The sequence below is a fragment of the Mucilaginibacter angelicae genome, assembly GCF_042434235.1.
GTDB lineage: Bacteria > Bacteroidota > Bacteroidia > Sphingobacteriales > Sphingobacteriaceae > Mucilaginibacter > Mucilaginibacter angelicae.
Window position 1 is genome coordinate 1 of the sequence record NZ_JBHLTS010000021.1, and the last position, 697,361, is coordinate 697,361.

Here is a 697,361-nt window from a genome sequence, read left to right on the forward strand (position 1 = left end):
AGGCATGATAATAAACAGTTATCCTTTATTGGTCTTTAATATTTGGTTCTTTAGTTTCCTCTTGTGATTTATTCTTTCGGTTGTCGAAACGATTCAACAACAGACCGCCTTCCTTTGTAAAAATACCAAAATCTATCTGATCCGGTATCCAGGTCAAATCATTGTACAACGGCCTTAAGAAATAAAATACACCGACATTATTTTGGCAATAGCGTTCCATAGCCCGGAATAATTTACCCTGGGAAGATAAGCCACGATTTAACTCCCTGAGTTGCGGATAAATATTCTGATCCAACTGACCGTCATTACAGTGTGCTATAAAATGCCCTTTATCATAGCCTTCGAATTCCGGCGTGTCTTTAAACGCCCCTAAAAATTGTTTCAACCTATAGGCATTCCTTTTGGAGATCGCCTGTGCAGAACGCGCGAAAATGAATGCCACTCGCGCAGACCTGCTATAAAAATCAAGGCTCGGATCATCCGTACAATCGAAATAAAGGGTATAGTTGCGATTTACGTTATCATTAAAATGCCGTATATCCGCATTCTCAAATTGCGCTTCGTATTCCTCGGTTAGATAATAGGCAAGTTCCTTCCGCAGATAGATTATAGATGTTTCATAATCTGTTGAAGGGACAGCAGAGAAAATGCGATAATAGTCGGTCATTGCGATCAGGTTTAACCTTCCGAATATAAATATTAAAATATTATTCGGAAAGCCAACCAAGGATAATTTAATTGCCCCTTGTTATTGAAAATACATGAACCCAAACGGTACTTTTTTTGCAAAGCTTTAAACAGGGCCCTTTATTTTATGGAAGACCTGATTTTAAATTATCCTTTTCATGATTTAAAAATCATGAAAAGTAGGGAGAAATATTCTTTCATAGCGTTGATAAGTATAATGCTGTTCGTAGATATTTATTAAAAATAAAAATGCCTTATTTTTACTAAATCATAGCTAAATCATCATAAATTTAAATATGGAATTAATTGGAGCCGGTACCTGTCGAATACAAATTTCCATTACCTGGAAATGCAAGATTATCTGCGATTCAACGGAGGTGATCGAAAACCTGTTTATTGAAGATTTTGTACAGCCAGCAAACGATTTCCTCGGTTTATACCGCCAGCACTTAGTCCGTGCGCCAATTGACCCCGCCCTGTCAAAATTAATTTCCGCAACAGCTTTGTAATTATATCTGATAACTGAATTTATGAGTATTTGGGATTATAGTGCAACACCTTATCACTTCAACTTAGACGCAGCCACACGTTCGGCGTGTCTTTTTTGTGAAATTGAGTTAAAAACGGATTCGCTCTACTTTCCAGATTTTGAAATGAGTAAGGAATTAACCGTCAGCATTTGTCGGCAATGTGGCTGGTGGAATGCAACACTGGAACGTGACGAACGATCTGGTTATCGCATGCGGTATAAAACCGTTAATGTTGCCTACGGGATCCTTAAGAAACTTGATTTGGCGGATGTCAGACATCCGGTACAGGAGATTTCCGATTACCTCACGATTAACTATGCAACGGTCAAAGACGTGCATCCGAAAAAGTTTGAAGATGTAGTTGGCGCCGTTTTCAGGAATTTAGGTTATAATTCCGTTGTTACGAACTATTCAGGCGACAAGGGGATTGACGTCGTGCTTCACGATTCCCAATCCAATTTAATCGGCGTACAGGTAAGGCGCTATAAAAATAAAATCGAAGCAGACCAAATCAGGGAGTTTACAGGAGCTTTGGTGTTGGGCGGTTATACCAAAGGTATCTTCGTAACGACTTCCAATTACCGCTCGGGGGCCGTCGAAACAGCAGCGCTCTCCGGGACTAAAGGCTTTCCGATAGACCTCATGAACTCCGAAAAGTTCTATGATGCGCTGAAGCTATCGCAAAATGAAATTACGCGGAAAATTAGTTGGGAAATGTACCCGACAAGCATATTTTCAAGCCAATATTTACAAAATTACGAGTATTTCGAAGACGAGGACCGCTATGACGATTACGGAGAGGACGACCCGGATTGAAGCTGACTTTCCGGATCAGCTGACCATCGGTGATACCCAGATTTGAGTGTCTGACCGACTGCGATAAGAACCTGTATATATTAAAATAAAATATTATGAACTGTTATTGATCCCAGGCATGTTCCGTCAACGGGATAGTAACAGCATGATTTACGAGCGATGAACGAAAAAAATTCCGGTCAGATGCGCCTGCCCAATATTAACCCTCATGAGGAACTTGAAACCGTCTCACGTTCAAGACTGAATCAGGTATTGCCCGTCTCCAATTTTGAACTGCGTGACGAACTGCAGCGCGATAAAGGCATCGATATCACCGGTGAATTGAAAGCCGGCGGCAGTTATACCAACTATCGCTTTATCGTGCAGCTTAAAGCCAGCGCCGTACTGAAAGCCAATACCGACGGGAGTTATTCTTATGCGCTTGACGTTGCCAATATCAACTATCTGATGAATGCCGGCATGCCGGCATTTTACATGCTCTACCATGCTCAGGAAGACCGCTTTTACTATATCAGCGTGGTCAAAGTCTACGAGGAATTAAAAAAAACGCATATCGGCACCCTGCCTTTTTCTTATACCACCCGGTTTTCGCGGCATTTAGATGAAGCGGCAGCTCAAGGAATCTACAATGAAGTATGGGAGTGGGGCAATTCCTTAAGCAAGTTCAACCAGGCAGCAAACCCGGCGATAGCATCACCTGTTCCGCATCGTGCAGCACTCCCCGAAATCAACGGAACCCTAAGCGATAACGCGCCGCCAACCGGCGGAGCGCTGGAAAGCTATCTGGAACAAATCAGCGATTACGAAGACAGCTGGAGCGCATTTTACCGCCCAGCCGCGTTGATCGGCCGGGAACCGGAAATGCAGGCTTTAGCGGACTTTGCGTATACCCGGCGGGCAGCTGCTGATAGCCTGAAAAACGTCCTTTGGCAAGTTATTTACGGGGACAACGCGGTCGGCAAAACCCGGCTTGCTGTCGAATGGTTGAAAAAACTCAAAACTCAAAACTGGACAACCGGAAAACTGGATGCTTCCTATCAGCAACTGGAACGCCTGCTGACCTATAACCCGGAAAATCCGACCGCCATCGTTTTTGACAACGCAGACCTGATGAGCGACCGTGCCTGGCTGTTGTTGGAAGAAATAGGTCACCAATGGAATGCGTTCAATATCCAAGTCAGGATATTGATGATCTCCCATAGTAACCTCGAACCCCGGCTCGGCTATTATGACCGTTCCCAGAAATTATTGAACAGCAGATACCGGGACGGCATGCCGATACGTCCTATAGAAGCCCCTGCAAATTGCCTGGAGATCATGTCCCAAACAGCGTTGAACCATGGCCAGGCGTTTGATGACAGTCATGCCTCCGGGCTCATGGAACAAACCGGCGGAAGACCGGCATTCCTGAGCCTGGCAGGTATCCATCAATATACCTGGCAAACCGCGTTAGGCAATTATGCAAAAAACCTGCTGAGGAAAGGAGAGATCCTTTTCGGGCCGCAGGGCCTGGACCTCGTTCTGCTCTCCGCGCTTGTCGGCCCCGTCACCGATGATATCCGCCATCAAATCGCCCCTGATACCGGCAATCTTGTGAAGCTGACCGAACTCTTTTCAAAACCGCCGGGCCTGGTCAGCGAATTTATTCCGCGTATTCAGCCCGATCTGCTGGCTAATGAGATCATTTATGAAGGATTTACCGGTTTTTATACCCGGGTGCAGCGTGAGAAGCTGATCGGCAATATTTTTCAGCAGGTTCCCGAAGCATCCCTGACAAGGGTAACCGACCTCTGGCGTGAGAGCTTGAATAACAGCACCTTGTTCGATCTGCCTTTGTCATTGCTGTTGTTCTATGCAGAATCTCCGGGAGAACACACCGCACGCGCAGCGCTTCTGGAGTCCCTTTTCAACCATATTGCCCCGCATTTCCCCCAGGCGACCTTAGAGTCCGGGTTCAACAGCCTGCTTAAAATAAGATCCACTGCATTTGCCAGGGCGTTTTTAAAGGATAACCGGGTGCCCGATAAACAATATAATCAGGTGCTGACCCGGGCGCTTCATGAATCCATGCCCACTTTCGGCTTGGGCAGCTATTTGCTTGAGTACCAGAAATACCTTCCCTGTACCTATGAAAACAAAGCAGTCTGGGGACTGTTGCTCGATTTTGTTATCGGGCTTTATCATATCAGGCCGGATACCATAGCGACGAAAAAAGAGCTTGCGGAAGATATGATCGACAAAACCCCGAAGGAGCTGAACAGGTTCCTGACGGATCATCTGGCGGCTGAAGATCCCTTGGAAAGAGTGTTTTGTATCCTGAAACTTTCCGATTGGGCTAACCGGCTGCGTTTAGAATTCGAGGAGGCACTCGATCGTTCCGGCGAAATCGTTGATCATCTGTTCCGGTTGATGGAAAGCCGGTACATCCCCGATTTTATTTCCGCCTGCTACACGCTGGCAACCATCACCTGGGGCCCGCTCAACCAAGTCAAACCCGAACGCATCGGTCCGGAGGCCTTTGAGCGGGCATTTAAATTTTTGCACGCCTTCGACTATAATTCCCAGGCCTTCTATTCGCTGCTCTGGCTGATCGGTGACTGCACGGCTACTCATTATAAGTTTACCGGCATGTTTAGCTGGTTCAACGGCACGGAGGAAAAGCAAGGCATTATCACCATCGACCTACCGGAACACGTCACCACGCTGCACCAGGAACTGAAAAAAATATTGCAATCGGATTCGATCAGCAAAAAAACCGCTTCGGTGATCGCCTTAAATCTACTGAGGACGGGCTGGTGGGACACATTGCTGGAAGAGCCGTTGACGGATATGCTTTTAGACCCTGGCTTCAAGCGCAACATCAAATACGAAATACTGGTCCGGGTATTTGCCAATGAGCGCGGACATGATTTGACCTTTACGCGAAAACTCCTGGCCCTTACTTTACCCGGCCCCGACCTGCACTATAAATACATTATGCTTGCCGGCATTTATTGTTCAGGCTTATTCGGTAGGATGGAAATAGCTGAAATGAAACTGCCCGCCCATATCGGAAGTGTCGATGTGTTTCGGCTGCGGGACGAAGCAAAGATCAATTTAAACGAAGGCCGCTTAGGGCAGGAGGCGGCACTGCTTCTCCAGTTACTCAAGGATATACATATCGGCATGTCCGGCTTTACCATCCATAAGCTCAAAGCGAAGACTACTGCCGGAGAATGGGCCTATTATTTTATTCTGGTAGAGCCGGAAAGCGAGCTTGCTTTTTTAAAAGCGATCGCTGGTGATGGCTCCATCGATCTCACAGATTTCGGTTACGTCGTTGCGTCCAGTTACGGTGAAAAGCCGACTCAGCTCGTGCGGGACTACCTCAAAGAAAAATATGATTTCGATGTATAGCCAGTCAATGCCAGGCGCTGTCATTCCTTAAACTCAAATGTATTTTGAAGGGGGCGTCCGACAAACCATAACCTATGCCTATTTGATCGCATCCCGTTTAGCGATGAACACCTTTTGTTTTTCCGGATCTCCGGCTATTTCGCAGATTTCGATAGCCATTTCCAGGCAGTCCAGTAAACCCGGATCGTTCGACAAACCCAGCTTTTCGCGTACCTCAACACCTGCCTCCGCTAATTTTACGGCTTCGCCATGTTCACCAAGGCCGGAAAGCGCATAGGCCCCGTTCATCAGGTACGTGGCCTTGAAACCCTCGTTACGGTCCGGGCTTTTTGATTGGCTGTAAAGGTCAAGCCCCATAAAAATCTCTTCCCAGGCTTTGCGAGGCTGATTGTATTTTAAGGACAGCACCGCGTAGTTATTAAATATCATAGCCATCAGGTGGCCGGTTTCTTCGATAGGGGTAGGCCTCAACAGCTCAAGTGCATTATGCGATGATTCGAAAGCCTTTTCAAGCGTACCGCGACGGACATTGATCATGAACAATACATTGTAAAAATTCACTTTGCCTACCAGATCGCCCTCCGCACTTTCCGCTATCGCCTTCGAAACATAATTTTCCCCTTTGTCCAGATCCCCCTGATGGACATAATGCATCCCGATATTATGGAGCACTTTCGGATAAAGATTGGAATCCCCGAAATTAAAAGCCTTGACGGCATCCAGTTCGTCCTCCAGCTCCAAAGCGAGCCCAGTTGCCATATCCGTCAATCCTAAATAACGGTAGGTCAGCAACAAATTATTTTTAAGCAGGAAAAGCGGCTGAAGGATACTTTCGGATTTTTCACCTTTTAAGCGACTGAGGATGTGTCCCGCATAAAAACTGAGCCGGTGACCTTCATTTGAAAAAGTGGCGTTTGCCTTATTGAGCCGATTAATCAGTGGCGTAAATATCCAGCTATAAAGAAAATAATGTGTGTTCTTCATCCGCACGACATCCAAAACAAGCTGATGCGTCCTGATATCGTCCGTTTCCCTGACGAGAAAGCCTTTTTTTGCAAGCGAGCTAACCGCCTCAACGATCTTTGGCCGTTCTTCCGGAACTACGAAAAAGATATCAAGCAACTCCGGCAGCGGCAGACGCCCGGCAGGCAGTACGGAAAGTAAAGTAAGCAAATACCATTCCTGTTCCGTATGATCCGTAAAATCGAAAGCCGCATTGATGAAGTCATACAGCTTTCCGTAAACCGGTCGCCCATTACTGTTATGTTGGATGGCGGTTTGCAGTTGAGGGGCGCCAAGCTGGTCTTTTTTGAAATTATCGATCACCGTCGGGACATCCAGATGGTCGGTCGCATTGATCGTTTTCGCAACCAGTTCAATGATCATTGGATTATAACTCAGTAAATCGAATAGTTCCTTTAACGCGGCCTCTGAAACATCCTTTTTACAGTTGGCGGTAAACAGCGATTTGCAATCCTCATAACTTAAATTCGTTAGCTGCAACTGCGCGTCGATCTCCAGACTTTCTCTTGAAGTAATCAGTATATGCGTATTTTCACGAGATGCCCAGCGATACAACTCAGCCCCCAGGTTTTGCTCGTCATCGCCAATGATGTCATCGATAACGATCAGCAATTTTCCCGGAACAGTAAACAATGCGGACAATATCAATTCATAGATTTTATCCAGGGAATCGTTGGCTTCGAATTCGCAGCGCAGTCCGGTAAGCAGCGCCTGATTGCTCGCGATATCTTTTTTAAAGTTCCGTACGCCGTTAAGCCATAATAAATGATGGTAATCACGGCCTTTGATCTCATAGTACATCTTGGCCAGCGTGCTCTTGCCGCAACCGCCGACAGCCTGGAGGAGGAGAAGCTTGTGCTGGTTCAACAGCCCGTTTATCACATCAAGTTCTTTTTCCCTGCCAAATAGATTGGCCAGCGAAAATCGCCCGATAGCGACGATATTCCGGCTGAATAACTGGTGATTATAGTGGGGATAATATTTGATCCTGATATCAGGGTTTAAAGAAATGTCTTTTTGAAGGTCTTCCCAGGAATAGAAAATAATATCCTTGCCGTGAAACCGGCTGAGCTTGATTGCTTCATCCTGGATCTCCGCGTACTTTTTCGTGTTGGTAGCGAAATAAACCTGCTCCACCGGGTGAGGGAAATCTTTAAGCATCGCGACCGTCTCCTGCAACTCCCGCAGCAGCTCCCTGACAAGCGCATTTTTCGTCCTGCCGATATCTTTCTTTTTTGCCTGGACAGCTACCTGCTGCCGCGCTGAATAAACATCCACTCCATATTGCGCCTGACCCCGTGTACGGTATTCCTCAAAAGAACCGACTGAAAATTTCTTATTAAAAACATCCTTCAAGAATTCCTGAAAATGGTATTCATCAGCAAGCGTCTCATATTGGTAATACATCTTAGTCTGCTCCGGTTCTGCCCAGCTTTGGCCATGGCTTTTCAATCCTGTAAAAATACGCTTAACCCTAATTGTTTTGAAATAATTAATACCCGGATTCCTTGTATCCGCTTCAACCCTGTTTCAGGATCGTTCGGTTATCTTCGTCCAGCTTCAGCGGCAACAGGACACCTGATCTCGCGATGTCCTCGTTATACATAAAATAGGGGTCATTTTTAAACGTATGCAAATGGCCCGCAAGTTCATCCTTGAATGTTTTCCATACCTTTTCACCGGCCGGATCCTCAAAACGCAGGGCATATTTCAGCAGGTTGTAACAGGTCGTGAACTGCCCGGCGGCTATGATCGCCGCCGGCTGAAAACAATCGCGGTGATGTGAATCGTACCATAAAGTAGTTTCCATAGCGGTGGCCAGCGTAGCCACGTGCCTCATACCCGCAGAAGGCTCGATGAATTGTTTAGCCGTGCTTTTTTTTCCGGCCACATTGATCGTTAACTGCCGTTTAGTCCAGGGTTCGCTTTTCAGATCGGTCTCCCTTTGTGTTTCATTTTTTTCACTCAGCAGGTATAACGCATTCTGTAGAACAAACTCCCGCATGAACTTCAGCTTCTGAACTGCACCTTGCTCCTTCAACAAAGGCGTCATCCTGGCCGGGATCATCGAAACCATATCAAACAGACCCGCGTAAGAAAGCCGGCGGATCTTTTTCATGAATACCACCGCTGCAAGCTCCGCTGCAGATTTCCCCCTTGTTACCAGAGCTTCCCAGAGATAGCCGACTCCCAGATTAAAAAAAAAGCGCTTGTGCCGGAAAAACATGGCCTTTTCAGTCGCATGCTTTTTTATCGCTTTAGCTTCCGCTTTTTGAACAGCTTTGTAGATCACGCGTACCGCCGCCAATACAACAAAACATACACCCAATGCCGCCCAGCAAAGCTCGTACAGCGTATCCGTGACGATACCTGCCAAACACAACAGAAAAATTAAAAACACCAATATCAGATATTCCTTTAAAGACCGCCGCCGGAAGAATCCCTGCTTTCCGACCGCCGGGTGATAAAACCCGGTAGTATAATTACTACTTACATCACAGGCGATATACAAGTCGTAACCGAAACCATTTTCCTTTTGCAGTCTTTGTTCCGCCTTCAGAAAAGAATCGATGCCCTGGTTGTCATCGATCCCCCCGTCCATCAGCGAAAAAAGATTACTCCATTCCTGTTTTTCCGTGGCGACGGTTCGCCAGTACCGGTCGTCCATGCTGACCGTATTGGCAAGATCCCCCGAGGTTACCGGTGTATGCGCAAAATCCCTCGGGAAAATGACTGGCTCAAAGCCGACCGGGAAGCAGGAGGAACAGGCCAGAATGTCTCCCAGCTTGATCTGCTGCACTACCTTAAGGTATTCAGCCCCCGCTTTGAACTGTATGAAATTGTTGCCGAACTTTCCCTTGTTCTGAAACCGGAAAAGCATCCCGTTCTTGAACTCCGTCGTATTAAAGCAAACTTCGGGTATCGCCCGTAAAGACTTTTTCCAGAACACTTCGAAAGTTTCCCGCTTAAAAACCCATTCATCATAGACCATTGCAAAGGCATTGATCAGGTTCCTGGATTTGATATGCCGCTGCTTCCAGGCCGCATCATTCGCCAGCATGGCGAATACCCTGTCGATCAGCAGCTCTCCGAAAAGGTATTCCTCCGTCATCTCTCTGAAAAACGTTTTGAAATCCCGGTTACGGCGCTGACCCGCCGTGTAGCCCATCGCCGTTATCGTCCCCCCGGAAGCCGATGAAACAAATCTGACCAGGCTGACCAGGCGCACCTCGTCATACGACAAACGCTCCAGGAAGGAAAGGCAGCCAAGCGCATAAGAAGCCGCACGAAAACCACCACCCGAGAAACTCAGCGCGATGTTCCGGAGTTTTTCGGGTTCAATCCGTGGATAAGTTCTGTCCGGCATATTTTAATATCCCGCAAAAATGGCTCCGATCAAGCTCTTTATAAACAACAACATCAATGGCAGTATATTCATCAGGTATTTCTTTAATCAATTAAATCCTCAAATAACAATTCGTGCAGCGGTTGAACTTCGCATCTTACTCCGTTTTTCTTTTCGACGTAACGTTTGCAAAGCGATAAGATCTTTTCCCGGTCACCGAGCCTAACCCTTTGTTTAGATAGTTCCCAAATCTGGTTGTATACGTTTTTCGCAAACCCGGAAGAAGACAGAAAGATGCCGCCCGATGTACCTTCCAAGAAGTTTACAGCAACGAAATCGGACAGATAACTCATGCCCGGTTTCGTCGTACGCCAATGTTTGATTTCAATAAAAAAGGTATGGTTTTTATCGCCGATCCTGCAATTGACCACCACATCCTTGCCGCCATCCTTAGCCGGGGCCGTCAAGATCACATCAAAGCCAAGTTCCTCTAAAATCTGGGCGATTATTCTTTCCATATCGATCCAATCCAGTCTTTTTAAATTCCGTGCTTCTTTCAGAATCGCATAACAGAGCTTATCAACGCAGGTCCTGATAATGATCGATACCTCTGAATCATCATCGATTTTTAAAAACTCTTTAAAGGCAGTGCTTAATGTTGCCCTCAGACCATCCAACCCAAATCCCGTCGCCGAGCTAACCGAAAAATGATGCTTTATGGCCGTCCGATCTTCAAAACCCGGAGACAATCGCACTTCGTTACCGCCATCAGCCTTTGTGGTAATGAGGATTTTAAGTAAGCCATCATAGTTTTTATGATGGCGTTTAAGTAAGGAAAGCCAGTTAATGCAGCTTTTTTCAGGATCTTGCATTTGGGAATCGATCACGATCAATACGATCTGCGCATTAGACGCCGATAAAATGGACACATATTCTTCATCCGTTGCGTCCCCGCGTAAATCCGCGAATTTGACCGTACCGCCCTCCGAAAATTTAATTTTGTTTGCAATAAACAAGGTTCTTTGAGCATCCGAATTAACCGTTCGAAACAGTAACGACTTAATCAGACTCGTTTTTCCCGCTCCTGTCGCACCAAGCAGGAGCACATCCTGCGACGATGGAATATCGAAAGCGCTTATTTTTCTTACGGAAACACGATCCCCGTTCATGTCAGGGGCATTTTGGAAATCAACAATGCTTCCAAAAAGTTGATCACCCTCGACGTGCGCATTTACTGTAAAAACCGGAGAAATCTTCAGCTTTACCATTAGGCCTCCTTATCTATTGCTTGAGCATAAAAAACAAATTCCCTGCATTTTATTTCGACAGTAACCGCGGACCAGAATCCAGATCGAGCCCGGCGATACCCAGCTTGTCCAACGCTTTTTTCCAGCTGTCCAAAACCTCCTGCAATTCCGGTGGCAGTCCATCCTGGTACCTTTCCGGCAGGATATTGGTCGCCAGCTGTGTGTAGTTGTTAATCAAATTGATTACCGCTTTTTTTTCCAGCTTTCCCCAAGTGCTGCTTTTGACCGCATTAATGGCCGTCAGTGGTGTACTGTTCGCCGGCGGCGGATTCCCCATTGGCGTCGAAGGTACCGCAAGCAGATCCAGATTTAGTTCTTCCGTTGTCGTACCGTTCAGGGAAAACACACAATTACCCGGATACCTATAGGATGCATCTGTAATCATGATATCGACCGGCGACCCGACACTAGAAAAAGTCAGGTCCGCGCCCCAGTCACCGATTACCGGCCTTCGTGCCGAAAACTGCTTGTCCAGTAAAGCACCGGTATTCGCATCAAACAATTCCAGTGTGATACCAGGAACAGCCAGCGGGCTGTTTAAATGATTATACAGATAAATTTTTTTTACAGCCATTTTATTTTTTTTTCCAAGTGGTTGATTTCATGTTTATTTTACCGCTCGATACTTCGAAATCCAGCCGGCTCGTTTCCGGCTGAACAAGCAGGTAAACCCCGACAGCATCCGCCGATAGCGGCTCCGTTATCCTGACCACCGGATTAGTGGCCGTGATCGTTTTCGCATGTCCGTGAAGATCTTTATAGATCACCCGGAGCAGCAACAGACCGGTACCAGCGGGCGCACCAACCCGTATTTCCAGGCCGGTTAACGGCCCTTCCGGTTTTATCAGCGCAGGGAAGCATTTCAGCGCCGCACCCACAGGAACCGATTCTGTGATCACCGCCCGGGCTTCGGCTGTCGTACCAGCTTGCTCATCCAGCGAAAAACTATCGGTATGCAGGCAGGGCAATTTACCCGAAAGGATCAGGTTGCGGATTAAAGTGACCGAATTAACCGCTGCCACCTTCCGCCATATCGGAATCTTGTCGTTTGCAGCTTTATCGGCATCTGCCGCGTCTGAAACGCCTTTGATCACAATGCCCGGCTTCGGCGGATCATTATAATAACAGGCGTGCATCAGCCCGGCAGCCTCCATTTCTGTTCATAGTACTTTTCCATGCAGGGCAAGTAATTGCTTTTTCTTTGCCGGGTCGCTGACCACCAGGCTGCCGGATGCCAGCGGCCCGAAGTGTACAGCCGCCTGATGCCTGGCTACCTGATCCAGCAACCCCGGCAACTCATCCTCATCACCATACTGCTTCTTAATCAATTCAATAACGGCTTCCACACCCGCCAGTGCAGTTTCTTTTAACACATACCGTTCACTGTCTGCGACCGCTTCCGTCTGCCGGATCAGTGTCATGCTGCAAGGATAACCTTCCGGCCTGTACCTGATAACGGATTTTCCGTCATCGTCCACCGCCGCCTTACCCAGGTCGTAGTGAATCACCTGCTGGCTGACGATCACATCCCCCAGATTTACATCATCTGAAAGCGCACCCGCAATACCCGTGACAATTAAATAAGCCGGTTGCCAGTGCATGAAAAAATCGTTGGCAAGTGCTGCCGCATCCATCGGCCCCATTTTCGTTTGCCGGGCTGCCACTACTGTATACTTTTTTTTGTTATGACTTTCGATCGTAGTTTTATACCAGGTCTTTGTGCCGTCGAGATCCACCTCTTCGAAACCCGGGATGAGCTGCCGTATCATGTCGAGTTCCTCACGGAGCGCAGCGATGATCCCAATATCTATAAGGTTGGGCATAATAGTATTATTTAAGGTTTATGTGTTAAAAATAATAAGAAATTTTCAAATGCAGGATCAATTTATCATATATAAGAACTAAAAGTAAAAGGCAATGACAGCACCTTAACCTCTCTTTTCACAGGCGTTTACTGCAACCTCAAATACGACGCCGGGCCAATATGTAACGATTACGATGACAGAGGTTTAGCCGAATTCGCCAACCACTCGATTATCCTCGTTCAAGCAGTGTTATTGAAAAGAGGTCAATGGTTCGCATGTCATGAATGTAAATCGGAGGAATTTAATTCACTTAAATCTACGAAGCGAAATGAAGCTGGAGTTTTGTATTAAATGTCTGCAATTATTTTAATCTTCGAATTTGCGTACCCTTACGTAAATTAATTTGCCGGAGGCAATAATATTCCTAAAGATCACAGGGACAAATCATTAAGCCAACCGTAAAATATTTCTATCATAGAAATACAGAATGTGTAAATTACAGCGATCTTTTTAACCTTAAGATCAGCTAAATCATGTCACAGTATTACGATCCAACAGAGGCCGAAATCGCCACACGTATTGCCAATTTTATCAGTGAGCGTCAGCTTAGTTCCCAATACAGTGTACTCCATGAACCGGATCTATCCGAATTCAATCCACAGATCAAAACGCGGTTTCGCCCGGATTTTGTAATCCTCAAAGGCTCTTACGCTTTTATGATCATAGAAGTAGTCAACACTAAGCGATTCAATTCCAAACAGCCCTATGCAAACATTTCCGAGTATATGGTCTACCTGGAGATGGTTGAAGCAGACTATTTTATCATCACCGATGGCGAATATTTCTATATGCTCACACCTGGGAACCTCGGAGAACGGAAGCCTTTTGCCGAATTATTCCAAGTTTTCGAACAGGAATTGAACATCCAGGATATCCTATCTGCAGGGAAACGAGTATTCGAAACCATCAGAACGATATTTCAACCAATTGATCCATCAGATGAAGAAAAGGTCCTTGACCTGCCCCGGATCAGGGAGGCTCTCCAAAATCGTTTTTCCGAATCACAGATCTCCTATAACCCCGAAGGACGCTTTTTTCATTTCACCGAAGATTCTGAAGGGAAAATCGACGATTTTGAAAATCAATTCTTTCAATACCTGCTCGATCCGGTCGATGAAGATGAAGTTTGCCGCTATACCACATTATCGACGCTTTATTATTCCATATCCGGCAAATCCTACCGGATGGCATCACATCTGGCGATGAATGATCGCGGCGAAGTAGATTATGTGGATAAGCTTATCGACGATACCTATACGACACTCCCCAATTTGTCACTACCTGAAATGCAACAATTGAATAAAAGTTACATTTCATCGCTCACCACGGAAGATCAGCGGGACGACCTGACCATGTACCGGCTATACGGAGAAGAAACCAAAGGTGTCTGTCTTGTATTCAAGATAAAGAAAACGCGGCTGGCCGGTAACCTCATCCTTAGAAAAATCTCCTACGCCCGGAAAGATGGTTATCACCCCGAGCTGGAATTGTTGCGCAGGATCATCTCCAGTTTGAAAAGTATGGGAATCAGGTTTAAGTTCAGAAAACTCGAACTCTGGAAGCATTTTTTCAAAAGTGCGGATTACGCCATTGAAAAAGAAGTACGCCTGTTGTATATCGACGATAATACCTTGCCGTCCAATAAAAAAGGATGGGTGATCGCGCAACCTGATTCTATCCTGAGCAAATTTGTTTTACTGGACCTTCAGGCCGCTGATTTCCCGCTTGAGCTGACCGAAATTATCCTGGCACCGAACTGCCCTGAGCGAACCCTGAATAAGAAACAGTTCGAAGTGCTCTTAGCTGAACAGGGATTTACCGCGAAAGTCAGCATATCAACGATTGAATCATTTAGAAAAGCCTGATCGCTTAGACCAACTACCAGATACCTCAATAATAGCAATACATGGCAAGAACCATCCATGACGACGGAATAGAAAGCAACAGGATATGTTTTCAATGTATCGGTGACGCCTATTTAAAGAACGAAATAAAGAAAACAGGACAGCACCGGAAATGCAACTATTGCGGGATACCCGGCAGGACATACACCTTAATCCAGCTTGCAGACCGTGTTGAAAGTGCGTTTGACATTCATTATGACCAGACCGCGGATTACCCCGATGAATGGCAAAGCCGTATGCTCGCCGATCCGGAATCGGCCTATGAATGGGAACGCGAGGGGGATGATGTTATTACCGCATTAAGAGATGCTGCCAGTATCTCTGAAGAGATCGCAAAAGACGTACATGAGATACTGGAAGGACGTTACAGCAGCCAGGACGCTTATTTTGCGGGCGAAGAAACTATGTTTCAATCCGGCTCCTATTTCCAACGGAAAACAGTCCGCGCCTATGACTGGGACAAAGACTGGCGGGAATTCGAGGAGGCATTAAAAACCAAGGAACGTTACTTCAGCCGGACTGCCGCCAACCTCCTTAACCGGGTGTTTGACGGCGTGGCCGGTATGAAAACCTGGAACAAGAAGCAAATCATTACAGAAGTTGGCCCCGGAACCACCCTCAGCCATTTTTTCCGGGCCAGGGTATTCCAGTCCGAACATGAGCTCTCCGAAGCGCTCAAATACCCTGAATGGCAGATCGGGCCGCCCCCAGCAGCCCGGACAGCAGGAGGCCGGATGAATGCCGCCGGCATCGCCGCATTCTATGGCGCAAACGTACCCGAGTTAGCGATAGCCGAAGTAAGGCCACCCGTCGGCAGTTTCGTAGTCGTGGCCAAGTTTGATCTTTTACGTTCCATCCGGCTGTTAGACCTCACCGCTTTTCAGCATATTAAGGCCGAAGGCAGTGTATTCGACCCCGCTTTTGCGGCCTACTTCGAAAAGCTCGCATTTCTCAGTCAGCTACAGCAACTTATGACCCGTCCGGTGATGCCGAATGACGAAGTACTGGAATACCTCCCCACACAGGCCGTAGCCGATTTCCTATCCGTACACCCCGAATTAAACCTCGATGGGATCATCTATCCGTCTGTACAGAGCAAAGGCACTGATTTTAACTGCGTCCTGTTTCATAAATGCTCCAGGGTGAAACGAATCGATATAAAAGCCGGCACACAGATAAAGGCAACCCTGCGTACCTATGAAGAACACCAATCCTATACCAGCTACGAAGTCACCGAACTGATCCCAGCCGATCAGGAACCGACAGCCGACGAAAAAGAAGCAGCACGGTTCGCAACGATGATCCCTATTATCGATGGGGACAAAAGGACACCCGCCCTGATGATCGACCTCGAGGCCATTCACGTACACGCTGTGCAAAGCGTACAGGTAAATACAACCGCGCACCGGGTTCGCCGGCATCAAAGACCGTTTTTGCATGAAGAAGACCTGTACGATTATTAAAGCCGGCCGGTGTTAGCTACTATAAGCGGCCGGCAAAAGCGTTATGATCTTATTTAAATATAAAATATCGGCAATATCAATCGATTTTATAAACCGTTTCGTTATAATCGATCCGCAAAATTTGATTCATCGTCATCGAATAAATTCTTGTCACTTCCACGTCAAATGGCGTGATAAACACTTCACCCCGGCAATACTGCTCCACCAGCAGGATATTTTCAGCGATAGGTTGCAGATCATCTTCCGGGATCAATTCGATCAGCTTCGGGTGGATCAACTCGATGACCTCTTCAGTCGTTTTGGCTAAATTTATGTTCGTTATCATTTTTTTAATTTAAAATTCCCCAAAGTTACCCATTACTCAACAGGAGTGCTTTACCGGAATGTTAACTTTTGATCATCTCCCGTTTTAAAATAAAGGTAAAATCGTTGAGAAATAATCGCATGTCCACCATTCCCTCAAAATCCGCACCGCCCCAACAGCAAATAGTAGAGGCCCCCGGCATCAACGGGGCCAACCAACCAGTAAAATGCAGCATGCTCGTCAGGAAGCGCCGTCGTCGCCCTGTATATTCCCGAAATCAGGTTTTCCAAATCAGGCACCCCGTAATCCACCACCCGTTCATTCCCGTCAACTGTGATTGCCGGGATAAGTGTTTCAGGTGCTAAAGAAACCGAAGGTGCGGAACCAGAACAATACCTTCGCCACCATTTCGGTAGGAAATAAAGCCCCAGTACCACAAGGTAATACATCAAGATCAAGCTCAGCAATAAGCCAGCAAAAGCGAGCCAGGACATCAGGTTCAACATAACGGGTTATTATTGGTGAATAATTTATACCACAAAACAACTGTCCTAGTTGATACCCGTAAAGTCCCATTTCCAGTGTACCCCCGCTGTACCCTTAGAACCCATCTGATAATCAGTCTTGTTTTTTTATCGCCCCGAAGATTTTTCAGCCCAAAGCGCTTCTAAAGGATTCACTCTCGTACTAAAATACCGCATCGGGTCACGGATCAGTTCCGCCAGCCCTTCCAGCACAAGCGCAGCAATTTCCAGGTCACGCTGGTCAGGTTCATCAGAGTCTCCAGTTGAACGACTTGCGTGATAATTACCAGCCCGGACGGATCACTGTGGAATTCATTGACGAATTTGGCTTTATCCTCCATTTGACCGAAATACGGGTTTCAGACCTGACCGCTGTGGTTGGTGACGACGGAAAGCCGGCAGAGTTCGTCTACAATGGTGAGACCGAAATGAGCACGGAAATAAATACCGCCATCAAATCCTACGATGTTACCGCCGATATAAAATGTAAATCCTTTTATGGCTATTGACAACCTGAATCATTGAGATCGCGAGTATATCTGTTAAATTAAAATAAATCAAAAAAATAAACTTATAGAAATGGCAAAAGTAAAGGCTACAGCAACAGAAGAAGTGTTGCTGGATTCCGGTAATCCTTCGATAAACAGCCCAAGGCTTACCAAGCTTATTATTAAAAACTTCCGGGCTATCGGTAGTAAACCGGTAGCGATAGATCTTAATGATATCGTAGTCCCGGTTGGCGGAAATAACGTTGGTAAAAGCACCATATTAAAAGCTTATGAAATTGCCATGTGCCAGGGCTCGAATAGCGGGATACTCTCCATTGATGATTTTCCACGGGGAGCAGTAAATTTAGATGAGCTGCTTGAAATTGAAATTTAAACTGTCGTATTTGATAACGCGCCCGGGGAAGAATGGATTACGATTACAGATCAGGGTGAAAGATTAGTACGAGAGAAATTTACATGGTCGGAACAAGGAAAGTCTTCTAAAAGGCAAGGTTGGTACTCTAAGAAGAAAAGCTGGAGGGAAAAAGTTCCCTGGGAAGCCCCTAACGTTGCTAATTCAAGGAGGCCCGAACCTCATACGGTAGACGCTTTTGAAGATCCCACAAAACAAGCGGAAGAAATTAAGAAGCTTCTTAAAAAGGTACTTGATGACAAAGTGAAGCAACATACAGGATTTGAGGATCAGGAAAGCGCCTATAATATATTATTAAAGAAAGTTGAAATCCTGCAACAGGCTATAGCTGCTGAAGCGGATAGGGAAATAAAGGAAATCAACCGGGAGTTATCACGAATGATAGGCCAGGTCTTTCCTAATTATAAAGTCGACTTTGATCCTAGAACTGCTGAGGGGATCGATAAGACGATCAGTTTATTTAAAGGCGATGCACAATTATTGATGGGATCCGAAGACGGTTATATGAGCAGCATAGAAAAACAAGGAAGCTGTGCAAGGCGGACATTGCTCTGGTCGGCATTGAAATATATTTCAGAAACGAAATCAAAGAAAAATGATGATGGAACCCCGGTTCGGCCACATTTGTTGTTATTAGACGAACCTGAAATATGTTTGCATCCAAACGCTATCCGGGAGGCCTGCAATGTGCTGTAAATTTACCTAATAATCATTGGCAGGTAATGGTGACTACCCATTCGCCTATTTTTATTGACCTTTCCAAGGATAACACAACCATCGTAAAAGTGGAACGTAAAGCAGATGATTCTATCGTTGGTACGACCGTTTACCGACCCGATCGGTTAAGACTAAGTCCGGATGATAAATTAAACCTCAAATTATTGAACATTTTTGACCCCTATGTCGCGGAGTTTTTCTTCGGAGGTAAAACCGTTATAGTAGAAGGAGATACGGAGTATACTGCTTTCAAGTATATCATACAAAAGAAACCTGAAGCATATAAAGATATCCATATAATAAGAGCAAGAGGTAAAGCTACTATTGTTTCTATGATTAAGGTTTTGAACCAGTTCGGGGCTGATTACGCCATTCTTCATGATGCTGATTCGAAATTGGCAAGCAATGGCAATGCCAATCCGGCCTGGAAGATCAATGAAAATATCCTGAACGAAGTACAATTGAAACCGAAAGGAGTTAAAGTAAGATTACTTTCTTCCATTACCACTTTTGAAACAGCGTATTTTGATGAAGAAGTAAAAGGTGAGAAACCTTATGATGCTTTGCAACAGCTAAGTAAAAACCCGGAATTTTTTAATAGAGTTGAACAATTACTGTTGTGCCTTATTGATCATGCTGTAAGCCCTCCTGAAAAATGTATGGAATGGAAATCTATTGAAGAGCTTGAAGCTGTTTGTACGGGGAGTTAAATAACCGTGATATTAAGGCAGGCGTTACTAACTTTATGAGGTCTCTTTTAATCGTAAGTGGAAGATATGGTATAAGATTTTACAGTCCTTGAAACCACTTCATATCACTAAATGGCACCTCCATTGGGAAAACGGTGCCCCAGCAGGTAAGCCTGGGATTGGAACTGTACATTTGCCCTGAAATCGTCAAGCAGCGTGGCGGTGAGATTGTACTATTGCCGGGAAAGTGGTAGTTTTGCGTCAATTTTTAAGCGGAATGTATTTTTGATCTTTGCGACATGAATACTTTGAGAAAGCATCGGTAGGATATAAGCGGTGCGGCCCGAAGATTCAGCCTGTCGGCCGACGACCGTTTTGAGCTCATTATTGACATAATGCCGATCCGTATGGAAAAATCCCTTTGGCCGAATTACTGATTAAAGGGCATATCGCATGGTGCGGCGAACATCCTTTAGTCAATTTGTGCTGTAAATAATTAAGGACCGAAAGTATCAACCGCGTATTTATTTAAAGCATAAACCGATATTTGTATGCTACGAACAACTTTGTAAGTGGTGGCCGAAAGAAAAGAAAACTCAACCTTTAGCATCAACGAAAAGATCCTGATTGATTGCGATCTGACGTATGCAGTAAACAAGATCGAAGGCCGCTGGAAAATATTGACCACCGATAAGTTAGCAGGAGAAAGACTGAGTTTTAACGAGCTGAAAAGCGAATTGCCCAACATCACCGAGCGTATGCTGACCCTGCAGTTACGCATGCTGGAAAAGGGTTGCCTGGTTAAGCGAACCGTGTATGCAGAAATGCCGCCCCGGGGCGAATATGAACTGACGGCTATGGCACGTGAATTTGTACCGATCTTCAAACAATTCAGCGGATGGGGGAGCGAAACATAGAAACGGCAAAGCAAATGGGGCAGGAAGCGATCGTTAAAGAAGTTGTGATCAATGCTACGCCAGCAAAGGTATGGAAGATGCTGACCGTGCCGGAACTGATGAGTCAATGGATGGGCGAGCCAGAGATGCAATTGTCTGTTATCACAGATTGGCAGTCTGGGGGCTCAGTAGTAATCAGGGGAATCAATCCGCTGCCTTTTGAAAGCACAGGCAAGATCATCGTATTTGAGCCGGAACAACTACTGGGTTATAGCCATCTCAGTTCACTTTCGGGCCTTGCTGACGAAGCGCAAAACTATACTTTACTTTTATTTGAAGTAAAGCCTGTCGGAGAGCAAACGCAACTCTCTTTAACTTTGTCTAATTTTCCGACGGAAATTATTTTTAAGCATTTCGACCTGTATTGGAACGGTACCTTGACTGTACTGAAAAGCTTTGCCGAACAACAGGTTGATAGCATTAGTTAAGCTAACTGCCGGTGAACCGGATTTTGCGGGCATGTTCGGAAACGTGAGCCCTGTTGTCAAAAATGGGCACCCGGTTAAATGGCAGTTCAATACCTGGCGGCACCCTCAAGGCACTTGTCAAACGTCAAGATCGGCTTGCGGAGATATCACTTCATCGCAGCGGCATTTATGAATTTTAAAGAAAATCCGTAATTTAACGGTGCTCAATCCACATCACATGAAAATATACCTGATCTCGCTTTTATTGACTTGCTGCACATATGCAGGTTTCGCACAACAGGAGCTGCGCATCCATCATATTAACGTTAAAAACGGCGATGCCACTTTGATCGGCATCTATGATAACGGTACCCAAAAATATACCCGGACGATGCTGATCGACGGCGGCTCTGCCTCGCCAGGAGAACGCTTGCTGCCATATCTTAAACAAACATTGAACAGCGACCATCCTAAGCTTAATTACGTAGCATTGACGCATTACCATGACGACCACTACACCGGTTTGCTGGCCATCAAAGATGGTGATTTGCAAGCGGATTCGGTTATCGACCAGGGCGGTTATCAAATGAATGACATTTTCCCAAACCAAACGTTACCCGATACGCATGAAGTTAAACCGGGGGCGATGGTTGTCTATACGGGATGGACCTCGGCCCTGACCAAAGCGGTGGCGAATGATTATGTTAGAGGTCATGTGACAGGCTTGTTCCATTATGGCAATACCGCCGAATCGGACCTCGGCCATAAATTGTTGCTTGGAACAATACAGGGCATACCCGTAACTTTGGAATGTGTCGCAGGCTGGGGAAATACGCTTAATGGCTCGGGTATTACGTCAGACCTTTCGCCGACCAGAACCAATGCTAATAATTTTTCGCTGGCGTTCATCTTAAATTATGGACAATTCCGGTACTTTATCGGCGGCGATCTTGGGGGCGACCGCAAATCACCCTATATCGACCAGGAAACACCACTTACGACCTATCTCAATAAGGATTTCCCATCCGCCTGGTCATGGAACCACACCAAACAGGCTGCAGGTCATATCTGTGGCTTTAAAGCGAACCACCACGGCAGCGAGCACAGCAACTCTATCGCTTTTATACAGGGGATGAGCCCGGCTATTACAGTCGTGTCAGCAGGGGAGCAGAAAAGCTGGAAGCTTCCAAGACCTGATTATCTCCAGCACTTTTCGGACGAAACGCCGCTATCGGTCTGGACCACCGTTTCGAACGAGGTTTATAATAAAGGCATTTATGTAACGAACCTTTACGATTTTGAAGGCATTCCTTCAAAGACTACTGCCATGGAAACCTTCGCCAACAAACCTGGCGTCAGTTTCGATTATGGGAATGCAACCACTGAAGCATATTCAAGCTATATGATCAAGATAAAACCCGATGGGATCAATCAAAAAAGCCAGTTCCAGGTATATCGCGTCGATAATTCTGGTTCTTCGACGGTTTTATTGGCTAATTTTCTTTGCCACAGCCTTTAAAACTAAGTACATACATAAACAACTTTATACTATCCAGCAGCCCGATTTCAATGCGTTTCTTTCGGATATGTCCGGCCACGGTGTTCGGATTGTCGCCGTACTCTCGTATCTTAGGTTTTCTAACCACTTTCCGATATGGAAGAAATGTGTACAGACGAATGTCAGTCCGTTTTATCTGTAACTAAGAAATCCCTTTTAAAAGGGATTTCTTAGTTGAATTTTAAATGAAATAACGGTTAACTGGCTCCGTGATTTCTAAATCGTGCATTCAAAGAAATCAAGAATGGGCGCTATCGGGGAACACATGGTCTCTTTTGTTTTTTTGTTGCCCCCCCATAACAGCCCGGTAACATGATTGGTTTTTGTTTGGATGATGGCACTGCCGCTGTCGCCGGACTCGGAGAAATAATCACCGGCTATGTTGTTTTCAATAATGATCTGACGGCTGAGGATGACGCCGCTGGTGTTACTGATGCAATCCACATCGATTGCTGTTACTGTACCTGTGGTGACATCGGTCGTAAGACCGGATTTGGTGACCTCCATGCCGAGTGCGGCATCGGCGGTACCTGCAACATCGGGAAGCCCGTATATTTTGCCGATCGTGGCCGTGCGGCCGTTGGTCGGGGAGGCGATGGCCGCATCGATGCCGTATTTTTTGCCCTGGTAGGTTACATCTCCCAGGTTCCAGGCAACAAGACTTGCGGCGAGATGGGAGAAAAATTCGTAACTGGGCTGACTGACGCCGTCGCCGGCAACGGGGTTCTTACCGCAGATGACGTGCCGGTTACTCAGGATCACGGGCTTCCCGTTCTTGTCCCGGATAGCCAGGCCGAGCGTGCCCTGCCATGAATCAAAATAAAAGAAATCAGGATTGACGCTGACGCCGCCGATCATCGGTTCAAATTCTTTATCGCGGGGATTGCCGATCAGGTTTTCAGGCCTGATATCAGCCAGCGGTTCTCTGAATGCTTCCCTGGGCAGGAATGCCCTGGTTGGTGCGGCGAAATGCCCCTGCCGGATCTCCACAGGTACACCTTCGATGGTTTCGGGAACTTGCCGGGGTGCTGCGGATGGCGCATCCTGGTAAACAATGATCCCGATCTTCTTTTCCTGGCGATTACCGATATAGCCGACACCGATAGCGGTGACATAAGGTAGCCCGAGAATGTGCTCCGAATGTTTCTCTCTGATCCCGCGAGTCTCTGTTAGTGTTTTCATTTGCTGATTGATTGATGTTTAAAGCCGGGGGGCGGTTTGTAAAAAGGTTTATGTTATATCTCCAGGTTAGCTACATAGTTCACGGCGTTGTTGCCTAACTTTTCAATGATCATTTTGCGGACAACGCTGTATATTTGTTCGTTAAGCACAACTTGCTGGGCGCCCTTATACAATTTGATGCTTGTCCTTGCATAATTGAACCAGAGAAATGTTGATTTTACCTCGGTTGCTTTAAAGTGGAATGCGCCCAGACTCATGGCCACATTGCCGTCGCTTTCAAGACAGGTCCCGATCTGGAAATTGCCGTTGACCGCATCATGTGACGAACTGTCCCATATTTTGAACGGTTTGGAATCTGCGCTGGCGTTCTTCAGCGCTTCGAGCATTTTTATCGCGATCAGGATCTCGCTTTGTGTTGCGATGGCGGTCAGGATTTCTATGACCACTTTTTCGACGGTAAAGGAAGATGCCGAGGTTTCATATTCCGTAAACTGGAACGCAGAAATAACCCAGCCGACATTTTCCAATACTTCATGGTATTTGCCATACCACTCCTTGGTTTGTTCTTCACGGTTGAAGGCTTTGTTAGCGGCCAGTTGGGCGAGGAGGGTGGAGTTCAAGGTGTCTTCCTTGTGGGTTATCGTAAGTCCGGCCACAAAACTGGTTAATGAACCCGCATCAACAAAGCCTGCTTCGTTTTCACCGGTTTCGGCGATGGAAGCTGCCCTGGTATCGAGTTCCTGTCCGTCAAATGTTTCGATCTCCAGTGACCGGATATAATCGATTGCTTTTTGCTGTTGCTGGCTGAATGTCTGATCGTTTTTCATGTTTTTTTAATTTAAAAGGTTGATAAAAAGGGATGTTTGAAAGTTTGCCCGGAGGCGGGTCATACGTTTTATGCCTGCCCTGCAGTACAAAGGAAAAGCTTTACAGGATGTGTATATAGCGTACAAATACGCAATGTAATAAATGCGTATTCTTACTTTCAATTTGCCGGATGCTGATAAATACCTGCCTTTTTTCTGCCGGAATGAGCAGGGGGTATTCCCGATGGCATTGGTACTTAAGGCTTGATGAAGGAGGCTTTGGGCGTGTATGAAGGGATTTAAACTGTCAGTGCCGGAAATGTAAAATCCGTGTGACCGCTGATGAAACCTATACCAGATCTGCTTGTGGCAGGGGTGACGATACAGGTGATCATAATCCTGCATTACAGCTGATCGAAACGAAGAAGATGCTGGCAGAGGGGCGGGTGAGGGATGCTTCAGGGCAGGATGATAGCGGGCGGGCCATGTCCTTTTAAATGCGCTTGCAAGTTTGAACTTTTGACAGGAAAAAACACTTTAGTTAGTTAGGAAGTGATCAGGAGTACCTGAATTTATACTAACCTAACAATGTCACTGCCATGTTCCTCAATCGTTTATCACTTTATTAGCCGGGCCTTTTTTTAGAGGGCGCGTTTTTGCGCCGGATCAGCCGCCGGATATTAGCTATGTGCTTGCGCACCAGCAGAAATACCCCGCCGTGAAATCCAAACTCTGCGGAGCCTGAAAGCTTTGGTAAAATCTTTAATTTAAGTCCATTGCCGATACGGCTGCGTATCACCGGCATATACCTGTGCTTATCCCTTATTGAAAGATGGAACCGTTAGCCCTGCTATACCGGATGAGTACCACAGTGATTCCGGAGGGGACGGCAAAAGCGCTCCAGTTTTTTTATGCAGATGGTTGCTGGAACAGCGTGCCCTTTAAACTGGCTGTCGCCCTGAATGCGGGTATCGTTTACGATCGCCGTGGCCGGAAGTCGCCCTGCTTTACCATGCTGGTTGGTATATATTAAACCATGGTTATCACTACCTTTCCAGTCATGGCGCTGATTATCAAGGTGAAGTGCTGGGAAACATCAGGTCGGTTCAACAAAACCTCGGTTTCAGGAAGAGCCATGTCGTGGTGCCCAGCGGTGAACATGATCCAGGTTACGAATACGAAAAAGATGCGTTTGCAGCGGGTGCCTTTCGAATGAAAGTACCACCGGGTGGTTTGCAGAGTCTGTTTGTAAGCCCTTGCAGTGGGCCTTACCACATCGTTTAACAGTATGCAACCTCTCGTAGATTCAAGACGCGCTATAATTTATGACCCTTTGCAGGCATGGTGAATAATTCAATTCACAAGTTTTTTGGCTTGTAGAATGTGGTAATTCACTGTTGAATATCAATTATCTCATTTGCCGAAGCATATAAGGCTGTATTGGTTGAAACTCTTCATTTTTTTGGGTCTCTATATCGTTAACAAAAGTGAATTTCAGGTAATTTTTCTGGTGCATCAGTAGTTTTGATGTAGGTGACAGTCATGGCACAGTTAAAACTGGTTTGATTTCCAGTTACACGGCACTTTCAACAATTTCGGTTAAGATACCTGAACTTGCATCTGCAACGAAGAATCGGTAACGGGCACCAACACTGTCAAAGTCACAACAACTTAAGTTGTAAAAATTAGTTACTTTATACAGCAAGGCCATTGTGCTCCTGCTGTAGATGCCTACGGATGTGCCGTTTGCAACTGCCATCCGGTTAAATGCAGGTGTTGGATCAACTCTGAGTGTCTTACTGCCATCTACCCCTGCCTGGATAGCGTTTACCGTTAAGGAGGTGGCATCAATTAAATTAACGCCATTACTGCATGCTCCGAATAATCGATTTTGAGATATATCCAGATCCCATGTCAGGCCAAAGCTATTAACACCTGTATTATATAGAATTTTACTCGATTTTTGAGCAAGCGTGTTCGCATCTAATTCCCATAACCAAATTGCACCACCGTTGCCCTGGCCGAGTACACAAAGCCTGTTGTTCCCGGCAACCGGGTCAAATGCTACCCCTACACTTGTATTCATTGTCGGACCTGTATAGGTGGCAAGTAAAGCAAGTGTTGTGCCGTCATAGATTTTCAAGCCAGTACCATAACCAAGGCAGGCTATCCGATTGGTATTAGGATCGTAATCCAACGAAAACAAATAGCCGATACCCGTATCTATTGAATTTGTTATTGTTTGTGAATTGATATCAAACACCTTCAGGGTGCCGCCAGCTGATTCACAAACAAAAATCCGATGGCCTGTTAATCGATCAAAAGCCAAGCCATTGGGCCTGCCAAAACCGCTCCAGCTGCGCGTGTCGTAAGATGGCGAATCCCTTACCCTAAATATATTGCCGCCGTTTTGAAATATTGCTGTGCCTACTTTTTGAATATGACTTGACATAAATTACGCTATTGTCGCCGGTATTTTTTGCCATACCGTCGCAGTTTTCTTGATATATAAATTATTTGTGCCCCAAACCTTTTGCCCGATCACAGCGACCGAATACGTAGTATTAAGCTCTGCTGATGTTTTGTCCCCCGTGGTATCGTCAATACCTGCTAAATACTCATCGAGGATTGCTCCGCCTAAAAATGGGCTTCGCTTCCAGGTATTCACACCAATGCAGTCATACCTGTAATTGGAATCATAAGTAAATTGCCCGGGGGTGCCGTTTGCAGTTGCTGAACCTGAAGACCAGTTTGCCGATGTTAAAGCGCCTGCAGGTGGTATTTGATCTATAAGAGCATAATCGGTATGCACGCCATCTGATTGAACAGTAACTATCTTTTCTCCACTGGAGACCGGAGGTATGGTTTGGGGAAAAGTTCCTATAATTTGAAAGGCATCGAGCGCACCGTCATACATCAGTGATATACAGGCGCCTGCTGTTATATCGTTCGCTGCCAGCGCTGTACTGACATTCTTTTTTATGGGTAAAGCCCCTAACGAATTCAGGTTTAATGTGGCGTGCCCGGTATTCGCATTGGTAAAACGGACGTTGAATGTTGATCCTGTAACGTAGTTGCTTATTGCCGGTGCAACTGCGCCCGTGTAGGTATCTGTTCCGCCTGCTACAACATAGTTTTTACTGCCTGACTGATCCAAATACGCCGAGGAAGCCAAACCCGCCGGCGTTGCAAACTTCGTGTCATTGGTACCGGCGTTTAGTTCCTCGGTTGAAGCTTTTACAACACCAGTCGCGGGATCTGTCCACTGCGTGCTAAAATCAGTGCTGCCTGATTTAGATAATACCTGACCATCGGAGCCTCCCGCAGGAATGCCGGGGCCAGCCGGTCCCTGGGGGCCGGGCTGGCCGGCGCCGTTAGCCAACAGTTCGCCGATTTGGTTCTGTAAGTCGTTGTCGACCGCCGATCTTGTTGATGCTTCGTTATCCACATCACTTACAGATGCCTTTTCTGCCAGGACAGTAGATAGTCCCGCAATTTTTTCAACCGGAATAGTATCTTCATCCTTATGCCAGAATGAGTCTATCCAGGACGCAAACTGACCAGCAGTAGGCTTCGCCCCTCTTGTAAAAAACCCTTTTAATGTTAACCTTGATGCCATTATAGCCTGATAATTTAAATGTTAGAATTTAGAATGCCTTCAAGGCAGTCGTTTTGCCGCAATCGGAGGAAGGAATAAAAGCTTTGGCTACCGCCGGATAAAAACTTGTTTTCCCCAGGCATAGAAATAGAATCGGGTTAAAAGCGAAGACATAGTCCCTTTTTCAATCCTCCGGTGGCAAACGTACCGTGTGATTTCGGTGATAAAAAACAATATTTCAAGGTGATTAACAGCGTCATTGGTAATGATTAATATGATGTCAATCATTCAGACTTCCATTCCATAAGAACCAGATGGATTGCAGACTATAAATATCGGCCAGGATATCGCCTGTACTTCATGTAAAAGCGGGTAGTGCGATTAAGGTTAATTTACCTGGATGGTATGCTTATAAAAAAGACTTTTAGGTTTCTACGAAGCAGATCGCTAAGAAATCGCTTACACCGGATCAACGTCAGCGGGGATGTTGCGGTTAATTCAGGGCAGTTTGATTTAAGCATCAGGGCGTTTTGAATGCTTTTGAGCCGGCTGTTAAAGCTTCCGGCCCATGCAGTCAGTTTTGAAATTTTTTTAAGAAAGTCAGGGGTTTTAAGGATAGTTTATATAATTGCGTTCATCAAGGAGAACTGCTATTTATCCAGCAGGTTTTTTGACTTCAGTACCCTCATGATTTCGGTTAGGTCCGCCTCAAGATTGTTCACACGCTTATACATGTCAGTCGGGTGGCGGAACTTGTTATTGATATGCCCCACCGCAAACCAGATCTCAACCACTTCATCAGGATAGATCTCCTGGTTAGGGTACAGGTTACGGTTGTCCAGAGCATCGGATTTCGCGACAATAAAGCCATATTTCTGGATCCTGTTCAGCAGTCTCTTGATCAGTATGCCCCGGTCCCTGGTTACGATGATGTGTACATGATCTTCTACAATATCCTCAAACTTTTCCACAAAGCGCCCTACGACGATCTCTTTGTTTTCGAGCGTTGGGAACATACTGTCGCCGTCTACCTCGAATGCCCGGTGCGTTCCGTTGTTCAGGTAAGGCAAACTGAAAGAAGTCAGCTTTTCCATATACTCCCGGTCGGCGTATCCCTTGGGATAGCCGGCTGAAGCTCTCAGGGGTACGTACAAAATGGTTTCGTTACCGTCGCTGTCCACGCTGATCACCTGGAGCGGGGAAATCGGGGTAGACTTAGCCTGAAGCTGCATGAAGCTTCCCGGGCGCCTGTTTGTACCGGCGGCCGGAACTGTGGCGGTAACCTTTTGCGCTTCATCAGGGGCTGGTACGGTTCCGTCTTTTTCGTCAAGCAGCATCGCTCCGTCACCGGTGATAAGCCATGTTAGACTAATGTCTAAGTATGCCCTGCAGATCTTTTCCAGTATAGCGCTTCCGATGCCGCCATCCCGTTGTTGAGACTTCTTTATATAGCCATTCCCCAATGATAATTGCTTTTCAGCTTTTGATGGAGCAATCTTTTTGTAGGCTAAAAAAATTAAAAGCCTGTCTATGGGGCTATTAGGCATAATTTGATAATATTATTAGACTTTTGTCGAATTTCATTTGCAAATAATAGACAATAGTCTAATATTTGTATGTGCAAAGGAACATTATTATGAGCAAAAATAAAAATATTAAATCCACTTATATCCAGAAAAACGGTACCGGCACGTTCCCGCAGGCAGGTAAAGCGGGAGATACCTGCTGGGGTAAAGGAAGTGTTGCCCCGGGTGTAGAACCTGCGCTGATCATTACACGCCATCAATCTATTTAACATCCTTGAATATGACACTAAAATTAACCATCCGGCAGGCGGAAGCGTTGCACAACCTTTTCCGGGAGATCGTGAACCAGGATCCTGCCCCTGATATTACCGAAAGCCTGGTAAAAGACCTGCTGAAACAGGTCTTCAGAAAACTGGAGGCGAAACTGGCAGCCAGGCTAAAAGGCGATGGCTATAGTATATCGCTGACCGATATGGAGGCCAAAGCGTACTATCTTTATTTTAACCAGCGTTATCTGGGGGAAGGGTGGAGATACGAACAAACATTCATCAATGATCAGCTCCACCTTTTAAATAAACTTTACGCATGAACAACTTGTAATGGACAGGCAGATGCCGGGAGGAGATCCTGTCCAAAAACAGTAGTTACGAAACAGCAAACGCCGGGAGGCTCCTTGCTGAAACTTGCAAACCTTTTTAAAGTTACCTCCCTGCATCAGGATAATACCATATAAAGATCTTGCTGTCACTTTTAACAGGGTCAGCTTTGAATGACAGGGCCGGGCATTATCGCTGATAATTTTGTTTTTACTTTTATTTTATATCTAAACCAACTATGGCACTCGGTAAACAATTGATTTCCAATATACTTTCGGAACCGTTAAAAAAAGAAGGCGTTAAGCATGTAAAAGGCGTTTTTAAAGCCCGCCGTGATCATGATATTGTATGCCGCCTGTATTTTCATTACAAGATCAAAGGCCTGCAATATGAACGTGCGGTTGAAAAACTGAATACTGAATTTTATCTGGGGGAAACAACAATTTCCCAGATCATTATGCAGGAACGCGACGTCCTCGAAAAGCTTAAATCGGAGGAAGCGGACAGCAAATACCTTCAGAAGCTCCTGCCACATTTCAATTGGTCATAAATATTATACCTGGCGGTGTTACACACAGGCTCCCGCTAAATTGAAGATCCCTCCAGACAAGGCAGCAATTGTCGCAGGCTAAAATTCAAATGGAAACAGACATAAATAAGTAAACTGACAACATGGATATACCACACTACCACGAGGCTTTTGAGTTTATAAATTATTCCGTCGTGGAAGCGCTGGGTTTCAAACAGCCCTGCGCCACCTCTTTTTTTGTAGGAATTCCGGAAATATACCGGCTCGGAAATATAAGCATAGCGTTTACCGCCGGTGATGAAGTCACCGTAACCGTAAGCGATGAAGTGAAAAATATTAAACGAACCACCGAACTGGTGGCGCTCTTAAACAACAAAGCCGCTGGGTAAAGCGGCTTTTTCGTTTCAGGACAATTGCATTGATAATACCATTTCCGGACGTTGACCTGTTTGTCCGACCTGCATGGCGGTATCATCGACGAAGCCAAAGCCGAAACGCAGTGCCCTGACCCGGATATCGGTGCGCTTTCTGCGTTTGTTCCTGGCGCGGACCCTGCTCATGGGGTTGAAATACTGCTGGTCGCACCAGCCGTGCAGCGCCTGATTGATTTTGTGTTCAAGATTAAAATAATCAGTTGCGGTAGATCCGCTGTCCTGTCCCGGCCCCGGTGTCGCCATGGCCAGTAATAATTCAAGTATGGCGTCCCCCTGCTGGATGGATTTCTTGTTGTCGGTATAATTAATATCGATCCGTCCAAGCAAAACGCAGGGAAATAGAACCGGGCTCGCATTTTCTTCGCCCCATTCCAGCTGCCCTATATCCATACCGATAAATTGTAAATCCGGGATCGTGGCAAGCCGTTCCTGTACGCTCAAAAATACATTGGCCAAGATGGCATCTGTTTGTGATGTGCTCATTTATTTGTTTTTTTTAATATGTTGTTAGCCAGTAGCCTATAGCGCTGCAAAAAATCCTTTAAACAGTACTTTATCCGCAATACGGGGCTCTTTGTATTCAAAGATGTCTGTTTTACCGGTTTTCTACCAGTCCCATATTCTGATGATTAACGCGCTGTGCATCATCTCCTGAAACGGCATCTATCATCCTGAAAAAAGAGCAGGCAACCGGAATGTCTGGCTGTATGCTATAGTATTTCCAGCAACAGAAAAGGCGTTCTGTGCCGCTCCTGTAAAAAACAAAGCGGCGAATATTTATAACATCCATTAAGCTTCCTGCGCCCGGCGGCGAGCCTGCGTTTTTGCCATTATGCTTAATCAGGCTGCCCGTTGCCAACCCCGGTTTCGGCCGGTCTTATTGGCCCGTTTAATACGCTATACAATAAAGCAGCGGAGCTCTGCTATTCCCCGGCACTTTGATTATGATTATCCCGGAAAATGCAGCTTCCGGGCAACAGCTATACTCATATACTCCCAGGGGGATCTGCGGGAACCAGAGTGGTCTAGTTATTTAACTGATGCCGGACAGGTGGTCCTGCCGGATAATGAAATCTTCTATTTGAAATTACTAAAAATATTAGTAATTGCCTCATTTTGAGCGCGGTGCTTTTCTTGCTGAAATGAAGGAAAAAACAGATGATTAACGCAGCTTTCATCATTGCTGAAAACGCTGTCAATCAACCGGAAACGCGGTTTTTTATCTCCGAAATACCGCCGTACGTTTGTCATGAAGTCGCTTGGAAAGGTGACGGGAAATAAGAAAAATAACAACCTATAGCGACCGCTTGGGAACTCCGAAAAACAGGGAAAAGCACCAGCTGCTTTATCAAAGGGCCGCCCCCGCAGGGCAGGAGATACCTACCGGTCGTAAGTGTACCCGCGCCTTAATAGTCCCCCGATACGGTCAGGGGCGGCGCGGTTAAAAAAAAAGAAAAATGAAGATCTATATAATAAAAATATGCACTATGATAAGTTCTCTGCTGACGAGAATGCTTGTGACTTTTGACTACGAGGACCTGAGAGCCCTGTTTCAAAGCATTGCTCCCTCCTGTAAGTACAGCTTGACAAGACCGCTGTTGCTGGTAAGCCTGACCTTCCCGGGTCTTTCGGGGCTGGCCTCACTCATTCCGGATATCCCGCTGGCGCTCGGTATCCAAACCGCGGCCCTGATCATGATGCTCATGGCCTTCGTGGTGGAACTGCTGAGCGGCATAGCTGCATCCAGAATAAAAAAGCAACGCTTCAGCAGTTTCCGCCTCTCCCGGTTTTCATTCAAGGTTTTTATATACCTGGTGCTTATCGCGATCCCCTACCACTGGTCGCAGAATTATGCGGCCAAAGGGGAGGCGGTCATGGCAGAGTGCTTTGACTGGCTGCAAAACTTCCTGATCATCCACATCGCGCAGGAAAACATGGTTTCCATACTCGAAAACCTGGCGGTAATTGAAGGCAAGGAAAAATCAGCCTGGATCGAATCCATCAAAACTAAAATAACATCATTATGGCGATAAATAAACACACGCTCAGTGAACGCGGATTAAATATGATCAGGTCGTTCGAGGGCCTGAAATTAACCGCGTATCAGGACGAGGCGGGTAAATGGACGATAGGTTACGGGTGCACTTACTATGCCAACGGCAAGGGGATACAGCCGACGGACCGGCTGCCCAACAAGGAATGTGCTGCGGATCTGCTTTCAGCGGTTTTAAAAGACTTCGAACGGACGGTCAACAGGGTGGTAAGCGCACCCGTCAATCAGAACCAGTACGACGCGCTGGTCTGCTTTCATTACAATACAGGCAGCCTGCCTTCAAGTACCCTGCTGAAAAAGCTGAACAAGGGGGATTATACAGCGGCCGCGGCACAGTTCCTGGCCTGGAACAAGGTCACCGATCCCGGAACCGGAAAGAAAAAAGTCAGCGAAGTGCTGGTTAAAAGGCGTGAAAAAGAAATGAAACTGTTTAACACCCCTGTCTGAATATATGAACAATATTTTAAGAGTTATAGGCGGCCTTTTTGCCGGCCTTTTAATAAAACTGACCGGGCTCACAGCGCTCCGGGTACGCCTGCCCGAAGGCATAGCGATCAGTAACCTGCAAATCGATTATTGTATCACCGTGGTGAATAATATCAAAAATGCCCTGAACAGTGATTTAGCAGCAGAACCAGCTTCGCTGCTCGCCGGCCCCGCTGACGAGAGGATGAGGAAGATGATTGAAGAGGCACTACCGGGCATATTATCCGGGCTCACTTTTACGGCCGATAACCAACCCGCCGGTAATCGTGATCTGCTCAGCGGACCACTTGATAAAATAAAATCCGCGGCTGATGCGGATAAGGATCATCTGTACCATACGCTGGCCGCCAGGCTGATGACGGTTGTCAGTGAAGGCCGGGTGAACTGGAGTGAGGCGGTGAGTATAATCGAAATCTATTTTAAGCAAATATTCAATAAACAATAAACCATATAAAATGAAAATCGAAAAGAACCAAGCGTTCATCAGGGCCCTCAGTGATGCCGGGGTCACGCAAGCTTCGCTCGAAGTGCTGTTTGCGACCCACCCGGAACAGGAAAGCGTCTTTATGACCTCAGACGGGCTGGCCTTTTTCTCTGAAAGCTCCGCCGGTAGTCATTCGCAAAAGCTTGCCTGCACGGATGTTATTGAAGTTACCCGCGGAGAGGCACTAAGCGGGGAAGCTTTAAGGAAAGACCTGGCGAACGAAGCTGCAGGCACAACGGAAGACACTTTAGCGAAGGCTTTTGCCACCGCGGACGATGAAAGAACACCATTTCAAAACAGCCTGATAGAAAAGGCAACCCAATCAATTAAAGGAGATAAAAACAAATGATTCCTGCAGTAAATGTACAACTGGCCAAAGGCCAGATAGGCGGCTCTACCGCAACCAATGACAATGTAACAGGCGTTCTGCTTACCGGTTCCGGAACGGGAACACTACCGCTGCTTACCCCGGTTAAGATTGTAAGCTTAGAGGATGCCGAATCCAGGGGCATAACCGAGGACGCCGAACCGGAGGCCTACCAGTTCGTTCGTGAATTCTACAGTATTGACGGTACGCAGGGATGCCCGGTATACCTGATGCTCGCAGCTGCCGCGACAAGCTTAACGACGCTTTGCGATATTACCGTGGCAAACGGTCTGAAAAAGCTGATCGATTTCGGCGGCGGAGACATCCGGGTAGCTGCCGTTGCACGCACCCCGGTTGTTGGTTATACCCCTACAGTATCCAAATTTATCGACAGCGACGTGATCGCTGCTGTTACGAACGCGAAAGCTTTCGCCCAGGCCATGTTTGCTGCACACAAACCGTTACGTATCCTGCTTGCAGCCCGTGTTAACGATGTGACAAGCAGCACGATTGACAATCCAAATGAACTAACTGCCAATAACGTAGGCCTGGTGATCGGCGGAACCGCGGCAAACGGCGTTACGTCTCTCGGCCTCGTTCTTGGCAGAATCGCGGCTACCGCGCCGCATGTCAATATCGGCAGGGTAAAAGACGGGGACCTCCCGGTTAGTAACTATTTCATCGGAACGCAAAGCATATTGCCCGACCTCGATAATCCCGCCCAGGCTTATTTCAGGCAGCTTGACCAGCTGATCGATGCAGGGTACATTACCGTCAAAAAGTATGATCAGAAGGGCGGTTTGTTTATCAGTAACGACCCGATGGCCAGTCCTGAAACAGATGATTACAACAGCCTTGCATTTGGCCGTGTGATCGACAAGGCCGCGATCGTTGCCTACCAAACTTATGTGAATGAGATCAATGATGACATCGATCTTGATGACAACGGCCAGATTGAACCGGTTGTGCTGAAAGCACTCGAGGCTTCTATGGTAAATGCACTTAACCTGAACATGGCTGAGAGCATGAGCGGCGACCCGGTTGTTTATATAGACGACACCCAGCAGATCACGCAAACCTCGACCCTGCAGGTTGAAATAGGCATCCGCCGTAAAGGATACAGCAAATTAATCAATATCAAACTGGGCTTCAATAACCCGCAAAACAACAACTAAAAATGGCAAATTATGTAAACAGTCAGGAACTGGAATGGAAACACGCGGACCTCAGTTTTCTTGGTGTAACCATCCGCGGACTGCGTGGCTTTAAGTACAAAAAATCTACGGAGAGCGAACACCTCTTCGCTGCCGGTGACCAGCCTGTCGGTATCCAGAGCGGCAATAAAAAAATCGAGGGCAGCATCAAGCTATTGAAATCGGAACTGGACCGTCTCAATAAGGCTGCAAGGACCGCGGGCTACGCTGATTTCAGCGAAGTGCCTTACCAGGTGATCACGGCGACCTTCCATTATAAAGAGGCATTTGGCAGGGAGCAACAGACCGACGTCATAAGCGGTATCAAATTCACGGAATGGGAAAAAGGCATGGAACAGGGCGCCAAGTTGATGGAGATCGATTGCCCCTTCATCGCCTTAAGCTTAAAGTCGGTATAAATTTTTTAACAAGTAAAACAAAAAAATCGAATTGTGAAGACAAAAGATATCATGCCCCGTAATGCGGCTAACGTTACACCCGAATTGCTTGCTGCCTGGAAAAAGGATTATCCCGGTGGCGTTTTTGAACTTGTAGTTCATAGCGGCGAATTTGAAACCATTCACAGTGAAGACAGCAAAGCACCCGTCAGGGTGCCTGTTGTCCGCTATAAAGGTTATATGCGCAAGCCGACCAGGGACGAGATGCGCGAACTGACCTCCAAGCAGACGGACCCGGTTACTTACACGGAGATCGTACTGGATACCCTGTGGCTGGGCGGCGACGAGCAGATCAAAACCGAAGATGAGGCTTTTTACAGCGTTATGCCAACCGTTCAGAGCGTACTGGACATCAAGTCATCGGAACTAAAAAAATTATAGAGGCCGCCCGTGGCGATGTTAGTAGCAACTATCTTGGATTCATCGATACCACGATAGCCTACTATACCACCTATGATCCCTCGACATTGTCTGATGAACGTTGGGCGGAAGTATATAAACAAATAGAACAAATACGAAAAGAAGAAGCGAAACAATATGGCTAACATTATCGAATTTACTGTCCAGATACGTGATATGGCTTCCGGCCCGATGCGATCATTGGCCAATAACGCGAACTCGGTATTCAATAACATCAGTTCCAAGATCAGCCGCGTCAGTGCTCAGGTCCGGCGACTGGATTCGCAGATCCAGGGTTTGACCCGGAGCCGTCAAATCTCGATCGATACCAGTGAGATCAGGAAGGCAAGCCGGCAGCTCTCCGCATTGGAAGCCCAGCGTATCAATCTCTCCAAGACCAAAGATAAAGCAGAAGGCGGCAAAGAAGATAAAAAGGAGAACAAGGTAAAGGACTGGCTCGATAAAGGCATGGGTAAGATGTTCGAATTGGGGAAAGACCTCGTTAAAAAGGGAATGTCCAGACAGAGCGAAGGCGACGCTATAGAAATCATGGGTGGTAAAAAAGGTGGTAAGCTAAAGAACGACCTCAATACATTCGCAGATCGCAACGGGATGGGTGATGATGTATTTAAAGACGGCAGGAAGCTGCTGGCTTCCGGAATAGTACCTGAGAATATCGTACCGGGGCTGAAGATGCTCGGCGATGTGGCATTGGGTGATTCTGAGCGAATGAAAGCGCTTACAGATGTGTTCGCCGAAACGGCGAGTACCGGCAAACTGGCTGCCGGCGACCTCCCTAAATTTATCGACGCAGGTTTTAATCCGCTGCTCGAAATGAGCCGGAAAACGGGCCGAACTACCGCTGAACTCAGGGAAGATGTAGATAAAGGCAAGATCAGTTTCCAGGCGCTTGCAGAAACGCTGCAATACGCTACGGGCCCGATGGGGACATTTCATAATGGAATGCAGCGTATGGGAGAAAGCCCGGCAGGTAAAATAGCGGCGCTTCAGGGAACAATTCAGTCCTTGGGTGTTTCCATTGGAATGGCGTTGTTGCCCGCCCTTGGCTTTGTTGCTGACCTGCTCTCCCGCTTTGCCAGCAACAAGCCGCTTATGTACGAGATTGCAGCCGGGATCGGCGCCATGGCCATTGCCTGGGGCCTATATTCTGCCTGGACGCAGCGCGCGGTAATATGGCAGGCCATACTCGACGGATTGATGCTCTGGCCTATTGTGCTCGTGGGAGTACTGGTAGGCGGGCTCGTATGGCTGATCAGCAATCTGGAAGGTGTAGGTAAAACATTTACATCTATCTGGCAGATCATCAAAAGCGGTTTTGGTTTAGCCAAAGTACTTTTTAGAGAATCATTTCAGGAGTGGGTTTACACATTCGATTTTCTCTATCTCAAGGCCAAAAGTATCTTCCAGTATATCGGCCAGTTGATCAGCAACACCGCCAAGGCTATTGACCTGGCTCTAAACAGAGACTTTTCGGGCGCAAAAAGTGCGCTCACTGCTCATATCAGCACAGATGCAGACAAAGAGATCAGTGCGCTGAACAGGAAACGTGCGGCCCAGCTGGCTGAAAACAGCAGGGAGTTTGCCGGACATTTGCAATCTGCAAAGGCCGGCTGGAACGGGATAGGTATTAAATGGAATAAACGTAAAAACGAAAACGGCAGCTCACCGTCGGATAAGTGGATATCCACGGGAGTAACAACGAACGCTGCGTCAGGACCGGCAGGCACTGTTCCTGCAACGGTCGGCGAGACTTCAAAGGGGATCGGCAGCGGCGGGCAACGCAACCAGGTGATCAATATCGCCAAGCTTGGCGTGGATCAGATCAGCCTGCATGCAGCCAGCGTTACGGAAGGTGCCGCGGAGATCCGGGCCATATTCATCGAAATGTTTAACCAGGTAATTAACAGCGGTAATGCCGCAGTAAACCCTAATTAATATTAACAATGATACAATCAGATACCGTTTTTGACATCGCAGCCATTTTCAGGCAGTTGTACGGCTACAAGCCGGCCCAGATCCCCGAGTTGCCGTCTGCAGCGGCAGAGCGCTCCTATAATTTCAGCCCGCGTGCGCCAATGCTGACGAACCCTTATGGTAATTCCTATTACAGCGGCGAAGATACAATCGGGCGCGAGGTGTTCTGCCCGCTGACCATTATGGTCGGCCAGATTGAATATTTTTTCCCTTATACCGTCATCGGCTTTGAACGTGAAAAAATGATCAAGGAAACAGAAATGTCGGAGGCCGGAGGAACGGCCAAGCAGATCATCAGCATGAAGGACTGGAGCATCTCGGTCAAAGGTTTCGTGATCGGATATCAGGAACAATTACCGGGTGACGAGCTGCAGGCGCTCAAGTATGTGTTTCAGAGCAAAGAGGAGGTTCGGTTGAAATCAGCTTATTCAGACCTTTTTCTTTCCGCAGATGACCGCGTGCTGATCTACAAGCTGTCCATTCCTGAAAAACCAAGGGTGATAGGCGTCCGTGACTTCGCAATGGAAATGAAAAGCGACAGCATTTTAAAATTAACGATCGATTCAAATTCAAAGTAATGGCTTTTGTACTGAACAGCATTATCAAAATAGGCAATTACAGCTTTGCCGGTGGCGTCAACGACCTGGTCATCAAAAAGAACATTCATACGATCGTCGACAGCGCAGTTCTCAAAATACCCGGTGCTGTCCGGATCGTCAGGGAGATCCCTGCCATCAGGGACGCACTTGGTTTCGCGGGGCTGGGAGAACCGGGCAGTGCCGCTAACCGTCGGGCTGAAAGCATCGATATAGCTAAACTGTTCAGGGAGGGTGACCCGGTCAGCATCGACCTTGGGTACAACGGCGTGCTGCAGAACGAGTTCCGGGGCTTTGTCAGACGGGTCAATATTACCACGCCGGTCAGCATTGAAATGGAAGGCTATGCATGGCAGCTCCGCAACAGGAACATACTGGCCAGCTGGAAGAAAACCACGCTACGCGAGGTTCTGGGGCAGGTTATAGCAGGGACAGATATCGTTTTAAGCCCGGACATACCGGACATGCCACTGATCAATTACCGGATACCGAACAGGAACGGGCTCCAGGTGCTGGAGTCCCTGAAGGATCAAATGTTCCTGACGGTTTATTTTGATGATAACGTTCTGTATGCCGGCACGGAGGAAACCAGGACAACAGCGGCCGGGGGTATTACCGAAAGCATGACCAACCTGGAACAGGTGACTTATAAGATAGGCTATAATTGTGCCTCGGATCAGCCAGACCTGAAGATCAGATCAGCTAAGGAAACCAAGGTACTGGTCAGAATAAAACAGCATAGCCGGACCGGGGCTGTCACCACTTATGAGGCTGGAGATCCGGGAGGTGCAGTAGAGGAACGCAATATCCCGTTTACCGGCCACCCGGACAGCCTGGCCTCCCTCGCGAAAAACGGACTTAAGCAACTGAAATATGATGGTTATGAAGGTTCGCTTTCGGGCTTGCTCGAACCCTTTTGCAAACCCGGCTGGAAGGCAGTCATTTTTGATGCCCGGTATGACGGTGGCAGGGCTGGTACCTACTTTATAGAGGGTACCGAGGTTGGTTTCGGGGTTAACGGGGGAGAGCGGAAGGTTCAACTAACCTACCGTTTGTCGGAAGGTTCAACTAACACGGAGGTCAAATGAATGAATTAAATAAACTAAGAAGGTCGTTTGTAAAGCTCGCCCATGCAGGCGGCCCGGTGAGCTTTCATGATGCTGTTGTTGTTGCAGTGGATCAGGACGCTTTTACCTGTGACGTACTGCTGGATGAGGCAGAGGTCTACGGCGTGCGGCTGAGAGCGGTGATGAGTGACAGGAAAAGTATTGATGTGTTGCCGGTCGCGGGCTCTCCGGTAGTGATCGGGAAGCTGGCAGATGATGATTATATCGTGATCGCCTGCGATCAGATCGCCATGTACCGGATAACGACCGGCAACACAGTTCTGCGGGTCGACGCTGAAGGTTTACTGGTCAGTAAGGGCGGAGATACCCTGGGGAAGATCCTGAATGACCTGGTCCGCGGCGTATTAAGTATCGCTGCTCCGAAGGACGTGCCCGCTATAACCGAATTGATTGAACGCATAAATGATCTTTTACCATGAGCCTGGATACACAGGGTTTTAAAGCGGACCTGAAAGAGGTCTATACCCGGACCTATGAGGCTTCCGGGGACAGGGATGCGGCGCTGGACGCTTTTATCGATGCTTTCGCAGATAGGCTGGAAGCTTATATCAGGACAGCCGACATCATATACAACAATGGTTTGACAGCCGGGAGCAACCCGGTAACAGGAACTTTTAACGGGCATTTACAATGATTGATTACCTGATGGATGACAATGACGATCTGCTGATCGTAAACGGCGACTTTGTTCGCGGTGAAAGTAACCAGCAGCAGCAGCGGAAGCTGCTGCTGGCTGAAAAGGGAGAATACCGGCAGGCGCCGCTGGCTACGGTCGGTACGTTCCAGTTTTTGAATGATGAAGGAAGCATCGCCGGTGAGGATTTGCTGCGTGAAATTAGACTTCGCTTCAGTCAGGACGGCGTGGCGATCCAGGGCATGGGATTTGAAAACGGTTTTTTAAATATCAGAGGAGACTATGTCAAATAATAAGATAATCAAGGCAGGTCAGGCACTGGCCGATATCGCCACCCAGTACACGGGGACGGCGGAGAACGTATTTGCGCTTGCTGCCCTGAACGGAATTGGGATAACCGATGCGCTGAAGCCGGGGGCAACGATAGATGCGGGTATGGTAAGTGTATTTGAAGTAGCCAGCTACTTCGCGACCTACGGGATCAGTCCCGCTTCGTCGGTCGCTGATGTACAGGTGCTTGCCCCCGGCGGGATAGAGTATTGGATAATTGAATACGATTTTATAGTAAGTTAATATGGCACAAACAATAGATTACTGGAACGGCCAGATCATCAGCAAGGTAAACAGCGATGAAACACTGGCGGCACTGGACCACACCAGCGCGGTGGCTGATTTTAAATTATGGGCTTACATCGTGGCCTTCGTCGCATGGACGGTCGATGTGCTTTTTGATCTGCGCGCTGCCGAGATCAGCGACACGCTGGCCACCAAAAAACCGCATACGCTGAACTGGTACCGGGAACTGGCGCTGCGCTTTCAATATGGGCAGGCGCTCCGGCAGGATACGGATCAGTACCTGAATACCGGCCTGAGCGACACGCAGGTAGCCGCCCAGAAAATTATCAGTCAGGCGGCGGTTACAGAAAATACCGATGGCTCCGTCAGGATGAAAGTAGTGAAACAGGCAGGAGGCGACTACGGGCAGCTTTCCGATGAGGAAAAGCTTGCGTTCAGTGCCTATGTATTCGATACCAAGGATGCCGGCGTGCGTGTTCACGTGGAAAGCCTGCCCCCTGATGATCTTAAACTGGTACTGGATGTTTACTATGATCCGCTGGTACTCGACAGTACAGGAAGCCGCATCGATGGTAACGGGGACACACCGGTGATTGACGCGGTCAACGCCTACCTGAAAAATCTGCGGTTCAACGGAGAATTTGCCAAGACACGGCTGATGGACCAGCTGCAGGCTGTGGAAGGCGTCGAGCTGGTGGGGATCCTGAGCGCACAGTCGCGATATGGTGTCCGCCCTTTTTCTGAGATCCAGGAGCGGCTCATACCGGATGCCGGTTACCTGAGGGTCATCGGGGATGGTTTCACCATAAATTATTACCCATATGCCTGATTATGATAAGCTTTTCAATATCGGCTATGACAGGCTGATCATGGAATCCATACCCGGCTTCAAACGAAAACCGGTGACCTTCGCCTGGTTGCGCGCACTGTGCAGCCCCTTTATACTGCTTTATAACCGGTTACAGGTACGCCGGGCGGCAGATTTATATAACCTCGTGCATGATGGCAGGGTATTCAGTCTCCGGGCTGTGCTCAATGACCGTTTTGATACTGTCGGGCGGCGGATCTCCATCGCTGACGCATTTGCCTTTGACCGGACCTTTATTTTCAGGACTGATGAGAACAAACCTTTGTACACCGGTACAGTAGCGCTTCACAATCCCGGGGATTACGGCGATACAGGCGTTGACTTTATCGTGAACGTACCCTCCTCGGTTCCCCTCAGCGCGCAGGACCTGGTAGAGATGAACGCGCTGGTCAAATACTATAAACTGGCAGGAAAACGATTTTTAATATACAGAACGATATGAACAGATATGATTTTACACAGCCTGGCGGTTTTCCGTTCGACCAGGGTGTTCTTCAATTCATGCAGGATTGCATCAATACCGCGGCTTCGGCTGCAAACCTTTCGGGACCAATGTCGATCTTATCCGGCTGCGTGGTCAGCGGCGGGTCGGTCAGTAACGGCGTAGTGGTCATTAACGGGGAGATCCTGCCTTTTACGGGCGGTGTCACACAGGCCAAGGTTATCATTACGGAAGAAGCCACCGCGCTGGCTTTCGAGGATAATGTCTCCCGGACGGTGAAGTTTGTCCGTACAGCTAAATTCGGCGATAACGGTGTAAGCAGTTATCTATGGTCAGACTTTAAGCGGAACACAGCAGAAGGTGTGCTGGCCCGGCTGGACCGGATCGAAAAACTGACCGCACCTTTTAAGAACGGCGGAGGCGCGTGGTGGTGGACGGGAGGGGTCAGCAATATCCCGGCTGGCTGGCGGGAGGTTCCCGGCTGGCGCGGACGGTTCCCGGTACATTTTAACCCTGACGATCCTGATTTTGCTGAAGGAACGACCGGTGGTGCAAAAGGAGTGACCATGACCAGTGGCAACCTGATCGAACACGACCACGAGCAGTATGTTTCCGTGACAGACACCACCGGTATCCAGGTTGAAGCGAACCATATCGATGGCGGAAGCGGACGGGGATTGTGGGCAAAGCTATTTGGCAGAACGAAAACAACAGGGAGCGGCACTCCTGATCCGATGAATATTTTAAATCCCTATAAAACAGGTTGCTGGATCGAACCTTTGCCAGGGACATTCTAAATTTTGGACATTTAAACTATCATAAAAATGGCATCAAGGCTATCATTAAAATCATTTTTTTCAAGAGGGGCAAAACCCACGGCAGGTCAGTTTGCATCCTGGATTGATTCATTCTGGCATAAGGATGAAGACACCATCCCTGTCGACAAAATAGCCGGACTTTCCTCTGCATTGGCAAGCAAAGCATCTACTAACGATGTAGATAACGAAGCGGCTACCCGTTCTGCTATTGACAATGAATTACAGGGACAGATCGACGAACTTGCAGCAAAAGGGGACGGCATCCCGGCAGGCGGAACGGCCGGCCAGGTACTGGCGAAAGCCGGTACCGCGGAAGGAGAGGTCGCGTGGCGCAGCGTCGAAGACGTCGGCGCTTTAACCGAATACTGGCCGAATATGCCGGTTAACAATATTAAATCAGCCCAGGTCTACGGCTCGGATATTACTGCTGCAAATCACGGGGGCGGGGTTTACTATGAGGGCTACAGCTCGCTGTTCTGTAGCAAGGCCGGAGGCATTTGGAATTTTTTCAACCTTGCCGAAAACAATGTCAACAGTTTTCAGGTCCTCAAACGATTCTACGCTAATGCGCCGCTGATGGCTAACCGGAACACCGGTTTTCTGGTAGAGGTCGGCTTTAACGATTTTAAAGGCGGCGACCTGGTGAAAAGCACCAATAAAGTGCGGGGCACGCTTGGTTCCCTGCTGGCCGGCGCGTTTATGGAAGAAGTGTATCCCGCGAATAATTTAAATGCAGGCTCTAAAACAGGTACCTGGGTAGATGAAAACATGAGCGGAAGGGGGAGTAAGGCTGCTACGCTTAGTTCTTTTACGAACCCTTCCGCTATTTCTTCCAGTGTCAGCGGAAGTTCAATGGTTATCGTACAGCGCTCCAACCGCTACACGATGGTCATCGGGACTTATGGCTGCGCCAATCCCGGGGAACTCGGCGGTTTCACGGTTTCCTACCAGGGTAACGTCATTTATACCTATGATCCGGTCGGTAAAACGAACGGCGTAACCGATAACACCTTTGCCGATAACTCGCTGACACCGCAGGTGGTACTGATCTCGGATTTTTACGTGAATGATGTGGGGGCGCTGGCGATAACGACCACCAGCAACAATAAAACGATCATTGATTATATCGGCTGGCTGGGGCCGGCCAGTATTTATCCGCCCGCATTCATACTGAGCTGCCCCGAAGCTTCGGATGCGCAATATCAGGCAGATCCTGCCAACAGAAGCCGTGCCAATACGGCCGCCATGACGGCTGCGATCAAGGAAACCGTACTGCAGTTTCCAGGCTATCCGGTTACGGTCGTCGATTTCAATGAACTATATGATCCCAATGACCCGGCTGATTCCGATGACGGAATACATCCCAACAGGGGAGGGCATATCAAGGTCTCGGAAAGCATCCTGAAAAAATCGGCGACCGGGCAGATCGGTTATGCGGTTCCCGTGATCCTTAGTGGTGAAAAAGTGGTGTCGGTTACCAACCAGGGGCCTGAAGCCCATTATGATCTCGTGGAGATCATGATATCCAACAGCGCATTAACTTCAGCTGATTTTTCTTCCGGTATTGCCAGCGTACCAGGCAAACCGGGCCAGCAAAGCGCCGACGACCAGTATGTCTATTATTGCGTAGGGATCAACCAGTGGCGAAGAACGGCACAGACGGCCGCTACTGTGCAGGATTATTATCTGGCGACCGGGATCGACGACAGTGCCGGTGCCCGGACATCGAGTCAGCTCAATTCAGCTTATCCTTCCGCTGCGATATTTCAGCATGTGCGCGGCCTTGATTATGTCTATGAAAAAATAGACGCATCGAACTGGATCAAATACCCCATAAGCATCGCCTGATATGAGTCACTTATTAAAAAATGACTCCGCTGTTCTCTTGAGCAGCGGAGCCCCCCTGCACCTCAGAGACAGGATGAACTGGGATGTTGTAACGTTGCCGCTGCCCGGCGGTGTCCAGATATACACCATAGGAATGCTTTTGGACCGGGAAAAGAGGCGTCTTTTTGTCGGGACCTTTCCGACAAATAAAATAATTGTCTATAACGCGGATACGCTGGAGATCGATACGGTCATTGATCTCAATGGCAGGAATTTTACGGATATCAGACTGGACGCGGTCAACAACCGCTACCTGATGTTTTCCACATTCAATGGTTTTTATCCTATCGACCGGGATACGCTGCAAATCGGAGACCTGATGCCGGGCGGCGGCACCCGCTCGTTCGAGCTTGACAGGGACAGGAACCAGGTAATTACAGCTGATCTTACAGGTGCATTGTGCATTCTGGGCCTCCCTGACTTTAATATGAAATACAAATTTTACAGTAGCCTGACATTCGTAGTGCGGATGATAAAAGCGGATCCGGCAAACCCGGAAGAGTTCTACATCATTACGACCACGGGGCCGCTTATGAAGTTGAACGCAGCCACACTGGCGATACGGACCATTCAGCTGCCTTACGGTATTTATGACATTGCTTTCGATCCTTCGCCGGAAACCAACCGGATCTACGCGTCCGGTAACAGCGGAGGGGGACTAAGCGCTTTCGATGCCAATACGTGGGCGCTTTTAAGCGACAATCTGGGGTGGCAGGATACTTTTATCGCTTTTGATAATTCCCCGGACCGGGTACGCTATTTTACAGGCGGCGGATACCTGCCGCAGGCACTTACCAAAATAACAACTTAATATGTTAAAAGAGATTCGAATTAACGGAGCCAGTATCAGGACAGGCTCGTCCAACATCCTGGGGGCGAAGGGCTCAACTTATTATATCGGTAACGTCCCCCCTTTTGACGGTTTATCGGCCCGGTTTACCAGCCCGCGATCGATGTTCAATGATGTGGCGGCTAATGACCGTTTGCTGATGTCTACTTATCCCGATGGCAGGATAGTAATTTTCAACACCAGGTCCGGCGCTTTTTCGGGGGAAATAGCTGTTCCCGGAAACTTTGATATCATCGACATGAAATGGGACGGAATTAATAACGACCGGATTTTGTGTTATTCAAGGGGGGCGAACGGGGTTTACCCGCTGTCTTATCCCGGCCTGGTGTTTGGGGCGCTGATCCCTGTCCCTTCTATAGGATATGGTTATGGCATCGAAGCCGACGCGGTCAGGAACCGCTGGGCACTGATCGACCAGAACAAGAACTTACAGATCATCGATGTGCCGTCGCAGGATGTTGTCAAAGTACTTAACGACAGCGTATGTACAGATATCAGGCTGATCAGACTGGATCCTTTTAACCCTGACAGGCTTTATATACTGAAAAGCAGTACCACACTGGGCATCGTTAACTTGTCTGATTTCACAACCAGCACCATCGAATTGCGTAATTCGGCTATTGATATCGGAAAGAACCCAGATCCGGCCCGGCGTGAGTTATACACTTCCGGAGATGTGCTTACTTTTTACAATGGCGATACTTTGGCATTTATCAGGTCCACCGACCCTCAGGAGATACCTTCCGATTATACGGTTATCTTAAACCCGGATCCACTGTCGGAACGGTACTGGACGGCAGGCGGCTGGCCATTCATGGTCCACAGGTTGATGAGGTTCTGACATTCCGGCAGGATCAACATATAGCGGTTTGCAGATGTTGGCCCTGTGGAAGGCCGGTTCAACCCGCTCTTTGCCCCGGATCTTCTTACCCGCCTTTTAGGAGGGCTTTGAAGCATGCATTCCGCTTCGCCGGAGCTGGTGCCGCAATTGATTTCAATGGAGTTTCATGTTGGTGTGAGTATGCCTGAGCCGCCGCAAAACGGGGACAGGCATGCTCAGCAAAGGGCCGATAGTCCGGAATCCCAGTTTTTGTAAACGTTCCAGGACTTCAGGATCCAGGCGTAAAGCAACAGGTGGTAAACCCGAAATGGTCTCCGCTTCTTTACCGCTTTCTGCGATTGACTGCCCAGGCTGTACCGATTGTATCGGCTATAGTTGCGCGGGCGTCAAAGCCCGCGTTGTGTAATTTCAAAATAATTTCCTTCGGATAATCCCGCTCGCTGCCCCAGAGATGGGCGCAGCTTGAAATATCGAGGATCAGGCCGTCCGGCAGGAGTATAGCGGATGCACCATAGCCCAATCAGCCGTAATAATTTGGCGGCCCTGCCCGGTATATCATCGATCGCGAGGAGTTCCGGTACCGCCGCCCTGGCCATGCCGGCAAAATCGCCCTGCTGTTCAGCGGCCGGGCTGGAGGCGGTAATGATGACCCGGTTTTTGACCTGGGCGGCTATTACAAAAGGCAGCTCCTGCAATTCGCCCCGTCGAAGCAGCAGCCCGTCGGTCGGCAAATGCCGGAACACGATGGTCATATAACGCTTTTTCATGGCTCAGCCTACCTGTCTTTCTTCCCGGATCACGATATTTTCAACCGGTACGAAACGGCCTTCCCGCATGTTTCCCGGATACTTTGAGATAATGCCTGTGTACTTTTCAGGAAGTACTGATTATTATGCCGGGTATTTATACGGGTTTATAATAAATTAAAAACCCGTATAAAAATTATAATAAATTAATTAAAAATATTTTTTCTTTTAGATTTAAAATTTAATTTAATTATCGGGTTGATTAAAAAGAACGGCTCCTGACGCTTGAAAATACCGGTCGTTCTGTCCGCGGTGCCTTGCTGATCTGTCAGGGATTTTTCGGTGAACTTAAAAAAATTAACAAGTGTGTATATAATATTATGAAAAACGCCGTTATGATATCATAAAGTGATTGAATAATAATTACCTTTAACCAAACCTTATTACGAATAACAAACCAATCTACCTGTTACCTATGCCTAATACTACCTGTCTATCCGGACCGGCGTTTTCCCTGAACGGAAATGTCTCGTTCGCTTCCCGTGCGGTCAGTTTCCAGTTGTCTTTCGACAGCGTGGAGGACCAGCAAACTGTAAAAGCTTATGAATGGTACCTGGACGGTAATATCGTCATAGGGGTTGAAGGGCCTGCCCTGGAGGGCAATATCAGCTGCGGCAACCATTCGGTCGGAGCGAGGATCTTGGCACAGGACGGCTGGAGCGGGCTGAAATACCTGGCGTTCAGTACCTGCCAGGCTGTTTCCGCGGTGATCACGGGGCCTGTGAATGTTACGGAAGGCGGCAGTGCGGTTTACCAGGTCATTGCCACACTGGCCGATCATACTACGGAAGACGTGACCGGCGATTATACCTTTTCGAGCACGGACGGGACTTTTGCCGGAGCGGTGTTCACGCCGGGCATCAATGATACAGGCCTGGCCAACAGGCCGGCTACGATCACAGCGACAGGACCTTCCGGAACGCTCAGCAAGCCGATCACGATCCAGGACCCGGCAATTGCGCCCGGTGTGCTGGTTATCGACCTGTTCAATAATACAGGGCTGGATGTGATCGCCCTGATCGATAATGCCGAGGTCCCGGGGAACCATGTGCCTGCTTATACCGGCAGCAATATTATACCTGCTTCTTCTGTGCCCGCGGAAGCGCTGGTGCTTGCCTCCGACCTGATCGGTCAGGATACGCTGAACTGGCGGTTTGAATTCAATTTGGAAAAATTGCTGGCGGAATACCCGGCGAGTACCTCATTCACTCTTTACATCAAAGGCAGGGGAAGCGCCCCACAAACCCTGAATGGTGCGTTCTCGGTTAAAACTGCAGCAGCGGAGATGGTGCTTTCGGGCAGCCCCGGCAGCTACATTCCCGGTGTGAACGGGGGCGGGACGTTTCGCGATATCGTCAATTTCAGCAGTGAACTGGTCGGCGGGGCCAACGGCAGCCACGCAGAAGGGGATCTCACCACGATCATTAAGTTCGTATATGATGTCGCAAGCCGTACTTTATCTTATACCGTCCGCGGGCCCGTGCAGCTGAGTGATTTTGATTATATGTCCGTCCGCTATCACTGGGATACAGGGGCGGGTACCGACCTAGATATCCTGGTAGGCTTCGAGAACAACGGGACTTCGGTGGATGACCATTATGTCGGTTTCGGACAGGACAGCATTACCATACCCGCTAATGCCTCCCCGGAAGGGGAATCTTACCTGTGGTGGGGGCTGGATAACCGGGGCGATTCAGGTTACGAAGCGGCATTGATCGGGATAAAAAAGTTTGTGGCGGATTTCCCTGCGTCCTCCGATGTCGTTGAAGTAGGCATTTATGCCGTCTGGTACGGGCAGCCTGTCACTGGTAATTTTACTGTTCAGCTGAACACCTATAAAGATGGTTCCATGGGACAGTCCGGGACCGATTTTGTCAATACCGGCGGTGAACTGGTATTCTCGGATACTTACTCCGTGACTACCCAGGTACATAATATTGCCCATTCACCCCCAAGTGCTTATAAAGTCGGGGTGCTAAAATATAATAAAACGACACAGACGGCGGTGATCGATATTAACTGATACAATATTTCTTTTATATAGAACAAGACTGACATGGCTGATAATTCCGGTAATTTTATCTCGAAATTTGCTCCCAATTCTTACTTTTTTGTTGATCCAGCTAAAATATCGCAAACCGATACACAGGCATTTGGCCCTGTATTAGGTAATGACGACGCGTTCAGGGTCACCAGCAAGTTCACGCTAAGTGCCGATAGCATGGCGTATGCTATTTGTTCAGGCACACTATTCATTCAACCCAATGATACTGATGACAATAGGATAAATATTATAATCAGACCTTTTAAACAGCCATTTAATGGTCTAAATATTAAGTATTTCGTTTACCGTGGACTTAAAAAAAGCGATTTATTCGCGAATGGAATAGTAATCAACGGATCTGGAGCTGCTTCTGATCTAGTCAAAAAACTAAATGAAAACTTCGTTGATTTTTATATCAATTTGTTCCCGGATGACCCGTTGCCAGATTTTTTGGCAAAATTCATCGGTTATGATCCCGATAATCAGGATACCGCATTGCTGATTGATGATTTTTTCTTTAAACAAGTTGTTATTACTGAAAATAATGGCTCAACCTCAGAAGAAGAATTAACTGCATTTGAATTACCTTTCGTTAATGGAGGTGATTCGTTGGGGAATTTCAGCGTTGGAGAATGCGGAATTGATGTGGCAATTAATTGGGGAGATTACCGGTTACCCCAATCTGAGGCTGGATTCCTTTTTGACTTAACTTATGCGAGGGCTCAGGAAATATTAATAGACCTCTCTTTAGAAACCGATGAACAGGAAAAAAAAGCTATCAAAGAGCAAGTTTTTCAATTTCTGGATGTCGCCGCTTATTTTGGCTTTCACAGCAACGATTCTGGTGCGGTTAAATTGAAAAACGATGATACCGAATTAAAAAAGACAGGTCAGCAAATATACAACGATCTTCTTCAAGGGTTTTTTACTAAAAACAGGTTATACATTTATATACAAAGCGATCGGGTCCGTTCCTATAATTACTATGGTAATTATTTTATTTCGGAAGAAGATAATTTATCCTTAAAAATCGGGACGTCAGAAATTTCACTTACAGCGGTACCTTACGGCACAAACGAATGGCCGCTGTTAATTGATGACAGTGCCCAGAGCCATCCGGATGACCGTAATAAACTTTACTTGCAGTTTTTTACGGATAACAATCCCAATGTGATGCTGTATGGGCAGGTAGCCGTAATCGACAATGCACGAAGCAATAATTTTTGCGGAGCCGGCGATCTCCTTCAGGCGTCTGATGCAGACGGAAACCGGCCGCAGCTGACGAAACCTATAATTATATCTAATCCCGCTGCTGGAGAAAACAATGCCCGCAAGAATATTTGCAGTTTTAATATTCTCATTTACAATGGGGCAACTTATCGTTTTGTTTCTGGACAGGAAGTTGATGATCAGGATGAATCCGTGGACATATTGGAGATCCCGGATTTTTTTGATGACGTATTCGACCTCATTAACGCGACAATACTATTTAAAAGCGAAATAAGCAGTGGCTATTCAATTATTTCGTCGATGCGGCCCAAATTAATTAATCATCTTTTTGACAAAACACAATATGGTATTTCCGCAGTGAAAAATGCGGTGGTCTCTGATTCCCTTGACACTGGATTAGATATACCGGCGACACTGAGCAGGGTTACCTACACAACGGAGGCGATTGACGTATTGAGCACGGCGACTGCTGTCACCAAAGCTTTGACGAATACCACCGTATCCGGAGCATCTTCGAGTCTGGCCGTGACTGATAGCAAGACCTATAACTTACCTGACCCGTTTTTTTATACCATCATACCATTTACCGACGATGGTCAGAACATAAACGGTGTTGTGATAAAATCTAAAGATGATACTTTTCCCAATCGCGTGGTGTTGGGACTTTCCGCCGAAGAGAATGAGGTGCTCAAAAATTTGATCATCACGGGCGTAAAAAATCCCCGATTGTTTTTGATCAATTTGTTTAAAGGCAATAACGATTTGATAGCTCCTGAAAACGTAGCTTATCAGAAATATAAAATCGCGGTTGTGGGCGAAAGTGGGGATGCACTGGAACTCTATTTGCCGGCCGACGACATTTTTATTTACTCACTTGACCGAAACTATCATTTTTCCAAGGCCTACAGTCAATATATGAAGAGTTTGATATACGACGCTGAATATTTTATTGTTAACCCGATTCTATCATGAAAGTCGCCATTTTAAAAACGGACGGAGTACCGGTTTATATTGACTCATTCAGTGAACCGATCATTTATGATGTTGATGGTTTCTTGGTTCGATTTGGCACGAATGAGGGGGAATACCGATATCATCAGCCAAAAGACTTCAGGAAAGAAAACAGGGAACGAGATGGTTTGGAAGGCTATTATCTGGAAAGTAAATTTAAAGATTATCTCAAGTTTGATCTTGTTAAGGTTAGTATTGAGGATATGCTCAACAAGTATAAATATGACTTCTCCAAAACAGAAGCGCATATAGGAGATATCGTCAATACCAGAACCGTGGATTATGGCGCCCCTTATGAGTATTATTATAAGGAAAAGGAATACACCTTTAATTTAACGGCGGTAGCAAATAGTCTGCGTCCGCAAAGCTATAAAAAAGGGGTTTATGAGGATCTTAAAGTGGTGGGACATGAAATCAGCGTACCGCCGGATGCGCCATCAGTGGAAATTGAACATGATTTAAATCATACCCCGCCCGGCTTTTTTTATTGGAAGAACTTTGGAAGTAACGTGAATAACTGGACGATAGGTGATGCAGAAAAACGGGTGTTTAAGAAAATCGCTGTTTTGCTTTCGTTTCGTATAAAGTCTATTATTGATGAGATATTCCCGTTGCTTCTGACGTTTAATGAGATGGCTGTCGTTGATGCTGTAGCGAACGATCCGGAGTATGACCTGAATTCACTTTCTGATTTGGGGAAGGCGGTTTTTCTGCTTAAAAGAGGTTGGGGTTGTTATTATGATCCCAGCAGTTCCTTTGAGCAGCGGCAAAGTTTTGATCCTGTTTTTTCAAATATACCCGTTTATAGCCAATATGTTAATTATTATCAAGGTTTAGTCGGCTTTTATGACGTTTGTTACGCGCTCCAAGATGAATTGAAGGACACTTCGGAAAGTGGGCGTTTAAACTTTATTATCCGTATGCTGTCTTCTGCAAGCATAGCTATTTTCCCTTTTAAAATATTGAAGTACCTGCTGGAAGACATGTGCCAGAATAAGGTGATCAGCGATAGCAATCAGGATTTCATAGTTAGTATTGTCTCGTCGATCAAGCCGGAAGATTATGAACAGTTTCTGGATTTCTTGATTGATGGCGATGGGGTCGTTACACGTTTTGAATGCTTATATATGCTTTTGAGCGATAACATACTCGGGCGAATGTTAGTTCCCGATTGGTTGGTTGAGAATCAAACCTATCGAAAGGTATTTGTTTTTTCTGTTTACGGAATTTGGAAACAGTCAAAATATAATTTTACTTACATTCCACCGGGCGTAACTCCGGTTCTTAACAACCTAAATCCTCAAAGTTACTTTTTTGTTCATCCGGAACAGTTCAACCAAAATAATGTATTGACCTTCGAGAGCAAGTCCAACAGTACAGATTCTGAAAAGGTTTTCAGTGATATCACGTTTACTTCCGTTGTGGAAAACACGCATATCAAAATAACGAAAGTTGAGGAGATTACGCGCTATATTGGCAAGGCGACGTCTATGACATCGGCCGTATATACAACCGAAGACGCAAAACTATTCGGATCATTTCATCTTTATCAAACGATAACCTTTGCTGGGTATCAGGTTAACCTTGAATTTTCGATCCCACAAAAGGCCTCCGTTCCCGCGTTTCTTTTCCATTATGTAGAGGAATATGACAAACTGAGTGATTTTGATGCAAAAATAGCTTTAGGCGTTAATATAGCGGTAGACCTGATGGCTTTTTTCCTGACAGGTGGTCTTGGAGTACTGGAGGACCTGAGCTACCTTCGGTATATTTCCAAGGTAGGCCAGGCCATGGAGGGTTTATTACCGGCTACTGAAGCGGTAGAAGTCTGGCGCGGACTTGAGGCCGGAGGTCAGGTGATAACTTTGTCCGCCAGTACCTTAGTTAATTTCAATCAGTATTTAATAACAGAGGAACATGATCCCCAAAAGAGAACTGCGCTCGAGAAAATGCAGCAGGTGTTTTTAAGTTTGATGATAATTTCGGGAACGGCATCTCATTCCCTGGGAAAAGTGACCGCTGAATACGCAACTGAGGTGTTGGATTTATATCCTTATTTGCCGCCCGGTACAATCAGTGATGATTTAAAAAATTTGCTTTCCAATGTTAAAGGGGATCGTGCTTTGGCGACGGCGGAATTTGGTGCGGAATTAAATCAGCTTGATATGGGCGAAACAAATCACATCATCGGAAAGTATATTCCCATGACTGAAAAAGATCAGTTCGCATTTAAAAACGCTTTCGAAGATTTGAATAACGAGTCTTGGATTAAATTAAATAGAGATGAAGGGATAGCCATCGATTATTGGTTCTCTCTGTACACTAATGGTTTTGATGAAGCAAGCAATCTCGATTTTATAACGAGCACCATCAGGTATGACGCAATTCAACGTTTTTCTGAGTATCCGGCAGTCAAACAGTTTTTGAATACGTTGCCGATAAATTTGAGGATCGAGGTGTTAACGAAGTTTGCAGATGCAAATGCATTTGATAGTATTGCCTTAACTAGGTTAGACAACTTCCCGATGGCGTGTCAATTTCTTAGTGATGCAGCTGCAATTACACGAACAGGTAAAGACGTTTTTACGGTGGACGATATTATCGGAATTCTTAAATCGAATAATTTAAATGATGCTCACGTTGGAACCATTGTTCAACGTAATAAACTAAATATCTGGTTAAACGTTTTTGCTAATTTCAAAAAGATTATCAACGTTGAATATCTGTCTTTAGAACAACTTAGAGAGTTAACGGAAAGTTATGTAGGCACGATATCAGGTCGAAAGCCGCAGGAAGCCTTTAAAGGTTCAAATAGGCTGTTTATTACTATTGGAATCTATCAGGATGATGTGCTTGTTCAGCCAGTTTTTACTGAACGTTTTTTCTCTGGAAATGAGAAGACTCAGATGAAAATAATGAATGCCAGTCCTCAAATAAAAAATGACTTTGTTGAAATCAATTTCTCGAAATACAACGACTTTAGTATAAAGGCCTTTGATCATCTAAATAGAAGCCGAATAGATGATACTGAAACAAAGGCCATATTTCATTTTATTGAAAACCATTACTCTAAAGGCAATCGATTTGTAATTACAATGAATTCAGCGCTCTATACTTGTCCGAGTTGCCAAAGATATTTGCAAGCTTTTGTTAATCAGGCTACTTTAGATGGGAAAATTATTGAGGTTACAGCTGTTTCTCATCCTTTGGCAATAAGTTTTGGGCAAGTCACGAAGCTATTAAAATAAAAAAAATGGAAATAAAATATTTGCAATTACTTGGTAGCAATCCAGTTGTAAAGGCACCGGATTCCGAACACTTTTTCACAAATGAACCTCTTTCGAGCACTGAAATTGCAAGTCTCGAAAATTTATATAATAATGGAAGTTCATTTCCTTCTTCATTGAGAGAATTGCTATCCATAGCAGGTAAAAGCTGTTATGTGCTGGAATATGCTGCCTTTGAATCTCAGGAAGAAATGCAACAGGAATCTCGTAGTTGGTTGATCGATGATGACCGAAATCTGAGTATAACTAGGCCATACTTTGTACTTGATGTGTACAATTACGGAGAAAAATTTCTTTTTGTCTACCTTGATGAAGGGGAGGATCCTATTGTATATCAGGCCTTACTTGATGAAGAGCCATGGATAAATAGTCTTGGATCAAAATTGTCAGAATATGTAGAGTCAAGTGTTAAAATCTTAATGAGCGGTTATAATCCATTTTAAAACGGCTTGGAAATATGCCTATACTAAATTATATAGTATAAAGTATAAAGTTTGGCGACATCAGTGGTGATCAATTATAAAAACTGTTAAAACAAAGTTATGCCGGTAATAACTGATTCTGTTATAAGGAGATATTATCCAAAGTTATCTGAATTGATAACTATTGACGATTTACCTGAATTTTTGTCTTTTGTTGAGGATGGATTAGATGGATTGCTGGACCATATTCACTATAAGAATTTCCAGTTTTCCAGAAGCCCAAGGGGAGATTCCGCTTTTTACAGCCTGGAAATAATTTCCAAAAACATCGGCATTAATTTACCGTTTGGGCTCAGGTTCGTTTTGAATCCTGATGAAGACGGGGACAGTTCAATTTCGGCGTTTCCTGTATCTCTGCAATATAAATGGGAAATACTGGCGTTTTTAAGATCATTTACGTTTCCGGCGTTTGCTTTTACACCTGAGGCCTTTTATGATCTCGGTTTGCAGGTGTTTCGGGTTTCAGAAGATCAGGTGTTATCCCATACTTTGAAATTTTTTCTGGATCCTTCTCTAACCAGTATGGAGAAATTTCAGGAACTGGTTGAGGACATCAATGCGTTATATCCCGATGCGAATTTAACTTTACCCGCTAACCAAGAATCGACTATTTCCTCGGTGATTGCGCTGATTAAACAGAATGTGCACATACCTAAAGGTATTTCGGCATTGATGTTTGTTTTGTATCTCACTGATGGGGACTTAACGAAGACTCGGGAAAAGGTATTGGCTTTTTACGAACTACTTGTTCCTGATGGGATCGAAGATTATGTCAAAAACCTGATCACGCCGCATGTTAAGGCGACGCTGACCTTGTCTGCGGGTATTGAGTTTCCAACCAATGTGCTGCAGCCGGTGACTGCTACGGGGGTACCGATTGCCGGTACGAAATCTTTGTTCCGTTTTGGGGAGGCGACGCTGTATGTAGACAGCGATGCGGGTATTGGTTACAATGCCCTGCTTTCGGGTTCGCTGATCCCGGAATATAACCAGATCGGAAATACGGGACTGATCATCAGCTTTACCAATGCAAAGCTCGACCTGAGCAGGAAAACCAATATACCGGAAGCGGATGCAGCGGGCTACGGCCCGGATTTCGTGGGGCTGTATGTACAGCATGCGGGTGTTATCTTCGGTAAATTCGGAAAAGATGACCCGACGCATCCCAGTGCTGCGATCACGGCGGATAACCTGCTGATCGGTACGGGTGGCGTCAGTGGAACCCTCAAGCTGGTGGATAACGGGCTCTTGCACCGCAAGCTCGGTGATTTTTCGGTGAAGCTGGATGAGTTTGTCATTGTTTTCCGTCAGAATGCAATCACGAACTGTGATATTAAAGGGGAGCTGAGTTTTTCCAAGCTGAAGAATACTGATGGTACCGATGCCGTGATCGGTATCGAGGTGCTGATCAAAGACAACGGGGATTTCTCCCTGACGGCGAAGCCTTCCGGTGATTTTGCTAAGATAAAATGGCCCGATGTATTCGAGCTGCAGGTGCGCACGCTCAAGCTGGGTGATGAGAACGGGTTGTTTTATTTCGAAGTTTCCGGAGTGCTGAGCTTTATCGCGGTCAGTGATGTGCTGGGTGATTTCCTCCCAAAAAATATTGAGATTACGAAATTACGGATCTGGGAGAACGGCCACCTGGAGTTTGTGGGCGGTGCCCTGCCGGTACCGAAATCCTTTACTTTGAAGGTGGGACCGGTGAAACTGGAGGTGGATCACCTGACGATAACGCCTTACCAGCGGACGGACCGCACTTACCTGTGCGTGGGTTTCGACGGCATGCTCAATACAGGCCGTGCGGGCGTCGGCGTCGGGGGCAACGGGATCAAGTATTATTTCTCCGTGGACGATGGCCCTTTTGACCAGTTCTTCAGTATAGACGGCATCATCATCGATATGACTTTACCGGGGAATGTGCCGAAGGATAAGGCGCAGTTCATCCTGCATGGCCTGCTGAACGTCCAGCAGCCGAGCACAAGCGACTCGGTCGCTCATACGCAGTACAGCGGCGCGGTATCCTTCAGTATGCCGCAGCTGCACCTGAACGGCAGCGCGGGGATGCGGCTGGATCCGGATATTCCTTCATTCCTGGTAGATATCGGGCTGGAGTTGCCGGCGCCGATACCGATCTTCGCGGGCCTGGGCATCTATGGTTTCCGCGGCCTGATCGGCCAGCATTATATTCCTTCGAAGAAGGCTGCCGGGCTCGAAGATGATGCGACCTGGTGGGATTATTATAAGGCCCCGGACCCGGTCAGCGGTAAAAAGGGGATACAGATCAATAAGTTCGCGGATACTTCCGGGTTCTCGGTCGGCGCGGGTGCGACGATCGGTACGACCTTCGACGACGGTTTCGTCTTTTCCAGCAAGCTCTTCCTGATGCTGGGGCTGCCGGATGTGTTCCTGCTGCAAGGACAGGCCGGGATCCTCCGCTCACGCCTGGACCTGGACGACGAGAAAGACCCGCCGTTCAGTGCGCTGATCGCTTTCGGGGACCAGTCTTTTATGGCGAACCTTGCGGTGGATTACAGGATCCCGGATGATGGTTTTATTTTCTCGCTGAAAGGGGAGCTGGATATTGCTTTCTTCCTGAATAATGCTTCGGGCTGGTACATCAACTTAGGCAAAGACCAGCCGGACAGTGCGCGGATCCAGGCGAAGATCCTGTCGATCCTCCAGGGTTACGCTTACCTGATGATCTCTTCGCAGGGTATCCGTGCAGGGGCGGGCGCAGCTTTCTCCTTCCGGCTGAATGCGGGGATCGTCAGCGGAGGTGTGGAGGCCCATGTGAACCTGGGCGGCCACCTGAGCTTTAAACCCTTCCAGGTGGGCGGTTCAATCGAAATGGGCGGCTCAGCTTACCTGAAGGTGCTGTTCGTTAAGATCGGGCTGGGGCTCAATGTCGGCCTGGCGGTGGAAGCGCCGAACCCCCTGAACATCGTCGGTTATTTCGAGGTCAGTGTGAAGATCATCTTTAAGCGGATCCGCGTGAGGGTAGAGCTCCGGCTCGGGCCGCACAACAATAATATGGGCCCGCTGCAGGCACCGATCGATATTATCGGGCTGCCTGATGCGGTTACCGGGTACTCGCCGGCCGCAGCCGTGCATATGCTGACGGGTGAGGTATTCCCGGTGAATTATGTACAGGACAGCGGGGGGAATTCCCTGCCTGCCCCGGGAGACACGGCCTGGAAATACAGTTTTGCGGATGACAGCGAAGGGATCAATCCCGTAACTATCCCGTTGGACAGCTATATCGATATTGAATTCCTGAAGCCCGTCAATCCGGGTAATATCATCGGTGGTTATGCGAACCAGCTTCCGGATGGCTATACAGAGCTGCTGCCCCCGCAAAAAGGGGTCAACCCGCAGGTGACACATGTCTTTTCACTGGACAATGTGGAAATATTCGTCTGGAAGGCGTCGCCGGGAGGCGGGCAGTGGCTGCCTTATAATATCTATGAGGCGGTGCCTGCGATCGTTGACGCTTACCAGGATACCGGCGGTGTGGCGCTGCAAAGCCTGAAACCAGGTTACTGGCAGTTTACCGATAAAAATAAGTTCAACAAGATCCGGTTGATGTCTCAGGACATGTTCAGTTACCTCGGTAAGATCGAGAACACCCTGCCGGATATGGACGCGCTTGGCTTCGGGCAAAAGGATCTGTTCTGCTATGAGCATATCATGGAAAGGAACCTGGTCGACTGGACGGGCGCGGAAGAGAACAGCGTGTATCCCGGCGGGATGTCGGTTTTTTATGATAACCTGCGGTTGCTGTTCAGTGGGATCACAGGGGATATCCGGAAGGCTGCGGGACATGCGGCGACCAGTCTCCGTTTGCAGGGGACCGGGGGGAGCCTGCTGATCACGATGCCGGAGAAAGTCGGGGACCTGGACCTCAGTTTCCTGGGTAACGGTCATAACCTGCAGGTCAGTTTCCAGACAACTTTTTATTTTCCTTTTATTTTTAATCATATCAGGGGGATTCCGGTAACCCGGAAAACCCTGAACATAGCTGCAGGTACGACGCCGGTCAGTGTTGCCTACCAGGACGACGACCTGCCGGTAGACCGGGTGCTGATCAGCTTTGACGGCCGTAGCGCATCGGACTATGACGGCGACCTGTCGGTCGGCGGTCATTTCCGCCTGCCGGATGCCTACGGGAATGACTGGCTGAATGCGCAGAACCGGACAGTCGAACTGGAAAGGGCGCTGACGGGTCTTGCGCTGTACAATAAAAGCCTGAATGCAGAAGAGGTCATCGCAGGGGATTCATCCGCGGGCCGTATCGGCCGCTGGCGGCTGGACAGCCCGCTGGATACAGATGGCCTTTATCCGGGCTGGACAACGGGAAGCCCTGACCTGCTTCCGGGCGGCTGGGTGCTGAGCACTGCGAATGATTTGCAGGTGCTGGACCTTTATACCTATACTGCTTCGGACGACGCGGTCGTTATACCGTCCCGGCCGGAGCTGAAAGTGGAGAACGGGAACTTCAGCCTGGAAGCAACGGTACTCTTTGATCCTTTTGTAACCGGGGTTGGAACCCTGTTCAGTAAGATCAGCAATGATGATGACGGGAGCCTCCGCAAGGGTTTCGTGCTGCACCTGAGCCAGCAAAGCCCGGGTGATCCCGCAGCCGTTTACCATGATGAAGCCGCAGTTCCGGAATATAGTATCTGGCTGACCTGTTATAACGGGGCAGCCAACTGGGGGCTGGAGGCGAAGGGTAAGTATACCACGGATTGTGCCGGTGGTACAGTGAGCGCGAGGCAGGCAAAACACCTGGCGGTAACTGTAGACCGCGACGCCGGTCTCATTAGCATTTACCTGGACAGGATGCTCAAAGTACAGCATGCTATCCCCGAAGAACTCGGTGTTTTTGCGCCGCAGAGCCCGGAGACTTTCCTGGACAGTCTGAGCTACCTGACACCGGGGCTGAAAGCCCGGACGGATATCATGCCGCCGGAAGCGCAGTTTATCGAGGAAGTGCAGGTGCTGAGCAATACACTGAACCAGACGGTACAGCCGGTATGGCGGCCCAATTCCCTGTTCGCGGTGAGGGTTTCGACGACCGATACGGTTTCTTATCCGGGCTCGGGCAGCCAGGCGCACCAGTCCGTCCATACTTTCGGGTTCCGGACGGCAGGCCCGCTGGGCCACTTCCAGCAGCATAACCAGGCCTACCGGCAACTGGAGCAGGAAGACCGCTCCGGGGAATTCAAGCTGGCCGGCCTGAAGCCTTATATTGACTATGACCGCTCTTCTCCTGATGCGCTGGGCAGGTACGACCTGAGCAAACCGGTCTTCTGGCAGGCACCCCGCGTACGGCTTTTCTTTACAGAATCTTCGCTTAACGCCATGTTCTCGGCCTGGGATAACTACCTCGGGCTTCCGCCTGTAGGCGCTGCGCTGGAAACCACGCTGATCGATCCCTACCAGAACGTCCTTCAGCAGTCGCTGGCATGGGAGGAAATAGAGACCGAGATCACCTGGGAGAACTACCAGCGGCTGCCGCTCAGCCAGCAACTGGTCTTCCTGTTCAACCAGGCCTCTGCCGGTAATAACTGTAACCATATGGCGGCGCCGCTGTACAAGAAACTGCGCCAGGCCGTATATGTATTCCCAGACCTGGTCCCGGCGAAGTTCTATACGGCGATCTTTACATCGGTGTATACCACGCCGGAAGGAGGAGAGCAGCGTTTCGAGCTGCACCGCTTCAGTTTCCTGACCTCGCGGTTTAAAAACTTCGGCGAGCAGGTGGGGAGCGTGGTTCTGGATGCTTCGGAAACGCCGGCGCGTTATGCCATCAATCCCCTGCAGGTGGCCTTTTCAGCCGCTGCTATTGATCAGCAGCTCAAAACGCTGATCGACAGCAATCCTGACAATGACCCGGCGGCTACGCTTCGCTATGCGGTGCCTTTTGAGCGCATCGTTTACGGGGGACTGGGCCTGAATAACCTGGAACCGGTGGAAAGGATTACGGTGCTTCCCGTGATCAATACGGATCCCGCTCAGCCGGGGAGCAGGCGGATGCTCGGTATCCTGGTTTCCGGGCCGGAGCCGCTGAACGATCCCAAGCTGGACGATGCCGGCCGGACAGGTACGGTGGGGATAGTGCTGACCAAACCGGACCATACCGCTTTGGAGGCGGGCAGCTTCCTGTATTTTCAGTCCAGGGATACGTCGGCGGTGTTTATTACCAATACGGCGATGGATATCCCGGGGGGGAGCGCAGACTTTACGTTTACCGCCAAGGTGTTTAACGGGGAAACCTACGACCTGACGGCGGTGCCGACGGGTGGGATGGACCTTAGCGTTTATTTGAACAGTTAATCAAACAGGTAGATCATTTTAATTAAAAATATCCAGACATGCCGGATACAACTAATAACTATGTTTTTTGTGCTGACTACAGCAGTATGGCGTCCTGCCTTGCGGCGATATACACGGAAAAACAAGCAGGCCTTTATCACGCTGACCAGGTATTGCAGGACCTGCTCTATACGTTTGAGCAGGACCTGCTGAATAAATTATATAAACGGGTGGTGCTGGTGCTGCATACGCTCGAGGGCGGCAGCGAGCCTGCACTGCTGGAGGCTGGGGATTTCGATGACTTTGAGTTCTCGGGCCTGGATTTCCTTACAGGATATCTGGAGCCCGGCAGCGGCTTCAGCTCACAGTTTCAGACCATCCTGAACCTGTTCGATCTTTTCTGCAGCCGTGAAACGGAACTCAGTCAAAGTATGATCGACAGCATAGCGGCCGTATTCGTGCCGGTGCTCGATGCTTTCCTGGTTATCGAGGAATACCTTTCGGCTGCGGGGTTTGATCCCTGCGGGGACCATCCGCCGGCTTATTTCAACAATGCGCCGGAGATCCGCCTGCAGGCCGCGGGGTCGGACGGGAGCAACGGGGTCAGTGAGGGTATCCTTTTGCGCTGGCTGCTAAACGGGGAGCTGGGCGATCATCACCTGCCGCAGGGCGGTTATGCGAACGGGCAGGCCCAACCAGTCGGCTTTAACCGGGCTGACGATTACGTTTATATTTCCCGGACACCATACACGGACCCCCTTGTTTTCCTGCTTGATTTTTCAGCTTACCGCCCGGCGATCAATGCTTCGGCTGCCAAATGGACCTATATCCTGAACCTTAACCGCGACAACCAGGTGTATACGAATACGGTCAGCCTTTATTTTAATGACCGGGCGGCTTACCTGGAGCGGCTTGCGCAGGTCAATCCGGCACAGGACCCGCTGGGCTTTATGAAGGGTTATACCGGGGTACTGGAGATCGTGTTCCGGGAAAAGACCGCGTTCCGCTTCGGCCTTACCGTGGCGAGGAATGACTCAAACCCGGCTACGCTGAAGCTTGCGGCACTGGCCAGGCCTGATGCGGGAGAGACGGAAGAGGTACCCTGCCTCCGGGATGAGCTGGCGCTCAATGCCGCTGAAACAACGCAATATTACAGCAATGAGAATATCCGCCGTGTGAGGATCCTGATGGACGGACACAGTTACCTGCGGTCTTTCAGCTTTGAAACTTATGACGATTTCCTGAAAAGCAGGCCGGATACAGCCTGGACCAATCTGGGGCCCGGCTTCGGGCTTTCGCTGGACGATACGACGGTTTTCCGCAGGTTGGAAGAACCGGGAAGGGTCGATATCGACCAGCGCTGGCCGCAATACCGGGACGGTACCACCCTGCGGGTGGCCAATTACCATGATAAGTGGCTCAGCTCGGCGGCCGCAGAACCATCGGTAAAAGCCGCGGTGACCAATTACCTGTCCCTGAGCCAGACCGGCGCCGATGCCACGCTGAGCGTGAACCTTTCCGGCAGGGAAGATGACCCGGGCACCGCTTTCCGCTATATCGACCTGCTGAACCTCCAGGCCTCAGATTATCATTTTGCCCGGATGTTCGGGCTGGGTCATATTGACACGCCGGCGGGTGCCGCTCCGGATGCCCGTTTCATTTACCGGATGACCTATAGTAACAGGCCTTCGGCATCAGCAGGGGTCCGTACGTTCGTATACCTGGGCATCCCTGTCGGAAAGGCGGACCTCCGGCTGCCGGCGAAGCCTTCAATGCGGCCGCTCAGTTATCGCCTCGCGGATGAAGAGGGAGATGCGGCGGGCCAGTTCGACGCGCAGGGGTATAACCTCAAAAACCGTGTGCGGCTGGTCAATATCGGGCGTACGGCCTTGGAGGCGGAGATCGCGGAGAGCGACTTTTTCAGCGGCGCCGTGACCGGTGCACTGTTCGACCAGGGCCTGCACTGCAGCCCGGTGCTGTTCGGGATCGAGTACCGGGCCGCGGGGCAAAGCGACTATGCACTGCCTTATATCACCGACGACAAAGGAGCGGGAGGACGTATTTATTATGCCTGGAACAGTGCCTATCATGCGGCGCATGGAACGGACCTGCCTGAAACGGTGCTTTTACCTGATAATGACACATCGCTCTTTGTGCACCTGGAAAAGAAACCGGGGGTACATGAGTACGCGATATACGGGGTCGACCTTTTCGCACGGGCCTCTGCGCTGAGTGACAGCGGGTCCACGGATGAAACGGTCTTCCCGCCGGACAACCAGCTTAAACCGCCCTCAGACCTCACTGTGCAATATGTGCAGCGGGAAAATACGCTGATCTTTACATCAGAAAGGGAACAGAACTGGCTGAGCGCGAGGGATGCTGCTTTCCCGGGTATGGATACCTCATTCACCAGGCTGACGTTCAACTGGGTGGATATCACGGATGTCAGCGGCCTGGATGATACCCTGCCGGGCTATCTGGATAGCGTGATCAAAGGCAACCGGGCCGGAGTGTTTTACCGGCCGGGAGGGCCGCTGCAGGTTTCCGGGCTTATACAGGCAGTAACAGAACTCAGCGATACCAGTGTCCGGTTGATCACTACCGGCTATACGTTACTGGGCGGGGCGGTACAGCAGCCGCAGGTCGGGGATACTGACCTGGGCAAATTCGCAGGGAGCCTCTTGCTGGCCGGGGACGGGCAATATACAGTATTGTCGGTCGCCAACCTGCCCGGCGGGCCGGGAGGCTTGTCTGTGCTTGTCATTACGGTAGCGAAAAACAGGATAACGGAGATGGCTGACGAGGACCCGGAAAACCCTGGTTCTACCAGTACGCGTTCCTATTATGTGGCCCCCGCCAGGGGCAGCAGGTTCACGCTCGCGGAAAACCTGGGCGAAGCCGGTAACTGGCAGCCGCTGCAAAAAAGCCTGAAGCTCATTGATCACAGCAGTACGGGAAGCCCGTTCATTGAGACCGTTTATGACGGGGAAGGGAACCCTTCCAAATTCTGGGTCGGCGGGATCCATGCACAGGCAACGGTCAGCGTGGCAAAAGATAACACGGGTAATGTCCTGCCGGGGTACTACCAGGTACTTTGTGTCCCGGGTACAGTGCTGACACCCCACCCGCAGAGCGTGCTGCCTTTTGATCCGGCCGATCCCCTGGCCAATTCACCGGCGTCGCTGCATGAGCCTTACGTCGAATGGTATAATGGCAAGGTATTTCTGGCTTTGCCCGGCGATACCGGGGAACAGAAATCAGTTGATGTCGTGGCGATTAAGAACAGTTCACCCCTGACCCTGTACGCCTATGACCCCGGTTATCTCAGCGGGGACAGACCGATATTGACGCCCGATAACCCGCAAAGGGTCATGACCGTCAACTACCACCCGGGTTACCGCGCCTATTTATTGACAGAACCGGGGCCGGGCGGTTTTAACCGCGACAGCCTGTTACCGGCAGCCGGCGCCAATGATAAAAAATCAATGCTGGCGCTGCAGGCGATCAGGCAGACCGAAGGAAGCCCGGTGTATGTGTCGGCGGTTTCCCTGCCCGCTATTTTGCTGGCGCTGTACATCCAGCAGCCGCTGCCGCCGGAAAGGCCGCAGGCCGCAACGTTGAAGGTGCGTCCCGACGCGACCGGCCGGGCTGCTTTTACTTTTGATCTCCCGGTACCGGCCGGCACCGGGCAGCTGAAGCGGGAGCCTTTTGGCTGGAACTTTTACCGCACGCATAACGAGCTGGTACTGCATAGCCTGTACCTGCCTGCTACGGTGGACGGTATTTTAGCAGACCTCGCCGGTTTCAGGACGGACCCGTTTTTCGCGGACCGCTACCTCGGCCTGCTCGACCTGCAGTTTGATCCGCCCGGCTCCGGGCTTTTTAAGCAGTACCCGGTAACGACCGCTGATGATTCAGAAGCGAGCTACGGTTTCCCGGTACCCGATCTCCCGGAACTGCATAAAGACAGGGAGGGGAATGACCTTCCTGCCGGCTCCGCTGCTCTGATTGCGAACTATGAACAGGCTATCCACACCACCTTGCTGCCCTTAACGGAACAGACGCCGGTGCTGGCTTGTATCAGGACAGGACAACAGACCGATAACAAGCCGCCGGTGATCCGCAACCGCGACGGTGTGCTGCTGGGGCCCGGGGATCCGGACTTTAACCCTTTTCCGATGATCCGGCAATATCCCGGCAGCAGCGCGGGAAGCTATTATGTCCGGTTTACGGATTATACCCTCAGGGGCTCCGCGCGTTTCCTGTATTTCTATGCGGCGGCTGAGGTCACCAACCGGCTGGAGATCGGTCCTTTGGGCGGCTTTACCGGCCCTGTTACAGTGCTGGATACCTTGCCGAGAGAAGCACCGGTCATCCGCTCGTTCTCCACAGGGCTGAACGAAGGAGTAAGTGACAGCCCGGTAGCGGTTACCTTTAAGCTTTCGCCTTTCGCTGCCTACGATACGATCACCGGTGTCCGGGTATTCCGTGCTTCCGACCCGGAGAAAACGGCCCCGCTGGCCGGTATGGATAGTTTTCTTGATGTGCCTTTGGTCAGCGACCCGCTGACCGGGGGACTGACGGCGACGGATGATTTTTCGGAGATGGCAGTGCTGCCGCTCGGGGAGACAGTTTATTACCGCCTGGCCTTTGTCCGGCAGATCAGGAATGAACTGGAGCAGGAGGAGGCAGTGCTGTCACTTGGCTCCGATGTGACAGCTGTTAAGCTGATCGATATGTTCAACCCGGAAGCGCCGGAGTTGAACTATGACCCTGCGACGCATGAGCTGCAATGGCAGCCGACGGCTAACAAAGGGACCTATTTCCTTTACCGGCAAAACAGCAGGGGGAACTGGCAGGTCATCAGCCAGCAGGCCAATCCGGATAACCAGGCGATGTCCTTCCCTGTCACGCTTCCGGGCCCGGATGAAAACGGTAATGTGGTTTACAGCCGGTTTAAGGTCAGGGCACAGAACGCCTCCGGTCTGTTCAGCCTGTCCGATAAAGAATTGACTGTTTGATGCAGCTTCGGGCCGGAAAAGAAATATAAATTAGTAATAACCATAAAACGAAAACGCAATGGCGGTAATAGACGATGCATACATCGACGGGGTGATCAGTTCAGCCGGGCCTTTTAACCCTGCTTTGAATAAGACACAGGGCGTCAGGCTGCGCCAGCTGGTCAAAGATTTACGGGATGGCCTGCAGCAGGAGATCGACGAAAATGCCGGGGCTGAAGGCCCGCAGGGGCCTCCCGGACCACAGGGAGCAACAGGACCTGCCGGCCCGGCCGGGGCAAACGGTGCAGGGGTAATATCAGGCGGTGCGGCCGGCCAGCTCCTGGCAAAGGTTAATGGAACTGATTATAATACACACTGGATCGATGCTCCCGCCTCGGGGGCGACGCCGGGCGGCGGAACCAACCAGGTGCAGTTCAATGTCACCGGGGTGTTTACGGGCTCTTCAAAACTGACTTTTGACGGCTCTGTTTTAAATATCAATAATGCTGCTTTATATGTCGGAGGAGGCGCTTTAGATCCGTCCGCCTTATTTCAGATAGACAGCACTGCAAAAGGGATCTTAATTCCCCGGATGACCCAAGCCCAAAGGCTGGCGATCATATCTCCCGCGATCGGTTTGCAGGTTTACCAGACAGATGCAGGTACTTACGGCGAGGGGCTTTACCAGTATAAGTCAACTGGTTGGGGACCGTCATCCGGAGGTATCGCAGGGGCGACCGGGCAGATCCAGTTTAATAATGCCGGAGGAGCAGGGGCTTCACCTTATCTGACTTTTGACCCATCTGTCAAATTGTTGTCCGTTGGCGGTATTGCTTTTGGTGCCGGCCCCGGGACAGGGATTTCTAATGTAGTTGTGGGCGACGGGTCGACGTTACAGCATAATACAACAGGTACTCAAAACTGTTTATTGGGTACGTATGCAGGGAACGGCAATACTGCGGGTAGTTTCAATTCATTTTTTGGCACAAGTGCAGGTTACAGGAACATATCCGGAAACCTTAACGTGTTTTTTGGCCATGAAGCAGGCACGGGTAATACCGATGGAAATTCAAATGTCTATATAGGCAACAATTCCGGATCCGGTAACAGTCATGGCAGCTATGGCATTTACATTGGTATACAGGCCGGGTACAAAAAGGCCGATAATTCTCTACTGGCGGATCCGTCTTACGGTATTTATTTGGGCTGGCAGTGTACAGGACTGTCAAATAATGAAGTTAATTCGATCGTTATAGGCGCAGTCGCTCAGGGTTTGGGTTCCAATACAACCGTCATCGGCAGTAGCGGGACCACGCTGACCGCATTATACGGCTCTTTGCTGTTGGGTACTACGACCAGCATACCCTGCGCGCAGTTAGTGGTCAATTCTACTGCAAAGGGTGTTTTATTGCCCCGGATGACCACCAGCCAGCGGGATGCAATAGCTTCACCTGTCGCGGGTCTTGAGATCTACAATTCAACAACCAATAAAAAGAATTTTTATAACGGTTCCGCATGGGAACAGGTAACATCAGCTTAACGGGTTGACCAATTAAAGGATGGCCGGTAAAGCCAATTCCTTCACAGGCGCAGGGCACTCAGAGGGAGACAACCAGTAGCATCCACTTGTGCCTGGTAAGTAAGACGCCTGCAAGGACTGAGCCGGAAACTTTCTTTACCATTTTGTGATCATTGGACTGATCATAAGATGGTGATTTTTAACTATAGAATGCAAACTATAAACATGGAGAACAAGACTTTTAATTTTAATATCCCCCTATTGGGTTTGGATGGCGTGCCCTTCGTGAACCCTGATTCCACGCCAACTACGCTGGGGGCCCAGCTGGCTCCTAAAATTGCCAGCGCTACCCAGGGCGATGCGCTGAAATTATTGAACTGGGCTATAACCATCTATAATAATAAGGATCTGACTTTGGATCTGTCAGATGAGCTTACTTTAAAAGATTTTATTAAGAACAGTGATTTGCCTGTAATCGTTAAAGGGCAGTTACTGAAGGTTTTTGATAAGTAAAAGTATGCCTGGCTATCTTCCTAGCTCATACTACAACCTGGGGGCTGATGGTTTACCGGATAACTACCAGGACTGATCCTGCCCTGCGGCCAAAGTCAAAGCCGAAGACTAAAATATTTGATATCTGTACAATTAATAAACCTAAATAAAAACACGATGGCGGTAATAGATGATTCATACATCGATGAGGTGATCATATCGGCAGGGCCTTTTAACCCTGCTTTGAACAAAACACAGGGTGTCAAACTGCGCGCGCTTATCAAAGCGTTGCGTGATGGCCTTTTAGAGGAAATCAACGAGCATGCCGGGACCGAAGGTCCGCAGGGCCCACCCGGACCGAAAGGCGACCCGGGCTCCCAGGGGCCCCCCGGACCCGCCGGTGCTGCAGGAACAACCAAAGTATCCTTTAACTTTTATCAAACCGTAATTTAATGAACGCATCATCCAATCAATTGACTTTTACTACGCTTACTGCTGATTATCCTGCGGTAAGGATCCCGGCCGGCACAGCTGCCAATACGCCTACGCTCATCACCCAGGGGGCCACCAATGCCAGTGTATTGCTTGACCTGCTTTTCCGGAACCTGGATACTGCAAATGCCAGGCTGTTCGATATCTATATCGGCCCGAATACTACTGCGGAGAACAATATCGTGCAGATCAATGTACCGGCCAATTCAGGCAATAACGGCTCGACTTCCCTGTGTTCACTGGCCGCACAGGCACCGGCGATCTTTGATCTTGACCTTGCAGGGAACCGGGTTATTACCCTCGAAAGCGGTGTACAGGTTTATGTGGTCAATAAGGTCGCTTTGACGTCGGATATTTATGTCAGGGCAAAACGCAGGAATTTCTGAGGGGCCGGGATCGGTATACCGGATAATTCGGTAAGGAGAATTAGAGGCACAGCGTGCTTTATGTTTCAACCTAATAAAAAAATGATGCTTTCAGCTGTCAATACCTCACCGGTGCATATCATGTACCTTCGGAAAAAAAATACCTGGTACTCCGTACGGGACGGGAACTGGACGGACCCGAATATCTGGAGCAGTAATGGTAACGGCAGGCGGGGACATAAATACCCCCAGGAGGGGGACAACGTCGTCGTGAGCCATTCGGTACTGATCAACGACAATTTATTTGTGAGTTCCGGGAACGTGATCAACGATCTTACTGTTACCGGTAAACTGAGTTTCAGCAACTCAGGCGCTCCTTCTTTTAACGTAATGGGCAATTTGTATGCGGAAAACGGGACGATCGATCTGACAGGGGGATCCGGACTTCAATTCAACGTATATAGCGCTGTAACCAGGTTCGGTACGCTGCTGCCCGGGACACTGGGCCAGGTCGGCTTTGTGGGAAGCTGTTCCCAATACATCAGTAAGCCGCTTTCCGGCGATTTTTACAGGATCTATATATTTGACCCGAAATATGTGTATGGCAATATACCGGTGACCAAATATGTGATGTACGATCTGGCCGGAGTGGCTGTTGTCGGTTCTTACCAGGTTATTCTCGAACTGGGTAACTATGATGTGGAATTTAACAGTGCCGGCTTTACGTTAACCGGGTACAACCCGCCAGGTGTAATTCCGGCGTTAAGCAGAAAGGGAACCGGAACAACGGTATTTAAAGGGCTTTGCACAGGTTATTCGGGAATGGATCTTGGAAACAACCCGGTAGAGTTCAGGAATGGCCTGAGCGGGGGAGGTACGATCAATGCCGGTCTGGTTAATTTTACGACAAATAATCAATCCATCAGGGGATCGGTAGCGACAACCCCCACTACGCCGGTTTTAATCGGGCTTGGCCTGACTTTGACACTTGAGGGCAGTACCGCAATCCAGGGGGGCATAACCGGTACAGATGCCGCAAGTATATTTTACTGCAGTCCGGGTTCAAACCTGACGCTGGGAGGCGCTGCCTCAGAGCCAATGGTGACGGGCCAATGGAATCTGGCCGGTTTTGTCACTTATTCATTTACGAGCGGCTCTTTTGTCATCAAAAAGCCCAGTTATGATAACTTTAATATTTTCAACAGTAATTGTGCCTATGTGCTGGGAACCGACGTTACCTGTTCGACCTTTTCGTTCTTTCAATCAAGTCTCGACCTGGCGAATTATAACCTGACGGTCAACGGTGCAATGTCTATTCAGGCTGCCCAGCTAAAAAGAACAGGTACCGGGAATACCATTATCAAAGGCTTGTTCAGTTACGGGGGGTATAGCCAGATCGACCTGGGAAGCAGCACGCTTGAACTGCAGGCGGGCCTTCGGACCCTAACGAATTTTGATAATAATAACTGGAAAATGGGAACGTTGCTGATGAGTACGGTGAACCAGACATTCAGTGTAAATAACGCCGGCAATTATCTTAACCTGACCGGGAACATCGAAATAGCACCCGGACTGACGGTGACCAATATTTCCAATATTACCGTTACCGGAAATATTAACGGGCAGAATGCCTCCAGTGTTTTTGACTGCCAGGGCCTGACTACTTATCAGGGTACCCAGGCACCTATGCAGACGGGCATTTTAAGGTGTAATACGGCCAGCAATACCTTCGACTATGCGCTAAAAGGGAACCAGGACGTTACCCCGGGAACCTACCGTAATCTGACACTGAGCGGCAGCGGAATAAAAAAATTGTCAGGTAATGTCAGTGTCATCAATATTTATAAACTCAGCAGCCCGGCTACGCTGGATAATAACGGCTTTACGTTAACTAATCCCTGAACAGTTAACTGATTAAAAACGTATAGCCGGCAAGGGTCAATATGCAGAAAAAGCTGTATGGAAAACGTTGATAAATTTGCATCGCCACACGCTGCGGCCACTAGAGATGCCCGTTATCTTTAGTGGCATGACAAAAGCGGAAAACCTGCTGCTCATCAATTTGCCATAGGACACTGATCAACGGAGGAAGCACTTCCGCATGATCTTTCCATGCAAAAATGAAAATAACAAACGGACGATAGGGGGAAGATGAAATATGGAAGGCTTTGGGCTAAGCAGCAGCCACAACGGAGCCTCTTTACCTTTTTAACTGTTCCTTCAGAAGTTCAAATTTCTCCCTTTCACTCTGCAGCAGCTTTTCATAAAGTGCAATGACCTTTTCAATCGGGTTGAAGTTATTTTGAATGGACTGGTCGTGAAAATTATTGATATTATTGAAGATAGATTCCTCGGTGAAGTGTTTCAGTCCTTCCAAACTGACGCCAAGGGCTTCCGCAATCCGGGCAAGGGCTGCTTCTTCGACATGTTCACTTTGTTCGATTTTAGATACGGCCTGCTGGCTGATACCCAGGCAGTCAGCCAGTGCTTCCTGCTTCATTCCTCTCAGTTCCCGGATACGTGATATTTTTCTCCCGATATGAATCGCATCTTCCATGGATCAAATATAAGAAAAAGACGTTGCAAAAAAATGTTGTGAGGCAGTTGTAAATAACAACCTTTCTGTGGTTCGGTACTTCAACTGCCCGGATTATCTTGCGGCTGTTTAAGCGGGGCAAAAAATGACAGATCAAAAAACGGACACAGCGTCAATAAAAAAACGGGCCAGTAAATTTACTTTTTTTATTGGGATCGATGTATCACGGGACGAGCTGGATTTTACCGTATTAAAAAATAATCAGTTCCTGTCACACCAGGAAACCAGGAATTCACCTGAAGCCATAAATTCGTTTGTGCTTGAACTAAAAAAGCTGTTAGGTTTCAGGATGCCGAAAGCGCTGTTTTGCATGGAAGACACCGGCTATTATTGCAACCACCTGCTTTATGTTCTGGAGCGCAAGAAAGCGGCGGTGTGTCTCGAAAACGCACTGCAGATAAAAAAATCACTTGGAATAACGCGGGGCAAGGATGACAAAATTGACTCTCAGCGGATCGCCATGTATGCCTGGAAAAACCGGGGTGAAATCAGGTTGTGGACACCTAAAAGGCCGGCCGTAATCCTTTTGGGCAGTTTGTTCAGACTTAGGAAGCGCTTACAGGGGGTATCTTTGTCGTTGAAAGTTCCGCTTGCAGAACAGGGTACTTTTGTCAACAGGAAATTGCAGCAGCAGCATGTTTCCATTTGCCGGAGAAGTTTGGAAGCTACCAAAAAAGATATTGAACGTACAGATCAGGCTATTGATAAGCTCATCAGTTCCGATGACAACATTAAGCGCCTGCACGAGCTTATTACCTCCGTACCCTGTATCGGAAATATTACGGCATGCCTGATCATTATTTGTACCAATGAGTTCAGGGATATTGCTGATGCGCGAAAGTTTGCCTGTTACGCGGGCGTGGCGCCGTTTGAGAAGAGTTCCGGAAAATCGGTCAATAAGCGAAGGCATGTGTCATTTATTGCCAATAAGGAAATGAAAGCCCTTTTACACATTTGTGCAATGGGAACGCTTCGGCAGCAGGGGGAAATGAAAGCTTATTATGACAGGAAGCGGCTGGAAGGGAAGCCCGCAATGCTTGTCCTGAATGCGATCAGAAATAAGCTGATCAGCCGGGTTTTTTCTTGTGTAAGGCAAGGGAGAAAATATACTGATGAATATAAAATTCTACCCGGAAGCATGGGGTTCCAGTCAGTCAGGGCTAAGGAGATAACAGTCCCCCGCTAAAAGATAAACAACAGGTTGAACTAGCTAAGCAATATGGTGTCCGGGCTAATAAATCGTTCCAGTCACCTGTTGTTTTACCCATAGCATAAAGAACGGGCAATAGGCGCAAAAATGAGGAAAGGATCTAAACAACAGGTTGAACTAGCTTAGTAATATGGCGTCCGGGCTAATTAATCGTTCCAGTCACCTGTTGTTTTACCTATAGCATAAAGAACGGGCAGTAAGCGCAAAAATGAGGAAAGGATCTAAACAACAGGTTGAACTAGCTGAGCAATATGGCGTCCGGGCTAATAAGTCGTTCCAGTCACCTGTTGTTTTACCTGTAGCATAAAGAACGGGCAGTAAGGGTAAAAAGGAGGAGAAGATCTGAAACAACAGGTTGAGCTAGCTGTCTAATATGGCGTCCGGGCTAATAAGTCGTTCCAGTCACCTGTTGTTTTACCTATAGCATAAAGAACGGGCAGTAAGCGCAAAAATGAGGAGAAGACTAAAACAACAGGTTAAACTAGCTGTCTAATATAGTGTCCGGGCTAATTATTCGTTCCAGTTAACTGTTGTTCTTACCCATAGCATAAAGAACGGGCAATAAGCGCAAAATGAGGAAAGGATCTGAACAACAGGTTGAACTAGCTATCTAATATGGTGTCCGGGCTAATTACTCGTTTCAGTCACCTGTTGTTTTACCTATAGCATAAAGAACGGGAAGTAAGCGCATAAATGAGGGAAGGATCTAAACAACAGGGTGAACTAGCTGAGCAATATGGCGTCCGGGCTAATAAGTCGTTCCAGTCACCTGTTGTTTTTACACACTAAAAAACGGGTATTGAACGTAAAAGCTTTCAACAACGGATGTATTAACATAAACAACAGGATGGACTAAATCATGAATATAGCGTAAAGGCTAATTATTCGTTACAGTCACCTGTTGTTTTTACACGCTAAAAAAAGTATTGAAGGTAAAAGCAGGGAAATGGATATCAACAAAGGATGTATTAAACATAAACGACAGGATGGACTAAATCATGAATATAGCGAACGCCTAATTACTCGTTACAGTCACCTGTTGTTTTTAAACGCCGATGAAAATGTTGTTATGTACCGCCCTATTTAGCTTCCCACAAAATATATTCATTGCTGAGCATCGTCATTTTAAAGCCGGTATAACCCGGAAAACATTTGCGCATAATGGTTGATTTTGGCCCGAGGTAATCGGATGGCAAAATTATATACAGCGGACCGGCGTGACCTTTGTACACATAGTCGTCGTAATCGATAGCTACTTCGGCGCCGATGGTCTCCACCGTAATGGTGCGGTTATGTTCAATCTCCAGGCTCAGGTCGGGGCTGTTGAACACAAAAATGGCGTTGGTATTCTGCCTGTCCAGGTTGCGGATATAGTTTAACGACGGCTGATCAATAAACAACTGTGCGATCCCTGAGTATCCCCTTGCGCTGGTATTTTTATTTTGGAAATAGCCTGGTACAAAATATCTGTAGCTGGAATAGGCTATCACAAAGCATATAAAATAAAACACATACTTATAACCCCGTTGCAATCCGCTTACCAAATAAATAATGCCCGGTGCAGCAATCAACCCGATGAGCCTCAAATGCCTGGCCTCGTACGAGATATAAGCCTGCCTCAAAAAAGATTGCCCGAAAAACAACACTGCCGCAACGTAAAAAACAGTCAGCAGCAATACGTAGTTTTTGTCAGGTACTTTTTTTACAATAAACCTGATCAGCAAAACGCTTAGTATGGCACAAATAAGCACAGTGATAACACCCCAAAAATGGGTGAACATGGGCGTATCATCATGAAACAAGAGGCCGTTTGAAAGGTCGTCAATGGAAAAGGCTGTGAGTATCGGCGAAGCCAGCGGGAAGCCAAACGTTTCCCAGGCCAGCCTGATCCCTGCACCGCCTGATGAAGGGTTACCACCTTTTGAAAGATAAAAATGGAAAATCATGAATAAGGACAGTACAGCCGGGACACCTATCCAGATCCCGTTTTTTATCCAGTTGATGATATCTTTGGAGCCTAATGAAAGCCTGATCCACAAAAAGCAGCAAGCGGCGGCAAACATCCATAAAAATGATGATTTGCAAATGAAGCCGGCTATGCCGGCTATAAAAAGGAATACAACCAGTTTCCAGCTGGTCTTTTCAATCGCCATACAGCCGTATAAAAACCAGCCGGTGTAGCCAAAAAGCAGCAGCTCGCCGCCGTTATAAAATACGTACGGCGTGAAAAACGATTGTTGAATTACGATAAACAGTACGCTTAAAGCCGAGATCATGGGCGTAAATCCGGCTTTTTTAAAGAAGAAATAGAACCCGTAAATTCCTGATAAAGAAAACAGCAGGGTTACGATGGAAGAAGCCTGCCCGGTATTAACGCCGAAAATAAGTTTGAAAACGTAGGGTACCAGGTACTGTCCCGGCGACCACCATGCCAAAAAATCGGGTATATTTTTACTGATATCGGCCTGATCGGGTTTCAGGTTGACATTGAACTTCGAGCCCAGCTCCATCGCGCGCATTACCTGGAAGCCCCTGCTGGGGTCGGGGTAAATAGCTGCCGGGGCCATGATCAGCATGATGCCCATAATTAAAACAATCCCGCTGATAACCAATAAAATGATCTGGTGGGTTTGTAGTTTTTGTTTTTTCAGCATGTTTTATTTTAAGCAGATGATGTATAAGTTTTAACTGATTTCCCGTTCGCGGACCTTTACCGCCGGGTTACCCTGGTAAACGCTGTACGCTTCCATGTTTTTTGTGGCAATGGAACCGCTGGTCAGTACTGCGTGCGATGCCGCTTTTACACCCGGATTTACCATAGCCCCGGCGCAGATCCACACCCCGTCTTCCAAAATTATACCTTTGGTTATCAAATCAAAGGATGTTTTTTTGTAATTGTGGCTGCCGGTTAGCAGCACGGCCCCCTGCGACAGGCATACGTGTGCGCCGATATGGATAAGCACCAGACTATCTATCCATACATTTTCGCCTATCCAGCATTCATCGCCTATGTGCAGGTTCCAGGGGTATTTGATATTTACACAAGGCTTAATAGTTACGTTTTTACCTATCCCGGCACCAAACAGCTTCAGAAAAAACACCTTAAACGCGCTTGATGGTATAATGCCCGTTTTAAAAAATACCGCATTAAAATAGTACCACAAAACACGTTTTAAAACGTTGCCGCCGGGATTATAAGGATGATTGTTATAGGTTGAAAGATCAGTTCTGGACATTGGCGCCGGTGAGCTTATCATTACGTTTAACCCAAATATACAGGCTAAGCGCTATAATGATATAAAGTATAATATTAAAAATGGTATGATGGTCAATGATCCGGCTGGCTTTTTTCGACCAGAAGATGGCCAGCAAAACAAAACGTGCCACGTTTAGAAGTTCAATAACAACGATGCCCGAAAACAGGAAAATAAGTTTTGACCGCAAGGGGGACGGATAGGCCAGCACAAAGGCCGAAAAAAAGCTGATCAATCCCAGACCCAGGCAACTGTATACAAGTGCAAGCGTTCCTTTGCCTGCAACCAGCAATTCGTAATTATTATCGATAGCAGCATAGCCGAGCCACTTCAGGATCATTACACTGCAATCCAGCAAAGCTTGCCTTAATGCGGCTATATAATTCAGATGCTGGGCTAAAAAAGGGCTATAATTCCCCCCGGGATTGGTAATGCCAAAATAGAAACTATTAAAGTAATAGAAGAAGATGAAAAACAGGAAAAAAAATAGGGTAAACCGTACTGGCGAAGTATGGACGGCGGGCGCTTTGGGTTTGTTGTTTTGCATTTTTATCATTTCATCAATTTTTATATCAACAATTAACCTGAACCAAAAGCCCTGTAAAAAATGAAATATGATACCTGTGCGCCCTTCCAGTATCCCCAGCCTGAAAATCATACGGTAGCTGAAATAGAGTATCGGCCGGGTGTAACGGGGGAGTCCGTACCATAGCCGTTTGAGCCATGCGGTACGTTCGTCAGGCGATCCGAAAAGGGAGGGTTTCAGGGTCTGCCTGCGCAAGCGGGACATCCGCTCCACTTCTTCCTGGGCCAGCAGGTCGCTATAGCGGTTATGCTTGGCTATCCAAAAGCTGATATTGTTCTCTTTTAAATTTTCTTCCAGGATATGTTCGTCTTTCCAGATCTGTGTTTTACCTGGCACGATGAACCGGTGGTCCATGTTCTCGTTAAGGTCGGAGTAACCTGATCCGTAGCGGAACATTTTCAGGAGATAGAAGGGGGCATAACCGCCATACCTGATCCAGCGGCCTTTGAAGTAGTTTTTACGGTTAAAATAAATACCATTGACGCCTTTGTATTGCTGTTCATCAAAATTTCGCAGCTTTTCCTTTAGCGCAGCGGTCAGGACCTGGTCGGCATCGAGGCAAATAACCCAGGGGGTTTTGACGTCAAAATTTTTGAGGGCAAAATCCCATTGCCTGGGATGGTTTTCAAAGGGGTGCTGCAGTACTTCTGCTCCGGCATTTTGCGCGATAATGACCGTATCGTCTTCACTGCCTGAATCCAGGACAAAAACCGGTGCGTTAAGCCCGGCCAGGGAATCCAGCAGGCGGGGCAGGTGCAGGGATTCATTGTAGGTCAGTATAATAAATGAATAGGGCGTCTCCAATGTTGTGTAACGATATGACCGTATAAAGCTATGTGTTTTTTATCAAACCCTCGTCTGCGGGGTGGTACGGGATTCCCGGGCTGCATGAATAGCCGCCGCGGGAAATTGGGAGGAGCCGTTATCGTTCTTTTAAGACATGCGTTGCGACCAGGATTTTATGAATAGCCAGCATGGTCATATAACTCCAGAACACCGAGTTGATCAGGAATTCGAAACTGAGGCCTCTCCAAAGGATCTGGAAGAGACCGCTGAATATCAGCGCTGTGCCCAGAATATAGCCACCGAACAATTGTTCTGCCTTTGCTGAGATCAGCTGCGCTACCGCTCCGTAGATAAACATGGAGAGGAAAATGCCCCAGGCCCCGCCGCTGAGGTAAGCGTCAACAATGAAGGCCGGTTTGGCGGACACATTGGATGCCCTGTTGACCACCCCTGCATCATATACACGCTCCATGACAAGGTCTTCGGTTATCGGCTTGGAAGGCCAGCATATGCGGGGAACGAGCACTATAGCAGATTGTTTGACCAGTGAAAGCCCGTAGAAGTCCACATTTTTGGGTGTTGACTGGACGAATTTGATAAACATATCTATTTCGCTTAGCCTGTAGATCAGGAAACCCCAGTTGGAATCGTCCTCTTCCCCGTTCGTACTGTTCAGTGCCGCATCCAAAGCAAGTTGTGTGGCTTCCTCGGTATTGGCGTCGCCGCCCCAGGCGTTCTGCCTGAAAATGCGGTTATAGGTCGGAAGGAACATGAACAAAATCAGCAAAGCGGGGATGAAAATGGCCGCGACCAGCTTTTTGTAGCTTGGATAAAGAAAAATGCCCAGTACCAGTACGCTGATAATGATAGGCTCCTTAAAACCGGATATCAGCGCTTGGTAAAAGTTGAAAAAGTAGAAACAGAGACAGATCAGCGTGTTGCCTGTTTTTTTCAGGGGGATGGCAAAAGCAAGGGCCAGTGTTCCGGCGATGAAGCTCAGGGAGTTCAGCTGATAATAAAACTGGGACAGGCCCGGAACCTTCAGAAATAAAACGGATACAGGAAAGCTGATCACTGCAAAGCCCATCAGCAGGTTGGCCAGCTTTTGTTTTTCGATATAATACGCCGATTTGACGGGGTAATTCATAAAGATCAGGATACCACTTACAAATGCGGCGTGGCTCAGGCAATAATACCGCTGGCACTGCGCGATATATTCCAGTGTGCCCCGGTTGACCAGCACATAATTTTGTCTGACAAAATTCTGGTAGCCCAAAGCGTTCATAAAGTAAAATATGGAGGTACATGCCATGTAACCCGCGAAGATGATATGCACCAGGAAAATGGGGCGCATGAGCTGCTCTGCAACGCTGCGGTCGCCGGGCAGTGGCTTTACCCAGCCGCTTAAGGTTAAAAAAAAGATCAGGAACGAACCTGTCCAGGCGATCATATAGGATAAAGAGGTATCGTTTTTAAACAAAAGCGCCAGCAGCCAGGGCAGGTAGAGCACGATCAGTCTTTCATAGGAAACATTTTTTTGATACATCTATTCAGGTATGGCTAACAGGTTTTCGCTGGCTATCAGGGCCGGATCTCTGATGAGTTCACAGCCTGCCGCATATATTTGGTAGGTCCGGTATCCACAATGATGCAGCATCGCAAGACAATCGGTAATGGACTGCCCGGTTCGGGTCCAGTAGGCCGCGTCGTATTCAAATATGATCCGCGGCCTGTGCCGCATAATGGTATTTTTTAATCCCCGCAGGACATGGTATTCAAATCCCTCTACGTCGACCTTGATCAGGTCAAGCCGTTCCAGGCCGGCAATTTCTGCGACCTGGTCCCCGATCCTGACCGTCAGCTCCTGCTGTGTCTGCCCGGTACCGGTATCGTTTAAGCTAAATGTTCCCTGGTTCCAGTTGTGCTCGTTAATACGGATGCTCCGGGTTTCCTCTTTATCTGATAATGCGATGGGGAAAAGACTGACATTGGTACAATGGTTTAAAGCCAGGTTTTTTTTAAACTTTTCCTGAAGGTAGCCGAGCGGCTCAAATGCATATACCTTTCCGCCGGTCCCGACCCGGTTGGCCATGCGGATACTTTGAATACCGATATTCGCACCGATGTCCAATGCCGTAAAACCGGGTTTAAGGGAAAGGTTGATGAGCGTTCTTATTTCAGTTTCATATACGCCGCTGACCAGTACCATATGTTCGATATAGTTATCTGAAGTGGTATAAACCGCCAGGTCTTCCTGGTTAAGCCAGGTGATGCCATCAATCAGGGCTGTCTGCGTTGCGGCGGAAGTTTTCAGCCAGCGGCTGAGCCTTTCCCGGCCGGGAAGCTGCCAGTTACGTAAAAAGCTTAATTTAATCCGGTCTGTTCTTTTCATCCAGCAGTTGATCTGTAAAGGTTTTGGCCATTATCGAAAAACTCCAGTTTTCGATAAGGGCTTTTGATGCCCGGCCCAGCCCGGCCAGGTGTACTTTGCTCGCCGTCAGCGTTTTTAAGGCCGTTATCAGGTCGTTTATATCTTCGTTTTTAAAACACAGGCCATTCTCAGGCTTCACAAGGTCGGCAGCGCAACCGCATTTGTCAGAAACCAGTACGGCTTTTCCTGCAGCCATGGCTTCGTTAACCGCCAGCCCCCAGGTCTCACCCGGCCCTGCGGATGGCAGGCAGAAGAGGTCGCAGGCCTGGTAGACAGCGGGCATGGCCGACTGGTTTTGGAATTCCAGGAAATGTACGTTTCTTTTTCCGGCGGCACGGGTTTTTAATCTTGTCTCTAAGCCTCCGTTACCGACAAACAGCAGGTGTGCCTCCGGCGTATTCAAAGTTAAAAATGCATCCAATAATAATTGCGGGGATTTTTTTTGCTCAAATTTTCCGGCAAACAGTATCAAAAGCGCGCTCGGCCCGATGCCGAGGTTCCTGCGGATCAGGGCGGCTTTTTCCGTTTGGGGCGCCCCGAACCTTTCATTATCAACTGCGTGCGGGGCGAAACTCAGTTGCTTTTCTTTCAGGCCATACTTTTTAAAATAGGCTTTGTTATTACTGCCGACGCAGAATGCGTGATCAATGTGGCGATAAACCCATTTAAGGAAAATAGTACGCATCAATTGTTTGATGCCTTTTTCCTTATCCAGGAGGGTCGAGTCCCCCCGGAAAAATACCGGGATCCTGTTTTTAAAATGCCGGATCACTTTTAAATGACCGGCATAGGCCCATCCATACACCAGCAGGGCATCTGCAGCATAATTACGGATATCCTGGATGAGTCCCGGGGTAATAATCCCCTTAAAATGGTGTGAGCCCGGGGCAGGAGAGGTGTTCAGTGCCCACTGGTAGGGATAGCCCTCCAGCAGGGGGATATCCCAGCTGACAGCTTTTCCAAAGCCGGGGTCGAACTTTTCCTTCGCTTTTTCGCCCCAGGTATAAAATACTTTTATTTCTAAGCCCTGCTGCTCCTGCAGCAGCTTAAAAACGGGGGCGTAATATTGAATGGGATGGGTCGTTATTATGGCCAGGCGCATAATGGTCAGATTTCTTGGAGTACTTTGTCAAAAAGGCTGCACTGCCGTGCGGTCATCTGTTGTGCAGAATATTTGGCTATCGCCTGCGGCTCATACTGCGGGCTCCGCTTACTGTCATCGCGGAGCCCGCTCAGGAACGCGTCGATTTGCTGCGCCTCTACCGATTCGTAGTCATACACATGCACCGCGCCATATTCCTTTAAAATGCGGATAGCGGAGCTCGCCGGGTTAAAAATACCCAGCAAAGGTTTAGCGGCCAGTGTGTAGGGGAAGATCTTTGAGGCTGTATACCGGGGATCGTCAGAGCCGGCGATAAATAGTGCGTCGGCCCGTTGCAGCGTCGCCAGCGAATGGTAAAAGCCGATCCGGTCAGTCAGTTCGGTCACCTGCTCCGCTATCCCGAATTGGCGGGCGAGCGGCAATATAGATGGCGAGCCCTGGCCTGCCGGCGCATAGCTGGTCCCTATAAAATAGCACCTGAACGGCTTGAGGCGGGGGAGGTTTCCGCTGCCGGCCCCGATGGCCCGGAACAGGGGGGCAATGGCTTTGTGCAGGTCCGCCCCGCCCCGCCCGATATAAACGATATTGGTGCAGGAGGGATCCAGGATGTTGCTGAAACCTGCGTTGTGTGCAGCAGCAATCTGCATATCGGGGTCGAACGCGCCGAATGTTATGGTGGCTGAAGGTACATCCCGGATGGAAGGGTACCGGGCCTTGAGGTCTTCGATATAATTGTCGGACACGCTGATCAGCCCGTCGGCATGCCGGATGGCCGGCCGCTCAAGGTATTTGTTCAGCCGGTAGGAAAACCAGTATTTAGGGGGCCGCTGGTCCCTGGGTTTATCACGATAATACCCGGAATGCCAGGGGTCCTGCATATCCACCACATAAGGGACACCGAACTTTTTTTTCCAGTAAGCGCCGAGGATACATACCGGGAACTGCGTCGTTGAAAAATAGATCAGGTCGTATTTTTTTTTAATTAATAAGCTGTTCACCAGTTGCCTGTAGAACCATAGTGACCGCAGCGCTATGCTCCCGAGGCCGAAGCGGGAGGTGAAGCTTTTGGGGAAGGCTTTAACGGTATGGACCCTGATTTCCGGCGGTACACTTTCCGACAGGAGGGCATCAGTCCCCATATCTGTATAAAGCGGGTCCACGGCGACCACTTCGGCATCCCAGCCGAAGGCCCGGAAATAAGGCAGGCTCATCCTGACACGCTGCATATCGGCTGCATTAACAGGAGGGAAATAGGGCGAAATAATAAGAACATTCCGGTTCACAGTTTAAATGGTTTCGATCAATTTTAAAAAATGCCTGCTTTCTGACTCCCAGTTTAATTCAGTTTGTCCCAGGCGGTAGTTTGATGAACGCGTCCGGTGCAGGAGTTCGGGTGAAATTAAATAAGCATCGATGCAGGCGCGCAGCGAGCCTTCGTCACCGGTACGGTATAATTTACCGCTGTCCGGGTATTGCTGCAAAAAGAGTTTCTGCGCCTGCGTATCGCTGGCGATCATGGCCAGTCCGCACTGGATGTAGGTGAATACCTTGTTGGTAAGGCAAATATCCCGGTTCAGCGGGACGCCTGTTTCTGTCGCCATACCGATGTCGAACTGCGCGGCAAAGCTGAACAGCTTTCCGGCCGGGACCGGGTCATGAAAATATAATTGCCCATCCATGAGGCCAGTCTGACCGGCCAGGGATAACAGGGCTTCTTTGTCCCGGGCTGAGCAGTTGCCCAGCAGGTGCAATTCTACCCTGCCGGGGCTGCCTGCCATTGCTTTAACAATGGTTTCAATTCCTCTTTCGGGGCCGACCGTCTGTGAAAACCAGAAAAGCTTCAGCGGGCCGCCCTGTTCAACATGTTGCCTGATACCGAATGGTGTTTTTGGAAAAACGTTGTTGATCACCAGGGGGGCGAGGTAATTGTAGCGGGCTGCATAGTATTCCGCTATCAGGGGACTCGCAGCCGTGAAATAGCTGGTCCGGGGGAAATACTGTTCTTCAATGTATTTGTTAAGCCGGTACATGGCATCAGTGCCGGACAGGTATTGTCCTGTATGCATGTCCTCTGCGTCGTAGCCTACAGGTACCCCCTGTTTCCGGGCCGCTTTGACCGCTGCGGGCAAGGCACCGAGGTTATGGGCGATATACAGATCTGTTTGGATACTTTTGGCAAGAGACAACGCTTCTGTGTGGGTACGGCTGATCGCATTTTCAGCCGCCCCTTTGTATTTTAAATATTTGAAAAGCAGCAGCGATAATTTTTGCCGCAGCCGGCTCCTGACATAGGCCATTTTCCCCTTCAGCGGATCCCCGCCGCAATAAACATATACACCAGGATATTTTGAGGTGATCTCTTCATCGTATTGCAGGGCCCATGACTGGTAAAAACAGCAGATTACCTTTACGCGGTAACCCTGGCTGATCAGCGTTTCTGCTTCTTTGACCAGGCGCGGGTTGGTTGTCGGCTGCCCGGTGGTGATCAGGGTGATGTTTTTCAATGCCGGTTCGCTGCCTCCAGATAAAGTTGTTCGTATTGACCTGCCAATACCGCAGCGCTGAATTTGTTTTCAGCGACCTCCCTGCAGGAATGCCGGCTAAGCTTTGAAAGCTGCCTGACCGCCGCGGCCATCTCGTATTCTTCCCGGCAAATAAAGCCATTATAGCCGTGGGTGACCACTTCCGGCACCGCCCCCCTGTTAAAGCCGACGACCGGCGTACCACAGGCCAGGGCTTCGGCCATGACGATCCCAAAGGGTTCATCCCAGGTGACGGGCATCAATAAGGCGGCCGAATTGCGCAGCAGCTCGTTTTTTTGTAGGTTATCAACCGGACCGACGTAGCTGATCTGGTCACCATCGATAAAAGGTCTGACCTCTTTTTCGAAGTATTGCTGATGGTGCGGCTCCGCAGGGATATTCCCGGCAATGACGAGCCTTCGCCCTGCAGCCCTGGCCACCCGTATGGCTATCGCCGTCCCTTTTTCCTGCTGGATCCTTCCCAGGAAGGCCAACGGGGCATCGGCGGGCAGGCCGGTATTGAAATGATAGTCGCTGAGGTCCACACCGTTATAAATGGTGGTCACCTTTGCCGACCCTGCAATTTGCCGTGATATATAATCGCTGCAGCCGGTGAAGCGGAGCGTTTCGGGATAAGCGATCTTCATGGCTTTTTTTACCTGGGAAACAGTAGGCGGAAGCTGGTAAGATACGATCTTGGGGATCCTTGCCGGCATTAGCAGGGCAATATTACTCATCCGGCCGAAGGTATGGACGATGTCAAAACCCTGAAAGGCGATCCTGGAGGTCAGGAGATTGATCTTCAGGAAATCCCCGATGCCGTAAACTTCAGATTCCCGGTAGCCGATCAGGCGGCAGCCCGGGTCAGAAGCCCCGCTGGCATAAAGGCTGACATCGTGGCCATTTTTCATCAGCTCCCGGATCAGCATATAAACGATGCGCTCGATGCCGCCATATTGTCTGGGCGGGACCGGGATCAGCGGATTAACGATAAGGGCTATTTTCAATTTGTGTTCTGGTCATCCGGGTCAGCATATCGCGCCCGCGTGTTTGTTAATAAATAATGATAGGTATCCCGGTTGGAATCCAGGTATTTTCTGACAAAGCTCAGCCTGAATATATTCCGGAGCAGCCATTTGCCGGTGGCCAGCCAGTCTGCAGGTGTAAATTGCCGGTATAGTTCCGGTTGTTTGATCAGGAACAGGTTCGCTAAAAAGAAGCTGGCCACCGGACTGGGTTTTTGCCCGCGGTAATAGGCGAGACATTTTTTAAAGGCCTGCTGCCTGTCCCCGGCTGTCATGATAAAACTGGCCAGCAGCAGGAGCTGTGCGGAGGTCCATACCAGTGCGTCCCCCGAGCGGCTCGTATGCCGCGTCCTCGAAAAATTCGCAAGCGCCCTGGCATGAAAATAAATGGGAAAGGCCATCGCGCGTTCCCGCACGCCTTCAATGATACTGAGTTCGCAGCTGTCGGGAATAACACACTTCGCCGCATCTTTTCCGCGCAACAGCATGGCCCCGTTGGAATGGAGCCCGCCCATGGCCTGTTTGATATGCAGCCTGGTGAAGACGAGGTCTTCCGGCTGGTCCGGCCATACTGTGCTGTGGGTATTCTCCCAGCCGTTATTCTCCAGTTCCGTCCAGACATTCATATTGCACCAGGCCATGCTCAGGTGGGGATGCCGGTCCATGAGCCGGACCATCTCCCGCAAAAAATCCGGTTCCCACCAGTTATCGTCTTCCAGGATGCTGATATAGCGTTCCCGGATATTTTGGTAGGCGAGGTTGAAGCTGGCCGTTCCGCCCAGGTTCAGCGGGTGGTCTTTAACGATAAACCGTTCATCATTCAGGGAGCGGACATAATTGCCGGGAAAGTCATCGCCCGGACAATCATTGTGGACTTCGCAGACCCAGTCCTTTAAGCTCTGGGAGAGCAGGCTGTTCACCGCTCTTGGCAATAAATGGTGCCTTTTATAAGTAAAAAGATATACTCTGCAGGTTGCCATGCTTACCGGTTGTTTAAAAAGTTTTTGATCCTCCTGGTCATTTTCCAGCCCAGTAGCCGGGCCATGATTTGCGTATAGCCGCCTGCGGGGAAGGGAAGGGAGGAACCGCCGAGCTGCTTTACCTTTATAACGGCCTGTTCGACGAGTACCGGCTGCCGGGGGTAAAAGCTGTATATAAACCGCTGAAAACAGTCTGCTGCGATTTTTTTCACCTCCGGGCTGCTGCTGAATTCCAGCAGATAGCCGGTACCCAGGTCGATCGAGCGATAAGCCGACTCCGCCGCTGCGGCTGAAGTCGCGGCAGAGAGCGAACCCTGCAGCCCGCTCCGGTAATAAAGCATGGTGCCTCCTGCATATTTAAGTTCCCGCGCCCTGAGCAGTATGCGGATAAAAAACTCAAAATCATTGATCAGTGAAAGCCGCTCGTCCCATAGTCCTGACCGGAGCAGGATATTTCTTGGGATCAGCCACAGCGCACATTGCAGCATCACTTCCTTTTCGGTCATGGATGCCTGCAGCCAGTCGAATGGCCGCATATCCCCGGTCACCAGTGATGGATCAGGCCTGGCCTCATTGACCGCATCATCATAAAACCGGCCCCATGCGGAGTAGGCAATGGCATCCGTTGTGTTCCGCAGCGCCTTTTCCTGGGCTTCCAGGTAGTTTGCGGAAAGGAGATCATCGGCATCCATGAATTTGATCAGGTTTCCCTTTGACAGATGGAAGGCCTCGTTACAGGCCGCACATTGGCCCAGGTTCTCCTGGCGTCGGATAATTATCCTTTCGTCAGCCAGGGAGGACAGCTTTTGCGCAGTATCGTCGGTGGAACCATCATCGATGATGATCAGCTCCCAGTGCTCATACGTTTGGCCGATAACTGAATAGACGGTCTGCAGGATATGTGCACCCGCATTAAAGGCGGGCATGCAGATCGAGATAAGTGGCTTATCCATTGCTGAACTGCCTCCATGCGCTATTGTAATACCCTTTTTTGGATAAATCCACGTAATGGTGTAAAACGCCGCTCCCCGCGGAAACGAGCTGACTGCCGGGGTTAACGATATATTTTTCTGCCGGCAGCACTGCCGCGGTGCTGCCGGCGGTCAGCATCGCCGAAAGCGCCTGCTCCAGGTAATAGGTGCTGCCTTCTTTTTCTTCGAGCACCCTGATCCAGTGCTCCAGTTTTTCCCAATTGATGGAACTGCCCTGCAGGCCGATGGCGCCTACATTCAACAAAGAAGGGATGCGGGCACCGGCCAGTTTTTCCATCAGGATGGTTGAATAACCATAAGATTCTGTACAATCTGTCATATACAAAGGTGCTGAAGGCTCGCGGAGCCAGTTGGTCAGCTCCACAGGATCATCAAAGAACAACATATCGGAATCCAATACCAGTTTCCAGTCCGCTCCCGGCAGGGTATGGATGTCGGTCAGCTTTTTAATATGGGGGTAAACCATACGCTTATGTCTTAAGACCGGGTAATTCGCAGCAGGAAGGAGCAGATCAAGCCGCTGTTCAATATCGGCCTGTAGAAAAATGGCGGCCCCCGGCAGCTGTTTTTCGATCTGCCTGATCATGTGCTCATCGAAGGTGCCGTCGTCGACCAGGATGAACCTGAATTGATCCCCGCTGAAACGGTGCAGTGAGCTGATGCAGAACAAGGTCTGGTACAGATATTTTTTCCCGGTTAAAAAATGGACCGGCAGGCCGGCAGGCCGGGAGATGACCGCCGGAAGGCGGCCCGACGCTTTTTCCATTGACCGCCGGTTGGCCATCATCTGCCCGTAGCTGAGCAGGCCGCCGAAGCGGGCGCGTCTTTTCAGCTCAGACATGGGGTGACGGTACAGGATATCGATGAACTGCTGGATCATATTGCTGTTTTGCCTTTATGGCCCCTGAAGTATTGCTGTGAAAATTTCCTGCCATAATGTATGGCCGGCTGTTCGATCCTCCGGTACATCTGCCGGGCGATGATGCTGACAACCAGGTAGACGGACAGGTCGTAGATCAGGTTCCATACCGGCTGCCGCTTAACCGCCTCACTTTCGGTCAGTCCCAGGACGAATACCCCGATCGGAACATGGATCAGGTACACGGAATAGGAATACAGGCCCAGCGCTGAGCAAATATTCCGGGGAATCTTTATGTAATTGCTGCCCAGCACCAGGCCCGTCGCTGCTATGGTGACGAGCTTGTAATCGTTTTGGTAAACGGAACTGTTAAGCAGGCCGTATAAATTGATCAGCAGCAAAGATGCAAAGCCGAAACCGGAAATCCGGTCTGTGATCCTGAAAAAATAAAAGACGGATAGACCCAGGCCCAATGCCGGCCACTGGTCAAGGAAGAACAGCAGCCCTTCATGCTGGACCGGTAAAAACGCCGCTAATAGAGAGGTCCCTGTAAGGCTATAGATGACCTTATCCTTCCCGGCAAGGAGTGCCAGCGCTACGGTTACGTAGAACAGCAGTTCGCAGGTCAGCGACCAATAGACCCAGTTACTGGTTTCGACAGCGGTCAGCGGTGCCGTAGCCAGCGTCATGTTCGCCAGGATGGCGGCGGCATTCCTTGGCAGGTTATGGACGGCGTTTGCTCCCAGATAAAGTTTTTGAACGCAGGCAGCAAGAAGAACGACAAGGAGGCTGGCCCAATAGGGGGGATAGATCCTGAAAAACCGCCTGCTCAGAAAATCCATGCTGTTTGCTGCCTGGAAGGCAGAAAGCATGATACAGTAACCGCTGATCACAAAAAATACAGGTACGCCCAGCCAGCCGTACTTCACGGTGTTCCGGTACCAGTTGTTCGCCGGTTCGATGGCCTGGTTCAGGTGAAACAGGACAACCATCAATGCAGCGAGGAACCTGAACAGGTCTATAGCATAATTATGTTTCTTCATCAGTTAATAGCGGCCTGGCCTTCGAACAGGCCGCAGGCGGCCTGCCACTTAATATATTGAGCCGGGCTTTTCCACGCACGGCAGCTGAACCAGGACCTGGCCTTTCTGAAAGGCAGGGTCCATTTCGGTATTTTTTTCCAGGGACTGATCTGATGGCTTGCCAGCACCTGAACCCAGGATTTATTGGTATTGTTCAGGAGTTTCGCAACATAGCCCGGCTGCATTCGCGCGGCGGGGATGATATGTTTCAGGCTCAGCGCGGGGTAATAGCCGGTCCGCCAGCCTGATCTTAAGATCTCCAGTACGATATCGTTGTCGCCGCCCGAGGCCAGTGAGCTGCCGCTCCGGTCGGCAATGACCTGTTTAACGCCGCCGGTCTTTTCCAGGTAAGACCGCAGCGCCGTTTTCCGGATCGCCATGCCGGCACCGATAGGGGCCGCGGCGGGGTAAACTTCTTCCCATTTGCTGGTCAGTATTTCGTCACCGGGGTCGCGCAGTGCAAGACTGCCGTAGAATTCTTTCAGCCAGGCAGGGGGCGGCGTTTCGAAAATCGGTACCGATTTACCGCCTGCGGCACCTAAGGTGCTGTCCGCACTGAAAATGACAGCCACGTTGTCAAGATACCCTGGATCCAGCAGGTTGTCGTCATCGACCATGACAACAATCCTTCCTTTGGCCGCTTTGAAGCCGGCCAGGCGGCTGTAGGTAAGCCCTTGTTTTTGTTCCCTGATCACGACCGCCATGCCATGCCATGAAAGATCTATATTTTGCAGCACACCGTTGGTTGAATTGTTGTCAACGATGATCAGTTCCCAGTTGAAACAGGGATAGGTCTGCGCCCGGAGTGCCTGCAGCACCGCATTGATGTTCCCGGCGTCCGGGTTGTAGCTCGGGATAATAACAGAGATCTCGGTCATGTTTCCTTTTGCCATTACCGCAGATCCGTTTCATTTTTCCGGTTGACCTCTTTCCAGCCATTCCGGCTGCCCGGTAATATTAATTTAAGGATACTGAAAATAATTATCTTGAATAATTCTCGAACTGCTTTAGCCATTGTAGTTTTTGGTCCCTGGTTTTATGAAATGGGTTTTGATAAACGACGTCCCCGGTCACCAGCAGGTCAATATCCGTATTGATAAAACATTCCCAGGCTTCGTCAGCGGTGCGGACGATCGGCTGCCCGTTCACGTTGAAGCTGGTGTTGATCAAAACGGGCACGCCGGCTATTTTTTTGAATTCGGTGAGCAGCCTGTGGAATTCAGGATGTTCCGTCCCTGTTACGGTTTGTAGTCTTGCGGAGTAATCGACATGCACCACGCTCGGTATTTTGCAGCGGGGGAAATTTAACCGTTCTCGGAATGAATGATGGTCTTCCGTATTGGTATACCGCAGTTCCTTTTTTAAAAAGGCGGTATACTGCATATAGTCGGAGGGCTGGTCGATGTCGAACCAGTCGCTCACGTCTTCGCTCAGGATTGCCGGGGCAAAAGGCCGGAACGATTCGCGGAACTTGATCTTCAGGTTCATGTCCGATTGTATATCCGGTACCAGAGGGCTGGCCAGGATGGAGCGTGCCCCCAGGGCCCGTGCCCCGAGCTCCATTCCGCCCTGCACCCATCCGATTATTTTTCCTTCTGCAAGCTGCCCCGCCATGAAAGCGGGCAGGTCCTGCTTGGCAACCGGGAGGATATGTCCGGATGCTTCGGGAAAGCTTACTTTGCCCGGTCCGCCACCCAGGTAATAACCTTTGAAATCCGGCTTTTCGTCCCGGAGCGCTTTCGACTGATGAAGGTAAGCCAGCGCGGCACCAAGACCGGAGGCCATATCCCCGCCAACCGGCGAATTATATACTTTTTCGAAAATCTTGCGGTCTCTCAGTTTGCCGGCTGCAACACAGTTCTGTGCGCATCCGCCGCAGAACAGCAGGTTATCGGTATTGAAATTTGATTTTACAAATGAGGCGATCTTTAAAATGAACTCTTCAAAAATGAACTGGAGACTGGCCGCAATATCGGTATGCACGCCGGTGAGGGCATCGCCGGGTTTTCGGCTGTCGATCCCCATCACCTTGCTCACCCACGGCAGCAGTTTATTAAGGCTGTCGGGGTGAAAACCGGACTTTTTTAAGAGCCTGATGGCGCCATACTCATCTTCCCGGAATAATTGCCTGATCCGGGCAACGTAGCGCGGCCTGCCGTAGGGAGCGAGCCCCATTACCTTATATTCAGAACCGTAGGAAGGAAAACCCAGGAAATGCGTGATCAGCGTATACAGCATTCCCAGCCCGTTGGCATAAGAAAGCTCGTGGCTGATCACCGCATTATCCCGGTCTATATAGCCTATGGAAGCATTGGCGAATTCCCCTTTGCCGTCGATGCATAAGAATGCCGCTTCTGTAAAACCACTGGAATAATAAGTGGATATCGCATGGGAGTAATGGTGCCAGGCGTACCTGATTCCCGCCTTCGGAAACTGCCTGGCGATCTCTTTTTCAAAAAAGGAACGCGTCAGCTTGACCGCCGCCTTCGTATTCCCGAGCCCGCGGAACAAGCGGCTGGAAGCCCGGTCAAGATAATTGTTTAAATAGACCTGAAAGGGTTTTTCTGATAAAACGACGATATCAATGTCTTCAGCGTTGATGGCCCCGGCCTGTAAACAGTCCGAAATCGCACGGTGCGGAAATACATGGTCATGTTTGACCCGGGTATATCTTTCTTCCTGGGCGGCAAAGACAATTTTATTGTCAATGATCAGTGCCGCGTTGGAGTCATGCCCCAGCATGCCCCCGATGCCTAATATTTTCAATGTTTTGATAAGAAAAGTTTATACAGGGGAATCCCCTAAAAAAAGATTAAGTGCCTGATCGAATGCTTTAAACCCCGTCTGCGGATCGGATGCATCATGGAAATTGAGATACATCAGCACATATTCCAGCCTGCAAAGAGCGGAGATCCGCTGATAACAGGGCTGATACGTTACCTTTTCGGGGTAGATCTCCATGACCTTTGTACCGGGCCTGCAGAGGTATATATTGCTTAGGCCCGCACCATGCGGCCCGATAATATGGGTTGTGTTCCGGAGCTTGTGAATGGTCTCATCCGGCCCCAGCGCTGAAAAATCGACCTTTTCAATTTCCGGGAAAGCGTTTAAAATTTCGGACTCCCAGCTGATCTCCCTTTTGCCGAGCCCCTTTCTGCTGATTAAGATTACCTTTCGCGGTGAAGTGGCCGGAGGTAAACCGGCGCTGAGGCCAAAAAGTTTGCTCAGGGTGCCGAGGCACCACGCACTGATCTGCTGGTCGGCGATCAGGCGGCTCGTAAAGACTAATTGTTCGCACTCATAGTGGCTGGCGCCGTCCATCCATATGATTTTCGTCGTATCGATGCCCGCTTTCCTCAGCCATTTAAGTTTCCAGTCTGTGGCCGGACCGTTGAACAAAAGATGGTCGGCGCGGCTTAGCATGGTACCGAACAGCCCGGCTTTCGGGATCGATTCAAACAGAAAGTGATAATAACCGGCTTCTGCGCCGATGGTTAAAAAGGAAAAGGAAATGCCCGCAAGTCTTTTCCGTTCCGGCAAATTCAGCGCGCCGACGTAGGCGGAACGGTCGAGCCGCCGGGTCCATTCTTTAGCCGATTCATCTATAAAGCTTCTTTTGTCGATCGCATAGGCCAGGCCCAGTTGCCCTATGATACCTGCGCGCCCCAGGCTGAATATAAACCTGTCCGGTTCTTTAAATAGGCCGCCGCCCAGGTACCTGGGCTTGCCATTGATAAACCTTAACTGAAGTTCGCTGTTCAGCGGATGCGGCGGGGGGACGTAATCAATGACCGCTCCCTGCTCCCTGCATAAGATACCGTTGAGCGTTTCCGGAAGGTCCAGCGGCTGACCGCTTATGCCTGGATACAGCTTTTCAAAAGGTACGACCCGCCAGGGGTTATTGGTAAATGCCCTGACCCACCATTTTTTGATCATTTTAATCATGGTTCCTGCCAATTGTTAATGGCCTTGTTTTTAGGAGGCTCACGGAAGCGGCGATGCTGTCAACAAGCTTTTTCGGCAAAAAGCGGCTGGCACCGTACAATAGTGAAATATTACGCGTTTTCAGTTCCAGGCCATATTTTTTTTTCATGCGGATGAGCTCACCGAGGTATCGGTATGCCCGCATACGGATGAAGGCGTTTTTTACCTTTTCCAGCTCCGTCTCAAAAATAGTCCTGCTGATCAGATGCCGATAGGCTTCCAGGTAGCGTTCCAGGAACCGCAGCCTGCAATGCCAGCATAGTGCCTGGTCCCTGCTTATGCCATGATCGTGGCGTAAAGAATAGGCCATGACTTCTTTAATGACCCTGAAAACTGAGCCGGCCGCGGCCATTCTGATATGAAGATCAGTGTCTTCCCAGCATTTTATCTGTTCATTAAAGCCGCCGGTTTGTAAAAAACTGCTTCTTTTATATACTGTATTAATAACCCCCAGGGGATGGGACATAAAGTAGGCCAGCGGGCCCTCTGCAATTTCGTCCTCGGAATAACGCCATTTAATGATAGCTGCCCTGGAAACAGGATCGATCCAGTCTGCATAACCCAGCACGACGTCAGCCGGGGCCGCGCTTAATTTCTTTTCGGTCATTTCAAGAAAGCCGGCATTAAATTCATCGTCGATATCATGAAAATGAATGTAGTCGCAGGTGGCAGCTTCAGCGAGCCGGTTCCGGGCGTACCCGGGCCCTTTGTTCACTTTGCCTTCGATCACGCGGAAGCCTTTGGCAGACAAGAGCGATACCGTAGCGTCTGTGCTGCCATCATCGTAGAAGATAATTTCGTTAAACGGGACTTTCAGCTGTGCCAGGGTATTGATAAAGTTGTTGATATAGGGTACTGCGTTGTAGCAAGGGACCAGTAACGCATATTTATTCAGGGCCGTCATGGTGCTGGGGGCTCAACTGGTTTTATTATGGAATTTCAGCAGCCTGCGCTGCCGGTAGCTTTCAATTGGCGCCGCTACGATAAAGTGGATGAACAATGCGAACAGGACAGTGACCAGCAGCGCCGTAAATCCCATATCGATCAGTTTCGGGAACTTTTTGGCTGTTACAAATTTGATGACCAGCATCTGGCTGATATAGATTGGGTAGGAGAGGTTGCCCAAAAAGATATCTGCCCGGCTTTTTTTGGTAGCTTCAAAAGCAAAGGGCACCAGTAATATCACGGCAAGGAACAGGACAGCCTGCTTGGTATAACTTTCATCGAAGAACTGGTAATAAAAAAGGATGACAGCGAGAAAGATGATGTACGACACATATTGCAACGGCCGTCCGGCTTTAGCCTTAACGAATTTAACGTACAGGCGGAAGGAAAATATTCCCGCGATAAAAAACATGACCTGAGTGGGGAAAAACATATAGTTCCAGGGGTTTCGGTCGGTATACCGGGAAATCAGCAGGAGCCTTAGTCCGAGACTGGCCAGGAACAGGATGATCAGCAGGTAATATTTTCTTTTATTAAGCCAGGGGGCGATCAGGTAAAAAGCCAGTTCAACGCCGACGGTCCAGGCAATGCTGTTGAAACCAAAGTTGTAAACGGCCGGCCGGGCCTTATTGAAATCGTTCGTAAAATAGAGCCGGCCGTGGCGGTCGATGCCGAGGAGAAAAGTCCAGTCCAGCCCGATAATTAAGAGATTGGCCAGTACCAGGTAAAGATAGCTGGCAAAAGCCGGGCTGCTGTATTTGGTATAAAAATCCAGCGTCCCGGGATATTTGAGATGGTATACGATGATACTCCAGGTAAAGAGCAGCAGCAGCACAAACCAGTATACCGGGTATATTTTCAAGGCCCTGTTGATGTAAAACTGGCCCCTGCCACCCGGATTATCATATTTCTCCGTTAAGACCATGGCCATGTAAAAACCGGATATGATATAGAAACATTGTACCGCCAGGTTGCCTGAGACCGGCGAGTAGCCCATAATGGTGCTGGTATGGCAAAGCACCACGGCGCAGGCCAGTAAAAATCTTATGAATCCCATTTGAGGTCCGGGTTGATTGAGAAAGGGTTCATGTTTTTAATGGTTAACGGCCACCTGTTTCCATTGTGCTGGAATGATCCCTTCCGGGTATTCCTTTTTAATTTTGAAGCCCAGCCAGTATTTCGGGCAGAAAACCTGTTTGTCCTTTTTAGTGTTCAGATACGCTGCCCACCAGGCAAATGAGCTGTTCGAAATGATACAGACGTCAGCGTTCATCAGGATCTGGAAATCGGTCATCATATCTGCGCCCGCGAACAGGGCGCCGGGAATATGTGAAAAGGCCGAACGTGCAAAATCAATATCATCGCTGACAAAAATGACCTTGTACCGTTCCCGACCGCTTACCTGTTCCAGGCTGTCTAAATAGTAGGCGGCAGGCAGCGACAGGTCATTACTGCCCAGGTTTTCGGCCCACCAGTCGTTCAGGCCCAGGTAATCCCCCCGTCTGATATGAACGGCGACCACCCGGTTATTCTGAAAAAGCGAAGCATATTCTGCGCCGAACCGGGCTGCGATGTGTTTTTTTACACGTATGTGCGATGCCAGCCCCGGAATGATATTTTCAAAAAAAAGTTCAGACTGAAAGTACCCGCGGTAGATCTCCCGGTCTTTCAGGGCGCGAAATGACCCCGGCTCGTAATCCCCCACCGGCGTGGATTGCAGGCTTTTGAACAAGCTGCCGCAGCTCAGCTTGAAATAAAGCTTATTAACGTAATTCAGGATCGGATGATAGCCGCCGATATCGAAATAATCCGCAGCAATGAATTTTTCTATATTTTCATTCACAAAATACCGGGTACCCAGCTTAACCGCTAATGCTCTTATAAAAGCATACTGAAATAATTGGTTTCCCAGCCGGCAATCGATCGTTATGCCAACCATTTGATGTTATTTGTTATCAGCAATTGAAAAAAAATGATTCGCCGGTGTCAGTGAAGTTTGAGCCATTGATATAGTTTTACCCGGACGCGGTTGATAAATACGATCCTGTTCCAGTCCGGCACCGGGCCGTGCGCATCAGGGCTGCAAATAAGCTCGTGGTCATGCTGCCATTTCTCCTTCATTTTAGGATCGGAGGTTTTGGCGTCGATATGGATATTGGCTACGGCCAAAGGTTCTTTGATCAGGCTTCTTTTCCGGCCTTTTACCAGACGGAGCCAAAGCTCATAGTCGAGTGAGCAATGCAGTTCCTCCCAGATGGGCTGGTGGATCCGGATGCTCCAGAAGCAGGCAGGCTGGGCGAGCGAGGGCATCCTGATGAAATAGTCTAGAAACGGAAGTACTTTGGCCAGCTTTTTATATTGTTGCACTGCTGTTTCATAATCCAGGACATAGCCATAGACAAAATCTGCGTTGGTCCGTCCAAATCGCCTTATAACCTTCCAAAATGTATTTTTTAAATAATAATCATCACTGTTGATCCAGGCAAGGTAGTGCCCCGATGCCAGGCTGAAGCCCTGATTTATTGCATTGCCCTGGCCGGAGTCCTTTTTACTTTGCCAGTAACTTATCCATGGCGCATATTTTTTGATGATCCCGGCGGAGCCGTCCGTACTGCCGCCATCGATCACGATATATTCCAGGTTGGGATAGTTTTGCAGGATCACTGACCTGATGGTCTGTTCAAGGAACGCAGCCTGGTTGTAGGAAGGCGTCACGATGGTCAGTTTCGGCCAGGCGAGGGCCGGGCTGTACGATGCCGGGCTTACTTCTTCTGTCCATGGCCAGCCGGTTTTAACGCTATCTGCCGCGGGTAATTGCGCCAGTAAGCCCCTTGCCGAACAAGTCGCCGCCGGCAGGGGCCAGGCCACACCTTCTTTTTCAAATGAAGAGCGGTAGGTTTGAAGGGAAGGTAAATTAATTTTCACTTGCTGTGTTCATGTGCTCTGGTTAATTGATGGCCCGCCATAGATATGTTTTTCCCAGGTTGCCGGCTCGTATTTTTCAAATGCATGGCAGCCAAAAGGCAACCTGCCTCCCAGTTTCTTCAGGGAAGCTGAGGGGGATTGCTCAATGGAAAAACGCAGGGCAACGTCATCAGGCGGGAGGCTAAAAAGGGGCCGGAGTAAATTTCCCCAATATTTGAAAAAACCGTCTTCATTATTTGTCCCCCAGGCTATTACCTTTTTTGACAAAGCGCTGAGCAGCCGGTAACAGGTCTTTGTTTTTCTTAAGGAAAGACCGCCGTTGCCGACGTTGCTGACTTTGTAACCGGTCCTTAGTACCCTGTTGACCGCGGCCAGCAATCTGGAGTAGCCCTTTAAGAACTGCATTTCACCCTGATGATTCTCATGGGGCATATGGGGGGCGCCGATAAAATCGTACCCTTTACTGCACCAGTAAGCAAGTTCGTCCCTGAATACATACGCATCCAGTTGGTAGATCAGGATATATTGATAATCAAGAAAGGTTTTGTAAAAACCGGCCGACAGCATCAGCTTATTATAGCCTGCGATGCCCTCAAAATAATGATCTTTGAACCTGACCGCTTTAAAGTGCAGGCCGAACCTGTCGCAGGCCGCCCGGTACTGCGCCATGTTCAATTGAACAGGGGCGACGAATATGATGGGATGACCGCCGAGTATTTCCAAGCAGCGGGTTAAGGATAATAGTTCCTGCGGGGCCGGTTGCTCCTTGTAAACCGGGATCAATACTGCTGCCATATGATGGGTCATTTCTTCAAAAGAATTCTCCGGATGCGTTTTAGTGCTGCCCTGCACCTGTTCAGGAAATATTTCCGGTTTGGGTCTATCAGAATGTTAAACCTTTCGTATTGGTCGGCTTTCCGCCCGATCTCCAGGTGTTCGGGGTGAACAATGGCGTCGATCTCGTATTGCTGCATGGCTGCCTGTGCGGACGAACGGTCAAACGTATGGGTGGCCTGCGGGCCAAAACCAATGTTTGATACCATGTTTCGCCAGGGCGTGATGCAAAGCCCCTGGTTTTTCCAGATCCAATACATCCATTGGTAGTCCCAGGCGTCAAGCCCCTTTGTGATATGTTGAAGGTTGTGTATCCATAATTTGCGTTCACGGGCATGGCTGAAGGTGCTGTTGACCACCGCCTGCCTTGTTGCTTCGTTTTCCGTGGCAAGGTTAAACTGGTAATGCTGCCATGCCCGTTTCCAGGTGGCCCAGCCCCAGGCATGCGGATATTTTGAGAAATAATAAGTGTTGTTGTTCAGCGGGCGGGGCTGATAACTGGTCCCGCAAACCATCATGATCCGGGGATTGTCTTTGTACCTGATCAGCATCGTTTCGCAAAACCGGAAGAAACTCGGGTTCGGTATACAATCGTCCTCAAGGATAATGCCCGTGTCAACCTGTGAAAAGAACCAGGTAATCGCGGTTGCAGGCCCGGCCCCGCAGCCAAGATTTTCTGTTCTGAACAAGGTCCTGATATCGCAATCCCAGTCAATGTCAGCAACTATGCCTTTACATTCCCGGCATAGTCTTTCATCATCGGGATGGTCAGCACGGGGGCCGTCCGCAGCAATGTAAAGATGTTTGGGACGTTGTTTCCGCAGTTCCTGAAATACTTTCCCGGTCGTATCCGGCCGGTTGAAAATAAGAAATAATACAGGTGTATGGAGCATTGCCGGCAGGGCTTTAAATTAAGATCTGAGCATGGATTGTATTTTCAATTTGATATACGCGAAAAGGCAGTATATGCGTCCCTGTAAATTGAGCGGTGAAGCAGTAGACAAAGCCGCCTGCTGTAAATACAACCGGGCACCTATAAAAGAGCGGGTATAAATCCGGCTGCCGAAATACTTCAGCAATAAAGCGCCCCTTTCCCGGTGAAACAAATGGTCTTCCACATGCGAACTCTGGCCGCCTACGAAAAAGTTGGCGATCGTCAGGTCCGCATAAGTAAAAACCGTATTGGCGTAGCACCGGAGGTTATAGTCGAAATCGGCATTGGTTACATAGCGTAAGCTGAAATCCCCGTTTCTTTGGATCACTGTTTTGTTATAGAAAATGGCCTGGTGGCAGATATTCCGGTCGATGAATTTTTCAATTGTATATTCCCCGTCAAACACCACATTATCCAGGTTCCACTTATTCTGGCCCCGCATCAGGACACTGCCGTAAACAATGCCGGCGCCGGTCTCTTTTATTTTAGCGGCAATGGCTGATAACACCTGATCATGGTATAAAGAGTCGTCACTGCCTAAAAAATAAAACCAGTTGCCACTGGCCAGCCTTATTCCCTTGTTCATGGCGTCGTATATCCCGGCGTCCCTTTCTGAAAGATAACGGAAATGAACAAAGGGGTATCCGGCCTCGTATCGTTTAATGATATCGAGTGTGTCGTCTGCAGAAACACCGTCTATCAGGCATACCTCAATAATCGGGTAATCCTGGCTAACGATACTGTCCAGGCATCTTGGCAGCGTTTTGGCCGAATTATAAGTCGGGATGATGATGGAGAATCTGACAGATGCTTCAGCAGTCATTCAGCCTGTGTTTTTTTCTGTGGACGGATAAACGCCTGATCGAACGGATCTGGGGCGGGATTGATTTAAACGGGTAGCCCGTGAGCATGAAAATCTGAAGTTTTTCATCAAATATATTCCAGCGCCTGGTACCCGTAAGCCGGGCAGCAAGCACCTTGATTAAAGACCGGAGCGTTGCAGGGAACCTGTCTTTCGGCGGCAGACCAGGGGCGTCGATAAACCGGGCATATATACGCAATACCTCGTGGGCCCTGATAAAGCCCTCCATCAGCTTCGTATTATAGTCGCAGCGGAGCCGGTCTGCTGCAATGAAGTGTTTGAAAGTCAGTGCCTCCAGGTAATGTAAACGATAACCCATCAGTAAGAAACGCATGCATATTTCTGAATCTTCACCCGAACTGAGGACTTTGCCGTTTCTCCCGGTCAGCATAGATGGAAAGTTTGAAAATGCTTTGTTATACAGGTCTTTACGTATCACCAGGCCGCTTCCCCATAAATGTTTTCTCCAGGATATATCACCCGATTGTTCTGCCTGCCTGCCAACGGCATAATTATTTTTTGATGCTTCAAACCAGTCGGGGAGGGGGATATCTGCTGCGGCCGTACTCTGTCCGCCGACAGCTGCGATGGCCGGATCCCCGGACATCGCTGTGTAAGCTATTTGCAGATAGTCTTCGCTCAGCCAGTTATCGTCATCACAGAAAACGACCAGCCGGAACACGGAAGCCCGGATACCTTTTTCCCGTGCATGGCTAAGTCCCGGTTTTTCTTCGGCCACCACCTGGAAGCTGACGCCCGGGATACCGTACTTTTCCCACTCTGCCTTCGCGGTCTCAGCGGTCTCGTCAGTGGAGGCATTGTCCACTACGATGACCTCCCATGCGGTTCCTGCGCTCAGCTGCTGTCCGGCGAGGTGTTTTAAGGTGGCTGGCAGCCGGCACGCACTGTTGTAGCAGCAAATGATAACAGAAAGCCCGTCCCCGTACATGATCAGCGCTTGATGATGGATTTGAGAAGCAGTTTGAGCGAAGGCAGGAACCTTGGCCGGGTAAGCCGCTGTAAGATGATGCCTTCCAGGTAAACGATCGTCTTTTCAGCCACCTGCAGTTTTTGCAGTTTGTCGTCAAAAAGCTCCGGATGAATGAATACAGGCAGGGCTGCGGATGCTTTAATATTCAGGCGCTGTCCTGATCCTTCCCTGATGTAGAGGAACATATTTTGCTTATACCACCAGTTTACGCTGAGGTTATCCCAGAACCGGTCCCGCAGGATGTCATAGGGCAGAAAGCCATGCGTCCCGAATTTCTTTTGCCAATAGGCAGGCCATTGTTCATTGATATGAAATTGCCCGCCCTGGCCGGGTATGGCCGCCGAAAACAACACGAGGTCGCTATGTCCGCAAAGTATCTCAATGATATTATCGGCAGCTTCTTCCGGCAGATGCTCCGCAACTTCCAGGCATATGGCCAGGTCATAGTTATCCCTGGCAGGCAAAGGAAGGGTCAGGTTATGCTGCAGGAATTCCTCTTCAGTAATACAAAGCATGGATCTGTCCACATGGATGCCGTCAATTCCCCGTATTCGCCCGACTCCCAATTGCTTTGCGACCTTCAGCCAGCTTCCGGTCCCGCACCCGATATCGATCACACTTTCCGGTCGGACCAGATCAAACAGGTATGGCAACACTTCATGGGCCGCATCTGAATTATGAACAGCTTCTGAATGTATATAATTAATTTCCATGGGTATCCGTTTTTATGATATAGGCGATATCTTCGGCTGTTTTGTAGATCCTGCTGGAAGACTTTATGGATGACAGATAATCATGAACGGCCCTGGCGCAGCCATCCCATGCATAATAATCATCGATGATGATCATACCGCCGTAACTTACCATGGGGAATAAAAAAGTTAAGCAGTCCAGCGTTGATTCATACCAGTCGCCGTCCAACCTCAAAACCGCTATCGGTCCGGTTGCCTTATGCAGCGGCAGGGACTGGCTGAACCAGCCTTTTACAATGGTATAATCGGTATGCGTTAAATTCATCACTTTTATGGCCTGGTCCTCAGCGGCGCTGCAGTTGTCAAAATAGGCCGGGGCATCTTTATTTTGCTGCCAGCCGATAGCAGCCATACCGTCAATCTCTTTGGCCTCAGGCAGGCCCTCAAAGCTATCAAAAAGATAATATTTTCTTTTATTTCCCAATAATTCGGCAATCCCAGCGATCATTCCGCCTTTCCATACGCCGCATTCATAGATATCCCCCGTTATGCCGGCCGCTTTCAGCACAAGCTCCAGGTTGGCAATATAAATCGCTTCGGGGACCATGGTGTGCTGCCTGTATTTCAGATATAGTGCTTTCAGCCGGGATCGTTCCGCTGAGCGTTGCCCGTTTTCTCTGAGCAGCCTTAGCCCGAAGTGTTTTAATAGGTTATTGATAACTTTCATAACTAGGGTTATAAAGCAAGGTCAGTTTGTTTCAATAAATTTATCCCAAAACAGCGGATCATACAGCTCCCATGCGTGACAGCCAAACGGAAGTGTCTGATGGTTTATATTAAACAGCTTTTCCGCATTGGATTCCAGGGAAAAACGGGATGCGGTCAGCATGTCGGGGACTTTGAACCATGCGTTCTTCCGGGCGGCATGGTTCCAGAATACATCTTCGTGCAGCTGGTTCTTACCCAGCAGATGAAAGGTGTTATTGTTAAATAACAGGCTGTTTAAAAAAGTAAACAGGGTGCCGAAGCTGCGGTTACGGATAAATCCGTTCAGCAGATAGGCCGGGGACTGGATATAGCTAAACGTATTTAAGATCTGTAAATGGCTTTTTATTTTACGCAGGGACAGGCCCCCGTTGCCTACTCCCATGAAATGGGGCAGCCCGTGTTCGGGTTTATCAGACGAAAACCATGGCGCGCCGATGTAGTCATAGCCGGAATGGCACCATTGCACCAGTTCGTTTTTAAAGACCCACGCGTCCAACTGGTAGATCAGTAAAAAATTAAATGCTTCAAAAGCTTTATAAAACCTTCTGCTGAGCAACAATTTATTATATCCGGCAATGTTTTTAAAATATTTGTCATCGAAGTACACCAGCCTGTATCGGAAACCCGTCAGCAACTTTTGATATGCAGAGATATCGAGTGCCCTGAACGTGAACAGGTAAATGGGATGGTTGCCCAGAATATCAAAAAGCTGCAGCAGGGATGCCTTCTCTTTAGAACTTATTGCCGGTTTGTAAACAGGAACGGCAACGGCTACCAGTTTTTCCCCGGCACCGGTCATCGTTTGAACAGGGATTTTATCAGTAAAAACGGGCCCAGGACGGCACGCCCGATCTTCCAGGTCGTACTTCCGGTATACAGTGCGGCCAAACGGGCCTCTTTATTGTCCGGCGGGATGTCATGCATATAAAAACTGCTGCTGATGGCCGGGAGCGCTGCGTCCGAAGCTAATGCAATGTGGTATAAAGGTGTGAAGGTATCCTCGCTGAGCAGTTTTTCATAAGTGCCGTGGTATTGCCTGATATCAGCCGTTCCCTGTTCCGGGATAATAACAGAAGCGGTGACGTATTTTTGATTGAGGAAACTGACGTTTCCAAAATATTTCAACAGCAGAGCCCTGAATTCATGCCCATACAATTCCTTTACATGGTAGGGGTTCCTGTAGTTTGCCAGATCGGAGTAGTATTTTTTTTCAGGCGATGAAATGATCAGCAGGCCACCCGGTTTCAGTACCCTTCTGCATTCCGTGATCATTTCATCATGCAGGTCATGATGTTCGATGGTCTCAAAACTGGTGATGATGTCTACACAGTGGTCTTCCAGCGGGATGCTGGCGGCAGAGCCCTGCTTGAACAACAGGTTACCTTTCTGATATTTACGCGCCGCGTGCGAAACGGCCAGCTCTGAAACATCGACTCCATAGACCATCTTCGCACCGGCTGATAATAAATGGGTCCCATAGCCCTCACCGCTGGCAATATCAAGTACGGTCTTGTCTTTTACATAACCTGCGGCCAGCGCATACCGGTGCAGGTGTTCTGCCATGATCTGGTCATGCTGCGTGGTATCCAATCTTTCAGGTGTCGATATTAATTCATTCATGGCTGATTTTGTTGACTTTGGACCAGTGCAGTTCCGGGTGGACGACACCAGGGTAAGTGCCCCCGTAATTTCCCCTGGTCAAAAAATTGCTGTCCTGGTCAGTGATGTTGAAATGAGCTGCATCCAGTTCATGGGCAATGACGGTAAAAGGGTTGTAAGACATTAATGCGACGCTGATCAAATGGGGGCCTTCCAGCAGGAAGTTTTCAGGGATCCAAACGGTTGATTTATAAATTCCCTTTTCATAGGCGTTCCGGGAGTTGCTGAGGTCATGGGAGCTCAGGATATGAACTTCTTTGCCGTTAAAAAGATTGAATCCGCATACATAGTTATCCGATTCTTCAAAAACCTCGAAGACGATCTCGACGCCGACCTTGTTGTTTATACTGATATTGAATATATCGTTGTGCTTTTCATCGATGATGCGTACCGCCCTGAGCTTTACCAGGTGGTTGCCCGGGGCAGTATCCCGGTCCCATTTTTTGTAGCCGGCTTTTTGCCCTTCCTGGGACAGATAGGAGTTGATAACGCTGAGGCTTTCTCCTGTCTCCCTGATTTGTCCGTTGTCGAGGTAGATCGCGGCATTACACAAACGTGTGATAGAGTCCATATTGTGACTGACAAAAAGGACGGTCCTGCCTTCCCCCTGGCTGACCTGCCCCATTTTGCCAAGACATTTCCTTTGAAATTCGGCATCGCCGACAGCCAGCACTTCGTCAATAATCAGTATTTCGGATTCGAGGTGAGCCGCGACTGCAAATGCCAGGCGCACGTACATGCCCGACGAATATCTTTTGACAGGGGTGTCGATGTATCGTTCCACACCGGAAAATTCGACTATTTCATCAAATTTTCTCCGGATCTCTGATTTGCGCATACCTAAAATGGCCCCGTTCAGGTAGATATTCTCCTTTCCGCTCAGCTCCGGGTGGAAGCCGGTACCGACCTCGAGCAGGCTCGCGATCCGTCCTTTTACCTTGACCGAGCCCCGGGTTGGCGCCGTTACCCGGCTTAAGATCTTGAGCAGGGTGCTCTTGCCTGCGCCGTTTTTGCCTATTATACCGACGGCGTCGCCCTGTTCAATGTTGAAATTGAGGTCTTTTAAACTCCAGACAATATCGCTTTGCCCTTTTTGGGAACGGATGTTCACCTCACCTATTTTCAGAAACGGATCTTCTTTTCCGCGCAGGCGGGCCCAGTAGCGTTCGAGGTCGCGCGATATCGTCCCGGTCCCGATCTCGCCTAATTGGTACGCCTTTGAAAGGTTTTCCACTTTAATTACAGGAGGCATATTTATACAGTATCAATAAAAGTACGTTCAACACGATTAAAAATTATGATCCCGGCGAACAGGATGAGCATGGTAATCAGCGAGGTGATCACCAGGGCGGTCATGGTAAAGCTGCCCTGACCCAGGAAGCCATACCGGAATGCCTCTATGACCGGCGTCATGGGATTGTATTCAACCAGCCATTGATAATGCGGAAATTTCGATTTGACAACGGACAAAGGGTAAATGACGGTTGTCAGGTACATCATCAGCTGTATTCCGAATGTGATCAGGAAGCTCAGGTCGCGGTATTTAGTAGTGAGCGCGGAGATAATCATGCCCAGGCCCAGGCCGAGTATGCCCATTAAAAATAACAGGAGCGGGAATAATAAAATGCAGGCATTTGGATGGACCTGCGCGCCTTTTATCGCATAGACAGCCATGACCGTCAAAAAAAGCACCATCTGTACACCGAACCTGATCAGGTTAGAGACAACGATACTCAAAGGTACGATCAGTCTTGGGAAGTATACTTTACCGAACAGGCCGGAATTCGCCGTGAATACGGTGGAGGTTTTATTGAGGCAATCGGCAAAGTAATTCCAGGCGGTGATACCGGCAAGGTAGAACAGGGGCTGCGGCAGGCCGTCCGTCGGTATAGCGGCAAGGTTGCCGAAGATAAAGGTGTAAATGATCGTTGTAAACAGTGGCTGGATAAAGAACCAGACGGGGCCAAGGATCGTTTGTTTATAAAAGGATACGAAATCGCGGCGGACCAGCAGCATCAGGAGGTCGCGGTATTGCCAGACCTCCTTTAGTTTGAGGTCCATCAGGCTGCTCTGGTTACTCAGCTCGATGTCCCATTTTTCTTCTGCCTGCATGCTCATTCCGTAAGTAAAGACTGTAATTTCTGCATATAGTTATGTTCATTAAAATGCCGGATGCACTGGGCCTGGAGATACCTGCGTTTATCGGTTGTCAGTGCGTTATCCAGGTTTTCAATAATGGCATTGCGCAATTGCTCCGGATCGTCCGGGTTGATCGCCAATCCCAGCTCCCCGTTCCGGATGGCGTCAACACTTCCGTCTGCATTACCGCAGATCACGGGCAGGCCGCAGGTTAGTGCTTCAATGAACACGATCCCAAAGCCTTCTTTTTTACTTGGTAATACGAACAGGTCGGCGAGTAAAAAGTGGTCGGTTAATTCCCTTTCATCAATAAAGCCCGTCATGATCACCTGATCCCCGATCCCATTTGCAGCGATCAGCTTTTTTATCCTTGCCCCTTCCGCCTTGTCCCACTTACCCGATAAGATATATTTGACAGCAGGATATTTTTCTTTCAGGTGGGTTATCTGCGAGATGACCTGCTCATAACCTTTGTATTGTTCGGTAGATGCCAGGCGGGTCAGGGTAAAAAGGATGGGATGGCTTTGCCGGAGCGCATAGCGGTCGATCAGCGCCTGCGGCTTTTCAAAGATTTCCGGCGGTTTCATAAAAGGGTCAATGGCATTATTGAGTACGTGGCAAAGACCGGGGGGCACGTGATGACGCCTGATCATCTGATCTTTGGTATAGTTACTGACACAAATGATCTTATCGCAGCTTTTTAGCAGGGACCTTTTAAAAAAAGAGAGCGGCCGCCAAACTTCGATACCATGGGCAATGAGCCAGACACTGCATCTCGGATTTATAAACTTAATCAATAAGCCTACGACTGCAAGGTTGATATGACTCAAAACGACCATTTGCGGCTGGAGGGAGCGGCTAACCGCCTTCATTACAAAACGTAGCCGGTTTTTACCAAATCCGCGGAAAGTTTCTTTGGGTATATATTGGTCCATCAGGTCATCCGGTTGATCGTAAGCCGACCAGAACTCAAAAAGCCAATTGTTTTTCAGTGATAGCCGGTGAAGGGCGTGCCCCAGGGTCCGCGTCATCTTTTGGATGCCGCCGGTCGTACTGAACGTTTGTAAAGTGAAGAGAATTAGCTTTTTAGGCATTGTTTTGGACCTGGTATAAGGCGAATGCTTTTGACCAGTGCAGCTTATTGTTATTGAATCGCTGTATCACGTTTTTAGCCGCTTTGCCCTGATATCCGTTTACATCACTTATACGGGTGCTGGCGCTCATCCACTTTTGCAGGGGAAATGTGAATCCCATTTTAGGCCTGTTCCAAATTTCCCGCGGCAAAAGGTTCTCAAAACTGTCAATCAATAGTTTTTTAGGCTGTTCTTTGTTAAAACGGAGATCGGTGGCGATACTTCGGACAGTTTGTGTGAAATCTTCGTCAAGAAATGGAACCCTTACTTCAAGCCCGTGGCTCATGCTCATGACGTCGGTATCCCTGAGCAACTGGTTTTGCATGTAAAAATTGGTTTCAAACCATTCAGCATGTTCATTATCGTAACTGCGCGGGGCTGAGGAAAGCGTCGTCCCGAACAAAATATCATTAATATGACCGACGCTGGTGTCTAGTAAACCGGAAATATCTTTTGATGAAAAAAAACCGCGCAGGGCAAGATAATCGGCAGAGGGGTGATCAATGGCCATAAATGCAACACGCTTATAGTGATCTGGGAGGAAGCGGCCGGCTGCCCTGATTACCCGGGAAGGCAGCCTACGCAAATACCCAAGGTATTGTATGCGGCCGAAGGAAGGGTAGCCGCCAAAAAGTTCATCGGCCCCTACACCGGATAATACCGCTTTCAGACCATCTTCATGGGCATATTTGCTGATGAACCAGCTGTTGGTGCCATCAGTTGTCGGCATGTCCATGGCATCCAGGAGCTGGGGAAGAAAAGCCTCAAAATCAGCTTGCTTTACAAGATGTGGAAAGTTCTCGCCCTTGATTTTGTCATTCACAATGTTCTGATAGCTGCGCTCATCATAACTTTTTTCATCAAAAAATATGGAAATGGTTTTCAGCTGTTCTTTTTTTTGTTCATTGGCCAGCAGCGTAATCAGGCTTGAGTCAATACCCCCGCTTAAAAACACACCAATAGGCGCGTCGGCGACCAGCTGTCTATGCACACTTAAGTTAAGTGCATTCCGGATCAACTGCCTGGCGTCGTGCTGAGCGGCTATTGCATCTGTTGGCCGGTCGATGCTGTAACTATTTAGGGTATAACTGGCATTCCCATGCTGCCAGCATAAAAAATGACCTTTCGGTAAACTAAAAACGCGCTTTAAAGTCGTATAGGGCTCCGGAATGTGACCGAATGCGAGGAACCTTACTTTCCAGTCAGGGTCATTTTCTTTGGCCAGACCGGCCGCTTTAAAAGCCCTTACTTCGGATGAGAAACAAAGCTCGTCGTTGTCCGCTGAATAATATAATGGTTTTATGCCGGCCGTGTCGCGCACCAGGTAGGTCAGTCTTTTGCCGGCATCATACAAGGCAAATGCGAACATCCCCCTGAGTTTGGAAAAGGCTGCGGTGCCCCAGTTTAGGTAAGCCTGCAGGATGACTTCCGTATCTGTTCCTGATTGGAACCGGGCCCCTGTTTTTGCCAGCTCGTTTTTTAACCCGGAATAATTATAGATTTCGCCATTAAAACTGAGCCATGCGCGCTGATCTGCGTCAGCCATGGGCTGGTGCCCATTGCTGGTAAGGTCAATGAGGGATAGCCTCCGGTGTCCAAAAACAAGATTTGCTTTTTCGTCCGAAAATATACCCTCGTCGTCAGGGCCGCCATGCTGGAGCGCCCGGCACATCAATTGTACTTTATCCCGGCTTTCGGCCGGGGACAGCCGGGCTGAAATGATCCCGGCTATGCGACACATACTTTGTTAAATTTCATAGCTTCGCCCCGTAAGTCACAGTTGTTCATTGTAACTTATTATTTATTAGCGGTTTATGTTGAGGTGCATAGACCGTTTCCTGATGGAGTTTCCGGGCGCAAATAATAAAATATTATCTGTTGCCCAAAACATTCCTTTTATTTTAAAACCGCTCGATGAGCGATGCCGTCGCATTGACGATAATCGAATGACCGATGGTTTCCAGCCGTACTATCAGCTGTTTTTGCGACCGGTAAGAAACAATTTCGCCGGTCAGGCCCTTCAGGGCACCAGCCCTTATGATGATCTTTTCGCCGGGTTGCAGCTCCTCCTCCGTTACTTCCAGTTCATATGGGCTGGCCATCAGCAGCTTAAGCTCGTGTATCTGTTTGTCCGGCATCACTGCTGGCTTGCCTGAAAAATAAAGGAAGCGTGAAACTCCTTTGGTCATCAATACTTCGCCGCGTTGCTGCTCGGTTATGTTTACAAACAGGTACGACCTGATTACCGGCTCCTCCACCCATTTTTTGCGGTCGCTCCATTGCTTAAGCTGACGGTGCAGGGGAAGGTAAGCACTAATGCCTTTACCGATCAAAGCTTCGTAAGCCCTTTTTTCAGCGCGCGGATTGGTGTAAACCGGATACCATAAGCTTAATGCCATATTTTAATGTTAGCGTTTATTAAAGAACAGTTTTATTTAAGCCAGCGTTTCCAGTTCCACCATCTTTTCTTTTCATCGTCAATGTAATAGCCCGAGCCCTCATAGCCACTATAATCAGAATAGTAATAATAACGGGAGCCAGTACTTTCACCGGTAAATTTAGTCGTGTAATAACGCGAGTGAAGGAGGTCCTCTTCAAAAGCGTTCAGGACGATGACGGTATTGTCCAGGTGGTATTCATGTGCCAGGCGCTGCGGTACAGTAGCCGCGTAAAACTTCGATTTGCCTGAACGGATGACAAAAACATTAATATCACTTATTCTGATTAGCGGAATCGCGTCCGATACAAGGCCTACCGGCGCTGTATCTATCATGACTATATCGTATTTTAGTTTCAGCTCATCAATCAATACCTTCATTCTGCTGCTGTGCAGCAGTTCGGAAGGGTTGGGGGGAACAGGCCCGGAAACAATAAAGTCGAGGTTAGGCTGGCCGGAATTTAAGATAATATCTGCTATGTCGGCCTGATGTGCGAGATAATTGGTCAGGCCGATGTCGTTGGCTGCATGAAAAGTCTTATGCAGCCTTGACCGTCTCAGATCCGCCCCGATCAGTATAACCTTTTTATCGATGAGGGAAAGGGTGCTGGACAGGTTCACCGCTACAAACGATTTCCCTTCTCCGGCAACCTCGGAGGTAATACAGATCACTTTGTTGGCTTTTTCCGAAGAAAGAAAACTCAGGTTTGTCCGCACGGAACGCACCGACTCGGCAAAAATAGATTTGGGTTTACTGATAGCCAATATTTGTTTGCTGCTTTCATCGATTTCCCCGGGGTATTTCCTGATAACACCCAATATGGGGATCGATGTAACGCTTTCTATGGTCTCCTTATCATAGATGTAAGGATTAATTACCCTGATCAGGATGATCAGGCCGAGACCGGCAGCCAGACCCAGGATTACAGCCGTGCGGCGTATACTGTGCTCATCCGGGGATACCGCATTGAAATGTGGCTGGGCAGGTTCAATAATAGTTGCGCCGGGAAGTATTCCCGCACGGCTGATCTGCGCTTCCAGTTTTTTTTCAGAGAGAAAAGAATAAACCTTATCGTTGATCTCAAAATCCCTTTGCAGGCTGACCATTTCCCGCTGAGCGGCAGGAAGGGCCTCGATGGTCGCATTGATCGCACCGAGCTGATCGTTCAGGTATTGTATATTTTTTTCGATACCGGTACGTATCTGTTTGATGTTATTTAGCGCTGCATTTTTAATTTGGATGATATTCTGATTGACCGTCTGAACAGGGGGCGAATCAGTGTTGTAGGTGGCTAATAAACTGCTCCTTTCGGCAATCAGGTTATCGAGCTTGGAAACGAGGGCGTCCAGCGAAGGCATGGTTGTATTGCCAAGGCTGAAGTTTAGGGTGACATTGTTTTTTTCCTTCGTTATCTCTGTGTTCAGCTGATCAAGGGCTATAAGTTGTATCTTCAACAGGGATTTATTGGATTCAAGTTCAGCGGCCTTTGTTGCTGAGTTTGCAGATACAGAGGCCACATCAAGGATCCGGGACTTTTTCTTGTATTTCTCGATGGAATTTTCAGAACCCTTGACTTCAGACGAAAGATAGTCCAGCTGCCGGTCGATGAAGTCGATCATCTGAGAGGCCGACTGGGCTTTTTGCGCCCTGTCGAACGCAAGGTATTCATTCAGAATGGCGTTCAGGATGTCCGCCGCAAACTGCGGGTTGGAATCCGTTTCCTGAACGGAAATGATATTGGAGTTTTTAGCAGTTTCGCCTGCGTACAGGCCGCCCTGAACTCTTCCAACCAGGTCTTCCGGTATATTGAACTTGAAAAGAAAGATGGTGTTGGACTGGATCTCGCCCGGATATTTTATTCTGAACGTAGTTGCCCCGACGTTCACCGCACCGTCATAACGGCCGGTATTCTGCATGTCCTTACCGTTCAGTTTATAGCTGATCGCAAATGTTTGTCTGTTTATGGGTTTGAAAGTGATCAGGTCATGGTAAAAGTTCAGGCTGTCGAACTTTATAAGCGTGATATCAAGCGGCTTTTGCGGGTAGGATTCGCTGGTGCGTACCCGCCCCGAAATGTAAAAGCTAATGCGGTAGTCGAGGTCCCTGATCGCCGAAAGTATCAGGTTGCGGCTGGTCAGTACCGAGGTGATCGATTGTATTTTTGAAGGACCTCTTTCCGGGGAGGTCATGACCGTAATCAGGTCAGACATCTCCGATTTTTTTTCTTCAATTTTAAGCGTGCCGGAAGTCGCATAGGTTTTAGGGGTATACCAAAGATAGGCATACGAGATAATCCAGGCGATCAGCACTGAGCCTGCTATCCAATACCATCGGCTCAGTAATATTTTGCCGATTTTGAAGTAGTCTATTTCCTGGTTCGGCAGCTTTCTTTGTACTTTTTCTAACTCTTCCATTTATCGATGAGAAAGCGTGAAGATGATCAGGGCAGTAGTAAGCAATAATAGTACCGGTCGTGTTATCACTGACCGGTTTTGGAGTTTATCATTCCGTATTACCCCTTTGCTTTGCGGGATATAGACTGCCTCGCCGCTTGGAATGAAAGCAGGGTGAACGTTGGTGAGGCGGATATCCTTTAAGTTGATCTCCGTCACCTGCGGGCGCTGCTGGTCGCCCCGGATGATCTTTATGTTTACTTCATTTGGCTTATCGGTCAAACCGCCCGCCTCTCCTGTCAATTCAACCAAAGTTGTCCTGTCTTTTGTTAATGTATAATTGTCCATACCCGTTATAGGACCGTCCGGCAGATTTTTACGGTAAAGGCCTTCAGTTTGTTTCGCCGCTGCAGATCTCGCGGGACCGGCAAGCTTTGTGAGGCCGATCGCGGGTATGACCGCTGTTGCGCCATTTTCCACCTGGAATGTCTGTTCCTGATTACTGGTGCCGCTGTCGCCCGCCCCGGCAGACGGAGCCTCATCAGCCATATAGTTGATGCTCTGCAGGTTTCTGCTCTGCGGGACATCCGGTGACTTTATAGGATAATCAACAGCGGCAGTCCGTTTTCCGTTACCGGTACTGTCAGCCGGGGCCGTTCGTTGAAAAGGGTTCTGATCCTGTTTTCCGGAACCCGAAATTGTAAAAAGAGAGATCCCGGTACTCAGGCGGATATTTATGCGCATATTTTGCTGTGAAGTTCGCTCTAATGTTAATTATAAAATAGGTAGCAAATCCAAAATTACATTTTTTGCGGCTATAAAAAAGGTGTTTTTCCCAAAATCAGTGGATTGAAGATTTCGCTCATCACTTAGTTTATCATGCCGGGGATACAACAGGAAAATGCATCAGTCCGGTCATCGCACAATCATATTGGAATCTGGCGCTTATTGTTATTGACGGGGCCCGACGGCCGGCACGACCGAAATCATAAGTAATTTTAAGGCTCCTATCCATATACCGAGTAAGAGCAGGATCATGACTTATATGATGCCATGAATAAAGAGATCGCCGCGGTACCTGGTGAAATTGCCGGTGGGCCTAATGCAGCCGGCTTTTGCTGATCAAGCTGTCTTACCGGCGGTCGCATGGTCCTTTTCGGCGGGCAATGCAGATATAGTTCAGGGTGACTTCTATTGTGAGAACGCAGAAGGGGCAGGGAGGAAGCGGCATAGGCCGGAAATGTGGAAATAATTCCTTTAACAGGGGAAGTATATCCCTGCAGGCAATCTGCTGTTGTAAGCTCAGATTGTTCCGGAAATTCCGCTGCTATAAACTGGAAAACAGTTCTGCCGGTGATTATGAATTAATGGCGAGATTTATTTATAAGTACCGCGCGGGCTGTTTTTGTTTGGAAAAAGTGATGGTGAAAATGCCCCTGGAGATAGGATACGGGTTTCCGTTTTCTTATTGGAACCCATGCCGTACCTGCCGTACATCTTCTATGCCGCCAATACATGTACGAAGCGTATCCGACCTGTTCAGGGCTGTTTATAAATGGCATCTGTGCGTTTAAATTAAAATGCCGGATATTTTTTTATAATTTTACTTCGGAAGTGACAGCCGTTAATGTGCTTTTCTCTTTTTATCCCTATGAATATCAACAAAAAGAAGGCTCTGGTAAAGTTTATGAGAGGCAGGTACCCTTTTATCCTGCTCATTGCTTTGTGCGTTGTTTGTGGCGCGATCCCCGCGATCGGCGGTGAAAAAGATCTTATTCATAGTGTTCCGCTACATATTGCTTTGCTGCTGATAATTCTTTATAATATCCTTTATAGTATTGCGGGACATTACGCAGAGGATGAGCCTGAAACCGGCGGTGTTGATGATAGAAGCCGGCGCGCTTAAAAAAAGGTCTTCCTGTGGTTTACTGATTCCATCATATCAATCAGGGGCTGACATTTCTGAAGCCCGTTAACCTATCCGACGTTAATCGGCCTCAAACGATGATTTTGGTTCAGACATGCGACAGCCTGAAAAAGCAGGGCGCCTGCCGCTGCCAGGCCCTTTGGATTTTGCGGATGATGGCCGAGATCAAAAGGAACCTGCCCCGTGCCCAGATTGCAGCTGACCGCTGCAACGATCCCTTCCTGTCAGAAAAACCAAGCACCCTTTTGCATAAAAAATCAAAACGAAGACAAATAGCAGAATATCTTACTTACCCGGCAAGTCGTGGATCCGGTCATACTGGCTGCACTGGTCAAAGATGCTCAGGTTGCAGCGGCCGTGAAGGGCGTCCTTTTCAACTTCCGGCGCCAGGCCGGTCTGACCGGCGAGATCCGGCACCCTGGGGTAAAGTTCATTTGAACTGGTGTTTGCGGCGATCGGCTCCTGGCGCGGCAGTCATACGTTAAAATAGAGGCTGATCAGGTTATGCTTCCGGTTATCGGCCCTGAGCTTATCAAGCTCGGCGGCGGTCCTTTCATTTCCCCGGCCATAAAACGGAGACTGGCGCCGCTCCTGCCGTCATGGCGGTTCTTCCAGAAGCGCAGGCTCTTTTTAAGGATATCCATATCCCATCAGTAACTAAATAATAACTTTCTGCAGTTTCGACCTGTTTATTGCGGTATTGATTCTTAATATCCGAACGGAACTTTCTTTTGTCAGCAATGTAAGTGAACATACCGGTGAGCCCCTGGCTGAGCAATGCGCCTGCCAGCCCGGAAATGCGCTGGCCGCGATTATTGTACTTTGATCTGCCATTTTTTTCTTTATTTAAAAACACTGAAAATATTAGTGTTTTGTATAGGGATTAATAAATTGGCAAGTGACCAATTAATTAGCTAAGTTTATTCAAGCAAAAAACCAGTGTAACCATGAGATATTTCCTGATCGCAATCATTGCACTGATTAGCTTTTCCGCCTGCAAAAAAGAGCGGGAGGGGAGCCCGGCAGCAACAATACTGGGCAAGTGGTACCTGAAAAAATACCGTACCCGTACATTCAGGAACGATCTCGTGGTCCGGGATACCTCAAGGCTGGATTTCATGGAAAATGATTTCGAGTTGTTTAACGGCGACGGCAGCGGTTATACTTCAAATAATACGCCGGCAGGTGAAACAGCGATCATCGAGTATAATTATACGCTCACGGGCGAACGGCTGATAATCAGCAGGAATACACCTGCCTTTTATGCCGGAACCTATATGGTTTCAGTGCTCACAAGTGACAGCCTGAAGGTCAGCTATGAAAGCAGTACTTTTTTTTCCGGGTACTATTTTAAGGGTCTTGACGAGCTTGTCTTCTCCAGGAAGTAAAAGGTGACCAGGGCGTCCTGTGCAGGGGCCTATAAGATTTGCAAAGGAACAGCGTTTAATTGATAAAAGGAGGGGGTGATGCAATACAACACCATTCCAAAAAGCAATGTGAACGCGATCAGGCGGCTTTTTATTGCCGGATTGAACCCGCACCGGATCTCCCTGGAGACAGGCCTTTGCTATAACACCGTGCGGAGTTACTGCATGGAGTTTCAGCAGATCCGGGAAATGTACCCTGCTAAGCTGAGTGATACGCGGTTCTGCCTGCCCCGGCATATTGACAAAAGGGCTGTTTCGGACCGCCAGCTGGAATTACGTTCGTTGTTACCGGTATTGGTGGCAGCGGACCCGTATAAACGCCTGACGCCGGCAAATTTGTTCCGGCGGTATCAATTACGCTATACCTGCAAGTTTTCGGAAAACCAGTTCAATAAAATTTACAGGCAGTGGGCCGAAGAGAACAAGGTAAATGAGTTTACCAGCAGCAGGGTGAAACGGATTGGACCTGAGGAAATGAAGATTTTGCAGGACTGGCGAAAGTCGGTCAATCACCGGGACTGGCAGCATGCCGTAGTCATACTCAGTTCATACGAAGGTGTATGCCTGCGCGAAGTAGCTAAGAAAGTCGAGCTGCAGTTGGATACGGTGGAGCAGTGGGTAGCGATTTTTAAGTTACAGGAACTGGAGGGGCTGTATCGTAAGCCCTGGACCTTGAACGATGGGAAGAAGGACGAAATCGCGGAAAAGAAACGCCAGCTGAACGCGCTGATCCATCAATCGCCGGCGCTTTACGGTATTGCCAGGACCGCCTGGCGCACGGCTGATCTGGCAGTAGTCTATCGGCAGGTTTATAAGACCGCCATCAGTAGCGCGACAGTCTGGCAGTATTTGAATGATCAGGGTTTCAGGTTCCGCAAGGCACGTGTGGTACTGACCAGCCAGGACCCTGATTTTTGCGTAAAAGTGGAAAAAATACAGGCCGTACTGCGGGACCTTGGACCGAAAGAACGTTTCTTTTCGATCGATGAGCTCGGGCCCTGGGGGATCCGGATGAAGGGGGGCTGGGCTTTTACAGCTCCCGGGGAGCAGAGGAAGATACCAGCGCATCAACGGGCGAAAGCCTACCTGATCTGCACGGCTGCGCTGGAGCTTTCGACCAACCAGGTCACGCATTTTTACTCGCCGCGCAAGGATTCGGATGAAATGATCAGGCTGGTGGATGTGCTGGTGTCGCAATATCAGAACATGGATAAGCTTTACCTGTCCTGGGACGCAGCCCCCTGGCATACTTCGAAAAAGTTAAAGGCCCATTTGAAACAGCTCAACAGCAAAGTTTACGGAAAAAAGCATCCCGGGCCGCTGGTAGAGCTGGCGCCGCTGCCGAGCTGTGCGCAGTTCCTGAACGTGATCGAATCGGTATTCAGCGGTTTGGCCAAAGCCGTATTGCATAACAGTGATTACGCGGATGCTAATGACTGTAAAGCCGCGATCGACTGTTATTTTGAGCGGAGAAACCTGCATTATCTCGAACATCCGAAAAGAGCGGGCAACAAGATATGGGGTGGTGAACTGATTAAACCCATCTTTAGCGCCGGTCAGAATTGCAAGGATCCCCGTTCGCGGTACTCCGCCGTGCATAAATCCAAACCCGGCCGCATAGGCTCCGGCAGGCCCTGACCGAAGGGTATTTCCCGGTCCCTAAAAGTTTCGTACCGATGTCCATTACCCCGGGCTTATCCGGACAGCCTTTCAGCGGGCCGGAAATTGGCGGTTTTTTGAGCAATACCGGCGCTGATTTAATAAACTTTTATCCAGGGCAAAAGCATTTTGCCTGAATAGGAGAAGAAATAATGAAAGCAGGAAACGGAACCTTGCAGTTTCCGGATGGAGGTAAGGATTTTATCATTTTATTTAGACTGATTCCGTTCTAAAAACGGCGCTTTACAGACTGGTCTTGGCCCGGGACTGTATATCTGCGCTGCAATCGTTAAACAGCATGGCGGCGAAATAGGAGTAGAGCGCGAACCCGGAAAAGGCAGTGCGTTTTGGTTTACACTGCCGGTTAAAGGTAGTTAGCATAACGAAATTGCGCGAGTTTCCGGACCATATTGTACTGCCCGGATCTCCATAAGAGGACAACATCCGGGCGACTAATCAGTTTCCAGCGGCAGGCTGAAATAGAAGGTAGAGCCCGCACCCGGTTCGCTTTCCGCCCAGACCTTTCCACCATGACGCTGAATGATTTCGGAGCTTAAATACAGCCCGATGCCAAAGCCGGCAATATGCCGCGTTTGAGCAGCTTCCACCCGGTAATATCTGTCAAATATTTTACCGAGGTCTTCCGGTTTGATCCCCATGCCTTCGTCTTTGACGCTGACAATGACTTGTCCGTCCCTGGTGGTGCAGGTGATTTCCACAGCTGCCGCCATTGGCGAATATTTGATGGCGTTACTGATCAGGTTGGAGATCACTGAGCCGATTTTATCCCGGTCGGCATTTACTTCGATCGGGGGACAGCGTTCAAACCGGATCTGGTTGCTGCCGACAGTCAGGCTGGCTTCATCTATCATATCCGTGATCAGCTCTCCGATATCAAAAGACTGCTTTTCGATATGGATCTTACCTGACTCTAACCTGGAGATGTTCAGGAATCCGTTGATCATGGTGGTCATCCGCTTAACCTGCTGATTGGCTTTTTCCATCGCATTCATCAGAAAACTATCCCCGCTGGCCTTCAGTTTGGTGTTGGTCACCTGGATGATCGCGCTGAGCGAAGTAAGCGGTGTTTTGAGCTCGTGGCTCACCATGCCAATAAAATCACTTTTGCGGGTCTCGTCCAGTTTCTTTTCAGTGATATCACGAGCGATCTTGGAGAGCCCGATGATATTTCCCCGCGAATCTTTGACCGGGGAGATCGTCAGCGATACATCGATCAGGCGGCCATCTCTGGTACGCCTCTTAGTCTCAAAATGCTGTACACGCTGGCCGGCCCTTAAACGCGCCAGGATCTGCGGTTCTTCGTAATGCAGCTCTTCGGGGATGAGCTTATAAATACTTTCGCCGATCATTTCCCCGGCTGTATAGCCGAAAATACGTTCAGCGGCTGCGTTCCAACTGGTGATCACGCTTTCAAATGTTTTACTGATAATGGCGTCATCAGAAGACTGGATGATTGCGGCCAGCTTGGCGCTTTGTTCCTCGGCGGTTTTGATATCGGTGATATCAAGCACGGTCCCGATGAAACGGATCGCCTGCCCCTGGTCGAAGTACACCGTACCCTGGACCTTGATCCAGCGGATTTCCCCGTCACCAAAGCGGACGATACGGAAACTGAGCTCATAATGCCCGCCTGTTTCGGGGTCTATAGCTTTTTGTATCCGCCGCTGCACCCAGTCGTGGTCTTCGGGGTGGATATGCTCGGAAAAAGTGGCAAATGTCGGGTTTTGATCCTCCGGTAAACCATAGACCTCCCGGCATTCCTTCGACCAGTAGAGCGCCCCGCTCCGGGGATCGTAATCCCAGGTGCCCAGGCGTGTGGATTCGATAGCCATGCGTAAACGCGAGGAACTGGCCTCCAGTTCATGGTTCGAGGTTTCCAGGCGCTGCTGCATCGCGGTCAGCTCTTCATTGGTAACGGTCAGTTCCTCGTTAGAGGCAGCCTGTTCTTCATTAACGGCGACCATCTCTTCGTTGATCGCCTGCAACTCTTCCGAAGCCTGCGCCAGTTTTTCTTCCCATAGTTTGCGTTCAGTGATATCCCGGGTAGTACCGGCTACCGCTTCAACCTCTCCTCTCTCATTGAGCACGGGTATTAAGATATAATCATAGATCCGTTTGCCCAAAGTGGCGTGCGGAAAAGCCACTTCACCCCTGACAGGCTTTTTGGTGGCCCTGACCTGGTCGATCTCCCGCTCGTGCATCGCGGCATGCCATTCTTCATAGCCATTTTCCCGCAGACCTTTCCCGACCGCGGTATCCCAGGTTTTTCCCCACATGGCCAGCAACGCGCTGTTCACATAGGTGAAATGGTAATCAAGGTCCCAGACATACATCAGGTCAGGCGTGCCAGAGGTGATCGCTTCATAAACCCGTTTTTGCCGGTCAGCCTGTTCCCTGGCTTCACGCAGGGCATTTTCTATCCGCTTGCGTTCCGTAATGTCGCTGGCCGTGCCGAACCATTCCACAATATCGCCCTGATCGTCCAGAACAGGGACCGCGCGTGAAAATGTCCAGCCCGGGGAACCGTCGGCACGCAGGACCCGGTGCTCCAGTTGAAATATTTGTTTCTTACGGACGGCCTCATCAATCGTGGCGTTGACCATTTCCATATCATCCGGATGAACGTTCCGTGTGCGCCAGCCGGTGATCGGCCCATGGGTATCCTTCAGAAATCCGCGCCCGTCCAGTTCCCGCATTACCTCCCAGTCTGCGCTCAGGCTGTAGATCACATCGGACGAGGCGGTAATCAGGGCCCTGAGACGTTCCTCGCTCGCTATAATAGCCCGGCGCTTCTGAGCCTGCCAGGTGTTTTCGATCGCCCAAACCGCGATCCTGGTAACTTTGCCTGCCGTATTCATTACCGCGGCATAAACGAAAGTCACGAAGATCATCTCCTCGCGGCCGTGGCGGACCAGCATCAGTTCCGCTTCATCGGTGTGAAAAGTTTCGCCGGTTTGGGCGACATTGTTAAGCGCGGCCTCATAAGCTTCCCGCGCTTCGGAGAAAGGATCCCAGTACCATTTGCCGATAATCGCCTCTTGGGGTTTACCTGTGATCTCCATGAATTTGTCATTGAGCAATTCCGCCTTGAAAGTAGCGGCATCGAGTATACAAATGCCGATCGGGGCACTTTGTACCACGCTGTATAACTGCTCATTGTCCTGTAAATGCATAATCCATTCAAAAACCAAAAAATAAATATTTTGTTTGGATCAGGATACGTGCATTTTTTTATAAAAAACGAGTGGGCGTTTTTGTGTGCGTAAAACATAGGGCTAAATACGGAATCCATAACCAAGTAGCCCATAATCCACTTTTATTTTTATTTACCAATGCGTGCTGCAAAGAAAGCTATCCGGGCATATGATTGGACAAGCATGTTAAATAACACCCTGCACCATTGGCAACGATTAAAAAAAGGTCTCAATGCAGGCTGCCCCAATCTGAACCTCTGATAAATGTCTCAGCTGGCAGTGCTTATTTTTGCCTGTAATCCGGTTCCCTAACCTGCCCTGAATGGTTTCAATGGCAATGATGTTTTTATAGGGTGGCTGATATTAAGGCGCTGAAGGTCCAGCTTTTTTAATTTTGCAGTAAACCATTTATCATTTACAGCTTTTCGGTTTCCGGACGATTATGCATGCTTTTTTGATATTGATCAAATGCCCTGCGGGAATTGCATCTTCTTAACTTTGGCCGCCCGTCAGCTGATCATCCCGGAATCTGTAGTCAAACCAAGTTTATTGATCAATTTATGTATAGTTGCAGGACAAAATGAGAGTTGTTGGTCTCAAAGAAATAAGCGCCGGCATGAACTATATAAGCCCCGCTAATCAATTGATCCTTCAGATTATTTTTGATTTTGATCAAAGCCCCTAACTGCAAACCGGTCTAACTTTGACTTCAGAATACCGGTAGCAGCGCGTAAGACAGCACGCGTCTTAAGCCCGGACGTTCAAAAAGGAACCGCGGTGAATACCCGCTAAATGCAGTAACTATGGAATTAAAGGACCTGCAAAACTATCCCTTTGACTGGCTTGATGAGATTATTGAGACCAGCCTGAACCCGGAATGTGCGATGGAAATCCGTGCCAGCCCGGAAAAACTTGCCGGATGGCAGCAGCGGCTTGGCTTAGAGACCAGCAATATCTGGAAGGGCCTCAAATCACAAACATTCCTGCTCCTGAGCCGGAAAAAGATCGAAACCATGCTGATCCAATACCAGGAAAGCCTGGAAGAACTCAAGCGGCAGGCCATGGTCAATATGGCGGCTTACCCCGAAGATGACCCTCTTGGCAATTTCTGCGGGCAGGTATTGTCGGAACTCGAAAAGCTGCAAACACAATTTCTCCGCAGGTATGCCGGTTACCTGAACAGGACAGGAGCAGGTAAAATATCCCGGGCCGGCGCTGAGGCACAGCCCCCGCTCTTCAAAGTAACCTGCCGGCTCAGCGTAGACCAGATCGCCATCATCCTGAAAGCAGCGGACGATACCAGGTTACTGGCAGCGCGTTCCTTCAGCCTCGTATTGCGCAGCATAACGCCTTACCTTTCCACCGAAAGAATGCAGGACTTTTCCTGGAAAAGCGCCAGGAGCAGTACCATGAAAATGGAAGAAAGGGACAAGCAGCTGACCATAGCCGCGCTGGAACAAATGATCAAAAAGATCCGGGACTATTGACGGATGGCCAAAGTTATGCTAAGGCCGTTCCGATATATATATAGAAAATAAGTGTGAATTATTAAAATAAATTATTTACTATCAATGAATTAATAGGATTGTTGATATTTTCTGATATTAAATATATTAATTTAAATAGTTATTTATTAACTTCAGATTATTATCTGTTAATCAAAAGCTAAATCCTGTAATGGAATGCCGGTTTGACCGTAACCAAATCTGCTATGGATAATAACAGCCAACTGACAGAACTGGATATCCTCTTCCAGATCCTGACCATGATCGCGCCCCTTTCCGGCGCCTTGCGTAAACGCTTCGAGGATTTTATCATCAAAAAAGAATACAAAAAGAAACATTTGCTGCTGCGGGAGGGGGAGGTGTCCCGGCGCATCTATTTTATCGCATCAGGTTCAGCCCGGGCTTACCACCTGGATCGTGACGGACGGGAACATACCAGCTGGTTTATGACAAAGTATGATCTCATGATCTCCGTTTACAGCTTTTATACCCAGCAGCCGGCTATGGAATACATCGAGCTGCTCGAAGACACCGTTTTACTGTCCATGACCTGGGATCAGCTCCAGATCATCTATGCGGAATTCCCCGAATACAATTTCCACGGCAGGCTGGTCACTGAAAAATATTATATCATGTCCGAAGAACGCGCCATCCTGCTGCGTAATAAACATCCCGCCGAGCGTTATAAACTGCTCCTGCAGAAACATCCGGATATTACCCAGCGCGCCTCACTGGGCCAGATCGCATCCTTTCTCGGGATAACCCTGGAAACCCTCAGCAGGATCCGGGCCAGGAAAGAAATTTGATTTGGATCAAATAATTCATCCCGGGCACTACCCAATTTTGTATAAAACCACCCGCTATGAAAAGAAAAACCACGTACGCATTCCTCGTATGCATGATGTTTCTCGGTTGCAGGAAAGAACAGCAAAAGACAGTTCCGCAACCCATCCCGGACCTGAAACTGACCCTGGACCAGGTCCGGGCCTATTACAAAAGTGATACAAGTACCAATATTTTCTGGGATAAAGCCACTTATGTCCCTAATGGTAAATCGCCTTACTGGCTCGTCGGGCTCGGGGGCCGCCCGCGCTTTCAAAACCTTGACCTCGGCTACCGGCAACTGGTGTTTTACCTCGACAGCAGCAGGAACATCAAAAGCCGGATCCTGGAAATTATTCCGGATGCAACCTACCTGCAGCGAAGGCGAAGCACATCCGGAACCGGTTTTACCGGGAGGATCTTTATTTACGGTCCGGATTACCACCTGTTATCCGGAAAGATTTATGCCGATGGTAAACCGGTCGGGCAGATCATACCCCGCATGGCAGCCGAAAAGCCGCTGAAAACAGACATGCTCCAGCCCGTTGTTGAATGCGGCTGGTCGGACAGTAATTATGTGGATGGCGACGGAAACGCAGTCATCTATTCGGAACGGCTGTGCGCGACCGGCTTTCTTGACCTCGGCGGAGGGGACGGCAGTTCCGGGGATGCCGCACCTTTCGGCAGTCCGCCGCCGGTTGGCGCCGGCGGATCTGCCCCGGCGGCAGCACCATCCGTATCGAACCTGCCCGGAGAGAGCAAAGACGGCATAAACCCCAAAGATTTTATGAAATGCTTTCAAAACATACCGGACAACGGCGCGACCATGAAAATAACCATATATGTACAGGAACCCTGGCCCGGGACAACCTTTAATGCCGGCCCTAACAGCGTCGGCCATACCGCTATCAGCCTGACCAAAACCAGCGGAAGCACCAGTATTACCCAAACCCTCGGGTTTTACCCGGACGCGACCGGTTTCGACAAAATGCACGCCCCCTCGAAACTCGTTGACAATGGCGGTGACCTTGACTACAGCGTCAGTATTACCTATGACGTCAGTGCTGAGAATTTTAATAAGATCGTCAATTATATCAGTTCGCCACCGCCCACGTATGACATCACCGATTTTAACTGCACCAACTTCGTAAACAGCGCATGCCTTGCAGGCAATATCAACCTGCCTAATCCCATTACCTACTCTGTCCTATACCCGAAAAGCCCCGTCCTTGCCCCCGGGGCACTCGGCGACAGCATCGAGAAACTAAAAGGAAATTCAAACGTAAATACAGCAGGCGGAAATACACCATTCAGTAAAGGCCCTTGTAACTAACAATGTAATACATGAAAAAAGTAATCTTAATAGCATCAGTGATAATAGCATTGAGCAATTTGCCAATTTTTAATTTTTTCCTTCAGGAAGATTTTAGATATCAAAATTTCGATGGATCATTCCTTTATAAAGAAGAACCAGGGAAAGGTAAATCCTTTATTGGCTGCATAAGGTCATATGGACATTTTCTTTGCGAGCATCCCGAAAGAGATAGGGGAGACAACCGCCTTTACCGCACATTCACCATTAAACCCTGGCGGTTCTGGCAATGGTCAGAAATGTTATTCAGCGAAAGGTACCGGCTTCCTTATAAGCAGCCCGGTAATTAGTAAAAAAAAGAGGAGTCAACCAACTCCTCTTTTTTATTGGCAATTATTATCTGTTAACTGCCTTATCCTATAAAGAACTCCGGTTGGTTCTACGGCGGTGTTCAGGCCCGGATAAGCTTGTTCAACTTCTGTGAACCAATTTACTTCGAGCGCGTCCAGCATCCTGTTCAAGTTCAGTAAAGTGTTATTCGTTCCCTTTCGTACATGGGGCGAGGGTAGCCAAATTCATTTGCAAAGCTTTATAGTTCGTATATACTCTTGACAACTGAAAATATTTTAAAGGCTGAGCCATGGTATAAAATATCATATCGCTGCTGCAAAAGCGATTGCCGAACGGGCTGAAAAAGAACGAAGGGCTGCCAAAGAGAATTTGGAAACGGTGAGGTCAGGAAAATGACAGGCTCAGATCGGTTATTAGCCGATGGTTATTTACAATTAGGAGAAAGTGGCCATGTGGCTGCGAAAGTTGGCTGCATTACACCATGGCTTCACCCTGGGTTTCAATACGCCGCCGCACTTGCAGAAATGCATTCGTCCTTCATACACGCTTCCTTTCCCGCCCGAAAATTAACGCAACAGATAGATGAATTTTTCGCTTACGGAAAGCCGTAATTTGAAGTAATGAATCTGAGCGATAATTGTAAAAAAAATAATTATGGAACAAGTTATAGCAATCAAACCAGGGCCAAAGCCAAAGAAAGAAGATGGCTCAGATGATAGAAGACGTCATGTTGATCCTCCTAACGCGCCTAAACACCCAACCCTGCCTCCTCACAATCCGCCAAAACCAAGAGGTAAGTAGGGTTATTAAATCAAGAAGTTCGTCCCTTCGTATATCAAATCATTCACGATTTAACTCGAGTTTGTTTGGGACGGGCTTTCTGATTCTCACCAAGTTAATATAGATGAGTGTGCAATTTTGTAGTGTCTGGTCACCGATCATAACTGATGCCTCTTCCGTAAGAACGTTGGCTATTAAACGATGACCGAGTTGCCAAACTAAGCATAGCTTGCGGTGACGTAGCCTTTGTCAAGAATCGATCATACGTATTCTACCCAGTCTAACCGGAAGTTATAACCCATTCGCTTGATCTTTTGATAAGTGTCATAAAGAATAATCTTGGAAAAGAAAGGTAAAGTGAATTCAGGCCCTTTTTTCAATATTCTAAAAACAATCGTAGTATTAGCTGGGACTACAGCCGCCAAAGGAAACAAGGCTTTGGTGGTAGTGTTCGTAATTTTGCTTCGAAAACCGCTTCGGAAAGTTTTATCAGTTAATAATAATCTTGCAGAAACAGTGCCTTGATTAAACAAGTGACTTAGCTTTGCAGAGCTACCCCCATCCTTTACATGGATTACCTCGGCTTGATCATTTATGATGTCGCCATATTCTAAGGTGTTCTTCACACCATGATTGTTATAAAGTTTTCTATCAAGTAATTCATCTCCAGCGCGTAGCGAATTTTTAAGATATCCTTCTTCTGTTGTCTCATTTGTTTGTTCGCCTGATTTAAATTCATTACTATTACTGAGCTGTATGAAAAATCGAGAAACAGTTTCATAATGATCGGCGTCAAGTTTAAACCAAGTGCCGCTAGTAAGGATATAAACCGCACCTTGATAATCAATTTCTGTTGTCAAACATCTATAAAATGGAAAGCTTTTGAATACCTTACCATGGCCGTCGTGAAGATCAAGACTGATTGCTGTCGGATTGTGGGCGAGTTGTTGGTATCCCGAACTTCGGTATTCAGCAACCCAATCTGATATGGTAATCACGTCGAATTCTTGAGTTGACTCAAAGCCTCCAAATGTTATGTAATCAAGATTTTCCAGTTCGACGATAGATGGATAGGACAATACAAATTCGTGATTCCCATTATGGGCAACCAAATCGCTTAATGCACTTTCAAGTGAGAGATTCAATGCGTCAATAATTAAAGGATCTTTTTCTGGAGCTATAAAATCAATCCACTTAAAATTAGTTTGATAGCTGGTCGCTGCATAACGATGCATTATTTGACTGCTCTTTCGAACAACTGAGGTGCCTTGCATATCTACCGTCATGCTCAAACTGGAGCCTCCCGTTAGAGTTTTTGCAAATGATGCATCAACTGCCTTTCCGGATATCTGGCTAACGAGATCTTGCAAAATATCGACGTCGAACTCGTCGATACCAGCCTGTGTAGCAACCTGTACTCTTTTGTTTTTTGCTTTTTGATTGATGGTATGAGAGTCTAAGCTTTTAATGCCATTTGAATCAATGGAATTAAGTACTACTTTCAACCCAAAATCCCATTCCGTGAAACCGTCGTTGATACTCAAAAAGCCATAGCCGAAAATGTAGATTAAGTACTGATTTCCGACCGGTATAAAAAGTAATGCTGCGGCTCCTTGATTTGTTAAAGCTGGTAAAAGCTCACCGGCCCCTTCTTCGATGAAGCCTTTCCATGGCGGCATACTCTCATATGCTTGCCCATAATAAAGTTCTGCCCCAACAATACTGCCCCAGTTATTTACCGGCCCGGCAAGAGTGTGCCTTTTTTTCAACAATTCTGCAATTGAACGCCCAGGTCTGCCTAATTTTATTGTGAACTTCATAGAATTACTATCTTTCAAATCCACAAAGTGCTCGGCCATCCTTTTCCGCCTCGGATAATTTCATTTTTACGATACGATGCTGGCAATGACTTAAGCCTCGGCAATCAGACCGCAAATGATATTTTTTTCCTTTTGCTCCGCTACAAATGTAAACCGTTGTCGAAGATTTACGCGTTGTATCCAGGGACAAAAGCAGGAATAACAATAGTGTCTTCATATAATTAATTAGGATAAAAGAATCAGATCAAAAATAACCAGTGTGGCATCGTCAATCTTACGGAAAACCGTAATATTGGTCAAATCATTCCCAAGTCCTTGCAAAAGCCGATCAGCTGCTGATTTTTACTAAAATTCATCGCTAGCCTCATCAATTTCAAACGTTTTTCCACACTGCTTAAACCAAAGGGAGGCATCTCGTTCAACTCCAGCCAATCTGCGATTTCCTTTTGCGAATACCCCTCGTTAAGCAGGCGAACGATTGCCTTGTCACGGTCGGTAAAATCATGCTTGTTCTCCTGCGCAGCAAGTGAGCGGTACTCGCGTGGATAATAGCGCCGGTTTTGCGCAAGTTGTTCCAGCGCCTCTTCTAAGTGTTTTGCATCGCCCCGCGATTTACGCACATATCCATCTATCCCCAATTCCTCATACAACCGACGGATCATGACAATTTTACTTTCAGCAGAAAACACTAGCACCTTAAGGTCCGGCTGCAAAATTTTTGCTTTTCGAATTAGTTCCATGCCATCTGGCAGCTGCTTTGCGGTACCTTCATCCTCAAAGTACAGGTCCGTGACCAGCAAGTCGTATGGACGCTGTTCCGAAGCTGCCTTCGTCAATAAAGATATCGCGTGACCGGTATGATAACTGTGTAAAGGACGTGGTAACTGCAGGTGCTCCAGCGTTATTCTGAGCGACAAATTAGCAATGTCCTGATCTTCAACAATAAGAATATTTTCAAACTGCATATTATATTAATGAATAATCGGTAGTTGAATTAAAACCCGGAGCCCCTTCGCCTCCACACCATCAAAACTAATAGTGCCATTCAATGCTTCAATACGGGAAACCGTATTATGCATTCCTTTCCCGGCAGTCTCTTTTCCTGCCAGTCCGACACCATCATCGCGATATTCCAGGCATAATCGCCCGTCTTTAGCGTAAAACCCGACATAAGCTTGCGTTGCTTTACTATGTTTGCTCATATTAACCATCAGTTCCTGCAAAACCAACAACAATTCTTCTTTTACACGCAAACTAACTGCTTGCCACAACTCCCCTTCATTCCCATTCACCGCAAGTCGTAAGGATTGTTTTTTAAAAGCGTACAACATAGTGCTAATCCTTTCCGTAAAATCTGTAACTGATTCCGGCTCATCATGTGCAACGTTTCTGGATACATCATACATGTTTTCCAGTTGATCGAGCAAGATTGTACGATCGATTTCCGGAAGGTGCTCAACTTCGCTCATGATCCGGTAAATACCGTTCGCAACTTTATCATGTACCTTTTGGGACAACCGGAGTTTACTCTCCTGGAGGTTACGATCTGCCTCCTGCTGCATCCGCCGTTTACGCCATTTATACAGCCAAAAGCCAAAGGCAGCGCCAGCCAGCGCTACCAGTGTTACAACAAGCAACTGATACTCACTTTCGGTATTTTTCTTCTGAAGTTGTATATTCTCGGCTTTGGCTTTTTCTACATTGTACCGGATCAGTGCAAATTGATTTTTTGCTACGTTCCGTTTTCTTTGAATACTGTCGTTAAGCCGCTGGTAGCTATGAAAATAAACCCTGGCATGTGACAGGTCAGACAGCGGGATCAAGCGCTGCAAAGCCGATAATTGCTCTTCTCCGCTGCGCAATGTCCCCGACAAGGATAACATTCGTTCTGCATAAAATATAGCCGAGTCCGGCTTTCTGCTCCCGTAAACGTCAGCAAGATGTTCGTAGCTGGACGTTTCGCCCCACCTATCAGTATCACGTATCCTTATATTGAGTGTGTGCTGTAATTCATTCACCGGGTTATAACGGTCATCCTGCATCCATTTGGTAACCGCAATATTCGTCAATATGCGGGCGCGGGTGATACGGTTTTTTCCATAAAGTTTTAACGCTGCGTAATAATTAATAAGGGCCTGAGGAAAATCCTTTTTGTCTTGATAAGCGTTTCCCAGATGATTATAAAAGTAGGATTTGGTTTCAGGATCTTTGACAAAGCGCAATGCTAGCTGATAGTAAGCGATAGCCTGGTTAGGATTTCCGAGATTTGCAAACGTCAAACCCAGTTCATCATAATCGGTAGCAAGATAATCCCGGTCGGCCGGTTTGTTCTCGTCAAGATACTTTAACGACTGGATCAGGCTTTCCTGGGCGCCGAAATTATCCCCTGCATCGGACTGGATAGTAGCCATAAGCCGGTAACACAAGGATACGACCTCCCTATCCGCCGAGTTGGTCGCTCCCTTATTAAAATAAAAGAATGCAGAATCTCTGTTCGAGTTTAAAAATTGATAGCCTTTGCGGTAATCAGTCCACTGATCGGTACGAACGGACGGCTTGTTGTGACAAGCCGTTAAGACAAGTAATAGTAGCCATATATGTGATCGTCTATTCAAGGTTTTAGGTACTAATGTAGCAAAAAAATAAGGCAAGCTCTCACTTGCCTTATTTAAATTAACTGCCTGGTGGCGGTGGTGGTACGTGTCCGTTATCGCCCGGATCGCTTTCAGCATTGATGTTAACAGTAGTGCCACTGTTATTTCGGTTTGTATGTTGCGTAGGATAGGCAAAAGCCAGCCATAACGCCAAAAAGATGTTTAGCATTTTCAAAAAATTTAAAAGGTGAATAAATCCAGCAGGTAGTCCCGGGACTATCCAGGGACATAGCTGCAAACCGCGTAAGAGGCGCCTCTTACTTTTTTTGGGAAGTTTTGGGCATTGATCGCGGAAGCTTTAACCGCTTCCCAAGCCGGATTATCACTCCGCTTTCTTTGCCTGGTAAAAACCATTCGACTCGGTTTCTGAAGCAAATATGGAGTGGCTTAATCGGCTTACAATCAGTTGATTCCAGTATTTACAATATTTCCAGTGTGATTCCGGAAATGCGAATGGAATTCCAAAAAATGTTTTAGATTTATCCTTGAAAAAAATGAAAATGTCTGAGTCTGAGTATAAAGAGTTGGTCCTGGCGGACTATGATAGGCAAATGGCAGAACACTTATTGCCTTCGGAGTTGTTAGTGCCGACACCAGCGAATATCAAGGCCGAGATCGTGAAGATTTGCGAGCAAGGTTCAACATTAAGTGCTGGTGACGAAAAGATATTGCGCTCTTTTGTCGGAGAGAGAGAAAATGCAGCCGCTTATCGTATTGCATTTCAGAATGGGAAAGCCGATCCTTTCAGACAAGTGGTAAAATTATTAGTTGACAGGTCGGTTAATACAAATGTTAAATACGTCAATTTAATGGCTTTGCTCATCGGGTTTCCCGCTCGTCCTTATCATCCCAGTTTGAAGCAGATTGGCCCGCCTATGGCCGGAGTTATGACCGATCAACCTGTTGAAGGCCCAAAAACCTCACAGCCTTTGACGGAAGGCGACGCGCAACCAGGAAAAGGAAACAGCTATAAATTTTTGTGGCTTTTTGCATCGGTCATCATTGTAGGAATGGGCTGGTATCTGATTTCTAAAAAAACAGTAATATACAATAATGGCAAAGAGGACTGTATGATTTGGAGTGATGACCATTATGAACCCATCGAATGCAAGGACCCGTCCACAGCCGCGCCCCATTATCCGATCAAACATGAACTGGTTGATCATTTTAAACGCATCACCAGACCGGATACGCTTACCTATCAATCTGTGCGCAAAGTTTGGTATAGCAATTATAAAGGCAGGATGGAATTTTATACCGACAGCGGCCCCCACCCATTGGACACCAACCTAAGGGTACTACCAATGACGCTCCATATTTTTGAGAAATACGTGCTGCATATTAAAAATTAGCGTTTACGGTTTTCCGTAAAAATCCCCCTGCAACGCGATGTATTTTTGAGACATATTAAAGAATATTATGTCAGTAAAAATCACTTGTATAAAAAAAGATAACGGCAATCATGAAAATCCATATGTTGCTATCAAGAGCATGAATTGGATAAATGAAGCCGATCAAAAAAACGGAACCAGCACCCGCGTTGAAATGCACGATTTTGTAAAAGATGGCGGCGAAGCCTACGTGAAAGATGCCGCCGGCAACAAGGCAAAACTTGTAGCAAAGACAACTGATAAGGGTACAAAGTATGTAAAGACAGTAGCAGATGATGTCAAATCTGATAATCTGCTAAAGCTCAAAGAATGCAGCTAACCGGAACGCTATCCTAAACCTTATTATGCAAATCAATCGTTACAGCACCCCGGGGATCGGGAACCAAAAGCAGGTTGGACGCTACCGGCGTGACGACGAACCGACCGGAGCCGATCCCGGTGCGCCGCCTATTGATCCGCCACCGCACGGCTCTTATGGCAATTTGCTATTAGACCCGCGCTGGAAGGCTAAGCGAAATGAAATCATCAACCGCGATAATGGGTGTTGCTTAATTTGCAAAGGCACAGACGAAATCCAGGTGCATCACCGCCAGTACCAATATATCAAGGAAATGAAAAGATTTAAAGTCCCCTGGGATTATCCCGATTTTCTGATGATCACCTTATGCAAAAGCTGTCACCAACGAGGCCACAGTAAATTCAAAGTACCAGTCCTAATAGTTTGAACTTATGTTTAGTTTTTTTAAACGCGCCGACAATAATGGTGCACAGACTCCGCCCCTCAACGGGCATTATCTGAACCCTGCACCAGCTCTGCCAGAAGTTGAGGAGCGTGTATTTGTTGAAACATCTGCTCCAAAGGAACAGGCTCCGACGCAAACGCAGGTTGATCATCATATTGGTGTGCTGTATTCCTTTATGGATAAAAATCATGAAGTAAAAGGTTATGACGATGCTTTGGTAAACCCTGATGTCAGCAACCTGAACCAAAACCTGGAGGCGCTTAAAAGCGAACTGATCCGGACACTCAATAAAGTAAAAACGTTCTACGAAGATTTTGTCCAGGAAACTGAATTTCACATTACGAGCAGGTCCCGGAGCGGTATGGTAGATATGGTCGAGGAGCTGGAGATGAAAAAAAAGATCGCACAGGGGCATATCGACAAGGTAAAAGCCATCGAGGCTGACACGGCACGCGAGGAAGGGGATTGCAAAGGTATCCTGATCAGCTATACACGGGGTTTCAAAAACGGCCTGGCGGCCATTTCCCACCACCATATTTTATCAAGGAGATTTTAACGATGAAAGACCGTTGGATCAAGTTCGGGTGTTTTCTTACAGGCTATAAATATGAAGTACTGCAAGGCTGCAGTGAAATTGCCCACCGTGCAGTCAAGCGTTACACGGCTGCGCTAATGATCATTTGCATCCTATGGGCATTTATAGGCTATTCCTTTGTTAGCAAATACCTGGCAGCAGAATGGTACTACAGTATTCTTGGAGGGGTTTTATTTGTACTGATCATTTTGCAGGTAGAAAGACAAATTATTCTTTCAGATTCGCAAAGCAAATGGAAATATGGCGTGCGAGCTTTTATCGCTCTGGTAATGGCGGTCATCGGCTCGATTATCATTGACCAAATCATTTTCCGTGAGGATATCAAACACAAAGCATTATTTGAGCTAAATGCGCAGGTTGACTCTTTGTTACCGGCCAAGCAAGCAGAATTAAAGAGACAACTTGCGGAAACGGATTCAACGATAAATAAAAAAGAGATAGATCGTAAAGCTATAGCCGATGACGTCAATAAAAATCCAACGATTAACATTGTCACGAAGCAAACCAACCCTATACTGGTTCCTACTATAAGAGTTGATACCAATAAGACTTCGACAACTCAAAACAGGGTCGTGCAAAGAACGACATCCACAGTTAACTCCATTCAAAATCCAAAGATAGCTATGCTGGCGCCGATGGATCAGCAAATTAAAGATCTCCGATCAATAAAGATCGGACAGGAAAACCGAGTCTTGAAGTTGCGGAGCGAAGTGGAGCAAGAAGCTAAAGCAAACAGCGGGTTTCTTTTTGAACTACAGCTGATGTACCACATCCTGCGGGATTCAGGGCCGGCTTTATTTGTGTGGGCGTTGTGGGCCTTACTTTTGCTAGGTATCGAGATTTTCATCATGGTCAACAAGATGACGCATGGAGAAACAGATTATGATGCGACTATACAGCATCACATGGAATTACAGAAACGCAAATTGAGGCTAATGGCCATGCAAACGCGAGAAGCTTAATAAATTAATATCAAAATATGAATATGGAAGGCGCAATCATCAAAGAACAAGGGGTAACATTTGCTATTGTTATCGTAAAACCACATATCATTAACAATAGTAATGAATGTAGCGAAGCGCGAGCCGCATTTCAGCGGTATTTTCCGGAAATGCCGATTATCCTAATGGCACAAGACCAGAATGGCCGCCCAACTTACCAGGGGCGGAAAGACATTGTTGCTTTTTTGGCAAATGTGCATCCCTCAAGAATCCCCTGGAAACAGTATACTTTTAGCTGATTATTATGTGCTGATCATATCGCAAGTCTTTTGATTCCTGTCCTTTTCTGATCAATTTTTCGAAAAGCGGCATTAGCTGCAATATCAAGAATACAAGAGTCCTTCGGGAGGACAGGGTTCGTCAAATACCATCCCTATTGGGGTTTTAATACCCTCAATAACAGGTGATAAATTATTCATTTTAAATAAATAAAATGGATTCATTTAATAAGAATGATGCCATCTCTCCGTTTTGCAACATTCGCCACTCAAATGATCCCGGCGGCCAGCATCACGGCACCTATAAGTCCTGACTTCATCTCCATCAGGTTGGACTGGCTGTTCCGCCAGCTTTCGCCATTTTTAATAAAGGTGTAGGGTGTCCCGTACATGGTAATTTTGATCTCATTTTCTTTCCGGGAATCAATGACGAAATAATAGCTGCGGTTTTCGAAATGGGCTGCAAGGCGTTCTGACATGGTGCGAAATTACATATTTAGGAGGAGGCTCGCAGCATCCTTTAATAACCTGACATTTTTGAATACTAAAAGCAGGTTTGATTTGTTATGCTAATTACCGGGTGTTCTCAAATAATTAGTTGTTATTTACGATCAAAATGTAGTACGATATTTTATGGTACTACATCTTGATCCTGGTGCTTTTCGTTACATTCGACCTGAGAATATCCGGGATAGTTGTACAATCCCCAGGCAATATCATCACCGAAGCGACCTTCTGCCTGGTAGCCAACTGCATCAAATATACCGGTACGTCCAAATCCGGAATTTTCGATCGGGAGTTTCGAATTTGAAAGTGTCATTATTCAAGTCTATCATACACTTTATTCATAGGTAATCATACATATTTTCATGAACTTACAAATAAGATTTTGCTACTGATTCCGGATACTCTTGACCGGGTTCGTTAGGGCCGCCTTTATGGTCTGGGAAGCCGAAGTTAACATGGCCAGGATGAACATCCCTGCCCCGCTGGCAATAAATACCCACCAGCTGATGGTGGTCCGGTCCGCAAAGCCCTGCATCCATTTGTTCATCGCCAACCATGCCAGCGGTGTAGCGATTACAAAAGCAAGTACAATAAGCATGGTCAATTCAGAGGATAAAAGTACAACCATTTGCGCCACTGACGCGCCCATAACCTTACGGATGCCGATCTCTTTCTTTCGTTGGTTAGCCGTATATATCGTTAAGCCAAGCAGACCCAGGCAACTGATCAATACGGAACAGCAGGTCACCCAGTTCAATAATTTCGAAGTGTTTTGTTCGCCGGTGTAAAGCTGGGCGATGCTCTGATCAAAAAACTGGTAGCTGAAATCCTCTTCCGGGTAAACCGCTTTCCAGGCGGCCTGCATGCTGCCGATAGCAGCTGCCCAATTGCCCGCGGTATTTGATTTTAAAGCGATATGAAACGTACCGTTAAAGTAAAGATTGGTGCTGGTCAGGATTACCAGCGGTATGACCGGTGCGTGTATGGATTCCTGGTGAAAGTCGGCGACGACACCAATAATACGGGTTAGGATTTGACCGTTGAATCCTTGGAGCGATTTTCCAATGGCCTCGTGCGGGTCTTTAAATCCAAGTAAGCGCACCAGGGTTTGGTTGATCAGCACGGTATTAACGGTATCCTGCGGTTGGAGATTTCGGCCGGCAAGCAAATGAATATGGTAAACATCGATGTAATGCCGGTCGCCGAACTTTTCACCGATCTGGTCGAGCTTGACCTCTTTTTTGCCGTCACGATAGACCGCTGAGGCGAAATGCGGGTCATTGGACATAGGTGCGTCCCGTCCGGCGCTGACCCATTCCACCTGCGGAATCGCGTTCAGTTTGTCCATGAACACTTTCACTTTGCCCAGCTGACGGTCCTTCCACGGTGAGTTGATGATCAGGATCGCCTCTTTTTTAAAGCCCAGGTCTTTATGGAGCGCATAATAGATTTGTTTGCTGACCAGGATCGTTGCCATAACGAAAAACTGGGCGATGACGAACTGTGCCACCGTCAGTGATTTTCGCAAAGTGGCGGCGCGTGTCTTGCTGCTTTCATTTTGCACCTGGCCTTTTAATACCAAGACCGGGTTATAGCCTGATAAAATCATAGCAGGGTAAAAACCGGCAGCGAGCGCTACCACAATAGCTAACAGGAGCAGGAATACGGGGATAACCGGCCGGAGGAGCAAACCGGCATTCACGCCGGCCGGGATAAAGCCGGCAAACTCGTGGAGCAGCAAAGGCATCAGGACCGCTGAAAGGCCTACGGCGATCAAGGTGACCATCAGGGTTTCGGTGATGAATTGCGCGATCAGCTGGCCCCGCCGGCTGCCCATGGTCTTACGAATACCGATCTCCCTGGCCCGTTTAACCGAATGCGCGGTGGTCAGGTTGATGAAATTGATACAGCCCAATAGTAACAGGAATACCGCGATCGCTGATAACTCGTAAAGTGTCGTCTTGTTGGCCACCCGGCCATTCCCATAAGTGCCGTAATTGGCGTTGAAATGCAGGTCTGACAACGGTTGCAGATAGAAAGATGATGTGCCGGTCTGCTTTACTGAGGGTGGATAAGTATGCTTGTACAACTGGTTGAATTGCCTGGTCACCCATTCGGCTGAGGAGGATTCAGGCAGCCTGACAAACAGTTGTTGCTCGGGGGTTATGCCCTGGAAACTATTGATCAACACTTGTGTCTTTAAGGCAGGTGTTACCGGTACGGTAGGAAAAGAAATGAAGTCATGGAAGGTCAGGTCTGTATTTTCTGTGATATCTGCGACCACGCCGCTGACCGTCGTTCTGAGAGAATCGTACAGCACCGTTCGCCCGAGCATTTCGCTATAGCTCAGTGTGGGAAAATACTTTTTGGCCTGGCCGGCGGTCAGTACCACATGGTTGGGTTGTGACAGCGCCTGCGCGGCATTGCCTGCAAGCCATTGATAGGAAAACAGCCGGAAATAACCCGCGTCGGCAAGGCTGACATTATCCTGGGCTTTGAAAGCAGTTTGGGACTGGCCCGAGGGGATGGAAACGTTGGGCTGGTACAGGCTGAACAGCCGGGCACTTGCGTCAATACCGGTCAGCTGATCTTTTAATACTTCGATCGCCGCGCCGGATATGCCCGCGTTATAGCTCGTCTGACCGGAACCCGCAGCATTGGTGACCACGCGGTAGATCCGGTCACGGTCTTTGTGGAAGCGGTCGAAACTAAAGTCAAAATGAACCAGTAAATAGATGAACAGGGCGGCGGTGGTACCAACGGACAAACTGATCACATTGATCAGCGTGGAGAGCTTGTTGTTCCAGAAGTTCCGTAAGGTGATCTTTAAATAATTCTTAAACATATAATTGCGGTTTAATGGACCGCCAGCCCATACCGGGATGGCTTTGTGCCGCAATATTATCGCCTCCGGAGCAGAAACGGGTCTCACTTTATAAACTGGGAGTTCTTTCTGTTGTTCGGCCTTGTAATCCGCCGGGCTCCTGCCGGTCAATTGTTTAAAGATCCGGTGAAAAGTGCTTTTCGAATTGAAGCCGGAATCATAGGCAATGCCCATCAGGTTCAGCCGGTCGAACGCGGGCTCCTGCATCTTTCGGATCACTTCCGCCACACGGTATTCATTGACAAAGTCATGGAAGCTTTTTTTCAGACCCTGGTTGATGATCCGGGAAAGTTCATGCGTGGTCAGGCCAAGCGCCCCCGCGAGGGAGCTTAGGGTGAGTTCGGCATCCTGGTAATGCCGGGCGGCTTGCATGGTTTTCTTCAGCCAGGCAGCTTTTCGCTTCAATTCTGCCGGCTTTAAAACGCCTGCCCTTGATGAGGCCACGGTTAACGGGACGGCCGCAGATCTTACCAGGGCTAAAGCCGCCATACGGATCACCAATACGGCCAATAGCAGATAAAAGGGACAATAGGCCCGGAGGGTTAATTGATGGTGGTCATAGATATAGCCCGTGACTGCAAAGAGCAGCCACAATAATCCTAACAAATTCAGACCTGTCAGTGAATTTTGCAGTCCCCTGAAATGACGCCGGTACCGGTCACCTTCGTTAAACTTCAGGTTTTCATAATAGTGAGCTATGGCCCTGTGCGATAAGTATAAATAAACCGTCGCGGAGCAAAACGTCAGCGCCGGAACTGCAAAATTCATATGGAGGGCAAAGATTTGCGTGTACAATTCCAGGCTTAAGGGGATAAAATGGAGCCAGTCCCGGTAACGCATTTTATATGCCGGCCGGGTTGTTTGAAGTACATAGAAGTAAAGCAGCGGCCCGGCAGCCAGTGAAAACCTGAGCGGCAGGCGTTCCCAGCCAGGGAAGTAGCGCGCTAACCTGATATCCCTGCCTAACACCCAGGCCAGCCAGAGGCTCACAACAAATAAAAGCAGGCTCAGCAAACGGTTCGCCGTACGATTCGTATTGCTGACAAAGCCTAATAACAGCACAAAAGCCAGCCCGGTAAAAACCGAGCCCAGCAGCAGGACATCGTAAAGATTAACAGGAAACAGGTATGCTTTCAAATCGATTGATCGGGACAATTTATATTCCAGAATTCTAAACGATTGAAAGGTAACTTATTATACTAAAACTATCGGATAATTCGTGTAACGGAACCGGACACTCAGTGTTCGGTTCCAAATTGGCTGTTAGCATCTTTTTATAATTGCTGATATACAGCAATGAAAGTGTATGATTATTTAGGAATTACGACAGAAAGTTTATCCAAAAAAAAGAATAAAAAAATCTTCCTGTTCAGCTCTGCCTGGCCGTCTTGTATTCAAAACCGGATACACCCGCCAATGGACATGGAAAAGAAAGCGATAAAAGATCTTTTAAATAAATACGCCGAAGGTAAATGCAGCGAAGCGGAAAAGGCGCTTCTGGAATCATGGTACCTCGGATATAACGAAGACCCGGTGAATATTTCCCCCCGGCAATTGCAGGAAGCCGGGGAAAAAATATTCAGGAAACTGCCCGGAGGTTCAAACAACAAAATCAATCGGGGAACGCTCCTGGCGGCAGCTGCAGTCGTTATGCTCGTGATCTCGCTGATCGTGCAGCTTATCTTTCATAAAAATGAGCCAACCGCGGCCCTTAAGCCCCAGGACATTCCCCCGGGTGGCAATAAGGCCATACTGACGCTTGCCGGCGGTAAAAAGATTGACCTTGCCGATGCGGCGACGGGAGGACTCGCGGTTCAACCCGGCATCCGGATCCTGAAAAACGGCTCCGGTCAGGTGGTTTATCAGCCAGTTGATGACCGGAAGGGAGGCGACCAGGCAGGTTACAATACTATTAGTACGCCCGCAGGCGGGATATGGAATATTTGCCTGGAGGACGGAACAAAAGTTTGGCTGAACAATTCTTCCTCCCTTACTTATCCCGCCAGTTTCCGGAACAAACGCGAGCGAAATGTCACCCTCGAAGGGGAGGCCTATTTCGAGGTGGCTAAAGACAAAAAACATCCCTTCACCGTGAAAAGCGGCGGGCAGGAGATAAAGGTACTGGGTACCCATTTCAATGTCCGAGCATATAAAGACGAACAGGTGATCCGCACAACACTCCTCGAAGGCCAGGTGAAGATCAGTACTGCTGACCATAGCAGCAGCAACATATTAATACCCGGAGAACAGGCATTGTTCACCGGTCACACGTTCAGGCTGGCAGATGCGAGCATGGAACAGGTGATGGCCTGGAAAAACGGTTATTTCAGATTTGATAATACTCCTGTCGAACAGGTGATGCGGGAGCTCGCCCGCTGGTACGATATCGAGGTCCGGTATGAAGGCCCGGTCTCTGCAGAAAAGCTAAACGGCAGAATTTCCCGCTCCAAAAATATCAGCAAGGTGCTGACCGCCCTCGAGGCAACCAAAATAGTCCGCTTTAAAGTTGAAGGAAGGAGGGTGACCGTAATGAGATAATATTTCTGTGATAAGAATCAGTTAGTTAAGAAAGCCAGGAAACCGATTCCAGTCGGTAACCTGGCTTTAGCTGGCACCCTTAACAATTTTAAACTATTAACGAACCGCGCTGCCGCCGAACCGTCTCAATTGAACGGCTGCAACGCTCCCAACTCCAACAACGAATGTACAGTTTTTACAAAGAAAAATTGGCAAGGCAGCACCGTCGTGCCTCAACGGTACTGAAAACCTTCCGGCTCGTGGCCCTTTTAATGGCGATCCTCAACATGCAGGCCAGCGCCATGCCAATGACCCAGAAGGTCACTTTAGCAGAGAAGAACAGCACCCTGCTGTCCGTCATGGAAAAGATCAGCAACCAGACCGGCTTCGATTTCATATTGCCGGAAAGGGTCATTCCCTATGCCAGACCGGTGACCATCACGGTACGCCAGGAGGAACTGGCCCCGGTGCTCAAAAAAATATTTGATGAACAACCCCTCGATTATGAACTGCAGGAAAAGATGGTGGTTATCTCCAGGAAAAACCAGGCGCCTGCAGCTCAAAAGCCATTGCCTTCCAAGGCAGCCGTGAACGTAACCGGGGAAGTACGGGATACCTCCGGCAGGCCTTTGAATTCCGCGACGATCCGTATTAAGGGCCGTGACGGTTATTTTTATACCGATGAAGCCGGGAAATTTGCATTTAGCGCTGAAGCGGGCGAGGAGGTTTCGATATCCTTCATCGGTTTTAGACCCTATACCTTTATGGTCAAAGCCGGTATGCCTTACCAGAAAGTCACGCTGTCCCCGGCGACAGCAGCCATTACCGAGGTCAGCGTCGTATCGACAGGCTACCAGAATATCCCCAAAGAACGCGCAACGGGTTCCTTCGCCCAACTGAACAACGAGCTGGTCAACCGCCGTACCGGCACCGATATCGTCAGCCGGCTCGAAGGCCTTGTGCCAGGCTTGCTTTTCAACCGGAATACCAGCGGCTCTTCAAGGGGCAACAGCGATATCAGCATCAGAGGGACGAACACCCTTTTTTCAAACAGCCAGCCCCTGGTCGTACTGGATGGTTTTCCCTTTGACGGCGATATAACCAATATCAATCCGAATGACATCGAAAACATCACCATACTAAAAGATGCTGCGGCCGCAAGCATCTGGGGCGTCAGGTCAGGGAATGGGGTAATCGTACTGACAAGTAAGAAGGGGAAGCGAAACGAAAAACTCGCTGTCGAACTGAACGCCAACGTAAGCGCTTCAGCAAAACCCGACCTGTTTTACAGTCCAGGCTTTTTGAATGCATCAGATTATATCGATATCGAACAGCGGCTCTTTAAGACCGGCTTTTATGACGGGCAGGCCGGCGACCCGCTCCAGGTCATTTCCCCGGTAGTCGATATCCTGACCGCCCAACGGGATGGCAGCCTTTCCACAGCGCAGGCCGATGCGCAGATCAGCGCGCTGCGCAAACAGGATACCAGGGCCCAGCTGGATAAATATTTCTACAGGCGAAGTTTCCTGCAGCAGTACAGCCTGAATTTCCGGGGAGGCAGTGATAAAAGCGATTATTATTTTTCGGCAGGGGAGGATCATAACAGCGCAACACTGGTCGGTAATAACAATAACCGGATCACGCTGAACGCGAACTATAATTTCTACCCCTTAAAAAACCTGCAGCTTTCCGCCGCGGTCAATTATATACAGACGAATGCAGCAGCCAACAGCACGGCCGGGAACATCTCCGCAGGCGGCCGTTACGTCAACTTTAGTTTCCCTTACGAATCTTTCGCCGACGGGAATGGCAACGCATTGCCTATCGTAAAAGGCCTGAACTACGAATTCGCCAAAGACGCGCAGCAACAGGGCTACCTGGACTGGCTTTACCGCCCGCTGGATGAACTCCGGAATGCGGATAATACCAGTTCATCTGTCGAAAACCGGATCAACGCCGGCGCGCAATACCGGATCATCCCGGGCCTGGAAGCCTCGCTGAAATACCAATTTGAAAAACAGGCCAGCAATGCCGGTAATTATTCCAGCCCCGCCACTTTCTATACGCGCAACCTGGTCAACGAATATATGCAGTCAGGCGCGGACGGCAGCTTTACTTATCCTGTTCCCAAGGGGGGAATCCTGCAGCAATCAGACGCGCTGCTCATCTCCCATCATGCCAGGGGACAAATCAGTTTTGACCGGATGATCGCGAAAGGCCACCGGATAAGCGCGATCCTGGGCGCCGAAGTCAGCTCCGCCGTAACGGAAAGCCGCAGCGGGACCGTGTACGGGTATGATAAGGATACGCGGGCAAACTTCGCCCAGGTCGATTACGCGACCTATTTTAACCTAAACCCGGAAGGCGCTACCGCCCAGGTACCGACCAGCCTCGGCTTTGAAAAATTTACCGACAACTATATTTCGTATTTCGGCAATGCTGCCTACACTTACCTCGACCGCTATACTTTTTCCATCAGCGGCAGGATCGACCGCTCCAATTTGTTTGGCGTGGAAACCAATCAGAAATCAGTACCCTTATATTCGACGGGGCTGGCCTGGGACCTCAGCAAAGAACAGTTTTACCGGATCTCCTGGCTGCCGTACCTGAAACTCAGGGCAACGTACGGCTACAATGCCAATGTCAATAAAAGCGCTTCGGCAGTGACGACCCTGCAGCAGCAAAGTAATGCTTACTATTCCGGGGTGCCGTATTTTATCATCAACAGCCCCGGCAACCCGGAACTGCGCTGGGAAAAAGTTCGGATCGCCAACTTCGGGCTGGACTACAGCCTGAAGAATGATGTGCTCTCCGGCAGCTTCGAATATTATACGAAAAGAGGCATTGATCTTTTTGGCAGCTCACCCTTGCCGCCATCGGCGGGCTTTGTTTCCTTTTTTGGAAACACGGCCAGCACATCCGGGCAGGGCTTCGATCTCGTTTTGAATTCGCATAATATCTATAAAAGCGATTTTAAATGGACAAGTAACCTGTTGATCAGCCATGTGATCGACAAAGTAACCGTATACGACAGTCCGGCATCGACCTTAACCTATCTCGCGGCCGGCGACGGTAATGGCGGAAGCATCACGCCCCTTGCAGGGCAGCCCATCTATGGGATCTATAGTTTCAGGTCCGGCCCGCTGAAGCATGATACCGGAGACCCGCAGGGCTTTATTGATGGCAAACTCAGCACGGACTTTAACCAGATCATCTCCGGTACGAAAGTCGGAGACCTCTATTATAATGGCCCCTCAAGGCCGGCCACATTCGGCTCGCTCCGGAATACGTTCAGCTACAAAAACTGGACGCTGTCGGCCAACCTGATCTTCAAGCTTAATTATTATTTCAGGCGGAGTTCGACAGCGTTGTCCTATGACCAGATCGCCTACGGTGGCGTAAACAGGGACTATGCGGACCGCTGGCAAAAACCGGGTGATGAACTAAAAACAAATGTCCCTGCTATCCTTATGCCACCCGCGAACTATGACCGTCAAACTTTTTACCAGTATTCCCAGGCGCTGGTGGATAAGGGCGACCATATCCGGCTCCAGGACATCCGTCTGTCCTATACCTTTAAACCTTTCGGCGGGCAGCGCCCGGTGTTCAAAAGGCTGGAAGTTTTCGGCTACCTGAACAACGTAGGTATCCTGTGGCGCGCCAACAGGGACCATCTTGATCCTGACCTCTATACGGGAGCCTTTCCGCTGCCGCGAACTTTATCCGTAGGCTTTAATTCCAGATTTTAACCATGAGAAATACAATCAACGGCCCGCTATGGTGCATCGTCTGCATCATGGGCCTTCAAATGTACAGCTGCAAAAAGCAGGACGATTTTTTGGATACCAAACCTAACCAGGCCCTGAAAACACCAACCACACTTTCGGACCTGCGCGGATTGCTGCAGAACGAAGATGTTTTCAACAGCCAGCCCGATCCGGGACTGGGCCAGATCGCCTCCGACGATTTTCTCATCCAGGATGAGGTTTTACCCGGTCTTTCATCCGATGAACGGAATACCTACACCTGGGCTAAGGAGATCTTTGACGCCTCGACCATGCAGGCCATCGACTGGAATTTTCCGTACCAGAGTGTTTATTATGCCAATGTTGTGCTCGATGCGCTGCCCGGTATAAAACCGGCTGCCAATGAAAAGGCAGGCTACGAACAGGTCAGGGCGACGGCTCTTTTTTACCGGGCCTGGGCATTCTACGGGCTCCTGCAGACTTTCGCCCTGCCATATGACAAGGATAAGGCCGCCGGGCAGCCAGGCATCCCGCTGCGCCTGACCTCGGACCTTAATGCGCATCCCCGCCGTTCAAGCATCGCCGAGGGTTATGCGCAGGTACTGGCCGATCTGAAATCCGCATTGCCGGCATTGCCGGTTAAGCCTGCTGCTCCGACGGCCCCGTCCCAGCCCGCAGTAAATGCCCTGCTGGCCAGGATCAGCCTCGCTATGGGGGAGTATCCGGCGGCATTGTCTTATGCCAGCGCCTGCATCGCGCAGTTTTCGACATTGACGGACTATAATACGCTGAACAGACCGACAGCCACCACCATCGACATTGGCTATTTATCAGAGGATATTTATCATTCGAACATGACAGGCCATACGGTCTATAATATACGCCGGGACACCTATATCGACCCGGCATTTTACAATAGCTATGATGCCAATGATCTCCGGAAATCCAAGTTTTTCGCCATCCTTGATAAGCTGCCGCAATTCCCGAGGTTCGTGGGGTCCTATGATTTTAAAGGACAAAAATATGACGGCCTCGCGATGGATGAAATATACCTGATCAAAGCAGAATGCCAGGCAAGGGTAGGGGATGTTACAGGGGCGATGACCTCCCTTAATACACTCCTGAAAACAAGATGGAAGACCGGCACATTTGCGCCCTATACGGCCGCAAGCGCGGATGATGCCCTGCTGCTGGTACTGCAGGAACGGAAAAAAGAATTACTGTTCCGCGGCCTGCGCTGGACTGACCTGCGCAGGTTAAACAGGGAGCCCCGGTTTGCCCAAACGCTTCAGCGTACCGTCGGTGGCCTGACCTATACTTTACCGCCGGACGACCCGAGGTATGCGTTCCCTATTCCTGATATTGAAGTTCAACTGGGGGGGCTGACCCAAAACCCAAGATAAACGCCATGGACAAGCAGATGAAAAAAATGACTTTGGTAACACTGACCGGCCTGCTGGTCTTTTCCCGGCTTTTCGCCGGGCAAAAAGCTGCCAGGATCGGCGGCACTGCGGATTTCCTCCGGACGGGGGATTCCGTATTGGTCACCGTCCGCCAATATACCGGGAGACTTGACGAGATCGCCACTACCTATACGGCTTACGCGAGCGGGAACCGCCTGGCGCTTTCCATCCCTGCCCGGGATCAACCTCAATACATCGAGCTGCTGTTCCCCAACAAGGGCAGGACATTTCTCGGCCCGGTCATCCTTTTTCCCGGGGACGATATGGTGATAGAAGTGAAAAGCGGCTCTTTCCTGTTTAAGGGATCTTCTGCTGTGCGGTTTTCCGCGCAGCAGAAGTTAAGGGAGATCTCAATCCGCTTTTCCCAGCAAATGCGCCTGCGTTTTACGCCTGCAACATTGCCGCGCATCTTCGATCATATCGATTCCGGCGCCGCAGCACAGTTAAATTACCTCGAAACGAAAAAAAAGCAATTAGGGTTAAGAGCTTTTCGCTTATTAGCGAATGATGTCAAAGCAGGCGCTACCTGCAGCAAATTAGGGTACCTGAACTACACCTGCATGAACAAGCCGCCGGAGGTACAGGAAACTTTTAAAACCGCATTTGTTCAATATGGTAAACCATTGAACAGCTTTCCTTCTTTTTCGCCCGCCGATTCCTCCGGGAAACCGGCTTCCGGGTGCTCTGCAGAACTGGTCTACCAGCAATATCTCGCAGACTCCTGCGTATTCCAACAAAAAAGATTCAGTATTCACGATTGCTACGCCTATGAATCCGGGCATTTCAAAGGGGAGATCCGGGAACAATTGGTAACCGCCCTTTTTATCACCAAGAGGAGCAGTCCCGGGATCACTGTTGCAGATATCACGCAGGCGCTTGACTATGTAAAAAACCCGGACTTCATCAAAGTCCTGGAAAAGATCCGGGCGACCAATACGACCGGTGCCGCAGCGCCTGATTTTACACTCCCGGACACGGCGAATACGCCGGTTAACCTGAAAGATTACCGGGGTAAATTAATCGTGTTGGATTTCTGGTTCACCGGCTGCGGGGCCTGCAAAGCGATGGCCCCAAGGATGCAGGCCATCGAAAAAAAGTATGCAAACCGCCCGGTTGTTTTTATAACGATCTGTATCGACAAAAAGCGAGCGCAATGGCTGGCTACCCTGAAAACGAACGAATACACCTCACCTTTAAGCCTGAACTTATATACCGATGGTAAGGGCAATGAGCACCGCGTGATCCGGGATTACGATGTGCGGGGTTATCCCACATTTGTCCTGATCGATAAAGATGGTAAGCTGGCCCCGAAACCCGGGCTGGAAGAAGAGGAAATGTCGAAGCTGATCGACAGCTACCTTTGACAGCAAAACTGGCCTGCCGGATTTCCCGGCAGGCCTGTTGCATTACTTGCTTTTGAAAACCTGGTTCGTCGGCGTATGGCCGGTTGGAACTACGTTGTCAGTGGGCGCCACGTTAGTGGAGATCTGGCAGATCTGGTTTGGCTGCGATGAACAGGAAGCAGTAGCCGGGTTGGGAACTGTTTGGGTCCAGTGGAAACCGGTACCGCTGGTCTGCCTTGCATAATAAGTAGTCGCATTGGATTTAGGGCTGAATGCGAATGCGCTGCCTGCACCTGACAGGGCTGCAATGGCCATAAGGCCCATTCTGATCTTTTTCATGGTTTATTTAGTTTAGAAATGAGCACGGGTTTTACCACAGGACCCGCAATAACCTGATTTCGCGCGTGAAATATCTTATGCCTCATAAGGCTTATGTTTAATGGCTAAATGACGCTGTGACCGGTAATGTCTTAACGCGATTGCCGCAAGGCCGGTAAATAATAGATTGAGTAAAAAGTGTTCTCCCCAGCCCAGTGATTTAATCACCCCTCCGCAGGCACAGGGTGATTTGGGAAACATATGCAGCAGTACCGCACCCACATAAAGTGTGAAGCTGATCATGAGCGCCAGGAATGCGTATAATCCGGGTATCCTGCTTTTGCCGGAGATCAGCAGCGCCGCGACGGCCAGTTCTGCCGGGGGAAGGATATAAATGAGCGGATATGTAATCCAATCGGGCAGGTGCTGAAATCTCATAGAGAGTTCAAACGTTTTAAAATCCAGTAGTTTGCTTAACCCGGTGTAGAGAAACAATAATACCAGCAGCGCGGTAATGAAATCGAATATCAAATCTTTTTTCATTGCTTAATGAATCAGGTGAAAAGGGAAATCTATTTTATCAGGTGCGGTGCAGCGAAGCAGGAAATGGATGATGCCGCTGTTGCCTGTCCAAAAATCCGGTATGGGTTGAAGCTGGGTTCCGTCGAGCCAGAAAGCAGTGCCCTCATCGTCACGGTAAGAACTGCGCAGCAGCACCGCGGCTATGGTATCCGCCCGGGTTTTCCATTCGGGGGCCTTAAAGATTTTGAAAGCTTCCAGGTAAATTTCTCCCAAACCGCTGAGCCCGTTACCAAATGAAAAGTAGTTACTGGTGATATCTACCGGATGGTAGCCCAGTACCTCCGACGCGATCTGCCTGTATTCACTGATACCCAGTACCTCGTAGGCTTTGATGAAAGTCAGTGCAATACCGGAAAAGCCATGTTCGAGCCAGGGATCAACAGTAGTATTACCATGGCACACCGGCCAAAACCGTTTTCCGTGTTGCAGTATCCGTTGTCCTTCGAGCCATTCCAGCGCAGCCATAATACACGCGCTTAGGTCCGGCGATTTGAATCGGGAATAATACTCCAAAAGGCAATAGGTGATCCCTGCAACACCATGCATAAATCCGGTAACTTTCAGTGGCTTTCTGTTCGCCGGGTCTGTAGCCGTTAACCATGATCCATCCGGCTGCTGCTTTTCCATTAGCGTTTTAATTATGCCGGCGAGCTGCCGGTTATACAAAACGGTCCCGGTATCATTGGTACAAGCCAATATGGCAAGTCCTGTTCCGGTTAATCCGCCGGTAATACTCAGCGTCTCGTTATGTATTGAACCGGCAACGAAAATCTCATCACCGAATTTCGATACTGATTCTTTTAGTAATGTTCCCTTAAGACGGCGCAGTACGATTGCTAAGCACGGATCATCTGTTTCTTCTGTTCGCTCTTCAGCGTTTGTTCGTCTGCTGAATGGATAATTGTTAAATGGTGTGATCAGCCGGTCCAGGTTTGGTATTGAAAAGCCAAGTGTTTTTGCGCAGGTGAGGATTGTTGTAATAGCTGCCAGATCGTTTGGCAGGGTAGCCGAACCAATCCATTGCGTTATACATCCTGTTTTGCCGGAGTTTATTGTATATCCCCGGGAATTAGCCTTGTCCGGGACCAACTGATCGATCAGCGTATGGCAGGCGCCGCTGATAATTTCATACGACTGCTCATAGGTGAATGGACCATCATGCATATGTTCCGGAGCCTGGGTGCCTGTTAACAAGAGGGCGTCGTAAATGGAAAGGGCACATTCTATGTCATTTATGTCCGGTCTCAATTGCGGATCCGGATGCACGCAGGAGGCGATCATAGTGACCAGGGAACCGGATTCGATGAAATAGCCAAGGGCCTCTGCCAGTATCGTAGTTGAACCAGTATTGAATTTATTCGGCAGGATTCCTGTGAAAAGGTTGATGAGCAAGGCACCCAGTCCATAAATGTCGTCTTTGAAGGATGGTGCATATCCCTGGTACTGTTCCGGGGACAGGTACCCTGGCGTACCCAGAGTGAAAGGAGGGGCGGGTTGACCTGACCGGATATCACAGGACAGTTCAATGTCGATCGCATAAACTTTGTTTTCCCCGTTAACCAGGAAATTCGCCGGCGTTACGTCGCGGTGGACGATGCCGGCTTCGTGGAAAGCGGATAAGGTCCGAACAACCTGCAAGGCATGATCAATGAGTTCCCTTTTCCTGTCGACCGACATGAACCTCCAGATAGTCCCTTCGCTCAGGCAAACAGCTTTTTCACTTAGTGACATAGCTTCTAGATACTCCATTGCCAGGAAACCGTCACCATGAAGCTCAAAATATTCAATTACTTTTGGCAGAACCGATTTTGGTTCCAATAGCCTGTGTACATGCATTTGCCATTTTAAACGGTCCTTCTGGTCCCGCGCGGTATTGTCAAAGCTTTGAGACAGCCTCCCCTGCTTCAGAATGCACCATTGCATGTTGTATACCACGTTTACTTTCAACGCCTTGATGACATTTCCTTTCGGTTCGCTTTTTAAAGGCGTTACAGGAATATATTGCCATTTCAATAAATGCGGTTGTTTTTGGGATTTAATGGGTTTGATACTCCGGAACGGCCAGGCCTTTCCCGCCGAGCTCAGTGTCTGGCGCAGAACGTCTGCATAAAAGCTATCATAAAAAATGGCCTGTTTTTCAGGGAATGCCTGAGGTTCCGGGAATAACGTTCCGTAACTCACAGCAAGGCAGGACGAAAGGGCGTATGCGCAGGGTATCGCCGGCCCGTTAAAATACCTGGTAAGGGTAATTAGCCGTTTAACAATTACCAATGCTTCGTCATCTTTACAAACGCGAAGATTGATTGCCTTGCCGGTAAGGTTAAAGCCCTTCCGCCCATCCAGGATAGCGCTATGATGGTCGGCATCAATAGGAATGGCAAAGCTAATCAAGCCTGATCTTAAATAATCGATTACCGGTTCGATCAGATCCTGAAATTGTTGCCGGACGACGGAAACATGGATGAGCCAGGCAGGATTTTCATCGGGATTGCCGGACCAAATATAAGGCGGCTTGTATGAAAAAGGGATTCCCTGCTGCTCCAGGTAACAGGAATAATTGACTCCTCCATGGGTGCTCCGTTTGTTGGAAGCTGATGGACCTGTATCCGGCAGGTCTGTGCTATCTTTTAAATCAGGCTGTTGCATTTTCGTCGCTTTTACCGGGAATTAACTCCTTGTAAGCAAAGCAACAGCATTTAATGAAGCGGAAACAGTGGGAAAAGGGTGGGAGTTCTTTCTACAAAAAATCTGAAAACGCTGATTTCCGGTACCGGCCAAGGCAGAAGCAGGGCCTTTTGGCGTTTTTTAACCGGTATGTAATTAAAAAAGCATAAGCTTCAAGTACTCCTGGAACTTTATATTGCTGCTGAACAATGTGAAATAACTTCAGGCCCAGGCATCCCTATAAGAGCTTTAAAGCAAGTTTTATCTTACATCCTGGGGCTATTGACTGCTTGATGCCGATTCAGACTGGTCGATACAAATTTGCGAAAAGGAGGGTTTGTACTAAATTCAATGCTGCCGCCTGTTTCAATATTCAGAGGGCAATTTTGAATTTAGCGAATTACGCCTCCCCCCTGCGCGAGACAGGTCTTGCGGCAACGGTAGCCTGACTTTCATTAAAGCAGCATCCCCTGGCCCTAACTAATAATTATGCTGGTAGTTGTATCTCGGGCGGTCTTTTTGGATCAGCCATTTCTCCAATAGCGCAGCCTTTTCCCTCGGCTTGGCGTAGTCGTGATCATATTCATCATAGATCAGACCGTGTCTTTTGTGTTCATTTAAACGTAGTTGGATCCGGTCAGCATAACAGATCCCGTGGTAAACCAGGCGGTTTCTGTGCCACAGCGTGTAATTTACCGTATTATTAGAAGTAGAAATAAGCTTGTTTATAGCATAGAGCCCAACAGCAGCTATGCCTAATTGCAGCAGCGGAATGGTGTTGTTTCGGTTGTTAAGATTAAGATTGTTCATTACCTTAAAGATAGGCTGAATTCAGCAACCGCTCAAATTGCTTCCGGTAGATTTTATAAAATATTTATAAAAAAAATATATTATTCCCACAAGTTGTTTTTCTCGATTTTGCTGCTTATTTTTATGGATATATTTTACTGAATATCAATTAATTAATAATTATTTATTGTGTGCTTTATTTAAAATAAGAGTTAAGAAAAATAATTAATTAAGAAACGATACGCTCAAGTTTAATATTCACCTCTTCCAAACCTTAACCATGAAATTATCAATCGATCAAACCCGGGCGGCTTTCCAGGATCCCCTGGCCTCCTTTGTCAAAAACAGCTGCCTGTTTATTTTACTGACGCTGCTCTCCGGAAACGCATTCGCGCAGCAGGAACTCCAGGTCCACCACATCAATATTGAGAACGGGGACGCGACCATGATCGGTATTTATGATATCCCTTCCCACCGGTATATATCCAAAACACTGATCGATGGCGGTATGTCCAAGCCCGGAGACCTCTTATTGCCCTATCTGCACAAGGTGGCCGGCGCCGACACCAGCGGCACACATTTTAATTATATTATCCTGACCCATTATCATACGGATCATTACAACGGTTTACTGGCAATGAAAACCGGGGAACTTACGGCAGACAGCCTCGTAGATCCGGGAGGTTATGACTTTCAACGCTATTTTCCCAATCAACCAGCCCTGCAGCAATTGACCGCTGCGCACCCCGATGTAATGCTCATCCCGAAAAACTGGACAAACATGCTCAGTGCCGCCATGGCCCTTCAGCCCGCAGCGATCAGGGGACATAGCCAGCTCATGGTTTCCTTTACGAATAATGAGCAGAGCGGGATCGGTCATCAACTGGTATTAGGCAAAATCGGTGACTTACCGGTTACGCTGGAATGCGTGGCGGGCTGGGGAAACACGAGAACAGGCCGGGCGAACGCCATCAACCCGATGCCGGGTGATTCCAGCGAAAATAATTTTACATTGTCCTTCCTGCTTCGCTGCGGTGAATTCCGTTATTTTATCGGCGGAGATCTTGCCGGGGTGACCAACAGCCAATATATTGATCAGGAAGAGCCCTTGTCCGGCTACTTTGCCATTGCGGTACCTCTGGCGCATCCAATCTCCGGACAGGGGAACCTCACCGGGCATATCTGCGGGTTCAAGGCGGATCATCATGGCAGCAAAACCAGCAATGTCGCGACCTTCATGCAGGCAATGACGCCATCGATTGTGGTGACTTCTGCCGGAAATAAAAAAGGCTGGCATCTGCCGAATGAACTTTTCCTGACCAGGCTCGTTGATGTCCACGCCGCTTCCGAAACGACAGGTAATCCCGGCCGTGGGCTCTATTTTACCAATTTGTATGACTGGGGCACTGGCATGAACTCGCTGACGAAAGCAAAGAACCTGTTTGCAGGAAAGCCCGGTATTAGTTTCGATTATGGTAACAATAACGGCCATAAAGCCGGTTATGTCATCCGTGTTAAACCCGGCAATCTCCGGACCGAAAGTGATTTTGAAGTAGACCGGGTAGATATTTCCCAGACGCCGCTGTTCTCTCTACTGGCCAGTTACCGTTGTCATCATCAATAACCAAAATCTTCATCATGAAAAATCTCCTTAAACTGGCTATTGTCTTAATGTTCGCTTTTTCCGCTGTACGCGCGCAGACGGGCAAGCCTGCTGTGCAGGCAAAGCTGGTAGTTGCTGAAAAGAAAACAGTCCCGCCTGTACCCGCTCCGGCCCCTAAACCGGCCGTTGCCTTGCTGATATCGGCGGATACCGTAAAAAAAATGGTTGCCCAGGTGGTCAGTATCAGCACTGACCGGCTTTCAGAAAACCAGGCCAGTGATATCGCGAAGATCAAAAAGGAGATCGGCCTGGATTCTGCAAGAAGGGTCTGCATTGCTTATCCCGGAACAATCCTGCATTTCAGAATTTCCAATCCCATCGCTTTTCTCGCTGACCGGCCAAAAGATCAGGCTAAAGTCGTGATTTTTGTTCATGGGATGGAAATGAAAGGTTTTTTCACCAGCTGGCAATCCGCGTTGACTACGGATATCCTGAAAACCAAACCTGTTAAGCTCGGGGATTTCGGGGATATTTATATCTCCCTGAAAAGAAACGATACGACCCAGGCTGCATGGAACTACCTGTATAACAACAAACAGAGTATCTGGAAAAGCAACGCGGACATCGACGCCTCCATCGGCTGGGAAGGGATGTCTGCCCTGCAAAAAGTGAGCAAAACATCCGCGCCCAATGTAAAGGTAGTTTTTTATCTGCAATGGGTATTGATTCCATGGATCGCCCTGTTTATTGTTATTCTGGCCATATTTTTATATCTGGCGCTTGGCACCAACGTTATGCGTGAAAGCGGGGATGACAGCGCCTTCAGCTTTTCTCTTACCCAGTTGATGTTCTGGACGATCATGGTTATCGGTGGTTTTATCTATATTTTAGTGCTGACGGACCTGCCAACCGGATTTAACCCCTCCGTGCTGCTGATGCTTGGTATCAGCGTCACAACGACAGGGGCGGCCACCTTCATCGATGCCCGATTTAAACAAGCAAATTCAGAGGTCATAAAAAAACCTACCGGAAACTTCCTGAAAGATATCCTGACCTCGGATGGTACCAGCTATAGTGTTCAGCGTGTTCAGGCCTTTGCCTGGAACCTGGTGCTGGGACTTTATTTTATAGGCTTTACCATCTTAAACTTCAGCATGCCGACTTTTTCATCCACCTTGCTGTTCCTTGCGGGCATCACCTCCGCCGCTTATATCACTACAAAGGGACCCGAAAATGATGTCCTGAAAAAACAGCAGACCGGTGAGGGAGAAGAAAGCGCCACGCAGGCAGCTGCAAAACCAAACACTGCTACTACCACTCCTGAACAACCCCTGCCTGCAACACCAACCGCAGTCGGTTAAACAATAAAAGTTATGCAAACCAAAGGAAAATTTGTACTGATGACCTTGCCCGAATTCGAGGGATACCTGCAGGGAATGGATATTTCGACACTGAGAAAGATCACGCACATCCAGACGCATCATACCTGGAGCCCTTCCTACCGTAATTTCAGGAACAGTAATTATTTTGAAAAAATGGAAAGCATGGAAGAAGATCATATCACCCGGGGATTCGGACAGATCGCCCAGCATTATACCACCTTTCCGGACGGTATGATTGTCGTCGGCAGAAGCCTGTCCCTCATCCCGACCTGTATCAAAGGACACAACACCGGTGGCGTGTGTATCGAAAACCTCGGAAACTTCGATAAGAACCAGGATACGATGACCGCGGAGCAAAGCGATACCATTGTTAAAATGAACGCCTTGTTATGCCTGAAATTCGGCCTCGACATTAATACGACCAGCCTGGTGTACCATCATTGGTTCCGGCAAACCGACGGTTTCCGGGATAACGGGGAAAATGATCCGAAATACCTTAACCATAAAACCTGCCCTGGAACCGCTTTTTTTGGCGGTAATACGGTAGACGATGCGACGAAGAATTTTCTGCCGCCTGTGCAGCTGGCCTATGACCAATACAAGCAGAATATGGTGGCCGGGACGCAGCCGTTTAAAAGCGGTACAGTCAACGCTGACCTGCTAAATATAAGAAGCGGTCCCGGCAAGGATTTCCCAGCTGTCGGCCAGCTTAAACGGGAAGCTCAAGTGATCATCTTGGAAACCAATGATGACTGGGACCGGATAGGGGACAACCAATGGGTATTCGCGGATTATATCGCGTTGAACACTTAAGCTGGTTGACAGGATATCTATAGTTGGTATTTGCTCAGCGATCCGCTGAGTCATCAAAATTAGCCAGCGCAGGACAACGCTGTGAAAGAGTTAAGGAACTTAATTTTTCGGCAAGGAAAATTGCCTACTCATAATTAGTATAAAAGATAAGAAAGGCGAATTGTTATAGCCTTGATTTAATTAGATAATCAGCCATCGTTGACAACTGACAGAGAGTAGTCAGTCAAGATAATTGCCGGGGCGTTATTGATTTTTATGTTAATGGGTGAAATTTATGCATGTGAATTGCTTTTAAGATGGCTTAGTTGTGAAAAATTTATTTATGACTTTCATGAGTGGATAACATTTTCAAATATAGTATCTGTGCTGTCAGGAAAGCAAAGCAAATTGCAAAGGTTACGATTTTAGGTCCATCCATTAAAAAATCCTTTCCGAAGGATTCAACTAATTTACTTAAGATGAATGATGAGGTTACACCAGTTAAGGATGAAACGAGGGCTTTTTCTGCGACTTCTGGATTTATACTGTTTAATATTGCTTTAGAGCGTCTTTCCTCATGGTCTTTTAAGCTATCCGTGGTCTCTTCATTTTCTTTTTCGGCTTCCTCAGCTCTTTCAAGATTGAAAAAAATGGACCTTATATAGTCCTTGAATGAAAAAAATATCAAAGCAGGCAACGGCGCAATAAAGAAAAACTCTAAAAAATGGAGCGACTCGAAAAGAAGTTTATTTTGATCTCCTTCGCCTTGGAAATAATGTATCACTGCGAAAAGAATACCAAAAAAACCCACCCCCAATATTGGAATCGCCAGGAGGATCATCAGATAAAGGACAATCGTAAATCCGTTTTTAAAAACTATTTCAAAAAAGTCCTCTATCGCTTCCATAACCATTTTTTATTTGTGTTTTGTCTTGTTTGTTTAAGTTTCTTAGCCAGTTTCTCAAGAATAGAATCATTTGGCATTTTCAGTATCTTTCTGATGTCCTCACATAGCGTTATTGCAGATGTAGCGATGTCGCCTTTCGGGAATTGATAGTATTTAGCCGTACGCGTTCTAATGGGCTGCCTGTTATATTTTGCTCCGGAATACGAGATTACATTAAGCTCTTCGAAACCGGGTTTATCTATGATTATGTCCGAATATACTCTTGAACCCACATTGTTTTCATCGCCAATTTGTTGATCAAGAATGATAAGATCTAATTTATATTCAAGGAGCAACAGACGAACGACATTGCGGTGGGTCGCATTCGGCATATCAGCATATGCCTGAAATTTTTCAAGGTCAGCTGTCCGATTCTCCGGAGTTGGCAATATCGTAATATTTAAATAAGTCTTTAAATTTTGTGAGATTGTCTTGTAATGTTCCTCTTTATCTTCTAAGTAATAAATGTTGTAGTTCTTTTTCATGTATTATAGATCGCGATTGGTATTTTTATTTCGTATTGATATGTAGTTTGGCTGCTTGAATCAGTTTTCCTGTTACAATATTTTTTAGATACTTTTTCGTATTGACCAAATGAGATTTTGTCAATCAGACCCAGCCCATGGACATCTCCTTTGTTAGACCTGTTTAATCGTTTCATTTTCACATCAGGAATTTCCCTTGATTCATTGACTAATGACAACATCAGTAACCCATCTTCCTGACTGAAAATCATAGTCAGATCCCGATTCTCTATACGACAATGTTTTTTTGCATTCACTAATGCTTCAGATATAACTACTGTAAACAATTTAAAGGGTATGATAACGACCTTGTTTTCATCAACCAAAAATGAAGATTCGATCCTAACGGGGTCTTTGATAACAGGCGTACCTTCTATGACATTAACTAAAATCACTTCGTACAAAAATTTGATCTGTTCGAACAGTTTCTCTATAGAAATCTCAATTATACCCAATTCGTCAATTTCAACTGAATATAGGAGCCCAGCGTTAGATCGTTCCCTGCCCCAGCCATTGTACAGATCAATGGACTCATCGATGTCTTCGGCGGATGCTAACAGATTGTGCATTACATCAATAACGATCCTTCTATGGTTTTTGTTACCAGTTTTTTTAGAAAGTGTCACAAGCTCCTGCAGCAAGTGTTTATGTCCATGATGGTGTCGCTCTCTTTCTACTAATTGCTGCCGAACACTAATCAATGAATTTAGGATTGCACTACTGTCGTAATTTTTGTTTATAAACCGTGTAATAAGAGGAAGTAAACAAAAAGAAAGTCTTAGCCGATGTATTTCCTCTGCGTTGTTAGTGCCATTTTCATTTTGATGATCAGTATAAAGACAGATTACCGCCTTTCCATTGCTCTCAAAATTCTCCCGGTTTAAATTGACATCACTTAACCGAATAAAGGTCAAATAATTTGTATCACTTGGAAGATAAATAGCCTCCGTAAATTCATTTGGCAAAAAGCCGTTTCGGTCTATACTCTTTAACAGATCCGACTGGCTCTGAATTTTATCTTCAATGGAGTAGATATTTCCACGGACTGACTTCCAGATTACCTCCTCGTTAACAATCGATCGTTGTAATTCCCAGATGATCCAGGGTTTCTTTTTCCTTGCAGCACGGTTACCGTCGTCATTATAAGTATCATAACTTATGGAAAAGTCCTTGTTACTCACCCCATTGATCATGATATAACTCAGAGAATTTGAATCGATGGTAGAATTGATAATGTGGTTTCTTTGATTAGTCGGTTCGGTAGCCTGAGCAATGAGCATTTTCTTTTCCCTGATAACATCGGCTTCCCGGTCATCATACTTTAAAACCATAAAAGCGCCTGCTTTTTCATTATTTTCTTTAAACTGGAAATAGTTTTCGCCATCAGTCGTGAATTCGGGATCACCTGCAGTCCGAAAAAAGTTATTTAATATATTTTTAGTTTTAACTTCCAGGTTTTCCTCGGTACGCGCGTGCTCCTGTTCATTAAGAAGCAGCGTATATGTATATAAAAACTGAATAAAGTTGATAAAGTCCAGGAAGTTAGACCTTTTCCATTGTTCGAGGCTTTCAACCTTCAAATAGTTTTTCAAATGAATCAAACGGTAATCCTTGAAAGCTGTTTCCAGAACAATTTCTATTTGTGTTCTGAATTCTGAGAATGAATCCTTTGTTTCATCTTCCAGGCGGAACGTATGAAACTTTTTGGTTAGAAAGACGCCGTAAATCAATTCAACTCCTTTTCTCACCACAGAAACATTCTCATATTTCACCAGTCTCAGCAAATACATGAAGTCGCGGGTATTCTCAGTCTTTTTGTAATTGATATTGTACTCAGAAACTGGTTCGTCAGAGAACAATGTATCCATGTTTTTTTCTAACCTTAAAATTTTAGCGTCATTATTTGTAGTTATTTCTTTTACTACAGAGACAAAGAAATAACTAAACTCTCTTACTGTTGCTTCAACATAAAGAATATTTCTTATGGCCTGAGAAACGTATGCTATCCTGCTTTTCGCTTCAGCATCCTTATGTATTGCTGTGCTATTTTTCTTTAAAAAATCGGAATGTATGTAATGCCATGCTTTTCGACGCTTCTCAAACGCTGGTACATTAGGTAAATATTCATCATAAATCCGCTTTATTTTTTTTAGTGTCTTAATATGAATCGGATAATTCGAACCCAATAAAGCAGATCGTTTGATTAAAAATTTAATTTTTCGAAAATCCTTAAAACTGAATGGTTTAGACTCATACTCCGACAAAAGCTGGTCCAGATCGAGATTGATCTTCAGGAAAATCTTTTCCTTGATCTCTTTAATATTATTAAGAGGTGCTTCTGTTAGAATCTTTACAATTAACTCTTCGATAATTTCATCGTAGAGCAACGTAAGATACATATCGAAGGATTTATACCAGTTGTCAAAAGGAGCGCGAATTTTTACTTCATTCAATAATCTGGTAAATAACATATTTATTTCAACAGCAGAACGTGGGCGATCGTACTTTAGTAATTTGCTAAAACCTTTTCTAATATCACCAACATTCGAGAAAATGTAATTTAACTGATGGGTGACCAACAGTCGTAAATACCCTTTTTTGGGGAGTCTTCCCGTCTCAAAATGTCTCCAAAACGTCTTTGTTTCATCCGATGAATCACTGTTCCATGGAAACTTTTTGAATTCACTTACGAGCGGGTTATATCTGTACCAGCTGGAAGTATTTTCTATTTCCGCAGACTGAAATACATCAGCGATATTTATAGCTGTCAGTTTGGCCGCTTTATCCAAAAAGTAATGCTTCACCGAATCAAGAACACAACTTTCAGATAAAGAAATGTTCTTAGTCCTGGTCTTACATTCAGGACATTGGCCACGTGAGACTGTATCAATATTCAAATAGAAAAATGCGCTATATCTGATTTTATTGGGCGTTTCTTTATCCGGCAGTTTAAATACATCTGTTAAATGAGCTGAGATATTATCCCTGGTGTACGAGGGTGTCTTACTGATAATTGTGAAAACCCCGTCGAGCCCACGATTAATCTTTTTCTTTTTGGGATTATTGGCATTACAATAATTAACGAGGTCATTGATCTTTAAAAGCGTTTTACCCCCCTGTAAGATATCGTCGACGTAGAAAATATAAGTGGCCTGCCAGATATGAGGGCTAAAAAACTTCACAAAATTTTCGGTCGATTGCAAGGCAATATCATAATGAATAATAACCCCAGAGTCATCAAATATCTGGCGGTTGATAAAATCTGTGAAATATGTGTTATTCCTATCTCCAGCTGAGATGAGTAATACGCCCGAACTATGAAGCTCGGGACTCATCCTAAGCATTTGTAATCGCAAAGTCGCGGCCCATTGCTCAATTTGGTTGATGTAAGTATGAAAAAAAGCTTCCGGCTTAATAAAATGTGTAAAATGGTTCCCTTTGTAGATAACGTGGCCCTGTATTAATGCTTCTTCATTTAGAAAAATATCATTGTCTACGAGGTCAAGGCTTATTTTGAAACTCTCAGGCAGGTTAAGCAATAGATCCGGGGTTACTGAAGTCTTATCCGTTTCCAACAAAACCTCCTCATGAAGTTCCTGCTGCTTCCTTTCTTCCAGGTCGTTATCAGGAAAACATAATGGGCAGCTTTCAGGCAGATACAGTACGGAAGGGATTGAAATAAGATATTTTTGGATTCTTTCTTCAGAATCTGGTGGATTAGTAGTTACAGTGACGAGTTGTTTTAAGGGACGTATTTTTTTCCACTTTAAGATTTGATAAGGGCTGGTTGATATCAATTTATCACCAGATTGAACGCTTTTTCGGGAAAAAGTCAGGTTGAGTTTTCTGATATAGTTTGGATCATTAAAGTTGCCATGCGTTACTAAAATGGCATTTACAGAAGGATAGAGAGGTTTTATTTCTTTATCATTCCCTATTTTAGCCTTAATCAGATTTTCTATTTTAACAGTTGTAGAAAACGTTGTATTGATCGGAACTATGGCTAAAACCCACTTATTAAATTGAACGTTTCTGATCAGATGAGGGTCCTCCGCATCACTTACCATATCATAATTGATGGTGACGCCGGGATTTTTAATGTGCTTTAATAAAATGCTTGAAACCCTATTGATTAACAATTGCGAATACATCCCGTACCCAATAATTGTCAGAGAGTAAACTGAAGGGTAACGGGCTACAATATACTTTGCAATTAAAAAGGCAAATCGATTAGTGAAAAAGCTGTTTTGGAATATACGTTTTGCGTAGACGAAATCACGGATATGAACTTTTGACCCTAACCGGAAATGACTGTTTTTTATCATGTATCCCGCAAAATCATTTTTCAATTCGTATATATCGGTGTTAAGGATATATTCCATTGAGTGCTCAAACAGCGTTTTATCTGCGGATAAAATGATGACCTCGAAGTTTTGAACTATGCCGGCAGTATTAATGAATAAAGGCGATGCTGACAGATTTTCTATGGTTCCGACAGAAAAGATTTTATTCGGACCAGATGTCTGATAATCTTCAAATGTTAGATGAGTGGATATTAATTTGACCATCAATAGCTTATATTCATTTCTGTTCACTCCGCCGAAAATTTCCGTGTAGTAAATCCTGTTATTCGCTTTATCAGTTTCGTAAGTGTAGAAAAGACAGAATTGCTTTCGCCTCCAAAACATCCTATCCTTATCGCCACGGGGAATTCTACCGATAAGTGTTTTTACAATCGCAGTTGGAACATTAGAAAAAATAATTGAATCGGAGTCCAACAGTAAAATCTGATTACTGAGATATTCAGTTACCTTTTCTTCAGAATACCTTTGATGAACATGATTAAAATCCAGTACCGGGATGAAAACCTCCATTTTAGGATATGCAGAGATTAATCGATTTACTTCGGCATTTATTTTTTTCGTTAAGAATGCAAAATCGTATTCCCCGGTCAATAGCTCATTTACATTCAATGCAAACAGCACATAACGGGAATCCGTATCTAAATCCTCCTCTGTGGTTGCAAAAATGAACCCGAGTAGCTTGTAGTAGTTCTCAGAAGCAAACTGATTATCGAACAGATCAAAATGCAGCATTTAGGTTTAGATAAAAGGGTATTTATAATTAGTTAAATATAATAATTATTTAATATCAATTTAAACATATTCACTTAATTAATAATGGATTAGCGAAAAAAACGACGGATAGGCTTTTTAATAAATCGAGGCATTCTGTTTGAGTAAAACATCCCAAATGTTCCGCAAAGACACAGGTTTCTTTTTAATGGATCAGGACATAATGTCTGACGGGTTATTGCTTTAAGGCCACATCATACCTTCATTATTTATCAGATATAAACTCACCGAATCACTCAGCAGCTAATGGGGCTCAATTAATTGTAACAACTCATAACGAGCAGCTATTAAAAAATAAGGAGAGATCATAAATATAATAACGATTATGATTCTCCTGTCATTGAAATAACCGATGATATTGACGATGAGGCTATACTTGGTAGGAATCGTCGTAGTAATGCAATGTCTCGTAGCAACAGAAGTTAAAAAATGCAATCTGTATAATAATTAATTGATTTTTATTATTAATTTCATTTTCAAATACTTACGAGAATGAACAGTCGGCAATTTGGCTATATTTTATCATCCTGGATTTCACCCAGTGTGCTCGCAGAAGCCATAAGAAAAACAATAGAGCGGCCAGATATAATGAATAGCGTTGTTGACCTTGATATTAATTCACGTTATTTTAATAGTGGACAGTCCGCCAATCTTCCGTTTTTAGTCACGTTATTTTTGGAAGGATTTCACGTACCTATCGAACTATTTAAATTTGTACCGATGTACCTGAAAAACATAGCCGATACGCCTGAAGAGACGGAGATGAAAAACATCCATTTCACAGGTACTATTGATTATCTCGATAATGTTTTAAATATCGACGGTACTTATCATATCATCCGAGTCACTTGCCCGGCCAAGGAAATGCAGCTTATTCGATACCCATTGATTATGCTGATTGACGCAGTGACTAATCTCGCAAAATATTGGAGTAACCTAAAAATCACGCATTCGAAAAATACAGTTCACCATCAGCATCTCAGCGAATGGGCGTTTTTATCTTTTATAGACATTTATGTGGCCAAGGCGTACGGTTTCGACGGAATAGCGGATTTGAGGGTATCTCCTCTCGGCATGGATTACGCTCTGGATGTTCAACAAAGAGAAATTAGCTGTCAAGGCAAGATACCTGTTGAGTCTAATATATTATCTTCTCTTATTTTTAATGCTCAAATTATGATTAATAAAAATCAGTCATAATGGATGGATTTGTAAACCCTGAATTTTCTATAGATAAAGATTGCTCGGTACATAATATAAATCCGCTCGCCAATCTTTTTTCGCCATATTCAACTATAACCGGAATAGAACACCATAAAAGCGAGAATCAGAACTTTTTTGTCGATCAATACTATGGATTAGTTTACGACGATTGGATAAGGCAAGGGGGGGCATTTTATGGGATAACTTCTAAGATGCCTGATTTTACATTAGATGATAAAGCTAACTTAGGATTTCTAAGAATTCCTTTTGTCAAAATTCCAAGGATCTTCGTCAAGAACCGGCAGCAAGTGGATCTGCTTGTTTCTGAATTAAAATCGAAGTACAAAAGTTATCAGTTTTACTACCGGGGACAAACTAAGGAATATTTTCTTAATCGAAGCGAAACAACGCTCCAAAATTTATATGGTGATGGAACGACGTTGGAACCTTCTCTATTGCCAAGCAGTTATAGAGCGAAAATTAATATTAACGATGTTATGCCTGAATGGTGTGGATTACTAAAATTTAGTCTTGACGTCTACGCTGGTAAAGATTCGGGTTTAAGATCCAAATTTTTTCGCTGGATAACCAGCTACGAATTTGTACAGTTTGCCTTTGCAACAGCACAGCACTATGGATTACCCTCCAATGGTCTTGATGTCACAGGTAACTTCGATATCGCAGAGTTTTTTGCGTCGCGTGAATCTCATTGGTTGGATCAAGATCACTTGATGAGTTATAAACTTAAAGGAAACTGGGAGAAACCTTCAGTAATTTATGTCTATGGAGTTAAAAATCAATACGATAAAATCGATTTCCAAAATATTAATTTTGGAGAGCTTTTCAAATCTCGGCCATCGTTCCAAGATGCTTACTTTATGTATAAGGGTTGGGGCATGAATCTAAATGACAATGCCAGAAACATTATTGCTGCAGTTTATTTTGACGAAAATTATATAACCTCAGGCTTGACACCGCAAAGTCTTTTTCCAGATTTCGATACAGATAATTTCGGCAGAATACTTTTTCTTACTCTGAAAGAAAAACAATTTGAGTTTGAGAATTTAATGGAATATTATAAAAATTTTTATTGGGTCGTTTAATTCCATGAGTCTACTCTACATATAAGAAGGTTAACGCTTTGAAATTGGAAAATACCCCGTTATTGTATTAACTTTTAAAAACTTTTAGTATTTCCACTTTGTCTTGTTCGCTTTTTAATAAACGTTCAAGCAAAACTACTTTTTGATCGTACAGTTCAAATATCTTTTTGAGAGAGTTGAATATCAAATCACAATTGTAATTAATTCAAGAGGCATTATCTGTAAAAGTATTTGATATAATTCATTGCTTTTTCCTCTTCGAAATTCTTAATAGCGTCTTCGGTACTTTCAATGCTTGAGCTATTTTTGATAGTAATCGGGTTCTAATACTTCTTTGGATTCCAAAAGCGACACCCTTTTCTGGCTCCAATCGTTCCCCAATTCAAGCGCAAGCGCTTTCTGTTTTAAGCCCAGCATTTCGCGGAAACATTTAACATTACGGTCTTGATGGATATTTTATTTTAGGAGTATCGGTAGCAGTGCTCATGGGGGCGATTTAGAGCTATATTCCCTAATAATATAAAGGCCTAAGTTTTCTAAAGCAATAAAACGCTGTTTAAAATATCCCACCGCTGGTATAGGATAGAAAGCTGAATAATTTAGGATTTACGGGATGGCCAGATTTGTAATGCCGATTAATGCAGGACGGTATTAAACCTGGTATTTTAATGTATTGTGGCATATATGCTTCCTATGTTCATGCCCCTAAATTCATGCGTCAATCGGAGGTTGTCGATCCGCTTGTTGTTGTCAGGCACTTTTTTCGATGCCGACGAAGTGGAAGGCCATTCAGACACACTTAAAGTCAGGTGGCATCATGTTATTATTGAAGGCTTTTATCGCGATGAACGCTTCGGGCCGGGGACATTTGTTCATGATTACGAGTTAACCGTCAGGCTCATTGACTCGTCAGCGCTTTTCTTAACCTCGTATCGATGTTGTCAAGTAACGCATTTCAAATAAATATTGTTCATAACTGCGTGTGAGCCTGGTTAGTTTAGTGACTGAATAAGTCGCCGTTCTAAACGATTTGAATCTTAAAATTGAAAAGGATTTACAATTGATTTATGATGATTTATCAGTTATATTTAGTTGTAAATAACTATAAGTGAAATGATTAGAATTTATCTTGGATTTTTCCTGATTTTCGTCCCTAGCACTTTCTGTTTTGCTCAAATCGATTCCATTTCTTTTAAAACGGAACAAAACGGAACAACAATAACAGTATTTACAAGAAATGCCATCCCGTTGAATGGTTTTAATGAATTAACCCTTGTAACACAAAGCTTTAACTCGATTAATGCGGTTTTCGAAACCGAATCAGGTAAACAGGATCAATCCGAAGTCGTTGAGGTTTCAATATTGAAACCCCTGAAAATTGATTTCAATAAATCGCTGAGAAGTTTTTTGTATTCTTCGGTTTACAAGAAGTTTGATATTGACATTAAATTTAAATATGGTCTTCAGTTGTACGGCCGTTTTAATAATGCTGATTTATCTTTAAGTACATTTAATTCAAATTCTTCCGATGATGGCGTGTTGAAATTAAATACCGTTAACATAAACAATCTAATAATTGGAAACACACAAAACTTTAGGACTATAGAAATAATAAATTCAGTAATAAAAGGCTTTTGGGGGGATGAAGGTATTTTAATTCATAATTTAAAAATAAGAAATTGCAAACTTGATTCGCTCGTGGGGCTATTCAAAACCGAACTGCATTCCGAAATAGATACTATATCATTCATCTCGAACGATAATCTTTCCGAGAAAAATTTAATCGACCTTAATAACGTAAATGTACATTTCTTGAAGCTGTTTGAATCAAATTTGGAGAACCTTAAAATTGATCTGGAAAAAATTGATATAGTTGTCGACTACACAGTCCTATGATTGGAAGGCTAAAACCTACCCGGCAGTAATGCGATTATGTTTAGACGAGGAGCAGAATGGAAAATTCGAAATTTACGATAAGCAATTTAAGGAACTCAAATATCTGCATTCTAATCATATCGTTTTAAATTTCATCGATAAATACTGGTGGGATTACGGATACGATAAGGCGAGAGTTTTTTATATAAGCTTTGTAGCGTTTTTGGTTTTTTTTATAAATAATTTGTTTTTTTACAGGTTTTTAAAACAAGTTTATTGGCCGGTGAAATTTCAGGAATATGATCTATCACTTCCCGCAATTGATGCTAACACAAATATGGTATCTAAGCTCAACTGTTTACTCAAAAAGGCGAGTGCTATGTTTTTATATACAGGTTTTCTTTTTTGGGGGGTTAAACTTGATATGAAAGAAATAACTCTAAAATATAAATTTGTTATAGCCCTTTTAATTTTCGAATACATTTTTGGTTTGGTTTGTTTAGGTTATGTAGCAAACTATGTGATCACTAAGTAGGATTAATTAAGATTTACAAAGTTTTATAAGTAGTGCCTGCGGCAGCGTTCAATATCTTTTGGGCAAGTTCGGTCTTGTTGCCCAGGGTAATCTCTCCATAGGGCTGGCTTCCGGCAGTGAACAGCAGCTACCATGCTGATGGGCGCGGGCAGGATGCCCCAGTAAACCGATCTGCTGTTCTTTGCCATAGTTGATCCGTTTAGTATTTATATTTAAAGCCAAGGGTCAGGGAATGAACATCAGAATATTTCGCGTTCTCGTTGCCGTACTTGTAGGCCAGGCTCAGTGATATTTTGCTGTTGACTGCTTTGTCGACAGAAGCGGCCAGCTGCCCGTAATAGTCTTTGGCATACAGGGCGGGGATCTCGGAAAACAGCCGGTAGCCATCACCGGAAAGCTTGAACGACCAGTCGGTGTAGGGTGCATCCTTGTTGTCGAGCTTATTGAGGCGCAGCGAAAGGGAGGTGTTAAAGCCGCCTGCACTATACGCCTTTTCCATTTTATAGGTTTGGCTGTCATGGGTGCCCAAATTCAATACCGGATCAATGGCGAAAGAGAAAACCTGTTTAGCGAAATATTTAGAGCCTTTACCGGTAAACGTTGAAGTGATCGGGTTAATCGTCAGTTTGAGCTGCACATAATACAGTTTCTCGGCGAAGGTCTTGTCGGCATTATAGGTGGGGCTGATCTCCAGCGAGCTTTTGAATTCGCTCACGCTGGACCCGTCGCGGTGACGCGTACTTTTGAACACCTTGCCAAAAACGATCTGGGTAACGATATTATTATTGGCCGCCGATACAGATTCCCCGATACTGGCATCCACGGTCGGGATGATATAATAATGCGTCGTTGCGGTGTACAGGAAATAAATGCCACCATTATTGTTCTGCACTTCGTTAGTCCGGTTGAGGTTAAAGTCGAAGGACTGGATGAATTTCTTGCCGCTTAAGAACGATACGCCGAGGTCTGTTTTTACGTAGTTCTGGCCATAGCTTACCAAAGTGACCAGCATGATCCCGACCATACTGGTGAGGATCTTTGATATGTTTTTCATCAGGAATGGATAAAGGCTAAGATATCGTTACCGGTTTTCAAAGTAGCAAACAATTGGTTATGGAGCCCGGTGCAGTCGATATCCGTCCAGGTATCGCAGATGCTGTTGGCCAAGTCATCTTTTTCATCAGCCGGGCAATATCGGTCTTTGATAGCTAAGCTAAGGTCGATCTGGTCGAAGCGGAGCGTGCAGAATGATGACAGGATCTTTTGGAGTGTGATTGAATCGTCCATGGTGATAAAGTTTGATTGATGGTTTTTCTTTAAATAGCCGGTAACCGCTTTTTCTGTTTTACCGGCTTTTTTGACAGCTGTTTTCAGTTCATCCGGCGTAACACCGAATTTGCCGGACCAGGCCTGTACTTCGTAATCTTCGTCGATGTTGATCTGTTTACGGGTATTCTTACTGTTGATATCGGATGTCTCGATATGCAGTTCCTTGAAAATCCGGAGCACGGTGTTCAGCGGCAGATTCATGCGTTCAGCGATCTCAGACGGCGTCAGGTTGTTACCTTCGAGGATGGCAGCGGCGATAAAGCTGCCGAGCTGGCTGGTTTTGCTGGATTCTTCGATTACCCTGTTCAGTTTCACCTGTTCTGCGAAACTGCCGTAATATTTGATGGGGTCGTACTCCGGCTGGCTGCCCTGTATACCGGGGCCCGAAGACATGCTGCGTTCGAGGTTTCGCTGCAGCGAACGGTTATTGCGGGGCTGCTGCCCGGTATCGAATAAGAACCTGAGCGCTTCATCGCCGACACCGACGGTGATCTTGTCGCTGTGGTTTTGGATAATGTCCAGCCCCGTACCGGTCTTTACCGGTTTCCTTTTCCCGCTATTCAGTACCTTTTTGACCGGTGAGGCGGCGGTAACGGCTCCCGTCCAGACAAATTCGTACTTCGGCCTGAATGGCCGGAACGTATTATAGGGGGAATCGAATACCTGGTTCTCGGCGATATGGTCATTGATGCTGTCCTCCGGTACGAGCCAGGGGTATTTGAACGCCGCCCGTCGGATGGTGTCAAAGGCGATCCTTAACATTGGCGTGCCTTTAATGCCCGTCTGCTGTTTTTCCGGGAGGGTCTTTTGAAAATGGTCATAACTCAACAGGTTCAGCGCCCAAATGTCAGGCGAACTGCGGCTGTTCTTCAGTATTTCCCTTTGCAGGTTCCGGACGATCGTCCGGAATAGTTCATCATTTTTGGTTTCGGTGCTGGACAAGTAGATGTAGGCTCCCAGCAAACCCAGCATGGGCGACTGGTATTTCTGGTCAGCGATGCTCTTTAAAAGTTCATTATCCAGCGTCAGGTCATTATTCTGTATTTTGCTGAGGCAATAATCGATGTACAGGTTATTGCGGTCGGACGGATCGAACTCCCGTTGCTTTGAAATAAAGATCCGGACCGAGCCAAACAGCGGTTCGGCACCAACGGTCATGAAGAACTGGGTATACCAGCTTTCGTAAACATAGATCGGGATGACCCGCTCATCGGCTCCGCTATAGTTCAGAAAATACAGGCCGGGGTTAAGATAACCGCTCAGGCCGATGTAACCGGAACCTGGCCGGTAATTGAACGGAAAGGTGTTATCATCCCCGATGCAGCCTCCGGGAAAGGACGCAATGACCCGACCACGTTCCGTGGTCAGGCTGAATTTTTCCCAGTAGGCTGTTTTTTTAAAATTGGTCCCGAAGGCTTGCTGATCTGGGAAGCGCAGGAAAATGAAGATTCCCGAATTTTTATGTTTTAAACGAGCATCTTTAAAGGTCTCCAACTTGCTGATTCCGATCGCCGGCTCGGTATAGTATTCGTGCGAAGATTCATAATTCGCGATGCCCTTGATAAGTGCGGCTGAATACAATTTGGGTGGTTGCAATTGTTCCCCGTCCGTAAGGCCTACGCTGTAATTTTTATTGGCATCCAGGGTGATATCGTTGTCCTGGATCTGCCCGTTAATATCGAAACGGATGATATAATCTCCGGCAGGCAGGCGGTAATGCCGGGAGGGCCGGCTTTGCTGGTCCGGTCCGGCGATCATCCGCTTTTTCCGGTTAAATATCCAGATCTTGGTCGCAAAGGCGAAAGTATCGGCCAGCCTGATATGCAGGTCGAACTCGAGGGTTGGTGGATTCTGTGCTTCTTCCATGATCAAAAGGTCATTTGACTGTATCTGGTAGCATTATGGGAGATCTCGGGTATTTGGATATAACCTGCTGCTTCGGCACGGTGCGGCACATAATAGGCCAGGTGGTCACGCAGTTCGTCGGCGGTTACGGGCGTTTGACCGTTCTCGTTGGCCGCTCCGGCCAGTCCCTCCAAAAGCACTTCGGTGAATACCCCCCGGTGTTCCCCGTTCGCCGCCGCTGCGGTCTCGAAGGCCTGGTTCTGAAATTGCGTCGCATAGCCCAGGAAATATTGGGGGTTTTGGTTCGGCCCCATGTTGGGTATGATACCCGGGCCACCCGCCGGGTCAAGATAAACCTTGGTATTCCGGCAACAATCCAGCCAGATCACGACCTCTTTAAACAGGCCTTCGTTCATGAACTTCTGTTTGTATTCCTTAGAGGAAAGCGCTTCTGAGTTCCTGAACAGTTCGTTCCAGCCGGCGGTGCACAGGCCATTGTTTTCCAGGTCACGTTCCACGCCAATCCCATGCCCTGCAAAATAAAAATAAAGGCGGTCCGCACTTGCGCCGTTGACCAGGATATCCTGCATCATTTCGACGATGGCGGCATCCACCTGCTGTTTGAGCGGCGCGAGCGGGTTTAGTACGGAAGTGATCAGGCGCGCCCTTTCCGGAGTTACGCCGCCGTGCGTGATCACCCATTCGTGTACGCTTTCGGCGTCCCGAATGGCGCCCTGCAGAGCTTTCAGCCCCAATCTTTCCGGAGGTATATAATCGTTGATGCCGATGATGATCGCGTAGTTAGCCATGGTTTACTTATTTAAGATAAAGGTCATACTGCGCAGCGTCGCAGCGTCTCCATGAAATTCCCCATGCTTCCGTGCCTGGGTTTCCAGTCCCTGGTCCGTGCCGCCGAAAACAGAGAACGATACCCGGTTCAGAGCGGCCATATACAAATAATCATGTGTGCCTTGCAAGTCTGGTATCGCATAAGGTACCAAGTAGCCGATATGTCTTTCCAGGCCAAGGATATAGGCGTCATAGGAGATACCCTCATCTTCGAGCGCGCCGGAGATCAGGTACAGCAAAGAATGGGTATAAAAAAACGGCACCATAATATCGCGGCATTCATAGTAGTCATTCATCGTAAATATCCTGATATCCCTGTACCGACCCGGAAAGGCCAGCATTTCGGTTTTGAAAAGATCGATGCGGACAGCAGGCGCCATAAAGATCACATGGTTATAAGCGAAAGGCTGAGTGTGTGCCGCCGTATGTTTGAACAGGTTACAGATCGCGATCGAACCGGCGCTGTGCCCGATCAGGTCGACGGTGACCTCCGGATGAGTAGCTTTGTAAGCCGCCAGTTTGTCCAGGAAATACCGGCCGGCGTACTGGTCGGGCCCGCTGCGGTCCGTATTGTCTGTCCACATGCCGTCGGATTTATCCTTCATCATTTTCCAGACCCAGGCGCCGAGTTCGGCAACGTAGAATTCACGCAGGATCTCTTCCACGATCGTCGGGTAAAGGTCATGGTCCCGGTGGTCGAGAAAGCGCGTAATGATCCGGTAGGCCACCTTAACGACATGGCTGATGAAGTTTACAGAACTGATGATGCCGCGCGAACCACCGCCGTCATCGTTTGCCACCGTAAGCCGGGTATCCCGGATCAACGCCTGGAAGTCGGGATCGACCGTGATCGTGCCGGAAAGCTCCGCTGATAATTCTGTCTGCAGCATGAATCTCCGGGCGGCCAAAGCTTCAGTATTAATGGCCGTACGGGAATTTTCAGGGGGCGCGGTCTTTGTATAATCCGCGAACGGGACCGGCTTGGATAATTCCAGATTGATCTGCGCATCGGTCAAGCCCCCCCGGGGCACACCCCGCCCTAAAGGCGTATCATAGCCCAGCTTTTCGGTGACCTTTTTCAGCAGCAGCTTGAGCAGCTTGTTGAACAGCTTAGTTTCAGAGATCTTCGCCAAATTAGTCCCGATCGTTTCTAACAGGCCTGTTTCCCAAACAAAGCAGACCGGATAACAGCCGCCGTTTTCGATGTGTTGCCGGATATCCCTGGCCCCTTTTAACCCGGACGTTTCGCTGACTAGGCCGCCGTGAAAATAAAGCGCGATCTTTTGAATACCCTCCGCTTCGAACTTAGCGAAGATAGCGTCAACGTCCGCCGGGACGGTCTGGTAGTTGCCTGAATTGCGAAAGGTGCCCTGCGGCCCTATATCAATAATAAATTCCTGGTCGGTTAGTATTGGCATAACATTCTTTAATGAGCAGCTGCGAATAATTTATTTAAAACTCCGGCCAAGCGGATCCCACCCATCTTCAGCCGGTTCTCCACGATCCCGGTATGCGAGGTATAATAAGCTTCGTTTACCGTACCGCCGTTCTGTACCTCGGTGTAAAGCTTGCTGCTGGCCTGGTAGCTTTCGTAAAGCCATTGAAGCATACCATCACTTTGCCATTGCCTGATCTGCTGCAGGGTAGCCGTATCGATGTGGGCGGCGAAGCTGACATAATCACTGTTTTTATGTTTAATCAGTACGCCTTCCCACAAGGCATGGAGGTCCGTATGGATGCCCTCAAGAGATAATTTGATATCATTGCCGCCCCGGTCGGAGGCCCGGCTGGTATGCATCGGCTGATGCGCGTCGCTGATAAAATGGCTGATATACTTTAGGTCGTTCGTTTTCTGCAAAGCCGGAGTGGCCGGGTTGACGATGTCTACTTCCAGTTTCCTCAGTTCGCTGTACACACTCGGCGTGGCAAGATTGGTCGCTGCCTGCCAGAATTGCTGGTAGTTCAGTCCAATGCTTAAGTTCAGAAAGTGCCATGGCGCGGTCGTTGTGTTTCGGGTCGCATCCGCCCAGGAACTCACCGAGGCCATGCTTTGTCCGCCTAAGATAGAGGTGACTGCGGTTTTGGCATGCGGGGTTAAATGTTTATCAGCAACGGTGGCCACGATACTGTGACCTTCAGGCCCCCACGAGATGAGACTTAAAGTTAGCACCACTAAGGGAAGAATAAGGATATTCTTCATGTTGTGAAGGTTTAAGGAATGTCTAATACGCTCTGAATGAGCGTGCTGGTGGCTAAGTTAAATATTATTCTAAATATATAATACCGTAAAAACACGTTTTTTCTAAATAAATTCAAACCACACCTGCTCAAACAGCTAAAACGCCAGAACAACTATCAAAAAGCAGGGAAAATGACCAAATAAAAACGAACAACCCGCTGGAGCTTAACGGCTTATTTACAATGGCTTTTAATTTTGTGGGATAATCTTTTCGTACATTCGATTTCAACCATGTAACAATGACGGCAGCGCGGGATATTCAATCTTCCCAATAACGCTGGCAAACTACTACCGGCTTGCAAACAAGCCGTAAAGATGAAATATTACAATGGTATACAGACAAACATATACCCGACAAGAACTTGTAATTATCGATGATGACTAAATTCGGAGTAATTTACCTGAAAATATAAATAAAGTATAATCTCAACTTGACCGGCCCCATCCATTAGGTTACCGATAATTCCGCGATGAAGCTATTCTATTTTACAGAAAAATGTATGTAAGTATCGTTAATAATAAGTTGCTATTATTATTGAAAAAAACCAAGACCCATTTACCGATGAACTTTTGTGTTGAATCGTTATTTTAGGTCGGAATTTAGCAATAACGTAACTTCGGCCAGTGTGATTCTCATAAACAGTAAATGATTAATCAGCGTTAGGTTCAGTAATATATCCTACAATAAACTTATTGATATCTTTCACTGTGTAATCAATAATGGTTTCCATATCGATCACAATGGAGGTTTTGATTAAAGTAATAGCATCCTCATCAGATATTTCGATGCCATCGTTTGTGATCTTCCATTTACGAGGCTCTTTAATCAACCGTTCATTCGCTTGCTGCGTTGTGACGAGTTCAACATTGATGGATAATTCATTTTCAAACCAGTTGTTATTGGTTTTATATTTCATTGAAAAAGCCATGTTAAATTCTGCAACGACAACTTTGTTCTTTAACAACGGACTCATTGAGCTAAATAACGGAATATTATCAAATGTACCCAATACAAAAAATTGGATATCATCAGGGTTTAGTCGTGGATCATAAAATCCGGAATACCGCTCTGATTTTAAAAACTCTTCGTCTTTATACAAATATTGAGCTTCTATCAATATCACGTTTGGGGTCACCTTATTGGATTTGAGCTTCTGAATAGCTTTATCCAGTGTTTCCATGACTGTTGCCCCTGTGGTGGTTCCCGGGACCGATTTTTGAATTACCTCAAAAAACAATTCATCTTCCCATCGTCCTACATTGCCTCCAAATTGTTCAATTCCGTAAATGGGTGAATGATATTCCCCTTCAATGAAGACCATTTTGCCTTTTTCAAGAAATGAATTTTGTCCAACCCGCTTTAATTTTATATCCTGACCGGTAACATTTTCTTTATTATCGAAATGATCAAATACTTTTCGAATCCGGGTTTGCCCTTTCCATGCCTTACCCACCAGTTCTTTAAATTCTTGAATCTTATTATTGCTTAATTCGGAATTTGCTATAACGTGTTCTTTATTACCGATAGTAATTCTTTTAGCTTGGGACACAGACGCAAGAAGGTTCCTTGCTCTTTGATCAAACTCTTCAATACTTTCGGTTTTTAAGATCGATTTCCATTTCTCAAATTCTGGACGAATGGAATTTAAACTTTCTAGTAAAGAATCATAAAGAAAGGGAATATCCTTTAAACTTAGAGGATTGATCTTATCCGTGTTAAAATAAGCGTTATTGTTTCTTATCCTATCCAAGAAAAAGCCTTTTGTCATCCAGCTTCCCGGCATCGGAGGATAATACGTCTCATGTTCTGGACGATCCATATAATCCCAGTTTTCCCAATTCATATAATATTTGAGATCGCCGCTTCTGAAAAATAAGATATCCTTAATCTCGTTTTGGGGTTCATAGGGATAGTTAATGATTTTTGTTAAAATTTTGGTTAAACTGTCTTCTGCAATGATGTTTTGTTCAAATAGCAGGTAACACCAGCATTTAAGGCCTGACAATACCTGCCGCTTATAATTTTCATATTGATAGGCGATCTGTTGTTGTTGATCAAGTTCGGCAATTGCAGCATCATTCTTCCCATCTTTATTCTCCCGGCTTAAGGAAGCAAGCTTTAGTTTATCCTGTATATCAATATCGAAAGCACCTTCTGCTAACTGGTTAAAATCCTTTAATGCCTCGTGAAACATCGGCCAGTCCTGATAGCGCATGGACAAGTAAAACAGGTCGTTAAAACTCTTAAAAGCTTCGTAATAAAACAGATTGATGATCTTTTTCTCTGCAATTGTTTTGGCAGTTTTTCCTTCCAAGCCAATATTAAACCAAATTATTTCTTTCAGATGTAGGGAAAGCTCGAGGGAAAATAAATGTACTAAAGGCAAATAGCTTGTATCTTCTTTAACCCTCGCGTAGACCTGTCTATACACGCGCGATGCAAAGCCGATATATTGCTGAAAATACTTGATCTTCCTGTTGCTCAGACTTGCACGACATATCTTTCTAAAGAAACTCAGCAAGACGCTGATTGAATCTTTGTCATTGCGCTCAATAGCTTTGTTCAATGTACCCCACACATTGGTATCAAGCCCGTCGGTTACATCGAATTCCTTCATGATTGGAATTTCATCTGAAGTTGATAAACCTCAAGGTAAATGTCCAGGATTTGTGCAATATTCTTGTGTTTCCCTTCTACTGAATATTCTTCCATCTTGGTATCAAAATACTGTTGATATTCATTTATGCTTGACATCAATGTGTCAGCGTTTTTTAATTTTAGACATTTTTGTATGTCAACGATGCCCTTATTCCTTGATAGGACATTCGGATAGATAAAATTTGTGTAAGATTTTGTGGCCATATCTAATGAGATTCGCTCTGTATAGTATTTTTGCATAGTTGAGGGATCTTTCTTTAAGTATCTTGTCAATCTTTTTGTATCTAAGTCCACGATTAGTTTTTCCTTCAGTTCCTTTTCGGGAGAGGGGAAATAATGTCGGGCAATAAACAAGTTTCTGACACCCCACTTTATTTGTTTACCAATATTAAGAAGGTAATTCCATAATCTTAATCGACTCTTTTTGCCTGCTCTCTTTTCAAGTTTACTAATTTGCTTTTTATATGATCGCTCAAATTCTACTCCTTGTTTTTCGATTTCAATTATCGTGTTTCCGTGGTTTGTGTTTCTTTTGCTGAATTTGGGAAACAGGTTAGTTATCCACTTGCTCAGTCTTTTGAATGGATCTAACTCATACACCAATGGTTTATCTTCTGAATTGTCTGCACCCATAGTTGTTCCATGCCATTTACTGAAGGATATATCCAGGGAATATTCATCAATTTTGTGATCCTTCATGATCTTTAAAAAGATTTCCCTGCTGTATTCAATGACTAAATTTTTGCCGATGTTGTTTTTTGTTTCCCGGATCAGTTCTGCTTTCAAAATCTTCTGGATGTTGCCTGAATTTGCGAAATTTATGATAGCGCTAAATAAAAACCCAATAAGCAATAAAATGGATAAAGCAAGGTAAGTTCCTGCTAGTACCAGATCCTTAAATCGCTCCGGCGAAAGGGTGTCACGTAAGGTTGATCCTACAATAAGGCAAAAGATCGCGCTAAGTATATAGTAGATAATAAAGTACAAACGGGATTTTAAAAACAATAATTTGTAAGTTTGGGAGTCCTTAATGGCCAGGTTACTTAATAGTAGTCCGATTACCGCCAATGTCATACTAATGATTGTGGCTACATTTGAAGTACGTTGGTCAACGATCGTTTCTGCTGTCTTAGTTGTCAGTTCAATAAAGTCAAGATGTGGTATATGCCCATATACCAGTAACAGAAAAATTACGAGTACATTAAGAAAAACAGCCCACCAGCTTTTTTTATCCGACAAGAAATTCAAATAGCTTTTTAAAAATGATAAACGGCCAGGTTTTAACTCAGGATATTTTTGATAGATCTTAAATTGAGTTTGATGCCGGAGGGAGCGTTTAGGCCTTATAAACATGCTGATGATTGATAGGTTAATATATTATTGAAAAAATGCTATAGCCGGGGGCATTAATTTAGGTCGAGGTTACGTTATTGCTAAATTTCGACTGGTGAAGGTGCTCATACGTTCTTGTTTTAATCGACGGTAAAGATGTAAGTTCCCGAATCAGATGTATCGCCGAGGATATCCCTTGTTATGATTTTCCAGTAGTAAGTATTACCCCTCAGTACACTGACGTTTTCGAGATAATTTGTAGTTATTCCTTTTTTAAAAGCAGGCGGGTTGCTGATACTTCCAAAGTAAACATCATAGTCGCTTATCGTTCCTGCGAGCACAGTACTTCCCTTCCAGCTCAGTTTGACTACCCCGCTGGTTACAGTAATGTGTTGCCCGTAACCTGGTGCACTGATCTCAGCCGGGAAAGGAGCATAGGTAACAGTACCTTTCCCAGCATTATAAAATTTCCAAATCTCACTTTCAGCAGTTACTGCGGAATTTTTTGAACCTGATACGATAAACCAGGAATAAGGTGTATTTCGACGAAGCAGAATTGATAGCTGAGTTTGTGAAGTAGTTTGGACACTATTGATACCATTGAACAGGTTTTTTAGATGCAGCGTATAACTATCAGTGTTCGCTGCGTTATTCCAGGTAAATACCACACTGCTGGTTGTATCAGAAATTATAGTGCCGTTTGTGCAGACCGCACTTTTGTCAGGGAATTTAAGGATTGCCATTGACGGCGGTGGCGCGTTTCCTCCTGGATCAGGTGTGTTCTTTTTCCCTCCACAGGCTGCACAAACTAGCAAAGCCGGAATAATGGTGAACAGCTTTTTCATAGTTTTTGTATTTTAAATAGTTGATCTTCGTTATCAGCGGCAAGTTCAAGCACATATAGGCCGGAACCGAGACTATGCAGGTCAAGCTCCAATACGCCCGCCTGTGTGCCCGTGTATTGTGTAAACACTTGTTTGCCGTCCGGTAAATGACTTATAATAACCCGAATGTTCTTTAAAGGTATTGGTCCCAAGTTGATACGTAGTACGTTTTTAAAGGGATTGGGATATGGTATAACCTTGCTCAAAACAGTAAATTGTTTGTTGATCGTTCCCTGACAGATAATATCCGTATTAACGGAAAGTATATTGACTCCAGGCTGGACAGGTAGACTGATATTGCTTGCAGTGGTATTATAACTTGTGCCATTTAAAACGATATGATATTGTGAGCCGCCATCAAGTAAAAGGTCAACGTAATTCTTTGATTTGTTAAGAGATTGATAGACAGATAGGTCTTGAGGTTCTGTTATTACGACGTTATAGCATTGTTTAAAATCTGATTGCTCACTTGCCGTTATACATAGAGAATAAGTGCCTGCTGCAAGATTGCTGATCATTACTGTGTTTTTGAAAGGATAGGAATTATTTAACCCTTGCCCTGAAAGAGTTGCTGTATAAGTCATTGATTGTACTGCCGAAATGCTGACAGTTCCATTATTACTTCCTTTACAGGTTGCGCTATTGATGGAAAGTTTGAAATTATTGTTGGGCAGTGTAAACTTAAAGTCAACTCCCTTAAGCGTCGCTGTTCCTCCTGGAGTTGTGACGGAAATAGATCCGGATGACCCAGTTCCTACAATTGCATCAATCTCGCTGGGAGAAATTATCTTATACGATTTTGCTGTGGTATTACCAATTTTAACCTCCGTCGCATTATCCAAACCGGTGCCGGTAATAATAATCGTACTACCAGTAATAACAGCGGTCGGTGTAAAGGAAATGATAACTGGTACAGGAATAGCCTTGACGGTTAACTTGCCGGGCACATAAATCATTGTATAGTTTAGAGCTTTAGCACCATTGATGTTAATCGGATAAGTACCAATTGGGGAATTACTCTTAGCTGTTGTGGTTATTATCGGTACTGCAAGCAATTTTGAGGCATCATCGCCATTAACAAAACCGGTATAAGTCACAGTCAATTGTGGATTAGGCTGCCCGGTAATTTTACTTGTATCCTTAGCAGTAATAAATAAAGTTGCTGCAGTCACAGCAATAGTATCTATGACGGTATCAGCGGCAAGGTAACTGGCATTTCCCTTTTGCGTAGCTGCAATTGTCGTTTTTCCAACCCTAAGCGGATGTAGTTTGCCGTTAACGAACTTGATTAAAGTGGTATCTTGGATAAGATAACTTACCGACAGTGCGGAACTGGCCGTTGCGCCTGGGAAAAAGTCAGCGGCGCCATATACCACTGCTTTAGGTAATTTAAACAGGATCACTTGGGGTTGATGATAATGCCTATTGCTTGTTTTGCTGGTTATTCTGTTTCCAGATGCGTCATAACTATAAGACAATGAACTGCTATCCGGATAGGTTGCCGATATTAGCCTGCCGAGTTTATCATAGGAATAGTTTATAGTTTGGGCTGACAGTTCTTTAACCCAACAGCACAATATAATGATTAATATCTTTTTCATGAGAATTTATTCAGCAACGGTTGGATTAACAAAGTCGGCAGCTATGCCCACGTAGGGCCCGAAGAACCGCCCAATTAACGACGACGAAATCACGAACACCCCTTTTTCTATTGCCACTTGGCTTGTTATATCCTTGTTTTTGTAGGATATGTAAAGCTCTATCAACTCTTTGGCAGTTAACACGAAAGGCGCATTCTTCACGATTTTCCCAATGGTTTCCTGTACTTGTTGATTCGACAAAAGTTGATATTTTAAATCTTTGCTGTCATCAAGTGTTTTATCCAATATATCTAAGAGGGTCGAAATGAATTTTTCTATAATCTCACCTTTATTTCCTTCACGGTTGTCATCCTGGTGCTGGTAATTGCCGGTCTGATCAAATCTCAATACCGGGTTATTTGTCGCATACACATACCTATTGAGTGTCTGGGGATTCGACAAAGAGTAAGGATAGGTATCTTTGCTTAAAAACCGACCGTTTGCCGCATCGTAGTATCTGGCGCGTACATAATACAGGGAGGAGTTTTCGCTTTCAACACCTAATTCCCCCATAAAACGGAATGGTTGTTTGGTGTTGCCATGATGGAAGATTATCGTTCCGAATGGATCGTAGGTATAACTATCAATCACTGTACCTTTATCGCATCATGAATGAATGATAAATAAGTTACTTTTGCAGTCAATAAAATAACATATAAGGACTGCTAACGAGCCTCGCCGCGAAATCTGGTAAATTAATCTGCGAGTGTAAGTGTGGCTTCCGTTCCCTATAACAATAGGGCCGGGGCTCGCTTATGTCATGGAGATTACCTTGAAAGAGGTTGGCTTACCAGAGCCTCGCGACATGACAGGTGGGTTCCGGCCCTTTTGATGACCGCCCATTCGTCAGAGGCTACATTTCGGTATGTTAGCTAATGGCCAATTACAAAATCCATAACGATAATCTGTTATTCGAATTGCTTCAAGATTCAGACCATCTCGCCTATAACGAGATTTTCCGCCGTTACTTCCAATTAATCTTTGTTCATGCCTATAAAAAAGTAAGGGATGAACAGCTTGCAAAAGATGTTGTCCAGGAGGTATTTGCTGGTTTGTGGTTTAAAAGGGAATCGATGCAGATTGGTTCTAACCTGGCGGGTTACTTATTTACAGCCGTGAGGAACAGGATTTTTGATCTGTTTGCGCACGAGCGGGTAAAGGGGAAGTATGTGGAGTCGCTGGGGGATTTTATGGATAATTGCCGTGGGGTACCCGCGGATTACCAGGTCCGGGAGCGGGAGATGGCGGCTTATATTGAAAAGCAGGTTGCCGCGCTTCCGCCGAAGATGCGGCGGATATTTGAGCTGAGCCGGAAGGATTTTCTTTCGCACCGGGAGATCGCCGAGGAACTGGGAACCTCGCAGGCGAACGTGTCGAAGCAACTGAGTAACGCGCTGCGGATCCTGCGGGCGAAACTGGGGATGTTTATTTCCTTTTTTTTCATGCTGATGGTTTTTATGGTCATTGTTTTAATGACTACGGGGAGGGGTATGCCCGCTCCCGGCCATATGGCTGTGGTTTTTACTTTTTGCAGGGCATGGGAAGGTTAAGCGCAGGTTCGGGCTCATCCCGGCAGGCTGGGGGGGCGTTTCCCTTTAATTACGGTTCGGCCGCTGTTGAGCTAGCGCTTTTGAAGGTTTATGCAGCGTTGGCCGCGGGGAGCGGTTGCGCTGCAGAAGAGCCGGGTTTGGATCTGGCTGATATCGCCGCTCTTTTTGATGAACTGGTTGTACTGGTGAAAGCAGTCGAGGCGCAGTGTGCGGGCGATGAATGCTGTTGCCGGCTATGCGGCTGCCGCTCAGGTATTGGGCGGTAAGGGAGACGGCAATTAGCTACTGGCCGTTCTGTGAGGCGTTTCGGTGTGCTTTGTTTTGAGAAGAGCTGTTTAAATTGATGATAAATACAGGAAAAACCTTTTGACTGGATGCATATGTTTGACAGGGAGCGGTATGATTTATTAAATAAGGTGTTTGTGCGGGCGCCTTATTACAGTTTCACGGATTATGGTCCGGACAGGCTGGCGGAGGTGCTTGGGGATGATGCCTTTCGCAAGGCGCTTTATCTGGCGAGTCCGCAGTTTTACCGGGCGCTGGAAAAAAAAGGATTCGGCTTTGAGCTGCTGGACGCGAAGGAGCGGTTCAGCCTGCTGAAATATTATAACAGGATGTGTTTCAGGCCCACACCCTTTGGCGCCTTTGCTTCTTTTTCACTGACGGAATGGTCCGATGTACAGGGTCTGCGGTTCAGTACCGATGCCGGTACTGTGCTCCACCTGGCCCCCGCGCTGTGGTGCAGAGAGGGGCAGGGTACTGAAGCACGGGCGGTTAATCCTGTCGTCCAGGTGAACCGGACGCTGTACCGGTTTTCGGCGGAGTTCAGGTATACGGGCTGGCTGGAGCAACCTTCCGGAAAGTATGGCTTTTCGATGAAGGCTATCGCTGCAGAAAGGCTGAACAGCCTGCTGATCAGGGCGGCAGGGGAAGGCATCCGGTACGCGGACCTTGCCGCTTTGCTGGTGGAAAAGAGCGGTTGTACGGCAGCAGAGGCCGCGCAGTACATGGATTTCCTGCTGACGGAACAGGTCCTGCTTGCTGACAGGGGGGCGGGGCTGATCGGCCAGCCGGGAAGGGATCAACTGCCGGCTGGGAGTGAAGGAAATGAAGGCGGTAAAGTACGGCAGGTCGTTTTTCCCGCCGGGTTCGGGATGGATGAAGCGGCTCCGGAAAATAACAGGGGCGAGAGCGGGTTTTATGCCGGGCTGGAGCGTACTGCCGGAAAGGGCGGGGTAGCCCGCCACTACCAGGAGGGCCTTTGGGAGGCTGTGAATTCGCTCCGGAAACTGCTCCGGCCGGTAGGATCACCGGCCCTGAAGCAGTTCATAGCGGATTTCAGTGAACGCTTTGACCGGCAGAAAGTACCCCTGCTGCTGGCGCTGGACCCGGAAGCGGGGATCGCCTATGCGGACCTGGTGCCGGAAAAGGCCGGGCCGCAGTTGTTGGGAGACCTGCCTTTCGGGCACCCTGCGGAAAAGGATGAGCAGCTGGAATGGACACCCGGACACCGCTTGCTTTTCCGCTTGTGGATGCTGGACCGGGAGCGGTCTCCTTTTGACCCTATACAGATCACCGAGCAAGATCTGGCCGGGCTGGAGGAACCCCTGGAGCCCCTGCCGCCTTCCTTCCCGGTGATGTTCCGCTTTGGGGAGGGTAAAATGATTGTGGAGAGTGCGGGGGGCGTGACGGCCGCAGCGATTATCGGCCGTTTTTCGGTGTTCAGTGAAGAGGTGGGTGAACTGTGCCGCGATATCACGGCGGCGGAGGCGCAGGCTAATCCTGATGTGGTCTTCGCCGAGCTTCATCAGCGTTCTCACCGGCATGTGGATAATATTAACCGGCGGGGGCAGGTCTATGGCCGGGTCATATCCTTGAACACCTTCGCGGACGGGGGCCTTGCGGAGATCGCTTTGTCCGATTTGCTGCTTTCTGTACGAGGTGCCGAGCTGGTCCTGGAGTTGGCGCTTACAGGGGAGCGGGTTATTCCGCGCCTGCCAACAGCCTACAATTTCCGGCATAACGAGCTGGCGGTTTTCAGGCTGCTCTGTGACCTGCAGTTCCAGGGCGTACAGGCGAACCTGACGCTGGAGATGCGGAAGCTGTTTCCCGGCCTGCCTTTTTACCCCCGGGTTTGCCTGAATAATACGGTGGTCAGCCCGGCTAAATGGTACCTCTCTGATGCGGAAGTGGCCCGGCTGGCGCAGAAGCCCTTTTCGCTGGGAAGGCTTCATCTTTTTCGTGAAAAGCGTGGCGTCCCGCCCTGGGTGTCCTTCGGTCTGGGCGACCGCCTGCTGGTTTTTGACCTGGCCGATGACCGGCAGGGCCTTTTTTTTCTGGAATGCCTGCAGGGGCAGCGCAATGTGCAGTTACAGGAATACCTTGTGCCGGACCGGTCGCTGCTGGCAGGGAATAAGCCGCTGGCAGGCCAGCTGGTCGCTTTTTTTTCGGGAAAAGACAGGGTTTACCGTTCGACTGGTCCCTCAGGGCTACCGGGCGCAGGCGCGGAACGGCGCTTTATGCCGGGTGGTGAATGGCTGTACCTGAAGATCTACTGCAGCGCGGGTGTCGCGGACCGGTTGCTTTCCGGCCCGGTGAGCGGCGCGCTCAGGAGGTACCGGGCGCGGATCCGCTGTTGGTTCTTTGTCCGTTACCAGGACCCTGCCCCGCACATCAGGTTGCGCATCAGGGCCGCGGAACAGGATACGCCGGTATTATTGGCGACTTTAAAGGGGGCTTTGTCGAAGGGTGGTTATGGTTCACTGGTCAGGGGCTTACAGACGGAAACCTATGAAAGGGAGATCGAGCGCTATGGCGCTGACCTGATCCATCTGACGGAAGATGTTTTTTGGGCGGGCAGTGAATTGTTTTTGGCGATGCCGGATGGAGCAGAGGGGGAATTGTGGCCCTTTAAGGTCGTTCATGAACTCTGCAGGCGGGCTTTGGATACGCCCGGGAAGCTGGCGGCCTTCCTGGGCAATATGACGGAAAAGTTCCTCACTGAGTTCGGCGGGGAAAAGGAGCTGCGGGTGGGTATGGACGGAAGTTATCGTTCGCTCCGTAAAAAGCTGGTCGGCTTGCTGGCCGGAGAGGATTGGGCGACCGGGGCGCTAAAGAAAACGCCGGACATGTTACTCGAAAAGCTGGATTTGCTTTTCCAGGCCGCTAGACCGGAGGCGCGGCGTGCTTCACTGCTGGCGGATGTGGTCCACATGCAGGTAAACCGGATGTATCCCGCCCGGCAGCGTGAATACGAGGCGCTCATTTATTTCTGCCTGTATAAATATGAACATTCCCGGCAGGAGCGGCTGCGCAGGCAGGCGGAAGTGGATGATGTCCCGCGTAACGCGGTTATCAGCCAGGATTAAGGCAATAATACAAGGGTGAAAATGTCATTGCTCATTTGCGCCGAGCTGCGATCTGCGAACCGGCTATGAGCCGTTTATTTTTTGCAGGAAACTTTCCCTGTAATTACGGCCGATCGGCACCGTTTCATTGTTTTCCATATGGATCGCACCGGTATCGATAAATCGGATCTTTTCAATATTGATAATGAAGGCCCGGTGTACCCGCTGGAAAATAGGAGCGGGCAACTTTTCCATGATCGTGCTGATACTATACGGGACGGTGATCTTTTCCCCCGGCAGGGTGATGCGGCAATGATGCTGCTCGCTTTCGATGAGGATGACCTGGGCCGGGCTGATCCGGTGATATTTGCCCCTGGCCTGGCCTTTTACAAAAAACGAATTTGGGCTTATATCCGTGGACGCAGGTGCCGCGGGCAGGTTGTTTTTGATTTTCTGGACACAGCGCAGGAACAGGTCATATCCTACTGGTTTCAGTAGGTAATCGGCAACTCCGGACTGAAATGCTTCAGGGCCATAATTACGGAAAGAAGTACTGAATACCACCGTGGTCAGGCCGTTGAGGAGCTGCGCCATGGTTATGCCCGATATTTCGGGCATATCGATATCAAGGAAGGTGATGTCGGGACGCTGGCGGCTGATTTCATCGAGGGCAAGCAGAGGATCGGTGCTGGATCCTGCGAGGGCGAGTCCCGGCGTTTTTCGGATATGGCTGGCGATGACCTTTATCGCATGCGCCTCATCATCGATGATATAGATGTTTGTTATCATAGGTCAATCGTAAAATGCAGTTCATACGCTGTTTCCGTTTCGGTGACATCGAGCGAATATTTATCGGGGTAGCTGTAATCGAGCCTGGTCCGGGTATTTTTTATTCCTATGCCCTGGTGCCGGTCCTGGTTGGCCCATGGTTTTTTGGCGTTTTTGCTGAAGTACTGGAGCCTGCCGGACGAACTGATCTTAATTTTAAGGGATGCCTGCGCTGTTTTGAGGTCTCCGTGTTTGAAAATGTTCTCCGTGAATGTCAGCAGGATCAGGGGAATGATGCGGTGGCTGCCAAACTCGCCTTCCAGTACAAAATCAAGGAGGGTGCTGTTGCTGAAGCGAAGCCGGTTGATCCGGACCAGGTGGCCTACCTGGGTTATTTCGAGATCAAGCGGGGTCCTGCCCAGTTCGTCTTTTTCTTCAAGACCGTACCGGGCGAGTTCCGACAACAGCATGACGGATTCAGCGGCCCCGGCGGAACAGTCCATGACCTCGCTGTAAATGAAGTTGAGGGTATTGAAAAATAAATGCGGGTTGATCTGTTGCTGCAGATAAGCGTTTCCCGCCCTGGCCAGCTGGGATTCAAGGACTGCCTGGTCAGCGAGATGAGTCAGCTCCCGGATGCGTGTTTCGGCAGCCTGTTTTTGCAGGCCGGAGATAGTGCCGCCCGCCCAGTAAAGGCCCGCGGCGCCTGCGAAATATAAAATACGCTGGAGGTCAAGAATCAGGATCTGCCGGACGGCCAAGGCCTGTGTCCCGGGCGGGCCGGTTAAGGGCAGCGAGGTATACTGATCGAAGGCGAATTTCAGGAAGAGGAAAAACAGGAGCAGGGCCGGCAGCTGTATCAGCCCGGCCAGGTAGGCTGGTCTTTTCGCACTGAAGTTTTGTTTTAAAACATGAACGACAAGGTAAAACAGGCAGATATTGACCGGGTAGTAAAAAAAATACCGCATTGGGGCACCGAAGCTGCCGACGGTATAATGGATATAAAACAGCTCGTAGCCGATGAAAAGGCTCCAGCAACCGGCATGGATAAGTACTTTCCGCGAGGGATTGTTGATCGGCCTAATTGCTGTTGTGGCTTCCATACTTGTAATTTGTGTGCCGGAACCGGTTGTTCGTGCCTGGATTATAAAATAATATCTAATAAGCTTAATATCGTAAAAATAAATAAGTAAAATGAAAAAGTTAAAACTACCACAACAAAAAACGAAGACGCTGTACAATTTCAGGAACGCGGCCCAGGCTTCGAAACTGGAAACGACTACGACCTCCGATCATGGTGATCCGACCACTACCTGTACCACGATCCTGACAACGACTCATTTTGACCGTCATTAACATTGATCATGTTGCAGGCCCGGCCCAAAAATGAACTGGACGGTATGAACAGCCTCCTCGAAGAATTATCTGGTTCTTCCGGGGAGGCTGTCTGCATTTTGCCGGAAGTGGGTATGCTGATCAAAAAGAGGTTTTTAGGAATCGGCCTGCTCGCCCGGGAGTCCTGGGCAGGCGCCGCTTTTACCCTGACGAATGACCTTTGTCTTTCCCGGTATTATTCTTATCACTTCATGGTGATCGCTTCTTGTTCAGACTTGCTTCGGAATTTAATGGACGCTCAGTCTGACCGCATGGGCTGCCCCCAAAGAAATGAGCTTTTTCGGATTTTTGAAGAGGAGCTGTGCCGTTTGGCTGATCATCTTTGCTTCTTTTTTAGAAAACATATTGAACCCAATCAAAAAGCCCCGGTTTGTTGGCAGGAGCATGTTATTTTAAAGATGGCGGCGGAAAATTTCCGGATTGCCGGTTTGATCGCTGCCCGGTTGCCTTCAGCAGGGCTGGCTGATATATTGTGTACATATTTGGGACGGTTCGCAACCGGGGCAAGGACATTTAGTGTGGGCGAACTGTTATATTACGTGGACTTCATCATGGCGCTGTCCGGCATTGTCAGTAACGATGGTATTGATGAACTGGAGTTGGCGGAAAAACTGATTGGAATTAATTTTAATCAACTGGCTTTCTTTGTATACGAAAAGGATAAATTGTCATTATCGGTCCGTCACCTGTCCTCTGCAGGAAAAATCGCTGTTCTGAAGGAACGTGCCGGCTTGCCGCTTGCTATAAGTTCTGCGGCTGATTTGGCGTATGATCGGCGCCTGCCCTCCCTGGAGCAAATGCTCCGGTATTGGATAACTGAGGAGCTGGTTTTGCTGGAAGCGGAAATTACCAGGTCATTACCCATGAATTTAGTTCCGAAGATAAAGCTGAATATCCCGGTAGCCCAGCTGGCCCTGATCATCCGGTTGTTTTACCAGTTGCGCTTTTTCGCCGAAGATAATTTATCCGTGATATTTCAATTTTTTTCGGCAAACTTTGAATCCAAGCGACAGCAGGCCATTTCCCCCAAAAGCTTGTCCAATGAATATTATGATGCCTCACAAATCACCGCGGCCCGGGTGCTCGAGCTGCTTGAAAATATGATCCGTCAGCTTAGAACGACCTACTTCCCGGTAGTGGCTGCAATAGGTATAACATTTCTTTTTCGCTGAGAAAGGCACTGAGTTCTGTAAGCCAGTGGTAGGTAAAGCCTTCCTGCTCCTGTATGGCTGTCAGGCCGGCGGCGGTCATCTCCCCAATCGTCGTAAATCCCATCTTTTTTGATTTTTCCACGAAATTGCTGCTAAACCCCAGGTCGTTTAATGCCGTGTGAAGAATTTGCTCGGTGCTCATCGTTACTGTTTCTATCCGAATTTAAGGTTTTTTTTAAAAATACCTATTATAATGGGTATATTATAATAGGTAATATCCGAACCCGCAATTCGGTTATTTTGCCGTATGTGCGCCCGGAAAACAGGAAATGACGATGATGAAGAACTAAAGGCTTTTTATGAAAAGGTAGGCCGAAGGCTCAAGCATTTCCGGAAACTTAAAAATTTCAGTGACTACGACAAATTTGCCTACGCGCACGATCTCAACCGTTCACAATACGGGGCTTATGAAACCGGAAGGAACCTGAACCTTAAGACACTCCACCTTTTATTGAAATTATTGGAAATAGACGAGACGACTTTTTTTGGAGACGGGTTCAGGGAAACCTGAATCGCGGGCCCGGAAGATAATCAACCCGGAGTTCTTTATAGGATAAGGCAAATAACAGATAATAATTGCCAGGAAAAAGGGGAGTTGGTTGATTCCTCTTTTTTTATTGGTTAAAGAATTTCCACCAATAAAAAAAGAGCGGGACTTTAAAGAAAAAAACTGTCTGGCGCCCAGGACTTAATAATAACAGCCCCCTCCTGGTCAGGGAAATGCCAGGGCTTTGGACTGACTCAGCGTATTGCTCTCATTAGCCCTCAATGATATTAGTATCCTTTCAGCATACTTAAGTTTTTTAGCAGCCGCAGTACGAGCCAGCAGCAGTATTGATTTTGTCTCTCCCAATTATGATACAAAGCCTCCCGAACAGGAGATTTTATTATTTTATGCCTTTTCGCCGTCCTGTGTTTTCCCCGCGCTTATTTTTCTCGTCGCCTCGTTTCTGAAATTTTCTAATCTTAAAAACTTCCTGGTCAGATAATACGAATTCTTTGTATTACGCTCATTTTCAATTGGCTTCAAGAACTGCAAGAAGGATTCAGTTTCATGTTGAAGTTTATGCGCATTGCGCGATCCGCTTGCTTTGTATCAACAAAGGGCAGCAAGTCCGCTATAGACAAATCAAGTTTTAAAATATGAAAAACCTTTTGCAACACATCACATGGCAGCATTACTTTATCACGGTTCTCGTTTTAACCGTTGGTTATTACGCCTGGATCGCGTGGAGATATTATCGTGGGGATATCAACCGCCTCATCGCCAGGTTCAGTCCTCGCCAACAAGGCAACGAAAGCCTGCCGCCTGCGATTCAGCAGCAGGCAGAAGTCCTGATAGACTACCCGGCTGTTTATGATCAGCACCCCGACCTCCCGGCCGGAAGCGGGGAAAACCTCAGCGACCAGGCGGAAGACCTCGCCGAAACCCTCAAAGAAATCATCCGCGACGCAGCCGCCCAACCCTATGCGCCGACGCCGCTCATCAAGCAAATCAAAAAAGTACTCAACGACTTCCCCGACATCTCCGCGACACCCGAACGCGAACAGATCAATGCGTTCATCGTCCGGGAATGCGAAAAAACCGGCACGGCCCTGCTGAGCGAAAGCGAGGTGGATATATGGTGGAGCGCTTAGCCGCCGTGCCCGATCCTCCCGATCCCGTAATCCCGCGGGGACGGTAAAGGGATCCCCTGAAAACCAGGATACCGCTGCCCGGCCCGGTGCCGCAGGGCCATGACCGAAACGGTGGGTACCGGACGCAGCCGATTTTCCGCCCCTCCCGAACAGCTTCGGGAGTGGGTAAGGGAAACCCATGCCCGAAATTTTATAAGCAAACGATAGTGAAATGGAAAAGTGCAAGAGAAAATCGTGGGGCAAAATACTCCCCAAGGCCGCCTTATGCGCGGTATTGATCACCCTGGGTTATGTAAGCAGCCGGGCCCAGGACGGCAACGCCGGCATCCAGGAAGCCAACACCCAGGTCCGCAGTTATTTTGAAAGCGGCACCAACCTGATGTACGGCATCGGGGCCATCGTCGGCCTCATCGGCGCTGTCAAGGTCTACCAGAAATGGAACTCCGGCGACCAGGACACCTCCAAAGTCGCTGCCGCCTGGTTTGGCAGCTGCATCTTCCTTGTCGTGGTGGCCACCATCATCAAATCTTTTTTCGGGATCTGAATAACAGGTGCCCGAGAGGGAAAAAAGATACCCGATGGCCAATCCGCCCGGCTTCCTTTTTCCCCTCACCAGCCACCTTAACCACCCATGCATAAAAAGCTCATGAAAACACAACTCATCAAAAGGCTGCACGACTATCTGCTGGAGCACCATACCGACCTGCTCATCGCGCTGCAGGAAGACCACCGCCTCGACCATTATCTCAATAGCAAGGCCGATTCGGTCGATGACCTGATCCTGCAATTGCAGGATGAACAGCGCCCGCCCTACGTTATCGAAGCGCTTTGCCTCGAAGAACTAACCCGCGACCTGCGGCCCTCGCGCTTCAGCTACCTGCGCGACCTGCTGGAAGAAGAATTCGCAGCCGATTACCGGCGGATGCGCGACAGCAGCATCCTTACTTACGAGATCATCAACCTGATCGGGGCCTGCGAACCCATTTTCGAGGTCTACCACTTCTCCGAGGAAGACGAATACAGCCGCGACCTCCAACACGCGGTCATGGGCATGATCGCCGAATACCTGAACAGATAAGCAATCAACGAAAACAGCGGAACCATGGCTTATAACCCTTTAAAGCAACTGCGAACGAATATCGAGGCGATCAAAATCGCCCTGGCCTATCGGCCCGGCGACCGCCTGAACGAACAGCAGGCCGAAACCCTGCGCGGCTATGCCGGCTTCGGCGGGCTCAAAGCCGTGCTGTATCCCCGTACCGAGATTTCCGGCTGGCGGGAAATGAACGCCTCGCAGAACGACCTGAAGCTTTACCCATCGATGATGGAACTGCACGAAGTGCTGCGAAAGGAACTGGGAGATGGTTATCAGACGGCTATCGATTCCATCCGCGCCAGCGTCGTGACCGCGTTTTATACACCCGCTATCGTCCCGCAGGTATTGTACGGGGTTTTACAGGAAAAGGGCATCCGGCCTACCATGCTCTATGAACCCAGCGCTGGTGCGGGCATATTCATTACCCAAGCCGCCAAAGCTTTCCCCGCTCTTCGGGTCAGCGCCGTGGAAAAAGATCTCCCGACGGGTAAAGTACTGACCGCGCTGTGCAGCACCCTGCCCATGGAGGTGGTCGTACAGATCAAAGGTTTTGAGGAAACACCCGGTGCCGAAGATGGCAAATACGACCTCGTGGCCAACAATATCCCCTTTGGTAATTTCCAGATTTTTGACCCGGCTTACCAGGGAAATAGCCTATCTGCCAAAATTCATACCTATTTCTTTGCCAAGGGGCTGGACAAACTGGCCGAGGGCGGGATCATGGCTTATATCACAACCGATGCCTTTTTGAATTCACCCTCGAACAAAGCAGCGCGGGAACATCTGTTCAGCCGCGCCAATCTGGTCAGCCTGGCCATTATGCCGGATAACCTGATGAAGGAAACCGGCAATACCGAAGCGCCCAGCCATTTGCTGATCGTGCAGAAAGCCGGCGATAAAGCCACACTGAGCAGCGAAGAAAAGCTCCTGCTTGAAACCGAATGGCGGGAGAACAGATTCGGACGGTACACGGTCAACAGCTATATCCGGGAACGGGGGGATAGTATTGTTATGGCTGAAACCATCCGGCCCGGCAAAACGCAATACGGACAGGCCGCCACGGAGTTCTGGCAGAATGGCGATATCGGGGCCATCGCCGGTAAGCTGAAAGCCAATATCACCGCAGGCTTTGACCAATATTTCGATAGGGGGGCTTTTATCAAAGCCAGTAACGGCCTCAGCCAGGTTACGGTGCAAAACACGGACGAGTTACCGCCACTTACTTATAAACCCATGCCCGAAAGCAAGGCTGTGGCCGCCTCTGTGCAACTCGGCCTATTCGATACCCAGACCGCCGAAACCCTCAGCCGCGCGGCCGATTACCTCACGGAAACCGACCAGGCCACCGTGCTGACCGAAACCGCGCGGACGGCCGGCATCATCCGGACACGTGACCATGCCGCGCACGAAAGCATCGTCCTGGTCGCAGCCCGCCTGCGCCAGAACAAGACTTTCGCCTATAAGCTCTATAGCAATGTAAACGAAATTACCTTCCCGCTGGCCTGGCTCAACGCCGGAGCTTTTAGCCGGGAAACCGCCGCGCTCCCGGAAAAGCTCACGAGATACGGCCATGAATTTTTCTTCGAAGGCGACCTGGGTCTGAAAGGATCTTTTAACTTCAGCCAGGAAGAAAAGACCTGGTTCAACGGCTTGCAGCCCCATCACCAGGAAGGAAGCCTCGTGACCGAAGGCCTGAAAACCGGCAGGATCAAAGAACTCGATCCCGCAAGGAACCGCGCCCTCTTCGAACCCCTGCCCGATCAGAAGGACGCTGCTTTCTATCGGGCTTATATCCTGTTACGGGACCGTTATTACGAGCTGTCTGCCAAAGAGGCTGAAGCCCTGCAGCCTTTTCCCCTCATCCGGGAATCGCTGAACCAGGCTTATCATGCTTTTAAACAGCAATACGGTGAGCTAAACCGCCCGGCCAACCGCCGCCTAATCCTGGCCGATGAAAAAGACGGCTTTAAAATGCTGGCTTCCATCGAAACCAGAGAGCAACATATTTTCCGCCCGGCCGATATTCTGGCTGGGCCGGTCTTCCAACGGGCGGAGGTTTTTAAAACGGACGATCCCGTATCCGCGCTGGCCCGTTGCCTGAACGACTACGGGATGGTAGACCTGGGCTTTATCGCCGCCGCGACCGGCCTCAGCGCCGATGAAACGATCATCGGCCTGCACAGCCATATTTTCCTGAACCCCGAAAACCGGGAATGGGAAACCCGCGACGCCTACCTGAGTGGTAATGTCGTGCAAAAGCTGGAGGCAGCGCAGAAAGTGGCGGACGCTGATCCGGCAGATGACGAACTGCAGCGCAGCCTCGATGCGATTCGCAAGGCGCAACCCGAACAGATTCCTTTTGAACTGCTGGATTTCAACCTGGGCGAACGCTGGTTTCCCAATCGTTATTATGAACGCTTTGCCAGCGATTTTTTCGAGCTGCCGGTAACGATCAGTTACCTGGCTTCGAGCGATAATTTTAAAGTATCGGTGAGCGGGAGCAACCTGAAGCTGACCAGGGAGTTCGCTATCCGCCCGAAGGACAGCAGCCGCACGACCTACGGCTATACGCTGCTGGAGCACGCGCTGGAAAATACCACGCCGTATTTCAGCTACGAGGTCAAAATGGGGGACACGACCAAACGCTATCCCGACAACGAGGCGATCCAGCTGGCGCATGAAAAGATCGAGCAGATCCGCAGCGGTTTTACCAACTGGCTGCAGGAACTGCCCGATGAGCAAAAACAGGATATTACCGGGCTCTATAACCGGACGTTCAACTGCTACGTGCTCCGCGAGTTCAACGGGGATCACCTGCGTTTTCCCGGCCTTGATAAAAATGCGCTGGGCATCGGTGACCTCTACAGCTCGCAGAAGAACGCCGCCTGGCGGGTCATCCAGAACCGCGGCGGCCTGATCGACCACGAAGTCGGCCTGGGCAAAACGCTGACCATGATCGTCGCCGGTCATGAAATGAAGCGCCTCGGCATCGTGCAGAAGCCGATGATACTCGCCCTGAAAGCCAATGTCAACCAGATCGCCGATACCTACCGCAAGGCCTATCCCCATGCGCGCATCCTGTTTCCCGGCGAGCATGATTTTACACCGGAAAAGCGCCTGCGCATTTTCCACGAGATCAAAAACAATAACTGGGACTGTATCATCCTGACGCATGACCAGTTCGGCAAAATTCCGCAGTCGCCGGAAATCCAGTCGCAGATTTTTGCCAAAGAACTCGCCGCGGTTACCGAAGACCTGATGATGCTCAAATCGGAGGGGGGAGATATTTCCCGGCGGATGCTCAAAGGGCTGGAGATCCGTAAAAATAACCTGGTGGCGAAGCTAAAGACGCTGGCAGAGGATATCGCCGAGAAGAAGGATACCGGCATCACCTTCCGGGAAATGGGCATCGACCACCTCTTTATCGACGAATCGCATAAATTTAAGAACCTGACGTTCACCACCCGTCATGACCGCGTGGCCGGCCTCGGCAATACTGAAGGCAGCCAGAAAGCGCTCAACATGCTGTTCGCAGTCCGGACGCTCCAGCAGCAGTTCGACCGCGACCTTTGCGTGACATTCCTGAGCGGTACGCCCATCTCCAATAGCCTGACGGAAATGTACCTCATTTTCAAATACCTCCGGCCGAAAGAAATGGAGCGCCAGTATATCGACAATTTCGACGGCTGGGCGGCGGTATTCGCCAGGAAAACCACCGACTTCGAGTTCTCGGTGACCAACCAGATCATCAACAAGGAGCGCTTCCGGCATTTTATCAAGGTGCCCGAGCTGGCGCTTTTCTATAACGAGATCACCGATTACAAGACGGCGGCGCATATCAACCTCGATAAACCCGCGCTGGACGAACAGCTCGTCAATATCACCCCGACACCGGAGCAAAACGATTTTATCACGCGCCTGATGCAGTTCGCCGAAAACGGCGACGCCACCCTGATCGGGCGGGCACCATTGAGCGAGGACGAAGATAAAGGCCGGATGCTGATCGCCACGAATTACGCCAAGAAAATGGCCGCTGATATGCGGCTGATCAATCCGGCATACGGCGACCACCCGGACAACAAGGTGAATACCTGCGCCCGCAAACTGGCCGAGCTGTACCATTCTTCCACGCCGCATAAAGGAACGCAGATCGTTTTCTGCGACATTGGCACGCCGAAAGCCGGTGAATTCAACCTCTATGATGCGCTGAAGGATAAACTGGTGAACGATCTGAATGTAAAGGCGAACGAAATCACGTTCATCCACAGCTGGACCGACAAGCAGAAACCGGAGCTGTTCAAGAAAATGAACCGCGGCGAAATCCGTGTACTGATCGGCAGCACCGAGAAAGCCGGCACCGGCTTGAACGTACAACAACGGGTAATCGCCATGCACCACCTCGATATCCCCTGGAAGCCATCGGAACTGGAACAACGGAACGGCAGAGGGGCGAGGCAGGGCAACCTGTTGGCCAAACAGCACTATGGCAACCAGGTGCTCAATTTTATTTATGCCGTCGAACAATCGCTGGACAATTATAAGTTCAATCTCCTGAAGAACAAGCAGACCTTTATCAGCCAGATGAAAAACTGCGAGCTGAACGTACGCAGTATCGATGAAGGTTCCGTGGACGAAAAGAGCGGCATGAATTTTTCCGAATACATCGCCATCCTGTCCGGCGACATCTCCCTGCTGGAGAAATCCAAGCTGGAGAAAAAAATTGCCGCGCTCGAGAGCCTGAAGACAGCTCATTACCGGGATATTAACCGCTCCCGCTACACGCTGGAAGATAAGCTGAAGGAAAAAGAAAAACTGAGCAAAGAATTGGTAGGGATATCTTCGGATTTAAAGATTTACCAGGCGCAGCTGAAGCTGGATAAAGAGGGCACCAAAGTTAACGCGATCAGCCTGGACAAACTGCAAAGCGCCGATCCCGTGGCCATTGGCAAGTTCCTGGTTTCCAAGTACCGCAACTGGATGCCGGAAAACGGCACTACGGGTAAAGCGAAATTAGGCAGCCTGTACGGTTTCGACCTGATGATCGAACGGCACCTGGGCGCTTTCGATTCGGATAAACCGGCCAACCATTATAATACGCTGTACGCCTGGCGCCCCGAAACCGGGAACAAATACCTGTACAATTCCGGCGCGCCGAACACTGATAACCCGAAAACCGCCGCCCGATACTATCTCCATGCCATCGACCGGGTAGGAGGACAGGCCGAAAAGCTCAGCGGCCAGTTCAAAGAACTCGATCAGCAGATCCCGCAGCTGGAAAACCTGCTCGGCAAGAAATTCGAGCGCGAAGGGGAATTGCAGGGCATGAAAACGGAACTGACCCGCCTGGAGCGGGAGATCGCCGCCAGCATTGCTGCCAAACAGAAATTGCAACAGGGCGGCGCGGATGAAGCAAAAGAGCAGGAACAGCAAAAAGAAGTACAGCCGGAAGCTGTAGTAGTTAAAATGCCTGCCCCGGGGGACAAAACGGATACCCGCCTGACCGTGAACGGCTCGCCTGATTTTTCCCCTCCGCAGCCGGGATTGCATGAGCGGAAGAAAGGATTGCGCCCATGAAAACGCTGCTGATCGAACATATCCGCTGCCCGCTGCACCGCTACACCTTCTCCGTGCGCCAAATACGGGAATGGGTGGAACAGCAATGCGAGGGCCGGGTGCTCAACCTGTTCGCGGGCCGTACGAAACTGGCTGTCGATGAGCTGCGCAACGACCTGGACACCACGATGCCCGCCGATCAGCACCTCGACGCGCTGGCATTCCTGCGCGAGTGGCGCGGCGCAGCGTTCCGCACCATCCTGCTGGATCCGCCTTATGCCTACCGGAAGTCCATGGAACTTTATAGAGGCATCGTGTGCAGCCCTTTCCGGCAACTAAAAGATGCGATTCCGGCCTGCCTCGAACCAGGCGGGATCGTGATCACCTTCGGCTATCACTCCGTGGTCATGGGACGCGCCCGTGGTTTTCAGCTGGAAAAACTGGCCGTCTTCAGCCACGGCGGGGCTATCCATGATACACTCGCTACAGTGGAACGCTACACGCCGCCCGGAATCCCGGCGGTAATGCAAAACCAAACCATCCTTTTTCCCCTCACCGCAAACTACGCTGGTGAAAGGAAAAACTAATGAGAAACCCTACATGATGAAAAACAGCATTTACGAGGTCAATAAAGGCATCAACAAAAGTATCGAGTTCAAAGGTCTGCGCGCGCAATATATCTGGTATTTCGGCGGGCTGATCACCGGGCTGATGATCGTTTTTGCGGCGCTCTACATCTGCGGGGCGGGGACGCTGGTCTGCCTGGCGCTGACCGGTTCGGCTGCGGCTTACGGCAGCATCAGCATCTTCCGCCTGAGCCGGAAATACGGCGAGCACGGCCTGATGAAAGCCGCCGCGGGGAAAAGGGCGCCCAAAATACTGAAATCATACAGCCGCAAAGTATTCCGGCAATTAGCACGATAAGGAGGAGCATGATGAACACTATGAAACAACCCGTCATCCACAGGATCAACGAAACCGGTTATGAAGTGGATATCGGCAAACAGGTACTGCGGCAAACCAACCGCCAGGCCAATGAAATATCTTTTATCCGCGACATGCAGGACCGGGGCACGCATTACCGCTTGATTTATGATACCCTGCTGGATATTGCATCCTTCCGGGAGCCGGACGGCCAGCGTTACCGCCTGGTAGAGGTACCGCAGATGACCGAGTTGCACCCGGAAGGCATGGCCGCCAGGTATGGCGGGACGGCGGAACAACTCAAAGGCAAAAGCGACTTCGAGGTCATCGTCGATCAGCAGGCCCTCGGCCTGCGCCGGAGCGGCGTGCTGCCGCAGATCGATATCGCCGGCGAACCTTTTACCGTGGACCTGCGCCTGCATGAACTGCGCCATGGCCGGGATTTCGCGCCGGTCATCAGCCTCCTCAGTTTCACTATCACCGATGATGGTAACGCTTTCGAGGCCTATTACCAGCCGCTGCTCAAACAAACCGTGGAGATCGATCCCGGCCTGACCGAACTGCCGGACCATATCATCCGCATCCGACTCCCGAATGAACCCGGGCTCGACCCGGTAGGTACGGCCTGGATCTACGGGATGGACGAACGCGAGTTATTGCGCCGGCACCCGATCCAAAAAGATTTAAAAGCGGAGCTCATTCCCCTGGCCGAAACGAACGTTCCCACGCTGATCCGGCAGAACCGGGAAAAGCTGCAGCAGGACCATCAGGAGAATGCCCGGAAGATCCGGCCGCGCCAACGCATGCATTTTTGAGAATTTGCCAGTGAGGGGAAAAAATACCCTCGTTGTTATCCCTCACCGGCCCTTTTTAACCCCAACCATGGAAAAAAGATTAAGCGATATACTACCCATCCTCGGCATCGAGAACGACTGTATCCTGAGCAAGCAGGGCGAGTTCACCGTGGCCTACCGGCTTAGCCTGCCCGAAATTTTTACGCTGTCCGACGATCAGTACGAAAACCTGCACCAGACCTGGATCAAGGCAATCCGCGTATTGCCCAAAAACAGCGTGCTGCACAAGCAGGACTGGTTTATGCGCGATGTGCTGCAACCCGCTGAAACCGCCGAAGGTTTCCTGGAGAAAGCAGCAGCCCGCCATTTTAAGGGGCGGCCGTACCTGCGGCACGACAGCCTGCTGTATCTGACGAAGAAGCCGTCGGGCCGCCCGGTCAGCAGTTCCCTGTTCTCGACGCTTCTCCGTCCGAACCTGTTTCCCAAAGAGTTATTACAGGAGCGGTCGCGCCTCGAATTTCTCGATGCCTGCGCCCGTTTTCAGCGGCTACTAGAAGATACTGGGCTCATCCGTTTAGAAAAATTGAAAGCGGCGGAACTGCAAAGCCAGCCCGGACGATCCGGCCTGATCGAACGGTATTGCTACCTGCCCGAAAATGACCGGCAGAACCTCATGCGCGATATCGCCTTTGAGGATAACATCCGCATCGGCAGCAAGCAGCTGGCCGTTTATACACTGGGCGATGCCGAAGACCTGCCATCGCTCTGTGGCCCGCGGATCACTTATGACCGCTATTCGACTGATCAGACCAGGTTCCCGGTCAGCTTCGCCGCCGGGCTGGGGCTGCTACTGGATTGCAGCCATATTTATAACCAGTATATTTTTATAGGGGATGCGCAGGAAACGCTTCGGCGGCTGGAAAAGAAACGCCTGCGCCTGCAGTCGCTGTCGGTCTATTCGCGGGAGAACGCCATCGCGTTGGAAGCGACTAACGCTTTTCTCAACGAGGCCATCGGCCAGCAGCGCCTGCCGGTTAAAGCACATTTTAACGTGATGGTCTGGGCGGATAAGGGAGATGAGCTGAAAACCCTGGGCAACCAGGTGGTTTCCTCCCTGGCCGTGATGGATGCCAGCGGCAAGGAAGAAACCCGCGGCGCCCCTCAGATCTGGTGGGCGGGGATCCCCGGTAACGCCGGCGATTTCCCGGTCAACGACACTTTCGACACCTTCGCGGAGCAGGCGGCCTGCTTCATCAGCCAGGAAAGCAATTACCACAGCGACCCGCCGGGTCAGGGGATCCGCTTTTGCGACCGGCTCAGCCGCCGCCCGGTATACGTCGACCTTTTCGATGCGCCGCGTGCGGCCGGAATCACCAGCAATATGGGCATGCTGATCTGCGGGAGCAGCGGCGGCGGCAAATCGATGACCAGCAACCACATCCTGCATTCCCTATACGCGATGGGGGCGCATTGCGTAACCGTGGACATCGGCGGCAGCTATAAAAGCCTCTGCGAAATGCTGGGTGGCTATTATTTTACTTATGAAGAAAGCAACCCGATCCGATTCAACCCGTTTTTCCTGTCGCCAGGCGAGACGCTGGATACCGAGAAAAAAGAAAGCCTGAAAGCTCTGCTGGTATCGCTTTGGAAAGGGGAGAACGAAACCTTCAACCGGGCGGAATACGTAGCGCTGTCCAACGCCCTGCAGGGTTACTATGAATATTGGGCAAAAAACGCGCCAGTATTCCCCTGTTTCGATTCCTTCTACGAATATCTTGAACGCGATTACCGGAAACTGCTGGAAAACCACCGGGTAAAGGAAAGGGATTTCGATATGGATAATTTCCTGTACGTATTGCGGCCTTACTATACCGGCGGCGAGTTCGATTACCTGCTCAACGCTAGGGAGAAGCTCGACCTGCTCGGGCAGCGTTTCGTCGTTATCGAGCTGGACCAGATCAAAGACCACCCTATCCTATTTCCCGTAGTGACGCTCGTTATCATGGAGCTTTTTATCTCTAAAATGCGCAGGCTGCCCGGCGTCCGCAAGGTGCTGACCATCGATGAAGCCTGGAAGGCCATTGCTAAAGCCGGCATGGCGGAATTTATCCGCTACGCGTTCAAAACCATTCGCAAGTTCAACGGCGTACCAAGCGTGGTCACCCAGGAGCTGGACGACCTGATCAGCTCGCCCATCATCCGGGAAGCCATCATCAACAACGCCGATATCAAGGTGTTGATGGACATGCGCAAGTTCCAGGGCAAATTCGACAAACTGCAGCAGGCGCTCGGCCTTTCGGATAAAGGCAAAACCATCCTGCTTTCCGTCAACAAGGACGACCGCGAGATCTTTATCGATATCGGCGGGCAGATTATGAAAGTCTACCGCAACGAACTCTGCCCCGAGGAATACTACGCCTATACCACCGAGGGAAAAGAACGGATCAAAGTCCGCGACTACGCCGAACACTATGGCAGCATGGAAAAAGGTATCGCCGCCCTGGTACAGGAACAAACCGCAAAAACCAAAGCCGCATGAAAAGTATAAAAACAGTAACCCCGATCCTGGCTTGGTTTATTTTTTCCCTCACCGGCATCCGGGCAAAAGCCCAGGTACCCGTGGTCAACATTGCCACCGGGCTGATCAAGAAAGTGATCGTCGCCATCGACTTGAACGTACAGCGCCTGCAGAACCAAACCATCGCCCTGCAAAATGCCGAGCAACAGCTGGAAAATTCCCTGCATCTGAACAACCTCAACGGCATATCCGGCTGGCTGGATAAGGAAAAAACGCTGTATGCCGGTTATTACCAGGAACTCAGCAAAGTCAGGCGGCTGATCGCGGATTACGATGCCGTTAAACGCATCATCAGCCGGCAAAGCCAGCTTGTCGGCGAATACCGGCAGGCCAGCGCGCTGTCGCACGGCGACCCGCATTTCAGTCCCGCCGAACTGAAATACATGGACAATATCTACGGCGGCATTTTGCAGGAAAGCCTCCGCAACCTCGACGAACTCCTGACCATCGTCAGCGACCAGGCCACGCAGATGGATGATGCCGAAAGGCTGGAACGGATCGGGCAGGCAGCCAAAGCCATGCAGCTCAACCTCGACCACCTGCGGCAGTTCAACCGGCAGAACGCCGGCCTGAGCCTCCTCCGGGCGAAGGACGCCCGCGACCGGGCATCTGTCAGACAACTCTACGGCATCCATTAAACACGAAACCATGAAAACAAAAATTTTAACCTTCCTGATTTTTTCCCTCATCGGCCTCCTGGCTGACCGGGCATCCGCGCAGTTCCTCGGCGACTTCTTCAGCCAGCAGGCTCAGAAGAAAAAACTGATGACGGAACAGATCGCCGCTTACCAGCTCTACCTGGGCGCGATCAAAACCGGCTACAGCATCGCCGAAAAAGGCTGGACAACAGCCCACGGCCTGAAGAACGGCACTTTCAGGCTGCATTCGGATTATTTCAGTTCCCTGCAGCAGGTCGCCCCGGCGATCAAAAACAACCCGAAAGGCCGCGCCATCGACAGTCTGTACCGGCAAATCTGTTCGCTATTCGCAAACGAGAAACAATGGCAGCAGCAACAAAAGCTGCTGGACGCTACGGAAACCGGGTACCTCGGCAAAGTCGAAAACAGCCTGCTGGCGAAAGCTAAACTGGACCTGGAGGAACTCGCGCAGGTGCTCACGCCCGGCAGGCTCCAGCTAACCGACGCCGAAAGACTCGCCAGGCTGGACAAGCTTTACGAAGCAATGAAGGACAAATATGCCTTTGCCGGTTATTTCACCGCCAAATGCCGGAAGCTGGCCCTGCAACGGCAGAGACCGCAAAAAGACAGGGCGCAAATAAAAAAGCTCTACGGCATACAATAATTATAATCAACAGGTGAAAGGAGATTAGTGAAAGTGATGAAAAAGTTATTAGTAAGCCTGCTGTTTGCAGCAGGACTGGGCGGCATTTGTCCGCAGCGATCCCAGGCGCAGTCCGTCGAAGACTGCATCGAGCAGCTCGTGCTCGATTATGAGAAACTGGCCAGCCTCAAAAACATGCTCGGCCAGATGTATACGGGCTACGAGGTGCTGAGCAAAGGCTATAGTGCCGTAAAAAGCGTGGCCCAGGGCAACTTCAGCCTGCATGAAGCATTTCTCGGCGGGCTTTACCTCGTCAGCCCAACCGTTCGCAAATACCCGCGGATCGCGGATATCATCAGCGACCAGGCCACGCTCGTCAGCGAATATCGGAACGCCTCCGGTACTTTTCAACGAAGCGGACATTTCAGCCCGGATGAACTGGATTATATGCTAAAGGTTTATAACCACCTCGTCAGCAGTAGCCTGCAAAACCTCGACGACCTGGCGATGATCGTCACCGACAGTCAGCTCCGGATGAGTGATGCCGAGCGGCTGACGGCTATCGACCGTATTTACCTTGAAAGCCGCAGCCAGCTCGGTTATTTGCGGCGCTTCAACGGCCAGGCTTCGGCGATGTCCAGGCAAAGGGCTGCAACCGCTGCCGATCAGCAGAGCGTGAAATCTATGTACGGTATCAGGTAATGAGGCAATCATGACACGGGTATTCAATCTTTCCGGCGGGAAAACTTCCGCCTACATGACTATTGCCGAAAAACCGGGGCCGGAAGATATCGTGCTGTTCACGGATACCGGCCGGGAGCATCCGGCGACTTACCGTTTTCTCGACGAGATCGAACGGCACGAAGGTTTTAAAATTCACCGGGTGACCTATACGCACCCGCGCAGCCCCGGCAAAACAGGTTTCGACGCGCTGACCCACTGGAAACACTATTTACCCAACCGGGTGAAACGGATCTGCACGGTGGAATTAAAGATCATGACGGCCCGCCGCTACTTGCGCCCGCTGATCGGGACGCGCTTCGAGCAGTTCATTGGCTTTCGCGCGGACGAGCCGCAGCGGGTGAAGAATTTCAAGGGAACTTACAAACATACCGTCACCCGCTTCCCGCTTTACGAACAGGGCATTACCAAAGCGATGATCAACGCCTATTGGGAAACCAGGCCTTACAACCTGGAGATTCCGCCGATCCTCGGTAACTGCGACCTGTGCTTTTTGAAAGGGAAGAGCAATATCATCAAGATCATGGCGCAATACCCGGAGCTGGCGGAAAAATGGATCGAAGACGAACGCCGGTCGGCTGCCGGCCGGGACAAACCTTCCGGCACTTTCTTTAAGGATACCACTTATGCCGAACTGCTGGAGATCGCCCTGGCACAAAAAACGAACTACAGCCTCGAAGATGCCGAACCGGCTTATTCCTGCGCCTGCACCGCTTAAATCAACCACCATGAAAAAGAAATTCAAATCATTATTTTTCCTTTCAACGGCCCTTTTGCTGTTATGCAACTGGCCCGCAGCTGCCCATACGGAAGGCGTCGCCGACGACCTGCACAGCCTGCAGGGCGTACTCAGCCAGCTTTATGACCAGATGCTGCCCTTGTCCAGCGGCCTGATCGGCGTTTCCCGCGCCATCGGCGGTTTCGCCGCGCTGTGGTTTATTGGCGCACGCGTCTGGAAACACCTGGCAGCGGCGGAGCCTATCGATATCTATCCCTTGTTGCGGCCTTTCGCTATCGGTTTCTGCGTGGCCTTTTTCCCCTTGGTCTTACGCCTGATGAACGGCGTGCTGCAGCCCGTGGTGACCGCGACCGAAGGCATGGTCGCGCGTTCCAACCAGGCCATCGAGCAACTGCTCAGCGATAAGCCGGAAAGCGGGGAGGGGCAGGCATCCGCCAACCCGGATGCCGATCCCGACAAATGGTACCAGTATAGCCACCCGGACGGCAGTAATCAGTCGGCCGGTAACCCCATTTCTGATGCCTTTTCCGGCTGGAACATCAAGAACTGGGCAAGGAAATTCATCTATGAAGTGCTGAACGTGCTTTTTCAGGCCGCGGCGCTCTGCCTCGATACGATCCGGACCTTCAAGCTGATCGTCCTGGCGATCCTCGGGCCGCTGTGTTTCGGCTTGAGCATTTTTGACGGCTTCCAGCATTCGCTCAAGCAGTGGATCGCCCGTTACGTCAATGTGTTCATGTGGCTGCCCGTTGCTAATATTTTTGGGGCGATCATCGCCAAGATCCAGGTGAATATGCTGCTTGCCATGCAGAGCGGCAACCTCGGCGGCAACGAGTTCGGCAATACGAGCACTGTTTATCTGATCTTTCTGCTCATCGGCATCATCGGTTATTTTACCGTGCCCAGCATCGCCAATTATATCATGAACGTCGGCGGGCACGCGCTCTTTGCCAAAACCAGCGGGCTGGCCTCGATGGCGGTATCCTGGTTCAGCGGCTCGGTGATGCAAAGCTTTATCGCCGGTAACCAGTACCGCTCCGTCCAACATAGCCAGCACCAGCAAAAGAACGGCGATACCCATCATTTCAAGGAAAGTAAACTCAGCGGCAACCCGCCTAAAAAACAATGATCATGTTCCCTAAAATCAAAAACCTCGAAACGGCCTTTCAGCATGTGCGCACGTTCTGCATCGTGATCGTGATCGCTGCTTTCGCCACCATCGGCTTTATGCACTGGCAGAACAGGATACTGTCCCTCGTCCTGCAAAAACGTGTCTACATCCTCGCTGGGAACACTGCCTGGGCGGCCACCGCGGCCGAGAAAAGCGTTTACCTGCCTTATGAAGCCAAAGGGCAGGTTCGTGCCTTCCACGACCTGTTTTTCAACCTCGACCCGGACGAAAAGCTGAACCGCCGGAACCTGAGCCGCGCACTGGATCTCGCCGATGAATCGGCCAGAAAAGTGTACGACAGCCTTTCCGTAAGCGGATATTATACCGCCGTTGTGGCCGGCAATATTCACCAGCGGATCCTCATCGACAGCGTGGAGGTCGATACCAGGCAGGAACCTTACCATTTCCGCTGCTTCGCCCGTTTGCAGATCACCCGCGCGACGAGCGAAGTTGTGCAAAACCTCGTTACCGAGGGTGACCTGTATGAAGCCCAGCGCAGCGATAATAACCTCCTGGGCCTGCTCATCCGCCACTGGAATACCACAGAAAACAAAGTTTTAACCGTAAGCAATCATTAAAATTATGGAAACCAATCAAGCCACGCCGCAGCAGCGGCGCAAAAGAAAAATGCTCGTGGTGATGCCCCTGCTCATCCTGCCGTTTACCACGCTGATCTTCTGGACCCTTGGTGGTGGTGCAGCTGAAAGCGCAACCGCCACACAGGCCAAAGGGCTGAGCATGAAACTGCCTGGCGCGATCTTTTCGGATAAAGACCTGGGCGACAAACTGAGTTTTTATGAAAAAGCGCGTGCCGATTCCGAGAAAAAAGAACAGCTGCGCAAAGCCGATCCGTTTTTTAAAAGAGCAGCCGACTCCAACGCAACCCAACCCGGCGTGTTCCCCGGCGGTGTTTTTTCCCCTCAACAGCCTCCTTTCGGTACACCGGACGGACCGGGCGGGAATAACGGCCCGGCGCTGAACGCAGCCCGGATCAGTCAACGGCTGACCCAATTACAGGCGGTATTGAATAAACAACCGGATGTCCCGTTGAACCCGCCGCTCAAACGGGAGGCGTCCGTGTTGCCGGATTCTCTGTTGCACCCGAGGGAGGAGGAAGACCCCGAACTGAAACAAATGAACGGCCTGCTGGAAAAGATCCTCGACATCCAGCATCCCGAACGGGTAAAACAACCGGCAGTTCCCGCTACGGAGAAAACAGCAGTCCGGAAATTCCGGGCAATCCCCGCTGTGATCGAGGGCAATCAAAAGATCGTACAGGGAACGGTCATCTGTATGAAGCTGCTGGATACCGTAACCATCGGCGGGCAGCTGTTTCCAAGGGGACAAAAAATCTATGGCAGCGGCACGCTGGCCAGCCAGCGCTATACGCTGAACGTCAAAAGTATCCATGTGGGAGCTGATTTTTACCCGGTAGACTTGACAGTATTTGATAAAACCGACGGGATGGAAGGGATCAACGTTCCCGAGGCGATTACTAATGAAGCGATCCGTGACGGTACGGTCAGCGGTGTACAGGGCATGGATCTCATGAGTTTCGACCCTTCGGTTGGTGCGCAGCTGACAACGGCAGGCATCAATACTGTCAAAGACGCTTTTGGCAAAAAAGTGAAACGGGTGAAAGGAAAAATCAGGGACGGGCACCTGCTGCTGCTCCGTGATAATAATGAAAATAAAAATGGACACTAATATGGAAATCAGGGAACATAAATGGGTTGATATCGCAGAACGGCTGGAAAATGCGCTGAAGCACAACTTGCCCTGGGTGGCTTTCAACGATACTGCGGAGGGCTTATCTCATGTCAATATGGAGTTTTTCACTTCCGCCAAACACGCCAATGATTTCTGCATAGCGCGCAATTATGCCATTGACCTGGGCGGGGAATCTTTTAATCCAAGCGATTACCGTAACCTGCCTGTGGCCAATCTGCAACAGGTGTTGCGGCAAGATAGTTCCGCTGCCATCTTTAATAAAGACCAGGTGGAAACGCTGCTGCAACTGGCGTCAGTACAGCCGTTAGCTGGTTCCGACCATGTGCGGGCTTCCGAATTAGCCATAAGTGGTTCATTCTTCCCGGTGCAATGGACAAAGATCATCCAGCCGGTCAAAGAAGTCGTGGAATACCAGGTAATTCATCATACGCATCTGGGGCACCACGTTTATGAAATCGGGCATGAGGTCAGCCAGGGGCCTTCATTTGACAACTATGAAAATGCGGCCCGATGGCTGAAGGAGGAACTGAAAGATAAACGCCCGGACAGCAGTATTGACGAACATCTGATCATCGGACGATACCGGGACAAAGCGCTGGAACTAAACGTGGAAGGCAGGCCGGAAAGTTATTGTGGGATCACTTTGGCCCTCACGGCACCCGTTTATGACCCGCTACAAAATCGAAATATTTACGAACTCCAGCAGATGAATACGCTGGGCAATCCGGCGATCATCCGGCATTTCCTGTATGCCCGCGTTGAGGCGGATGGTATACTGAAACTTTATGATGACAGCCTCAAACCAGCCGACCCGGAACAATTGAAGACATCGGCCTATCCCGTGCAATTTACTTATGAACAGTTTAACACCAAAAACGAAAAAGTTATGAAGATCAACGAAGAAAGCTATTCCTATGCGAAAGACATGTTGCTGTACACCGGTTTCGGTGAGGACCTGGCCAAACCATTACGCGACAAGATGGAACAGGGGCTGACCAAATTTACCCTGGAACATAAAAAACAATTCGGGCCGGACACCGTGGAATCGGTGCTGCATTTCGCCAAAGGCACGGAAAAGGACATCATGTTCTTTAATAAATTTGATATGACCCTGAAACAACCGGGCAAAGAAGACCTGAAGCAAACTTATTTTGTGGGCACCAAGCATAATTATACGCTCCAGGAACGCTATAACATGCTGGACGGACGTTACGTTTACCGCGAGCAGCCGCGCCTAGTACCGACGCAGGTTAACGGCGATACCAGGATGCGCCCTAACGGTGAAACTTACCTGGCCTGGCGCGGCGTCAATTTCAAGGAGACGGACAGCTATGGTAACTTCCTCACCAAGTCTATGAACTGGGATCACCAGCGTGAACTCGGCAAATTCGATATCAAGCAAATGGCAGATGATTACGACAGGCGACAGTTCCTGCAACAGCTACAAAAGGGCAACAGCGTAAAAGCGACGGTAACGCAGGACGGTCAACAGGTCGAAGTCCGTGTGGCGGCCAATCCACGCTTAGGTAAGTTGGACTTCTATGATCAAAACGGGCAAAAGCTGGACATCAGGCCAAAAGAACGTGTCGGGCTGGATCAATCACAGAGCGTCGATAAGGCGACAGCCAAAGAGCAGAAACAGGAAAAAAACAAAACCCAAAGCCAGTACAAAAAAACGACTACCAAGCCGAGCAACGCGGTCGCTGCTGAAAAAAGAAAAGGTTTAAAAGTCGCTTAAAGGTCGTCGTATTGGAACCATTCAGGCCGTTATCAGGATTTTTTGAAGCCATCAGGAACGACGGCCGCATCGGTATAAACCATATCGGTTTGTATGCGGTCTTGCTCCAGCTCTGGCAGGAGCAGGATTTTCAAAATCCGGTAGCGGCCTTTAGTCACGAGGTCATGATCGCCGCAAGAATGTCGGCGAGAGCGACCTATTTTAAATGCCTGAATGATCTGAACGACCTGGGTTATATCCGGTACGAACGATCCTATAAGCGAAACGTCAGGAGCAGGGTTTTCCTGCTTTACTGTGATTGATCATAACAAGGCGGAATTCAGGTTTCGCCTTTTTTTATTAATGCAATTTGACCTTAAATGGAAGTGAGATGAAAAGAGAGGAAAGAAAGTTTAAGTTGGCCGCCAATAAAAATGATGAGAATTTTGAGGACATCGAGCGTGAAAAAGAGAAAAAAATGCTAAATTTAATAGTAGAAATTATAGTAAAAGCGACTTTAAGGGAATACTATGAAACGTGCGATCAGATATTTAAGGTTTAGCCAGTTGGGGCAAAGTAACGGTTCTATAGAACGACAGGAATTATATACGGACCAATGGCTGGAATACAATAAGGTATTGCTGGTCGATACTTTTATCGACCGGGGCAAGAGCGCGAAAACCTTCGACCGACCGGACTTTATCAAACTGCAGGAATTTATCAGTAAGCATCATAAACATGTAGATTATCTGCTGGTCGATCAGATGGACCGTTTTAGCCGTGACGCAGGTGAAGCGATGAGCCTGGTTAAACAGCTGCAAAAACGATACAACATTCAGATAGTAAGCGTTACCGAGGGCATCACCTTTGATTATGACACGCCAGGCAGCTTTTTCAGGGCTGGCCTGCAGTTGTTGCTGGCTGAGGAAGATAATATTAACCGCAGCATTAAGATTCGTGGCGGCAACTATACGGCCCGAGCGAAAGAAGGGCGGTACCTAAGTAACCTAGCTCCATTCGGTTATCGGAAAGTGGGAGAGGGAAAGAAGCGCACTTTGGAAGTCGTTGAAGATGACGCCAAAATAATCCGGTATATATTCGATGCCTTTATCCGCAATATTCCCCTTTTCAAAATCAAGGAGCAGGCATTTGCCATGGGTTTTAACCGGAAAGGAAATAATGCTATTGAAAAAGTATTGAAAAACCCGGCTTACGCAGGTATGGTTAGGGCAAAGGCATTCAAGGATCATCCTGGTGGCCTTTTTCCGGCCATTCATGAACCGATTATTGATAAGACAACCTGGCAGTTCATTCAGAATAAGATGAAAGGCAACGACGGTGTAAGAACGGTGATCAATGACGAAATCCCTTTACGTGTGGCCGTAAAATGTCATTGCGGATTACCATTGACCGGTGCAGCTTCTCGTGGCCGTCATAAGAAATACTACTATTACTATAAATGCAAAATCCCCGGCCATAATAACATCAATGCCGTAAAGGCGCACGATCAGTTCCTGCAGATCTGCGATCTCATGAGTTTAAGCAAAAGCCAGGCTAAATTCATAAAGGATAATGCCGAAAAAACCATTCAGCAGGAATTGTCAAAAAATAAAAAGGTGGCGGCCGAAAAAAAATCACAGCTGGATCAGTTACAGGATAAACTGATGGCGGTCGAAGAAAAATGGATAAACGATCAGATCTCAAAGGATACTTACGACCGCTGGACAGGGAATTATAACACCGATATAGTGCAGTTACAAGCTGAGATCGGCAAACTCAATAAAGATCAATCTCCGGCTCTGGCTATTTTAAACAAGCACCTGCACCTGCTTACTGACCTCAGGCATGTGTTTACCCAGGCCGATACAATACAAAAACGGGAATTTATAGCTCAGGGGTTCGATAGCAACTTGTACTACGAAAATGGGGTCTATCGAACCCCTACGATGCTTGAAATATTTTCACATAACCACCTGAAAATGAGGGAGAAAAACTTGTTGATTTTTGAAAAAAAAGGGGATTTTCTTGCGAAAATCCCCGCGGGTGGAGCCGGAGGGATTCGAACCCTCGTCCAAACATGGTATAAGGTAAGCTTTCTACATGCTTAGCTTCTGTTTAATTGTAGGGAAGGGGAAGGTCAGTCGCTTACCTGTACCGTCTTCCTTAGGTGCTTTATCTCGTTCGCTATGCACACCTTAAGCAAACCAGTTCCGTTTTTCGATGCCCCGATTGCCGATTCAACAGAACGGAAAACCGGCGGGACAAAAGCTATGCTAATTCTAAATTAGGCAGCTAAGGCGTAGTTATTTTCGCCATTTGTAAGTTTGAGCGTTCAGATTTAAGCGCTAATTCACCCAACGCGCTGCATGCTTACCTACTTATCTCCATCCTGTCAATTCCGGTCGACCCCATTTTTTTGAGTTCGCAATTGCCGGTGGGCAGTTTGCAGTTAAGGGTACAAATATACGGAAATAGTTTGCAGTTTCAGGGAATAGTTCATGGATTTTAATCATCATTACACTAAAGTTTTACCCGGTAACATACTTTAGCAACGGCAATTTGTTCATCACGTATATCATTAGGTACGATAACGAAAAGCACAAAAACGCAATCAGCGGAATGCTGAAAACAGGATTAAAAATGGTGTAGGTGATACCCCCAAGCTCAAGCAGGTTTAAGATTAAAGCATGGCTAAGGTATAAGCCCAACGTATACTTACCTATATTGCTTATGACGTTATTTACAACCGGGTTTAAATTAATTTTAATAAACCGTGCCATTAAAAATGCGCTTGCCGATAGTATGAGTATAAAAGGGCTAATTGGTTCGTAAAAGAAAGTGCTTAAGTTCCTGGTTTTTAATAGTAAGAAGTACGTGCCCGAGGCTATCAGTAAAGCGCAAAGTATAAACACCAATGCTGCAACTGAAGCCATGTTTTTAAATGTAAAAGGCTTATAGGCGAGGTAATAGCCAAGTACAAGGTACCCAATATAGCCGGTAAAGTTGTGCAGATCGATACCGGGATCAAATACGGTTAAATATGGCCTGCCTAAAATCATGGTTAAAAACCAGATGCCTAAGAAATACAATAGCTCTTTTTCTGTAGCGTTACGTACAAACTTGCTTATTACGGGTATAATCAGGTAAAGGCCTATTAAAAGATATACGTACCATAAATGATAATAACTGCCGGTTTGAAGTTGCTGTAATACAAGTTTTATATTGGGCCATATATTGTCTGATAATTCTAACTCTCCATCGTAAAGCTTATAACCAATGTATATCAAACTCCAAAAAATGAATGGGGGTATGAGCCTGCCAAGCCGCCTTTTTAAAAAATCGCTAAGTTCATACTCCCGTTGTAATAGTAAAGCTCCGGTTATCATAACAAAAACGGGTACACAAAAACGCACCACGGCATTGTAAGCATCGGCAGCAAGCCAATCGTTAATGGATGCATCTTTAACGCGAAATAACAGGGGAGATGCAGTATGCAGCACTACAACAGCAAACATAGCTATCAGCCTTAAATTATTTACCCAGTTAATATTTTGATGTTTGCCAGGGCTAATTGTTTGGCTAAATTTCATTGAATAAACTTAAGATATTTTGTATGCGATTGATTGGTTAGGGCAAAAAACAACAAAACCCGTTTTTGAACCGGGCTTTGTGTTAGATAAAATGGGTAAAATGAACTAATTGCCAACTACTAACTGTTCACTGGTAACTGTCCTGCCCGGATAAACTTTTAATGCTTCATCTAAACAAACCATGGCTTGTTTAAGATCGTCATTGTTTAAAACATAAGCCATGCGTACTTCGTTGACACCTGCACCTGGTGTGCTGTAAAAGCCGGTAGCAGGGGCCATCATCACTGTTTCGTTATTAAGGCTGAAGGTTTCCAGCATCCACTGGCAAAACTTGTCGGCATTGTCAATAGGCAGCTTGGCAACCACGTAAAATGCACCACCCGGATTAGGGCAATAAACGCCATTCATTTTGTTCAATGCATTTACAAGGGTGTTGCGCCTGCTGGTATACTCTTTATTTACGCCTTCAAAGTAGCTGTCGGGGGTATCAACAGCTGCCTCGCCGGCAATTTGTTCAACCATGCCTGCGCTTAAACGGGCCTGGGCAAATTTCAATGCTGCTGTGCGTAATTCCTTGTTTTTAGTGATCATACAACCCAAACGGGCACCGCAGGCGCTGTAACGTTTGCTTACGGTATCCATCACTACTACATTTTCCTCAAGCCCGTCCATATGCATTGGTGATATAAATGAGCGGCCATCATAGCAAAATTCGCGGTATGCCTCGTCCGAAAACAGGTACAGGTCATACTTTAAAACCAATTGCTTCAGCGCTTCCATCTCATCTTTAGAATACAGATAACCGGTAGGGTTATTGGGGTTGCAGATGATGATAGCCTTGGTTTTATCGGTTATCAGCTTTTCAAATTCGCTGATAGGGGGCAGTGCAAAGCCATTATCTATGAACGAAAGGATGGGTTTAACAACAATATCGCTTTGGCTGGTAAAACCATTATAGTTGGCATAAAAAGGCTCTGGAATGATCACTTCATCGCCCGGATCAAGGCAGGCCATTAACGCTATGCTAATAGCTTCCGAACCACCTGTGGTAACTATAATATCTTCTGTGGTAATATTATAATCCAGTTTGTTATAATATTCGGTAAGCTTTTTACGATAACTTAAAGTGCCCTCACTTGGCGTATAGGCCCAAACTTTAAAATCAATATTTTTAATGGCATTCAGCATGCCATCGGGTGTTGCTATATCGGGCTGGCCGATGTTGAGATGATACACCTTTTTCCCATCCTGCTTAACTTTATCAGCAAAAGGTGTTAATTTACGTATCGGTGATGCGGGCATTCGCTGGCCCTTTTCAGATATTTTTGGCATCCTGCAAAATTAGTAAAATGAAAATATAGTTTGTAAAACCTTTGTAAACGAAAAAAGACCCTGTTAGGGGTCTTTAAAATATCATTTCATATCCCCGGTTGATATAGGGGATATATCAAGCATGTATAAATTACTTGCTTGCCGCGGGTTTAGCTACAACTTCACCAACAATGTTCAAATATTTCTCAGGTGTTACTGCGTTTGATTTAACTACAATTGTTTTGTTAAACGGAGCAGCAGCAGCAGCATTGTAAGTGATTTTGATGGTGCCTTTATCACCGCTTTTTACTGGGGTTTTAGTGTAATCGGCAATGGTACAGCCGCAGGTTGGCCTTACTTCTGTTAAAATAAGTGGCTCTTTACCAATATTGGTAAATTCAAACACAGTAGTAACGGGAGTGCCTTGTGGTATTTTACCGAAGTCATGCTTTTCTTCGTTAAATTTAAACTCAGCTTTTCCACTATCTTGTGCCGATGCGGTGAAGGCAAAGCCTAATATTACCGCGCAAATCATTAATATCTTTTTCATACGTTATATTTGATTATTACAAATATAAAAGGTTTAATGTAATTACAAAACTATTACTCAAACTCCGGGTTTTATCTGTTAGTTTGCTTAATACAGAATAGAATTTTATACTTTTACCGTCTAAACAAAATTTTATATGCCTGAAACTACAACACGCGCTACCAGTAAATTTAATACTGCCGAGCTCAGTTTTGATGATTTCAAGAAGATTGTTATTGATGATTACCGCATTGGTTATGAGAGCCGTCAGGCCAGTTTAATAGGTCGCAGGGAAGTACTAACGGGCAAGGCAAAGTTCGGTATTTTTGGCGACGGCAAAGAGGTTGCACAACTGGCAATGGCCAAGGCTTTTCGTGCCGGTGACTGGCGCGCGGGCTACTACCGCGACCAAACTTTTATGTTTGCTACCGGGATGAGCAATATGAAAGAGTTTTTTGCTCAATTATATGCTAACCCCGATATCGAAAAAGACCCTGCCTCAGGCGGCAGGCAAATGAATTGTCATTATGCTACCCGTTTTGTAAATACCGACGGTAGCTGGGTTAACCAGGTCGAAACGATGAACAGCTCGTCGGATATCTCTACAACTGCCGGTCAGATCCCCCGTTTATTAGGTTTAGCCTATGCTTCAAAACTATACCGCCAAAATAAAGAGCTGGATTACCTGAAACAGTTTTCCATTAATGGTAATGAGGTGGCTTTTGGCAGTGTTGGTAATGGTGCTACGTCCGAAGGTTCATTTTTTGAAACTTTCAATGCCGGTGGTGTACTGCAGGTGCCTATGGCCATCTCTATTTGGGATGATGCCTATGCCATTTCGGTGCCGGCAAATCTGCAAACAACTAAAGAAGATATTTCTGAGATACTAAAAGGCTTTCAGCGTGAAAATGGTAGTAACGGTTACGAGATCTTTAAAGTTCGTGGCTGGGACTATATTGCCCTTTGTGAAACCTACGAACGTGCTATTAATATTTGCCGTGAGGAGCATGTACCTGTACTGATCCACGTTACCGAAATGACACAGCCACAGGGGCACTCAACTTCGGGCTCGCACGAACGTTACAAAAGTAAAGATCGGTTGGCCTGGGAGGATGAGCACGATTGTTTGCTTAAAATGCGTGAGTGGATGATCACCTCGGCTATCACTACCGAAATAGAACTGGAAGAGCTTGAAGCCGAAGCAAAAAGATTTGTGCGCGAATGCCAGCGTGAGGCAGCTAATGAGCTGGCCGTTGTTATTAAAGGTGAAATAGAAGAAGCTGCGGGATTGATAAACGCTTTTGCCGAAACAGTGCCGGCGCAAAAGGAAACAATAGCAGCTTTATCAGCCGATTTGCACTCCAGTATAGATGCCGGAAGGCGTGAGATCTTTACAGCTATCCGTAAAGCATTGCGGTTAACAGTTACCGAGAATAATGCCGAACGCAAGGTTTTGTCAGACTGGCTAAAGGCTGAAGGCGTAAAAAATGCCGAACGTTACAATTCAAAGCTTTTTACCGGAACTCCGGAATCACCTCTGTATGTGCCCGTTGTGCCTGCTGTTTATAGTGATGATGCAAAGGTGCTGGACGGAAGGGAGGTATTGAATGCAGCTTTCGATGCCAACTTTGCAAGAGATAAAAGTATTGTTGCCTTTGGCGAAGACCTTGGCGCTATAGGCGATGTTAACCAGGGCTTTGCCGGTTTGCAGGCTAAATATGGCGACATCAGGATCAGCGATACCGGGATCCGCGAAACAAGTATAATAGGACAGGGCATGGGCCTGGCTATGCGCGGTTTAAGACCGATAGCAGAGATCCAGTACCTTGATTACCTGATTTATGCAATAACCATCATAAGCGATGATATTGCCAGCTTAAGTTATCGTACTATGGGCGGGCAAAAAGCTCCGCTAATTATTCGTACCCGTGGTCATAGATTAGAAGGGATCTGGCATTCCGGCTCACCAATGAGTGTTATTTTAGGATCGATGCGTGGTTTCCATATTTGTGTACCCCGTAATATGACCCAGGCTGCAGGCATGTACAATACACTATTAAGGGGCGATGAGCCAGCATTGGTGATTGAGTGCCTGAACGGCTACCGTTTAAAAGAAAAATTGCCGGCCAACGTTGGCGATTTTACTGTGCCGCTTGGTAAAGCCGAAATTTTAAAAGAGGGTAACGATATTACAGTAGTATCGTACGGATCAACACTGAGGATAGTACAGGAAGCTGCAGTTGAGCTTGAAAGCATGGGGATCCATATTGAAGTGATAGATCCTCAAACGCTTTATCCTTTTGATACAGAGAATGTTTGCGGTGTTTCTTTAAAGAAAACCAGCAAGTTGTTAGTTGTTGACGAAGATTTACCAGGTGCCGGGTCTTCCTATATCCTTCAAAAAATACTGGAAGGGCAAAATGGTTATTACTCGCTTGATGCCCAGCCCAAAACACTTACAGCTAAAGAACACAGGCCTCCTTATGGCTCCGACGGCGATTACTTCAGCAAGCCATCTGTTGACGATGTTATCGAAACCGTTTACGCTATGATGAATGAGGCTAACCCTTCAAAATATCCCGCTATTTATTAATTAATTGTAATTATAGGTTGGTGAATTAGTGATTATAAAATCAGTAGTTCACCAACCATTTGTTTAATCTACTATGGACAATACTTTTTTAACCGTCGCCGAAAATATCAAAACCCGCCGTAGCGTAAAACCGGCCATGATGAATGGTCATAAAGCGCCAAACGGACATATTGCAGCGCTATTGGAGCTTGCGGACTGGGCACCTACCCACGGTTTCACCGAACCCTGGCGCTTCATTGTTTATGAAAATCCTGAACAGTTTTGTGCCGAGCATGCGGAGGTTTATAAAAAGAGCGTATCTGCCGAAGATTTTAATGAGGCTACATACAATAACCTGAAAACACTTGGTAACAAAGTTTCGCACGTTATTATTTCTGTAATGCAGCGTGGCGATCTGCCTAAAATACCGCCGTTTGAAGAAGTGGCAGCTGTATCAAGCGCTATTCAGAATATTCTTTTAGGAGCTACAGCCTTAAATATGGCTTCATTCTGGAGTACGGGTGGTGCTATCCTAAAACCAACTTTTAAGGAATTCCTGAATTTAAGGGATGAGGATAATGTGATGGGCGTATTATACCTGGGTTACGCCGATCAGTATCCCGAAGGGAAACGTACTATTCCGCTTGAAGACAAAATTAAATGGGTTAAATAATTTAACCCATAACCTTTCCTTTTTTCGCTCCGTATAACAGTCCAAAATATTGCTTAGTTTTAAACTTATTTTCATTTTAGTAAAGAATACTGTCTTACCGATTTGGATTTTAAGTTTTAAAGTATATTTTTGTGTTGGCTTGTTAACAGCAAGTTAACCTGCTATCCAAACCCTGTTACTACACCCTAATTAATTAAAATTAAATTAAACTCAGGCAAGCGTATGAGGAAACATTTTTTGTGGGTTACTATGTCGATTTTTTTCCTTTCAGCAACAATTTTAAGCTGGAGATCGGATGGTGCAAACAGATCGGTGAGTGCAAAGAAAAAAAATGCAGCGTTTACAACAAAGGAGCTATTTGAGCAATACGTTAATAATTTATATGTAGCAGCCCACCTTGAGGAAGCCGGCTTAGCTTTTAGCGTGTTTGAAAAAGCCGTAACAGGTTATACCAACCTGAAGCTATCGCACCAGGTACCTCAAAACAGCGATGTACTTACAGTGGTTGATTTTACCAAATCGAGCCGCGAAAAACGTATGTGGATCGTTAACCTGTTGAACAGGGAATTGGTACTTAACACCTGGGTTGCTCATGGATCGGGCAGCGGCGAAGAAATGGCAAGTCGCTTTTCAGATGCTAATGACTCGCACCAAAGCAGTGTTGGCTTTTACATAACCGATAAGGTTTATAATGGTAAACACGGTCGCTCACTATATCTTGACGGGATGGACGAAGGCTTTAACGGAAATGCGCGGATGCGCAGCATTGTTGTACATGGCGCTAATTATGTTGGTCCGGCGGCCATCAATGAGCAGGGATATATCGGCAGGAGCTTTGGCTGCCCGGCGGTATCACCCAAAGTGGTTAATAAGGTGATCAATACCATTGCAGGCAAAACCGTTTTCTTTATTAACGGAAACGATGAGTCGTACTATTCAAAATACCTGGATGAAGCAGGGCCGCTTAACTTAATGGCGAGCGCTGATACATCATTCAGTTTTGCAAAGTTTTAAATCCAACCCAACTATAAACCAAATCATGAAGCCCGGCTTACTCAAAAGTTTGCCGGGCTATTTTTTTATTTCGCTAAAAAGTTTTGCAGGTGTGCGTAAAGCACAATATCTAAACCGTAAACATCAGGGCGGTATTGGATAGCGCCGTTTTCATCTGCCCAGCAGGTTACGTAGGTAATGTAAATAGGCGTTTTTTTAGGCAAACCGATATTAGTAGGCTCCGGTTTATTCACTATCATATCATTTGCTATGGTGTCGATATCGGCACCTTCGCCAAATAAATTCTTTGCCAGGCCGAGGGGATCGCCCAGGCGCACGCATCCATGGCTCACCGCTCTCATCGTTTTACGGAATGCCGCTTTATTGGGCGTATCGTGCAGGTAAACGCTGCTGCGGTTTTTGAACAGGAATTTGATCTTACCTAACGAGTTATCTTCGCCGGGGCGCTGTTTAAATTCGTATTCGAGGTTATCAGGGGTTACCTGTGTCCAATCTATCGTTTCCGGATCGGCTATCCTTTTGCCATCTTTAAACACATCGATGTTTTTATTCGCCAGGTAAAAACGGTCGTCTGCAGCTTCAACAATGATTTCTTTGGTAGCGATACTACGCGGAATGTTCCAGACCGGGTTTACTTCAACGCTATGGATCACACTGTTCAATATCGGCGTTTCGCGCGGGAACGGTTTATCTGCCCGGGCGGTATCGTCAAAATGCTCCAATGTGTTTTGATTTTCCATGTTGCGGCCCTGGCCAACGCAAACCTTCATGTTTAATACCGATTTGCCATCCTCCATAACATCAAGCCTGTAATCGGGGATATTAACAATAACGTATTTAGGTTCATAAGGCTTGTTCCTCCAGCGTAAACGCTCAAGACTAACCAGGAAATAACGCTTGCTTTCCTCTTTCGAAAGGCCCTCTATGGTGGCGCTATCTCTATAAGCCTTTTGTAAGGCTAAATATTGCGGGTTTTTTGGCTGAATACTGTCGAGGAACGTTTTAAAATCTGTCCTGTTTAAAGTGGCAAGCATGGTAGTGCTGTCGGGCCGGCGGGTAGCCATAAAATACCGCGAATAGATTTTTTTAGGGTTAATGACCCCATATTGCAATACATTGGAGTATTTTACAAAGGCCCCCGCTGTTAAAATTTCAAGTTTAGCAACAGTTTCGTAGGCTTCATCAATGGTTTTTATTGCCGTTTTATCTTTGAGTTTGGCAACAAGCGCTTTGATCTCTGCCGATGGGTATACGGTTGGGTCAAGGCCATGTTCATTGATCTTGTCAAGATATTCCGGTAAAGCTTCAAGGTCGCCGTTATTTAAGTGGTTTATAACTAAAATTGGCTGGTATTCGTTCTTTTTAAAAAATGATTCGATAACCAGCGGGTTGGCTGTTTTTGATCTGTATTTTGCAAATACTCTTTTAAATACGGGGATGTATTCTTCAGTATCGGCTTTTTTGAAAATCTCATTTTGAGTGACCCTGAACATATCTTCAGCAATCATCTCATGCTTTTTTTTACAGCTTTGAAGCACCAGCGGCAAAACAAAACACGTGGAAAGTATAATCGGGATAAAGTGTTTTTTAAAAGGGATAGGTATCATATACACGAAAGATAGTTAAATATTGCATATGAATAGCAATAGCCATACCATAAAGCCATGTGCTTTTTATTTATTTTTGAACATAGCCATTTTGCACCGTTAACTCCAATTTGTATTTAATTAAAATGAAAAAACGCCTTTTGCTTGCTTTGATAATTGCCATGCCCTATATGGTTTTTGCACAGAGTTTTAAACCCGTAAATAAAGAAGCATCGCCTGAAGTAAATAAATTGCTCGGTTTCCTTTATAGCATAAAAGGCAAACATATTTTGTCGGGCCAGCAAAATTACAACAGCGACCGTGACGTTTTTTCAGACAGTGCTAAGGCAATTACCGGACACTATCCCGCTGTGTGGGGTTCAGATTTCATGCTTTGGGGAGATAAAGACCTGGGGCCAGATCTTGTAAAAGAAGCTGAACAGAAATGGCAGGATGGCTACCTTGTAACACTTATGTGGCACCAGGGCCGACCGTTGGATAACCCGCCGTATGATTGGAAACAAAGCATCCAGGGGAAACTCACCGATGCGCAATGGAAAGAGCTGACAACGCCCAATACCGACCTGAACAAAAAATGGCTGGCCCAGATTGATGTGATTGCCGGTTACCTGAAACAACTTAAGGATGCCCACGTACCTGTTTTGTGGCGCCCTTACCACGAAATGAACGGTGTGTGGTTTTGGTGGGGAAACAAAAAAGGTAATGATGGCATCATCAAGCTTTGGAAAATGATGTACGACCGCTATACCAATTATCACCACTTAAATAATTTGATTTGGGTATGGGGGCCAAACGGTTTGCGCGACCTGCCTTTAGATGAAGCTTATGATTATAAGGACTTTTATCCGGGTGCCGATTATGTAGATATTTTAGGTGCCGATATCTATCACTTTGACTATGAACAACGGGATTATAATGATTTGCTTAAGGTGGCCAATGGCAAGATCATCGCCTTGACAGAAACCGGCGAACTGCCAAAACCCGAAATTCTGGCAGCACAGCCGGAATGGGCCTGGTTTATGGTGTGGACAAGCTGGCTTTGGACTGATAATACGCATGAAAGGGTAAAAACCATATATGGTCTGCCTCAAACCCTTAACCATGATGAAGTAAAAGCCTTGCTAAATAAAAAATAATGACTACTCAAAAATTACCCGAGGTTTGGCTCCGTGGTCCACTAACTGATATGCCCGCCTTGCTTCAGCCAATTGCACATGCGCTTTTACAGGCAAGGGAAGAGCTTAATGAGTTGATGGCCGGTTTTCCTGATGCGTTATTGTGGGAAAAGGTAGCAGGCATGGCATCGCCCGGTTTTCATTTGCAGCACCTAACCGGGGTGCTTAACAGGCTTTTTACTTATGCAAAAGGAGAGGGGCTTAGTGAGGCTCAGCTAAATTATCTTGCAGCCGAAGGTAAACCCGGAGAGCATAAAATTACTGTTGCTGATTTGGTAAACGCATTTAATGCTGAAGTAGATAACGCTATTAATCAACTCAAGGTTACTGATGAAACTACCTTAACCGATTGGAGAGGAGTGGGAAGGGCGCAATTACCATCAACTGTGATCGGTTTATACACCCATTCGGCAGAGCATACGATGCGGCATTTGGGGCAGCTTATTGTTACAGTAAAGGTGCTTAAGCACGGGCAATAGTAGAAATCGCTCTGAAAAGGAGGCACCTGCGGAGCCTTAAGTCTCTGACTTTCATCTACAAACATGGTACTCCTACGGAGTTTCATTGCTACAGCCCCAACTCCGTAGGAGTACCATGTTTATAGCAAAATAAAAACAATATTAAGGCTCCGTAGGCGCCTCCTGATTATTGATTTGCAATAACCGCTGCATCTTTCAAATTTTGTGAATGATGGGTTACTTTGGCATCCGGATGTTTATTTTCGGGGTCATAAAGGAAAGTATCAATCCCTAAATCACTTGCTGCTTTTATTTCCGATTCAGGGTCATCGCCAATAATGAGTACATCTTCGGGCTTGTAATTATATTGCTCCAATATCCCTGCGAAAATATCTTTTTTGGTTAGGGGTGAAAGCTCCGGGTCGACAATATGGATGGCTTCAAAGTCTGCTTCGATATCCAGCATTTTTACCTTGCTCCATTGCAGTTTGGTAAAGCCTGTTGTAACCAGAAATTTGGTGATGTTTGCTTCGCGGATATGCCGGTAGTCGTCGAAAGGCTGCATTGGCAGCTTATACTCAATGTTATTCAGCAGCTCGAGGCCTTTGTTTTTAACGCGCTCGCTAAACTGGTATTTGTCTGCTACCTTTTGATAAGGGATCCGTTTCAGATCCTCCTTTGCACTGTTGATATGATCAATGCCCTCGCCGGCGATATGCTGATCAAGGAAGCTGAAAAGTTCATTGAACAAATGATCGGCAATAGAGCTAACCGGATATATGGTATTATCAAGGTCTAATATGATAGCTTTTTTCATAACAGCAGCTTAAGGTAAAACAGGAACTTGTTTATTGATATGGATCGACCGCTTCATGATGAAATAGCCACAGGCCACAAACAGGCAAACACCACCTAATAACCACCAAAGCATTTCAAAACCACCATAGGCGATGACCTGGCTGCCCAAAAATGGTGCTATGATCTGCGCCCCGGCCCACGACATACTGTATAAAGCGGCATATTCGCCGCGGTTACGGGCATTTGAGCGGCTGATCCAAAAGGTGTTCATAAAGGGCATGCAAAGCATTTCGCCTAAGGTTACCATGCACACAATCAATATGGCTACCGAAGGTACATGCGGCATCAGGTTGAGTAATACAAAACCGCTTCCTGTAACCAAAATGCCGGAAATGATATAAGTTAAAGCATGACGTTTCCCTTCAAGCCAGTTGATCAGGATCATTTCAATTAACACGATAAGTATCCCGTTTAACGCCAGCAGGAAGCCGATAAAGCGCTCATTAAAATGCCACTGTATTTTATAAAATACCGGTTGCATAATAAAGAACTGGAAAAAGCAGGTTGCAAACAATGTAGCCAGTAAAATAAACAGCAGGTAAATACCATCTTTATAAGCTGATGAAACCACCTCGTCAAAACCGGCGACAGCATCTTTGATAGTTTTGGCCACTTTTGAACGCGGCATTAGGGTAAGAAGTAATATGCCTGCCGCAATATTGGTACAGCCATCTACCCAAAAAAGCAAATGATAATTTATTGAGGCCAATAATCCCCCCAAACCACCACCGAAAGCCCAGCCTAAGTTGGTAGCCAGCCGGTTAAGCGAATAGGAGCGCGTTTTGTTTTCTTCGGTACTATAGTGGGCTATAGCTGTTGAGTTTGCAGGCCTGAATGATTCGTTACAGATGCTCAGTACCAGTGTGAAGAGAGCCATGCTGATAAAACTGGTTTGGTAACCCAGTATCAAAAATAGCAATCCACCGGTAAGCAATGCGCCCACCTGCAAATCATAAAAGCCTATTTTATTGATCAGTTTACCGCCAATAAAGCCGCCGGATACTGCGCCTACACCAAAAATAGCCATGATATAGCCCGATTGTTCGATGGTAAAATGCAGCTGCCTGATGGTGTAAATGGTCATGAAAGGCACAACCATGGTACCACTGCGGTTAATAAGCATTACGATGCTCAGGTACCAGCTGTTTTTTGAAAGTCCGCTATAGGCTTGTTTGTATAATTGGATAATTGAAGTAGGCATGAGGATGATGTGCAAATGTGCGGATATGCAAATGTGCAAATTATGAAATCAATACAGATGTGCGAATTAATATAATAATCTGCACATCTGCATATTTGCACATCGTTAAATTAAGCGGGCGTTCCTGTTCCTGAGCCAGTGATCGGCCAGAACCAAGGCTGCCATAGCTTCAACAATAGGTACCGCACGCGGAACCACGCAAGGATCGTGACGACCTTTGCCTGATATTTCAGCAGCGTTACCTTCGCTATCAATGGTAGCCTGGTTTTTCATGATGGTGGCTACCGGTTTAAAGGCTACTTTAAATTCAATTGGCATACCATTACTGATACCGCCCTGGATGCCGCCCGAGAAATTGGTGATGGTTTGTATATCACCCAGGTGCGATTTTACAAAAATGTCGTTATGCTCCGATCCGCGCATTTCGCTGCCGTCAAAGCCCGAGCCAAACTCAAAACCATGAACTGCATTGATGCTTAACATCGCTTTGCCTAAATCGGCATGCAGCTTGTCAAATACCGGTTCGCCAAGGCCAACCGGGCAGTTTTTTACATAACAGCTGATCTTGCCGCCAACTGTATCGCCATCTTTACGTACGCTGTCAATAAATTCGATCATTTCTTCGGCAGTGGCAGGATCGGCACAACGTACAATGTTTTTTTCACGTTCCTCAATAAACTCCATCGGATCATTGATGAATACATTGGGCGCGTTGATCTTGCCTACGCTGCTTACGTGAGCAACAATTTCAATTCCCTGCGTTTTAAGCAATAGTTTGGCTAAAGCACCTGCAGCAACACGGGCAGCGGTTTCGCGGGCTGATGAGCGGCCGCCGCCGCGGTGGTCGCGGATCCCGTATTTGGTTTGGTAAGTATAGTCGGCATGTGAGGGGCGGAAAACATCTACATTATGGCTGTAATCCTTTGAACGCTGATCTTCATTAGGGATCAGCATAGCGATAGGGGTACCTGTAGTTTTATCTTCAAATACGCCCGAAATGATCTTTACCGTATCGCTTTCCTTGCGTTGTGTAGTTATTTTTGATTGACCTGGTTTGCGTTTATCCAGTTCGCCCTGGATATAATCAAGATCAACCTGTAAGCCGGCCGGGCATCCGTCAATAATTACACCAATGGCTTCGCCATGTGATTCGCCAAAAGTAGTTATCCTGAATAATTGCCCGAATGAATTGCCTGCCATAGTTATTTTTAGATATGAGATGTTAGATATGAGATATGAGAGAATCTTATCTGAATATCTTTAATTGATTGTTTTATATTATAAAGAACCGTCATTGCGAGGTACGAAGCAATCGCAAACTATACAGGGCGAACCTGCTAATAGGGGATTGCTTCGTACCTCGCAATGACGTGGTGGGTTATGTTTTTGCTTTAAGCCTTCGGCTTTCAGCTTTAAGCTTCCTCAACTTCAAACCCCTGCTTTTCCAGATCATTCCAGAAAGCGGGATATGATTTATCAACTACCGGGCCGTTTTCAAATTCCATTTGCGGAAGGATGAGGGCCAGCGGTGCAAAGGCCATAGCCATGCGGTGGTCGTGATAAGTGTTGATGAAGATGCTGTCAGGGATAAATTTACCGCTGCAATCAAGCGTGTAAACTTCGTCTTTTTCAATCAGCTTAACGCCCATTTTGCCAAGCTCGGTTTGCAGCGCCAGGATGCGGTCGGTTTCCTTGATCTTTAAAGTTTCCAGGCCAGTAAACGATGCTTCATGATTAAGTGCTGCGCAAACAACAATTACGGTTTGTGCCAGATCAGGACATTCCTTCAAATCAAATTCGCGGCGGGAGATAGGCTTGTTCTCTTTTTTAAGATGAACGCCACCATCCCTGAATTGCGAAGTGATACCAAAGTTAGCCATGATCTCGGTGATCACGCTATCGCCCTGTAAGCTGTACGGCGTAAGACCAGTTAAAAACAACTCGGCCTCATCGGCAAGTGCAGCAATAGCGTACCAGTATGAAGCAGCACTCCAGTCCGGTTCAACGTGTAATGATGTCGTTGTAAACTCCTGGTTTGCAATTGCGATAACATTGCCCTGCCATGTATGCTTGATACCGGCTGTTTCCAGCATGGCCAAAGTCATTTCAACATAAGGGCGTGAAGTTAACTCACCCTCAATATGCAACTCCAGACCTAAAGGTAACCGGGCAGCAATAAGTAACAACGCAGTAATATACTGGCTGCTGATATTGCCTTTGATACTGATTTTGCCGGTTTGCTGCTTAAAGCCTCCTTTTAGTTTGACAGGAGGATAGCCATCATTCTCTTCATAATCAATATTGGCGCCCAGCACCCGTAATGCATCAACCAATATCCCTATTGGCCGTTCCTTCATGCGTTTGCTGCCGGTTAAAATTACTTCGTCATCCTGTATGGCATAATAAGCCGTTAAAAAACGCATGGCCGTACCCGCTGGGCCGATATCGACGATTTGCGGACACTCGGCTGAGGACTCACTGGCAACTGCCAACTGACCGCTGCCAACTGCCGCTCTCAAAATGCCTGCTAATAAAACGGCATCAGCGGCATCAGATACGTTTTCTACCTTTACTTTGCCCTGGCTTAGCGCTTCGATGATGAGGGCACGGTTACACTCACTTTTTGAACCAGTGAGGTTAACCGTACCGTTAATGAGCTTGTTGTTTCTTTTAAGGATGATGTTATGCATCATTAAAAAATTAGGCGTGTGTAAGTTTTTCTGCTGCCTGGCCCTGAGCTGCGTCTGCGTTCATTACTTCTGTTTGCCTGCGGATAGATTCGTTGTGAACCAGCTCAAGCAATTTTTCGGTAAACTCAGCACTTAATTTTAATGCTTTACCATAGGTTGTACGTTTTTGAAGGATTTCATCCCAACGGCCAACTTGCAAAATGGTAATGTTATTATCTTTTTTGTACTGACCTATCTTTTCAGCAATCTGCATACGTTCAGCAATTTTCTGGATCACCAGGTCGTCGATTTTATCGATCTGGTTACGCAGTTCGGTCAGTTTATCGTTTACTTCAGCATTTCTAACTTCCGGTTTGCGTAAAGTTAAGTGGTCAATGATATCGGCAAGGGCAGCAGGGGTAACCTGTTGTTTAGCATCTGTCCAGGCCACGCTCGGATCGATGTGTGATTCGATCATTAAGCCTTGCATATCAAGATCTAACGCTTTTTGTGAAATGTAGCCGATCAGGTCGCGGTTACCGGTGATATGGCTTGGATCATTGATGATAGGCAACTCCGGAGCTAATGTTTTTAAAGCGATAGCAACATCCCACATCGGCTCGTTACGGAAAGCAGATTTTTCGTAAGATGAGAAGCCGCGGTGAATGGCTGCTAATTTAGTGATCCCTGCATTGTTGATACGCTCTAAAGCACCTACCCATAATGAAAGATCAGGATTTACCGGGTTTTTAACCATTACAGGCACATCAACACCTTTCAAAGCGTCGGCAATTTCCTGAACGGTAAAAGGGTTAGCTGTTGAACGTGCACCTACCCAAAGGATATCAACACCTGCTTTTAAAGCTTCTTCAACGTGTTTTGCTGTTGCAACTTCAACAGCGGTAGGCAAGCCGGTTTCTTCTTTGGCGCGTTTTAACCACTCCAAACCAATGCTGCCGATACCTTCAAACTCACCCGGACGGGTACGTGGTTTCCAGATGCCTGCACGCAGCGCTGAAATTTTACCTGTTTGGGCTAATAAATGAGCTGTAGCTACTAATTGTTCTTCGGTTTCAGCGCTGCAAGGACCTGAAATAACCAGGGGTTCCTTACCTGTTTTGATCCAGGTGTTAAGCGGCTGTATGTTTAAATTTAGTTTCATCTTTTTTGTTGTTTGTCCGGTGGTAACCGGGAATGTTAGTTAATAATTTTAATTATGTTAATTTTTTTTGGTTTCTGTTTGATCTGTCGCCTTTAGCTTATGCGTTACGCCTGATGTTGATATACTTGCGGATACTGCGCTCGGCGCGATGAGGTTTGGGCGTAACCGGGTGTTCATCATCATGTCTTTCGTACTCACCAAGGATATTGAAATTATGGGTGTACTTAAGAATCTGCCTTATGGAAGCATCATATTGCTTTTGCTCTTCCCATTCTACATCTACATAAAAATTATACTCGTTGCGTTTACCCAAAATCGGCATCGACTGAATTTTGCTCATATTTATACCTTCTTCGGCAAAAATGTTAAGCACTTTAGCCAATGCACCAACTTTGTTACTCACCTGGAAACATAATGAGGCTTTATTAGCAGGTTTTTTCTCGATATTATCATGGTGCGTAAGAATCAGGAAACGGGTAAAGTTTCTTTTGTTCGATTCAATGCGGCGTTCCAAAACATCCAGGCCATAAAGTTTAGCTGCTAAAGCATTGGCAATAGCTACAGTATCGGTCAGTTGCTCGTCCCTGATGCGTTTGGCACAGGCGGCGGTATCGCTGCTTTCCACAATTTTAAGGTGCGGATATTCGTCGAAAAAATCAACACACTGGCGTAAGGCAATAGGGTGGGAGGTTACATATTTAATGTCCTCGAATTTCACCCCGGGCAAAGCCATCAGGTGCAGCTGGATAGGCAGATAAATTTCACCAACCACCGGGAAGCCATAATCAAGCAGCAAGGTGTAGTTTGGCAGGATGCTGCCGGCAATGCTGTTTTCGATAGCCATTACCACGTAATCGGCCTCACGGTTTTTTAAACTTTCAAATGTTTGTTTAAAAGAGTTGCATTCAATGGTCTCGGTGTTTTCGCCGAAGTATTTCAATGCGGCTTCTTCGTGAAAAGAGGCGCGGATACCCTGAATTGCAACTTTTGGTATTTCTATTTTCATAAACCTGCTTAAAGCAAAAAGTCCCGGCTGATGGGCCGGGACTTTTTAGTTTCTTTATATGTTTGTTTAGTACATATTAGTCCCGGCTCTCACTGTTAAAGTAAAAGTAGTAACCAAAGAAGTATGCACCTGTTAATTTCATTCGTTGTTTTTTATTACGACGTAAATGTACGGTAAAAAAAGAGTTTGTCAATAGAAAATTTTATTTTTTATAAAATAAGTTGGGTCAACCAAATTAAATTTGGATAGATGGCCGTTTTTACCTTCCGCCAAAAGACGCAAACCTTTGTTTCGTAACAATTTTAGGCGTTTTTGGGAATTTTTCGAGCAGTGTCATTCCGTCAAGTAAATTAGCAGGTTGAATAAATTCACCATTCTTAAATATTATTTTAATATTACCTACTGATCCTTTACTGCCAAGAGCATAGGAAATTTCTTTTATATCTGCTTTATCATATACAACAATATGCTCTTCGTCGTATCCATATGAAAATTGGGCTTTTCCCTTTGATATCTGTAAATATTGATGCCTTCCCTTCATAGTTGTTGCAGCAATATAGCCAATTAATATTCCCACTGTTATGACCAGCGTTAAAATTAGGCCCACAGGCATAGATTTTTCTTTTCCAATAGCCGTAAAAAAAAGCGTGCTGAAAAGAAACAACAAGTAAACTGAAACCAATAATCCTATCGCGAATACCTTGACGGAGTTAAACCGGTATATAAAATCGTTAGTTATAAAGTGAGGTTTATTACCAATATTAAAAAAATGTTTTTCAAACAAACTTAAATCGAGCGTTTGATTAAAAAAATCTGCAACTAAATCGCAGGCTTCGTCAATGGTTTTTGCATGATACTCATATAAGTGATTATCCCTATCGAGATAATAAATACAAAACTTGCCATTAAAATAGAGCCCCAGTTTAAGGTAGTTCAGGTCAGCGTCCTGAATAGTAATTGAAGGACCTGTTAACTGGATATCAGTCAACGTTCTTTCAGCATCCCAGGGGAAATCTTTTATAAGCTGAATAGTTTCATCCAAATCACGCGGCTGCTCGTCAGAAAACTCGCCTTTTTCGTAAGTGTTGTGCTGAAGTTTGGATATTAATTGTAGCATGGGTTTAGGCAAGGTTAAAAAAGCCGCCGACAAATATAATATTGTTAGGCGGCAGTTTCGTGCTTTTTATGTGCCTCTTCCATTTCCTTATATTCTCGTTGCAATACGCGTGCGGTTTGCGTGCTGCCATCATGGCTCCATCCCGGCGGATGAATAAAGTAACCAATTTTCGATTTGAAGTCGGGCGCATTTTTTGCATCATGCAGTAAAGCTTTCCATTCATGGAATAAAACATTGACCGGCCCCATATCTTCAGGCTGTTTTGTTAAGCCATATTTAACAGGTTCCGGCAAATCCTCATCACGGAATGTGCCAAACAACCTATCCCAGATAATGAGCATCATGCCCATGTTTTTATCAAGATAAGGAATGTTTGAGGCATGATGTACCCGGTGATGCGCAGGTGTTACAAAGATCCATCCGTACCATTTAGGCAGCGGAATTTTATACTGTGTATGTACCAGGTTACCGTAAAGCTGGGTTATTAAATAAGCATATAAAATATCCAAAGCTGTAAAGCCCATTACGGCCAGTGGCAGGTAAAAGAACACCCTGTAAAGCGGTTCAAAAACTGTAGAGCGGAAACCGGTTGTAAAGTTAAAATGCTCAGACGAGTGGTGGGTAACGTGCATAGCCCAAAACATGCGGCAATAATGCCCTGTATAATGCAGCACCCAGTATAAAAAATCCTGAACTACTACCAATACAAACCAATACCAAAAAATGTTCTGGATTTGAAAGATCCGGTAATGCTGGTAGGTATAATCAAGTATGAAAAATGTAAATACCTTAACACAAAGGTTGATAACAACAGCCAGCGAGGTAAGGTAGATATTGGTTAGCGTATCGCGGGTTTCATAATACTTACGGTCTTCCCAATAGCTCAAGGCCATTTCAACCAGGGTTAAAACAACCAGTAAGCCCATTAATACAAGGGCAGCCTTATTTCGCGGATCTAACTGTTGCAGCATGTTACAGGTTAATGTAATATCTCAAACTTTCACAAAGTTCGTCGGCAGTACACACATTATCAATACTAAACTTACCTATATGTGTTAATAAGGTGCAATTAATTTCATCGCCCACGTTCTTTTTATCCTTTTTCATATTCAGGAACAACTCGTCAAAGCTTTCTTCCTTAATTGTATATTTTGGATAAAGATCGGTCAATACCTTAACAATTTCATGAAGTTCGTCTGAAGACAGTCCTGTTTTTTTATGGGCGAGGTATGATTCACAGATCATGCCGATAGCTACCGCTTCACCATGCGAAAGGCTATCTTTATCATGCAGTAACGAATAAGTTTCAACAGCGTGACCGATAGTATGCCCAAAATTGAGCGCCTTGCGGATTCCTTTCTCGTGCGGATCCTCGATGGTGATTTCATTCTTGATCTCTACCGAACGGTGAACAAGCTCAATAGTTGGATTTTTCAGGTCGCTGTTTTTAAGCTTATTCCAGTAACCGGCATCAACAATCAAACCATGTTTAAGCATCTCGGCCAGGCCTGAAAGGATCTGGCGTGGCGGAAGGCTTTGTAAAAACTCGTGGGCTATAAATACCGCTTTGGGCATAGTGAATGTACCGATGATGTTTTTGATGCCATCTACGTCAATACCTGTTTTGCCACCAACCGATGCATCAACCTGCGAAAGGAGGGTAGTAGGCACCTGTACAAAATCTATCCCTCTTTTATAGGTAGAAGCCGCAAAGCCGCCCATATCTGTAATAACACCGCCACCTAAATTAATCATGAGGCTTTTACGATCGGCGCCAAAATCAATCAGCATTTTCCAAACACCTACACAAAAATCGATGTTTTTGCTTTCCTCGCCCGATGAGATCTCGATCAGGTCGTAATTATTAAAGTCTGTAAGTTTGCTTGTAAGCAAGGGCAGGCAATGTTCGCCTGTATTTTCGTCGGTTAAAATAAAAAACTTTGAGTAGTTACCTTTTTTAATAAAATCAACTAACTCATCAAGACTGTTATCAAAATAAACCGCGTAATTATCGCTTTGAATAGTGTTCATTATTATATTACTATAATTTTATTTCCATCGAACTCAACTGTATCACCTCTTTTTACTTTGAGACGTTTACGGTAATCAACCGAGCCATTGTACTTCACGAGGCCCTCAGTTACAACTATTTGCGCTTCGCCGCCGGTTTGCACTAAGTTCGCAGCTTTGAGTAGCTGGATCATTGGGATAAAATCCCCTTCTAACTTAAATTCGATCATGGGATGGCAAAATTAAACTATTCATGCAATTATGAGTTATCATTTTATAATTTTGCAGATGACCTCTTTTGAAACTAACAATAATCAAGGGCGAAATACGCCCTCGTTTGAAAATACAGAAATAGCTTTTCGCCATTCATCCAACGCAGATCTGAACCGGGCTTACTGGCTGTTCAGGATGATCAATGTTAACTTTTTAGTAAAGATAGGCCCGCCGGTTACCAATTTTGCTATGAAGATCGGTTTACCTATAAAGAGTATCATCAAAGCTACCATATTTAAACATTTTTGCGGCGGCGAAACCATTGCCGAATGTGATAATACCATTAAAAATCTTTACAGCGGTAGGGTAGGCACTATATTGGATTATTCGGTAGAGGGTGAAGAAGAAGAAACTGTATTTGATAATACCCGCGACGAGATCATCTGTACCATTGAGCGTGCCGCCAAAGATAAAGCCATTCCGCTTACCGTATTTAAAGTGACTGGCGTAGGCCGTTTTGGCTTGCTGGAAAAGCTTGACGCCCGCCTTAAATTAAACGATACCGAGGAAGAGGAGTGGAGAAGGGTACAAAACCGTGTGCTGGCCATTTGCGACAAGGCCTATAAAAACAATGTGCCTGTAATGATAGATGCTGAGGAAAGCTGGATCCAGGATACTATTGACCTTTTGGCGCTCACCATGATGACCAGGTTTAATAAGCAAAAGCCTATAGTATATAATACCTACCAGATGTACAGGCATGATAAACTGGCATCGTTATTAAATGACCACACTATTGGCCAAAGCGAAGGGTTTATACTGGGTGCAAAAATTGTACGCGGTGCTTACATGGAAAAAGAGCGTAAGCGCGCTGAAGAAAAAGGATACCCTTCCCCAATTCAGCCCGATAAAAAATCGGCCGACCTTGATTATGATTCGGCGCTTGATTATTGTACAAGTCATATTGAGCAGATAGCTTTTATAGCGGGCACACATAATGAAGAAAGCTGCCGCCTGCTGGCCGAGTTGCTGGATAACAAAAATATTGATCATAAGCACCCTCATGTTTATTTTTCCCAATTACTGGGCATGAGTGATAACCTGAGCTTTAACCTGGCCGATGCTGATTATAATGTAGCTAAATACGTGCCTTACGGGCCGGTTAAGGCTGTGTTGCCATATCTGTTCCGTAGAGCACAGGAAAATACGGCTATAGCCGGGCAAATGAGCCGTGAGCTAAGCTTAATAACGAAAGAAAGAAAGCGCCGAAGCGCTTAACTCATAAAGACCAGAAAAAAGGGAGCATTTATTAAATTAAATGCTCCCTTTTTGCAAATAGCTGTATGGTGTCCGGCGCTGTCATCAAAAAAGTTTGGATGCCCAGTTTTTTAGCAGCCTCCAAATGCTGCGGACTATCATCAATAAATAAAGTCTCCTCGGGCTTTAAATTATTCTCCTTTAACACCTGTTCAAAAATGGCCGGTTCGGGTTTGCGTTTACCGGTAAGGTGCGAATAATATGTTTTTTCGAACAGGTGATCGTTGCCATCAAAACCGAAATCGGTTTTAAGATAATTCATGATATAATCATAATGGATAGCATTGATGTTACTCAGCAAAAAGGTGCGGTATTTATCTTTTAGCTTTAACAGCAATTCATGGTTACCCTCGGCAATACCAACCAAAATACTGTTCCATGCAGCATCGATCTGGTCATCGGTAAGGGAAGGATTGTTTGTTTTTTCCCTTACGTACTCCCTGAAGCGGGCCGCTGTAACCTCGCCGCGGTCAAATTTGTCAAAAATTTCATCCTGGGTTTTGTGTCCGAAAAACGTTTCAGGGTTGCTTATACCTAACTGATTCCATGCTTGTTGTACCCTTGCAAAGCTGAGGCTGAAAATAACGTTACCGTAATCGAAGATGATATTTTTAATATTTTCCATAAAAAGAGTTTGAGATATGGCCGCAAATATGTAAAATTGCACCCGCAAACAAAAACAAAATAACCGCGCCTATAGCTCAGTCGGTTAGAGTAGAAGACTCATAATCTTTTGGTCCCTGGTTCGAGCCCAGGTGGGCGCACTTCTAAAAAAGGCCGTTTCTGCATCAGAAACGGCCTTTTTTTGTCTCTAAACGCGAAATAGGATCCTTCGCCGCACTGTTGCTGTAACACTTTTGTAACAGGATTTACACGTTTTTTTGTTGAATTGCACTCGGGTGTGTTACAACTGTGTTACAGCCCGCGTAGCACAAATTGTAAATCGATGGCTACAATTAGCGCCAAAGTATTCGAACACCATCAGAAAATGGATGGTACGTTTAATGTTAAAATTTGCCTTTATCACAAGGGCCTTCGCAGGTATTTGGACACCTCACATTTTGTGAGTAAAAGGCAGTTGGATGGAAACTTCAATATTAAGGACAGGATACTTAATAGAGCTGTTGAAGATTCCTTAGACAAGTACCGGGAGATGATCAGCTTGTTAGGGAGTAAAATTGATTTTTTTACCTGTGAATCATTATTGGAGTATTTAGATGACACGGAAATCGACTTCATTAAATTCTGCGGCGAACACATCGACCAGCTAAGAAAGGAAAACCGCGGCGGAACTGCTAATACCCACAGAGTAATCCGCAACAGCCTGATCGACTATTTCGGAAGAGAGTCAGTTTCCATTAATGAAATTCATTCCAATATGCTTTATTCTTACGAGCGGTATCTGCGATCTGAAAGAAAAATAACCCGCATTAATCAATTCGGCAAGGAAATAAATACGGTTGAGAACGGTTTGTCCGATAGCGGACTTCACAATCACATGCGCGATTTGCGCACCCTTTTTAATGCAGCCTGCCGTCATTATAACAACGAAGACCTCGGGCTTTATAAGATCAAGCACTATCCTTTTAAGAAATATAAAATAGGTTCTGCCCCTTTGACCAAGAAACGTAACATTACCATCGAACAAGTCAAACTAATAAGAGACAGCCAGGTTCAATCCGGCAGCCGGGCAGAGTTAGCTAAGGATTTATTTATGCTGTCTTTTTATCTATGTGGAATGAATGCCGTCGATTTTTATCATTTGCATGAAAAAGATATTAAACACGACCGGATAGATTATAATCGCGCAAAAACCAAAAGTCGGAGAAAAGACAAAGCATTTATAAGTATAAAACTTATTGATGACGCAAAACCAATTTTGGCTAAGTATATAGGAAAACTACCTGAACGGTACAAAACCTATGATGGTTTAGATACAGCATTAAGTGCAGGAATGCAAAAGCTCCGTGAAATAACTGAGGTAGACGCCATCACCTTTTATTGGGCCAGACACACCTTTGCCAATACAGCGCGAAATGCATGCAGAATGAGTAAGGATGATGTAGCGTTAGCACTTAATCATATAGATGAAGGACATCGTACCACAGATATTTATATTGCTAAAGATTGGAAAATTGTGGATGAGGTTCAGGAGAAGGTAGTTAATATGCTTAAGGAAAAATGCTGAATATAAGTTAACATCTATTGAATCGCAACCCTTATTTAAATTATGTTCGATAATCGAAATTGCACAATAAACTTAACTGATTTATTGTGCAATTTGAATTTATTATAAATGCGAGGATTATTCTGTCATTAGATTTTGTAAAAACAAAGACATCTTCGTAAATTAGTGTTGGATTTAAAAAGGTGGTTCAATCCGAGAAAACACCTTCTTATTTCTGACTTCAATGGTAACCAGTCAATAGCATTACCGACGTTCGTCCGTGTAATGAATTTTTGGTGTCTTTATTGCATTCGACTTAATGCATTTTTGCAACTGCATGTGTCGCATAAATTAAAAATTAATGGCTACCGTTAGTGCCAAAGTATTTGCGCATCACCAAAAATTAGATGGTACATTCAATGTTAAGATTTGTCTTTACCATAAACGTGTCAGAAGGTATATAGATACCGTTCACTATGTATCTAAAAGGCAATTAGATAGGAAATATAAAATCACGGACAAGTTCCTGAATGGTATTATCGAAATTTCCTTGGACAAATACCGAGCAACGATCAGTCAATTGGACTATAAGACCCAGTTCTTTTCGTGCGATGACTTATTAAAGTACTTGGAAGAAAAGGAAATAGACTTTATTAAATTCTGTACAAATCACATTGAGCAACTTAAAAGGGAAAATAGAAAAGGTACAGCAAATACACATAGAACCGTCCGTAACAGTTTGATCGATTTCTTCGGAAGTGATTCAGTTTCAATTAATGAGATAACTTCAAAAACGCTTTTTTCTTATGCACGGTTTTTAAGATCTGAAAGAACCATCCTACGTAAAAACCAATTCGGAAAGGAAGTTAAAACTCAAGAGAAGGGTTTGTCAGAAAGCGGAGTACACAATCATATGCGCGATTTACGTACATTATTTAATGCGGCTTGTACGCATTTCAATAATGAAGATCTTGGATTATACCGGGTCAAGCATTATCCTTTTAAGAGATACAAAATTGGCTCAGCTCCGTTAACTAAGAAACGAAATATTACGATTGAACAGGTTAAGCAGATTAGGGATTGTCGAGTTAAATCCGGCAGTCGCGCTGAATTAGCACGGGACTTATTTATACTCTCTTTTTATCTATGCGGTATGAATGCTGTAGATTTTTATTATTTACGACAAAAAAATATTACTAAACGAGGTCGCATAGAATATAACCGAGCTAAAACACGTACACGGAGAAAAGACGACGCCTTTATCAGCATTAAACTGATTGATGAGGCAAAACCAATTTTAAGAAAGTACATAGGGAGCCTTGCCGAAAGATATAAAAACTACGATGGCCTAGACACAGCATTAAGTGCCGGAATGCAACAATTGCGCAAACTTACAAAAATAGAAGATATCACATTTTACTGGGCCAGACATACTTTTGCAAACACTGCTCGCAACGATTGTCGTATGAGCATGGACGACGTGGCGTTGGCACTCAATCATATTGATGAAGGTCATCGTACTACAGATATTTACATTGCTAGGGATTGGAAGATTGTGGATGAGGTGCAGGAGAAAGTGGTAGAGACACTTGGATAAAGTTTTTGCATGGCTCGCAAGAACTCATTTGTTCGAATCTTCCGTTATTAAATCGATAATAAACCACTTAAGAAAATCCTAAGTGGTTTTTGTTTTATTGAGTTTACTTTGAAATACCATCGAAATAATTTGATCCCACATTAATTACCAACCACAAAAAAGTAGTCTGTCTTCTTTAACAAATCACCACAAGCCGTCCTCTTGGGTCGTCGACAAAATGAGTTTGTAAATATGTTGTACATTAGATGGGAATAAACCTCTCTCTTATCATCATGACCGAAAAAATTCAAAACAGTTTTTACCTACTTAAAGAAGAGGTAAATGTTTTTACTAAGAGCTCACGTAAATACATACCGCAGGTTGTTGACTTGACTCACCTAAAAAAGATATTTAAAGCACGAAAATATAAAGAGCAACCGCTTAAGAATAATCTAAGTCAAAACTACGATGTGAAGCTTTTTTATAAGCGTAACACAACGCCTGTCAAATGGAAAGAATTTATCGCCACGATCGCTAATGCCAGTGCAGACATTCTTAAGCATCAAAACGGACATTCCGAAAGTTATATCTTGCTATTATTCAATAAGACTACTAAACAATATTTTACCTCCACAGGCGGATATGGCCATATTGATGTTCAAGATGTAGCTACTAACGATCTTGGCATTGAGATACTATCACGGATAGTTAAAGCGGAAGACAAGGCCTTACGGTCTATAAAAGAAAGGAGCTTTACAGGCGGTATACAAGGCTCTATCAAGTTTTTTAGAAACGAATATAATTTCTATGATAATGAAAGCTTTGGCACCGTTTACAATGAATTACGTGCCTTACTGGATAAACAAAAGCTGGTAACTCTTTTTGGTTTTTCTATCACTGATCTCAGATCTGATAATCTATGTATCGCGAAAAACTCATTTTCCATCAAGAAATCGGTATCGTTTAAAGAATTATTGCGTATTATCCAATCTTGTGAAAAGATATTAAAAATGTCCCCTGTCGTTGAAATTAACTCCGTAGTGAAGATCGATCGAAAGAACACCTCGCTCGTCAACAGCCTCGATAGTGATTTAGATCAACTGGTGTTTGCCAATTACAAAAAAGTAGCCGAATTTTTCAGCGTAGAAATCAGCCATAAAGAGTTTGAAAAATATTATCAGTCGGAACAGACGAAACTATCGTTCCGGGTATCCCGCAAACTACACGAACAATTTTATGATACCCCCATCCGCGAGATACAAACAATACTTGACGAAATAAGAACAGTCAATTCCAAATTGACAAAAGCCGAATTGGAAATTATCATGGAAACCGGCATCATACGGACTTTCGACGCAGACGGCATTATTTTAACAGAAGATACTATCAGACATCATTATTGTACTGAGATTAAACAGGGGCTGAAAAGTTATTTTCTAATTGAAAAAGATTGGTATGAGATCAGTAAAACCATGATTGACAAAATCAATGTTACTTGTACCAATTTTGTCGTGGAAAAAAAATATATAGGTCCATCCATGCACAAATGGGATACCACTTTTTCCTCGGAAAATGATTTTAATGCGTCATTTATCGGAAAAACAGATTCCTTGGTCTTTGATAAAGTTACGCCATCGAATATTGAGGTTTGTGACATTTTAAGATGGGATAAGAACAATATCTACTTGTATCATGTTAAAAAAGGGTTTAATAATTCGATGCGAGACTTATGCGGCCAAGTCGCTATAGCAGCTAGAAAAGTATTAGAAGATAAAAAGAGCAAATTTGATTTTTTGGGCAGTTTATATGATGCGCTGTATTCTAATAATGGTACTTCCGCTTACATAATCAAGGCGAAAGCTGAGCTGGGGAAAATTACCAGAGCTGATTTTATAAATCTATTTACAGACCGAAAAATCATCTTCGTACTAGCGGTGTTGGATACAGCAGTAACTACAAGGACATTCGAAAAAAACATGGCTGATTTTGACTCAAATATTGCCAAATTTTCTCTTAACGAATTGGTGCAAAAAATGCGTAATCTTGAAGTGCATTTTCAAATTTTACAGCTGACTAGATAGATGTTGACAATATTTGCTTTTCGATCGGCTAAATTATTTTAAAAGTCGAAATCTATCGGTTTCATTTTGCCGGGCTTTTTGATTCTTTGTCGGCTCACATAATACTCTTGCGTGTTATAGTTAACAGAATTAACCGCGTGGACACAGAGCGATTCTATATCGATTGTCAAGGCAGGGTATCTGTCGTCAATTGGTTCGTTATCCTCGATTAATGGAGTTAATGCTTTTTTCCTGCGGGTCAAGAGTTCGGTCACTTGATAATGCAGGTAAGGCCCATCATCGTCATAATTGACATCAGTAGCATTAATCTCAATCGCCTCAGGGAGGACTAATTCGTTAACACGTGCAGCTTTATGAAAAAGGACTATATTAATTTCTTCACCCGCGACTTGGGCAGAAGGATAAATGATACCGTCTAAAATAATACCTGTCTGCGCTCCCAGATAATCTGCTACGGCTTGGGTGGGCAAATAATCGAACAGCTCATCATCTGGCATGACCGGGGCCGTAATCCTTGCCCCAAGTTTGCGTAGGAACTTGGCTTTACCCATTTGATAAGTATAGAGCGGATCAAAAATACTAACATCCATCACGATGTTGCTGAGTGCTCGGAGATCGAGGACCTTTAAATGCCGGTCAATTTTGAATCGCGCAATAGCTACATTGCTGCCTACTGGAGGTCGCACTTCTGCCATGGCGACCTGCGGTTCGGTAGTGCCGTAGAACACGGCTATTCCACGTGCATTCATGCGGCCGCTCATTGCATAAGCAGCCGGCGGTGGTCCAATTTCGAGATCTGGCCTGCAAAGGGCTTCGAGTAATTTTTTCCGAGACTGAAACACTCGCGCACGGTATAGACTGTCAATTTTCTTGCCAGGGCCAATGGTTGCGATGACTGTTCTGCCACGCCAGGTCTGGAATAGATCAATGCCTTTAAATATCGAATCAAGGATGTCGATTGCTTCTGGACTGAAATACCGGGACCGATTTTTCAGGATTTCACCAAAACGACGCCAGATATCCGCCCATTTTTCATCATCAATATCCTTGAGTTCGTATTTAGCCTCATCGTCAAACTCGGATTCTTCCCCCATCGCAGCCTGATCCTGGTCATAATGCCTGGCCTGTAGTCTTTGAATGATATTACCCGCTACTGTCACATCGAAGCTGAGTTCATCGTTCAGTATTTTCTCAAAGGTTTGTCCTTCACGATCCCAGCTATAATCAGATTCTTTATCAACGAATTGCTTGTAATATTGCCAGTCGGTCATTTGATCAGTGGTTCGCTCATAGTGGGCCAGAAATGCGTCATGTACCCGGTCAGTCAATTCTGATAGCGAATAAGTTCTCGTAGTGTTGTTGCAAACGGCGCATTTGCGTCTCTTGCCCCCGCTTAAGATTTCCTGCCGTAGATAGACATCGCCTATACAGTCACAGCATATCCTATCGTCATCATCAAGATTTTTCATGGTATGGTTTACTAACAATTGAAAGCAATATATATATAATATTATTCGGCGAATCCTTATGTTGTTTTTTTTGTATGTTTGAATGTGTACCTCTCCTCATCACGCAATGAATAAACAAATCAATTACTACGACTGGGTTCCTTTTTTTAATGCCATATGTACGGAAATTGACGCCTTACAAGGCTTGGACAACCGGGACGAGCTGCTGTTTGAAAAAGCGGTTCAAACGTTTGAAGCCGGCAATCCGATATTACGGTTTCCTTACATTGATCCATTTTCTTACTTGTATGCTTTAGCGCAGCGGAATACGACCAAACAGTCAGATGTTTATTTTGAACGTGCCAGGCAGGCATTTAACATTGATCTGCCGATACCGACTGACCTGATATTCCCGACACCGCAGCCCAATTCCCTAAGCCTGTTTTATGACCAGGGTAGTTATGTCGATAAAGCCGGTACCGTTGTAGGAAGCGATGCCATATGGAAGCTTTTTAGCGTAATTCGCCGCCAAGAAGAAATTGATGCAACGGTATTCAACAACGTACTTAACCTGAAAAACGTTGCGGTTGTTAAATTGACCCAAGTCATCTTTTTGGTTGATCCGCAGCATTATATTCCTTTGGATACCCGGATGAATTCATTGCCGGTGCCTGACCTGGTTAATCTGAAAGCGACGGTCGCAAAGATCAGCACAGAAGGTGTAAGCGCCTACCGCTCAGCTATCGATTTGCTGCACAAACAGTTTCCCGGCTGCAAAATGTATGAGATCAACCTCTTGAACTGGCTGATCAATACGACCGAAGCAGATAAGCTTGTACTTGAACCTAAGTTCTGTCAGGTCAGCAGTAATGCTGACGGCCAGGAAAGCGATGATTTTTTTACTGATTTCGTGGAAGAGAATGCCGTTTGGACAGGTGGTCCGGCAAGTAAAACGGGACACCGCTCATATCCTTTAGCCGATTTTGACCGTGGAGATATCGTTTTGGTTCGCCGGGGTACGGTTCGTTTAGGAGGAATCGGTGTAGTATTGAATAACAAGTACATTGATGGAGGCTGGCACGAAGACAAGCATATTCAAATTCTTTGGCTTGTCAAACAAGACAGAAACATTAAAGACACCCGTTTGGGTCAATGGGTGGGTTTCGACGAAGCCAGTGAAAAGACTTTGGCTTGTTTCCGCAGCGTCTATCCCGAAACCTTTCAAATCATCGACCTTATCCGCCAAAAACAAGGAAAAATCATGAATCATCGTTTGAACAAGCAAAAAAATATTATATTGACTGGGCCACCAGGGACCGGCAAGACCCGAAAAGCACTCCAGATTGCGCAATGGCTGACCGGCTCCGAAGCAGCTACGGTCGGCTTACTTCAGGCGATTGACGAGCAGTTAATCCCTGATACGGATCCGAATATCGAGCAGATTCCGGAAGTCGAACTGATTCAGTTTCATCCTTCCTATAGCTATGAGGATTTTATCCGCGGAATCGTGACGGTTACGGAAAACGAAAAACTAAGCTACCGGGTGGAGAACCGAGTACTCGCCAAAATGGCCGCCGAAGCTTCCAAACCAGAAAACAGTGACAAAGCCTACATACTGATCATTGATGAGATCAATCGTGCCAATCTTTCCAGTGTACTGGGAGAACTCATTTATGCGCTGGAATACCGGGGCAAAATCGTAGAGACCGTGTATGCTTACAATGGGGATAACGGGCTGATGCTGCCGGAGAATCTCTACATCATTGGCACCATGAACACTGCCGACCGCAGTATCGGGCATATCGATTACGCGATCAGGAGGCGCTTTGCCTTTGTCCCTGTACCACCGGACCCAGCCGCTATCAGTTCTGTTTTTGCCCGGCAGTGGTACAATGATGTTCAATCCATCTTTGATGCCTACACTTCCCAGGAATTTGACCCAGGCGATGTGCGCATTGGTCATAGTTATTTTTTGGGGCACGACCAGGGCATGAAACTACGCTGGCGTTATGAGATCAAACCCATTTTATTGGAATACCTACGTGACGGCATTTTGCTGCCCGCAGCGGAAACTTCGATTAATTCTTTAGATGTTTGATACCACAATCTATACTTCTGAGCACAGTGCGGAACAATTATCGCCTGATGAGCTGCTAATGATAGCACAGCGGACTTTGCCTAAGCTGGTGGAAAAACTTGACTTTCAGCAGAGCGCATTGTGTACCGGATACTTTATCGGTGTAGATCATCTTAGCGCTATTGACCGTCCGATCTTTGTCGGGCCCAAACGGGATGCCACCCGTAAGCTGGATTACATGACCATGCTGCGTACCTGTCTTTTTCATCCGGGTGTACATCCGCACATCGAAGAACTTTTTGATATCCGATTTGAAAAACAGCCGATCCGTATTCGCCAACAGGATGATCTGCTGACCCCCTTGCTGATCGTTCAGTTTTTACGGGCAACCGAACGGGTCGTAAAAAAAGGGCTGCAAAAAGGTTATTATAAAAAAACGGAAAGTATGACTGGTAAAGTAAAGGGCCGTATACTGGTTTCTGAAACCATCCGCCAGCATCATTATCGGAATGATTTCCTGACAACCGAATGCAAATATCAAGAATTTGGGATTGACACACCGCCCAACCGTATCCTGAATAAAACCCTGCGGTTCATTCAGCGGTATGCACAATTAATGTCCGTTAGCGTATTACAGCTCGGCGAAAAACTACGCTTCTTAACACCCGCTTTTAACCGCGTGGGAACTGAAGTAGCGTTTATGGATATTGAGCATTACCGGCCGAATCCATTTTATGCAGAATATACAGAAGCGATTGCTTTGGCACGGCTGTTATTGAAGCGGTTCGGTTACCAGCTTAATGCTGTGCGCTCGGATGATTATACAGATGTTCCGCCATTTTGGATCGATATGTCTAAGCTTTTCGAGCTTTACGTCTTAAGTAAACTTCAAGATAATTTAGGTCCAGGAGAATTGATTTTTCAGGCAGATGGCGAATTTGGCTACCTTGACTTTTTACGCACTAGCCAGGGTGAAGAGATGATTATCGATGCAAAATATAAATATATTTATAATCAGAACGGCTACGATATCGAAGATATCCGTCAACTTAGCGCTTACGCACGAGACCGGGGGTTATTAAACCAATTACGAATACCGGAATCGGAATGGCAAAAAACGGTATTGCCTTGCCTAATCGTTTATCCAAATGCAAAAAAAACACCTTCAGACTTTAGCAGTTTGTATGATCATCCCATTAAACAGTTCGAACGTTTTTTTAGATTGGGGATTGATCTGCCAATGATTGACATCATATAAAACGTAAATACAATATCCGCGTGGAAACAGTACATTGGGAAGAGACATTAGTTCATATTCAAAAGTCTTAGGCTTTTTGGAAGAATATTGTAATTCTATTATTTTTTACCGATTTTAGTCAATAAATTTGCGTATTAGGCTATATATATGACGAAAAACGGAATTAACAGAATTCGGGTTGTGTTAGCGGAAAAGGGCTTGACCAATAAATGGCTTGCGGAGAAAACCAATAAGAATGCGACGACGGTTTCCCGCTGGTGCAATAACGACATGCAACCTTCCTTAGAAACGCTACTTGACGTTGCAAACGTATTGGGTACGGATATAAGGGATCTTTTATGGCCAACAAAACAATGATGGAAAAAGCCCCAAAAGATATATTAAACGCTTTTGACGGAATTTTGGATAATTTGGTCGAAGGTCAGGAATATGACGCTTTGCCACCCAGAGGGCCGGTTGATTTAGCATTTTCCTCGGTTTCCGACGGAGAGCTTAAATCCTTGGATCAGGATATTTACGGACAGGATGAAGAAGAAAACATTGGTTTGCCGATTGCTGATGACCGGATCAAGCTGGTGGAAACCTCTCCAATTAAAGAAGTGCTGCTGCCCACCGAAGATCAACTGGATGGCCTGAACATTATCGGTATCTGCGGATCAAATAGCAGGTTGCTGACAACATCATTTCATATGATCTTGGCGAGATCATCCATCGTTAATTTTAAATACACACGAGGATTCGAGAAGCCCTATTTTTACACTAAGAACCGGGATGCATCCGCATTATTGGTGTTAGATAATAATATATTTAATAGCGCATATACCCTGCATACCTACAATGAACTGATCAATAGAACCGATAGCCCGATTTATGATCATTTAACTAAATGCAAGGGCAGACCGTTCATCTTTAAATATAATTACGAAAAATTTAAAAAGGCGCCTGGATCGCAGTCATTAGGCCTGGCTGTCAAATTTCAGCACTCACTGGAACTGTTATCCATTGAAGATATTGAGATCGATAATGACAGCCCTTTGGTTTGTATCAAAGACGGCGCATTGTTTTCAAACAGCAGCCAACCGATCGATATTCAAAACGGCCTTCAGAAGCTTTTCTCCTGGTCCAATAAAAAAAAGACCTATATCGCTTTGTCTTCAAAGATCGCTGAGTCCAGAGTGCTGATTAACGCGCTTAACAAATTTCCGCATTTGATCGAAGATTATTTCCCTAACCAAAATATTACCGTCGGCATTATCAATTCATTTGGTACCGATTCCCTGCTTTTAAAAAAAATACTTAAGCCTGGATTTCGGACGCCATTAATTGAATACATCGAGATCACCCGGGAGCCGATCATTAAACAGCCGGGCTTAGAAGGTTTAAAACCACTGACCTGTTATTACCATAAACGCACCAAACCCTACAATTTTATCCGGATCGAGATACCTAAATTTATGTGGGATGAAAGCCCCGAACGAATAGAATTTGCAATTTCTGCTGCCATTTGGCAATATGAACTAGGCGGCGATAGACCGCTCGTGATCAAAGCGGCAGGCGAACGCTGTACTTTAGATCACGAACACTGGATCATTGATCAGCAAATGAAAGCGGCATTTGAAAAAAAGAATCTGGGGCTAATCGAATTTTAAACACTTGAATTCATGGAAGAAACTAAAACTATAGATATTAACGTGGAGGTCGCTAAACCCTATCATGACATTAATACGCCTTTTTCTATTGATGAAAACGGCGCTTTAGCGGAATATATCATCAATGATCCGGAAAAAATGCCGCAGATAGCGTTAGGTGCGTCTATTCTAATCAGAGACCGGAAAACCGAAGGCTTATCTTCAAATGATTATAAAGACTTTTGGTATGCGGGGAGGATCATCGGGCTCAAGTCTGTTTCTCCGTTCAACCCTGAACGTACGAGCATGTTATACCAGCAAGACAGCTTAATGGATCCGACGATACCGCTGGATAATATTAACGGCCCTCATACGCACCAGCCCATGGTGATTCAAGTCGCCCTGACCCGCGAACTTTCACAGCGCGATAATCAGCAAGGCGAATTTACGGAGTCCGCTATTCAAAGACCACCTTCAGGTTACAGCAGATTGTTTTTTCCCAAGCTGGAACGGTCGCCCAACGACCCCTCACCAACGCTCAAAGATATTTTAAGGGTTAAAGATCAGGGCCTTAACCTGGGGATGATTGGTTTCGGGAATAAGCCATATGGCTGGAATACTGGTGATTTTATAGAATACATGTGGGATATCGATAAATTAGATAACAAACACATATTTATTGTTGGCGAAAGTGGCTCCGGAAAAACTGTTTTCTTAAAAAACCTCGCTTATGAGATAAGAAAACACGATCCGAAAAATAAAATCATCATGACTGATGTACAAGGTGACATTTCTCAACTGTTATTCTGGGATTTTGTAAACCACATCCCAACCTCTGGTTGGCAACCTTCAATTAGCGAGGATGATTATAAAGCAGCGAAGGGTGTTTTTGGGAAATTTCGTTTGATCGTGCCGTGGACAAAAGATTCTTATGCCGAAACGGAAGTTAATGCCATCGTGGATTTGGCTAGAAAAAGATCGGTTGATGTTCGACGGATCAGCTTACGTTTTCAAGATTTAGATTCGCCGAGAGATGCTGAATATTTGTTTAGAACAAGTTCAGACCAAGCCGTGCTATTAATTGAGGATTTAGCAGAGGGGCTAAAATCAAGCGGTGAACCAGCGTCGTTATCAAGACTTCAAACAGGCATATCAAGGTTGTTAACTAGGAACACTACTCCACAGATAACTATTCCAACAAACGGTGTATCATACTATCGGAGCACATTTGAGGCCGCAAGGAGAGCACTACGCGGACTGGAAGAGTACTTTGATATGGATATTAACGGTTTGCAGGCGGATCAAAACCCACTGGATGATTTCGATTTCGACGGTACAACAATTTTGTATTTGGACCATTTAAATCAAGACGAACGGTTAATGTGGGAAATGCAGTTGGTCAGCTGGCTTTATAGAAAAAAGAAGGCCATGCAAAATACCTATGTTTTTTTCGATGAAGCACATCAAATCATACCCGCCAATAAATCGGGCGGATCAAGTAGCAGTGCCGAAGTATTCGCAAGGTTGAGGTCCAACTTTGAAAGGCTAGCACGTGAAGGCCGTAAGTTCAGGCTGAATTTGGTCTTGAGTACACAAAATCCGCAAGATTTACATCCTATTGTACCTGAGCAATGCCCTACCCGTGTAGTGATGAAGATCAATCCAAAAAATGCGCAGTACGCCTTTCTCGATAAAGAATTAGCCCACGTTGCCAATAGTTTCAGCCAAGGGCAGTTTTGGATACAGAGCCCTTTTAACGGGACGCCTGACTGGGTGAGAGTGCATAGCATAGCGCCACCGGTGCCACATGTTTCTATGGAAGTTTTCAGAGCGGGTGTCACACAAGCCCAAACAACCATTTTATAATGATACTTGAAAGACGAAAAGCGAATACGATACCTACCGCCTGGAGCGCGGGCGATGAAGCTATGCTTTTAACTTTTCTTGAAAATGAATCATTTGATGCTAAATTACTCCAGGAATTATTTCCCAACAGAACCCTGCCCGGCATAAGAAGTAAGGTGCGAAAACTAAGGATTAAACACGATCTGTTCGGTGCCTCTTATCGTGATGAAAAAGAAAAATTCACCTCAAAAATCGCCGATCAGGTCAAACCCAAAATAGTATTTGACGCTTATGCCGGTGCTGGACATCAAACGTTTAAATGGATCGCTAGGGCTGAGACGGTATATGCTTCGGAGCTCATGAAATCAAAACTCAAGCAATTTGAGAAAATGGCCCAGGAACATTTTTTTATCAAGGCTGATACGCAGGATTGTGTTTGGAACCTTTATCAAAAAGATGATAAAAGGATCTTTTTATTTATAGGCGATGCCGTATCTGCTGCCGCCGATTTGAAAGTGAACCGGGTCAATATTGACTTAATAGATTTGGATACCTGCGGGTCAACGCTACCGACCCTACCCACGTTGCTGGTCTTGCTGCGACCGAAACATTTGGTCATTACGCATGGTGAGTTCCATTCTATGCGATTTAAGCGGGAAGATGTTTTAAGACGACTATTTATGCACCGAGATATTGGCTCCAACCCACTGCCCATGGATGTGGATCAGATGAGTTTTGAACTCGACAAAGCTGTAAAAATCGCTGCTTTGAGAGCGCATAATGAAACTTCGGATTCCTTTTGGCTAAATCTGAAAGACGAGACCTGGCTCGGTGGGAGGTTCCACGGTATGCTGCGGCGCTACTACAAAGTATCAAAACCGACAGCAACCGCAGATTGTATTAATGAGCTTTCGAGTTTAATGAGCCGTGAATAGATCAAATATAGAATGGACAGAGGTGACTTGGAATCCGACCACTGGATGCACAAAGATCTCCGCCGGCTGTAAAAACTGTTATGCTGAACGCTGGGCCAATATGCAGTATAAACGCGGTATCATACAATACCGCAATAACTTCGAACTTACTTTGTCACCCAGCCGGTTAACAGATCCGCTTGGTTGGAAAAAACCACAATTGGTTTTCGTTAATTCGATGAGTGATTTGTTTCATGAAAGGGTGCCTGACAGTTATATTTCAGCGGTGTTTAAGATCATGAACCAAGCTACAATACACACATTTCAAGTGCTGACCAAAAGAATCGAGCGTATTAGATTACTAGCAGGCCAATTGAACTGGACTGAGAATATTTGGTTAGGCGTATCAGTAGAAAGCAGTGAATTTATTAATCGGGTCGAGCAGTTAAAGCAAGCACCGGCAAAAACTAAATTCATATCATTCGAACCGCTGATCGCCCCTATAATTTATTCAAACTATGAGGGCATTGATTGGGTGCTTGTGGGCGGTGAATCAGGCGGCAGAGCTAGGAAAGTAGAAAAAGAATGGGTTATAAGCATTCAAAAGAATTGTAAGCAGTATAATGTGCCGTTCTTTTTTAAACAATGGGGAAAACGAGAATTTAATCCTGATATATACGATCCCTCCACACATAAAGATCATCCTTTTTATGCAAAGGGAGGTTGTATGATTGATAACAAAGTTTATAGAGCATATCCAAATCAAAACTAATGGCATTACCAATCGACATTGACGGCCTGATCAACGTCCGGACCGTTGAATCAGTTAGGATCGAGTTTAAAAAAGGCTGGAATCCTTACAGCATTCTAAAATCAGTATGTGCGTTCGCCAATGATATCGACGAATATGGTGGCGGATTTATCGTTATCGGCATTGAAGAAAAAGATGGGAGTCCAATTTTACCACCTACTGGTTTAAGCCAGAATGCAATAGATACGATTCAACGAGAATTCTTCAAACTATGTCAAGATGATCTTAAAGAAAATTTATTTCCTGTAATAGAACCAATCTACTTTCAAGATAAATGGATAGTTGTCATAAGGGTAACTACAGGAGAACAGCGTCCGTATTATGCTGCTGATTCAGCGGGGAGAAATGCCCGAATGAAAATGTTTGTCAGGCACGGCGCGATCACCAAGGAAGCCAACCGCGATCAGGAAATTAGGTTGAGAGAATTAGCTGTTCATAAACATTTCGACGACAGGGTCAATCTGAAAGCATCAATCGGGGACATTGATATCGGATTAATCTTAGCTTATTTGCAGGATATTAATAGCCAATTGTTTACAGAAGCGCACGGCATGAGTTTGGAAGATTTGTGCTTAAAAATGCAAATAATCCGAGGGCCGAAAGAAAATCTAAAGCCTCTTAACGTTGGCTTACTACTATTCAATAAACAGCCTGAAACTTTTTTTGCAGGTTGCGTAACAAATTTGGTCGAATTTGATGACGAAGCTGGAACTCAAATTTCGGAAAAACAGTTTAAAGGACCTATACATATTCAAATTCGAAATATCCTTGAGTATTTAAATACTGCGGTGATCAAACAATATTTAAAAAAGGATGCTTCGAGAGCAGAATCAATTAGATTTTACAATTATCCTTATGCAGCGTTAGAAGAGGCCATCGTAAATGCGCTTTATCATAGAAGTTATGAAAACGAAAATCCGAATGAAATCAGAATATATAAGCAACCAGCTAAGCACCAAACCGGATTTGTCACTAACGATGGCCGCCGAATAGAGATATTAAGTTATCCGGGGCCACTGCCGCCGATAGATGAAAACGCGTTGGCAGCATTAAAAATCACAGCCAGAAATTATCGGAACGTAAAATTGGGCGATTGGCTAAAAAATATCAAGCTTGCCGAAAAATTTGCAACCGGAATACCAACTATTGTAGATGCTTTGTACGATAACGGCTCACCTAGGCCATTACTGTCCACAGATGCAGAAAGGTCGCATTTTTTGGTGGTCTTTCATATTCACCCCGACACACCAGTTGAAAGTAAAAAAGATGTTGCTGAATTCATCCCTATACATTTAACCAATATGCAGCAAAGGCTATTAGAAAAATTAATGGATGAACCCCTGAGTGACGCTGAATTGTTTTCAGCAGTCGATGGGTTAAACAAAGATGACATCGATTATTTATTAGCACAAATTTTGATACGCACCAAATATAAAAGTTCCGAATACATCTACTTTATCACAGAAACCGGCAGGCTTGCTTTGAAAAATTCATTTTAATACATTAAAATGAAAATCTTTAGATCTTAGTAAATTTCAATCGAAATAAATATTTACTTATGAAATTGTTTCTGATTTGCTCTCTAGACTTAGTCGAAGCTTAAGGCTAAAACGGCTCTAATATATCGTTATGACTGAAAATCCAACCGAAGCGGATGCATTAATCTCGGAATATTTCATGAAATATCCGGATAATTTTTATGAACAAATATTGTTGGGACCGATGACAGTAATTTATTCAGCGCGTAAAGAAAGTGGTTATGAGGGTTGGCAAAATTATTCCAATTTATTGATTGATAAGTTCGCGATTCACTCGCTGTCTTTTTTTCATCTTTCGCAGGGTATTGTAGAACGCAAAATGGATGATACGGTGCGGATGGGTAAAGGTTACGATGTGTTTAGCGTCAACGCACTATTTCGGGCGATGATGGAAACCTATATGGCCTTTCATTGGGTGTTTATTGCCCCTAATACTTTAGCGGAAAAAGAATTTCGCTTTTTGCTTTGGAAGCTCGACGGACTTTATGATAAACGTAAGTTCGAACTTAGCGAAGACGTCAAATTAGAGTCAGCAGATGTCCTGGCACATGATTTCTCGGAAACAGTGGATGTCTCCACAAGATTAATACAAAATAGCTTTTGTCAATCTTTACCGCCTGAAGAATTGGCTAAAGTCTTCAATCCGATTAAACATAAAGCAATTTGGCGGTATGAATTACAGGCTGGATCTAAGCTTAGACAGCTTAAAATTACGGAGTTGGTGCAAATGATCACACGAACTGAGGCGTTTTTAAATCTTTACCGATATTCTTCTATGTATACCCATTCCAATTATATTAGCGTGGACAAATTCCGTCAGATGCGTGGAAAGATGGTAAAAGATGAGTATGCGCAACCTTTGCTGCGACAGGCAATCCTTTTGACGTCTCTACTAATCGATGACTTATGCACGGACAACCATAACGCAGCACGCGCTTTTAGCGAACAACCTTTTTTTGTTCAGCGATTTATTATGCAAATGAGCGGTCATATTCGCAAAGTTCCTATTAGACCAGTGCGTTAATTCCCAATAAGATTTATTAAGAACGCTTAAATCTAATAATTTAAGGAGATAATGATATTTATCAAGAGTGAATTAGAACAAATAAAACCCCGATCCCAAACCGAGGATTTGTTCAAGACCGTAAGAGGTGGTACAATCTCTGAGGTCCTGATATTGTAAATCTGCAACTAAATTTGACCTTAAACAGCTTTAGTTCTACCAAACATCAAATAATACACACCCCTAATAACGGTGTATACTATTAGTAGATTTTTTTTGGCACAATTCGACAAGAAAATTTGTTGAATTGAAAAGAGAGTAGAAAAAGTAGTCGAAAAATAGAAGAAATAGAATAATTTAAAGTTTTTGATTATCAGTTAATTATACAATTTAAAAAATGATTTCTGACACAAGGATTTTCAGGCAAACATCAGACATAAATAAGTATTTGTAAATCAATTATTTATGAATAATATCTGCGACTTCCTAATTTTATTTGTCAATCTTTTGTATTTACTCAAAAAGAAATACCGCTATCCAATTTTCAGATAAATAAAATTGAAGCGAGCAAAGGACTGAAAATCCTTGCCTTGTTAGTTATCTGATTTTTTATAATAAAACCTATGTGTCAATTAGTTGTAATTATTATAAAAATTCGTTCCTTTCAACTTCTTATTTTTTCTTCAATTAATTAGATATAAACCCCTGTCGAGTTGATTTATATTTATTGATGAGGATTTTTAGTTATTTGGTAGGATGCTTTTATAGTAAACTCACTACCGCTTCTTGCACCTCGTCCACAATAGTCCAATCTTTATCCAAGTATATATCGACGGTCTTATGATAGTTGTCAACATGGTTTAAGGCCAAAGCTACATCGTCTTTACTCTTTCGGCATTTATTTCTGGCGATATTTCCAAAGCTGTGTCTGGCCCAATAAAAAGTAATTTCTGGTAACTTTTCAATATTGCGTGATATCTCTTTTAATCCCCGGTTAATGGCTCGATCCAGATTTTCACTATTGGTATATCGTTTACTCAATTTACCGATATATTTTTTCAAAATAGGTAATGCTTCGTCAATGATTTTAATACTAATAAAGGCTCTATCTTTTCTTCTGCTTTGTGTTTTTAATCTATTATATTCTACACGACCATCAACAATGTTTTCTGGTTTAAGATGATAAATATCAGCAGCATTCATCCCACACAAGTAAAAGGATAACAAAAACAAATCTCTACCAAGTTCAGATGTGCTATTGGGCTCCACTTTACTTTCGCTTATCAATTTGATTTGTTCTATTTTCAAATTTCTTTTTTTGGTGACAGGCGAGTCAATTATCTTATAGTTATCGAAAGGACAATGGGGTATTTTTATATCTTCTAATTGGGGATTATTAAAATGCTTCATTGCAGCTTTAAATAAGATCCGCAAATCTCTCATGTGATTGTGAATACCTCCATCTTGCATGCCAGCAACTGTCCTAGTAATCAATTTTTCTTTGTTTAGCCTGGTTATAACCCTTTCTTTTCGAAGGTATTTTTCGTACTCCATTAATTTCCGTTCAGTAATTTCCAAAGCAGACACCTTCTCCCTTTCAAAATAATCGATGAGACTAAAAATAACAGTTTTTAATGTTCGTGCTGATCCCTTTCGTCCGTTTTCTAAAAGGTTTTCGATGTATTCTTTACCAAATTTGATGAAATCAACGTCTTGATCAAGATCAATCAAAGCATTTTTTAAATCTTCGACTGTGTAAAAATCTAATGTTGAGCTTAATTGACCTATTGCAGCTCTGTATTTCCGAAGTCTCGGTTCAAAATGTTTATATACCGAAGCATCTGTTATATGTCGGTCTGACGATAGTTGATTACCAGAGAGGAAATAGTAAGTACGAAGAAAAACGCTCCGACCTTTGTGACTTATCCTTATCTTAACATTGTAAGTTCCGTCTTTCTTTTTGTGATTTTTAAGAATTGTGAGTGCGACTGTAGCCATTTTATAATTAGATAAAAAGCCCAAAAGTACTTGTCTAAGCGTTACTTGATAAAGGAATCCGGTATGCAAGTGCAACTATCGGGGAACCCGCATCATTATCTATCAATTCAATTCGAAGAAGAAAATTCTCAAGTGAACATTCAGATTTTGTATAAAGGAGAGTTAGAATGTTACTTTTATGAATTGGCAATGTAGATTGAAATATCATGATGCCTCATTTGATAAGTAAAACACCAAACTGTTTGTTAGTAAAATACAATTTTGTTCGATAGTAAAACACAAGGTTAAAAATGCGTCTAATTTCTACTAAATGAGATAGGCATATATAATGGGTGATAGATTCCTAAGATTTATTAAAGTTATTTGAGTAATCAAGGAAAACTTGACAACTGCAAATTAGAATCTGAACTTAATACGATTATTATATAAATACAGTGTTATATACTTTTCAATTATTCAACAGTTCGGAAAAACGAAACTGTTGGATTTTGCATAGACCAAAAGATCACAACCATCTGTAAATGTGTTACAAATGTGTTACAGCCAATTTTGATTTTCCAGAAATTTTCCCGTAAATTGGCCTCTGTAAATCAGAAACGCAGATTTTCGCCCAATATAAAATTGGTACCCAAAAGACTCATAATCTTTTGGTCCCTGGTTCGAGCCCAGGTGGGCGCACAGAGTACAAAACCCGCTTTTTACATACGTAGAGCGGGTTTTTTCGTCTTACACATGCGGGTTAGGATCACCTGCGGCACCGTGGCTGTTACATATTTGTTACGGGATTTACATAATTTTTTGGTGAACTTGACGCCCCCATGTAACAAATACGTAACGGGATTTGGCGTCATAATTACTGTAAATTATGGCTACGACCGTAAGTGCAAAAATTTATTCGCACCATGAAAAAGCCGACGGTACCTTTAATGTAAAGTACGTCGTGGATATAATTAATCAACCATAATCTCATGCTCGTTGGTTAAGAGGTACAATAAATAAATTGTGCCATTTCAGCAATCGAACCGATTAACGTTTTTGAATGCGGTTCAAGTTTTAATATTTAAAGCTGCGATTCTCCTCAAATCATCTATAAAGTGGTTCGAGAAGCACATATTTAGGTGCTTTGAAAACCAATGATTTACGCATGTTACAAGCCTTGGTGTCAGGTCATGGCTCTGAACTATTCTGACGTTAAATCATCATGTGATGTAGTGATGATGTACCTCAAAAAACTACATCATGTTAAAATACTATCAGTTGATGTACTGATGAAGCAACTGTAGATCAGTGTTTTCTCTTCTTTCTGTATAGGTTTGTGATGTCCGGAAGATGACCTCCCGGCTCGCCAGTTCAAACCTTTTAAACATTGATTTTTATGAAAGAAAAAATTTCTGACGGCCATTCCTATGGCCAAAATCCACCATTGAAATTAAGCGTGTTCTGCACATTATTTGTTGCACTTATGCTTCATGGTGCGCTTGTCCGTGCCCAAAGCGACACACTTGGCGTATTTACAGCCCACCGGGACATCGGCAACCCGAAAAACCCGGGCAATACCCAATATGACAAGGTAACGCATAGCTATATGCTCCGGGGTGGCGGTTATAACATCTGGTTTAACCGCGATGAGTTCCAATACGTGTATAAGACAATCAAAGGAGACTTTACAGCCACCGCGAACTTTACTTTTAAAGGCGACAAAGGCAACGGGCACCGTAAAACGGGCTGGATGCTTAGGGCATCCACGGATGAAAAGTCTATACACCTGAGCGCCGTTACCCATGGCGATGGTTTAACCGTTTTACAATGGAGGTCGAAAACAGGTGCTAATATGCTCGACCCCCAGGAAGAGATCTTTTTTCCCGAAAAAAAGTTTGAGGTAGTGCAGCTGCAGCGTATCGGTAAACGGGTGATTATGAGGGTAGGCCATGTTGGTGAGCCACTTAAAACGGTAGGGTCGCATATCATGCCCAATATGCCCGATGAGGCTTTGATTGGCCTGTTCATTTGTTCGCATGATCCTGAAGTCACCGAGGAGGCAACCGCCTGGGATGTACACCTGGACAATAATGCCGCTAAGCATCAATAAGCCGGATATCCCGGTTTGAAGAAATCAATTATTAACCATTGTCATTTTATTTTATGTATGATAAACTATTTTACTCAGCATGGAGAATGTGTTTTATTTTCCTCGGATTGTTTTTGAGCGCTGCTGTTTTTGCCCAAAGCAAAAGAACTGGCAAAGTGCTCAGCTTTGATGATAAATCGCCGGTCATCGGTGCTTCTGTCGCGATCAAGGGCTCAAGCCTTGGCACGGTAACGGATATTAAGGGCAGTTTTACCCTTACGCTTAAAGCTACCGATGTCCTGGTGGTGTCATATATTGGTTATGATACGCAGGAGTTTACCGTAGGAGAAGCCGCAACTCCTGTGATCAATCTGCACCCGGCATCGCGGTCATTAAATGAAGTTGTGGTTACAGGCTATAGCTCGCAACGGAAAAAGGATATTACCGGCGCAGTTGCGGTAGTTAATGTAACTAACCTGAAGGCCGTGCCCTCGGGTTCAACAGAATCTCTTTTACAGGGGCAGGCATCGGGTGTTACCGTTGTTAGTTCGGGAGCACCGGGCAGTGCCAGCAATATCAAGATCAGGGGTATTACTTCGGTAGGCAGTACAGATCCGTTGGTGATTGTTGACGGCACACCGGGTAGCCTTCATGATCTCAACGTTAATGACATTCAGTCCATACAGGTATTAAAGGATGCCGGCTCGGCAGCAATATACGGTGTGCGCGGGTCAAACGGTGTGGTTATTGTTACCACCAAAAAAGGGAAAGTTGGTACGCCTGTGATTACCTATGATGCTTATTATGGCACCCAGCGCCCCAATTCAAAAGGTTGGAATTTGGCCAACCCTACTGAAACGGCAAATGCCATTTGGCAGGAGTACAAAAATGACGGGCTTGCGCCTGTACATAAGCAATATGGCAGCGGTCCGGAGCCTGTGATACCTGATTATATTACACCAACCGCCGGCAAAAATGGTGATCCGAATACCAATCCCGATACCTATGCCCTGTATTCCAACCAGATTACCAAAGCCAATAAGCAGGGGACGGACTGGTTTCATGAAATATTTAAGCCCGCGCCTATGCAAAGCCATAGCCTGTCGGTAAGTGGCGGTACCGATAAGTCAGCATATTTATTCTCGCTGGGTTATCTTGATCAGCAGGGTACTTTAATTGAAACCATGCTGAAACGTTACTCCCTCCGGGTAAATACCAGCTATAAGGTAAAAGATCATATCCGCCTCGGCGAAAACCTTTACGCGTTTTACAAGCAAAATCCGGGCTATACTAATTTGCCCGGTGTTAACAGTACCAATGCTATCAACGCATCTTACAGGATCCCTAACATCATTCCGGTTTATGATATTATGGGTAATTATGCGGGAGCCGGTTCGCAAAGTTTAGGGAACGCGCCCAATCCGGTGGCCATTCAGCAGCGTACCAGAGATTACAAAAATGACGACTGGCAGATTTCGGGCAATGCCTATGCCGAGGTTGACTTTTTAAAGAAATTTACGGTCCGCAGCAGCTTTGGCGGTACTGTAGATTATTTTTATAACAATGCCTTTGTATTTACGGGCTACGAAAATGCCGAAAACAGCACTAACCCCAATAGCTATATTGAAAACTACGGTTTCAGTACCAGTTGGACATGGACAAATACCCTCAATTACAAAGATACCTTTGGCAAACACAGCATTAATGTGCTCATTGGCTCTGAGGCTATCAAAAATCTGGGCAATGCGGTTGGGGCTTCAAGGGGTAATTATTATTTAACCAATCCTAATAACCTTACGGTCGACCCTAATTTATGGACGCTGAATTTTGGCGAATCGGGTACGCAAACCAATGCGAATATTATCAACCCGGCCGGACAGCAAACGCCGTATCAGCTGGCTTTATATTCTTTATTCGGGCGGTTTGATTATAATTATAATGATAAATACCTGTTAAGCGGAACCCTGCGCCGTGACGGCGCTTCTGTATTTGCGACCAATAACAGGTACGGGGTTTTTCCGTCTGTTACCGGCGGCTGGCGCATCTCCGGCGAACAGTTTATGAAAAAGGTTGACTGGATCAACGACCTGAAAATCCGTGCGGGCTGGGGAAAACTGGGTTCTATCAGCAATATCAACTCTACCAATGCATTTACCTTATACGGGCAGGGCGCTGTACTATCCTATTATGATATTGCAGGGAGCAGCAATCACTCCACCCAGGGGCTTTACATCAGCCAGTTTGGCAATCCCAATACGAGCTGGGAAGAGGATATCATTACCAATATAGGCTTCGACGCGACTATCATTAAAAACAAGGTGGATATGTCTTTCGAGGTTTATAAAAAATCCATCAATGGTTTGTTGTTCCCTGCCGCCTTGCCATCAACGGCAGGAGGGGCGGCAGCACCCTTCATCAATGCCGGGAATATTGAAAATAAAGGGATTGATGCGGCAGTTACCTATCATGGTTCTATCGGCACCGATTTCAAAATGGATATTACAGGCACCTTCACTACTTACGATAATAAAGTGGTTAGCCTGCCAAAAGGAACGGCCTATCTTGACATAGGTTCGGGTGGCAGCTCAACCACCTATTCCAGATTACAGCCGGGCCACCCAGTCGGGGCATTTTTTGGTTACAAGGTTATCGGCATTTTTCAAAATGCCGCCGAGGTTAGTTCGGCTCCTACGCAGGATGCCGCTGCTCCCGGTCGTTTCAGGTACCAGGATGTTAACGGCGATGGTAAGATCGATGCCAGCGACAGGACTTTTTTTGGTAATCCCAACCCTAAGTTTACCAGTGGCCTGAATATCGGCGCATCCTATAAAAACTTCGATTTCCTGCTGTTCCTGTATGCATCTGTAGGTAATGATGTACTGAACATCGTCCGCTCCTCTACCGATTTTCCGCAGCAGTTTGATGTAGCTATCAGTAAAGATGCGGTGTATAACTCCTGGACACCTGACCGGCCCAATGCCAAAGTACCTATGCTTGAACGTTCCTCAAACTTTAGTAACACCACGTTTTCATCTTATTATGACGAAAACGGTTCATACCTGCGGTTTAAAACCATGGTGCTCGGTTATACTATCCCGGCCCTTAAGTTAAAAAGGATAGGGATCGAAAAGCTCAGGTTCTTTATTCAGGGCACTAATTTGTTCACCATAACCAAGTATTCGGGTCTTGATCCCGAACTGCCGGGCAGCAATACATCCAGTACCTTATTCGGCATTGACGGCGGGGCTTATCCGGCAAATCAAAAAACATATACGGCCGGTGTTAATATGTCATTTTAACCGGTGCGATAACAATAAAAAAACAGGATATGAAAACGAGATATAAAATTATTTTACCGTTCTGCTTTATCGGTCTGATCATTATTTATGGTTGTAAAAAAAGTTTCCTGGATAAGCAGCCTCTGGGCTCCCTGAGCTCTGAAAACGTAACCAGTTTAACAGGCGTCCAGGGACTGTTAATCGGCGCTTACTCTGTTCTGGATGGTGAGATTGGCCTTGCAAATTCTACGGGTTTCGCCTATGGCAGCGCCGGCTCAAACTGGGTTTACGGCAGCGTTTGTGCCGATGATTCCTACAAAGGCTCGACGCCTACAGATCAGCCCGACCTGGTTTTACTGCAAACCTGGTCGGTATCATCGGCTAATACCAGCTATGTGCAGCAAAAATGGCAAATGCTTTTTGACGGCATACAACGCAGCAATGAAGTATTGCGGGTTTTGCCCAATGTTAAGGATGTTTCTGATGCTGATGGTAAAGTAATTGCCGGCGAGGCGCGTTTTTTGAGGGCGTTTTACCACTTTGGCGGCAAAATAGTATTCAATAATTTTCCGTATGTGGATGAAAGCATCTCTGTGGCTAACAATAATCTGAATGTGCCCAACGTAGATAAAAGTGGCAAATTCATTGATATATGGCCTAATATTGAAAATGATCTGAAATTTGCCATTGATAATTTGCCCGAAGTGCAGCCGCAGCGGGGAAGGGCCAATAAATCAGCAGCTAAGGCGTTCCTGGCCAAGGTGTATATGTTCGAGCATCGCTATGCCGATGCCAAACCCCTGCTTGATCAGCTTATTAGCAGCGGGCAGACAGCCGGCGGCCAAAAATACGCGCTGGTAAACTTTGAGGATAATTTCAATGCTGCGACCAAAAACAGTGCGGAATCCGTTTTCGCTTACCAGGCCTCGGTTAACGATGGTTCACAGCTAAACGGCAATTATGGCGATGTGTTAAATTTCCCGAACGGACCCGGAGCGCCGGGTGGCTGCTGCGGATTCAATAATCCTTCATTTAACCTCGCCAATGCATTTAAAACGGATGCCAATGGTTTGCCGCTGCTGGATACATGGAATAATGGTGCCGTAGTGAGCGATTCTACCAATTTATATACCGGCAATCTCGACCCCAGGATTGACTGGACTATGGGCAGGCCCGGAGTACCCTATTTTGACTGGGGCCCAGATAGCAAACAGTGGATCCGTGACCCGGCCACAAATGGCGTGTTCAGCCCTAAGAAAAACGTATACGCCCAAAGCCAGGCCGGTACATATTCCTCAACCGAAACAGCTTTTTGGGGCGCTACCAGTATCGATGCCAACAATGTAAATTTTATAAGATTTGCTGACATCATACTATGGGACGCCGAATGTGAGGTGGAAATCGGGAGTCTTAACCAGGCCGAAGTATATGTAAACCAGATCAGGAACCGGGCTGCCGATCCTGCGGGCTGGGTATACGCCAGCGGAACCTATAACGCAGGTAATTCAAAGTATTCTTCGCAAACCAAACCGGCAGATAAGTACAAGGTGTCGGCTTATCCGACAGGCACTTTCGCTACACAAGGTCAGGCCTACGCCCGTAAAGCGGTACAGTTTGAACGCCGCCTTGAGCTGGCAATGGAAGGGCACCGCTTTTTTGATCTGCAGCGCTGGGATAATGGTACCGGAACTATGGCGCAAATTTTAAACGCCTATCAGCAGGTGGAAAAAAACCGGAACTCGTTTTATTATACCAACCCCACAGCGCAATTCCATAAAGGGATCAATGAGTATTTCCCTATACCGCAAAAACAAATTGACGTTGAAAACTCAACCGGGCAAGTTAATCTTAAACAAAACCCTGGTTATAATTAATAGCTTAGTAAGCGATTCAAAACAGGAAGAGGCTGCCTCTTCCTGTTTAATGTAAAACAGCAGCGTGTTAGTAATACCGGCCTATATATTGATTGTCAACGATGAGTTTTTTCAAGGCCGCAGGGTCAATAATACCTTCTTTAGCGTAAACAATTTTGCCGTTTGGTTCTACCAGCATGGTATAGGGCAGGGCTCCCTGCCATTTGGGATCGATAGCCTCAATGAGTTTATATTTATCATCCTTGTTGAATATAAAATTGGTTGCTGAAGCTTGCGATTGCTGAAGGAATTTTAATGCTTTGTTCATTTTCGCCGGGTCATCGGCGCTGATGGTTATCAGCTCAAAATCACGTTTACGGTACATCCTGTTCATGGTGATAAATTCCGGAAACTCGGTAGTACAGGGGCCGCACCAGGTTGCCCATACATTGATAAGCCTTAATTTGTCAGTTTTGTTACTTATCAGCTCTTTAATGCCGGCAACACCAATGGTGTCAATTTTTACGGGTTCTTTAGCCCACTCATCTTTGGCCCGCTGCTGCCAGTTTTCTTTTTCGGCCCATTTGATGGAGCAGCCAAAAACCTTGGTAGTACTAACATCTGGCATTTTATTGTTCAGGAGCTGATTGATGGCATTACGGGTATCCTGGGTATTGGGTGTTTTGGAGGGCTTTTCCACATCATCTATCCTGCCCGAAAAGCAAAGTTTTCGGGCTTTATCGAATATAAATACGTGTGGAGTGGCAATAGGGCCATAGGCTTTGGTAACTGCCTGGGTAGCGCCATCATATAAATAGGGGAAATTATAATGTTTGTCCGCTGCCCGTTTTTTCATCTCGGCAAATGAGTCGCTCATATCGGTGTAGCCGAGTTCATCAAGGCTGATGGCATTGGGATCGTTTGGCATAATAGCTACTACGGCAACGCCTTTAGTACTATAGTCTTTGGTGAGCTGAATGATCCTGTCTTCATAAGCCTGCGCGGTTGGGCAGTGGTTACAAGTGAAAATTATAACCAATACAGACGCATTTTTAAATGAGTTCAGGGTGTAAGCCTTGCCATCGACGCCAGGCAAATTGAAAGCCGGTGCCGCCGCTCCAATAGCCAGCGTCGGATGATCGCCGTCCGGCGATCTGAATGCACTCATAACTGCGCCTACAAGCAGCAAAAACACAACAGAGAGATAGCTTAACTTCATCATAATGATTTATAGTTTAATGAGATAAAAGGTTTCCTGGTAATTAGTTAAGTAAAATTAACATGATACTGCAAATTCCAAATACAGCTATATCCTATTTGTGCAAATGAAGTATAGGTGACGTAGTGAAATGTTGCTTAATGCTAACCAACCGGATCTTTTTTTAACGAAGACATTTCGGAAAAATAGTTGCCAAGGTTTATTTCGGTGGGCACCTGCAGCTTTTTACGCAGCCGGTACCTGCTTATTTCAACTCCCCGTACAGATATGTTCATGAGCTGTGCTATTTCCTTACTGGATAGGTTCATTCTTAAATAGGCGCAAAGCTTAAGCTCATGGGCGCTTAATGCCGGGTGGGCCTCTTTGACAGCCTTTAAGAAATCGCTGTGTGTGTTATCAAAATACTCGGCGAACTGATCCCATTCTTTATCCATTTTACTTTCCTGGTTCAGGATCCTGATCATCTTTTTTAATTCTTCGGATGGCATATCATCACTTGATTTGCGCAGGTGTACCAGCTCTTCCCTTATTTTGCCTAACAATTCGCTTTTTTGCAGCAGGTGCATAGCTACAGATGCCAGCTCGGAGTTTTTACCTAATATTTCTGATTCCAGCTTTTCATTTTTGAGGGCGATGATCTCTTTCTCTGACTTTTCCATTTCAAGCTGGTGCAGGTATTTTAATCGTTTTTGTTCTTCTTCATACTTTTGTTTCTGGCGAACGAATTTTCTTTTAAGCCATTTGTAAAACAAATAATTAAACACAATAAACAATATGCCGTATGTGCCGTAGGCCCAGGTGCTGCGATACCATGGTGGTAATATGATAAATGTGTAGCTTGTAAGCTCTGATTCGTCGCCCAGGTTGCTCCTTGCCTTAATTTGAAAGGTATACGTGCCCTCAGTCAGGTTGGTATAATCCCTTTCCGTTCGTCTTGACCAGGCTGACCATTCATGATCAAAGTTCTTTAATAAACAACTGTATTCAATATTTGATTGTTTTTGGAACGAAGGTGATGAGTACTCAAAATGCAGGGTATTTTGTTTGATGCGTAATTTTTTGACCTGGTTGTTAAAGGTTGTTATGTGATAGCCGCCGTTTAAAACACTGTCAATATCGCCCGATGCCTTTACCTGCCGTAGCAATACCCGCACCTGGCTTTTATTACTCTTGTATTTTTTATAATTTATATGGTAAAACCCCTTTTCGGCGCCCACGAATATGTTCTCGTCGTTTAAAGGATAGATATTCTCAAAGTCGCTCACCAATTTGCCGTTAAGTTCAGGGAAATAGATTAAACGAGGGGTGTGCCCTGAAAAATCAACTACGCCCAGCTTCTTTTCTTCGATAAACCAAATATTGCCACCGGTATCTTCTTTCAGATAACACAATGTTTTATTTTTAAAAATGGGTTCAAAATAGGCCGAGGGGTCAAAGCTGTCAGTGCGGGCGTTGTATTCATAGATACCTTTTTCAGTAGCCACAACCATTCGATTCCTGATATGAAAAAGACGGTTCCTCAGATCGGATGGTAAACCGTTCTTATGGCTGTATAATTTAGTATTAGGTTGGTTGGGCAGGCTAAGATCTATTTTATAGATCCCCTTATAAGTATGCGCCACCCATGCGGTGTGGTTTTGCACGATAACAAAACGGGATGATTCATTGAAATTTATTAACCTGTCCTGTGTAAAAGCATTGTTGTTATACCTGATCAGGTCGAGCCCGTTATAGCCACCCGCAACAATGGTTGATGATGGTAATACCTTATCGTAAGGAGTAAAGTTCCAGTAACCGAAGCGGGTGCTTATGGGATAGGCTTTTTTGTTTTTTATTTGAAAAGCGCCTTCATGATGTGCCAGTAACAAATTGTCGTTCACCTTAAAAAGTCCCCATGCAGATGCCTTAGTTCCGGGAACTGTTTTAAAAGCGCCGTTGATATTACTCAGGTCGGTATTGCCATCGACGGGTAACTGGTATAGCCAGTTTGAGGTGCCTACATATAAGGTATGATCAAACACAATAGAACTGTAACCGGCTCCTTCATTTAATTTTTCGGGATAGATATGTTTGATCGCACTGTTATAAGAATTAAAATCAATTCCGTCATCAAGGCCCATCCACAGGTTACGGTCTTTATCTAAAAACAAACTTAATACTGTGTTATTCTGCAGGCCCTCTTTACGGGTGAAATTTTGAAGTACCCGCCCGTGTTTATCAATAATGTATAAGCCTCCCATATGCGTACCGATGGCGATATGCCCGTCATCTATCATCCTGGCGCACATGATCTGCTGATCAAGGAAAGGGTTGGTATCTTTAAATTTAAAACGACTAACCGTTTCATGCGCTAAAAGAAACAGTCCTTTTTTTAGCGTGGTTATTAAGGTACTGTCTTTGCCTAAATACAGCAGGCCGGTGACGGCCAGGTCCTGCGGCAGCGATTTATTTATAGTCAGCGGTGCCCATTCGCCATTTGAAAATTGAAACAGGCCTCTTTTGGCATCCTGAGCTATGAGCTGGTTATTACAGGCCCCTAAAAACTGCCATTGTGAAACAGGCTGGTAGGCGGTGACCGATTTGCCGTCAAACTGAAAAATATTGTTTTGTGAACGGAAAAACATTTTGTCATCGAAGGATACAATATCCCAGATATCCTTAAATGACGTGATTTTTTCCGGCAGCAGGTCCTTTAATGAAGTAAATGCCAGGTTGCCATCTTTGTCGGGGAGGAAATAGCCCATCTCATTTTGCCCGCCTGCGTAGATCTTCCCATTTTCGCCAAGCGCGATTGACCTGATAATGGTTTTGTTGGGTAAAGGGTTAAGTTTCCAGTAGGTACCGTCAAAACTTAATAAGCCCTCGCTGTTGGCAAAATAAATGATGCCATTTTTATCCTGTACGATCCCCCTGTTTTGTAAGCCGCCATTGTAGTCGCTCCTGTAATAGGAAATAATATTTGGCAGCCCGATCGGGTTCTGGCTGTATGCAAAGCTGAATTTAAGCAGTATAAAAAATAATAACCATTTCTTTTTAAAACAAGTTCCCATTTTTCTCAAATAATGTAAAAAATATGCTTTTAAATAAGGTTTTCCATTTAAACAGCCTTCATGATGTAGTAATGAAGTATGCCAAAATTATACCGCTGCTGACGCAAAAATTAATTTTGACCCATAGTCAAACGGCAAATTAAGCCTGAATAATAATTAAAACAATTGGTTTGCTGGGGCTGATATGCCTTATGCATTTATCGTGGAAGTTAAATAAAGTTTTTAAAACACGAAACAATATACCTAATGAGAAAGGCCAATTCAGGTAAAACTATTAATACAATTTAATTCTGATCATGGGCTCGTATGCATGTTCCGGTAACACGAAATAAGGATGCGGCCTGTTGAACTAAAACTATCTATAATTCAAAAAAATGAAAAAAACGACACTGTTTCTATCTCTTCTATTCTCATTCAAATGTTTTTGCCAACCGTTTGAGCCGGTCAACAAAAATACATCTCCGGAAGCCAGAAAGCTTTTGAGCTATTTATATAGCATTAATGGCAAGTATATTTTATCGGGCGAGCACGGCGGCGGGAACCGTTTTTTAGATAGTGTAAAGTCATTGTCAGGAAAATACCCTGCACTTTGGGGGAGTGATTTTATTTGGTCGGGCCCTGCCGGTGGCGGCCAGCGTGTGGTTGACCAGGCCATCGTGAATTATAAAAAGGGTTATATCATAGCCCTGATGTGGCACCAGGGGCGCCCAATGGATAGCCCACCCTATGGTTTTAAACAAAGTGTTCAGGCAAAAATAACCAATGAAGAATGGACACAGATAACCACACCTAATACCGGGCTGAACAAAAAATGGCTTGCCCAGATTGATACGATCGCTATTTATTTGAAGCAATTGAAGGATGCCCATATCCCCGTATTGTGGAGGCCATATCATGAAATGAACGGCGTTTGGTTTTGGTGGGGGAACAGGCCTGGTAAAAACGGGATAGCGAAACTTTGGAAAATGATGTATGACCGATATGTCAATTATTACCATTTAGATAACCTGATATGGGTTTGGGGAGCTAACGGGCCCAGGGATTTGCCGGAGGACGAAGCATATGCCTATAAAGCATTCTATCCGGGTGCAGCATTTGTCGATATTCTGGGAACAGATATTTATCATGCTGATTACGAACAGAAAGATTACAACGAATTGCTGAAGCTGGCCAGGGGCAAATTAATTACGCTGAGTGAAGTTGGAGAACTGCCAAACGCCAGTGTATTGAAAGCGCAGCCTTTGTGGTCATGGTTTATGGTATGGACCAATTTTATATGGACAAATAATTCAAAATCTGCAGTAAGGGAAATTTACGAACGCCCCGGGACGATCTCATTGGGGGATCCGAATGATATCAAATATTGAGGCCTTGTCATTTTTCGGTTTGTGTCATTGAAGCTTAATGGCGCTTGTTGTTGGCAAAAAACAGGTGATAACGTATTTAATAGCCTGATGATGTAGTAATGAAGTAAGTCTAAATTAAACAGGATGTGTTCCGGAAATTAATTTTGAGCCATTACCAAACGATAAATACAGCCTGAATAGTAAAGCCTAAAAAGTTATTGCAGCGCATACAAACCCAATGCAATTACCGGGGCAGTGAATGAAATTTAAAAACACGAAACAACATACACAATGAGAAAAACCAATTTACGTAAAACTATTACTACAATTTGCCTTTCATTAGCAGGCTTGTGTGCCATGGCCCAACAACAATCCATAGGGATTTTTGAAGGGCAGCTTGATGTGGGTGCCAACACCAAACCAGGCTCTGGCGCTTATCTGCCTGGAAGCCGGCAGTACATTATATCAGGCGCGGGCTATAACATTTGGTTTGATCATGATGAGTTTCATTATGTGTACAAAAAAATAAAAGGTGACTTTATACTATATACCCGGGCCGAATTTGTTGGCTGGAACGGTGTGGAAGAACACCGTAAGGTGGGCTGGATGGTACGCAAATCCTTAGATGGAAATTCGGCCCAGGTAAATGCAGTTGAACACGGTGACGGGCTTACTTCATTGCAGTTCAGGAGAACCGCGGGTGCAACAACGGAGGAGATCAGGTCAAAAATAACCCATGCCAATATTATCCAGCTGGAAAGAAAAGGGAACACTTACACGATGCGTATGGCCAAATACGGCGAGCCTTTTGTTACCGAACAGGTAACGGACCTTGACCTGGGCGAAGAGGTGTATGTGGGGCTTTTTGTGGGATCACACAACCCGGATGTTGCCGAAACCGGCGTTTTCAGGGATGTGAAGATTACGGTGCCTTTTGCAGGCATAGCCGATCAGCGGACGCAAATGACCCTGGGCAGCGACCTTGAGCTGATGGAAGTTGCTACCGGTAACCGCGAAGTTATTTATTCGGTACCTTACTCCATACAAGCACCAAACTGGTTACCCGATAATAAAAGCCTTATTTTTAATGACAGTAAAGGGCTGTTGTATAATTTTGATCTGGCTTCGCGTACCCCGATTTTATTAAACACGGGTGATATTAAAAATAACAATAACGATCATGTGCTATCTTTTGATGGCAAGATGATAGGTTTAAGCAGCAATGTAAAGGAACTGGGCGGTTCAATTGTTTATACCGTTCCGGTTACCGGTGGAACGCCGAAACAAATTACGCCTAAAGGCCCTTCTTATCTGCACGGCTGGTCGCCCGATGGCAAAAGCCTTGTTTTTTGCGGCGAACGGGATGGCGAGTTTGATGTATATAAGGTGCCGGTGAATGGTGGAAAAGAGATCCGCCTTACAACTACCAAAGGCCTTGACGATGGCCCGGAATATACTCCCGACGGCAAGTATATCTATTTTAACTCCGTACGATCTGGCTTAATGCAGATCTGGAGGATGAAACCTGATGGAAGCGAACAGGAGCAGGTAACCACAGATGATTTTAATAACTGGTTTGCCCATATCTCGCCCGATGGCAAATGGATGGTATTCCTTTCATTCCTTAAAGATGAAGTTGAGCCCGGGATCCACCCTCCGTATAAGCATGTTTATATCAGGCTGATGCCGGTTGCAGGCGGTAAACCAAAGGTGCTCGCTTATGTTTATGGCGGGCAGGGTTCTATCAATACTCCTTCATGGTCGCCGGATGGTAAGCATATCGCCTTTATCAGTAATACCATTAAATAAAGATAAGTTTATGATATCAAATAATTATAACAGGCGCAAATTTCTTATGACTTCGGGCGCAGCAGCGGCCGGGATATTTTTAATACCGCAGTTACTTAAAGCCGCCGGTAAGCCAACCCGTAAAATAGGTATTCAGCTTTATACCCTGCGAAAAGAAATGATGGCAGATGCAACGGGTACTTTAACGATGCTTGCAAAAATGGGTTATAACGAAATAGAATCGGCCAAAAGCGAAAAAGGAAATTATTACGGCTTAAAACCTAAAGAGATAAAAAGTATTACTGCTGATCTGGGTATAAGCCTCATCAGCGGCCATGTACGTATTGACGGCGATTGGCAGCAATCTGTTGATGAAGCAGCAGAGGCCGGCCAGCCGTATCTGATCTGTTCCGTTCTGCCAAAAAACGGCCAAACGGTTGCTAATTATCAGCGTAGCGGTGATGCATTTTTAAAGGCCGCCGAGGTTTGTAAAAAATCAGGCATTACATTCGGTTATCACAACCACTCGTCGGAGTTTGAAAAGGATGGCCAGCAAACTTTGTATGATGTATTGCTTGACCATACCGACCCTAACCTGGTAAAAATGGAGCTTGATCTGGGTTGGGTAATCGCGGCAGGGGCCGATCCTCAATATTATTTTAACAAATATCCGGGACGTTTCCCTTTGTGGCATTTGAAAGATATGGATGCCAAAACCAAACAAAGCACCGAGTTTGGAAAGGGGAGTGTAAATATCAACGGCTTGTTTGATCATGTAAAGCAATCAGGACTGAAACACTTTTTTGTAGAACAGGAAGAATACAGCAGTTCGGCCCTGGAAAGCAGCAGGTATGATCTGGATTACCTTAAAAAATTAAAATATTTTGATTAGAAACGAAATGCGATACTTGTTTAATGAAACTTTTAGTTCCCTGATTGAGATTTAGTTGACTAATTGGGAAAGCACCCCGTTTGGGGTGCTTTTAGTAAAACCAAAGTAAAATAAGCCATGATAAAAAAGATAAACTCCTTTACACTACTGATACTGTTCATAACAGTAAGCCGGGCATTTGCTCAAAATAGCCCTCATGCAGATCATAACGCGCTGTATGTTAAAGACCTTGCCAAAAGTGCCGCATTTTATCGCAACGTGATGCAATTGCAGGAAATTCCCGAGCCTTTTCATGATGGAAAACATGTTTGGTTCCGGACGGGCGCACACAGCCAGCTGCATGTTATACAAGGGGCGGCCGAAGTTTTTGAGCATGATATCAATACACATTACGCTTATTCGGTACCTGACATTGCCGTATTTGCCAAACATCTTGATGAGCTGCATGTAAAGTATGGCAACTGGAAGGGCGATTCCAAATCGCCGCAGCTGAGGCCCGATGGTATTAAACAAGTTTATTTACAGGATCCGGATAATTTCTGGATAGAAGTAAATGATGATAAATTTTAAGTAAACCAATTAATTCAACAAACCTAATTTATAAAAACATGATCAACAGGCGTTCATTTATAAAAACTTCGGCGGCGCTTTCGGCAGGCTTGCTGATAAGCCCGCAATTATTTGCTTACGATAAAAAATATATTGGCCTGCAGTTATACACTGTACGTGATTATATGCAGAAAGATGCAGCTGCAACTTTAGCCAGGGTAGCCCAAATTGGTTACACCACAGTTGAGGGTGCTACATATACCGGCAGCGAAAAATTTTATGGTTTGGATCCCGCGGGTTTTGCCGCGCTGTTAAAACAAAATGGATTGGCAATGCCAAGCTGTCATTATCGTTTGGGCGAAGAGCAGGTAAACGGATCATCACAAAAAGGCACTATCCTGAACGATTGGGGCAGGGCAGTAGATGATGCAGCTGCTGCAGGTGTCAAGTACATGGTTTGTGCCTTTCTTTCGGTACCTGAACGCGGAACATTAGATCATTATAAAAAAATAGCCGATGATTTTAATAAAGCAGGCGAAACCTGTAAAAAAGCAGGTATCCAGCTTTGCTACCATAATCATGATTTTGAATTTATCCATGAGGATGGTAAGTATCCTTATGAAACGCTGCTGGCAAATACCGATAAACAATTGGTAAAAATGGAAATGGACCTGTACTGGGTAACTAAAGCCAACCAGGATCCTATAGAACTTATCAGTGAGCACCCGGGCCGTTTCCCTTTATGGCATATCAAGGACATGGATAATACGGCAAGCAAGATGTTTACGGAGGTTGGTAATGGTACTATTGATTTTAAAAAGATATTTAAACATGCCGGTAAAGCAGGCTTAAAATACTTTTTTGTGGAACAGGATAAATGTCCGGCCGATCCTTATGACAGCATTACCCAAAGTATAACTTATATTAAAAAGAACCTGGTTTAAACGCTTATGAAAAAAATATTTTTTTTACTCATGCTATTAAGTGCCGTTACAGGCATGAGCTATGGACAGCAAACTAATAAATGGCATTATCTTTTTGACGGTAAATCAGTAACTGAACTACGTGGTTACAAGATGGATACATTTCCATCTGAAGCATGGAAAATTGAGAATGGAGCTTTGGTGGCTCAAACCGGTGTGCCCAATGTTGATTTCCTGACAAAAGAAACCTATACCAATTTCGACCTTACATTGGAGTGGGCGGTATCTAAAGCCGGCAATAGCGGCATTTTTTATAATGTGCTCGAAAACTCCAGCCATGAATCAGGCAATGGCAACAGCCCTAACTGGCTGGATAATTTTGAGATGCAGCTATTGGACGATATTGATTTTAATGATCATGAACCAAGGCGCTCTGCCGGATCATTATATGATTTGATAGCGCCGCAAAATAAACAGCTTAAACCCGTTGGTGAATTTAATACGGCGAGGTTATTGGTTGATCATGGCCATGTGGAGCAATGGATCAATGGCCGGAAAGTGGTTGAGTATGAGCTTGGCTCTGCAGCCCTGAATGATTTGATTGGCCGCAGTAAATATAAGAGCAATCCCAATTTTGCCAAATCAACCAGCGGGCACATTATGTTTCAGCATCATGGGCAAAAAGTGTGGCTGAAAAATATCAAGATAAAGCGTTTGTAAAGCTTTCTCATATTACATGAAGCGCCGGTCAAAGATACCGGCGCTTCATGTAATATGCAAAGAGATGTTGATAGCTTAAGTCCGGGCTAATTGAGCTAAGCTCACATTTGCTACCATACTGCAGGCGACAGCCTCTCTTTGTACGGCGACCATTCCGGATGGGAATGTTGAGATATATTTTCGATACTTACATTTATTTAACCGGGCTATGTGTTGCTGCATCAATGATCAGCCTTGCCACCTCTTCCGGATGAGATTCATAAACAGAATGACTGGCTCCTTCAACCTCTACAACGGTGCTCTTTGCGCGTTTGGCGTACATGCGTTCCAAGTCCGGGTTGATGATACGGTCTGATTTGGCTACCATATACCAGCTGGGTTTTACCCTCCAGGCCGGGTTTTGAATAACTGCGTGGAATACGGCATCAGCTGCGGGCATTTGGGCATTGGCTGTAAACTCAGCTACCGCTTTGGGCAGGTCGGCAGCAAAATCGGGATAAAAGCTTTCCGGTGCGATATAGTCAAATCCATCGGTGCCTTTCTGCAAAGATTTATAGGCCGATGGGTATAGTTTACCGTTACCTCCTTCGCTCTCGCCGTTGTCGGGTGCGTGGGCTGCAATGTAGACCAGCCCGGCTACATGGTCATCATTTCCGGCTACGGTGATAATAGCCCCACCATAACTATGGCCTACCAGGATACATGGGCCATCCTGCATACTGAGCACCCTTTTAACCGCTGCCACATCAATGTCGAAGGATGTTAATGGCTGCTGGGTCACGCTAACGTGATACCCCTTTTTTACAAGGATGTCGTAAACGGGTTTCCAGCCGGAGCCGTCAACAAAAGCGCCGTGTACGAGTACGATGTTTTTGATGCCTGCAGGTTGCTGGGCAACCGTATTGCCGCAATAGCAAACTGAAAGAAAGAGGATTGCATAAAACAAGCAGATCCTGTTTTTAAAGATTGAATTTTTCATGATAACAGTTCTTAAATTAAAAAATACATTTTGAACAGGTTTGTAATAAGGCCCGCGCTTTAAATCTTAAGTCCGCCGAATATGCTCAGCATCATCACTGTAAGGACGATTGCTGTGATCAGGATATACATCTTGTCTTTTTCCAGCACAAATCCGAGCAGGGAAAATGCAATCCGTAAAATAGGGGTGGCAACCAATACTACAACACCAAACTGGATGATCCCCCCGGCGCGCATCGCTGCCATTCCGGACAAGATCTCTCCTAAACTGGTAAAACCGCCCTTTGTGCCTGCAAAATGGTGGTAGGGGGGCAAGGGCAACTGCCCGGATTGGCTTAAGTAAAGTACCCCGCCAGCCAGTACGATCAGGCTGGAAATGATCACGCCGTATCTTAACTGTAAGCCGATAAGCTGTTCGATATCCTTATCGGCAAGGAAATGTTTTGAAATTAAATTTTTCATGATTGACCGGTTGAATTTTTAAAACTGGTGATTGTAGCCGTTGTAGATCATCTCGATGGCAACAAAGGAGATGGCCAGGCAAAAAATGTATTTTAATACTTTGGGGTCCAGGCGGGTTAATAGCTTTGAGCCGGTAAATGCGCCGCCCAAAACACCCAGTACAACCGGGAATGCAATGCCGGGGTCCATATAACCACGTTGCAGGTAAACCACCGCGCTCGCAGCAGCAGTTACGCCGATCATGAAATTACTGGTGGTGGTGCTAACTTTAAAGGGGATGTGCATAGTTGAATCCATAGCCAATACTTTAAGAGCGCCGGAGCCAATGCCCAGTAAACCGGACATGATGCCCGCAAGCGTCATGATCGAGAAGCCGGCGCCTACATTTTTTAACTGGTATTTCACTTCTCCCTCTTTAGTAGGATAACTGCTGTTAAGCTTAAGTTTCAGGGATAGGGCGCTTCCGCTGGTCAATGCTTGCTGGTTCTTTTTACGGATGGTCATTGCTGCCGAAAAAAGCAGGATCGCGCCGAAAAGAATAGCTATGGTATTGGTAGGCGTATATACGGCGATCACCGCACCTGCAACTGCGCCTACGGTAGTCGCAATTTCCAGGAACATGCCCAGGCGGATATTGGTTATGCCTTCCTTTACATAGGCACTGGCTGCACCCGATGAATTAGCAATAGAGGCCAGCAAGGCCGCGCCAATGGCGTACCGGATATCAACTTGAAAAACAAGTGTAAGCAGTGGTATTACCACTACGCCTCCGCCTAATCCGGTAAGGGAGCCCACCAGGCCGGCAAGGTAAGCGCCGGCCAATAATATTAAAGTGAATGTGAGAATAGTCATGATAGTTGAATTAATAATTATGATCCAGGATATTCCGGATGAGTTCCTGGGCTTGTTTTTTTCTTTTGGTTTTAATGGCATGTAAAAGTTCTGCATGCAGGTGATGGCTCATAGCAAAATGCCCGATGCCCTGTGCTTCGCGTTTGGAAAAAAAGGTACGGATAGTATGGGTGAAATTTTGATAGAGAGAAGCCAGCACCTTATTATGGGATGCATTGGCTATAGCCAGGTGGAAGGCGATATCGGCATTGGTGCAGGCCGGCCTGTCCTCTGCGATGATTGCCAGTTTCCTGAGCGTAAGGTGTTTTTCAATTTCTTCCAACTCTGCCTGTGTATGATTTTCTACCGCAAGCCTCACAATCTCTTCCTCCAGTAATTTCCTCACGGCATTGATCTCGTCGAAATCGGCCACGCGTAACTTCTCGGCCATGTTCTCTTCCGGCAGTACTTCGTTAACAAAAGTGCCTGAACCTTGCCGAACTTTCAGAATACCGGCCATTGCCAGGCTTTTGATCGCCTCGCGGATACTTGACCGGCCAACTTCATAAACTTTCATCAACTCAGGCTCGGCCGGTATTTTTTCTCCAGCCTTATATTTTCCGTCAAGTATATCCTGCCTGATCTTTGCGGAAACCTGATCTGATAATTTTTGATTTTTCATTGATGTCAATTATGGTACAAACATACGATGTTTTAATTTAAACATCAGATGTTTGGAAGATGTTTTTATAATTTGACACTTATATTATAGAAGTTTGTACGAGATATGGAAGCTAATAATTGCTCGTCTGACTGCAATTAATTGTAAGGTAACCGGAAAGTGACGGGGGCGATCCCTATCATTTCCCGGCCGTTTTTTGGCTGCATTATGTTTGCCGAAACGATCTCGACGGCGCTGACGCCGACAATTCTCATTCAGTCAATGCATCCTGATAGGTCTTTTGGGCTTTTTCTTCCACCTTAATTCATGATTCCAATTGAAGTTTTACCTATCTTAAATCTACTTTCAGAACACGGTGATTGGACGTCAGATAAAGGTTTTTTTCATCAGCAGAAAGACTGCAATTGGATACTACATCATTAAATATCATTTTGCCAAGTAATTTACCGTTCCTGTTAAATATCCATAGACCTCCGGGCCCGGAAGCAAATACGTTGCCTTTTTTATCAATCTTCATCCCATCGGGCATGCCTGCGGCTTTTTTGGTGGCCGCATTAGCGCTGTAAAATATCCGGCCATGGGTAAACAAGCCATTTTTATCCAGATCATAAGCATACCAGTAGGCTTTTCCCTGATCAGAATTGGAGATCAGTATGGTTTTCCCTCCGGGGAAAAAAGCGATGCCATTTGGTCGTGTAAGTGTATCGGTAAGCAGGGTAATTTTGCCATTGGCCGAAATTCTATAAACGCCCTGGTATTTGGCTTCTTTCAGGGGATCATCTACGTTTTTTTCAAGACCGTAAGGAGGGTCGGTAAAATAGATATCACCGTTAGCCAAAAAAGCGAGATCATTAGGGCTGTCAAATTTTTTTCCATGGTAGCCGGCGGCCAGTTTTATGAATTTTGCTTTTGGCTTATCCAAAGGAGCATCCATTATAGATACCGCCCTGTCGCCATCCTGGCATATAATCAATTGCCCTTTTATATTTAAACCCAAACCATTTGAACCTAACTCCCCGCCACGCGGTATTTTGCCGGTATAACCCGAAGGTGAAAGATAGATCTCTTTGCCCTTTTCTTTGGTCCATTTATAAATGACGTTCTTTTTAACATCTGAGAACAGGAACATTTTATATCGTTCTATCCATACAGGCCCTTCGCTCCATATAAAACCATCGGCTAAAATCTCGGCCTTCGCGGTTTTACTTACTAAAGTGCTAAACTGCGGATCAAGCTTTTCGATTGTCATTAATGGTTTTGCAGCCTGTGCATAGCCCTCGGTAACTCCGCTTATTAAAATGCCCAGTGCAACCGGTAAAAATTTATTCCAGGTTATCATAATTGGTATTTTGGTTTAAAGTTTATCTAAGTTAATGCAAAATCACCGATAGATTGCCCGGAACAAGCTGATCGCCGATTGCTTTTATTAAAACTTTTCCGGGTTTATCCATCCCCATTATCAATGCAGGCGCTATTCCGGCTTCTGCATTGCCGGTTTTGTCACCAATAATCTTCGCGCTGCCATCAACCGAAAATTTCACGAGGTTTGTGGCATCACAAACCGTTATCCCGTTTATATCGGTTACATAAGCATACACAAATAACGCATCATTAGTTCCCGCTTTAAAGGGTTTGCCGCTGTAATCTGCCTTTAATACAATTTTGTAAGGTTTACCCGGCGTAGCCGATGTTGAAGTAATTACTTCCCGCCCGTTAATATATCCTGTTGCCTGTAAACTACCCGGCTGATATTTGGCAACCTTAAAGGTAAATGGCGGATGCTTTAAATTATTGGTGTTTATCCCGGTATCCGGTTTTTGCCTGGCAATGAGGGTTCCGTTTAATTTCACTTCAACCTCATCGCAATTGCTGTAAATTTTAACAACCTTATCTGTTGGGTCATTCCAGTAATTGGCTATGAAGAGCATCGGCCGGCTTTCATCAGTATTACGTTGACTCGCATAAAAATAGTAAGAGAATTTGGGGATCCTGAAAATATCCATTACTCCCGATGTTTCAAGGTCAGTGGCATAGCCTCTTTTATAATCGAAAATCAACCAGTTAACGTCGCCCACGATATTGCCGTTAAAATTGTCATTATGTGCTTCCTGGTAATTAAGGGCCTGTTGCAATAAACGTTCCTGCCCGTAACCACGCACCTGCCTTGACGATTTTTCTTCCTTGGTTAAGTTTTGGTATTCTGTTTGATTAAATCCGGCATTTTGTGCATAATATTCCCAATCGCCATACTCCGCAATGAGCAATGGTTTATTTTTATTGTATTTTTTCCAGTAATCAGGCGCTTTTAAATGTTGGCGGGCAGGGTTAAAAACATCAAATGCATAATCTTTCCAGCCGGTTGAAAAAACATCTTTAAACGGAAGCTCGCGGTGTACTATACTGTTTGCAGTATCCATATAAGGATTGCTCATATCGGTTTCATTTAAGGATGCCTCCCATAAAACGATAGCCGCATGGTTACGGTCGCGACGGATCATATCGCGGATATTCTGAAAGCTGTTTTCCTGAAAGGTGAGGCCTCCAAAAAACTGCCATCCTGGTATGGCATCCATTACCAGGATGCCCAGCTCATCGCAGGCATCCAGGAAAGCGGGCGATGGGGGATAATGAGAGCACCTTACAAAATTATAACCTGCGTTTTTTATCTTCCAGGCATCCCTGTATTGCGCATTATTTGAGAGGGCATAACCGATATATGGATATTCCTGGTGGCGGTTAGTGCCAACAATCTTAAATTTTTCGCCATTCAGATAAAAACCACTTGCCTCAAACTTAAAGGTCTTTATGCCGGTATTAAATGTTTGTTCGTCAATGATTTTTCCGTTTTCTAAAACCTGAACCTGTACACTGTATAGTTCAGGGTGTGACGGCGACCATAGTTTTGGAGAATTGACCGTTAAATTTTGCGTAAAAGATCCAAAGGAATTGGGTTTTAACAATTGCTTACCGGCCAGCGATGTAGCAACTGTTTTGCCTGTTTTATCCTTGAGGTTAATTTTTACACTTACTGTTTTTTGCTGATCAAAGTCATTATTAACCTCTGTTTTAACAATCAGTTTTGCCTGTTTATCGCTTACCTCTTCGTCATGCAACAAAATGCCTCCGCCGTTTTCATGACCGGCCTGTACCGCATCACTGATATAGATCTTATTTTTAATGATTAGCCAGGCATCACGGTAAATCCCTCCGTAGTAATTATAATCGAGGTCTTTTATTGGTTTTGCCGGCGGAATATCCGGATTGTCCTGATTGTTTAATTTAACCAGGATACAATTTGATTTGCCAAATAATACATTGTCTGAAATATCAATGTAAAATGGCAAAAAGCCTCCCAGGTGTTTATATATATGTTTGCCGTTGAGATAAACATCTGCCTCGTGCATGGCGGCATCAAATTTAATAGCGATATGTTTACCTTTATTTACAGTTGGTATAGTAAAATACTTGCGATAAAAGCAAGTGCCCTGCCATTGTTCCTTAACTTTTTTAACAGGTTCAATATGAGCTGTATGGGGCAATGATATTTTCTCCCAGTTAACGTTTGGAGTGCTGATATTACTCAGTAACCGGGCCGAATTTGTTGTATCAATATCTTTTACAAACTCCCAGTTAGCATTAAAGCTCGTGGTTGATGAAATTTTTAGTTGTGCTTTAATTTTTATTAAACAGCTTATGATTAGTAATATACAAAGTAGTAGCTTTTTCATTTAAAGGGGATAAAACTTAGTGAACGTTATATTTCCGGGCGATAACAGGATAGACTTCAAGAAATGCATTGGCCTTGCCTTGTTTGTCAAAAACAGATTCCCAGGTACTCAAGGGCTCCCATATAAAGGTGCCAAGTGCCCTGTTTCCGGGGACAGAAAATGCGATATCATTAACCTGCTGCTTTAATTGTGAATACTCCGCAACCATTACATACTTTTTATAAGTTGCTGCAAGGTTGTTCACATTAGCCTGAAGATCTTTTAAAGTACCATGCCATTTGGGATAATAAGATAGCCCGATAACATCAAAAGGAACATTGCGTTTCAGCATATTATCTAAAAAGAAATGGGCTTCCTCGTTTTGGCCGCCCAGCGCAATGTGGATCATGATCTTTGTTGCCGGGTTAACTGTTTTTACTGCACTAACGCCTGCGTAAATTAAATTTGCCAGGCTATCCAGGTTGTTGATCTCCCCATACGGCCATACCATGCCATGGTTTATCTCGTTTCCTACCTGTACCATATCGGGTACTGTACCCTGGTTTTTCAAGGTTTGCATTACGGTTTTTGTGTAATTAAATAATGAGTCCTTAAGTGCAGGGAAATCGAGTTTACTCCAAACCGCAGGAACATCCTGGCGTTGCGGATCGGCCCAGGTGTCAGAATAATGAAAATCAAGCAAAAACTTTAGTCCGGCAGCTTTTATCCGTTTGGCCATTTGCATGGTGTGCTGCAGGTCGCAAAATCCCTTATTTGGCGAATAGCCTTTGGTAACTTCAGGGTGGTTAAAAATGCGTAACCGGATGTAGTTGAAGCCATTCTCCTTTAAAATTTCAATCGCATCTTTTTGCTGACTGTCTTTATCATAAAATTTCATCCCGCGGGCTTCCAGCTGCGGCAAAAAAGAAATGTCGGCGCCTATTATTTTATAATCAATCGTTCCTTTACCCGCAACCGGAGTTCCGGTTGTAACGGGATGGGGGATACCTGGCTGCACGGTATGTATTTCGGTAGAGCCGGTGATCAGGCTATCTGCCATGGCATCAAACTTAACTACGTCTTTGTTTTTGCCAGCCTGCAGCACTATGCTCAGCTTTCCGTCAATTAGCTTTTCCTGAAAAGATGTCATATCATTTGCAGGAACGCTTTTATTGTTTGCACTGATCACAGCGGCATCCCCTGTAATTTTTATGCGGATAACGTTATCGGCGCTGCTAACTTCAATCCCCTGTTTATCAATCACACTTATGTTGATTAAAGCCCTGTCTTTACCGTTGGCTATCATGGTTGTTTTGTAGGGGGTAACCACTATCTCTGCAGGCTTACCGCTTTGCGCCCTGGCAAAAGGGGAGCAGGATATTGAAAATATCAGGAGTGAAAAGAAAATCTTAGTCATGGTGTTAAAACTTTTGAAGAAGTGTTAATAGAGGCCTGGCAAAAGCTGCAATCGGCCTTTGCTATAATTATCTGGTTATTGCTTAATGTTGTACTTTTTGTTAATTGCAGGGTAAATATTCATTAACGAATCAATGATATTACCGCTCCGGTCAAAAGCTGGTTCGCCTGTATTAATGGGTTCCCAGATAAATGTGCCTTTTAATTTATTGCCGGGTAACGAAAATGCAATGTCATTTACTTCCTGCTTATGCCGCGTATATTCGGCAACTATTACATCCTGTTTGTAACGAGTAGTCAGATCAGTGAGGTTTCGTTTTAAGCTATCAGGTGTATGATGCCATTCCGGGTAATAGGATTCGCCGATAATGTCAAATTTTACACCGCGTTTAAGCATGTTATCAAGAAAGTACCTTGATTCGCCGTTTTGGCCGCCGCAAGCTATATGGAGCATTATTTTGACAGATTTATCAACTGACCTGACACCATCAATACCCGCTTTAAAAAAAGCGGCCAGCGTATCCAGGTTTTTGCTTTGGCCGTCGGGCCACAACATGCCGTGGTTTATCTCGTTACCCACTTGCACCATATCAGGTATAGTGCCCTGAACTTTTAGGGCCAGCAGCGTGTTTTTTGTAAAAGCTTTAAGAGAATCCTGTAACTGCTGAAAATTGGCTGATTTCCATGCAGCGGGCTTATGCTGTTTCCCCGGGTCGGCCCAGTTATCACTGTAATGAAAATCAAGTAAAAACCCCATGCCTGCACCTTTAATCCTTAACGCCATTTTTTTTGTATTCTCCAGGTCACAGAACCCTTTTTTAGAATAACCGCTATCGGCTGCAGGGTTATTAAAAAGACGTAGCCTGATGTAATTAAACCCGTGATCTTTAAGTATTTGTAGCATATCTTTTTCTGTGCCTTTATCATAAAACTTGCGCCCCGAAGCCTCCAGCTGCGGAAGAAATGAAATGTCGGCACCTAAGATTTTATAAAAATTTACGCGTTTGTTCTTACCAGATATCGAGTCAAAACTCATAAGCATATTGATGCTTAAAATACAGGACAGGATAGCGGCTGCGTTGTAGGTAATTTTTAATGCTTTATTTTTCTTCATATTCGGGGTCATTTAAGGTCTTCAAAGGCCATTATTTCAACAGTCTGTTTTTGCGCTTGTACAGTTAGCGATACTGCTTTTAAGCCATCAGCCCGGGCTTCAATGGTGATATTTCCTGGTTTGCGGCCCGCTTGCACTACTGCATACACATGCCCTTTAAAAGCTTTTCGATTGCTTAATTTAAATGAATTGTCATCCTGCTGATTGCCATTATCAACGCCCAACAGTTTTCCATTATCACTCACTGTAAAATTTACCTGGTTTGCGGCATCAGGTACGATATTGCCCTGCTCATCTACCACCTCGGCATATATAAGGGCCACATCTTTTCCATCGGCTTGTACAATATTGGTATCGGCGGTTAATTTTAGTGCCGATGGCTTGCCTGCGGTGGGCATTTCGGCAATAATTACTTCTTTGCCGTCTTTTTTACCAATGGCTTTGATAGTGCCCGGTTCATATGCTACATCCCATGACAAATGCAGATCGGCAGTAGTGATATTCACTTCGGGCCTGTCATATTTGTTCCATTTGCCCGAATTGCCTTGTCTCGGAAATTCCTGCACCTTTATCCCATACGACTTACCATTAACAAACAGTTCAACCGTATCACAATTGGTGTAGGCTAAAACCGGGATGATCTGCCCTTCTCGCCCCTGCCAGTTCCAGCGGGGGAAAAGGTGTAATACGGGTTTATTTGTCCATTGGCTCTGGTAAAAATAATAACCATCCTTTGGCCGGTTAGTCATGTCGATCTCGCCGGAAGATGAGCCTTTACCCGGCCAGCGGGCTTCGCCCAAATAATCGATACCAGTCCACATAAAATCGCCGATCACATAATCATGAACCGATACAAATTTCCAAAGCTGTTCTGTACGCACCATTCCGGACAGATAATTTGCATGCACCTTTTTCACATCTGTACCTAAAGAATATTCTGCCGGATTTCTTAATGATTCGCTTTCTGTACCAATCATTTTCCATTGCGGGTGATCATAACGGTCGATGGAGTAAAACAGCTCCCTGCGTTCATGCCAGCGGTCAACATAATTATAGCCTACAATATCTTCAGCCTCCATAAAAGCAAGTTTGGTCGAATTGCCGTCTGCCGCTATATCATCGTTGGCAGTGGTAACCGGCCTTGTAGGGTCTTCTTTATGAAAAGTGTTTAACAAACCTTTTAATAATTCAACACCTCTGTCACTGGTTTGGTCGGGGATTTCATTTCCCGCACTCCATAATACAATCGACGGGTGGTTGCGGTCTCGGTGGATCTGGTCGGTCAGGTCAATCTGCGACCATTCATCGAAATATAAGTGATAGTCATTAATTACTTTTCCGCTTTCCCAGGCATCAAAAGCTTCGTCCATTACCAGGAACCCCATTTTATCACACAGGTCCAACAGCTCCGGGGCAACCGGGTTATGCGAGGTGCGGATGGCATTACACCCCATGTTTTTTAATAATTTTAGCCGGGTCTCCCATATTTTTATGGGCACGGCAGCGCCAACGCAGCCGCCGTCATGATGCAGGCAAACACCATTCATTTTTAATCTTTTGCCATTGAGCAAAAAACCGTTTACTGCATTGTATGCTATTTCACGGATCCCGAAGGTGCTTTTAAACTCGTCAATGATTTTTCCACCTTTTTTAATAACAGAATGCATGGTATACAGCTGCGGCGTATCAACAGACCATAAAGCAGGTGAACTAACTTTTAGCTGTTGTTCAAAGACATTGGTTGCTTTAGCGCCAAGTGAAACAGGGACGTTGGCAGAGACCAATGCCTGCCCGTTTTGATCATACACGGTTGACGTTAGAGTAGCACCGCTAACTGGTTGTCCACTATTTTCGATGTTTGTTTTTATTGATACGATGGCCGAGTCAGCATTTACATGCGGTGTGGTAATGTAGGTTCCCCATTGTGCAATATGCAGGGGATTGGTAATATTAAGCCAAACATGCCGGTAAATGCCCGAACCGGAATACCATCGTGAATTAGGTTGCTTTGAATTGTCAACCCTTACTGCAATGGTGTTTTTTCCGGGTAAAAGATAAGGCGTAAGATCATATACAAAACTGATATAACCGTTTGGCCTTTTCCCAAGGTAATGGTTATTTATCCATACTTCGCTGTTCATATAAACACCATCAAACTGGATATTTACCTCTTTGCCTTTAACAGTAGCGGGCAAAGTAAATTGCTTGCGGTACCAGCCAATGCCGGTTGGCAGGTAGCCTCCTCCACCGCCTGTAGGAGCATCTTTTTGAAATTCCCCTTCAATACTCCAGTCATGCGGCAAATCTAATAACCGCCAGGAGTTATCATTAAAATCGGCTGTCGAGGCATTTTTATCATCTCCTAACAAAAACTTCCAGTTACGGTCCATCAATAAATGATAGCGGCCCGGCTGAGGTTTGGCCTGTGCAATATTGCTTATCATTAAAAACAGCAGGATGCCGAAAAAAATATTTTTCATAGTTATCAATTTTCCAGCCATACCGATTCTATTTCTATACTATAAGGTTTATTAAGCTGATCGGCGGTGAGATCGTCAACTGTAGTGATCTCCAGCTTATCAAATTGGGGGATACTTAAGCCGCTAAAAGAGCCGGCCTTAAACCATAATGACTGAAAACCTGGATAAGGCCTTGGTACCATCAGGTTGGAATCGGGCTTAAATGCTGACAGCGGTATTTCTATATTTTTGTACTGATCACCCATAGCGATGTAGGCCGCGTATGCTGATGCATCTTTATTTATTAATGCCACACGAAGCTTACCGTTTTGGCCGGTTTGCATCCGTGCCCTTATCACCATTTTGCCATAGGATGCAACTTCGGGCAGGCGGTCTTTTATTTTGTCGCCTATATAAAGCTGAAAGCCCATTTCCTGATTTCTCCTGATGGCCGCGGTTGCCGCTTTAAAGGCCAACTGACCCGTTGTTTCCCCGCTGATGTACTGAACACCACCGCTACGGCCCGGACCTGAAAAGTATGTGTTCGCATTTTCCCGGTCGGTTGTTGCATTAAACAAGCTTAAATTTCCCAAAGGCGCGGCCACAAAAGTTTGCCAACTTTCGGTATTCAGGTAATTCCATGAAGCAGGGGCGCCTTCATGCCCTCCGGGAAAAGACAGGTATTTATCACCCTGCTGTATCAGGATATGGTAATTTAACATGCCCGATGTTATCTGTGCGGCAGGGATAGTTGCGCTATAATCATAAGGTGTACTCTTTTCCATAACTATAGCAGCCGGCCAACCGAAAGGCTTATTCACCATCAGGGTTACTTTTGCATCCGGATCAATATTGATGATTTTTGCTTTTATTGTAAATTCCTTTCCGGCGCTGATCTCGGTAGCAGGAATATGCCGAACAAACGGATCTTTACTGAAAGGCTGGGGGGCAACAAACTCGTTGAGGCCAATAGCACCCATAGTTTTTTCACTTTTAAGGTTTGTTATTGAACTGCCCTTTACAAACAATAAGTAAGTACCTGGTTTTATTGTGAATGAACCGTTGGCAGCTGTTGTGCTGTAATCATTGCCGGTATTAACTGCCTTAATGTTAAAATCGTTCCCGAGCTCGGTTAAACTGATTTGCATTGGCTGGTCATGCCATTGAATGTGCACTGCTTCACGATCAGGTGAGGGTTTTGAAAACGGATCACGTACGGTAATAGCATCCGGCATAACCTCAAGCCGCCAGATCCCGTTTTTGAGTTTATCCAAAAAGTAAGCGCCGTACCCCCTGTATTGTATTATAGCCGAGGAGCCTACACCGGCAATATGCTCTAATTTTTTCACATCAGCCGGCGCTGAAGATGTTGTACCTGAATAGTAAAATTCACCAGCCGTATTCATCTCACTCATTGACTGGTTGTAGCTTACATGGTAGGCATCAAAAACGCTGTCGGCAGGATAAGTACCATATTTTTTTTCTTTTGGAAGCTGGCGAAATACCCTGGTGGCAATTAAATAGCTGATAGCTTTTGCCGGTGTATAGGCCAGGTTAAGGTAATGGGTTTGATATTCTGTATTGGCATAGCCGTTACCAAGCGGATCGTATGCAAATTGTGTTACCCACTGAAAGCCGGCCTGTTTAAAACTGCGGGCAATTGCCGGGTATAAGCATGACTGTAAAACATCGGCAGCATCAAACTCATATATCATGCGTGCTTTATTTTTAAACTCGGGTATGGTATCAAAAGGGATCTGGTAATGATCTACATTGGGCAAAAAATTACCTTTTTGTTCGTGCCCCTCTACCAAGCCTGTAGGGTACCACTGAAAACTGAAGCCATTAACATTTGATTTGGCAACGGCATCAGCATATGAGGGGTTTTGACTGATGTTGTAAAAAATGGGTTTACTCCAACCGGTACTGCGTGCAGCAGCCTCCAGTCTGTTAATGTATGTGGTAACCTCACTTTTAGGGCCGCTATGGGCAGGTTCGTTATTGAGTTCGGTACCGATAATATCGGGCTCATCGCGGTAGTTTATTTTGGTATAGGGGTTAACGTGCTGTAAAAGCTGTTTAATATAGTTTTCCTGTGCTTTAATTCCTTCTTCAATATGTGTAACAGGGCCTTTACCATATTTTGCGGAAAACCCTATCGAAGGTTCGTCTTTTTGTGGATAACCATTACCGTAAAAGGCAATGGTGGTGATGATAATGCGGATATTACGCTGCTTTAGGCGGTAAAGTAAATAATCAAACAATTTCAGGTGCTCATTCTGTAAAAGGTTGCCAGCCGAATCGCTGATCTCCGTATCCCAGATATGGACCCTGAAAGCGTTCACCCCCATACGTGCCATGTGATAGGTATCTTCATCAATCTCTTTCTCAATGTCCTTATTCATAGCCTTCATGGAGCGGTAGCCATAAGCAAAGGGTACGGTATAGTTTACGCCGAAGAGATAAACCTCCGATTTATCTTTTTCCCATCGCAGCCGACCTTGTTTATCCATATACACTAAATTCTTGCTTTGTTGTGCATGGGCGGGTTGGGCAAACATGGAAAAAATGGAAATGACGGTTAGTAAGATGTAGTATTTCATAGATTAAGCTAAAATTGTATCAGGTTATTAAAAAGTGCTGCCAAAAGACAGCACTTTTAATTGAGTACCAAACCTTATGAAGTCATATATTATTGAGAATACCCCGGATTTTGTTTGAGTATTCCATTACCCTGGATCATTACATTGCTTGGTATCGGGAAAAGGGTCATGAAATCCTGAGCGGCTGTTTTTCCGCGTGCCTTGGCATTGGATATCAACACACCCTGCCTTACCAATGTTTGACGGCGTGAGCCTTCGCAGTACAATTCGCGGCCGCTTTCGTCAAGCAATGCGGCGCGGAAATCGGCAGTGCTCATCTCTGAGAAATTGCTGACTCCGGCGCGTTTACGTACCATATTTACATATTGGTAAGCGTCGGCCGGGCCGCGCTGTTCATTTATAGCTTCGGCCAATGATAGCAATACTTCAGCATATCTGAACACAACGACATCAAATGAGTAGCCGGGCCCATCACCCAATACGCCGGTATATTTAAGAGGGATTGCACCTCTTAAGCCGGTTGACTGGTTAATTGTTTTGCCGCTGGTGTTGGTATATGATGCTATGATTGTGCTTTTGCGGGTGTCGGCTGCTTCATATTTGTTGTAAAATGCCCATGGCATGTAATAACCTGCCCATCCCGGTCCTCTTGTTAACAGCGGTGATGCGGTAAAATCGCCTGGCAGTACTTCCTGTACCCAATAATTAGGGCTTGCACTGTTGGTAGGTGTAGCATATATCAGTTCATTGTTCTGTTTTACATTAAATACATCAGCATAATTTGACATCAGGCTATAACCCATGCCCATAATGGTTTTAGCAGTAGCCTCTGCTTTATCCCATTGTTTGTTCATCATGTAAATCTTTAACAGCAGCATTTGCGCTACGCCCTGCGACATGCGGCCCCAGTTGGCATTGTCGGCATTGTATTTTGCCGGCAAATCGGGAATGGCCGAAGTAAGGTCACTTATCATTTGTGCGGAATATGCTTCGGCAGTGGGCCGTGGCGCAATGGTAAGGCTGGCCAGTTTGGTAGGGTCGGTTGTTGCATTAACCGGGCCATAAAAGTCATATAATACATACATCAGCCAGGCGCGTAAAACTTTTGTTTCGGCGGTATATCTCTTTTTTATCTGATCGCTAACGGCAGTAACTTTAGATATATTATCAATAACATCAGTAGCCTTGGCCACATAACTTATGTACGGATAAACCGAATTATTAAGGCCCTGATAGGTAGCCGGGCCCCAGGTATAATTGGTTAAATTCTGATCCCAGTCTGTGCTGGCTTCATCGGTTGTCATGATGCTTTTTAACAGATACGTTTTTATATCTGCATTATACAGCGAGGCCGATTGCTGGTTGTTGCCCAAATCGGTTTGATCCCAGTTTGATGAGAAAGGGCTGTAAATAACTATCACCGCGGCGTTAATGTCCGATTCGGTTTTGTAAAAGTTACTTGGCGATATCTGGCTATAAACTTTAGAGTCCAGCGCCTTTTTGCAACCTGAATCTACCAGTACCAGTGCACAACAGCTTAGCATAAGTACTGTGTACTTCGCTAATTTAATTCGTTTATTTTTTAAGCTTTCCATTTATTTAGCGTTTAAAATTTTAAAAAGTAGCGTTTACCCCAAACGTAATTGATGTTGCCAGTGGGTAAGGGTTTGTTTCGGTATATTCAGGATCGTATCCTTTGTAATTGGTTATGATGGCCAGGTTTTGTGCATCGGCAAAAAACCTTAGGGTTTTGATGAATTTATCATGTATAGGCAATTTGTAGCCCAGGGTTATATTCTTTAACCGCAGGAAGTTAGTCTTCTGCCCGTAAAAATTATTTGTCTGGCTTGGGTTATTTCCGGTATAAGCATTAGCCGCGTAACCCGGATAAATTCCATTTGGATTATCGGCCGAGAATATATTTGCAGCACCCGCCAACGTGTTATGAGGCCTTGTTGATTCGTTAATTACAGCAGGATCATAAAATGCACCATAATTATTTACCTCGTACATGCCAAAGCTGCCATACATAAATACGTACAGATCGAAGTTTTTATAGGTAAACGTGTTGCCAAAGCCAAGTGAAAACTTAGGGTCAGGGTTGCCTAACTTAACTACATCGCTCACATCTAATTTTCCATCGCCGTTTTGATCCTTGTAAATAATGTTACCCAGGTTTGCATTTGGCATGTATGATGGGATTTCACTTTTATTGTGGATGATGCCGGCAGTTTGCCAGCCGTATACTTCTCTTATCGGGTCTTTATAGCCGATGTATGATGCCAAAGGTGTTTCAGGGTTTCTTGAAACCCAGAAGTTTTTATAGGCTGATATATTGAAATTGGTTGTCCAGTTAAAGTTATCGCTTCTTACGTTTTGCGATAATATCGAAAACTCGATACCGCGGCTGCGGGTTGAACCGATGTTGGTAACCACTTGTCCAACCTCATTATTTACAGGCAGGGGGTCGTAATCTATAAGGCCTGACGCTGTTTTTTGAAATACATCTAACGAGCCTGTTAAACGGTCGTTAAAGAAACCGTAATCTAAACCAAAGTTGATTGTTTTGTCGGTTTCCCATTTTAAATTATCATTGGCAATCTGGGTAATGCCGATGCCCGGATAGTAGGTACTGCCTATCACGAATATTGGGCCTGCCGATCCGTAAAGCGGTAATGCACCCGAACCTAAAAGCGGTGAGTTACCTGATGTACCGTAGCCTGCACGCAGCTTCAGTGATGAAATAACTTTCGAGTTTTTTAGAAAATCCTCCTGGTTTATTCTCCATCCCAATGATGCACCCGGGAAGAAACCGAATTGCTTGTTGGTTGCAAAGTAGCTTTCACCGTCTTCACGACCGGTTATTGTTAACAGGTATTTATTTTTGTAAGAGTAATTTGCCCTGAAATAACCCGAAACTTTAATTAAATCACGGTCGCGATTAGAGAAATCAAAGCTTTTGTCCTTATCGCTGGCTAAACCTACATTATAAAACCCAAGTGCATCCGTTGGGAAACCAACAGCTTCCAAACCATAACCTTCATTTGAGCTTTTATAGTAGCCAACACCACCAACGATGGAAAAGTTGTTATCACTGTTTATCCTTTTGTTATAGGTGAAAAATGATTCTGCGCTATAGTTTTGAATATGGTTATTGGTTAGCTGTGCCATACCTGTAGGCAACTGGTAGTTTTGTGCTTTTACCGGCAGGAAAAATTGCAGTTCGCTGGTTTGCTTGTCAATACCTACTACCGTATTCCATTTTAAATCATCAGTTATCTTTACTTCAAGATTTGGCGATGCCATAAAACGGTTGGTATTTGTATTGTTTTGTATGATTAAAAAAGCTGCCGGGTTGGTGATAATGTTGTCATAACTTTTGGTATATGAACCATCACTATTAAAAACGCTGAGGTTAGGTGCAAAAGAGTAGGCCGCTTGCAGCTGATTGTATTTCTCGGCACCACCGCTATTACTTCCCGTTGATGCGTTGTTGCTGTTTATTTGACTGAAAGTAAGGTTTAATGAAAATTTAACCCTTTCACCCAATTGCTGATCAATGTTTACACGACCTGAATAACGCTTGAAATTGGAGTTTTGAAGGATAGCCTTATTGTCGTAGTAATTGATTGACGAGAAGATCTTGGTTTTGTCGTTACCTCCGGATACCGAAATATTATGTTCATCAACATAACCATTTCTAATGATCGACCCCAGCCAGTCTGTTCCCTTACCGGCAGCTGCAATCTGGTCTGGCGTAAACAGTGGTGTAAATGCAGGTGCAGCAGCAGGATCATTAGTGCCATAAGGAGCAAGGCTGTTGTCAAATAAATATTTATCATGTGCCAGCCTTACCTGTTGAGTTTCAAAGCCGGTTGCATCCAGCAGATTGAAGTACGATTTGGGTTTTTGTACAGTATAACTGCCGCTGTAGGATACTACCGCGTTGCCTTTTTTTCCTCTTTTAGTAGTTACCAATATTACACCGTTAGCCGCCGCTGCACCATATATAGCCGTGGCGCTCGCATCTTTAAGTACGGTTACATTTTCAATATCTGAAGGATTGATACTGCTTAATGGATCCTGATCCACACCGCCATAAAAACCAAGGTCTTTATCGTTTATAGATGGTGTTGCCGAATTGTTATTTGTTATTGGAACGCCATCGATAATATAAAGCGGGGTATTTGCACCATGCGGTGAAATTGCACCACGGATGGTTACGGTTAAACCACCGCCAGGTTGTGCACTTCTGGTATCCAATGTTAAACCAGCTGCCTGGCCTTGTAGCAAATTGTTAATGGATGTTTGAGCAACCTGTGGAAGATCAGATGTTTTTACTGAAACAACGGAGCCGGTTACATCCTTTTTGCTTGATGTACCGTAACCCAGTACAACAACCTCATTGAGTGATTTGTTGTCAGCAGTTAACTGGACATTGATTTTTGCACGATCATCAATGGCTTCTTCTTTAGTTATATAGCCTATAAATGAAAAAACAAGCGAACCCTTACCATTTACGGTTAATTTGTAATTTCCGTCAGCATCTGTCTGCGTGCCGGATTGAGTGCCTTTCAAAGCAACGGTTACGCCGGGCAGGCTCTCGCCCGAGGCCCCGGTAACTTTGCCTGTAATGGTTTTTTGTTGTGCGAAAACCGAAACTGAAAATAATAATTGTAAGAACAAGAGCAAAGGCCACCGCCTTTTAAACAAAAAAGTAAAATTTTGCATAATAAATTAGGGTTAATTGGTTTATACTTAAAGTTCTCCCCAAGTGAAAGAAGCCTCCGCCTGAATAACAGTAATTGTTACTGCACATTCAAATCCTGCAATCTATTAGAAGCACGAAATGGGGCGCTTAAATTGGTTAAGCAAATGAAAGACTATTTACTACGATATGATTTGTGCTATTATTCATATATTTTGTTCAATCGGTCATTTAGAATACAACAAGCCCTTCCGCAGCTTTCATCTACTCTTTTATGTATAACTTTATCTGCACGTTAATTTGTTATAACCAATTACTACAATCATTTCACCGCACCGGGAAATTATGCTGCTAATCAATCATAGTCGAACACGCAGGCGCCTGCGCCCGTTATTGCAATCAGTTATATTCATTTTGTTTATTCCAGCAGGATCTGTCAATGCACAAACCCTGAGCCTCAAATTCAAGCATATCAACATAGGGCAGGGATTATCAAATAGTACTATTGAATCAATTTACCAGGATAGTAAAGGGTTTATCTGGTTTGGCACAAGGGACGGTTTAAATAAATATGATGGTTATCAGATTACGGTTTTTAAAAACGATCCTAATAATAAAAATAGCATAAGTGATAATTTTATAAAATGTATCAATGAAGATGCAAACCATAATTTGTGGATAGGTACCAGCGACGGACTAAACCGTTTTGACGCTTACAAAAATGCTTTTACCAGGTACGGTCATAATCCTGGTAATAATCAAAGTATTTCGGGTAATAGCATTAACTGTATCTATAGATCTAAAAAAGGATTACTTATTGTTGGTAGTAACGGGGGAGGGCTGAGCGTTTTTGATGCCGGAAGAAATGAATTCAAAACTTTTGTGCCTAAAAATAGCCAGCAACTTGGGATTGACAATTTTGAGGTAAACAGCGTTCTTGAAGACCGCAGAAATAATTTTTGGTTAGCTACAGATAAAGGCGTTGGATTGCTCGATAAAACAAAAGGAACTGTAAACACAAGCTTTTATCTGAATAACAACCCCGCGTTACAGGTAAGCCTCCCAACGTTAAGGCTGCTGGAAGATCATCAGGGTAATATCTGGCTGGGGACTACAAACAATGGTTTAGTAATGCTGAACCTGGCCGATCATGTTTTCAAACAATTTTTGCATGACGACAAAAAGCCGTACAGTATCAGTACTAATTTAATAAGAAGCTTATTGGTTGATAACAAAGGAAATATATGGATTGGAGGTGTTAATGGCAGCCTTGACTTTTTTAATCCCTTAGGCAACAGTTTTCAGCATGCGCAAAATGAACCGGGTAACCCCCTCAGCTTGTCACAAAAAACGGTATCATCATTATTTCAGGATAATCAAAACAACCTGTGGATAGGTACCCACCGGGGTGGTGTTAACTTTTATGCGCCACTTGCCGAAAAGTTTAAGTTGCTGCAGCAGGGAGCCAATGAAAACAGTTTGAGTTATAACGATGTAAAGTCTTTTTATGAGGATAGTAAAGGAATTATATGGATAGGTACTGATGATGAAGGACTAAATCAATACGATGAACAAACAAATAATTTTAAACATTATAAATACAACGCTTTCGATTTAACCAGTATCAGCTCAGATGCAGTGTTAAACATCACTGAGGATAAGGATAAGAACCTTTGGATCGGTACCTGGGGCGGCGGCTTAAACCTGATGGACAGGAAAACGGGCACTTTTACCCATTTTGTAAATAAACCTTCCGAAGCTAATTCCATAAGCTCAAACTATGTACAAACCACACTGCAGGATAGCGAAGGGAACTTTTGGGTGGCAACATATTATGGAGGGCTGGATCTGTTTGATCCGAAAACTCATGTTTTTAAGCGGCTCACTAATACGATAAACGACAAAAGCAGCTTATACGGAAATAACATTATAGCGCTAAATGAGGATAAAGAGAAAAATCTTTGGATAGGTACTGATGACGGAGGGTTGAACTGCTATAATCTAATTAAAAAGACATTTACGCACTATTTTATAATTGGGGATAAAACACCTGATATAAGGGTAATATTTACTGATAGCAAAGGCAGGACATGGGTTGGGCAGGAGGGATTGTACCTTTTTAATCAAACCACAAATAAGTTTGGCATTTACACCAATAAGGGTGGCTTATCAAACGAATTCATAAAGGGAATTACAGAAGACGATTTTGGATTTTTGTGGATCAGTACCTCAAACGGCCTCACTAAATTTAATCCCGATACACGCGAGTTTAAAAAATATAATGTAGCTGATGGTTTACAGGGCCTTGAGTTTGAAGCCGGAGCATACATGAAAACTAAAAGCGGCGAAATGTACTTTGGCGGTATTAACGGTGTAAACCGCTTCTATCCTAAAGATATCAGGGTGAACCATTTTGTGGCTCCGGTGTACATAACCGGCTTGCAAATCTTTAATAAAGACATACTGCCCGGCGATGATAAATCGCCACTGAAAAGTGATATTAGTTTAACTCATGAAATCAAATTGGATTATAAGCGGTCTACTTTATCATTTGACTTTGCCATCTTAAACTACACCGCCTCTGAGAACAACCAATACGCGTATAAACTAAAAAACTTCGATCAGGATTGGCAATACACGTCTGAACGGAAAGCAAATTACACCAATTTAGGTCCGGGTGATTACACCTTCTATGTAAAGGCGTCAAACAATGATGGCATATGGAATAATAAAAGCGCCTACATTAATATCAGTATCTCGCCTCCGTTTTGGTCAACATGGTGGTTCCGGTTAATTATCTTATTGTCAGGTGTTACGGTAGGCTATTATTTGCTGCGTTTCAAAAAGAACCTCGATTTGCAAAAGATAGAAGAAAACAAGCGCGAGGAAATGCACAAAATTCAATTGCAGTTTTTTACAAACATTTCACATGAATTCAGGACACCGCTAAGTTTAATACTGGGGCCTCTCGAAAAAATAATGAGTGAAGATAAAAGCCAGGTTTTTCGCCTGTATTATGATACCATACACCGTAATGCTAACAGGTTGGTTTTATTAATTAACGAACTTCTTGATTTTAGAAAAGCAGAAAGCGGAGCATTAAAGTTGAAGGTAATGCCTGGTAACCTCAACCAGTTTATTGCTGAAGTGGCGGAAGATTTCAAAAGTCTTGTTTCCGAAAAACATATTACACTACACCTTACTACCCAACGTAATCTTGGGGAGACATGGTTTGACAGGCAGATAATTGAGAAAATTATTATTAATCTGATACATAATGCCTATAAGTATACCAATATAGGTGGCGAAATAACTATTGAGCTTTATACCAATCCGGTTGAATTTGAAACCGTGTATAAGCACTCCATGATGGTTAATAGTAATTACCGTGCAAAAAAATACATCTATATAAGAGTTTCAGACAACGGAATAGGTATCTCAAATGATTCGATCCATCATTTGTTTGAAAGGTATTATCGGATTACGGATACGCACATGGGTTCGGGAGTGGGGCTTGCATTTGTAAAAACCCTTATCCTGATACACAAGGGGAGTATAATTGCTTATAGCGAGAAAAATAAAGGTACCGACTTTGTTGTAAAAATACCCGTTGATAAAGCGGACTATACAATCGGCGAAAGATGGATCAACAATACTGATAACGGTGGGGTACAATTGGAAAGCATCAGCACGTTTCTACATCAGAATCACAAAACGGCAGAACCAGGCCAGGTAGAAAAGCTTGAAAGGGGGCAGTTGCCTAAAATCCTTATTGTTGACGATAATGACGAACTGCGAAACTTTCTTCATCACAGCTTAGATGAGTTTTATGAGGTGATAGAAGCCGTAAACGGTATAGATGGACTGGAAAAAGTGAAAAATGAATTTCCAGACATGATCATAAGTGATTTGATGATGCCGGGAATGGACGGTATAGATTTTTGCGAGGAAATTAAATCACATGAGGAAACCCGCCAGATCCCGTTTATTATCCTTTCTGCAAAAGACGCACTTGAATCGAAAATTGAAGGCGCAGCGTCAGGTGCCGACCTTTATTTCCCAAAACCAGTAAGTATAAACCTGCTGTTGCTTTCAATCCATAACATATTCAGGCAGCAGAGCACACTTAAAGAAAGCCATATAAAGAACTACTTTATCGAGGCACATGAAGCCACAGACCAGCAAAGCGATAATAGTTTTCTGGATCAACTTGTTCAGGTAATAGAGGCGCAATTAAGCAACCCGGATCTGGATGTGGATCGGTTATGCCGCGAAATGGGTATGAGCAAAACAAAGCTGTATAATAAAATAAAAAAGGTTTCCGGCCTATCCATTGGCGAATTTGTCAGAACGTTTCGACTGAAAAAAGCAGCTTACATAATCTCGCACGAGGATATTTTGTTAACCGATGTCATGTATCGGGTAGGCATACAAACGCAATCTTATTTTACCAAAGCTTTCAAAAAAGAATTCGGTAAAACGCCTTCGCAGTTTTTAAGCGAAATCAGAACCGGTAAAAAAGTGAATTGATATCATTTTATGGGCGATAGCACAATCCGAAAGCCACGCCATGCACTATCTTCGTTAGGTGGGTTTGTTGCCCTGTTGGCGCTTCGCTCATCATTGATACCGCTGCCAAAGCTGCCGCCCCGGTTTACACGGTAGATCCCGCTTGCCGGGCCAACAGGATCTGTTACCTTTCCGCCGGGATATGGCCCGTACCAGTCATAACACCACTCCCATAAATTGCCAAGCATATCATACATACCCCATTTATTCGGTAGCTTCCCGGCAACATTGCGCGAACCGGTAACCGGATTGCCAAACCCTTTACCTTTATATCCTTTAAAGCTATTACCGCCATACCATGCTAAAGTATCGGTAGCGCCGTAATATGTGGCACCGGTACTACCAGCCCTGCAGGCATACTCCCATTGCGCCTCTGTTGGCAATGTATATTCATAGCCTGCGGGCAGCCTGTGTGCAGCACGTTCCTGGCTGGTAAGCTTTTTGCAAAATTGCATAGCTTCGTTCCAGTTTACAAAATACATAGGTAATTCATCGTTTTCATTTGCCAGCACTTTATCCGGATCATTTTTATCAAAATGCATAAAATCCCTTATCAGCATCTTTTTACCCATAAAATCATACATGGTTGTATCTTTCAGTAATTTATTGACCTTATCCCGCACATTCATCCCTGTAACGGCGTTCCACTCACCAATCGTAACTTCGGTATTGCCTATCCAATAGCCCTTGGTTAGAGTTACCGTTGTTTGAGGGCTTTCATCAGGTTTTCGCCCTGCTTCAGTTTCCGGACTGCCCATAACAAATGTCCCCGCCGGGATCCAGCTCATCGGCAAAACAACTGTTTTATTTAATGGCAGGCCCCAGGCTTTACCTGCAATTGGGCCTTTTGCAGATGTGTTTTGTTGTGCCGAAGGGTTGCCGGACCCAAAAAACAACGGGGAGAAAAGTAAAGAGATCAATAAAGGTTTCATATCAATAATTAAGATGGCTGAAAGCGTTTAATCAACGCTGAATAGTTGGCTAAATATAGGAAAGGCATCAGGCAAAAAATCACCCCTTGAATTGCCGGTGAGTTCTCAGCAGATAGGTATATTGGTCATTAAAAGCTTTAAATACAGTTGTTTTGTTAACGGATTCCAGGTTTTAACTGGCGGTTTTTTGTTGAAGGTTGGTTGGTTAAATTACTATTAATCAATTTATTATAAGGTAAATAAATGTCTTTAAGCTAATTGGAACTGTGTTTTTTATGCCGGTGTTTAGTGAAAATAAGGCATTAGATACTAAGTACAATTACACATGTACTTAGTATTAAATAAAACCGATTGCATTAAAAATAAGCACAATTGAACAATTGTTAAGCCCCATTTTGGCTGTTATTTGCTTTGCGATCCAATTTTAACCACAGCTATTATTCCCGAATAATAAAATTATCAATATGGCAGCTAAATGTACCTGTAACTGATGGCGTATGCATCACTTTAACTGTACCAGCTATACAACAAATGAAAAACTGAATATTTAAACCAATAACCTAATTAATATGACAACACCACAAAACCGCCGCTCTGCTATAAAAAGCATACTTGCAGGTACCGCGGCAATTGGCGCTTCTGGCGTTTTAACTTCTTTTATTAATTCACCCGGGCAACAAATTGAAGATGAAAAATTAAAAGGCAATATAAACCATTCGGTATGCCGGTGGTGTTATGCTGATATTCCGCTTGATCAGCTTTGTTCCGCATCAAAAAATATGGGTATTAAGGCCATTGACCTGGTAGGCCCTGCCGACTGGCCAATCCTTCAAAAATACGGCTTATACTCGGCTATGTGTAATGGTGCCGAAATCAATTTAACAGATGGCTTTAATGATAAGGCTTTTCACGAACAACTGATCAAAAACTATTCGGAGATGATTCCTTTGGTAGCTAAAGCAGGTTATAAAAACCTGATCTGTTTTAGCGGCAGCCGTCGTGGAAAAAGTGACGAAACAGGTTGGGGCAACTGTGCTGAGGGCTTAAAAAAATTAATGCCGCTTGCCGAAAAGCACAACGTAATACTGGTAATGGAACTGTTAAACAGCAAAATAAACCACAAGGATTATCAATGCGATAAAACCACGTGGGGAGTTGAGCTGGCAAAAAGAGTTGGTTCTGAGAATTTTAAGCTTCTTTATGATATTTATCACATGCAAATTGATGAAGGAGATGTGATCAGGACCGTTGCTAATAACCATCAGTATATTGCTCATTACCACACCGGCGGCGTACCCGGCAGAAACGAAATTGACGAAACTCAGGAGTTGTATTACCCTGCCATAATGCAGGCTATTTTAAAAACCGGTTATAAGGGATACGTAGCCCAGGAATTTCTTCCTAAAAGGGAGGATAAGCTGGCTTCACTAAAACAAGGCATACTAATTTGTGATGTATAAAGCTTTTAATACCGGTGAAAAAAAGCCTGTGTAACAAACCACATCCTTGAACAGGAAATTATATCGATATTGACCCTTAAATAAGCATTGCCAAGAGTGCTGCCTACATTAAAAATATAAACCATTTGCAGTGAAAATTAAAAGCTTTGAATTGTTCACGGTGCCCCCGCGCTGGTTATTTCTTAAAATTGAAACGGATGAAGGCATAACGGGCTGGGGTGAACCAGTTATTGAAGGTAAAGCGGCAACGGTTAAAACCGCTGTTGAGGAACTGATGACCTATATTATTGGTAAAAACCCAATGAATATAGAAGACCATTGGAATGTAATGTACCGCGGTGGTTTTTACAGAGGTGGCCCTATTTTAATGAGTGCTATTGCGGGTATTGATCAAGCGCTCTGGGATATTAAAGGAAAATATTACAATGCACCAGTGCATCAGTTGCTTGGGGGAAAAGCGAGGGATAAAATGAAAGTTTATTCCTGGATAGGGGGCGACAGGCCCGCTGATGTGGGTAATGCTGCAAAAGAAATGGTTAAAGCCGGTTTTGGTGCGGTACAAATGAATGCCACCGAAGAACTGCAATATGTAGACTCCTATGAAAAAATTGACCAGGCAATTAGCCGTATAGCAGCGGTACGCGAAGCTGTTGGCAACTATGTGGGCATCGGTATTGATTTTCATGGCCGGGTACATAAGCCTATGGCCAAAATCCTGGCTAAGGAATTGGAGGCATTTCGCCCGATGTTTATTGAAGAGCCTGCCCTGCCCGAAAATAACGAAGTGATGCGTGAAATTGCCAGGCATACTGCTATTCCAATAGCTTGCGGCGAGCGGATGTTCTCTAAATGGCAGTTTAAAACCCTTTTAAAAGATGGTTATGTTGATATTATCCAGCCAGATCTGTCACATGCCGGTGGGATAACCGAATGTAAAAAGATCATATCAATGGCCGAAGCATTTGATGTGGCAGCAGCACCGCATTGCCCGCTTGGCCCTATCGCGCTGGCTGCTTGTTTACAGGTAGACGCCACTTGTCATAATGCTTTTATACAGGAACAAAGCCTGGGTATCCATTATAATAAAGGGAGCGATATCCTGGATTATATTACCAATAAAGATGTATTTAAGTATGAGAATGGGTTTGTAGATATACCGGAAGGCCCTGGTTTGGGTATTGGGATAAACGAAGAACATGTACGCAAAATGGCAGCCATAAGGCATAACTGGACAAATCCGCTCTGGCGCCATGAGGATGGGAGCGTAGCGGAATGGTGACGGTGGTAAACAACAATAAATATAGCAAAGCCAGGTTCAGGGTATTGGCTTTTTTATTTATAAATGTTATTATCAATTACATGGACCGCAGCAATATTTCGGTAGCGGCTACTGCGATCAGCACCGATCTGAAATTAAGCACCATACAAATAGGATTGATATTTTCGGCTTTTGGCTGGATGTATGTCGCCTTCCAAATTCCGGGCGGGATTATTATTGATCGTTTAAGCCCCCGCGTGTTATATGCCATAACACTGTGCAGCTGGTCTGTTGTAACCCTGTTGCAGGGTATTGTGCGCGGATTTTATCTTTTATTAGGTTTGCGGATGGCCACAGGTATGTTCGAGGCACCCTCTTACCCCATAAATAACCGGGTTGTTAGCAACTGGTTCCCCGAAAGTGAAAGGGCATCAGCCATAGCTGTTTATACCTCGGGGCAATTTATAGGGCTCGCGTTTTTAACCCCTCTTTTAGCGGTTATTCAAAGTTACTGGGGCTGGCGCGGCTTGTTTATTAGTACCGGCATAGTTGGCGTAGCCTGGAGCCTGGTTTGGTATTGCTTTTACCGCGATCCCGCAACAGATGGCGGATTGCCTGGCACAAAAAGTAATGCCCAGGTGGTTAAATTCCCCTCAAAAAAAATCACCACAAAAGAATTTAAACAGGTATTAACCAACCGCAAATTATGGGGCATTTATTTAGGTCAGTTTGCGGTTACTTCAACCTTATGGTTTTTTTTAACCTGGTTTCCAACATACCTGGTTAAATATCGCGGCTTTGATTTTTTAAAATCGGGGTTTTTATCTTCAATGCCATTTTTAGCTGCATTTGCCGGGGTTATATTATCCGGATTAGTTTCTGACCGCTTAATAAAAAAAGGCATTTCATTTAATAAAGCACGTAAAACGCCTGTAATAATTGGTTTGCTGCTATCAACCCTTATCATAGGGGCTAACTATGTTAATAATACGGCATTGGTAATTTTATTCATGACCATCGCTTTTTTCGGAAACGGCCTGGCATCAATAGCCTGGGTATTTGTATCGTTACTTGCGCCCAAAAACCTTATAGGTCTTACCGGCGGCGTTTTTAATTTTATGGGTGGCTTGTCATCAATAGTTGTCCCGTTGGTCATAGGCTATTTAGCTAAAGATGGTAGCTTTACATCTTCAATACTATTTATAGGAATATTAGCCTTCGGCGGTGTGCTGTCATACTTGTTTTTAGTGGGCAATGTCGGCAATCCTGAACAGGAAAATTCAAATTTAAAATTATTGCATAATGAAACAATTTCTTAGCTGTGATTGGGGTACGTCCAGCTTCAGATTGCGGCTGATTGATGTGAGCGGATTTCAAATAGTGGCCGAAGAAACAGATAATATTGGCATTGCAGCCACCTTTGCTTTATGGAAACAGAGTGGCAAGCCCGAAGAAGAGCGCCGTTCATTTTACCTGGGTATAATTAATAAATACATCGAAAAAATTGAAAGTAAGACAAGCAGTTCCTTAAACGGTGTGCAGCTCATTATTTCGGGGATGGCATCTTCTACCATGGGTTTTGTTGATATTCCTTACAGCGAATTGCCGGTGGGTACAGATGGTATGAATATTAAAACAAGGGCTATTTCTTCGGACGGGAATTTTGATCATGATGTGGTGGTTATTTCCGGCCTGCGATCTGATGATGACGTAGTAAGGGGTGAAGAAACCCAGCTGATTGGCTGTATCGATCCATCACAAGGGAAAATTGATGATGAACTGTTTATTTTTCCCGGCACGCATTCTAAACATATTTTTGTATCAAATGATCAGATAGTTGATATTAAAACCTATATGACCGGGGAGTTTTTTGAACTGCTGTCGCAAAAAAGCATATTGAGGTTGAGTGTCGAAAATAATGACGTTCAATCCAACCCGCAAGCTTCAACCAGCTTTAAAATGGGTGTGAATGATGCAATTGATGCTAACTTATTAAACGCTGCTTTTAAAGTAAGGACAAATGGCCTGTTCAATAAACTATCCAACAGGGAAAACTATGATTATCTGAGCGGCTTGTTAATAGGAACCGAACTAAAGGAGTTGAATACCTCTGCCATAAAAAAGATTAGTCTTGTTGGCGGTTCAAATTTAGGTGAGTACTATCGGTGCGCACTGGAAGAATTGGGACTTTTATCAAGAATGCACGAAATTAATGCAACCCGGGCTGATGAAGCAGTTGTGCGGGGGCAGTATAAAATTTACAAAACAATAATGAAATGAACAACAAATTTTCATGGGAGCTTTTTAACCGGATGCCTATTATTGGGATTATGAGGAATATTGCCGGAGAATATACAGATAGGATTGCCGGTATTTATCACCAGTCCGGTTTAACCTGCCTTGAAGTTACAATGAATTCTGCCGGTGCAGAAGAAACTATCGCCTCATTAGTTAATACACATGGCGATAAATTGAACATTGGCGCCGGAACTGTTTGTACTGCTAACGACCTGGAAAAAGCACTAAACGCCGGGGCGCAGTTTATTGTTACGCCAATTGTAAATGAAGATGTTATTAGCACCTGTGCAGCTCGAAAAGTACCTGTTTTTCCTGGGGCTTATACGCCTACAGAAATATATAAAGCCTGGAGCCTTGGTGCAACAATGGTAAAGGTATTTCCTGCGACTACTTTAGGCACGGGATATATCAGGGAGGTGTTGGGCCCGTTAAACCAAATCAGCCTGGTACCAACCGGCGGAATAAACCTTGAAAACTTTACCGGATACCTGGCAGCAGGGGCAAAAGCCGTTGGAATAGGCAGCCACCTGTTTCCCAAAAATATCCTGGCAAATGAAGACTGGGATAAACTGCGGGAAATTTATGCTTTATACATAGATCGCTATAAAACGTATCTCGATACCAAAGCCGTATAGATTTGTAATTGATTTATTACATCGAGAGATCATTTGCACTAAAATGATAATCAATAGAACAATTAAACAGGGTTTATTTACAGTTATTTAGCCTTTGCAAATCTTCAAAACCAATTTATAAAGATAAATACCTTACTGTTATGAAATACAAAGTGCTATTGCAATCAATTTTTGCATTTTTTTTATTGTGCGCCATGGTCGCGGTTACTGAAGAGCCTAAAGAGATACTGCTTTGGCCCAATGGTGCTCCGGGATCTGAAGGAAAAACAGCCCCTCAAAAAACACGCGTTACCAACGAAGGGGACATTGTAATTTCAAGCGTACATAAGCCTTCTTTAACACCCTATTTGCCCAACCCGGGCAACGCTACCGGAACTGCTATCATAATTGCACCCGGAGGGGGGCACAGCGAGCTTTGGATAAGCCATGAAGGCTATAGCCCGGCGAAGTGGTTCAGAGATCATGGCATTGCCGCGTTTGTTTTGAAATACCGCCTGGCGCGCGATACCAACTCAACCTATACGGTTGATAAGGAAGAAGTTACTGACATTCAGCGTGCAATAAGATTAGTAAGAACCCGGGCCAAAGAATGGGGGATTGATACCGCTAAGATAGGGGTTATGGGTTTTTCTGCAGGTGGTGAGCTCGCGGCATTAGCGGCGATGCGCTACACGGCAAAAGATCAAAATGTGAAAGATGCTATCGATAGTGAAAGTGATAAGCCCGATTTTCAATGTTTAATTTATCCCGGTAATATTCACAGACTTACTGTAGGCCCGGGAGCTCCACCTGTGTTTATTGCCGGCGGTTATAAAGACAGAAAGGATATATCAGAAGGAGTAGCCCAGCTGTATCTTAAGTATAAAGAAGCCGGCGTACCGGCTGAGTTGCATATTTATTCAAGTGTTGGTCATGGGTTCGGGATCAGGGAAACAAATAAAGGTTCTTTTACAGAATGGCCAGCGCAGGTACAGCTTTGGTTGGTTGACAATGGTTTTTTAAAAGAAATAAAAAAATAGAATTGTATAGTGGTTATTGGAGAGATGTGGAATGTTCGGGGTATTCGTTAGTAAGTTTTGACTTTAAGGAGGTCTCCCTCACGGCTGGCCAATAAAATTTCCCAAACCTTATCGATTGTCGGGATCACTTTATTGGCGACCTCTATCGGCAGACCGAGACTTAATTTATAGGGTTTGATTATCGATAGCTCTCCAGTAACTGATCAATAGCTTTATAACCACAGGGAAACGGCACTCCGGCAGTTGAGGCACCTGCTTTTAACAACGCCGCTGCGGCATCAGGTGAGCGCCGCCTTGTCCAGTACGACCGGGTACAGGCCCTTACGTTCAGCATCAGCGGTGTATCGTTATTGGCATCTGGCACATTAATGGCAGCACCGTTATTTATCAGCACTTGGACGATGGATGGATAATGATGCCAGGCTGCCACATGGATGGGCAAACTATTGGTTGGTGTACCGTAATAACCGTCGCCTTCCAGGTAAGGCGCATTGACCGGTAAGCCGAGGTCCAGCAATAATTTAGTGCCTGTGAAGTTACCACCGGCACTAAATTGGGCCAGCAGGGTACCTGCCATAAACAAGAGTTGCTGCTGTAGTTTTTTGGTTACGAGCAGCTTCATTCGTTCTTCGTCACCCAGTGCGCAGGCGCAGATCAATTCATCCACACCAGCCAGTTTAAAATCAAAACCACGTTCCCTGATCATTTCCAGCACATCCCGGCGCCCTTCCCGTGCTGCCCGAGCGATAACGGTTAAGCCATCACTTATAAGATACGGGTCAGCCTGGTGATCGAGCAGTAATTCGAACATATCCGGGCCATTGATCCTTTTCAGCGCATGGTGCATTGGGTACCAGCCTCGCTGGCGGCTGCCGTTGGGGTTCGCGCCATGCGCCAGCAGGTATTTGGCACCCTCGTAATCATGCCAGTCATGTTTGCGGACCAGCATCATGGACAGGTTTTCTTCGCTTAATCTGCAGGTTTCGACTACGACCTGCAGAGCCTCATTTTCATACGTTTCCGGCGAATGATAACAAACTTCTTCATCATTGACCTCAGCGTCACTGTCAACCAATAATTGCGTCAGCCCGGCGTGTTGTACGACACCTGCAGCCCCATACAGCGCAGTCTCAAATTCCCCGTTATGCCAGAAACCGGCACTGGGATTCGCACCTGCGTTGATCAGCAGTTCGGCGGCTTTTAGAAAGCCCTGTTCAGAGCGCTTTTTCAGCCGCAAATATTTGGACAGGCAAAGATAGGTCAGCGCAGTTCCGCCGAATGGTTCGGCAGTGGCGGTAGCACCTGACGGGTCTTGCGATAAATAATGTGCTACACTTTCTTCGTCGCCCAAAATAGCAGCGGTGAAGATATCGCCGGAATTGAGCTTAGGGTATTTGACCAACAGCTCATCTGCCTCGTCAGCCGAACCGTGCCATATAGCGGCAGCGATATAAGCAGCGTGAATATTTGGAGGTAATTCAGTCATTATTTAAAGATAAAGCTATGCGAAAACCGATACAGCCGTCAATGTTATCCGGTGGTATCTCGTACCGCATGGTATTGGTACAATGAACGGCCACGTTATGATGGCAACTGCCGCGCAAAACTTTGCTCCCGGTGGGTGCCGTATAAGCCTTGCCGTCTTTGGGAATTTGGTTCCTATCCCGGATGAACCAATCCTGACACCATTCCCAGAGATTGCCACAAGTAAAGTGTAGTTTACAACACATAGACTCCTTTTTGAAAATAAGTGGTGTCAATTAGCACTAATAAGTTAACGTATTAGTGCTAATTGACACTATTTAATCGACACAATAGCTTTAAGCTAAAGTCCTTTTACTACCTCGAAATCGTAGCTAATTTTATCAAATCATCCATAAAATGATTCGAAAAGCGCATATTTAGGTGCACCGCAAGGGATTCGCAAGTTGCGAGTCCCTTTTTGTTTAATTAGCTGCATCAAATAGTTTTTGAATTGTATTTTTAATCAAAGCAAATCTCACTATGTCCATATAGCACTTGGTTGGATCACCGATAATTCCAGGTACAATTTCAACACTATTAAGTGTCTTTTTTATTTCTTCTAACAATCTCTTGTCTTTAAGATATCCTTCTGAAATAAAGTCTGTATTAATGTTAATTAATCTTGCTGCTATTCGTTTATCTATGTCCAAATATTGATTAGCCAATGTCATAAGATATCCGTACAAATAGATTCTTTTAGGAAGCAAGTCATCGTGGCTTCCGCTATAATCACTTTCCAAAGCACCCGAAAATATTTCCAATTCATTGGGTGCCCAATTGCATAAATCATGCCTTAGTTCGAGCAAGTCCAAATCATCAAGGTCGTACAACTTATCAAGTAAAAAATCATTGCCTGTTAAATACCAATAGTCACTGTCGCTATATGCATTCTCTAAAATTTTAACATAGACAGACAATACATTTTTATTAGTAGATTTTGAACTGACACTTGTTTCGCTTCTGCCTTTAAAGTATCCTGTCATTTTAATAAATAAGGTTGCTATAATACCAAAGCTACTAACATTTTTAAATCATCCATAAAATGATTCGAGAAGCGCATATTTAGGTGCGCTTCTAAAAAAGGCCGTTTCTGCATCAGAAATGGCCTTTTTTTATCTTTAAAAGCGGAATAGGATCCTTCGTCGCACTGTTGCTGTAACACTTTTGTAACAGGATTTACACGTTTTTTTGTTGAATTGCACACGGGTGTGTTACAACTGTGTTAAAGCCCGTGTAGTGGAGATTCCGCTGAAATTGACCACCTAATTCCGATTTAAAGTGACCATCCGTTCCGGGTTCAAAGTGACCAGGGTATTCCGGATCAAACTGACCACCCCTTTTTTGAAGTTATGCTTTAGATACTGGCTGTGCTGTTTAGAAGCCAAATAGGGTTGCCGGATGAACAATTTGATCGGGAGCCTGATTAGGCAGGCAAAATCGTGCTGTAGAGCCTCTATTAACGCGATGAACGATGATCACCAGAAAGGATATCCGGTAGCTCTTATGTATTCAAGCTTCTAAAAAAAAGCATGAACAGCACCAGGCTAATTGGAAAGAGGTAAATAAACTATCTTTGTTTCATGCTGCTAAAGCATCTGCTGCATTTCTTTGCCAGCAAAACAGGTGGTCAGTTTGCCACGGAATAGGGTGTAACATATCTCCGAAACACCCAGCAAATAAGGTGAAATTCGAAATGCACGGTGCATATTGAAAAGCTTAAGCGATACCTGTTGGGGTTTGCAAGCTACTAAGTAAAAGTATTATAATAAAAAAATCGACTGGCGACAAAAAACGTATGTAAGCCGAGAAATTATCGAGTCGCACAGACTTTAATATAACGTGTTATATCAAAATGAGGTAGTAATACTAAACGAATTGAGCATGCCCGAAGTTTATATAATTTAGCATAATGACTTGCACTCATATTGGACAAACTTCATTGACAAAAGAAACAAAAGTCAATATAATGTTTTCAGTTTGGCTCGGATGTAATTCCAATCAATCTGATAGATATAACGAACCCTGTTGAGCCCAGGTGGGTGCACAAATAAGGGATTTTTATCACCCTGAACCCTCGAAATAGCTTATTTAGAGGGTTTTTTTATGCTTTATCCCTCAACAACTGTCGATGGTTTTGTGAAAGTAGAATTTGCTATTTTGGATTCAGAACGCGTAGGTAGTTTGTGCTATTTATTTTTCATTATTTTTTGCCATTCGTCTTGGGTTAGAATTTCTAAAAACTCATCGTGAAAGTGCCATGCAGATACATACCCGGCTGAGACAACGAAACTGATCACCCAAGTTGTCTTTGCCTTCCATAATTTAAATGCACAAATATCTGTCGCGGTTATAAATAGACTTGTTTCACCTAAATGTTGATGTGAAGATGCTTTTATCGGATCTTTACCGCCAGTTCCCAGGGGGATAAGATTGTTATGAAGCTTTGTTTCTTTAATTATATCATTGTCTTCGTTGAAATTAATCAGGTAATCATTTCCTAATAGTACTTCATCCGGTACGGTTTGGGCAGTAATGACATATACTCTTTTTGCCCCATTTTTTACAATAGGAACAAGATTTAAACTGGTATGCTGATAAAATTTAAAAAGCGTGTCGTTTAAAACAGCCTGCGCGGCTTTTGACCGGATGGTATAGAGCGCTTTTTCATTTTCCGTGAATTTTCTTGTTATTGTGTCTATGCTGTATTTGGACGAATCTAAACCATGATCGAACTTAACTGTCGCTAATACTACTGGATCCTCATTTTTAGAAAAAAAGGTAGTGGCCATTCCTTTTGGGGTTTCATAAGAAAAATATCCGCCAGATAGCAGCTTCTTCGCGCCGAATCCGGTGGTGAAAATCTGTGTACTATTTCCCGATGCCCATTCGGAACGATAAAGCATTTCCCCCTCTGCGTAAATGCTATCAGCAATCTGTCTGAGCGCATTTTTTTGTGCTGTTGCGTTTTGCGCCAGTATAAATAGGATAATTAATGTAAACAGCTCTTTCATTAATGGTGAAAAGGTTGGTAAATATTTCGTGAATATAAATAACCTTGCGGATTTTGTATACGTGGTGGTGCAGATGCTACCCATTAGGGTATATCAAAATCCTTTAATAGGGTTGCAAGAAGCTGCACATCATCTAAAAAATGATGCGTAAATTACACATTTTGGTGCACTTCAAAAAAAGCCGTTTCTTTCAGGAAAAACGGCTTTTGGGGCTTCTATACGCAGTGTTTGGCCTAACGGATATAATGACTTACATTTAGAACAAACAAAGCTAAAGCGGATTAAGCGTTCTTATGATCTAATCTCAAGCTTATATCCTTTGCCGCGTATAACAACAATTTTGCTGTTCGGATCAATTTCCAATTTTTTTCTAAGTTTTGATATGAACATATCCAGACTACGCCCCACAATAATACCTTCATCTTCCCAGATCTCTTTTTGCAGCCGGCTTCTCTCTATAGTCTGGTTAGGAGCCAATGCGAAAATGAGCAACAAACGCGTTTCAGTTCCAGTCAAGTCTATTGTTTGTCGGTTTATTATCAGCTTCCGATTCTTCGCATCAAACAAAGCTGAGCCTAAAGTAATCATGTTCGCATTCTGACCATCACCATCCTCAGGTAAGGCTCTACGCGGCTTAACCGATCTCAAAAAAAGAAAACCAACAAATGCTAAAAGTGGCAGGCTACCCAACAAATATCCCCTTTTTGCTGTAATTACTCCCAGCGTTTTAAATTTAACGTTGATCATATAACGTGCTTTGGGCTGCTTTCTTCCTATACAGGCTATAATATCATCTTTCTTATTTTGGGATATGGCGTAGCCGTAAGCCACACTGTAGTTGTTAGGGTTCAGAACGTTAACAATATAATCACTTTTGAGTGGGTCTTTGGCCAACAAACGCCCGGTGGTATTTACCAACGAGTCGGTTTGAAAAGTAAGCTCCTTCTCAAACCTGATCTGGTATTCATTTTTCGCAATCTTTTCTACCGGCAGCACCCTTGAGGTACTGTCACCCGACTGTAAGAGCAATTCATGCCCTATTTTGCGAAGTAAAACTTCCCTTCTGGAAATATCAAAATCGTCACTATTCTCCATACTGAAAGCCACGCAGATTATGGCGATAAATAGCAGTAGCATCAACCCGAACAGGTATCTGCGTTTTCCGGGGAGGAGAATTGAACCAGGATGCATATTGTCAGGTTTTTATTTACAAAGTTTGCATTTTTATTTACAATCCAAACTCCCCGCGCTGAAAGATATTAAAGTAATTTCGCTGGATCACTTTGATAGGATATGAAAAAATGCCTTAGTGTTTGCCGAAAAATGAAAGAAGGGTGCCACATTGACCGCTATTGGAACCGTGCAGCTATTACCAATATTAAATGGATAAATTATGAAATACATACCCGTATATACTTTGTTCCTGATGTTTGTTAATTTTTATTTCAGTTGGCAACCAATTAACAATTTGCGAGTATTTTTTGATTCGACGTTTTTCAACAATCTTATTGGGTTTTCGCCTTTTATGATTTTATTGATTACATAGCTTAAACCTCTATCATTGCTTTAATTACCCCATTTGCCGGGTCAAGCCAATTTTTAAAATTATCTTCCACTTCATCAAAACGTACCCGATGAGTAATATAATTTGCAGGCTGCACCAGCCCTTTTTTTATTGATGTGATCACATGCTCAAAGTCTTCCCTGGTTGCATTCCGGCTACTCATCAGTGTCGCCTCGCGTTTATGGAACTCGGGGTGACTAACTTTGATCTCACCCTTTTGCAAGCCAACGAGTACATATCTCGCCCCGTGTGCCATGTAGTTAAAACCAGTATTAATTGCATTTAAACTGCCGGTTGCATCTATAACCACAGTAGGCATATCGCCCTGTGTTATTTCTGCTAATCGTTCCATCACGTTTCCGTCCAATACATTGATGGCGTGATCAACCTTTAATTTGTCGCTGCAAAATTTAAGCCGCCCGGCATTTATATCCATTGCAATCACCCTGCCACCGGCGATACGGGCAAATTCCATGATCCCCAGGCCTATCGGGCCTGCGCCTATTACCAGAACATATTCACCAGGTTTTACATCTGCACGCCTGACACCATGTGCACCTATCGCCAGGGGTTCCACTAAAGCCAGCTCATCACTGCTTAAACCTTCGCCATGTACAAGCGAGTATGCTGGTACATTCAGATATTCGGCCATTCCACCATCAATGTGTACACCGCAAACATTGATCTTTGCACAACAATTGGGCTTACCGGATCTGCAGGCTATACAAGAGCCGCAGTTGAAGTAGGGGATAAATGTAACAATGTCTCCTTTTTGAAAACCTTGCGCGCTGCCTGTTTCAACTAATTCGCCTGAAAGCTCATGACCCAGAATGCGGGGATAGTTAAAATATGGCTGGGTACCCTCAAAGGCATGTAGGTCTGTTCCGCAAATACCAATTCTCCTGATCCTGATCTGTGCATAGCCTTCTTTAATTTCCGGCTTTTCCTGTTCTTTGAAAGCCAGCTGCCCTGGTTCCTCGCAAACTATTACCTGCATACAATCTGTTTTAAAGCTTAAAAATCTGTTTCATAAGTACCCATTTCTCCCCGTCCTTTGCCCAGGGGAGGGGCTGCTGAAACAGCCACATCAACTGTTCCCATTCCTGTACTTTGGGGTTAAGCGCGTCCATCGCTTCTTTTCTCTTTGCCTCGTAGTCATCGCTCGTTTCCATGATCATAAACAACCGGTTTCCGGTGCGATAGATCTGCATATCGAGGATTTCTGCATCCAGTATGCTTTTACGTATCTCCGGCCAGCTATTTTCTGCCTTGTGCCAATGTTCATATTCTGCTATTAATTGCGGATCATCCTTTAAATCAAGGGCCAAACAGTATCTTTTCATAGTGATATTTAACTTTTTACAGATATATGGAAGCGTATGATTCGTCAACTAAACCGTATTGTTTCATCTCTTTCCAAAATTGTGTTGGCACCTTTAAATAAGCCAACGCAACATTTTGTGATACCCTGTCAGGATTGGTTGTATTCAGGGCAATGCTTTTAACTCCAGGCCCATTTAACCCAAAAGCCACACAGGCATCTGCCGGTTTTATTTTATAATCTGCGCATAAACCATAAAACAACTCCCTCCAGTTATATAAATGCCTGTCTTTTACCGGATCAGTTAACCGGTAATTATAATAAGCGGACCCGGTTAAAAATCCACCGTTAAAAACTGCAGAATTAATAATTAAAGTCCCTTGCTTTTCAAGTTCCTGCATAAATTCTATTAATTCCGGGGGATGGCTGTGAACTGTCATGCTATTGGCTATCATTACCCAGTCCAGCTTTATATCATAGGTGATTTTTTTGATGATCCGCCAGTCCTTCGAGCCTACACCGATGCCCTTTACTTTGCCATCCCGTTTCAACTCATTCAGCGCGCGGTAAGCTTCTAATATGTCACGGTAGCGTTGTGCTTGTTCGTGCTCATCTTTTGCTGCATTAAGATATTCATCCGGGTCATGTACGGATACCAGTTTTGCAGGGTAGTTGCCCAGCAGTTCATTCCCTTGTTCATAGCATTCCAGGATGCCTTCATAACTTATTCGTTGAACAGCATCGTATTTCAGGTCACGCCAAACGCCCGGTTCAAAAGTAGGCTCGGGAGTTTTTAATGCAGTACGCAGCCAACCTAATTTATTGCTGATGAGCACATCCGATGGGTTTACCTTCAATTGTGCTAAAGATCTTCCAAGCGATTCGAGCGCGAGCCCCGCGCCATATTTACCGGCAGAGTCAAATACTGCTGGTTTGGGCGAATGCCTGATACTTTCGGCAACTATTGCACATTTAACCTCATCAGAAAGCGCTACATATAAATTTCCTAACCCGCTGGTTCCAAAAATTACTTTAGGCAGATTGATCTCTTGCATATTGAAAATGGGTTATGGTTAAAGGATAGCTGAAACCGGCACACTTTCCGGTTCCACTTTTACACGATGGCCTTTTAATCCAAAAAATGCCACCACGGCAAAGCACACCAATGGTACCAAATAGCCATACTGAATATTACCGGTTACATCGCTGATGTAACCGAACACCCTTGGTAAAATGGCACCGCCGACAATGGACATAATGATCAGGCTGCTGCCGAATTCGGTATCGCCCTTTAATCCCTTTATGCCCAGTGCAAAAATGGTTGGAAACATGATCGACATAAAGAAACATATTGCCATCACCGTATAAACGGTGATCATACCATGACTTAAAATGGCTATTGCGCAAAGTAAGATATTAATACCCCCATAGGCAGCAAGTAAAATGGCCGAACTGTAATACCGCATCAAAAAGGTGCCGATAAACCTGCCGATCAGGAATGCAAAACCACATAATCCCAGATAGTCTGCTGCTTTTACTTCTGTGATGCCCGCAGATTTTGTTGCATAAAGGATAAATAAACTAAATACACAAACCTGCGCGCCTACATAAAAAAACTGCGCGGCAACACCCCAGGCTAAATGACGGTGCTTTAAGGCATGGAAAATGTTTTTACTGGCCGTGTGCCCTTCATGTTGCTGGATCCGGGGCAGATGGGTAAAAGCAAAAAGTATGGCGATAAATACGAGTACACTACCTAAAATAAAATAAGGCATTTTCACGGAAGAAGCCTCGGCGGCCAGCGCCAGTTTTCGGCCACCCTCTGTCATAATGCTCAATTGTGCGGCGGTATACCCTTTAGTGAGGATAATACGTGCACCGATTATCGGGGCCAGGGTGGCAGCCAGCCCGTTAAATGATTGGGCAAAGTTAAGCCTTTGTATAGAGGTTGCCGGATCTCCTAATGAAGAAGCGTAAGGATTGGCGGCGGTTTCTAAAATGGTTAACCCGCAGGCAATGATAAACAAGGCTACCAGGAAAAATGTGTACTGTTGGGTATTTGCCGCTGGTATAAATAAATAAGAGCCGAATGCAAAAACAAGCAGACCGGTTATAATGCCTGTTTTGTAACCATATTTTTTCATGATAAAGCCTGCCGGCAAAGCCATCAAAAAGTAAGCAATAAATACAGCAGAATCTACCAGTGTAGCCTGGACTGTTGTAAGCGTAAATGACTTTTTTAAATGCGGTATCAATATAGGGTCGAGGTTATGGGCGAAACCCCATAAAAAGAATAAACTGGTTATTAATATAAATGGAAAAAGAGTTTTATTCTTTGTCATGATCGGATAATTGTGTTTTACGTTTTTGTTGCCGGATGAAAGGGGCATGCTTAGTTATTGGCTGTAATTTTGGCTACCCATCCGCCCGAGGTATCCAAATGGATATTCATAGCCGAACTTCCCGATACCTTTTCTTCAGACCGGGCTAAACTTTGAGGGGATGATAATACATCAGCCCATGATGACAATGTATATTTACCCACCGGTAAAAAGTCCATTTTTAATTGAATTGTCCTTTCCGAGTCGTTGGTCATTGCGCCTATATACCAATCTTTCCCACTTCTTTTGGCAACAATGATATATTCGCCCGGATAACCGCCGAGTACTTTCGTGTCGTCCCAAACGGTAGGTATATTGTTTAAAAAATCGGCTCCGGGCTTGCCCAGTATGTGCTCAGGTGCATCGCAATAAACTGTAAACGGGCTTTCGTAAATCACAAATTTTGCCAGCTCGGCACAGCGGCTGTTCATTACCTGTGTAGGACTGCCTTTTCTGAACTCACTCTTCTTTACGTTTAAAAAGCCGCCGGGAGTATAATCCATTGGTCCTGCCAGCATACGGGTGAATGGCAAAGTGGTATTATGCCCTGCTGTTATCCGGGTTGAAAACTTGGAATATTCCTCTCCTAAAACCCCTTCCCTGGTTATCATGTTCGGATAGGTACGCTCAATGCCATCGGGTTTATAAGCTCCATGAAAATCAACCATCAGGTGATACTGCGCGGCTGTTTTAATGATCCTACGGTACCAGTTTACCATTTGCTGATCGTCCCGGTCCATAAAATCAATTTTAACCCCGGCAATGCCCCATTGCTGATAAATTGGGAAAGCTTTTTCAAAATTATCATTCCGGTTAACATCCGAGCTGTATAACCAAAGCCAGCATTTAACCTTTTTGGCTTTGGCATAAGCTAAAATTTCAGGCATGTTCAATTGCGGGGCAGGTTGGGTAATATCCGCTTCCGGCTTGTTAAACGCACCATACCATTGCCAATCAATAAGCATGTAAGGCCAATGCTGTGCCCATGCCAGGTCTATGTACTTTTTAATCGTAGGCATATCCATCTTTACATCGCCGCTCCACCAGTTATCCCAGGCGCTCATGCCAGGCTTGATCCAGCTTGCATCTTTCAGCGCACAGGCAGGGTTGAGGTTCTGGATCAGTTCCGATTCGATTAATTTACCGGGCGAAGCTGCCAGCATTACTACACGCCAGGGTGTAAGCAGATTATTAGTGAAGCGAGCCTTAACCCCGTTCTCATTTTCGCCGGGCAGAGGGGATAATTTAGTAACCAGATCAACTTTATCGGTTGCCCCGGTGTCTGTTTTTAGCGAGCCTATGTAAAACCCGGGATAGTTATCAATATTAGCTTCTGTAATTGCCGTATAATGGCTCTGATCTAATTCTACCAGCAGGGGTAAGCCGGCAATTGTTTTTTCTGTGATATGGTTTAGGTATTTGGGTTGAAATTCAGTCTCCTGGGAGGAGGTATAACTGCCATAGTCTGCTACCCAGGTCTTTGCTTTTGCCGGTAAATTGAAACTGGTCAATTCCCTTATAATCTGTCGGTCGCCGATGTTATCAGCCCCGAATAACTGGTAGCGAAAGGCAACCCCGTCGTCATAAGCCCTGAACCAGATCTTCATCCGGCGCATGGGGCCTGATTTTTCTACCAGTGACAGCTCCAGTTCATTATAACGATCGGTTACGGTTCCGTGCTTTGTTTTTACTACCGGTACCCAGGTTTGGTTAACGGAATGCTCCACATGACCGGTTACAGTCATATTGGTGCCGATAGCCGGTTCATCTTTAAACTCGAAACCTAATGAAGAGGGATGGATGATTGTTAAATCATTGCTGGAAACAGTATATTGAAGGCCGTTGGTGTTATTTATCTCCACAACGTTTTTTTTATCGGGCGATACCAGCTTAAAAGTTTGCGCTAAAGAAGGAGCTGCCAGTGAAACGGCAGTGATCAGTACGTAAAAAGTTTTCTTGTTCATGATATAGATTAAACGGCTCCTTCTATTTTTAAAACGAATGCATCTTTACACGGAGCATTTTCAGGCATTTTTACCTTCAGTCCCGCTTCAGTCTGCTCAAAGCTCAACTTGTCGTTTCCAAGCAGGCTTACACTGCTTATGTTGCCTGCTTCCTTACCTTTTGCTAACTTTTTAACAATGGCTTCATTCCCGGCCGGCCAACCCAGTATAGTAGCATAAAGGGTTTTACCTTTTACAGTAAACCGGATATCTTCGGCCCCGAACGGCTTGCCTTTGCCTTCATTAAAGCCCTGCGCGTTGATAGGTGCCGCCGAATCTGTTGCCGGACCTTCACCAAATACTTTCCAGGGCCGGGTACCGTAAATTGCCTCGCTGTTAACCTGCATCCAGGCACCTATACCGTCAACTACCGCACGTTCCTCGCTATCGAGGGTGCCATCTCCACGTAATGGTATGTTTAAGAGCAGGTTGCCGTTTTTGCTTACGATGTCAACCAGGGTATGAACCACCGTTTTGGCACTTTTATAGTGTTTATCGTCAAATATGCGGCGATCATAGTGCCAGGAACCAATACAGGTATCCGTTTGCCATGGCAAAGGTTCTATCTGGTTGCTCTGTCCGCGCTCTATATCCCATATCATACATTTACGCTGCTGCTCATTCAATACTTTGCCAAACAATGCAGCCTGTAGTTTACCATGTTTTTTAATACTGGTATTGTACATATGAGCTGCTATTTTTAAGCCGGCATCGCTTACCGGCCAAAGAGGTAATGCGGTATCGTCAAAATAGATCAGTTCGGGGCCATACTTGTCAATCAGCTCTATGGTGCGGTTCAGGAGCTTATCACAATATGCCTTGTTGGGCACGCTTGCGCCATTGCCCCAATCCCAGTGAGCACCCATGCTGTTGTCATTAAGGCTATCCTTGCTTAATTCATGATTTTGCGCATATAATTCCTGAGGGTCATAGCCGCTCCACCATTTACCGGCACCATCGGCTTTGGTGAGTTTACCATCGTAGGGGATGCCTGCATACGGTCCGCTTTTATCTGCTCGCTGTGCAACCTCGTACCAGGTCCAGGGGTGGGAAGCATGTACCGTTACACCAAAAGGCAGTCCATGTTCTTTAGCTGCTTTGGCCCAGCCGCCAATCAGGTCCTTTTTGGGGCCAAGTTTGGTGGAGTTCCAGCTTTGGTATTTGCTATCGTAAAGGTCAAAGTTATCATGGTGATTGGCCAGTGCCATAAAATATTTGGCGCCTGCCTGTTTGTACAAGCCTACCAGTTCATCTGGGTTCCAGTTCTCGGCCTTCCATTCATTAATAACATCTTTAAAGCCAAATTTTGAAGGGTGGCCATATTTCTGAACATGGTATTTATACTGGTCGCTACCTTCCTGGTACATGCCGCGCGCATACCAGTCGCCACGTTCGGGCTGGCATTGCGGGCCCCAGTGTGCCCATATGCCAAACTTGGCGTCACGAAACCAATCAGGTACCTGGTATTGGGCCAATGAATCCCAATCGGGTTTAAAAGGGCCGGAGGCGATGTCAGCATTTAAATTTTGTTGCAGCAAACTACTGCCAAATGCCCTTGACAGATACAAGGAAGAGAATCCTGTGGCTAAGCCTTTTATTAATGTTCTTCTTTTCATAATTATTTTGGCGGTTAGAAAAAACAGTTATGCCGATCAGCCATACGGATGAATAGCCGGAACTTTAAGTTAATTTCTATACTTGGTTATCTATAATTGGTTAATCAGCAATTCGCGTTGTCGGATCAATAATTGATAATCATCCAAATTTCTCTGAAATAATAACTAAATAATTGACCTAATGGGACTTTTTTTTGTATAAAACCGACTTTTTTGCACACGGGGAAATGCGAATTATCGAAATGAATCGAAGTTGCTAAATCGAAATTTATATTTTGGTTCTGTTTATAACTGGTTTATTTAGTGTTGGTTATTGTTAAAATGAAACTAATAGCTTGTACAAGCTATTGCACATTGATTGTTTATGGCCTGGTACTTATAAAAACATTGGCGATGGTTATTTCAGACCATGCTGATCTTTGATAACAGCCATGTTTCCTCTGCCATTACGATACCTCATTGATCAATGATTAAAACCAACCTGGTACATCTGTTTTTTATATTCACTGGGCGACATACCGGTGAGTTTTTTGAAGGTTTTGGAAAAATAAGAAAGGTTATCAAATCCGGTTTGAGTACAAATTTCCGAATAGGACATCCGGCTTGTCGCCATCAAATACTGTGCACGCTCAACGCGTTTTTCATTGATATAATTTAATGGCCTGGTCCCCGTGTACTGTTTAAATTGCCTTGAAAAGTAATCGACATTTTGATTTGCGCGGGATGCGAGCAACTGAACCGAAAGATCCATGTGTAAATTAACAAGGATGTAATTTAATGTTTCTGCAATTTTTACCGGGATAAGTTTATGCTCCGGGTTTTTGAACAACTGTGGGTTCAGAAATTTCGCGGTTAGCATCATCAGGATGCCTTGGGTTTCCAGGTATGTTGAAATGTTTTGCTGGTTGTTAAGCTCCTGGTATTCTTTATAATAAATGTCTTTTTCATATACCTTGGGATTGTCCGACCGGTTAATTCCTCTACCCGGGTTAATTTGAAGTAACCGGTTAAAAAGGTTAATATCCATTTCGGTAGCCTTTGTTTTCAATACAGCCCTGTTATTGGCAAAAAGCGAGCTTCCATCTATCGAATCTTCAAAAAACTGAACAAAAAACTGGCCCAGATAATCACTGCACCCTAAATTACACAAGGTGAAACTCGGAATGATGTACAGATAGCCTGGTTCAAGCTTTAATGAACTGGCTGCATCTGATATTTCACCTTCTCCATCATCTATATAATAAATACGGTAGTAAGGGCTGATCACATTCCTGTAATTCCATTTACAGTTAAGCCTCACATAGTCAACGTTAAGGAGTGAGAAAGTGTGTTGTAAATTTCTTTTAATCATCTGGATCACAAATATGCAAATTGCTTTGATATACCGGAGTGTATATGAATGCTTTAAATATAAGAAAGTCGGGTTTTTACAAAAAAAAGTCCATTTCAATCAAATTTTCAGATGGTGGTTTACTGTAGGTTTGAATCAACCAATATAAAGAAGGAATACCTCAAAACTTTGCATTAATACCTGGGCATTAATGGAGGCTTTAACTGATGATGAAAATTATCGGGCATATGTGTTATGCTTAAGTATTCAGAAATGTTTCCAGGCCACCCGCAACTAAGCTTGCCGGTTTGCAAAATAATCGTAACCCTTTATAAGCAGGATCACAATCCAATAACAAGTAAATAACAATTAGTTAAACCTGTAAACCCATTAATTATGAGAAAAAAGATATAGCACCTGTTAAAAAAGTCAGGCGTGCTGAGAACACGCCTAACCAATTGAGGAATAGCTGCCAGGCTTATTCCAATCATTAAACCATTTTATAAAAAACAAATTTATGAATAAAATTATACAGAATTACGATGTGCTTTATAAGCTAATGAAGTTCACATTCGGGTTGCTGTTTGCAGTATTGTGCCTTTCGGGTTCACTATATGCAAAAGGCAATGCAAGCTACAATACAGCGGGCAGAATTTTAAAAGATGACAACCTCCCGGTTGCAATAACGGGCAAAGTAACTGACGAAAAAGGACAACCTTTAGTTGGGGTGAGCATCCTGATCAAGGGGACCAATAACGGGGCAGTTACCGATATAGAGGGAAAGTTCAAGCTTAGCGTTCCCAATGAAAAGGCCGTCCTTTTATTCAGGTATATAGGCTATATAAACAAAGAAGTAGTTGTTGGTAATGCAAGCGTATTGAACGTCATGTTAATAGCCGAGCCAAAAAGTATCAACGAGATTGTTGTTGTTGGCTACAGCACACAAAGCAAACACAAGCTCACCAGTGCCGTGGTTACAGTTTCCGGCGATGAACTGAACAAGCGGGTGGCCACATCTCCTGCAACTTTATTACAGGGCAAACTTCCAGGTTTACAGGTTGTTCAGGGATCAGGTGAACCGGGGGCCGAAAACGTACAGCTTACCATCAGGGGCACTGGCACTTTCAGTGGCGCGGGTTCAAACCCTTTGGTTATTGTTGACGGGCTTCCGGGGAGCCTTGATGTGCTTAACGCAAATGATATAGAATCGATCTCGGTATTGAAGGATGCATCCTCGGCCGCTATCTACGGATCACGCGGCGCAAATGGCGTAATTGTTGTAAAAACCAAAAGGGGCAAAGCGGGGAGTCTTTCGGTTCAATATGCTTACAATTTCGGCATTTCCAATGCTACAAAGCTACCGGATATTGTAACGAATTCAGCAACTTATATGCAGCTATCGAACGAAGCCCGCACCAATTCGTCATTGGCACCACTGTATACGCAGGCCCAGATCGATTTATATCAAAACGCAACAGACATGGTGAAGTATCCTAACCACAACTGGCTGAACGATATCTTTCGCACTGCTTATACCCAGAATCATTATTTGAACATGAGCGGGGGTAAAGATAGCACAACCTATAGCATAGGTATTGGTATTACCAACCAGCCTGGTGTAATGAGAGGGTTCGACTATAAAAAATATACACTTTCCCTGGGTTTAACCTCAAAGCTTAATAAGAGGATAACCTTTGGAAGTGATATCCAAATGCGCTATGGCAAAAAGCTCACGCCTGAAAATGGAGCGGGTGACCAATTCCTTTCTGCCCTGGCCCAATCTCCTTTGTACCCGGCGCAGGTTGATGGAAAATGGATAAAGAAAGCCTATTCAAATGAACTGGGCAATAAAAACCCGGTGGCAATTGTGAATGAAGACGTACGCATCAGGGGAGATGACAAATATTTACAGGGTAACCTGTCGCTGGATATTGATCTTTTCAAAGGACTGAGATGGGAAAACAAAGGCGGCTTTAATTACGGAACTTATAAATTCAATGATTTCAGGCCTGTTATACCTATGTATTATTATAGTGATATGAGCCCGGCGGGGAGCCTCGATGTCGGAGCGCCTGGTCTTAACGTAGGCAATTCGGATAATTTATATACCGTTTACTACAGTCAGCTGACCTATAAAAAGAGTATCGGAGCCCACAACTTCTCTGCATTTGCAGGTTATCAGCAGGAAAAAAATACAGCCAGTAACCTCAACGCGTCAAGAACGCAGTATGTAACCAACTTTTTGAGGGAACTTGATGCGGGACCGACCGACGGACAGACCAATGGCGGCACATCTTCGGCATGGGCAATCAGTTCCTTATATGGTAGTGCCAATTATGACTATCAGGACAAATATTTGCTTGGCGCAAGCATCCGTTATGACGGTACATCCAGGTTACCATCCAGCACCCGTTACGGAACCTTTTACTCATTTTCGGGTGGATGGCGAGTTTCAAAAGAAAATTTCCTGAAAGATGTTTCCTGGTTAAATGACCTTAAGATCCGCGGTTCATGGGGCCAGTTGGGTAATCAGAATATCGGGACCTATCCTTATCAATCAACATTATCCGGCGCTAATTATGCTTTTGGCGGCGCGGCTACCTCGGGCTTCGTTTCCAATACATTGGTTGACCCCAACCTTACCTGGGAAACTACGCGGGTAGTTGATGCAGGTATTGATATGACTATATTTAACGACAAGCTGGTTTTCTCGGCAGATTATTTTAATAAATATACGTTTGATATTTTAAGAGGATCGCAGGTGCCATTCTACGTTGGTCTTAATGCTCCAACAATAAATGACGGCGCCCTGAGGAATAAAGGTTTCGAGTTTGCAGTTCAGTATAATGACAAAATTGGTAAAGATTTTACCTATACCATAGGGTTAAACCTGCAAACCTATAAGAACAAGCTGGAAAAATACGGATCGAAAGATATCAGCGATCACACGATCAGGGAAGAGGGGCATGAGCTCGATGCTTATTATATGTACGTTTGGGATGGTATATTTCAGTCCCAGGCCGAGATTGACAATTCTCCAAAACAGCCGGTTACACCTACTCCCGGTGATTTAAAAATAAAGGATGTAAATGGCGATGGAAAAATTGATGCTAACGACAGGACCTATGTAGGCGGCAAATTCCCGTCGTATCAATATTCGGCTAATTTAGGTGCCGGCTATAAAGGATTTGATTTTAGCGCACAGATCTATGGTTCGCAGGGGCAAAAGGCCTATGTTAATGGCTGGGGAATCGAGCCCTTCAGGCAGGGTTCCGTACCAACTACCGACTGGTTGAACCGCTGGACACCGACCAATCATACCAACACCATGCCTAAGATATACGTCGCTGACGGTTATGCTGCCGTACAGAACTATCCTTCAACCTACTTCCTGAAGGATGCCTCTTTTGTTCGGTTAAAGAGCGTACAGCTCGGGTATACTTTGCCAACAGCCTTACTAAACAAAATCTCAATTAAGAGCCTCCGCGTTTTTGTGGCTGCTGACAATGTATTCACCATCAGTAAATATCCTGGATTGGATCCTGAACGGGTAGGAGACGGTACTTACGTAACCTATCCTCAGAACAGGACAATAACCTTTGGTGCATCTGTTAAACTTTAACCTAATTAAAGAATACAATTATGAATCTTTACAATAAGTATATACTCATGCTGATCATGTTATCAGTCATGCTGGCATCCTGCAAAAAAAGTTCATTGAACCTTAATCCGCCCGATAAATTATCTACACAGAATTTTTGGAAATCTGAAAGCGATGCGGACCTTGCTTTAACAGGATGTTACAACTTTTTATACGCCCAGGGAGGGAGTTATTCTACTTCGCAGTACCAGGTTGTAGCCTGGGATAATTTCAGTGATAACTCTTATGGGCAATATAATTACGGCGGTGGATCAAGTGCGCTCTCTTCAGGGTTGTCGGCCGGAGTTTTTGATACCTATAATCTTTATCAATCATCCTATTATGTCAATAATTACAGGGCGATAGCCTCCATTAATTATTTCTTGGCTAATGTAGATAAGGTTCTTACAGGTGATAAGCTAAAACAGTACAAAGCAGAAGGATATTTTCTGAGGGCTTTTAATTATTATTGGCTTGCCGTACTCTATGGTAATGTTATTATTACCACAGCAGACCCATATACCCTTGATTACACCAAACATATGGCTAAGTCGACCAGGGCCGATGTTTTAAAGCTGGTTGAAGCCGACCTGGACCTGGCAATAGCCGGTTTACCGGATGTTGCATACAGTAGCGGGCATGCAGTTAAAGGCACCGCGCAGGGGTATAAAGTAAGGGCTTTGTTGTTCGAGAAGAAGTATACAGAGGCTGCCTCCCTCGCCAACCAAATTATAACCGGTGCAAAGTTTTCTTTGAATACTTCTTACCCGGGCAACTTCTATAAACCGGCTCAAAACAACAGCCCTGAAATCATGTTTTCGGTGAAATACCAGTTGCCGAACCTGTCTCATCAGGATAACGGCATCAGTGTTTCTTTACTGCGCTGGAAAGGTGAACTGGGCACACAGGACCTGGTTAATGAATATGAAGCTGCGGATGGTAAAGACACCACCAGCTCTGCCGTGTATGTAAAGGGGAAACCCTATGATAACAGGGACCCGCGGATGCGTATGACCCTGTTTTTCCCCGGTGATACAAAAGCCCAGGGATGGCCATTTACAGGATCGTATGCCATTGGTACCCCGGGGAAGGATTCATGGATTGTGGGCTATTACCCTGTAAAAAAATGGCTTGACCCTACACTGGTTGATCCCGATTACGGGACAAAAGGCGATAATGATTTTGTTTTACTTCGTTACGCTGATGTTTTGCTGATGTATGCGGAAGCTCAAAACGAAGTGGCAGGGCCCGACGCAAGTGTTTACAATGCAGTGAACCTTGTAAGGGCGCGGGTTAATATGCCTGCATTGCCTGCTGGTTTGTCACAGGCGCAGTTGCGTGAAAAAATTCGTCATGAACGGCGCGTGGAATTTGCCATGGAGGGGATCCGGTACTTTGATCTGAGAAGATGGGGTATAGCAACACAGAAATTGAACGGTTTTGTTCAAAATCCATTATTCCCGTCGGTAAAAACAAAATATGCTGATAATTATGATTTCTGGCCTATTCCTCAACCTGAGATTGACAGAAACGCACCGGAGCTTGTTCAAAATCCCGGGTATTAATATGTAAATTAGTATTGAATAAAAAAGGACTGCCTTAAATTGAGGCAGTCCTTTTAATGATATTATTTTTTCTATGATTTATCATATATATAGAGGGGGAATTTATACATTCAAAATTCGATATTTACGAAAGCCATATCCGGAAATTTTGCCTTTGTTGCAGATAGCCTAATCTATTGACTGAATGTTATTAATACCCCGATCCTTTAAGCTATGAGATATAAAATATCCTTAAGCGTTATTATCCCGTTATTGTTTGTTCATGCTGTTTTTGCGCAAAATGGCAAATATCAATTTTCGCAGTTAAATAGAAGTAATGGCTTGTCTAACAATCAGGTTAATTCCGTCTTTAAAGATTCTGAAGGTTTTATGTGGTTCGGCACGGCAGCGGGCCTTAATCGCTACGATGGCTACACTTTTAAAGTATTCAAACATGATGTTTATAATAAAAAGTCCCTCATCGATGATTTTATAACCGGTATTTTTGAGGGGCCAGGCAAAAAATTATGGGTGTCTACGCGGAGTGGATATTGTTTTTATGATCCTGAAACAGAGCAGTTTGATGGTGATGTATCACTAATGACCGGTTCTTTGAAAATCCCCGGGTATCCTTTTGTCTCTAAGATAATCCGCAGCGGCAAAGGTGAGTTTTGGTTTGTTTGCCCCGATTCCGGCCTCTACAGGTATAATGAATTAAACAAAACAACCAGGCGGTATTATCATCATCGTTCCGGGGCATCATTGCATTCAAATCTTATTGCAGATATCTCACAGGATGCAACTGGTAATATCTGGTTAGCATATCGCGATGGGGTAGTTGAGAAATTAGACATCAAACAGAATAGAATCGCTTATCGCACGGATGTTTTTAGTAAAGTTGCCAGTAATAAGGATGGGAATTACTCAATTACAGTAGACAAGGATAATGATCTATGGTTTTATTCATCCAATTTTAATTCGGGGGCATATTATTATAGTCCATCATCAGGGACATTCAGGCATATCACTGACGAATCGGCCGGCGCAAAGTTAAAATCCAACATCGTTAGCAATATTATCCAGGCTGATGATGGTTTGATATGGATAGGTACCGATCATGGCGGTATAAACGTATTAGATAAAAAAAATTTCACGATAACCTATTTACTTAACCGGGAAGATGATGCCAAATCGCTAAGTCAAAACAGCGTAATCCTTTATAAAGATGATACAGGCATTATGTGGGCCAGTACTTTTAAAGAGGGGGTGAGTTATTATCATAAAAATATCATCCGGTTTCCGCTATACAGGCATTTTGCCTCGGATCGCGAAAGTTTAAGTTTTGAAGATGCTAACAAGTTTGTTGAAGATAAAAGTGGCAACCTGTGGATTGGTACAAACGGAGGAGGGCTAATTTACTTTAACCGTAAAAACGGCAGCTTTAAGCAATATAAATACGAGCAGGGAAACCCAAACAGTCTCAGCAATGATATCATTGTTAGTTTATGTATCGACCATGATCAGAAATTATGGATAGGAACTTATTTTGGCGGGCTGGATTGTTTTGACGGAAAAAAATTTATCCATTATAAACATGATGATAAGGTAGCCGGCAGTATTGCTGATAACCGGGTATGGAGTATTCTTGAAGATTCATCGAACAGGTTATGGATAGGAACATTTGCCGGAGGACTTCAAATATTTGACAGGGATAAAAAGATATTTTCCGCTCCTTTTAAGCAAACGGATATCCGGTCACCTTACGTAGCCACACTCTTTGAGGACAGGAAAGGTAATATCTGGGTAGGAGGGTACTTTGGCGCTGATGTAATCTTGAAAAACAAAGGCGGGGTCATTCATTACAATACTGATAAGAAAGGCACAAATAGTTTGATCAGCAATAGCATAAATTGCATCACACAGGACAGCCGCGGTCTTATCTGGATCTCAACACGCGAAGGGCTGAGCATTGTTAACCCCGAAACCGGATTTATCAGGTCGTTAACAGCGCAAAACGGCTTGCCGGACAACACCATAATGGATATCCTGGAGGATAACCGGGGGACAATCTGGTTAAGTACAGCCAACGGATTGAGCAGGATAACCTTTACCCAAAAGCAAGCGCCTTATGCTTTCAGATTTGAAAACTTTGACGAAACGGATGGTCTGCAAGGCAAGGAGTTTAACGCGCGCGCTGCTCTTAAAACCAGTAGAGGCGAATTGATATTTGGAGGCGGGCATGGTTTTAACATTTTCGATCCATTAACCATACATGCCAATGTATATAAACCGAGATTGATTTTTACTGATTTTTTGTTGTTTAACAAAAGCATTACAGCTAATGAAGAGGTTAATGGACATGTTGTATTGTCAAAGGCTATTTCGGCAACCCGTGAACTGACATTGACACATAGCGAAAATGTATTTACAATTGAATTTGCCGCATTAAACTTTTTTAACCCCAATAAGGTAAAACATCAGTACATGATGGAGGGTTTTGATAAAGATTGGCTTGATGCGGATAATGCTATACGAAAAGCTACATACACCAACCTTGATGGCGGCGACTACACCTTTAAGGTGCGCGCAATTAGCCAGGAGGGAAGATGGGATCCTGATTATATAACGTTAAAAATTAAGGTGTTGCCCCCGTTCTGGAAATCAACAATAGCCTACTTTATTTATATATTGCTTTTGTTTGGAATTCTCTTTTTCATGCGCCGGCGCGGAATTCAAAAAATAAGAAGGCAGTTTGAAGTTGAAAAAGAGAAGCAGGAGGCAAAATTATTGATTGAGCATGAGCGGCAGGAGGCCAGGCGCATGCATGAACTTGATATGATGAAAATCAAGTTCTTTACCAATGTAAGCCATGAATTCAGAACCCCCTTATCATTGATCATGGCCCCGGTTGATAAGATCTTAAAGCACACTGAAACAGAAGAACAAAGGCATCAGTTGCAATTGATCAACCGTAATGCCAAACGTTTACTAAATATGGTAAACCAGTTACTTGATTTCAGGAAAATGGAAGTGCAGGAACTCAGGCTGCATGCACGGAACGGGGATATTATTAGTTTTATTAAGGAGATGGTTTATTCCTTCTCGGATGTTGCCGAAAAGAAACACATCCGGCTGGTATTCGATTCGGAGATTCAAAGTATGGTGATCAACTTTGACCACGATAAAATAGAACGTATCCTATTCAACCTGCTTTCCAATGCATTTAAGTTTACGCCTGACGATGGGAATGTGAGTGTTTTATTAGCGATAACTGAAAAAACAGCTGAAAAACGGTTGCTGGAAATAAAGGTTATTGATACAGGTATTGGAATCCCGTTTGATAAACAGGACAAGATTTTTGAACGCTTTTTTCAAAACGAAGTACCCGGCTCTATGGTTAACCAGGGTAGTGGTATCGGTTTATCAATAACTAAGGAATTTGTAAAGCTGCATAATGGTGAAATATCAGTAGAGAGCGAAGCGGGAAGGGGTAGCTGTTTTACCATATTGCTTCCTGTTGATTTAACGGCCGAGGAACAAGTATCTGCTAATAAAACCAATACGCCCGGTCCTGCGATGACCGAGAGTCAGGCGTGGTTGCAGGCAGGAAGTGGTAGTACTACTAAGAAGCTTACTGTTTTACTGGTTGAAGATAATGAAGACTTTCGTTTTTATTTAAAGGACAATTTAAGTGATACTTTTAATATCATTGAGGCCGCTAATGGCAAGGAGGGCTGGCAAAAAAGCCTGGCCCTGCATCCTAACCTGGTAGTCAGCGATATCAGCATGCCTGAGATGAACGGCATTGATCTATGCCGGAAAATCCGTAACGATAAACGAACATCACATATACCAGTTGTATTACTCACCGCTGTCACCGGCGAAGAGCAGCAACTGCAGGGGCTTGAGACCGGCGCCAACGACTACCTCACCAAGCCTTTCAATTTTGAGATCCTGATGTCCAAATTGAAGAATATATTGGCTATGCAGGAAGATATGCGCAAAACTTATCAAAAGCAACTTGATGTTAAGCCTACAGAAGTAGAGACCGAATCATTTGATGAAGCCTTTATTAAAAAGGCAGTGCAATTGATTGAAAAAAATATTGATAATGCCGATTTTTCGGTGGAGGAGCTAAGCAGTGAGTTGTTTGTAAGCCGGGTTACTTTGTATAAAAGAGCATTGGCTTTAACCGGCAAATCACCGGTAGACCTGATCCGGTCTATCCGCCTGAAGCGCGCCGCGCAATTGCTTGAAAGCTCACAATTAACCATATCACAGATCTCATACAAGGTTGGCTTTAAAAGCCAAAAGTATTTTGTACGATGCTTTAAGGCCGAATTTAACTGCCTTCCGTCGGCATATGTCAGCAATAAAAATAAGTAGCGTTTTAACAAACCCTTTAATGAGTTGATCATAGCCTGAACTTTATCCCTGATTGCCCTTTTTGTTAAATTTTCCTTCCCTTGTTTTAGATTTTGGCTTGCTTATTTACAGTATTTTATAGTTTAAAATACTGTAAATAAGTATGATAGTTTGTCTTAACATTTGTGCCCCTATTTGTAAACAATCGATTGCACAAGGGTTCCTTAGCTTAGTCCGGTAAATCAACAGCCGATTTTGAATTGCAGGTTGCAATTTAAAGTCGGCATTGGTCACAGCCAATTATATTGTAACCTGCTTAATTAATACTATGTTAAAACGTATACTATTGTGTACCTCTGCTGTTTTTTCGATTTGCTTATCGGCGAAAGCTAATGCCGGAGCCGTTAATAAAAAGCCCATAAAGGATACAACTGTTGTCAGCACTATCTATCCGTCGTATAACACATCACCGAAAGCCCCGGATATGACGGGAATGGGCAATACTGCGGTGCAACAGGCGGCCCACATAAAGTTAGGCTGGAATATCGGTAATACGATGGAAGCTCCCGGCGGGGAAACTGGCTGGGGCAACCCTTTAATCACAGAAAACTATATCAAATTTGTAAAGCGGAGCGGGTTTAACGCTATTCGCATCCCCTGTGCATGGGATCAATATGCCGACAAAAAGAGCGCCAAAATACAGGATGCCTGGTTAAACCGGGTGAAACAGGTAGTGGGATATTGTGTAAAAAACGACATGTATGTTTTACTCAATATCCATTGGGATGGGGGCTGGCTCGAGAATAATTGTACTCCGGCTAAAAAGGATTCTGTTAATGCCAGGCAAAAAGCATTTTGGGAGCAGATAGCTACAGCTATGCGCGATTTTGATGAACACCTGATGTTTGCAAGCGCTAATGAGCCCAACACAAATGATGCTGCCCAAATGGCTGTGTTGCTTTCATACCATCAAACTTTTGTTGATGCGGTAAGGGCAACGGGCGGCCGAAATACTTACAGGGTATTGATTGTTCAGGGGCCAGGTACTGATATTCCCAAAACAAACAAGCTGATGTATACCCTGCCAACTGATCCGGTTGCTGACCGGTTGATGGTCGAGGTACATTACTATTCTCCTTTCAATTTTTGCCTTTTGCAGAAAGATGAATCATGGGGCCGTATGTTTTATTATTGGGGAAGCGGTCATCACTCGTCATCAGATCCTTCAAGAAACCCGACATATGGAGAAGAAGCTGAAGTTAAGAGCGCCTTTCAGCTGATGAAAACAAAATTTGTGGATAAAGGTATTCCCGTTTTGATGGGAGAATACGGTGCTTACAGACGAACTGCCCCCAAAGATTTAGCAGCACACAATGATGCCGTAGATTACTGGATAAAATTTACAACCCGGCAAGCTATTGCTAATGGCCTTAAACCATTTTTTTGGGATATAGGTATAGCGATAGACAGGCGGAATAATAAGGTGCTCGATCAGCGTACAATTAATGCCATTATAGCCGGAGCCAATTAATCCAATTGGTTTACCCCACAACTCCATATAAACGAAAAACCCAAAGAAATAATATTTATGAAATATACAATTGCCTGTATTATAGTACTTTTTTTGTTCGGCAAAGTTTCGGCACAAAGTAAAAGTGAGGCGGCCCTTAAAGCAAAGATCAGCAGTATCATCAGGAAAATGACACTTGAAGAGAAGATAGCAATGTTGCATGGTAATGCTTTATTTTCCTCTGCAGGCGTACCCCGTTTGGGTATCCCGGAACTCACATGCGATGATGGGCCCTTAGGTGTCCGTGAAGAAATAAAGCGTTTTGATTGGGCTTCGGCTAACTGGACAACTGATTCTGCCACGTTTTTACCCAATGGTTCGGCAATAGCCGCTACCTGGAACCCCTTAATGGCTAATAAGTACGGGGTGGTGATAGGGGAGGAAGCGAACGCCCGTAAAAAAATTGTAATGCTTGCACCGGCATTTAATATTTGCAGGATGCCCCTTTGCGGCCGCACCTATGAGTATTACTCCGAAGATCCTTATTTAAACGGCCAGTTGGCCATTCAATCTGTAAAGGGGATTCAAAGCCAGCATGTGGCAGCCTGTATAAAGCATTTTGCCGCTAATAACCAGGAGCTTAACCGTGATAGTGTAAATACCTTAGTTGATGAAAGGGCTTTACGCGAAATTTATTTCCCGGCGTTTAAAGCTGCCATACAGCAGGGCAATGCTTACACTATTATGTCGGCCTATAATAAGCTAAATGGTTATTGGTGCTCCGAAAATGATTTCTTACTAAATAAAGTACTAAAAAATGAATGGGGCTTTAAAGGCGTGGTCATGTCTGACTGGGCCGGGACGCATCATACGGTTGCCGCAGCAAACAATGGCCTTGACATTGAAATGGGGTCGAGCGGACCGTATGATCAGTGGTATTTTGCCAAGCCCTTGTTAGCAGCAGTGAAAGCAGGCCAGGTTTCTGTAAAAAACATTGATGACAAAGTGAGCCGGATTTTATGGTTGATGTACCATACCTCCATGAGTGCTAATCATCCTAAGGGGACAATAGCTACGCCTGAACATGCCAAAACCGCCTACGAAATTGCATCAGAATCTATCGTTCTGCTAAAAAACGACAGTCATTTATTGCCTTTAAAAACAAGCGCAATCAAAAGCATTGCTGTTATAGGCGATAATGCAGTCCGTACATTTGCTTTAGGTGGCTACGGCGCGGGTGTAAAGGCTAAATACGAGGTTACCGCGTTAGCTGGTATAAAATCAAGGTTCGGCAAAACAACCAGTATCAGCTTTGCCCAGGGCTATAAAGCAAACTACCTGGCAAGTAAAACAGACGAACAAAACCGTGGCTATGATAAACCAGATCAGAGCTTGATTGATGAGGCCGTGGCGCTCGCAAAAAAGAGCGATGTTGCCATTTTGTGCGTGGGTTCAAATCGTGAATATGAGAGTGAGGGTCATGACCGTAAAAGCCTGGAACTGCCTTTTGGAGAGCAGGCCCTGGTTAATGCAGTGAGTGCCGTTAACCCTAATACCATTATCGTTATTATGGCCGGTGCGCCATATGATCTGAATGAAATTAAAAAATCAAATCATACTATTGTCTGGTCGTGGTTTAACGGATCAGAAGCCGGTAACGCACTGGCCGATGTATTAAAGGGTGTTATTAATCCGTCGGGCAAGCTGCCGTTTACCTTCCCGGTTTCATTACATGATTCACCTGCGTTTAACCTGGATACATATCCCGGTAAGGGCCTTACGGCTGATTATAAAGAAGGCATACTGGTTGGATATCGCTGGTACGACACTAAAAAAATAGAGCCGCAATTCGCATTTGGCTATGGGCTTTCTTATACTGATTTTTCTTTCAGTAAACTCTCGACAGATAAATCAAGCTATAAAAAAGATGAAACAATCCATGCAAAGTTTACGATCAAAAATAAAGGAAGCAGGTCCGGTGCCGAAGTTGTACAGTTATATGTAAGCGACCCGGTTTGTTCGGTATTTCGCCCTGAAAAAGAGCTTAAAGCTTTCGAAAAGATATTTTTAAAACCCGGCGAATCCAAGACGATAGAAATGCAGGTGAAAGTTGCCGACCTGGCGTTTTACGATGAGTCAAAAAAGGCATGGAATGCGGAAGCCGGTGAATATATCCTTGACTTGGGTAATTCATCCCGTAATATTATTCTGAAAACAAAAATTGCAGTTAAATAAGTATATCATTTTTATGAAAGCAATAACTATAGCCATCTTGCTTTGGGCCGGCAGTATGTTGAGTTTCGCTCAAACCCGGAGTGGTGTTGAACGAAAACAACTGTTTGATTACAATTGGAAATTTAAGCTGGGCGATGATACGCTGGCCAGGTTACCGGATTTCAGCGATACGGGTTGGCGCAGTCTCGACCTGCCGCATGATTGGAGTATTGAAGGAAAGATAAACCCTAAAAACCCAACAGGTGGTGCAGGCGGTTACTTTCCTGCCGGTATCGGTTGGTACAGGAAAACGTTCAAGGCTCCCGGTGAATGGAAAGGCAAAAGCATTTCCATTTATTTTGAAGGCGTCTACATGAATTCAGAGGTGTTTATCAATGGGAAATCACTCGGCATCCGCCCTTATGGTTATTCTTCATTTAGGTATGATCTGTCACCCTATCTGGATTTTAACAAAGAAAATGTGATAGCTGTACGTGTAGATAATTCACAACAAATAAACAGCAGGTGGTACAGTGGCTCGGGGATTTACCGCCATGTGTGGATGAATATTGCCAATCCCTTACACGTAGCCGATTGGGGAGTAGCGATTACAACGCCTGAGGTATCTTCAAAACAGGCATCTGTGCAGGTTAAGTCTACAATAAAGAACGAAACCGACTTTTTGCAAAAGATCGTTATTAACACCCGACTACTGTTGGGACAGGTTAAAAACGGGGGGGATAACATTATAAAGTTGGAATTACCGGCCCACAGTGAAAAGGATGTCTTACAAACTATAAAAGTATCAAAGCCCCTGCTTTGGACACCGGAAAGCCCCAGCTTATACCAGGCTCAGATCCAGGTGTTAAAAGGCAATGACATCGTAGATGAAACAAAGACTGCTTTTGGGATCCGGTCCTTAAAGTTTACAGCTGAGCATGGTTTCCAGCTTAACGGTAAAACTGTCAAGATAAGTGGTGGGTGTGCGCATCACGATAATGGCTGCCTTGGTGCCGCGGCTTTTGACCGGGCTGAGGAACGAAAGGTGGAGTTGTTAAAAGCCGCCGGGTTTAACGCTGTAAGAACTTCTCATAATCCCCCTTCCGAAGCCTTTTTGGACGCTTGTGACAGGTTAGGTTTATTAGTTATTGATGAGGCTTTTGATGGCTGGAGAATTGGTAAAAATAAACACGATTATTCGGTATATTTTGATAAGTGGTCGAAAATTGATCTGGAAACAATGGTGCTACGCGACAGGAACCACCCATCAATTTTTATGTGGAGTATTGGTAATGAAGTGGTTGAGAGAAATAAACCCGAAGCCGTTACGACCGCTAAAATGCTTGCGGGCATTGTTAAAAGTATCGATAGCACAAGGCCTGTAACATCGGCAATTGTAAAGTGGGGCAATGACTGGGAATCGTTGGATCCGCTTATGGCGGCTCATGACGTTTGCGGTTATAATTATCAGCTGCAAGGTGCACCTGCCGATCATAAAAGGGTTCCTTCCCGCGTTATTTTTCAGACAGAATCCTATCCGAGGGATGCTTTTGCCAATTGGAAGCTGGTGCAAAACAACAGTTGTATTATTGGCGATTTTGTATGGACAGCGATAGATTATTTAGGCGAGTCTGGAATTGGCCGCTGGTATTATTCGGGCGATGTGCCCGGAGAACATTGGGAAAATGATTTTTTTCCCTGGCACGGTGCTTATTGCGGCGATATAGATTTAACGGGATGGAGAAAGCCCATATCTCATTACCGAAGCCTGCTGTACAATGATAAGGAGAAGCTATACATGGCTGTCCGCGAACCCAGGCCGGAACCACTGGAAATTAAAGAAACCTGGTGGTCGGTATGGCCTACCTGGGAAAGCTGGACCTGGCCTGGTTTTGAGGGAAGGAATATTGACGTAGAGGTATATTCAAGGTATCCGAAAGTAAGGCTTTACCTCAATGGTAAACTTCTCGGTGAAAAGCCAACAACAGAAGAGCAGGAATATAAAGCTACTTTTTCGGTGCCTTACGCATCCGGAGACCTTAAGGCAGTCGCTGTCGAAAATGATAAGGAAACAGCATCCGCAATTCTGCAAACCTCCGGCCATGCCGCAAAGATCAAACTAATTGCCGATCGCAAAGAAATATTGACCAATGGGCAGGATCTGTCATACGTAAGAATTGAAATAACGGATGAAAACGGCGTAATTCAACCGAATGCGGCAAATCGTTTGCATTTTAAGATTGATGGGCCGGGGACAATAGCCGGCGTTGATAATGCCGATCTAAAAGATTTTGATTCATACACAGGCAGCTCGCGCAAAGCATGGCACGGACAGGCGATGGTTGTTATCAGGAGCACCCATAATGCCGGTGATATTAACCTTGCAGTTACTTCGGCAGATCTTTCTGAAGCAACTTTAGCTATTAAAGCACGTGGGAATTAACCAGGGTGATGCGTTTTAACCAACCCATTATTTAACGTGGGTTCTGGATAAGAAAACCTTAATGTCATTTCGAACGAACCAGCGGGGAAATGTGCGTCGGGGGTGAGGAGAAATCTTCTATGCCTTGTATTTAAACCATGCATGCCGTTTTGCAGGGCGTAGAAGATTTCTCTTTCGCGCCATCCCTCAGTTGCCCCGTCGCTCTATCGAAATGACATTTTTTATTATTAGCGATAATTTTTCTTATCCCAAACTCACGTTATTTAAGTACTTCTCCCGTAACCTCAACTTCAGAGATCTTTGCGATTTTGGGGTCTTTAAAACTTATCCTCATAAAACTCCCAGGAAGTTTAGGCAATTCAAGTTGCTTTTCTGATATGCTTTCTCCGTTGTTCATAAAGTCGGCAATTACTTTCCAGTTGTCTTTGCTATCTGCAATTTCAATTTTATATTGATAAACATCTTTGCCCGGGAAGGTGATCTTTATGTGGGAAATACCTAACCTTTTTTCGGTATCCAGGATCCATTGGGCATTGCTATCAGTTTCAAGAGGCTGCCACCATGTTTTTAAGTCTCCATCGGCCGCGAAACCTGCCGGATGCTGTGGTTGGGAGCTGCTGGCAAAAGCCGGATTGTTACGCCCGAAAGTTTGTTGAACTGCCTTCCGTTCTGCACTGAACCGTACGTATGGCCGTTCCGGAGAGGGTGGGGTTATGCCTTTTTTATAGGGAACACTACCTGTAAATTGGATTTGCAGATGCGCTGATTGCAGGCCCGGAGAACTTGCCTCGATTGTTGTGTTGCCGGCGTACCATGATCTGTATTCAATGGAAGCCCGACCATCCATAATGCGGATGTCACTGCCCTCTGCAAACCTGATGGAACTACCTGTAGGAAACTCTCCGGGACCCGAAATAACCTTTAGTTCAACAGGCGGGTTATTGCTTATTGTTTTTCCATTAATGTCAAGCACCGTTACATTTAGCTTAATATCTTCCGTTCCGTCAGAAGCAGCACTTAACCGGTCAGCTTCCAGTTTCAGTTTAGCGGGAATTCCGTTTTGCGGCCATTCGGGAGGGGGGATGTGACTATACTCATTGCGGTACCAATACCAGGCCCTTTTGGGGATTCTGAAATAATCAATGATGCCTAATTTACCCATGCTTGATCCTGCAATTGAGCCATGATCAAATGCGCACCATAATGATTGCCCGCTTCTCCAGTCATGAATAGCTTTGCCATTATCTTTTGAAAGGTCGCCCCATCCTGGTTCATAATTTCCCGGTCTGTCGGCTAATGTACTGCCATACTCCGAAACCATGTTAGGGATCCCCGGATTTTGAAATATCGATATCAAACCGCCATCTCCATTATAGCCTGCCACATCGCCGATCTTGTCGATCCTGTTGGTATCCAGCGGTCGTTGCGCGCCGCCAATTGCAGCGTTGCGGGATGGGTCCAGTAAATGCGACAGATCAACCAAATTTTTAAGCAACTTTTTTGTCGATTGCATGGTTTGAGGAGCTGTAAAAAAAGGCTCATTAGACATGCTCCATATTGCAATCGACGGATGATTACGATAAATGCGGATCATCTCCTGCAATTGCTGTTTTACGCTTGCTTCAAAAGCGGCAGTATCCCTGTCATTGGTAGGGTAGGCGCTGCTGTTCCAATATCCTTCCGGTGTTTTGTCGCTGCCTCCAATTCCCCAAAATGGGTTTTCCGACCAAAGCAAAACTCCGAGGCGGTCACAGGCTTCTGCAAAAGAAGGATCATGAGGATAGTGAGAACCTCGAATGAAATTGAACCCCGCTTCTTTTACCATCTTAACATCCCGGAAGAAACCGGCGTTTGTAACCGCATCCCCCCATCCTGCATGGTCCTGGTGTACGTTTGCGCCACGCAGGTACAAATGTTTGCCGTTAAGGAAAAATCCTTTATCGGCGGTCCATTTTATCGAGCGTATGCCAAATGGTGTCTGGTACTCGTCGGTTATTTTATTATTAATAAGGAGCGTCGTAACGGCTTTGTACAGGTAAGGGTGATCCGGATCCCACAGTTGTGGATTTAAAACAGGTTTGCTTAACTGCTCAATATGCCCGACAGTTTGAGCAGGGATCTTTTTGGCCGAAGTAATGGTAGCCACAACCTTTCCCTGGGGGGTAATGATATTGGTTTTTATTTGAATGGTCTGATCGGTATTCCCTGCATTTTTTACTTCGGTTTTGATATTTACAGCAGCTTCTTTTTCAGATACCACAGGTGTCTGGATAAATGTACCATACCAGTCAACGTGAACAGGGTTCGTAATTATAAGCGAAACATCCCTGTAAATCCCCCCCGAAAAAACATGCTCTCCGGCCCTTGGGGCAAGGCCCGGGTTCCAGATATTATTTACCCTTACGGCTACAACATTATCACCTTCCCTGACCGCAGCAGATATATCAATTGAAAAGCCGGTATAGCCTCCTTTATGCTCTCCGACGGCTTTATCATTTACAAAAATTTCTGCTTGTTGAAAAACAGCCTCAAACTCTAAAAAAAGCTTTTTGCGCTGATAGCCGGGCGGCAGTACAAAATGTTTCCTGTACCAGCCATAGCCCACATAAAAATCCGGCGACATAAAATAAGGGATACTAAAGGAATGGGGGAGTCCTATATTTTGCCATTGATCGTCATTAAAGTTACTATGTTCGGCACCCGATTGGTCTCCTAACTGAAATTTCCAGCTCCGGTTAAAGTTGATTTTTGTTCTTGCCGGCTTTAGCTGAGAGGCAATAACAATTTGTTCAACGCTTCCATCAGGCGATGATCCTTTTTTACCGGATTGGGGTTGAGCAAAAGAATCTATTGCAGGTACGATGAGAAGTATAAATGTGAAAGTCTTAATTCTAAGGAGGATATTTATCATAAAAACGGGCCTGTTTATTTTGAACGCTTGTTAACGATCTTAATCTTTGTTTTGCTGCCTTTGTCTTTTGGGATTACAGTTAATAAAAAGTCCGGGTAATATGGATATTCAGCCTATAAAGTACTGAAGCCCGTATTACCCGGTCTTTAATTTTAATCAATTTTTATTATTTCTTTCCGTCGGCAACTAAAAATACTACCGACATTGGAGGTACTGAAACTTTAATTCCGCCCTGAATGGTTGATGAGCTGGCATTAAGTTTTGAATAATTTGATGGCCCTCCGGCAGCTCCGTCAGGGCCATTGCCGTTGATATATACCTTCCGTGAAAACTCTCCGTTATCTGTTCCACCGGTAAATGTGTAATAGTAGTAGCGATTTCCTGCAGCAAAGTTTTTTATGTTGATACTTACCGTTTGCGTTGCTGTACCTTTATTAACAATAACTACTCCGGCTTCTCCCGAGGTGAATGATGAAGCATAACTCAATACATCTGTGCTGTTTTGAACTGAAGAACTCACCATCTTGTCGCCAAAATATTTCTGAAAATAATACATGTAATAAAACGCCGGCCTTGGGTTCCATTTAGCTATGCCATCAGGCTCATCGCCCTGGTTAAACATCCCGTGGTCATCGCCGTTTGACCAGCCGTTTGCAAGGTCCCATCTGCTGGCCATTCCAAACTGGTTTTTAAGCAATTCGCCTAAAACCATTGTAGCGTGGATTCCCGCCACGTTAGATACCATTTGTTTTGAACCTGTTGCAAAAATGTTCCATTCCGTTAGTGCAATTGGTTTTAAAGGTACCCCGCCTTGTGTAGTGGTGGTGGTCATCCAGTCCATGATCGCTTTTGATTCCTTTACCGGCGAGTTGAGAATAGTAGCAGCTGTTTCATTGTCAGATCCGGTAAAGTAATCATGCACTATATAAAAATCAGCATAATCGCCGGCCGAGGCAAACAGACCCGAGTTCCATGTTTTGTCAACAGCGTTCCAGGCATTAACCGGGTCGGTTCCTACAAGTTGGGCGCCAATTTTGATCTGCGAGCCTACCTCGGTTGCAGCCTTACGCATCGAATCAGCAAATACTTTAAAGTGTTTACCATATAAAGCGCCGGTAATAGTTTCCGGCTGGCCATCTTTATTTTGTGTAAGGTCAATTCTCCATCCACCCTCCCAGGGACCATCATTTTCATTGCCGATTTCCCAGTATTTGGTGCGGCCTTTATCATAACGTACCCAATTGGCTGCCAGATGGGCGGCAGTCTGGTCCGGATGGGCGCTTGTGCCATAACGGGCATAAGCATAATTAATGGTAATGATACCGGTGCTGTTCGTTTGCTGCAGGGCGCTGTAATAATTATCTAAAGAGAGTGTCCAACTGTCTGTATTAGTGCCCACCCAGTAGCCCGCTGCAACAGGGTTGCCGTTTGAGTCATGCTGGGTAGCAGGTGCGTCGGCGGGTACTTTCCCGTTCCAAAAATAACCATCACTGATGCTTCCACCCGGAAAGCGGAGAATATTGGGCGACAAAGCCTTAATATTATTTAGTAAAACAGGCTCGGTAACAATCTGGCTCATATATGGATTGGTATTGTTGCCGAACAAATATTTTGAAACCTTGGTGATCACATTGCTATAGTCTACATTAATTGTTGCAGTCGCATTTGCGCTTGGCTGGGCAATATTTGCATATGCAGGGGCGGTAAACGTTTTAGACATCCAGTCATCCAGAAAGTAACCGGCAGATTTGGCAATTACGGGGTCTGTTTGCGGAGTGATTTTGGTGGTTGCAGTGGTATCGGTTTTTACCGGGGTAACATCGTTTTTGCCGCTCTTACATGAAAACAACACGATTGTGCAAACCAGGAAGCCGATGCCTTTATTATAAACTTTATTCATATTCATTTCTTTAAGTTTCTTAACTATAGATAATCATACCCTATCATAAGGCTGATGAGATTTGAAAGTTTGTGAAGTGAAAAAATGCCGGGGCCCTGTTAAAGCCCCTGACATTCACTTATAATCAACTGGATCTCTCTCTTGTTTAATTTGGGCTATCCTGATATTTTCAATAACCATTTTAAAGATTTTAACCTCGGTTAGCCCCGTGTGCATGATTTTTTCAGACGGGATAAAACCTGAAGAGTTTGTTGTAAAAAATGCCGGGGCCTCCTGTTAAAGCCCCAGGCATTCACTTATATTCAACTAACTCTCTTTACTTATTTTAATTTGATTTTTACTACCCTGATGTTATCGATGGCCATTTTAAATGACTTAACCGGGGTTGCTCCATCATTCATATACCAGATATTCATACCATTATTACCACTTGCACCTATCAGGTCGGTTATTGATGCAACCTGCGTACCTGTGCCATTATTTGTCCTGAAGCTGGATAACGGGATAGTTACCGTTTGCCAGCCGGTTGTGGTGAATGGCGTTGATGAGCCGCTGGCATTTTTCCATGGGGCATATGTAGCTATATAGGTAAAGCCGTAATTTACTGCCACGTAAATAGTGCCGTTGACCCAGGGGGTAGTTTTCGGAACAGAGATTTCGAATTTAACGGCATAACTATCCAGGCTTGCACCAATATCAGCAGCCGGTACCCATTGCGCCCCATTCATATTAACACCACGGCCACCATTGTACCAGGCGTTATCAAATGGTGTAAGGTTAGTAGCAGTAAGCACGTTATAATAACCCGTATTACCAGGAAAATCGGCTGAGCTGTTTTGCGTATCCGAGCCCCATGGATAGGTGTTGATATTATCCCAGTTACAAAATACACCGGTTACAAAATCATGTACATTGTATGTAGTGGTAGCAGTGCCCGACTTGGTAGTTACTGTTACAGGACCGCCCTTGGTTAAACCGGCCGGAACTGCCAGGCTAATGGATGTACCATCATTTGAGGGTTTATAGCTGGTAATATCAACGCCGCCGTAGTTAACACTTTTAATAAAGAAGAAGCTAAGCCCGTTAATTTTAACCGAATCTCCCGGGTTGGCGCTTTCGTCTGAAATGCCCGAAATAGTGGGTGCCGGGGCAACAATAGGGAACGAAAACGTGGTTTGACCATGATTGGTAATATATTGTATAGTATTCAGCTTATCTGAAGGTACAGAAGGGAAGGCAATAACTGCCGGTATAAGTGCGATTGCACTGGTATCAGAAAACCAGGCATCGTTGAAGGAAGCTTTTACACCATCAAAATTAATAGCGAGTGCGCCTTTTAAATTCTTACCGGAAATTACTACCCACTGGCCGGTACCCACACTGGTTAAAAGCGAATCGCCGGGATGAGCTACATAATTGCGTATAGCGGTAATAACCGGGGTACCTTTTGATGATGATGACGCATCCTTTTTACAGCCCGATTGTATAAATACAATGGTAGCAAGCAAGGCAAGCAACAGGCAGCTTTTGATATGATAATTTGATTTTTTCATGATTTTAAGAATTATCTGATGATTCTGAATACGACTAATAATAAGGTACCGGTGCCTCCAGCAACTTAGGATCTGCTGTTTGATCATTTGCCGGTATGGGCAGGGTAAACGTATTTATGCTGGGCGGCGTAAATATTAAACTATTAGCTGCTGGTGTTTTGATTCCTGTAGCCGGATCATAACTAAATTGCGTTCGGGGCATAGAGTTATTCTGACTATTAGTAGGAGTAATTTGTACACGGATTATCGAAATCGCTTTCTGCGGGTTATAATAGGAAAGGCGCACCAAATCAAACCAATACTGGCCTTCAAATGCCAGCTCAATTCGTCTTTCGTTCATGATAACATCAGGAGTAAGCATAGTAACTTTATCAACTCCAGCCCTGGTGCGTACCGCGTTAAAGTATTGTAAGGCGATGGCATTGGTAGTAGAAGCATTGTTGCCTAATAAAGCTTCGGCATATATTAAATACACATCAGCCAGGCGCAATACAGCATTATGCTCAATTGACGACCAAAGGTCCATAGTAGGCGAATTATTATCGGCAGCGGTACCAACCACGTGTTTTTTAACATTTACGCCTGTAGCGGTATATCCGCCCCCCGCTGCATTTAGCTCAGGATATTTATCGCCTGTAAGCATAAACGTGGCTTTGCGACGTACAGAGTCTTGCGTGGTATATTGGTTTGCAAGGTCTATCGTGGGGCCAATAGCTCCACCCCAGCCACCTCCGCCGGTTACAAGGCTGCTGCTTGGCGCAAATTGAGTTTGTATAGCATTGCCTTGTCCGTACCCTACACCAGGTGCCCATTGGAAAGCAAATAATGACTCGGGATTGTCATTAAACTGAGTTCTGAAAAGATTGTAGTAGCTTGGTAAAAGTGTTAAGCCGCTGGTATTGCAAACGCTACCTGCATAATATGCCGCGCTATCCAGATCAGATTGGTTGCGTGAGCCATTTTGGCCCAAACCTGCCCTGGTTAAATATACCTTTGCCAGCATACCCTGGGCAGACCATGTAGTTACACGACCCGGCTGATCCGTTTTTGGTAAATTGGCTACGGCATATCTTAAATCATTGATAATAAACTTGTAAACATCGGTAAGCTTATGACGCGGCACCAATGGGTTGGCTATCAGCTTGTCATTATCTTCAATAATGGGCACTGCTCCCCATAACTGGGCCAGGTAAAAATAAGATGTGGCCCGAATAAACTTAATTTCGCCAAGTGCGCCTGTCTTACTTTTTACGGCTACGCTATCAGGCATTTTAGTATTAATAGCTTTAATGTTGATATTACAATGTGCTACTACGTCATAAAAACTTGTCCATGACTGGGCCAGATAGCTATTTTGAGGTGTAATGGAAAAGGACGTAAATTGAACCAGATCGGCATTATATGGCTGCAGCATATTGCCGCTCATGATATCACCGATACCCAGCAACGGGAAATTGTTCCAGCCGGCCCAGGGCTGGGCATACAGCGTGGCTGTAGCCAATCTTAAATCTGAACCGCTTTTATAAAAATTATCGGTAGTAATACCGGTTAAAGGTGGTCGGTTAAGGTAATCTTTTTTGCAGCTGCTTATCATAATAATACTGATAACCAGCAGGGCTATATTTATTTTAATGCGTTTCATAATCTTTATTTTAATTATTTAGGGATACGTTAAGACCAACTGTGTAAACCCGCGGCTGCGCGTAATATCCATTATCGATACCTGCTTGTAAGGGGTTCCATGAACCGATTTCAGGGTCATAGCCGGTATATTTGGTAATGGTGAAAACGTTGGTTACGTTAACATATACCCGTAATGACCGTAGTTTGATCTTATTTAAAAGGTTGTTTGAAAAATTATATCCTAAAGCAATGCTCTTACACTTTAAAAATGAACCGCTTTCGATGTATTTGTCAGAGAAACGCTGGTTATCATTACCACTGCTCTGGCTTATCCGGGTAATATTGGTTGATGGATTTGTAATGTATACATTGTTGATATCCGACGTGGAACCGGCCGGGTCGATTAATCCGATTTTGGCAAAGTTCAGTACCGATGGGAAATAACCAAAGTTTTGATTGGGGTTATCGCCGTTTACCTTTAACTGGTTATAAATTTTATTACCGTATTCGCCGGTCATAAAAACATTCAGGTCGAAATTTTTATAGTTGAAGCTGTTATTGATCCCATACTGGAATTTAGGTAAAGGCGAACCTAAAAAGGTTTGGTCGTTGGCATCAATTTTACCGTCCCCGTTAATGTCTTTAAAAATAACGTCACCAACCCAAACACCGCCTGTACCCGGCGTTATAGGTATCGCGCCGCTTCCGTTTTGAGACAATGCCGGATATTTTGTAAAGTCGGCCGCGTTTTTGTAAATACCCAGGGTCTGGTATCCGTAAAATTCGCCTATTGAGCGGCCAACAACAGTTTTACTTACCTGCCCGTTAATTGCCGGTGTGCCATCAACCAGCTGAAGCACTTTGTTGATATTCCTGGTAAATGTAATGTTGCTGTTCCAGTTAAAATCTTTTGATTTGATATTTTGTGTTGATAGCGTAAATTCAAAACCCTTGTTGCTCACTGCGCCAATGTTTACATACGGAGCCTGTACCGCACCCGGTGAATACCCGCCGGCAGGAAATGTGCCCGAGTAATAAGGCATGGTAAGGCTTAGCAACAGGTTGTTTGTTTTGCGATAATAGGCATCGGCAGAAAAACTGATCCTACCGCTTAAAACAGCTGCATCCAGACCAACGTTGTATGATTTTGTAGTTTCCCACTTAATATTCGGGTTTCCCGTAGTAACAGTTATCTGCGAATTACCAGACAAACCGGTTGATATCGTATTTAAAGTTGAGCCATAAGCATACTCTGCAATGTTTTGATTGTTTACCAAACCATAGCCGAGCCTGAGTTTAAGATCATTAATAGCTTTTACACCTTTAAGGAAACTTTCATGATTTATCTTCCAGGCCAGTGCACCGGAATAAGTGGTATTCCACCTGTTTGCTTCGGAAAATTTGGATGAGCCGTCATGACGTACCGTAGCCGTTAACAAATACCGGTCATCATAGGTAAAGTTAGCCCTGCCGAAATAGGCCTCCAAAGCGCCCTGCCCTTTAACACCCGTGTTGGTTGCGGTTGTTGCATCGCCGGTGCTGATGGTTTGCACGTTGTTACTTGCAAAATTGGTGCGGGTAGCCGAAACGCCATTACTTTTGAGCAATTGCGCTTCGTGCCCTGCCACCACATTTACCCAGTATTTTTTGGCAAACGTATGCTGATAGGTTAAATAATTAGAAATAGAATTATAAAAGTTTTGCGCGCTTGTTGCCGTGCCACTGTTGGTGGTTTTGGAATAGGCGCCCATAACATAGCTTGGATTAAAATAATCCTCGGTGGCAAAATCAAAATTTCCGGCTACTTCATTACGCAGGGTTAAGTCCTGGGTAAATTGAATTTCGGCGTAGGCGTTGCTAAATAGCTGGTAGCGGCTTTTAAAATCCTTTACAATTGTGGCTATCGCGAATGGGTTAGTACCCGTAGCTCCGTAAATGTTCGGATCATTACCACCCCAGGTGCCGTCGGGGTTTACCACGGCTACATCCGGCGTTTGATTAAGTGCCTGGTTGATCACACCTGTATTGGAAGTCGTAACATTTTCGGCTACGTGCGCCATATTCAGGTTTATACCAACTTTTAACCAGTTGGTGGTTTTATTATCAATATTTGCTTTTACTGAAGTTCTCTTAAAATCTGAACCTAAAGCAATCCCTTGCTGCGAGAAATAGGTACCTGATATATAATACCTCGTCCTGGCATCACCGCCGCTGATTGATAAATTATGGTTTAGCATAGGGGCGGTACGGAAAAGGGCTTTTTGCCAGTTGGTACCAACACCCAGGTACTGCGGATTGGCAAATTGCGGCCGCATATCATAACCTATTATTACTCCCTTTTCGTTCATGAAAGTGGCGTACTGGCGTAAATCCATTACGTCATAATACTTAGGTAATTTTTGCCAGCCCTGGTAACCATCATAACTAATCAATGGGGGGCCTGCAGTCCCTTTTTTTGTGGTGATGATAATTACACCATTCGATGCCTGCGAACCGTAAATAGCCGTAGCCGAAGCGTCTTTCAGCACATCTATCGAGGCTATATCTGACGGATTGATGCTGGATAGGGGATTGGTGCCATTACCGGGAATGGCCGACTGCCCGTTGGGAGGTATCTGTACCCCATCAATAACATATAAAGGAGGAGAACCAACAAAGCCGCCTAAACCGCGGATCTGCACATTTACATCACCACCCGGCTGGCCTGATACCTGCTGCACAATTACACCTGCTGCTCTTCCCTGCAAAGCCTGGTCGATAGTTGTGGGCTGAGATTTTGCAATATCGGCTGCGGTAACGGATGATATTGAACCGGTAAGATCGCTTCTTTTCCTGGTTCCATAGCCAATTACTACCACCTCACTCAAATCATTGGTTGAAGGCTTGAGCGTAACGTTGATAACTGCAGACGATCCTACATATATTTGCTGGGTAACATAGCTTATAAAGCTAAAAACCAATACATCTCCATTTTTTGCATTGATAGTATAGCTGCCATCCGCACCGGATAGTGTACCCGTTGGTGAATCTTTTACTTTGATGGTCACGCCGGGCAGTGGCTGGTTATTGTCTGCACTGGTGATTTTGCCTGTAATTTTTATGCTTTGTGCGTAACCTGTAAGGTTTAACAGCAGCAAAGCTGTTAACAGCATTACTCCATGTCTTAATCTTTTTCGTAAATCTTTTTCCATGTTAATTAAGGATCATAATTGTTTTGTTAATTGGTTTATTTATTAAGCTTTTGGCAGTGTTATATCCCACCGTGTTTCACATTAAAGCTGTTGAATTGGAATCGATGATTTTGACTGCCGGCGTCCTGAAACAAGTTCATGACACATGCACACTTTTAAAGTCAAAGGCAATACAAGCATACCAACGTGGTTGCGGATGGGGTATTTACAATGATTCCTGAAATGATTTTTTAATGGTCTACCGTGCGAATAACACAGGTGCTAATAAGTACGCGTTTGGGCATAATGCTTAGTTTAAATTAGGTTACTATTAAAATTGGTTGTTTTGCCTTAACCATTGTGTTGGTATCAGACAGGCGGCAGTGATATAGAACAAATGCCGCTTTATGGAGGATAAAATTAGAGGGCTGGACGCAATCGATTGTTTACAAATAGGGATACAAATGTTAATTTGGATTAATGTATTGATTTTCAGTATATTAAACTGATTTATGGCAGCGGTTCATAAATAAATAGGCCAAAAGGATTAACAAAATGGGCAAAAAACGGATTAAGAATTCAGGATTAACCTGAGTAGCTGTGTATTTGATTGGTAGAGATCTGCCGGGAAGAGAATTAAATTCATTAGGAAGAATAGTGGAAACACTTCTCATTTATAAAGTAACATAATATAGTATGCAGGATACGGGTGGCGTTGTCAATGTCCTTCAACAAACTGTAATGCCTTAATAGAAGCTGGTTAAACTTGACAATTTTTTCGTGTAGAGACGCATAATTGCGTCTCCCACAGGACAAGCCGCTTTGCAAGAGGTTTAACTACCTTGACTTGCATACGGAAGACGCAATTATGCGTCGCTACATAAAAATGTTTTTAATCAAATTTGAACAGCTTTATAGAAACACATCAAAGAGTTCGGCCACTTAGCCGTTTGTTTTAACATTAAATTATTGGGGATGTGTAAAGATGTCTGCTTGGTTAGCTCATTCTTATTTCGAGTTATCCAAATGTTAAGCGGCTAATGATACTTAATTAACATTAGTGTCCCTATTTGTAAACAATCGATTGCGGGCTCACATCTTACTTTTACCCCATTAAAAACGGAGTAAGTTCTTTGTATCATCTGTGATACTAAGAACTCTGTTTATTGGTCAAAACCAATCTTATATTATAACCTATTTAACTAATACTATGCTAAAGCGTGTACTATTGTGTGTCTGTAAATCTTTAATTATCAGGTGTATACTTATATGGGCAGGCATATAACAATCAATATGAAAAAGAAAATTTTATCAGTTATTTTAGGAGGCCTGCTTTTTAGTAATGTTTTTGCCCAAAGTAACAATCTAAATAAAAGGCTTGAAGCCCAAAGAATAATCAGCCTTGATTTTAAAAAAGAAAAGGGAAGTTTCAATACCTCGTTTAAAGTATGTGTAGGGGCGGGGCGTGCAAATGAGGGCTTGAGGGCCGACTGGCAGCAACAACTGGCCACCGTAAGAAAAGAATGTGGTTTTAAGTATATCAGGATGCACGGCCTGCTGACCGATGATATGGCTGTTTACCGGGAGAATAGGAACGGCAACCCGGAATATAACTACCAATATGTCGACGCTTTATATGATTATATCTTAAGTATAGGCATGAAGCCATTTGTAGAGTTAGGGTTTATGCCCGGCGCGCTGGCAAGTGGTGATAAAACCATTTTTTGGTGGAGGGGTAATGTAACACCGCCCAAGGATTATAAGAAATGGGAAGGTTTGATCAGGAACCTCACTCAGCATTTTACCGAACGATATGGAACCGATGAGGTTAAGACATGGTATTTTGAGGTTTGGAATGAGCCCAACCTGAAAGATGGTTTCTGGGCAGGTTCACAGGATGATTATTTCAAACTCTATCAATACAGCGCGCAGGCCATAAAAAGTGTAAATCAGGCCTATAAAGTTGGGGGCCCTGCTACGGCAGGGGCGGCATGGGTACCGGAAATGATAAATTTTTGCAGTAAAAATTCGGTGCCAATTGATTTTATAAGCACTCATGCTTATGGCGTAAAACAGGGGTTTTTGGATGAATACGGATCAACCGGCACTGTGCTCGATAAAAATAAGGAAAGCGTTAGCGGTGATGTTTGGAATTCGCGCAAGCAAATTCAAAATTCCGCGATTCCCGGGCTGGAGTTGCATTATACAGAATGGAGCTCGTCATATACGCCTGCCGATCCGATACATGATAGTTATCATGAGGCAGCATACATACTTGAAAAGCTGAAACAAACCGGATCGGCAGCCAACTCCATGTCCTACTGGACTTTTACCGACATTTTTGAGGAACCCGGTCCCCGGTTTACCCCATTTCACGGCGGGTTCGGTTTGCTGAACACACAGGGAATTAAGAAACCGGCATTCTTCGCCTATTCCTTTTTAAATAAATTGGGTGAAATCGAAATAGCTGATCAGGACAATTCTTCCTGGGCCTGCAAAAACAAAAAAGGCGATGTTCAGGTGTTATTATGGGATTATACTTATACTTTGCCCGATTCTGTTAACAACCAGTCCTATTATGTCCGCGATCTGCCCGCTAAACCAAAAGGAGAAGTTGAATTGGCTATAGCTGGTATGCCTAAAGGAAAATACAGGCTGGAGGTTTATCAAACCGGTTACAAAGTAAATGATGCCTATACCAGCTATATTTCGTTTAGTAAACCCAATCAGCTTAGCAGAGCCCAGGTTGACTCGCTTAAAAGGCAGAATAATGGTGCAGCAATTCTGACAGAGAATATCACTGTAAGCAGTTCAGGAACGTTTTCAAAGAAACTTCAAATCAAGGAAAATGATGTTTTCCTGATCAATATGATCAAACTTTGACAGATATTCAATTTACCGGATTTTGTATTTAGCATGAAGCTCATGGTTGATACTTTTGCCGCTGGTACTGAACATAATTTCACGAAAATATACATCATTAGTTCAGATAGTTGTGAATCAAAACGGTTTAAATTAGTTTTAGTAAGCCAATCATGATTTTATGAGACATTTGATTTGTACGCTTATTTTAGTACTTGCTATTGCAGTTGTTAAAGCACAACTTGCCCCGGTTAAGGTGAAAGAAGGGCTGATACAGGGGACGTTTGAAAATGGCCTTTCAATTTACAAAGGTATTCCGTTTGCTGCGCCTCCGGTTGGTGAGTTGCGCTGGCGTGCCCCGCAGCCCGCTGCAAAATGGGATGGCATCCGTATGGCTGATAAATTTGCGCCGGAACCCATACAGGGAGCGGCTCCTTTTTCAGGAAAAAGTGAAGATTGCCTGTACCTGAACGTTTGGTCGCCGGCTAAGTCACCGGGCGACAAAATTCCGGTACTTGTATGGATCTACGGCGGAGCTTTTAATTGGGGAGGCACTGCTGAACCTGCTTATAATGGCGAAAAACTGGCAAAAAAGGGTGTAGTGCTGGTAAGTATCGCCTATCGTGTAGGTCAGTTTGGATTTTTGGTACACCCCGAATTAAGTGCCGAAAGCCCAAACCATGTTTCAGGAAACTATGGCCTGATGGATATGATCGCAGCTCTTAAATGGATTAAAGAAAACATAGCGGCTTTTGGCGGCGATCCTGATAAGGTAACTATTTTCGGCGAATCGGCAGGAGGTATTGCTGTTAGTATGCTATGTGCAAGCCCATTAGCTAAAGGATTATTTTCGGGGGCCATCTCCGAAAGCGGGGGCTCATTTGGCCCCACACGCCTCACAACTTACCCGGGTGAAAATATGAAAAGCCTTCATGATGCGGAAGCTGCAGGCGAAGCCTACGTTAAAGGTGCCGGGTTTTCGTCAATTGCTGCTTTGCGAAAGGTAGATGCTGATAAACTTCCTGCCGTACGCGGGCTCGCTTGGCCTATTGTTGATGGCTGGGTGATCCCTGACGATCAGCATAAACTTTATGAGGCCGGCAAGTATAACGACACGCCTATATTGGTAGGCTACAACTCCGACGAGGGCGCCAGTTTTTCTCCGCCCAAAAACCCTGAAGATTATATTACCGCAGTAAAGAACCGCTATGGGAAGTTTGCCGATGAATTAATTAAGGCTTACCCTCCCGGCACAGGTACGGTTGCAAAAACAGCCCGCGATCTGACCCGTGATGCGGCATTTGGCTGGCAAACATGGAGTTGGGCTTCGTTACAGGCAAACAAAGGTAAATCGAAGGTTTTTTATTATTATTTTGATCAGCATCCTGAATATCCTGCGGGCTCCCCTCATGAGGGCTATGGATCGCCTCATGCGCAGGAAGTGGCTTATGTATTTGGACTGCTTGATGCCTCAAGTCAGCAAACAAGTAAAACAGACCTGGAAATTTCGGATGCAATGAGTACTTATTGGACAAATTTTGCAAAATATAGCGATCCCAACGGCGTTGGCGTACCTAAATGGCCGGCATTCAGCACTGCTCGCCCTGTGGTCATGTACTTTTCTCAAACTGCACACACAGGCCCTGTTCCAGATGTTAAGTCGTTAAAGGTATTGGATGCTTATTTCAAATGGAGGCGTTCGCCCGATGGTAAAACTGGTGTTCAATAAAGTTTGTATATAACCCCATAAAAAAAGAGGCTGTATCATGAATCGTGATACAGCCTCTTTTTTTATGGGGTTTACTCGGGTACCTGATGGAGTCAATTTTAGTACAGGCGGGTCGCAGAGACGCATTTTGTTTTATGATACTGTCTCTTATTATGCCAATAAATATGTCCATTTAACATTGCGTTTACTGGTAAAGGGCTAATTGGCTTTTTTTGACCAATATTCAAGCTCTACAAGCAGAATATCTGCATTCTTTTAGGCTGAAGTTTCGCGTTCGCCAACCCCGGCAGATGAGAAGTGTGGATCGATATCCAAAAAAATTAAGAAAAGAAGCTTTTATAATTTATAAGACAGTCCCTTTTAGGTGAAGCAAAAAGGTATTTCTATAAAAAAAGCTTACAGGCGTTATGTTTTTCGAAAATAGAAACATTTTGCACCCTATTTTTTAACTTTTGTGTTCCGTTATCAATCTAATTTCACTGCCAAATTAATAAACCTGGTACTAATTAAAAATATGGCCTTTATTACAAAGGCTGCGTTTTGTTGATTTAACATGTGCTTTTTTTATTAATTATCCTTTGCCTTTAGGAAAATAAAATTTAACCAATTAAACCGGTTCAAACCTGTTTTTATTCTTATCTGAAAATGAAATTAACGTTAGCCTCTGCTTTGCGCAGAATGGCAACTGCCTTATTAATTTTTTTAATAAGCGCAATTGTTGTAAAAGATGGTACTTATACATTGCGTAAACCGGTAAACGGTTTTCTGTTTAAAACTACTCCTAACATTACCAATTTATGCCTCAAGGGTAATGTGATATGTATCCTCATCTCAATCCGGTTGTCTACTACTTCACACTCAATAAACCAATTATTCACGACGGTCGTATCGTCAATTAAATCAATTTCTTATGAAGAAAAACTTAAATTATTTTTTATGCATCATTGCAGCATTTGCATTAACAAGTTGTAAAAAGCAGGAGGTTGTTAATCAGGGTGTTAAGCCGATTGAGACAAGTACAGGCAAACAGAAAGTATTTGCCACATCGTACCCGAGCTACAACACCTCGCCGCTTGCACCGGATCAAACGGGAGTAAGCAGTACTGCAACTCAGCTCGCGGCAAAATTCCAGTTAGGGTGGAATATTGGTAACACACTCGAGGCAACAGGCGGCGAAACAAATTGGGGCAACCCCATGGTGACCCAGGCACTTATCGACGCTGTAAAAAAGGCCGGTTTCACCGCGGTTCGTATCCCTTGCGATTGGGATCAGTATTCTGACCAGAACACGGCGCAAATTCAGCAATCATGGCTCAACAGGGTGCAGCAGGTTGTTCAATATTGTGTTAACGATGGTTTGTATGTGATATTAAATATCCATTGGGATGGCGGCTGGCTGGAAAACAATTGTACAACTTCCGCACAAGCTGCTGTAAACGCCAAACAAAAGGCCTTTTGGGAGCAAATAGCTACCCAGATGCGCGGTTTTGACGAACACGTGATCTTTGCCAGTGCGAATGAACCTGCGGTATCAGACGCTACAGGGATGGGGGTGCTGCTTTCTTATCATCAAACGTTTGTTAACGCGGTCAGGTCAACCGGCGGGCACAACAGTTACAGAGTGCTGCTGATCCAGGGGCCATCTACCAGTATTGACTACTCCAACAGTTTAATGAATACGCTTCCTACAGATCCGGCGTCCAATCGCCTGATGGTTGAAGTACACTATTACACTCCCTTTAATTTTGCAGGCTTGTCCGCGGATGCAAGCTGGGGCAATATGTTTTATTATTGGGGGAGTGGCTATCATTCTACAAGCGATGCTTCACGAAATGCAACTTGGGGCGAAGAGTCAGACGCTGTTGCAGAGTTTCCGCTGATGAAATCGAAGTTCATTGATAAAGGCATTCCGGTTATATTGGGCGAGTTTGGCGTGATCCGCAGGCTACAAACACTTTCCGGAGATGCGTTAACGCTGCATCTTGCCGGCAGGGCGTATTATCTTAATTATATCACACACCAGGCATTGCAATACGGTTTACGTCCATTTTATTTTGATGACGGATCGACTGGAAATAATGCGTTCAGGATCATTAACAGGCAAACGAACGGAGTGGCTGATCAACAAGGTATGGCGGCAGTGGCGCAAGGAACGCAAAATAACACGTCGTCAACTATCCAGGTTGGACAGGTTTACCAGATCTATAGCAGAAATAGTTTTAAAGCTCTTGAATTTGCAGGCTGGGGCACTGCCAATCAAACGCAGGCCGATCAATGGGATTATTTAGCAGGGGCAAACCAGCAATTTAAAGTAGAAGATGCAGGCGGCGGTTACTATAGATTAACCCCTATGCACGCCACCGGAAAGTGTTTGGAAATGTATGGCTTTGGCACCGGTAACGGCGGACAGGCAGATTTATGGGATTACAACGGCGGCGCAAATCAAAAATGGTCAATTCAGATAACCGACAACGGGTATTATAAGATCATTAACGCAAATAGCGGGAAGGCTTTGGATGTTACCGGGGTTTCGCTTAATAACGGCACTGCAGTTGAACAATGGACCTACACCGGAGGCCGTAACCAGCAATGGGGCTTTGTGAAAATATAATGTAACTATTAGAAACCATTATGGCCTTTTTGCATGTCATCTTCTTCACTAAAAAGGCGAAAGATTATGTCGCCCTGTATTGATGGTTATTGACGTTAGCCTGATTGTTGGCAGATGCTGGAATATATATTCATCTTTAGGATACAAATGCCTTAAAACCAAAAACTCACCGGAAATCATCCGGTGAGTTTGGAATAGTATGTGCCTGATGCTTCAGATTACATTAAGCGTAAACAACAGTTAATGTAATTGGCACATTCAATGCTTTGGATATAATGCAATGGGCCTTTGCGCCTTCGGCAATTTCAGTGAATGTTGTTTCATTAACACCTTCAATAACACTGGCCTGTAAATCCAGATGAATACCGGTAATGCTCAAGGCCTGCATATCAAGATCAGCTGTTGCTGTTGTAAAAATGTCGCCGGCAGTGATGTTGTGATGTGCTAATGTTGCGCTCAGGGCCATCGAAAAACAACCGGCATGTGCAGCGGCGATCAGTTCTTCAGGATTAGTACCGATGCCATCGGCAAAGCGGGTTTTAAATGAATATTGAGTTTGGTTAAGCACAGTGCTTTGTGTGCTGATTTCTCCTGTACCTTCTTGTAAAGTACCGTTCCAGTGTGCTTTTGCTATACGTTTCATGATTTTTTGATTTATGATGTGAAATTTATTGTTTGATGTTTACCGATTTGTTATTTGCTTTCAGCGAAAAGGATTGCAGCCAGTTTATCCGGCATAGAAATGAATGGGGTATGGCTGCTTTGTAAGGTGTATACTTTAGCCACTTTACCTGCTTTTACCATATACTGCTGTGCAGGATAGCTGATGGCGTGGTCATTAACCGTATGGATATAGACTTTTTTAACGCCGCCGAAATTCTTCTCAGTGAGGTGAACCGGTGTGGCAAGAGGTGCCAGCGGTTCAGGTTTGATGTTAGCAGCTATGTATTCCTGAATTTGCTGCGGTGCATCGGCGGCGAAAATATCGGCTGCGGCGTCTTTGGCGATGATGGCAGCACCATGCTCCTGGTCGATAGTGAGGGCTTTGCCGATATGAGATGCAGGGTCTTGTTTGGCCAGTGATAAAAGGCTGTCGCCATCATGCGGTAACGCTGCTGCAAGGAAGATCAGTTCTTTAACCTGTGCGGGTTCTTCTTCAGCAACTTGGCTGATCACCAGCCCTGCAAAACTGTGTCCCACCAAAACCACGTTGGTGCGGGTGCCTATAGCTGCTTTTACCTGGTCAACATAAGTTTGAAAGGTGATATCTGCAAATGAGGTGGTATCTTTTCCGTGACCTGCAAGGTTAACATTGATCACTTCTTCACCCTGGGCTTTTAACAAAGGAGTCACTGCATCCCATGAAGATGCATCTGACCAGGCTCCGTGAACAAGTACGATAGTTTTAGCGTTTTTGTGATTTGTTTTTTCAGCTTGAGCGGTAAAACCTAATACGCTCATAGCCATCATTATTATTGCTGTTTTCATGTTTGTTTAATGCCTAATTGTTTAGGACATGACAAACATCGGGCTATGCCGCTGCAATAAGTTTAACCCAGGTTAAAATCGAAAATCTGCTGAAAGTTTTTTTTCAGCGGGCTTCAATGCTTCAGGAATCTGATGGCAGATGTTGAATGAGTTTTACTTTCCAACCATTCTTTTGCGAATTCGGCTCAGTGATGGCCCCTGGATACCCAGATAAGAGGCGATATGATAAAGCGGTACCGCATTAAAGATATTCGGGTGTTTTTCCATCATTTCGCGGTAACGATCCTCCGGCGTTTTAAACAGGAATCCTTCCGTATTAACCATAACCTCATGAAAAGCTGTTTCGGCGACAATCCTTCCAAACCGTTCCCACTGATGTGATTGCCCATAAAGTTCATTCAGGTGATCGATATGTATATATAATATAAGCGAGTCAACCATCGCTTCCGTATAATAATCGCAGGCTGTTTGCGCTAAAAAGCTTTTATAGGATGCCACAAATTGGTGATCAGTAAAAAACAGCATGTTCTTTTCTTCACCAGTATCGTTATTTACCCGGTAGATCCTAAATACGCCACTGATAACAAACCCGAGGTGTTTACAAACATTTTTGTATTCGTTATAAAACTCACCTTTTTTATACTGTTTTAATTTCCAGTAAGGCAATGATAAGTCAAATGCTTCCGGCTTCATGCCGGCAGATCCTAAAATCGTTCGTAATAATTCTATTTCTGTTTTGTTCTCTGACATGCGGCAAAAATATCAATTTTAATAATATCACACGCGAAGACGCGGCGATCGTCAATAGTATCATTATTACTGATTAATCCTTGCATTGGTTGCTTTACGAGAATAACTTGTTTTGAGGGTTTTATACTATTTTTCGATTTTAACCTGGGTTAAACTTATCCAAGGCGCATAACCGGATGTTTGTCATGTCCTAAACAATTAGGCATCTCAAATCGTGAAAAAAATTATATTAATCTTACTTACTGTAGCTACGGCTACTATTATGTTTTCATCTTGTTCAAAAAAGAATGATGAAGTGAAACCCCTTGCTAAAAATTATGTACTGGTACACGGTGCATGGCAAGCCCCCTATGTATGGGACGCGGTAAAAGCTAAATTGATCAGTGAAGGCAACAATGTAACCGTTGTTGAACTTCCGGGGCACGGTGGTGATCAAACTGATCCGTCAACAATAACACTAAACCTTTACAGGGATAAAGTGCTTGATGCCATGTCAAAGATAAACGGCAAAGTTATCCTGGTTGGCCATAGCCTGGGCGGTATGATCATTTCTGCCGTTGCCGAGAAGAACCCTTCGCAAATCGAAAAGCTGGTATATCTTGCTGCTTACTTACCAACCTCCGAACAATCATTATTTAAGCTTGCAATGACAGATCCGGGATCTCAATTAGGTATAACAGGAAACCTTATTTTCAATAATGGCGGCTTAACTGTTGATGTGAAACAAGATCAGATTGTGAATATCTTTATACCGGATGGGTCTGCTCAAGTTCAAAACCTGGTGTTGAAAAATTACCGACCTGAGCCTGGAATCGCCTTGCAGGATTCAGTGACATTGACATCTGCAAATTTTGGCGCTGTTGAGAAGGCTTATATTAAAACCCTGCAGGATCGTGTGATATCTCCAGGCTTGCAAAACAGGATGATTGCCAGCGCCATGGGCGGTGTAAAAACTGTATACCAATTAAACACAAGCCACTCAGCATTCTTAGCAAAACCAGATTCAGTAGCGTTATTACTAACTAAAATAGGACAATAATTTAGTAGGAAATCTTCGATAATAGATGATAAAAAGAACCGCCTCGTAAGTTAATTATGAGGCGATTTTTTTATTCCTGTTTTTTTAAAAATACATCAGTCAACATTAAATACCCATTTAGAATTGTCACTATGCATATCAAACTTTGCAAGTGTAGGAGTGCTGTCTCCTGAAGATACCAGGGCCAGTGGCTCTTTTGAATTAGGAATAGCCTTAGGCATGATCCTATAAGTGCCATCAGTTAATTGATCTATTCGCCATAATTGCTCAGGTGCGCCGGTGAATGCCGGAACTGTTATCACTTCAGCTTCTGCCGTTGATGCTAATACCCTGTCGGTTCCGGCTATTACTATTTTGTAATAGGGGCTCCCGAGATATCCTCCCGCGTCGGGAACGGCTGTAATTGTCCATTTTTGATGAGGCCGGGCCATGTAGTCTCCTATTCTTACACCGATGTTTCCGGCTGGCCAGGTGTTAGCTACATCTGTTAGTTCCTGCGGTGGAACAGGTTTTACAGGTTCATCATTATTCCTGTTAAATCGCATCCCGCCCGGCATTCGTACAAAATCAACTGCTAATTCAAGGGCGTACCCTCTTCTTTCTGAGGTGATCTGGTATGTTCCTTCTTTGAAGATATCGCCTGCGACCGGCCAGCCGTTTTTCCAGAGCAATGGACGGATGCCTAATACGCTGCGTGCGCTCTGGTCTAAATCAGCCTCATAATGGCATGACATTTTTTGAACGCCATCGCCAAGTACAATACGCCCGAAATGTCCTGGACCTATTAATTTTTTGCTGGTCGCAAGCACCATTTTACCGCCGCCTTTTAACATATCCCGTTCCACGTTATCGAGGTAGGGGCCGGTTATCTTTTTGGAGCGGCCAACCACAATATTATAGGTCGAATTTGGGCCGTCGCAGCATGTGCCATGTGTGCCGAGCAGGTAATACCATCCGTCCTGGTACATCAGATCAGTAGCTTCGCAATCAATGGCAATGTTGATTGGTTTATTGCCTTTTACACGTTTGCCCGTTTTAGGGTCAAGCTCAACAAGCCTTATAAAGCCAAAATAGGTGCCGTATGATAACCATAACCGGTTGGAAATTGGATCCAAAAGTAGCCCGGGATCTATCGCATCGTTATCTTCTGTGCCATCAGAAGATGTCACGACCACCGCTTCTGAATACTTAAAATCGGGCGATGCAGGGTCAAGCGTTTTATTCCACATCGTAAGGATCCTTCCGTTGTGCCCGCCACCTAAGCCACCACCTGTTGCGCCGTAAGCTATCAGATAGTGATCACCAATTTTTACTATATCCGGTGCTGCTCCTCCGCCGGGCCGTACTGCGCCGCCGTTCCATGTCCAGCCATCTTCAGAGATTAACCCGCCGCCAAATGTGCCAAATGTGTAGTACTTGCCATCACATACCGCGATGGTTGATGGGTCATGTATGAATGGTTTCCCCACCTGTGCGATGACCGTGCTTGCCGCGCAGATTGAGAACACAGCTACGGCGTACGATATTTTAATAATTAATTTCATAATCAGATGATCAACTAAATTTATTTGTAACTAATGGTGACATCTTTTATAGGCATTCCTTTTTCATCCAGGAAGCGGATGCAGAAATCACTCATCCCGGGGCCATTGATCACTGCACCACGGATAACGTTTTTTCCTTTATTAAGTGTAAGGCGGGGTGATACGCAATCATCCATTACCATGCGCCTGTCTCCGGATAGCAGCACCGCTTCCTTTCCGTTTAACCACCACATTGATGCTGAATTTGATCCTACAGCCATTCTCACATTTTTTATTTCACGTGGGCTGTTGATAATGGTTATCGCCCAAAACAGAACGCCATAGGTCGGCTTTTTTAACCCGGAGGCAAACCGGAAAAGTTTAACATTGAAATTGCTGCTCTCCAACGCATGCCAGGTTAGTTCCTGCCCGTCAACCTTTACTTTTTCGCCGTTTTTGGGGATAACCGTAAGCTGGTTGGGAAAATAACCGGTTGTAAATGCTGCCCGCAGGTAGCTGTCGGTAAATACGGCGTTGCTACGGTTAGGTTTATTAATTGGCTCCAGGAGTAACCAGCGTTGAATAAATCCCTCGACATCCGGTGTCTTTTTCAATACTGTAGCCGGTGTAAAGTAGGGGGCAAGGCTTCCCGTAGTGTCGCTTTGGGCGATGCCGTTCATTTCTTCTTCACTTGACGGGGCCGAACGACTGAGCATTGCTGATCCTAATAAGATTGCAAGGCTAACACCCGGAAACAACACTTTGCGTTTTATGTTCATGTGATTCTTACTATGGTTTATAGAGGTTTCAGCTCAAAAATAGATATGCCGGTAGGGGCTAAATACCACTATTTGTTAAAACAAAACAGCTTTTGACGATTAGTCTATACATTATCGGTTTCAGGGCATAAAAATTAATTATACCGGGATTGAACCTCAACCTGCAATCTATTTGTGTTTCGTTAATTTGATCACGTTGACAGAGTAAGGCTCAAATGTGTGCTTGAATGACCGGCCAAGTCCCGTTATGGTTGATGTAACCGGAACGATTTTCGTTGGCTCGTCAATTGTATTGGTATCTTCCGGCTTGTCACCTTTTAGTACAACCAGCGTACCGCTTGCAGATATATCTCCGCCTTTTAGGCTGATTGCGATTTCCCTGGGAGTATCATCAGTATTCACCACTTTCAGATATACGTTTTTAGCATCCTGGGTACAAACAAAAAATAATGCAGGACGCTCGGCTTTTGGACGTCGCGCGTTGGCTGGCCAACGGCTGCTGCCGGCGGTGTCTTTGACTGCCGGTTTGCGTAAGGGCGCATTTTCCACTGTAATAGGCACCACTTTGTTGCCAAGATAATTGCCGAACATCTTTTGTACGTAATAGGATGGTGAGCCATAACTTTTAAGGGCTGTATAGCCAATCAGGTCTGAGTCCCATTGCCATGCTTTTGGCTGGCCATTACTGGCCGTATTTACATTCACAAATAAAGGAGCATAGCAGGAACGCTCAACCAGGTCGCTGTTACGTTCCATACCGGTCATCCAGGCGGCATCTCCGAGGGCTGCGTTCAGGTTAGTTGTAGGCGCGCCCTCACGGGTAGCCCATTCGCCCACAAATATTTTAGGGCTGGTTGCGCGGTTATAGCTATCGTACTTCGCTGCATCTTCCTCCATTTCCCAGGCCGATTGGTAATAATGCTCGTCTACCATTTCGGGCTTAACGCTGGTTACCTTATCGGGCTTGTAATTTTCAATGGTTGAGATACAGCGTAACTGAGGATATTTGGCTTTAATAGCTACCTGAAATTGTTTGAACCGCCCATCATAGGTATGCGACCGGTCGAACCAATCCTCGTTTCCAATCTCTATATCTGTCAGTTTAAAGGGGGCAGGGTGACCGTCGGCAGCCCGTTTTGCCCCCCAGTAAGTTTTTGTGTCGCCAATACAATACTCAATTTCATCCAGCGCATCCTTAACATATGGCTCCAGTAAGGGGCCTGCATCTATATGATCACCACGTAACGAGTAGCCGGCAAAAACTGCTAAAAGCGGTTCCATTTTTAAATCTTCACACCATTCTAAAAATTCCAGCAAGCCCATACCGTCGCTTGCGCGGTAACCCCAGCTGCCTGTATGGCCGGGACGCTGTTCCAGCGGGCCTAAGGTTGTTTTCCATGGGTAGGCATCCCCAAGATATGGCCCCTCTAAAAAGTTGCCGCCCGGAAACCGAAGAAAGGTCGGTTTCATATCCGCCATCATCTGCATTAAATCAATGCGGTTGCCATTCGGCCTGTTTTTATAGGTTGGAGGGAAGAGGGAAACGAGGTTAAAGTAGTAAGTACCTGTCCGGTTGGATGAAATAACAAAACGCGCATCTGCAGTAGGTTTAACATCGACATTGGTTGTGATGGTTAATTCATGCTTTTTCCAGAATGTACTTTTCTCAAGGTTAATAGTACCTTTTGCATAGGTTGTTTTTCCATCGGTACTTTCCAAACTAACGTTGATAACACCGGGACCATCTTCTGTAACAGCGGTTGCAGGCGGCGTTGCGTCGGGCCGGTTACCCCTCGGGAAAGTGATTGTGCCGGTTTTAATATAAAATGAGCAGCGATAAGTTGTTGACGGTGTAACCGGAATACCCCAAAAGCCATTGTTGGCGATGCCCGCGCGGTTATCATTAGCCTGGCTAACCGTAAGTTTAAGGCAGGTGGTAAGCGCCGTATTGATTGCATTTCGCCCCTGATCAAAAGGGACATTGGCAGGGTCGGCGCCAATTAGTTGAATAGATGCTTTAGCATCGCCGTCCTGAACAACGCTCCAGCCATCGGGTTGGCTTGCGTTATCCTTAAAAACCCTGTTGCGGATCAGTTCAGCGTATAATCCCCCGTCATAAGAGTGATTGATCTCCTCTGTCATTAATCCGTATAGTTTCGGACTTACATTCACCCCTTTGGTAAGATCCAGATTGAGCCGGGTTTGCGCTTGCAAATTGCTGAATGCACTTACGCATAACGCGGATAATAATAGTAACTTTTTTGTCATTGTTGGTATTCCTTAATTATTCTGAAATGATGATCAGGCTGATGCATAGCTATTTTATAGTGCATTACTGATGTGGAAAAAATCAAAATCAACATAACCGCCGGTTAGCCTGGTTGCATAATTAAACAGACCGAAGCGATATCCCATAAAATGGGGGAGCGTATAAACCATTTGCAGCGGTGTACCAATAGGTTCCCATTTGTGCCCGTCGAGACTGTAGAAAAAGTTTGCTTTATCTGTTCGGTTAGTAAAATCGCAGCTTGCTTTAAGGTAAACAGTTGTTTGCTTTAAAGGTATGCTGGCTGCTTCTGTGGCCACCCCGGATTGCGCGTTGTACATGACGAGCCATTTTGAGCCATGATCTGATTTAACGCCTACGAAACCATACTTTTGTTGTAACAAAACCAGGCCGGCAAAGTCGCCGTCCTTCATGCTGGAAACATCAATTAAAGTTGTTCCTGAACATTCCGGGCCAATGGTGCGTTGCGTTAACGTATTGCGAGCCGATAGTAATGTGCTATCCAATCGCCCGGTGGTTAGCCTCAGGTAACCGGGACGTTTTTTTAACGACCACAGCTGATCATCCGGATTGTGGTTCCATTGCCATACCAAAGACAGCAAGGGTTCCCCATTTTTTCTGCTGAATTCATCAGATGCTACAATACCAGGGATCAAGCCCTTACTTGCAGGTAAATCGAGTGTGTCGGGCGCTTTGTGATCAACACCCAATACAGGCCATCCGTCAGTCCATGTAACGGGTACCAGGTAAGGCACCCTGCCAACTGCGCCAAAATCTCGAAATAAATAGGCATACCAATCACCTTTAGGGGTATTGATCATTCCGCCCTGGGCTACACCTTTATCCTGCAGCCCTACCTGTCCCTCATAAGGGCCGGTAAGCTTGTCTGCCCGGTGTATTAAAACGGTACGCATTCCTCCTTTGGGCCAGCTGATATTGAAAAGGTAATATTTCCCGTTGATTTTAAATAGTTGCGATCCTTCAGCAGGCAAACCAATGTTGGGGCCGGCGACAGCACTTGCATTTTCAATGAGAATTTGCGGTTTTTTGTCCGGTCGGATACCTGAAAGATCGTCATTCAGTTCGGCCAGCATGATCCTGCCACCTCCGTAAACCATGTAAGCTTTGCCGTCATCGTCAAAAAAAAGAGAATGGTCATGCAATGCCGGTTTAAAGGATACTGCTTTCCATGGGCCTTTTTCAATGTTTTTTGTGCTGTAGATATAAGTTTTATTGGTAGTGCCTGAAAAGGTGGATACGTAAAAGGTACCATTATGATAACGCAAACTACTTGCCCATGATCCCCGGCCATAGGCATTTGCGCCGTTTGTGAGGTTAAGGGCATCGCCGTCGTCAAGCGTATTATACGCGTAACTTACAATCCGCCAGTTTACCAGATCTTTCGATTTCATGATGGGCAGCCCGGGACTAAGATGCATAGTGGTACTGCTTGCGTAATAAGTGTCACCAACCCTGATCATCGATACATCCGGAACATCCGCATAGATAATAGGATTTTTGGCAGTCTGCGCGTTTAACTGGATCGTTGCTGCCAACCATACCAGGTATGTAAGGACAAATTTCCGCAACACGACGTTTTTATTGTAAAAGAGTTCCATTTATAAGATGCGTTAAAAGTTAACCACCGCCCAATATGCCTTTTTGCGCTGAAGCTTTTCATCAAATAACAGGGGATAGGCTTTGATAACTTTGCGGCTTGTGCCCTGGGTTGCAGCTGCGCCACCTGCAATGCCCCCGCCACGGTAATCAAGCCAGCTGTGAAGGTCTGATACGTTCCAAAAAGTAACCCCGGTTATTACTTTTTTGTATTTTCTGAAGATCTCAAAGATGGTCTTATACCTCTCGGCTTGCTGAGCGGCCATGGTTTCAGTATAAGCAGAATCCGGCGCCGCTTGCTCGCTTGCTTTACCTGTCGGAGCGGTACGTACGGTAATATCCAATTCGGTGATTTGCAGTTTTAATCCAAGTGCCGCATATTTATCCATAGCTTCGGTTATTTGCTGAATAGTTGGGTCATTTAATTTCCAGTGGCCCTGCAAACCTACACCGGTTATGGGCACGCCGGCATCTTTCAGGCCTTTGAGCAATTTGCAGATCTTATCCCGTTTGGATGGAACTTCGCTGTTGTAATCGTTGTAGAAAAGCTCAGCATCAGGGTCGGCTTCATGAGCATATTCAAATGCTTTGGCAATGAAATCCTCGCCGCAGATCTGGTACCATAGCGAGTTACGCAGGTAGGTATCCGATTTATCATCAATGGCTTCGTTAACTACATCCCAGGCATAGATCTTACCCTTAAAATGAGTGACTACCGCGGTAATATGATCCTTAAGCCGTTTCAGTAAAACTTCTTTACTTACCTGTTTGCCAGTGCTGTCTTTGAACATCCATGCCGGTGCCTGCGCATGCCAAAGCAAATTGTGGCCCCTGATTTTCATGTGGTGTTCTTGCGCGAATGCTACAATAGCATCGGCGTTTTTCCAATTATATTCATTTTCGCGCGGATGAATGGGCCCCATTTTCATATCGTTTTCCGGCGTAACGCTGTTAAACTCTTTTGCAATCAATTCTGCTTCAGGCCCGCTGAGTGCAGCCATGTTAACAGCTACGCCAATGGGGAAATATTTTCGATAGTAATCCTTCAATCCCTTATCGCCCTTATATGATGACGTCGCGGCCTGATCTTCATCATTGTTATGATGTAACGTCCGCCGGTTAGTGAAGGATACCAGCGCGACAAAGGCCGTTAGTAACAGCGGAAATTTCAATGATGTAAGCGCTTTAAGTTTCATGGTAGAGCAGTTAGTTTGCAGATGTAATTTAAATTTATTTAAAACTTATCCAGTCGATATTAACGCCGGTGCCGCTTTTTAATATGATCACCAGATCGGCGGTTTTCGGTGGGAGAGAGGCGAGACTACTTTGTATAAGTTGCCAGTCGCTTCCTTTGGTAATGTTTGCCGAAGCCAGCAATCGTCCGTTTACACTGCCAAGCCGCACCTCTATATTTGCCCGGCTTGCTGCATTTGCCATGATCTGTAATTCTTTAAGCTTTTTACCACTGAAGTCTACACGGTTATAACGGATCCAACTGCCAGTATTGGTAAAGGTAGTCTTCCATCCGTCAAATCTTTTTGCGGTATCAAGAAAGGTGATCTTCACGGTACTGTCTTTATCACTGTACCTGTCTATTTGTATTTTTTCTGATGCTTTGGTGATACCCACACCACGCAAGGTTGGAATCACTTTTTTGATCGTTCCATCGGTATTAAAAAACAGGCTGTCGCATCTTATCGACCTGTTTTTATCAAAATTAGGCGACAGGTCGTCGTTGTGATAAAACAGGTACCATTGGTTTTTAAATTGAATAATAGATTGATGATTGGTCCAGCAGCCGGAAGCCGACTCATCCATCAGCACACCTGCAAATTTGAAAGGCCCCATTGGGTTATTGCTGATAGCATATTCCAGTCTTTCAATTTTATCGGCCACATGGGGATAGGTCAAATAATAAACGCCCTTACGTTCAAACAGGTAGGGGCCTTCCTTCAGCCCCTTAGCGGGCATCTCCGTTAAAGTTACCGGTTCTGACGCAAGTTCCAGCATGTTTTCTTTAAGCTTTGCCGCATACAGGTTACCCTGTGCCCAATATAGATAGGCCTGGCCGTCCTTATCAATAAATACATTAGGATCGATGCCATGCACACCCTTTATAGGCTCCTGCTGTGGGGTAAAGGGGCCGTAAGGTTTATCGGCTGTGGCTACACCTATGGTAAAACCATGACCATTTTCGCTGCCTTTTGCGATGGTGGGGAAGTACATATAATATTTGCCGTTGCGAAAAATGCAATCAGGTGCCCACATGCTGTACGATGTTGGCTCGGCCCAGGGTACTGTAGTTTGGCTGATGATCATGCCGTGATCAGTCCAATCGGTGAGGTTAGCTGATGAAAAAACGTGGTAATCCTCCATGCAGAACCAGCCGGGGCGACCGTGCCCCGGCGTTGCCTTAATATCATGCGATGGATAAACGTACACCCTGTCGCCAAAAACACGGGCCGAGGGATCTGCTGTAAACTGATCCCTGATTAATGGATTCTGCGCCACTGATTTCCCGGCGAAACCCATCACCGAGCCAAATAATAGTAGCCAATACTTAATGTTTTTCATGAACTGAATGTCTTGATTGGATTTGTTGCTCGTCAATTTATTTAAACAGGATAGGGGCGAACTTGTAAAGGTCATTTCGCCAAACTGGCCAGGTATGGCCGCCCGGGTACTCGTAATAAGTATGTCTTATCTTCATCTCATCCAGCTTGCCCAGCATGATCTGGCAATTTTTATAAGCAATATCTTCCTTACCACCCATCGCAATCCAGAATGCTTTCAGGTTGGTGTTGATTTTTGCGGTATTTTTCTTCATAAAGTCGTATTGTGTATCGGCGATGCTGTTTTGTACTGGTACAATCCATCCTGAGCTGAATACACCGAGGTAACTGAACGTATCGGTATTGTAAATGCCGGTATATAAAGTATTAAGTCCACCCATGGATAGCCCGGCCAGCGCACGGCCCTGCGCGGTGCGTTCAACCCGGTAGTTTTTCTCTATAAAAGGGATAATGCACTGTTTTATTTCGTCAGCAAAAGTTTTGAGGCCTGCTTCACCAAAACCGCCGCCGAAATTGGCATCTGGCATAACCACTAACATGGGCTTCGCTTGTTTGGCCGCGATCAGGTTATCCATGATCATATCGGTTTTGCCCTGGGTTGTCCAACCGGTTTCATCCTCGCCGCCACCATGTAATATGTATAGCGTGGGGTATTTGGTCTGCCCACTCGCGTCATAACCCGGCGGGGTGTAAATGAATAACCTTCGCCATGATTTGGTGACGGTTGAAAAATAGGTTTTGATGCGGATATCCCCATGCGGAACGTTTTTTACTGCATAATAGCCGCCGCCGTCAAATGGGATTTCAATGCCGCTGGCCATGCGTCCCATGCCATAAAAGGTTTGACTGGCAGGATCGGTTGTGGCGACACCATCTATAATCAACGAATAATAATGAAAACCTTCGCCAATTGAATCGGTTGTAGCTGTCCAATAACCGGCAGTGTCTTTTACCATATCATATTTTTTGCCCAGATCAACCTGCACCTTTTGTGCATCCGGTGCCTTAAAGCGGAAAGCCACCCGACGGTCGGGGAGGATAAAAGGATATTTAGAACCCCTGATATTGGTAGATGCAGGGCCGCCGAGGATCATCGTATTAAATTTATCGATATCAACAGGTTTGAACAGAAACTGCGAGAATAGGTAAAGATCATTTTTCCAAACCTTAAAGTCGTGTACCCCTGGTTCGACGCTGAAGATATGCGGTACATTTTTTTGCTCCAAGTAATCGTGGGTACGTTTGCTGAATGACATTAACCCGTCGTGATCACCACATGAAATCCAGAGCAGCTTAAGTTTATTTTTCGCGGCCTCGGGGTCGGGTACCAGTTCTTCGGGTTTTTTGGTGTTAGGTGCTGATGAAAAACCGCCAACCCAGGCAAATTTATCCAGGTTCCCCAGTCCAAAATTGAGCGATTGTCCGCCACCCATCGATAAGCCGGCCAGTGCCCGGTGTTCGCGATCTGTATAAACAGGGTATTTTTTCTGGATGAAGGGGATCAGGTCATTTAGCAAATCGTGCTCAAAAGTTGCAAATGCGGCAACTTTATCCGGTGCCATGATATTGCCGGTGGCACGGTCGTCTTTCATAGCGCGGCCGTTGGGTAATACCACAATCATTGGCTCCAGTCTTTTATCGGCATACAGGTTATCCAGGATCACCTGGGGCGAGCCCTGGTTAAGCCATTCAAATTCGTCCCCGCCAATGCCATGCAGCAGGTACAGAACGGGGTACGTTTTTTTTGCAGTATATCCCGGTGGCAGGTAAACTACAGCGCGACGCTTTGAGTCAACTGTCTTGGAGTTATAGGTAACGGTATCCAGTTTTCCGTGCGATATTCCTGTACGGTAGGTATCGAAACCCGCCGGCGAGTGCTTAAGCGCAGGCTGCGACATGGCCAGCATTGCAGGTAAAACGCCGATGACGGTAAGGTAGGTTATCTTCTTCATAATTTTTGTTGCCTGTTAACCCGGGGAGATAGCCTCCTTTTGAATTAACAGAATGCGAAAACGGGTTAAATTGTGTTAGTTTTTGCTCGTTTGAGGAATACCCGAAAGTAGGCGAACAACTTTTGCCGCGGTTAACACAAATTATGATAATGATAGAACGAATGTTTAAGTGCTAAAAAATAATTAACAACCCCGGTTGGCGAAAATCGATGGTCGAAAGGTAAATGTAACAGCTACTTGCTTTTAATTGATGGTTTTTGTGTTAAGTAATTGATTATGAGTTGTTTTTGATGGTGTGAGGATTTCCGAAAAGCGGTTTGCCTGCATTGATTGTAACAATCATATAGCTTTTTTACCATAAAGGTGTGTGAATACATTCGTGGTATCAAAATATTGGATTGTGGTAGCGAACCATAGTCTGTCGGGATACTTTCGTCATCTGTAATAGGTGTCCACATCATAAACTTCTATAATCAATCTTATAAACCATGCAATTAAAAATTTACTCACCAAAGCCGGTTATGGTGATGATGGCATTAATCTTTTGTCTGTCATCTATTCCTGTCACGGCTCAAAAACTAAAATTAAACAAACTGGGCTATTTCGAAACGCCCGGCGTAAACGTACTGGTATTCAGTAATCAGTACAACGGAATTTTTCAGGACGAGAAAACAGCGGGTGTTGAGCTGATACACCACGGCGTTCGTACTATTACCGGCGGTGCAGTACGCCTGCAAAACACACCCGAGCAGTGGGACCTGGTGCCAACACTGGTCAACCGCACGGTAGATAGCGTTAATCATCGCATCGACGTAACCATGCGTTATGAAGGCTATGATTTTAACTCAAAGATCAGCGTAACACCCAAAGGCAACGGTGTTGAGCTGAATTTGTACCTTGATAAGCCGGTTCCGGAAAAATTGGCGGGCAAGGCAGGGTTTAATCTTGAGATCATACCATCGGCCTATTTTGAAAAAACATTTTTGATTGATGGAAAACCAGGCGAATTCCCGCTGTATCCGGCGGGTTCGACAAGAATGCTTCCATCAAGCCAAAAGATTCCGCAGTTTGCCGGTCATACCACATTCGATGATCGCGGCCGCAACGAATTTATTGATCCGGCACCGCTTGCCACCGGTAAAACGCTGGTAATGGCACCCGAAGATCCCGAGCGCACTATTAAAATCCAATCGTTTGATGCCAATCTGATGTTGTTTGATGGCCGGAGCCTTGCTCAAAACGGATGGTTTATTGTCCGCGGATTATTGCCCGCCGGTAAAACAGGCAAGGTATTAACCTGGTATATCGAGCCAAATGCTGTACCCGGCTGGAAGCGTGCGCCGGTAATTGAGTTTTCACAGGTAGGCTATCGGCCGGAACAGCAAAAAACTGCCGTAATAGAGTTGGATAAAAATGATTCGCCGTTAAAAACCGCAACCCTTTTTGAAGTAACGCCCGATGGAAAATATGTTGAACGGCTTAAGTCAGATGTCCAGCATTGGGGGCAGTTTACCCGTTACAATTACCTGAAGTTTGATTTCAGCAGTGTTAAAAAAGCAGGTATATACGTTATAGCTTATGGCGATCAAAAAACCAATGCTTTCCCGATAAATGCAAATGTTTATGAAAATATAGGGCATCCCACAATGGATGTTTGGTTTCCGGTTCAGATGGACCACATGATGGTGAACGAGGCCTACCGTGTATGGCACGGTGCACCTTTCCTTGATGATGCCTTGCAGGCTCCCCCAAACCATCAGCACTTTGATACTTACCAGATGGGGCCAACTACAGACACCAAATATAAACCGCTTGAACGGATTCCCGGGCTTAACGTTGGCGGTTGGTTTGATGCTGGCGACTTTGATATCGAAACGCCGTCGCACTGCAGCGTTGTGCTGAGTTTTGTTGAAGCCTGGGAGAATTTTAAGATCGACCGGGACGAAACTTACGTAGATTACGCCACACGGTACGTTGATATCCATCGCCCTGACGGTAAGCCTGATCTTTTACAGCAAATTGAACACGGCACACTTAACCTGGTGGCGCAGGTTGTAAACATCGGCCATCCGGCGCGTGGAATCATCGTGCCCAATTTGCACCAGTACCATCACCTCGGCGATGCCGTTAACGAAACAGATAATCTGCCTTATAATGCCTCGCTGAAGCCCTACCAAACCGACGGAAAATCGAGTGGTACCATGGATGACCGATGGGCATTTACCACAAGAAATATAGCGCTGGATTACCAGACCGCCGCCGCACTTGCCGCTGCCAGCCGGGCGCTTAAAGGGTATAATGATACGCTGGCTGTGAAAAGCATGCAATGTGCCCTGAGACTTTGGCATGAAGATGATAGCCTGAAAATGCATATGGACTCGGCTGCCCTGGCACGCAACAGGTTCGCTGCCGGTAACGAGATGCTTGCCGCTCTCCAATTGTATATCACAACCAAAGATCAGCAGTATGCAGATCATTTTAAAAAACTGATTATGCCGATGCTTGATCGTTTTCCAGGCTTTGTTATGATAAGCGCGCTGCATGCTTACCCTTATATGGACAAGGACTACCAGGATAAAATAGCGGGCTACATGCAAAAATACAAAGCCACATGCGATGAGTATGATAAACAGAACCCTTATGGCGTGCCCGTTACTCCGGGCGGCTGGGGTGGCAGCGGCCAGGTTATTAATTTCGCCATTACCAACTATTTCGCCAATAAATATTTTCCTAATATCATTGGTCCTGAATATGTTTACAAAGGGTTGAATTATATCTTCGGATGCCATCCTTATTCCAACCTTTCGTTTGTATCGGCAGTGGGTGTGCGTTCAAAAAAAGTAACCTATGGTAATAACCGGGCCGATTTCAGGTTTATTGCCGGTGGTGTGGTACCTGGTATCCTCCTGCTTAAACCCGATTTTCCGGAGAACAAGGAAGACTGGCCGTTTTTCTGGGGCGAGAATGAAGTAACAATAGCCGGTTGTGCGCAGTATATCGTTTTATCGGGAGCCGCTAACCAGTTGGGGTTACATAATTAACCTTAAGTGAGCAGGTTATGAAATCTAAACAATCGGTTTACCTAATTTCATAAACTACGTTGGTTAAAAAGCTATACGCTAAGAGGCCGTTTAAAAAAGGATAAATAAAAATCAAGATAACACCAAACCGTCATTGCGAGGTACGAAGCAATCCCAAGCTATACAGGGCAGACCTGCTAATCGGGGATTGCTTCGTACCTCGCAATGACGGTTTCTTTTATTTTTAACGGTTTCTAAGTAGCATGGCTTATAAAAAAACCCTGTCGGCATCTTGCCGACAGGGGTTTTTTATAGAGATTAACATCAGGGCTGATATGAATTTTATTCTTTAAACAGCAAGGGAGCAAGTTCGTAAAGGCTGCGGCGCCAGGTAAGAAACTCGTGAGCGGTATTTTCTGATACGAAAGATACCGCATCATAGCCTGCCGCTTTTAGCGCAACCACAGCATTTTTAACGCCGTCAGGCCTTTCTTTGCTGCCACAGCTTATAAATATCAGTTTAGGTTTTGTCTTGTCTTTAAGCTCGTCAGGCGAATAAGTGCCACCGCTGAGCAGGGCATAATAGGCAAAAGTCTCCGGCTTGTTTAATGTGATCATATGTGTTTCCATACCACCCATTGACAATCCTCCCATAGCTCGGTGAGCTCTGTCGGCCTTCGTGCGGAAGCTGGCATCAACGTACGGAACAAGTTCATCCGTCAAAACTGTTTGAAACGGATCGATCTTAAAACTTTTAAATGCACCGGGGCCCGGCCTCACATCATTGGTCATCCCATATGTCATTACAATAATGAATGGTTGTATTTTACCGGTTGCTATTAAGTTATCCATGATCAGGTTGGCATGGCCCTGGTTACTCCAGGCGGTTTCATCTTCACCCCAGCCATGCTGCAGGTATAGTACCGGGTATTTTTTTGATTTGTCCTTCTCGTAGCCCGGTGGTGTGTAAACGAAAGCCCTGCGCGAGGTATTGGTGCTTTTGGATGGAAAAAGGATCTGCTGTACATTGCCATGCGGAACATCTTTAAGTGCGTAAAAATCCTGGTCGTGTGCGGGTATTTCAATACCGCTTTCCCAGCGTGTAGAGCCGTAAAAATTTAATGTGCCCGGATCGTTAAACACCCCGCCATCAATAGTTAAATGGTAGTAGTGAAACCCTTCATCCATTGGCCCCTCTGTGGTGCCGGTCCAGAATCCGTCGGCTCCTTTTGTGAGTTTAGTGCCCCCGCGTCCGCCAAGACCGAGACTAACTTTTATACTGTCGGACTGTGGGGCCTTAATACGAAAGCGCGCGTATCCCTGCGAGTTTACCTGGGGGTACTCTTGTCCCGGCTGGTTATAGGTGGATGGTTTAAAATCGTCGGCTATTGAATTTGAAGCCGTTTGTGCCATGCAGAGGCTGGAGGCAAATGTAAATGCCAGTAAGGCAAATAAGCGTTTGGGTTTCATAATTGAATATTGAGGTTTATATATTGTGGATTTAGCTAAGTGACCGGGCTGTTTTAATCCTGTAGACTGCCCGGGATCTGATAATGGATTAAATTGTTATTAATTGTTTTTATTACACATATTTGATTTGCTGTTTTGGCTTGATTTTACCCGGCAAGGTTTTCGTTATTTACTAAAAATTGATCCGGGATAATATCTTTTTTAAATAGTTTAATAATGGCGATTCTGTTATTTTAGGCTGCTTTTCTTTTACAGTAAAAGTATTTTTATGCCAAAAGCAAGGCACGCAGTTTTTAGCATAATTTTACAACGTTTGTCGATAACGGGCTTACTGGCATCATTGCCACAAAATCGTTTATATGCACTTTTGTACAATAATTACCGGTGTAATTGAACAAGTGTGTTATTTCTTTGAACAAAAGTTTGCCTGTTTCATCGTCATAAAATGTAAATTTGGATATTGATGTACTTCAAAAACATCGATCAAACCAATTTTAAAACCATAATTCATAAACAATTTTTTCTGCGGCTTGCCTGCATTGGAAATTATAACCTGTCACTTATGATGCATTCTTTACCCCAATTATATGCGCGTAAAACGGTGTATGCCGCGCTGACCGGCTTTGCGCGGGTTGTACTGACGCCGGTTGTTTTAACTGTTCTCTGTATCCAGGTATATGCACAAAAACCTAACATCAAGTTCACAGCCTTAACAACTAAACAGGGATTAATGGGTAACGCCGTAAATACCATCATAAAGGATGTTAACGGAATGATATGGATAGGCACGTCAGAAAGCCTTTACAAGTATGACGGCAAGCGATTTAAAGTTTATTCGTTGGGTATAAAAAGGCAGGTAGAGCCCGGTTCGAACGAAATAAGCAGTATAAGCATGGACCGTACCGGTACGCTATGGGTAGGTACCATTGGTTATGGTCTTTACTATTACGATCGGGCTGCGGATGTTTTCAAAAATTTTGCTTCACCCTTAAAGGGACAGCATTTAAGTCAGGGCGTCGTTACCGCTGTATGCTCAAATAGTAAAGGTTATATTTGGGTAGGCACTGTAGATGGCCTCGATGTGATCGATCCGGACCGGAAGCATATCAGCCATTTTGAAACCGGAACAGACAAAGCAGACCAGATACCGGTTAAAAGCATGGGCTACATTTTTCAGGACAGTTACGGCAGGATGTGGGTATGCACCAGTGCGGGTTTGTATTTGTATGATGAAACGCATAGACGCTTTAAAGCTTTCCGCCATCAAAAAAATGATCCGCGCAGTTTACCATCAGATGTTGTAATGACCGTTTCGCAGGATAAAATGGGCAATGTTTGGGTGGGTACATCCAATGGTTTGAGCCGCCTGGCGAAAGATGGCGAACACTTTATCAATTATTGTTATAATGATAAGGATGAACATTCATTGTGCGGTGATATTGTTTACAGCATAGCAGCCGACGACAAAGATCATATTTGGGTAGGTACAGAAGGGGGCCTTAATATCATGAACATCAACACCGGGCAATCCATCCGTTACCGTCATGACCCGCGTGACCCGTACAGTCTTAACAGCAAATCTATTCGAAGCATTTATATCGATCCCGATGGCATTTATTGGGTAGGGACCTACATGGGGGGCATCAATAAATACGACAAGAACCTGACTTTATTTAATTATGTTCAATCTACCGAGTTAGACCCTTATGGCCTGAGTGCACCTATTGTATCATCATTTGCACAAAAAAATGATAATGAGCTGTATATAGGTACGGACGGCGGCGGCCTTAGTGTATTCAACAACAAAACCAACCGTTTCAGTCATATCCCCATAAAACCCAAGGAGAAAATAAATTCGGCGGGTTTGCCTATCCTCGCTATGCTGCTGGATCATAAACAGCAACTTTGGATAGGAACATTCGGGCACGGACTTTTTAAACTTAACACAGCGAACAACGCCTATACACAATTCACCAGCGGTACCGGAAAGCTAAACATTAGTCAAAATAATATTTTCTGTTTTAAGGAAGATCGCCTGGGTAATATATGGATTGGTAATAACGGCGCCGGTATTGATATTTTTGATGCGAAGGCAGATAGTTTCCGCAGATTTGCGCCGGCTATTTCGCCTGTAAAAGGTTATAAATTTCCCTCAAACGGCTATATCAGGGCCTTTGAAGAGGATAATGACGGCAATATGTGGATAGGCTCATATGGCACCGGCATCGCTATTTATAACCCTGGTACAAAGATGTTCGATATTCTTAACCCGGCCAATACCGGCTTGCCAATAGCAGAAGTTTTATCCTTAAAAAAGGATGCCGGCGGGAATATGTGGATAGGCACAAACGGCGACGGCCTTTTCTGTTATGATTATCGGCATAAAAAGGTAACGGCATTTAAATATAATAGCCAATTACCCAACGGGGTGATTTGTAAAATTTTACAGGATAAAACGGGTAATATATGGTTCAGCACCAACCAGGGCATTGGCCGGATTGACCCGGCAGACGAGAAGCTTTACGTTTATTGCCATGATAATGGCCTTCAAAATAATGTGTTTTTAAACGGATCGGGCATTATTGCTGCAGATGGCACGCTCTATTTCGGCGGGGTGGATGGGTTTAATTATTTTAGAGGCTCAGATGTGAGGCTCAATAAAAAATTGCCGCCGGTTGTGTTAACTACCTTGAGTATTGACAATAAGCGGATTTCGCCCGATCATGACAATCCATTACCTGTTAACATTAGTGAGGTGCAGCAAATCACCATCAAGTATAAGCAGGATTTCTCCATCAACTTTGTTGCGCTTAATTATACCCTTCCGCAACAAAATCGTTATTCCTACATATTAGAGGGGTTCAGCAATTCATGGAAAAATGCCGGTACTTCAACAACTGCCAGTTATACTAACCTTGATCCGGGTGAATACACTTTCAGGGTGAGGGCTTCCAATAATGACGGAAAATGGAATGATACCGGTACTTCTTTGAAAATTATAGTGAAGCCACCTTTTTGGATGACCATCTATGCTTATGTGTTTTATGTTTTGCTGGCTTTCGGCGTGTTATTGCTCATCCGCCGGCAAGGTGTTAAAAAACTTAAAAAGAAACTGCATGACGAGCAGGAACGCAAAGCGGCTGAAGCCCGTCATGAACTGGATGAAATGAAGATCAAGTTTTTAACCAATCTGAGCCATGAATTCCGGACACCGATATCTTTGATAATGGCACCGGTTGATAAGCTTCTTGAACAGCCTAACACCGGACCTGTTGCTGAGCAATTGGGCGTAATCAAAAGAAATTCGCGCAGGTTGCTTAACCTGGTCAATCAGTTACTTGATTTCAGAAAACTTGAGGAGAACGAGCTTAAGCTGAATTTGGTTGAAGGTGAGTTTATTTCTTTTGTGCGTGAAGTTGCCGATTCGTTTTACGATCTGGCCAATAGAAAAAAGATCTCAACCGTTTTCAAAACAGCCGGGGAACGGTTATTTGCCAAGTTTGACCACGACAAAGTGGAGCGGATATTATTTAACCTGCTATCCAACGCGTTTAAATTTACCATGGCTGGGGGACAAATTACCGTGGAAGTTACCGCCCCGGTTATTTCGGCCGATGGCAGTTCATACCACCTTAGTATCTCGGTTGCAGATACAGGCACAGGCATATCACCCGAACAGGTAGGCCATGTTTTTGACAGGTTTTATCAGGCAGATGCCCAGCCGGCTATCCTTAACCAGGGCAGCGGGATAGGCTTATCGATAACACGCGAGCTTGTGCAGCTGCACGGCGGCCAGATCAGCGTGGAAAGTGAACCGGGTAAGGGATCAACCTTTTCTTTAACGATTTCATTGCCGGCAATAAATTTGTCAGAAACAGCAATGCCAGAGCAAGATATGCCGATGGTAATCTCCGGCTTTGTTGAAGACGATAAGGACAGCAGGCCCCTGCCTGAGATTGCAAGAGGTGTTAGCCGGCTGCACGTGCTGATTGTTGAAGATAATGATGATATGCGGCATTACCTTGCCGAAAACCTGGGTGCCACTTATAAAGTGTCGGAGGCGGTTAATGGCCGTGATGGCTGGCACAAAGCGCTTGCTGTACACCCCGATCTGATAGTTAGTGATATCAGTATGCCCTATATGGATGGGATACAACTAAGCTGTAAACTGAGGGCCGATAAACGGACCAGTCACATCCCGATCATCTTATTAACGGCAATGACCAGTCAAAAAGAACAACTTGCAGGGCTGGAATTGGGGGTAAATGATTACCTGACCAAGCCCTTTAATTTCGATATCCTGAATATCAAGATCAAAAACCTGCTTCATTTAAATAAGTCGCTTAAGGAAACCTATCAAAGGAAAATAAAGGTTATCCCTGCAGATATGGATATAGAATCCTCATCAGAGCGGTTTATTAAAGATGTGGTGATGTATATTGAGCAAAACATAAACAATCCCAAGTTTTCTGTTGAAGAGATCAGCCATCACTTTAGCATGAGCAGGGGATCGTTCTATAGTAAGATCACCGAACTCACCGGCGAACCGCCTGTGGAATTCATCCGCTCGATAAAACTGGACAAGGCAACCGTATTACTGGAAAAAACTGATCTGACCATTGCCGAGATCGCATATTCCATCGGTTTTTCTACGCCTCATTATTTTACTAAATCATTCAAAGCAAAATATAACATCTTACCATCCGAATACCGGGTGAAAAAAGTAAATGTTAAAAGCGTGGCTTAAAGAAGCTGTTTAAAAATGAAGAATATCGTTTACAGATAGATAAAACTTCATTGCCGTTGGCTTTAACCAACGGGATAATTGGTAGCGATAAGAAGGCTTCAGCCCAAATCTGCTGCATAATTAGGCTAAAGCCAGGACTTTTCAACTCTTTTACCGTTGGTTAAAACCAACGGCAATGAATGTGTTTTAACAGCTTTTTAGGTGATAAAAGCGAGCTCAATGTTATCTACCGGTGCTCCCTGTTGGTTGAACAGGTAAGGGATCGGTAGCAGGCTGTGATTTGTAACCGAGCAGGCTGAGCATTTTTAATCCATACCTTGTGCCTAACATTCGGTAGCCCTCTGCTGTGAAGTGCAATTTATCAGGTGCAGCCGGGCACCCGTTTGAGTTGATCACGTACGCGTTAGGGATAACATCCGGGAGCTTATCAATTATCTCGTTCATCGCGGCACATTTGCCTTCCTGATCTGCATTAACCAGTTCGCCGGCCAGCAAAGGAACTTTTCTGGGTTTGAGGTGGAGATCTTTGATAAGCATATCGTAAATGCTTTTTACTTTTTGAGTCCAAAGGGTATCGTTAGGGTTTGATTCCCCCTGGTGCAGCAAGATCCCTTTGATCACGCCATGCTTTTGTGCCAGTTTAGCCATCTCCACCAAATGGCCATAAGGGTCTCCGCCGTATTCATTGATCATGTTCACCATCCAGGCTGGTGCGGTGGCTGCATAGCTCTTGTAGCTGCCTTCCTGGAACAATTCAATTTTACAACCTGCCACCGACACATTGACAATCCCAACTGTTACATCATGAGGCAGGGTGGCTATTAAGGTACGACCGAAGTAGTCGGCCGGAGTAAGGCCGGTGTTGCAGCGTGCTAAAGGTGGTACTGCAGTATACCAGTTGCCTTTGGTACGTTTAAGGTTGGGGCAGTCAACTGTTTCCAATACTTGTAAGCGCGGGTCGACAACGGTGTCCTGTGGTTGAATGCGTGCGTTACCTTCCATATTCGACTGGCCGAAGCACAAAAAGATATAGAACTTTTTGTTTTGGGCAGACGCGGCGCCGGTAAATAATGAGATGATTACGAACAGGCTGAAAGAAAGAGCTCTTGTATTCATTGTATGTTTTGAGGTTTTTATAGCGGGCAAACAGCCCGGCAGCCACTCAATAAAAGTAACTGAACAACCAAATAAGCTATTACAACAATTGTTGAAAGTGCTATAACAGTTGTTGAGGGCAGCGTTGATCCCAATAGTATTGAGAGCCAGCTAAAAGTTTAGTGGCCCGCAAGCAAAAGGAACAGATCGCCTTAAAAGCATTTGGATTGTTTCAACCGCCGTAAACCAATGTGTTAACCTTTTCAACATGCGTGTCATTTAAAGTTTATGCTGCTCAATACTTTTGACTGCGCAAAGCAGACTAACGCCAAACTATATGAACCTTAAAAAAAGTTTACTGATAGATAAGTCGACTGCAGTGGAGCTTTCTATTTCAATTTAAATAGCATCAACCATAAATAGTCAATACGAATAAAGAACCTCTCCTTATTACTTTTCTTTTTTAAAATTGGTTATAAGGGCAGCGCGAGGCTGTCCTTATTTGTTTTAGATGAGCGCAAAGCGGTACCGTATATGGCTAAATATTTAATCTTTCTATCGTCGCCGCCCTGCAAAATTTATTGTTTTAACAACACTTAAATATTGCAATTTCCAGGTGTATCGCAATCGATTGTATTTTACCTCCAAATTGATAAGCCAATACAACTTTTTAACGAAAAAAAAGCACTAATCTTTAGCTTGTTTTTATTTTATTGTTTGTTTAAATTATTGTAAGTCAATTATTTGTGATTTGTTTTTGACCAAAACGACACCGGCATCCGCGGTGCGCCTACCTTATTTTTCTGATCATGTAACTGTTGCTATCCTGAAAGGAAATCCTGATCTACAATGTTTGCTTAAACAAATGTTGTAAGATTCAGATAAAAATTGCGCTATTGACAAAACCACTCAAGATACTTTTACACTCATTGTTTTGACCAGCTGAAGGTCGTTACAAAGGTGCAGCCAACAAAACGGTATGCCGTCATACCAATTATAAACTTGTGTAATAAAAAGCGGGGTCATTATGGCATCTGTTGTTTTCGCTTAACGCGAAATAAATGACTTACAGTTTTGTAGGGATTATCAACAGTGCCAATTTGAATATCGAACACCGAAGCGACGCGTTCGACGATTTTTAAATGATAACAAACCTAAATATTAATTATCAATCACTTAACACGAAAATTATGGAGAGACAAAAACACATTTTCAATTCCGGCTTAAGCCCGGGCATCTGCTTCCGGCAACTTGCAAATCATCTTTTAATTCCGGTAACGGTGCCTAAAAGTGAGTCAGAACGATTTTAAGGCATTTGCTATATAAACGATACGGAAAATGTTGTGTGCAAATTTGAAATGCCACCTTTTTTCTATCGAAATAAAAATTTTAAACCTTAACAACATGAAGTATTCTTTACAAAAATTTTATAATAAGAGATGGCGTTACGCTACGCTCATCTTTACCGGATGTGCATTAGCCATACCGTCGGTGTCAATTGCGCGTACCGGTGGTAAGGCAGGATCATTAAATGGCGTTACCGTTAGTGAAAATGGAGCGTTGAAATTAAAACCCGCCTTTAACGTTTCGGGCAAAGTTACTGACGAAGATAACCAACCATTGGCCGGCGTGGCGGTTGCAATAAAGGGCACAACGCAAGGCGTAACAACTGATGCCAGCGGCAACTTTAAAATAACAGTACCCGGAAATTCAGCCGTACTCGTTTTCAAGTTAATAGGCTTTATTCAGCAAGAGGTTACAGTAACCAGCGGTACTGAGCTAAAAGTGCAAATGAAAAAAGACACTAAGAGCCTGGAAGAAGTAGTTGTGGTTGGTTATGGATCACAAAAACGTGCTAAAGTTACAGGAGCGGTGTCATCAGTTAGCGGTAAAACCCTGGCCTCTTTACCTGTAGGTGGTATTGAAGCATTACAAGGCCGTATAGCCGGTCTTACCGTGACCAGTAATGGCAGTCCGGGAACCGGGGCCATCATTTCATTACGCGGTATCAGTTCCGTGAATTTCGGATCTGATCCTTTGTATATCGTGGATGGCTATCCTGGTAGTCTTACAGGTGTCGATATTAAGGATATTCAAAGTATCGATGTTTTGAAGGATGCCAGTGCCGCGGCGATCTATGGTTCACGGGGTACAAATGGTGTTATCATCATCACCACTAAAAAAGGTAACAATAATAGCCGCACCGAGGTTACTATTGACTCCTATTATGGCATACAAAACGTTATCAAAAAGTTTGATCTGCTTAATACCCAGCAATACCTGCAATATGAGCGCGCGCTTAATGGCGCAGCCGGCATAGCATTACCGCCTCGTCTGCAGCCAGATAACTTCAACAAGCCAATTTATGCGGGTAGCTCTCAAACCTTTGCCCAAACCAATACCAACTGGCAGGACGCGTATTTCAGGAGTAATGCTCCGATACAGCAGCACAATGTGGCATTGAGCGGTGGCAACGCGGTGACCCGCTTTTACACTTCGGCAAATTACTTCGATCAGCAGGGTATTGCTCAGGGCTTGAGCGCCTACCACAAGGCATTTCGCGTTAATGCCGATCATACGGTCAGCAAATTCCTGTCGGTTGGCGAAACATTCAATGCCATCGTCAATCATCAGCTTTACGGTGTTGACGCGGGTAACCGTACTGCTATAACAAACGTGGTGCGGATGCAGCCATATCTGCCAATCTACAATCCAAACAACGCGGGCGGGTTCATGGGGCCACTAAACAGCTTCGACGGCTCGGATCCAACCAACCCGATTGAAGCAGCCAAACTGATCAACAATACCAATCATGGTTTCACTATCCACGGTAATGTTTACGCTACGTTGAAGTTTGCTTCATGGCTTAACTTTAAATCAATTTATGGTATTGATTACGGCACCAACAAGAACAATACTTACACGCCTATTTATAATGACGGTGGTACTTCCCAATCGCCAACCGCAGTTATTAATTACACCAGGGGCTCGAGCACTACGCAGTTGTTCTCGCAACAGCTTACTTTCGATAAAACCTTTGGCAGCAAGCATCACGTTAACGCTGTTTTAGTTTACGAAGCCCAAAGCTCGCGCGGCGATAACCAGGTTTCAACGGGTAACCAAAATACCAACACGGTGAAAACACTAAATGGTGCGACTAACCTTTACACTAATTTTACCTATGGCACAAACCTCCTTGTTTCGGAAGTGGCCCGCGTTGGGTATGATTTTGAAGGCAAATACCTGATATCAGGCTCTATACGTCGCGACGGTCTCTCTGTGTTTGCTCCCGGGCACAAACATGAAAGCTTCCCTGCCGCGTCGTTAGCCTGGAAGGTAGACCAGGAAAATTTCATGAAGTCGATCAAGTCAGTTTCGTCATTGAAACTAAGGGCCGGTTATGGTGTAACAGGTATTAACGGTACTGTATTGGGTAACTATCCTTATTTGCAGCCTATATCGGCTAACATAGCTACCTATCCGTTCAACGGTTCACTGGCCGATCTTGGAAACGCCTCATTTTACAGCGGTTTAAGTAACCTCAACCTGTCGTGGGAAACAACCAAACAAACCAACATTGGTTTGGATCTGGGTTTATTCCAGGATTCTTTTACATTATCCGCCGAGGTTTATACCAGGAAAACCGACAATCTTTTGTTAACAGTACCTACGTCGCCCAGCCTTGGTTTTAATGGCGCCGGGACCTTAGCTAACGTAGGATCGATGCGGAACCGCGGTTTTGAGGTTACTTTAGGTTACCATAAAACACACGGCGAATTTAAATATGATATCATGGGAACCTTTGCCCTGAACAGAAACAGGGTTTTAACGCTTAATACAGCCAACGCTTCAATCACAGCCGGCGGCGATGCCGATTACGGCGGCGGCGGTCCTATAACCAGTACCGTGGTTGGGCAACCGGTTCAATCATTCTTTGGCTATATTACAGACGGGATATTTCAAAACGCGGCCGAAGTTACAAATTCGGCTAAGCAAACAGGTGCCGCTCCGGGCGACATCAGGTACAAGGATGTAAACCACGATGGTGTTATCAATGATGCCGATCGTACCTTTATCGGTAGTTATCTGCCAAAATTCACCTATTCGTTAAACTATAGCGCGTCCTATAAAAATTTCGACGCGATAGTGTTTTTCCAGGGCGTTTACGGCAATAAGATATTCAATGCCGAAAGGATTATTCTGGAAGGTATGCCAAGGCTTTTCAACGCAGGTACTAATGTTTTAAAAGCATGGACACCTACAAATACCGGTACAAATATTCCGCGCGCCATCTCAGGCGATCCGAACAGTAACGTAAGGCCTTCAACCAGGTGGCTTGAAAGCGGCTCGTATCTGCGGGTTAAAAATATGCAGCTCGGCTATAATTTTCCTACCTCATGGTTAAGGTCAAAAACCGACAACGCGCTGAACAGGCTCAGGATTTATGTGGCATCAACTAATCTTTTAACATTTACTAAATATAAAGGTCTTGATCCCGAAATCGGCTCACGTAATGGTACCCTCACCAACGGTATTGATTACGGCCAGTATCCGCAGCCAAGAGAGGTTCAGTTGGGTTTACAGGCAACCTTTTAACGATTAATTTAAAAAGATACAGAGATGAAAACTAAAAAAATATATCTATGGTCGGCCCTTACAGCTATTATGGTAACGGCGATGGTTAACTCCTGCAAAAAAGGATCCCTTGACACAAGCGACCCTAACAATGTGACAACTAACCAATATTACAAAACCAGCGATCAGTTAACCAAAGGCGTAAACGCTATTTATGTTTCCATTCATAGCTTGGGACTGGTATCAAGAGAGTGGTTTTTTATTCACGACCTCAGGAGTGATGAGGTTGCAAGTGGCGGCGGACAGCTTGAGGCCCCAAGGGGACAGATGCTCAACGGTAACGGCGATCCTACAAACCCGGTGATGAACTCCGTTTGGAATACCTGGTACATCACTATTTTCAGGGCGAATGTGGTTATTGCAAATGGCCCTAATGTAACTGATAACACGGCTACGCGTGACCGACTGGTTGGCGAGGCTAAGTTTTTGCGCGCCTGGGCTTATTTCGACCTGGTTTCGCAATGGGGAGGGGTACCAGTTTATACAACGCCTTCTAAGGCAGTAAGCGATTTTCAGCCACGCTCATCCGAAGCTGAGGTTTATGCTTTAATTGTTAAAGACCTTCAGGATGCCGCAGCTGTTCTTCCTGAAAAGACCGGTACCGATAAAGGCCGGGCAACTGCCTCTGCTGCAAACGCCATGCTGGGCCGCGTATTAATGCAAACCGGCGACTACGCTGGCGCCAAGGCCGCGCTTTTAAAGATCCCTACAACCGGAGCAAACGGCTATACCCTTACTGCCAGGTACCTTGATAACTTTGAGGAGGAAACTGAATTTAACAGCGAGTCCATCTTCGAGATCGTATTTGTTGACAAAGGAGATAGCGGGTTTAACTGGGGTGGTGATAGTCCTACAGAAGCACAGTCTACCGTGCGTAATCAGGAATACAATCCGATAGCATGGAGAAACCTTATCCCGTCAAATAAATTGATTAATGAATTTGAAAATACAGCTACCGGCGCGGCAAAATCTGATCCCCGCTTTCATTACACCCTTTATCAATCGGGCGACACCTATAACAAAGGCGCTTCGGTACTGACAGACGGCGATCAGAATGGTAACTCTTCAGTGATGAACGGGGTTACTAAAAAAATCAGTTTCCGTAAGTTTATGATCATCTACAAGGAAGGTTTGCCGGCAGCAAGTTTCCACCCGGGCGGTAATAACCAACGTATTCTTCGATATGCCGAGGTTATATTAATGCTTGCCGAATGCGAAAATGAACTTGGTAATACTGCTGCCGCAGTTAATTATCTTAATATGTTACGGGCACGCGCGGACGTTGCCATGCCACCTTATCCAACGGCACAATTTCCGGTTGCCTCAAAAACTGATGTTATAAAAGCAATCATGCACGAAAAAATGGTTGAAATGGGTGATGAGGAAGTAAGGAATATCGACATCCTTCGCTGGAGGAAAAAGCAATACTTCACCACCGATCCGTTCTCATATTTCAGAAAAGGAAGAGATGAGCTGTTACCAATTCCTCAGGCCGAGCTGGATAACAACCCTAAAGTAAACGGGCATCAAAATCCCGGTTATTAATAATTACCTTGCTTATACAATAACGGTTAAAAATATCAGTTTCCGGACTTTTTAAAAGAGATAGGCTGTGCATAGCAGCCTATCTCTTCCATATAAACCAATTTATAGATGAAGAAATTTTACCCGGCTTTATTACTTATTGTGTTTGTTTTTTTTTCGTGCACAAAAAGAAAGACAACACTGTTTGAATTGATGCCGTCATCGCATTCGGGTATTACCTTTAATAATTTAATTACCGAGAATGACTCCATCAATCCCATTGATAATGCCAATGTGTATAACGGCGGCGGTGTGGGTATAGGTGATTTCAACAACGATGGCTTGCCCGATATTTATTTTTCGGGCAATATGGTACCGAACAAGCTGTATCTCAACCGGGGCAACTTTAAATTTGATGATATCACCGATAAAGCCGGTGTAAATGGTTTGGGAAAATGGGGCAGAGGGGTTGCTGTTATAGACATCAATAATGATGGCTTGCAGGATATTTATGTATGTAATTCGCTGCTGCAGGATAGCGTTAAACGGCAAAACCTGCTTTACATTAACCAGGGCCCCGATAAAGAGGGGATACCGCACTTTAAAGAAGAAGGTAAGGAATATGGCCTCGATATTCAGGCCTACTCTACCATGGCAGCTTTTTTTGATTACAATAATGATGGCAAGCTGGATATGTACCTTACTGTTAACCGGCCGGGGGATGGCTACTACGCAAACCAGTTTCGCCCTATAATTGCGGATGGCAGCGGTAAGAGTACCGGTAGGTTATATGAAAACCATTGGGACGATAAACTTAAGCACCCGGTTTTTATCGATGTATCAAAAAAAGCCGGGATCTCCATTGAAGGCTACGGGCACGCGGCAACTATTGTGGATATTAACAAAGATGGATGGAAGGATATATATGTTACCAACGATTTTATATCGCCCAATATCCTCTACATTAATAATGGTGATGGTACTTTCACCAACAGATCTAAGGAATATTTTAAGCACACTTCGATGAATGCGATGGGGCAGGACATTGAAGATCTGAACAACGATGGCTTGGCTGATGTATTTGAGTTGGATATGTCACCGCCTGATAATTACCGGAAGAAAATGATGTCGATGCCGGAAAGCTATCAATCGTATGAATTGTTTAATCATTATGCTTACCAATATCAGTATGCCCGTAACACCTTGCAGGTAAACCAAGGGCCGGGGTTGGGGCAGAATGACTCTGTTAGAAGCCCGATATTCAGTGAAACCGGATTTTTGAGTGGGATAACTGAAACTGACTGGAGCTGGACACCGTTGATAACTGATTTTAACAATGATGGCTATCGCGATATTGTTGTAACCAATGGATTTCCGAAGGATGTTACTGATCACGACTTTATCGTTTTCAGAAACAATCCTTATGCTACAGCCTCAAAAAAAACTATTATAGATCAGATCCCTACGGTCAAAATCCATAATTACGCTTTCCAAAATAATGGCGACTTAAACTTTGGTGATGTTTCAAACCAATGGGGATTGGATTTGCCAACGTTTTCAAACGGCGCTGCTTATGCCGATCTGGACAATGATGGCGCAATGGATATGGTGATCAATAACATCAACGATAAGGCACTTATTTATAAAAACAATAGCCGGGTGCTTACTCCCAAACCATCAAATTACTTGCAGGTTAAGTTCAACGGCGACCGCTTTAACAGGGATGGTATTGGCGCATGGGTGGATATCTATTACGCCCAGGGACAACACCAGGTATACGAAAATAATCCCTATCGCGGATATTTATCGTCTATTCAGAATGTCGCACACTTTGGCCTCGGAAAATATGACGTTTTGGATTCTGTAGTGATCAGATGGCCGAACAATTATAAGCAGGTTTTAAAAAATGTAAAGGCCAATCAAACGCTAAAGGTTAGTATCAGTAATGCAGGCCAGCCTTATAACTGGATTGTACCGCAAAAAAACAAGGGTGCGCTGTTCACAGAAATCACAGGCTCTGCCGGCATTCATTACCGGCACCAAGAAGGTGACTTCCCGGATTTTACCATTCAGAAGTTATTGCCTCATAAATTATCCGCTTATGCGCCCGCATTGGCATCCGGAGATATTGACGGCAACGGGCTCGACGATATTGCTATTGGCGGTAACAGGAAATTTCCTGCCCAGGTTTTCCTGCAGCAAGCTAATGGTAAATTTAATCAGCGGAATTTAATTGACGCTAAGCCGGATAGCGCCAATTATAAAGATGAAAGTTTATTATTATTTGATGCGGATGGTGATGGAAAGCCGGATCTGTATGTTGCAAGCGGCGGATATGAAAGTGCTTCCGGTTCTAAAAATTATGCAGACCGCATTTATCTTAATGATGGTCGCGGGCATTTCAGCGAACAAAAGGGTGCGTTGCCCGGCAATTTTACGAGCAAGTTATGTGTAAGAGCATTTGATTATAATAAAGATGGCAAGCTGGATTTACTGGTGACCGGTCGCGTTGATCCCTGGCATTATCCCAACCCGGTATCCAGTTTCATCTTACGGAACGACAGCAAGCCAGGGAAACTGCAGTTTACAGATGTTACTTCATCGGTTGCCCCTTGTTTGAAAAAGCTGGGGCTTTCCTGCGATGCCCTGGTTACAGATTATGACAATGATGGCTGGCCGGATCTTATTATTGCAGGAGAATGGATGCCCGTCACATTTATCAAAAACGTTCGGGGCAAATTCGTTAACTCCACAGCAGCGTCGGGCGTTGCTGATAAGATTGGCTGGTGGAATTCTATCGCTGCCGGCGACTTCAGGCATTGCGGTAAGATCGACTACATTGTTGGCAATTTGGGAAAGAACAGCTTTTTCAAAGCCAGCGACAAAGAGCCCGTATATATTACAGCGGGCGACTTCGACAAGCGTAAAACCACCGATGCCTTTCCATCTCTATTTCTTCCGGATACTGATGGTGTGAAGCGCGAATTTCCCTCCTTTGTCCGTGATGACGCCGTTAAGCAAATGATCAGTCTCCGGAAAAAATTTGTGAATTACCGGTCATTTGGGCACGCAACAATGCAGGATTTGCTGTCGCCTGAACAATGGAAAAGCGCCTTGCGATTAAAAGCCAATACGCTTACTTCATGCTACCTGGAAAACCTTGGTAATGGCAAGTTTAAAATGTATCCCCTGCCAAATTACGCCCAGGTTTCGGCCATTAACGGGATGGTGGTTGATGACTTTGATGGTGACGGTAATTTAGACGTCGCTATTAACGGGAATGATTACGGCACCAATGTTTCGGTAGGCAGGTATGACGCCTTAAACGGCTTGCTTTTAAAAGGCGATGGTAAAGGTGGCTTTAAACTATTAACGATCATGCAAAGCGGGATTTATTTCCCCGGTGACGGGAAAGCCCTTATAAAACTTAGTGGAAAGGACAACCGGTATTATCTATCGGCCAGTGAGCATAACGGCAATTTGAAGTTATTAAAGCTCAATACACCGGCAAAAACGATAAAGATTGAGCCGCAGGATGTGTATGCCGAAGTATCTGCAAAAGATGGCTCGGTTACAAGGCAGGAGTTTTATTATGGTTCGTCTTTTTTATCACAATCGGCAAGGTTCCTAAAAATAAGTCCCGGTATGCAAAAGGTGAAGATTGTAGCTAATAATGGCAAGGCCAGGGAGATTAAGCTTTAATAAATGCACCTTGAATAGCTGTGGTTTTAATGGAGGGAAAAGGTTCAAATTATAATTACCGAAACAGATGCTAAAAAATGCAATTGTCTGCTTTGCCCAGAGTTTGGCTCACGGAAAAACGAGGATAAATATTTATTCAAAGTTTTTACCATTGATATTGATTGCATCGCTGGTTTTATCGTGCCGCGAATCATCGGAGCGAAAAATGATCCAGATTATAGCAGACCTAAACCAAAAGGATTACAACAGCCGTAATCCGTTTTGCCCCGAAGCGAAGGTGGCGCAATGCGATAGCTTATTGAAGCTGCCAGGCCGGGAAAACGATTTTTATCTTTTAAATACCAAGGCTAAGCTGTTATTGGAAACGGGCGACGAAAAACAGGCCGTTGCCATCTACGAAAAAATGGTGACTGGTGCCGATAGTTCAAAAGGCGATTTGTTTGAACCAGATATGGGCCTGGCCTTCATGCGTTTAGGCGAACGGGCTAATTGCATGCTGAACCACAACCGGATGTCTTGTATTTATCCTATAAGGGATAATGCAATTCATGTAAATCAGACCGGGTCGCGAAATGCTATTGCCATTTATGAGCGCATTTTGAAAAAGCACCCGGCCGACCTTGAGTCCCGCTGGATGCTCAATATCGCTTACATGACATTAGGCAATTACCCGGATAGCGTGCCCAAACCGTTTTTAATCCCAGGTCTGAACCAAGCGGGTACGGCAAAAATAAAACCGTTTACCGATATGGCTGCCGATGCAGGTATTAAACTGACCGGCAGGGCAGGAGGCGCTATAGCCGACGATTTTAATAACGACGGTTATCTGGACATTGTAACCTCTGGAACGGAGCTTGACGATCACATGCATTATTTTCAAAACAACCTGGACGGAACATTTACTGACAAGTCCGAAACCAGCGGGTTGTTAAAGTTTACCGGGGGATTGAATATTCAGCAAACCGATTACAATAATGACGGGAAGATGGACATTTTTGTGCTTCGTGGTGCCTGGAAAAAGAACGGTTTCGGTGATCAGCCGGCCTCTTTGTTGCGGAACAATGGCGATGGTACGTTTACGGATGTGACGATACCCGCCGGGCTACTTTTTTATCACCCTACCCAGGCAGCCGTTTGGGCCGATTTTAATAACGACGGATGGCTCGATGTATTTGTAGGGACAGAAGGCTTTAACAATGGTGACAGTGTTAACATCCACCGGAGCATGCTTTACATGAACAACCATGACGGCACCTTTACCGAAGTGGGCCTCAGATCACATTGCGATATCATGTCATACGTAAAAGGGGTTACATCTGCCGATTTTAATCATGACGGATGGCCGGATATCTTTATTTCGACAATGGATGGGCGCAAGTATCTTTTAAAAAATAAAGGCACCAGCGGAAATATCCCCGATTTTGAAGACGTTACAAAACAATCAGGAATATTAGCAAACACTAACAGTACCTTTACCACGTGGTTTTTCGACTATAATAATGATGGCTGGCAGGATATCCTGATTGCAGATTACAAATTTGAGGCCCCGCTGGGTTATTATTCGGCTGCCGAAGCGCTCGGAAAGCCTGTACCCGGTGCGGGAAATATCTATTTGTATAAAAATAACCACAACGGTACTTTCACTGAAGTGTCTAAACAAACGGGCCTTGATAAAGTGGTGTTCAGCATGGGTGCAAACTTTGGCGATATTGATAACGATGGCTTTCCTGACTTGTATTTTGGTACAGGCAACCCTGATTTTGGCTCCCTTATCCCAAATAAGATGTTCAGGAACGTGGAAGGGGAGCGATTTGAAGATATAACAAGCATTTCCAGAACAGGTAATCTACAAAAAGGGCACGGTGTCGCGTTCGCCGATTTTAGAAACCGTGGTTTACAGGATATCTTCATCGAAATGGGAGGGGCTTACGCCGGCGATGCCTACACCAGCGCCTTGTATGTAAACCCCGGTCAAAACGATAACAACTGGATAAGTATAAAAGCCGAAGGCATAAAATGCAATAAAGCAGGGATTGGCAGTCAATTAAAAATAACATTTATTGATAACGGAGTTAAAAGAAGTGTTTACAGGGAGATTAATTCCGGCGGCAGTTTTGGATCATCGCCAATACAAGCGGAAATAGGCGTGGGGCATGCCGGCATTATCGATGAACTTGAGATTACATGGGCCGGCAGCCGTACCGTTCAGCGGTTTCATAATTTGAAGGTAAACCAGTTTTACCGGATTACAGAAGGAAACGGGACGGTTATCCCCGTTCAATTAAAAAAACTCAATTACCATAGTATGGCAGGGATGTCGATGGCGATGAAGATGTGAAATGTTAGCGCATTACGGATCAAGTGATGCGCTAACTCTTCGAATATCTTGCTGTTCCGATTTTTATTGGCTTTGGCAAGATTGCTTCGTGTGACGCTTTTTCCAAGGCCTAAATGACATAACGTCCAATTTAATAATCAGATCGCGTGAGCTATTCCTGCCGGTAAGTTGACCAAACAGCATACAGAGCAACTGGTTCTATTTACATATTTGTCAAACCACATAATTATCTGCGATACCCTCAAATACACACAGTGGAAGAAATGCTGTTAGTTGCAAGAAAACATATTTGTCTTGACAACCGATTGATTTTTTATAACCGGAATAACAAAGCTTAATATGGAGAAAATAAGTCTTCAGAATTAATCAGATGTAAGTATATGGCAAACAGGTTCTGAGTGTGATGAGGGGCTGAAAGTTTTCTAATGATCAAATTATGTTGCATATTTGTAATCAAACGTGTAAAGGATAATCCGCATTATTTTACGCCAGCCAATTATTAATGATCTGAATTAACCCGGGTAACATATTCCAGGGGGTAAGAGCAGCTGAAATTCCGGTGTAATGATATTATAGAAGTCAATAAACAAATAAAAAAAATCCGGTAAGTAAAGATTTATACAAGAAGTGGGCACGCGAAATTACGAACTGTATACGGATCAGCAACTGCTTGATTTATTGTGTAAGGATGATACCGGTGCCTATGCAGAAATTTACCGGCGTTACTGGAAGAAATTACTGACCATGGCCTGGAACCACAGTGACAGCAAAGAAGCGGCCGAGGACATCGTTCATGAAGTGTTTGTTTCGTTGTGGGACAGAAAAAACACAGTCGAAATAGGGGATGTGACGGGCTTTTTGATCACCTCGGTGAAATACAGCGTTTTTAAGGCCTTTCAAAAAAAATCAAGAAGGGAGTCATTGCTTAAAAATCATTACGAATTTACCGAGGTTACGGATGATGAAGAAAAGCTGGATGCCCGTTTTCTCCAGGATTATATCGATGACATTGTCGAAAAGATGCCTGAAAAATGCAGTATCGTTTTTCGTTATAGCCGTGAACTTGGCCTTAAAAATGCTGAAATAGCGGAGATGATCAATATCTCTGAAAAAGGAGTTGAAGCGAGGTTAACTAAAGCCTTGAAGCTTATTCGCGGGGGACTTAAAAAGTATGGCTTTGTAATTATCTACCTGCCCCAGGTCGTAAATTTTATCTGCAGTCAGCGCTTCACCAAAAAATTCTGATTATTTTAAAATAATTTTAGGGATCGGGCCTGGTTATAGTACCTATTATATAACAAGCCATACTAACCTTTGGACCAGCAAACCATTCTTGAACTAATTCGTAAACACGCCGATAATACTGCTACACCAGCGGAGCGGGATGCGCTTATGTCATGGTATCGTGAAAAAGGATATCGCGACGTGACATACCCTGACACGGAAGATGCTGTGGAGGCCAGGATGCTTGAACGTCTCCTACACAGGGTTCCGCATCGTAAAACCTATCCAATAAAAATCATTGCTATTGCCGCGTCTGTTTTGTTCGCTTTAGGCTTTGGTATTTTATATCATGAATACCTGGCAGGTAACAAGGCAACCACCGGTGTTACTGCTCAAAATAATAGTATAAAACCGGGTACCAATAAGGCTGTCCTTACATTATCAAACGGCTCAAAAGTTGAGCTGAACCAGGCTGGAAAGGGAACTATCGCGTACCAGAAAGGGATGCAGGTTGTTAAATCAGCTAACGGACAGGTGGTATACAGCCTTGCTAATCATACCGGTCATCCGGAGGCTTCTTCATCAATGGGCGAACCCTCGTTCAATACCGTTGAAACCCCCAGGGGCGGGCAATTTGAGATTGTGCTGCCCGACGGCTCAAAAGTGTGGCTTAACGCAGCATCTTCCATTCGCTTTCCGGTAAGTTTTGTTTCCTTAAAGGAACGTCATGTTGAGCTTGAGGGCGAAGCGTACTTTGAAGTTACCCATAATACAAGCCAGCCGTTCAGGGTTTCTTCGGGGAAGCAGGTAGTTGAAGTATTAGGCACCCATTTCGATATCATGTCATATGACCAGATCAGGGGGATCAAAACTACCTTATTGCAAGGCAGCGTAAAGGTTTCGGGCGACGCCGGGAAGGCTGTTCTGAAACCGGGTCAACAATCGACTTTTTCAGCCGGGGGGCCGATCGCTGTTTCGGCTGCGAACATCGAACAGGTAGTGGCCTGGAAAAACGGTTATTTCAGGTTTGAAGATGAACGCCTGGAAGATATTATATCCACCATTTCGCGCTGGTATGATTTTGATGCCGTGTTTGAAGACGAAACATTGAAGGATGAAAAATTCGGGGCCTTTACTGCCCGTTTTTCTGATATCAATACGTTGCTGAATATTATCTCAAGAACAGGAAATGTGAAATTTGTTCTCCAGGGGAAAAATATCAGGATCATGAGAAAACAGTAATTAACCAAGCAATATATAAACCCTGATTTAAAAACTAAAGTATGAGAAAAAGAAAATTACCTACCTGAAATTACCTGAAAATTAATGGTTTATAAAGCAAAACAGGAGCACTGGCATGCCCCTGTCCGCAATAGCTTTGTCAAACCTGAATGTATTTGTCCACACATTTCAAATTAAAACAGCATTTAACAAATGTATAAAAATTTTACTGCAATCATTTGTACGCATTCGCGGCACCTTAAAAAATTTTTGCTCGTCATGAAGATAACCACGTTTCTACTTTTCCTTGTATTCATGCAGGCAAGTGCAACGGTTTTTTCTCAAAGTATCACCTTCAAACAAAACGACGCTACTTTAAAAGATATATTCAGTGAGATAAACAAGCAAACCGGCTACAATGTTTTTTGGTCATACGCCAATATCAAAAACATAGGCCGGCAGGATGTTGATTTCAGGAATACATCGCTTGAAGAAGTGCTGAAGGCTACTTTAAAAAACACTCAGCTAACATTTACCATTGAAGGTAAAACTGTCATTATCGAAAAAGCGGCGCCTGAAAAGGTAAGCCTCTTTAAAAAAGCAAACCCGCCGGTAATAGATATTGCGGATATTACCATTACCGGAACGGTAAAGGATTCAAAAGGGGTAACCCTGCCGGGGGTCAGCGTTTTTGTGGCCGATGACCCCAAACGGGGCACTATGACGGATAATAACGGTAAGTTTGTGCTCGACGTTAAAAACGGGGCGGTGATCAAGGTCTCCTTTATTGGCTTTGTTACGCAAACATTCACCATTACTCCCGATAACAAAACACTCAATATTGTTTTAGCCGAGGATGTTAAGCAGGCCGATGAGGTTATTGTAACTGCTTACGGAAAAAAGCAAACCCGGGAAGCTATCGTGGGCTCGGTTACCACTGTAAAGCCCGGCAACCTGAAAGTGCCGGCCAGTAACCTTACGAACGCTTTAGCCGGGCAGGTTGCCGGTATTATCGCTTATCAGCCAAGCGGCCAGCCCGGGGTTGATAATTCTAACTTTTTTATCAGAGGGGTTACCACTTTTGGCTACAGGCAAAGCCCGCTCATCCTGATCGATAACGTTGAGCTAACGGCATCCGACCTGGCCAGGCTCAACGTTGATGATATCGAAAGCTTTTCTATTTTAAAGGATGCAAGCGCTACGGCACTTTACGGTGCCAGGGGCGGTAACGGCGTTATCCTGGTTAAAACCAAGGAGGGAAAGGCTGGTAAAGCACAGATCAACGCCCGTATGGAAGCCTCATCTTCACAGTCTGTAAAAAACATACAGCTGGCCGATCCCATCACCTATATGAAACTGTTCAACGAGGCTACGCAAACCCGTTATCCCCTTAACCCTTTACCCTATACCCCAAACCAGATCCTCAATACACAGGCTACTATTGACCATGCACCAGGCAGCAATCCCTACGTTTATCCTGCCGTTAACTGGCTTGACCTGTTGTTTAAGAAACGGACGGCTACCCAGCGTGGTGATATCAGTGTACAGGGGGGCGGTGGTGTAGCCCGGTATTACGTGGCGGGATCATTTTCTAATGATGCCGGTATCCTGCGTACAGATATACGGAACAACAATAATAATAACGTAAATTTCAAGAATTACCAGTTAAGATCAAACGTTAACATCAACGTTACCAGCAAAACAGAACTGATTGTGCGTTTGTCGGGTACCTTTAATGAATATAACGGGCCGCGTACAAACGATGCTTCTTTATCTACCGATCTTTACAACCTGGTTATGCACACCAGCCCGGTTGATTTTCCGGCTTATTATCCGGCCGATTCTGCCAACCTGGATACCAAGCATATCCTGTTCGGTAATGTGCGGGCCGCAGGCGGCGGTCCCGGCAGTACCCAGTATATCAACCCATATGCCAGTCTGCTGTCGGGCCATCAGAATTTTTCGGAATCCAGGATGCTTGCCCAGCTGGAATTGAACCAAAGCCTTGATTTCCTTACCCAGGGTTTAAACTTTCACAGCATCTTCAGCACCAACCGCTATGCAAGGTTCCAGTCGCAGATGTATTATAACCCATTTTATTATACCTATAGCAATTACAACAGGCAAAGCAACCAGTACACATTGCAATGGATCAATAATCAACCAGGGCAGGCGCAGGAATACCTGACCTACGCACCGGGGGCAAGTACATTAAATACCTTCTTCTATTTACAGGGCGTGCTTGATTACTCCCGTACATTTGGTAAAAACCACAATGTAAGCGCTTCACTGATCGGTACAGAGCAGCAAACAACCAATGCCAACGCCGGCAGCCTGTTCGATTCGCTGCCCTTTCGTAACCAAACCGTAGCGGGTAGGGCTACCTACTCCTATAAAAGCAGGTATTACCTGGAGTTTAATTTCGGTTATAATGGGTCCGAACGTTTCTCTGTAAACCATCGTTACGGTTTTTTTCCAACTATCGGCGCATCCTGGATCATCTCTGATGAAAAGTTCTGGGGCGATCTGTACCATGTGTTTGACCGCTTTAAGCTACGGGCGAGCTATGGTTCTGTGGGTAACGACCAGATTGGCAGCCAACGTTTCTTTTACCTGTCCGACGTTAACCTGAACGGGGGGAATCCGGCTTCATTCGGCACAAATGGTACCTATACCCGCAATGGTGTTAACGTCAATAACTACGAAAATGACGATGTTACCTGGGAAACATCCAAACAAACCAATCTTGGTATCGAGTTTACGCTGTTCAAAAAATTCAATGTAATTGCCGAGGTTTATAATAACGACAAATCGAATATCCTGCAAAACAGGGCATCCATCCCGTCTTCCCTGGGGCTCGAATCCGGTATTTCTGCCAATATTGGCAAAGTAAATTCCAGGGGCATTGACATTTCTGTCGATGGGCAGCAGTCTATTGGAAAAGACCTTTACATAGGGCTGAGGGGAAACTTCACTTATTCTGCCAATAAATACACGCAGTATGAAGAACCGCACTGGAATGAATCCTATCGTTATAATGTGGGGCAGCCTTTAAACCGCCAATACGGGTATGTTGCCGAGCGTTTATTTGTTGATGATAATGATGCCAGGAACTCACCCCCGCAAATTTTTAGTACTAATGGTACGCCTCCAATGGGCGGCGATATCAAATACCGGGATTTAAACGGCGACGGGAAAATTGATGGTGCCGACCAAACGTTTCTTGGGAATCCAAGCGTGCCCCAGATCGTTTATGGATTTGGCGTTTCGGCAACGTATAAAAATTTCGACCTGTCAGGTTTCTTCCAGGGGCAGGCAAAGGTATCTTTCCTTATTGATGCCGCTCGTACTGCTCCGTTCATCAAAAGCCCCGACTCATATTTTACAGGTAATACGCAGCTTTTACAGGCCTATGCCGATAACCACTGGTCGGAAGACCACCAGGACATCTACGCGCTGTACCCAAGGCTTGGCCCGGATGGCGCTGTTATAGAAAATAACAGGCAAAGCAGTACCTGGTGGCTCAGGGACGGTAGTTTCCTGCGCCTTAAATCAATGGAGATAGGTTATTCACTACCGGCAAGCGTTACCAAAACCCTTAATGTTAAAAAAGCGAGGATCTATTTTAACGGATTGAACCTGTTGACCTGGAGCCCATTCAAACTTTGGGACCCGGAACAAGGGGGCAACGCCTTTGCCTATCCGGTGCAGAAGGTATTTAACGTCGGCCTCAATGTCAATCTATAATACTAATTAAAATAAAAGATGAAATCCATTAGTAAATATATATGCCTGGTTATGCTTGCAGTGGCTTGTGTATCATGCAAAAAATTCCTTGATGTTACACCCGACAACGTTGGTACCATAGATTACGCGTTCAGAAACCGTAACGAAGCGGAAAATTACCTGTTTACCTGTTATGCTACTCTGCAACAATTAAGATATCCTCAAAATGATGCTGGTTTTACAAATTCGGGAGAGATTATTTATCCCAATAACCTGAGCGATAACCAGGGTATCGATCCTACCGGTTTTAACCTGATCAGGGGTACGCAGACCGCGCAGAATGTTGGTTTGAATTACTGGGACGGCAATAACGGCGGCCAGGCTATTTTTAAAGCGCTGAGAAGATGTAATACCATGCTGGAGAATATCGATAAACCGACCGATCTTTCCCTGGCCGAGAAAAAGAGGTGGATAGCGGAGGTTAAGTTCCTGAAAGCCTATTATCATTTTTACTTATTCAGGATGTACGGCCCGGTTATCATTACCGATGTTAATTTGCCGATCAACAGTTCGCAGCAAACGGTGGATCAGAAGAGGTCACCGGTTGATTCAGTTGTGAACTATATGGTGAGGCTGCTGGATGAAGCCAAAGGCGATTTGCCTGTGGTGATACAAAACCAGGCGCAGGAACTGGGGCGGATTACCCAACCCATAGCGCTGGCTGTAAAGGCCCAGATCCTGGCAACAGCGGCCAGTCCGCTTTTTAACGGGAACCCGGATTATGCCAGCGTTAAAAACAAAGACGGGCAAGCCTTATTCAGTTCGACATATGACCCTGCAAAATGGGACAAAGCCGCTGCCGCGTGCCTTGATGCCATCACCGTATGTGAGGCCAATGGGTTTAAGCTAAGCACCTTTGTACCCCCGGCCAACATTCCTGCTAATCTTACCGATTCGTTAAAAAAGGTATTGACCTTAGAGACTGCGATAACGGCTAAATGGGAACAAAACCCGGAACTGATCTGGGCTCAAACGCCAACTTTTCCAACCCAAAGCTTTTGTGCACCAAGGCTTACCGCCGCCGCTGCCGCAACCCCGATATTCCAGGGAACCTTCGCGCCGCCGATTGCCGAGCAGGAATTGTTTTATACTAAAAATGGCTTGCCAATTAATGAAGATAAGACCTGGGATTATACTAACCGTTACGATTCCCGCACAGGTGATGATGCCAACCGGTTTTATATTAAAAATGGATATACTACGGTAAAGGCGCATTTTGACAGGGAGCCCCGGTTTTATGCAGATCTTGGCTTTGACGGAGGGATCTGGTATGGAAACGGTAACCTGAACCCTGAGGGGGCCTATTTTGTTCAAGGCCGCGGCACTGCCGCCTATGCAGGCCCCAAGGATAATATCAAACTAAATATTACCGGTTACTGGCCAAAAAAACTGGTTAATTATCTAACTGTTTACGATGCCACTTATACCATTGAGGAGTATCACTTACCGCTGATCAGGCTGGCTGGTTTGTATTTACTGTATGCCGAGACTTTGAATGAGCAGGGCAAGCCTTATACGCAGGTAGTGCCGTATCTTGACCGGGTACGCAGCAGGGCCGGGATCCCGGGCGTGGTGGAAGCCTGGACAAATTACAGTAAAAATCCGGCTAAGTTCAGCACTAAAGAGGGTTTGCGCGAGATCATCCACCAGGAAACACGGATTGAGCTGGCCTTTGAATTTCAGCCGGGCTGGGACTTGCGCCGCTGGAAGGAGCTGCAGGCCGTGTTGAGCAAACCGATGCAGGGCTGGAACATTTATGAACCGGATGCGGTGAACTATTACAGGCCGCGTGCTTTGATCACACCTGTATTTAATGTGAGAAATTACCTGTGGCCCATTTTTTCTGACGACCTGATCATTAATAATAACCTGGTACAAAACCTGAACTGGTAACCGCGGATACACTTAACGACAATTGAAGAATGAAGAAGAATATAAAAAACTGGCCATTGCTGCTTTTAAGCCTCCTGGCAATCAGCATGATCTCCTGTAAACGCAACGACGGGTATAATGACCCAATCTCCAAGGATAAAACCAAACCGGCCATGGTTACCAACGTAAAAGTTGATAATTATAACGGTGGCGCCTATATCACTTATGACCTGCCTAATAGCGAAAATGTGTTGTACGTGGTAGCCAAATACCAGGTTAGGGATGGTGTATCAAGGGAAACAAAATCATCATATTTCAGTGATACTCTTAATGTAGTGGGTTTTGCAAAGGCCCGGGAATATACCGTAAGCCTGTATACAGTGAGCCTGGCCGAGGTGATGTCAGATCCTGTGACCGTTAAGGTTAATCCTTTAACGCCTGTTTATTCAGTAGTAAGTTCGGCAGTAAGTATTACCCCCGATTTTGGTGGTGTAAACGTAAAGGCCTTAAACCCGCTCAAAAAGGAGATTGGTGTTGTGGTAACTGCTTTTGATCCCTCCACCGGGCGAATGGAAGTACAGGACCAGCATTATACCGATAAAGACACTATTGACTATTCGCTACGCGGATACCCTGCTACGGCAAGAGACTTTGGCGTTTATATTACCGATAAATATGGCAATATCTCAGATACGCTGAAAAAGAGCATCACGCCGCTTTTTGAAGAAATGTTACCGAAAAACATCTTCAGTGAATACAGGCTTCCGCTGGATACCAAGTTATATACCGGCCAGGATTGGCCCGTTAATCACCTGTGGGACGGTATCACAGATAACAGTGTCAGCGGCTGGCACACCAATTCGGGGAACGTTCCTCCGTTTACCTGTACGTTTAATGTGGGTGCTACCTATAAGCTAAGCAGGTTTGTTATATGGGAACGTCAAAATGAGTTTGCTTACGGTTTTAGTAACCCCCGCAAATTTGCCATATGGGGATCAAACAAAGCTCAGCCGCAGGATATACAACTGCCGGTGACGGCCCCGGAAGGGACAGTTATAGGCGACTGGATAAACCTGGGGAACTTTGTTTATCCCGATCCTCCTTCAGGACTCCCTCCGGGCGCTATCAATGCAGCCGACAGGGCTTTCGTAGCAGCAGGGGTAGGGTTTAATTTCTCCTTGTCTGATCCGGCCATTCACTTTTTGAGGATAGCGGTGGCAACTACCTGGTCGGGCGGTGATACGGCCCACATTATGGAGCTTTCATTTTACGGGCAACCGCAATAATTAAAGATTTAAAACATAGCAATGAAAAAATATTATATCATACTCAGTTGTTTTTTACTCATTGTATTATACAGCTGCCAAAGAGATCATCAAACAGATTTTAAAGCATTTTTGGGTGATAAAGAGATCAGGTATACTGGTGCTGTTGGTCTGGTTACGGCGCAGCCCGGTAACCTGGAGGTAGGGCTAAAGTGGAAAGCCAGTTCGGATCCGGGTATTACAAAATATGTTATTTACTTTAACAATAAGGCGGATTCGCAGGTTGTTCATATCGATGGAAAAAAAGATACTATCAGCACGGTTATCAAAGGTCTGTCTGAATATACCTATTCGTTCACCATTTATTCTTTTGATGCCAATGGCAATAAGTCAATCCCTACCGAAATAAATAACATAAAGATCTATGGGCCAATTTATCAAAGCACCCTGTTGAACCGCGGGTATAATGCAACTAATCCTTATTCCGTTACTACGGCAGGGGCTGTTACGCTTAATTTTATTACGCCCGATACCATTAATGTAGGTACCACAATTAAATACACAAGTAAGCAGGGAGAAACCAAAACCGTTATCCTCAAGCCTGAAAATTCATCAATTACCATTCCTGATTATAAACCGGGTACGGCTATCACCTATAACTCCTCTTATATCCCGGAACGAAACGCGATAGATGTATTTAATGCACCAACCTTTGATACCTTTCCACAGGTGGTACACATTGAACCTTGTGATAAATCGTTGTTTAAGAAACTGCGGCTGCCCTATGATTTTTTACCACTGGAAGACCGGACAGACCTTGAAGAACTATGGGACGGTGCAACTTCACCCAAGGGCTACCCTGACATATTTCACAGCAACGGACAAGTTCGTTTGCCGGGTACGCTTACCTTTGATTTGGGCAAGGTTTATACCCGGTTAACGCAGGTAGAAGAAATTGGGCGCAACTGCTGCGCTAACCCCAATGATTTTGAGATCTGGGGTATAGCAGATATCACCAACGCGGCTACCAGCGTCCCGCCAAACGATCCTGCCTGGAAAGCGGAAGCGATTCAAAAAGGATGGAAACTGCTTAAGGAGGTTAAAAGAACTGATGACGGATCTGCCCCGCTGAAGTCAGACCTGGATCCTAATGTGCCGCCGGTAAGATACCTGCGCATCCGTGTGATCAGTGCCGCGAACGGGGATGCCAATACGGCTAATATTTCGCAGATAACACCTTTTTATGAGGTGTTGGAATAGTACAATCATCAATGTCTGCATAAAATAATCGAAATATCGGTTAAACGATCAACAGCGGCTGTCCAATGGATAGCCGCTGTTATAAAACGCAGGTATTGATCCCATGTATCGTTGTATAGCCTGAAATAATCTTTTTAAATATTAATAATCAAAATCATGTATAAATTTCTGAGATGCTCTTTAGCAGTTATCTCTTTATTATCGGTGGCGGCAAGTTTAAACGCACAGGCACCAAAAAAGCTTACACAATACGTCAATCCATTTATTGGTACAGGAGCTGTTAAAGGCAGTTTATCGGGCAATAATTACCCTGGCGCCACGGTGCCTTTTGGTATGGTACAGCTCAGTCCGGATACGAGGGATGAGCCCGAATGGGATGCTGCCAGCGGGTACGATCATAACGACAATTTTATAGCGGGCTTCAGTCATACCCACTTGAGTGGTACAGGCGCCCCCGACCTGTTCGATATTTTATTTATGCCTTATACAGGCGACGAAAAAACAAGGGCCGGTGATGCAAAACAGCCCGGTAGCAGGTACGGTTCACGCTTTTCGCATGCTAATGAATCGGCCAGGGCTGGCTACTACCAGGTTAGGCTGGATGATCATGACATTAATGCAGAGCTTACAGCTACAGCACATGCCGGCTTTCATCGCTATACTTTTCCAAGAAATAGCAGCGCTAAGGTCGTTATCGATCTTAATCACTCATTAAAGAAACCCAATTTTGGCTGCCAAGTAATAGCCGCCCGGTTTAATATAGTAAACGATCATGCCATTGAAGGTTTCAGGGTGATCACCGGCTGGGCTAAGTTGCGTAAGGTTTATTTTTATGCCGAGTTTAATAAGACTATTAAAAGCAATGACCTTGTTGACGGCGGTACTCAATATTTTAACCAGCAATTGTTGAACGGTACTGATCTGCGTGCTATACTGGATTTCGATGCTTCTGACGGAATCCCTGTATTGGCCAAGATCGGCCTGTCGACTGTAAGCTGCGAAAATGCAAAACTGAACCTGGATGCCGAAATCCCTGCATGGGACTTTGACCGGGTAGTGGCCCAGGCCGATGCACTGTGGGAAAATGAACTGGAGAAGATAAACGTTGAGGGCAGTGAAAAGCAGAAACAGATTTTTTATACCGCGCTTTACCATACTTTTATACAGCCCAACAACTATGCTGATGTAAACGGTGATTATACCGCGATTGATTATACAGTTCATCACGCCAAAGACGGCTTTTACAGCACCTTTTCGCTGTGGGACACCTACCGGGCGGCGCATCCGCTGTATACATTGGTGCAGCCTGAGCGCAGCGCCGGTTTTGTAAACAGTATGATCAGCCAGTATGACGCCTATGGCTATCTGCCTATATGGCAATTGTGGGGGCAGGAAAATTATTGTATGATTGGTAATCACGCAATTCCCGTAGTTGTTGATGCTGTACTGAAGGGAATACCGGGTATTGATATCAACAAAGCATACGAAACAGTAAAAAGCTCGTCAACAACAGATCATCCCGGCTCGCCGTTCAAGGCCTGGGAAAAATATCATTATATGCCCGAGAATGTACAGTCGCAATCGGTATCGCTTACGTTAGAGATGGCTTATGATGACTGGTGCGTGGCACAGTTAGCCAAAAAGTTAAATAAAACTGCCGATTATGAACATTTCATGCAGCGGTCACAATACTTCAGGAACCTGTATGATACTCAAAGTGGTTTTTTCAGGGCAAAAGACAGCGATGGCAAATGGGCTTCACCTTTTAACCCATTGCAATACGGAGGCAACGGCGGTAATCCTTATACTGAAGGTAATGCCTGGCAGTATTACTGGTATATACCACAGGATGTAAAAGGCCTGATCGGCTTAACCGGGGGAGATACTAAGTTCACCGCTAAACTGGATACCTTTTTTACCCTGAACAGTAAACCGGGCGAAGTGAATGGTAACGCGTCGGGGTTTATAGGCCAGTATGCGCATGGCAACGAGCCGAGCCACCACATCACTTACCTGTATAATTACGCCGGGCAGCCCTGGAAAACGCAATATTACGTAGCTAAGATCATGAGTGAATTATACAATACCTCTTCATCCGGCTATGCCGGTAATGAAGATTGCGGGCAAATGTCGGCCTGGTATGTTTTCAGCGCTATGGGTTTTTATCCTGTAAACCCGGCAAGCGGCGTTTATGTTATAGGGAGCCCGGCTATGCAGAAGTCGGTGATCAGCTTATCCTCCGGCAAGCGGTTTACCATACTGGCAAGTCATCGTTCTGCTGAAAATATCTATATCCAATCGGCAAAGCTGAACGGTAAACCGTATACCCATACCTACATTACTCAAAGCGATATAACTAATGGCGGTACATTGGAGTTGGTCATGGGGCCGAAGCCAAACAAAAGCTGGGGTGTCAATGCTTCAGACCGGCCATGATCTGAGCATTGTAAATAACAACCGGTAATCAGGAGCTCCTAATGCAAGAGGGGCTCCTTACCCGCCTGTATTTACCGCAGGATGGCCACCCAGCCGCTCTTTATGCTATGTGCTTTGTCTTTTGGGTTAATTACATAATAATATGTACCTGTGGGTAAAGCTTTGCCTTTATATACGCCATCCCAGGGCCTTGTATAACCAATGGAATGGTAAATATTTATGCCATACCGATTATAAATATCTATGGTCGCATTTGCGTAATCGGCAAGGTTAATAATATTCCAGGTGTCATTGATACCATCTCCGTTGGGGGTAAAAGTGTTAGGTATGATCAGGCTTTTCAAAACCAAAACTTTTACAACTGCCATAGCCGGGCATCCTGTAGCTGATACCACATTTAAGGTGTAATCTGTCGTGGTTTCGGTACTGACTGTGGGGTTCCGGATGTTTGGATCGCTTAAACCAGTGGCCGGCGTCCATAAGTAACTTATGATATCTCCGGTAACCACAGGATCTAACTGTACAAAGGACGTGCGGCCGTCGATCACTGGTTTCTGAGGAAAAGTAATTACGGGACTTTCACTGATATCAGCAGTGAGCGTGTTGCTTGTTGTCGTGGCAGGTATAGCGCAAAACATCTGGCTGGTCAGTTCACATGTTATCTGATCTCCGTCCGCCAGATCTGTCGCGGTATAGGTTTTGCCCGATGCCACCGGGGCACCATTTTTTGACCAGGTAAGTACAGGCGATGCTCCACCATTTGAAAACGAGGCAGTGTAGGTTACCGGGATTCCGGAACAAACCCTGCCAGACGGCGACGCGGCGATATTTATTGCAGGCGTAACCGTTTGACCTACGATAACATCTACAGAAAGAGATGCCTCGCAGTGATAGGTATCTGTGGCGGTTACTTTATACCTTCCGCTGGTATGAAAGGTATTAACTGCAGTATTAGGCGTATCTCCTCCGTCCCAGCGGTAGCTAATGGCATCTTTGGCAAAAGCTGTGCCTGTTACGCTTTCACAACCGGTCAAATTGCCGTTAACTTTGACCGGGGATGTTGTATGAACATCAATTTGTTTAGATACCGACGTTGAACACCCGTCTGCGTTTTTGACCGTCACAATATAACTGCCGCTTACATGAAATGTGTTCGTGGCGTTGTCCGGATTATCCCCGCCGTTCCAATGGTAGCTTTGCCCGCCTGTAGCCGTTACTGTTGTACTGCCGCATGCCGCCGTGTTTTCGGTAATATCAACCTGAAAAGCAGGCGGGCTCAGCCCCCAGGTGATGTTGGTATAATCTTCGGGCGTTGTTGAGGAGATGACTACATTTTTAAAATCTCCCGGAAACATGATGATCGCGTAACCTTCCTCTCCGGTTATCGAGCTGCTGTTATCAAAGGTCATCCCGCCGCCGTCGTACAAAACCACGTAGGACAGGGAGAATTCCAGCTTAACCTTTTCACCGGTTTGCCCCAGCGAAGCAATGAGCAGGACCGGGTTGGTAACCTGGTGTGAAAAGGTCATGTTTGTTGAGCCGCCGCCGCCTGCTGCCCAGGTTGTTTTTGGAACCGTTTCATTGGGAATAGGTACCGGGTAATAGCTAAACAGCCCGTAGTTGTATATGGTCGGTGTTGATGAAAAATCAAAATTTGAAGTCATGGATACGTTAACCGAATTTCCGTTGCCTTCATCTATCGTTCCGGTTGCAGTTGATCCCTGGAACTGCGACCATTTTGCCCAGTGAATAATGTTACATCCGCCATCCGGCGGCCTGAAAAAACAAAACAGGAGGCTTACCAGGCAGCAAAACAGTATCGCCAGTCCGGATTTTATTTGCTTAGGTTTCATTGGTTAACACAAATAACAAGCGGGGGCATAACAAATGATTAATAATATGTTAATGCTTGATCATCCGGTCAGTATTTTACATAACAAGATTGTAGTGGGAATATCATTGTTATCAAAAACGTTAAGGATCGCTTCCAGTTACTGAAAACCCGATAACACAGCAAAGGCTTTTTGTGTTAAAAACCATGAATTGTCCCATTATCACCGTGTTACTGCTATCTTTTTAGCAGCAACACCTTCCGACTTTTGTAATCTCAAAAGAAAACAAAATGTCAAAAAATAAAATATCTTTAGTTACCGGCGGTAGCCGGGGGTTGCGTGGTGAGAGAGCCGGATGGATCACCGCTCAGTACATATTAGTGCCAGGAGGGATGAGATTATGAGAAAGGGGGTTCAATCTGTTTTTACAGTCAGCGAAAAGACTTTCCTGACACCGCACTATATCCGTATTAAATTTGCGATGACCGATGAGCAATTGGAACTATTCAGCAATGTGCAGATCGGGGCGCATAATAAGATCTTTTTCCCTGATGATACAAGGCGTACCTATACAACAAGGCACATAGATTTTGTTGAAAAAGAGCTGTGGATAGATTTTGTAGCGCATGGTGATAATGGGCCGGCGTCGGCCTGGGCTAACCGCACTTACGCGGGTGATAGTCTCGCTATTGGAATGAAAGAGGGCCGAAGGCCGCTTTTTCCTGAAGCTAATGAATATATGTTCATTGGAGATAGTACAGCATTACCAGTGATTGGTGCTATGCTGGAACAACTGCCGGCCGGTGTCGCTGCAAAGGTAATTATGGAAATTCCGGGAAAAGAAGACGAAATGAAATTGTTCTCCGGCGCGCGCTTAGATATCCGTTGGGTGTATAATCCTCAGCCCGAACAAACCAGCGACCTTGCAAAAATAATTCGGGGCATGGAACTCCCCGACGAAAACAGGTTTGTTTTTGCAGCGGCAGAATACAATACGGTGAAAGATCTGAAAAGCTATTTTAGAGATGAACTGGCATGGAAATCTGAAAGCTATAGTGTTGTATCCTATTGGAAACGCGGCGAGTCGGAAGATCAGTCGTCAGCAAAGCGCAGGGAAGAAAGACAGCATTAATCCTTATGGCAATCACATGGTATTTTGCAAAAAAGATAACCCGAACGATTGGTGTAAGTAAAAAGGCTTTCCGGAACAAAGGGACTCACTGTCTTTTGTTAAAAGGTCTTATTTTTTCCTGTCGGTGATGAATGCTGGCTATTTTCCTTCACCAGCAGGGGAGAGGAAACAATCCCCTGCACGTTATTTACATAGGTTGCGCCAATGGGAATAATATGCTCGTTAATGCTGATCTGTGTTTTATCGAATTTGCTGACTTTATCGCGCGCGACAATAAATGCCCGGTGGCTGCGGATGAATTTTCCTGCGGGCAGCATGAGCTGCATATCTGTTATGGTGATCCTGGTACTTAATGAGCTGTTGTCCTGCAGGAATATTTTGGCGTAATTGCCTGCCGCCTCGATAAACAGGATGTCGTCCAGCTTTACTTTGATCTGTTCGTAGCCATCCTTGATGAAGATGGATGCGGCAGGATCGTTCGCGCCGGGCTTGTTGCGCAGGGCATAAAGTTCATGTACTTTATTGCAGGCCTTCAGGAAGCGCGGCAGGGAAAAGGGTTTGAGCAGGTAGTCGACCGCGTCCAGCTCAAAGCTTTGTACGGCGTGTTCGGAATAGGCTGTGGTGAAAACTACCATCGGCGCATTGTTGATGCTGTTCAGGAAATCAATGCCACTAATATCGGGCATTTTGATGTCAAGGAAGATGAGGTCGGTTTTGTTTTTCTGCAAATAATTTAGTGCTTCAAAAGCATTAGTGAAGGTTTCCCTTAACTCGATAAAGGGAACCATAGCGGCATGCGACCTGACTACGTCGAGCGCTATGGGTTCATCATCTATGGCGATGGCTATCATGCTTTAAAATTAATTATTTATGGTCAGTTGCAGGGTCAGGTGGATGAAAAACTCCCTGGCATTCTCGCGGATAACGAGTTCGTGCCTGTTGGGATAGAGCAAATTCAGCCTTTGCTTTACATTTTCCAGCCCGATACCGCCCCGGCCTTTTTCCGGATCGTTCTCTTGGTGGTTGTGGATGCTGTTATGCACATCAAAATAAAGCGTGCCCCCTTCAATCTGCAGGGCAACTTCGATATGTGAGGGGTTTTGCAGACTGATGCCGTGCTTAAAAGCATTTTCGACAAAAGGGATCAGCAACATCGGGGTTATGGTGAGCGGGCCCTGGTATTCTTCAATGTCTGTTTCTATCGTGATAGAGGGCGATGTGGCGCTGCGTAGTTTTTGCAGCAGGATATAGCTGTTAAGATAATCGATATCACGTGAGAGCATGATCTTATCCTTGACGTTCTCTTCCAGCATAAAGCGCATCATATCGCCTAATTTCTGAATGCCTTCGCCTGTTCGCGCAGCCTGTTCCTGAAGGGCTGTGCCATACAGGGTGTTTAAAGCATTGAACAAAAAGTGCGGGTTGATCTGGGATTTTAAGAAATTGAGATTGGCATCTGACTGGCCCAGTTCGGTTTTGAGCATGCTGATCTCCTCCTGTTTTTTCGCGTTACGTCTTTTATAGGTACTGAGGGCCAGGGGCGTCACCAGCAATAACTGCGTAAAGAAATTCAGGATCACCAAATTCTGGATATTACCTTCGTCGCCCATATCAATCACCAGCACCGCATTTGCGGTAGGGGTCAGGAGCACCCTGTCATTGCCTTTGAAGGATAAGCTGATCAGGCATACTGCGATGCAGGACAGCAGCGTAAACAGGAACATGCGCAAAATATAGCGGAGGGTTTTCCTGTTCTTTAATTTAATAGCCGGTAATATGACATGTACTGCATACAAGTATAATACTATCGCGGCCGACACTACAAACAGGAGGTAAAACCGCAGCATTAGTGGGGTAGAAAGGTAAAGCAGGCCTACGGTGGTCAGGAGCCAGGAGGCGGTTAGCAAAGCTGCTTCGTCATATAAGCTGCTTTCACTGTTTTTCCGGTTTCGGTTGAAATAGATGTACAGGAGTTTCAAGCCGAGCAGGGCCGAAAAATAAATATTGATGATCCCAACGAGGTAGGCAAGGGCCATAAAGAGAAACAGGAACAGGGAGCCCCGCAATGCCGCGCGGTCTTCCGCTTCAAAAGCAGGCGCGAGGTAGAAGCAGAGCAAAAGGTATATGGTAAAGGTTACGAGGTAGCTGAACAACAGGGGCATCAGTGTTTGCGTGCTCATTTGGTTTTGGTGAGCCAGATCCAGTATGGAGATGAGCAGTGCCGCGAGCATGCAGCCGGTCATGATCCAGAATTCGATCCGGGCGGCATCATTTTTGAATTTTAGGCTTAATTGTTTTAACATGGCTTTGTGATATAGATATAGATTTGTGGGTTTCTGCTGCAATGGTACAAAGGCTATTTTTATCCGGAAAGTAAAATGTGATAAACCATCCGAAAAATGTGATGGACACAGCTGTTCGTTGAAAAAAATGTTGCAACATGGCTTAAAGACAGGGGCCCGGTTGTTGGGTTTAAGTTTAGTTATATTTGTTTTATCCTAAAAAACATCCTGATGATACGACCCTACGAAATGAGCCTCGGGCTGCCGATGGAGGTAGCTGATCAAGTAATTTCGACAACCGATAAGGTTTGGGAGATTTTGCTGGCCAGCCGGAATGGTGACCTTGAAAAAGTAAAGGAACTGAGGGATGAATGTCCCGAACTGATCTACGCGCAATACAATTATACGCCGCCAATCCATTTCGCGGTGCGCGAAGGACATACTGACCTGGTCCGTTACTTGCTTAACCAGGGCGCGCATGAGCCTGGGTACAAAATGTACCCTTTCCGGGAGCCGCTCGATACCATCGCTGAGGATCGCGGCTACCATGAGATCGCCATATTATTGAAAGATTACGCGGCTGACCCCGCCCGGAAAAGGTATTCAGGGGATAACGGGCGGATTTTTTTTGAGCGTACAAACTTACAGGCTGAATTTGAAAAGGTGGTGGACCGGAATGATGTGGAATCCACAGAACTGATCTTAAAAGAGCACCCTGAATTTGCCAAAGATGAGACTTATTTCTGGGGCGAGGGTATCCTGCTCTTCGCGGCCAAGAAAAACCAGCGTGCAATGGCAGACCTGCTGCTGTTTTATGGCGCGAAAGTACCGGAGATCCTGAAATGGGTACAATTCTATTATTTTGAACGGCTGGATGGCGCGACTTATATGATGGAAAAGGGGATGAACCCGAATACAATGAGCTGGCACCATGTCACTATTTTGCACGATATGGCGCAGAAAGGTGATCTGACCAAAGCAGAACTGTTATTGAAATACGGTGCGGAGATTAATGCTATTGAAGAAGAATACCAAAGCACGCCGCTTGGTTTGGCGGCGCGCTGGGGACATCTTCCGATGGTGGAATATTTATTAAAACAGGGCGCCGATCCGAACCTGGCCGGGGCGGACTGGTCTGCACCCCTGGCCTGGGCCGAAAAGAAAGGGCATGATGAAATAGCCCGTTTGATCAAATTATACAGGTGAGCAGGGGCGCACGAGCTGTTATGACCCACTGATTATACTTCGGTTTTCACCATAACATCATCCAGGCGGTGTGGCTGGCCTTTGCCGGTAGTGATCAGGTTTAACAGGCTATGCTGCAGAAAATAGTTCCAGCCTTTAAAGCAATCCTGATAACATTCGCTTTCCGGGACTAATCCGATGTGGGTAAAAGCGATTTGTGTTTTACCCTCTTTTTTACTGATCTCAAAGCTAATACGGGTGCCTGTCCATTCGGTTTTGTTGTCAAGGAAACTTAAATAACTGTCGGTAACCAGCCATACTATCTTTTCGTTCGGAATTACCTCGGTTAATTTCTGTTTAGAGTAATGCATGTCTGCAAAGCGGACTTCAAATTCATCGTTTAGTTTTTCTGAGTGACCTTTGAAATCTTCCGACCACCAGGCGCGGATGTCATTGATGGCATTAAATACTTCTTCCGGGCTTTGGTCTGCGACCATTGTAGCGGTAAAATCTTGTGTGTTCATCATGATGTGGTTAATATTTAGTTTGGTAATTTGTTATTTAACAAGGTCTCCAGTTTTTTCAGTTTCGATGCCCAGAACTGATCGAAGTAGGAGAGCCAGGCCTGTAACTCTTTGAAGCCGTCCTGTTTTAGTGTGCAGTAGCGTTCGCGGCCCATATCCTGTATGGAAATGAACCCGGCTGTTTCCAGTATTTTTATGTGCTTGGAAACAGCGGGGCGGCTCATGTCAAAATTGTCTGCCAGGCTGTTGATGGTCAGGCTGTCTTCTGAAAGGAGCATGAGCATCTTCCGCCGGCTCGGGTCCCCAATCACCTGGAATGTATCAAGCGTTGGTATGGCCATGTGCTTCGGGATTTAAAAGTTTTTCGATATTCTGGAATTTTTCCTGCCAGCCGTGCATCAGGGCGTGATACATCTCCAGGTTCTCTTCCTGGTTAAAGCCGCGGTGTTCCAGGAATATTTCTGTGCCGTGCTCCCTGGGTTCCAGCTGCCAGGTCACGACTGATTCCAGTGTGATCTTTCCATCTCCGGGGCCGCAGTTCCAGGAATAGCTTAATGTTTTTAAAGGTTCGATGTTCAGCACCTTGCAGTAAAAGATGCCGTCAAAATTCAACGCGGCTTTCGCGCCGGTCCGGAACTGAAATTCATGCCCCAAAACAGGCTGAAAATCATTTTTCATGAGCCATTGGGCCATGAGTTCGGAACTGGTCAGGTATTCCCAAACAGCCTCGGCGGGATGGGCGAAGAAATACTGGTGTTTAATAACTTTTGCCATAATGGGTAACTTTTAGGTTACTCAAATATATAGGTAACTTATGAGTTACGCAAATTTATTTTTTAATAATTTGTACAACCAAATGGTTGTGTTTATATTTGGCAACCATTTGGTTGTATTATGATAGAAAGAAGGGATGTTTTTCAGGCGATCGCGGACCCTACCAGGAGAATGATTATACAGAAGTTGTCGCAGGGCCCTCAAAACCTCGCGGGTATTATAGCGGATTTTGAAGTCAGCAGACAGGCCATTGCCAAGCATATTAAGGTGCTTCATGAATGCGGTATGATCACGGTTACTCAAAAAGGCCGGGAACAGGTTTGTGAGGCGCGGATGGAGCAGCTGGATGAGGTGAGCAACTGGGTAAGCGAATCTAAAAAACTGTGGGGCCAACGTTTTAAACAACTGGAAAAATTCCTGGAGGATAATCATCAGCGGGGAAATGAACTGAAATGATCTGAAAATTAAAAAAGCGAAAAACACATGGAAAACCGTGTCAGTAATAAGGACGTGTTTATTGAACAAATCTTCAATGCCAGTCCTGAAAAAGTGTTTAATGCCTGGACTGATCCTGAGCAGCTGATGAAATGGTACGCGCCCGATGGCTGCACCGTTCATTTTAAAAGCATTAACGTTATCACAGGCGGGAGTTTCCACTCCTGTATATCCAATCCACAATACGGAGATTGCTGGGCCATAGGTACTTATCATGAGGTTTCGCCTTATACTAAAATCGTGTTCAGCCTGATCAACGCCGATGAATATGGTAAACCAATAGACCCAACCGAAATTGGCATGGACCCTGACTGGCCGGGAGAAACACTGGTGACGGTGACCTTCGCTAAAGAGAACGGGAAAACAAGGATGCAGTTAAGGCAAACGGTTTCCCAGGAACTGGCTGCAAAAACCGGCGCCTATCCAAGCTGGTTGCAAATACTTAACAAAATGCAAATCCTGCTTAACGCTAATTAATTCCTGCTATGAAAAAGACAATTTTATACGCTATTTTCACACTGCTGTTATTTTCATCATTTAGAATGGATAATCAGCCCGCACCGGGCCCGCTACATGGCTACTCCGCTGTGAACGGGATTCAAATGTATTATGAGATCTATGGGCAGGGGCAGCCCCTCGTTCTGATCCACGGCGGCGGTTCAACCATTGAAACCACGTTCGGGCGGGTTATCCCGATGCTGGCCAAAAAGTACCGGGTGATTGCTATGGACCTGCAGGCACATGGGCGCAGCGGCGACCGGGATGCCCCGGAATCTTTTGAACAGGACGCGGATGATGTTGCCGCGCTGCTTAAAAATCTGCACATTCCCAAAGCCAGCTTTTTTGGCTTTAGCAACGGAGGTACAAGTGCTGTCCAGATCGCTATCCGCCATCCTGAAATCGTTGATAAGCTTATCCTGGGCTCTGCGCTGTGCAAGCGCAGCGGTGTACCTGAACAATTCTGGGGCTTTATGAAAGCAGCTAAACTTGCAAACATGCCGGAAGAGCTTAAAGAAGCTTATTTAAAAGTTTCAGCCAATCCCGGTGGCTTACAGGTCATGCACGATAAGGATGCAGCAAGAATGCTGAACTTCAAGGATATACCGGATGAAGAGATCAGGTCGATAAAAGCTCCTGCGCTCATCATCATTGGCGACCGGGATGTGATCAAACCAGAGCACGCTATTGAGATGCAACGGCAGATAGCCGGCTCCGAACTTGCGATCATTCCGGGTGGTCACGGCGAGTATATCGGAGAAATCACAACCTTGAAGTCAGGTTCCAAAGAAGCCAGTTTTGTTATCCCGATGATTGAAGAGTTTTTGAATAAAACAAAACGGTGATTAACGCTTTCGGGTTAATCCTGCTGGTTATAAAGAAAAACATGTCCGGAATATTAGAAAGAATTGCGATCCAATATAATATCCTGCGGGTTGGTCTTTCCCCAGAAAAGAAACTGCGGTTTTTGGTCACCGCTTTTCGATATGATTTCGCTAATCCGACGCATGAGATCGAAAAGCGATTGCTTTTTTTCTTCTTGTAACGCTTCATCAAGTGTTTGGTTGATCTGACGGAAGCCCGTTGTAAGGGCTTTTTCATTAGCATTGATCTGGCGTCAAGGTTTGAGGAGGTTTTTGTGCAGAAATTTAGAAACCGCTTTCCAATTATCTTTTTCGCACCCTGCTCAGTTGAAAATCGTTAATTTACGAAATATCATCATTTATACAATTAATTAACTTGATTTAATTTATTGTATATCAGTTGTTTATAATATTGGCATTGTTCATGGGTTATAGGGTTTAAAAATTTTATTTTTATGAAACCATCACCAGATCTATTAACTCCTGACAACCATGTATTGGTTATGATTGATTTTGAAGGGCAAATGGCCTTTGCCACCAAAAGCATCCCTTTAAGCGAATTGCGTACAAATACGGCAATTATTTCCGGGGCATCTAAAATTTTTAACGTTGCTACGATCGTTACTACTGTAGCCGAAGAGTCGTTCAGCGGGCCGGTGTTCCCGGAAATAGAAGAGTTCTATCCGCAGGCAACATCAGGTTACATAGACAGAACATCTATGAACACCTGGGAGGATGAAGCTGCATATAAAGCCATAACCGGTACGGGCAAAAAGAAAATTGTTTTAGCCGGTTTATGGACAGGCGTTTGCATTGTAGGCCCGGCTTTATCTGCACTGAGTGAGGGGTACGAAGTGTATGCCATTACCGATGCCTGTGGCGATGTGAGTCCAGAGGCCCATGAGCGCGCGGTGCAGCGTATGGTACATTCGGGTGTTAAACCAATGACATCCATTCAATACCTGCTGGAGCTTCAACGTGACTGGGCACGCCAGGAAACTTATGTTGCCGTAACCAACCTGATGAAAAAATATGGCGGCGCATATGGTATCGGCATTCAGTATGCCCACCGGATGATGGCACACTAAATAATAACGCTGCGATTTCTGTACTAACCCTTTATACTACCATTTTCCGTGAATAAAATAATCTTATTGTCATGTGTATTATGCTCGTTTGGCCTGCAGGCGGCCTTGGCGCAGTCATTTAAACTGATGCGCTATGATGAGGATTACAGTGCTTTTAAATCGGATACTTCCTGTAAAATTTATAATAAGATAAAGTACATTGGGTTATCAGCAAACCGCAGCGTTTATCTTTCCTTTGGAGGCGAAATCCGCTATGAATACGCCGGTAAGATGGATGAGAACTGGATAGCAGGACAGGGTTACAACTATAGCTTTTTACAGCGTTACTCTTTAAATACAAATTTACAGTTGGGCAGCCGCTTAAGGATATTTGCGCAGGTTAACAGCGCACTTGAAAACGGAAGCAAATATGGCCCGGCCCCGGTTGATGAAGATAAGCTGAACGTGCAGGACCTTTTTGCCGAACTAAAAGTGTGGCAAAAAGATGATCAAAGTTTATCCGTAAGGGCGGGCAGACAGGAACTTAATTACGGTACGGGCAGGTTAATCTCCGTTAGGGAAGGTACTAACGTACGTTTGTATTTTACCGGCGCCAAGGCTATGTATAAATCTAAACGTTTCACTGTAGATGGGTTTGCTATGATGGCAGATAACGTTTATCCCGGCGTATTTGATAATAAGCCTACCCACCAGGTAAATCTCTGGGGTGCGTATTCAACGCTCATCATTCCAAAGGGCGGCAATTTTGATTTTTACTACCTGGGTACAAAAAATAACGATAAAGCGTATGAGGAGGGCATAGCTAACGAAACAAGGCATACCATTGCCACCCGGTACTGGAAAAATGGGGGCGGGTTCATTTATAACCTTGAAGGCGCGTACCAGTTTGGTACGTTTGGGAAAGGTAATATCAATGCCTGGACAGCCGCTATAGATCTTGGCTATGTTTTCGATAAGATGAAGGGTAAGCCAAGTATCAATCTCAGAAATGACTACATCTCAGGCGATAAGAAGAAAGGGGATGGAAACCTGCAAACCTTCAATCCGCTTTATCCAAAGGGAGGATACTTTGGGTTTAATCCGCTTATAGGGCCGGCCAACTTAATCGACCTGCACCCTTACGCAACTTACAGCCTTACTGACCAATGTGATATCCAGGCCGATGTAGTATTTAACTGGCGCTATTCTACCCAGGATGGTTTATACCGGCCCAGCGGCAACTTTAACCTGCCGGGGGCAAGCTCCACACAAAAATACATTGGCACCACATACCTCGCAAGCGCCGAATACAAATTCAGCAAGTTTTTCATGCTGAGCAGCGGCGTTCAATATTTTAAAACAGGGGCTTTTATTGAGGACGTAGTGCAGCCTACAGCAGGCTCCTGGTTCTATAACCTTCAGTTCACCTTTAAATTTTAACCACCTATTTAATGCATAATATTATGAAAACATCAACTAAAACTCCGTTTAACATGCCTGGACAAATCATCAGGATGTCCATTGCTTCATTATTGCTATTAATAAGTGCCAGCACAAGCTTGCTGGCACAAGATGCAAAACCCAAGCTCACTGCCGTTGGTACGACTGCCGTTTTGGGCAAGGCAGATGGCATAACTATAGAAGGTAAAGTGCAAAGCCCTTCGGGCCAGGCCACGCCGCTCCAGATCGTATGCATTTTTGAATATGAAGAAGGCGATCTTACCAGCCCGCAGGCACTTCCGGCTGCGGCTAATGGTCTTCTGCATGTTGATGAGGCATTAAAAGGCCTGATAACCGATTTGCGTAAGAGCGGGAAATTTTTAGGTCACCGGTTAGAAACCATGCTGCTTACCCCACCCAAAGGCAGCATGCCGGCGCAAAAATTACTATTGATAGGGTTAGGTAACCGCAAAGATTTTACCCCAGACCTGATGACCGATATCGGCAGGGTTGGTATGCGCGAAGCCTTGCGTTTAGGTGTAAGCAGCTACTCGCATGCCAGTGATCTTAAAGATGGCGGTATAGATTCACCTACCGGTACTGTTGCCGTTAACGTGGTAAAGGGCGCATTGGAAGCATACGAAACAGAGCAATACCTGGTGAATAAGAAAGTGACTACCCACAAACCTTTAACAAAAGTTACCCTGTTGGCAGGGCAGGCATTTTTTACTCCTTCGGGCGATGCCATTAAAACCTATTTATCAAGCAGAAAATAATACAGCCGGTTATGAAAAAAGCAGATATGGTATTGTTTAACGGTAAAATCCATACCGTTGATGCCGAGGTACCCGCAGCGACAGCCGTGGCGATACAAGATGGGAAGATCATTGCTGTAGGCGATGACGCTCCGATATTAAAATATGCCGGTGATAGCACAACTGTTATCGACCTTCAAAAGAAAAGGGTTATACCTGGTATCAATGATTCGCACACGCACCTGATCCGCGGCGGGCTTAATTATAACCTGGAATTGCGCTGGGATGGTGTACCCTCATTAGCTGATGCGTTGCGGATGCTCAAAGAACAGGTAGACCGTACACCATCGCCCCAATGGGTGCGCGTAATAGGCGGCTGGTCCGAATTTCAGTTTGCTGAAAGACGGATGCCTACACTGGCCGAGATCAACGCAATATCACCGGATACCCCTGTGTTTATCATGCATTTGTATGACCGGGCTTTTATGAACCGGGCTGCACTAAAGGCTGTTGGCTATACCAAAGATACCCCTGCGCCGCCCGGAGGGCATATTGAAAGAAATTCACAGGGAGAGCCAACCGGCCTTATCCTGGCTACACCCAATGCCATGATCCTGTATTCCACACTGGCTAAAGGGCCTAAATTATCCTATGAGCACCAGGTTAACTCCACCCGCCATTATATGCGCGAAATGAACCGCTTTGGTATAACCAGTGTAATTGATGCAGGAGGCGGTTTCCAGAATTTTCCGGATGATTATAAGGTGGTGCAGGAATTAAATGACGAAGACAAATTAACTGTTAGGATAGCCTATAATTTGTTTACCCAACGCCCCAAACACGAGGAAGAAGATTTTGAAAACTGGACAAAAAGCGTAAAACTATACCAGGGCGATGAGATGTTTCGCCATAATGGTGCGGGTGAAATGCTGGTATTTTCCGCTGCAGATTTTGAAGACTTTTTACAGCCCCGTCACGAACTGCCCGAACAAATGGAGGATGAGCTGGAGCGTGTAGTTCGCCTGCTGGTTGAAAACCGCTGGCCTTTCCGCCTGCATGCTACTTATAACGAAAGCATCACGCGCTTTTTAAATGTGTTTGAAAAGGTAAACCGCGATATGCCATTTGATGGGTTGCCATGGATCTTTGATCATGCCGAAACCATTCATGAAAAAAATATAGAACGGGTTAAGGCCCTTGGCGGAGGCATAGCCATTCAGGACAGGATGGCTTTTCAGGGCGAATACTTTTCAGATCGTTACGGCAAAATCGCGGCCTCGCAAACCCCGCCGGTAAAAAAGATGCTGGAAATGGGAGTGCCTGTTGGCGGCGGAACCGACGCTACCCGGGTATCGAGCTATAATCCCTGGCTGGCATTGTATTGGCTCACATCGGGCAAAACGGTAGGCGGGGCCTCTTTATATGGCGATAACAAACTGAGCCGCGAAACCGCACTTGAGCTTTACACCCGTGGCAGTGCCTGGTTTAGCAATGAGCAGCAAAAAAAGGGAAGTATAAAAACCGGTCAACTGGCCGATCTTGTGGTACTCGACCGTGATTATTTTACCGTTGATGAGGACGAAATAAAATCTATCGAAGCAGACCTGACCATATTAGGAGGCAAAGTAGTTTATGCCAAAGGTGCATTCGCCCCACATAACCCGCCGCCTGTACCCATCTTGCCCGATTGGTCGCCAACTCAAATTTACAATGGCTATTTCCCGGGGAGCAATCATTTAGCCCCGGCTAATTCCAAACAGGCTAAAGCCGAAAAACGCAAATCGGATGATGCGATACTGCAGCTGCAGATTGCTACCGCAGTGCATTCATGCATAGGCAGCTGTAATGTACATGGCCATAACCATAACGATGCACGCCTGAGCAAGGTACCTGTTAATGATTATACAGCCTTTTGGGGGACTTTAGGTTGTTCATGTTTCGCATTTTAAATCATAAAAATTATGAACGATATTATTAAACAGCTACTTTATTCAGATTTAGGTTCAGCCCTGGGTAACTGGGCTATGTTTGCCTTCCGGATCCTGCTGGCTATCGAACTTTTCCGTGTGCACGGGATGAAAAAATTCAGGGGGAATGATGGTAAACCCGAAGTAGTGCCCAATCCGCTTGGTTTACCACAATTTATAAATAACATGATAGCCACACTTTCAGATACCGTAGTGCCGGTGCTGGTAATACTGGGTGTGTTTACCCGCCTGGCAGTGCTGCCAACAATCGGCATTACGGCAGTGGGGTACTTTGTGGTGCATAAAAACGACCCGGTCGAAGTCAGGGATGTTCCCTTTATGTACACCATCTGTTTTCTGCTGTTGCTTGCAACCGGCCCGGGCAGTATCTCGATCGATAACTACCTTTTCAATCACTTTTTTAACATTTAAATATCTCTGACAATGGAACCAAAAATCGGAATATCAAAAGAAAACCTTGGCGGGGTAGCCCACGCTTTAAACAAAATTCTTGCAGATGAGTATGTGCTTTACACCAAAACCAGGAATGCCCATTGGAATGTGGAGGGCCCTGACTTTCACAGTAAGCATCTTTTCTTTGAAAGCCAGTATGAACAATTGGACGAGATCATAGACAGCGTTGCAGAACGCATCAGGTCGCTCGGGCATTATGCACCTGCTACATTGAAAAGTTTTTTGGAGCTCACCCACTTATCCGAAGTGCTGCATAACAAAAATGACGGCACGGGTTTTATAGCAGAATTACTGAACGACCATGAAAGCCTGATCATTCATTTAAGAGAGAATATCAATATTTTTGCAAACGACCTGAAAGATTTAGGTACGAGCGATTATGTTACCGGATTAATGGAAACGCATGAAAAAATGGCCTGGATGCTGCGGTCACATTTAAGATAATAACCATGGAAAATCAAAAAAGCATCTGGTTTGTAACCCTCATGTTATCTGCGGTAGCAGGTTATTGCGATACCGTCACTTTTGTATCTGCAGGCTCTATTTTCTCTGCCCACGTAACCGGTAACTTTATCGTGTTTGCTTACCAGGTCATCAAGGGATCCGACCCGGAGGCCTGGATCAAGCTCCTTACTTTCCCTGTATTTATTATATCAGTGATTATTGGAGGGCAGATAGCAGCAAGATCTGTTAACCGGTATAAAATACTACTGGCCGAAGGTATTGTGCTTTTATTGAGCGGCATTATTTCAGAACTGTTTGTACATAGCCCCGGGCTTACCTGGGAAACTTATGTGATTGTTATGATGGTGGTATTTGGCATGGGGCTGCAAAATGCATTTGGCAAGCTATACGCTAAAGAAACCTATGGCCCAACAACCATGATGACGGGCAATGTAACCCAGGCATCGCTCGATCTTGGCAGCTCCATCGGTTCAGCCTTTAAGGATCTCATATCCGTACAAAGCCTTAAAAAGCAAAGTTTAACTATCGGTGGCTTCCTGTTAGGCTGTTTGACGGGGGCCTTGCTGGCCAAAAGCTTCGGTTTAACTGTAGTTATCTTGCCTGGGGCAGGTATGATCATTTGCTATTTCAGTACCAAAAGAAATGCACCTGTTACAGTAAGCTAATATTAATGTGTCGCGATATAAGTTGTTGATATATAGATGTATGTTTATTCTGCCAGGTTTTCTTGCTTACTTTATTTCGTCAATTTACGTCGTCAATGAATGTTTGGTCACCTATGAAGCAACATCATTCAAATCTGGAAGGAAGGATTTCTGGGTTTTACTTGAAACCGCGTGAAATAGCCTCCAGGTAAACCTGGTTATTCGATTTTTTAAATTCAATGTCCCGGCATTGGTTAAACTGCACGAATGCTTTCAGCGCCGTTATGATTTTTGCTATCGCGGCTTCGTCCAAATCTATGTCCTCAAAGTGCAGGTTATGAACTATCAGTAGCTTTTGTTTCCGGTCGGCTTTGGCATCCATCCGTGCAACAAAGGTATCACCCACAAGCACCGGCAGGCTGAAATATCCGTACTTCCGTTTGGCAGCCGGTGCAAAACATTCTATCTGGTAATCAAAATCGAAAAAATCTTTTAAACGGTGACGGAACACATTCAGGATATCAAAAGGTGAAAGGATGAACGCCTCTCCTGATAACTTGATAGCTGTCGGTTGGTTGGGTAGCATATAAAGCGGGGCGCTTTTTAATCCTTCTATCTGGACTATCAACAATTCGCCTTCGGCTGCCATTTTTGCCAGTTCCTGTTTAACCAGGTTGCCTTTTACATAACGGGCCCGCCAGGCCATCTCTTTAGCATAGGCAATGCCCAGTGCGCCAAGCGTGCGCCTTATTACAAAACGTGCGTATTCCTCTGCTGTGGGTACTGTGAGGTCGGTACCCTCGGGTATCATGTTTGTGGGCAAATCATACACCTTATGAAAACCTTTGGTGCGGGTGATCATCAGTTCACCATCCAGGTATAATCGTTCAAGGGCTACTTTAGCAGGTCGCCAATCCCACCAGCCAGAGCTGGCTTCCAGCCGGTCGTTCTCAAAATCACCAACCATTAGCGGGCCTTCGCGTCCTACGCGGTCAAGCACCTGCTTCATTAAATTGATTTCCTGCCTGGTTGGCAGCTTTCGCTGTGTTGCAAAGGCATGCTTAACAGGGAGTGAAAAACGAAAATCATGCATCGGGAGATAACCCGCATCGGAAGTAAAATATTCAAAGAGCCGGCCCTCCTCTGTAAGTTCTGCCAGCCAGCCGGGCTCATAATCCGGAATACGCGCGGCCATGACATGATGGTGTGCCCGCTCCACTACGTAATTCGTGTCGAGCTGTACAAAACCAAGCTGATCTATCAAACGGTAAACGGCCTCACGACCGGTTCCGAACTGTGCGTTCCCGGCCAGTCCGGCTGCATGCAGGATGATTTTACGGGCTTGCGGTGCGGATAGGAGTATTGGTTCCATAGCAGCAAAATAATAAAATATTTTAGACAAAATGCTTGTCAGATAATCCCCCGTTTACTTCCGTAAGGCCTTTAACCTGTTTTTTTGAGCGGTGTCCATTTTTTCGATGGCGATGGTAAAGGCAATGCTACTAACCTGTTTGAGGTGCTGTTCGAGATAGGTCAAAGCCTGTGCAGGATATACATTATGCAATTCGCGTAAGGTCCAGCCCAGTCCTTTTTGAACGTAATATTCTTTATCCGGTAATAGAGGCGTGATCAGGCTGCTGATCTGCGTGAAGGTTAAATATTGTTTTTTTGTCCTGCTATAATATAACAATGATACCAGGGATTGTCTTCTTTTCCAGAGATTAGGGTCGGAATTCCAATGCTGCAATTGGGCATAAACCTTATCAGGCATAACCTCCAATATTTTAGTATAAATTTTAGCCAGTGCGTCACAAAGCCCCCAGTCATCTATCTGGTCCTGCCAGCACACAATCACCGGCCACATTTCCCGGAGTTCTTCTTCCTGTTTAAGATGTCTTTCCAGGAAGAAAAAAGCATGCAGCCGAAGCCTGAAGTTATTTTCTGTAAGCCAGATGTGATCCCAGATAGCCAGTTGCCTGTTGAAAGGAAGTCCGGAAAATGTGTAGCTTTTTTTAGACTCCCTGCGGTGCAGGGGGATGTTTCCGTTTACGGAATTAATATGTGTGATAATTTCGAGGATATGCCGGCTTGCTGAAGTTTCCATGTTTTACAAAAATACCTTTTTCGGGGTAACAGTGATTGGGGATTGTATCATGAATACTCAAAGTGTTCAATAAAGGGAATATCAATAACTGAATTGATGAACAGATCCATTTTTGCTGAACGCCCCTGGAGCTGCCATGTTAAAAATATGTATTCACCATCTTTCACTCTTTTCACCATCTTGAATTTCAGCCTATGGGCTTTCATCATATTTTCACACAGCATGATGCCATTTGCCGAGATGAGACATTTGATATAAAATGTTTTAGATTGGTTATAATAGTCAATCTTCTTCTGTAAAAAAGGAAGAACAGAGAGTATAAACAGGATCATCACACTGGCACATCCGGCTGCTAAATAGAAGCCTGCGCCTATGCCCATGCCCACTGCGGCAACTGCCCAGATAGTGGCGGCTGTAGTAATACCATTCACCCGGTTCTCGCCTCTGAAAATAACCCCGGCACCGAGGAAGCCGATCCCGGTAACAACGTTTGAGGCTATCCTGTCGGCATTGTTAGGTGCGCCGATAGCCATTGACATCAATGTAAAAAAACAGGCCCCAAAGGATATCATAATGGTAGTGCGGAAACCGGCAGCTTTACCATGATACTCCCTTTCTGCACCTACAAGCCCGCCCCATAATAAGGCCAGTAAAAATCTGATCAGGATCTCCGTATTAAAAGCCATAAGTTCAATTATATCTGATTTTAACCGAATATATGATTTTTCTAAATAGTTCAACGCGCAGATTTACTTCAACAGTATATATGGCCGGAGTACAACAATCTATAAAGATAAACCCTTGTTACCTGCTATAGTGGTAAGTACCCGCGCCGATAGTGTACTTTTTATAATTTTTTCCCTCAAAATCGGGCACAAAAATATCGGCCGTTGTGTTTTGCGGAATGGTGACGGTCATATTCAATTTTTTACCTGTGATTTCCCATTTGGTGGAGATATTTCCATAAGGACAATCATATTTCCCTTCGGCCCACGAAAGGCCGCCGCCAATTACCGGTTTGATTATTATTTTTTTATAACCGGGTGCGGCTGGTGTTATACCGGCTATATACCGGTACATCCAATCGCCAATTGCGCCGTAAGCATAATGATTGTAAGAGTTCATGGACGATTCTTCGAAACTGCCATCTGTTTTAATACCATCCCATCTTTCCCAAATAGTGGTAGCTCCCTGTTTAATCGGGTATAACCAGGAGGGGTAAGTATCCTGCAATAACAGCTTATAGGCAACATCAGCATAGCCAAACTTGCTTAATGCATCACAAAGATAGGGGGTACCCAAAAAGCCAGTTGTTAAATGATCCTGGTATAGCCCAATGTTTTTTACAAGCCGTGCCGCAGCCTGCTTTCTTAATTTTACGGGCAGCATATCAAACTCAAGCGCTAATACATATGCTGTTTGTGTATCTGACGAGATCAGTCCGTTTGCAGTAACGTATTCGTTTACAAATGCCTGCTTTATTTTGAGTAATAGCTTTGTATAATATTCCTCTTCGGCCTTTTTATTTAACACTTTAGCGCTATTGATCAGTATCTGGGTTGAATAGGCATAAAAACACTGGGCTATCAGGTACTTATTGGTGATTGCAGATGTGCCGTCCCTGTCGTTATTGACACTGTAAAATAGCCAGTCGCCAAAGTGGTTGCCTGTAACCCACAACCCGTTCCTGGTTTGTTTTTGGATATAATTAACCCAGGCTTTCATACTTTGAAACTGGTTTTCCAATATCTTTTTGTCGCCGTAAGCATAATACATATTCCATGGAATAATGGTTGCAACATCTCCCCATCCAGAGCTACCACCAACCTCATTGTTGCCGTTTGTAAATACATCCGGAATCACATAGGGGATGCTGCCGCTTGCATACTGATCGGCAGCTACATCCTTTAGCCATTTGCTAAAGAAATTATGAACATCCATGTTAAAGGCAGCTGTACGTGAAAATACCTGCGCATCACCTGTCCAGCCTAAACGTTCATCACGCTGCGGGCAATCTGTCGGAACATCCAAAAAGTTCCCTTTTTGTCCCCATTGAATATTATGCTGTAATTGATTGAGCAGCGGATTAGAGCAGGAAAAACTTCCGGTAGCTTTCATATCTGAATAGATAGCCACAGCTGTAAAGTCTTCCGGGTTTAATGGGCCTTTAATACCGCTAACTTTAATATATCTGAACCCCTGCCAGCTAAATTGCGGTTCGAAGGTACGTTTGGCAGTATCTTTTAATATGTAGATATTCTCGGCCTTTGCCGCGCGTAAGTTTTCTGTATAAAATTCGCCTGCTTTATCCAACACTTCTGCATGGGCAATTTTAACAGAATCCCCCCTGTGACCCTTTAATGTGACTTTCACCCAGCCTACAAGATTTTGGCCAAAATCAATAACTTTTTCTCCGTGTGGGGTGGTTATGATTTTTAACGGCTTAAACACTTCATGTTGTTTAACAGGCTCATTATATGTAGCTATAAGGGTATTTTTAGCATAAGGCATTATGCGTACTGCATGCCAGTCATGGTCGTCAAAATCAGGTTTAGCCCATCCTGATTTTTCCAACCTGGTATCAATAATACATCCATTGTAGATTTCGGCAAATTGCAAGGCTCCTGTGGATGATTTCCAGCTTCTGTCTGTTGATATGATCTTTTCTGATCCATCTGTGTAGGTGATCCTGATCTCCATTAAGAGGGCTGTCCTATCCCCATAGAAATTAGCCCTTGGATTATAAGGGCCCAGCGGACTCCGGTACCAGCCGCTGCCAAGTGTAACGCCAACGGCGTTTTCTCCCTCTGCCAATAATGCAGTAACATCATAAGCCTGGTATTGCAGTCTTTTGTTATAACTTGTCCACCCGGGTGTAAGAAAAGCATCACCAATTTTATGCCCGTTTAGCTGTGCTTCATAAAATCCGTGCGCAGTTATATAAGCGGTAGCTTCCCGTACTTTTTTATTTAATATGAAATTGGTCCTGAGCAAAGGGGCAGGGGCATTAACGGTATCATTGGAGGCCGCCCCAACCCATTGGGCATGCCAATCGGAAGACGATATTAATCCCATTTTCCAAAACGCCTGTTCGCTCCAGCCTGAACAGGTTCCCTTAATATCCCAAATCCGTACCCGCCAAAAATACCTGTGCCCGGATAACAGCGGTTTTCCGAGGTAGGGGATATAGACTGACTGATCGGACTTTATTTTTCCGCTTGACCATAACGAATTGGTATTATTACCGGTAAATGCAACAGAATCAACCTGTACTTCATAAGCCTGCTGCATTACAGGTTTGTTATCCTTTTCTGAAAGCTGCCAGCTAAAACGAGGGGCCCGTACATCTATACAGATAGGGTTTTTCAGGTTTTCAGTTAAAAGATCTTTTAAAACTGCCTGTGCCGATACGGCATGAGATATAAAGAAGAGGGATGCAATAAGAAATGATTTTCTCATAGTTGAATTTCAGGTTCCTGAAAATTGGTATTCAAAAATAAAGCAGGATGGTAATGAAACCATCCTGCTCTGTCTTTAAATCGTTATGTAATTTGGGGAGAGTGCCATTCCGAATTATGGAGCGGCTATTAAACTTATTTTATTTACCCTTAAGCTGAACCATCACCTTTATGGTTTTAAAAATTATGCTTAAGTCGTTATTAAAGTTGATGTTTTTCAAATAAATAAGGTCGTAACGAACGCGGTGACGCATTTCCTGAACATTTTCTGCATAACCATAAGTTACCTGGCCTATAGAAGTAAGGCCTGGTTTAAGTTTAAATAACTTTTTGTAGTTAGGCGATTCCTCAATGAGTTGTTCAATAAAATACTGACGCTCTGGTCTCGGGCCAACGATAGACATGTCGCCTTTTAAAACATTCCAAAACTGGGGTAGTTCATCCAGCCGGGATTTACGTAAAAAAACGCCCCATTTAGTAATTCTTGGATCTTTATCTTTCGATAGCATAGGTACTGCCTGTTCTGAATTTATGTACATGCTCCTGAACTTATACATGCTAAAAGGCTTATGATTTCTTCCAATCCGTTCCTGGCGATAGAAAACCGGGCCTTTTGAAGTTAACTTGGTTATTATGGCCAATGCAATAAATACAGGAAAGCCCGGAATCATTACCAAAAGAGAAAACAGGATGTCGAAGCAGCGTTTAAAAAACACAATTTTAAGACTAAGCTCGATGGAAGAAGAAAGTTGTATTACCGGCAGATTTTCATAATTGACGATGCTGGCATAGCTGTTTTCGAGCACAAGGTCAGAAACCAGTTTAATTTTAATGGAATGCTGATCACCCAGATCAACCAGTTTTTTTAATAAGAGCTGATCTATAAATTTGTAGCAAATAAATGCCTCATCTGGCCGGGCTTCAAGGATTTTATTAAATAATACTTCATGAGGCTGGCTTTCAAGTACTTCTTCGGTTATAGTGGTAATGAAGTTATACCCATATTCAGGATGCCTTGAAAATGATTTTTTTACCCGGTTAACAATATCGGTATTACCAACTATGATAACATGTTTAATGTTATAACCTTTTTTACGAATATAATCGAGTGTAAAAAAGATCAAAGAACGTTGGGCAACAATAAGGATAAAAAACAGCAGGTAAGTGCAGAACATAACCATCCTGCTTACCTCATAAAGTTTAAAAAAGTAAACTATGCCAAGAACCAATACCAGGTGGTACACCATGGATGACATGAATTTACTCAAATTATCACTGAGTATCAGCGGCCTCTTTATGGTATAGTTTTTAGTTACCGAAGCTATGGTGATCCAAGTTAAATTAACTAATAATAAAAAATCAGTTAATTGTATTTCGGACGAATAGAATCTAAATATAAACAAATGAGCACATTGCAGTGCGATATTTAATAGTATTAAATCACAAAAAAATGTGAATGGCTGAAGTAGTTTGGAGTAGCGCATTTGCGATCAAGGTTAAGTTATGCAAATATAAGAACTTTTACTAAAACGGGTTTATTTTAAATAAAATCAACATTTGTTAAACTTAATTACGGGAGATTCGCTGTGAACGCTACAATTAGAAACTAATTATTTTCTATTTTATTTTGTATTTTTTTATTGATGTGGGTAAGTAATTCATTTTTAAATGTTTTTGTTGAAAATGAAGAAGCGTGCCGGGTGATTTCTTTATAATTAAATAACGGTGCGTTAATCTCGAAACGCTCCACTGCCTCTTTAATGGCTTCGGCAGACTGCTCATAAAAAAAGATTCCTGTTTTATTTTCAACAACGCTTTCCAATGCCCCACCTTTACCGAAAGCAATTACAGGGGTACCGCAGGCCTGGGCTTCAACAGGTAAAATGCCAAAGTCCTCTTCGGCTGCAAACACAAATGCTTTAGCTTCGGCCAGGTATTTTTTGAGTATATCAAAAGGTTGATAGCCCAGCAATACCGTATTAGGCGCGGCTAATTTGCTCACCTTTTTAAAATCCGGCCCCTCGCCAATAACATATAATTTTTTATCGGGCATTTGAGCAAAAGCCTGTACAATCAGGTCGATTTTTTTGTATGGGACGAATCTTGAGCAGGTAACGTAATAATCCTTTTTTTCATAAAGGGGCAAAAAATCTTCAGTGGCTACATTGGGGTATATAACTGTACTTTCCCGGCCATAGATCTTTTTAATTCGTCTGGCTATGTAATTTGAATTGGCAATAAAATGATCAACCCTGTTGGTGCTTATAATATCCCACTGCCTTATGCGGTGCAGCAGGTATTTGGCTATAAATCCTTTGAGTCCCTTGTCCAGTCCCGATTCTTTTAAATATTGATGGTGAAGGTCCCATGCATAACGTATTGGCGAATGGCAATAACAGATATGCGTTTGGTTTGAATTGGTTAAGGCCCCTTTTGCAACAGCATGAGAGGATGATATGACCAGGTCATAACCTGATAAATCAAACTGCTCAATGGCTAAAGGAAACAATGGCAGGTATGCCCTGTATTTGGTTTTTGCAAATGGCAGTTTCTGGATAAAGGAAGTAGTTACCTTGTGCCCCGAAAGACCAAGCTTAACAATAGTTTCATCACGGACTACAAGTGTATAAATATCAGCATCGGGATACAATGCAGCAATTTCTTTAAAAACGTTTTCGGAGCCCCCAATTACGGTAAGCCATTCGTGTACTAATGCAACTTTCAATGTTGTGTATTTAAAAAAGTAATAGAATCAGCAATTTGCCTGGCCGAAGTTTCCCAGCTAAACCGCCTTATATTTTGTTTCCCGTTTTTAACAAGGGTATCACGTAATGCGGCATCATCAATAAGTAGATCAATACCCTTTGAAATATCTCTTGCATTAAGCGGGTTTACATAAACACTGGCATTACCACAAACTTCACGCAGACTGCCAATATCAGATACTAAGGTTGGGCAGCCGTAAGCCATTGCCTCAAGTGGGGGGATCCCAAAACCTTCATACAGGCTTGGGTATGCAAACAGCCGCGCCCCGGCATATAAACCAGCCAGTTCATGATCATTAACCCGCCCGGTGAATATAATATCCTGCTGAGTTTTCAGGTTTTCATTACCCTCATTATTAAAAATGGCGTTACTATCACCAACTATTATAAGTTTAAAGCCTTTATGTTTAATTAACCCGAAAGCCTGTACCAGGTTCAGTATATTTTTCCTTTTATCAATTGATCCAACAGCCAGTATGTATTCCCCATAATTTGTTTTAACAGGTGTAGGAGAGGGGAGTTCAGATACACTATTATATATTACTTTTATTTTTGCGGCATCGGCATGGAGATACCTGATAATTTCGGTTTTAGAAAAATCGCTGACGGTGAATATAAGCCTGGCTTTCGCTGCAATCCGCGGCATCAGAAACTTATAAAACCTAACAAAATTTTTGCTGAACCATTGCGGGTTAACTAAAAAAGCAACGTCATGGATAGTTATTACCTGGTTGTTATAAAACAAAGGCGCAACATTGCATAAGTTAATAAGCAGCGGTTTGCCATTCTTTTTCAGGTACAGTGGCAAATCAATCTGCTCCCACATTACCCCTTTGCGCTTTCCTATAGCAATTACACCAAGTTGGGCAGCCAGTTCATGGTGAATGATATCTGACGGAGCTACAAAAACAAGACCGGGCATTAATGTTTTTAATTGCTTTGCTATTTCAATTGCAAAGCGTTGCACCCCGGTAAGCTTTTGGGTGAGGAAACGGGCGTTGATTATAATTTTTACTTCCATTTAAATCTGAACATATAAAAGGCCATAAAAATAAATACAGGGAAGGCATACATCGAGAAGATATAAAACGAAACAAACTGAGAGTAAATGTTTACGTACAATAAGATCACCATTGTAATGATGAGCAGGTTGTCGCTTTCCCTGAGCATTTTTTTAATGGCCTTTATTAAATAGCCATTAATTAATCCGGATACAAAACTAAGCCCGACAACACCAACCCATGAAAAGGAAACATATCCCCACAAGGGGAGAGGTAAGCGCAGGCCTCCTGAGGTTATGTCATTAACATCGTCATTAGGATTGGTTACCATCAACGACCAAACCGATGGGTTCCATTGATAGTGGCCAGGTATAAGGCCTCCGTAAAATGTACGGCCATAGGTATATATAGGGTTATTAGTGAATGCTTTTAAAAAACTAAGATGGTCAAGCACATCGGGTGCGCCCAAGGCTATTGTTTCAAATATACTTTCCTTATCGTACATGGATATGAGCAGATCGTTATGAAACAACAGGCCGATCAGATAAAATGATATACTGCCAAGCGAGAAAATAAAAATTAAAGATATCATGTAATATTTGAACAGGGCTTTGCGATAGGCACATATTACTCCCAGGGCTATAAGAAAGCCCATTAAAATGTTTCCCCTTGTAAGCGTTGTTGCTATCAGGAAAACAACTATTATCAAATAAAACAGGTATATTTTTTTTCTGAACTGATACCAGATGATAAACAGAATTGGCGGCAAACTATACATTACATAATTAGCCGCCCTGAATAAAACTGCTACCCGCATATACGGGGCCTGGTAAGGCCCTCTAAAAAATTTGGCATTAAGCGGATCGCTGGCAAACATAGGGACATAGCCCATAACGGCATAGCTTATTAAAAAACCTGCTACGCCAAAATAAAAGAAGTATTTGGTTATTTTCTCAACGCGGGCGCTATACTCAGCTTCGCTCATAACCTGCCAGGAAAAGTATTTAACCTTAACTAATGGAACAAAATTGCCCATTATCAGCCCTAACAAATAGAAAGCTGCGCCCAACGTTAAAATGTTTTTATACAGATCTAAAGTATCACTGTCAAAATTTGATATTTCATCTACCAAAAAAATAGGTACAAGGTATTTGGTAAAAATAAAAGCTAATTCAAGATGCGCGGGGATATTATACCTGCTGAACCAGGTAAAGTAACTCCCCACAGATAATATGCATAATGATATGAAAATGATTAACATGCGGGAGTTATTTTCAGTAATGTTAAAAGAGCTTTAAACTCATTGTCAAAGGCCATACGTAAATCGGCATCAAAAGCTGTATTTTCCGCCGGTTGATTGGAAATGGCAGTTAAAATGCAATCAGTATACTGATTTAAATTTTCAGGATCTATATAATATGCATGTCCTGAAGTAGCCTCTCTTAGTTCTTCAATATCACTCACTATTGGTTTTATGCCACATAATAAGGCTTCAGTAGCCGGCATCCCATACCCTTCATACTTTGATGGAAAAACAAATGAGCTTGCGCCGTTATATATATATGGTAAATGTTTCTCAGCCACGTAACCCATCCGGATGATATCTTCATCGCTGTTTATTAAAGTATGCAAAGCCGTGTTTTTCCACCCTTCACCACCTACAAGCAGGAGCTTTTGCCCGGACAATGCCTGTTGCTTTTTTAAAAACAGAAATGCATGAATAGTTTTATCAAGGTTTTTGCGTGGTTCCTGTGTTGCTACCGTTAAGATATACTTATAGTTGATACCAAGACTGCCAAGCACTTCCGCAACCGCCGTTTTATCAATTATTTTATAATGTTCATTAATTGGCGGATGCAGCACATGGTGTGCAGTTATATTACAATTGCTTTTAAGCTTTGATGCTGTACCGTGTGAATTAGCGATAATAAAATCGGCCCCGGCAATATCCTTTTTATAAAAAAGCACATGAGTTAAATAATGTAATTTGCTCATTGTTTCTTTAGCATAGATATGGTTAAGGTCATGCACCACGGTAATTTTTTTACCCTTAAGTTTTTGCACAGGAGTGAAGGTGCCGCCAAAAAAGTAAAAGTCAAAGTGTTCCTTTTTTAATAAGCGGCCCAAAAGAAATTTGCTCCAGATTAAAGGTTTTATTTTTTCAAAAACTGTATCGTACCTGATATTTACATTAACCAGGGAAAAGGTTATTTCAAGTGGTTTATTGGTAAAGATAGTTATATGGCAATCAGGCACCTGTTTTGCAAGGGCTATGAGCACCTGCAAAACATATTTTCCTACACCACTTAGCTGCCCTTGAAGCGGCCTTCCATCAACTGCAATTTTTACCATTGTTTACTTTAAATTGTTCTATATGTATTAACCGTATAAGCTTTATAAAGCAATACCCACTTAATCGTTTTTATCGCTTACCAAAAAAGTTTGTTTTTCAAACCGGTTATAAATAGCAAAAAAGCGCATCATCAGATAGTACTTTTTCATACCGAACAGTGCTTTGAATATTTTTAAGGCTTTAAAAACTTTATTAAAAACAGCAGGATCTTTTCCGTATGTTTTTTTCAGTGCTTTGTATTTGCCATCGTTGTCAATAAGCATCGCTTTATTTTTTATCAAAAAGCTATAATAAGACCCGCCGGCCGTTGAAAATAGATTTTCAAAGTGGTGCCCTTCAGTAATTAAGCCCCTGAATAGTCGCCTGTGATATTTAAGTACGGGTACGCCATTATCAAACTGGTTATATTTATATAACAGCTTGCTTAGGGTACCAACGCCATTTACCTCAAGCAATTTAACGTACAATTCAAAAAGCTCGCGGTATTCGGGTATTGTTGATAACGTATACTTTGTTTGTTTGCGGCAAACGGCTTCTGCATTATCGGCATCGAGGCCCGAAAAGTGCAGGATCACTAAAGGGGTATCATTATTATCAACAAAATAGGCCCCGTTTTCTTTATAAAGGGTGCGTTCATGAAAATTCCAAAATGCCAGGTTAACCCCGGGATGCCGCAGGATCAATACTTCGCTGGTATACAGCGATGGCAGAAAATCCATCCATTTTTGATCAACGTGCAGGGCATCTTCTTTATCCGCATAACATTGGTTGCTTAGTTTTTCAATCCACCAGTTGGCTATATGATTACCTGTTGAAGAGTTTTTCACGGCAAAAAAGCCAAGGTTGTATATCCCAACAAACAATAGCTCTTCTTCTGATGTAGCCCCGGTATACTTTATATAAGGCTTCAATAAGTGCGGGGTTAAAACAGCATCGTAATTATCTAAATGATTAAAGATGAAATTAAGACTGCTGTAAACTACCATATCGGGATCTATATAAAGAACTTTATCGTAGCCCTGGTCAAAAAGTTTCTTAATAAAATATGGCTTAACCGATGTACTGAACTCGATAACATCGTATTGGAATGCCATTTTTTCAAACTCTTTTATCCCGATATCCTTTGACTCAATAATCTGATAACCGCAATCTAAATCGTTCCCCTCCAATTCGTCGGATAGCAAAATAAAGAAGTCACATTCCGGGTGAAATTCTTTTATGGAACCGGCCAATGTTTTTGCATGGGCCATGTAGTTTTTAGCACAAATTGTAAAAATTGCATTCTTCTTTATCATCGTAACTCGCTCTATCTTATTACCTAATTTTATAATATCCCAGTTTTCCTTTTAATCCGTGGATTGCCCCAATAATTATCGCTTTTATCTTTTTTACTTTATCACTCTCAGCTATTATAACTTTAACTACCCTGCTGGCTATATGCGTTTTTATCAAAACTTTTTTATATGAACGGGGGAAAATATCCGGATATCTTTTCCATATAATGATATGGTTGCGAACTATAAAATAGGTTCTGAACGCGGAGTAATTATCAGTTTTAAACCCCCATTTACTTTTGGTAACATAGCCAACCTTATGCTTTAACACTATATCTGTAAAAACAACGGTTTTATATCCTTTGAGTTTATTTATACGGTAACAAAACTCATAATCAACAGCATCGATAAATAGTTCGTCCATAAATAAACCACATTCCCTGAAAATATGCAGTGGAATTATTGAACCTGAAGTAATTGTATCTGCAACTTCCTTTATCTCATGAGCAGGCTCATAAAGGTAATGGCCTCCGCTAATGGGATTTATGCCAAAAATGCCTATCTTCTTATCAGTTTGCTGTTCAACTAAATCTTTATACTTGGTTAGTACCCCATCTTCAAAGTAACTGTCCTGATCTAATGTGAGAATATGCGTATAATCATTTTCTATCGACCAGTTAACGCCGTAATTTAATGCACTGGCTATGCCAACGTTTTCACCGGTACCGGAGAAAACAAGCTTTTCCTTAAATACAGCTAATTCCTTAGCTTCTTTTAGTGATGCAGATGGTGTGTTTTCCCAAATAATTATTTTGTCGACATCATTAATGCAAGAGATAATGTTCTTGACCAACTCGTCCATTTCGGGGAAATAGGTAACTATTATAGCAGATAATTTCATTATGCAGGTTTATCAGTTTTCATTATTACCATTTTAAAATCTGAAAACTTAATATTCAGTTCCTTAATTACAACAAGCGGCCACTTCCAGCCCTGATAGCACAAATCAATTAAACCAGGGGCCATAGCCATTCCCAATAGCCCTAAATTTGTGAATTTGAAAAATACGATCAAAAGCAGAATAGTTGCCACGCCTGATAAAATTGATGGCTTAACAAAAGGAATGTGATTTTTAGTAGAGATAATGGCACCAGAAATACCTGAGTTGAGGCCTATTAAAGATGAAAAGGCAACAACTAATAAAACTTGCTGATTTAAGTTTGTATTACTTTTAATAAGATGTAAAATAGGAGTGCCTAAAAATATTATTGTTGCTGCCCCTGTTATAAAAATTAAATTGGCTATAACTACCCCTCTAATACAGATAGCTTTAATGCGGTCATAATTTCCTCCTATTCTTAAATTAGCTATTTGGGGCAAAAATGTGGCTACAGCAATGTTTGCTATGCTCACAGTTATATCCATCATTTGTTTTGTGATCCCAAACGAAGCGATGGCTGATAGTGACAAATAAAGGGAGCCAATGAAGATAGATGATTTTTGTATCATAAAGCCACCTAAGGATGTTATGCCATACTTAACCGCATTAGGATAAATTGCCTTTAATACATCTTTTTTATCATCGCCTTCACAGTTCTGTAACTGATAAATTATATCGGCATTAAAAAACTTACGTTGCGATATGGTCCTTATAATGATAATTGATATAAGTTGTGCTAAAACCAGCGCTATTAAACCAAAGCCTAAATAAATAGCTACGGTAGATACCAAAAGATAAGCCAGGTGCCCAAGAATGGTGATTTGTTTTGATACCCTGATTAATCCCTTACCTTCTAAAAGGGCATCGTAGTATAGGGTGTATAAATTATATGTGTTGATAGCGATAAAAAGGCCCCATGCTATATAAACATTTGTTTTATTTCCATGATATTCATTTAGGAGCCTGCTAATGTAAAATGTCCCTAAAGTTAAAAGGAGTAAAAATAATGTTAATGATACTCTTGAGTAAAACCAGCGCATTGAGCTCAGCAATCCCTTGAGTAAACTATAGTTAACACCGCCAGATTGGGCAGATGTATCATGCCCATTTGTGAGCAATGAATTTACGCCACTAAATACATAGGTAACATTTCTGCTAAAAGATGAGTTGAATCCAAAATCAATTAAAAAGACCAGGGCTGCAATTGAAGAAAAAACTGACCATATGCCAACATCTTCACTGGGAAGTTTATGTAAAATTATAGGTAGAAGTAATACAGACGAAGATATCTTAAAAAAGGTGGCAGCGTAATTCCATAATACATCAGTTTTGGTAATATTCATGTTTTGTGTTATAAACGAAATTTAAAAATTGCCAACGGTGAAAAAAACATAGTTAGATAAGCTATTGTAATACTTTTGATGATCCTCTGTAACTAAAACAAGATCATATACAGATACTTTGAAAGGCCATATAGCATATTAGCCTAAGAGTACCGGATATGTTGTTAGTAATGAGGCTTTGATGCCCGGTGAATATTTTTATGTTGAAAATCATATCATTTCTTTTAGTATTTGTGCCGGGACCCCTCCAACAACGCAGTTTTCGGGAACATCTTTAGTAACCAGGGAATTGGCTCCAATAATTGAATTTTTTCCTAAGCGCACATTTGCTACTATCGTGACTTTATCGCCAATCCATACGCCGTCTTCAATTATAACAGGCCCTTTTGAATATAGAGGCCTGTCAATAGGCGGCAAATTTAATTCAGCAATATTCGTCTGTCCGTGACTGTTATCTGATATGGTTACTTTTTTTCCAATTAGTACATTATTTCCTATTGTGATGTTATGAATGGCTGTAATATGGCAATCCTCGCCTATGGAAGTTCGGTTACCTATTGAAATTGCAGGCGAAAAGGAATCATACCCATAGCGGTCCCAGGCAGTTAAGATGCCACGTTTTCCAATTATTACATTCTCGCCTATTGTAATATGTTTTCCGCCTAACAAATCCAACGGATAATAAATAGTTGCATTGCCTCCAATTGATTTAAATTCTTTCGAAATCCAGGAGGTGTAAAACTTTACCCTAAATGATTTCCATTTGTTCAAGGTAGAATAGGGGAACAGCCATTGCGAAAAACTGCACAAAAATCTAAAAATGAGTTTGAAAATTCTTCTTACAATAGCTTTCATGTTTAGTGTTGGTTTTTAGGTGATCTTATCAGGAAAATCTAAATATTTTATACCATGATATGTTTCTTTTTGTTAATTTAATTAGCTGATGCTAAAAATGAATCAGCGTGCAAACATCCGCTTAGAGCGTCTTTTTATTGCCCCTGCCGCTCTTTTAGCATTTTTCAGAAAATCTTTTTTATAAGCCACTATAATCATCCGGTAATAGCTGGCTTCAGAATAATATATTTTTATTGAGGCTTTGATGCCTGATAGATCAAACGTGTACTGGTTAGCTGCAATTTTGGTGTTATAGTACCATATCACCAGAAAATTATCGAATAAGTCCTGTTTGATATGATTGAAAGTATTTATAGTAATTTGATTTTTTTTCAAGCAGCCTTCCATCATTTTTAAGTATTGAACAGCAAAGGCATCAAATAAGTTGTAGCCCCCTTTTTTGCTAACTTCCTGGTGGGTAAACAGTGATCTGTCGTTTATAACAAATGACCCTTTATCATGTTGAAGTAACAGTAACGAGGTGTGCGGAAATAATTGGCTTACATCCATTGATGAATGTTTATCAAAATCCTGTTTCCAGATAGAAAAGCCTGTGGCCCATGTGTTAAAAAAAGAAAGCTCATAAGTAAAAGTGTCAAACGAGTTATATCGTAACACTTCGTTTTTCCTTAGCTCATTGTTTGAAAAAAACACCAGGGGCTTAATTGTTGCTTCATTTTTGGCAAACTTGATCATGCTGGCCAGGGCACCGTTTTTAAATACCGTATAATCATTGTGGAGTTTTAAAAATGTGCCTTTGCCCATTTTTAAGGCGCAGATCAAATTTAAAAAACCTTCTGATGCGTTTTTTTTATATACAATGTTAGGATAATGACTGTAGGCCGTCAGCATTTCCGATACTGAGCTGGTATCCGAACTATCTGAAATAACTACTTCAAATTCATCATAATCAACCAGATTATCCACATAAATGCTATCCAGTGTGTTTTTTAAAACATCTGAACGCCCTTTGGTTGGGATACATATGGAAAGGCAAATGTTTTGCATTTGTTGTATACTTAAATAATTATTGTAATAGGGCAGGCCTCAAATAAGTATGATCGTTATCTGTTCTTATTTCGATAGTAATTACTACCCCATTAACCCGCTTAAAATATTTAAGCACTGATTTTTTTGATGATCTTTTTGCTTATTAAAAATAACGAAGTAATTAGCGCTCCCAAAAACAAACCAATAATAGCTGCGGCTATTTTACCTGTTTTGGTTACAGTAAGCGGCAATACCGGAACATCAATTGTTTGTATCAAAGGAGTTTCCTGCCTTAATGACATTTTGGAAAGCTCAAGGTTTTTGACCATTTCGCTATAGATAGCAGTACTTGCCTGAACATCAACTTGCTTTCGTTGTGAAGGTGCTTTTAATATTTGCAGTGATGGGTTTGCATTTGGCGCAGCGTCAATTGCAGAGGCCACCCCGTAAATAGAACTATTAAGTACGCTTCTTACGCTATCTGCCTGGTGTTGTAAAATTTGAATGTTTTGATTGCTTTTTTTCGTTTTTGTTTGCAGGTAAAATTGATTAACCGTTTCAACAAGTTTTAAATCGAAGTTTCTGGCAAACAACTCGTCTTTACTGGTAACATCAACCCGTATAATGCTGATTTTTTTGTCGGGCTTACTAACAGTGAGTATTTGTTTATTAAATAAAATTACAAATGCAGTAATTATACTGTCCTGCGTACGGCTAAAGTTATTCGGGTTACCGGTAAACGAAATACTATTGATATTCTCTTCCTTTTTCCAGTAATCCCTCAACTTATTAAATTCGATATATCTATCAATTAACAACTGTTTTTTTCCATTAAAAACACTTTCACTTAAAAGGGTTTTTTCAATCATTAACCTTGATTTGTATAATTCCAGGATATTGTCTCCCTGAAATATCCCGCCGCTGCCGGAGCCGCCGCCTAAGTCAATGCCTGCCATGGCAGCAAGGCCAGCGTACTGGCTTATGCCCCCGCTTTTGTTTCCGTCATCCAATACAAATGTTGACGATGCAGTATAAAGCGGTTTTTTAAAGATAGAATAGGCTAATCCAATAGCTGCCCCTAAAATGCTGATGGATAAAATAATCACCCACTTGCTTTTAAGATAACTGCTTGTTGAGTGAATTTTACCAATGAAATCTTTTATTGAAATTTCGTCGGGGCTATGTTTAATGGTATGGGTCATGAATAAATCTTGATGGTTTTTAACGGTTATTTATTCAAACTTAAAATCCCTAAAATGATAGCACCCAGTGAGGCTAAACCTGTTGTGAACCCTAAAATTGTCTGAGCGGTATTACCCTTACTTTCAGATTTTTTAGGAACATATATTTCGCTGCCTGGTTTAACCGACGGATGGTTATTAAAGAAGAGAAACTTACGTGTACCTTTTACTGTTCCGTTTGGATAAACCACATAGGCACCGCGCCTTAAGGCATCGGGCCCGTAACCACCGGCATTTGAAACAAAATCATTAAATGATTTCGACCTGTCAAATACTACTGCGCTTGGATAAAGTACCTGCCCGTTAACACGCACAACCTGCTGCTGTTTTGGAACCCTTATAACATCGCCGTTTTCTAAAAGAAGGTCGGTTTTGGATCCTGGCGATTTCAGAATCTTATCCAGTTCGATACCTACATAGTTATTTCTTAGCTGTGTAGTGTCGGTAGTAATGTTTGTAGAGTCTTTGTAAGATCGTTTCAATCTGCTGATTCGTGCAGAACGTTCAGCATTTATAGATGCAGTATCGGTTTTGTTTTTATCTATACCCAATATTGCAAAATTGTCGCGTTTTAGTGATCCCCCTGCTGCATCTGCCGAAGCGGTAAGTCCGCCGGCCCTGGCAATCAGATCTGATATTTTTTCGTTTTTACTTTTAATGGTGTAAGAGCCGGGATATAAAACCTCACCTTCCACTTTTACGGTTTTTTGTTTTTCGTACCCTGGCAGGCTGTATACAGAAACAATATCAAAAGGAGTGAGCACAAAGTTGGCATCGGCGGGTTTCAGGTTACCATCAATGTTAACGCTAAAAACCTGTGATACCGAGCTGTTTTTAGATGAAGGGTCGGCATCCATTATTCTCCGGGCTACTTCAATGCGGTTTGTACTGGCGCCTTCAGCAAACCCGCCTGCTTTTAAAATCAAGTCTTCTACCTTCATGTTTTCCGAAAAGGCAAACTTGCCCGGTTTCCTTACATTGCCGTTAATAGTAACGGTATACTTATCCCGTAAATCAAAAATGGATGAGATATTAACGATGTCTTCACGCTGCAGCGGAATATTTAAGGTTTTATTGATAACATCCTTAACATTAAATCCTATTATTTCTGTACTGTTATCAGGCTTTAAGCGGGTAATTGTACCCCGTTCGGTAAAAGCGTCTTCTTTTAATCCGGCTGCTTTTTCAATTAATTGCAGCAGGGTTAAGCCATTTTGCAGTTCAAAATCGCCCGGTCTAAATACTGCTCCCTTTATTACTACCCGGTTTTCAAACCTGTATATAATAGGTTCAATGGTATATTTATCGCCCCGTAACGGGATGTAGTTTTTATAGTCGGCTTCCAACACGTCGGTTATTTTGCGCTGCTGATCGCTCACCTGCGATACCTTGATCCGTGCAGTATATGCGCTATCGGTAAAGCCGCCGGCATAGGTTATAATGTTGTCGAGGCTTTCTCCCGGTAAAACCTCAAATAGCGCCGGTATTTTAATTTCGCCCACAAGCTGTACCCTGGTCCGGTAGGTTGGTACTCGAACAATATCCTGGTCCTGCAGGGTAATGTTATTTTTCTGATCGCCTTTTAACAGGAAATCATAAACATCCAGATGCCTGATAATGCGGTTGTTCCTGATAATCTCTATCTGCCTTAAACTACCATTTTCATTAGGGCCGCCTGCCGTATACAAAGCATTAAAAACAGTAGCAAGCGAGGGTAGGGTATAAGTGCCCGGTTTAGCTACCTGCCCTATAATAATTACCTGGATGCTGCGGATATTACCAAGTGTAACCTGTACGGATGTGCCGCGGCCAACTGCGTAATTATTTGCGGCAAGTTTGCTTTTTATTAAGGCCGTAGCCTGTTCGATGGTTTTGCTGCCTACATTTAAAATGCCGACCCCCGGAATGTTTATATTTCCTTCGGGCGATACATCAAGTTTCCAGTTTACCAATGAGCTGCCGTAAACACTTATATTAAGCTGGTCATTAGGGCCAACAATATAATTTAGAGGGGTAGCCAACTTAAGATTGGGTTCAAACGAGCTGTTTTTATTCTTGAAAATATCAGCGCCAAAAATTTTAGGCTTTAAGCTTTCAAACAGGTCTTTATTTACGTTTACGGTATCCGTTGTATCGGGTTTGTAGTTAAGCTGCCTTCCCTGTTGGTTAAGTGTTGAATCTGACTGGGTATTGGATGATGCGTTGCTTTTAGTCCTTAATTTTTTAATCCGAAGCTCCAATTTTTGAACTTGTGTAGCCGACATTCCCCGGCTTTGGGCTTGTTGTAACAGCTCAGTATCAGTTAAGCCGGCTTTTTGGGCCTGCTGCAATAGCTGAATTACTTGCTGGTCTGATAAATCGTCAACGTTGATTGAAGAAATGTTTTGTAAGTTGGTTTGGGCGGTGATATTAGTAACTGCTCCAAAACTAAGCACAGCAATTAATAATATAAGAAAACGGAATTTGTTCATATGTAAAAGTTATCGAAGCATGAAATAACACTCCAATACGTGATATTATTTTCTGCAAAAGTAAACCAATTTCCCATTTTAGGGAGATAAGGCATTTTTTTTTAATTTTTAGTATAACCGGTGTCCTGATCGATAAACTAAGAATAAAGGCTAAAATTGTTCATTAGTTAAAAAAATAAGTAAAGTTAACCCTTGCATGTAAATTATAACTCGAGCCATTTCGGTATTCATAATTAAGCGTATAAACAGGGGTGGCCTCGGCCGAAATCAAATAGTTTTTAAATTTAAGATTGGTGTAAAATGTGCCGGCTATATCAACCCAGTGCAGGTTACCTATACGGGCATCGGTAAAAGCCTGATAATACAAGTCATTGTTATGCAACTGTCTTTCCAGCATAAGGCCGTATGAATTGTAGTTTTTAATGTAACTTATATCAAAGATAAAGCTGTTGCTCCCGGGGCCAATCCCCGCGCCTATATACCTGCCATAATTGGTATAACCATCTCTCGGGCTTTGTGAATGAATGTACCATGATGGTTCATCGCGCAGCAGATAAGTTGGTGCCCGCTGTAACTGCGTTATTTCTGATTTAATTTGTATAAAACCTCCGCGGCTAAGTTCAAAAAGTTTGCGGCCGCCAAAAGTATATGCTGCCGAATGTTCGGGCTCTTCTATGAAATCAGAAAGGCTCCCCGTACGGTCATTGCGACCCCATTCAAAGTAAATTTCGGCTTTGTACAGGGGTAAAAGCTGCCTGATGTTAAGCGCGTATGCAAAATCCTGCTGATCTCCGTTTTGCCCGTTGTTGGTGTTATTAGCTTTGAGCGAAGAGCCGGTAATAACCGGAATTATTTTGCGAATAATATTTTTGCTGTGATAAGTTGAGTCTTTATCAAGATAATCATAAGCAGAGGCGCCAAGGTATAAGCCCTTTAACCATTTTGGCTGCCAGTTAATACTGTAGGCCGATATATACCTCGTTACTTTAGGTTTTGGGTTATATAAGTTGCTTCCGTATATAAGTTTGCTTATATCATCAGGAGCAAAACCCGATTGTTTCAGGTTGCCCCCTATGATTTGCCACTCAAATGAGCCAATAATTGTTTCAACCGGCTTGGTTGAATTAAATGTCCAGTGAAAAAAACCGGGGGCCGAATTGCTCATCATAATAGAATTTCTTATGCCCGGGCCCCACCACAAATTTTCTGTAGATACACCGGCTTCTATACTTTTATAAGCTAATGTGATTTTTGATTGGCCCGGGTAAAGGTGTTTTAATGATGATGTGCCAAAGCGCTCAGGTGCATCAATACCGTTGATCTGGCCAAAGTAGGCGCTCATTAGTGCCTGCGAATTGTTATTGGCTTGTACATCGGCAAAGGTTGAAAAGCTTTTATTTTGCGCGTAAACCAGTTCGGGTTTTACCTGCACGGTAAGGATCCCGGCCTTTAACAAAAAACCGCCGCTAACCATACTTTGATATCCTGCATTTGGGTATAGCGAAGAATTGTTGTAGCCATAAGGCCTCTTCACATTATATTCGTTTAGCCAGTTGAACGGGAGGATCCGTAAACCGGATGGCATTCCCATGAAATTAAATTTAAGGTATTCATGGCTTGCAATTAATGGCTGAAGGGTTGAATCGGCAATAGCAGAGGCTAAGGGCCTGATAACAAATGACGACTTATTGTCGTTCCCGGCCACCTGCTCCCTGCGCAATAATTCCTCAGTATAGCTTCCGACAGGTACGGTTTGACCATAACTTTTTAATGAAGCAATAAAGCACAGTAAAATAAAAATATATAAGGATCGGGTAGTGATATTAATGCGCATCGAAAAAGGTTTAGGAATTATGTAATTAACCAAATGGTAACACTGAAATATCCTCCTGTTAATATAGATTAAGCCATGGGTGCATGGATATTAATCTTTAATCAATAGTTTAACGTTTGCTGATATTTCGTTAGCAATTATCGGTTTTTTTTTCAAATTCCAAAATATTTTTTAAAGTTTAATAGAAAAACTACAATTTTATTACCAATACGTACGGTGCTGCTAAAACATTACAATGATCTTTAATTAATCAAAGTTTTTACTTGTTTGTCCTTACATTAAAGCGCCTTACCGGTTAAGATATTCAATCACTATGGCGAACAGTTTTTACTATCCTTGCTACTATACCGCCTGGGACGACAAATACCATGGAACAGCGCTGCCTTCGGGAACTTGTTATTATTTGACCGGCCTGCATAAAGGAAGCAAGCATTTATCCGGCTCTGTTGTGGTGCTTATCAGGTAATCCGAAAACGAAAAAACCTCTCTGATCCGCGTTAAGGTTAATATATACATTTTAATCCCAAATCCCGTTTTGTTCAGTCAAAATAATTGGTATTCCATCGGTTACGATTATCGTATGCTCATGCTGCACACTAAAACCACCTTTATCACCAACTAAGGTAAAGCCGTCAGGAAGCTCTACGGCCCAGGAAGAATCAGTTGTTATAAATGTTTCAATAGCCACGACGGTATTCTTCCGAAACCTTCGTTGATCGGATTTATCTCGATAATTTAAAATTCCGTCAGGTAATTCATGCAGGGCCCTGCCTAATCCGTGACCGCCCAGGTTCTTAATGACTTTGTACCCATTTTTTTTAGCTTCATTTTCGATCAATCCACCAATTTCATTTATTTTAACGCCTCCTCTGATCGTGTTGATGGCCTTTCTCAGTATTTCCTGTGAGGTATCGATCAGGTGAATTTTATTATGGATATCCTGACCAACAATAAATGAACCACCGTTGTCAGACCAAAAGCCCTCCAATTCGGCAGAAACGTCGATATTCAACAAATCACCTTCCTGGATAACCCTGTCAGTTGAAGGGATCCCATGGCATACTTCATTATTGATGCTGATACAGGTATAGCCGGGAAATTTATAGGTTAGATATGGTGCAGACTTCGCACCAAATTTTTCCAATAATTGACCGCCATAATTATCCAATTCTTTAGTACTCATTCCCGGACGGGCATATGCGCGCATCTCCTTTAAAGTTAACGCGACAGCATCACTAACTTTTTGCATACCTGCAAGGTCTGTTTTATTCGCTATTATCATAAATATTACTTGTTGGGCCGAAATTATGGGATCTGTAATATCACCGATAGTATAAGTTAGACATTTAAAGTTTTTCAGCAATGAAATTGAATATATTTGCCTTTATGCCTATCAATTTTTTTAAACATTTAGTTGATCAAAATGGCGATCATATTCTCAGAATTATCCCTCCTGAGCATTTAAAGGAAATTGTGGAAGGCTTTTACGTATTTAAGGCTGAAGGCAATCCCAGGGAAAGGGAACTGTTTTTTAACGACGGTTACCCGGTGATAGCCCTTATGCAAAACAGAAACGAAAACGTCAGGGTAAGTATAAACGGGCATACAAAATGTGTAGGTAATGCATGGGTTTGCGGCGGTGTGGTAAGGAATATTTATTGTGAACCCGAGTTTCATTTCGGGGACTGCTTGGTTATTCGTTTTTACGCTGTAACTTTCTTCAAATTATTGGGTATTCATGGCGACTGTTTTCAAAAAAATCAGGTTTTTGATTTTTCCGAAATAGCCGGGCCTGGTTTTGAAAGGTTTAAGGAAGCTTACTATCATTTCACTTCTATTGAAGAAAGAATGAAAACAGTAATAAGTTTTCTTTCAGAAAAGATGGGTATCTATTCTTATCCAAAGGTACTGATCGATATACAGAATTATATTGACAGGCATGGTAAGCTCACGGTCAGGGGTATTTTGGATGGCTATACAGTTCGGTTGAACTATAAATGGCTGGAAAGAAACTTTAAGAAACATTTAGGAATTTCGCCCCAAAGCTATCTTTTAATAAGACGTTTTTTGAACGCTTACATGGATCTGGATTCTGTGACTTCTAAAGATCTTTTACAAATAGCTATAGACAATGGTTATTATGATGATAATCATTTTATAAAGGACTTCCGGCGGTTTTCCGGAGTACCACCCAAAGCCTATTTTAACAAAACAATTAAAGCGTTTGAACCAGGTCCCAAATAAATCGATCAGAACACTTAGATGGTATTTTGGAGATTATTAGGGAGATAATAAACCAATTCTAATAATATTTAATTGCCTAAGAATAAGCTGCTTTGTAAAACTTAAGTTCGTCGCAGATCGGACGATCACAAATAAGGTGTACCGTAAATTACAACCCAATAATTTTCAAAAAGTTATCTTCACTCACTTCTCAAACTTTTTACAGGATTGGCCAGCGCCGCTTTAATGCTCTGATAACTTACTGTTAACAAGGTGATCATTACAGTTCCTAATGCTGTTGCAGCAAATATCCACCAGGAAAGGTTAGTACGGTAACTGTAATTCTGTAACCAGCTATGCAGGAAATAATAGGCTATAGGGATTGCGATAAATAAAGAAATAATAACAAGTATCACAAAATCCTTCGACATTAAACGCCATAAGCCAAAAACAGTTGCCCCCAAAACCTTGCGTACTCCTATTTCTTTAGTACGTTGTTCAGCCATAAAGGAAGCCATACCAAACAGACCAATACAACTGATGAAAATTGCCAGTGAAGCCAGGCATCCGGCAAGTTGCCCTACCCGTTCTTCAGCAGCAAATTTTGCAGCATAGTCTTCATCAACAAATTTATAGTCGAATTGAGCATCGGGGACCACAGATTTAAATACTTTCTCAATTTTATTAAGCGCGTCACCCGCACTTAGGTGTGGATTTATTTTGAGGAACAGATTATCTCCACCGCGCTGCAAAAAAAATACTGATGGATTTACCGGCGAGTATGGAGATTCCATGATCATATCCTTCACAACACCTAATATTTTAAAATTAGTTTTTTTACCCCAGTCAGGAGCCCATGCTACAGGTTCACCTACCGGGTTTTTCAAACCCATTAGCTTTGCTGCTGCCTGGTTAATGATTAAATCCGATGAATCGCTGGTAAATGTTCTTGAAAAATCCCTGCCGTCAATAAACTTCCATCCAATAGTTTTACCATATTCAGGTGTAATTGCAATAGTGTTGAAAGTAGGGTCATAAGCTCCAGGATCTTTGCCTGCCCAGCTAAAACCTTTATTCATGGAGTTGATTCCCGTTAATGGGCTGCTTGATCCGGCCATTTCTGTTATAGCCCCCGTTTTTTTTAGTTCATTCCGTAATACTTCGTATTTCCCGTTATTATAATCAGGAGAATTTACGGTTAACGTAAGCAAACTGGTTTGTGAATAACCTATCGGTCGATTCCTGGTAAACTGGATTTGACGGTAAATAGTTATTGTGCCTATGATCAGGGCAATTGAAACCGTGAATTGAACCACTACCAGGATTTTACGGGGTATCGCAGCAAATCGCCCCGCACTGAATGTACCTTTGATCACTTTAGTTGGTTCAAACGCTGATAAATATAAGGCAGGATATGATCCTGCCAATAAACCGGTAAATAAAACAAAGGTAAATCCTGCCAGCCAAAACAAGTGATTGGTTAAGGGAAGGATCATGCTTTTTCCAGCAATATGATTAAACCAGGGCAGCGCTAATTGCACAATAGCGATAGCTAATGCAAACGAAAATACAGCTACCATTAGTGATTCGCTATAAAATTGCAAGATCAACTGGCTACGACTCGACCCTACCGATTTCCGGATGCCAACCTCTATAGCACGTTTTTGTGAACGGGCAGTGCTTAAGTTCATGAAGTTAATACATGCCATTAGTAATACCATTCCGCCGATGATCCCATAAAACCAAACGAACTTTAACTCGTCGCTGGTTACGTTAAGGCCGTTTTCAAACTTTGAATACAGGTGCCATCTATCCATCGGCTGCAACTTTACTACAGGCTTTCTTTTAACAGCCTTTTCTGGGCTAATATGGCTTATATATAAATCTTTGATCTGATTGGAGATCTTTTCAAGATCAACCCCTGGCTTAGTTTGTACATAAACGTGTACATTTTGATTCCCCCAATCATTTACAGCAGATTTTATCCAACCTGCAGAAGTAATATACAGATCAAACGGCGCAATAAAGGATGCGTCCTTAAAATCAGAATTATCCGGCAGATCTTCATATACGCCTGTTACCTTCGCGTTGAGGTTATGATCTATCTTTAATACCCGGTTAATCGGGTTGATAGTACCAAATAATTTTTTTGCTAACGATGCCGAAAGCAGGATCGAATTGGGAGCTTGCAAGCCTGACCGGCTTCCGTTCAACATTTTAAGCGAGAACATATCCGGTGCGTCTTGCTCCATGAAACTTCCCTGTTGCGTAAATTTTTTATCGCCAATGGCAATCAGATGATTCTCCACCTGGCGGGCCATTACGACATATTTGAAGTTACTTCCATAGGTATTGCGAAGCTCCGATGCCAATGGCATCGGATGATACAGACTTGTTATCCTTTCACCATCGCGGGTATCTTGTCTTAGTACCTGGGCTATTTGTTTGTAATTATCGTGATATTGATCAAATGTAAGTTCGTCTAACACCCACAAAGCGATCAATAATGCTACAGCCATCCCTATGGAGAGGCCACCGATATTGATAAAAGAAGATACTTTATTTTTGATAAGACCTCTCCAGGCCATTTTTAAATAATTTTTGATCATGGTCATCTGAATTTTGATTGAGGAACGCCTCGTTAAGCTGCTTAAAATTTATGCCATTTAAGTAAGTAATTGAAAGTGAGATTATTGTTAATTATTGCTCGGCTGCATCGTTCGAAAACGTTACAATAGGGTGTCCGTTTTTATATGATTATAACCCGTCCTGAAAAAGCTATACAGATACTGTAGTGAAGGGGAATGGCGGCAGCATCAACGTGGATAGCAGGGATAATGAAGGGGCGGAATTATCATAATATTTCCTGTATAATTGTTACATTTTTTATCCGGCCGCCGTTCCAATGTCCTTAATAATTTCCTAATTTTAGCGGGTTTGTAACAACCAGACCGAATTACTCTTGACTCCATTCCTGATGATTTTCAGAACCTTATCATTAAAATACAGAGTGGCAGGATTGCTGCTGCTTATCTCGTTAAGCGTTTCTGCTCAAAAGAAAGAACTGGCACACATCGATTCGTTGCTCAGGCAACTACCTGCCGCCAAAGAAGATACCAATAAGGTTAATTTATTGTTAAAATTGGGCAATACCTATTCAACAGGAACAAAAACCGATTCCTCAATCTTCTATTTACAGCGCGCCCTATTGCTTGCGCAAAGGCTTAAATGGCAAAAGGGAATAACCAGGGCATACTATGATCTGGGGGCTTACCACTTTCATAAGGCTCCCCCAGATTATGTTAAAGCACAAAGTTATCTTGCCCAGGCCGCCGAACTGAGCTTTAAGATAGAGGATTACCAGTTTGCCTATAAATCGGTAGTTTACCTTGCCGGGGCTATACATTTTCAGAATAAAGGGCCCCAGGCCATTAATTACCTGGCGTCGGCAGCAGTGCGTTTTAAAAAATGTAACCAAATAGGGCCGTTAATAAATATTTATGCGACGTTGGGCACTTACTATCAAGGTGAATTTAATTACGCTGCGGCCATGGATTACTATGATAAAGCGCTGAAACTGCAGGAAACAACTCAGCACAATTATTTAAGAGGCTACGATGTAGGTGCAATGGCCGGCCTTTATTTCAATCTCCACAACATAAAAAAGGCAAAGGCGCTTTATTTAAAGGCTATTGGAATGGATGAGAATGATATGCAGGCAGGTAATGAGTCGGCGGTTGCTGAGAACTATGTAGGCTTGGCGCTATGCGCCGACGCGGAGCATGATGACGCGGCGGTAGTAAGCTATTATGATAAAGCTATACAAGCGGCCAAAAAGGGAAGTCACTACAATACGTTGTGCGATATAGAAAACAACGCCAGCTGGCATTATTTTTTAAAAAAGGACTATGATAAAGCTTACGTTCATGCAAAACGATCGCTGTCGTACATTAAAGCCGACGAGTTTTATTTAATTTATGCCTACGGCACTTTGGGCGCCATTTACAGGGAAGCACCTGCCTCCCTTATTAAGAAGGCCGGCTTTGCGCCGGGCCGTCAATATCAGGAAGCACTTGCTTTAACATTAAAGGCTATAAACTACGGCAAAACGCACGATGATGCTGTTTTGGTGACTGACAATTTGAAAGAGTTAAGCCTGACCTACGAAAAAATGAACCGGCATGCTGATGCTTTAAAGACTTACAAAGCATACATAGCCCAGCGGGACACAGCCGACAGTTTAAAGAACGAAAAGGCTATTTTACTGAAAGAAGCACAGCTTGTTTATTCGCGCAAAGAAGATGCGCTGAAATATCAACAGAACATTACCAACGCACAGTTGAAGCAAAAAAAATTGCAAAGCTATTTCTTTATCGGGGGGTTAGCGGCGTTATTGCTTTTATCGCTCTTTATTGGTCTCAATTATTATAACCAGCGCAAATCAAATAAATTACTGGCAGAAGCCAATGACCAGGTGACCAATGCTAACCTTCAGTTAAGCGGGCAGCGTGAAGAAATAACCACCCAACGCGACCGGCTGGTTGAAACTGTTGCTAATTTGAAGACGGCGCAGCAGCAGCTTATTCAAACGGAGAAAATGGCTTCGTTAGGCGAACTGACCGCCGGCATTGCGCACGAAATTCAAAATCCTTTAAATTTTGTCAATAACTTTTCAGAAGTGAGCGTCGAACTTTTGAGCGAACTGAAGGAAGAGGCCCAGGCCGGGAACGTAAGAGATGTAATAGCTATTGCTGATGATCTGACGCAAAATCTTGAAAAAATCAATCACCACGGCAAACGTGCCGATGGCATTGTAAAAGGCATGCTGGAGCATAGTCGCACCTCAACCGGCCAGAAAGAACCCACCGACCTCAACAAACTGGCCAATGAGTACCTGCGGCTGGCTTACCATGGTTTGCGGGCAAAGGACAAAACATTTAACGCCGAGCTGATAACTCATTTTGATGAGAGTCTTCCACCGGTAAATATCATCCCGCAGGATATTGGCCGTGTTTTGCTCAACCTGTTCAACAATGCTTTTTATGCCGTGCAGCAAAAGCAAAAAATGGCAGATGAAGGTTATAAACCAGTACTTGAAATTGCTACTTTACTATCCGGAAGGAATGCTATTATTAGTGTGAAAGATAATGGCACGGGCATACCGGATGCTATTAAGGACAAAATACTGCAACCGTTTTTTACTACCAAACCAACAGGCGAAGGCACAGGATTAGGATTAAGCCTTAGTTATGATATCGTGGTAAAGGGTCATAGCGGTAGTGTTAAAATAGAGAGTACCGAAAAAGAGGGGGCTGAGTTTACAATACAATTACCAATTGTTAATTGAAATTATAGCATTTCTAATATCAAAACAAGTCCATCAATTCATCCGGGAATCAGGAATTTAAATTTTAAGTAAGGTGAAAAAGATTCATCTATATAGATCTATAAACTGAAAAAGTTGAGTAGTTTAGAGTACTACTCAACTTTTCTTGCGGGGTGAATGTTTAAGACATTTATTGAAGTGTGGGATAGTCGGTGTAACCTTTTTCCCCGGGTGTATACAGCGTGGTAAAATCAACTGGGTGTAACAATGCGTTTTTTTCAATCCGGCTTACAAAGTCGGGGTTCGATAAAAAGCTTCTTCCAAAGGCAACGATATCAGCAAAACCTTCATTTAGCTTACTTTCTGCTGTTTCTGCAGTGAGGCCGTTACATAAAATAATAGTGCTTAAAAAATTAGCCCTTATCGCATCAAATGTTTCTTGGGGAATAGCGGGGTTTGCCGAAATATGGATATATTGGATATCCAGCCCGTTCATGGCTTTTGCCAGGTAGGTATAAGTTTCCTGAACTTCGTCCGGGTCATAGGCTTGCAGATCGCCCAGGGCTGAAAAGGGTGAAAAACGGATGCCTACTTTTTCCCTGCCAATAGCACCGGCAACCTTTTCGGTAACCTCAACGGTTAGCCTTGCGCGGTTTGTTATACTGCCACCATATTCGTCGGTACGATCGTTCACGTTTGGGTTTAAAAATTGTTCAAGCAAATAACCGTTTGCAGCATGCAGCTCCACGCCATCAAAACCCGCCTTTATCGCATTTTTTGCTGCTGAAACATAGCCTTCAATTATATTTTTTACACCTGCTGTGGTTAAGGCCACCGGATCGGAATGATCCTGCATACCTGCTGTATCGGTATAGATCTGCCCGGCGGCTTTAATGTCCGAAGCACCCCATAGCGTCCCTTCTGATAAATTATCCTTATGGCCAATGCGCCCGGTATGCATCAGTTGTAAAAATATTTTGGTGCCGTCCTGATGCACCCTGGCGGTAATCTTTTTCCAGCCTTCAATCTGGGCGTCATTAAAAATGCCCGGTATACGCGCATAACCTAAAGCTTCAGGCGTTGGCGCTGTGCCTTCTGTTATGATTAAACCTGCGCCGGTGCGTTGACCGTAATAGGTTGTCATTAAATCGTTAGGGATGTTATTGATTGCGCGGCTTCTTGTCATGGGTGCCATCACAATATGGTTTTTTAGGCCAAACCCGTTTTTGCTATATGCTGTTAATATCTTTTTCATTTTGTCCTTGTCAAATTGTTTTGTTTTGACAGAACAAATGTAGATGCTCGCACAAGCTTAAAATAACGCTCAAAGACTATAAAATAGTCCTATCCGGCGAGTGTGTATTTCTTTGGGGTGATGCCGTAATATTTTTCAAAAAGTCTTGAAAAATGACTTAGGTTGGAGAAACCAAGCCGGTAACCAGTTTCGGAAACAGAGTAGCCCGCATGCTTCAGTAAAAAGCCGGCTTCCTGCATCCGTTCATTCTGATAATAATTATAGATGGTATCGCCAAATACCTGCTTAAATAATTGCTTCATTTTTGTTTCGCTCATCCCCGCCATTTTTGCAAGTGCGTTCAACTGCGGGGGCTGGCCCATGTCGGCGAGTATGGCGGTTCTTATTGCATATAGTTTATCTATATCCGATCTGTTCACCGGGCTTTGCTTTTCAACAGCCCTGTCCAGCAGCTTGTCAAAGAGCAGGTATATCATCTCATGGGCTTTTATGCTATATAACAAATTGCTCAATTTATTTTCTCCATTTATTTCTGACACTTGCTTCAAAACCCGCACCACTTCGGGAATCATCTTTTCGTGATAAAAGAATAAAGCATTGCTATGCAGAATAGTTTCCATCGGGCCGCTTGTTTCACCAATACGCAGCAGTGAAGCAAGCATCTGACGTTTGATTCCGATCACCCCAAAATACACTTCAGCATTGGCTGGAAAAAACGTTTCGGTTGCCAGGGCAGTAGATGCAATCTGAATTGACGATCCATTGGTTTTTAAAAATTGCACTGCACTTTCCCGCTCTTTGGTAAAATCCATGGGTATTTCATTACTGTTGAATACAATGGATACCAATTCATTATTTTCCTCCGGCGGTTTGCGCTTTAAATGAAAATCCTCTTTCAGTGTATAATGGTGCAGAACGAATTTAAAGCCCGGTTCCACATCAACCATTTTGATATGGCCCTTGCCCATATGCGGCGGAATTTGCAGCCCATCATTAAAAACGGGGATATTAAACTTTTCGCCGAAGCTTTTTACAAAATTAAAGTTGGGCTGTACTATAAATTCAAAAGTCATTTTAAAAATATACTTGATTTTTCATTATCAGCTATTTTAGGTACATGTGCTGCTTAACCAGTCTGTCAAAGACGATGAATAAATGATTTATAATTAAATCATTTTATGTCGAGGTAATGATCTGCTTCAAGATCTTTTTCTTTCCTCTACATTTTGAATATGGCAAGTATAATAGCTCCCCTAACCCCTCTGATTTCCACTTCCGTTATATTGCGCAAAGACGTTTTGAGATAAGCGAAAAGATTAAATTTAGTGTTTAATAAAAGAACAAATAGGATATTAGAATTTATATTGGAAATAAAAAAGGCCCACGATAGGCCTTTTCTCTTATGGTTTTTTTAAAAAGCTGAGTAGTTTAGAGTACTACTCAACTTTTTTGCGGAGAGCTAGGGATTCGAACCCCAGGAACCTTTCACAGTTCAACAGTTTTCAAGACTGCCGCAATCGACCACTCTGCCAGCTCTCCGGGCGCAAAAGTACAAATCTGAGGCGAATTGCCAAATCTGAATTGATGTTTTAAGCGCAGGTTAAGCCAATGTTATAAAACAATGCCTGTTTATCAGATTATTATAATTGTATTTTTTTTTACAATCAGCCATTTTCACCTCAGAAATCCGCTAAAAATACCAGTATAAACTTATTTAGCAATCCTGCAGGTCATGTTCAAACGTTCTCAAGCTTTCAAATAGCATGGCAAATCCATCTGCCATTTGCCTAAATAACTGCTCGTCGAGGCCATATTTAATTGAGCCGCGAAAGCCATGGGCTTTTATAATTCCCATGCGCTTTAGTTCGGCAAGATGCTTGGTTATTGTTTCGTGGTTAAATGGAATACTATATAAACTTTCTTTAGACACTGAATTGCCGTTAGCCATGATGATGCGGACAATGGCAATCCTGACAGGCAGTGCCAGGGCTTTTGCAAAATTGGCCAGTTCATTGTCGGTGTTTGAAAACTTTAAGTTAAAATAAGGCATAAATGATCCATACGGTTTTTAAATGCATTAATGTTATAGCCTTACGGCTGATATGTGCATGTAATAAAAAATTAAGAAAACATTGTAAAAGGTATCAGCAGGAGGGGTGTTGATAGCTCAGATTTTCCAGGTACGGATAATAGAAAGGATATTGGCGGTATAAAAAATTTTGTGGGCCCTAAACCTGCCTTGAGCATCATTTTGAGTTAAGGCACGGAACGGGCATAACACGCAGGTCCGGATTAATTTAAATTGATTATTTAAAGCAACTAAGTTTTTGCCGAAAATAACACGCGGGCGGGATAAAAAAAGAACCGGTATCGATTTGCTGTTAGTTGCGCTTGAAATAACGGGGCTGCTTTGTTTTGCCGGTTTATTATTGAGTGTAAAATACTTCCCCGTTTTGGCATGACCGGCAATTTTGGGGCAGCGTGTAACATATAAGCACGAAAAAAAGAAGTACCCTATTGCTATAATTAAACACAGTATTCTTTTACCTAATGTTGCTGTCCTCATGAACCAGGTTTTCAAAGTTCAAATTTATGAGCGTAATGTTACTATCATGTTGTTTAATGATTAAAATAACATTAAGTGAATTGGCGTTTAATTTGTAACTTGTATATAAATTATAAACCCAAAGCATTTTTAATAACGTGTGTTTGCCAATGAGCAGATATGTTAAAATATTATTTGCCTGTTTGTTGCTTTTAGGTACAGCTAAACTGTATGCTCAAAACAACAGGAGGATTTGTTTTGCTTTTTATGACGGAACATTTAATGCTGATGCAGATACTTCGGTTATTGCAAATATCGGGACTGAGTTATCTGTAAAAAGCATAAAAGACTTTTATAAAGCTGTTGATGCGGGTAATTATAATCCTTTACTTAAGGCTTTGTTAAGTTATAAGCAGGGGCACCAGCTTAACGACTGGCTGTATTATCAGCTTGTGCGCAAAACGGCACAGCAAATAAGCCCTAAAGGAAAAGATTACAGTAACTATACCTTATATAAATGGTTCCTGATGGTTAAATCAGGTTATGATGCCCGGTTGGCGCTGGCCGGGAAAAAGATCATTTTTTACGTTTATAACAATGAGGAGATCTCCGATATTCCTTCATATACAGTGAATGATAAAAAGTATATGTGCCTGAATATTCATGATTATCCCGGTACCGATCTCACAACCCAGTCCGCTGTTCCAGTTGATATCAATGTGCCGGGGGCAATAAATTCATTTTCGTATAAGGTTACCCGGATGCCTGATTTTACGCCTGCTGATTATGTTGAAAAAGACCTGCAGTTTACTTACCGGCATAAGGCATACTATTTTAAAATTAAGCTTAATCCGCTTGTTGATTCTATTTTCAGAAATTACCCGGTTGTTGATTTTGAATCCTATTTCAATATCCCTTTGAGTAAGGAAACTTACGGATCATTGATCCCCTTACTTAAACAAAATGTAAGCAGGATGGATATAAAAAAAGGAGTCGATTACCTGATGCACTTTACGCGTTATGCTTTTTTGTATGAAAACGATGAAATGAATTTTGGTCGGGAAAAACGGTTAAGCCCGGAAGAAACCCTGTTTGCCCAATACAGCGATTGTGACGATCGAGCCGCATTGTTTTTTTACCTGGTGAAGGAGGTTTATAATTTGCCGATGATAGCAGTATTATATCCCACTCATATAACTATGGCAGTTCAATTTGATAAACCGGTGGGAAAGCCTTTGTTATATAAAGGAAAAGCGTATTCATTTTGTGAACCTACCCCGCAGCTGCATGACCTCAGGATAGGGCAGGTGTCTGCTTCGCTTAAGCAGGTGCCTTATAAAGTTGTGTATGAATATAACCCATAAATAGGAGAGAGGGTATACATTAGGCCTGCTGCTCTGCGTTGTTAATGGCGCTTAGCATATTTTCAAACTCGGCTGTATACCGGTTCCATGTTGGCCAGTTTACATCATATAATGATTTCTTACCATCAATTGCTACGGTAATCAGCCGGGCATCCAGTAATTCTTTTAAGTGATGGGATACCGTTGGTTGCGCCAATGGCAATATTTCAACTATTTCGCCGCAGGTAAAATGTTTGTGCTGTGCCAAAATGCGCATAATAGCTATCCTTGCAGGGTGCGACAGCGCCTTTGCTACCATTGATATATCCTGATCTGTTGCGGCAAATTCAGCCTTTTTGTGATTAGCCATGTTTAAATATGAGTTACAAATATATAACTCACATTTAAACATGAATAATTGAAGGTTTTCTCTTCATCTAATCTTCATGATATTGAATAAAATCGATAGTTGTCTATATAATTTAATATTTAAGATATTCGATTTGATAATTTTGGCTTAACATGAATTTAATTTAACGGGGATACTTTTGACCCGTCATTAAAAATTTATGAACAAAATCAAAACGCTTCTCCTGCTAACCTTATCTGTATTTCTTATTAACTCCGGTGCCTTTGCCCAGGGTAACGGGAAAATTGTAGGCAAAATTATTGATCAAAAAACAAGCGAAACCCTTATTGGCGCCACTGTTGGCATTGAAGGTTCCCAAAGAGGGGCTGCCACTAACGTAGATGGTAGCTATGTACTGGCCGATGTAAAACCCGGAAAGTATACGCTGATCATTAAATATATCGGGTACCAAAGTAAATCCATTTCAGATGTTGAGGTAAAGGCAGGTGCAGCAACCTCGCTTGATGTAGCCTTAAGCGCTGCAACTTCAACTGCGCTTAAAGAGGTAGTTGTAAAGGCTACTTATCGCCAGGCTTCGGTTGCAGCATTGTATGCAGTTCAAAAAAACAGCGCGTCTATATCTGATGGTATCTCGTCAGAACTGATCAAAAGATCGCCCGACCGCAGTACGAGTGATGTATTGAAAAGGGTAAGTGGCACTACTATACAGGATAACAAATTTGTGGTGGTTAGGGGACTGAGTGATCGTTACAATACGGCCTCGTTAGATGGATCTCCACTACCAAGTACTGAGCCTAACCGTAAAGCTTTCTCTTTTGATATCGTACCTGCAAATCTTATCGAAAACATTATCATCAGTAAAACAGCTACACCTGATATCCAGGGCGATTTTGCCGGCGGTAACGTGCAGATCATCACTAAAGATATCCCTGATCAAAACTTTGTAAGTTTTGGCGTAGGCTTAGGTTATAATTCACAAAGTACGTTTAAGGATTTTCAAAGCGGTTTCCGCGCTACCAGCGATTACTTTGGCTTTGACGACGGAACCCGTAAACTGGTGAGTAATTTTCCCACAACAAATCAAATTGTTAATAAGCAGTTAAGCACTACACAAACAATCCAATCAATCAGGAGCCTTAATAACGATTTTAACATTTATAAAAGCACTGCTTTGCCGAGTCAAAATTACCAGCTTACTGTAGGCAATGTAAAAGAACTTGGCGCCAATAAAAACAGATTGGGTACTACGGTAGCACTAACTTACCGAAACTCGCAAACTATAGTGCCCGATTTGGTACAGCAGTTTGATAACTATGACTATCATAATGCGCAATATAAATTTTCGACCAATGTTGGCGCACTTGCAAACTTTGCATACAGCTTTGGTAAAAACAAAATCACGTTAAAAAATCTTTATAACCGCATTTTTGACGATCAGTTCACTTACCGCACCGGTTCAAACACCAGTAACGGAAGTTATGATACCCGCTTTTATGCCAATGACCTGCTCGAAAAATCATTGTTTAAAACCACGCTCGAGGGCGAACACGCGCTTGGTGCAAAAAGTTCAAAGCTAAAATGGAACTTAGGTTATAGTAATATTATCAACGACCAGCCAGATCAACGTAAAACCAATTACAAACAAGGCGCCGCAGGCGAACCGTTTTATGCGCAGGTTACCAACCTGAGCAAAGAAAACGCCCGTGTTTTCTCGCATTTAACCGAAAATATTTATTCAGGCAAAGTTGATTTTAGCCTGCCGGTTAATTGGTTTAAGCAAAGCACACTTAAACTTGGTGTTAACTCACAATACCGCGACAGGAAATTTAACGCAAGGTTTTTGGGTGTTGTGCTTAATACCAACGATCCCGAATACGATGTTAACACTATACTGCAAAGGCCAATTCAAACTATTTTTGGTCCAAACCTTATTAACTCGGGTATTTATTCGCTTGACGAGATCTCAAACCCGACAGACAGGTATACTGCACATAGTTTCACAAACGCCGGTTACGCTATGCTGGATAGCAAATTCAGCGAAAAAATCAGGATTGTTTATGGTTTAAGGGTTGAGAAATTTAATTTAAAGCTTAACACCGAAGAAGTTGGTGTGCCGCAGCCGCGTGCCCAGCTGGATAATACCGACTTTTTACCTTCCGTAAACTTCACCTATAGTTTAACGCAAAAAGCAAACTTCAGGGCATCATATTACCGCACTGTTGCCCGCCCGGAATTCAGAGAGCTTGCGCCCTTTGCTTATTATGATTATGAATTGCTGGCAACTCAGCAGGGCGAGCCTGGTCTGAAACGCACACTGATTGACAATGCCGATTTGAGGTATGAATTTTATCCTTCGGCCGGGCAGATCTTATCATTCTCGGTTTTCTACAAAAAATTCCAGAACGCTATAGAGCCTACAATTGAAGATAGAAACTCATCAACCACTATCAGCTACTTCAATTCAAAATCGGCTTATGTATATGGTTTTGAGATGGAGGCCCGTAAAACACTTGATTTTATAAACGGAGGTGCTTTCTTTAAAACAACTACAGCTTACGTCAATCTGTCTATCAACAAATCAAAAGTAACTAACCCAGATGATGGTGATAAAAGACTTGAGAAAGATCGTCCGCTGGTAGGGCAATCGCCTTATGTAATTAACGCGGGTTTACAACATACCGAGTTTGATAATAAATTATCAGTGAACGTATTGTTTAACAGGCTTGGCGAAAGGATCTTTTATGCCGGCGGTGACAGGTTCTCGAGCATCTACGAGCAGCCAAGGAATGTACTTGACTTCCAGGTTGGCTATAAGGTGCTTAAAAGCAAAGGCGAAGTTAAGTTAAGCGCCACAGACGTGCTGAACCAAAAATATAATTTCATATACAAGCTTGATGGTAAGCCTTATATCCCGTCGGGATCGGGTTATACATTCAGGAATTACTTCCCGGGTTCAAGCTATGCCCTTTCATTCAACTATACCTTTTAATAATTAATACTACTAAAAAAAATCAACTGATTCAAATCGAAAAAAAGCAAAATTATGAAAAAACAAGGATTATTATTAGCGTTTATTGTGGCTCTTTTTACGGCTGCATGCAGCAAGAAAGAAGCTGTTATTGACACTAATCCGCCAAAAGATACCACCAAAGTAAGTAACGTAGTTACGGTAACCGGTGATATTGCTACTAATACAACCTGGAAAGCTGATAAAATTTATTTATTAAAAGGGTTTGTTTACGTTACCAATGGCGCTACACTTACTATTGAGCCGGGAACACTGATTAAAGGCGAAAAATCAAGCAAAGCTGCTTTAACAATAACCCGTGGCGCTAAGATCATGGCCGTTGGCACTGCCGATAAACCTATTGTATTTACATCACAGTTTGATGCTGGTGCACGTTCAAACGGCGATTGGGGCGGTATCATCCTTTTAGGAAAAGCTCCTGTTAACCAGGGTGATAACGTGCCTATTGAAGGTGGCCTTGATGCTAAAGGTGATGCAGCAAAATATATCCAATACGGCGGTACTGATGTTAATGACAACTCAGGTACTTTGAAATATGTACGTATTGAGTATGCAGGTATTCCTTTTTCACCTGATAACGAAATTAATGGCTTAACCTTTGGTGGTGTTGGTAAAGGCACTACTATTGATTATGTTGAAGTTTACCGTTCAGGTGACGATGCTTTTGAGTGGTTTGGTGGTACTGTACAATGTAAACACCTTATTGCTATGGGCAGTTTAGATGATGATTTTGATACCGACTTTGGCTTTGCCGGTAAAATACAGTTTGGCTTAAGCCAGCGTTTTAAAACCATTGCCGATATCTCTGGTTCAAACAGCTTTGAAAGCGATAACGATGGTTCAGGTTCAGATAAAACACCGCAAACTTCGGTTGTTTTCTCAAACATGACCTTGTTAGGCCCATACACCAAAGCCGACGAAACTAACGTTAACGCCAACTATCAGCATGGTGCCCAAATCCGTCGTAACTCTGCTATAAGCTGCTTTAACTCGATTTTTTCTGGTTATGCTGAAGGTATCTATATCGACGATTCAAAAGTTACCACACCTGCTTCAACTTCAACAAACTATACTGCAGGCCGTTTAGTGTTTAAAAACAACCTGATTTTAGGCAGCAATAAAAAAGGTAACGAAGTTAAAGGTGAAAACAAAACCTTGTTTGAAGCTAAACTTAGGGCTGATAACGTATTTGATGCTACTAAATATGCTGATTTAGCTATCAACTCTCCGTTCAAATTTTCATCTGATTTTGCTAACGCAGGTACTCCTGACTTTACTGTAAAAGCAGGTTCAATTGCTGCTACAGGTGCTTTATATACCGATGCAAAATTAACCGATGCTTTCTTTGAGAAAGTTGATTACAAAGGTGCTTTTGGTTCAACCGACTGGACTGCAGGCTGGGCTAACTTTGATCCTCAAACAATGCCATATACAACACCTGGTGCTGTTAAAAAATAATTAAGCAATGCTTGTAAAAAGGTCTCTCAGTAACCTGGGAGGCCTTTTTATATTCATGAATATCAAGCTGTTTTTTAAGTTCCTATATCATATCTATGCTGTCATTAAAATCAAAATTTACTGAAACCGATAGTGAGCTGGCCCGGTTTGCCCGCATCCTCGCTCTCCCGGTAAGGGTTTATATAATCAGGATGATTATTGAAAATGGCAATTCTATCAGTAAAAAAGAGATTTGCAATGTGCCATTTGAAATGGAAAATATCCTGAAGCATATAGCCGAACTAAAAACGACAGGTATCATAAAGATAAGTGGAACAAAAGCCAATACAGTTTATAGCATAGATATTCCTTTGTTTAACAGGATGGTATCCCGTTTTTTTTCGTTGTTTGATAACTTAAACCATGCTGGGCAATTACCTGCTCTGTCTTTTACAGATCCTGAAGACAAGGGCAATGTTAATAAAATAGTACAGGAAACTTCAGGCAATCTCAGTTTTGGGGCGTTTATCAAAAAGCATCGCCTGGCATTGAAAATTTCGCAGGAGGAACTTGGACGTGAAACAAATATTGACCGTGCTGAACTAAGCCGGATTGAATGTGGAAAGAAAAGTCCGGCCCCGGAAAAGCTAATGATTTTATCTAAAGCACTTGGTATTGAACTGGACAACCTTACCAAAGAGTACTATAGCTCCCGGATAGTGAATATGGTTGAAGAAAGTGGTTTCAGCGATGTAATATTGAAAAATGTATTAACCAGGCTGAACTATTTTTTACCTGCGGTTTAAGATCGTTCAATGTGTGCGGTTAATGAAAATTTAATATAGTTTATTGTAGCACAGTTGGTTGTATATACGTATTGTTTAGTATAAATAACCTTTAATATGAGATCAAAACTTATCCTGTCATTACTGTTGCTTGGCAGCATCACAATCCTTAACTCTTGCAGCAAGCAAAAAGGCGAAAAAGCTGAACCAGCTATCGACGATAAAAATTTAACCACCTGTGTTACAGGTTCGGGTTGTAGCTTTTTGTTTACAGAGCAAGCCGATTTTGAGGGATATAACACTCTTAAGCCTGGTACATACCGCGTGTTTTGGAGCACCCAGCAAACATCTGGCATAACAACTACTTTATATATCAAGACTCCCATGCCGGGTAAAAGTTTTTCACTTACAAAAACTGACATACTTGCCGGCAAGATCCAGTTTAATCGATCATGCCCAACATGTTTCATGTATGAGGCCCCATTTAAACCTGTAGATGGCTATGTTAAAGGTATAAATACCACTCCTAATAACCGGGCCGATCAAACTAAATGGTTGGTAGAGGCAAAGATATTTTTGCAGGCCGAAGGTAATCCCGGATTAAAAGATACGGTTTTTGTTAAGCAGTACTTTTATCCAAATTTTGTGATTAATTAACTGTGGTTGCCTGTTGATGGGTAAGGAATATATAAGCGGAGAGATTAAAGAGTAAATGGAGTTATTGTACTTAATTTGAAGGTACACTGTACAAAAGGTGAACTGGAATAGATTGCAAATACAATCGATTGTATATTTAGTATTATACTTTAGCTTATAATTGACAGAATAGTATTATACTTATTGTACAACGTACACCTATATTTATCTGCCATTTATACATCCGTTATCTGTTTAAACGCAGGTTTCGGGTGTTTCCTAAAATTCAGGGCAGATGAAAAAGTACCTCTTTACATCATTTAGCAAATCTTTATTTGCGCTATTGCTGATCGGAAGTAGTGCTTCGGCACAGCAAAGCGATACAACTTCAAAACCTATCCGCCTTAACCAAATAGGTTTTTATCCTGTAGCCGTCAAAAGAGCTATTGTTTTAAGTGATAAAGAGGGTGACTTTTTTATCCAGACCATCCAAAGGCAAACTGTATTTACCGGAAAGCTGAAAACTTCATTAAAGCCAAACTTTGCCGGGCACGTGGTTCAGTCTGCTGATTTTAGCGCGTTTACAAAGCCGGGCAGATATATACTTTACGTTCCGTCGGTAGGTTATTCTTATCCTTTTGAAGTTAAAGCCTCTGTTCATAAAGCTGTGGCATCAGCCTCCATCAAAGCTTACTATTTTATGCGTTCGGGCACGCCATTGCCCGAAAAATATGCCGGTAAATGGCATAGGGCAGGAGGGCATCCCGATACTGTTGTGCTGATCCATCCATCTGCTGCAAATGAGGGACGCAAGGCTGGTTCAGTGATCTCATCGCCCAAAGGGTGGTATGATGCCGGCGATTACAACAAGTATATCGTAAACAGTGGTATTACTACAAGCACGCTGCTTTCTTTATACGAGGATTTTCCTGTTTATATGAAAACCGTTAAGCTTAATATCCCCGAAAGCAATAACAGGATCCCTGATGTTTTGGACGAGGTGCTTTGGAACCTTCGCTGGATGCTTACCATGCAGGACCCTGCCGATGGTGGCGTATACCACAAGCTTACCAATGCCGCTTTCGATAAGTTTGAAATGCCTGATAAAGATCCATCGCCACGCTATGTAGTACAAAAAGGTACGGCAGCCACACTTGATTTTGCCGCTGTTATGGCACAGGCCTCCCGCATCTTCAAACAATATCCGCATGAATTGCCGGGCTTAGCCGATTCATGTTTAACGGCTGCTCAAAAAGCCTGGGGCTGGGCCCTTAAAAATCCGGAAGTGGCCTACCGGCAGGATGAAATGAATAAGAAGTTCGAGCCGAAGATCACTACAGGTGCTTATGGCGATAATAACTTTACCGATGAGTTTATCTGGGCTGCATCAGAGTTGGTGGCTACTACTGGTAGCGTGGACTATCTTAAAAATATCAGCCTTTTAGCTGATAACCGGATGCCGGTGCCAACATGGTCGCAGGTTAGGTTGCTCGGTTATTATACATTGATCAAAAATGATATTACAGAGAAAGCCATACCGGAGATGACAGAGATCAGGAAACGGCTGATCAGCACTGCCGATGATATGATCAGCGGAGTTGATTCCAATGCCTACCAAACGGTCATGACTAAATCCGTAAGGCATTTTGGCTGGGGCAGTACATCCGAGGCTGCAAATGAAGGTATTCTGCTCATCCAGGCTTATAAATTATCTCACAATAAAAAATACCTGGATTATGCCTTGGCTAATCTGGACTATCTGCTTGGGCGCAATGGCACAGGCTATTCCTTTGTTACCGGTTATGGAACTAAAACGCCGATGCATCCTCACCACAGGCCATCTGCGGCTGATGGAGTAGTTGATCCCGTACCTGGTTTACTGGTTGGTGGCTCAAACCCCGGTATGCAGGATGGTATTAAAGTGCCATCAAAAGTACCCGATGAAGCTTATATCGACGATGAGCGGGCTTATGCCGCTAATGAAATTGCTATAAACTGGAATGCCCCGCTGGCCTATCTGGCTAACGCGATAGAGGCTTTACAGCTCGAATTAGGTAGTAATAAGAAATAGGAATCAACTAAATAAACATAAAACTCTCACAACATGAAAAAGATTTACATTACTGTACTGGGGCTCGCATTACTCAACGGGTTATGCTGTACCGTGCAAGCTCAAAAGAAGGTGGCAGCCACTGGCCCTATAGATAAAAAGGTTGACGCCCTGATAGCTAAAATGACGCTTGAAGAAAAGGTAGGGCAAATGACCGAGGTAACTTCCGATGTTGTTTCCAAAACCGGAGGCGGTGCTCATGAACTTGATCCTGATAAGCTGAAAGAGGCCATCATGAAATATCATGTAGGTTCGATATTGAATGTTACCGGAACTGCCTATGAGCGCAGCCATTGGTACGATGTGATCTCACAGATCCAGAAAGCTGCCGACCAGGACCGCCTGAAAATTCCTGTTATTTATGGTATCGATGCTATCCACGGTGTTACCTATACGGTTGGCAGTACTTTATTCCCGCAGGAAATAGCTTTGGCAGCAACTTTTAATAAAAGCCTTGCACATAAAATGGGGGAGATCACCGCCTATGAAACCCGTGCAAGCTATATCCCATGGAATTATTCGCCGGTACTGGATCTGGGCCGGTCGGCATTGTGGCCGCGTATTTACGAAACCCTTGGCGAAGATCCATATGTGGTGAAAACCATGGGGGCCGAAATCATAAAAGGCTACCAGGGCAATGATGTGGGCGATAAATACCATGTTGCCGCCTGTATGAAACATTATCTTGGCTACAGTTTCCCGCTGAGCGGAAAAGACCGCACCCCTTCATGGATCCCCGACCGTTACATGCGCGAATATTTCCTGCCATCCTTTGCCGAAGCCGTTAAAGCAGGAGCGAAGACATTGATGATCAATTCGGGCGAAATAAACGGTGTGCCTGTTCATGCCAGCAAATACCTGCTAACCGATGTGTTGCGGGGCGAATTGCATTTTGATGGTATTGCCGTAACCGACTGGCGCGATATCCAGTACCTGCATGACCGTCATCACATAGCCGCAACTCAAAAAGATGCCGTAATGATTGCTGTAAATGCAGGGGTTGATATGAGCATGGTACCTTATGATTACACCTTTTATACCTACCTTATTGAACTTGTAAAAGAAGGCAAAGTATCCATGGCCCGTATTAATGAAGCCGTACACCGTATTTTAAAGGTTAAATATGAGCTTGGTTTATTTGAACGCCCGGTAGGTAACCCCGATGATTATCCAAAATTTGGATCGGATGAGTTTAAGCAGGCCAGTATCCAGGCGGCTAATGAGGCTATTACTTTGTTAAAGAACAATAACCATGTACTTCCGCTTAAAAAGGATCTGAAAATACTGGTAACCGGCCCAACGGCAAATACCATGCGCTCATTGGATGGTGGCTGGAGCTATACCTGGCAAGGCGATTTGTCGGATAAGTTTGCAGCCGGGAAGAACACTATATTGGAAGCTATTCAACAAAAAATAGGGAAGGATAATGTGAGTTATGAAGCCGGTGCAGCTTTCGATAGCCTGCAAAATATAGATGAAGCGGTGAAAGCAGCTAAAAAGGCCGATGCCATAGTGCTTTGCCTGGGCGAACTTTCCTATACCGAAAACGTAGGTAATATTGACGATCTGAACCTTCCTGCAGCACAAACTCAATTGGCTTTGGAGCTGGCCAAAACCGGTAAACCGGTGATCCTGGTATTGGCCGAAGGCCGTCCGCGAATTGTTACCGATGCCGAAAGTAAATCGGCCGCCACCATTATGGCCTATTTGTCGGGCAACGAAGGAGGGGATGCTATTGCCGGTGTCTTGTTTGGCGATGTAAATCCATCAGGCCGTTTATCCATTACTTATCCGCGTTACACCAATGCATTGGTGAATTACTATCGCAAGAATTTAGAGAACGGTAATCCCGATGATAAACATGGCTATAATCCTTTATATGAATTTGGTTACGGCCTCAGCTACACTACATTTAGCTACAATAACCTGCACATCAGCAAACCTGAACTTAAGGATAATGAAACACTGACCATATCTGTAGATGTTAAAAATACCGGCCAACTGGAAGGTAAAGAATCGGTACTGTTATACATCAGCCAGCTTTACGCGAGCATCGCCCCCGATACCAAACGTCTGCGTGCTTTTGATAAGATCAGCCTGAAACCCGGCGAAACTAAAACGATTACTTTTAAAATAACCCCGAAAGATTTGGCCTTTGTGAACGATGTAAGCAAAACCGTAACCGAAGCAGGCGAGTTCAAGATCCAGCTTGGCGATCAAACACAAAGTTTTAACTATGTATCTGCAAAAGATCAGCCTTCAAGAACTGGCAGGTTGTAGGGTTTTATTAACGTTATAAATAAAAAGCGTTTTTTTATCATGTCATTGCGAGCGCAGCGTGGCAATCGCATACTATACAGGGCGGCTATGCTTCCGTGCGATTGCCACGCTGCGCTCGCAATGACATGATTTAATTCATATTAATCCTTGCGCTTGTTAAAAACGAGCGCAAGGATTAATATGAATTTATAGCCTATTTTACCACCTCAACCCATTGCCCTTTCAGCAAACTGCTGATCTGGTTATTATACATAGCCTCGCAATAAACCGCCGGGAGATAGTATTTACCGGTGTATGCCGCATTAAGCATCACATAATAAGTCGATTCCTGACCTTCGTATAAGCTGAAATATGTATTTACCCTGTCGTCACGGATATCACGATAATCAGATGGTGATGACTTAAATGCTTCGTCCCCAAGCAGGCGGGTATTCAATATTTCCCAACCCGAAGGGAAGATCTGGGTTAGGGCCAGGTTATCATACCTGCCGCGTTTGCCCGGGTTTTTGATATTTACCTGTGCAACAAAATCAGTTCCCTGTTTTAATGACGATGGGTCTATCGGTTTGCCTTTAAGTGAGAAATAGCCAACCCGCATCTGTAATACATCAGGATTAATAATTGATTGGGTATCCTGTCCTGATGATGGCTGTCCTTTTTGTATTAGCCTAATGTACAGCTTATTATTGCTGTTATTCTTGAGGTATACTTTACCTCCATTACCTGCCAATGCTCCCTGCCACAGGTACGAGGCTGTGCTTATGGTTGCTTTGGCGCTGCCTGCCGCATAGTTAAATTCAAGCTTGCCCGCAGGTTTGTTTTGCCCGTAGAATTGAGCCAGCGCTATCAGCGAGTATGCTGTTGTTTGGGTGCTGTACCAGTCATCCTGCGATAGACGGGCAGCAACTGTATGTACCATGCCGGCTGCTTTTTGTTTTTGGCCAAGCAGGGTAAGGGTTTCCAGTATCATAGCCTGATCCCTTAAGTCGGAGCCATAGGTGCCGAACAGGCTGTTGTACGGTTTAACAGTAGTTGATAATTTAGCTATCATCCTGAGGCCAACTTCGGGCTGCCCGGCAAGTTTATAAGCTGCGGCAAGTCGCCATGCGGCTGCGTCACTCAAGAGCGCAAACTCACGCAGGCGGTTCATCGCACCCATTTCGGGCGAGCGGGCGAGGGCCAGCAGGTATAAACGATAGGCCTGGGTAAGGTCATCTTCGTAATAATATGGCTGCTTACGTGGTGCCCAGGTTAGTGCTTTTTCTTTCTGGTATTTTTTCCAGCGGTCAATAAAGCCTATCGGCATGCTGAAGCCTTTTGCTTGTGCAGCTAACATGAAGTGCCCGGCGTAATTGGTTCCCCATTCATCGGCTTCGCCACCATACAGCCAGTAACTTAAGCCGCCACCCTGTACCTGGAAGCCGTTAAGCCGGTTAATGGTAGCTTTGATATTACGATCTGTTTCGGCCCTTTGTTTAGGTGAAAGGTCAAGCAGCTGGTTCAGATATAACTGAGGAAATGCCGATGATGTGGTTTGTTCCACACAGCCATGCGGGTATTCTATCAGGTAATCTAAACGTTTCGAAAGGTTCAGCGGCGGGATATAAGCTACCTCAAGCGTAGCTTTATTGGTGCCGTTTATACCAACAGGCTGATAATCGGTGTTCCATACTTCGCCCGGTGCAAGCTCTTTTTGCAGGATTCGGGTAACTGGCGGATTAGGGTTACGTACATTAAGCTCAACATCATAAGCTGCTGTTTCCGAACCACTTTTAGCTATTATTTTTACTTTACCTACGCCAACAAAATCCTTCACGTTCAAGTCGAAGGTTACCATTTGGTCGCCGGGCTTATCAAAGGTCAGCGTTTTTTGATTATTGCCGCCAAGATTACTGAAGGCATTGCTCTGTACCTGTATGCTAACAGATTTGATATTGTTTTCCATAGCAAATACAGTAACCGGCAACTGGATACTTTCAGATGGGCCAAGTACGCGAGGCAGGGTAGCCAGGATCATTAGCGGTTTCTTAACTGCCACGGCCTTTTCGGCAATGCCATAAGCGCCATTGTGCCCGGCTACTATCATGGCTTTGACAGAACCTACGTATTGTGGCAATATAAAGCGCTGTGTTTGCTTTTCGCCTGCATTGAGGTGAAAAGGTCCAAGGAATTTTACAACAGGTTTAAAACGGTTTACAGATACGTTTTTGTTGTTACCTAAGTTCCCATCACCACCAATACTTAAAATCCGCTCCAGACCGCCGCCAAAGGCACCTATCACATAGTCGAACAAATCCCAGGTTTTTACACCAAGTGCTTCACGCGCATAAAAGGTATCATGCGGATCGGGCGTTTTGTAATTGGTGATATCCAGCAAGCCTTCATCAACAATGGCAATGGTATAGGTCATTTCCTTACCCGATGCTTCTGATACAGTAATGGCCGATTGTGTTTCGGGCCTGATCTTATCAGGCATACTGATAAGAGGTTTCAGGATCGTTTCAGGATTTTCAACCGACAGTGGGATAGCCCCATACATGCGGATGGGCAGGTCATTAACCGTTTGTGAATGTTTTTGCAGCAGCGTAACGTTTACAAAAACGTTAGGGGCCATGCTTTCATCAACCGTAAATGTGTAGCGGGTTTGTCCCTTTTTGGTATCTATCCAGGTGGTTTTTAAAACCTTGCTGCCGTTTTCAAAACTGATCAGCGCACGACCGGCTTCGCCCGTAGGAATGGTCAGAGTAGCCTCATCGCCAACTTTATAAGCAGGTTTATCTGAAGTGAATGATAACATTGCCGCCTCGGTAGGATTAGTTGATTGCAGCCTTTCCGACCAGTTTGGCCAATCAACATAAATGATTTTGCCGGTTGAGTGGCCGGTTTGTTCATCTTTCACTTTAATGAGGTACCGGCCCCAGTCGGCTTTGTTGATATGCAGTTTCCATTTACCTGCGCCATTGGTCAGCTTTACAGTTTCGGTTTTAATGAGCTTATTGTATTTGTCCTGGGTGAAGTTGCTCATTTCATTACCGGTTTGGTCCCACCACCAGCGCCACTGTACTTTGTAAAGTTCAACCTGTACATCGCGGCTTCCCGGCAGGGCATTTCCGTTAACATCCACATCGGCAATATCAACCATATGGTCTTTATCGGTAACCAGCATGCCCGACAGGTCGCTGCCTTCAGGCGTTTTAACCCCTACATAGCCGGGATAAACATTATAAGGCATACTTACCTGGTTTATGCTAAAGTTGCCGCCCGGTTCAAATACCTTAACAAGGAAGTTTGCACGGAGCTGGCCTGGAGCCTGTTTCTCCACGTTTACATTGGCATCAACATCGGCCATGCCGGTTTCGCTCAGTTTGCCGTCAAAAACGGTTTGTACCTGGGTGTTAAAGGCAAGGGTAGGATCGTCAAAAACATAATCCTTATATTTTTTGAAGCTGGTGTTTTGTGCTGACAGATAAGCATCAACCTTAGCTTTTAAGTTTTGTGCTGCGCCGCCAAAAAGCCATTGTGCGCTTAGTTTGCCATTAGCATTGTTGCCCTTGGTTAGTTCGGCAGCTCCGCCAAAGGAAAGACTAAGCTTAAGCCTGTTAGGCATGATGGTTTCAACCTTTATCTTTTTCTCAAAGGTAGCGCCGCCCACTTTAACCTTGGCAGTCCAGTTGCCGGTAGGGGATGAGGTTTCTGTTGCAGTATGGAAACTGTAAAATCCATCCAAACTTTTGGTTTGGGTAATGCGCCTGTATAGCTTATCACTCGGATCATACAGTTCAAATTCAACCGGATGATCGGCGGGAAGGGTTTTCAATTTATCTTCCAAAATAAATGAAGTGTAAATGGAATCACCGGGACGCCAAACGCCACGTTCGCCATAAAGAAAACCTTTGAGGCCGTTCTGTACTTCTTCGCCGCCAACGTTAAACCTTGATAAAGGCAATGAACTGCCGTCGTCCAGTTTTAAATAGCCGCGTTGTACGCCCTTTTTGGCTACCAGCAGGTAAGGCTTCCGTTTCAGGTCGAATTTAGCAAGCCCGTCTCCATCAGTAGTGGTTTTGTAGATTACCTGTTTTTGATAATCAAGTAATTCCAGATCCACTTTATCCATAGGCTGGGCACTCAGAATATCGGTAACCGCTACCAGCATGCTGTTATCGTTGCCGCGTTTGGCAATGAGACCAATATTTGATGCTATGATGTTGCGGGTTGCCCAGCGCTGTTTGCTGTAATATGATTCGGAGCAGGCATCATCACGCTCCTGCCAGTTGTAACCTTCGGGATAATAATTATCATAGCGTTTCCAAAAATCATCGTCCTCGTCATTTACCTTTGAGGTATTATCGCTGTATTCGCCGCCATAGTAGCCACCTTCTTCATCGTCATCGCCGTTATCTTTTTTAACCTTGCCACTGTATACTTTACAGTTAAAGAGTGAGTATGACCGCCTGAAACCGATCACCACGCGATAGATAGCACCGGGTTCGGTACGGATCATCTGATCGAGATCAAGCATAAAACGGTTTTTCTTGCTCAGGTTAAGCCCTTTATCGGTATCCAGCCGGATAGTTTTTTGCACGATAGGTTTGCCAACCTGCCTTAATTCGGCACTGCCGTCAAAGCCATTGCTCTGAAAATATTGAGGCACATTGTTTTCGTAGATCTTGATGATGGTAACATCCACCGCATTGAGGTTAACCGCCTCAAAAGGCATCATGATCCGGCCCGAATCGGGGAGGATCACACCCTTGCCGGGGATGGTAACGGCAGGCAGGCGATTTTCAAAAAACAAATTGGCAGTATAACCCTTGGTGATCCTTTTCAAAAGCGTGTTCTTCACACCTTCGTTTACGGATACCGTATAATCACCCTGCAGGCGATCAGGGGCATAAACTTTCACCAGGCTGCCATCAATACTGTAGGCAGGATCGGATATGTTATTGATTGTGATAAGACCGTTAAGTTCCTGGCCAACCAGGATATTATCCGAAAACTGTACTTCAACATATTGATCATTATCCTGCACGGCACGAATATTCAGTACCTTAAAGTCGCCAATGGCAGGCACCTCAAAATTCTGACTGCCTTTTTTATCAACGCCTATGCTGCTGCCGTCCCAGTTAATGGTAAGCGGGTTGGCTTTGCCTGCAATGCGGGTTAAGCCGGTAATAGTAAAGTGATGATTTTTATGGGCAGCATCGTGTTCCCAGTTGATTTTTACCGGTGATGTATAGTTGGGGAGGAGCAGCTTATCAACAGCCGATGGGTCTTCGGCATCAGCAGTTTGTACATCGCCGGTCATTTTCATTTCGGCGTTTGATGTGCTGCTGGCGGTTTGCATACCCACAAACGAAACTGTAAAATCAGGTTGAATAACCTGGAAACTAAATTTGAAATGCTCAAAATGGCCTGGCACTTCAATAAGTTTGCTCAATTTAAAATCGGCCGTATAGTTTTTACCCGGATCGAGTTTTTCATCCGGCCTGAATTCGATGGTGCGGGCATCCGTCCAGATTGCCTTTCCTTTTATGGATGGAGAGAAGTTGAAAAGATCTTCAGTTATTTCCTCATTTTGCTGATGGGTTACCTGCACATCACTGGCCAGCCTGATACGGATAGGGCTTTGTTTGGAAACAACACCTGTGGTGTACGACTCGATATACTTGCTGAAAGCAGGATCAACTACTGTTTTTTTGTGGCCGCTGGCTACCAGGTATACGATGAGTAAAACAAGGGCAATGGTGGTGACAACAGTGATTAAGGTTCGGCGTTTGCGGAATTGACTATATCCGTTTTCCATGAAATAGGTTTATTTATTATCAGGTAAATTATGAAATTTATGACAATAAATAATTTAAAGAGAAAATTATTTTATCATAACTCCGGGCTTGTTTAAAACCGGGATCCTGATAAAATTCATCTCCACAATACTTTCAGGAAGGAAAATAAACTTCTTGTCGAAAATGTCTTTGCCGATGTAATAGCTTAGCCAAAACTCATTATTAAGGCCGAAGGTTTGTTCGTCAATAGGTTCAATAAGCTTATAAGCTTTGCTATCAACAACAGGGATCATATGCCTCAGCACAGAGGTTTTTACCTGTTCGCCATCTTTTTCGCCGTAACCTTTCGATGTGATGAGCACGTTTTCTATCGGCTCATTTTTAAGATTGATGAGATACACATACCATACCTTACTTTCCGCAGTCTCGCTCTCCAGTGCTACTGCAATAGCAATATCCTTTACATTATTTTCGGGCAGGTCTTTTTTCATTTGTTTGGTTGATTGGGTTGATTAGGTTGATTAGGTGAGAAGTTTCGCTTATTTAAAGCATCTTTAGAAAACCGCTCACCTAATCAACTTAATCAACCATTCACTACTTCTTTTTTGGCGCCGCTTTTTTCTTAGCCGGTGCTTTTGTTGCAGCAGGCTTGGCCGATGCGGCAGCTTTACCAAAGCGTCCTTTTTTTGCATCCTTCGGTGTTGCATCGGCAAGTGCCTTGCATTCTGCGTAGGTAAGGGTTAAAGGATCTTTATCTTTAGGGATTTTAACGTTCAGTTTGCCAAATTCAATATATGGGCCCCAACGACCGTTCAATACTTTTACTTCCGGATCTTCATCAAAAGATTTGATCAGCTTTTCAGCATCTTTTTTACGTTTCAGATTAATGAGCTCAATGGCTTGTTCCTCAGTAACATCATGTGGGTCAATCTCTTTAGGTAAAGATACAAAAGCGCTGTTATGACTGATATAAGGCCCGAAACGGCCGATGGCCACTTTCATTACCTTGCCTTCATATTCGCCCACCACTTTAGGTAATTTAAACAGTTCAAGCGCTTCCTCCATGCTGATGGTTTCGATGCTCTGGCCACTGCGAAGGCTCGCATAAAGCGGTTTCTCTTCGTTTTCTTCAGTAGCGCTTTCACCTACCTGCACAAATGGCCCGAAACGGCCAATCCGCACAGAAACTTTCTTTCCGTTTTCCGGGTGGGCTCCTAATTCACGCTCGCCGGTGGCTTTGTCGGCTTTCTCAATAGTGCTTTCAACTTCTTTATGGAAAGGGTTGTAAAAGTCATGGAGCATATCTGTCCATTCTTTAAGGCCCTGTGCTATCTCGTCAAATTGTTTTTCAACACTGGCTGTAAAATTAAAGTCAACGATGTCCTTGAAGTATTGTACCAGGAAATCGTTCACAACAGCACCGATATCAGTTGGGAACAGTTTGCCGCGTTCGGCACCGGTATTCTCTGTTTTTTCTTCTTTAACAATACTTCCTGCTTTCAGTGTTAACACCCTGAAATTACGTTGCTTACCCTCACGTTCTTCCTTAACTACATAACCACGGTTTTGAATGGTGGAGATAGTAGGAGCGTAGGTTGACGGGCGACCGATACCCAGCTCTTCCAGTTTTTTCACCAGGCTTGCCTCTGTATAACGGGCTGCAGGGCGCGAAAAGCGTTCTGTTGCCGACATTTCCTGCAAAGCCAAACGCTGATCCTTGGTTAGTGGCGGCAGCATGGCATTTTCACCGTCCTGTTGTGGCTCGTCCTCATCATCCTTTGATTCGAGGTAAACTTTCAGGAAGCCATCAAATTTCATTACTTCGCCGTTGGCAACCAAATCTTCACTACGAGTTGAGATACTAATCTTTGCGGTGGTTTTCTCAAACTGGGCTTCGCTCATTTGCGACGCGATGGCACGTTTCCAGATCAACTCATATAAACGCTTCTCAGCCGATTCGCCATCGATAGAATGGTTGTTGAAATAGGTAGGCCTGATTGCCTCATGCGCTTCCTGTGCGCTGGCATTCTTAGTTTTATATCTCCTTTGCTGATGGTATTTTTCGCCATAGGCTGATACGATCTCGCTTGCGGCTGAATTTAAAGCCAGTTCGGAGAGGTTGACCGAGTCGGTACGCATATAGGTAATATATCCCGATTCGTAAAGCCTTTGTGCAACCTGCATGGTACGTGCTACCGAATAGCCAAGCTTGCGGCTGGCTTCCTGCTGCAGGGTTGAAGTAGTGAACGGTGCGGCGGGCGAACGCTTTGTTGGCCGCGTATCTAACGATTTTACATCAAAGTCGGCAGCAATACAATCCTGTAAAAACTTTTCAGCGTCGTCCTGTTTTGCAAAACGTTCGGGCAGTTCGGCTTTGAATGCCTCTTTGCCCTTGCCAAATATGGCTACTATTTTAAATGCTGCTTCTGATTTAAACTTATTGATCTCGCGCTCACGATCTACAATAAGCCTTACTGCAACTGATTGTACCCGACCAGCAGAAAGTGATGGTTTTACTTTTTTCCACAGAACAGGGGAGAGCTCAAAACCTACAAGCCTGTCTAAAACACGGCGGGCCTGCTGGGCATTAACCAGGTTATAGTCAATTTTACGTGGTGTATCTATTGCTTTTAAAATGGCCGGTTTAGTGATCTCATGAAAAACGATCCGCTTGGTGCTTGCTTCTTTCAGATCCAATGTTTCAAACAAATGCCAGGAAATGGCCTCACCCTCGCGATCCTCGTCCGATGCAAGCCAAACCATTTCGGCTTCCTTAGCTAACTTCTTTAATTCGCTAACTACCTGCTTTTTATCAGCAGGTACTTCATACTTTTGTTTAAAGTTATTAGCTATGTCAATTGCATCTTCCGACTTAACAAGATCACGGATATGCCCATAGCTCGACTTTACTGTAAAGTCCTTACCAAGGTAACCCTCAATGGTCTTAGCTTTCGCCGGTGATTCAACTATTAGTAAGTTTTTGGCCATTTAATCAGTTTTAGTTTTTGCAAATAAAACATAAAGTAAGCGAAACACCAATTAGTTTTTTAATTGTTGTTATGTTGGAAAGTTAAAAGGTTGTAATGTTAAAGCCAATTTGTTATAAAATTGGAAGAACAAAAGGCTGTCAGATTGAAAGATTGTTAATGTTTTGATACAAAAGAAGATCACATTTATATCCGTAAAGTTTAAATGCCAGGGAAAATGTTAACCTTACAACATTTAAACTTTACAACAAATAACATACTACACTACATCAGGAAACCGCCGCCAAGCAGGTCATCCCCTTCATAAAATACAGCCGACTGGCCCGGCGCTATGCCTGATACATTATGATGGAAATCAACTTTCATGTGTTCACCCATTTGAAGAATACTACTTTGAGCACCTGCATCCTTGTAACGTATTTTGGTAATAGCTTCAAGCGGCTCATTTATAGTTTCATATTTAATGAGGTTGAGATTTCTTACCCAGGCTTGTTTGCGTTCAAGCTCATCAGCGGTGCCTAAAACAACGGTATTTGTTTTTGGATCGATATGTGTTACAAACATAGGATGACCTAATGCTACGCCCAAACCTTTACGCTGGCCGATGGTATAAAAAGGATAGCCCTGGTGTTTACCTACTACTGTACCATTAGTAAGCACAAAGTTGCCCTGGCCTATGCGTTCGTCAAGGTCTTCAACTTTATGACGCAGAAACGAGCGGTAGTCGTTATCTGGTACAAAGCAGATTTCGTAGCTTTCACTTTTACCGGCGAGTTCAATTTGCCCCATATCAAGCGCCATTTGCCTGATCTCGGGTTTTGAAAAACTGCCCAAAGGGAATTTTGTACGCGCAAGGTTTTTTTGAGATACGCCCCACAATACATATGATTGATCTTTATTGGCATCCTTACCTTTTGATATGACATAACGGCCATTATCCTGCAAACGGATGTTGGCGTAGTGCCCCGTGGCTATAAATTCGCAATCGAGTTTATCTGCACGTTTCAGCAATGCTTCCCATTTAATATGGGTGTTGCATAAAACGCATGGGTTAGGGGTACGGCCTGCCAAATACTCATCGACAAAATTATCGATCACAAAATCACCAAACTCATTGCGGATATCTAATATATAGTGAGGGAACCCATAGCCAACAGCCAAAGCACGCGCATCATTGATGCTGTCCAAACTGCAGCAGCCGGTTTCTTTTGAACTGCCGCCCGATGAGGCATAGTCCCAGGTTTTCATGGTTAAACCAATTACCTCATAGCCCTGCTCATGCAGCATCACTGCTGCTACCGAACTATCAACCCCGCCGCTCATTGCCACTAATATCCTGCCATGCTTACTCATAATGCCGCAAAGATACCTATTTGATTTTTATGTTAACATATGCTTAGTCAGTATAGGGTAAAATGTACGAACCTGGCCGTGATTTTGGCTTTAATTTATAGTTAATATATGTTGTTATTCAGTTTATTGCATGGGTTATATTAAGTATAACTCCGAGATTAACATAGTAAAAATCGAAGATTATTATTGCTTTTATATCTTCATTTTACTATTATAAACCTCATTGTTTCTTTAATATGAGTTAAATGTTTTAACGGCTATATCCTTAACATCATATTAATATTGAATAATAAGCGAAAGAATTTTGATATGCTTAGTGTAAAAAGGACTGGTTGAAGAAAAGAAATAAACGGGCGTTTAAGCAGTGGATTTTGCTATAAAAAGTGCATTTGTAACAGGTGTAAGTGATACACTAATTTCAAAGTTAAAACACATTTGTTGCTAAAATTTTAAATAATAAATGTAGGGCTGACTATTATAAAAACAAGCAACATTATTTATTAAAAATAATGTAAAAATGATACTGCCTATTGTAACAGACCTATTACATTATAAATTTGCTATATCCTAATTAATAAAAAGATGTTAACTCAATTGACTTTAGAACAAAAATTACAGGGCGTGATTTTAGTGATTATCTGCTTTATTGCCGCAGCCAACTACTTGATAAAGTAAACGCTTAACAATACAGACTAACACTTTTAAGGTGCTTACTTCACAGAGTAAGCACCTTTTTTATGCAATAAGATTTTGCGGGATAATTTAGGGATTACGGGTTTGCCCGTCACCTTTAACCAGCCATTTGTAACTGGTAAGCTCTTCGAGGCCCATAGGGCCGCGTGCATGGAGCTTTTGAGTGCTGATGCCAATCTCAGCACCAAGACCAAATTGAGCGCCGTCGGTAAAGGCAGTTGATACGTTGGCGTAAACAGCCGCTGCATCCACATCATTTAAAAACTGAGCAATGTTTTCAGCATCTTCGGAGATGATGGCTTCGCTGTGCTTGGAGCTGTTTATAGCAATATATGCCAAAGCCTCGTTAAATGAACCTACCGTTTTGATGGCCATTTTCATTGAAAGAAACTCTGTACCAAAATGCTCGGGGCTGGCCTCATGTAAAAGGTTGGCAGGATAATCGCTTTTTATTGCTTCAAAAGCCTTTTCATCGGCAAAGATCTCTACTTCTTTTTCTTTAAGGATGTGTGCCAGGCGGGGCAGGTCATTTAATCTGGCCGAGTGAATGATCAAACAATCCAAAGCATTGCAAACACTTACGCGGCGGGTTTTAGCATTGGCAATGATCTCAGCACCTTTTTCAAGGTCGCCCGATTCATCAAAATAAGTATGCACGATACCTGCGCCGGTTTCAATAACCGGAACTTTACTGTTATCCCGCACAAAATCAATCAGCGACTGGCTTCCTCTTGGGATGAGCACATCAATATAACCAATGGCATTAAGCAAGGCTGTAGTGGCCTCACGCTCGGCCGGAAGCAGGGTTGCCACATTAACATCGACACCATGTTTCGCCAATACTTTATGGATAACCGAGATGATAGCCCGGTTAGAGAAATCGGCATCGCTGCCACCCTTTAATATGCTGATATTGCCGGTTTTAAAACAAAGCGCAAAAACATCAAACGTAACATTAGGCCTTGCTTCATAAATAACACCAACTACGCCAAGCGGTACACGTATTTTTGATATCGATAAACCGTTAGGCATTTCAGTAGCCGAAAGTTGTTTGCCAAGCGGGCTATCCAGCTGTGCAACGCTTAGCATATCGCCGGCAATACCCTTAATCCGCTCGGCTGTAAGTTTAAGACGGTCGTATTTTGGATCAGCCTGATCCATGCGGTCAAGGTCCTTTTGGTTTTCGGCCAGGATATATTCGGTTTGAGCGATGGCTTCAGCGGCTACATCTTCCAAAACCCGGTTGATGAGGGCAGGGGCAAGGGTGGGTCTGCGGCTTGCTTCACGTGCTTTATCAAAATAGCTGTTATAGTTCATGGTATTTAGCCTTGTAAATAAAGATAATCATAATGTACCAGTGCCTTCTGGTTTTTTTGGCCGATGCGTTCACGGGCCTTATCGGCACCATATTCGGCAATGCCTAAGCCAACCAGTTTATCGGTATCATCTATCAGTTTAATAATATCGCCTTTTTTAAAGTCGGTTATTACACCAACAATACCAACGGGCAATAAACTGGTTGCTTTGTTTGAGATCAGCGCGGCTTTTGCACCGGCGTTGATCAGCACGCTGCCGGTAGCCGATTTTTCGGAATGGGCTATCCATTTCTTTTTGCCCGATGCTGTTTTATTGGGGATAAAACGGGTATGCGTAACCTTGTTTTCCAAAACATTGGTTAAGATCTGATCCCGCTTGCCATTGGCAATGTGTACCGAAATGCCCAACTGTGCGGTTTTTTGCGCCATGGTTGATTTGGTGATCATGCCGCCGCGGCCAAACTGCGAACGGCCCGATGATACAAAGGTTGAAAAATCAAGCTCGTTACCGCTAACCTCATCTATCACCGCCGAACCGGCTGCTTTAGGATCGCCATTATAAATGCCATCAACGTTAGTCAGGATGATGAGGGCATTGGCATTAAGCATAGAGGCTATCAGGCCTGCCAGTTCATCATTGTCGGTAAACATGAGCTCGGTTACCGATACCACGTCGTTTTCATTCACCACCGGGATCACTTCATATTGCAGCAAGGCCTCAAGGCAGTTTTTCATGTTGAGGTAATGCATTCTGTCCCTGAAATCCTCGCGGGTAACCAAAACCTGCGAACATAGGATCTGAAACTGCTCAAACAGGTGCGAGTAAGTATTAATAAGCTTTACCTGCCCTATAGAAGCCAGCACCTGGCGGGCAGCAACCGCATCCGATTTTTCAGAAACGGTAATGAGACTGCGGCCGGAGGCTACAGCGCCCGATGAAACCAGGATTACTTCAATGCCCTGCTTTTTTATCGCAGCTATCTGTTCAACCAAATGTGTTATCCGGGGCAGGTCGGGGAGACCGTTTTCCTGGGTAATAACATTTGAGCCGATTTTGATAACGATGCGTTGGTAATTGAAAGCCATTAGTACAATACAGGTTGAGGCTTCAATATTACAAATTTGGGGGAAATTAGGCTTGGTTTATTTTGAAATATCCAGTAAAGTGATGGATTTTATAGTGAAATGGTGCTAAAATCATCAAAAGGTTAAAAAAAGATACCGGAACGCTTGACAGTCAGTATTAAATTTATATTTTTGTCGACTAATTCTATAGACAATGTATCTTTTTAATGCAATTGCCATTCAGTCCATGTTAAAAATGCAGCCCCATACTGTAATGTGTTGTTGTTGAACATAGCCTTTCAATAACAATAATCAACCAACCAATCACTTTTTTTTACCACCACCACAAAATTACTTCATGAAAATTTTTACAAACTCAGTTAGAATAATTGTGCTCTTCCTGGTACTATTGCCGGGACTAAGTTATGCACAGCTTAACGGCTCATACATATTGAGCGGAAAGGTAAACGACGACCAGGGCAAGCCACTGGTAGGGGCAACCGTATCTATTAAAGGTACAACCAACAAAACATCAACCGATACCACTGGCAAGTTTTCATTAACCACCAGTGCCAAATTACCCTATACACTAATTTTTACCGCTATAGGTTACCAGCCACAGGAGTTTTATATTAAAAATGCCAACAGCGCGGTAAATATTACCCTTACTACGCAATCATTGCTGGTTAACGAGGTAGTAGTAACCGCATCCCGTAAGGAAGAAAAGTTGCTCCGGTCACCTGTAGCTATCGAGAAATTGAGCATTACAGCGCTGAAACAATCGCCTGGCCCAAGTTTTTACGATGCTTTGGAGAATGTTAAAGGCGTGCAAATGACCACCACCAGTATTACCCTGAAAGTGCCGAATACACGGGGGTTCAACAGCCCGAACAACTTCAGGTTTATGCAGCTGGTTGATGGAGTCGACATGCAATCGGCTACGTTAGGCGTACCGCTTGGTAATGCTATTGGCCCAACCGAATTGGATATTGCCAGCATTGAAATAACTCCAGGTGCGGCAGCGGCGCTTTATGGCACCAATGCTATTAATGGGTTATCAAACCTTTTTACTAAAGATGCTTTTAAATACCAGGGTTTAAGCTTTTATCATCGCCAGGCCGTTAATCATGTGGGGAACGACCGTTTAGGTGCAAGCTCAATTACAGAGGATGCATTAAGATATGCCAAAGCTTTTAATGATAAGTTTGCCGTTAAAGTAAACTTTAGCTACATGCAAGGCCAGGACTGGCAATCTGATACCCGTCTTGATCAAAACCCAACCAACCTTAAATCGGCCAACCCTGCTTACCCTGAATTAACAGGGACCAGTAATGCAGCTTATGATGGTTGGAACAAATATGGTGACGATGCGCTTGCCGGCAGTAACACTGTATCAATAAAAGGGATTACTGTTGATGGCAAGGCCCGCCCAAATCTTACTGTAGCACGTACCGGTTACAATGAAATTGATTTGGTTGATCCGCATGTGAAAAACCTAAAACTTGATGGTACTTTATCATATAAGCTAACCCCTAACACAGTACTTTCATACACCTACCGTTACGGAAAATTGGACGGCGTGTTTCAACGCGGTAATAAGATCTCGTTACAGGGAGCTACCGTTCAGAATCATAAAATTGAGTTAAAAGGAAAAGACTTCCTGGTGCGTGGTTACGAATCGATCGAAAATACCGGCAACTCATTTAACGTAAAACCATTGGCTGATAACCTGGATCTTAACCACGCCAGTAACTCGGCCTGGGGCACTTTGTATGGTAATGCTTTAAAAGCTTATAATGGTGGTGTATTAACATCGGCAAATCTTGCCGCTGCCGAACAGGCTGCACGTGCTGCTGCTGATAAAGGCCGTGTTGAACCCGGTACACCTGAGTTTGATGCCTTGAGAAAGACTATTATCGGCATTAATAACTGGGACATTAAATCAAGCCTGATCCCTAATGCCCCGGTTACCGGCGGTGCTGCATTGGTACAAAAAAGCCATATGTACAATGGTGAAGCTCAATGGGATTTGAGCAGCAAAGTGAAATTTGTTGACCTGCTGGTTGGCGCTGATGTGCGTGTGTACAGCATTACACCAGATGGCAATAACTTCGTAGATTTTAGTCGCCCGATTGCCGACAGGAATACCCCGCTTGCAGATGGTACTTTCGGTAAAGATGTGATCTACAAAAAATATGGCGCGTTTACCCAGGTTACCAAAACTTTTTTTGACGAGAAGCTGAAATTATTCGGTTCTATCCGCTGGGACCGTAACCCATACTTTGATCCTAAATTTACGCCACGTTTAGCTGCGGTTTATACGGTTAACCAAAACCATAACTTCAGGTTCACTTTCCAAAACGGCTATCGTTTCCCTTCATTGTTTGAAGCTTTATCATACGTAAATAACGGTCGCGTGAAACGTGTGGGCAGTTTGCCGTTTATTAACGAAGGTTTAGGTTACCTTGGCAACAGTTATACTCAGACATCGGTAGTTGCCTTTAACGCGGCCGTAAATGCAGCAGGTGGTAGCGATCAGGCAGCTTTGGCCAACCGTAACCTGCTACAGGTGGCTAACCTTCCACCTGCCCGCCCTGAGCAGATCACTTCTTTTGAGGTAGGTTATAAAGGTATCGTTGCAGATAATAAAGTATTTATTGACATAGATGCCTATACAAACCGCTATGACGGTTTTTTAGGCCAGGTACAAGTGTTTGTACCAAACGGCGCTACAGTGGGAACTGATGCAGGCGTACTGTCTATGCTTGATATTAACCGTGATCCTACAACCGGCACATCAAGCAACGCAGCCAGCCAGGGACAAAGCAGGTACCGCGTTTATACCAATGCCAAAAATATTTATCATAACTACGGTTCATCTGCAGGTATCACTTACAATTTTTACCAGCACTATACCGTATCAGGCAACGTAAGCTTTAACAAGCTGAAAGCCCAAACAGCTTCCGATATATTTGTTACAGGCTTTAATACGCCTGAATGGTCAGGAAACGTGTCTTTTGGTAACCGCGAAGTAGTTAAAAACTTTGGCTTTAACGTGGTTTACAAATGGCAGCAGTCATACCTGTGGGAAAGTCCGCTGGTTACCGGCACTGTGCCATCAATTAAAACAGTTGATGCGCAGGTTACTTACCGTGTGCCTGCATACTATGCAACATTTAAGTTGGGTGCAACCGATATCTTTAACAAAAGATATTACCAATATGCAGGCGGCCCAACTATCGGCGGCTTATACTATGTATCAGTAACGCTTGACGGGTTGCTGGCAGGTACAAACAAATAAGAACTTTTATTACGTTTTATATAGTTTGTAAGGGGATGGGGTGTAAAAACTTCATCCCCTTTTTGTGTTTATTTCACATTTACATTCCAATCTTCTGACGTTAGCTCGATTGTCTCCATCGCTTGATAACAAAGCCGTTGAATACTTTGAGCTGATAGATTTACCTCAATAAAATACTCATTTTCAAGTTTTCTAATTGCTCTGAATCTACTTTTGTCTTTGCCAATGTAGCGTGGAAAGTTATAAGCTAATACTTCAAATTTGGCTGGTTCAAGATCAGCTACAACATTTAATGTTTTTTCCATTACGTCCCTCCAGCTTTCTACGTGGATTTGCTGACCTAAAATGGTCAATGAGATTGGGCTTGTTCCAGTAACCTCTGTTAAATCTGTTGGTGACGAATTGTCGCTTCCAAAGAAACTCCAAATACTTAGAGCTTTTTGTGTTAATACTTCTGCTCTTTCTTCAATCTCTTTTCTTGTCCAAGTCAAATTATCTTCGAAATATTTATTTAATTCAAGATGACTTTCGGTTAGAGTTTGTTTTTTCGCTGTGAATGAATCGTTTGATAGCTCTGAGTTATATCCAGTTAGTGTTAAATTTCCAATGGTATGTAGATATAGGTCGTGTGTTTCTTGCCAATCATCGCCAAGCGTATTTTGCCACCACTCAGAAATCGTCTGCGGCATTATATGCTCAATTGATAGATTATTAAAAGGAATTACTTCTTTGTGGCCGAAATCTTCTTCGAAGGTTTCTAATATTAATTTTGTTTTTATCTGCCTGTCGCCGGCCCCGTAAAATTTGGCATCCTTAAATCTCAAAGAGAACTCGTTATCTTTTGGATACCCTCTACCTTGCAAAACTGTTTTAAGTCCTTCAACTATGTTTTCTGAATATTTAGATATAACCTGAGGATATATAGACGGAAAGATTTTATTTAATTGATTAGAAGGAACATTACACACAAATCGCCTGATCAAATAATTTTCAAGGATTTTTAAAAGGCTTACAAATTCATCCTTCGAGATTATCTTCCTTTCATAGTCGTCGTAAAAATTTAGCAGTAATGGATATGCTGTAGTTACTTCAATTCTATTTAATCGTTGGAAATATTTTTTCAAATCATTTTCGGGTTCCGTATCAGGTTCAATAAGGCGCTTATAATAGACTGAAAACTTTTTTAAATCTCGTAGATAATCTATCGCATTTGAAACAGAAACATTTTCTTTTAATGAGTAGTATACGTCTCCCAATTTTATTATATTCCCATTTCGCATTAAAAAGTGTCTGATAAACTCAGTTAAATTATCGTCTAACGACTTTTGCATTGGAAGCCAATATGTATTGTATATTTCTTCTTGGCTATTAATATGTATTCGCATGAAAAAATAATTTCTTATTAGATCAGACTGTGATAATGCACGTCCTTTGGCATTTAAGCTTTCAAATACCAAATATGGATTATCATCAGAATCAAGCACTATGCTTACAACGGAAAAATAAGTCGTAATTATTTTCTTTAATTTATCTGATTCTATTTCTTGTTGGCGGAATTTTTTTTCAAAGAACACATAGGCTTTTGTTAGTTGATTGTCAATCTCGTTTGGACTTCCATTAATTAAATTTTGAAAAGCTGTTCTATCTACCTGAGTAGGCAATAGCTTAAAATAATCTTCTCCATCTTTATATTGATTTACTAAAAGAGTGTTATTTATCTCATCAGCAAATCTGTTGTTTTGATTTTCTCGTGCTTTATTTCTTAAAAGAATAAGTAAGATAAATATCGTTGTTATCCTTTGCTGGCCATCAATAAGCAAATATTTTGCAACTCCTTCTGGTACCGAGGTTGTTGGCATATTAACAATAGAACCAATAAAATGAGTGCGAGGAGTTTCTAACTCATTGATTTCTAATAAGTCTTTCCATAACGTATCCCATTCTTTGATTGTCCAACTATATGTGCGCTGAAATAGTGGAATCACATACTGCTTGGTTCCTTCTATAATGTCTTGGAGTTTGGTTTCTTTTGCTTGCATGAAATAAGAGATTAGGTTTAATCTTAATCTAAGGTAATGTTTTAATTATCTTAAAGTTAGAAAGCTATACAAAAAAGGCCAACCGATCTTTCAACCAGTTGACCTACGTATAAAAAAAGCGTCTTTGACCTTGATTAGAGGATTTTCATGTTTTTGCTTAGCGTAGTTTGCACATTTTTCATGTCAATCCTTAAATCATGTTCATCATGGTTCATTATTTAGCAGCTACTTCATGCAAACCGCATTCTTTTTTGGATTGATCTTCCCACCACCAGCGGCCGGCGCGGAAGTCTTCACCCTCGGCTACGGCGCGGGTACATGGCATGCAGCCAATGCTTGGGAAGCCTTTATCGTGCAGTGAATTATATGGAATGTTATATTGTTTGATGTATTCTTTTACTTCGTCTAAAGTCCAGCTGAAAATGGGGTGGAACTTAACTATTTGGTTTTGCTCGTCCCATTCCAGGTCGTGCATGTCATGGCGGTTAACGGATTGCTCAGCGCGGATGCCGGTGATCCAGACCTTGTTGCCTTTTAACGCCCGTTTTAGTGGCTCAATTTTGCGGATCCCACAGCACTCTTTGCGGTTTTCAACTGATTCGTAAAAGCTGTTAGGCCCTTTTTTGCTCACCATTTCTTCCAGTAACTCGTTATTTGGATAGTAGGCATGGATAGGTTTCTGATACCTGTTCATAGTGGCTGCCCAAACCGAATAAGTTTCGCGGAAGAGCCTGCCGGTTTCAAGGGTAAATACTTTGATAGGCAGGTTATTGGCGAAGATCATGTGGCTGATAGCCTGATCTTCCCAGCCAAAGCTGGTGGAAAATATAACTTCGCCGGGGAAAAACTCTGCCAGTTTGGTCAGGGCTTCAACGGGGCCAAGACCATTGATATGTTGTTGTATATTTTCTAAAGCGCTCATGGTACCGGAACAAAAAACTTAAGGATTGAACGAATGCTGATCAGGATAACGATCACAGAAACAGAAACCATAATGGTTTTTGCGGAGATCTTATTAGAGATTTTGGCCGCAATAGGCGAAGCCAGCGCACTGCCCAATATAAGGCCGGCTACAGCCTGCCAGTGACTACTGTTTACCATAGCAATAAAGGTTATCGAACCCATCATCGCCACAAAAAAACGTGAAAGCTTAACGGTGCCTAACGAAAAACGGGGGCTCCGGCCGCCGGCTATCAGGGTAGAGAGTACGATTGACCCCCAGCCGCCACCGCCAACAGCGTCAATAAAGCCGCCACCTAAACCAAGCAATGAAATACGTTTTACCTTATCGGCCGATTTTTTCTTTTGTGTATTGAAAGCTTTCCTGAATATCACTATACCTAATATCAGCGTATAAACCGATACAACAGGTTTGGTGTACATGCTATAGTGCTCAAGCGAGGAGAGCAGGTAAGCACCGGTTACGGCACCTATAATACCGGGAATAACCAATAATTTAAATAGTTTCCAATTGATGTTACCCATGCGGTAATGCATCCAGCCCGCTATCCCACAGCTCAATATCTCCGATAAATGTACCCCCATACTGGCCGAAGCCGGAGGAATCCCCATAGAAAGGGAGAACGTAGTTGATGTAACACCATACGACATACCGATGGCACCATCAATCATTGCAAATACAAAACCTGCTCCTAAAAAGTAGTAGAAAATTGGATCGATACCGGTTACAAAGTTTTTGAAATTAGGCTCTTTAAAATAAAGTGCCGTAACCACGATGACTAAGGATACGATAATAGTAGACCAGATTAGCCAGATAAAATTTTTCCGGCTGGCGGCTTTGGGCTCAACCAACACGGATGTTACACTGTTTAGTTTTTTTACCTTGTCGGCAAAGTCGCCTTCCAGGGTATTTCTTAGTTCGCTCATTTGCTGCAAAGTAATATCAAGCTCGGCAGGCAGGCTTTCGTTTAATACTTCTTTTAATCGTTTAGCCACGGTAGGTGATTTGCCGTTAGTAGATATGGCCAGTTTCAGGTCGCCCTTTTGCACTATCGATCCTAAATAAAAGTCGCATAATGCGGGTTTATCAGCCACATTGATCAGTAGTTTACGGTCATGGGCGGCATTGCGGATATAATTGTTAAGCTCGCTGTCGTTGGTGGCGGCTATAACAATATCGGCATCGTTCAGGTCATCATCGGTAAATGATTTTTGTACAATGCGGATGCCGGAATATTGTGATGAAAGGGTGTGGATTTCGGCCAAAAAATCGCGCGAAACAACAGTTACCCTGGCATTATTACTGTTGTTGAGTACAGCGGTAAGTTTTTCCAAACCAACATTACCGCCGCCAATAAGTACCGTATGCAGGTCATTCAGTTTCAAAAAAACAGGGAAAAGCTGGTTTCCTTCCTGTTTTTCATCCTGGATGTTGGTTAAACTATTATCCCTGGGCAACAACGTCATAAACCTCTTTTATCAATTGGAATTTTGGATGAAGCGATACTACCTCGCCAAGCACAATGAGGGCGGGTGAGGAGATCTTGTTTTCTTCAACGGCATTGACAATGGTATCAACCGTAGCAACAGCGATTTTTTCGTCAGTTGTCGATCCGCTTTGAATAACGGCTACCGGTAGCTTGTTCTTGCCTTGCTGTTTAAATATTTCGGTGATTTCGGCCAGTTTATGAATGCCCATCAGCACCACTACGGTAGCATTTGAACGGGAAGCGTCGATCAAATCGTTCGAGATCTTACCATTTGCGGTAGTGCCGGTAACAACCCAAAAACTTTCGCTCAAACCACGGTGGGTAACGGGGATATTCTGCAATTCGGGTACAGCTATCGAGCTTGAAATACCCGGAATAACCGAGGCCGGTATGTTGTGTGCCGCTGCAATAATGAGTTCCTCGTATCCGCGACCGAATACAAATGGATCGCCGCCTTTTAACCTAACCACATGGCCGTAATTTTTTGCATAATCAACCATAAGGTTGTTTATAGCTTCCTGCGAGAACGAATGATCGCCTGAGCGTTTGCCAACGTAAACCTTGGTTGAGTTTTCCGGGGCATATTCAAGCAGTTCTTCGTTAACCAAAGCATCGTACAAAACAACATCGGCTGTTTTTAAAGCTTTGATGGCTTTTACCGTTATCAGGTCGGCATCGCCTGGACCGGCGCCTACCAGGGTAATGCGTGGTTCTTTTATATTTTTATTAGTATCAGTCATTATTGTACAAGCGCCTCTCTCTTATCCTTGCTTTTGCTTAAAAATTCTGTAGCCTGTGCTAAATAGGCTGTGGCAAATTCTTTTGATGGCTCGTTTTGGTTGATCTGCAATACCAGGTCGTTAAAGGTTCCACCTAATTCAAATTCGCCTTTTTCAACGTATTGGGCATCAAACTCGCGGATCACACCAACTTGTGTGCTGCTGTTAACGCCTTTATCAAGCAATAACGCTTTTGCCGAGCTTACAAATACATTGTAGGCGTGGTAAATAGCATCAGCCCAACGGCCATCTGCATAAGCGTCATTCGCCCAGCCCAGTTTTTCTTCCGACTCAAACAGCAGGGTAGCTACAAGGTCGATGATTACACCGGCACATTCACCTACGCCAATAGCGGTAACAAATGTTTCCTGATGACCCCAGTCAATATATTCGTCATCGGTAAGGGTAGTTAAATCGGCAAGCGGTTTCAGTAAGCGGTAAAAATAATCTTTACCCTGTCTGTCGTAATATTCGTGGTAAGTTTCACCTTCGGGCGAAAACTCTTTATAGTCGTTCAATAACAACCTTAATACATCGGTAGCACGTTTGGTAGGTACTTTGATCACCCTTTCGGCAGCACGGCCAACGCCGTCGCCCACGGTGCCGCCACCTAACATTACCTGTACTGATGGCAATACTTTTGTCCCTGCTTTAAGCGAACTGCCATGAAAACCGATATGTGCTAAGCCATGCTGGCCGCATGAGTTCATACAACCGCTGATCTTGATCTTGATTTCGCGGTTATAAATAAAGTCTTCGTATTCGTTATAGATCAGGTCTTCCAGCACCCGGGCCATGGTCATACTGTTCGATATACCAAGGTTGCAGGTATCGGTACCCGGGCAGGTAGTAACATCGGCAAGACTGTCGAAGCCAGGCGCTGCCAGTTCCAACTTAGCTAAACCTTCATACAGGGCAGGTAAAGCTTTTTTTTGTACATATTTTAAAAGCAGGCCCTGGTTTTGGGTGATACGGATTTCGTTACCCACCAACGGCTCCAAAGTTTTAACCAGCGCGCGGGCAGTATCAGATGAGATATCGCCTACAGGCACTTTAATGTATACGCCGTAGAAGTCTTTTTGCTTTTGTTCAAAAACGTTGGTAACCAGCCATTGCTCATAACGGAGCGGATTGCTGATAGTTACTTCCGGATAGCTATCGGTTGGTGGCAAAGCAGGAGCGTCAACAGCATCGCGGTTAACAGGATATGACTTTACCTTGTTGGCCGTGCGCTCAATTTGAGTTAAACGCAGTACTTCATCCAATCCTAATTTTTGGATCAGGTATTTCATGCGGGCCTTGTTACGGTTGTTGCGCTCGCCATAACGGTCAAAAACACGGATCACCGATTCGATATAAGGAATCAGCTGATCTTCAGGTAAAAATTCTTCAACAATGCTGGCTAAAATAGGCTGTGCGCCTAAGCCACCGCCAAGCATGATCTTGAAACCACGTTCGCCATTGGCGTTTATTTTAGGGATAGCACCGATATCATGGATATATGAAAATGCAGTGTCGTCATCGCTTGATGAAAAAGAGATCTTGAATTTACGGCCCATTTCCTGGCATATCGGGTTACGCAGGAAATAATCAAACGTAGCATATGCATATGGCGAAACGTCAAACGGTTCCTTTGGGTCGATGCCGGCAGTAGGAGAGGCCGTAACGTTACGCACCGTATTACCACATGCTTCACGCAGGGTGATATCATCCTGCTCAAGCTTAGCCCAAAGCTCGGGCGTACGGTCAAGGCTTACATAATGGATCTGGATATCCTGGCGGGTGGTAAGGTGCAGGTTGCTGCTCCCGAACTCGTCAGAGATCTCGGCAATTTTTAATAATTGTTTAAAGCTAACCTTCCCGAAAGGAAGTTTAATACGCACCATTTGAACCCCAGGCTGCCGCTGGCCATATACGCCGCGCGCCAAGCGTAAGCTCCTGAACTTTTCATCATGAATTTTTCCTTCACGAAAAGCACGGATCTTTTTTTCAAGATCTATAATGTCCTTCTCAACAATCGGGTTCTCCAGTTCCGTTCTGAAGCTCTGCATATTCTCAGTATTAATCTTTTATAAAAAAGCCTCTTTCGCTACAGCTAAAGAGGCACATATGGTTAAATATTACGTTTACGGCCTCGACTTTCCGTTGCGCATATGGCAACAGATCAGTTGGTTAAGGTAAGTAATATTAATGCTCTCACGATTCATTTCCCAAATATATATATAGTATACGGAAAAGGTAGCATTTAATTGAAAAAAACTGCGTTATGACAGTTTTATGAATTTTGAAATTAAACGCTGATGAGGGTAGTTTCGCGTTTGATGATATCTGCGATACTGGTTTCGCTTAATATTTTCAGTGTGGCATCCCTTACATCAACAAACACATCCCTTATGCCGCAAGTGCTTTCCTGGTGGCACTCATCACATTTATGGTAAAAATTTAAGCTGGCGCAGGGAACCATGGCAATAGGGCCATCGGTGATGCGCATAACACTTACCAGGAATATTTCTTTGGGGTCGCGGTTTAGGCTGTAGCCGCCGCCGGCGCCTTTTTTGCTGTACAGGAAGCCTGCGTTACGCAAGTCAAGTAATATTTGCTCGAGGAACTTTTTGGGTATGCGTTCAGCTTCGGCGATTTTCGAAATTTGCATAGGCGGCTGGTCCATGTTCTTGCCAAGAACCACAAGTGCCTTTATAGCGTACTTAGTTTTTTTTGAAAGCATTTTCTAAAATAAAACTCACAAAGTTAAATAAAGATATTATCTAAATTAACTATTTTTTCCAGTAATATTATAGATTATATAGAAAGGATATTTTATACAGACTTTATTTTATAAAAATGGCAATGATCACCTGTCCGAATGGCCGAGACTTTTTCCTGGATTTACCTTATCACGCACCGCTTTTTTTAGCTCTTTAATCTCGGGAAAATGACCGTCGCGCTTACGGTCAAACAAAGTTTCTTCGTCAACGCTGATAGTGTACCTGCCGCTCACTTCGCTTGGCTTCAGTGTAACACCATTAATATCATCGGTAAAAGTAGTAAGCAGTTCCTGCGCCATGTAGGCCGCCCGCATCATCCAGTTGCATTTAGGGCAGTATTCAATTGTTATGGTTGGTTTCATGCGGTTATGGATGGTTTCTTAGTAATAATAAAGCGTTCGTCATGATGGATACTCAAAACTTTAAGCTCATCGCCAACAGTAATTACGCCGGTATTTTCATGTATCAGATTTTGCCCAAACATGATCTTGTTGTTTTTCATGCGATAGGAAGCAAGGGTTTTAAGCGGCTCTTTTGCTTTTACAGCCGTTTGCTGATCAATAGTAGTAAGTACGCAACGGGCGCAAAGTTTGGCGCCGTAAAAAGTTATACCGGCTATGTCTATCTGGTTCATCAGATCTTCGCTATAAGCCTCGCCGCCCGTAAAAACGATATTGGGCCGAAAGCGGTTCATGGGCAAAGGCTGCGCCATGCGGTTATTGAGATCGTCCAGAGATGCTTGTCCAATCAGTAAAAAAGGATAAGCATCGGCAAAGGAGGTGATCATGCCGGGTTTGGCATAGCGCTGGTCAACTTCGCGTTCGCTGTCTTCAGGCATATAAACCAGGCGGCATTTCATGCTGAGTGCCTCGCTGAACCATTGATCAAATTCATCATTCACATATTGCCCCATACAAGCATCATCCCAAACTGCAAACTGGTGCAGTGGCTTTCTTTCACTATTAAAGGGGATTAATAATGATCCGTTTGAATGATGGCTTACCAATATACCATCATTTGCTACCGTTGCTTTGAGCAGGGCCATTTGCGGAAACTCGCGCTGGGTTATAAAGTGTCCATGGTCATTAACCAGCATCCAGCGCCTGTCGTGTTGCAACCCACGACTGGTAACTACCGCATTTTGTACGGAAATACCACCCAGTGATTTAATGGGATAAATGAATAATTCGCTTACCTGGAGCATGCACAAAAATAGGAATCTGAACCGGGATTTGGGTGGATTTTTTGGATGGGCAGGATTTCTTGTTTGTTAGTTTCTGAACCAGGATTAAGCTGATTTAACCATTTTTTGATTTTGCTTGTCTTGTTTATTAGTTCCCATCTATTAAATAATAGATCCCGAAAGATATGCCGCGCAAGTAAAAAATCCAGTAATCCAAAAAACCCACCCAAATCCCGGTTCTTTTTCACAATCGATTGCAATATCGATTTATAATTAATATACTTGTTTTATCCAATTTCAAAACCAATTTATATAAACTATGCCATTAAGTAACATAAACGGCAAGGCCAAGGCTAATAATACTTATGATGCCATCGTAATAGGCTCGGGTATCAGCGGCGGCTGGGCGGCAAAAGAGTTATCCGAACTGGGTTTAAAAACCATTATGCTTGAGCGCGGCCGAAACTTTGAGCACATTAAAGATTATAAAACCGCTAACCAGGACCCCTGGGACCGCCACCATGCCGGTGCACCAACCCAGGCCCAGCGCAAGCAGCGCCCGGTGATTTCACGCAGTTGGGGAGCCACCGAACCCATTATGGATTACTGGACAGATGAGCAGGCCGCTCCATATACCGAGATCAAACCGTTTAACTGGTGGCGCTCGTACCAGCTTGGGGGCCGCTCCATTTTATGGGGAAGGCAAAGCTACCGCTGGAGCGATTTTGACTTTGAAGCCAATGCTAAGGATGGCTGGGCTATTGATTGGCCTATCCGCTATAAAGATCTTGCCCCATGGTATGATCATGTAGAGAAATTTGCAGGTATCAGCGGCTCGCTGGAGGGCTTGCCTCAATTGCCCGATGGCCATTACCTGCCGCCGATGGATATGAATTGGGTGGAGAAGGATGTGGCGGCTCGTATTAAAAAGAATTACGACGGTAAAAGGCATATGATCATTGGTCGTACGGCTAATTTAACCGCCGCTATTCCGGGGCGTACGGCCTGCCAGTTCAGGAACAGGTGCTGGGAGGGCTGTCCTTTTGGCGGATACTTCAGTACGCAATCCTCTACATTGCCGGCTGCCTTGGCTACAGGCAACTTAACGGTAAGGCCATATTCTATTGTTACTAAAATATTATACGACAAGGATACAAAAAAGGCTAAGGGAGTAGAGGTGCTTGATGCTGAAACCAACCAAACCTATGAGTATTACTCAAAAATAGTTTTTGTAAATGCATCGGCATTGAACAGTGCTTGGGTATTGATGAACTCGGCTACTGATGTTTGGCAGGATGGCCTGGGCAGCAGCAGCGGCGAGCTGGGGCATAACATCATGGATCACCATTACAACCTTGGTGCAAGCGGATTGGTAGAAGGTTACGAGGATAAATATTATTACGGTCGTAGGGCCAACGGAATTTACGTGGTACGCTTTGCTAATTTGTTTGGCGATAAGCGCGATTACCTGCGTGGTTTCGGTTACCAGGGTGCCGCAAGCCGGATGGGCTGGAGCCGTGAAATTGCTGAATACAGTATTGGAGCTCAATATAAAGATGCACTTACAGAACCCGGCCCATGGACGATAGGCATTGGCGGTTTTGGTGAACTGCTTCCTTATCACGAAAATAAGATCACCCTTGATAAAACCCGCAAGGATAAATGGGGATTACCAATTTTGGCAATGGATGCCGAAATTAAAGAGAATGAGAAGAAAATGCGTTTTGACATTGTGCGGGAGGCCAAAGCCATGCTGGAAAGCGCCGGCGTTAAAAATGTCGAAACACACGATCGTGGACACAACGTTGGCGACGGAATCCATGAAATGGGTACCGCACGTATGGGACGCGACCCTAAAACTTCGGTGTTGAACGGTAATAACCAGGTTTGGGATGCTAAAAACGTTTTTGTAACTGATGGCGCTGCAATGACTTCATCGGCTTGCCAAAACCCATCCTTAACGTATATGGCTATGACAGCACGCGCCGCTCATTTTGCTGTAGACGAATTAAAAAAAGGAAATTTATGATTTGGTGAATAGTGAGTGGTTGATTTGGTGAATAGTAAGTGCTCTAAATCTCCAATTTTAACCATTCACTCAATCAACCATTCGCTCTAAAAAATAATCATTCACCTAATCAACATAATCAACCAATCACCAACAATGAAAAAACTACTAACTATCTGCCTGATAATAGGTGCATCGATAACCCAGGTACTTGCTAAAGATAAAGTACTGATATTTTGTAAAACAGCCGGCTTTCATCATAATTCGATAGCGGTAGGTGTACCTGCTATTATAAAACTGGGCCAGGAAAATAATTTTGATGTGGATAGTACCACCAACGCAGCAAAATTTACTGTCGATAATTTGAAGCAATATAAAGCTGTAATATTTTTAAGCACCACAGGCGATGTTTTAGACGATGCTCAGCAAACTGCTTTTGAGCAATACATTAAAGCCGGTGGTGGTTTTGTTGGGGTACATGCTGCAACCGATACCGAGTATGACTGGCCATGGTATGGTAAACTGGTAGGTGCTTATTTTAAAAGTCACCCCAAACAACAGGATGCGACTTTGAACGTGGTTGACCGTAATTTTATTGCCACCAAACACCTGCCCGAAACCTGGAAACGCTGGGACGAATGGTATAACTACAAATGGATAGCTGATGACCTGCATGTGCTGATCAAGATAGATGAAAAAAGCTATACCGGCGGCGAAAATGGCGACAACCACCCAATGGCATGGTATCATAATTTTGATGGCGGCAGGGCTTTTTATACCGAGCTCGGCCACACCGATGAATCATATGCCGATCCGTTGTATTTGAATCACTTGTTAGGTGGTATTAAATATGCGATGGGTAGGAAGAAGTAGTCTGAATCAGAATTTATTGAATTTTCAGAATGCCGTATTAAAATAAAAGCCTTACCAAGTACAAACTTGGTAAGGCTTTTTTATGCAATTAAAGGATTGGCGTATTGACCTCTCAATTTTAATTATCGGTAATTAATAACCGTCGTTCTGGATCAACGAAGGAGCGTTCCTGTCAACTTCAGATTGCGGAAGCGGCCAAAAATCAAAATTGTCTTTGTAAATTGTCTTCGTTGCCGGGATGAGCGGGTTTTGAATAAAGCCATTCAGCTTATCTTTTGCTATACCCCAGCGGCGCATATCAAAATAGCGTAAACCTTCCAAAGCAAACTCAACCCTGCGCTCATGCCTTATTTTAGTCCTCATATCGGCTTGTGATAACCCTGAAGTAAGTGCCGGCATGTTTACACCCGGTCGTGCCCTTACTTCGTTTACCTGTTTGTAAACGCTTGCATCGGGGCCAACGGCTTCATTTTGTGCTTCGGCATACATCAGTTTAACATCGGCAAATCTTATCCATACATAATCCTGGTCATCGAGCAGGCCCGGCTGCGGATTAACGATCTTTGGATCGAGCCATTTTTTTGATGGGTAGAAACCGGCAGTCCAGTTGTTAACACCTGGTTTGCCAATAGTACCAGGATAAGGCCATCCCTGCGCAGGAGTGTCACCAGGGAAAAAGAAGGTCATTTTTTCGCGCGGGTCATTTGCCTCATACTCATTGATCATGTCCTGTGTACCCTGCAGGTCAACATAGCCTGGCAATATCAGTATCATGGTAAGTGCATCGGGATGGGGCAAGGTAGGCGCACTGTATTGTACCGAAAACATGATCTCAGGGCTGGTTTGCTGATCCGGCTTGTAAAAGTTTGACGGATAGTTGCTGTTAAGCGAAAACAGGCCGCCGTCTATAATTGATTTGGCCATGGCCGCAGCGTCTGCATATTTCTTTTCAAAAAGCAGCACCCTTGTCATTAGGCCCTGGGCCGAGCCTTTTACTACATGCCCCGTAGTAAATTTTTGGTTTGGTAAGCCTGAAATTGCGTTGTTAAGATCGCTTTCAATTAGCTTCAATACATCCGCCCTTGACGATTTACTTACCTTTTGCTTAAAATCTGAAGTGATTGGATCTGCTGTCAGCAATGGCACGTTTCCGTACGTTTCGGCTAATAAAAAATAATTGAATGCGCGTACAAAATAAACCTCGCCTTTGTACTGTGTAAGCTTATCGCCTGTAAGTACTTTATCAACATTAGCCAAAAAGGTGTTACAGGCTGCTATGCTTTTATAAGCGTTGATGTAAAGGCTGTTACTGCCATCGCCCACAAAACCGCCGCTTGAGGGATTAAGACCGGCCACCAGCGCCTGTTGAGCACCGGCCTGGTTATTTTGTGTGTACGTGTCGTCGCTAAAGTTTTCGTACCACATTGGGGCATAGGTTGAAATCTGCCCGCTTCTTGCGTAAAGGGTTGCATACACGCCTGTAAGCGCCAGATCGGCATCGGCAGGAGTTTTCCAGAAGGTGAGGTTTGATAACTTATCGGGAGGCGTTACGTCGAGCTTTTTACAGGATGTAAGGCCAAGCAACACAGCTATGAATATAATGATGTAATTTTTCATTGTTGATGGATTAAAATTGAACAGATGCGCCAAATGTGAAAGTCCTGTTTTGCGGATAACCGGCAAAGCCATACCAGGCATCCGGCCTGTTATTAATGTCTTGCCTTTCCGGGTCGGCACCTTGCTTTAGCGGTGTAAACAATGCAAGGTTATCAACCGAGCCAAAAACACGAAGCGATTTTACGCCTTTGATCATGTTATGCGGAAAGGTATAGCCAACCTGCACATTTTTGATCCGCATAAAACTTGCGCTGTACAAGTGATAGGTTGATTGTACACTGGTTATTTTGGGGTAGCCGTAAAAGCCCATGTATATTTTAGGCATGGTGGTCGATGGGTTTTGCGGTGTCCAACGGTTTAACCAATCGGTAGTTGGCATCGCTCCCTGTGCAAAGGGATCTACACCCCATTTGTACAGGTAAAGTTTATTTCCGTACGAGCCGTAAAGCTGCACGCTTGCATCAAAATTGCCCCATGTAGCACCCATTGTATACGAGTACTCAAACTTAGGATACTGACCAGGGATAATGCTGCGGTCATTAGCATCTACTTTACCATCACCGTTGATATCCTTATACCTGATATCGCCGGGTGTAGGTACACCGCCAAGGCTCGACTGATCGGGCGCGCTGTTGATCTCGGCCTGATTTTGGAAAATGCCCTGCATGGTGTACAGGTAAAACGAGTTGATTGGGTAACCGTTTTGCATAATGGTTTGCTGGTCGGGGCCGCCTACCTCAGGCGCTCCAAAAGACACTACCTTGTTGCGATACAGCTGGAAGTTTGCAGTAGCATAATAGCTGAATTTTTCAGAAGGGCGGTCCTGGTAATGCAGGCTAAGCTCCACACCTTTGTTGCTTACAGCACCGTTATTTACGGTAGGTGCGTTTACACCTAAAGCCAATGGCACCTGCGACTGCCTTAAGATATCGTAGGTGTATTTGTTAAACCAATCAAAGGTGAAAGTAAGCTTGCTATTGAAAGCCACGAGATCAAGACCAATATCGGTCATACGGGTTGATTCCCAGGTAAGTGCAGGGTCGATGAGCTGATTAGCCTGGAAACCATTGGATATGGTACCATTGAATGAATAAACGCTTTGTACCAATGTAGGTTGGTAAGGATAGTTACCGATATTCTGGTTTCCAAGCCTGCCCCATGATCCCCTGATTTTCAGGTCGTTCATCCATGCTACATCCTTGAGGAAATTCTCTTTTGAAATTCGCCACCCGGCCGAAAACGATTCATATAAACCCCAGCGGCTGTTGCTGGGCAGGCGGGATGTGCCGTCATAGCGCATGCTTGCCCCCAATAAATATTTATCGTCAAAATTGTAGTTGGCATTACCGTAAAACGAGCTGATGGCCCACTGTGCCGATGTACCATTGTTCTTTAATCCATTTAATGATCCGGCGTCTATTTCTTCCAGCTCATTGGTTGGATAATTGGTACGAAAGGCACCGAGATTACTAAAATGATCAACCTCCTGCTGCGCGCCACCTAATACAGTAAGGTCATGCCTGCCAAATTGTTTGTGAAAGTTTAACTGGCTATAAACAGTTGAATGGGATTCATCTTGTTCCGTGGACGTAAGGCCGGGTGTGCCTACATCTGCATTGCGATAGTAGGATAGATCACTGTACAGGTATTGGGGAATAACAGGGGCAAAGGTTTTGTATTTTTGGAGGTTAAAGCTTAAGCCCGCCCGGTTTTCCCATTTTAAAGCATCGAAAATCTGCACATCAAGTGAGATATTACCCTGACCATAATAATTAGGATTATGTGTTAAGATCGTTGATGATAACACAGGGTTTTTATTGCCGAGCTCCTTATCATAAGCCTTGGTGATCCACAAACCATCCGGGGTTTGAGCCGGGTAAAGCGGTGATTGGGCTAATGTAGAAATGTAAAGGTCGGTAGCGTTATCAAACGGATAGTTTCTGTCGCCGTAACGTATCTGGAAATTGGTACCCAGTGTTACCCGTTTGTTTATCTTCGAATTTAAACCGAGATCAAGTGTGTACTTTTTGTAATCGAACCCCCGCATAGTACCTTGCTGATTGGTTAAGCCTAAGCCAATACTATAGGTTGTTGCTTCACTGCCCCCGCTAAGGTTAAGGTAGTGATTTTGTACGGTGGCCGTTTTGAACATATCCTTAAGCCAGTCGTGATTTGGATATTTTACCCTGTCGGTAGCATTCTTATACAGATCAATTTGATCCTGCGTGTAAATGGGTGCATTGCCCGAATTGGCTTCTGCCTCATTAAGCAATTCCATATACGTTGCTGAATTGGTGATTAACTTTGGCAGCCTCGTTGCAGTGGCAAAACCTACATTATAATTGTAGCTTAATGCAAGGCCCCCACCGGCTTTACCTTTTTTTGTTTTGATCACCAGTACGCCGTTTGCACCCCTTGAACCATAGATAGTAGCTGCCGCGGCATCCTTCAGCACCGTTGCCGATTCAATATCGTTTGGGTTAATAACACTAAGGTCGCCGGGAATACCGTCAACGATAACCAGGGGATTGTTACTGGCACTACTGAATGTTCCTAAGCCACGGATCCGGAGTTGTACATTTTCATTGCCCGGTTCTGCCGAGTTTTGTACCACAGATAGCCCGGGAAGCTGGCCCTGTAAAAGCGATGTTGGATCGGTAGCAACCCTTTTGGTCATGTCTTCGCCTTTAACAGAAACTATGGCGCTGGTTAATGTGTGTTTGCTTTGGGTACTGTAACCGGTTACAACTACCTCGTTAAGTGCTTTTTTATCTTCAACAAGGGTAACGTTGATCTCTGTTTTATTGCCAACTGTTATTTCCTGCTTTGCAAATCCAATAAAGCTGAAGGTTAAGACCGAACGTGCATCCGGCGCGTTAATGGAATAAGAACCATCGCTTCCGCTGATAACCCCTATACCTGTTCCCTTTACCTGGATATTTACACCGGGGATGCCCTGGCCTTTTTCGTCAACTATCTTACCCCTTACCGGGATGGCTATGGCGGGCTCAGGATCGGGCCTGGCCTTTATAGTTATGGTTTTTTTATTGATGAGATAGGTGAGGGGCTGACCGGAAAACAGCATATCGAGCGCTTTGGTGATACTCACATTTTTAAGCGATAATGATACCGGGGCCGCTGTTTTAACCAGGGTGGCACTGTAAATAAAGTCATAACCGCTTTGCTGCTGTAAATTGAAAAGCACATCTTCTAATGGTACTTTTTGTACCTCAAGACTAACTTTTTGCGCATAGGTAGTGGCACTCACCTGCATTATGGCCAGCATAATCAGGGCACACGATAATTTCATAATCCGGATAATTTTGAGCAGCGCATGGTGGTGCCGCCTGAACTTTGATTCAGTAAATATTTTATACATTTGAATGTTAGGTTTTAATTAATAATTGGTTGTCGCTCAATTGATCATTGATTACCTTGCGCCATACCGGGGGCGCGCCAACGCCTCCGGTCTTTTACCAGGTAATCGTAAGTACTTGTTAATTCATTACGATTATCCTCCTTTCTTCAATTTTAAAGTGTACTAATCCTGTCAGTTCAAGTCCTTTCAACAGTTCGTTGATATCTTTATTCATAGAATATATCCCGCCAAAAGTTTTATGGGTAACATTCCCCTCATATTCAACCTCTACATCATACCAGCGGGAGATCTTTCTCATGATTCCGCGGATATCATCATCCTTGAAAATAAAATAGCCTGTTTTCCAGGCAACCACCTGGTTTACATTTACCGGCCTGGTAGTAATTTCCTGGTTGGTCCCGGCAATACCCTGCAAACCCGGTATCAGCAATACCGATGATTTACTGTTCGATAAATTAACAGAGCCTTCAAGCAGTGTTGTTTTTATATCTTTTTCATCCTCATATGCTGCAACGTTGAAATGGGTGCCTAATACTTTCACATTAACACCTCCCGCATGCACAATAAAGGGGAGGTGTTTGTTTTTAGTCACCTCAAAATAAGCTTCACCTGTTAATGTTACGCTTCTGTCGGCACCGGTAAAGGCAACAGGGTATGAGAGGGAAGATGATGAATTAAGCCAAACCATGGTTCCGTCGGGCAGTTTAATTGAATATTGCCCACCCCTTGGTACTGTTACCATATTCCGGGCAGGTTCACCGGCAGGTGGTGCTGCATCATCACTACTGTAGGCTATAAGCCCGTTAGCCAGTTTTTTTACAGATGATTTACCGGATTTAGCTAAGACACCATTTTTTGCATCATCCAGTGTTATACTTGATCCGTTGGCCAATGTGAGGATAGCAGTATTCCGGCCCGGCTTTATCGGCTTAGATGGTGATTTTTTTACCGGGTTGGCCGCAATGGTATTTTCCGGTTGTTTTTTCTGGAAAAGAAAGATAGCCGAAAATATCAAGGCAACTGCCGCTGCTGCTGTCCATCCCCACATCATGCGGAAGCTTTTCTTCTGATGTTTATTGGCTAATGTTTCTCGGATGCGGGTATATATTGCTAACCGTTTTTGCTTGCTTGCCTCGTTAAGTGGCAAGCCGTCGGTTTCTGAAAATTTAAAATCATCCTGGAACTCCATCAGGCGCGCTTCCTCTTCGGGGGTACATTGCCCTGAATTAAACTTTTCGTATAATTTGATATATTCTTCGGGTGTCATTATTGGTTGGGCCGTTATGAGATTGGGGCCATTGTATATATAGTGTGCTGCGCGATGCCTCAACACACATACATTTGGAAAAAATTATCAATTTAAATTTATGTGTTGATGACAGTTGCAAATCACAAATAATTTTTACTTTTATCGCACCAATCATGACCAATAAACTTACTGACAATGAATTATGGGAGGCTGTTGTCTCAGATAGTTCCAGGGCTTTTGTAGTCCTGTATAATCGGTATTGGCATAAGCTTTATCAATCGGCAAAAAAATATTTAAAAGATGATACAGCGGCTGAAGAGATTGTTCATGATGTTTTTGTGGCTTTGTGGCAAAAAAGACATACCTCAAATATCATAGATTTTCAAAAATATATCCTGGTAACCGCCCGGTATCATGTATACAAACAGTTGCGGGCTATGGCTGCCGAAAAAATTGAATTTTATGAACAAATACCCGAGCAGCCTGCACTTGCCATAGTCAGCGACGCAGATGTTAAACTTGGGTATGAGGACCTGCAGACCGAGCTAACCAATGTACTTAAGCAGCTACCGCGCCGGTGCCGGGAAATTTTCTGGCTTAGCCGGGTGGAAAACCTGAGCAACGACGAAATAGCAGAAAGGCTCAATATCTCCAAACGTACTGTTGAAAACCAGATCACTATAGCGTTAAAATTTTTAAGATCATGGTATCCTCATTTCAGCGGTGCAGCCATATCCCTGCTTTTTGTTTTTATCCTGTGATTATACTGCAAGGGCAATTTATTTTATAATTGCTGTGTGTAAATGTTATGCTATCTACACTATATATTAGTAACCTGATATATACCATGAGATACTTTACTGCAAAATACCTGTTACTTTTGGGCTTATTAATGATGTGCAATTTATTAATGGCTCAAAATAAGCCTGTTGGGTATTTAGCTTCATCAGCCCGGCATGTTTCCCCCGGCAATAGGACCTATTACATCGATGCGGTTAAGGGTAGTGATAATAATGCCGGACTGAGCAGTACAAAGCCCTGGAAAACATTTGCTGGTATTAACCGGCTCATCTTATCATCGGGGGATAAGGTAATGATATTATCGCCGGGGGCGTTTCACGAAACCATGTCTATTGTAGCCCATGGAACAAAAGAGAGACCTGTTACAATCAAATTTGCGCCTGGGCAATATGATTTTTTTCCTGACGGGGCTTTTAAAACGCAGCTGCAGATTTCCAATACGAATGATGTTCCATATGGTTTAAAGGCAATCGCCCTGATGATTGACAGCAGCAAGTTTGTAAATATAAGCGGCAGCAGCGTCCTGGTCAATTTAAGGGGAAAAATGATCGAAACCTATATTAATCATAGCAGCAACATCAAATTAAGCGGTTTAAGTTTCGACTATCACCGGCCGACGGTTTCGGAGTTTAAGATCACCGAGCTAACCGAAAACCATGCAGATGCCGTAGTTAACTATGACTCAGAGTTTAGTGTTAAGGATAGTATATTGAACTGGATTGGCGAAGGATGGCATTATCAGCCCGATTCATACTGGCAGCAATATGACCCGACATCACGTATGCTTGAGCGACTGGATATTCCGCAGCAAAACCTGAAATATGTTGCCTTGAATCAACACCAGCTCCGCATATTTTTTAAGCAAAACCCAGGCTTTCAAAAAGGTATGATTTATCAAAACCGGGATGTTACCCGCGATTGTGCCGGATTCTTTATACAGAAAAGCAACAACATCGGTTTAGATCATATCCGTATTTACTTTATGCATGGAATGGGAGTGGTAAGCCAGTTTAGTAAGAACCTTCGCTTTACCAATGTTAGCGTTAATGCCCGGACGGGGCGCACCTGTGCCGCATGGGCAGATATACTGCACTTTTCGGGCTGCAGTGGTAAAATTGAAGTGGCCGGGTCTTATTTATCGGCCGCAAATGATGATGCCATTAATGTGCATGGCACTTTTTTAAAGATAACAGAAAAGCTTTCCCCAACACAGGTTAAGGTTAGGTTTATGCATGACCAAACCTACGGGTTTGACGCTTTTTCGGTTAATGATAGTATTGGCCTTGTTCACCCGGCAAGTTTGCTTACTTACCAAAACAATAAGCTGTTGAAGGTTCAGAAATTGAATAATAGAGAATTCCTGCTAAACCTGAGTAAACCATTGCCCGAAGATATGCAAACCGGTGACGTTGTAGAAAACACTACAGCCACTCCTGAAGTGTGGATCCATCACAATACTATTGAAAAGATCCCGACGAGGGGAATCCTGGTTACTACACGAAGAAAAGTACTTATCGAAAACAATATCATTAAACGCACGCACAACAGTGCCATCATGATCAACGATGATGCATCGAGCTGGTATGAGTCAGGTGCTGTAAAAGATGTAACTATCAAAAACAATATGTTTTACGAGTGCGGTGGGCCTGTTATAGGCCTGTTGCCTGAAAATAAAGTAACCTCAACAATCCCGGTGCATAGCGGCATCAAAATAATTGGTAATAAGGTTACTTTAAAAGATCCAATGTTTTTTAATGCTTCAAGCACATCGGGGATATGGGTTACCGGTAATAAAATAATCACATCCGGTTATATTAAAGATATCAATAAGTTCATCAGCTTAAAGGACTGCAGTGATATCAAGATTTATAACAACCAGGTGATAAAATCAAAGGATGCAGCGACAGGAAAGTAAAATGCCTGTAATATTGGATTTTATTTCAAAGCAAGCGCCGAATAGATGATGCCGCCAAACCTTGAAGGCATTTCTGCCAGTTTATGGATTTGATAACCCAACCGGGAAAACTCGCTATCTAATCCCTGAAATGAAATAGGATAGGGAACCCAGGGACTGGCTTTTGTAGTGTCATATTCTACAATTAAAAATTGAGGACTGCTTTTAAAAGCGTTTTCAAATTGGTTGATCAGCTTTGATTTGTTAGCTACAAAATGCAATGAGTTGGCCATAAGCACTCCATCTAATGCGCTTAATACTATTGGCTCATTCACAAAGTCAGCTTTTTTGAAATCTATTTTGATGCCATTGCTGAGGGCCGGGAAATGTTGTTGGGTTTTATCAATGGCTGTGATATAACTTTCAGGTGGCAGGAGGTTTGCAAGAGCAAATGTGAATGTGCCGTTTCCGCAGCCAAGATCAGCCCAGTATTGCGCGGATTCACTCGTTATTCCTTTCTCTATCAGAGCTATAGCTTCGGATTGTTGCATAGTTGAAAATGACAGCTAAAATTCGTCGGCTGTTGTGCGGCTGTCTATATAGGGCGAACTATAAAAACTTATAATTAAAAGCTGGTAATCAACAAGGAAAGTCCATTCTGATGTTTGATCTCTTTTATTGGTAACAACATCTTCGCAGCCAAATGAAAAATCGATATCCAATACTATACGAAAACTTCCCTGCCCGGTGTTCTGTTCAAACTTGACCCTATCAAAATTTAAACGGATCACTTCCGGCGAGCCTTCTGGTCTGAATTCGCGCTCAAGGGCATATTTTAATTGCTCGTAGTTTACTGAAAGAGGCTCAAATAAAACATTCAAAAACTTCAACAAGCTTGCAGGTTCATCCTTTAGCTCATCAAGCTGTCCTTTCTGAAGTTTAATTTGTAAGCTGTTCATCATCGATACAAAATTAAAAACAAAAACGGGAATAAATGCAATGTGAAATATAGCCGGTTTTTAAAACATAGTTATTCAATTATTGGGGTGTTTGGCAAATCAAAAACTATAAATCAAATATCAAATAAGTGCTGTTAATTCAATGGAAATTAAAATAGTTTTGAATTACCCATTGGCTTTTTTACCTTGATAATAATGTATAAACCTTTCATAGCCTCGCTTATCGTTTTTTTATGTATTCAGTTTGCAGCCCTGGGGCAGGTAAGCAAATTGAAAGCGGGTTTCATTAACCCGCCCGATAGTGCAAAGCCGGGTGTATACTGGTATTTTATGGATGGCAATATGTCGGCGAAGTCAATCACTGCCGATCTCGAATCCATGAAAAAAGCAGGCATTGGCAACCTCATATTTTTAGAAGTGAACGTAGGTATCCCGCGCGGGCCTGTTGATTTTTTAAGTGAGGAATGGCAAAACATGTTTGCCCATGCTGTAAAGGAAGCGAAGCGTTTAGGCATTGAAATAACCCTTGGTATAGGTCCTGGATGGACAGGCAGCGGCGGCCCATGGGTGCCGGTATCACAATCTATGCAGCATTTAGTGAGCAGCACTATCAATATAACAGGAGGAACAAGACAGCAGATCACTTTGCCCATACCTCAACCAAAGGCCCCTTATTTTGGAGAAGGCGCATTTACCCCGGAATTAAAAAAGCAATGGAATGATTTTTACGAAGATGTGGCTGTAATTGCATATCCAACACCGGCGTCAGCTTCGGCCAAAATTGCCGATATTGATGAAAAAGCCTTGTATTACCGGGCCCCTTACTCATCGGTAAAAGGCGTTAAACAGTATCTCCCTTATACGGCAACATACCAGGAACCTGCTAAAGATGCGGTAATAGATAAAAGTAAGATCATTGATCTCACTGGCAAACTGAATGTTGATGGTGAGCTTGATTGGATTGCCCCCAAAGGAAACTGGACAATCATACGCCTGGGCAAACGGAACAATGGCGCTATCACTCGCCCGGCCCCGGTACCCGGCCTGGGTTTTGAAGCAGACAAGTTTGATACTGTAGCGCTGAATGCGCATTTAGAAAACTATGTTGGCAAGCTGCTGCGTAAAACCGGTAAACCCGATGCGGCTGCTCAGGGCGGTTTAAAAAGATTGCACATAGACAGCTGGGAGATGGGCGCTCAAAACTGGACTGGAAATTTCCGGGCCGAATTTTTAAAACGAAGAGGTTATGACCCCTTGCCTTACTTCCCCGTTTACGTAGGCAACGTGGTTGAAAGCAATGAAATTAGCGAACGTTTTTTGTGGGACCTGCGGCAAACCGCACAGGAATTGGTTCTGGAGAATCATGCCGGTTACGTAAAACAGTATGCACATAAGCTTGGGCTAAAATTGTCAATTGAGCCTTATGATATGAACCCTACGGCCGATCTTGAACTGGGTAATATTGCTGATGTGCCTATGTGCGAGTTTTGGAGCAAAGGATATGGTTTTAACTCGTCATTCAGTTGCATGGAAGCTACCTCTATCGGGCATGTAAACGGAAAATTATTGATCCCTGCAGAAGCCTTCACCGCCCAGGATGATATGTGGAAGCAGCATCCCGGGTCGATGAAAAACCAGGGCGACTGGGCATTTGCCACCGGTATTAATCGTTTTGTTTATCATACTTTTCAAAACCAGTTCCTGGCCGATTCATTGCGCCCCGGTGCAACTATGGGGCCATATGGGGTACACTGGGACAGGAACCAAACCTGGTGGCCTATGGTTAACGGCTATCATGATTATGTATCGCGCTGCCAGTACGTACTGCAGGAGGGCAGGGCTGTGGCCGATGTATTGTATCTTATTCCCGAAGGTTCTCCGCATGTATTCAGGCCGCCATCATCGGCAATGGATGGAAATATGGTGATCCCCGACAGGAAAGGCTATAATTTTGACGGATGTTCGCCGGGACAGTTGTATAAAGCAAGTGTTAGGAACGGGCAGATCGTGTTCTCCGGTGGAGCGAGTTACAGGCTACTGGTATTGCCAGCCGTTAAAACTATGACGCCTGGGTTATTGCAAAAAATCACATCATTAGTAAATGAAGGTGCTACTGTTGTGGGTTCGCCTCCTTTAAAATCACCGGGGCTGTCCAATTATCCAATGTGCGATGTGCAGTTGGCTACTATGGCGAAAAAACTTTGGGGTACTTTGCAGGAACCGGATCAGCAAACAGAACACCAGTTCGGCAAAGGAAAATTGATATGGGGAGGTGAGTTGAGCAAGAACATCAACGATCTTTATCCTGAATATGAACTCACTGCCGGGATCCTGCAAAAAATGAACGTTGCGCATGATTTTACTGCTAACGGACAATTGAGATATACTCACCGGGTTGTTGGTAATGATGATGTTTATTTTGTATCCAACAGAACGGATCAGCAGGTTGCAACTACCGCAACATTCCGGAGTGTTAGCGGTACCATACAGCTTTGGGACCCCATGACAGCGAAGGTGCGAGTGCTGCCTGAGTATTCCAGAAGAGCATCCGTTACTTCGGTGCCCTTAAAGTTTGAGCCTTATCAAAGTTATTTCGTAGTATTTACTAAAGAGATCTCCGTTGCTATCAACCGGAAAAATTTTGCTGATCATAAGATCGTAAAAGCATTGCAAGGCCCATGGCAGGTGAGTTTTGATCCTAAATGGGGAGGGCCCAAACAGATCCAATTTGATAAGTTAAAAGACTGGACCCAACGCCCGGAAGATGGTATCAGGTACTATTCAGGCACCGCGGTGTATCGTAAAACATTCGATCTGCCTGTCGGCATATTACTGCAAAAAAACAAAAAGATCAGCATTGATTTAGGCGAAGTAAATAGTATGGCCAGAGTAAAAGTAAATGGTAAAAATGTGGGCATACTATGGACTGCCCCCTGGCGAATTGATATCAGCAACGCAGATTTAAAAAAGCATAACCAATTGGAAATAGAGGTTGTAAACCTGTGGCCCAACAGGTTGATTGGTGATGAAAGACTACCCGACGATGGGATTCAAAATGATGAGAAGTGGCCCGAATGGCTGCTGAAAGGTATGCCACGAAAAAGTAAGAGGTTCACTTTTTCTACTCATAAATTTTATACAAAAGATTCATCCTTATTAAAATCGGGATTGATTGGCCCGGTTAAGCTTCAGCAGAGTGATTTCTAAAAATTATCCCCAACGTAACTTAGGTTGGGGATAATTTATTTACTTAGTTTACTCACAAACCACCACCTGTATAGCTTCTGGCTCGGATATTTCTTCAATCTCTGTTGATGTTGCTTCCTGTTTAGCCTTTTCAGTAATAAAGCTCATGCCAAAGGCAATCAAAAGGAGCGGTACTGTCATCCAGATTACCTGGTGGATACCGTAGTGGGCAATCACAAAGCCGCCTAATAAAGTACCCAGCGTAATACCGGCATTGAAAAAGGAGGGAAGCAGACTGTTTACAAAATCAAGCGCAGGCTCCTGGATGCCATGTGTAAGCTGTATGTTGGCAGCCAAAAATCCCCCGGTATGTATAAATCCCCAAACCGAAAGGATGGTAACCATAGGAACAAAGTACCCGCCAAACTGATATGCCAATATATGGGTTGCAATTAACGAAAGTAAAAACAGGCGTACGGTAAGTGTTACGTTTTTACTAAGCGCAATGCCCATAAGCCAGTTACCGGCTATACCTGTACCGCCGAATACCAGCAGCATAATACTGATTTGCGCCCCGCTCATCCGCGATACTTTATCCAGGTATTCGGCAAGATAACCATAGGTAGCAAACATACCAGCCAGGATAATGGTTGAAGCCAATAGCTTAACCCATAAGTGTACACTGCGCAAGATTTTTACCTGACTTTTAGGGCTTGCCTGTTCCTCATTAACCGGCATTGAGGGTGCAAACAATGCCAGAGCGCCAAAGGCCAGTAAGTTAACGATAGCTGATACTACGAAAGATGCCCTCCAACTGAACAGATCGGCCATATAGGTGGTTAATGGTACGCCAAGCACAGTAGCTACGCTAAGTCCGGCCATAACTATGGAGATAGCTTTTGGTGCATCTTTTGGCCCGGCCTGCTTTGCCGCAGCAGTCATGGATACAGCCCAGAATACCGGGTGTAAAAAGGCCGGTAAGATACGGGCAATCATGAGTACGGTAAAGTTTGGTGCTATCGCTGATAATAGGTTAGAAATAACAAATATTCCCAATACCAGGCACATGACAAATTTGCGGTTAAGCCGGGCCGTAAGCATATTGGTAAATGGTCCGGCAAGCGCCACAGTTAAGGCAAAAGCACTAAGCAGCCAGCCCGCTGTATCAATGGAAATATGAAATTCCTTCACAAGGTCGGGCAGGATGCCGATAACCCCGAACTCGGTAGTAATGATGCCGAAAGCACCGAGGGCCATGATGTAGATTGATTTGTTCATATGTAGATGTATTTAAATATTTAAATGTTTCGATGTTTTTAATTTGAAAACGTAAATAGAATTGAGTATTAATGCTTAGCTTTTTAATTCGTTCAGGCAGGCAATGTACTCGTCAAGCACTTCCTGGTTCAATACATACTTGAGGTTGCGGCCTTCCTTTTGGGGGAGCAGCAAATCGGCATCAACTAATTGTTTAAGGTGGTGCGATACAGAAGGCTGGGTAAGGTCGAGCAGATCATTTACCTCGGCACAATAAAGGCAATCCTTCTTTTTTTTAAACTGCTGTAAAATAGCTATCCGGTTTGCATCGCTTAAGGCCCTGGATATTTTCTCTATTTTTTTATTGTCCATTATCGTTCGCTGTCATGATGTTTAATCATCATTTTGATGCAAAGATAGAATAATATAAATATATAGAAATGTTTCAATGTGTTTGTAGGGGAGAAATGACAATACAAGGATATAATGTCATTGACTGGTTCTTGAAAATTTAATCTTTTGAACTGAAGTTTAAGATTGGTTGGGCCTCTCCAGCGTTGGTAACCTTGTCACAAATACCCCCGCTTATTGGCACGTTTGCCTGTTTAATACCGATGGTTTTGCTTTAATTTTATGGTATGAAAGTAGTAAGAGTACAATACACCACACGTCCGGAATTTGCAGCCACCAATCAACGGAACATCGCTGCCATTGTTGAAGAATTGAAAAGCTTAAATCATCCCGGCATCAAGTATACCGCATGGCTATTGCCCGATGGAAAAACATTTATGCACTTTGACCAGCTCGAAAATGAGGAGGCGCATCTGGTATTACAGGGACTGGCTTCGTTCCACAAATTTGCAGATGAACTTGAAGCCAGCGATCTGGAAGTTGAACCTAAACTTGAGCTGCTCACACTCGTTGCCTCAACAGAGCACTATTTTTGACGATCTGAAACTATTGCTTCCCGATTGGCAATGCCGTTTCGGTTTTTGCAGCTTTCATCACGAGCTTGGTTTCCACCTTGCCAATGGCGATGATAGCGAAAAGCCTGTTCATCAGAAAATCGTGGTACTCTTTACGGTCTTTAACTGTAACCTTTAAAATAAAGTCAAAATCGCCGGTAAGGTGATAACATTCCAGCACTTCCGGAAGTTTAATGATCTCGCTTTCAAAATGGCTTAGGCTATGCTGGCTATGGTCTTTTAATTGCACATGTGTAAAGGTCATGAAATCAAGCTCCAGTTTTTCATGATCAAGTACAGCCACATATTTTTTAATATAGCCGCGTTCCTGCAACGAGCGGATGCGGTTATTAATTGGCGTAGTGGTTTTATTAAGCTTAAGGCCTATCTCCTGACCGGTAAGGCGTGCGTTTTCCTGCAGTAGCTGGAGTATGCGGATATCTGTTTCGTCGAGTTGATTAAGCATAAGAGGTATAAAAACTAAAATATAAGCTCCATATATTTACCAAAAGTTTTAAAACCTGTTTTTAAATGTATTTTTAGTCTTAAAAACCAAATTTTAAGTTCTCTATGGATTATGAGGTTGTGAATATACAATTTTACATCATAATTCTATGGAACACGACAAAAATCAACCATTACCGGTAATCCTTGTTACCGGCGCCCGCGGGCAGATCGGTACGGAACTGGTTGCCGCTTTAAGGAACGTTTACGGCAGGAAACAAGTAGTTGCTACCGACTTGCATGATGCTACAACAATACCGGATCAGCAACGGCCATATCACCAATTAAATGTACTGGATAAGGATGAGCTGGAAAACCTGATTATTACCTATGGGGTAACACAAATTTATCACCTGGCGGCTACTTTATCTGCCAAAGGCGAAGAAGCTCCGCTAAAAGCATGGCATCTGAACATGCAAAGCCTGCTGAATATATTGGAAGTAGCCAAAGACCATAAATTGAACAAGGTGTTTTGGCCAAGCAGTATTGCCGTGTTCGGGCCGTCAACAGCCCGCAAGGTTAGTCCGCAGGATGCTTTGCTTGATCCGCAAACGGTTTATGGCATCAGCAAAGAGGCAGGTGAACAATGGTGTGCTTATTACAGGGAGCATTACGGACTTGATGTACGCAGCCTGCGTTACCCAGGGTTGATCAGCTACAGCGCCCCGGCCGGTGGGGGTACTACCGACTATGCGGTAGCCATATTTCACGAAGCTTTGCAAAATGGATCGTACCAATGCTATTTAAACCCTGACACTGCTTTACCAATGATGTATATGAATGATGCTGTAAGGGCAACGCTTGAGCTGATGAATGCCCCGGCAGAAGCACTTAAAGAACGTGGCGCTTACAATATAGGTGCTTTAAGTTTTACACCTGCCCAACTGGTAACAGAATTACAAAAGCATCTGCCCGGATTTACTATCAGTTATAACACAGACAAACGCCAGGCTATTGCAAACTCATGGCCGGCAGGTGTTGATGATACCGAAGCAAGGCAGGACTGGAACTGGGCTCCTGAATACAACCTCGCCGCTATGACTGCCGATATGCTTCAACACCTGGCGCCGGTTTATAAAAGTGATAGTAATGCTGCAACTGTGAGTTAAACAAGGGCAGTAATGAGAGACCTGAATATTACCCAAATTATCACAGCCCGTGATGCAGCTTCACTGGAGAAATATTTTAGTGATATTGCCCGCGAGCCGACTATAAATACCGAGGAGGAAGTTCTGTTAGCCGGAAAGATCAGGCAAGGGGACCTGGCGGCTTTGCATAAGCTTGTAAAGGCCAATTTGCGTTTTGTAGTTTCGGTAGCGAAAAAGTATCAGCATCAGGGTATGCCCATGGGCGATCTGATAAACGAGGGTAATTTAGGTTTGCTTGAAGCCGCCAAACGGTTCGATGAAACCCGCGGCTTCAAGTTTATATCTTATGCGGTTTGGTGGATCAGGCAGCGGATCATGGAAGCACTTCTTGATAAAACACGGATGATCCGCCTGCCCGCCAACCAGGTAGATATGATTGTGCACGTTAACCGGGCAACAGGAGTTTTAGAGCAACAGCTTGAACGATTGCCTGCCCAGGATGAGATAGCTGCATTTCTGGAAACAGCCGAATGGAAAGTAAAAGAAGCGTTATATGTAGCTCCATTTACGCATTCGTACGATAAGTCTGATACGCCGGGGAATGACGGATATAGCCTGCTTGATCGTTTACATATTGATGAACCCGGAGCAGAGGGGCTTTTAGAAGCATCTCAACTTAAAAAACAACTTGATGATTTGCTCTGTGAGTTAAATAGCACCGAGCGTTCCGTTATATTTTATCATTATGGCCTTGATGGCCACAGTGAACTCTCGGCCCCCGAAATCGGGAACCGGCTTGGCGTAAGTGCAGAACTGGTAAGGCAGTTACGTAACCGGGCCATCACCAAACTTAAGGAAAGAGCGAACCTGCAAAAACTTGAAGTATAGCTATTCTGCCAATAATTTTACTTGGCATCATGCTTACTTATGTTGCTTCATGCCTTCATTGTTTTACAAATTTTATTTGAGGTAATATATCTATTTGGCATTTTTCAAGCTTAGCAAACGTTTGCGTTGAATTAAGATAGCAGGAAATTAGGCATTACTATTTTAGCTTTATAACTTAGGAGCTCAATAAACATCATGATTGCTATGCTTACTGAGCTTATCATGAGTCAACGCTACAAACGCAAATGAAAAAAGTATTTCTTCCCCTGTTATTGCTAACCCTAATTATTTCGCAGGCTTTTGGCCAGGCGAAGCATAGTTTTAAGATTGCCGATGGTAATTTTATATACGACGGAAAACCTATCCAGATCCACTCGGGCGAAATGCATTTTGCACGAATTCCTAAAGCATATTGGAAACAGCGCCTGCAAATGCTCCGGGCAATGGGCATGAACGCCGTTGCAACTTATGTATTCTGGAACCATCATGAAACCAGTCCGGGTGTATGGGATTTCAAAACCGAAAACCGTGATATTCGTGAGTTTGTAAAAACTGCACAGCAGGAAGGCTTGATGGTAATATTAAGGCCGGGCCCTTATGCTTGTGCCGAATGGGAATTTGGCGGCTATCCGTGGTGGCTTCAAAATGATAAGCAGCTAATTATCCGCAGTAAAAACGACCGCTTCCTGGATTCATGCAAAACTTATATTAACCAGTTGATGGGGCAGGTTAAGGATTTGCAAATAACCCATGGCGGGCCAATTATTATGGTACAGGCCGAAAATGAATTTGGATCATACGTAGCTCAGCGCAAGGATGTGCCGCTTGCCGATCATAAAATTTATAGCGCTGCTATAAAAGAACTGCTTTTAAAAGCAGGGGTTGATGTACCGCTGTTCACTTCAGATGGCGACTGGCTGTTTGAAGGTGGGGTAATAAAAGGTGCTCTGCCAACTGCCAATGGTGAGGGTGATACTAAAAATCTGAAGAAACTCATCAACCAATACAATGAAGGCAAGGGCCCGTATATGGTAGCAGAATACTATCCTGGCTGGCTTGATCACTGGGGCGAAAAATTTGAAAAAGTATCAGAAACTTCAGTAATTAAAGATTTGGAGAAGTATTTAAAAGATACCGTATCATTTAATATTTACATGGCGCACGGTGGTACCAATTTTGGTTTTACAAGCGGCGCCAATTATGATAAGGAGCATCAAATTCAGCCTGATATTACCAGCTATGACTATGACGCCCCAATCAGCGAAGCAGGATGGGTAACTCCTAAATTTACGGCTATCCGTAACCTGATGAAAAAATATGCAGCTTATTCAATTCCGGAAGTACCTGCACAAATCCCTGTGATCCAGATCCCGGCTATTAAGCTTACCAAAACAGCCGACCTGCTGGAGCTTGCTAAAAATCAGCCCGCCGTTGAAAGCGATACTCCGCAAACATTTGAAACATTGAACCAGGGCCATGGCTATGTATTATACAGCCGCAAATTTACACAGCCCATCAGCGGTACTTTAAACCTGCAAGGTTTGCGTGATTATGCAACTATCTACGTTAACGGCGAAAAAGTTGGCGAGCTTAACAGGCAAAGTAACAAATTCAGCTGTCCTATAAACATTCCGTTTAATGCCCGCCTGGATATTTTAGTTGAAAATCTTGGACGCATCAATTACGGCGGCGAGATCATCCACAACCTTAAAGGCATTATTAGTCCGGTTAAGATTGAGGATCATGAAATTACCGGCAACTGGCAAATGTACAAACTGCCTATGGATAAGGTGCCTGCGCTTGAGGAAGGCACAGCAAATACAATTGGCCGCCCAACACTTTACCAGGGAACGTTTGAGATCAGTAAACCGGGGGATACCTTTTTAGATCTGAAGAATTGGGGTAAAGGCATCGTATTCGTAAACGGGATCAACATTGGCCGTTACTGGAAAATCGGCCCGCAACAAACACTTTATTTGCCGGGTTGCTGGCTTAAAAAAGGTACAAATAGTATTATAGTGCTTGATCAGCTGAATGATACACAACAAACCGGGATCACTACGGTAACTGTACCGGTTTTAGATGGTCCCGTAAGTAAATAATATCTGTTTTTAATTTAAATAACCAAAGGCGGCGGGAAATTATTCTGCCGCCTTTTTCATTGCTGTTGCTTAACATGGTTGTAACATTAACTATTAGTACTTAAATCCAATACCAATTTAACCCATTGTTTATATCAACCAATAAGCCACAATAAATAGTTTACAATATTCGTATGGGTTGTTATATTCACACTTTATTATGAATATCCCGGAGCTGAAGGAAACAAATTTATGAGCTTTTGATTTTTGTAATATAGCCGTAAATCAATGAAGGTCAGTAAGGTTATATATGTAGTATTTATTTTATTCACAGCAGCCACAGCAAGGTTATCTGCACAAACCAACTATGTAGCGGCGGTACATGGTGTGTTAGACCTTCGCAATAAGCCTGTTAATGATAAAATTGAGCTAACCGGAAATTGGCTGTTTTATTGGAATCAATTGGTAAACCCCAATGACACAGCTGTTATTAAAGACAGGCTATTGGTTGAGTTTCCGTTTAAATGGAATGGATATACCTGGCGGGGTAATAAACTGCCTGCATTTGGTTACGGTACTTACCGGCTAAAAATTTTACTTCCCCCAAAACACGCCGATTTGAAGCTGGGCATGCCCGATGTTTACAGTGCCTACAGGCTGTATATTAACAGTAAATTAGCATCATCAAACGGAAAAGTAACCACTTCCGAAAAAGGTTTTGAAGCGCACTGGGAGTATCATGCCATTAATCTGCCCAATACTGATACCATCAATATCACGTTACAAGTCTCCAATTTTATACACAGTAAAGGCGGCATTGGTAAACCGATATTCATAGGCCCTGCAGAAAAAATAGACCTTGCCCGGCATCGTGCCGAAGGAATTGACCTGATGCTAACCGGTTGTTTATTGATGGGGGGCTTGTTTTTCCTCGGCTTATACCTGCTGGGCAGCCGCGATAAAGCTATTTTACTGTTTGCCCTGTTTTCGATGGTTTACAGTTACCGGATTATCGGGACAGATAACTATGTGCTGCATACCTTATTGCCTGATATTAACTGGTATATAACTGCACGGCTGGAGTATATGAGCTTATTTTTAGGAATAGGTTTATTTGGCCTTTACACACGCTATTTATATCCCATAGATGTAAGCAACAGGATTGTAGATGCCATTACCGGTATTTGCTTTTTATTTACATTGATGTCATTATGTGTTCCGGCCTGGCTTTTTACACAGTTGGTAAACCCCTTTTTAGTAGTAATGCTTTTTTGCCTGGTTTACATCCCTTATGTATATTCTAAAGCCTGGCGCAACAACAGACCGGGATCTGTTTATGCATTAATGAGCGCCTTTGCACTCATGTCGGTATTTGGTATTTCACTTTTTCATTACTGGGCGCTTATACCTCCGTTGCAGTTGGTTAGCTTTTTAGGATATCTTACTTTTTTCTTTATGCAATCGCTTGTGTTGGCCCATAGAGTGTCATTTGTATTGAAAAAGGCAAAGGTTGAGGCCGAGCAGGGCTTAAAGGCAAAAAGTGAATTTTTGAGCACAATGAGCCATGAGATCCGTACGCCACTTAATTCGGTAATAGGAATGAGCCACCTGCTGCTCAAGAACGAGCCGCGTAAGGATCAGGTTGAGCATCTCGACGTAATGCTTTTCTCGGCTAATAACCTGCTGGCCATAGTGAACGACGTGCTTGACTATAACAAGATAGAGGCCGGGAAAATAACGTTTGAACACATTGAAATGGACCTGGCCGCAATAGCACGGAACGTTGTAGGCGGCTTACAAACAACAGCCCATGATAAGGGCATAACCATGAGGCTTGATTTTGATGGGAAACTGAAGCATAAACTGCTTGGCGATCCCACCCGCTTGTCGCAGGTGATCACTAATCTTGTTCATAATGCTATAAAATTTACACCAAGCGGCGAGGTAGTATTGGGAGTGGAGGTAAAAGAACAAACCGAAGCTACCGTTACTTTAATGATCTTTGTTAAAGATACAGGTATCGGAATTCCCCGGGGTAAACAGAAACTCATATTTGAGCGCTTTACCCAGGCTGATTCGTCGATATCACGCAGTTTTGGGGGGACGGGTTTAGGCCTTGCTATCAGTAAAAAAATACTGGAGCTGCAAAAGTCATCCTTACAGCTTATCAGTGAAGAAGGGGTTGGGTCGATATTTTATTTCATTCAAACCTTTGAAAAAGCGGCTAAGCAACCAGATGTTGTCAATGCTAAACCCCATGAAACGGATAAACTCCTTAGCGGGATCTCTATTTTGCTGGTTGACGATAATCCGATGAATGTAATGGTTGCCCAAACCTATTTAAAACGCTGGGGAGCAGTTACAGATGTAGCTACTAATGGGTTGGAGGCCCTGGATATGCTTGATACATCAAAACACCGCCTGGTATTGATGGACCTGCAAATGCCGGTGATGGACGGGTATGAATCAACTAAAAAAATGCGGGCCAGTGGTGTTAGTATCCCTATTATCGCACTTACTGCTAATTTGCCCAAGGATGTTGAAGAAGAAGCTTTCAAGACCGGTTTTGATGATATCGTAATGAAGCCCTTTTTGCCTGATGAACTGCATAGTAAGGTTCTGCATTATGTTTTTAAACAGGAGCACGCGTAAAAATCATCCTTTAACAAAAATCTCTTTCCCTATTTAAATAAAAATTTCATTTGCTCATAGGGGTAAAATAATCCTGGCGTGTTTCAGGGGAAATTTTACTTAAATGAACAAGTTATCCTCCTTATTACTTTTATTTATTTTACTGATCAAGAGTTATAAAGTCACGGCCCAGGTTAAACCCGGTGGGACAACTTTTACCCAAACCATAAAAGGTACAGTTGTCGAAAAGAGCTCAAAGCTCACCATGCCGGGTGTAACCGTGAAAGTTGTTTCCATACAGCCCGAAAGAGCAGGCATTACCGATTCAAATGGCGTTTTTCATATCACTCAGGTACCTATCGGCAGGCAGGTAGTCGAAATTAGCTATGCCGGTTACAACAAGGTGGTATTATCGGATGTGCTGGTAACAACCGGTAAAGAAATTGAATTGAGTGTTGAGATGGAAACCGCTAACACCCAGCTTAACGAGGTGGTTGTAAGCGCCACATCCAACAAACGCCCCATTAATTCAATGGCAATGGCCAGCGGCAGGTCATTCTCGCCAGAAGAAACTAACCGTTATGCCGGTGCGCTTTTTGATCCGGCACGCATGGCACAGGGCTTTGCAGGCGTGGTAGCAGCCGGCGATAATAACGAGATCATTGTGCGGGGCAATTCGCCTAAAAGTTTACAATGGCGTTTGGAGGGGATCGAGATCATCAGCCCTAACCATTTTAATAATGAAGGTTCGGCAGGCGGCGGGGTAAGCATGCTCAACTCAACCGTAATTGGGACATCTGATTTTTATACAGGTGCGCTTGCCGCCGAATATAACAATGCCACTGCTGGTGTTTTTGACCTCCGTTTCAGAAAAGGCAATACAGATAAACGCGAATACACCTTTACTGCCGGTGTGCTTGGACTTGGTGCAACAATGGAGGGTCCATTCTCCAAGGGTGGAAATGCCTCTTATTTAGTCAGCTATCGCTATTCTACACTTGGTTTGCTTAAAGCCGTAGGTGTTAATGTATCTGATTCAGGTATCCCGCAATACCAGGATCTATCTTTTAATCTTGTTTTCCCGACAAGAAGGATGGGTACATTCTCTGTGTTTGGCGTAGGAGGTGCGGGTAACGTAAACACTGATGCTAAACGCGATACCACCAAATGGGACGAAAGGATGGATTCGTACAATCTTCGTTATAATTATAAAGCCGGAAGTGTTGGTCTGAAGAATATCTTTATCGCCAATAACAAGCTTAACTTCAGTAATATCATATCTTTCTCAGGCAGTCGTAATGCATCGAAGGTCGATAGTCTTACATCTAAATTTGAGCCGAGTTTACTGCAGAAAAATCATTATGATAATACGGCTATCCGCTATGCCGGTATTGTAAATTATCGCTCGGGCGAAAACAACAACATTCGGGCTGGTTTAAACGCCGGTTTCCTTACTTATAATTTATATGACCTGGAATACCAGCGTGATACACACGATCTTAAAGAGCTGTTAAATCAGAAAGGCAGTGCAGCAACTTTTGATGGCTTTATTCAAAACAAGCATGATTTTGGCAATAAGCTGAGCTTAAACACCGGGATCCATGTCAACTACTTTGATCTGAGCAAAACCTGGAGCTACGAACCAAGGGCTGGCCTTAACTGGCACGTAACGCCCGATCAGGAAATATCTTTAGCGGCTGGTGCTTACAGCAGACTTGAACCACTGTCTTTTTATTTTGCCAAAAGTGCCGAGTCTAACGATGCGGTGAGCACCAAACTTTCGCCAACCAAATCGGCTCAACTGGTGCTTGGTTATGAAAAGTTATTTTCCGGTCACCTGAAATTTAAAACTGAGGCATACTACCAGCATTTGTATGATGTACCTGTATCCAGTGACCCTGCTAATAATTTCTCTGTGCTTAACGTATCCGATAACTCTGCCATCAGCGGTACCGATTATCATTCGTTAGTGAACAAAGGGACCGGCAAAAACTATGGCATTGAGTTTTCTGTAGAGCGCTCCTTAAACAAAGGGTATTATTTTATGATCACCTCTTCGGTGTTCAATTCAAAATACAAGGCATTGAGCGGGCAGGAGTTTAATACTACATTTAATACCCAGTATGTAACCAACCTTGTAGCGGGTAAGGAATGGGCTACCGGGCCTAATCATAAAAATCTGTTCGGTTTAAACGGAAAGGTTATTTATGCCGGCGGCAGAAAATATACGCCTATTTTAGTTGACGAAACCTTTCAGCGCGACGAGCAGGTGATTGATCAGTCTAAAACCAACACATTAACGGCCGATCCCTATATTCGTGTCGATTTTTCGGCCAGCTACAGGATCAATAGCAAAAAAGTATCGCACTTTTTACTGCTCGATATCCAGAACCTGCTTAACAGGCGTAATAACACAGGTTTATTTTATAACCAGAGCAAGCGGATAATTGAGAAAAACAAATGGATAGGCATACTTCCAACCATTAATTACCGCATTGAGATTTAATTGAATGTTAACCCAAACTGATCATATTTTGGATTTAAATAGTGAACAACTGATCCCGCTGCTGCTCTCGGGCGATGAAGCAACTTTCGAAAAGGTGTACAAGCACTTCATCAGGCCGCTGCATGTATATGCAATCTCCATTTTAAGGGATGAAGATACTGCGAAAGGGATGGTACAAAACGTTTTCATGCGGCTGTGGGAACGCAAAGAGCGGCTGAGTTTCAGCGGCTCGATAAAGGCCTATCTATATGGGGCCGTTTATAACGAATGTCTTAATAACCTCAGGCACCAGAAAGTAAAGGTTAACCACCAGCAGCATGTATTGTATATGACCAGGGATAAAGTGGACGAAGGCACAGGCATGGAACTGCTTGACCTTAAAGAAAAATTGCAACAGGCACTCAATGACCTGCCCGAAAAATGCCGTACGGTGTTTCAGCTAAGCAGGTTTGAGGATTTAAAATACCAGGAAATTGCCGATGAATTAGGCATCTCCATAAAAACAGTAGAAAACCAGATGGGCAAAGCCCTGAAAACATTACGGCTCAAATTAGTTGATTACCTGCCGTTAATCATTTGGCTTATTAGCAGGGCTATTAATATTATTTAAGATGATGGACGAATTATTAACCAAATACATGCTGAATGAAACCACGCCGGTTGAGAATGAAACCATCAACCGCTGGCTTAGCGAAAATGAAAATAACCGGAAGTATTTTGATCACTTTAAATTGATCTGGGATACCAGCCGCGAGCTTAAGATAGAAAGTAAGCTTGATCCCGATGCCTCATGGGCCGAATTTAGGCAGTTGACACAAAACAGGAGCGGAGCATCGGCAAAAGTGAGGCCTTTAAACGCTGCAAACCGCTGGCTTAAAATTGCGGCCATATGGCTGGTGATATTAGGAAGTGCGGGGATACTATACACTGTGCTTAAACCCGCTAAGCCAAATATGCTTACGCTGCAAAGCGGCAATATTGTGCGCAAGGTTACTTTGGCCGATGGCTCGTTGATCACCATGAATAAAAACTCGGTATTGAATTACCCCGACAGGTTTACCGGCGACACCAGGGAAATCTCGTTAAAAGGGGAGGCCTTTTTTGATGTAGCTCATGATAAATCAAAACCATTTATGATCCATGTGAATGATGTGGTTGTAAAAGTAGTTGGTACATCGTTTAATATCAAAGCTACCGGCCTTAACACCGAAGTCATTGTTGAAACCGGGATAGTGCAGGTAATTCAGCAGGAGATTGTTGTAAAGCTAAAACCGAAGGAGAAAGCATCAGTACAGGCCGGTCGCGTACAAAAAAGCAGCAGCCAGGACGAGTTGTATAATTATTACCGCACTCAAAAGTTTGTGGCTAATAATACGCCACTATGGCGACTGGTTGACGTACTTAATGAAGCCTATCATGCCAATATTGTGATAGATAATAAAAAGCTGGCTAACAGGACAATAACAACCACATTTAAAGCAGATTCGCTCGATGGGATATTAGCGATCATAAGCAAAACCCTTGGCGATGTTAAAGTGATTAAAAAACCTCATCTCATCATAATCAAAAACTGATGGAAAAGAAATTAAACTTATTATTCTACATAGTATTGGTACTGGCAGGTTGCCTGCTCATTACCGACGCGCTCGCACAGGACAACCTGAACCGGACAGTAGCGCTCAATGTTAAACAAAAAAAGATAGCAGACATCCTTACCATCATTGGCGAAAAGGGGAAATTTTATTTCTCATACAGTAATGATGTCATTAAAACCGATAGTGTAGTCAGTATGGTATCATCCGGACAAACTATCAAAAACCTGCTCGATGAACTGTTTCATGGCAAGGTTGATTATAAGGAATCGCCGGGGTATATTATTCTCCGGCCTACGCCGTACAGGTTAACCCTTGTCCCCGATACCCTGGCCGGGCCGGGTAATGTTTATTACATAAGCGGTTATGTGTATGATGATATCACCGGCAAAAAACTTTATAATGCCAGTGTGTATGAAAAAAATTCGCTGGCCTCAACCCTTACCGATCAGAACGGATATTTTCAGCTCAAGATAAAGGCTAATGGCATGATCACGCTTAATGTAAGTAAGGAGCTTTATCGTGATACCAGCATCAATCTTTTAAATAATGTAAACGTAACTATAAAACCACGCGAATATTATTACAGCGCCGATGCTGCCAGTTCAAAATCAGACAGGAGCTGGCTTGGCAGGATGTTTCTTTCATCAGGCCAAAAAATACAAAACCTAAATTTGGGTGGATATCTTTCGACAGTTCCGGTTCAAACCTCCTTTTTGCCCAGTTTAGGGAGCCACGGCATGATGAGCGGGCAAATAGTCAATAACTTTTCGCTCAATATTTTAGGCGGCTATAACGGTGGTGTTAATGGTGTTGAACTTGGCGGATTATTTAACATCAACAAACAGGATGTTAAATACATACAGGCTGCAGGGCTCTTTAATATTGTTGGGGGTAACAGCAAAGGATTACAACTGGCGGGTATTAACAATAACGACCAGAGAAATATGGAGGGTTTCCAGGCTGCAGGCATATGTAATATGGTAAAAGACAGCCTAAAGGGCGTTCAGCTTGCCGGCATCTTTAACTACGTAAGAGGCAATAGCAACGGGTTTCAGGCAGCCGGTATTTCCAATTACACCCGGAAAAATAGTAAGGGCTTTAGTATTGCCGGAATAGCCAACGTTACAGGCAATGAAGCAAGCGGAATGCAGGTAGCCGGAATTTTTAATAAAGCCAGGGTTATAAAAGGTGTATCATTTGCCCTCGTAAATATAGCCGACACACTTGATGGATACGGTATAGGCTTGTTGAATATCTCACGCAATGGCTATGCTAAAATTGAGGTATACAGTAATGAGATCACCACAACCAATATTGCCTTCAAGTCGGGTAATGCTAAACTGTATTCTATTATATCAGGTGGTGTCAATTTTACGGATAAGCACACTTTTTACAGCTATGGTTTTGGCTTGGGGCATGATTTTATTTTGAACAATAATCTGTCACTTTCTGCCGAAGGCTCAACGCATGTATTATTGGCAGAAGGCTGGAAAAATCAAAACCAAATAAACCGGCTAAGTGCCTTGTTGAATTTTAAGGCAAGTTCAAAAGTGAGTTTCTTTGCCGGGCCATCGTTTAATGTTTACACCAATTATGGCGATCATCCCGGCGATAGCGATATTCAGCAGATCATAAAAAATAAGCCCGGTTTGATTGATTGGGGGAACCGTACTAAAGGTTGGATTGGCTGGTCGGCAGGTATCACTATTTTGTAAGTTTGAAGTAATATATCCAAATTTGCATCAACCAATATTCACCTGATGAAAAAACTCCTGTTTCTCATTTTGTTCTGCACTTCGTCGTCCTGTTTTGCCCAGGAAGCGAACAAAGATGTAACTTTTTTAAATCCATCTACTGTAGGTAAGCCATTCGGATACTCACATGCTGTAATTGTTGACCTGGGTAAAAATAAAATGGTGATCATGTCGGGTCAGGTTGGTTTGGATCAGGATGGCAAGCTTGCCGGCAACGGCGACCTGACAAGCCAAACTGAGCAGGTTTTCACCAATATCAAAAGTATAGTTGAGGCAGCCGGCGGTACCATGAATGACCTGGTTGAGCTGAATTATTACCTGATGGATGCATCGCAGGTACAACTGGTTCGCAGTATCAGGGATAAGTTTGTGAATGCTAAACAGCCTCCGGCAAGTACACTGGTGCAGGTGAGCAAACTTTTCAGGGATGATATTTTAATTGAGATAAAAGCGACCGCGATTATCAAAAAGAAGTAATGTATATATTAAGACTTACGAAGTTTCCAAAACTTCGTAAGTCTGATTCTGCTACTTTTTATTAGTAGCCCTTGTAGCTTTTACCTGTGCAATAGTAACAGCGCTGGCTTTATTGCCAAAGCTATTGCGTACAAAGGTTAATACATCGGCAATTTCCTGGTCTTTCATAAAATCATGAGCAGCCATGGTGTTTGAGTAGGTTTCACCATTTATCTCAACATCCTCATCAAAGCCATTAAGCACTATTTTGATAAGCTTGCTTTTATCGCCTAAAACATAAGTGGTTTTAACCAATGGAGGGTTCATGTGCGGCACACCCAAACCATCTGCCTGGTGGCAGGCTACACAATATTGGGTAAAAAGCGCCTGTCCCCTGGTTATGGATGCTTTTAAACCGGCGGCAGGTTTCCTGGCCGCCGGTTTTTTATGTTTTGTCTGTGCCTGTGAGGCAATACTTGTAAATAAGGTAATGAATAATAGCAGAAGGGCTTTTTTAAAGTCCATTGTTATTTTTTATAGGTGATTTTGTAAATATTTCCAGCCACATCATCAGTAATATAAAGCGAACCGTCAGGGCTTTGAGCTAAGCCGCATGGGCGGTGAGCAGCAGCACCCGAAGCTGTATTGGCTGCAGACCCCGAAAATCCATCGGCAAAAACTTCCCACTGGCCATCAGGTTTGCCATCTTTAAATGGTTGAAATACCACGAAGTAACCAGCCTGCGGTTCAGGTGCACGGTTCCATGAGCCATGGAAAGCTATGAACGCTCCATTTTTATATTTTGCCGGGAATTGGTCGCCGGTGTAAAATAACAAACCGTTAGGGGCAAGGTGGCCTGGATAAGCAGCAGCCGGATCTATGGCATCTTTTCCGCCTTCAATTTTACCATCGCCTCCGTATTCAGGCATCAGCATTTTTTTATGCTGCTCCTGGTCGTAATACATATAAGGCCAGCCTGCGTTGTCACCTTTTTTAAGGGCATACATACATTCGGCAGGTAATATAGCTGATTGTTTAGCAGTGAAATATTGCGGGTAAAATTCAAAAAGCTGGTCGCGACCATGCTGCATCACAAAAAGCTGGTTGTTTTGCTGGTTCCAGGTAATCCCAACAACATTGCGCAAACCGGTGGCATAACGCACACCATCGCCATAATGCTGGTTCAGCTTATCCGCTTTAAACTGCCAGATACCACCAGCTGAATCTAAAATAGGGCAACCCTTTTGGCCCGGAGAGCCTTTTTTACGGTCTTCAACTTGGCAGGCGTTTGAGTAAGCCCCGATATTAACGTAAAGGTTACCATCGTTATCAAGTGTTATAGCTTTAGCTTCATGCTCATGACGGCTGATCAAACCTGTAACAATTTTTTCAGGCTGATCAGGATTGATCACTTCACTTTTATCGTTTAGTTTATAGCGAAAAACTTCTTCATCTGATGAAGCATACAGGTAACCATTTTTGATGGACATCCCCGTGCCGCTGTAAGCGCCAAAGCTGTTTTTAACTGAAGCTTTACCGCCTTCTTCATGCAGCATCAATATGCCCTTGCTGTTTTTAACGTTGGTGAGCTTTACATAAATATCGCCTTGCGGAGTAATGGCAATGTGACGGGTTCCTCCAAGTTTTTCGGCAATGATACTGGCGCTAAAACCTTCGGGGGTTTTAAGACCTGCGTTTTCTGTCGTCGAGGTGCTGTCGGCTACTTTCTTTGAATCGTTGTTACTTTTACAGGCAGTAAAAAACATAAAGCCTCCTATAACTACTGCAGGCAGTATGGAGTGTAATAATTTGCGGTTTTTCATGGTAAAGATTAATGGTTATCAAATTAAGTAAATATACCGATAATCCTAAAATCTGAATTGTAGTATTAAGGTGACACTGGCGTTTTTTTATTGGGATCTACCCGTTAATAAAATTTGGCAACAATAGATTGCGGAAGACTTGATTTGAAATAAAATTTGGTTAAATGTATTGATGGTAGAAGATTGTACTGATTAACTAATGTTATAACATATAATGCCATGTTCGGTTAAACCATTGCCGATAGATCTCGTCCTAACTATATAAAATTTACAAACATGAAAAAGTTAGCCATATTATCAGCAATAGCAGCCGGAAGCTTATTTATCAGTAAAGCCAACGCTCAGGTATCTATACAATTTGGTATTAATATCCCTGCTCACCGTGTTTATGTGCCGGCACCTCCGCCACCAGTGGTTGAAGAACAACCCGTTTATGATGATAACGACAACGTAAATGTTAGTGACGACGATGATTACTATTATTTACCCGAAGTTGAAGCTTACTATAATGTAGGAGCAGGATGCTACTACTATAATGATGGCAGCCGCTGGGTAAGCTGTGCTTACCTGCCAGGAGCTTACCGGGATTATAACTGGCGTACCGCTGTACGCTACGAGGTGAGAGCTCCCCGTCCGTTCATGCACCACGATTTTTACAGGCAAAGATGGGGCGGTTACATGGGCGACCGTGGTAACTGGGGGCATCGCTTTGACAGGAGACCAGTAAACGGTTATGCTTACCGTCAAGGTTGGGGTGGCGACCATGGTAGCTGGGGCAGAAGGCCTAATCCGTATGATAACCGTGGCAACTGGGGCAATGGCAGAGATAACAGGGATAATCACAACTGGGGCAACGGGAACCGTGACAACCGCGGAGGTTGGGGTAATGGCCAACAACCTAACAACGGGAATCATGATAACCATGGTGGTTGGGGCAATGGTCAACAACCTAATAATGGAAATCACGACAATCATGGCGGTTGGAGTAACGGTCAGCAACCCGGTAACGGACAGCCTAACAACGGCGGGCATGACAACCATGGAAACTGGGGCAACGGTCAGCCTGCAAACGGCGGTGGTCATGACAGGGGCAACGGCGGCGAGCGTTTTACTCAAAATGGAAATCAAGGCAGGGGCATGCGCAGATTTTAATATTCTAACTCCCTATATATTAACTGAAAGGTCGCCTGTTAGGGGCGATCTTTTTTTGTTTTATAACTTGTTTGGATTTTAGAACCTATCCGTCGGCAATTAAATTAATAAGCAATATAAACCATTTATTATCTACTAAACCTGTTTAGCATTACCATTTATATTATATATTTGGTTTAAAATACTAACCCTTGAAGAAAAAATTATCTATAGTTGACATTGCCAATAGCCTGAATATATCTAAAACCACGGTATCTTTTATTCTTAACGGCCGTGCACAGGAAAAACGCATAAGTGACGAACTGGTAAAACGCGTATTGCAATATGTAAAGGAGGTGGGTTATAAACCCAATTCGTTAGCCAAAAGCTTACGCACCGGCAAATCGAACATTATTGGCTTACTGGTACAGGATATCTCCAACCACTTTTTCGCTACCATCGCCCGCCGGATAGAAGATCTCGCCTACCAAAGCGGTTACAAGATCATTTATAGCAGCACTGACAATGACACCCAAAAGACCCAGGAACTGATTGCCATGTTTCGCGACAGGCATGTTGACGGCTATATTATCACCCCACCCGATAATATTGAAGAAGATATCAGCGACCTGATCAGCGATGGCTTTCCGGTGGTGCTGTTTGACCGCTACCTGCCTAAAGTGGCTACGGATTACGTAGTGGTCGATAATCTGTTCAGTACCTTTAATGCTACGCAATACCTCATTGACCAGGGGCATAAAAACATTGCTTTTATTACTTATAGCTCTATCCAAACCCAAATGATGGAAAGGCTTGAAGGTTATGAAAAAGCCATGCGCCAAAGCAAATTAAATCCCAATATAACCGAGGTTGACTTTCATGCTACCGATCAGGCTATCCATAATTTAATAACGGAGTTTTTTGAAAGTAATAAGGATGTGGATGCTATCCTGTTTGCAAATAACCATTTGGGCAAATGCGGCTTAAAAGCTACTCGTAAGGCGGGCAAAAACGTTCCTGGAGATATTGCTTTGATAGCGTTTGATGATTACGAACTTTTTGAGTTATACACTCCGGCTATTACCGCTATAGCCCAGCCAATTGATGAAATTGCCGATAATGTGATCAAGCTGCTTATGGAAAGACTTAACGCCACAACTCCCGAAGAGAAAAATCAGCATATAACACTGGCAACAGAATTAATTATCAGGGATTCATCAAAGTAAAATAACTATTTTGCATCACCAATAAACCCCGATTTTAGGCGATGAAAAGAACTTTTACTTTTTTATTGTTTGCAGCGTTCGCTGTTAATGTGTTTGCACAGGGTACCGTTTTAAAAGCTGCTGACCCGGTTTCGGAAAAATTCTCGCCAGAGAGGTTAAAGCGGATAGACGGTATGATCGAGCAGAATATCGACTCTGGATATGTAAAGGGTGTAGTTGGTTTTATAGCTCGCGATGGCAAAATTGTTTACAACAAATCATTTGGCCTGGCCGATGAAGAGCAAAAGCGGTTAATGAGCAACGATGCTATCTTCCGGATAGCTTCGCAAACCAAAGCCGTTACCAGTGTGGCTGTAATGATGCTTTTTGAAGAAGGGAAATTTTTGCTGGATGATCCTATCTCCAAATACTTGCCCGCGTTTGCTCATCCAAAAGTGGTAGACCAGTTTAATGATAAGGATTCTACATATACTACCATTCCCGCAAAGCGCGAAATAACCATCCGCGATCTCTTAACCCATACCTCAGGAATAGAATATGCGCAGATCGGCTCAGCAAAGATGAAGGCTATTTATGCTAAGGCAGGCATCCCGGCAGGTTTTGTAGCTGATAGAATATTGTTGGCTGATGCCATGAACAAACTTGGAAAATTACCGCTGTTGCACCAGCCAGGTGAGCGCTGGACATATGGAATGAACATTGATGTACTCGGCTATCTTGTAGAAAAAGTATCAGGCAAAAGTCTTGATCAATTTTTTAAAGAGCGGATTTTTACGCCGCTGGGTATGAACGATACTTATTTTTATATCCCTGTAGCAAAGCAAAACCGTTTGGTTGCTCCTTATACCTTTGATAAAAGCGACCATATAACTAAATGGAGCAAATCAACTTTCCCATCATTTAATGTAGATTATCCAAAGGCGGATGGTACATATTATGCCGGTGGTGCGGGATTAAGCTCGACTGTAAAAGATTATGCTACTTTTTTGCAAATGCTGCTTAATGGCGGCGTTTACAACGGGCAGCGTTTACTGGCCCGCCATACTGTCGACCTGATGACCACCAACCAAATAGGTGATCTGTACATCAACGCCGATAAAGAAAAATTTGGTTTGGGCTTTGGATTAACCTCGCAGAACAGTTCGGCTAAATTAGGGATCAGTGAAGGTTCATTTGCCTGGGGCGGTTTTTACGGCACGCTTTATTGGGTTGACCCTAAAGAGCACCTGGTTTGCCTGTTGTTTGTACAAAACTGGCCTTTTCCGCATAACCAGATCCAGGATAAATTCAGGGCCATGGTGTACCAGGCCCTGAACGATTGATCATTTCAAATCGTCTTTTAATACTTCCCAAACATTGTTAGCAGCAATTTTGGCACCCTGGGCAGTAGGGTGGATGCCATCGCCCTGATTGAGTGACGGTATGCCGGCTACGCCCTGCAACAGGAATGGAACCAGTTTCATTTTGTTTTTGGCAGCAAGGTTGGGGAACACGTTCTTGAATTTGCCGGTATAATCGGCACCCATGTTTGGCGGTACCTGCATGCCCAATAAAACAAGTTTGGCATCGGGATATTTGGCTTTTACCTTATCTACTATGGATTGAAGGTTTTTAGCTGTTTCGTTTACCGGGATGCCGCGAAGACCATCATTGGCGCCAAGTTCCAGTACAAAAATATCTATCTTTTGCTTCAACAACCAGTTAATGCGGCCGTTGCCGCCCGCAGTAGTTTCACCGCTTAACCCGGCATTGATCACTTTGTAAGGTAACTTTAATGAATCAACCCGGCGGCCAATCACACCCGGAAATGCATCGGCCGGGTCATCGAGCCCATAACCGGCAGTGAGGCTATCGCCAAAAAATAAAACTATTTTTTTTGATGCCGAATCAGTTTTTGCCACTTCGGTAGCTGCCTGCGTTTGGTTATTATCTGGTGATTTAGCACCATTACCACAGCTTGCAACGGTGAGGGCTGTAAGCAAGATGCCGGTTAACGTAACTTTGTTCATATATAATAAATACAATGCGCTTAGGCGTTTGTTCTTAAAATTTCCAGCGGTGGTTTGTTTAACACCCCGCGGCTGTTCAGCAGGCCAATAACAACCGTTAGCAAACTGACTATCAAAAATAACACAAGAGCCGGTAATATATTCACGCTGTAAGGTATTTCAAAACTATATTTTGCCAGGAAATATGTGCCTGCAAAGGCTATCAGGATTCCGGTCAATGCTGATAAACTGCCCAAAAACCAATATTCCAACGCGGTTATAGCCAATATTTGCTTACGACTTGCCCCGAGGGTTCGTAATAATACACTTTCCTGGATACGCTGATACTTGCTGATGCGGACCGATGCGATTAATACAACAATACCCGTTATAATACTGAAAGCGCTCATGAAACGGATAACATAACTTATTTTACTTAACAGCTCATCAACAACACTTAAAATTAAGCCAAGATCGATGATGGAAACATTGGGATAGGCGCGTACTACCAACTGCTGGAAAGCTGCCGATATTTTGTTTGATGGTACGTGCGTCATCAATACATGAAATTGCGGTGCATCTTCCAGTACCCCTTTTGGGAAAACTACCTGGAAATTGGTTTGTACCTTGCCCCAATTAACCTTGCGGATGCTGGCTACGTAGGCAGGCATCTGTACGCCCTGTACATTAAATACTATTTTATCACCAATTTTAAGGTTCCCTCTTTTTGACAGGTTTTCTTCAACAGATACAGGGATCTCTTTTGAAGGATCGGCCTTGCCAATCCATTTACCGTTCAGTAGTTTTTCAGATGCGGTTAACGAATCCCTGAAGGTAACCCGGTATTCCCATGCAAACACGCCATGCTGTATTTTGATAGTGCTGTCTTTGGTAAGATCGGCAGCAGTTTTGCCGTTGATCTGTTCAATGCGCATGGTTACTATAGGCACCTGCTGTAACACGGGAAGCCCCTGCTGTTTTGTTAATTGAACAACACCCTTTTCCTGGCTGTTCTGGATATCAAACAGGATCATGTTTGATTGATTGCCGCTGGTTGAAAGATTAACCTGCTGTACCAATAATGCCTGCACAAAATAAAGCGTGCAGATAAACATGGTACTTAGCCCAATGGATACAATAAGGATAATAGTTTGATTATTGGGACGGTATAAATTGGCAAAACCCTGTCGCCACAGATAACTCCAGGAGCCTTTGATAATGGTTTTGGTGATACGCATCAGCAACCAGGCCGTTGCCGTAAGGATCATAAACGCAATCAGGATACCGAGTGTAAACAGGATACTGCCTATTACGCTATCTAATTGTAGATAGGTAAAGGCTATCACGAAGATCAATATCAGTAAATAAACCAGCCATCGTAAGGGATCGCGCCTGTTAACGGTTTCATCAAATGAGATGCGGAGCGTATTAAGTGGTGATATATTCCGTACAGAGATTAAAGGCAGTAAGGCAAACAGGATGGATATGATCACACCCAGCAAAATGCCCTGGCCTATAGCCATCCACGATATTTGTACAGAAATCGTGAACGGTAAAAAGTCTTTAAACACTAATGGTAGTAAATGCTGAACGGCCGTGCCGAGGATAGCCCCGGTAACTGAACCGATGATCCCAATTCCTACAATTTGTATCAGGTAGATCAAAAATGCCTCGGATGATTTAACACCCAGGCAGCGCATAATGGCAATTGATGCAATTTTTTCCTTTACATAAATGTGGATAGCGCTGGCTACGCCTACGCAACCCAGCAATAATGCCACAAAACCAACCAATGATAAAAAGCGGCTCAAATCGCCAAAGGCACGCCCGGTATTATCTTTTTTGGTTTCGATGGTTTCAAAGCGCATTCCTGCTCTGTCAAGCATTGGGTCAATCTTTTTGCTGAGCTTATCTACATTTACTGATGCATTGAACTTGTAGTAAAAACTGTAATTAACGCGGCTGCCAATTTTTACAAGCCCGGTTTGCTCCAGGTATTGCATGGGAACATAAACCACCGGCGCTATACCTGCCATTACACCGCTTTGTCCGGGTGCTTTGTTCAGGATTCCCGCAATGAGGAAACTGAGGTTGCCCACTTTTACCGAATCGCCTACTTTGGCGTTGAACTGCAGCATCAGGGTTTTATCAACCAATGCCATTTTGCCTTGTTTAAAATTAAGGCCGGCAGCTTCGGGGGTGGTTTCTAAAGTACCATAATAGGGAAAACCTCCCTGTAAAGCCCTGATCTGCACCAACCTGGTACCTTTAGTGCGCGGAAAATAGAGCATGGATGCAAAGCTCCGTTCCTGTGAACGCTCATCGCCTAACGAATCGAGCAGATGTTTTAATTTATCGTCAACCGGTTTGTTGCCTGATATGGCCAGATCGGCACCGATCAGCGTTGCGGCCTGGTCGTTCACATCATTTTGTACGTTGTATTTGAACGAGTAAATAGCCACTAATGCAGCTATCCCAAATACAATGGCCGATATAAAAAGGAACAGCCTTGAGCGGTTGCGCCTGCTATCGCGCCAGGCCATACGAAACAGCCAGGGAATATTTATCTTTCTTTTAAAATCAACAGCAATATTGTCCATTAGCTTATCCGTTAATGGTTTTTTCGTCAGCAATCAGTTTGCCGCCCTTAATCCTGATGATGCGCTGCGTTTTAGCTGCCAGTTCAAGATCGTGCGTTACCACCACAAGGGTAGTACCTGCTTCTTTATTCAAATCGAAAATGAGCTTGATCACTTTGTCGCTGGTTTCGGCATCAAGGTTTCCTGTAGGTTCATCTGCAAACAGGATCCGGGGAGCATTTGAAAAAGCGCGTGCCAGCGATACACGCTGCTGCTCGCCGCCCGAAAGCTGGAGCGGGTAATGATGTCCACGCTCTGATAAGCCTACCTTATCCAAAAGATCCAATGCCCTTGCTTTGATATTTTTTTCGCCCCTGAGCTCGAGCGGCACCATGACGTTTTCGAGGGCAGTTAGTGTAGGTAACAGCTGGAAATTCTGGAATATGAAACCTACGTGCTGATTGCGCACCTGCGCACGCTGATCTTCTGTAAGTTTGTTGAGGTTGATGCCGTTGAGCTCAACAGTGCCTGAAGTTGAGCGGTCGAGCCCGGCACAAAGACCAAGCAAGGTGGTTTTTCCGCTGCCTGAGGGGCCAACAATTGCGTTGGTTGAACCGACTGCTACTGAAAAGTTTATTTGATCGAGCACGGTGAGCGTACGACCGGCACTTTGGTATGTTTTACTTAGATTGGAGATATTGAGGATATTGTCCACAGATGTTTTTTTATGGTATAGATACGAAAAAGCCGGGGTTGTTACCAAGCCCGGCCATTGAATGTTCAAGTATTATGCCATCTTTACTTTTAGCTGACATTGAGTTTAAAGCCGGCTTTTCAAGTCGTCCTTTACCTTATATTCCCACTCAGTTTTTAAAATGCTGAGCACTATCGAGTCGCGGCGGGTACCATCGGCAAGTGGCGTATGGCTTCGCAAAACGCCTTCAACTATACAGCCAATGCCTTTCATGGCGGCTATGCTCCGCTGGTTACGGGTATCGGCCCTGAATTCTACACGTTCCATTCCCAGTTGCTCAAAGGCAAACTGAAGCAGTAAAAACTTACAATGTTTGTTGAGCCCCAATCCCCTGAATTTTTCGCCGTACCAGGTATAGCCTAACTGTAATGTTTGATATTGTGGCTGGATATCATAAAAACGAGTACTGCCTGCATACTCGCTGCTTGTTTTATCAAATACAATAAAAGGGTATTCTTTGCCTGTAGCACGGCCGTTAACAGCAGCTTTTATATAAGCCCGCATTCCATCCTCACCGGCGGCGCTTGTGAGTGAATAATTCCAGGTATCGGGTTCATTAAGGGCAAATGGCATCAGGTATTCCAGATCAGTTTCCTGTAAGGGGCGTAATAATACCCTGTCATCTTCTAATGTATATGCTGTTTGGGGATTGAAAGCAATGCTCATAGTTAATTTTATTAGCAGTAGCGAAAGTTAAGCTTTATCGGCCATTGCATGCTCATACATCTGGTCGAAAGGTTTGTTTTTTAGTTCGATAGCTATTGCGGAGTTGCGTTGCTCGCAGTATTTAAGCATTTCGTAGCAATCAGTTAAAATATCATCGTCGATACCTTTAAAGGTCATTTCAACTACCTTGCCTGCAATTTTATAGTATTCATCCAGCGCTGCAGTACCTTTCTCGGTTATCTTGATCAGTTTAGCACGCTTATCATCGGGTGAAGTGCGTTCATCTATCTTGTTTTCACGGATGAGCCGGTTAATAACCTCCATACCTGTAGTTGTTTCGGCAAACATATAATTAATGAGGTCGCTTTTTCTTACCTCGCCCAGGTGCAGCAAGCCGTTCAGATAGTAAAAGCTTTCGGCAGGAGGGGCGCTGATGTAATTAACCGCCGACCGGAAATAAAGTGAATAAGCGCTCAAAATCCGGCCAAGGGTTTTAAGAAGGTAACCGCCGTTCATAATGCGCTCACCTTTTTTGCCGGGCTGCCTGGGTTTTGCACGCTGCTTTTGCAGATAATACCTGCAAAACGCTTCCACAGTTGTTTGCTCGCTCACTTCTTCAAAAGCAGTCCATTCTTCAACTAATTGCACTATTGGTTTCATTTTATTCCGGTTTGGATGTAAAATTAAAAATATATTTCTAAAATGTTTTAATTACTCCTAAATAGAAATATATTTGCGAAACTATATCGAAATGGAAGTATTTGAAAAATAAAAATAGCTTACAGCTTCGTTCTGATTTATTTCGATAATTTTAAATGGAATAAAAATGTTTTGCGGGCTCAATCGTCAACCATAATAAAGGCGCGATTTGAGATCGCAAGAAGAGAATTATAAATTAAAGATCATATGCAACCTGATCCTACAAAAAAACCAAACAGTAAACCTCCCGGTGTATTTAGTTTGCTGAAACCATATAAAGGGCTTGTGGCGTTATTGCTGCTATTTGCCTTGCTGGGTAATGCCATGAACCTTTGGCTGCCTAAAATTATAGCCAACGGTATTGATGCTTACTCCAATCATCATTTTGTGCTCAATGAGGTTATGGCCAAATTCCTGACGGCAACCGTAGTGGTGTTTTTATTTGCGGGGCTACAGGCTATAGTTCAGATCTTTGCATCCGAAAAAGTAGCGCGTGACCTGCGGCAGCAACTGGCTGATAAAATATCGCGCCAAACCCATGCTTTTATCGAACAGGCGAATCCATCAAAACTGTTAACTAATCTTACTTCTGATATTGATTCAATCAAGCTGTTTGTATCGCAGGCGTTGGTTTCTATTGTATCATCGTTGTTTATTATTATTGGCTGCAGTGTGATGCTGCTTACCATTAACTGGAAGCTTGCACTGGTAGTAATTACCATTATTCCTATCATTGGCGGTACGTTTTTTTATGTTTTGAAAAATGTGCGCGCCCTGTTCATGAAAAGCCGGGGCGTTATCGACCAGCTTAATAAGGTAATTAATGAAAGTATTCTCGGTGCCGCACTTATCAGGGTGATCAATTCGCAGCAGCTTGAATACAACAAATTTCTGGCTGCTAATACCGAGGCAAAGGATTATGGCTTAAGGATCCTTGGTTTCTTTGCCGGGCTTATTCCCATTGTGACGTTTACGGCTAATATGGCTGCATTTACTATTTTGGTAATGGGCGGGCATTTCGTGATCAGCGGCAGCATGACTTTGGGTAGTTTCGCAGCTTTTAACAGTTACCTTTCGTTATTGATCTTTCCGATATTTATCCTGGGCTTTATGAGTAACCTGATAGCCCAGGCCACGGCTTCGTTTACGCGGATCAGCCTTGTTTTGAACGCACCGGATGTTACAGACGGTGGCCCGTTAAAAGATACCTTACGAGGCGATGTTGAGCTTAAGAATGTTACGGTAAGCTACGGGCAAAAATCAGCATTGAAAAACGTTTCATTTAAAGTTAAGGCGGGTTCAAAAATTGCTATCATCGGGCCAACGTCTGCCGGTAAAACACAGTTGTTGTATTTACTCACAGGCCTGATCAATGCCACAGCAGGCGATGTGTTGTTTGACGGTAAAGCCCTTGCCGAATACGATAGTGAAACCTTTCACAGGCAGGTTGGGTTCGTTTTCCAGGACAGCATCATTTTTAACATGAGTATCCGTGAAAATATAGCTTTCAGCGATACCGTGACTGATGAATCGCTGAAAAAAGCTATTGAAACGGCCGAGTTAAGCACGTTTATAGATAACCTGCCCGATAAGTTGAGTACTATTGTCTCTGAACGTGGCTCAAGTCTTTCAGGTGGTCAAAAACAGCGCATTATGCTGGCCCGGGCGCTTGCTGTTAATCCCAAGGTTTTGCTGCTCGACGATTTTACCGCAAGGGTTGATAACAATACCGAAAGGAACATCCTGGCCAATATCCAAAAAAACTATCCTGGTTTAACGCTGATATCGGTAACCCAGAAAATTGCTTCTGTTGAGCATTACGACCAGATTATTTTACTAATGCAGGGCGAAATTGTGGCTACCGGCGTACATGATGAGCTGATGAAAACCAGTCCGGACTATGTGCAGATCTTTAACTCACAGCAAAGCACCAGCAACTATGAACAGGGCGTCAATCACTAAACATTACGCTGATACCCGAAAAAATATTGATTACAATGAACTACGATCTTAACCACTTAGGTAAAAATCAGCAAAAGACATCGACGCTGGCCGGGTTAAAAAAGCTGCTCCAGCTTATTGCCCATGAAAAGCGCACGCTCATCATTGCTTTTTTTGCCATCCTTACCAACTCTACACTTAACCTGCTTGGGCCGCTTATTATTGGCCATACAATAGATAAATACGTGCAACATAAGGATTTTAACGGCGTTTTGCATAATGCGGCTATTTTGTTTTGCATGTACCTGGTGGCTTTATTTACCAGCTATAAGCAAACCACGCTAATGGGTGGGGTGGGGCAAAGGATGTTGTTTACCCTGCGTAATTCTATCTTTAATAAATTACAGCAATTGCCGGTGGCCTTCTTTAATCAAAACAAAGCAGGCGATCTGATATCGAGGGTAAATAACGATACCGATAAGCTTAATCAATTTTTCTCTCAATCACTGATGCAGTTTATCGGCAATATCTCAACCATGATTGGTGCCGGTGTTTTTTTGCTGGCTATCAATATTGAGCTGGGAGCAGCAGCTTTATCTCCGGCATTGTTTATCCTGTTTTTAACGTTGGTGTTATCGCCATGGATAAAAAGAAAAAACGCCGCGAATTTAAAAAGTACCGGTGCACTGAGCGGAGAGATCCAGGAGAGCATTAATAATTTTAAAGTGATTATTGCTTTTAACCGGCGCGATTATTTCCGGAAACGATTTAATATCGCCAACAACCAAAACTATAAAACAGCCATTGGCTCGGGTTTGGCTAATAACGTGTTTGTGCCGGTTTATGGCCTTTTTGCCAGTATTGGCCAGCTTATCGTGTTATGTTTTGGGATCTATCTTATTCAAAACAGCCCGTTTACTATAGGTATGCTGGTAGCTTACTTCACTTATGTAACTAACTTTTATAACCCTTTAAGGCAACTGGCAGCACTTTGGACAAACTTCCAGCTGGCGATGGCCGGCTGGGACAGGATTTCACAGATCTTATCCCTTGAAACAGATCTTCCTGTACTTGAAACAGGTATTAGCGAACCTGATGCCGCTTTACTGGAGTTCAGACATGTGCATTTCAGTTATGACGAAAGCCGGGAGATATTGCATAATATCTGCTTTAAATTGGAGCGTGGCAAAACTTATGCCTTGGTTGGCCCGACAGGTGGTGGTAAAACAACAACTGCTTCATTGATAGCACGTTTATATGACCCAACTAAAGGTTTGGTATTGCTTGGCGGCAAAGATATCAGGAGCCTCACAGCCGAGGAACGCAGCCAAAAGATAGGGTTTATTTTGCAGGAGCCCTTCCTGTTTACCGGTACGGTAAGGGATAACATTCTGTATGGCAATGAGCTTTTTAAGGATCATACCAACGAAGAAATGGAACAGATGATCAGGGATGCTAATTTGGGCAACCTGCTGGCAATTTTTGAAGAGGGATTGGATACCAAAGTTTTATCGGGAGGTGATAGCATCAGTTTAGGGCAAAAGCAGCTTATTGCCTTTATGCGGGCTGTTTTACGCAATCCGGAGATTTTGATACTGGATGAAGCTACAGCCAACATTGATACCATTACCGAAAAATTATTGAGCGATATTTTAGATAACCTGCCTGAAACTACCACAAGGGTGATCATAGCACATCGTTTAAATACAATTGAAAATGCTGATGAGATCTTCTTTGTAAATTCAGGCGAGGTGATCAGGGCAGGATCATTTGATGATGCAATGGATCTATTGCTTCAGGGTAAAAGAGTTAGCTGATCTTTTATTGTTAAATGCCTGGGCAACTATAAAATAAATAATAGCTGATATCATGAATGAGGTTGAAAGGGCGATTTCAAAATTGATTCGGAAATGAAGAATATCGGTGTCGATTTGTTCGGTATACCAGTGAAAGATATACCTGAGGCCAAACAGACAGCAGTAATCCCCGGTAAATAAAAATGCAATTTCGGAGGAGATATATAAAAGCAGGGCATCTAAAAGATTACCAATACTGTTAGTTATATGATTTAAAAGCAATGTCAGTAAATAATAAGCTACGACAGTACCGAATGCAAGCATGGATGATATCAGATAAAAAAGATCAGTTGTTTGTCTGCTATGGGTTAAATAAATTCTGATAATAGCGTTGGAAATTATTATAAAAGATACCCCATATATCAAAAACTTACCCCATTTTTTTATCCGGGTGTGATAAATCATTTTAATTTAGGTTGATAAATTACGAACTTATAAAATAGTTGTCCGATTAACACTAAATAATTGCTAAATTATTTTTACCATTGCATATAAACTTAACCTAAGTTATGCATAAGTACAGTGGCGAAACGCGCCTTTTAGTAGCAACAGATTGTATCATATTCGGATTTGACGGAGCTAATATCAAATTATTGCTTGTTCAGCGTGGTTTGGAGCCCGAAAAACACAAATGGAGCCTGATAGGTGGTTTTATAAAACCAACCGAATCGCCGGAGGATGCAGCAAATCGTGTGCTTGAATTGCGTACCGGACTTAAGAACGTTTATATGGAGCAGTTCCAGGTATTTGGTAAACCAGAACGCGACCCGGTAGAAAGAACCCTTTCTGTTGCTTATTTCGCACTTATTGATATCCATCAATATGAAGCTCAACTGAGTGAAGAGTATCATCCTGAGTGGTTTTTGCTGGATGAAATGCCCGACCTGATATTTGACCACAATGAAATGGTGCGCCTGGCTAAAAGACAACTACGTTATAAAGCTGCGCTCCACCCGATATTATTCCAGTTATTGCCCGAGAAATTCACCATCCCGCAGCTGCAGGCGCTTTATGAAGGTGTTTATCAAACCAAGTTTGACGACAGGAACTTTAGCCGCAAGCTGCTTTCAACAGGCCTGCTTGTAAAGCTTCCTGAAAAGGATAAGCTTTCATCAAAAAAAGGGGCGTTTTACTACAAGCTTGATCAATCCCATTACGAAGAAAACTTTGAATCGTTCCTGAACCTGGTACCTAATCCGGACAAGTTTTTTTAAGGTAGCTTATTTGTTTTTTTAAATTATCAGCTTAAATTTAAAGAACAAAGGGCTTCGCCTTTAATAAACCAATTTTAATGAACCAAAGCATCGCGCAGGCGGGTGTGCTGTATATTGATGACACAGTATGCAAGCTTGATGAATTTAAAAATCAGTACAAGCATTTATTTGCTGTTTACACAGCGTCAACAATGACCGGAGGCCGCCATTTGCTTGCCTTAAATGAAATAGCTGTAGTTATTATTAATCAACTGATGCCGGGCAGCACAGGTATTAGTTTTCTTGAACTGGCCACCCAAACTAATCCCCGCACCATCAGGGTTTTACTGACAGGTTTTTCAGACAGCAATATTGTTGCTGATGTTGTTAACATGGGCATAGTTCACAAAACCATAGCTAAACCCTGGCAAAGCGACGACATGAAATATACCATTCAAAACGCCCTGGAAGTTTATGATCTGCGAAAGCAAAACCTTGAGCTTACTTATAAAGTAAATACAGCAAATTATGAAACCGACCGGGCTATTAAACAGCATGGTTAATTTTACATAGTTATCGTGTTGTATCAATAAAGGTTTTTGTACTTTTAAAGGGTAGTTTAATGCTACCAAATCAAATTCAACTGAACACCTTTGAGCAGGATAAACTTTTTGCGGGCGTTAGGTCTCGCGTTTGCTTTCATATGCTTTGTTGTTTGTACTTATGCGCAGGGTTCATCAAACCAGGGTACAGAGTTTTACACAGCCTATATTGATCATATTGACGGTGCTGCCGGCAGCCCTAACGCGTTGGGTAGGGGCAGCCAGATGGAACTTTATATAACCGCCGATGTAAATACTACTGTAACTGTTGGGGTTGCGGATGACAGTTCCCCAAGTACTTACCAGGTCAATGCGAATAATATATTAACCGTGGATATTCCTCCCAGTGCATTCATAGGGGGCCAGGGGCAATTCTTAAAAGGGATTCACATCACTTCGTTAAAACCAATAGCTGTTTACGCGCATATTTTTGCGGAGAATGTATCCGGTGCAACGCTTTTGCTCCCGGTTAATACCCTTGGTAAAGATTATCTCTCCATTAATTACAAACAAATATCTAATTCAAATAACGGTACAAAAAACAATGAAGGCGTCCCCTCATATTCAACCTTTGCAGTAATAGCCACAGAAGATAATACCACTGTTGAAATAACGCCATCGCAAGCACTGTTAAACGGGATTCCTGCAAACCAGGCTTTCACTATAAATTTAAAAAAGGGTGAGGTATACCAGGGCTTGTCGGCTACAGATTTAACCGGCACCCGCATCCGATCGATTGTAAGCGCTACCGGAGCCTGTAAAAAAATTGCCGTTTTTTCGGGCAGCTCAAAAATAAGTATCGGATGCCAGGGGGATAAGGGATCATCAGATAACCTTTTTCAGCAGGTTTATCCTTTAGCGGTTTGGGGTAAAAATTATATAACCGCGCCTTTAAAAACACGCAATTATGATATTTTAAGAATAGTGCTTAGCTCGCCCGATACCAAGGTTACTGTAAACGGGGCAGCGCCGCAGGGGGGATTAATTAATGGTTTGTATTACGAGTTTACATCAACTGCAACTAATATTATCTCTGCTGATAAACCAATCCAGGTAGTGCAATACGCGGTAACCCAGGGCGAAGGGTTAAATTGCCAGCTCATTAACGGCGATATCGGCGACCCTGAAATGATATATTTAACACCCATTGAGCAAACGCTTGATCATGTTACCTTAAATTCAACCCATAATTACCTCATACAGAATAATTTTATTAATGTTATTATTAAAACAGCTGCAGTGCCAACGTTTTCGCTCGATGGGCAACCTTATACCCAGTTTTCTGCAGTACCCAATAGTGTTTATTCCTATGCACAAATTAGCGTAAGCGCCGGTGTTCATAATATCAAAGCATCAGATGGCTTTAATGCTATTGCTTATGGCTTTGGCAAAACCGAATCATACGGTTACGCTGCGGGTACCAACCTTAAAAACCTTAACGAGTTTATTGCATTATTAAACCCCGCAGATCATACAACACAGGCAAACGGCTGTACCGATACACACTACAAGCTGCAATTGACACTGCCATTCCAAACCAATAAAATTAGTTGGGACTTTAAGGATGGCAGTCCTGCGGTTGTTATAAATAACCCAATACCAACAGGTTCAATAATCAAGGATTCAAAAGTGCTTTATACCTATGAATATCCGAAAGATGAAGTATTCATTGATGGTGATTATAGCGTAGTGGCTACCGTATTTAACCCAATTGCCGACGAATGCGGATCGAACGAGGATATAGAGTTTGATTTTAATATCTCGGTGCCGCCGGTTGTAAAGTTCAGTTATGCAAATACCTGTTTTGGTGGTGATGTGCAATTTACAGATCAGTCAACGTCCGGTACACGGCAAATTAAAACCTGGAAATGGGATTTTGGCGATGGGATAACCGATGTAGTGCAGAACCCTGTGCACAAATATGCTCAGCCCGGCGATTACATGGTTACATTGTTTGTTACCAATGAAAATGGCTGTGGCGGTGCATCCGATCCAATAAAAATACACATATCACAGCTTCCTGTTGCATCGTTTAGCTATTCATCGCCAGGCTGTGCTGGTCAGGACGTTACGTTTACAGATAACTCCACATCTGTCGAGGGAGACATCGTTAGCTGGCAATGGGACTTCGGAGATGGCACTCCGGTTGAAACCCTGACGAGCAAAAATCCGTTTAACCACACGTATAATACACCGGGAGATTATTTGGTTAAGCTAACTGTAACAAATAGTAATGGCTGCACAAGTAATATAACCCCGCTGCATGTTAACATTTATCCTGTGCCAGTAGTTGATTTTTTATTGCCAGATGCCTGTGAGGATGACTTTGCCCAGTTTACTGATCAAAGCACAATTGCCGATGCTACCGAAGCTGATTTTACTTACGAGTGGAATTTTGGCGACCCTAATGCTACTGCAGGCAACGCTAATATTGCTTACGGGAAAAATCCTAAACATAAGTTTTTGGCCGGTAATTACCAGGTTACGCTTAAGGTTACTTCAAAATATGGCTGCTCTTTTACCTCGGCCCCCAAATTACTGACAATTAATGGCAGTAACCCAAAAGCTGTAGTAGTGGTTCAGGATCCCTCAGGTTTATGCAGCGCCCAGGAAGTGTTTTTTAAAAATCAATCATCTGTTAATTTCGGCGAGATCACCCGGCTTGAGGTTACTTATGACCGCAGCGACCCGTCAACAATGGTAGTTTATGATCACCCGGCATTTGGGATGCAGCTGCGGCATAAATATCCTTTATTTACTACAGGATCGCGCCAGGTTACTTTAAAGGCGATAGCATATTCAGGTACATCATGTTCAGATGTTGCAGAAATCCCGTTTACTTTAAAAGCATCGCCTACGGTAACCTTTGATCAGGCACCGGTTTTTTGTATCGAATCGGAGCCTAAAAAATTAGTACCAAATCTTTTAGGCCCCGCCGGCTCGGGCGTGTTTTCGGGTACAGGGATCAGTACAGATGGTGTTTTTAATCCGGCTGTTTCCGGTGCGGGTGTATTTGATATCAGTTACATCTATACAACCCAGGATGCCTGCGCTGATACTGTTATACAGCAGATTAAGGTAGATGCATCTCCTGTTGTTTCGTTAGGAGCGGATTTTACTATGCTTGAAGGCGCAAAGCACGTTTTAAAACCTGTAGTGAACGATAATAACTTAACCTATAAATGGACGCCCGCAACTGGCCTTGATCATGATGATGTAGCCAATCCGGTGGCAAGCCCTGCACAGGATGTTACCTACCAGGTAGTTGTTACATCGGGGCATGGATGCCAGGCTATGGCCAGTGTATCGGTAAAGGTTTTGAAGTTTTTAGTAGTCCCCAATGTATTTACACCTAATGGAGATGGGGTAAATGACTTTTGGGATGTTAAAAATTTAGAAAGTTATCCAAATAATAAGGTTGAAGTATACAACCGATACGGAGAAAGGGTATATTCGTCAATTGGTTATAGTGTACCGTGGGATGGACGATACAATGGCTCATATTTGCCTCCCGGAACTTATTATTATATTATTGACCCCAAGAATGGCCGAGAGGTTATTGCAGGTAATGTGACCATTATCAAATAAAAATGAAGCGAATTTTATATACTTTAATAGTTATTGCTGTAACAACTCAATTGGCAAAAGCCCAGCAACGACCGCAGTACACTCAATACGTATTCAACAATTACCTCTTAAATCCTGCATTGAGCGGTATTGAAAATTATACCGATGTAAAATTGGGCTACCGCAGTCAATGGACAGGACTTGAAGGCGCACCGGTAACATCTTATTTTTCGGTAAACGCGCCTATAGGCAACAGGTTTTTACAGGGCGATGCTACAGCCTTTCCTGCGGGCGGAGGTTTAAACCCTTCAAGCAGGTCATACACACAAAATTATATGGCTGCTGAACCGCATCATGGGGTTGGTTTAATGGTTGTGTCTGATAAAACCGGCCCAATAACACAAACCAATATCGATGCTACGTATGCTTATCACCTTGGGCTTACCGAAACCTTAAATTTAGCTGTCGGTGTATCGGCAGGGGTAAGTCATAACGTAATTGATGTCAGCAAGCTTACTTATGTTGATCAGAACGACCCTACCATCAATAACATCACGGGCTCACAATGGAAACCTGATTTGGGTATAGGTGTATGGGCATATTCGTCTAATTACTTCTTTGGGGCATCGGTACAACAGATCCTGCCGCAAAATTTATATGTAACCACCTCAACAACAGCAGTGCAAAATAAAACCGTACCACATTATTTTGTGACCGGCGGTGTTAAGCTTTTCGTATCTGACGATATTACGCTGATGCCTTCGGCTTTGCTGAAGTTTATAGCGCCGGTTCCGGTAACTTTTGATGTGAATATGAAAATGTCGTTCAGGGATAAATTCTGGATAGGCGGCTCATACCGCCGTAATGATTCATACGCGGCATTGGTAGGGTTTAACCTCAGCTCACTGATCAATGTTGGCTACTCTTATGATTTTACTACATCGGCCTTAAACACGGTGAGCCACGGTTCGCATGAAATTGTATTAGGCATCCTGCTTAATAACAGGTATAAAGTAACTTGTCCTCAGCATACTTTTTAATTTCTAAAAACGTTTTAAATACGTAAAGGCAAAGCATTTCCTGTTTTCAAAATTGGCGCCATTAAATGGTGTATAGTGTGCCCGTTCAGGAGATGCGGTTATACATTCTTACGTAAAAAATTCCACAAACAATCCTGACAATCTTTGTCACATACGTAAGCAATAGTAGGCTTTGCAGTTGAAAAGTATTTTCTTAAAAAGATAAAAAATAAAACAATACAATTGATTTGTAGGTTTAATTTAATAATAACTAAAATTAAAACCTATGAATACCAATAATGAGAACTGGGGAAACCAGGATAACAACAGCAATGATTTTAAAAACAGCACCAATTCATTTTCCGTAAATGGTGGTGAAGTTTATCCAAACCGCGATCTTGAAAGCGACGATGATAATTTGGACGAGACAGATGATATTGTTGACTATGACGAAAAACCTGAGGTAGAAAAGCCTGAGAAAGAAAGAGTAGGAACTCATAGTCAATCGGAAGTTGACCAGCCTAACAGGAGCGCAGATACTTCGTTCAGTGAGCAAACTGATGTAACGCCACCGAATAAAAAGGAGTTTCCTTCGGTAGGTCCGGCCAAAACCGATTTTGAGAGCCGTCCGCATGGCCGCACAACTGGCCGTATGCTTGGTCATGAGCCCGGCACTGAAGGGATTTAATAAAAGGAGGGTATAATCATGATTGATTATAGAGATAATAACCCTGCCCGCGGACAGGACAATATTAAAGGGGCAATGGGGAGCCATATCAATGACAGCTATAACAATGCTGTTAGAAGGAACCCCTGCCTCGAAACTAAAGGTCCTCAAAAATTGCATTTTAGGGTTTTACATGAGGATGGCAGCCTGGCCGATCTTCCGGATCAGAACGTTGAGGGAGCAGGCGTTGGTGATGGCACAATAGGCCGTTAACAAAACAAAAAAGGTGACCATTTGGCCACCTTTTTTGTTTATGTTGTTATACCAGACAATTAAGTAGTATAGCCCAGGATTTTTAATACTTGTTTACTATTCTGTTCTTCGCCAAATACTTCAAAGTTGAAAGTTTCGTCCCTGTTACGGCGAATGATCACATGCTTAGGTGATGGCAGCAGGCAGTGGTGGATACCACCGTAACCACTTAATACCTCCTGGTAAGCACCTGTGTTAAAGAAGCCTAAATACTGCACCTTACGTGTTTTAGGCATAAATACGCTGTTCATATGCGCCTCCTGGTTGTAATAATCCTGCCCGTCGCAGGTGATACCACCGAGGTTTACACGCTCGTATTCCGAATCCCAGTTATTAACCGGTAACAGGATATATTTTTGGTTCAATGCCCAAACATCAGGTAAGTTAGTGATGAACGAACCGTCAAGCATCAGCCAGCGTTCGCGGTCATTCTGTTGTTTACGGCCTAATACTTTGTACAGGATACCCGAAGCCTCGGCTACAGTATATTTACCAAATTCGGTAATGATATCCGGTTCCATGGTATCGTGCTCGGCACAGATCTCTTTAATCCGGCTTACAATTTCATTGATCATGTACTCATAATCAAAATCGAAAACCAGCGAGTCTTTAAATGGCATACCGCCGCCAATATCAAGTGTATCCAAATGCGGATTTACTTTTTTGAACTTGCAGTAAAGGGTTACATATTTTTCCAGCTCATTCCAGTAGTATGGTGTATCAGAGATACCGGAGTTGATGAAGAAATGCAACAGCTTAACCTGGAAGTTAGGGTTATCCTCAATTTTGTTATGATAAAAATCAATAACATCTTCCATGCGTACACCTAAACGTGATGTATAAAATTGCGAATCAGGCTGCTCTTCAGCTGCTATCCGGATGCCCAGGTTACAAGGGGTATCCATCTCAATTTCATCATCGTAGAGGTTAAACTCTTCTTTATTATCCAATACCGGGATGATGTTTTTGAAACCATCATGCAGCATATCAATAATATATGTTTTGTACTGAAAAGTTTTAAAACCGTTACAAATTACGGTTATATCCTTTGTTACAGTGCCTTTTTTCTCCAAAGCATCAATCATTGGCATATCAAATGCCGACGATGTTTCCAGGTGGATCTCATTTTTCAGGGCTTCTTCAACAATATGCCTGAAATGTGAGCTCTTGGTACAATAGCAGTATTTATAGCTGCCGCGATAATTGTTTTTGATGATAGCCTGTTGAAACAGCAGTTTAGCCTGCTGGATCTTTTTGGATATCATAGGCAGATAAGTAAAGCGTAGGGGGGTACCATACGTTTCAATCATCTCCATCAAATTTAGGTCCTGAAAGTATAGTTCATCATCGATGATCTCAAAACCATCTTGTGGAAAACCTACACTTAAGTCAAGAAATTCCTGGTAACTCTGCATCCTTAAAAATTTTGGGGCAAAAATGTAATTTTTAAACGGAATATTTGGCTATTTGTTAGGATTAATTTTATTGACAGAATGTAATGTTTTTGCAATGAAAGTGGGATTGTTCATTACCTGCTGTAATACAGTGTATTGCTATTGATAATCAATAGATTTTTTCGATAATAATGAAGCTGTAATATAAGCTCATGCGGAGGGTTAATAACCGCTCAAAATCAAGGCAGCCAGACCTATGCCACTGCGGCCTCCTTATTATATTTATTGCGGTAATCAATTGGCGATATCCCGGTGATTTTTTTAAAAACCGTACGGAATGCTTTGGCATCGGTATACCCAACATCGTACATTACCTCGTTGATGTTTTTGGGAGTGCTTTCCAGTTGCTTTTTGGCTGCTTCAATTTTTACACGCTGGATATATTCAACCGGGGTATTGTTGGTGGCTTTTTTAAAACGGCGTTCAAAATGCCTGCGGCCGATGGCATACATGGACGATAGGTCTTCTACCGAGATCTTCTCGGTAACATTATTTTCTATGTATTCCTGGGCTTGCTTTATCGGGTCGTCCTCGTGCTTTTTTTGCCCCGTGAACATAGCAAAAGGCGATTGACTTTTCCTGTCAATTTCCAAAGCGTAGATCTTTGCTGCCATAATAGCTATATCCCGTCCGGCATATTTTTCAATCAATAATAATAACAGGCTCCAGTAGGAGGTGGCACCTCCGCTTGAATACAGCCCCTGCTGTTCGGTAACTATCCGCCCATCAACCAGCGTCACCTCCGGGAACATGCTTCTGAACTTGTCGGCTGTGATCCAATGGCTGGAACATTCTTTACCATTCAATAGGCCTGTAGATGCCAGTACAAACGAGCCGATACAAAGGCTGGCTACTTCAGCGCCGTTATTGTATTGATTGATAATCCATGGCACAAACTCCTGGTTTACTTTTACCGCATTTTCAAGATCGCCACTTATAGCCGGGATGATCACCATATCGCTTTTTTGTAATTCACTCAGTAAAACATCGGGATGAACCGAAAACATGCCGCCATGTACTTTAACTTCTTTGGTAAGTCCAACCATTTGCACGTTAAATGCAGGCTGCCTGCCCATAGCTTGCAAAAAATCATTAGCGCCTGTGAAAATGGTCCGGGCATCTACAATACTGGCTAAAACTGCCTCATTGGGTATCAGGATAGCAACATGTTTCATGTTTATTAATCGTATAAATTGCTTATTTTGGATAAAGATAGTAAACACTAAAGTCGCAATCAACCCCTTAACAAGTCCTTTTTGCACGCTACGCGATTTTGCCTCCCGGGATAACTTTGTATTGTTAACAAATCGATAATCACACAAAAAACAATATCATCATGAAACCAACAACAATTAAAACCCTGTACTGGATCTTCACTGTTCTTTTTTTATTAGCTATGCTCGGCGACGCTTACGGAGGGATCACCATGCAGCAAGCCGGTAAGGATTCATTAGCCAAACTTGGCTACCCCATGTACCTGCTGGTTATTATGGGATCGGCAAAAATAGCGGGTGTGCTGGCCATAGCTCAAACCAAGTATCGTGTTATTAAAGAATGGGCGTATTCGGGCTTTGCTATCAGCTTTATCGGGGCATTTTTGTCATGGTTTGCCATCGGTGCCGGTGCTGCTATGCTCATCCCGCCGGTAGTGATGCTGCTTGTAATGTTCTTAACTTACTACTTATGGAAAAAGTATGAACAGGTAAAAGAACTGGGTTTAACCAATACCAGGCTCGCCGGAAATAGCGAAGTGGCTTAATCATATAAATATAATTATTCAATTCCGGGTTTATCAACTCCCCCAGTTAAATCGCATTTAAAACAGGAGGCTCCTACGGAGCCAGGTAAACCACTGACTTTGACTATAAACATGATACTCCTACGGAGTTGTATTCGCAAGTTCATTAAACTCCGTAGGAGTATCATGTTTATAGAAAATGAAATAAAAACATAAGGCTCCGTAGGGACCTCCTGTCAACTATTGATTTTAAACTATTTTTTCGAGTTAAACCTATATGACCATGCGCAAACTGATAGTATCCCTGAACATTACGCTGGATGGTTTTGTAGCAGCAGAAGACGAGGGCCTTGACTGGCACTATCAATACTGGACGGATGAAATAGCCGAAACAGCAACAGAACTGCTTAGTTATGCAGATACTATTTTATTGGGTAAAAATACCTACCAGGCTATGGCTGCCTACTGGCCTTTCCAGGCCAGGTGCATGAATTTCCCGCGTACCGATATTGCTTATGCCGATATGATGAACAATCACCAAAAAGCGGTTCTTTCCTCAACAATGACCACTGTTTGGTGGAATAATTCATTACTGCTCAAGGGCAATTTAAAACAAGCAATAGAAAACTTAAAAAGGCAGCATGGCCGTGATATCCTTACTTACGGAAGTATCAGTGTTGTTAAACGACTGGCGGCTGTGAATTTGATTGATGAATACCAGTTTTGGGTCCACCCGGTAATTTTAGGTAACGGCAGGCCGCTTTTTAACGGGCTAAAAAATAATGTGCCTTTAAAACTGGTATCGCAGAAAGTTTTTTCATCGGGGGTGATTTTGATGGTTTATCAAGCCCTCAATTAATTTTTAGGGAAAAACAGGTAGACAGACCAGTTTTATCAATCGCATTTTTACTGCTGACACACAGCTGTCAATAACGCGTTACACCTTTGTATGAAAAAATGTGATCCGTTATGAACAGGGCCGACAGGTTACTAAGGGTATTGGTGTTGCTGCAAACCAGGGATGTGGTATCCATTGAGTTGTTGAAGGCGCATTTTCATATCAGCGCCCGCACAGCCTACCAGGACCTTGAGGCTCTGAAGCAACTAAAAATAACAGTAACATTTGAGGCCGAAAAAGGCTGTTTTGTTTTAGTTGCAAGCTGCCCTTCGCCGGGTAATAATAGCGAGATCATTTCTCAGCCAATGATGGTTATTCCCCCTGCTATAAAAAATGAGCTGTTATCGGTTATCCCGCGAGAGATAAATAACGATCCTCAAAATTCATCGTCGTAGTTTACTTTCCCATTTGTCAGCCGTACATAATCCACCGATCCTGTACCCTGGAACCGAAATACTATCCCGATTATTTTGGCTCGACTGATGCCTTTATCCACTGTATAAACAGGTTTATTATCAATGAAAATTTGCGCCTTGCCGCTGTGTGATACAATTTTAAGTGGTATATATTTTCCAAAGTCGACCCCGAAGGCAGACAAATCATGCTTTTTACCGGATACCTCGTAACCTGCAAAATACATATCCAGGTCAGATACACAGCCCTTGGTGCTTAGGGGGATCCAGATGGCCGTACCCTTACACAAAATATAAACAGTGCTCAGGCGGCAAGCGGCTGCGCCTTCATTATAATTGTTTTTAACAGCCGTTTCAAAAGTAAAATCATCGCTGTATATCTCGCCAAAATCGGTAACGTTGGTATAAACCACATAGGGCGGGGTAGGCTGCATGGCAATATTGCGCCCCTTGATTTTTTCTGGCGACAGGGAAAGCTTGCCATCTGCCATGGCATCTTTTTTTTCATAATAAACAGGTACTGGCTGCTTTTCAACTATGGGCAGCCACCCGTTCGATTCAACCATCAGTTCATGCTGTTTTACAATTTTGCCGCCCACGATGAGCTTGGCGTAATAAAAATCAGGGAAGTAATAAATAGAGGTATGCTGATGATCGTTTTTGGAAACGTTAACCCGTAAATGCCTGTCCCATGATTGCTGGATTGCTACCGAATCATAAGGGGCCTTGGTTGCATCAAAATCAAACACAACTGAATTTGGCAAACCCGAAGTAATTACTTTTTTACTGCTGAAGGCATAATCTTTTGGTACTATGGGTGGTTTCGGATGTTCGGTACGTGAAGCCATGATTACAACCAATAAAATGCCTACCAGCGTTAAAACACCCAAAGCATAAGGCATCGACCTGGAGTGTTTTTTTACCGGCCGGGGCTTTGGTTTGGGTGATTCAGCCGGTTTGTTAACCGGGACAAATTGTGTACTGAACGCCCTGAAGTTTTCATAACCCAAAAATTGCACCAGCGTATCCATGGTGTAGGTATTGGGCAGGCTATCATATTTAACCTTACCCCAGATGCGCTTCAGCGTAACATGGCTTATGGATGCACCGGTTTTCTCCCTTATCTTTTCGCTCAGGTTTATAAAGTCCTGGTTCTTCCAGCTATTGCTGTCTCCCCAGCCGGTGAAGGTTTCGTATTGTTTTATCAGTTCGGTAATAAGCAATTCTTGTGCAGGCATATCCATTGGTCAAAAATAGCCGGTAAATCAGTTCAAATATTATTTGTACAGGCTTGTACCAACTTGTACAGGCTGTGAATTGCTATAGCCCGGCGGGCAAACTAATTTTATCAGCAATTTAAAAATTAAACCTAAATATACCATAACCTAACCAACAATGAAACAAGTAATAAGCAGGATCAGTGCATACATCTATGCCACAGTAATGTTCATATTCGGTATTCAGCATTTTATGTATGCCGGTTTTGTGGCAACACTTATACCCGGCTGGATCCCGTTCCACCTGTTTTGGGTATACCTTACAGCTGTTGCGCTCATGGCTGCTGCTATAAGTATCTATGTTAACCTGTATGCCCAATGGGGATGTTTTTTATTAGGGTGTATGATATGGGTGTTTATTTTAACCATCCATATTCCCCTGCTGATCAACAGCCATTTTGATGCCGGTAAAATAACCAACGCCCTGAAAGATACCGGGCTGGCATCATGTGCCTTTATACTTGCAGCCATTTATGAGCGGGAGGGGTAAAATAATATCAATATCATATGTAACATAAATGCGTTTGCTGTAGTCTCCTTACCATCAATCCGCACCTTATGAAATTGAATTTTAAACACGTTTTTTTACTTGCACTGCTTATTACTTTTGGCACAGGGGAGACCTTTGCGCAGCAAACTAAAGCCGCTAATATTGATACCCTAATGCAAAGGGCAAACAGATTGGGCTTGTTTAACGGCAATGTATTGGTGGCCGATCATGGAAAGATCATTTATAAAGCTGCCATAGGTTACGCCGATGCGGGCAAAACAACGAGGCTTACCGATCAGTACCGCTTTCATATTGGTTCGATAGCTAAAGAATTTAATGCTGTTGGGATTATGATGCTGCAGGAACAAGGCAAGCTGAACCTGGATGATAAAGTATCCAAATATTTGCCGCAGCTACCTGTCTGGGCCGATAAGATCAGGATCATTAACCTGTTGCAATACACCAGCGGCTTGCCTGATATAAAATGGAAAACCGTTAGGGATGATGTCGGGAATATGGCCGATTTGATGAAGGTGGATTCGCTTGATTTTGAGCCCGGTAAAAAATATGTCTATAATAATAACAATGTTTTTCTGCAGCGCCGGATTATTGAAAAAATAACAGGTATTAGCTTCAGGCAGTTTGTTGAGGATTATGAATTGAAGCCTGCCGGTATGAATACTGCCATTGTAGATCCTACGGAAAAAGATGCGCTTGTAGCAAGATCATATGATAATGATGGAAAGCCGGATGACCTCGTGTATCCCATATCCGGCTGGACGGCAGTAACGCTTGACGATTTTTATGCCTGGGCTAACGCGATTATTAAATTTAAACTGATAAGCCCTGTAGCCACCCGCGAGATTATTAATGGTGTAAGCCCGGGCAGGCAATCAGGCCTTGGTGGCGGCAGTATGGACGGCGATAAAATGATTGGCCACACCCATGATGGTACTACTTTAAATTACCAGGCCCTATTGGTTAGCAAGGTGCCAAACGGTGTTACCATTATATTAATGACCAATAATAAGCAGGGAAACCTGTACTCTATAGAAAAGTCAATAGAGGCGATTTTAGAGGGTAAGCCATATGCCCTGGTGAAGCGGTCATTTTTGGATGAATTTGGTAATAAACTTGATTCTATGAGCGGTGAACAGATCATCAGCTTTTATAATGATCTTAAAAGCAAACGCGGAAACGAGTACAGTTTTGACGATGAAAATACATTGAACGAAACCGGTTATTACCTCATGAGCAAAAAAAGGTTGCCTGATGCTGTTGTAATTTTTGAGTATAATACCAAATTGTTTCCAAAATCGGGCAATGTGTTTGACAGCCTTGGCGAGGCCTATTATAACCAGGGTAATAAACCATTGGCGCTGTTGAATTATAAAAAGTCGTTACAGCTTGATCCAACAAATGACAACGCTAAAAAGATCATAACCGAATTGGATAAATAGGGGAGCCTGCAGTAAAATGATAAGGGGTTTATTGGCAGGCTAAATTGTCGCAAAAACACTTACCAACTCCTATATATCCGTCTGTTAATGCCGGTTTGCTTTAGGCAAGCCGGCTAACAGGCATTATATTACCACATTTCCTGCTATCCTTTGTTTCATGTTGGTTTAAAGGTGGGTATATCCTTGATTATTGCGTTAAAACACGTACGCAAATACCGTATTTTAACGGGTTGATATTTAGTTGTTTGCTTTGTAATTTAGGCAATATTTTCATATCTGCTAAACCCGCACCTTATGTTTAATTCCCCGATTATTGATCTGGCACTCACGCTGTCGTTCACCTATTTTTCGCTGAGCCTTACTGTAAGTACAATTCATGAGTACATTTCTGCCCTGTTGAATAAGCGGGGAGAATACCTGAAAAATACGATTGAATGTTTACTCTTTGACCAGGACTGGAAAAAAATAGCTGAAAAGCTTTATAGCAATCCAAACATTGCATCTTTAAAGAAAGATTTAAATAGTTTACCGTCGTATATCCCGGCAGGTAACTTTGCTACTGCCTTAATGGATCAGTTTAAAAACGATAAAAACATCATCCTTGATATGAATACGATCAGGGATGTTTTAACTGATGATGGAATTGCAGCACAAGTCGGCATTTCTGATGGGATCAGGAAACTTTTGCTTAATTTTTATGAGCGCGCCCAGGGCGATCTTCAAAACTTTCAAAAGCAGATAGAAACATTTTATAATTCGGCAATGGATAGGGCGTCTGGAGTTTACAAACGGGCATCCCAGCTTATTGTATTTATTATTTCTTTGTCAATCTGTGCCTCCTTTAATGTTGATACCATAAATATTGTCAATAAACTCTGGAGTAAGCAGGATGTTCTCAAGCATACGGCCGATAATCTGCAAACCACCGTAACCCAGCTTAACAAGGATAAATATAATCCTAAAACCGATTCGATTGAATTTGGAGTCGACAAAATAACGGTAATAAAAAATGCACACGTTGATACAACTAAAGCTGTGCCTGATGTAAAGAAAGTAGTTCGGCAGGTAAGCACCGTCAAAACGTTTATTGATGGTTCGGGTATCCCTATTGGCTGGACGTCACAAAACACACCAATTCTTAAAGGGAAAACATTTGGACAAGGTCTTTTACAGCTTTTAATTAAGATAGCCGGTATATTATTAACGGCTTTAGCCTTAATGTTGGGTGCGCCTTTTTGGTTCGATCTGATCAATAAAATTGTAAGTTTACGTGCAGCAGGTAAAAAGCCCGAAGAGGAATCAACCACACCAACTAAAAGTACTACCGTAACCGTAAAACCAGTAGGCTAATGCGTATAAAAGTAACCGTGCCTCTTAATACCAGGATAGGAGGTGCTCATACAACCTATCAAACCGGCACCGTAAGGGAGCCGGGCGAAGAAATAGAAGTGACGGGGACTGTGCAGGGCGAGGAGCTGGATGGAAACAATATTTGGTACAAAGCGGGCGATGAAGCCAACAGTAATTTCTGGAGCGGCGGAGCCGAACAAATAGATGGCGCTGGCAGGAACTTTCAGCAGTGGATGGCTGACTTAAACCTGCCGGAGATCTGGGCCAAGTACGCAGGTACCGGCGTTGGTGTTGCAGTGGTTGATACCGGCATTGCACCCGGTATAACAGACCTGTTTTATAATACCAGTAAATATTATGTTTATGGCGAGGGTGTTGAGATAAATGACGGGGACGGCCATGGCACTACATGTGCTTCTATCATAGGCGCAAGGAATATAAGTGATAACTATATCGGGGTGGCTCCTGCATGTAATTTATATATCTGTAAAATATCAGAGACAAGATTTTTTGATGATAATGAAACGGGGGCATTAAAATATGCTGAAGCTATTAACTGGTGTGCTTCCAAACCCGAGATACAGATAATTTCTATTAGCTGGAGTACTGAAATAAAACTTCAGCAAACAAAAGACACCATACAAAAGGCTATAGACAATGCTGTGAGTAATAAAAAGATAATTATATGCTCAATAGGTAACGCAACAAGTTTTGGCGATAATTCTGCTTTTTATCCTGCCTGTTTTGAAAATGTGATAGGAGTGGGAGCAGCACCTCTTGAAGATGTTGTTTACCCTTTTATTAATGAACACTTACATGTTGTAGTGAACGGGGCTAATATTGATGCTTATCAGAAAGACAGTACTGTTGAAAAAGGAACTGGAAGCAGCCAGGCCACAGCTATAATTGCAGGCATAGCTGCATTGATGGTGCAAAAGCTGAATTTTTCATACACTTTTGATGATATCAAAAATATGCTAATAAAATTCTGTGAGCCTCAAACACCTTTCTCTATACCGGCAGATGGGTCTGCAGGGACATTTAATCTTCCATTGTTAAACCCGGCGCTGTTGCTTGACTTTTTTAATAATACTATATGATTAAAAAGAGTTTACTTATTTCAACAATTCTTTTGCTCTTAATTGCCGAAGTACGGGCACAGCAAACCGATCGGATACTTTTTTACGATGCATTGTATTTAAAAAGCGTTTATAATAAAAATGCGAACAAGATTGTAACGGGCGCTGGTAACCAAAAGTTATTTTTTAGCTATTTCAATTTAAATAACGGTGCTAATCAAGCAACTATTGATAGCTCGATAATTAATAACCCTTTTTTCAAACCTATTTACCGTGCAGGTGGTGGTGCAACCAGTGGGGTTGGATCCAGTATATCCGGTTTGATACAATCTGCCGGCTCACTTGATGTTACTAACCTTGCCGATGGCCTCGCAAAATTTTTGGTTGAAAGAACAAAGCAGGAACTTTCCACAACCTTTTTTTCACGGTTTAAACAAGAGCTGGATAGTACCAGGCAATTGCAATTATTATTCCCGGTTACTTACAAGTCACTTACAGCCATTGATGTTGAGATCTATAATTATGCCGCCTATACGGATTTATTGCGCGAATCATTTCAGAAAGACCTGGCGCTTATACTGCCCAATGTTTCCAATTTGATTGAAGACCCATGTATGGACAGATTGTTTGCTGCCATGCCCCACGTCAGGACTATTTTTATTGATGCATTGTACATAGCCAATGAGTTTCATGAGGGTGCCCATCCCGGAGATATATTTCATAATTACCTGATTAATAAGGCTGATAACGGCGCCTTAAAACTTGTCAATGAAAATGTATATCCGGCATTGCAGGCTTTTGATCTTTTATCACAATCATTACGTTCAAATCAAAAGGATAAATATTGGGTTGATGCCGATTCGGCTAAGATGCTGTTCAATGACCCTATAACTTTTCAAATCTATCTGGGCTTGCTTTATCAGCAACTGGAAAAAAAGGACATTAGCTTTAAAGAGGGCTCCATGAAACAATTTCTCAAAGCCCATAGTAGTGACTTTTTAAAGTTTGAAGGGATCTATCAGAATTATGTCACTGAACTTATCCAAAAAGGAACTTTAGTTAATAAGTATTTTATCAGTTTAAAACAGCTTCAGCAAAAAGGTGATAATACCTTCAATTACCAGGATTATTACGCCCTCTATAATTCATCGCTTAATCTTTTCGAGCTGTTATTGAAATCACCAATTCTTTTAAATGCCGATCCGGCCAACATTACCATTCCAATAATTGACAGGAAAGACCCAAGGATTGATCAGTACCTGTCATCGGCCCGGAGCCTTGGCAATGTTTACATTGATGTTTACGAAAAACAATACCCATCGGCAATAGTTGAACTTAGTGGTGTTTACGATAATCTGTTTGTTAATAAAATAATTACTGATCCTATAAAACAGAAGCTAACTGCAAGTCTTGCCGAAAAAAAAGCTGAATATGATAAACAGCAGGATGCTGCCCTTAAAACTGCCATAAAAAAGGAAATAGAAGAACTTAACGGGAAAATTGCTTCGCTTACCTAATGGCCTGCAATAAACAAGATGTTTATTAAATATGGCAATTTTGCCGCTGAGGTATCAAAAGCAAAAAACAGCGATGAAGTAAAAAGTGCAATTGAAGCAATTGCGTTACCAGCAGGTAGTTCGACAGTTAAACGTGAGGCAATTTTTAACGTTGCTTTAAACGCCTATGTCGGCCCTTATCTGGGTATGGAAAAAGTGCATGGTATTGATGAAAAATATAAAGGCACTTACGGATTATCTGCACCGGTAGGCATTTCATTCAGCTGGGGCCATCGTTTATTATTTATTCCTACCGGCGATAAAAAATGGTCGACTTCGGTTTTTGTTTCCTTAATTGACATCGGCGCACTTGCTTCATACCGTTTTACATCAGGTAGTACTTCAGTAGCAAAAGACAGCAGTGCCACTGTAGCACAGGTGCCCAAAATTGAGCTGAAGAATATCATCAGTCCGGGTGTGTTTTTATCTATCGGCATACCATCTACGCCAATTTCAATTTCAGGAGGGTTCCAGGTGGCGCCCAATTTGCGTAATGTAAGTTTAACCGGGGCCAATAAAGATTTGATTACCAATACCTATGGTGATAACAAATTATACACCCGCTGGTCGGTAGGGATTTTGGTGGATATACCAGTAATTAATTTCTTCACCCGGGGGCGCTGATAGCTTCAGTAATTGATTTCCCCGTTAATACTAAATTGGATTGATTATCCAAAGGCAGGGTTGTTTTACCGCCCGAAGTTTATAAAACTTTTATGGCTGTATCTTGTTCAGATAGCATTCGCCGGATGTAGCCTTTGTTGTGCATTATAGTTTAAAACTTATTGCATATTGAGCTGGCATATTTAAAAAGATGATTTAACTTTAAGGCGTTCCATTTTGGTTATTTATTGCCATATTTGAAGCAAAACCGAACCAGATAAATTGAAAATATACAACCACTTATGCAGGAATTAGACCCCACCATTCTTCAAAAAGCAAACTCATGGCTTCAAGGAAATTATGATGCCGATGTAAAGCAGGAAATTCAAAAGTTAATTGATGATAAGGCTTATACCGAATTAACAGATTCATTTTACCGTGATCTGGAATTTGGTACAGGCGGCCTTCGCGGCACTATGGGGCCTGGTTCAAACCGTATCAATAAGTATACTATAGGTGCGGCAACACAGGGATTGGCTAATTACCTGAAAAAAACATACCCAGGTGAAAAAATCAAGGTTGCTATTGCCCATGACAGCCGTAACAATGCCGATTTCTTTTCGACTATTACGGCCGAGGTTTTTTCTGCCAATGATATCTATGTTTACTTTTTTAAAGCGCTGCGTCCAACGCCGGAACTTTCATTTGCAGTACGGCATTTAGGTTGTAAAAGCGGTGTAATGCTAACAGCATCGCACAATCCTAAAGAATACAATGGTTACAAAGCTTATGGAGCCGATGGCGGTCAGTTTGTTTCTCCGCATGATAAAGCTGTGATGGACGAGGTTGCTGCTATAGGCAGTGTCGATGACATCAAATTTAACCGTGTAGATGCCAATATCCAAGAAATAGGAGAGGAGATTGACGAGCTTTACCTAAGCAAGATCACCGAACTTTCTGTTTCGCCGGATGTAATTGCCCGCCAAAAAGATCTTAAAATAGTTTATTCGCCTATCCACGGTACTGGTATTACTTTGGTACCACAAGCCCTGGAAAGGTTTGGTTTTAAAAATGTGATCCTGGTTGATGAGCAAATTACACCCGATGGCAATTTCCCTACGGTAGTTTATCCTAACCCTGAAGAAAAGGAAGCCCTGACACTTGCACTAAAAAAAGCTCAGGAAACTGACGCCGACCTGGTATTAGCTACAGATCCGGATGCCGACCGTGTAGGTATCGCTGTGAAAAATACTGATGGCGAGTTTATCCTGCTTAATGGTAACCAAACCGGTGCTATGCTCATCAATTATTTGTTAAGCGCATGGGAAGAAAAAGGCAAGCTTACGGGTAAAGAATATATTGTTAAAACCATTGTTACAACAAACCTTATCGAACGCATTGCCGAAGCCAAAAACGTTACCTATTATAACACGCTGACCGGCTTTAAATATATTGGCGAGCTGATGACCCATTTTGAAGGTAAACAAACCTTTATTGGCGGCGGTGAAGAAAGCTACGGTTATTTAATTGGAGAGTTGGTAAGGGACAAGGATGCTGTTGTTTCGAGCGCATTTATTGCCGAAATGACCGCGTACTATAAAGATAAAGGCAGTAGCCTGTTTGAAGCCTTGATTGATACTTACGTACAATATGGTTTTTATAAAGAAAAGCTGATCTCCCTCACTAAAAAGGGTAAAACCGGTGCTGAAGAGATCAAGGAAATGATGGAAAAATTCCGCACCAACCCTCCGGCTACTTTAGGCGGCTCAAAAGTAACTACGCTTAAGGACTACGAAAAACGCATTGAAACTGATCTGGTTACCAATACAACTCAGCCGATTGAATTGCCGGCTTCTGATGTTTTACAGTTCATTACCGAAGATGGGAGCATCATTTCGGCACGCCCTTCAGGTACTGAGCCTAAAATTAAGTTTTATTGCAGCGTGAACGGCAAACTTGAAAGTAAGGAAGCCTACAGCGAAACAGACAAACAGCTTGACGCTAAGATTGCCTCCATTATGCAGGATCTTGGTGTTTAAGGATTGAAGGGCTATAAATAAAAAATCCCGGCTGATTGATAATTAGCCGGGATTTTTTATATGTGATTTATCACACATCCGTTACATCGTTTTCCTGGGGCGCCTTGGTCGGTCACCAGCCGGCGACTGATCATTATTACTCCGGTAGTTGCTTTGGCTACCATAGCTCCGGGTATTGTTAGGCCTGTCACCGTTATTCCTGTTATTGTTATTGCCGTAGCCAAATGATTTACGTGGCGGCGGGGTTTTCTTAACAAAGTCGTCGTTTATTTTTACACTCAATACCCTATCCGCGATGGGGGTACCGTCTAAAGCTATCACTGCGTTCTCGGCTCCTGTACGGTCTTTCATTTCCAGAAATGCGTACCCTTTGCAGATCCTTGTTTTTTTATCACGTACAATTTTAATCGTTTCCACATCGCCATGTGGACCTATCATTTTAACAAGTTCCAGTTCTGTCATTTCCAGAGGAAAGCCGCCTACAAATAATTTGACCATTTATAAATTGAGATTAAAGATGATAGATAACCACCGTACACAAATTTCGTTTGATTTTTTTTAAATAAAGGATGTTTTTATGCTAAAAGCAAAGTTTATTTTCATTAACCATTCTTTACCCGGCAATAATAGCATAAAAGGAGCATTTTGTATGCCCTTTTGCTAATGTCAAGTATCAATAGAAAACGGAGAACGATTGATATACATCTTTAAGGTTCACAGCAGGACTGTTAGCAGCTATTTCGTTTTCCAGGTTTTTATTGCTAAATATAGCTACCCCATTTTGGTTTTTACCTGGTACCTTAATTTCAGCATTTGTTGTACAATATGTTTCTATTAAAAAACAAAACTAAAACGCATTAGCAATGCTTCAATTCCATATATTTGAGAAGATAAACCGGGGATAAGTATGCCATTATCCCAAAATGAGAGCCTTTTTTGCTGTTTTAATTTATTTGATCTACTGAGATTGTGTGTTTGATTTAAGTGTCATGTGATCAGCCGTATTATTATTATTAAAAATCTTTATAACAAAAAATGAAATATATATTCTACCTGCTTTTTTCATTAATTAGTCTTTCAGCAAATGCATTAACTGATACCAATACATTACTCGAAGAATTAAAGAATGAAATAGCAAAGAAAAATGTATATGACGGTAGTAAAGAAGTACGGATCCAAAAATTAAAAACATACCAGTCAAAGCTTTCACAAACCGATTATGATGCCAGGTTTGATACCTGGGACAAGCTTTATACCGAATATAAATCATATCAATTTGATTCGGCTTATGTTTATGTCGATAAAATGATCTCGTTAAGCAAGGTAACGGGGAATAAACGTAAAGAATATTATAGTTATGTAAGGATGGCTTTCATCCTGCTTTCATCGGGCATGTTTAATGAAACCTTTGATTATTTACGTAAAGTAAATGTGAAGGCTTTAAATGATGTTGATAAGGTTGATTACTATTTTTTTTTAGGCAGATGTAATTACGATCTGGCTAATTACAGTAACGACAAATATTTCAGCCCTTATTATATTAAAGCTGGTAACAAATACATTGATTCGGCGGTATCCTTTTGCGGGAACGACCATATCATGCACACCTATCTGCTTGGTTTGCAGGATTACCAGGAAAAAGATTATAAAGAGGGGAGGATAAGGTTCAGAAAATTGCTGGAAAGGGATATGCCAATTTCCATGCACCTGCGTGCAATGGTATCCTGTTCGTTAGGCTCAATCTGTCTTGAAGATAATGAACACGAAGAAGGTCTTAATTTAATGATCAGGGCTGCAATTGCTGATATAAAATCATCAACCCGCGAAACTGTTGCGCTCTACACCCTGGCCGAGCTGCTGTATAAGCAAGGTAATATCAAAGATGCTTACAGTTTTATTCAATTAGCTAAAGCTGATGCCGATTTTTATGGCGCGCGACAACGCAAAATACAAATAGGGGCAATTTTACCATTAATAGCCGCTGCCGAACTTAACAATACCGAGCATCAAAAAAATCGTTTCCTGGTATTTCTGTTAATTATTACAGCACTTGCTTTACTGGTGGTTTTTTTCCTGGTGATGATCGTTAAACAATTAAAAAACCTGAAGATCAAAGAAGCTATAATTGAGGGAAAAAATGTGCAGCTAAACCACATTAACGGGAAATTAATTGAAGATGCCAAAATTAAGGAGGAATATATCGGGCAGTTTTTTAAAGCTATCTCAGGTTATATAGTTAAGCTCGAAAATTTGAAGATCTCCATTGATGCCAAGCTTTCGATGAAAAAATATGATGCCATTCATACTTTTGTAGATAGCATAGATATTAAAAAAGAAAGGGAAAACCTGTATTATAGCTTTGACCATATCTTTTTAAAGATCTTCCCTAATTTCATTACAGTATTTAACAGCCTGTTTGCCGAGAAGGATCAGATCTGGCCCGATGAAGATGAAGTATTAAATACCGACCTCAGGATATTTGCGCTTATAAGGATGGGTATTGCCGATAACGAAACCATTGCCAAAATACTGGAGTATTCTGTTAATACAATTTACGTTTACAAAATGAGGATCAAAGCAAAATCCCTGCATCCGGATCAGTTTGAACAACGTATTATGGATATTAAGGCTTTTGACTATGATTAAGTTTTTCAGAAATATTGAACGGTTAAAAAACCTGTAAAATTACCTGATTTTACAGGTTTTTTATCATAAAAGTATCATGAATGATTAAAAAAAGCATTATATTTTTCCAGGTAAAAAATTATATAACTATTTGTTTTTCAGTTTTTTAACTTTTAAAAACATCGAAAAACTTTATAAAAATATTAAAATAAGCTGTTTTTGCTATTGCTGCCCGGCATAAACCTTTTTCTGAGTTTATTTATAATTAAATTGCATTAGATTTTAATCTGTAATAATTGTAAACCATTACATTTTTAAACGACCAGTTATTGTTAACCTTTATCCTGTACTAACCTGTTGCTGCGCTGGTACAGGCATTGTTTTCATAGCATTTATGCTTATGCTTTGGGGTATTATATATTATGATAGCCCGAAACTATATAAGCATGATTTCGTATAAAATGTAGGTGCTCTTTTTACGGGTTGAAAACTAAACCCAAATAACAAACCAATTTCAACTAAATCTCAAGTTTTATGCAAATTAAACATTTACTCAAAGTATGTTTCTTTGCTGTTTTTCTCTTTTTGATGGAGCCTGCTATGGCCCAGAATAAGGTAATAACAGGTAAAGTAACTGACAAAAAAGATGGCTCCCCTTTAATAGGGGTATCTGTGGTTACTGCGCTCGGTGCTGCAGGCGGGGCCATAACAAACACCGATGGAACTTACCGGATTTCTGTTCCGGCTAACACAAACAGCCTTACCTTTACTTATGTAGGCTATGTTAATCTTACTGTTGCTATTAGCGGGCGTACTGCCGTTAATGTAAGCCTGGAAGCCGACAACAAAACACTAAGCGAAGTTGTTGTAGTTGGTTATGGTACTCAAAGAGTAAAAGATGCTACGGGTTCGGTAGCCTCATTAAGCACTAAAGATTTTAACAAAGGGGTAATTTCAACGCCCGATCAATTGCTGCAAGGCCGTATAGCAGGTGTTCAGGTTACACCCTCAAGTGGTGAGCCAGGTGCGGCATCTTCTATCTCTATCCGTGGTACAGGTTCAATAAGGGCCGGTAATGATCCATTGTACGTAATTGATGGTGTGCCAATAGCAAATGATGCCAATGCGGCTTCAGGGGCTACTACGGGCTCTTTAGGTATGTCGTCTGCAAGAAATCCGCTTGCGTTTCTTAACCCTGCTGATATTGAAAATATATCAGTATTAAAAGATGCTTCTGCTTCGGCCATTTACGGTTCACGCGGTGCCAATGGTGTGGTACTGATCACTACCAAAAAAGGCCGTAAGGGAGCCGGGATTCAATTTTCATCAAATACTTCTATCAGCAGCGTTGCCAAACGTTATGACCTGTTAAATGCCCAGCAATTTATTGCAGCAGTTACTGCAACAGGAGCTGATGCAAGTGCGGTTAATAAAGGTGCTAATACCAATTGGCAAGACCAGATTTTCCGTACTGCCGTATCACAAAACTATAACTTAGGCTTTGGCGGCGCAAAAGGCGGCTTTAACTATCGCGCATCTTTCAGCTATGATGATCAGAATGGTACTGTAAAAAAATCACAATTAAAACGTGGAACCGGCCGCATAAATGCATCCCAACTACTGCTCGGCGATAGAATTAAGTTAGACCTTTCGTTCCTGGCGGCTGATTTACACAATACTTATGCACCTATTACTAATAATGCCGGCTTTCAGGGTAGCTTGATTGGCGCAACCCTGGGTGCAAATCCAACCTATCCTATTAAAAACGCCGATGGAACTTACTATTTTGACGGTACAAACAGGAACCCGGTTGCAATGCTTAACCTCATTGATGATAAAGACAGGGTGCACCGTTACCTTGGCAACTTCGGTGTAACGTTTAAAATCACCAAAGATTTATCATACAAAGGAACTTTTGGCGATGATTATTCTACAGCCAAAAGAACTACCTATTACGATCCGTTATTGCAGGGTTACACCGATGCGGATAACGTTAGGGGGCAATCAATTGCTCAAATTTCAGGTAATGGCCGTGGTCAGATCCAAAATGTTAAGTTGAGCTCACAAATTACTGAGCATAATTTAACATATGATAAAAAATGGTCGGATAAAAGTGCATTAACCGTATTAGCAGGTTATTCGTACCAGGTGTTTAAAAACTATAGCTGGAACGATGTTCGCTGGAACACTGCTACAGCCAATGTATTGGTAAAAAGCATTGATGCGTTTAAGAACAGGCTGCCAATTTACGGTGATACTGCTAAGTCAGAACTGCAGTCATATTATGGCAGGATTAACTACTCTTTTATGGACCGTTACCTGGTAACCGCTACTGTACGTTCAGACGGTTCATCAAAGTTTGGTTCAAATCACAAACGTGCTACCTTTCCGGCACTGGCTGTTAAATGGAAGATCATGAACGAAAGCTTTGCACCTAAAGGTGTATTTGATGATCTGAGCCTTCGGGTTAACTACGGTAAAACAGGTAACCAGGAGTTCCCTCCATACCAGTCATTAGCGGTAAATCAATATAATTTTGGTAGTAACAGTAATACATTGCTATGGTCGCCTAACCCCGATTTGAAATGGGAAACTACCACGCAATATGGCGCGGGTATTGACTTTGCCATCTTTAACAGCAGGTTAACAGGTACTGTTGATTATTTCAACAAAACCACTAAAGACCTTTTGTTTTTCCAATACTTTTCAGCTCCTGCTCCGTCTCCGGGGCAATGGATCAACCTTCCGGGTAAGATCATAAACAAAGGTTTAGAGTTAGGCTTGAATTTAGCGGCTATTCAAAGCTCAAAATTCAGGTGGGATGTTGCTTACAACATGACTATTTTAAAGAATACTGTTAAAGATTTTAAACAACGTATTGTAAATACAGGTGCTATAAACGGGCAGGGCCTGTCGGGTGCTTATGCACAGGTAATACAAAACGATTACCCGATATTTACCTTCAAGGTGCCGCAGTTTAACGGGTTTGATTCAAACGGATTTGGTATTTATCCAAACGGTATTGATAAGGCTACGTTACAAGGCAGCGCACTGCCTAAATTTACCACCAGCTTAACCAATAACTTTAGCTACGGGCCATTTAATGCGAGTATCTTCATAAACGCAGCCACAGGGTTTTATATCTATAATAATACCGCCAATGCTTACTTTTACAGAGGCAACCTTGTTACCGGTCACAACGTAACACAAGAAGTAGCAAACAGTAACGAAAACGTATTAAACTCCGGCGAGGTATCAACCCGCTTCCTTGAAAAAGGCGATTTTGTGCGTCTTTCAAATGTTACTTTGGGTTACACTGTACACCTTGGTAAGTCAAAAACTTTTAAATCATTAAACTTTAATGTTAGCGGTCAAAACCTTGCCCTAATAACAGGTTATAAAGGCCTCGATCCTGAAGTTAACACAAATAAAGACATCAATAACGTGCCATCAAGAGGAATCGATTATGCTTCCTATCCAAAACCACGTACTATTACAATAGGTATAAACGCAGGATTTTAAAATTATTAAAATGAAAAATATTACATTGAAAATTTCAGCGATTTGTGCTACAGGCCTCCTTTTAACGGCCACCAGTTGTACAAAATTGAATGAAACCGTTTATGGATCAAAATCCATATCAACAGGTAATGCGGGGTCGGCATCTGATCTAAATGGTGTTTACGCACAACTAAACGGACAATCAAACCAGGCAAATACATACGCATTACAAGAGCACCCTACTGATGAAATGATGGGCCCTACACGCGGTACCGACTGGGGGGATTTTGGTACATGGCGTAAATTGCATACGCATACATGGGATGCATTGCACCAGCAAATCAGTGACACGTGGGATGAGTTAAATACCGGTGTTTATCGTGCAACACAGGTAATCAATACTTCAGGTGTTAGTCCTCAGATAAAAGGCGAGGCAAGCTTTTTACGCGCTTATTTTATGTGGCAGGTAGTTGACCTTTACGGACAGGCTCCGTTTAGGGATCCGGCTGCTCCATCAAGTGAAAACCCTAAGGTTTACAATCGTAGCGATGCAACCGATTTTATCATCAAAGATCTTGAACTTGCCGAATCAAGTTTGGGCGCTGCAACCTCAATAGGTAAAGCATCAAAAGCAGCCGCCGAGGCTATGCTTGCTAAAGTGTACCTGAATAAAGCTGTTTATAAAGCCACTGCAGTTGGTGGACCGTTCACGTTTGCTAAAGCAGATATGGATAAAGTTATTGGCTATGCCAATAGTGTTGCCGATGCTGGCTATCAAATAGAGCCAGCCGGTAAATATTTCCAGGATTTTGCATGGGATAATACCGAAAAATCTCAGGATATCATCTTTGGTATAATCAATACGGCCACAAATGCACCGGCAAATACACATAACCGCTGGAGAATGGGTATGCACTACAACCAATCGCCAAGCGGTTGGAATGGTTTTACCACTCTTGCCGATTTCTATAACAACTTTGATCCGAAAGATGAGAGAAGAGGAGGTGATTATCCTGGATTAACTGCGCTTAACGGCTTAAATACAGGTTTCCTGGTAGGTCAGCAATATGGTCCGGGTCATAAAGCTTTAACAACCCGTGGTGGTGCGCCGCTTATTTTTACACCCAAAGTTGACCTTAACTATTCAACAGAAGCGCAAGGTATCAGGGTAATTAAATACTTCCCTAAACCCAATGCCGATGGTTCTGTAAATGATGATAATGCTACCAATACACTTATTATATTACGCTATGCCGACGTACGTCTTATGAAAGCAGAAGCTATTATGCGGGGTGGCACCGATCCTAAAGGAGAAACCGCTCTTTCAATAGTAAACTCTATCCGCGTTCCGCGTGGTGCAACTGCGCTTACAACCGTTGATGAAAAAGCAATGCTTGCTGAACGTGGTTTTGAACTTTATTATGAAGGCTGGAGAAGAAATGACCAGATCCGTTTTGGCACCTTCAATAATCCTGTTGATCAGCGCCCCAATGCTTCTGATAAAGCCAGGACGGTATATCCAATACCACAACGTGCGGTTGATTCAAACCCCAACCTTAAACAAAACGCAGGTTATTAATAGTTGAGATTTATTTGATTGAAAGGAACGTAGCGGAGTTTTCCGCTACGTTTGTTTTGTCCCTGATTATATGCTTCCAAAAACACCTCTGTTTCTTTTTTTTGCCGCTCTTATTATATTATCCTCATGTAATGGTGGCAATAAAAATACTTTGTTTACCCTGCAGGATAATGAAGCCATTGGTATCAACTTCGCCAACCAGCTTAATGATCAGGACCGTACCAATGTTTTTACCTTTCGCAATTACTACAATGGTGGCGGAGTTGCCATTGGCGATATTAATAACGATGGCTTAAATGATGTTTATCTTACCTCTAATATGGGCGGTAACCAGTTGTACATCAACAAAGGCAATTGGAAATTTGAAAATATAACCAATAAGGCAGGAGTTAAAGGCACTAAATACTGGAGCACCGGGGCTACCATGGTTGATATCAACGGCGATGGATGGCTTGATATTTACGTTTGCCATAGCGGCAATGCCAGCGGCAACGAAAAGGGCAATGAATTATTTATTAATCAGCATGATGGTACGTTTAAAGAAGAGGCCCAAAAGTATGGCCTGGTAGATAATGGACTATCAACCCAGGCCATTTTTTTCGACTATGATAACGATGGTGATCTTGATTGCTTTGTATTAAATAACTCATTCAGGCCAATAGAATCATTTGATTTCAGTAAAAATCTGCGCGCTGTTGTTGACGAACTCGGCGGCGCTCGCCTTTACCGCAATGATGGCGGTCATTTTACCAATGTAACCAAAGAAGCAGGCATATATTCAAGTGATATTGGTTTTGGTTTAGGCGTTTCTGTGGCAGATATCAACCAGGATGGGTATCCTGATATCTACGTATCCAACGACTTTTTTGAGCGCGACTATCTCTACATCAATCAAAAAAACGGAACATTTAAAGAAGATATCCAAAATGAAACCGGTCACCTTAGCCTGGCCTCCATGGGATCGGACATTGCTGATATCAACAACGACGGGCAATATGATATTTTCACGACGGAAATGCTGCCCGAGGGCGATCTGCGTTTAAAAAAAATGACCGCATTTGAATCGTACGATGTGATCAAAGCAAAACAACGGGATGGCTATTATAACCAGTATATGCAAAACTGCCTGCAGGTACGTAACGCCGATGGCACATTCTCCGAAACTGCATTTTACTCGGGTGTAGCTGCTACCGACTGGAGTTGGGGGGCGTTAATGTTTGATATGGATAATGATGGATGGAAGGACATCTTTGTATCAAACGGAATTTATAAAGATCTCACCGATCAGGATTATATCGAATTTTTAGGTAACCGGGATAACATGGCCAAGATAGCCGAAGGCAGAAAGAAATTTGATTACAAAGATTTTACTGATAAAATGGCTTCAACGCCATTATCTAACTATGCCTATCTCAATAATCACAACCTCTCGTTTACAAACAAATCGGCCGATTTCGGTTTGGATAAACCCGGGTTTAGCAATGGATCATCCTATGCCGATCTGGATAATGACGGTGATAATGACCTCATTGTAAACAATGAAAATGCGCCGGTATCTATCTTTAAAAACAACGCAGAAAAAAATGGGAACCACCATATTCAGATAAAACTGAAAGGGGCCGGGCTAAATGCTTTTGGAATAGGTACTACCGTAAAAGTGTTTATGAAAGGCAGCTCATTGATTTATTATAACCAGCCTACGCGTGGCTTCCAAAGCTGCACTTCGCCTAATTTGCTTACTATAGGTACCGGTAAATACAAATTGATTGATTCGGTACAGGTGATCTGGCCGGGCAATAATTATCAGTTGTTAAAAAACTTAAGCACAGATAAGGTTTATGCAGTTAAGCAAACCGATGCCAATCTGAAATATAACTGGTCAAAACCTCCTGTTAAAACCCTGTTTGCCGATGTTACCAAATCAATATTTGATAGTATCCCGAGACATAAGGAAGATGATTTTATTGATTTTGATAACGAGCGCCTGATGCTCCAGATGTTATCGACAGAAAACCCGTACATGGCAACCGGTGATGTCAATGGCGATGGGCTTACCGATTTTTATTTTGGCAGCTCAAAAAATAGTTTTGCTGCTATCTATATCCAACAAAAGGATGGCCGGTTTAAACAAACTATTCCTGATGATTTTAAAAAACAAGGTTACCTGGAAAATGCCGGTGCTGTTTTTGGCGATTTTGATGGCGATGGTGATCAGGATTTGATTATTGGAGTAGGGGGCAATGCTGATGAGGCCGGAACCCCTGTTTATAATCCCCGTTTTTTTGTAAATGATGGTAAAGGAAATTTTCATCGTGATCCCGACAGAACATTACATGCTGCTGTTAACGCCTCTGTAATCGTTTCAGCCGATTATGATGGTGATGGTAAGCCTGATCTTTTTGTGGGTGGCCGGAGTGTACCCGGACTTTATGGCTGCTCTCCGGAATCGTTTGTTTTTCATAACGATGGCAACGGACATTTTACGGATGTTTCTAAATCGGTATTAGGTACTGATACCAGGCTGGGAATGGTAACCGCAGCCAAATGGGCCGATATAGACAACAATGGTTCGCCAGATCTGATAGTGGCCGGTAATTGGATGGGAATCAGGATATTTAAAAACAACAAAGGCACATTTACTGAAGATAAGCAACTGGCCAACTACAAAGGCTGGTGGAGCAGCCTCGAAATTGCTGATGTTGATGGCGACGGAACACTTGACATCATTGGCGGCAACATTGGCCTTAACTCAAAATTCAGGGCATCGTTTGAGCAGCCGATGGAAATTCATGTAAAGGATTTTGATAATAACGGCACAAAAGAGTGTGTAACCTCTATGTATAAAAGCGATGGCATAAACTACGTTTTTCATATGAAGCCCGACCTAACAGGTCAAATGCCAATCTTCAAGAAACGTTTTTTGCGCTATATAGATTATGCAGGCAAACCATTTAACGAGGTATTTACGGCCGATATGCTCGATGGTGCTGAAATACATCAAATGAATTTTCTTGCTTCGGCAGTATTTTTAAATAAAGGCGGAAAATTTACCTGCAAGCAACTGCCTGCCGATGCACAGCTATCCATGGTAAATACTATTTTGTGTGCTGATCTTGATAACACAGGCGTTAAAAAGATCATATTAGGCGGCAACTTTTATGGCTTTAAGCCCGAAGTTGGCAGGCTTGATGCCAATCATGGCCTGGTTTACCAATACACAAAAAATGGGTTTGTTTATTTTCCTGCTGCCAAAACAGGCCTGAATTTAACCGGCCAGGTACGCTCATCGGCTGCTATAAAAAATGCAGCAGGTAAAAATTATTACCTGTTTGGTATTAATGATGAACCACTTAAAGCATATGAACTACGCTAACACCAATTCAATGCTGTTTACCAGATCTACTTTAAGATATTTCTTTATCCTGTTTGGCATAGTTGTGGTAAGCTTGTTTTCCTGTAAACCTAAAAACACTGGGGATGGCATATTTAAATTGCTCCCGGCTAATGAAACAGGGGTTACCTTCGTAAACAAGAATATAGTATCCGATTCGGTTAATATTTTAGACTACCTGTATTTCTATAATGGCGCAGGTGTGGCTGCCGCCGATTTTAACAATGATGGCTTGCCCGATCTTTATTTTGTATCAAACCAAGGTCCGAACAAACTCTACCTTAACAAAGGCGGGATGAAGTTTGAGGATATTACCGATAAAGCCGGGGTTGCAGGTACCGGCAATTGGAAAACCGGTGTAACCATAGTTGATATCAACGGCGATGGGCTTAAAGATATTTATGTTAGTGTGGTATCGGGTTACAAAACTTTTAAAGGAAAAAATCAGCTTTACATCAATAATGGCAATTTAACTTTTACCGAAAGCGCTGCTAAATACGGGCTCGATTTTGCAGGCCTTTCTACCCAGGCCTCGTTTTTCGATTATGACAAGGATGGCGATCTGGACATGTTCCTGCTCACTTCATCAGTGCACAGCAATGATACTTATGGCGATTCAACCCAGCGGTTTAAATATAGTCATGATGCGGGCGACCATCTTTTCAGGAATGATAATGGGCATTTTACAGATGTAACTGCGGGGTCCGGCATTTATTCGGCACCGATTGGTTATGGTTTAGGTGTAAGCGTGGGCGATTTGAATAACGATGGATGGGATGATATTTATGTAAGTAACGATTTTTTTGAGCAGGATTATTACTATATCAACCAACATAACGGCACTTTTAAAGAACAGTTGAAAAGTGCTTTTGGCCATACCAGCCTGTTTTCGATGGGGAACACAATCAGCGATATCAACCAGGACGGCCACTTAGATGTGCTCAGTACCGATATGCTTCCCGAAGATATAAAGGTATTACGATCAACGATAAACGACGAACCGCTTGATATTTACAACCAGGAAGTTAATGCCGGGTATTACTATCAATATTCAAAAAACTGCCTGCAGTTAAATGTAGGCAATGGCAATAAGTTTGTCGACCTGAGTTTGTACAGCGGAGTTTCGGCTACTGATTGGACTTGGTCGCCCCTGGTGCAGGACTTTGATATGGATGGGAGGAAAGACATGTTCTTCTCCAACGGCATCAAACGCCGCCTTAATGATATGGATTACCTGAAATATCTTGGCGACCCCATGGTTATGCAAGCCTACAAAGAGAACCATGTTTTTGATAAGGAAAAGATCAATAAAATGCCTGAAGGCGGCGTGCATAACTACTTTTATCGAGGTGAGGATCAACTGAAATTTACTGATGTATCATCTGGTAACGATATGAAGCAGCCTTCCATATCGGCAGGATCCGTAGCAGTGGACCTGGATAATGACGGCGATCTGGATATTGTAACCAACAATATGGATGAGCCGGCATATATCTATAACAATACCACGATGGAGGGCCGTAAAGAAAACAAGCCTACTTATCTAAAGTACGCTGTAAAATATAACCTGGTTAACCGGGATGGCATCGGCACCAAATTTTTCCTTAAATCAAAAAATCATATCGATCACCAGGAAATACAAACCAGCAATGCTTACGAGAGCAATTTAAATAATGAGCTGCTATTTACATTTACCCCTGGCGATAAACCTGAATCCCTATTGGTAGTATGGCCCGATAACAGTTATGAACTGATCAATGATTTTAAGCCCGGGCAGAAAACTATTTTAAGTTATAACCCTCAAATAGTTGACAGCCGCAAACCTGCAGCCGAAGTTATTGACGCTTTTATCAATAACAGGAAGCAATTTGACAGCAAACCTGTGCAGGCAAAGCTTTTAGCTGACGTTAAAATTTTTGATACACCTGATTTTAATTACTATTCCCTTTTACCGCATACGTATTTACAGCATACACCTGCAGTTGCCGTAGCAGATGTAAATAACGATGGCATTGATGATATTTATGTTGGAGGCATAGCAGGAGAAGAGAAATACCTGTTAGCCGGCAATAAATCAGGAGGGTTTAAAAAAGTGAACGTTGCGCAGTTTGATCAGTTTAAAGATGCTGCCGATGAGCAGGCTACCTGGGCTGATGTCAATAACGATGGAAAGCCCGATTTGATCGTGATCAGTGCTAATCATCCATTTATAGAAACAGAAAAGCTTGTACAACCCCGGCTATACATAAACAAAGGCAATTTTCGGTTTGAATATCAGCCCCTACCGAAACTAAACTATCAGGCGTCAAAGATTACCTTATTTGATTTTAATGGAGATGGTTTGAACGATATTTTATTTACCAGTGCCATTTCATTTAAGGATTATACGGCCGTTATTCCATCAGCGGTATTGATGAATAAAGGGAATGGAAAGTTTGAAATAAGCAATGACAAAGCATATGATCAGATCTCGAAACTCCAATACGTTACCAGCATAACTGTTACGGATATCGACAAAAATGGCAAGCCTGATCTGCTGATAACAGCTGAGTGGCAGCCTGTTTATGTTTTTTTGAATGACGGAAAAAAATTGAACCGTCTTTCATCGCCGGTTTTGGACAAAGAAAAAGGCTGGTGGCAATCTGCTATGATAACCGATATTGACGGTGATGGTAAACCTGATCTTATTGCAGGCAACTGGGGATTGAACAATAAATATAATGTTGCCGCCGATCAGCCACTTTATGCTTATAATACCGATTTGGATAAGGATGGAAAAAACGACCTGATCTTGTCATACTTTTATAAAAATCTGTATTACCCGTTTCGCCCTAAAAATGATTTGGAACAGGAGCTGCCTTATCTGAAAAAGGAATGGCTCAGCTATCAAAAAATGGCCGACAAAACTACGGCCGAAATATTTAAGGATAAACTGGACGACAATAACCGCCTTAGCGCTAATCGGTTCAGTAGTATTTTTGTGAGCGATGTGTTGCATGCAGCCAAAATTACCAACCTGCCTTACCTGTATCAGCAGGCCCCGATCAGGTCGATGTTAAAAACAGGTAACGGAGATCTCTTGCTGAACGGAAACTTTTGGGGGGTAGTGCCTTATGAGGGCAAGTATGATGCTTTAGGTTTAGTGGGGCTGCACTACAATAAAAGCAACGCAGCTTTTGCAAATCCCAATTATTGGATCAATGCTTCCTTCAACTTCCAGGAACTTAGCAATGTAATCCCACTTAAAACAATTACGCCAAATACCTACCTGATAGTTACTTATGATGGCCGGTTAATGATGGTAACCCAATAAGTTAAAAGATGGGATAGTATATTTTAGTTATCCATTTTGAAGTATCTTTTTCAACAGACCGGTCCGTTATTAATGACTCGAATGGCATAGCCGGAGAAATTAACCTGTGATCTTTCATATAGATTTTAATTTGTTCCAAAGCATCTTTTACTGTATTTGCCCCGCCCTGTACATCGGCTACTAATAAATTGCCCCCTTTTGGTATATTGTTTATAGCTGTTTTTGCGGATGGGGGAATTGATTTATTAATAGGAATAGCAACGCTCACCTGGTATTGGTTTTCAGTAATCTTTGTCACATTCATCATGGGGTAATTAGTTTCTTCGGCCTTCCCGGCATTTGCTTGTTTTTTCAAATCGCCGATAATGTTGTAAATATCAGGGATAGAAGGATAGAAGCTTGATAATGTTGTTGAGGTAAGTAATACGGTATCCTGCGCAGCTTTTAAATATATTTTGTAGCCGTAGGCGTTTTTTTCATTCTCCAAAAAAAGCTTCAGGTGTTTTGAAATCGCTTCTATTTGTTTTTCAATGCCTGGTAATTTAAAGTTATCGACCAGGGGAGGGAAACTGCCGGTGCCTTTTTTAATGCTGGCATTCCAGGTAATTTTAACTTCGCCTTCATTAGTTGCCAGGTAATTAATTGTAGAGTTAAGGTTTAGTTTACCTTTTTGTATCGTAAGCTCCGCCCCGCTGTTAGTTAATTTACCGATGTTAAAATCGATATCATTATAGCGATAGTGGGTGTCACTTATTTTAGTTCCGGGCCACCATCTATCCCAATTGTTTTGATGGGTTAAAAACTTTGCCGTAACAGCGTCCGAAGCTTCAATTGTCACTGCATAATTGAAATTTATTTTTGATGGGATTAAACAGAATACGGCAAGGGCCAAAACTAAAATAATAAGAACTTTTATCTTCATTGGTTTATAAAAACGGATCTAAGGGACCGTAAATTTAACAATCTTGCGTCATTTGCAACTCATGTTACATCCAAAATACAGGTTTATTTATTTAGGTTAAAAAGTACTTATTTTCATGAAAAAACAAACGGTTTTATACAGCCCTATTGCTAAAAAAAGCCTATATTGGCTCATGATCAATTAAAAAGACCGGCAGATTTCTCCCTATAGATCTGCCTGGTTTTAACCTATTTTATAACTTATGAGATCCTTTTTATTTTGCCTTACCGGAGTGTTATTTTTATTCGCATCCTGTAAAAAGCCCGACTATGAAAAAGTAATCCACGATCCCGAACTGTATCGTGTAACCGTTAAAAAGCTCAACGATATCGTACTGGAAAACAATTTTCCACCGGTTACTGCTTCCCGTAATTATGTATATGCCAATATAGCCGCCTACGAGGTTATAGCCTCCGGCGATCCTGAACATTTTAAATCATTATCCGGGCAAATCAAACATTTACCGGCCGTGCCAAAAGCATCAAAAGATACTGCAGTTGATTACCAGTTTGCGTCATTGCTTGCCTTTTGTACCGTTGGCAACGCAGTAACATTTCCCGAAGGCAGTATGGATCAGTATGTAGGTGCGCTTAAACAAAAAGCTGAAGATGCCGGTATGCCGTCGGATTTGTTTGAGGGCTCAGTAAATTACGCCGGTAAAGTAGCCAAATTTATATTGAAATGGAGCAAAGGCGATCATTATGCGCAAACCCGTTCGGCAAGTAAGTATACTGTAAAACAGCAGGACGGCCGCTGGATCCCTACGCCGCCCATGTATGCCCAGGCGCTGGAGGCACATTGGGGCGAAATCAGGCCGATGGTACTGGATTCCACAGCCCAATTTATTCCACCCGATCCACCGGTTTTTAATGTTAAAGACCATAACAGTCCCTTTTATAAGCAGGCGCTTGAAGTAAAACAAATAGTTGACAGTTTAACCAAAGAAGAAAAGCACCAGGCTGATTTCTGGGATGATAACGCCTTTAAGCTTAATGTAGTTGGCCATGCCTCGTTTGCAACCAAGAAGTTTTCGCCGGGGGGGCACTGGATGAATATTACTGCTATCGGTACCAGGAGTAAAAAGTTTGATTTTGGCACCACAGTAAGCGTTTATACCGAAACTGCCATTGCCTTGTTTGATGGTTTTATCAATTGCTGGTACCTTAAATACCGCTCAAACTATGTTCGCCCCGAAACCATAATCACCAAGTATATTGATGCAGATTGGCGTCCATATATCCAAACGCCGCCGTTCCCTGAATATAGCAGCGGTCATGCCGTGATTTCATCAGCTGCTGCCGAAGTGCTTACCAACAGGATAGGTGATGATTTTGCCTATACCGATTCGTCAGAAATGGAGTTTGGGATCGATCCGTTGTCCTTTAAATCATTCCGGATGGCTGCGAAATCAGCAGCAATGTCAAGGGTAATGGGAGGCATTCATTTTAAAAATGCCTGTGTTGTAGGCAATAAACAAGGAGCCGAAATAGGGCAGCTGGTTGTTAAAAAGTTGCAATTAAAGATTAAGTAGTATTTTAATAATTTGATTTAAATTATTGATTTTGAATAAGATATTTAAGTTTAGTTTATTTTTTGCTTTGATGGTACCGGTAGTGTCGTTTGCGCAAAGCATTGATCCCTGGAAAATTAAGGCCGACAAAATTGATCCCGCTAATTACTACGGAATCACGGTAGCCAACGGGATGATCGGGATTGTATCAGCTCCCGAACCTTTCAAAGTTAAAAATGTGGTATTGGCTGGCGCATATGATCTTTATGGCCGGGGGCGGGTAAGCAATTTCCTGAACAGCTTTAACCTGCTTAACATGTATCTTGAAATTGATGGTAAGCGCATCGATGCAAAAAACATCAGCAATTTTAAGCAGGAGCTGGATATGCAGCATGCCGCGTTCACCACCACTTTTGATTATGCCGATAAAGCAACTATAAAATATACTTACTATTCGTTGAGGCAATTGCCTTTTACTGTTTTGATGGATGTTTCGGTAACAGCAAAACAGGCTATTAACATCACATCGGCCAGCGTAATGGAAGCGCCGGATGCACTTAAAGAAGTGCAGAATTATTATAATGAAATTGACAGGCCGCATGTTACCATTAGTCTGCTTACTTCAACAGCAAAAAGCCCTACGGGTAAAATGCAGTTGTGTGCATCAACTTCGTTTTTATTCAACGAACCACATGGACAAGAGCCGCGCATTATTCATGAAATGTGGGATAATAACATGCACCTCATGAAGTTTAGCAAAGCAATACCTGCCGGGCAAACTTATAACTATGCAGTAACGGGCTCGTCCATAACTTCAGCCCACCATGCCGATCCGCTGAATGAAGCCGAACGCCTCACCATATTTGCGAAACTGGAAGGCCGCGATAGGTTGATCAAATTCCATAACAAAGCCTGGGATGATCTTTGGACAAGCGATATCGAAATAGAGGGCGATGACCAGTCGCAACAGGATATTCACAGCATGTTGTACTATTTATACTCGTTTTCAAGGGCGGGTACGGCTTATTCGCCGTCACCAATGGGGCTTTCGGGTTTGGGTTATAATGGTCACGTTTTTTGGGATTGTGATGTTTGGATGTATCCCGCCATGCTGGTTTTACATCCGGAGATAGCAAAATCAATGGTTGAATACCGTTTTGAACGATTGGATGCCGCGCGAAAAAATGCGTTTTCGCATGGTTATAAGGGAGCGATGTTCCCTTGGGAAAGTGCCGACAGCGGGGTAGAGGAAACACCGGTTTGGGCATTGAGCGGCCCGTTTGAGCACCACATTACCGCTTGTGTAGCCCTTGCCGCCTGGAATTATTATTGCGTAACCCAGGATAAACAATGGCTAAAAGAAAAAGGCTGGCCGATACTTTCGGCCACTGCCGATTTTTGGGCAAGCCGGGTAGAGCGCAACGGCGCCGGACATTATGATATTAAAAACGTAGTTGCTGCCGATGAATGGGCCGAAAATATTGACAACAATGCTTTCACCAATGCCGCTGCAAAAGCCAATCTGCTCAATGCTACAGCAGCAGCCAAAATTTTAGGCGAAAAAGCCGATGCCGACTGGGTGAATGTTGCCCAAAATATCCCCATCCTGAAATTGGATAATGGTGTTACCCGCGAACATGCGTCTTACAACGGTGAAGGGATCAAACAAGCCGATGTTAACCTGCTGGCTTATCCATTAAAAACAATAACCGATCCTGCGCAAATAAAAAAAGACCTTGAATATTACGAAACCCGCGTGCCTAATGAGGGTACCCCGGCCATGACCCAGGCTGTTTTTGCCTTGCTGTATTCACGTTTGGGCAATGGCGATAAGGCTTATCACTTTTTCAAAGATGCTTATGAGCCTAACCTTAATCCGCCATTCCGTGTAATTGCCGAAACAAAAGGCGGAACCAACCCGTATTTTGCTACAGGGGCGGGGGGGATTATTCAAAGCCTGCTGATGGGCTTTGGCGGCCTGGATATTACACCAACTGGCATTGTACAGGTAAAAAGCAAATTGCCCACTAACTGGAAATCATTGAAGATTACAGGAGTAGGGATGAATAAGACAACTTATACGATAAAGTAAACAATCATCATAATAAACATTTCATTGCGAGCGCAGCGTGGCAATCTCGTAGCCAATGCATAGCGGATCAGCATAGCTACGAGATTGCTTCGTCGTTCCTCCTCGCAATAGTTAAAGACTTACGAAGTTTTCGAAACTTCGTAAGTCTGGATTCTACAACATGCTTTCCCAACCAATCAGTTCTGAACTTCCGCCGGTGTCTTTTCTAACTGCTCGGTATCAATATGATACCTGTTTACCAAATGCAGTAGCACCCCGTTAGTCCACCCAAAACCATCCTGTAAAGGATATTCACCACCGCCTGCAGTTAACTGGGTATCAACTACATTATATTTTTCAAGCAATTTGCCGGTTTGTTTAAACACCCTGATGTTGAGTTTTAGCCAGCGGGTGGCAATTTCTTTAGCCAATGTATTGTAATTGTATTTTTCAAGCCCATCTATAGCTATGTATTGCAGCGGCGCCCATCCGTTGGGAGCATCCCATTGCTGGCCCGAAAAGTTTTGTGTAGTAACCAATCCACCGGGTTTCAGGAAGTTATTCTTAAGTCCATCAGCTACAAGCCGTGCCTGTTCATCACTGGCAATTTTAAATTCAAGGGGGAACTCGCCGGCAAGTGTTTCCACGGTAGATTGTTGCTTCAATTGCCAGTTGTAATCATCAAACCAGCCTGTTTTTTGGTTCCAGCAGTATTTCAGGATGGCCCTTTTACGGCTATTTGCCCTATACCTGTACATTTTAGCAAGCTTGGCATTCTGGATCTGATTTAAACTGCGGGCAATGGTCATTTCCAAATTATACAATAAACAATTCAAATCAACCGGTATAATATCAGTGGTTTGTATGCTTGGCAATTTGCCTGATACATCAAACCAGCGTGTACTGAAATCCCAGCCCGAAGCTGCAGCAGCCCGGACATTACGGTAAAACTGCGCGGGTGCTTGTTTGCTTTCTTTAGCAGCATCAACATCTTTTATGTACGATTCTTCACGGGGTTCATCGCTTTCGTCCCAATAACGGTTCATTACCTCTCCATCCGGCATCCGTACCACCCTATGTGCGGCCTGGTTAGCCTGTACGTTCATCGAACCATACATCCAATATTCATATTCCTTGATCAATTGCGGCCTGAAATGTATCAACACTTTCTCTCCCTCAATTTTCGCTAATAAGTTTACCATCATGGCAAAAAATGGCGGCTGCGAACGGGTGAGGTAATAACTGCGGTTGCCGTTGGGAATAAAGCCATATTTATCAATAAGGAAAGCAAAGTTTTCGACCATATTATGGATCACTTTAACCTGGTGGCTTTCCTGTAAGCCCAGCATGGTAAAGTACGAGTCCCAGTAGTAAATTTCCCTGAATCTGCCGCCTGGCACAATGTAAGGGTTAGGCAGCGCAAGAGTTGATGAAAAAGGTTTTGCTTCGTCGGGACGGCGTTGTAAAACCTGCCACAAAGTATCAATATGTTTGCGGATGCCTGCAGAGATATCAGTTTGAAAATTGTTGTGTGATACCGGCACATTGAAATTTGCGAGTACAAACGCCTGCAGGTTAAACCCGGGTTTATCTTTCTGCTCGTTATAAGCCTTCATGATCAGCGCCGGGTCAAGTTTAGGAACAGCATCAACAAAGGTTTTATTATCGGGAAAAATGGTTGAAGTTTGAACGGCCTCAAATAAACCCGGAAACTGCTGCCTTGGTGTAGCAGTTTGGGAATTTGCGCGCAATACAAAGAATAAAAAAGCGAGTAAAAAAAGTTTTCTCATCAGCCTAAAATTATACCCTTTTTGCAGGATGGGTAATTGGTTTATAACAGGTTATAAATTTACTGTTTTTGAGAAGAATATGGCTGATATTTGGTAGGTTTTCAATGTTTTTTATACAATAATATCGCAAAGAATTAACGGTAAAAAAGTATAACTGAATATTTGACAGGTTTGCCGCACCGGAAAATATCAACCCCTTCTACTGTTAAAATAAAAAATATAATTTAAAACTTTTGGTTGTATCAGCCAAAGTATTATCTTCAGGGTTAAAATATTTAATATGCTTTATATCCTTATTTCAGCTGCAGTTGTTCTTTTTATTGCTCATGTTGTTTTATTATTCACCTCGTTCTCAAAGGCCAGTCTGATCTCGCCGCGCTATTTTTACTCGCACCTAACCTTGTGGCTTACAGGTTTATCTGTTTTTGCGTTAGCCGCATTGTATAGCGGGACCAACCAATCAGGTTTTCTTGATTATTTTAATACCTGGATGAAAAAATCATATATCCTGGTGTTTACCTTTGGCCTTTCATTGGTTGCACATTGTATTGTTACTTTTCTGGTTCTGCCGCTTTTGCGTAAATCCGAAGTGTGATATTCCAGGAAAATAACTTGTGTATTATTAGCTTTAAGCTTTTTGCATTCTGCTTTTAGCTGCTAACTAACTTAATACAAGCCCTTCTTTCAAGGCCAGCTCATACTTTTCTTTATCAAAACTGTATAAATGGGGCGAACGGTGCGCACCGATACTCCGCTTTTCATCCAGCTTTTTTAAAAGGCCAAGGGCTATCAGTTTTTTGGGAAAATTGCTGATATCAAGTTTTTTGTCCAGCAAGGTTTCGTACAGGGCGTGGATCTCGCTCAGGGTGAACTTTTCGGGCAGCATATTGAGGCCAATGGGGTAATGGTACAAGTGTACCCGCATAGTATGCAGGGCATCACTTACCATCTCGTCATGATCATACTCCAGTTTAGGCAGGGCATTGATATCAAACCAGGCACACTCAGCAGTGGTGATATCGGTTTGAAGTACCGTTTCTGAAAAATCGGTTATCGCATAAAAGCCTACGGATATGGTTTGGTTAAAAAGCCAGTTTCCTTCCCATGAATCGATGCCCACGGCTTCGAGCCATTTTTTTTCGTCAAATTTATTAAACTGGATGCGGTCAGGATCGCCAAAGGTTTTAAACTGCTGCAAAAAAAGGTTATCAACCCCGGTGCGTTCCTTAACATTACGATTAGCGGCTTCTACAAGCTTTTCGGTACGCTTGATATAACCACCTGGCAGGCACCAGCCATCTATGTTCCTGTGCTTGATAAGTAACAATTTTAGCTGTTGCTCATGATAACCGAAAATTGCACAGTCAATGGATATATGGGGTATGTAATGAAGGTGTCCGTTGAGTATAAAATCCTTAAATTCTGCTTCCGTTTGCATCTTCAAAAATAACATTTTCAGTTGGGGAAACCATGGTTGTAATTTATTTAGTAAAAATTACTAAATAATAAATTATTGTCTTTATCTTTATTTTGTAAAATCTACTAAATAGATAAATCACCAACCAATTACGTAATGAAAACCAACAGAAGAGACTTTATCCGGCAAGCCGCTATGGGGGCGGCAGGACTGGGTTTAGCAGCCACCTTGCCCGAATTTTTGTATGCCGGCATCCCAAAGGAGCCATTTTTTAAACTTGCGGTTTCGCAATTTTCATTTGCCAGCCAATTTTGGACAAAGCAGTTGGATCCGCTTGATTTTCCGGCAAAAGCCAAAGAGCTTGGCATAACCGGGCTGGATTATTGCTCTATGTTTTTTGCCGATAAAGCCAAAGACCAACAATTTTTAAGCGATCTGAAAAAACGTGCCGCCGATGCGGGGAGTTATAACCTCCGGATCATGGTTGATGGTGAAGGCGTTTTAGGTGATCTGAACGAAGCTATCCGCTTAAAAGCTGTAGATAATCATCACAAGTGGATAGATGCTGCTGTAGCATTGGGCTGCCCCATGATCAGGGTAAATGTGGAGGGCGAGGGAAATCCCGATGACGTGGCCAAAGCTGCGGTTGACAGCCTTGGGCGCTTGATTGAGTACGGCAGCAAGCAAAAGATTGATGTTATTGTAGAGAACCATGTGGGCATTTCCTGTAACGCGGGCTGGCTTGCCGGGGTTATGAAACAGGTAAACAGCAAACACTGTGGCACACTGGCCGATTTTGGAAATTTTTGTATAAACCGCACCAAGCCCGAAACCAATGACATTGCCGGTTATATGAAAACCAAATGCCTGGAGGAGTATGACAAATACAAGGGCATAGCCGAACTGATGCCATATGCCAAGGGCGTGCACGCCAAATCGCATGTGTTTATGCCCAATGGCAGCGACCCTGAAACCGACTTCCTGAAAATGTTTAAGATCATCAAAGATTCGGGTTTTAAAGGCTGGGTGAGTATTGAGTATGAAGGCGGTTTGCTGAAAATGTATAGTAAGGATGATAAATACCTTGATGACTACGCCGGTACCACAGCTACTAAAAAACTCATTGAAAAAGTTGCAGCCCAGGTTTAATCCCTTTACCCTAATCAGTTAAATACAATGCAGATAAAAAAATCTTCAACCCTTTACGATGTGGTTGTTATTGGCTCAGGTGCAGGCGGCGGCATGGCCGCTTATGTGCTGGCCACAGCTGGTATAAAAGTGCTCATGCTGGAGGCCGGGCCATTTTTTGACCCGGCAAAAGATTCACAGCAGTTAAAGTGGCCTTATGAGTCGCCAAGGCGGGGAGGCAATGCAACGCGCCCCATGGGCGATTTTGATGCGGCTTTTGGCGGCTGGCAAATGGAAGGTGAGCCTTATACTCAAAAAGATGGATCAGAATTTCAATGGTTCCGCTCAAGAATGCTGGGCGGCCGTACCAATCACTGGGCGCGCATTTCGTTACGTATGGGCCCTAAAGATTTTAAATGTAAAACCGCTTACGGTGTAGGTGATGACTGGCCAATAACCTATGATGAAATAAAGCCATACTATGATAAAGTAGACCGCCTGTTGGGTGTTTACGGCTCAATGGAAGGAATGGAAAATGACCCTGACGGAATTTTCCTTCCACCGCCTAAGCCCCGCCTTAATGAGCTGTTTGTAAAAAAAGCGGCCACTGGTTTAGGGATTAAAGTTATTGCTGGTCGTGGTTCGATATTGACAGCACCTTTACCGGGCAACAAGGACAGGGGCACCTGTTTTTATTGTGGGCAATGCAACCGGAGCTGTAAAATTTACGGCGATTTTTCATCCTCATCATGCCTCGTGATCCCGGCCATGAAAACCGGTAATTTAACCGTGGTGACCAATGCCATAGTAAGGGAGATCCTGACTGATAAAGAAGGCCTGGCAAGCGGCGTATCATACATAAGCAAAAATGATATGCAAGAATACCAGGTGAATGCTAAAACGGTGATCCTGGCGGCAAGCACCTGCGAGTCGGCAAGGATCCTGTTAAACTCCAAATCAGATAAACACCCTAACGGATTGGCAAACAGCAGTAATGTAGTTGGTAAATACCTGCATGACTCTACGCAAGGTGGCGGCGCGGCCATATTGCCTCAATTGTTTGGCAGGAAACGGTTTAACGAAGATGGCGTTGGCAGCCTGCACCTTTATGCACCCTGGTGGCTGGATAATAAGAAGCTCAATTTTGCAAGAGGTTACCACCTTGAGATTTTTGGCGGAATGATGATGCCCGGCTATGGCGGTTACTTTGGTTTTGAAGGGGCCATTGTGCCATTTCTGAATGGTTTTGTTCCCGGTGCAGATGGTAAAACAAAGGATGCAGGAGGATTTGGCACATCCCTGAAAAATGATTATCGTACGTTTTACGGGAGTATGGCCGGTGTTGGCTGCCATGGCGCATCAACGGCCCGTGAAGACAACTATTGTGAGATAGACCCAACCGTAGTTGATAAATACGGCATCCCGGTGCTGCGTTTCAGGTATAAATGGTCGCAGGATGATATTAACCAGGCCAAACATATGCAGGAGATCTCGCAGGAAATTGTGAAGCAGATGGGCGGAATCTCTCTCGTTCAGCCCAAAGGCCCCGAAACCAATTATGGCCTGGACAAACCCGGTAAGGGCATTCATGAAGTGGGTACAGTACGAATGGGTGATGATGCCAAAAGGGCCCCGCTCAACAAATGGGGGCAAGCACATGACTGTAAAAACCTGTTTGTTACCGATGGTTCGGTGTTTACCCAGCAATCGGAAAAGAACCCTACCTGGACCATTCTTGCACTCTCTATGCGCACGGCCGAATACCTGATAGAGCAGCGTAAAAAACAAAATGTTTAACCTTTGTAATTTGATGACATGAACAGAAGAGACAGTTTAAAAGCTATAGGTTTAGGTACGTTATCAGCAACGGCACTCATTGCTTCCTGCAAAAGTGATACTAAAGAAAGTGCAACTACAGGAAATAGGGATGTAGCAACCACCGGCAGGCAGGATTTTGAAATAGCCCGCGATGAATCATTATTGAAGGAAACTTTTTTTGACAAACACGAAATGGCTACCATCACGGTGCTTGCCAACCTGATTATCCCTAAGGATGGACGAAGCGGCAACGCATCAGACGCTAAAGTGCCTGATTTTATCGAATTTATTGTAAAAGATGAACCGGAGCACCAACTGCCTATGCGTGGCGGGCTTAAATGGCTGGATTTACAAAGCCTCAACCGTTATAATAATGATTTTGTGAGCTGTACACCGCAACAGCAAACAGCGTTGATCAGCGAAATAGCTTATCCCTTTAAGGCCAAACCTGCTATGCAGCCCGGTGCGGTCTTCTTCAGTAAAATGCGCGACCTTACCGCCATCGGTTTCTTCACCAGTAAAATGGGAATCGAAGATCTTGGGTATAAAGGAAATTCCCCGGGTAAATGGGAGGGGGTACCGCCGGATGTGCTAAAGCAATATGGATTAGAAAATGTTTAACCTCTATAATTCCCTCTCCGGGGAGGGGCGCGTTAGGAATGTGTAGTGGCAGGGAGGGGTTTATTAGACTTACCATACAATTAAGCATGTCGACGAAACCCCTCCCTACACCCTCCCAGGGGCTACTGTGTGTACACATCTTGTCAATCAATATTAATCAATAAAACCGAATGTCATTTCGACGAACCAGTTTGGAAATGTGCGACTGCGGTGAGGAGAAATCTTGTACATCCTGCTCTAAACCTTGCTTACGGCTCTACAAGTCGTATAAGATTTCTCTTTCGCCCCGGCGCTCAGCCCGCCCCTGCTCTATCGAAATGAAATTTTCTTTTACTTAAAAAGATGTGTACACACAGTAGCTCCCACGGGAGGGAATCGCACAATCCTCCTTTTTTCTTCTTCCGAACAGCTATACCCCCAGTTACCAAAGTCTTCTGCAAATTTACATAGGGCTTTTATGTTAACAGATCAAGTAGATCATCCTTTGAAAGCGAACTGGAAATAGTACTGTCGGGCTTGATCAGGGTATTGGCAATATCCTTTTTTGATTGCTGCATCACCATGATCTTCTCTTCAATAGTACCGGGGCAAATTAGCCTCACGGCCACAATCTTCTTATCCTGACCTATGCGGTGGCAACGGTCAATAGCCTGGTTTTCGACGGCCGGGTTCCACCAGGGATCGACGAGGTAAACATAATCGGCTTCTGTTAAATTAAGACCGGTACCGCCCGCTTTAAGGCTAATCAAAAATACACGGATGCCGGGATCGTTTTGAAACTCGTTAACTACCTGCTCGCGTTTGCGGGTTTGGCCGGTGAGATATGAGAAGCGGATATCGCGGGAGCTTAATTCTTTACGGATCAGGTCGAGCATCGAAACGAACTGCGAAAATATGAGGATCTTATGCTGATGCTTTTTACTTTCTATTTCTTCAATCAGCATCTCCAGCTTGGCCGATGCATCACCCGGTATTTTTTCGCCCTTTATTAGCATCGGCGAATCACAGATCTGCCTCAGTTTATTCAATCCTTTCAATACATTCATGGAACTTTTTTTCAGTTCCTCGTTTGTTGTGGCCGAGATGTACTCCCTGAATTCTTTCTCGTATGAGTCGTAAATATGACGCTGTTCCTGCTTCATTTCGCAATAAAGCACCATTTCGGTTTTTTCGGGCAGCTCGGTTGCTACCTGCTGTTTAGTACGCCTGAGGATAAAGGGTTTTACTTTTTCCTGCAGTTCGGCGGCGCGTTTGCTGCCTTTAAATTTATCGATAGGTACAGCATAAATATCCTTGAAATACTGCTTGCTCCCTAATAAACCAGGGCAAGCAAATGAAAGCTGGCCATACAAGTCGAACGTGTTGTTTTCGATGGGAGTGCCTGTTATTGTTATTTTATTGCGCGATTTCAACAACCTTACAGCTTTGTAACGCTGCGATTCAGGATTTTTAATATTCTGCGATTCGTCAAGGAAAACATAGTTGAAATTAAAGTCCTTTAAAAAATTGATGTCTGATAATAAAGTACCGTAGGAGGTAAGCACAATTTCGTACTGGTGCAGATGTTTGGTGTATTTAAGCCGCTCAGCACCGTAAATGGTATGAATACTGATAGAAGGTGCAAACTTTAGTACTTCCTGCTGCCAGTTAAACAGGAGTGAGGTTGGCACTACAATAAGATTGGTGTTGTTTCCAATCTTGCTTCGCTGCAAAAGTATAAAGGCAATAACCTGAATACTTTTACCCAGGCCCATATCATCGGCAAGGCAGCCTCCAAAATTAAGGTTATCTAAAAAGTTTAACCAGTTTAAGCCCTGGCGCTGATAGGTGCGAAGTGTTCCGTTTAATCCCGGTGGTACCGGTATTTCATCAATAATCCCGGTGCCGGTGAGCTTTTTATTATATACCGCAAGCTCGTTCCGTACATCTTCATCCAGCATTTCCTCATCGTAATATTGCTGTATGGCTGTATAATTACTTTTTGAGGTATGCAGCGTATCACCATCAGAGATCTCGCCCGAATTAAAATAATCGGTGAATTTCTCAATCCATTCGGCAGGCAAAATACCCCGGGTGCCGTCATCAAGCCGCACATATTTGTTTTTGTTTTTTACTGCCTGGTGTACCTGTTTTAATGACGCCCTTTTTTTGCCGAATTTTAAATCGATAACCGTATTGAACCAGTTAATTCCGCTCACTACCTTAATAGTGATCTTCACTTTATGAGGGCTTAGTTTATTGCCCTCCAGTTCGTTAAAACCAAGTATTTCTATGTTATGGTTATGCCATTCGTCAAATACGTTTAAAAACCATTCTTCATCTAAAAAATGCCTTTTATGCAGATAGAAATAATCGAGGTCGTTATCCAGTTGCTCGTTAAAATAAGGGTGCTGTTTTACAAGCAGGGCTGTAAAAGCTATTTCCTCATTATCGCGCCGTTTAACCATAAATTGGTTACCCTTTTCGTCGGTGCCATAGATCTGCTTTTGTGTGCGGATGGGGATTTCAGCCTCGCCATAACGCATCACCGGGATAATCATGACATGAGCGCCAAAATCCGACAGGTAAATGATCCTTTCGACAGGCTGATCAAAACCCTCTTTTTTTATTTGCTCCTGTGTTGCAGGTTTAATGTAAGTATAGTCAATATGGAGCTTGTTTTCCAGCTTGTTAAGCAGGTGCGATTTTAGCTCGGCAAATTTACTCTTATGTACCTGCAAACTTCCCTGTTTCTTTTTCAGCAGGTCAATTACATTCAATACCTGCAGGCTTTCAACGAGGTAAAGCACATTGCCTATACCGATAAAATAGGTGTACCTGATATCAAGATCTTTTACGTCATACAACAAGCCATCTATATTAAGAATGCCGCTTATTTCATAAAACTCATCCCATGTATTTACTTTAAGCTCCAGGTCGCTTTTTAAAGGTTTAACTTGAACGGGGCCTATTGAGCCCGCCGTTACTTTGTCAGAAACAGTGTTATCATGCGCATAAAAACTGTAGGCCAATGGATTTTTAACAATGGCTTTTAGTGCTGCGATATCGGCAGCAGTTGTTTGTGTGTTAATATGGTTTTGAAACTTGTGTACCCCGGTAAAAAATTTGAGCTGTTGTGCATCATACGTTTCCCAGATCAGATCTAACGGGGCTATAGGCAACAAAGGGTTCTTAATTTTTCCATCTTTGGTACTTTGAGCGCTACATAGTTCAACAAATAAATACTTATAGTATTTGTGCTGTTTCAGTACTATACAAGTTGTTCTGTCTGTATCGTCGCCAGGCTGCCCAATTGGTTCGGCATTATCGTTTACAATGATATTTTGCAGGCCGGTAAGGCTTTCTTTGGTTATGGCCATTAACGCTGCAGAACGGGGAATGATCTCAAAACTTTTAGACTGTGATCGTATTTCGAAAAACTTATCAAGATCAGGTTCTTCTTCCAATCCGTAATCGGCGGCCAGTTTTTGAATTTTCTTATGCCTAAGTTTATCATCAAAAAATACCCGTAACTCATCACGTTGTGTTATAGCCGATAGTACCTGTGCCTGGTGTTCGCATAGTTTATTACCTGTAGCATGGCATCCGCATGAAAGCGCCAGCTGCCCTTCATGGCTGGTAACAATTACCTCAGGAAAAGCTACCGTGCCCGATTGGTTGGTAAATGCCCCCTGGTTAATTTCAAGGTGTTTGGCCAGTATTTGCCTGTAGCTCTGTGTATCAAAATAAATGCTTACAGCTGCGTGAGCGGCAATAACACTTTCGCTAAGGTCGGTTATAGTTGCGCCTTTGATGATGACATTATGGTTGCTTTCGCCTTCCTGGTAGCTGATTATCCTGATCACTCTTGCTTTGATGTGTTACCCGGTAAATATCATAACAATTATATAAAAGAAGATAATGACTAATGCAATTTCATAAACTATGTAACAATTATATTCTTCATCAATTATTTACCTTTAGTAAATGTGCCTGCCGTAATTTTACTGATTAGTTTAGTACTATGAAATATCCGAAATCTCTGTTGTATATATCTACTTTCGTTTTATCCTTATTCCTTTATGCATGCCATACCATTTCTGGTAATAAGCAAGTTTCCGAAAATGAGCAGGTTAATATGCACAGTGCCTATGACGATAGCACTCTTAACCGGCATATCCTGCCGGTTTTAATGCCTTATAACCGCATTATTGATCCAGCCGGAACAGTGATATCCTTTGGCGATGCTGCTGATGAAAACCACAGCATGGATGTAAGATTAATACCCGGTACTAAGTTTATTGCCGTTGAAGACCGGTATGGTATCACTATAATTGATACAACCGTAAAAAAAGTAACCACCCGCTGGACCTACAAACAAGATCCCCGCTTCCGCGGACTTTCAAGCACTTATTCCGGCTTAAAAGTTGTAAATATTGACGGTCAAACGCAAATATATTGGAGCGCTGCTGCAGGCAAGGGTAAAGATTCTAAATCATACGTTTTCCAGGCGATCTGGAAAGATGGTAACATCAGTATACAAAACACTTTCAGCTTTAAAGCCGAAGGCGAATCACCATTGGCGTTGCCTAACGATTTGGCTATCAATAAAGAAAATGGCGTAAACTATTTGTACGTGGTTTTAAACGGGAACAATCAACTGGTAAAGATCAATTTAACTGATAATAAAACTGTTTGGACAAGGTCAACCGGCGTTGCACCTTATGGTCTTACGATAGCAAAAGACAAAATATTTTTAACCAACTGGGCCGGTCCTGAAGCTGTTGATACACTGAAACGCGAAACAGCCGGTGTGCCCTATGGCAAGGCTTATATCGATCCCAAAACAGGGGCAACGGCGCTGGGAACAGTAATGGTCATGGATTTAGCTAAGGGGGATTTGATTAAGGAAATCATTGTAGGCTTGCATCCCAATGCTATTATTAATAGTACCGATGAGGCTTTTGTTTATGTAGCCAATGGTAACAGCGATATGGTATCGGTAATTTCAACAAGTTCGCTGCAAAATGTAGCGGCTATTGATGTGAAATTAAATCCTGGCAAAAAAAGTTATATAGGCGATTCGCCAAATGCTTTAGCTATAAATGCTGATGGCACTATGCTGTATGTAGCCAATGGTTTAGATAACGCTGTGGCCGTAGTGAAACTGGGCAGTAAAACATCACTTAAAGGAACCGGCAGTGATGAAGTAAAAGGCTTTATCCCAACCGAAGCATACCCGGGCGGACTGGCGGTTGACGGCAATAATTTATTTGTAACCAACCTGGAGGGTGAGGGCTCAAGGATAGGCACCGATGAGATAGGTAAAGGCAATTTAAAAGGTGATTTGCCGTCAGGAGCAGATGTTACAGCTTACAACTCGCATCATTTAAAGGCCACCGTATCAATAATAAGTATTCCTAATGATGCCATGTTAAAACAGTATACTCAAAAGGTACAAAACCTGAACCTCAGCTTTCGCCAGCAGATAGCACAGCTCCTGCCCCGCAAAAATATTGCGCCTAAACCTATACCTGAGCGCATTGGCGAGCCATCGGTTTTTAACCATGTGCTTTATATCATTAAGGAAAACCGCACTTATGACCAGGTTTTAGGCGATATGCCGGAAGGTGACGGCAATAAATCGCTTTGTATTTATGGCGATAGCGTTACTCCCAATCAACATGATTTAGCGCGCAATTTTTTGCTGCTTGATAATTATTATGTTTCAGGTAAATGCTCTGCCGAAGGGCACCAATGGACTGATGCCGCCATGGTTACCGATTACGTTGAAAAAAGCGTACGCTCGTGGTTTAGAAGTTACCCTCATGTGCAGGAAGATGCACTTGTTTATGACGGTAACGGCTTTATCTGGAATAATGCTGCAGATCATGGTAAAACGGTAAGGATTTACGGCGAAGCCTGTGCTGTGCATTTTGATGATAAGCTGAACTGGAGCGATATTTATAATAATTATACAGCAGGCAAGCCTTTTGCTTTTAAAAATACCAGTACCATATCGCGGGTAAGGCCAATGCTGTCGCAGAATTTTCCGGGCTCTGATGAACACAAAATCAATGAACAGTTAAGGGCTACCGCTTTTATCAATGAACTTCACGGGTATGAGCAAAAGCCCGGTGATCAGTTACCGCAATTGATGGTCATGGCTCTGTCGGCCGATCATACTGTAGGCACCAGGCCCGGCTTCCCTACACCTGATGCCATGGTAGCGGATAATGATCTGGCACTTGGCCGTATTGTTGAAGCCGTTTCAAAAAGCCGTTTCTGGAAAAATACGGTAATATTTGTCACCGAGGACGATTCACAGGCAGGGTGGGATCATGTATCGGCCTATCGTACTACAGGGTTTGTGATCAGCCCTTACAGCAGGTTACAGCATAAAGTGAGTAAAAACTATAACCAAACCTGTATAGTGCGTTCCATTGAACAGATACTGGGTTTACCGCCCATGAATATTATTGATGCCACCGCATTGCCCATGTTTGAGTGTTTTGGCAATAAGCCATCTCCATATACTTACACCAGTTTAAAAAACAGGGTACCGCTCAATAAAATCAGTCTGCCTTTTTCCTCGCTCAAAGGGCCTGCTTTACATTTTGCGCAGCTATCATCAAGGCCCGAATACGATCATATTGACGGCGGTAATGATGATGTGATGAACAGGATATTATGGTTTGCAGCTAAGGGCAAAAAGGCTTATCCCGCTAAACTGGCAGGGAAAGATGACGATGATTGATTTTAAATAGTTGGTTCTAATCTCAATAATTTACAATACTTGTCATGTAATACTGGCTGCATAAATAACACTGGTTCATGTTATGTGACAAGTAGTTTGTATGCATTTTGGAAGGTGCCGGGTGTTATTCTGTTTGATTATTATAGCCTTAAAGGACAAAATCCTAAGATTACATACGTAAAAATACGGTAAAAACACCTTGAAAATACCGTGAAAATACGGGGGCCCGTGTTCATAATATTGCCTTATCTTTATTGTAAACCTCATCAACGCCTGCAAGCAATTAATCAAACAATTTTACAACCTAACCAAAAAAATTATGAAAATTTCTGCGCTTGATGAAAATGGCGCCCCAGTTGACTGGTGGTTTATTTACAAAGTTCCGCAACTTGATGGTGGTGTGGGCAACGACAAAGCTACGGGGTATGAATACGTTTATTACGACTCCACTATCGATGCAAACGCCGATCCCCGGCAAAGAACAATAATCAAATCACCTAATGTTTTGAATGGCGACAAGGGGGCACTTAATCTTACAATGGATTCGGTGTTTAAAAATTTCAAATCGCCTGAACCAACCACCGGATGGATTCTTTACAATGACGAGATGCCCGAAAGCCTTAATAAACATGATGATGGTACCAGGGGGCATACCAAAGGTGCATTGGTGTTTGATACAGAATCCAAAACAGGGTTTTGGTTGCTTCATTCGTGGCCAAAATTTGCTGAGCCGGGTGCAATCAAAGATCCTACCCCCAAATATGGGCAAACCTATTTGTGTATTTCATTGGATTTGGATACAGCTAACCTTATCGCCAAGCAAATGGTAAATCACCAGGAGCCGCAGATTTATTTCCATAATACAGCTAACCTGCCTGAAACAGCCGATCTTTTTAAATTAACACAACCGTTAGCAAACCACCCAACTGCACTGGGCGACTCTATTGATTTAAAATCTATTGGCGGTATGCCATTTAAGGTTATAGCTAAGAACAGGGAATGGAATAAAGATTTTTGGAACGATTTGGTTGGACCTACACTAAATGATGATATCGACGTTGAAACCTGGATCCGGGGCCCTATTCCACCTATTGCCGATAGTGATGGTATTCATAAAACTTTTGACATTAAGTACATCAACTTAGGTTTTATGGGAGCACACTGGGCCTGGCCCGAAACGCATGACCATGCCAAATGGGGAGTTACATTACACGATCCCTGGATTTGTGTTGGTGATATTAACCGTATGATTTCGCAAAGAAAACGTGGCGGCTGCACCATTGCATTTCAAAATCAAACCTTGTGGTCGGGCTTGTCTAAAACCAGTCTGCTTTTGGCGCCACCGGGGCATAACAGGACTGAAGCCCATGTCCTGATCCAAAAAACACATCATCTTCATGCCGAGGCGCCTTTGAGAGGGCAGTAGGCATTACCCTGTATATTGATGTTAATAGCCGGCGAAAAGCATATTAGCGCGTTTTCGCCGGCTGTTACTTTAGTTAACCTGGTCAATAGTTTTCATGTTATCATTTGGGTTCCTGTCTACCAGCGTGCCAAATGGGTCAACGCCAACAGCATTTGGTTTGCCTTTTACAATAATATTAAACCGGTGTTGCCCGCGTGTCAGTTTATATTTTTTAAGATAAAGCAGGTTTGCCTGGTTCCGTCCGTATTTATCTGACGAATCTGCTGCAAAGATACCGATATCAATATAGTCATTCATGTTTGCAGCCGGTACATCGTTGCCTTTCCCATCTATCCAAACTTTATCAATATTTATTGTTACAGCTACGTTATACTCGTTTTTGCCAGTAATTTTTGTAGCGCTTACCGAGTTGACTTTGCTGTCATAAAGTGTCACTTTTTGCCAGGTATCAGTAAGGTAATATTGTAATGAATCGGGCACGTGTTTTTGCAGGTAACGGTAAAGATCATTTGCTCCCGCAAAAGGCGGCTGGCTTTTAAACGCGTAGGCATTTTTAAATTCGCGAAGGGCGTTGTTCAGGCTGTCTTCGCCAATAAGGTTACGTAAGCCGTACATTGCCACACTTGCTTTGCCGCTCCACTCAAACCATTGGTTGGCCCTGATTAGCGGGTGTTCTTTTTCTTCAAGTCTTCGCCGTACAAACAGGTAATACCAAAGTTGGTCAAGCATAATTGAGCGCATATTGGCTTTGCCGTATTTTTTTTCGGCCATCACCAGCGCATCGTAATTGGAAAGGCCTTCAGGAATTATCAGCGAGCCCGCGGTATTGTTTGGCGCTACCTGGAAACGCCACCATTGCTGGGCCATGTTACGCGCTGTAGTAAAGTACAGGTAATCAAACTCATTGGGGTTGGTAAAATGAGCATGCCATCCATTATACTCGGCATAGGTATCCAGCGTAGTTGTTGATGTTTCACGCGGACCGTAATTTGATGTTTCGGCAAGCCTGATGTTTTTAAACGGATATGCGCCGTAAACCAAGGCATAGTATTTAAGTGCTTCTTTATAGGCTGCTATAAAACGGCCGGTGTTTTCATTATGTGCCGGGTGATGGAGAATGTCGATATAGATTTTATGACCGAGCATGATACTATCGCGGCTGTCGGCAAACCGCGCCGATATAATTCCTAATGGTACATACATCCCCGGTTTATCCTGAACGTAATGAAAGTAGTTGCGGCCGTTTTGTTTCCATTGTTTTATGAGTTCGCCGTGGGTAACTATGGTTTGATCGCCGGAGGTACTTACGGTAACGTCAAGGCTCAATAAATCTGCCGATTTGCCTGCTTTCAGTGTTCTTATACCTACCGGGTCGTTTTGAGCAATCTCTCCTTCCTGTTCTTTAGGGGGTAACCCCGCTTTTTTACGCTCATAAGGGCTGCTGAGTTCGTCGTCGTCGTCATAGCCTAAACCCGGCAGGCCGCCTGTAAAGAAAGTACCATTGTGCAGCAGATTGACCGAGTAAAGCCCATTGGTAAAACCCTGATGGGTTACAGAAGAGTTAACTTCCAAAACGGTCGAATCTCCGGGAGCAAGTGGCTGCTCAAGCTGGTATAGCCTAAAATCAGAAGTATCCTGCTTAGGCCTGAACCAGTTGAAAATTCCCCGCGAATAAAATAGGGGATTAGTAAAAGGAACTGCCTTGCCATTGATGCTTAGGGAATAATGCAGGTCGTCGGCATCAAGCAGCATTTTTGAAATAGGCTTATCCGTTTTGTTTACTACAGTTACAAAAGCCTGTACAAATTCCTGTTGTTTATCCGGAAAAATATCTGCCTTCATTTTTATCCGCGTAACTTTTGGCAGGGGTAACGACTGGTACTTTTTTAAAGTTTTTTCATAGATAGCGGCACGGTCCACCTGCTCGCCCTGGGTTAAGTAATTATTTAGATAGCTTACATTATAATAATTATAAGCACCAATAAGCAGGAACAAGGGGAGAAGCACGGCAGCAAAAAGCCTTGTTCTTTTGTCGAACCGCTGGTGTGCCAGGCTCAATCGTTCCTTAAATGATGAGCTCGCTCCGCGGTTATAAAACAAAGCAGACACAATGATCAGGATACCACCGCCTAACAGCCAGTACAAATTAAACCAGCTTATAGGCCCAACCATATGTCCCATACCATCCATATCTGAAATAGCTGAGTTGGGTGTATAGGAGTATAACAGCAGGTGATAGTTGAAAATACCGGTCGTCTCCATAAAGAAAACCCCAACCCACAACGTTACACCTACAGCATAAGCGGCAAATTTATTGTTGATGAGCACATGCACAAGGTAACAAAATACCACTATCAGCAATAGTTTTGGCAGCAGTATAAAACCTATATAACTAAAATAGGCAGCCAGGTTAAGCTCTGTATAGCCTTTAATAAGCTGCACAATTACACCTATTATTAGTGGGAGGAATGATAGTCCGGCACCAATGATAAGCAGGGGGATCAGTTTTGAACCATTCAACACCCGGTTGGGCGGTGGTAACGAATCGTTGATAAAGGCGTAACGGGTAAGCTTATCGCGCTGCAGCGTTTCGCCGGTATAAAACATGATGATAAAAAAGATGAAAAAGGGAAAAGCATCATTAAAGATGCCCAAAAGCATTACTGTGCGCGGCAAATCGGGTATGTTATAGTTACGTTCGCCCAGCCAGAACACAAAAGCTAAAAACAGGCTGCCGCTACCCACAATTATCCAGAAATAATTATCACGGATGATGTTTAGCAGCTCAAGTTTTACAAGGTTTGATAAAACGCGGCGTTCGTATTTGCCCGTGAAACTTACCGCAGGAGTTTTAAGTACTTTACCGGCAGTTCTTGCTGTTACCTCGTCAATTGATGCCTTATCACGTTTGCCGCTAAAGAATTTTTCAAAATTGAAACGGATATATGTAAATAGCAGGATAATAAGCCCTAATCCCGGCCAAAGGGCCCTGTTAATGGCCATTGGGCCGCTGATGAGGATGAGGTTGTTATTTTGTTCGGTAGCGGTAGCGTTGTTCATTTGATATCTGATACCGTTCATACCAAAAGGATCAGATATGCCAATTACCGTAGTGTTGTTGGTGTGATTGAGGAAAAACAGGGCAATGAAATAAAACAAGAATAACAGGATGCCCCCGAAATAGATCACTTTTACGTTTCGTGTTATGGCTACGAGGCCAAAGAATAACGAAGATGTAAAAAACAGGTTTGGCAGTGCGATGGTAAAAAAAGGATACAGATAATATTGTAAATGATTGGGCCCATACTGCGCATGGTCTGTTTTACCAATCGCAGGGCCGATAATAGTACCAAGATAGATCCCCAGTAAAATAGCCAGCGCAATGATGAGCATAAAAACAAATGACCCAAAGTATCTTCCCCAAAAATACCCGGCTTTGGTAATGGGGTAGGTGAGGTAATAATCTTTAGTTTGATACTCAATATCTCGGTAAATTGCCGCCCCCATAACCGATGAACTGATGAGCATCATCATCATAGTAATTCCCGCGCACCAAAACGCAATTAGAAAAGGCGAGTTAATATGTTCCTTTTCGCCTACGGGCAATGAGCCTGTGGCAAAAGCAAACAAGGTAAAAAGCAATACCGCTAAAAAATACAGATAAAAGGCTGGCCTGCGGACCCGGTTCCGGATCTCGAACAGAAATATTTTCATGAACATAGTTTGTTGTTTTTTAGGCGATTACATGGTATTTACATCAACGCGTGTGGCAATATTGCCGAAGTAAACATCTTCAAGATTGGGGACAGCAATGATAAAACCATCCTGGGGTTCGGTTTCCTGTAAAATCCTGATATGGAGTTTGCCCGTTTTAAGCTGGGTGGATATAACATTATAAACATCGCGGTAATATTTGATCTCTGAACGGTCGATAGCTTTAGTATAGATTTTACCATTCAGCTCATTTACCGCAGTTTCAGGGTCGCCGGCGTAAAGTACTTCGCCCTGGCAAATAATGGCAAAATTTGAACAAAGCGTGCTTACATCTTCAACAATATGGGTGGATAGGATAACGATGGTATTTTCGCCTAATTGACTAAGCAGGTTGTAAAAGCGGTTACGCTCGGCGGGGTCAAGGCCCGCAGTGGGCTCGTCAACAATAATCAATTTCGGGTCGCCAATGAGGGCCTGCGCTATGCCAAAGCGTTGTTTCATGCCTCCCGAGTAGGTACCGAGGTGTTTTTTACGGTCTTTAAACAGGTTAACCTTTTCCAATAGGCCAGATACAAGATCATTTCTTTCGCTGGTGTTGCCTACTCCTTTTAACTGGGCAATATGGTCAAGCATCCGTTCGGCAGATATTTTGGGATAAACACCAAATTCCTGCGGTAAGTACCCAAGCAGCTGCCTCACTTCGGTTTTGTTTTTCAATACATTGAGGTCATCAAGAAAAACGCTTCCTGAATCGGCTTCCTGTAAGGTTGCTATGGTACGCATCAGTGATGATTTACCCGCCCCATTAGGTCCGAGCAAGCCAAACATGCCGTTTGATAAAGTAAGCGACACGTTTTTTAATGCGTGTACACCATTGGCATAGGTTTTTGAAAGTGAATCGATAGTTAATTTCATGGCTGTTTAAATTTTAAAATGTTTTGCGATGCGCCGTTCACAATAAGTTTGGCACTATCAGCTATTTGATAATTGAGCCGGGTATTTACTGCTTCCTTAATCCAGAGCCTGCTTTTGTTCCTGATATCAAGCCGTGCATTGCCAATGTGGTTGTTTATACCGAGGATAAGGTTTGACGCGCTGCCGTTTTCAATACCGGTTACCGCGTTTAGCGTTGCGATGCTGTCATTTTCGAGCGTGATATTACTGGCATGGTTGAGGCTTAATTTGAGGCTATTAAGTGTAAAACCTGTTATAACAGTTGGTCGCCAGGAAAAATCTGCGGCGGCGAGGGTATCTGTTATGTGGTTTTCATAAGCTATATAATGCGCATCGGCAATCACCTCTGAAATCTCCGGACATGAAACATACAGCACGTATGGAGTGCGTGCGTTATGAAAGTTTGATCTGAAACTGGCTTCAACCATTAGTGTGTCTCCATGCTTTTCAACCCTGGCAAATTCCATTGCATCAGGGTCTGCAAGTACTTTGAACGGGCCTTTCGCCAGCATGATATTGATAGCAGTAGACGATTTAAGGTTAATTATCTTGAAACCGCTTAAGTTTAAATTGATAAAGTCGCCAAAGCGATTCCTGAAGTCGCCTTTTTTATACTGGGCTTTGAGTTGAAAGTCATATAAGGCCGTCGATAGCAGGAGCAAAGTTATAGCAGCTATTAATAGTTTATTACTTGTTTTCATCCTGGTTGTGTTTAGGTGTTGTGGCAGTTTGGCTGTTTTGAAATTGGGTGTATTGCTCACTTATCTCGGTTATGGAAATATCAAGCAGGTACATGTTTTTAAATAATTCGGGCAGGTTTTGGCGTACAAAATTTTCTTTACGGTATGCTTTAACTTTGGCAAAGCCATCGGCAGCAACAAACAGGCCGAGCCCTCTTTTATTGTAAACTATTTCCAGTCCCTGTAAAAACTCGTATGATCGCATTACTGTATTAGGATTTACTTCCAGCTCAACAGCCATATCCCTTACCGATGGGATCTTTTGATCGGCAGGCCACTTGCCCATCAAAATCTGATCGCAAACAAAGGCTGCTATCTGGAGGTAAATCGCTTCGTTATCCTTAAATTCCATTTTGTTTAATTTAAACCTGTTTTTCTTTGAGCCTGAAATAGGTGGCTATCCAAAACAGTAACACTACCACAGCCATCACCGCAAATACCCAAAGCGATTGCTCATAACCTGGGGCTATGTTATAATAAGTGCCGCGTTCCGAGAAATTAAGGAGTCCAAACGGGATAGCTGGTGTTATTGCAAGGCCTGTTATGGATTTTATAAAAAAGGTATTGCAAATAATAAGCAGTGCATAGCTAATAAAAAAAGCAAACCCAATTTTAATAAAATGCAGTTTTTCAAAAACAACAGCACCATACATGCTGATGGAGTGCAGCAGCGAAAAGATGATAAACACTATCGAAAACCTGTCCTGGAAAATACTGAATACCTCGTTATTGTGCCCCGGCCAGTGTTTTAAACTAATAAGACTAAGCAAAACCACGTAAAACACCGCTGTAAACACAACTATGAATACCAGGTAGGAGTAAAGCCAGCCAACAAGGTATTTTTCAAATGTTGACGCGGGGAGGCTCAAAGCTGGGATAGCTTTTCTTTTATCGCCCATATCGGCAAAAACGGTGCTGGCAAATATGCAGCCGGCAATAAGCATCAATACGGCATATAATGCGGTTTGAAATCCTGCGTCCATAGGCCCGGGGATCATGTAAAATATGAACGAACCACCAAGCACCATTACCCCGGCCAAAACCCCTATCGACATTAAATACGTCCGGTAATGCTCGGCGCTATGCTTAATAAGCAAAAGGGAGAAACGTTTAAAGCTGAAAAAGTTATTCATGATATGCAGATGGCTTTAGTGCGTTTAATAATTTATTGTCGCCACAGGTTGCGGCGTTGAATAGAAGTTCAAGATCCATTTTACTGAACTTGCCGCTGTTGTTTTGTAAAATGGCATATTTACCCTTAAGCGTATCTTCTTCATATAGTACTGGCAGGCCATTGGTATCATTGTATAAACCAAATACCAGTTTTTCGGTAAGCTCATCAACAGATTGTTCTACTACTATCCGGTGATTATCCAGGATCAGTACGGTATCAATAAGACTGTCGAGATCGCGTACCTGGTGAGTGGATATTACTATGCACCTGTCCTCATTTAAAACAGATGCTATCAGTTTTCTGAACTGTACTTTTGAGGGGATATCCAGGCCGTTGGTGGGTTCATCCATAATAAGCGCGACGGTATTGGTTGCCAGGCCAAAAGCGATCATGGTTTTCTTTTGCTGCCCGTACGACATTTTGCTCATTAGCAGGCCGTCGTCGATATCCAGCGTTTTCAGGTATCCATAAAAATCAATAGTGCTGAATTTAGGATAAAAGCCTGCAGTTCGTTTCAGGAATTGCGCGGGTGTTAAGGCCGGAACGTAAACCTCTTCGGCAATAAAATAAAGCTCCTGTAAAACGGATACAGACCTTTTAGAGCTTTCAACTCCGTTGATTGTGCATTTGCCAGATATGGGGAATGTAAGGCCGGCAATATTTTTTAACAGGGTTGATTTACCGGCTCCGTTTTTACCAAGTAAGCCATAAATATGCCCCGCACCAAGGGTAAGGTTTAAATCCTTAAACAACGGGCGCTTGCGGTCATAGCTGAAATTCAAATTGTTTATTTGAATCATTGTTGTAGTGTATTAGTTTAGTAGTACACTGCAAATGTAGAGAAAGAAATTATAAATGCAAATACTATAACAAAAGTATTTTGCTACATCCGGTCGCGGCGCTTATGATCAGATGGTCAAAAGCCTTTTCGCGGTAGTCTAAAAAACCTACGCTATGCAATCATCTCTGGCTTGAAATTTTGTATTGTTTTTGTATGTTTTGAGGAAATTAAATAGTTAAAATCTGTTAAAAGGCAATCAATAAATCGTAAAATTCAATATTCGTTCAGGATTCGTCGATATGTTTGTTACAAGGGTGCCCGGATAGAGCTGAATGCAGTTAAGCCCAGGTATTTATAGATGTATGAAACTCCTGACAAATGACGATAAAAACACTGCTTTCAAACCACCAGGATCTTGTTCAACTTGCATACTTTGCCATAATAATGGTTTTATTGTGGATCGGCGAAGCATTCTTTACCGCGGGTTTAGCTCACGAAAAATTTAAACATACCAGGATAAACCTCCTTTTTATTTTTACAGCGCTGCCCATACAACTGCTTATGGTAAGTATAGTGCTAATGATAGCAGTGTGGACTAACCTCCATCACTGGGGCCTGATCAATTACTTGCCAATGCACAAAAACTTCTGGACATATTACATAACCATGTTTGTGCTGATGGACCTGTGTGAATACATTTATCATGTAACTATGCATAAGCTTGATTTTTTGTGGAAATTTCACCTTGTGCATCACAGCGATTTAAAGGTTGATGTATCAACAACGGTGAGAGAGCATCCCGGGGAAACATTTGTGAGGATGAGCTTTCAAATGCTATGGGTTTTTTTGCTGGGGCCGGCAGCAGCCGTACTTGTTTTAAGACAAACCGTACAAACATTTTCAAATATTGCAGCCCATACCCAATTCCGGTTACCCGAACGAACTAACAGGATAATCGGCCTGATTTTTATCACACCAAACCTACATCATGTCCATCATCATTACCAATTGCCATATACCGATTGTAATTATGGCGATGTTTTAAGCGTTTGGGACAGGTTGTTTGGCACTTATGCCGAGCTTGGAAAAAAAGAAACTGTTTATGGGGTTGATACCCACATGGATCCGGAAAAAAACAGTAAGATCCGGAGTATTCTCAAAATCCCTTTTCAAAAACTGGAGCGCAAATAAGCTATGCTAACCAGTATCCGGAAACCGTTTGCAGGCTTGTTTTCATTATTGAAAATCTGTTTCTTAATGATAGTAATAACATTAACATGGGCTTCGGGCTGTTACGCTCAAAATAGCAGTATCACATCAAAGTTTTATTTTCCAGGTGGTGTGGGTTATAGTTTTCCGTTTGGCAATCCGGCGCTCGACCTCAAAAAGAGTTTTATGCTTACCACTGCGTTTGAGTTTCGGCCCCGGGAGGGGAACGCATTTTTTATCCGGTTTAATTATGATGCCATTAACAGTCATTATAAACAGGTATATCAAAACTCGCCAACAAATGTCAATACCGGTAAACTAACCTCCTCTATATTTTCGCTTGGTGCAGGCTACCGGCATAAAGCAGGTATTTTTAGGGTGTTTGGATTATTACAACCAGGAATAGGTGTAAACAGTTATGACCGGGTTAAAATCACTCCCGAAACTATAATCATTGAACCGGTAAGCCGCAATCATTTATCGCTTAAGCTAACCACGGGTATTGAGTACTACCTTGCCGAGCATTTTGCGCTAACCGTTGAACCATCCTATTTTTATTTAGCGCCAAGAGGCAATTACCGTTTATTGAACCCGCAAAGTATGAACATTAGCATAGGTTTTACTACTACATTGTTTTAGTGTAGTGTTACGCTGAGCTATATTATAAGCGCTTGCCTGCTCAGGGCAAACGCCTAATTGTATAAAACCTCATATAAGAACGGAGCCGGATTTTGATGGCATCTTATTGCCAGCCGCCGCCAAGCGAGCGGTACAGGTAAACTATGGCCTGTAACTGCTGCAGACGATCATTAACACTATTCAATTGGGCAGCGAGTAAACTCTGTTCGGCGGTAAGTACCTCGGTGTAATTTGCCGAACCGTACCTGACCAGTTGCTGCGTATAGTTCACAGATTTTTCGAGGTTTTCAAGCTGGCTTACTCTCGTGGCAGCCTTTTCTCCGGCGGTTTGGTACGACATCATCGCGTTTGATACATCCTGCCCGGCACTTAAAACGGTATATTGAAAGTTTAACAACGCTTGCTGTTGCTGCTCTTTGGCTACCTGCAACCGTGTTTTGTTGGCGCCCTGGTTAAAGATAGGCTGAACAATGCCTGCCGTTAAATTGCCTACCAATGAACCTACACCGAAGAAAGAAGAATAGCTTGAATAACCGCCTGAGCCGGTAAGTGTTATGGCCGGATAAAAATACGTACGTGCCACATTGGTTAGTTCATAAGCGTTCCTGAAGCTGTACTCGGCTGCCATTACATCTGGCCTGTTGGCAAGCATCTGGGCAGGGATACCGGGGTTAAGCATAGTTATTGGCTGTTGCGCATCTATCTTAGCCCGCTTCACCGGGCCGGGAACCCGGCCTAATAACAGGTTGATGATGTTTTCAGTTTGCCATATTGATTGCTTCAAATCAGGAATAGTAACCTGAACAGCGTATTTACTGGCTTCACTTTGTACAACCGCAGCACCGGTAACCACATCTGCAATTTTTAAGGATTTCATAGTGTTAACCGTAGTCTGCCAGTTTTTTACGCTTTGCTCGGTAATAGCCAGCTGCTCATCTAAGGCCATCAAATTATAGTAATTGTTGGCAATGTCGGCAATCAATGCAGTTTGCACAGCCCTCGCGTTTGCTGTAGATTGTAGCAGGGAAGCTAATTGTGCTTTTTTTGCACTCTTTAATTTCCCCCAGATGTCGGCCTCCCAGGTTGCTGTAAGTTCAGTAGCATATACGTGGTTTTTTGCCGGGGTGCTGAAGTTTTGCGGATTTGCAGAACCCGACAGTGATAAACCTGCATCTGCATTCACAGAGGGGTAAAAGGCCAGTTTGCTTTGATCGAAATAAGCCTGGGCCTGCCTGGTTACCGAATAAGCTTTTTGAAGATCGATATTATGGCTGATGCCTTCTGTGATCAGGTTTTGTAAAATGGTATCGGTAAAAACCTCGTTCCAGTGCAGTTTAGCAATGGAGCTGGTATCTGTACCGGTATATCCCCTGAATAGCGCTGTATTGCCGGCATCAGGTGCCCGGTAGGGTTTGGTGACATTGCAGGCCGCCAATATAGCCAGCGCACCTGCAAATGTTATATTTTTTATGATGGTTTTCATGTGTTTATTGTGCTGAGTTTGTATTGAAGTTTACCGGGCCATGTTCGCCGGCCGGCATCCCGGTTGCTGCAATTGTATCATTGGTTTTTTTTAGCTTTTCCTGCAACGTTTGGAAAATGATAAACAGCACCGGCGTAATAAATATGCCGAACACCGTGCCGATAAGCATGCCGCCAACGGCTCCTGTACCTATCGACCGGTTACCATTTGCTCCGGCCCCGGTAGCCAGCATCAGCGGTACCAAACCAAGAATAAAGGCAAAAGAGGTCATCAGGATTGGGCGTAACCGGGCATGAGCACCGCTTACAGCCGCCTCCATAATACCCATACCGCTGCGCCGCCTTTCAATTGCAAACTCAACTATGAGTATGGCATTTTTGGAAAGCAGGCCAATAAGCATGATCAGCGTTATTTGCAGGTAGATATTATTGGCAATGCCAAACAGGTAAGCGAAGATGAAGGCACCCGCTATACCTATAGGAATGGTTAACAGGATGGCCAGGGGCAGAATATAACTTTCATACTGGGCACTTAATATGAGATAAACAAAAACCAAACAAAGCAAAAAGATATAAATGGTTTGGCTGTTGCCGGAAAGTTCCTCACGTGTAATACCCGAATATTCATAACCATAGCCCTGTGGCAATTGCTGCTCGGCCACCTGCTGAATGGCGGCAACCGCCTGGCCCGAACTGAAACCGGTATTAGGTGCGCCGTTGATGCTGATAGAGGTAAACAGGTTAAAGCGGGTGATTGCCTGAGGCCCATAATCCTGGGTTAAAGTCACAAATTCGGTGATAGGCACCATATCGCCGGCGGCATTCCTTACAAATACCGAGTTGAGGCTTTCCGGGGTCATCCTGTATTCGGGCGATGCCTGTACCATTACACGGTATTGCTGGCCAAATTGAGTGATGTTTGACGCATACAAACCACCAAAATAACTTTGCATGGCACCCGTAATATCCGTAACGTTTAACCCCGCCTCTTTTATTTTAGGCACATTAACATTCATCAGGTATTGCGGAAAGTTGGGATTGAATGATGTTGTTACAAATTGTATTTCGGGCCTTTCTGCAAGCGCTGATAGAAAATCTTTATTTACTTTATAAAAGCTCGCGATATCACCGCCAGTTTTGTCCTGTAACTGAAAAGCCAAACCACTTGTTGCACCAAAGCCCTGGATTGTTGGGGGCGAGGTGAACTTAATTTCGGCTTCGGTAATGGTTGATGATTTGGTTATCAAGTCTTTGATAATGGCCTGGATGTCTCTTTTCCTCTGATCCCATGGAATTAGCCGCATAATCACCATGCCGTAATTGTTACCGCTCCCGGCAAGCTGATTACGTCCGTTTACGCCCAATATGTTGTTAACTTCGGGGATTGAGCGGGCAAGCGCTTCTATTTTACGGGTCACTTTATCTGTACGGTCCAGAGAGGAACCGGGAGGCAGGGAAATAGCGCAGCTTATGGCGCCAAGATCTTCTGCCGGTACAAACCCGGTAGGGGTGGCCCGGGCAATAAAATAAAGCAATATGATGAAAACTAAAAGCATCGAAACGGGGATCCAGGCTTTGCGGCTGAAAAAAGTGACCGCCTGGATATATCGCTTGCTGATTTTATCGAAACCTGTATTGAAAGCGAGATAAAATTTTTGAATAAAACTGAGCTTTTTATTCTCCTTATCGTGCCCCTTCAAAAATAGCGCACATAATGCGGGGCTCAGCGTAAGCGCGTTTATAGCTGATAATACGATAGCGATGGCTAAGGTAAGCCCAAACTGCTTATAAAAAACACCCGATGAGCCACCGATAAAACTAACCGGGATAAATACGGCCGACATGACCAGCGTTATGGAAACGATGGCTCCTGAGATTTCGCTAAGCGCATCAATGCTGGCCTCCTTTGCCGAATGATAGCCTGCATCCAGCTTTGCGTGAACGGCCTCAACCACTACAATTGCATCATCCACAACTATACCAATAGCCAGGATTATAGCAAACAAAGTGAGCAGGTTGATAGTAAAGCCAAATAATTTGAGAAAGAAAAAGGTGCCCACAATAGCTACCGGAACGGAAATGGCCGGGATAAGGGTCGACCGGAAATCCTGGAGGAAGAGAAACACAACAATAAAAACCAATATAAAGGCTTCCAGTAAGGTATGCAGTACTTTATCAATTGACGCATTAAGAAAATCATCAGTATTTTGAAGCGTTACATATTTAATGCCCGGCGGGAAGTTTTTTGCCGCGGCGGCCATTGCTTTAACTGTTTCCTGGATTACCTGGTGTGCGTTTGATCCGGCAATCTGCGATACATCTATGGAAACAGCCGCATGACCATTCATACGTGTGGTGGTAAAATAGTTAAGGGCTCCTAACTCTATCCGGGCAACATCACGCAGGCGCAGCAATCTGCTTCGCGAATTTGCCCGTACAACGATATTGCCAAATTGTGTAGTATCTGTAAGCGTGCCCGGGTATGTAATTACATATTGAAATGCTTGTCCGCCGCGTTCGCCAAACTGGCCGGGCGCTGCCTGGATATTCTGATCGGCCAGGGCGGCGTTAATATCGGCCGGTACCAGGCCGTATGAGGCCATTTTTTGCGTATTAAGCCAAATGCGCATAGAATAATCCATTTGGCTGGGTAATGAAGCATCGCCCACACCCTGGATCCTTTTTATAACCGGAACTATGTTTATATCCACATAGTTTTGCAAAAAGGTTTGATCATATGCAGGGCTCTCACTGTAAACAGAATAGGTGAGGAGGCTGCTTGTTTGCTTTTTTTGTACTGTAACGCCTGCTTTGGTTACCTCCTGCGGCAACAGTGCGGTTGCTCTTGAAACAGCGTTTTGCACGTTAACAGCAGCCAGGTTAGGGTCGCTGCCAACTTTAAAGCTTACGGTAATGTTGGCAGTACCGTCATTACCGGCAGTTGAGGTTACGTAATCCATATTCTCAACGCCGTTAATTTGCTGTTCAAGCGGTATAATGACTGTTTTTAGCACAACATCGGCGTTTGCGCCATTATAGGTGGCCTGCACCTGTACGGTTGGGGGGGCAATGTCAGGATATTGTGAAATAGGAAGTGTGAATAAACCAACTATGCCTATTGTTACGATTATGATGGAAACGACCGTCGAAAGAACGGGGCGTTCAATGAATTTTTTTAACATGATGTGAAAATAAGGTGAACGGAAAATTATTATGGGTTGCGGTAAACCGAATCAGCATTCAATACTTCAGGCTTGATCTGCAAACCTTCCCTTAGTGAAGCAATACCGTCAACCACAATTTGCTGTCCGGCCTTTAATCCTTTATTTACCACATAAAACTGTCCGGGGCTGGCACTGATCTCCAATTCCTGCGATTTAACTTTATTGGCTGTGTCAACTACGTAAGCAAAGATCTTCCCCTGTATCTGGTAAGTTGATTTTTGGGGCACCATAATGGCATCTGGCACGGTTTTAGGGATGCGTACAATGGCGCTACTGCCGCTTCGTACCAGGCCACCCGGGTTACTAAAGGTAGCCCGCATGTTAATAGATCCCGTTTCGGAGTTAATTAACCCGCTTGCGGTTTCCACTTTGCCTTTGCCTGGTAACTGTGTACCATTTGCAAGCACCAGTGTAACCGGGGGCAGTGTGCTTAGTTTCTGTTGCATCGTACCGCCTTTGGCTGCTAAAAAGAAATCGAGCCCCTGACTTTCGTTAATTGAAAAGTAGGCATAAACGCTTTCTATATTGGATACAGTAGTTAGTGGATTTGCCGTTGTACTGGTGATCAGGCTTCCGATTTTATAAGGAAGGATCCCGATGACCCCATCGGCTGGGCTGTAGATGGTGGTGTAGCTTAAATTTGTTTTTGCATTGTTGAGTGCCGCCCTGGCCTGTGCCAGCGCCGCCAGTTTTGAATCTAAAGTATACTGCGCAGCTTTAAGTTCATAGGGGCTTACAATATCCTGCTCCACTATGGGGCGTACCTTGTCAACCTGCATTTTCGCAGCGTTTACATCGGCTATGGCTATTTTGATATTGGCTTCGGCAGTAGCTACATTTTGTTCGTACTGTGGAGCGTTAATGCTGAAAAGTAATTGGCCGCGTTTAACTGTAGCGCCTTCATCAACATAAATATTTTCAATATAGCCATCAATTTTCGGCCTGATCTCAATGTTTTGAATCCCCAATATAGATGCAGGGTAATCGGCATTAATCTGAGCCTGGCGTGGCGCCAGTTTCATTGTTGTAAAAGTTTTGGCCGCGTTTTTTGTAGCCGTTGCTCCTGAGCCTCCGCATGAATATAAAGTTAACAGCAGGAGGGATGGTAGGATATAGGATAAGATTTTTTGAGATAAATTCATAACATGCACATTTAACAAGTGATTGTCAAATACAAATTGTACAAATACGCAGAAGTGTACTTCTATTCGAAATCACTTTATGATTTAATTAAACAACAGCGCGAAAGGCGCTTAATTAACCGGATGTTAAGAAAGGAAAGGAGGCCCCCGCAGGGAAATAGATTCCGGAGAAGCAAGATTGCCGATGATAGTTTCAAAGTGATGAACGCCTATGCCCGGCAGGTATCTTAAAGGAGTGCTGAATGTAAAAGTTGATTTTTGGGGTAACGCCAGTACGTGGAACTTTTGCGTGTAGCATTGAAGTTTAATTAAACGCTGGTGTTCGTCGTTCTTTTTGGTTGAGCTTGCCTTTTGTTCGGTTTTGGTCTTGAACATTTCGGCATAGCGCATTATCACCTCTCCCTGTAAGGAGAAGAAGATAATGGCGACAATGCTTAACCTGCTTATATACCTGAACAACTTAATCACTTGATATTCATTAGTAACCGAAAATGATTTCCCGGATAATTATGATACAAAGTTGGCCTCCAATTCTGAATTTTTTATGAGTAAGCTACAAGATCATCAAACATCGCCTATATGTTACATGATTATTTCATTTGGATTACAAAACTTTTTGGCAGGATAGGAATGAATTTTATAAATAAAAAAAGGCCGCTGTAAAACGGCCTTTCATTTTAAATTCAGGAGTCTTAATCAATTTTTAAAAATTTCCCCTTGTCGTCAAAAACCAGGTCTTTACCCTTAACTTCAGCTTCATACATCAGCGTGCCTTTAGCATCGGTTACTTTTCCGGCTTCCGAGATTTTTGCTCCTTTATAATTTTGCTTAACATAAGCAGCCACGCCAGCAGGTAAGGCAGAGGGTGCAATAGCAACTACTTCTTCAATAAAATCACCCGCAGGTGTAAACTGCACCGACATATCTTCGCCGGACTTACCTCCCCAGTTGGCTTCGAAATTTCCCTTTTCCTTTTCCCAGGTTGCTTTACCTGCTGTTGGATATTTTTTCATAAGCGCAGCTTTTACTGGTGCAGGTACCGAGCCGCTTTTTACTTTCTGGGCCATGGCCATAGTTGTGATGGCTAACATGACGCATAAACTTAAAATGTTCTTTTTCATATGCTTTGATAATTTATCTCAATAATAATCTCTCATCCTGGATTTTTTTTGAGCCCTTTGATCTCCAACTAAAATTTATTTTGCTATTAATGATTTTCATGAACACCTGCCTGCTGCATACTCAAAGTTTCTACAGAAATCTCCGTCAATTTTGGTGAAAATCATTTAAGCCCTTATCCGGTTAACCCTGCCGGTGACCAGTATTAATTTGTAATACAAGCTCCGCAAATGGATAGTATACGTTTGAGGATGCTTTTTGAGAGATACGCAGTTCAAATCATTGACGAGACAGAGCTTGCTGAGCTTATGGCTTATATCAGCAATGCTGCCGATGAAGATTTATATGCGCTTTTATGGGAGCAATGGCAAAGTGCTGAGTGCAGACCGGTTTTTAATGAAATACGCCGCCAACGGATGCTCAATAATATTTTAGCTGCAATGAAACCTGCAGCAGGAGAGGTGTAGAAAAAAGGCTTATTTTCTTTTGTAAAATGAAATAGTGGCTAATTTGCCCAGGTAGTCCCTCACTTCGGTATTGGTAAAATATCCGGAGCCGTCGGCTGCGAAACAAATGCCTTCTCCTTGTGGTTCGTTGTTGGCATATGGGGCATGCTGTGGTTTACCAGTCAATGCCGCATCTATTTTTGCACCTGCGGGTAGTTTCCAGTACCAGATCACTTCATTACTTCTTAGCAGGATTTCGCTGCCGTCTGCAGAAATATCCCCGCCGGTAGCCTTATTGAAATACAGTTGTACAACGGGTGCCATAGTGCCCACCGATGCAATATCCTGCGGATAACGGGCTACGTAAATTTTTGATGTGTTGCTTTCCTTACTCGCTATGTAAAGATCCCTGGTCAATGGATCAATCATCAGCGTTTCAGCATTCTTTGGACCGTCTGGATATTTGAGCTCTATGCGGTCGATGGCTGTTATGTTCAGGTTTACAGGTGCCGTGTTCTGGCTCAGATCGGGTTCAATAAAACGGTAAATAAATACCGATTGATAGATGGCTTTGTTATCTCCAATATCAGCAACATAAACATAGCTTTTTCCGGCTACAGGCCCTGGCCCAACGGCAATATCTTCCCAGTCGCGGTTCCCTGTTCCATTTAGTGTAAGCGTGCCTTTATCAGCCCCGTTTTTATCGGTTAAAAATACCTGGTTGGTGTTGCCGCTATCATTGTGTATATAGAGGATCCCCGGGTTAACCCGGCTTGCAGCGACACCTGAAATTTCAAGGAGATCTGTACGAACGAGATTGCTGGTAACAGGAGTGGAGTTAAACAGGAGGGTGGTGTCAAGCGATGATGGGTCATAGCTTGGTGTTGGGAATGATACAACGGCTGGAGGAGGCGTTACCGATGTGGTATCTTTTACTGCTGCCGTAATATTTCCTGACTTTTTACAAGAGAAGGAGGCAGCTAAAAAGAAACATAACAGCCCGGTTTTGGTGAATTTAGTTTTCATATATATTAAGCGGGCTGTTATGTTCTTTTAACGGTTTATGGCCGTGTATTATTTATTAATGGTGGTTACCGTTTCCGTTTAATTGATAACAGCCCATATCAGCACCCGGAAGTGTGATTTCGCTTGAACCGAAAGTAGGGTCAACCGGGATGTTAGCAGTAATAGGTTTAACCAGGGTAGCGCTGGTTGTACCTTTACCCGCCGCCGGTGAACCAGCCTGAAGGTGGAAGTTATAGCTATCAACAGATGCTTGTGTTACCCAGAAATCAGCAGTAGCCGGTAATGTATAGTTCACAAACATTGGGTTATTTTTGCCAACCAATGAACTGCCGTCATAAACTTTTCCGAAGGTATAAGTTGCGCCAAGGAAAGCAGCCATATTCGGGATATCAGTTGCTTGTGGATGTGTTACAACAGCCTGGGCAACGCTTGTTGGAACAAATTGGTTTGCGATAGCTGTATTATCGGCATAGTAATAATTGTAACCGTAAGAAGTTTTAGGGAATAGGGCAGATGCGTTAAGTGTAGTATCGGCCAGGTAAACTTTAGCACCACCCGGGCCACCGGCTATACGCACACCAAAATTACAATCAACAATCAGGTTGTTATAAACCAAAGCCCTTGAGTTATTTTCGATCTCAACAGAACCACTTCTTGCACCGTAAACACCTGTGTTTCTGAACCCGTCGTTCACATAGGTATTGTTATATATTGAAAACTGGCAAGGGCCTGCAGTTGTACCATCACTTGCTGTTTTGGTGCCGTTTGTAGCACCGCCAATGATCAGGTTATAAGCCATATTACCTGCAGAACTGCCTTTAGCATTGAAACCGTCGCCGCCAACACCACCGCATTTTTCCATGGTGTTACGCATGATATTTAGGTAACCTCCGTAAAAACGGGTTGCGTCATCAGGCGAACCATATAACCATGAATCTTCCAGGATAAATACACCTGTTGGGTTTTCAAAAAACAGGATGTACTGATTGCCTGCTGCAAGGCCCGCGCTTGCAGGGAAAGGAAGTGCTTTTAAAGCTGCGCCGCCAAAGTCAAGATGAGTCCATTTAATAACTACCAGTTTACTGGTATTGCTACAGTAGATACCACCCCAGCCACCTTTATAAGCATCATCGCCACCTGCTGTTGAAGGGCCGGTTTTTTTCGATTTACTTGGATCGGTGATAGTAATAGGAGCGTCTTTAGTTCCTGCACTGATCAGGTCGCCGTTAACGATAAAGTTAGCGCCGTTGGTCATGTTGATGGTTACGCCCTTTTGAATCAGTAAAGTATCACCTGCATTGATGGTAATGTCTCCGCCAACGGTATAAGTCTGGCCGGCCAGCATGGTGCCTTTGTAACTGCCTGCAGCTAATGTACCTGCGTTGCTGATTGGTTTACCTACCTGGATCAGTGGTGTTGAAACCACCGCGTTATCACTTTTCTTGCTGCATGATGCAAGGGCAAGGAGCGAAAGGCCCAGTGAAATTAGATTTAACTTTTTCATGTTTAAAGAATGAATTTTTAATTGATTTACTTTTATTGGGTTATTGGAATTTAAAGCGCATTCCCAGGCTGTAGCGTGCAAAGTATTCATCATACTGAACCGTTGTATAGTTCGGGCTTTCCTGGTGGGCGTATTTCATGATACTTGAATAGTTGTTGGCATTGTTTTGCTTAATGAACAACTGGTATGGGGTATTTAGCAGGTTGTTGGCTTTTACGAACACGATGAAATGACCGCCAAGCTGTTTTTGAGCCGAAAAATCAAGAAAGGTTGATGCCTTTTCCCAGGTATCAAGGTTGTAGTATTTGGATACTGCCTGGATCCGCTCGCCGGTATAAGCAAGCGATAATTGGGCGTCGATACCGCTTTTTTGATCTTTATAGATCAATGAAACGTTACCGATATGCGCCGCCTGGCCTTGCAAAGGCCTTGTCTGGTTTCGGGTTGTTACACCAACATTTATTACATCGATGCTTTTAGGCGTAGTGATCCGTGATTGGGTGTAGGTGTAATTCACGGAGAAACCAATATTGCCAAAGAATTTCTTGGCCACCAACTCGGCACCATAGTTACGGGCTGTGCCCAAATTTTGCGGAGTGAGGAACAAGGCCGCTCCGTTTTGTCCGGGTGAAAGCACTGTTTCAATCGGGTTAACCAGGTGTTTGTAAAATCCCCCCGCCATAAATTCATCAAAAACTCCCGGGAAAAATTCGTATCTCAGGTCATAATTGTCAATTTCGGTATGTTGCAGGTAGGGATTACCTATAGTGGCATAAGGATCATCTACTGTAGTATTTGGATAAGGGATAAAATCGGCGAAGGCAGGGCGTAAAATTGATTTAAAATACGATGCCCTTATTGCCTGGTTATCGGTAAGCGCGTATTTTGCATTTACACTTGGCAAATAATCGGTATAATTAATAGCCGCTGTCTTTCCCGGAAATGTTGCCGGCAAGTTTGAAAAATAGCTCTGATCTGTATGTTCTACTCTTTCGCCTAATAATACATCAAGACGGTCGCTGATAAAATATTTCAGCATACCATAACCTGCCTGGATATTTTCAGTAAATGTATAAACACCGGGGTCACTATAAGCCGAACCCCTGGCATTGCCCGGATTGTTATCGAAAGTAAAAGTAGCTGCCGGTATTGAAGTATATGTTTCTGCGTTGTTGGTACCCGCATCAATTGTATTAGGCAAGCTATAGCTGTTTACATAGTTATCGCGGGTTTTATGCCTTGTCATGCCGCCTGCACTGAATAAAGCCTTGCGTCCGAAGATTTTTGTATCATAATGAAGGTTCAGGTACCCAGAAAGATCTTTATCTGTATTATGTGTCCAAACCCTTGATTCATTGCCTACCAGAACCGGACCGTTAATGATACCCGGCGCTACATAAACAGAGCTGTTAGGATCACCGGGAGCCGGCTCATTTGTACCACCTGCAGCGGGGCTGGTGCTGTAAGTAGTTTTAAATTGTGCAATATCAGGTTGTTTGTGCGTAGCTTTAGAAGTGGCTGCAGCCCAGTCAAAAGAAAAGGCGTTACTTAACCTGTGTTTACCTTTTAAAGTAATGTTATAAATGCTTTGCTGATCTGTCCTTGTTTCGGTAAGGTTGTCTATGCCGTTGGTTGCAACATAACCCTTGTAAGAGTAGCCGCTGTAGGTAGATGTTTCTGTTTCACGTACCCGGTATTCATTTAGTTGAAGGTAGGTGCCAAATAAATTGATACTATGATTGGCATTGAACCTATAATCAAGCGATGCTATGGTACCTAAACGACTAAGTTGTGATGAATACTGACGCACATAAGAACTTTGAAAAGCGGTTTCCTGGTTTGGCGTGTTAATATTAGGTGCCGGGCCTACGGTGTTTTCCTGTACAACTACAAAACTGTTATCGCCCTGGTATGAGTTTTGGTAGGTTCCTGAAAAAACTGCGCCAAGTTTATTATTTAAAAAACGGTCGCCAACAGTCAGGCTCACATTAGTATTAGGTGCAGCATTGTGTTTATGGGTTACCAGGTTCTGATACGGGAAATCGCTGATGGATGCCGAGCCAAGTGGTGGTAAAAGCTCACCCGGCGATTTGCTGTGTACCGTACCTCGGTCAAAGCTGCTGAAATCCCTTTTTAAAAATAGCTGGCTGTAACCTGTGCCCACATTGCCTTCAATTCTTAAATGATCAGGCGCGGTTTTCATTACCAGGTTAACCACACCGCCCGATGCATCACCCTCCATATCAGGAGTAAGTGATTTAGATACTTCTATTCTTTCAACCAGATCTGCAGGGAATATATCCAGCGGAACGTACCTGTTCTTATTATCCGGGCTTGGGATCTTAATGCCGTTGATCAGCGTGGTGTTGTATTGCTTTTCCATGCCGCGTATAATCACGTGCTGTGCATCGCCGGTGTTGCTTCGGTCAATAGATATACCTGACACCCTGCCAAGTACGTTGGAAACAATAACATCCGGCGATATGGCAATAGCGCTTGCCGATATCACGTTCATGGTATTATTAGCATTCTTTTGCGTGTTCCTGGCAGCCCCGTCGCTTTCTTTGCTGGCATGTTCCTTAACAACTACTTCACCAAGTGAGGTGGAGTTATCCGCCATGGCAATGTTCAGCACTGCTGTTCCGTTTTTTTCTACCTGTACTGTATAATTCTGGGTTGTTTTATAACCCAGGAAACTAACATGTAACTTATAGGTACCTGCAGGTATGTTTTTGAACATATAAATCCCGTCGAGCCGTACGCCTGTATTAAATACAGATGATCCCTGTTCAATATGTACCGTAGCACCGATCAATGGCTGCTTGTCCCTGGCATCGGTAACAGTCCCTTTTATGGTTTGTGCGTTTGTAATCAAATGACCGAAAGCCATTGTAATTACAACTAAAAACAGCCTTTTGGCGGCTGGTAAAAATGATTTCATTAATGTGTTTTTTAAAGTTCTAAATCAAATAATGGTGATAGTATGGTTAATTAAAGCAGGGATTGGTGTATGCAAAAGGTATCATGCTTCAGAACATCCGGACAACAGCCCGGAGTGCCTGTTAATGGTGATGGGTGACGGGGATAAAAATTTCGTAAGACAACGAAAATGCAGGAAGAGAAATTTTAAGGGTAAAAAAGTATTCATCTATATGACGTTTAATTCTTTTTAATTCACAAAAAATCGCCTCAAATCTGGTTACATTTTGATTTTTTTCAACCTGGCTGATTTCTTAATTCAATGTTGTTTTTAAATTAACACTGTGTCTTCGTTTCTGAAGGTTTGGTATGATTTGTTAATCTTTTTTTAATGTTTCCTGATTGCTCCGGCCGATGTCTGGCTGTGAAAAGCCAATGACATAGCTTTAAATTGGAAACAGGTAAAGCCGGAAAAGCATAAAAAAAGCCCGGTCAATTACTTGCCGGGCTGGGTTAGGGGAATAGGAGGGATTTTTAATTTACTTTGAGGGATATTGTTGCTGCGCTACCAAAAATTGGCTTTTGGCCAGTGTTCAACGGTTCGGTATTCCAAAGACATTCCCTGGCCGTAAGCGTTTGTTTGTCGGTGTCGATCGAAATTAACAGAAAAGATAGCTTCGTTTCATCTTTGGCGGAGTATTTCCCTTTCATCGGCGAATCGACACGGAATATTGGCAGGTTTACATCATGATCCGGACCCTGATAATTGTAAAACTCGTTCCAATTGCTGTTTCCGTGAAAATATGCTTTGATATTGGCGTGCGCCTTCAAAAATGCTGCCCAGCCCCTTTGTTCTAAGTCTGTCGATGTTCCGCCTGCGATACCCAAACTGTCTTTATACCGCTCTTCTGTAAGATTTTCAAATTTCAGGGTAGCGGTAATTCTGTATGGAGGCACGGGGTTAGTAAAATGTTTTGACTCGCTGGTAGGCTGATCATGGGTAAAAATGATCACCGGTGTTTTTGCCGCAACTGTATCCAGGTCTTTAGCCATCCAGATTCTTTCGGCAGAGTCGGGCCATAGGGTGATGAACTGCAAATGTATCCCCTTTATATTCATAGAATAATTTATTTTATCCTGGTGATAGTCATAAGTTTGGTTGGTTAGCGGCTTTTGCGGGTGGAGCATCAGGTTGTAAATGTTTACCATCGCCGAAGGGTCTTTCATAGGGATCATGGGTTTGTAAAAGCCTATTGCATTGGAAATATCATGATTGCCCGGAACCATGAGCAATTTTACAGGCATCCCGTTATGCCCCTTTAACTTAAGGGCCTGCATGTAATCAGCCTTAAACTGATCCCATGAAAGCGCTGAACTTTGAACGGGGGGCTCCATTCGGTTGGTGATGTCCCCGCCCTCCACCAGGAAATCAATCCCGCCGACATTCCTGGCGGCATTGATACCACCATCGTTAGGCAGTTTGAGTCCCGGCAGCGTATTGATCTGGTTGATCATGGCAGCGTTCACCTTATGGCCGGTCACATTGGTGTCTCCGCGAAACTTTGCACGATTGATCCCATAATGTGCATCTGATGTAAATACCATGTTGATTACAGCAGATTTTGTTTGAGCGAATGTGCTATGATAAGAAAATGAAAAAAACGCCAGCAATAGTAACTGGCTGGTATTTAGTTTTTTAATAATGGTTGTTGTCTTTTTTGAGCCGATAAAGAAGCTTTTATTCATCGCTTTTAATTTAATATGGCGCAAAGCTGTCCTTTAATCTTGAATTAAATCTGCATTTTTTTACCTGTTATCAGCTATCGCAGGTAAAATAAATGATACACTTATTAAGGAAATATATGTGATAGATAGCTGCGTTCAAGGCTTAAATAGCCTGACCCAACAGTTGGAAAGGGCCGTTAGCATGCTGCCACAAAACATCAAAGCGATAAGTAATGAAAAAGGCTGCTTTAAGTTTTAGTAACATTTACTACTCCGGTTTTTTACCGGCGTAATATCAAATGTGTTTTGGTTCTTTCTTGTTTTTTTCACGCTACAATCTGTTAAACATGCGGGATTTCATCTCAACTACAGAATGTTACAATACTATTGTTTTATTGATATACTCCAATCTTAAATTTTATGGACAGAAAAGAATTTCTTTCAACTATTGGAATTACCGGCGCTTCATTTGCATTGATTAATTGTATCGGATGCAGTAAAAAATCAGATAATTCATCCGCAGGTATTAACGGGCTCAATCGGCTTAAATTCAAACATTGTAACTTTAGCAATGAAATTTAAATAAATGGCTATGCACCACGAACACCACGTAACAAGTTCAGAAACAATCAGGGATATAGTTATCGGTATGTCTGATGGTTTAACCGTTCCTTTTGCCCTTGCGGCCGGGCTAAGCGGTGCTATCAGCTCGTCGGGGCTGGTGGTTACCGCGGGTATTGCCGAAATAGTTGCCGGTTCTATAGCCATGGGGTTGGGCGGGTATCTTGCTGGCCGAACGGAAGTTGATCACTATCGGTCGGAGTTGAAACGGGAATATGATGAAGTTGAACGTTTGCCCGAGCAGGAAAAAGCCGAAGTTAAGAAAGTATTTGCAAGCTTTGGCCTTTCAGCCCGGCTTCAGGATCAGATTGCTGATGAACTGGCAAAAGATAAAAAGCAATGGGTTGATTTTATGATGCGCTACGAACTGGGACTGGAGGAGCCGGATGCAAACCGCGCCACTAAAAGCGCTGTTACTATCGGCATTTCCTACATTGTGGGTGGTATTATTCCGCTATCTCCATATATCATAATTAACGAAGCGCAACAAGCATTGTACTATTCATGTGGGGTAACGCTCATCTGCCTGTTTGTTTTTGGCTATTTCAAAAGTAAAATGACTGGTCAGCCGGCATTAAGCGGGGCGCTCAAGGTAGTAGTTATTGGCGCGCTGGCGGCAGGGGCTGCTTTTATTATGGCAAAGCTGATTACCGGCAAATAATATTATTATCACCGCCGCCGTTGATCATGTCTGAAACTATGCCTTTGCCATCTTTTCGCTCTGCTAAAAACACACCGGCCAAATGAACAAATATAAAGGCGAGCATGAGGTACAAGCAAAATCCGTGAACTTCTTTAACGCTCTGCCTGATCGCTTTAAACGGCGCTAACAGATCTTCAAATGCCAGGAATAAACCCGTTAGGGCCATGATGATAAGTAAGGTATAGAATGCCGCGTAAATTACCTTTACCGTAAGCTCATGTTTGGCAAGTTCACGCTGCTTTTTTGTAGACCGGAACTGGCTGTAAATATTTTTCATTTGGCGGATAAACTTTTGATCGGCCAATTGAAAAAACTCCAGCACAAGTCTGAATAATAGTAACCCGGCTAACCCGTAGCCAAACCAGGTGTGTACATTCCATACACTGTCGCCAAGTGCGTGTGCCACGGAACCTGCCTGGTTATCAGTTATAACAACCCCTGATGCTTGCAGTTCAGTTTTAACTAATGCAGATACAGGCCTTTTGTCGGTAATAGTGGAATTGATCAGTACGGTAACTAATGAACCGCTGATAACGATAGTATTTGCCCAATGCCAAAAGCGCAATGGGGCTGAGTATTTTTTTGTGCGTTGCTGGTGAATGATGTCCTTACGGACAGGTTTGGTTATTGCCATGGCGATTTTGACGTTAATTGGATTTCCGGTTTCCCGATTTAATTGTTGGTAAATTACCGGATGATTTTGAAGCAAGTTTGTAGTACTTCAGCCTCTCTTCAGTTTCGGTTTTTAAATTTGATCAAAAAGCATTGAAAATCCTGGTAATAGAAGATGAGCAAGGTTTACGTGAAAACATCACAAGTTATTTGAATGTTGACGGCAATATTTGTGAAAGCTGCAGTGCGTTGACCCCTGCTTTGCAAAAACTTTCAGATTATGATTATGACTGTGTACTGCTGGATATCGGCTTACCCGACGGGGAGGGGTTTGGCGTGCTGGAGTATCTGAGCACACAGCAAAAAAACGAAGCTGTGCTGATCATCTCTGCACGGAACTCTCTCGACGATAAATTAAAGGGACTAAATGTAGGTGCAGATGATTATCTGACCAAGCCTTTCCACCTGGCCGAACTCAAAGCCCGGTTGATGGCCGTGTACCGCCGGAAAGCTTTCAATACAGGCAATAAATTGGTTTTTAATGAAATTGTTATCGATATACAGGGGCGTACCGTTGAAGTCAATAAAACAGTTATCGTTTTGACCCGGAAGGAATATGATATGTTGTTATATTTTATTGCAAACAAAGGTAAGGTGATTGCCAAGAATGCCATTGCTGAGCACCTTTGGGGGGATGAAATGGATATGTATGATAGCTACGATTTTATTTATACGCATATCAAAAATCTGCGGCGCAAGATCCTGGACTCGGGCGGGAAGGATTATTTGACGTCAATATACGGAATGGGTTATAAATTCACTGATTGATGAAACTGTCTGAGCATTATACCAGGACAAGCGTTTATATCACCCTGACTGTTTTAGTGATCGGAGCTGTAATTTATTACTTTGCTATCGATTATATTGGCAGGCAACAACTTGATCGTGGCCTTCAGCAGCAATTAACGGAAGCTGAAGAATACAGCCGGAGTAATAACGGTAACCCGCAGCAATATGATCTTGATCGGGATCATGCCGTATTTGTTAAGACCGGCAAAAAACTACTACAGAAGAGATTTTTTGATACTACTTATTTCAACCCAAAGGAACAGCGCAAAGAGGCAGGACGCGCTGTAGAAGACCTGGTGAAACTGAAAGACAATAATTACAAAATTGTGATCACCATTTCACGGGCCGGGCAAAAGAACCTTATTGAGCTCATTTCCATCATTACACTGGCCTTGCTGGCAGGTTTGCTCGCTGTGCTTTTTATCACCAATAAATACCTGCTTAACGGCCTTTGGAAGCCCTTTCAGCTCACCCTGAAAGAGATCAAACAATTTAATATTGCCGATCATGACCAGTTTAAAGGCAGGCCAAGCAAGGTTGATGAGTTTACAGAACTTAATGAAGCCATAAAAGAAATGTCATTAAGGGTAACGCATGACTACCTTAACCTGAAACAGTTTACCGAGAATGCATCCCATGAAATGATGACCCCGCTGGCTGTTGTTACTACCAAGCTGGACACTCTGATACAGGACGAAACATTGAGCGCTGAGCAGCTGGCACAGATTACGGATATCTACAGTTCAGTAAATAAATCCAGCCGGCTTAATCAGTCGTTATTATTATTGGCCAAACTGGAAAATAAACTGATCACCGAAGAAGAACCAATTGATCTTGAAATAACTCTTATTGAAAAAATACTCCAGTTTCAGGAGCTTATGCAAAATCGGGAAATCAATTTTCAGCATAACCTAAAGCCAAAGCATATACTGGCCAGTAAATACCTGGTTGATATATTGTTAAATAACCTGTTCGGCAATGCCGTCAGGCATAATAATGCTGGCGGGAGCATTTTTGTCAATATAAATTCAAATCAACTAATTATAAAGAATACCGGTATTGCAACCGCCTTAAACGGGCAGCAGATATTCGGGCGCTTTCAAAAAGGAAAAGATTCGCAAGGTACCGGGTTGGGCTTAACGCTGGTCAAAAACATTTGCCAGCTCTACGGCTATACTATTCAATACGAGTATGAGCCCGGCTGGCATAAATTTGTCATTACTTTTTAGGCGGGTCGCTGGTTTGTCACGTTTTTTATACACAGCCTTCAACTTCAATTTTGCTTCAGATTACCGCGATAGTTTTAACACGAATACAATTTGTATACGTTTTAAAGCCCAATATCGATGAAATATCTATGCTTGCTGATCCTTGCGTTTTGCTCTCTGAAACTTAAAGCACAGGATAATTATGAAATCCAGGTTTATGGTTCGGAAACTGTTGAAAAAGGTAAAACCATGGTAGAACTTCACAGTAACTATACTCTAAGCGGTAGCAAGTCCGTAACCAACGGCGAGCTCCCCACAAATCATGTTGAACATGAAACCATAGAGATCACCCACGGTTGGACAACCTGGTTTGAAACCGGATTTTACTTTTTTAATTCTATAGGCGACGCTGGCCGTACCGCTTACGTTGGTTCGCACATCCGGCCAAGGGTAGCTGCGCCTGAAAGCTGGAACTGGCCGGTAGGGGTAAGTATTTCGACTGAATTTGGCTTTCAAAAAGCCGCGTTCTCGGCCAATACGGCCACGTTGGAGATAAGGCCTATTGTAGATAAAAAATGGAATAAATTATATATCTCTGTAAATCCCACACTGGAAAAGAGTTTTAAAGGCCCCGATCAAGGCAGGGGTTTTACTTTTTCGCCTAACGTTAAGGGCAGTTATGATGTAACAAAAGTAGTTGCGCTCGGACTTGAATATTATGGCAGTACCGGCCCGTTTTTTCATTATGACCCTATTAAACAACAGGATCACCAGTTATTTGTAGCAACCGATCTAAATATTGACCCTAAATGGGAGTTCAACGGTGGGGTAGGCTATGGATTCACCTCAAACTCGGACAGGGCCATAGTTAAGATCATTGTAGGCCGCAGGTTTTAGATCAGAAAAAAAATGAAATACATGTTGGCCTGAGAAAGATACGATGTGAACGGGAAACATTAATCTATTGAGCGTTGTTCCCGTTTATTGTTTTATCTGCACAATTATTTCTTCTTTCAATTCCTCGTTGGCTTGTGCAACTAATTGATCGCCGGGTTTCAGATCGCCCGCTATTTCTGTCTTTTCCTTGCCGGTAAAGCCTGTTTTAACATCCACCCATTTCGTTTTACCATTTTCTACTTTAATCACAAACTTACGTTCCTGGGTGGTTACTACCGCTTTAAAAGGAACCAGGAACCCATCTTTAGGGCGGCTTACAGGTAATACGACTTGTGCAAACATGCCCGGTTTCAGCAAGCCGTTTGTGTTTGGAAAGGTGAGCTCCCAGGTTTCGCTCCGGGTTTGCGGGTCAATGGCATCTGATTTTCGGGCCAGCTTGGCTTTAAATACCTGCCCCGGATTAGCAGATACCGTAAATGAAGCCTCATTATCTTTTAATATAGTCGAATTATAAGCCTCCGGCACAGCCACCTCCACCCTTAAAGATGAATTATCCTCCACACGGAATAGCAGTGTTTTACCGGTATTGTCCACAAAGTCTCCTTTAAAGATGTTTCTCGCGGTTACCACGCCATTAAATGGAGAACGGATAACCAGGTAATTTTCCAAAGCTTTATTGGCTTGCGTTGCCGAACGGGATGCCTGGTAAACCGAACTATCCGTCCGCATCTGGTTACGGGCGGTTTCCAGCTCATTATCCGCCACAGCACCGGGCGTTTGAGCCGCCTTTAATAATCTTAGATAGGTTGATCTGCTGGATTCATATTTAGACTTTGTACCCATACTGTTATTTTGGCTTTGGGCTTGTACCGCCTTTAATTCCGGGGCATCCAGGATACACAGCACCTGCCCTTTCATAACTTTAGACCCAATGTCTACTTTCACTTCTTTTACATAGCCGGGTGTACGGGCATAAATATTAGCACGGTCAAAGGGGATGATTTCACCGGTAAGGTTCAATTTACTGGAAACCGGTTCCAGTTTCAGCGTGATCAGCTTAACCACGGGTTTTTCCGGCAAACCTTGCGGAGCAGCTTTTTCGGCGGGATTGCCGCCACAAGCTGTCAGCAAACAAGCCGGGATGAAGAATAGATATTTTATAGCTTTCATGATTGATTTTCGGTTAAAAAGTGATACTTACCAACAGGATCATCGGGATCTAAGGAAATAACAGGTACAGGGCGGTTGCCGATGGACGACTGGTAAATTAAAGGCAATATGATCAGACTGGAAAACATGGAAAAGATGAGGCCGCCGATAACGGCTGTGCCTAATGGCGATGTCTGGTCGCCGCCTTCGCCTAAGCCCAAAGCCATCGGGACCATCCCGGCGATCATCGCCAGACTGGTCATCAGGATCGGCCTGATCCGGTCTTTGATCCCTTGCAAATAGGGTTCGCTTAGTTTTTCACTTCTATGCTTTTCTGCCTGGGTGACAAACAGGATGGCATTAGCAACCGCTACTCCAACAGCCATGATACAACCCATATAAGATTGTATATTCAATGTTTTTCCACAGATCCACAACAGCAGCAGGCTGCCCGCTAAAATACCGGGGATAACCGCGATGATCACCAGCGATAAGCGGAACGACTGGAAATTTACAGCCAGCAGCAGAAAGATTACCACGATAGCCAGTAAAATGCCGTTTTGCAATTCCTGAAAAGTTTGTAAAAACACCTCAGCCTGTCCCGGCTGCTGGATCTTCATGCCTTCAGGCAGTTTACCTGTTGCTGAAATAATTTTGTCAATATCATTAATGGCGGAACCCAGGGCTTTGCCTTGTAAATTGGCGGTAATTGTAATAAAGCGTTTTTGATTTAAGCGGTCAAACTCGCCCTCAGTATTGCCCATCTTCCAGGTTGCTACATCCCGCAGATATACCTGTTTGCCATTGTTGGAACTCAACAGGATGTTATCCACCTGCCCCGGATCGTTCATAATCAGCTCGGGTACCTGCACCTGTACCTGGTAGGCTGTTCCGGCTGCTTTATCTACCCAGTAGTTTGGCTGCGTAAAACGACTGGAAGAAGTGGCGGCAGCTAAAGATTTACCGGCATCCTCTACTGTTATGCCTAACTGCCCCAGTTTTACCCGGTCAAATTCAATCTTCATGGCCGGATAACCCTGCGGCGCACTGTACGCTACATCCCGCAGGTATGGCAGAGCTTTCAAATGTTCAACAATCTTTTTTCCAAACTCCCGGTCCTGTGCCAGGCTTTTACCCAATACCTGTACCTGTACCGGTGTTCCTGTTCCCTGGCTCATCACTTGTTCCACCAGGTCGGCCGGTTCAAAAGAAATATGTGATCCGGGCATTTGCTTGTTTACCAACTGGCGAACCTTTTCTTTAAAATCATCAAGTTTAATACCTGCACCAGATATAAATTTGACCTTCAATAAAGCTTCTTCCGGCCCGCTTGTCCATAAGTGAATAACGCTCACCGGGTAGCTTGAACCTACCAGGCCAACATAGGCAGATGAAATAGCGATTTTATCACCGCCCGAAAGGCTGTCGATCAGGTGCAACAGCTGTTTGGTTTTCGTTTCCGTCCGCTCAATACGTGTGCCTTCCGGTAACCGGAGCCTCACCTGGAACTGTCCTGCATCAACTTTGGGGAACAACTCTTTACCAACGGTAAAAAACAGTACTGCCACTAAAGCTGTTGAACCCACCAGGTAAACATGTATCAGAACGTTCCTGCCCGAAGACAGGCGATGGATCAGTTTTTCATGTTTTTCTTTAAAACTGGTCATGCGTTTACCTTCTTTGGCCGTTTCTGCCGATTGATCCTTAAACAGCCAGTTGGCAATCACCGGAACAAAGGATTGAGACAACAGGAAAGAAGCTATCATAGCAAAACCAACCGAAAGGGAAAGCGGCAGGAACATCGCTTTAGGGATACCAGACATAAAGAAAGCCGGGAAAAACACGGCGAGAATACAAAGCAGGATCAGCAGTTTGGGTAAAGCGATCTCCTTACAGGCTTCCAAAATGGCACGGCCCTTTGGTTCGCCTTTTTCCTGGTGATGGTGGATATTTTCGATGGTTACCGTCGCTTCATCTACCAATATGCCGATGGCCAGCGCCAAACCGCCAAGCGTCATGATATTGATGCTTTGACCGAAAAGCTTCAGACAAATCACCGCCGAAAGCAAGGCCAGCGGTATAGTTAAAACAACAATGAGTGAACCGCGCCAATCGCGCAGGAACAACAGTACCATTAAACCGGTTAATAATGCACCTAAAATACCTTCTATCATCAGGCTTTTTATGGAATTTATCACATAGCCCGATTGGTCAAACTCATAGCTAACTTTAATATCCGCCGGTATGGCAGCCTGCATATCCGGTATAGCGGCTTTTACCTTCTGTACAACATCCCAGGTAGAGGCATCGGCGCGTTTGGTTACCGGGATATAAACCGAACGCTTGCCATTAATGAGCGCATAACCTGCGGTAATATCAGCGCCATTGTCAACTTGTGCCAGGTCATGCACGTAAACAGCGGGGCCGCTGCCGGTTTTTACCGGAATATTGCCCAGGTCCTGGATATTATCTACTACTGCATTTTGAGGTGCGATGAGCATCTGGTCACCCACCCGCAGGTTGCCCGCCGGGAGGATAGTATTCCCTTTGGCAATGGCCGTAACCAATTCTTCCGGGCTTATACCATAGCTGCGCAATTTATTAGGATCAGCTTTGATCAGCACAGAGCGCTGGTTACCGCCGAATGGCGGCGGTGCAGAGACGCCCGGCAGGGTAGAGAACATTGGTCTGACTTTGAATAAGGCCAGATCCGACACTTCGGCTAATGACCGGTTTGGACTGCTGAAAACCAGTTGGCCCACGGCCACACTGCCTCCATCAAAACGGGTAACAAAAGGCGATACGGTTCCGGGCGGCATAAAGGCCCGCGCCCTGTTCACCATCGACACCACTTCTCCGGTGGCCTGGCCCATATCAGTTCCCTCATAGAAGTTGAGCTTTAATAAGGTAACGCCTTGTATGGTTTTGCTTTCTACTGATTTGATACCTGTCACATATAAAAAATGGTATTCATAGTAAGAGGTTATAAAGCCTTCTATTTGTTCGGCTGATAAACCGCCATAAGTTTGGGCAACATAGATGGTCGGTGTTCCCAGTTTTGGAAAAATATCCACTGGCATTGTTTTGATAGAAACAACCGAAAAGAAAACAATCGCAATGACGGCCACGATGATTGTAACCGGTTTTCTCAGGGAGCTGTATAGAAACTGGATAATGTTCATTTGCCGTATTGATTTAAAAACAGGTTGAGGCTGCCGCTATAGGCCGCTTCATTCAACAAAGCCCGCCAGGCACCATAGTAAGCTATCTTCATGGTAGCCGCAGACTGAAATAATAATTGCTGAGCCTGGATCACATCATAATAATTGATCAGGCCGGATTTATATCTGGACTGGATGGCTTTATAAGAATATTCGGCAGAATGGAATTGTTGAGGCGCCAGTCTGGCTGATTGTACCGCTTTTTGAAAATTGGATGCTGCTATCTCTTTTTGCGTGTTCAGGTGCAGTTCAGTTTGCGCCAGCTGCTCCCGGCTGGATGCAGTAATGAGTTCCTGTTGCTTCCATAGAGGTTTCTGCCTGAAAATTTCCAGAATAGGAAAGGCAATTTGTGCCCCAACGCCATAATTATACCGCTGAAAGCTCCAGCCGTCGCTGGAATTGACTGAACCATCGGCACCAATGCCCGACCCTCTGCCATAACCGGTGCTCCAAAGGGTTAAGCGGGGTAAAATACTTTTTTTAAGTGACCTTAAAGCCAGTTCATTAGCAGTGATGTTAGCCTTTCCAAGTTGCACCTCCGGGTGATCGGCTGTTGAAGTATCGGTCAAAGAAATGACCGGAAGATTGTTAAAAAGCGAAGAATCCACTGAAAGGCCGGCAGGTAATTTACCGCCGGCCAGTTCTTTAAGAGCGATCAACGTAGAATCCCTTTGTCTTTCAAAGGCGATCAGCTGCATTTCAGCCCTTGTGTATTCCGAATGAAAAGAGGAGGAATCGGTTCCGGGCCTTAAGCCGCTGATCACTAAGGTTTGTGCCTGCTTTAAGTTAAAAGCCGATTTATCGATATTGGATTGATAAACCTTGATCAGGTTGCTAACCAACAAGTAATTCAACCAGGCACTGATCACATATACCTGATGCTGAAATAAAGTTAAGTTTTCATCTGCCTGGCCATATTTTAACTGGCCTTTAGCGAGATCAACTTCGGCACGCCGCTGGCCAAAAGTGATGGGTTCCCATTGCAGGTTGAGCGCTGCGGCGCTTCCGGGCACTCCGCTGTAGTCATTACCCTTACTGGGCGGCCCGCTTATCGGCATGATATATTGCGGGTAGATCATGCCGGTTATGTTATTGGCTGTAGCGTAATCTACCTGGTAAGAGGCATTGAGCGATGGGATCAAACCGTTTTGTTTATACTTCACCACGTATTGCAGGGCCTGCGTTTGTAGTCTTTTCGCTTTGATCAGGGGATAGTTGGCCGTGGCGGTCCGAAGCAAAGAATCAAGATAAGATTTACCTTGTGCAGAACTCGTGTGTGGCCATAAAAAACAAAGGAACAAACCTATAATCAGGCTGATCTTTGGAAAGACGGTTAAAACGGGAAATTTCATAGCTGGAAATCCAGTGCTGTATTTGTAAGTACAATGCTATGGCAATTTCGGGCTCCAAAATAGAACGAATTTTACCAGAGTAGAACCTGTTTTACTTTTTGGTCAGATTTTTTTTGTAGTCGGATGCTTTCATGCTCATTTGTTTTTTGAAGATCCGGTTAAAATGGCTTTGATCTGAAAAACCAGTGAGGTAGGCTATTTCTGATAATGAATAATCGGTAGTTTCCATCAAGGTCATTGCTTTTTCGATTCGCATTTTTCGAATGTAATCTCCAAAAGAAAGATTCTCAAAATGTTTGGAAAACTCCCTGGATAGGTAAGCCGGGTTGATCTCCAGTTCTTCGGATACCTGCTGCAAACTCAAGGTCATATTGGTATCGATCTGGTCCTGGATCATTTCCCTGATTTCCTTTGCCCATTTAGGTGTCTTTTTAGAGCCTTTTTGTTCAAGGAACTTATTGAACAGTTCCAGCCAGAGCTGACCCACCGGTTCTTGTGTGTGCTTTTGCTGATACAGATACTTTGCCCAGGTATAGAGGCCATCATATATTTTCATACCCAGCTCCAGCAATTCATGATCGTTCTGGATATTCTGTGCCAATCCTAAAAATATGGCGGATAAACCAGCTGCTTGCGGCGCAAAATCGAAGCGATCGGTATCCGCACCGCGAACAATGGCTGCTATACGAAACAAAGCATCGTCTTTTAAGCGGTGCTTTTTCAGGAAATAGTCAAATGAACACTGATCTTCGTAATGGCTATACTCTACATTTGGTATATCAAAGGGAATCGCTTCCAATTCTGCTGCTTTGATCAGCACCTCATTTAATGGTACATAAATGATCTCGCCCTCCGGATCAATAAACCTTTTGATCAGCCAGGGACAAGCAATACGGTCGATCTTGGGACGTTCACGGGTGATCCATTTCATAATATCAAAGTTAAAAATCTAAAGCAGTATTGATAAGCCCTTTTCATAACCGGCAAATCAATACTACAGATGGCGGGCCATAAATAGGTACAAAATCTGTAAGAAAATGGGAGTTATGGTTTTTAAAAACAATAGTTTAGTTAATGCTGGTTTATGAGGTAAAAGCAACCGGAACATGCGGGATATTAGGACCCGGATCGGGGCTTTGCCTTTTGAATGTTATTGAAACAAAACCATTGAGACATCGTTGATTCGCGCCTAACACCGGATAAAAATTTAACATATTAAGGGGGGTGATCGTTTATCGGGATTATAAGGCTTTCTTAGTTAAGGTGGAACATAGTTTTAATCTCATTATTAAATAATAAAGACCGGACAATCTCATTTGCAACTTCATGTTTTTCATAATTTTGTGCTTTGAAAAACCCTATATAGTTGTCCTCCATCAACTGGTCAAGTTCATCATTTATTTGAGGTGAAACCGACCGGATTGTTTCTAAAGCTTCAGGCATAAATTTTTTCAGAGTCGGTTCCACTTTGCCTTCCTTAATAAATCCGATTGTTTTTTTATGACAACGGCAAGGATTGGCCGGATTCACCAATCCACACTTATTTTCCATAAATTGAAAAAGGTCAGCTCGGGCTCTCGACAATTGTTTCCGGAAATTTTCTGGAGAAATTTCCAACAGTGGCGCAGCTACAGTAGATTTCATGTTAAAGATAGCTCCCAGTATAAAAATAATTCTTTGCTGTCTGTCCATACAAAGCAACATGCCACTCATGCATTTATTCCTCGTATCATCAATCAAATCGCTATAAATGACCTGCTCTTCAACACTCATTTCTTCAGATGCATGCGCATTTTCGATAAAATCACCGAGCTCTTCAAAGGAGGCTGTTTCCAGCCTCCTCTTATTGTCATGGTTTTGAATGAAATGGTTGAAAACTATACGGTACAACCATGTTCTGAAACTGCTTTTGCCCTGGAATTGGCTTAATTTGGTCACCATTTTTATCAAACCTTCCTGGGTTAGATCAGCTGCATCTTCAGCATTTCGTGCTAATCGCAGCGCGACATTATAAACAAATCGCTGATGCAGCTTAATCAAGCTTTCCAAAGCGGATTTTGATCCTTCCTGCGCCTCTTTTATAAAACGCATCTCCTCATCGGTATCATAAGCGACTAAAAAAGGATTCATCATATTTGTATTGGAAGAAGACATGTTCAGAGCATCTAAATTAAAAAATTAATTTCGTCCTGCCATAACGCCCCCGTCGACATCCCAAATGGCACCGGTCACCCAAGAGGCTTTTTCAGAAAGCAGGTGCACAATTGTATTGGCTATATCTTCCGGTTTCCCGTTCCGGCCAATCGGCTGAAATCCATTAAAACCTTTTAACGCTTCAACAGCAGCCTCCTGTCCTCCAAAAACCTTATCATAAACTGGTGTTTCAACGACTGCCGGAGATACTGCGTTAACCCTGATATTATATTGCGCAAGTTCCATTGCCAAATGCTGGGTTAAAGAATGCAGCCCCGCTTTCTGCATTGAATAAGCAGATGAAGGTGTGGCCCTAACAGATTGCTTTGCCCACATTGAACCGATATTAACTATGGAGCCGTTTTTATTATTAGCCATTAGTTTGGCTACTGCCTGTGTTATAAAAAACAGTCCCCTATTTAAATCAAGATAAGAATCATAGTCAGTAGAAGTATGATCCAAAAATGGTTTTGGGCTAAAAATACCTGAAGCATTAACCAGATAATCAACGCGGCTTATATCATTGCCGAGCTGATTGATAAAATCAGCAGTTTGCAGACGATCTGTCAAGTCAACTTTGTAACCTTTAATATTTCCACTGCCAGACAATTCGTTAACGGCTTGATCTATATTAACCTGATTCTTACCAACAATAACTACCGCAGCTTCATTTTGTAGTAACAATGCCGTTGTAGCTTTACCAATTCCGCTTGATCCTCCAAGTACCAAGGCGGTTTTACCTTTAAATTCGTTTTCCATGTTTTCGTTTTATCATTAGACACCTTTATTAAAAAGTGTGACAACCACCTGAAACAGTAAAGAATTCGGAGTGTTCTCCATAAACTAAAATTATTACCCTTGCTGCAAGGTGGGGGTTACTGTTTTCCAGTTATATGAATGCGTTTTTTGGAATGATATTTAAACCAAGTCCTTTAAACATTGGTAATCGGATGTTTTTATAAAATCTTCTTTGATAATGACATGCTGCTGCTGGGCAACAGGCGCTAAAAGAATTTGCTCAAAAACTGTTGAGCAATGCCCCTAAAACCAAAGTGGACTTTCAACATGTAGCAGCCGATGGTGATTTGGTTTTCACTACACGTTAAGACCAAGAATTTTAATGGCAAGGATATGGATACGTAAAAGAAAAAGCCCTTTAATTTTGCAACTAAAGGGCTTTTGATATTTTTGTTGATGTAATCAGCGGAGAGCTAGGGATTCGAACCCCAGGAACCTTTCACAGTTCAACAGTTTTCAAGACTGCCGCAATCGACCACTCTGCCAGCTCTCCGGGGACAAAAGTACAAATCCGGGGCGAATTGCCAAATTTGAATTTCACTTTTTTTAATTTAATTAAATAATCTATATAAATTACTGATTAACAAAAAGTTAATTTTTTGTTTGGGGGATTTTTTTCGTCCGAAAGGTATTAAATCGGGGTTTTACGATGCGAATTGTGCGCTTGGAAAGCTCAACGGACGCGTTTAATTCAAACCCGATGATCAAAATTAATGAGTTTATATACATCCAGATCATGACTACAATGAGCGTTCCGATGGAGCCGTAAACCTTATTGTATGAGGAAAAATTATTGATGTAATAGGAGAAGCCCAGTGAGGTTAAAACTGCCAGCGCAGTAGCCAGTATGGAGCCCGGGTTTACAAAATTCCATTTCTTTTTATGCGCGGGGGCATAGCGGTACAAACAGCCTATGGTCACAAAAATGATCACTACAATGATAATCCATCTGAACAGCATTACCGGGTAAACCCAAAAGTGATTTTCAGATGCTACGTGCGATTGGATGAACTTAATAATTGATTGCCCCAGAATGAGTATGGCAATTGCCAGTAATAACGCAAAGCTGATGGCTACCGTGATACCCGTTGCTACCAGGCGCCGTTTAAGCCAGCTTCGTTTATCCTCAATTAGTGAAGATTTATTGAAGGCCTTCATAAGGTTGATAACGCCGTTGGTTGCAAAGTACAAAGTTGACAGGAAACCGAAGGAAAGCAACTTGCCGTTTTGGTTGCTTACGATATCAAAAATGGTTTCCCTGAAGGCCATATAGGCGTTTGTAGGCATTACAGAAGCCAGCACCATCATCAGGTTACCCTTAAAATGCTTTATGGGCACATAAGGGATAAGCGTGAACAGAAAGATGGTAGCCGGAAAAACGGCCAGCATAAAACTATAGGCTAATGCATAGGCCCGGTTAATGAGCGAGTTATTGGTGATTTCCTTTACAAAAAAATCAATAACTGTATATAAAGGCAATGGCCTGAAACCCGGAATAATGACAGATTTTGTCCACTCGATGATGTACCTGTAGAACCCAAACCGGAGCAAAAAGCGGTGAAGCCATTTCATTTACACCAAATCTACTTAAAAAAGGGCATTAATCTATCGGTAAAATCCTGTGGTGGCAGGCAGGGGCGGTTAGTTTTCATGTTGATGAACACCAACAGCGTTTCGCCTGTATTAATGAGTTCGCCCTTGGGGTTTGTAAGCTCGTACCTGAAATGGATACGGATTCCCGGCAGCTTATCCATAATCACTTTGATGCTGATCTCTTCGTCATATAATGCAGGCTTCAGGTATTTGCACTGCAGCTCAAGCACAGGCATCATAATGCCTGATTCTTCCATGCCTTTATAGGTAAGCCCGAGACTGCGGAGCATCTCTACACGGCCTACTTCATAAAATTCGGCATAGTTACCGTAGTACACATAGCCCATCTGGTCGGTTTCGCCATAGCGCACCCGTATTTTGGTGGTATGCTCAAACATTACCTGCGGATGTTTCGCTCGTTAAGCATCTGCTGAAATTTATGTGCGTTCACCAAATGATCGGCCACGTTGGTTGCAAAAGCGTGATAGCCCGAAAAATCGGCCTTGGCGCACATGTAAAGATAATCGTTCTTTTGGTAGTTCAATACCGCTTTTACAGCATTAACCGATGGCATCATAATAGGGCCCGGGGGCAAACCTGTATGCAGGTAAGTATTGTATGGTGAATTGTATGAAAGGTAGCGGGTAAGTACGCGTTTAATAGTAAAATCATTTAGTGCGAAGATCACGGTAGGGTCGGCATCAAGTTTCATACCTTTTTTTAAACGGTTAAGGTACAAACCTGCAACGGCCGGCATTTCATCATCATGCAGAGCCTCGGCATCAACTATCGATGCCAGTACGGAAACTTCCTGCGGACTTAGGTTTATAGCGGCAGCCTGCTGTTTACGTTCGGGTGTCCAAAAGGCCTGGTAATGATCATACATCCGTTTAAAGAATTTTTCGGGACTTGTATTCCAGTACATCTGGTATGAATCGGGCATGATAACTGTGTACACGTTATCGGTAGTGAAGCCATATTTGCTTACAAAACTTGCCGAATCGAGCAGCCTGATGATAGCCATTGAATCAGGCTCAATCTTTTTCGAGATAAAACCGGCAAATTGTTCTTTAAGCCTTAATCCATGAAATTCAACCTTAACAGGTTCCTGTGTGCCCGATGCCAGCATGTTAATAAGCTTTCGGTTGCCCAGGCCTTCATGCAGGCGGTATTTACCCGGCTTTACACGGGTTGTATAATTCATGTTACGGGCTGCCCAGGCAAATGATGCGGTATCTTTTACAATGCCTTCGTCTTGTATGGTTTTAAAAACATCGCCAAAAGTAGCACCGGTGTGGATATATAAATATTCCTGTTTACCGGTAACGTTAGGGCCAAAGTATTTGAGATAATAATTGAAGCCTGTAAAGCCTAAAAGCACAATGATAATGATTACCAGCGCTATGATAAATTTTTTGAACATGCCTGATCCTTGTTTTTTCGCGGTCATGATATTGAATAGATAGTGTTTGTTGTATTTATTTTAGTTTTTGAACAGATATTAATCCGCCGCTTAAATTCCTCACATTGCTGTAACCATGCTGCTCTAATATAGCCTGCGCGGTTTCGCTCCGTAAACCAACTTTGCAGATAACGATTATCTCATCGGTTTTGTTGTAACGTAAACTGTTAAGTGCGCTCTCCAGGTTCGACAGCGGGATATTGTCACCACCTATATTGTAGGTATGGTACTCAATAACCTCGCGCACGTCAATAAGGTTAAGATCTTCACCTTTGTTTAAGCGCTCCAACAGTTCGGTAGCTTTAATTGGCCGGTGGAGCTGCATCTGTTTTTGTGCCTTGTGAAACAGTCAGGTTTATCCGTGTGCCAATACTTGTTTTGCTCAACGAATCGGTTTTCATCGGGTATTGTGAAACTACAACCACATTGGTTGAATCGCTTATAGTACCCTGGTAAGTAATGATACCAACAGTTAACCCGGCACCTTTGATGGCAAAACGGGCGGCATCCAGATCAAGGTTTACCAGCTCAGGGATTTCCACTTCGCTTGCACCTTCGCCATCGCCTAAAACAAGATCAATTTTTGATCCTTTAGGGAGCTTAGTACCTGGTTTTATAACCTGACCACCAAAGCGCACTTCAAGGATCCTGTCGCGGGCAATGTCTGAGCGGTAAGTTGTATCACCAACTTTCAAACCATAGTTTGATATGGTGGCGACAGCTTCACGGTAATTGCTTTGCTCAAGATCGGGCAGGCTTACAGGTGGTGCCTGAAGGGTTACCATAGTAAGGTAAATAACCCGGTTTTCCTTAACGTTGGTTCCGGGATCGGGGTCCTGCTCAACAATAGTACCGGGAGCCACGTCCTGTACGTAAACAGAATCAATTTTATAGCCAAACCCCTGTTCTTTTAAAATATCCATAGCCTTATCAATAGTAAGGCCTTTAAGCTTTGGTACAGGTATGCCCGAACCATGGCGGGTATAATAACCAAGACTGAAAAATGCTATTAAAACAACGGCTATTACGCTCACAACAGCCATTAATAAGTTATTCCGGAATGATTTTGATTTTAAGTAAGCCCCAAATTTGCTCATCAGTATATGTAAGGGTAACCCTTTTAATTAAGTATCAAACATAAGGATTATTTTGGATATGGAATATTGGGATGTCGGATTTCGGATGTTTGATTTTGGATTTGACGGATTATTGAATTTAAAGAATCAGCATTCAAAAAAATAATTTTAATGTTATGTGCTATGATATTTATCCTAATTTCGAAACTGAAAAATAAGGCGAAAATAGACCGTAAATAAGAAATCCGAAATTGAACATCCGAAATTCGAAATAATATGAGTGTTAAAAATATAGCCCTTTTGGCCGGAGGCTTTACCGGCGAATATGAAGTATCCCTTAACAGCGCAAAAAACATCGCAGCTAACCTTGCGTCAAACAGCAACTATAAGGTTTATACCATTTTAATTACCCGCGACAGGTGGTTTTTTGAAGCTGATGATACTACAGTTGATGTAGATAAGAATGATTTTACCATCACACTTAACCAGGAAAAAATAAAATTCGATTTCGCTTTTATCACCATTCATGGTACCCCCGGCGAGGACGGCAAATTACAGGGTTATTTTGATATGATGGGCATCCCTTACAATACCTGCGATGCCACAACATCGGCTATTACCATGAACAAGGCTTACACCAAAGCTATCGTGAACGGAATTCATGGTTTGCACACCGCGCATTCTATGCGTTTATTTGAGCGCGATGTGCATGACGTTGCAACAATAGCAGCTAATTTGAAGTTCCCGCTGTTTGTTAAGCCAAATAACGGTGGCAGCAGCGTAGGCATGAGCAAAGTGCAAAACATAGCGGGCTTACCCGATGCGTTGAACAGGGCATTTCAGGAAGATGCACAGGTGCTGGTTGAAGAGTTTATTAAAGGCCGCGAGTTTAGTATTGGTATAGCACGCCTGCACGGCAAAATAAAAGTGCTGCCTGCTACGGAGATCATTACTTCTAAAGATTTCTTTGACTATGAGGCTAAATATACAGATGGTATAACCCAGGAAATAACCCCTGCTGATCTTTCGGCCGAAAAGGTTGAAGAAATTGCCGGCATAGTTACCGAAGTATATACCCGCCTTAACTGCCGTGGTATGGCAAGGGTTGATTTTATTTTACTGGAAGGCAGTAATGATTTTTATTTTATTGAGATCAATACCACCCCCGGTCAGTCGGCTGCCAGTTTGATCCCGCAACAGGTGAGGGCTGCGGGTATGGATGTTGGCGAGTTTTACAGCGCGCTGATTGAAGGAGCAGAGTTATAGGATTTCGGAATTGAGATTTTTGATTTCGGATTTACATAGATATTTTTTGGAGAGACGCGGGTAACGCGTCTCTTTTTGTGTAACAACAGGTTCATTTTGTTATCAAACCAACGATGCTGAAATTTCAAAATTTTACAAAATCATACGGTAATTACCCTGCTTTAAAAATTAAAAACCTGCAACTGCAGGCTGGCATTTACTGGATAAAAGGCGTAAACGGATCCGGTAAAAGTACCTTGCTAAAATCTATTGCAGGGATCCTGGCTTTCAATGGCGACATTTTGATTGACAATAGTATCAGCATCAAAAAACAACCGGTAGCTTACCGCAAGCTGGTAAACTTTGCCGAAGCTGAACCAGTATTCCCCGATTTTTTAACAGGTACAGAAATGATCGCACTGTTTACCGATGCTAAGGAAGCGCCTATCGGACAGGCGGAACAGTATATTAAAAGTATGGGCATGCAAAACTTTGTGGGGCGCCCGGTTGGTACTTACAGCAGCGGTATGATGAAGAAGCTTTCGCTGTTACTGGCCTTTTTAGGTAAACCCAAATTGATCCTGTTGGATGAACCATTGATCACCATTGATACAGCCTCCTTAGCCATATTAAATACCTGGATCAGGGAAAGGCATGAGCAGGAGGGAACAAGCTTCTTATTATCATCGCACCAAATACTGGAAGATGGCTCGTTACCTGTATCGGGCGAGTTGTTGGTTGAAGCTCAAACCTTAAAGGTTATCAGCTAATGAAACCGCTAACCACCGTATTGTTAAAAATATTTGCCAACGGTTTTTTCCGGGTACATGCCGGGATTTTGTTGTTTATATTTTTGGCGATGGTTGGCGTTGTACCGCCCCAGTATTTAATAGGTTACCACAAGGCCCTGATGCTGGCTATGGATAGCAGTTCGGTAGTGATGACGCTGGTATTTGTGGCTTGGCTTATTTATGCCATTAAAAGCTGGCACTATGTATCCGGGCAGATCTTCGCAGAGGGGCAGCACTTTTTATTTTATAGCAGTAATGCCCTGAGTAGGAAAAAACAATTAAGCAGCTGGTTTTGGGTGCAGGTGACTATTTTATCGCCAATAATAGCTTATGCGCTTATAACAATTTGTGTTGGCGTGGCTAACCATTATTATGTGCTGCCGGTTTGTATTCTGTTATATTTAATAACACTAAGTTATTTAAGCGCAGGTATTTATACAAGGCAGATTAACCGGCTTGTTGATGGCAGTGATCAATCAATATTATTAAAGTTAAGCAGCAAATGGCGCAAACCCTATTTCAGCCTTTACATTTATCATATTTTTGATAAGCGCAAGGTTCCATACCTGATCACCAAGGCGCTTTCCTGGCTTATAATTACCGGGGTGTTTTATGTATTTGCAGATGTTAAAACAGATGCACGGGTAGCAGGCATTGCCATACTTGCGGTAATCACAGCCCACGTGGTGCTGATATTTGAGGAAAGGAAATTTGAAGAGAATGGATTAAGCTTCTCCCGCAATTTGCCTTATAGCAGGCAAAGGCTTTTCCTGAATTTTATTAATGTTTATTTCTTTTTATTGATCCCCGAAAGTATTTGGTTGTTCAGCAGGTTTAACCCATTGATGGCCTTTGAGTTATTACTGTTGGCCTTAAGCACAGCAATGCTATTCCATTGCCTGCTTTACTGGTTCGGGCTTAATATGGATAAGTACCTGCAATGGATCTTAAGCTTGTTTGTGGTACTGTTCTGGATCATTATGTTCAAACTGCTTTGGGTGCTTATCCCGTTAAACCTAAGTATAGCTTACTGGCTGTTTTACGGCAACTATTATAAGTTTGAGGGCGTGGTGAGCGATAAGGTGTGATCTTTAACGTTGTGCTTTCACCATTCTGTCCCTGCCACTCATATCTTTCCGTAACTCTATGTTTTTAAATCCCTTATCGTATAATAGCTCTACTGTTTCTTTGCCAAGGTTTTCATTGATCTCGAAATAAAGTAAACCGTTTGCAATCAAATTATTCAAAGCATAATCGGCAATGGCCCGGTAAAATATCAATGGGTCATACTCGGGTACAAACAATGCGGTATGCGGTTCAAAATCTGTAACGTTGCTATGCATCTGCTTTTTATCATTAAGCGTTACATAGGGAGGGTTACTTACTATAATGTCATATTTGGTGCTTCCATTGCTTGGTTCCATATTTAAAATATCCGCCTCAATAAAATTAACCTCAACCTCATTTAACAGCGCATTTTCCTTAGCTGTTTGCAGAGCGCCCTCAGATATATCCATTGCAGATACCTCGGCATCTGCCAAATTCTTTTTCAGACTGATGGCAATACATCCACTACCTGTACCTATATCCAACAGAGAAAACCTTTCACCTTTCGCCTTTAACCTTTCACCTGAAATCACCCATTCAACCAACTCCTCAGTTTCCGGGCGGGGGATGAGCACATAAGGGTTCACCTTAAAGGGCAAGCCATAAAATTCAGTAGTACCTAAAATATATTGAATGGGTTTCCCTGTTTTTAGTTCGGCAAGGATGCTTTTGAGCCGATCCGAATGGTCGGTGGTTAACGCCCTTTCGGGGAATGCTTTAACAGATGCTCTTGACATACCGGTAACTTCGGCAATAACAAGCAGCGTAATAGCTTCTGTTTCATTAATATCGTAAACGCCATTTATCTGTTGCCTGTAATCTTCAAAAACATCCTTAATCGTAATCATGCAACAAAGTAACATAAAAGCTACTTTTGTAGCATGCTTGAACATGAAAAATATATGCGCCGCTGTTTGGAGCTTGCCCAACTGGGTGCTGGCTATGTGAGTCCGAACCCTATGGTTGGCGCAGTTGTGGTTCACGAGGGCCGGATAATAGGCGAGGGCTATCATCAAAAATATGGCCAGGCCCATGCCGAAGTTAATGCCATTGCACAGGTTACTGAAAAATTTGATAATCACTCCGAACTGCTCAAAAACTCGGTGATATATGTTTCGTTAGAGCCTTGCGCACATTACGGCAAAACGCCTCCCTGTGCCGACCTGATCATCAAGCACCAGATCCCTAAGGTAGTAGTAGGCTGCCGCGATCCTTTTGCACAGGTTGACGGCAAGGGCATTGAAAAGCTGCAAGCCGCCGGCATTGAAGTAATAACAGGCGTACTGGAACAGGAATGTCAATGGCTTAACCGTCGCTTTTTTACCAAAGTACAAAAACACAGGCCTTATATCATATTAAAATGGGCCCAAACCCAGGATGGCTTTTTTGCCCCGGCAGCCGGCAGCCAGTTTTGGATCACCGGGCCCGAATCGCGCAAGTTGGTGCATAAATGGCGCAGTGAAGAAGATGCTGTACTGGTTGGAAAAAACACGGTTCTTATCGATAACCCTCAATTGAATACCCGTTACTGGGACGGTCCATCACCCAAGCGTGTGGTAATTGATCGCCGATTAGAATTAAATAAAGGGTTGAATGTATTCGATAACTCATCCGAAACTTTCATCTTTAATGAGGTAAAGTTTGATGTAGACGGCAACAATAAATATATTGCACTTGAAGATTTTGAACGCTTTGTGCCGCAATACATTTTATACCAGTTATATCTTCAGGATATTCAATCAGTGATTATTGAAGGTGGTGCGCGCACCCTTGATGCCTTTATTGAAGCCGGGCTTTGGGACGAAGCACGGATATTTACCGGCGATAAAGTTTTGAACAAAGGCATAAAAGCCCCGCAAATAACTGGTATACTTGCCGATGAATATCCCGTAGGTGGCGATCGCTTACAATTGTTATACAATAAGCCAGTTATATAAATGCTGTTCGTTTTTTTAAGTATTTGCTGTAGTGTTATCGTTTCTATTTTGCTGAAACTGGCAAAACGCTACCATGTGGATGTTTACCAGGCTATCACCTGGAATTACTCCATGGCTATTTTGCTCACCTGGTTCTTTTTTAAGCCGCAGCTAAGCCTCATTCAAAACGGGCCTGTTTATAATTACCTGGCCTTAGGCATCCTGTTCCCGGCCATATTTGTGATCATGGCCACATCGGTGCGTAAAGCCGGGATTGTGCGTACCGATGTAGCGCAGCGTCTGTCCCTGTTCATCCCCATCCTGGCAGCATTTGTTATATTTGGCGAAGCCACTGGCACAATTAAAGCCATTGGTATTGTACTGGCTTTCATCGCTATTATTTGCTCCGTTCCCTGGCAAAAATCTGCAGGTAATAAAGTGGAAAAAGGTTCATGGATTTACCTGTTAATTGTTTTTCTGGGCTTTGGCGTTATAGATGTTTTGTTAAAACAACTTACTAAGGTTAGCAATGTGCCTTTTACCACAGCCATATTTGTGATTTTCATTATTGCTTTTGTATTAACGTTTGCAGGTTTGATTTACCAGGTATCTGTTAAAAAAACAAAGTTCTCCTGGCCGCATATTCTCATAGGGTGGATCCTCGGAATAGCTAACTTTGGTAATATCCTGTTTTATTTAAAAGCGCATCAGGCGCTGGCCAATAGCCCTTCGGCGGTGTTCTCTTCGGTAAACATTGGCGTTATTGTGGTTGGTACGCTGGTGGGTATCTTTGTATTTAAAGAGAAACTGAGCCTGCTCAACAAGATCGGCATAGCTGTGGCTGTTTTGGCTATTGTTATTATATATTTTCCGCAAACATTGGGCTTCCTGCACTTGTAATATTTCTGAATGCTTTTTGACGATACTTATAAAACTATAGAAAATCCGGCCGAAGGCATTTTTCGCGACCGGGGCAGCAAATTCCTGGCTTATGCTTTCCCCATTAATTCTGAAAATGATATCAAGGCTATTGTTACCCAATTAAAATCAGAACACCCCAAAGCCAATCACCATTGCTGGGCTATGCGTTTAACTATCGACCGCTCAGTATTCAGGGTTAATGATGATGGGGAGCCTTCAGGTACTGCCGGTAGGCCAATTTTGAATACACTTTTATCAAAAGACCTTACCAATTTATTGGTCGTGGTTGTCCGTTATTTTGGTGGCACTTTATTGGGTGTTCCCGGTTTAATTAATGCTTATAAAGTTGCTACTGAAGAAGCATTAAACCAGGCGGTTATCATTTCAAAAACAGTAAATGACGTATACACTGTATCATTTGATTACCTGCAGATGAACGATGTAATGCGCATTATTAAAGACGAAAACCTTATCATACTTAACCAGGCTTTTGATAATGATTGCAGTATTCAGCTTTCTATCCGTAAAACACAAGTTGAGCAGGCGCTTTTTAAGCTAAGCAAGGTAAGCGGTACAAAGGTTAAGTATAACTACAGCATCTAACTTTGCATTCATTTACTTTACCACCTCAGGCACTGTTTTTGTGCCGATTTAATTCCTTAATTGTGGTGTAATTGTTTTAATTTAGTCGGGTATGCAATCTTTTGATTTAGATAAAACCGACCTGCTCCGCATTAAAACAGCGCTCGAAGCCGATGATGCTGAGTTAGAGAATGTTCTGAAGGAATATCACGCTTCGGAGATTGCCATACTATTTGAAAAACTTCAGCAGGAAGAAAAAGAAAGGATCATCAATATCCTCCCGGCCGACGTTGCTTCGGAAGTTTTATCCGAAATGGACGAAGAGCACGGCCCTGCCGAGCTGCTGGTAAACCTCGATCCTGAAAAACGTACCGAGATAGTTGAGGAACTTGACTACGATGATGCTACCGATATTATATCCCAGCTTGATGAGGAGGACCAGCAGGAGATCTTAGAGGATCTTGACCATGAAGATGCCAGCAGCATCCGTGCGCTGATGACCTATGCCGAGGATACCGCCGGCGGTTTGATGAACTCCGAAATTATCAAGGTAAACATCAACCTGGATAAAAAGGATGCGCTTGATGAGATCATCCGTCAGTCGGAAGAGATGGAAGAGTTTTATACCATCTGCGTTGTTGACGATGACGACATCCTGAAAGGCATCCTCTCCATTAAAACCGTTATCAAGGCCCGCGCCGATGCCCGCATCAGTGATTTGGTAACTACTGATTTCGTGTACGTAAAAGTAGATCTTGACCAGGAAGAAGTAGCCCGCCTGATCAAACAATATAACCTGACCAGTATTCCGGTTGTTGACGACAATATGAAACTGCTCGGCCGTGTTACTGTAGATGACATCATCGACGTAATGGAGGAGGAAAACACCGAGGACATCTTAAAAATCTCCGGTGTATCTGAAGATGAAGAACTGAGCGGTAACTGGGTGGAGGCCGTGAAAAGCCGTTTACCATGGCTGGTGATTAACCTTGGTACCGCATTCCTTGCGGCGTCCATCATCCGTACTTTTGATGACACCGTTGCCAAGCTTTCTATTATCTCGGCCTATATGACCATTATTGCCGGTATGGGCGGCAACGCGGCTACACAGGCATTGGCGGTAACTGTTAGGCGTATTTCATTAAGTGACCTTTCTGATAAACAGGCTTATAATACTGTATTAAAAGAGTTTTTAGTGGGGCTGATAAATGGTGCAGCTAACGGGCTCATCGTTTTTATCGTAGCATTCTTTTATGATGCCAATCCAATGCTTGGCCTGGTGCTGTTTTTGGCAATGACAGGCAACCTTATTATAGCAGGCTTGACAGGCGCTTCTATTCCGCTGATATTAAAAAGGGTAGGGATCGACCCTGCAGTAGCTTCATCCATCATCATTACCACATTTACTGATTGCATTGGCTTTTTATTGCCGCTTTGGTTGGCTACTAAGCTTTTGTTGAAGTAATAACTTTAATTATTTATATTTCTCGCAAAGGCGCTAAGACGCATAGGGTATGGATGAAAATTCAATTTCAAAACTGATCGTAAATACCGCATTTGAAATTCATACACAGCTTGGCCCGGGCTTGTTAGAGTCTGTATATGAAGAAATTTTGTATTTTGAACTTGTAAGCCTTGGGCTTAAAGTTGAAAGACAAAAAGGCATTTGTGTGTTTTGGAAAGAAATAAAAATGGATATTGGTTTTAGGGCCGACCTGATTGTTGAGGATAAAGTGATTATTGAAATAAAATCCGTCACAGCAATCTCGCCGGTACATACTAAGCAAGTATTAACTTATTTGAAATTATCGGGATGTAAACTGGGACTTTTAATTAATTTTAATGAACAACTTATAAAATCAGGAATAACAAGAGTAGTTAACAATCTCTAATGCTTTGCGCCTTAATGTTTTGACAAGTGAATGTGATTATGTTTGATGGAATTATAAATAATCTTTGAATCTTTGCGCCTTAGCGTCTTTGCGAGAGAATAAATAATATTTAATTTTTAAATCGATGACTGAAGTTAGACACAACTGGACGAAGGAAGAAATAGCTGAAATATATCATACGCCGCTGCTTGATCTTATATACAAGGCAGCCACTATACACCGTGAAAATAAGGATTATGCAGAGGTACAGATCAGTTCATTGATCTCGATAAAAACAGGCGGATGCTCTGAAGATTGTGCTTATTGCCCGCAGGCGGCCCGTTATAATACCGGCGTAAATGTACACGCCATAATGCCGAAAGATGAAGTTATTGCTGCTGCCGAAAAGGCAAAAGCTGGTGGCGCATCGCGTTTATGTATGGGCGCAGCCTGGCGCGAAGTACGCGATAACCGCGATTTTGACAAGGTTATTGATATGGTAAAGGCAGTAAACAGTCTTGATATGGAAGTTTGTTGTACCCTCGGTATGCTTACCGAAAGCCAGGCCCAGCGTTTAGCTGATGCCGGTTTATATGCCTACAACCATAATCTTGATACATCTGAAGAAGATTACAAACGTATCATCACTACCCGTACTTACGACGAGCGCCTTAAAACGCTTGAACATGTGCGCAAGGCTAAAATTACCGTATGCAGTGGTGGTATTATAGGATTGGGTGAAACTGTTGCGGATAGGGTATCTATGCTTAAAACGTTGTCAAACCTGCCTAAGCACCCCGAATCGGTGCCAATTAACGCTTTGGTGCCTGTAGAGGGAACCCCACTGGCCGATCAGCCCCGTGTTTCTGTTTGGGATATGGTACGTATGATTGCTACTACCCGTATCATCATGCCTAAAACGGTAGTTCGTTTATCTGCAGGCCGTACCGAAATGAGCACTGTTGAGCAGGCTTTTTGCTTTATGGCCGGTGCTAATTCCATTTTCGCAGGCGAAAAACTGCTTACCACACCAAACCCATCATTTGATACCGATATGGCTATGTTTGAGCTGCTTGGCTTATCGCCACGTAAGGCTTTCAAAAACGGCCGCCCGAATGAATTGAAAAAAGAAGAGGTTGAAGTAGCAGGTTAAAATTGCTCTGAGATTAAAACAAAAGAAGCCGGGCATTTTGCTACGGCTTCTTTTGTTTTAGGGGGATCTCCTAAATGATTACCCAGGATTTATTAATCACGCATATTGATGTATTGCAAAGGCTGACCAAAGTCCTCGCCACGACAAAGGCTGATAACAGCCTGCAGGTCGTCGATCTTTTTACCTTGTACACGTACCTGGTCGTCCATAATGGAGGCTTGTACTTTAAGGCCACTATCTTTAATTTTCTTTACAATCTTTTTGGCAACCTCCTTGTCAACCCCTTCTTTGATCTTGATCTCCTTACGGATCATGTTACCTGAGGCATATTGCTCCTTACCAAAATCCAGCGCTTTGGGGTCAAGGTGCTGCTTCACCATACGGCTTATAATGCTGTCTTGTATGGCTTTAAGGCGCATATCGTTCTCGGTAACAATGGTTACTTCATTGGTCTTTTTATCCAAATCGATTGTGCTTTTTGAATCGTTGAAGTCGTAACGGTTCAATATCTCTTTTTTTGCGGTATTTATCGCGTTATCAAGCGTTTGCCCGTCTATCTTGCTAACTATATCAAATGTTGGCATAAGTAGTGTATTGGTTATAAATGTTTTGCAAAACTAATGTATTGTTAACATACGGCGCAATATTGCAACAAATTGTTTAATTTCTGCAATAAATAATAGTGAACGAAAACAGGTTAATTCCTCATGAGTTAATATTAAGTTAACAAATAAATAAGCAGATTTGTAACATCTGGCTGTAAAGCAAGAAATTCTTATGGATAAACAGGTTCCCTTAATTAACAGAGAAATAAGTTGGTTATATTTTAACGACCGGGTTTTGCAGGAAGCTGCTGATCCAACAGTCCCCCTGATTGACCGGATTCGTTTTTTAGCTATATTTTCATCCAACCTGGACGAATTTTACCGTGTAAGGGTTGCCACATTGACCCGCTTAGCGGCCCTTAACGAAAAATCTAAGGAGATCCTGGGTTATAACCCTAAGAAAGTCCTTAACCAGATCAAAAATATTGTGGTTAGGCAGGAGCGTAAGTTCAATAACCTTTATGAAAATATCATTGTTAAGCAGCTGGCCGAAGAAAAGATCTTTATCCTGAATGATAAGCAGCTTAACGTAACCCGCGGTACATTTGTGAAAAACTATTTCAGGGAGAAGCTGCTGGCTACACTGGTACCTATCATGCTTAATGATACTTTGCCGTTGCCGGAGCTAAGGGACCGGGCCGTGTACTTTTTTGTAAAGCTTACCACCAATAAAAAAACAAGGTTTGCCCTCATAGAGTTTCCTGATAACCTTTCACGGTTTGTTAAGCTGCCCGATACCAACAACCTGAAGTTTCTTATCCTGCTTGATGATATTATCAGGTATAGCCTGGAGGATATCTTCTTCATTTTTGAGCATGATACTATCGAAGCGTATTCGATCCAGCTTACCCGTGATGCGGAACTTGACCTGGATAAGGAAGTGAGCGAAAAATTTATTGATTCCCTGTCAAAGAGCCTGCTAAAGCGTAAGAAAGGTAAACCGATGCGTTTGCTGTATGACTCGGATATGCCAATGGATATGCTGAAATACCTGGTGGGTAAAATGGGTTTACATGGTGAAAGCCTCATTCCCGGCAACAGGTACCATAACTTTAAAAACTTCATTTCGTTCCCCAACGTTGGCGGGCCTGAGCTGGAATACAGTAAATATACCCCGCTTTCTGTAGCTGATCTTTCATTTGGCAAGAGCCTTATTGACCTTATCGCCAAAAAAGATTATTTGGTAAGTACGCCTTACCAATCGTATGATTACGTGATCCACTTTTTACGCGAGGCGGCTATCGACCCGAAGGTAAAAGAGATCAGTATTGCAGTATACCGTTTGGCCGAAAACTCCAGGGTGATCCACGCTTTGATCAATGCCGCTAAAAATGGCAAGAAGGTAAATTGTCTGGTGGAGTTAAGGGCCCGTTTTGACGAGCAAAACAATATTCACTGGAGCAACAGGCTCGAAGAGGAGGGTGTAACTGTGCTTTACGGCGTTCCAGGTTATAAAGTGCACTCAAAAATATGTTTGGTTAGCCGTACCGAAAAAGGTAAGCTGGCTTACTATGCTTGTCTTTCAACGGGAAACTTTAATGAAAAAACAGCGCAGATCTACGCTGACCATACCTTGTTTACAGCCAACAAAAGGATTACTGATGATTTGGTGAATGTTTTTAAGGCTATAAACAAAGGATTATTGCCCAAAGGCCTCAAAAGCTTAATTGTGTCGCCAATTGATTCGAGGCCCGCAATTTACAGGCTGATTGATAATGAGATTAAAAATGCAAAAGCCGGCAAGCAGGCATATATGATCCTGAAAATGAACAGCCTTGCTGATGAGGATATGATCAACAAGCTTTACCAGGCCAGCAATGCAGGTGTAAAGATCAAGATGATCATCAGGGGAATGTGCTGTTTAATAGCAGGAGTAAAGGGTTACAGCGAAAATATTGAGGTGATCAGTATTGTAGATAAATATCTTGAGCATGCCCGTGTACATATTTATTGCAATGGCGGCAAGGAGCTCATTTATCTTACTTCGGCCGATTTCATGACCCGTAATATTGACAACCGTGTTGAAGTTGGCTTCCCTATCTATGATGAAAAGCTGCAGCAAGAGGTGAGGGACATTATTGATATCCAGCTTTCGGATAATACCAAAGCCCGCGAGATCAACAGCCAGAACACTAACAAATATCACAAAACAAACTCGCCCGAAAGCCACAGGGCTCAAATTGAAATATATAATTATCTAAAAAATAAAACAAAATAACATTGAGATACGCCGCCATTGATATAGGTTCAAACGCCGTGAGGCTGTTAATTGCCGACATAATTCAAAACACCGGATCGGTGTCGTTTAAAAAGAATACATTGATCCGTGTTCCGTTGCGCCTGGGAGATGATGCTTTTATACAACAGCATATATCCGAGAAAAAAGCTACGGAGTTGGTTAAATCAATGGTTGCTTTCCGTAACCTGATGGATGTTTATAAGGTTACTGATTATTTAGCCTTTGCAACATCGGCCATGCGCGAAGCCAAAAATGGAGAAGAAGTTGTTAAGCTGATCAAAGAAGAGGCAAACATTGACATTGAAATTGTTCATGGCTCAAAGGAAGCCAGCATTATTTATGCCAGTCATGCCGATCAAAACATCGACAAAAGCAAAAACTATCTTTACATTGATGTAGGCGGCGGAAGTACCGAGCTTTCACTGTTTTCGGCAGGGGAGATGATTGTTTCACGTTCATTTAACATTGGCACCATCCGTATTCTGGATAACCAGGACACTGAAGAAACCTGGAATGAAATGAAGGATTTTGTACGTGACAATACCCGCAACTTTAAGCAATTATCCGGGATTGGCACCGGCGGCAATATTAACAAACTGTTCAGGCTCTCTGAAGAAAAGGAAGATATGCCGCTTACTTTTGCCAAATTAAGGTCATTATACACCTACCTGAGCTCGTTTTCATTAAAAGACAGGATCAATGTGCTTGGCCTTAACCAGGACAGGGCAGATGTTATTATCCCTGCATGTGAAATTTACCTTACCTTAATGAAGAACGCCAACATCAAAAACATCTATGTACCAAGAGTAGGTTTGGTTGACGGCATTATCCAAACTTTGATAGAAAAAAATCTTCAATAAAGAGGTTAAAATTATTTTAAGAAATTGTTTAAAAATTAAAAAAGTGTTACTACATTTGTAGTGCCCTCTCAAGGGCATGTTTTTCATAGGTAGATGTAGGGTCGGGTACAAGTTATTCGACCCTTTTTTGTGCCCCTAACTTTTTGTGTGTTTGGGTTGTTGAAGGAGTAATTATGAAGAAAAAGATAGTTGTTGCTATTACAGGCGCCAGTGGTTCAATATACGCCAGTCTGCTGCTAAAAAAATTAAACCAGTTACATGATCAGATAGCCGAAGTGGGTGTGGTAATGTCAGATAACGCCAAAGACGTTTGGAAATTCGAGCTCGATAACGAAGAATACACACAGTTCCCTTTTAAATTTTACGAAAAGAAAGATTTTATGGCACCCTTTGCCTCAGGTTCGGCAAAGTTTGATACCATGGTAATTGTACCATGCTCCATGGGTACGCTTGGCCGGATAGCAGGAGGGATCTCTGACGACCTGATTACCCGTGCCGCCGATGTGATCCTTAAAGAACGCCGTAAACTGGTGCTGGTAGCCCGGGATACACCGCTTAACCTGATCCACATCCGCAATATGGCAACTGTTACAGAAGCCGGCGGTATCATCTGTCCTGCAATTCCGTCATATTACAGTAAGCCCCAGACTATTGAAGAACTGGCCATGACGGTTGTAAACCGGGTGATTGATCTGATGGGGTTGGAGAGCAAAAGCTATGAATGGAAGGGGATATAGCAGGTTAATGTTATATTAGCTTCAGAATGCGAAAGCTCATATTGGCCTTAACCATATTTCTTTATACCAACATTGTTTTTGCGCAAAAACAATGTTCATGTAGCTTGTATCCCGAATTAAATGAACAAATTTCGTGTAAGGATTTACTTTTTCGAAATAGGGCTAAGCTTTACTGGCAGTTTAACTGTAACAAAGCATGGCTAACGTTCAAAAATCCACACGGAAAAAGTCGGATCATTTCTTTATTAAATCATGATTTTTTTAGGTTACAAGGTCGTTTAGGCTATGTTGGTTTTACAGAATACCCCTCATTTTTTCTGGCTCAGCACAACGTAATTTCCGGTTGCTGCGATCCCCCAATATTCTATTTACATGATAAGACGACAGGTAAAATCAGATCAGAACTTGGTTCACTGGTTTATTTCAGCAAGGAATATGATACACCGGTTGTGATTTATACAAAAGAGGATCGCCTGGTAATATTGAATGTTGAAACAGGAAAGAAACACATTATCGAATTACCCGGGCGAAGTATTGAACAGGGACTTATACATAAAAAGACCCTATATGCTGAAAATCTATTTACTACGAAACAGCAGCAAGAGCAACTTGTGATATATTTTGATTATCAGGACAATAAAAAGTTAATTACCCATTTTGATATTGATTTAAAGAAATATTAAATTAACATCATGAACCTTAGAACCATCCTTCCCTCAATCATCAGCCTCATTTTAATATCAGGCAGCAGCCGTGCACAGGTGACCAAAGCAAACGTTAGCCAGTTGGCTTTCATGGCCGGCACATGGACGCAAAAAAGCACATGGGGCGATATGGAAGAATTCTGGGGCGAACCGATGGGCGATAGCATGATCAGCAGCTTCAGGGTAGTTAAAGACGGCAAAGCCGCGTTTTATGAGTTTGTAGTTATTGAAGAACAAAATCAGGTGCCTGTTTTTAAAATGCGGCATTTCAATCGTGGCAGTATTGGCTGGGAAGATAAAGACAAACCGCTTTTGTTTTATTTGATTGGGATCGAAAAAAACAAAGCCGATTTCGAACTAAAAGATAAATCTGTTCATCTTACTTACCAGTTAGTTTCCCCCGATAAGCTGGATGTGGTCCTTATTGAAAAGGACAAAAAAGGGAAATTGCAAAAGGATGTGTTTAACTATAGCCGAAAGAAATAGTCTTCCTTTATCTTTTGCATCAAAAAACGATTTCAAAATTGAGATTTCATTGCTATATTGATTGGAATTTCCTACTAAAACTTGAGCCTGAACCATGAGCAAAATAGCTGTCTTTTTAATAATTATGATTGCGCTTGGTACCGGGCGTGCAAACGCTCAGCGGGATACCGTGATGGCTTATATGAAAAAAACTATAATTGCTCCATGGTTGCCTTTAGGGGCCATAATCACCCGCAGTAAAGACAGTGCCGATTTTATTCGAATGGTAACTGTCCCGCAACCCGGTGCCGATAAGCATCTTTTTCCGGTTAATGATTATTATTTAAACGGATCTCCCAAATTACAATGTAATTCAAACACAGGTTTAATCGAAGCAGAGTTATAGGGCATGTGTGTTGAATATTTTCCGGATGGCAAAAGAAAGCGAATAAGCAGCTATGACAAAGGTACGTTGTCGGGCGATGTAACCGAATATTTCCCCAACGGAAAGCTTTATTTATCGGGTTTCTATAAAAAAGATACATTAATAATAAATAGATGCAGCGATTCAACCGGTAGGGTTTTAACTGAAAATGGTAACGGCATCGCAGTAATATATTCGGAAGATTTTAAGCATATTGCAGGTGCCGGTTCAATAAAAAATGGGTTTAAAGACGGGGATTGGGCAGGAACATTAGAAGATACTTTAAGCTATACAGCTCATTACAAAAATGGCGAAGTGATTAATGGCATTAGCACAGCTAAAAGCGGCAGGAAATATGTATTTAATAAAGAATACACTGCACCTGAATTTGCGGGAGGTTCACAAATGTATGGTGCTTTCCTTGCAAAAAACATACGATACCCTATGGTTGCCATTGATGATAAAATACAAGGACAAGTAATCGTTGTTTTTACTGTTGACTCTAATGGAAATTTACATAACATCCGCCCGTTGCAGGGAAATGCTGTTTTAGCCCGGGAGGCTTTAAGAGTAATGCACTTAAGCCCAAAGTGGCAACCGGGAACAAACTATGGTGTACCGGTAGCTGTTGTATATGCCACACCGGTAAATTTTACCATTGTAAGAGAGTGATTAAACTAATCCAAGCGCCTTACTCGTCCTTGCTCTTGTTTCATCGCTCAGGGCCTCGTTATTAGCTAATGACTCGCCATATGAAGGGATCATTTGCTTCAGCTTTTGCTGCCAGGCTTCCGTTTTAGCGTGATTTTTAAAGCAACGCTCAATAAGCTGGATCATAATAGGTACCGAAGTAGACGCACCCGGGGATGCACCTAACAAGGCCGAAATACTGCCATCCGCAGAGGTTACAACCTCAGTTCCAAACTCCAGTACGCCGGTATGCTTGGCATCCTTTTTAATAACCTGTACGCGCTGACCAGCTATGTCAAGGTCCCATTCTTCGGCCTTGGCCGTTGGCATGTAATCCTTAAGCGCATTAAGCCTGTCGGCAGGGGATTGTAATACCTGCGAGATAAGATATTTGGTTAAAGGCCAGTTATCGCGCCCTACAGCAAGCAGGGGCAGTATATTATTTAGTTTGATAGATCCAAAAAGGTCAAGCAGGGACCCTCTTTTCAGGAAACGGGTGGAGAAACCGGCGTATGGGCCAAAAAGTAAAGCCCGTTTACCATCAATCATACGGGTATCGAGGTGAGGAACTGACATTGGAGGGGAGCCAACCGATGCTTTTCCATAAACTTTGGCCTCATGTTGTTTTACCACATCCGGGTTGTTACACACCAGCCACTGCCCGCTCACCGGGAAGCCGCCAAAACCCTTGCTTTCGGGAATGCCTGATTTTTGCAGCAGGGGCAAAGCACCTCCACCGGCGCCAACAAAAATAAATTTAGCGTTCAGCTTTCTTTTATTCCCGGTGGTTTTATCTTTTACAGTAACCTTCCAGCTACCGTCAGCATTGCGCTTAATATCTCTGACATCATGGTTAAGGCTTATATTTACGCCTGCTTTTTGCCTGAGCTCAGCAATCAGCGCGCTGGTAAGGCTGCCAAAATTCACATCGGTACCAATATCCATAAATGTTGCCGATACTTTTTCATCAGCATCGCGACCTTCCATAACCAATGGGATCCATTGCTTGATCTGTGCTTTATCCTCCGAGTATTCCATCCCTTTAAAAAAGTGATGTTTGGTTAGTGCCTGCTGGCGTTTTTTCAGGTATTCAACATTTTCGGCTCCCCAAACAAAACTCATGTGCGGCACTTTGCGGATAAAGCTTTGCGGGTTGTTTAAATAACCCTGATCAATAAGGTAAGTCCAAAATTGTTTGCTTATCTCAAACTGTTCGGCAATTTTGATGGCTTTTTTTATTTCAATACTCCCATCCGGAAGCTGGGGCGTGTAATTTAACTCACAAAAAGCCGAATGACCGGTACCGGCATTGTTCATCGGGGCCGAACTCTCGGCAGCAATGACATCCAGGCGCTCAAAAATTTCAATCGTCAAATCGGGCTGCAGTTCTTTAAGCATTACACCAAGTGTGGCGCTCATAATACCTGCGCCAATCAAAACCACATCAACTGTTAAATTTGAACCTGTACCGTTATTAGTCATCTTAGTATTATATCCTGCAAAGCCTGCAGTGTGTTATTTATAACAAGGTAAACCCCGTTTTTGAAAAATTGTTATGATGGTTTAAGTCCTGCAGGTGATTAACCGGCCGGGGCAAAATAAATCAGGCAATTTTAAGAATTTTTTATAGAAAAACTGTCCTTTACCTCCCCAATAAATGCAATAAAATCTATGTTTAAATTGTTTAAACTTAATTTATAGATTAATCCAGCATTTGGTATATCCAAAACACGTTAACACAAAACAGTTAAAATGATGTATATAAATAAAGTGCTAATTTATAAACCATGAATCTGTTTAAACCATGTATTTATTTTTGTGTTTTGGCGATGACAATATCGGCCTGCAAACAAAGTAAACCCAGTCCGGTATCAAATGATATTTCAAAAACAACAGTTACTATAGCCGGAAAAAAAGATAGTGTGATCAATAATCCGCACAAAAAATATGGCGCGGCAACCGTGGGTGATCCCTGCGTAAAATGTTTGCTGACCGTTATACAGGATAGTAAAAGCTATAAAGAAAATACAGAAGGTGTTTCGGCACAAAATATCAATTATACCATTAACTGGGTTAAAGCATCGGCGCCGGTATTAACGCCTGATACAAGCAATAAAACCAACGGTATAAGGATTGACGTAAAGAAAGATGAAAACGGAGAAGATATCCGTTTATGCTCATACGTATACAATAATACCAGCGGTACAATGTACCTCCTCAACAATCAAAACAAGTACCAGCATGAAATATCAAGCATAACACCTGCAATTCTTAAAAAAATCCGGAACAGCTGTTATTGGGGTGTGGCATCGCGATAATATATCCTTTGCCTAAACGTACTTGTCTTTTACATTTTTCATCATTTTATAGGCGCTCTTTAAAACACTGATCAGCGCATCAGTTTTCATAGGCTTGGCAATATAATCGTCCATGCCTTCGCTTATGCACATATCCCGGTCGTCGGGACCGGCATTGGCTGTCATGGCAATGATGAAAGGCTGCTTAAAGGCATACTGACGAATGTGGCGGGTTGCCTCAAACCCATCCATCTCCGGCATCTGCACATCCATAAATATCACATCAAATTTAGGGTTGGCTTTTAACTTATCAAGCGTGTCAAAGCCATTGTGCGCCAGTTCAAACTCATAACCCAGTTTCTCCAGCATCCGGCTAATTAGTTTTTGATTAACAGTGTTGTCTTCGGCTACGAGTATATTAAGGGGATGTTCTTTCGCGAAATTTATGTCAAGCAGCTTATCCGGTTTGGGTTCGATGACTGGTGCCTGTATTTTTCCCCGGAACTCGGCCTGCAGGCTTTTACCCAATTGCGATTGCTTTACAGGTTTGGTTAATATGGCCGAAAACAAGCCCGGATATTTTTTCTTTGACCCATCTCCAATAGAGCTCAGCATAATTACCGGCAAGTCTTTATAATTGCCTTTAATCTCCCGGGCCAATCCAACGCCATCCATTTCTGGCATTTCCATATCGGTTATAACCAAGTTAAAGCCATTGTTTGTACCCAGAACATCAAGCGCCTGCCTTCCCGATGCGGCAGCCACTGTTTGGATGCCCCATTGCTCAAGCTGTGTTTGCAGGATAAAACGGTTTGTTTTATTGTCGTCAATAATAAGCACCTTTTTGCCCTCAAGCTCTTCGGCATTAAAAACAATAGGGATCTGTTTTGATTGCTTTTTACTTACAGCTGTTTTTATAGTGAATACAAACACAGAGCCCTCACCAAAAACACTTTCAACCCAGATTTCGCCCCCCATCAGTTTTACCAGGCGTTCACTGATCACCAGACCCAGCCCGGTACCACCATATTTGCGTGTGGTAGATGAATCAACCTGCGAAAACGCGTTAAACAATGTGGTAAGTTTATCCTCAGGGATCCCAATACCGGTATCCATTACGCTAAAGCCAATTTCAATTTCTTTATCACCAATATTTTTTGATAAAAATACTTTGATAAATACTTCTCCATGCTCAGTAAATTTAATAGCGTTACCGGTTAAATTGGTTAATACCTGTTTCAACCTCAGACTATCACCTACTATCTGCAGGGGCAGGGCAGGGTCAATCTGGTAAACCAGTTCCAGCTCGCGTTTAGCTGCATTTTGCGAAAAGAGGTCCATCACTTCTTCAATGCACTGCCGCAGGTCGAAATCTTCCTGCTCCATTTCCATCTTTCCCGATTCAATTTTGGAAAAATCAAGGATATCATTGATCACATTTACTAAACTATCGCCACAGGAAATAATGGTGTCGGTATAATCACGCTGTTCGGCATTCAACTCGGTTTCACCAAGGAGGGAAGCCATACCGATAACGCCATTCATCGGTGTCCTGATCTCATGGCTCATGGTTGCCAGGAATATACTTTTGGCCTGGTTGGCTTTGTCAGCTTCTTCCCGGGCCTCACGTTCTTGTTCTTTTTGTATTTGCAGTTCTTCCGACTGGGAAAGCAATTCTTCGTTCAAAGCCTGTAGCTCTTCCGACTGATTTTGGAGTTCGATGTTCAGGGCCTGCAGGTTTTCGGATTGCGCTTTTAACTCTTCCGATTGCTGCATAACCTCGGCAGTACGCTCTGTAACCTGCTCTTCAAGCAGGTTATTTTGTTTTACAATGGCCATTACCCTGTTTCTGTGCCATGCATAGATAACTACAGCCGTAAACAAAATAAGCAAACTGATAAACCACCAGGTAAGCCAAAAGGGTGGAAGTACAGTAACATTGAGGCTTACCTGCCTTAGCGACCATTTGCCATCGGTACTCTGGCTTTTTACCCTGAATACGTAATTGCCTGCAGGTAAATTGGTGTAGGTAGCTGTATTTTTGTTCCCAACGTAGTTCCAGCCCGGGTCAAATCCTTCCAGTTGATAAGCGTATGATTCCTTATTACTTAAGGTATAATCCATCGATACATATTCAAATGATATCACCGATTGATCGTGTGTTAAGGTGATGGATTTTGTTTCGGCAATGTCTTCCTTCAGGGGTGATGGATCATCATTGTTTTGCGCTACGCGGATAGATGTATTATAGATTTGAAAATCAGTAAGCTCCAGCGGTGGATCATAAATATTATCCCTGATACTTTCGGGATTGAACATGTTAAAGCCATTAACACCGCCAAAGTACATGATACCGTCATGGCTTTTTACAGCCGAGTGGGGTTTAAACTCTTCGGCCTGCAAGCCATCCTCAATGGTAAAATTCCTGAATTTATTAGTTTTAGGATTGTATTTGGAAATGCCTTTATTGGTGCTGATCCATAAATTGCCGCTGTTGTCTTCTTCAACCGCATAGGTGTAATCATTTGGCAGGCCATCTTTCACTTTAAAGTTTGTCACCTTACCGGTAGCAGGGTTTAAACGATAAATGCCACCGTAAGTACAGATCCAGATATTACCGAGGTGATCTTCAAAAAGGTCGAGTGCAGTATTATTGCCGAGCGCACTATTCAATTTTTCGTATTGTACAGGCTTAAATGAATTAGTTGCAGCATCATACAGGTTAACGCCACCATCATTGGTGCCTACCCAAAGATTACCCTTTGAATCGCCAAGCAGTGAGTTGATATTATCACTGCTGATACTTTTGGGATTATTGGCATCATGGCGGTGATGAATAAACTTATTGGTTTTAGGATCAAACAGATCAAGCCCGGTGCCAAGTGTACCAAACCATAACTTTCCATCAAGCGTTTTGCATATGGCATAAACATTATTACCGCTTATACTGGTACTATCATCTGGATTATGTTTAAATGACCTGAAACTGCGGGTTTGCGGGTTCATCATGCTCACGCCATCGCCCCAGGTACCTATCCACAGGTTGTTTTTGTCATCTTCCCGGATGGTTAAAACATAGTCACCGCAAATATTGCTGTTGGTGCTCTTATAAACTTTAAATTCGCCCTTTTCAGGGTTAAAAAGGTTAAGCCCGCCGCCATCTGTGCCTACCCATATGTTATCCTTTTTATCTTCATAAACACTCAATACAAAATTGTTGGATAAACTGCTGGATTGTGCGCTATGCTGATAGTGCGTAAAGCTTTCGCTTGTTTTTTTATAAAAATTAAGTCCTGATGCAAATGCTCCGATCCACATATTGCCGCTTTTATCCTTCAGGATCACGTCGACGGAATTATTGGCGATACTGCTGTTGTCTACATCATCTTCCAGGTGATTGTTAAATTTACCTGTTGCATAATTAAAGATGCTCAATCCGCCATTTTCCGTGCCGATCCACAGGTCGTGATTGCTGTCTTCGGCAAGGCATTGCACTGTGTTATAGGAAAGCGAATTGTTGTTATGGGGATCATTTTTGTAATGGATAAAGGTTTTGCTTGCCGGATCAAACAGGTTGAGCCCTCCATCACTTACACCCACCCATAAACGGTGACTGCTGTCCTCTAAAATAGCATTGATCTTATTTGCCGATAGGGAAGAGGATTTACTTTCATCATGAACAAAGCGGATAAAATTATGGCTTTGCGGATTGTAAAGGTTTAACCCGCCGTAAGTTGTACCTACCCATAATTTATTTTGGCTGTCTACATAAACTGCACGGACATTATTGTCACTTAAACTGGCGGTGTCTTTTACATCATACCTGTAATGCGTAAACTTTTTTTGCCCTATATTAAATTGATCAAGACCTTCTTTTTGATTTGAGATCCATAGGTTGCCGCTTTTGTCGAGCACTATCTTAACGAGGATATCGCTGGCTAATGAATTTGTATTATTGGGGTTGTGGCGATAATGGATAAAGCGGTCAAGCTTACGGTCGTACATATTTAAGCCACCGCCACTGGTCGAGATCCATAGGTTGCCGTTCTTGTCCTCCAGGATGTCCTGAACAAAGCTGTTACTGATGCTGTTATTATCATTAACGATGTTTTTGAAAACCTTAAATTTATTGCCATCATAACGATTGAGGCCATCGCGCGTACCCACCCATATAAAACCGCGGCTGTCCTGTATAATGCAATTTATGTTTAACTCGGAAAGCCCCTCACGGCTCCCGATATGCTGAAAATGAATAGGACGGTTTTGTGAAAACACGCATAACGAAATAGCTTGCAACAATAAAACAAGGTAACACTTATAGCTATTCATTAAATTAATTTTGGGCAAATTGAAGAAGTGGTTTAAACGCGCATCATTAGCAGCATTAAATTTAATAAAATTTACCATTTATTAAATATCAGCTAATATCATTTAGTATTTAAACGGGATAATAGCAAATTTTGTTATCATATTTTGCCGAAACAAACCTTTACTTTTGCCTTATGGAACAACAGCCCAACAACCCTTTACATGGCAAAACCCTGGAGATGGTACTTAACGAACTGGTAGCACACTTTGGCTGGAAAGAACTGGGTACACGGATCAGGATCAATTGTTTCAATGATAATCCCAGTATAAAGTCGAGCCTTAAGTTTTTGAGAAAAACTGATTGGGCAAGGAAAAAGGTGGAAGAGTTGTATTTGGAGATAGTATAATTGTACTATAAAAGTTAGTTTAAAAGTCAGGAAAGTACCAAACGGAGGAGGACTTATAACATATTGTCATCCTGAGCGATAGCGAAGGATCTTCTTCAACATACAAAGCCGCTTTACAGGGCGAAGAAGATGCTTCGTCCTTCAGCATGACAATCGTTTTACACAATTATTTACCCGTGCTTTTTCTTTTTAGTCATTTTGGCTTTGGTGCCTGCGCTAAAGTTATAAGTTTTGGCATTTGAAGCTTTCTTCTCATGAAAAGCCTCACCAACACCGGCCGGTTTGGCATCCTCTTTAACATCTGCTTTCTTAGGCTTTGATTCGGTTACGATCACCAGATCATCCGGCAAATCGGCTACCGGAATCTTATTACCTATCAACTGCTCAATCTTTTTCACCTGGCTTAACTCAATATCGGTAGCAAAGGTCATAGCCAGTGTTTCTTCCTCACTATCAGGATTATTGTTTATTATCCGGCTAATAAAAAGTTCATTATCTACAGGTAAATCAAAATGGATCAGGAAGGGGATCCCGCCCAGATCAAGTTCTTCCTGGTTTTCGTTGGTCACAATCAGTACCCTTGCACTGGCTTCGGTTTTAAATTCTTCAATACTTTTAAATCCTTTTGTATCGAAAAATTTAGGGTTTAAGTAAGCGACTCCGGTACGCAAACGACTTTTAAGGCTTTGAAAAAGCTTTTCGGCAGTTGTTTGGCTGTTTACAAATACAACCGTTTTGGTAAACAGCTCCTCATCGTACATAAACAAATTGAGCAGGTTTAGCTTGGTGCCAAAGTTGGGTACGTTATATAAAAGTTGTTCGTGAGTTTCAACGGCCGTTTCGCCCAGTTCATCAACCTCAATTATTGCCGGTTGCTTCATGAAGGGATCAAGCATTTTTTCCAGTTTGGCATGCATTACTTCGGTAAACACGAGGTGCTGGCCTTTATCAATGCTATTGGCCAACTCAACAACTGGTAATTGCAGGCCTTTTTTTATTATCTGGTCGGCATCATCTACCACCAGCAAATCAACTTTATTTAAATTTAAGGCCAGTTTAAGATAGATAGCCCTTGCCCTGTCGGGAGTAGCTACAACAATGTCGGCACCATCGGCAAGCTCATCCATCTGGCTTTCAAAGCCGGGGGTAACGTATAAACCAACTATGCGGATGGATTTATTTTTGTTTAGCCGGTCAAACTGTTCAATAACGGCAAACACGTGCTCTTTTTCCGGCACCAGCACCAACACACGCGGAACACCCTCGGGGGCATAATTAAAGCGGTTTAATACACCAAGTACGTAAGTGGTGGTTTTACCGCTGCCCTCGGGGCCAATTGCAATAATATCCTGCCCTCCAACAATACGGTTAATGGTTTTAAGCTGCAGCTCTTTAGGATTTGCAAAACCGGCTTCGTTTACCGAACGCAACAGTTGTTTATTAAGCTTCAATTTATCAGACCACGCCATCAGGATACTATTTAAAATTTAAAATGAGGGTGCAAAAGTACCAAATTAACGCGTCATATTTTTAAAAATCAGCAGATAAGCATTATAAGGGGTGCCAATCGACACTGTTAAGTAAAGGAAATGCCGACCGAGGTTCAAGATCAAGGTAACGATAGGTCACTTTTGAAAGATATAAACCCTGGGGGTGGGCTGGGATAATGATTTTGGGAGTTTGTTTATTGGCAATATAAAACTCAAATTCATCAGTACTCATCTGCCCTTTGCCAATTTCAAGCAACCGGCCTACAATGATCCTGATCATGCGGTTTAAGAAGCGGTTGGCAGTAATGTTAAACCTTAACTTATCGCCTTTGGCATCAATATATAACCCTACCGATTTTATGTGGCAGATTGTATGCTCAACCCTGTCGGGCATTTTACACATAGCACGAAAATCTGTATAATTCGGCAGGATGGCAACAGCCCGTTTCATGGCTTCAAGGTCAAGGTCCTGATCCCGATAAAAAGAACTCAAGCCACTTAAAAACGGATCTTTATAATTATGGATAAAATAATCATAAGTCCGCTTTACAGCATCAAAACGGGCGTGTGGTTCACCCTGCATTGAAATGATATCAAATACAGCAATATCATCGGGCAGTAGTTTATTAAGCCGGAATAAAAGATCAAAATCTAAATTATCGTCTATATCTGCATGGAAAAAGAATTGACTGGCATGTACTTTTGCATCTGTACGCCCACAACCAACAATAGCTACCGGATGTTTTAAAATTCGGGAGAGGGCGGTTTCAATTACTTCTTGTACAGATGAAAACTTTGAAAGCCGCTGCCAGCCGCTGTATCTTGTACCATGGTAACCAATATGAAAAAAATAACGCATTTGTTCGGGATGAAGCTTTTCAAAAATGCAGAATAATTCGAGAATAAAAAATTACAAATGCCGATGCCCAAAAACAAAAGCCAGATTTGACTTGAAATGCTTTATGGCTTGTCGGGTTTAAATAGCACTGCGTCGGCTGCAATGATACCTGGCGATCCATTATTGCCAATTTCTACATAAGGCCGGCTTTTTGTGGAAAGAGTAAAAGTTCCTAAAAATACCCACTCGCCGGAGGTTTGCCCTTTAACCTTTATGTTTGACTTGATGAGTGTTTGCAAATGGGTATTCAGACCATCAAAGATTTTGACGCAGGTAGTATCTGCGCCAGCTGACAAAGCCGGATAATAGCTATATAGCTTGAATGTGCCATGTGTTGATTTTTTAGGATAAAACCTCACTGCTGCCGTACTTTTACCGTGGCTATCTAAATAAAGCATATCCGGCCCATACGCGTTACCCTTTTTGGTTGCCCAATCACCTTTTATAATAGTATTCTTATCTTGATTATCAATTACCTGTTCAACTTCCCTGCCATCTAACAATGGGTTGTTTTTAATTACTTTGTTGATCTTTTGGTAATTAATATTTTGAACTGCTTTTTTTTCATCCACGGCTATCCCGGCAGCTACTCCTGCAACCTGTCCAAGTACCATAAATATCGGTTCCATTCGTATGGACCCATAAGCAATATGACTGGCCGATAAGCAGACAGGAACCAACAGATTACTGCACTCGCGCTGTTGTGGCAACAGGGCCCGATAAGACAAAGGATAAGGTGGGAAGCCAGGAATTTCTACATTGCCTTCATTTTTTACCATTTGGTTTACAATCAGGCGATCACAATTGTGGGAATCCATTGTATAAGCAGCCATTGCAATGCCGTCAGTAACGCTGATTTTTCCTGTGCAATTTGCCTGGGTCATGACATAAGATCCAATCATACGCCGGGCCTCCCTGATATAAGGCTGAAACGACCAGTTATTATTGTCTTTAAATTCGTCTTTAGGATACCCCCATTGCAACATTTGTTTGCGCAGCGGCAAAGGAACCCTTTCATCATGCCCTACAAAGTACAATAATCCCTGGGTATATAATTTCAGATCGTTGATATACTGGTTTCTCACCTGATAACTACCGTCGGGGTACAGGTAATTTGCACCAATCATGTCTGTTGAAAAGCCATTGCGGTTATTAATGTCCGTTTTTTGACCGGGCATTGCACTCCATATAAAATAATCATTTAAATCCAGCTTATTTTTTTGCGCTTCCATTAGCCTGGCCAGCAGTTCATAATGTGTTGAATCATATCCAAGGGGGCGGCTTATGGGTATGCGGTTGCCCGTGTTATTAGTTAAACAAATGCGATAATTGTATGATTGTACCTTTTTATCCCCTGTGCCCTGCGGCATTAATTTACTCGAGCTTATTCCCCAGATTAAGCCGCTTGTTGAATCTCCTTTAACACGATATGGATCAATATGGTCAGGAAACTGATGTCCATCTAACAATTGCACGCCATTGTAGGTTTCATCATAAGTTGTATTTGCTTCCCGGCCAATTGTATAGCTAATCCTGGCTTTGGCCATCAAATCGCCTTCGTAACAACAGTCTATAAATACTTTAGCTGATATAAGCTGAGCTGGAACGGTTGATCCCGGGGATTCCACTATAATGGATTTAATGAGATTGCCTTTTTTGATCACATTTGAAAGCCGGTAGTGATATAATACCGGAACATTAGCCTGGCTGATATAGCTTTGAAAAATGTTCTCTGCAACGTGAGGCTCAAATACCCATTGCTCCAATTGTCCGTAATGTGCTCCAATCCTGCGGTAAAAATCTTGCGCCAGGCCAGTTACTACATACTTGTTACCAATGTCTGTGAAACCTAACCCTCCGGAGCTTAACCCGCCAGGATGACCTCCTGGTTCAATGAGCAGTACCGTTTTTCCCATTTTTTTGGCCGTGTAAGCTGCAATAACCCCGGCCGATGTCCCGCCATAAACGCACACATCTACATGCCGGTATTTTGCTTTTTGTGCATTGGCAATTGAGCTGCTGAATAAAAAAAATAAAAATATCAGGAAAATACCGTTGACTTTGTGGTTTTTCACGTATAAGTTGCTCCTTTTATTTATTATAAAACGAAGTGTAATCTCTTTAAACCGATATTCAAATATAATAAAGCAACTTCAAGGTTTACCGTCCGGTAGATGAAATAGATTTTGCCAATGTCCCGATAGAAAGTATTTGCTTTGTAAAACAAAAGCCCGATGTAATTAAACACCGGGCTTTATGTATATAAAACAATTGTTTATACTTTTTTAGGCGGAAGGTCAAATGCAATGGCATTATGCTCAAAATGGCCTTTGTGTGAGCCATCACAAAATGGTTTGTTTGCTGATAAACCACAACGGCAAATTGAAAGTACCGTACGGCCCTGCAAGCCGTAAGCATTGCCCTGCATATCAACAATTTCAAAATCGCCTTCTATTTTAACCGAACCGTTATTATTAATGGTAAGTTTAGTTTTCTCCATGTTTTAAATTTTGCGCAAAGTTAAATCATGGCGGTTGCCTAAAAATGTTTATTTGCTATTTAGAAGTGTTCCTGATTGGATAAAACAGGGGAGGGAGTGATTAGTTGAACGACTGGTTAAACGCAACCAGCACCTGCAAAAAAACATCCCTGTCAAGCGCGAAGGAGGCAGGCTGCTCAGGCTTTACGGGCTTGCCGTTTTTTATTTTAAGCGGGAATAAGGCAATAAAATCACGGATACTGATCTCGTACCTTAGCATAGGGTCGCGGCGGTGGATCTCTTCAAGCCTCATCTCAAAAAGGGAAACGCTTAGCGGGTCTGCAATCATATTCAAAGCTAATATTTGTTTACCTCTCCGCAATGAAACATCAGCCATAAATGACAAACTTATGATGTGTAAAAATCCCTCTGACAATCCATTCCACATAAATTTGTGATACAGGCTAATGCCTTTTACATCATAAAACATACACTATGGAATACAGACAATTAGGCGCATCGGGATTAAGGGTGCCGGTATTAAGTTTTGGTACAGCCACATTTGGCGGCGGCAATGAGTTTTTTAAAGCATGGGGCAATACCCAGGTTGATGAGGCAAAAAAATTGATTAATATCTGTCTTGATGCCGGCGTTAACTTATTCGATACTGCAAATGTTTATTCGCACGGTATTTCTGAAGAGATTTTGGGTAAAGCCCTGGAAGGGATCCGTAACGAAGTGCTGATCTCCACCAAGGCCACTTTTACCATGGGTAAAGGCGTTAATGATTTTGGTTCGTCGCGCTATCACCTGATCAAATCGGCCGAGGACAGCCTGCGCCGTTTAAATACCGATAGGATTGATATTTACCATATGCACGGATTTGATGCCAATACCCCGGTTGAAGAAACCTTGAGGGCACTTGACGACCTGGTTACCAGTGGTAAGGTCCGCTATATTGCCTGCTCCAATTTTTCGGGCTGGCATTTAATGAAATCGCTTTCAGTATCTGAAAGATATGGCTGGAGCCGCTATGTTGCCCACCAGGCGTATTACTCATTGCTTAACCGCGAATTTGAATGGGAACTGATGCCATTAGGTATTGATCAAAAAGTAAGCACCATTGTATGGAGCCCGCTATCATCAGGCCAGTTAAGCGGTAAATTCAGGAGGGGACAGCCAATTCCTGAAAACTCAAGAACGGTACAGGGAGGCGCCCACGGCCCGGCTACCAATTTTGATCATTTATATAATATTGTTGACGCGCTTGATGAAGTTGCCGAAGAAACAGGTAAATCGGTAGCGCAGGTATCATTGAACTGGCTACTTCAAAGGCCTACTATTGCCAACCTGGTAGTTGGGGCCCGTAACGAAGAGCAGCTTAAGCAAAATCTTGGCGCCATTGGCTGGAATTTGACTGTTGACCAGGTAAAAAAACTGGATGCCACCAGCGAAGTTGATCCGATATATCCATACTGGCACCAGCGTCAAAATTTAAAACTGGTACCGTTGCCGATACAGTACTAAGAACAGGAATTTCTATTTATTATAATCTTACACAGGGAGCTCACGTATTTTTACGTGAGCTCCCTGTGTAAATTACGTATCACTACGCTGGTAAAGTTGCAGGCATTGGCTTAATTTCATCCCGATAAAATAAAGTGTAAATCTTACATTATCTTAATTTTATCACAATTAAATCCTGTTACCTATGATCAAAAAACAATACCTCAAAGAAATAGCTATATCAGCTACCCAGCAAAAAGGCGGTGCCTCAAACAATCAAAAAGAAGTATCCAAGATTCAAAGCTGGCTTAACCTGTATGCGGTTACCAATCCTTCGGCAGGCACAGCAACAGGCATCGACGGCAGCTTTGGCCCGGGTACAGAAACTGCAGTTAAAAATTTCCAAAAGGCAAAAAGTCTACCGCAAACCGGTATAGTTGATAATAACGTTTTCGCAGCGCTGACTCAACCTATGGTAAACGCGTTCAAAAGCCCTGTTGCTGGTACCGGTTTAAGAGAATTGATTGTAAATACTGCTATCCAACATTTAAGCAATGCGCCATTTGAACTTACCATTAAGGGTCAGAGCAATAGCGGCCCCTGGGTGCGTGCATACATGGATAATAATGAAGGAACAGAGTGGTTTTGGTGTATGGGCTTTGTACAAACCATTATTGACCAGGCGGCTTCGCAATTAGGAAAAGATTTCCGGACGCTTATGCCGCTCACCTACAGCTGTGATACTGTGGGCACTACCGGCATCAGCAAAGGCTTGCTAAGCCGTGTTGCAACGATAAGGGCTAATCCTTCCATAGTAAAACCCGGCGATATTTTCCTGGTTCAAAAAACACCTAACGACTGGTTTCATACCGGTCTTGTTATCGGTGTACACGGCGATCTGTTTGACACCATTGAAGGAAATACCAATACCGATGGAAGCAGCAACGGCAACGGTGTATACAAGCGCGTACGTAATTTTCAAACTTCAAAGCTGGATGTATTTTCAATACAACCTCTTGTATAAAACCTATCCTGCAATTAATACCCCTTGAGCCCCTTTTAGGGGCTTTCTGCTTTATAAGCTAAAGGCCAAAGGTAGAAAACTAATTGAGTGCTTAAACAACGTGACCATCAGCTTTAAGCTTTGGGCCTCCAGCTTTCAGCTCAATTAAGTAACAGTTAAATTACAATTGCTTCATAAAAAAATTGCCCGATAGCTTTAGCCCTTTGTAAAACTTAGCTAATTTGCGGTGCAGCCCGCCGGGGCCTGCTTATAAACCCAATTAACCTGTTTTGAATATGATTAACCGTAGAAAGTTTATTCAATCAACCGCCGTTGCGGGTACAAGTTTCCTGCTTGCACCACAACTATCAAAAGCTTCCGGATTTTTTAAGGGATCACCCAACGAAAAAGTAGTATTAGGCATGATGGGCACCAACAGCCGTGGGCTGTACCTTGCCCAAAGCTTTGCCAAGCTTCCCAATGTGGAGATAGGTTATATCTGCGATGTTGACTCGAATGTGGTTGCTAAAACGATTGATGCGATCTACAAACAAACCGGTAAAAAACCGCTGGGCTTAACAGATATCCGCAAAATGCTGGAGATAAAGGATATTGATGCAGTTGTAGTTGCCCCGCCCGATCACTGGCATGCTCCCGCAACTATCATGGCCTGCCAGGCCGGCAAACACGTATATGTAGAGAAACCATGCAGTCACAATCCCCATGAAGGTGAGATGGCTGTAGCAGCTGCAAAAAAATACGGCCGGTTGGTACAAATGGGCAGCCAGCGCCGTTCATTCTCCAATGTGCAGGCCATGGTAAAAGAGCTGCATGATGGCGTAATCGGGCGTACTTATTACGCCAAAGGCTGGTATACCAATCACCGCTCAACCATTGGCAAAGGCAAACAGGTACCTGTGCCTTCTAATTTAAACTATGATTTGTGGCAGGGGCCTGCACCAAGAAGGCCGTACCAGGATAACCTGATCCATTATAACTGGCACTGGTTCTGGAACTGGGGTACAGGTGAGGCGCTGAACAACGGCACGCACGAGCTGGACGTGATCCGCTGGGGGCTTGGGGTTGATTATCCGAGCAAGGTGGTATCAACAGGCGGCCGGTTTCATTTTAATGACGACTGGCAAACACCGGATACTCAAAATATCCTGTATAACTTCCCCAATAATACCGCTGCCGAATGGGAAAGCCGCAGCTGTAATGGTTTCAACATTGAGCAATTAAGCAGGGGGGTAGTATTTTATGGCGATAAAGGTACCCTGTTTTATGACAGCGGTAACAGCTACCGTGTGTATGATGGTGATAATAAACTGGTAAAGGAAATTAAAGACGATACCAAAGTTGATGGCACCAATAAGGTAAGCCCAACGGAAGCGCTGGATGGCTTCCATATGAAAAACTTTGCCGATTCGGTAAGGGGGACTGATAAGTTGAACTGCCCGATAGAGATCGGCTTCAAATCAACCCTGTTACCACAATTAGGCAATATCTCATACCGCGTTGACCGCGTATTGCACACCGACCCAAGCAATGGCCACATTTTAAATGACCCCGAAGCGCAAAAGCTTTGGAGCCGTGAATATGAAAAAGGCTGGGAGGTGAAGGTTTAAATGTATACTCTCTTTCTTAATCACGTCATTGCGAGGAACGAAGCAATCCCTAACTGTACAGGGAAACTCGCAAGGCTGATCTGCCTGTCGGGGATTGCTTCGTTCCTCGCAATGACGGCTTTAGTTTAACAAACAAGAAAATATCAATCATGAAAAAAATAATATACCCTGCAATTATGCTTCTGGTGTCAACGGCATTCAGTCCGGTAAACGCACAAACCAAATTATTTGATGGTAAAACACTTAAAGGCTGGAAACGCCTTGCCGGTACTGCCGATTATAAGGTAGAAGACGGGGCTATAGTAGGCACCACCGTACTTAACTCGGGTAATTCGTTTTTAGTCACCGAAAAAGAATATGGCAATTTTATACTGGAGCTGGATGCTAAAATTGAAAGTGAGCTAAGTAATTCGGGCGTGCAAACCCGCAGCCATTATGATCCGGAAGGTAATAAGGGAAAAGGCAAAGTTTATGGCAGGCAGTTTGAAATAGACCCCTCATCACGCAAATGGACCGGCGGTATTTATGATGAAGGCCGGCGTGACTGGCTGTATCCGCTCGACCTGAACCCGAAAGCCAAAGAAGCATTTAAAGTAGGCGAATACAATCACATCAGGATAGAATGCATCGGCAACGAAATGAAAACCTGGGTAAATGGTGTTCCTGCAGGTGATGTAGTTGATACTGTTGACAGCAAGGGTTTTATAGCCCTGCAGGTTCATGCTGTAAGCGAAGAAAAACAGGCTGGCAAAAAGGTATATTTTAAAAACCTGAACCTGCAAACCACCAACTTAAAACCCAAAGCATTTCCAAAGGATGTTTATGTGGTTAATCTTACGCCCAACAGTATAACCAGTGCAGAAAAAGCAAATGGCTGGAAACTATTGTACGATGGTAAAACCAATACAGGCTGGCGTGGAGCAACACTTAAAGGTTTCCCTGATAAAGGCTGGGAATATAACAACGGCACTATGCATGTTCTGCCATCAGCAGGGCAGGAAGAATCGGGCGGCGGCGATATCGTGACCAACGATAATTACAGCGCTTTCGATCTGTCTTTTGAATTTAAGCTTACCCCAGGCGCCAACAGTGGCGTTAAATATTTTGTAACCCTGTCTGAAGTTACCAAAGGTTCGGCCATCGGCCTGGAGTACCAGGTACTTGATGATAAATTGCATCCCGATGCCAAACTTGGCCGTGATGGCGACCGAACTTTAGCCTCGTTGTATGATCTCATCAAAGCCAATAAACAAGAACGTTTTGTACACCCTATAGGTGCATGGAATATTGGTCGCGTAGTGGTTTATCCAAATAACCACGTTGAACACTATTTGAATGGGGTAAAAGTATTGGAATACGAACGCGGCTCAAAAGCCTTCCGCGATTTAGTAGCCATCAGCAAATACACCATCTGGAAAAATTTCGGCGAAGCTGCTGAAGGTCATTTATTGTTGCAGGATCATGGTAATGAAGTGTTTTTCAGGAGTATTAAGGTTAGGGAGTTGAAGTAGGAAATTCCATCATGTCATTGCGAGGAGGAACTGCCTGTCCCGAATTTATTTCGGGAACGAAGCAATCTCGTAGCTATGCATCTTCGATATGCATTGGCTACGAGATTGCCACGCTGCGCTCGCAATGACATGTTTTTTTGTTTCGCTACGAGGTATCTTACAACGAACTCCTCAACTTCACGGTAAACGGAACCGCAAAATGCTCATGGCAGTTGTTCAACGCAAACTCTGCTGTTTTGCTGCCCATTAATTTAAAATCGGTTGATATGGTGGTGATGCCGTCGAGGATGATTTCCTTAAGGGCTGTTTCGTTATAGGATATCACACCTACGTCTTTAGCTACTTTTAAATCGGAAGCAATGATCTTTTTGATGAGGTCAACCAGGTCATCCTCTGTAAGACTGATGTATACCGTGTTTTTCTGAATAGTTTCGGTCGATAAAGTTTCAACTATATCGTACTCAAAAGCATACTGCCTGCAAAAATTCAGGAAGCCTTTCATGATCTCTTTTGAGTGATAGGTTTTACCGGGGAAGATCAACTTGAGCGTGTGGTATTTACTCAGGTTATCCAGCATGTTTTTTAACGCCTCGTAAACATCCGTAGCAAAGTTTTCATATATCGCGGCAAATTTCCCGTTCACACCGGGTACCAGGTTATCCAGTAAAATCAATTTATCCTTGGGGATGGTATTGATGATTTCATGCGCTTTGGTTTCATTATCTATAAAATGCGGGATAACGATGTATTTGGCATAGTCACTCCGGATACTTTCGGCGATGATTTTTTTAAAGAAGTAGAAATCATTATTGTAGATGTAAAAATCTATAGCAGCCTGCTCACCAATGGTAGCTACAAAGGCATCATAAATGATTTTTTTATGTGCGCTAAGCTTGTTGAACAACAGGAAGATCTTAAGCGGCTTCTGAAAATCGGTATTGGAAATAAAAAAACCTTTTCCCGGAACCGAGCTTACAATGCCTTTCTCTTTTAATTCCTTATAAACGCGTTCAATGGTATTGCGTGAAGTATCCAGCGCGTAGCTCAGATCATTGATAGAAGGGAGCATATCATCCTTCACAATCTGCCCGCTTTCAATAGCCCTGATAATGGCATTTGAAAGCTGCAGGTACTTAGGCGTAATGGAGTACTCATCTATTGATAAGATCTTTAAATAATTCTTCACAACACAAATGTAATATTTGACAGCACATCTTCATTGTTTAAAAAAGACAGATAAAGATGGTTGGAGTAATCATTAATTTAGGCCGGATATAGAAAAATTCAATTAATCCCAAAAATCCCTTTAATCCTGGTTCAGATAACTAACGTTCTTTCTTCTTAAACGCGTAATACAAATATCCCAGCGCCGGCAATATAAACAAACTGCCAACCATTAAACCGATCCCCAGATCATCGATACTGTTGCTGTTGGCATGTTCGGCAAGTAAGGACATGGAGCTGCCATCTTTAAAAATAACAAACCTTGGGAATCGCGAAAATCCAACCGATATCAATATCATACACACTTCAAATGCCGCCAGTACCCTGATCCATTGCCTGTTACGGCGATGTGATATAATAAGATAAAGCACTGACAATGAAATGGTTGCAGCAATTACCGCAACTAAACTTACAGGGTTGCCAAAAATCCAGTTGGCCAGGTGAACATGCTCAAAATGAGAAGCCAGGAATACCAGCGAACCGCAGATCACGGCAGCAACGTTCATGATCTTCGCCTTGCGGATGTAACGTTTAATTTCATCTACATCTTCCGTTTCACCGACTATATAAATGGCCGCAAGGAAGCCGCAGAGTGCCACTGTAAAAAAGCCGACAGATACCGAAAACCAGTTAAACCAGCTAAAGATATAAGCATGCACAAAATCTGTAGCTTTAGGATCAATCTGCCCGGATAGGGCGCTGCCTGCAATTATACCTAAGAACAATGGCGTAACAAAACTCGAATAAACGAAGATATGGGTGTAAAATGCCTGTGTTTTTTCGTCTTTAATGGCATCATAATTACGGAACGAAAAGGCAGTGCCACGGGCTATAACACCAAGCAGCATTACCAGCAAGGGTATATGCAGGTAAATACACATTTCGCTGTAAATAACCGGGAACCCTACAAACAATACTACCACGGTAATAATGAGCCACATATGATTAGCCTCCCAAATGGGGCCGATGGCCTGGTACATGATTTTGCGGGTGCGGTGTTTATTATCGGTTGATGTAAACAGTTCGATAATGCCGGCGCCAAAATCGGCCCCGCCCAATAAAAAGTAGAGGGTAATTGCCGCAAAAAGGAAAAGGATTACAATATAAAGCATCATGGTCAGGCGGTTTTACGGTCATACAATTCAGGCACCATCTGGATCTGCCTTTTTAATAAAAATATAACAGCTACGCTTAGCGTAAAATAAATAAAGCTGAACAGGTAAAACGAATACTGAATACCCGGCATTGGCGTAACTGCTTCACTGGTGCGCATTACACCTTGTATAATCCAGGGCTGGCGGCCAACTTCGGTAACCGTCCACCCGGCTTCAAGTGCAATAAAGCCAAGCGGAGTAGCCCAGATAAAAGTTTTCAGGAACCATGGTTTGGAAAGCAGGTCTTTCTTTTTCCATAGCTCATAAAAATAAATTATCCCTATCAGCATCATTAAAACACCTATACCCACCATGATCTGGAAAGCGTAATGGGTAACGGCCACCGGCGGCTGATTTTTCACCGGGATCTTATCCAGGCCATTCACCGGTGTTTTGAAATTATCGTGCACTAAAAAGCTTAACAGACCAGGAATCTCCAGGCCATAATTTACTTTTTTAGCTGCTGTATCGGGGATTCCGCCAATAACCAGCGGTGCGTATTCCCGGGTATGAAAATATGCTTCCATCGCTGCCAGCTTTGCGGGCTGGCGTTTAGCCGCATTCTTGGCTGATAAATCGCCACTGAAAGGTTGTAATATGGCTGCGGCCGCACCAAAAATGATGGCTATTTTAAATGCCTTGGTATGGAAAGCGATATTTTTTTTACGATAGATCATCAACGCATGGATGCCCGCCACTGCAAAGCCTGTTGCCGAAAAAGCCGCAATAATCATGTGCAACGACTCGGTAAACCAAGCCTTATTAAACATGGCTTTTACAGGATCGATATTAATATACTGCCCGTTCACAAAGTCGAAACCCGAAGGACTATTCATCCATGAATTGGCTGATACTACGAGGATGCCGGATGCAACACCGCTTACACCAACTATGATCCCGGCCGTCCAATGTACCCAATTGTTTAACCGGTTCCAGCCGTAAAGGAACAGGCCAAGCGCTATCGCTTCAATAAAAAAGGCGACACCCTCAAGTGAGAATGGCATACCAAATATCGGCCCCGCGTGTTTCATAAAACCTGGCCAAAGCAAGCCCAGCTCAAACGAGAGCATGGTGCCGGATACCGCACCGGTGGCAAAAAATATAGCCACGCCCTTACTCCAGGCAATGGTAATGTTTTTATAAACGGGATCCTGTGTTTTTATCCATTTATAGTGTGATATAGCCATAAAAACAGGCATCACCATACCGATACAAGAGTATATGATATGAAAACCTAACGATAAGGCCATTTGAGATCTGGCCGCTAAAAAATCATCCATATGTGTTATACTTAAATAATGGTTGAAATTAAAGCTTAATGTAACAAATCTGTAACTAAATGCTTATCGATATTGAATTTAAAATATGATTTTTATTGGCAAACAGTTGGATTGCTGAATATAATTTAGTAAAAAATCAAGATATAGAAGGTACAAGTAAGCCCCGCAATTGCTGCATATAATACCTGCACCCGGAAATGGTGTCTGAAAACGAAAGTTGTGATTAAGTAAAGTCCCAATTTTTAAAGCCTTTCACCTGAAAACAATCGTTCGCATCCGCACTACAGGTGTTCCATTATCGTACGGTTATAAATGGATGGTTTTTATATAAGTAATTGATTATTAATAAATTAAATAATTGGTACGGGTTTTAATATTTTAGCTGTATAAACCATTCACCTATGTTACGTAATTACATAAAAATAGCCTGGAGAAACCTCATCAAACACAAGGTTTTTTCGTTTATCAATATCTTCGGCTTAGCTACCGGTATTGCAGCTTTCTGGCTTATCAGCCTTTATGTGGTTGATGAATGGAGTTATGACCGTTATAACCTAAAAGCCAACCGCGTTTTTCGTGTGGTACAACATGGCACCTGGAATGGTGGCAAATTCAACCTTGCGGTTACCTCGCCGCCATATGCCCCCGCTTTAAAAAATGATTATGCCGAAGTAGAAGATGCCATTCGCATTGATGCTGAGGGTGGCGGCAAAATAACGTACGGCGAAAAGCAGATCAACGAAGGAGGGATGTTATTTACCGATAAAGGATTTTTTAATCTGTTTACCCACAACTTTTTATCCGGTGATCCTAATACCGCTTTAACCAAACCGCAAAGCATCGTACTAACTAAAACACTGGCCGTAAAACTTTTTGGTAACACTGCCGATGCTTTGGATAAAACGGTACTTATTGAAAATAATCCAAGCACTGTAACAGGTGTAATTGATGACGTACCATCAAACTCACAATTCACCTTTAGCGCTTTACGCTCATTGCCTGATGGCTATACCGATGGCTGGGGCAACTCTCATATTTATACGTATGTGTTGCTGAAAAATCATGATGATTTTAAAAAGATAGAAGCCGGATCTGAAGCTTTTTTCAATAAGTATCTAAAAGGTTCGCTTGGTACTATGCAGTACAGCATGGAGCTACAACCGCTTACGTCTATCCATCTTAACTCAAACCTTGATTATGAGCTGGGCAGCAACGGTAATATCACTTATGTATATGTATTTGGCATTGTGGCGTTGCTGATATTGGCTATTGCAGTTATCAATTATGTTAACCTTACCACCGCCCGTTCATCCATCAGGATCAGGGAGATTGGTGTACGTAAAGTGATCGGCTCAAGTAAAAAACAGCTGATCATGATGTTTTTTGCCGAATCGGTTTTATTTACCCTGATTGCCGCCCTCATAGCCTCAGTAATGGTACAGTTTTTACTGCCTTATTTCAACCAACTATCAGGTAAAAACCTGGTTTTGCTGCAGTTTGGTTTGAGTAAAACGGCTACGACATTTATCTTATTTGCTTTTGTTACCGGTATTTTGAGCGGTCTGTATCCCGCCCTGTTCCTTTCGGGTTTCCGGACTATCGCCGCTATGAAGGGACAAATGGGCAGCCAGGCTGCTACCATCATGTTCAGGAAATCATTAGTGGTGTTTCAATTTGTGATTACCATTGTGATGATAGCAGGATCGTGTATCATCTATCGGCAGCTACATTATGTAATGAATAAAGATCTCGGCTTTAATAAAGCCCAAACGCTTACTTTCCATATCAGCGATAAATCGGCACGGACAAAAATAGCCGCTATTAAAAGCCAGCTGTTGCAAAATCCGGCTGTTGAGGCTGTGGGCATCGCCGGCAACCCTATCGGTAATAATGATATAGGATCAAGTAAATTTAATATCGGCGCTGATGGAAAGGCCAATTCCGAATCAAAAATAGTAGAGAACCTCATTATTGACGAGGATTTTATTCCAACTCTGCAGGTTAAACTTGCCAAAGGCCGCAATTTTTCTTCAGAGATGAGCACTGACCGGCAGGAAGCCATCATCGTAAATCAAACACTGGTTAACGAAATGGGGTGGAAAGATGCCGTTGGCCGTTCGGTGCGGGTTGGTGTAGATGATAAGGGCAATGTGTTAAGCCGGAAAATAATTGGTGTGGTAAAAGATTTTAACACCTATTCGTTACAGCATAAAGTAGCGCCAATGATGTTGTATCTGCCGTTCACCGCCAACGATGAAGACAATATGTATATCCGCATCGGCAAAAATAATATTCCTGCTACGCTGGATTATATAAGCAAAGTTTACGGTCGTTTCGATATCGAAAACAAGATAGAGTTTCATTTTCTCGACCAGAATTTTGCCAAACAATATCAATCAGAACAAAAGCAGGGCAACATCCTGCTCATATTTACCATACTGGCTATCAGCATAGCTTGTCTCGGTTTGTTTGGGCTGGTAACATTTACTGCCGAACAAAGGGTAAAAGAAATTGGTATCAGGAAAGTTTTGGGCGCGAGTGTAACCTCGATAGTTACCCTGTTGTCTAAAGATTTAATGAAACTGGTGGTAATAGCTACGCTGATAGCTTCGCCGCTGGCCTGGTATGGTATGAGCAAATGGCTGCAAAGTTTTGCTTACCGCGTTGACGTTAACTGGTGGATTTTCGCGGTTGCGGGCGTTCTTGCAGTGATCATCGCTTTTGTAACAGTAAGCGTACAATCAATAAGAGCGGCAAATGCTAATCCGGCTAAGAGCCTTAAGAGTGAGTAGTCAGTTAGCAGTTATGCAATGCGACACCAATGAACTAATGAACAATTGAACCAATGAACCATGTTTAGAAATTACTTAAAAACAGCATTCCGCACCCTGCGTAAAAACGTGGGGTTTACGGTTATAAATATATTGGGACTGGCCCTTGGGTTGGCCACCTGTTTAATGATTGTGTTATATGTGGCTGATGAATTGAGCTATGACCGCTTCAACACCAAGGCTAATCGCACGTACCGTATTAATGAAGATTTGAAGCTCGGCGAAAATAATGTTTTATATGCAGTTGCCATGCCACCGCTGGCACAAGCCTTAAAAACAGATTTTCCTGAGGTGGAGGAAACTGCGCGGCTTAAGGCTTCGGGTGGTTTCCATGTAAAGAAAGGAAATGAAAGTATCCTGGAGTACAGCACCGTTTTTGCCGATCCGTCGGTTTTTAATGTGTTTACACTGCCCATGATCAATGGTAACCCTGCTACGGCTTTAAAAGAGCCGAACACCGTTGTAATTACTGAAACTACTGCCAAAAAATATTTTAGCAGCACCGATGTTGTAGGCAAATCGCTCACTATTGATAATAACCAATTATTGAAGGTTACCGGCGTAATAAAAGATATTCCGAAACAATCACATTTTCATTTTGATTTTTTTGTATCGATGGCCAGCTGGCCGGATAGCCGTTCGGGGCAATGGTTACGGAGCGATTATGTTACCTATACAGTGCTTAAGCCCGGAACTGATTATAAGTTGTTTGAAAAGAAACTCCCTGCCTTCCTGAAAAAATACAGCGAAGGCGAAATGCAGGCTGGCTTGCACATGAACATGGATGCTTTTGAAAAAAGCGGCAGCTATTTCAGACTTAACCTTACTCCTTTAACCGAGATCCACCTGCACTCCAACCGTACCGGCGATTTGGATAGCAATGGGTCGGTGCAGTACGTTTACATATTTTCGGCCATTGCTATATTTATCCTGCTTATAGCAGGGATCAATTTCATGAACCTTTCAACTGCGCGCTCGGCCAACCGCGCCCGGGAGGTAGGGGTACGTAAAGTTTTAGGTTCGCCACGTAAATATTTAATAGCCCAGTTTTTAACCGAATCGGTATTGGTTACACTGGCGGCGGCTGTGATAGCTTTTTTTGCGGTATTGATGTTGTTGCCGTTATTTAACCATGTGGCCGGGAAGGAACTGGTGGTGGGCTCGCAAACATTAGCCTGGTTGTTGCCTGCATTGCTGGTTATTGTGCTGGTGGTAGGCTTTGCGGCGGGTTCATATCCCGCTTTTTTCCTTTCGGCATTTCAGCCTATCCATGTTTTGAGCGGTAAACTGGCCGGTGGTTTTAAGGGTAGTATGCTCAGGAGTGTGCTGGTGGTTTTCCAGTTTTCTATATCGATATTTTTGATCATTGGCACTATAGTTATTTATAACCAGCTTAGCTATATTCAAACCAAAAACCTGGGCTATAACCGTAACCAGGTATTGATTATAAATAAGGCATTTGAGTTGGGCAGCCATGCCAAAACATTTAAGGACGAGGTGAGGCAGCTTCCCGGCGTGGTTAATACTACCTTAACAGGTTACCTGCCAACTGCTCACATGCGCAGCACATCCATTTTTTATAAAGATGCTTCGCTTGATCAGAAGAAAGCCTTATTTCCTCAAAGCTGGAATATAGACGAAGATTATGTAAACACGCTTGGTATGAAGATAGCTGCAGGTCGTAATTTTTCACAACAGATGCCAACCGACTCTACCGGTCTGGTGATCAATGAAACAGCCGCCCGGTTTTTAGGCTATAAAGATCCTGTCAACAAAATCCTTTACCGTAATATGGATGGCAACCGCGACCATATGAAGCCTTATCATATAATGGGCGTAATTAAGGATTTTAACTTTAACTCGTTAAGGGAAAATATCAGCCCGGTAGTGTTTTTGCTGGGCGATGATATGGGGAGCATGAGCATTAAAGTAAATGCTAAAAACCTTCCCGCACTTATCGATCAGATAAAAAACAAATGGCAGGGCCTGACCCAGAGCCAGTTTAGCTATTCATTTATGGATCAGGATTTTGATGCTAACTACCGTACTGAGCAGCGTACAGGTACCATATCCATCATATTTACAGTACTGGCCATTTCAATAGCCTGCCTTGGCCTGTTTGGCTTGGCGGCCTATGCCGCAGAACAGCGTACAAAGGAAATCGGCATCCGCAAGGTGCTCGGTGCAAGCGTATCAGCTATAGTAAACACTTTATCTAAAGATTTTATAAAACTGGTATTAATCTCCATCGCCATAACAACACCGGTAGCCTGGTACTTAATGAATAAATGGCTGCAGGATTTTGCCTATCGTATCAGCATACAATGGTGGGTGTTGGTACTGGCCGGTGCAGGGGCCATGTTAATAGCTGTGGTTACGGTGAGTTTCCAATCTGTGAAAGCAGCCCTGGCAAACCCTGTTAATAGCCTTAAGAACGAGTAGGCAGTTTGCAGTAGCAGTTAGCAGTTGTGCAACTGTTACCAATGAACTAATGAACATTGAACCAATGAACTTTTTATCATGATAAAAAACTACCTTAAAACCGCTATCCGCACATTAAGGAAAAATGTGGGGTTTACAGCTATCAATGTATTGGGTTTGGCGCTTGGGCTGGCTACCTGTATGCTGATTGTATTTTATGTTGTTGATGAACTCAGTTACGATAAATACAATTCTAAAGCCGACAGGATCTATCGCGCCAATATGCAGATCAAGTTTGGCGGGATTGATCAAACTTACGCCAGTTCACCCGCGCCGCTTGCGGGTACCTTTCAAAATGATTATCCGGAAGTTGAGAAGGCCGTGCGCCTGCTGCAACGGGGTGGTTATAATGTAAAAAAAGGCACCCAAAATATTCATGAAAACAAGGTGATCCTTGCCGACTCGACCCTGTTTGATGTATTTACGCTTCCTATGATAGCCGGTGACCCCAAAAAGGCACTTATTGAGCCTAAAACGGTGGTTATAACCGAAACTACCGCTAAACGGTATTTTAACACTACCCAGGCTGTTGGCAAGACCCTTACATTCAATGAGCATGAGTTATATAAAGTAACCGGCGTTATCAAAGATATGCCTAAACAGTCGCACTTTAATTACGACTTTATCCTTTCGATGACCACTACACAGGAAAGTAAGGATAACGCCTGGTTCAGCAATAACTTTAATACTTATGTGCTCCTTAAGCAAGGGGTAGATGTTAAAAAGTTTGAAGCTAAGCTTCCTTCATTGATGCGCAAGTATGCAGGGCCGCAATTGCAAAGTATCCTGCATTTAACTTTTGAAGCTTTTGAGGGCGGAGGTAACAGGTACCAGTTAGCCCTGGTGCCACTGTTGGATATCCACCTTAAATCAAACCTCATGTCGGAGTTGGATCATAACGGGAACATCCAGTACGTGTACATATTCGGAGCCGTGGCTATTTTTATATTGCTCATTGCCTGTGTAAACTTTATGAACCTTTCTACAGCCCGCTCAGCCAACCGTGCCCGCGAAGTTGGGGTGCGCAAAGTGCTTGGTTCGCAACGCAAATATCTTGTGGCACAGTTCCTGGCCGAATCCATGATGGTAACGTTCGTATCCACGGTAATCGCGTTGGTAGCGGCTTATTTCTTATTACCGGTGTTTAATAATATCTCGGGCAAAAACATCGGACTAAATACAAGCTCGCTGATATGGCTGGTGCCTGCTTTACTGGCAACAGTATTGGTTATCGGTTTCCTGGCCGGTTCATATCCTGCGTTTTTCCTTTCCGGTTTTCGGCCAATTGACGTTTTAAAAGGGAAATTATCTTCGGGTTTTAAAGGGGGGATGTTGCGTAGCTCGCTGGTGGTATTCCAGTTTTTTATATCGATAGTGCTGATCATCGGCACGCTGGTTATCTACAATCAGCTTAAGTATATTCAAAACAAAGACCTGGGTTATAACCGCAGCCAGGTATTGGTGGTACATGGGGTATATAATCTTGGCGACCAAAGCAAGGTTTTTAGGGATGAGGTAAAGCAATTACCCGGAGTAACAGGTGTTACCATGACGGGCTTTTTACCAACATCAGATTACCGGAACAGCAGCAGCGTTTTCCAGGAACGAAGCCTCGACCCCAAAAAAGCGGTACTGGCACAAACCTGGATGGTTGATGATCATTACCTGTCAACGCTGGATATTAAACTAACCAAAGGCCGTAATTTTTCGAGCCAGATGCCTACTGACTCGGCCGCTATGATCATCAATGAAACAGCTGCCAAACTGATGGGTGTACGCGACCCGCTTAATAAATCCATGTTTTTGCCGATGGATAATATGGCCAAAACGTTTAAAGAGTTTCATATCATCGGTGTAATTAAGGATTTCAATTTCGCCTCGTTGCGGACCAATGTAAGCCCGGTAATATTGATGTATGGCCAGGATAACGGCGCTTTGAGTGTAAAACTGAATACGGCCAATATTACCTCGTTAATGGGCCTGATCAAAAATAAATGGAAATCTATCCAGCCCGGAAAAGAATTTGAGTACTCGTTTATGGATGACGACTTTGATTCATCATATCGAGCCGAACAGCAGATGGGTACTATATTCATCATTTTTACCAGTTTAACAATTATCATAGCCTGTTTAGGTTTGTTTGGCCTTGCAGCCTATGCTGCCGAGCAACGAACCAAAGAGATCGGGATCCGCAAAGTACTCGGTGCCAATGTGGCTAATATTGTGGGTATGCTGTCGAAAGATTTTATCAAGCTGGTGATCATAGCCATTGTAATTGCTATCCCGGTTGCCTGGTTTGCCATGCAGAAATGGTTACAGGGTTTTGCGTACCGCCAAAATATACAGTGGTGGGTGGTAGTATTAGCGGCCTTTTTAGCCGTACTGATCGCTTTTGTGACCATCAGCTTTCAATCCATCAGGGCGGCACTGGCTAACCCGGTGAGGAGTTTAAAAAACGAATAATTTAATCCGGATTTCCGTAACTATTTAGGCGCAGCTAAGTAAATAATAACTGAATAACTCAATTAATCATGATCAGGAATTATATCAAAACGGCTTTTCGTTCGCTTCGCAAAAACGTGGGGTTTACAGCAATTAATGTACTGGGCTTATCGGTTGGCCTTGCAACCTGCCTGCTTATTGTGCTTTTTGTGGCTGATGAGCTAAGTTATGATAAATATAATACCAAGGCCGACAGGATTTTCCGGCTTACTGAAAACGTTAAGCTGAACGGGCGTGAAGGATCATACGCCGGTTCGGGCGAACCTTTTAAAGCTGCTTTGCAGGGTAATTTTCCCGAAATTGAAAAGATTGCAAGAATAATCCCAACCACATCGTTATTTCTTTCACCTCAAAAGTTTTTTGTCAGAAATAGAAATGAAAACATCCAGGAAAGGAATGTAGTATTTAGTGAATCAGACCTGTTTGATGTTTTTACCCTGCCAATGATCGATGGGAATCCGGCAACTTCTTTAAACGAACCACATTCGGCAGTAATTACCGAAAGTACTGCTAAAAAGTATTTTAATAAAGTGAATGTGGTTGGGCAAACCTTAACCATTAATGATACCAGCACTTACAAAATAACCGGCGTAATAAAGGATCTGCCTTCACAGTCACATTTTAGGTATGATTTCTTTTTATCATTTTCATCGATACCTGAAAGCCACCAGCATGGCTGGGGTTTTAGTGGCGTACATAATTATCTGTTATTAAAGCCAGGGGCTAATGTCAGGAAGCTTGAGGCGGAGCTCACCAAAGTAGATGAAAAAAACTCTTTTAATCCATCAGTATGGACATCAAATGGTAATTATTTGAAAATAGAGTTAAAGCCGGTGACCGATATTCATTTACGTTCGCTAAGCCTTTATGAACTTGATAAAGGCGGTAGTATGCAATATGTGTACATATTTTCGGTAATATCCGTATTTATATTGCTGATAGCCTGTGTCAACTTCATGAACCTTTCAACAGCGCGCTCGGCTAACCGGGCTAAGGAGGTTGGGGTGCGTAAAGTGTTGGGCTCTACCCGTAAATATCTTATTGCGCAGTTTTTAACCGAATCGGTTTTAGTTACCTTGCTTGCTACTGTAATAGCCGTGGTTGTGGCCTGGATGTTAATGCCTGTTTTTAACCAAATGTCTGGCAAAACATTGGCGTTTACGTCACAGTCGGCAATTTGGCTGTTTCCGTCGCTGGTTGTTGTAGTGTTGGTAGTAGGTTTTCTTGCGGGTTCATATCCCGCATTTGTACTGTCGGCTTTTCAGCCTATCGAAGTATTGAAGGGCAAGCTGGCTACAGGTTTTAAAGGCAGTTTTTTAAGGGGCTTTTTAGTGGTGTTCCAGTTTTCCATCTCTATATTCCTGATCATCGGCACACTTGTAATTTATAACCAGCTTAGCTTTATCCATAATAAAAACCTGGGGTTCGACAGGAGCCAGGTGCTGGTGGTGAGAAATACCAATGTGCTGGGCAAGCAAGCCAAAATTCTGAAACAGGAAATCAGCCGCATGCCCGGCGTAGTTAACGCGACAATGTCATTATATACCCCAACCGGGCAGGACAGGAATATGACCGGTTTGTTCCCCGACCAGATTATCGACATAAAAAAAGACATGCTTACCGAGTTTTGGCCCGTTGATGAAGATTATATCAATACCATGGGTATCAAGCTTATTTCCGGCCGGAATTTTTCAACCCAAATGGCTACCGATAGTGCCGCTATTATTGTTAACGAAGCATTTGTGAAAATGTATGGAGAAAAGAACCCGCTTAACAAAACTGTTTACCGCGACAGCTATGGTATCCAGCCGTATCATATTGTTGGGGTGGTGAAGAATTTCAATTTTAGCTCATTAAAGGATAAAATAGGACCTGCAGCTTTGGTTTATGCAGATGATTACGGAGCAATAAGCGTGCGCATCAAACCCTCAAATATTCCTGCTTTTATAGACCAGGTACAAACGAAATGGAAGCAGCTTGCACCCAATCATCAATTTACCTATTCGTTTATGGATGAAGATTTTGATGCTACTTATCGTTCAGAACAACGGATAGGGCAGCTCTTTATCTCATTTAGCGCGCTGGCCATATTGATAGCCTGCCTTGGTTTGTTTGGATTGGCCGCTTATGCCGCCGAGCAACGCAATAAAGAAATAGGGATCAGGAAAGTTTTGGGTGCCAGTGTAACCACAATCGTCGGCATGTTGTCGAAGGATTTTATAAAGCTGGTATTCATCGCTATTTTAATATCATCGCCCATTGCCTGGTTTATGATGAACAAATGGCTGCAGGATTTTGCATACCGCGTAAATATCCAATGGTGGGTATTGGCTATAGCCGGGGCAGTTGCCATATTAATAGCTTTTGTAACCATCAGCTTTCAATCAATTAAAGCAGCGTTGGCCAACCCGGTGAAAAGTTTGAAGAGTGAGTAATGTTCACCGGTTCACTTGTTCATTACTGAACGCGGAACAAGTAAAACTGGTAAGCAAATATGAAAGTACCAATAAACTAATGAACAAGTGAACTAATGAACCAATGATAAGAAACTATATAAAAACAGCATGGCGGAACCTTTATCGCAATAAGGCATTTTCGCTGATCCATATTTTAGGGTTAACCATGGGGATAACCGTTTGCCTGATGATATTCCTGTATATCATGAATGAATTTAGCGTAGATAATTTTCATAAGCAGGGCAAGAATATATACCGGGTAATGCGCGGTTTTGATAAATCGAAGGCGCCTACTTCATACCTTTCGGGGCCTTATGCGCCTGCTATGCTGAACGATTTTCCACAGGACATAAAAATGGCTGTACGCGTTTCACCACAGAATAATTTGGTCTCTTTTGGCGAAAAATCATTTAATGAAAAAAAGGTTTACGCAGCTGATTCCAATTTTTTTAGCTTGTTTACTTTCCCGCTACTCAGGGGCGATAAAGCTTCGGCTTTAAACAATCCGGGGAGTGTGGTACTTACCGAAACCACGGCTAAAAAGTATTTCGGCAGTATCGATAATGCTATGGGTAAGGTGGTACAGATGGATAAACGCCTGCAATTAAAGGTAACAGGTGTCGCCAAAGATGTACCTTCCAACTCGCATCTTGATTTTGACCTTGTGGTGCCGATAGCCAATTACACCCGCGATCCTGGCTTTAATGTATGGATCAATAATGGTTTGTTTGTTTACCTGTTGCTGAATGAACATAGCAGCCCCGCCGCATTAGAAAGCCGCTTCCCGCAATTTATGGAGAAGTATATGGGCGAGGATATGAAGCGTTTCGGCACCAAATTTTACCTGAACTTAAGACCTTTCAAAGATATTTATTTTGAAAATGCATCCACGTTTGATAACGTAAAACATGGCGATAAAACGGTGGTGTTTATCTTTATTTCGATAGCGGTGCTCATCATGATCATTGCCTGTATCAACTTTATGAACCTGGCGACCATCCGCGCGGTTGAGCGCTCGAAAGAAGTAGGCATGCGTAAAGTATTAGGCGCTTTGCGAAATCATTTGGTATGGCAGTTTATCGGTGAGTCATTATTGCTGGCCCTCATTTCATGCGCGCTTTCTATAGGTTTGTTATTTCTGCTGATGCCTTCGTATAACGCGCTTTTAGGCTATGATCTTACTGTGTCATGGAACAGTGCGCCGATTTACCTGTTCCTTTTAGCGGTTATTATATTTGTGGGTTTCCTTGCCGGAAGTTACCCGGCTATATTCATGTCGGCGTTTTCGCCCATTGAGGCCTTGAAAGGTAAGCTTAAGCTGGGTAAAGGCGGGTCGTTCTTCAGGCAATCGCTGGTAGTGTTTCAGTTTAGCATTTCTGTATTGCTTATTATCGGTACTATTGTGATCGTTAACCAAATGCGGTATGTGAAAAATAAGTCATTGGGCTATGATAAGGAACAAACCGTTATAGTGAAGATTGATAATAACGATATCTATGATCACAGGCAAACCTTTAAACATCAGCTGCAAAATTCTGATTATGTGAAATCTGTATCTCTGATGTCGGGCGAGCCGGGCGGTTTCTTTGATATACAGGGTTTTAATGTGGAAGGTCAGCACGAAACATTTAAATCACGAACTGAATATGCCGATTTTGAATACGTAAAAACATTCGGGTTGAAGATCATCGCCGGGAGGGATTTTTCACCGCAATTTGCTACCGATACCACCAACTCCGTGCTCATCAACCGTACAGCCGCGAAGGAGCTTGGATTTACACCGCAACAAGCCCTCGGTAAATGGATTAAAAACACAGTGCGTGATAATAACCGCCGCATTATTATAGGTGTGGTGGAGGATTTTAATTTCCTTTCGCTTAAAGAAAACATGGATGCCCTGGTCATATCACCAAGCGAAGACAGGCGCGTAGCCGTGATCAAATTAAAACCTGGCAATATCCAGGCTGGTTTAGCAGCCATCAAAAATACTTACGCCGAAGTTGCACCTATTTATCCCTTTGAGTACAGTTTTCTTGATCAGCAATTTGATACTACTTATCGTAACGATATCAGGCAGCAAACCATGTTAAGCATATTTTCAGGTTTGGCAATCTTTATAGCATGTTTGGGCTTGTTTGGTTTGGCCTCATTTACCGCAGCTAAACGAACCAAGGAAATCGGGGTTCGTAAAGTGTTAGGGTCATCGGTACAAAATATCCTCATCCTGATATCTAAAGATCTGCTCAAACCAGTGTTATTAGCTACGGTAATCGCTGTCCCTTTAGGTTATTACTGTATGGATAAATGGCTGCAAAGCTTTGCCTACAAAACACCTTTATACTGGTGGATCTTTGCTTTGGCGGCTTTGCTTACGTTTGTTATAGCCGTGGTTACCATCAGCTTCCAATCATTAAAGGCGGCGCTGGCAAATCCTATAAGGAGTTTGAGAAGCGAGTAGTTAGTGATTGGAGATTAGAGGTTAGTTGAAAATATAAAATATTCCCGAGCCCGTGTCCTCACGGGCTCTTTGTGCGTCATCTCCAGATTTATTTTCATCGCTATGCAACGTATCAGCAAATGACTTGGTCTTGTATATATAAACCAAAGATCATTATTATGAAAAAGTATTTACTTGTGTTATTTGTAGCCTGTACAGGCAGTGCCGCTTTAGCACAAAATAACGAGAAAACACCATACCTCACCAAATCATTATCAGGCCAGTCGGTTAAAAATGTGTTTGTTAATACATCGGGCGGCAGTATTACTGTTAGCGGTGCATCAGGTGAAGAGCCAAGGGTAGAGGTTTTTATACAAGGAAATAACGGTAATAACGATCTGTCGAAAGAAGAGATCAAAAAACGTCTTGATGAAAATTATGACCTGAGCATCGATGTTAATGGCGGCGAGCTTCATGCCAAAGCCAAAAGTAAAAAAGATAATAACTGGGATTGGAAAAAATCACTGAGCATTTCGTTCCGCGTGTATGTGCCCGGCAATGTGGCAACCAACCTAAACACCAGCGGTGGCAGCATCCACCTGGATAATTTAACCGGCACTCAACAGTTTGAAACCAGCGGGGGCAGCTTACACCTGGATAAAATAACCGGTAATATCAAAGGCCGTACATCAGGCGGCAGCATTCACGTAAGCGATTCAAAGGAAAATATCGACCTGGAAACTTCAGGAGGCAGCATTGAAGCCCGCAATTGTATGGGGCATATCAGGTTGGAAACATCTGGTGGTAGCTTACACCTTGATGGTTTAAAAGGCGATATCAAAGCTACTACCAGCGGCGGCAGCATCAATGGCAATAAAATTGATGGCGACTTTATTACCGGCACATCGGGCGGCAGCATTAACCTTACCGATTTGTCATGCAGCCTTGACGCTTCAACAAGCGCAGGCAGTTTTCATGCACAGTTTATCAGTGTAGGTAAATTTGTTAAAATTGATGTAAGCTCGGGCCATGTTGATCTGCAATTGCCATCAAAACAAGGTCTTAACCTTGATGTACGAGGCGATAAAATAGAAAGCAATCTTGCGGAGAACTTTTCTGGTAACAAAGACAAAGAAAGGGTAGATGGCAAGCTTAACGGCGGCGGTGCTCTTGTTGAAGTAAGGGGCAATGGCCGGGTGAACCTTACTGTAAACTAAGCAAGGTTAAAAGTATAATATAAAGGGCTTGTCATTTAAAACTGACAGGCCTTTTTTGTTTGATTAAATTGTATCATAATCGTACACATGGTGTTACGTCTTCGTACAGTTGTATTTGATATTTAATTGTAACTAATTGATAATTAACTTATTGATTTATTGGTATGCATTTTAAAACCATTATACAGGTTAACCGTACACTCATGATCAAAAACTACATCAAAACCGCCTGGCGAAGTTTAAAGCGCAACAAGATATTTTCGTTTATTAATGTATTCGGCCTGTCTGTAGGACTGGCTTGCTGTATGCTTATCTGTGCTTATGTGTACAGTGAATTAAATTATGACCAATACCCTGAGCAAGCTAAACAAATATACCGGGTTGGCTTGCGCTCCATTGAAAATAATGGCGTAAGCGAATATCCTATGGTTGATATTGCGGTAGGGCAGGGTATTAAAAACATGTTTCCCGAAGTGCTGGAAACCACGAGACTTGCTGGTCGCGGTCCGGTTTTTATTAAATATAACGACAGGCAGTTTAAGGAAGAGCGTGTACAAAAGGTGGATGCCAATTTCCTGCGCCTGTTTTCGATACCACTGATTGATGGGGATGATAAAACCTGTTTTACTGAACCTAACAGCATGGTGATCACCAGGGCTATGGCTACCAAATATTTTGGTAATCAGGAAGCAGTTGGTAAATCGGTCACCATTGATAGTAAGCCTTATAAAGTAACTGGTGTAATTGACAAAGTACCTGATGATTCACACTTTCATGGGGATGCGTTTTTGAATATGGCCCCCTTTGTTGAACATGAAAAGCAAAGCTGGAGCAACATAGGCTTTTTTACCTATATCGTATTAAATAAAAATGCTAATCCTAAAAAGTTGGAGGCCGCTTTCCCCGAAATGGTAAGAAAGTTTGTGGTGCCCGAAATTGCTCATGATATGGGGACAAGCACAGCCGAGGCAAGCAAATCTGTTAATACCTTCCTGTTTTATTTACAGCCATTAAGCGCGATCCACCTGCATTCGGCAACTAAATATGAGCTGGAACCTAACGGCGATATTCATTACGTTTACATCTTCGGCGCATTAGCGGCTTTTATATTGATACTGGCCTGTATCAATTTTACTAACCTGTCAACAGCAAGTTCCGCAAGGCGTTCAAAGGAAGTAGGCATCCGCAAGGTACTGGGTTCTGAGAAAAGCGGACTGATTTCACAGTTTCTTACCGAATCGGTTATGCTTACCTTCGGGGCTTTGTTGCTGGCCTTAGGTATAGTATACCTGTTATTGCCATTGTTCAATAATTTAGCCGGAAAACATATTGAGCTCGGATTCTTCCTGAGCCCTAAAGCATTGATCGTTGAACTGTTTACAGCTTTTGTGGTCGGTATCCTGGCAGGCATTTACCCGGCATTTTTCCTGTCATCATTCCAGATCATCGCTGTGTTGAAGGGCAACAGTGCTGCAAAATCCGAAGGCAAAGGTATATTGCGCAGCGGATTGATCATTTTCCAATTTGCGGTATCAACGGCACTTATCATATCAACTTTTGTGGTATATCAGCAATTGCATTATATGCAAAACAAAAAGCTGGGCTATGATAAAGACCAGGTGCTGATAATTAATGATGCCTATACCCTTGGTCAAAATGCGGATGCCTTCAAAAATCAGCTTTTGCGCAATCCGCAGATATTAAACGCCACTATATCAAGCAGTGTGCCCGGTAAATCAAGCGGTGTCGACGGAACGCAGATCGATGCAAAAGAATTTGATGATAAAGGTGGTCATGCCGAGATTCATACTAACATTTACCATGTTGATGAAAGCTATGTACCTACCTTAGGTTTAAAAGTGGTCAATGGTCGTAATTTCTATCCATCTTTCCCCGGCGATTCCATGTCAGTGGTGGTTAATGAAACTTTAGTAAAAGGTTTGGGATGGGGTAACGCAAGCCCGATTGGTAAAACAATTGTACGCTCGGCCCGTACGCAGTATACCGTTGTGGGCGTAGTGAAGGATTTTCATTATGCTTCCGCCAGGCAAAAAATTGCGCCATTAATGTTGTTATCAGGTCATAGCACGGGTGCAATTATCTTAAAGATCAAAACTGCTGATGTAAAATCGCTTATCGCCAATATTAAAACCGAATGGGATAATTTCAGATCTGAAGCACCTTTCAGCTATTCATTCCTTGATGAGCAATATGCCTCGCTTTATGCTTCCGAGCAGCAAACAGGGAAAATATTTACGGTATTCTCATGTGTGGCACTGATCATAGCCAGTTTAGGTTTATTTGGCCTGGCTGCCTTTATGATCAGGCTTAGGGTTAAAGAGATCGGTATCCGCAAGGTGCTTGGAGCATCAACAGGCAGTATCACAGTTATGTTATCGAAGGAGTTTTTGAGGCTGATCGTTATTGCATCGGTCATCTCATTCCCCGTTACATGGTTTGCCATGAACAAATGGCTTCAGGATTTTGCCTATCGCATCAGCATACAATGGTGGGTGTTTTTATTAGCTGGGGCCATAGCGTTAATTGTGGCTGCTATAACCATAAGCTTTCAATCGGTTAAAGCAGCTTTGGCTAATCCGGTTAAAAGCCTACGCTCTGAATAGCGGTTCATTAAGTCATTTGCTTTGCGTCATTAGGTCATTGAAACGCAGGCAAAAATGACATGATAACCAAATGAATCAATGACTTAATGATATAAATCATGATAAAGAACTATTTACGCAGTGCCTTTCGCAATATTGCCCGGCACAAATTTATCTCGTTCATCAACATATTTGGTTTAACCATTGGGTTAACCTGTTGCCTGCTTATTTTAACTTATATAGTTAAAGAGTTGAGCTATGATAAGTTTAACCATAATGCACCTAATATTTACAGGGTAAGCCGGAGCTTTAATACAGCCGATGGTATTGTTAACCTGCATTTGGGAGCCGTGGCGCCCCCTTTTGGTCCGCTGCTTAAAAACGAGTTCCCGGACATTAAAATGGTTACCCGCCTGTTTCCTAACGGTGATGTGGTTTTACGCTATAAGGAGAAATTGTTCACCGAAATGGGATCGTATTTTGCCGATGAAAACTTTTTTAAATTCTTCGATCTGAAAACTTTGGCCGGCGACCCTAAAACCGCCCTCAGCGAACCCTATACGGTAATGATGACCGAAGAGATGGCACACAAATACTTCGGCAACGAAGACCCGATAAATAAGGAGATCAGGCTTGATAACCAATTTAACTTCAAAGTTACCGGTATCTTCAAGCCATTCCCGGCTAACTCCCAAATGCACCCACAAGTGCTGTTGTCATTCAATACGCTAAACGACGACAGAGTTTATGGACGGAATGCATTGAGAACCAACTGGGGCAATAATTCATTTTTTACCTACCTGTTATTGCCCGATAATTATAATATTGATCACATCAGTTCGCAGTTTCCGGCTTTCATAGATAAATACATGAATTTTCCCGGGCAGCCACGCCAGTCAAAATTTACCCAGCTGCACATCCAAAGGTTCCTGGATATTCACCTTCACTCACACCTTGACGACGAGGTAGAACAAAACGGTGACATCAAAAGAGTTTACATATTTTCGGCCATAGCATTGTTTATTTTGCTGATTGCCTGTATCAATTACATGAACCTTTCAACTGCACGCTCAACATTACGTGCTAAGGAGATAGGGATCCGTAAGGTGATTGGTGCACAGCAAAAAGAGATCATTACCCAGTTTTTAAGCGAATCGGTACTGGTAACCTATTTTTCGCTTGTATTGGCATTGATCTTAACCTGGGCATTGCTGCCGCTTATTAATCGGCTTTCGGAGCTTGGTTTATCTATCGACAGTTTATTTAAACCATCAATTTTATCTGCTGTATTGTTGCTGCCATTGGTCATCGGGCTCATCAGTGGTATTTATCCGGCTATCTTTATGTCGTCGTTTAAGCCGATAAAAGTGTTAAAGGGGATCCTTAAAGTAGGATCAGGAAATATCTCGTTCCGTAAAGTATTGGTAGTTGTACAGTTTTCAATTTCTATTATCCTTATTGTTGCCACTACCATAGTTTTTCAGCAGTTAAGGTATATCCAAACTAAGTCACTGGGTTTTAATAAAGATCATTTATTAACAATACCAGGTATTCCTGCTAACCAGTTTGAAGCTTTTAAAGCTGATATACTCCGGGATCCGGTGATAAAAGATGTTGCCCGTTCGTCGCGTATCCCATCCGGACGATTATTGGATGATCAGGGCGCTTCTGTTTTTGATGGCGATAAACCACTGCCGGTTAAAGCCGATATCAAGTGTATCAATACCGATTATGGTTTTATCCCAACCTATGGTATCAAGATGGCAGCGGGCAGGAATTTCAGCCGCGATTTTGCTACCGATAGCAATAATTTTGTGATCAACATAGCAACAGTAAAAGTGTTAGGTTGGAAAACGCCCGAGAATGCAATTGGCCGGGATATGAGCTACGGTAGCACAAAAGGAAAGGTAATTGGGGTGGTTAACGATTTTCATTTTGAATCATTACACCAAAACATTGTTCCCCTACTGATGGAGATGCCCTCATTTGCAAATAATAATTACGGCAAGGTTTCGATTAAAATTGGTGGGAGCAATACGGATGCGGCATTGGCAACTATACAACAAACCTGGAAAAAATATCAGCCTGAAACCCCTTTCCGATATACTTTTCTTGATGAGCGCTTTCAAAGATTATATAACAGCGAGCAACAGCAGAGCCATTTATTCACCATATTTTCTTGTCTGGCTATATTCATAGCCTGTTTAGGCTTATTCGGGCTTTCGGCTTTCACCATATCGCAACGGGTAAAAGAAATCGGTGTGCGTAAAGTGCTTGGTGCCAGCATCCCGCAAATTGTCACAGAATTATCGAAGGACTTTTTGAAGCTGGTGATCGTAGCTGCGGTAATTGCCCTGCCGATTGCCTGGTATGCCATGAGTAAATGGCTGCTTGATTTCGCCTTTAGGGTGAGCATTCAGTGGTGGGTATTTGTAATGGCCGGCGTAATAGCGCTAATTATCGCTTTTGCAACGATAAGCTTTCAATCTATAAAGGCTGCGATGGCCAACCCGGTTAAAAGTTTACGATCTGAGTAGATAGTCATTGAGTCATTTGCTGCGCGTCATTAGGTCATCGGGAAATTCAAAAAATGACTTAATGAGCTAATGATTCAATGACATAAGAAAAAAATGACCTAATGACCCGATGATAAAATGACTAAAGGTATGTTTAAAAACTATATTAAAATAGCATGGAGAAGCCTCAACCGTAACCGGGCGTTCTCAATAACCAATTTACTTGGGCTTACTATTGGTATAACCTGTACCATTTTTATTTTTTTATGGGTGCAGAATGAGCTTGCTTATGATAAGGTCCACAAAAATTATAAGAACATACATCAGATTTACGCTAACCGCGATTTTAAGAACAACATCTTTACCGATCCTAATATGGTATTTCCACTGGCCAAAGCGTTAGAAAGTGGGTACCCGCAGATTAAAAACGCGGTAATGACATCACATCTTGAGCAGCATCAGTTTAATGTTGGCGATGTTAAGATCAAAAAACAGGGTTACCAGGTTAGCGGAAAATATTTTGATATGTTTTCGTGGCATTTTATTAAGGGCGATGCCACTACTGCAATTGCAGATCCCACATCGGTTGTGCTTACCGCTTCAACAGCGAAAGCCCTTTTTGGCGATGGCGACCCTATAAACAAAGTGGTAAAGGTTGATAATGCTTTATCGTACAAGGTAACTGCTGTGGTAGCCGATCCACCGAATAATGCTTCGCAACAATTTGATTTTATAGCGCCATATAATCTATCAGATCCAGGCATTAAAGATGCGCTTAACCGTTGGCAGGGATCATCGTGGGAGGTTTATATCCAAACAACCGATAACGCAAACATGGCACAGGTTGATAAATATATCACCGATGTAATGTTTCAGCATAACCCGGATAAGATCAGTAAATACTTTACCTTCCCCATGAGCAAATGGCACCTGTACAGCGATTTCAAGGATGGAAAAAATACAGGCGGCATGATAGAGTACGTCCGCTTCTTTATCATCATCGCTATCATCATCCTGCTTATTGCCTGTGTTAATTTTATGAATTTATCTACAGCACGGTCAGAGAAAAAGGCTAAAGAAGTAGGGGTACGCAAAACTTTAGGCTCGGGCAAAGGTCAGCTGGTATTGCAATTTTTTTTCGAGTCGATGACTTTGGTTGTCGCCTCCTTTATTTGCGCTTTGCTTTGCGTATATCTGTTGCTGCCTCAGTTTAATTTACTGATAGGGGCGCAATTGCAGTTAAACTTTAACCAGCCTATATTTTGGATGGGAGCATTGATCATTATTTTATTTACGGGATTAGTTTCGGGTAGTTATCCTGCACTGTACCTGTCGTCATTTAACCCTGTTAAAGTATTGAAAGGCACATTTGTGGCGGGGAAAGGGGCTATTACGCCGCGAAGAATCCTGGTAGTGTTTCAGTTTATAGGTTCGATTTTACTGATTTCGGCCACCATTATTGTTTACAGGCAGATCCAACATGTTAAAGACCGGAACATCGGTTATAATCCCGATAACCTGATCATGATACCTTCTACAGCCAATACAGACAAAGGCTTCAACGCGGTAAAGAACGACCTGCTTAAATCGGGCATTATCAACAGCGTTACCCGTACATCGGCAATGGTAACCCAAATATCATGGCGCTCAGGGCCACCTAACTGGGCAGGCAGACCAGCTAATGCCGATATCATATTCTCCAATATGACCGCCGATGTTAACTATATAAAAACTATGGGTATCAAGGTATTGCAGGGAACCGATTTTACCGGCATGCCATCTGATACATCGGCCGTATTATTGAATAAGGCGGCGGTTGAGGCTATGCAGGTTAAGAGACCGCTTGGCATGCAATTGCAATATGGCTCAAAGAAATTTACCGTGATCGGCATCACTGATAATGTGGTGATGTCCTCACCCTACGTCCCGGTTGATCCGATGATGGTTTTTGCGGATAAAAACAACTCCGGGTACATCGATATCCGGCTAAACCCAGGAGTAACGCCACAACAAGGTGTTCAATTACTTCAGGGCATTTACACCAAATACAGCCCTGCCGATATCTTCGAATATCATTTTGTTGACCAGGAATTTGGTAAGAAATTCCTTACAGAAGAGCTGATCAGTCGCATAACCAACATATTTGCCGGGTTAGCTATTTTTCTTTGCTGTATTGGATTGGCAGGTCTGGCTTCTTTCACCATCGAAAAACGGTTTAAAGAGATCGGTATCCGCAAGGTTTTAGGTGCCAGCGTTCAGCAATTGCTGATACTTATATCTACCGAGTTTTTGAAGCTGGTACTGGTGGCTTTTGTAATAGCGGTACCCTTAACCTGGTGGGTTATGCATAACTGGCTTCAAAAGTATACATACCACATTAATATCAGTATCTGGTTATTTGCCGCCGTTGGCATGCTAATATTATTGCTTACACTGATAGTAGTAAGCCTCAATACGATGAAAGCGGCGCTGGCAAACCCGGTTAAAAGCTTACGTTCTGAATAAATAATAGGGCATTAAGTCATTTGCTTCGCTCATTAAGTCATTTTTTATGGTTGATGAGAAAAGTCAAATGACTTAATGACGCAATGACTTAATGACCAATAAGATGTTTAAAAACTATTTCAAAATTGCGCTGCGCAATTTTTGGCGGCACAAATTTTTTACTTTCATCAATGTGATCGGTTTATCTATTGGGATCAGCTCTGCGCTGGTGATATACCTGATAGTCCATTTTGATTTTACGTTTAATCAAAACTTTGATAATGGCGACCGGATTTACAGGGTAGTGTCAAACTATACCTTTTCGGGCGAAGAGGCTCATAACCGCGGAGTGTCGGGCCCTGTGCCTGAAGCCGTAAGAAATGGTGTAAGCGGCGTTGAACTCACTGCACCATTCTTTACCTTAAATCAGCCCAATGTACTTGTTCCGGGAAAAGGAAGTGTTCCCGCTAAGTTTAAATTACAGGATAACGTGATCCTTGCCGACGGGCGCTATTTCAGTATGTTTAAATACAACTGGCTGGCCGGTTCCGAAAAAACAGCACTCAACGAACCCAATAAAACTGTACTTACGGCGGATCAGGCAAAAAAATATTTCCCTAAACTTTCATACAGTCAGATGATAGGCCGGGTGATCACTTATGATACCCTTAGCGCAGCAGTTACCGGTATTGTTGAACCATTGAAGGGGAACACCGATTTTACTTTTCATGATTTTGTATCCTATTCAACGGCTAAGAATAATAAAGCGCTCGCTGATGAGTTGAGTCTTACCAACTGGGGAGGCACCACTTCCTCATCTATACTTTTTGTTAAGTTAGCTCCCAATGCCACCGTAGCCAATTTTGAAAAGCAACTAAACGTTATCCTTAAAAAGAACAACCCTCCAAAGCCGGAAAATAAAGGCAATACCCGTAATTTTACCTTACAGCCCTTAAGTGATGTTCATTTTAATAGCGTTTACGGGACGTTTGATAGTGGTAACCCGGCTAATAAAACAACACTTTACGGTTTGCTGATTATTGCTGCATTCCTGTTACTATTAGGATGTATCAATTTTGTCAATTTAACTACTGCACAGGCTACCCAAAGGGCCAAAGAAATTGGTGTACGTAAAACAATGGGAAGCAGTCGCACCCAGCTTATTATCCAGTTTTTAAGCGAAACGTTTATCATTACCCTGTTTGCTGTAATCATTTCGGTAGCGCTGGCTCCGGCTATATTAAAATTGTTTAAGGATTTTATCGCCGAAGGTATCAAACTCGATTTGCTGCACCAACCTAATCTTTTGGTGTTCCTGTTTTTATTAACAATAGTGGTAAGCCTGTTATCAGGTTTTTATCCCGCCGCTTTGCTCTCGGGTTACAAACCCGTATTGGTGCTTAAAAACCAGGCATCGTCAAACAGCAGCAAAACCCGTAATGCATGGCTGCGCAAATCATTAACAGTAACGCAATTTGTGATAGCCCAGTTTTTTATAATGGCTACCGTGCTGGTGAGTAAGCAAATTCACTATGCGCTGACTAAAGATCTTGGTTTTAAAAAAGATGCCATTCTCATCATTAACTCGCCCTGGAAAAACCGAACCCTGAGTAAAAACCAGGTGTTTATGAATAAGCTGAAGGCGATACCACAGGTTGAGCTGGTAAGCGCGGGCAAGGCGGCGCCATCATCAACCAGCACCAATTCAACAGAGGCTACCTACATTGACGGCAAAAAGGAAACTAAAATTGAACTATACGAAAAGTATGGAGATCCTAATTACATCAATGTATATAAAATTAAACTTTTAGCCGGGCGGAATATACAGTACGGCGACAGCACAAGTGCATTTTTAATCAATAACACTTATGCAAAACTCATCGGGTTTAAAAATCCGGCAGATGCAGTAGGCAAGTATATTGATAAATTTAACGGCGATAAAAGAATGCAGATCATAGGTGTAGTGGCCGATTTTTATTCCGAATCGCTGCACGCTGCCATAAAACCTACATGCATCCATATCAGTAACAGTTATTATAACAACGGCACGTTCCATATAGCCCTTAAGCCACAAACTGCAGGAGGAGACGATTGGAAGAAGGCCATTGCGTCGATGGAAAAAACATGGAAAGAGATTTATCCTGAAGATGATTTTCAATATGACTTTTTTGATGCCAGCATTGCCAAATTTTACGATGCTGAACAGCACACCTCAACTTTGCTAACCTGGGCTACAGGCTTATCTATATTTATCAGTTGTCTTGGTTTATTAGGTTTGGCTATTTATAATACCAATCAGCGCACCAAAGAGATAGGGGTACGCAAGGTGCTGGGTGCAACAGTAACTCAAATAGTTACGCTGCTTTCAACCGAGCTGGTAATGCTTATTGTACTGGCCTTTGTATTGGTAACCCCGCTGGCCTGGTATGCCATGAACAAATGGATGGAAAGCTTTGCCGACCGGACTTCCATTAGCTGGTGGATCTTTGTAATAAGTGGGGGTGGAATGCTGTTAACAGCGCTGATCACTTCAAGTTTCCAAACTATCCGGGCGGCATTGGCAAACCCAACGAAGAGTTTACGTTCGGAATAAATTTGTCATTAGGTCATTTGCTTTGCACCATTAAGTCATTTTTTTGATTGGGCGCAAATACAATGACCTAATGACGCAATGACAAAATGATTAGAAAATATGCTCAGAAATTATTTTAAAGTAGCGTTTCGTAATTTAGGTAAGCACCGTACTATCAGTTTCATTAATATTGCCGGGCTTACCATTGGTATTACCGCGGCAGTATTTATTATGCTGTGGGTGCAAAACGAGTTTAGCTTTGACAATTATCATAAGGATGTTGTTAATATCTACCGGATAAAAACCAAACTAAGCCTAACCAAAGATGAAACGTGGGACTGGGAGTCATCGCCTTATTTGTTAGGCTCCGTAGCTAAACAGGAAATACCAGGCATAAAGAATTATACATTTCTGTGGCCGGGATATATGATGACCGTACATCACGATAACCAGTTGATAGCTGAAAAAAAGTATGCTTTTATTGATGCCAATTGGTTTAAAGTATTCCATTATGATTTTATTGATGGCAGTGCCGAAAGCTTTTCAAAAAATCCGTTTAGTTTAATCCTGACACAATCCACAGCAAAAAAGTATTTTGGCAACGGCGAAGCTGTAGGTAAGATGCTGAAGATTGATTCAATGAACTACCAGGTACAGGCAGTAGTTAAGGACAACCCGGCAAACTCCAGCTTTCAGTACGATATGCTGATCCCGGTTGAAGCCAAATTAAGCGATGCCCATGAAAAAAGCCAGGCAAGCAATTGGGGCAACTATAGTGGACTTACTTTTCTGAAATTGCAGCCGGGGGTAAGTATTAAGGATGTGGGTGAAAAGCTGACTCAAATTATCAGGAAAAATAATAAAGGCAGTGAAAATACAACAATGAGTATAATCGGGCTTAAGGATATGCATTTTGAAAGCGGACTGCTAAGCTCATCGTTTGAAAACGGTAATCTGAAATTGGTTAATGTATTCCTGATCCTGGCTTTTTTGCTTTTGGCTACAGCGTGTATAAACTACGTAAACCTGACTACCGCCAGGGCGAGTGTACGCTCAAAAGAGGTGAGCGTACGTAAAATTGTAGGTGCAGGCAGGAGGCAGCTTTTTGCCCAGTTTATGTCGGAGTCATTGGTTGTAAGTTTCTTATCATTGTTATTTGCTGTTTTGTTTATCCAGTTATGCCTGCCATGGTTTAACCAGATCACCGAAAAGCATTTTGTACAACCACTAACATCCGGCATTACATGGCTGATACTACTGGGTACACTGGTTGTCTGTTTTGTTTTTAATGGGTTATACCCGGCTATACTGCTATCATCATTTAAGCCATTAAGTGTTTTTAAGGGTAGGGCATTATTGAATTTTAAGGATGGAGGTATCCGCAAAACCCTGGTTATTTTACAGTTTGGCATATCAGTAATGCTCATTATCAGCACAATGATCATTTATCGCCAGCTTAATTTTATGCAAAAGGCCGATTTAGGGTATAAGCGCGAACATGTTTTTGTAATAACTATACCCTGGCAGGTGCTTGGTTTAGATGATAAGCTAAGGGAATCAAAACTGATAAGCATAGCCAATGAGTTACAGCAGCAGAGTGCTATAAGTGAAGTCTCCCGTTCGGCTAATGATGCTTTTTTTAACAATAACAACAAAGTTTCAGGGTCGATGGATTGGGATGGCCGTCCGCAGGACTATAAACCTTCTGTTTCTACCATATCGGCCGACGAAAACTTTCAACACATACTAAGTCTTAAAATGCGCGACGGGCATTGGTTTGATAAGGCTGGTACAGACGCACACAATGTAATTTTAAATGAAACTGCCGTAAAACAGCTCAATATCCATAAACCTGTCATCGGGCAGCGTTTTAAGTTTAACGGAGATTCGGGCATAGTTGCAGGTGTGGTTAAAGATTTTAATTTCAGGAGCCTTCATGAAAAAATAGGTCCAATGGTTATCAATAACCACACTGATTGGGCGCGTAGTTTTTATATCAAAACAACTCCCGGTAATGCAGCTGCAGCTATAAGGATAGCTCAAAATGTATGGAATGAATTTGTCCCGGATCAGCCGTTTGATTATAGTTTTATTGATGATGGCTATAATAAGCTTTACCATGCCGAACAACGTTCTTCAACGCTGATAGCCGCGTTCGCCATTATAGCTATTTTAATATCAGCTATGGGCCTGCTCGGTTTGGCCGCTTTTGCTGCCGAACAACGTGTAAAAGAAATCGGCATCCGTAAAGTACTTGGTGCCAGTGTGCAAAACATCATCGGACTATTATCTGCAGAGTTTTTGAAAACAGTTTTGATAGCCAATATCGTAGCCTTTCCGGTGGCCTGGTATATGATGAACAAATGGCTGCAGGATTTTGCATACCGTACAAATATTTCCTGGTGGATCTTTGCGGTTGCAGCATGCATTGCCCTTTTGATAGCGCTGATAACGGTGAGTATCCAATCTATCAAAGCAGCTTTGGCTAATCCGGTGAATAGTTTAAGGAGTGAGTGATTTTTGGAGGCGAAAGGTTAAAGGCGAAAGCTAAAAAGGTAACTGCGATTGTATGAAAGCGTCCAATGTTTGAAAAACATCGGACACTTTCACCTTTAACATAATTTAACTACTCATTTAAAGGGATTTGCGTATTATCGTATAAAGTATTCGGCATGATAAAAAACTACTTTAAAATAGCCTGGCGCAACCTTTGGAAGCATAAGTTTTACACCTTTATTAATATGTTCGGCCTGGCGCTAAGCATTGGCTGTAGTATTATACTATTTCAGTTTATTACCTATCACTTAAGTTTTGATACCTATCATCATGATGCCAAACAGGTGTATAGGGTTGTTCACCGTTTAACTTTTTTTGATGGGGTGCCATTGTACGATCAGGGTGCACCTTTAGCTTTGGCAAGGGATGTGAAAGCCAATGATCCGCGGGTAAAAGATGTAGGTGTATTATTACGGATGCATGATATCAATGTTACTATCCCACAAAGTGAGGGATCCGGTAAAAAAATGTTTGCCGAGCATGAAAACATTGGCATAACCGACGGCCATTTTTTTAACCTGTTTGATTATCAGTGGGAGCAGGGGAATAAAAATACCGCCCTTACCGAACCCAATGCTGTCGTTTTAAGTCATGGGCTGGCTCAGAAATATTTTGGCAGCCAGGATGTTATCGGCAAAAATATTAGTGTTGATAACAAAAATATATTTAAAGTAACAGGTGTAGTAAAAGATCACCCTGCAAATACCGATATTAAAGCAGATCTGTTTCTTTCATTATCAACGCTTAAAAACATTTACCCGGATGTTTATACGCCAATGCACAATGATTGGAATTTTATCAATTCAACCAACTCTATTTATGTTGAACTGAAGGAGGGGGTAAATCCGCAAAAAGTAGAAAGTGATATAAACGAACTGAATGTTAAAGCTCAGGGCGCAGCAGAAGCAAAACCATATCATTTTATGATGCTGCCTTTAAGCGAGGTACATTTCGATGGCCGTTTCGCGGGTGTTATTCAACGGTCTTTGTTGGTTACACTGGGTATAATAGGTTTGCTGTTGATCATCATAGCCTGTGTTAACTTCATAAACATGGCTACGGCACAAAGTTTTAAAAGGGCAAAGGAGATTGGTACCCGCAAGGTTTTGGGCAGTTCGCCGGCGGCCATATTTATCCAGTTTATTTCCGAAACTTCATATATCGTAGTTTTTGCCGCATTGCTATCATTTGTTATGGTTATTGTGGCCATACCGGTTTTAAATAACTGGCTGCAAACGCTGTTAAGTTTTAATCTTTTTACCGACTATCGGCTTGCAGGTTTTATTGTAGCCGTTTTAGCCATTATTATATTAGCCGCCGGTTCATATCCTGCCCTTATATTGAGCAGGTTTAAGCCGGTTAGTGCCTTGAAAAATCAGGTTGGCGGACAGACACAAGTTGCCGGTTTTACACGTAAAGGTTTAATTATTGTACAAAATGTAATAGCGCAGGTACTTATAATCAGTACCATATTAATAACCATGCAGGTTAAATACCTTAAAACGGCCGACCTTGGTTTTAATAAAAATGCTGTTTTAATGCTCCCTGTACCCAATAGCGATAAAAGCAAAACTGATTATCTGCGTAACCAACTGTTGGCCGATCCAGCCATAAAAAGTGTTTCCTTTTGTTACCGGGCACCATCTTCAACAGCGGATAAGGGAGGTTCAATTAAATATGATACCCGCGATTGGGAAAAGTTTGTTGGCTACACACAGATTGGCGATGCGGATTATGTAAAAACCTTTGGGATGCAATTGGTTGCCGGGCGTAATATTGCTGAAAGTGATACTGCCCGTGAATATTTGGTCAATGAAGTAATGGTACACAAATTAGGTTTCAAAGACCCTCAGCAAGTCATCGGCAGGCACTTTACTGCCGGCGATTTGTCAAACAATCCGGGAACTATAGTAGGGGTGGTAAAAGATTTTCATGCCAAATCATTGTATACGGCTATTGCTCCTGAATACATTAGCACCTTCAGAAAAGGTTACCAGTACGTAGGTGTAAAGATCGCTCCCGGTAATCCTTCGGTGGTTATTGATCATATTAAAAAAGAATGGCAGACTGCTTTCCCCGATAATGTATTTGAATATAGGTTCCTTGACCAGCAAATAGCTGATTTTTATCAAAAGGAAGATCTGATAAATAAGCTGATCACCTCAAGTGCAGTGATCGCTATTTTTATCAGCTGCCTTGGTTTGCTTGGGCTTATCTCACTATTAACGCTTCAGCGTACCAAAGAGATCGGCATCCGCAAAGTGCTCGGCGCATCTGTAGCTAATATAACAAGCTTGCTTTCTGTCGATTTTCTGAAACTGGTATTCGTAGCTGTGATCGTAGCATCGCCCATTGCCTGGCTCACGATGAGCAAATACCTGCAAAATTTTGCTTACCGTATTGATATCCAATGGTGGGTATTTGCGCTGGCTGCTTTTATGGCTTTGCTGATTGCATTTATTACTGTAAGTTTCCAGTCTATCAAAGCGGCTATCGCTAACCCGGTAGAGAGTTTGCGTTCTAACGATTAAGGGGCTTTCAACTTTTACAATTTGTTTTCACGCAAAGGCGCGAAGGCGCTAAGAAGAAACTTTGCGTCTTAGCGCCTTTGCGTGCTATTTAAAGTTCGTAAGATGCCAAAGGCACAAGTAAGCCCGGCTCCGCCCACCACACAATACTTGCGCCAGTAGGCATATAAGATATTAAAAGCTAATCTCTAACCTCCATCCTCCAATCTCTGACTCGTCCGGAAAAAACTATACACTAAAAAGAAGTGTATGAAAACAGAAGACGATCAAGGCACACCGATAACCCGCTTTCATGAGCGGGGCCATTTTCAAACGAACTTACGGGATGAGCTCATAA

Annotated in this window: 512 protein-coding genes, 4 tRNA genes, 1 other RNA gene and 2 pseudogenes; 270 read left to right on the forward strand and 249 right to left on the reverse strand. The window is 44.1% G+C overall.

Features of this window, described 5'->3' with window-relative positions:
• Positions 1 to 25: 25 nt before the first annotated feature.
• Complete coding sequence (locus tag ACFFGT_RS09755) at positions 26 to 667, reverse strand: hypothetical protein (RefSeq protein WP_377022337.1); 642 nt, start codon at positions 665 to 667, stop codon at positions 26 to 28.
• A 316-nt stretch (positions 668 to 983) separates the two neighbouring features.
• Here ACFFGT_RS09755 and ACFFGT_RS09760 point away from each other — a divergent pair, with 316 nt between their 5' ends.
• The 3 genes from ACFFGT_RS09760 to ACFFGT_RS09770 all read left to right on the forward strand — a co-directional run bounded on the left by ACFFGT_RS09760 (position 984) and on the right by ACFFGT_RS09770 (position 5,429).
• Positions 984 to 1,196: a hypothetical protein gene (locus tag ACFFGT_RS09760; protein ID WP_377022338.1), complete on the forward strand. Its 213-nt coding sequence runs from the start codon at positions 984 to 986 to the stop codon at positions 1,194 to 1,196.
• A 21-nt stretch (positions 1,197 to 1,217) separates the two neighbouring features.
• Positions 1,218 to 2,033 carry a restriction endonuclease gene (locus ACFFGT_RS09765; RefSeq protein ID WP_377022339.1) on the forward strand — a complete coding sequence of 272 codons (816 nt, stop codon included), beginning with the start codon at positions 1,218 to 1,220 and terminating at the stop codon, positions 2,031 to 2,033.
• A gap of 159 nt (positions 2,034 to 2,192) precedes the next feature.
• Positions 2,193 to 5,429, forward strand: coding sequence for a DUF4365 domain-containing protein (locus tag ACFFGT_RS09770; protein WP_377022340.1), 3,237 nt, complete (start codon positions 2,193 to 2,195; stop codon positions 5,427 to 5,429).
• 78 nt (positions 5,430 to 5,507) lie between these two features.
• Here the strand turns inward: ACFFGT_RS09770 and ACFFGT_RS09775 are convergent, their stop codons facing one another.
• The 6 genes from ACFFGT_RS09775 to ACFFGT_RS09800 form a co-directional block, all read right to left on the reverse strand.
• Positions 5,508 to 7,859 carry a hypothetical protein gene (locus ACFFGT_RS09775; RefSeq protein WP_377022341.1) on the reverse strand — a complete coding sequence of 784 codons (2,352 nt, stop codon included), beginning with the start codon at positions 7,857 to 7,859 and terminating at the stop codon, positions 5,508 to 5,510.
• Between the two features lie 112 nt (positions 7,860 to 7,971).
• Positions 7,972 to 9,819: a patatin-like phospholipase family protein gene (locus ACFFGT_RS09780; RefSeq protein ID WP_377022342.1), complete on the reverse strand. Its 1,848-nt coding sequence runs from the start codon at positions 9,817 to 9,819 to the stop codon at positions 7,972 to 7,974.
• An 83-nt stretch (positions 9,820 to 9,902) separates the two neighbouring features.
• Entirely contained in the window at positions 9,903 to 11,066 is a 1,164-nt protein-coding gene (locus ACFFGT_RS09785) for a restriction endonuclease (protein WP_377022343.1), read from the reverse strand.
• 49 nt (positions 11,067 to 11,115) lie between these two features.
• A complete protein-coding gene (locus ACFFGT_RS09790) occupies positions 11,116 to 11,679 on the reverse strand; it encodes a hypothetical protein (protein ID WP_377022344.1) in 564 nt (187 codons plus the stop codon).
• Between the two features lies 1 nt (position 11,680).
• Positions 11,681 to 12,259, reverse strand: coding sequence for a hypothetical protein (locus ACFFGT_RS09795; protein WP_377022345.1), 579 nt, complete (start codon positions 12,257 to 12,259; stop codon positions 11,681 to 11,683).
• A gap of 6 nt (positions 12,260 to 12,265) precedes the next feature.
• Positions 12,266 to 12,928 (reverse strand): phosphorylase family protein, encoded by a 663-nt coding sequence (locus tag ACFFGT_RS09800; protein WP_377022346.1) that lies wholly within the window; start codon positions 12,926 to 12,928, stop codon positions 12,266 to 12,268.
• A 515-nt stretch (positions 12,929 to 13,443) separates the two neighbouring features.
• Between ACFFGT_RS09800 and ACFFGT_RS09805 the strand changes: the two genes are divergently transcribed.
• Together ACFFGT_RS09805 and ACFFGT_RS09810 are read left to right on the forward strand one after the other, a co-directional pair.
• Positions 13,444 to 14,835, forward strand: a complete 1,392-nt coding sequence (locus ACFFGT_RS09805; RefSeq protein WP_377022347.1) for a DUF2971 domain-containing protein — start codon at positions 13,444 to 13,446, stop codon at positions 14,833 to 14,835.
• A gap of 41 nt (positions 14,836 to 14,876) precedes the next feature.
• Entirely contained in the window at positions 14,877 to 16,337 is a 1,461-nt protein-coding gene (locus ACFFGT_RS09810) for an RES family NAD+ phosphorylase (protein ID WP_377022348.1), read from the forward strand.
• 76 nt (positions 16,338 to 16,413) lie between these two features.
• On the opposite strand, the gene ACFFGT_RS09815 is transcribed toward ACFFGT_RS09810, so the two are convergent.
• Positions 16,414 to 16,662 (reverse strand): hypothetical protein, encoded by a 249-nt coding sequence (locus ACFFGT_RS09815; protein ID WP_377022349.1) that lies wholly within the window; start codon positions 16,660 to 16,662, stop codon positions 16,414 to 16,416.
• 134 nt (positions 16,663 to 16,796) lie between these two features.
• Positions 16,797 to 17,147, reverse strand: coding sequence for a hypothetical protein (locus ACFFGT_RS09820; RefSeq protein WP_377022350.1), 351 nt, complete (start codon positions 17,145 to 17,147; stop codon positions 16,797 to 16,799).
• A gap of 281 nt (positions 17,148 to 17,428) precedes the next feature.
• On the opposite strand from ACFFGT_RS09820, the gene ACFFGT_RS09825 reads away from it, so the two are divergent.
• The 7 genes from ACFFGT_RS09825 (at position 17,429) to ACFFGT_RS09855 (ending at position 22,374) form a co-directional block, all read left to right on the forward strand.
• Complete coding sequence (locus ACFFGT_RS09825; protein WP_377022351.1) at positions 17,429 to 17,674, forward strand: hypothetical protein; 246 nt, start codon at positions 17,429 to 17,431, stop codon at positions 17,672 to 17,674.
• Positions 17,675 to 17,744: 70 nt separating this feature from the next.
• Positions 17,745 to 18,047: an AAA family ATPase gene (locus ACFFGT_RS09830; RefSeq protein WP_377022352.1), complete on the forward strand. Its 303-nt coding sequence runs from the start codon at positions 17,745 to 17,747 to the stop codon at positions 18,045 to 18,047.
• A gap of 282 nt (positions 18,048 to 18,329) precedes the next feature.
• A complete protein-coding gene (locus ACFFGT_RS09835; RefSeq protein WP_377022353.1) occupies positions 18,330 to 18,782 on the forward strand; it encodes an AAA family ATPase in 453 nt (150 codons plus the stop codon).
• Positions 18,737 to 19,513: an ATP-dependent nuclease gene (locus ACFFGT_RS09840; RefSeq protein WP_377022354.1), complete on the forward strand. Its 777-nt coding sequence runs from the start codon at positions 18,737 to 18,739 to the stop codon at positions 19,511 to 19,513. Before ACFFGT_RS09835 ends, ACFFGT_RS09840 begins: the two co-directional genes overlap by 46 nt.
• 554 nt (positions 19,514 to 20,067) lie before the next feature.
• Positions 20,068 to 20,409 (forward strand): winged helix-turn-helix transcriptional regulator, encoded by a 342-nt coding sequence (locus ACFFGT_RS09845; protein WP_377022355.1) that lies wholly within the window; start codon positions 20,068 to 20,070, stop codon positions 20,407 to 20,409.
• Positions 20,391 to 20,876 carry an SRPBCC family protein gene (locus ACFFGT_RS09850; RefSeq protein ID WP_377022356.1) on the forward strand — a complete coding sequence of 162 codons (486 nt, stop codon included), beginning with the start codon at positions 20,391 to 20,393 and terminating at the stop codon, positions 20,874 to 20,876. The genes ACFFGT_RS09845 and ACFFGT_RS09850 overlap by 19 nt, the downstream gene beginning before the upstream one ends.
• A 217-nt stretch (positions 20,877 to 21,093) precedes the next feature.
• On the forward strand, positions 21,094 to 22,374 hold the full coding sequence (locus tag ACFFGT_RS09855; protein ID WP_377022357.1) for a ComEC/Rec2 family competence protein: 1,281 nt from the start codon (positions 21,094 to 21,096) through the stop codon (positions 22,372 to 22,374).
• Between the two features lie 255 nt (positions 22,375 to 22,629).
• Here the strand turns inward: ACFFGT_RS09855 and ACFFGT_RS09860 are convergent, their stop codons facing one another.
• Positions 22,630 to 23,595 (reverse strand): Nal1-like putative serine protease, encoded by a 966-nt coding sequence (locus tag ACFFGT_RS09860; protein WP_377022358.1) that lies wholly within the window; start codon positions 23,593 to 23,595, stop codon positions 22,630 to 22,632.
• A 53-nt stretch (positions 23,596 to 23,648) separates the two neighbouring features.
• Positions 23,649 to 24,422 (reverse strand): hypothetical protein, encoded by a 774-nt coding sequence (locus tag ACFFGT_RS09865; RefSeq protein ID WP_377022359.1) that lies wholly within the window; start codon positions 24,420 to 24,422, stop codon positions 23,649 to 23,651.
• Positions 24,423 to 25,233: 811 nt separating this feature from the next.
• On the opposite strand from ACFFGT_RS09865, the gene ACFFGT_RS09870 reads away from it, so the two are divergent.
• Complete coding sequence (locus ACFFGT_RS09870) at positions 25,234 to 25,434, forward strand: hypothetical protein (RefSeq protein ID WP_377022360.1); 201 nt, start codon at positions 25,234 to 25,236, stop codon at positions 25,432 to 25,434.
• Positions 25,435 to 25,974: 540 nt separating this feature from the next.
• Here the strand turns inward: ACFFGT_RS09870 and ACFFGT_RS09875 are convergent.
• The 3 genes from ACFFGT_RS09875 to ACFFGT_RS09885 form a co-directional block, all read right to left on the reverse strand.
• Positions 25,975 to 26,853, reverse strand: coding sequence for a WD40 repeat domain-containing protein (locus ACFFGT_RS09875; protein WP_377022361.1), 879 nt, complete (start codon positions 26,851 to 26,853; stop codon positions 25,975 to 25,977).
• A 3-nt stretch (positions 26,854 to 26,856) separates the two neighbouring features.
• Positions 26,857 to 28,020 carry a hypothetical protein gene (locus tag ACFFGT_RS09880; RefSeq protein WP_377022362.1) on the reverse strand — a complete coding sequence of 388 codons (1,164 nt, stop codon included), beginning with the start codon at positions 28,018 to 28,020 and terminating at the stop codon, positions 26,857 to 26,859.
• A 629-nt stretch (positions 28,021 to 28,649) separates the two neighbouring features.
• The gene (locus ACFFGT_RS09885; protein WP_377022363.1) at positions 28,650 to 29,546 is read right to left on the reverse strand and encodes a S24 family peptidase; all 897 of its coding nucleotides are present in this window, start codon (positions 29,544 to 29,546) and stop codon (positions 28,650 to 28,652) included.
• Positions 29,547 to 29,635: 89 nt separating this feature from the next.
• On the opposite strand from ACFFGT_RS09885, the gene ACFFGT_RS09890 reads away from it, so the two are divergent.
• From ACFFGT_RS09890 to ACFFGT_RS09905, 4 genes are all read left to right on the forward strand, one after another.
• Positions 29,636 to 29,794: a hypothetical protein gene (locus ACFFGT_RS09890; protein WP_377022364.1), complete on the forward strand. Its 159-nt coding sequence runs from the start codon at positions 29,636 to 29,638 to the stop codon at positions 29,792 to 29,794.
• Between the two features lie 11 nt (positions 29,795 to 29,805).
• Positions 29,806 to 30,114 carry a hypothetical protein gene (locus tag ACFFGT_RS09895; RefSeq protein WP_377022365.1) on the forward strand — a complete coding sequence of 103 codons (309 nt, stop codon included), beginning with the start codon at positions 29,806 to 29,808 and terminating at the stop codon, positions 30,112 to 30,114.
• Positions 30,115 to 30,359: 245 nt separating this feature from the next.
• Positions 30,360 to 30,671, forward strand: a complete 312-nt coding sequence (locus tag ACFFGT_RS09900) for a hypothetical protein (protein WP_147446054.1) — start codon at positions 30,360 to 30,362, stop codon at positions 30,669 to 30,671.
• A gap of 122 nt (positions 30,672 to 30,793) precedes the next feature.
• The gene (locus tag ACFFGT_RS09905; protein WP_377022366.1) at positions 30,794 to 31,039 is read left to right on the forward strand and encodes a hypothetical protein; all 246 of its coding nucleotides are present in this window, start codon (positions 30,794 to 30,796) and stop codon (positions 31,037 to 31,039) included.
• Between the two features lie 15 nt (positions 31,040 to 31,054).
• Here the strand turns inward: ACFFGT_RS09905 and ACFFGT_RS09910 are convergent, their stop codons facing one another.
• Positions 31,055 to 31,567, reverse strand: coding sequence for a hypothetical protein (locus ACFFGT_RS09910; RefSeq protein WP_121230663.1), 513 nt, complete (start codon positions 31,565 to 31,567; stop codon positions 31,055 to 31,057).
• Between the two features lie 112 nt (positions 31,568 to 31,679).
• Positions 31,680 to 31,874, reverse strand: coding sequence for a hypothetical protein (locus tag ACFFGT_RS09915; protein ID WP_377022367.1), 195 nt, complete (start codon positions 31,872 to 31,874; stop codon positions 31,680 to 31,682).
• A gap of 697 nt (positions 31,875 to 32,571) precedes the next feature.
• On the opposite strand from ACFFGT_RS09915, the gene ACFFGT_RS09920 reads away from it, so the two are divergent.
• The 21 genes from ACFFGT_RS09920 to ACFFGT_RS10020 all read left to right on the forward strand — a co-directional run bounded on the left by ACFFGT_RS09920 (position 32,572) and on the right by ACFFGT_RS10020 (position 47,413).
• Positions 32,572 to 33,117 carry a phage holin family protein gene (locus tag ACFFGT_RS09920; RefSeq protein ID WP_377022368.1) on the forward strand — a complete coding sequence of 182 codons (546 nt, stop codon included), beginning with the start codon at positions 32,572 to 32,574 and terminating at the stop codon, positions 33,115 to 33,117.
• Positions 33,108 to 33,584 carry a lysozyme gene (locus tag ACFFGT_RS09925; protein WP_377022369.1) on the forward strand — a complete coding sequence of 159 codons (477 nt, stop codon included), beginning with the start codon at positions 33,108 to 33,110 and terminating at the stop codon, positions 33,582 to 33,584. The genes ACFFGT_RS09920 and ACFFGT_RS09925 overlap by 10 nt, the downstream gene beginning before the upstream one ends.
• Positions 33,585 to 33,588: 4 nt before the next feature.
• Positions 33,589 to 34,068 carry a hypothetical protein gene (locus ACFFGT_RS09930; protein ID WP_377022370.1) on the forward strand — a complete coding sequence of 160 codons (480 nt, stop codon included), beginning with the start codon at positions 33,589 to 33,591 and terminating at the stop codon, positions 34,066 to 34,068.
• 10 nt (positions 34,069 to 34,078) lie between these two features.
• Positions 34,079 to 34,456 (forward strand): hypothetical protein, encoded by a 378-nt coding sequence (locus ACFFGT_RS09935; RefSeq protein WP_377022371.1) that lies wholly within the window; start codon positions 34,079 to 34,081, stop codon positions 34,454 to 34,456.
• Positions 34,453 to 35,649 carry a DUF2586 family protein gene (locus ACFFGT_RS09940; protein WP_377022372.1) on the forward strand — a complete coding sequence of 399 codons (1,197 nt, stop codon included), beginning with the start codon at positions 34,453 to 34,455 and terminating at the stop codon, positions 35,647 to 35,649. The genes ACFFGT_RS09935 and ACFFGT_RS09940 overlap by 4 nt, the downstream gene beginning before the upstream one ends.
• Positions 35,650 to 35,651: 2 nt before the next feature.
• Positions 35,652 to 36,086, forward strand: coding sequence for a hypothetical protein (locus ACFFGT_RS09945; RefSeq protein WP_377022373.1), 435 nt, complete (start codon positions 35,652 to 35,654; stop codon positions 36,084 to 36,086).
• 33 nt (positions 36,087 to 36,119) lie between these two features.
• The gene (locus ACFFGT_RS09950; RefSeq protein ID WP_377022374.1) at positions 36,120 to 36,506 is read left to right on the forward strand and encodes a hypothetical protein; all 387 of its coding nucleotides are present in this window, start codon (positions 36,120 to 36,122) and stop codon (positions 36,504 to 36,506) included.
• 156 nt (positions 36,507 to 36,662) lie between these two features.
• Complete coding sequence (locus ACFFGT_RS09955; RefSeq protein ID WP_377022375.1) at positions 36,663 to 38,480, forward strand: tape measure protein; 1,818 nt, start codon at positions 36,663 to 36,665, stop codon at positions 38,478 to 38,480.
• 8 nt (positions 38,481 to 38,488) lie between these two features.
• On the forward strand, positions 38,489 to 39,097 hold the full coding sequence (locus tag ACFFGT_RS09960; RefSeq protein WP_377022376.1) for a DUF6046 domain-containing protein: 609 nt from the start codon (positions 38,489 to 38,491) through the stop codon (positions 39,095 to 39,097).
• A complete protein-coding gene (locus ACFFGT_RS09965) occupies positions 39,097 to 40,203 on the forward strand; it encodes a hypothetical protein (RefSeq protein WP_377022377.1) in 1,107 nt (368 codons plus the stop codon). Before ACFFGT_RS09960 ends, ACFFGT_RS09965 begins: the two co-directional genes overlap by 1 nt.
• Complete coding sequence (locus tag ACFFGT_RS09970; RefSeq protein ID WP_377022378.1) at positions 40,200 to 40,661, forward strand: hypothetical protein; 462 nt, start codon at positions 40,200 to 40,202, stop codon at positions 40,659 to 40,661. Before ACFFGT_RS09965 ends, ACFFGT_RS09970 begins: the two co-directional genes overlap by 4 nt.
• On the forward strand, positions 40,658 to 40,876 hold the full coding sequence (locus ACFFGT_RS09975) for a hypothetical protein (RefSeq protein WP_377022379.1): 219 nt from the start codon (positions 40,658 to 40,660) through the stop codon (positions 40,874 to 40,876). The genes ACFFGT_RS09970 and ACFFGT_RS09975 overlap by 4 nt, the downstream gene beginning before the upstream one ends.
• Positions 40,873 to 41,169, forward strand: a complete 297-nt coding sequence (locus ACFFGT_RS09980; protein WP_121230637.1) for a hypothetical protein — start codon at positions 40,873 to 40,875, stop codon at positions 41,167 to 41,169. Before ACFFGT_RS09975 ends, ACFFGT_RS09980 begins: the two co-directional genes overlap by 4 nt.
• A complete protein-coding gene (locus ACFFGT_RS09985; RefSeq protein ID WP_377022380.1) occupies positions 41,159 to 41,449 on the forward strand; it encodes a hypothetical protein in 291 nt (96 codons plus the stop codon). Before ACFFGT_RS09980 ends, ACFFGT_RS09985 begins: the two co-directional genes overlap by 11 nt.
• Before the next feature lies 1 nt (position 41,450).
• Positions 41,451 to 42,281 (forward strand): hypothetical protein, encoded by an 831-nt coding sequence (locus tag ACFFGT_RS09990; protein ID WP_377022381.1) that lies wholly within the window; start codon positions 41,451 to 41,453, stop codon positions 42,279 to 42,281.
• On the forward strand, positions 42,274 to 42,762 hold the full coding sequence (locus ACFFGT_RS09995; protein ID WP_121230631.1) for a hypothetical protein: 489 nt from the start codon (positions 42,274 to 42,276) through the stop codon (positions 42,760 to 42,762). The genes ACFFGT_RS09990 and ACFFGT_RS09995 overlap by 8 nt, the downstream gene beginning before the upstream one ends.
• A complete protein-coding gene (locus tag ACFFGT_RS10000) occupies positions 42,759 to 43,559 on the forward strand; it encodes a hypothetical protein (protein WP_377022382.1) in 801 nt (266 codons plus the stop codon). Before ACFFGT_RS09995 ends, ACFFGT_RS10000 begins: the two co-directional genes overlap by 4 nt.
• 27 nt (positions 43,560 to 43,586) lie before the next feature.
• The gene (locus ACFFGT_RS10005; RefSeq protein WP_377022383.1) at positions 43,587 to 45,428 is read left to right on the forward strand and encodes a hypothetical protein; all 1,842 of its coding nucleotides are present in this window, start codon (positions 43,587 to 43,589) and stop codon (positions 45,426 to 45,428) included.
• Position 45,429: 1 nt separating this feature from the next.
• The gene (locus tag ACFFGT_RS10010; protein ID WP_377022384.1) at positions 45,430 to 46,278 is read left to right on the forward strand and encodes a YncE family protein; all 849 of its coding nucleotides are present in this window, start codon (positions 45,430 to 45,432) and stop codon (positions 46,276 to 46,278) included.
• A gap of 1 nt (position 46,279) precedes the next feature.
• Positions 46,280 to 47,158: a hypothetical protein gene (locus ACFFGT_RS10015; RefSeq protein WP_377022385.1), complete on the forward strand. Its 879-nt coding sequence runs from the start codon at positions 46,280 to 46,282 to the stop codon at positions 47,156 to 47,158.
• A gap of 114 nt (positions 47,159 to 47,272) precedes the next feature.
• Complete coding sequence (locus tag ACFFGT_RS10020; RefSeq protein ID WP_377022386.1) at positions 47,273 to 47,413, forward strand: hypothetical protein; 141 nt, start codon at positions 47,273 to 47,275, stop codon at positions 47,411 to 47,413.
• Positions 47,414 to 47,544: 131 nt separating this feature from the next.
• Here the strand turns inward: ACFFGT_RS10020 and ACFFGT_RS10025 are convergent, their stop codons facing one another.
• Positions 47,545 to 47,925 carry a DNA polymerase Y subunit UmuC family protein gene (locus ACFFGT_RS10025; RefSeq protein ID WP_377022387.1) on the reverse strand — a complete coding sequence of 127 codons (381 nt, stop codon included), beginning with the start codon at positions 47,923 to 47,925 and terminating at the stop codon, positions 47,545 to 47,547.
• Positions 47,926 to 48,379: 454 nt separating this feature from the next.
• On the opposite strand from ACFFGT_RS10025, the gene ACFFGT_RS10030 reads away from it, so the two are divergent.
• The 11 genes from ACFFGT_RS10030 to ACFFGT_RS10080 all read left to right on the forward strand — a co-directional run bounded on the left by ACFFGT_RS10030 (position 48,380) and on the right by ACFFGT_RS10080 (position 72,106).
• On the forward strand, positions 48,380 to 49,987 hold the full coding sequence (locus tag ACFFGT_RS10030; RefSeq protein WP_377022388.1) for a hypothetical protein: 1,608 nt from the start codon (positions 48,380 to 48,382) through the stop codon (positions 49,985 to 49,987).
• A 33-nt stretch (positions 49,988 to 50,020) separates the two neighbouring features.
• Complete coding sequence (locus ACFFGT_RS10035) at positions 50,021 to 52,210, forward strand: hypothetical protein (RefSeq protein ID WP_377022389.1); 2,190 nt, start codon at positions 50,021 to 50,023, stop codon at positions 52,208 to 52,210.
• Positions 52,207 to 55,497 (forward strand): hypothetical protein, encoded by a 3,291-nt coding sequence (locus tag ACFFGT_RS10040; protein WP_377022390.1) that lies wholly within the window; start codon positions 52,207 to 52,209, stop codon positions 55,495 to 55,497. The genes ACFFGT_RS10035 and ACFFGT_RS10040 overlap by 4 nt, the downstream gene beginning before the upstream one ends.
• Before the next feature lie 5 nt (positions 55,498 to 55,502).
• Positions 55,503 to 55,979, forward strand: coding sequence for an SMI1/KNR4 family protein (locus tag ACFFGT_RS10045; protein ID WP_377022391.1), 477 nt, complete (start codon positions 55,503 to 55,505; stop codon positions 55,977 to 55,979).
• A 99-nt stretch (positions 55,980 to 56,078) separates the two neighbouring features.
• On the forward strand, positions 56,079 to 62,357 hold the full coding sequence (locus ACFFGT_RS10050) for a hypothetical protein (RefSeq protein WP_377022392.1): 6,279 nt from the start codon (positions 56,079 to 56,081) through the stop codon (positions 62,355 to 62,357).
• 38 nt (positions 62,358 to 62,395) lie between these two features.
• Positions 62,396 to 67,357 (forward strand): hypothetical protein, encoded by a 4,962-nt coding sequence (locus ACFFGT_RS10055; RefSeq protein ID WP_377022393.1) that lies wholly within the window; start codon positions 62,396 to 62,398, stop codon positions 67,355 to 67,357.
• Positions 67,358 to 67,415: 58 nt separating this feature from the next.
• On the forward strand, positions 67,416 to 68,876 hold the full coding sequence (locus tag ACFFGT_RS10060) for a phage tail-like protein (protein WP_377022394.1): 1,461 nt from the start codon (positions 67,416 to 67,418) through the stop codon (positions 68,874 to 68,876).
• A 204-nt stretch (positions 68,877 to 69,080) separates the two neighbouring features.
• Complete coding sequence (locus ACFFGT_RS10065) at positions 69,081 to 69,368, forward strand: hypothetical protein (protein WP_377022395.1); 288 nt, start codon at positions 69,081 to 69,083, stop codon at positions 69,366 to 69,368.
• 156 nt (positions 69,369 to 69,524) lie between these two features.
• Complete coding sequence (locus ACFFGT_RS10070) at positions 69,525 to 69,800, forward strand: hypothetical protein (RefSeq protein WP_377022396.1); 276 nt, start codon at positions 69,525 to 69,527, stop codon at positions 69,798 to 69,800.
• Complete coding sequence (locus ACFFGT_RS10075) at positions 69,800 to 70,225, forward strand: hypothetical protein (protein ID WP_377022397.1); 426 nt, start codon at positions 69,800 to 69,802, stop codon at positions 70,223 to 70,225. Before ACFFGT_RS10070 ends, ACFFGT_RS10075 begins: the two co-directional genes overlap by 1 nt.
• Before the next feature lie 81 nt (positions 70,226 to 70,306).
• Positions 70,307 to 72,106 carry an autotransporter outer membrane beta-barrel domain-containing protein gene (locus tag ACFFGT_RS10080; RefSeq protein WP_377022398.1) on the forward strand — a complete coding sequence of 600 codons (1,800 nt, stop codon included), beginning with the start codon at positions 70,307 to 70,309 and terminating at the stop codon, positions 72,104 to 72,106.
• A 298-nt stretch (positions 72,107 to 72,404) separates the two neighbouring features.
• Here ACFFGT_RS10080 and ACFFGT_RS10085 read toward each other — a convergent pair whose 3' ends face one another.
• The gene (locus ACFFGT_RS10085) at positions 72,405 to 72,761 is read right to left on the reverse strand and encodes a helix-turn-helix domain-containing protein (protein WP_377022399.1); all 357 of its coding nucleotides are present in this window, start codon (positions 72,759 to 72,761) and stop codon (positions 72,405 to 72,407) included.
• Positions 72,762 to 72,885: 124 nt separating this feature from the next.
• Between ACFFGT_RS10085 and ACFFGT_RS10090 the strand changes: the two genes are divergently transcribed.
• A complete protein-coding gene (locus ACFFGT_RS10090; RefSeq protein ID WP_377022400.1) occupies positions 72,886 to 73,986 on the forward strand; it encodes an IS110 family RNA-guided transposase in 1,101 nt (366 codons plus the stop codon).
• Positions 73,987 to 75,089: 1,103 nt separating this feature from the next.
• On the opposite strand, the gene ACFFGT_RS10095 is transcribed toward ACFFGT_RS10090, so the two are convergent.
• The 35 genes from ACFFGT_RS10095 to ACFFGT_RS10265 form a co-directional block, all read right to left on the reverse strand.
• Positions 75,090 to 76,664, reverse strand: coding sequence for a hypothetical protein (locus tag ACFFGT_RS10095; protein WP_377022401.1), 1,575 nt, complete (start codon positions 76,662 to 76,664; stop codon positions 75,090 to 75,092).
• A 30-nt stretch (positions 76,665 to 76,694) separates the two neighbouring features.
• Positions 76,695 to 77,246, reverse strand: coding sequence for a WcaF family extracellular polysaccharide biosynthesis acetyltransferase (locus tag ACFFGT_RS10100; protein WP_377022402.1), 552 nt, complete (start codon positions 77,244 to 77,246; stop codon positions 76,695 to 76,697).
• Positions 77,233 to 78,654 (reverse strand): exosortase Y, encoded by a 1,422-nt coding sequence (gene xrtY, locus ACFFGT_RS10105; RefSeq protein ID WP_377022403.1) that lies wholly within the window; start codon positions 78,652 to 78,654, stop codon positions 77,233 to 77,235. Before xrtY ends, ACFFGT_RS10100 begins: the two co-directional genes overlap by 14 nt.
• Before the next feature lie 118 nt (positions 78,655 to 78,772).
• Positions 78,773 to 80,182 (reverse strand): exosortase Y-associated Wzy-like protein, encoded by a 1,410-nt coding sequence (locus tag ACFFGT_RS10110; RefSeq protein WP_377022404.1) that lies wholly within the window; start codon positions 80,180 to 80,182, stop codon positions 78,773 to 78,775.
• Entirely contained in the window at positions 80,183 to 81,028 is an 846-nt protein-coding gene (locus ACFFGT_RS10115) for an FkbM family methyltransferase (protein ID WP_377022405.1), read from the reverse strand.
• Positions 81,006 to 82,169, reverse strand: a complete 1,164-nt coding sequence (locus ACFFGT_RS10120) for a glycosyltransferase family 4 protein (protein WP_377022406.1) — start codon at positions 82,167 to 82,169, stop codon at positions 81,006 to 81,008. The genes ACFFGT_RS10115 and ACFFGT_RS10120 overlap by 23 nt, the downstream gene beginning before the upstream one ends.
• A gap of 5 nt (positions 82,170 to 82,174) precedes the next feature.
• Positions 82,175 to 83,452: a glycosyltransferase gene (locus tag ACFFGT_RS10125; protein WP_377022407.1), complete on the reverse strand. Its 1,278-nt coding sequence runs from the start codon at positions 83,450 to 83,452 to the stop codon at positions 82,175 to 82,177.
• Positions 83,453 to 83,455: 3 nt separating this feature from the next.
• The gene (locus ACFFGT_RS10130) at positions 83,456 to 84,673 is read right to left on the reverse strand and encodes a glycosyltransferase family protein (RefSeq protein ID WP_377022408.1); all 1,218 of its coding nucleotides are present in this window, start codon (positions 84,671 to 84,673) and stop codon (positions 83,456 to 83,458) included.
• Positions 84,670 to 85,698, reverse strand: coding sequence for a glycosyltransferase family 4 protein (locus ACFFGT_RS10135; protein ID WP_377022409.1), 1,029 nt, complete (start codon positions 85,696 to 85,698; stop codon positions 84,670 to 84,672). Before ACFFGT_RS10135 ends, ACFFGT_RS10130 begins: the two co-directional genes overlap by 4 nt.
• Entirely contained in the window at positions 85,695 to 86,696 is a 1,002-nt protein-coding gene (locus ACFFGT_RS10140; protein WP_377022410.1) for a glycosyltransferase, read from the reverse strand. The genes ACFFGT_RS10135 and ACFFGT_RS10140 overlap by 4 nt, the downstream gene beginning before the upstream one ends.
• Before the next feature lie 2 nt (positions 86,697 to 86,698).
• Positions 86,699 to 87,649, reverse strand: coding sequence for a glycosyltransferase family 2 protein (locus ACFFGT_RS10145; RefSeq protein ID WP_377022411.1), 951 nt, complete (start codon positions 87,647 to 87,649; stop codon positions 86,699 to 86,701).
• On the reverse strand, positions 87,642 to 88,568 hold the full coding sequence (locus tag ACFFGT_RS10150) for a hypothetical protein (protein WP_377022412.1): 927 nt from the start codon (positions 88,566 to 88,568) through the stop codon (positions 87,642 to 87,644). The genes ACFFGT_RS10145 and ACFFGT_RS10150 overlap by 8 nt, the downstream gene beginning before the upstream one ends.
• Positions 88,565 to 89,590: an acyltransferase family protein gene (locus ACFFGT_RS10155; RefSeq protein WP_377022413.1), complete on the reverse strand. Its 1,026-nt coding sequence runs from the start codon at positions 89,588 to 89,590 to the stop codon at positions 88,565 to 88,567. The genes ACFFGT_RS10150 and ACFFGT_RS10155 overlap by 4 nt, the downstream gene beginning before the upstream one ends.
• A complete protein-coding gene (locus ACFFGT_RS10160) occupies positions 89,590 to 90,522 on the reverse strand; it encodes a glycosyltransferase (protein ID WP_377022414.1) in 933 nt (310 codons plus the stop codon). Before ACFFGT_RS10160 ends, ACFFGT_RS10155 begins: the two co-directional genes overlap by 1 nt.
• A gap of 88 nt (positions 90,523 to 90,610) precedes the next feature.
• Entirely contained in the window at positions 90,611 to 92,395 is a 1,785-nt protein-coding gene (locus ACFFGT_RS10165; RefSeq protein ID WP_377022415.1) for a carbamoyltransferase family protein, read from the reverse strand.
• 18 nt (positions 92,396 to 92,413) lie between these two features.
• Positions 92,414 to 93,574, reverse strand: a complete 1,161-nt coding sequence (locus ACFFGT_RS10170; protein WP_377022416.1) for a glycosyltransferase family 61 protein — start codon at positions 93,572 to 93,574, stop codon at positions 92,414 to 92,416.
• Positions 93,567 to 94,517 carry a glycosyltransferase family 2 protein gene (locus tag ACFFGT_RS10175; protein ID WP_377022417.1) on the reverse strand — a complete coding sequence of 317 codons (951 nt, stop codon included), beginning with the start codon at positions 94,515 to 94,517 and terminating at the stop codon, positions 93,567 to 93,569. The genes ACFFGT_RS10170 and ACFFGT_RS10175 overlap by 8 nt, the downstream gene beginning before the upstream one ends.
• A gap of 12 nt (positions 94,518 to 94,529) precedes the next feature.
• Complete coding sequence (locus ACFFGT_RS10180; RefSeq protein ID WP_377022418.1) at positions 94,530 to 95,615, reverse strand: acyltransferase family protein; 1,086 nt, start codon at positions 95,613 to 95,615, stop codon at positions 94,530 to 94,532.
• A 36-nt stretch (positions 95,616 to 95,651) separates the two neighbouring features.
• Positions 95,652 to 96,497, reverse strand: a complete 846-nt coding sequence (locus ACFFGT_RS10185) for an alpha-1,2-fucosyltransferase (protein ID WP_377022419.1) — start codon at positions 96,495 to 96,497, stop codon at positions 95,652 to 95,654.
• A 47-nt stretch (positions 96,498 to 96,544) separates the two neighbouring features.
• On the reverse strand, positions 96,545 to 97,483 hold the full coding sequence (locus ACFFGT_RS10190) for a glycosyltransferase family 2 protein (RefSeq protein ID WP_377022420.1): 939 nt from the start codon (positions 97,481 to 97,483) through the stop codon (positions 96,545 to 96,547).
• A 9-nt stretch (positions 97,484 to 97,492) separates the two neighbouring features.
• Positions 97,493 to 98,278, reverse strand: a complete 786-nt coding sequence (locus tag ACFFGT_RS10195) for a DUF5672 family protein (RefSeq protein WP_377022421.1) — start codon at positions 98,276 to 98,278, stop codon at positions 97,493 to 97,495.
• A gap of 8 nt (positions 98,279 to 98,286) precedes the next feature.
• Positions 98,287 to 99,210, reverse strand: a complete 924-nt coding sequence (locus ACFFGT_RS10200; RefSeq protein WP_377022422.1) for a nucleotide-diphospho-sugar transferase — start codon at positions 99,208 to 99,210, stop codon at positions 98,287 to 98,289.
• A gap of 18 nt (positions 99,211 to 99,228) precedes the next feature.
• A complete protein-coding gene (locus ACFFGT_RS10205; protein WP_377022423.1) occupies positions 99,229 to 100,074 on the reverse strand; it encodes a glycosyltransferase family 2 protein in 846 nt (281 codons plus the stop codon).
• Positions 100,064 to 101,062: a glycosyltransferase gene (locus ACFFGT_RS10210; protein WP_377022424.1), complete on the reverse strand. Its 999-nt coding sequence runs from the start codon at positions 101,060 to 101,062 to the stop codon at positions 100,064 to 100,066. Before ACFFGT_RS10210 ends, ACFFGT_RS10205 begins: the two co-directional genes overlap by 11 nt.
• A 2-nt stretch (positions 101,063 to 101,064) precedes the next feature.
• The gene (locus tag ACFFGT_RS10215; RefSeq protein WP_377022425.1) at positions 101,065 to 101,817 is read right to left on the reverse strand and encodes a class I SAM-dependent methyltransferase; all 753 of its coding nucleotides are present in this window, start codon (positions 101,815 to 101,817) and stop codon (positions 101,065 to 101,067) included.
• Entirely contained in the window at positions 101,807 to 102,523 is a 717-nt protein-coding gene (locus tag ACFFGT_RS10220) for a TylF/MycF/NovP-related O-methyltransferase (protein WP_377022426.1), read from the reverse strand. Before ACFFGT_RS10220 ends, ACFFGT_RS10215 begins: the two co-directional genes overlap by 11 nt.
• Positions 102,524 to 102,544: 21 nt before the next feature.
• The gene (locus ACFFGT_RS10225; protein WP_377022427.1) at positions 102,545 to 103,363 is read right to left on the reverse strand and encodes a DUF5672 family protein; all 819 of its coding nucleotides are present in this window, start codon (positions 103,361 to 103,363) and stop codon (positions 102,545 to 102,547) included.
• A complete protein-coding gene (locus tag ACFFGT_RS10230; RefSeq protein WP_377022428.1) occupies positions 103,360 to 104,184 on the reverse strand; it encodes a class I SAM-dependent methyltransferase in 825 nt (274 codons plus the stop codon). Before ACFFGT_RS10230 ends, ACFFGT_RS10225 begins: the two co-directional genes overlap by 4 nt.
• A complete protein-coding gene (locus ACFFGT_RS10235) occupies positions 104,177 to 105,475 on the reverse strand; it encodes an ABC transporter ATP-binding protein (protein WP_377022429.1) in 1,299 nt (432 codons plus the stop codon). The genes ACFFGT_RS10230 and ACFFGT_RS10235 overlap by 8 nt, the downstream gene beginning before the upstream one ends.
• Before the next feature lie 2 nt (positions 105,476 to 105,477).
• A complete protein-coding gene (locus ACFFGT_RS10240; protein WP_377022430.1) occupies positions 105,478 to 106,335 on the reverse strand; it encodes an ABC transporter permease in 858 nt (285 codons plus the stop codon).
• A 2-nt stretch (positions 106,336 to 106,337) separates the two neighbouring features.
• Positions 106,338 to 107,456 carry a glycosyltransferase family 4 protein gene (locus tag ACFFGT_RS10245; protein ID WP_377022431.1) on the reverse strand — a complete coding sequence of 373 codons (1,119 nt, stop codon included), beginning with the start codon at positions 107,454 to 107,456 and terminating at the stop codon, positions 106,338 to 106,340.
• Complete coding sequence (gene asnB, locus ACFFGT_RS10250; protein ID WP_377022432.1) at positions 107,449 to 109,236, reverse strand: asparagine synthase (glutamine-hydrolyzing); 1,788 nt, start codon at positions 109,234 to 109,236, stop codon at positions 107,449 to 107,451. Before asnB ends, ACFFGT_RS10245 begins: the two co-directional genes overlap by 8 nt.
• 160 nt (positions 109,237 to 109,396) lie before the next feature.
• A complete protein-coding gene (locus ACFFGT_RS10255; protein ID WP_377022433.1) occupies positions 109,397 to 109,894 on the reverse strand; it encodes a UpxY family transcription antiterminator in 498 nt (165 codons plus the stop codon).
• A gap of 32 nt (positions 109,895 to 109,926) precedes the next feature.
• Positions 109,927 to 112,347, reverse strand: coding sequence for a GumC family protein (locus ACFFGT_RS10260; protein WP_377022434.1), 2,421 nt, complete (start codon positions 112,345 to 112,347; stop codon positions 109,927 to 109,929).
• On the reverse strand, positions 112,348 to 113,070 hold the full coding sequence (locus ACFFGT_RS10265) for a polysaccharide biosynthesis/export family protein (protein WP_377022435.1): 723 nt from the start codon (positions 113,068 to 113,070) through the stop codon (positions 112,348 to 112,350).
• 907 nt (positions 113,071 to 113,977) lie between these two features.
• Here ACFFGT_RS10265 and ACFFGT_RS10270 point away from each other — a divergent pair.
• Complete coding sequence (locus ACFFGT_RS10270) at positions 113,978 to 114,232, forward strand: hypothetical protein (RefSeq protein WP_377022436.1); 255 nt, start codon at positions 113,978 to 113,980, stop codon at positions 114,230 to 114,232.
• A gap of 574 nt (positions 114,233 to 114,806) precedes the next feature.
• On the opposite strand, the gene ACFFGT_RS10275 is transcribed toward ACFFGT_RS10270, so the two are convergent.
• Complete coding sequence (locus tag ACFFGT_RS10275) at positions 114,807 to 115,109, reverse strand: hypothetical protein (RefSeq protein ID WP_377022437.1); 303 nt, start codon at positions 115,107 to 115,109, stop codon at positions 114,807 to 114,809.
• Between the two features lie 91 nt (positions 115,110 to 115,200).
• On the opposite strand from ACFFGT_RS10275, the gene ACFFGT_RS10280 reads away from it, so the two are divergent.
• From ACFFGT_RS10280 to ACFFGT_RS10290, 3 genes and pseudogenes are all read left to right on the forward strand, one after another.
• Positions 115,201 to 115,641 (forward strand): hypothetical protein, encoded by a 441-nt coding sequence (locus tag ACFFGT_RS10280; RefSeq protein WP_377022438.1) that lies wholly within the window; start codon positions 115,201 to 115,203, stop codon positions 115,639 to 115,641.
• A 78-nt stretch (positions 115,642 to 115,719) separates the two neighbouring features.
• A complete protein-coding gene (locus tag ACFFGT_RS10285; protein WP_377022439.1) occupies positions 115,720 to 117,318 on the forward strand; it encodes an IS630 family transposase in 1,599 nt (532 codons plus the stop codon).
• A gap of 279 nt (positions 117,319 to 117,597) precedes the next feature.
• A pseudogene (locus ACFFGT_RS10290) lies at positions 117,598 to 117,717 on the forward strand (ATP-binding protein); the annotation flags it as partial.
• A 74-nt stretch (positions 117,718 to 117,791) separates the two neighbouring features.
• On the opposite strand, the gene ACFFGT_RS10295 reads toward ACFFGT_RS10290, so the two are convergent.
• On the reverse strand, positions 117,792 to 120,533 hold the full coding sequence (locus ACFFGT_RS10295; protein ID WP_377022440.1) for a PAS domain S-box protein: 2,742 nt from the start codon (positions 120,531 to 120,533) through the stop codon (positions 117,792 to 117,794).
• Positions 120,534 to 121,357: 824 nt separating this feature from the next.
• On the opposite strand from ACFFGT_RS10295, the gene ACFFGT_RS10300 reads away from it, so the two are divergent.
• The 4 genes from ACFFGT_RS10300 to ACFFGT_RS10315 all read left to right on the forward strand — a co-directional run bounded on the left by ACFFGT_RS10300 (position 121,358) and on the right by ACFFGT_RS10315 (position 124,543).
• Complete coding sequence (locus ACFFGT_RS10300; protein WP_377022441.1) at positions 121,358 to 122,041, forward strand: hypothetical protein; 684 nt, start codon at positions 121,358 to 121,360, stop codon at positions 122,039 to 122,041.
• A 224-nt stretch (positions 122,042 to 122,265) separates the two neighbouring features.
• The gene (locus ACFFGT_RS10305; RefSeq protein WP_377022442.1) at positions 122,266 to 122,865 is read left to right on the forward strand and encodes a Crp/Fnr family transcriptional regulator; all 600 of its coding nucleotides are present in this window, start codon (positions 122,266 to 122,268) and stop codon (positions 122,863 to 122,865) included.
• 56 nt (positions 122,866 to 122,921) lie between these two features.
• On the forward strand, positions 122,922 to 124,214 hold the full coding sequence (locus ACFFGT_RS10310) for a hypothetical protein (RefSeq protein ID WP_377022443.1): 1,293 nt from the start codon (positions 122,922 to 122,924) through the stop codon (positions 124,212 to 124,214).
• Positions 124,215 to 124,225: 11 nt separating this feature from the next.
• On the forward strand, positions 124,226 to 124,543 hold the full coding sequence (locus ACFFGT_RS10315; RefSeq protein WP_377022444.1) for a hypothetical protein: 318 nt from the start codon (positions 124,226 to 124,228) through the stop codon (positions 124,541 to 124,543).
• Between the two features lie 1,041 nt (positions 124,544 to 125,584).
• Here the strand turns inward: ACFFGT_RS10315 and ACFFGT_RS10320 are convergent.
• The 4 genes from ACFFGT_RS10320 to ACFFGT_RS10335 all read right to left on the reverse strand — a co-directional run bounded on the left by ACFFGT_RS10320 (position 125,585) and on the right by ACFFGT_RS10335 (position 129,967).
• The gene (locus tag ACFFGT_RS10320) at positions 125,585 to 127,183 is read right to left on the reverse strand and encodes a DUF6119 family protein (RefSeq protein ID WP_377022445.1); all 1,599 of its coding nucleotides are present in this window, start codon (positions 127,181 to 127,183) and stop codon (positions 125,585 to 125,587) included.
• 257 nt (positions 127,184 to 127,440) lie between these two features.
• Complete coding sequence (locus tag ACFFGT_RS10325) at positions 127,441 to 128,109, reverse strand: response regulator (protein WP_377022446.1); 669 nt, start codon at positions 128,107 to 128,109, stop codon at positions 127,441 to 127,443.
• Positions 128,110 to 128,115: 6 nt separating this feature from the next.
• Positions 128,116 to 129,555: a tetratricopeptide repeat-containing sensor histidine kinase gene (locus tag ACFFGT_RS10330; RefSeq protein ID WP_377022447.1), complete on the reverse strand. Its 1,440-nt coding sequence runs from the start codon at positions 129,553 to 129,555 to the stop codon at positions 128,116 to 128,118.
• A gap of 262 nt (positions 129,556 to 129,817) precedes the next feature.
• Entirely contained in the window at positions 129,818 to 129,967 is a 150-nt protein-coding gene (locus tag ACFFGT_RS10335; protein WP_377022448.1) for a hypothetical protein, read from the reverse strand.
• 316 nt (positions 129,968 to 130,283) lie between these two features.
• On the opposite strand from ACFFGT_RS10335, the gene ACFFGT_RS10340 reads away from it, so the two are divergent.
• From ACFFGT_RS10340 to ACFFGT_RS10365, 6 genes are all read left to right on the forward strand, one after another.
• Positions 130,284 to 131,150 carry a hypothetical protein gene (locus ACFFGT_RS10340; RefSeq protein WP_377022449.1) on the forward strand — a complete coding sequence of 289 codons (867 nt, stop codon included), beginning with the start codon at positions 130,284 to 130,286 and terminating at the stop codon, positions 131,148 to 131,150.
• 67 nt (positions 131,151 to 131,217) lie between these two features.
• Positions 131,218 to 131,508: a DUF3892 domain-containing protein gene (locus ACFFGT_RS10345; RefSeq protein ID WP_377022450.1), complete on the forward strand. Its 291-nt coding sequence runs from the start codon at positions 131,218 to 131,220 to the stop codon at positions 131,506 to 131,508.
• Positions 131,509 to 131,533: 25 nt separating this feature from the next.
• Complete coding sequence (locus tag ACFFGT_RS10350; protein ID WP_377022451.1) at positions 131,534 to 131,914, forward strand: HNH endonuclease; 381 nt, start codon at positions 131,534 to 131,536, stop codon at positions 131,912 to 131,914.
• 4 nt (positions 131,915 to 131,918) lie between these two features.
• The gene (locus ACFFGT_RS10355; RefSeq protein WP_377022452.1) at positions 131,919 to 132,488 is read left to right on the forward strand and encodes a hypothetical protein; all 570 of its coding nucleotides are present in this window, start codon (positions 131,919 to 131,921) and stop codon (positions 132,486 to 132,488) included.
• A gap of 2 nt (positions 132,489 to 132,490) precedes the next feature.
• Positions 132,491 to 133,489, forward strand: a complete 999-nt coding sequence (locus ACFFGT_RS10360; RefSeq protein WP_377022453.1) for a DUF4407 domain-containing protein — start codon at positions 132,491 to 132,493, stop codon at positions 133,487 to 133,489.
• Positions 133,490 to 133,506: 17 nt separating this feature from the next.
• Complete coding sequence (locus ACFFGT_RS10365) at positions 133,507 to 133,767, forward strand: hypothetical protein (protein ID WP_377022454.1); 261 nt, start codon at positions 133,507 to 133,509, stop codon at positions 133,765 to 133,767.
• A gap of 248 nt (positions 133,768 to 134,015) precedes the next feature.
• On the opposite strand, the gene ACFFGT_RS10370 is transcribed toward ACFFGT_RS10365, so the two are convergent.
• Both ACFFGT_RS10370 and ACFFGT_RS10375 read right to left on the reverse strand, forming a co-directional pair.
• The gene (locus tag ACFFGT_RS10370; protein WP_377022455.1) at positions 134,016 to 134,225 is read right to left on the reverse strand and encodes a hypothetical protein; all 210 of its coding nucleotides are present in this window, start codon (positions 134,223 to 134,225) and stop codon (positions 134,016 to 134,018) included.
• A gap of 413 nt (positions 134,226 to 134,638) precedes the next feature.
• The gene (locus ACFFGT_RS10375; protein WP_377022456.1) at positions 134,639 to 138,274 is read right to left on the reverse strand and encodes an FtsX-like permease family protein; all 3,636 of its coding nucleotides are present in this window, start codon (positions 138,272 to 138,274) and stop codon (positions 134,639 to 134,641) included.
• A gap of 285 nt (positions 138,275 to 138,559) precedes the next feature.
• Between ACFFGT_RS10375 and ACFFGT_RS10380 the strand changes: the two genes are divergently transcribed.
• The 4 genes from ACFFGT_RS10380 (at position 138,560) to ACFFGT_RS10395 (ending at position 146,227) form a co-directional block, all read left to right on the forward strand.
• Entirely contained in the window at positions 138,560 to 139,675 is a 1,116-nt protein-coding gene (locus ACFFGT_RS10380) for a FecR family protein (RefSeq protein WP_377022457.1), read from the forward strand.
• Between the two features lie 164 nt (positions 139,676 to 139,839).
• Positions 139,840 to 143,403: a SusC/RagA family TonB-linked outer membrane protein gene (locus tag ACFFGT_RS10385; RefSeq protein ID WP_377022458.1), complete on the forward strand. Its 3,564-nt coding sequence runs from the start codon at positions 139,840 to 139,842 to the stop codon at positions 143,401 to 143,403.
• Positions 143,404 to 143,405: 2 nt separating this feature from the next.
• Complete coding sequence (locus tag ACFFGT_RS10390; protein WP_377022459.1) at positions 143,406 to 144,803, forward strand: RagB/SusD family nutrient uptake outer membrane protein; 1,398 nt, start codon at positions 143,406 to 143,408, stop codon at positions 144,801 to 144,803.
• A 5-nt stretch (positions 144,804 to 144,808) separates the two neighbouring features.
• Complete coding sequence (locus ACFFGT_RS10395) at positions 144,809 to 146,227, forward strand: TlpA family protein disulfide reductase (RefSeq protein WP_377022460.1); 1,419 nt, start codon at positions 144,809 to 144,811, stop codon at positions 146,225 to 146,227.
• Between the two features lie 42 nt (positions 146,228 to 146,269).
• Here ACFFGT_RS10395 and ACFFGT_RS10400 read toward each other — a convergent pair whose 3' ends face one another.
• The 4 genes from ACFFGT_RS10400 to ACFFGT_RS10415 form a co-directional block, all read right to left on the reverse strand.
• Complete coding sequence (locus tag ACFFGT_RS10400) at positions 146,270 to 146,545, reverse strand: DUF6520 family protein (protein WP_377022461.1); 276 nt, start codon at positions 146,543 to 146,545, stop codon at positions 146,270 to 146,272.
• A gap of 75 nt (positions 146,546 to 146,620) precedes the next feature.
• Positions 146,621 to 147,067 carry a MauE/DoxX family redox-associated membrane protein gene (locus tag ACFFGT_RS10405; protein ID WP_377022462.1) on the reverse strand — a complete coding sequence of 149 codons (447 nt, stop codon included), beginning with the start codon at positions 147,065 to 147,067 and terminating at the stop codon, positions 146,621 to 146,623.
• A 3-nt stretch (positions 147,068 to 147,070) separates the two neighbouring features.
• Positions 147,071 to 149,752 (reverse strand): lanthionine synthetase LanC family protein, encoded by a 2,682-nt coding sequence (locus ACFFGT_RS10410; protein ID WP_377022463.1) that lies wholly within the window; start codon positions 149,750 to 149,752, stop codon positions 147,071 to 147,073.
• A 498-nt stretch (positions 149,753 to 150,250) separates the two neighbouring features.
• Positions 150,251 to 150,580, reverse strand: a complete 330-nt coding sequence (locus tag ACFFGT_RS10415) for a hypothetical protein (RefSeq protein ID WP_377022464.1) — start codon at positions 150,578 to 150,580, stop codon at positions 150,251 to 150,253.
• 259 nt (positions 150,581 to 150,839) lie between these two features.
• On the opposite strand from ACFFGT_RS10415, the gene ACFFGT_RS10420 reads away from it, so the two are divergent.
• From ACFFGT_RS10420 to ACFFGT_RS10430, 3 genes are read left to right on the forward strand one after another with little or no spacing between them, the layout of a single operon-like run.
• Complete coding sequence (locus tag ACFFGT_RS10420) at positions 150,840 to 152,183, forward strand: MBL fold metallo-hydrolase (RefSeq protein WP_377022465.1); 1,344 nt, start codon at positions 150,840 to 150,842, stop codon at positions 152,181 to 152,183.
• 14 nt (positions 152,184 to 152,197) lie between these two features.
• Positions 152,198 to 153,523: a hypothetical protein gene (locus tag ACFFGT_RS10425; protein ID WP_377022466.1), complete on the forward strand. Its 1,326-nt coding sequence runs from the start codon at positions 152,198 to 152,200 to the stop codon at positions 153,521 to 153,523.
• A 12-nt stretch (positions 153,524 to 153,535) separates the two neighbouring features.
• Positions 153,536 to 154,357 carry an N-acetylmuramoyl-L-alanine amidase gene (locus ACFFGT_RS10430; RefSeq protein WP_377022467.1) on the forward strand — a complete coding sequence of 274 codons (822 nt, stop codon included), beginning with the start codon at positions 153,536 to 153,538 and terminating at the stop codon, positions 154,355 to 154,357.
• Between the two features lie 316 nt (positions 154,358 to 154,673).
• Here ACFFGT_RS10430 and ACFFGT_RS10435 read toward each other — a convergent pair whose 3' ends face one another.
• From ACFFGT_RS10435 to ACFFGT_RS10445, 3 genes are read right to left on the reverse strand one after another with little or no spacing between them, the layout of a single operon-like run.
• Entirely contained in the window at positions 154,674 to 155,243 is a 570-nt protein-coding gene (locus tag ACFFGT_RS10435) for a hypothetical protein (protein ID WP_377022468.1), read from the reverse strand.
• Positions 155,231 to 155,767 carry a hypothetical protein gene (locus tag ACFFGT_RS10440; RefSeq protein ID WP_377022469.1) on the reverse strand — a complete coding sequence of 179 codons (537 nt, stop codon included), beginning with the start codon at positions 155,765 to 155,767 and terminating at the stop codon, positions 155,231 to 155,233. Before ACFFGT_RS10440 ends, ACFFGT_RS10435 begins: the two co-directional genes overlap by 13 nt.
• A complete protein-coding gene (locus ACFFGT_RS10445) occupies positions 155,764 to 160,902 on the reverse strand; it encodes a hypothetical protein (RefSeq protein ID WP_377022470.1) in 5,139 nt (1,712 codons plus the stop codon). Before ACFFGT_RS10445 ends, ACFFGT_RS10440 begins: the two co-directional genes overlap by 4 nt.
• A gap of 531 nt (positions 160,903 to 161,433) precedes the next feature.
• Between ACFFGT_RS10445 and ACFFGT_RS10450 the strand changes: the two genes are divergently transcribed.
• From ACFFGT_RS10450 to ACFFGT_RS10460, 3 genes are all read left to right on the forward strand, one after another.
• The gene (locus ACFFGT_RS10450) at positions 161,434 to 162,141 is read left to right on the forward strand and encodes a hypothetical protein (protein ID WP_377022471.1); all 708 of its coding nucleotides are present in this window, start codon (positions 161,434 to 161,436) and stop codon (positions 162,139 to 162,141) included.
• Positions 162,141 to 163,247 carry a hypothetical protein gene (locus tag ACFFGT_RS10455; protein WP_377022472.1) on the forward strand — a complete coding sequence of 369 codons (1,107 nt, stop codon included), beginning with the start codon at positions 162,141 to 162,143 and terminating at the stop codon, positions 163,245 to 163,247. Before ACFFGT_RS10450 ends, ACFFGT_RS10455 begins: the two co-directional genes overlap by 1 nt.
• A 1,113-nt stretch (positions 163,248 to 164,360) precedes the next feature.
• Positions 164,361 to 165,143 carry a hypothetical protein gene (locus ACFFGT_RS10460; protein WP_377022473.1) on the forward strand — a complete coding sequence of 261 codons (783 nt, stop codon included), beginning with the start codon at positions 164,361 to 164,363 and terminating at the stop codon, positions 165,141 to 165,143.
• Between the two features lie 713 nt (positions 165,144 to 165,856).
• Here the strand turns inward: ACFFGT_RS10460 and ACFFGT_RS10465 are convergent.
• The 10 genes from ACFFGT_RS10465 to ACFFGT_RS10510 form a co-directional block, all read right to left on the reverse strand.
• Positions 165,857 to 166,711, reverse strand: coding sequence for a hypothetical protein (locus ACFFGT_RS10465; RefSeq protein WP_377022474.1), 855 nt, complete (start codon positions 166,709 to 166,711; stop codon positions 165,857 to 165,859).
• On the reverse strand, positions 166,711 to 168,852 hold the full coding sequence (locus tag ACFFGT_RS10470; RefSeq protein WP_377022475.1) for a DUF3606 domain-containing protein: 2,142 nt from the start codon (positions 168,850 to 168,852) through the stop codon (positions 166,711 to 166,713). Before ACFFGT_RS10470 ends, ACFFGT_RS10465 begins: the two co-directional genes overlap by 1 nt.
• A gap of 2 nt (positions 168,853 to 168,854) precedes the next feature.
• Positions 168,855 to 169,640, reverse strand: a complete 786-nt coding sequence (locus ACFFGT_RS10475) for a caspase family protein (RefSeq protein WP_377022476.1) — start codon at positions 169,638 to 169,640, stop codon at positions 168,855 to 168,857.
• A 3-nt stretch (positions 169,641 to 169,643) separates the two neighbouring features.
• Positions 169,644 to 171,098: a hypothetical protein gene (locus ACFFGT_RS10480; RefSeq protein WP_377022477.1), complete on the reverse strand. Its 1,455-nt coding sequence runs from the start codon at positions 171,096 to 171,098 to the stop codon at positions 169,644 to 169,646.
• Between the two features lie 8 nt (positions 171,099 to 171,106).
• A complete protein-coding gene (locus ACFFGT_RS10485; protein WP_377022478.1) occupies positions 171,107 to 171,880 on the reverse strand; it encodes a S1/P1 nuclease in 774 nt (257 codons plus the stop codon).
• A 689-nt stretch (positions 171,881 to 172,569) separates the two neighbouring features.
• Positions 172,570 to 174,537, reverse strand: a complete 1,968-nt coding sequence (locus tag ACFFGT_RS10490; protein ID WP_377022479.1) for a hypothetical protein — start codon at positions 174,535 to 174,537, stop codon at positions 172,570 to 172,572.
• Complete coding sequence (locus ACFFGT_RS10495; protein WP_377022480.1) at positions 174,534 to 175,931, reverse strand: hypothetical protein; 1,398 nt, start codon at positions 175,929 to 175,931, stop codon at positions 174,534 to 174,536. Before ACFFGT_RS10495 ends, ACFFGT_RS10490 begins: the two co-directional genes overlap by 4 nt.
• Before the next feature lie 119 nt (positions 175,932 to 176,050).
• Entirely contained in the window at positions 176,051 to 176,755 is a 705-nt protein-coding gene (locus ACFFGT_RS10500) for a hypothetical protein (RefSeq protein WP_377022481.1), read from the reverse strand.
• Complete coding sequence (locus tag ACFFGT_RS10505; RefSeq protein ID WP_377022482.1) at positions 176,752 to 178,395, reverse strand: MBG domain-containing protein; 1,644 nt, start codon at positions 178,393 to 178,395, stop codon at positions 176,752 to 176,754. The genes ACFFGT_RS10500 and ACFFGT_RS10505 overlap by 4 nt, the downstream gene beginning before the upstream one ends.
• A gap of 6 nt (positions 178,396 to 178,401) precedes the next feature.
• Positions 178,402 to 179,025 (reverse strand): RHS repeat-associated core domain-containing protein, encoded by a 624-nt coding sequence (locus ACFFGT_RS10510; RefSeq protein WP_377022483.1) that lies wholly within the window; start codon positions 179,023 to 179,025, stop codon positions 178,402 to 178,404.
• Between the two features lie 284 nt (positions 179,026 to 179,309).
• Between ACFFGT_RS10510 and ACFFGT_RS10515 the strand changes: the two genes are divergently transcribed.
• The 3 genes from ACFFGT_RS10515 to ACFFGT_RS10525 all read left to right on the forward strand — a co-directional run bounded on the left by ACFFGT_RS10515 (position 179,310) and on the right by ACFFGT_RS10525 (position 183,352).
• On the forward strand, positions 179,310 to 179,984 hold the full coding sequence (locus ACFFGT_RS10515; RefSeq protein WP_377022484.1) for an RNA polymerase sigma-70 factor: 675 nt from the start codon (positions 179,310 to 179,312) through the stop codon (positions 179,982 to 179,984).
• Positions 179,972 to 180,250, forward strand: a complete 279-nt coding sequence (locus ACFFGT_RS10520; protein WP_377022485.1) for a hypothetical protein — start codon at positions 179,972 to 179,974, stop codon at positions 180,248 to 180,250. The genes ACFFGT_RS10515 and ACFFGT_RS10520 overlap by 13 nt, the downstream gene beginning before the upstream one ends.
• Before the next feature lie 114 nt (positions 180,251 to 180,364).
• Positions 180,365 to 183,352 carry a lantibiotic dehydratase gene (locus tag ACFFGT_RS10525; RefSeq protein WP_377022486.1) on the forward strand — a complete coding sequence of 996 codons (2,988 nt, stop codon included), beginning with the start codon at positions 180,365 to 180,367 and terminating at the stop codon, positions 183,350 to 183,352.
• A 63-nt stretch (positions 183,353 to 183,415) separates the two neighbouring features.
• On the opposite strand, the gene ACFFGT_RS10530 is transcribed toward ACFFGT_RS10525, so the two are convergent.
• On the reverse strand, positions 183,416 to 184,120 hold the full coding sequence (locus ACFFGT_RS10530) for a LytR/AlgR family response regulator transcription factor (RefSeq protein WP_377022487.1): 705 nt from the start codon (positions 184,118 to 184,120) through the stop codon (positions 183,416 to 183,418).
• A complete protein-coding gene (locus ACFFGT_RS10535; RefSeq protein ID WP_377022488.1) occupies positions 184,117 to 185,202 on the reverse strand; it encodes a sensor histidine kinase in 1,086 nt (361 codons plus the stop codon). The genes ACFFGT_RS10530 and ACFFGT_RS10535 overlap by 4 nt, the downstream gene beginning before the upstream one ends.
• Before the next feature lie 261 nt (positions 185,203 to 185,463).
• On the opposite strand from ACFFGT_RS10535, the gene ACFFGT_RS10540 reads away from it, so the two are divergent.
• From ACFFGT_RS10540 to ACFFGT_RS10640, 21 genes and pseudogenes are all read left to right on the forward strand, one after another.
• Positions 185,464 to 186,666 carry a hypothetical protein gene (locus ACFFGT_RS10540; RefSeq protein WP_377022489.1) on the forward strand — a complete coding sequence of 401 codons (1,203 nt, stop codon included), beginning with the start codon at positions 185,464 to 185,466 and terminating at the stop codon, positions 186,664 to 186,666.
• A gap of 286 nt (positions 186,667 to 186,952) precedes the next feature.
• Positions 186,953 to 187,216, forward strand: a complete 264-nt coding sequence (locus ACFFGT_RS10545; RefSeq protein ID WP_377022490.1) for an XRE family transcriptional regulator — start codon at positions 186,953 to 186,955, stop codon at positions 187,214 to 187,216.
• Between the two features lie 632 nt (positions 187,217 to 187,848).
• Positions 187,849 to 188,343 (forward strand): hypothetical protein, encoded by a 495-nt coding sequence (locus ACFFGT_RS10550; RefSeq protein ID WP_377022491.1) that lies wholly within the window; start codon positions 187,849 to 187,851, stop codon positions 188,341 to 188,343.
• Positions 188,344 to 188,554: 211 nt separating this feature from the next.
• Positions 188,555 to 188,887: a DUF4134 domain-containing protein gene (locus tag ACFFGT_RS10555; RefSeq protein ID WP_377022492.1), complete on the forward strand. Its 333-nt coding sequence runs from the start codon at positions 188,555 to 188,557 to the stop codon at positions 188,885 to 188,887.
• Positions 188,888 to 188,989: 102 nt separating this feature from the next.
• Complete coding sequence (locus ACFFGT_RS10560) at positions 188,990 to 189,421, forward strand: DUF1896 family protein (protein ID WP_377022493.1); 432 nt, start codon at positions 188,990 to 188,992, stop codon at positions 189,419 to 189,421.
• 24 nt (positions 189,422 to 189,445) lie between these two features.
• Entirely contained in the window at positions 189,446 to 195,013 is a 5,568-nt protein-coding gene (locus ACFFGT_RS10565) for a helicase-like domain-containing protein (protein WP_377022494.1), read from the forward strand.
• The gene (locus ACFFGT_RS10570) at positions 195,010 to 195,579 is read left to right on the forward strand and encodes an RsmD family RNA methyltransferase (RefSeq protein ID WP_377022495.1); all 570 of its coding nucleotides are present in this window, start codon (positions 195,010 to 195,012) and stop codon (positions 195,577 to 195,579) included. The genes ACFFGT_RS10565 and ACFFGT_RS10570 overlap by 4 nt, the downstream gene beginning before the upstream one ends.
• A gap of 13 nt (positions 195,580 to 195,592) precedes the next feature.
• Positions 195,593 to 195,916, forward strand: coding sequence for a DUF4133 domain-containing protein (locus ACFFGT_RS10575; RefSeq protein ID WP_377022496.1), 324 nt, complete (start codon positions 195,593 to 195,595; stop codon positions 195,914 to 195,916).
• A gap of 20 nt (positions 195,917 to 195,936) precedes the next feature.
• Positions 195,937 to 196,731: a hypothetical protein gene (locus ACFFGT_RS10580; protein ID WP_377022497.1), complete on the forward strand. Its 795-nt coding sequence runs from the start codon at positions 195,937 to 195,939 to the stop codon at positions 196,729 to 196,731.
• Positions 196,732 to 196,798: 67 nt separating this feature from the next.
• The gene (locus ACFFGT_RS10585; RefSeq protein WP_377022498.1) at positions 196,799 to 199,249 is read left to right on the forward strand and encodes a TraG family conjugative transposon ATPase; all 2,451 of its coding nucleotides are present in this window, start codon (positions 196,799 to 196,801) and stop codon (positions 199,247 to 199,249) included.
• A complete protein-coding gene (locus tag ACFFGT_RS10590; protein WP_377022499.1) occupies positions 199,246 to 199,926 on the forward strand; it encodes a conjugal transfer protein TraI in 681 nt (226 codons plus the stop codon). The genes ACFFGT_RS10585 and ACFFGT_RS10590 overlap by 4 nt, the downstream gene beginning before the upstream one ends.
• Before the next feature lie 10 nt (positions 199,927 to 199,936).
• The gene (locus ACFFGT_RS10595) at positions 199,937 to 200,590 is read left to right on the forward strand and encodes a hypothetical protein (protein WP_377022500.1); all 654 of its coding nucleotides are present in this window, start codon (positions 199,937 to 199,939) and stop codon (positions 200,588 to 200,590) included.
• A 36-nt stretch (positions 200,591 to 200,626) separates the two neighbouring features.
• Positions 200,627 to 201,271, forward strand: coding sequence for a TerB family tellurite resistance protein (locus ACFFGT_RS10600; protein ID WP_377022501.1), 645 nt, complete (start codon positions 200,627 to 200,629; stop codon positions 201,269 to 201,271).
• 10 nt (positions 201,272 to 201,281) lie between these two features.
• Positions 201,282 to 202,028, forward strand: coding sequence for a phosphoadenosine phosphosulfate reductase domain-containing protein (locus tag ACFFGT_RS10605; RefSeq protein WP_377022502.1), 747 nt, complete (start codon positions 201,282 to 201,284; stop codon positions 202,026 to 202,028).
• A gap of 10 nt (positions 202,029 to 202,038) precedes the next feature.
• On the forward strand, positions 202,039 to 203,178 hold the full coding sequence (gene traJ, locus ACFFGT_RS10610) for a conjugative transposon protein TraJ (RefSeq protein ID WP_377022503.1): 1,140 nt from the start codon (positions 202,039 to 202,041) through the stop codon (positions 203,176 to 203,178).
• A gap of 2 nt (positions 203,179 to 203,180) precedes the next feature.
• On the forward strand, positions 203,181 to 203,798 hold the full coding sequence (gene traK, locus ACFFGT_RS10615) for a conjugative transposon protein TraK (protein WP_377022504.1): 618 nt from the start codon (positions 203,181 to 203,183) through the stop codon (positions 203,796 to 203,798).
• A 4-nt stretch (positions 203,799 to 203,802) separates the two neighbouring features.
• Positions 203,803 to 204,927 carry a conjugative transposon protein TraM gene (traM, locus tag ACFFGT_RS10620; protein WP_377022505.1) on the forward strand — a complete coding sequence of 375 codons (1,125 nt, stop codon included), beginning with the start codon at positions 203,803 to 203,805 and terminating at the stop codon, positions 204,925 to 204,927.
• A 1-nt stretch (position 204,928) separates the two neighbouring features.
• Positions 204,929 to 206,689: a hypothetical protein gene (locus ACFFGT_RS10625; RefSeq protein WP_377022506.1), complete on the forward strand. Its 1,761-nt coding sequence runs from the start codon at positions 204,929 to 204,931 to the stop codon at positions 206,687 to 206,689.
• Positions 206,690 to 206,700: 11 nt separating this feature from the next.
• Positions 206,701 to 206,991: a hypothetical protein gene (locus ACFFGT_RS10630; protein ID WP_377022507.1), complete on the forward strand. Its 291-nt coding sequence runs from the start codon at positions 206,701 to 206,703 to the stop codon at positions 206,989 to 206,991.
• Between the two features lie 68 nt (positions 206,992 to 207,059).
• Complete coding sequence (locus ACFFGT_RS10635; protein WP_377022508.1) at positions 207,060 to 207,230, forward strand: hypothetical protein; 171 nt, start codon at positions 207,060 to 207,062, stop codon at positions 207,228 to 207,230.
• Positions 207,199 to 207,942: pseudogene (locus ACFFGT_RS10640) on the forward strand (recombinase family protein); the annotation flags it as partial. The gene ACFFGT_RS10635 and the pseudogene ACFFGT_RS10640, both read left to right, overlap by 32 nt.
• Before the next feature lie 767 nt (positions 207,943 to 208,709).
• Here the strand turns inward: ACFFGT_RS10640 and ssrA are convergent.
• The 4 genes from ssrA to ACFFGT_RS10660 all read right to left on the reverse strand — a co-directional run bounded on the left by ssrA (position 208,710) and on the right by ACFFGT_RS10660 (position 212,119).
• Positions 208,710 to 209,078: a transfer-messenger RNA gene (ssrA, locus tag ACFFGT_RS10645) on the reverse strand.
• Positions 209,079 to 209,196: 118 nt separating this feature from the next.
• Entirely contained in the window at positions 209,197 to 210,258 is a 1,062-nt protein-coding gene (locus ACFFGT_RS10650) for an acyltransferase (RefSeq protein ID WP_377022509.1), read from the reverse strand.
• 105 nt (positions 210,259 to 210,363) lie between these two features.
• Entirely contained in the window at positions 210,364 to 211,590 is a 1,227-nt protein-coding gene (locus ACFFGT_RS10655) for a pyridoxal phosphate-dependent aminotransferase (RefSeq protein WP_377022510.1), read from the reverse strand.
• A gap of 130 nt (positions 211,591 to 211,720) precedes the next feature.
• A complete protein-coding gene (locus ACFFGT_RS10660; RefSeq protein WP_090525844.1) occupies positions 211,721 to 212,119 on the reverse strand; it encodes a DUF1573 domain-containing protein in 399 nt (132 codons plus the stop codon).
• A gap of 136 nt (positions 212,120 to 212,255) precedes the next feature.
• Between ACFFGT_RS10660 and ACFFGT_RS10665 the strand changes: the two genes are divergently transcribed.
• From ACFFGT_RS10665 to ACFFGT_RS10675, 3 genes are all read left to right on the forward strand, one after another.
• Positions 212,256 to 214,691: an alpha-ketoacid dehydrogenase subunit alpha/beta gene (locus ACFFGT_RS10665; protein WP_377022511.1), complete on the forward strand. Its 2,436-nt coding sequence runs from the start codon at positions 212,256 to 212,258 to the stop codon at positions 214,689 to 214,691.
• 73 nt (positions 214,692 to 214,764) lie between these two features.
• On the forward strand, positions 214,765 to 215,343 hold the full coding sequence (locus tag ACFFGT_RS10670) for a nitroreductase family protein (RefSeq protein ID WP_377022512.1): 579 nt from the start codon (positions 214,765 to 214,767) through the stop codon (positions 215,341 to 215,343).
• Positions 215,344 to 215,565: 222 nt separating this feature from the next.
• The gene (locus tag ACFFGT_RS10675) at positions 215,566 to 216,357 is read left to right on the forward strand and encodes a murein L,D-transpeptidase catalytic domain family protein (protein WP_377022513.1); all 792 of its coding nucleotides are present in this window, start codon (positions 215,566 to 215,568) and stop codon (positions 216,355 to 216,357) included.
• Between the two features lie 65 nt (positions 216,358 to 216,422).
• Here the strand turns inward: ACFFGT_RS10675 and ACFFGT_RS10680 are convergent, their stop codons facing one another.
• The gene (locus ACFFGT_RS10680) at positions 216,423 to 217,964 is read right to left on the reverse strand and encodes a L,D-transpeptidase scaffold domain-containing protein (protein WP_377022514.1); all 1,542 of its coding nucleotides are present in this window, start codon (positions 217,962 to 217,964) and stop codon (positions 216,423 to 216,425) included.
• A gap of 125 nt (positions 217,965 to 218,089) precedes the next feature.
• Between ACFFGT_RS10680 and ACFFGT_RS10685 the strand changes: the two genes are divergently transcribed.
• A complete protein-coding gene (locus ACFFGT_RS10685) occupies positions 218,090 to 219,100 on the forward strand; it encodes a glycosyl hydrolase (RefSeq protein WP_377022515.1) in 1,011 nt (336 codons plus the stop codon).
• Entirely contained in the window at positions 219,100 to 219,618 is a 519-nt protein-coding gene (locus ACFFGT_RS10690) for a DinB family protein (RefSeq protein ID WP_377022516.1), read from the forward strand. The genes ACFFGT_RS10685 and ACFFGT_RS10690 overlap by 1 nt, the downstream gene beginning before the upstream one ends.
• Before the next feature lie 166 nt (positions 219,619 to 219,784).
• Here ACFFGT_RS10690 and ACFFGT_RS10695 read toward each other — a convergent pair whose 3' ends face one another.
• From ACFFGT_RS10695 to ACFFGT_RS10740, 10 genes are all read right to left on the reverse strand, one after another.
• Complete coding sequence (locus tag ACFFGT_RS10695; RefSeq protein WP_377022517.1) at positions 219,785 to 220,414, reverse strand: HAD family hydrolase; 630 nt, start codon at positions 220,412 to 220,414, stop codon at positions 219,785 to 219,787.
• Positions 220,415 to 220,423: 9 nt separating this feature from the next.
• On the reverse strand, positions 220,424 to 221,656 hold the full coding sequence (locus ACFFGT_RS10700) for an MFS transporter (protein ID WP_377022518.1): 1,233 nt from the start codon (positions 221,654 to 221,656) through the stop codon (positions 220,424 to 220,426).
• Positions 221,657 to 221,761: 105 nt separating this feature from the next.
• Positions 221,762 to 222,856: a chorismate synthase gene (gene aroC, locus ACFFGT_RS10705; RefSeq protein WP_377022519.1), complete on the reverse strand. Its 1,095-nt coding sequence runs from the start codon at positions 222,854 to 222,856 to the stop codon at positions 221,762 to 221,764.
• Positions 222,857 to 223,068: 212 nt separating this feature from the next.
• The gene (gene aroA / locus ACFFGT_RS10710) at positions 223,069 to 224,349 is read right to left on the reverse strand and encodes a 3-phosphoshikimate 1-carboxyvinyltransferase (protein WP_377022520.1); all 1,281 of its coding nucleotides are present in this window, start codon (positions 224,347 to 224,349) and stop codon (positions 223,069 to 223,071) included.
• 7 nt (positions 224,350 to 224,356) lie between these two features.
• Entirely contained in the window at positions 224,357 to 225,487 is a 1,131-nt protein-coding gene (locus ACFFGT_RS10715; RefSeq protein WP_377022521.1) for a chorismate mutase, read from the reverse strand.
• A gap of 97 nt (positions 225,488 to 225,584) precedes the next feature.
• Positions 225,585 to 226,493, reverse strand: coding sequence for a prephenate dehydratase (locus ACFFGT_RS10720; protein WP_377022522.1), 909 nt, complete (start codon positions 226,491 to 226,493; stop codon positions 225,585 to 225,587).
• A 259-nt stretch (positions 226,494 to 226,752) separates the two neighbouring features.
• Positions 226,753 to 227,610 carry a PH domain-containing protein gene (locus ACFFGT_RS10725; RefSeq protein WP_377022523.1) on the reverse strand — a complete coding sequence of 286 codons (858 nt, stop codon included), beginning with the start codon at positions 227,608 to 227,610 and terminating at the stop codon, positions 226,753 to 226,755.
• A 44-nt stretch (positions 227,611 to 227,654) separates the two neighbouring features.
• A complete protein-coding gene (locus tag ACFFGT_RS10730) occupies positions 227,655 to 228,581 on the reverse strand; it encodes a sterol desaturase family protein (protein WP_377022524.1) in 927 nt (308 codons plus the stop codon).
• A 1-nt stretch (position 228,582) separates the two neighbouring features.
• Entirely contained in the window at positions 228,583 to 229,641 is a 1,059-nt protein-coding gene (aroB, locus tag ACFFGT_RS10735) for a 3-dehydroquinate synthase (protein WP_377022525.1), read from the reverse strand.
• Between the two features lie 2 nt (positions 229,642 to 229,643).
• The gene (locus tag ACFFGT_RS10740; RefSeq protein ID WP_377022526.1) at positions 229,644 to 229,850 is read right to left on the reverse strand and encodes an RNA-binding S4 domain-containing protein; all 207 of its coding nucleotides are present in this window, start codon (positions 229,848 to 229,850) and stop codon (positions 229,644 to 229,646) included.
• A gap of 58 nt (positions 229,851 to 229,908) precedes the next feature.
• Here ACFFGT_RS10740 and ACFFGT_RS10745 point away from each other — a divergent pair, with 58 nt between their 5' ends.
• On the forward strand, positions 229,909 to 231,111 hold the full coding sequence (locus ACFFGT_RS10745; protein WP_377022527.1) for a proline dehydrogenase family protein: 1,203 nt from the start codon (positions 229,909 to 229,911) through the stop codon (positions 231,109 to 231,111).
• A 31-nt stretch (positions 231,112 to 231,142) separates the two neighbouring features.
• Here ACFFGT_RS10745 and ACFFGT_RS10750 read toward each other — a convergent pair whose 3' ends face one another.
• Positions 231,143 to 231,775, reverse strand: coding sequence for an HAD family hydrolase (locus ACFFGT_RS10750; RefSeq protein ID WP_377022528.1), 633 nt, complete (start codon positions 231,773 to 231,775; stop codon positions 231,143 to 231,145).
• A 65-nt stretch (positions 231,776 to 231,840) separates the two neighbouring features.
• Here ACFFGT_RS10750 and ACFFGT_RS10755 point away from each other — a divergent pair.
• The 4 genes from ACFFGT_RS10755 to ACFFGT_RS10770 all read left to right on the forward strand — a co-directional run bounded on the left by ACFFGT_RS10755 (position 231,841) and on the right by ACFFGT_RS10770 (position 236,974).
• Positions 231,841 to 231,914: transfer RNA gene (locus ACFFGT_RS10755), tRNA-Ile, on the forward strand.
• A gap of 182 nt (positions 231,915 to 232,096) precedes the next feature.
• Positions 232,097 to 233,338 (forward strand): site-specific integrase, encoded by a 1,242-nt coding sequence (locus ACFFGT_RS10760; RefSeq protein WP_377022529.1) that lies wholly within the window; start codon positions 232,097 to 232,099, stop codon positions 233,336 to 233,338.
• 340 nt (positions 233,339 to 233,678) lie between these two features.
• Entirely contained in the window at positions 233,679 to 234,914 is a 1,236-nt protein-coding gene (locus ACFFGT_RS10765; protein WP_377022530.1) for a site-specific integrase, read from the forward strand.
• Between the two features lie 272 nt (positions 234,915 to 235,186).
• Positions 235,187 to 236,974, forward strand: coding sequence for a DUF6119 family protein (locus tag ACFFGT_RS10770; protein ID WP_377022531.1), 1,788 nt, complete (start codon positions 235,187 to 235,189; stop codon positions 236,972 to 236,974).
• Positions 236,975 to 237,012: 38 nt separating this feature from the next.
• Here the strand turns inward: ACFFGT_RS10770 and ACFFGT_RS10775 are convergent, their stop codons facing one another.
• Positions 237,013 to 238,245: an RES family NAD+ phosphorylase gene (locus ACFFGT_RS10775; protein WP_377022532.1), complete on the reverse strand. Its 1,233-nt coding sequence runs from the start codon at positions 238,243 to 238,245 to the stop codon at positions 237,013 to 237,015.
• Between the two features lie 304 nt (positions 238,246 to 238,549).
• On the opposite strand from ACFFGT_RS10775, the gene ACFFGT_RS10780 reads away from it, so the two are divergent.
• From ACFFGT_RS10780 to ACFFGT_RS10820, 9 genes are all read left to right on the forward strand, one after another.
• Entirely contained in the window at positions 238,550 to 240,520 is a 1,971-nt protein-coding gene (locus tag ACFFGT_RS10780; RefSeq protein WP_377022533.1) for an McrB family protein, read from the forward strand.
• On the forward strand, positions 240,513 to 241,757 hold the full coding sequence (locus tag ACFFGT_RS10785; protein WP_377022534.1) for a 5-methylcytosine restriction system specificity protein McrC: 1,245 nt from the start codon (positions 240,513 to 240,515) through the stop codon (positions 241,755 to 241,757). Before ACFFGT_RS10780 ends, ACFFGT_RS10785 begins: the two co-directional genes overlap by 8 nt.
• Before the next feature lie 147 nt (positions 241,758 to 241,904).
• Positions 241,905 to 242,114 carry a helix-turn-helix transcriptional regulator gene (locus tag ACFFGT_RS10790; protein ID WP_377022535.1) on the forward strand — a complete coding sequence of 70 codons (210 nt, stop codon included), beginning with the start codon at positions 241,905 to 241,907 and terminating at the stop codon, positions 242,112 to 242,114.
• Entirely contained in the window at positions 242,096 to 243,406 is a 1,311-nt protein-coding gene (locus ACFFGT_RS10795; RefSeq protein ID WP_377022536.1) for a hypothetical protein, read from the forward strand. Before ACFFGT_RS10790 ends, ACFFGT_RS10795 begins: the two co-directional genes overlap by 19 nt.
• A 12-nt stretch (positions 243,407 to 243,418) precedes the next feature.
• Positions 243,419 to 245,251 (forward strand): ATP-binding protein, encoded by a 1,833-nt coding sequence (locus ACFFGT_RS10800; protein WP_377022537.1) that lies wholly within the window; start codon positions 243,419 to 243,421, stop codon positions 245,249 to 245,251.
• Entirely contained in the window at positions 245,251 to 246,165 is a 915-nt protein-coding gene (locus ACFFGT_RS10805; RefSeq protein ID WP_377022538.1) for a hypothetical protein, read from the forward strand. The genes ACFFGT_RS10800 and ACFFGT_RS10805 overlap by 1 nt, the downstream gene beginning before the upstream one ends.
• Positions 246,158 to 246,916 carry a DUF5131 family protein gene (locus ACFFGT_RS10810; protein ID WP_377022539.1) on the forward strand — a complete coding sequence of 253 codons (759 nt, stop codon included), beginning with the start codon at positions 246,158 to 246,160 and terminating at the stop codon, positions 246,914 to 246,916. Before ACFFGT_RS10805 ends, ACFFGT_RS10810 begins: the two co-directional genes overlap by 8 nt.
• Complete coding sequence (locus tag ACFFGT_RS10815) at positions 246,916 to 248,454, forward strand: RNA/DNA-binding domain-containing protein (RefSeq protein ID WP_377022540.1); 1,539 nt, start codon at positions 246,916 to 246,918, stop codon at positions 248,452 to 248,454. The genes ACFFGT_RS10810 and ACFFGT_RS10815 overlap by 1 nt, the downstream gene beginning before the upstream one ends.
• A 130-nt stretch (positions 248,455 to 248,584) precedes the next feature.
• Entirely contained in the window at positions 248,585 to 249,517 is a 933-nt protein-coding gene (locus ACFFGT_RS10820; protein WP_377022541.1) for a DUF5677 domain-containing protein, read from the forward strand.
• 741 nt (positions 249,518 to 250,258) lie between these two features.
• On the opposite strand, the gene ACFFGT_RS10825 is transcribed toward ACFFGT_RS10820, so the two are convergent.
• Positions 250,259 to 251,494 carry a phage integrase SAM-like domain-containing protein gene (locus tag ACFFGT_RS10825; RefSeq protein ID WP_377022542.1) on the reverse strand — a complete coding sequence of 412 codons (1,236 nt, stop codon included), beginning with the start codon at positions 251,492 to 251,494 and terminating at the stop codon, positions 250,259 to 250,261.
• Between the two features lie 607 nt (positions 251,495 to 252,101).
• On the opposite strand from ACFFGT_RS10825, the gene ACFFGT_RS10830 reads away from it, so the two are divergent.
• From ACFFGT_RS10830 to ACFFGT_RS10845, 4 genes are all read left to right on the forward strand, one after another.
• A tRNA-OTHER gene (locus tag ACFFGT_RS10830) sits at positions 252,102 to 252,172 on the forward strand.
• 697 nt (positions 252,173 to 252,869) lie between these two features.
• A complete protein-coding gene (locus tag ACFFGT_RS10835; protein WP_377022543.1) occupies positions 252,870 to 253,583 on the forward strand; it encodes a hypothetical protein in 714 nt (237 codons plus the stop codon).
• 53 nt (positions 253,584 to 253,636) lie between these two features.
• The gene (locus tag ACFFGT_RS10840; RefSeq protein ID WP_377022544.1) at positions 253,637 to 256,861 is read left to right on the forward strand and encodes a SusC/RagA family TonB-linked outer membrane protein; all 3,225 of its coding nucleotides are present in this window, start codon (positions 253,637 to 253,639) and stop codon (positions 256,859 to 256,861) included.
• Positions 256,862 to 256,890: 29 nt separating this feature from the next.
• The gene (locus tag ACFFGT_RS10845; protein WP_377022545.1) at positions 256,891 to 258,714 is read left to right on the forward strand and encodes a RagB/SusD family nutrient uptake outer membrane protein; all 1,824 of its coding nucleotides are present in this window, start codon (positions 256,891 to 256,893) and stop codon (positions 258,712 to 258,714) included.
• 67 nt (positions 258,715 to 258,781) lie between these two features.
• Here ACFFGT_RS10845 and ACFFGT_RS10850 read toward each other — a convergent pair whose 3' ends face one another.
• Both ACFFGT_RS10850 and ACFFGT_RS10855 read right to left on the reverse strand, forming a co-directional pair.
• Positions 258,782 to 259,915 (reverse strand): redoxin family protein, encoded by a 1,134-nt coding sequence (locus tag ACFFGT_RS10850; RefSeq protein WP_377022546.1) that lies wholly within the window; start codon positions 259,913 to 259,915, stop codon positions 258,782 to 258,784.
• 140 nt (positions 259,916 to 260,055) lie between these two features.
• The gene (locus tag ACFFGT_RS10855) at positions 260,056 to 262,962 is read right to left on the reverse strand and encodes a triple tyrosine motif-containing protein (RefSeq protein WP_377022547.1); all 2,907 of its coding nucleotides are present in this window, start codon (positions 262,960 to 262,962) and stop codon (positions 260,056 to 260,058) included.
• Between the two features lie 374 nt (positions 262,963 to 263,336).
• On the opposite strand from ACFFGT_RS10855, the gene ACFFGT_RS10860 reads away from it, so the two are divergent.
• The 6 genes from ACFFGT_RS10860 (at position 263,337) to ACFFGT_RS10885 (ending at position 269,180) form a co-directional block, all read left to right on the forward strand.
• Positions 263,337 to 264,329 (forward strand): glycosyl hydrolase, encoded by a 993-nt coding sequence (locus ACFFGT_RS10860; RefSeq protein ID WP_377022548.1) that lies wholly within the window; start codon positions 263,337 to 263,339, stop codon positions 264,327 to 264,329.
• 270 nt (positions 264,330 to 264,599) lie between these two features.
• The gene (locus tag ACFFGT_RS10865) at positions 264,600 to 266,117 is read left to right on the forward strand and encodes a TolB family protein (protein ID WP_377022549.1); all 1,518 of its coding nucleotides are present in this window, start codon (positions 264,600 to 264,602) and stop codon (positions 266,115 to 266,117) included.
• A 10-nt stretch (positions 266,118 to 266,127) separates the two neighbouring features.
• Positions 266,128 to 266,988 (forward strand): sugar phosphate isomerase/epimerase family protein, encoded by an 861-nt coding sequence (locus tag ACFFGT_RS10870; protein ID WP_377022550.1) that lies wholly within the window; start codon positions 266,128 to 266,130, stop codon positions 266,986 to 266,988.
• Between the two features lie 117 nt (positions 266,989 to 267,105).
• Positions 267,106 to 267,558, forward strand: a complete 453-nt coding sequence (locus tag ACFFGT_RS10875) for a VOC family protein (protein WP_377022551.1) — start codon at positions 267,106 to 267,108, stop codon at positions 267,556 to 267,558.
• A 38-nt stretch (positions 267,559 to 267,596) separates the two neighbouring features.
• Complete coding sequence (locus ACFFGT_RS10880; RefSeq protein WP_377022552.1) at positions 267,597 to 268,481, forward strand: TIM barrel protein; 885 nt, start codon at positions 267,597 to 267,599, stop codon at positions 268,479 to 268,481.
• A gap of 6 nt (positions 268,482 to 268,487) precedes the next feature.
• Complete coding sequence (locus ACFFGT_RS10885) at positions 268,488 to 269,180, forward strand: 3-keto-disaccharide hydrolase (protein WP_377022553.1); 693 nt, start codon at positions 268,488 to 268,490, stop codon at positions 269,178 to 269,180.
• Positions 269,181 to 269,373: 193 nt separating this feature from the next.
• Here the strand turns inward: ACFFGT_RS10885 and ACFFGT_RS10890 are convergent, their stop codons facing one another.
• The 12 genes from ACFFGT_RS10890 to ACFFGT_RS10945 form a co-directional block, all read right to left on the reverse strand.
• Positions 269,374 to 270,159, reverse strand: coding sequence for an alpha/beta hydrolase (locus ACFFGT_RS10890; protein WP_377022554.1), 786 nt, complete (start codon positions 270,157 to 270,159; stop codon positions 269,374 to 269,376).
• Positions 270,160 to 270,218: 59 nt separating this feature from the next.
• Complete coding sequence (locus ACFFGT_RS10895) at positions 270,219 to 270,620, reverse strand: DUF1634 domain-containing protein (protein WP_377022555.1); 402 nt, start codon at positions 270,618 to 270,620, stop codon at positions 270,219 to 270,221.
• Positions 270,621 to 270,638: 18 nt separating this feature from the next.
• Entirely contained in the window at positions 270,639 to 271,472 is an 834-nt protein-coding gene (locus ACFFGT_RS10900; protein WP_377022556.1) for a sulfite exporter TauE/SafE family protein, read from the reverse strand.
• Between the two features lie 10 nt (positions 271,473 to 271,482).
• Entirely contained in the window at positions 271,483 to 272,133 is a 651-nt protein-coding gene (locus ACFFGT_RS10905) for a FadR/GntR family transcriptional regulator (RefSeq protein WP_377022557.1), read from the reverse strand.
• 328 nt (positions 272,134 to 272,461) lie between these two features.
• A complete protein-coding gene (locus ACFFGT_RS10910; RefSeq protein WP_377022558.1) occupies positions 272,462 to 273,472 on the reverse strand; it encodes an SMP-30/gluconolactonase/LRE family protein in 1,011 nt (336 codons plus the stop codon).
• 31 nt (positions 273,473 to 273,503) lie between these two features.
• Positions 273,504 to 275,861 carry a glycoside hydrolase family 2 protein gene (locus ACFFGT_RS10915; RefSeq protein WP_377022559.1) on the reverse strand — a complete coding sequence of 786 codons (2,358 nt, stop codon included), beginning with the start codon at positions 275,859 to 275,861 and terminating at the stop codon, positions 273,504 to 273,506.
• Positions 275,862 to 275,877: 16 nt separating this feature from the next.
• The gene (locus ACFFGT_RS10920) at positions 275,878 to 277,257 is read right to left on the reverse strand and encodes a glycosyl hydrolase 53 family protein (protein WP_377022560.1); all 1,380 of its coding nucleotides are present in this window, start codon (positions 277,255 to 277,257) and stop codon (positions 275,878 to 275,880) included.
• A gap of 75 nt (positions 277,258 to 277,332) precedes the next feature.
• Positions 277,333 to 278,370 carry a glycoside hydrolase family 53 protein gene (locus ACFFGT_RS10925; RefSeq protein ID WP_377022561.1) on the reverse strand — a complete coding sequence of 346 codons (1,038 nt, stop codon included), beginning with the start codon at positions 278,368 to 278,370 and terminating at the stop codon, positions 277,333 to 277,335.
• 8 nt (positions 278,371 to 278,378) lie between these two features.
• Complete coding sequence (locus ACFFGT_RS10930; protein WP_377022562.1) at positions 278,379 to 280,850, reverse strand: glycoside hydrolase family 2 TIM barrel-domain containing protein; 2,472 nt, start codon at positions 280,848 to 280,850, stop codon at positions 278,379 to 278,381.
• 5 nt (positions 280,851 to 280,855) lie between these two features.
• Complete coding sequence (locus ACFFGT_RS10935; protein WP_377022563.1) at positions 280,856 to 283,432, reverse strand: glycoside hydrolase 5 family protein; 2,577 nt, start codon at positions 283,430 to 283,432, stop codon at positions 280,856 to 280,858.
• Between the two features lie 89 nt (positions 283,433 to 283,521).
• Positions 283,522 to 285,027, reverse strand: coding sequence for a RagB/SusD family nutrient uptake outer membrane protein (locus ACFFGT_RS10940; protein WP_377022564.1), 1,506 nt, complete (start codon positions 285,025 to 285,027; stop codon positions 283,522 to 283,524).
• Between the two features lie 19 nt (positions 285,028 to 285,046).
• Positions 285,047 to 288,163 (reverse strand): SusC/RagA family TonB-linked outer membrane protein, encoded by a 3,117-nt coding sequence (locus ACFFGT_RS10945; protein WP_377022565.1) that lies wholly within the window; start codon positions 288,161 to 288,163, stop codon positions 285,047 to 285,049.
• 391 nt (positions 288,164 to 288,554) lie between these two features.
• Here ACFFGT_RS10945 and ACFFGT_RS10950 point away from each other — a divergent pair, with 391 nt between their 5' ends.
• Positions 288,555 to 292,670 carry a hybrid sensor histidine kinase/response regulator transcription factor gene (locus tag ACFFGT_RS10950; protein ID WP_377022566.1) on the forward strand — a complete coding sequence of 1,372 codons (4,116 nt, stop codon included), beginning with the start codon at positions 288,555 to 288,557 and terminating at the stop codon, positions 292,668 to 292,670.
• A gap of 2 nt (positions 292,671 to 292,672) precedes the next feature.
• Here ACFFGT_RS10950 and ACFFGT_RS10955 read toward each other — a convergent pair whose 3' ends face one another.
• Positions 292,673 to 293,641 (reverse strand): formylglycine-generating enzyme family protein, encoded by a 969-nt coding sequence (locus ACFFGT_RS10955; RefSeq protein WP_377022567.1) that lies wholly within the window; start codon positions 293,639 to 293,641, stop codon positions 292,673 to 292,675.
• Between the two features lie 569 nt (positions 293,642 to 294,210).
• Here ACFFGT_RS10955 and ACFFGT_RS10960 point away from each other — a divergent pair.
• From ACFFGT_RS10960 to ACFFGT_RS10985, 6 genes are all read left to right on the forward strand, one after another.
• Entirely contained in the window at positions 294,211 to 295,101 is an 891-nt protein-coding gene (locus ACFFGT_RS10960; RefSeq protein ID WP_377022568.1) for a hydroxypyruvate isomerase family protein, read from the forward strand.
• A 130-nt stretch (positions 295,102 to 295,231) separates the two neighbouring features.
• Positions 295,232 to 296,380, forward strand: coding sequence for a galactonate dehydratase (gene dgoD, locus ACFFGT_RS10965; protein WP_377022569.1), 1,149 nt, complete (start codon positions 295,232 to 295,234; stop codon positions 296,378 to 296,380).
• On the forward strand, positions 296,374 to 297,678 hold the full coding sequence (locus ACFFGT_RS10970; protein WP_377022570.1) for an MFS transporter: 1,305 nt from the start codon (positions 296,374 to 296,376) through the stop codon (positions 297,676 to 297,678). The genes dgoD and ACFFGT_RS10970 overlap by 7 nt, the downstream gene beginning before the upstream one ends.
• Positions 297,662 to 298,639, forward strand: coding sequence for a 2-dehydro-3-deoxygalactonokinase (locus ACFFGT_RS10975; protein ID WP_377022571.1), 978 nt, complete (start codon positions 297,662 to 297,664; stop codon positions 298,637 to 298,639). The genes ACFFGT_RS10970 and ACFFGT_RS10975 overlap by 17 nt, the downstream gene beginning before the upstream one ends.
• On the forward strand, positions 298,636 to 299,292 hold the full coding sequence (locus tag ACFFGT_RS10980) for a bifunctional 4-hydroxy-2-oxoglutarate aldolase/2-dehydro-3-deoxy-phosphogluconate aldolase (protein ID WP_377022572.1): 657 nt from the start codon (positions 298,636 to 298,638) through the stop codon (positions 299,290 to 299,292). The genes ACFFGT_RS10975 and ACFFGT_RS10980 overlap by 4 nt, the downstream gene beginning before the upstream one ends.
• 140 nt (positions 299,293 to 299,432) lie before the next feature.
• Entirely contained in the window at positions 299,433 to 300,311 is an 879-nt protein-coding gene (locus ACFFGT_RS10985; RefSeq protein ID WP_377022573.1) for an alpha/beta hydrolase, read from the forward strand.
• Positions 300,312 to 300,489: 178 nt separating this feature from the next.
• On the opposite strand, the gene ACFFGT_RS10990 is transcribed toward ACFFGT_RS10985, so the two are convergent.
• From ACFFGT_RS10990 to ACFFGT_RS11045, 12 genes are all read right to left on the reverse strand, one after another.
• The gene (locus tag ACFFGT_RS10990; RefSeq protein ID WP_377022574.1) at positions 300,490 to 301,797 is read right to left on the reverse strand and encodes an ankyrin repeat domain-containing protein; all 1,308 of its coding nucleotides are present in this window, start codon (positions 301,795 to 301,797) and stop codon (positions 300,490 to 300,492) included.
• A complete protein-coding gene (locus ACFFGT_RS10995) occupies positions 301,790 to 302,041 on the reverse strand; it encodes a formylglycine-generating enzyme family protein (protein ID WP_377022575.1) in 252 nt (83 codons plus the stop codon). The genes ACFFGT_RS10990 and ACFFGT_RS10995 overlap by 8 nt, the downstream gene beginning before the upstream one ends.
• 216 nt (positions 302,042 to 302,257) lie before the next feature.
• Positions 302,258 to 302,818 (reverse strand): hypothetical protein, encoded by a 561-nt coding sequence (locus ACFFGT_RS11000; protein WP_377022576.1) that lies wholly within the window; start codon positions 302,816 to 302,818, stop codon positions 302,258 to 302,260.
• A gap of 1,203 nt (positions 302,819 to 304,021) precedes the next feature.
• Positions 304,022 to 304,846: a hypothetical protein gene (locus ACFFGT_RS11005; protein ID WP_377022577.1), complete on the reverse strand. Its 825-nt coding sequence runs from the start codon at positions 304,844 to 304,846 to the stop codon at positions 304,022 to 304,024.
• Positions 304,847 to 305,137: 291 nt separating this feature from the next.
• Entirely contained in the window at positions 305,138 to 305,941 is an 804-nt protein-coding gene (locus ACFFGT_RS11010) for a winged helix-turn-helix domain-containing protein (protein WP_377022578.1), read from the reverse strand.
• Between the two features lie 452 nt (positions 305,942 to 306,393).
• Complete coding sequence (locus tag ACFFGT_RS11015; protein ID WP_377022579.1) at positions 306,394 to 307,407, reverse strand: zinc-binding alcohol dehydrogenase family protein; 1,014 nt, start codon at positions 307,405 to 307,407, stop codon at positions 306,394 to 306,396.
• A 10-nt stretch (positions 307,408 to 307,417) separates the two neighbouring features.
• Positions 307,418 to 307,753, reverse strand: a complete 336-nt coding sequence (locus ACFFGT_RS11020) for an L-rhamnose mutarotase (RefSeq protein WP_377022580.1) — start codon at positions 307,751 to 307,753, stop codon at positions 307,418 to 307,420.
• Positions 307,754 to 307,769: 16 nt separating this feature from the next.
• The gene (locus ACFFGT_RS11025) at positions 307,770 to 308,786 is read right to left on the reverse strand and encodes an aldo/keto reductase (RefSeq protein ID WP_377022581.1); all 1,017 of its coding nucleotides are present in this window, start codon (positions 308,784 to 308,786) and stop codon (positions 307,770 to 307,772) included.
• Between the two features lie 18 nt (positions 308,787 to 308,804).
• A complete protein-coding gene (gene fucP / locus ACFFGT_RS11030) occupies positions 308,805 to 310,073 on the reverse strand; it encodes an L-fucose:H+ symporter permease (RefSeq protein ID WP_377022582.1) in 1,269 nt (422 codons plus the stop codon).
• Between the two features lie 50 nt (positions 310,074 to 310,123).
• Positions 310,124 to 312,076 carry a glycoside hydrolase family 97 protein gene (locus tag ACFFGT_RS11035; protein WP_377022583.1) on the reverse strand — a complete coding sequence of 651 codons (1,953 nt, stop codon included), beginning with the start codon at positions 312,074 to 312,076 and terminating at the stop codon, positions 310,124 to 310,126.
• 8 nt (positions 312,077 to 312,084) lie between these two features.
• Positions 312,085 to 313,731 carry an alpha-L-fucosidase gene (locus tag ACFFGT_RS11040; protein ID WP_377022584.1) on the reverse strand — a complete coding sequence of 549 codons (1,647 nt, stop codon included), beginning with the start codon at positions 313,729 to 313,731 and terminating at the stop codon, positions 312,085 to 312,087.
• Positions 313,732 to 314,194: 463 nt separating this feature from the next.
• A complete protein-coding gene (locus ACFFGT_RS11045) occupies positions 314,195 to 315,082 on the reverse strand; it encodes a helix-turn-helix domain-containing protein (RefSeq protein WP_377022585.1) in 888 nt (295 codons plus the stop codon).
• A gap of 496 nt (positions 315,083 to 315,578) precedes the next feature.
• Here ACFFGT_RS11045 and ACFFGT_RS11050 point away from each other — a divergent pair, with 496 nt between their 5' ends.
• From ACFFGT_RS11050 to ACFFGT_RS11075, 6 genes are all read left to right on the forward strand, one after another.
• The gene (locus ACFFGT_RS11050) at positions 315,579 to 318,683 is read left to right on the forward strand and encodes a SusC/RagA family TonB-linked outer membrane protein (RefSeq protein ID WP_377022586.1); all 3,105 of its coding nucleotides are present in this window, start codon (positions 315,579 to 315,581) and stop codon (positions 318,681 to 318,683) included.
• A 20-nt stretch (positions 318,684 to 318,703) separates the two neighbouring features.
• Positions 318,704 to 320,266, forward strand: coding sequence for a RagB/SusD family nutrient uptake outer membrane protein (locus ACFFGT_RS11055; RefSeq protein ID WP_377022587.1), 1,563 nt, complete (start codon positions 318,704 to 318,706; stop codon positions 320,264 to 320,266).
• Between the two features lie 213 nt (positions 320,267 to 320,479).
• Entirely contained in the window at positions 320,480 to 324,631 is a 4,152-nt protein-coding gene (locus ACFFGT_RS11060; RefSeq protein ID WP_377022588.1) for a hybrid sensor histidine kinase/response regulator transcription factor, read from the forward strand.
• Positions 324,632 to 324,938: 307 nt separating this feature from the next.
• Positions 324,939 to 326,141, forward strand: coding sequence for a glycoside hydrolase family 5 protein (locus tag ACFFGT_RS11065; protein ID WP_377022589.1), 1,203 nt, complete (start codon positions 324,939 to 324,941; stop codon positions 326,139 to 326,141).
• A gap of 57 nt (positions 326,142 to 326,198) precedes the next feature.
• Complete coding sequence (locus ACFFGT_RS11070) at positions 326,199 to 328,355, forward strand: glycoside hydrolase family 3 C-terminal domain-containing protein (protein WP_377022590.1); 2,157 nt, start codon at positions 326,199 to 326,201, stop codon at positions 328,353 to 328,355.
• A 13-nt stretch (positions 328,356 to 328,368) separates the two neighbouring features.
• Positions 328,369 to 330,777 (forward strand): glycoside hydrolase family 2 TIM barrel-domain containing protein, encoded by a 2,409-nt coding sequence (locus tag ACFFGT_RS11075; protein ID WP_377022591.1) that lies wholly within the window; start codon positions 328,369 to 328,371, stop codon positions 330,775 to 330,777.
• A gap of 259 nt (positions 330,778 to 331,036) precedes the next feature.
• Here ACFFGT_RS11075 and ACFFGT_RS11080 read toward each other — a convergent pair whose 3' ends face one another.
• The 5 genes from ACFFGT_RS11080 to ACFFGT_RS11100 form a co-directional block, all read right to left on the reverse strand.
• A complete protein-coding gene (locus ACFFGT_RS11080) occupies positions 331,037 to 333,688 on the reverse strand; it encodes a glycoside hydrolase family 2 protein (RefSeq protein ID WP_377022592.1) in 2,652 nt (883 codons plus the stop codon).
• A 166-nt stretch (positions 333,689 to 333,854) separates the two neighbouring features.
• The gene (locus ACFFGT_RS11085) at positions 333,855 to 335,588 is read right to left on the reverse strand and encodes an alpha-L-arabinofuranosidase family protein (protein WP_377022593.1); all 1,734 of its coding nucleotides are present in this window, start codon (positions 335,586 to 335,588) and stop codon (positions 333,855 to 333,857) included.
• A gap of 320 nt (positions 335,589 to 335,908) precedes the next feature.
• Complete coding sequence (locus ACFFGT_RS11090) at positions 335,909 to 337,141, reverse strand: glycan-binding surface protein (protein ID WP_377022594.1); 1,233 nt, start codon at positions 337,139 to 337,141, stop codon at positions 335,909 to 335,911.
• Between the two features lie 34 nt (positions 337,142 to 337,175).
• Positions 337,176 to 338,783, reverse strand: coding sequence for a RagB/SusD family nutrient uptake outer membrane protein (locus ACFFGT_RS11095; protein ID WP_377022595.1), 1,608 nt, complete (start codon positions 338,781 to 338,783; stop codon positions 337,176 to 337,178).
• Between the two features lie 10 nt (positions 338,784 to 338,793).
• Entirely contained in the window at positions 338,794 to 341,955 is a 3,162-nt protein-coding gene (locus ACFFGT_RS11100) for a SusC/RagA family TonB-linked outer membrane protein (RefSeq protein WP_377022596.1), read from the reverse strand.
• Positions 341,956 to 343,227: 1,272 nt separating this feature from the next.
• On the opposite strand from ACFFGT_RS11100, the gene ACFFGT_RS11105 reads away from it, so the two are divergent.
• The 3 genes from ACFFGT_RS11105 to ACFFGT_RS11115 all read left to right on the forward strand — a co-directional run bounded on the left by ACFFGT_RS11105 (position 343,228) and on the right by ACFFGT_RS11115 (position 349,136).
• On the forward strand, positions 343,228 to 344,817 hold the full coding sequence (locus ACFFGT_RS11105; RefSeq protein ID WP_377022597.1) for a GH39 family glycosyl hydrolase: 1,590 nt from the start codon (positions 343,228 to 343,230) through the stop codon (positions 344,815 to 344,817).
• Positions 344,818 to 344,977: 160 nt separating this feature from the next.
• The gene (locus ACFFGT_RS11110) at positions 344,978 to 346,525 is read left to right on the forward strand and encodes a carboxylesterase/lipase family protein (protein WP_377022598.1); all 1,548 of its coding nucleotides are present in this window, start codon (positions 344,978 to 344,980) and stop codon (positions 346,523 to 346,525) included.
• A 910-nt stretch (positions 346,526 to 347,435) separates the two neighbouring features.
• Positions 347,436 to 349,136, forward strand: coding sequence for a cellulase family glycosylhydrolase (locus ACFFGT_RS11115; RefSeq protein ID WP_377022599.1), 1,701 nt, complete (start codon positions 347,436 to 347,438; stop codon positions 349,134 to 349,136).
• 223 nt (positions 349,137 to 349,359) lie between these two features.
• Here the strand turns inward: ACFFGT_RS11115 and ACFFGT_RS11120 are convergent, their stop codons facing one another.
• The 3 genes from ACFFGT_RS11120 to ACFFGT_RS11130 form a co-directional block, all read right to left on the reverse strand.
• Positions 349,360 to 349,779, reverse strand: a complete 420-nt coding sequence (locus tag ACFFGT_RS11120; RefSeq protein WP_377022600.1) for an OsmC family peroxiredoxin — start codon at positions 349,777 to 349,779, stop codon at positions 349,360 to 349,362.
• Positions 349,780 to 349,829: 50 nt separating this feature from the next.
• Positions 349,830 to 350,624 (reverse strand): alpha/beta fold hydrolase, encoded by a 795-nt coding sequence (locus tag ACFFGT_RS11125; protein WP_377022601.1) that lies wholly within the window; start codon positions 350,622 to 350,624, stop codon positions 349,830 to 349,832.
• A 153-nt stretch (positions 350,625 to 350,777) separates the two neighbouring features.
• On the reverse strand, positions 350,778 to 351,374 hold the full coding sequence (locus ACFFGT_RS11130; RefSeq protein WP_377022602.1) for a Crp/Fnr family transcriptional regulator: 597 nt from the start codon (positions 351,372 to 351,374) through the stop codon (positions 350,778 to 350,780).
• 214 nt (positions 351,375 to 351,588) lie between these two features.
• Between ACFFGT_RS11130 and ACFFGT_RS11135 the strand changes: the two genes are divergently transcribed.
• Positions 351,589 to 352,413, forward strand: coding sequence for an alpha/beta fold hydrolase (locus tag ACFFGT_RS11135; RefSeq protein WP_377022603.1), 825 nt, complete (start codon positions 351,589 to 351,591; stop codon positions 352,411 to 352,413).
• Positions 352,414 to 352,508: 95 nt separating this feature from the next.
• Here the strand turns inward: ACFFGT_RS11135 and ACFFGT_RS11140 are convergent, their stop codons facing one another.
• The 7 genes from ACFFGT_RS11140 to ACFFGT_RS11170 all read right to left on the reverse strand — a co-directional run bounded on the left by ACFFGT_RS11140 (position 352,509) and on the right by ACFFGT_RS11170 (position 363,144).
• On the reverse strand, positions 352,509 to 353,957 hold the full coding sequence (locus ACFFGT_RS11140; protein ID WP_377022604.1) for a family 43 glycosylhydrolase: 1,449 nt from the start codon (positions 353,955 to 353,957) through the stop codon (positions 352,509 to 352,511).
• 20 nt (positions 353,958 to 353,977) lie between these two features.
• Positions 353,978 to 354,715: a hypothetical protein gene (locus ACFFGT_RS11145; RefSeq protein WP_377022605.1), complete on the reverse strand. Its 738-nt coding sequence runs from the start codon at positions 354,713 to 354,715 to the stop codon at positions 353,978 to 353,980.
• Between the two features lie 168 nt (positions 354,716 to 354,883).
• Positions 354,884 to 356,983, reverse strand: coding sequence for an alpha-L-arabinofuranosidase family protein (locus tag ACFFGT_RS11150; protein WP_377022606.1), 2,100 nt, complete (start codon positions 356,981 to 356,983; stop codon positions 354,884 to 354,886).
• 54 nt (positions 356,984 to 357,037) lie between these two features.
• Positions 357,038 to 358,621, reverse strand: coding sequence for a glycoside hydrolase family 43 protein (locus ACFFGT_RS11155; RefSeq protein WP_377022607.1), 1,584 nt, complete (start codon positions 358,619 to 358,621; stop codon positions 357,038 to 357,040).
• Between the two features lie 12 nt (positions 358,622 to 358,633).
• On the reverse strand, positions 358,634 to 359,815 hold the full coding sequence (locus ACFFGT_RS11160; protein ID WP_377022608.1) for an endo-1,4-beta-xylanase: 1,182 nt from the start codon (positions 359,813 to 359,815) through the stop codon (positions 358,634 to 358,636).
• A gap of 34 nt (positions 359,816 to 359,849) precedes the next feature.
• Complete coding sequence (locus tag ACFFGT_RS11165) at positions 359,850 to 361,193, reverse strand: family 43 glycosylhydrolase (RefSeq protein WP_377022609.1); 1,344 nt, start codon at positions 361,191 to 361,193, stop codon at positions 359,850 to 359,852.
• Between the two features lie 37 nt (positions 361,194 to 361,230).
• Positions 361,231 to 363,144 carry an alpha/beta hydrolase gene (locus ACFFGT_RS11170; protein ID WP_377022610.1) on the reverse strand — a complete coding sequence of 638 codons (1,914 nt, stop codon included), beginning with the start codon at positions 363,142 to 363,144 and terminating at the stop codon, positions 361,231 to 361,233.
• A gap of 488 nt (positions 363,145 to 363,632) precedes the next feature.
• Here ACFFGT_RS11170 and ACFFGT_RS11175 point away from each other — a divergent pair, with 488 nt between their 5' ends.
• Positions 363,633 to 366,185, forward strand: a complete 2,553-nt coding sequence (locus ACFFGT_RS11175) for a glycoside hydrolase family 9 protein (RefSeq protein WP_377022611.1) — start codon at positions 363,633 to 363,635, stop codon at positions 366,183 to 366,185.
• A gap of 321 nt (positions 366,186 to 366,506) precedes the next feature.
• On the opposite strand, the gene ACFFGT_RS11180 is transcribed toward ACFFGT_RS11175, so the two are convergent.
• The gene (locus tag ACFFGT_RS11180; protein WP_377022612.1) at positions 366,507 to 367,634 is read right to left on the reverse strand and encodes an alpha/beta hydrolase-fold protein; all 1,128 of its coding nucleotides are present in this window, start codon (positions 367,632 to 367,634) and stop codon (positions 366,507 to 366,509) included.
• A gap of 562 nt (positions 367,635 to 368,196) precedes the next feature.
• Here ACFFGT_RS11180 and ACFFGT_RS11185 point away from each other — a divergent pair.
• Positions 368,197 to 372,381 carry a hybrid sensor histidine kinase/response regulator transcription factor gene (locus tag ACFFGT_RS11185; protein WP_377022613.1) on the forward strand — a complete coding sequence of 1,395 codons (4,185 nt, stop codon included), beginning with the start codon at positions 368,197 to 368,199 and terminating at the stop codon, positions 372,379 to 372,381.
• Between the two features lie 222 nt (positions 372,382 to 372,603).
• Here ACFFGT_RS11185 and ACFFGT_RS11190 read toward each other — a convergent pair whose 3' ends face one another.
• Positions 372,604 to 373,497, reverse strand: a complete 894-nt coding sequence (locus tag ACFFGT_RS11190) for a sialate O-acetylesterase (RefSeq protein ID WP_377022614.1) — start codon at positions 373,495 to 373,497, stop codon at positions 372,604 to 372,606.
• A gap of 1,383 nt (positions 373,498 to 374,880) precedes the next feature.
• Here ACFFGT_RS11190 and ACFFGT_RS11195 point away from each other — a divergent pair.
• The 11 genes from ACFFGT_RS11195 (at position 374,881) to ACFFGT_RS11245 (ending at position 398,739) form a co-directional block, all read left to right on the forward strand.
• On the forward strand, positions 374,881 to 378,072 hold the full coding sequence (locus tag ACFFGT_RS11195; protein ID WP_377022615.1) for a SusC/RagA family TonB-linked outer membrane protein: 3,192 nt from the start codon (positions 374,881 to 374,883) through the stop codon (positions 378,070 to 378,072).
• A 24-nt stretch (positions 378,073 to 378,096) separates the two neighbouring features.
• On the forward strand, positions 378,097 to 379,656 hold the full coding sequence (locus tag ACFFGT_RS11200) for a RagB/SusD family nutrient uptake outer membrane protein (protein ID WP_377022616.1): 1,560 nt from the start codon (positions 378,097 to 378,099) through the stop codon (positions 379,654 to 379,656).
• Between the two features lie 108 nt (positions 379,657 to 379,764).
• Positions 379,765 to 383,337, forward strand: coding sequence for a VCBS repeat-containing protein (locus ACFFGT_RS11205; RefSeq protein ID WP_377022617.1), 3,573 nt, complete (start codon positions 379,765 to 379,767; stop codon positions 383,335 to 383,337).
• Positions 383,338 to 383,542: 205 nt separating this feature from the next.
• Positions 383,543 to 385,675 (forward strand): FG-GAP-like repeat-containing protein, encoded by a 2,133-nt coding sequence (locus ACFFGT_RS11210; RefSeq protein WP_377022618.1) that lies wholly within the window; start codon positions 383,543 to 383,545, stop codon positions 385,673 to 385,675.
• Positions 385,676 to 386,302: 627 nt separating this feature from the next.
• The gene (locus ACFFGT_RS11215; RefSeq protein ID WP_377022619.1) at positions 386,303 to 386,920 is read left to right on the forward strand and encodes an RNA polymerase sigma-70 factor; all 618 of its coding nucleotides are present in this window, start codon (positions 386,303 to 386,305) and stop codon (positions 386,918 to 386,920) included.
• Positions 386,921 to 386,989: 69 nt separating this feature from the next.
• Positions 386,990 to 388,141, forward strand: coding sequence for a FecR family protein (locus ACFFGT_RS11220; protein WP_377022620.1), 1,152 nt, complete (start codon positions 386,990 to 386,992; stop codon positions 388,139 to 388,141).
• Positions 388,142 to 388,399: 258 nt separating this feature from the next.
• Positions 388,400 to 391,867, forward strand: coding sequence for a TonB-dependent receptor (locus tag ACFFGT_RS11225; protein ID WP_377022621.1), 3,468 nt, complete (start codon positions 388,400 to 388,402; stop codon positions 391,865 to 391,867).
• Between the two features lie 18 nt (positions 391,868 to 391,885).
• The gene (locus ACFFGT_RS11230) at positions 391,886 to 393,799 is read left to right on the forward strand and encodes a RagB/SusD family nutrient uptake outer membrane protein (protein ID WP_377022622.1); all 1,914 of its coding nucleotides are present in this window, start codon (positions 391,886 to 391,888) and stop codon (positions 393,797 to 393,799) included.
• Between the two features lie 29 nt (positions 393,800 to 393,828).
• Positions 393,829 to 395,064, forward strand: a complete 1,236-nt coding sequence (locus ACFFGT_RS11235; protein WP_377022623.1) for a DUF5000 domain-containing lipoprotein — start codon at positions 393,829 to 393,831, stop codon at positions 395,062 to 395,064.
• Positions 395,065 to 395,085: 21 nt separating this feature from the next.
• The gene (locus ACFFGT_RS11240) at positions 395,086 to 396,303 is read left to right on the forward strand and encodes a DUF4998 domain-containing protein (RefSeq protein ID WP_377022624.1); all 1,218 of its coding nucleotides are present in this window, start codon (positions 395,086 to 395,088) and stop codon (positions 396,301 to 396,303) included.
• A gap of 156 nt (positions 396,304 to 396,459) precedes the next feature.
• On the forward strand, positions 396,460 to 398,739 hold the full coding sequence (locus ACFFGT_RS11245) for a GH92 family glycosyl hydrolase (RefSeq protein ID WP_377022625.1): 2,280 nt from the start codon (positions 396,460 to 396,462) through the stop codon (positions 398,737 to 398,739).
• A gap of 71 nt (positions 398,740 to 398,810) precedes the next feature.
• On the opposite strand, the gene ACFFGT_RS11250 is transcribed toward ACFFGT_RS11245, so the two are convergent.
• Entirely contained in the window at positions 398,811 to 400,592 is a 1,782-nt protein-coding gene (locus ACFFGT_RS11250) for a T9SS type B sorting domain-containing protein (RefSeq protein WP_377022626.1), read from the reverse strand.
• 379 nt (positions 400,593 to 400,971) lie between these two features.
• Between ACFFGT_RS11250 and ACFFGT_RS11255 the strand changes: the two genes are divergently transcribed.
• A complete protein-coding gene (locus ACFFGT_RS11255) occupies positions 400,972 to 401,703 on the forward strand; it encodes a siderophore-interacting protein (protein ID WP_377022627.1) in 732 nt (243 codons plus the stop codon).
• Between the two features lie 98 nt (positions 401,704 to 401,801).
• Here the strand turns inward: ACFFGT_RS11255 and ACFFGT_RS11260 are convergent, their stop codons facing one another.
• Positions 401,802 to 402,554, reverse strand: coding sequence for a LytR/AlgR family response regulator transcription factor (locus ACFFGT_RS11260; RefSeq protein ID WP_377022628.1), 753 nt, complete (start codon positions 402,552 to 402,554; stop codon positions 401,802 to 401,804).
• Positions 402,555 to 402,563: 9 nt separating this feature from the next.
• Positions 402,564 to 404,006 carry a sensor histidine kinase gene (locus ACFFGT_RS11265; protein WP_377022629.1) on the reverse strand — a complete coding sequence of 481 codons (1,443 nt, stop codon included), beginning with the start codon at positions 404,004 to 404,006 and terminating at the stop codon, positions 402,564 to 402,566.
• Positions 404,007 to 404,216: 210 nt separating this feature from the next.
• On the opposite strand from ACFFGT_RS11265, the gene ACFFGT_RS11270 reads away from it, so the two are divergent.
• On the forward strand, positions 404,217 to 405,191 hold the full coding sequence (locus ACFFGT_RS11270) for an ankyrin repeat domain-containing protein (protein WP_377022630.1): 975 nt from the start codon (positions 404,217 to 404,219) through the stop codon (positions 405,189 to 405,191).
• A gap of 32 nt (positions 405,192 to 405,223) precedes the next feature.
• Here the strand turns inward: ACFFGT_RS11270 and ACFFGT_RS11275 are convergent, their stop codons facing one another.
• From ACFFGT_RS11275 to ACFFGT_RS11285, 3 genes are read right to left on the reverse strand one after another with little or no spacing between them, the layout of a single operon-like run.
• On the reverse strand, positions 405,224 to 405,697 hold the full coding sequence (locus tag ACFFGT_RS11275; RefSeq protein ID WP_377022631.1) for an SRPBCC family protein: 474 nt from the start codon (positions 405,695 to 405,697) through the stop codon (positions 405,224 to 405,226).
• Positions 405,698 to 405,711: 14 nt separating this feature from the next.
• A complete protein-coding gene (locus ACFFGT_RS11280; protein WP_377022632.1) occupies positions 405,712 to 406,035 on the reverse strand; it encodes an ArsR/SmtB family transcription factor in 324 nt (107 codons plus the stop codon).
• Positions 406,016 to 406,468: an SRPBCC family protein gene (locus ACFFGT_RS11285; protein ID WP_377022633.1), complete on the reverse strand. Its 453-nt coding sequence runs from the start codon at positions 406,466 to 406,468 to the stop codon at positions 406,016 to 406,018. The genes ACFFGT_RS11280 and ACFFGT_RS11285 overlap by 20 nt, the downstream gene beginning before the upstream one ends.
• A 120-nt stretch (positions 406,469 to 406,588) precedes the next feature.
• Here ACFFGT_RS11285 and ACFFGT_RS11290 point away from each other — a divergent pair, with 120 nt between their 5' ends.
• The 10 genes from ACFFGT_RS11290 to ACFFGT_RS11335 all read left to right on the forward strand — a co-directional run bounded on the left by ACFFGT_RS11290 (position 406,589) and on the right by ACFFGT_RS11335 (position 415,157).
• Complete coding sequence (locus tag ACFFGT_RS11290) at positions 406,589 to 406,924, forward strand: ArsR/SmtB family transcription factor (RefSeq protein WP_377022634.1); 336 nt, start codon at positions 406,589 to 406,591, stop codon at positions 406,922 to 406,924.
• 27 nt (positions 406,925 to 406,951) lie between these two features.
• Positions 406,952 to 407,440 (forward strand): SRPBCC family protein, encoded by a 489-nt coding sequence (locus tag ACFFGT_RS11295; RefSeq protein WP_377022635.1) that lies wholly within the window; start codon positions 406,952 to 406,954, stop codon positions 407,438 to 407,440.
• An 8-nt stretch (positions 407,441 to 407,448) separates the two neighbouring features.
• Entirely contained in the window at positions 407,449 to 408,306 is an 858-nt protein-coding gene (locus ACFFGT_RS11300; protein WP_377022636.1) for an alpha/beta fold hydrolase, read from the forward strand.
• A gap of 473 nt (positions 408,307 to 408,779) precedes the next feature.
• Positions 408,780 to 409,412 carry a hydrolase gene (locus tag ACFFGT_RS11305; RefSeq protein ID WP_377022637.1) on the forward strand — a complete coding sequence of 211 codons (633 nt, stop codon included), beginning with the start codon at positions 408,780 to 408,782 and terminating at the stop codon, positions 409,410 to 409,412.
• Between the two features lie 48 nt (positions 409,413 to 409,460).
• Positions 409,461 to 410,831: an alginate export family protein gene (locus ACFFGT_RS11310; RefSeq protein WP_377022638.1), complete on the forward strand. Its 1,371-nt coding sequence runs from the start codon at positions 409,461 to 409,463 to the stop codon at positions 410,829 to 410,831.
• A gap of 23 nt (positions 410,832 to 410,854) precedes the next feature.
• Positions 410,855 to 411,607: a M17 family peptidase N-terminal domain-containing protein gene (locus ACFFGT_RS11315; protein ID WP_377022639.1), complete on the forward strand. Its 753-nt coding sequence runs from the start codon at positions 410,855 to 410,857 to the stop codon at positions 411,605 to 411,607.
• Between the two features lie 11 nt (positions 411,608 to 411,618).
• Positions 411,619 to 413,535 (forward strand): amidohydrolase, encoded by a 1,917-nt coding sequence (locus tag ACFFGT_RS11320; RefSeq protein WP_377022640.1) that lies wholly within the window; start codon positions 411,619 to 411,621, stop codon positions 413,533 to 413,535.
• 12 nt (positions 413,536 to 413,547) lie between these two features.
• Positions 413,548 to 413,985 (forward strand): DoxX family protein, encoded by a 438-nt coding sequence (locus tag ACFFGT_RS11325; protein ID WP_377022641.1) that lies wholly within the window; start codon positions 413,548 to 413,550, stop codon positions 413,983 to 413,985.
• Positions 413,986 to 413,997: 12 nt separating this feature from the next.
• Complete coding sequence (locus ACFFGT_RS11330; protein WP_377022642.1) at positions 413,998 to 414,471, forward strand: Dps family protein; 474 nt, start codon at positions 413,998 to 414,000, stop codon at positions 414,469 to 414,471.
• A gap of 5 nt (positions 414,472 to 414,476) precedes the next feature.
• The gene (locus ACFFGT_RS11335; protein ID WP_377022643.1) at positions 414,477 to 415,157 is read left to right on the forward strand and encodes a YoaK family protein; all 681 of its coding nucleotides are present in this window, start codon (positions 414,477 to 414,479) and stop codon (positions 415,155 to 415,157) included.
• 157 nt (positions 415,158 to 415,314) lie between these two features.
• Here ACFFGT_RS11335 and ACFFGT_RS11340 read toward each other — a convergent pair whose 3' ends face one another.
• From ACFFGT_RS11340 to ACFFGT_RS11420, 17 genes are all read right to left on the reverse strand, one after another.
• Positions 415,315 to 416,508 (reverse strand): winged helix-turn-helix domain-containing protein, encoded by a 1,194-nt coding sequence (locus tag ACFFGT_RS11340; RefSeq protein ID WP_377022644.1) that lies wholly within the window; start codon positions 416,506 to 416,508, stop codon positions 415,315 to 415,317.
• A gap of 54 nt (positions 416,509 to 416,562) precedes the next feature.
• Positions 416,563 to 417,240, reverse strand: coding sequence for a DNA alkylation repair protein (locus ACFFGT_RS11345; RefSeq protein WP_377022645.1), 678 nt, complete (start codon positions 417,238 to 417,240; stop codon positions 416,563 to 416,565).
• 47 nt (positions 417,241 to 417,287) lie between these two features.
• A complete protein-coding gene (locus ACFFGT_RS11350; protein WP_377022646.1) occupies positions 417,288 to 417,926 on the reverse strand; it encodes an MgtC/SapB family protein in 639 nt (212 codons plus the stop codon).
• A 118-nt stretch (positions 417,927 to 418,044) separates the two neighbouring features.
• Complete coding sequence (locus ACFFGT_RS11355; protein WP_377022647.1) at positions 418,045 to 420,699, reverse strand: family 78 glycoside hydrolase catalytic domain; 2,655 nt, start codon at positions 420,697 to 420,699, stop codon at positions 418,045 to 418,047.
• Positions 420,700 to 420,838: 139 nt separating this feature from the next.
• Positions 420,839 to 422,182: a sugar transferase gene (locus ACFFGT_RS11360; RefSeq protein WP_377022648.1), complete on the reverse strand. Its 1,344-nt coding sequence runs from the start codon at positions 422,180 to 422,182 to the stop codon at positions 420,839 to 420,841.
• A gap of 122 nt (positions 422,183 to 422,304) precedes the next feature.
• Positions 422,305 to 423,423 carry a glycosyltransferase family 4 protein gene (locus ACFFGT_RS11365; RefSeq protein ID WP_377022649.1) on the reverse strand — a complete coding sequence of 373 codons (1,119 nt, stop codon included), beginning with the start codon at positions 423,421 to 423,423 and terminating at the stop codon, positions 422,305 to 422,307.
• The gene (locus tag ACFFGT_RS11370; RefSeq protein WP_377022650.1) at positions 423,420 to 424,484 is read right to left on the reverse strand and encodes a glycosyltransferase family 4 protein; all 1,065 of its coding nucleotides are present in this window, start codon (positions 424,482 to 424,484) and stop codon (positions 423,420 to 423,422) included. Before ACFFGT_RS11370 ends, ACFFGT_RS11365 begins: the two co-directional genes overlap by 4 nt.
• Entirely contained in the window at positions 424,475 to 425,689 is a 1,215-nt protein-coding gene (locus ACFFGT_RS11375; RefSeq protein ID WP_377022651.1) for an O-antigen polymerase, read from the reverse strand. The genes ACFFGT_RS11370 and ACFFGT_RS11375 overlap by 10 nt, the downstream gene beginning before the upstream one ends.
• 29 nt (positions 425,690 to 425,718) lie before the next feature.
• Entirely contained in the window at positions 425,719 to 426,816 is a 1,098-nt protein-coding gene (locus ACFFGT_RS11380) for a glycosyltransferase family 4 protein (protein WP_377022652.1), read from the reverse strand.
• Between the two features lie 60 nt (positions 426,817 to 426,876).
• Complete coding sequence (locus ACFFGT_RS11385) at positions 426,877 to 428,112, reverse strand: hypothetical protein (RefSeq protein WP_377022653.1); 1,236 nt, start codon at positions 428,110 to 428,112, stop codon at positions 426,877 to 426,879.
• A gap of 19 nt (positions 428,113 to 428,131) precedes the next feature.
• A complete protein-coding gene (locus ACFFGT_RS11390) occupies positions 428,132 to 428,992 on the reverse strand; it encodes a glycosyltransferase family 2 protein (RefSeq protein WP_377022654.1) in 861 nt (286 codons plus the stop codon).
• Entirely contained in the window at positions 428,992 to 430,374 is a 1,383-nt protein-coding gene (gene wzx, locus ACFFGT_RS11395) for an O-unit flippase-like protein (protein WP_377022655.1), read from the reverse strand. The genes ACFFGT_RS11390 and wzx overlap by 1 nt, the downstream gene beginning before the upstream one ends.
• A gap of 210 nt (positions 430,375 to 430,584) precedes the next feature.
• The gene (locus ACFFGT_RS11400; protein WP_377022656.1) at positions 430,585 to 431,229 is read right to left on the reverse strand and encodes an acyltransferase; all 645 of its coding nucleotides are present in this window, start codon (positions 431,227 to 431,229) and stop codon (positions 430,585 to 430,587) included.
• Between the two features lie 102 nt (positions 431,230 to 431,331).
• A complete protein-coding gene (locus ACFFGT_RS11405) occupies positions 431,332 to 432,276 on the reverse strand; it encodes a glycosyltransferase family 2 protein (protein WP_377022657.1) in 945 nt (314 codons plus the stop codon).
• Positions 432,277 to 432,386: 110 nt separating this feature from the next.
• Positions 432,387 to 433,460, reverse strand: a complete 1,074-nt coding sequence (locus ACFFGT_RS11410; RefSeq protein WP_377022658.1) for a Wzz/FepE/Etk N-terminal domain-containing protein — start codon at positions 433,458 to 433,460, stop codon at positions 432,387 to 432,389.
• A gap of 26 nt (positions 433,461 to 433,486) precedes the next feature.
• Positions 433,487 to 435,970: an SLBB domain-containing protein gene (locus tag ACFFGT_RS11415; RefSeq protein WP_377022659.1), complete on the reverse strand. Its 2,484-nt coding sequence runs from the start codon at positions 435,968 to 435,970 to the stop codon at positions 433,487 to 433,489.
• Between the two features lie 163 nt (positions 435,971 to 436,133).
• The gene (locus ACFFGT_RS11420) at positions 436,134 to 437,804 is read right to left on the reverse strand and encodes a capsule assembly Wzi family protein (RefSeq protein ID WP_377022660.1); all 1,671 of its coding nucleotides are present in this window, start codon (positions 437,802 to 437,804) and stop codon (positions 436,134 to 436,136) included.
• Positions 437,805 to 438,117: 313 nt separating this feature from the next.
• Between ACFFGT_RS11420 and ACFFGT_RS11425 the strand changes: the two genes are divergently transcribed.
• Entirely contained in the window at positions 438,118 to 438,270 is a 153-nt protein-coding gene (locus ACFFGT_RS11425) for a hypothetical protein (RefSeq protein WP_377022661.1), read from the forward strand.
• A gap of 51 nt (positions 438,271 to 438,321) precedes the next feature.
• On the opposite strand, the gene map is transcribed toward ACFFGT_RS11425, so the two are convergent.
• Entirely contained in the window at positions 438,322 to 439,086 is a 765-nt protein-coding gene (gene map / locus ACFFGT_RS11430; protein WP_377022662.1) for a type I methionyl aminopeptidase, read from the reverse strand.
• Between the two features lie 80 nt (positions 439,087 to 439,166).
• Between map and ACFFGT_RS11435 the strand changes: the two genes are divergently transcribed.
• Positions 439,167 to 440,048, forward strand: coding sequence for a helix-turn-helix domain-containing protein (locus tag ACFFGT_RS11435; RefSeq protein WP_377022663.1), 882 nt, complete (start codon positions 439,167 to 439,169; stop codon positions 440,046 to 440,048).
• Between the two features lie 179 nt (positions 440,049 to 440,227).
• On the opposite strand, the gene ACFFGT_RS11440 is transcribed toward ACFFGT_RS11435, so the two are convergent.
• Positions 440,228 to 442,636, reverse strand: a complete 2,409-nt coding sequence (locus tag ACFFGT_RS11440) for an ABC transporter permease (protein ID WP_377022664.1) — start codon at positions 442,634 to 442,636, stop codon at positions 440,228 to 440,230.
• A gap of 368 nt (positions 442,637 to 443,004) precedes the next feature.
• Between ACFFGT_RS11440 and ACFFGT_RS11445 the strand changes: the two genes are divergently transcribed.
• The gene (locus ACFFGT_RS11445; protein ID WP_377022665.1) at positions 443,005 to 445,374 is read left to right on the forward strand and encodes an ATP-binding protein; all 2,370 of its coding nucleotides are present in this window, start codon (positions 443,005 to 443,007) and stop codon (positions 445,372 to 445,374) included.
• A 169-nt stretch (positions 445,375 to 445,543) separates the two neighbouring features.
• Here ACFFGT_RS11445 and ACFFGT_RS11450 read toward each other — a convergent pair whose 3' ends face one another.
• From ACFFGT_RS11450 to ACFFGT_RS11465, 4 genes are all read right to left on the reverse strand, one after another.
• Positions 445,544 to 446,608, reverse strand: a complete 1,065-nt coding sequence (locus tag ACFFGT_RS11450) for an alkene reductase (RefSeq protein ID WP_377022666.1) — start codon at positions 446,606 to 446,608, stop codon at positions 445,544 to 445,546.
• Between the two features lie 89 nt (positions 446,609 to 446,697).
• The gene (locus ACFFGT_RS11455; RefSeq protein WP_377022667.1) at positions 446,698 to 447,681 is read right to left on the reverse strand and encodes a helix-turn-helix transcriptional regulator; all 984 of its coding nucleotides are present in this window, start codon (positions 447,679 to 447,681) and stop codon (positions 446,698 to 446,700) included.
• A gap of 379 nt (positions 447,682 to 448,060) precedes the next feature.
• Positions 448,061 to 448,147: transfer RNA gene (locus ACFFGT_RS11460), tRNA-Ser, on the reverse strand.
• Positions 448,148 to 448,322: 175 nt separating this feature from the next.
• Entirely contained in the window at positions 448,323 to 448,658 is a 336-nt protein-coding gene (locus ACFFGT_RS11465; RefSeq protein ID WP_377022668.1) for an ArsR/SmtB family transcription factor, read from the reverse strand.
• 665 nt (positions 448,659 to 449,323) lie between these two features.
• On the opposite strand from ACFFGT_RS11465, the gene ACFFGT_RS11470 reads away from it, so the two are divergent.
• Positions 449,324 to 450,517 (forward strand): hypothetical protein, encoded by a 1,194-nt coding sequence (locus ACFFGT_RS11470; protein WP_377022669.1) that lies wholly within the window; start codon positions 449,324 to 449,326, stop codon positions 450,515 to 450,517.
• A gap of 19 nt (positions 450,518 to 450,536) precedes the next feature.
• Here the strand turns inward: ACFFGT_RS11470 and ACFFGT_RS11475 are convergent, their stop codons facing one another.
• A complete protein-coding gene (locus ACFFGT_RS11475) occupies positions 450,537 to 450,866 on the reverse strand; it encodes an ArsR/SmtB family transcription factor (RefSeq protein ID WP_377022670.1) in 330 nt (109 codons plus the stop codon).
• Between the two features lie 199 nt (positions 450,867 to 451,065).
• On the opposite strand from ACFFGT_RS11475, the gene ACFFGT_RS11480 reads away from it, so the two are divergent.
• The 6 genes from ACFFGT_RS11480 to ACFFGT_RS11505 all read left to right on the forward strand — a co-directional run bounded on the left by ACFFGT_RS11480 (position 451,066) and on the right by ACFFGT_RS11505 (position 461,142).
• On the forward strand, positions 451,066 to 453,855 hold the full coding sequence (locus ACFFGT_RS11480; RefSeq protein ID WP_377022671.1) for a TonB-dependent receptor: 2,790 nt from the start codon (positions 451,066 to 451,068) through the stop codon (positions 453,853 to 453,855).
• 54 nt (positions 453,856 to 453,909) lie between these two features.
• Complete coding sequence (locus ACFFGT_RS11485) at positions 453,910 to 455,352, forward strand: beta-helix domain-containing protein (protein WP_377022672.1); 1,443 nt, start codon at positions 453,910 to 453,912, stop codon at positions 455,350 to 455,352.
• Positions 455,353 to 455,447: 95 nt separating this feature from the next.
• Positions 455,448 to 456,137 carry a helix-turn-helix domain-containing protein gene (locus ACFFGT_RS11490; RefSeq protein ID WP_377022673.1) on the forward strand — a complete coding sequence of 230 codons (690 nt, stop codon included), beginning with the start codon at positions 455,448 to 455,450 and terminating at the stop codon, positions 456,135 to 456,137.
• A 96-nt stretch (positions 456,138 to 456,233) separates the two neighbouring features.
• On the forward strand, positions 456,234 to 456,773 hold the full coding sequence (locus ACFFGT_RS11495) for a hypothetical protein (protein ID WP_377022674.1): 540 nt from the start codon (positions 456,234 to 456,236) through the stop codon (positions 456,771 to 456,773).
• 274 nt (positions 456,774 to 457,047) lie between these two features.
• Positions 457,048 to 458,823, forward strand: coding sequence for a glycoside hydrolase family 9 protein (locus tag ACFFGT_RS11500; protein ID WP_377022675.1), 1,776 nt, complete (start codon positions 457,048 to 457,050; stop codon positions 458,821 to 458,823).
• Positions 458,824 to 458,856: 33 nt separating this feature from the next.
• Positions 458,857 to 461,142, forward strand: coding sequence for a glycoside hydrolase family 3 N-terminal domain-containing protein (locus ACFFGT_RS11505; RefSeq protein WP_377022676.1), 2,286 nt, complete (start codon positions 458,857 to 458,859; stop codon positions 461,140 to 461,142).
• Between the two features lie 193 nt (positions 461,143 to 461,335).
• Here the strand turns inward: ACFFGT_RS11505 and ACFFGT_RS11510 are convergent, their stop codons facing one another.
• From ACFFGT_RS11510 to proB, 6 genes are all read right to left on the reverse strand, one after another.
• Positions 461,336 to 466,945: an alpha-2-macroglobulin family protein gene (locus ACFFGT_RS11510; protein ID WP_377022677.1), complete on the reverse strand. Its 5,610-nt coding sequence runs from the start codon at positions 466,943 to 466,945 to the stop codon at positions 461,336 to 461,338.
• 66 nt (positions 466,946 to 467,011) lie between these two features.
• Entirely contained in the window at positions 467,012 to 467,416 is a 405-nt protein-coding gene (locus tag ACFFGT_RS11515; protein WP_377022678.1) for a hypothetical protein, read from the reverse strand.
• A gap of 103 nt (positions 467,417 to 467,519) precedes the next feature.
• Entirely contained in the window at positions 467,520 to 469,913 is a 2,394-nt protein-coding gene (topA, locus tag ACFFGT_RS11520; protein WP_377022679.1) for a type I DNA topoisomerase, read from the reverse strand.
• A gap of 263 nt (positions 469,914 to 470,176) precedes the next feature.
• Positions 470,177 to 471,265, reverse strand: coding sequence for a tRNA 2-thiouridine(34) synthase MnmA (gene mnmA, locus ACFFGT_RS11525; RefSeq protein WP_377022680.1), 1,089 nt, complete (start codon positions 471,263 to 471,265; stop codon positions 470,177 to 470,179).
• A 762-nt stretch (positions 471,266 to 472,027) separates the two neighbouring features.
• On the reverse strand, positions 472,028 to 473,275 hold the full coding sequence (locus ACFFGT_RS11530) for a glutamate-5-semialdehyde dehydrogenase (RefSeq protein ID WP_377022681.1): 1,248 nt from the start codon (positions 473,273 to 473,275) through the stop codon (positions 472,028 to 472,030).
• Positions 473,276 to 473,280: 5 nt separating this feature from the next.
• On the reverse strand, positions 473,281 to 474,360 hold the full coding sequence (gene proB, locus ACFFGT_RS11535) for a glutamate 5-kinase (RefSeq protein ID WP_377022682.1): 1,080 nt from the start codon (positions 474,358 to 474,360) through the stop codon (positions 473,281 to 473,283).
• Between the two features lie 337 nt (positions 474,361 to 474,697).
• Here proB and ACFFGT_RS11540 point away from each other — a divergent pair, with 337 nt between their 5' ends.
• Positions 474,698 to 477,640 (forward strand): TonB-dependent receptor, encoded by a 2,943-nt coding sequence (locus ACFFGT_RS11540; RefSeq protein WP_377022683.1) that lies wholly within the window; start codon positions 474,698 to 474,700, stop codon positions 477,638 to 477,640.
• 68 nt (positions 477,641 to 477,708) lie between these two features.
• Here ACFFGT_RS11540 and ACFFGT_RS11545 read toward each other — a convergent pair whose 3' ends face one another.
• The 8 genes from ACFFGT_RS11545 to ACFFGT_RS11580 form a co-directional block, all read right to left on the reverse strand.
• A complete protein-coding gene (locus ACFFGT_RS11545) occupies positions 477,709 to 479,679 on the reverse strand; it encodes a DUF262 domain-containing protein (RefSeq protein ID WP_377022684.1) in 1,971 nt (656 codons plus the stop codon).
• Between the two features lie 214 nt (positions 479,680 to 479,893).
• Positions 479,894 to 480,601 (reverse strand): phosphoadenylyl-sulfate reductase, encoded by a 708-nt coding sequence (locus ACFFGT_RS11550; protein WP_377022685.1) that lies wholly within the window; start codon positions 480,599 to 480,601, stop codon positions 479,894 to 479,896.
• A complete protein-coding gene (locus ACFFGT_RS11555; protein WP_377022686.1) occupies positions 480,598 to 482,106 on the reverse strand; it encodes a siroheme synthase domain-containing protein in 1,509 nt (502 codons plus the stop codon). The genes ACFFGT_RS11550 and ACFFGT_RS11555 overlap by 4 nt, the downstream gene beginning before the upstream one ends.
• On the reverse strand, positions 482,084 to 482,869 hold the full coding sequence (gene cobA / locus ACFFGT_RS11560; protein WP_377022687.1) for a uroporphyrinogen-III C-methyltransferase: 786 nt from the start codon (positions 482,867 to 482,869) through the stop codon (positions 482,084 to 482,086). The genes ACFFGT_RS11555 and cobA overlap by 23 nt, the downstream gene beginning before the upstream one ends.
• The gene (locus tag ACFFGT_RS11565) at positions 482,869 to 484,959 is read right to left on the reverse strand and encodes a ferredoxin-like domain-containing protein (protein ID WP_377022688.1); all 2,091 of its coding nucleotides are present in this window, start codon (positions 484,957 to 484,959) and stop codon (positions 482,869 to 482,871) included. The genes cobA and ACFFGT_RS11565 overlap by 1 nt, the downstream gene beginning before the upstream one ends.
• 239 nt (positions 484,960 to 485,198) lie before the next feature.
• The gene (locus ACFFGT_RS11570) at positions 485,199 to 485,633 is read right to left on the reverse strand and encodes an RrF2 family transcriptional regulator (protein WP_377022689.1); all 435 of its coding nucleotides are present in this window, start codon (positions 485,631 to 485,633) and stop codon (positions 485,199 to 485,201) included.
• A gap of 126 nt (positions 485,634 to 485,759) precedes the next feature.
• Positions 485,760 to 486,035 (reverse strand): Rdx family protein, encoded by a 276-nt coding sequence (locus ACFFGT_RS11575; RefSeq protein WP_377022690.1) that lies wholly within the window; start codon positions 486,033 to 486,035, stop codon positions 485,760 to 485,762.
• Entirely contained in the window at positions 486,032 to 486,877 is an 846-nt protein-coding gene (locus ACFFGT_RS11580; protein WP_377022691.1) for an MOSC domain-containing protein, read from the reverse strand. The genes ACFFGT_RS11575 and ACFFGT_RS11580 overlap by 4 nt, the downstream gene beginning before the upstream one ends.
• A 298-nt stretch (positions 486,878 to 487,175) precedes the next feature.
• Here ACFFGT_RS11580 and ACFFGT_RS11585 point away from each other — a divergent pair, with 298 nt between their 5' ends.
• Together ACFFGT_RS11585 and ACFFGT_RS11590 are read left to right on the forward strand one after the other, a co-directional pair.
• Entirely contained in the window at positions 487,176 to 488,885 is a 1,710-nt protein-coding gene (locus tag ACFFGT_RS11585; RefSeq protein ID WP_377022692.1) for a GMC oxidoreductase, read from the forward strand.
• A gap of 135 nt (positions 488,886 to 489,020) precedes the next feature.
• Complete coding sequence (locus ACFFGT_RS11590; RefSeq protein ID WP_377022693.1) at positions 489,021 to 489,737, forward strand: ThuA domain-containing protein; 717 nt, start codon at positions 489,021 to 489,023, stop codon at positions 489,735 to 489,737.
• Between the two features lie 132 nt (positions 489,738 to 489,869).
• Here the strand turns inward: ACFFGT_RS11590 and ACFFGT_RS11595 are convergent, their stop codons facing one another.
• The 3 genes from ACFFGT_RS11595 to ACFFGT_RS11605 all read right to left on the reverse strand — a co-directional run bounded on the left by ACFFGT_RS11595 (position 489,870) and on the right by ACFFGT_RS11605 (position 496,000).
• Positions 489,870 to 491,354, reverse strand: a complete 1,485-nt coding sequence (locus ACFFGT_RS11595) for a RagB/SusD family nutrient uptake outer membrane protein (RefSeq protein ID WP_377022694.1) — start codon at positions 491,352 to 491,354, stop codon at positions 489,870 to 489,872.
• A 10-nt stretch (positions 491,355 to 491,364) separates the two neighbouring features.
• Complete coding sequence (locus ACFFGT_RS11600; RefSeq protein ID WP_377022695.1) at positions 491,365 to 494,733, reverse strand: TonB-dependent receptor; 3,369 nt, start codon at positions 494,731 to 494,733, stop codon at positions 491,365 to 491,367.
• Between the two features lie 118 nt (positions 494,734 to 494,851).
• Positions 494,852 to 496,000, reverse strand: coding sequence for a FecR family protein (locus ACFFGT_RS11605; RefSeq protein WP_377022696.1), 1,149 nt, complete (start codon positions 495,998 to 496,000; stop codon positions 494,852 to 494,854).
• Between the two features lie 155 nt (positions 496,001 to 496,155).
• Between ACFFGT_RS11605 and ACFFGT_RS11610 the strand changes: the two genes are divergently transcribed.
• The gene (locus tag ACFFGT_RS11610) at positions 496,156 to 496,743 is read left to right on the forward strand and encodes an RNA polymerase sigma-70 factor (protein WP_377022697.1); all 588 of its coding nucleotides are present in this window, start codon (positions 496,156 to 496,158) and stop codon (positions 496,741 to 496,743) included.
• An 86-nt stretch (positions 496,744 to 496,829) separates the two neighbouring features.
• Complete coding sequence (locus tag ACFFGT_RS11615) at positions 496,830 to 498,698, forward strand: right-handed parallel beta-helix repeat-containing protein (RefSeq protein WP_377022698.1); 1,869 nt, start codon at positions 496,830 to 496,832, stop codon at positions 498,696 to 498,698.
• A gap of 20 nt (positions 498,699 to 498,718) precedes the next feature.
• Here ACFFGT_RS11615 and ACFFGT_RS11620 read toward each other — a convergent pair whose 3' ends face one another.
• Together ACFFGT_RS11620 and ACFFGT_RS11625 are read right to left on the reverse strand one after the other, a co-directional pair.
• Positions 498,719 to 499,228, reverse strand: coding sequence for a class I SAM-dependent methyltransferase (locus ACFFGT_RS11620; RefSeq protein ID WP_377022699.1), 510 nt, complete (start codon positions 499,226 to 499,228; stop codon positions 498,719 to 498,721).
• Between the two features lie 15 nt (positions 499,229 to 499,243).
• On the reverse strand, positions 499,244 to 499,639 hold the full coding sequence (locus tag ACFFGT_RS11625; RefSeq protein WP_377022700.1) for a hypothetical protein: 396 nt from the start codon (positions 499,637 to 499,639) through the stop codon (positions 499,244 to 499,246).
• A gap of 192 nt (positions 499,640 to 499,831) precedes the next feature.
• On the opposite strand from ACFFGT_RS11625, the gene ACFFGT_RS11630 reads away from it, so the two are divergent.
• Positions 499,832 to 502,843: a glycosyl hydrolase gene (locus ACFFGT_RS11630; protein WP_377022701.1), complete on the forward strand. Its 3,012-nt coding sequence runs from the start codon at positions 499,832 to 499,834 to the stop codon at positions 502,841 to 502,843.
• A gap of 48 nt (positions 502,844 to 502,891) precedes the next feature.
• Here the strand turns inward: ACFFGT_RS11630 and ACFFGT_RS11635 are convergent, their stop codons facing one another.
• Together ACFFGT_RS11635 and ACFFGT_RS11640 are read right to left on the reverse strand one after the other, a co-directional pair.
• On the reverse strand, positions 502,892 to 504,100 hold the full coding sequence (locus tag ACFFGT_RS11635) for an MFS transporter (protein WP_377022702.1): 1,209 nt from the start codon (positions 504,098 to 504,100) through the stop codon (positions 502,892 to 502,894).
• A 75-nt stretch (positions 504,101 to 504,175) separates the two neighbouring features.
• Positions 504,176 to 504,451: an ArsR/SmtB family transcription factor gene (locus tag ACFFGT_RS11640; protein ID WP_377022703.1), complete on the reverse strand. Its 276-nt coding sequence runs from the start codon at positions 504,449 to 504,451 to the stop codon at positions 504,176 to 504,178.
• 266 nt (positions 504,452 to 504,717) lie between these two features.
• Here ACFFGT_RS11640 and ACFFGT_RS11645 point away from each other — a divergent pair, with 266 nt between their 5' ends.
• Complete coding sequence (locus ACFFGT_RS11645; protein ID WP_377022704.1) at positions 504,718 to 505,026, forward strand: hypothetical protein; 309 nt, start codon at positions 504,718 to 504,720, stop codon at positions 505,024 to 505,026.
• Between the two features lie 10 nt (positions 505,027 to 505,036).
• Here the strand turns inward: ACFFGT_RS11645 and ACFFGT_RS11650 are convergent, their stop codons facing one another.
• Positions 505,037 to 505,510 carry an Lrp/AsnC family transcriptional regulator gene (locus tag ACFFGT_RS11650; protein WP_377022705.1) on the reverse strand — a complete coding sequence of 158 codons (474 nt, stop codon included), beginning with the start codon at positions 505,508 to 505,510 and terminating at the stop codon, positions 505,037 to 505,039.
• A 148-nt stretch (positions 505,511 to 505,658) separates the two neighbouring features.
• Between ACFFGT_RS11650 and ACFFGT_RS11655 the strand changes: the two genes are divergently transcribed.
• The 9 genes from ACFFGT_RS11655 to ACFFGT_RS11695 all read left to right on the forward strand — a co-directional run bounded on the left by ACFFGT_RS11655 (position 505,659) and on the right by ACFFGT_RS11695 (position 518,568).
• A complete protein-coding gene (locus ACFFGT_RS11655; protein ID WP_377022706.1) occupies positions 505,659 to 506,657 on the forward strand; it encodes an NAD-dependent epimerase/dehydratase family protein in 999 nt (332 codons plus the stop codon).
• Between the two features lie 12 nt (positions 506,658 to 506,669).
• Positions 506,670 to 507,524, forward strand: a complete 855-nt coding sequence (locus ACFFGT_RS11660) for a sigma-70 family RNA polymerase sigma factor (protein ID WP_377022707.1) — start codon at positions 506,670 to 506,672, stop codon at positions 507,522 to 507,524.
• Positions 507,525 to 507,769: 245 nt separating this feature from the next.
• A complete protein-coding gene (locus tag ACFFGT_RS11665; RefSeq protein ID WP_377022708.1) occupies positions 507,770 to 509,626 on the forward strand; it encodes a beta-galactosidase in 1,857 nt (618 codons plus the stop codon).
• Between the two features lie 267 nt (positions 509,627 to 509,893).
• Entirely contained in the window at positions 509,894 to 512,257 is a 2,364-nt protein-coding gene (locus tag ACFFGT_RS11670) for a response regulator (protein ID WP_377022709.1), read from the forward strand.
• A gap of 103 nt (positions 512,258 to 512,360) precedes the next feature.
• Positions 512,361 to 514,742: a TonB-dependent receptor gene (locus ACFFGT_RS11675; protein ID WP_377022710.1), complete on the forward strand. Its 2,382-nt coding sequence runs from the start codon at positions 512,361 to 512,363 to the stop codon at positions 514,740 to 514,742.
• A gap of 28 nt (positions 514,743 to 514,770) precedes the next feature.
• The gene (locus ACFFGT_RS11680; RefSeq protein WP_377022711.1) at positions 514,771 to 515,352 is read left to right on the forward strand and encodes an RNA polymerase sigma-70 factor; all 582 of its coding nucleotides are present in this window, start codon (positions 514,771 to 514,773) and stop codon (positions 515,350 to 515,352) included.
• Between the two features lies 1 nt (position 515,353).
• Positions 515,354 to 516,316 carry a FecR family protein gene (locus tag ACFFGT_RS11685; RefSeq protein ID WP_377022712.1) on the forward strand — a complete coding sequence of 321 codons (963 nt, stop codon included), beginning with the start codon at positions 515,354 to 515,356 and terminating at the stop codon, positions 516,314 to 516,316.
• Positions 516,316 to 518,052, forward strand: a complete 1,737-nt coding sequence (locus ACFFGT_RS11690; protein WP_377022713.1) for a carboxypeptidase-like regulatory domain-containing protein — start codon at positions 516,316 to 516,318, stop codon at positions 518,050 to 518,052. Before ACFFGT_RS11685 ends, ACFFGT_RS11690 begins: the two co-directional genes overlap by 1 nt.
• Positions 518,053 to 518,097: 45 nt before the next feature.
• A complete protein-coding gene (locus tag ACFFGT_RS11695) occupies positions 518,098 to 518,568 on the forward strand; it encodes a RidA family protein (protein WP_377022714.1) in 471 nt (156 codons plus the stop codon).
• 51 nt (positions 518,569 to 518,619) lie between these two features.
• Here the strand turns inward: ACFFGT_RS11695 and ACFFGT_RS11700 are convergent, their stop codons facing one another.
• Positions 518,620 to 519,072: a c-type cytochrome gene (locus tag ACFFGT_RS11700; protein ID WP_377022715.1), complete on the reverse strand. Its 453-nt coding sequence runs from the start codon at positions 519,070 to 519,072 to the stop codon at positions 518,620 to 518,622.
• A 2-nt stretch (positions 519,073 to 519,074) separates the two neighbouring features.
• Positions 519,075 to 520,370, reverse strand: a complete 1,296-nt coding sequence (locus ACFFGT_RS11705) for a PQQ-dependent sugar dehydrogenase (RefSeq protein WP_377022716.1) — start codon at positions 520,368 to 520,370, stop codon at positions 519,075 to 519,077.
• Between the two features lie 276 nt (positions 520,371 to 520,646).
• On the opposite strand from ACFFGT_RS11705, the gene ACFFGT_RS11710 reads away from it, so the two are divergent.
• From ACFFGT_RS11710 to ACFFGT_RS11720, 3 genes are all read left to right on the forward strand, one after another.
• Entirely contained in the window at positions 520,647 to 521,522 is an 876-nt protein-coding gene (locus ACFFGT_RS11710; RefSeq protein ID WP_377022717.1) for a hypothetical protein, read from the forward strand.
• A gap of 191 nt (positions 521,523 to 521,713) precedes the next feature.
• The gene (locus ACFFGT_RS11715) at positions 521,714 to 522,727 is read left to right on the forward strand and encodes a LacI family DNA-binding transcriptional regulator (protein WP_377022718.1); all 1,014 of its coding nucleotides are present in this window, start codon (positions 521,714 to 521,716) and stop codon (positions 522,725 to 522,727) included.
• Positions 522,728 to 522,768: 41 nt separating this feature from the next.
• Positions 522,769 to 524,049: a serine hydrolase domain-containing protein gene (locus ACFFGT_RS11720; protein WP_377022719.1), complete on the forward strand. Its 1,281-nt coding sequence runs from the start codon at positions 522,769 to 522,771 to the stop codon at positions 524,047 to 524,049.
• Here ACFFGT_RS11720 and ACFFGT_RS11725 read toward each other — a convergent pair whose 3' ends face one another.
• The 5 genes from ACFFGT_RS11725 to ACFFGT_RS11745 form a co-directional block, all read right to left on the reverse strand.
• Positions 524,050 to 524,736, reverse strand: coding sequence for an arylesterase (locus ACFFGT_RS11725; RefSeq protein WP_377022720.1), 687 nt, complete (start codon positions 524,734 to 524,736; stop codon positions 524,050 to 524,052).
• Between the two features lie 20 nt (positions 524,737 to 524,756).
• Positions 524,757 to 527,315: an ABC transporter permease gene (locus ACFFGT_RS11730; protein ID WP_377022721.1), complete on the reverse strand. Its 2,559-nt coding sequence runs from the start codon at positions 527,313 to 527,315 to the stop codon at positions 524,757 to 524,759.
• Between the two features lie 4 nt (positions 527,316 to 527,319).
• Complete coding sequence (locus tag ACFFGT_RS11735; protein ID WP_377022722.1) at positions 527,320 to 528,009, reverse strand: ABC transporter ATP-binding protein; 690 nt, start codon at positions 528,007 to 528,009, stop codon at positions 527,320 to 527,322.
• Between the two features lie 105 nt (positions 528,010 to 528,114).
• Positions 528,115 to 528,714 (reverse strand): GNAT family N-acetyltransferase, encoded by a 600-nt coding sequence (locus tag ACFFGT_RS11740; RefSeq protein ID WP_377022723.1) that lies wholly within the window; start codon positions 528,712 to 528,714, stop codon positions 528,115 to 528,117.
• Between the two features lie 27 nt (positions 528,715 to 528,741).
• Complete coding sequence (locus ACFFGT_RS11745; RefSeq protein ID WP_377022724.1) at positions 528,742 to 529,374, reverse strand: MarR family winged helix-turn-helix transcriptional regulator; 633 nt, start codon at positions 529,372 to 529,374, stop codon at positions 528,742 to 528,744.
• A gap of 246 nt (positions 529,375 to 529,620) precedes the next feature.
• Here ACFFGT_RS11745 and ACFFGT_RS11750 point away from each other — a divergent pair, with 246 nt between their 5' ends.
• The 8 genes from ACFFGT_RS11750 to ACFFGT_RS11785 all read left to right on the forward strand — a co-directional run bounded on the left by ACFFGT_RS11750 (position 529,621) and on the right by ACFFGT_RS11785 (position 540,531).
• Complete coding sequence (locus ACFFGT_RS11750) at positions 529,621 to 531,375, forward strand: ABC transporter ATP-binding protein (RefSeq protein WP_377022725.1); 1,755 nt, start codon at positions 529,621 to 529,623, stop codon at positions 531,373 to 531,375.
• A gap of 35 nt (positions 531,376 to 531,410) precedes the next feature.
• Positions 531,411 to 533,171, forward strand: coding sequence for an ABC transporter ATP-binding protein (locus tag ACFFGT_RS11755; RefSeq protein WP_377022726.1), 1,761 nt, complete (start codon positions 531,411 to 531,413; stop codon positions 533,169 to 533,171).
• Between the two features lie 548 nt (positions 533,172 to 533,719).
• Positions 533,720 to 534,424, forward strand: coding sequence for an NUDIX hydrolase (locus ACFFGT_RS11760; protein ID WP_377022727.1), 705 nt, complete (start codon positions 533,720 to 533,722; stop codon positions 534,422 to 534,424).
• A gap of 77 nt (positions 534,425 to 534,501) precedes the next feature.
• On the forward strand, positions 534,502 to 534,966 hold the full coding sequence (locus tag ACFFGT_RS11765) for a response regulator (RefSeq protein WP_377022728.1): 465 nt from the start codon (positions 534,502 to 534,504) through the stop codon (positions 534,964 to 534,966).
• A 90-nt stretch (positions 534,967 to 535,056) separates the two neighbouring features.
• Positions 535,057 to 538,593 carry a PKD domain-containing protein gene (locus ACFFGT_RS11770; protein WP_377022729.1) on the forward strand — a complete coding sequence of 1,179 codons (3,537 nt, stop codon included), beginning with the start codon at positions 535,057 to 535,059 and terminating at the stop codon, positions 538,591 to 538,593.
• Between the two features lie 2 nt (positions 538,594 to 538,595).
• Complete coding sequence (locus ACFFGT_RS11775) at positions 538,596 to 539,612, forward strand: PorP/SprF family type IX secretion system membrane protein (RefSeq protein WP_377022730.1); 1,017 nt, start codon at positions 538,596 to 538,598, stop codon at positions 539,610 to 539,612.
• Positions 539,613 to 539,877: 265 nt separating this feature from the next.
• Positions 539,878 to 540,279 (forward strand): hypothetical protein, encoded by a 402-nt coding sequence (locus tag ACFFGT_RS11780; protein ID WP_377022731.1) that lies wholly within the window; start codon positions 539,878 to 539,880, stop codon positions 540,277 to 540,279.
• Between the two features lie 18 nt (positions 540,280 to 540,297).
• The gene (locus ACFFGT_RS11785; protein WP_377022732.1) at positions 540,298 to 540,531 is read left to right on the forward strand and encodes a hypothetical protein; all 234 of its coding nucleotides are present in this window, start codon (positions 540,298 to 540,300) and stop codon (positions 540,529 to 540,531) included.
• Positions 540,532 to 540,590: 59 nt separating this feature from the next.
• On the opposite strand, the gene ACFFGT_RS11790 is transcribed toward ACFFGT_RS11785, so the two are convergent.
• Both ACFFGT_RS11790 and ACFFGT_RS11795 read right to left on the reverse strand, forming a co-directional pair.
• Positions 540,591 to 541,985 (reverse strand): arginine decarboxylase, encoded by a 1,395-nt coding sequence (locus ACFFGT_RS11790; protein WP_377022733.1) that lies wholly within the window; start codon positions 541,983 to 541,985, stop codon positions 540,591 to 540,593.
• A 233-nt stretch (positions 541,986 to 542,218) separates the two neighbouring features.
• Complete coding sequence (locus ACFFGT_RS11795; RefSeq protein WP_377022734.1) at positions 542,219 to 543,199, reverse strand: GlxA family transcriptional regulator; 981 nt, start codon at positions 543,197 to 543,199, stop codon at positions 542,219 to 542,221.
• A 161-nt stretch (positions 543,200 to 543,360) separates the two neighbouring features.
• On the opposite strand from ACFFGT_RS11795, the gene ACFFGT_RS11800 reads away from it, so the two are divergent.
• The 3 genes from ACFFGT_RS11800 (at position 543,361) to ACFFGT_RS11810 (ending at position 545,055) form a co-directional block, all read left to right on the forward strand.
• Positions 543,361 to 543,783 carry a DoxX family protein gene (locus ACFFGT_RS11800; protein WP_377022735.1) on the forward strand — a complete coding sequence of 141 codons (423 nt, stop codon included), beginning with the start codon at positions 543,361 to 543,363 and terminating at the stop codon, positions 543,781 to 543,783.
• Positions 543,784 to 544,045: 262 nt separating this feature from the next.
• Entirely contained in the window at positions 544,046 to 544,621 is a 576-nt protein-coding gene (locus ACFFGT_RS11805) for a dihydrofolate reductase family protein (RefSeq protein ID WP_377022736.1), read from the forward strand.
• 110 nt (positions 544,622 to 544,731) lie between these two features.
• A complete protein-coding gene (locus ACFFGT_RS11810) occupies positions 544,732 to 545,055 on the forward strand; it encodes an HTH domain-containing protein (RefSeq protein ID WP_377022737.1) in 324 nt (107 codons plus the stop codon).
• On the opposite strand, the gene ACFFGT_RS11815 is transcribed toward ACFFGT_RS11810, so the two are convergent.
• The gene (locus ACFFGT_RS11815) at positions 545,037 to 546,311 is read right to left on the reverse strand and encodes a hypothetical protein (RefSeq protein ID WP_377022738.1); all 1,275 of its coding nucleotides are present in this window, start codon (positions 546,309 to 546,311) and stop codon (positions 545,037 to 545,039) included. The genes ACFFGT_RS11810 and ACFFGT_RS11815 overlap by 19 nt on opposite strands.
• 157 nt (positions 546,312 to 546,468) lie before the next feature.
• Here ACFFGT_RS11815 and ACFFGT_RS11820 point away from each other — a divergent pair, with 157 nt between their 5' ends.
• The 7 genes from ACFFGT_RS11820 (at position 546,469) to ACFFGT_RS11850 (ending at position 554,927) form a co-directional block, all read left to right on the forward strand.
• Positions 546,469 to 546,840 carry a DoxX-related protein gene (locus tag ACFFGT_RS11820; protein ID WP_377022739.1) on the forward strand — a complete coding sequence of 124 codons (372 nt, stop codon included), beginning with the start codon at positions 546,469 to 546,471 and terminating at the stop codon, positions 546,838 to 546,840.
• A gap of 68 nt (positions 546,841 to 546,908) precedes the next feature.
• A complete protein-coding gene (locus ACFFGT_RS11825; protein WP_377022740.1) occupies positions 546,909 to 548,300 on the forward strand; it encodes a serine hydrolase in 1,392 nt (463 codons plus the stop codon).
• A 294-nt stretch (positions 548,301 to 548,594) separates the two neighbouring features.
• Complete coding sequence (locus ACFFGT_RS11830; RefSeq protein ID WP_377022741.1) at positions 548,595 to 549,650, forward strand: hypothetical protein; 1,056 nt, start codon at positions 548,595 to 548,597, stop codon at positions 549,648 to 549,650.
• On the forward strand, positions 549,650 to 550,750 hold the full coding sequence (locus ACFFGT_RS11835) for a S8 family peptidase (RefSeq protein ID WP_377022742.1): 1,101 nt from the start codon (positions 549,650 to 549,652) through the stop codon (positions 550,748 to 550,750). Before ACFFGT_RS11830 ends, ACFFGT_RS11835 begins: the two co-directional genes overlap by 1 nt.
• Entirely contained in the window at positions 550,747 to 552,246 is a 1,500-nt protein-coding gene (locus ACFFGT_RS11840; protein WP_377022743.1) for a hypothetical protein, read from the forward strand. Before ACFFGT_RS11835 ends, ACFFGT_RS11840 begins: the two co-directional genes overlap by 4 nt.
• A gap of 18 nt (positions 552,247 to 552,264) precedes the next feature.
• Positions 552,265 to 552,909, forward strand: a complete 645-nt coding sequence (locus ACFFGT_RS11845) for a hypothetical protein (protein ID WP_377022744.1) — start codon at positions 552,265 to 552,267, stop codon at positions 552,907 to 552,909.
• Between the two features lie 281 nt (positions 552,910 to 553,190).
• The gene (locus ACFFGT_RS11850; protein WP_377022745.1) at positions 553,191 to 554,927 is read left to right on the forward strand and encodes a phospho-sugar mutase; all 1,737 of its coding nucleotides are present in this window, start codon (positions 553,191 to 553,193) and stop codon (positions 554,925 to 554,927) included.
• 81 nt (positions 554,928 to 555,008) lie between these two features.
• Here the strand turns inward: ACFFGT_RS11850 and ACFFGT_RS11855 are convergent, their stop codons facing one another.
• A complete protein-coding gene (locus tag ACFFGT_RS11855; protein ID WP_377022746.1) occupies positions 555,009 to 555,425 on the reverse strand; it encodes an RNA recognition motif domain-containing protein in 417 nt (138 codons plus the stop codon).
• 537 nt (positions 555,426 to 555,962) lie between these two features.
• Between ACFFGT_RS11855 and susR the strand changes: the two genes are divergently transcribed.
• The 5 genes from susR (at position 555,963) to ACFFGT_RS11880 (ending at position 569,336) form a co-directional block, all read left to right on the forward strand.
• Positions 555,963 to 557,573, forward strand: coding sequence for a SusR family glycan utilization regulator (susR, locus tag ACFFGT_RS11860; protein ID WP_377022747.1), 1,611 nt, complete (start codon positions 555,963 to 555,965; stop codon positions 557,571 to 557,573).
• Between the two features lie 579 nt (positions 557,574 to 558,152).
• The gene (locus ACFFGT_RS11865) at positions 558,153 to 561,074 is read left to right on the forward strand and encodes a SusC/RagA family TonB-linked outer membrane protein (RefSeq protein ID WP_377022748.1); all 2,922 of its coding nucleotides are present in this window, start codon (positions 558,153 to 558,155) and stop codon (positions 561,072 to 561,074) included.
• A gap of 10 nt (positions 561,075 to 561,084) precedes the next feature.
• Entirely contained in the window at positions 561,085 to 562,632 is a 1,548-nt protein-coding gene (locus ACFFGT_RS11870) for a RagB/SusD family nutrient uptake outer membrane protein (protein WP_377022749.1), read from the forward strand.
• A gap of 70 nt (positions 562,633 to 562,702) precedes the next feature.
• Positions 562,703 to 566,005, forward strand: a complete 3,303-nt coding sequence (locus ACFFGT_RS11875; RefSeq protein ID WP_377022750.1) for a VCBS repeat-containing protein — start codon at positions 562,703 to 562,705, stop codon at positions 566,003 to 566,005.
• Positions 565,992 to 569,336 (forward strand): FG-GAP repeat domain-containing protein, encoded by a 3,345-nt coding sequence (locus ACFFGT_RS11880; protein ID WP_377022751.1) that lies wholly within the window; start codon positions 565,992 to 565,994, stop codon positions 569,334 to 569,336. Before ACFFGT_RS11875 ends, ACFFGT_RS11880 begins: the two co-directional genes overlap by 14 nt.
• 1 nt (position 569,337) lies before the next feature.
• Here ACFFGT_RS11880 and ACFFGT_RS11885 read toward each other — a convergent pair whose 3' ends face one another.
• Positions 569,338 to 570,258: a GyrI-like domain-containing protein gene (locus tag ACFFGT_RS11885; protein ID WP_377022752.1), complete on the reverse strand. Its 921-nt coding sequence runs from the start codon at positions 570,256 to 570,258 to the stop codon at positions 569,338 to 569,340.
• Positions 570,259 to 570,499: 241 nt separating this feature from the next.
• On the opposite strand from ACFFGT_RS11885, the gene ACFFGT_RS11890 reads away from it, so the two are divergent.
• On the forward strand, positions 570,500 to 571,828 hold the full coding sequence (locus tag ACFFGT_RS11890; protein WP_377022753.1) for a vanadium-dependent haloperoxidase: 1,329 nt from the start codon (positions 570,500 to 570,502) through the stop codon (positions 571,826 to 571,828).
• A gap of 31 nt (positions 571,829 to 571,859) precedes the next feature.
• Positions 571,860 to 573,899, forward strand: coding sequence for a kojibiose hydrolase (locus tag ACFFGT_RS11895; protein ID WP_377022754.1), 2,040 nt, complete (start codon positions 571,860 to 571,862; stop codon positions 573,897 to 573,899).
• A gap of 176 nt (positions 573,900 to 574,075) precedes the next feature.
• On the opposite strand, the gene treA is transcribed toward ACFFGT_RS11895, so the two are convergent.
• Entirely contained in the window at positions 574,076 to 575,668 is a 1,593-nt protein-coding gene (gene treA, locus ACFFGT_RS11900) for an alpha,alpha-trehalase TreA (protein WP_377022755.1), read from the reverse strand.
• Between the two features lie 280 nt (positions 575,669 to 575,948).
• On the opposite strand from treA, the gene ACFFGT_RS11905 reads away from it, so the two are divergent.
• Positions 575,949 to 576,263, forward strand: coding sequence for a hypothetical protein (locus ACFFGT_RS11905; RefSeq protein ID WP_377022756.1), 315 nt, complete (start codon positions 575,949 to 575,951; stop codon positions 576,261 to 576,263).
• Between the two features lie 66 nt (positions 576,264 to 576,329).
• Here ACFFGT_RS11905 and ACFFGT_RS11910 read toward each other — a convergent pair whose 3' ends face one another.
• Positions 576,330 to 577,106 carry an NUDIX hydrolase gene (locus tag ACFFGT_RS11910; protein ID WP_377022757.1) on the reverse strand — a complete coding sequence of 259 codons (777 nt, stop codon included), beginning with the start codon at positions 577,104 to 577,106 and terminating at the stop codon, positions 576,330 to 576,332.
• Between the two features lie 135 nt (positions 577,107 to 577,241).
• On the opposite strand from ACFFGT_RS11910, the gene ACFFGT_RS11915 reads away from it, so the two are divergent.
• The 3 genes from ACFFGT_RS11915 to ACFFGT_RS11925 are packed head-to-tail and all read left to right on the forward strand — an operon-like array spanning position 577,242 to position 580,652.
• The gene (locus ACFFGT_RS11915; RefSeq protein WP_377022758.1) at positions 577,242 to 578,234 is read left to right on the forward strand and encodes a TIM barrel protein; all 993 of its coding nucleotides are present in this window, start codon (positions 577,242 to 577,244) and stop codon (positions 578,232 to 578,234) included.
• A 27-nt stretch (positions 578,235 to 578,261) separates the two neighbouring features.
• Entirely contained in the window at positions 578,262 to 580,010 is a 1,749-nt protein-coding gene (locus ACFFGT_RS11920; protein ID WP_377022759.1) for a GMC family oxidoreductase, read from the forward strand.
• A gap of 18 nt (positions 580,011 to 580,028) precedes the next feature.
• Positions 580,029 to 580,652 carry a gluconate 2-dehydrogenase subunit 3 family protein gene (locus tag ACFFGT_RS11925; protein WP_377022760.1) on the forward strand — a complete coding sequence of 208 codons (624 nt, stop codon included), beginning with the start codon at positions 580,029 to 580,031 and terminating at the stop codon, positions 580,650 to 580,652.
• Positions 580,653 to 581,107: 455 nt separating this feature from the next.
• Here ACFFGT_RS11925 and ACFFGT_RS11930 read toward each other — a convergent pair whose 3' ends face one another.
• On the reverse strand, positions 581,108 to 584,497 hold the full coding sequence (locus tag ACFFGT_RS11930; protein ID WP_377022761.1) for a DEAD/DEAH box helicase: 3,390 nt from the start codon (positions 584,495 to 584,497) through the stop codon (positions 581,108 to 581,110).
• A gap of 158 nt (positions 584,498 to 584,655) precedes the next feature.
• Between ACFFGT_RS11930 and ACFFGT_RS11935 the strand changes: the two genes are divergently transcribed.
• Both ACFFGT_RS11935 and ACFFGT_RS11940 read left to right on the forward strand, forming a co-directional pair.
• Positions 584,656 to 587,388, forward strand: a complete 2,733-nt coding sequence (locus ACFFGT_RS11935; protein WP_377022762.1) for a bifunctional YncE family protein/alkaline phosphatase family protein — start codon at positions 584,656 to 584,658, stop codon at positions 587,386 to 587,388.
• Between the two features lie 319 nt (positions 587,389 to 587,707).
• Positions 587,708 to 588,814: a deoxyribonuclease II family protein gene (locus ACFFGT_RS11940; RefSeq protein ID WP_377022763.1), complete on the forward strand. Its 1,107-nt coding sequence runs from the start codon at positions 587,708 to 587,710 to the stop codon at positions 588,812 to 588,814.
• Positions 588,815 to 588,883: 69 nt separating this feature from the next.
• On the opposite strand, the gene ACFFGT_RS11945 is transcribed toward ACFFGT_RS11940, so the two are convergent.
• From ACFFGT_RS11945 to ACFFGT_RS11970, 6 genes are read right to left on the reverse strand one after another with little or no spacing between them, the layout of a single operon-like run.
• Complete coding sequence (locus ACFFGT_RS11945) at positions 588,884 to 592,528, reverse strand: ABC transporter permease/M1 family aminopeptidase (RefSeq protein ID WP_377022764.1); 3,645 nt, start codon at positions 592,526 to 592,528, stop codon at positions 588,884 to 588,886.
• Positions 592,529 to 592,555: 27 nt separating this feature from the next.
• Positions 592,556 to 593,443 carry an ABC transporter ATP-binding protein gene (locus ACFFGT_RS11950; protein ID WP_377022765.1) on the reverse strand — a complete coding sequence of 296 codons (888 nt, stop codon included), beginning with the start codon at positions 593,441 to 593,443 and terminating at the stop codon, positions 592,556 to 592,558.
• Positions 593,440 to 594,183: a hypothetical protein gene (locus ACFFGT_RS11955; RefSeq protein ID WP_377022766.1), complete on the reverse strand. Its 744-nt coding sequence runs from the start codon at positions 594,181 to 594,183 to the stop codon at positions 593,440 to 593,442. The genes ACFFGT_RS11950 and ACFFGT_RS11955 overlap by 4 nt, the downstream gene beginning before the upstream one ends.
• On the reverse strand, positions 594,170 to 594,574 hold the full coding sequence (locus ACFFGT_RS11960) for a GntR family transcriptional regulator (RefSeq protein WP_377022767.1): 405 nt from the start codon (positions 594,572 to 594,574) through the stop codon (positions 594,170 to 594,172). The genes ACFFGT_RS11955 and ACFFGT_RS11960 overlap by 14 nt, the downstream gene beginning before the upstream one ends.
• 10 nt (positions 594,575 to 594,584) lie before the next feature.
• Entirely contained in the window at positions 594,585 to 595,355 is a 771-nt protein-coding gene (locus ACFFGT_RS11965; RefSeq protein ID WP_377022768.1) for a hypothetical protein, read from the reverse strand.
• Entirely contained in the window at positions 595,348 to 596,196 is an 849-nt protein-coding gene (locus tag ACFFGT_RS11970; protein WP_377022769.1) for an ABC transporter ATP-binding protein, read from the reverse strand. The genes ACFFGT_RS11965 and ACFFGT_RS11970 overlap by 8 nt, the downstream gene beginning before the upstream one ends.
• A 359-nt stretch (positions 596,197 to 596,555) precedes the next feature.
• On the opposite strand from ACFFGT_RS11970, the gene ACFFGT_RS11975 reads away from it, so the two are divergent.
• Both ACFFGT_RS11975 and ACFFGT_RS11980 read left to right on the forward strand, forming a co-directional pair.
• Entirely contained in the window at positions 596,556 to 597,368 is an 813-nt protein-coding gene (locus ACFFGT_RS11975) for a sterol desaturase family protein (protein ID WP_377022770.1), read from the forward strand.
• Between the two features lie 66 nt (positions 597,369 to 597,434).
• A complete protein-coding gene (locus ACFFGT_RS11980) occupies positions 597,435 to 598,025 on the forward strand; it encodes an outer membrane beta-barrel protein (RefSeq protein WP_377022771.1) in 591 nt (196 codons plus the stop codon).
• A gap of 103 nt (positions 598,026 to 598,128) precedes the next feature.
• Here ACFFGT_RS11980 and ACFFGT_RS11985 read toward each other — a convergent pair whose 3' ends face one another.
• The 5 genes from ACFFGT_RS11985 to ACFFGT_RS12005 all read right to left on the reverse strand — a co-directional run bounded on the left by ACFFGT_RS11985 (position 598,129) and on the right by ACFFGT_RS12005 (position 604,994).
• Complete coding sequence (locus ACFFGT_RS11985; protein ID WP_377022772.1) at positions 598,129 to 599,508, reverse strand: TolC family protein; 1,380 nt, start codon at positions 599,506 to 599,508, stop codon at positions 598,129 to 598,131.
• A 4-nt stretch (positions 599,509 to 599,512) separates the two neighbouring features.
• Positions 599,513 to 602,689: an efflux RND transporter permease subunit gene (locus ACFFGT_RS11990; RefSeq protein ID WP_377022773.1), complete on the reverse strand. Its 3,177-nt coding sequence runs from the start codon at positions 602,687 to 602,689 to the stop codon at positions 599,513 to 599,515.
• A 29-nt stretch (positions 602,690 to 602,718) separates the two neighbouring features.
• Positions 602,719 to 603,753 carry an efflux RND transporter periplasmic adaptor subunit gene (locus ACFFGT_RS11995; protein ID WP_377022774.1) on the reverse strand — a complete coding sequence of 345 codons (1,035 nt, stop codon included), beginning with the start codon at positions 603,751 to 603,753 and terminating at the stop codon, positions 602,719 to 602,721.
• 246 nt (positions 603,754 to 603,999) lie between these two features.
• Positions 604,000 to 604,341 carry a hypothetical protein gene (locus tag ACFFGT_RS12000; RefSeq protein WP_377022775.1) on the reverse strand — a complete coding sequence of 114 codons (342 nt, stop codon included), beginning with the start codon at positions 604,339 to 604,341 and terminating at the stop codon, positions 604,000 to 604,002.
• 224 nt (positions 604,342 to 604,565) lie between these two features.
• Positions 604,566 to 604,994, reverse strand: coding sequence for a PepSY-like domain-containing protein (locus ACFFGT_RS12005; protein WP_377022776.1), 429 nt, complete (start codon positions 604,992 to 604,994; stop codon positions 604,566 to 604,568).
• A 228-nt stretch (positions 604,995 to 605,222) separates the two neighbouring features.
• Here ACFFGT_RS12005 and ACFFGT_RS12010 point away from each other — a divergent pair, with 228 nt between their 5' ends.
• Positions 605,223 to 605,459 carry a hypothetical protein gene (locus ACFFGT_RS12010; RefSeq protein ID WP_377022777.1) on the forward strand — a complete coding sequence of 79 codons (237 nt, stop codon included), beginning with the start codon at positions 605,223 to 605,225 and terminating at the stop codon, positions 605,457 to 605,459.
• 9 nt (positions 605,460 to 605,468) lie between these two features.
• On the opposite strand, the gene ACFFGT_RS12015 is transcribed toward ACFFGT_RS12010, so the two are convergent.
• The 4 genes from ACFFGT_RS12015 to ACFFGT_RS12030 form a co-directional block, all read right to left on the reverse strand.
• Positions 605,469 to 606,464 (reverse strand): YjiK family protein, encoded by a 996-nt coding sequence (locus tag ACFFGT_RS12015; protein WP_377022778.1) that lies wholly within the window; start codon positions 606,462 to 606,464, stop codon positions 605,469 to 605,471.
• Positions 606,465 to 606,519: 55 nt separating this feature from the next.
• A complete protein-coding gene (locus ACFFGT_RS12020; protein WP_377022779.1) occupies positions 606,520 to 607,968 on the reverse strand; it encodes a hypothetical protein in 1,449 nt (482 codons plus the stop codon).
• A gap of 40 nt (positions 607,969 to 608,008) precedes the next feature.
• Entirely contained in the window at positions 608,009 to 610,909 is a 2,901-nt protein-coding gene (locus tag ACFFGT_RS12025; protein WP_377022780.1) for a TonB-dependent receptor, read from the reverse strand.
• A 512-nt stretch (positions 610,910 to 611,421) separates the two neighbouring features.
• Positions 611,422 to 612,633, reverse strand: a complete 1,212-nt coding sequence (locus tag ACFFGT_RS12030; RefSeq protein WP_377022781.1) for a metallophosphoesterase family protein — start codon at positions 612,631 to 612,633, stop codon at positions 611,422 to 611,424.
• Positions 612,634 to 613,204: 571 nt separating this feature from the next.
• On the opposite strand from ACFFGT_RS12030, the gene ACFFGT_RS12035 reads away from it, so the two are divergent.
• Positions 613,205 to 613,894 (forward strand): VIT1/CCC1 transporter family protein, encoded by a 690-nt coding sequence (locus ACFFGT_RS12035; RefSeq protein WP_377022782.1) that lies wholly within the window; start codon positions 613,205 to 613,207, stop codon positions 613,892 to 613,894.
• Here the strand turns inward: ACFFGT_RS12035 and ACFFGT_RS12040 are convergent.
• A complete protein-coding gene (locus ACFFGT_RS12040; protein ID WP_377022783.1) occupies positions 613,881 to 614,570 on the reverse strand; it encodes a cytochrome b/b6 domain-containing protein in 690 nt (229 codons plus the stop codon). The genes ACFFGT_RS12035 and ACFFGT_RS12040 overlap by 14 nt on opposite strands.
• 131 nt (positions 614,571 to 614,701) lie before the next feature.
• Between ACFFGT_RS12040 and ACFFGT_RS12045 the strand changes: the two genes are divergently transcribed.
• The 3 genes from ACFFGT_RS12045 (at position 614,702) to ACFFGT_RS12055 (ending at position 617,502) form a co-directional block, all read left to right on the forward strand.
• The gene (locus ACFFGT_RS12045) at positions 614,702 to 615,376 is read left to right on the forward strand and encodes a response regulator transcription factor (protein WP_377022784.1); all 675 of its coding nucleotides are present in this window, start codon (positions 614,702 to 614,704) and stop codon (positions 615,374 to 615,376) included.
• Positions 615,376 to 616,626 (forward strand): sensor histidine kinase, encoded by a 1,251-nt coding sequence (locus tag ACFFGT_RS12050; protein ID WP_377022785.1) that lies wholly within the window; start codon positions 615,376 to 615,378, stop codon positions 616,624 to 616,626. The genes ACFFGT_RS12045 and ACFFGT_RS12050 overlap by 1 nt, the downstream gene beginning before the upstream one ends.
• Before the next feature lie 117 nt (positions 616,627 to 616,743).
• Positions 616,744 to 617,502 carry a hypothetical protein gene (locus ACFFGT_RS12055; protein WP_377022786.1) on the forward strand — a complete coding sequence of 253 codons (759 nt, stop codon included), beginning with the start codon at positions 616,744 to 616,746 and terminating at the stop codon, positions 617,500 to 617,502.
• An 84-nt stretch (positions 617,503 to 617,586) separates the two neighbouring features.
• On the opposite strand, the gene ACFFGT_RS12060 is transcribed toward ACFFGT_RS12055, so the two are convergent.
• From ACFFGT_RS12060 to ACFFGT_RS12115, 12 genes are all read right to left on the reverse strand, one after another.
• Entirely contained in the window at positions 617,587 to 618,672 is a 1,086-nt protein-coding gene (locus ACFFGT_RS12060) for an efflux RND transporter periplasmic adaptor subunit (RefSeq protein ID WP_377022787.1), read from the reverse strand.
• Entirely contained in the window at positions 618,669 to 621,833 is a 3,165-nt protein-coding gene (locus ACFFGT_RS12065) for an efflux RND transporter permease subunit (RefSeq protein WP_377022788.1), read from the reverse strand. Before ACFFGT_RS12065 ends, ACFFGT_RS12060 begins: the two co-directional genes overlap by 4 nt.
• Positions 621,830 to 623,110, reverse strand: coding sequence for a TolC family protein (locus ACFFGT_RS12070; RefSeq protein WP_377022789.1), 1,281 nt, complete (start codon positions 623,108 to 623,110; stop codon positions 621,830 to 621,832). The genes ACFFGT_RS12065 and ACFFGT_RS12070 overlap by 4 nt, the downstream gene beginning before the upstream one ends.
• Positions 623,111 to 623,315: 205 nt before the next feature.
• Positions 623,316 to 624,155: a chromate resistance protein ChrB domain-containing protein gene (locus tag ACFFGT_RS12075; protein ID WP_377022790.1), complete on the reverse strand. Its 840-nt coding sequence runs from the start codon at positions 624,153 to 624,155 to the stop codon at positions 623,316 to 623,318.
• A 323-nt stretch (positions 624,156 to 624,478) separates the two neighbouring features.
• Positions 624,479 to 625,357 (reverse strand): RNA polymerase sigma factor, encoded by an 879-nt coding sequence (locus ACFFGT_RS12080; RefSeq protein WP_377022791.1) that lies wholly within the window; start codon positions 625,355 to 625,357, stop codon positions 624,479 to 624,481.
• A gap of 45 nt (positions 625,358 to 625,402) precedes the next feature.
• Entirely contained in the window at positions 625,403 to 626,176 is a 774-nt protein-coding gene (locus ACFFGT_RS12085; RefSeq protein WP_377022792.1) for an SDR family NAD(P)-dependent oxidoreductase, read from the reverse strand.
• 445 nt (positions 626,177 to 626,621) lie between these two features.
• Positions 626,622 to 626,708: transfer RNA gene (locus ACFFGT_RS12090), tRNA-Ser, on the reverse strand.
• Positions 626,709 to 626,806: 98 nt separating this feature from the next.
• A complete protein-coding gene (locus tag ACFFGT_RS12095; RefSeq protein ID WP_377022793.1) occupies positions 626,807 to 627,787 on the reverse strand; it encodes a YihY/virulence factor BrkB family protein in 981 nt (326 codons plus the stop codon).
• Between the two features lie 11 nt (positions 627,788 to 627,798).
• A complete protein-coding gene (locus tag ACFFGT_RS12100; RefSeq protein WP_377022794.1) occupies positions 627,799 to 628,206 on the reverse strand; it encodes an acyl-CoA thioesterase in 408 nt (135 codons plus the stop codon).
• Positions 628,206 to 629,258, reverse strand: a complete 1,053-nt coding sequence (mltG, locus tag ACFFGT_RS12105) for an endolytic transglycosylase MltG (protein ID WP_377022795.1) — start codon at positions 629,256 to 629,258, stop codon at positions 628,206 to 628,208. The genes ACFFGT_RS12100 and mltG overlap by 1 nt, the downstream gene beginning before the upstream one ends.
• A gap of 28 nt (positions 629,259 to 629,286) precedes the next feature.
• Positions 629,287 to 629,595 (reverse strand): rhodanese-like domain-containing protein, encoded by a 309-nt coding sequence (locus ACFFGT_RS12110; protein WP_377022796.1) that lies wholly within the window; start codon positions 629,593 to 629,595, stop codon positions 629,287 to 629,289.
• Positions 629,573 to 630,367: a PASTA domain-containing protein gene (locus tag ACFFGT_RS12115; RefSeq protein WP_377022797.1), complete on the reverse strand. Its 795-nt coding sequence runs from the start codon at positions 630,365 to 630,367 to the stop codon at positions 629,573 to 629,575. Before ACFFGT_RS12115 ends, ACFFGT_RS12110 begins: the two co-directional genes overlap by 23 nt.
• A gap of 255 nt (positions 630,368 to 630,622) precedes the next feature.
• On the opposite strand from ACFFGT_RS12115, the gene ACFFGT_RS12120 reads away from it, so the two are divergent.
• The 3 genes from ACFFGT_RS12120 (at position 630,623) to ACFFGT_RS12130 (ending at position 633,470) form a co-directional block, all read left to right on the forward strand.
• Positions 630,623 to 631,612 (forward strand): D-alanine--D-alanine ligase, encoded by a 990-nt coding sequence (locus ACFFGT_RS12120; protein ID WP_377022798.1) that lies wholly within the window; start codon positions 630,623 to 630,625, stop codon positions 631,610 to 631,612.
• A 113-nt stretch (positions 631,613 to 631,725) separates the two neighbouring features.
• A complete protein-coding gene (locus tag ACFFGT_RS12125; RefSeq protein ID WP_377022799.1) occupies positions 631,726 to 632,361 on the forward strand; it encodes an ABC transporter ATP-binding protein in 636 nt (211 codons plus the stop codon).
• Positions 632,361 to 633,470 carry a hypothetical protein gene (locus ACFFGT_RS12130; protein ID WP_377022800.1) on the forward strand — a complete coding sequence of 370 codons (1,110 nt, stop codon included), beginning with the start codon at positions 632,361 to 632,363 and terminating at the stop codon, positions 633,468 to 633,470. Before ACFFGT_RS12125 ends, ACFFGT_RS12130 begins: the two co-directional genes overlap by 1 nt.
• A gap of 3 nt (positions 633,471 to 633,473) precedes the next feature.
• Here the strand turns inward: ACFFGT_RS12130 and prmC are convergent, their stop codons facing one another.
• Positions 633,474 to 634,337 (reverse strand): peptide chain release factor N(5)-glutamine methyltransferase, encoded by an 864-nt coding sequence (prmC, locus tag ACFFGT_RS12135; RefSeq protein ID WP_377022801.1) that lies wholly within the window; start codon positions 634,335 to 634,337, stop codon positions 633,474 to 633,476.
• A 33-nt stretch (positions 634,338 to 634,370) separates the two neighbouring features.
• On the opposite strand from prmC, the gene ribD reads away from it, so the two are divergent.
• From ribD to bioB, 6 genes are all read left to right on the forward strand, one after another.
• Positions 634,371 to 635,426, forward strand: coding sequence for a bifunctional diaminohydroxyphosphoribosylaminopyrimidine deaminase/5-amino-6-(5-phosphoribosylamino)uracil reductase RibD (gene ribD, locus ACFFGT_RS12140; RefSeq protein WP_377022802.1), 1,056 nt, complete (start codon positions 634,371 to 634,373; stop codon positions 635,424 to 635,426).
• Positions 635,427 to 636,305, forward strand: a complete 879-nt coding sequence (locus ACFFGT_RS12145) for an EamA family transporter (protein WP_377022803.1) — start codon at positions 635,427 to 635,429, stop codon at positions 636,303 to 636,305.
• A gap of 9 nt (positions 636,306 to 636,314) precedes the next feature.
• Entirely contained in the window at positions 636,315 to 636,929 is a 615-nt protein-coding gene (locus ACFFGT_RS12150) for an IMPACT family protein (protein ID WP_377022804.1), read from the forward strand.
• Between the two features lie 91 nt (positions 636,930 to 637,020).
• Positions 637,021 to 638,373, forward strand: a complete 1,353-nt coding sequence (mgtE, locus tag ACFFGT_RS12155) for a magnesium transporter (RefSeq protein WP_377022805.1) — start codon at positions 637,021 to 637,023, stop codon at positions 638,371 to 638,373.
• 49 nt (positions 638,374 to 638,422) lie between these two features.
• On the forward strand, positions 638,423 to 638,800 hold the full coding sequence (locus tag ACFFGT_RS12160) for a GxxExxY protein (protein WP_377022806.1): 378 nt from the start codon (positions 638,423 to 638,425) through the stop codon (positions 638,798 to 638,800).
• Between the two features lie 124 nt (positions 638,801 to 638,924).
• Entirely contained in the window at positions 638,925 to 639,932 is a 1,008-nt protein-coding gene (gene bioB / locus ACFFGT_RS12165; RefSeq protein WP_377022807.1) for a biotin synthase BioB, read from the forward strand.
• 92 nt (positions 639,933 to 640,024) lie between these two features.
• Here the strand turns inward: bioB and ACFFGT_RS12170 are convergent, their stop codons facing one another.
• Positions 640,025 to 640,516 carry a YajQ family cyclic di-GMP-binding protein gene (locus ACFFGT_RS12170; RefSeq protein ID WP_377022808.1) on the reverse strand — a complete coding sequence of 164 codons (492 nt, stop codon included), beginning with the start codon at positions 640,514 to 640,516 and terminating at the stop codon, positions 640,025 to 640,027.
• Positions 640,517 to 640,709: 193 nt separating this feature from the next.
• Between ACFFGT_RS12170 and ppk1 the strand changes: the two genes are divergently transcribed.
• From ppk1 to ACFFGT_RS12205, 7 genes are all read left to right on the forward strand, one after another.
• Positions 640,710 to 642,755 carry a polyphosphate kinase 1 gene (gene ppk1, locus ACFFGT_RS12175; RefSeq protein ID WP_377022809.1) on the forward strand — a complete coding sequence of 682 codons (2,046 nt, stop codon included), beginning with the start codon at positions 640,710 to 640,712 and terminating at the stop codon, positions 642,753 to 642,755.
• A 2-nt stretch (positions 642,756 to 642,757) separates the two neighbouring features.
• On the forward strand, positions 642,758 to 643,636 hold the full coding sequence (locus ACFFGT_RS12180) for a Ppx/GppA phosphatase family protein (protein ID WP_377022810.1): 879 nt from the start codon (positions 642,758 to 642,760) through the stop codon (positions 643,634 to 643,636).
• Between the two features lie 173 nt (positions 643,637 to 643,809).
• Positions 643,810 to 644,373 (forward strand): UbiX family flavin prenyltransferase, encoded by a 564-nt coding sequence (locus ACFFGT_RS12185; protein ID WP_377022811.1) that lies wholly within the window; start codon positions 643,810 to 643,812, stop codon positions 644,371 to 644,373.
• A 104-nt stretch (positions 644,374 to 644,477) separates the two neighbouring features.
• On the forward strand, positions 644,478 to 645,056 hold the full coding sequence (locus tag ACFFGT_RS12190; RefSeq protein ID WP_377022812.1) for a hypothetical protein: 579 nt from the start codon (positions 644,478 to 644,480) through the stop codon (positions 645,054 to 645,056).
• Between the two features lie 9 nt (positions 645,057 to 645,065).
• Positions 645,066 to 645,563, forward strand: a complete 498-nt coding sequence (locus ACFFGT_RS12195) for a DUF6265 family protein (RefSeq protein ID WP_377022813.1) — start codon at positions 645,066 to 645,068, stop codon at positions 645,561 to 645,563.
• Positions 645,564 to 645,657: 94 nt separating this feature from the next.
• Entirely contained in the window at positions 645,658 to 645,948 is a 291-nt protein-coding gene (locus tag ACFFGT_RS12200) for a hypothetical protein (RefSeq protein ID WP_377022814.1), read from the forward strand.
• A 3-nt stretch (positions 645,949 to 645,951) separates the two neighbouring features.
• Entirely contained in the window at positions 645,952 to 646,638 is a 687-nt protein-coding gene (locus ACFFGT_RS12205) for a TonB family protein (RefSeq protein ID WP_377022815.1), read from the forward strand.
• Here ACFFGT_RS12205 and ACFFGT_RS12210 read toward each other — a convergent pair whose 3' ends face one another.
• Positions 646,639 to 648,138, reverse strand: coding sequence for a malate:quinone oxidoreductase (locus tag ACFFGT_RS12210; RefSeq protein ID WP_377022816.1), 1,500 nt, complete (start codon positions 648,136 to 648,138; stop codon positions 646,639 to 646,641).
• Between the two features lie 305 nt (positions 648,139 to 648,443).
• Between ACFFGT_RS12210 and ACFFGT_RS12215 the strand changes: the two genes are divergently transcribed.
• Complete coding sequence (locus tag ACFFGT_RS12215) at positions 648,444 to 648,974, forward strand: hypothetical protein (protein WP_377022817.1); 531 nt, start codon at positions 648,444 to 648,446, stop codon at positions 648,972 to 648,974.
• A gap of 12 nt (positions 648,975 to 648,986) precedes the next feature.
• On the opposite strand, the gene ACFFGT_RS12220 is transcribed toward ACFFGT_RS12215, so the two are convergent.
• Positions 648,987 to 653,282 carry a hybrid sensor histidine kinase/response regulator gene (locus tag ACFFGT_RS12220; protein ID WP_377022818.1) on the reverse strand — a complete coding sequence of 1,432 codons (4,296 nt, stop codon included), beginning with the start codon at positions 653,280 to 653,282 and terminating at the stop codon, positions 648,987 to 648,989.
• Positions 653,283 to 653,455: 173 nt separating this feature from the next.
• On the opposite strand from ACFFGT_RS12220, the gene ACFFGT_RS12225 reads away from it, so the two are divergent.
• Positions 653,456 to 653,668: a VF530 family protein gene (locus tag ACFFGT_RS12225; protein WP_377022819.1), complete on the forward strand. Its 213-nt coding sequence runs from the start codon at positions 653,456 to 653,458 to the stop codon at positions 653,666 to 653,668.
• 170 nt (positions 653,669 to 653,838) lie between these two features.
• On the opposite strand, the gene ACFFGT_RS12230 is transcribed toward ACFFGT_RS12225, so the two are convergent.
• The 5 genes from ACFFGT_RS12230 to ACFFGT_RS12250 all read right to left on the reverse strand — a co-directional run bounded on the left by ACFFGT_RS12230 (position 653,839) and on the right by ACFFGT_RS12250 (position 658,932).
• Complete coding sequence (locus ACFFGT_RS12230; RefSeq protein ID WP_377022820.1) at positions 653,839 to 655,137, reverse strand: DEAD/DEAH box helicase; 1,299 nt, start codon at positions 655,135 to 655,137, stop codon at positions 653,839 to 653,841.
• A gap of 82 nt (positions 655,138 to 655,219) precedes the next feature.
• Positions 655,220 to 656,017, reverse strand: a complete 798-nt coding sequence (gene truA / locus ACFFGT_RS12235) for a tRNA pseudouridine(38-40) synthase TruA (RefSeq protein WP_377022821.1) — start codon at positions 656,015 to 656,017, stop codon at positions 655,220 to 655,222.
• 101 nt (positions 656,018 to 656,118) lie between these two features.
• Entirely contained in the window at positions 656,119 to 658,131 is a 2,013-nt protein-coding gene (locus tag ACFFGT_RS12240; RefSeq protein WP_377022822.1) for an FAD-dependent oxidoreductase, read from the reverse strand.
• Between the two features lie 200 nt (positions 658,132 to 658,331).
• Positions 658,332 to 658,556 carry a CDGSH iron-sulfur domain-containing protein gene (locus ACFFGT_RS12245; protein ID WP_110583172.1) on the reverse strand — a complete coding sequence of 75 codons (225 nt, stop codon included), beginning with the start codon at positions 658,554 to 658,556 and terminating at the stop codon, positions 658,332 to 658,334.
• Positions 658,557 to 658,656: 100 nt separating this feature from the next.
• Positions 658,657 to 658,932, reverse strand: coding sequence for a hypothetical protein (locus ACFFGT_RS12250; RefSeq protein ID WP_377022823.1), 276 nt, complete (start codon positions 658,930 to 658,932; stop codon positions 658,657 to 658,659).
• A gap of 98 nt (positions 658,933 to 659,030) precedes the next feature.
• On the opposite strand from ACFFGT_RS12250, the gene ACFFGT_RS12255 reads away from it, so the two are divergent.
• The 4 genes from ACFFGT_RS12255 to ACFFGT_RS12270 all read left to right on the forward strand — a co-directional run bounded on the left by ACFFGT_RS12255 (position 659,031) and on the right by ACFFGT_RS12270 (position 664,183).
• Positions 659,031 to 660,062, forward strand: coding sequence for an aldo/keto reductase (locus ACFFGT_RS12255; RefSeq protein ID WP_377022824.1), 1,032 nt, complete (start codon positions 659,031 to 659,033; stop codon positions 660,060 to 660,062).
• A gap of 184 nt (positions 660,063 to 660,246) precedes the next feature.
• A complete protein-coding gene (locus ACFFGT_RS12260; protein WP_377022825.1) occupies positions 660,247 to 661,065 on the forward strand; it encodes a peptidoglycan-binding domain-containing protein in 819 nt (272 codons plus the stop codon).
• Positions 661,066 to 661,340: 275 nt separating this feature from the next.
• Positions 661,341 to 662,672, forward strand: a complete 1,332-nt coding sequence (locus ACFFGT_RS12265) for a Gfo/Idh/MocA family protein (RefSeq protein WP_377022826.1) — start codon at positions 661,341 to 661,343, stop codon at positions 662,670 to 662,672.
• A 149-nt stretch (positions 662,673 to 662,821) separates the two neighbouring features.
• Positions 662,822 to 664,183, forward strand: a complete 1,362-nt coding sequence (locus tag ACFFGT_RS12270; protein ID WP_377022827.1) for a 3-keto-disaccharide hydrolase — start codon at positions 662,822 to 662,824, stop codon at positions 664,181 to 664,183.
• A 157-nt stretch (positions 664,184 to 664,340) separates the two neighbouring features.
• On the opposite strand, the gene ACFFGT_RS12275 is transcribed toward ACFFGT_RS12270, so the two are convergent.
• The 3 genes from ACFFGT_RS12275 to ACFFGT_RS12285 form a co-directional block, all read right to left on the reverse strand.
• Positions 664,341 to 665,369, reverse strand: a complete 1,029-nt coding sequence (locus ACFFGT_RS12275) for a GntR family transcriptional regulator (RefSeq protein ID WP_377022828.1) — start codon at positions 665,367 to 665,369, stop codon at positions 664,341 to 664,343.
• Positions 665,370 to 665,508: 139 nt separating this feature from the next.
• Positions 665,509 to 666,522, reverse strand: a complete 1,014-nt coding sequence (locus ACFFGT_RS12280; RefSeq protein WP_377022829.1) for a cytochrome d ubiquinol oxidase subunit II — start codon at positions 666,520 to 666,522, stop codon at positions 665,509 to 665,511.
• 2 nt (positions 666,523 to 666,524) lie between these two features.
• Complete coding sequence (locus ACFFGT_RS12285; protein ID WP_377022830.1) at positions 666,525 to 667,841, reverse strand: cytochrome ubiquinol oxidase subunit I; 1,317 nt, start codon at positions 667,839 to 667,841, stop codon at positions 666,525 to 666,527.
• A 401-nt stretch (positions 667,842 to 668,242) separates the two neighbouring features.
• On the opposite strand from ACFFGT_RS12285, the gene ACFFGT_RS12290 reads away from it, so the two are divergent.
• The 12 genes from ACFFGT_RS12290 to ACFFGT_RS12345 all read left to right on the forward strand — a co-directional run bounded on the left by ACFFGT_RS12290 (position 668,243) and on the right by ACFFGT_RS12345 (position 697,027).
• Entirely contained in the window at positions 668,243 to 670,633 is a 2,391-nt protein-coding gene (locus ACFFGT_RS12290) for an ABC transporter permease (RefSeq protein ID WP_377022831.1), read from the forward strand.
• A 60-nt stretch (positions 670,634 to 670,693) separates the two neighbouring features.
• Positions 670,694 to 673,114, forward strand: coding sequence for an ABC transporter permease (locus tag ACFFGT_RS12295; protein WP_377022832.1), 2,421 nt, complete (start codon positions 670,694 to 670,696; stop codon positions 673,112 to 673,114).
• Between the two features lie 78 nt (positions 673,115 to 673,192).
• Positions 673,193 to 675,616, forward strand: a complete 2,424-nt coding sequence (locus tag ACFFGT_RS12300) for an ABC transporter permease (protein ID WP_377022833.1) — start codon at positions 673,193 to 673,195, stop codon at positions 675,614 to 675,616.
• Positions 675,617 to 675,684: 68 nt separating this feature from the next.
• A complete protein-coding gene (locus ACFFGT_RS12305) occupies positions 675,685 to 678,090 on the forward strand; it encodes an ABC transporter permease (protein ID WP_377022834.1) in 2,406 nt (801 codons plus the stop codon).
• A gap of 103 nt (positions 678,091 to 678,193) precedes the next feature.
• On the forward strand, positions 678,194 to 680,569 hold the full coding sequence (locus ACFFGT_RS12310; protein ID WP_377022835.1) for an ABC transporter permease: 2,376 nt from the start codon (positions 678,194 to 678,196) through the stop codon (positions 680,567 to 680,569).
• Positions 680,570 to 680,727: 158 nt separating this feature from the next.
• A complete protein-coding gene (locus ACFFGT_RS12315; RefSeq protein WP_377022836.1) occupies positions 680,728 to 681,765 on the forward strand; it encodes a DUF4097 family beta strand repeat-containing protein in 1,038 nt (345 codons plus the stop codon).
• 164 nt (positions 681,766 to 681,929) lie between these two features.
• Complete coding sequence (locus tag ACFFGT_RS12320; protein WP_377022837.1) at positions 681,930 to 684,389, forward strand: ABC transporter permease; 2,460 nt, start codon at positions 681,930 to 681,932, stop codon at positions 684,387 to 684,389.
• Between the two features lie 98 nt (positions 684,390 to 684,487).
• Positions 684,488 to 686,905 (forward strand): ABC transporter permease, encoded by a 2,418-nt coding sequence (locus ACFFGT_RS12325; protein WP_377022838.1) that lies wholly within the window; start codon positions 684,488 to 684,490, stop codon positions 686,903 to 686,905.
• Positions 686,906 to 687,034: 129 nt separating this feature from the next.
• Complete coding sequence (locus ACFFGT_RS12330; protein WP_377022839.1) at positions 687,035 to 689,389, forward strand: ABC transporter permease; 2,355 nt, start codon at positions 687,035 to 687,037, stop codon at positions 689,387 to 689,389.
• Positions 689,390 to 689,492: 103 nt separating this feature from the next.
• Positions 689,493 to 691,961, forward strand: a complete 2,469-nt coding sequence (locus ACFFGT_RS12335; protein ID WP_377022840.1) for an ABC transporter permease — start codon at positions 689,493 to 689,495, stop codon at positions 691,959 to 691,961.
• Positions 691,962 to 692,060: 99 nt separating this feature from the next.
• On the forward strand, positions 692,061 to 694,457 hold the full coding sequence (locus ACFFGT_RS12340) for an ABC transporter permease (RefSeq protein WP_377022841.1): 2,397 nt from the start codon (positions 692,061 to 692,063) through the stop codon (positions 694,455 to 694,457).
• 155 nt (positions 694,458 to 694,612) lie between these two features.
• Entirely contained in the window at positions 694,613 to 697,027 is a 2,415-nt protein-coding gene (locus tag ACFFGT_RS12345; protein WP_377022842.1) for an ABC transporter permease, read from the forward strand.
• The last annotated feature ends 334 nt before the right edge of the window (positions 697,028 to 697,361 follow it).

What these genes read in the sequence shown, in the direction of transcription:
- ACFFGT_RS11595 (WP_377022694.1), bottom strand. Translation starts at nt 491,354, where the DNA reads ATGAAAAATTACATCATTATATTCATAGCTGTGTTGCTTGGCCTTACA.
- ACFFGT_RS10845 (WP_377022545.1), top strand. Translation starts at nt 256,891, where the DNA reads ATGAAAACGAGATATAAAATTATTTTACCGTTCTGCTTTATCGGTCTG.
- ACFFGT_RS11515 (WP_377022678.1), bottom strand. Translation starts at nt 467,416, where the DNA reads ATGAAAAAAGACCTGCCCGAAAATAATGTAAAGGATATTGCTATTGCA.
- ACFFGT_RS10930 (WP_377022562.1), bottom strand. Translation starts at nt 280,850, where the DNA reads ATGAAAAATATTTTTTTCGGCATCCTGCTGTTTTTAATGATAAGCAAT.
- ACFFGT_RS09830 (WP_377022352.1), top strand. Translation starts at nt 17,745, where the DNA reads ATGGCAAAAGTAAAGGCTACAGCAACAGAAGAAGTGTTGCTGGATTCC.
- ACFFGT_RS10150 (WP_377022412.1), bottom strand. Translation starts at nt 88,568, where the DNA reads ATGATCCAGCAGTTCATCGATATCCTGTACCGTCACCCCATGTCTGAG.
- ACFFGT_RS10680 (WP_377022514.1), bottom strand. Translation starts at nt 217,964, where the DNA reads ATGATACCTATCCCTTTTAAAAAACACTTTATCCCGATTATACTTTCC.
- ACFFGT_RS11610 (WP_377022697.1), top strand. Translation starts at nt 496,156, where the DNA reads ATGACCAATAAACTTACTGACAATGAATTATGGGAGGCTGTTGTCTCA.
- ACFFGT_RS11410 (WP_377022658.1), bottom strand. Translation starts at nt 433,460, where the DNA reads ATGACCCATACCATTAAACATAGCCCCGACGAAATTTCAATAAAAGAT.
- ACFFGT_RS11800 (WP_377022735.1), top strand. Translation starts at nt 543,361, where the DNA reads ATGAAACCAACAACAATTAAAACCCTGTACTGGATCTTCACTGTTCTT.
- ACFFGT_RS10745 (WP_377022527.1), top strand. Translation starts at nt 229,909, where the DNA reads ATGACCTCTTTTGAAACTAACAATAATCAAGGGCGAAATACGCCCTCG.
- ACFFGT_RS09960 (WP_377022376.1), top strand. Translation starts at nt 38,489, where the DNA reads ATGATACAATCAGATACCGTTTTTGACATCGCAGCCATTTTCAGGCAG.
- ACFFGT_RS11385 (WP_377022653.1), bottom strand. Translation starts at nt 428,112, where the DNA reads ATGATAAAGAAGAATGCAATTTTTACAATTTGTGCTAAAAACTACATG.
- ACFFGT_RS10345 (WP_377022450.1), top strand. Translation starts at nt 131,218, where the DNA reads ATGTCAGTAAAAATCACTTGTATAAAAAAAGATAACGGCAATCATGAA.
- ACFFGT_RS10720 (WP_377022522.1), bottom strand. Translation starts at nt 226,493, where the DNA reads ATGAAAATAGAAATACCAAAAGTTGCAATTCAGGGTATCCGCGCCTCT.
- ACFFGT_RS12010 (WP_377022777.1), top strand. Translation starts at nt 605,223, where the DNA reads ATGGATAGTATACGTTTGAGGATGCTTTTTGAGAGATACGCAGTTCAA.
- ACFFGT_RS11360 (WP_377022648.1), bottom strand. Translation starts at nt 422,182, where the DNA reads ATGCGCTACTCCAAACTACTTCAGCCATTCACATTTTTTTGTGATTTA.
- ACFFGT_RS10495 (WP_377022480.1), bottom strand. Translation starts at nt 175,931, where the DNA reads ATGTTTATAAGGCCTAAACGCTCCCTCCGGCATCAAACTCAATTTAAG.
- ACFFGT_RS10660 (WP_090525844.1), bottom strand. Translation starts at nt 212,119, where the DNA reads ATGAAAAAGATATTAATGATTTGCGCGGTAATATTAGGCTTTGCCTTC.
- ACFFGT_RS10075 (WP_377022397.1), top strand. Translation starts at nt 69,800, where the DNA reads ATGAACGCATCATCCAATCAATTGACTTTTACTACGCTTACTGCTGAT.
- ACFFGT_RS10725 (WP_377022523.1), bottom strand. Translation starts at nt 227,610, where the DNA reads ATGCTACAATTAATATCCAAACTTCAGCACAACACTTACGAAAAAGGC.
- ACFFGT_RS11450 (WP_377022666.1), bottom strand. Translation starts at nt 446,608, where the DNA reads ATGAAAAAGATATTAACAGCATATAGCAAAAACGGGTTTGGCCTAAAA.
- ACFFGT_RS09800 (WP_377022346.1), bottom strand. Translation starts at nt 12,928, where the DNA reads ATGCCCAACCTTATAGATATTGGGATCATCGCTGCGCTCCGTGAGGAA.
- ACFFGT_RS11445 (WP_377022665.1), top strand. Translation starts at nt 443,005, where the DNA reads ATGATTTTCAGAACCTTATCATTAAAATACAGAGTGGCAGGATTGCTG.
- ACFFGT_RS09930 (WP_377022370.1), top strand. Translation starts at nt 33,589, where the DNA reads ATGAACAATATTTTAAGAGTTATAGGCGGCCTTTTTGCCGGCCTTTTA.
- ACFFGT_RS11345 (WP_377022645.1), bottom strand. Translation starts at nt 417,240, where the DNA reads ATGGAAACTTCAGCAAGCCGGCATATCCTCGAAATTATCACACATATT.
- ACFFGT_RS12325 (WP_377022838.1), top strand. Translation starts at nt 684,488, where the DNA reads ATGATAAAGAACTATTTACGCAGTGCCTTTCGCAATATTGCCCGGCAC.
- ACFFGT_RS10955 (WP_377022567.1), bottom strand. Translation starts at nt 293,641, where the DNA reads ATGAAACCTTTATTGATCTCTTTACTTTTCTCCCCGTTGTTTTTTGGG.
- ACFFGT_RS11465 (WP_377022668.1), bottom strand. Translation starts at nt 448,658, where the DNA reads ATGCCTTATTTTAACTTAAAGTTTTCAAACACCGACAATGAACTGGCC.
- ACFFGT_RS10515 (WP_377022484.1), top strand. Translation starts at nt 179,310, where the DNA reads ATGGCCAATTACAAAATCCATAACGATAATCTGTTATTCGAATTGCTT.
- ACFFGT_RS12115 (WP_377022797.1), bottom strand. Translation starts at nt 630,367, where the DNA reads ATGAGCAAATTTGGGGCTTACTTAAAATCAAAATCATTCCGGAATAAC.
- ACFFGT_RS10880 (WP_377022552.1), top strand. Translation starts at nt 267,597, where the DNA reads ATGATCAACAGGCGTTCATTTATAAAAACTTCGGCGGCGCTTTCGGCA.
- ACFFGT_RS11110 (WP_377022598.1), top strand. Translation starts at nt 344,978, where the DNA reads ATGAGACATTTGATTTGTACGCTTATTTTAGTACTTGCTATTGCAGTT.
- ACFFGT_RS10320 (WP_377022445.1), bottom strand. Translation starts at nt 127,183, where the DNA reads ATGGCCGAGCACTTTGTGGATTTGAAAGATAGTAATTCTATGAAGTTC.
- ACFFGT_RS10325 (WP_377022446.1), bottom strand. Translation starts at nt 128,109, where the DNA reads ATGCAGTTTGAAAATATTCTTATTGTTGAAGATCAGGACATTGCTAAT.
- aroC (WP_377022519.1), bottom strand. Translation starts at nt 222,856, where the DNA reads ATGGCAGGCAATTCATTCGGGCAATTATTCAGGATAACTACTTTTGGC.
- ACFFGT_RS11470 (WP_377022669.1), top strand. Translation starts at nt 449,324, where the DNA reads ATGAGCAGATATGTTAAAATATTATTTGCCTGTTTGTTGCTTTTAGGT.
- ACFFGT_RS10460 (WP_377022473.1), top strand. Translation starts at nt 164,361, where the DNA reads ATGATTAGAATTTATCTTGGATTTTTCCTGATTTTCGTCCCTAGCACT.
- ACFFGT_RS10575 (WP_377022496.1), top strand. Translation starts at nt 195,593, where the DNA reads ATGATGAAAAACAGCATTTACGAGGTCAATAAAGGCATCAACAAAAGT.
- ACFFGT_RS11025 (WP_377022581.1), bottom strand. Translation starts at nt 308,786, where the DNA reads ATGCAAGAGATCAATCTGCCTAAAGTAATTTTTGGAACCAGCGGGTTA.
- ACFFGT_RS12160 (WP_377022806.1), top strand. Translation starts at nt 638,423, where the DNA reads ATGGATGAAAATTCAATTTCAAAACTGATCGTAAATACCGCATTTGAA.
- ACFFGT_RS12270 (WP_377022827.1), top strand. Translation starts at nt 662,822, where the DNA reads ATGAAAAAAATAATATACCCTGCAATTATGCTTCTGGTGTCAACGGCA.
- ACFFGT_RS10535 (WP_377022488.1), bottom strand. Translation starts at nt 185,202, where the DNA reads ATGGAAGCCACAACAGCAATTAGGCCGATCAACAATCCCTCGCGGAAA.
- ACFFGT_RS12320 (WP_377022837.1), top strand. Translation starts at nt 681,930, where the DNA reads ATGCATTTTAAAACCATTATACAGGTTAACCGTACACTCATGATCAAA.
- treA (WP_377022755.1), bottom strand. Translation starts at nt 575,668, where the DNA reads ATGAGAAAACTTTTTTTACTCGCTTTTTTATTCTTTGTATTGCGCGCA.
- ACFFGT_RS10730 (WP_377022524.1), bottom strand. Translation starts at nt 228,581, where the DNA reads ATGCTGCAACAGTTAGATCCGCGAAATAAGGCTGCCCTTGTATTAATG.
- ACFFGT_RS10350 (WP_377022451.1), top strand. Translation starts at nt 131,534, where the DNA reads ATGCAAATCAATCGTTACAGCACCCCGGGGATCGGGAACCAAAAGCAG.
- ACFFGT_RS11165 (WP_377022609.1), bottom strand. Translation starts at nt 361,193, where the DNA reads ATGAAAAACATTAAGTATTGGCTACTATTATTTGGCTCGGTGATGGGT.
- ACFFGT_RS11915 (WP_377022758.1), top strand. Translation starts at nt 577,242, where the DNA reads ATGAAAACCAACAGAAGAGACTTTATCCGGCAAGCCGCTATGGGGGCG.
- ACFFGT_RS11235 (WP_377022623.1), top strand. Translation starts at nt 393,829, where the DNA reads ATGAAGAAGAATATAAAAAACTGGCCATTGCTGCTTTTAAGCCTCCTG.
- ACFFGT_RS11000 (WP_377022576.1), bottom strand. Translation starts at nt 302,818, where the DNA reads ATGACAGGATACTTTAAAGGCAGAAGCGAAACAAGTGTCAGTTCAAAA.
- ACFFGT_RS11180 (WP_377022612.1), bottom strand. Translation starts at nt 367,634, where the DNA reads ATGAAACCCAAACGCTTATTTGCCTTACTGGCATTTACATTTGCCTCC.
- ACFFGT_RS10265 (WP_377022435.1), bottom strand. Translation starts at nt 113,070, where the DNA reads ATGCGCATAAATATCCGCCTGAGTACCGGGATCTCTCTTTTTACAATT.
- ACFFGT_RS10355 (WP_377022452.1), top strand. Translation starts at nt 131,919, where the DNA reads ATGTTTAGTTTTTTTAAACGCGCCGACAATAATGGTGCACAGACTCCG.
- ACFFGT_RS10270 (WP_377022436.1), top strand. Translation starts at nt 113,978, where the DNA reads ATGAATATCAACAAAAAGAAGGCTCTGGTAAAGTTTATGAGAGGCAGG.
- ACFFGT_RS09780 (WP_377022342.1), bottom strand. Translation starts at nt 9,819, where the DNA reads ATGCCGGACAGAACTTATCCACGGATTGAACCCGAAAAACTCCGGAAC.
- ACFFGT_RS10285 (WP_377022439.1), top strand. Translation starts at nt 115,720, where the DNA reads ATGCAATACAACACCATTCCAAAAAGCAATGTGAACGCGATCAGGCGG.
- susR (WP_377022747.1), top strand. Translation starts at nt 555,963, where the DNA reads ATGAAATATATATTCTACCTGCTTTTTTCATTAATTAGTCTTTCAGCA.
- ACFFGT_RS11970 (WP_377022769.1), bottom strand. Translation starts at nt 596,196, where the DNA reads ATGATTCAAATAAACAATTTGAATTTCAGCTATGACCGCAAGCGCCCG.
- ACFFGT_RS10595 (WP_377022500.1), top strand. Translation starts at nt 199,937, where the DNA reads ATGAAAACAAAAATTTTAACCTTCCTGATTTTTTCCCTCATCGGCCTC.
- ACFFGT_RS09945 (WP_377022373.1), top strand. Translation starts at nt 35,652, where the DNA reads ATGGCAAATTATGTAAACAGTCAGGAACTGGAATGGAAACACGCGGAC.
- cobA (WP_377022687.1), bottom strand. Translation starts at nt 482,869, where the DNA reads ATGACTGATACTAATAAAAATATAAAAGAACCACGCATTACCCTGGTA.
- ACFFGT_RS11825 (WP_377022740.1), top strand. Translation starts at nt 546,909, where the DNA reads ATGAAATTGAATTTTAAACACGTTTTTTTACTTGCACTGCTTATTACT.
- ACFFGT_RS10260 (WP_377022434.1), bottom strand. Translation starts at nt 112,347, where the DNA reads ATGGAAGAGTTAGAAAAAGTACAAAGAAAGCTGCCGAACCAGGAAATA.
- ACFFGT_RS11810 (WP_377022737.1), top strand. Translation starts at nt 544,732, where the DNA reads ATGAACAGGGCCGACAGGTTACTAAGGGTATTGGTGTTGCTGCAAACC.
- ACFFGT_RS12300 (WP_377022833.1), top strand. Translation starts at nt 673,193, where the DNA reads ATGATAAAAAACTACCTTAAAACCGCTATCCGCACATTAAGGAAAAAT.
- ACFFGT_RS11530 (WP_377022681.1), bottom strand. Translation starts at nt 473,275, where the DNA reads ATGAACTATAACAGCTATTTTGATAAAGCACGTGAAGCAAGCCGCAGA.
- ACFFGT_RS11865 (WP_377022748.1), top strand. Translation starts at nt 558,153, where the DNA reads ATGGCCCAGAATAAGGTAATAACAGGTAAAGTAACTGACAAAAAAGAT.
- ACFFGT_RS11555 (WP_377022686.1), bottom strand. Translation starts at nt 482,106, where the DNA reads ATGACGTTGTTGCCCAGGGATAATAGTTTAACCAACATCCAGGATGAA.
- ACFFGT_RS10070 (WP_377022396.1), top strand. Translation starts at nt 69,525, where the DNA reads ATGGCGGTAATAGATGATTCATACATCGATGAGGTGATCATATCGGCA.
- ACFFGT_RS09970 (WP_377022378.1), top strand. Translation starts at nt 40,200, where the DNA reads ATGAATGAATTAAATAAACTAAGAAGGTCGTTTGTAAAGCTCGCCCAT.
- ACFFGT_RS10095 (WP_377022401.1), bottom strand. Translation starts at nt 76,664, where the DNA reads ATGCTGAAAAAACAAAAACTACAAACCCACCAGATCATTTTATTGGTT.
- map (WP_377022662.1), bottom strand. Translation starts at nt 439,086, where the DNA reads ATGATAATAGCGAATAAAACAGACCTTGCAGGTATGCAAAAAGTTAGT.
- ACFFGT_RS11325 (WP_377022641.1), top strand. Translation starts at nt 413,548, where the DNA reads ATGAACGATATTATTAAACAGCTACTTTATTCAGATTTAGGTTCAGCC.
- ACFFGT_RS11040 (WP_377022584.1), bottom strand. Translation starts at nt 313,731, where the DNA reads ATGAAAAGAAGAACATTAATAAAAGGCTTAGCCACAGGATTCTCTTCC.
- ACFFGT_RS11305 (WP_377022637.1), top strand. Translation starts at nt 408,780, where the DNA reads ATGAAACCATCACCAGATCTATTAACTCCTGACAACCATGTATTGGTT.
- ACFFGT_RS10000 (WP_377022382.1), top strand. Translation starts at nt 42,759, where the DNA reads ATGAACAGATATGATTTTACACAGCCTGGCGGTTTTCCGTTCGACCAG.
- ACFFGT_RS11010 (WP_377022578.1), bottom strand. Translation starts at nt 305,941, where the DNA reads ATGGAGAATAGTGACGATTTTGATATTTCCAGAAGGGAAGTTTTACTT.
- ACFFGT_RS11675 (WP_377022710.1), top strand. Translation starts at nt 512,361, where the DNA reads ATGAACAAGTTATCCTCCTTATTACTTTTATTTATTTTACTGATCAAG.
- ACFFGT_RS12120 (WP_377022798.1), top strand. Translation starts at nt 630,623, where the DNA reads ATGAGTGTTAAAAATATAGCCCTTTTGGCCGGAGGCTTTACCGGCGAA.
- ACFFGT_RS11335 (WP_377022643.1), top strand. Translation starts at nt 414,477, where the DNA reads ATGGAAAATCAAAAAAGCATCTGGTTTGTAACCCTCATGTTATCTGCG.
- ACFFGT_RS11480 (WP_377022671.1), top strand. Translation starts at nt 451,066, where the DNA reads ATGAACAAAATCAAAACGCTTCTCCTGCTAACCTTATCTGTATTTCTT.
- ACFFGT_RS10895 (WP_377022555.1), bottom strand. Translation starts at nt 270,620, where the DNA reads ATGAAAAATTTAATTTCAAAACATTTCCTTGCCGATAAGGATATCGAA.
- ACFFGT_RS12215 (WP_377022817.1), top strand. Translation starts at nt 648,444, where the DNA reads ATGAATCTGTTTAAACCATGTATTTATTTTTGTGTTTTGGCGATGACA.
- ACFFGT_RS11660 (WP_377022707.1), top strand. Translation starts at nt 506,670, where the DNA reads ATGAGAGACCTGAATATTACCCAAATTATCACAGCCCGTGATGCAGCT.
- ACFFGT_RS11245 (WP_377022625.1), top strand. Translation starts at nt 396,460, where the DNA reads ATGTATAAATTTCTGAGATGCTCTTTAGCAGTTATCTCTTTATTATCG.
- ACFFGT_RS11600 (WP_377022695.1), bottom strand. Translation starts at nt 494,733, where the DNA reads ATGTATAAAATATTTACTGAATCAAAGTTCAGGCGGCACCACCATGCG.
- ACFFGT_RS10090 (WP_377022400.1), top strand. Translation starts at nt 72,886, where the DNA reads ATGACAGATCAAAAAACGGACACAGCGTCAATAAAAAAACGGGCCAGT.
- ACFFGT_RS12220 (WP_377022818.1), bottom strand. Translation starts at nt 653,282, where the DNA reads ATGAATAGCTATAAGTGTTACCTTGTTTTATTGTTGCAAGCTATTTCG.
- ACFFGT_RS10370 (WP_377022455.1), bottom strand. Translation starts at nt 134,225, where the DNA reads ATGTCAGAACGCCTTGCAGCCCATTTCGAAAACCGCAGCTATTATTTC.
- ACFFGT_RS09990 (WP_377022381.1), top strand. Translation starts at nt 41,451, where the DNA reads ATGGCACAAACAATAGATTACTGGAACGGCCAGATCATCAGCAAGGTA.
- ACFFGT_RS10230 (WP_377022428.1), bottom strand. Translation starts at nt 104,184, where the DNA reads ATGAATGAATTAATATCGACACCTGAAAGATTGGATACCACGCAGCAT.
- ACFFGT_RS11315 (WP_377022639.1), top strand. Translation starts at nt 410,855, where the DNA reads ATGAAAACATCAACTAAAACTCCGTTTAACATGCCTGGACAAATCATC.
- ACFFGT_RS12065 (WP_377022788.1), bottom strand. Translation starts at nt 621,833, where the DNA reads ATGAACATTATCCAGTTTCTATACAGCTCCCTGAGAAAACCGGTTACA.
- ACFFGT_RS10505 (WP_377022482.1), bottom strand. Translation starts at nt 178,395, where the DNA reads ATGAAAAAGATATTAATCATTATATTGTGCTGTTGGGTTAAAGAACTG.
- fucP (WP_377022582.1), bottom strand. Translation starts at nt 310,073, where the DNA reads ATGACAAAGAATAAAACTCTTTTTCCATTTATATTAATAACCAGTTTA.
- ACFFGT_RS11270 (WP_377022630.1), top strand. Translation starts at nt 404,217, where the DNA reads ATGATACGACCCTACGAAATGAGCCTCGGGCTGCCGATGGAGGTAGCT.
- ACFFGT_RS10035 (WP_377022389.1), top strand. Translation starts at nt 50,021, where the DNA reads ATGGCTGATAATTCCGGTAATTTTATCTCGAAATTTGCTCCCAATTCT.
- ACFFGT_RS09880 (WP_377022362.1), bottom strand. Translation starts at nt 28,020, where the DNA reads ATGGCATCAAGGTTAACATTAAAAGGGTTTTTTACAAGAGGGGCGAAG.
- ACFFGT_RS11850 (WP_377022745.1), top strand. Translation starts at nt 553,191, where the DNA reads ATGCAGGAATTAGACCCCACCATTCTTCAAAAAGCAAACTCATGGCTT.
- ACFFGT_RS11505 (WP_377022676.1), top strand. Translation starts at nt 458,857, where the DNA reads ATGAAAAAGATTTACATTACTGTACTGGGGCTCGCATTACTCAACGGG.
- ACFFGT_RS12230 (WP_377022820.1), bottom strand. Translation starts at nt 655,137, where the DNA reads ATGGCGTGGTCTGATAAATTGAAGCTTAATAAACAACTGTTGCGTTCG.
- ACFFGT_RS10875 (WP_377022551.1), top strand. Translation starts at nt 267,106, where the DNA reads ATGATAAAAAAGATAAACTCCTTTACACTACTGATACTGTTCATAACA.
- ACFFGT_RS10175 (WP_377022417.1), bottom strand. Translation starts at nt 94,517, where the DNA reads ATGACGGCCCTGAATAAATATGCGTTACTGGTCCCTTGCTACAACGCA.
- ACFFGT_RS11670 (WP_377022709.1), top strand. Translation starts at nt 509,894, where the DNA reads ATGAAGGTCAGTAAGGTTATATATGTAGTATTTATTTTATTCACAGCA.
- ACFFGT_RS11655 (WP_377022706.1), top strand. Translation starts at nt 505,659, where the DNA reads ATGGAACACGACAAAAATCAACCATTACCGGTAATCCTTGTTACCGGC.
- ACFFGT_RS11935 (WP_377022762.1), top strand. Translation starts at nt 584,656, where the DNA reads ATGAAATATCCGAAATCTCTGTTGTATATATCTACTTTCGTTTTATCC.
- ACFFGT_RS11975 (WP_377022770.1), top strand. Translation starts at nt 596,556, where the DNA reads ATGACGATAAAAACACTGCTTTCAAACCACCAGGATCTTGTTCAACTT.
- ACFFGT_RS09860 (WP_377022358.1), bottom strand. Translation starts at nt 23,595, where the DNA reads ATGAAAACACTAACAGAGACTCGCGGGATCAGAGAGAAACATTCGGAG.
- ACFFGT_RS09875 (WP_377022361.1), bottom strand. Translation starts at nt 26,853, where the DNA reads ATGTCAAGTCATATTCAAAAAGTAGGCACAGCAATATTTCAAAACGGC.
- ACFFGT_RS10600 (WP_377022501.1), top strand. Translation starts at nt 200,627, where the DNA reads ATGAAAAAGTTATTAGTAAGCCTGCTGTTTGCAGCAGGACTGGGCGGC.
- ACFFGT_RS09810 (WP_377022348.1), top strand. Translation starts at nt 14,877, where the DNA reads ATGGCAAGAACCATCCATGACGACGGAATAGAAAGCAACAGGATATGT.
- ACFFGT_RS11150 (WP_377022606.1), bottom strand. Translation starts at nt 356,983, where the DNA reads ATGACAAAAAAGTTACTATTATTATCCGCGTTATGCGTAAGTGCATTC.
- topA (WP_377022679.1), bottom strand. Translation starts at nt 469,913, where the DNA reads ATGGCCAAAAACTTACTAATAGTTGAATCACCGGCGAAAGCTAAGACC.
- ACFFGT_RS11115 (WP_377022599.1), top strand. Translation starts at nt 347,436, where the DNA reads ATGAAGAAAAACTTAAATTATTTTTTATGCATCATTGCAGCATTTGCA.
- ACFFGT_RS12260 (WP_377022825.1), top strand. Translation starts at nt 660,247, where the DNA reads ATGATCAAAAAACAATACCTCAAAGAAATAGCTATATCAGCTACCCAG.
- ACFFGT_RS11820 (WP_377022739.1), top strand. Translation starts at nt 546,469, where the DNA reads ATGAAACAAGTAATAAGCAGGATCAGTGCATACATCTATGCCACAGTA.
- ACFFGT_RS10695 (WP_377022517.1), bottom strand. Translation starts at nt 220,414, where the DNA reads ATGAAAAAAGCTATCATATTAGACCTTGATAATACCATATATCCGGTT.
- ACFFGT_RS11705 (WP_377022716.1), bottom strand. Translation starts at nt 520,370, where the DNA reads ATGAAAAACCGCAAATTATTACACTCCATACTGCCTGCAGTAGTTATA.
- ACFFGT_RS10080 (WP_377022398.1), top strand. Translation starts at nt 70,307, where the DNA reads ATGATGCTTTCAGCTGTCAATACCTCACCGGTGCATATCATGTACCTT.
- ACFFGT_RS10910 (WP_377022558.1), bottom strand. Translation starts at nt 273,472, where the DNA reads ATGATAACCTGGAATAAATTTTTACCGGTTGCACTGGGCATTTTAATA.
- ACFFGT_RS11760 (WP_377022727.1), top strand. Translation starts at nt 533,720, where the DNA reads ATGCATAAGTACAGTGGCGAAACGCGCCTTTTAGTAGCAACAGATTGT.
- ACFFGT_RS10740 (WP_377022526.1), bottom strand. Translation starts at nt 229,850, where the DNA reads ATGATCGAATTTAAGTTAGAAGGGGATTTTATCCCAATGATCCAGCTA.
- ACFFGT_RS10675 (WP_377022513.1), top strand. Translation starts at nt 215,566, where the DNA reads ATGAGGAAACATTTTTTGTGGGTTACTATGTCGATTTTTTTCCTTTCA.
- ACFFGT_RS11280 (WP_377022632.1), bottom strand. Translation starts at nt 406,035, where the DNA reads ATGGCCATACCAACGCTTGATACATTCCAGGTGATTGGGGACCCGAGC.
- ACFFGT_RS12255 (WP_377022824.1), top strand. Translation starts at nt 659,031, where the DNA reads ATGGAATACAGACAATTAGGCGCATCGGGATTAAGGGTGCCGGTATTA.
- ACFFGT_RS09765 (WP_377022339.1), top strand. Translation starts at nt 1,218, where the DNA reads ATGAGTATTTGGGATTATAGTGCAACACCTTATCACTTCAACTTAGAC.
- ACFFGT_RS10470 (WP_377022475.1), bottom strand. Translation starts at nt 168,852, where the DNA reads ATGGAAGAAGCACAGAATCCACCAACCCTCGAGTTCGACCTGCATATC.
- ACFFGT_RS11435 (WP_377022663.1), top strand. Translation starts at nt 439,167, where the DNA reads ATGAAATTGAATATATTTGCCTTTATGCCTATCAATTTTTTTAAACAT.
- ACFFGT_RS09840 (WP_377022354.1), top strand. Translation starts at nt 18,737, where the DNA reads ATGTTTGCATCCAAACGCTATCCGGGAGGCCTGCAATGTGCTGTAAAT.
- ACFFGT_RS10195 (WP_377022421.1), bottom strand. Translation starts at nt 98,278, where the DNA reads ATGGCAGCAGTATTGATCCCGGTTTACAAGGAGCAACCGGCCCCGCAG.
- ACFFGT_RS10185 (WP_377022419.1), bottom strand. Translation starts at nt 96,497, where the DNA reads ATGGTTGGCATAACGATCGATTGCCGGCTGGGAAACCAATTATTTCAG.
- ACFFGT_RS10010 (WP_377022384.1), top strand. Translation starts at nt 45,430, where the DNA reads ATGAGTCACTTATTAAAAAATGACTCCGCTGTTCTCTTGAGCAGCGGA.
- ACFFGT_RS10555 (WP_377022492.1), top strand. Translation starts at nt 188,555, where the DNA reads ATGGAAAAGTGCAAGAGAAAATCGTGGGGCAAAATACTCCCCAAGGCC.
- ACFFGT_RS09790 (WP_377022344.1), bottom strand. Translation starts at nt 11,679, where the DNA reads ATGGCTGTAAAAAAAATTTATCTGTATAATCATTTAAACAGCCCGCTG.
- ACFFGT_RS12125 (WP_377022799.1), top strand. Translation starts at nt 631,726, where the DNA reads ATGCTGAAATTTCAAAATTTTACAAAATCATACGGTAATTACCCTGCT.
- ACFFGT_RS10980 (WP_377022572.1), top strand. Translation starts at nt 298,636, where the DNA reads ATGAACAACAAATTTTCATGGGAGCTTTTTAACCGGATGCCTATTATT.
- ACFFGT_RS11750 (WP_377022725.1), top strand. Translation starts at nt 529,621, where the DNA reads ATGCAACCTGATCCTACAAAAAAACCAAACAGTAAACCTCCCGGTGTA.
- ACFFGT_RS11590 (WP_377022693.1), top strand. Translation starts at nt 489,021, where the DNA reads ATGAAAAAACTACTAACTATCTGCCTGATAATAGGTGCATCGATAACC.
- ACFFGT_RS10635 (WP_377022508.1), top strand. Translation starts at nt 207,060, where the DNA reads ATGAAAAGAGAGGAAAGAAAGTTTAAGTTGGCCGCCAATAAAAATGAT.
- ACFFGT_RS10395 (WP_377022460.1), top strand. Translation starts at nt 144,809, where the DNA reads ATGGACAAGCAGATGAAAAAAATGACTTTGGTAACACTGACCGGCCTG.
- ACFFGT_RS10890 (WP_377022554.1), bottom strand. Translation starts at nt 270,159, where the DNA reads ATGAAAAATTCAATCTTTAAAAACAGGATCTGCTTGTTTTATGCAATC.
- ACFFGT_RS12100 (WP_377022794.1), bottom strand. Translation starts at nt 628,206, where the DNA reads ATGTTTGAGCATACCACCAAAATACGGGTGCGCTATGGCGAAACCGAC.
- bioB (WP_377022807.1), top strand. Translation starts at nt 638,925, where the DNA reads ATGACTGAAGTTAGACACAACTGGACGAAGGAAGAAATAGCTGAAATA.
- ACFFGT_RS12040 (WP_377022783.1), bottom strand. Translation starts at nt 614,570, where the DNA reads ATGGCAATAACCAAACCTGTCCGTAAGGACATCATTCACCAGCAACGC.
- ACFFGT_RS12150 (WP_377022804.1), top strand. Translation starts at nt 636,315, where the DNA reads ATGCTTTTTGACGATACTTATAAAACTATAGAAAATCCGGCCGAAGGC.
- ACFFGT_RS10400 (WP_377022461.1), bottom strand. Translation starts at nt 146,545, where the DNA reads ATGAAAAAGATCAGAATGGGCCTTATGGCCATTGCAGCCCTGTCAGGT.
- ACFFGT_RS10485 (WP_377022478.1), bottom strand. Translation starts at nt 171,880, where the DNA reads ATGAAGAATATCCTTATTCTTCCCTTAGTGGTGCTAACTTTAAGTCTC.
- ACFFGT_RS10465 (WP_377022474.1), bottom strand. Translation starts at nt 166,711, where the DNA reads ATGAAAAACATATCAAAGATCCTCACCAGTATGGTCGGGATCATGCTG.
- ACFFGT_RS10815 (WP_377022540.1), top strand. Translation starts at nt 246,916, where the DNA reads ATGGCATTACCAATCGACATTGACGGCCTGATCAACGTCCGGACCGTT.
- ACFFGT_RS10540 (WP_377022489.1), top strand. Translation starts at nt 185,464, where the DNA reads ATGTTGCAGGCCCGGCCCAAAAATGAACTGGACGGTATGAACAGCCTC.
- ACFFGT_RS11285 (WP_377022633.1), bottom strand. Translation starts at nt 406,468, where the DNA reads ATGGCAAAAGTTATTAAACACCAGTATTTCTTCGCCCATCCCGCCGAG.
- ACFFGT_RS10160 (WP_377022414.1), bottom strand. Translation starts at nt 90,522, where the DNA reads ATGGCAAAAGGAAACATGACCGAGATCTCTGTTATTATCCCGAGCTAC.
- ACFFGT_RS10360 (WP_377022453.1), top strand. Translation starts at nt 132,491, where the DNA reads ATGAAAGACCGTTGGATCAAGTTCGGGTGTTTTCTTACAGGCTATAAA.
- ACFFGT_RS10975 (WP_377022571.1), top strand. Translation starts at nt 297,662, where the DNA reads ATGAAACAATTTCTTAGCTGTGATTGGGGTACGTCCAGCTTCAGATTG.
- ACFFGT_RS11140 (WP_377022604.1), bottom strand. Translation starts at nt 353,957, where the DNA reads ATGAAATTAATTATTAAAATATCGTACGCCGTAGCTGTGTTCTCAATC.
- ACFFGT_RS10840 (WP_377022544.1), top strand. Translation starts at nt 253,637, where the DNA reads ATGTATGATAAACTATTTTACTCAGCATGGAGAATGTGTTTTATTTTC.
- ACFFGT_RS11425 (WP_377022661.1), top strand. Translation starts at nt 438,118, where the DNA reads ATGGCGAACAGTTTTTACTATCCTTGCTACTATACCGCCTGGGACGAC.
- ACFFGT_RS10445 (WP_377022470.1), bottom strand. Translation starts at nt 160,902, where the DNA reads ATGCTGCATTTTGATCTGTTCGATAATCAGTTTGCTTCTGAGAACTAC.
- ACFFGT_RS10170 (WP_377022416.1), bottom strand. Translation starts at nt 93,574, where the DNA reads ATGATTAAAATGATCAAAAAATGGTGGGTCAGGGCATTTACCAATAAC.
- ACFFGT_RS12095 (WP_377022793.1), bottom strand. Translation starts at nt 627,787, where the DNA reads ATGAAATGGCTTCACCGCTTTTTGCTCCGGTTTGGGTTCTACAGGTAC.
- ACFFGT_RS10435 (WP_377022468.1), bottom strand. Translation starts at nt 155,243, where the DNA reads ATGGAAGCGATAGAGGACTTTTTTGAAATAGTTTTTAAAAACGGATTT.
- ACFFGT_RS11720 (WP_377022719.1), top strand. Translation starts at nt 522,769, where the DNA reads ATGAAAAGAACTTTTACTTTTTTATTGTTTGCAGCGTTCGCTGTTAAT.
- ACFFGT_RS10255 (WP_377022433.1), bottom strand. Translation starts at nt 109,894, where the DNA reads ATGGCATTAAGCTTATGGTATCCGGTTTACACCAATCCGCGCGCTGAA.
- ACFFGT_RS11790 (WP_377022733.1), bottom strand. Translation starts at nt 541,985, where the DNA reads ATGCAGAGTTACCAGGAATTTCTTGACTTAAGTGTAGGTTTTCCACAA.
- ACFFGT_RS10335 (WP_377022448.1), bottom strand. Translation starts at nt 129,967, where the DNA reads ATGCTAAACATCTTTTTGGCGTTATGGCTGGCTTTTGCCTATCCTACG.
- ACFFGT_RS10690 (WP_377022516.1), top strand. Translation starts at nt 219,100, where the DNA reads ATGACTACTCAAAAATTACCCGAGGTTTGGCTCCGTGGTCCACTAACT.
- ACFFGT_RS11635 (WP_377022702.1), bottom strand. Translation starts at nt 504,100, where the DNA reads ATGAACAAATCAATCTACATCATGGCCCTCGGTGCTTTCGGCATCATT.
- ACFFGT_RS10115 (WP_377022405.1), bottom strand. Translation starts at nt 81,028, where the DNA reads ATGAAAAGAACAGACCGGATTAAATTAAGCTTTTTACGTAACTGGCAG.
- ACFFGT_RS12080 (WP_377022791.1), bottom strand. Translation starts at nt 625,357, where the DNA reads ATGATGAATCCTTTTTTAGTCGCTTATGATACCGATGAGGAGATGCGT.
- ACFFGT_RS11300 (WP_377022636.1), top strand. Translation starts at nt 407,449, where the DNA reads ATGAAAAAGACAATTTTATACGCTATTTTCACACTGCTGTTATTTTCA.
- ACFFGT_RS11200 (WP_377022616.1), top strand. Translation starts at nt 378,097, where the DNA reads ATGAAAACTAAAAAAATATATCTATGGTCGGCCCTTACAGCTATTATG.
- ACFFGT_RS11745 (WP_377022724.1), bottom strand. Translation starts at nt 529,374, where the DNA reads ATGAAACCAATAGTGCAATTAGTTGAAGAATGGACTGCTTTTGAAGAA.
- ACFFGT_RS11265 (WP_377022629.1), bottom strand. Translation starts at nt 404,006, where the DNA reads ATGTTAAAACAATTAAGCCTAAAATTCAAAAATGATGCCGCCCGGATC.
- ACFFGT_RS10885 (WP_377022553.1), top strand. Translation starts at nt 268,488, where the DNA reads ATGAAAAAAATATTTTTTTTACTCATGCTATTAAGTGCCGTTACAGGC.
- ACFFGT_RS10025 (WP_377022387.1), bottom strand. Translation starts at nt 47,925, where the DNA reads ATGAAAAAGCGTTATATGACCATCGTGTTCCGGCATTTGCCGACCGAC.
- ACFFGT_RS11630 (WP_377022701.1), top strand. Translation starts at nt 499,832, where the DNA reads ATGTATAAACCTTTCATAGCCTCGCTTATCGTTTTTTTATGTATTCAG.
- aroA (WP_377022520.1), bottom strand. Translation starts at nt 224,349, where the DNA reads ATGATGCATAACATCATCCTTAAAAGAAACAACAAGCTCATTAACGGT.
- ACFFGT_RS09755 (WP_377022337.1), bottom strand. Translation starts at nt 667, where the DNA reads ATGACCGACTATTATCGCATTTTCTCTGCTGTCCCTTCAACAGATTAT.
- ACFFGT_RS10960 (WP_377022568.1), top strand. Translation starts at nt 294,211, where the DNA reads ATGACAACACCACAAAACCGCCGCTCTGCTATAAAAAGCATACTTGCA.
- ACFFGT_RS10915 (WP_377022559.1), bottom strand. Translation starts at nt 275,861, where the DNA reads ATGAAAAAGCTACTACTTTGTATATTACTAATCATAAGCTGTTTAATA.
- ACFFGT_RS11645 (WP_377022704.1), top strand. Translation starts at nt 504,718, where the DNA reads ATGAAAGTAGTAAGAGTACAATACACCACACGTCCGGAATTTGCAGCC.
- ACFFGT_RS11075 (WP_377022591.1), top strand. Translation starts at nt 328,369, where the DNA reads ATGAAAGCAATAACTATAGCCATCTTGCTTTGGGCCGGCAGTATGTTG.
- ACFFGT_RS10050 (WP_377022392.1), top strand. Translation starts at nt 56,079, where the DNA reads ATGCCGGTAATAACTGATTCTGTTATAAGGAGATATTATCCAAAGTTA.
- ACFFGT_RS10415 (WP_377022464.1), bottom strand. Translation starts at nt 150,580, where the DNA reads ATGAACAATCTTAATCTTAACAACCGAAACAACACCATTCCGCTGCTG.
- ACFFGT_RS11575 (WP_377022690.1), bottom strand. Translation starts at nt 486,035, where the DNA reads ATGAAACCAACCATAACAATTGAATACTGCCCTAAATGCAACTGGATG.
- ACFFGT_RS11730 (WP_377022721.1), bottom strand. Translation starts at nt 527,315, where the DNA reads ATGGACAATATTGCTGTTGATTTTAAAAGAAAGATAAATATTCCCTGG.
- ACFFGT_RS09915 (WP_377022367.1), bottom strand. Translation starts at nt 31,874, where the DNA reads ATGGATGTTATAAATATTCGCCGCTTTGTTTTTTACAGGAGCGGCACA.
- ACFFGT_RS10020 (WP_377022386.1), top strand. Translation starts at nt 47,273, where the DNA reads ATGCATTCCGCTTCGCCGGAGCTGGTGCCGCAATTGATTTCAATGGAG.
- ACFFGT_RS11340 (WP_377022644.1), bottom strand. Translation starts at nt 416,508, where the DNA reads ATGGAACCAATACTCCTATCCGCACCGCAAGCCCGTAAAATCATCCTG.
- ACFFGT_RS10715 (WP_377022521.1), bottom strand. Translation starts at nt 225,487, where the DNA reads ATGAAACTAAATTTAAACATACAGCCGCTTAACACCTGGATCAAAACA.
- ACFFGT_RS12305 (WP_377022834.1), top strand. Translation starts at nt 675,685, where the DNA reads ATGATCAGGAATTATATCAAAACGGCTTTTCGTTCGCTTCGCAAAAAC.
- ACFFGT_RS11985 (WP_377022772.1), bottom strand. Translation starts at nt 599,508, where the DNA reads ATGAAAACCATCATAAAAAATATAACATTTGCAGGTGCGCTGGCTATA.
- ACFFGT_RS10210 (WP_377022424.1), bottom strand. Translation starts at nt 101,062, where the DNA reads ATGTACGGGGACGGGCTTTCTGTTATCATTTGCTGCTACAACAGTGCG.
- ACFFGT_RS12245 (WP_110583172.1), bottom strand. Translation starts at nt 658,556, where the DNA reads ATGGAGAAAACTAAACTTACCATTAATAATAACGGTTCGGTTAAAATA.
- ACFFGT_RS11485 (WP_377022672.1), top strand. Translation starts at nt 453,910, where the DNA reads ATGAAAAAACAAGGATTATTATTAGCGTTTATTGTGGCTCTTTTTACG.
- ACFFGT_RS11960 (WP_377022767.1), bottom strand. Translation starts at nt 594,574, where the DNA reads ATGGAATTTAAGGATAACGAAGCGATTTACCTCCAGATAGCAGCCTTT.
- ACFFGT_RS11690 (WP_377022713.1), top strand. Translation starts at nt 516,316, where the DNA reads ATGGAAAAGAAATTAAACTTATTATTCTACATAGTATTGGTACTGGCA.
- ACFFGT_RS09815 (WP_377022349.1), bottom strand. Translation starts at nt 16,662, where the DNA reads ATGATAACGAACATAAATTTAGCCAAAACGACTGAAGAGGTCATCGAG.
- ACFFGT_RS11980 (WP_377022771.1), top strand. Translation starts at nt 597,435, where the DNA reads ATGATAGTAATAACATTAACATGGGCTTCGGGCTGTTACGCTCAAAAT.
- ACFFGT_RS09775 (WP_377022341.1), bottom strand. Translation starts at nt 7,859, where the DNA reads ATGTATTACCAATATGAGACGCTTGCTGATGAATACCATTTTCAGGAA.
- ACFFGT_RS11905 (WP_377022756.1), top strand. Translation starts at nt 575,949, where the DNA reads ATGCTTTATATCCTTATTTCAGCTGCAGTTGTTCTTTTTATTGCTCAT.
- ACFFGT_RS10065 (WP_377022395.1), top strand. Translation starts at nt 69,081, where the DNA reads ATGGAGAACAAGACTTTTAATTTTAATATCCCCCTATTGGGTTTGGAT.
- ACFFGT_RS09895 (WP_377022365.1), top strand. Translation starts at nt 29,806, where the DNA reads ATGACACTAAAATTAACCATCCGGCAGGCGGAAGCGTTGCACAACCTT.
- ACFFGT_RS12020 (WP_377022779.1), bottom strand. Translation starts at nt 607,968, where the DNA reads ATGAAAAAGTTAAATCTAATTTCACTGGGCCTTTCGCTCCTTGCCCTT.
- ACFFGT_RS10670 (WP_377022512.1), top strand. Translation starts at nt 214,765, where the DNA reads ATGGACAATACTTTTTTAACCGTCGCCGAAAATATCAAAACCCGCCGT.
- ACFFGT_RS11455 (WP_377022667.1), bottom strand. Translation starts at nt 447,681, where the DNA reads ATGACTTTTGAATTTATAGTACAGCCCAACTTTAATTTTGTAAAAAGC.
- ACFFGT_RS10825 (WP_377022542.1), bottom strand. Translation starts at nt 251,494, where the DNA reads ATGGCTACAGTCGCACTCACAATTCTTAAAAATCACAAAAAGAAAGAC.
- ACFFGT_RS10240 (WP_377022430.1), bottom strand. Translation starts at nt 106,335, where the DNA reads ATGCAGGCAGAAGAAAAATGGGACATCGAGCTGAGTAACCAGAGCAGC.
- traM (WP_377022505.1), top strand. Translation starts at nt 203,803, where the DNA reads ATGGAAACCAATCAAGCCACGCCGCAGCAGCGGCGCAAAAGAAAAATG.
- ACFFGT_RS10925 (WP_377022561.1), bottom strand. Translation starts at nt 278,370, where the DNA reads ATGAAGAAAAATAAAGCATTAAAAATTACCTACAACGCAGCCGCTATC.
- ACFFGT_RS09760 (WP_377022338.1), top strand. Translation starts at nt 984, where the DNA reads ATGGAATTAATTGGAGCCGGTACCTGTCGAATACAAATTTCCATTACC.
- ACFFGT_RS11875 (WP_377022750.1), top strand. Translation starts at nt 562,703, where the DNA reads ATGCTTCCAAAAACACCTCTGTTTCTTTTTTTTGCCGCTCTTATTATA.
- ACFFGT_RS12015 (WP_377022778.1), bottom strand. Translation starts at nt 606,464, where the DNA reads ATGAAAACTAAATTCACCAAAACCGGGCTGTTATGTTTCTTTTTAGCT.
- ACFFGT_RS11940 (WP_377022763.1), top strand. Translation starts at nt 587,708, where the DNA reads ATGAAAATTTCTGCGCTTGATGAAAATGGCGCCCCAGTTGACTGGTGG.
- ACFFGT_RS10580 (WP_377022497.1), top strand. Translation starts at nt 195,937, where the DNA reads ATGAAACAACCCGTCATCCACAGGATCAACGAAACCGGTTATGAAGTG.
- ACFFGT_RS12345 (WP_377022842.1), top strand. Translation starts at nt 694,613, where the DNA reads ATGATAAAAAACTACTTTAAAATAGCCTGGCGCAACCTTTGGAAGCAT.
- ACFFGT_RS11400 (WP_377022656.1), bottom strand. Translation starts at nt 431,229, where the DNA reads ATGAAAGCTATTGTAAGAAGAATTTTCAAACTCATTTTTAGATTTTTG.
- ACFFGT_RS11195 (WP_377022615.1), top strand. Translation starts at nt 374,881, where the DNA reads ATGAAGTATTCTTTACAAAAATTTTATAATAAGAGATGGCGTTACGCT.
- ACFFGT_RS11620 (WP_377022699.1), bottom strand. Translation starts at nt 499,228, where the DNA reads ATGCAACAATCCGAAGCTATAGCTCTGATAGAGAAAGGAATAACGAGT.
- ACFFGT_RS11725 (WP_377022720.1), bottom strand. Translation starts at nt 524,736, where the DNA reads ATGAACAAAGTTACGTTAACCGGCATCTTGCTTACAGCCCTCACCGTT.
- ACFFGT_RS11815 (WP_377022738.1), bottom strand. Translation starts at nt 546,311, where the DNA reads ATGCCTGCACAAGAATTGCTTATTACCGAACTGATAAAACAATACGAA.
- ACFFGT_RS11710 (WP_377022717.1), top strand. Translation starts at nt 520,647, where the DNA reads ATGAAAAAGTTAGCCATATTATCAGCAATAGCAGCCGGAAGCTTATTT.
- ACFFGT_RS10935 (WP_377022563.1), bottom strand. Translation starts at nt 283,432, where the DNA reads ATGAAATACTACATCTTACTAACCGTCATTTCCATTTTTTCCATGTTT.
- ACFFGT_RS10835 (WP_377022543.1), top strand. Translation starts at nt 252,870, where the DNA reads ATGAAAGAAAAAATTTCTGACGGCCATTCCTATGGCCAAAATCCACCA.
- ACFFGT_RS11205 (WP_377022617.1), top strand. Translation starts at nt 379,765, where the DNA reads ATGAAGAAATTTTACCCGGCTTTATTACTTATTGTGTTTGTTTTTTTT.
- ACFFGT_RS10300 (WP_377022441.1), top strand. Translation starts at nt 121,358, where the DNA reads ATGGAATTAAAGGACCTGCAAAACTATCCCTTTGACTGGCTTGATGAG.
- ACFFGT_RS10390 (WP_377022459.1), top strand. Translation starts at nt 143,406, where the DNA reads ATGAGAAATACAATCAACGGCCCGCTATGGTGCATCGTCTGCATCATG.
- ACFFGT_RS09795 (WP_377022345.1), bottom strand. Translation starts at nt 12,259, where the DNA reads ATGGAGGCTGCCGGGCTGATGCACGCCTGTTATTATAATGATCCGCCG.
- ACFFGT_RS10180 (WP_377022418.1), bottom strand. Translation starts at nt 95,615, where the DNA reads ATGGGATTCATAAGATTTTTACTGGCCTGCGCCGTGGTGCTTTGCCAT.
- ACFFGT_RS11885 (WP_377022752.1), bottom strand. Translation starts at nt 570,258, where the DNA reads ATGAAGATAAAAGTTCTTATTATTTTAGTTTTGGCCCTTGCCGTATTC.
- ACFFGT_RS11420 (WP_377022660.1), bottom strand. Translation starts at nt 437,804, where the DNA reads ATGCGCATTAATATCACTACCCGATCCTTATATATTTTTATTTTACTG.
- ACFFGT_RS10945 (WP_377022565.1), bottom strand. Translation starts at nt 288,163, where the DNA reads ATGCAAAATTTTACTTTTTTGTTTAAAAGGCGGTGGCCTTTGCTCTTG.
- ACFFGT_RS11405 (WP_377022657.1), bottom strand. Translation starts at nt 432,276, where the DNA reads ATGCAAAACATTTGCCTTTCCATATGTATCCCAACCAAAGGGCGTTCA.
- ACFFGT_RS12265 (WP_377022826.1), top strand. Translation starts at nt 661,341, where the DNA reads ATGATTAACCGTAGAAAGTTTATTCAATCAACCGCCGTTGCGGGTACA.
- ACFFGT_RS11355 (WP_377022647.1), bottom strand. Translation starts at nt 420,699, where the DNA reads ATGAGAAAATCATTTCTTATTGCATCCCTCTTCTTTATATCTCATGCC.
- ACFFGT_RS10405 (WP_377022462.1), bottom strand. Translation starts at nt 147,067, where the DNA reads ATGAAAAAAGATTTGATATTCGATTTCATTACCGCGCTGCTGGTATTA.
- ACFFGT_RS11090 (WP_377022594.1), bottom strand. Translation starts at nt 337,141, where the DNA reads ATGAAAAAATCAAATTATCATATCAAAAGCTGCCTGTTGCTTGCCTTG.
- ACFFGT_RS11765 (WP_377022728.1), top strand. Translation starts at nt 534,502, where the DNA reads ATGAACCAAAGCATCGCGCAGGCGGGTGTGCTGTATATTGATGACACA.
- ACFFGT_RS11185 (WP_377022613.1), top strand. Translation starts at nt 368,197, where the DNA reads ATGATGCATTCTTTACCCCAATTATATGCGCGTAAAACGGTGTATGCC.
- ACFFGT_RS10760 (WP_377022529.1), top strand. Translation starts at nt 232,097, where the DNA reads ATGGCTACAATTAGCGCCAAAGTATTCGAACACCATCAGAAAATGGAT.
- ACFFGT_RS11585 (WP_377022692.1), top strand. Translation starts at nt 487,176, where the DNA reads ATGCCATTAAGTAACATAAACGGCAAGGCCAAGGCTAATAATACTTAT.
- ACFFGT_RS11230 (WP_377022622.1), top strand. Translation starts at nt 391,886, where the DNA reads ATGAAATCCATTAGTAAATATATATGCCTGGTTATGCTTGCAGTGGCT.
- ACFFGT_RS11035 (WP_377022583.1), bottom strand. Translation starts at nt 312,076, where the DNA reads ATGAACAAGAAAACTTTTTACGTACTGATCACTGCCGTTTCACTGGCA.
- ACFFGT_RS10145 (WP_377022411.1), bottom strand. Translation starts at nt 87,649, where the DNA reads ATGGATAAGCCACTTATCTCGATCTGCATGCCCGCCTTTAATGCGGGT.
- ACFFGT_RS11190 (WP_377022614.1), bottom strand. Translation starts at nt 373,497, where the DNA reads ATGAATACAAGAGCTCTTTCTTTCAGCCTGTTCGTAATCATCTCATTA.
- ACFFGT_RS12075 (WP_377022790.1), bottom strand. Translation starts at nt 624,155, where the DNA reads ATGAAATGGATCACCCGTGAACGTCCCAAGATCGACCGTATTGCTTGT.
- ACFFGT_RS11175 (WP_377022611.1), top strand. Translation starts at nt 363,633, where the DNA reads ATGCAATTAAAAATTTACTCACCAAAGCCGGTTATGGTGATGATGGCA.
- ACFFGT_RS12110 (WP_377022796.1), bottom strand. Translation starts at nt 629,595, where the DNA reads ATGCAGCTCCACCGGCCAATTAAAGCTACCGAACTGTTGGAGCGCTTA.
- ACFFGT_RS10905 (WP_377022557.1), bottom strand. Translation starts at nt 272,133, where the DNA reads ATGAAAAATCAAAAATTATCAGATCAGGTTTCCGCAAAGATCAGGCAG.
- ACFFGT_RS10040 (WP_377022390.1), top strand. Translation starts at nt 52,207, where the DNA reads ATGAAAGTCGCCATTTTAAAAACGGACGGAGTACCGGTTTATATTGAC.
- ACFFGT_RS11950 (WP_377022765.1), bottom strand. Translation starts at nt 593,443, where the DNA reads ATGAAATTAACTATCGATTCACTTTCAAAAACCTATGCCAATGGTGTA.
- ACFFGT_RS10450 (WP_377022471.1), top strand. Translation starts at nt 161,434, where the DNA reads ATGAACAGTCGGCAATTTGGCTATATTTTATCATCCTGGATTTCACCC.
- ACFFGT_RS11995 (WP_377022774.1), bottom strand. Translation starts at nt 603,753, where the DNA reads ATGAAACTGGCGCCACGCCAGGCTCAGATTAATGCCGATTACCCTGCA.
- ACFFGT_RS10235 (WP_377022429.1), bottom strand. Translation starts at nt 105,475, where the DNA reads ATGCCTCCTGTAATTAAAGTGGAAAACCTTTCAAAGGCGTACCAATTA.
- ACFFGT_RS11130 (WP_377022602.1), bottom strand. Translation starts at nt 351,374, where the DNA reads ATGTCAGAGAACAAAACAGAAATAGAATTATTACGAACGATTTTAGGA.
- ACFFGT_RS10525 (WP_377022486.1), top strand. Translation starts at nt 180,365, where the DNA reads ATGTTTGACAGGGAGCGGTATGATTTATTAAATAAGGTGTTTGTGCGG.
- ACFFGT_RS11045 (WP_377022585.1), bottom strand. Translation starts at nt 315,082, where the DNA reads ATGATTAAAAGAAATTTACAACACACTTTCTCACTCCTTAACGTTGAC.
- ACFFGT_RS10120 (WP_377022406.1), bottom strand. Translation starts at nt 82,169, where the DNA reads ATGCGCCTGGCCATAATAACGACCCATCCCATTCAATATTACGCCCCC.
- ACFFGT_RS11095 (WP_377022595.1), bottom strand. Translation starts at nt 338,783, where the DNA reads ATGAAACGCATTAAAATAAATATAGCCCTGCTGGTTATCAGTATTATT.
- ACFFGT_RS11925 (WP_377022760.1), top strand. Translation starts at nt 580,029, where the DNA reads ATGAACAGAAGAGACAGTTTAAAAGCTATAGGTTTAGGTACGTTATCA.
- ACFFGT_RS10030 (WP_377022388.1), top strand. Translation starts at nt 48,380, where the DNA reads ATGCCTAATACTACCTGTCTATCCGGACCGGCGTTTTCCCTGAACGGA.
- ACFFGT_RS11415 (WP_377022659.1), bottom strand. Translation starts at nt 435,970, where the DNA reads ATGAACAAATTCCGTTTTCTTATATTATTAATTGCTGTGCTTAGTTTT.
- ACFFGT_RS11155 (WP_377022607.1), bottom strand. Translation starts at nt 358,621, where the DNA reads ATGGAACTCTTTTACAATAAAAACGTCGTGTTGCGGAAATTTGTCCTT.
- ACFFGT_RS10205 (WP_377022423.1), bottom strand. Translation starts at nt 100,074, where the DNA reads ATGACTGCTGAAGCATCTGTCAGATTCTCCATCATCATCCCGACTTAT.
- ACFFGT_RS11510 (WP_377022677.1), bottom strand. Translation starts at nt 466,945, where the DNA reads ATGGAAAACGGATATAGTCAATTCCGCAAACGCCGAACCTTAATCACT.
- ACFFGT_RS10550 (WP_377022491.1), top strand. Translation starts at nt 187,849, where the DNA reads ATGAAAAACCTTTTGCAACACATCACATGGCAGCATTACTTTATCACG.
- ACFFGT_RS11835 (WP_377022742.1), top strand. Translation starts at nt 549,650, where the DNA reads ATGCGTATAAAAGTAACCGTGCCTCTTAATACCAGGATAGGAGGTGCT.
- ACFFGT_RS10315 (WP_377022444.1), top strand. Translation starts at nt 124,226, where the DNA reads ATGAAAAAAGTAATCTTAATAGCATCAGTGATAATAGCATTGAGCAAT.
- ACFFGT_RS10500 (WP_377022481.1), bottom strand. Translation starts at nt 176,755, where the DNA reads ATGAAAAAGCTGTTCACCATTATTCCGGCTTTGCTAGTTTGTGCAGCC.
- ACFFGT_RS10410 (WP_377022463.1), bottom strand. Translation starts at nt 149,752, where the DNA reads ATGCAACAGCCTGATTTAAAAGATAGCACAGACCTGCCGGATACAGGT.
- ACFFGT_RS12130 (WP_377022800.1), top strand. Translation starts at nt 632,361, where the DNA reads ATGAAACCGCTAACCACCGTATTGTTAAAAATATTTGCCAACGGTTTT.
- ACFFGT_RS11545 (WP_377022684.1), bottom strand. Translation starts at nt 479,679, where the DNA reads ATGCAAGCAAAAGAAACCAAACTCCAAGACATTATAGAAGGAACCAAG.
- ACFFGT_RS10565 (WP_377022494.1), top strand. Translation starts at nt 189,446, where the DNA reads ATGGCTTATAACCCTTTAAAGCAACTGCGAACGAATATCGAGGCGATC.
- ACFFGT_RS10385 (WP_377022458.1), top strand. Translation starts at nt 139,840, where the DNA reads ATGTACAGTTTTTACAAAGAAAAATTGGCAAGGCAGCACCGTCGTGCC.
- ACFFGT_RS09985 (WP_377022380.1), top strand. Translation starts at nt 41,159, where the DNA reads ATGTCAAATAATAAGATAATCAAGGCAGGTCAGGCACTGGCCGATATC.
- ACFFGT_RS09870 (WP_377022360.1), top strand. Translation starts at nt 25,234, where the DNA reads ATGGAACCGTTAGCCCTGCTATACCGGATGAGTACCACAGTGATTCCG.
- ACFFGT_RS10605 (WP_377022502.1), top strand. Translation starts at nt 201,282, where the DNA reads ATGACACGGGTATTCAATCTTTCCGGCGGGAAAACTTCCGCCTACATG.
- ACFFGT_RS10650 (WP_377022509.1), bottom strand. Translation starts at nt 210,258, where the DNA reads ATGAAATTTAGCCAAACAATTAGCCCTGGCAAACATCAAAATATTAAC.
- ACFFGT_RS10455 (WP_377022472.1), top strand. Translation starts at nt 162,141, where the DNA reads ATGGATGGATTTGTAAACCCTGAATTTTCTATAGATAAAGATTGCTCG.
- ACFFGT_RS09865 (WP_377022359.1), bottom strand. Translation starts at nt 24,422, where the DNA reads ATGAAAAACGATCAGACATTCAGCCAGCAACAGCAAAAAGCAATCGAT.
- proB (WP_377022682.1), bottom strand. Translation starts at nt 474,360, where the DNA reads ATGGCTTTCAATTACCAACGCATCGTTATCAAAATCGGCTCAAATGTT.
- ACFFGT_RS11550 (WP_377022685.1), bottom strand. Translation starts at nt 480,601, where the DNA reads ATGAGCGCTTTAGAAAATATACAACAACATATCAATGGTCTTGGCCCC.
- ACFFGT_RS11495 (WP_377022674.1), top strand. Translation starts at nt 456,234, where the DNA reads ATGAGATCAAAACTTATCCTGTCATTACTGTTGCTTGGCAGCATCACA.
- ACFFGT_RS12295 (WP_377022832.1), top strand. Translation starts at nt 670,694, where the DNA reads ATGTTTAGAAATTACTTAAAAACAGCATTCCGCACCCTGCGTAAAAAC.
- ACFFGT_RS09770 (WP_377022340.1), top strand. Translation starts at nt 2,193, where the DNA reads ATGAACGAAAAAAATTCCGGTCAGATGCGCCTGCCCAATATTAACCCT.
- ACFFGT_RS10655 (WP_377022510.1), bottom strand. Translation starts at nt 211,590, where the DNA reads ATGCCAAAAATATCTGAAAAGGGCCAGCGAATGCCCGCATCACCGATA.
- ACFFGT_RS11945 (WP_377022764.1), bottom strand. Translation starts at nt 592,528, where the DNA reads ATGAAAATATTTCTGTTCGAGATCCGGAACCGGGTCCGCAGGCCAGCC.
- ACFFGT_RS11785 (WP_377022732.1), top strand. Translation starts at nt 540,298, where the DNA reads ATGATTGATTATAGAGATAATAACCCTGCCCGCGGACAGGACAATATT.
- ACFFGT_RS12085 (WP_377022792.1), bottom strand. Translation starts at nt 626,176, where the DNA reads ATGGAAAACGAATTTAAAGGTAAAACCGCCTTGGTACTTGGAGGATCA.
- ACFFGT_RS11605 (WP_377022696.1), bottom strand. Translation starts at nt 496,000, where the DNA reads ATGACACCCGAAGAATATATCAAATTATACGAAAAGTTTAATTCAGGG.
- ACFFGT_RS10475 (WP_377022476.1), bottom strand. Translation starts at nt 169,640, where the DNA reads ATGGCTAACTACGCGATCATCATCGGCATCAACGATTATATACCTCCG.
- ACFFGT_RS12030 (WP_377022781.1), bottom strand. Translation starts at nt 612,633, where the DNA reads ATGAATAAAAGCTTCTTTATCGGCTCAAAAAAGACAACAACCATTATT.
- ribD (WP_377022802.1), top strand. Translation starts at nt 634,371, where the DNA reads ATGCTTGAACATGAAAAATATATGCGCCGCTGTTTGGAGCTTGCCCAA.
- ACFFGT_RS11085 (WP_377022593.1), bottom strand. Translation starts at nt 335,588, where the DNA reads ATGAATAAAGTTTATAATAAAGGCATCGGCTTCCTGGTTTGCACAATC.
- ACFFGT_RS11665 (WP_377022708.1), top strand. Translation starts at nt 507,770, where the DNA reads ATGAAAAAAGTATTTCTTCCCCTGTTATTGCTAACCCTAATTATTTCG.
- ACFFGT_RS10775 (WP_377022532.1), bottom strand. Translation starts at nt 238,245, where the DNA reads ATGACCGACTGGCAATATTACAAGCAATTCGTTGATAAAGAATCTGAT.
- ACFFGT_RS10995 (WP_377022575.1), bottom strand. Translation starts at nt 302,041, where the DNA reads ATGTGTTGTAAACTACACTTTACTTGTGGCAATCTCTGGGAATGGTGT.
- ACFFGT_RS10940 (WP_377022564.1), bottom strand. Translation starts at nt 285,027, where the DNA reads ATGGAAAGCTTAAAAAATAAACGAATTAAATTAGCGAAGTACACAGTA.
- ACFFGT_RS12195 (WP_377022813.1), top strand. Translation starts at nt 645,066, where the DNA reads ATGAACCTTAGAACCATCCTTCCCTCAATCATCAGCCTCATTTTAATA.
- ACFFGT_RS11700 (WP_377022715.1), bottom strand. Translation starts at nt 519,072, where the DNA reads ATGGACTTTAAAAAAGCCCTTCTGCTATTATTCATTACCTTATTTACA.
- ACFFGT_RS10005 (WP_377022383.1), top strand. Translation starts at nt 43,587, where the DNA reads ATGGCATCAAGGCTATCATTAAAATCATTTTTTTCAAGAGGGGCAAAA.
- ACFFGT_RS10200 (WP_377022422.1), bottom strand. Translation starts at nt 99,210, where the DNA reads ATGCTCCATACACCTGTATTATTTCTTATTTTCAACCGGCCGGATACG.
- ACFFGT_RS10780 (WP_377022533.1), top strand. Translation starts at nt 238,550, where the DNA reads ATGAATAAACAAATCAATTACTACGACTGGGTTCCTTTTTTTAATGCC.
- ACFFGT_RS12035 (WP_377022782.1), top strand. Translation starts at nt 613,205, where the DNA reads ATGCACCACGAACACCACGTAACAAGTTCAGAAACAATCAGGGATATA.
- ACFFGT_RS10220 (WP_377022426.1), bottom strand. Translation starts at nt 102,523, where the DNA reads ATGAAAGTTATCAATAACCTATTAAAACACTTCGGGCTAAGGCTGCTC.
- ACFFGT_RS10530 (WP_377022487.1), bottom strand. Translation starts at nt 184,120, where the DNA reads ATGATAACAAACATCTATATCATCGATGATGAGGCGCATGCGATAAAG.
- ACFFGT_RS12225 (WP_377022819.1), top strand. Translation starts at nt 653,456, where the DNA reads ATGGAACAACAGCCCAACAACCCTTTACATGGCAAAACCCTGGAGATG.
- ACFFGT_RS10585 (WP_377022498.1), top strand. Translation starts at nt 196,799, where the DNA reads ATGGAAAAAAGATTAAGCGATATACTACCCATCCTCGGCATCGAGAAC.
- ACFFGT_RS11625 (WP_377022700.1), bottom strand. Translation starts at nt 499,639, where the DNA reads ATGATGAACAGCTTACAAATTAAACTTCAGAAAGGACAGCTTGATGAG.
- ACFFGT_RS10440 (WP_377022469.1), bottom strand. Translation starts at nt 155,767, where the DNA reads ATGAAAAAGAACTACAACATTTATTACTTAGAAGATAAAGAGGAACAT.
- ACFFGT_RS11870 (WP_377022749.1), top strand. Translation starts at nt 561,085, where the DNA reads ATGAAAAATATTACATTGAAAATTTCAGCGATTTGTGCTACAGGCCTC.
- ACFFGT_RS10140 (WP_377022410.1), bottom strand. Translation starts at nt 86,696, where the DNA reads ATGGCAACCTGCAGAGTATATCTTTTTACTTATAAAAGGCACCATTTA.
- ACFFGT_RS11650 (WP_377022705.1), bottom strand. Translation starts at nt 505,510, where the DNA reads ATGCTTAATCAACTCGACGAAACAGATATCCGCATACTCCAGCTACTG.
- ACFFGT_RS10865 (WP_377022549.1), top strand. Translation starts at nt 264,600, where the DNA reads ATGAGAAAAACCAATTTACGTAAAACTATTACTACAATTTGCCTTTCA.
- ACFFGT_RS10015 (WP_377022385.1), top strand. Translation starts at nt 46,280, where the DNA reads ATGTTAAAAGAGATTCGAATTAACGGAGCCAGTATCAGGACAGGCTCG.
- ACFFGT_RS10295 (WP_377022440.1), bottom strand. Translation starts at nt 120,533, where the DNA reads ATGCATTTACAGGACAATGAGCAGTTATACAGCGTGGTACAAAGTGCC.
- ACFFGT_RS09920 (WP_377022368.1), top strand. Translation starts at nt 32,572, where the DNA reads ATGATAAGTTCTCTGCTGACGAGAATGCTTGTGACTTTTGACTACGAG.
- truA (WP_377022821.1), bottom strand. Translation starts at nt 656,017, where the DNA reads ATGCGTTATTTTTTTCATATTGGTTACCATGGTACAAGATACAGCGGC.
- ACFFGT_RS11170 (WP_377022610.1), bottom strand. Translation starts at nt 363,144, where the DNA reads ATGAAGAAGATAACCTACCTTACCGTCATCGGCGTTTTACCTGCAATG.
- ACFFGT_RS10100 (WP_377022402.1), bottom strand. Translation starts at nt 77,246, where the DNA reads ATGTCCAGAACTGATCTTTCAACCTATAACAATCATCCTTATAATCCC.
- ACFFGT_RS11005 (WP_377022577.1), bottom strand. Translation starts at nt 304,846, where the DNA reads ATGAAAGAGCTGTTTACATTAATTATCCTATTTATACTGGCGCAAAAC.
- ACFFGT_RS12025 (WP_377022780.1), bottom strand. Translation starts at nt 610,909, where the DNA reads ATGAAATCATTTTTACCAGCCGCCAAAAGGCTGTTTTTAGTTGTAATT.
- ACFFGT_RS10110 (WP_377022404.1), bottom strand. Translation starts at nt 80,182, where the DNA reads ATGTATCAAAAAAATGTTTCCTATGAAAGACTGATCGTGCTCTACCTG.
- ACFFGT_RS10085 (WP_377022399.1), bottom strand. Translation starts at nt 72,761, where the DNA reads ATGGAAGATGCGATTCATATCGGGAGAAAAATATCACGTATCCGGGAA.
- ACFFGT_RS10870 (WP_377022550.1), top strand. Translation starts at nt 266,128, where the DNA reads ATGATATCAAATAATTATAACAGGCGCAAATTTCTTATGACTTCGGGC.
- aroB (WP_377022525.1), bottom strand. Translation starts at nt 229,641, where the DNA reads ATGAACACTATTCAAAGCGATAATTACGCGGTTTATTTTGATAACAGT.
- ACFFGT_RS11955 (WP_377022766.1), bottom strand. Translation starts at nt 594,183, where the DNA reads ATGAAAACAAGTAATAAACTATTAATAGCTGCTATAACTTTGCTCCTG.
- ACFFGT_RS10420 (WP_377022465.1), top strand. Translation starts at nt 150,840, where the DNA reads ATGAAATTATCAATCGATCAAACCCGGGCGGCTTTCCAGGATCCCCTG.
- ACFFGT_RS11920 (WP_377022759.1), top strand. Translation starts at nt 578,262, where the DNA reads ATGCAGATAAAAAAATCTTCAACCCTTTACGATGTGGTTGTTATTGGC.
- ACFFGT_RS10060 (WP_377022394.1), top strand. Translation starts at nt 67,416, where the DNA reads ATGGCGGTAATAGACGATGCATACATCGACGGGGTGATCAGTTCAGCC.
- ACFFGT_RS11580 (WP_377022691.1), bottom strand. Translation starts at nt 486,877, where the DNA reads ATGCTCCAGGTAAGCGAATTATTCATTTATCCCATTAAATCACTGGGT.
- ACFFGT_RS12185 (WP_377022811.1), top strand. Translation starts at nt 643,810, where the DNA reads ATGAAGAAAAAGATAGTTGTTGCTATTACAGGCGCCAGTGGTTCAATA.
- ACFFGT_RS10280 (WP_377022438.1), top strand. Translation starts at nt 115,201, where the DNA reads ATGAGATATTTCCTGATCGCAATCATTGCACTGATTAGCTTTTCCGCC.
- ACFFGT_RS11250 (WP_377022626.1), bottom strand. Translation starts at nt 400,592, where the DNA reads ATGAAACCTAAGCAAATAAAATCCGGACTGGCGATACTGTTTTGCTGC.
- ACFFGT_RS11290 (WP_377022634.1), top strand. Translation starts at nt 406,589, where the DNA reads ATGATAGAAAGAAGGGATGTTTTTCAGGCGATCGCGGACCCTACCAGG.
- ACFFGT_RS11440 (WP_377022664.1), bottom strand. Translation starts at nt 442,636, where the DNA reads ATGATCAAAAATTATTTAAAAATGGCCTGGAGAGGTCTTATCAAAAAT.
- ACFFGT_RS10900 (WP_377022556.1), bottom strand. Translation starts at nt 271,472, where the DNA reads ATGACTATTCTCACATTCACTTTAATATTATTGGCCGGCGCTTACCTT.
- prmC (WP_377022801.1), bottom strand. Translation starts at nt 634,337, where the DNA reads ATGATTACGATTAAGGATGTTTTTGAAGATTACAGGCAACAGATAAAT.
- ACFFGT_RS11050 (WP_377022586.1), top strand. Translation starts at nt 315,579, where the DNA reads ATGAATAAAATTATACAGAATTACGATGTGCTTTATAAGCTAATGAAG.
- ACFFGT_RS11540 (WP_377022683.1), top strand. Translation starts at nt 474,698, where the DNA reads ATGAAAATTTTTACAAACTCAGTTAGAATAATTGTGCTCTTCCTGGTA.
- ACFFGT_RS11695 (WP_377022714.1), top strand. Translation starts at nt 518,098, where the DNA reads ATGAAAAAACTCCTGTTTCTCATTTTGTTCTGCACTTCGTCGTCCTGT.
- ACFFGT_RS09905 (WP_377022366.1), top strand. Translation starts at nt 30,794, where the DNA reads ATGGATATACCACACTACCACGAGGCTTTTGAGTTTATAAATTATTCC.
- ACFFGT_RS10765 (WP_377022530.1), top strand. Translation starts at nt 233,679, where the DNA reads ATGGCTACCGTTAGTGCCAAAGTATTTGCGCATCACCAAAAATTAGAT.
- ACFFGT_RS10685 (WP_377022515.1), top strand. Translation starts at nt 218,090, where the DNA reads ATGAAAAAACGCCTTTTGCTTGCTTTGATAATTGCCATGCCCTATATG.
- ACFFGT_RS11330 (WP_377022642.1), top strand. Translation starts at nt 413,998, where the DNA reads ATGGAACCAAAAATCGGAATATCAAAAGAAAACCTTGGCGGGGTAGCC.
- ACFFGT_RS10225 (WP_377022427.1), bottom strand. Translation starts at nt 103,363, where the DNA reads ATGACCGGTGCCGGGGAAAAACTGGTAGCCGTTGCCGTTCCTGTTTAC.
- mgtE (WP_377022805.1), top strand. Translation starts at nt 637,021, where the DNA reads ATGCAATCTTTTGATTTAGATAAAACCGACCTGCTCCGCATTAAAACA.
- ACFFGT_RS09885 (WP_377022363.1), bottom strand. Translation starts at nt 29,546, where the DNA reads ATGCCTAATAGCCCCATAGACAGGCTTTTAATTTTTTTAGCCTACAAA.
- ACFFGT_RS10425 (WP_377022466.1), top strand. Translation starts at nt 152,198, where the DNA reads ATGAAAAATCTCCTTAAACTGGCTATTGTCTTAATGTTCGCTTTTTCC.
- ACFFGT_RS12060 (WP_377022787.1), bottom strand. Translation starts at nt 618,672, where the DNA reads ATGAAAGCTATAAAATATCTATTCTTCATCCCGGCTTGTTTGCTGACA.
- ACFFGT_RS11570 (WP_377022689.1), bottom strand. Translation starts at nt 485,633, where the DNA reads ATGCTTTCAAAAAAAACTAAGTACGCTATAAAGGCACTTGTGGTTCTT.
- ppk1 (WP_377022809.1), top strand. Translation starts at nt 640,710, where the DNA reads ATGGATAAACAGGTTCCCTTAATTAACAGAGAAATAAGTTGGTTATAT.
- ACFFGT_RS12145 (WP_377022803.1), top strand. Translation starts at nt 635,427, where the DNA reads ATGCTGTTCGTTTTTTTAAGTATTTGCTGTAGTGTTATCGTTTCTATT.
- ACFFGT_RS11145 (WP_377022605.1), bottom strand. Translation starts at nt 354,715, where the DNA reads ATGAACATAAAACGCAAAGTGTTGTTTCCGGGTGTTAGCCTTGCAATC.
- ACFFGT_RS11055 (WP_377022587.1), top strand. Translation starts at nt 318,704, where the DNA reads ATGAATCTTTACAATAAGTATATACTCATGCTGATCATGTTATCAGTC.
- ACFFGT_RS11060 (WP_377022588.1), top strand. Translation starts at nt 320,480, where the DNA reads ATGAGATATAAAATATCCTTAAGCGTTATTATCCCGTTATTGTTTGTT.
- ACFFGT_RS11845 (WP_377022744.1), top strand. Translation starts at nt 552,265, where the DNA reads ATGTTTATTAAATATGGCAATTTTGCCGCTGAGGTATCAAAAGCAAAA.
- ACFFGT_RS10380 (WP_377022457.1), top strand. Translation starts at nt 138,560, where the DNA reads ATGGAAAAGAAAGCGATAAAAGATCTTTTAAATAAATACGCCGAAGGT.
- ACFFGT_RS11210 (WP_377022618.1), top strand. Translation starts at nt 383,543, where the DNA reads ATGATCCAGATTATAGCAGACCTAAACCAAAAGGATTACAACAGCCGT.
- ACFFGT_RS11965 (WP_377022768.1), bottom strand. Translation starts at nt 595,355, where the DNA reads ATGAATAACTTTTTCAGCTTTAAACGTTTCTCCCTTTTGCTTATTAAG.
- ACFFGT_RS11780 (WP_377022731.1), top strand. Translation starts at nt 539,878, where the DNA reads ATGAATACCAATAATGAGAACTGGGGAAACCAGGATAACAACAGCAAT.
- ACFFGT_RS10790 (WP_377022535.1), top strand. Translation starts at nt 241,905, where the DNA reads ATGACGAAAAACGGAATTAACAGAATTCGGGTTGTGTTAGCGGAAAAG.
- ACFFGT_RS12210 (WP_377022816.1), bottom strand. Translation starts at nt 648,138, where the DNA reads ATGACTAATAACGGTACAGGTTCAAATTTAACAGTTGATGTGGTTTTG.
- ACFFGT_RS10560 (WP_377022493.1), top strand. Translation starts at nt 188,990, where the DNA reads ATGAAAACACAACTCATCAAAAGGCTGCACGACTATCTGCTGGAGCAC.
- ACFFGT_RS11840 (WP_377022743.1), top strand. Translation starts at nt 550,747, where the DNA reads ATGATTAAAAAGAGTTTACTTATTTCAACAATTCTTTTGCTCTTAATT.
- ACFFGT_RS11855 (WP_377022746.1), bottom strand. Translation starts at nt 555,425, where the DNA reads ATGGTCAAATTATTTGTAGGCGGCTTTCCTCTGGAAATGACAGAACTG.
- ACFFGT_RS10920 (WP_377022560.1), bottom strand. Translation starts at nt 277,257, where the DNA reads ATGACTAAGATTTTCTTTTCACTCCTGATATTTTCAATATCCTGCTCC.
- ACFFGT_RS09975 (WP_377022379.1), top strand. Translation starts at nt 40,658, where the DNA reads ATGAGCCTGGATACACAGGGTTTTAAAGCGGACCTGAAAGAGGTCTAT.
- ACFFGT_RS11910 (WP_377022757.1), bottom strand. Translation starts at nt 577,106, where the DNA reads ATGCAAACGGAAGCAGAATTTAAGGATTTTATACTCAACGGACACCTT.
- ACFFGT_RS11105 (WP_377022597.1), top strand. Translation starts at nt 343,228, where the DNA reads ATGAAAAAGAAAATTTTATCAGTTATTTTAGGAGGCCTGCTTTTTAGT.
- ACFFGT_RS12055 (WP_377022786.1), top strand. Translation starts at nt 616,744, where the DNA reads ATGAAATATCTATGCTTGCTGATCCTTGCGTTTTGCTCTCTGAAACTT.
- ACFFGT_RS10590 (WP_377022499.1), top strand. Translation starts at nt 199,246, where the DNA reads ATGAAAAGTATAAAAACAGTAACCCCGATCCTGGCTTGGTTTATTTTT.
- ACFFGT_RS09995 (WP_121230631.1), top strand. Translation starts at nt 42,274, where the DNA reads ATGCCTGATTATGATAAGCTTTTCAATATCGGCTATGACAGGCTGATC.
- ACFFGT_RS09785 (WP_377022343.1), bottom strand. Translation starts at nt 11,066, where the DNA reads ATGGTAAAGCTGAAGATTTCTCCGGTTTTTACAGTAAATGCGCACGTC.
- ACFFGT_RS10625 (WP_377022506.1), top strand. Translation starts at nt 204,929, where the DNA reads ATGGAAATCAGGGAACATAAATGGGTTGATATCGCAGAACGGCTGGAA.
- mltG (WP_377022795.1), bottom strand. Translation starts at nt 629,258, where the DNA reads ATGACCGCGAAAAAACAAGGATCAGGCATGTTCAAAAAATTTATCATA.
- ACFFGT_RS09940 (WP_377022372.1), top strand. Translation starts at nt 34,453, where the DNA reads ATGATTCCTGCAGTAAATGTACAACTGGCCAAAGGCCAGATAGGCGGC.
- ACFFGT_RS12200 (WP_377022814.1), top strand. Translation starts at nt 645,658, where the DNA reads ATGAGCAAAATAGCTGTCTTTTTAATAATTATGATTGCGCTTGGTACC.
- ACFFGT_RS12205 (WP_377022815.1), top strand. Translation starts at nt 645,952, where the DNA reads ATGTGTGTTGAATATTTTCCGGATGGCAAAAGAAAGCGAATAAGCAGC.
- ACFFGT_RS10985 (WP_377022573.1), top strand. Translation starts at nt 299,433, where the DNA reads ATGAAATACAAAGTGCTATTGCAATCAATTTTTGCATTTTTTTTATTG.
- ACFFGT_RS12170 (WP_377022808.1), bottom strand. Translation starts at nt 640,516, where the DNA reads ATGCCAACATTTGATATAGTTAGCAAGATAGACGGGCAAACGCTTGAT.
- ACFFGT_RS10770 (WP_377022531.1), top strand. Translation starts at nt 235,187, where the DNA reads ATGACCGAAAAAATTCAAAACAGTTTTTACCTACTTAAAGAAGAGGTA.
- ACFFGT_RS12050 (WP_377022785.1), top strand. Translation starts at nt 615,376, where the DNA reads ATGAAACTGTCTGAGCATTATACCAGGACAAGCGTTTATATCACCCTG.
- ACFFGT_RS11080 (WP_377022592.1), bottom strand. Translation starts at nt 333,688, where the DNA reads ATGATAAATATCCTCCTTAGAATTAAGACTTTCACATTTATACTTCTC.
- ACFFGT_RS10155 (WP_377022413.1), bottom strand. Translation starts at nt 89,590, where the DNA reads ATGAAGAAACATAATTATGCTATAGACCTGTTCAGGTTCCTCGCTGCA.
- ACFFGT_RS11805 (WP_377022736.1), top strand. Translation starts at nt 544,046, where the DNA reads ATGCGCAAACTGATAGTATCCCTGAACATTACGCTGGATGGTTTTGTA.
- mnmA (WP_377022680.1), bottom strand. Translation starts at nt 471,265, where the DNA reads ATGAGTAAGCATGGCAGGATATTAGTGGCAATGAGCGGCGGGGTTGAT.
- ACFFGT_RS11275 (WP_377022631.1), bottom strand. Translation starts at nt 405,697, where the DNA reads ATGATGAACACACAAGATTTTACCGCTACAATGGTCGCAGACCAAAGC.
- ACFFGT_RS11490 (WP_377022673.1), top strand. Translation starts at nt 455,448, where the DNA reads ATGCTGTCATTAAAATCAAAATTTACTGAAACCGATAGTGAGCTGGCC.
- ACFFGT_RS12280 (WP_377022829.1), bottom strand. Translation starts at nt 666,522, where the DNA reads ATGATGCTTTATATTGTAATCCTTTTCCTTTTTGCGGCAATTACCCTC.
- ACFFGT_RS12285 (WP_377022830.1), bottom strand. Translation starts at nt 667,841, where the DNA reads ATGGATGATTTTTTAGCGGCCAGATCTCAAATGGCCTTATCGTTAGGT.
- ACFFGT_RS12310 (WP_377022835.1), top strand. Translation starts at nt 678,194, where the DNA reads ATGATAAGAAACTATATAAAAACAGCATGGCGGAACCTTTATCGCAAT.
- ACFFGT_RS11020 (WP_377022580.1), bottom strand. Translation starts at nt 307,753, where the DNA reads ATGAAAAGATACTGTTTGGCCCTTGATTTAAAGGATGATCCGCAATTA.
- ACFFGT_RS11015 (WP_377022579.1), bottom strand. Translation starts at nt 307,407, where the DNA reads ATGCAGGTAATAGTTTGCGAGGAACCAGGGCAGCTGGCTTTCAAAGAA.
- wzx (WP_377022655.1), bottom strand. Translation starts at nt 430,374, where the DNA reads ATGAATATTACCAAAACTGATGTATTATGGAATTACGCTGCCACCTTT.
- ACFFGT_RS11160 (WP_377022608.1), bottom strand. Translation starts at nt 359,815, where the DNA reads ATGAAACTTAAAGCGCTTACATCATTGAAATTTCCGCTGTTACTAACG.
- ACFFGT_RS10700 (WP_377022518.1), bottom strand. Translation starts at nt 221,656, where the DNA reads ATGCCTACTTCAATTATCCAATTATACAAACAAGCCTATAGCGGACTT.
- ACFFGT_RS11065 (WP_377022589.1), top strand. Translation starts at nt 324,939, where the DNA reads ATGTTAAAACGTATACTATTGTGTACCTCTGCTGTTTTTTCGATTTGC.
- ACFFGT_RS11740 (WP_377022723.1), bottom strand. Translation starts at nt 528,714, where the DNA reads ATGAGCATTGCTTTCAATCCCCAAACAGCATATACATTAGAAGATGAC.
- ACFFGT_RS12330 (WP_377022839.1), top strand. Translation starts at nt 687,035, where the DNA reads ATGTTTAAAAACTATATTAAAATAGCATGGAGAAGCCTCAACCGTAAC.
- ACFFGT_RS11295 (WP_377022635.1), top strand. Translation starts at nt 406,952, where the DNA reads ATGGAAAACCGTGTCAGTAATAAGGACGTGTTTATTGAACAAATCTTC.
- ACFFGT_RS11240 (WP_377022624.1), top strand. Translation starts at nt 395,086, where the DNA reads ATGAAAAAATATTATATCATACTCAGTTGTTTTTTACTCATTGTATTA.
- ACFFGT_RS10520 (WP_377022485.1), top strand. Translation starts at nt 179,972, where the DNA reads ATGGGAAGGTTAAGCGCAGGTTCGGGCTCATCCCGGCAGGCTGGGGGG.
- ACFFGT_RS10430 (WP_377022467.1), top strand. Translation starts at nt 153,536, where the DNA reads ATGCAAACCAAAGGAAAATTTGTACTGATGACCTTGCCCGAATTCGAG.
- ACFFGT_RS10055 (WP_377022393.1), top strand. Translation starts at nt 62,396, where the DNA reads ATGCCGGATACAACTAATAACTATGTTTTTTGTGCTGACTACAGCAGT.
- ACFFGT_RS10305 (WP_377022442.1), top strand. Translation starts at nt 122,266, where the DNA reads ATGGATAATAACAGCCAACTGACAGAACTGGATATCCTCTTCCAGATC.
- ACFFGT_RS11795 (WP_377022734.1), bottom strand. Translation starts at nt 543,199, where the DNA reads ATGAAACATGTTGCTATCCTGATACCCAATGAGGCAGTTTTAGCCAGT.
- ACFFGT_RS11890 (WP_377022753.1), top strand. Translation starts at nt 570,500, where the DNA reads ATGAGATCCTTTTTATTTTGCCTTACCGGAGTGTTATTTTTATTCGCA.
- ACFFGT_RS11565 (WP_377022688.1), bottom strand. Translation starts at nt 484,959, where the DNA reads ATGCAGAGCTTCAGAACGGAACTGGAGAACCCGATTGTTGAGAAGGAC.
- ACFFGT_RS11615 (WP_377022698.1), top strand. Translation starts at nt 496,830, where the DNA reads ATGAGATACTTTACTGCAAAATACCTGTTACTTTTGGGCTTATTAATG.
- ACFFGT_RS10665 (WP_377022511.1), top strand. Translation starts at nt 212,256, where the DNA reads ATGCCTGAAACTACAACACGCGCTACCAGTAAATTTAATACTGCCGAG.
- ACFFGT_RS11475 (WP_377022670.1), bottom strand. Translation starts at nt 450,866, where the DNA reads ATGGCTAATCACAAAAAGGCTGAATTTGCCGCAACAGATCAGGATATA.
- ACFFGT_RS11350 (WP_377022646.1), bottom strand. Translation starts at nt 417,926, where the DNA reads ATGGCTTTTAATACGGAGATCCTGATCAGATTTTTACTGGCCTTATTA.
- ACFFGT_RS10850 (WP_377022546.1), bottom strand. Translation starts at nt 259,915, where the DNA reads ATGATGAAGTTAAGCTATCTCTCTGTTGTGTTTTTGCTGCTTGTAGGC.
- ACFFGT_RS12005 (WP_377022776.1), bottom strand. Translation starts at nt 604,994, where the DNA reads ATGAAAAAGAACATTTTAAGTTTATGCGTCATGTTAGCCATCACAACT.
- ACFFGT_RS09965 (WP_377022377.1), top strand. Translation starts at nt 39,097, where the DNA reads ATGGCTTTTGTACTGAACAGCATTATCAAAATAGGCAATTACAGCTTT.
- ACFFGT_RS10365 (WP_377022454.1), top strand. Translation starts at nt 133,507, where the DNA reads ATGAATATGGAAGGCGCAATCATCAAAGAACAAGGGGTAACATTTGCT.
- ACFFGT_RS12335 (WP_377022840.1), top strand. Translation starts at nt 689,493, where the DNA reads ATGTTTAAAAACTATTTCAAAATTGCGCTGCGCAATTTTTGGCGGCAC.
- ACFFGT_RS10860 (WP_377022548.1), top strand. Translation starts at nt 263,337, where the DNA reads ATGAAAAAAACGACACTGTTTCTATCTCTTCTATTCTCATTCAAATGT.
- ACFFGT_RS10215 (WP_377022425.1), bottom strand. Translation starts at nt 101,817, where the DNA reads ATGGAAATTAATTATATACATTCAGAAGCTGTTCATAATTCAGATGCG.
- ACFFGT_RS11370 (WP_377022650.1), bottom strand. Translation starts at nt 424,484, where the DNA reads ATGGAAGTAAAAATTATAATCAACGCCCGTTTCCTCACCCAAAAGCTT.
- ACFFGT_RS10970 (WP_377022570.1), top strand. Translation starts at nt 296,374, where the DNA reads ATGGTGACGGTGGTAAACAACAATAAATATAGCAAAGCCAGGTTCAGG.
- ACFFGT_RS11880 (WP_377022751.1), top strand. Translation starts at nt 565,992, where the DNA reads ATGAACTACGCTAACACCAATTCAATGCTGTTTACCAGATCTACTTTA.
- ACFFGT_RS10785 (WP_377022534.1), top strand. Translation starts at nt 240,513, where the DNA reads ATGTTTGATACCACAATCTATACTTCTGAGCACAGTGCGGAACAATTA.
- ACFFGT_RS10330 (WP_377022447.1), bottom strand. Translation starts at nt 129,555, where the DNA reads ATGGCTACTATCCAGTCCGATGCAGGGGATAATTTCGGCGCCCAGGAA.
- ACFFGT_RS11390 (WP_377022654.1), bottom strand. Translation starts at nt 428,992, where the DNA reads ATGAAATTATCTGCTATAATAGTTACCTATTTCCCCGAAATGGACGAG.
- ACFFGT_RS11755 (WP_377022726.1), top strand. Translation starts at nt 531,411, where the DNA reads ATGAACTACGATCTTAACCACTTAGGTAAAAATCAGCAAAAGACATCG.
- ACFFGT_RS11830 (WP_377022741.1), top strand. Translation starts at nt 548,595, where the DNA reads ATGTTTAATTCCCCGATTATTGATCTGGCACTCACGCTGTCGTTCACC.
- ACFFGT_RS12250 (WP_377022823.1), bottom strand. Translation starts at nt 658,932, where the DNA reads ATGGCTGATGTTTCATTGCGGAGAGGTAAACAAATATTAGCTTTGAAT.
- ACFFGT_RS10545 (WP_377022490.1), top strand. Translation starts at nt 186,953, where the DNA reads ATGTGCGCCCGGAAAACAGGAAATGACGATGATGAAGAACTAAAGGCT.
- traK (WP_377022504.1), top strand. Translation starts at nt 203,181, where the DNA reads ATGTTCCCTAAAATCAAAAACCTCGAAACGGCCTTTCAGCATGTGCGC.
- asnB (WP_377022432.1), bottom strand. Translation starts at nt 109,236, where the DNA reads ATGTGTCGCATAGCCGGGATCATTTCAGCCCGGCTGTCCCCGGCCGAA.
- ACFFGT_RS10795 (WP_377022536.1), top strand. Translation starts at nt 242,096, where the DNA reads ATGGCCAACAAAACAATGATGGAAAAAGCCCCAAAAGATATATTAAAC.
- ACFFGT_RS12340 (WP_377022841.1), top strand. Translation starts at nt 692,061, where the DNA reads ATGCTCAGAAATTATTTTAAAGTAGCGTTTCGTAATTTAGGTAAGCAC.
- ACFFGT_RS11990 (WP_377022773.1), bottom strand. Translation starts at nt 602,689, where the DNA reads ATGTTAAAAAAATTCATTGAACGCCCCGTTCTTTCGACGGTCGTTTCC.
- ACFFGT_RS09850 (WP_377022356.1), top strand. Translation starts at nt 20,391, where the DNA reads ATGGGGGAGCGAAACATAGAAACGGCAAAGCAAATGGGGCAGGAAGCG.
- ACFFGT_RS10820 (WP_377022541.1), top strand. Translation starts at nt 248,585, where the DNA reads ATGACTGAAAATCCAACCGAAGCGGATGCATTAATCTCGGAATATTTC.
- ACFFGT_RS09820 (WP_377022350.1), bottom strand. Translation starts at nt 17,147, where the DNA reads ATGTTGAACCTGATGTCCTGGCTCGCTTTTGCTGGCTTATTGCTGAGC.
- ACFFGT_RS09935 (WP_377022371.1), top strand. Translation starts at nt 34,079, where the DNA reads ATGAAAATCGAAAAGAACCAAGCGTTCATCAGGGCCCTCAGTGATGCC.
- ACFFGT_RS10480 (WP_377022477.1), bottom strand. Translation starts at nt 171,098, where the DNA reads ATGCCAATACTAACCGACCAGGAATTTATTATTGATATAGGGCCGCAG.
- ACFFGT_RS12290 (WP_377022831.1), top strand. Translation starts at nt 668,243, where the DNA reads ATGTTACGTAATTACATAAAAATAGCCTGGAGAAACCTCATCAAACAC.
- ACFFGT_RS09910 (WP_121230663.1), bottom strand. Translation starts at nt 31,567, where the DNA reads ATGAGCACATCACAAACAGATGCCATCTTGGCCAATGTATTTTTGAGC.
- ACFFGT_RS11320 (WP_377022640.1), top strand. Translation starts at nt 411,619, where the DNA reads ATGAAAAAAGCAGATATGGTATTGTTTAACGGTAAAATCCATACCGTT.
- ACFFGT_RS09955 (WP_377022375.1), top strand. Translation starts at nt 36,663, where the DNA reads ATGGCTAACATTATCGAATTTACTGTCCAGATACGTGATATGGCTTCC.
- ACFFGT_RS10245 (WP_377022431.1), bottom strand. Translation starts at nt 107,456, where the DNA reads ATGCCTAAAAAGCTAATTCTCTTCACTTTACAAACGTTCAGTACGACC.
- ACFFGT_RS11640 (WP_377022703.1), bottom strand. Translation starts at nt 504,451, where the DNA reads ATGGACAATAAAAAAATAGAGAAAATATCCAGGGCCTTAAGCGATGCA.
- ACFFGT_RS09855 (WP_377022357.1), top strand. Translation starts at nt 21,094, where the DNA reads ATGAAAATATACCTGATCTCGCTTTTATTGACTTGCTGCACATATGCA.
- ACFFGT_RS10855 (WP_377022547.1), bottom strand. Translation starts at nt 262,962, where the DNA reads ATGGGAACTTGTTTTAAAAAGAAATGGTTATTATTTTTTATACTGCTT.
- ACFFGT_RS11125 (WP_377022601.1), bottom strand. Translation starts at nt 350,624, where the DNA reads ATGAAAACAGCAATAATAATGATGGCTATGAGCGTATTAGGTTTTACC.
- ACFFGT_RS11775 (WP_377022730.1), top strand. Translation starts at nt 538,596, where the DNA reads ATGAAGCGAATTTTATATACTTTAATAGTTATTGCTGTAACAACTCAA.
- ACFFGT_RS10805 (WP_377022538.1), top strand. Translation starts at nt 245,251, where the DNA reads ATGATACTTGAAAGACGAAAAGCGAATACGATACCTACCGCCTGGAGC.
- ACFFGT_RS11070 (WP_377022590.1), top strand. Translation starts at nt 326,199, where the DNA reads ATGAAATATACAATTGCCTGTATTATAGTACTTTTTTTGTTCGGCAAA.
- ACFFGT_RS10800 (WP_377022537.1), top strand. Translation starts at nt 243,419, where the DNA reads ATGGAAGAAACTAAAACTATAGATATTAACGTGGAGGTCGCTAAACCC.
- ACFFGT_RS11100 (WP_377022596.1), bottom strand. Translation starts at nt 341,955, where the DNA reads ATGGAAAAAGATTTACGAAAAAGATTAAGACATGGAGTAATGCTGTTA.
- ACFFGT_RS09925 (WP_377022369.1), top strand. Translation starts at nt 33,108, where the DNA reads ATGGCGATAAATAAACACACGCTCAGTGAACGCGGATTAAATATGATC.
- ACFFGT_RS11500 (WP_377022675.1), top strand. Translation starts at nt 457,048, where the DNA reads ATGAAAAAGTACCTCTTTACATCATTTAGCAAATCTTTATTTGCGCTA.
- ACFFGT_RS11685 (WP_377022712.1), top strand. Translation starts at nt 515,354, where the DNA reads ATGATGGACGAATTATTAACCAAATACATGCTGAATGAAACCACGCCG.
- ACFFGT_RS10310 (WP_377022443.1), top strand. Translation starts at nt 122,922, where the DNA reads ATGAAAAGAAAAACCACGTACGCATTCCTCGTATGCATGATGTTTCTC.
- ACFFGT_RS11260 (WP_377022628.1), bottom strand. Translation starts at nt 402,554, where the DNA reads ATGATAGCCATCGCCATAGATGATGAACCCATAGCGCTCGACGTAGTC.
- ACFFGT_RS10990 (WP_377022574.1), bottom strand. Translation starts at nt 301,797, where the DNA reads ATGACTGAATTACCTCCAAATATTCACGCTGCTTATATCGCTGCCGCT.
- ACFFGT_RS10490 (WP_377022479.1), bottom strand. Translation starts at nt 174,537, where the DNA reads ATGAAGGAATTCGATGTAACCGACGGGCTTGATACCAATGTGTGGGGT.
- ACFFGT_RS10570 (WP_377022495.1), top strand. Translation starts at nt 195,010, where the DNA reads ATGAAAACGCTGCTGATCGAACATATCCGCTGCCCGCTGCACCGCTAC.
- traJ (WP_377022503.1), top strand. Translation starts at nt 202,039, where the DNA reads ATGAAAAAGAAATTCAAATCATTATTTTTCCTTTCAACGGCCCTTTTG.
- ACFFGT_RS12315 (WP_377022836.1), top strand. Translation starts at nt 680,728, where the DNA reads ATGAAAAAGTATTTACTTGTGTTATTTGTAGCCTGTACAGGCAGTGCC.
- ACFFGT_RS09805 (WP_377022347.1), top strand. Translation starts at nt 13,444, where the DNA reads ATGTCACAGTATTACGATCCAACAGAGGCCGAAATCGCCACACGTATT.
- ACFFGT_RS09980 (WP_121230637.1), top strand. Translation starts at nt 40,873, where the DNA reads ATGATTGATTACCTGATGGATGACAATGACGATCTGCTGATCGTAAAC.
- ACFFGT_RS09900 (WP_147446054.1), top strand. Translation starts at nt 30,360, where the DNA reads ATGGCACTCGGTAAACAATTGATTTCCAATATACTTTCGGAACCGTTA.
- ACFFGT_RS11380 (WP_377022652.1), bottom strand. Translation starts at nt 426,816, where the DNA reads ATGGTAAAAATTGCAGTTGATGGAAGGCCGCTTCAAGGGCAGCTAAGT.
- ACFFGT_RS09890 (WP_377022364.1), top strand. Translation starts at nt 29,636, where the DNA reads ATGAGCAAAAATAAAAATATTAAATCCACTTATATCCAGAAAAACGGT.
- ACFFGT_RS10750 (WP_377022528.1), bottom strand. Translation starts at nt 231,775, where the DNA reads ATGGAAAATATTAAAAATATCATCTTCGATTACGGTAACGTTATTTTC.
- ACFFGT_RS11120 (WP_377022600.1), bottom strand. Translation starts at nt 349,779, where the DNA reads ATGAAACGTATAGCAAAAGCACACTGGAACGGTACTTTACAAGAAGGT.
- ACFFGT_RS11255 (WP_377022627.1), top strand. Translation starts at nt 400,972, where the DNA reads ATGAGAAAGGGGGTTCAATCTGTTTTTACAGTCAGCGAAAAGACTTTC.
- ACFFGT_RS10045 (WP_377022391.1), top strand. Translation starts at nt 55,503, where the DNA reads ATGGAAATAAAATATTTGCAATTACTTGGTAGCAATCCAGTTGTAAAG.
- ACFFGT_RS11225 (WP_377022621.1), top strand. Translation starts at nt 388,400, where the DNA reads ATGAAGATAACCACGTTTCTACTTTTCCTTGTATTCATGCAGGCAAGT.